We start from the raw sequence: 922746 nt of genomic DNA on the forward strand, positions 1-922746 counted from the left end.
GCACCGCCGTCCGCAAAGAGCGCTGGCCTGGCTGTTCATTACATTCTGCTGCCCGCCTGCAGGGCTGTTGTTCTATTATTTTTTGGGCCGTGATTATTGGCAGAACCGCAGGATCGGCAAACGCTGCTCGCCGCTGCTACGTGAAATTCGCACCCACGTCTCCGGCAAAATTAAGATTGTGAAAAATACGCCAGACACCGGGAACCCGGAGTTTGAAGGCCGCGATGAACTGCTGCATCTGCTCTCCAGGCTCTCGGAAAGTCCAGTTACCGGACGCAATAAGTGCCGGATACTTTCCAGCGGCCAAGAGGCCTATGAGGATATGCTGGAAGCGATGGAAACGGCGCGGGAGAATATCCATCTGGAGTTCTATATTTTTCGGGATGATGTCACCGGTGAGCGGTTTAAAGAAGTCATGATCCGCAAATGCCGCCAGGGGGTTAAAGTGCGTCTGCTATGCGACGGCCTCGGCAGCCATAAGCTGAGCCGCGGATTTATTCGCACCTTAAAAAATGCGGGCGTAGAAGTCCATTTCTTTCTGCCGCCGCTGACCTCACTTATGGACCGCCGCTTTAATTACCGCAATCACCGCAAAATCCTGGTTGTTGATGGTCTAATAGGATATACGGGCGGATTGAATGTCGGGGATGATTATTTGGGCAAGGACCCCAAGCTGGGCTATTGGCGGGATACCCACCTGCGGCTTGAAGGAGATGCAGTCTATAATCTGCAATACGTGTTCCTCAAGGATTGGAGATTGGCGGCAGGAGACGCACTTAGCCATCCGCGCTTTTTTCCAAAGCACAGCTGTGAAGAACAGGAGACTGTACTGATTGTGGCAAGCGGGCCTGATGGAGCAATAGATGCCTCTCTGGAGATGTATTTTGCTGCATTATGTGCAGCCAGGCAGCGAATCTGGATTGCTTCTCCGTATTTCATTCCCGATCCGACGATTTGCCGGGCCCTTAAGAATGCTGTGCTCAGCGGTGTGGATGTGAGAATTATTATCCCGGCCACACCAGACAACAGGCTGGTTTATAATGCTTCTCTATCCTATCTTGAGAATCTGCAGGATGCCGGGGTGAAATTCTACCGCTACAAGAAGGGATTTATGCATGCCAAAGTCATGATCATAGACGATCTGCTGGCTACTGTGGGCAGTGCCAATCTGGACATGCGCAGCTTTTACTCCAACTTCGAGCTTACCGCGGTGCTGCTCCAGCCGGAGATCATTACTTCACTTAAGTCAGCGTTCCAGAATGATCTCAAACATAGCGAATTTATTGACCCTGGGAAATTTAGCAGGAGGGGACGAAATGTCAAGTTGATTCAAGGGCTCTGTCAGCTGCTTTCACCGCTATTATGACGGAAAAATGGTCAAAATCCTAACTTTTCGAAGGCGCAAACATGTTCCGTTCCTTATTTTAGCTTCTTTTATGATATAATATAGGTATAAGAAGAAATTTAAGAAAGTATAGCTCAACAATTATGCTTTCGATTATTCTTGTTTATACTTTTTTTATAGGGGGAGTTCTATGACTGTAAGCCAAAAAGTCTTTACGAATGAGGAACAGAAGAAACCGCAGAAGTCGGGGGCTTTGAAGACCGCCAGACTGGCCCATCGGATCATTATGATGGTGCTCGGGGCGGGTATGATGTCTGTTGCACTGGAGATTTTTCTTGTTCCCAATCAGTTGATTGACGGCGGAATTACGGGTATTTCTATTATGCTGTCCGATATTTTTGACATCCCGCTCGGGATTTTGCTTACGCTGCTTAACTTGCCGTTTCTGGTTATAGGTTACAAGCAGATTGGCAAAACCTTTGCCTTATCCACATTATTTGCCGTAGTAGTAATGTCCATCGGTACTCAGCTGCTGCATCCTGTAAATCCCATAACGGTGGAACCACTGCTTGCCGCAGTGTTTGGGGGCGTCATTCTCGGCGTGGGTGTAGGGCTCGTTGTACGCTATGGGGGATCACTGGATGGTACAGAAATTGTCGCCATTCTTTTGTCTAAGAAGCTGCCGTTTTCCGTAGGTGAGGTAGTTATGTTTTTCAACCTGTTTATTCTTTCGAGCGCAGGTTTTGTGTTTGGCTGGAATAATGCGATGTTTTCTCTAATTGCTTACTATATTGCGTTTAAGCTGATTGATATTACGCTTGAGGGGCTTGATCAATCCAAGTCGGTATGGATTATCAGCGATAAATTCCGTGATATCGGCGAAGCGCTGACCGAGCGTCTGGGACGCGGCGTTACCTATCTCGATGGGGAAGGCGGTTTCTCCGGTGAGAACAAGAAAGTGATCTTTGTGGTAATTACCCGTTTGGAAGAAGCCAAAATGAAGTCGATTGTTGAGGATTGGGATTCCGATGCCTTTATCGCAATTGGCAATATCCATGATGTTAAAGGCGGCCGCTTTAAGAAAAAATCAATCCACTAGCGATTCTCACAACCTGAGCGCTATCCGAAGGAAGGTATATTTACGAAAGTCAGAGTAATCAATAGGGTGGCTTGCGTTTGGCAGCGCCGTATTCTCATATATAACCTTCCGTCCAAAAACTGGACGCCAGATAAGCCCGCAGCCTGAAAAGGCAGTTGCGGGCTTATTGCTGCTTCAGAATCAAGGGAGCCGGGAGATAATGTTCTCTACCGGCTGAGGCGGTACGCTAACAATTAAATCGCCCATGCGGCTGAGGCGTTCCTCAATATTCAGCAGATGAAAATCTGCAGGGGAGACATTGCGCTGCACCTCTTCCCATAAGAGGGGAGTAGAGACGGTGGCCAGCGGTCTGGCACGAGGTGTATAAGGAGCGGCAAGGGTTTTACCTCCGTAATGCTGAAGATAATCAAAGTAAATTTTGTCTCCGCGGTGTTTCTTCAGCCGCTCCAGAGTGAACAAATCAGGACGTTTCTCGGTGACATAACGTCCCACAAAATGCCCGATCTTGCGCAAGTCATCAAAAGTAACACCGGGCCGAATAGGAATGATGATCTGCACACCTGTGGCCCCCGAAGTCTTCGGAACGGAAGCCAGTCCCAGTGATTTCAATACTTCACCGACAGTGGCGGCCGCTTCCATGATCCGCGGCTCCACCTCAAGGGAGGGATCAAGATCAATCATCCATTCACAGGGAAGCCCGCTTCCCGCATAGTGCAGGGAAGGGTGAAACTCCAGTGCAGCCAGATTGCCCAGCCAGAGCAGCTCCGGCAAGCCCTGAAGTACGATATAGTTGATTTTGTCCTGTACCGCTGTTCGGACAAAGTCCGGCAGGGGGTCCGGGGCGTTTTTTTGATAAAAAGACGTGCCGGAAATACCGTGGGGGTAACGGATTACCGTCAGCAGCCGGTCCCGGCAATAGCGCAGCAAATACGGCGAGAGTGCGGCAAGCTTTTCCAGATAGATGCGTTTGGTAATCCCTGCTTCGGGCCATAATGGTTTATCGGGGTTCGTTATCGTAATTTCTTGTCCGGCTATAGTAATGGAGCCTTTGATTGTTGCCGGCATGCCGGATCTCCTCCCTTCCCGTCCTCGTACATAACTGCAGCACACACTTTTTGCGCTTAATCCCTTGTTTCTAATTACTCCTTCTGCTCAATCCGGCAAGACTGCGGCGGCAGATCTACTTGTGCTTGAATGACCGGCTGGCGAAAGGTACCTGAGCTGTTCCATTCCAGAAAATGAAGCTTGAAGACCAGCTCGGGCTTGATCCATACCGCATCCTTGCTGCGCTGGGGCAGGGCTGCAAAAGGCATCTTCGGTACGGTGAGGCGGTGGGCTTCCGCAGTCACGTTCCGCCAATCCGCTGCCGTCATTCTGCCCGCACCGGCATGACCGATGTAATGCAGCTTGCCTTCGTTGTCGTACAGGCCGAAAAGCAGCGCATTTACAATCCCGTCACGAAAGGTTACCCCGCCGGCGACGGCAGTTACATCGGAGATGATTTTCCGCTTCTGCCAGCGTTTGTCCTTCCCTCCCGGCGCGTAAGTACTATTCACGTCCTTGCATACGATGCCTTCCAGACTGCCGCTTTGGGCTGCGGAGAACAGCTCCGCCGGATTGGCATAACTCGGCACATTCTGGACATGGGGATGGGGCAGCAGCATTTCATTTAAGTACTGCTGCCTCCGGGATAAGGGCTGATCGAGCAGCCATAGTCCGTTGCAATACAGGATGTCAAACACCATATATAGAACAGGAACCTGCGGTCTAACCGCCCGGATGGCCGCTTCATTCTTCAGGCTGTCGCGGCGCATGACCTCATGGAAGGAAGGTTTGCCGCCACTGAGCGCAATGACTTCTCCGTCAAGGATAAAAGAGCCGGCCCGGCAATAGCTGCGGGGCTCGGCCAGCTCGGGATACTGTGGCGTGCGGCGGTTGCCCCGGCGGTTAATGAGCTCGGCATGGCTGCCATCGTAATAAGAAAGCATGCGTACACCGTCCCATTTGATTTGTGCGATCCACTCGCTGCCGGACGGAAGCTGTGCGGCCAGTACAGGCTCAAATGGAATGACAGGCTGCAGCTTCATAGCAACCCCTCCTAAAGGGAATATAAGCGGGAAAAGCGCTTAGGCTTCAACCCGTGCAAAGCTTAGGAAACCGTATCTTTGCTCTTGGCGGTACGGCGTTTCGGCTTGGGTGAAATAACCGGAATCGGGCCGGTTGCTTCGTTAAGCACAGCGGCTGCGGGAGCGGAGGCTGTGGCCTTGGCGGTTTTTTTCCTGGCAGCGGCTGTTTGCGGTTTGGCAGCAGAACCGGACGGGGAGGGCCCGGGGTCCGACGGGATATGCTGGACTGCTTCGATGCTGGCCTGCAGCGCGGCCATCAGGTCGATTACATTGCTCTCCTGCCGCGCCGGAGCAATATGGAACTCTTCACCGGCAATTTTATGTGAGATCAGATCCAGCATCCGCTGGCGGTAATCATCGGTATATTTTGCCGGCTCGAAGGGTGTGGACAGCTGGGAGATGAGCAGTTTGGCCATATCCAGCTCCTTGTCATTGACCATTCCGGCTTCCGGCAGGCCTGGAACCTGGGAGACGGGCCGCACCTCATCGGGATAATAGATGGTTTCAATCGCCAGGCAGTCCGACAAGACACGGATGGCGGCGAGACTGCTTTTGGAGCGGATGGAAATTTTGGCAATGCCTATCTTTCCGGTCTGGCGCATAGCTTCCATGAGCAGCCGGTAGGCATTCATCCCGGCCTGATCGGGAGAAAGATAATAGGTCTTTTGAAAATAAATCGGATCTATCTCCGTTAAATCCACAAAGTCTAGAATGGTGATGCTTTTGCTGCTCTCCTCGGTAAGCTGATCCAGGTCCTCTTTGTCGAAGAGGACAAACTTTCCCTTCTCATACTCATAGCCTTTGCCGATTTCTTCCCAGGCTACTTCCTTGTCACACACGGGACATTTGCGCACGTATGACAGCGGACTGCCGCATTCCTTGTGGATATAACGCAGGGAAATGTCCTTATCCTCCGTGGCGGAGAACATTTTGACCGGAACATGTACAAGGCCGAAGCTGATGGCTCCTTTCCAAACGGTATGCATGGATATCGCCTCCTGATAATAAGTGCTTTGGCTTAGTATGGGGCGGCGGGGCTTTTTCTAGCCGGATGCATTTTTTGCGAACCATGGGAAAAAATAAAATCAGGTCCCCATGGACGAGCAGCGTCATTTTGCATCAGCTTGCGGTAGAAGACTGGGAAATGGAAGCACAATGAAGTACACGGAGAACAGTGAATTAGGCAAACCTTGAAGGATGAAAAAAGAATCAGGAAGGCAGAGGAGGTACTATATGGGGCGTGGACCGAATGAATGGATCGACAGCTTATCGGAGCAGGATATTCCGGCAGAGGTCGTGGATTGGGAGAACATTATTGCGGTACGGGATGACAATGGGTTAAGTGATGAGTCAGAGCACCTCGATGCCGTGGCGACGATTGGTGAACCGCCTACTGCCGAGGAGGAGACAGAGGAACATTGACCTTAGTGTGATGTTGTGAAGGAATGGAGCCAAGCCAGTGTGCAAAAAAGCGTATATTTACAAAAATAAAGAGCAAGCTTCCCGAAGCTAGTTCTGTACGAAGGTAAATCAATGGGGCATCTGCTCACAAAACTTAAGTACAAGCTTCCGAAGCTAGTTTTGTCGAAGCTAAAACAATGGAGCATATGCTTACAAAACTTTAAGGAGCCAAAAAAATGGATGTACAGCGGGCGAAGGCTATTTATGCCTCCAAAGAAATGATCTCCGTACATTTGGATGGAGAGCCGGTATGGATTGAGCATGTTGATGCGGATAATGGCATGGCTACGGTGCAGGTCGGCTCTCGGCCGACCAATACGCATACCGTCGGTGTGGAACGGCTGGAGGAGCAGGGAAGTTAGAATTAATGGCAGGCAATGAACCTAACCGATTGAAGGGATACCCCCTGTTCAGTCGGTTTTTTGTATTTGCCAATTGTCGCTGCATTCGGATTATGAAACCGTTAGAATAAGTGGACTCGCATAACCTGCTCTCCCTGCGCCCGGGAAAGGATAACTGCACTTGCAGCATAAGAAAGACCGGCAACGGGGGCTTTGCTGCCGAGGGACAGGAGTAGATCGGGTTGTTGCGGTAGCAGTACCATACCGATATAATTAAGAGTATTGTTACCGGCAAGGTATATTCTAAAAGGTGGTAGTTGCAGCTTGGACAATAATGTTGAAACGGTGTTTACTTACCGTTCTTACAGCTTGCAGGATACGGAGCTGCTCGCTGCCGCTGTCGCTGCTGCTTCAACGGCGGGGATGGTTATCGGCCTGGACGGCGATTTGGGTGCGGGCAAAACGGCATTCTCGCAGAGGTATGCCCGCCATTTGGGCGTACAGGGGATTGTAAACAGTCCTACTTTTACAATTATTAAAGAATATGAAGGCAGATTGCCGCTGTATCATATGGATGTATACCGGATTTCGCTTCAGGAAGCGGACGAGCTGGGGCTGGATGAATATTTTTACGGGCGGGGCATTTGCCTGGTGGAATGGAGCAGTATTATACAAGAGTTGATGCCGCCGGGGCATCTGCATATATACATGGAAACAGCCGGGCCGGACGAACGACTGATCACGGTTACCGGAATCGGAGAGCCTTACGGCGAGGTCTGCCGGGCTCTGATCCAGAAGTGGGGTAAAGAAAGATGACGAATGAAAATAAAGAGCCGCGCAAGCGGTTTTTGTCGCTGGATACATCAACGGCTGTCCTGGGTGTGGCCATAACGGGAGACGGCAGGCTTTTGCATGAAATCAATGCATCCGGGGAGCGGAACCATTCGGTTCATCTGCTGCCGATTATTCAGGAGGCTTTGCAGGCCTCGGGGACTACCCCCGGTATGCTGGCTGGAGTCTCCGTCGGAGTCGGGCCCGGTTCGTATACGGGAACCCGCATTGCGGTTACAGCAGCGAAGACGCTGGCCTGGGCCTGGAAGGTTCCGGTAGCAGGTGTGTCGAGCCTGCATGCACTGGCCTGGGGCGGCTTTGGCGCCGCTCTTGCACAGCAGCACCCGGAAGCCGAAGGACAGGTGCCGGAGAAGGCCGGGAACGGCCCGGACTGGATTATTCCGCTGCTCGACGCGCGCCGGGGTCAAGCCTATACAGCGTTGTTTGCCGCAAGTGGCGATGAGGCCCCGCGGCGGCTTGAGCCCGATGCGATCCGCCTTATGGCAGATTGGGTGCTGCAGCTGGAAGAACGGCTTAAGCAGGCAGCAGCAGAGGGTGTAAAACCCCGTATCCTGTGGTTTGTCGGGGAGACCGAGCTGCACGGCAGCGAGGACAGCCTTCGTACATTGATGGAAGAAGGTTGTGTGCGGGCCGTGCCTTATGAGCTGGAGGGCCGCTGGACAGGCTTCCTTGGTGAGGAACGGCTGCTGGCGGGGAGTGACGATATTCACGGGTTAATCCCGAACTATACCCAGCTTTCCGAAGCGGAAGCGAATCTGCGCCGGAGCAGTGAAGGGAGCCTGAACAAAAGATGACGGAATCGGAGCCAATTAGAGACCCGGAGAGCGAGCTTATTTTCCGCCTGATGAAGCTGGAGGATATTCCCGAAATTCTTATAATTGAGCGGGAAGCCTTCACTATGCCATGGACCGAGGAAGCGTTCCGCAACGAGCTGACGCATAATCATTTCGCTAAATATATGGTTATGGAGCTGGAGAGCCATATTATTGGATACGCCGGAATGTGGGCAATTGTGGACGAGGCCCATGTGACGAACATCGCCCTGCTCGAGGCCTACCGGGGACGAAAATGGGGGGATAGGCTGCTGGATGAACTGATGAAGACAGCCGCTTATTTAGGCATGAAGTCGATTACGCTGGAGGTACGGGTCTCCAACGAGGTAGCCCAGAATTTATATCGGAAAAAAGGCTTCCGGCCCGCGGGTACCCGCAAGGGCTACTATTCAGACAACCGTGAGGATGCGCTTATTATGTGGGCGGATCTGCCGGAGTACGAGGAGCATGGAATGATGGAAGGAAGCGTGGATCTGAAATGAAGACAGAAACGGGCGGAGCTCAGCCTGTACTTATATTAGCTATTGAAACCAGCTGTGACGAGACATCGGTCGCGGTCATCAAGGACGGCAGCGAGGTGCTGTCGAATATCATTTCAAGCCAGATTGAGACGCACCGTGCGTTTGGTGGTGTAGTTCCTGAGGTGGCTTCACGCAAGCATGTCGAGGTTATCACGCTGGTGATCGAAGAAGCGCTGACAGCGGCGGGTGTTGAGCCGCAACAGCTGACCGCAGTTGCCGTAACGCAGGGTCCTGGGCTGGTCGGCGCGCTGCTGGTTGGCGTAGTTGCGGCCAAGAGTCTTGCGCTGGCCTGGGGCAAGCCGCTGATCGGCACGCATCATATTGCCGGGCATATTTATGCCAACCGGCTGGTCAAGGAATTGCAATATCCCTGCATGACTCTTGTAGTGTCCGGGGGACACACTGAACTCGTGAATATGGAACGGGAAGGGGAATTCCGGATCATTGGACGCACCCGTGACGATGCAGTAGGCGAGGCTTATGACAAAGTGGCGCGGGCCCTTGGTTTTCCTTATCCCGGCGGCCCCCATGTAGACCGGCTGGCCCGGGAGGCGGAGGAAGCTGTGCCGCTGCCGCGGGTCTGGCTGGAGCCGGATTCCTATGATTTCAGCTTCAGCGGTCTGAAGTCGGCTGTGCTGAATGTAGTCAACCAGAGCAAGATGAAGGGGCTCACACCGGATGTTGCCGGCATCGCCCGCGGTTTTCAGGAGTCGGTTGTCGAGGTGCTCGTAGAGAAAGCCGTCCGTGCCGTAAAAGCCTGCGAGGCCAAACAGCTCCTTCTGTGCGGCGGGGTTGCCGCGAACAAGGGCTTGCGTGAAGCGCTGATTGCCCGTTGTGACAGGGAAAAGATTGAACTGATCATCCCGCCGCCAGTGTACTGCACCGACAATGCAGCGATGATCGGCGCAGCGGCCTATATCAAGTGGATGCATGACGGAGACACACCGCTGGACATGGTGGCCGATCCCGGCTTGTCGCTGGAGAAGTGGTCGGTAGCCGCCTATTGACAGCCTCTGGAGGCGCGGGTATAATCAAGGGCAATTAAACGAAACAAACGCGATGAATGGAAGCAGTAAGGAAACTCCGGGATAAGAGAGCTGCGGGCAGGTGCGACGCAGTCGAAGGAGCCCTGAACTCGTCCGGGAGCGGAGCGGTGGAAGCAGGGGCCTCCTGTTCACAGGAGCGTTGAACGGCGTGGAGGATTGCCGTACCTTTCGTACACCGTTACGGGTTACCTCCGTGAGAGGGTGGTCGGGTAAGACAGGCGGAATTATTATGAGGCCGGATGATCTTACTTGGCTGTAAAGTGGATATCTTAGGATGGCAGAGGTTTGGCTGATCCGTGATATCAACAAGAGTGGTACCGCGAAGGTTAACAGCCTGTCGTCTCTTGAATGAGATGGCAGGCTTTTTTGTATGGATTTTCAGGGATGCAGAGGTCAAAATCAATATCAATACACGCAATGAACGGGAGCAGTAGATGACGAAGGTGAACAGAGAGCTGCGGGGTGGTGCAACGCAGTCACCGGAAAACATTGAATCTCGCCCGGGAGCGGAGCGGCGGAAAGGCTTGAGGTACGCCGCAACGGTTGTCCCCGTTAACGGACCTTCATGTATCGCGGTTGGTTCCTTATGGAACCGGTACGATACATGGGGAAGAGCTGGACGCAGCTGGGCTTGGCATTGCCAGGAGCCTATGCGTCAAAAAGAGTGGTACCGCGGAGGGGTGACCCGCCGTCTCTTTATTGAGACGGCGGGTTTTTGCGTTGTTCAGGAGGTGAACGGGGGTACCGGACACCTCCGGTAACGGCGTTTGAGAGTGACGGCTTTCCGCATGCTGCGGGAGGCACACTCTCTACTTGCTGCCGGCAGCAGTGGGCGGGAAATCAGCAGAGCCGCAAGTCGACGTGCGGTTCTGCACAAGAAGTGCCAGGGAAGAACACGTAAGACCTAACTGGAAGACAAAGTGTGAGACAGACAGGATGACAATATGTTAGACAGACTGTAATACAAACTGTAATACAATCGGTAAACCAAAAATGTAATCCAAAATGTAATACAAAAGCTCAGACCACCACGCTGACCAACTCAGCAAAATGCATACTCACACTAAGGGGATGCGGTCAATCAAATCAACCCACTTTCAGGAGGTTATTCCATGATTATTCCGGTGAAGAAACGTATACAGATTTTTGACACGACGCTGCGAGACGGTGAGCAGGCCCCCGGTGCGAGCCTGACTCCCGAGCAAAAGATAATATTGGCCTACAAGCTCGCTGAACTGGGTGTCGATGTGCTGGAGCCGGGTTTCCCGGTCTCGAGTCCGGGTGATTTTGCAGCGGTGGAGACGATTTCCCGCAAGGTGGAGGGCGTAGAGATTTGCGGCTTCGCCCGCGCGGTCAAAGGTGACATTGATGCCGCAGTCCGGGCAACCCGGGACGCGCAGCGCCGGCGGATTCACCTGTTCATCTCCTCTTCCGACATTCACCTGCGCCATCAGCTGCGTAAAAGCAGACCCGAGGTGGTTGCTGCCGCCCGCGAAATGACAGCCTATGCCCGCCAGTTCTGCGATGTCGTGGAATTTACCGCCATGGATGCCGCCCGGACGGGGATCGATGATCTGATCGAGATGGTGGAAGCGGTCATTGAAGAGGGGGCGACTATTATTAATCTTCCGGATACAGTCGGCTATGCGCTGCCGCAGGAATACGGAGAGATGTTCCGCCGGGTGCGGCTGGGTGCCAGAGGCGGCGGGAACGTGAGCTACAGTGCCCATTGCCACAACGATTTAGGCCTTGCTGTAGCGAACAGCCTGGCAGCGATTGCGGGCGGTGCGACCCAAATCGAGGTCACGGTCAACGGCGTCGGTGAACGTACAGGCAACTGTGCATTGGAGGAGTTGGTTATGGCTCTGGAAACCCGTGGGGACGTCCTTGGCGCAGAGACGGGAATCGTCCTCGAAAAGCTGTACGATACTTCGCGGATCATCAGCGGGGCGATGCATTTTCCGATTGCCTACAACAAGCCGGTTGTCGGCAGAAACGCCTTCCAGCATGAATCGGGGATTCATCAGGACGGCCTGCTGAAGGACCGCAGCACCTATGAGATCATGGACCCTGAACGGCTGGGCATTCCGCGCAGCATGATCATTCTGGGTAAGCATTCCGGCAGACATGCGCTGAAGGACCGGGCAGCGAAGTACGGTATTGCCCTGGATTCGGCAGAGCTTGATACGCTCTACGAATCGTTCAAGGAGACCGCTGACCGTCAAAAGGCTGTCAGCGACGACGAACTGCTGCGGATGGTCAGCAGCACAACAGGGCAGCAGGCGCAGGTCTACGGGCTGGGCGAGGTTCAGGTGCTGGCCGGCAGTGCGCCGCGCCGTGTAGCTGCCGTTACGGTGCATCACCTGAAAAGCGGCAAGGAGACCTCGCATACCAGCACCGGCAACGGTCCGCTGGAGGCAGTCATTGCAGCGATCGCCCAAGGCATCACTGAAGAGATCCGCTTTGACGGTCTGGAGCTGCATTCGCTCGGCAGCGGTGAGAATGCTCAGGCTGAGGCTGCTGTAATGGTGGAATGGGCAGGCTGCAAATTCCGGGGGACAGCGATCCATCAGGATATTGTAATGGCAGCGGGGATTGCCTACATTGCTGCATGCAATTCGGCGCTGCTGTCTGCCGGGGAAGAGGCTGATCCGGTGGCAGCGGAATTTCAGGCCGCGGAATCCTAAAGAAGCGCGAAGAATCCTCCTCAGGCCGTTGAGTTTTCTGGCTGAGGAGTACATGGAAAAGCCCTCATCCTGTGCACAGCAGGATGAGGGCTTTATTACTGCTGGAGCACCTCTACTTTTTTTGACGAAAAAGGTAGAAAATTAGCGAATGCATCTTTTGTCAAGATGTGGACAACGTTATCCACATATTCTGTCTGAGTTGTGTAAAAACCGTGTAAAATCAGCAATAACGCCCTTTTTTTGAAGCCTCGAAATGCTGATTTCTCCAGAGGACATTTCTTGTGGAAATTGTGGATAATGTGGATAATTCGGTGGATAAAAAGTCCTTGACAACGAAAATAGCGATTTTACGCCTAAAAAAAGGCCCCAAGGGCCTTTTTGAAGCGTGAGTTATACACGAAATCTGTGGATGAGCTTGTGGATAAGTATTTTTGAACAAATCAGAAACACTTAAAAAATATTTATTTAACGCATTTACATTATTCGTCAGCAAGGTTTTCCCATTCGCTAAATAATTCTGTAAGATTCGCTTTCTTGCTCTTCAGGTCGCTTTCATGTTCTTGAAGCGCCATATAGTCCTGATAAACTTCAGGTTTGGTCATTTCATTTTCGATACGGGCGATGTCTTCCTCAAGCCGGGCAATGTTCTCTTCCAGCTCGGAAATCCGCCGCTGGCGGTTGCGTTCCTCGCGTTTGGCCTGTTTGTCGGCTTCATAGGAAGAAGCGGTGCCTTTTTCCGCTGCTGAAGCTTCGATGTCAGCATTCCGGGACGCTTTGGCAGAGGCAAGTTCTGCTTCCTCCAGTGCGATGTCTTCAAGCTCCTTTTTCTTCTCGACATAGTCGTCATAATTTCCGAGATATTGGTCGATGCCGCCGGGGTGAAGCTCCAGAACGCGCTCGGCCATTTTATTAAGAAAATAACGGTCATGGGAGATAAAAAGCAGCGTTCCCTCGAAATCGATTAGCGCCGATTCCAGTACTTCACGGCTCACCAGATCCAAATGGTTGGTCGGCTCATCGAGAATGAGCATGTTCGCACCGCGCAGCATGAGCTTGGAGAGTGCTACCCGTGCTTTTTCGCCGCCGCTGAGGGCAGCGACTTTCTTCAGGACATCCTCGCCGCTGAACAGGAAGTTGCCGAGGATAGTGCGGATTCGCGCTTCTTCCAGCATCGGGTACTCGCTCCATAACTCTTCCAGCACCGTATTGCGCGGATTCAGCCGGGTCTGTTCCTGGTCGTAGTACGCGATTTTCACTTTTGTTCCCCAGTTGACCGTTCCGGCCGAAGGTTCGCGCGTGCCGGTCAAGCACTGCAGCAGCGTGGATTTGCCGATCCCGTTCGGGCCAATCAGCGCCGCAGTTTCGCCGCGCCGCAGCTCGAAGGAAGCGTGCTGAAACAGCGGTGCTGATTTTTCGCTGAAGGCCACAGCGACGTCACGGAGCTGCAGCACCTCTTTGCCCGACATGAAATCAGGCTCGAAGGAGAAGCTGGCCTTCTTGAGATCACCCAGCGGTTTGTCGAGGCGGTCCATTTTATCGAGTGCTTTGCGGCGGCTCTGCGCACGCTTGGTGGTGGAGGCGCGCACGATATTACGCTGCACGAAATCCTCCATCCGCGAAATTTCATCCTGCTGCTTCTCATATTGCTTCATGCGGATTTCATACTCCGCAGCTTTCAGCTCCATGTAGCGGCTGTAGTTTCCGGTGTATCTCCGGGACTGATGCCGTTCAATTTCAACGATGGTCGTGACCAGCCGGTCGAGGAAATACCGGTCATGGGAGACGACCAGGATGCCGCCGGCATAGCCGCGCAGGTAATCCTCCAGCCAGGTGAGCGTCTCGATATCCAGATGGTTGGTCGGCTCATCCAGCATGAGCAGATCGGGAGCCTGAAGCAGGATGCGGGCCAGTGCCAGCCGCGTCTTCTGCCCTCCGCTTAGCGTCGCGATAGGTGTCTCCGGTGCAAATTCACCGAAGCCCATACCATGAAGCACGCTGCGAATCCGCGTATTCATCTCATATCCGCCGTGGTCCTTGAACCAATCCGAGCGTTTGGCATACCGTTCCAGCAGGTCCTCATACCGCTTGGGATCCTCCGCGAGCCGGGGATCGGCGATACTGGCTTCCAGCTGCCGAAGTTCGGCTTCCGCTTCAATCAGCGGAGCAAAGACAGCCAGCATTTCCTCCTGAATGGTCTTGTCCGACTGTAGGCCGCTGTTCTGGGCCAGGTAGCCGATTGTAGTTTCCTTGGATTTATGAATTTGCCCGCTGTCAAAAGACATCTCGCCCGCGAGAATCTGCAGAAAGGTGGATTTGCCCGCGCCATTGACGCCGACGAGCCCCACTCTTTCCTTCTCGTTTACTTGCAGACTTATGCCGTCCAGCACGCTTTGTATCCCATATGATTTCGTAATTCCTGTCGCTTGAAGAAGCATACCGATGAAACCTCCGCCCTTGCTTATTTCGCCTCGGCTTTGAACGCTTCGGCCATATTACATACTTATTTCTATAGTTTACATGAAAAGCGTTTGCGGCGCGAGAGGTGCACCCCAGCGTCCAAGGGGTAAATCCGGGTACTGAGGCGAAAAATAGTTAGGCATTGATTCGTATAACAACGTGATTCAAGCTACCTTGGCGAACCGGGGAGAAGAGTGGTAAACTGAGTTTACAAACTATGATAAGCTAGGTATATGGACAAGAGGAGGGTGCTGCCTATGACGGGCCAAAAGCTCCCGCTAGCTGAGTGGAAGCGGGAGCTTCGCGCGGAGAAAGCCGCCCTCCGTGACAGTCTGTCCTTGGATCAGAGGACGTCCTGGTCTTCTCTGGCCTGCAGTCATGCATCAGAATGGCTCCGGCAGGAAGGAGCATCTTCATTCATGGCCTATGTTTCGTTCCGCTCGGAGCTGGATACACGTCCGCTTATCACCGCGGCTTGGGCGCAAGCGCGTAAGGTATTGCTGCCCCGGGTAATTCAGGCCAGCGGAAGGATGAGCCTGCATGCGGTAGCTTCCTGGGAGGATTTGGCGCCGGGAGCTTACGGGATTCAAGAGCCGATTACCGGCGCTATAGAGCTCCAGTGCCCTGAGGGAGTGCCGGATGTGGTATTCGTGCCGGGGCTGGCCTTCGACTCTCGGGGCGGACGGCTCGGTTACGGGCGCGGCTACTATGACCGCTTGCGGGCAGCCTGGGAAGCGGAGCTTCCGGAAACCGCCAGACCGCCGGTATGGGCCGGACTGGCGTACGGACTGCAGCTGGTGCAGGAAGTGCCGATGGATGACCATGATGCCTATATGGACATGCTGATTACGGAAGACGGCATTATTCATTGCCGGAAGGAGAGAGAGCTGTGGAGTTAACCCATTTCAATGAGCAGGGCAGAGCGCGCATGGTGGATGTCAGCGACAAGGAAATTAGCAAGCGGACAGCTGTCGCGCGGAGCAAGGTGCAGATGGACCCGAACACGCTTGCGGCCATTAAAGCGGGCAAGATCGGCAAAGGCGATGTTATGGCTGTTGCCCAGGTTGCCGGAATTATGGCCGCGAAGAACACCTCCAGCTGGATACCCATGTGCCACCCGCTGCCGCTTACCGGTGTTGATATCAGCTTCTCGGATAACAGCGAAGATGAACTCTATATAGAAGCAACCGTCAAGACGACCGGAAAGACCGGAGTGGAGATGGAGGCGCTGACTGCGGTTTCTGCGGCGGCGCTGACTGTATATGACATGTGCAAGGCGCTGCAAAAGGACATGATTATCGGTCCGACGATGCTGGTATCCAAGAGCGGCGGGAAAAACGGAGATTACGCGCTGGAAGCATAGCAGTGGCAATAGGCTTAGCTCAGTAGCAGATACCTGAGTGACATTCACAGTATCACCCGCAGGCGTAAGCATTTGCTAAAAAGGGCGGCGCAGCCGTTCTTCTTGGCGGAAAGCGCGAGAAGGCAGCACATTGCAGGCCTTCCATACATAATACATAGAGAGGGAGGGACAACCTATGGCGTGGAAAACAGCAATCCTGACGGCCAGCGATAAAGGGGCCAGGGGCGAACGGGAAGACACGAGCGCCCAGGTTATTCGGGAGCTGGTGGAAGAGGAGCTTGGCGGTGAGATTATAGAGTACCGTATCGTGCCGGATGAGCAGGATGAGATCATTGCTGCTTTGATTGAACTTACGGATTATTTTCAGGCAGATCTGGTGCTGACTACCGGAGGGACTGATCTGGCGATTCGTGATGTTACGCCGGAAGCTACACGGCGTGTGATTGAGCGGGAGGTGCCCGGCCTCTCTGAGGCCATGCGCAGTACCGTCATGCAGAAGAACCGCGCGGTTATGCTGTTCCGCGGCATTTGCGGCATTCGCGGGAGAACGCTGATCGTTAATTTGCCGGGTACACCGAAGGGTGTCCATGAGAATCTGGCAGCGATAATGGATCAGCTTCCTGAAGCACTGCTCATGGTAACCGGCCAGTACCGTCAATAAACTTGTCAATTCCAGTAATGTCACAGGAATCACTCCGGATAACAGATGGATGTGTGACATAAGTTATGGTATTATTAATTTATTGTTAACAATATCATGAACGGACAAAGTGACAAGGAGGAATGACTATGCTAAATACTATTGGTGCTCCAGGAATTATTTTACTGGTCATCTTAGCGCTATTGCTCTTTGGCCCCAACAAGCTTCCTGAGCTTGGCCGGGCAGTCGGGCGGACCTTCCGCGAATTTAAGGACGGGGCGCGTGAAATTATCAGCGAACCTGAGCCGGCCAAGAAGAGTGAGGCTCCTGTTCCGCCGGCCCCGCACATATTAGCAACAGAACTCCCGCAGGACAGACGCCTGCCGGAGTAATACCATCCATTACGCGGGGGCGTTTCTCTCAGTTCTGTTTCAGACTGGGAAGACGCCCTTTTTTTCTGCCATTAATCATGCTATACATATGTCAATTGGGTGGTGTCTGTCATGACTCTGGAACCGGAAGAAATGTCGGTTGTTGAACATCTCACCGAACTGCGTAGGCGGATTATCTACGTGCTGATTGTTTTTGTAGTGGGTCTCATAGGCGGACTGTTCGTCGCCAAACCGATCTATTTATACCTGATCCATGCGGATCATGCCCAGGGTTTTGTGCTGCATGCCTTCTCTTTCTGGGATGGCATTGGCATGTACATGAAGATTGCCATGGCAGTTTCGCTAACGGTATCCCTGCCTTTTATCGTCTATCAGCTGTGGGCTTTCATCAGTCCCGGGCTGCGGCAAGTGGAGCGGAGTGCGGCTTTGCGGTATGTGCCCTATGTGTTTATCCTTTTCCTGCTGGGCATTGCCTTTGCCTATTACATTGTATTTCCGATGGCGCTGTCGTTTACCATCTCGATCACCCGCAGCATGGGACTGGAAGAAACCTACGGAATCGCACAGTACTTCAGCTTTATGTTCAGCCTGGTGATTCCGCTGGCTCTGCTCTTTGAGCTGCCGCTGCTTGTTATGTTCCTGACGAAGCTGAGAATTCTCAACCCGCTGCGGCTGCGTAAGATGCGGAGATACGCCTATTTTGCGCTCGTCTTCATCGCAGTGGTCATCACACCACCCGATTTCATCTCGGACTTTTTGGTGACGATTCCCTTGCTGGTCCTGTATGAGTTCAGCGTGTTTCTGTCTGCATTCGTTTACCGCAAGCAGCTGGCTATGGACAACGAGCGGGAGGCGCGCTACGTCAGGAAAGAGTAGGCCCGGCAGGGAGAAGACTCCCGCAGGGCTGCTCTGGGGCTGTGGCCGGCTGCTGCAGTTGGGGCTGGGTTCTGCCAGCGGGACACTAGTGCATATCCAATTGAAACTGCATACTAACAGCAGATTGGCGAGGCCCGGCATCCAAATGGCGGAGAAACGTTCGTTGCCCTGGCAATCCGCAGCATATTTTATTTTCTGCTGGATAGAATGTAGAGAGTATGTGTCGGACAACCTCCGAAACCATATTTTTCCCAAAAACAGATCACAATTTACGTAAAAGGACTTGAAATCCGTCCTCAAGTTGAGTATCATAAAAATTGTTGTTAGCACTACAGAGGGTTGAGTGCTAATGCTGCTCGAAAATATGGGATTAGCGCTTAAAAGCTGCGCTTAAGACGATATTTTCATAACTGCCGCATGAATCCTTGGGATTCAACGGTACCCTATCTATGTTTTCAAGGTAAACAACATAATTTCAAAGGAGGCTATTTTTCATGATCAAACCACTAGGTGAACGCGTATTGGTAGAACCAAGCGAGCAAGAGGAAACCACTTCTTTCGGGATTGTGCTTCCGGACTCCTCTAAGGAGAAACCGCAAGAGGGTAAAATTATCGCTGTAGGCAGCGGTGTATTGAAAGACGGAGTGCGTGTACCACTCGAAGTTAAAGAAGGCGACCGCGTGATTTTCTCGAAATATGCCGGAACTGAAATCAAATACGAAGGTAAAGAATATTTGATTATGAAAGAAAGCGACATTCACGCGATTCTTGACTAAGAAGACCGTTCATAAGTTATAGCTAAATTACTTATACAAAACTAAGCGATGCTTTCAAACGCCAGTTTTGCACGATACCGATTCAAGAAGTAACGCTCACATAACTTTTAGGAGGTTAATTACACAATGGCAAAAGAAATTAAATTCAGTGAAGACGCCCGCCGCTCGATGTTGCGCGGTGTTGATGCTTTGGCAAATGCGGTAAAAGTTACACTCGGACCTAAAGGCCGCAACGTGGTGCTTGAGAAGAAATTCGGCAGCCCGCTGATCACCAATGACGGTGTTACCATCGCCAAAGAAATCGAGCTTGAAGATGCATTCGAGAACATGGGCGCGCAGCTCGTTAAAGAAGTTGCAACCAAAACCAACGATGTAGCTGGTGACGGTACTACAACTGCAACTGTTCTGGCACAAGCCATGATCCGTGAAGGCCTGAAGAACGTAACTGCAGGCGCTAACCCGATGGTTATCCGCAAAGGGATCGACAAAGCGGTTAAAGCAGCTGTTGCTGAACTGAAGAATATTGCTAAACCGATCGAAGATTCCCAGGCTATCGCTCAAGTAGCTGCTATCTCCGCTGCTGACGATGAAGTGGGCCAACTGATTGCTGAAGCTATGGAAAAAGTCGGCAAAGACGGCGTAATCACCGTTGAAGAATCCCGTGGATTCCTGACTGAGCTTGAAGTGGTTGAAGGCATGCAGTTCGACCGCGGCTATATTTCCCCTTATATGATCACTGATACGGACAAAATGGAAGCTGTTTTGGAGAACCCGTACATCCTGATCACCGACAAAAAAATCAGCAGCACGCAAGAAATTCTTCCGCTGCTTGAGAAGATCGTACAACAGGCGCGTCCACTTGTAATCATCGCTGAAGATATCGAAGGCGAAGCACAAGCGATGCTGATCGTGAACAAACTGCGCGGAACATTCAACGCTGTTGCTGTTAAAGCTCCTGGCTTTGGCGACCGCCGCGAAGCTATGCTGCAGGACATCGCTGCCCTGACTGGCGGCCAAGTGATCACCGAGAAGCTTGGACTGGATCTGAAAAGCACTTCTATCGAACAACTGGGTAACGCACGTCAAGTGCGCGTAACCAAAGAAAATACTACAATCGTAGACGGAAGCGGCGACAAAGCGGACATCAATGCACGCGTAAGCCAAATCCGTTCCCAGCTGGAAGAAACCACTTCCGAGTTCGACAAGGAAAAACTGCAGGAGCGTCTGGCTAAATTGGCCGGCGGCGTAGCCGTTGTTAAAGTAGGCGCTGCAACTGAAACAGAACTTAAAGAACGCAAGCTTCGCATCGAAGATGCCCTGAACGCAACCCGCGCTGCGGTTGAAGAAGGTATCGTATCCGGTGGGGGTACTGCTCTAGTGAACGTATATGCTGCTGTAGCTGCTGTAAATGCAGTAGGCGACGAAAAAACAGGCGTGAACATTGTACTGCGCGCTCTGGAAGAGCCTGTCCGCACAATCGCAGCAAACGCTGGTCAAGAAGGTTCCGTAATCGTGGACCGTCTGAAAAAAGAAGCTATCGGCATCGGCTACAACGCTGCTACCGATGAGTGGGTGAACATGTTCGAAGCAGGGATCGTTGACCCTGCCAAAGTAACTCGTTACGCGCTGCAAAATGCAGCATCCGTAGCTGCAATGTTCCTGACCACCGAAGCTGTCATCGCTGACAAACCGGAGCCTGAAAAAGGCGGCGGAATGCCAGATATGGGCGGCATGGGCGGTATGGGCGGCATGATGTAATACAGGCCAAAAAGCCTGTAGTATCAATGACTTTCGGGGTGAATTGGAGCGCTTGCCCATAATTTGCCCATAAAAATTTTTATGAGTCGAGGCTTTCCATGAGGCTACTAAACCTCTGGGAGGCCTCTTTCTTTTTTGGCTTGGTTACATGAGTGTACACATAGCGTGTGGTATCATCATCTCTGTGTCCAAGACGGCCCATGATCTCTTGCAGTTCAGCCCCAGCTTCCGTCAACAGGGATACATGGGTATGCCTCAAACTGTGTGGAGTCAGAGATTCGTTCAATCCAGCGAGTTTTAATAATCTGGTCATCCGATTTTCAATTGTTTTGATGTACTCTGGGTAGCCTGCATTTTTCTTTGTTTTGGCAAACACAAAACCCTCATTATTCTGGATTTTATGACTTTTATGACTTCTGAATATCCTGCAGCTCCTTATACTCCTGAAGTTCGGTAATCAGTTTCGGATCCAGCTTCTGGCCGGGCTTGCACGCCGTCGCCAGGAGGAACTGGAATTATTCACTAAGGCCGCAAAGGCCATCAAGGAGGACGACACTTTGGAATTAACAAGCTATCAATGGAATACACTGCGTGCTCAAGTTAAGGCACTACTGGATGCAGGTACGATTAAGGATACGGCTTGGTTGAACAAGATCGACAATAAGACGCTGACAACATCAGAGCTTGCTTGGCTGACGTTTACTGTTGCCAAAAAGTAAGGAGTAAATTCCCAAGAGTTATGAAAAGCCCTGCAGGCCGTGATGGTCTGTAGGGCTTTTTTTGTTTATTCTTTGTATTTTTCTTGAAGATCAGTGAATGCCGATTCAGCAGAACTTCTTTCATTATTTTCTATATAGTTTGCTAGTTTATTAAACATTTCTTGATTTTCTTCTTGGATAAATACTGTGTTTTTACGAATCAAATCTGAAATCTCTGTTAAAATGTCTTTTTTTTAGATCTACAGTAGCGTCGATGTAAAGTTCAGCAGCCTCGAGGGATAAAGAAGCAAACTTTTGGTCGGCTTTTGCTGATGAAACTTCATCTTCAGAAGGTGTAGCAGAGGGAACGATAAGTTCTCCGCCTAATTCTTTGAAAATCTTTTCCACTTGATCGTAATCTTCTTGTTCCAGTAAGTCAGCTATTTCAAGAAACGACTCCTTCTCATTTTCGTTTTCTAAAAACTCAGACATATCACGAATGAATTTAATTGAAGATTCGTCTTTCGGTTGATCAAGAGTTTTCATTTTCAATAAAAATTCGACTTCAGCCATTATAGTGGATTTATCATCGTCCACCTTAGACTGGTTATTACCACATGCAGTTAGGATAAACAGCACTAGCAATCCGCTCATTATTACTCTCAAGCCAATACGCTGGGCAAGCATTTTACATCCTCCATTCCAATAAGTATAGTCAGTTTATCAGAATTGGATGAATTTTACTATATATGTATTTAACAAAGAGTGATATAGAGTTCATATCCTCAACTAAAATCCACATATTTCCTCAATAACCCTCAATTGAATTGTGAATTTTTGTCGAAAAACAGACTGTTTGTTCGTAGTTCAGGGATGAGTAACTAATAAATCTAAAACACTAATAGTAATTAATATATTACAAACTCAAACACCAAACCAATCACAAACCTTGTAAATAAGCTAAAGATGGTATTTCATATATTGTATTTCAAAAAAATAAAGAAAACAGTATTATTTCTATATATGGAAATTTAGAGGAAAATATAAGGCTGAAGACTCATTGAAAAAATATCCATTTTGTACAAAAATTAATATTATAAAATATAAGGAGGAAGAAAATGAAAAAAATATTATTGCGAAGTATTCTTATTTTATCATTTATTTTTGTGATAGTAGGTTTCATGCCAGGTGGACTAACTGATGCCAGCGCGAATACGATTGATATTCAAGAAAGTCTTATCACTGATCAGGCTGATCAGGCTACTGTAACAACAAATACTTACAGTGACGAAGGGTTAATTCTGCCATTTGCAGAAATCGGTCCTACATATCCGGGTACTAACGTTCAGATGCGGATTGGAGATATTCTTTATTCCACAAAAACTCTAGGGTCAAGTTCTCAAATAGTAGGGCATACAGGAATTGTAAATTCAAACTTCAAGGTTGTTCATGTGACATTACCTGTTAATGGTGGAACAGTAGATAATATGACGGGTTACATGAATAGGCATGGTGCGGGAGAAACAATAAAAGTCTATCGGCCTACAAATGGAATGGGTGTAAGTGCTGCTAAATGGGCTACTTGGAATTTCCAATATGTTAAAGAATACTCTATAGATCCTTTTTCAAAACTAGGAACCATTTCCCCTAATTATTGCTCTAAATTTGTTTGGCAAGCATTTTATAATGGTGAAGGAATAGACTTGATGAACGTTAATAATACCCCCGATCTTAGGGGATTTGTTACTCCATCAATGGTTATAAACTCACCTTTCGTAATTTATATGACTTCATTTACTGCTGTTTAATAGGTTAGTAATTAAGGTGTTTTTAGACAGTCGAGGCACCCCCTGTTTTTTTTGCAGGGGGTGATAATTACTCTATTTGGGAATTTTTTAGTTAAGTTTCTTTGAAGAAAATGTTATATTAGGTTTATTGTTAAGATGTATATGGAAAGCTTTTTATTTGTTTTCTAGCTATTACTACAGGAGGTGGTTTTAAAATTAGAAAATTTGTGATTATCGCAGCATCAATTATCATTTTGCTCGTAATTGGGATTTATGCAGCACTCCAGTTTAAATATAATTCACTTGAAAAAAGCCTAAAAGCATATTTAATTACTGTAGAGGGATACTCTGAATCTGATATAGTGAGTGTTAAAGCTAAGTTAAGTTCTATGCCGAAATTCCCTGTATATGTAATATTTGCTGATGACCCTAATACAAAATACATTTTCACAGACAGAGATGCATCAGACTGGACACAACTAGATCCTAAAGAACCGCAGCGATTGAAAAAGGGTAACTAATGATTTTTTTAAAAAAGAGTTTTTATAATATATTGTCGTGACTATGAACGAATGTTATGCGAAAAATGGAAAATACCATCGTCCTATGATATCCAAGGCCGCTGTAATCAGTAGAAGATGATTCAATCACTTGAAAAATCTTTGTGATTGATTAATCTATCAAACTAATTACAGCGGGTTTTATACGGAGTTTTCATTTGATTTTATTATAGTGCGGACTATTCGAGGACTACATACAAAGTCCTAGAGAGCGATACAGACTTCCTGACTGCTGCCTTAGCCCAATCAAAGGTGTCTGTCAGGTTACCGGGAAGATCCGGACCCGATGGTGGCATAGTAGAGAGATACACGCCTGAATCAATTAAGATAGCTGGTGCGCGGTTCGTTCGGGAACGGTTTGAATTTCGTGTTCAGCTTTCAAAATAGAGGAGCTTCTGCCAATGCTGGGGCTTTTTTCTTGTGGATAAAAGAACGAGTGTTCTCATATACTAGAGCCAGGAGGCGATAGATATGAGCGTGAACACTGGCGAAAAGATGCTCACGAATGACGAGAGGGAAATGGTCAGGGACTTAATACTGCTCCCTTACATAGATACGATGGTCAGCAAGAGTATGCGGGAAATCCAGCACTCGAATAACGTACTCAGCAGATTCATACCTATTGGCTGGCCGTTATGTACAAAAACGGGTTGTACAGGATGTTTACCAGCTGCGGCAAGCGCTGAAGCAACGGAACATTAAAGTCGTGGAGGGTACTCAGGATGATTTCATCACATACAGTACAATCTACTTTCGTGGGTACCAGGAGCGTTTTGACATGACTCGTGACGTAATGCGTACTGAGATCAGCTTAAGGCTCACTCGATACACTGCTGATCTTGGCGAGGCTTTACGGGCAAATCTGTAATAAGCAAGCCCCTGCTGGCCGTAATGGCTAACAGGGGATTTTTTTTGCGTTTAGATATCTACTTCTTCCCATCCTTCAGTAGCAGATCCTCCGGTGCCGGCTCCAGGTCATCTGGCATCTCATTGACCAGCAGCGGCTCTCCAATGTCGATTAGGATAGTTTTAGCGCCGACTGCCAACACGATGCCGGTACGACCTTGCCAGTGAACTTCCGTGATTCGGACACGGACTCCCACGGTTACATCTTCTAATTTCATAATAATCAGCCTCCTTAATATTAGAGGCTCAAATCCACTTGCCCATAATTTGCCCATAAAAAGCCCATAAAGGTAGGTATAATGCTGCACATATTGCGAAAATGGCACACTCTTTAATACCGAAAATACCAGTTATATCGCTGTTTTCACGTAATGCACGTTTATTCTGTTGATGGGCGGCATGATGTAATACGTCCGCATAACCTTATTTATCCAAAGAAACGGAACCTTCACAGGTCCCGTTTTTTTGTTGTCCGGATGCAGCAGGAATGCTTAATAGTTCAGGTGGAAGGCGAGCGATTCTAACAAAATACTATTTTACCCAATCAAAATCATAGAAAAAGAATAGATTACAATATACGATCTTCCGGCTCGAAGCATGGTATGTCTTGTGCCGAAAGGTTGGACAGGTTGAGCAGATAATGCTTAGACCCGGAAACAACAGGAATCTCAGACTAACAACGAACGGGGGGATGATGATGGATTTGAACGCATTGACTGGCCTTTTCAACGACAACAGCGGTTCAGTCGTGCTCAATGTCCTTCTCTCTATTGCATTAATCTGGAGCGTTAGGCAGTTAGCCAGTAAGGAAAAGATCATTCAGAACTATCAGAAACGCGATGAGGAGAACGAGAAACAGCTGAACCAATACAATCGTACACTCGTCAAACTTCTAATAGAAAGAGGGAGCACCGATAAAACCAATGGTGAGGAGGTCGTCGACAAGTGAAGCTCCTCGATATATTCAGAAAGAGTGAACTCAAACCCAGTCGTGTAAAACGGGAGATTGAAAAACTAGGCAGAATCCAGGAAGCCTATGAATCGAATGATATCGAAAGCCTTATTGACCTGCACCGTTCCGGCTTAGGCAAGAGAGGAGATGACCTTCATGGAAATTATTGATTTAACTATAATCACACTGGAAGCCATTGCATTTTTCATATTCACCGCCTATGTGATCCGTTACAGTAAATATTTCATCGGACGCGGCCCGCAGCGGAGTTATAATTTGTACCTCCGCAGTGTATGGGTGACCTACATTACCGTCGCGCTGCTCTGCCTCAATCTGATGTGGGGCCGGTTGAATATTGTTTTTGGATACAACATAGAGAGTACTTCCAATAGTTTCAGAGAGCTTGTTATGATCCTCACACTGCTCCTTCTAGTGCATGCAGGTTGGACGCATAAGGACATTTGGGACAGCAATAAAGACAAATAAGCCACCCGGAGGTGGTTTTTTTAAGGATAAGAATTTATATGTTTCACGCTATAAATTATCCTTCTATTTCTCGCTGAAACGGATACCGTCCTTTTGAGGACGGTATCCGTTTCCTCTTGGTGCAGTATTTCCGGCTTTTATGGGGGTGAGTTGCTTATGCATCACTTTAGCAGTTCTTTGCATCATCTCTTTGCAGGTCATGCTGTCAGAGCCGCCTAAATCAATCGCAAGGCGGTCTAATGCGGGGTTGCCTATACTTCTCTTCAAAGCAAGCAGCACGTCTGACAGGGCAATGGGATGGGTCTGGGTGCGCGTTCCATTTCGGCAGCACCATAACCGGCAGACGCCGGACCAGCTTCACCAGGATGGGGAAGGAGGAGCTCTTCTCCGCCGGAGACATGGAGAACAGCTCACAGGAGCGCTACTCCACTTGCGGGCTGTTTTTCTTAGAGTCTCATGTCTTGGATAATGCAATTACATGATATTCGTCCGTTAACTGCTTCAGTAAATGCTGCCCGATATATCCGCTGGCTCCGGTTAAGGTAATGCTCTGCCGCGGCTTCAACCAGAAGAGGCAAGCTTTCTTGTGATATGGAACAGAACGACCTCCACTTGAAACAGGCCGCTGTCATAGGAAATATCCAGCAGGCCGCCCCATTCCTCCACAGTTTTCCGGATGTTTCGCAGTCCGATGCCATGCGACCGTGTATCGGTCTTGGTCGAAGAGATTTCACCATAACGGTTGGTGCTGATTTCATGGGCATACGGATTCTGAATTTTTATGAACAAGCTGTCATTCAGATAATGCATATGGATCAAGACATAACGCTCCTGATTAAGGGTCTCCCGGCAGGCTTCAATTGCATTGTCCAGCGTATTGCCGAGAATGACGCTGATCACCGTAGTGTCCAGCTCAAGCTGCGGCGGAATGTTCAGCTCTAAGCGAAAGGGGGTGTCATAGCTGCCTGCGGTCTGCTCCTTGTAGCTGATCATCGCATCAATGACCGGGTTTCCGGTATCGCAGCTCCCTGCAGGCTGTCCAATCGTGCCCAGCAGACGGTCCAGTTCATGGACGGAAGTTTCCTCATCTTTGGCAAGCCCTGCGCGCAGGCCAAGCAGGATATTTTTGAAGTCATGCTGAAATTTGAAGGCTTCCTCCTGCTTGTCCCGGGTCATCAGATATTGGTTAACATAGTAGGTGTTCTGCTGTTCCAGCAGCAGACGTTTGCTTCTCTCGGACTGCACGCACAGGATATGGTCGCTGAGCACAAAAATCAGGCAGTTGATTGCCAGCAGCAGGGTAGGTACCACGGGGAACAGGTTGGGATACGCCTGGAAGAAGAAGTTGTCCGACAGCGAGACCAAAGTAATAACGCTCAGAACAGGACAGACCAACAGCAGACTCCAGTACCATCCCGCCAAATTACCGCGTCCTTCCCCTTTGGTGATTCGCAGCAAAAGGTATACGAGAGACAATACCAGCAGCTTGGAAAGAAAGAGGTTTGCTATGTATCCGCTATCCGTATACGCAAACGGCATCACGGCTTCGCCAAGAAAGATGAGAGCCATAACAAAAAAGGCGCAATACCCCCTCCACAGGTTATCCCCCCGGTAGAGCAGTGATAACAAGAAGATCAAGACAATATTTGCGGTGAGCAGAACCATGTCCGGAAGCTGGATATGATGCAGCACGAGATGACACGCCATATATAGAGCGTAGATCAGGACAAGGTAAGGTTTGCTCTTGATCCGGCAGGTGAAGCTGCGGCTGAAGAAATAATGAAGGATTACGGGAATCAGCGGAAAAGTGATGAGATACAGCAGCTCTTCCCGCAGCATGGTATTCATACGAGCGTCCCCCTAAAGCTGAGGTAGGCTTTCCTCACGGATATGCTGTGCTTCTCGCTGACCGGCAGCTCCTTGCCGCTGACTAGCGTAACCCTCTTCGCACTGATTTCTTTAATAAAGAAAAAGTTCACAATATAAGATTGGTGAATCCGCACAAAATGACCGCCGGGCAGCTTGCGCTCCTCATCCTTAAGTATGCCGTAATATTGGATCTCCCTGTCCTTCGTGATAAGGGAAACCCGTCTGATGCTGCTCTCCAAATAGAGGATGTCCCGAAAAGGGATCAGCAGCTCCTTTCCTTTTTGCTGTACCGGCAGGAAGTTGGTTTTGCCCTGCTGGCGGGTACGTATGGCCTTTTGCAAGGCGGGAATAAGCTTATGTATGAATGCTTCCGGTTCAACCGGCTTCTTAATGAAACCCGACGGCCGCACATCGAACAGCTGCAGATGATACTGCTCATGGCTGGAAATATAAATCAATTGTACAAGATCATTTCCGTCATCTTCCCGCAGCACTTGCCCTGCTGTAATTCCATCCATTCCACCCATTTCTATATCCATGAAAATAAGGTCAAAGCGCTCTCCGGCCTGAAGAGCCTGGGCGAAACTTTCCCCGGAGTAATAGAGGGATACCTCAAGCTCTTCCGAACATTGGTGCCGGGCATCTAAAATCAGGTTCTCAATCTGTCCTGCAGCCTGCAGATCGTCGTCACAAACGGCGATATGAATCATGCCTTCACTCCGTTCCGTATTTATCGCTCTATTATACATTTCCAGGGAAAAGCGGGCCAGATGTTATGAAAATGCTCCTTAAAAACGACAATAACCTGCCTAAAAATAGCAGACTGTGCACCCGGACCGCTTACCCATGATAAGGTTGCCGGGTAGACATATCTGCGAGATGAAGGAGTGTTCTGATTGAAACCGCATGTGTTCGAAACCAGAGGGCTGACTAAAAAATATGGCTCCGCGTTTGCGCTTCAGCATTTGAATATGACCATTGAAGAGGGGGATATCTACGGATTTGTCGGGGAGAATGGTGCCGGAAAAAGTACGCTGATGAAAGTGATCGGCGGGCTTGTACACCCGACAAGCGGAGAAGTTTCACTGTTCGGGCAGCGGGAAAAGCAGGAGCTCATCCATGCCAGGCGGCAGGTTGGGTTTCTGATTGAAACGCCGTCTCTTTATCCGCATATGAACGCAGAGGAGAACCTGGGTTTTTATTGCCGGATCTTTGGCATTCAGGATAAAGCAAGAATCAGGGAGGTTTTGCAGACTGTAGCATTAACGGATACCGGAAGCAAAAAAACCTCGCAATATTCCCTCGGCATGCGCCAGCGTCTCGGACTTGCCATCGCGCTGCTTAACCATCCGAAGTTCCTTGTGCTGGACGAGCCCATCAACGGGCTGGACCCTGTAGGGATTGTGGAAATGCGGAGGATTCTGGAGCTGCTGGCGCATGAGCAGGGGGTAACGATATTGATCTCCAGCCACATTCTGGGTGAGCTTCAGCTGCTGGCAACTAAATACGGGTTCATACATCAGGGTAGGCTGATCAAAGAAGTCTCTGCCGGAGAATTACTGCAATCGGCACAGTCAATGATTACAATTTCAACACCTCATCCGGCTGCTGCTATGGCTTTTTTGAAGGAGAAGCTGCAGCTTGAGGACATCTCCATCAATACTGCCGGGGCCATTGAAATTCCTAAGGCAGTCGCAGATTTAGAGCAGCTGATGACGGTTCTCCTGCAGCAGGGAATTCCGGTTGAAGGGTTCAACCTGTCCGCGCCTAATCTGGAACACTATTATATGGATCTGATTGGAGGCAAAGGTCAATGAGGAATTTTTTGCAGGCTGAAATTTATTATTTGCGAAAAGATCTGGCGTTCAAAAGCATCAATGCTGTTTTTGTGCTGGGATCCATTCTGCTGGTTGTGATCATCGGGAACCATGGCGGATATGAATTAAGCAGTCCCATGCAGCCCTTAAAGCTCGCCGGTTCATTCTCCCTGTTTCTATATCTGGTTATCCCGATGCATGCCTGCTTTTTCTCTACAGAAGGTTTTGAATACGGTTCGGTGCAGAATATAATCGCTTCGGGGCAGAGCCGGCCGGGGTATTATATGGGTAAATATATGCTGGAGCTGCTGGCGATTTTTTGGTGGCTGCTGCAATTTTTCGGACTCTTCTCCATCTTATATCTGGCTGCGGCGCTCGTTACCGGATCTCCTATCGGAATGGAAAGCTTAAGAGAGGATTCCATTCAGGCGTTCAGGGCTTTCGGATTGAATGTCTTGTATTTGGCGGCTTATTGCGCCGTAATCATGATGCTGGGGGTGCTGATCCGTAAAGCGGCTTCCGCCGTGGTGGCAACCTTTTTCTTTATCTTCGGTAATTTTCTTCTTACAGGTTATCTCAAGGATTCGTCTTCGGCATTCTTGAAATGGGTATCGGATCATTCCCTGATGACGCAAATCATGAAATTTTCCGGGATGTATGTAGCCGACTCGGAGCAGATCCTGCTTTCGGGTGCGGGAGATTACATTCAAGCGGTGCTCATTCCGGTTATTGTTATCCTCGTTTGCTTGCCGGTGGCCCTGATTTCTTTGGAGAAGCAGGATATTCATATATAATGGAATTCCGGCATGGACGGATGATGAATTGCCTGGACTAAATTCGGAGGGAGTTGTTCTGGATGAATGGAGATAAAGCTGTACAACAACTCGCCACCTTCGCCGGCGGCTGTTTCTGGTGTATGGTCAAGCCGTTCGACGAGCTGCCGGGCATTGTTTCTGTGGTGTCAGGCTATACCGGCGGGCATACAGTTAATCCAACTTATGAGGAAGTGGGAACGGAGACGACAGGGCATATTGAGGCAGTGCAGATTACCTATGAGCCTGAGCTATTCCCGTATGAGCGTCTGCTGGAGATATATTGGCAGCTCATAGATCCTACCGATAAAGGCGGGCAATTTATGGATCGGGGCTATTCTTACCGGACGGCGATCTTCGTGCACAGCGAAGAGCAACGGGAGAAGGTGGAAGCTTCGAAGGAGGTGCTGAAGGCAAGCAAGCGGTTCAAAGCTCCGATTGTGACGGAGATTCTGCCTGCGGCTCCATTTTATCCGGCGGAGGCCTTGCATCAGGATTACTATAAGACCCACCCGATGGATTATAAAATGTACCTGAAAGGCTCGGGCCGAGGCGAATTCGCTGAGCAGTACTGGAACAACCGCGAAGACCGGGAGCGGCTGCATAAGCAGCTGACCGGGCTGCAATACGAAGTCACGCAGAACAAGGGTACGGAGCCGCCGTACCAGAATGAATATTGGGACCATTTTCGTGAAGGGCTATATGTTGACGTGCTGAGCAGCGATCCGCTGTTCAGCTCAGCCGATAAATTCGATTCCGGCACCGGCTGGCCAGCTTTTACCAGACCTATTGAGGAGGGGCTGATCCGCAGGGAAGCGGACTACAGCAGCGGTCAAGTACGGACGGCGCTGCGGAGCAGGTTGAGCGGAGCCTATCTGGGACATCTGTTCCACGACGGCCCGGAGCCAACGAAGCAGCACTACCGCATCAACTCCGCCGCACTGCGGTTTATTCCCAAGGAGGAGCTGGAGGCAAACGGTCTGGGGCGGTATTTGAGTCTGTTTGAGTAGCGGGTGCTTGAGGGACGAAGGAATTGAGTAGGAGCGAGGAAGCAGCGTCGGAGGATTAAAGCATCCGCAGGTGAGTTGGTTAGTAGGCCGATTAGACAATTAGTGCGGAGTAAAAGCGGCATAGTAAGTTAATAGCAGTAGTATCGGGGCCTAAGAGATATAAATTGGGGTGAGTGCAGAAACATTAACAGTTTAAGTCGGCTAAGTGTACTTCGTACAACTAAATTCAGGGGTTTTGAAGACAAATTACAGATAGTTGCACTCCGTACACTTATATTTGCCCGATCTAGCGTAGTTGGCTCGGATTGCGAATTTTAAGTGTACGAAATACATCTAACTCCCAGAGGGTGTGTGATTTGTGCATTTTAGCTGCACAGAGTACAACTATCCTTATGAGTATAGCCACAGTCTTCTTGAGCGCAGCCTTCAAATACAGCTCTCAAGTACAGTTCTCAAGTATAGCAATACGCAGAAGCTACAACAAAACGCAGAAGCTATAACAAAACGCAGAAGCTATAACAAACGCAGAAACTATAGCAATACGCAGTAGGGGTCTGTCAATAATTTTGTGTAAACTCTTTTAAGCATAGGTTCCCCCGAGGGGGAATTCTCAAACTAACGCAAGTGTTGACCGACCCGATCGGGGAAAAAGACCGACAGCTGGAGTAGCATTTGGCCCCAGTTTTGGACACGTCCTGTCCATTTCCGGGTGACGTCCACGGTAGCCAGATAGAGCATTTTCAGCAAGGCTTCATCCGTAGGAAAGATGCTCTTTCCCTTCGTCACTTTTCGAAGCTGACGGTGGTAACTCTCAATCATATTGGTGGTGTAGATGAGTTTGCGGATCTCGGGCGGGTACTTGAAAAAGGTAGCGAGCTCGTCCCAATTCGTTCGCCATGAACGGAGGATTAGGGGATATTTCGCTCCCCAAACTTCCTCGAAACGGTCAAGTTCAAGCAAGGCACCTTCCTCGGTAGCTGCCTTGTAAATGGGCTTTAAATCGGCAGTTACTTTCTTAATGTCCTTGTACGACACGTAACGGGTGGAGCTGCGGATTTGGTGTATAATACATTTCTGGATTTCGGTTTGGGGATAGCAGGCCGCAATCGCCTGGGAGAATCCGGACAGATTATCCACGCAGATAATGAGGATATCTTGGACCCCGCGATTCTTAAGCTCATTCAGCACGCTCAGCCAGAACTTGGAGGACTCATTCTCACCAATCCACATGCCCAGCACGTCTTTATTTCCGTCCAGATCGATGCCAATGACCATGTAGGCGGCCTTGTTGATAATGGCCCCGTCTTGCTTGACCTTGAAGTGGATCGCATCCAGATAGACAACCGCATAGACGCCCTGCAGCGGACGATTCTGCCATTCTTTAATGAGAGGCACAATCTTGTTCGTCACATTGGAAATGAGCGTAGGGGAGACTTCAATGCCATACATCTGCCCCAAATGATCCTGAATTTCTCTGGTGCTGATCCCTTTGGCATATAAGGCGATAATCTGCTCTTCGATGCCCGTTACATTCGATTGATGCTTCTTGACGACCAGAGGCTCAAACTCCCCCAGCCGGTCCCGAGGGACGGTGATCTCCTGTTCGCCGTACTCACTCACTACCGTTTTACGGCTCTTTCCGTTCCGACTGTTTGGCGTGAGCTTCGCCTTCACTTCATGCTTTCCATAGCCCAAGTGGGTATCCATTTCGGCTTCCAGCATCTCCTGAATTGTCTCTGCGAATAGATCTTTTAAGGCATTCTGTGCATCTTGTGCTGTAACCAGATTATTCTCCTTAATAAATTCTCGAAGTTGCTGTTTTGACCAAAGTCCCATGTGTTCTCCCCATCCTTTCTCTTACTTCCATTTTAATGGGTTTGAGAGTTTACACAATATATTTTACAGACTCCGCAGTAGCTATAACAAACCGCAGTAGCTATAGCTACACCAAACAGCCAGGCTCCGGGAAGCCTGGCTGTTTGGTGTTAAGTTGTAATTATACTTGAATCTGCTTAATGAACTATTCGTTTTCTCTTGCAATCTGATTAAAAATTTCATGAAGAGCTTTTATGGCTTCGAGCCAATCTGCCGCTGTTGCATCGGTGTTGTTTATAACGGCTTTGGCGGCAGTTACAGCTTCAGCAAGGCCGGGATGAGTTGAACCATCCAGCAGCATTTTATCGGCTAGTGCAACAGAATCAGGCAGCGCGGTGAATACACTAGGGACCGTAATAATAATTTCTTTGATAACTGCGGAAAAGTCGCGTTTTAATTCCAGCTTGATGCTATAGTCGACAGGATTTGCGGTGCCGTTGTAATTCATGTACCATACCATGTAGTCTCTTAGGATGTATACATCATCAGTCACTGTGGATGGGCCATCATAATTCAACACAGTTACACGGAGATCCCTTGGCAGCGGCTGCTGTGGATCAGGCAGATAAACCACATCTCCCACAGACAGTGTGCCAGGCAATACCTGATTCTTAAATGCACCGTCAATCGTTGTTTCCAGTTCGGCATATTGAGCTTCTGAGTAGACAGATATAGGTACAGCATGGCTCTCCGAATGGTTCGGTTTCTTTAAGGAAATATAGACAGTGGTGCTGTCTGCACCGAAATCAAGACCGGTCAGCTTAACGCTGGTTGAGCCTGCGGGCACTGTTGCAGTTTGCAATAACTGGCTGTGGTCAATCTCGTCTGCGTAGACAGAAACCACATCTCCGGGTGCAAGGCTTCTCACATTTACAACGTCATTGGCACCGGCATGATTTTCTACACTCAGGAAGTTTGTATTAACAGTAGGACTCTCAGTGTCCTGACCATTGTCTTGATCAAGATCAGACTTTGGAGCCGTGTCTGTCAGCATGTTCTTGTCCACAAAGGTCAATTCGCTGCCGGATACGTTCATATCAAAAACGTACCAGTATAGCATCTTGGTGTCTGTAACAGGAATGTGGTACGTTTTAACAGGCGTAGCATTGTGGCCGTTGTAAATCTCTACTTTGGCACCGGAAGCGGTTAAAGTGTTCGCTTGGGCTGTGCCGTTTCCGCTGAAGTTGTGAACGAAGAAGGTGTATTTTCCATCCACACGTTTACGAATTGTAGTCGTCTCCGGGCCGTAAGAATCTACATCATCATGGTCCAGATCGGCATAAGTTTCATTATTATAACTATATACTCTATCGCTGTACCAGGTATGGAATGACCTATTATTGGGTGCAGCGCCAATCAGATGTGAATCTTCATCCAGCGGAAGCAAGTCCCAGGTGAGAACAACTCGGATCTCGGCTTCGGCAGGGACTTTGATTGCTGTGGCATTCTGGTTAATGTTTTTATGAGTACTCAGGGAAACACCAACAACGTGAGTAGTAATAAATCCGGATTTTGATAATTCACCAGTGTAAACGCCAGGGGCCAGATTGGCAAAATATTTACCTGCCGCATCCGTAACCACAGTTGCTGCGATTTCGCCTGTAGTTGCTCCGAGGCCTCTACGGAAATGGATTGTCATATCTGCTACGGGCTGATCGTCTACATCCGTAATTACGCCTTCAAAGCCATACACTGTCTCTGTCACAGTGCCTGGATTGCTGCCGTTTGAACCGCCGTTTGAACCGCCGTTTGAACCGCCGGATGAGTCACCAGATGAACCACCGGATGAACCACCTCCCGAAACAACCGGAGTGCCGATGACAGCTGTTGCATTATTGCCGTAGTTTACATGCTCAGGATTCTGGGCAAGAGTTGAACCGTTGGCATTGATTGAGGCAGTGCCAATGGAGCCTGTTCCGGTTACTCTGGCAATGGCATTTAGAATTAGAGCATTGATGCGGGCTCCACCTGTAATGTCAATTCCCGTATTTCCGGCGCCGGGAGCCACTTGAAGCTGGCCGATCGAACCGGAATTCAGGTTTACTTGAATGGAGGTTGCCATAACATCCACCGTCTCGAAGGATCCGGCTAAGGATACCTGTGCATTTGCCGGAATTGCTGCGGAGAGATCGACATTGCCGAAGCCGCTGCCTGTGCCGCTGCCTTCTTCCAGTAGCGCACCGGATTGCAGCGTGATCTGTTCAACCGAGCTGGCACCTTCAGTAACGATTCGGATACTTCCGTCTTTTTTATTGACAATGACGGTTACCAGGACTGAATCCACTACGTGGATACTGTTTTTACCGCCTCCGGCAATGGTAGTGGTGCCTTTGACAGTGACATTCTTTAGCGTCACATCACCTTTGCCAACGCCTTCACCAATCACAAGATCACCTGTGATAAGCGTGTTGTTCAGTACAACTCCGGGCGCTTCGATATATACCGAACCCTTTACTGTAGTAAGACCTGTCTCCGGGCCATAGCTACCGGCTTTGTCATAAACGACCTTCTCAGAGGATTTGGAAGCTTCAAACTTCAATGCCCGGTCAAGCACACTGACTGCTTCTGCTCTGGTGGCTGTGTCGAGCGGTCTGAATTTTTGATCATTTCCACTCATAAGGCCAGCTTGGGCAATGGCATTAATCTGGAGCTTGCTCCACTGGTGGCCTACAGCTGTATCCGAAAATGCAGCAGGTGAATCGGTGGCGCTCAGCTTAAGAATAGAGCTCACAATGGCAGCCATTTCTTCACGGGTAAGCGGCTGGTTAGGTCTAAACGTCTGATCGGTGTATCCTTTTATGTATCCTGCGGCAGTTGCTTTTGCAATGTCCGCGTAGAACCAATTAGTTGCTTTAACATCTTTATAAGCGATTTCCGCTGTGTTTGTATAACCGAAAGATTTGTTAATCAATGCTGCAAATTCCGCGCGGGTAATCTTGTGGTCAGGCTGCAGGGTTCCATCTTGATAGCCTGAAAGTAACCCTTGCTGCTGCCATGCTTTTAAGACATTCTCTGACCAGTGGCCGGATATGTCCTTTGCTGCAACGGAAGTCCCGGAAGCACCGGATGCGGCAAAAGCTTGACCAAAGGACATTAGATTCAAACAAATACATAATAGTACAATAAGAGTATTTCTGCGTACCTTGTTCTTCCTTCTCAATACGACACCAGCTTTCGTTTAATAGTACTTTTGTAAAGGTGAATACTAAGGAGACTAACCCTCCTTTGAGAAAAATAGGTCTACCTAAGTGATATTAGCTTTTTATTGTAGATAAAAGTAGTTTTTTGTAAAAAAATAGGCTTAATGAACGATGAAATTGCGCAAAAGCGAAGGGTTGATGTAGGTTTTTGTATTTAAAATATTAAAATTATAATCTCCTAATTCAAAACAATGGCCTATAATCTGGAATAAATCTTCCATTTCAGGCGCAGGAGGGATAACCCCTATGTACATAAGAGTTCTTAATTCCGCTGATGCGGAAATATACCGCGAGATTCGGCTGCAGTCCTTGTTGAACCACCCTGAGGCTTTCCTCAGCTCCTATGAAGCGGAGTTGGGAATGCCGATAGAGATAACCCGGGCCAGGCTCCAGGCGGGGGACGGCAAATTCACACTCGGCGGCTTTAACGGGCGGGAGGAGCTGGTTGGCGTGGTCACTTTAGTCCGTGAGAGCAGATACAAGATCAGCCATAAAGGCAATGTATACGCCATGTATGTAAATCCCTCGGCACGGAAGCAGAAGCTGGGGCATTTGCTGATGACGGAGCTGATTGTGAGGGCCAAGCAGTCTCCAGGACTTGAAATCCTTAATTTGGCAGTATTCTCAGATAACCTTCCGGCCATCCGGCTGTATCAATCGCTGGGATTTACCTGCTACGGGACGGAGCGGAATGCGGTGAAGCTGAACGGCAGTTATCTGGACGAAGACCTGATGACCTTACCGCTGATCCCATCACCCTAGAGAAAAATCAACAAGCAGACATAATGAAAGCTGCCGCAAGCATAAGCTTGTCTAAAGGGTCCTGTCCATAAAAGGGGTTGAAGACTTGGCGACTGCGCTGCTTGGCAGCTTTTTATCGGCGATGGCCACTGTTCTTGGAGTGGTTCCCATCCTGTTTGTGAAAAAACTTTCCGAGCTGTGGAAGGATGTGCTGGTCGCCTTCACCGCCGGAATTATGGTTTCCGCGTCTACCTTTGGCCTAATGCCGCAAGCGATGAGAGAGTCGGGGATCATCGCTCTGACGCTGGGACTGATTACCGGTGTGCTGCTGCTCGATCTGATCGAGAACAACATCCCGCATATCGACGTGGAGAACAAGCCCGGATTCACCAACATGGATTCCAAGGCGCTGCTTGTTTTGATCGCATTGTTCATCCACAACATTCCCGAGGGTCTCAGCACAGGTTTCAGCTATGCCAGCGAGCAGGCCAGCCTGGGTCCTATGGTGGCAATTGCCATTGGTGCGCAAAATATGCCGGAGGGACTGATTCTGGCTATCTTCCTGATGAATTCGCAGGCAACCCGGCGAAAAGCGCTGTTCATGGCCGGTTTAACCGGTCTTATGGAGATGGTGTCGGCAGTCATCGGCTATTGCACGGCCAGCTATTTGCATAATAATGCTGTAGGTTACGGACTGGCTTTTGCTGCCGGAGCCATGCTCTTCATCGTCTATAAGGAGCTGATTCCCGAGAGTCATAGTCATGGCTATGAGCGGCCCTCCACCTATTCGTTTATCTTCGGATTGCTCGCAATGCTGTATATTACACAGTTTTTTGGCTGACGTAGAGGGCATTACAGGCGTTGGCTCAATGCAGCAGAGTTCGATGAAAAAGAGGCTATCCCGGCTGCGGCAACAGTCTAGGGATAACCTCTTCTTTGTGTATTGAATTAAAGGTGTACTGTGTAGCGGTTTGGTTTGCTTACGCGACGGACGGCCTCAAGCTCCTGCGGAGAGAGCGGGGAGGCCGTGGCGGCTGCAATATTCAGCTGCAGCTGCGCAAGACTGCTCGCGCCGGGGATGATCGCGGCCACAGCGGGATGCGCCAGCGGGTAGTGAAGTGCTGTTTGCGTCAGGGTACGGGAACCGGTGGATTGCTGCAAATGCTCCTGCAGCCCAGGCAGTTCTCCGGTTTCATAATCAAGGTACGCCTTGCCTGTCCGGCTGCGCCCTTGCTCGGTCAATATACCTCCGGCCAGCGGCCCCCGGGCGATCAGGCTGATTCCATGCTCCGCCAGTAAAGGCAGGATCTCTTCCTCGGGCCGTCTGTCCAGGATGCTGTATTGGCTCATCACACTAATAATAGCGGAGCGCTTCACGTATTCCCGGATCACATTGGGGCGGATCGAGGAGATCCCGTAATAACGGATGAGGCCTTCCTGCTTCAATTCTTCAAAAGCCCTCAATCGTCTCGTCGATGGGGTCCTGGATCGTTCCTCCGTGCAGCTGATAGAGATCGATATAATCTGTCTGCAGCCGGCGGAGGCTCTCTTTTACTGCTGATTTAATATAGGCCTTGGAAGGGTCCCAGCTCCAGCCTTCTTTGCCGGGGATTCTGCGGTTGCCGACCTTCGTAGCCAGGATGATGTCCGCACGCCGATGGCGCACCGCGTTGCCGATGATTTCTTCATTCCGTCCCTCATCATATAGATCCGCAGTATCGAGGAAATTAATGCCCAGCTCCAGCGCTTCGTGAATGATCGCCGCAGCATGAGTCTCATCGGTCCCCAGAGACATGCAGCCAAGGCCCATGGCACTTACATATAAATCGGATTGGCCCAAACGGTTTTTGTTCATTCTGCAACCCCTTCTGTGCTGTTTTTGTGTCCATTATACCATTCCTATGCCAAAAGACGGCAATCGCGCGCCGCCTTAGCCTGCCGGCTGTATGGACGCGATTGCCGTCTTTATTGTGATGTGCAGGGTTATCCCCGCAGGATCGTTTCGATCTGCTCTAATTCTTCCGCGCTGAGCTCAGGGGCGTTCAAGGATGCCACGGCATCTTCGATCTGGCTTACCTTGCTTGCGCCAATCAGTGCCGAGGTGACTTTGCCGCCGCGAAGCACCCACGACAAGGCGAGCTGCGACATCTTCTGGCCGCGTGCGGCTGCCAGCTCATTCAGCTTGCGTACCTTGCCGATGACCTCTTCGGTAATTTCCTTCTCCGAGAGGAATACACTGGGGCCGGCTGCGCGGGAATCCGGAGTAATTCCGTTTAGATAACGGTCGGTCAGGATGCCTTTTTGCAGCGGTGAGAAGGCGATGGTGCCGATGCCTTCTTCGGCAAGCACATCCTGCAGGCCGTCTTCGATCCAGCGGGACATCATGGAGTAGTTGGGCTGGTGAATCAGGCAAGGTGTGCCCAGACGGCGGAGGATTTGAGCGGCCTCGCGCGCCTGCTCGGCACTGTAGTTGGAAATGCCGACATACAACGCTTTGCCTTGGCGCACCAAGAGATCCAGCGCACTCATGGTTTCCTCCAGCGGCGTGTTCGGGTCCGGACGGTGATGATAGTAAATATCGACATAATCAAGGCCCATCCGCTTCAGACTCTGATCAAGACTTGCGACGAGATTTTTCTTCGAGCCCCATTCGCCATAAGGGCCGGGCCACATATAATATCCGGCTTTGCTGGAGATGATCAGCTCATCCCGGTAAGTAGTGAAGTCCTTCTTAAGAATTTGGCCGAAACTCTCCTCGGCAGAGCCAGCGGGCGGACCATAGTTATTGGCGAGGTCAAAATGGGTAATCCCCAGATCGAAGGCCCGCCGGACCATTGCGCGGCCGTTCTCAAAGACGTCATTGCCGCCAAAGTTATGCCACAGCCCGAGCGAAATGGCAGGCAGGAGCAGGCCGCTTCGGCCGGTGCGGTTATATTTCATCTGGTCGTAGCGTTCAGGATTCGCGTTGTACAATTTGTTTTCCTCCTAAAAGTTTTATGGAGCATTACTTCCATACATCCTTCGCAATAAAACTCGCTTCGGAAGCATGACTAAGGTTTGTGAGCATCAGCTTCTTTGTGTAACTTCGTACAAAACTTGCCTCGGAAGCGTTTACTATATTGCCGGGTATGTTCCTATTGTAGCGAATGCACGGCGACAAACGTATGTCAGCAAGGAAGATGTTTATAGAACAATGTCATTATCGGCATGCTGGAGGCGGTATCCTTTGGGGGAACATCCCTTGACCTTCTTAAACATGCGGGAGAAGAGCAGCGGGTCCTGATAACCGACGGAACGCGAGATCTCACCGATGGTACAATCGGTCTCCGTCAGCAGCTCACAGGCCTTGGCGATCCGGTAATTTAGCAGATACTGCTGCGGCGGAAGGCCGATGGTCCGTTTAAATAATGCGGATACGTATTTGCGGTCCAGCCTAAGGGAAGATGACATCATCTCCATTGTGACATTTTCACAGTAATGGGCATGCAGGAAGTGGAGGCATTGCTCGACGTAAATGCTTTTTTGGCGCGGAATCGGGAATACATCCTTGGCCGCCGGTACCTTGCTCAGCAGGAGGGAGAAGAACTCATACATCATCGCTTTGAGCGGCAGATTCAAGCAATCACTGCGGTCCGCTGCCTCTGTCAGCCGATCATACAATGAGGGCATAAGCAGTTCATCCATCGGAAAGACGGGATACTCCGGCGACAGCGAGGTTTTGGACAGCAAGTATTCAATTTCTTCTCCGGTAAAAGCAATCCATGAATAATTCCAAGGCGTATTCAGGTCAGCCCTGTAAGAAGTCACGATATGCGGATAGGTCAGAAAGGCCTGACCCGCCTGAAGTGTATGTGTCTCTTCACCGACGGCCACCTTGCCGGTACCTTCGTGGATGAAATGGATTTTGTACAAATCGCGTACACAGGGTCCAACGGTATGACCGGGGGCACACTGCTCCCGTCCCCAATAATGAAGATGCAGATCGGAATTCCCCCGGAACGGACGCTGTGAATTATATTTGAATATGGCCATGATTCAGCCTCTTTCCTGTATGAGGTGGTCCTGGACAACGCCCGGGATATGCCCCCATTATACAATAGATTCGAAACGGCGGATAAACCGCAAAAAGTCCCATCCCCCTTTTGGAGGGGAGGGACTCGCAGAGCAGGCTGGATTATGCCTCCATTTTCAGCATCACCAGCTCTTCCACAGGCTCGCCGTTTACCAGATGCTCTTCCACGATGCGCGGAACATCGTCTGTCGTCACATTGTAGTACCAGATGCCGTCAGGGTAGACGATAACAAACGGTCCGTTGCCGCATAGCCCGAGACAGCTGGTTTTGTTGATTTTAACCGTTTTATGGATGCCTTGCTCTACGAGCTGTTCCTTGAAAGCCTGCATAACATCCTCTACCTCCTGATTGTTGCAGTGCTCGCTGCAGCAGAAGAGCAGATGTTTTTTTAACACCTTTAAACGCATATTCATGGTTAAGCCTCCTCGATCTTGTGGGTAGTGGACGTATCTTTAGGAGGAGTATAGTCTCTTTTGCAAACTCTGTAATGAGGTTGAGAGCATTGTTCTAAAAGGCTACATATATAGGATAAATCCGGGAGATTAGTGTTAGATTAGTTAACTTTCCAAGCAGATGTTTGAACAAAAAGTGTCATTTCCCTTATTTCCCAGAGTATTTCCTGTTTGAGAAATATAATTGAGGACTCTCCTTTAAATTTAAAGTAAAGCAGTTTAGCGCAGGATCGATTGGTTAATTAAGAGCTATGAAAGAATGATTATGCAACATCATACTTTAACTATCAGGAGGGAATCGTTATGAATAAGAAAATAGTAGGTGTATTTTATACCGAGCATGAAGCTTCACGGGCCATTGAAGACTTGAAGAACCAAGGGTTTCTGACAGAGGATATCTCCGTGATTGCCAGAAACAAAGATGATGTTGACGCGATTAACAATGAGATGGGCACCAAGGCGCCAGAAGGTATGGCATCCGGTGCGGCTACCGGCGGTTTGCTGGGCGGTGTCACCGGGCTTCTTGCAGGAATCGGTGCGCTGGCCATACCGGGAATCGGACCGATACTCGCCGCAGGACCGATTGCCGCGACATTGGCAGGAGCTGCTGTTGGTGCAGGAACCGGCGGACTGGTTGGTGGACTGATTGGTCTCGGCATTCCTGAGGATGAAGCGGAAAGTTATGATAATTATGTAGATGAAGGTCGTATTCTGGTTATGGTGGATGCGGATAATACACGGGCCGAAGAAGCATATTCTGTGTTCCGCAGCCACAATTCAGCCAATGCCGACCGTTATATGGATGATAATATGGCAGCTGGAGATGTTACGGGGACAGCCCGCAATTCAGTAACAGACACGGTGGATGCTGCATTTAACGGATCAGGGCTGGAGGGACGTCAGGATACGGGGCTGGATACAATGAATTCTGCTCCTGTTCATGATCTTCCTGAAACACGGGCGCTGGATGATGTGAACCGGCCGGGAATGACAGGGGATGTATATTCCGGAACTCCGGACGGCATAGCGAATTTGGATCGAACCGGATCAGATCCATTCACGGATGAGGACGAAGCCCGCAAGCTGCGCCTGCGTGAGGAACAGCTGGATGTGTCCAAGAACAAGGTGCAGACTGGTGAAGTCCAGGTGCGCAAGGAAATTATTGAAGAGCAGAAAACGATCAATGTACCGGTTACCCATGAGGAGATTGTAATTGAGCGAAGATCTGTCAATAATGACTCTACGGATACCCCCATCGGAAAAGATGAGACGATCCGCATTCCTGTAAGTGAAGAGCAAGTGGAGGTTCGCAGGAACACAGTAGTCACCGGTGAAGTGGACATTCATAAACGTGAAGTCCAGGGCACTGAACAGGTTAAGGATACAGTGAAACGCGAGGAAGCACGGGTGGACAAAACAGGCAAGGTGAAGCTCGATTCCAGCGATGAACTGCTGAGAGACCACAGCCGGATGCATTAAGCGAAAGTTTCCTGTTTAACTCCGTCACTATAAGTGAAAACAAGGTTTCCCCAAGGTCCTTTTCGGGCCCCGGGGAAACCTTGTTTTGATGTTATGATGGAATATCCTCTGCGCTACAGGTTAGGCTCTTTACATAAAAGCCGCATTCGGTCTGGCCGAGTAGCCCTGCGGAATCTCCTTGCCGGGCAGGAAGTGGATGCTGCGGATATAACGGATCGTCCGGCTCTGTGACCGCATGATGACAGAATGCGTCTCAGCGCGTTCCTTGCCGATGAAGCGGACTCCGTTCAGGAATTCACCGGAGGTGACCCCGGTGGCGGCAAAGATAACATCGCCCGTCCCGACCATATCCTCCATGGACAGAATGCGTGTCGGATTGTCGATACCCATATGCAGGCAGCGCTGCATCTCAAAAGGGCCCTCCGGCAGCAGTCTTCCCTGGAGCTCTCCGCCAAGGCATTTCAGCGCGGCGGCAGCAAGCACGCCTTCGGGCGCTCCGCCGGAGCCCATGTACAGATCCACATCGCTGTCTGGCAGCGCGGCGGCGATAGCCCCGGCCACATCGCCGTGGCCGATCAGCTTGATCCGTACGCCCGCTTCGCGCAGGCTGCGGATCAGCTCTTCATGCCGCTTGCGGTCAAGCACCATCACCGTCAGCTCGGAGAGCGATTTGCCGGTGATCAGGCTGGCCTTGCGCAGCGTAACCCCGGCAGGATCTGCGAGGCTGAGCCTGCCGGCCAGCTCGGGGCCGCAGGCGAGCTTCTCCATATAAATGTCGGGAGCATGCAGCAGGCTGCCCCGGTCGGCAATGGCAATCACCGACTGGGCATTGTGCAGTCCGCAGGCTACCACCTCGGTGCCTTCCAGCGGATCAACAGCCACGTCAACGGAAGGGCCGCTTTTGTTCCCGACCCGTTCTCCGATGTAGAGCATAGGTGCTTCATCCATCTCGCCTTCGCCAATGACGACAGTCCCGTCAATGGAGACGGAATCGAACATGGAACGGATAGCGGTTGTAGCAGCATCATCTGCCGCATGTTTATCACCCCGGCCAATCCAGCGGGCCGAGGATAAAGCGCCCAATTCAGTTACCCGTACAATCTCCAGTGCTAATTCGCGTTCCATATGCTTTCCCTCCATTACATTTTTAGTGTGGATGTTTCCGGTGTTTCCGGAGAATCGGAGATATATCCCATAATAATTCCCGCTGTCTCCTCAATGGCTTTGTTCGTAATATCTATGACAGGGCAGCCCAGCTTGGCAAAAAGCCCTGCGGCATACTCCGTCTCTTCTGTAATACGTTCAAGACTGGCATATTGGGAGCCTGCCGGCAACCCCAGTACCTTAAGGCGTTCCGAACGGATCTTCAGCATAGTTTCCGGCTTCATCGTAAGGCCGATGATCCGGTTCGGCGGCAGACTCATCAGCTGCTGCGGCGGGCCGATCTCGGGGACCACAGGGTAATTGACGACCTTTTTGCCCCGGTGGGCCAGAAAAATGCTGAGCGGAGTCTTTGAGGTGCGGGACATGCCGAGCAGCACAATATCGGCCTTAAGCATCGCGCCAAGATCGCGCCCGTCATCACTGGCAACCGTGAATTCGATCGCTTCGATCCGCTGGAAATAATCCTCGTCGAGCTGATGCAGCAGCCCCGGCCGGGCTTGAGGCGCATCGTCGAAAGTGTCGATGAAGGCCTGCATCATCGGGCCCATAATATCGACAATCCTCAGGTCGAGCCGGACAGCCTCTTCACGGATCATCTCCCGGAGCTCCGGCTGGACCAGTGTATAGGCGACAAAACCTTGCAGCTGCGAAGTTTCCTCCATCAGCTTCCGCAGTTCGTCCTCATGTCTTACATTGCCGTATCTTCTGATGGTAACCCGCTGATTCTGAAATTGGTGAATGACAGCCTGCACAACCGCCTCCGCTGTATCTCCTATCGAATCTGAGCAGATTGTAATGAAGTGTGAAGATTGCTCCATGCGTTTCGATTCCTCCGTTATCCTTTGGCTTCTAGATCGAGGAGAAGCTTTACGATGGAGGTTTTGGTCAGGCGCCCTACCACGTCAAGCTTGGGGCCGGTTTCCTCCGTGCCGCTGGGCACAACCACCGGCAGACTGTCTACCTCGTGAACAATCATTTTATGCGCGGCCTCAAGCACCGGGTCATCGGGAGAAACGGTTACTACCTTGGGCTGGCGGGTCATTACCATACTCACCGGCATGGATACTGCGCCGGGATTGCCGAGCGTTACCTTCAGGAAATCTTTGCGTGAGGCGACACCGGCCAGTTTGCCGTCGCCATCGCAAATAATAAGCGTGCCGACATCCTGCAGGAACAGCGTAACCACGGCATCCTGAATGGTTGTCGTCTCGCGGATAATAATCGGGATGCTCTGGATATCCCTGACTCTGGTTTCCTGCAGCAGAGAGCTGCTGCCTTGACGCTGAGCCGCTTTCTTGCCGGGGAAATATCCGACCTTTGGCTTGGCATCAATGTATTCCAGCATGACCAGGATGGACAGGTCGTTGCGGATGGTAGGCCGGCTGAGATTCAGGGTTTCCGCAATTTGGTCGCCGGTAATCGGCGCTCTTTTTTTTACAATGTCAATGATTTGCATTTGACGGGATGTCAGTTCAATCACAGGTTTCCTCCACTTTCCGGATACAATCAGGTGCTCCTCTATAGAAAAGGAGTTCTGTTAAGCAAGATCCCCCTTTCAATTAGACGTCCTAATGGTAAAAAAATCCCCTAACTTGGTTATATAATACGCAATAATAATCAATTATGCAACATATAGTATGTCATATATAATATTTTTTTTGAATTTTCATTTCAGCCATGAGGAACAGTAATGAACTGAGCTGCGTAGAAAAATAGGGAAAGACAACAATAAAACAGCCTGGAGCCCATTTTTTCAGGGTCCAGGCTGCTCTGTTGTTTAGGAAATATACAATATTTATTCCTGTGGAAGAGCCTCAATGCTTCCTTTTTGAAGAATCGGGGCAGGGGGTTTTTGTTTAAAGATCAGCTGCTTCAGCGCTCCCGCATTCACAAGCACGGTTCCGGCAATGATGGTGAATACCCCGAGGACGGTTAACCAGCTTACAGCTTCCCCGTAGAATACAAGACCCACACCAACGGCGATCGGCGGCGAAATATACAGCCAAGTCGACGGAAAGACGGGATTCGTCTTGGCGACGAGCCAGTAGAACAAGGTGTGTCCAACCATGGAGCCGATAACGGTCAGGTAGAGCAGCGAGCCGGCGGTTTTGAATGAGAGCAGAAACCCGGGATGCACATTCTCGGTGAAGAGCGACAGGATGAACAGGAGCGCTCCGCCATATATCATTTGTGCTGCATTCAGCGCGACGGGTGAAACCCCGGAGAAGGTTGTGGTTACTTTTTTGGAGTAAATTGCCCCCGCCGCATAGCAGCATTCCCCAATCAGCACGGCAGCGCAGCCGATGAGCCACAAGGGGGAGACCTCAATCGCCAGACTGGGCAGAACCAGCAGCAGAACGCCGGTGAAGCCGATGATACAGCCGTAGATCGAATACGACGGAGCTTTTTGACGGAATAAAGCGGTCTGCAGCAGCAGAATCATCATCGGTCCGGTAGCTGACAGCACGGCGGCAAGCCCGGAGGATACATATTGCTCTGCCCAGTACAGCCCGGCGAAGGTTCCGAAGGTCAGCGTGGCGCCGGTGAACAGCATCTCTTTGCGCAGCAGCAGGGAGAAGCTTGCTTTGCCTTTCCAGACCATCCAGAGGAACAATATTGCTCCTGCCATAAAGAAACGGATTCCTGCTGAGAAAAAAGGCGGCGCTCCGGCATCCACACCAATTTTAATCGCTAAAAAGGTAGTGCCGAAGATCAGACAGACAAGAGAGTAAGCCAACAGAATCATATCCAGTTCCCCTTTGTAAAGTTAATATGGCAGTCCAGTAGAATCATTTTGTTAATCATATAGGGGTGGGGACAGAACAGATTGCAGACAGCAGAACAGATGAGAGTAATAATGAGGTACAATACGGGAAAGAGGTTTTGCAGAAGAGCTGCAATATGCGGTTATCACAGGGAGGGCGGATTACGTTGAAAAAAGCTACGGGAGCGGACCAAAGTCATCCCTTGTTCCGCCAGGTGTGCAATTTCATGCTAAACCGGATGGAACGTGGGGAATGGAAGGCACATGATAAGCTGCCCTCGATCCGTCTGCTGGCGGAAGAGCTGAAGGTGCACCGGCTGACGGTATTCAAGGCCTACCGGGTGCTGACTGAGGACGGCAAGGTCTATGTGAAAGACAAATCCGGTTATTATGTATCTCCGGGCGACAGGGCACTAGGCAATGGTTCAAGCGAAGGGGCAGCGGTATCCACTTATTCACTGACGAATCCCTTATCCGATATCCAGCGGATGCCGGTCCAATACCAATTTTCGCAGGCGCTTATTGATCCGAATCTGCTGCCGAACCTGTTCCTGTCCGATTATGTGAAAAAAGTGTTTGACCTTTATCCGAAGGTCATGGGAACCTATTCCTCTGTTCAGGGCGATGAGGAGCTGCGCGGAACGCTGAGCCGCCATTTCCACGATCAGCACCGGCTGCAGCTGTCGACGCAGGAGCTGCTGATCACCTCGGGTGCGCAGCAGGCGATCAATCTGATCGCCGGTATTGTGCTTGGGCCGATGGACAATGTGCTGGTGGAGCGCCCGACGTACAGCACAGCTATGGATATTTTTCGCCGGGCCGGTGCGCGGCTTATACCAGTGGAGATTACACCGCAGGGCTATGATCTGGAGGCGGTGGAGGAGCTGATGCGCCGGCACAAGCCGCGGATGTTCTACATGAATCCGACCCATCATAATCCGACCGGATATACTGTCCCGGCGCGGCAGCGTAAGCTGATGGTTGAACTGGCCGAGCGGTACCGCTGCCTGCTGGTGGAGGATGATCCCTTCCGCGATATGTATTTCGGGGAGAAGCCGCCGCCGCCGTTTTTTGCCTATGATACGGAGGGCTGGGTCATTTATATCAGCAGCTTCAGCAAGTATGTCGCTCCGGGGTTGCGTATCTGTGCGGTCGCCTGCCGTTATCCGTTTATGGAACGGCTGATTACCGCCAAATCACTGGCAGATAACGGGACGCCGCTGCTTAACCAGAAGATTTTCCTGCATTATTACACCTCGCCGCGGCTGCAGCGGCATCTCGGCAAGCTGCGCATTGCGCTCCAGGTGCATAAGGAAATTGTGGAGGAGGAGCTGGCTTCTGCCGGTTGGGAATGGACAGCGCCGGAGGGCGGGCTGAACCTGTGGGTGAAGCTGCCGGAATCCATCTCTGTGGCAGCATTATTTGACCGCAGCATGGAACAGTCGATCTCCTTCATACCGGGAGAAATTTGCGATCCGCTCGGTGAAATGAAATCCTGGCTGCGGCTCAGCTATTCTTTTGCCAGTGAAGGTGTGCTGCGGGAGGGCATCCGGCGTCTGGTGAGGCTTGCCGGGGAGATGGGAAGGTGAGTGTGAATTAAATACTCTCAATTCCCTTAAGATTTCTAATAGACTTTATTGAATGATCTGTTTATAATGGAAAAGTCAGGATTAAGTAAACGATTACGTAAACGATTACATCAAAGAGTTGATAAGACGTGTGTGCGTCTGGAAAGTGTATTCCTGGCTCTGAGCACGAACGGACCGGGTTGCACCTATTTGGGGTTTTTAGCCTGTTACAGTAGGAAACGGACTCTAGTGCAGTTATTTCTCCCTAATGGCCGTTTTTAGATAAAACGCAGAGCAGATAAGGTCGTCTGGGTCCGCAAATGAGAATAAACAGAGGTTTTGATCCCCAAAGCCCTTCCAGTTTAAAGACACGCTCTAGTAGAAAGGACAGATGATTAGATGTTACCTGCATTTCTGGTACAGATCGATCAGATCCCCTTGACCTTCAACGGCAAAACGGACTTCGCCGCGCTCCCGAATCCGGTACGGGCAGCAGCCATGGACGAGAAAGTGCGCCTTGAGGCAGAAAGTCAGCCAAGTGCTAACCGAATTTATCAAATTCTAAACGAAATACAGATTAAAGGCGATGGATATGCCGGGCAGCCGCTAAGAAGAGGAGCCTTGGCCGGGTTGGGGCTCGATGCACCCGATTTCATACGTCTGTTGGTCAGAGTCGAGACCGAGCTCGGCCTTGAACTAGAAAGCGCGGAGAGGGAAGAACTGAAGTTTTCGACGGTAGAACAGTTTTCCGGGTATAGGGCCGATTGTATTCTCCGAACGGTGAACCTATGAAAAAGGATACGGCGGGGATGGGCAAGTTACTACGGAATCGGTTTATGATTGGGATTTTGTTATCCATGACTTTTTTGCAGCTTGGAATTTGGGTCAGAAACTTTGCGGTTTTGTTGTTTGTTATGGAGAAGACGAACGGCAGTGCATTAGCCGTATCCCTGATATCGGTTGCAGAATTTGCGCCAATATTTATCTTCTCCTCTATAGGAGGCGTATGGGCAGACCGATGGAAGCCTAAAAAAACGATGGTCTGGTGCGATATAGGCAGTGCGGTTTCGGTTGCGTTCGTTCTGCTGGCATTGCTGCTTGGTACATGGAAGGCCGTCTTTTTGGCAACGCTGGTCTCTTCGATTTTGTCGCAATTCTCTCAGCCATCAAGCATGAAATTGTTTAAGAGGCATGTGCCGGAGGACCAGCTTCAGACTGGAATGTCCATGTTTCAGTCCGTGATAGCCGTCTTTACGTTGCTTGGACCGGTACTGGGGACGATGTGTTATTATCAGTTCGGCATTTCGGTCTCTATCGGTCTGGTTTCGGTTTGTTTCCTTCTATCGGCTGCGGTCTTATCTTTGATGCCAGCAGACACTAAGTCCGACAAGATGGAACATTCGAATAGTATGAGGATTGAAATGGTTCAAGGCCTGCATTATATCAGAGGGAAACGAATTTTACTTTTGTTGGGAACATGCTTTTGTTGTACCGGTCTTGGCATCGGATTTATCCAGCCCTTAGGCATCTTTCTTATTACGGAAAGACTTGGCTTGCCGAAGGAATATTTGCAGTGGATGCTCTCTTTGAACGGTATGGGGATGATTCTCGGCGGAGCCTTAACGGTAATGCTGGGAAAAGTCATGCAGGCCCGTTCTCTGCTTGCTGTCGGCTTGGCGGTCAATGCGCTGTGTATGGTGATTTCCGGTCTATCGACTTTTATGTGGCTTACGCTCTTGGCTCAATTTTTCATCGGCATGGTTACGCCAGGCTTTCAGGTAGCGGTTCAGACTTTGATTTTGAAAAATACAGAGCAAGCTTATGTCGGCCGAGTGAACGGCATCCTGTCCCCTCTCTTTATGGGCTCGATGCTGATAACGATGAGCATGTCAGGATGGCTGAAGGATCAGTTGTCCGTTATGGTGATGTATCTGTTAGCCGGTGTGTTTTTTGGAGTTGGACTTCTGATTGTTTCGCCTTTGTTCCGAATGGAACCGTTGGCAGAGGCCAAAGGGATGAACACCCTCTAGGTTACTCTATACGAATATACGAATTTACAGAGAAGGGGAAGATTTTTTCGAATGGAAAAGAAACAAGGATTGATTAGCCATTGGTCTTTTGACGAAGCAAGTGGAAAGGAAGCGTTAGATCACGTTACCGGAATCAACGATAAGATTGAGTATGTGTTAAACGAAGCGCGGTATAACGATTCGCATGACCCGCAAAGGAGAAAAGGAATCAGTGGAAATGCGCTGATGTTTGACGGATATTCCAATTGGATCGCTCGTCCGGCTGAGAAGACCGTTATGCCGCAAGACGCGCTTACGCTTGAAGCATGGGTAGCGCCCCGTACTTATGAAAGAGGCATAGAAGCAAGGCTTTCGCCCATCATAAATCAACATGACCGCGAGAAAAAGGAAGGTTATGTTTTTGGTATTTTACGTCACGGCCAGTGGTCCATGCAAGTAGGATTAAATAACGAATGGGTTGAGATTTGGGCGGATGGACATTCCCTCCCCCTGAATCAATGGTCCTATATTGTTGCAACATTTGACAGTAGGAATGCCGTGATGAAACTCTTTCTGAACGGTGAGGAGGTAGCAGCCAAATCAATCGTTGCTAACACAGCGATTACACCATGCAACAGAGATTTAATGATCGCCAAGAATAACAAGGGCTTCATATTGGGCGATACACCGTATGTGCTTAATATGTACAGCGGCATGATCGATGAATTGAAGATGTACAATAGAGCTCTTTCGCCGGAGGAAGTGAGACAATCTTACCAGGATTATGTGACTCCTTATGGAGGTTCCATTCCGGCGATTCCGTACGATGATATCAAATTGGACCGCAGCTTGCTTGCAAACGACAGGCACCGTCCGCAATACCACCTTAGTCCACCGCAGCATTGGATGAACGAGCCGCACGGGCCAATCTATTTTAACGGGCAATATCATTTGTTCTATCAGCATGATCCGCATGGGCCGTATTTGCATACGATCCATTGGGGCCATTGGGTTAGCGATGACTTGGCGCATTGGCGGGATCTGCCATGGGCGCTTGCTCCAGAGGAGAACGGTCTTGATCCGGATGGCGTATGGTCCGGCAGCTCCGCTTATGACGAGAACGGCGTTCCGGCATTGTTCTATACCGCCGGCGACGACAGCGCCACTCCGAACCAGCGGGTAGGGCTGGCACGAAGCACCTTTCTGAAAGACGGTGAGAACGATCTGGTCCGTTGGGAGAAACATCCCGTTCCTGTCATCGTTCAAGAGAAAGGGCAAGGCTTCTATGGCGATTTTCGCGATCCTTTTGTCTGGAAAGACGGGGACACTTGGTACCTGCTGATCGGTTCGGGCACCGACGGTCAGGGGGGAACGGCACTCTCTTATACATCAAAAAACATGATCGAATGGGTGTATAAGGGCCCCTTTTATATAAGCGATATTAAGAAATACCCTTATCTCGGAAATATGTGGGAATTGCCTGTATTCCTTCCGCTCGGTCAAGACAAAACCGGAACTGAAAAATATATTTTGCTCATTAGCCCTCTTGGCCCTGAAGCCGACGTTGAAGTCTTTTACTGGATTGGTACCTTTGACAAGGATGCCATGCGATTTACTCCAGATCAGGAAGAACCGCAGTTGATCGATCTGGGCGATTTCCATTTCACGGGTCCTAGCGGCATGGTTGATCCGAAGACGGGACGTAAGCTCATATTCACCATTTCCCAGGGAGTCAGAACGTCAGAAATTAATTATTATTCCGGATATGCCCATAACGCGGGAATTCCCCTTAGCATATTCCTTCGTGAGGACGGACGGCTTGGAATACGACCCATCGAAGAAATGGAACTGCTTCGCGGCGAAAAACTCACATCCATCGAAGGTAAATCGTTAAACGAAGCCAATGATCTGTTGAAAGAAGTCAAAGGCGATATGCTGGGAATACGGGTGGAGCTGGAGGCGGGAACGTGCACACAGTTGGGAATAAAATTTCGCTGCTCCCCCGGTGGTGAAGAAGAAACGTTGCTCTATTATGACAGAAAGGAATCGGCTTTGATCGTGGACCGAGACCATTCATCATTGGACGAACTGGCAGATTGGGACAGAGGTGTTCAAGGCGGAAAGCTGGAGTTAGGCGGCGAGAATTTGAAGTTGCAAATTTATTTGGACCGTTCTATGGTAGAGGCTTATGCCAACGAACTGAAAAGCTTGACGACTCGCGTTTATCCGAGCCGCACGGATGCTCTTGGTATGCAGATCTGGGGCGACGGTACCCTAACGGTAAAATCAATGGAGGTCTGGGAAATGAAACCTGCTTTTGAGAGCTAGACACGGACGAGAAAATAAAGTTTGATATGCTCCCCTTACGGCAGACAGGTGAAATAATAAAACCTGCCGCTGTAAGGGGAGCTTTTTCATGACTAGAGGACAATCGGCTCTGATTTTCATATATGGGACAATATGGAGATACAAGGCCTCATCCACGCAAGCGGTCGGCCCCAAGATGTCCTGTTCAGGGAAGCTCAAAGTTACATGGTGCTTATCCAAACGTCCGTCCCACGATGTGCTGTCCACGCAAGCAACCGGCCCAAGGCATGGCTAATACATGTAAGTATCCATAAGACACAAAACACCCTGTCCGGGCAAGCAGACAGGGTGTTTTGTGTCTATTTATTAAGCTCAGGCAGGGTCCCGCTTCGTGTTAGCCAGGACCATATCTCATTCACGCTTTCCTCCGGCGTCTGCTCGGCTGTGCGGAGCGTTAACTCTGGGCTGACAGGCGCCTGGTAAGGATCAGAAATGCCGGTGAAGGAGGGGATTTCGCCCCGGCGGGCCTTGGCATACAGCCCTTTGACATCCCGCGACTCGCAAATTTCTAAAGGGCAATCAACATAGACTTCTGCGAAACCGGGCAGCGACTGGCGGGCATAGTCGCGCATTTCCGCATAAGGGCTGATGACCGAGACCACTGAAATGACGCCATGCCGGTTCAGCATACCGGCCACGTAGACGGCCCGGCGGATATTCTCGAACCGGTCTTCCCGGCTGAAGCCGAGGCCTTGTCCGAGCGCGCGCCTCAGCTCATCTCCGTCGAGCCATTCGGCAGCCAGACCCTGTTCTCTCAGTCTGTCCGTCAGAAGCGAGGCAATCGTTGATTTGCCCGCCCCGGACAAGCCGGTGAGCCACAGAGTCATTCCGTGACCCGAACGAATCCCCGTACTTTTGTGCGCTGCTCCAAATTCGGAGCCTTCGTACTTTGCTTCAATTCCAGCACTTTCGCGACTAGCTCTCATCCTTGCACCTCCGCGATTCCGTAGGGTATTCGTTCCAGCAGGCCGGAGCCGTAAATCTGCTCCAGCCGGAGCCCGGGCATGTGGATGTACCCGATATAGCAGTCGCAGAAGTTCATGCGGCAGCTTCGCTCTGCAGCGAGGCCTTCCAGGCCGTCACGGTAGAGGTTGCCGATGACGCCCCTGTCCTTATAGCAGCGTTTTACTATACCGGGTCCCTGCACATAAAACACATTGCTGCCGGCGTTGCAGAGTTTGCCCAGGCTTTCATAGTCGACTGTGTTGATATGGAAATGCGGATCGATGCCGCCGAGAAAGGCGAGATCTTCCGGTGTGTAATAATCCGGTTTGTCTTTGTAGGCATTCACCCACAGATAGACATCATCCGGCAGGGCGGCCCGCAGCGAGGCAATTGCCGGAAAGGCGCTGCGCAGGCCCACACTGCCGACACTGAAGGGAATGCCCTGCTTATAGACAGCCATACATTGGGCCAGAAACCGTTCCTCCCGCACCTGTCCCGGGTGATAGGTCGTCCAGAAGGCAGCCGTGGCCGGGTTCAGCTCCGGGATAAAATCCAGACTGGCCGACAGGTTGGTCTGGATAGCCACCTTGTCCACATGGGGGAGATGGGAGAGGGTAATCAGCGCTTCTTTATACCAGCGGTGAATCAGTCCTTCACCGTAAGGATTGAAGAAGATCGACAGCCGGTGGCCTGCCGCACCTTGCTCCGCAGCCCAGCGGACAAAGGTCTCTAGTCCTTCGCGGTCCTTGGCAAGCGTTGCTGCGCTGTCTCTGGTCTTGCCGAACGGACAGTAGGGACAATCATAATTGCAGGAGGTGAGGGCCCCGCGGTAGTAGAGGACGGCATTCATGGCAAAATGAATCCTTCCATACGTTCCCTGATTTCACCCGAGATGAACCAGTCGCCGATGGAGTCCGAGTAGCCCAGACCCTCAGGAGTTAACCGCAGGATACCTTCCTCTACTTCGCCCAGACCACTTTGAAGCAGCAGATTAAGCTCAGGATAATCATTCCACAGCGAGGCCGAGAAACGTCCGCTGTAGTCCGCCAGCTTCAGCCCCTCACTGTGCAGTACAGCTTTCAGTATGAAGCGCCGCTTCTGTTCTTCCCGGCTCAGCACAATGCCGTAATCGGCCGTGTCATAAGACTCAGACGACACATAATCGGCAATGATGCTCTCCGTTGCCTTGCGGCTGACGCCGTAGCGGGAGGCGTAGTGCACCTCCCGCGTATAGGAACGGGCTCCGCAGCCGAGGCCGACCATCCCCTCCTCCTGACAGCTGTAGTCGAGGATGGCTTTGCTGGTGCCAGCCGCTTCCTTAGCGAAGCGGCGCATGGAATACTGGCGGTAGCCGTGCTCTGCGAGGAGCTGGCAAGCGGCAGTATAGCAATCATGGCGGAGATCCTGCTGGCGCAGCAGATCTCCCGGCTTCACAATCGTATGCTCGCGGGTGTAGAGCGGATAGAGAAAGATCTCCTCCGGCTCATACAGGAGCGCCTGATTCAGCGAATAGAGCCAGGACTCCACGCTCTGGCCGGGAAGCCCGTAGATCAGATCCAGATTCAGGATGGGGAATTGATATTTCCCCAGCAGCTCCAGTGCCTGGTATACCACCTCAGGATTCTGCGGACGGTAGATGGCCGCCGATTCGGCGGCGACGAAGCTCTGAATGCCCATGCTAACCCGGTCCACGGTATTGTCCTTCAGGATGGCGAGCTTCTCTTCCGTAATCGTCTCGGGTGAGGTTTCGACTGAGATTGAAGCAAGGGCGGTGTCCAGGCCCATGATCTCCCGGGCGATCCGGAACAGCCGGCTTAGCTGCGGTGCGGCCAGCAGGGTTGGGGTACCGCCGCCGATCGCGAACCGGGCATACGGCTTATGGCCGGTAAAGGCCGACCACTGTTTTGCCTGCCGTTCCAGCGCATCCACATAGGTGGCGTGGACATCTGCTCGTTTGTCCGGCAGGGTGAAGAGATTGCAGAAGCCGCAGCGTGCGCCGCAGAACGGAATATGCATATAGAGAAAAAAAGAATCCGCAGGCTCTTCCAGCCACAGCTGTTCCAGCGGAATAGGAGGCTGGAATTCACGATAGGCTGTCTTGTGCGGATAGGAATAGAGATAATTGCGGTAAGGGTTAGCGGTAATCTGCTCTTTCCAGCGCTTAAGCTCCTCCGAAGAGAGAGACGGTCTTACGTCGTTGTCATTAGGATGCTGCAGGAAGTTGCCGGTTGACGTCATACGTTTCTCCTTTCTTCCGGGTTGAACCGGGCTGTTGATCTAAAGGATGAATTCCCGGTAAGGGACATTCCACACGGTCTCATGTGCCAGTCGGTGTCCCTGGTAGCCGTCTTCCCCATAGGCTGTGCCGTGGTCCGAGAAGGCCAGGCAGAAGACCGGATTGCCGCGTTCGCGAAAGCGCTCAAACAGGCGCCCCAGCTCTCCGTCGGCATAACGCAGTGCGGCACGCTGGCTGTCTACCGAATCCTTCCGGGTGCCCGGAAGGAAGAAATGGTTCGGCCCGTGGATGGCTGACACATTGAGGAACAGGAACAGCCTTTGATTTAGCGGAGTATCGTTGAGTACCTTCAGGGCATGGTTCACCTGATGCTCCGTGGAGCGCGGGTTCGTGACACCGAAAGTCATCCGCCAGTAGCTCTGCTGGAAATAACCGGGCAGTACGCGGGCCAGCGGGACCTTTTTAGTGAAAAAAATAACCCCGCCAATACATACCGTACGGTAGCCCTCGGCAGCAAGCCCTGATACAAGATCAGGTGTGTCGAACAGCCAGGTGTGCGGATGGGTCTTCATCCCGGTATTTCTGGAATGGAACAGCCTTACATGCGAAGCTTTGTCCGTGTCAGCGGGAGTCGGCAGGAAACCGCCGAAGAAGGCGTGATGTGCGGCATAAGTGAAGCTGCCGGGGGTATGCCTTTTCTCCCAGGAACCGGTGCCGCACAGATTGGGACAGTTCTCTTCCTCCAGAACAGCAGCATCGTAGCGCAAGGTATCCAGTGTGATCATCAGGATGTCATGGGTGCCAACAATGGCATTCATATCTGTCATAACCGTTATAAGCGCCCTTTCTTAAGAGATATGGATTAAAGATAGCAATACGCTATAAGGTCTCTCATTCATGATTCGCAATTGCATTCAGCTTTTTCATTTCCCATTCATACGTGCCGCAGCCGTCATACTCCACATCGTAGAGCAAGTCGCCAAAAGGATTTACGTCCGCAGCATAAGTACGCCGGGAACTGCCGGAGGATACCAGGATATCAATCCCGGCAACGGCCGAGCGGGGGAAGGCGGCAAGGGCCTGCACAGCTGTACGCCGTACCTGCTCCTGCACCTCTTCCGTGAGCCCGGCTTCTGCCGGAGACATCCGCTGGCTGCGCAGATGCAGGTTCGTAATGGGCGTGGTGCTGACCCGGGCAACGGAATGGCAGGCTTCTCCAAGCACGACAAGCTGGCGGATGTCGAACGAAACTCCGGCTGCGCCCGGCTTGGGAATCCATTGCTCGGCATACGCGCCATGGCTGTAGAGCCAGTTGATGATTCCGGACAGAACAGCGGAGTCGGTATAACGCCGCAGTTTCCCTGAATTATAGTACACGGGAGGGCGAGTGATATACTGCTCAACCCCGATAGTAGTCACAGCGATTTCGGCTCCCGTAGCGGGATTGATCTGATAAGCGATGACACCGGAAGCGGCAGAGCCGCAGGCCAGCTTGATGAATACCCGGTGCATCCGCTCCGTGATCATCAGCTCCCTCAGGGACGCATAGTCTGACGGAGGATGTCCGCCGCCCAGAGGCCGGGGAACCGGAACACCGGACTCAGCCAGAATCTGCTGAGTCCGGCGTTTGTCGGTCATGGCAGCAATATCTCCGGGGTGATTCTGCCACCGGGCTTCTGGCAGCAGCTCTGCGGCCTCGCGCTGAAGCCTGGCCAGCAGCCGGCAGTAGCCGCGGAACCATTGAGATGGATGATGCAGCACGCCGGGCATGTCCTTCAGCCGCCCGGCGGCCTGGAGACTCAGCGGATGGGGATCAGGATGATGCCCGAAGGGGTGCAGCGAGTCATCCTGATCCCCGGCATCCGGTGCGCCCAAGGTAATGAGGGCCTGCTCCATCTCGAAGCTGCCGCCGGGTGAATCCAGCCGCAGGAGAGGCGGAGCTGCTGCCGGATGTGAACCGGAAGGCTCTGGCCACAGGCCCGCCTGTCCGCTGGTCTGCAAGTGCAGCGCCTGCTCCAGCAGCTCTGCGAGCGAACTTCCCCGCAGCAGCTCTGAGTAAGGGATGAGCAGGGCCGGGGGCATCCCGAGGCGGCTCCGCGCCTGCTGGATGCCGTCCGAGCGCCTGTCGCCGGGACAACATAGCAGGATCAGCGGCTGCGGTTCCTGCATCATTCGGTGATGGAGGGATAACGCCAATCTTCCTCGTCATCGCTTTTTTGCTGGTCGCTGACATCGGCCGGCAGGCCGCTTGCCTTCCAGCGGGCAATCATTTCATTCGACATATAATGATAGCTCAGGTTCAGTGCCTTCAGGTCTTTAATCCGCTCGCTGGCCAGCAGCGCCTCCGCACCCTTGTCACTAAGCGTTCCAAGCGAAAGGTCTAGCGTATGCAGCTGGTCCAGAATGGGCGCATCGGCCACGGCCGCAGCAATTTCATCCTGAATTTCACTGTTTTTCAGTCCCAGATAGGTAAGCTTAGGGAACTTATCCGGCTGGATCAGCGGGTAGAGATCTTCCAGTCCGCCATCAAAGCCATAGTTGTCCACGCCAAGGTACAGCTCCAGCTTGCGCAGATTCGGCAAATGTCCTGCGGCGATTTCTGCCAGAACGCTTTTGCCAAGTCCGCCGGTAATAATAATCAGTTCCTCCAGCTTGTCATGCTGCAGACTGCTGAGGCTCAGTTCATTTCCGCCTTGAATGGTGAGTGATTGAAGCTCCGGATAGGCGGGGAGAAGCGGGGAAAGATCGCTTTGTGTAATCCACGAAATTTCACATTCTTCATAACCCATCTCCCCGATAAACAGCTTGCGCAGAGCCGGAAAGCTTCCGCTGTATTTCACAAGGGCTGACACAACCTCCTTGGAGCTGTTCTCATAGGCCTGTCCCCAATCCCCAATGATGAGGCTGGTTAGTTGCGCTGCTTCAGGACTTGTGCTCAAGCGTTCAATCTCCGTGCCTATTCTTTGACCTTCTTCAAATTCGTCGTACCCGACAGTAAGCTTTACTTCCGTCATTAACATTCCCTCCCGGAAAAATATGGCTTCAATTTCACCCTAACATCTGAGAAGGGGGCGAGTCAAATTACGGGACAGAACGGGAATGGAGCATTGAACGGAGCCTGCCAGGCAGTTGCAGCAGCAGCGGGAATTCCGCGTTCTCCGGAAATGTGCGGATACACAAAAACGGCCCGGCCCCTCCCTGTATACGGGAGAAGCCGGGCGCGTAAGAACTCTGTCAGACCCAGCCGAACAAGCGCGCTGCCTGTGCAACCAGGAAGGTGACGGCAATGGCGATGCCCAGCGGTATGACAGCCGAGAGCACTGCCCATTTCATGCTTTTGGTCTCTTTGTAGATGTTGATCAGAGTAGTGCCGCATGGATAGTGGAGCAGGGAGAACAGCATCATGTTGAGCGCGGTCAACCACGTCCAGCCATGGCTCAGGAAGATATCCTTGATGCTGCCGATACCGTCGACATCGACCATAGCGCCGGAGGACATGTAGCCCATAAGCAGAATCGGCAGCACGATTTCATTGGCCGGAAGCCCCAGGATGAAGGCCATCATGATGAAGCCGTCCATGCCGAGCAGCTGGGCAAAAGGATCAAAAAAAGCGGCCATATGGTTCAGCACGCTGTCTCCGCCAACGAACACATTCGCTAGGATCCAGGTGATAATGCCTGCCGGAGCAGCCACGACGATGGCGCGGGTCAATACATTCAGCGACTTCTCCTTGGAGGAGCGGACAATCGTCTTCCAGATCTGCGGACGGCGGTACGGCGGGAGTTCGAGCGTGTAGTGGGTGGGAACGCCGCGCAGCGCGGTTTTGGACATGACCCAGGACACCGTTAAGGTTACCGTGATACCGACCATTACGATTCCCATCAGGACAAGGGCTGTCGAGAAGGTCCGCAGCGCACCAGTGGTAGCGGCCCCGACCATAAACATGGAGGACAGCAGAATCAGGGTCGGCCAGCGGCCGTTGCAGGGCACGAAATTATTGGTCAGAATAGCCAGCATCCGTTCACGCGGCGATTCGATAATGCGGGTGGAGAGAATGGCGGCAGCATTGCAGCCGAAGCCCATCGACATCGTTAACGCCTGCTTGCCGTGCCCGCCGGATTTCTTGAACAACCGGTCCATGTTAAAAGCCACGCGCGGCAGATAGCCGAAATTCTCCAGCAGCGCAAATACCGGGAAGAAAATCATCATCGGCGGCAGCATGACGCTGATAACCCAGGAGGTTCCGCGGTACAGGCCAAGCACAAGCACGCCGTGCAGCCAGGCTGGAGCGCTCACTGCTTCGAATCCGGCGGTTAAATAACCTTCGATGAAGCCGAACAGCGAGGCCAGCCAGCTCGAAGGATAGTTCGCGCCGGCAATCGTAATCCAGAAGACGAGTCCGAGCCCGGCGAGCATAATAGGGAATCCCCATATTTTGGAGGTGACAATATTATCAAGCTTATAAGTGCTGCCCAGCTTCTTTTTGTCCTGGTAGGTAACTGCATCTCTGCAGATCCCCGCAGATACACCATATATTCCGCTTACGATTTCATCACGGATTCCGCCCTTGTCTGCGAGATTCTTCGCTGCCGAGAGCAGGGAATCCATCGGATCGGCTCCCTTAATGACATGCGGTGACTCCATGGCCCACTACCCCCTTCGATCCGGAAATATTCCTCTGTCCCATATTGGCTTTGAGCGAAGCAAGCAGGCTTTCGTCACCGTCCAGCAGCCGCAGGGCAATCCAGCGTGCCGGATATCTTGAACCGACCGTCTGCTCTACCATAGGAAGGAGCGCGGCGATGCCCTGCTCAATCTCATCGCTATACGTAATCCGCAGCGGCTCCGCTGTATAAGTACCAGTAGCCACACGCTCAATTTGATCCAGCAGCGCCTCAATGCCGATTTCACTCCGGGCCGAAATTGCGGCTACCGGCACGCCGAGCCGTTTCGAAATGGCCTTCAGGTTAATATCGATACCCAGCTTCTTGGCTTCATCGATCAGGTTGATACAGACAACGGCCCGCCCGGTAATTTCCAGCACCTGCAGGGCAAGATTGAGATTACGCTCCAGCGAAGTGGCGTCCAGCACTACCAGCGTCACATCCGGCTGTTCAAAAATAATGTAGTCCCTTGCGGCCTCCTCGTCAGCTGAGTTGGAGTACAGGGAGTAGGTACCCGGAAGATCTACAGCCAAGTAGGTGTTATTCTTGTGGGTAAACTCGCCTTCGGCGGTGATGACGGTCTTGCCCGCCCAGTTGCCGGTGTGTTGGCGCAGGCCGGTCAATAGATTAAAGAGTGTGCTCTTGCCCGTGTTGGGATTGCCTGCAAAAGCTACAGTGTAACGGTTCATGCTTCATCACCTCCGATTAATTCTCCGTAAATCAGAGCGCTTTCTTCCCGGCGCAGGGCAATGGTTGTATTACTTACCCGGAAGGCGGTAGGGTCTCCAAGCGGACTGCGCCGCAGTACCTCGACAGCATTGCCGACGACAAACCCGAGGTCGAGCAATCTTCTCCTCAGCACACCCTGCACTTCTATGCTGCGGATATGCAGGGTACTGCCGTTCACAGCTTCAGATAATGGAATTACGGCTCCGGCCATAAGATTTTCCTCCGTTCCATCCAGATTGATTGAGCATGTATGATTTATTGATTTATGTTATGCACATGGGTTAGATTCTTGTACTCTGCCACAATATTAGTATACGTAAATAAATTTGTCCATGCAACAAAAAAGTTTCCCTAGGGAAAAATAAAAATAACCCACGCGTAAAGGCAGCAATTGCTGCTTTTACGCGTGGGTTGGGGGACTCAGAGAGCATCCATGCATTCGATTGGACTGAAAAAACATCCTCTCAAGTAGGGATGTACTGGCTATAATCTGATAAACACAGAATTCGTCCATCTTCAGGTGTCTGCTTCTACTCCCAGCTACCAAAATCCAGCGTACTGCCTGTTTCCACTAAGGTCTTGATGTTGCTGAGAATCTGCCACCAGGAGCTTTCGCTGGGGCCGTAGGATGGATCATCAGGATGCCATTGATCATGAATCAGTGTCAGCTTGGTACAGCCGCCAACCGGCTCCAGCAGCCAGGAGATGCATGATTCATACGGTTCGCCGCCCTTGAGATAGGAGGGGCCGACCTTGTGGGTAAAGCGGAACGCCTGCTCTGGAGAGAATTCCAGCACTGTGCCGTATACATGCAAGGTATCGGGGCCATCTGCCCCCGGCCCGATATATTTCAGCGGTTCCCCTGCTGTAAAGCTGGAGTGGATCGTGCTGCCGTAATAGATTTGCTGTACTTTATCCGGTGAGACGAGGCTGTCCCACACCTGTGCTGGTGTTCCGCCGATATAGAATTGATATTTCAGTTCTTGCATGCCTTATTCCTCCTGCCTTTTATGTTCTTATTTGCCTCGGCAAAGTCCTATGAATGTTTGCCTTAGCGATAAGTTCACTATACAAAAGAATCACTGACAGCTGCGGTCAGTGATCCGGATAAAGATATTATTCTTTATAATAATCTGCAAGGTCCGCAGTGATAGCTGCCAGCTTCTGCCTTAAAGCTGCGGGTTCGATGATCTTAAGCGCTTTGCCGTAAGGCAGCAGGAAATAGGGGGCGTAGCTGTATAGCGAGGCTTCATCCAGCAGGAAGCTGGCTTGTTCCGGGGTTCGTTCCGCAAGCGTATGGCCGAACAGCCAATGGCTGCACAGATCATTCAGGACGGCTTCCGCAGACTGGATGATGACAGCCACCAGTGCGGAAGCTTTATCCTGGCCGGGAAGCAGGCCGCGCAGCAGAAACTCGCGTGCGGAGAATCCGGCAGGTCGCACAAAGTCATCTCCGGTCCGCCGCAGTCCTCCAATCCGGTCTACCCGGAAGCTGCGGATTTCCTGGCGGTGATGGCAATAGCCGGCCATATACCACTGGCCTTTCCACAGCACCAGCCCGTAAGGATCTATAGACCGGGCAGAAACATCCGCTCCGTTTCCCTTGCGGTAGTCCATCTGCAGGGTGAGGCTGCCTGCGATGCAGGCTTCCAACTCCTCCAGCAGCGGCTGCAGCACAGCGCCAGGTGCATGGAGCATCTCCATGCCGGCTTCGTGGCGCTCCATTTGTGACAGCTGCGCCGCATTGCTGTAGCGTTTGAGCTTGGCAATCGCTCCGTCCAGGGCTGCGACATAAGGGTATCCGCTGCCCCGGGCAAAAGCGGAGGCCTGTACGAGCGCCCTCTGTTCCCTGGTGTCGAAGAACAGGGGCGCTGCACTGAAATGCTCAGGCAGGCTGTACCCGCCTCCCGGCCCGGCGCCGGCAATTACGGGAACACCGCTGGCACAGAGCGCGTCAATATAACGGTAGACGGAGCGGATGCTGAGCTCCAGCTCCTCCGCGAGCTCGGCAGCGGTTCTTCTCCTCTGTTGCAGCATCCACAGGATGGACAGCATATGATCGGCTTTGGACATCAGGCAGAACCTCCGGTACGCCTGTAATTCTGCTCTCTGGTTGCAATCAAGCAGCGGCGCTTTATTCTCACTCACTAGGACTCAGCATTCATTGTAGCCTACGCCTCCGGGTTACACCATCATCTTCTTCAGACTATGAATATAGCGGGATCTGACAATGATGAAATACACGGTTTGCACTAACAGGAAAGCTGCCGATGTGATCAGCACAGGAACGGTAACATTCGTGATATCCATCACTTTCAGTACGGGACGGACAACTACAAGAGTCTGCACGGCTGCAATAAGAATAGGGATATAGAACAGCAGTGCAATCTGTCTGGTGGCGGAAGCCGACATTTCTCTGGTGCTGAGTCCAATCTTGGAGAGTGCATGGTACATCCGCATATCTGCGTTCAGCTCTGTATGCAGCTTGAAATAGAGGAAGCTGGCTGAAGAGAGTGAGAAGATCAGGGCGATAAAGATGCCGATAAAACTGAGCATTGAGGTTCCCTGCTTGGTATTCATATAGCTATCAGCCCGTGCACTTATTAACGTATGCCAGTTGTCAGTCGCATGATTCCTGTCCCTGCTCCACTGCACCAGCTCACTGGAGATGACAGTCTCCGGCTCCCCGGTCTTAGGAAGCAGTGCATCCCACGCCGGGATTTTATAAAAGTAATTTATTTCGCGATCATTGGCTCTAGCCTTACCGGCAGCTTCTGCATACACACTGTCGCTGACAATCATCACCGACGGGTTGTATTGGCCAAAAGGCATAACCGGTGGATTGATAAGATGATTCAGGACGAGTTCCACATTTACTTGATCTGCCAGCAGAATCTTCTCTCCTGCGTTATATTCGATAATGGCGTTCTGGGGGTTAAGCAGCAGCACAGCTTCTCCGTCAGACAAAGGAGGGATTCCGGTGACATCCATTTGTCCTGCCAGTTGATTAAATACGGACACCGTCAGCAATTGAACGTTGTCAAACTGGTCCACATCATTAAGGCCTCGGATAGAAACGCGGATGAATTCCACTTTGTTCTCTGTGTACTGCAATCCGGCGTTTTCCAGGGCATCATGAATGGTGGTCAGTCCGGGTTCGGGACCGTGTCCATTGTCAACGGAATAGTCGATAGCGAATGGACTGTTCACATACGTCGTATTATTCGAAGAGCTGATGGATAGAAGAAGACTTGCGGCCATGCAGGCCAATGAAGTGACAACCGTTACCAGAAACAGCATCCGCGCATTGTCTTTAACCTTGTAGCTCATTTCGTTGATCCAGAGCAGATTGGTTCCGCGCCATAGCCGTTTGCGGCTCAGCTTCAGCAGGCGGATGCCCAGCACCGACAACTGGGAGTAGAAGAAATAAGTGCCGGCGATGCCTGTGACGGCAGCGATCAGCAGTGTGTTCGGAGACAGCTCCAACCCGATGGAAATGGCTCCTGTTGTCAGCAGTGCAAGTCCGAGAAGCGAAAGCAGCCAGGATACTTTGGGCTCCTTCTTCGGCTTCACGCTTCCCTTAAGCAGCTCTAGCACCTGGTTCCTGCGGATGAACAGCAGGGTGAAGATTGAATTTATCAGGAATAACGCCAGAAAGGAAACGGAAGTGATCACGAGTGCTTTTACCGGCCAATAAAATGGCATATCTGCAATACCAATAATATTAGTGCTGAGCAGCAGGAACAGCTTGGACAGCAGCATCCCTGCGGCCATGCCGCTCAGGATCGACAGCAGGCCTATAATCATATTTTCCAGCAGAATCAGTCTGTTGATCTGCCCGGGACGCGCGCCCAGGATCATCAGGATGCCGAATTCCAGATTCCGCAGCTTGAGGAAAGCACTGATCGAGTACAGGACAAAGAAAAAGGCGAAAATGAAGACAATATAGGAAGCAATTTTCATCCCGGTAGCCGAATTACGTCCAAGCTCAATAGAGGTTACTTCAGGATGATAGATGAACACCGAATAGGAAAAGAAGATCATGACCATAAAGGCGCTGCTGAGGAAAAAGGCCATATATGCCCGCGCGTTGCGTCGCACATTGTTAAACGCGAATTGAGGAAAGCTCATGACTATTCCCTCCCCAGAATGAAAGTGTATCAATGATCTTCTGGAAGAAGGCCTGGCGGTTGTCGCCGCGGTGGATTTCCGCAGCCAGCTTGCCGTCCTTAATGAAGACGATGCGGTTGCAATAGCTTGCTGCCATCGGATCATGCGTAACCAGCATCAGCGTCGTGCCTTCCTTGCGGTTGATGTCCTCCAGCGACTCCATTACGATCCGGGAGGAATTCGAATCGAGCGCTCCCGTCGGCTCATCGGCGAGCAGAATGGCAGGCGAAGTTATAATTGCCCGGGCAATCGCCGTCCGCTGGCGTTGTCCGCCGGAAATTTCATAGGTCCGCTTATTTAGGATGTCCGTGATATTCAGCCGCCCGGCCACCCGCTGCAGCAGCGCGTCCATCTCGGAAAGCTTGCGGTTATCCAGAGTCAGGGGAAGAACGATATTCTCCCCTACGGTCAATGTCTCCAGCAGGTTGAAATCCTGGAACACAAAGCCAAGCTTTCTGCGGCGGAACAGGGCCAGCTCTTTTTTGTTCATCTGATAGGGATTGCTGCCGCCGATCTTCACTTCACCCGAGGAGGGTTGGTCAATGGTTGAGACCATGTTGAGCAGGGTGGTTTTGCCGCTGCCCGAAGGGCCCATAATTCCCACAAATTCACCTTGCTCAATGCTGAGATGAATATCGGTAAGAGCCTGCGTAAGCACCTTTCCCGGGTATACTTTGTTCATTGCCGTGACTTCGAGTACATTCATGGAATTCATTCCTTTCTAACCGAAACATGAGTGTCACCCATTGTCGCCTATAGGTGCTTATCTTCTGATTCCGAGTGTACAGGATGAGCTTCCGGCATGCTATGGTTTTACCTTAACGTTTCCTTACAGCGCGGTTAAGGTTATGTTCGCCAGGTCAGGAGGATGTTCGTTTGAACCATCCCCGCAGCAGAATGGATATTGAGAGCAGCAGCGGGAAACCGATTTGGAACAGCGGGTCAATCTTGAGGCTTGGCCCCAGGCCGAAGGCAAGATGCTGGGTATAGTCCCTCGCCAGAAAGGAAGTGCCATAGATTGCCGCTCCTACGGGAAAAACCCACCATTTGGCCGGTTTGCCGCTCAGTTCACTAATGCCTTTAACCGCGCAAAAGTAGAAGAGCATCATCTTGATCAGCAGCCCGATAAAGAGTTGGATCGTTACCAGAATGTCGAGCCGTTCCACAAACTTGAGGTTCGATAAGGTGCGGACTGTCTTCAGAAAAGGCAGTTGGCTGATCCCTGCAATCGATGGGCCGAGGACAGCCACATTCAGCGCGTTCATGAAGATGAGAAAGATGCTGATGGCAATATAGGCGGTCACTGTATTTTTTACCGGCACACCGGGTTTATCCCAGAGGGACCACAACATCAGGAACACAATCATTTGGCCGAAGGGAAAGGAGACGATATCCGGCAGCGCAACTTCTACAATCGGCATAAATCCGCCCTCGAAGACAGGAGTCAGCCGGTAGAAGTCGATGGAGCCCATAATACCAAGCAGCAGCACAAGCAGGAAATAAAAGAAGAGAACCAGCGGGAGCAGCACCTCGGGCAGCCGGAAGACAACCTCCGCACCTTTCCAAATCGCATAAAGTGCAATCATTACAAAAATGAGCATCGTGAGCGGCATCGGGGATCTCGGCAGTAAAGTCAATGCCGTCAGCTCGCCGAGATCGCGGACATTGCGCATCGACTGGTAAGCGAAATAGAAGCAGTAGATCAAGCCGATCACGGAGCCGGCAACTCCTCCGAAATGGAATTTAAGCATGCTGATGAGGTCCAGCTTGGGCGAGCGGCGCTGGATCCACAGCAGAAGCAGAAGGAGGATGAAGCCGCCCAGCGAGCCAGTGCACATGGCCAGCCAGGAATCCTGCTTGGCCTTGCCGCCCAGCAGAAAGAGCGGCGTGCTGCCAATCTCGAACAGCATAATCATAAACGCAATTTGCAGGCCAGACACCTGTTCCTTTTTTTGCATGAGTCCGAAATCAGCCTCCTAACCACTTGATAATGAATCTGCCGGCGGGTTGAAAGTAAGTAATATATAAGGTAGCCATATTGAAATGCGGCGTTTCTGTAATCCCGCAAATGTTCTCATAAGCACACCAGACCAGAATGCAGCCAAACCACAGCCGGTGCAGCTTCCTTCCTTCTCCGCGCAGCCGGGTGCAGCCCCAGACGAAAGCTAAGGCATAAAGCAGAAGAGTGATCGCTATTTTCATAGAGCAGGCCCCTTTACTTCTGCTGGACGGATTTAAAGGATTTGTTGCTGAGTCCGCTCCGTTCAATTTGGATCGAAACATGCGGTTTGATCTCAATATTCTGGAATATGCGGTCCCAGCTTTTGTCCTTCTCAATCTGCTTCCAGCGCTTACGGTCACTGCGGTGAATCCTCACGGCAAAGCCCGTGACGTCCGCTCCCAGCCGCTTGACCTCACTCCATGAGTTGCCCACGAGTTCCAGGATATGCTGTTCAATGGCTCGCTCCATCCCCGTAATGGAAGCCCGGTCATTCAAATCCATTACGCTTCCAAGCTCCGTCAATACGCCGCTTCCTTTGATATTCACATCCATGATGTAGTGATCTTTATCCCAGATGGGATGAACGGAAGTGGTCGAATTCTGGAGGATGAACGAGGCGTCCGGTTTGTCGCTGATTTCGGGCCGGGAGGCGAAGGCGATGGTGGCAGTATCAATTTTGTTCGTCAGAAACGACAAGCCGAAGGCTTGCTTCTGCGTTAGCCATCCTACCAGTTTTTCGCCTTTTAAGACACCGAGCCTTCCCAGCTCGAGCCGTGAAGGCAGGTCGGTCCGACCGGTCTCGCTGGTTTCATCCATGATCTGGTCACCAGTGAGGCGGATTTCCGGCAGCACGGCACTTCCGGATTCGGAGGACAGGGCCATGGCCAGTTCAAACAGCCGGATGCCGGGATAAAAGGAGAGCAGCTTCGATTCCTGCTCAATCATGAGCTGGATACCGGCTCCCTGATTTTTGGTCAGCTGCATCAGCTGGTCCAGAATATCTCCGGCATCGTCTTTGGATAGAAATACATATACAGTTTCCCGGGCGTCCTGCTTGCGGAGGAACATGTCGATTAGTTGACTGATGCCGTGTTTGGCCAGAGATTCTCCAATTACGGTTATGCGAGAATGGGAAAAAAACATTTCGCGCGTACTGGTCAGATTGGTTTTTTCGATCGCTTCCATAATCGTTCGGCCTTTTACTGTGAAGGTGACGAACGGCGGTGAGCTGGTGCTCCCGCCCCCGCTGCCTCCCATGCTGCTGGCGCCGGAAGATGGGTTGATGATCTGATATGTGGCTTTCCACTCGTTATTCTTCCAGTCATATGCCGAACCGGAGGTAATGCCCAGCTCACTCAGTTCCCGGTTATCCCAGCACCCCGTCAGCAAAGTCGACAGGAGGGGGAGGCACAGTCCCAGGCGGAGCGTTTTTTTTGCGGCATAAACCAGAGGTCTCGCGGGATTTGCAGAATAGGGTTCGGTGTTTTGCTGCTGCATCATGTTTCCCACCCCTTTCGTTTGGATCTCGGTTTCCGGAGCCGGTGCAGCAGGATCGCAGCTAGCGGAACAAGTACATTGAACAGGAAGAAGACCGGGAAACGCCCTTCCTTGTTGTAGAGATTCAATTGGTCTGCACTCTGCCAGGTAAAGAGACATTCTAAAGCGATTATCAGACCCAGAGCCCCGATGAAAGGCCGGCTGCTGTTTACACGAAAGGTCTGTTTGAAGCATTCGACAGTCGCAAACAGAAAGATCGAGAATTTCAGATAGATGGACAGCACCCAATAGGAGATGAATAGAATATCCAGCTTTTCGATAAATCTGCCGATATGAACGACCCCGGCGGTGGAAAAACCCGGATATGTGCTGAGCTTGATGAATTCGGACCCGAACACCATCAGTGTCATTACGAGCGAAAACATCATCAGCACAGCAACGAAGAGAAGTCCTGCCCAGCCGGCGATGCGCGCTTTTTGAGGATTCTGCAAATAAGGAGCCAGAAACAGCAGCACCGCGACTTCGGACATCCAGGTAGCCGGTGTTATACCGGCCAGTGTCAAGGAGGCCAGAGAGTGATCAAATACCGGCAGCAGCTGGTGCACATCCATGTCCCGGTACAGCCCGAACAGATAGAGCGGCACGAAGAAAAAGTACAGAAGCAGCACGAGGCTGTTCACTCTGGCGATGGACTCAAGGCCCTGCCTGACCATATAAATCGTAATTAACAGAATCAGGATGGTCATTACGGTGACCGGGGTGTCGATGAGTACATTGTCTTTGATGAAATTGACGAATTCGCGCAAAATGGTAGCCGATGTGTCCAGATAGAACTGAAGCATCAATAGGCCCAGAATCGTAGCAGCAACAGGAGAACTCTTCTCGCCAATCCAGGTCAGAAAAGGTGCGCCCTTGCTGTAGCGGATGACTGTCCCGACAATCGTGGCGAACACGAGCCCGGCCAGAGTCGATAACAAAATAGCCAGCGGAGCGTCCTGCTCCGCGTAGTTGCCAATGATGACAGGAAGCACGACGGTGGCTGTCGGCAAGATAGTGTTGACGATCAGCATGGCTGTCTGGGTGGTGCCGATTTTACCGTTCAACTGGGATCCTCCCCCTGCGGCTGCCTGGTTTGCTGATTGTTCTGCGCCTCTTCTTGGGGCTGCGGCTTTTGATCCGGGCCTTGTCTGCGCGTTTCTTTGCCCAGATTGGTCTTTGGCCGCATGGTCATGCTCCAGAGCGGAACGCGGATAAAGATATCCTTCAAATATCGCGGAGTCATTGGAGCTACCGGGGACAGGTACGGTACACCAAAGGAACGCAGTCCGGCCAAATGAATCAGCAGCACCATCAAAAAGGACATGATGCCGAACAGGCCAAGGGTAGCGGCGATCAGCATCATGACAAACCGGATCAGGCGGATCGAATTGGCGATAGCCAGGGACGGGATGACAAAGTTAGAGATGGCGGTGAACGACACCACGATAACCATGGCTGCGGAGACGAGTCCGGCTTGAACGGCGGCCTGTCCCAGCACGAGTGCCCCAACGATAGAAATCGCCGGCCCGATGGTGCGCGGCATACGGACCCCGGCCTCGCGCAGCACATCGAAAGTCAGCTCCATCAGCAGCGCTTCTGCCAGTGCCGGTAACGGTACACCTTCACGCTGGGCGGCCAGGCTGATCAGCAGGGTTGTCGGCAGCATTTCCTGGTGAAAGGTAGTCACGGCGATATACAAGGCCGGCAGCAGCATGGATACAAAAAAAGCAGCATACCGGATCAGCCGCAGGAAAGAAGAAATATCATAACGCTGATAATAATCTTCGCTCGACTGAAAAAAATTGAAGAAAGTGGAGGGGGCAAGCAGTGCAAAGGGAGTCCCGTCAATAATAATTCCGACCTGGCCCTCCAGAATGCCTCCGGCAAGCGCATCCGGACGTTCCGTGTTCTGGATGGTCGGAAAGGGAGTCAGTCCGCCATCCTGAATAAATTCCTCGATGTAATTGCTCTCCAGAATGCTGTCGGTTTCAATGGCGTTTAAGCGCCGGCGGATTTCCGCCAGTACCTGTTCGCTGGCGATACCCTCCAGGTAGATGAGCGCCACACCGGTCTGAGTGCGCTGCCCGATCTTATACTCTTCTATTCTAAGATCGGAGGTTTTGAGTCTGCGCCGCAGCATAGAGGTGCCTGTCCGCAGGCTCTCTGTGAAGCCTTCCTTGGGTCCGCGGATGACACCTTGGGAGGTTGGTTCGTTGATGCTTCTTTTCTCCCAGCCGGAGGTATCGGCAGCCAGCGCCACCTGAAGTCCTTCAAACAGAATGAGGGTATAGCCTTCGAAGAGCATGGGGAGCAGACTTTCCAGCGTTTTGCCTTCCTTGACGCCCCCGACCGGCAGCATCTGATCTTTAATCAGGCTGAAGGCGTCCTTGGCGGTAATACCGCCGCTCTTGGGAGCAACCATCTCCATCAGCGGCTGCAGTACCGTCTGGTTGACGGCATCTGCGTTAACGAGTCCGTCGATATATATAAAAGCAAGAGAGAGGGAGCTTAAAGATTCATTAGTGAATCTGCGGAAAACAACATCGGAGCTTTGACCGATCCGCTTAGTAATTTCCTGCAAGGTAATATCTAATGAGGGGTGAAGAGGCAGCGTTGCAGGAACGGAAGCCTTGGCGGGATCTGTTCCTTTCTTGCGGCGTTGCTGCAGATGGGTTGGCATCGATACTCCTCCTCGTTGCTGGATTCTGGATGATTTTCTGTATTATCCCCTGGGAGCGGATTCCTTATTCTGACTGCATTATGAGATTAGCAGACATGAAGAAGAGAGCACTCTACCGGCCATTTGGTCATGGCGGGCGGAATGCTCCCGGTTGTGAAGCTTGTGGCAGCTCCAGCCAGTCTTAGGAAGCTGAGCGGATGCTGTAGTTCAGCCGCGAGGAGGATCAACTGCTCCTCCGAAAGTAATGCGAACTGTGGTCCCCTCGCCGGGCCGGGATTGCAGCTCTACCGTATGCCCGAGCCTTGCGCAGATCTCACGGACCAGATAGAGGCCCATCCCGGTGGATTCATGATACTGGCGGCCGCGTTCTCCGGTGAAATAAGGATTGAACACCCGTTTCAGGTCTTCGGGAGAGATGCCAATGCCCTGATCCTTAATCAGTAAGATGCTCCCGTTTCCTGTCTGCTCCGCGGAAATGGTTACTGTCTTGCCTGTCCCGGCAGTATAATTTACGGCGTTGACGAGAATCTGGGCCAGCATGAATCTCAGCCATTTGGCGTCGCTGTATACAGATAGTCCATCGTCAATGGTAATGTCTACCCGGACTCCACGCCGGATGAACAGCCTGCGGTTATCGGCGACGGTCTCGCTTACGGCTTTGCGAAGCAATAGAGGCTGAACATGGAAATCATCCTCAAAGCGCTCCAGCCTGGAGGTGTAAATAACCATCTCCAGTCCCTTGCGGAGCCGCTCTACCTCCTCTTGGATGCTGCTGGCAGCATCCTCCTCCAAATCCTGAAGGGTAAGCTGGATGACGGAAAGCGGCGTCTTCATCTGGTGGACCCAGCGGTTGATGAAATCGATATGCTGATCCATCCGCCGGGTATGGGAATGCAGCTGGTCCAGATAATAGCGGTGGTTGTGCTGCATCATTTCCGTCACCGCTTCGGGCAGCGGCGCATCGTCAAGGGGAATAAGCTGTTCCCCCGGGGCTCCGCCGGGTCCGCTCAGGCGGGTGTATAGCTTATAGTGCTGAACATACCGGAAGCCCAGATATAGAATGAGAACTGCAAAGCTGAGGGCCATCCCGTATAAAACAATCGAGAAGGGTCTGTATTCGCCTGTAACCCAGTAGAGCACGGGGATGAGGATCATCTGGAGCAGATAGAAGAGCAGCAGCGGCCGGTGATCCTTAAGAAACAGCCTCATGGTGTTTCTCCGGAGAGGCTGAGCCGGTAGCCGGCACCTCTTATGGTTTCTACGATGTCGTCAAGATCAAGATCCTTGAGCTTCTTACGTACGCGGGTGATATAGACATTAAGTGTATTATCATCGATGAAATGCTGGTCCTCCCACATCAGGTCCAGCAGCCGTTCACGGGAGACGACGCGCCCTTCCTTCAGCAGGAGCGCTTCCAGCAGGACAGCTTCCTTCTGTGTAAGCTCAGCGGACAGGCCGTTGTGCTGGATCACATAACGCTCCGGATACAGCGTCAGTCCTCCGGCTTGAAGCTTGCGTTCTTCCTGGCTGTGGGCGTAAGAGCCGTAAGCTCTACGCAGATGGCTGCGGATTTTGGCCAGCACGACCTCGTATTGGAATGGCTTGATAATGTAATCGTCGCCGCCGTTCTCCAGCGCCATGACCTGATCCATGCCGCTGTCGCGGGCAGATATGAAAAGGATGGGGCAGAGTGAGGATTTGCGAAGCTGGCGGCACCAATAGAACCCGTCATATCTCGGCAGATTGACGTCCAGCAGCACCAGGCTTGGGGCGCTGTCCTCAAAGGTTTCCAGCACTCTATTGAAATCATCTACGATGACGGTATGGAAATCATATTTTGACAAATAACTGCTAAGCAGGTCTGCCAGCTTGGCGTCGTCCTCGACAATCAGAATCGTTTCCATGAATTCACTCCTTTGTCCAGTATTACAGTAACATGCTAAGGGAAATTTATGCAAAACAGGATTCAGACGCAAACAACCTCCCGGGCTGCCGGAAAAAGATCCGGCTGCGGGAGGCTGCTTGTATGTTGCGGAAGGATGGATTAACGGGTTTTGATGACCAGCGCATTGCTGATCAGACGTCCCGGTGTTGTCAAATATTTGCCGTTGTAATACAATCCGCTGGAGGCGCCGCCATCCAGATTCATGGCCTGATAGGCACCGGCCTGCTTCATAATCTGCGCCAGCTGCGAAATGGTAGCCCCGCTGGTGGTCAGAAGAATCAGCTTGTGGTCGCGCGTCAAGCCCAGCGCGCTGCGGGCTCCGCCGCCGGTGCGGATTTTGGGATCCCGGAAGCCTTCGGCGGTCACATCCACCGCTACCTTCCCGTTAACCAGCAGCCGGGGGCCGGCCTGAAGCGCACCTTCGATGGTCCCGCTCTGGAAGCGCGATGCGAATTCAGTGCCAGGAATCAGCTCTGCTAATAGATTGCGGTCATAAGCGAATACGGCCCGCCGTTCTCCAGCGCCGTTCTTGAGCATCTTTCCGCGGCTGATGATATAACCGTAAGGGACTTTGTATGCCCCTTTAGTGTAGGCATCAAAGTAGGTCCCGTTGATCGCAACAAGAGCACCGCTGCGTTTGGCAATGCTGCCAAGTGACTCCGTCTTGCCGACCGTGTTGCCGGCAAGCACTACATCCAGCTTGACCGAGGGATGGAGCAGGGAAGCGGTGACTGTCTGCACTGTAAAGGAGCGGCTGCCGACCTTAAAGGTGCGTTTGCCGCTGACTACCGCCGGGGATTCCGCTTTAAGGAGTGCTCCGCTGTGCACGGGCAAGGTGGCGGAAGTTTCGTCCGCTGTCAGCGTGAGCGACGAAGCCTGCGGATTCCACTTCAGCTGAAGGCCCAGTGTTTGGCTGACCAGGGACAGCGGAACATACGTCGTGCCGCTGCCGCTGAAGACCGGCTCACTCAAGGTTACGGCCTTGCCGTTCACGGAGGCCTTCGCCGAGCCCGGAATCAGGCGGAGGGAAGCTTCGTCCTTTGTAATTTCTATCGTTCCGCCAGGAGTGAGGATCGACCGGATGCCGGCAAAATCATTCAGGAAACGCAGTGGAATGTAAGCATGATTCTCCTTGTCCACATAAACTGCGAGCTTGGACGCAGGCGCCGCAGAGGCGCTTGATGATGCGGGAGGAAGGACGTAAAGCGGGAGAAGCAGGGTAAGAATGAGGGTGACGATTTTTTTCATGATGAACAGTATCTCCTTTTAAGTGGCGGCAGCATAATCTGCCATGCAGGATGAATTTGGAACATGCTCCAGAATGAAGCACCGGGTCTTATTATCGTATAAGGGTAGTCTAACCGTCAATTACTTAGGCTTCAGTGCAGGTAGAATAATGATCAACTGATGATTCTTATATCCGGTGGCGCATGCATCTTCCGGACTGTTCGTTTATAATCTAAATAGATTGAATTTAAGATTTTTCCATTTTGGCGAGGACGTAGCTACAGGGAATATTTGGACTTCCGGCCGCTTTTGCCCTTTTGTGTAGTGATTAAGTTCATTCTATAAGTAAGCTTACTTATTCTTCATAAAGGCGGGTAGCAACAATGACAAGAATCGGCTTGATTCGGCATGGCAGCACAGCTTGGAATAAAGAAGGACGGATACAGGGGTATACGGATAACCCTTTGGACGAGGAGGGACTTCAGCAGGCGGCGGCTATAGCAGAGCGTCTCAGCGGAGAACAGTGGGACTATATCTACTCAAGCGACCTGCTGAGAGCAAGACAGACAGCAGAGGTGATCTCAGCGAAGCTGGGCCTGCAGGTAGCGGGAGTGATTCCGGGAATTAGGGAGATGAACGGCGGACTGCTTGAGGGCACCACGGAGCAAGAGCGGGTGGAACGCTGGGGAACAGGATGGAAGTCGCTGGACCTCGGGCTGGAGAGCAATGAGTCAGGCAAGCAACGGGGGAGCAAGGCGATTGAAGAGATTGCATTGAAGCATCCCGGCCACAACATCCTGATTGTCAGCCACGGCGCGATTCTGCGGAGCAGCCTGACCGGACTGGTTCCCGGACTGGATGTCAGCGTGCTGCTGAAGAATACCTCTGTCACCCGCATCGTTAAAGAGGACAGCGGCTGGGCCTGCGAGCTGTATAACTGTGTGAAGCATATGGAGAGCTAGACCTTATCCAGACGGCCCCTTCCAAAACATTCCATGCAGGATCAGTCCGTGCCTGCCGATAATAAGCTTATAGCCGACTAACCAGATTTATTTTCATGTAAAAGGGAGTGCGCATTATGATGGAAGAAGCCCGTAATTATATATTGGCTCTATTTTCGGTTCTCATCGCAGCGTTGACTGTGTACAGCCTTCTCCGGCTGACCCGGAATTTCACCTATAAAAATCAAAGAGCCCGTGCTGTGCGCACGAGCCTGATAATACTGATCACCAGCGGCGGATTATACGGAATGCACTGGCTGGGCAAGCAGTCACAGTCCGGGTTGAAACAGGCTGAGGGCAGCCTGTTTATCTCCTTGGCACTGTATACACTGACTCTCTTGGCTCTGACGTATCTGTTCTCTAAGCTTCGCCAGATCCTGACCGAAAGAGAGCAATTGAAGGAACTGGCCTACAGGGACACCTTGACAGGCCTCTTGAACAAAAACGGGATGGATCACTTTTGGGACCACTGCAAACCGAACGAGCAGCTTGCGGTGCTGTTCCTTGACCTGGACCGGTTCAAGTCAATCAATGACAAACTTGGCCATCATGTGGGCGATTTGCTGCTCCAGGCCGTCGGCGGCAGTCTGAAACAGTTCACCTCCAAAGGCAAACGGCATATCTTCCGGAACGGCGGGGATGAATTCGTAATTGTCGCCAAGCGCTGCGGCCGTAAGGAAGTGGAGCAGCTGGCTATGCAGATTCTGGAGCAAACGACCCGCATTTATAGTCTGGAGCGGCATGAACTGTTTGTTTCAGTCAGCATTGGCATTACGTTGAGCCATGGCAGGATCGACCCGATGCGGCTGCTGAAGGAAGCCGATTCGGCAATGTACAGCGCCAAGCAGCTCGGAAAGGGCCGATATACCATACACAAGCAGGGAAACACGCTTCAATCAGTCAATTGGGCAGGCAGCTCCAAAGCCAATTAATTCAATTTGCTGCGTCCTTTCATCAGGAACAGGCAGAGCAGGGCTATTGCCATGCTCACCGCTGCCGCATAGAACAGGATGGAGTAGTCGGTAAGATCAATCATCAGCCCAAGCAGCGGTGGGGAGGTGATGGCGGCCAGCGAGGAGACCAGATAATACATCCCGGTGCGTGTGCCGATGCTTTCCTCTGTGCCTGTCGCTACTACATAAGGATATGAATTGATATTAATGCAGGCCCAGAACATCCCGCCAAGGAGCAGCAGAATCCGCAGCACAAGTAAATTCTCCGCAAATCCCACGAGGGAAAAAACTGCCATCAGTCCGCATACTCCGGTGACAATCATCTTTTTCTTCCCGAACCGCCCGCCCAGCCAGCCGCTGGGAATCGCAAATACTACGAAGGCCAGGGAAAAGAACGTCAGCGAGAAGGAGGCTGCCTGTTCACTGAGACCAAGGTGATGTTTGCCGTACAATGTGAACAGTGTCTCTACACCTTGATAAGCAACGAACCAGAAGAAGATGGCTGCTAAGAGCCAGACTGTGGTCCGGTCGAGCTGTTTTTTTAAGGAGATGCGTGTAGGTTTGACCCGTGGAATGTTACCGCTGCGTTGCGAATCTCCGGATAAACCTGTGGCTTCTTCTGTACCCAGTCCGGCTTCTTTGTTCACCCCATCCCGTTCCTCCTTGATGAACTGTGACACGATGAACAGGCAGAGCAGCGTGATGAGACCGGCAACAATGAACGGCAATGCCGGGCTGGCCTTGTAGAGGAATGAGCCGACGCCAAACGCCAGAATCGACCCAATCCCTCCCATGAAGTTAATCAGTCCGTTCGCCTTGGTGCGCTGCTTATCCGGCGTAATATCCGGCATCAGCGCGACGGTCGGCGAACGGTACAGGCTCATGGCCAGGTTCATCAGCATCATAAAGAGCAGTAGCGTGAACAGCCCGGTGTGGAACGGGATCAGCATCGTCAGTACGGCAGCCAGCGGCATTCCGATCAGCAGATAAGGCATTCTGCGCCCATAACGGCTCACCGTACGGTCACTGCGGTTGCCTATCCATGGCTGCAGAAACAGGGCGAAATAGTTATCAATGGTCATCATGAAGCTGATCAAGGCTACACTGTGTACATATTTCTCCAGGAAAAAAGGTACAAACGCATTATACAAACTCCATGTAATGCTGATGCTGAAAAACCCGAAACCCAGCAGCCAGACTTTCTTCACCCCATCACACTCCCTTGGCAGTAAGCAGTCTGTCCAGCACGTCCGGATAATCGCTAATGATTCCTGACACTCCGGCAGCGATTAATTCTTTCATGCGCTCCGGATCATTCACGGTCCAAGGATGATAGGCGATGCCATGCTCCGCCGCCTCGGAGACAAACTCCGGCAGCACAGCGAAATGATAGGCATGCAGCGCATCCGCCTGCAGAGAGGCCGCGTAATCCCACGGGCGGTACAAGCCTTCTCCATATAAAATCCCGGTGCGAATCTCCGGTGCAAGCGATTTGCAGTGAGCCAGGGAGTAATGGTTGAAGCTCGACAATATGACGCGTTCACTCATGTTGAATTCCCGCACGGCGGCAATAACCTTTTCCTCCATCCCCGGGTACATAAAGACCCCGTTCTTAAGTTCAATATTTAGCACCGTATCGCTATCCTTGAGCAGATCCAGAAGATCTTCGAGGGTGGGAAGCAGCTCTCCCTTGAATTCTTCCCCGAACCAGGATCCCGCGTCCAGGGCAAGCAGTTCTTTAAGCGTGTGGTCTTTCACATTCCCGCTGCCGTTTGTCGTGCGGCCCAGCGTTTCGTCATGAATCAGAATCAGTGCGCCATCCTTAGTCATCTGTACATCGGTTTCAATCCCGGTCGCTCCAAGGGTAAGACCTTTGCGGAATGCTGACATCGTATTCTCCGGACACACAGCGGATGCGCCGCGATGCGCAAAGTTAATTAGCGGATTCATTGTTTGCAGTCCCTCCAAGTTGTTTTTTAATAGAGCCCGATGAATCAGGCTACTCTTCTTATTCCACACCGGATAACAAAAACCTGTCCCAAAATCCCCTCAGAACGTGAATTCCTAAAATTTTACCTAGCGATTACATATCCCTGGATCTGTATAATAGAATAGAATTCAGTGTACTTGGAGAGGAAGAGATGTTTCTTGAAGTATTGTATAGAATGCGGAACTGAGCTGATCTTGAAAGAATGCGGCGGGGAGGGGCTGGTCCCTTTTTGCGAGGCATGCGGAATGTTCCGGTTTCCTGTTTTTAGCACGGCTATCAGTACCGCAGTGTTGAACAAAGAAATGGACAAGATTCTGCTAATCAAGCAGTATAACCGGCCGGATTACATCCTGCTCGCAGGTTACGTCAACAAAGGGGAGAATGCGGAAGCCACCCTTATCCGCGAGGTAAAGGAAGAGGTAGGGCTGGATATCGTGGCTTATGAATATATGCGCAGCCTTTATTTTGAGCCGTCCAATACGCTGATGCTGAACTTTATAAGCATGGCTGATTCGGAAGACTTGAGCCGGATGAGTGCCGAAGTGGATCAAGCGATGTGGTTCACATTTGAAGAAGCAGCCCGGGAGATCAAAAAGAATAGTCTGGCAGAGACCTTTCTGCTGGCGATTATTGAGAAGCTGAATGCAGGCAAGGTAGATCTCCTTAAACTCACTGAAGCTTAAACGCGCGGCCTCGGTCCATTCCTTGGGCCAATTGATTCTGACCACAGCCGTATTCATTGATGTATTTCCACTCTCATCCTGACAAAGCAAAGGGTGTCCCGCCATTTACATGGCAGGGAACACCCTTGTTTTTTTATAGCGGGATGGTTTAATTCCCTTTTATCTTCTTAATATTGTCCTGCCATTTCCCGGTTTCAAACTTCAGGAGCTTATCATAACCGGCTTTTTGGGCATCCTGCTCGGCTTTGTCGAGCAGGGCAATCACTTCCTGTTCATCCTTGGCGAACAAGGCTTTAGCCCGCACCTTATCGGCGATATCGGCTACACGCTGCATGATCATGCCCTCTTCTGAATCTGGAAGGGGCTGGATATTGCCGAATTCCGTGGCATCAAAGGAGGTTTTCCAGGCGATTGTGGTTTGGGAGACCGTAGCCCAGTCGCGCTTATCTTCAGGCAGACTCATTTCATTTTCAGCCTTGGCTCCATCAATAAACGCTGTATTTCCTGCCCATTGAAACGTATCCCAGATGGCCATGAGCTTGGAACGCTCCTCGGCTTCATTTTTATATTTTTCTGTATAGACGGGTGCGCCTTTCTCATTGGTGCCCTGCCAGTACATGCCCTCAGGCCCCCAGAAAATAATACGCTCCCCTTCCTCGCCCGTCAGCCAGTCCAGATAGGCAAATATACCTTCTGGATTCTCAGCCTGGGTTGTGATGACACTGACATTCCAGCCAAGAGAATCAAATTCGTTGACCCATACCTTCTTCGGATCTACGCCGGCTTTATGCAAAGGCCAGATCATCGTGTATCCGCCTTCAGGATCTTTGGCGCGCAGCATGCTGTTCGCTTCCGTGCCGATAACGGTGGTATCGAAATCCCCGTAGATCGCTATGCGGCCATTATTCACCTTTTCCTTGACCTGGTCGCGGGTCTGCGTGATGGCATCCTGGGTAATCAGCTTTTCCCGGAACAATTTATTGGCGAACACCATAGTTTCGCGGTAGACCGGATCACTGAAGAGGGATTTCAGCTCATTCCCCTGGGGGACCACACGCAGAGAGACCTGCCCGACATTCCGGTCTTCCGCCATCCCGGCGTAGAGAAAGTCTATCCCTTGACCCAGCATCCCGACCTCGAATGGAATAATGTCAGGATATTTCTCTTTCACCAGCTTCAGATAGGCATACAGGTCATCAAAGGTTTCCAGCTTCGGCGATCCGAGTTCCTTGTAGATTTTATTATTTACAGCGTAGCCACCGTTGCCCATCGGATTTTTCGTGTACCAATTCGGAAATTGGTACAGTTTGCCGTCTTCGGAGCGGAGCATATTGATTGTTTTTTCTCCCGCCCATTTTTTCAGATTAGGATATTTATCAAGATAGGGGTCCAGCGCAACGAGCTTGCCTGCTTTTCTCAGCTTTTCTACTTCGGCTCCGCGGTCTCCCCAGATGACATCCGGGTACTCGCCGGAAGCGATCATTGTATTGAATTTCTGCAGAGCCGCACCGCCGGACTGGATCGACTGGACCGTTACTTTCTTGTTCTCCTGAATCCATTTAGTCGCCGGATCCTGGCCCCAAGGATTCATCGTATACCAGTCATAATTGCCGAAAAAGGAAAAGGTGAGCGGAGTTTCTCCGAAAACAAAAGGTTTAGATGAATCAGTCCCGGCAGTGTTGTTGCTTGGTTTTGCCCCGTCTTCACCGGTGTTTCCACCGCATGCGGCAAGCATGATACTTATACCCAGCATACATACCGGCAGCAGGAATGATTTTTTTGTAATGGACATCTTCATACCCCCATGGGATTGTTTTTTATCAAGAATAAGCCGTGAGCCATGATTGCTACACCGATCTTATCCAAGTTCATTCTTTAATGGAACCGATCATGACGCCCTTGGTAAAATATTTCTGCAAAAATGGATAAACGAGCAAAATCGGTACCGTTGCTACCAGCATGGTGGACATGGTGAGCGATTTGGTTGTGACGCTTTGGAGCCGGGCCATGTGGCCTTGAGCGGCTGCATTGGTCTGCATCATCTGTTCAGACATAATGTTGGAGCTAAGGATTTGCTGAAGCAGCGTTTGAATCGGGAGCAGATGCCCGGAAGTGATGTAAATGCTGGCCGTAAACCAGTCATTCCAGTGCCATACTGCAGCAAATAGAGAGAGTGTGGCGATCACCGGACCCGAAATCGGGATGACAATTTTGAAAAAGATACCGAAGTGGCCGCAGCCGTCGATTTTCGCCGATTCCTCCAATCCTTCCGGAAGTTCGAGAAAAAACGTGCGGAAAATGATCATGTTCCAGACGCTGATTATATTCGGAACAATCATGACCCAGAAATTATTCATCAGGCCCAGCTCGCGGTTAATCAGAAAGGAGGGAATCAATCCTCCGCTGAAGTACATCGTGATGATACACAGGATCATATACCCTTTCCGTCCCATGAGCTGTTTCTTGGACATGCCATAGGCAAAGATTGATGTACAGGCAATGGATAGGATTGTGCCAATCACTGTTCTCAGTACGGAAATAAGGAAGCCTGTCATTAGCCGCTTATCCTGAAACACTACAATGTAATTCTCCAGAGTGAATTGTCTGGGCCAAAAGGTGATCCCCCCTCGCGTCGTGTCCAAACCCACGTTGAATGAGATGACGATCGAATTCCAGAACGGATACAACATTACAAAAGCCATGAGAATGAGCATGGAGTAAATGAGACTGAGAAACAAATTGTCAGAAAAGCTGTTTTTCATGCCGTGATCACCTGCATTTCAATGTGTAGTTGCGATGCCGAAGACTACCACAGACTGTGTCCCAGTTTACGGGCTATCCGATTGGCAACTGTGAGCAAAAAGACGCTGATTATCGACTTGAATAAACCGACTGCGGCGGCGTAGGAGAAAAGCGAGTTGCGGATACCAACGCGGTAGACGTAAGTATCAATGACATCGGACACGTCCTGAAGTACAGGGTTTTTGGCCAGGAGCAGGATGTCCTCAAAGCCTGCGCTCAAGATATCGCCAACTGCGAGAATCATGAAGATCGTAACTACGCCGGAAATACCGGGCAGAGTAATGTACCAAATTTTCTTCAAGCGGCTTGCTCCGTCGATGGAGGCTGCTTCGTAAATTTCGGGATTGATGCCGGCAATGGCGGCCAGATATACGATGCCGGAGAAACCGATCTCCTTCCAGATTCCTGTTCCGATCAGGATAGCCCAGAAGTAGCCGGGAATGGACAGGAAATTGACAGGTTCGCTGATTAAATGCAGCTTTTGCAGCAGCATGTTCACGCTTCCGTTGTCGGTTGCCAGCATGGAGGTCACAAATCCGGACACGATGACCCAGGACAGGAAGTGGGGCAGGTAGCTGATGGTCTGGATCATCCGTTTGAAGCGTGAGTGAGTCACTTCGTTCAGGATAAGCGCCAGCAGTATAGGTGCCGGAAATCCGATGAGGAGTCTCAGGGCACTAATCACAATCGTATTGCGCATGACAGTCCAGAATTCGGGTGCCTCGAAGAACATCTGGAAATACTTGAAGCCTACCCATGGGCTGTGCAGAAATCCTTGGAAAATATCGTAATCCTGAAAAGCCATCAGCACCCCGTACATCGGCAGATAAGAAAAGATCACGATAAGAATCATTGCCGGGATGACCATCAGTTGAAGATCCAGCTGCCTGGAGAATCTGAACCAGAAGGATTTGCGGCGGGCTTCCGGTCGTACGCCCGGAGGGACTCCCGGTGGTGAAGACGTGACGATACTTTTTTTCATCTGAACACTTCCTTTGCAAATTTCTCTGCTGAAATTCATAGTATAGGAACCGTTCCGGCAAAAACACTGATAAGAACAACGATTTGTAGACTTCTGCAATGAGGATGAAGGTTTTGCAACACGGTAAAAATGAAATGTTATATGATGTGATCAATAGAAAGTGTTGGCTTTGATCACACGGCCGGATTGGAGGTCAAACATGTATAACGTATTGCTGTCAGATGATGAAGTGCTGGATTTAAGAGGGATGCAGCACTTTATACCCTGGAAGGATCTGCAGATGAATGTAGCAGCGGTGGTGAGCAGCGGCTTCGCTGCGCTGGATTATATACAGAATCATCATGTTGATATTCTGATCACCGATATCCGGATGCCGATTATGTCCGGTCTGGAGCTGTCCCGTGAAGCATTGCAGCTGCTCCCACAGCTGAAAATCATATTTGTAAGCGGTTACGAAGACTTCCACTATGCCAAGCAGGCGATGGAGCTGAATGTGCAGAGTTATGTCCTGAAGCCTGTAGAGGATGAAGAAATGATCGAGGTGCTGCAGAAGGTGAAGGCCCAGCTGGATCATGAGGCCCAGCAGTCGAGACTGGAATCGGATTACTATAAGACCTTGCCTGTACTTAAGAATAACAGGCTGCTTGGCCTGCTGGATGGCCAGCAGGACGGAGCAGAAACCATGGATGACCTAGTCCTTGCGCAGTGCGGGATTAGCCCATCTGCTCCGCAGCGGGTCGCCGTGATTGAGATTGATGATGTGGCCTGGAAGCTGAATGCATACAGCGAGCTGGAAGCGAGGCAGATCGTCAATCAGCTGTATCAAACGGTATTGGATTATTGCACAGAGTGCCGGATCTGGTCGCTGTGCAGGCTTTCCAGCCGTGAATGTGCGCTTGTACTGCAGATGGAGGAACTGGCGGAATGTGAAGCGCTGCTCAGCGGTTTAATTGAACTTATTGGGGTCCGGTTTCCGGTCACCATCACAATAGGCCTGAGCAGCACAGCAGCTTCCACCGCTTCAATTCACACCTCTTATCAGCAGGCGAAGCAGGCGCTTGATTATAAAATGCTTGCGGGCAAAAGCCGTCTGATCCAATTTTCCGAGCTGGAGTCAGGCAGCGTGGAGGATGTGCAGAGTCTCGAAATGACGCTGGATGCCCTGTTTGCCGCAATGTCGAATTACAGGCTTGTCCAGCTGCACGATGAACTTGAGAATGTATTCGCCTTGGTCCGCCGGATGAAGTCCAAATCTACCGTCTACAACTTTGCCATTCAGATTATCTCCCGGCTGGATGCCTATCTGGCAGGACTGAACGAGAATCTATTCCAGATGCTGGGCATGCGAATGGAGAACCTGGACATTTTGTTCAAATTTGAAACCATGGATGATATCCAATCCTGGCTGCGCCGGAGGGTATTTGAAATCTCTGAAACACTGCATGTAAAGAAGCAAAAGAAAAATAATAAGCTGCTTGAATCGGTCTGCGCCTATGTGGAGAAGCATCTGGACCAGAATATCGCACTCCGGGATGTGAGCAATCTGTTTAGCTTTTCCCCGAATCATCTCGGCGTGTTGTTCAAGCAGGGAACCGGCATTAATTTCAGCGATTACGTGGTGGAGAAGCGGCTGGAGAAAGCCTGCACTTTACTGCAGAATCCCCAATATAAAATTTTCGAGGTGGCCGGAAGGGTTGGCTATAAAAACCTGACTTATTTCAGCAGGCAGTTTAAAGACAAATATGGGATGACACCGGGGGATTACCGTAAGCAGTGCTGAACAAAGGAGAACAGCGGCCTATGAAGCAAAAGAAACGGTTTCTGTCATTCGGCTACAAGCTGATGATTTCTTATATTGTACTGCTGATTGTCCCGGTTGCTTTTGTCGGTGCCTTTGCTTATAACACAGCGGTTGAATCCATCCGAACACAGACAAAGGCCAATATCCGGGGCACGCTTCAGCAGATTCAGGATAATATCCGTTATAAGGTGGAGGATACCAAGCGGCTGACGGACTCACTGTATTATGACCGCAATCTGGCGGATTCCTTAAGACGCTATGATGACGGCTGGTACAGCTTTGAGACGCTGCAGAGCTATTTAATCCCGATGCTGCAAAATACGGTGCATTCCTCTAACCGCAACATTGCACTGTCCCTGTATATTCAGAATGAGACTATACCCGAGGTTTACTATTCTTACGAAGGGATGGACCCGCTGCGGAAGGGGAGGTTCTACCAGCTGTTTCACCAAAAGCGGATTCTGGGCAAGCCATGGTTCAGCGGTTTTCCCCGGGAGCAATACGGGGTGACGATGCAGTGGCGCCAGATCGAAGATGATGAGTCCTACGGGAATATTTCCTTACTCCGAAGATTGATGGATACGTATGAGCCCACTGCCCCGAGTCCATTTGGTTTTGTCCGGATTACCGTCAAGATTGCCGATCTTCTTGAAAGCGTGAAAGATGATAAGTTCCGCAAGGGCAGCACAGTGTATATAGAAAATGAAAATCATGACATTATCCACCTTTCTTCAGGGGATAAAAATGTGAAACCTCAGCAAATTGCACTGCTGGAGAGCAAGGATTATCTGCAAATCAAGGCGCCGGTTGAGGAGCTGAACTGGACGCTTGCGGTCAATATCCCCAATGAAGTTTTGGAGCAGGATATCCAGAAGGTCAAAAGCGTAACCATTCTCGTCTGCCTGATCATGATCGGTTTCTTTTCCGCAGCAGGTATGCTGCTGTCCGGCTATTTTTCCCGGCGTGTCGTCAAAATTGTGTCTGTTCTCCGTTCCTTTCAGGAAGGGGATTTACATAAAAGGCTTAGTTACCGGGGAAATGACGAATTTAATCAGATCTCCCTGGCACTAAATAATATGGGGGAGAATATGAACCGCCTGATTCAGGAAGTTTACCTCTCCAATCTGCACAAGAAGGAAGCAGAGCTGGAAATTCTTCAGGCACAGATCAATCCCCACTTTTTGTATAACTCGTTCTCTTCCATAAACCGTCTGGCACAGTTCGGTGAGATCAGTAAAATCCGTTCGATGGTCAGCGGCCTTGCGAAATTCTACAGGCTGACACTGAATGAGGGCAGGACGATGATTCCGGTCGAGAAGGAGCTGCAGCATGTACAGACCTATATTGACATCCAGAAAATCAAATATGAGGATCATCTCACCTTTAATTTCGATATCGACCAGAAGGCGCTGGGTTTTGATACTGTAAGGCTGATTTTGCAGCCCTTTGTGGAGAATATTCTTGAGCATGCTTTTTACGGGGAGACCATTCATATCCGCATTACGGCGGAGGCTGGCGAGCAAGGGATTGTGTTCAAGGTGATTGACGACGGCATCGGTATGACCAAGGAAACCATCCGGCAGATTTTCTCTCCAAGCGGGATCAAGATGGGGTATGGCATCCGCAATGTCGACCAGAGAATCAAGCTGCAATTTGGCGGTTCATACGGTGTCTTGCTCTACAGCCGGCTTGGAATCGGAACAACTGTTCAAATCACTATCCCTTACTTTCATCATACAGAGCTCACCGATAGCGGCGGGACACAGGGATAAGGCAGAAGCTTTCCGAGCTCTCAGTCTGTCTAGGAAAGGAGGAGGAATAAGGAATTCATAACATCTAATCTGCACCCCATCTAATTATAGAAAGGCGGAGAAAACAATGACTAAAGGTAAAAGAAAACGGACTTTGCTGACGGCCCTGCCCGCGCTGCTGCTGAGCTTTATGCTGAGTGTTCCGGCCCAGACAACCTCTGCCCAAACAGGGCCCTTTGTATCCGAGATCATCGTGCGGACAGGCGCCAATTTCAAAAACCATAATGAGGTTGTCAGCTTCGTGAGCAATGCGGCAAAGAACAATATTTCTGTCATCAATTTGAGTGTGAAGCAGGATGAGGATGAGGAGATTCCGTCCGGTTATGCATTTTATAAGAGCAAGATTGCACCGGTTGCTTCGGGATACGCCAATTTTGACGCAGTCAAGGATGTTATTGCTGAGGCACATAAAAAGAATATTCAGGTGAGGGCATGGATTCCGCAGTTCCACGACCGTGCGGCCTTTGACAAGAACAGCGAGTGGCAGATGCGCGCGCTTGTGGACGGCAAGGTGAAACCTTTTACAGGCTCCAATGGCACTGAATATTTCGTGAATCCGCTCGATCCTGGTGTGCAAGCCTATGAGCGCTCCATCATCAAAGAAGTTGCGGCAAATTATGATGTTGATGGCATTGTCCTGGACTGGCTCCGCTTTGACGATTACAACATGGATATGGGGGATTACACGAGAACACAGTATAAAAATCAATACGGCTATGATCCAATTACTATTAACTTTGCTTCAGATAATGCGAAACGGGAGGAGTGGAATGAGTGGAGAACGACCAAGCTTGGGGAATATGTGCGTGATGTGAAAAGCGATTTGGACGGGATTACGCCAGGGCTCTTTTTCGGGGCTTATATTCTGCCGCCGGAGTTTGTGGAAGTCGGACAGGATGCCGCCAAATTTATGCCATACATGGATTTTGTTTCTCCGATGGCCTATTTCGACGACTGGGAATTTCCGCAAAGCTGGGTTTATGACAGCGAAGGTATACTAAGCCAGACCCGGCAAAAAATCGGCAATGCCGAAATCATCGCCGCGTTGGATACCGATTGGACCGATGTCCAGTATAAAAACGTACAACAGGGAATCCGCTCCAACTTCCCCGACATTTCAAATCTGGCTTTTTTTATTTATGGCAAGTGGACGAATACGGATATGAAGAATATCAATAAGCGCGCAAGCTGGTAGTTATATAAGTTGAACTTTAGCTTTACCCCGCCGGGCATAGAACGCAACTGCGGTGAATGTTTGAACTTCCGGCCGCTGTTGTCGTAAGAATTTCTTGATTTAACCCGCTATTTGCGGTTGAAATCCGTAGAACGGCGAGGATATTGGCAGGTTGAGCAAGGGTGGGCTGGAAAGCAATACGATGACCGTACGGTACTATGCTGAGACAATATCCCGGATCATCTCATGCACATGCTGAACTTCCATAAGGGCCTGGGAGTATCCCGGGTCCGATTTATTGGCCGGTACCTGTCTTGGGAGAAAGGGAATAGACAGCACAGGCGTATCTGTACTGCTGAGGTAGATTTTAAGCGTAAGCTCAATGATTTCCTCGGGTTTTCCGTCTTCCTGTCTGTTTGTCGTTCCGTCGACTGCGGCAGCATCCAGCACTTTACCTGTGCCGGTCTTTGCGCCACTGCTGGTAATCCGGCTGGTTTTGCTGACTTTGGTCAGGGTGAGGGCATTCTCAACAATTTCAGAGCCTAAGATCACATCAAAGGTGTAAAGGGCAGCTGAGGACGTTTCGTGGTTGTCAGGGGAATACATGCCGATAGCGAGCTGTTTCCCTCCTTCATCCAGGGCAATGATATGAGATTTGTCTGGAGTGATGAACCGCTTGCTGAATTTAAGGTTGAAATCAGCCAGTGTATGGATCAGCTTGTTCAAGTCGGACGAAGGATCGGACAGTTTATGCCGCAGCACCGCTGCCGCCAGCAGCAAGCCAGCACCCAGTGCGGCGAACATGTACATCAGGACAATGAGCATTATACCGCCTCCTTAAAGTTTTGCGAGCTTAGCCTCATTGAATCCACTTCGGGCAAAACTCACTTCGAAAGCATGGACTTAAGTTTTGCGAGCTTAGACCTTATTGTAAGAATCTATGCCGGGGGTACGTGAACAAATACATAGACCTGCCGCGGGGAATCAACTATTCTTTTTCTATTCCGCAAAACGGGGATATATCAGAGATTATAGGAGGATTTCGGGCATGATTGTGGATACATTGGGGCATTTGCTGGAGTATGAGGCTGCTTACGGAGAGAAAATTCAGCGTGGACTGCAGTTCCTGCGGGATACGGACTTTGCAGGACTGGCTGCAGGCCGTCATGAGGTGGATGATGAAATGTTCTATTTCATCAATGAATACGAGACCAAGGACGCCGGAGACTGCTTCTGGGAAGCCCACCGGATCAATCTTGATCTGCATTATATTCTTGAAGGCACAGAGCGCATCGGTTATTCCGCTATTGAGCAGCTCAAGGTAAGAGATGAATACAGTGCCGAGAAAGATGCGGTGTTCTTTACGGGTGAGCTGGAGTCGGCGGTAACCGCAGGTCCGGGAGCGCTTGTCGTCTGCTATCCGCAGGACGGGCATATGACAGGGATTGAAGCGGGGAAGAAGGAAGCGGTGCGGAAGGTTGTTTTGAAGATTAAACTCTGATTTGTTTTCGATATAAATATGGTGTGAAAGAGAGCCCCGCGGGGCTCTTTTTTGCGCCTCTTGATGTGTCCTCTGCCGGGGGATAAGATAAAGTGGGGTTCAATGAAATTTTAATTACAGCTAATTACCCGGACAAGGAGCCGCGCTAATGAATATTTATCTCGAACTTCCGGATGTGGATAAGCATTTCCCCTTCCGCAGCTTAGTCTGCGGAGGTGATGATCTCACATATCCGCATTGGCATAAAGAAATCGAAATTATTTACGTCACCAAAGGAAGACTAAATCTGGGAATAAATGATACCCCGATCCGCATGGAACAGGGTGAAATACAGTTCATCAATGGCGGAGATGTGCACTATTTCCTCGCCTCGCCTGAAAGTGAACGGTTTGTGATCCAGTTTGATCTTGGACTGTTCCAGGAGGTTACTGCGCTCGGCGGCAATGAATATTCGCTCCGCGATCTGTTCACAGAGATGGAGCAATCCAGTTCTAGCTGGCCGGAAGCGGTAGCAACGAAGGTGATTGGCCTTCTGGAGAGCATTTACGAGGAGGATACGCAGCGGCGTGAAGGCTATGCCTATCTCATCAAGGCGAGGCTGTTCGAGCTGCTGACGGTTATTATGCGGGAAGTGCCGAAGAATAGCAGCAACAGAGGGCCCAAGTTCTCGGAGGATACTCAGATCCAGTCGCGGGAAACGCTGGAACGGCTGGAGCGGATTTTCATCTATGTCGAGCAGCATTACCAGGAACCGATTACGCTAAACGAGGTAGCCGGACATATGGGCTTCAGCCCGTATTATTTTACTAAGCTGTTCAAGAAAAATACGGGCATGACCTTTGTGGCCTTCCTGAATGAATACCGGCTGAATAAAGCCAAGTGGATTCTGCTCAATGAGAACCTGCCCATGTCTGCCGTGGCGGAGGCGGCGGGGTTTGGCAGCGTGAAGACTTTCCATCATTTTTTCAAGGAAGCGACGGGAATATCGCCCCTGAAATATCATAAGACAATATTCAGGAATAACAGGGCAAGATTGCAGGAAGAAAGCCCTTCCGCGGATTTGTAAGATAGAGATATTACATCAACAAGTGGAGGTTAAGAGAGAATGACTTTAAAAGTTGGAATTATCGGCTGCGGCGGCATCGCGAACGGCAAACATATGCCTGCGCTCAAAAAAGTGGAAGGTGCGGTGATGGTTGCTTTCTGCGATATCGTTCCTGAACGTGCCGAGCAGGCCAAAGCGGATTACGGAGATGCCAACGCTGCGGTATACAGTGATTATAGAGAGCTGCTTAAGGATGCAAGCATAGATGTGATTCACGTATGTACGCCGAACATTTCCCATGCGGAGATTTCGATTGCGTCCATGGAGGCCGGCAAGCATGTAATGTGCGAGAAGCCAATGGCCAAGACGACTGCGGAAGCACAGGCGATGATTGATGCTGCGAAGCGCACCGGCAAGAAGCTGACGATCGGATATCAGAACCGGTTCAGAGCCGATTCAGCGTATCTGCATGCCGTATGCGAGAACAACGAGCTTGGAGAGATTTATTATGCCAAAGCGAAGGCTATCCGCCGCCGTGCGGTTCCGACCTGGGGCGTGTTTCTCGATGAAGAAGCGCAAGGCGGAGGTCCGCTGATCGATATCGGCACCCATGCTCTTGATTTGACCTTGTGGATGATGGACAACTACAAGCCAAAGTATGCCGTGGGCAATGCCTACCACAAACTGTCCGGCCGCAAAAATGCCGCAAACGCCTGGGGACCGTGGGACCCGGAGAAATTCACCGTTGAAGACTCCGCCATCGGCTTCATTACGATGGAGAATGGCGCAACAATCGTGCTTGAAGCCAGCTGGGCGCTGAACACGCTGGATGTCGGCGAAGCCAAGACCGCGCTCTGCGGCACGGAAGGCGGAGCGGATATGGAGAAGGGGCTGCGCATTAATGGAGAGGCCTATGGCAAGACGTTCGAGAAGTATATCGGACTTGATGCCGCTGGCGTTGACTTCTATGACGGTGCCGGAGATGACCCCGCAGTGGTTGAAGCCGAGCAGTGGATCCTCAGCATTGTGAACGACACCGAGCCGGTGGTGAAACCGGAGCAGGCGCTGGTGGTTACCCGCATTCTGGAGGCGATCTACAAATCGTCAGAGACCGGAATGCCGGTGTTTTTTGACTAAAGAACGTTGAGTAATAATGAAGGATATCCTTCCTCATGCTTCAAGCATTACAGGAAAACGGCCCGCTAATTAAGAGTCTGGTAGATCCAGATGACAAGTAAGGGGATTTGAGCCTGCTAATTTTCAAGGATCATTCAAATTCACCGCACCCGGCAGAATTAAAGGGCCAATTTCCCTTTAAGTGCCGAGAAATGACCATTCCCATGTATTTAGCGGGCAATTTTCCCGCTTTAAGAAACGTAGGGCGTTAAAGTCCCGCATGTATTTTATGCTTATCTATTTTGCATTAACGGATAACTCAGCATATCCCTGAATTTAGCTCAAATTAGGAGTGTGTCCAAAGTGACCAGAGTAACCATATGGAATGAATACCGTCATGAATTGCAGGAGGAACGAATCCGCCGGGTATATCCGCAGGGAATTCACGGACAACTGGCCGGATTCCTGCAGGAAGCGGGCTTTGATACATCAACAGCAACCCTGGACGAGCCGGAGCATGGCTTGACGGAAGAGGTGCTGGAGAATACGGATGTGCTGGTCTGGTGGGGGCATGTTGCCCATCAGGAGGTCAGCGACGAGATTGTAAGCCGCGTGTACAACCGGGTCCTGAAGGGAATGGGGCTGATTGTGCTGCACTCCGGCCACATGTCCAAAATCTTCATGAAGCTGATGGGCACCAGCTGCGACCTGAAATGGCGCGAAGCAGAAGAGAAGGAACGTCTCTGGGTAATGGACCCGAGCCACCCGATTGCCGAAGGCATCGGCGAATACATCGACCTGGAGCAGGAAGAGATGTACGGGGCGCATTTTGATGTGCCGGCACCGGAGAGCCTCATCTTTGTAGGCTGGTTCGAGGGGGGCAATGTGTTCCCGAGCGGTTCGACTTACCGGCGCGGAAGCGGGAAGATTTTTTATTTCCAACCGGGCCATGAATCATATCCGACCTATTACAACCAGGAAATTCAAAAAGTGATTATCAATGGCGTCAATTGGTGTGCTCCGACCAAACGTGATTATCCGGTGTACGGCCATTCCGAAGCTTTGGAACCAATCAGAGAAAAGGTGGGAATATAAATGAAGTTAGGTGTATTTGATCCGGTATTCGGAAGCTTAACGCTCGAAGAGATGCTCGATAAAATTGCTGCCGCTGGCCTGAACGCCGTGGAAATCGGCTCGGGAGGCAATCCGGGCAATGCCCACTGTCCGACCGACGAGCTGCTGGCCAGCGAATCGGCCCGCGAGGCCTATCTTGAACAATTCACCAAACGCGGGATTATCATCAGCGCTTTCAGCTGCCACAATAACCCGATTTCACCGGATAAGGAAGAAGCCCGTCAAGGTGACGAAATTCTGCGCAAGTCGATCAAGCTGGCTTCGCTCATGGGCGTACCGGTTGTCAATACATTCTCAGGTACTGCCGGGGACAGTGACGACGCCAAAGCACCTAACTGGCCGGTAACGCCTTGGCCTACCGTATACAGCGATATTTTGACCTGGCAGTGGGGACAGAAGCTGATTCCGTACTGGAAGGAAATCGGCAAGCTGGCCGAAGAGCATGGAGTCAAGATCGGTATCGAGCTGCACGGCGGCTTCCTGTGCCATACGCCATATACGATCCTCAAGCTGAGAGAAGCTACCTGCGATGCCATTGGTGCGAATCTCGATCCGAGCCATCTGTGGTGGCAGGGCATTGATCCGGTAGGAGCGATCAAGATTCTCGGCAAGGCAGGCGCGATCCATCATTTTCACGCTAAGGACACCTATCTTGACCAGGACAACATCAACATGTACGGCCTGACCGATATGCAGCCTTATGGGGATGTACAGACCCGGGCCTGGACCTTCCGCTCCGTAGGCTGCGGGCACAGCATCTCCGAATGGTCGGATATTATGAGCGCGCTGCGCACTTACGGCTACGACTATGTGGTAAGCATTGAGCATGAAGATCCGCTGATGTCAGTAGATGAAGGATTCTACCGGGCTGTCACCAATTTGCAGTCCATTCTCATCCGCGACCAGCCACTGGATATGTGGTGGGCGTAAAGGGATTTTAGTTCTGTCTATAGCAAAAGCCGGAGTTTCTGCGAATCGCAGAAACTCTGGCTTTTATTTTTACCGCACGCGCGCTGCAGGGCGGAATGAAGAGCAGAAGTGCACTTGATTCCGCCATACGCGCGCTGCAGGCGAAATGAAAGGTGAGTAAGCTTATTTACTATATAGAGTGAACTTACGAATCCTACTTTCTGTTTTGGTGAAACCCTTGACGCAGATTTCACCAGTCAGCACGCCATCATTCTTAAGTTCAGCGTATATGGCTTCCATTTCGACTTGTGCCCTGGCAAAGAGGAGCGTGCTTTTTTTTGTTCAAATTAACTTATAATATAATACCGTAGCATCCAGCTGCCCGTTGGCTGACCGGCAATAATTCGGGATTCGGCCTGCCTCGATGTATCCCCGCGATTGATAGAGCAGGTTGGAGGGATCGCCTTCCCGCGTATCCAGAACAAGCAGTGTTCTGTCTGCTGCCGCTGCAGCTTGTTCGGCGGTATCGAGCAGCAGTCCGGCGATGCCCTTGCGGCGGTGCTCCGGATGTACCATTAGTTTGGCAATTTCCGCGCGGTGACGGGCATTGGCTTTGGCAGCTAAATGGAGCTGCACCGTACCCGCGATTTTGTCGCCCTCCATTGCTGTCCAGAGCAGCACATGCGGATCAGGGACGCTTTTCCAATAGGCTGAAGCCTCCTCAGCTGTGACCGGAGGGAGAAATCCGATCGAGGCGCCATCTTCCACTACTTCTGTCAACAGCCCGCTCAATGCAAGCTCTGTCTCCGGCGGTAATGTCTCCAATAGTACAACATTGATTTTAGGGGTCATCGGATTAGTTCCTTTCACCAATAAAGTGTAACAGCTAAATACAATAGGATGAATTCTATATCATTATCATAATCAAGGAGAGGAAGTGGAGCAATGCTGTTAGAGGTCATTGCAACGACCGTAAATGATGCCGTCCTTGCCGAACGGCATGGAGCAGACCGGATTGAGCTGATTTCAGGCATCCTGGAGGGGGGGCTGACTCCCAGCCTGGGGCTGATGGAAGGCGTTCGCGAAGCCGTGGGCATCCCGGTCAGAGTCATGGTGCGGCCGCATGCCCGGTCATTCCGTTATGATAAGGCGGATGCGCAGACGATGCTGCGCGATATCCGCCATATTGCCACCATAGGAGGGCTGTCGGTGGTCATGGGAATGCTCCGACACGACCGGACGGTGGATGAAGAGCTGCTCAAGCAGCTGCTTCAGGCTGCAGACGGCATGGAGGTGACCTTCCACCGGGCCTTTGACGAGGCAGCCGATCAGCTCGAAGCCCTGGAGGTTCTGTCACGCTACCCTCAGGTGACGGATATTCTGACCTCCGGAGGGCAGCGGACTGCGCCCGAAGGTGCGGAACGGATTGCGGTGCTTGAGCGTCTATCCTCCGCGAAATCCGTCTCCATTCTGGCCGGAAGCGGCCTCACAGCATCTGGCCTGAGGGAGTTTCTGGGTGAAACAGCTGTGGAACGGGTGCATTTTGGGTCCGCCGTAAGAGAAGACGGCGATCCGATGCGGCCGATTGATCCCGGGCGGCTGCAGGAAGTCCGTTCGATTCTGGATCTATGGGGAAAGTGAACTGAATGTCGGCTGCTCTTTCGGTCATACCGGCTGGCTGCCTAGCAGCTTGGGCAGCAGATTGAGCAGCTTCTCCCGGGTCAACGCGTCTGCAGAGTTCCATTTCGCGTTCTCTAGCAGATAGACTTGGCCCTTCCGCACGGCGGGAAGGCTGTTCCAGAGCGGGCTACGCATCAGCTGCTCCATGGCCTCCCGCGAGTCCTTGCGCTCCGGAATGAGCATGAAGATCCGGTCTCCCGCATAGGCATGCAGCTGCGCCGGATCGACCTCGGCGAATCCGAGCTCTTGATCCAGAATGCCCCGGATCACCTCAGTCGGCTGCAGGCCGCCAGGGGCATATAGGGCACTGGAAAGCCCGGTCCTTCCCATGGCGAACAGATGGTTTCCGTGGTCGTATATCAGCGCGGAGGCCGTCTCTCCGGGCTGGAGTGTTTCCTCGTAAAGACGCTGCCATATGGCGGCGTTTTTGGCATGGAAGGATGCCAGCCAAGCCTCGGCTTCATGCTGCTTGCCCAGCCAGCTTCCCAGTATCCGCATCCGCTGTTCGAGTGGTGCGAAAGAATCGAAGGTCAGTGCCGGAGCTATGCTTGAGATGACCCGGTAAGCCCGCTCATCCGCGTTGGCGAAAATAATCAGATCGGGATTTAATGAGGCAGTCAGCTGCGGGTCCAGCGGAAAACCGACATTGGCCAGCTTCTTGAGCCGGTGCTTATAGACACTGTTCCGCGCAAAAGCCTCATCTCCGCCGACAGGCTTCACGCCCAGCGCGAGCAGATCGCCCAGCGTTTCTCCGTGATAGACAATGCGTCGTGGCCGTTCGGGGATCTCCACCTGATGGCCCGTCCAATCCTTGACCGTCGGCTTCCGGCGCTGCGTATAGGCGTATTGTCCGGGGGTGACCCCGGTCTTCTGGCGGAAGCGGCGGCTGAAATAATATTCATCAGAGAAGCCAACCTGCCGGGCGACTTCCCGCAGGGGTTCAGCGGAATCCAGTAAAAATCGCTTCGAATGGTGAATGCGCAGCTCGGTCAGATAATTGAGCGGTTTTGTGCCGGTAAGCTTTTGGAAGAGCGGAGTATACTGCCAGAGCGGGATGCCCGCAAGTTCTGCCAGCTGCTTCACCGTGATGCTCTCCATATAGTGCTTCTGCATATACTCCGCAGTTCTTTCCACGGATTCTGCAGGACTTGGCAGCTGTCCGGAAGGATAATTGTGCTCGAAGAGCAGCAGCAGCAGTTCCTGAAATTTCAATTGCTGCTTGTAGTGCTGCACATCGTCGCCGCTGTTGTCCTTCATCATCAGTTCTTCCGCCAGACGAATGACTCTGGTGAACGGATGAACGATTAATTCCCGTCTGCCTGGCAGCAACTCCCCGGCATAACGCTCCGGAAGTTCGGCCGCATGAATGGCTGTAAAAGAGATAAGGTAATAATACAGGGTCATCTCCGGATTGTCCGCGCTATAGGAGGTTCCGGGAGACAGCAGGTAACACTTATCGGCACTCAGCGGCGCAATCTGGCCGTCAATATGCAGCACTCCGCTGCCGCCCGTAAAGACAAGAAGCGTATGACAGAGTGGTGTCTGCTGTACTGGGCAGGAGTCGGCAGGCTGAATAATCAGTTCGGCGTTGGACAGCTGAAACAATAGCGAGCGAAGAGGGAGAGGTGGCAATGAGGGATGCTGCAAGGTACGGTCTCCCTTCAATAGTGAGAATGATTATCAATAAATACATTGTATATAAAACAAAGAAGCTTATCAACTGGTGTTGACAAGCTTCTTTTGTGTCAGATATGTCCCCGTTTAAACACCGGAACCCTAAGAAAGAGATGAATTATTTATTATTCAGCAACTTAGGGATTTCTCCCAGCAGCCATTCACGGGTAGTTGCATCGCTTGATGTCTTCATAATGTCTTGTGTGTAGACATAGCCGTTTTTGACAGCGGGAAGACTCTTCCACACCTGACTCTTCAGCATTGCTTCTGTGGATTGCTTGGCTTCATCGGCAACAGGAGTCAGCAGGAAAATCCGGTCTCCGGAATATTGTTCAATCGCCTCCATAGATACTTCCTGGAATCCCAAACCTTCGTCAAGCACCTTCTGGATCGCGGGGGTTGGCTTGAAGCCATTCTCACCATACAGCACCTGCGAAAGTCCGGTGGTGGCCATTACGAACAGCCGGTCACCGGGATAATAGGTGAAGACAGCTGCGGTTTCTCCCTCTTTCATCAGACCGTCGCTTTTCAATTGCTCCCACATGGCGGTTTCCTTTGACTTGTACTGGGCCAGCCAGGCTTCCGCTTCAGCCGATTTATCAAGAAGTCCGCCGATTTCCGCCAGCCGTTCCTGCAGCGGGGCGAAAGTATCGAAGATTACAGTGGGTGCAATTTTGGACAATGCCTCGAAATCCGCTTCGTCCGTTCCTGCATAGATGATCAAGTCGGGTTGAAGCGACAAAGTCTTCTCCAGGTTAATCGGGAATCCTACATCCTCGACACCCTTCAATTGGCTTTCGAACACCTGGCCATCGCCCATCGAAAGCGGATAACCGACTGCCTGCACACCCAATGCCAGTAAGTCACCATAGGTTTCTCCGGAGTAAACTATACGTTTCGGTGTAACCGGAATCTCCACAGTATGGCCTTTGTAATCCGTATAGGAGCGGGTTTTCGCTGCAGCTTCACCAGTGCCAGCGTCGGATGCCTCTGGAGCAGGTGATGCGCTCGCGGCGGTATTGCTGCCAGCAGAGTTAGCCGCAGCATTGCCGGCAGATGGTTCCTCTGAATTTCCGCACGCGAGCAGAAGGATGCTCATCACGAAGATGACACATAACGCGGCGAAGGGTTGTCTTGCCTTTTTCATAGAATCTTGCCTCCCCAGAAATATATAACGATTAACAATAATGATAATCATTCTCGTTAGAAACCAATCTTAAAGGAAACCCGTTCTTTACTCAATGGACAAAATTCAAACCGTTCTTTCATTTTGTACAAATCTGTTGCTCCCGGATAGGAAGAAGTAGTTGCGTTGCTTCAAAAAGAAATAGTTTCATTATGTTAATAACAACTTGATAATATCAAACATTCATGCTAAACTGTTGTTAATAACAAAATGTTAATAACATAAATCAGGAGGTTTTGTTTATGTTCGGATTCCGATTCGTGAAATTCCAGCCCAGCGATTATGTGCTCAAAGTGAAGAACGGCAAAGTCGTCCGTGAAGGCATCGGTCTTTCTTTTCATTATTACGTGCCGACCACGTCGGTTGTTGTAGTGCCGGTATCCTCGATTGATGTCCCGTTTATGTTCGAAGAGATTACGAGCGATTACCAGACGGTGACCGTCCAGGGCCAGCTGACCTACCGGATCGTCGATTACCGCAAGACCACACAAATCCTCAATTATACCTACAATTTGAAAAAGAATACGTACCTGTCCGATGATCCCGGCAAGCTGGCCCAGCGGGTCATCAACATCGCCAAGGTGCTGACCAAGAAGCAGCTGGAGCAGCTGCCCCTGCGGGAAGCCATCCAGTCAAGCGAACGTCTGGCCAAGACCATTACCGGGGAGATCGAACGGAACGCGGAAATTGAGAAGCTCGGGATCGAGCTGATGGGGCTGTCGATTCTGGCGATTGTTCCGAACAAGGAGACCCTTCGTGCACTGGAGGCGCAGGCCAGAGAAGAAATTCTCCGCAGCGCAGACAATGCGCTGTATGAACGGCGCAATGCCTCCATTGAGCAGGAGCGGCGGGTGAAGGAAAACGAGCTGAATACGGAGATTGCTGTTGAGACGAAGAAGAAGCAGATCCGTGAGACCCAGCTGGATGCAGAGCGTTCAGTAAAGCAAAAGCAGAACGAAATGAAGGAAGAGCAGCTCAGCTTCGATACCGCACTGGAAGAGAAGAAGCAGGAACTGATCGAACTCACTGTGGCCAACCAAAGAGCGGAAGCGGATGCCAAAGCCTATGAGCTGTCGGCGGTGATGAATTCGCTGCAGGGGGTATCGTCAAATGTGCTGCAGGCACTGACCAATGTCGGCATGAATCCGGATAAGCTGATCGCCATCGCCTTCCAGGAACTGGCTGAGAATGCCGGGAAGATTGGCCAGCTGAACATTACGCCGGATCTTCTGCAGGGAATTATGGCCGGATCGGCCGGAAACGGGGCAGGTGCGGCGAGAGGAGCGGGAGGGCGATGAGCGGCCGGATGTCCGAGAATAAAATCATTCTGATCAAACGCAAAACACGGCTGGAAGAGCTGGTGGTCCGCTACAATACGATCCAGCAGGCCCAGTTCTATATTGAGCGGCTGGGTGCGGATTTCAGCGACTATATCAGCGAGGATCATCATTACCGTAAGGCGGTGGAGACGGCAGTGATTGAGCTGAGCGCCATAGGCAGAGTTCAGCTGCTGGAGCGGCAGCATGTCCCGAATTTCATCTTCGGTGATGAGGATACAGTGGTTGTACTTGGACAGGACGGACTTGTTGCCAATACGCTGAAATACTTGCGGGAGCAGCCGCTGATCGGTGTCAATCCCGATCCGCAGCGCTGGGATGGAGTGCTGCTGCCGTTCACCGTCAAGGATCTGCGGCTCCTTCTGCCTGAGGTGTTCCGGGGCCAGCGCCAGGTGCGCGAAGTGACCCTTGCCCGGGCGGAGCTTAATGACGGACAGAGCCTATACGGCGTCAATGATTTGTTCATCGGCCGCAAAACCCATGTGTCTGCACGTTACCAGCTTCAGCTAAATGGTGTAACCGAGCAGCAGTCCTCCAGCGGCATCATTGTCTCCACCGGTATGGGTTCCACCGGCTGGCTCAAGAGCGTCCTTGCCGGAGCGACGGGCATTGTCCGCAGCGCAGCCGGGCTGCAAGTGGATGCTGAAGCGGAGGCAGTAATTGGCTTGGCCGGTTCCGGTCAGCGGCTGGCCTGGGATCATCCGCAGCTTTATTTCACGGTGCGGGAACCTTTCCCCAGCCGTACGACCTCCGCCGGAGTTGTCTTCGGACAGATCGGCGCTCAGCAGCCGCTGCGGATTACCTCGCAGATGCCGGAGGACGGGGTCATTTTCAGCGATGGAGTTGAAAGCGACTTTCTGGAGTTCAATTCCGGTGTGGAGGCAACCATCAGTCTGGCTGAGAAAAGAGGGAGACTGGTAGTGTGAAGCTATGGTCAACAGCCGATTTACCGTATGGATAAGAGCACAAAAGGCTGTCTCAAGCAGAATAATCTGCGGAGACAGCCTTTTCGAAAGGTAAGCAAGTCCTATTGAAAGTTCCGTCCTTGATTCATCAATGAGCCATAGTTTTGGCCGATTGGAGAACCGGAATGCGATTGAACCGGATTAAACGACGGGTTTACCGGGGTATGCACCGCATGCATAGGCTGCTGTTGACCATAGGAAGGGTTAAAGGATGGGTTGAAGGACGGATTGAAGCTTTGAGCGCCTGTATTATTTCCGACATTTTGAGAGGACTGCTCAAGCTGTCTAAGCGTCTGTGACACCTGCTGCATCTGCTGAATAGCAGTGTTATGGCCCTGCAGCGCATTTTGAATAATTTGACTAGCCTTGTGCTCACGTTGGGCCAGTTCTTCCAGTCTTACCGCATTTTGCTGCTCCTGCTGGAGAAGCTGCTGATAATTCTGGCTGGCTTGCTGGGTCTGGCTCACAAGCTGTTGAATGATTTGCTCGCAATGGCTGATCTGGCTGGAAAGGTTTGAATTCAAAGTGATTTGCCTCCTTGGGCGTTGAGTTTGGACTTGCGGGTTTATTATCTCTGAGAAATCTGCGGAATATTCATGGCCATTCAGTTTTAGGAGCGTGGGACTAGCACGAACGAATAGGTACAGGCAGCGGTGCAACTAATGAACTTTGATTTCGTCTATCTAGATGACTTTCTGTAATCACCCATAACCTGGAGGTGGGGCAACATGAATCCGCATGATAAGGCCGGCTGGTGCAAGGCTTATTGGGCGCACAGTATCAAGCTGGTGCTAATGTTTGTGCTGCTGTTTACGGCTTGCTTTCCCGGAGCGGCGGCAGCAAAGGCAGCGTCGTCAGAGCTGATCATTGTCAACAAGAAGACAAACAAACTCGGTTATTTTAGCGGCGGCAAGCTAGAGAAGATTTTTCCGGTGGCAACGGGCAAAACGAAAAGCCTGACCCCTGAAGGTAGCTTTCCGATTGTGGTCAAGGTCAAGAACAGACCTTACTACAAGGAGAAGATTCCCGGCGGAGATCCGGCCAATCCGCTCGGTGACCGCTGGCTCGGACTAAAAGTGAACGGCACGATGGGCACAACTTACGCCATTCATGGCAACAATAATGAATCCTCCATCGGCAAATATGTCAGCGCCGGCTGCATCCGGATGCATAATGACGATATCCACTGGCTGTATCCGCGGGTGGCCAAGAATACAACCGTTATTATTACGTCCTCCTCATCGGATATGGAAACCATTGCTTCCAAAGCAGGTTATACACTCGGCCATAAAGTGTTCGCCGGGACGTACATCATTCATGGTGAAAGTGTAAAGCTAAAGGATCCTTTTGTAGTGGAGGACTCCAAAGTCTTTATTCCTCTAAGAGAATCCGTCGCCCTCTGGGGCGGCACATTGAAACTTCAGCCAGGGACCGGTGCACTTATTATTACCATCGGGGATCACACTGTGATTCACAAGCCGCAGACTGCTCAAGCGGTAGTTAATGGGAAAGTGGTTGCAATGACAGCTTCACGGCTGGAGAGCAGCAGGCTGCTCATTCCGCTGGACAACGTCACCGGGCTATTCGGATTGCAGTTCACCTGGAAGCCGAAGGAGCAGACAGTGACTTTCGCGGACTAAATTAACGTTCATCGTAATTATTGTAAGACCGCAGACGGGAAGGCATCCGGCTACGGTTTTTTTAACATAAACGCCTGCTGGACGACTGGCGGAATTTTTAAACGCTTTTCACTTCACCGGGGATAGGGCAGGATTTACAGGATAAATATTGAATTTATAGGTAGGTAAGTGCAAAGGAGGTTTTCGATGAAAGCTGACCCGATCTATATTGATCTTGCCTATGATGGAGAAACGGTAAAATTTAAATATGACAATACCCACGATGAGTACGCAAAAGGTAAAGTCAGAACCAGTGTCTGCAAAGGAATCAGTAAAGAGGTCACCGGTAAGAAGATTGAATATAAGCTGACTGGATGCTCCGGCAAAAATAGTGATCTGGCGGATTCTTTCAGTCTGAGGATACAAGGAAAACAACTGAGTGAGGAGTGAGCCGTATGACACTGAATTTGACCAGCCGGACTTTAGCACAGGAGGATCTGGACACCATCTGTACGTTTGTCCGGGACGCCGAAGAAGTTTATTTAGTAAGCCCGAAATTCCACTATCCGCTGACGGCGGAGCAAATCCTGAAGGTGCTTGAGAACAGATACAGCCCGACAGTCATCGTATCCGGTGATGCGCCGGAGCCGCTTGCCTATGCCAATCTTTATGATAAGGATGAGGAGAGCCATACCATTTGGCTGGGCAATGTGATTGTAAGTCCAAGCTACCGGGGGACGGGGGTTGCGGCTCACCTGCTCCAAACCATGATGGATACCGCCAAGCAGGAGCATGGAGTCCGGACGATGAAGCTATACTGCCACAATACGAATACAAGAGCACTGCTGTTCTATTGCAAGCAGGGATTCAGCCCCTGCGGATATAAGGTGCTGGTCAAACCGGATGGCGAGAAGCTAGTAGGGATCGCAATGCAAAAAGAGCTATGACCCTAACGAGACTGAGACTGCTATGATTTCCTATGAGGAGATCCCACCCGGAGTTAATGCTGATCACAGGTAGCTCTTAACTATAATTATTCTTGACCTTGCTTATCGCGGGCAGGCTTTATATACTGTAACCAATAATAAATTCGGACAATTACGGAGGTTCACCCGACTGATGAATAACTAACACGTTTCCCAGCAACAGACCAGTTAACTTGTGATGTGCTTATGCACAAGCCACGGGACGCCCTTGCAGGGTGTACGGTCGGGGATACGTGTGTCGTTCGGGGCCTATACGATGCTAATAGAGGATTGAAGCTGGTGTTGACGGCTTGCCCTGCAATTAAACAGGGGAGGCTACGTCCGCACCTCTGTTTCCTGGCATCGCTCCCCCTTCATACACGACTCTACCGCAGGCCGCTGGCTGCGGTTTTTTTAGTTTCGGTATTTGATGAAGCGGAGGAATGAATATGACCAAGACCTTAATAAAAGCCAAAAATATACGCAAAGAGTGGAATGGCATTGCCCTATTTGAAGGTGTGTCGTTTGAAATCACCGAAGGGGAGCGCGTGCTGTTATTCGGGCGCAACGGGATCGGCAAGACGACGCTGCTGCAAGGACTGCTCGGCCGTCTGGCCTTTGAGGAGGGCAGTGTCTCTTACGGGTTGCCCGCGGAGGCATGGGGTGTGCTGGACCAGCAGCTGGAGATCTCAATTGAAATATCCGTGCTGGAGTATGTTTTCTCCGGCTGGAAAGAGCTAGCTGCGCTTAAAGGCAGACTAGAGATACTGGGCAAGCAGCTTCAGGATACGGAAGGTGCTGATGCAGAGGCGGTGGCCGAATATGGAGAAGTCTATGAGAGCTATCTGCAGTTGGACGGCTATGGCTGGGAAGCCAAGGTGGAGAAATGCCTCAGACAGCTGAAGCTTGATCCTGTGTTATGGGGCCAGCCGTACCGCCTGCTCAGCGGCGGCCAGAAGACACGGGTTCAGCTCGCTGCGCTGCTCGCCCGGCAGCCGAAGCTGCTGGTGCTGGATGAGCCGACGAATCATCTGGACAATGAGACGATGGAGTGGCTGGAGGAATGGGTACGGAGCTATCCCGGTACGGTATTGTACGTTTCCCATGACCGTACTTTCATTGACCGGACAGCTACTGCTGTGCTGGAGCTGACTCCACAGGGCTGCCGCCGTTATCCCGGCGCCTATAGGGAATACCGCGAGCAGAAAGCGCTGGAGGCCCGCACGCTTGAAGGGCAATACAAAAAGCAGGAGCAGGAGAAAGAGCAATTGCTGGAGAGCATCCGCCGTTACGCGGAATGGTTCCAGCAGGCGCACCGCGCCGCCGGACAGAACGATTTCCTGCGCTCGAAATCAAAGAAGAATGTTTCCCGCCTCCATGCCAAGGAGGCCAGCCTGGCAAGGCTGGAGAAAAATCGCGTGGAGCTGCCGAAAGCAGCACCCAAGCTGAACATGAAGCTGGAGAGTGAAGCTTTCCAGGGAGATGCGCTGCTGAGCTTACACAATATCCGTTGTGCCTATGGAGACAACCTGGCGCTGCTGGAGGATTTCAATCTCTCCTTGCGGCGGGGCGACCGGCTTGCCGTTCTGGGACCGAACGGTGCCGGGAAGTCCACGCTGCTGAAGCTGATCGCAGGAGTTGCACAGCCCTCCGGCGGTGAAGTGACTCAACATCCGCGTACTCAAATCGGTTATTTTGCTCAAGAATTGGATCATCTCAATCCTGAATCGACCTTACTGGACAGTCTGCTGGAATTGCCGGGGATGACGCAGACGGAGGCACGGACGATTCTGGGCTGCTTTTTATTCCCCCGGGAAGATGTCTTTAAGCACATTGGCGACCTTAGTATGGGCGAGAAATGCCGGGTAGCGTTCCTCCGCCTCTACTTCGGCAGAGGCAATCTGCTGGTGCTGGATGAACCGACTAATTACCTGGATATCGACACCCGGGAACGGGTGGAAGAGGCGCTTGCCGCCTATCCGGGCGGGCTGGTTATCGTTTCCCATGACCGTTATCTGCACACTAAGGTCGCCAACCGGCTGCTGCTGCTGGAGCATGGGCGGAGACCGCAGTTTTTCCCGGGCACTTATGAGGAATATACTGCAAAGGAACGCGGCCGGGTGCTGACCTCTGAGGAGCAGACTCGTGAAGGAGAATTGCAGTTGCTGGAGATGAGCCTCGCCCGGCTTATGCGGAGCGATACCCTGGAGACAGAGGAAGAGAACCGGGAACTGATGGCAGAGATTGTGAATCTTCGGAAAACCATCGGGACGCTGCTGGAGGAAAACTGAATATTATGGAGAATTACTTCTTAGAATGAAGAAGCAGTAAAAACACTCCAGGGGGAGCGTGCAATATTCGATGGGGCAAACGTTGGAAACCAGGCTTGAAATGAGTGACTTTGTGGGATTCTGGAAAAGGGTGTTGATCAGCCTGCTGGATTTTATTATTCTGGCCATTCCCGCCTATTATCTGAATAGATGGTCGCTTTCAGCGGCGGAGAATTACAATTCTTTAATCCCGCTGTTGATTGAGTGGGGGGCGCTGGCAGCGTTCAATATTTTTATGGTTGTGAAGTATGGCGGGACACCGGGGAGGCTGCTGCTCAAAACAAGAATTGTAAACGGAAGCGGCGCTTATCCTACGGTGAAGCAGTCGGTGATCCGCTACAGTCTTTATCTGATCAACTCGCTGCTTGCGGTAGTTATAACTTCTGATGAAAAGATGATTTCTTCGTTGTCCGGCTATTTTTCCGATTGGGCGAATCTGAACAATGGTCTTAATGAGATTCTGGGCCTTATTATTATTGTAGATTGCCTGATTATTGTGGTTACCCGCTACAACCGGGCATTCCACGATATGATGGCCGGAACATATGTAGTAAATAAAGACGCACTGGATGAACTGAAGTAAGACAAAAGGGGATGGAAACGGGTTGATCAACTACCCGATTCTATCCCTTTACTTGTCTCCGAAAAAAAACCTTAGCTAACCTCAAGAACGGCCTTGAAGAAGCTTTTCAGTGCTGTAGGCTCACCCTCCCGGGTCCATTGTTGCAATGCCTCCGATTCACCTGCGACATAAGAAGCAAGCTTCTCTTGCAGCAGTTTGTCAAAAACCTCCGGCTGCTTTTCCCGCTCAGACTGAAGCTTCAAGATCATCAGGGGCCAGCGGTAACCGCTTGTTCGATAACCGTGCTCAGGATAACGCTTCGCCAGCTCCAGCACGGAAGAAAGCGGCTGGCCGGAGGCTAGTTCCGCCGCCAGATAGCTGCCGATAAAGCGGTGGCTGAGGTCTTCCTCCAGCGCAACGGCAAACTGCTTGCGGGCCTCTGCCAATTGCCCCTGAAACATCAGTGCGGCAGCATGGATGGCCATCACATAAGAGCTTGGCTTTTCCTGAACAAGCTCATTATATATGGAATAATATTTGTTATAGTTCATCCAGTTGGCGTGGTCAAAGTAGTGATCTACGAGTGAAAAGGTGAAATTGGCATCCGGACGCAGCTGAACGAGCTGGATTAACAAGGGAATTGTTGCATCCTCCGCTTGTTTATCTTTTGTATAGGAGGCTTTGGCTGTCAGGAGATGGGTTAGCATTTTCAGGGCATGGGCATCCTGCGGATTTGCGGCGTAGTCCCGGCGGTAGGCTTGCAGTGCCTGTTCGAGCTTCTTGTCCTTAACAAGCTTGTCTGCGGCAGTAAGTGTACGCGACTTGTAATAAAAGAAAGGCAGATTGCCCACGGTATCATCGTTCAGCCGGTAGCCGTTGCTGCGGGTAAGCAGCTTGCCTTGCTCATCAAAAGCATCGATGGTCCACGAGAACCGGCCTTCAGGATCTGCGAACCCAAGCAGGGAGGACGGATCAATAGTTTTCCAGTCATCTGCGCCACCGCTGATGGAGAAGCCGCCGGCATCGTATAACTCTTCTGCCGGGATGGTTACCTTATTATCCTTAATGTTCTGCCGGACTATGGTAGTGAATGAGCCTCCCTCTATGACGGTACCGCTCAGGTTGTAATATGCCGCGGTTTTTACTGGTTCCCATTCAAATTTAACAGAGGAATCTGTAACCACTTGTGAATTTACGGGAGATTTCAGTTCAAGCAGTGGCTGCAGAACGATATTTTTGGTGAAATCATCCCCTGGCTTGATTTCAATCCAGTCCTCAGACTGTACAGGCCAGGTCCAGCCGTCAATCTGGGCAAAGCTGACGCCGATCTGAAGCTGATAGAAGCCGGGAATGACCCCGCTGAATTCAAAATGCCCGTTCTCGTCGGTAACGATTTGATAGGGTTCGGAATCTTGCATCACACTATGATAGATCTCGCTTTCCGCACGGAGAAAGATGCCGGCGCGCGGCACCGGGGTTCCATTGCTTTTGGTGAGTGTACCTTGTAGGGTCGCCGGTGTATGGATACCCATATCTACAACAGCTTGCAACGCCGTCTGAAGGGCAATAAGCCTAATTTCGCTGTTAGTACTTCCCTGCTCAAATGCTCCAGTACTGCTGTCATCGCCGCTTTCTCTCGAATGGATCACCTGCGTTTCGCCCCCGCCATATTCATTTTCCAGTTCTCCCCACCCCATCCGGTAACGTTCCAGCGCGGCTGTAACCAGAGTTAATGCCTCACGGCTTTTCCCTTGGGCAAAAAGCAGACGTCCGCCAAGCCAGGCCGTATGGGCATCTATTTCCAGATCGTTGTACTGGACAGGGAAATCCGCTTGCTTCAGCAGGTCTTCCGCCGCTGTAAAATTACCGCTGTTCAGTGCCCGTTCTGCCCGGATCAGCGTCAGTTCCTTTGCCAAGGAGGAGTTGCTGCTAATCCGCTCCACCGCAGCTGCCAGTGCCTGGTCAGCCTCATCATCCATTGTGCCAATCACGTCGTACTCATAGAGCAGCTGCTTGACCGCATTCAGCATAGAATAGTCAGCAGGGCCTTGCATAATATACTCCTGCAGGAATTTGATCCTGTCTCCGGGAAGCAGAGGGGAATGAGGTTCTTCGTTTTCGCTTTGTGATGATTGAGTCATCGAAGCTCCGATATACACATTGAAGCTGTACGAGGTATCTAGATTGCCGGGTTCAATGACCTTTGTGCGGATCAGCTCTATCCGTTTGCTGCCGGTGCTGCCACTTAGAGTATTGAGAAGTTTTATTCGATCATCCTTGGCTGTGGAAGCCGATAAGGAGGGGCTTCCTGTTCGGGATTGTGAGAAAGGCTGTACAACAGCTACAATAGCCAACAGAGAGAGGGGCAGCAGCACAAACAGCACCAGATGTTTGACCTTTAATCTAATTTTCATACCGTTTCACCGCCCGCTCATAGATGTCTTTCCAGTACATATTGCCTCCGGCTTTGATTAATTCACGTTGTCCCGGCTGCTGAACAGCTTGCTGGGTTTCAGTACCGGTATGCGGTGAATATAACAGCAGTGCTCCTGTTACGAGGATTGCCGTGCATGCGCCAACAGCTTTGAGCGGAATATCCAGCTCCTTGTTCCAAAGTGCCAGCAGACGGGCCCGGCCCGTAGGAGGGTGGGTTTGCCGCAGTACCTGTTCATGACCTGTGAAAGTGACGGGACGGAGCTCCTCATCAAGCCGCTTTTTGATTTGTTCACGATCCGTATTCATAGGAAATGCCCTCCTTCTCCAAAGTCTGCTTAAGCAGCATCCGGCCTCTGGCCAGACGGGATTTAACCGTATTCTCCGCTGTGTTCAGCTCCGCGGATATTTCGCGGATGCTCATTTCATGGAAATAGTACAAGGTCAGACTTTCACGATAGATGTAATCCAGGCTTCGGACGGCTTCAACCAACCGCACATGATGCCATTCCACCATAAAGTGATCTTCCGCTCCAGCGGAGGCACCGGACTCTTCCATCCATTGTCCGCTCTCTGCCGCAGGGAAAATGCTCCGCCAGCTCCACGTCCGCTGCTTCATCCGGCAGCGGTTGACAACAATGGAAACCAGCCAGGCCTTTAACCGCTGCGGATCATGAAGCTGGGCCATTTTGGCGTAAGCCTGAATAAAGGTATCCTGCACGGCTTCTTCGGCAGATTGCTGGTCTTTAAGCAGCAGGCAGGCGGTTCTGAGCAGCATATCACCATAAAGCTCCATCAACAGGCGGAGAGCCGACTCATCCCTAGCAATAATTCTTTCTATAATATCCAGATGAAGCTCCCCTCCCTTTACTATTAAGATGCGTGCTGGAGGATTATGGTTGCGTAAGCAGGAGATTTTTTCCTGAGATGCTAAATCAGAGTTGAATAGCAGATCGAATTAACTCAAAAGCAACTATGCGGAGTTGTCCAAATAGCTGCTTTTTAATTTATTTTTTTAATTGATTAATTTTTAGAGGAGTTAGGCGTAAGATGTCGAATTATGGGATATTAAGTTTGTTCACAAAATTGTCAGTTTCATAGACGAGATCACATAATGGAGGCAGCTAACGATGAAAAGAGGTTTAAGTTATTTTTCTGTAGGAACGATGTTGCTTGGAGTTCTAACGCTGTTCTTGTTTCACCCGCAGGCTGTAAATGCTGCTAATCCTGCACCGGATTCTTTTACGCTGAAAAGCTACGACAATTTACCATCCAGTGCAATGACGGATCTTGCCTATGGCAATAATACGTATATCGCAGTTGGTTACTACGGGGCGATTATTAAATCAGCGGATGCAGAGACCTGGGTGAACGTAAAAACAAAAGCAGACATCACCTACACTGGAGTGGCAGATCCGAGCTCTTTCACTTTTAACGGGGTAGCTTATGGAAACGGATTATTTGTCGTAGCCGGGAGCGCGGGAGTCATTCTGACTTCACCCGACGGCACAACATGGACGCAGCGCACCTCCAATGTGAGCAAGGGGATAGGGAATGTTGAATTTCTTCAATTTAATGGGAACAGTGCATTCTACGCCACAACAGAGGGGAAATATTTAACGTCGGCAGACGGAATTACTTGGACTTCAGTCGTCCCTACTGGCCTTGCTTCTAGCGATTATGTAACGAGAATAACGGTAGGAAATAATGGATCCAGACTGGCTATTGGCGCCGGGAACGGGAAAATATATTCCACCACGAATGGCACAACCTGGACTGTGGCACAGCCGTCAGGCCCTTCAGGACCATCTATTGGTACAAATATGATCACCTGGATGAAGGACCGCTATTATATTTCAGATCCTTTGGCATATATTTGGACCTCTACAGACCTCTCAACTTTCACTTTACTGGGTGCCCCCTTTAAGCAGAATTCTTCTCAATATAATAATCAGATGTTTAATGGATTTTATGATGGTACGAAATACTACTTGTTCGGCTATGAATCTCCTAATTATGGTGCTGTGTATACCTCGACGAACGGAACCACATGGACGATGCAGCCGTTTAAGAATTATTTTGTGACTCAGAGCTCGATGTTCGTGAACGGAAAATATTTCCGTCTGGGAAATGAAGGAATGATGGTATCCCCTAACGGCTCGGATTGGAGCTATAAATGGGGAGGGGCTTTCTATGAAGTTATCCATGACGGATCCCAATATGTCGCTGCTGGAAAACAAGGGGGCGATGGGGCTATATGGACTTCGGGTGACTTGACTTCATGGAGTAAAGCCGCTTTATCCTCAAGAACAGGAACCTTTACGGCCGCAGCGTACGGCAATAACAAATACGTGGCGATCGGTGACGTGAGTCAAACGACAACAGCGCTGGCCACCTCAACCGATGGTTCAGCGTGGACTGTGCGGAGCAGTATAAACGATTCCACATCTTTGACAGATATCACTTTTGGCAGCGGGAAATTTGTTGCAGTTGGGACAGGCTTAGGCTCGGTGCCCAAAATAAAAACGTCGGTTGACGGGGTGGTCTGGAATGAGCCTGTGCTGCCTGTGCAATCCCTTGATGCTCTATATACCGTAACCTATGATAATAATCAATTTATAGCTTTAGGATATGGTTATGATAGCAGCGGCAATGTAGACCAGGCCGGTATCTGGACCTCAGCGGATGGGGACACCTGGGTAAATCACTCCGGTGCTTATCCGAATCAAACGGATGTTTTTAATAATATTGTATATGACGGAAGTAAATATGTCCTGACCGGGTATGATTCAATAACCTATGAAGTATTCTCCCGCACGAGTGATGATCTCTCGGCATGGAGCGCCCCAACTTTAACTGGTACTTATAGTTTCTACGGGGGTTCTACGATGATGGGACAAAAGGGAAACAATATTTATATAGTAGCATACGACAGCAACAATGTTCCGGGGATTTACTACACGGGAGACCAGGGCTCTACCTGGCAGGATGCTGGAGTTGATTTGTCGGACATTGATATCAATGCGATTTATGCACTGATGGAGCTGAATGGTGGAATTGTTATCTCCGGGAGTTCGCAATTAGTGATGGCGGCAACCGGATCCCTAGCGCAAGTGGACGCGCCAACAGCGAATCCAACCGGAGCCGGAGGCGCAGTGGCGTCGGGCACGGAGGTAACGCTGAGCAGCGCAACTAGCAGCGCAGTGATCTACTATACGACGGATGGCACAACGCCAACCAGCAGCAGCACGCTTTATAGCGGTCCAATCACCCTGACGAGCGCGACGACGATTAAGGCCATCGCGGTAAAACCGGGGATGACGGATAGCTCCGTGCTGAGCGAGAGCTACACCATTATGGCGCAGGTTGCAGCGCCGACAGCAAATCCAGCCGGAGGCGAGGTAGCGTCGGGCACGGAGGTAACGCTGAGCAGTGCCACCAGCGGCGCGGTGATCTACTATACGACGGATGGCACAACGCCAACCAGCAGCAGTACGCTCTACAATGGAGCGATCACGCTGACGAGCGCGAAGACGATTAAAGCCATCGCGGTGAAACCAGGGATGACAGATAGCTTGGTGCTGAGCGAGAGCTACACGATTATGGCGCAGGTTGCAGCGCCGACAGCAAATCCAGCCGGAGGCGAGGTAGCGTCGGGCACGGAGGTAACGCTGAGCAGCGCCACCAGCGGAGCGGTGATCTACTATACGACGGATGGCACAACGCCAACCAGCAGCAGCACGCTTTATAGCGGTCCAATCACCCTGACGAGCGCGACGACGATTAAGGCCATCGCGGTGAAACCGGGGATGACGGATAGCTCCGTGCTGAGCGAGAGCTACACCATTATGGCGCAGGTTGCAGCGCCGACAGCAAATCCAGCCGGAGGCGAGGTAGCGTCTGGAACAGAGGTGACGCTAAGCAGCGCCACCAGCGGAGCGTTGATCTACTATACGACGGATGGCACAACGCCAACCATCGGCAGTACGCTCTATAGCGGAGCGATCACCCTGACGAGCGCGAAGACGATTAAAGCCATCGCGGTGAAACCGGGGATGACGGACAGCGCGGTGCTGAGCGAGAGCTACACGATTATGGCGCAGCAGCTTGCAGCGCCGACAGCGAATCCAGCCGGAGGCGAGGTAGCGTCAGGCACGGAAGTAACGCTGAGCACCACCACCAGCGGCGCAGCGATCTACTATACGACGGATGGCACAACGCCGACCAGCAGTAGTACGCTCTACAGCGGTCCGATCACGCTGACGAGCGCGAAGACGATTAAGGCCATCGCGGTGAAACCGGGGATGACGGACAGCTCCGTGCTGAGCGAGAGCTACACGATTGCAGCGCAGCAGGTTGCAGCACCGACAGCAAATCCGGCCGGAGGCGAGGTAGCGTCCGGCACGGAGGTGACGCTTAGTAGCGCCACCAGCGGCGCAGTGATCTACTATACGACGGATGGCACAACGCCAATCATCGGCAGTACGCTCTACAGCGGAGCGATCACCCTGACGAGCGCGAAGACGATTAAGGCCATCGCGGTGAAACCGGGGATGACGGACAGCTCCGTGCTGAGCGAGAGCTACACCATTATGGCGCAGGTTGCAGCGCCGACAGCAAATCCAGCCGGAGGCGAGGTAGCGTCGGGCACGGAGGTAACGCTGAGCAGCGCCACCAGCGGAGCGGTGATCTACTATACGACGGATGGCACAACGCCAACCATCGGCAGTACGCTCTACAGCGGACCGATCACCCTGACGAGCGCGAAGACGATTAAAGCCATCGCGGTGAAACCGGGGATGACAGATAGCTCCGTGCTGAGCGAGAGCTACACGATTTCAACAGCCAATAACAGTTCAATCAGTCCGAAGACTGCAAGCTTCGACAAGAATACGGGCAAACAGGCGGATGTTGTAATAACGATGATGCTGAATGATAATAATCTCACCAGCATCTCAAACGGTGTGGCATATCTTGCCGCAGGAAGTGATTACACCGTGTCAGGCAACACAGTAACGCTCCAGAAGGATTACTTGGCTACGCTGGCAGAAGGCACGACGAGCTTAACGTTCAACTTTACAGCGGGCGCAGTGCAGACACTTGTTATTACAGTAACCGATACGTCGGTGCCTATCCCGGGAGTGCCTTTCCTGCAATCCGCTTTTGCCGGTAATGGCGAGATCAACCTGATCTGGAGTCCGGTTACGGGTTCAACAGGGTACAAGATATTCCAGAGACTTTCTTCCTCTGAATACGGCAATGAAATAGCTACAGTCAGCAGTTCGGTATACAGCTATAAGGCGACAGGATTGAATAATGGAACAGCTTATTATTTTGTGGTCAAAGCGGCCAATGAAGCAGGGGATAGCGCAGCTTCGAACGAATTGAACGCTACTCCAAAGACGGTTCCGGGCGCGCCGGCGGATATAACCGCAGTAGCCGGAGATGGACAGGCAGTGGTAAGCTTTACGGCTCCGGCAGAGACCGGAGGCAGTGCAATTACCGGTTATGAGGTTACGGCTTCGCCGGGCAACATCGTGGTGATTGGAACAAAAGGTCCAATTACCATTACAGGACTGACAAACGGCACGGCCTATACTTTTACGGTAAAAGCGATTAACGGCGCAGGCAGCAGTGCCTCATCCGCGCTATCGAACGAAGTTACGCCAGCCGCGCCATCGGTGCCATCCGGTGGAGGAGGGAATGAGAATGAGACCTCGCCTGTAATTACGACTCCGGCGACAAACGACGGTGTTGATATTTTTGTTAATGGCAAGGTGGAAAGAGCAGGAACAGCATCAACCTCCATAGTGAACGGGCAGAGTGTTACAACTGTCGTAATTGATCAGAAGAAGCTGGAAGAAAAGCTTGCAGCCGAAGGCCAAGGAGCTCTGATAACGATCCCGGTGATCAGCAGTTCTAATGTTGTCATAGGCGAGTTAAGCGGCCAAATAATCAAGAGTATGGAACAAAAGCAGGCAGTGCTTGAGTTTAAAAGCGGAAATGCCACTTACACGCTTCCTGCGGCGCAAATTAACATTGAGTCTATTTCAACACAGCTTGGAGCGTCAGTTGCCCTTGAAGATATCAAAATTCAAATTGAGATCGCTAAGCCGACAGCGGATACGCTGAGAATAGTGGAGAATTCGGCGGCTGCAGGGGAGTTTGCGCTTGCTGCTCCACCACTTAATTTTGTAATCCGGGCTCAATACGGGGATACCACGGTTGAAATAACGAAGTTTAACGCTTATGTAGAGCGGATGATTGCTCTTCCGGATGGTGTGGACCCGAACAGAATTACAACCGGGATTGTGGTTGAGCCGGACGGATCGGTGAGACATGTGCCGACAAAAGTGGCTAAGATTGATCAACAATATTTTGCCATCGTCAATAGCTTGACCAACAGCACCTACTCCATTATCTGGCATCCGCTGGAATTCAAGGATATGGACGGTCATTGGGCAAAAGATATCGTCAACAATATGCGTTCACGCATGATTATTGACGGCGTTGGGAACGGAACGTTTAATCCTGCTGCAGAGATTACGCGGGCCGAATTCGCCGCAATCGTTGTACGGGGGTTAGGTCTGAAACTGGAGAACGGTACGGGTGCTTTCTCGGATGTGAAGGCTTCGGATTGGTATAGCAGTTCAGTGCAGACAGCGTATGCGTACAAACTAATTAACGGGTTTGAAGACGGCAACTTCCGTCCGCTGGACAAGATTACCCGTGAACAAGCAATGACAATGATTGCAAAAGCAATGCAAATCACCGCATTGAAAGATAAGCTACAGAATAAAGAGGCCTCTGAGCTGCTGAGTTCCTTTACGGATGCAGGCAGCGTTTCGAAATGGGCAGTGAGCAGTGCTGCAGATAGTGTTGCCGCCGGAATTGTTTCCGGCAGAACTTCTACACGATTAGATCCGCAGGCATCTATCACAAGAGCCGAAGTTGCCGCAATGATTCAGCGGTTGCTGCAGCGGGCGGATTTAATCTAGACAAGCGGGTAAAAGATTCCGAATTGCGCCACTTGGCTGCTGAGGCAGCCAAGTGGCGTCTTTTCTTGTGCCAAAAGTTGTTTCAGTACTTATGGTAATCCCTGTGCTTTATACTGTTTCACGTTGCTTGGCAGTGTATCTGCTGCTGCAACCTTTCTTTATTTCCCTCCGTCAATACTAGCAGTTAGTTCTTACTGGAACCCATACTACAGGAACGTTAGGGTCGATCAAGGAGATGACAAGATGATAACAACATTTAGATCAATAGCCGGCATCATTATATTGGCAGGGGTGATCGGGCTCACGGCTTGTGATTCTTCTGATCAACAGGCGGCGGCATCTGCATTGCCGACAACGGCGGCTGGTACGGGTGCACCGGCAACCTCACAGCCGGCAGCGAGCGCTTCATCTGCTCCAACCGAGGAGCCGGCAGCGGCAGCTTCACCAAGCTCTGGAGCTGGAGGGTCTTCTGCTGTAGCTCTGCAGGATAGCAGCAAGCAGCTGGAAGAACTGCTCCAGCTTGCCAAGCAGGGCAAAGTGCCGGGTGTAGAATATGCTGCGCACAGCGGATTAATAGATGAGGTCGAAGCAGCATGGGGAGAGCCGGACACGAAGGATTCGGCGGGTAAAGGGATGTATTCAGTCTACAGCGACAAACATGTCGTATTTGGCTTCAATAAAGGCAGCCGGATCTTCGATGTCCGCTCAAGCGCTGCTGAGCTGCAGAAGTTGACTCTGAAGCAGATTGAGGAAGTACTCGGCAAGCCGGGCGGCACTGCGGTGAACGGCAGCGATAAGATCTACATATACCAAGCCGGCAAGGAATACCAGCTCAAATTCATTATTCCAGAGTCCTCCGGCACCGTGGATCATATCTCTGTATTTTCTGAACAGGATGCAGTTAACAATATGGCAGGATAATCTGCGGATAAGAGATACTGCTGCTGCAAACCGCAATAGGTAGAGTGGAAGGAAGAGCAAACCTGCAGGAAGTTGCGGGTTTGCTCTTTTTGCCTTTTTCCCGCTGGAGCTGGGTGAAGGCTGGCTGTTATAATAAAGTGATAGATTCATCCGTGGAAAAGAGGTTCAGCTATGCATCTGGAATTAAACGGGAGCGAATATAAAGTGTCGGCCGAAGGAATGACGATCGAGCTGCTGCCTAAGGAATTTGCACTCCTGCAGTTTTTATACCATAACAGGGGGCGGACCTTCAGCCGGGAGCAGCTTCTGGATAAAGTATGGCCGCTGGAGTATCCGGTGGAACGGACAGTGGATGATCATATCTACCGGCTGCGCAAAAAGCTCCGCGGACTTAAAGGTCTTGATATCAAGACGGTACGGGGCTTTGGTTATAGTCTGGCAGTGCCGGGTTTGGGCAGTGTGATGATTACACCGACCACGCATGATCCGGAGCTGCGCGATACGATGCGTGACGTGTTCGGCAAGTTTCATGTATACGGCCAGGGCAAATCGATGCTCACCCTCGCGCGTCAGCAGGACGTCCTCGGCTATGAGCTGGACCCGCATTATTCCATGGTTATTCACTTTGTGCAAGGGGATTTGGAGTGGCTGCTGTATACGAAAGAGGTGCCTTTAAAGGACCGGCTTTTTTACCTGCTGCTGTTCTACTTTTTCTCCGGCGATCCCAAGCCGAAGCTGGCGTACTGTGAGCAGGTGATCCGGAAAAAATTGCTGCCTCCACCTGATCAGGTGGAATTGGAGATCCTCACAATTCTGGATTTGTTCACCTTAGCGGGGCAGCCGGAGAGGGCGCTGGAACGTCTGGAAAGGTCCTATCAAGTCATTGCTGAACCCGGTTATGAAAATTTCATTCCGGTTATGATGATTGTGGAGCTGTTTGTGCATCTGGTGGCGGGAACCGAAGATGCTGAGCTGGAACGGCTGGACGAGGCTATAGAGGGAGTATTGTTGGACAAGCCTTTTTTGCGGGAGATTGGCAGCTATAAAATAGTAAAAGGACTATGGCGTTTGCGCAACAAGCAGTGGCGTGAAGCAGAGAAACTGCTGGATGAAGGGCTGCAGGTGCTGGGAATGACCGGATTCGTTCCTCTGCCTCTTCATGCGTTGTACCGCATATATCACTTCTGCCGGATGTTCCCTCCTCCTCAAGCGTTGCAGCACAAATATGATAATCAATTTGCAGCCAAGCTTGAGGAATTGGGGTTCGACCGGCTTGCCCAGTCTTTGGAGGATGTGCTGAAGCAAATATTGAAAGCTCTCTGATAATTCTCTGACAATTCTCCGATACAGTAGGATCATGAATTACACAATTCTAAGATTCTAAATGTGACCTGGAGGAATGACAGATGGAGGCTTCAACTAAGCAGGGAACCAGCCTGCTGCATAACAAAGTATTCATGCGTGTATACAGCGCCTTCGCCACGGCAACCTTTGGCGATTGGTTCGATACACTGGCCATTCAAGTGCTTGTCGGCTACCGCTGGCAGGCCAGCCCGCTGATGCTGGCGCTGATTCCGGTAGCCATAGCACTGCCGAGCCTATTGCTCGGCTCCGTGGCCGGGGTGGCCGCCGACCGGATGAACAAGCTGAAGCTGATGCGGTTATGCGATCTGCTCACCGCGGTTCTGACCGTGCTGGTATTATTCGCTCCCGATATGGTCTGGCTGCTGCCTTTGCTGTCGCTGCGCGCAGCAGTTTCTACACTGAATGTGCCTGCACAGCAGTCTATGACCCGCAGTATTGTCAGGGAGGACCAGCTGCTTCAGGCGACCTCGCTTAACGGCATTGTAAATCAAGGCTCCAAAATTGCCGGCCCGCTGCTGGGCGGATTAGCCTTGTCAGTACTCACGCCGCAGAGGTGCATTTTACTGAATGCCATTTTTCGTGTCTGCTCCTACCTGCTGCTGCTTTCGGTAAGAAACATTTCTGCGGGAGAGGCAAATCCTGTTCCCGAGTCACCAGAGGAACGGGTTCCGCTTCGCACCATGTGGAAGGAAGGCTGGAGCTTTATGCTGCACAGCCGGGTGCTGCTGAATACGATGCTGTTCGGACTTACGGGGGCATTGGCGATCCAGATGATTGATTTTCAATTTACCAGCTTGTTCCGGATGATTTCGCCGGCCAATGAATCCCTGCTGGGCTGGATGGTTGCCGCTTCCGGTGTGGGGGCTGTGCTCATCATCCTCGTCATGAACAAGCTGAAGCTGGGAACGGGGTATGGCTGGAGACTTGGCACCGGTTATGTGCTGATCGGCGGCTCAGTTCTCGGCCTGGGACTGCTCCAGCCTGGAGCTTCTGTAATCTGGGTGCTGCTGCTGGGATTTGTACTGGGCATCGGGAACGGAATGTTTATTGTAGCCTTTAATTATAGCCTGCAGAAAGAAACGCCTCCACATATGACAGGCCGGGTATTCGGTATTCAGAGCACGATCCTCGGTGCCGTGATGATTGTTGCCCCGCTGCTGGGAGGTCTGCTGGTCGAACTTGCCGGTCCTGGTCAAATCTTCGTCAACTTCGGCATCATCCAAGCTGTTCTGGGTCTGACCGGTATAGTGTTGGGACGTGTGCTTTGGCCAGTTGCAAAGCGGGAGAGAGTAAGTTCTGTAGAACAGGTCAGCTAGTGTGCTGGACAGAAGTGTGCTGGATAGAAGTGTGTTGGATATTAGTGTGCTGGATATTAGTGTGCTGGACAGAGGTGTGCTGGACAGAAGTGTGCTGGACAGGAGTATGCTGGATCTTAGTGTGCTGTATAGAAGTGTGCTCAATAGAAGTGGAAGTGGCTCTAAATGGCGTGACGGCGTAGTTAACTGGTTCAGCGGACGAATTGGGTGTAGGGCAGCAGGACCTGGAGTTATTTAGTTGTGTTTTGGTAAGCTGGACCTCTCACGTTGCCTCATTTGCCGGGTGGCAGATTTATAGTTGTATTTCGTACAGCTAAAGTGACTCCCCAGGGCCTGATTTTACTTTTAATTGTATTTCGTACAGCTAAAATTAGCTGATTGCCCGAAATTCGGTGGATAGCCGACTTTTAGCTGTACAGAATACAATTAACTCTCCCATATGTGCAAATATCCCTGATATAACTGTACAAAGTACACTTAGGGCTTCCCACTTAGGGCTTTCCATGTAGGACTTGCATAATCAACTTAAACATCCAACAAGCCTGCGTGGCTCTTTGGTAGTTTTAGGTCAGCCAGAAACCATTGGTTGGTCTATTTTTCTTGTTGCAGGAGGACATGGAATCCTCCCGGAGAAATTGTTAGGAGAAGCATATGCTTCAACCGCAGGCTTGTAGGCAGTTGCAGTTATTGAAGGAATTCAAAGCCGGCAATACAATTTCAGGAGGATTAATTGAAATGAGTACTTTCATTTACATGGTACGGCACGGAGAGTCTCCCAAAACCGGAGGAGATGAGAGAGAACGCGGGTTATCTCCCAAAGGTGAAGCAGATGCCCGTCGGGTGACGGCAAAATTACGGAGTGAAGGGATTCATGCATTTTACAGCAGTCCTTATGTCCGTGCGGTACAGACGATAGCACATTTAGCAGAAGAACTGGGCCAGGAGATTGTTCCCGATGAAGCGCTAAAAGAAAAAATCTGGATGGAAGGCAACCGCCCGTTGCCACAAGATGAATTGTATCCAGCCCTAAGGAAGATGTATGCAGACGCGGATTTTGCCTTACCGGGCGGAGAGTCTAATAATGAATGCCGAGATCGGGCGGTCCAAGTCCTTAAGGATATCCTGCGGAAGCACCCGGGTGAAAACATAGTCATCGGCACCCATGGTCTGGTGATGGCCTTAATGATGGGGTATTTCTCCGATGACTATGGACTGGAATTTCTGATGCAGACTACGAAGCCGGATATTTACCGGATGGAATTCACCGGTGAGAAATTGTCAGGTGTAGAGAGAATCCCGCTGTAGGGCTAGCTCTGACTTGCCGGCAATTACACATCCTTCTTCCCCGGCGGCAGCGCGTCTCTATCTAGAAATCATAGAACCTCGCCGTATTCGCAGTCAGCATGGCCGCCGCCTGGGAGGCGGAATAACCATGCAGTGCCCCCCAGGCGGCTGCAACTTCACGAATCATGGCCGGATGGGTGGGCTTCCCGGCAAAAGGACCTTCGAAGGGCCAAGGTCCATCTGTCTCCGCCATTACCAGCTTCGGCGGGTAGCGGAGGGCGAGGTCGCGGATCTCCGGTTCATAGAGAATATCCGGAGTGAAGGAAATATGATATCCGCGTTCGATCATGCGGACAATAGCTTCTTCCGGTCCTTTGAACCAATGAAAGTGCGCGCGGGTAATGCCGTGCTTCTCCAGAAGATCGCAAGCGGTCAGAGCATCCTCGTATACGGCATGCAGTACAACGGGCTTGTTCAGGCGGGCAGCAAGGCCAAGCAGGGTATCCAGCAGCCTGATATACGGCTCCATCTCAAAGGCTTCGCCCCGCTCCAGCGCTTCTGCCCGTGTATAGTAGGGTAATCCGATTTCGCCTAAGGCAGTCATTTCACCGGCATGGCGTTCAATCCAGTCCAGCAGTGCGTAAAGCTCGGGTTCCTGTGGCAGCGGCTGCTCGGGGTGGAAGCCATAGGCCGGTTTTACCTGGACTGGATATAATGCGGCGATTTTCTGCGTGCGGATGCAGGAATCCAGGTTCATCGAGACTGCGATCAGCGATTCGATGTCGAGTCCCGGCAGCTCAAGCAACATGGACTCCAGCTCAGTGTCATTATATTGCTCTAGATGGATATGGGCATCTATCATTGGTTTCTTGAACCTCCTTCTGTTGTCTCCGGCAGACTCCTGATTTTGTTCGATTACCCCTGCTTAGGCTCCATGTTCGGCTTGATGGCAGCATCGGGCTCAAATTTGATTGAACCCAGTTCCATTCCCTTCCCGCCTGCCTTGTACTCCAGCATGAGTGTTCCTATACTTTCCTGCATTCCGACCATTACACTGGTCTCTGCCTTTAGTTTGCCGCCCTCCACTTGGTAATAGGTAACAGCGCCGATTCCTGCCTCCTTGCCGAAATAATCCAAACCATTATCCGTTGCACGGCCGGGAAGCCGCAGTGTTAGCTTGGACGGTTCTGCTCCTTTGACCTCAAGGCGGATCAGTACATCCTTTTGATGGATGGCCAGACTGGAGGTAACGGCAGTGGCAGCTGCCTTATCTGCTGCTGGGAGAGATAGCTCTTTCCACAGTTCAGGCTTTACGACATGGACCTCCTGCGCAACAATTCCGGTTCCGGTACCCCGCGTCAGAATGACGATTGCTTCCGGCTTCCCGTCGTTATCGACATCGGCATAGTGAAGCTCGGGCGGAGAGTTGTAGATTCTTGGAGCTGACCAATTGAAGGTTTGTTTCCGGCCATTCACTTCAAGTATGAATCCTTTATAAGTGTCGCCGTTCTTAAGTGCGGTATATAGCTTGATCTTGGAGTTGTTCGCTGCAACGGCAAGAGGTTCCTTGGGAACCCGAACCGTCGTGCTGACACTTCCGGGCACAATGGATACTGTATTCCCTGTGGTCTCAAGCTTACTTTCAGCTCCGGTAAGATCATACAATGTATCAGCGGGGATATAATTATGTCCGTCCTTTACGATGACAGGTCCTTCTTGCATTTCTTCATTACTGCCGTCTGTTTGTGTATAGGTGATTTGTATGGCTGAGCTGCCGGGTGTAAGGACTGTATTGGAGCTGATATCGCTAAGGGTCAGTTGTTTACGGACATTGTCCCAGATCAATTGGCAGGGATAATATTCGAGCAAGACTCTTGCGGGTACATACAAGATTCCTCCGGAATGGAAGGGATGAAGAGGTGTGAGGGCAGGCTGTCCATCCACAGCAAGGAGTAAGGGAGAAGCGGCGTGAGCAGTATCTATAGGAGACGCAGCCGTACATCCTGCAATAAACAGGGCGATCGCGGCAGCGCCGAATAATTTTTTCATGGGTTAACCTCCAGAGTATAAAAGTTCCAGTCTATTTTATTATATATTAAAACGCCTGCTTTCAGATCACGATCTGTTAACAAAGCAACAACAAGGCTGTTACGAATGGGTCAGGTGCCAGCGGCCAACGTAGTGAAGGTACCCATAATCACAACCCGATCGACAGGAATTCACCGGCTGGAAGCGGAATATTGAAGAAATCTACGCCGGGAAGTGCGGCTTTACGGGGAAAGGCTTGACACATATTTTGCTTAAAATTAACATGGGATTATGAATGGAAATAATGTACTCGCGGTCATTGGCCGCATTCACCGGCGTGGCAATAAGTTCATCGAAAGGGAATTGAAAAAACACAATCTTCAAGGTATCGCCCCCTCGCATGGAGATATTCTATACCAGCTGTTTGTCCAGGAATACATAACGATGCATCAGTTATCTTGCTACATTGATAAGGACAAGTCTACAATTACAGCTTTGGTGGATAAACTGGTGCGCATGGAATACGTCCAGCGGGAACAGGATCAAAGAGATGGGAGGATCTTTCGATTGTCTCTTACGGCGAAAGGCCGGGAGCTTCAGCCGATATTTGAAGCCGTATCGGAGTCGCTGCTGGCAGCGGTCTATGAGGACTTCGCACCGGAAGAGAAGCAGCTGCTGCTCGGCTTATTAGAAAAAATTAAACTGTGAAGCATGGCTGGAACCGGACCGAGGCGGTACAAGAATAGTTACTCTTGTACCGCCTCGGTCTGTTTACGGTAATTCCGTTTCCGCCTCTGAAATTTATATTTGTCGACTTTTTACCGCCGCTTAACGGGAACTAAACCGCAAGCGGCGTTTTTTTATACGTTGATGCATTGTACAACTTCACCTATATTTTGACATAAACCCCTAGAATATTTACGGGAGGTAGTGCTAATGAACGAGTTAGAAGTCATCCAGAAACAGATTGAAGTGGAGCGGGCCAGACTAAATCAGATGGAACAGCAGTTTGGCCTGCTGCACCCGAGTGTAATTAAACAATCTATGTTATTGGATGAGTTGATCAATAAATATACTAAATTAGATAATAATGTATAATTAATAGTTGTTGGAAAAGAAACGGTCCGCTGGGAACTACACAGTGCCCGTTTCTTTTTTGTGAAAAATTCCTGTAAGCAGAACGATCAATCCGGCCAGGCAAAAAAGCGGAAGCAACAGCAGCAGCAGGGCAATCCCTGCAAATCCATCATGTGCAACAAAGTCCGCATAGAGCAAAGAAATCATCCATGATGCCAAGGGAGAGACAGGCACCATGAGGGTGATCCCCCAGATGATTAATTTTCTCTTTCTGGATTTCCCGCTGCTTACACGATACGCTGCTACTAGAACAGCTATTAACAGTAACGCTGCAAATACAATTACCATAATCTCAAATCCTCCATTTCAGAAAAACGATTATAAATTTGGTTAATTGTACCATGAAAGATTCGTTCGTAAAAATTTCCTAATCCTGTAATGAAACTGCGCGTACACACGTATTAGCTGGAGTAAATTACTTGGCCAAGTGAAATTTTGCAGGAAGGGAGAGCTTAAGGGATGCAAGAGCGCGCATTGTTACAGCCTTTTATTCTAGAAAGAATGCAGGAAAATACAGAGACAGACCAGCAGTTTACAACGATTTTTGAAACCTACTATAAGCGGATATATAACTATATAGCTTACAGGGTCAGCTGCCGTTATACGGCTGAGGATCTGACGAGCCTGGTATTTGAGAAAACGTTGTCTAAGCTGGACAGCTTTTCCGGTGAGAAAGCGCCCTTTGAGGTGTGGCTGTTTGCCATCGCCAGAAATGTTGTGAACGATTATTACAGAAGCCGGAAGAGAACCCGTCTGTTCTCACTGGATACAGTTATGGAACTGGTGTCCGGCAAAAAAGCCCCCGAGGATTTGCTGCTGGAGGAAGAACGAAATACGAGGCTGAATCATGCGCTGGACAAGCTGGCTGTCAAGGAGCGGAATGTCGTAGCGCTTAAATTCGGTGCCGGTTTGAAAAATAAAGAGATCGCTCTGCTCACAGGGATTTCCGAGAGTAATGTAGGCGTGATTCTCTACCGGAGTATGAGAAAACTCAAATCTGAAATAGGGAGTGTCGATGAACTGTGAAAAACAAGGATAGCGCGCAACGTTTTGCGAGGGATATGGATAACGGTGTTCACAAAGCAGGCTCTGGTGAATGGAAGGGATCCGAGGAATACCGTGAGCTGCTTGAGCTTGGACAAGTGTTGGCCGAACATGATTTCAGCCGCAATACGGATCAGCAGGCAGTTTGGTCCAAGGTTAGAAGCCGGGCCGGCAAAGTGCAGGCCGGTTCCAGAAGGAGCCCTTCCCGCAGCTTCAAACGGCTGATAATGATTGCGGCTTCGCTGCTTGTAGCATTTGCGGTAAGCGGAGCTGTGGTCAAGCCATCCTTTGCCCAGGAGGTTCTGAGCCGGGTGCTTAAGACCATTAATCTGGGACATATCATCGCGAATGAGATGGATCCGGACCAGATCCCTGAAATTCCTGAAGAGATGAAAGGCAAGATTTATGATAAGGACGGCCATCTGGTAGTCTCCTTTGCCCAGGAGATAGAGAGGGGGCAGGTCTTTACGGCGGACGGCGAGCCGATTGTGGATTTTGTAGACGGCAAACCTGTCACACAGCAGGAGCAGGATGTGCTGGATAAGGAAAAAGCCGCAGGTATTTTCAGCGTCAAGACACTTGCAGAGCTGAATAAATACGCTGCTTTTGAAGTGAAGCTGCCTGAATATTTACCTGAAGGGATTGCCTTTGACCACGGAGAGCTTTACACGGGAAAGGACGGGATCAGCAGCAAATATGCCGACTTGATCTTCACCAGTGAGAAGAAAGGCATAAAGTTCTGGATGCAGCAGTCTTATGCTGATCATGAAACGGCCTATGAGATGTCGACCGACGGCAAGATCGAGCAGGTGAAGGTGAACGGGATCGACGCAGTGTTAATGAATAACAAAAGCTTGGATTGGGAAGCAGACGGCGTATTATACAGCTTGAGCACCCAAGGTTTAGACCGCGAAGAAATCATGCAGATTGCTGAATCAATCCGCTGAGCAGCGGAACAGGGGATCTCCTTAACGGGGGATCTTTTTGTTTAAATATAGAATTTATATGCTTCTCGCTATAAATGGACTTAGCAATAAATGTCCGGTAGTCCGTTTGCAGGGTGATTATAATGAAGGTAATCGTTGCAACGAGGATGTGAACGGCTTGGGATATACGGAGTATATGCAGAAAGCAATTGATTACATTGAAGAGAATCTGCAAGGTCCGATTACGATTGAGGATTGTGCGCGTGTATCCGGATTCTCGAAATTTCATTTCCACAGGTTATTTAGTATTCATCTGGATGTCACCTTAATGGAGTATATCCGCAGGAGACGGCTTTGCCATGCGATGAATGAGCTGATTCGTGGAAGAAGGATTTTAGATATTGCCATGGATTACGGATATAGCTCCGAGCGTGCGTTCAGCAGGGCATTTCTGCAGGAGTTCGGCCAAGTTCCAAGCAGATGCCGGAGTGTTAACTACTCCCTCCCTCCCAAACCGTTGTTAGAGGAAAGCTTAAACCACAGTGCAGGAGGCATTCCAATGGATTATTTAAGTGAGGTCAGAATTGACAGTCTCCACACGATGAATACCGCCAGCGGCGTAAGAATCAGCAAGGATCCTGAGGCGGAGGTCATCACATTTATGAGTGAGTGGTCAGCGAAAACGGGAATCGGCGCCGGGACAAGAAGGTTTGGTTTTGATGTTCCTGTGTCTGAAGAGCAGCAGCAGGAAGGCCTGCGGGGGTATGAATATTGGGTTGTACTCAATCAGGTTGTTCCGGCACTGGCTGAAGGTATAACGTGTAAGCATGTGGAGGGCTGCAGGTACGCAATATTGCGGATTACGGAGCCCTTTGTTGATCCCTTTGAGCGTATACCCCTTGGCTGGAAGAAACTCGCGGTTTGGGTGAACAGCAGGGGATACCAAGCAGCCTGTGACAAAGAGCGTTACTGGCTGGAGGAAGTACTGGAGACCGGGGAATCTGTGGTGATGGATCTCTATTTTCCCATTGAGTAATCAGAAATGTTGAACGCAAAGTTTGGATACTTAGAGCCGCAAGCGTTCAACAGAAGTACCGGGAAAAACGTCCGCTAATATTTAGGTAATCAGCATTTTTTCGCAATGAACGGGAAAGCTGCCCGCTATTTCTGTGGATCCAGTCGTATGTGGAGTTTATGATGGAATTTATAGGGAGGAATTCCCTGTAAAATGCAATGAAGAGACTGTTCCCGCAATATTCCGGGCATATTCCCCTTTAATCCAAGAGTGTCGTCCAGTCAGCTGAGCCTCTGAAACTCAGAAGTTGAATACAGTAACCGAGGGAATGGAACACCGCCCCTTTTTTTGCAGCGGTACACAGTTACTCCTTTCACAACTAAACTAATAAGATGAATAATTCAAAGGAGCCAGAACATATATGATTACGATTCAACTAGCCGAACCACAGGATGCCAAGACCTTAGCCGAAATACAGAAGAAAACCTTCAATGAGGACGCGCGGCAGTTCCAAAATAAAGAAGAAGACGGGCCGCCGGGCTATGATTCCAGCGCCTGGCAGGCAGAGATGATGCAGAAGGGCCACTATTACAAGCTGCTTGCCGATGATGCCATCATTGGCGGAATGATCGTCTTTCCTGCTCCCGGCGGGGAGGAATGTCATCTTGGACGGATTTATATGGACCCGCATTATCAGAATAAAGGCTACGGCCAGGAAGCCTTCCGCTTCCTGTTTGACACTTATCCCTCAGCACAGAAATGGACGTTGGACACGCCCTCTTGGGCAGTCAGAAATCATTATCTCTATCAGAAGCTGGGGTTCATCCGGATCGGAGAGATTCAGGATGCCTCAAGCGGAGAAACCATAATTGAGTATGAAAGATGACCCCCAGGATTCAGGAGTTCACATACCGTAGGCAGCTTCGGAGGCATCGAGGAGGGCTGCATTGGGCCGGAAATCCATGCGGCTGCTCATGATACTGGCCCTCCAGATCCGTTCGTATGCACAGCTCTGCCCACTTTCGATTTCGGGTCAACGTGCAGACTTCCGCTGTAACGGATTTCCTGAATATCGCAACCGGGTCCAACCCGGATCTGCTCTCCGCACACTAGCTCGGCTGTGGTGTACTCCAGCTCAATGGCTCCCCCTTGAATCAAGCGGGCAGTCAATTTGCGGAACGGTCCCATCAGGCGCTTAAGCAGCAGAGAGGAGCGCCTGACTATCAGGGTTCCGTCCGTTCTGATCTGATCCGCAGTACAGGAAGAACCGAGCAGAACCGTAATGGATTCCTTCGCACTAAGGCTGTTCACCCGCACAGCGCCTTCCCCCAGAAAGGTCAGCGTATGGATTGCTTCCGATGCCGCGAAATATCCGGAGGAACGGATATGTTCGGCTTGCAGGCTTTGTAAACGCAGGCTTCCGAAATTCTCTACCTTTGCAGCAAGACAGGCACCTGTTATAGAGCATTCTCCAGACACTTTCAGCCGTCCCGTCGTAACCCTGCCCAGCGCTTTCAAGTGACCGAATACATCTACGCAGGCAGAGGTGATATCCTCCCGGCGGATGAGAGACCCTCTTACTTTAAGCGGAGGATGATTCAACGCATCTGTTACTGAAGTGTGTTTGTCCAGATGTATCATGAGTAGAGCCCCCTTTGTCGAATTTACTTTAATGATTAAAATATATACATATAATAATATATAGTCAATAAAATAATCATCCACTCAAAAAGCACCGCCTTTCAGTTGCCTGAGGCGGTGCTTGTGCAGATAAGAGAGCTATTCAATAATTTCGTCCATCAGTATTTGAATTTTGGAGAGCGTATCTGCAATCTTGTCCAGCTCTGCGGTAGCGAAACGGTCAAACAGATCAAGAATCCGCCGTTCCCCTTGCTCTGTAAGTATGATATTGACCACTCTGCGGTCTTCCTTGGTGCGTACCCGTTCAATTAGAGCTGCCTCCTCCAATCTATCGCACATGGAGGAAGCAGCTCCCGGCGTAATGACGAATCGTTCAGAGATATCGGTGATATTCAGCTTTCCCATAAGCCGCAGTTGGAATAACAGCATAATTTGGTTCTGGGTCAAGGATTCCTGCCTGTTAATTCTGTCAACGAAGGCTTGGGATTTATGCTGGACGGCTGCCATTCTATCCATCACCTGATGGATAGCTAATGTTTTCTTTTCTTCTGCGCTCATAGGCACGCTCCAATTTGTTATAGTTCTTAAAATATATAGAAGCTATAACTTTGTTGTCAAGCATACCTGCTTCTGCTCAGCGCAGTCCAATATCGTGAAAACGGTTGGCAATCGGTTCACGCAGCAAGTGACGGATCGACTGAATGGCGGCGGTTTCGGCTGCCTTGGCATCATCGAATAAGGTTATAAGTTCTTTTAACCCGGAGGGCGGGGGAGGTTGCGTATGGAGCTCAACCTGTGTGATCGCCTCGAATATTTCCGACAGCCGGGTATAATGTGCGGCGATCTCTTTTGCAGCTGGCCAGTACGCCAGAACTTCCTGTGCATACTTTGCCGCATCTTGTTTGGCCGCAGTGTAGACAAAGAATGTTTCGGCGGCTCCTTCAGCATCATAGCGGCCGGAACGAAGTGCTTCTACAATGGCATCATAAGCCGCAAGCCCGCATGCATAGCCGGACTCCGGCAGCATGATGTCATGGGTTTCCGCTTTGAAGACCGCTTGTATGAATGATTCTTTAATGGCCTGCAGCACATCTATCTCGATCTGCTTCTCGTAGACCTGATAGTAGGCATAAGCCGAGTGGTTCCGCCCCAATTCTAAGTAGGGGAGTTCCTGGCAGGATTCCGCTACCCCGTCCAAATAATAAAATACCTGCTTTTGTTCATGGTATCCGTTCACAATAACAAACCGGTCTTTCCATACCACTGCGCCCGTTCCGCAGTCAATGCATGCTTTGATATCAGAGATGGCCTGCTGCTGGTAGAGAGGAAAGGTAGGCGTGAAATTAAATCCGCCCATTTGAGAGGCGGTTACTCCAATCAGGTCACAAGCTACAAGATGCTCCGCCATCCAATTGTAGGCCGTGGCCGAATCGGAATGGAGCTGCCTGTGAACGGAGAAGCGGAAACAGGCCGCTGTCATTCCGGACAACATACATTTCGGCAAAGTGAACCAGCCTTTCTCTGCCAAAACACTGTAAAGGGCATCTGTAAACGAATGCGATTCCAGGCGGTATTGAAGGGAATGGAGAATGATCTTGCTCATGAATAAATTCCTTCTTTCCGCCGTTCTTGTTCATGGCCTGCGGCGCTAAAATATTACCTTGCCGAATGTGCGCCCCATCTGGGCACAATAGAACGTTTGCGGTCAGGGTAACGTTCTGACACAATCCGGACCCGTTCCATTGCGCGTTTTTCGAGGGCCTCAGCTTTGGCCAGCGCTGCACATAATGAGGCTTGACGGTGCTCAGCCAGTTGCCCTGTCCCATGAAAGGAAGGCAGAGACACTGCAAGTTCTTCCGTCATTAGGTCTGCCAATTCACTGTATATGTGATGAACTTCATCCAGTCCAGGGATCAGCTTGTGTACTTCCTGCAAATAATCCCTGATCTCCCTTCGTGCGTATCCATAGGAATCCAGAATATATGCGGCACCCGAAGAATCAAAGTCTCCCAGCTTCAAGGCTTGAATCAGGTATGGATAGGCGAGCCGGCCTGAGGCAATTTCCTTATCCGGCCATGTTTTGTAAGGTGTCTCCCAGTCATAGAGTGCCAGACGAAGAGATTCGAGCACCGCATCCTTCAAGGGGATCTCTACCTGATTACCGAACACCTGGCAGTACCAGAAGGAGGTGAAGTTGATGCCGAAATTGTCATACAACACCACTTGGCTCTCCCCGGACCAGCCGTCCTGCAGATAAAATACCCTGTCCGCATCATCATAGCCGTGAATTACCCCGAACTCCGGAATCCAGTACAATGCTCCAACACCGGCATCTATACTTTGTTTGATCCAAGTGATGGCATCCTGCTGATACACTTCGAATGAGCTGTGCCTTGTGCGTCCGCCGTCATAGGCCGTGTGAATCCCCAGATTATCAATGGCAGGTGCATGCTCATTTCCCCACTGGCCGTAGGCCGTGACCGACATAGGCAGAAGCCTGCGGTGCACTGAGAATTTGAAGGCCATGCCGCTAAGCCCGGAGAGCATATACTTTGGTCCTTCAAACCGCTGTGCGGCTGTCAGGATGGCATATAAGGCGTCTGTAAAAGACTTCGATTCACGTTTCATCTGAATATTATTTAGGTTCACTTGGATTCTCCTGTGGATTCAGCAAATCAAGCATCGCTTGGCATCTGCTGCTTATTTTGACCTGCAGCCATTGGGGGGCCAGTATTTGCAGCCATTCTGTAGTGAGCAGATGCTGGACGAACATCTCCGGATCGAAAAAATCCACTTCGTAAATGTCTTTATCTATAAGATGTACCGGAAATCCGAGCCATGATTCTCCTTTGGGCGGAGCAGCCAGGCGGATCTGTGCCGTAAAAGGCTTGAGCTTTCGGACCTGTTCCTGCCGCAGTCCGCCGTCGGCTTCTCCATTGAACCGCCGCTCAGTCAGCTTCAAAGAGCGGATGGAGGATAGCCGGAAGTGCTGGGGCGGACTATGTTCTGCCGTTCTGGCAATGACATGATCATCATCGTAGTGGTTAACAAGCTTCAACGGGCAGATTTCCTGTTCACCCTCCTGCCCATCATGAACAATTCTTACAACTATACATTCTTTGATGGCATGCTCCAGCAGCTCAATATACTGCAGTACATGTACATTTACCGTGAAAATCGGCAGCTGTGCCTCTGCACCCGGCTCCTGGTCATCGGTAAGCCGCTCCAGCAGGCTGCCAATCCGCCGTACTGCCGCTCCATTCTCGTAATTATAGCGGCTGTACCGGTAAGCCAAATATTTCAGAATCTGCTTTTCCCGATCGGTCATATAGAGATAGGGAAGCATGAAGCTGTCATCCTCATAGCAATACCCGCGCTGCTTCGCTACATATTGCAGCGGAGCCCGGAGAGAAGCGGCCATGTATTCGATATCCCGCTGAGCCTGGCGCTTGGAGATTTCGAACTGCCCGGCCAGATGATTGCTGTTCGGATAACGCCCCGCCTTAATCTGCTGGTCGAACCATTGAATACGGTGGATATGGCTCAAGTAAGAGGCTCCCTTTCATGATTATGAGAATCAGAGCTTGGCCCTGTGTTTGTTTATTTCGAGTATAAGGAACCCGGCGGAATGAAACAAGGATGCCTGCACCTGTCTTATGCATATACGCATAAAAGAGAGAGGCATCCCCGACTAAGGATACGCTTAGCCTGTTATAGCATCAACTTTGACTTGCGGCGCTTTACTGCACCGCTTGCATACCTTAATTCCGGTTCCATCGCTCTTCACTTTTGGATAGAGCAGTTTAATGCGCGTAGTTTCACAGATCGGGCATGTCCCCCGGCCCCGTGACGGCAAGTTCCAAAGTACGCGGCCCCGTTTTGTTTTCGGCATAATCTTGAACCTCATTTCACAGTTTGAATGGTACCTTTGTAGTATAAAACAAGAGGTACGACATAAAATGTCGTACCTCTTATAAATCCTGATCCAAATAAATGAAATAAAATACATTATTTATGCTCTTTTTTATATTAATGAATTGATTTTCCCTATATACTTAGCAGAAAAGTCTACTAAAAAGGAGGGTTTGCGATGAACAATATCATCACGATTCTGAGCGTTGCTGCAATAGCTGTCATTATGTTTTTGCTGAATAAATATGTGAAGAACAAAAGCCGGATGCGCCTCGTGCTGGCCATTATGTTTGTGCTCTATATTTCTACGTTTATCATCATAGGCATGTTAAAGGATTCATGAAGATGTCCCCAAAACTGGATACATATTAAGATGAGGAGTCCGTGCAGAGTGCGGGCTTTTTTTTGTTAAAAGAGAATTTATATGCTTCACGCTATAATTTATCCTTCTATTTCCCGCTGAAACGGATACCGTCCTTTTGAGGGCGCCGAAGCCGTTTCCACTTGTCTGTTCATAAAGCAGAATCACTTTCCGATAAAGAAAACAGTTGTTGAATGTACAAAATGCTACATTTTTTTTGTTTATTCGACATCACTAGATAGATAGGCGGTGGCTTTTATGAGGGGAAACAAAGTATGGGGGTTATTGAAGGTATGTGGGGCTCTCCTGGTCCTAACAGGAATTGTAGGTTGCAGCAACTCCGGTGACGGAAACAAGGAAGAGACAGCAGCTCAGGAGGTTACACTGAAGTTTGTGTGGTGGGGGAAAGAGCAACGCAAAGAGGACACGCAGAAGGTAGTTGATCTTTATATGAAGGAGCACCCGGGCGTCAAGATTGAGACGGAGGATTTCTCGGGTACAGATGCACTGTCTTCTCGTCTGGCTATGGATACGGCGGATCAGAAGGCTCCTGATATTATTCAGGGGGATTATGGATTTATATTCAATTATATTAATCGGGATCTCATTGAACCGCTTGGCCCTTATATTAAGAATAAGAGTCTTTCCATTTCGGATGTTCCCCCGGAGTACCTGGCTCCAGGCATGAAGAATGATGAATTATATGCGGTTAATATCGGCATTAATTCAGAAGCTCTGATCTATGATCCGGCATTCCTTCAGGAGGCAGGCATTAAGGTGCCTTCCCAGGACTATACAATAGATGAGCTGTATAAGACTCTTGTAGAACTAAAAGAAACTATAGATGATCCTGATTTCTATCCGATGGGGAATATGTTTGCTGCGGGCTATTTTCTGAGAACCCGAGGCGTATCCATGTACAATGCGGGGGGGACGGCTCTTGGATATGATGATGACAAAGATCTGGCGGAATATTTCACTCTCTATAAAAAATGGACAGATGAAGGGTTGGTAGGCTCATTTAAGGGAGTCAGCAATGATGAGAATCATCCGGTAATAACCGGGAAGACGGCCTTCTTCTCCGTTTCCAGCAATGCTTCGACAATCTTGAGCAGCAAGGCAGGAAGAACCATCAAGCTGCTGCCGCTGCCGAAGGCCGGGGACAAAGAAGGGCGCTTTATCAAACCCTCCATGTTCCTCGCAGTGTCGTCCTATTCTAAATATCCGGAAGAAGCGGCCAAATTCATTAATTTTTTCATTAATAATGAGGCAGCCAATGACATTCTGAAAGGAGAACGGGGAGTTCCTGTTTCCAGTGTGATTGCTGCACAGCTCTCCGGCAAGCTGGGAGAAGGGGGAAAACAACAGTACGAGCTGCTTGACTACCTCAAGACTCATTCATCACCAATCGATCCTCCTGCTCCAAGCAGTTCCATGGTTGTTGACAATGCCTATAAAATCCTCCTGGATCGTGTGCTGGACGGCAGCATAACCCCGGAACAAGCAGCTAAGAGTTATCGGGCAGAAGCCACCTCAATTCTGGACACAACAGATAAGGGGGCAGCGAAATGAGCAGACTCAGAAACATGACGATTAAAAATAAATTATACGGCGGGTTCGGTCTGATACTGATCCTCCTGCTGGTTGTAGCCTTCACCAGCTACTTTTACCTTTCCAAGGTCAATGATACCTACACACAACTGCTGACGAACAAATCCGAATCGGTTCAACTGATTAAGGATTTGCGAATTGCAGTGGAGCAGGAAAGGGCTAGCATCAGCAGTTTCCTGATTGATGGAGATGAGGCCAGAGTAGCTGACTTTGAGGGAGCGAAGAATCAGTTCCGCACTGCTCTTGGTCAGCTGAAATCACTCACTACCGATCGTGATGACAAACAAATCCTCGCCGGACTCGATCTCCTGCAGGAGCATTACAGCGGTACTGCGATGCAAGTTATCGACAGTAAAAAGCGGAATAACAGCGATTATCTGGAGATTCTGCAAATGCAGGGACCTGTTCTAAGTAAATTCAGCAGTACGGCAGAACGGTTTGTTAAGCTTCAGGAGGAGGAACTGGAGCTGGAAGCTAATACAACCTTCAGCGATGTATCGGCTACTAAGAAGCTGGTCATTGCATTGACAGGCGCAGCCTTGCTTCTGGGAACTCTGGCCGCGGCTCTGATCAGCAGGGCGATCTCGAACCCGATCCAGAAGCTCCAGAAGATGGCGGTTCAAATTGCCGGAGGGGATCTGCGGAATACTCTGGTGGAGATCAAGAATAAGGACGAGATTGGGCAACTGGCTGAGGCCTTCAATGACATGGGTAACCACTTGCGTGATCTGATCCGGGAAGTGGGCACAAATGCGGAGCATGTTGCCGCCTCATCGGAAGAGCTGACAGCCAGCGCAGAACAAACGGGACAAGCTACGGAGCATGTTGCGTCCATTACGGAGAAATTAGCGGAAGGAGCGCAGACGCAGGTGAACAGTATCGAAGCCAGTGTTGCGCTTGTTCAGAAGATGGACGGAGAGGCCGCGCAAATTGCGGAGCGTTCCATTCATGTCAAGGAATCGGTGGATGTAGCATCCGACCTGGCCACCAAAGGGATTCAGGCGGTTGAATCAGCAATTCACCAAATATCGGCAGTATCAAAAAATGTAAGTGAGGTTTCAGGAGTGGTCAGCGCCTTGGCCGAAAGCTCCAGAGAAATCGGCGAAATCATTGCAATTATTACGGATATAGCGAATCAGACGAACCTGCTGTCGCTAAATGCGGCGATTGAAGCAGCGAGAGCAGGAGAGCATGGCCGGGGTTTTGCTGTAGTAGCCAGTGAGGTGCGCAAGCTTGCGGAGAAGACTGCAGAATCCGGGAAACGCGTCTCTGATGTGATTCATTCGATTCAATCCGAGACAAGCCGGACTCTCACAATGGTCAGTCAAGGGGAGAAGGAAGTCGAGGCCGGCATTTATGCCGTCCAAACCGCCGGGCAATCCTTTGCCGAAATCGAAGCCTCCATACAAGAAATTAATGAACAGATTGGAGGCGTCTCCGATGCTTCGCAAGAAATGTCGCATGAAACTCATGAGCTTGTAGTTGCCTTTGAGCAGATCAACAGGATCACGTTGGCCTCCTCCGAGGGGACCTATGATGTATCCGCCTCGGCGCAAGAGCAGTTGGCCAGTGTGGAGGAAATTGCAGTGGCCTCAAGAATGCTGTCCGAGCTTGCTCAAGAGCTTCAGGAAAGTATTTCGAAGTTTTCAGTCTAATCAATGTATCGTTAAGAGTCCAATTTCCCGAAGAAACGTTACCCTCTCTATTAAGAGGGTAACGTTTCTTCCTGGATTCATAGTTTTATCTAATTATGGCAGGATAAAGACGCAACAGACCAACCAAAAAGCAAGGACTAAATGCCTTGTCGGGTGCGTTTTCCTTCGTGCTATAATGATCTAAAATCCTGTATTGGGAGCTGTTGTGTCGTGAAGAGTCAAAGTGAAACGGAGATTGAACAATTACTGGATGCTTTGAGAATATCGTTGCCGCTCGTGCAGCGCTTGTTTCCGCTGGATGTCATGTTCGCATTAGCCGATTCGGACAAGTTCATCTATTATCTGCCGGGTAGTGAGCTGGATATTCGCATTCAAGAGGGAATGCCGGTTCCGCAGAATGGCGGGATCCGAAAATCGCTGGACACCGGCGAGACGGTTAGTGCAAATATTCCGAAGGAAATCTACGGATTGCCCTTCAAATCTTCGTCCATGCCGATTCGGGGGCAAGACGGGAACGTTACCGGTGTTTTTACCATTGGGATCAGCCTGCACAATCAAGAAACGTTAAGCGATGCGGCCAATACTCTGGCAACAACCTCTGAAGAGATAAGCTCCACCTCCGGGGAGATAGCCGGAACTGCTTCTGATTTGGCGAATACCGTAAGCGATCTTAAGCTGCTCGGCCAGAAGGTTGTCGAAGAGCTGCATAGTACGGATGAGATTTTGGATTTCATCAAAAAGGTGGCGGACAACTCCAATCTGCTGGGCCTGAACGCCGCAATCGAAGCTGCACATGCCGCCGAGCATGGCCGGGGATTTGGGATAGTAGCGCAGGAGATTCGAAAGATGTCGGTCTCCAGCGCCTCCTCTGCCAAAGAAATCGCCAGCATCCTGCAGGCGATCAAGAAGAACATTACCCTGATGGATGCAACCCTGCTGGATTGTCTGGCACAGAGCGAGCGCCAGGCTGCGGCAACGGAGCAAATCACCGCGTCCATGCAGCAGTTAGCCGCTTCTGCAGTGGAGATCGAAAAGATTGCGCGGCTGATTTAACCCGGTCCTGCCTGTTCATACCCTTTGATATGAGGAGAACCGAATAAAATATTTGTGTGAAGAGTCCCCGGTGGACTCTTTTTTATGTGTGGTGTGAGAAGAAATGCGCACTATGAAACTCTGTATGCTATGCTGGCAAACATGTTACAGTGGAGGAAAGAATATTTATAGAAGCGATGGTGGCTATGCAGATTCAGTTACAGGGTGAAATGATTCAAATCCATGTACAGTACGCGAAGCGGAAGAAGATTTCCCTTCATATAGATGCAATTGGGTTGATCACGGTAAAAGCCCCCAAGGGGACAAGCGAAGAATTGATTGTGGGCGCGGTGGAGCGGCACGGCGAATGGATTCTGGACAAGCTGCGCCAGGGCCGGGAGGCACGGCAGGCACCCAAGGCGAAGGAATATCAGGAGGAAGGGAAGTTTCTTTACCTTGGGAAGGAATACCCGCTGCATGAATTGATTAATGTCGGTGAATGGGATGCGGAGAAGCTGAAGCTGGAACTCAAAAAGTTCTATTTTGCCAGCCTGAAGAAGATTGTTGCGGAACGGATTACTGTTTATCAGAATCAGCTCCGCGTAAAACCGAAGACGATCGAAGTCGTTGAATCCAGAACCAAGTGGGGGAGCTGCAGCGCGGACAAGAAACTGACGTTTAATTACCGCCTGGCGATGGCCCCCGCCCAGGTTATTGATTATGTGATTATCCATGAGCTATGCCATCTGCTGCATATGAATCATGACCGGTCATTTTGGCGCCGCCTCGGGAGTGTCATGCCGGATTACAAAGAGAAGGAAGAGTTCCTGGCCCGGTTTGGGCAATTCATGACTCTCTAAACATAGCAGATCCCGGGGTTGCGGCTGACTTGCCCTAACTTCCGGTTTCTAGGCGATAGACGTAGCTGGATGCTTCATGTGGGCCGGAAATGAAGAGTTGCCGCAGGTTCTCACAAATAAGCCGCCCGGGTAAGGCGTGCTTTCCGCTTCAATCCCTATGTAATCGGGAGTGAAATGAAAAACTATTTTTTCAGTTTCACTGCTGGCTAGCTTAGCCAAAACAGCTTGAATATCAATGGCTTTCGTAAACACAATGTCGAAAATGTTCAGCTCCTTGCCTTCCTGCTTGCAAATGGCTAATACGTCCTCGTTCTCCAGGTAATAGAGGTCGTCACTGAAGACGTTTAGGCAGTAGAACATTAGCAGCCCTAGCGTTCCGTCTGTTCCAAAACGACGGGATACCGGCAATCGCTGCGCTGCGAATGTGCGGATAAAGTTTAGATCATCCGGCTCAGTCCCGTCTAATTTCCGGATCCCCACGGAGTCGGTGCTGCCTGAAGTATAGTCAATAGAGAAGAGCTGTTCCTGCGCCGGAATAAATCCAAACCTCGGATAGAAATCGAGCACCGTATCATTGGCAAAAAGGTACATAAAATCAACCTGATTCGTATACTCCTCCAGCACCTTATTCATTAGACTGGCAGACAAGCCCTTATGCCGGTAATCCGGATGCGTCATTACAGTTCCGATCTGGATCGCCTTTTTCTGGTGGCCGTCCATGATCAAGTCCAGCACATTTACTGAAACATTCGCAATCACCTGCTCATCCTCGATATAAGAAAATGGAATATACCGCTCACTCCAGAACCCTTCCTGATACCACTGTTCGAAGCTTATTCCAAAGCTGCTGGCGGCAAGCCCGGACAGGCTCTTTCGGAGCACCTCATTTTCTCTGTAATCTTTCTTGAAAATAAATCCCTGCATAACTTGTACCCCTTTCAATAAGCGTTGCCTAAACAATTCTGCACGTCCGCTGCCAGTTCCTTTGTTGAATCGTCCATACAGATAATTCGAACCTCTTGTCATGCTTGTCATGCCCGTCTGCATATTGCGGAGTTGTCCCTCATAGACATGTACTAATCAATGCATTCAAAACAGGTTAAGGGGATGATGTCATGCGCCGGATAACATGGGTACTCGCGATCATAATGAGCGTGGCCCTGGTGCTCGCGGGGTGCGGGAAGAAGGATGCCGCTTCCGTAGTCAAGGATTTGAACAATGTGTCTGACAAGCTGGAGAGCAAGCAGGGGGCCTACCAGGGTGCCGGCACGATGACCCTGTACACCGGCGAACAGCCGCAGGAGTACAAGGTGGAGGTCTGGTACAAAAATCCTTCCTACTACCGGATTAGCCTCTCCAATGTGCAGAAGGATGTAACGCAGATTGTTCTGCGCAATGATGAAGGGGTGTTCGTGCTGACACCGAGTCTGGGCAAAAGCTTCCGCTTCCAGAGCGATTGGCCGGATAGCCAAGGTCAGGTATATTTGTACCAGACACTGCTCAACAGCATTGTCTCTGACAACAACCGGCAGTTTACGGTGGATGGAGACAACTATGTGTTTGAAGTCGCGGCAAATTACCAGAGCAGCGCACTGGTGCGCCAAAAAATATGGCTGACCAAAAAGACCTATGAACCAAAACAGGTGCAGGTCTCCGACTCCGAGGCCAAGGTTGTGGTCGATGTGAAGTTCGACAGCTTCAAGTTTAGTCCTGAGCTCAATAAGGATTCTTTTGATATGCAAAAAAATATGGCGAGCGGTACTCCTTCCGAAAGCACGGTGGCTGAGGTTGACGAGAACGGCAATCCGGTGGCTGCACCGGAGGACAAGGAACAGGCAGATCAGCCGGTTGCTGCGGAGCTTGGCGATTTCGGCATCATTGAACCGGCTTATATTCCTGCCGGTGTAGAATTTAAGGACAGCAACAAAATCGAGGACAGCAAAGATCATTCGGCTCTGCTCCGCTATGACGGAATTTACCAGTATACGATTATGGAAAGCCGTCCGCTGGATCATACTGTATCGCTGGTTCCTGGAAAGGTAATCGATCTTGGCTTTACCGCAGGGCTTCTGAGCGGCGATGAACAGCTGACTCTGACCTGGATGAACGACGGCGTGGAATTCCGCATTACCAGCGCGAACCTTCCGGCGACCGAAATGATGCAAATTGCCGCTTCTATGGCGGAACAATCGGGTAAGTAATATTCAGTAGGCGGATACTGCGCATTGTGGGAGCCATTTCCTCTACAAGCCGTATCCGCTTTTTACTTATTTCTGCCGTTAACCGCCCCTTTGGAGGACCAATCAGCAAGATAGCTGTACTTACATTGACAGCCGCCTTCCATTAGCATTACCATTGGCAGTAAGACTAGTGGTTCCATACAACAATCACAGAGCTGTTTTACTACAATGTAAGAAGGTGACCCTGAAGTGCAAGTATGCTATCGACCTACAGTAGCCGAGATTAATCTGGATGATCTGCGTGCCAATTACGAAGCCTTTCGTGCGGCCTTGCTGCCGGAGACTAAATTTATGGGATGCGTCAAAGGAAATGCGTACGGCCATGGAGCAGTGGAAGTGACGCGGGAGCTTGAACGACTCGGAGCGGATTATGTTAGTGTAGCTTTTTTGGATGAGGCATTGGAGCTGCGTCAGGCGGGAATACTAATTCCTATTCTGGTGCTCGGCTACACCTCACCGGAAGGAATAGCCGTTGCCTGGGAGTACAATATAACCGTAACACTGTTCACACCGGATGTACTGGAGGCAATAAGAAGGCTTCCTATAGATCCGGAGCACCGGCTGAAGGTGCATATCAAGATTGACAGCGGGATGGGAAGGCTGGGATTGCTGCCGGCTGACGCGCCCGATTTCATCGCTGAAGTGCATTCTGTAGCGCAGGCGGAGCTGGAGGGTATGTTTACCCATTTTGCCAAGGCAGACGAAGAAAACAAAAGCTATACACTGATGCAGTACCGGCGGTTCATGAGCGTGGCGGAAACGCTTCGGGACAGAGAGATTGAAATCCCGATCATACATACGGGCAATAGCGCTACGGCCATTGATACACCTCTTCTATCCAGTAACATGGTGCGTGTGGGCATAAGCTTGTACGGTTTTTATCCATCGACTGAGGTAAGCCGTACAAAGGTGGCTTTACACCCGGTAATGACGCTGAAGACGCAGGCAGTTTATGTCAAAACCCTGCCGCCCGATTGGGGCATCAGCTACGGCACCCGTTACTTCACAGACAGCGAAGAGATCATTGCTACGCTGCCTGTGGGGTACGCAGACGGATATTCCCGCATGCTGACAGGCAAAGCGGAGGTGCTAATACGTGGACGTCGCGTTCCTGTCGTCGGAACGATCTGCATGGACCAGTGTATGGTATCGCTCAAATCTTTCGCTGAAGAAGCGGAACAAATCAAAGCTGGCGAAGAGGTTGTACTCATCGGAAGCCAGGCTGGCGTGTCCATCACGGCAGACGAACTGGCACTCCATATGGGAACGATTCACTACGAGGTAATCTGTATGCTGGCCCACCGGGTGCCCCGCGTATATGTGCGTGAAGGTGCTGCTCCGAACCTGGTGAATCCCCTGCTGCAGGCTTGATGTTCTTACTGTGTAACTTTTACAGGAATCGATAAAGGAAGCTGAACCGTAAAGACCTATGTGACTTATGGTCTATACGAACCGCCATTTCTAGTTTATAATGGGATGCAGCATACTTGATATACTGGTTGCATATATTCCTTGTATAAAATTCCTTGTATATTGTAACACTGAAACACAAGGGCAGAAGGTTTGTGGGGGTGGAAGAGAAGGTGGCCAATTTGCAGAACACCAAAAGAATTATGATCAGCTTGCCCGATCATCTCTTACAGGAAGTGGATGGGATCGCTCAATTGGAGAACTCTAACCGGAGTGAATTGATTAGGCAGGCCATGAAGCTGTATTTAAGCGAACGGAGGAAACGCACCATTCGTGAGTCTATGCAGCGGGGCTATATGGAAATGGCCAAGATCAATTTGACGATGGCATGCGAGGCCTTTCTCGCTGAGGAAGATGCAGACAGTACTCTTGGCCGCTTAGTAAGCGGGGTGTAGATATTGATCGTTAAACGCGGCGACGTTTTTTTTGCCGACCTTTCGCCTGTTGTAGGTTCAGAACAAGGCGGAGTACGGCCGGTACTGATTATTCAGAACGATATTGGCAACCGTTTCAGCCCGACGGTGATTGTGGCGGCCATCACTGCCCAGATCCAGAAGGCCAAACTGCCGACGCACGTGGAAATTGATGCGGCAGCCCACGGCTTTGACCGGGATTCCGTCATTCTCCTTGAGCAGGTTCGGACAATTGACAAACAACGCTTGACCGATAAGATCACCCACCTTGACGATGATACAATGAAGAAAGTGGATGATTCGCTGCAAATCAGTCTGGGCCTGATCGATTTCTAAATCAGGCAGGGCTACATAGTATAGAATGTGTAATGGAGGCACGTCCGGTGTATAATCCGGCGTGCCTTTTTAATTGTATGGAAACTATATACGAACCTGTGGCTTAAATGTATTCACTTTAAACAATAGCTGTGCTACAATTGGACCGGACGGTCGGGTTAAGGAGGTGGTCGGAATTAAAGGACGTTCTGACGGAGAAGAAACGAAAAAGCGGATAGTGCTAAAGGCAACACAGTTATTTGTTCAGAAAGGTTTTGCAGCGGTGACCATGAACGAAGTCTGTACGGCGGCCAAGGTGAGCAAAGGGAGTTTATATCACCATTTTCCGAGTAAAGATGAACTGTTTCTATATGTAGTAGAAGACGATACCGAGCAGTGGCTCAGCGATTGGGAGCAGAAACGGAGCGGAATTAACGGCATCGAGGAACGTTTCTATGCATTAGGCGAGCATTATGCGAATGATTTTCAGAATCCGCTGATCCGCGCGCTTGAGGAATACGCCAGATCCCGGCCTCATTCAAAAGAGGTTCAACAGCGTCTCTCCCGGCTCTACGAATCGGCGTCACAAGCCTGCCGCAATCTGCTGCAGGAGGGTATGGACACGGGGTATCTGGTCAAGGGCAATCTGGACAATTACGTAATCATTGTAAGCGGCTTGCTGGAGGGAATCAGCAGAGTCAGCGAGATTACAGTTCTGGCCAACACGCCGGAGGATATCATGGAATATTACCGGGATGCCATACGGCTGCTGCTGCAGGGGATACGTACCGGATAGGCATAGAGACTAAGCATGCTGTGAAGACAGCACACTGCAGAGAAGCTATACGCAGTGTACGGTTAGTCGAGGGTACCAGAATAGAGGCTTCTCTGAAGCGCAGATAGAGCAAGCTGTAAGGCAATTATTTTATTGCAGGGTTGGGCCGGAAAATTAGTTTGAGAAGACGTTTTTTATTTACCCTTAATTAGACCGGATGGTCGGTCTTATGTGTCTTATTTAGATTTTTCATTTCTGGAATAAAAGGGATGGCAACTGACGGATAAGTGGATATTTAACTATAAGATAAATAGAATCACCCCTACTTGAGGATTTGGTTGCGGGAATACGGAGGTTATTGCAATGTCATTACTGCTAAGAAACCGGGGCGCTATGCTGCTCCTTATGCTGAATATTTTTCTGGCGTTTACAGGCATCGGACTGGTTGTTCCGATCATGCCTACTTATATGAATGAGCTGCAGATCGGAGGCAGTGTTGTCGGGTTGCTGGTGGCAGCCTTCTCTGTAACCCAGTTGATTGTGTCGCCGTTTGCGGGCAGACTGTCGGACCGGATGGGCCGGAAAAAAATTATCGTCGCCGGACTGATTGTTTTTTCACTCTCGGAGCTGCTGTTTGGGTTGGCAAATGCGCCCTGGCTGCTGTTTGTATCCCGAATGCTAGGGGGTGTCGGAGCAGCGTTGATTATGCCTGCGGTCATGGCTTACGTGGCGGATACGACCTCCACAGAGGAACGGGCCAAAGGAATGGGGCTGATCAATGCGGCCATCACCACCGGTTTTATTATTGGACCGGGAATTGGCGGTTATCTGGCAGAGTTTGGTATCCGTGTGCCGTTCTTTGCGGCAGCAGTAGCAGCGGCTTTGGTGGCTGTGATAAGTACATTTGTATTGCCGGAATCGCGCTCCGCAGCGCAGCGTGAAGCTGTGAAGACAGCACAGAACGATAAAGAGAGCCTTGTATCTCAACTGGTGCGTTCCTACCGTGAACCCTACTTCTTCGGATTGGTTATTGTATTTGTACTCTCCTTCGGATTGGCGAATTATGAAACGGTATTCGGGTTGTTTGTGGATCAAAAATTTGGATTCACCCCTAAGGATATTGCCTTTGTCCTAACCTTTGGCTCCATCTCGGGGGCTGTGATTCAGGTTACGGCGTTCAGCTGGATATTGAATCGTTTTGGTGAAAATAAGGTCATTTCGACCTCTTTGCTTATCGCGGGCCTGTTCATCCTCCTCACACTGTTTGTGCACGGCTACTGGGCTATTGTTACAGTGACGTTCATTGTGTTTCTTTCGATGGATATCCTGCGCCCCGCTGTCGGAACACAGCTCTCCAAGCTGGCGGTGGAATCGCAGCAGGGCTTCGTGATGGGTATGAATTCTGCCTACACCAGTCTTGGCAATATTGCCGGTCCGATTGTGGCCGGAGTCCTGTTTGACCTGGATATCAACTTCCCGTATGCCGTGGCTGCACTAGTGCTCGTTCTGTGCTTTGGGCTGTCACTCGCCTCCGCTAAGCGTATGAACCGGCGGGGCCTGCAAATGAAATGATCCGTGGTTCCTGCAGGATTGACAATCTACCTCCTAGCAAGCCAGCTTTTTCCGGGTCAATGAATCCCTAAACTTTGGTAGATAACCAATTTGTGATACTATTTCAGGTAGGGATTATAAGAACGCAGAACGTGTGCGGAAAGAGGGATTCAATTGGCTGCAGAAAATACGAATGCCGGTACTGTACCGGATGAAGCTGCTGCGCGGCAGGAGCAGGAATTAATTACCGCGGCGATTGCCAAGGAGCTGGGCATTAGCCTGAAGCAGGTGCGTACGACGGTAGGCCTTCTGGATGAGGGGAATACGATTCCGTTTATTGCGAGATACCGTAAGGAAATGACCGGTGAGCTGGACGAGAACGCTCTGCGTGATATTGAGGAAAGGCTGGCCTATCTGCGCAATCTGGGTGACCGCAAGAAGGATGTCATCCGCAGCATCGAGGAGCAGGGCAAGCTGACAGACGAGCTGCATGAGCAGATCCTGAAGGCAGTCAAGCTGCAGGAAGTGGAGGATCTGTATCGTCCCTTCCGGCAGAAGCGTAAGACGCGGGCAAGTGTGGCTAAGGAGAAGGGGCTGGAGCCGCTGGCGAACTGGGTCATGGAACAGCGCCGGCAGGGGCTTCCGCTGGAAGAGGCCGCTAAATATATTGATGCGGACAAAGGCGTGGAGAGTGCTGAGCTGGCGCTGCAGGGCGCGATGGATATTATAGCTGAGAACATTGCCGATGATCCGGTCATCCGTTCCTGGATACGCCAGTACACCGCAAGTCAAGGGGTGCTGGTCTCCGAAGCCAAGGATGCTGAGCAGGAGAGCGTATACGAGAACTATTACAGTTACCGTGAACCGGTACATAAAATGCCGCCGCACCGGATTCTCGCCATCAACCGCGGAGAACGGGAGAACGTGCTTAAGGTAGGCATTGAGGTAACTACTGACAAGATTCATGCCTTTATCTCGCGGAAGCTGATCAAGGGGCCGTCCCCGGTCAAGGAATTGCTGGAGACCGTGACGGAGGATTCCTACAAGCGGCTGATCGCTCCGTCTGTTGAGCGCGAGGTGCGCGGAGAGATGACGGAGAAAGGAGAGAATCAGGCGATCTCGATCTTCTCAGGGAATCTGCGCAGCCTGCTGCTGCAGCCGCCGGTCAAAGGCCGGAACGTGCTTGGCGTTGACCCGGCCTACCGTACCGGGTGCAAGCTGGCCGTTGTGGACGATACCGGCAAGCTGCTGGAGGTAGCGGTCACTTATCCGACGCCGCCGAACAACAAGAAGAAGGAGGCGGCGGCGAAGTTTAAGGAGCTGATTGCCAAATACGGCATTCAGCTGATCGTAATCGGCAACGGCACCGGCTCGCGGGAGACGGAGCAGTTCACCGCCGAGGTCATCGCAGAGATCGGCAATCCTGAGCTGGCGTACCTGATCGTTAATGAAGCGGGAGCCAGTGTCTATTCCGCCTCCAAGCTTGCGCAGGAGGAGTTCCCGGATCTGGATGTGGCCGAGCGCAGCGCCGCATCCATTGCCCGCCGCGTGCAGGACCCGCTGGCGGAGCTGGTGAAGATCGACCCGAAGGCGATCGGAGTCGGGCAGTACCAGCATGACGTCTCCCAGAAGCATCTGGAGGAGAGCCTGAAGGGCGTTGTGGAATCCGCGGTTAACCACGTCGGTGTCGATGTGAATACAGCATCCGCATCGCTGCTGTCCTATGTTGCGGGCGTGAATGCCACAATCGCCAAGAATATTGTGAAGTTCCGCGAGGAGAACGGCAAGTTCGTGACCCGCAAGGCGCTGCAGAAGGTGCCGCGCCTCGGTGCCAAATCCTACGAGCAGTGCATCGGCTTCCTGCGGATTCCCGGCGGGGACAATACGCTGGACCGCACGCCGATCCATCCGGAGTCCTATCCGGTGGTGGACCGCCTGTTCCGTGAGCTGGGGCTGGAGGTAGCCCGGCTCGGCAGCAAAGAGGTCGCAGAGGAGCTGCAGGCGCAGAACGCCGAAGAGCTGGCTGCGAAGCTGAATGTCGGCGTGCCTACACTGCGCGACATCCTTGAAAGTCTGCAGCGCCCGGGCCGCGATCCGCGCGAGGAGCTGCCGCTGCCGATCTTCCGCACCGATGTGCTGAAGATCGAGGATCTGGTTCCCGGCATGGAGATGCAGGGGACCGTCCGCAATGTAATCGATTTTGGCGCCTTCGTCGATATCGGAATCAAGAACGACGGGCTGGTGCATATCTCCCAGCTTAGCGGCAGCTTCGTGAAGCATCCGATGGACGTCGTCTCTGTAGGAGACAATGTCACTGTATGGGTCATGGGCGTTGACCTCAAGAAAGGCCGGGTCAGCCTGACCATGCGTCCGCCGCGCAGCGAAGCAGGCAGCGCCAAGTAAATCTAACAGCAAGCCCTCTGCAGGTTGCGGGACAGACCCTGTAACGCCGGCAGGGGGCTTTTTTTCATCACCAATGGCTGACTGTTGGCTTGCACCCCGAACTAGCCGCTTGCAAAGTAAGTATTGTGCTGCCGTATAACATTAATTATAGTAAGGATATATTACTAAGGGGGAATAGTGGGAGAATGAAAAAGGCGATGATATTGTTGTTGCTATTGGTGGTTGTATTACCATCACAGGCGTTTGCCGCTACATATTCTAATGCGTACGTAGACAAGTATTATTTTGAATCCTACAAAGACAGGGTCAAAGAGGTTAAGGATGCGCAGAAGAACTTAAGTAAAGTCTTGGGCACCGAGGTTACAGCCTTAGCGCAGAAATCTAAGGTATCTGCAGCTAACTATAGCAATGCGGTCAAAAACAAGCTGAGCAAGGAGGCTGTCGCCAAGGCTAGAAATGAAATGACTCAGGATAAAAAAACGCTCGCGGCAGCAAAAGCCAAGTTGTCAAAAACCGTAAAGAGCGCCAAAAAAGAAAGCGATGCATCCCTTAAAGAGATCGCAAATCATAAAGCATCTCTGGTCAAGATGATCAAGACTCATTTGGAAGGCAAAGACCAACAAAGTGATGCAGCTTTTAATAAGACGCTATCCTCGGAGCTTTCCCAAATAGACTCCAGTTTTAATGCGACTTTAGAATATTTGCAGAACATTGAGCTTGATTAATCCGCGAAGCGGGAAGCGTCAAGTAAGTTTAATCATTAACAGGAAGAGGTACGGTTTACTCCCGCTGTCAACTAACCGTTCTTATACCGTGAAAGCGGCTGTGCGCGCCCATATTTACTGGATGCGGCAGCCGCTTTTGCTTTCATATTCAATGAATCTGGGCGTTAACAACGTTACTGAACATGTATTTCCGATTTGATATTATTTTGACTTAAAAATTTCATTAAATCATTACTCAGCTGCACAATCTCATTGTTAGCATTATTCGCATAATCCGGCAACATCATATCCCTAACCATTTTGGTTCGTAGCCATGTCATAAAGAAAAGATCCAAAAATAAGTTTGGAAATTTAAGCACCATTTTAAGCATTGGAGGATCAATTGAAACGCCAGCTTTTTGTATTGCCCTTAGATACGTTTTTAAAGTGACTGTTATTTTGCGTGCCGTCTTTCTGGTTCTGGCTGTTTTTTTGTCAATTATCTTATTCTCAGAATGCAAAACGCTCAACATGGCAATGTCTGATACGGAATGTGTGATTAGATACGCTTGCATATCCTTTTTAATAACGTAGGGAAGCTTTGCTGTTTTAAATAATTTTGCGAGGTTTTCTATGCGTTCTGTCACTACACCATTAATTTCTCCAAATGCAGTTGCCACTAAAATCTTTGGTAGAAATCGAGCATGTAATACTCCATCTTTAATCTGTCCGCCGAAGCCGGGAAAAGCTGGTAAAAGTCTATCCCCTACGATATCCAGCCACGAAGAAAATCCAATTGAACTACTAGTCATCGTGACTATATTTTTGCTTTGATTATCTTTTAGCGCTAACAACGCTGATTCGGACCGATCATAACGAACGGTAACGAAAATAAAATCGTATACATCGTAATTTTCGAGCGTATCAATGACATTTACTTGTATCGATCTAACTGTACCTTTTTCTTTATATTGCAGGCCATTTTCTCTTAATGATTTAAATCTATTAGAATGTGCAAACAGGCTAACATCAAACCCTGCTTCAATAAGCTTAATTGCGTACATGCTCCCGATGACACCTGCACCAAAAATTAGAATTCTATCTTGTTTTGCTGACATTAAAACCACCCCTACTTATTAACATTTCCTTTTAATTATCAGACAACATGTTGTATGATGTGATTATAAATCTTCATTATTCCTTGATCAACCATCAGTTTTTTATTATTTGTCGGATGACATTCAGATTCGCTAGCAGGAGGGAAACATGAAAAAGCAACCCCAAATAACGGAGAAAACAAGACAAAAGTTTGTAGAAGTTTTTTGTGAGTTATATAGCCAAAAGCCGATTGAAAAAATTTCGGTTCAGGAAATTGCGAATAAGTCAGGATATAACCGCAGCACCTTTTATCAATACTTTACTGACATTTACGAATTGTTGGACTCTGTTGAAAATGACTTATTGAATGACATTAAAAAAGAAATGGCGAATAAAGAGCTATCGATGCATACGGTTCAAGATACGCTCTATTGTCTGGACAAAAGAGAACATCTCCTGGTTCTTAATGCCCTTTTGGGCGATTATGGAAGTGCCCGTTTTTTAAAACGTTTAAAAAAAGAAATCAGTTTGGATCAATTAGAATTAAACGTTCCGCAAAACCATTCCTCAACGCCATACTTCATTGAGTTTTACCTGACAACTTCCCTTTCTTTATTTCGTCTTTGGCTCCAGCGTCAAAAGGATTTATCGTCAGAAGAATTTTTCAGGTTAGTGGAGAACCTATATTTAAGAGGGATTACGCCCTATTTTAAAGAATGAGTCTGTCATTCAAACCAAATCCATATGTTGTACCTACTCTTAAGGGTTGGCATTCTGTAAATACAGACTTCTGCAGTTGGTTTATTTTAAGATTCCAAAGCATCTTTAAGAAATTGAAGTGAATTATGACGAAATGCACTTGTTTTTGATTCGTCTATATGATGAAAAGTAACATCATCAATATTTGGAATATTTGATGTATCATAAACATAGCAAGAAGATAAGCCAAACGTATCCAGCAGAGCTATCAGTCTTGAATCCATTGATTTGGGGTCTTGTGGATTATCAGATACCGGGAAAACCAAAAATGGAACCTTATATAAAATGGCAAAAGCAGCCCCATGAAAAGCACTAGTAATAAAATACTTAGCGTGTTTTATGTACCCTACAAATTCCTTCGGACCAACCGTAGCTGCTCCAGCAGTTGCAAGAGATATAATCTCGTATCCGTACTTTCTTGAAAGTGCTTCAGCGTATTCCTGAAGCCCTGTAATATCTCGTAAATCATAAGTGAGTATATAGGCTTTTTCTGGCGGAGTAGCAGATATATCATCCCATCCGGATTTATCAAGAAGCATTACCGGATCCAATACATGAGTAATATCTCCATTTTTCATCGTTTTCACAAAAGGGATTGCCCTTTTTTCACGAACAGAAACAAAGTCTAAGGAATTAACGTGTGGAGCAAGGATCTTTTTTCGATCGGGCTCTATTTCTGCTCCTCCCATGCTTGCTGCGTATGCAATTTTCGTTTTTGATGCTGGAACAAAAGAAAGTGCCATACAGGGTAAAATGTCATCGGAAATAACCCATGGTAAACCCCATATTTGGTCGCTACCGCAAACAAAAATATCGTAATCATCAACACATTCTGCAATATCAGTTACTGTATATAAGCGTTCGCTGTGGGGAATGCTTTCAGAAAAATTCCTAAAATGTTCTGCACCTTTAGCACTTTCATATGCTTGTAAGGTGTATTCGTTTTGCCACTTGAATGTAATTTGCTCACAATGAAATCCTAACTTAGCTATAGCTTTTTGCAGTGCATAAGCTCCTAGTTGGCCACCGTAATTATAGTTTTTGTAGTAAAGAGTAATAATTCCAACTCTTTTCATAATAATCTCCATTCCGAACTAAGTCGGCACAAACAGGAATGAAAGAAAAGTGCCGAAAAGTCTACATAAATTTGAATTTTTGCAACAGTATAGTAGTACCGTCAGAAACGCGTTCGCTGCCAGCATCGACACTCGTGACACTTTTCTTTCCTGCCTCGGGGAGCCCCTACCGTTTACAAGTCCTCTTTCTTCCGTGGGATGTGACGCAGATGTTCCATTCAAAATACGATAGCCCAATGTTGCTTTTCAGCGTTAACATAGCCCGAAACCTACACACATATATACAAATCCATGCACTACAAGGAATTCCGCAAAAAACTTGCCCCTATTTATGATACGGCTCACCGCGCTGACTGTAACGGCAAGTTTTAGGGCCATCCTTTGCGGGATGGCCCTCTGTTTCATCTCGTTAGTATTTTATCAATCTGCAGGACGATTTTGGGTAATCCTAAACGATCATACACTCGTTAATCTTTTCCCATATTCAGTACTTCTGCCTCATACGATTGAAACGCGTTTTCTATTCCCATCACAACATCTTTGATTTTCATATACCCTTTGGTGTACGGGAGCGAGTCTCTGATTTCTTCTCACATATAGTGGTATTGCTTTAGATCTACCGTTTCGCACAGGACAAAATCCGTATAATCTTTTCCAGGCAGCGCTTCTGCGTCAAAGAATCGCACTTTGACGTGCTGACCGTATTTTTGTATAATCCCCTGCAATGAATCGGCATGTTTTCTCCGTTCCTCCCGAGGCAGTGCAAGCCAGGAAGGATAAAACTCCAACAGCACAATCATCATGTACCGCATTTCTTTACCACCTTTATTTGCTTATTTTTGTTTTATTTTAGCGACAAAGCGCTGGCTTCGCATTAACATAGGTTAATCTTTTTCCGAATGAAGGAGCCGGCTCAGAGAAACAGGGGTAATTCCCAAGTAGGACGCAATGTGATACTGAGGAATCCGTTGTCCCAATCCAGGGTACTTGACCAAAAACACGTCATATCTTTCCTTCGCGGACAGGTAAAGCAATTCCCGCTCTCTTTCTTCCTTTCGTATATATAATCTTTCAACACTCTTACACACAAAACGTTCCCATGCACGGCTTTCATCCACTAACTCCTTCAGCATATCATAAGATATTTCGATAACTGCAGAGTCTTCCATAGCCTCGATTGTAAAGAAAGAAGGCGTCCCCATGACCATGGCACCATAAGAAGTAGCAAAATCATTTTCCACCGTAAATGCAACATTATATTCCCTGCCGTCTTGAAGCGTATAATACAGGCGAAATAAGCCCATTGTGCAAAAATAAACATGCTTCACCAATTGTCCCGCCTGAATTAGGGTGACTCCTTTAGGGATTCGTTTTGTTCGTGAACGTTCTACAAACAGGTTCCAGTCCTCATCGGACAGCTGCGCTGCTTGAGGAAGATCTCTTATCGCACTGTAGTCAATATCCATCAGAAATTACACCCCCTAGCTTTTTTGTCGCAAGTGACAACATACGCTGTAACGCTGAATTAACGGGTCACACCGAAAAACTTGCCCCCTACTTATGATACGGTTCACCGAGATTGATCTTTAACCTCCTACCCGTTAGCTTAATGAAGCATGGTCAGTTTAATACTTTATTTTCTCAGTCTACAGCTTTATTTGCTGAGTCTAGCATTTTATTTTCTCCTTGAATCTAATACACCCGTTGGTCAAGCACCGGTTTCTAGGTTGAGCCGGAAATCCTCCAGCTAATCTCTTGTAATTCGCAAGCCGATGTTTTATATTGACATAAGAGCAGGTCAATAATAAAAGAGGTGAACGGACGAAATGACTCCACGCACAAAAGAACAAAACGAAGAGATCCGGCTGCGGCGTCTGACGCAGATCCGTAAAGCCGCTGCCGATGTGTTTTTGAATAAAGGGCCTTTACTGGAGATCCGCGATGTGGCCGCGCAGGCGGGACTCGGCTATGGCACGGTATATCATTATTACAGCAATAAGGGCGATTTGCTCTACGATCTGTTATGGGACGCGGTGGAGCGGGCCGGGGGATGGCTGGAGGCTCCGCTGGAGTTCCCGTTGGAGGCTCCGCTAGAGGCACGGCTGAAGGTCCCGCTGGAGGCTCAACTGAAGGCCCCGCGCGCTTCGGCTTCGGGGGAGGCGCAGGCGGGCGGGCATTTCGCCTTGGCTGCGGCGGCGGACACTGGGAACTCGGCTGCTGCGGATTCCCGAAGCGGAAGCCGCGGAACGGCCGCTGCCGCAAAGCTTGGCCCCGTCGCTGCCGCCGGCGTCCGGCTGCTGCAGCTTTGGGCAGAGGACCACGCCCTGTACCTGCTGCATAAGCAGGCCAGTGAGGACTTTGCCTCGCTGCCTGAAGCGCGCTCGGCCCTGCTCTCGGCCGCCTTTCGCCGGGAGGTGCTCGCGCCGTTTGCCGCGCTGCTGGAAACCGGGCGTGCGGCGGACGGGGCTGACGCTTCCGGCGGAAACGCGGCGGAGCCGCCGTATCGGCTACAGCATGCCGAAATGCTGCTGGCTGCCTTGGTCGGCTGCGCCTCGCTTTCGCTTCGCCGCGGAAAGCTGCACGAGGAGGCTAGGGATATCGCCCTGTTTTTAAAATTATAGAATGGAGAAGGAGCGAATAAGCAAAAGATGATCATTATAAAATCACCCAGGGAAATCGATGAGATGAAGCCGGCGAGCCAAATTATTGCGGACTGCTACCGCGAGGTGGCCAAACTGATCGAGCCTGGGATCACCACCCGGGAAATCAATGACTTTGTTGCCAGACACATCACCAAGCTGGGCGGCAAGCAGTTTACGAAAGGGTACAACGGTTTCCCCGCCGAAACCTGCATTTCGGTCAACGATGTGGTGGCCCACGGTATTCCTTCGAACCAGATGCTTATGGACGGCGACTTGCTGAAGCTCGACATCGTCGTGGAATACGGCGGATGGTTCGGCGATTCGTGCTGGTGTTATGCGGTGGGCAATATCCGGCCGGAGGCGCAAAAGTTAATGAAGGTGACAAAGGAATGCTTGGATCTGGGGATCGCCCGGGCACTCCCCGGGGGCCGGCTCGGCGACATAACGTCGGCGATTCAACAGCATGCGGAAGCGAACGGGTTTTCGGTCGTACGCGATCTGCTGGCGCATGGGATCGGGCGGAGCCTGCACGAGGAGCCGAGCTACGAGCATATCGGCGTAGCCGGTAAAGGCATTCGGTTAAAGGAAGGCATGGTGTTTACGATTGAACCGATGATCAACGAAGGTACGTTCCGTATCACGATCGACGACGATGAGTGGACGGCGAGAACGGCCGACGGCAAGTTGTCGGCGCAATATGAGCATACGATCGCAGTCACGCCGGACGGACCGCTGATTTTAACGGCCCAGTAAGAATAGAGGCGAACGGACGGGAATACGTCATTTTAGGAAATAAGCCGCCAACCCGGCCTGCTTGGTCTATCCGAAACGACGAAAAAGCGCTGAGCTCAGCCTGGGCACAGGGATGCTTTTGTTAACATGGTTGTAACTATACCAATTTACGAAAACCGCATTATTTGCGGTTTTTTATTATGACGCCGGTATAAATATTATAACTTTTATGGAAAATAGTGTACAAATCGAGCGAGACTTCGTGCACAATTCGTGCGCGCTCAACCCGTCGGAATTCTTCTGTACGCGCTTTTGCTTATTCGCTGAAGCATTACAGCATGTAATACTCCACCTAGACATTGGGAAAATCGTTGTTCAACTGCACAATGCATTTCGTCCGATCATCAATATTTTTTGGCGAGGGTAAGCGTTACAATGAAAGCGTGTTCAACAAGAGCAATGGGAGGCATAACAATGGAAGGATTAATGATTGGCTGGTATGGCGCCTTGGCGGGGTTGGCAATTGCTATTATTCTGATATTAAGAAAACTGAATCCCGTATATGCGCTGTTTCTGGGGGCCATTGCAGGCGCACTGATCGGCGGCGCCAATCTGGAGCAGACGGTAACTGTTCTTGTAAGCGGTACGCAAAGTGTAATGGGCACGGTGCTGCGTGTGCTCGCCGCTGGTGTCCTGGCAGGGGTAATGATGGAATCGGGGGCGGCCGAGACCATTGCCCAGGCGATTGTCAAAAAATTCGGCGGCAGCAAAGCCATTCTGGCCTTGGCCTTGGCAACGATGATTATTACCGCAGTGGGCGTCTTCATTCCGGTAGCGGTGTTGATTGTGGCTCCTATTGCTTTGTCGGTAGGCAATAAGATGGGGATTTCCAAGATGGCGCTGCTGCTTGCTCTGTCGGGCGGAGGTAAAGCGGGGAACATTATCTCCCCCAATCCGAATACGATAGCCGCGGCCCGCGGGTTTGATCTGGATCTGAGCCACGTGATGCTGGCAGGCTTGATTCCGGCAGTGTGCGGTCTGATCGTAACCGTTATTGTCGCTTCACTTCTGAAGAAAAGGGGGATTATGGTCACAGACCAGGAGGCGGTGAACAACACCGCCGACACCTCCAAATATCCGCCGCTTCATCAGGCGATTGTTGCACCGCTCGTTGCGGTCATTCTGCTGATGATCAATCCGATTGGCTCGTTATCCGGAATTGAGGCATTGGCGAGCTTCAAGGTGGATGCATTATATATCCTGCCGATTGCAGGGATTGTCGGCATGCTGGCTATGGGCCAAGGCAAGAAGATCCTGCAGTACAGCTCGTCCGGCTTGAACAAAATGACGGCAACAGTTCTTATCCTGATCGGTGCAGGAGGCATAGCCGGTTTGATTGCGGCTTCTGATCTGTCGATCCAGGTGGTCCAGTTGATTCAGGCTTCGGGTATATCCGGGACCTTCCTGGCACCGATTTCCGGTATCCTGATGGCGGCGGCTACCGCCTCAACCTCAACGGGTGTTATTCTGGCTACAGGCTCCTTCGGACAAGCCATTCTCGATATGGGCACCGCTCCGCTGGCAGCAGCAGTAATGGTCCATACCGGAGCCACTGTCATCGACTCTCTTCCGCAGGGGAACTACTTCCATGTAACGGCGGATAGTATGAAAATGACGATCAAGCAGCGGTTAGGGCTGGTCCCTTATGAGGCGCTCGTCGGCGGAACGATGACGCTTGTGGCGACGATAATTTACGGATTTATATTCTAATATCTAACATGGGGTGAGGAAATGAGAGAGAAAACCTTTGTACTGGCACCGGACTCCTTTAAAGAGAGCATGAGCGCTAAGGAAGTCTGCATTGCGATGGAAAAGGGGCTGCGAAAGGTTTATCCCAAGGCTGAATATATACATGTTCCTATGGCGGATGGAGGGGAAGGAACGGTCCAATCGCTTGTCGATGCTTCCGGAGGGCAAATTTATACCAAAGAGGTTATGGGACCGCTGGGGCAACCAGTTACAGCGAAGTACGGCATCCTCGGCGACGGCCGTACGGCGGCCATTGAGATGGCTTCGGCAAGCGGTATTCATCTGGTGGACAAGGCGGACAGAAACCCGCTTATCACCACCACCTATGGCACCGGCGAACTGATTAGGGAATGTCTTGACCGGGACATCCGCAATATCATTATCGGCATCGGGGGCAGCGCGACCAATGACGGCGGCACAGGGATGGCCGAGGCGCTCGGGGCCAGATTCCTCGATGAAGCGGGGAATGAGCTTCCGCGCGGCGGCGGCAGCCTGGACCGGCTGGCAAGCATTGATATTGCTTCTCTTGACGGGCGGCTGAAGCAGGTTCAGCTGATCGTGGCCTGTGACGTAACCAACCCGCTGTGCGGGGAGCAAGGCGCATCCCGGGTGTTCGGCCCGCAAAAGGGGGCTACACCCGAGATGGTCCTCCAGCTCGATGCGAATCTTGCCCATTATGCGGAAATCGTAAACAAACAGCTGGACAAGGATATCCGTAACTTGCCGGGTGCGGGAGCTGCCGGAGGACTCGGCGCGGGACTGCTGATATTTACACAGGCAGTTCTGCAGAAAGGAATCGAAATCGTTATTGAATATACCGGCCTCAAGCATAAGCTGGCGGCTGCTGATATGGTGTTCACCGGCGAGGGCGGCATTGACTTCCAGACCAAATTCGGTAAAACACCGTACGGGGTGGCCCGCACCGCCAAAGCAGGCGGCAAGAAGGTCATTGCCTTAGCCGGCTACATCGGTGAAGGGATTGAGACGCTCTATGCGGAAGGCATAGATGCCATCTTCGGAATCGTTCCGGGAGCGGCTGAACTGGAAAAACTGCTAAACGACGGTCCGGCCAATGTCGAACGGACCTGTGAGAATATTGCGAGAGTGCTGAAGTTAAGCGAATAACGAAAGCAGAAGACCCCGAAGAAGAAATTCTTCGGGGCCTTCTGCAGTTAGGTGCCGGAAAATGAGCGGCCGATCTGGAGTTTAGGTTACTTGTACAAGGCCAGCAATCCGTAGGTGAGCTCGAACAGCTGCAGCAGATTCCGCGGATCTTTGCCGGTGAGGCTCTCAATCCGTTTCAGCCGGTACTGTAGTGTATTCCGGTGAATGTTCAGCGCCTCCGACGTATGCGAGACACTGCAATTGTGGTTGATGAAACTCCTTAGTGTCTCCAGTAAATCGGCGGTATCCTCCAGCTTGATGGTGGTATTCAGAGTGTCCGTCAGCTCCGCATGGCTCAGCTTCACCAGAAATTCGGCCTCCTCGAAATGGATGGTCTGCGCAGAGGGCTTCAGCGCCAGCAGAATTCCCATAGCCGACTTCGCCTGCCGGTAGCTTTCCGCGATGCTGGCCTCCTGCTTGCCGGAAGCAAGCAGCACCTGTGGCTGGTTATGAAGAATTTGCCGGATCAGCAGATTGCAGTCCTGCTGGTTCTGGACCAGCATAAGCCAGATGTCCTCTTGGATCCGAAACGAAGGCTGCAGCAGCAGAATCTTGGCATTCTGCTCTGCCGGTGTAAAATTTTTGATATACAGGACCGTTGTTTTGAGCAGCAGATCGATGTGATAAGCGGCTGCTTCTTTTCGTAATTTCTGCGAATACGCTCCCTCATGGGCCAGCAGCAGTTCCAGAAATGCCTTCTTGCGGCTCGCTTCATTGGCGAGATCCTCGAGCGTATTTCTTTGTTCAATCAGCAGAGAGACGGTCGTTCTTACGATATTGCAAAAGGGACGGACTTCATCCGGGTTGCCCGAAATTCCAATCACACCTACAGGCGCATCGCCTATAACAATCGGCTCATTGGTGCCCTTTTTTTCATAACGTCCATCCTCCCAGACCTCGACCATTTTTCCGGTGGACAGTGCTTTGACTGCCCCCTGGTGAATGGTGCCGACACGTTCCATTTTTCCGCTGCCGATAATGACCCCTTTCCCGTTCATAATGTTGATGTTATAGGGGATGTCCATCATCATTTTATCTACAATTTCCTGTGCCTGTTTCTCAGAAAGCTCAAACAATCGGGTTCCTCCTTTGCCAAGCCGGTTATGCTCAGTTATGGTCTTTGGATTATAGCTTGTGCATATGAACAAAATTATAGATGATCTTCCGTATTTATAAAAGCAGGAAGTGCTGTTCTGACGGCATGAGGCCTGAAGGAAATACAATGGCGGTTTCGCTGGTGACATTTCTGATAGCTCTTAGCTCAGGTGATGGAGTATTTTAACATTAAATACTAGGATGGGGTGAAAGAGATGAATGACAAATCTTCAATCAGCAACGCTTTTCAAATGTTCAGCAAGGAAGCTCCGGCACATCAGGAGGCGTGGATGCAGGCTGTAAAGGGACTGGGGGCTGCAAGCAAGCTGGATTCCAGAACGGAAGCGCTGGCTTACATTGCGGTACTTGCTGTGGCCAGACTTGAGAGCGGACTTCCTTTTCACGTGAAGCAGGCTAAGGCTCTGGGTGTCAGCAGAGAAGAAATCATCAGTGCTGTTCTGCTGGGGCTTCCGGCAGTAGGGAATACTGTGGTTCAATTGCTTCCTGCGGCACTTGCGGCATATGATGAAGAGTAGCCCATAATTCTGTATCAAAAGAACCGGCTGTATGCCTCACAAGGGGCGAGCCGGTTCTTTAATTTGCAACTTAAACAAGCTGCGAAGCGTCTAAATTAGAAAGACAGCAGAATAAGGAGGGAATTCATGTACACAGTAAGAAATTTTGGAAGGTTTGCACTGGTGGCCGCAATGCTGCTCCTTGCAGCCTGCAGCACGACACCAGCAGCAGAACCGGAGGCCACATTGGCGCCTGCGCAGACATCACAGGCTGAGCCGGCACAAAGCCCGGTAGCGAGTACTTCCCCGGAGACTCAGCCACAGGAATCTGCAGAGCCGTCGGCGACGACAGAACCGACAGCACCTGCAGAACCTGGAGAAGGTCAGCCGCCTACGGCATTGGAAGCTGCCGCAACGGTGATGAAGGCGCTGAAGAACAGTGATATGGAGTCGCTCGCGGCCTGGGTTCACCCGGATAAAGGCGTCCGCTTCTCGCCCTATGCATATGTCGACCCCAAAAAGGACCTGGTCTTTACCCGTGATAAGCTAGAGGGGGTAATGAAAGACAACACGAAATATGAGTGGCGGGAATTCGCTGGTTCAGGCGAACTGATTAAGCTGACTTTTGCAGAATACTTTAAGCAGTTTGTATATGATGCAGACTTTGCCGGTGATGCCGAAATCGCGCTGAATAAAGGACTGGGGCAAGGAACGACAGTCAACAATATCAACGAAGTTTATCCGAAGGAAACTCACGACTTCGTGGAGTACCATATCGACGGTATCGATCCTTCCGTCGAAGGCATGGACTGGCGCAGCCTGCGGCTGGTCTTCGAGAAGATGGGCGAAGATCGTGCGCTTGTAGGCATCGTTCACGATCAGTGGACGCCATAAATAAATAAAGAAGACGGACACTTTGCTGGAGTACAGCAGGGTGTCCGTCTTTTGTTTTTAGTTCTGGGAATTATACAATTTGAAAAATTTCGGAGAACTCAAAACTTGCATTATCCGCAGCCGCGGATTCCTGCGGAATGAGAGGTACAGCAAAAGCCGCGCCCCCATAGGAGGCGCGGCCTATTCCATTCAGCAGCAGCGGCAAATTATTGAACGCTGCTGAAGGATACTGAGGAACCGGCAGTGCCGGTTACAGGCTGGGCTGTCGCCGTATAGCCTTCCGGCAAGTAGGTGACTACGGAAGCTGCTGAGATCACCTGTGCGTAACTTTTGCCAGGGTCCGGCTGGGTTACGCTGTAATAGATGACGGCAGTCTTGTTCTTGCCAAATTCGATCCGGTCGATGCTTAGGCCATAGCCCGGATGCGGCAGGTTGCTGACGGTCACTGTAACTTTGTTTACTCCGTCAGCGGCTTTTTCCAGCTTCACTGCCGTTTCATAATTATAAGAAGGAGCTGCTGTTCTGCCATCCGGCTCAATGACTTCCTTGGCGAATTTAACTGCTTCGAAGAGCCATTCCGCTGCTTCCCCGCGGGTAACGGCTTCTGATGGGCGGAACGTGTTGTTCTTCTCCAGGGTAACGATATGTGTGTTAACCAGAATCTGCAGGCTGTTCATTTCCGCCGTGGACAGCTTGCTGCCGTCGGAAATATTGGCAAACATCATCGTTACCGGGAAGTTGCCCTTACTCTGCAACGCTTGAGTCAGCAAATGGGTGAACTGGGCGCGTGTCATCGTGCTGTTCGGATCAACGGTTTTGTCCAGGGACAGGCCGTTCTGCTTGGCGGCTACGAATGCGGAAGCATACCAGGCTTTGTCCTTAACTTTGTCAAAGTAATCACTAGCTTTACCAGCGGTTTGCGGGGACAGCTGCAGTCCGCTGACGATAAACTGAATGCCCTGGGCGAAGGTTACTTTTGATTTCGGTGCGAACTTGTCGCTGGTTACTCCGTTGATAATCCCGTCCTTATGCAAAGTGTTGATTTTGGATTCGGCGGAATGGCCGTTCAAATCGGAAAATGCAAATGCCGATGTTCCCAAAGACAAGCTTGCTGCCAGAATGCTGCACGCTATGGTTAGTTTTTTAGCGTTCATCTGGAATGAATGATTTTTCTTCATTGTGCCTCACCTCTTATTCTCTTAGATGGCAGAATGCCGCAAAATGTTGCAGAGTAGCTCAAATTAAATGTAATTTAAGACATGAAAGGACTCGTCCGAGGGAAGAAACAGCACGAGATTGGCTACCTGCTCCGGCTTGCCGGGAGCCTGCTCCAGCGGATGACTGCCGTCCGGAAACTCCACGGGGATTTTTACTTCCTCAATGGCATCGCTTTTGTACGTATTATCTCCAATACTGGTATCAATTGATCCGGGGCAGACGGCATTTACGCGGATGGCGTATTGCGCCAGCTCCGCGCAGCCATTTTCATAAAAGCGACCTGGCCTGCCTTAATAAATTCCTCCTAAAAGTTGCTCTGTCAGTAACTACATACCCTTCTCATTGGGGATGAACCAGTCTGGAAGCGGGGATGCCGGAAGGTGCAGCGAAGCTTCTGTTCCCTTCACCAGCGCTGTTAGCAACTCATACCGCCTTGTCTCTTGCAATTGAACAAAAGAGCCATTTCGCAGTACACTTAAGGATGATAGCGCTATATTTACTACTTTCAGACCATGACAGGAGAACATAGATGATTCAGCAGCAGGGAATGGAGCGGATTAACGTCGGGATCTTTGCCCATGTCGATGCGGGAAAGACGACCACGACGGAGCATATTTTATATGAAAGCGGGCGGATTCGTGCGCTCGGCAGTGTGGATAGCGGAACGGCTATGACAGATTCGATGGAGGTCGAGCGGCAACGGGGAATATCGGTGCGGGCGGCGCTGGCTTCATTTGTCTGGAAAGGGGTGCAGGTTAATCTGGTGGATACACCGGGCCATGTTGATTTTCTGTCCGAGGTGGAGCGGAGTCTGCGCGTGATGGACTGCGCGGTGCTGATCCTCTCGGCGGTGGAAGGAGTGCAGGCTCAGAGCGAGATGATCTGGAATGCGCTGCGCAAGCTGGGGATTCCGACCTTGATTTTTGTGAACAAAATGGACCGCGTCGGCGCTGATCCGGGGGCTGTGCTGGCCCAGGCGCGTACCTACCTGTCCGGCGATATTATTCCGGTCCAGCAGCCAGCCGGCAAAGAGCAGGAATACACGGGTGCCTCAGATTTATGGCAGGCAGGTGCAGATGCGGCGGCACGGACGGAGCTGCTGGAGGCGCTGGCCGAAAGAGATGAGCGGTTGCTGGAGCTCTACATGTCAGGTGGTTCCCCCGATCTTGCGGTATGGAAAAAACATCTGCAGGCGGAAGCGGCTTCGGGGCGGATGTTCCCGCTTGTCTACGGCGTCGCGGCCAAAGGTCTTGGCATTACGGAGCTGCTGGACGCGATGACCGAGTATTTTCCCCGGGCTGGAGGGGATGCGGAGCTGCCGGTATCCGGCATCGTATACAACATTCAGCGCGATAAAAGCATGGGCCGCATGGCCTTTGTCAGGCTGTACGATGGAACGATACGCAACCGTGATACGGTAAAGAACTACTCACAGAATGTAGAGTCCAAAGTGACGCAGATCCGCAAGGTGGAGGGTGGACGGACGGAGGATGTCGGGGCGCTCGAGGCCGGAGATATCGCCGTAGTATACGGGCTCTCCGGCGTGCGGATCGGCGATGTGCTGGGCCGGCCGGATGCCATTCCGCAGGAAGCGAAGCTGGCTGTGCCGCTGCTGACTGTTCGTGTCTTCTGGGGAGCGGAATTCGATGACCACAAGGTGATCGGCGCGCTCCAGGAGCTGGCGGACGAAGATCCGCTGCTGGATGCCCAGTGGCTGCAGGAGGAGCGGGAGCTGCATATCAAGGTCATGGGCCCGATCCAGCTGGAGGTACTGGACAGCGTAATGGAGAGCCGTTACGGCCTGAAGGTAACCTTCGGCCAGCCGTCAGTGATTTACAAAGAGACGCCAAGCCGCGCGGGTGAAGGCTTCATCGCCTATACGATGCCGAAGCCGTGCTGGGCGATTCTGCGCTTCCTCATTGAGCCGGGACCACCGGGCAGCGGTCTGGTGTATGAATCACTGGTGCGCAGCTCGGATCTGCTGCCGCAGTACCAGAACGAGACGGCCCGCCGGGTGCCGGAGGCGCTGCAGCAAGGCCTCTACGGCTGGGAGGTGACCGACCTGAAGGTGACGTTGGTGGAGGGGAACCATCATGTGTGGCATACCCATCCGCTGGATTTTGCCGTAGCTACGCCGATGGGCATTATGGACGGGCTGAACCGGATCGGCACCAGGCTGATGGAGCCGATTCTCCAGGTGCGCATTGTTGTGCCGGAGGAGAACGGCGGCCGTGTAATGAACGACCTCGTGCAGATGCGCGGCACCTTCGAGCCGCCGCTGCTGCAAGGCGGGCGGATGATCATCGAGGGCCGGCTGCCGCTGGCGACATCGCTCGATTACCCGGTGACCCTGAGCTCCTACACGAAGGGGCGCAGCACGTTCACGTCTTTTTTTGCCGGCTACGAGGAATGCCCGCCTGACGTCACCGCCGAGCGTACCCGCCGGGGTGTGAATCCGCTCGACCAAGCCAAGTATATCCTCAGCGTACGTAAGGCGCTGCAAGGGTGAAGCGGATGAGGCTGGTGGAGAGGCTTGGTTGGAGTGAAGCTGGATGAAGGAGAGCAGGGTGGAGGATTATGCCGGCCGTATGCGAGTGAGTACGTCTCCCGGCGGGCAAAGTGCTGGATGGGCTAAAGCTAGAGGTTTGAAAGGCTGGGGCCTCCTCTCCTTGATCCGGGACCTTGTTTACCGGTACAGCACCAGCTCAAACGCAGTCCGGCCCGGGCGGTTGTCCAGGTTCAACTCGCCGCCCTGCCGCACCATCATCTGCTTGGCAATCGACAGTCCCAGCCCGCTGCCCCCGTCCCGTTTTCTGGAGGCATCGCCCCGTACAAAAGGGTCGAAAATCACAGCCTTCAGTTCATCGGAAATGCCTACGCCATTGTCTATTACAGCTAGCCGCACGGCATCCTCCGACTGCTCAAGCCGGAGCGTAACCTCTGTGCCGGGGGGATTGTAGCGCAGCGCATTCGATAAAAGATTGGCGATGGCCCGCCGCATCAGATTGGTATCGTAAGAGACCAGCACTTCACGGGACGGGATTTCAACATGCAGCATAAACTGCTTGTCCTCGAACTGCTGATAATAATCCGCCGCGGCTTCCCTCAGCAGCTCGGCGATATCGCCGGGCTTGACGGATACAGGAAAGTCGGGGCTGTCCAGCTTCGATAAATGGAAAATATCGTCGATGAGCGAGGTGACAAGCTGGGATTTGTTATAGATAAGCTGCAAATACTGCTCTTTTTTCTCCTCATTGTCCGCCATTCCCAGCTGCAGTGCTTTGGCGTAACCCTGAATAGTAGTAATAGGGGTCTTAAGGTCATGCGACAGATCGACAAGCATCCGCTGCTTGCTCAGCTGCAGCCTGCGGTTTTCGGCTTCTGTCCGCTGCAGCGACTCGGCCAGGTCATTGAAGTACATCTGTACCTGGGCGAATTCATCGCTATCGCCAGTTTGAATATCCAGCCGCTTATGAAATTTACGCAGCCGCATCTCCCGGATGGCTCCGGCAATCTGCTCCAGAGGTCTGGTGATCCGCCGGGCTGTCCAAACACTGTAGATTAAGACGTTTAGGCCAAATAATACAAGCAGGAGCAGCAGCCACTGCACGGAGACCGTAATGGTTTCCTGCTCCACATCAATAGCCATAATCAGAAAGGTTATGCCGACTACAGCCAGTGTACATGCGAATAAGATATAGGATTTGACCAGCCTGGACAAAAGCGTGTTTTTCTTCACCGGAATTCATCCTTCCTGGCGAACTTGTAGCCCAGTCCGCGGATGGTCCGGATATACACCGGCTGTCTGGCGTTGTCCTCAATCTTCTCTCTCAGCCGGGAGATATGTACCATAATGGTGTTGGCATCTTCATAATAAGGATCGGACCAGGCCTGTTCGAACAGCTGTTTTTTGGTCCATACCCGGCCCGGAGAGTCCATGAAGGTGGTGAGCAGCTTGTATTCGATCGCCGTCAGCGGTATGTCTTGGCCCTCTTTGTACAGGACACAATCCAGGTGATCCAGCTCTAACTGTCCGATGATTGTGCGTGCCTGCGGAGCCGGTGGCTCAGGGTTCTGCTGGCCGGTGGGTTCGTTAAATTCATAGGTCCGTCTCAGCATCGCCTGAATGCGGGCCATAACCTCCAGCGGATTGAAGGGCTTCGCAATGAAATCATCTGCACCCAGCTGCAGCCCCAGAATTTTATCACTATCCTCATTTTTGGCGGAAATAATAATAACGGGGATTTTGTAATCCGTCCGGAGCAGCTTCAGCAGCTGAATACCGTCAAGCTCAGGCATCATAATATCAATTACAGCCAGATCAACCCGCTGCTCCCGTATAAAACTCCATGCCTCGATGCCATTCAGTGCCTCCAGCACCTTCAGGTTCTCCCGCTCCAGAAACAGCCTCAGTAATTCCAGAATATCCGGGTCATCATCCGCCAGCAAAACAGTTCTGCTCATCTGCTGCTCCGCTCCTCTCAAGTTGTCCTATTTTCATCAGTCTATCATTTTTTGATCCGTATTTTATGATCTTAAGATGAATTTAAGATTGAGGGAAGATTCAGGACAGAAACGGACGGTATGCTGAAAGCAGAACGAACCATTATAGTGCTGGAGGTTGCAAGAATGAAAAACAGATTACAGCGATTGCTCGCAGTGCCGCTTGTCTTCTTGGGGATGAACGTCTTCATGGGCCATGAAGCAGAAGCGGCTGCCACACCTGCCGTGCCTACCGCTTTATCGGCGAGCCAGCTTGAACAGAGTATAGACCCTATTATGCAAGAGGAGCTTGAGAAGCGGCATGTTCCCGGATCGGCCGTAGTCGTGACTCAGGGGGACCGGATTATTTTCAGCAAAGGTTATGGTTATGCCGATGTTGAACAGAGCATTCCTGTAGATCCTGCAAAAACGATCATGCGGTTAGGTTCGATTACCAAAACGGTAACTGCAGTCTCTGCTATGCAATTGGTAGAGCAAGGGAAGCTGACGCTGCATGATGACCTTAATTCTTTTTTGCACGCGTATCAATTGCCATCCTTCGGAAAACAGCCCATTACGCTGCATCACCTGCTGACCCATACTGCCGGGCTGGACGAGTCCATCTACAAAATTCAGGCCCACTCGGGGGAGAAGTCTCTTTCGGCAGAGCAATATCTGCGGCAATATTTCCGCCAGCAGCCTCCCGTGAGGGAGCCGGGACAGGAATACGAATACAGTAACGCGGGACTGGGATTGGTTGGCAACTTAATAGAGCAGACTGCTGGTACTGATCTAGGGTCCTATATGTTCCAGAAGGTGTTTACTCCGCTGAAGATGCCCAGCGCAAGCCTGACAGTTCCCGAGAGCAGCCCGGATATGGCAAAATCCTATGTGTATTCCAATAAAAAGTACAATGCTGTGTCTTCGACTTACCCCCACATCCCTGGGGCCGGAGCCCTGAGTGTGATTCCCGATGAATTTGCCCATTTTATGATTGCTTTACTTAACCAAGGGGTTTATCAAGGGACGGCATTGTTGAAGCCTGACAGCGTTGAAATGATGCAGCAGTCTCAATTTGCTGAGCACCCGAAGGTTGACGGTGTAGGATATGGCCTGTATCGGGGGCACCTTGCAGATGGTAGCACTGTGCTGACGCATACCGGAGAGATCGAAGGATTCGCCGCCAAAATGGAGCTTATCCCTTCGCAGAAGCTTGGCATTCTAATTGTCAGCAATGGTGAAGAGGGTGGGATAACTTACGACAAGGTCACGGATGCGGTTGCCGGGCTGTTAACCAAAAAGAGGGAAGCTGTGACGCCATTGCCGGTTTCCTTGGAGGATTTGCAGCAATACGAGCGGACCTATACCTTTGCCAAGGTTCCGCAGCATGGCTGGGGCAAATGGCTGTATTTCCTGGGCGGCAGAAATTACAAGGTTACAGCAGCCGAAGGAGAACTGGTTGTGAGCGGAGTATTCCCGGATGGGAGCGGAGAAACGGCGGAGAAGAGCTTCGTGCCGATTGCTGATGGATTGTTTCAGGAACAGGGGGGGAGGATGCAGCTGTTGATCGACAAGCAGCACAATTGGAAAATGACCATCATCCAGGAGACGACCTTCTCACCGGAGCCGGGCTTCTGGAAGCGTCCTTCCACCTTGCTCATCGTGTACATTGTCCCTGGATTACTGTTCCTTGCACTGCTGGCAGTCACGCTGATCCGTTATGTCGTGCGTTTATTTCGTAAGCCGCGCAGAACTGTATCGCTGCATATTGCTGCAATCTCGCTGCTCATGTCCGTCTTTCTGCTGCTTCAGCTGACTTACAGCAATGGGGCCATTACCTTCGGCTACCCGGCGTGGTATGCGTGGGGTGTCTCTTCACTGCCTCTGGTGGCTGTCCTGCTTGCACTTCATTTGCTCTGGCGGAATGCCAGTCAGGCTGTTAAAGGAAAAGTCGTTGCCCTGACGCGCTGCTTCGTTGCGATTGCCTGCATCGGTTATACAGGATTTATGTACTATTGGAATATGTTATCGATCCATTTCTCGTAGCCCGGGAAAGCTCACTTTTCCAATGGGGATTTATTTAGGCACTCTGTTCATGCCCGGAGCCCTAGTGTATGATTAAGCTATGATCTTAACGTTTGCTATAAGCGATGGGAGAGAGCTGACATGAAGAACATACAGGACGGAGTCTTTCCCGCGGTATGCCCGCTCGATTGTCCGGATACCTGCGGGCTGCTGCTGCACAAAAAGGACGGGAAGCTCGTCAAGATAGAGGGCAACCCGGAGCATCCGGTGACCAAAGGAGCGATTTGCAACAAGGTGCGGCATGCGGGCGAATGGACGCAGCATCCGGACCGGCTGACACAGCCGCTGAAGCGGGTTGGCCCTAAAGGGGAAGGTGCTTTTGTACCGATCAGCTGGGATGAGGCCATTGCCGAAATTGCCCGGAAGCTTCACTCAGTGAGTGAAGAGTTCGGCTCCGAGAGCATCCTTCCTTATAACTTTTACGGCAATATGGGCTTCCTCAGTGTGGAGGGGATGAACCGCCGCTTCTTTAATGCGCTTGGCGCGAGCCGGTTGGAGCTGACCATATGTGCATCTGCCGGAAATGAAGGCTGGAAACATACGATGGGCTTCAAGGGCGGATTAAATCCGGAGGATACGGTGAACGCCGACCTGATTATTATCTGGGGGGCTAACATCGTCAGTACGAATATGCACCAGGTGGTGCTGGCGGAACAAGCGCGCAAGCGCGGGGCGAAGGTCATTGTTATTGATGTTCACCGCAACCGTACGGCCCAGTGGGGCGACTGGTTTATCCAGCTCCATCCGGGAACGGACAGTGCGCTGGCGCTGGGGATGATGCACATCCTGTTCCGTGACAAGCTGGTGGATGAAGATTTTCTGGCCCGTTATACGTTTGGGCATGAGGAGCTGCGCCAGCAGGCGCAGCTGTATCCTCCGCAGACTGTCTCGGATATTACGGGCGTCCCTGTGGACGACCTGGAGCAGCTTGCACGGATGTACGGCGAAGCCAATGTGTCTTACATCCGGATCGGCAATGGCCTGCAGCATCATGACAACGGCGGGATGAACGTGCGCAGCATCAGCTGCCTGCCCGCCCTGACCGGCCAATGGCTGAAAAAAGGCGGCGGCGCGCTGAAGTTCAACGGCGCCTATAACGCGCTTAATGCCCGGGCACTGGAACGGCCGAAGCTACGGCCTAATCCGCGGGCGCGGAGCATCAACATGAACCGGCTGGCCCAGGCGCTGGAGATGACCGAGCAGCCGGTGAAGGCGTTGTTTGTGTTCTGCAGCAACCCAGTTGTGGTGGCGCCGGAAGCGGACCGGGTGCGCGCCGGCATGCAGCGGGAGGATCTGTTCACCGTGGTGCATGAGCTGTTCATGACCGACACCGCGAAGTATGCCGATATCGTGCTGCCGTCAACAGCTTCGTTCGAGAATACCGACCTGTATGCCTCCTACTGGCATCACTATATGCAGCTCCAGGAGCCAGTTCTTGAGGCACCGGGAGAGTGCAAAAGCAACTTTGAGCTGTTTTCACTGCTGGGCCGTGCGATGGGGTTTGACGAGGAGGCCTTCAGTCAGAGCGAGGACGAAATGATCCGCGAGGCGCTGGACAATCCGGCCAACCCGTACCTGAACGGTGTTACACTGGAGCGGCTGCAGGCCGAGCGCCATGTGAAGCTGGATCTGACGGCGCGGGAGAACTTCCTGGATAAGCTGCCCACGCCATCAGGCAAAATCGAGCTGTATTCTTCCACACTTAAGGCAGAGGGCCTCTCGCCCCTGCCTGTTTACGAACCGCTGAAGGAAGGATATGACGGTGTACGCCGTCCCCGTGCAGATGATCCGTATCCGCTGAACTTCATCTCGCCGCCGAACCACAATTTCCTGAACGGCACCTTTGCCAATGTGGAGAAACATCAGCGGATGGAGAAGGGGCCGATGCTACAGATCCACCCGCTGGATGCTGAAGCCCGCTCCATCCGTGACGGCGACAGAGTGAAGGTCTATAACGGCCGGGGAGAAATCGTGCTGAAAGCCGTTGTGACCGACAAAATGCTGCCCGGCACCGTGATCAGCCAAGGCCTCTGGTGGGAAGGGGAAGACGGCCCGCAGCGGGTCAATGTTCTGACACCGGCCCGGCTCAGCGACATGGGCCGCGGCGCCACCTTCTTCTCGACCACCATTCAGGTGGAGAAGCTGAAGCTAGAGGAGCAACCGGGGACGGTGGTTCAAGAGTCGTAATATTGTAAATAAATGAGCCGTCCTTCACTTGTGAAGGGCGGCTGTTTTGATTATTGACAATATAGCTGATGTTTTTTGAGAATAGGGAAATCTGTGTTGCTGAGGTTGAGAAACCAATGTTAAAATTCCCATAAATAAACAAAGTTCAGGGTGAATAAATATGATTGAACGGGAGGTTGAAGCGGAAAACAGGCAGAGCCGAAATGAACCTGAAGGGGATAGCTGAACATGATGATAGTTGGAACGATACTCGCGATTTTGGCTGCTGTGGTATTAACCATTTTTTTAGGTCCATACGGGATACTGGTATTGTTTGCAGTAGGGTTTGGATTATTGCTCAGCATACATGTCAGAACGAAAGAAATTCATGACGACATGCAGAAAATCAAGGAGAAGCTTGGCCTTATAGCCGACGATGATTATGTCAGCGATCAGGAGATTGAGGCGGAGCTGGAGCAGGACAGAGTGAAGGAAGAGCATTAGGACGAGGAAAACGGATAAGTATAAGGACAAAGATAAAGCTAAAGATTAGACAAAAAAACTGATGAAAACTGAGTGCTTTTTATGGGGGTAATAGATTTGGAAACGATTGTATATCTTATCCGCCATGCGGAATCTATATATGTGGAAGGGAAGGATAGAACGAGAGGTTTGTCCGAACAAGGTCATAAGGATGCGCTAAGAGTCAAATCCATTTAGGCGAGAAATCAAAGAAAACAAAAAGCACAAAAATTCCGCTTAAACAGCGAGATTCAGTGCTTTTTTTCACTTCTGATTATCCTTTACGTCGTACTTCGAACAAATCGTTAGGACTGACATCAAAGTAAAGACATAACTTCATTATCAGTTCTGCTGATATTTTCTTCTTTTCCATGTTATTGTTATGCATTAATTCCGTTATGGTTGTTCTTCGATGCCCAATTTCCTTGGATAATTTTAATACAGATATACCGCGCTCTTTTAATATGGTGTCTAACTTGCAGTAAAGTGTGTATTCGATAAATTCCATGGTCTTCCTCCAGAAATAGAAATAGTTGCACTTTGAAAGTGCATGTAGTATATTGTTGAAGTAGATGGTGAACTTTAAACGTGCAATTCAATATGAGTATTTTGTTGGTACGCTCTTACAAATATCCTTAGAGCAAACAGACGGAGGAAGCCATATGCCGAAACGCCGACCTCGCAAACTTAATACCCAAGCTATTCTTGATATCACTAAAAAAAATTTGGTCTGGCCGGAGTTAGAGGATCAACAGGATGCAATACATTACTATCATCTCACTGATGCGCTCGGACGTAAATGGCAAACCATTGGTTGTCATGTTACGGATGCGATTAAAGTTTTTAATATGGGGGAGTATCCTCCATGGACGTCAATAATCCAAACTGCGCCCTATAATCCAAATATCACTATTCGAGAACTGGTGCCAATGTTAAATTGTAAAGATAAAGCATTAATAAACGACATGCAAATTATATTAAATACATCTATCCGGTGTAACCAGTTTATAAATAAAATTGTTAACGTAAACTATTATAGTATCTTTCAGGTGTTGTATGACCTCAAAAATGATTATCTACTGAATGATCCAATACCAATCTCAGCATTTGAACATATGTACAGTATTAATCCAATCGAAGCCCTTTCTCGATTTTACTTGGAAAATGTAGATACGTTGGATTATTGGGAGTGGTTGCAAGCTGGTGGTTCGGCTGAACTGGCTATTAATTTTAGAAATATGAATCCAAATCTAACTTTAATTGAAGTTTTAGAAAAAGCAGAGAGAGTGCAAGGAATAACAAAGGTGCTTGAATGAGGCATCTATCATACAAGCACATCTTTCACTATAAAAAGAACCTCATAGCAAAACGGTTATTAGCCCTAATATAAATCCAAACTATTGATTGCAGCGAAAACCATAACTTTTAACCAAAGTAGCGACTTTACAGAGCCGTAAGAGAGAATGGATTTTATTGGGGAATATGAAGGCAAGACCCTTATCATCGGCACGTACGGTGATATTTGTGACTCTAGTGCTGAATTATTTTGATTGGCAATATGGATATGGACTCTGGAAATCCACTATGATGCCAGATAATTACCGGTTGGAGAGGATGGAAAGGTTAGCCAGCGTGGGAAAATGTGAAGTTGAAGCTTATATGGAATTGCGGGGAGATTTGTACTTTTGTTGTTGCAAGGATTTTAGCACTATTGAAGAATGTATTGGTGAAGTACTGCTCCTGTACGGGATCATGGATTGAAACATGAATTATAAAAAATACTTGGAGGTGGATAATATTCTGCTATCATGGAGAGAAAGTATGTATTTAGATTATCAAACAAATTCTAAATATCAAAGGTCGGTAATTCAAGTGCGGATGGGAAGCTTACATGATTTCCCCGAGTCCATCGCACCTCGAATTTTGTCGATAAGATTAAATATCGATTACTTCCTCTAAAAGTAAATACCTAATCTATGCTTTTTTGTTATCTTTTCGGTTGAAACGAGCTAAATCGATACGGATATTATATTGTTTTTGTTTATTTTCGCAGTCGCACTTCGTATGGGGAGCGTGGATAAAAATATGTGTGCTTCTTTCCTACCTTCCTGCAGTCGCTTGTCGCACTTCGTATGGGGAGCGTGGATAAAAATCACGATGTAAAGCCATCCTAAAATACCAATGCTATGTCGCACTTCGTATGGGGAGCGTGGATAAAAATCTCTTTTTGGCTTTGCGGTATCAATACGGAAATGATGTCGCACTTCGTATGGGGAGCGTGGATTGAAATTGACAAGGGCATGCTCGCACTATACCTGGAGGCCGTCGCACTTCGTATGGGGAGCGTGGATTGAAATTGAAATCAATCGCTGGGGGCGATAGTATTGCCAAGGTCGCTCCCTGTGTGGGAGCGTGGATTGAAATAGGCAACTTGGTTAGTAAATCTAAAAAAATCCGCGTCGCTCCCTACGGGAAGCGTAAATCGAAATCCAAATACTCCAACACCGTTTGCCCAAATAGCGCGTAGCCCCCTATACGCATGGTCATTTCAGCAAACTTTTTAGGTTAGATTTAACCTTGTTTATGTGTGCCTTTTCAGGCGGCTACTTTCTTTATTCTCTATCATAGGGATTATTGGCTTAAGTATGATTGAAGTGGATTCGATCTGGTGACCATCCTCCTATCATTTAACATGATCCCCGGCATCCCCGGCGTCTTCTGCTTTTTTTCGTGCCCGGAAGCGGCGCACCTTCATCAGATTGCCGCAGAGCTTGTCGTCGCAGTAGCGCTTGGAGCGGTTGCGGGTATCGTCGTAGTAGACCCAGAGGCAGTCAGGATTGTTGCAGATGCGGAAACGGGAGGTTTCCTTCTCCAGCAGGGCAGCAGCAAAAGAAGCGGCAATCTCGGCCATAACCTGTTCCCAGTCGTTGCGTTGCGGCAGAAGAGAGAGCTCGGCCCGGCCGTCCGGCTTCCAGACTACTTGTCTAATCGCTGGCCCTTTGCCCATATACATATTCAGTTGCTCCAGCAGCTTGGGATCTGCGCTATTGCCTTGCACGAGCTTCTGCACTTCGCCCCACAACAGGCCGCGCAGCTGCTTCAATTGCTCCAGTTCATCAGGCTCCGGCGGCGATGTTACCTGCAATGATTGCTGCTCCAGCCACTTCTCCAGCCATTCCTGATCCTCCAGCCTGTCCCGGTCCTTGCTGCGGTCGCCTGTCCGCCAATCCCGCCAATAGCTGTTAATGAAATCCTCCCACAGCACGGTTCATCCATCCTTCCGCAGCCTTCTCTTTCCCTTGATTGTAACAGTTAAAAGTCATATTTGCTAGTTACTTGAATCCTCCGCTTGAATATGCTACATTTCTTGTGTAACGGTTATCGGAGCTTTGAGTGGTTACATTGCTCACAATACTTTTAGGAGGTAAAACATGCAGAATAAGATTAGCGATGTTTTGCTGCAAAACTGGGATTATGCCATGGATGTCGAGGATTGGGCGCCGCCGCTAAGTGATGCGCTGCAGGGTGTGGATAGCATTCAGGCCAGCTGGAAGCCGGGGGAAGCGGGCAACTCCATCTGGGAGACGGTCAACCATTTGACCTATTACAAGGAACGTTTGCTGAATAAGCTCAAAGGTCTGCCGCAGCTGCCGGATGCAGAGAGCAACGACGCCACGTTTACCGTAACAGCAGACGGAGAAGAAGCATGGGAACAGGCGGTTGCCAAGCTGAAGACCATTCATGCTTCACTGCGGGAAGTGATTGAGGCGCTGGAGGAAGGCATCTACGATTGGGGCGGCTCGGGCCATGCTCCGGGTGAAGAAGTGATGAGCCTGATTCTGCATGATTCCTACCACACCGGACAGATTGTGCTGGTCCGCAAGCTGCAAGGCTCCTGGCCTTCCCACCGCAGTTTTAACTGATTATTTAACATACAATAATGAAGCCGCATCTCCGCTGACCGGGTATATCCTGGCTTTGTGGGGATGGGGGTATTTGTTTCAAGCAGGAAAAGCCGGGGTTAATGGGCGCTATACACAAGAAATCGGATTCCAGCGTTGTCGCATCCACCTTTATTAAATACGCGGCGTATATTATTATCATATTCGGAATCCTGTTCTTCCTGGTGAGATACGTTTTCCCGATGTTCTAAAATCATAGACGGATGAAGCAGTGTGCTTGCGGCAAATGTAAGCGCCTGAGGATCTTCACAAACCAAAAGCCACGGCTACCCTGACGGTAATCGTGGCTTTTGATCTTCACACACACCTGAATTGCAATATAACTCTATACTTCTCTAGGTACAGAATCACGGGATTCGGCGGAATTGCGGTAAAAAAACCAGCATTCGTTCAGCAGCTTGATCTGACGGCGGTCCTTTTTGAAATAAGCCTTCATGAGCTGATGGCAGAGCCACTGTGGCAAGTGTACCCCTCCTCTGGCATGCTTCCTATGTACAGCATATGGGAAGGAGTGCCCAAAGGTGCGGCGAAGGCTACAATTTAATGAATACCTTCTTCTTCCTCTTCGTACCACTGTTCCAACTGTGCCTGCAGCGCACGGATTTCCGTCAGCAGCGAGATCAGCGGATAATTATTCTCCTGAATGGAGGAAAAAGCGCTCTCCAGCCGGTTGATGTACGCAAGCCCCGACTCCAGCGTATACCCCTCGCGCAGCAGATCCAGCGAATCACATTCCGCGATGGCCAGCGGCAGGTTCGGCACATTGTCCGCCGTCAGCTTGTCGATCTCTTTATTGAGGCGGAGATTAAGCGCACTCAGCTGGTAAGCATATTCCTCCGGCATTTCCACAAACTGCAATTCCTGTTTCTGCTGCAAAATTACATACCGCATTTTCGGCATACGTCATTCTCCCTCCGGACTTGTCTTCCTTCTTGACAGTTTAGCCTATGGGCAAGTTACAATTCAAGTAGAGATCTTATTTCCTGTGGAGAGGACCTGTGAGAAACGCTATGACGACTATGAGTAACGAAGAGCTGCAGCTGTGGATCGAGCAGGTGTCGCTGGGCAGCTTTGGCGTGCCATTCCGGCACAAAGCAAGCTTTAACAACAGACTTACGACAACAGGCGGACGATATTTTACCAAAAGCCATAATATAGAGATTAACCCGCAACAGCTGGCGATGTATGGGCGCGAAGAGACGGAGAAGATCATCAAGCACGAGCTCTGCCACTACCATCTACATCTGGCGAAGCGGGGATATATGCACCGGGATGCCGATTTCAAAAGCCTGCTGGCCCAGGTCGGCGGAAGCCGTTACTGCGGAGCGCTGCCGGGGGCCAAGGCCCGTAAGCCGCAGCCTTACCGTTATAAGCTCGTGTGCACCGATTGTGCCATGGAATATCCGCGCAAGCGCAAGGCTGACCCGAAGCGCTACCGCTGCGGCAAATGTGCCGGTAAGTTGAAGCTGATAGCACTAGAAGCAGGTAATGGCCAGTCTACTTAATGACGAGGCCCAGCAGCCCGGCAAAAGAAGCCGCCTGATCTGCGGAAATAATACAGCCTGGCAGATCTTCAATATCCACATTCAGGCCGCTGAATTCGCAGTCGCTTAAGTCGATATCTCTTAATTTGGAGCCTGCCATTACCGCCTGATCGATTTTGCAGACTGAGAACGACATTTTATTGAAGCTGGATTGATAGAAGTCGGCGCTGTTCAGTGAACTGTTCTCGAAGGCCGTTTGTTTGAAGTTTCCTAACCGGAAGCTGGCGAAGTCGCCTATGCAGTCCGTCACACGGACATTCTGGAATCTTGCTCGGGTAAAGTCGGTTCCGATCATTTTACACAGCTTGAACTCAGTCCGGTGAATGAAGGCTTCGCTAAAATCGACGTTGGACAGATCGCAGTTTTCAAAGATCACATCCGTCAGCTCGACAGCACGGAGTGTGGACTCGGTAATCGTGACATTTTTGAACAGCACTTTATCGAAGGATACCTTGGACGCTTCCTGGTATTCAATGAAGGTATCGCTGATGGCGCAGAGGCTGAACTCCTCCTTGGACTCCAGGGAGAACACTTGCTGCACTGGCAGAGAGAGCGGGTCGGCGATTTTGGGCGGATCAATTTTATGATTCATGCTGGCCTCCAATAATGATAATGAGTGGTTCCGTCGCCGAAGCAGCGGGTGGATGAGTTAACTATCCTGCGCGGCAGGTGTTTTGTCAATGTTCCGGTAGTGTGCTGGAGGCTAGCTCAGAACAGGGATAACAGCCTCGTTATAACGGGAGCCCAGAGGCTTTCTACTGCAAAAAGTCAGGGGGACTGGGCAAATTCTATTGCACAGAATACAGCAGAACGCCGATTAGACGGCGAGAGGCAAATCTATTGTATAGAATACAGCAGATTGAGGTAGAGACCTTTCACAGAGTCACTCAATTGATGTTCAGCGGAGGGCGGCTGGTATTTCTCGAAAAATATGCAGCAAAAAACAGCTATTTGGCGTTATTGCCAATCAGCTGTTTTTGCTATTCACCTATTCTGCTGCTCATCTATTCTGCTGTCCACCTGGTGATATCTGCGGTTTATTTGAGCTGTTTCATGCCCAGATTAATCCGATAATTGCCATACTCCAGCAGTTCGTCGAGAAAACCATTCAGCTCCGCCTGATCCCCGGTACGAACGCGCATCCAGTAGCAGCCTTCCCCGCTGACCCGGTGCAGTTCCACTACGCTGCTGTGGTTTTGGGCGAACTTTTGAAAGGGTGGATGGGCGGCGTTGGAGCTTAAGAACACGGTGATAAAGGCGTGGATGCTTTGTCCGATTTTGAGCGGATTCCAGCGGACGGTATAACGTTCGATAATCTCCAGTTCCCGCATTCTGCGGATTCGTGCGCCTACCGCCTGCCCCGTCATATGAACATATTCTCCGATGTCCTTGTGGCTGAGCGTGGAGTCTTCTATAAGATATTGAAGGATGCGGTAATCCGTATCGTCGATGAGGTAGGGGGTCATAAGTTAAATTCCTTTCCAGATGAAAATAGAACAGGCCAATCTCTTTCACGGCACAATGTATTCCGCACGCAGGTCCATTTATAATTAATTGTAGCAGAAGACAGCTGGAAAGAAGAGGTGTTTAGAATGAAAATTCAATTGATCCGCAATGCGGCCTTATGGCTGGAATACGGCGGTGTTACCTTCCTGATCGACCCGATGCTCAGCGAACAGGGAGCCAATCCGCCGATTGTGAATACGGAGAATGACCGCAGAAATCCGCTCGTTTCTTTGCCGGGCCCGGTTCAGCAGTGGCTTTCACCGGATGCTGTGCTGGTTACACATCTGCATCAGGATCACTGGGATGCGGCGGCGGTGTCACTTTTGCCGCATGAGATCCCGCTGTTATGCCAGGATGGGGATCAGGAGACTATCGCTGCCCAAGGGTTCGGCAATATCACCGTGGTAGAAGACAACACTGCATTAACGTTCCGTGGGGTGACCCTGACACGAACCGCAGGCCGGCATGGAACAGGAGAGATCGGAGAGTGGATGGGCAAGGTATCCGGTTTTGTCTTTCAGGCTGAAGGTGAGCCTGTACTGTATCTGGCCGGAGACACCATCTGGTGTCCGGAGGTCAAACAAGCCTTGGACGAGTATAGTCCGGAAGCGGTCATTGTCAATGCCGGAGGCGCACGGTTTATAACGGGAGGGCATATTACAATGAATGATCAGGATGTCGTTGATTTATGCCATTATGCCCCTGAAACATCCGTCATCGCCGTCCATATGGATGCCATTAATCATTGCCTGGTTACACGTGACTTGCTTAAAGCACGCTTGCAGCAGGAGGGGCTGCTGGACCGTGTTGACCTTCCGCTGGATGGAGAATGGATTCAGGTTGATGCCTAAATCTAAGCTTCGTGTATAGTGTTGGGCCCGTCAGATACATGAGCTGATTGTAAACGATCTCAGAGTGGCTTTTGTCCGCTTGACTAGATCACGAAATCATGATAAATTAATCCTTGTTCATGTAATGTTCCCTGATAGCTCAGTTGGTAGAGCACTCGACTGTTAATCGAGTTGTCACAGGTTCGAGTCCTGTTCGGGGAGCCATTTACTTGGAGAGATACCCAAGTGGCTATAAGGGGACCCTCTGCTAAGGGGTTAGACTGCGTAAGCGGTGCGAGGGTTCGAATCCCTCTCTCTCCGTATTGATACTTTCAGACAGTAAGAGCTCCCGAGCGGGGCTCTTTTTTTGGTGCTGTATCTCATACTTTTTCAGCTGGACTACTGTTGCAACCCGTTACCTCTTTAATAAATTGAAGGATTGAAGCTGTAAAGAGACAAATGTTATATTTTTTACGGAAAAACAAAGAATTGTAACAGAAAAGGAAATATATATAAAAACAAACGACCTTTAAAATCCTCTGCTTTACTCCGTTTTTCATCGTTTTTTGCGAATAATGCATGAAACACTTCGTATAACTAACTCATTACGTCAATAAATCTAACGTTTAATTTCGAAAATTATATTAAAACCACTCATATATTAGTGACGGAGAAATAACTGTATGTTAATATAAATGACATCTTGAGGGATTGGACAGAATGTAAGGCGTAGAAAGGAGAATTTTGATTATTATGGAGAGAAGGGGATGGCGATGGAGTACTTCATCCAGCAGTTAATTAACGGGATTTCCGTAGGCAGTATTTACGCTCTAATCGCCCTTGGTTACACCATGGTGTACGGAATTATTAAGCTGATCAATTTTGCGCATGGGGATGTGTTTATGGTCGGTTCGTTTATCGGACTGTACAGCGCAAAATACTTGGCGAACGCAGGGCTCCCTCCTGTGCTTGTGTTGATCTTGTCACTTATGATTTCGATGACCATCAGCGCACTGCTGGGCATCACGATTGAACGCTTCGCCTACAAGCCGCTGCGTAAATCGACCCGGATAGCCGCACTTATTACGGCCATTGGCGTATCGTTCCTGCTGGAATACACCGGAGTGCTTATTCTTGGGCCTCAGGCCAAAGGCTTCCCGGACATAATGGATAAGAAACAGTACCAGTTGTTCGGCACATCCATTCAAGTGGAATCCAATCAAGTCATGATTCTTCTAACAACCATAATTCTTATGATTCTCTTGCAATATATCGTACGTTACACCAAAACCGGTAAAGCGATGCGGGCGGTATCGTTCGATGTGGAGGCGGCCCGTTTGATGGGGATCAACGTAGACCGCACCATCTCGGCAACCTTTGCTATCGGTTCTGCGCTGGCCGCTGCTGCCGGAGTGATTTTCGGCATGACTTACAACTCTGTCGATCCGCTAATGGGCGTTATGCCGGGGCTTAAAGCATTTGTAGCCGCAGTGCTTGGAGGCATAGGAAGTATTCCCGGGGCGCTTGTTGGCGGATTGCTGCTGGGAACGGTAGAGACGGAGATTTCTTCGCTCGGATTTTCCTCCTGGCGTGATGGAGTAGCTTTTGCAGTACTGATCCTGATCCTTATCTTTAAACCATCCGGGCTGTTCGGCAAGAATGTCCGGGAGAAAGTGTAGGAGGGAACCGGCGTGAAGATGACAAGTAAAAAATTCTGGATGGGCATTATTGTTGCCCTGGCGTTTTATGGAGTCGTTCAAGTTCTTCTAACAACGGGAATATTCAGTGATGTTACAAGGTCGATGCTTCTCTTGATCGGTGTCAACATCATGCTGGCGGTATCGCTTAACCTCATTACCGGGATTACCGGACAATTCTCCATCGGTCATGCAGGTTTTATGTCTGTAGGTGCGTACACTTCGGCGATTCTGACACTGGATTATAACGTTCCATTCGTTCCGGCGATTATTGCCGGCGGTTTGCTCGCTGCCGTGTTTGGGGTCCTGATCGGAATGCCTACCCTCCGGCTGAATGGTGACTATCTGGCCATCGCCACACTGGGGTTCGGCGAGATTATCCGGATCATCATGCTGAACACGGAATTCGTCGGCGGTGCCTCCGGGCTCAGCGGCATCCCTGCCAAAACGACCTGGACCCTGCTATTTCTCTTTACCTTAATTACAGTGGTTATGATCAATAACTTTATAAGATCCACACATGGCCGGGCCTGCCTTGCCATCCGCGAGAATGAAATCGCCGCAGAGGCGATGGGGATTAACACGACGCGTTATAAGATTATTGCCTTTACAATCGGTGCATTGTTCGCCGGTATAGCGGGCGGATTGTCTGCGCATACGTTCTACGTGATTACTCCGGGCAGCTTTAACTTTCTGAAATCGTTCGAGATTATCGTTATGGTTGTTCTCGGAGGACTCGGCAGTACAGCCGGCTCCATTGTGGGTGCTGTCTTCGTTACCTTGCTCTACACCTATCTGCGTGAATTCCCGGAATGGCGGATGATTATTTATTCGATCGTTCTGATCCTGATGATGATATTCCGTCCAAGCGGGCTGCTGGGTACAACGAAATTTTCATTCGGCAAGCTTGGCAAAAAGGAGGTGAAGGCAGATGACAGCATCACAGGCAGCAGTGCTTCTTGACGTTAAAGAGGCCAGCCGTTCCTTTGGAGGGCTTAAGGCGCTCAGTGAAGTTTCGCTTCACATTAACAAAGGTGAACTGATCGGTCTGATTGGGCCGAATGGTGCCGGCAAAACGACGCTTTTCAACCTGTTAACCGGCGTATACCCGCCCTCTACAGGCAGCATTCTTCTTAACCATGAATCCATTGGCGGGATGAAGCCCTACAAGATCAACCATAAGGGCGCTGCGCGCACCTTCCAGAATATCCGGCTGTTTACGGCCATGACAGTATTGGAGAATGTCAAAATCGCCTTTCACCAGCATGCCAGACATTCCTTGTTCACCTCCATGCTGCGGCTGCCGAAGCATTTCAAGGGAGAGGACGAAATTACACGGAAGGCGATGGATATTCTCAAAATATTCAATCTCGCGGACCAGAATGAAGAGGTTGCCAGCAATCTCAGCTATGGTAACCAGCGGCGTCTGGAAATTGCCCGGGCGCTGGCGGCCGGGCCGAAGCTGCTGCTGCTGGATGAACCGGCAGCGGGTATGAACCCGAATGAGACGCGGGACTTAATGAATCTGATTGCCTGGATCCGCGAGGAATTTGACCTCACCATTCTGCTGATCGAGCATGACATGTCGCTTGTTATGGGCGTCTGCAACCGGATTTATGTCTTGGATCGCGGGATACTGATTGCTGACGGAACTCCGGCGGAGATTCGGAATAATCCCAAGGTTATCGAAGCGTATTTGGGACAGGAGGCGTAATGGCAATGCTTAAAGTACAGGGGATCAATGTTTATTATGGAGCCATTCACGCTTTGAAGGATCTTAGCATCCATGTCGGGCAAGGGGAAATTGTAACACTGATCGGAGCCAATGGTGCAGGCAAGTCGACGCTCCTGAAGACTCTGTCAGGTCTGCTTAAACCCAAAACAGGCAGCATTGAATTTCTGGATAAATCAATAACCAGCCAGAGTGTTCAGGCGATCGTCAAACAGGGCCTGATCCATTGTCCTGAAGGACGCCGCGTGTTCGCCAATATGTCCGTTGAAGAGAACCTTGAGCTTGGCGCTTACCTGCAGGAACCCGGAGGTCTGGCGGCTGATTTCGAGAAGGTGTACGACATCTTTCCGAGGCTTCGGGAACGCAAGAAGCAGCAGGCAGGTACTTTGTCCGGTGGCGAACAGCAGATGCTTGCCATGGGGCGGGCCATTATGGGGCATCCCCAGCTGCTGCTGCTGGATGAGCCGTCCATGGGGCTTGCGCCGCTGCTGGTACAGGATATTTTCAAGATTATTAAAGATGTGAACGAAGCCGGAACTACTGTGCTGCTGGTGGAGCAAAATGCGCATCAGGCGCTCAAAATCGCCCACCGCGCCTACGTGCTGGAAACGGGCAGGGTTGTTCTTGAAGGGGATGCCAAGGAATTGGCAGATTCCGAAGAAATCAAAATGGCCTATCTCGGGCACTAAGAGGTTAGCCTCACTAAGGGCATCATAGAAACAACATATATACAATTCTATTATCCGGGAGGCTGGGAGAAACTATGAAGAAAATTGGGGCCATTATTTTGTCAACAGTACTGATTGCAGTATTGGCATCGGGCTGCGGCAACGACAACACAGAGAACAGCGGAAACTCTGCAAGCGGCGGCAACTCTGGCGGGGACACTATCAAAATCGGCGCGAACCTTGAGCTCACGGGCGGCCAGGCCTCTTTCGGCGATTCCGTATCCAAAGGCGCGAAGCTGGCGGTACAGCAGATCAATGACGCAGGCGGCATACTCGGCAAGAAACTGGAATTAATCGTAGCCGATAACGCCTCGAAATCCGAGGAAGCCACGCAAGCGGCGCAAAAACTGATTACCAATGATAAGGTTGTTACCATCATCGGTGCTTCGACCTCGACCAACACGCTGGGGATCGTCCCGGTGGCTACGGAGAAGAAAATACCTCTGGTATCTGTAGGTGCCACCAACCCTAAAGTGACGGTGGATGAGCGCAGTGGCAAAGTAAACGAATGGGTGTTTCGCACGGCCTTTATCGATCCTTTCCAAGGAGAAGTTATGGCTAACTTTGCCGTAGATTCGCTAAAAGCTAAAACAGCTGTAATTTACACAGACACGTCGAGTGACTATTCCAAAGGTCTGCAAAAGTTCTTTGAAGAAACCTTCAAGGAAAAGGGCGGAGAGGTACTGAGCCAGGAATCCTATCAGCAAAAAGACTCCGACTTCAAAGCCGTACTGACACGGATCAAAGAGCAAAACCCGGATGTAATCTATCTGCCGGGCTACTATGAAGAAGTCGGCAAAATCGTAAAGCAAGCCCGCGAGATGGGCATTACAGTTCCCTTCCTCGGCGGCGACGGCTGGGATTCTCCGCAACTCGCTGAAATCGCCGGCAAAGAGGCTCTGGACAACACTTATATGTCCAACCATTACTCAGCGGAAGATACCGCTACTGAAGTTACATCCTTCGTTGATGCCTACAAAGCTGCCAATGGGGGCGCAGTACCGGACGGGATGGCCGCTCTTGGTTATGATTCCCTGAAGCTGGTTGCTGACGCCATTACCCGTGCAGGTGAGGCCGATCCTGCCAAGATTAAAGATGCTTTGGCAGCGACCAAAGATCTGCAGCTGGCTACCGGTAAAATCACGCTCAACGAAACACATGACCCTGTTAAAGCAGCTGTCGTTCTGAAATTCGTTGCCGGCACACAAACTTTCGAAACAAAGGTAAATCCGTAAGAGGTTCAGGCGCAGGTACTGAATGTGCAAGGAGTGTGGCGATACAGAAAAGTTGGAGGGTCTTTGCGGGAAGGCGGAGATTTAGCGGGGATGAACGGCTGATTGCTGCAGCTGTGAATGTCCGTTATTTTTTTGAGAAAAGTTCTTGTCAAATTAGCCTGGGTTTGATATACTCATTTTTGTTGTGACAAAGACAACTTATCAAGCATGGCCCGTTGGTCAAGGGGTTAAGACACCTCCCTTTCACGGAGGTAACATGGGTTCGAATCCCATACGGGTCATATATGCGGTAGTGGTGGAATGGCAGACACGCTATCTTGAGGGGGTAGTGGGTGTATACCCGTGGAGGTTCGAGTCCTCTCTACCGCATACGATGTTTAGGAGAGAAAGTCCTTGATATTCAAGGGCTTTTTTCTTTGCATTCACAGGAAGAATCACCACTTCAGAGCTGCGGCGTATTTCGGGTACAGCTCACGGATGCAATCCGGACAAATATCATGGGTGAATTGCAAAGACAGCTGCTGCAGCAGGAAACGTTCAATGGTCACCCACTCCTCGCTGCTGTTGCGGATAGATTTGCAGGAGGCGCAGATAGGAACAAGAGGTTGGGCGTTCTTCTGGTGCAAACGCAACGGCTGGATCGTTCGGACAGGCTGAACAGGCTGACTTGTGACAACAGGGCCAACATCCTGCAGAGAGAGAATGATAGCCTGGTTTGCTGCCGGATTCTCATGGATCAGCGGAAAGGCATCTACACGGAATCTTCTGCTGCCTTTGGCCGCAGTCTGTAGAATAAACTCAGAACTGGATATTAAAGACTCGCCGCGAAGGATGTGATGCAGCGCCTCCTTAAGTGCAGTGATCTGGGAAGGGACCGACATCGATTGTTCGAACAACTCCAGACCATCAGCGCCGATCCAATCGGCATGCGGGGAGAGTCCATAGTGGTTGTTGTATTCCTTCCAGGAGTCGTTGGTGAACAGGATGATCCCCTGGCTGTCGATAACCAGTGCATTATGCGGCAGAGCATTAAGGGAACGGATGAGGGAAGTGGATATGCTGAATGGCAAAGGTTATCTCTCCTTGATAGTTTGCAGGATGGAAAGCTAGGATGGAGGCAGGTTAAGCAGCTCTGCGACTTGGCGCCTGTAGCGCTCGGCCCTGCGGGTGCCGTGAATCAGATTGGATAGGCGATAAGGCGGAATTCCGTACAGCTCGCAGAATTTCTTCTGATCCATGTGCATTTCCGTCAGCCGCTGTTTGATTGCCCAGCCAAAAGGAGTAACAGGACGTTTACTGTTCAAAACACTTCACCTCTTATCGACTATCCAGTCGTGTGATATAATGAATGGGAATAATAATAGTTAATTATATACTTTTTTACGTCATTTTACAATAAAAAATACGTAAATAAGTATATTTAAATAGTGCGGAAGGCGGATTGCTGATGGCGTCGATATACGAACGGATAGAATATTTGATCAAACAAAAAGGACTGACAAAAAAGTCCTTCTGCGAACAGCTGAATATCAGTACCGGCAACATGGGGGATTGGAAGCGGGGCAAGTCGACGCCCGGAACACATAAGCTGATCGAGATCGGTGCTTTTTTTCATGTGAGTCTGGATTGGCTGATTCTGGGCAAAACTACAACGGAGATTCTTCGCGAAGGCGGGGAGGATTATTTTTCTGGCCAAATACGGCAATTGAATTGCCAAAGTGAGGAATTGCCGCAGAATGAGCAAGAATTTATTAAGGAATATATCGAGTTTGCCCGATACCGCAGGCTTAAAGAAAACGAAGAAAATTCTTAAAGTGGTGTCTTTACATTTTGCTGAAATGGATTTATAATATTGAATGTTGGCCTCAAACATTGATTTAACGTTATACTCACCGCGCGGTAGTGGTGGAATGGCAGACACGCTATCTTGAGGGGGTAGTGGGTGTATACCCGTGGAGGTTCGAGTCCTCTCTACCGCATACATGAAGAAACCTGAAATTCCTTGTTACTCAAGGGATTTCAGGTTTTTTTGTTTTGTTTTATAGACTGACCCAATGGAGGGAAAAAGAGTGCCGAATAAAATTCACAACTCCAATGAGCGGTTCCTGATCGTTACCGCCGACGATTTCGGAATGTGCCATTCCATGAATGAGGCTATTATGAACCTGTACCAAGCCGATGCAATTAATTCCAGCATGATTATGATGCCGGGGCCCTGGGCGAAAGAGGCTGCTGAGTATGCCAAAAATCATCACAATGTTAATGTGGGAATTCATCTTACGCTTACTTCGAGTCTCCCGGCCTATAAGTGGGGCCCAGTTACCAGGAGTTCCAGGATACAGTCGTTAATTACTGCAAAAGGATATTTTTGGGAACATGCAGCTCATGTGGAAGAGCGGGCTACTGCTGAAGCCATCCGAACTGAAATCCGAAGTCAGATCGAGATGGCTCTAACGCTGGGGATTGAACCGACACACTTGGACAGTCATGAGGGCAGTTTATTGGGATTGTCGAGAGGCCGGGATTTTCTGGAGATTGTATTTGATCTGTGCCAGGAGTACCGGTTGCCTTTTAAGCTGCCTGTTAATATAGTAAATCAATCATTTCTGGATTTAGCGATGAGGGAATTAATGACGGAGAGGATTGAATCGGCACGGAAAAGAGGGATCTTGTTAATTGATGACTTGATTAATCTTCCCTATCACTTGGAGCAGGGGGAGGACTATGACATTGCTAAGGCTAAAATGATGGAAGCTATAAAAGGTGTGGGAGGAGGGATAACCGAAGTTGTCATCCATCCTGCGCTGAATACTTATGAAATGCGGGCAATTACTCCACACTGGAAGAAAAGGGAGATCGAGTACCTGTTATTTATGGATGAGGATATTCACAGATTACTGCAAACCGAAAAGATTCAGCTTATTTCATGGAAAGATATACGCGATAGACAACGTCAGGCCAGTGGAGGTGACACGACGGGAAACCCGGACTACATTGGTTGCCGTTCGTAGGATGCAAACGCGGATCGCCGCTATTTTTCCACCACAGGTACGCACAGATGGGCCTCGAATCTTTCGTCGTCAGGCCCTGACTTCTCTGTATAGTTGATGAAGAAAACACCGGCTTCGTTGAATTTGAATTCACCTGATGGCAGCCATTCCTGATGGATATAATCCCATGTGCTCTGAAACGCAGCAGCCGGCACACCCTTGGCGATAAAAATGGCATATTTGGATGCGGGGTAATCCTTATGCACAAGTCCTTCGGGAACTGTACCGGGATCTCCTACCTCAACGCCTAAAAAATAGCCGGTATCCCAGGCGGATTGCTCCCACAGCTTGGGAACCGAATCGCGGCCTTCGAAGATGCCCAGGTAACAGCCGCTGCTCTGGACTTTTGACAGAATGGAATCAAATTTGCTGTCGATATCGAATTCCCCGAAGACATGTCCCCAAATATCGGCATAAGGTTCGCCTGCTTGATTGAGGTTCTGCCAGCCAATGACTTGAAGCTCCGGTAAATCTAGCACATAAGGCTTTTCTCCGCCAATGGAGTCGGTGCGCTGAGGGGCTTCTTTTTCCAGCTGCTGGCGGATCAGTTCGATTACCCGCGGTTTGAATTTAGGGGCGTATCCCTCGGTTGTTCGATCATAGCTGCTCTGGCGTAACGGGTCTGTCATGCATAATTCCTCCTAGCTCATTTGTTCTTCCTCTTCATTATAAAGGGGATCTGAAGCGATGGATTGTCCGTTTATAACAGAATGTTGCCAATAGCAATACACACCTTCATGGAGACCTCTTCATAGGTTTCATTTACGGTATAGAGGGCAAAAGGGCTGCCGGCCCGCCTATAGCAGCAGTTTTCCTCCAGCCAGCGGGTCATAATATCCGCAAGTCCTGTGAAATCCCCGAAACTGTCTGCGGTTAATACCGCATAAAGCCCTGCTTCTAAGTTAACAACACTCAGACCGTCTTCGGCAGGTAATTCGCCCGTTTCTGTCTGCTCGACACCGCACAAATATCCATTGCTGGTAATCTCCACATAAAACGACGATGGAAGGAATCCACGTTGATTGATCTGCGATAAAAGCTTGGCCGAAGCTTCTTCTTCCGCATGACTGCCTTCGGCATGGGCGACGATATAGTGCTGCTGCTCAAATGGGGTTACTTCAATGATGTAGCTGCTTTGCTTGCGGATAATGGGCAGGGATAGACGAAGCTCTTTGATGGTCCCTGTCTTTTGAATGATGAATTCCTCACGGCAATGATCACCTGCCAGGGTGAACACGCTTTTGGCCAGCCAATGGCTGTAAAGGTAGTCCCAGGCCTGGTTGATGCTTCCGGTAAAAGGTACGGATAAGACGGCAAACTCACCGCCGCATAACGTAGCTGGCTCTATGGAGTGATAACCGGTCTCCCCCAGGGCGGAAATCCAGTACTCGTGATTCTGGGTATCTATGAATATGTTGTACGATTGTCTGGACCGCCCAACCTGCACAGGGGTTAATCCGAAGAGTCTAAAATTCATGCCCGTACGCTTGGCTGTGAAGACCGCTTGTTTCAGTGCGTTGATGGCTTGCTGTTCGATGTCTGTGTCTCCTGCGGCGAGGTAAACGGCGGTCAGGCCATGCAGCGGTTGCCCGGACTGGATCTTAATGGCTGTCTCCGCCAAGTGGAGGGGGAACTGCCCGGGGAGGAAGGTATAGAACATGCTGCTCCGTTTGTATTCCATTGGCGTAAGACCGACGATTTTTTTAAAGACCTTGGAGAAGGAAGGCAGGGAGTCAAAGCCGTTGCCCAGCGCAATTTCGGTAATGGATAACCCGGAGTTCTTGATCTGGGCGCATGCGTTGCTGATTCTTCTTTTGCGGATATAGTCTTTAATGGAATGGCCGGATACGCAGTAGAATTCCCGGTACAGCTGCATCAAAGAAACATATCCCCTCCGGGCGAGGTTGTCGAGGCTGATCTCTTCATTCAGATGATCCTCGATATAATCGAAAACCCGCTTCAAAACATCCTGCTTCATAGCCAACCTGCTTTCAGGGGAATAAAAGGTGATGCGTTTCAAACATCGAGTGCTATATTCTCTGTATACCATAATTAGGGATGATGGAAATGACAATTAGCATAATATTGTGGTATAGCGAACACAAAGATACTCTTCACTGGAGCCGCGGGCTTTTGCGAAGAGTATCTTTTCATATTATAGGGGAGGATTAGTCCAGCAGTTTGGCAATATCGGCTTCGATCTGGTCCGGAGTAGTTTGTGGTGCGAACCGCTTCAGGACACGGCCTTCCTGATCGACCAGGAATTTGGTGAAATTCCACTTGACGCTCTTTGAGCCCAGGACGCCCGGCGCTTCCTTGGACAGGTATTTGAATAACGGATGCGCTTCGTCGCCCTTCACGTCAACCTTCTCGTACATCGGGAAGGTTACTCCGTAATTGATTTCGCAGAATTCGGCGATGTCTTCGCTTTCACCCGGCTCCTGTCCGGCAAACTGGTTGCTCGGAAAACCAAGCACCTCAAAACCACGGTCCTTGAATTTATCGTACACTTCCTGGAGACCCTTATATTGCGGGGTGAATCCGCATTTGCTGGCTGTGTTCACGACAAGCAGCACCTTACCTTTGTACTTGGACAGGGATTCTTCTTCCCCGCGCAGCGTGTTGGCTTCAAAATTATAAATACTCATGAATAACGCCTCCCGAACTTCGATTTATCACAATTTAATTTTACACTATTTATCGTAAGAAGCAACCCGTCAGAATTGTGACAACATTGTATATTCGTTTCAAAATATCTCTGTTGTTTAAATGTAGGGTATGCAACGGCGGTTTCAGACTGGCTGTAAGAATGGATGTGAAGCTGCCCGGCATCGACTGTGCGCAGGCGGAGGATTTGGCAGAGAAGGCTCATGCGTTCTGTCCGTCTTCCAAAGCTACGCGGGGCAACATCGAAGTTGAACTGAATGTGTTGTAACGGGGAGCCGGTATTTAGAAGAATTTCTGGAAATAATGGCTAAATAGAGACGGTGAGGCAGGAAACAGCCGGGAATAGCGGTCTAAAGGGCGGCTTTGGTTGACATCACCCCTAAAATTCTTTAATATGTCTAAGTATCTGTTATGCACGTGTGCTACTAAGTACCAAAAATATAAATAATGGGTGATGAAGATGTCTTACAGACCGCATATTACGAATGTGACCAAAGCCAGCAGCAATGATAAGGAAGGATTGTACGAGTTCATTATCAAGCTTGCTGACGGAACGGAGTGCCGCGCGTTCTATCATCGGTTTCCGGAATGGAAAATGACGAACATCAGCCGCCTGCTTAAGACACCCTGTCCGGTTTGCCGCAAAGATTTCATCTGCAAATGTATGGAATCCTTCACTGCTGATTTCGAAGGGCAAATGCTCGGCGACGAGTGGATCGGCAAGGCTATTGCTGAATAATTAAATGGACGGATGATGAGGCGCGGGAGCTATCCCGCGTTTTTGTTTATTTCCGGGGAGATACTATGAAGAGGGGGTGCGGCAAGATGGAGGAAGAGCAAAACAAGGCAGGCGGTAAGTCTATTGTGCTGATCGACGGTGTATGCCATCTTTGTCAGGGGCTGGTGCGGTTTATTATTCCGCGCGATCCCAGGGCCAGATTTATGTTCGCCCCCTTGCAGAGTGAGACAGCAAGCGGAATGCTGAGTGCAGGCGGGCTTGGATCAGACCAGCTGAATACGGTCGTGCTGGTGGAGAACGGGACCTGCTATACAGAGTCGGCTGCAGTGCTGCGGATCGCCCGTGGCTTGCGTTTTCCGTGGCCTGCCGCATATATCTTCATACTTGTGCCGCGGCCTCTGAGAGATGCCCTGTACAGGCTTGTGGCGAGGAACCGGTACCGCTGGTTTGGGCGTGACGAGCAATGTCTGCTTCCCACACCGGAAATCCGCAAGAGATTTCTGTAAGGTGCACAGCCGATGTGCACAACCCAAAAAAAGCAGCAGGTGGCTATGTCACCTTACTGCTTTTTGGGCTGGCTTAAACCCCTATTCGGTTTGGGGGGGGGAGATGAGTTATTTATTAAGGGCTGTCGTCGTGAGGATATAGGTTTGCGTAAGCTTCCATTTGCCGTCTGCTGATTTTTTCAGTATATTGACCGATACGGCCCGGCTGTCCTGAAACTCCGGACCTTTTACTTTCTTGGACGTCTGCACAGTATATACCGCAGCAGTATCCCCGGTATAATCAATAATTTTAGAAGAGTCAAGCGTAATGGCTAAATCATAGGCTTTAAACATTTGCGTATAAAGTTCTTTGCTTTGCCCGTATGCAGGGGAAGTTTCGTCAATGGTGGATAATACCCCATCCAGATCCTCTTTGTTGGAGTAATCCACATTGGTCTGAACCACAGCTTTAATTTGATCTTCATCTGTTTTGGGTACGGTGATCTTAGCCTCCAGCACATCTGCCGGAAGAATGTACTGTAGCGCAGCGATTTGGATACCGCTGATTTGCCAAGCAGAACCGCCAGCTTTTCTGGTGAGGGAGTATACATACTCCGCTTGGCTATCCAGCATGAAGGGACCGCTTACCTTCTCGGAGTGTTCAATCGTGTGTACGGTTGCTTCATTCTCTTTGGAATCAATAATTTCCATCTGGAGGACGGTAGTCTTGGTATCAAAGATCTCGTACTGCTCTTTGATTCCTGGACCGATCGCTGCCAGTGGGGATTCCGGATCAATAAGGCTCATGAACCCGTCATAATTATCCGTATTGGAATACGTCACATATTTATCAAATAATGCGGAGATTCCCTTGATATCAGCGGTGTTCTCCTTGCTTGTAATTGCAACAGTTCTGGAAGCTGCTTTCCACTCCACACTGTTTCCGGTGGCTTCGCTTACAAAGCGCAGGGGAACATAAGTGACTTTGTCAATTGTTTTGGGTGCGGAGGCCAGCTGTTTAACGGTTCCGTTTATAGTTGCTTTTTTGCTTCCGGTCTGCAGCTTGATGCTGAGCCCTTCCTTGGTGGCTGTGATCGTGTTACTCTTGGCATCCCAGACCAGCTTCATGCCGAGCTTTTCAAAAATGGGCCGCATAGGGATGAGCACGGAATTGCCATCCTGAATCGGGGCGGCAGTGGTCAAATTAAGCTTCTGCTGGTCAACGAGTACAGTGATAGGTTTGGTTGCTGCGGCTGCTGACAAGCTGATCGATCCGGATAAGACGAGGGCTGTGAGTAAACTGGGCACTAATTTCATGTTGAATGATCTCCTTTAGTTGTAATCTGGCCGTGCTGAAAGCTGACTGGCTAATAGTATAGGGGAGAGGAATGATCCGGTAAATATCCAACTCAGGATATGGTGCGGGCTCAGGATTTAGAGTATAGAAGAGGTATTCGTAAAAAAAGATATTGCCGCTCTACTGCATATATGCTACTATAGCTGTAAATTAAAGGATAGTAACGGAAGCACCGTTCAATAACCGTATACCACGGTTATTGGCGGTGCTTTTTTTGCTGTCTTTTTTGTTGTCTTTTTTGAAAGGTAAGCATTACAGGAAGGAGAGTGATTTCATGGCGGCGAGGATCGTACTGGCAGTTCGTGAGAGTCAATACATTGAGCCGTTGCTGCATTACCTGCATCACAGTGAGTATGGGGAGATGCTGCGGATCACAGCTTTCAGCCGGCTGGATACCTTTATGGAATTCATGAAGGGAGAAGAACTGCCGGACGCCGTTGTAGGCGATCCCATTTTCGTTGAGGCCTGGCTGGTGGAAGGCAGAAATACAGTTCCTTGGGGTGTTCTAAGCGAGGCCGGGAAGTATTCCGGCAGCAATGCAGGGAGTCTGGCCGGGGGCATGGTGATTGAGAAATATCAGTCGCTGCCCTCGCTTCTGGAGTCCATCCTCCGGTTAGGCGATGTGAAACGCATGAGGACAGCTTCGGCTGCCAAGGAGGAGACGCTGCTGCTCGGGATAGTTTCAGCCAGCGGCAGCAGCGGCAAAACAACGATTGCGCTCAATATGGCCAAGCAGCTTGGACTGATCGGACTATCTGTTTTCTATCTAAACCTGGAAAGTGTGGACAGCAGCGGGTTGTTCCTGCGGATGCCCCAGGGGAACGCTTCCGGGCTGGAACTTCTGTTGTACGAGCTTAAGGCAAACGGCAGCGAGGGAAGCAAGGGAAATGCAGGCAAGCCTGAACTTGGGAGATACGCCGTAAGGCATGACAATCTCCGCTGTGACGCCTTCAGGCCGATCGGTAATTTCAAGGAAATGCTGCAGATGACCCGGCAGGATACGTTGGATTTATTGGAGCTGCTGGCCGGCGATGCTGGCTATGATGTTGTGATTGTAGATACAGGCAGCATTGAGGAAGAGCGGGCCCAGGCAGTGCTGCAACGGTGCGGCATTCTGCTATGGGCGCTGAAGAGCGATGAGGCAAGTATGTATAAGACGCTCAGGTGGCTGGAGCATTGCGGAGATCCGCATTCCGGTCTGCCGCCGGAGGTGCCGGGCAAGAGCAGGTTTGTGATGAATTTTGCCGGGGATTCAGCCGCGGGCTGGTCAGGGCGGGAAGAAATCAGAATAGATGGTGCGCTTCCTTTTATCCCTTCCTGGGCACTTCAGCATCATGTGGAGCTCTGCTTGAATTCTCCGCAGTTTACGGCTGGGGTGCAGCAGCTCTGCACCGGTATCATTGAGCCGGCGCTGCCGCGGGTATTCACCGGGAGCTTACATGAATGAAGCCATGTTCAGGAAGCTGCGCAGCGACATACGCGCAGGGCTTGATGTCACTTCGGCTGTCGGAAACCGTGAGCTTAACAGCTATATTGAACGAATCATTCTGGAGATGGACAGCCTGCGTTATTTAACTGCCCAGGAAAAGCATGAACTGGTCAAAAAGCTGTTCGATTCCTTCCGGGGGCTGGATGTGCTGCAGCCGCTGGTGGACAACCCGAATATCACCGAGATTATGATCAATAGTCATGAGGAGATATTTATTGAAGAGGAAGGGCAGATCCGCCGCCTGCCGCTGGCTTTTGAGTCCAGGAGCAGACTGGAGGATATTATCCAGACCGTGGTTTCCGGTGTGAACCGGGTGGTCAACGATTCCACCCCGATTGTGGATGCGCGGCTGAAGGATGGTTCCCGCGTCAATATCGTACTGCCGCCGGTGGCCCTGAAAGGGCCGGCAATGACGATCCGCAAATTTCCGGAAACGCCGATGTCGATGAGCGAGCTGGTGCACCGTGGGGCGCTGAGCGGAGAAGCGGCGGAGCTGCTGCAGATTCTGGTCGCTGCCGGATACAACATCTTTATAAGCGGGGGAACAGGCTCCGGCAAGACCACCTTTCTGAATGCTTTGTCTCAATTTATTCCGCCGCAGGAGCGGGTGATCACGATTGAGGACTCCGCCGAGCTGCAGATTATCACCGTGCCGAATCTGGTCTCGCTGGAGACCCGCAACGCCAATACAGAAGGCCGCGGGGAGATCACGATCCGCGACCTGATCCGTTCCTCCCTGCGGATGCGTCCGAACCGTATCGTGGTCGGCGAGGTGCGGGGGGCCGAGTGTCTGGATATGCTGCAGGCGATGAACACGGGCCACTCTGGGAGCTTATCGACAGGACATTCCAACAGCGCACAGGATATGGTCAGCCGTCTGGAGACGATGGTGCTCAGTGCAGCTGATTTGCCGGTATCAGTGGTCCGCCAGCAAATCGGCTCTGCGATTGATATCTTTGTCCATCTCTCCAGGCTGCGGGACCGCTCGCGGCGGGTGATGGAAATCTCTGAGGTCATCGGGCTGCGGGATGGGGAGGTGGCGCTGAATCCGTTATATGCGTTTCAAGAAACGGGAGAAAGTGAGGGGACAGTGGAGGGAGGCCTTGTTCCTTGCGGGAATCCTCTGCTGCATTCCAGCAAGCTGAAAATGGCCGGAGTACAGAGTTATCCGTTATCGCATTACAGTAGGGGAACTGAGAAGGAGGTGGTCTTCTGATTCATTTGGGGAAGAAGCCGGTCTCTTCGCCGGGCAAGCGGAGGGGGCTCTCCGCAGAGAAGGGCGGGACGTCTGCGGAAGCTGAGACCGGGGGCAATCCGCAACTGCCGGATTATACCGTCTATGTATTGACGCCTTTGTCGAAAATGCTGGCTATACTGGCAGGCGGGCTCCTGCTGTTCGGCATCGGGTACCTGTTCTACCATAACCTGCTGCTGTCTTTGCTGCTTGTGCCGGGGGGAACTTATGCACCGCGGCTGTTGCGTGACTACCTGCGGCAGCGCCGCCGGTCTGCGCTTAACCTGCAATTCAAGCAGACTTTATTTTCGCTCTCTTCTTCGCTGTCCGCAGGACGTTCCGTAGAGAATGCGTTTCGCGAGGCCGTAGAGGATCTGCGGATGCTTGACCCGGAAGGGGGCAGCGATATGATCTTTGAACTGAATATTATATGTGCCCGGATGGAGTATGGCCAGCCTGTGGAAGAAGCGCTGCAGGATTTCAGCAGACGGGCAGGCATGGAGGATGTGGAACGGTTTGCTGACGTATTCTCTGTCTGCAAGCGGACAGGGGGTGACCTTGTGGAGATTGTGCGCCGCACCTCCACAATCATCGGGGAGAAGCTGGATATCCAGCAGGACATTGCCGTCAGCATTGCCCAGAAGAAATTCGAGGCGAAGGCGCTGCTGGCTTCCCCGCTTGCCATGGTGCTGTTCATGAGCCTGACCGCCGGAGATTACATGCAGCCAATGTATACAGGTGCCGGAATTGCAATTTCCACACTGGCGCTGGGCGGGCTGTTTCTGTGTTATCTCTGGACCTCCAAGATTATGGATATCCCGCTGTGAAGGAGGTGAAAGCATGATTTGGCTGTGCGGTTCGGCCGTTCTGATGTTAGGGCTGGGATGGATATTCCTGCGCCTGAAATGCGGCAGCCGTTATGCCGGGCTTCGCGGTCTGCCTATGGATGGACTGCGGCTGCGCGGATTGGGCGAGCCCTTCCTGCTGCTGATTGAGCGGTGGGGAATTGGCAGTCATATTCCTTCGGTGATGTTCCGAATTCAGCGATCCTTGCAGCGCAGTTACGGCATGCGCTACAGCGCAGAACGGACGCTGCTCTTTATGGGTGAAATGTTCAGCTACAGCTGGCTGCTGCTTATCGGTGGAAGCGCGCTGACACTGTTCAGCGGCGAGAAGGCGGGAATTCTCCTGGGGGCTGGTCTGGCAGTTATTCTACCCGCTGCACTGGTCAGTGATCTGCACAAGAAGGTAAGGCTGCGGGAGCAGAATATTATGCTGGAGCTGCCCGAGCTGCTGAATAGTATTGTCCTGCTGGTCGGCGCCGGGGAGAATGTGCAGCGGGCGATTATCCGCTGCGTGGAGAGCCGGAAGGGAGATTACAGCCATCCGCTCTATAAAGAGCTGTCGATTATGACTGGGGAGTGGGAGAGCGGCTACTCCTTTCAGCAGGCGTTTGAGAATTTCAGCAAACGCTGCGCCGTACAGGAGGTATCGCTATTTACAACCACGGTCCTGCTGAATTACCGCAGAGGCGGAGCCGACTTTGTCTTGTCACTGCGCGATCTTTCGCGGATGCTCTGGGAGAAGCGGAAGGCGATCAGCCGGACACGGGGGGAACAGGCTTCCTCGAAGCTGGTGTTCCCGATGGTGGTTATCTTTTTAATTGTAATCATTCTGGTGGGTACACCGGCATTTATGATGATGAAAATGTAGGAGGATGAGACGAATGATGACATTCATAACAGAAGGCGCTAAGAACTTGTGGAAGGACGAGGAAGGGCTGGGCACGCTGGAGATGATCCTGATTATCGCTGTACTGATCGCTGTAGTTTTGGTGTTCCGCAAGGAGATTGTCAAAGTGGTAGAAGACTTGATCAGCACTGCAGGAAGCAAGAGCCAGGAAGTATTCGAATCATGAATCTGCAGGATGACGAAGGCAGCTTTACTATCGAAGCTTCACTTTTGCTGCCTATCATCATGTGTATTACGATGCTGCTGCTATTCTTCTGCCTCTACAGTTACCAGAAGTCGATGCTGCTGCAGGTCGCTTCCGCTGCTACTGAACGTGCGGCCTACAATTGGGACAACAGCCATAAAGAGACGGAAGGATCATTTGTTATTGGCGAGTATGACTCGCTGTATTGGCGGATCGGCGAGGATGGACTGCTAGCTTCTTTATTCGGGCTTAGCGCCGGGAACGGCGGGGCTTCTGTTACGCTGCCGAATGCTGCCGAGGGTACTGGTACCTTGCCTGTAATTAAGCTTCAGCAATCTTCCGGCATAGTTCCTGCAAATTTAAGTGGCCAGATGAATTATGCCTACAGTTTAACCGGCCGGAAGATCAGTGCGGAATTGAAGCAAATGCTGAATCTGCCCGTGCTGGATGAGATGCTGGCGGACGAGGCCAACCCTCAAGTGAAAGCCCAGTCTGTTGTTTCAGAGCCTGTTGAGTTTATCCGAACAGTAGATCTGATGCGTTATTATGGCGCGAAGTTCAAGGGAGGCACGGAGAGTGGCAATACCGGAACAAGGATGGAAAAGAAAGACGCGTCCCAGATGCTGAAGAAGCTGCGCTGATCCCGTTTGTGAACGGTGTGAGTGCTGTGAAGGAGAGTTCGGAACCCAAAAGAGGCCAAGGGAGGGGCGCGGATGAGGAGTAGAAAAGGTACTGCCTGCAGTCCAAGAAAAGCGTTCAATTCGTGGCGAAAGAAAGGAACGGAGGGATCGGTTTCTATTTTCCTGATTATGATACTGGCCTTCGTGTTCCTGTTCACCGCTGTGCTGATAGATTATGCACGGATTGCCGCCGTTAATGTGCAGCAGGAACGTTTGGCGAGAGCCGCAGTCCGTTCGGTAATGTCTTCTTATGATATTCAGCTGCGCGAGAGCTATGGCCTGTTCGCCTTTGGCGGGAGTGACGGCAATCAGCTGCTGTCCGGGGTGCTGAACGACAATCTATACGAGAGCGGGCGGGGGGATGCTTTTAATTTATTGCCCTTAGGACTGGATTCTTCGGTCTTGAATTGGAGTCGCCCTCTTGGAAGCTACGATGTTTTTCAAAGGCAGATTGCTGAGGAGATGAAGTATAAAGCACCGGTTGATTTTGCCCTGGAGCTGGCCGGCAAGTTTAAGCCGCTCTCGGCGGCTATGGGTGAGGCTTCACGCTCAACCCAATTATTCGGCAAGCTGCAGCCCTTGTACGATGAACGCGAGGCTGCACTGGATCTTATGATGGAGCGGCGAAAGCAGGCTGCGGAAAGCGTAAGATCCCTTCAAGAACTGATTATGAATCCGCCGGGAGACCATATTGAGTACCGTTTTCTGGGGGAGATCACTTCTGCGGCTGACATTGCAGCGATGTATGACGACTATGTCGGCAAATACTATGCGGATTTTTACCGTGAAGAGGATGAATATTCCAGATACAGCAGTCAGATCAGCGAGTATTTAAGAGAAACTACGGAGTTTCTTCCGAGGATTCCGTCAGCACTGACTCTTTTTCGTACGGAGCACACCCGTCTTATCGCTGATGCCGGGAATGCGCTGCAAAGAGTCAGGGAGCTGAATGAAGAGATGAGGTACATACTTGAACAGTCCAGAGCTAACGGGGCGGGTAGTGCCGAAGATAGTGCCCGGAATTGGGACATACCGGGAAGTGCCGGTGAACTGAGCACAGAGCCGCTAAAAAAAATGCGGGAGCAGGAGGATTCGCTTATTCTCGCACCGGCAGAGGTCAGCGCCATGGAGCATGACTTAAATGTTCAGGAAACTGCCTCTCAGACAGCGGAGCAGGCAGCTTCCGGGTTGCCGGGCGCATTGAGTGGAGCCACGGGGCTGGATGCAGATTTTGGCAGCATGAATACGGCAGTTTTGAACGCTTTACAGGCCGTCAGCAGTTACCACCAGAACTATGGTGAACATGGAGATATCATTGCTGCTGAAGCTAGGAGGATTGAAGCCCACCGAACTTCGGACAGAGAGCGCAAGCAAATCGAACGGCAGGCAAAAGCCAAGCTGAACGATGCGATGAAGCTGTTGGATCAGATTCGTCAGCTTGGCGACAGCGCCGGAGCAGCACGGGAACGTTATCAGATGCTGAGCCAATATTATCAGGACAACATTCAGCTGAACAGTGGATCGGACCAGGAAGCCTCGAATGCGCAGAACACATCGGATCCTTATGCAGCCGGAAGTTCTTCAATGGCAAAGACAGACGATATTTATGCCGCAATGGGCAGCATTATGGAGGGTGCCAGAGACCGGCTGTTCCGAACAGAATATTCTGCAATGTATTTTCCGCATTTCGATCTTTCAAAGTTGACTCCGGTAGCTTCCGGCTCCGCAGGTGCCGCCGCACTGCCGCTTGCGGACCAGCTTGATCCCCATGCCCAGGAGCTTGAATATATTCTCTACGGCTTCCATAACCCTGCGGGCAATGTGGCGGCAGCGTACGGTGAAATCTTTGCGCTGCGGCTGGCCATCCGTACTATGGAGGGCTTTATTGAAAGTTCGCGTCTCGGCAATCCGCTGGCGATTCTAGCTGCAGCGCTGCTGTACGGAATCGAGCAGGCTGTTCAGGATATGCTGCTGCTATGCAGGGCAGGGGAAATCCCGCTGTCCAAATACATGCCTGCAAAGCTGTCCTACCGTGATTATTTGCGGTTGTTCATGCTCCTGCATGGAGGGGGCGATGTGCAGCTCTCCCGCATGCTCGCTTTGATCCGGCTGAACACCGGAATAAATCCGGCCGAGAAATTCACCTATGCCTCGGCGGAGATTAAGATGGCGATGCCGCTTTGGTTTTTGCCGGGCGTAGTGAAGCTGGTGGACTACAGCGCCGGCCTTCCCGGGGATGTTCAGGGCAGATTGTATTACAGAGGGGTAAAGGCTGATTTTTCATATTAGCGGGAGGTTGCAGAATGAAGCAATGGCGGAGCCAAACCAGACAGCGGGATGAAGGCAGCATGGTTGTTGAGGCGGCTATGGTTCTCCCCATGTTTTTGCTGTTTGTCCTGTTCCTGATTTTTATCGTGCAGATGACCTTGTACTCTACAGCCTTGCAGAGCACAGCTTCTGATACGGTCAAGGTGATATCGGCCCACATGTATCCGGCGGCACTGGCTGCGCAGAAGTGGGGGGGAGAACAAGGAGCAGATAGCGGAACGGCAGGTCAGCCGGCTGCAGCAGGAAGCACTGGTGGAAGCATAGGAAGGGAAGCTGATGCAGCTGCGCAAATCAATGCTGGCGCAGCAGGAGGCACGTCCCCGTTATCATCCGGGACTTGGAGTATCCCGCGCCTGTCGCTTGAGCAATGGAGTGAAAGCTTCGCCGCAGACCTTCCTGAGCCCTTGAACGAGTGGGTTAACGCTGCGATACAGCGGGGTGAAGGCCCGCTTCAGGAGCTTCAGGCTGAGGCGTCGCAGGCGGTGCTGGATCTTGCGCTGAAGCCAATAATGAAGCCTTATCTCTCATCTGACTGGCTGGATTATGAACGGATTCATGTCTCCAATGCCATTATTCCGGAGCTGAAGGAAGGCACACGACCTTATTTTGGTCTCGTTGTCAGCTACGAGCTGCCGATGAAGGTCCCCTTTCTGAACCGGAGCATTGTATTGGAGGCAAGTGCGGTGGAGCGGCTGTGGATTGGCGATACCGGAGAAACAGGGGCAGATGGAGACGGCGGTGCCGGAGAAGAGCAGCATTCCATTGTAGTCCTGGCGAAGCCGAATCCGGGGGTGGCAAATCATCAGGGTAAGATCCGGGTGAAAGTTCCGCCAAATGCTTCGGCAAACTTGTCGATATTTTATAAAAGCGGCCAGAGCACGGCCAAATATCTGGGCTGGAAGCAAGCTGATGAAGGCGGTTATATCGAATGGGAATGGAAAATCGGCGTGAATACAACACCGGGTTCCTGGCCTTTTGTAGTCCGTCTGGATGACGGTACATTCCTGGAGGCGGCATTTACGGTTGTGAAATGAACATGGCGGAAGAAGGATGTTATGTATGACGGAATGGGCATTTTGGGGTTGTCTGCCGTTTCTAACGGCGGCATTAATAACCGATATCCGGTGGATGAGAATACCAAACTGGATTTCAGTCTCTGCTCTGACGACAGGCCTGCTTGTGCAAGGCATAATGAGCGGCTGGCACGGATTGCTGCTTGCTGCCTGCGGTGCGGGGGTTGGATTTACATTGCTGTTGATCCTGTATGTTATAGGCGCTGTCGGCGCTGGAGACGTTAAGCTTTTTGCAGGAATAGGTGCATGGACGGGTGTGCTGTTCACGCTGCAGGTCATGATGTATTCTATTTTATTCGGTGCTGTAATCGGCTGGATGATTGTCTTGAGCAGACGGGAGGCAGGAAGGCGGATTCGCGGTATTGTCAGCAGGACTGCCGGATTTCTGCTGCTGCGTAATCCGAAAATATTAAAGGCTGGGAACGGCAAGGAAATGCTCAGGTTTCCCTTTATGCTGGCTGTAGTTCCGGGGTTCATTTGTACATATCTCTACTTATAGATTGGAGGTGAGGCTTGATGTTCGGATTGATCCGCGATTTTGTGCAGCAGGACGGTATCTCTATGCTGCTCGGCAAGCCGGATGGATTGTCTGCGGGCGAGCTTAATATGGTTCAGGCCCGGATGCTGATGAACAGCGGCATTCCGTACCACCTGCGGCTGCTGCTCAGAGAAATTGATTTGCAGGTAACCTTGGAATATTCCCTGTCCCGCCGCAAAATGCTCAGCCATCTGCTGAAAAGCGACAGGCTCAGCATGAACGATTTTTTCGGGCTGCTGCTGCAAATTGCCCAGGGAATGGAGGAAGGCCGGCTGTACATGTTGCGGGCGGAGCAATATGCGCTGCATGAGGATTACATTTTTGTAGAAGGTCCGCTGAACGGAGGAAGAGTCTACTTGACCTGCATTCCTTTGCAGCAGCCTACAGTAACCACTAGGCCGGGAAAATGTCTGAGGTCTTTGATTATGGTGATGATGGCTTCGGTAACAGAGCTTGCCGGAAGCGGTGTGCAGAGACTGCTGCAATATTGTGGAGGAGAAGATTTTACTCCTGCAGGGTTAAGGGATTTGCTCTCGGAGCTGCTGACCGAGATTAGACCTGTGAATAATACAGAGCTGCCGCCAGAAATTCATATATCCCAGGCAGCAGTGCCGTCAGTTGCAGAGAGACATATTCAGGAGAAGGCAAGTGCACATGAAGCAGGTAAACCATCCGCTTTGCCAAGGCGTTCGGTATATGGGGTAACCGAGAATGCACAACCTGCAGACAATACCCGGCAGTATGAACCTCCATGGAACAATGACTTGCCAAAACTTAAGCGGAAGGACGAGGAGGAGGAGACAAAGCCGGATAAAGCGGGCAGTGAGCATCGTCCTTCTTCCCAGTCCTCTGCTAACAGAACCTATGTTGTACTCGGCGGTGTTTTGGCCGACGCATTGTTATGGAAGTTCCTCTATCTAAATAGTCCCAAGCCGTTATGGCTGGCAGTTTGCGCAATAGCAACGTTAGTATTGGGTGGATTCTGCTGGTTGGTCTGGAGTGAAAGGCTTGTGCTTGGAGGAAGCAAACCAGAAGAGGAAGAAGAGAGCGAAGTAGATGCTGCGGACAAAAGCTGGAGGTCCAAGCGGGAGCTGGAATGGGATTTTGGCAGAAATCCGGTAACTCCAGTCCGTACTGAAGCTCCTGTCAGAGCTAGTCCGCAGCTGTCTACAGCTGCAAATGCTGGTGTTCCTGCGGGCATACAAAGAACTGAAGTGGAGATGGAGGGGCGCAGCAGGATTAAGCCGCCGGTGGCTGTAGCTGCGACGGCACTGCTCTCCCGGGAAAATCTTTCAGAGATGAGGCCGGAGGTAAAGCCGCTATCTGCCTCTCCTTATCTGGAAAGATGCGGTGAGGATGAAAGCGGACCCGCAGAAATCATTGAGCTGAACCGCGCCAGCTTCATTATCGGCCGCTCGCCGGAGGTAGCCCAATATGTAGAGAAATCAGAAGGCGCATCGAGAGTGCATGCTGAAATCTCCAAGAGTGCTGAGGGGTACATCCTGAAGGATCTGGACTCCAGGAACGGCACCTTGTATCAGGGAGAAGCCATGATTCCTTATAAAGAGTACCCGCTGAACGAAGGATCTGTTTTTACCATTGTAAAAGGCTGCTATACGTTTCATTCGCTCTAACCTTGGCAGAAGCAAGCTGATAGCATATCTATAATCTATTCTGATTTCAGCTGTTCCAGAGCCGGCTGCAAGGTCGGATAAGTAAACGTGAAACCATGCTGAATGGCTTTGGCAGGGAGTACGCGCTGGCCTTCCAGCAGAATTTCCGACAGTTCACCTACAGCTGCTTTTAATAAAAACGCGGGAAGCGGGAACCAATGCGGACGATGATATACTTTGCCGATCATTTTGCCGAAAGCCTCATTTGTAACGGGATTCGGGGCAGTCGCGTTGACAGGGCCTTCTACTCCGGGAGTCTGGATGCAGAAATCGATCAGCCGGGACATATCGGCAAGGTGAATCCAGGACAGCCACTGCTTGCCGCTGCCCATTCTGCCGCCAAAGCAGAGAGCATAGGGCAGCTTCATCTTGGGAAATGCACCGCTCTCGTTGCCGAGCACAACTCCGGTCCGCAGTTTCACCAGCCTAACCCCTGTATACGCTTCATCCGCTGCTGCTTCCCAGGTTTTGACAACCTCAGACGGAAAGTCCATTACATGGACCGGTGAGGCTTCGTCAAAAGTGTCGGCCAGCGATGTTCCGTAAATGGCAACAGCGGAGGACTGGATCACCACCGGGGGCTTATGCTGCAGCGCATTCAGCAGCTTGGCGGCTGCGGCAACGGTTTCAAGACGGGACTCCATAATAACTTTCTTTCCGCTTGGACTCCAGCGCTGGCTGAGCGAAGCTCCGGCCAGATTGACCAGTGCATCTGCACCTTCAGCAGAACCCGGATTCTCTGAAAGGCTGTCCCAGGTAAGGTAACTGAGTCCCGGATGTATTATTTGGGTTTTGGGCAGCCTGCGGCCGACGATGATGATTTGATGTCTGGCCTGCAGCCAGTATTCTGTAAGCTCTCTTCCGATAAAGCCGCTGCCGCCGCAAATTACGTATTTCATAAGGCAATCTCCGTTTCAGGACGTCCTGAAGAGACGTTAGTGATATAGCTACAGCAGGAGATAAGCGGATTGTTACTTGATTAAATGCCGGTAAGGTGAGTAGTCTATGCCGTTCTTTTCAAGGAAGGTGATAAGAAACCGGTTATCACGCCGCGGGGTAGCGACAATGTAACCTTTGATACAGTGCTCGCGGGTGACTGCCGGAGCATTGCTCTCCACCGCGATTTTACCGATCTCTGCAGCAATGGAATGTTTGGCAATATCACGGAAAGGTCCGGGCACCGGCTGCACAAGCTGATCCAGGAAAGCCTTCGACTCGTCGCTCCATAGCGGACGGCTGCGCTCCACCCAATAATTCTGCCAGTCCAGCTTGGACTTGCCGTCGGCTTTGGGCAGCACCTTCAAAAATTTGCGGAACATGAAATAGCCGCCGATGCACATGCAGCCCAGCAGCAGAAAAGTCCAGAATGCGATAGAGTTCATAAACCAATTGCTTGGTATTGCGGATAATAAGCTTAAGTCTGATTTAAAAGACATGCATACACCGCCTTTGACAATGATGATTGTCATAATCCTTAATCTCTTCTAAAGTATAGCGTATTTCCACAGTTTTGCGAAGCGAAAGACGTCCGCGGGAGCTTGCCTAGATTTATTTTCCCGATCACGGTAGAATAAGGGTTAATTCGTGAAGGAAAGAGGGAAAAGGCATGCTGAAAATAGGTTCACATGTGTCCTGCGCGGACAAGGGTCTCCTGAGCGCGGCCAATGAAGCAAATGAGTATGGTTCAAGCTCGTTTATGATATATACGGGAGCTCCGCAGAATACACGCCGTAAGCCGATCGAAGCGATGTACCCTGCTGAAGGGAAGCTCGCTATGCAGACTAACGGAGTCGAGGAAATCGTCGTTCACGCTCCATATATTATCAATTTGGGCTCCTACAAGGAAAACACCTATCAATTGGCGGTTGATTTCCTGCAGGAAGAAATCCGCCGTACCCATGCACTTGAGGTCAAGCACATTGTATTGCATCCCGGAGCGTATACCGACAAGGATGCCGGGTACGGCATTCAGCGGATTGCCGATGGCCTGAACGAGGTGCTTGGCGGTACGAACGAGACAGAAGTACACATTGCTCTTGAGACGATGGCCGGCAAAGGAACAGAGATCGGCCGCAGCTTCGAGGAAATTGCCTCGATCATTGACAAGGTCGTACATAATGAGCGGCTGTCTATTTGTCTGGATACCTGTCACATTCATGATGCCGGATACGATATCGTTGGCGATCTTGATGGTGTGCTGCGGAAGTTCGATGAGGTGATTGGCCTGAAACGGCTTGGCGTGGTCCACATTAACGACAGTAAAAATCCGCGCGGAGCGGGAAAAGACCGTCATACCCCGATTGGGTCTGGCTGGATTGGCTTCGAAACGATCAACAATGTGGTTCACCATGAAGCTCTGGCAGGTTTGCCGTTCATTCTGGAGACCCCTTGGATCGGGAAGGACGCCAAGACACTTCGCCCGATGTACGAGGTGGAGATTGCTCTGCTGCGCGGCAATGTGGCTGAACGGTTCGGAGCAGAATTCCTGCAGGAGGTAGAAGAGCTGCATGCTTTCTTTGCCAAGCAGGAGCTCGATTCCCGCAAGTATGTGCTTGATGTGTGGGAGCTGCTGAAGAATGATGCCAAAGCCAAAAAGGCTGATCCGCGTGAACCGCTGGAACGTTTATATGATAATATCGCTTCTGCCGGATTGTTCCCGCAGCTTAGCGAGGAAGCCATCAATCAGCGTTTGATCGCCTGGCTGGCCGGCAGACAAGTTCTCGTGAACGCTTAAGCTAAACTACAGATTGTGCAAGTAGATGAGAGGATGGACAGGGGATTATGGAATTACATGTGAAAAGAGATCATTCATCAGGCGGACAATTTCCAAACCGGGCGCGCATGCTCATTTCTTGTCCCGACGGACCGGGGATTGTTGCGGCTGTATCGCATTTTCTATACCAGCACGGAGCTAATATCGTGCAATCCGATCAATATACAATGGACCCGGATGGCGGAATGTTCTTTATGAGAGTGGAGTTTGACTTGCCAAAGCTGGAAGAACGTCTGGAAGAGGTACGGTCCATCTTCGGAGGGGTCGCCGAGCGGTTCAAGATGGACTGGCAAATTTTCAATGTAAGCCATAAGAAGAAACTGGCGATTTTCGTCTCCAAAGAAGATCATTGTCTGGTAGAGCTGCTCTGGCAGTGGCAGGCAGGCGATCTGGATGCCGATATTGCGCTTGTTGTCAGCAACCATACCGATATGCAGTCGTACGTTGAGTCTTTCGGTATTCCGTTCCATCATATTCCGGTTACGGCGGATACCAAGAAGCAAGCAGAGAAACGCCAGCTGGAAGTCATCGGCGATGATATTGACGTCATCATTCTGGCCCGCTACATGCAGATTATCTCTCCTTCATTTATTGAGCATTACCGGCACCGGATCATCAATATCCACCATTCCTTCCTGCCGGCATTTGTGGGTGGCAAACCCTATGCCCAGGCCTATCAGCGCGGGGTGAAGATCATCGGCGCTACTGCCCACTATGTGACCGAAGAGCTTGACGGAGGTCCGATTATTGAGCAGGATGTGCAGCGGGTCACCCATAGCGATGATGTGAATGAACTGAAACGTATTGGACGCACCATCGAACGGGTTGTTTTGGCCCGTGCGGTCAAATGGCATATTGAGGATAGAATCCTTGTTCATCACAATAAGACCGTAGTATTTAATTAATTGAATTCATCCGGTGAAAGCCAGCTTGTAATATCCCTGCCAATCCTTCCCAATGGGAATTCAAACTGTATTGCTATTGTCATTGACGGCAGCGTTGGCCGGACTTTCACCGGAATTCTTTCTCCAGCCGGGATACTTTATCCCGCAGTTGCCTCAAGATTTGCTACCTCATATGTATAATCTAATAATCTTCTTATTCTCAATCAGGTAAAAAAGCATTTTACCAGCATTTTGGCTACGTATGCCAAAGTGCATTTTGTCATGCGCAAATAACCGTATTTCAAAGGAGGTAAATCGCTTGGGATCACAGCGGGGACATCTGTTAAAACGAAATTATTTCTTCGCCTTTCTTATATTGATCATTGGCTTCGGCGGTCTGCTTGGCTATGATCTCTATTTCAAGCCGTATGTGCTGTCACAGACAGTAGTTAAGGTGAAGGTGGCTGAGGGTGGTTTTTTACCCAAAAATTATGAGCTGAAAGTGGGAGATCTCTACCTGGATTCTGTCCAGACCAAGGATATTCCCTCTGGGGTTATTACGGAAGTCAGGCAGGTGGAACACAAGATAACTAATGTGAATTTGATGGACGGCAGTATCCTGACGGAATCGCTGGTCGATGTCAGTGATTTGGAGCCGCAGCAGGATGAGGGGATTTTCCCTATTCCGAAGGAAGCCATCTTTGCAATCAACGGATCGCTCCGCAGCAGAGACAAGGTGGATATCTATCTGGTGGAAGGGGATCCGCCGGATAAATCCGAAGCAGCCCCTCCTACTGCTGCCAATGCATCCGGAGGTCCGGCGTACTCTGCAGGAGTCATGTCTGATTCATCGGCAAGCAACTCAGGAAATGAGGCCGCCCAGCCGGCTGAGCCTGCCCGTCAGGTTTTCCTCAGCGGTGTCACTGTGAACTATGTCCGTACAGAGGATAACAATGATGTGCTGGATACAGAGAACGGCAACATTAACAACCGCTTTACTTCCACGGGCAAGGTTGCAGCGCCGGAACTGAAGCTGAAGAAAAGCGACGGTGAGCTGCTGGGACAATATTTGGAGCAAGGCAAGAAGCTATGGATTGTACGAGTTGAGTAGAAAGGAGGAAGGCAGTCTTGAAAATTTTCAGTCTCGGTATGGATCAGCTAACCATTAACGAAATCAAGCTTGCCGGGTTCACGGTCATCACACAAAGTGTATTGCCCGAAGTCCAACATGCCGAAGGGCACATGCTGATGGTAACAAGCGATCAGGTGCCTGTTGCAGCCTTAAGCGGACTTCGCCAAGGTTACCCGGGTTCAACTATTTTATATATGTATCTGCAAAAGGGAGTCCGCGGCTATCAGTCTATACATATGTTGTGTGAGAGCCTTGGCATATTCTTCATTCCGCCCCGCTCAACATCATCGGCGGTGGTAGAGAAGCTGCGGTACATTCTGGAGGAGGAACACGAGGAGCGTGGAAATCTGGTCGGCTTTTTTGGATCCGGTCCGGGCATTGGCTGTACAAGTGTGGCCAAGCTGTTCGCCAGGAGGATTGCGGCAGCAGGACTGCGTGTGATTTTGCTCGGTTTGGATTTGTATGATCCAGGCTATGATCCCAAAACGGCCGTAAGTCTGGACAGGCTGCGTCCGCGTATTACCGGCAAGATGCTCCACCCCGAGGATTTCGCAGGGTTGGTTAAGCAGGAGGGATATAGTTATTTGCCAGGCAACTTCGATTACTTAAGCGCACAGGATTATCAGGAGGAGGAGATTGAATATTTGCTCACGGAAGCTAGGGCGAACGCAGACCTGGTGGTTGCCGATTTTGGCTCCATTCCCGAAAGTGCCGCGTGGTACGTAGGAATGCAGAAATCAGTGCTCCGGATGATCGTAACCCATCCCAAACACGAATATCGCCTTCAGCCCCTGATGGAACTGGCCGGACACATGGACCTCTATCCGCAGGACTTCCAGTGGATTATAAACCGCAGCAATGTCGAAGAGCTGACCTCGCCTAAGAATCTGGCGCTGCGGTTCGGCAGTGAGATTTTGCTTGAGCTGCCGTATTATCAGCCTTTTCTGGAATCACTGCCGCTTGGCAAAAAGGAGCTTCAGCAGGTAGACGACAAGGTCCACTCCCTGTTGGTTAGTCTTGGACTGGCGCAGGAAGCCCGAAAGAGAGGGATTTTTCAATGATCGAATACCGGGAAGAGATGTGGCAAACAGAACAGAAGCGGGGCCAGAAGCAAGATCACAGGAAGCCGCAAGGTAACCTTTACCCTCGTCCGTATATGGGGGACAATAGTCCGTCCGGTCTTGAGCCGAATAACCGGCACAGTTATCTGGACTCCCATCGGCCCTTCTCGCTGAAGCAGAGTCTGCTTCGCACCAGCAAGCCGGGCAAGGAGGACTTTTATAGCTTCCTGCAAAAGATGAAAAACGATATGAACGCCGGACTGGAGCGGGAGGATGACAGCTATTTTGAGCTGAATGGAAAGGCGCTGATCGGTGATCCGCAGGCGGTTAGCTTTTTTATGAACGAGATCGAGAAATACTTGCGCAAAACACCGTTCACCGGCAAGCTGCCGGAGGCATACCGGACAGCGGCAGAAGCGCTTTTTCACGAATGGAAGGGCTTTGGGCCAGCCTACCGCTGGTTCACGGACCGGGCGTACAGCGAATCTACCGGGCTGCAGATGATCGGTAAGCAAATTTTTTATAACCACCGCGGGAAATTTGTGCCTTACCCGTATGAAATGCCTTCGCTTGACCGGGTCGAGCAGTTGAAGCGCTCCCTGCTGAAAAGTGATCCCAACAAAAAGCTGAACAAAGACAATCCTTCGGTAGAGTTCAAAATGGATGATCCGCTCTGGCCCGGACGGTTCATCCGGCTCGCGATATGGGTGTCGCCAAGGGTGTGGGACGGCTTTACGACCATCTCGCTGCGCCGCCAGGTTGTGGAGTTTCTAGATCTGGAGGATCAGGCCGGTACGGAATGTATTCCTGCCGAAGCAATTGAACTGATCCGGGCGTTAGCGGGCACGTTCCGCAACACGATTATTGCCGGGGCAGTGGGTTCGGGCAAAACCACTTTTGCCAACACGATTGTCGGGGAGCAGCTGCTCGGTTCCACCTCCTGCATGGGAGTGGTGATGATCGAGAAACATCCGGAGTCGATTTTGCCGTACCAGATTAAAGGTCACCGGATCATTCCGATCCAGGCTGCCAACGAAGAGCTGATGGAAGTTGGGGTGGAGTCGCTGCGGCATGATCCCAATATCCTATATATGACCGAGATGCGCTATAACGAATGGGAGTTTTACCTGTGGAGCGGGGAAAAGGGCTATGACGGCATCACGGGAACCTTTCATACGGTGGATTCGGAGGATATTCCTTATCAGGGCGCTTTTGCCGTGTCCACACGGATCGGAGGCAGTCTGAAGGGACATCTGATCTCCGCGCTGAAGTCCTGTGAGCTGGTGTTTATTCTGGAAAGCGTTCCGGACGGGAAAAAGCGGCTGGCGCGGATTTCTGAGGTTTTTTATGAAGAAGGCAGCAATTCGGTGTTTGCCAATGATCTGATGCGCTGGGAGGATAAGAAATCCGCCTGGAGCTATAATGACAAGCTGACAACAGCCCTGATGACCAAGATGAAAAAGAAAAATGCACAGGCAACACGTCTGCTTCTCCATGAGCTGGGGCATCTGGCCGCTATGAAACCGATGGAAGGACCGCTGAAGGAAAGCCTGAAATCGAGGATTGTGTTGAACGAATGAGGGGGCGGAGAGTGTGGAGCTAATCTTTTATATAATCCGCTTTGCTCTTCATGTGCTGGTTGTCTGGGGCATCTGGCTATTAGTGAAGCCGCTTGTGGATCGGCATTTGCGGGAGTTCGGACAAAAAATAGACTATCGGATGAACCTGAGGGTCAGTCTTTTCGGCAAAAAGGTCAGCGGGATCAAAAAAAGAATGTGGCTGTACCGGCATCTGGATGATCTGCTGTATTTCTCACACCGGAAATATGAGCCTGGCCTCAGTGTCATGCGTTTCTCCATGCGGACGGTCTTTCTGTTCACAGCGGTTTTCTTGTCCGGTCTGTTGACGTTAAAAGAGCTGCCGGGACAGATGAGCTTCAGCAATCCTTTTTTGGAGGGGATCAGCTTCAATGAACGGCTGCCGGTTAAAGGTGCTTGGCGCCTTCCGTTATTTGTGGCAGCAATCTCAGCGAGCGTTCCCTATTTGCGGATGAGATACACCCATGCCCAGAGAAAAGTGCGCGGAAGCTACGATTTGCTTGATGTCATCAAAATTGCTACCAAATTCACGCATTTATCGGTAGATGCTATTTTGTCCAGAACGTCTGATTTCCTGACCGAAGATAATGTGCTGAAGACTCCCCTACGGTTACTGGGTGCGGCATTCGCTAATTACAGTAATGAAAGTGAGCTGAATGAGGAAGCAGCCAGATTCTCCGGGGCGATCGGGACAACCTTCGCTGTAGAATTCGTGTCAGACCTGCTGTATTGCGAGAAGGAAGGCACCCGTTATTTAAAAAGCTCGCTCATGATGCTGAATCAGTCCATGGAGCAGCAGCGGGAGACGATTCTGACGGTAAAAGCCGGGAGCAGGGATGCAATCAGCCTGGGGCTGTACGGCAACCTGATAGTGCTCGTATCCTCTGTCGGAACTTTTATTTACATGCTGAAGCCTGATGTTTATTTTAAGCTGCAGTTTGAAACTTCAGTCGGCATTATTTTTCTGACGATCATTATCTCCGGGCTTTTTATTTCTTTCATCATTAGTACCATTCTCGCCAGACCCAAACTGGACTACCACTAAGGTGATGAACTATGGATAGATTATTGCTATTAATCTCAATACTTGGTGTTGTATATCTCTCGCTGTTGGTCTTTGTGAGCAGCAGCAGCAGGCAGGAACGATATGTTCACCGGTTAGGCGTGAAGTGGAAGGCGCTGGGGGAACGTGTGCAAAATGAGCGGCTGCAGCAATTACTGCATGGCAGCGGCCTCTCGATATCTGCAGGCAAAATCACACTGTTTCGTTATTCGGCGGCATTGATTTATTTAGCTGTTCAGGTGACGGGTGATTTCATCCGCTCAGTTCCCTTTTCCATCTATGATTTGCTGATTGCTTTACTGATTCTGCTCATCACCAGTCCGCTGCGTTATCTGCCGTTTGGCTGGCTGCTCACTTGGCTGCATCAGAAAGCGCTGATTCAAAAAGACGGTGAACTGATCTCCTTCATCCGCCTCTACGAGAACAACCGGCTGCGCAAGCGGGGGTACATGCAGTTTGGTGCCTTCTGTGCAGGAACAGCCAGCCATTTCCAATACATCCGCCAGGATTTATATGAGCTGTCCGAACGGGCAGTCGATGAGGGGAACGAGCGGGCAATCGAATGGTTCTGCGGTGAATTTCCAGACGGTCATGCTTTTATCAACGATATCCGCTCAATCCTGCTGGCCACGGAGGGGATGGATGATGACACGGAAGCGGCGAACTATTTGCGGGAACAAGGCAAGATCATTACCAAAATCTCCAGCGATCAATATCTCAAAAAATGGTCGTTTATCGGCGACGTTTCCACCATTATCAACGTGATCCCGTCGCTTGCCACTTTCCTGATGATCGTCTCGCTGGCCATGCAGTACATCATGCTGATTAAGGGCAATTTTAACGGTGTGGGGATGTTTCAGTGAGGTTTTTGTTATATTCAAGCATCACTATAAAATATACAATTAAAAGGGAGATATTAACAATGAAAAAAGACGCTATTTCTACTGGACTGTTCATCGCTATCGGATTTCTCTGTGTTGCCATTGTAATTGCCATTTTGGTTCCTTTGGTACGTGATGTGGTCTCTAAGGCGGATGATAACAGACCCGATATCCCTGGTGTAACTATGCTTCAACCTGCCCAGCCGGGGCAAATGGCTCTGGGTGATATTTTACCCCATCAAGTGGGCTAAGACGATATGAAAAAAGACTCCATTTCAGTTGCTATGTTTCTGGCTATCGGTTTTGTGATTGCGGGGATCTTTATTGCGGCAGCAACAGACATCATTGGCGGAAGCCAGGACGATATCATTACACATACCAAGCAAGTGGAGCAGTATTAAAAGGGGGCGATAAGTTTGAAGGCAACCGTCCTCCGCGCTTTGTTTATGTGGCTTGTCTTATTCATCATCCTGCAGCCGATCTTTACGTACATCGATTATTTGCTGGACTTGCAGGTCAAAGCCAACACCTCCTATATTACGCAAAAAGCGGCAACAGAGGGCATGGTTACGGCTTCCTTGCGAAGTGAGGTCACTGCGAATCTGAAGGCAGTTGGATTTCCTGAAGCTTCAATTGCAATCACAAGCAGCACGACGAGTGTGCAGGAGCGTAAACAGCGGCTTGATGTGTATGTGACCGCACCGCGGATGAACCTGTTTCCCTATAATTTCTCAGGTATGTCTCAACCAACACGTTATTATGGCCATGGATCGATCATGAGTGAGTATCTTGACTGATTAAGGGATGAATCTAATTTATGGATTATATTATTAAGCTGGCCTTTGTTCTGCTGATTTTTATTTATTCCTGGTTTTTTCAGATCCAGAATCAGGAGTGGGACATGCTGCGCAGTATGCTGAAGGATGCCAACAATATGGCTGTCCACGATGCATCACAGGAACTGAATGAAGCCGCACGGGCACAAGGCCGTCTGATCATCGACCCTGCTGAAGCTTACGCCACCTTCCGGCAGTCGCTTCAGATTAATCTGGGCCTCGATGGCGGCCTCTCCCCCCTGGCAGGCAGCAGGCTCCAGACGCAGGTGAAGATTGTAAAGTTCGACATTGTGGATGAATCGACTGGAGTGAATTTCCCGTTCCTTTACGAAGACAGCGCTCATGGCATCGCCAAATACATACAAGGCCCCTCGGTCATCGCTGTTATTGAGACCAAACATCCGGTGCTGGTCACCAGAGCTAAAGTTCAGGAGGCCATTATTGTACCGGCGGTGCAGGAGTATAAGCTGAATGAGTGATTTTGTCAGATGCAGGATATCTGCTATATCAGTTGAACTAAAGAACTGGCTAGAGACTAAAGCAGGAGGGGGATTTTGGAACTGTAGGAGCGATAGCGAGCGCCTTTGTCTCCGGATTTCAACCGTAAAGAGTGGTACAAATCAAGAAATCCGGAGACAACAGTGTAATCGGTAAGTACAAGATCAACGAACTGTTTTGAGATGATAGATTCGTTGGATAGGGAGGGCCATTTGACAGCTTAACTTGAATAAGACTATTGATGTCTTATCCAGGTCTCCCACAGGTATAGTTATCGATCCTGTAAATAGATGCCTTACTAAATATGAATATAAGGGGAAATTCAAAATGAAAAAGACAATGATTAAAGCAGCTTTAGCAGGATCGATGTTGTTTAGCGGAGTATTGGGGCAGGTTGTGGTTACAAACGCAGCAGCCGCAAAACCGGCAGCTACAGCTGCTCCAGTTGCTCCAGTTGTAAGGGACAACCTTTCAAATTATGGTCTGAAAAAGGATATCGAACTGCCGGTGACTGTGACGGCTGGGGGTTTTAGCTATACGCTGGAGAAGATCATGATCATGGAAACGAAGTCTGCAGCAGCTCAGGCTCTGATAAAGAAATACGGTTATTCAGTAGACAAGAAATATTTCATTTGGACAAAAATGACGATTGCAAATAACAGTAAGGTTGTTGTGCAACAATCTTCAAAGGATATGAGTGATAAATGGCGGTTGATCTTTGAAGACGATGCCTATAAATCCATGCCTTCCCTAAAGGCCGATTTAGTAAATAATAAAGAAGCTTTATGGTCTTGGAAGTTAGCGCCAAGTCAAAAACTCTCAACCTATCAGGCATATAGTTATGATGGTTCTTTTGATGTATTCCTTATTACTGTAGACAACAAAAAGAATAGTGAATTTAAGTATGTAGTTCCACAGGTGAAATAAAGTGAAAAAAGTATCTATTATTATCTTTTGTTTATTGTTGTTGTGTCCTTTTTTAACACATTCCGCAAAAGCCGCTGATACGAAATCCGTATCAGTGGCTATCCCAATAAAAATGGGACTGACAGGATCTAATAACAGCGCAAAGACCTTCACTCTGGATCTTCCCAGTGGAGTAACTAGCACCTCTATTAAAACAGGAACACTAAAATATAACGGTAATAACGCAGTAATCGGTGCAATCTCTGTGGAGAATGGGAAAATTAAAATAACGCTTAAGGGTAACGAAAAATTTGAAAATACAGATGTTATAGGTAAAGACGGTCCATTTAACAAGAAATTCTTCTCTAATGTAGGCAACTCCATCTGGAGATATTCTGACGGGAAAAGATGGCAGATCAATGATTATAAACCTTTACTTAAAGTTCAACAAACTTACAATCGTAATGCAGGTGATCCTCCTCCTTCTCAGGTTCCGCCTTTAACAGAGGTAACAACTTATTCTGAACCTAAAGATCCCAGTAGCGCCACTTGGTATACGACTGATGGGACAGAGACTGTTCCTTACAGCAGCGTCGAATCGTCTAGCATTAAAACAAATATGGGGACGATCCAGGGTAGCCCAGGAACAATTGATAAAATAAATGAAAGGTTTTATACCGTCCACTACTCTGTACCTTCTGGGAGTTTTTGGCCGGAAGATCCTCCTGCTTCTTTCGATGGTACCAATGTAATTGGCCGGTTGTATTACGTTACGATCCCTTATTACTTCGAGGGAAAAGTCAAACAAACCACATACAGCTATGTCGGCAATGTCTCCTTTGATTATGCTCTTCAAGAAGGACCATCCCTTACCGGATTAGTCGTCGTTAACAAACCCGATCCCAATCCATTCAAATATGCTAATGCGGATGTGCCGGTCAATTTGACCCTAAAAGGAATACTTTCAGGGTATGAAAATTCCTCTAACATCGCAGAATGGGTGTTTTATGCACAGGAAAAGGAAAGCCCCAGTACGTTAGACACCAAGAAAAGTTTTGAGAAAAGTAAAACAAGCAGTCAGGCATTTAGTAAATTTAAGATCCCAAAGATGAAAGTTGAAAACAGTACAGATAATTATCAGCAGGTTTATGAATTACGGGTTACGGTACGCTTCAGCAAGCCGATAGAGACGAAAGAGGGGAAGAAAGATTTTCTCTCCGAAAAGTTAGAGGCTACCGTGGAAGTTTATAAGGGCGAACCCACCGTTAGCTTCCCTCCTAATATCGAAGAACCGCCAACTCCAAAGGGTAGGCCTCCTGTAGCTTCCATTTTTGCTAACCCTATCGTTAAAGCCGGGGATGAACTTGTTGCTAACGGTTCGGGATCTTACGATCCGGATGGAGACATTAACGGCTATTATTTCGCATCAGAGGGAGCCAATTTCGTGTCCTATTCTCAAAAAGGAGACTTGGCCACCCTGTGGTACCCCTCTGAACGAGTGGGGCAAAATTCCATCGGGCTTACGGTAGTGGACAAGGACATGATGATCGACAGTGCGGGTACCTTCGTCCGTGTCATTGAGCCGATTCCAGAGGCGCTCCTGGAGATCGGCGGGACGAAGAAGCAGAATCGCAAGGTGACGCTGATCGACAAGAGTACCAGCCCGAAACATTATCCAATCAAAACCGATAAAACGAAAATCACCATTTCTGCAGTGGCCGGGGCTGGAGGCAGTAATGCAGCAATCAAGTATAGCGGCAGCTTAAATGGTATATATCAAAAAGATGTTCTGTTTAGGGAGCCGGGGCTATATAAGGCTACCATTTATGTAGAGAACACTTTAGGGTATAGCGCAACGAACGAAGTCACCTTTGAAATTGTGCCGGATGATCCGCCGATCATGTATTTCTCCACACCGGGGAGAGTTTACCGCGATCCGCAAAAGGGGAACAAAGCGATAGTCACTCTGGATGATCTGTCCTATTCGCCTGACGGCGATATCATCAGCCGTAGAGTGTGGGAGTACCGTTTTGATTCGGACAACGATAAGAGTTTTGCTGACGAATCCTGGGTGGTATTCAGCGATGCAAATGAGCACCGGCTAAATTTGGAACTTTCGCATGTGGGTAGATATGAGATCCGGCACACTGCATATGAAAGCTTCAATCAACCGACCATTGATGAATTTGTGACAGAAGCCGATCGGAGACATGCCGATTCATCGGATCAGCATATTGATGAGAAAATTGTGGAGGTAGTGAATCTTGGACCCGAAGGGGATTGGACATGGTAAAACGGATCGTAACTGTACTGCTCTGCTGGTTGATGGTCCTTTCAGTGTTCCCGGAAGCTTTTCCGGGAACAGCTAAAGTGAACGCCCTGGATACAAATATTATCCAATATGCAGATGTAATCATACCCGCATGGAGTGATACTTTATCTTATTCCGACGATGAATACGGAATTATAAGAAACGGTACTTTGATATTAGATGCATCTGAGACCACGATTACAAATATAACGTTTAATAAAATCACTAAAGAATTTAATTATAGAATTCTTCCCGCCCAGTATCGGGCAAGGAGAACAAATATTTCTAGAGATATGTATATAGGAAACAAGGTTCAGTTCGGTATGTATATGGGGATTAGAGATGATCTTCCGGATTACCCTTGGTACAATCCAGTGGATGAAATGCATTTTACTACCACTCAAGATTATCTTCCGGAAAAAAACCCACCAGAGCAAAATGAACGAGAAGTAGATACGATGGTGGATATTCTACATGATAGTCATGATCCTTTCAAAGAATATGAAGCCGAATATCCGGGGGTCCAAAAGCGAATCGTCAACCCACCAAAACAAATGGAAGTTGAGGTAAGCTTGCAGAATGATGTAGCTGATTACAATCATTCTAGAACTTTTAGAATAAGGAAAGTTATGAGTTTTGATCTGGTAGTCAACTCAACGCCTACTTTGTCACTCACAACACCAGGTGGCCAAACGCTGCAAAATGATGCGGGTAAAAGTCTTCTTAATGTGGAGGGCTATGTACAGGATGCGGATAATAATGATGTTACCGTTAGTGTAGAAGTCCCTAATGTGTTGTACAAGAAAATTATCGTGCCCAAAGCACATAATACCAAAGCGTTTTCGATCCCTATTGATGTTCTGGAGGATGCGATACCTCCAGGAGACTACACGGTAATTGTGAAGGCGGTCGATCCCTCAAATGCTTCAGCCTCTGCTTCGATGTCCTTTAAAGTGAGGCAACGGTTAAAACGTAGTGCATTCGTGCTTATTAATAGCCAAATCCAGAACAGCACATCATATAGCGATTATGAGGGAGATGCCAAATACGCGGAGCGTTTTAAATACCAGCATAATCCCGATTATTTTGACAACAGTATGGGCCTGCTTGCAGATTCCGGAGCCTGGAGGAATTCGCCGTATGATTCCTTTCCATTCACCGGTTACTATGTCGTTACCTATCAGCCCAAGGATACGCCAACGGCGGATAATCGATTCAGTGAATACCGTATGTGGGGCAGTGACAACTTTACGAAGCTTTCCTTCCAGGTACACCGCAAGCCGATTGCCTTATTCACTGCTAAATTAGTCGGAGGAGCTTTGCAGATCACCGACAGTTCCTTTGACTCCGATCATATCTCCAGAGTGGATAAGGGGTTAACACAGCGGCAGTGGCAATATAAAAAAGGTGACGAAGAGCTATGGAAAGATGGTACTCCTTCAGGGACGTTATCATCTACCGAAAACTATGTTATCCGCCTGCGGGTACGAGACATAGACGGAGAAAATGCTTTGGGTGTGTGGAGTGACTGGTGTGTACGCACGGTTGGCACAGCGGCGGGGAACCTGCCTCCGGTAGCACTGTTTACCGTAGAGCCGAGCACCGTTTCCTACCGGAAGGCAACCACGGTCACCGACAAATCCTTTGATCCCGACAATGACCCACTGGATACCTATCAATGGTCCGTCGTGAAAAATGGTTCACAGACGGTATGGTCCTATACCGGTGGAGCCAACACACCGCCGAATATCGCCAGCAATGGAGTAGGAAGTTATCAACTGACCTTAAAAGTACGCGATAACCGCGGATTATGGTCTGAGCCTTACAGCCAGAGCGTGACGGTAATGAATCATCCCCCGATTGCTGACTTCAATATGCCTTCGGAGGTATACCGGGATACCGTTATTGCCCTAGAAAACTTGACTCCAGATCCGGACAAGGACGGTGACAGCTTGTCCTATGTTTGGAAAACAGCGAACCGTGAAGGTCCGTATTATGCTGTAGGGACCAATCGAAATCAGACTGTGGTCATGCAAAATCTAATTAACGCGAACAGTCTTTCGCCCAAACAATCCATCTCGGATCGATGGGAGATGAAGCTAACCGCATCTGACGGATCGCTGAGTTCAACAGTTTCCCGGGCGTTCACCGTGCTGAATCATATTCCAACAGCGAAGATTATCGGGAAGACACAAGTTTATCAGGATGACACACTTACATTCAATTCAGGGGACGTAGACGAAGATACAGCGGATCAGCACACACTTCGGTATTACTGGAATGTTACGGACAGCAGCGGCCAAATGAAGAGCTATGCGACCCCGAATGTAGAGGTGAGTTTTCCAGAGACAGGTACCTACCGTTTTGAGCACTGGGCGATTGACCAGATTGGGGCGAAGTCCAATATCGCCACCTTGGAGGTCAGTGTTATTCCAAATCTGCCGCCAGCGCTGACACTCACCACTCCGGTAGGGACGGCAGCAAGTCCTTCCATCATTGATGCGCAGCTGCTGGGAGATCCGCTAGTGAAGTGGACATACTCCGATCCGGAGAACGACGCGCAAGAGAAGTATTTATTAGAGTTTTATGACAAGGACGGATCATTAGTTAAAACCATTCAGAACAATGATCCCACCGGCACGCTACGGCAGTATCAGATTCCGAACCCGACTTTTGAGCGGTTCGTATACTTTTATCTGTACGGCCGAGCATACTCCAAAGGTTCCTGGTCGGAAATTTCAAATGAGAAAGCCTTCATCCTCGACAATCCGCCGCAACCGGGCTTCACCTTACTGACGGACACAGGACGTAATGCAGCCCTGGTGCCGATCTACCGGACGGATGTCTTGAATATACAGGATAAGGCGACAGATCCGGATATCGTGAAGGGCGATAGCATCAGCCATAAGTATTATTTGAAGCCGGCAGGCGGAACCGAGAGCTTAGCCAGCGGGCAGAGCAATTTCAGTAAGCAGTTCACCACTAACGGGACTTTTACGCTGCGACAGGTAGTCACAGACTCCCTGGGGCTGTACCGGGAATTGTCGCAGTCCATCACTGTGGCCAATCGGCTGCCAACGGTGAACATTACGTACCCGACCAGCAGCAGTCAGGCAAGTCCAACGGTAGTCAACACGCTAACCCCGATTATCAAGTGGGAGTACCAGGACGAAGATGGAGATCTGCAGCAGCGGTATAAAGTGCGAATCATAAATCTTACGACCGGGGCTGTGACTGTACAGTCGGGGGAACAGACTTCAAGTGCGAAGCAGTGGGAGATCCCGGCAGGAAGCCTGGCAGAAAATCAGAAGTATGCAGTGGAGGTAGAGGTGTTTGATGGCTTCGGCTGGAGTAACGTTTCCCCACGTAAATATTTTATGGTCAATCTGCTGACGGTCAAGGGCGGAGTGCAGCACACAGGGGAGTGGAACAAGAATAGGCAAGCTTATAATTTAAAAAAGAGCGGGAATGCGGAGAGTCCGCGGGGCTACAACATCTTTTGGGCGGGAGAGAGTTTTGTACTTGAGGCAAAAACCACGGGTATGCCAGATACAGTTGATGTGACCATGACGGGTGGCTACACGGTTCAATTGAATCCGGTGAACAGCGACAGAACGCTGTGGACTGGCGAACTGTATGATCCCGCTTTTGAAAAGCTGCCGGATGGTCCGGTTGCGTTCACTTTTACCGCTAAAAATGAGTTTAATACCAAAACGGATACTGTGACAGTAACTATCATGGGGGAATGGACCGAATATTTTCAGAATCACCGGATAAAATAAAACAAAACCGGACGGGCGGAGGGATAATCGTTAGACGATTCCCTCGGCTCGTTCTTCTGCTGCTCTTAACATTCTTGAACCTAGCGAGGCAGTTGAAGCAGCAGATCCGTTTTTCGTTCCCTGGGTTATGTAAGATCTTTGTGTTCTGCGCATATAGTAGGACAGTTTGCCGCTGTAAATTTTATGAGCGCACAGCGATGAGGCGAAATCTTCAGGCGTCACGAAGCAAGAGGGCTTATCTACAGGCTGAAACGTAATTTCTTCAAACAAGGAGGCGACAAAATGGGAACAAAAATAAGCGTCCTCCCTGTCTATTTTTATGTTCAGCAGGACTCCAATCAGGCCCAGGAGATGGTATTTATAGCGCTCTTGATGCTGCATCATGCCCTGCACATGGTTGTACATCGTCTCGTATTCCGTATTGCTGACTCTGAGCTGATAGATTGCACAATTCGCACTGCTGTAAAAGGGGTCAATAAAGTTCTCGTGAATGAGCCCCGCAACAAACGGGTTGTACATTTTTTTTCTTCCAAAGCTGTATACCTCGCGCAATTCACTGTCAAAGGCGATCGAAGCATGATTCAGCTCAGCTTTCGTGAACCATTTGATTAATCCGCTGAAGGCGGTACCCGTCCCGGTAAGCACAATATAGATATCTCTATTTGCGGTCATGTTCGAAATTCCTTTCTTCTGGAAGTATTGTATCATCCGGTTAAACCGTTAATTGAAGTATCTTCATCTTACTGTATAATCCAGCTTTGTAAAACAAACTTTAGTCTTAACTCAAAACTGGACCAAAGGCTAAGTTGACATAAGTTAAAACTTCACCTTAAACGCTTATCAGAATGCTACCGCCAGTTAGCATAGCATTTTTTTTACATAAGAGCCGCTAGGATTCATGCTTCAAGATCCAAGTATTATTTGTTTTGGGGGAAATCAGGTATAGGATGTTTGGGAGATACAAAATATAAGCTGTTGAAACCTAGAGTTTACAAAAACAATTGGAATTGCTTCCACATTAGTGATACAATAATAGTCAAAATGACATTCTTGATTTAGAGGAGGATTATTGTAATGACAGAACAGGCAAAAGAACAAGCGATCCACAAAGAAGAAAATTCAACGGTGGATAACCTGGCCATCACAACCATCCGTACTTTGGCAATCGATGCAATTGAAAAAGCCAATTCCGGACATCCAGGAATGCCGATGGGTTCAGCCCCAATGGGCTACCAGCTGTTCGCGAAAACAATGAACCACAACCCGGATCACCCGACTTGGGTAAACCGTGACCGTTTTGTACTGTCTGCAGGACATGGCTCCATGCTGCTATACAGCTTGCTGCACCTCAGCGGATATGATCTGCCAATGGAAGAATTGAAGCAGTTCCGTCAATGGGGCAGCTTGACACCAGGCCATCCGGAATTCGGACACACTGCCGGTGTTGACGCTACTACGGGTCCGCTTGGACAAGGTATCGGTATGGCGGTAGGTATGGCTATGGCTGAAGCTCAGCTTGGTGCTACTTATAATAAAGATGAACATAATGTAATTGACCACTATACGTATGCAATCTGTGGCGACGGCGATTTGATGGAAGGAATTTCTTCCGAATCCGCATCGCTTGCAGGACATCTCAAGCTGGGCAAATTGATTGTAATGTACGATTCAAATGATATCTCCCTTGACGGCAAGCTGAATCTTGCGTTCTCCGAAAATGTAGCTAAACGTTTTGAAGCGTATGGCTGGCAGGTTCTTCGTGTAGAAGACGGCAACGATCTTCCGGCGCTGGGTAAAGCACTTGCCGAAGCGCAAGCGGACAGCAGCAAACCGACACTAATCGAAGTTAAGACGGTTATCGGCTACGGAAGCCCGAACAAACAGGGTAAAGGCGGCCATGGCGGTACTCACGGTTCCCCGCTCGGTGCAGACGAAGCGAAACTTACGAAAGACTTCTACAAATGGGTATATGAAGAAGATTTCTATGTACCTGACGAAGTGCGCGCCCGTTTTGCTGAAGTGAAGGAAAAGGGTATCGCGGCTAACAAAGCTTGGGATGAAAAATTCGCTGCCTACAAAAAGGCTTACCCTGAGCTTGCAGCACAGCTCGAAACTGCAATCAGCGGCGAGCTGCCTGAAGGCTGGGATGCCAAGCTTCCATTCTTCAAAGCAGAAGACAAAGCGGTATCCACCCGCGTAGCTTCAGGTAATGCACTGAACGCCCTTGCTGCCGGTGTTCCTCAATTGGTGGGCGGTTCCGCTGACCTTGAGAGCTCGACAATGACACATTTGAATGGCCTGACACAGTTTACTTCCGACTCCTATGACGGCCGCAACATCTACTTCGGCGTACGCGAGTTCGGTATGGCTGCAGCGATGAACGGGATTGCACTGCATAGCGGTCTCAAAGTATTCGGCGGTACCTTCTTCGTATTCACCGATTACCTGCGTCCTGCGGTTCGTCTGGCTTCGATCATGAAGCTGCCGGTAACCTACGTGCTGACACATGACAGTATTGCTGTCGGCGAAGACGGTCCTACCCATGAGCCGATTGAACAACTGGCTTCCCTGCGCATTATTCCTGGTCTTACTGTGATTCGTCCGGCGGATGCCAACGAAACTTCCGCGGCTTGGGCCTACGCAGTGGAGAACACCTCGAATCCGGTAGCGCTGGTGCTTACCCGCCAGAACCTGCCAATCCTGCCTGGCACAGTTGAAGGAGTGCGCGATAATATCAAACGCGGCGGATATGTTGTCTCCGACTCCAAGAATGGCACACCGCAAGCACAAATCATTGCTACCGGTTCTGAAGTGCAGCTGGCTGTAAAAGCACAAGCAGCCCTTGCTGAAGAAGGTATTGATGTGCGTGTTATCAGCTTGCCGAGCTGGGATCTGTTCGAGAAACAGGATAAAGCCTACCGTGATTCCGTCATTCTGCCTGAAGTAAAAGCTCGTCTGGCGATCGAAATGGCGCAAACCTTCGGCTGGGAACGTTACACAGGTGACCAAGGCGACATTCTGGGCATCACAACCTTCGGAGCTTCTGCACCTGGCGATACTGTAATTAAAGAATATGGCTTCACTGTGGAAAATGTAGTCAGCCGCGTAAAAGGCCTGCTATAATATACGCATTAAGGACAAGGGGGAGAATGAGCACATGAGTCAGTTCACCAACGCGACAATTCAAAAAGCAGCCAATATTTATTACGATGGAAAAGTTACCAGCCGTACAGTCATTTTGGAGGACGGAACTAAGGTGACACTCGGCATTATGCTCCCTGGTGTGTATGAATTCGGCACGGATGGTCCCGAGACCATGGAAATTTTGTCCGGTGATCTGAAGGTGCTGCTTCCCGGCACAGAGGTGTGGAAGGAAATTAAAGGAGCGGAGACGTTCCACGTTCCCGGAAATTCCAAGTTTGCACTGGAAGTATTCGGATTAACTGATTATTGCTGTTCTTACCCGATTCTGTAACAATAAGTGCTTTAACCTGGAAGTCCCGCGTTTATGGCGGGGCTTCTTTTTTTGTCTTCACTGGAAAAATGATAGGGAACCTCACGCCACTTTTGCCGTATTGGATCGTTTAAGGGATGATTTATGCTGTTACATTGGAGCTGATCCGCTCGTACTCAAAAAATGCGTCTTGACTGTCAGGATACCCGATTACTCCGGTCTGGACGAATCCCATTTTCTTATAGAAGTGATGATTTCTTATGGCCCAGGAAGGGGTGTCGAGTGACCATCTCTTTGCGCTTGGGTAGCTGGCAAAGAGGAAATGAAATGCTTCCTGTCCGAATCCGCGATTCTGCTGGAGGGGGTCAATAAAGATCCGGAGGAGAAGGAATTCGTCTTCCCCGGAAGCAGGGAATACGATCATTCCGCCGATAATAACGCCGTCAGCAAGAAGCTTAAAATAATGGCCTTTCTTCATCATTTCTGCCTGCCAAGCAATGGAATCGTAACCTGGCGGTCCGTCTTCCGCTTTATTCCGATACTTAAGTGCATCTTCGTCGAATGTTCTTTTCTGTATTTCAGCCAATACCGGAGCATCTGAAGGGTCAGCCGGAAGAATATTCAGCATGGGGTTCCTCCTTGAAATGGTATGTACTTAATTTCACAATCAATATTCGTCAATGGACAGGCAGATTCCTGCATGGATATTCCTTACAATAGGTTAATAACGGCCTCACAGAGAGCGGTGCGACAACCCCGGCCATACAGCAAAAACAGACGCAGCCTGTACTTCCGGCTGCGTCTGAAAATTCAGCTATATTAAATTTCTACTCCTGGCTAGCGCCAGCGCCAATCTTCTGGCCGATCCACTCTTCATAACATTTGACGACAGCAGAGAGATCTTCATCACCGTACCCTTGGGTATATCCGGCTTGGAACATACTTTTGGCAAGGCCAAGCATCGGTGAAGGCACACCTGTGAGATCGCTGAGCGAGGAGGCGAGCTTCAAGTCCTTCAGCATTAATGCGAGTGAGAATTGGTTGCTGAAGTCATTTTCGATGATTTTGCGGCCTTTGAGCTCTGCCTGCTTGCTGCCGGCTGAACCGTTCTGGACGAGCTCAAGGAATTTGTCCGCAGGAACGCCTGATTTCACGGCGATAGAGAAGCCTTCAGCGAGGGCGACATTATGAATCCCGACCATGGCATTATGGGCGAGCTTGGCAACGGCACCGCTGCCGTTGTCACCCATGTGCAGCAGCTTGCGGCCAAGCGTGTCGAAGATATCGCGGTGTTCTTCAATCACCTCTGCGCTGCCGCCAACCATGAATACCAGCGTGCCTTCGACAGCCGCTGGTTTGCTGCCGGTGACAGGCGCATCGAGGAATTTTCCGCCGCGTTCTTCCACCGCTGCTGCGATTTCCCGCACCAGTCCGGGTGAGATCGTACTGGAATCGATGATAACGGCTCCCGGTTTAAGGGCCTCCAGAATGCCGCCCTGGCCGTAGAATACTTCCCGGATCGAATCATCATTGCTGATCATGGTCATAATAACATCCTTACCCTCTGCGGCGTCCTGCGGAGTAGATGCACTCAACGCGCCTTCTGTAACGAGAGGCTCGCATTTAGAGGCTGTACGATTATATACCGTAACCTGAAAACCGCCGCGCAGAAGGTTGGAAGCCATGGGGGCTCCCATTGTACCGAGTCCAATAAAGCCGATCTGTTTCATTCCATTTCCACCTTCGCTCTTTGAGATAACTATAGAAATTGAACCTGTAGTTCCCGGCTCAGATTCTTTAGCCATGTTTTTCTACATTCTATCACGGCACCCGGGCTTGTTCCACAGGAGAGGCTCCCATGATTACACGGCAAACGCTTCCATGAAACTTCCAAAAACATGGTTCTAAAGCCGGGGATGTGCCTTAAGACCTTGCCAGTCAAGGCGATTTAAAGTATCCTAATTATAAAGTTGTAACAAACGGTGTCAAATCTAAAGAGATAAACAGGAGGTTACCATTACCGATGTCCAAGAAGATTAATTTTGACTACACCAAAGCTCTTTCCTTCTTCAGCCAGCAAGAGATCGATTATTTTGCCGCTCCCGTGAAATTGGCTCATGAACAGCTTCACAACAAGAGTGGCGCAGGTTCCGACTACCTTGGCTGGATTGATCTGCCTACAGCTTATGACAAGGAAGAGTTCGCACGTATTCAACAAGCTGCCAAGAAAATTCAAAGTGATTCCGATGTACTCATCGTTATCGGTATCGGCGGTTCGTATCTGGGCGCACGTGCTGCCATTGAAGCACTTTCGCATTCCTTCTACAATAACCTTTCGAAGGACCAACGCAAAACGCCGGAAGTTTATTTTTCCGGTAACAATATCAGCTCTACATACATCACGCACCTGCTTGATCTTGTAGAAGGCAAAGACTTCTCCGTGAACGTCATTTCCAAATCCGGAACAACCACTGAACCGGCTATTGCCTTCCGCATTTTCCGCGCAGCGCTGGAGAAGAAATACGGCAAGGAAGAAGCACGCAAACGTATCTACGCTACTACTGATAAGGAGAAAGGCGCGCTCAAGAAGCTGGCGAATGAAGAAGGCTATGAGTCGTTTATTATTCCTGATGATGTAGGCGGCCGTTATTCCGTGCTGACGCCGGTAGGCTTGCTGCCAATCGCCGTAGCAGGAATCAATATCGAAGAAATGATGCAAGGGGCTGCAGCCGCAGCGGATGAGTTCAACAACCCTGACGTGGCTACTAACCAGAGCTATCAATATGCTGCAGTACGTAACGCTCTATACCGCAAAGGCAAAACAACGGAAATTCTCGTGAACTACGAGCCGTCGCTGCATTTTGTATCTGAGTGGTGGAAACAGCTTTACGGCGAAAGCGAAGGCAAGGATTTCAAAGGAATCTATCCTTCTTCTGTAGACTTCTCCACAGATTTGCACTCGATGGGCCAATTCATTCAGGAGGGTAACCGCAACATCTTTGAAACAGTTATCCAAGTGGAGAAGGTGGAGCATCATGTAACGATCGAGAACGACCCGGATGATCTGGACGGTCTGAACTTCCTGACCGGCAAGACAATGGATTTCGTTAACAAGAAGGCTTTCCAGGGAACCATGCTGGCGCACACGGACGGACAAGTGCCGAACCTGATCGTTACCATCCCTGATCAAACGCCATATACTTTCGGTTATCTGGTGTATTTCTTTGAAAAAGCCTGCGGTATCAGCGGATATCTGCTGGGTGTTAACCCGTTCGATCAACCGGGCGTAGAAGCATACAAGAAAAATATGTTCGCGCTGCTGGGCAAACCGGGTTACGAGAAAGAAAAGGCTGAGCTCGAAGCCAGACTTACTGAGTAGTACCATTGCCTAACACAGAACATTCATACTAAGTAATCATCAGGGAGCAGTCCATAGGTAATCTATACCGGGGCTGCTCCTAAACTATATCAAGTTATCATACGTAGGTAAGGACTGGAATAAGGATGCTGGAACAATATCGGACGGTGCGTTCTCCCGGTTTCCGGGAAGTCGTAATCCGTAAATCACGCTTCATCGGTCATGTAATGCCGGTGGAGAATGAAGAAGAAGCGGTGCAATTTATCGAGAACATCAAGAAGCAGCATTGGAATGCTACACATAACTGCTCTGCTTATACGATTGGTGAGAGGGACGAGATTCAGAGGCAATCGGATGACGGGGAACCGAGTGGAACGGCCGGTAAACCGATTTTGGAGGTAATCCGCAACCAAGGTGTTAAAAATGTCGCAATTGTTGTTACCCGTTATTTTGGAGGCATCATGCTGGGAGCAGGAGGACTTATCCGGGCGTATACGGATGGGGCAGTGCTGGCACTCGAAGCTGGAGAAGTAATCACCCGTGTGCTGAGGCGGGAAGTATTCGTGGAAATCGAGTACACCTGGCTGGGCAAGGTCGAAAATGAGCTGAGAAATAAAGGCATTAAGACCGGAGAAACTTCGTTCACAGATAAGGTCAAACTGCTGTGTCTCCCGCGAAATGATGAAGGCGACGCATTTAAGGCATGGATAACAGATCTTACTGAGGGGCAATCCCTGGTAACTGAAGGGCGGCGGCTTTACTACAGCGAAGGGGAATAAGATATGGCAAGAAGAGCAGTGGAGAGAGAGTTGTCGAGGGAAAGAATATTGGAGGCGGCAAGGCATCTGTTTATCACCAAAGGATACCGGGCAATTTCCATGCGCAGCATCGGTCAGCATTTGGGGTATAGCCACGGCTCTCTTTATTATCATTTCAAGGAAAAGGCGGAGTTGTTCTACGCCATTGTAGTAGAGGATTTCAATCATGTGGCAACACTGCTTAATGAAGCAATGAACAAACCGCCTGAACCGGGAATGACCCGGGTGGAGCAGCTTATTATGGAGTTTATCCGCTTCGGACTGGATCATCCTTACCAATATGAGATTATGTTCATGATCCGGGATGAAGAGCTGCTTGCTTATTGTCGAGCGGAACAGGGACGATGTTTTGAGTTATTCTCAAGTATTGTACGCAGCCATATGAAGGAAGAGGGTTATGTTTCGGAGGATTGGCAGAGCGTGCCATTAACCTTGTTTTTATCCGCTCACGGATTCATTTCTTATTACATTCAGGATAAAGTTTCTTTCGATGATGTCAAAGTGGCCGCATTGACACATGTCAAAGTACTAAGCCGCAGTTTGTAAAAACACTGTTTTTCTAGCCCTTCACACTTTAGAACGTTGCATTGGTATAACTTTGCATGGCGAAAGTGTTATAGAGGCTATGCATTGTATAGAAGGCGGATCCCCGAAACTGGCGGAGCCGCTTTTTCTATACAATAATAGCTATAACTTTCGGGTCTGCCTACCCCTCGACAATTTTCAAATAACACTGCCGCCGTCTCGGCCCGTCGAACTCGCAGAAGTAGATGCCCTGCCAGCGTCCAAGCAGTAGTGCGCCTTCGTGGATAATAATGCTCTGTGAGGGACCGGCCGTAATCGATTTCAGATGAGCGGCGGTATTTCCTTCCGCATGACGGTAGTTGGGATGCTCCCAGGGAAAAACTTCGTCAAGTCTCATCAGCACATCGTGCTTCACGTCGGGATCGGCATTTTCGTTGATCGCAATTCCTCCGGTGGTATGCGGGCAATACACGACGATAATCCCGTTCTGTACACCGCTCTTTTTAACATAGGAAATAACTTCGCGGGTAATATCCCGCAATTCGTCCCGCTTGCTGGTCGTGATCTCCATGGTATGAAGCATTAGTTTGTATCTCCTTTCGGTGCTGCAGAAGTTGGAATGATAATATATTTTACCCCAAAAGTCTGTGAAAGTAATTGACGATACCAGAGGCATTTGGTAAAGTAGTGATAATATTAAACCAAGTATATTAATAGGAATAATTATGGGTATAAAGGCAAGTAAACCGACCGGTAAGCCGGAGGTGGGGGGACTTATAACTTGAATTCGCTGCTTAGACACAAGGGTTGGACTTGGGGATTTCGCTCAACTATACTGTTGTATTTCGTAATTCTTATCGTTTTGCCTATACTGGGCGTCTATTACAATTCATTTTCGCTAGGGTTCGGCAGTTTTGCTGAAGCGATAAGCGACCCAATTGCCTGGAAGTCGGTCTTCTTGACCTTAAAACTGGCCGTTATTGCCACAGTTATTAATGTTGTACTCGGCACGATGATTGCCTGGGTCCTTATACGTTATCAATTCCCCGGCAAGGCACTGTTGAACAGTCTTGTTGATCTGCCTTTTGCCCTGCCAACAGCAGTAGGTGGACTGATGATTCTCCTGCTGCTGGGTCCAGGCAGCCTGATTGGCGGGCTCGCGGAGGCGCTGGGCTTTGAAATTGTGTTTCATCAACCGGCGATTGTAATCGCTATGGTTTTTGTAACTTTCCCCTTCGTAATCCGTGCGGTTCAGCCGCTGCTGGAGGAGCTTGACCCTTCCGAGGAAGAAGCGGCTTATACGATGGGAGCCAAAAGCAGCCGCGTATTCAGGCAGGTCATTCTGCCCTCCATGGCACCGGGGATGATCAGCGGCGGGATGCTGGCCTTCTCACGTGCGCTTGCGGAGTTCGGAGCGGTTGTATTGGTAGCAGGCAATATTCCGGGCCGTACACTCGTCTCTTCCGTTTTTATTTTCGGGGAAGTGGAGAGTGATAATCCGGTGGGGGCTGCTGCGGTTTCCATCATTCTGCTGACGTTGTCCTTTCTTATTCTCTGGATGATCAATCTGCTGCAGATGCGGGGGAGACGGTCATGAGAAAATTATGGATTGGACTAACTTACCTAGTATTTTTCCTGCTGATTGCTGCGCCGCTGGGCAAGATGGCCATGGGGGCCTTCAGTGAAGGCGTCGGCGGCTTCTGGGCCGCCCTGAGCAGACCGGAGGCGCTGCATGCACTGATGATGACCGGGTTTGTCGTAGTTGTCGTTACGCTGCTGAACACGCTGTTTGGCATTATGATGGCTCTTTATCTGGTGCGGGCAAACTGGCTGGGGAAACGGGTGAAAGGGCTGCTAAACAGCATTGTAGATTTGCCCTATGCGGTATCTCCGGTTATCGGCGGGCTGATGATTGTGCTGCTGCTGGGCCCGGACAGCGCTTTGGGGTCAATCTTCGAACAAATCGGACTGAAGATTGTGTACGCTTTTCCCGGGATGGTCATTGCTACGCTCTTTGTAACCTTCCCTTTAATGGTGCGTGAAGTGATGCCGGTGCTCCAGGAGATCGGTTCACAGCAGGAAGAGGCGGCTTCAACGCTTGGAGCCTATGGCTGGACAACATTTTGGAAGGTGACCTGGCCGTCGATCCGCTGGGCGGTAATCTATGGTGTAATTCTAACGGTTGCGCGCTCGCTTGGTGAATTTGGTGCGGTGCTTGTCGTTTCCGGCAACATCATGAACAAGACCCAGACCGCGACCACCCTGGTCTACCAGGATGTCGAGAATTTCAATGTAACGGCTGCGGGCGGGATAGCGCTGGTGCTGGCCGCATTTTCCGCGGGTCTGCTGCTGCTGATGGAATGGAGCAAGAGAAGAAAGGGAGTGCATTAGGTATGCATGTCGAGGTTCGGGGTCTGAATAAACATTTTGGAGATTTTCATGCCGTCAAGGACGTTGATTTCGGGATTACCAAAGGTCATCTGATCGGGCTGCTCGGGCCCAGCGGAGGCGGAAAAACCTCGATTCTGCGCATGCTGGCAGGACTGGAGACGCCGGACAGCGGTGAAATCATTTTTCACGGCCGGGCGGTGAACAATCTTCCGCCGCAGGAGCGGGAAATCGGCTTTGTTTTCCAGAACTATGCACTGTTCAAGCACATGACCGTTTATGAGAATATCGCTTTTGGTCTTAAGGTGAAAAAAGTTAACAAAAATACGATCCAGAACCGTGTTATGGAATTGGTGGAGCTCACAGGACTGAAGGGGTTTGAGAAACGGTATCCCCATCAGCTCTCCGGCGGCCAGCGCCAGCGGGTGGCTTTTGCCCGGGCGCTTGCGCCTGAGCCGCAGCTGCTGCTGCTGGATGAGCCGTTCGCGGCGATTGACGCGAAGATCCGCCAGGAGCTGCGTTCCTGGCTGCGCGAGCTGATCGAGCGTGTCGGGATCACCTCCATCTTCGTTACACATGACCAGGACGAAGCGATAGAAGTGGCCGATGAGATCATGATCATCAACCAAGGCCGGCTGGAGCAGAAAGGCACGCCTTGGGATATTTACAAGGAGCCGAAGACGCCGTTTGTCGCGACCTTTATCGGCGAGTCTACACTGATCGAAAGCGCCTCCGAGCTGAAGGGCTTTAAGAATGCGGGCGGCGGCAAGCCGACCAAAGCCTTGATCCGCCCCGAGTATATCGAAGTGGGCCATCTAAATGAATTTAAAATGGCTTCGGCCACGGAGCAAGGTGTCGTGAAGCATCTGCATTTCCGCGGCAGCGAATGGCTGGTAGAGGTGGAAGTGAACGGACATAAGCTGGTGACCTACCGTTCACTGGAGAAGGAAACCTTGCAGCCGGGCCAGGAGATCGCCGTGCTTGTCCACCGCGCCTATCTGTTTAATGATGAGCGGAGCTGGATTCAGGAGAACGGGCTGAAGGAAGACCCAATGCCTGTATTCATTTAATCACTCACTAGATTTCATATCATTAACCGTCCGCAGCAGGACGGTGCAGTTTTTATTAAATATAAAACAGGGTTTAACAATCTGTTGTCAAAGCGGCAAGAGGCGAGTTGAAGCTGGAGCAAGCGATAGCGCCCGCGATGAAGTAAGATGAACTTTAGCCAACAATAACGGGTGAAAGCAACGGAGGGGAATTTTGGAACTGTAGGAGCGACAGCGTTCGCCTTTATGTTTGGATTTCTACCGCTAGCAGCGGTTCAAATCAGGAAATCCAAACATAACAGCGACCGGAAGTCCAAATATTCACCGCAGTTGTGAGCAAGCCTTTGAACAGTGCTTGAAGTACATCTTATATCTGCTGATAGCTGCACCATAGGCAAATGCTCCCCCAGCCAAGCGTCACACACAGATTGTTAAACCCTACACCCCGAAGGATGTGGAGCCGGTATGAGGCTTTTCAAAAGGAGCAGACAACTGCACGGATGGCTAGCTGCCTTAATGCTGGTAATGCTCGCGCTGGCCCTTGCCGGCTGCGCGAAGGAACAGGACACCGCAGCGGAGGAAACTCCCCAGCAAGGAGACCTGACGCTTGTAGTCGGTGCCTATAGTGTGGCTAAAGACGCGATGGGCGATATTCTGCCGTTGTTCGCAGCGAAGTGGAAGGCGGAGACCGGCCAGACTATCGCCTTTCAGGAATCCTATGAGGCTTCGGGGACCCAAGCCCGGGCAATTGCCGGCGGGTTCGAAGCCGATGTGACGCTGCTGGCCATGGAAGGCGATGTCGACAAGCTGGTAAAGGCAGGGCTGGTAGAGAAAACTTGGAAGGAGCGGGGAGAAGCCGGGATGGTGACCCGCTCGGTTGTCGCTCTAGGGACACGCGAAGGCAACCCGAAGGGAATTCACGACTTTGCTGATTTGGCGAAGCCCGGCGTTAAGGTGCTTTATCCCAATCCGAAGACCTCTGGCGGAGCACAGTGGGACATCAACGCCATCTATGGGGCGGGTCTCAAGCTGTCTGAGGCGCAAGGAGGGGTGAAAGACCCTGCTGCCGCTAAAGCTTTTTTGGAGAGCATACACGCGAACGTAGAATCTCTGGACAAAAGCGGGCGGGCTTCGATGGCTGCCTTTGAATACGGCGTGGGTGATGTTATCGTCACCTATGAGAATGAGCTGCTGGCGCGGATTGCCCAGGGTGTAAATTATGAGGTTGTTATTCCACAGAATACGATCCTGATCGAGAATCCTGCGGCGGTCGTGGACAAATACGCGGATGAGCATGGAACCCGCGAGGCAGCGGAGGCGCTGGTGGACTTCCTGACAACCCGGGAGGCCCAAGAGGTCTTCGCCGAATACGGCTTCCGTCCGGTGAATGAGCAGGTGTATGCGGAGAATGCAGACCATTATCCTGTCCCGGCTGGGCTTTTTGATATTCAGTATCTTGGCGGCTGGGATGAAGTGCGCAGCACACTCTACGCCAAACGTGGAGTCTGGTATCAGGTACTGGCCGGAATATAACTTATACGGATAGGATTGTGCAGACCAAAGCTGCAGCAAATAAGACCGTACCTCACCGCAGAGGGCGGTCTTTGCTCTGTTTTTATATGTAATCTTTAAGCCTATACTTTGTCAGCCTACAACTTCTCCAACGCTCCCCGCAGTTTATGCTTCAATTCTTCCAGTGCCTCATGGCTCGGTCTGACACTTTCTGAATACATCGTCTCTCTAGGCGTCCACCAAACAGGATGAGTAGGATTCGGTTCTGTTAACCTTCTAGGGAAGATATGCCAGTGTATATGTGAATCACCGTTGCCAAGCAGTTCATAGTTTAGTTTATCCGGTTCAAAAGCTATGTTGACCGCCTCGGCGACTTTACTCATTTCCATAAGAAACTTCTGCTTGAAGCCGCTGTCCAGTTCGTGAAGCTCCCGTTTATGTTCCTTGCAGAGAAAAAGAGTGTAGCCTTCAAAATACTGATGGTCGCCAATGACCACATAGCCGGTTTCGAGTTCAGCTACGAAGTAGGGATTGGTGTCTTCTTTAATCATGTCAATCCGTCTGCAGATCAAACAGTCTTCCATGAAAATAACCTCCTGTATGCGTTCTTGAAATCCACATTTTACATTAACGGCTCCCCCCTTTCACCGCTGTGCTAAATATGCTTGTTGCATGGAGAGCTTTAATAATAATGAGATGAAGAGGGAGATGTACTATAATGGGGGTTACTTAAACTTCCGCACCGGGAACTGAAGGAGAGATTAGAGATGGATAACTTGGTGTTTTTGGGGACAGGCGACGCAATGGGCGTTCCCCGGGTATATTGCAGCTGTGAGACCTGTATGGAGGCTAGAGCGGGCGGGCTGAATGTGCGGCTTCGCTCTTCCGTGCTTATAGATAACGGCAGTGATTTTGTGGCAATTGACTGTGGTCCGGACTGGCGGCGGCAGATGGAATTGCTTGGGCAGCGTACTATGCGCAGGCTGCTGGTGACTCATGCCCATTTCGACCATATTGGCGGATTGCCCGAATGGGCAGATGCCTGCCGCTGGATGGGATATAAAGGGGAGCTGTACGCGCCTGCGGAGGTGATTCCGGTGATTCTGCGGCAATATCCATGGCTGGACCGCAATATACAGATGATACCGTGCGATGACGGGATCAAGCTGGATGGCTGGCAGATCGACACGTGGAAAGTGAATCACGGCAAAAACGGATACTCCTACGCCTTCCGCCTGGAGAAAGAGGGGTATAAGTGGGTATATTGTCCGGACTCCATCTCCCTTACACCGCAGGAAACGGAGCGCATGCATGGCCTGGATCTGCTGGTACTGGGTACAAGCTTTTATTATGAGGCGGCGGAGCTGTCGACACGTTCTGTGTATGATATGACGGAAGCAGCAGATCTGCTGCGGACAGTTCAGCCGGCACGCGCCGTATACACACATATGTCGCATGATGTGGATCTGAGAAATGCTTATATTTTGCCGGAAAATGTGACGCTGGCGGTTACGGGCCTAAGACTCCCGCTCACACGTTCAGAGTAAATGAAAGGCGCGGAGCATAGTAGAGCTGGCAGGTCAGGGGTAAGCATGATAGGCGCGGAGCCAATAGATTTCCCGTCATGCTGCTAGCTGTGCCCCGCTAGACAACAAAAGGGTGCTTAGTCAAGGTCTATAGACCCGGGACTAAGCACCCTTTTGCATAATGGCCAGGGCGGAGAATTAATATGAGATATACAGTAGCGTCAATGCTACGGCCCCTGAGCGACAGAACGCGTACTATTAGTTAGTTGAGTAATCAGCAGTCAGGTAATGAGCGGTTCAGCATATATTCAGAACGATCTGCTTATTCGCAATTGCGGTTAGCTGTATTTCATACAACTATAACTTTACTTTTTGGTCCCAATTTGGGAATAGTTGTACTTTGTACATTTACATAGGCGGATTCCGGCTGAAAAGCAGGTTTTCGTCTTTTTTAATTGCACGGAATACAACTATTTCTCAAAATCAATAGTTTTTGCCCCAAATAGTTGCAGCAAATACATTTAAGCAGGGGGTTACTTATGCGATCTTCAATCGCACACTTCAACCTCCCGGTTCCCGCAGAAGCATCCGCATTCCCCATCATTACAGCACACTGCCTAAGGTTTACCTCAGCTTAAGCTTCTACGTTATTCAGAATAAATTTATCGATAGCGAATTTTACACCGTCTTCGTTATTGCTGAGTGTAATGAAATCAGCGATTTCCTTCAGCGCGGGAATGGAATTGGCCATAGCAACGCCGAGTCCGGCAGCTTCCAGCATTTCGTGGTCGTTCCAGGAATCTCCCACAGCAATGGTTTCGGACAGCTCGCAGCCGAAGTGGGCCGCAAGGAACTCAAGCGCCAGGCCTTTGGTGCCTTCATGATGCATGATTTCCAGGAAATGCGGCTTCGACTTCGTGATGTGGACGGAAACACCCAGCAGCTCACGCAGAATTGGCGACAGTTCGTCCAGGAATGCGGGATCGTCGATGATGAGCATTTTTGGCGTTTTTTGCGGAACGAGCTTTTCCCAATCCGGCTCAATATAGTATTGGGTTCCGTTCAGCGCGGAGTAATCAATCAGCTTCTGGTTCTCTTCACGGGCATACAGCTTGTCGTCAATATAAGTCTGCAGATGCAGGTCATGCTCTACACAGTAGGTGAACAGCTTGCGTACGGCATCCTGCGGGACATAACGTTCGTACAGTACTTTTTCATCCATCAGGTTCTTCACCAATGCGCCTTGATAGGTGATGATTGGCACGTTCAGTCCCGTTTGACGGGCGATGGCTTGTGCTGAAGCATAAGCGCGACCGGTAGCCAGAGTTACGACAACGCCTGCGGCAACGGCCTGTTCCAGTGCGGTCTGTGTTGCGGGAGTTACTTCTTTCTCATCATTGATCAGGGTGTCGTCAATATCGATAGCAATCAATTTGTACATGTGTGGTTCTCTCCTTAGTTGGCTTCTATTTGTATTTGTATTTCCGGCTTGTAGCGGTGGTTTGTACTGCTGTTCAGTCCTGCTTCAGGCTCAGTTTCTATCCTGCTGCAGAACTCCGTTCCTGGCCGGTTCAGGGCTGAGCTCCGCCATTAGCATGGCCGCAAGGATGCAAAGGCAGCCGAAACCAGCGGAGATGCCTAATGTCTCACCGCCGAAGGCAAGGCCGGTCAAGACGGCGAATACTGGCTCCGTAGCGTAAATGATGGCTACCCGTGACGGGGTGGTGTACTTTTGGCAGGCGGTCTGAATCCAGAAGGCAAACGCGCTCGTTGGACCAATGGATATCAGCAGCGCCCACAGCACATCCGGTTTCAGGATCAGCTCTCCGCTGTGAGCCAGCGGTGCGGTTCCGTCTACAAGGAGCGAAGCCACAATGCTGAACAGTCCGACAAAAGCGAGCTGCAGCGTCGCCAGCGGCAGCGCCGGATAACGCGGAGCATACACGCCAGTATAGGCAACCTGCAGCGCAAAGGCGACAGCGCAGAGCAGAATCAGGCCGTTGCCTTTATTCAGGGAGAATGCCGAGCCGGTAAAGGTCAGCAGATAAAGTCCCGCCACCGCCAGGATTGCACTAAACCAGGTATAGCGGGATATAGCGTGTTTCAGCAGCGCCAAGGACAGGAAAGGGACAAGCACCACCGACAGACCGGTAATGAACCCGGTGTTGGAAGTGGTCGTGTACAGCAGGCCCATCGTCTGGAAGCCATAGCCCATAAACAAAAAAAGGCCGAGCAGCAGGGAGTGGCCCACCATGCGCCAGCTTAGCTTTTTCCATTCATGGCGGTAAAAAACAGCGGTAATCAGCGCCAGCAGCAGAGCGGCACCCGTAAACCGGATACTGTTAAAAGCGAGAGGCGGCAGCACTCTGACGGCATGCTGTACAATCAGAAACGTTGAGCCCCACATTATCGCTACCAGCAGCAGACTGAGATCGGCGATTCTGGAGCGGGTCACAGTGGTCATCCTTTCCTGGAATATAAGAAGGGTTAGATAGAGTTCAGCTACTGTATCAAGTTGTCCAAATTGTATCCTAAAACAGGGGGAAGGACAAGCCGAAACTGCGCAAAAGGGCAGCTGGTACAAGGAGTGAAACTTAATCATTCAGCCCAGGCTGGACAAAAAATCCAGACCTTGGTATACTTCGATAACCGTACACTTGTTCTTATTTCGACAACTTAGAAAGGAGCGGTTCTCTATGATGGGCAAATCCCATTTAGTAATCAGCACCGGGGTTACCCTCTCTGTTATGAATCTGCTCGGCTATGAAATCACGATTCCGGCGATCGCCGTGGCAGCAGTCAGCGCGCTGCTCCCCGATATCGATGAGCCGAATTCATTGCTGGTGCGCAAGGCGATTCCCGAATTCCTGCTGCGCATCCTGCAGGTGGCTCTGATCGGAGCAGCGGTGTATCTCTATTTTGCCGAAGTTGCAGCTCCGCCCTGGAATATCGCCCTGGCGCTGCTGGTGGGCAGCGTGTCCTTCCTGCCGGGCAGGAGGCTGCGGCATCTCGTCATGCTGCTGATTGCGCTGGCGCTGTTCGCGTTCGCAGACGATTACGACCCGTGGAACTACATTGCCGCCTGCGTGCTGGTCGTGTCCTCCGTGGTCCCGCACCGCGGGCTAACACATACGCTCTACGCGGTGGCCGGGTGGGGAGCGCTGCTCTATTTTGCCTCCCTGGAAATGAATGACGGCGGCAGCCTGTGGATTGCCGGCGGCCTGTCCTATGCGCTGCATCTGCTGGCGGATTCGTTGACCCAGCGCGGGATCACCCCGCTGCCTCCGATCCCCTTCAAGCTTCGGCTTAAGCTGATGAGCACCGGCACGAAGAAGGGTAGTGCAGTAGAGAATCTCTGTATTGTGTTTACGCTTGTACTGGTCATTTATGCATTTGTACTCACCCCTTGAGACGGCCGAAGCTCCTCCTGGGGCACTGAAGGCTTTCCGCTGCTTGCAGCGGGGAGCCTTTTTTCTCGTCCTTTTTGAGCAAGGTGTTATTTAATTCACAGATATCACCAACAGACCTTGTTATATTGAACATACCGACGGTCGGAATGGAGAGCCGAATATGACAAAAAAACAGTTAAAGCAACATAGAGTGGAGTCTCTGCTCCTGGCAGCCGTAGAAGAGTTTCTCGAAAAGGGCTATGATGGCGCATCTGTAGATGCTATAGCCAAGCGGGCCGGTGTCAGCAAGGGCGGCTTTTATCATCATTTTCCCAATAAGGAAGTCCTCCTGATGGAGGCGAATCAGAAGCTTTCAGAGCCAGTCATGGAAATGGCAGAAAAGGCTTACTCGAATAGCAGTGCTATGGATGGATTAAGACAATATATTAAAGAATATCTGAACTATTGGGCAAGCAGGCCAAGAGAATTGAGCTTTTTTTTCTTATCGATGTCAAAGGCTTTGCAAGCTCCGGCCCTTATGGAGTATTACAGAGAATATGTAAATCAAAGCACTGCGTTCTTTGTAGGGATGTTTCAAAAAGCAGTGGAATCCGGAGAGGCTGATCTGAGGGACCCCGAAGCCTATGGAATCTCCTTGATGGGGGCACTCGATGGGGTTGTTTCTTATGTGATGATTCATCCTGAGGAGGATATTGAGCTTCTGGTTGAGCGGTTTGAACAGGTCTGGCTGAAATAAACGAAAGGAGTAATCCAATGTATGGAGCATGAGAACTTTCTTTCTGTAGAAGGATTAAGCAAAACATATGGTGAACTGCCCGCAGTAGACAATGTAAGCTTTTCGGTTCGCAAGGGAGAGGTATTCGGGTTGCTCGGACCCAATGGTGCCGGTAAGACGACTACCATAAGAATGCTGTGCGGTCTTCTCAAAGTGGATTCAGGCCGTATTACTGTAAATGGAATCTCCATGTCTTCCGGCTATGAACGTGTAAAAGGGATGATAGGGCTGTGTCCGCAGGAAATCGTCATCTGGGAGCTGCTTACCTGCCTTGAACAATTGAAATTTGCCGGTATGGCCTACGGGCTAAGTTCCAGAGCAGCCGGTAATAAGGCAGAAAGCCTGCTGCAATCGCTTGGACTTTGGGAGAAAAGAAATAAGCTTGCCAAGACGTTGTCAGGCGGTATGCAAAGGAGACTCAATATCGCGCTGGCACTTGTCCATGACCCGAAGCTGATTATTTTGGATGAACCTCAGGCAGGGCTTGATCCCCAGAGCAGAATACTCGTACGTGACTTCATCAGGCAGCTGGCACAAGAAAGAACGGTGATTCTCACCACACATGACATGGATGAAGCCGACAGACTTTCAGACAGGGTGGCTATCATGGACCATGGGAAGGTGCTTTTGATAGACACTCCCGAGAAGCTCAAGGCAAAGTCCGGGGAGGGAGAACTTCTGCAGATACGGGTTAATGGGGTAAGCGCAGATTTGGCCCATCAAGTCCTGAAGTCGATGCCGGATGAATGTACAGAGCGAACCTATTTGGATGGATTATTTCTGCTGGGGGCGGGTGGAGTTCTTGAGCTTATTCCGAAGGTGAACCAGAGATTGCAGGCTTTTAACATACATATAGAGGATATGACGATCCGGAAGCGGACGCTTGAGGATGCATTTATTGCTGTGACTGGAAGGGGGCTGCGGGAATGAGACTGGCGGCTTCGGTTACCAAATCCTTTAAGGAAAACATAAGGGATTGGAAAGTTCTCGCGATGGTCTTGATGTTCTCTCCGTTCTTTTTAGTACTGATGAACCTTTTTTACGGGGGAGGGCCTATCACTTATCATTTAGGCGTTCTGAATTTGGATTCAGGCCATGCATCCATCGAATTAATCAGCAATCTGAAGAATATGAAGGGGCAGGACAACTCGCATCTATTTAATGTAACCGGTTTTGGTGGCGAGGAGCCATTAAGAGCAAAGGTAAAGGAAAAGGTCGTAGATATAGGAATCCTCATCCCAGAAGATTATTCTGACAAATTAGCCGGCAAGGCTGCCGGGAACAATGCAGACTCTGCTCATGTAAACTTTTATGGAAGCATGGGGAATATGCGATATCCGGTTGCGGCGGTATGGGTGGGAGATGCTATAAGCAAACAGGGGTTGGATGCAGCGGAAATAACATTGCCCGCAAGTATAAATGAAACTTTTCTGGAGAAAAAACAGCCGTTGAACGAATTTGAAGGTTATGTTCCGGGTTTAATCTCTTTGGCTGTTTTAATGATCCTGTTTACAGCCACAGCTTCCATTGTGAAGGAAAATGATAAGAAGACACTTATAAGGTTGAAGCTCAGCCGTCTTGGAGCCTTCAATTTCCTTGCCGGTATATGTATTACGCAAGCCATCGTAGCAGCAGGGGCCATTGTTCTGTCCTACTGGACGGCGCTTGGATTAGGCTACAGACCGGCAGGAGGATTTGGTGCCATCCTTGTCGTTGGGATCCTGTCGAGCTTCTCCATGGTTGCTATAAGCTTAGTGGTAGCAAGCTTCCTGAATACTGTTTTTGATGTTTTAACTGTCGGCTGTTTTCCTTTCTTTATTCTAATGTTTTTTTCAGGGAGTATGTTCCCCCTGCCGAAGATGAGTATATTGACAATCCACGGGCATTCCTTTGGGATCACAGATTTATTGCCGCTTACGCATACCGCCAATGCTTTTAATCACATCTTGAACGATGGAGCAGGCTTGCATGAGGTATGGTTTGATTTCACAATGATTGCTCTGCTCACCATAATATATTTTGTAACAGGACTTTTGCTGTACCAGAAGCGCAAGCTTTCCAAAGCATAACTGAATGTGAACAGAGGAAGGAACGGCGCTGGAAACCGCTGTTTCATTAAAAAAACCAGCCAGACTCCCGTTATTGGAGCTTGGCTGGTTTTTGTTCAAATATAAGAATTTATATGTTTCACACGATAACTTATCCTTCTATTTCTCGCTGAAACGGTACCGTCCTTAAAAAGGACGGCAAAGCCGTTTCCACTTGCGAAAAGCTATTCCTCCAGGAAAATAAGCCCGATAAAGTCCTCCGGCTCAATGCGGCCGAAATAATGCTTCAGATCGAGCCCGGACAGAGCGTCTCTGACCTCAGCTTGCTCATAACGTTTGCCGCGCAGCGCGTTCTCTACGTCTGCCACATCGCCGACGCCGAAGAAATCACCATAGATTTTGATCTCTTGAATAATGGAATCTTCAATATCCATGCGGATATCGACAAGTCCTGCCGGGAATTTGCGGGTATGCTTCACATTGCTTTTCGGCGACAGGCCGTAGTTCCAATCCCAGTTCTGGTAATGCTCCCTGGAAATTTCATTGATCCGAACCCAGTCGTCCATGGTCAGCTTGTACTGTGGAACCTCGGAAGGCTCCATGCCAAAGATGGAACGCAGCAGGCCTTCGCGGAATTCCTCAATCGTCATTTCAGTGCCGAGCAGCTCCTTAATGTTGGCCACCCGGCTGCGCACGGATTTGGTGCTCTTGGATTTGAATTTCTCCGGATTGACATTGAGCGATGCCTGCACATCATCCAAATTGAGGTTGAACATCAAGGTTCCATGGCTGAACATACGTCCGCGTGTGGAGAATTGGGCATTTCCGGAGATCTTTTGCTCGCCGACCTGAAGGTCATTGCGCCCGCTAAGCTCGGCATTTACACCCATGGACTGCAAGTAGTCGATCACCGGCTGAGTGAATTTGAGAAAGTTATGGAACGACTGTCCGTCGTCTTTGGTAATAAAGCTGAAGTTGAGATTGCCGAGGTCATGATAGACAGCCCCGCCGCCGGACAACCGCCGCACGACCTGGATGTTGTTGTCTTTTACATACTCCTGGTTGATCTCTTCAATCGTATTCTGGTGTTTGCCGATGATGATGGACGGACTGTTGATATAAAAGAGCAGATAGCTTTCGTCCATCGGCAGGTTTTTAAGTGCAAACTCTTCAATCGCCAGATTAATCGATGCGTCTGTGATTCCTGTGTTATCGATAAAAAGCATAGTGTATTCCTCCGCTTAGGCATGATTAACTACTGCATTTATTCTAAACTAAAAGCTTGCATTTCACAAAATAGAAAACATTTTTCATATAAGCAGCTATGTGTGCTGAAGAACCTAACTGTGCATTCACTGATGCCGGGGCATTGACGTACTCTTGGCAAAGGGGCAATAATTGGGTCAATGAAGAAGATACCCGCGAGAACGATCAGAGGGAGTGCAGAACTATGCTTGAAAAATATGGCCACGGCGGTGATTTGCTGACAGCAGCGGAACTCTATGGGGTAGGGGACGGCCTGTTTCTTGATTTCAGCGCCAATATTAACCCGCTGGGCCCGCCGCCCGGCGTACTTGAGCTGCTGCGTGATTCCGGGCAAGCCGTCACGGCTTATCCCGATCCCGGACACCGCAGATTAAAGTCGCTGCTGTCGGAGAGTCTTGAAGTAGACAGCAGCTGGATTACGGTGGGCAACGGGGCAGCAGAGTCAATGGCGCTGTTACTGCTGGCTGCAGCACCGCGCAAGGTGGGGATCATTGAGCCTTGCTTCTCCGAGTACCGCCAGCTTGCGGAGCAGTTCGGTGCGGAGGTCTTGTCCGTTCAGGGAACGAAGGAGCAGGATTACCGGGCAGGTGTGCAGAGCATCGCCAGACTGCTGGAGCAGGTCGATCTGCTGTTCCTCGGCCAGCCGAACAATCCAAACGGCGTCCAGTATTCGCTGGACGACCTCCGTCTGCTGGCACGCAAGGCGGAGCGCTGCGGGGCCATTTTTGCAGTCGATGAAGCGTTCATCGACTTCATTCCCGGGGAGCGGCGGCAATCTTTGCTGCCGGAGCTGGCGGGGTACCGTCAGACGGTGCTGATCCGCTCGATGACGAAGTTCTATGCCATCCCGGGGCTGCGCCTGGGATTCACGGTCGCGCATCCCGAGCTTGCAGCGGCAATGACCGCCAAGCAGGTGACATGGAGCGTGAACGGCCTGGCGCTGCTGGCCGGGGAGGCTTGCCTGCGCAGCGGGCAAGCCTATGAGGTGCACACCCGCGAGTTAATCGCGGGGGAGCGGGAGGTGCTGCGGCAGGGGCTGCTGCACCTTGGCTGCGCTGTGCCGCCGGGCGAGGCCAACTTCCTGCTCGCCGGCCTGCCTGCGCCATGGACGGCGCAGGAAATGCAGGCTAGGCTGGGCCGCAGCGGCATCCTGGTGCGCAGCTGCGCCATGTATGCCGGCCTGGGGCCCGGCCATATCCGCGTCGCGGTCCGGGGGCAGGGCGACAATGCCCGGCTGCTCCGGCAGATGGCGGAGATTATGCAGGGGGAATTTTTATGATCGGCTGGGCTGCTTGCTCAGACAGATATATGCAGGAGGCATAAGCTGGCGAAGATTATTAATCTGCGGAGAATAGCAGTGGCGGCCAGTCATAGCGATCAGAGTTGTAACTATTTGCAATGTGCTTGCTTGCGGATCTGCTGACTGTAGCAGCGAATATGAGTGTGATGAGATTATGGAATAGATGTATTTTCTGCAACTATCAGGTGCGGCTGCAGGGTAGTTTGAGAGTTACTTGTATTTTGTGCAATTAAAAGTAGCTGAAATGGGCATTTCTGCTGAAACAGGCTTTTTAGATGTACGGAGTGCAACTAAATCAAATTTCCTCCTGAAATGAGAGCTTTTAGTTGTACAGTATGCAGTTATCTCTATAGTTGAGGATGTGAAGAGGTATGTTAGAGGGGAAGAAGTATGTTAGCTAAGAAGAGGTAGGTTAGAGGGGAAGTAATAAGTTAGCTGAGAAGAGGTAGATTTGCTGAGAAGAGGTAGGTTAGAGGGGAAGAAGTATGTTAGCTAAGAAGAGGTAGGTTAAAGGAGAAGTAGTATGTTAGCTAAGAAGAGGTAGGTTAAAGGAGAAGTAGTATGTTAGTTGAGAAAAAGTTTGTTAGAGAGCTAAGGTTATTACTATAAAAAGTCATAGTGATCTGGCTGCCCTTCAATACTTAGCAAGAATCAACGTTGATGAGAGTTTTATGTTATTCATTCCTTGTGCGGCAATGTTTAGTGAGATCGGCTGGATGGCATGCTTCTTCTTGCCCGCTTTTTGAGTACAATTACAGTAGGAGTTACGAGCCGTAGTAAGCTGCGAACATGGAGCTGAAGTACGAACCAGGTTGAAACTGCGAACAAGGCTGATGCTGTGCATAGATTGTGGAAAAAAACTGTGAGGGGAGATGGTAGAAGATGGACGAAGTGAAAATCCCTTTTAATCTTACCGGCGGGGAAACTGTGTATCTGAGCAGGGTATGGCCGGGGCTTGTACTGGAATGGAAGGAAGGACATCTGCTGCTGGAGTTCCCGGCTGAGGCGGATGGGATTTCGAGTGCGGTGTACGGCGGGGGAATGGGGCGACTACAGCGGGCCGTCAACCAATTTGTCAGTCGTGATTACGAGTGCAGCGATCCTGTGCGGGATATGGAGCTTAAATTGCGCGAATGGGGCTACCCGCAAGAAGGCTGTGCGGGCCTTATGACCGCTGTGCCGCTGGAGCACGCAGCTGTGATAGAAGAAGATACCGGCTCGGCAGGTATCTTTTGCTGTGTGACGGCCGCTTCAGGCAATGCCGCGCGCGCCGGGGTGGAGCGCCCCGTGCTGGCGGCTTACCGCCCCGGCACGATCAATATTATGCTCGGCATTGATGGACGGCTGACTCCGGCGGCGATGGTCAATGCCGTAATGACGGCAGCCGAAGCCAAAGCTGCCGCCCTGGCCGATCTCGGCGTCACCGATCCCGAGAACGGCCTGATTGCAACCGGCACAACCACGGATGCGGTTGTGCTTGCCGTGAGCCAAAGCGGGCGCTACGGCGCGGAGCATGTCTACGCTGGAACAGCTACTGATCTTGGCGGCGCGATTGGCAGGCTGGTGTATGCCGCTGTTACCGGCAGCCTGCAGTCGGTGAAATCCGTTCAGCCGGCGCAATCTGTGCAGCCAGCTAAGGTGGAACAATTGGCTGAACCAGTAATATCGGTTCAAACAGATCAAGTTGTGCGATATGATTCCAAGGCGAAAGCCATCCAAAGCGCCTCCATGGCTCAAGCTGTGCCACCTGCTCCACTGGCTCAAACTGTGTCATCCGCTCGACTGACCCAAGCTGTGCCATCTGCTCCACAGGAGCAGGCTAGGACGGGCGGGCAATGAGCAGCCTATTCCTGATAACCCGGCGGGGTGAGTGCCTGTGAGTCTTGCGTTAATATTGCTGGCAGCCTATATGCTGGACCTTATCGTAGGCGATCCAAGGAGTCTTCCCCATCCCGTAGTGTATATGGGGAAGGCGATTTCTGCGATCGAGCGGCTGATCCGCCGCTTTGTCTTGCAGCCGCGGAGTCTGAAGCGGGCCGGGGTCCTGCTGCCGCTGCTGGTGGCGGGCGGAGCCTGGGGGCTGACAGCACTCCTCGTCGGACTGCTGTCCTGGGTATCTCCCTGGCTCGGCTGGGCAGCCGGGGCTTGGCTGATCTCCACAACGATTGCCGCCAAAGGATTGAAGGAGGCAGGGCTTGCCGTATATGTCGAGCTGCGCAAGGGTGATCTTCCCGCAGCGCGCAAGGCGCTGGGGATGATCGTCGGCCGCGATACGGCTGGGCTGGAAAGCCCGGAGATTGTCCGCGGCACTGTGGAAACCGTAGCGGAGAATATCGTCGATGCGATTATTTCCCCGCTGTTCTTTGCCCTGCTGGGCGGTGCACCGCTGGCCATGGCTTACCGTGCAGTGAACACGCTGGATTCCATGGTCGGCTACAAGAACGACAAATACCGCGACCTCGGCTGGGCATCCGCCCGGCTCGATGATGTGGCCAATTACATACCGGCGCGAATCACTGCGCTGCTGTTAACCTTATGCGCCTGGCTGCTGCGGCTGGATTGGCAGGGCTGCTGGCGCACCGTACTTCGCGATGCCCGCCTTCATCCCAGTCCGAACAGCGGCTACCCGGAGTCAGCAGTTGCCGGAGCACTGGGCATTCGGCTGGGGGGCGAAAATGTCTATCACGGCATCACTTCGTTCCGGGCTTACATGGGAGAACCGCTGCGTCCTATGGAACCGGAGGATATCATTGTGACCTCCCGACTAATGCTGCTCTCTTCGGCAATATTCGTCTGCTTCTGTGCGGCATTGGCATGGATTTGGATCGGAGGCTGAGCGGCGGGCATGACAGACCTAACACATGGACAAGAACATGGACAAGAACTTAAGCATGGGCATGTGCGCGAACATGAGCATGAGCATGAGCATGAGCAAGAGCAAGAGCAACAACAAAGACAAGAGCGAGAACAAAGGCAAGGGCAAGAACAAAGGCAAGGGCAAGGGCAAGGGCAAGAACAAAGGCAAGGGCAAGAACAACGGCAAGAGCAAGAACAACGGCAAGAGCAAGAACAAAGGCAAGGGCAAGATCAAAGGCAAGGGCAAGATCAAAGGCAAGAGCAAGAACAACAGCAAGGGCAAAAGCACGGAAAAGAGTCAAAACTAAAACAAGTGCTAGAGCAGGAGATAAGAAAAGAGCCAAGGCCGAGGGATGAGAAAGCACAGGTGCTGGCTCCAAAACTGGATCAGGTTCGGCCCAAAGTGCTGCCCAAAGTACTCCAGCTCCAGTTAGTTCTTCTCCGCCATGGCCATACGCAGTGGAATAAGGAACGCCGTTATCTGGGGAGTACGGATATTCCTCTACTGCCCGGAGCACGGGAGGAGATGACTGCGCTCAGGGAGCAGCCTGAACTGCGCGGTGTTTTCTGGCGGGTATATTGCAGCGATTTGCGCAGATGCCGGGAGACATTGGCTTGCATCGCACCAGGTCTTGAGGCGTCGGCCATTTATGATTCCCGTTTGCGTGAGATGAGCTTTGGCGCGTGGGAGGGCTGTACTTATGAGCAGCTGCAGAATAATCCCGATTATCGAAGCTGGATTGATGATCCTGCCGAGGTCACGCCGCCTGACGGGGAATCCTGGCAGGCGTTCGAAGCGCGGCTGGACTCTTTTTTACAGGAACTAAGGCAGTCAGCCGCAGCAAGCGGGGATGAGGCTGAATTAAGCCTGCCCCCTGAAGACGGTACCGGCCAAACTGCCGTCCCGGGCCACCATCCTAGTGAAGAACCGCTGCATTTGCGTGTGCTGCTGGTGACCCACGGCGGTGTAATCCGCCAGCTGCTGGCACGGGCTTTGGAGGACGTGACTTTCCGTACTGCCGCCGCTCCGCCGCCTGGAACAGCGGTAGTACTTACACTGGTACGGAGCGCAGGCAAGTGGCAGTGGTAATCCTTATTCAAAAAAAATGTTCTGCCAAACGCATCTGCAAGCACTAGAAGAAATCCCATGATGCAGGCGTTGATTAGTCCATGAGCCGTGTATACAGCTGGGAAGCTGTGGGTCCGCAGAAACTGGATGCACAGAAAAGTACCCACATTATGTAATTAAAAAGCTATATCACTGCGGGACGCTTGGGTTATCCCGTCATAGAACCACACCGGAAGAAAATCCCGGGGTTGTGGTTCTTTTTTTACGCTGGCGACTGTGCCATGATAGCTATGGGGGCGATTGAAGCATGTTTAAGGATTTCAAGCTCATTGCCGGACGTCCGGTATATATTCAGGTGAAGGATTATTTGAAGCATCTCATTCTAAAAGGCGCCCTCCAAGGCGGCCAGAAGCTTCCGTCGACACGCGAGCTCAGCACACTGCTGAAAGTCAGCCGCAATTCAATTATTTCCGCCTATGCGGGGCTTACGGATGACGGCTTTGCGTATACGGTGCAGGGTCAAGGAAGTTATGTTTCGCTTGCTGCCTCTACTGAGAGTGCGGCGGCCCCCTCCTGGACTGTGGACTGGAAAGAGCGGATGAACAGCCGCGCGCTGCTGGCGGAGGAACTGGATATAATGAAGCGCGGAATCCGCGCGGAGAAGGGCACGATTTCTTTTACCAGTATTGCGCCCGATGAGAGCCTGTTTGATCTGGATAATGTAAAGCGGGCCTTTCTGGACCGCATGTCCGTAGAGGGCAACGTTCTGCTGAACTATGGCTATGCCAAGGGGTATAAGCCTTTAATAGACTATTTGCGGCAATATATGGAGCATAAGGGCGTGGATATGCGCGGCAAGGATATGCTGATTACGAATGGTTTTACGGAAGGCTTCGATTTGGTGCTATCCGCACTTGGCCAGAAGCATGGGCGTGTGCTCTGCGAGAATCCGACCCATCATACGGCGATCAAAAATATGCGGCTGAATGGATTTGCGATCACTGGAGTAACCATGGAGCGGGATGGTATCCACCTCGGTGAACTGAAACGGGCGCTGGAGGAGCGGGAGTATGACTGCGCGTATTTTGTGCCTTCCTATCACAATCCTACCGGCATCGTCATGTCCCCCGAAAAAAGACAAGGGCTGATGAAGCTGATGGCAGAGTACAGGGTGCCGGTCATCGAGGACGGCTTCAACGAAGAGCTGCGCTATTCGGGCTCACATGTGGCTCCGTTAATCGCGGCGGCGGGCGGCGGGAACAGCGTCGTCTATCTTGGCAGCTTCTCCAAGGTGTTGTTTCCCGGACTGCGGGTAGGCTGGGTGCTGGCTGATCAGGAGCTGATCTACTATCTGGAAAGTGTCAAAAGAGCCCGTAGTATTCATACTTCAACGCTGGATCAATCCATTCTGTATCAATATCTGCTCGGCGGACATCTGGAAAAATACCTCAAACGAGCGCGAACGGAATATAAACGGAAATACGAGCTGACGCTGGAATGCTGCAAGGAGTACTTGCCATATTTTGGGATAAGTGGAGATGGCGGACTGCATCTTTTTGTAACCTTTCCCGAAGGCTTTAGTACAAGAGAACTGCTGGATGCCTGCCGTGAGCGGGGGGTTATTTTTACAGCGGGGGATATCTTCTTCACGAATGGAACAGGACAAAACACGCTGCGCCTGGGCTTCTCCAGGGTGGCTGACGGGGATATCCGCAGGGGAATTGAGATTATCGGCAGGGCAGCACGGCAACTACTGGGATGAAAAGGGGTTATGGGGATGATAAAAGTAGGCGTAATAATGGGCGGGGTTTCCTCTGAATATGAAGTGTCGCTGAATACCGGCAGAGAAATGCTGAAGCACCTGGACCGGAGCAAATATGAGGTTGTCCCGGTGGTTATTACAGAGCGTGAACAGCTGATCGGACAGGTAAAAGGTCTGGATTTTGCGCTGCTGGCCCTTCATGGAACCTATGGCGAGGATGGAACAGTTCAGGGTACGCTGGAGACGCTTGGCATCCCATATTCCGGGAGTGGCGTGCTGTCCAGCAGCCTATGCATGGATAAACATCTGTCCAAAACAATTCTTCGCAGCAAAGGTGTTCCTACGCCTGACTGGCTGTGCTGGGACCGGGCGGAGGATGTTGCGCCGGAAGCCGTGGAACAGCTCGGTTACCCGGTGATGGTGAAGCCGAACTCAGGCGGTTCCAGCATCGGGATGACCAAGGTGAATAGCGTGCAGGAGCTGCGGAGTGCGGTGGAGAAAGCTTTTGGGGCGGACCAGTCTGTGCTTGTCGAAGCATATACCGAAGGCCAGGAGATTACCTGCCCGATCCTCGGCGGAACCCTGCTGCCCGTTATCGGCATCAATGCGCTTGGCGCGGACTGGTTCGATTACAGCTCCAAATATGAGCAGGGCGGAGCCGACGAACAGGTTATTCAGCTGCCTGCCGAGATCCTGGAGCGGGTGCAAGCGGCGGCGCTGACCTGTTATCATACGCTGAAATGCTCGGTATATGCACGGGTGGATATACTGCTGAAGGATGGGAATCCCTACGTACTGGAGGTCAACACGCTGCCGGGTATGACCGAAACCAGCCTGCTGCCCAAAAGCGCACTTGCGGCCGGATTCACCTTCAGCAATCTGCTGGATGAGATTATCGCGGGTTCTCTGAAGGAACGGCGTGCGAATCAGGCAGTCCAAGTAACACAAGAGGTAACGGAGATGCAGAGGGAAGAAGAAAGGCAAGAGGTAGCAGGTCATGCTTAAGGAGAACCGCAAGCTGGCAGAGGATTGGATAGCTCCCCGTGTGCGGGAGATTGCACCTTCGGGTATCCGGGCTTTTTTTGATCTTACTGCCGGTAACAACGATATTATATCACTGGGCGTAGGTGAACCGGATTTCGCTACACCTGAGCATGTAAGAGCTGCCTGCGTCCGCGCTTTGAACCGCGGGGAGACGATGTACACCTCGAATGCCGGACTCATGGAGCTTAGAGAAGAGATCGCCCAATATCTGGGGAGCAGCTTTGGACTGCAGTATCATCCGGCGGACGAGATCATGGTTACGGTGGGCAGCAGCGAAGCCCTTGATCTGGCACTGCGCGCTTTCACGGCTCCGGGTGATGAGATCATCATCCCTTCTCCCAGCTATATTGCCTATTCGCCAATTGCCCACTTAAACGGAGGGACGCTGGTTGAGGTGGAGGCTACGGCAGAGCAGGGCTTCAAGCTTACAGCGGAAATGCTGCGTAAGGCCATTACCCCACGCTCGAAGCTGCTGGTAGTGAATTTCCCGAATAATCCTACGGGAGCGGTCATGTCCTACGAGGACTGGCTGCCGATTGCAGAAGTTGTAAAAGAGCATAATCTGCTCGTGCTTTCAGATGAAATCTATGCGGAGCTTACCTATGACAGCACTCATGTTAGTATCGCTTCGCTCCCCGGCATGCAGGAGCGGACGATAGTGATCAGCGGCTTCTCGAAGGCATTCGCCATGACCGGCTGGCGTGTCGGTTATGTCTGCGGGAACCATGAGCTGCTGGCAGCGATGCTGAAGATACATCAGTATACCGCGATGTGCGCGCCGGTGCTGGGCCAGATTGCCGCGATCGAATCCCTGCGCAGCGGACTGCCCGATAAAGACCGGATGAAGGCATGTTTCCGGCAGCGCAGAACTCTGTTTGTCGAAGGGCTCAGAACAATTGGACTTCACTGCCATCAGCCGCAAGGTGCGTTCTACGCCTTCCCTTCGATCGCTCATACCGGACTGAAATCGGAGGAATTTGCTTTACGCCTCCTGCGGGAGGCTGGAGTCGCCGCAGTTCCGGGACATGTGTTCGGAAGCGGCGGCGAGGGGCATATCCGCTGCTCCTATTCGACATCCACAGAGAGGCTGACCGAAGCGCTGGAGCGGATGGAAGGGTTTATGAAAGTAAGAATATGAATGCAAGTGTAAATGCAAGCGTGAATGCAAATGATCATACGTGTGAAGAAATTCTCCGCAAGACAGCATTGAAGCTCTGCACCCGGAAGCAGCGGTATAGACAGCTTTCCAAGTGCATGAAGGTAAAAATGTAATTGTATGATCCCGCTATATCACCTATAATCCTTAAGGAAGAAATAGGGGTATGCACTAAAATAGTTCGCGGCAGCAGCAGTGGCAGCACAAAGCCCCCTTCTTTGGAGAAGGGGGCTTTGTGCAAATATAAGAATTTATATGCTTCACGCTATAAATTATCCTTCTATTTCTCGCTGAAACGGATACCGTCCTTTTTAAGGACGGCGAAGCCGTTTCCACTTGCGTGGAGCTACGTTTATTCAAATAGAGTTGTAATAGAAGAAACAGGAGGAGTAACTATGATTTCAGCATTGGAAGAAGTGATCGGGCGGATTGTCCCCGCCGATGAACAAGCGATACTGCGCGCCGGGGACCGGCTGAACAGCCTGACCAAGCCGCCGGGAAGCCTTGGCCGGCTGGAGGCATTGGCCGTCCGGCTGGCGGGAATCTCCGGTGTGGAACAGCCAAGCTACGGTAAACGCACCGTAGTGGTCATGGCTGCAGACCACGGTGTCTGCAGTGAGGGAGTCAGCGCATTTCCGCAGGAGGTTACGGTGCAGATGGCCCATAATTTCCTCAGCGGCGGCGCAGCAGTGAATGTGCTGGCCCGCCAAGGCGGGGCAGAGGTGAAGCTGGTGGATATCGGGATAGGCGGTGACCTGAGCCATCCGGAGCTGATTGACCGCAAGGTGCGGCGTGGAACCAGCAATATGGCGCAGGGACCGGCGATGAGCCGGGAGGAAGCGCTGAGAGCCATTTTGGCCGGGGTGAACGTGGCGGAGGAAGCGGTGAGTAGCGGAACGGAGATACTTATCACCGGCGAAATGGGCATCGGCAATACGACAGCCAGCGCTGCGGTGCTGTGTGCACTGGAAGGCATCCCTGCAGAGACCGCTGTAGGCCGGGGTACCGGCATTGACGATGAGCGGCTGCGCCATAAAATCGCAGTGGTGGAGCGGGCGCTGCAGATCAATGCACCGGATCCGGACGATGCTATCGACGTGTTGGCTAAGGTAGGTGGCCTTGAAATCGCCGGTCTGGCCGGGCTTATTCTGGGTGCAGCCGCTGCACGGGTTCCCGTTGTGCTTGACGGCTTCATCTCCGGCGCCGCAGCGCTTGCAGCCAAAGCACTTGCACCGGAGTCCATCCATTATATGATTGCCTCCCATGTCTCAGGGGAGCAGGGGCATAAGCTGATGCTGGAGCGGCTGGGGCTGGAAGCGCTGCTCGACCTTGGGCTGCGTCTTGGCGAAGGAACAGGGGGCGCCCTCTGCCTTCATCTGATTGAAGCGGTGTGCCGGATTATGCGCGAAATGGCCACCTTCGAAAGCGCAGGGGTATCCGGGGCGGAGAGCCGATGAGCATCCTTGTAACAGGCGGAGCGCGCAGCGGTAAAAGCAGCTTTGCCGAACGCCTGACACTGTCGCTGGCCGGTCAGGCTTTCTATGTGGCGACCGGGCAAGCGTTCGATGAAGAGATGAAGGCGCGGATTGCCCTGCACCGGCAGCAGCGCGAAGAAAGCGGCGGCCAGTGGGAGACGCTGGAGGAGCCGCTGGATTTGCCGGCTCTGCTGGAGCGTCTCTCCGGGGGAAAGGCGGTGCTTGTAGACTGCCTGACCCTGTGGCTCTCCAATGTGCTGCTGGCCGTGGAAGGGCAGGCGGACAGACAAGAGCGGGTGGAGCAGGAAATCGGCAGGCTGGAGCACAGTGTGGCATCTTTTCAGGGGACGCTCGTTCTGGTTACGAACGAGGTTGGCGACGGCATCGTGCCGGAATATGCACTGGGACGGCTGTACCGTGATCTCGCCGGACGGATGAATGCGCTGCTGGCCCGGCAGTGCCAGCAGGTCTTTCTCGTCACCGCCGGAATACCGGTTGAGCTGAAGAGCAGGGAGTACCTGCTATGAGTGCGCGGGAGGATGCCGCCGCCGCTTTTCAGTTCCTGTCGCGTTTTCCGGTAAAGGGAGGCGGCGACTTTTCCCGTGATTTGCTGCGGCGCAGCGTGGTCTATTATCCGCTCGTCGGTGCGGCGATCGGGGGGAGTACTGCGCTGTGCGCTGCTGCAGCGGCTTGGCTGCTTCCGGCTTGGCCTGCCGCTGTAATCACTCTCATCCTGTGGGTAGGGTTGACCGGCGGGCTGCACCTGGACGGTTGGATGGACAGTGCCGACGCACTGCTCAGCTACCGCTCGCGGGAGCGGATGCTGGAGATCATGAAGGACAGCCGCGTAGGGGCGATGGGCGTCCTGGCCTGCGTGCTGCTATTGCTGCTGAAGGCCGCCTTGCTGGCGGCATTTATCGAAGGCGGCACCTTTTACGAGCTGCCGCTGCTGCTATTGCCGCCGGTCTGGAGCCGCTGGTATATGGTGCGGGCGATGGCCCGCTATCCTGTTGCCCGCGGCAATGAGGGGTTGGCAGCCAGCTTCGCGGAGCTGCCGCCCCGGCAGGAGCGGCGCGCGCTGCTCACCGCCGCGCTGCTCTCACTGGCCGCTGCCGCTGCGCCACTTGCGCTCGGCGCGGCAAGCGGTACCTGGCCGCAGCATCTGGCGGCGGCCTGCCTTGCCCCGGTGTCCGCAGTGCTCTGCGGACACTTCGCGGCGCGGCGGATCAGCAGCCGGCTCGGCGGGCTCACCGGCGATGTGTACGGCGCGCTGAACGAGTTGCTGGAGGTCCTGCTGCTGCTCTTGCTGGTGCTGCTACAGAAGGGCCTGATGTAGCCGGTAGGCTCTGCGGAGAGCTACATTTCCGGGTATGCTAGAGCAAGAACAACTGCTTCGCCAGTACTTCGGCAGCAGGAAGAAAGCGGGGAGAAGAGCATGAAGAACCAAGCGGACACACAAGAGAAGAAACAGCGGGCGGCCGTGCTAATGATGCAGGGAACGGCTTCGGATGTCGGCAAGAGCCTCGTCACTGCAGCCATCGGGCGGATTATGACACAGGACGGCTACCGGACGGCGCCTTTCAAGTCGCAGAATATGGCGCTGAATTCCTATGTCACCGTGGACGGCAAAGAAATCGGGCGTGCCCAGGGCATGCAGGCCGAAGCGTTCGGCATTACGGCTACCAGCGACATGAATCCGATTCTGCTGAAGCCTTCGGGCGAGATGAGTGCGCAAATCGTCGTCCATGGTGTACCGCACACGGCGCTGAGCGCGCGGGAATACCGCGAGAAGTTTCTGCCGGAAGCCAAAGGGACGGTGCTGGACGCGCTGGATCGTCTGCGGGCAGCTTATGATATCGTGCTGATGGAAGGGGCGGGAAGCCCGGCCGAGATCAACCTGAAGGCGCGGGATATCGTCAATATGAATCTCGCAGGCTGGGCAGATGCGCCGGTGCTGCTGATCGCAGACATTGACAGAGGCGGCGTATTCGCCTTTCTGGTCGGTACACTCGAACTCTTGGAGCCGCATGAGCGGGCGCGTGTCAAAGGTTTCATTATCAATAAATTCCGCGGAGATCTGTCCTTGCTGCAGCCCGGTCTGGATTGGCTGGAGCAGCGCACCGGGATCCCGGTGCTTGGTGTGCTGCCGTTTCTGCCGCAGCTGCGGATAGAGGCGGAGGATTCCGTAGTACTGGAAGGGACTTCGGGCCGTATGCAGCCCGGCAGCGCGAAGGAGCTGGATATTGCGGTCATCCGCTATCCGAGAATATCGAACTTCACCGATTTCGATCCGCTGGAGGACGAGCCGGATACCGCTGTACGTTATGTGACCTCTGTAGAGGAGCTGGGCACACCGGATGCCATCATTCTGCCGGGCACGAAGAATACGGCGGCAGACCTGAATTATTTGCGGGAGCAGGGCTTCCCTGAAGCAATAATGTATGCGCTTGAGCACGGAACTCTGCAGCTTACCGGGATTTGCGGAGGATACCAGATGCTGGGGCGGAAGCTGCTCGATCCGCATGCTGTTGAAAATGCGGAGCCGGGGGATAGTGACGGGCTGGGCTATCTGCCCCTGTCCACGGAATTTCTGCCGCATAAGACGACGGTGCGTGTAAGCGGCACGCTGGCTGATGGTCATCCGCTGCAATTATGCGGCCTTGACCCCGGAGCAGCTGAGGAAATTCCCGTTGCCGGATATGAGATCCATATGGGTACCACGACGAATCATGAAGGTGCAGGCGTCAGAAGCCTGTTCCGCCTGACGGGACTGGAAGGGGAGACGTTGCCTGAAGGTTGGGGTACGCCGGACGGCAAGATATGGGGAACTTATCTGCATGGTTTGTTTCATAATGATAGCCTGCGCAGAGCCTGGCTTGACGGGATACGGCAGGGCAAAGGTCTTGCCCCGCTGGCCAGGACCTTCTCGTCGGCAGCGCTCCGCGAGCAGGAATTCGACCGCCTGGCGGATGCCGTAAGAGCCAGCCTTGATATGGGGGCGGTTTACAGAATAATGGGTCTTCCCGGAGAAGAGGGGTAAGAATGGTGCTGGCGGTTCTGCTGTTTATTGTTGCCGGTCTGGCTGAAATCGGCGGCGGTTATTTAATCTGGCTGTGGCTGCGGGAGTCGCGGCCGCACTGGTATGGCCTCGTTGGTGCACTAATTCTGATTGCATACGGCATCGTCCCCACCTTGCAGAAGTTCCCTTCTTTCGGCAGGGTGTACGCCGCCTATGGCGGTGTGTTCATCGTGCTTGCCGTTCTTTGGGGCTGGCTGGTAGACAAGAAGACACCTGATTTGTATGACTGGATCGGTGCAGGTATTTGTGTGATTGGGGTATCGGTAATCCTGTGGGCACCGAGACACTGATCTGAAGGGGAATAGCTTTTTTAAATTGCAGCGCAACCTGACAAAAAGGCAGTCCAAGCTCTGATAAGCTGTGGACTGCCTTTTGATAGGGTATGAAAGAAGCGGGTTCTCTTTAAATCTTGAACTGTTTCACAGCTTCCTGAAGCTTGACCGCTTGTTCATGCAGATGCTCCACGGTCAGGGAGTTGCCATCCAGCTCCTCATGCTGCCGTGAGGAGTTCTCGGCAAGCAATTCTGCGCTTGCTTGCGAATTGGCGGTAATTTGTGCAGTTTCCTCCACTGAGGCGCTTACTTCTTCGGTGCCGGCCGAAATCTGCTGGGTGGCGGCAGATACGGACTGAATGCTGTGATTGATGCTCTGAATAAGAATAAGCAGCTGATTAAAGGCATTGCTGGCTTCCACTACTTTGCCTACGCCCGAGGCTACTTCCAAGTTCACATGATTCATCTCTTCCACTGAACGGTTCATATCCTCCTGCAGGCTAAGCAGGAAGTCACGGATCTGCTCATTGGATTCCTTGGACTGCTCGGACAACTTGCGGACTTCTCCGGCTACAACAGCAAAACCGCGGCCATGCTCGCCTGCGCGTGCCGCTTCAATGGAAGCATTCAGCGACAGCATCTGAATCTGCTTGGTTATTTCGGTGATGCCCTGGACAACCCCGCCAATCATCAGGGAACGTTCATTCATGATGCGGAACTGCTCCAGCGACTTCTGAGAGGCATGCTCCACCTGACGCATTTGCTGTACGGCACTCTGGGCAATCTCATTGCCGCCCATGGCTTCCGCTGAAGCTTCACTGATCTGCTCAGTGACTTCACCGGCTGCGGATGCGATATGCTGAATGCCGAAATTGATTTCTTCCATGGCTCTGGAGTTCTCCAGTGCGCTGCTGGCAATAGTTGTACTGCCTTTGCCGATCTCCGTAACGGATAGTGCCGAACGCTCGGCCATTTCACCCAGCACTTCAACACGCGCTTTCAGATCATTGGCATCGGCGACGACACTGCCTGAAGTATCGAGAACCTGCCCGATCATTTCCTTAAGCCGTTGTCCCATACTTTGGAAGCTCACTGACAACTGGCCGACCTCATCGTTGCCCTTAATAACGAGATTCTGCGTGAAATCACCGGCAGCGAGCTTATTGCTGTAAGCGGTAAGCTGAGAGAGCGGCCGCGTGATTCTCCGGCTCATGAAGGTCGCGGCGGCGGTTCCAATGATCAGCGACAGCAGTGTAATTCCTATACTTGCCCAAACGATGCTGTTTATCTTGTCTTCAACAAAACCAACGTCTGAACTTACTCCGATGACCATCCTGCTGCCGGGAACACTGACATAGGCGGTCTTATGTATACCGTGACTGTCACTATAGATTTCACTGAGCCCCGTTTTTCCTTTAGCGGCTTGTTCCATAGCGGGCAATACCTTAAGGCTTTCTTCAGCCTTCAGCTTTGAGCCGTGATCTGCGGCCAGTACGGTGGCCTTTCCATCTTTCATTTCGATGAGGAAAATGGTCTCCACATCATGCAGCTTTCTTTTTTCCTGGAAATAGTATTCGACATTCGTGGTGGCCTGTGCACTCTTACTCAGGGTCTGCTGGGCGTGGGTTGCGTTCAAATTCTTGTAGACATCCTGAGCGGCCCCGGTCAGAAGCTTGTTAATTTGCGGCATTACGTAGCCGTCGATGGTACTCATTGATATAAAGTAGAAGCTGATACTTAACACAAGAGATGTGAGCAATAGGACGACAAACAACAAAAGTGTAAATTTGCGGCTGATTGAATTCTTTAAGCGTGACATATCCATTCTCTCCTTTTCTATTTGAATGCATCGATCCCATGCCAACGCTTATAAGCGGGCACACAGCTATATACTCCATTGATGTTGGTCATATATCAGGCTATCGTTCCGGGGATATGATTGATAACTATTCTATAGAATTAACCTTCGGTTGAATAGTGAAAATTTTGAATTATAACGCATATTTTTCAGAAAAATATGAATAATTATCGAATGAATCATTAGTTTACCGAAAATAAGTGACATCATTCTTCTTTTCTGAAAATTTAAAATTATCATAGAATGTTAGCTTTTTATATGGTAGAGTATTAATGTTTTGTTCCTATAAACAAAATATCCGCGGTTCGTAACCATCCCGCGTAACCAAAACTAGGAGGAAGTATAGAAAAATGTTTAATTTGTTTTGGGGAATTTTGTTCGTTATTGTCAACTTCGGCCTATTTCTGCTCTGTTACCGTCTCTTTGGTAAAAAGGGGCTGTATGCCTGGGTTGGAGTTGCTACGGTCATCGCCAATATTCAAGTGGCCAAGACGATTGCTATGCCGCTGGACATCGTGATGACGCTGGGCAATACGATGTATGTGACGCTGTATATGACCAGCGATTTGCTTAATGAAAGGTACGGGAGGAAGGAAGCGCGCAATGCCGTATGGTTCGGTTTTTTCACCCTGCTGATGACTACGGTGATTATGCAGATGGCGCTGGTGTTCAAACCGCAGGGAGATCCCATTTTCCAGACCTCGCTGGAAACGATCTTTGGACTGATGCCGCGTCTGGCGCTGGGAAGCCTTGCTGCCTATTTCATCAGCCAGTTCCTCGACGTGCGCCTGTATTCGTGGATCCGCAAATACTACAGCACCTCGCGCCAGCTTTGGATCCGCTCCAACGGCAGTACGATGATCAGCTCATTTGTAGATACGCTGATTTTTTGCACCATTGCGTTTGCCGGCAGATTCGATATGCAGGTGTGGATCGAAATTTTGCTGACTACCTACGTAGTGAAATTCCTGCTGACCGGTGCAGGCACGCCAATCCTTTACATTGCCCGCTCCTTTAAGTTTGCCGAAGAGGAAGAGCCGGCCCTGAAGGCTGCGGATAGCCGCAGCATTTCATAGGTTGTGACCATAAAAAAGCAGTGAGTCTCCCGTTATGGGGCCGGCTCACTGCTTTTTTTGATGGACATATCTTATATTGGACTGCTGTTACAAATGGAGGATAGTCAGCTCTTTCGGGAAGCTGGTCAGCGTTACGGGACCTTCTGCCGTAATAAAGACATCATCTTCAATACGTACACCGCCTACGCCCGGCACATAGATGCCCGGTTCCACGGTGAATACGTTGCCGTTCTCGATAATATCCGTATTTAAACCGTGAAGGGAAGGATACTCATGGGTATCCATGCCAAGTCCATGGCCGACACGGTGCATGAAATATTCCCCGTACCCCGCATTTTCGATCACTTCACGCGCTGCCCGGTCCACTGAGCCGAAGGTAGCTCCTGCCCGGGAAGCGGCAATGCCTGCCAGGTTAGCGGCCAGCACCGTGTTGTAGATTTCGGTCAGCTTGCTGTCCGCTTCCTCCACGGCAAAGGTCCGTGTGATGTCGGAAGCATACCCGGCGGCATATACGCCAAGGTCGAACATCAGGAAATCACCCGGCTGGATGATGCGGTCTCCCGGCACACCATGCGGAAGGGCAGTGTTAGAACCACTTAGGACCATAGTGTCGAAGGAAGGACCGGAGGCGCCGACCTTTTTCATCAGATATTCCAGCTCAGCCACCAGCTCAATTTCGCTGACTCCGCTTTTCACATGGTTTAGACCGCGGCGCAGAACCTCCTCCACCAGCTCGGCGGCATGTTTCATCCGGCTGACTTCCTCCGGTGTCTTCTTGGCGCGCATCGCCCGGAGCAGGGGACCGATATCGCTAAATTGCGCTGCAGGCACAGAATCGGCGAGCAGCTCATACCGGCTTACGGAGAAATGCTCTTTCTCTATGCCGAGTGTGCCAGGTGTTTTGCCGCCAAATTGCGACTTTAGCAGCTCATACGGATTATCAGTATCGCTGTGTGTCAGGATCGTCGTGACGGAGGAAGCCGCATGAGCTGCTTCGGCATCCAGTGCCGGAACAATCAGGACGGGCTCCTCTCCGCGAATCAGCAGCAGGCCAAGAAAACGTTCATGGGGATTGCTGGCAAACCCGGTCAAGTAGTAGACATGTTTGGGATCGGTGACGAGCAGAGCGTCCAGCCCTTCTCCCGCCATTCCCCCAGCCAAGCTTTGTAGAGCCTCATTCATTTCAGGTGTTCCCCTTTCGTGATCACGATAAAAAAAAGCAATGTTTTCATTATAGATCATTAGCCGGCAGGGTGCACGTCTCTGTAGATTTCTTGACCAAAGGGTTTAGCAAACCGCAAGGCCGGGTAATAGTTGCCCAAATTGATTGCAGACTGAACATAACAAGCTTTGAAGCCAGTGTTCATATATTCTTTCAGGAGGTGACAGCCATTTCCGGCAAAAGAAAAGTCCACCGCAGCCTTCTAGGGTGCTGTATGTTGATCCTGCTGACAGGAGGGTTGTCAGCCTGCACAGCTTCTTCCGAAACCAGTAATGCGGGGGAAACGCTGAAGAGTGCAGGGCCGCGCCTCTCGGGAAACCCTGCAGAGAGCGCAGATCCATCCTTGGTTTCTCCGTCAAATAATACAGCGGATGGAAAATCGGGTCAGCAGGTAGAGGTGCAGGTCTCACCGGGTCCCGCTCCCTCTGCGGAACCAACCCCATTAACAGTATCCGAGGATCCTGCAACAACAGCTTCTGTAAAGTCCAAAGCATCCTTCCCCTATACCGCTCAAACAGTAGCAACGGGGCTGAATGTCCCTTGGGAAATGGCATTTGCTCCGGATGGGCGGATTTTTTTAACTGAACGGCCCGGCAGCCTGCGGGTGATAGAGAACGGTAAACTGAGAAAGGCTCCGCTGCTGGAGCTTCTTGCGCCGTTTGTCAGCAAGGGGGAGGGTGGTCTCTTGGGACTTGCACTGGATCCGGCGTTTGGAAGCAACGGGTATGCCTACGTCTACCATTCCTATCTCCATGCAGACGGCGGAGTGCAGAACCGTGTACTGCGGCTCAAGATCAGCAGCGGCAAAGCGGAGATTAACAAGGTGATGCTGGATGGCATCCCTGGAGACACCAATCATAACGGCGGAAGGATTAAAGTAGGACCGGACGGATATCTGTACGTCACTGCCGGTGAACGTTATAAGCCGGAGCTGGCACAGGATAAGCACAGTCTGGGCGGAAAAATCCTGCGAATCTCCCTTGACGGGTCCATCCCGCAGGATAACCCTTGGCCGGATTCTCCCGTCTACAGCTGGGGCCACCGCAACCCGCAAGGATTGGCCTGGCAGCCGGACACTGGAGTGCTTTACAGCTCGGAGCATGGCCAGTCCAGTCATGACGAAATCAATATCATTGAGGCAGGCGCCAATTACGGCTGGCCGCTTATTGAAGGCGATGAAACCGCAGGCAAAGATGCAGTGAGTCTGAGGCTTCCGCTGCTGCATAGCGGCAGCCAAACCTGGGCTCCGTCGGGAATGGCTTTTATTACACAGGGACCATGGAGCGGCGAACTGCTGGTTGCCGGGCTGGCCGGAGAACAGCTGCTGTGGATTTCCCCGTCGTCCGGAGGCGGGAAGGCTAAGGCAACAGCATTGTTCCAGGAGAAATGGGGCCGGCTCCGCAATGTGGCAGAGGGGCCGGATAGTACCTTATATGTAATGACGAATAACCGGGATGGCAGGGGCGAGCCCGGAAACAATGACGACAAGCTGATTGCCCTGAAGCCAAACTGGAAATGAGCCTAGTGCCGCTCCTCGTTTAAAATCCTGTCATGAGCATAAATCAGGCCCGCTCGTAGATTACTCTACTTGCGGGCCTGATTTATGTCTGGACTATAAGCCGGAGATGCTCTGTTAGAGCGCATCCGTCAATTGGTTGATAAGCTCCTGCGGACTGCCGTCGTAGAGTCCGCCGTGGTAACACAGGACGGACTGGATTAACCGCCCTTCCAGCTTGTGCAGGCTGCGCAGTGCCTGCGGCATGTCCGGTGTGGCTGACTCTACCGGTCCGGTCAGCTGTCCGTCTACGACGAGCAGTTCATCGACTGCCAGCAGCAGCGCTTGTTCCTGCACATAAAGGCAGATATGCCCCGGTGTATGGCCGGGGGTATGAATAATTTCGATGCCGCCGCCCCACGGCAGCCGCTGGCCGTCATGCAGCTCCGTGAAGCTGCCGAGCTGTGCCAGCTGCTCCAGAAACGCATGGAACTGCTCCTGAAATACCTGCGGCATCTGCGCGACCCGCTGCGGATTCATCTTCAGCATCGGCTGGCTGTTCGTGATTGCCGGAATATCGCCCGGATGGGCGAATAGCTCAACGCCTGGGAGCTTCTGCACGAGCAAAGGGAGATTGCCGATATGATCAATATCCTGATGGGTGAGGATGATGCGTTTAATGCTTGAAAGCTGTTCGCCCGCTTGCTCTATAGCTTGCAGCAGAGCATCATATTGGCCGAACATGCCGGTGTCTATGAGGGTCAAGTCCTCCCCATCCTTCAGCAGCACCGGATAAATCTTGGTAGGGCCCATTACGGGTGAGATCATGGGGACAGTTAGTACGATAACATTTGGGCCAATATTCATAGTTCAGCTCCGGGAATAGGATTCCCGGAATTCACCTCCATATAAGTTTTCTCAGTTAGCAATCGGCGTTCCGTTCGGGACCTTGCGGTCCGGAGCCAGCAGGATGACCTAGCCTTCCTCCGCATGCGATGCGTACCCCGCCAATCGTGTATCTTTGAGCATGCGATGTGTACCCCGCCAATCGTGAAACTTTGAGCATGTGATGGGTACCCCGCAAATCGTGTATCTTTGAGCATGCGATGTGTACCCCGCCAATCGTGAAACTTTGAGCATGCGTTGCGTACCCCACCAATCGTGTATCTTTGAGCATGCGATGTGTACCCCGCCAATCGTGAAACTTTGAGCATGTGATGGGTCCCCCGCAAATCGTGTATCTTTGAGCATGCGATGTGTACCCCGCCAATCGTATATCCCTGAGCATGGTTTTGGTGCTGTTTCTGCTCGGCGGACTGTATGTTCTTTATTTGGCTCAAATCCCGTGATTAGCACTCCACGCGGACTGCATAGCCCTTATTTGCCTGGAAAACGGGTTAGACTCCCCATTTTCAATGAGATAGCGGCGCTGGTGTCCGTTCGAAGAGTCAGGAGTCCTTATTGTACAGAATAATGTCTCCTGAGTCCGCGAGACAGTCCGAGCCGCTAGATGCTGATTGCCGGCTGATGTATCCTGTACTCCTTCGATTGACACCGTATCTTATTCAAATAATGATACAATTACAGGACTGCAGCAATCTGGACGAGCGATTCACACAGCTGAATAGCCATATGTACTGAAAGGCTTTTCTTGTGGACCTGATTTGATGTAACATAATCTTAAAACATATGCTGTGGAAAGGCCAGGCTGGCAGTTGTAATTGGCAGGTTGCTAGAGAGGGGATTGGCCATGAATGGAAAGACGGTGCTTGTAACCGGAGGCAACTCCGGGATGGGATTGGCAACGACGATTGAAATGGCCCGCCAGGGAGCAACGGTGGTGATGGCCTGCCGCAGCCGCAAGCGCGGGGAAGAGGCGCTTGGGGAAGCCAAGCGGGAGAGCGGATCTGACCATATCACGCTGATGTTATGCGATTTGGCTTCGTTTCAGAGCATACGCGGGTTTGCAGCGGAATTCAAGGCGAGCCACCCCATACTCGACGTATTGATTAACAATGCCGGTGTAGTGGCCGTTAGACGTGAGCTTACGGCGGACGGCTTCGAGCAGGACTTTGGCGTGAACCATTTGGGACACTTCTTGCTGACCCGTCTGCTGCTGGATCAGCTAAAGGCGGCAGAGCAAGGCAGGATCGTGGTCGTTGCTTCCGGGGCCTACAAGATCGGAAAGCTGTATTTGAACGATCATACTCTGTCGAGCGGTTTCAATCCGGCCAAGGCTTACGCGCGTTCCAAGCTGGCTAATATCCTTTTTACGAGAGAGCTGGCCAAGCGCCTGCAGGGCACGGAGGTTACGGTTAATGCCGTACATCCGGGTGCTGTGGGGACCAACATCGGGGTTAACCGGGAGACAGGCTTTGGCCGCTCGCTGCTCAAGCTGTTGTCCTATTTCTTCCTGACACCTGAGCAGGGGGCGGACACGGCAATCTATCTGGCGACGGCGCCGGAACTGCTGGGAGTGACCGGACAATATTATTACCGCCGAAAGATCAAAGAACTGTCACCGCGGGCACTGAGTCAGGAAGATGCCGAGCGTTTGTGGCAGTGGAGCCTGCAACAGACCGGAGCAGATAAGGGCTTACACAACTTTTAGGAGGATACGAAGAATGGCTTGGCACAATTACAGCATTGAAGATGCAACACTAGAGGATTTAGGGGCAATTGTGGAGATTTATAATTCGACGGTAGCCGGACGGATGGTTACTGCCGACCTGGAGCCGGTTCGGGTGGAGGACCGCTTGCACTGGTTCCATGAGCATAACAGCCATCACCGCCCGCTGTGGGTACTGAAGCAGGGTGGCGAGGTTGCCGCCTGGTTCAGCTTCCAGTCGTTCTATGGCCGTCCCGCCTATAATGGAACCGCAGAAGTCAGTGTATATGTAAGCGGGAAGTTCCGCGGCAGCGGTGCCGGGAGTATCCTGCTGACCAAGGCACTGGAAGAATGCCCGCGCCTTGGTCTTCAGAATTTAGTTGGTTTTGTATTCGGCCACAACGAGCCCAGCCTGGCTCTGCTGCGGAAATTTGGTTTTGAACAATGGGGACTGATGCCTGGAGTTGCTGAAATGGAGGGCATTCCACGCGATCTGGTCATTATCGGCCGCAAGCTGTAAGATACAGCTCACCGTTGTTTGTGCAGTATGAGGGGCCAACGCTTACTCTGGAGGCATTCCTTCAGGCCCGCAGCCTTCCGGTTCAATCCAGAATTCTGACCATTCCTGCAGGTCACGGATGACCGATTCCAGCGCCCGCCCTTTATCCGTCAAGGAGTATTGAATTCTTACGGGTGTCTCGGGAAATACTTCGCGGAGGACAATGCCTTCCAGCTCCAGTTCCTTAAGCCGTTCGGATAAAAGTCTGCCGCTAACGGGTAGAGAAGACTCGATAACACTGAAGCGCTGTGGTCCCTGAAGGAGCTGATAGATGATTAAGCCTGTCCAACGTCTGCCGATAATATCCATGCTTTTCTGTAACTTTGGACACAAATCTAGGGATTTCATAAGGCTCACCTCTTACTGAACATTATAAACGAAAAGACCTATAACTAAAACAAATTCGAACTACATGCAATGCCCGAAAGGATGAGCTACATGGCCAAAAAAAAGAAAATAACCCCTGCTCCACGTCCCGCTGCATCGGATGCTCCGGCAACACTCCGGGATCTCCTCAGCAGTGATGTGCTCGACAAGCTGAAGGCGCAGTCCGATGCGCTCAAAGCCGAGGAGAATGACAAGAAAGAGGTAGCCCGCAAAGCGGTAGAGGATCAGCGGAAAGCCGAGCAGAAGCGGCTGGAGAATGATTTTGCCCATTTGCTGGAGAACAGCAAACAGGATTGGCATAAATTCAAATAAAGAAATAACCTATGAAGAGGGCGCCTGAGAGGGTGTCTTCTTTTTTTGCGTGCAGGGGAAATAGTCCTTTTGATGTATTTTTTGCGCAGGGAACCGTAGAATTCAGTAGATTTTGCAGCTTTTTTTGCAGCCTGGAGGACAAGACTTCCAATATAAGGGTTGACAATCTGCAGCAGAGCCATATATTATTGGGTTTATCATTTAGAGAAGGGAGGCCGATGGGCCATGATTGGAACTATTGTACTGGAATTGTTGCCTTGCCACATTACAATCGCATATGAACCATCTGATCTCATCGCCTTCGTCCGGGAGACATGATGCGCCCTTGGCTCATCCTGTCGCATTCTTGCACATGGGTAAGCTTTAAATTATGTTAGGTAATTTTGAAGCAATGATTAGCTCTTCGGGAGCCGTGGATCAGAACTGATCTGCGGCTTTTTTTGCGTACCTGAAACACAGAAGATTTCACGAACGGACAAATAATTTAATTTAACTTATTAACGAACTTGAGAGGAATTGAAAATAACTTATGAATAGTAATTCACAACAAGCGGGCTTCGATGAGCCGCAATATAAACACCGGGTAGCTCTTCCGGGAGGCGACCTGAAGGTCTATGCCAGCGGGCAATTATTTGCCACATTGGACTATAAGGTCATGGAAATGGCGAACAACAACCTGCAAATCCCGAATATTGAATATATGAGCTATACACCGGATGTGCATGTAGGCGTCGGCACCTGCATCGGCACAACTGCGGTATGGGATGCGGCAGGAGGATATGTGTCGCCCTCTATCGTGGGCAGCGACATCGGCTGCGGAATGCGCGTACATCTCACCAATCTGCACAAGGATGATCTGCGTGAGGTTAAGCTACGGAGAAAGCTGGTCCGCGCCATCGAGAAATATTTGCCGATGGAGGCGCAGCAGCGGGGCCATTACAGCGATATCCGGCTGGAGAATGTGGTTCGCAAGGGGCTGCACGGGCTGCCGAACAAATATGTACCCGACAGCTACACTCCGAAGAAATCAAGCGCGCTTTCCCATGTGGAGATCAGCAAGCTGGCGTTTGATGAGGAGATCCTGAATGAGCTGCCCGATATGGCCTGGCACCGCGGACACCGTCAGTTGGGTACCCTTGGAGGAGGCAATCATTTCGTCGAGATTCAGGCGATAGAGATTGCGGAGGAACAGCGGGAGGTGGCGGAAGCCTGGGGGCTGCAGGACGGGCAGGTTGCTGTGATGATCCATTCCGGCTCACGGGCCTGGGGCGGCATGGTCAACCAGTTCTGCACCCCGGCCTTCGCCAAGGTGATGGGGCAGCTAGGACTTGGCAGCGCCGATCCGCGCCTGATCTTTGCCCCGCTGGAACATCCGCAAGGCCAGCGTTATGTTAATCTGATGTACTCCGCCTTGAACTACGCTGTCGTGAACCGGCATCTGATCGCCTACGGTGTCCGCGAAGCGTTCCGTGAGGTGTTCGGCACAAAATGTGAGCTGCGCACCCTGTATGACCTGATGCACAATTATGCCTGGAAGGAAGAGACCTCTTCGGGGACCAAATTTGTGCACCGTAAGGGGGCAACCCGTGCCTTGCCGGCTCAGCATCCGGACAATCCGCGGCCCTATGCCGCGACCGGTCACCCGGCGCTGATTCCCGGCTCAATGGGCACCGCCTCTTATATCATGGTCGGCCAGCCCGGAGGGGAAGAGAACTTTTATTCCATCTGCCACGGCGCAGGGCGGATCCGTTCACGCACGGCAACGAAACGGCTGGTGTCTGTTCATGAATTTTCCCAGTCACTAAAGGTAGGCAAAGAAGATGAGATTGTAGTAAACCAGCATTCCCTGGAATCTATCATTGACGAATCTCCCCAAGCCTATAAGAATGTAGATGAGATCATAGAAAGCGTTACGGGCGCCGGCCTGGCTGCCGTTGTGGCCAAGTGCAAGCCGCTCGCAGCGATAAAGGGGACCAAATAGGATGGAGCAGGAGTGCAAGAAACAGGCTGTGATTTACGAATATGATGGAGGCACGAGTGGCATGATCAAGGGGTACGACGTCTACGCCCGCCTAGTAGACGGTATCCTTGAAGCTCTTTATGCCCGCTATGGTGTCCGCTATGAGCTGTACGCCAGCGACGACCCCAACAGTGAGTATTGGAAGCTGCTGGAGAATGATGTGCAGTCCGGCAATCCCGGAGTAGAGCATGTGGCGCGGATATTTGACCGGCTGGAGGACCGTACCTTTGTCTACGACGATGACAAGGAGCAGCCGGAGTATAATATTCACCTGTCGATCCGTAACAATGTGCTGGCTTATCCTGCCATGGGCGTGGCGCTGGCACGGGTGCCCGTATTTCAGGAGAACGGTATCAACTTTCAGGATTTTGTATTTGCTGCCTCCGACGCGCAGCTGCAGGCTTTCCTAAGCAACGTGCGCACGCGGCAGCGGGAGCAAAATATCAATAAGGTGACGGTATTCACCGACCGGCGCAACGGTATTTTCCGGGAAGATGAGCCAATCACCCGTTCTGTCGGACGGGAGGAAGTGGTGCTGGATGTCGCGATCAAAAAGGAAATCTACCGCTCGCTCGACCAGTTTTTCGATTCGGACCGAAGCTTCTATGTGACCTATGACATCCCTTATAAACGGGGGATTCTGCTCTACGGGCATCCGGGCAACGGCAAGACGACGCTCGTCAAATCCATCGCCGGAAGTGTGCCCGGACCGGTGATCTATTGGCAGATCACTGAATATACAAGCAGCGAGTCGGTAGGCGAGGTGTTTGAAGCCGCAGCCCGGCTGGCACCGATGGTGCTGGTGATTGAGGACATCGACTCTATGCCGCAGGAGGTCAGATCCTTTTTCCTGAATACTTTGGACGGGGCGACCTCCAAGGAAGGCATCTTTCTGATCGGTACGACCAACTATCCGGAGAAGATAGATCCCGGGCTGATGAACCGCGCCGGACGTTTTGACCGGGCCTATGAGATCAAAATGCCGAATGAGGAGCTAAGGCTGGAGTACTTGCGGCTGCGCGGCTTCTCCACCTTTGCCGGTGATGAGGGAGTTGATCTGGCCGCACGCTTGACCGGAGATTTCTCCCTGACCCAGCTTGGCGAGCTGTATGTCAGTGCGGCACTGGAATGGCATGAGAACGGCAGAGCCGATGTGGAGGCACTTGTCCGCGGAATGCGCGGGGAGCTGGACAAAGGACGCAAGCGCGAATGGATGAAGGACGGCTCGTCCACGATTGGATTTTACTGATTTTATTTGGCAAAGAAGCCCGGGTCCTGGAGACACCGGGCTATCTTTTTGTATTTGAGTTTTATTATCTTGATTAGGGCGCCCGTCTGCCTGCCGAAAGATTGTACGCGGTATTTTTTGCATCGATGGGCCGGGTTTATCGTGATTGATTCATCTTGGATGAATATCTGATTGGCCTTTTGCTCCTCACCTGTTTAATCAGCAAAAAATATTATCCTGACCATGTAACTTTTTCCAATCTTATACGTGGTTAGAGTAAGGGGGGAGGGAATGAAGCCAAATTCGCTGGATGATCTTTATCAGAGTTATGTTCAGGATATTTACCGCTATTTGCGCTCCCTCTGTCATGATCACCATGTGGCCGAAGATTTAATGCAGGAGACTTTTTACCGGGCTTATCTGTACCTGGAGAATTGCCGTGAAGACACCATCAAGCCGTGGCTGTTCCGCGTTGCCTATAATGCTTTTGTGGATTACAAGCGGAAAGAGAGCCGGAGTGTCACCAAAGAAGCGGGTTATTTCAATGAGCTGGCCCATCCGGATACGACCGAAGGCACCCTGCTGCGGCAGGAACGTCTGGAAGAGATGGCCTTGTCTGTAGACAGCCTGCCGGAGGGGCAGCGCCACGCGCTGCTGTTGTACGATTTTCACGGAATGTCTTACAAGGAAGCGGCGGAGATCATGGATGTGGGGCTGTCTCAATATAAAATATTGTTATTCCGCGCCAGACAGCGGCTGCGGGAGGCAGAGCGGAGGAGGAGCAGGCATGAGTGAGGAGTTCAAGGAGAAGCTGCGGAAGTACAGCGAGGGGACGCTGCCGGAAGAGGAACGGACTGAACTGGAGCAAGAGCTGGAGAAGCTGGAGGCCTATCAGGTCTATGTAGATGAGCTGATGGAACGGGAAGACCACATGTCTGAACATCAGGAGGTAGTTCTCTCCAACGGCAAGAGCAAGGGTAAGGGAAAAAGCAAGAGGAAATCTGCGTCCGGCAGGGAAAAGGGCATTATCCGCCGCGGCAAATGGAGGGCGCGTATTGCCAATACATTTACTGTCCTAGCGGCATTCTTGGTATTTTCGACCATCAGCAGCATTATCACCGCAGTGTTCTATAGTACCGGCGACCGTGGAGACATTTACAGGGACGTTGTATCTTCTGCGATTGCCGTTTCCCGCCCGAATACGATTGTCCATTTGAGCAGCAACGCGAAGTTCTTTTTCAGAATGGAAATGTCAGGTAAGCTGCTGAAGCAAATTGGCGGGGAAACGGTGGATGTGGGAAGCTACTCCACTCCGTTTCTGCTGGGGCTGGGCGGTGTAGGCAAGTTCTCCTGGACGGATGAACGGAGTGGCGGGAATTATTACTTTCAATACCCGGAAACAGGGAAGAACTCAGGCAGTCTCCGCAGCGACGGGGAGGAGTGGCGGATGCTGGAGAAGCTTCACGAGGGCACCGTGGCTGAGGCTTATCTGTCTTTAGACCGGTTATACACAACGGATGAGCTGCTGAAGAAGCTGGAGCCATTGAATCTGCAGCCTGTGTGGTTCGCTGCAGACGCCGGTCAATTCTCGCGTGAACGTTTTGCCGGCACGCCCCTTGGATTTCCTTATACACCGCTGTGGCATGCCGATGACATGAAGGTAACAAAGATCTCGGAGGAGAAAACCGGCTGGTTCAGCAAGGTGACTTCAAGCAGTTCGGCCTCTCCAGCTGTTGAATCCTACGGGGACGGCGCTTTGCGTGAGGAGAACTTCATGGATACCTTGCGGCTAATGCAGCAGCATAAAAAAATATCAAACAACGTAGCCCCATTCATTAATCTGGATGAATCCATAAGTTATCTCGCGGAGCACGGCGTTAAGCTGTATGGAGTTGTTGTTACGGGTCCGGTAAAGGAGCTGCTGAAGCTCGAGGAGAATACATGGATCAGCAATATCCGGGTAGGAGAAGTTCGGCTGTGGAACTGGCGGGAATAAGGAACTGAACTATTGAGGCAATCCTGCATTTTGGACTCGATCGCTTAAGTGAAACTACCGGTTTACTTGCTTCTCCCACGCGCAAATCGTACAATTAGCAGAATATTAATGATTATGGCTGCTTGCGATACTTGCGCGGGCAATATGGGGATTAGGGAGCTGAAGCTGATGAAAATAGGAGTTGTATCGGATACGCATATGTCGCGGAACGCGAAGTCGCTGCCGCAGGCGCTTGTGGCGGAATTCCGCCATGTTGACCAGATTCTGCATCTCGGGGATTGGGTGGCGCTGGAGATCTATGAAATGCTGTCGCAGCTCGCGCCGGTCGAGGGAATTGCCGGCAATAATGATGGAGCCGAGATTATTCAGCGGTTCGGAGAGCGCAAGATCATTACGCTGGAAGGTGTGCGTATCGGGATGATCCACGGACATGCCCCGTATTCGCGCAAAGGTACGGACGGGAATGCACTGCTCGCTTTTGAAGGCGATGAAGTGGACTGCATTCTATTCGGTCATTCTCATCAGTCGTTGATGCGCAGGGAAAACGGCATTCTGCTGTTTAATCCCGGATCACCGACCGACAAACGGCGGGAGAAGCAGTATTCATTCGGGCTGCTGGACATCGAAGACGGCATAATCAGTGCCCGGCATGTCTTCTATGACTCCAGGGACTAAGTAAGGAAATAAGAAAGGTTGGAATGATGATGCCGGAGTATCGTTTGGAACGTGCTGGCCTTGAAGACCTTGAACAGATAGCTCTGTTGTTTGATGAATATCGCGTGTATTATGGTCAGGTTTCCGATCTTCAAGGCGTCCAGTTTTTCCTGAAGGCCAGACTGGAGGCGGATGAGTCCGCAATTTGGATGGCTGTAACGGGGAACGGCGCTAATAAGCAGGCCGGAGGGTTTGCCCAGCTCTATCCATCCTTCTCCTCGGTGAGCATGCAGCGGCTCTGGATACTGAATGATCTGTATGTGGCCGCGGAGCTGCGCGGACAGGGTTTGGGCTCCTTACTGCTGGACGGTGCCCAGGAGTTCGCTTTGAGCACTGGAAGCAAAGGGCTGACCTTGACTACGATGACAGATAATACTACTGCGCAGCGTCTATACGTTGCGAAAGGCTATGTCCGGGATGATGAGTTCTACACTTATAATCTATTTTTGAATACCAAGCAGGAATAGTAAGGGGCGTTATTATGGATAACAGCAATAAACTGGCGGTTTTTTTTGATTTGGATGATACTTTGTACGATCATTTGGTGCCTTTCCGGGAAGCGGTACGCGAGGTTTTGGCCCCGGATGAGGACAGTCTGGACTATGCGGAGCTATTTTATAAAGTGAGGCATCACAGTGACCAGCTCTGGCCAAAGTATTTGCGGGGCGAGCTTGAGCTGGAGGAGACGCGGGTGCAGCGTCTGGAGCTGGCTTTTGCCGAATACGGGATGGACCTTAGCCGGGAGCAGGCAGCCCAAGTTCAGGCGTCCTACATTGGCCGGCAGTATTCCATTCAGTTCATAGACGGTGTAGAAGAGCAGCTGCGGCGGTTCATCGCTCTTGGGCACAAGGTTGGGATTATTACCAATGGCCCGAAGGCTCACCAGATGAGCAAGCTGCGCGGACTTGGCATCGACAAGCTGATTCCGGAAGAGATGATCTTCATCTCGGATGCCGTTGGGCTGGCCAAGCCGGACCCGGAGATCTTTGCCCATGTTAACCGCGTGAGCGGAACAACAGCGGAGAACTCGCTGTATGTCGGAGATACCTGGGACAATGATGTAGTTGGCGCGCTTGCAGCAGGCTGGAAAGTATGCTGGTACAATCCGCGCGGCAGACAGCCGGGAACCGGTCATAGCCCAAGCTTCACCTTTGCCAGTTACCAAGAATTCAGCGAGCTTCCGCTGATCTGAGGAGTAAGCGATACGGAATACGAATAAGCGGCGGAGCCTCAGCTCCGCCGCTTATTCGTTCTATGGTTCCGAAAGACAAGGGGATATAGGCTTCGGATTATGAAAGCCCCTTATCTTCTTCTTAGTTACTCCGCAAAGCTATACGTTGGATCCGTGAGCTGTAGTCTCTCTCTAATGCCTGAAGTGGCATAGATTTTGTTGTCATCGGTAATGAAGAAGGCTTCCACGTCCTCCGGCAGAGCTTCAAGGTAGGCCATGCCTTCCTCAAGCCCCATCAGGAATACGCCGGTGGACAAGGCATCTGCATCCGTTGCGTTCGGGCTCATAATTGTAATACTCTTTAAGCCGTTCTGGGAAGGAAACCCTGTACGCGGGTCAAGTATATGGTGATAGCGGACATTATCCTGCATGAAGTAACGCTCATAAACGCCGGAAGCATCGATGACCTCATTGGAAATCTTGATAGTGCCCAGCTGTGTGCCGCGGGTCTTATCGGGGTCCTGCAGGCCGATGTTCCACTGCGATCCATTCGGCTTGTTGCCGAGGGCAATGATACTGCTGCCGCCAAGGTTGATCATCGCGCTGTCCAGACCCTGCTCCTTCAAATAATCGGCGATCCGGTCAGCAGCATAACCTTTGCCGATTCCGCCCATATCGAGCACCATGCCTTCTTTAGCCAGCATCACGGTCTTCGCTGCTTCATCTACAATAATATCCTTGTAATTGGTCAGGCTCTTGGCATGTTCGATATTTGCTTGCGGTGGAACCTGCTTACCGTCGTTGCCGATATCCCACAGATCCACCAGCGGCCCAATCGTCGGATCGAACAGCCCGTCCATCTCTTCGGCATATTTAATCGAAAGCTTGACGATGTCCAGAGTTTCGTCTGAGACAGTAACAGCTTCCTTACCTGCTGCCTGGTTGACCGCGTAGATTTCTCCATTTTCCTTAGTGCGGCTGAACTCTATATCCATCCGTTCCAGCATGGCCTGAATGTCGTCCATATTTTTCTGCTCGGCATGATCGCCGAAGACCTTAATGTTAACGACCGTATCATAAATGTAAAAAGTCTGCTCAAGGGATTTCGTTCCGCCTTGTTCCGAAACTTTTGCACCGCCTGAGGTATCGGAGGTACTGGCAGCGTCTTTATCCTTGTTACCTGTAAGCATCCAGATGCCGGCAACAGCAACGATAATGATGACGAGAGCGACCAGAATTAGCGTCGTTTTTTTGTTTTTAAACATATTCCACCATCCATAAAAGTAGTTTCTTGAACTCATCTTTACTATCATACCCCAGAAAGAATGGCAGTGGATACTACTTTCATGACATTTTGCGGATTAAGAAGACCGGAAGAAGCAGTCCGCAGAAACAGCAGAAACACCCGCTTCCCGAAAGGGCAGGCAGGTGTTTCTGCTGTTGTCCATTATGAAGTTTGTGTGGGGAGCGTTAGTCCAGCATATATTCGCTGTATTTATTCTTGCGGGGATTCAGTACAAAGAGGATGCCGCTGATATAGCCTGAAACCGCATTGAAGTTGCGCTTCAGAGTTGATTTGCCGGTCAAATAAGTCAGCGTCCACAGCAGGGCAGCGTAGTTCTTGACCGGGGCTTTGCGCAGATTGAGCAGGTAATAATGGTTTACCGCGGTTGCACGGGCGACGCGTCCCGCTTTATCACGGGAGCTTGGGGATTCATGATGGGTAATCTTCATATCCGGGTTGATTACAAGCTTGCCGTATTTGCTGGCCAGATGGCACATATAAATATCATCAGCCACGGCATAGCTGGTCATCCAGGGGTAAGGTTTCATATCCCTGAGCGCCTCACGTTTGAAAGACATATTGCAGCCGTGGAAGAAATCCGTTTCAAAGGTATCCTCCGTTTCTCCCCAGAGCAGCAGTGAGCCTGCCAGCGTGCTGGCCGACAGTCTGCCGGGCGAAGCCGACATTTGGCAGGTAAGCACGCCGAGCAGCTTGCCGGATTTGCTGCTGGAGAGGCCTTTGGCGATGCCGCCTACTCCGACAATCGCCGGATCGGCCGCATAGGTGTCCAGCATCCGGCGGATATACAGCGGATCATCCAGCTCGGCGTCATCATCGAAGCTGAGCACAATGTCTCCGTCGATCAGGTTCAGCGCTTCGTAACGGGAGAGCCAGACGCCAGGTTTGGTTTTGCGGTAATAACGCAGCTCAGCACTTGGCATCTGCGCCAGCACCTTGCGCAAATAGTCCAGGACATTCTCCTCAATATCGCCATCATCAACAATCAATAGCTCGATCGAGACGTCTTCCAGCTCTGTCTGCCTGCCGATGGATTCAATACACAGCGTAAGATCGCTGATCCGGTTGCGCGTGGGAATTACTATAGACACATCATGCATGCCGCTGGCTCCTTCTGGGACGCCTATCGTCCGCTAGTAATAGTAGTAATGAGGTAAAGCACCGAAAGTACGTGTTGATCTAATTTTACTCCCCGATAAGTAGGGCGTATATACCACTTTCGTTTACTTTTATTTAGCATTTGTGTTTTTTGGTTTTTAACTATATAATTGTAAGTGACGTATTATTTGTTAATGGTAATACCAATGGATTCACAATCCCATTAGGAGGAATTTAATGTGAGAATAGATATATGGTCCGATTACGCCTGCCCGTTCTGTTATATCGGCAAAAGACGGCTTGAACACGCGCTGAGCCAATTTCCTGACCGCGACAAGGTGGAAGTGGTGTACCGCAGCTTTCAGCTGGATCCGAATGCCCGTGCAGATGCAAGCAGGGATATTCATGATCAGCTGGCCGCCAAATACGGCATGACCCGCGAGAAGGCCAAAGCGATGAACGAACAGCTGGCGGAGCAAGCCAGAGGTGTCGGCCTGGAGTTCAACTTCGATACGGTGGTGCATACCAATACCTTCGACAGCCACCGGTTGAGCCATTATGCCGCTGCTCAAGGAAAGGCAGCGGCAATGACCGAGCGGCTGCTGCGCGCTTATTTTACCGATACGGTTAATATTGGAGAGCGCAGTGTTCTGGTTTCGCTGGCCGGCGAGGTTGGACTGGACGCTGCCGAAACCGCAGCGATGCTGGAAAGCGATGCCTACGCGGCTGAAGTGAATGAAGATATTGAAGAAGGGCAACGCCTGAACATTACCGGTGTACCCTTCTTCGTCTTCAACAATAAATATGCGGTATCCGGTGCACAGCCCGGCCCGGTATTTTCCGAGGTGCTGGAGACAGTATGGGCGGAGGAGAAGACCGCTCCGGTACTGCAGGTTGTAGGCAAACCACAGTCACAGGCACCGGATGCCGAAGGCTGCGATGACGGTTCTTGCAGCATCTGATTGAGCGCGTTAGGGTCCATACCCCCATAGTTACCCGAATGCACAAAGAAACCTCTCCCTTGCGTGATCAAGGGAGAGGTTTCTTGATTATCTATGATTTTATTATCTTAATGAAGTCACAAGGCTCGAAAGTAACGTCCGAACATCATACTGGTACTGATTGATTGGCTCAACCGGACGGTTGATGCCGAGCAGGGTGTAGACGGCGATTCTGGCCGCTCTGACGGAATATTCCTCGGTGAACACCACATCGTCCGGAATTTCGCAATATTGACCGACAAATGCGAGGTTGGTAGAGCCCTCTGGCACGACCAGCGGTCTGTCGCTGCCGAGTCTCGGCATGAACTGGGAAGTAATATACGGCATCATGCACGGGATACAGTTGGCGGTTGCCATAATCTCGGCTTTATGCTCTTCAAAGTGCAGATGTCCGATCAGCTCTTCCATGATTTCTGCCCCGGTACAGTCGCTCATTTTCTTCTTGACGAAATCGCCCACCTTGTCAGGATACAGCCCATAGCCCCAGAATACCGTAACATGCTCAGGCTGATCGCGGAAATGCGGCTGGAACGCCAGCACTACAGACATGAACCAGCTCGAATCCTTGAAGGTGACGAGCGCGCCGGTGCCGGCCCGGTTACGTGTGAATTTCTCCATCAGATCAAAGAATTTGGAGTCTTCGAATGTAACGGTGAACGATTCCCACTTGGAGCCGTCGACATGATCGTCGAAGGAGGATGGATTGCCGAGGCCAGGTTTTTTGGCGGCAATGTTCTCCCAGAGCTTCCACGAGCTGCCTTTGCCGTTGAGACGCGGTGCGGTGCTCATCGAACCGAGGCTGGAGCCTTCGGTCATGGAGCCGTTTGTGACGATAACCAGATCGCCGTCTTTCACTTCAATGACATCTTCCACGCCTTGACGCAGCACGTTCATCTTCGTGACGGTAATGCCGTCGCCGTCTTTGAACTGCAGGTCAGTTACTGTACATTTCAGCGTAAAGTCTACACCGAAAGGCTCCAGATATTTGTGCAGCGGAAGGATGATCGAATCGTATTGATTATAAGGTGTGCGGGTGACACCTTCGAGCGTTTGAATTCTTGGGAATTCGTGAATAAAGCGCAGCATGTATCTTTTGAACTCAATGGCGCTGTGCCAAGGCTGGAAGGCGAAGGTGGTCGCCCACATATACCAGAAATTCGTCTCGAAAAAGTGTGGAGCGAACCAGTCGTTAATCCGGGCCTTGCCCATCTTTTCCTCTGGTGTAATAATCAGCTTGCCCATTGCCAGCCGGTCGGCCATATCGAAGCCCATCGACAATACGTCCTCAACTTCACCCTTGCTGTTCACAAGTCTGGCGTTGGAATGGGTAGGGTTGGCGTCGTCGAATTCGGTAATTTCTTCCCGGACGGACTTTCCCGGATGGTCGATCGAAGGGATGGTGTTGAGAAGCTCCCATAAATTCTCATAGGCTTCATCGTTCAGCATCCGTCCGCCGCGAATGACATATCCATGCTCTACACTGCCTGCGCCGTCATTGCTGCCGCCGAGGATCTTCATCTCTTCAATAATGTGGATGTTCTTTCCCGGAAAATCGCAGTCTCTGACGAGGTATGCCGCACCCGCAAGGGATGCAATCCCGCCGCCGACAAAATAAACCTGTTGGTTACCGTACTCTCTTTTCACTGAATACTCGCCTCCATAGGGTTGCTGATTGCTGTTGCTAACCCTAATGTAACCCTAGCCCGGTCCAGAAGGTATAATCAAAACCGCCAGAGTGTATGGATTTTGGTCACTTTAGGCAAAGTGTATAGTTTTTTTACAGTGATTTACAGGGTTTGCGAGAAAGGTGAGTTATCTCAGCCGGTCGCCAAAGGCGATATGCCAATGCAGGTGCTTGGAATCCTGATAATTACCTAAGTTTGTGAGAACTCTGCAAGCTCCGTGCTCTTGGGTTACCATGGCGGCAACCTGCTTAATGACTTCCAACAGCTCAAGGAGTAATTCATTGTCACCTTCTTCTAGAGTAAGCAATGAGGAAATATGTTTCTTAGGGATGGCCACGATATGAACGGGATAAAAAGGTCTTGTGTGATGATAAGCGAGCACATTTTCCGTCTCCAGCACCTTATGGACTTGGGTTTTTCCGTTCAATACCTCATCGCAATAAAAGTCCTCTGTCATCATATCCTCCTGGTTTTTGCATATTTTTCACACCAAAGTCTTGAATTCCGCATCGTTTGTGCAATTCCTGCCCAATAGAATCGCCAACTGGTTCCAATTAGCTAAAAAAAGCTGCGCACCCTAAGGTAACGACAGCTTCTTCTCGTATTTATGCAGCGCCTTCAGAAAATTCCCTTCAATCAGCACACTGAGCTGCTCAATCATATGCTTCGGCTGATCCTTCATCCCGTCGCGCATCCACTGAATGATAAGCCCGGTAAAGGCGAGAGTGTAGAAGTTGGCGATGAACCGCTTGTCTTCGGCACTAACCTCCATTCCGCTTGACAGCTCCTGAATGACGCCCATAACCAGGCCGTTGGTTACGTCGTACAGATAAGCATCAAGGTGGGATCTGCCGAGAGAATCCAGCGTATTGCAGCAGAAGGTTGTATTGCTTTCAATATAACAAAAGATTCTGTAGAACCCGTCTGTCCATGTGTTGTAGCTCCGGTATTCAGCAATGCTCTCTACCGCCTCCGTCTTGTAAATCCAGCCCAGCAGCTCAAAAATATCCTGAAAATGATAGTAGAACGTCTGCCTGTTCAGCCCGCAATCGTCGACAAGATGTTTTACCGAGATTTTATTGAGCGGGGTGTGCTCCATTAAGTGCTTTAACGACTGGGCCAGCGCTTTTTTGGTCAAATAGGAAGTGGACATGGCAATATCACCTCATCATTTGTTCAGATTATTCAATCTGTTTCGCTTGTGGACCCCGTGGACTAAGGTTTCCGCAGTTTCCTGATCAGCAGATAACTGCCTTCGGTGATAAGACCCAGAACGAAGCCGCCCGCTGTAAACACGATCAAAGACAGGAATCCCGCAAGATCCTCCCAGCCGGACATGTCCTGGTAAGTGTATTGATACATGGTGCCCAGTCCGAAAACAATGCCAATGGTACTGATCAACCATACCCGCTTGGCGCCGAACCACCCGAAGCTGTGCAGAATTCCGGAGACTACAAGGGCGAGCGCCGCAAAACGGGCAAAGACCGGAAGGTCGAAATTTTCCCCGAGCAGCCAAAACCGGTGCAGGGCCAGCAGCAGCCAGAGAATCAAGGTATAAATCAGGTACCAGACGAACCAGCGATTGCTTTTGGCGGGAGGCAGGAACTTCAACATGGCTTCACCTCACTGTGATATTAGACCTTCTCCAGTTCCTCAGCGCTTCTAAGCAGAAACTCGAGCAGGTCCGGCAGATCGTCCATTTGCTCTTCATTAATTTGTCTCTTGAATGCGAGAGAGACGCAGCAGGTGTATAGGCCGCTATTGCTGCCGAAGGGGAAGCTTAGTGATTGTACGGGAGTAAGCTCCGGGCCCCAAATCCCGGTGAGAATCTGTTCGATGGCAGAGCATTGGGTGGAGATATCCCCGATTTCCAAATGAAAACGCAGCAGCAGATTACAGCCAGGAACGGAATCCGGGACTTCCAGTATTTCATCACTGAGATCCTTCACCGACGAGCGGAGAACCAGTTCACTTGTTACCTTGCTGCTGCCGGCCAGCTTGAAGGAAAGGGTGAATTCCCTTGACATCAATGCCAGGTCCAGCAGATCGGAACGGTTCGTGACTACCAGAATTCCATCCAGATTATCATAGTCATAGATCTGATTCTCTAAGGAAACCTTAATATTCTCAAAAACAGTAGGATGGAACACCGAAAGCACCTTCTTGATTTTCTCTACATTGTACCATGTGGGGAATGAGAGTGAAAATTCACAAAATACGGATGCTACACCGATGATTTGGTCGTTGAAGGCGGAAAGATCGAGTAGCACAAAGAAAGACACCCGGGAGGGTGTCTTTTTGCAAATCCACTTAGGAACAGGAATCAGTTGGTTGGCGCAGGGGCTGTGTATTTCAGGAACGTCTTGGGAATGGCGCTCTCAAAGGTCAGCAGTTCTCCCGAAGTCGGATGAACGAAGGAAAGCACGCGGGCATGAAGGCCAAGGCGGCCTACGGCCTTAGTCTCTGCGCCGTATTTCTTGTCACCGGCGATAGGGTGGCCGATGTCAGCCATATGCACACGGATTTGATTTTTGCGTCCGGTTTCCAGGTGTACCTCCAGCAGTGAGAAATGGCGGTTGGCTTGAATGAGCTTGTAATGAGTTATGGCATGAAGCCCGTCACCTTCATGGGGACTGGAATACATTTTGAGGGTCGAAGTTTCCTTTAGCCAGGAGCTGATGGTCCCTTCGGCCTTTTTGACGGCCCCTTCCACAAGTGCCACGTAGGAACGTTCCTTTACGGTTTCCTTCCACGTATTTTGCAGCTTCTGCTGAATGGCTTCACTTTTGGCAAACATCATTACGCCTGAAGTATCACGGTCCAGCCGGTGAACGACATAAATACGGTTGCGCGGATTGGTGAGGCGGACATGCTCCATCAGCTGGCGGTATGCCGTTAATTCGTTGTCTTCACCGGTGGCGATGGAGAGCAGTCCTGCATCCTTCTGTATAATAATCAGATCATCGTCCTCATGAACGATGGTCAGCAGGGTCATCTCTTTGGCCTGTACTTGCTTCTCTTGGTCAATGGTTACAGTCTGACCCGGATGCAGCTGGAAATTGTGCCGGGTTATTGGTTTGCCATTTACGGAGACCTGTCCGCGGGCGAGCAGTGACTTGACGGAGTTCCGTCCCTTGTTAGTGATTACGCTAAGCAAAAAAGGCAGCAGCTCTGCGGGCTCAGTTATGGAATAGCTTTTGACGGCAGCCTGTCCCTTCGCTTTGGCAGTGAATCCAGGCTTAGCGCCTGATTTATGGTTTCTTACCCCTGATTTTGGCTGCGATTGGGAGGGGCCTCCGGGCTTGCCGCCCCGTTTGCTTGCCTCTTTGGGATTTCGTCTGGTGTTCATGCCTGCATTCTCCGTCCTCTAATATTGTATTCCTCAATATACCATGGGCCGTGAAGAAATACTATGGAGGGGTCCCTACATAACAAGAATTAGCCTGTCAATAATGAGGATAGAGAGAGTCCCATAGATCCAGCCCAGCACAACGGCCAATTTTCTAGAATGGAAATTTGCGGATACCTATCAAGTGTTGCTTCGAACGGTGTTTTTTATGTAATCATTTGAAAATGAACCTCCGGTTTTACCTCTCCGGTTGTTGCTCAATAGTCTTTTGCCCGGTAAACTAAAGAGAGAAAGTTCTAAGGAGTTTTGAGAGATATGAAGATGCAAGTACCTACTATGGAACAGGCGCAGGCTGAACTGCAAAAATATTACGGCTATCCCGACTTCCGGGAGGGCCAGAAAAAGATTGTCGAGAGCTTGCTTGAAGGCCATGATACGCTGGGCATCATGCCAACCGGAGGCGGGAAATCGATCTGCTATCAGGTTCCGGCGCTGCTGCAGCCGGGGCTGACGCTGGTCATCTCGCCTCTGATCTCGCTGATGAAGGATCAGGTGGATGCGCTGACCACAGCGGGGATACCGGCAGCCTATATCAACAGCACCTTAAGCGGCAAGGAAGTGAATGAGCGCATCCGGGCTGCGCGCCGTGGTGAGCTGAAGCTGCTATATGTTGCACCCGAGCGGCTGGAGCTGGACTGGTTCCGGTTAGAGATGGCGGGGCTATCCATCTCATGTGTGGCTGTGGATGAAGCGCACTGTGTATCCCAGTGGGGCCATGATTTCCGCACCAGCTACCTCGCGGTATCCCCTTTTGTAGAGGAACTGCCGCAGCGGCCGATTCTTGCCGCATTTACCGCGACCGCTACCCCGGAGGTCATGGAGGATATGGTCCGGCTGCTGCGTCTGCGCCAGCCGGGCGTCTTCATGACCGGGCTAGGCCGGGATAATCTGGCGATGTCTGTGCTGCGCGGGGAGAACAAACGCGAATTCGTTCTGGATTATACCGCTACTCATTCTCATCAGCCGGGTATTGTATATGCGGCTACCCGCAAAGAGGTTGATGATCTCTATCAAAGACTGCAGGCGTCGGGAATCGCTGCCGGACGCTATCATGCCGGAATGAATGACCAGGAACGGGCAGAGAGCCAGGAAGGTTTCCTGTATGACGACATCCGTGTGATGGTCGCCACCAATGCCTTCGGGATGGGGATCGACAAGTCCAACGTACGTTATGTCATCCATTACAATATGCCGAAGAATATGGAAGCTTATGTTCAGGAAGCCGGACGTGCCGGGCGGGATGGTGAGCCGAGCGAGTGTATCCTGCTCTTCAGCGCACAGGACATTATGACACAGAAATTTCTGATTGAACAGAATCCGCAGGACCCGGAGCGCAAGGCCAATGAATACCGCAAGCTGCAGCAGATGATCGATTACTGCTACACCACCCGCTGCCTGCGCAGCGCACAGCTGAATTATTTCGGTGAAGATCACGGGGACAAGCCCTGCGGCATCTGCAGCTCCTGTACGGATGAACGTGAACTGGTAGACATGACAGTGGATGCGCAGAAGATTTTCTCCTGCATCCACCGCATGCGTGAACGTTACGGTGTGGCGCTGGTTGCTTCAGTGCTCAAGGGCTCACGTAACCAGAAGGTGCTGCAATACGGCTTCGAGCAGCTGCCGACTCATGGCGCAATGTCGAGCCGTACGGAGAAAGAGATTACCGAGAGCATCAATGTGCTGATCTCGGAGGGATATCTGGCCCTGACAGAAGGCCAATATCCCGTGGTACGGCTGCAGCCGCTGGCTGCCGAGGTACTGCGCGGCCAGCGTGAGGTGCAGCAGCGCGTGGCCCGTCCTTCACGCACCGGCGGAGCCTCCGGCGGGCGGGACCGCAGCCGGTCGCGGGATCTTTCGCCGTCGGCCGTCAATGAGACGGTCTTCGAGCAGCTGCGCCTGATCCGCCGCGAGCTGGCGGGACGCGAGCATGTCCCGTCCTATATCATTTTTAATGATGCGACCCTGCGTGAGATGAGTGTGGTTTGCCCGCAGACCGAAGCGGAGATGCTGAGGGTAAAGGGTGTCGGGGAAGTGAAGTACCGGAAATACGGCAAGCCGTTTCTGGAGTTTTTTCAAAATGAAATGTAAAGAAGGTTATCAGGCATGAGAATCGTCCTGGCCACATTAAACGCCAAGTATATCCATACCTCGCTCGCCATCCGTCTTCTGAAGGCGTACAGCGAGCATGAATTCGAAGATATCCTTCTGGCGGAATACACTATCAAAGATCCCGTGATGAATATCGTGTCAGACCTATTCCAGAAGAAGCCCGATGTCATCGGCTTTTCCTGTTATATATGGAACATCGAGGAGACTGTCAAGCTGATTGGCATACTCAAACAGGTGATGCCGGAGGTCACCATCGTCCTAGGCGGGCCGGAGGTGTCTTACGAGCCATTGTACTGGATGAAGCGGGAAGCAGGGATTGATTTTGTCGTAAACGGCGATGGGGAAGAGACCTTCCACCATCTGCTGCAGGAATTGCGGGATGAGCGCAAGTTCCATTTTGTATACGGTGCGGCTTACCGAAAGGGCGAGGAGTTGATTGTCAATCCGCCGCGTCCGAAGACGGATCTGAATACACTGCCGACACCGCACCGGTTTCCGGATGATCTGCCGGATCTCAGCAAGCGGATCGTTTATTTTGAGACCAGCAGGGGCTGTCCCTTCAACTGTCAATTCTGCTTGTCCAGCATTGAGGTAGGCGTACGCTATTATGATATCGAACGGGTCAAATCCGATTTGCTGTATCTGATCGAGAACGGAGCCAAGGTGATCAAGTTTCTGGACCGTACCTTCAATATCAACCGCAGCTATGCCATGGAGATGTTCCAGTTTCTGATTGATAACCACCAGGGCTGCGTGTTCCAATTCGAGATTACGGCGGACATCATGCGGCCCGAGGTCCTGGATTTTCTGGCCCAGAACGCTCCTCCCGGTGTTTTTAGATTCGAGATTGGCGTGCAGTCCACCAATGACGAGACCAACGAGCTGGTCAAACGACGCCAGAATTTCACGAAGCTATCGCGTACGGTGATGAAGATTAAAGCCAGCGGCAACATCGATCAGCATCTCGATTTAATTGCCGGACTGCCCATGGAGGATTATTCCACTTTCCGTAAAACCTTCAACGATGTATTTGCCATGGAGCCGGAGGAGCTGCAGCTTGGGTTCCTTAAAATGCTGCGCGGCACCGGACTGCGTGCCCAGGCAGCCAAATATGACTATACCTATATGGAACATGCCCCGTATGAGATTCTCAGCAGCCATGTGATGCCGTTCTCCGATATTATCCGGCTCAAACGGCTGGAGGATGTGCTGGAGAAATACTGGAACAGCCATCGGCTCGACCATACGGTGAAATACCTGATCCGCCATGTGTTCCAGTCGCCGTTCGATTTCTTTCAGGAATTCGGGGATTACTGGGAAGATCGGGGCTGGCAGAAGATCGGCCACCAGCTGGAGGATTTGTTCACCCGTCTGCATGCCTTCCTTACAGGTCGCGGGACAGATGCTATGGACATCATTACCGGGCTGATGAAGCTTGATTATTTCCTGGGGCACAAATATAAGCCGCGCAAAATCTGGTGGGATGTCTTGCTGGATAAAGCGGATTGGTCCAAACATATGAAGGGTATTGCTGCTCATCCGGAATTGATATCCCCGCAGCTGGCGGAAGCCGGATACAGTGAACGTGAACTGCAGAAGTTCATGATGCTGGAAGTGCTGCCTTTCCGCTTGGAGACGGTACTGGATTCGATCAGCGGCCTGCGGGCCGATGAAGGCTTGGCTGATGCAGAAGCGAATGTGGAGATGAGTGGTGTGTCTGGCAGTATCGGTGAAGCGAACGCAGCAGCGGCAGCCGTAGCGGTAAATGACAAGGCCACGGCTGTGGCCGAAGCTGAGGCAGGAGGAAACACGCTGCTGATTGTGCTGTACCAGCAGGATGACAGCCAGCGGGCACAGTATTATACACTGCCTTTATAGAAGGAGGGTTCTTCCAGCCATGAGTAAGCAACCTCCGGTCAGATTGACTTTGTATGAAGAGAAGCTGCGGGAAGGGCTGCTGGCGTTTCAGCTTCCTGCGGAGCAGGCTGAATTCACCGGCTTGCCTGAGGAGACTATAGATGGTGCCTTGCAGGACGAGGGGAAGGTTCCGGTTGTTATTGTGGCTGGAGAAAAGCCGGTGGGTTTTTTTATCCTGCATACCGGAAAGGGTATCGCCGACTTCTACAACCATTGGTCCGAAGCGTTGCTGCTGCGTGCGTTCCTTGTTGACTATGCCAGCCAGGGACAAGGGTTTGCCAAGGCTGCAATGGCTTTGCTGCCGGGTTTTGTCCGTATTCATTTTCCGGCAGTCCGTGAGGTGGTGCTGGCTGTGAATGAGCGCAATCTCCCGGCAGGAAATCTCTATCTGCGTGCCGGTTTTCGGGATTACGGTCTGCGCAGGAGTGGTGCAAAAGGATCGCAGATGATTCTGCAGTATTCACTTGAGGAATTCAGCGCAGGTTCTGACGGGGGCATGGACAACGGGGACGGCTGCGGGAGCGGCTGATCAGAGCCTGACCGGCAGTCCGCTGCTTTTGCAACAACGTTCTTAACGGAGTGTCTGCTACATTAATCTGTTTGTTCATATGCTGGACTTTCGACGGCTTGACTAAAAGTTTGTTCAAAAAAACAGGCATTCCATATTTCTGGAATGCCTGTTTTTGATCGCTTTTATATTGCATTCGATTGAAGCAGAGACTCGGCAGGGAGGTGCCGGACCAGCCAATCTAACACGTCGGCTGTAACCTCGTTATGATTCACTTCGTTCAGCATTTCATGTCTGCCTTCAGGATACAGCCTGTACTCCACGTCGCTTAACCCTCGCTCCTTGTAGATGCTGGCCAACCGCAGAACACCTTGCCCCTGCATGCCTACAGGGTCCTTGGCCCCGGAGAACAGATACACTGGCTTATTTTTGCATAATGTCAGCAGTGTTTCGCGGGACTGGATTTCGCGCAGCAGCCGGAAGAAATCCCGGAAGAAGCGGGTGGTGCAGATCGCGCCGCAGAAAGGATCGGCGATGTAACGGTCCACCTCCTGCGTGTCACTGCTCAGCCAGTCAAAAGCCGTTCTTACCGGAGAGAAGGAACGGTTGTAAGGGCCGAATACGAGGCCGTTCAGCATTACGCTGCGATGAAGGGCCCCCTGCAGTCTGAACTGCATCCCGGCCAGCGTTTCCCCGGCTCTCAGCATATTGCGCGGACCATTGGTGCCGCTGAGAATAAAGCCGGCGTATATCTCATTGCCATGCTCACACATCAGCTTCTGTGCCAGGAAGGAGCTCATGCTGTGGGCGAGCAGGAAGATCGGCAGACCTTCATGCCGGGAAGAGGCAATCCCGGCAAGCTGCAGCATATCGCGCCGCATCCAGTAGAATCCGTTCTCTCCGGTATCGCCAAGCAGGTTCACCTTCCCGGCAGTTTTGCCGTGCCCACGGTGATCATTGGCATAAACTGCATATCCGGCCCTGGTGAGCGCTAATGCGAAGCGGGTATAACGTGCAGCCGTCTCACACATGCCATGCGCAATTTGCACGATGCCCCTGACCGGAGCTTCTGGCTCCGGCAGCCATTCGTACACATGAATATTCACGCCAAGGGGATCGGTCATTGTAAAGCTGTTTTCCTGCATTATCCTGCCCTCCTAAAAGTTTGTAAAATATCTGCTTCCTTGATCATACGCCGTACCCACTCCGCTCTGAAGCATTAGCTTGTTATGTGAGTGATACATCTGAGTATTGTAGGAATCGCTGATACAGCTCTTTATCGGAAAGAGTAACGAGAGAAAAGCCCGCTTTACATTGATTCCCTGCTGTGGAATTGCCTTATAAGTATGAATTTTAAGGCAAATAAGAACGCAGCACGGTGGAGTGGCCTTCGATTCCGTAAGAGCCAAGGGTTGCCGGAAGAAGATAACATTCCCCTGCTGCATAAGGCTGGGAACCGCCTTCCCACGTCAGGTGTCCGCTGCCTTCGCAGATGACGAGAATGGTGAAGCTGTCCGGAGTCGTGGCAAGCTCCCATTCTCCGTTTACGAGGCCTTTTTCAACGATGAAATAAGGAGAGGAGGCGATTTGCAGCCATTCTCCGGGAACAGCGCCGTCTGTCTTCATGGAGGTGGCTCCCGCACCTTCATAGGCGGTTACATTTAATGAATCCTCAATATGAAGCTCGCGCGGCTTGCCGTCGAGTCCCGGACGGTTATAGTCATAAATCCGGTATGTAGTATCAGAGTTTTGCTGGATTTCGGCAACAACGACTCCTGCGCAGAGAGCATGAACGGTGCCTGCAGGAATATAGAAGGAATCCCCGGCAGAGACGGTGATCTCCTGAAGACTGTCCATAACGGTTCCATTCTCCAGTGCATCACGCAGTGTTTCCCTGGTGACATTTTCTTTCAGGCCGTAAATGATCTTGGCACCCGGCTTGGCGTCCAGCACGTACCACATTTCTGTCTTGCCCAGTTCACCCTTCGGCAATCCTTCATAGTCATCTGTAGGATGCACTTGCACGGAAAGGTTGTCATTACAGTCCAGCAGCTTGATCAGCAGGGGGAATCTTCCGCCTTCTTCGCTGATGCCTTTGGTGCCGAACCATTCCTGTCCGAATTGCTCACGGATTTGATCGAGACCCTGTCCGGCGAGTTCGCCGTTTACAACGGACGAGGTGCCGTTCGGGTGATCGGCGATCATCCAGCCTTCGCCAATATGGCCCTCCGGCAGTTCGAGCCCAAATTTCTCCAGTGCGCGGCCGCCCCAGACGCGTTCTTTAAACTCCGGCTGAAATTTTAAAGGATATGGTTTTGTCATCACTACATCTTCCTTCCAATTTGTAATATTTACTTGCTTCTGTTACTTGAGCGAGTGAATTTCGTGACCTGAATGCCAAAATACCGATATTGCTCATTGCTATTTAGGCTTCAGTTCCCTTTTTCTTCTCTACGGCTACTACGTAGGGAGCGGAAGACCGCTGCAGCTGGCGGTACACAATGCTCTGCGCCTCCTGCTGGGCAAGCCCTGCCGCCCATGACTCTACGGCGGAGGCTTCGCGGTCTCCGCCGTCATGGCCCGGGTAGAGCACCGCCGTGACGATGCCGCCCGGGCGCAGCAGCGAGAGCGCGGCCTCCAAGGCGGCCAGCGTGCTCTCCGGCTCGGTGATGATGGTCTTGTCGGCATCGCCGGAAGGCAGGTAGCCGAGGTTGAACATCACCGCCGACACCGTTCCGCGCCACTCCGGCGGAACGGCATCTGCCATCGCTGCATGGCTGCGCTCCAGCAGCGTCACGGGAGAAAGCGCTGACGGCGCTTCCTCCCGGGCCAGCCGCAGGCGCTCTTCCGCAAGCTTCAGCGCCGCAGGCTGAATGTCGAAGCCGTACACCCCGCCTCGCGGCCCGGCCGCTTTGGCGAGGAACAGCGTATCGGCACCGGTGCCCACGGTGGCGTCAATGGCTCTGCCGCCGGACATTAGGCGCTCGGCGGTTAATTTATGAGCAAAGCTAAGGACAGACATAAAGCCCATTAGCTCTTCCTCCAGTACTTACCCTGCCAGGTGTCGCGTGCAACCAGCTCATCATCAATGGCGTTCAGCACTTCCCATTTCTTAAGGCTCCACATAGGCCCGATCAGCAGATCGCGCGGGGCATCCCCAGTCAGACGATGAACAATCATCTCCGGCGGCAGGATTTCCAGCGAGTCGGCGATCAGCTTGACATATTCGTCCTGCTCCAAAAAGCGCAGCAGACCAGCCTCATATTGCTTGACCATCGGCGTTTTGCGCATGAGATGCAGCAGATGGATTTTGATGCCCTGAACACCCATGCGTGCAACAGCCGAAACAGTTTCCAGCATCATTTCATGAGTTTCCAGCGGAAGCCCGTGAATAATATGGGTACAGACGCGGATGCCGTGACGGCGCAGCTTCTCGACAGCCTCGATATAACACTTGGTATCATGGGCGCGGTTGATCAGTTCGGAAGTGGAATCATGAATGGTCTGCAGACCCATCTCCACCCACAGGTACGTACGCTGGTTCAGCTCGGCGAGATATTCGACGACATCATCCGGCAGGCAATCCGGACGTGTGGCGATGGCAAGGCCGACCACACCCGGCTGCTGCAGAATCACTTCATAATATTCCCTCAGCTCCTCGACCGGAGCGTACGTATTGGTGTAGGCCTGGAAATAACCGATATACTTTGCATTCGGCCACTTCAGATGCTGTCTGTCGCGCACATTGTTGAACTGGGTAACCAGATCGTCGCGGCGGCTTCCGGCGAAATCGCCTGATCCTCTGGCGCTGCAGAAGGTACAGCCTCCTTTGGCGATAGAGCCGTCACGGTTAGGGCAGGTAAAACCGGCGTCGAGCATTACTTTGAATACTTTGGTATCCATCTGTTCGCGCATTTCGTAGTTCCAGGTATGAAATCGTTTATCTCCCCACAGCAGTGAAGAAGAGGTCTCTAGAAGACTCAACAGGTGCAGCTCCTCTCTTAAATATAAGAACGTTTATTTTTAGGGCTGAATGACTGCTTTCCCCCTGAAGTTATCCTTATATTGTCGCTAAAATGACGGTGTTCCGGAAAGGCCACGTAGAGCCATTTTATTTTAACCTATTCATTGTAACAAAAAACAGCGCCCAGCGTAACATTGTCGCTTGCGGAATCTGTGAAAAAAAGGCTAAAAATAAAGGGTTTTCACTTGTTAATGCTTACACATTATGTTATATTTAAATTGTAAAAAACCTGATACAGCAAGCATAATCTTCATTTATTGAATTCATAATTTCGTGTCGTCCGATCCATAATAAAACCCAAGAGGTGATCACGATGAATTCTCAAACATCATATGCCGAAGGCAAAGGCTCCATTGATGTGCAATTGACTCCTGATGAAGCGCTTGCGCTTACAGGTGTGGAGTTTAATGGCAACCATAAGATTAAGACAGAAGCGCAGCGCAAGATCAGAAATGCGTTCGAGAAGAAATTTGATTTTAATACACCGGCAAGGTAGACTATGAACTGTTGAACTAGTGGACCCCAATTCCAAATACAACATAAAGGGAATTCTCCGGCGGATTTTTTTTCCCCCGTCGGAGAATTCCCTTTTCCTTTTGGCAAATATATGTAGAAAAAGACGGAATCAGCATCTCTTCACTGAAATCCCTTTACTTTTGCAGATAAGTTCGGCACAATATTGCAAGTGATAGTTATAGTAATAAGTGAATAAGCGGAGGAATACCTATGCGTTTACGCGGAAGAAAAGGAATACGTGAAAGCCTGGAGGAACAGACCGATCTGGTAATCCTCGATCCACGCAGCCTCAAGGGGCGGTGGTCTGAATTGTTCGGCAACGATCATCCGATTCATGTGGAATTCGGAATGGGTAAAGGACAGTTCATTAGTCAAATGAGCTTCAAATATCCCGATATTAATTTTATCGGCGTTGATATGTACGATGAATTGATCCGGCGCGCGGCTGAGAAAGCCCGTTTGGTGTGGGAGCCGGCAGGACATGAGACGCCTCCTAACCTTAGAGTGGCACTCGCCAATATTAACTACGCTGAGGAAGTGTTTGCTCCAGGAGAGCTGGAGCGTATCTATCTGAACTTCAGCGATCCCTGGCCGAAGAGCAAGCATGCCCGCCGCCGCCTGACGCATCCGCGTTTTCTTGACAAATACCGCGGGTTACTCAGTCCGTTGGGGGAAATTCATCTGAAGACGGATTCCCGGAGCCTGTTTGAGTTCTCCCTTAATGCGTTTGCCGATTATGGCCTGCAAATGAAGAATATCTCTCTGGACCTGCATGCGGACGGCGTCATTAATGAGGAGCATGTCATGACGGAATATGAGACCAAATTTTACGGCCGTGGCGTCAATATCCAGCGCTGCGAAGCGATTGTCGGGGCAGAGGCGCTGGAGCGGTATCAGGCCACCCGTCTGGACAAATACCGGCTGTAGATCAGTTATTGCCGATTTATTTCTCTACCAGAACAGAAGCATACAAAAATGGCAGTCCAAGGTGAAACTCCCGGACTGCCATTTATATATGTCCCCTTGTTCTTGCGGGCGTTATTCGAGCATATCAATAATGCTTTGGGCGCTTTGCAGCGGATGAAACCTGGCGATCTCCTCCAGATGGCTTTTTCGTTTGGCCTGCACGTCCTCATAATTGTAGAGCAGCCGCTCCATCCATTTGTCGACTACATCCAGCGATGAAATCGGTTCTCCAAGACCTGCAGCCGTGAAGTAGCGGCAGTTCTCCTCTTCCTGACCTGGCAGGGGGTGATGAAAGAGCATGGGGATACCCTTGGCCAGACCTTCGCTGCAGGTCATTCCACCTGGCTTGGTAACGAGCAGATCGGATACCTCCATCAGCTTGTCAATCTCGCGGGTAAACCCGATCAGGGAGATATTGGGATGAATGTACCGGTGGTCCTCATTCATCTCACTCAGCAGTTTATCATTTGTGCCGAGACAATAGACGATCTGGACTTTCTCCCGCCAGCTCGCCAGCGCTTCGTTCACGACCTCATCGTTCATCATACCCCAGCCCCCGCCCATAACCATAACCGTCGGCAAGTCCTGCAGGCCGAACTGTTCCAGAATTTCCGCTCTTCCGGGATGTTCCCAGAAGCTGGGATGAACCGGCATGCCGGTAACCTGGATTTTGGCAGCGGATACGTTTCGCCGGCGCAGCTTGGCTTTAACCTCCGGGGTGGATACCAGATACCGGTCTACCTCAGGGCTGATCCAGGTGGCGTGGGCATCATAATCCGTGATCACTGTAACGAGCGGTGCTTTGAATGCCGGATCCAGCCGTTTCAGACGGGACACTACAGCGCTGGGTATAAAGTGGGTGCAGACTATAATATCAGGCCTCAGCTGCTTTACAATATTTTGCGTATGTGTATAAAATAAGCGGTGCAAGGCAAGCGTGGTAAGACGATTAAATGATTTCTGGTGACGGTACACGTACCCCATCAAGCGGGGCTGGGTCGTCACTGTTTTGCGGTATGCCGATACAACAAGAGGCGCCAGCTTTGGATTCAGGAAATTCCCTAGCTCCAGCACCTTTGTTTGCACTTGGGGCGATAACTTGCGCAGGCTGCTCGACAGCGCGTAAGCTGCCTGCGTATGTCCTGCGCCAAAACCTTCCGACAGCAATAAAACTCTTTTTTTGCGCAATGTTGGATTCACCTGTTCCCGGATGGATTTCGCCGATAAGGCTTATGATGCAGGCTTCAGATCCATAAAACAACGGTGCCTGCCGCAACGCCAGTGCCGATAACCGCTCCTGCAAGAACGTCAGAAGGGTAATGCAGTCCCAAATAAATTCGGGAGAAACCGACAATAGCGGCCAGTGGCAGCAGGAAAACGGTCAAGGCAGGGTAAGCCGCCATATAAGGTACCGTTGAGGCGAAGATAGCTGTAGTATGACCTGATGGAAAAGAATGATCTTTAAGCGGATTATGAAACGTATTCGTTCCCGGCAGCGCCAGATAAGGGCGCATGCGCGGGTATAACTTTTTAGCAACAGCGACGGGCAGATGGCTGACAGCCAGAGCCGTGAGAGCCTGGAGTCCCGTTGTTCTCAAAGGCTGGGGTGAGAGCGCCCAGATTAGCACATTGATACCGATGGCGCTTGTTGCTCCGCCCAGATGGGTAAGATAGAAAAGCCAAAAGTTCAAAAAGGGGTTGTGCAATCGTCCGTTGATCCACTTGAAAATTTGCCGTTCCCAGAGATGTAGTTTCATGAATAAATGTTTCATACTTTGTCCCTCCGATAGTCCGGCTGAGGATAATAAACGCAGCAGCAGCCACTCGATCCAAGACCTGAAAGCTGTCTATATCATACGTTTTTAAAGCAGTCCATTTCAAGAAAAAGCTCGGTTAAGGTCGGAAAATGCCAGTTTTGACTTAACAACCCCTTACACCTTACAATGATTCAAGTAGGCTAAACATGTTTATAAGGTTACAGAGAATCGGGGAGTCCGCCATTTGGGATCTCTATAACATCTTTATAAACGGGATATATATAAATTGAAGCCTACTCCACAAAAAGGGGAAACTCTTGGTCTACTGTAAGGAATGCAACAAAAGGGTCAGAAAGAACGTTTAATAAGACAGAGAGAGAAAAAGAAAAAGCATACCAAGAGTGAAAAAGGGGGCATCAAAAGATCATGACAGACGCATTGTTTGTTACGCTCCAAGTGATCTTGGCGGCAATCGCAGTCTATCAGTTCACATTATCGTTGTTTGGACTGCGCAAGAAAAAGAATAAGGTACAGTTCGGGCCGGAAAAATCATTTGCTGTATTGGTTGCAGCGCACAACGAGGAAGAAGTCGTCGGCGCATTGATGGAGAATTTGAAACAGCTTAATTATCCCCAAGAGTTGTACGATGTATTTGTCATCTGCGACAATTGTACAGACGGCACCGCAAGAATTGTGCGTGAGCACGGAATGAATGCCTGTGTCCGCACCAATACCAACCTTCGGGGCAAGGGCTACGCAATCGAGTGGATGCTCAAGGAACTATGGGCGATGCCGAGACAGTATGATGCAGTTGTCATGTTCGACGCCGACAACCTTGCACATACCGAATTCCTCACAGAGATGAATAATGATCTCTGCGCAGGCGGGCGTGTAATTCAAGGTTATATTGATACGAAGAATCCGGAGGATTCATGGATTACTGCTGCATACGGCGTATCTTACTGGTACATCAACCGCTTGTGGCAGCTGTCGCGCCATAATTTGAACATGGCCAACTTCCTGGGCGGAACCGGTATGTGCTTCGAAACCAATCTGCTTAAAGAGATGGGCTGGGGAGCAACAAGCCTTGTTGAGGATTTGGAGTTTACGATGCGGAGCGCATCCAAAGGCGTATTTCCAAAGTTCAACTATGATGCCAAGGTATTTGATGAGAAGCCGCTTACGTTCAAAGCATCCTCCAGACAGCGGCTGCGCTGGATGCAGGGACACTTTACAGTGGCCCGCCGCTACTTCTTCCCTTTGTTGTGGCAAGCCATTAAAGAACGCAGCCTGACGAAGCTGGATCTCGCGCTGTATGGGGTGAATGTCTACATCGTGCTGCTGACGTTCCTGATGACTGCTGTAATGTGGGTAGACACTTCGCTGCTTAATGGTCCGCATATTGCCAATATTTACGGTTATTTGCCGCTCTGGCTCAGCTTCTTTGCAGTCGGCGCCAATGTTGTCACCTTCCTGCTGGCCATGGCGCTGGAGAAGGTCAAGTTCAAAAAAGTGTATCTTTACCTGCTGGTCTTTCCAGTGTATCTGCTTTCCTGGTATCCAATTACGTTCTATGCCTTCTTCACGCAGAACAACAAACAATGGAGCCATACCAAGCACACGCGTGTCGTGCGGCTTGAGGAAGTTCAGAGCAAGCAAGGATAAGCCCGGATTTTCACAAAAGAACATGTTGACACTCCTTGCGGAGTATTGTATAGTATTCAAGTGTGCAAAACATAGGGATTGCAAGCAGAAGCACCGGCTTCTCACCTGACTGGCAAATACGCCAGCTGGTTTTGATCTCAATGCTTTATGAATGGTTATAATTCATGAACGTTGATCAAACGGGGTGTCGGGGAGTTACCGGCATCCCTTTTTTATGGAGAACCGTAAATAAAATAATTGTAAAGTAGATCCGGAGGTGGAGTATTATCAGTAAGGAACATATGATCAATGATGAAATTCGGGCCAAAGAGGTTCGGTTGGTTGGAGCGGAAGGCGAGCAAATCGGAATTAAGCCGATCCGCGAAGCGTTGCAAATGGCGATTGATCTTAATCTTGATTTAGTCAACGTAGCACCGCAGGCGAAACCGCCGGTATGCCGCATCATGGATTACGGCAAGTTCCGTTATGAAACACAGAAGAAAGAGAAGGAAGCACGCAAGAACCAGAAGATCGTGGATCTTAAAGAAGTCTGGTTCCGTGCCAACATTGAGGAACATGATTACCAAACCAAGTTCCGCAATGTGATTAAGTTCCTGGGCGAAGGCGATAAAGTGAAATGCTCCGTTCGTTTCCGCGGACGTGAGATTACCCACGCTAGCATCGGCCAGAAGATCCTGGAACGTGTTAAGACCGAAGTGGAAGATATCTCTGTTGTTGAGCGCCAGCCTAAGCTGGAAGGCCGCAGCATGATTATGATTCTGGCTCCTAAAGCCCAATAATTTGGAGTCACTTGCACAGCAATTTGGCGCCGCATAATATTCAAGGAGGAAACACCATGCCTAAAATGAAAACACATAGCAGCCTGAAAGGCCGCTTCAAAATTACCGGAACTGGTAAAGTACTGCGTTACAAAGCTCACAAGAATCACTTGCTGTCCCACAAATCGAAACGCGCTAAACGCGTATTGAACGGCAATCCAGTAATGGCCCCTGGGGATGTAAGACGTTTGAAACAAGGACTCGCTAACTTGAAATAGTTTTATCACACATTTTTGGGAGGTTTATTAATATGGCAAGAGTTAAAGGCGGATTTGTAGTTCGTCGTAGACATAAAAAAGTGTTGAAATTGGCAAAGGGTTATTTCGGTTCCAAGCACCGCATTTTCAAAACAGCTAACGAGCAAGTAATGAAATCGATGGTTTACGCATACCGTGACCGTCGTCAAACTAAACGTAACTTCCGCAGACTGTGGATCGTTCGTATCAACGCAGCAGCTCGTTTGAACGGCCTGTCCTACAGCAAGCTTGTATTCGGCCTTAAATTGGCTGGCGTAGAAGTGAACCGTAAAATGCTGGCTGACCTGGCAGTAAACGATCTTAACGCATTCAACTCCCTGGCTGTTGTAGCCAAAGAGAAGATCAACGCGTAAGAGGAATAAATAAACCGAAAAGCACCACCTGCGGGTGGTGCTTTTTTTGCGCGGCGACATTCAGAGAAGCCCCCTGCCGGCCAGATTCTGTAAGGGAGGGGGCTTGCAGTTGGGATTTTATTCCCAGTACTTGGTGGTGCTCAATTGTGAAGCCAGCTTTTTGCTATTGGTTCGTCTTAGTTTGCGCAGCTCTGAACGTTCATTGGCAGATTCGCTGATCAGCTTCTCTTCATCGGTCTCGGGGATAATAGCCGGAACTGGAGCAGGTGTGCCATCCTCATGCACCGCTACAAAGGTTAGGAATGACGTAGCGGCGACAACACGCTCGCCTGTGTATAAGTTCTCCGAGATAATCTTCACAAAGACCTCGATACTTGTGCGTCCTGTCCAGGAGACGAAGGATTCGAAGCACACGGAGTCCGTAGGTCTGATTGGCAGAAGGAAGTCAACGGAGTCAGCAGAGGCGGTTACCACATTCGTACGGCAATGGCGCATAGCCGAGATGGAGGCAACCTCATCAATGGTGCTCATCAGCTTGCCGCCAAACAGGGTTTTGTGGTTGTTGACATCATTCGGGAAGACACGGCCGGTTTTGAACACGCGGGATTCACGGCTGTATTTAAAGGCGGGCGCGTCTTGTGGGGTGTTTTGATCATCCATATTTTTCAGTACTCCCTTTTCATGCAAGATATAAACAATCATGATAATAGAAAATGCATTTGTGTGCAATAATATTTATAAGGTTATAGGAATATGTTTAACTATTTTGAGCTTTTCTAACATCGAATAGACATAAATATAACATTTTGTGTTAGGGTAAGCGTTTTCTTGGTGAAAAATGCAAATTATTATTGACCTGAGGTCATTTATAGACTGGATTTTAGGTTTTTTTACAGTTATAATTTGAGCTAATGGTATGTCCAAGCAGAACACAGAAGACATCCAATTTCTTAAGGGGGATCACATTCGATGAAAAAGGTTTTCAAATTGTCGCTCGTTATGTTGATGGCAACCAGTGTCATTTTGGCAGGTTGCGGTAACAAAAAGGACGGCGCATCCGACGTTAAGATAGGGCTGGTTACAGACGTAGGCGGGGTAAACGATAAATCGTTTAACCAATCTGCCTGGGAAGCCCTGGAAGCTCTTAATAAAGAATCCGGTGTGGAAATTAAATATCTGCAAAGTAAAGCCAACGCAGACTATGTGCCAAACCTTAACCAATTCGTAAAGGGCGGCTACGATCTGACTTGGGGGATCGGCTTTGACCTTGGGGACGCTTTGCTGGAAGTGGCTAAAGCCAATCCGGATGCCAAACTGGCAATCATCGATAGCGTTGTAGAAGCTCCAAATGTGGAGTCCGTTACTTTCTCTGAGAATGAAGGATCCTTCCTGGTGGGGGTTGTTGCCGGTTTGACAACTAAAACTAACAAAGTAGCCTTTATAGGCGGTGCGAAAAGCCCGGTTATCACACGTTTTGAAGTTGGCTTTAAGGCCGGCGTAGAAGCAGTTAACCCTGAAGCAACAGTAACCAATACTTATGCAGGCGCTTATGACAAGCCTGATATTGGTAAATCCCTGGCTGCTACCCTGTACGATGCCGGTAACGACATCATCTTCCCTGCTGCCGGCGCAACTGGCAACGGCGTGTTCAATGAAGCTAAATCCCGCAATGATGCAGGCGGCGATAAAGTATGGGTAATCGGCGTAGACAAAGACCAATCCATTGAATTTGGTGACGATGTAACTTTGACTTCCATGATCAAACGTGTTGACGAAGCGGTTAAGAAGGTTTCCCAACAAGTGGTTGACGGAACATTCAAAGGCGGCACTACAACCGTACTGGGTCTGAAAGACAACGGCGTGGGCCTTCCTGAAACATCGAAAGCCAATGTATCCGAAGAAATTCTGGCTAAAGTTGAGGATTTCAAAAAACAAATCATCGATGGCAAAATCACTGTTCCATCTGAGTAATCGTTGAGATCGTGCTTGCAGCTTTACCATAAAGTATAAGGAACAAGGCCGGTTCTAAAGCTGGCCTTGTTCCCTGTTAAAAGTTATACGTGAACACAGCAGTGCCGCCTCGCAAGGGGCGGTACAGCCGTGTCTGTATGTCTATTATATATTCTGTGATGAGGGTGATTCCATGAGTGCTGCGGCTCCTGTCGTAGAGTTGAAGCAAATCACAAAACGCTTTCCCGGTATTGTAGCGAACGACTCTATAAGTCTGACGCTGGAAAAAGGGGAGATCCATGCGCTGCTCGGTGAGAACGGTGCAGGTAAGTCCACCTTGATGAATATCGTATTCGGACTATACCAGCCCGATGAAGGCAGCATCGAAATCGACGGGAAACCGGTTATTATCGATAGCCCTAATAAAGCTATTGAGCTTGGCATTGGTATGGTCCACCAACATTTCAAGCTTGTAGAGCCTTTTACGGTCACCGAGAACATTGTTCTGGGCATGGAACCGAAAAAAGGACTTAAAATCGACTATAAATCCGCTTCGGAGCAGGTTCGCAAACTATCGGATCAATATGGCCTGCAGGTCAATCCAAATGCCAAAATTCATGACATTTCGGTCGGCATGCAGCAACGGGTAGAGATTATGAAAACCCTGTATCGCGGAGCGGATATACTTATATTCGACGAGCCTACCGCTGTATTGACGCCGCAGGAGATTACTGAGCTTATGGCGATCATGAAGCGGCTCGTTGCAGAAGGCAAATCCATTATTCTAATTACACATAAGCTTAAAGAAATCATGCAGATTTCCGATCGGGTTACGATCATCCGTCGTGGTAAGGTAATTGATACCGTTAAGACTGCCGGGACGAATCCGAATGAGCTGGCTGAAAAAATGGTCGGACGCGGCGTGACATTCAAAGTGGACAAGCAGGCTCCGCATGTGGGATCCAGCGTCCTTAAGCTGTCCAATGTCAGCAGCAAGAGCAAGGAAGGCGTATCTGTGCTGAATGGCCTCAGCTTTGAAGTGAAGGCTGGTGAAATCCTTGGGATTGCAGGCGTTGACGGCAACGGACAAAGTGAGCTGATCCAGGCGATCACGGGACTCCGCAAAATTGATTCCGGTTCTATTACCGTATCCGGTAAAGAAATTTCCAACCTGTCTCCACGCAAAATCTCGGAAATGAATGTATCCCATATTCCGGAAGACCGTCATAAACACGGGCTTGTGCTCGATTTCAGTGTTAGTGAAAATATGGTATTGGAAACGTACTACAAGAGTCCGTATAACCAGTCTGGCTTCCTGAAGAAAGACGTAATCAATCAGCATGCCGAGGATTTGGTCAAGCAGTTTGATGTGCGTACGCCTTCGATTGAGAACAAAGCCCGCTCTTTGTCAGGCGGTAATCAGCAAAAAGCGATTATTGCGCGGGAAATAGACAAAAATCCGACACTCCTGATTGCGGCTCAGCCGACACGTGGTCTTGATGTCGGAGCGATTGAGTTCGTGCAGAAGCAGCTGATTGCCCAGCGTGATCAGGGCAAAGCCGTGCTGCTGATTTCTTTCGAACTGGATGAGATTATGAATGTTTCCGACAGAATTGCCGTTATCTATGAAGGGCAAATCGTCGGCGAAGTATTGCCGCAGGATACGAATGACCAGGAACTGGGTCTGATGATGGCCGGTAGCTTGAAGCGGGGAGGAAAAGCGGGTGCATAGACTGAAAAAAATATTTGCGACAGACAGCTATATTGTGCCGGTTGTTGCAATAATAATGGGTTTCCTGGTAGGTGCTGTCGTAATGCTGGTCGGCGGATATGACCCTATCCTCGCCTATTCATCCCTGTTCCAGCGTGTATTTGGCAGTGCTTATGATTTCGGTGAGGCAATACGTGAAATGACGCCGCTGATGTTTACCGGGCTTGCCGTAGCCTTTGCCTTCCGCTCAGGAATGTTTAACATTGGTGCGGATGGCCAAGTGCTTATCGGTATGACCGCCGCTTCAGTGGTCGGTATTAAGCTGGCCGGACTGCCGCCATTCCTGCTGGTCCCGCTTGCTGTCATTGCTGCAGGGCTCTGCGGCGGCTTGTGGGCTGGAATTGCCGGCTTCCTTAAGGCGAAACGCGGCATTAATGAAGTTATCACTACCATTATGCTGAACTGGATCGCGCTCTATCTGGCAAATTACATTGTAAATACATTTTTGCTTCTTCCAAAGCAAAGCCGTTCGGAGGATATTCCCGCTTCGCTTTCCATGAACTTCTTGAATTCTCTGTTTGATAACGCCCGTCTGCACTGGGGTACAGTAATTGCGCTTGCTGCAGCGCTATTCTTCTACGTGTACTTATGGAAGACCAAACAAGGATATGAAATGCGTGCGGTCGGACTCAATCCGCATGCCGCAGAATATGCAGGGATGAATGTTGCACGCAATGTAGTGAAGGCGATGTTCATCAGTGGCGCTTTCGCCGGGCTGGCGGGAGCAGGTGAGGTGCTGGGCGTATTCCACTATCAATCCGTCTTCGCTGCCTCGCCGGGTTATGGATTTGACGGCATCGCCGTCGCGCTTCTTGGACTGACTCATCCGCTTGGAGTCGTACTGGCCGCTATCCTGTATGGAATACTGACGTATGGTTCGGCAGGCATGAGCTTTGGAGCAGATGTTCCACCGGAACTGATCCGTATCGTAATCGGTTCAATTATATTCTTTATTGCGGCACAAGGAATTATCCGCTGGGTGCTTAAACCGTTTTACTTCAAGCGTAAGAAAGAGAAGGTGTTATAGATGGATCTGCAGACGTTAGGACAACTGCTCAATACAACGCTTGTATTCTCCACAGCGCTCATTTTTGCCGCGCTGGGCGGCATCTTCTCTGAACGCTCCGGGGTAGTCAATATCGGTCTTGAAGGTTTGATGATGTTTGGTGCCTTTGCGGCAGCCGTGGGTGGATATTATGCCCAGGATGCCGGAATGGGGGCATGGGCTCCGTGGGTTGGTGTGATTTGCGCTATGGCTGTGGGTGTGATTGGCTCATTGATTCATGCGGTGGCCGCAATTACCTTTAAAGCCGATCAGACGATCAGCGGTACAGTAATCAACTTCCTTGCTGCCGGCAGTACGCTTTATATAGTTAAGCTGCTTTTTGAGGGTGCTGGTGAAACACCGCTGCTGGATGGCTTCAAAAAAATACCGGTGCCAGGTCTTTCGAAGATTCCGGTTATTGGCGAAGGGATTTTTAATTCCTATCCGACAACCTATTTGGCGATTGTGCTGGTTATTGTCATTTACTTTGTGTTGTTTAAGACTCCTTTTGGCCTTCGCTTACGCGCAGTTGGCGAACATCCGAGTGCTGCAGATACGCTGGGTGTCAATGTAAAGCGGATGAGATATATCGGAGTTATGCTGAGTGGCCTGCTGGCCGGTATCGGCGGAGCGACAATTACGCTGACGACTACAGGTACCTTTGGGCATAATACGATCTCCGGTCAAGGTTTTATTGCCATTGCAGCAATGATCTTCGGTAAATGGAACCCGCTTGGTGCCTTTGGAGCCGCAGTATTCTTCGGATTCTCCCAGGCTATCCGCAACTATGTGCAGTTGTTTGAATGGTCCAATAGTATCCCTCAGGAATTTATCTTTATGATTCCTTATGTATTGACGATTATAGTGCTGGTAAGTGCTGTCGGCCGCTCTTCGGCGCCAAAAGCGCTCGGTGAGCCATACGATCCCGGCAAACGTTAGACCCGCAGTTGATTTGAATAGCAGTATTAATCAAAAACGCATTTCCGGCTGTTGCCGAAAATGCGTTTTTTTGTGCAATATAAGAATTTATAGGCTTCATGCTATAAATTATCCTTCTATTTCTCGCTGAAACGGATGCCGTCCTTTTGAGGACGGCAAAGCCGTTTCCACTTTGTTTTGAGTCATATCTGCAGAGGTTGCAGTGTGGCTAAACCACAAGTTATTGCCACTCTTTCGCTGGACAGGGCATGTGTACAGGCGAACGGCAGACGCGCCGAATAAACTGTGTTGAAACTTATGCGGATGCATATGAGACAGATGAGTAAGCAGAGCTAACTAAACTTTTTTAGGAGGGATATTATGGCACAGCCGGTTACAAAGAAACAGGTAATGAAGCTGGTGGGCAGAAATATCGTTGCAGTGAAAAAAGATGGTTCTAAAGTGACGGGCAAGCTGCTCCGCATTTCTGGAAACCGTCTAATCCTACAGCGTGTCAGCGGTAAGAAAGTACAAACCAAAGCATTGATCCCGCTGGTACTGTTTGATTTGCTTGCCGTAGGCACAGCCCCTTATGCCGGCGGATATGGCCCTGGTTATGGGGGGTACCCGTATGGAGGCAATCCATATGGTGGATATGGTTATAACAAGTATGGAGGATATGCTCCTGGACCTTATGGCGGAGCTCCGGTACCACCAATTGGCTTTTTTTAAGAAGATTATAAGCAGCAGAGTCAATTGAACTGCTTTTCAAACTCATAACAATAGTTTTGCGCCTGATAACGGGCTACTCTGTAGCCCATTTTTTGATAAAAGGAAATACCGGCAGTATTTCCAGTATCAACAGCAACCTTGGCCCGCTGACAACCGCGAGATAATGCAAACCGCTCTGCGCGGTCCATGAGCATATTCCCCCAATGTTTGCGCCTTGCTGCAGGGGCTACGGCCAGCATATCAATATACAGCAGATCACCGTGCAGCATAAAGTGGACAAACCCCAGCGGATCGCTCTCATAGTCTGGGCAGGCTACCAGTGTAACTCCTTGCCCCAAGCGGCGGGGCAGATCTTTTCTGACCTGATTAATTACGGTTTGGGGGAGATGGGATAATGGGACGAGCTGCTTTTCAATCAGATCCAGAATGACGGTGTCGTCCTGCTTTGGTCTACGGTAACGAATCATAGAGCGCCTCCTTTCCACGCATTGTCGTACATCATATGCCCAGGGTGGTGTGGGCGTTACGGCAAACCAGAACAACAATTTGTGTCAGTTACGGAAATAAGGGTATTGACTTAACCGTGTGAGGAATCATATAATGTGTCTAAACATTTTATCGAACATACATGCATCGGCAATGATGAGGACGAAGTTTTAAGGGCTCTTTTGCTCAGAGAGTGAGAGGAATTGCTGCAACCTCCACCAGAATCCCTTATATACGAGCTCACCTCGGAGCTGTTTTCCTGAAAGGTCCATCGGCAACAGTGGTGGAATTATTAGGGGGAATCGTTTAGTCCGCGTTAGGGACTTCAGGTACAAAGATTTGGGCCCTGCCTACATCGATGGATTTTTGTTACCTGATAAGGCGTTACATCGCGAGATGTAATGCAAACATGGGTGGTACCACGGAAGATCAACCTTTCGTCCCTCACGCGCTTCTATTTTGCGCGTGGGTGGCGGAAGGTTTTTTTGTTGCCCATAAGAGGATGGTTAGCTGCACTGGGTTGGTGAACACTAACTTTCAAGGAGTATAGCCAATTCTTACAGCTGTATAAAAGACGGTCTGTCATTTTCATAATGAATGTTAAATATCGAAGGGAGGAATACTGATGAGCGCGAATATACCGGAAGTGCGGTCTACAGAGCAGTTACGTGAGAAATGGAAGAATCCCGAGGTGATTACGGGATCCGAAGTCCTGCTGCGCAGTCTAGTACTGGAAGGCGTTGATACTGTATTCGGATACCCGGGCGGGGCTGTGCTGTACATCTACGATGCGCTTCATGGCTTCGATGATTTCAAACATATTCTGACCCGGCATGAGCAGGGCGCAATTCACGCGGCTGACGGATATGCCAGAGCGAGCGGCAAAGCGGGAGTATGCATCGCTACCTCCGGACCCGGGGCTACCAACCTTGTAACCGGCATTGCCACCGCCTTTATGGATTCTGTTCCGCTGGTGGTCATCACCGGGAACGTCTTCTCCAGCCTGATTGGAACCGACGCATTCCAGGAAGCGGATATTACAGGCATCACAATGCCGATTACGAAGCATAGCTATCTGGTACGTGATGTTGAGGATCTGCCGCGAATCATTCATGAGGCGTTCCATATTGCCAATACAGGACGTAAAGGTCCGGTGCTGATTGATATTCCCAAAGATGTCTCGGCAGCCAAAATGTTATTCAATCCGGTGGAGCTGCAAGGCGTTAACCTTCGTGGTTATAACCCGCGGACCGTTCCGAACAAACTTCAACTCGATAAGCTGATCCGGGCCATTGATGCTGCAGAACGTCCGATTATTATTGCAGGCGGCGGTGTCATCTACTCCGGAGCGCATGAAGAGATGTATGAATTCGTAAAACGGACGGAAATTCCGATTACAACAACTCTGCTGGGACTGGGCTGTTTCCCGAGTGCGGATGAGCTATGGATGGGAATGCCGGGCATGCATGGCACATATACCGCCAACAATGCTATTCAACAGTGTGATCTGCTAATTAATATCGGTGCCCGGTTTGACGACCGTGTTACCGGCAAGCTGGACGGCTTCGCGCCAAAAGCCAAGATTGTTCATATTGATATCGATCCCGCAGAAATCGGCAAAAATGTATCGCCTGACATTCCGATCGTTGGCGACGTGAAGACAGTGCTGGAGATGCTGATTCCCGATGCACGCCGGGCAGCAGGTGCTGATGCCTGGAGAACACAAATTGCCCAGTGGAAGCTGGATCAGCCGCTTCGCTACAAGGATTCGGAGACTGAGCTTAAACCGCAATGGGTTATTGAAATGATAAACGACACCACCAAAGGTGAAGCTATCGTTACTACAGATGTAGGACAACATCAGATGTGGGCTGCACAATATTATAAATTTAATCATCCCCGTTCATGGATCACCTCCGGGGGACTTGGAACAATGGGCTTCGGATTTCCGTCAGCCATCGGAGCGCAAATGGCGCACCCGGACCGCCTGGTTGTCTCGATCAATGGGGACGGCGGCATGCAGATGTGTTCCCAGGAGCTTGCCATCTGTGCTATTAATAACATTCCGGTCAAGATTGTAGTTATTAACAATCAGGTGCTTGGGATGGTCCGGCAGTGGCAGAATCTGATCTATGAGAAGCGTTACAGCTATACCGACCTCGCCGGCAGCCCGGATTTCGTAAAGCTGGCTGAAGCCTATGGTGTTAAGGGACTGCGGGCCACGAACAAAGAAGAGGCTGGCGCAGCATGGAAGGAAGCTTTGGAAACGCCGGGACCTGTTCTGGTAGAATTCGTTGTTCCCAAAGACGAAAATGTCTACCCGATGGTAACTCAAGGGTCAACCATTGATCAAATGCTGATGGGGGATGAATGACAGTGATGAGACATACGATTGCTGTGCTTGTGAATGACCAGCCAGGTGTGCTGCAGCGGGTTTCAGGGTTGTTCGGCCGCCGGGGGTTCAATATTGAGAGCATTACCGTGGGTCAATCCGAGGAGGTTGGATTATCCCGGATGGTTATTGTTACACTTGGTGACCAGCATACTCTGGAGCAGATTGAGAAGCAGCTCTATAAACTGATTGATGTTATTAAAGTAGTGGATCTTGGTGCCAAACCGATGGTTGCCCGTGAATTGGCGCTGATTAAGGTCAAAGCTGATCCGGCTGAACGTCCGGAAATTATGGGCGTAGTCGAAACCTTCCGTGCCTCTGTAGTCGATATCGGTACAACAAGCGTGTTGGTGCAGGTTGTGGGAGACACTCAGAAGATTGATGCAATGATTGAACTTCTCAAGCCATACGGCATCAAGGAGCTTTCCCGTACAGGAGTTACAGCGATGATTCGCGGCAATGCCTAATTGTCATAATTTACGGCTTTAACGGATTACTGCTGGTTTGCATTAATTTGATGAGATCATTTGAATGTTCCCGCTAAAGAGCGGGGACTTGAGGAGCAGCCTGAATCTCAGTCCGGATCACCACCGCGAGTTGGCGCTCTTGAAGTACCCGCTCTTTACGATGGGTCCCAAATTAAAGGAGGATATTGACAATGGCAGTGACAACGTACTATGAACAGGATGCAGAACTTAGTGTGTTAAAAGGGAAGACAATTGCAGTAATCGGGTACGGTAGCCAAGGGCATGCCCAGGCGCAAAACCTGCGCGACAGCGGGCTTCAGGTTGTCATCGGCCTGCGCGAAGGTAAATCCTTCGAAACCGCCAAAAATGACGGGTTTGAAGTATTGCCGGTAGCTGAAGCAGTATCCCGTGCAGATGTAGTGCAAATTCTCATGCCGGACGAAACACAGGCATCCGTATATAAGAATGAAATTGAACCGAATCTCAAAAGCGGCGCAGCGTTGATGTTCTCCCATGGCTTCAATGTGCATTTCGGTCAAATCGTTGCTCCTAAGGATGCAGATGTGCTGCTGGTAGCACCAAAATCCCCGGGTCACATGGTTCGCCGTACTTATGTTGAAGGCTTCGGCGTTCCTGGTCTGATCGCCATCGAGCAGGATGCAACCGGAAATGCTAAAGCAATCGGCCTTGCTTATGCCAAAGGCATTGGCTGTACCCGCGCAGGGGTTATCGAAACCTCATTCCGTGAAGAAACCGAAACCGATCTGTTCGGCGAGCAGGCTGTACTTTGCGGTGGTGTATCCGCTCTGATCAAAGCCGGCTTCGAAACTCTTACAGAAGCAGGATATGCTCCTGAAATGGCATACTTTGAATGTCTGCATGAACTTAAACTGATCGTTGACCTCGTTTATGAAGGCGGACTTGCCACTATGCGCGATTCCATCAGCAACACTGCTGAATACGGCGACTATGTAACCGGTCCACGCATTGTTACGGATGAAACCAAAAAAGCAATGAAGGCTGTGCTTACCGATATTCAACAAGGTAAATTTGCCCGTGACTTTATCCTTGAGAACCAGTCCGGCCGTGCTTTCCTTACAGCTACCCGCCGCAACGAAGCTGCTCATCCGGTAGAAGTAGTAGGCAGCCAGCTGCGTGAAATGATGCACTGGATTAAGAAATAAGCTCATATACTTAAGATTATTGAAACTATAGTGCAATCCTCAGATGCGGCCGTAACTTTTGCGGGCCGCATTTGAGGGTTTAAGCACAATTTTCAGGAGGTGCTCAGCATGCGGAAAATTTATGTGTTCGACACGACGCTGCGTGACGGAGAGCAGTCGCCGGGTGTGAACCTCAACACACGAGAGAAAGTCGAAATCGCTTACCAGCTGGAAAAGCTGGGCATTGACCGGATGGAGGCGGGATTCCCTGCGGCTTCACCGGGTGATCTGGCAGCGGTAAACGCAGTAGCAAAAGCCGTGAAGAATGTTACCCTGATCGGTCTTTCCCGCTCCAGAGAGAGTGACATTGATGCGGTGAAAGAAGCGCTGAAGGGAGCGCAGGACCCCTGCATTCATATTTTTCTTGCCACCTCACCCATCCACCGCCAGCACAAGTTGCGCATGGATAAAGCACAGGTGCTGGAGACAGCGCAGTCCGCTATCCGCTATGCCAAGAAATATTTTTCCAAGCTGGAGTTTTCACTGGAAGATGCGGGGCGTACAGAGCGTGACTTCATGGCCGAGATGGTGGCTATGGCCATCCGTGAGGGTGCCAATGTAGTGAATATTCCCGATACAGTAGGTTATTTGAACCCTTCGGAATACGGGGCTATTTTCAAATTCCTGAAGGACAATGTACCGGACATCGAGCGGGTTCAGCTTAGCGCCCACTGTCATAATGATCTGGGTATGGCCACCGCCAATACGCTTGCTGCGATCCAGAATGGTGCGGATCAAATCGAAGGCACAATCAACGGTATCGGTGAGCGGGCCGGAAATACGGCGATTGAAGAGGTCGCGCTGGCGCTGGAGACGCGCAGTGAGTTTTTTAATGCAAAAACTTCGCTGGTGCTTTCGGAAATTTCACGCACAAGCCGTCTGGTCAGCAAGCTGACCGGGATGGTGGTACCGGGCAACAAGGCGATTGTTGGTGCCAACGCCTTTGCCCATGAATCGGGTATTCATCAGGATGGCATGCTGAAGGAGAAGACTACCTACGAAATCATGACACCTGAGACCATCGGCCTCAAAGAGAGCAAGCTAGTGCTTGGCAAACACTCCGGACGTCATGCCTTCCGCGATAAGCTTAGCGATCTGGGATACGATGTTTCTGAAGAAGAGGTGAACGCTGCCTTCGCAAGGTTCAAGGAACTGGCGGATAAGAAGAAGGAAGTGTCCGATGAGGACATTATGGCGCTGCTGGAAGAGAGGCTGATTGATACGCCGGAAATTTTCAGCCTGCAGACGATTTACGTTACCTATGGCAATGAAGCTACGCCAACCGCCAAGGTTGTTATTAAAAGCCAGGAGGCTCAGCCGATTGTGGCGGTGGCCGAAGGTAACGGCTCGGTGGATGCGATTTATAATGCCATTGATCAGGCTACGGGTGAGGAAGTGACACTCGGAGATTATTCGATTAAAGCGGTCAGCCGGGGCAAAGACGCGCAGGGAGAGGTGCATGTCGTACTGTCGCAGGGTGAAGTGGCCGCACAGGGCCGCGGACTGAGCACGGATATTCTTGAAGCCAGTGCCAGAGCCTATTTGGATGCGCTCAACAAGCTGCTGGAGAAACGCAAAACCTACACGCAGCGTGATCATGCTCAGCTGTAAAGAAGTGCAGTGTCTCTAAACAAGTTCTTATCGAGCTGTCAGTACAGTGGAATAATGTCTGCTGTACCGGCAGCTTTTTTGATTGCAAAAAAGGAGGGGGACATTCTAGAGGATTCAGAGAAGGTGATGCTTCCAATTATGATACCAGCGTTCAATATTGACGGGCAGCTCAATGCTGAGCTCCCTGTTTAGCAAATCCGTTAAGATGTTGTATTGCTCCTCTACCGCCGAACGTTCTCCTATGCGGTCATAGACCTTCATGAGGCCTAAATGGCCTTGCTCAAAATAAGGCTGCAGCTGTACAATCCGCTGATACACGGTTACCGCCTCCGGGATTTTTCCGCAGCCGATATAGAACTCGGCCATCTCCATCGCATGATGCAGCCAGATGCTTCGCAGGCGCTGGCGCTCACTTTCTGCCCACAAATAATCATAGTCGGCCAAATAATCGCCCGAGTAGAAGCCAAACCAATACTGGTACTGCCCATAGTTACCAGCATTTATCGGCTCAAGGGATAAGATTCCTTTTTCCCATTCTGTACTGTCTACCAGCATGCTTCCTGTTTCCAGCTTATAACCTTCCCCGCCGCTTAGATTTCTGATCTGCAGATCTGTTTTCCCTTGCTTCAGGCATTGACGCACTTGATAAATAGTTGTATACAGATGGTTGGAAGCCTTCTTTAAATTGAAATCAGGCCACAGCAGATCAATTAGCGTGTCTTTGCTGATGAAGCGATTTCGGTGATGAAATAAAAAGGCGAATAATTCTTGCCCCTTTGCGGTACGCCAGCGGATATCGTGCAGCTGCAGTCCGTTCCGTTCGAACCGGAGACATTGGAAACAACGGATCATCATTTCACTCCCGTTGTTCACTTGCGGCGCATGGTGCATTTTCTTCTCCACGCGAGCGAGAGTTTTTATCAGCCGTTCCTTTCGCACAGGCTTCAGAACATAGTCAAGGGCATGAAGCTCGAAGGCATCCACTGCATAGCTGTTATAAGCGGTAACAAAGACAATGCTTGTCCGGGGGCAGTGAATTTGTATGATTTCTGCTGCCTGCAGTCCGTTTAATTCGGGCATATCGATGTCGAGAAAGATAACGTCAGGGTTCAGGTAAGCGGCTTCGCTGACGGCTTTCCTTGAATCTGTGAAGGTAGCCACAATCGCAACATTCCCCAGTGCCTCTAGCATCATCTTCAAATTCATGAGAGCAAGCCGCTCATCATCCACAAGCACTGCGCGAATCATTGAATCACCACCAATTTATTATGAGTTTGTAGTTCCGAGTGTTAAGGCAATCACTAGGATAAGTTTGCTTTTTGCCATAATAATGAGGTGATTTCGACAAGAAAAGGCATTAATCCTTCAAAAAGGGATTTATCTTGTTGTAGGATATACATAATAGGCTTGAATGTTCATGAGAAAAATTATTTAAAAACGTTGCAGGGAACTCCGGTTGCCCGGCGTCTAACTTTATGAAGCTGAAGGAGGGGAGAATACTGGAAGAGACGGAGTGGATTTCTGCTGTGCTAAGCGGCGAGCACCAGGCCTTCGGGCATCTGGTCAATCGTTATCAAGGCATGGTGTATAGAGTATGCATCAAAATTACAGGAGAAGCCGAGTCGGCCAAGGATATGGCCCAGGAAGTCTTCATAAAAGCCTACAAGGCACTTCCCTCCTTCAGGGGGCAGTCTTCATTCTCCACCTGGCTGTACCGGATTGCTTACCGGACCTGTCTCGACTGGAAACGGGCGAATGACAGGGAGTGGCGGCACCGCAGTATGGCAGATTACACGGAGAATGACTGGGTAACGACGCAGACGCCTGAATCTGCTGCACTGCGCAAGGAAGCCTCGCAGGAGCTGGACGAGAATTTGAACAACCTCACAGAACCGTACCGGTCGGTCGTGCAGTTGTATTATTTTCAGCGTCACTCCTATCAGGAAATTGCTGATCAAAAAGGGATTTCAGTCAAAACAGTGGAATCGCAGCTCTACAGGGCCAGACAGATGATGCGTAAAAGCGGGGAGGAATGGCGATGAATTGTGCAACAGTAAAAGAATGGATGCCACATTATATTGAAGGCTGGCTGTCTCCTGAAATGGAGTTGAATGTTCGTCTGCACATTGAATCTTGTCCCGACTGCGCGCAGTGGCTGGAAGAAGCCAGAGGGCTGGCGGCGCTGTGGAGCGAGATGGAAACGGGCGGGAAACTGGTGGATCTTCCGGAGTATCCCGACTTTACCACCGATGTGATGTCACGCATTGAACAGCTTGAAACCGGGCGCAGAGAGCGTACCGTTAAATCGACTATGTCCAGACGCCGGACTGCACCAGGAACCTCATGGATGCATTATGGACTTGCTGTTTGCTTAACCTTCCTGCTGCTTCAATTGGGGGTATTTGAGAATCTGGCCTATGGCATCAATGAAATTAATGGGCATATGTCAACTTCAGTCTCATCCTGGTTTAATGCTCAAGGAAGCGCTGAATAGAAAATTAACACTAAAGGAGCATATTAGATGATTAAAAAAAGACGCTGGCTGACGTTTCTGCTCGCGATGGTTCCAGGGATTGGCCATTTATATCTGGGATTCAAAAAGTTGGGCCTTCAGTATATGATTGGAGCATCGCTCTGCATCATACTTATTCCTTCCATGCCGACGGTATTTCCATTCGCCCTCGCGGCCTTATGGTTCTACCAGCTGTTTGATGCGCTGCAGAAGGCGGCCTGGATGAAAGTATCCGCCGCTGAGCATGAGCGGATGATGTTTCATCCAGACAGTTTCGGAGCGCCGTGGACGATGGGGATGCCTGCGGCTCCAGATTATCCGCATGACGATCTGAATCCGGTCTGGGTGGGTATTGGCTGTGTAGTAGTGGGTTTCTTGCTGCTGTTGATTACTGCTTTCCCATGGCTCTGGCACATTCTCACAGATATGAACATCGGGGCAATTCTGCTGTCGCTTGGCTTAATCGGGTACGGGCTTAGTATGCTTAGAAAAAATCCTAAAGTATAGAGAAATGGGGAAATGAACCATGGGGAGATGGAAAATCGGCAGTTTTACGGCCGCAATTGGCTGCATCGTGCTGGGTGTCATAATTGTACTTGCCCAATTTGATGTGGTAACGTATGACGCACTGGGTTTTATCTGGCCTGCGTTGCTCATTCTGTTCGGCCTGGAAATGCTGCTCAGGCTTTTCATCAGATCAGAGGTTAAGAGCCGTGTCAGTGGTTGGGCAGTTGTCCTAATCATTGTGCTGGTCGCAGCTAGTGGAGCACAAACTGTGCTGACCGGCGGCTCAATAAGCCGCATTCTCGGCAAGACACAGCTGGCTCCGCTCAGCGGAACCGTGGAGGTAAAGCCGGAAATCAAAAAAATTAAGATTGAATTGCCGAACGGGAAGGTTAAGGTTCAAGGTGTGGAAGGCAGTACGCTTGATTATGAAGGCAGCCTGGAGCTTCCGGGTAAATCGGCAAGTGAAGCAGCAAGTGCGCTGGAAAAGAAGTGGAAGGTGACGACGGAAGGAGACACCCTAACTCTGGAGCTGGACGAAGAAACGACTTGGCTCGATATTCAAATCGGATTTAATTTCAAGGATCCGTACCTGAACGTCAATCTTCCTATGAATCTGGCTGTGGAAGTTGACACCGGCGATGGTTCAGTTGAGGCCTCAGACCTGAAGGCTGGTATTGAAATTGACACCAGCAACGGCACCCTGGATATTCATGATGTTGCCGGAGGTGTAGATGCCCACACGAGTAACGGCACAATGGTGGTGAAAGATGTTAAGGGGGAAGCGAAGCTTGTCAGCTCCAACGGAGCGATTACCCTGGGGAATATAGACGGCACCTTAACGGCCAAGAGCAGCAACGGCAGGATTACCATTGACTCGGCGGCTACAGGTGACTGGGATCTCAAATCCAGCAACGGTAAAATTACCGCCAGCCTGCCGGCAGCAAGCGATGCAAAGATTACTGCCGACACCAGCAACGGTGCGCTGAAGGGGAATATCAATTGGCAGCGCGACGGTGATAACCATGGAACTGCCGTACTTGGCAGCGGAACCCATAAGGTATCTTTATCAACCAGCAACGGTGCAGTGACCGTGGATACGACTGAATAATTAAATTAAGGAGCTGTTCCCCCTTGTGCTCTACGGGAGAACAGCTCCTTATTGCTTTATAAGATCAATAAAAGGACAGGGTTCTTCCGGTCTGCTTCTGCCCATTGGCTGAAGTTAACGGCCGTGGCGTTCTACCAGGCATAGGCTTTCGGGGCTTCCCCGCCGGGTCCCGGGAAGATTTCATCCAGCCGCTTCAGCACGGATTCCTCCAGCACAATCTCCAGGCAGCGCAAGGCGCTTTCGAACTGCTCAAGCGTCCGCGGCCCGATAATCGGCGCCGTTACGGCAGGGTTGGACAGCAGCCAGGCCAGAGCGATATTATCCTGTGGCTCCCCGAGCTCACGGCTTAAATCGGCAAAGGCCGTAAGCTGGCTCTTGTATTGCTCTACACGTTCAGAGTTGCCGCCGCTGCGGCTGCCCTCAATCTTCTTGAGTGCATTCCGGCCAAGAAGACCGCCGTCGAGCGGGCTCCACGGAATAATGCCGAGGCCGAGATTCTTCGAGGCAGGCAGCACCTCAAGCTCAGGGAGACGGCAGGTCAGACTGTATTTATGCTGCTCCGATACTAGACCTAGGAAACCGCGGGCTTTCGCTTCCATCTGTGCCACGGCAATATCCCATCCGGCAAAGTTACTGGAGCCGACATAGCCGATTTTGCCTTGGCTTACAGCGAGCTCAAATGCACCCCACAGCTCGCCCCAGGAAACCTTACGGTCGATATGGTGCATCTGGTACAACTCGATGTGATCAGTCTGCAGGCGCTGTAGTGAGCCTTCCAGATGGCGGCGGATAATATAGGAGGACAGGCCTGCTTCATCGTTGGGTCCGTCCAGTTTGTCGCTCATTGCCCCGTAGACCTTGGTGGCCAGCACGACCTTTTCACGCCGGCCGCCGCCCTGCTTGAACCAGCGGCCGATGATCGTCTCCGTCATTCCGGAGTTCTCACCCCATCCATAAATGTTAGCGGTATCAAAAAAGTTGACCCCGGCATCCAGCGCAGCATCCATAATGCGGAAGGCTTCCTTCTCATCCGTAATCGGACCAAAGTTCATCGTTCCCAGACACAGGCGGCTGACCTTTAGACCGGACTTGCCAAGCTTCGTGTATTGCACTCTGCAACCCCTCCCTCAATCCATTTTGACGAACAACTGCATACTAATTGTAAACAACTCAAGAAACAAGAGCAAACACAGCAGCACTTGCAGAAATCAGTAATAAATGTATATACAAATTTAACCATAATGGTAGAATGGAGACAAGCATATAAATACGCTTACATTTTCTAAAGGAGGAATATTATGAGAAAAAAAGGTATCTTATCTGCTGGAGTCGCATTAGTAATGATGTTCAGTATGGTGTCTTCCGTTTTTGCTGTCTCTTCCACCGTTCTTATTCCCAACCTGGATTATTTTATCCAGCACAGCCTGAAAAATGATGATACAGTCACCTTCAAGTACAAAAATACTTCGAGTACAACGCAAACCGCAATTTTCAGAATTACCAACGTAGGTGCTCTGGATACGGGAACCGACCAGGTAACGGGTAAATTTCAAGGCAGCTATTCTCTTGTTTACGCCAACGGACAAACAATAAACCTGGGAACGATTGGGGGTTCCAGCCTGTCCGGCGGACTCAACAATTACCTGGCTCCGAATGCATCTCTGGTAGTCACCGTAAAGAACGCCAATGCCAATTCGCAGAATGCTTTTAAGATCAGATTCGATAATCATTAATCCACAATGACAAGCTTGTGGTAAAAGGGCTCTCCGGTCATGATATGCTCCCCATATAGTAGACAGGTGAAATAATAAAAACCTGTTACTGTATGGGGAGTATTTTTATGGAACAAAAGAAGTTTACAGCATTTGAAAAATTAACGATTCTCCAAGAGGTTGAATGCGGCCAGATCGGGCTCAAGGCTGCAGCTCGAAAGTACGGATTATCTAAAACATCTCTAGTGAAGTGGCGACGACGTTATCAATTGTACGGTTTTGAGGGGCTGGAAGTCCGGTCCTGCAACCGAAAATATACTGTGGAAATTAAGCGCCAGGCCGTTAAAGATTATATGGAGGGGGCATTGTCGCAATATCAAATCATCGACAAGTATAAGATCGCAAGTCGAACCCAACTCGCCAACTGGATTAAGAAGTATAATGGTCATAGCAGCAGCTTAACAGCTAATTCAGGAGGAACTAGAGCTATGACCAAAGGACGCGTAACCACTTGGCAGGAACGGATGGATATCGTGCTGTACTGCCTGTCGAATGGACAAGACTACACAAAGGCAGCAAACCATTTCCAGGTTTCTTACCAACAAATATATAGCTGGGTGAAGAAGTACGAAATAGGCGGCGAAGAGGCATTACGAGACGGCAGAGGACGTACCAAAGCACCTGAAGAGCTCACAGAAGCAGATCGCCACAAACTCGCGATGCAAAAGCTGGAATATGAGAATGCGCGGCTGCGTGCAGAGAATGCTTTTCTAAAAAAGTTAGAGGAACTCGAAAGGAGGAGACGCTAAGTCACGTTCGTCAGGAGAACATCTACCTGGCTATTCAGGCCGTTCAGCAAGAGGAGTCTTGCTCTATTCAGCTTTTGTGTAACATCGCAGGGATCTCACGGTCAAGCTACTACAAATGGTTGAATCGTGAACCCAGTTCCCGGGAGACCGACAACGTGAAACTTACACAGGCCATGCTTCTCCTGTATGAGAAGGTGGAACGAATCTTTGGGTATCGTCAATTGACCCTGCATTTGCGCAGACAAATGGGTAGAGTCATTAACGCGAAGCGAGTGTACCGTCTCATGAGGCTCCAAGGCATCCAGTCCGTCATCCGCAGAAAGAGGAAGAAGTACGTAGGCTCTGCGCCTCAGCAGGTTGCAGAGAACGTACTGAACCGTAAATTCGAGGCGGAAATGCCAAACCAAAAGTGGGTAACCGATGTAACGGAATTTAAATATGGTAACGGGCGGAAGGCGTATTTAAGTGCAATAAAAGATCTACATGACAAGTCCATTGTTGCTTACGTTCTGGGTCATTCTAATAATAATTCGCTGGTTTTTAAGACGCTGGAGTTGGCTTTGCAGGCAGCACCAGAGACCCACCCCTTACTTCATAGCGACCGTGGTTTCCAGTATACCTCTCTGCACTTTAAGCAGATGCTGGACGAGGCAGAACTAACGCAGAGCATGTCCCGGGTGGGCTGCTGTATTGATAACGGACCCATGGAATCCTTCTGGGGGACACTCAAATGTGAGAAGTACTACTTGCATACCTACCAAACCTTTGAAGAGCTCCAACAAGACATTGATAATTACATACATTTTTACAATTACGAACGGTTACAGGCAAAACTAAACGGCCTCAGTCCCAATGAATTCAGGACTAAGGCCGCTTAAGGATCTTTTATTATTTACGCTGTCTACTTGACGGGGTGCAGTTCATCAGACTGGAAGAAGATGACTGGGGAGCCTTTTGTGCGAACTTGTGGATACAGCGCTTACTTCAAGTCTGGTTGACTTATAGGAGATACCTATCACTTCCATAGAATCTATATCTTTGTCCTTTTCCCGGCGGTATGATACAACAATATAAAGAAGAACTATGTCTGCGTGAAGCAGGCAATCTAAGGAGTGACTGGAATGAGCGACGTTAAAAAAATTGCCGTAATTGCCGGGGACGGTATCGGACCTGAAGTTGTAGCTGAAGCTGAAAAAGTACTCAAGAAAGCGGAAGAGGTATTCGGGTACGCCTTTGAAACTGAGCATGCGCTGTTCGGCGGCATTGCAATTGACGAACGGGGAACCCCGCTGCCGGAAGATACACTGGAAATTTGCCGCAGTGCAGATGCAGTACTGCTCGGAGCCGTCGGCGGACCGAAATGGGACAACAATCCGAAGGAGCTGCGCCCGGAAACAGGATTGCTCGGTATCCGCAAAGCACTGGGGCTGTTCTCCAACCTGCGTCCGGCTGTTGTGTTCGATTGCCTGAAGGATGCGTCAACGCTGAAACCGGAAGTGCTGGAAGGCACTGACCTCATGGTTGTGCGGGAACTGACGGGGGGCATCTATTTCGGAGAGAAGCTGCGCCGCCAAGGTGAGCATGGGGAAGAAGCTGTTGATACCTGCGTATATAACGTAACGGAAGTGGAACGTATTGTCCGCCAGGCCTTTGAAATTGCCGGTAAACGCCGAAATAAGCTGGCGAGTGTCGATAAAGCGAATGTCCTGGAGACGTCCCGCTTATGGCGTGAGGTTGTGAACAGAATTGCTCCGGAGTATCCGCAGGTGGAATTGGAGCATGTGCTCGTGGACAACTGCGCAATGCAGCTGCTGCGCCGTCCATCCAGCTTCGATGTCATTGTTACCGAGAACATGTTCGGGGATATCCTGAGTGATGAAGCGGCTATGCTGACTGGCTCCATCGGTATGCTGGCATCAGCTTCACTGGGTGAGGGCAGCTACGGCCTGTATGAGCCGGTCCACGGCTCCGCGCCTGACATTGCCGGCCAAGGTCTGGCCAACCCCATCGCGACCATCCTGTCGCTTGCGCTGATGTTCCGCATGACCTTTGGCTACGAGGAGGCGGCAGCTGCAATTGAGACCGCTGTGGCTGAAGTGCTGGATGCAGGCCACCGTACGAGCGATATTGCAGTAGACAAGAGCAAAGCGATCAGCACAACGGAAATGGGCGATCTGATTGTTGCGGCGATCCGCAAAGTGTAAGGTACCACAGCTTACCTCCTTTGACTCAAAAAAACAAAAAACTTCACAGAAAGTTGCTTATTTATAATAATTATAAAAAAGTAATAAATGTAATATTGACTTTGATTTTGTACGATGATACCATTTGGTCTATAGCAATAAGAAATTGACCAACCATCATAATTCAAGAAAAGCATATTGCGCCGGTTTCCTCGCGGAGCTGTCACAAGTGGTTGTTTTTCTTACATAATCAAAGGAGGATTTAAGCAATGGCAGAACGTTTGGTAGGTAAACCAGCCCCTGACTTCACTATGGAAACAGTAACGGGCGACGGTAAAGATTTTGGTAAGGTAAGCTTGTCCGACTATCGCGGCAAATGGCTTGTATTCTTCTTTTATCCGCTTGACTTCACTTTTGTGTGCCCGACAGAAATTACAGCATTGAGCGATGCTGCTGCTGATTTTGCAGCACTCGATACAGAAATTCTGGGTGTGAGCATCGACTCGATTCACAGCCACAAAGCATGGCTTACCACACCAAAAGATATGAATGGTCTTGGACAAGTCAACTTCCCGCTTGCTTCGGACATCACGAAGAAGGTTGCCAGTGACTATGGCGTCCTGATCGAAGAAGAAGGCGTGGCGCTTCGTGGACTGTTCATCATCGATCCTGAAGGCGAATTGAAATATCAAGTGGTTAACCACAATGATGTAGGCCGCAGCGTAGAAGAAACACTTCGTGTTCTGCAAGCCTTGCAATCCGGCGGACTGTGCGCTATGAACTGGAAACCAGGCGACAAGAACCTGTAAGCCTATGTCTTTAAGCGTTCTTTGATATACTAATGAGAACCTCCTTGCGGGAGCAATTCCCGGAAAGGGGGTTTTTTGCAACAAAGAGCCCTTATTTAACGGTATTTCGTTTTAAAACGGGCGCAGAGGTTAATATATAGCCTGAAGGAGAGGAATCTCTCCCCGCATCTTGTAATACAATAATACCAAATCAATGGAACTTACCAAGGAGGGTGAACAAGTATGAGCTTTTGCTGTGGAGCGAGTATGGTTGGAACTAAGGGAACCCTAAAACATTATCGCACGCAAGTCCATAATGTTCCCCTGCTTTTTTGTCCGGTATGCCACCGGGTAGAGGTACATTACAAAGTCGAAAATGAGTATGAGATTCTGGCAGAGTATGCTCATGGCGACGGGGTAACCGATGTTGATTTTCAAGACTATGTGATGGAAGACGAGGAAGCGATCTTCGAAAACGTCATTAATGTGGAGAGTGAAGATCCTCTCGCCATTGTGCAGAATCAGATCGATATGGCGCTTGACCTGCTGGCTGTTGCCAAGCAGATCGAAGATACCAAATGGGAACGTGAGCTTAAGAAGCGCCTGGCCGTAATGAGTCAGCGGCGCCATCGCTTGCAGCAGAAAGCTTAAGGTCATCAAGAATTCGATGGGATAGCCCTGGAATATTTCATTATGGAAGCCTTCGCGGCAGCGAGGGCTTTTTTTTGTACGGAAAAAGAGCGGAATTTTGTTTTGGAACGATATTTAATGTGTCTTAAGAATCATTTTAGAAATATTTTTAGGATTCGACAGTTTCTCCGATTGCGTTGTCTTCTTCTCTTGGATATGATTGGAATATAGTTGAAACGGTTGGATAATATAATACGATTTCCGAATGTTCTGGCGGCTTCGTCATATACTCAAATACATAGTAATTTGATGTCGCTTAAGCGTCTTCGTCAAATGCAGTAAAAGGGGGAACTTCGTATCGTGATAAGCCAATATCAAGAAAGCTTGCTTTTACCGGCAAGAACGTTTCAATCCGGATCAATGGACACTACATATGAGGATGTACTGGAGCACATTGACAGTGGGATTTTACTTTTTGATGAAGAGGGAGTTCTAACTTTTGTTAATAAACAAATGTATGGCATGCTTGAACTGAACCGCCATTCTCTATTGGGTTGCACGATGGCTCATCTGCTATCTCACATCCAGCTCAGCCGCTTTAAGAAGAAGCAGGTACTGCGGAGTTATCGGGAGATGGTGCAAAAGGGGAAGCAGAGCTATGAGTTCGTAGATGAATACGGCCGTTACTGGCGGGTTTCCTTATGCTGCGGAGAGCAAATGAAGGGCAGTTATTTGTTTACGTTCAAAGAAATCTCCGATTACAAGCTGATCGAGCAAACCGCTTACCAGAATGACAGCCTGGCTATGCTGGGCAAGCTGTCCGCTTCTATCGCCCATGAGATTCGTAATCCGCTCACTGCGATCCGCGGATTTATTCAATTGCTTCATCCTCATCTGCATCAATTAGGCAAAGAAGAATACGGCAGAATTATACTGGCTGAGATTGACCGAGCCAATGACATTATTCATGAATTTCTGACTTCTTCCAAACCTTCGGTCCCGCAGGTCAGCATGATTCCTGTATCGGCATTGCTTAAAGAGGTTGTCCTGCTAACAGAGAGTGAAGCCTTGATGAAAGGCTGCCAGATTAATCTCCACACGCTGCATGGCGATATGATCATCTCCGGTGATGTCAAGCAAATGAAGCAGGTGGTGCTGAATATGATTAGAAATGCAATGGAAGCGATTACAGAGCGAGACGATGACCAAATTGGAAAGATTGAGGTAGGGGCACGCCGGGAAGGGGCGGAGGTCCGTATCTTTATTTCCGACAACGGCAAAGGGATGGATATCTTAACACTGGACAGGTTGTTCAACCCTTTCTTTACGACGAAGGAAAACGGGACGGGGCTTGGGCTGTCCGTAAGTGACAGGATCATCAAGAATCATGGCGGCTGCATCTCTGTAAGCAGCAGAGTCAACGAGGGCACCCGGTTTGTCATTTCTTTGCCGCTTATTCAGTAAAAGGGTTCTGGGCGGATTTTTGGACAAAACTGAGTTATACTTAATAAGCGAAAGAGGCTGATTCCTGCATTGCACAGCTAAGTGCAGGAATCAGCCTTATCTGCGTTATTAGCGGATTATTAAAATGGAAGATGATTGGAGGAGTTCTATTGAATATTGAATGGAGCTGCGGCAGTTCAATAGCTGCCATAAAGGGCGATGTTCTTTGTTATATAGTCTCACAAACTGAAATTGAGGCGGGCAGTCTTGCAACGGAGTGGAAGGAGCGAATGGATCCGCTGGTCAAAGCCGGGCTTTTTACGGGCAAGCTGAACCAGACCTATACACTGCCTGCTGGGGAGGCATTTGAAATTCCTGTCATTCTGCTGGCGGGGAGCGGCAGCGGAGATTTCGACGCAGAGGAGATCAGGGTGCTGGCGGCCCAAGTATCCCGGGCTGCATTACGGCTGAAGGCGGCAACACTCGTGATCCAGTTACCTGCCGGCTTAAAGGTGAAAGAGCCGGAAATGACTGCTCAGGCGCTTACAGAGGGCTTTGTACTGGGGGCGTACCGGCGCAAACATTATAAGCAGGAGCAGCCTGCGTTTGCAGGGTTGACCTCCATTACATTCCATAGTGAGCTTAAGGTGGAAGAAGCTGAGGGGAATAGCTGGAGTCAGGGGATCGAGCGGGGGCTGGCCTTTGGCGAAGCAACCAATTTGGCCCGGGACCTAACTAACCTTCCCGGCAATCAGCTGACACCGTCTGCGCTTGCGGCCGCGGCGATTGATGTGGCTGAACGTTATGGATTTCCCGCTGAAGTGCTGGATGAACGGGAGATTGAACAGAAGGGCATGGGAGGCTTGCTTGCTGTCGGCAAAGGCAGCATTCATCCGCCGCGGATGATCGTCATTCGTTATCAGGGAACAAACGAGTGGAAGGACGTCGTGGGAATTGTCGGCAAGGGCATCACTTTCGATACCGGCGGCATTTCACTGAAGAGAGCACCAGGCATGGAAGAGATGATCAGCGACATGGGCGGTGCTGCAGCCGTGCTTGGGGTGACAGAGGCGCTGGGCAGGCTGCGCCCGAAGCTCAATGCCGTAATAGTTATTCCTTCTGCCGAAAATATGCCTTCAGCCAGTGCTTTTAAGCCAGGTGATGTTGTGACCTCTCTCAGTGGAAGAACCATTGAAGTGCTAAATACCGATGCCGAAGGCCGGATAGTACTGGGAGACGGACTCACCTATGCCCGGGAGTGGGGAGCGGAGCGGTTCATAGACGTAGCTACCCTCACAGGGGCTGTGCTGTCCATACTGGGGGATGTTGCTACAGGAGCCGTTACCAATGACCAGACCTTTATGCAGGAGCTCATGGAGGCTTCCAGGTTGTCCGGGGAGAAGATATGGCAGCTGCCGGTGTATCCCGAATTCCGTGAGATGCTGAAAAGCGAGGTCGCGGATGTCCGCAATGCTGCCGGGAGATTCGGGGGGGCTACAACAGCCGGATTATTTATCGGCGAGTTCGCTGAAGGACTGCCCTGGATTCACTTGGACATTGCCGGAACGGCATTCCTCTCCAGGGAGCGGGGGGTTAATCCGAAAGGTGCCACGGGTGTAATGGTCCGGACGTTGCTGGAATATCTGCTGGGAATAAGTCAGCAGCCCCATTCCTAGAGGATGATCACATCAAACAAAAGCCGTAAAGCTCCATCATCCGGAGCTTTACGGCTTTTCCAATGCTGATCCTTCATCCGGCAGAGTGGCCTATACGGTTCCGCTGGATTTTTTGGCTTTTACTTGAGAAGTAAAAGACTGTATGCCGTTCATGATCTTGTCGCGGGTATTTTTATTTTTCAGTAAATAGGCTGCTCCCAATGCTACCGTGGTAAATAACGTTTTTTTGGTGTTCATGGTTATTCCTCCTTGGGTATTGGTCTTCGTTGCAGTTGCTTATAACAAACATACCCGTATGGCGGGGAATTCAAACCCGTTTATTTCTTCCTATCCGTCCGTGCTGACGATTAAAGCTTGTTATTGGGTACTCCTCCACCGCAGGAGAACGGAGAGTCCAGGGATGCCGCCGAGCAGGTTTTCCCCTTGTCACAGCCAGCACAAGCCCCCTGTTTGCCCTTTTGAACATGCCGGTAAATCATCCAGCCGGAGTAACCAAACACAGCCGCTATAATTAAAATATTTATTATCATTGCCAAGCCCCGCTTTCATCAAGAAATCTGTTTGTTGCAGATTCTACGACCATCCCAATAAACGTCCGCCCTGGAAAATAACCAGAGATACAATATATGCCAGTACGAGGGAGTAGCTCATGGAGAAGAAGGTCCACTTCCAAGACGCCGTTTCCTTCTTAATAACCCCTACAGTTGCCAGACAAGGAATATACAACAGGATAAAGGCCATGAAGCTTATTGAGCTTAGCGGAGTAAAGACTTGGGAAATTTGTCCTTCCAGTCCAGCAGCGTCCGGAGCATGATAAATGATGTTCATGGTAGATACTACGACCTCTTTGGCCAGGAATCCGGGTACAAGCGTTGAGCCTGCCTGCCAGGTCCCAAAGCCAAGCGGGGATAGCAGTGGTGCAATCATTCCCCCGAATTTCGCCAGGAAGCTATGATCCATTTCAACGTTGAATCCGCCGGGACCTGCGTAAGACATCAGCCAAATAATTACCGAGCCGGCGAGGATAATAGTTCCCGCCTTGCGCAGAAAGCCCTTGCCCTTCTCCCAGGTACTGCGGCCAAGCGCTTTGAGCTGCGGCATCCGGTAAGGAGGAAGTTCGATAATAAAGATAGACGATTCATTCTTAAACAGGTGTTTGGAGAACAGCTTACATAGGATTAGGGCAAACACGACACCCATGACATACATTGCCAGTACGGCAGTGGCCTGCTGGGCCGGAAAGAAGACCGCTGCAAACAGCAGGTATACCGGCAGTCTTGCTGAGCAGGACATTAGCGGCATCAGCAGTGTGGTCAGCATACGGTCTTTGGGCTGTTCAATACTGCGCGCAGCCATAATGGCCGGCACATTGCAGCCAAAGCCGATAATGAACGGGATGAAGGCTTTGCCGTTAAGACCCATCCGCTCCATCGTGCTGTCCATTAACAGGCAGACACGCGCCATATAACCGGAGTCCTCAAGGAAGGAAATCATCAGGAACAGGATGAAGATCTGTGGAACGAAAACAACTACACCACCAACACCGCCGATAATACCGTCTACAATAAGCGCATGCGTGAAGCCGGAAGCTCCAATGGTTTGAAGCAGGAAAGTGGCGCCTTCACTGATCGGACCGGAAATCCATCCGTCTACAATATCCGATAAAGGTCCGCCTACCCAGTCAAAGGTTGTTTTGAACATCGCGTACATAAAGGCGATGAACAGAGGCAATCCCAAGAAACGGTGTGTCAAAATGGAGTCGAGTCTTTCCGTCAGATTATGCGGTTTCTGTGCTGTAGTATCCATCGCCGCCAGACATACGGCACGAATATAATCCATACGGATGGAACGAATCCATTGCGGAAGGGTCAACGCCAGCTTCTTGTTCTGTAGTTCGCTTTGACAGTTGTCACAAATCATCAACAGGCGGTCCGTATTTACACGTTTCTTGAGCAGTTCAAGGACGACAGGATTTTGTTCCATCAGCTGGAGCGCGACCCAGCGGCGGTTTGGTAAGCCCGGGGTATGCTGTAATTCCTGCTCAATCGAAGAAATGGTTGCTTCAGCCAATTCACCATAATCAAGTTTGAAGTTGACCGGGGGGATTGTCGTTCTTTTCTCCAGAACGCTGAGCACTTGTCCGCTTCCTTTGCCGGTTCTGGCAATCAGGGGCAGCACGGTAATGCCGAGACGCTCTTGCAATATTTCGTGATCTACAACAATGCCCCGTGCTTTGGCAACGTCGATCATATTCAGACCCAGCACAGTAGGTTTGCCGTATTCCAGTAATTGCAGGGTAAGCAGCAGGTTCCGTTCCAACTGGGAGGCATCCACAATATTGATCAGGGCCTCCGGCGATTCATCGATCAGGTATTGGGCAGCTACACCCTCATCCCGGGAGAGCGGATGCAGCGAATAGATTCCGGGCAGGTCGATCAGCTTTCCTGCGCCGTTTTTCAGGCTGCCGACCTTTTTCTCCACGGTTACACCGGCCCAGTTCCCTACATATTCATAGGAAGAAGTAAGTGTATTAAAAAGTGAGGTTTTCCCTGTATTGGGATTTCCCAAAAGTGCTATTGAACTCATGATACATTCACCTCAATGCGGGAGGCTTCCTTCCGCCGAATGGCAAACAGCTGGCCGTTGCACTCCAGAGTAACAGGCCCCCAGAAAGGCCCTTTTCCCTTGAGCCGGATATTAACGCCTTCGGATACCCCTAGATCAGCCAGACGGCGCCGTAATATGGGGTTCATTCCTTCTATTTTATGGATGGAGCCTGTAGAGCCCGGTTGTAAGCGCAGTAAGGAGCAGGATGTAGAAGCCATTTTCTATCCCTCCGAGAGAGACTGATAATCAATCTCATTCATTTTCTTGTACTGTAGCATTTCGTATAGAGATTTACTGTGATATATGTCATTGTTACGTTGTTGTGAAAAAGGATATGAAAGAAACCTGGAATTTTCTTTACAACTTCTTCTTCACTAAAGTATGATTGTACGATAATGATTGCATAGTAAGTCTATGCTGGCGGCAATAATGAAGGATATGTGGAAGGGAGAACAAATAGTGAAGAGTAATCAGAGTAAAATTGTAGATTGCACCATTCGTGACGGAGGACTGGTGAACAATTGGGATTTTAGTGTTGAATTTGTGCAGAATCTGTACGCCGGATTGAACGAGGCCGGTGTTGAGTATATGGAAATCGGATATAAAAATTCACCGAAGCTGCTTAAAGGAGCAGAGGGAGCAGGTCCGTGGCGTTTTCTGAACGATGATTTCCTGCGCAAGGTCATCCCGCAAAAGGGGAACACCAAACTTTCCGCGCTTGTAGATATCGGCCGCGTGGATGTTAATGATATTCTGCCGCGCAGTGAAAGCATGCTGGATCTCATCCGTGTAGCCTGCTATAGCAAGGATGTGGACAAGGCTTTGCAGCTGGTGCAGACCTTCCATGATCTTGGGTATGAGACAACGATCAATATTATGGCTTTGTCTAACGTGATGGAGAATGAGCTGCTGGAGGCATTTGAACAAATCCGCGAGAGCGTGGTTGACGTTGTATATATTGTGGATTCTTACGGCAGCCTGGATCATAATGATATTCATTATCTGGTGGAAAAGTTCAGAACGCATTTGCCGAATAAACGTTTGGGCGTACATACCCACAACAATCTTCAATTGGCCTTCTCCAATACGCTTATTGCATCCGAGAAGGGTGTAGAGCTGCTTGATGCCTCCTGTTACGGCATGGGCCGCGCCGCAGGCAACTGCCCGACCGAGCTGCTGGTTACCCATCTGAAAAATACAAAATATACGCTGCGGCCGGTTCTGGATGTCGTTGAGCGGTTGATGATTCCTCTGCGGGAGAAGGAAGAATGGGGATATATTATTCCTTACATGATCACCGGCACACTGGATGAGCATCCGCGCTCTGCAATGGCGCTGCGTTCTTCGGAAGACAAAGATAAGGCTGTAGAATTTTATGATAAGCTTACAACTCCTGAGGTGAACTTCGGAGATAAATAATCGGTATCCTGCAGAAGCACTGACCTCTATATCAGAGGAAGGTGCTTTTTTTGCTGTTTTTTCTTTTATAATAAAGAAACAAGAATGTAACTTTATGGGGTAGCCAAGCCGATATTTATACATAGGACCTAATATTTCCGTTTATTTTAAAATAGATATCATTTCAGACGCGAGGGACTTATGAGACAAGAAGAGAGAAAGACCATTCAAGCGGCTATAGTAGGAGCTGTGCTGTTCCTTCTAATTCAGATTTTTCGTACACCGCTCAGTAATATTGAGAATCAGAATTGGCTTTCGGCCCTCTATCTTATGATCGGCTGTTGCAATATTGCTTTTGGTTTCGCAATTTTCGCTCAGGGCTGGCTGTTTTTCTCCGATAAATTATCCAAGGCAAGACTTTACACCTCTGCTTTATTTTTTGGAGTATGTATTTTTGATTTCTTACACACGTTAAGCTTTGCAGGTATTCCCGGGATTTCTTCGTACATTACTTCAGAACAATCCCTTTGGCTGCTCACCTTCTCCCGTTTGGCAAGTGCACTTGGAATCCTAGTTATTTTTAGCAGAGAGGATCAGCCGGTATCTGTTAGAGGCAAGAAGAAGGTCTTCAGTGTTGCTATTTTGCTGATTGTGCTTTCTTTGGGGGGAGTAATCTTCAGCCACTCTATTGCTGCGGAGCAGTGGGGTTATTCATGGATAAACACTTTAAAGCATATCGTGGATATGGCTGTGCTTTTTGTTTATCTGCTTGGAGTAGCTATTATCGTGTACCCGGGCAAAATTGAAAAATCGGCGTCATTGCTCATAATTATCCGTGCGCTGATCTTCTTCGCCATGGGCCAGGTCTTTTTTATGAATCTGTTCAGTATCGGCGAAATGGACTATCTCTTTGGAATGCTAAGCAGCGGAGTAGCCTATTACCTTTTGCTTACCGGTGTCTACCGGCTGACGATTGAAGAGCCTTTTCATGAGAACCAACAGGCGGAAGCGCGGATTAATTATTTGGCGTATCATGATGAATTAACAGGACTGCCGAATAGAAGGTGTCTGATGCAGCACGCCGAAGAAATCGTTCATCGCGGCGAAAAAGACAAGACTCAAGGATTCTCAGCGTTCTTGATTATGAATATCAACCACTTTAAGAACATCAATGATTCACTTGGTCATTACGCTGGAGACCTGCTGCTGCAGCTGGTTGCAGAGCGCATAAGAAATGAAGTCAAGTCAAACGAAGAAATGTACAGCATGGGTGGCGATGAGTTCGCTTTTCTGATGACAGACCGCACCGGTGTGGAGAACTGTCTGGTCCGGGCGACTGAGCTTTTGCGGTTATTCGAAACACCGGTAAAGCTTGAGTCTGGAGAATATCACATTTCACTAAGTCTCGGAATGAGCATTTACCCTGGGGACGGGGACACTGCAGAAGAACTGATTCAGAATGCCGATACCGCTGTTCATAATGCCAAAGAACAGGGTGTAGAAATCCGCCGCTACACCCCGGCCATGCAAATGAAGGCCAAGGAACGCTTCAAGCTGGAGAATGATCTGCGCAGGGCACTGGAACGCAATGAGTTCTATCTCGTCTATCAGCCGCAGGTGCAGCTGGATACCGAAGAAATTGTCGGCATGGAAGCACTGCTGCGCTGGGAGCATCCCAAGCGTGGACTTGTGTCGCCAATCGATTTCATTCCGATTGCCGAAGAGAGCGGGCTGATTGTTCCAATCGGTGAATGGGTCCTTAGAACGGCCTGCCTCCAGAACAAACAGTGGCAGACAGCAGGGTACCGGCCGATATGTGTCTCGATCAACTTGTCCATGCGCCAGTTTCTTCAGCCGAACCTGGACGGCAAAATTGCTGCCATTTTGCAGGAGATCGGGCTTGATCCTTGTTATGTCGATCTGGAAATTACCGAAAGTATGACTCTGGACAAAGAAACCGCCTTTGATCAGCTTAACCGTCTGAAACGGCTGGGTGTGTTCATCAGCATAGATGATTTCGGGACAGGCTATAGTTCATTGCACTATCTGAAGAATATGCCAATCGACCGGCTTAAGATCGACCGTTCCTTTGTTTCAGAGGTTATGGAAGACAGCAACAACGCGGCGATTGTATCGACGATCACATCCATGGCGCATCATCTGAAGCTGAAGGTAACCGCTGAGGGTGTCGAGAACAAGGAGCAGCTGCAATTTTTACGCCAGCAGCATTGTCATGAAGCGCAAGGCTTCCTTTTCAGCAAGCCAATCAAGGCGGCCGAATTTGAACAGGCTTTCCTCACACCCTTAATCCCATCACCGTCTTCGTAGAAATTCTGTGAGCCGATAGGGTTGCATTTTATTCATAGGAATGATACAATACTTTTTGTCTTCACTTTGCATTGCGGGTGTAGTTCAATGGTAGAACTTCAGCCTTCCAAGCTGATAGCGTGGGTTCGATTCCCATCACCCGCTCCATACACTTAACTTCGAAATCCTTGTTATGCAAGGGTTTTTTATTTTGCACAGCGGGTTGGGATTGTTCTACTTAATGGCTATAAATGAATCAGAGAAAAAGGCCGGGCTTCCCTCAATAACGGGAAATCCGGCCTTTTTAGATATTCAACTCTCGGCGGAGAATGGCTTCTTGTTTAAACTGTCTTCAGGAACTCAACAATCGTAAGCAGTCCCTTATCGAAATTCTCCAGATTGAAATGTTCATCCGGAGCGTGCAGGTTTTCATCATCCAGTCCAAAGCCCATCAGAACAACCGGTGCTTGGAGGATACGCGAGAAACTTTCCATGATTGGAATGGATCCGCCGTCTTTGGTGAAGAGTGCACGAGTGCTGTATACCTTGCCAAAAGCGTCTGCCGCAGTCTGCAGAATCGGATTCGACGGGTCGATGTTGAAGGCGCGCGCTTTTTCCATTTGTTTCACATGCAGTTTCGCTCCGGCTTGGATATTCGCTTTCAGATGAGCTTCAACAACATCCAGAATATGCTGCGGATCCTGGTCGCCGACAAGGCGGCAGGTGATCTTGGCATGGGCTTCCTTAGGGATGACCGTCTTGCTGCCTTCACCCTGAAAACCGCCGTAAACCCCATTAAGTTCAAGGGTTGGACGGGCGCCGACACGCTCTACAAAACTGTATCCCTCTTCGCCGTACAGCTGTTCAAGGCCGAGGGCTTCTCTGATCTTCTCTTCATTCACACCCTGTTTGGCGAACTCCTCACGCAGCAAAGGAGAAAGCTCAGGGACGCCATCGTAAAAACCATCGACGGCAACACGGCCGTTGCCATCATGCAGCGAGCTCAGCAGGGAAACGAGTGCATGCAGCGCATTTGGCACACCGCCGCCGTAGGAGCCGGAATGCAGGTCTGTCAATGCGGTGTTTACGCTGACTTCGAGTGAGCACAATCCGCGCAGCCCGGTGCAGATGGCAGGGCGTCCGCGTTCCAGCAGGGCTGTATCCGAGACAAGCACGGCATCTGCAGCCAGTTTGTCCTTGCTTGCTTCCAGGAATGGCGGCAGATTCACGCTGCCGATTTCTTCCTCGCCTTCAATACACAGCTTGATATTGACCGGCAAGGTGCCTTCCTGCTTAAGAATGGCTTCGATTGCTTTGATATGCATAAAGACCTGACCCTTATCATCTGTTGCTCCGCGTGCGTACAGCTTGCCGTCACGGATTTCCGGTTCAAACGGAGGGGTAGTCCACAAATGAAGCGGATCAACCGGCTGGACATCATAGTGGCCGTATACCAGAATGGTCGGCTTGCCCGGCGCGTGAAGATAATCGGCATAGATTACTGGATGGCCCGCTGTGGGATGGATTTCGATATTCTCCAGCCCGGCGCGCTTCAGTGTATCCATCAGCCAATGTGCGGCTGAATTGACGTCTTCCTTGTGTACGGACAGGGCGGAAATGCTGGGGATGGCCAGCCATTCCTTCAATTCGGCAAGCTGAGCTTCACGCTCAGTTTGAAAATAAGTTTCATAAGACATAGTGATATGTACCTCCTTGGAGTTCGCTGCGCAAAACAGGCAGTACAAGCCCTGAGCCTAGAGCTCAGGGCAACGCACCGCCGTCATGGTTTGGCAGTGTAATGCTTCCATTATACTGGAGAACTCACTATGGATCAAAATGGATTGGTGAAATGGCTTACCAGATAATTGTGGCCGGAGTGACACCTTGCGGGAAGGTATCCTCGGCTTGTGACTTGCTTGTGTATAAATCATACCATGCATCAGCGATAAGACCCGGGTCTGTAGCTGTACCTGGCTTAATGAATACACCCAGCGCTAAGTGAGCGACATAAATCCCTTGAGGAGCAAGGTCGGTGTGCAGGTTGTTGGCATAGTTGCGCAGCCCGCTTAGCGCAATACCGATATTGCCCATCATCGGTATGGGATAGAGGGAAGAGAGGCCGGTTGTGAACAGGATAGCCCCGTCTTTTTTGGCCAGCATTTCCGGCAAGACCTGCTCCACACTGCGGATAGCGCCTACTACCAGTGCCTGGAACGCATCAAGTGCATTTTCTTCCGTAACCTGTGATGCCGGAGTCGGCGGATAATTGCCGCTGGTTGGACTGAATTCCAGCACGTCGATGAAGCCATACTTTTTTTTGATCCCCTGGAAAGCGGCAGTTAATTGTTCTTTATTGTAAAGATCAGCAGGGAAGGCGGCCGCTTCGATGCCCAGCCCCTTTAATTCGTCCACCAGATGATTTAACTTGTCCGCATTGCGGGAAATTAAAGCGACTTGAAAGCCGTTTGTACCAAATTTCTTGGCAATGGAGAGTCCGAGTCCCGGACCGGCCCCTACGATAGCGATTGTTTTCACTTAATATCAGTTCCCTTCCGGTTGTTGATTACTAACAGTAACCATGATAAACTTAGTTGGCTTGTGCAGCAAGAAGGCACTATTATATGCTCAAGTTACATGGAGGTAACCATAATGGATCGATTATTGACTCAGCAAGACGGTCAGCTGCCGATGCTTGAGGACTGCAGCTTAGCCCGGCAGATTCTGGACCGGGTTGGAGATAAATGGAGTGTGCTGATTATCGTGAATTTAGGTGTGGAATCTTTGCGGTTCAAGGAGCTGCAGCGGCGCTCAGGCGGAATTTCGCAGCGTATGCTTACCCAAACGCTCCGCCATCTGGAGCGGGACGGAATCGTCTGGCGCAAAGCGACGCCTACCGTGCCTCTGACCGTTGAATATGGTCTTACAGCATTGGGCGAGTCCTTGCTGGAACCGCTGACCGCCCTTGTTGAATGGGTTAACGGAAAGCGTGAAGAAATCGCCGGGGCAAGGATCAGCTATGACAACGGGCATTCCGGTGCCGATACAGCAGAAAATCTAAATGAAACAGAAGCCCCGCCAGCAGCGGGAGCGATAGGAGCGGAATAACGTGTCATTGAATTCATATACAGATCTGAAAGAAGAAGCAAACATGCCTAATAAGGGCGTGAATCCCGCGTATATCTATACTTATGCATGCTCGGAGGACGAGATTTCTTTATGCGGAATGGAGCTGCGCTGCTTGTTTGGCCGGGAGATCCCGCCTGCCATTTTTGCGAGTGAGATTGAAGCGGATGTCAGCCGCAGCCCTTTTATTAAGGAACGGATTGACGTGATGTACGGGGGGGGCAGCCTGCGGGAAATTTATAAGCAGACCGAGCAGGTGGAGTTGAACGGCAAAACCTTCAAGGTGATTTTTGTGAAGACCAATGATTTGTCCCCTGCGGATAAAATAGAGTATGATGAACGCAGAATTATTGAGCGGGAAATCGGCTTGCGGATAGAAGGAGAAGCGGATGTGAACCATCCGCAGCTTGTATTTGGTATAGTAACGCTGGGCGGCCGCTGGTACTTCGGGGCTTATCACAAGAACAAGGCAACCTGGTTCCGGCAAATGAAAAAACCGCGCAGCTATTCCATTGCGCTCAGCACAAGAGTGGCCCGTGCGGCTGTCAATATGGCGGTCCCAAATCCGGCAGGAGTCAAAGTCATTGATCCTTGCTGCGGCATCGGTACAGTAATGGTAGAGGCGCTGTCGATGGGTATCAATATCGTTGGCCGTGATATCAATCCCTTTATTGCGGCGGGAGCGCGGACGAATATTGCTCATTTTGGCTTCGAGGCTGAAGTGGTGCTGGGAGATATTGCAGACATTGAGGAACATTATGACACAGCCATCGTGGATATGCCTTACAATCTATATTCCAGCATTACCCCTGAGGAACAGTATGCCATACTCGTGAACGCCCGCCGGATTGCAGACAGGGTTGTCATCGTGGCTATCGAAGCGATGGATGAGATGATAGAGACAGCAGGATTTGAAATTATCGACCGCTGTGTTGCTAAAAAGGGGATGTTCTCCCGTCATTTAATGCTATGCCAATAATCCTTTTTGATATGTTAATGGAGGCGATAAAATTATGGAACCGAAATGGTTAGCTTGGGCGAAGGAGATTCAAGGAATTGCCCAGACAGGTCTTACCTACGCCAAAGACGTGTACGACATCGAACGTTATGAAGCACTGCGTGAGCTGAGCGTGGACATTCTGGCGAATTATACGTTTGAGAGCAAGGAGCGGATCCGGCTCTCTTTTGCAGGTGAAGGCGGGTACAGCACACCGAAGGTAGATGTGCGCGGCGTTATTTTCCGTGAGAGGAAAATTCTGCTGGTCCGCGAGAAGCTGGACGGCAACTGGGCGCTTCCCGGCGGCTGGGCCGATATTGGATTGTCTCCGAGCGAGGTAGTCGTCAAGGAAATTTCCGAGGAATCGGGTTTTCAGGCGGAAGCAGTCCGTCTGCTGGCCGTGCTGGATAAGAAATTCCATAATCATCCCCCGGAGCCTTATCATGTCTACAAAATGTTTATCCTGTGCACGATTGTCGGCGGGGAGGCAGCGGAAGGCGTGGAGACCAGCGAGGTGGATTTTTTCGCTGAGGATGAGCTGCCTGAGCTGTCTGTGGAGCGGAATACGGCGGAGCAGCTGCGAACCATGTTTCAATTCTTGCACGATCCGCAGAAGCCGGTAATTTTGGACTAGTTAATTGCATATAATGTACGAAATAGATAAAATATAAGTTTTAATTGAGACAAAAATTGGTTAATATTAATTATGTAAGCCTTTCCATAGAATGACCGCTGAGCCTTTGTATCTAAAAAATATTTGGAAACACAACTTTTTGGGTCAGGCGGTCTACATTTTTTCCTCTACTGTGTCGATAAGAAATTTAGGAGGGGATCGCATGGAACAAGAAGAGTTAAGACTTCCGCTAACGCAGGAGAATGCAACACGTCCTGCAGAAGGTAATATTGCTACCGGACTGGTCTGGGGCATTCTGATTAGCATTCCTTTATGGATCTCGGTGGTTGGCTGGATCATGGGGATCTGGCACTAAACCTTAATCCTAAGGATTCTACTTACACTAATTGTAACTATACAATGAAGGCTGTCTCTTCGTTATGAGGAAGCGGCCTTTTTTAATGGATCATAACTTATTTCAACTTCGGGACGATACAAGGGTGTATACATAAGCAATGAACAAAAAACGGCTGTGCCTCCTTAACATAAGGAAGCCCAGCCATTTTTGGAAATATAAGAATTACTGGGGCTGTCTGATATCGACAATCTGAAAATTCTCGCAGACCACCTTCATCTGAAGATCGAAGGGTTTGCCATAGGCTTTGCGTTCCCTCGTAAAATACAGCTCATGATTGTAGCGCCATGATTCCAGGCTGCGGTCATCCTCGCCTTCGGAATAGGCAAACTCCGCAGTTACCTCGTCAAAAGGAATGACTTCTACCTTTATAGTTTCGATGATTGCCCGCGGTTCGCCGCTGGCATCCAGAAGGATGGAGTGGCCATGGGCAAAGGGCTGAGTGAGTCCCCGGATTTCGTTCAAATCATAATCGGAGGCGGTTCCCGTCTTAATTCCTTTCAGCACCAGCTCAAGCAACTCGTTGGCAAGCCGGGGATTGTCGCCAAAGGACCACGCGCTGTCATACAGTTCTGCAGCTTCGGGATGGGCTTTAATATAAGTATTCCAATAGGCCTCCACGGCCGGAGTGTCTGTCATGGTTATCACCTTTGCTTTCTCTATGTTTAAAATGTTATTGGTGTGTCTCTGCTTCGCTCAACCAGGACGCATAGAGGTCATCCAGCTTCTCCTGTGCGGCATCTCTAGTATGCTGAAGCTCAGCCAGTTTTCCCGCATCACTGGCGATAACGGGATTCAGCATCTCAGCATCAATAAGGCCTAATTGCGCCTCTGCTGCGGCTATTTCCTGCTCCCAGGAGATACCGGAGCGCTGCTTGCGGGAATCGGTGGACCGTTCAGGTTTGGACCCGGTTTTTGCCGGGAGGCCAAATTGTGAACCCGCAGCCTCAGCTATTTCAGCAGGGACTTTGGATTTGGGCAATGTATCCGGCTTCGCCACTTGTTTGCAGCCTTGGCCGCTCATTTCGGTTTGCAGCCTTGCAGCGGCAGCCTTCTCAGCCTGCTTTTCCTTATAATATTCGTAATTTCCGGAGAAGGAGGTGAAGCGGCCTTGATCAATCGCCCAGAGCTTGCCGAAGCAGCGGTTGATGAAATAACGGTCATGGGAAACCGCCAGCACCGTGCCGGGAAATTCCTCCAGCGCTTCTTCCAGTGCTTCTCGGGAATCAATATCCAGATGGTTGGTCGGCTCATCCAGAATGAGCAGATTTGGACGGCGGTGCATCAGTATCGCGAAACGCAGCCGTGTCCATTCGCCTCCTGAGAGATTGGTGATGTCCTTGAACACATCGCTGCCGTAGAAGAGGAACCGGGCAAGCTGCCCGCGGGCTTCGCCTTCCTCAAGTCCGGCCTCCTCCCGGAAATAGCGCAGCACCGATTGTCCGCCGCCCTCCGGCACTGCCTCCTGGGCAAGATAACCAATGACAGCTCTTGATCCAAGGGTGCAGCTTCCGCTATCCGGGGACTCCTGGCCGAGTATCATCCGCAGCAGCGTACTCTTGCCCGCGCCATTGCCGCCGATCAGTGCGGTAGTCTCGCCATATCGCAGGATATCACTGGCCTCTGAGAACAGCCTGCGGTTACCGTAACCTTTGGTGATCCGGTCGAGGATGACGACCTGGTTGCCGGTCCGGTCATCCTGCTGCAGCTGCAAATCCATCGATTTGCGCTCCAAAATTGGGCGTTTGACCTTGACCATCCGGTCCAGCGCCTTCTGCATGGAGGCCGCCCGGCGGTGGAAGGAAGGGTTCGGCGGATTGGAACGGTTGCCCCATTCAATCAGCCGTTTGATGCTCTCCTGCATCTGCTTGATTTTCTTCTGCTGTTCCTGGTAATCGGCGAACTGCTGAAGCAGACGGGCTTCTTTCTCCACTTGGTATCCGCTGTAATTCGTGTGATACGTGATGGCTTCGCCATCTTCAATCTCGATGACCTTCTTCACTACGGCATCCAGGAAATAGCGGTCATGAGAGATTGCAAGGACTGTGCCGTCATAAGTCTGGAGGAACTGCTCCAGCCATTCTATGGCCTCCATATCCAGATGGTTGGTCGGCTCATCCAGCAGCAGGATATCGGGACGGCGCAGCAGCAGCTCGGCGAGGCCGACCTTTGTCTTCTCCCCGCCGGAGAGGGAAGCGAACCGGCGGTCGTATTGCCCGGTTCCGATTCCAAGGCCTGCCGCTACACGCTGGATTGAGGCTTCAATCTCATAACCTCCGGCTGCTTCGAACTTCTCCTGCAGACTGCCGTATTCCTTGAGCAGCCTGTTCCAGTCCTGTTCGTCCGTTCCGGCGTTCAGTCCGGACATTTCCTGCTCCAGTTCCCGCAGGCGCTGCTGCCACTCCAGGGGTTTCGCGAAGCTGCGCTGGAGCACGGCATACACCGTCTCGTCGCCGTCCGCTTCCTGGATCTGTGAGAGCAGGCCAATGATGCTGTTTCTGCGGATGGAGATTTGCCCTTGATCGGGGCGTTCTTCACTGCTCAGCAGACGGAAGAGGGTGGTTTTGCCGCAGCCGTTGCGGCCGATCAGGCCAATTTTCTCACCTTGGCGGATATCGAAGGTGATATCGCTCAGCACAAGCTGGGCACCGTGGTATTTTTGGACGTTTTGACATGAAATGATCATAGGTATTCTCCTTTTAAGAATGCCCTGTCTCCGCTGTCTTTCAAAGGGGATGCCTCCAGGAGGACATCATGGAACAAAAAAAGACCGCAGGGAAATTTCCCCGCGGCCTGGTTGTTCTCCGGTTTATGAGACCCGTTGAAGTGTAGGCAGGAAAGGCATTTCACAATTGTGTAGTGTTATTAAATTCTTGTAAATGGACAGACTTCTCCCGTTGTCGGCATTTACATGAACGATGCCAGCCATAGCGATAGGCAGCCGGCTAATAACACTGTTGGTCCAATTGCGATCCATTCCTCTACACCTCCTTCGATACAAATTTAACAGTAGTTTACCTAATATCCGCAATAATAGCAATAGAAAAAAAGCGGAATGAACCACAGCATATAATTGGAATTGCACAATAGGATGTTATATGGCTGAGGCAGCTCACCAAATCAGCAACAGGAAAGAGGAACAGTGATGGCGCTTTTTAATGGACTGCTGGGCAATGCAACGCAGGTTGATCTGGCGGCAGTGCAGCGTGAATACGCGCGGATTTTGACCCCCCATGAAAAAATTGAGCGGGCCTACAGGCTGATCAGGGATATGTTCATTTTTACCGACAGGCGGCTGATTCTCGTTGACAAGCAGGGGATCACCGGCAAAAAAACGCAATATCACTCCATTCCCTACCAAAATATCTCCCATTATTCGGTGGAGACGGCGGGGCACTTTGATCTGGATGCAGAGCTGTGTCTTTATGTATCCGGCAGCTCACTGCCGCTGAAGAAGACATTCAATAAATCTGTCAATATCTATGAGGTTCAGTCGGTGCTTTCGCAGTACATTTTGAAATAGGAGGTCCTTGCGGCAGACGCCGCTAGACCTTATACCGGAGTACCAGCCCTCCATAAGCAAAAGCGGCAAGAATCACGAGTGCGGGATGCAGCTTCAGCCGCTTCATAGCCCAAAAGGCAATTGCGGCAATGATCAGCGTCTGCCAGATGCCGATAAGGTCCGCCGGACCTCTGGCCATTTTGAAAGTCAGGACGGCCATCATTATGGCAATCACCGGCTGTACAAGCAAGGTCATTCCTTTAACGACGGGTGAATGCTTGTATTTCTGCATCACGCCGAGCAGGATGATCAGTGCGGCAGCGGAGGGCAGAACCGTAGCAGCGAGAGCAGCGCTCAGTCCCAACCAGCCATAGACGTCATAGCCGACGTAAGCGGCGATTTTGGTCGCAATCGGTCCGGGCAGGGCGTTGCCGAGCGCCAGCATATTGGAGAATTCTTCATCGTTCAGCCAGCCGTAATGCGGCACGATCTCTTCGTACATCAGCGGAATGGAGGAGGGGCCGCCGCCGTAGCCCAGCAGATTGGCCATAAAAAAGCCGTAAATCAGTTTGAGCCATTCCATCAGGCGGTTCCTCCTTTATTTTTCTTTGCCAGTATCCGGTAATGAACCGTTCCATAGCCAAGAAAAAGTACGATCACGATGGCAGGATGCAGGTGAAGCCCCTCAAGCAGTACCAGTGCCAGCAGCAGGAAAGCAGCCCCGATCCATTTCCCCAATCCTTTGAACGTTTTTTGCGCGAACTCGTAAGCCATCATTCCCAGCATCACTGCAATCACGGGAGAGACAGCAGCAATCATGCCTGCCACTACCTTGGAGCCGCTTAAATAATTCACCGCGGATAACAGGGCAATCATCGCAATACAGCTAGGCAGAATATGCACCAGTACGGAAAGTAGCGCACCTTTTACCCCTTTAAGCTTGTAGCCGAGATATGCCGCCATCTTGGTGGCGATGGGCCCGGGCAAGGCATTTGCGATGGCCAGCGTCTCCCCGAATTCATCATCACTCAGCCAGGAATAGCGGGTTACGGCATCATGCCGGATCAGTGGAATTACGGAGGGGCCCCCGCCATAGCCGAGAATTCCCGTCCTGAACATCGCGGCGGCTATCTGTACATATTCGTTACTGATGGATTTCACGGGATTCCTCCTCCGGGATAAACAGACTTTAGCTTTTTTGTGCCCATTCTATATCAATTTGTATGACTGCAACTACAGGATAGGGTGTATTTCGATAAATCTTTGTGCACCGTTCACAAAATAATGCCGGGGAATTTGAGTTTGTGCGTAACCGATTGACAGGGGTTTTTGATCTGCTGTTAAATGGCACTAACTTGATTGACATGGGAATGGAGCTGGGAGTCATGACAATAGGGCCGGTAATCGGTACGAAAACGATGGTGGTCAGTCCCCATTATCTGGCCTCTGCCGCCGGAGCGCGTATTCTGGAGCGCGGCGGCAATGCCTTTGACGCTGCGGTAGCGGTCAGCGCCACGCTGGCGGTGGTCTATCCGCATATGACGGGCCTTGGCGGCGATGCTTTTTGGTTGACCTACAGCGCCGGTGAAGGGCGCGTCCGGGCCTACAACGGCAGCGGACGATCCGGCTACGGCGTCCGCAGAGACTGCTATGCCGGGGAAAGTGCCATTCCCCGGCGGGGTGTGCGCAGCGCCATTACGGTGCCCGGAATGGCGGACAGCTGGGAGGCGGTCCAGCGCCAGTATGGCCGCCTGACCCTGGCGGAGGTGCTGGAGCCGGGAATCGGCTACGCCACCGGTGGGTTTCCGCTGTCGCCGGATCAACACGGCAACAGCATACTGGCGGGAGCCGCGCTGTCCCCCTGCGCGGCGGCGGTGTATCTGCCCGGCGGCAAGGTTCCGAGGGCCGGCGGGAAGTTTGTACAGAAGCAGCTGGCCCGGACGCTGCGGACGCTGGCGGCGGGAGGGCGTGATGCTTTTTACAAGGGCGGGATTGCAGAGGAGATAAGCAAGGATATGCTGGCTTCCGGAGGATATCTCACCCGTGATGATTTTGCCGACCATCAGGGCAATTGGGTGGAGCCGATCTCCACGGATTACCATGGGCATCAGGTATATCAGGTGCCCCCGAATTCGCAGGGCTTCACTGCGCTGATGGCGCTGAACATATTGGAGCGGTTTAATCTCGCAGAGATTGAGCATGGGTCTTTCGAGTACTATCATCTGCTGGTTGAAGCGCTGAAGCTGAGCTTTAGGGACCGGGATCAGGTGCTGACTGATCCTGAATTCCGCTCTATTCCGCTGGAGCGGCTATTGGATAAGCAGTATGCCGTGGAGCTGGCCGATTCCATTTCGCTCCGCCGGGCGGCTGCGCTTGGCGGCGAGCCGGTTGGCCGGGATACGGCTTATGCCGCTGTAGTTGACGGGGAGGGGAACGCCGTCTCGTTTATCCAAAGCCTGTATTTTGAATTCGGCTCGGGAACGGTCGCCGGGGATACAGGGATTCTGCTGCAGAATAGAGGCTCCTTCTTCTCGCTGGACCCTTCGCATGTCAATACGCTTGAACCGCATAAGCGCACTTTCCACACGCTGATGCCAGCCATGGCCTGCCAAGCCGGCAAGCCGGCCATTCTCTACGGCACGCAAGGCGGGGAGGGGCAACCGCAGACGCAGAGTCTGCTGCTGACACGGATGCTGCAGTATGGCATGAATCCGCAGGAGGCGGTGAATGCGCCGCGGTTCGTCTGGGGCAGGACCTGGGGGGAACCGACCCAGGAACTGAAGGTGGAGAAGCGGGTAGCTCCGCAAGTGCTCGAAGAGCTGGCCGGGGCCGGTCATCTGGTCCGCCAAGCCGCAGACTATGATGGAATCATGGGGCATGCCCATGCGATTGCCATCGATGGCAACGGTTACCGCAGCGGCGGCACTGATCCGCGCTGCGACGGAGCAGCCATCGGCTGGTAGAGCTGGCAACAAGTAAGAGTAAACAATGAAGCTCCCCGGACTGTCCGGGAGGAGGAGGGAAGAGATGGTCCTTAATAACCGTTTCGGCGCATTTATTGACCCGGAGCTGGAGGTGCCGGGCCTTGCGCGTGGCAAGCTGAATGGGCTGAGCTTTGCCGTTAAGGATGTGTTCGCTGTCTCCGGACACCGCTCTTCCGCAGGCAATCCGCATTGGCTGCGCAGTCATGCGCCATCATCGGCGCATGCCGCAGCCGTATGGACATTGCTGCAGTCAGGTGCCTCCTTGCGCGGTGCCGCCCATACCGATGAACTGATGTACAGCCTGGGCGGGGAGAATTATCATTACGGCACACCGGTCAACCCGCGTGCGGAGGGACGTATTCCCGGAGGCTCCTCCAGCGGCTCGGCGGTGGCCGTAGCCTCCGGAAGCGTGGATTTTGCCTTGGGGACCGATACAGGCGGGTCTATCCGTGTTCCTTCGGCGTACTGCGGCGTTTATGGCTTCCGCCCGACCCACGGGGCGGTGGAGATAGGCGGGGTAATCCCGCTGGCGCCGGGTTTTGATACTGTGGGCTGGATCGCAGACAGCGCCGGAATACTGCTGCGGGTAGGCGAGGTTTTGCTCGGGAGAGTGGAGGGCGGAGCGGGAGAAACGCAGGATTCCTCCGGGAAGAGTAATAGCCTGCAGCAAAGTGTGGAGCGGGATGGCGCGGGTGTAGGACAGTACCCGGAATGTGGCCGGGTGATTTATGGAGGGGACGGCCCGGAGCGTAACGGTGGGTCTGCCGGAGGACATGTACAGGGGTATACTGGGGGACATGTACAAGGGCATGCCAGGGGACGTGAACCAGGGCATCCCGGAGAGCCAGTCATGCAACATCCCCTCCTGAAGGCAGCTGCCGTCCCTGCTTCATACGCTTGCGATGTGCCGGAGGGAAGCAGAATGGCCAAGCTGTACATTGGCATGGATGGCTGGGCCTTGGCTGGGACGGACAGTTCGGCCAGCCTGAAGCAAGGTTTGGACCTTCTCCAGGCAGGAGTGGGGCAAGTGCTGGAGGCTAAAGTTTCGCCGGAAGGATTAACAAGCTGGATGGATGTGTTCCGCGAGCTGCAGGCTGCTGAAATCTGGGCGACCCACGGAGCCTGGATCGAGCGGGAGCAGCCGGTTTTTGGGCCTGACATTGCTGCCCGCTTTGCTTGGGCGGCAAGTGTGGCCGGGCAGGATCACAGTTGGGCGCAGTCCCAACGTGACGACATAACGTCCCGGCTGCGTCATTTGCTCGGGGAGGACGGCTGTCTCGTCATCCCTACCGTGCCTGGTCCCGCCCCGCTGCGCGGCGGGGACCTGCGGCAGCTGGAACTGAACCGCAGCGGGGCGATGATGCTCAACTGCATTGCCGGGCTGGCAGGATTGCCGCAGGTAACGCTGCCTGTGGCGGGTCCCGGCGGGCTGCCGCTGGGATTGTCCGTGATTGGCGGACGTGGACAGGATCTCCGCCTGCTCTCATGGGTCCGGCGGTTATGGCAATAAGCGCAGAGGCATGGCATCACAGAACTTCCGGCTCCGCTGTTGGCGGAGAGCGGGAGTTTTTTGCAAATATAAGTATTTATAGGCTTCACGCTATAAATTATCCTTCTATTTCTTGCTGGAATGGATACCGCCCTTTTGAGGACGGCGAAGCCGTTTCCACTTGTATGCGTTTTGGACAATGAATGATTTAGATGTATTCTCTGCAACTATCTGAGCTAATTCAATCGGAAACCAGAGAATAGATGTAGTCTGTACAATTAAAAACAGTGAATTTGAGACTTTCGGCTAAAATCAGCTCAAATAGATGTACGGAATACAATTAAAGGCTGCGTGGCGGGAGAAATTCACTATTTAACTGTACAGAGTGCAATTATCGAACGTTGAGGAGCCGAAGGGCAGTCAGCTGCTGCAAATCTCATGGTTGCCATGCCCATGCGATGCGATAAACAATAATTAACAGGCTGCTTTCCCATGAATTTGCAGACGGTCCATAAGCAATAGTTAAACTTTGCGATATATGTCATCTTTACTTACATTGACAACTGATATTTTCAATTTTTTCTTTCCATAACGGTTCATTTTATTTATAATGTTACATAAAGTAACATAAATACGGAATTCATTATCTATGAACTTGTATGAGGAGGGGTGGCATGCATCTTACGGTTGAAGAAGCGTTGTCCATTTATCCTTTATCCGAAGCCAGACTGATTGCCGGAGCCAAGGGGAAACACCGGATCATCAAGTCGATTAATGTGATGGATGCCCCTGATATCTCAGATTGGATCAAAGAAGGAGAGATGCTGCTTACAACAGCTTATCTGATCAAGGATAGTCCCCAGGATGCCTCCGCACTGCTGCAGACGCTGAACCGACGCGGCTCCGCCGGCCTTGGCATCAAGCTGGGCCGTTTCTGGGACGCTGTTCCGGAGAGGCTCGTAGCCGAAGCGGAATCGCTGAACTTTCCGCTGATCGAGCTGCCGTTCCAATTTACGTTCTCCGACCAGATGAACGGCCTGTTTCGCGCCGAGCTGTCGCGCAGCACAAGCGTGCTGCAGAGCATGATGGAGAAGCAGCGGAAGCTGATGCGGTTTGCGCTCCGTTCGGGACGTTGCGGTCCGTTATTTGACTCCGTTTCCGGGGTGATTGGTTACCCGCTGGCGGTCATCAGTGCCCGGGGCGACGCCATTTACAACAATTCGGAGTATTCAGCGGCGCTGCTGCTGGAGGGCTGGCCTTGGCAGAACCGCAATGGGCGCTTCCGCATAGGTGACAAGGTTGGTTTCCGTATCCCGCTGCTGCAAGGGGAGAAATGCACGGGTTATCTTTTGTATTGTTCTATTGATCCTCTGCTGCTGCCTGTGGAAGAAAGCCTGTTTGTTCAAGGGGCTGAACTGATTTCTTATCATATTCATGCGGGTTATGAGGACTATTTCGAGCATGCCGAGCACCGGGAGTTCAGTGGACTGCTGCGCCGTTGCCTGAGCGGCGGATTGTCGTGTAACGATCTGTCCCAGGCTGCCGCCAGGCTGGAGGTGACGCTGCTGCAAGCCTCTTTCCAGCTGCTGCTAACCGATACGGCCGCCACCGGGGAATCCAGACAAGGCGAATTGCTCCGCCTTAAGGAAGAGTTCATCGAGCATCCGGTACTGAGGGGATTGAAAGCTATTCATGTCGTTGTGGATGAAGGTCTGCTCTCGCTGTATCCTGCGGGTCAACACAGTCCCGACCAGTTCCGTGAGCTGATCAATGATTGTTTTCATAATCTCAAGTTCGGCAAGGGTTATTATCCGCGGGCAGCTGTGAGCAGCACCAAGGTTAAGCCGGAAGGTCTGAAGGAAGCTTTTGCAGAGGTCAAGGAATGTATGGGTATGGTGCAGCACTGGGGTGCGCACGGAAATGTGGTGCATTACAGACAGCTTGAGCTGAATCTTCTGCTGAACCAGATACCGGCAGAAACGATGGAAAAATATTGCAACGGCAGCCTGCACGGGCTGTTGAGCCGGGAGCCGGAATATATCAAGGAAATGCTGCACACGCTGGAGGTCTATCTGGACAATGACGGCCATGTAAACGAGACAGCCAAAAAGCTGTTCATTCACCGCAATACCGCAACCTATCGGATCGAGAAGCTCAGCGAGCTGCTGGATGTCGATTTCAAGAAGATCAATGATTTGATGAGGCTGAAGCTGGTATTCCTGTTCCGCAAAATGCTGGAGCGCGAAACCTGAGCGGCTGTTGCGAAATGTATGACACAAGAGCCGCCACCCTGAACGGGCGGAATTACGGAGGAGGGAGCAAGCTATATGAGTACACATGATATTGTACTGCACATCCACGACAATGCTGCCCCTGCGGTGCTTGCAACCCTGATTGGGGTGGAAGGTCATTCTTACCGGAAACCGGGAGCGGCTATGCTGTTTTTTGCAGGAGGAACACTGGGCAGTCTTAGTCCCGGATGTCTGGAGAGCGACCTGGCGCTTCGTACGCAGGAGGTTTGGGAACACGGCCTTCCGGAGCTGGTGGAGTATGACATGCTGTCTCCCGATGATTTTTCCTGGGGGGAGGCTGTCGGCTGCGGCGGCAAAATCAAAGTGATACTTGAACCGGTCCGTGGAGAGCTGCGCCGGCTATTGGAAAAAATCTACGTGCGGATGGCCGCAGGTGAGAACCTGATGCTTCTTCGTGAAGCTGCCGCTGCAGGATACCGGTATACTGTAGAAACTTTCGGCGTTGAACGACAATCATCTTCTAATCAGAGCAGTGCAGGAGTGAGTTGTCTGGTGAAAAAAGGGCGGGGTCCGCTTCCCGGAACATCGGCAGCGGCCGGTCCGTCCCTCGAACTCTTCAACACTCTATTCGTGCCGAAGCCACGGCTTGTTATCTTTGGCGGTGGACAGGATTCCTGTCCCGTGGCGGATCTTGCGGCAAAATCCGGATTTCGGATTGCCGTCGCCGACTGGCGGGAAGGCAGCCTGCAGCATGAATTTCCCGGGGCCGAACGGGTGATTTGTTCCCCGTCCGAGGCAGGAGCACGTCTTAGAATAACCAGGGAGGATTATGTGCTGATCTGCAGCCATCAATCCCAGCGCGACCGGCAGTTTCTGGAAAGTCTTCTGCCGCTGTCTCCGCGTTATATCGGAATCATCGGCTCCAAGGCCCGGGTTGCGCTGCTGCTGGAGGGACTGGAGCCGCCTGCATCGCTGCACGCTCCTGTAGGGCTGTCTATCGGCGCGGAAGGGCCGGAGGAAATTGCAGTCAGCATTGTGGCCGAGATTATTCAAATCAGAAGGGCAGGCTCGCGTGAGCTGCTGAAAGGAGTGGAGAGCGTTGAAAGTAGCCGGTATCTATCTGGCAGCAGGGCAGAGCAGACGAATGGGAGTATCCAAGGTGTCACTTCAATTGTCGCAAGAGGTGTCACTCGGGAGCGTCGCGCTCAGTGAACTGGACCGCTGCACCCTTTCGCCATTAATTGTTGTCGTGCGGGCCGATGATGACCTCAAATGGCTGCCTCCAGCCGGTGAGCGGAGCACTAGGCGTACGGAAACCTGCCTGACCGCCCACTTGGGCTTATCCTTTTCCCTGCGCTGCGGGTTGAATGCGATCCTGCCTATGCAGCCTGACGCTGCCATCGTGGCTTTGGCTGACCAGCCGTTTATTACGGCGTCTTTGGTGAACCGGCTGATAGACACTTATGAGCGGAATCCGGGGCTGGACTATGTAGCCAGCACCCATGAAGGTCTGGCCATGCCGCCGGCGCTCTTTTCCAAAGAGATGTTCACGGTGCTCCAGGGACTGGACGGCGACAAAGGCGCGGCTGGGATTTTGCGTTCGCCCGATTATAAGGGGATGGTGCTGGAGACGGATTCCGCCCATTGCTTTATGGATGCTGACACAGAAATGGATTTTGGGGAGATCCGCAAGGAATGGAGCATTAGGAGTGGAAGCTGACATGGTTTGAGTGGTTTACAGATATATGTTAGAAATAATCACATATTTTAAGTTTAATAAGCCCCTTTATAGTGCGTAAAGCACAAAAAAAGCTAAGCTTCTTATAAAATGGCACAAACGTATGTTATATAAATTTACGTAACCTTCAGGTCTCAGTATAGTAGAGATACATTAATGGCTGCGGTCATTAGGAGAGATATCCTGGAGGAGGAGAGTTATGAAAAGAAGGGGTCAGGGATTTACTTTCAGCTTCGTGTTAATGTTCCTCATGGCGTTAGTTCTGGCAGGCTGCGGCAGCAACAACAATGCGGCTTCAAATGCAACAGAAGCACCGGCGGCAACCCATGCAGGTACAACATCAGAGGCGGCAACAACAGAGCCGGCAGCAGAGAAGCCGAGGGTTGCTTTTGTCTATATCGGGCCTCCGGGTGACGGCGGTTATACGTATCAGCATGATCAAGGCCGTTTGTATATGGAGAAAGAGCTCGGCATTAAAGCGGACTTCGTAGAGAATGTTCCGGAAAGTGCCGATGCAGAACGGATCATCACGGAGCTTGCACAGTCCCATGACATCGTATTTACTACAAGTTTTGGATATATGGATTTCACACTGAGTGTAGCGGGCAAGTTCCCCAACGTGAAATTCCTCCATGCCTCCGGCTACAAAACAGCGGAGAACATGGGCACTTACTTCGGAAAAAATTATCAAGCGAGTTATCTGAGCGGTATCGCGGCAGGCGAAATGACCAAGAACAATCATCTTGGCTACGTAGGAGCTTTTCCGATCAGTGAAGTTATCTATAATCTTAATGCATTCACGCTGGGAGCACAGAGTGTCAACCCGGACATTAAAGTGGATGTAGTGTGGACGAATACCTGGTATGACCCGGCAACCGAACGCCAGGCGGCAATCAGTCTTCTGGATAAAGGCGCGGATGTGCTGCTGGCGTATCAGGATTCCCCGGCCACATTGCAGGCGGCCAAAGAACGTGGTGCGTTTGCCGGAGGCAATGACTCCGACATGAGCAAGTATGCACCGGACAATTATTTGACCAACCCTGTATGGAACTGGGGCCCTTATTACGTGAAGGCTGTCCAGTCCGTAATGGATGGAACGTGGAAAAGCGAGCAATACTCCGGGGATATGGCGGACGGCATGGTAGAGCTTGCGCCATTTGGCAACAAGGTTCCTGATGCTGTGAAGCAGCTGGTGGAAGCTGCCAAAGCCAAGATCATCAGCGGCGAACTGGATGTGTTCACAGGACCGATCTCCGATAACAAAGGCAATGTTGTGGTTCATGAAGGCCAAAAGCTGACGCTTGAAGAAGTCCTCTCCATGGAATGGCTGGCCAAAGGCGTAATAGGTACAATCTCGAAATAATTCGTATTCTACAATTGCATACAGTATGGCCTATGGGTGGGGCGGGTTCCGGGAAGGGGAACCTTCCCCACCCGTCCTACAAGTATAAGGAAAGGAGCGTCCCGTAATGCAGAATCATTCAGTTGAAATGCGCGGAATTGTGAAGAGGTTCGGAGCCGTAACGGCAAGCGATCAAGTCGATTTTTCGGCAAATGCGGGTGAAATTCATGCGTTGCTTGGTGAGAACGGAGCAGGGAAAAGCACGGTCATGAGCATGCTTTCAGGGGTATACCGGGCGGATGAAGGCGAACTTTTCATTCACGGTAAACTGGCCAAAATCCGTTCCCCCAAGGATGCAGCATCCCTCGGCGTAGGCATGGTATTTCAAAATTTCAGACTGGTGCAAAGTCTCACGGCAGCGGAGAACATCGTGCTTGGCGAAAAGTCGTCTTTCTGGCGTGGAAGCAAATGGATGAAAAATAAGCATTTGGAGATTGAGGCGCTGGCTGAGCGTTACGGGCTGAAGTTTCCGGTAGACTGCCCGATCTGGCAGCTGTCTGTCGGTGAACAGCAACGTGTGGAAATCGTCAAAACGCTGTACCGCGGCGCGGATATCATCATTCTGGATGAGCCAACCTCTATGTTAACTCCGGGCGAGGCGGAGCAGCTGTTCGAAACGCTGAAGGTAATGAAACAGGCGGGCAAGACGGTGATCATGACCACACATAAAATGAAGGAAGTTATGGCTTCTTCCGACCGTATTTCCGTTATGCGCAAAGGGAAAATGATCGCTACGCTGAACACGGCGCAGACAGATGAACTGGAGCTGGCCCGGCTGATGGTGGGCCGGGAGGTTACGATCAGCCGCCAGGAGCGGGAAGCTACCCAAGGTGAGGCTCTGCTGGTTGTACGGAATTTGGACGTCGCTGCCGATCACGGCCGTAAAGCGCTGGACGGCTTGTCCCTGACTGTAAACGAAGGGGAGATTGTAGGGGTTGCAGGTGTTGCTGGCAATGGACAAAAGGAGCTGGCGGAAGTGCTTACGGGGCTTAGGACTTGGCGGAGCGGCGAGATTATATTTGACGGCAGTCCGGTAAAAGCGGCTTCGGTGCGGGGCGCAATTGATTCGGGAATATCTCATGTGCCGGAGAACCGGATGAAGAGCGGCCTTGCCGGACGGCTGGGCTCAGTGGACAATCTGCTGTTCAAGTCCTACCGCAGTGAAGAACACTCCAAACTTGGATTTTTGAAGGCAGCAAAGAACCGTTCCTGGTCACTGGAGCTGGTTGAGCGCTTCAATGTGAAAACTCCCGAGCTGGATACGCCAGTCCAGCAAATGTCGGGCGGCAATCAGCAGAAGCTGCTGTTTGCCCGGGAGGTCAGCCACAACCCTAAGCTGATGGTGGCGGTTCACCCGACGCAAGGTCTGGATGTGGGGGCGACAGCCGGTGTCCATGAACTGCTGATGGAGCTGCGCGGCTCAGGCAGCGGAGTGCTGCTCATCTCGGAGGATCTGGATGAACTGCTGCAATTATCCGACCGGATATTGGTGATTTATAACGGTTCGATCATTGGGGAGAGTGACCATGAGACTGCAGATAGAGAGGGTATTGGCTTGCTGATGGCCGGGATTCAGAACAGGGAGGAGAGCGCCGTATGAGTCCGAAGAATATAAGCAATGCTGCAGTGCTTGATCCTGTTCCGGCCAAACCGGGCAACCGGTCGAAGCTGCGGCTGGAGTATGATTCAAGCCGAACCCGCTCTCCGTGGTGGACTCCCGTTCTGTCTGTCATTCTGGCCCTGCTGCTCTGCGCGGTGTTTATTGCCGCCAATGGCATGAGTCCCGTGGTTGTATACGAGAAGATGTTCCGCGGTGCTTTTGGCACCTCTTACGGTCTTACCGAAACGATGGTCAAAGCCATTCCGCTGCTGCTCTGCGGACTCGGCATTGCTGTAGCCTACCGGATTTCCGTCTGGAACATCGGCGCGGAAGGACAATTGACGGTCGGAGCGATGGCAGCTACGGCAGTGACGATTTATTTTCCCGATTTGCCTTCGTTCTGGTCCATTTCCCTGATGTTAGTGTTCGGCACTGCCGCAGGTGCGCTCTGGGGACTGATGACGGCAATTCCGCGGACGCATTTCGGGGTCAATGAGCTGATTACATCCCTGATGCTGAACTACGTGGCCCTGCTTGCCCTTGATTATGTGGTATTCGGACCCTGGAAAGATCCGAAGGGCTTTAACTTCCCGGGCTCTCCGATGTTTACCGCCGCCCAGTCCCTGCCGGTTCTCGGTACCACAAGGCTGCACATCGGGCTGATCTTCGGCCTTGTCGCCGTGGCTATCTATTATCTGATGATTAAGTTTACCCGCTGGGGTTATGAGCTGCGGCTGATTGGTGCCAATCCGACGGCTGCCCGTTATGCAGGTATCCATATCAAACGCCATATTATTGTCGTAATGCTGATTAGCGGCGGTCTTGCCGGAATTGCCGGAATGGCGGAGGTTTCCGGAGTTACACATAAGCTGATGCAGGGGATTTCTCCGGGTTACGGATATACTGCGATCATTGTCGCCTGGCTTGCCAAGCTGAATCCGCTCGGTCTGATTGTCACTTCGATTCTGTTCGGCGGCCTGATTGTCGGCGGGTATAGTGTGCAGACCATCGGACTGCCTTCGTCCATTTCGGAAATGCTGCAGGGCTCGATCCTGTTCTTCCTGATTGCAGGGGATATGATTCACCGTTTCCGCTTTCGCCGGAGCGTATAGCTGTTTCTGCTGAGAGAAGGGAGTTAAACCATGGATTTCACTACACAGTTATTAATAGCCGCCATCTCCGCCGGAACGCCGCTGCTGCTGGCTACACTGGGAGGCATCCTGAATGAGCGTGCTGGGATTATCCAGCTTGGGGCTGAAGGGCTGATGCTGATGGGGGCGGTAACCACCTGCATCATCTACATCCGCAGCGGCAGCCTGCTGCTGGCTCTGCTCGCAGCGGTGGCCGTCACCGCCTTGTTAGGCCTGATGCATTCGTTTCTCACCGTCACACTCCGGGCGAACCAGACGATGTCCGGCCTGGCCATGACCTTGTTCGGCAGCGGGCTCAGTGCTTATCTGGGCAAGTCTATCAGCGGATTGCCGCTGCCGGGAACTTCGCCGAAGCTGGATCTCGGCTGGGTCAAGTCAGTCCCCGTTATAGGAGATCTCTTCGGCAGGATGGATTATCTGACCTGGTTCAGCCTGCTGCTCGTTCTGGTGCTGCATCTGCTGATTCACCATACCTCTTGGGGACTGCATTTACGTGCGGTCGGGGACAGTCCGGCCACAGCGGATGTTATGGGGATCCGCGTGCAGCTGATCCGCTACAGCTACGTGACAGCCGGTGCGGCATTGATCGGCCTTGCGGGTGCGGATATGGTGCTGGCATACGCGCCAACCTGGAATGAAGGCCTCACGGCAGGACGCGGCTGGATTGCCGTCGGGCTGGTGATTTTCGCCAGATGGAATCCGCTGCGTGCCCTCTTTTGCGCTTATTTCTTCGGTGCACTGGATTCGCTCGGTTTCCGCCTCCAGCTGCTCGGCAGCGCAATTCCGCCTTATTTCCTTAAGATGATTCCGTACGTCGTAACGATTCTCGTGCTGATGTACCTCGGTTACCGCAACCGCAACAAACCATCCGGCACGCCGGAGTCACTGGGTACACCTTATATCCGCGAGCAGCGTTTTTGACGCAGCGGCGGTGATTGAATCAGCGAGATGAATATAATGCATGGAAGAAATGCCAACTGGTGAGGAGGCGGAAGTGATGGGAGCTATATGGAGTGAAAAGCCGGCTCCTCCGGGAGTGTATCAGCCCCGCAGCCTGCAGGAGGCATGGGAGCTGAAGACGATATTAGGCGAAGGAGCCGTATATGTATCCGGCGGAACGCTGCTGCGGACGCAATGGGAAGCGGGGACGGCTCCTCTGCCGCGGCAGATGATTGATTTGCGGAATATCGCCGGGATGGGTGAAATTGGACTCGCCGAAGATTATTTAACTATAGGTTCTCTGGTTTCGTTGTCGCAATGCCGAGGGAACAGGGATTTGCGGGAGATTGCTCCGGCGGTGCAGGAGGCGGCGCGCAACATCGCCGCACCCGCAGTGCGCAATCTGGCTACACTTGGCGGCAATATATCTTCCGGTTATGGAGATATTCTCCCGGCGCTGCTGGTTTACGATGCTGAAGTGGCCTCCTTCGACGGCAAATTCCTTTCGGTGCAGCCTGTCGAGGCCTGGCTGAAACGCCGCTGGAGCGGAGAGAAGCCGGCAGCAGAACTTCTTGCCGGGATCCGCTTTCCTTCGCCAGGCCATGAACACGGGGGGCAGAGTGAGCTGGAGATCTTTCGTAAGGTGGGGCGGCGGGATGCCTTTACAGCCTCGCTCGTTACCATAGCTGTTACGGCATCTTTCGATGCCTCAAGCCGCAGCCTAAGCGGTGTCCGCATTGCAGCAGGCGGAGGTACCGGCAGACCACAGCGGCTTCCGGCGGCTGAAGCGCTTCTGGAGGGTGCTGTCTACAGCGACAGTCTGATGGCCGCAGTGTACGAGGCGGTGGAGAACAGTTTTGACACATATAGCGATCCTTTTGCCACCGAAGCCTATAAGCGGAAAACCGCGGGCAATCTCATCGTTTCTGAATTGTGGAAGGGCTTGAAAGCAGGCGGAGGAAAGTAATTGTTATACAAAATTAGGTGGATTGGGGTGAGGGGAAATGCTGCTGAACAAGGAATCCAGCGGAAGCCGCTGGCGTACACGGCCCGACGGGCAGGGGAAAGTATCCGGCAAGCTGCAGTATTTAACCGACATGAGTGCCGAAGGGATGCTGACCGGACGGGTGCTGCGCAGCCATCAGGCTCATGCCCGTATTCTGTCTATCCGCACGGCAAAGGCGCTTGAGGTTCCTGGAGTACATGCGGTCATTACCCATGAGGATGTGCCCGGGCTGAACGGCTTTGGCATTGCCCTGCCGCATCAGCCGGTCTTCTGCAGCGACCGGGTGCGTTATACTGGCGACGCCATTGCCGCTGTAGCTGCGGACAGCGACGAAATTGCCGAATATGCGCTTTCGCTGATTGAAGTGGACTATGAGCTGCTGCCGCTGCTGGAGGATGCTGAGGAAGCCATGAAGCCCGAGGCAATCCTGCTGCATGAAGAAGGCAATGTGCTTCATCATACGGAATACCGCAAGGGCGAACCGGCAGCGGCGTTCGCAGGCTGTGCCCATGTTGTGGAAGAGACCTACTGGACGCCGCGCCAGATGCATACGTACATGGAGACCGAAGGCGGATTGTTTATCCCGGAGTCAAACGGCAGGCTTACGGTCTACTCAGCGACACAGCATGGTCTGATGGACCGCAGGCAGCTGTCGCGGATACTGAATCTCCCGGAGGAGGATATCCGGGTCATTTCCAGTCCGATCGGCGGTTCGTTCGGCGGCAAAGACGAGTTGAATGTCCAGCCGTATGGAGCGCTGCTCGCATTGCGTACCCGGCGTCCGGTCCGGCTGCATAATTCCCGCGCGGAATCGGTGCGCGCCGGGCTGAAGCGCCATCCCATGAAGATTACAATGAAGACCGGATGCGACAGCGGGGGGACGATCATTGCCCATCAGGTGCGGATTATTTCCGATACCGGGGCCTATGCGACACTGGGGGCGGAAGTGCTGAATTTTGCCACAGAGCATGTGGTAGGTCCCTATCAGATCCGCCATGTGGAGGTGGAGGGCTTTGCGGTATATACGAACAATGGCGTATCCGGTGAATTCCGCGGCTTTGGCGGCAATCAGGCGATCTTTGCCCTGGAAGGGCAGGTAGACCGCCTCGCTGAACGGTTGAATCTGGATCCGTGGGAGCTGCGCCGCCGGAACTTGCGGCGCTATGGCGATCCAGGGCCGCTTGGGCAGGAGATCGCCCAGACGCACGGGGCGATGCAGGTGTGGGAGGCGCTGGCGGCATCTCCGCTGATGCAGGAAGCGGAGTTGCCTCATACTGGAGCTGATGATTCAGAGGCTCCAGGTATTCCGGCTGCGATGCCGAAGGAGCCGTGGATTGTGACCGGCACCGGCGCGGCGATCGCCATGCACGGCGCTGGCCTCGGTTACGGTATTCCCGATCCGGGAGGCGGACGGCTGTCGCTGGCACTGGACGGCAAGATCGAGGCGGTCTTCGGTTACGAGGAGTTCGGCCAAGGGCTGATAGCGACAATGGAGCAGATGCTGATCGAGCAGTACGGATTTGCCGCAGATGACCTTAGGATCGTCATTGGCGATACGGATGTAGTGCCGGACAGTGGCTCCAGCACTGCTTCCCGCTCCACAAGCATGATGTGGATGGCGCTGAAGCGGCTGCATCCGGATTTTACAGCCCGGCTGCTGGAAGCCGCAGCGGCCAGGACGGGAGCAGCGGTTGAAGGCTTGAAGCCCGGCCCCGGAGGAATCCGGCATAAGGATGGCGGGCTGCTGCTGTCCTATACCGAGCTTGCGCGCAGCATCACAGAGCCGATTGTCTGTGAGACAGTGTTCAAATATCCGACCACCAAGCTGGAACGGGTGGGTGCCCATTTTCTGTACACGTATTCCGCCATCGCGGTTAAGGTGGAGATCAATCTGCTGACCGGACGGGTCCGCGTGACCGATCAGTATCATGCGGTAGCGGCAGGTCCCGTTGCCAATCCGCAAGGCTATCTGGGACAGATTGAAGGCGGCAGCAGTATGGCCATCGGCTTTACATTAACGGAAGATGCGGTAATGGCTGGCGGTAGCTATGTAACGAAGAACATGGATACGTATCTGGTTCCTACGATTGTCGATATGAACGGCAGCATCCAGGTGCAGCCGATTGAAGATTTACCGGAGCATGATACTTACGGCCCCCGCGGCATTGGGGAAGTCGGTTCGGTCAATCTGGCCCCCGCAGTCGCTTCTGCTGTATTCCAGGCGGTCCGCAAACGGGTCAACCGGCTGCCGATCGAGCCTGAATGGCTGCAGGCTACGCCGTTTATTCCGCAGAAGGCGGTGAAGACGCATGTCGGATAACTACGAATTGGACATCAAGGATAGTCAACGCGGGCTTGCACCACAGCAGGCAGCGAGTGATACCGGGGCGGGGTTCACACTGAACTGCAACATCAACGGCCAAGAGTTGTCTACAGAGGTTCCGCCGGCCCGCCGGCTGCTGAGCATTCTGCGCGAGGATTTGGAGCTTACCGGAACCAAAAGATCCTGCGAAATTGGCCGCTGCGGAGCCTGCATGGTTCTGATCGACGGCCGGCCGGTCAACTCTTGCCTGACGGTGGCTTATCAATGCGAGGGAGCGAAGATTACAACTATTGAAGGGCTCAGCGAAGCGGGGCTGCATCCCGTGCAGCGTGCTTTTCTGGAAGAGGGAGGATTTCAGTGCGGCTACTGCACACCGGGGATGGTGATCTCGGTAGTCGCCCTGCTGGAGGAGAATCCGTCGCCTTCGCAGGAGGAAGTGGAAGAAGCGCTGTCGGGGAATATTTGCCGCTGCACGGGTTATGGCGGGATCTTGCGTGCAGTAAACAAAGCGATAGAAAGCGGGGTGGACCGATGACTGTGCCGGATGATTTTTTAACGCTGGATAAGATTAATGGGCTTGGCAAAGAGGAATTTGTGAAAACCCTTGGAGGGATATTTGAGCATTCACCCTGGGTGGCAGAGGGGGCTTACGGGTACATTCCTTTTCAGTCCGTGGAACAGCTGCACGGTGTCATGCTGGAAACGGCGCGAAGTGCGGAGCGAAGCCGGATTGAGGAGCTGCTGAGGTCCCATCCTGATCTGGCCACACGGCTGCAGGTTACGCCGCTGTCGGCGGCAGAACAGCAGGGGGCAGGTCTGGATCAGCTGACGCCTGATGAGTTCGAGCGGTTGACCAGGTTGAATGCGGCGTATACGGAGAAGTTTCATTTTCCTTTTATTCTCGCTGTACGCGGTAAAAACAAGGATGACATCATAGAAGCGATCGGGGAACGGGTCAACCGTTCAGTGGCGGAGGAATGGGAGCAGGCGCTCTACGAAATCGGCAAAATCACCAGCTTCCGGCTCCGCGACCTGATAACGGAAGAAAAATGATGCATTTAAAACGATGCAGCTAAAACTGCATCTTTGAGAATTAATGCTGCATTCACTACACAACCCGCAGGAGGGATCAGCCATGCCGGAACGGATGAAGATACACGCCAAAAGACGGCAGAATGAGCAATTGAATGAGCAACTGAACAGACAACTGAACAGACAACTGAACAGACCACTGGACGGACATTGGATTAAACATCGGATTGAACTAATAAAGCATGGAACGAAGGGTTCCAATAACTTCAACTTTGAAAATCCAACGGAAAAAGCTTGGCAATGGGCTGGCATCCGTATGATGGATATATCTCGCTTGCTGAAGTCAGGTTGGAAGGACGGGGGCCGGTGCATGCTCCGCAGGATATATCTGCGGGATGGACTGCCATGCCGGATTATAGTTAGTACCGTGGTTCCCGGAGAAATTCCGGCATGAGCGGGCGGCTGACTACCCACGTTCTCAACCTGTCCGGGGGCATCCCCGCTGCCGGGATAGCACTTCAGCTATGGAGGCTGGAAGACGGGGCAGCTTCACTGCTGCGTGAAGCCGTAACGAATGCCGATGGCAGATTGGACGCTCCGCTGCTGGAAGGTGCAGAACTGGCAGCCGGCACCTATGAGCTGCTGTTTATGGCCGGAGATTATTTTCGCAGCAGCGGTTTGCCGTTTGAAGCCTCCGGAGAAGGGAACAGTGCTGATGGCGCCGCTCCTTTCTTTCTCGAACAAATCCCGATCCGCTTCAATATAACTGATTCTTCCGCCCATTATCATGTTCCGCTGCTGGTGGCTCCCGGAGGGTATAGCACGTACCGGGGAAGCTAATGAAATCATAAAGATCAAGATCAGATGACCGGGGGTGACCGATTCATGGAAGAAACCTATGAGCTTATCATCAAAAATGGAGATGTAGTGCTCCCCGGGGAAGTGCTTAAGCTGGATATCGGGGTGAAGGACGGCAAGATCGCTGCCCTCGGCAAGCAGCTTGCGGCAGGTGCGGATACCCGCATCCTTGATGCGGAAGGGCTATATGTGCTGCCGGGCATGATTGACATGCATGTCCACTTCAATGAACCGGCACTGGGCCATTGGGAAGGCTTCCGTACCGGTTCGGCGGCGCTGGCGGCAGGAGGCATCACCTGTTATGCGGATATGCCGCTGAACGGCAGCCCGCCAACGGTCAATCAAGCTGCACTGCAGCTCAAGGCAGAAGCCGCATCCGGGAACTCTGCAGTGGATTATGTGCTGTGGGGCGGACTCGTTCCCGGTAATCTGGAAGATTTGGAGCAGCTGGCAGCGGCAGGGGTTACTGGTTTTAAGGCTTTTATCTCCAACCCCGGCGGTGAAGGGGAGGGGAGATTCCGCGAGGTGGACGATGATACGCTGTACCAAGGGATGAAGAAAATTGCTGCGCTTGGCGGCATTCTTGCACTGCATGCAGAGAGTGAGGAGTTGACGGCGGCGTTGTCGGCCGACGCCCTGCGCAGCGGGCGGACTGGAGCGCGTGATTTTGCCGCTTCCCGCCCGGCGGAAGCTGAGCTGGAGGCGGTAGCCAGAGCGCTGCTATACAGTGAGCGAACCGGCTGCAGGCTGCACTTTGTGCATATCAGCACTTCTGCCGCGATTGATATGATTCATGCTGCCAAGCTGCGCGGCCTAGATGTTACTGTGGAAACCTGCCCCCACTATCTCATCCTGAATGAGGATAGTATGGAGGAACTGGGACCGCTGGCCAAATGTGCACCCCCGCTGCGCAGCCTGGAGGAACAAGAAAGCTTGTGGAAGGTACTCGCAGACGGTAAAATCGATCTCATCGCCTCGGACCATTCGCCTTGTCCGACAGAGCTTAAGCTTGCTCCCGGATTGTCTTTTTTTGAAGCGTGGGGCGGTATTTCCGGCGCACAGAGCAGCCTGGAACTGATGTTCCACGAAGGGGTAAATGTGCGTGGACTGCCAGTTACTCAGATTTCTGCGCTGCTGTCAGGACTTCCGGCGCGGCGTTTCGGACTGGATCACCGTAAAGGCTCAATCGCACCCGGGCTGGATGCCGATCTGGTACTGCTGAATCCGGATCACTCCTATACCTTGGCGGCAGAAGATCTGTTATACCGTCATAAACATAGTCCTTATACCGGAATGACCTTGTCCTGCAAGGTAATGGCAACGCTCAGCCGGGGTACGGTTGTCTACAACGCGGAACAAGGTGTGGTGGCCGAAGGCGGCGGGGAATGGCTGCGGATATATGAAGGGGAGCCCTCTATATGAATACGCCGCTGATTCAGGCACCGGCCCGGGAGATGCTGCTGCTGCTGGAGGAGCTTGCCGCTTTCAGCGCCCCCGGACCCGGGGTTACCAGACTGTTGTACACACCGGAATGGCTTCAGGCCCAGCAGCTCCTGCAGGAGCGGATGGCCGGGATGGGCCTGGCGGTCAGGACAGACAGGGTGGGGAATGTTTATGGACGGCTCGGCGGATCACAACCGGACAGTAAAGTGATATTAACCGGATCTCATATTGATACGGTTCTGAACGGCGGCAAATATGACGGCGCTTATGGAGTAGCCGCCGCCATGACGGCTCTGAATTATTTGCAGCAGACCTTCGGGCAGCCGCTGCAGACCCTGGAGGTTGTATCCTTCAGCGAAGAAGAAGGCAGCAGGTTTCCCTTGACCTTCTGGGGCTCGGGCCATGTTACGGGCCTGTATGATGGGAGCGAAGCTGAGACTGCCGCCGATTCAGAGGGTGTAACGATAAAATCAGCAATGGAGGCCTGCGGTTTAAGCTCGGAGCACCCGCCAGGAGATCTCCGGGATCTCGGAGATCATAAAGCTGTTGCGGCAGGACAAACGGCAGCCAGAACAGATATCGGCGCTTTTGTCGAATTGCATATTGAACAGGGAATTGTGCTGGAACAATCCGCGCTGCAGATTGGGGTCGTGCAGGCCATCGCCGGACAGAGGCGCTTTACCGTTAAGGTCGGCGGGACTGCCAATCATGCCGGCACAACGCCGATGCTGCACCGGCGGGATGCGCTTGCCGGTGCAGCGGAAATGCTGCTGGAGCTGGAACGCTCTGCGGTGGAAGCCGGAGATCCGCTGGTAGCCACTTCAGGCAGGCTTGAGGTTTACCCGGGCACACCCAATGTTATTCCGGGGGACGTGCAGTTTACGCTGGACATCCGCCACAGTGAGGCGAAAAGGCTGGAGAGCTTCTGTTCTGGAGTGTTGGCCGGATTTGAGGACATTGCAGCCAGACGGGGACTGGCGCTGGAAGTGGTCACGACGTTGTCCACAGCGCCTGTGCCTATGGATCAAGACCTGAGCAGAACGCTGGAGCAGATTTGCCTGAGTCAGGGAAGAACCTTCCGTACCATGATCAGCGGAGCAGGGCATGATGCCCAGCTGTTTGCATCCGGATGCCGGACAGCCATGATTTTTGTGCCCAGCCGGGCGGGAATCAGCCATTCCCCGGATGAATACTCGTCGCCGGAGGAGCTGGCAACCGGGCTGGATGTCTTAACAGCTATGTTATATGAATTAGCCTATAAAGAGAGCTGAGTTAGCCTAGGGAGAGATGATTATGAAGCGGTACGAAGATTTGTCGCCGTCTCTGCGGTGCATTATGACCCCGGGCCCGGTGGAAGTCGATCCGCGCGTGCTGCGGGCCATGTCTTTTCCGGTATTGGGACAGTTCGATCCCGAATTTACGGGTATTATGAATGAAACGATGGAGATGCTGCGGGAACTGTTCGTTACGGACAATCAATGGGCTTTCCCTGTGGACGGCACTTCACGCTCCGGAATTGAAGCGGCAATGGTCAGTTTGATTGCTTCGGGGGACCGGGTGCTGATCCCGATTTTTGGCCGCTTTGGCCATTTGCTGCATGAAATAGCCGAACGCTGCGGGGCAGAGGTGCTGACGCTTGAGAAGGAATGGGGTTGCGTGTTTGACCCCGAGGAAGTGATTGCAGCCATGAAGAGCTTCAAGCCTGATATCGTGGCAATCGTACATGGAGAGACTTCCACGGGACGTGTGCAGCCGCTGGTTGACATCGGGCGGGCCTGCCGTGAGCAGGATGCCCTGCTGATTGTGGATGCAGTGGCAACGATCGGAGGTGTGCCCGTGGAGACAGATGCCTGGATGCTGGATGCCGTGATCGGCGGCACGCAGAAATGCCTGTCCATTCCTTCGGGCATGGCTCCGGTTACGTACAATGCACGGGCGGAGGCCAAGCTCCTGAAGCGCAAGCGGGTGGAGCGTGGCCTGAGGACCGGTGAGGTCCGGGCTGAAGCGCTGGATTTTGTGCGCAGCAATTATTTTGACCTGGGAATGCTTCAGGATTATTGGAGCCCTCAGCGGCTGAATCATCATACAGAGATGACCTCCATGCTTTATGCGCTGCGCGAAGGCCTGCGGCTGGTGCTTGAGGAAGGGCTGGAGGCACGGCATGCGCGGCATGCGCTGCATGAAGAGGCGCTAGTAGCCGGACTTACGGCAATGGGGCTGAAGCTGTACGGAGATCCGCAGAGCAAACTTACGGTGGTGACCTGTGTGCTGATTCCGGAGGGCGTTGACGGGGAAGGCGTGCGGACGATGCTGCTGGAACGCTTCGGCATTGAGATTGCCAGTTCCTTCGGGCCGTTAAAAGGGCGGATCTGGCGCATCGGCACGATGGGCTTCAGCTGCCGGGAGAATAATGTGCTGCGCCTGCTCGGTGCGCTGGAGGGGGCGCTGCTGCGGCATGGGCATGCTGTTCCCGCCGGGCTTGGCGTTCAGGCGGCACTTGACGTATATGATGCAAAAGTAAGATAATCGGTTGAATACTGCAGCCGGTCGAATGTAGGGAACAGGTGTTGTCCGGATTAAACGGACGGCCCGCGCTTTAACCAAGAAACGGCTTGCGTCCTGCAAAGGACAGTAAGGCCGTTTTTCTTAAAATTTATATGCTTCAGGCTATAAATTATCCTTCTATTTCCCGCTGAAACGGATACCGTCCTTTTAAGGACGGCGAAGCCGTTTCCGCTTGAAATAAAAGGTCATAGTTGTTTAACGCTGTAACTCAGTTTGTAGCTATATGCAAGATATCGGAGGGGAGTGGAAGTCGTGACTTATATTAGAAAACCTTTGGCGGATTGTGTGCCTGAGCTTGTGGCTACAGCCCGCGGCGATCAGCCGGCATCTTTGGTAATAACCGGCGGGAAGCTGGTCAATGTAATCTCCGGTGAAATTCTGGAGGGAATGTCTGTTGCGGTACAGGGGGGACGCATCGCCTATGTCGGCAAGGATGTTTCGCACACGATAGGAGCAGGCACGCAGGTCATTGATGCAGCCGGCAGATATATCGCTCCGGGACTGCTTGACGGACATTGTCATATTGAGAGCACACAGCTGACAGCAACGGAATTTGCCCGTGCGGTCCTGCCGCTCGGGACAACTGGCGGGTTCTTCGACGCACATGAGATTGCCAATGTGTTCGGACTAAAGGGCATTAAGCTGATGCTGGATGAGATGCGCGGCACACCGCTTGCCGCTTATATGCAGGTAGCGTCCTGTGTGCCTTCGGCGGGAGCTGAATTCGAGACAACCGGCGCTTCTATCGGACCGGAGGAAGTGGCGGAGGCTTATACCTGGGGCCCGGATGTCATTGCCCTCGGTGAGGTGATGAACTTTCCGGGTGTAGTCTACGGCGATGAGAAAATGCTCGGCGAGATCCAGGCTACGCTGCGGGCCGGCAGATATGTGGATGGGCATTTTACCTGGCCGTCCAGTGACTGGAGACTACCGGTCTATGCGGCAGCGGGTGTAACCGGTGACCATGAGTGTGTTACCGCAGAAGATGTGATCGAGCGTGTCCGTCTGGGGATGTATGCCAAAATGCGCCGCGGTTCCGCCTGGCATGATGTAGCGAAGACGATCACAGCGCATACCGAACACGGGCTGGACACGCGCCGGATGATGCTCGTTACCGATGACCGCAGCTCGGAATCACTGCGGGATGAAGGCCATATGGATTTTGTGGTGCGCCATGCCATTTCCCAGGGTGTGAAGCCTGTCACTGCCTTCCAGATGGCAACGATCAATACCGCCGAGCGCTTCGGGGTAGCCCGCGATATCGGCTCAATTACTCCGGGCTCCTGTGCAGATATTATTTTGCTGGACGGAAATTTGGCCGATGTCAACGTCGTTATGACTATTGCCGCAGGTGTGGTCGTGGCCGAGAATGGCATCATGACGGCCTCGCTGCCGGCATTCACCTACCCGCAGGAAGTGCGGGCGTCCGTTCATTTGCCGCAGCTTCCGGTTCCGGATGATTTTATTATCCATGCTCCCGTGGAGTCGGGCAATGTTGCTGTCCGGGTCATTAAGGTCATTGAGAACCATGTGGAGACCGGTGAACTCATTGTGCAGCGTCCTGTGAAGGACGGCAAGCTGCAGGTGGGAGACGGCCTATGCAAAATCGCTGTATTCGAACGGCATAAAGGAACCGGCAACAAATCGGTCGGGCTTGTGGAGGGGATTGGCTTCCATGAACCGGCGGCAATCGCCATGACCGTTGCCCACGACAGCCACAATGTGCTGATCATCGGCAACGATGATGAACTGATGGCCAAGGCAGCCAGAGCTGTAGCTGAAGCGCAGGGTGGAGTGGCTGTAATTACCGGCGGCGGCACGACCTTATTCCCGCTTGCGATTGCCGGACTTATGTCCGCAGAACCGTTTGAGACCGCAGCCGCCCAGTCCGCTGCTATCAGCAAAGCTCTGTACGATGCGGGCTGCACACTGAATTATGCTTTTATGACGTTGTCACTGCTTGCGCTTGCTGTAATTCCCACCTTACGGATTTCGGATAAAGGACTGGTACGCATCTCTCCGGAAGAGGGAATCCAGCTGGTAACATTATTTTGCTAAGGCGGTCTTAATCTTACAGTGACTAGTTTCAATTAAATAGAATGCGCTCTACTAAATGGGGTGTCTCTTAGTCTGAATGCAGACAGAGACACCCCATTTCGCTATGAAATTGGTCCTTATATGGCGGTGTGCGGCAACATGAGGGGGAAGCCCTTTTTTGAGTCGGAAGTCGCAGGGGAAAGGTATTCTCTTAGATTTGAGGGCATATATTTAACCATTTCATCACATATTGAAACTAATTATTATAAAATTTTAATGAAAAACATTAACAAAATAATGAAAATAGACGATAATACCTATAAATTAATTAAAATTATTGCCAAATCGTGATTATCAGACAAAATGATTGAAAGTTCAAATATATGGAACGGGGTGGATGAGATGATCAAATTAGAAACGCAGGACATCGTGAATATTACTATAAAGCAAATTGCCGGTATTTTTAAAATGGAGCCGCTTGAGTTGAGATTTGTGAATGATTTTCAAGGAGAACAATATCTCTTAACGAATGACAAGCTGCATCTCAACAACCAGCATTACTGGGCAAAAGTTATGGAATGTGTTTTCGACAATCATGTCAGACCGGTTCTGATGTGTGAAGTGCTCTACTTCCTGCGCAATGAATTTCTGGAGAGTGACATCAAGCTCAGCTTCTCCTATGATTTTACCGAAGGCGCAGATGGAGCGGCAACGGTATCTGCGGAAGTCAGCTTTAATGATTCACCGGAACTGCAGCCGGGAGAAATTGCCGAACTGATTGATTTTGCACTGTCCCTCCAGGACAAACAATGGTTTGAGGAACTGACCTCCAAATACAAACAACTGACTGCATGAGATTGGTGCACAGTTCTATCATAACCGCATTTAATAAGCCGCCCTGTCCGCAGTGTTCATCTGCGCAAGGGGCGGCTTATTTCTTTGATAGATAGATTGAACTTATAATTCTTCTATTTTGGGATTGGCCGTGACTCCAGAGAATATTTGGACTTCCGGCCGCTGTTAGGTTTGGATTTCCTGATTTTAACCGCGAATCGCGGTAGAAATCCAAACCTTGCCCATGCTTCCGAAGTGAGCTTTCCTGCGGAAAGCTTTCAGGCGGACGCTATCGCTCCTCCAGTTCCAAAATTCCCCTCCGCTACTTTTCCCTAAATGTATATTTTCAAGTTCATTCTATATAGATCCTTTATTTACTATGGGTTCAAATACACTATAATACAGCTTCCTTCAGCCAGCCTTGAGCATTCTCACTGACCTTTAGTGCCAGAAAGTCCAGCCATTCTTCACTGTCGTTCAAACAGGGGGCGGCATGGAAGGAGTCTGCTTGTCCACCTCCGGCAGCAAATTGCTCTCTTCCTTCCACAGCAAGCTCATGCAATGTCTCCAGGCAATCGGTCACAAGTCCGGGTGAAAAAATCATCGGCCGCTGAATCCCGCGTCCGGCCAGCCCCTTCAGGACTTCCTCTGTAGATGGCCCGATCCATTCCTCGCGGCCAAAACGGGATTGAAATGAGATTTGCCAATCCCCGGATGCCCAATTCATCGCTTCTGCAAGCAGGCGGGCCGTTTCCAGACACTGCTCCGGGTAGGGGTCTCCGGTCTCTGCATACCTGCTGGGAATCCCGTGAAAGGTCAGCACGAAGTAATCTGGCTTGGTGTTTATTTTACGTAGTTCTCGCAGTAAAAGCTCTTTCATGGCAAGGATATACCCTGGTGCATTATAGTAGGCTTCCAAAAACCGGAGTGCGGGTACAAAACGTTTGGATACCGGTCCGGCAGCGCTGCGGCGCCCGAGGGCGGCAAAGCAGGCGGCGTCGTAGACGGATGCTGTGGTAGTAGAAGAATATTGCGGAAACAAGGGGACCACGATGATCCGGTTTACTCCAGAGGACTCCAGTTTGGCAAAAGCCTGTTCCATGCCCGGCTCACTGTAGGCAAGACCCAGCTCCACCTGGTAACGGCTGCCGAGCAGCTTTTGCAGTCCGGCCACCTGGGCCTGTGAATGAAGCAGCAGCGGGGAACCTTCCTTGAGCCAGATTTCGCTGTAGAGCTTGGCAGACCGGCGTGGCCTTACCCGTAAAATAACTCCGCGCAGCAGCGGTTGCCACAGCAGAGGGGGATAATCAATGATCCGGCGGTCGGACAGGAACCTCCGCAGATAAGGGCGTACCGACTTGGCAGTGGGGGCGTCAGGTGTTCCGATTTGGGCGAGAATGACGCCGATAGAGGGCTGATTCAACGTAGTGAACGCTCCTTTTCATTAACATGACATCGTTATAAAGTATCATAATCCTCTTAGTAAGTTCAATACAGGACATCACATTATTATCATATGACGGAGTAAATGGGAGTATTTGAGAGATAAAAAAATTATTGAATTAAAATAAAATGAAAATAGTGATGTTTCTAATAGGGTGTGTGATTTTATGTACAGAGAAGCCAAGCTTTGATTTGATACCATCAAGCCAGAAATTGCCTCTAGCAGACATGAACTAATAAATGTGAATTAATTCACCTATCTATGTGAATTGTTTCACCTTTTGAATAGGATATTCGTAAGAGCTCTTCTATGGTGCATGGGATAGCTAACGGGGGGACGGGAAAGGGGGGATGACCTCTTAGGAGGAAGCAGGATCTTCTTCTTAAGAAGGGATGAGAGACGGCCAAACGGAAGATCAGCTGTAAAGTGCTACATACTACTGGGGATATGGTAAAGGAGAATACTCATTGAAAAAACTGATTTCTTTGACTGTAAGCGCAGCCTTGTTGCTTGCGCCAATCGCTTACACAATTAATGCACCTGCACTGAATTTGAAGGTGGATGCGGTTTCTGCCGCTTCGGAAGAAGCAACGGCTAAACCGGAAGCAACACCAAAGGCAACAGCCAAACCGGCTGCAACGCCCAAAGCGACTGAAAAACCAGCAGCAACAAAGAAACCGGCTGCAACGCCTAAAGCGGCTGCGAAGCCAGCAGCAACAAAGAAACCGGCTGCAACGCCCAAAGCGACTGCTAAGCCAGCTGCAACAGCCAAGCCAGCTGCAACAGCCAAGCCAGCTGCAACAGCCAAACCAGCTGTAACAGCTAAACCAGCAGCCACAGCTAAACCGGCTGCAACAGCTAAACCAGCAGCCACAGCTAAACCGGCCGCTACTGCTAAGCCTGTAACGGTTCAACAAGAAGTGTATCAAGACGGGGTATATGTAGCTTACGGCGATGCTTACTCCAAAGGTACCGAAGGCGCGAAAGTAACGATTAAAGACGGCAAAATCGCTTCCATTGATCTGCTGAGAACATCTCCGAAGCTGATCGACAGAAATGTCCGTGAGAATTACAGCGGCCTCTGGGCGGCATATGGTCTGATGAAAGACAGACTGCTCGGCAAGACAAGAGTCGGAGCTGCTGCAGTGGATGCTGTTTCCGGCGCAACCCGCTCCAGCAACGGCTGGAAATTGTCGGTAGACAGAGCGTTTGAAAGAGCGCTGAAAGTAAAACCGGCTGACGCCACTTATTTCAAAGGCGACATCATGGGTATCGACCCTCAAGGTAAATATGCGGTATTCGCAACCTACGATGCTGCCAAGCTGACTGCGGTTAAACTGTATCCGCTGACAACAAGCGGAGATTTCGTGGATGAAAAAACCTACACTGCAGAGCAAACTGCAACGATTGCGGCAATCACGCCTGTCCTGCTCGCAAACGGTTCGTCCGCACAACCTGTAGCCGGATTTGAAGCTGAATCCAAAGCTGCAATCCAGGCATTCTGGGATGCAGAGCAGAACGCCCTCATCAACAACACTTCCGCTTATGTTGACGGATTCTACTCTTCCTACGGTACTGCAAGAAGCGTAGGCGTGGAAAGAGCCGATATCGTTATCCGCAACGGCAAGCTGGTAGATGTGAAGCTGTACAGACTGGGTTCCAATCTGGTAGACAGAGGCGCAACTGCTTATGCAGAAGTTGTGAAAGCAAATGCACCAATGACAGCCAAATTGCTTGCCAACGGTTCTTATTTGGCCAATTATGATGAGAAGGTAGACGGTATTTCCGGCGCTACCGAAAGCAGCCATGGCTGGAACCAAGCTGTAGAAAGAGCTTTCGAGAAGGCGCTGAAAGTTCCTGCAGAAGGCCAATATTTTGAAGGCAAATTCGCCGGCGTAGACAACCAGAACAAAGTTCTGCTGCTGGTCGACATTGCTGCCGACAAAGTAAGCGGCATTAAAGTAAGTCTCTTTGCAGCTGACGGCAAAATTATTGCTGATGACAAGCTGACACCTGAACAAAAAACTGTAGTTGGACTGCTGACTGCAGGTTTGCTTGAACAAGGCGTGGATTTGACGGATGTTCCGGGCCAAGAGGCTTTGTCCAAAGCGGCAAAAGCAGCTCTCACAGACGCTTTGACCAATGCTTCCAAAGTACAAGGCACTTATAAAGACGGCACTTTCACCGCTTTCGGTGATGCTTATGATAAAGGAACCAACAGAGCAGACGTTACTCTGCGCAACGGCAAGATTGTGAATGTTGCTCTTTCCCGTGTAGGTATGAATATGGTGGATTTAGGTAAAGCGGCTTATGCTGAAGTTCAAAAAGCAATTCCGCAGCTGACGACCAGCTTCCTTGCTGCAGGAACAAGAGAAGGTGTACAATCGGTAGATGCCATCTCCGGCGCTACAAGCAGCAGCAATGCACTGAAAGCTGCCGTAGACAGAGCTTATGGTAAAGCAGAAGTTGTAGAAACCGACAAAGCAGCTTACTTCGATGGAATTTTCATTGGAGCAAGTACCGACAAATCCGTCAATGTTATGGTTACTGTCAAAAATAATATCCCTGTGTTGATGCTGGTCTATTATCTCGACGGTGCCGGAAAAGTGAAGACCCCATATCTATTAACACCGGCTGAGCTTGCGGTGAAGACAGAAATTGAGTCCACTTCCAGCACGAATGGCCTGCATAAATACGGATACCGTCCGGCAGCCTTCGGAGCCAATGATGCTGAGAAGGATGTTTCCGCCAAAGCAGTAGAAGCAATCAAAGCTGCGCTGGAAGCAGCAGGCAAATAATACAGTAACGTCTATAGAGGAGGTTATTCAGGGCCCTGAAAATGGCTTTGGATAGCCTCTTTTTCTGCTGTAAGCAAAGGCTATTGAGCGGCTTGGTACAGGCCCCGGCATAATTATGAATCGTTATCGTATAGTAATTTAAAGGGATTTCGAAGGTGAATGTCAAAAGTTTAATATACACAGCAGGATATAATACCTGCTAGTAATGGGAGGCTCCAACATGACACTAATTAAACAGCTATCTCCGCAGGACGAATTTGTCGGGTTCTATCTGTTACGGGAGCTGACGCTCAAACAGACAAACGGTACTCCTCCAAAGGATTATTTTGATATTGTACTCGGTGATTCAAGCGGTCAGATAACAGCTAAATTTTGGGATGTCAGCACAACTGATAAAGAAACCTTTTTCCCCATGGCTCTGGTGAAGGTGCGGGGCATAGCGCATACCTACCGTGAGAAGCTGCAGGTCAAGATTAGCAAGATCAGACTGGCCAATGAGACGGACGGTGTATCGCTCACTGATTTTATCCGGTCTGCGCCAATCCGTCCCGTTGATCTTATCCATACGATTAAAGGGGTGATGAGCAGCATTGCCGATCAGGAGATTTCCGCAATCGTCTCCTTCTGTGTCGGCAAGGTGGAAGAGAAGCTGATGCATTATCCCGCAGCCAAGACCTATCACCATGCTTATTTTGCCGGACTTGCCTATCATATGGTGCGGATGCTGGAGATTGGTGATTTTCTCTGCAAACAGCGTCCGTTCCTGAACCCTGATCTGATGAAGGCGGGGATCATTCTGCATGATATCGCCAAGCCGGAGGAGATGATTTCCCAGTTTGGCATTGTGTCGGATTACAGTGTGCAGGGAAAGCTGATCGGCCATATCTCGATGGCGTCGAACTGGATTACCGAGGCCGCGATTCGTTTAGGTTTTACTCTGGATTCGGAAAAGGTTATCGCGCTGCAGCATTTGGTCTTATCCCATCATAATCTGGGCGAATGGGGAAGCCCCGTTCAGCCGCAAACGGCGGAAGCGGTGGCGCTGCATCATATCGATGCGATGGATGCCAAGCTGCAGATGGTGGAGGATGCGCTGGATACGACCCCGGAAACCGAAGAATGGACACCGTTTATCCGCGGACTGGAGAACAAGGCGGTTTACCGGTCGAAAATCTAGAGTCGTCAAAAAAAAGCAAGGAGCAGGTCTTCTCGAGTAACGGAGAAGACCTGCTCTTTATTTTGATCCACAGCGGGTTGCCGGGCTGTCTCAGAAGCGCTGCTCAAAAGGTGCTGCCGGGAGCAGCGGAACCCGTTTTTTGCCGGGTTTCTTTGCTGCTTTTTTGGGTGGTGATTTAAAAGGAGTATATCCGCCCGAATACATCGTTCCGGCTTTATAGCCTTGACTGTCCGCGAGCAGCAGCGGTTCGAATTGCTGCTGCTGTTCCATCAGCTTCAATAAGATGATAGCCGCAGCCCGGGCATCATCAAGTGCGTCATGATGCTTCAGACGGATGCCGAAATGCTGTGAGATTACATTCAATTTATGGGAAGGCAACTCCTGGAGCATTTTTTTTCCCAGCAGATAGGTGCACATATATTGAAAATTCGGGTAGCTGGTCCCTGAGGCATCCAGACAATAACGCAGCACGCTCATATCGAAGGCGGCATTATGCGCCACAACGATTTCGCCTTGCAGCAGCGGTTCGAGCAATGGCCACAGCTCAGCAAAAGTAGGCTGCCCCTGGACCATTGACGGCGTGATCCCGTGAATAGCAATATTCATCCCGTCAAACCGCTGGCGCGGGTCAATCAGCCAGACATGCTCGGCTGTAATAACGCCTTCTCTAACCTGGACAAGACCCAGGGAGCAGGCGCTGGAGCGGCTGGAATTCGCCGTCTCAAAGTCAATTGCTGTAAAGTTCATTTGGTAAAGCCCCTTATCTATCAGGTATATCACTAATACTAAAGTAGTGAGGGGGTAAATACAATCTAGCAATTTTACAAAATCTTGTGAGTATGATACTCCTTATATATGAAAAATTGGAAGAGTACATCGAGGAATGAGGAGATGAGGTTATGCTGCAGCTGCTAAAGGGTCAAAAGGTAGATGTAACTAAAGGGAAAAACGTATATGAGCTTACGTTATCCTTCGGATGGTCAACCGCTAATCAAGAGATGGGGATAGATGCCGCTGCTTTTCTGTTGTCGGAGCGGGGACGCTGCGAACGTGATGAGGACTTTATTTTCTATGGAAATCCGGTATCACAGGATGGAGCCGTAACACACACAGTCTTGAAGCAGGGAGATAAAGAAAGTCTCTCGGTTTCATTGTCCCGTCTGCCGCAGCAGGTTGCCCGGATCGCCTTGACATTGACTATCTATGAAGGCGAACAGCTGAATCACCGTATGAAAGATGTATCCGGCCTTTATCTGAAGCTCCAGGATCGTCAGAGCGGCGAGGAACTGCTCCGTTTTGAGTATGGCTCTGATTTATCCGATGAGACAGCGATCGTAGCAGGAGAATTATACCGCCATAACGGGGAGTGGAAATTTAACGCCATCGGCAGCGGTTTTAATGGAGGCTTGGCTGCTCTATGCGTCAATTTCGGACTTGAAGTGGAAGAGGCAGGTTCTGCGGAGGTTGCTGCTGCAGCTGAAGTGCTGGCACCGCTTGAACCGCCTTCACCCACACTGCCGCCAGCACCAGCCGAGCTGTCCGCTCCACCGGAACCTGTAAAGAATTCTGTCCTGTCTACCATTGATCTGCGCAAAAAAATAGTTCAGTTCACACTCGAAAAGAAGCAGTTGACCGGAGTAACGGCCCGGGTTGGGGTTGTGCTGGATATCAGCGGCTCGATGAGAGATCTGTATACCCGCGGCATCGTGCAGGAGGTCGTAGAACGGATACTGGCCGTTGCCTGCAAATTTGACGACAATGGCTCGCTGGATGTCTGGGTGTACGATAACGAATTCAGCCGGCTGCCCCCGGTTACGGAACGGGACTTTGAACAATATGTACAAAGACATATTCTAAAAAATCCTTCGATTCATAAATTCGGGCGGAACAATGAACCTCCGGTGATGGAGGATGTGATCCGCAAGTATACCAAAGAAGATAAGGATTCTACTCCGGTATTCATCATATTTATCAATGACGGAGGCGTCTTGAAATTAACCAAAAAGGTGATTATGAAGGCAGCTGTCCAGCCGATATTCTGGCAGTTTGTCGGGATCGGCAATTCGGATTTCGAAGTGCTGGAAGGATTGGACAACATGACCGGCAGAGTCGTGGACAATGCGGACTTTGTTCACTTGGACCGGATTGAAGGAGTATCGGATGACGAGCTGTACGACAGGCTGCTCAATGAATTTCCGCACTGGCTGAAGGCGGCCAAGGACAAACGGATTCTCACGACGTAAGGGGAAGTTCAACATTTTTGCAAGAATAGGCTGGCCCATGGGCTAGCCTATTCTTGTGGTTAGGGGTTGTTCCCTCTGAGCACCGGGGAAGGATTGCAGATCCAGCCGGAAACCTTTAACCAGAGTATTCCCGTTTATAATATCGGTCTCGAAATGCCGTTTGAAGCCCAGCCGTTCGTAGAGCCTGATCGCCGAGACCATCATATCCGAGGTGTGCAGGTTCAGGGTGGAGGCGCCCAACTCACGGGACCTCCGGGCGGCTTCCCGAATCAGGAGTGCAGCAACGCCGCGGCCGCGTACGTCAGGGGAGACGGCAAGCAGGCGCAGTACAGGGGAGTGGATGCCAAGCTCCGGCTTGCCGTAAGCCGTTTCCGAGGAGGTGAACAACAGTGCGCTGCCGACAATCTGCTGGCTGGTTTCAGCGATGATGCGCGCGAACGGGGCATCACCGTGTACGGAATCAAGGATTGAATTCCGGTACGCTTCCCACTGCGGCTCAGGCATGCCGGCAGAATATTGGCTGTATGCGGACAGCAGCACTTCGGCAATTGCTTCGCGCTCACTTTCTGCAGCGTCACGAATAATGATCTCTTTTGACATGTTCACGAAATACCTCCCTTACTTAAGTCAGGTGGAAAGATCAGTCGAGTGACGTTTATTATAACTGACAAATCGCATAAACATAAGAGGAATTTAACATTTCTGATAAATGAATAGAAAAGTTCTATCTATCTTTGTGATTTATTTAACTAGGTCTGCCCAATTAACAAACAAACACGGTTTTCGAGACACTGTAAATAACGGTTAGGGTCTCGGCGGAAGCGAAGGCGTTTGTTACCTTCGAGTAGTCGGGATTCCCATCCCTTACGTTCGCGAAGGTAACACTCACATTCCACACAGCTCAGCCGATTCAAGAGATTCTCTTGTTTCAAGGCATCCTCGACCCAAACAACAAATTCTCCATTTCGCCAGATGTAGCGATTCCAACTGCGCAGCCCCGTCATTCGGCGGTGACGTATCTTGGTCAGGCGCTCTTGCCGCCTTAGAGCCGGTAGCATCAGCCCCACCGTTCTTAGACCTCTGCTTTCTTTCCATTCCGGATCAATATACTTTAGTCAAACAAAAAAACGTCCAAGCGGGATACACCACCTGAACGCTTTTGAATTACTGACCTAAGACATACCTGATAGCAATAAGGACAATTTGAATTAACGTCTGACGTCCCTCTTTGGATTTCATATACTCCCAAACATGACGACCAGCAGACTTCACGCCTGTCCACATTTTGAAAACAATCGATTTGGTTCTCTTCATTTCAACCCCTCCTTTCCTCTGCAATCAATATAAGAAAGCCAGCCATGAATTTATCAGATGGAGCGTAATAAGCCTGCCTAACGATTCAGATACAACATGATAAGCAATCCGGCTCATATTATTAACAAGAGCATGTCGTATACTTGTCAGGCTTTCTCAACTCCGGCTGCTCATTCTCGTATGAAATGGCAGAAGATGATTTCAGGGTTTTTAACTTCAAGCTGAAGGAACCAAAATCGGGCCTTTTCTATGTACTTCATCATAAGCTGTTCATTCCGGAGTATAACCATTTAGCAGACCGATCCCTTTAATAGTGGCTACATCCAATCCGCCTGGTTTAAACCAGGCGGAACGAAAAAAGGGCGCTCCCCGGCAATCCATGTGGTATTATCCCCTCAAGGTAGAAAGTGAAAAAAGAGATCATGTTAGATCATGTTAGAATGATCTCAACATCTAAAAACCGGAGGGGATCTTTACTATGCGAGCAAAGAAAGGTCAAACATTTAATCGATACAGTGAGGACACGAAGAAAGAAGCTGTTCGTCTGCGAGTGGGAGAAGGTTGGGCGTACAGCCGGATCATGGAGAAGTTTGGCATTAAAAGCGAAATCCAGATTATCTTTAGCAGTGCCGAAGAGGAAAATGCCTATTTGAAAGCACAGGTAGAATATCTAAAAAAGCTCAATCCAAACTTGCACGGGGAGGGAAGCTGGATTTCGAAGCCCGGTACAAACTCGGCGACCTTTCCCTGATTGAATTCCAATCTTTATAAGATTTCCATTACGCTTAACATGTTGCTCAACATCATTTACTAGCACTCTGACATAACGCTTACCATTCTAAATTAAGTGGAATAATATTGAATTTTATTGCAATATATGCTAGTGTTTAATTGTAATATAACTCATGTTTCCCAAAGGAGCGTGTGCCATGAAAAATAAAGTTTAGTAGCATCTAACTTACTTTAATTTTTTTTGGTATTTAAGTTTTTTCTCGGAATTAGTTTAAATGAAAGTTTGATTTCAGTTAAACGATAATATTTTTTTATATTACTCGTGAAAAAAAACACATACTAATGATGGCTAAATTATTTAATTCAATATATATATCTAAAGGAGATGTTTACGTTGAATCATATAAAAAAAATAACAGTATCTAGTTTTGCTACTCTAATGATGGTTCTAGCACCTACAAGTGCAATTTTCGCTGAAGAAGCTGTTACAAACAACACGTTGCTGTCACAAGAAACGCAACCCTTAGGCAATGTTACTTTACAAGGAACAGAATGGGCACAGGTTGGACAGCAAACCGTACCTATTTACATGAATGGGCAAATAAAAGTCGTGTTAAATGGTCAATTTGGAGATATTTGCACTGTACATGCTATTGATCAATATAATAACCGAACTTACTTAGGACAATTGAACAATAAGGAATCCTTAATAACTAAACTATATGGTTACTACAAGATTGAATTAAATTTAATTAGTTCTAATAATTCAACTGGATCAACCTTCTACGTCATCTATTAGTAACTTTGTATACCTCCTGCATTTGTCTATATAAAAAAACAACAGGCGATAAAATTGCCCTGTTGTTTTTTTTCTAGGTCTGCCCAATTAACAAACAAACACGGTTTTCGAGACACTGTTGTTCATGGTCATTATTTGTCCTTGGTAGGTACGGCGTATCGTAACACGCAAACAATCCTTGCCAAAATCCGGTGCTATATCGCTCAAAATTCTCGACCATTTCGGTATCTTCTTTTCGGGTATAGGACCGTCTCATTTCGGTGCGGAGCCACTGCATTTGCACACGAACGCATTCTGCGGTTTGCGGTGCGGGCGCACTCAAAATATGGGCAGCATCTTGATGAGGCTTCAGCCAATGCTTTACTTTGTGGTATGAGGAGCAGAAGCTATCCAATGTTTCAAACAACTTCAGGAGTTTCTCACTGTAGGCGAACCCCCTTTTTTAGCGCTTCGTTGAAGCGAACCTTGAATCGCTAAGGCTTCTTAGTATACCCGAATCCCCGGAAGATCGAGCGGTGGATGCCCATCTTCGAGCAAAACGGCGCGCCACCCCCGCCAAGACTTCGCGGAGATGGTCCGTGACCGATGCGCGAAGTAGCGTCAGATATCACTCGTACAGTCGTTCACAATTCCGCTTGGAAGTAACGACTCCCCGTCGATTGAGCTCCTCGTGCAGTTCGGAAAGTGTGTAATGCTGCTTGAACCGAAGCTCTCCGACGAGGGCAAGAACATCGAATCCGTAAGAAGTATGTTTCATCACGAGCGCATCGGCCTCGGCGGATCGAAAATAGGATCCCGTATACGGGCACTCCAAATTCGGGCAGGCGTATGCCATATTCCAGATATCGAAGATTCCGTTCAGGGTATTGACGTATTTATGACAAGCAGTATGGTGCCGCTTCAATTTCGTGCCGCAGTGCGGACATTGCCGCAGTTCGCTATGGAAATACATTCTTTTTTTCGGGGTAATCCGGTTTTTAGTTGAAGGCATGAATACCTCCTCCTTCCTTACCCCTTAGGAGAATATTTCCACACCGTTAGTCAAACGGGCAGACCTAGTATTTAATGGAAATCCGACTGAAATACACGGAATATGTGTTGACAAAAAAATACGCCGTGAATAAGATATATACAAAATCTATAAGAACGTATCGCCATAATTCATTGTTAATTCATCGGAATAGTAAAATTAAACCCGACTAAGGGGGGGCTAGGTGTGAACATTGAAAATATTGAGGCCTTTGTGTACATCAACCATTATGGAAGCTTCAATAAAGCGGCTGAAGTCCTGTATATCTCGCAGCCGACTGTTACCGCCCGCATACAATCGCTCGAACGGGAGCTGGATTGCCGGGTATTTGACCGGCTGGGCAAGCAGATTAATCTCACCGATAAAGGCAAGCAGTTCCTCCCCTATGCCCAGCAGATTCTCCAGGTCTATCAAACCGGCAAGCATCAAATACAATCGAAAGGACATATTCCGAATGAGCTGAGAATCGGCAGCACTGTCTCGGTGTCCAATTATTTGATGCCCCATCTGCTGCTTCATCTGAAGCGCAGGTATCCGCATATCACGATCAAGCTGACGACAGCGTCTACGGAAGTGCTGATCAGCAAGCTGAAGTCGAAGGAGCTCGATCTGGCTTTTATCCGTAAAGTCGTAAATCCGGCGATTCAAGCTTTTCCATTCTGCGAGGACCCCATTTCGCTGTATGTGCACAAGGAGCATCGCCTGGCCAAGGGAGGCCGTGCCTCAATACAGGATATCCGTCAGGAGACGCTGGTTTTCTTTGAATGCGGCTCTTTGGACTGGATGCGGCTGCACCGTGTATTTGAGAGTATGGAGCAGCCGCCGAATATTGAATATCAGGTGGATAACCTGGAGACGGCCAAGAAGCTGGTGCTGAAACAAGCGGGGATTTGCTTTCTACCGGCACTCAGTGTGCAGGAGGAAGTGGCGGCAGGGACGCTGATCCGGGTAGATGTCGCGGAGACGGAAGGGATTTCGCTGCGGACCAGCCTGATTTCCCTGAATGGGGAAAATGCGGAGTTTATCGAAACCCTGCTGGAACTTAGCATAGGTAAAGCCGGAGATCGACTTCTTGTATAGATGTATTAAAAAACTCTATTAGCGCATGGATACCTGCGGTGATAAAGTTAATTGCATAATCATAATCACTACTAATTCGATAGGGATTATAAAATTAAAATCCGAAAGGTTGGAGGGCATACGATGGGTGAAGTATACCGGTTGGCAGAACAGAAGGATGCGGAGCAATTACTGGATATTACATATCGTGCCTATCAGCTGATTCGTGATCTGGGGCTGCATTGGCCGGCGGCAAACGCCGATCTGGCGCTGATTGAAGACAATATTTCAACTAATGAATGTTATGTGCTTGAAGTCAGCGGAACGATTATTGCGACAATCACTTTGTCGAAAGAAGAAGAGATGAAGAAGCTCAGCCCGCTACCTTTTATCAAATGGTTCGCCGTGAGTCCGGAATACAGTAACAAGGGCTACGGCGGAAAGCTGCTGGATTGGGTAGAGGAGCATATTATTCTCGGACAATTGGGCTCGCCTGAAGTCACTCTGGCAACGGCGAAAAAACATCCCTGGCTGGCTCTGATGTATGAGCGGCGGGGTTATGAACGGTTCCTGGAGCTTGATCCGCAAAATGGCGACGGCATCATGTATCTGCTGAAAAAGACACTTATAAACAAACCACATTTCATTCAAAGGGGATAGAAACATGAAGAAGTCAATCTCACTGGTATTTGCATCAATACTCACGCTGGCGATTGCCGGCTGCGGAAATAACAGCAACAGTGCTGGCGGCAACAACACGGACAGCAGCAAGAGCGGGAATGTGGCAGAAGCTGCAGCGCCTGCTAATGCGAAAGAGGGTAATGCTTCGGCAGAGCCGGCTAAGGTAACGAAGATCATCGTGGGCACAGGCACAGGTTTTCCAAAAGTCTGCTACATCGACGAGAACGGCAAGCTGACCGGGTTTGATGTGGAGCTGATTAAAGAAATTGACAATCGCCTGCCGGAATATGAATTCGAACTGCAGACGATGGATTTCAGCAACCTGCTGCTGAGTCTGGAAACCAAAAAAATCGACCTGGTCGCCCATGTTATGGAAAAAAATCCGGAGCGCGAGCTGAAGTATTCTTTTAACAAAGAAGCTTACGCCCACTGGAGAAACCGCATTGTGGTGGCTAAGGACAATGAGTCGATCCATTCGCTGGATGATCTGAAAGGTAAAAAGGTGCTGACGGGTGCAACCAGTGCACAGGCGCAAATTCTTGAGAACTACAATAAAGAGCATGACAATGCGATTAATATCGTGTACCAAAACGGTACGGCTAACGATACAGCTGCCCAGATCAGCTCCGGCCGTGTAGACGCCACGCTGGCTGCCGATTTTGTCCTTCCGATTATTGATCCGCAGAGCCAGCTGAAGGCAACGGGCGACGAGCTTTCGTCGGCAGACATTCTTTATGTGCTGCGCAAGGATGATGCTGATTCGCAGAAGCTGTCGGATGCGATTGACGGTGCGATCAAGGAGCTTAAGACAGACGGTACACTTGGCAAGCTGAGCACGGAATGGCTGGGTGCGGATGTTACAGCGAATTCGGTTCAATGATTAAGCCTGTGAGTGTGGGAAGGGAGGGAGTTTATGGGCGAACCATTTGATATCAGCTATGTATTTTCATTTTTGCCTAAGCTGCTGGGGACGTTAAACACCACACTGCTGATTGTCGCCTGCTCGCTGCTGGCAGGAATTATAGTCGGTTTTCTCGTGGCTCTGCCCCGCCTGTACAAAGTGCCGGTGCTGAAAACCTGCTCCGAAATCTATATTTCTTTTTTCCGGGGAACGCCGATTCTGATCCAGCTCTTCCTGTTCTATTACGGGCTGCCTGAAATTCTAAAACTGGTTCATGTGGATATGACCCGGACGCCGGTGCTTGTCTTTGTGATTCTAACCTACGGCCTGCATACGGGGGCATACATGTCCGAAATGATCCGGGCTTCTGTGATGGCGGTGGATAAGGGGCAGGTGGAGGCTGCCTATGCTACGGGAATGACAGGGTTCCAGGCTTTTACGCGGATCGTATTGCCACAGGCGCTTGGCATCGCGATTCCGGTATTCTCCAATCTGGTGATTGCGCTGCTGAAAGATACATCGCTGGCCTTCACGCTCGGTGTGATGGAAATGACGGGCAAAGCACAGACGCTTGGCAGTTTGACACAGCATTTTATCGAAACCTACATTGCCCTTGCCCTGATCTATCTGGTCATCAGCTATTCGATTGAGAAGCTGCTGCTTGTAGCGGAGCACCGGCTGCTGCGGCATGAGAAGCGGAGCACCCCTGAGAAAAAATCGTTTAGAGTCCACAAAAATTGGTCCTACCGGCGCATTATTGCGGAAATGGGATCGGGTAAAGGAGGCGCAGGATAATGAAACTGGACCCATCATTTATCTGGACGGCGTTCCTGCAAATCTTGAGCGCCATTCCTACCACCTTATATATTACAGTTGTCTCCGTGTCAGTGGGCTTTCTTATCGGCATTTGTGTCGCATTGATCCGGATTTACAGAGTGCCTGTCCTGTATCCGCTGGCGGTTGGATATGTGACTTTTATCCGGGGCACTCCGATGCTGACGCATCTGCTGCTGATTTATTTTGGACTTCCTGTCCTTATTGACGGACTGGCCGCCCACTTTGGCTGGGGGTTCAGGTCGGTGTCGGTTCCGATGATCGGTTTTGCCTATATTTCGTTCTCAATTACAGCGGGTGCTTATATGTCCGAGGTCGTCCGTTCCGGTCTGCTTGCCGTGGACCGGGGCCAGCTTGAAGCTGCACATTCCATAGGTATGACCACCCCTCAGGCCTTGCGGCGGATTGTCTTTCCCCAGGCGCTGGCGGCAAGTCTGCCCAATCTGTCCAATTCCGTTATTGGTATGCTGCATGGGTCAACGCTTGCTTTTACCGTTTCCGTTGTGGATATCAACGCCAAGGCGCAGATTGTGGCTTCGACGAACTGGAAGTTCTTTGAGGCGTACCTGGCGGCGGCGCTGATCTTCTGGGGGCTTACGTTCCTGATCGAGCGGCTGACGTCCCTGATCGAGAAACGGATCAATCTTTACAATCGAGGTGGAGTGGCATGATCAAGCTGGAGCGTATTTCGAAGTCGTTTGGCCGGAATCAGGTGCTGAATAATATTGATTTAACCGTCACCAAAGGCGAGGTTGTTGTCATTCTCGGCCCCAGCGGCTCAGGCAAAACTACCCTACTGCGCTGCGTGAACTACCTGGAGAAGCCCAGTGACGGGGAGATTGCCATCGGCGATTTCAAAGTGAACTGCAGGCATGCACGCAAAAAAGAGATTCATCAGCTGCGGCAAAAAACGGCGATGGTCTTCCAGCAGTATAATCTTTTCCGGCATAAAACTGCGCTGGAAAATGTGATGGAAGGGCTGCTTATCGTCAAAAAGCTTCCGAAGGAGGAAGCGAAAAAACGGAGTATCGCTTTGCTGGAGAAGGTGGGGCTTGGAGCCAAGCTGGACGCGTATCCAAGCCAGCTGTCAGGCGGGCAGCAGCAGCGGGTAGGCATTGCCCGCGCCCTGGCGCTGGAGCCGGAAGTGATTCTGTTCGACGAGCCTACGTCGGCGCTGGACCCGGAGCTGGTGGGCGAGGTGCTGGCCGTCATCCGCAAAATTGCCAAGGAAGGCATCACAATGATTGTCGTGACGCATGAAATGGGTTTTGCCCGCGATGTCGCTAATCACGTCGTGTTCATGGACGGCGGTGTGATTGTTGAGGAAGGGACACCGACAGAGTTATTTAATCATCCGCGCGAAGAAAGAACGAAGCAGTTCCTGAAGCGGATTACACCGGAACTGAACTATTCCATTTAGGAGGCCAAAATATGGCGATTACAATAAGCGTCCTCGACCAAAGTCCAATTTATCCGGGGGAAACGCCGGAAGAAGCCTTCTTGCATACGATTAAGCTGGCACAATTATCCGAGCAGCTGGGATTCCGCCGTTTCTGGGTGTCGGAGCATCATGACTCCGGGCAGGTAGCGGGTTCATCCCCGGAGGTGTTGATTTCTCATCTGCTCGCCAAGACAGAACGCATCCGCATAGGCTCCGGCGGCATTATGCTTCAGCATTACAGCCCTTATAAGGTAGCGGAGAACTTTAACGTGCTGGCTTCGCTTGCACCGGGCCGGGTGGATCTGGGGGTTGGCCGTGCTCCCGGGGGGCTGCCAAGGAGCACACAGGCATTGCAGCAGGGTAGCTTTGAACCCTCCAGCCTGACGGACAAGATTATCGAACTCGAAAAATATGTACATAACCGGCTGGAGGAAGACCATCCGCTGGCGGGGCTGAAAGCAGGCCCGATTCCAGGGACACCTCCCGAAATTTATGTGCTTGGCGCGAGTGTAGCCAGTGCGGAAATCGCTGCCGGACTGGGGTTGCCGTACGTATTCTCTTTATTCATCAATGGGGATCAGGCGATAGCGTTGGAAGCGATCGAGACTTACCGCAACAACTTCGAGACTTCGCCGGGAAAAGAACCCCGGGCAATTATTGCGCTGTCTATCCTGGCTGCCGAAACCGAGGAGGAGGCCAAAGAACTGGCCGGAGCGCATAAGCTGATCCGGATTAATCTGGCCAGCGGCAAGACACTGACGGTTGCTACCCGGGAGCAGGCGGAGGAATTTACCCGGCAGAGTACGGAAGATTACACCATAGAAGAGCGGGAGCCGGAAATTACAAAGGGGACAAAAGCCAGCGTGCGGCAACAATTGCTGGCGTTGTCCTCAGCATCAGGCATCGACGAGTTTATCGTCACGACCAATGTGCAGCCCTTCGATAAGCGGGTCCGTTCCTTTGAACTGCTGCATGAAGCACTGGCCGAAGTGCCTGCGGAGGCCTGACAAGAAGGAGCTAAGTCCGATAAACATTATCGAAGGGAAGGAGGGCTTTCATGACAAGCAAAACCGTCGAGCCCAGCGCGGAGGCGTTCTATGAAATCATTACCGGGATCCGGCGTCATTTGCACCGTTACCCGGAGCTGTCCAACGAAGAGTATGAAACCACGAAATATATTACAGTCCTGCTGGAGCAGGCCGGAGTAACTACCCTGGATTATGGGCTGAAGACCGGCGTTGTCGCGGAGATTGGCGGACTGCAGGAGGGTCCGGTAATCGCCCTGCGTGCCGATATTGATGCCTTGCCGATTCAGGAAGAAACCGGATTATCCTATGCCTCACAATATCCCGGTAAAATGCACGCCTGCGGTCATGATTTTCATACTGCGGCACTGATCGGCGCTGCTTATCAGCTTAAACAACGGGAGAAGGAATTGAAGGGAACCGTACGCCTGCTGTTCCAGCCTGCGGAGGAGAAGGCGAAGGGTGCGCAGCAGCTGATAGCCAGCGGGGTGCTGAAAGATGTCCGTGCAGTGATTGGAATGCACAATAAGCCGGATCTGGCGGTCGGAACCATCGGCATTACAAGCGGCCCGTTGATGGCTGCTGCGGATGGTTTTGTGGTTGAGATTAAAGGAGCAGGATCACATGCTGCTGTGCCGGAAGCCGGAGTCGACCCTATCGTGACAGCTTCACATGTGGTGACTGCACTCCAGTCTATCGTCAGCCGCAATGTCAGCGCATTGCACAGCGCAGTAATCAGTGTGACGCAACTTCACAGCGGGAACTCATGGAATATTATCCCGGAGTCAGCAGTGCTGGAAGGTACGATTCGCACCTTCAATGAACAGGTGCGCGGTGAGGTGCTTGAGCGATTCAGCCAGGTGGCGACCGGTGTAGCCGCTGCTTTAGGAGCAGAAGCGGCTGTTCGCTGGATCGAAGGCCCGCCGCCGGTAGTCAATGATGCCGCGCTTGCACGGCTTGGAGAGCAGACAGCAGAGGAGCTCGGCTACACCTCCGTGAAGCCGGTGCCTTCACCGGCTGGCGAAGATTTCGCCTTTTATCAGCGGGTGGTTCCCGGATTGTTCGTCTTTATGGGCACTGCCGGAAGCCGGGAATGGCATCATCCTTCCTTCAATCTCGATGAACGTGCACTTCCGGTAGGCGCCGCATTTTTCAGCAATCTGGCTGTACGTTATTTGGAACAGTTCTCTTCGGAGGGAGGTGCAGTGACATAACGAACCACTCTGTTTATGACGTGATTATCGTCGGGGCGGGTTCTATGGGCATGAGTGCCGGTTATCATCTCGCCCGGCGGGGGATCAAGACATTGCTGATCGATGCCTTCGATCCGCCGCATACGGAAGGAAGCCATCACGGAGAGCCGCGGTTGATCAGGCATGCCTACAGCGGTGACCCCACCTATACTGACTTGGCCCTGCGTGCCCATGTGCTGTGGAAAGAAGCGGAGCAGCAAAGCGGAACCGAGCTGCTTGTGCCTTCGGGAGTCCTGAATCTGGCAGACAGCGCAGTATATTCTTTCCGCGGCCAGCTGGCGGAAGCCGGGAAGCAGAAGGTACGAGTAGAGCAGCTGGATGCGCAGGAAATCCGCCGGAGGTGGCCTGCCTTGAACCTCCCGGATTTGTTCGAAGCCATGTATGAGCCGGATGCCGGATATCTCTACAGTGAGAGATGCATCGCCGCTTACCGGCAACTGGCATTGGCTCATGGTGCAGAGCTGCTGACGAATACGGCAGTACTTCATGTGACTGCGCGCGAAGGAAGTGTCACGGTCCACACGAAGAACGGAGATGTTCATGGAGGGGCGGCCATTCTGAGTGCCGGAGCCTGGTTTGGCGCGCTGTCGCCATTCATCACACTGCCGATTAAGGCGATCCGCAAGGTTGTCGGCTGGTTTCAGAGTGCGCCGGCTTTTGACAGCGGAAACTTCCCCGGATTTACACTGGGCACCGAGGAAGGCGGATATTACGGCTTTCCCAGTATTGGCGGAGCCGGCCTGAAGATCGGGCGGCATGACACGGGCTTGGAATGGAAGCCGGGTCAGAAGCTGGCCCCTTTCGGCACTGAAGAGAGTGACGAAGGGGATCTCCGCCGTGTCCTGGAGGCGTATATGCCCGGCGCAGCCGGACGGCTGCTGAAGGGGGCAGTCTGCAAATATGAGCATACACCGGATGAGGACTTTATTATCGACCGTCATCCTCGTCATACGAATGTGCTTCTGGCCGGCGGGTTCTCGGGGCATGGCTTCAAATTTTCCAGCGTTGTCGGGGAAATCCTGGCTGACTTAGCGGCAGACGGACAGACCCGCCACAATATCCGTCCGTTTTCGTTAGCACGCTTTGAGACACCGGGTCAATCGCAAGCCGGACAACTTTTGGAGGGGATCTAATGGGCAATGTGCAAATCAGGGATTATTTGAATACGCATGAGCAGCTGGTTCAGGCACTGGAGGATTTGACGGAGGAGCAATTAAAATGGAAGGCCGGGCCGGCCAGCTGGAGTGTAACCGAGGTGCTGGCTCATCTGGCCGATCACAGCATAGTGGTTTCATTCCGCATCCGCGATATTCTGGCGGGTACCGAAGTGCAGCTGCCGGTCTTTAATCAGGATGCCTGGGTCAGCGGCCAGTATGCCAACAGCGGGAATGCCGCCGACAGCCTGGAGTTGTTCCGCAGCCTGCTTCACTACAACAGCCTACTCCTCGGACGGCTCAACCCGGAAGACTGGGAGAAAAGCGGCTTTAACTTCAAAGGGGAAACGGTCAGGATTACGGACATCGTACGTTTGTTTACCGCACATGTACAGACCCACCTAGGCCAGATCGAACGTATCAAGCAGAGTGCTGGCGCAGCTTCTTATATTCAATAATTAAGAGGAGGAATGGATATGACCAAGCCAAGACAACTGAAACTGGGGGCGCTGCTGCACGGGGTAGGAGGAAGCACCTCGATGTGGCGTCATCGAGAAGCCCAGCCGGATGCGAGTGTGAACTTTGAGCTCTACAGGAAGTGGGTGCAAAAGGCCGAGGAAGGCAAGCTGGACCTGATCTTTATAGCGGACGGTTTATATATTAATGAGAAATCCATTCCCCATTTCCTGAACCGGTTCGAGCCATTGACCATTCTCAGCGCCTTGGCTGCCGTCAGCAGCAAAATAGGCCTGGTAGGCACCTTGTCCACCTCCTACAGTGAGCCCTTTACCGTGGCCCGCCAGTTCGGATCTCTGGATGTGATCAGCGGCGGACGGGCAGGCTGGAATGTTGTAACTTCTCCGCTGGAAGGCTCCGCTCTGAATTACAGCAAGAAAGAGCATCCTGACCATGGCAAACGCTACCGCATCGCCGCGGAATATTTGGAGGTGGCGCGCGGATTATGGGATTCCTGGGAGGATGACGCGTTTTTACGCGATAAGGAGAGCGGCGTCTTTTTTGATCCGGACAAGATGCACACGCTGGATCATCAAGGAGAATTCTTCTCTGTAAAAGGACCGCTGAATATTGCCCGCTCGAAGCAGGGACAGCCGGTTGTGTTCCAGGCAGGTTCTTCAGAGGTCGGCAAGAATTACGCCTCGAAAGAGGCCGATGCCATCTTTACCGGACATGACACGCTGGAGGAAGCGCAGGCATTCTACCGGGATGTGAAGGCCCGGATTGCTTCGTTCGGCCGGAATCCTGATGAGGTGCTGATCTTCCCGGGCATTGCGCCTATCATTGGCGATACCCCGGAGGAAGCCGAGCGCAAATACCAGGAGGTTGCCGGCCTCGTGACGATTGAGAACGCGCTGAATTATCTGGGCAGATTCTTTGAGCATCATGATTTCTCGCAGTATCCGCTGGATGAGCCGTTTCCGGAGCTTGGCGATTTGGGGCGAAACAGCTTCCAGAGCGGAACGGACAAAATCAAGAAGAATGCCAAAGAGCAAGGCTTGACACTGCGCCAGGTCGCTCTGCAATCCGCTACCCCGCGCAGCAGCTTTATTGGCACACCGGAGCAGGTGGCGGATCAAATCCAGCACTGGTTTGAGTCCGGTGGGGCAGACGGCTTTATGATAGCTGCCGCTGTACCGAGCGGCCTGGAGGAATTCGTGGACCGGGTGGTGCCGATTTTGCAGGAACGGGGACTGTTCCGTAATGAATACGAAAGCGATACACTGCGCGGAAATCTCGGTATACCGGTACCAGAGAATCGTTATTCCAAGTCTACGGAGCCCGCAGGGCGAATTTGAGGAAAAGATCAGCTGCAGTTTAAAAAAAGGATACTCTCCCTTGAAAGGGAAGTATCCTTTTTGTGTATTTTAGTTACTTGCTGCTGTCCGTTTTTTTGCTGCGGAGCCGTTCCAGCTCGGCTTCTACTGCACTGTTAACCGGGGAATCAGCTGCCTCAGCAGAATGGAATGCGGAGGTTTCCGCATGTGCTTCCCACTCGCTGATTTTGTCTTCCATCCGTTCGAAACCGCGTGATGCCGTACCGGCGTTGATAACGTGGCCCCGGGTTCCGGGATAAGCGGGGTGACCGCTGTTCTGAGCCTGCTGTCTCGCCAGTTCCTCCGCTTTGCGCGCACGGGCAGCCAGCTCGGTTCTTTTGGCTTTTAGGCGCTCATGCTCTGCTTTGGCACTTTGGATGCTGACTTCCAGGGCAGCCAGAGTCTGCCGTGTTTCTTCCAGACCTGACGTGCATTCTGCTTCGCTTTCCAGGTAGCGCAGCTTAGCCATTACTGCGGCTCTGGCTGCAGGCTCATTCCCTTCGCTCATCGCTTTGACCGCATCCGCTTCACTGCGTTCCGCAAGGATTTGATATTCGGAGATGCGACGCTCCAGCACATTGGCAGCTGCCGTGAATTCGCGTTGTTTATTTTCAGTGCCTGCAATTTTATCATCGAGTTCCCGCAAATATTGTCCAGTCAGCAGGATTGGATCCTCCAGTTTATTCAGACCTTCGTGGATTGCTGCCTTCGTCAGGGTGGTGATTCTTTGGAATATACTCATGTTCATTTCTCCTTTAGGTTTGGATGAATTTAATAGTTTGTATGCTTTTATTTAAATTGATTAAAAAGAATGGTAGTCATCCGTGAAGCTGGTAATAGGCTCTTTAGGGACAATGAGGCTGGCCACTATATAAATGAGAGCAACGGTGCCGAAGCTGAAGACGGCAGTGACCGCAACAAGCAGTCTAATAAGTGTGGCGTCAATGTTCAGTGTACGGGCCAATCCTCCGCATAAGCCGGTAAGCTTCTTGTCTCTTTCGGAACGGAATAAATTTGTCATGGTTGAATCGCGTCCTCTCCATTGGGATTTACCAGAATGAATCTTTATTAATATCCGGTGTCTATGTACTTATTGTAAGGCTATATGAAGTTCGGCAAAACGGCCTGAAGACTGTTTTTGAGTCCAGACCTGAGGCGGGGAAAGGTTCCGCAGTAAGGCGGGGATGAACGAGTACAACGGGGAACGGAAGGCCTTCTACCATTTGTAATATGTTGTGCCGGGAGAACGCCTTTCTCTCTTTTAACATAAGACGTCAACTGCTTTATCCGCATTTAACAATGGGGACCTATACTGTTATTATCTCTATTCCTGAAGATAAGGGAGGACTGGCCCCATGGGTATTCATAAATATTTCCGCTCTCTGAACGAACTGGAACGGATCATCCGCTGTCCGGGGAAATTCAAATTCGAGGAGCATAGTGTAGCAGCCCATTCCTGGAAGGTCGTGCAGTACGCCAAAACCTTGGCAGATATCGAAGAAAAGCATGGTGCGGTTATTGACTGGAAGAAGCTATACGAGATTACGAGCAGCCACGATTACGGTGAAATTTTTATCGGCGATATCAAAACACCGGTCAAACATTCCTCGCTGCAGCTGCGTTCTTTAATCCAGCAGGTGGAGGAAGGTATGGTTCACAATTTCATTGAAGAGCATATTCCCGAGGATTTCAAAAGCATCTTCTTTCATCAATTGCGTGAAGGCAAGGATGAATCGCTGGAGGGGCTGATTCTGGAGGTAGCCGACAAGATGGATCAGGTCTACGAGGCATTCGCCGAACTGCAAAGAGGTAATACGGAAAAGGAGTTTGTGGTTATGTACCGCAATGCCCTGATCAAGATCAAGAACATAGACCTGAAATGCGTGGAATATTTCCTGGCTGAGATTTTGCCGGATATGGTCAATGAGGAAACACTGTCCTCCATCGATATCAAACGGATCACGGAAGAGGCACTGGCTCTGTAGTTTAGGGTCGGGGGCTTTTTTTTTTGTATACATAGGAATAGATGAAGAGCGAAACTGGGCATCAGGGATCAGCTATACATAGAGTTGGATTGTTTCTTGGCGATCAAATACGCATAAAAGGCCGCCGAACCGTTAAAAGCGATGTGCAGTGGAATAGTGAGCATTATAGACTCAGTCATCTGGGTGATTAGCCCAAAGAACAGCCCGCCGGCAAATGCGAATATCATAAATCTGATGCTCTGGCTGTTCAGCTTATAATATTGCAAATGGGAGACTGCAAACAGCGCAGCTGTGATGACGACAGCGAAGCTGAGTTCGATTACAGGCGTATGATGAATTTGGCCGAGGCTATGATGACGGGTGAGAACAGGCTGAGCCAGCCCCCGGAAGGCAATCTCTTCGAGCACGGGATAGATAATCACGAAGTTGAACCGGTCAAACCTGCCTGCGGGAGAATAGCCGGAGGATCTCGAGATGAGGCAATTGACAATCAGAATGATAAAGAACAAAGGCAGCACCGTAGAAAGATTCTTCGGGAAGCTGTAGACATAAGTGTTTTTTATTAATAAGCTTGCAATGATAACCATAATTCCCCAATAATAGACAGAGAACCGTAGATGCTGCTTATAGATAAGCCCAACTACTCTTTGAACAATCCTGAACGAAAACGATAATAGAATCGCGATGAACAAAGACCACAGCATTTGCACTTCAGTCCTCCCGGCGGAATACAGCATAGATATGACAAATATAACATGAAGAAAGCGTGCGGGTATATGAATAAACGGAGTGGTAGTAGTAGAAAAAGGAAACTTAAAGCAGTTTGGGCTCTTACTGTTATTTCCATTGTTGTTTCGATAAGAAGATTGTCTGGTCCATTGTAGAGCGGTATTAGAGTGAACAGATAGGAGATAGAGGCGAAAATGGAACGGGATAAGATTAAGTTCAGCTGGGTGGGCAGTCACGCAATGTACCTTGACGATCCAGCGATCATGAATTTTGGTAATATGGCTATCGGCTGTTATGGCGGAAATACTGCAGCAGGTGCGGACAAAAACGAAGACGGCCTCTTTGTATTGCTTGACCCGGACGGAAGCTGGGAGTTCGTTATGCTGCTGGATGCCCATAAAACGGCAGAAAGTGCAGAGCTGCTGGTTAGCACCATGGACAGTGCAGCCAGTGAAATTAACGGACATCTATCACAGCCCATATCACACGCTTTTGATGCTTTACAGGAGTATCTATTATCCCTCTTTACCTCGGAAGCCTTCATTAACAGATGCAGGGAAGTGACCGGTGAAACGGCATGCCTGATCTGCGCCCGTAAAGAGAATTACATATGGTGGCTGTCTATCGGTGACAACTCACTCTACCTGCTTCATCCGGACCTCGCTGCCCGGGGACAATTCTTATTGAACCAGCGGAATTATTATGAATGGATCGGGTATGCCAACACCTTTGCCCAGCCTGTTCCCTGCTATTCAACCGGAGTCAGAGAGCTGAGAGAAGGACATCAAGTGCTCGTCATGACGACTGACGGTCTTCTGGAATATGGCGCACAGTCCTATGCAAATCCGCAAAAGCTGTTTGATGCTTTCTATTCGGCAAGGGATATGAAGGAGTGTGTCGGTGCTGCGCTAATGGAGGTGCATCAGCAAAAAGGCCGTGACAGTGCTACTGTCATTGCCTGGAGCTTCGATAATAATAGGACAGCAACGATGCCAAGTGACCAGTGAATACTGTTGGAGACTTGATCCACAACACCTGATGTTAAGTAACATAATCTAAGTTGAAAAGAGGGATAAATGATGAGTAAGGCGGGTGCTTTTGCAGCGGCATTGGATTCCTATTGGCATTATACGCAAATGCCTTGGGGCCGATTATTTTATCAGACGGCTTGGGATCAAATAGACCGGTTCTTAGGTGGGCAAGCACAGGCTATATTGGACATCGGCTGCGGCTTCGGTATTTCCAGTAATGAGTACAGCAGGAAAGGGCATCGGGTAACTGCGGTAGAGCCTGCCCATGAGATGATCGAGCTCGCCAAAAAGGCTGGACCGGAAGTGTCTTATTTGGAGCATTCTTTTGAAGAGGCATCCGGGAGTTTGGGGAAATACGATTGGATCTTTTGCCATAACATTCTTGAATATACGGAGGACCCACAGCCTTTTATCCAGCAGATCAGCAACTGCCAAGCCACAAATGGCTACTTGTCACTGATTGCTCATAATCCGGTGGCGAAGGTAATGAAAAAGGCTATTCTTCATAAAGATTCTGAAGATGCGCTTACAAGTATAGGCAGCAGCCGGGAGTATAGCGGAATTATTCAAACGGATATCACAGTATATCCTTACTCTCAGTTAGTGGAATGGCTCAACGAAGCGGGTTATGAGATTGAAGGTCATTTTGGAATACATAATCTGTACGGATATATCGCTGACAATGAGCTTAAGCAGACTGAAGAATGGCATAACCAGACTATGCGGCTGGAGCTTGAACTCGGCAATCACAGTCCATACAGGGATATAGCCATATTTACACATATTATCGCTAAGAAAAGCAATTAATTGCCGGAGGAATTAAGCATGATTTTCAACGGACGATTGCGATCTTCGCGGATACCGGGGTTAATCTTATCGTGGATCATGTGATCCATGACGCCTTTACAAGAGAGGACTGGCAAAAAAGCCTATCCGGATATCCGGTGATGTCTGTGGGCGTCTTTTGCCCGCTATATGAGCTTGAGCGCAGGGAAAAGGAAAGAGGAGACCGGAGAATCGGGCAAGCCAAAGGAATATTAGACGATAGGAGGTGAATGTATGAGCGACGGAGAGCAATTAAACATACAGTATGAGCATGAAATACCCGTTAATGCTTTTGCTTGGTCACCGAACACATTCATGCAGCCCCTGCATTACCATTCCAGTCTAGAGATCGGCTGTTGTATTTCGGGAAAGGGATGGTTTCATTTCGGAGAAAACACGTACCCTGTTCAGGTTGGGGATGTATTCATAGTTAACCATTCGGAGCTGCATATTGCCTGGTCTGATGAAGAGGACCCAAGTACATATATCTTTCTGAATTTCGATCCAGGGTTGTTACTTACAGAGGACGAGAGGCTGCTGATTCCTTTTTGTTATTCTAACGGACTCTATCAGAACCGAATTCCACATAGCGAACCCCTTGCCATTGAATTGAGACAACTCATCGAACGGGTCCGATCCGAGCTTGTCGATAAACAGGAGGGGTACTCCAGCATGGTAAAAGCAACCCTCCTGCATATATGTACCCTCCTGCTTCGGAATCGCTCGATCCCACTGCAACAGAAGGATTGGCAGAAGCTGACACGTACGATCAGGGAGTACCGGAAACTGATGGATTACATTAAGGAACATTACACGGAAGCTCTAACCCTTCAGGAGGTTGCTAAATATCTGGGAGTCAGCCCCTCACGTGCAAGCCATGTATTTCTAGAAGCAACCGGGCGCCATTTCAAGGATTGCCTCCTGCAGGTCCGACTCAACGAGGCGAAGCGTTTACTCGTGAATACAAGCCTGGATGTCACCAAAGTATGCTTCTCAAGTGGGTTTCAAAGCGTATCGACGTTCTACCGTTTATTTGGGTCAATTATTGGGCTTTCTCCAAGTGAATACCGGCAGCAATATCAAACATTTCGCAATATTTGAGAATTTCCCTATAGTTATTGAGAAGCCTCTCCTCCAAACGGGTTCTATAATGAATATAAAATACAAAGTTTGGGGTGCGGATCATGGCAGGATGGGATAGCTTACAGCGATTGGTGAAAGAAGAGGTTATTCAGCGCAGAGATGAGGGCTGCAATACAGAGGGCTTTATTGAAAAGATTGAGGCGGCAGGCAATGATCGGGAGCAATTGATGGCAATATATGAGCAATTGATGAGGCTTCCGATTAGACCTGATTTCCCGTTTGCCGAGCCATCTGAATTGGATGAAATCCGTAAAAAGCGTCCAGAAGGGCCGAGAGTGCTTCAGCCGCAACATTCCGAGCCAGTCTGGCGGGACAAATTTTATGGAGCGTGGCTTGGACGGAGTGTTGGCTGTGCACTTGGCAAACCCCTTGAGCAGTGGGAATATATGGGCGGAAGCTTCGGCAATCCAGGCTGGAAGAATGTTCAACTTTGGTTCCAAGGTGCAGACGCATGGCCTATAACGACTTACGTACCTGCACAATCCCGTGCACAAAAGGAAGTTGGCCTGAACATTGCTAATGTCTCCCCTAAGAGCCTGCGTGAGAACATCTGCTACATGGAGAGCGACGATGATATCCGGTATACAGTTCTTGGCCTCATTATGCTGGAAGAAAAAGGGCTGGAATGGGATTCTTGGGATGTGGGTCTCTTATGGCATAGGGTTTTGTCTTATTCTCAGGTATGTACAGCTGAAACGCAGGCGTATTTAAACTTTGCACAGGTAACATCACATCTTAACAATTTATTGAAAAATGAAGGGAATGCCCGGAATTCAGACTGGGAAGAGCAGAAGGCTTGGGTCCGTACCTATCTGAATCCTTATCGCGAATGGATCGGCGCCCAGATCCGGGCAGACGGATTAGCCTATGGTGCAGCCGGGAAACCGGAGCTAGCGGCTGAACTGGCATGGCGTGATGCTTCTTTCTCTCATGTAAAGAACGGCATATATGGAGAAATGTTCGTAGCCGCCATGATTGCTGCTGCATTCTCGGAACGTGATCCCGAGCGGATCGTCGAAATTGGCTTAAGCGAGATTCCTGCTACCAGCAGATTGGCGAAGGATGTTAGGGAAGCTGTTGCGATTGCACGTAGCACGAAGAATCAAGTGGAGTTGGTTGACCGGATATGGGAAGCCTTCAAGCACTATAATCCGGTTCATACCAACAATAATGCGGCTTTGGTGGCGGCTTCGCTGATCTTCGGCCAAGGGAACTTCGAAAAAGCCATAACCACAGCGGTTCTGGGTGGCTGGGATACAGATTGCAACGGGGCCACAGTCGGCTCTATTATGGGGGCTATGCTGGGAGCAGAGGCAGTCCCTAGCTCCTGGACTGCACCATTAAATGATATCCTGTATGCAGAAATCAATGGATTCCATCCCATCCCGATTTCTGAATGTGCGGCCCGGAGCTTTGAGGTGTTTAAGAAGCTAAACCCGGACTCCTGTTGCTAATAAAGAATAATATGGAACCTAAATGGTCTAGCAACCTTTTAGGTTTTTTTAGTTTGTACAAAGGTATGGCTGCTTGCTGTATTTATGATTACGCATAATATTGGACTAACAAAAGCAGAGTATGATTTAAAATATAATATTGATTGCTCTGAGAAACGGGAGACGTCCATAAAAGAACTCTTCCGTTTCTATTTTCATGTCCGTTTTTGATGACCGTAAGCCGCAATTTTATTAACGGATGATGAATTTTGTTAGCCCACTGTTAATTATAAGCGAATGGCTTGAAACGCTCTTACTTCAGGTTGTATGATCAAAATAACAACAGAAAACAAAATGAAAACACATGAAAACAACGTAAATTATTAGGAGGGCAAGTAATGATTAATAGAGTTTATTTAGACCGGGAAAAGACTAAATATAAAGGCAACCTGCATCTTCATACCACTTGGTCGGATGGCAGTTTACCTGCAGTACAAGTAGTAGAAGCTTTTAAAGCCAAGGGCTATCATTTCATTTCGATTACCGACCACGATATTTATGCCAGAACGGAAGAATTCAATACGGTTGACTTTGTCACTCTCCCAGGGATGGAACGAGGGGGATTAAACCAGGTTGCAGATAAAAATCCAGGCTACCATTTCGGTGTGTTAAATGATCCTACCGCAGATTCAGAGCTGGAAAGATTCGAACATTTAGAGCAGTTCCCGGTGCCGATTCCATGGGTAGGGGACCACTCGCCCCAACTGCTCATTGACGAAATGCGGGCGCACGGGAATTTGGTCATCTTCAACCATCCGGAATGGCACTTGACCCGATTTGAGGACATGGTTAAATATGATGGATTTTTCGCAATAGAGATTTACAACCATGCTACGGAGTGGTCGACTACAAGCTCTTATGGCGCAGCTTATTGGGATCATGCGCTGCAGAATGGTAAACGAGTATTCGGTATTGCCGCGGATGATTCTCACGAACATGATCCGAAATGGAGAATTCCTGAATACGGAGGAGGCTGGGTACAGGTGCAATCGACAGCGCTGAACCCAGAGGATCTTGTGAAAAGCTTGAAACACGGTGAATTTTATTCCAGCAGCGGTCCGGAAATTTACGATCTGCGAGTGGTGGACGGTGAACTTATGATCGAGTGCTCTCCCTGTAAATTTATTATGTTTAAATCTTTTCCCCAAAGAGGAGCTTTTTTAGGGGATTTTGAGTGCGGGGAGCCTTTGACCCAAGCGTCCATGGAGGTCGATAAGGATATGCAATATATTCGTGTGGAATGTATTGACTTCTCAGGGAAGGTGGCATGGTCCAACCCTGTATTTGTATCCGATTTGCTGCAGGGAGGAGAATAGCCATGAAGTCAAAAATCTATTTAGACGAGAGTAAGCGCAAATTTAAAGGGAATATCCATACCCATTCAACTCGCAGCGATGGGCAATATGCTCCTGAGGTTGTAATCGAAGCTTATAAGAATAAGGGTTATGACTTCATGTGTTTAAGCGATCATGAAATTTATTTCAAATCCGATAGCTATGACGACGAGAAATTTATCATGCTGGATGGTTATGAAATGGCATGTGAAATGAGCCGGAAAGAAACGGGCCAGCAATACCATATACACGGGCTTTTCGATAAATCGTTAGGCTCAGAATACGGATTCGAGCACGACGAAGAACATGCGAAGCCTGAATATAAAAGCTTGGATACGATTCAGACCCTGATTGAAGAGATGAGGCATAAAGGGAATTTAATTATTATGAATCATCCGGAATGGTCCAGAAACCGCGCTGAGGATTTGCTGAAGCTAGAGAACTATTTTGCGGTAGAAATCTATAATCACCAGTCCGAAATCGACGAAGCTGTGGGGTACGGCGTTCGCCATTGGGATTATTTACTGAAGAACGGGCGTAAAGTGTTCGGCGTGGCTGCCGATGATGCTCATGGAGGGCGAATAGATGAGGTCATCTCGGAATTTTTCGGTGGATGGATTTCGGTCGATGCGGACAAGCTGGAGCAGCAAACGTTGATCACGGCGCTAAAGAGCGGACAGTTCTATTCTTCACAGGGACCGGAAATTCTGGATCTGCGGGTAGAGAATGGCTTCTTGCAAATCAAATGCTCACCGGTAAAATTCATTAAGTTTATTACACATCCCAATAATGGGCGTGCGTTATATAACAAAGATGCTTCACCCATTACCAGCGGCGGGTTCAAGATAGAGGGTACAGAGCAATATATTCGCGTGGAATGCATTGATTTCGAAGGGAATATTGCCTGGTCAAATCCAATTTTTCCGGATGAGCTGCAATAGGGGCAGAGATGAGCGGTTCTGAATTTCGTAAAGATATGAAGAGGTTAGTCATCCCCTCCGTACTTCAAATGCTACTCGGGAATTCATTTTCTTTGATCAACACATTAATGGTCGGAGGATTAGGGGATACGGCGATTGCCATAACGGCTGCAGTGGGTCAAATCAGCTTTATTCTTGGGATGCTTCTTGCAGCGATTTATGGTATTTCAGCTTACATTACACAATTTTATGGAGTAAAAGACTTTGTAAATGTTAAAAAAGCATTTGCTCTTATGCTGATCTCAAGCATCCTCCTTTCATTGATTGTATTTATGCTTGTCTCTGTGTTTAAAGCGCCGTTAATCACACTTTTTATCCAGGATGAACCGGCAATCGCCTATGGCATTCAATATTTATCTGTGATCGTATTCGTTTTCTTAATTAATTCTATAAAGATGCTTTTAGCAACGCATTGGGTTCGATAGGTAAGGTGAAGCTGACTCTGATTGTTGGGGTTATGGGTATGTTCGTCAATATTTTACTGGACTATGCACTTATTTATGGAAAGCTTGGTTTTCCTGTGTACGGTATTGTTGGAGCGGCCTGGTCAACCTTAATATCCTCTATGCTCAGCGCGGTTATTCTACTAGGTTACGTCTATTGGAACAAATATTATTTCAATGTCACGCTGAAAGAAATTCTTTCAATCCGCTGGGATTTCGCCCGGAAAATATACATAACCACACTGCCGCTCTTGTTCCATGAAGGGATGTGGTCGGTTGGCAATATGTTATATGCGGTAGCCTTTGGTCATTTAGGAGTGGCTGCTCTAGCAACTTACCAATTAGCGCTCACGTTTAACCGATATTTCATGATGGGAATTTTCGGGTTTGCGTACGCAGCCAGAGTCATGATTGGCGAGAAGTTAAGTCAAGTCGAATCGGGTGAATACCTTATCTATGCCCGTAAATTCACACGGATTGCCCTCTATTCGGGTGTAGTCGTTGGAGCTCTTATATTGCTGCTAAATCCGTACTTTGTACATCTATTCCCCAATATTAGCATTGAGGTGCGAACCTCCTTCCGGCATGTGATGGTCATTCAAGCTGTAGTGATGATCATGTTCTTCTTAAATAACCTGTGGATTGTCGGCATGTTCAGAGCGGGCGGCGATAACCTGTACACAATGAAGCTGGTATTAGTCACAACCTGGCTGATTGCACTGCCGTTAGTGTTTGTTGGAGTATATGTCTTTCACCTGCCCGTCGAGATCGTGTATATGCTGTTCGTATTCGAGGAAGTTGCGAAGGCTGGTTTTGGCTATTTCAGATACAGATCAAATAAGTGGGCAAGAAATCTTGTTCGAAATATGTAGGAGGTACTACGATGGGAGACCACTATTTATTATTAACACCGGGACCGTTATCCACAACACCTTCCGTCAAAGCAGTGATGCTGAAGGACTGGTGTACCTGGGATGACAGTTATAAACATATCGTTCAGTTGATTCGGAGCAAGCTGCTTCATATAGGCAGAGCATCGGAAGCCCGTTATACGTCAGTGTTAATGCAAGGAAGTGGAACCTTCGGAATTGAAGCAACGATTGGAACGGTTATCCCCCAGGATGGCAAACTCCTTATTCTGGCTAATGGAGCGTATGGCAAACGGATCGAGCAAATTGCGCGGATACTCGGAATTGGTTACCGAACTTTAGAATTCGCCCCGAGCCAAATTATTGATGTAGAGCAAGTGGATACCTTGATGAAGCAAGATCCAGCGATAACCCATGTTGCGTTCGTACATTGTGAGACAACGACAGGTATTCTTAATCCGCTCGAACAGCTGGTACAGACGATTAAGGGGCACGGGAAAATAGCTATTGTCGATGCCATGAGCAGCTTTGGAGGGATACCGGTAGAAGTTGAGAAGTGGGGCATTGATTACTTAGTCAGCAGCTCGAATAAATGTATTCAAGGCGTACCTGGCTTCAGCTTTGTTCTCTGTAACAAGGATGAATTGGCAAAGTGTAAGCACAATGCAAGGTCATTATCATTAGATCTGTATGATCAATGGCAAGTGATGGAGCAGGAGGAGGGGAAGTGGCGGTTCACCTCTCCGACGCATGTGGTACGGGCTTTCTCTCAGGCCTTAGTTGAATTAGAGGCAGAAGGCGGAGTCGAGCGGCGTTATGTCAGATATCTTGAGAATCAACAAACATTAGTTCATTTAATGGAAAGTGCGGGATTTAAAGCATACCTTCCCGAACCGCTGCAGTCACCGATTATCACTACGTTCAGGTATCCGGACTTTGAGCATTTCAGCTTTGAGTCTATGTATCTCTTTCTGAAGGAGCGAGGGTATGTAATCTATCCAGGTAAATTAAGCGACGTACAAGTATTCCGGATCGGTTCAATTGGCGATGTGCATCTAGAAGATATGGTGGGTTTGTGTGCGGCAATATTGTCCTATGCGACAAACAATGGGGAATGAATGGAGAGCGATTCGTTTATGAAAGTACAAGGACTAATATTGGACTGGGCCGGAACGACGGTCGATTATGGATGTATGGCTCCCGTGCATGTGTTCTTCGATATCTTCCGGATGATTGGGATCGAACCGGCGATGGAAGAAGTCAGAGCTCCAATGGGGTGCTTAAAATGGGATCATATCAAGATGATGCTGGAAATGCCGCGGATTCGCAGCCAATTTGAAGAAAAGATGGGGCGTCCATTCACTGACAGCGATGTGGATCAGCTGCACGATGCTTTTGAACCGAAGCTACTTGAAATCTTACATCGATTTGCTGAACCTATTGAGTATGTTGTCGATACCGTGAAGCAGCTTAGAAAGTCAGGGTTACGAATTGGCGGGACGACAGGATATAACGACACCATGATGCAAATTGTCGCAAGCAGGGCAGAGATGAATGGTTACGCACCAGATTACTGGCTGACTCCTGATTCTGTCCATGGCAGAGGGCGCCCGTATCCTTATATGATCTACGCGAATATGATTCATCTGGATATGGGCATGCCTTCTCAAATCGTAAAAGTAGGGGATACGAAGTCGGACATGCAAGAGGCAAGAAATGCCGGAGTATGGGCAGTTGGCATCGTTAAAGGCAGCTCCATATTAGGTTTGACGCAGGAAGAAGTGAATGAGCTGGAGCCGGCTGCTTTGAAGCTTCTAGTTGAAGCGGCCAAGCAGCAGTTTATCGAGTATGGAGCGCATGAGGTTATTGAGGATATGTCTCAGCTGCCTGGCCTCATTGAAACGATTAACAGCCGTTTGCTGGGAGGGGACAGCCCTCATGGATATTAAGGCTTATCAGAGAAGTGAAGGAGACATTAATCTATCGGCAGAACGCGAGCAATGGCAAGAAACGAATTTAAGCCGCCACACTAGAGATGTTCTAGAAGAAGACAGCCGCTACTTTCTGCATCAATCGATGTCAACGCCTTGTTTGAACGTAATTACAAATGCTGAAGGCATCTATTTAGAAGATCTGGACGGCCGGAAATATATGGATTTTCACGGTAACAGCGTGCATCAGGTTGGGCATAAGAATAGTTATGTTATTGATGCGGTCAAGAAGCAATTGGACGAGCTGTCTTTTCTGCCGCGGCGTTATACGAGTCCGGTTGCAGTTCAATTAGCACGCAAGCTCGTGGAGCTGGCACCTGGTGATCTGAATAAGGTGTTATTCACACCTGGGGGTACAAGTGCCATCGGAATCGCGATGAAGCTTGTTCGTAAAGCGACGGGAAACTTCAAGACCATTTCTACTTGGGACTCTTTCCACGGGGCAAGCCTAGATGCGATTTCTGTTGGAGGAGAAGGTGTATTCCGAAACCATATGGGACCCTTGCTGCCGGGAACAGAGCATATGATGCCTTATAATTCCTATCGCAGCTTCTATGGGAATTCCGATCCTGACGGCTCGAAAACCCTTGATTATCTGGAATACATGTTGAAGCGGGAGGCAGATGTCGGGGCAGTCATTATGGAGCCGGTACGCAGCACAGATGTACAGGTTCCGCCGAAGGCGTATTTCCAAAGATTACGTCAAATATGCGATGAATCCGGTGTTCTGCTTGTGCTGGATGAAATTCCAACAGCCCTCGGGAGAACCGGCAAAATGTTCGTTCATGAGCATTACGATATTGTTCCGGATATTGTGGTTATTGGCAAAGGGCTTGGGGGCGGATTATTTCCAATGGCGGGCATCATTGCACGTGAAGGCTTGGATGTGGCTCATGATATATCCCTCGGGCATTATACCCATGAGAAAAGCTCAGTAGGTTGTGCCGCTGCTTTGGCAACAATCGAATATATTGAGCAGCATGGATTGCTCGAGCATGCGGAGCGAATGGGAGTTTATCTGGAGCGGGAGCTGATGGCAATGATGAATAGACATGAAGTCATTGGGGATGTCCGGGTGATTGGAATGCTCGCTGCGATTGAGCTGGTTACCGATCGCCAAACGAAGAAAGAGGCGGTAGAAGGGGCAGAAAAGGTTATGTACCGCTGTATGGAGATGGGACTGAGCTTTAAGGTTTCTAATGGCAATGTGTTAACCTTGGTGCCGCCCTTAATTACAACTCAAGGGCAGCTGCAGCATGCCCTCCAGTGTATTGAAACGGCTATCTCGCAAGTGTTTCCACGATAAACAACATAAAAACATAATAAAACAACATAAAAACATATATTTAACGTGGAATTAATCCTCTTATTACACTCTATTCTTATACTAATATTGTACTGGATTATAAAAAATGGGATGAGGGGAAATGGAGATGCGGACCAAATTATCCATGCTATTTGTAGTATTACTAGGATTGACTGTGGTATTGGGAGCATGTAGTGCGAAGAATAATACGGGGAAAGAAACAGCTTCTGCAGCAGATGTTCAGAATAAAGCTAATGCACCGAAGGATGCCAAGACGAAAGAAATTATTAAAATCAGTGTAGGTGAGGACGATTACGGTGCCCGGATGTCAAACTATACAGCTGCTTTTAAAGCCTTAAATGAAGAGTTGACGGCACAAGGCAAAAATGTAGAAGTAGTTGCCGACATTTTGCCGGCTGTTGGTGATGATGAACTTGTTCTGCAAGCCCAAGCCGGCCAATACCGCGATATTTCAATGAATTCAAGCCTGGATATTGGCTGGGAACTGGATGCAGGACTTATTCAACCTATGGATTGGCTGAAGGAGTCAGAGGTATTCAAAACTCTTCCACAAAATCTATGGGATATCATGGAATACCAAGGGCATGTATATGGTGCAATTCAGGATATGGATGCTTCCCCTCTGTATATAAACAAAACTGCTTTAAAAAAGCTGGGTTGGTCGGATGCGGATATTGAAGGACTTCCGGATCGGGTGCTTAAAGGTGATTGGACGATGGCGGATATGCTGAACATCGCTGCTGAAGCTGTTGAGAAAAAGGTGACGAAGTACGGCTTGGTAAGTGATGGGCTGGACAACATCACTGTTCAGGATATCAACAACCAAATGATGGGCTTTGAGCCATACGATCAGGAACAAAGTAAAGTGATTTTCGATAAAAAGGGCATTACAGATACTTATAGTTTTTGGGAGAAAGGAATTAAGAGTGGCGCCATTACGAAAGACTTTGCCGCATTGGAAGATGTGGGCTTCGGATATTATGTCAACGGGGATGTCATGTTTTTCATTGGAGGGACCGGTTCATACAATAGTATGAAAGAAGCTTATGGGAAAACGGATAAGGAATTCGAGGATTGGTTTTATGCAAACAGTACCTTTACTCTAATTCCGGCTGGAAGTAAGGGCGGGGAACCGGGTTCACTGGCCAATCCGCGTCTGTATTACGTCAGCTCCAAGGTAGATGAGAATAAAATGCCTTATGTTCAACGAATCATTGAATTGGCAATGGCTCCAAATTTACAAATGGACCACACCATAGCCTCAGGCAAACTGCCGGTAACAAAATCGGGACAAGAAGATCCGCGGTTTAAGGATTCCAGATTTCTACATGATGTAGCGTACATGCTGGATTATACCAAGGTACGTCCGCCGCATCTTGCTTACCCTGATTATTTGAAGCAGCAAATTAAAGGTCTTGAAGCAATCATGGTTAATGGTGCGTCGGCAGAAGAAGCCTATAAGTTATTCGAAGAAAACTATAAGCAAAATGTGGATCAGGACCAAGTCATTTTCAGATAGCCGGCAGCAACATTTTCGATAATAGATGAAACAACGGCTTGCATAGTGCAGGATTGTAGTCCTCCCTTTGCAAGCCGTACATATGAGAGAGGAAGGGGCCAATGAATTTAGCCAGATTGAAGAAAAAATCTTACCCCTATCTGTTTTTGGCGCCGTTTGCGATCTTAACTTTATTATTCTTTATCATTCCTGCATTTGCGACTATATGGATGTCTACAACAAATCTAGACCGTAAGATGAAGGCGGATTTCATCGGGCTGGGGAATTTCCGGCAGATCCTTGCAGACATTAATTTATTGCCGATCATTAAGATAACCCTGATTTACGTGTTTTTCTCCTTAATCCTTACCGTAGCCTTCAGCTTGCTCTTGGCAATTTGCACGCAGTATCTGGTGAAAAATAAAAGAATAGGTGCCCTTTATCGTGTCATATGGCTGATTCCGAGCACCATGCCTGGCTTAGTCTATGTTGTATTCTGGAAGTATATATTCAACCCGACACCAGGAGGATTTGCGAATAAAGTCATTATGTACTTTGGCCTGGAACAACCGGTATCCTGGTTCAATGAAGCAGGACTACTAATTATTATTGCTGCCGGAGTCATCTCAGGTGCCTCAGGTGGCATGATTCTGTTCTCGGCTTCGATCAATTCCATTCCCGAAGATGTATATAAAGCAGCAAGGGTGGATGGAGCCAAAGACCGTTCTATTATTAAGGACATCATACTTCCTGCATTAAAATGGCCGATTATGTACGTTACGGTGACTTCGACGATCGGATTGTTTGCAAGCTACAATTTTATTCTGCTTGCTACGGGAGGCGGCCCCGTGTTTGATACCACAACGTTAGCTCTCTATGGCTACCAGCAGGCCTTTAATCGGTTGGAGTATGGATATGGTGCTGCTATATCGGTTATAGTGGTCATTATTTCACTTCTGCTAACACTGTTGTTATTTAGGATATTTGATTTCAATAAACTGATTCGTCCTCCCCGGATAGAAGACTGACCATACTAGATAAGAGTGGTGAAACCCTGTGAGCTTATGGAAATTCAGCAAACGGAATATGATTCATTTCTTCATGGTCCTGTTAATGCTGCCTATCATTTTTATGATCATTTGGTTATTTGTATCGTCGGTATACAACTATAATTCAGGGAGATTGTCTTGGGAGAATTGGCAGTTTTTAAGGAGATCTTTTGTTCTTGAAGGAATTAGTTTTCCGATGATTTGGCCGATTGTGATGAATACGGTTGTATTTGGGCTGCTCATCACGGTGATTGACCTTCTGGTCGCGGTTCCAGCAGCGTATGCCTTTTCCAGGTTGAATTTTGTTGGCAAAGGATTTGCTTTGAAATTCCTGTTTATTATGGGGTCCTTTCCCGGAATTACATTATTGATTACAAGCTTCTTTATAATGATGTACTTAGGGCTGCTCAACACCGTATTTGCAGTTGTTGTGCTGTCGGCAGCAGGAATGATTCCTTGGCATGTGTATATTCTGAAGGGATTTTTTGATGAAGTCTCCTGGGACTTGGAATTCTCCGGCATGATCGACGGGTGCAGCCGGTTCAAATGTCTTTATCAGATTATTCTGCCGAATATGCTGTCGGGTATTTCAGCGATCGCCATTTATGCTTTTATGGGGGCTTACGGGGAATGGCTGCTAATCAAGCTGTTTATTTTCGATAACACCAAATTGACGCTTGCCGGTTACCTGGCCAAACTGATTTTTACAGATGATGATAAGGTTACAAATATTGGGCTAATTACAGCTATTGGACTCTTCTATACCATTCCAATCGGCATATTTTATCTATTCACCCAACGGACGATGATGAAGGTGACCATAGGAGGTTCCAAAGGCGTATGATAAAACTAGAGGGTATATCGAAGAAATTTGGCGATTCAACAGCGCTGGAGAATGTCAGCTTGGATATTAAGCGGGGGGAGTTTGTCGCGCTTCTAGGGCCATCCGGCTGCGGCAAGTCAACCACGTTAATGATTCTGGCCGGACTTCTGCAGCCTACGAGCGGAAAGGTGTATTTTGACGGGAAGATTGTAAATCATGTGGAGCCTAAGGACAGGGATATCGGGATGGTATTTCAAAGTTACGCGCTCTATCCGCATATGACTGTCCTTGATAATATTGCATTTCCATTAAAGCAGCGGAAAGTGAAGAAAAAAGAACGTTATCAAAAAGCCCAAGAGATTGCTGCAATGCTGCAGATTGATCAATTGACAGACCGGATGCCAAGCCAGCTCTCAGGCGGACAGCAACAGCGGGTAGCGATGGCCCGGGCACTTGCTAAAGACCCCTTGTTCCTGCTGCTGGATGAACCTATGTCAAATCTGGATGCCCGCTTAAAGGTTGATGTCCGCGACGAAATCCGGCGCCTGCAGCTAAAACTTGGGATTACAACGATTATTGTGACCCATGATCAGGAAGAAGCGATGGCGGTGGCTGATAAAATCGCGATCCTGCAAAATGGTAAAATTCAGCAGTATGGTACACCGGATGAGTTATTTATGAAGCCTGTTAATTTGTTTGTCGCACACTTTATGGGGAATCCGCCAATGAACATCCTGAAATGTGATCTGCTCCGCAACGGAACTGAACGTGTTTTGCGTGGAGACGGCTTTGACTATAAGCTTTTATCGACTAAAAAATTGAATGCTGAATTTAAAGGAACAAAGGTAGCCTTAGGGGCAAGGCCTCATCATCTTCAGATTTCCAAAGTACAGCTGGAGAATAGTATTCCGGCGAAGGTCGTGCTGGTCGAACAGCTTGGGCGGGAGAAATTGATCAAGGTCATGTTGGGCGATAATGAAAACACGACGAATTTTATTCGTATATTAAGCCCTTCGGATCTGAATGTGTCGTATAATGAACGTATTTATCTTACACTAGACTCTGAGGCTATTCATATTTTCGATGAAGAAACCGGCAAGGTTATCACCTAAATGGAAAAAGAGTGTAGTTATACAATGCTAAAAAAAGGGAGGGAGCAAGTTGTCGCTTGCTGGGGAGGATAGAAAGATCAGTATTATGAATCTGCTTAATGAGAAGGGCAAAGTGATTGCCAGAGAGCTTTCTTTGCTCTTTGAAGTTTCAACGGAAACGATTCGAAGAGATCTCGATGAGCTGGAAAAAGAAAATAAATTAAAAAAAATATATGGCGGTGCAGTTAAGTTCAAGGTAGGAATGGAGCCTCCGCTTTATGAAAGAGAATTATTAAACGCTGAAGCTAAGAGCAAGATCGGGCTTCTCGCTGCGGAGTTAATTGATCACAACGATGTGATTATAATAGATGAAGGAAGTACGGCTCTGCAAATTATTCATTTCTTAGAGGGCAAGCATAATGTAACGATATTGACCAACTCTATACCAGCGATGATGTTACTGATTGAAAACAAAAAACGCGGGGCCTTCGACGGTAAGATTATTTTGATAGGCGGAGAAGTCAACGTAAAACACTTGCGGGTATCCGGTCCGATTGCTGAGAAAATTATGGAGGATTTCTATGTCAATAAATCCTTTATTTCTGTGGATGGTGTTTCCTTGGAGTATGGGATAACAAGCTATGACTACGAGCAGGCGGTACTGACCAGGGAATTAATTCGTTGTTCAGAGACAGTGATTGTAGTTGCAGATGAGTCGAAAATCGCTAAACGAACATTAGCCAAAATTGTTGATTTTCATGAGGTGCATGTGATCGTTTCCGACCAAGCGCCTCCAAACGGTTGGATTCCGAAGCTCAAGGATAGCGACGTCAGATGGATCCATCCTTAGGGGTTATCTTTGCTGGATTGAATTGAAAATCATAAGTTTTTAATGAATGAAACCTTAAATTACGATCTGTAACAGATTGTGGTTTGAGGTCATTTTTTTTTTTGGCCTTTCTAATCTATATAAGTTGAATTAAAAAATTAGCTAGAGGCTAAAGCAACGGAGGGGAATTTTGGAACTGTAGGAGCGATAGCGACCGCCTTTGTCTCCGGATTTCAACCGCAATAGCGGTACAAATCAAGAAATCGGGAGACAACAGCGGCCGGAAGTCCAAACATTCACCGCAGTTGCGTTCTAACCGACTCAGTAAATCTAAAGTTCAACTTATCTATCCTGAGAAATCCACCTTTAATTCCTTCTTCATCTTACCTATAATTACATAAAAAGGGTTATGGTGTGAGTTTCAACGAAAGGAGTTTAATATGAAAAAGGATTGGAAAGCGGTTCAAATCATCATAGTAATCTTAATAGTAACAGATGGATTCAAAAATTTTTATAATTTAACAAGTGAAACCCAATCAATCGGGTTCAACACTTCATTAACAACCTCTTTCTACTACTTCCTATCTATTCTGCTATCAGTGTGTTTAATCTTTTTTATTGCTTTATTTTTTATTACAAAAAGAAATAGGTTTTACAAATTGTTAAGTGGGTCTATTCTTTTATACGGCTTATATACAATTATTTTCACTCTGGTGACATTATCACCTTCAATCAGTGATTACTGGTACATTATAATCATGGGATTATTGTTGGGATTCATCGAATTTACTGTCGGCAAAAAAATGCTCAAAAACTGAATGCAAACCATGGCAAGTGGAGGTAGACCTAGCGCTGACGCTAATGATTTCATTTGCGATGCGGATTGTGTGGATCCTTTCACTCCACAAAAAGAAATAGACCACCACCATTAAAGAGTATACCTAAAATCCCTGTTATAATAGCCCGTACCTATTTCCCCCGTACAGGCACTTCTAGGCATCTACCCACATACAATAAAAGGACCATGAACCCGTAGTTCTCATTGCTGATCGGTTTCATTGTACATGTGCGGGAGGTGTCGCCAAGTTGCCAGGAATCATAAGCACGATAGCGCTACTGATCAAAGAACTGACGCTGCTGGTATCGTACGTAAGAAACAATGCTTTTCCCCAGCCGCTCTCGGAGCAGGATGAAAGCAAATACTTAGGGATGATGGCTGAGGGCGACGCTAAGGCTCGTAACTTGCTAATCGAACACAATTTGCGCTTAGTTGCCCACATAGTAAAAAAGTTCGACAACACAGGCGAGGATATGGAGGATCTGATTTCCATCGGGACAATCGGATTAATCAAAGCCATCGAAAGCTATCGGCCCAACAAGGGCACGAAGCTCGCGACCTTTGCTGCTCGTTGTATAGAAAATGAAATATTGATGCACCTTCGCTCGCTCAAAAAAACGCGCAAGGACGTGTCCCTCCACGATCCGATCGGGACGGACAAGGAAGGTAATGAAATTACTCTGATTGATATACTCGGCTCGGAAGCCGACGATGTTATTAAAGAGGTGGATCTCAAGATTGAGAAAAGTAAAATTTACCGCAATCTCGACATTCTGGATGAACGCGAGAAGGAAGTCGTCGTCGGCCGCTTCGGCCTGGATACCGGCGGGGAGGAGCGGACGCAGCGGGAGATTGCGAAGGATCTGGGGATCTCGCGGAGTTACGTATCACGGATAGAGAAAAGGGCGCTGATGAAGTTATATCATGAGTTTTATAAGACGAAAAGATAACTTTTGAAAGCAACTTGTCTTCGGATGAGTTGCTTTTATTATGTAATACGCAGTGTACATGCTTGAGTAAATCTCAGAATATACAATAAAGGGAGTTTCACTACAATGAGCTACAAGGAAATATATAATCTCCATGTTCAATTGTTGCATTCCTATGAAAGGCACAAAAAACATCAAAGCCAACACCAGAGAGAAATTAATTATTTTAAAAGGCAGCTTTTTATGAACGGAGGATATAGTTCAAAAGATTTTTGTGTTAAATCAACTCGTGAAGATTCATGAGGAGGATAGAGCACAGGGGTGGTGAAATGGTGTTTAGAAAAGTAAAGTATTTTGATTGAGTTTAGAAGCAGTACTGACCTAAGATTCTTATTGTATTGCCAGTATATTATCAAATGCAACTGAATAAAGTTGAATATACTTTAGTAGGTAAAGTTGCTGCTAAAATAAAGACTGCACACTCCTGATGAGTTGCAGTCTTTATTTTCTTTAGTAATTTTACTGATTAGTTTTTTACTCACATAAAATCGGTCGATGATCTATAAATAGTTGCACGTGGGTGCGAATTTCAGCGACGGTGTGCTAAATAGGGTATAGCTTGTATGGTGTAGCTTTGCTGGCGATGCATCATTTGGGGATCCCACGAAGCGAGTGTTTGACTCAAAATCGATGTTCAATCAAGGCTGCAATAATCTCTAGTGTCCAGTTATGCGGCGCTGTAAAACCTAGATATTGCGGGACTACGCTTACAATTGTTATTTTTAACCTTTCTTGGTATTATTTGGTTTTTGGTTAAACGAATACGCGTTCTCTAGGGGCTTTTATTTGTAGGCCTGAATGTTCTCCAGTTTCAAGCAAGTTATCCATTAGACCAAGTCTATCGCTGTACCCTCATCTAAATTCCTTTTCCAGTCCCAATATAATTGCTTACATTCGTCCCAACTCAGAGATGAATTCAAGTTTTTAGAATCAAAATTACTAAGAAGAACGCGAATTATGTATTCAAGCCAATTCGCGTATAGGATAAGATCATTATGAGTTGTCCCTGCCTCATGGACAATATTGTTTCGTATTCTATAAATCCTATTCGTTAAATTACGATATTTATTATTCAGAAGAGTCAATTGTCTTTTCTGATCTATAACATTTATGCTCGCATTGCAAAAACAATCAATCCTATGATTTATATATTCATCGGACGAATACTTTTTGAATTTTAAAATGTGTTCTGCAAATATTTTTGAGTTAATTAAAGGGAAATTATGAAGCCCCTCTATATCTTTGAGTTCACTAGGAGATTGACCTTGAGAGAAAAAAATATTATCAAAATATTTATATATAGATTTCAACTCATTCACAAAACTAAGGCTGACAAGCATAATGGGAATAAGATCAAGCATCTGGCTTTTGACGGTTTTGTTTTTATCATTCTTAATTAAATACTCCAGTGCAACCCAATAACTTATAAACTTCTCATGATCGGTTTCTGCCTCACGTCCTTTTTCGTACCAAAATAAGACGTTAGATAACTTAGCTAAAGTTTCTGGTTTAGTTTTTTTAATCAAAGAATTTAATGTGCTATTCGAATCTTTAATATCTTTTATAACTTGCCTATTTAATAAGGGAGGCGAATAACTTATATCATATTTGTGAGAAATATATTCTTCATCTTCCATAGTTATTATTGGGTGATGAATAGCATTAGTAACAGAATTAATTCCAAAATAGTGTTTGCTAATATGTACATTCCTTAAATGGTAGGTAAATTTAAATATGTTTATTACATTTTCAAGAATTCTCAGTGCTCTACTGGATCCCTCCTTTATATTTTTTGCAGGGATGGTCAGCCTTGCGTGGCAATCATAGTCAAGGTATTCAATTTCTATAGAGGAGGATGGATCTCTAGAAGATTGTAATATTTTTTGATCAGAAAAACTAAGTAAATACTCCTCACCCTCAATTAATTTCTCTCCAGCGTCCATTTCGAGCATGTCTTCCCTGAATGGATTATAGAATAATATATTTTCGATATGATACGGCCTCATTATTTTTAATCCGAGTATTTTAAAAACATATGTTATGTTGACATCTTCTGCATAAGGGGTGTCGAGTAATTTCATTAATGCATTTTCTATACTTAGATCTTATATACCACATGTATTAATTTCAAAGGTTTCGTTAAGTGACTTTACTATGAAATTTATATTGTGGCCTTTTTGCAATAGTTCTGATAAAAAATCAGAGGTTACTGATTTAAGCGTATTTAATGAATTCTGGAAAGGTACATTATCATAAATTTTTTCTTTAAGATCTTTAATAATTCCAGGTAAGGTATTGTCAATATCTTTCATTAATTTCAGAATTTCAGATTCAAATTGAATATAAATTTCTCTCGTACAGCTTTCCCCCATTGATATGATAGTACGAGCCGATTGTTTTAAACGTGAAATTTTCACGGCATACTCTTTCTTGAAATAATAATTATCATCAAGATAATTATTCAGTTCTCGAATCTGATGCTTAAGTCCAAAGTCATATCTAGTAGCGATTATATTTGTAACAACGGTCAGAATCTCACTAATTATCGTTTTTAGATTAACTAATGAATATGATGAGTTAATATCAACACCGCCCATAAGCAGATGATTTGAATATGAGCGTATGAAGTTTACTTTTCGACTAATTAGTGTATTATGTGCATCATTCAATTGTAATCACATCCATCCATTCAATTGTAATCACATCCATCCATTCAATAGGTTGCAATGTTGTTTTCAAATTTGATTTTACAATATGAGGAATGATTTATATATGTTATTCTCTCATTAATCCTAGAAAGTTCATACTCTTGAACTATTTGTAATGGTAAAATAAACCTAGATATATGACGGAAGAAAATTATTTTTTAAGTTAAATAAAATATTCGAGACTCCTGTAGCGCTTTTCTCAGGAAAGAATGTGAAAGATAATTGAAAGGAGTTTAAACAGATGGCATTTGGATTTAGAAAGAGCTTTTCAATTGTTCCAGGCGTCAGATTAAATGGAGGAAAGAAAAGTGCAGGATTAAGTTTTGGTACAAAGGGGCTGCGCTACAGTATTAACTCCCGCACAGGTGGCAGAATGACAGCTTCTATTCCAGGGACTGGATTATCATACTCAACTTCGACTTCAAGATCGAGAAATTATAGAAGTAATGCTTATCAGCGGAAAGAAGAATTAAGAAGGCAAAAAGAGACTAGAAAATTAGATATACTTGAGCAAGCTCGGTATGAAGTTGAATTATATGAAAATAAAATTGAGTTGATAAAATCTGTCCATAAAGAATGTGATGAAGTTATTGACTGGATGGCAATCGAACGCTTAAGACCACCCTTTGTTAAAGGAACAAGCGGACCTAAGCAAATAGAAGCTGAATTTAAACTAGCAACATACAAACCAAGCTTTATGGAGAAAGTATTAAAAAATGATTCCAAAAAACAAGTGTTGTTAAGCGGAATAGATAACGCCAAAAATGAAGATAAAGAGAATTACATAAACTGGGAAAATCTAAATCAACTTGCTAGGGATATAAATAGGGGGGATGTAGATGCCTATTTTAAAGTAATTGACGAGATGGATCCATTAGAAGATCTCAGTGAATATGGAAGCGGGTTTAACTTCTTTGCATATAATTCAGATTTTCTTGAAGTGGAATTTCAGATCAACTCAGAGAATGTCATTCCTAAAGAAACAAAGACTTTAACAAGCACGGGTAAGCTATCCTCTAAGCCAATGAACAAGACAACCTTTTATGATTTGGAACAAGATTATGTTTGTAGTTGTGCTTTAAGAATTGCTAGAAATATGTTTTCGTTGTTACCCATAGATAATATTTATATCCACGCAATGGATTCTATGCTAAACCCAACGACCGGGCACAATGAAGATTGCACAATATTATCAGTGAAAATTGATAAGAATACATTAAATAGATTGAACTTTGAGAGTATTGATTGTTCTGATTCAATGCAGAACTTTAAGCATAATATGAAATTTTTAAAAACTGCAGGGTTTAAACCAGTTGCAAAGCTTCAAATATCTTAGCTTCTGTAGACAATGTTTTGTTTGTTTTACCATCTGAAAAATGTAGATTACTACTTATTTATTGGGCCGCTGTTCACGACGGCTCTTTTCTTTTACTATCATTTGATTTTGAATGGAGGAGAAAATGTGATATCTACTGATTGGAAACATCTTACTGAGGAAATCGCTGCGAATAATGCAGTTTTATTCGTTGGAGCGGGATTATCACTAAATGCCTTGCCGATAAGCGATCAAGTGACCACTAGTTTTAAAGATTGGACTGGCTTCATGCTTCAACTTGCAAGCAAATTGTGGGAACAGGAGAGTCACGATAGAGAGAAGTTGATGGAGCGAATAGCTGGAGACTATCTATATGTAACTGAACTGTTTAAAGAGCGTTTCGGTGATACACAATTCTATAAGGAATTTCTTGAAGCTGTTCCGACACAGGACTATCAACCTTCGGAGCTCCATCGACAGCTGCTTGATTTGCCGTGGACAGAGTATGTTACTACAAATCAAGATGATTTACTTGAAAAGACATTGCGACAATTAAATACTCCGTTCCACAGCGTCATTCAAGAGCTTGACCTATCCACCTCGCTCCACAAAAGATTAATCAAAATGCACGGAACATGGGAACGGCCAGAAAGCCTAATTTTTTCAGAGGAGGATTACCGTAATTATGAAAGAAAGCATCCGCTCATCGCATTGAAAGTAAAGCAGTTGTTTGCCGAACGAACCGTGTTTTTCGTGGGATTCGGTTTGAAGGACAGTAATTTTAAAGCAATTCATAGCTGGATTCAAAACATCCTCGGTCATCATCAAAAGAAAGCATATGCATATATGCCAAATGCTGACGAGTACACTAAAACCTATTGGCGGAAAAGAAATCTTGTCATCTTGTCTGATGAAATACATGGGAATGATCCCGACGAAAGAAAGTACAATTACCAAAGTCATCTGATGGAAAGAACTCGCTATTTAAGTGATGAAATCAGTAATATCAGAGCACGTAAAAACCTTGGAGTCGATGTTCAGAAAAACTACGAACGAATCAAACATTTAATTTTTGATCAGACATTAAGAAATGAAATTGTGACATGGCTTGAATCTGCTGAGGAGACGTTACGCCGGCATACGATGATTGCGGAATCAATGATTAAACAATGGGAACTAGCAGAACGTGAGGGGCTCTCACGGCATTTTGCCGCTCCGCTCCTTCGAGATATTTTTTTCATGCAGCAAAGCTATCGACCAGAGTGGTACTCTCAGTTACCGTTGCAGTGGTTCGAGCATATTCTAGGGTCTGAAGATAATTTAGAAATACGTGGTGGATTTTTGCGTTTATTGAAAAGGTATGTAGAGACGTTTCAAACCACGAAAATTTATACAGTTGTAAACGATAATGGAAAAGAAAAAGCCATTTGCTTATATCAATTATTACGTAAAAGAAGTGAAGTGCCGGCATCGTTCAAAGAATTGCTTACGACAACTTATATCGGACGTATGTATTACGAACATCGTAACTATCGTATGGTTGAACGACTACTGACATTAACTTTGCCAGTTGTAAAAAATGATTTGTATTTGGACGAGTTACAGCATCTTCGATTGCTTTGTTTGAAAAACCAATTCAAATATGATGAATTAGAACAAGAGCTTAAACGTCAATTGTATGGACAAATCAAACCGAAGTGTTTAATAAGGAAAGGATATTTTTATTTAGTACTTGGTCGCTTTAATGAAGCAGTTGATGCTTATTTTCGTGCTGTTCTGCAGACAGAAAATCAGGAAGTTGTATTCCATGCGCTGTTTACACTGCAGCAGTTACGTAGAATGTCTGTAAGTGATTCTGAGTTATTCCAGACACTAGATAGCATGCATCTTGATAACGTTGAGGAGCAAATTAAGAGTAGATTTGGAGAAACAACTCGAATAGCTGATCTCAAAAATATGTTAAGTGAAAATGAGCGGTTGGCTATACGCAATATTGGCGAATGTGAACGTTCGAAAGATCGGAGAGAGCGAAAGAAAAGTTGGGGAGTTGACAACTATATGTTAGAGGCGTACGAGGCGTTGGAGGATAATGCTGAGTTCATCGAGCACAATGGACTTCCTGATTATATAATTGCAAACAGTCAAGCTATGCGCCTAGTAGTTGAGGGTTTGATCATAGAAGGTAAGCTCTCTATAGCTCATCGCTATCTTGGTTTTGGATTAAGCTTTAAGGACTTGTTACTTACAGATAAAGAACTCTTTTTATATAAGGATCAACGTAACCAATTGTTTCAATGGATGAACGTTAATTTACTTAAAATTGTATCTATGCTTGAGGAAGGAACAGGACAGACCGATACTGGTCATTTCTTGTTAGTGAAGTCGGCAGAGGCACTGCTATCTCAGACAAATCTGCTGTACAGTATTATTAATACAGTGTGGATTGAGCCATTAGTCGAGCCATTGATGCGTATTCTGCGATTGCATGTTGTTTCAATAAACAATAGTCTAGAATCGTTAGCAAATAGACTTTTAGTGCGAGTAATCAACGATCTACCAGCCGCACGAAGTGTTGAAGTATTTGAAAATTATTTACGTCACTTGTTAGATAACGTTGATTTACGTTGTTATAGCGATCTTCAACATGTTCGCTTTGTCGGTTGGTCGTCTAGAGACTTGCAATCCTTCCAATATGGACTTCTAGTGGATATCTTCCGTAGAATGCTTTACCAACATACTTTTCGATCACAGCAATATTATTTTCTAATCCTCAATTTGCATATTATAGCACCATTACCAGATTCTCTGTTGGCCGAATTAAATCCAATTTTGCGGCAATTAGACGAGAAGTCTAAGAATGAAAGTGAACATGAAAAAGGAGCTTTACTTAGGGTTATGATCGAATTGAAAGTATTGAGTGGAGAGGAAATACGAAGCCGGGTTCTGGAGGCTTTGGATCGCTATGAGCAAGATAATAGAATAAGTTCTAACCTCGGAGATCCCTTATATGTTTTTGCAGAAACAGTGAGCTTCTTAAGTAAAGAAGAAGTGGACCGTATTATTATTAAAGCAAATATTGACAATAAAAGATTAATACACTCGCCTCAACTACCTGGGCTGGATTTGGAAGGAATGTTTAACGAGAGTTATCAATACTTCTTATTAATGTTGACGCAGCACTATGGATCACCTGATCTGCTAATCCGTGAATTTGGAAAAGAGTATGCGAGTCGCATCTCTCCATATTTCCTGGGTAAATTACGCCAAAGCTTCGAGGCAAATGAACAATATGTCGACAACATCAATGAATGGCTTGGAAATCATATTATTAGAGGCAATGAAAAAGAAAGGATTAGCTTTTTAAGTGTAGCACAAGGGTGGATTGAGAGAAATTTGACACGTTATCAATCCGACAAAACGTTGGCCGGGAAGATTGAGTGGTTCATTTGGGATTCTTCTTATCAGATAAAAGCTTGGACAATATCCTTCATGACATTTTATTTTTCCTGTGAACCTGTAACAGAGAGAGGGGATATTTCCAAATTTTTTGAGGAGATTAACGAGGTTCCTATGGAAGAAAATCATGAAGGCTTTATTTTTGCAATGGCTTTATTTTTAAAGAAGTTCAAAGAGCAGTTGGTGGTCAATAATAATTTAAGCGAGGAATCGGAAAAATGGGTGGAAGTAATCAAGAGATCGCCCTACCGTTCAGTGCAACTTGAATGGGAAAAATAAGCTGAAATTAGTTTTCTCGGAAATCTGCGATGTAATTAATCTGCGGCACATAACTCCGCGATCTCCCGCTGTGTCCGCTCCTTCTCGCCGGTGTCCAGGGCGAAGCGGCCGACGACGACTTCCTTCTCTCCATTACGGTAGATCTTGCTTTTCTCAGTCTTCAGATCGACCTCAGAGAAAAGGGTACTGAATAAGCTGTATCATGAGTTTTATAAGGCGAAGCGGTGAGGTCTGAATGATAATTTCAGTAATAAGTAGCGATTAAAAATAGAACATTTTAAAGCGACTTGCCAATAGGGAAGTTGCTTTTTTGTTAGTACGCCCAGCATGGGCGTCATCTCTAGGGTGAAAGTCCCGAACGGAGGCTGGCGAGCGCCTAACATTAGCCAAGGACAAGGTTGTCCATCGTGAGGTGGAATCTGAAGGAAGTCGGAAGAGGGACACGAATTCAATTTGAGACGGCTATAGCCCTTAAACTTGGGCAGGCATGGGCGGAAAGGTGGCGTTCTTATCTGGGGAAAACAGCGTGATAAGAATAGGAGAATACTTATAATGGAAATCTAGGTTTCAGTTCTCTGACAGAACACCATTTTAAGAAAGTGGAACTGGATATTTTCTGGATATTCTTATTTATGGCATATTGAGGACCCAAAACTTGATATCTACTTCTTTCAAATTACTAGTTTTCATAATAGAAACAACGCATAAGAAAGATTACGCGCTGTTTGTTACATGTTTAATTTGCGAAGTAGTTTCCTTGCTCTCGGTTAAACATTTCGTTTGACTTTTTATGTATCTAAAATGACATCGTATCGTGTTCATAACCTTCATTCTTGCGTCTACGGGAATAGCCGGAATAGTCGGAACATTTGCCTGGTGGAGATCCGCTGCGTGGTCATCGGTTAGTTTAATATAGCCGTCTATTGTCTCCTGAACTTCATATACCTCCAGCGAAAGATTGTTCAATGCGATATAGTCGCCAAATTTTTGTGCACTCCCTCAATTTGTATGGCGGGCGTTCTGCCATTTTTTCAACTCCTCCATAAAGAGAGAGCTTATTCAGGATTCTGAGTACGACACTCCTGAACAAGCTCAATCAGAAATCTTTCAATAAATCTACTTTATGATGTCCTGGCCATCGCTTAAGCGAGGCGAGGCTGGCCCAAGCCCAATTGAGCAGAGCCAATTCAGCACTACCTCATGCAGCACGTTGATGTTGTCTACCTGACAGTGTTCTAATCCGCCAAGTCGTCTATCTTCTATCGGGTAGAACGTCTTGTTTTTTGAACCCGCTTGCTCGTAATTCTTCAAGGCTTGTGTCAGGGGATTTGGCTGAACCAATATCTCTTCCGCTCCGTGCATTACAAGAAGCGGACATTCTATCTGGTGGAGCACGCCCTCAAGATCATAGGCAAAACGCGGATTCCCCGCAAAATCCTCCAAGCTTTTTGCCCCTAGAATTCTCATTCCGTGTGCGGCCAGACTCGGCGGCATCCAATTAAGCATGGCACCCCAGTCAAAGGCGTGCGTACCGCCGTCGGAGATGACGGCAGCAATCCTGTGATCGAACGAAGCGAATCGCAGCGAGTCGTAAGCCGCAAAACTCTCCCCGTGCACGATAATCTTATCGGGATCGACTTCCGGCCGTGTTAGAAGAAAGTCGATTGCCCGGGAATGGAAAGCCTCACTATCCGCCCGTCTCCCCTTTCCTTTTTCGTACAGCGAGAGGCCGGTGCCAGGCTGGTCATAGACCAGAAAGTTATATCCACACGAAATGAAGGCGGGACCTAGCCAGAAATAATTTTCAATTGACCACTCATCGCCACCGTTAAGAGCAAAAAGAGTCGGCTTTGGACCTTTTATCCAGGAAGGGGAAAAGAAGTACCCCTCCAGCTTGACATCCTCGTAATCAACCTCAATCTTCTCCGGGCGGACATCGAAGTACTTTCCGGCAGCTTCGAAGAGTTCATTTACCTTCTTAAAGATACGGATTTTCTCGATGTCATCATCCATCACCGCATACTCTGCGATTCTGTAGTAATTGCAGGCGCGAATGTAGCAGTTTCGTGCTGTATACCAGTTTCCAGCTGTTTCGGCCTCCTTGCCGTGTCTTTCCAGTGCCTGGGCGGTTATGAGCCATTCCCTGTGCCACGTATCCTTATCATCGGGGTCGATTTTTTTGCAGGCCTCGTAGATCTCGGTGACGTCCGTAGCACCTAGGCTTGCCATACCCAAAGCTTTGGTGACTTGGTATGACATCATGTAGTTATTGGGCCAACGGCTGAACTCAATTGACATTGTAGCATTCTCCTTTTCCAGTTCTAGTGATTGTAGTTTTTTTACTACAAGTAATTTTTACAACACAAAGATAAAGCTTCTTTAAAAGAAAAATAAATGTTTATAAAGAGAATATAAAAAACTATAAACCGCTGAAAAAACAAAAAAGGCAGCTTCCCGGGTGTGTGTGGCAGCAGCCTTTAACTTTGTTGTAAAAGAATATGTGTGCAAAAATAAGGTCAGCGCTGTGCCGCCCGGGGAAGGCTAAATCTTATCCCCAAACCGCCATATTCGGAAGGGTAGGCAACAATTTCGCCACCGTGATGTTCAATAATGGATTTACAGCTTGCTAGACCCAGCCCCAGCCCGCCCTTTTGGATTTGCCGCGATTTATCCACAGTGAAAAATTTGAGGAACAGAGAAGAAATATCCTTATCCGGCACTCCAATCCCATTATCCTCGATTTGGAAATAGGCATAATGTCCTAGCGGGTATCCGGTCATATACACTTTCAGCTTATTCTTCCCTCCATATCTTACAGCATTGCTAAAGAGGTTGCCGAAAACCCGACGGATCATCGGTTCATTGACCATTAGTAATATATTGTCCGTGAATGAGTGGCGGCAAGTAAGCTCGTTGTCAAGTCCCGCCAGCTCGTACTCATATTCAAGGGCAATTTTTTCGAATAATTTTGATGCATTTACAGGTTTAGCTACCATGGATTCCAACTCCAGTTTTTCTTTGGTGAAGCTGGAGAAATCATTGATGAGTTCGACCATATATTCTGACTTCCTTTGAATCAATTCATAATATTCCTGCTTTTCAGTTTCTGGTAAGTCCTTGTGTGCAGCCAGCAGTTCAGTAAAACCGTTAATAGAGGTCAGGGGTGTTTTCAAGTCGTGGGCGATAGCGGCAATCATATCGGTTTGCTCTCTGTGGGCGAGTTGAAGCCTATGCTCCATCTTATTGAAGTGCTTATAAAGTTCTCCGATCTCGTCATTATTCCTCAAAGCTAGCGGAGGCATTGGATGTACAATATTTACTTCTTCCAGCCTGGTATTCAGAAGCTGAATGGGTTTCTCTATGCAAAAATGAATATAGATAATCAGAATAATAAATATGAAAAAGGCAATGCCAAATATGGGCAGGAGCAATGCAATATATCGTGAGTCCAGCAATGAACTGCGTATAGGGGAATATACTGCAAAGACAAGCTTCAGGTACATTCCAATTGAAAACATAAAAATTATAAGCATCAGCAGGAATAAGAGAGGAATTTTTATTTTCAGTTTCATACTATTGCTCTCTTTCCGTGTATTTATATCCTATGCCCCATATGGTTTTAATAAAGTCATATTCAGGACCAAGTTTCTTACGGATATTTTTTATATGGACCGTTACGGTATTTATTTCTCCGTATTCGTCTCCCCAGACGTTTTGATATATCTGCTCACGAGTCAATACATGATTGGGGTGACGCATAAGAATAGACAAAATTTGAAATTCCTTCGTTGATAAGTCGAGCTTCCTGCTATGCAGGAATGCTTCAAACGTCTTATCGTTCAAAATGAGCGGAGCATCCGCCTTTTCGTTACTGGTACTAAGTTCATCCCACTCTTTAAACAGCCTGTCCACTTTTCTGAAGTGGGCCTTTATCCTGGAGGCAAGCTCCCGAATACTGAAAGGTTTGGTCATGTAATCGTCTGCTCCTATTTCAAGCCCGACGATTTTGTCAATGTCCTTATCACGCGCACTTAAAAACAAAATTGGAACATTATAAGATTTTCGGATACTTCTGCAGACATCAAGTCCATCCATATCAGGCATCACTATATCAAGAACGATGAAATCAATGTGGTTTTCTTCCAATGCAGATAAGGCTTTTTCCCGGAACATGCCGAAATTATTGCAAATTGCTCGTACCTTAAACTCTTTGTGATGAGTTTTACGATTTCTTCATCGTCGTCTACAACTAATATCGTTTTTGGCATCTTTATACCTCCCAACCTCTTTAAATGGACTGGATTTAACAAGCTGGTATGCCCTTCAATAGCGGTCGAGTTATGGGCATCAGTGTCAATTTAGAACAGATAAATAAACGAACACTTATTCCTTTCGGATTAATGAGCGGATGAACTTTTTATTTTATTGTTTTTATGAACATCTTCCGTACCGCTATCCAAGGCGGTCTTGTAATATAAACATTTATGTTCTATGACTTCCATCGTTTTTTTTAATTCTTCCATCTGTGCTTCTACGGAAGCTTTCCGCTCAAGGAACATGTCATATCTTTGCTGCAAGGTGGAATCCCCCTCAGAGCACCACTCAATAAAATGTTTAATTTCCTTAATCGGCATCCCGGATGACTTCAAGCATTCAATGACTTTTAAAGCGTCCATATCCGATTCCTTGAAAACGCGTTTCCCGCTGGAGGTCCTTTCTATAAAGGGCATAAGACCTTCCTTGTCATAGTAACGCAGGGTATGTGGTGTCATGTTAAAGTGTTCTGCAACTTCACTTATGGAGTATGTCTTCATTATGTATCTCCAGTCTCAATTGTATTTTTTGCTTGACTTAGAGTTAACTTTAAGTAATAACATATGTTTTGTAAAGTCGGTGTTACAGATTTTAATATTAACTAGAAGAGAGGTTACACTATGATAAAAGTTAATGCACGCGCTACATTCAGCCAGGAAGGTCCGTTCAAGCTAACCACCATTGAGCGCCGGAATCTTCAGCCGCACGATGTTCTTATTGAGATTAAGTACGCTGGGATCTGCCACTCGGACATTCATACAGCCCGCGGGGAGTGGGGGCCGGTCACCTATCCACTCGTTCCAGGGCATGAGATCGCCGGAATTGTTAGCCAGGTCGGTTCCGAAGTCACAAAGTATTCAGTAGGTGACCGGGTAGGGGTAGGGTGCTTGGTTGACTCCTGCGGAGAGTGCAGCAATTGCCATAAAGGTGAGGAGCAATATTGCCTTAATGGAAGTACAGGCACTTATGGAGCTATCGACCGGTACGGGCACTATACCCAGGGCGGGTATTCCACTCACATTGTTGTAACAGAAGACTTCGTGGTCCGGATTCCTGACGCTATTCCGCTTGATGCTGCCGCACCACTTTTGTGTGCCGGAATCACAACCTATTCACCGCTGCGCCATTGGGGGGCCGCTCCAGGCAAAAAAGTAGCTGTGGTGGGTCTTGGCGGACTTGGACACATGGCTGTGAAGATCGCTCATGCCATGGGGGCTGAGGTTACTGTTTTATCACAGTCACTGAAAAAGAAGGAAGACGGTCTGCAATTAGGGGCGGACCATTATTATGCGACTAGCGATCCGGAGACATTTAAGCAGCTTGCCGGTTCGTTCGACCTGATCGTAAATACAGTAAGTGCGCAGATTAATATTGATGCCTATCTTTCGCTTCTGGCGCTGGATGGTACATTAGTCAATGTCGGTGCACCCGCTGATCCATTGGCAGTTAACGTATTCTCGCTGATCGGCCACCGCCGCTCGTTTGCCGGATCAATGATTGGCGGAATCCGTGAAACGCAGGAAATGCTTAATTTCTGTGCTGAACACAATATTGCATCTGAGATCGAGGTTATTTCTGCCGACCGGATTGATGAAGCCTGGGAGCGTGTACTCGCTTCAGACGTCCGTTACCGGTTTGTAATCGATATCAGTACGATGGGGAATGAATAAGGATCGTCCTCTTTTTGACATCGTATCGTGTCCATAATTCCAAAAAAATTCACACTTATAGATATCCTTGGCTCCGAGACGGATGATGTCATTAAAGAGGTCGATCTGAAGATCGAGAAGAACAAAATCAACCGCAACCTCGACATTTTGGACGAGAGGGAGAAGGAAGTCGTCGTCGGCCGCTTCGGCCTGGACACTGGCGGTGAAGAACGGACGCAGCGGGAGATAGCCAAAGAACTTGGCATCAGCCGGAGTTATGTGTCGCGGATTGAGAAACGGGCGCTGATGAAGCCATATCATGAGTTTTATAAGGCGAAAAGATAACTTGGAATTTAGAATAATAACCTGTAGGGATGAGATATTAATTTCTCAATCCTACAGGTTATTTGCGTTTCTGTATCATGAACAAGCGTAGGAAATCATCAAAGAGACTTTTGCTTTCTAATATACTTGTACAAATAGCTTGAAAAATACAAATGTATTTTGTATTGTGCATCATGATCCTACTGTACCGCAGAGTAAAGTGACGGGCATACAGACTTAAGCTAATATAAAATGTACTGTACTGTGGTATACTCGAACTATAAGTGGGAAATGAGGTGTATGTATAATGATGAATCTTACACAGGACCTTGCTAAATTGATTCGATTAACAGGTGATCGTGCGAAATTGGATGCTAAAGCAAATGGGACATATATAGTATATAAGACAACTGAGGGGCAAATCGTTAAAGAATATAGCACGGGTAAGATCGAGAAAATGAATGAACAGGACTTTACCCATGAATGAGACAGTTGCAACGATGTTTGTGTTTGCCGGTAATAATGGAAGTGGCAAGAGCACAATCCGCAACTTGATCGTTGACAGGCTTGGGGTAAGTGTAAATATTGACCCGGATGCACTGGCCCGTAAAATTAATAATGGGCATCCTGAAAAGAGTAAAGTATCTGCTGGAAAAGAAGCCATAAGAATAGCCAGGGAATGTATCCGGAATAAGTGGGACTTCACCGTGGAAACTACTTTAGCCGGTGGTAACGTTGTAAGGCAAATGAGAGATGCAAAGGAACAAGGCTTTGAAATTATTATGTTTTATGTGGGGCTAGGGGATGTTCGGCTAAATATTGAACGTGTTGCTTTGCGCGTGAAAAACGGTGGTCATCATATTGAAACCGAGGATATTGTTAGACGCAATGTAACAAGTATGAATAATCTGTTATCTCACTTAGACCTGATTGATCAATTAATTGTTATTGATAATAGTAGAGCTGATGGGGAATTTATTCTTGAAGCGGATAAAAGCGGGATAAAATATTATTTAAATGAACTGCCTGAATGGACACAAGAAATCAATCGGAAGCTACAAATTAAATATAAAACGCGAAAATAAACCAATTCGAATCGGGAACGATCGTAATTGGTTTATTTTTTGACATCGTTTCGTGTCCACAACCTCAAAAAATTCGACAATACAGGGGAAGATATGGAGGATCTCATCTCCATCGGCACGATCGGACTGATCAAGGCCATTGAAAGTTACCGTCCGAACAAGGGCACGAAGCTCGCGACCTTTGCAGCCCGCTGTATTGAAAACGAAATCCTGATGCATCTCCGTTCACTTAAAAAGACCCGGAAGGATGTATCCCTTCACGATCCGATTGGGACTGACAAAGAAGGTAATGAAATTACCCTGATTGATATCCTCGGTTCCGAGGCAGATGATGTTATTAAGGAAGTCGACCTTAAAATCGAGAAGAGCAAGATCTATCGCAACCTTGATATATTGGATGAACGTGAGAAGGAAGTCGTCGTCGGCCGCTTCGGGCTGGATACCGGCGGGGAGGAGCGGACGCAGCGGGAGATTGCGAAGGATCTGGGGATCTCGCGGAGTTATGTGTCGCGGATTGAGAAGAGAGCGCTGATGAAGCTTTATCATGAGTTTTATAAGGCGAAGCGGTGAGATCACAAGCTACAAGGTAGTACTGATAACAATAGAGTGTATAGGAAGCGACTTGTCTGCGGATGAGTTGCTTTTTTGTTTTAGTCGCTGCTCATATTCGTCCATACTTGTGTGCGATACACCGTATGTGCTTAATATGTTCAGGGGCATGGTTGATGAATTATAAATATACAATAGAGTCTTTCGCAGAGGAAGTGAGACATTCATACCGGGAATATGTGACTCCTTACGGGGGGCTGATTCCGGCGATTCCGTACGATGATATCAAACTGGACCACCGCTTGCTTGTAAACGACAAGCACCGTCCGCAATACCATATCAGTCCTCCGCAACATTGGATGAACGAACCGCACGCGCCAATCTACTTTAATAGGCATGATCCGCATGGCCCGTATTTGCATACGCTTCATTGGGGCCATTGGGTTAGCAATGACCTAGCACAGTCATCAAATCACCCGAATGACAATAATATTTGACAAAAGCTTCTAGTGAAAATATATTATATAGTAAGTAATCGTTTACTTCAATGAACACAGTGGGAATAACAATTGAGGTATCGGATATGCTTAATGCGAAACGAGACAGGTGTAATGTAGATGACTGAAAAAAAGAATGTCAGTATCAAAGATGTGGCTTTAAGGGCTAATGTATCTACAGCTACTGTTTCCCATGTCATTAACGGAACGCGGTTTGTATCCAATGAGACGAAACAGAAAGTGAATCTTGCAATGAATGAGTTGAACTTTCGAATCAATTCGGTAGCCCGCTCATTGCGCAGCCGCAAGTCGTATATTATTGCGTTTCTTGCACCGATCCTTGCTTCAGAAACTTCCAACTTTTACTTTATGTCGGTAGCAGCCGGAGTTCAAAGCGTATTGAAACAAAGGGGCTATCACCTGATCTTGAATGACTCCAGTGACAATGTGGAAGTGGAAAATAAAGAAATCGGGATGTTTGATTCACAAATGATTGACGGACTGATCGTGGCTCCGGCCAGCAGGGATTGCGATTACGAGCGTTTGTTTGGAGATTATCCAGTGGTCTATATTGATAGAGTCCCTAATCAGTGTGAACGAGATTCCGTACTCATTGACAACAAAAGTGCGACTAAGGAAGCAATGCAAAAGATTCTGGACAAAGGCCACCAAAAAATTGCTTTTCTATCCGGCCCCCTTTCGGTTACGACAACGATTGAACGGTATGAGGGGTATTCTGAAACGTTGGTGAGCGCAGGTCTTAAATTGGATGATTCATTGATTCGCTTTGGAGATGTGAGCTTTGAGAACGGATACAGAAACATGGGGGATCTGCTGGAGATGAATCCAACAGCTATTTTTGTAACGGATAATGTGATGGCAATGGGCGCGATGACGTATCTGCAAGACCATTCGATTCGTATACCGGACCAGTTAGCCGTTGTTGGCTTTGATGATTTTCAGTGGACCCGGGTCACTCATCCCCCGTTAACCGTTATCCAACAGCCATCGTTCCAGCTTGGTGTAAAAACTGCCGAAGTGATATTACAGAGAATTGAGGACGGCACTTCTGGAAAAGAGGAACATCGCTTAAAAGCCAATTTCCTGGTCAGACAATCGCTCTGACTTTTTTTTGAAAATAAAGTAAACGATTACGCAAACAATTAACTCTTTCGCTATCAGGAGATTTCTTAACAGGTGTTTTCTCCTCAGTGTAAAGAGTTTTTTTATAAAGGTAATGTAAGCGTTACCATTGCATTATTTTCTTTGCTGTAATTCAATCTGAGAGGGGGTGATGTATACCGCATAGTACATTTATTATGGTAAATTCAATTTTTAATGCTTGAAGGGAAACGATTAAAAGTTCATTGCCAAGTATTGGTGGAAAATATTAAAGGGATACGGATAATGGTTAGTGTGCTTGCTGCTTTGTTAATGATGCCTTATGGGATCTATCACCTAAAGTTGAAGCTGCGGCCAAAGGTTTTATAAATAAACCGAACAGGGAGCTATTCCCTGACCGTTTTTCATTGAATGAACCAAATATTGAGCAATCGGAAGAAGAACTTCAAGGGGAAGAAAATTTATTGACAACGCTATCAAAAACAAATAAAATCAATTGTATAAAAACGATTACGTAAACGATTACTCGTCTTTGTAATCAGGGTTTTGGCAAGTGTGGCTATACTAAAAACAAGTTCGTTTATTTTAAATAATCGGAGCACATGTCAACTTTACCATTTGGAGCGGGGGAGCTTACAAAATTATAGTAAAAGCTCTTTTCTATTACGTAATCGTTTACCTTGGAGATGGAGGAAAATACATGCTTGGGAAAATGAAAAAGAATTATGAATTGTATTTATTGATTTTAATCCCAATAGCCTATTTTACAGTTTTTAAGTATTGGCCTATGTATGGGGTACAAATCGCTTTTAAAGACTTTGTAGCTTCCAAAGGGGTTTGGGGCAGTGAGTGGGTAGGGTTAGAACATTTTCAACGCTTTTTTGAATCGTACAATTTTAAGCAAATCGTAGGAAATACTATTTTGCTAAGCTTGCTCAATTTGGCTATAGTTTTTCCCTTCCCCATTATTGTAGCCATTATGCTGAATCAATTGAGACAGCAGAAGATGAAAAAGTTCATTCAAACTGCGATTTACGCCCCGTATTTCATTTCAACTGTCGTATTGGTCGGAATGCTGTTCATCTTCCTGTCCCCTACCAGCGGGTTGGTTAATCATATTGTAACCGCCTTCGGCGGCGAACCGATTATGTTTATGGGCGAGGAGAAATGGTTCAGGCCTCTGTACATATTCTCATCCGTTTGGCAGGAAACCGGATTTGCGTCAGTTATATATTTGGCTGCCCTAGCAGGGATCGACCCCCATTTGCATGAAGCGGCTGTTATGGATGGTGCTTCCAAGTGGCATCGAATTCGTCATATTGATTTACCGGGTATTGCTCCTACCATTATTGTTTTGTTCATCATGGCTGTAGGAAATCTAATGAACGTCGGGTTTGAAAAGGCATTTCTTATGCAGACTGATTTGAATGTCGCTACCTCCGAAATTATTCCGACTTATGTATACAAGGTGGGGATTCAGCGAGCGGAATACAGCTTTTCGGCTGCAATCGGACTGTTTAACTCCGTGATAAACCTAATACTACTGGTCATTGTGAATAAAACAACTAAAAAAATAAGCGGCAAGGGCTTGTTTTAGGCGTGAAGAACGCTTGCTAAGAGGAGGAGAGAAACCATGTTAAAGAGAAAAACGAAATCGGATCTGGCATTTGATATAATCAATTATTTGTTTTTAGGCTGCTTCACTTTAATGATTCTGTATCCCTTATATTTTATAGTGATCGCTTCCATCAGTGACCCGAACAAGATTTATTCCGGTGATGTATGGTTATTACCGCAAAATATAACCTTTGACGGATATAAAAGAATTTTCAGCGACAGTTCAATATGGAACGGCTATAAGAATTCCATTCTTTACGCGGTGCTGAATGGATTTGTCAGCACAGCTCTCGTCATTATGGCGGCTTATCCGCTTTCGAGGAAAGATTTTTACGGCAGAAACGCAATTATGACCTTTTTCATCATTACAATGTTCTTTAATGGCGGCATTATTCCTACTTATCTGGTTGTAAAGGATCTGCATTTGATGAACTCGATGTGGGCAGTCATTCTCCCTGGTGCAATGGATGCATTCCTGATTATCATTGCAAAAACCTTCTTCGAGGAATTGCCTGAAGAGCTGAGAGAGGCAGCCGCCATTGATGGAGCGAGGAATCTTAGATATTTATGGAGCATTGTCCTTCCCTTATCTAAACCGATTATTGCAGTTCTTGTCCTCTTCGCTGTCGTACGCCAATGGAACGGATTCTTCGATGCTCTAATCTACTTGAGTGATGGTGATAAGTTTCCGTTGCAACTGGTTCTTCGGAACATTCTAATCCAAAGCCAACCATCCGGGAATATGCTTATGGATATTGATAACATGCTGGCCAAACAGCGTGTGACGGAATTGATCAAGTTCGGAGTTATTATCGTTTCCGCAGTTCCGCTGCTAGCCTTATACCCGTTCTTGCAAAGATATTTTGTCAAAGGAGTAATGGTGGGTTCGGTGAAAGGATGAGACCTAGCTTGTCAGATATTCGTTAAGGAGGTGTTGTGAAGCTGGATTAGAATGGGACTGGCTAATCCCAAATCAAGAAGTATGAAATGAGCAGATTTAACAGGGAGGTTAAGAAGAATGAACAGAAAAGCTGTGGGTCTATTGGCAGCAATGATGGCCGTTTCCGTGTTTGCTACGGCATGTAACAGTAACAATGAAAGCAACAATGGTAAGACAGGTACGAATACAGAGAATAGCGGAAATCAAGCGGATGACAATGCATCCATTCAGTTTCCGCTGAAAGAAAAAACCACCTTAAAGGTGGTTGCACGCAGAGCTCCGCTGGCGCCAAGCGATTATAACGAAATGACCATGGCTAAAAAACTTGAGGAAATGTCAAATGTTCATATCGATTGGAATACCATTGTCGAGACAGATTACAACGAGAAGAAGAATCTGCTCATAGCAAGTGGCGACTTGCCTGAAATGTTCTTCGGAGCCGGGTTCACAGATACAGAGCTGATGAAATACGGTGAGGACGGCACCATTATACCTCTAAATGATCTGATTGACAAACACATGCCTAACTTGAAAGCATTGTTCGACAAGAGACCCGATATCAAAGCCATTGCTACTGCCCCAGACGGCAATATTTATTCCCTTCCTGCGGGTGAGGAGTTAGGCACCGGACAAGAAGAGATTGGTGCTAATCCGGATTTCCTCTATATAAATGAGGATTGGCTGAAAAAGCTGGGGCTGAAAATGCCAACCACTCTGCAGGAATATCATGATGTATTGCTTGCCTTTAAAACCAAAGATCCGAATGGCAACGGAAAAGCAGATGAAATTCCATTATCCTTCGTCAATGCATTCTGGACGGGAGATATCGGTTATCTGTTCGGAGCCTTCGGTGTACCAGACAAAACCTATCAACCTGCTAACAACGCCTACGCTGAACATTTAAATGTGGACAATGGCAAGGTTTCCTACGCAGCTATTCAAGATGGATACAAAGATGCTGTAAACGAGATCGCGAAATGGGTGAAAGAGGGGCTTGTTGATCCGGAATCCTTCACCCAAGAATATACACAATATTATGCAAAAGGGAAGTCGGAGAAGGAAACCCTAGGCTCTTTTCTCTGGTGGGATCATACGGACGTAGTGGGTCCTGAACGTGACAAACATTATCCGATCGTCCCTCCGTTTAAAGATATGGTTGTCAAATGGAACAGTGGTTCCGCACTTTCTAGAGGAGGTTCTGTTATCACGAAAGAAGCAAAAAATCCGGCATTGATTGCTGCATGGCTGGATTTGTTGTACAAACCGGAAACCACAGCCGAAGTCCGTTGGGGCCCTATTGGCGAATGGTTTGAGAAATCTGCCGATGGCAAGCTGATACAGAAGTCTGATATCAGCAATCCGGGTGAGTTCCGTCAAAAAGTATCACTTGGTGGAGGCGGTGTATTCACTGGTGAAGACTTCGAAAACATTGCACCTCCGGAAGCACGGGCACAGCAAAGACTGGATGATATCAAAAATATTTTTGTACCGCAAATGCAGAAGGAGAAATACCCGAATATCTTCTTTACAGAAGACGAGTTGAAGACTATTGAAAAGCTGAAACCAGAGATACAAACTTATACGAACTCCATGCGCGCTAAATTCATGTTGAAAGGGGTTTCTGATTCCGAGTGGAGCGATTACCTGGCCTCGCTTAAAGATATGCGGTTGGACGATTTGATGAAGATATATCAAGAGGGGTATGACCGTTATCTCGCAGCCCTGAAATAAAATTTGATAGGTAAGGCATGTAGCAAGCCTGAATGAGATGCCTTCAATCGGCTTGCTACATATGTTTTTCGGATTAGAATCCTATATATAAATGATGGACTAGGGGTGGAGAAACCATATGGTTGATATAACAGCAATAGGTGAAGTACTGATTGATTTTACTCCTGCAGGCTTGTCCGAAAAGGGGGAGCAGCTATTTGAATGCAATCCTGGCGGCGCCCCTGCGAATGTGGTTGTGGTGTTGTCCAAGCTTGGAAGATCCACGGCAATTATCGGTAAAATCGGTGAAGACCAATTTGGGGAATATCTTACCCGGGTTTTGCGGGAAAATGGTGTGGATACAAAGGGTTTGGTGAAGGAAAAACAAGCCAATACAACGCTGGCTTTTGTCCATCTGAAAGAAGACGGCGACCGTACATTCAGCTTCTACCGCAACCCTGGTGCTGATATGCTTCTGGGAATTGATGATATTGACCTGGAACAGATCAAAGATACGAAAATCTTTCATTTCGGCTCCGTATCTATGACTCATGAGCCTTCTGCGAGTGCAACCCTAAAAGCGTGTACCCAGGCGAAAGAGAATGGAGCTCTCATTTCATTTGATCCCAATCTGAGACCTGCGCTTTGGAAGGATTTGGAGCAGGCGAAAATCAAGATCAAAGAAGGGCTTGCTCTTGCGGATATTGTTAAAATCTCGGAAGAGGAACTTGAGTTTATTACCGGTCTCACGGATTTGGAAGAGGGTACCCATCAAATTCAGACACAATTCAAGGTGAAAGTGATCCTGGTGACCAAGGCTGAAAAAGGGTGCTTCGTTCGGTACGGCTCCGGCTCTAAATGGGCTGATGTGCCAGGGTTCAAAGTTCAAACCGTTGACACCACCGGAGCGGGAGATGCATTCCTGGGCGGGTTCCTCTATCAGCTGCTTGAGAGAGGGGGCAGTATCGACCAGATCAGGGATCAGGACTGGATCCCTATTGTCCGCTTCGCCAACGCGGTGGGTGCTTTGGTAACGACACAAAAGGGAGCCATTCCGGCCATTCCAACCTATAAGGAGATTAATAAACAAATTCAATCAACGGGCACAGATTTGTTCATAGAATCCTACAGACCGCAATTCCATTACTCACCACCGGCAATGTGGATGAATGATCCGAACGGTATGGTTTACTTTGAAGGGGAGTACCATTTGTTGTACCAGCACCATCCAGAAAGCACCGTATGGGGTCCTATGCACTGGGGACATGCGATGAGCAAGGATTTGGTGAACTGGGAAACACTTCCTGTTGCCATGTCACCGGATCATAACGGTGCCATTTTCTCCGGGAGCGCAGTTGTGGATTGGAAAGATACCAGCGGATTCTTTGAAGGCGGGTCCGGCTTGGTGGCCATATTCACCCATGCGGATATATACCCGGATTCAGACAGACCGAGGCAGCGCCAAAGCTTGGCGTACAGTAAGGATAAAGGCAGAAGCTGGACGTTTTACACGGGAAATCCGATCCTGTCCGATGTCGAAATCACCGACTTTCGTGATCCCAAAGTCTTCTGGATGGAGGAAGCCGGCGTCTGGGTAATGGTACTTGCGTGTGGCGATCATATCCGTTTTTATCGATCTGCTAACTTGAAGGATTGGGATTTTGCCAGCGAATTCGGGAAGTCGGATGGTTCACATTACGGTGTGTGGGAATGTCCGGATTTATTTGAATTATCAATAGATGGATCCAATCAGAAAAGGTGGGTATTGATCGTCAGTATCGGAGACAATCCGGATTATCCAGAAGGCTCCAAAACCCAATATTACATCGGAAGCTTTGATGGCTGGGAATTTGTAAATGATAATGCTCCCGATACGGTGCTGTGGCTGGATGAGGGACGGGATAATTACGCGGCAGTGTCTTGGTCGGACATTCCGGAAGAGGACGGACGGCGCGTGATCATCGGATGGATGAACAACTGGAGGTATGCCAACCAGGCGCCTACTGCTTCCTGGCGGGGTGCAGCGACTCTTCCCCGCGTGTTGTCGCTGACCAGCCGGAATGGCAGTGTAGTTCTTACTCAAATGCCTGTCCAGGAAGTAGAGCAGCTGCGGAAAGAATCACACTCCTGGAGTGATGTAGCGGTTACACCTGAGGTCTCTTTTATTCACAAGACTAATGAGGATCTGCTGGAGATTGAAGCGAACATCGATATCCGCTCCGGAGACGAGGTTCATATCCAATTGAAGTCCTCCGGGCAGACTGCGACCATTATCGGATATGACCCTGTGCGCGAATGGCTTTTCATCGACCGGTCCAAATCGGGTCTGACTGATTTCAACCCGTCATTTGCATGCAAGCATGGCGCTAGAGTTGTTCCGGAGAATGGGGGCATTAAGTTGCGTATCTGGCTGGACCGCAGCGCGGTTGAAGTGTTTGCGAATGACGGGCTGGTTGCGCTGACAGATCAAATTTTCCCGGATGACCCGATCGACAATGTTTGGATAAGCACGGAGTCAGGGAGAGCTGAACTGAACTCGCTTCATATCCATACGCTTAGTTCCATTCATAAGCCCGAAGGCTGCACAGAGCAGATATCAAGGAGGGTTAATGTATGAGCAAAATCATCGATAATCACGGGCTAATGATGTACTGGGCCTTTGATGAAGGGGCTGGAGCAAGCGCTCTCGAGAGCGTATCCCAGGTCGAGGATGACATTCAGTATGTATTTAACCAAGCGGAGTTTACCGAACCCTGTCCTCCGCAGTGGAGACAAGGAGCAATGGGAAACGGGCTCCTGTTCGACGGGTACTCGACTTATATTGCCCATCCGGTCAACGAGGGAGATACTAATGGCGGGCCGCAATATCTTTCTTCCCTAAGCATCGGAGTATGGGTAGCACCCCGTTCCTATGAATGGGGGGAAGGGGGCAAACTGGCCGCCCTTGTGAACCGCTACAACGTGGATCGCAAGCAGGGGTATCTGCTCGGCATGTTTCGTCACGGCTCCTGGTCCTTCCAAGTCGGACTGGAAGGAGGGGACTGGAAAGAGCTGTGGTCTCCTGAAGGCTATGAACTTCCCAAAAATGAATGGTCTTATGTAAATGCCGTGTTCGATGGGGAGCAAGGCGAAATCAAACTGTATTTGAACGGCAGTGAAATCGCTTCGGCTGACCTGCCACGCGGTTCCCGCCTGGCTGAAGCTGCGGACACGGATGTGCTCATCGGCAAGAATAATCACAGCACCCTTCTGGCGGAAGTGTTCAGTCTTCACATGTTCAGTGGTATGCTCGATGAACTCAAGATTTATAATGGTGCCCTAAGCGCGGAAGAGGTGGCCGCTTCATATCGGCAAGTGCTGGATTCCCACGGAGGAGTGCAGCCGCAATTAAAGTACGATGATATCAAGCTCGACCGAACGCCTCTGCTGGCGGACCGGCACAGACCGCAATATCATGTCAGCCCGCCGGCCCATTGGATGAACGAGCCCCATGCGCCGATCTATTTTGACGGGCAATATCACTTGTTCTATCAGCATAACCCGCTTGGGCCGTTCTTTCATCAGATTCATTGGGGACATTGGGTAAGTAAAGACTTGGTGCATTGGCGTGATCTGCCCGTGGCCTTGGCACCCGAGAAGGATCAACTATCACCCGACGGGGCTTGGTCAGGAAGCGCCACCTATGATGCAGACGGCCTGCCTGTTTTGTTCTTTACAGCTGCCAATGACAGTGCATCGCCGAATCAGAGTGTGGCGCTCGCCCGCAGCACCTATTCCCGGGATAAGGACCCGGATCTGGTTCAATGGGTCAAACATCCGGAGCTGCTCATTGTACAGAAGAAGGGGATCGGTGCATTCGGAGATTTCCGTGATCCTTTTGTGTGGAAGGATGATGACGGCTGGTATGCTCTGGTTGGGTCCGGGATCGAAGGCGGAGGCGGAGCAGCATTGGCGTTTGCCTCGCAGGATATGCTGAATTGGACGTACAAAGGGCCATTTTTTGAAGCAGATATTCAGAAGTTCCCTTATCTTGGGCCTATCTGGGAGCTCCCTGTATTTCTTCCTCTGGGCAGTGACAAGCAAGGTGTGAGCAAGTATCTCCTGCTGGTCAGCCCTGTGGGAAAGGGAGCTGATGTCGAGGTGTTCTATTGGATGGGGCAGCTTGACAAGCAAAATCTATCGTTCCTTCCAGATCAAGAGGAGCCGCAATTGATTGACGTCGGCGATTTCCATTTTACCGGCCCAAGCGGTATGGTAGATCCGAAAACTGGCAGAAATATTGTATTCACAATTGCCCAAGGTGACCGTACGTCCGAGCTGGAATATAAATCGGGCTGGGCTCATAACGGAGGTTTGCCGTTAAGCGTGTATTTAAGAGATGACGGGCGATTGGGAATAGAACCGATTCAGGAGCTTCAATCTCTGCGGGGCACCAAGCGGCTATCCTTCCAAGACAAGTCATTGGCTGAAGCTAATGTGCTGCTGGGGGATGTACAAGGCGACATGCTTGAGATTCAACTGGAGATTAAACCAGGCAGTGCTACCCAATTCGGAATCAAGGTTCGCAAATCACCGGATGGGGAAGAAGAAACCCTGTTGTATTATGATCTCAATCAGACCATGCTCTTGGCCGACCGGACAAAAACGACACAACATCCGGGAGAAAAATGCAGCGGGGTTCAGGGTGGTAAGCTGGAGCTGCTGGGAGAAAATCTGAAGCTGCACATCTATTTGGACCGCTCCATGGTCGAAGCGTATGCCAACGGATTGAAAAGTCTGACGACCCGGGTGTATCCGAGCCGCAAGGATGCTCTGGGACTTGAGATCTGGGGCGATGGGGAACCGCTGGTTAAGTCCATGGAAATATGGGATATGCAATCCATATGGTAACGTGAGCGCCTAGGCGCTCCTTACTATACCATACGGGTAATGTAACTAACACTTAAGCCACTTAGCACCCCTCGGGATGGAAACGCTTCATTCACGCCTCTCTTACTTCATGACTATGCATCCTTGTATACGGAGAGCCATTTCAAAATTACGTATGAATGTTTGCATGAATAAGAAATGACGAAGGAGGCTCGTTGATGAGAGAAGGCAAAAGAAGCAAAGTATGGATCTCCAGAATGGTTATAGGGGTGATGGTTCTTCAGCTTGCAGCTCCCGGAATCTCGGCCGCAGCCGAATCCAAGGCTGATGTTGAGGAAGCATTCAGTCCACAGGTGAACATGGGATTACCGGTTACGGATGCGGTCTATCATATTCCCAAGGCTGACGAGGGGTTGTCAGTTACGGATACAGTCTATCAAATCCAGAATCCAAGCTTCGAAACCGGGGATATGTCAGGCTGGACAGTTGTCAGAGGTCAAGCGTTCGGTCAGGACAGTGTATCGGACGAAACTACTTGGTGGGCGGAACAAATCCCGTACAATCAGGAAGGTGCTTATCATCTAAACGGCTGGAAGCATGACGAGGCTGCGACCGGCGTGCTTCGTTCCAGCACCTTCGAGCTGGGCGGCAGCGGCTGGATCAGCTTCAAGCTTGGGGGCGCGAAAAATCCAAACAAAGCATATGTAAATATCGTGGAAGCCAAGACGGGTCAAGTGATTGTCCGGTATGGCAATAGCGCCTTCGCTGACGTTGGTTTCCCGAATCCCGCACAGGGCCTGCGGCTTGCCAATATGGAGCAATATAAGGCAGATCTTTCCGAATATCTGGGCAAGAAGCTGTACGTGGAGATCGTCGACAACGCAACCACGGATTGGGGCGTGATCTTTGCAGACGCCTTCTTCATGTACCATGAATCCGAGCCGGCTGAAGGAATTGCCGCCACGGATATCAAGCCGGATTTCAAACGCTATCAAATTGAGAATCCAAGCTTTGAAACCGGGGATATGACAGGCTGGACGGTTGTGGAAGGCGAAGCGTTTGGTCCGAACAGTGTGTCGGACGAAACAACCTATTGGGTTGAACAAATCCCGTACAATCAGGAAGGCACTTATCATTTAAACGGTTTGAAGTATAACGAGACAGCGACAGGTAAGCTTCACTCCAGCACCTTCGAGCTGGGCGGAACAGGCTGGATTACTTTCAGACTGGGCGGTGGCAAGCATACAGATCAAGTGTATGTAAGCGTCATAGATGCGGATACGGGAGACTTGATTGCCAGGTACGGCAACACCGAATTTAACGAGTCCGGATTCCCTGATCCGGCACAGGGCCTGAGACTCGCGAATATGGAGCAATATAAAGCCGATCTCTCCAAGTATATCGGCAAGAAGCTGTATGTGGAGATCGTCGATAATGGGCACGCGGATTGGGGAGTAATCTTTGCGGACGCCTTCAACACCTTCAATGAACTCGTACCGGAAGAAGGAGTTATGGCGGATAACATTATGCCGACCGAAATCCAGAATCGCAGTTTTGAAACCGGAAATTTAGAGAGCTGGACCGTTGAAGGCAATGCTTTTCAAGTGACTGATGAAGCTATGGCCGGTAAAGAAGGGAACTTCTATGCCAAGTCCTCCTTGGAAGGACAGGGTTCGATTACCTCCAATACCTTCAAGCTTCAGGGAACCGGGACTATTAACTTCACTGTCGTAGGCATCGATAATCCGCAGGACGCCTACGTCGCACTATATGATGCCAGCACTAACACGTTGCTTGAGAAGACCGGGGATGTCAGTGCGAATGAGAAGATTTCCTGGAAAATGCAGAAGCACTACAATAAGAGGCTTTATATCAAGGTTATCGATCAATCCAATCAAGCCAGTATTGCGGTTGACGCTTTTCAAGCTCATAATACGGGCACCATTTTCTACATGAGTCTTGATGAAGGTGCAGGAAAAAAGGCGTTTGAGGAAGTAAGCAATCTTCAACACGATGTGAGCTATGTATTTAACAACGCCAGATACATGGCCTCCAAGGATCCAAGATGGACTCCGCGCGGAGTAAAAGGCGGTGCCTTGCTGTTTGACGGATACTCAAATGATATCGAGGTCAATGCAAAGGATACCATTCCTGTAAGTGACGCGTTAACGATCGAAGCCTGGGTTGCTCCGCGCAGCTATGAATGGGGCGATGGCAACAAGCTGTCTGCTATCGTGAACCAGTCCGATCAGGATAATGCGGAAGGCTTCTCACTTGGCATGTATCGGCATGGCACATGGTCGATGCAGGTCGGGATCGGCGGCCAGTGGATTCAGGTATGGGTCAAAGACCATCCGCTCGAAAAATACAAGTGGAATTACGTTGCAGCTACGTTCGACAAAAAGGACGGAATCATTAAATTATACCTAAATGGTCAGGAAGTAGCTTCTCAGGCAACTCCTGTCAACGTTCCGGTTACACCTTCTACGGAAAAGCTGATTATCGGAAAAAACAATAGATCTGCAGAGTTTGCAGGATTGTTCTCCTACAATATGTTCAGCGGACTTATCGATGAAGTGAAACTGCAGAACAAAGCGCTCACGGGTCAAGAGATTCTTGCTGAGTATGAGAATGTGAAGGCGCTTCACGGCGGGATGGTTCCAGAAATTCCGAATGGTGACATTGACGAGGATCCTAGTGTGTTTGACGGTGATCAGCACCGTCCCCAGTACCATGCGATGCCTCCGCAAAACTGGATGAATGAAGCGCATGCGCCGATTTATTTTAACGGCAAATACCATTTATTTTATCAGCATAACCCGCAAGGTCCATTCTGGCATCAAATCCACTGGGGACATTGGGTTAGTGACGATATGGTTCACTGGGAAAATGTGAGGCCTGCTCTTGCCCCCGAAGCGGGCACCCTTGATCCGGACGGCGCATGGTCAGGCAGTGCAGCGTATGATCGCGACAGAAATCCCGTGCTCTTTTATACCGCCGGCAATGACTCCCTGTCCCCGAACCAAAGAACTGGGCTGGCGACTCCGGCGGATTTGTCCGATCCCAATTTAGAGCAATGGGTGAAATATCCTGAACCGGTAACGGAGCAGAACGGGGATGGCATTCATAACGAGTTTCGGGACCCATTTGTATGGTACGACGAAGAGGTAGATAAGTGGTATCAGCTAGTGACGTCCGGCCAACAGGACTTCAGCAGCGGCACAGCTTTAGTGTATGTGTCCGACGATATGTACAACTGGGAGTATAAGGGGCCGTTATACGTTAGTGACAGAAGCCAGTATCCAGAGCTCGGTACGGTATGGGAACTGCCCGTATTATTGCCGTTAGGCAAGGACAGTACGGGCAAGCAAAAGTATATTTTCATGATTAATCCCCATGAAAAGCCGGAGCAAGTTCCTCCAGCGAACGATGTGCAAAGAGATGTTGAGGTCTTTTATTGGATTGGCACCTGGGACCGGGATAACTTCAAATTTATACCTGACCAGGAGTCGCCATCCAAAATGGATGTGGGTGATGGCTATTTAACCGCAGAGAGCGGAATGGTCACACCTGACGGAAGAACGGTCGTTTACTCCATGGTGCAAAATGTAAGAACACCACAGGCTGAATATCAAGCCGGATGGGCTCATAATCTGGCACTGCCAGTTTCCCTAAGCCTGGACGACCACGATAAATTGCGCATTGAACCCATTGAGGAATTGCAGAGTCTCCGAGGTACTAAATTGGTTGATTTTGCAGACAAAAACTTGGAGGCCGCCAATCAATTGATCCAAAATGTCAAAGGTGACATGCTGGAGATTGTGATGGAAATTGATCCGGGCGAGGCTCAGAAATTTGGTCTCAAGGTGCGACGCTCCGATAACGGCCAGGAGGAAACCCTGATTTACTACGACAAGACAAACGGGACTTTCAATGTAGATCGCACTAAGAGCAGCGTTGATCCGGATGTGCGTGTGGACGGCATTCAAGGCGGATACGTGGATCTTGACGGAGAGAACTTGAAGCTCCATATTTTCCTCGACCGTTCGGTTGTTGAAGCCTTTGCCAATTACAAGAAAAAGCTGACAACCCGCGTCTACGTTGGCAGATACGACTCATTGGGCTTACAGGTCTGGGCTGACAACGATATTACTCTCAAGTCGATGGAAGTATGGAATATGAATGCCTTGACGGGTGAACCGGCTGCTCCGGTCGATGTTCCTGATAACTGGGATAACTCCGTGTACACCGATATTACAGATCTGCCTAATCATGATTTTGCCACAGGAGACTTAACAGGCTGGATTACAGAAGGGGACGCTTTCCAGGATGTCCATGTGAGCGACGAACAGTTTTTCTGGGACACGATCTACTTCAATCCGTCGCATAAAATTCCTGGCGGCTATCATTTGTGGGGCTTCAACGAGGAAGCCGGCGGTGACAGCTTAACGGGAACGCTGAAATCGCAGAATTTCGTCCTCGGCGGGAACGGTAAGATCAACTTCCTGGTCAGCGGGGGGCGTGATATCGACAAGCTGTATGTTGCGCTGGTCCGGGCATCGGATGGCAAAGAACTATTTAAAGAGACCGCCACTAATTATGAGGAGTATCAGCGGAAGATCTGGGATGCTTCGCAGTATATCGGCGAGGAGCTCTACATTAAGGTAGTTGACCAATCCACAGGCGGTTTCGGACATATTAATGTCGATGATTTCAATGTACCGGTTAAGGTGCAAAATCCGAATAATCCGACCGATCCAACTGAACCAAACGGTCCAAGCGATCCAACCGATACAACTGTCCCAACTAAGTCCTCCGAGTAACCCTGTGATCCCTGCAAATAAACCGAACAGCCAGAACAGCTTGTCATTCGAAATGGCAAAGGGAGAGCGGCAAGTGATATTTCCGGTGTCCAACGCAGATGACGGCACTCTGGAGTATAGGAGCGGAAGGTATTCAGACGGTAAATGGACTGTAGAAGAGAACAGTGAATTGGGAGTCCTTACCTATGACAAATCATTTGAAGATGTTAATGCATCGTATTGGGCTCATGACGTGATTCAAAGCATATCTGCTCCACAAAGGACAGAACACGGCCGCTAATCGCTTGAGTAATTTTAAGGATGCTGGTACGATTAGCGGCTGGGCTGCAAATGCGGTCGCTGCCGTACAGGAGCTTGGCTTAATCAGCGGCCGTGGGAACCAAATGTTCATGCCGCATGAACATGTAAACCGTGCAGAAAGTGCACAAGTTATCTCGCTATTGCTTGACAAAGTCAATAAATAACTGCTAAAGGAAAGCCGGGGAAGCAAGGTGATGTTGCCTTCGCCATGACTCCGGCTTTCTCTGTTTTATACCGAGTAAGCAAGTGAGTAATATATATCTTGCTAAGAAAGGAGTTCCCAGCATGAATGAATCTGAGCGGGAGCAGAGGGTTTATACGTATAAAGACCTTGTGAGAAGACTATATGATCTGGAAGTTCTGGCGGTCCCACCGCAGGCCGGTGAGAAATCCGGCTGTTTCTCCAGCTTTGACCGGAGATCTGTTTATAATGCTCAGACGGGCCTATACGAGGATTGGGGGGCTAATGATGACGGAGGAGGTTTCATCCGTAAGGAAGGTGAGAGTATTGTCGCCATGGAATTGGATGGTCCTGGCGTGATCTGGAGATTCTGGTCAGCCCTTCCTGAGAAGGGGCATATCCGGATCTACATAGATCATTCCGATACCCCTGTGATCGATCAGCCCTTCCGGGATTATTTTGACAGATTTAATCAGGAGGATGCCCCAATTAACTTTCCTAATCTGGCGCCTACGCTATCACGCGGAAGAAACTGCTTTATCCCCATATCCTTTCAAAAGCACTGCAAGGTGCTTCTGGACAAAGGCTGGGGCGCTTATTATCACATTACCTATACCACGTTCCCTTCCAATGTCCATCTGCCATCTTTTGACGGCAGCATAGACAAAGTGTCGGCTATTGCACTGGCAGAAGCGGACCGGATTTTACAGCAAAGGGGAACCCATTATTTTAAGAAAGCAGAAGGAGCCTCTGACGAGAGTGCTACTGTAACGGTAAATGTACCGGCAGGCGGCAAAGCCGTGCTATTTGACAAACAAGGGGCAGGCGCTCTTTCTATGATTCGCATCAGAACAGCTATTGGACGAAAGAGTGAGGAACAGCAACGGATTTTGGCCAGACAATTGACCATCTCTATGAAATGGGATAATGAAAAAATCCCTTCTGTATGGGCTCCTTTGGGTGATTTTTTTGGTAGCGCGCCGGGGATTAAGCCCTATCGCTCTCTGCCTCTAGGAATGAATGAACATGAAATGTACAGCTATTGGTATATGCCGTTCTCAGAAGCCGCAATAATTGAAATTCAAAATGACGGAACGGAACCATGCGAGTTAACGGCTGAATTCCAATATACATCTTTAATAAAATCCTCAGCGGATAATCTCTTGCGTTTTCATGCCAAATGGCACCGGGATGAATATCTGGATTTGGATGCCGAACGCTTCATGGAAGGCGGAGACCGCTGGCCGGATTGGCCTCTCCTGCTGACAAAAGGCCGGGGAAGATTCTGCGGTGTTCATCTTCACGTATACAACACCTGGGAGAAGCCGGAGGAGGAAGCCGGGACATGGTGGTATGGGATAGGAGACCAGAAAACCATTGACTGGTGGTGGGGCGAAGGGGACGAGAAGTTTTTTGTGGATGGCGAAACCTTTCCGTCCACTTTCGGAACAGGCAGCGAGGACTATATTGGCTATGCCTGGGCGGCAGAGCCGCCCTTTCCCATGTTCGATAGCGCCTTTGCCAGTCAGCCCTTTGTTGAACTAGATGCCAATGGACACACCTCAGTTAACCGGTTTCAAATTTGCGACAATGTTCCCTTCATGAACTCCTTTCAAGGCTATATTGAGAAATATAAAGGAAATCAGTGGGGTCTTAATAACCAGTGTTTGTATGCCGCCACCGTGTATTGGTATCAGGATCGGGGCACAAGAGATCCTTATATGCCGGTTTTACTAAATGAACGTTTAGCCACTTAGAACTATGGGAGGAATAGTTAATGAAAGAATTTTTTTATCGTCCGGATAATGCTTGGGTAGGGGACGTTATTCCCTATTACGAAGATGGAGAGTTTAAGTTGTTCTATCTTCACGGGTGGAGAGACAACTACCGGGAAGGTCTTGATCATGGCTGGCATTTGCTAGGCACGAAAGATTTCGTGAATTACAGGGAAGATGGAGCTTGCAAGATCGAAGGCGGAACCGGCCATATCCTCAAGGTTGATGATATCTATCATATGTTCTACTGTATTTTTCCTGAAGGAAAACAGTTTGCCTGTCATGCCGTCAGCAAGGATCTGCAAACATGGGAGCCTATTCCTGAAGACACTTTTGGTCCGGACGGCGAAATTTATGAGCTGGCGGACTGGCGCGATCCCTTTGTATTCTGGAATGAAGAAGAGGGCCAATACTGGATGCTGATCGCAGCCCTGGCGAAAGGACCGACCAACCGGAAAGGCTGCACCGGTCTGCTGTCGTCCAAGGATCTCAAGCATTGGGAGTACCGTGAGCCGCTGTACGCACCGAACCTGCATGTAGGCGCGCATGAGTGCCCGGACTTGTTCCGGATAGGAGAATGGTGGTATCTGATCTATTCTTCTTATACGGGGCGTTTCGGCACTTTTTACCGGATGAGCCGGTCTTTAAACGGACCGTGGATTACTCCGCAGGAAGAGGCTTTTGATGGACGTGCTTATTATGCGGCCAAGTCGGTATCCGATGGGCAAAAACGTTATTTGTTTGGCTGGAATCCGACGAAAGATGACGATCTGTTCGGCTGGAATCCGCCTAAAGCTACAGGCAAAGACTATGACACCTGGGATTGGGGCGGCAACATGGTTGTGCATGAAATCCTTCAGCGTCCGGATGGGACATTAGGCGTGAAAATTCCGGAAACCATAGACTCGGCTTTTGCCCGGCAGGTGCCCGCTCATTTTCATGGAGTTGCTGGAGAGTGGTCGATTACGGACGATGCGATCTCATGCGATTCCCCTTATGCCTTTGCCGGCTGCATCACAGAGGAGGAACTGCCTGATTTGTGCAAGATTTCTGCAGCCGTTCGATTCTCCGGGTCGACCCAAGGTCTGGGAATGATGCTTCGGGCGGGCCAAGGTTTGGATTTTGCCTACTACATCACACTGGAACCCCATCGCAGCCGAATTACCTTCCGTGGGCCGATTATGCAATCTGAAGAGGGGGGTAAAACCTTCCCTTATGATGTGGAACTGGAACGTCCGCTCAAGCTGCTGCCGGAACAGGAGTATGAGCTGAAGGTATTTGTGGACGGCACGATTTGTGAAATTTATGTCGGAGGGGAAGTGGCTTTGAGTGCCAGAATATATGATATTCAGCACGGGAAGCTTGCCCTATTCGTCAGTCAAGGTACAGCGGAGTTTAAACGGGTCAAGATAGAAACTTTAGGAGATATAAGCATTCCAGAATAAGAGAGGAAAACCATTGTATATCCTTTTTTCATTAGCATAATCAGGAATAATCAGACTAAGAGCGTCCCAAAGGGGCGCTCTTTCTTGTATATCTGGCTGTCTCGCTTGGGAACACACTTCCCCATGGACTCCCGGGTGAAAAGGCCGGATCGCTCAAGCTATATATTCGACAAAACCGGCGAAGATATGAAAGGATTTTCTCCGACCAAACAATTTCCAAGGACCTCGGCATCAGCCGCAGTTATATCCATAAGTGCCTTAATGTCCGGAAGGGTTGTAATTGTCATGGAAGGCACTCCTTTTGTTCTGGTCGCCCCTATGACCTTCTGGATGCTTGCCCAATCCCCGTAGGATTATTACGAGCGGTTTCCATTAGGGTCATTTTTTCGTTGAATTCGTTTAATAGCACTCTTCATTGTAACATTCCTGCCTTCACTGAATTTTCATGACCGCCGCAAATTATTATTTCTATCTTGTAGCCGGGATCAGCCAGATCACCAAAAAGTGGAACAAGTACATCTGTTATCTGCCGTTGTTATTCATATTTTCCGTGAGTATGTATCCACGGCCCGGATCTATTTCTGATTGGATTTCCTGTAGACTGCCGGAGTAACACCATATCTTTTTTTGAAAGCAATATAGAAGGTATTTAATGAAGAAAAGCCATATTTCAGTACGATGGGTTCAATCGGCGCTTCGCTGGATATCAGCTCCTCGCAGATGATGCTTAGACGCTTCTCGGATATCGTTTCCGTAATGGAGCGGTTCGTCTCGTTCTTGTACAAATTTCTAATATAATTTACCGACAGGCCAAGCTCATCGGAGAGCATCTTAACGGACAAATTAGCATCGGTCAGATGTGCTTCGATGAGCCGTTCAACCTGCCCGACCAGACCGGCATTTCTTGAGACACTGCGGACGGCTGCGATCTCATCCAGAAATTTGGCGGATACTGCTGCCATCCACTCCACAACGGCTTCAAGCGTTTCGAGCTTAATAATCTGATTCTCTACCGAGGTCAGACTCCAGGAGCTGGGCAACACGGGTTGGTGGGTGATCTCCTGCATCGAGCGGCGGATTTCCATGAATAAAGTGATTAATGACATTTTGCATTCGAAGTATGGCCGTTCTCTAAGCGAAGAAATAGCCATATACAGGCTATCAAGGAAGGCAGAAGCATCCGCTCTATGGATGGCCTGTACCATTTGCCGTTCCAGCTCCAGCGGCATATGATACAGCTCGGCAGGACTTGCATCTGCATACTCCTCTATAACAAATGCTCCTTGCCCTAAACGGAAACGTTCTTGGGTCAACTCATAGGTCTCCATATAACCCTCATGAAGTTCGTTCAACCCTTCCAAATACTTGCCACAGGCTACTGTGGTTCCGATGGATAGAAATTGGGCTACCAGCCGCTGCGCCTGCTGAAGCTTCCCGGCATACATAGCCGCAGATTGCCCCCTGCCAACCGGGAGAATCACTGCAACATGATCTTTGCCCATATCAACGGTAAGAATCCCTTTCATAGCATCTGTCTGCAGGGATTCCTGGATAATATTAGCCATGGCGAAGCGCAACAGCCGCTGGTCTTTCTCCGAATACCGCACTGTAAAGGAAGCAAACTGGTCTATCCGGAAGATAGCTACAGATACTCCCTCCTTAGACAGTTCAATGCCGAGCTCGCTGCAATTGTTGCGGATTTCCGCAATGGATAAGGTAAGCCCCCCCAATAATTCACGTATAAACCGCTCCCGGGCCAGAAACTTGTTCTTCCGCCCATGCTCGGTCAGCTCATGGATCCGCTCATTCTGGGAGACAAATACCTGGGATAAATACACCAGCTCATTGGCTTCGTTCTGCCCGTCCAGCTGCTCCGCATGATGCTGCTCCATAACATTGTGAACAAGCTCCTGGATTGGCGAATACACCCGTTTCGACAATAGAATGATCACCCACAGGGAAGCGGCAAACAGTCCTGCAAACAGTAGCAGTGTCAAATTCCGCAGCCATGTGATTTTGCTTAAGATTATCGATTTGGGAATCGTCTCGATAAATCTCCAGTTTTGGATGCCATTGATGGAGGTATTGGCGTAGACCAGCATTTGCTCCGGGGATTTCTGCGGCTTAACGATCTTCCAGCCGTTCGCTTCCTTTTCCACGGCCTGGCTGAACTCTTGTATCTGTTCTGCGTCCAGCTTCACGGTGCTGAAGACAAGCTCTTTTTTGTCATTGAGCACAAAGACGCTGGTCTCTAGAACATTGCTGTTATTCTGCAGCAGCGTCATGATATTGTCAGCATCGACGTTCAGTACGAAAGCGGAAATAGATTTGCCGGTCTCATAGGGGACGATAGCCGTAATCACTTTCTTCTCCTTGCCGGATTCCAGCGGCAGCATAAGGGTCCGGGGAATAAGAAAGGCTCCGTCAGTCAGTTTCCGGGTCCGCAGCCGCTGTAATACCTCCTGGTCATAGAAGCTGTCAAATTCATTCACGCCCAGCCGGGAATCGATAATTTGATGCGTATAATCATTAATCAGATAGACCGAATCGATGGATGGATTTCCCTTCTTGATGTTCATCAGCCGGCTCCACACCGCATAGGTGTCCAGGTCACTGTGCTGCTCTGAGAGCGCATAAGACTCGATCTGGACATCGGAGCTCGAGGAATAAGCATAATTGATAGACCATTCCATGAGCTGCGCTGTATTCTTGGCTCCATTGACTAACAGAGACTCGGAGTGGTCGCCGATTTCCTTGAGCAGGGTCTTTGAGGATAGAGAATAGAGGGCAATAAATGAAACCGCCAGTACGATAATATTGGCGCTGACAAAATAAATGATGATTTTGATAAAAGTGGAGCGTTGCTTCAAAAAATTCAACCGGGATAGTTTGAATCTAGGCATGTTGTACCCCCGTCTGTATCTCTGTGGATTTATAAGGCAGATTCATTGTATCATATCGCTGCTTCTGATAAAGACAATCGATGGTTCCTGAAACTGTGATGCTTTTGGGAAGTGCGCTGATTCATGCATACAGTAGACATCGTTAATTCCCGCAATGGTCTGGAATATCAAAGCCTGGTATGTTTTTCCCAGACAAAGCTTGTAACGAATTATTCACGAGGGGGTACACAGGATGCCAAATGTCCGGAAACGCGGGGCAGGCTACAAACTGCAGCAAATTGCACGTAATCCTTTTTTATACGGGATGGCGGTGCCGGGATTGCTCTTCTTTCTTATCTTCAGTTATTTTCCGATTTACGGAATCCTTATTGCGTTTAAGAATTATGACTTTTCCAAAGGGATTACCGGAAGTGAGTGGGTAGGCTTCCGCAACTTCAATTATTTCTTTACATCGGATGATTTCTGGATCATCCTGCGCAATACACTGCTGCTGAATGTGCTGTTCATTATTTTTACAACGCTTGCAGCGGTTCTTATCGCTCTGATGTTTAATGAGATCCGCAATAAGTATTTCAAACGAATTTCGCAGTCACTGATCTTTCTTCCTTATTTCATGTCATGGATTGTGATCGGCATGCTGGTTCAATCGTTTCTGGGAGGCGAATCTCCACCTGTTAATGCATGGATTCAGAATTTGGGCTTTGAGCCGGTCAATTGGATGTTTGAATCTGCCTTATGGCCATGGATCCTTACGATTATCCGCGTATGGCAGGGAGCCGGCTACTTGTCTATTATCTTTTTGGCGGCTATTACGGGCATCTCCGAGGATTTATATGAAGCAGCGCGGATAGACGGCGCCTCCAAGCTGCAGATTATGCTGCGGATTACCTTACCTCTGCTTGTTCCGACCATTTCCATTATGACCCTTCTGTCGGTAGGCAGAATCTTCAACGGCGACTTTGCCATGATCTATGCGATTATCGGAGATAACTCTCTGCTGTATCCAACGACGGATGTGATTGATACCTTCGTATTCCGTTCCATGCGGCAGCTCCATGATTTTGGAATGTCCTCTGCGGTGGGGCTGTTCCAATCGGTTATGGGCCTCATCTTCGTGATTATCGCCAATGCGGTTACGCGCAGAATGTCCAAAGAATCTGCTTTGTTCTAGGAGGGGAAATACTTGAAACAGACGTTGTCTGACCGTTTATTTAGCGTTTTTGCCTATGCTGTCCTCATCTTGTTCACCCTATTCTGCATTCTTCCGTTTCTGCTGATGGTCATCGGCTCGTTTACAGAGGAGAGTGAGCTGATTGTGAACGGCTACACGCTCTTTCCCAAATCATTCTCGATTGCCGCATACAAGGCGCTCCTGCATTCAGACGCCTTGTACAATGGATATGGCATAACCATAATCATTACAGTTGCGGGTACGATCACTGCACTCTGCATTTCGGCCATGCTGGCCTATTCACTGGCTAATAAGCGCAATGTGCTGCAAACTCCATTTTTACTTTTCTGCTATCTGCCCATGCTGTTCTCGGGAGGAATCATTCCCTTCTATATCGTGGTCAGCCAATGGCTGCATCTGCAAAATACAATCTGGGCGCTGATTCTTCCGCTGCTCTGCCAGCCTTTCCTTGTATTCCTTCTTGTAAGCTTCTTCAGAACGGTTCCGGAGGAGCTGGAGGAAGCGGCACGTATAGACGGCGCCAATGAAATGAGAGTATTCTTTCAGATTATACTTCCGATCTCGAAGCCGATTCTGGCCTCAGTGGGACTGTTCTACGCGCTTTATTATTGGAATGACTGGTATATGGGACTGATGTTTATCGATAACGAGAAGCTGTTCCCGCTGCAGCTGATACTGCGCCGGATGGTCTCTAATATGGAAGCGGCCAAAAATCTGATTCCGGCTTCCGCTGCAATCTCTACCGTGGCGCCGACTTACGGGGTCCGCATGGCAACGACTGTGCTGACTATCGGTCCGATTATCCTGCTCTATCCCATGCTGCAGAAATATTTTGTCAAAGGGCTGACGGTAGGGGCAGTCAAAGGGTAAGCCAGTTTCTGGCATCAACCGGATTTCCGGTTATTGCATATAAGCATTATTATGAATTGGGGAGGGTTATTAAAATGAGATCAAAGAAAATGCTCAGCATCACTATAGCTGCGGTACTGTCACTATCCATGCTTGTATCCGGCTGCGGGGGGAACGGAAACAATAATACCGGAGCAAACACTCCGAATAACGGAGAGGGCAAGGGTCAGAGCAATTCAGCGGACAGCCCGAAGGAGACAGTGGAATTAAAAGCCTATTTCCCGGGTGATAAGCCTTCTGGCTTCGAGGATGTGCTCAAGGCAGTCAATGAAAAGCTGAAAGCGGACAACGTAGGCGCTTCGTTAAATATCAATTTTCTCCCTTGGTCCGATTATGGTAATTCGGTCTCGGTTAAAATGTCGGCAGGCGAGGAATTTGACATGTATCTGGATGCGCCGTGGTTATCGATGTCACAGATGATTGCCAGCGGTTCGATTATTCCGCTGGATGATATGGTAGCTTCGCGCAAGGAATTGAAGGAGTCCATTCCCGATCAAATGTGGGATGCCAACAAATTTGGCGGGAAGATCATGGGTATTCCACTCGGGACTGTGCAGGGAACCTTGTACGGCTTCGTTATCCGCAAGGATCTGCGTGAGAAATACGGGATGCCCGAGCTGAAGACAGTAGCGGATGTGGAGAAATTCATGTATACCGTCAAAGAAAAGGAAACTACAATTAAGCCGTTTGTAATCGACGGCCGCAAAGCAGATAAGCTTCCGGTATTATTTAATGATACCTTAAATACTGGAAAAGTAAGCTATATTGAGACCTTAGTGCCTATGTTCTATTATTCACTTGAAAATAAGAAGGTTGTAGGCGCGTGGGATGCCAAGACGCTGGACCAATCCTTTGAACGGGCGACAAAGTATTATGAGGACGGCATCCTGTCCAAGAATATTGCCCAGGAGCAGAATGCCCAGACTTTATTCAACCAGGGTAAATATGCGGCAACCTATTATGCGGCTGATGGCGTAGAAGGTCTGAAATACCTGGACGCGCTCAAAATTGATGGAGCCGAGCTTGAAGTGGTGGTTCCCCACGACGAGACCTCCAAGCCGTATTCCAATTATCAGCAGTGGAACTTCCTCACGATTCCCAAAGCTTCTAAGCATGCCGAGCTGGTCATGGATGTAGCCAATTGGCTGTCGGTTAAAGAAAATCACGATCTGCTGGAGTATGGTGTTGAAGGAAAAGACTGGGAAGCGGTAGGCGATTCGAGTTACAAGCAGCTTTCTGCGTATGTGTTCCCCGGGTTTGTGCTCACCTGGCGTCCAACACTGGAGCGTACTCCGGACAACATGCTGGCTGGAGACAAAGAATGGGTTGAAAAGGCCGGAGCGGCTGATTTCTTCAACATAAGCCCCATCACCGGATTCAGCTTTGACGCCGAACAGGTGAAGACCGAATATGCCAAGACCACGCCATTCTTCGATTCTGTATTCCTGCCGCTGTCCCAAGGCGTGTTGCCGGCAGATAAAGGCAAAGAAATGCTGAAGGACAAGATTCTCGGTGTCGGCGGTCAAAAGGTAATTGACGAGATTCAGAAGCAGATCGATGCGGCAGTAGCCAAATAGAGCAGAAAAGGGGAGAGATAAATGGCAGTAATACGCTCAGAACATAATCCTATTGTCAGGACGAGCGATGTGAAACCTTCACGGCCGGACTTTAAAGTGCTGGGAGCCTTCAATGCCGGAGTTGCTGTTCATGGAGAAGAAACCATTCTGCTGCTCCGTGTGGCTGAAGCGCCGGTCAGCAGCGCCGAAGGAGAGGTGCCGGTCCCGAAGCTGAATGAGGATACAGGAGAGATTACGGTAGAGCGTTTGTCCTCAGGCGATGAACGGTATAATTTCAGCGATACCCGGTTTGTAGCGGAGAAGGGCCAAATGGTGATGCTGACCTCCATGTCCCATCTTCGCGTGGCACGCAGCAAGGATGGCATCCATTTCACCGTGGAGGATCAGCCGGCAATCTTCCCGCAGACGGCGCTTGAAGCCTGGGGAGTGGAAGACCCGCGCATCACGCAGATCGGACATAAGTATTACATCACATACAGTGCGGCTTCTTCCCGCGGGGTAGGCGTAGGCTTGGCTGAGACATACGACTTTGTAACGTACAAGCGCCACGGAATAATCCTGGCTCCGGAGAACAAGGACGTGATGCTGTTCCCTGAGAAAATTGGCGGAAAATACTATGCTTTAACCCGTCCGGTGCCGCATTCCTTCGGTGCGCCGGAAATGTGGATCGCAGAATCGCCGGACCTGCTGCATTGGGGCAATCACCGTTTCCTGATGGGACTCCGCAAGGCGTCCTGGGACGGTGGCAGAATGGGCGGCGGAGCCGTACCGCTCCGGACTGAGCGGGGCTGGCTGACATTGTACCATGGTGCCGATACCAAACATCGGTATTGTATGGGAGCCGTACTGCTGGATCTCGAAGATCCGGGCAAAGTCCTGGCACGTTCGACCCGGCCGTTCATGGAGCCGGAGGCAGATTATGAAGTGAACGGTTTCTTCGGCGGCGTGGTCTTCTCATGCGGTGCCCTGTTAATCGGGGATACCGTCCGCATGTATTATGGAGCTGCTGACGAAGTCATGGCAGTTGCCGATATTCAGCTGAATGATATTTTCGATACTCTGTTAAATGAAGAGAATTAATTAGAATTGCAGCTTACTTTGAGAAATCTAAAGGGATAACATCCCTTTGGATTTTTTTGTTTAGATTGCAAGCGTAGTACCGTCATTCTTTGATTCTAGTCCAGCGTAGCTTAAATAAGCATATTTACCGTATTATCAAATGATTATGAACTGGCATGATGAGCTCACAAGAAAAATTACAGGAAAGAAGGCTAATGAATATGAGAATGACAAAGACATTTAAAATGCAGATTGCTGCTAAAAATGTGAATTTGTACAAATGGGTAACTGAGATGACTCCAGCTGAATATGAATCCTTTTCAAAAGGTCACAAGGCAATGGGCAGTTATTTTGAAGATGGAAAATTCTATATGATTAATGTGGAAAATATGGGGAATAAGGAATTTTGAGTGTAACTTGAGTCCCTTCCCCGACAGTACTATGGATCGTCAGTCCATACTGCTCGCCGTACATTAGAACCGCCCGATCATTTACATTTTTAAGTCCATAACCTTTAGATTGAGATTTAAGCAAAAGAACAAGCTGCTCTTCCTCCACTCCAACCCCATTGTCAGTGATCTGTAGAACAATACTTTGCTCTTCTTTCTTGGCTGAAAGAAGTATTATTCCATCACCGTCTTCGCGGTTTTCAATTCCATGAATGATCGCATTTTCGACTAAAGGTTGGAGCATCAAATTAGGCATACGGCAAGAAAGAATGGAGTCATCAATCTGATAGTCCACTTTGAAACTGTTGCTGTGCATAATCAATTGGATATTAATATAGGACTGTACATTAAGAATTTCATCCGAAATCAATATAAGATTGTCTCCCTTATTGAGAGTAGTACGATAAAATGTGGATAAAAGCTGGGCCATTTCGCTGATATCCGTCGCATGGATTCGCAGTGCTCTCCAATTAATTATAGAGAGGGAATTGTATAGGAAATGAGGGTTGATTTGCGCCTGCAAAGCTTTCATCTCATATTCCTTGCGTGCGATTTCTGCCACATATACAGTATCAATAAGCGTCTTGGTTTTCCCCACCATATTTCCAAATCCTCTGATCAGATCACCAATTTCATCTTTAGACTCGCTAGAGACTTTAATTTCTAAATTCCCTTCTCCAACAAGCTTCATGCTTTTATGCAGCCGGTGAATAGGCAACATAATTCTACGGGAAAAGAGAGTGCCCGCCACGACAACTGCCGCGATGCAGGCGGCAATCATCAGCAGGACGATCAAGGCAATCGACCATGCGGATTTTGTAAATAGACTTGTCGGCTTACATAGGTATACCTTCCATCCCGCAAGCGGGATAACAGATGTCAAGACGGTGTAGCTCTCTCCTTGCCAAAGCAGCCTATCTGCTGCCTTAGCGGTATCCGGAATATCCTGTATTTCATAGTTGTCTCTTGAGGAATAGACAGTATTTCCGCTTGAGTCCAATATAAAAATCTCCGAACCGTGAGATTGGAGGGGCTCAAAAGTTGTGAATAGCTTATCATAGTTAACCCGTGCAAATAGAATATTATCTTTGGGGTTTCTGTGTTTCGTACTAAGGATTCTGCGGACACTGTAAATGTTTTTTTCACTGGCAGACCAAAGAACATCAACCGATTTCATTACATTCGGGTACCAGGAGGTACTCCTTATTTCATCCATAGGGATTACGGTGTTTCCGTGTTGAGGTAAATTAGTCCCGGTATAAAGCGTGATTTGTTCTACTCCAGGATTCAAGTAACGTGCAGTATAGAAGTTCTGATCAATTACGTTCGTTAACTGATTATACATTTCATATTCACTGGTATAAGTATTGTTGGAGGCATTTATAATTTCCTGATTGAAGCTCAGAAAGTTCATTAATTTATTATAAACATCCAGTTGATTGTTTACGGCTAAGACACTTTGAGTTAATGTGGCATGTAGATCGGCTTTTGCTTGCTGCACTAAGAGGGACCTGGTTTTCGAGAAGCAAAAACTTCCGAGAACAATCACAGGAATCATACTTACCAGTAAAAAGGAAAGCTTTATTTTGGTTTGAAACCGAAAGTCACCAATTCTCTGTTTAAAAACCCGCCATAGCTGCATGCTGTTCTCTCCCAAGCTGTTATTTCTGATGCAACTGCCGGAATTTCTCAGGAGTTTGCCCGAAAAAGTCTCTGAAATTTTGGCAAAAATAAGAAACGTTTTGGAATCCCACTTTATAGCAAATATCCGATACTTTTAGAGGGGTCTGCATCAGCAAGTTTTTTGCTATTTTCATCCGAACGTTCTTAATATACTTATTTAATCCATATCCCGTATGTTTTTTGAAAATTGAACTTAAATAATGGGGAGACAAATGTACCTTTGCAGCAAGAAGATCCAAACTCAAATCCTCGCCATAATGATCCCCGATGTACTGCTTTACAGAGGTAATATCCCGATTTAAAAACTCCGAACTGCTGTACTCTTGTTCAAGACTAGCAATTCCTTCGAATATGATTTCTTTTATTTCCTTTAATTCCTCGGATTTGTATAGTTTTTCAATACCTCGACTGAGCTCTATTTCAGTGACAGGTGCTGAATAAGTCATAATTTCCTGATACAAAGAGGAGAACATGTACTTGACATATAATTGTGAAAATTGAAGCTGCTTCGCATATTTTTGATACAATAAATCTGTATTGGCTCTAAGACTAAAAAAATCCCTATTCATCAAATCACTTCTGATTTTGTCTAATAGATCATTATCTGAGAGTTCAGGGAGCCTATCATCAGCAAAATAAAAATCTTTTTTGACATCAAATACAAAATAATCCGGCGAGAAGAACCGGTATTCCATCAGTTGATCTAATTGAATCAGAGCCGTTGAAAGATCTGGCAACATGGTGATTTCATCATGAATAGCAAGGTAGCAATTCACTTTATATTTCTTTAGTATGCTGTCTCGTATATGCATGCCTAATTCATGGGAGGAATTGAAAGACCAGGATTGAGGCTGGCAAAACAGCAGCAGACTTTGACAATCATTTAGATTTAAGTAATCCATCTGCCCCTCTAACAAAGACAAGATAAATTCCTCGAAATCCGGTTCGGCATTCTCAAAAAAATTCTTTTCAAATTCCATCAAAACTATTCCATGATATTGATTGGGCAGACCGAATGAAACATCCTTCATTAAGGACGGCATTCCCAAGCCGTTAACCAGATTAAAAAGCACATATTTCTTTACACAATTTTGTTTGATTTGCGAAGCGGCATGTTCCTGTTGTTGGTCCATTAACTGATCCATTACTTTTTTCATGGTATTTTGAAAGGCTTCAACATTGATCGGTTTGAGGAGATATTCCGAAACACCGAGGGAGATGGCGGTTTTTGCATATTCAAATTCGGCGAAGCCGCTGAACAGAATAACCTTCAAGCTGGATTGAAGGCCTAAAGCCTTTTTTGAAAGCTGCAGTCCATCCATAAATGGCATCCTAACATCAGTAAAGAGAATATCTACGGACTTTTGCTCTAAATAATCGAGAGCCTTTCGTCCGTTTTCCGCCGTCACGACATGGAGGGGAAACCCCAGTTCATGAATGAGAAATTCAATACCCTCCCGTTCTTCCCTTTGGTCATCTACTACTAATATGCTTAACATAGCGGTCGTCCTCTCCAAGCGCAGTATGCCAAACCCAGTAATTCATTTTGATTGTACCATGGTTTAAATGAATTCAATCAGCGGGCAAAACAAGTTGCTTAAAGTGAGTTATATATTTGTGTAAAACGCAATTTATTTGCGTATACGGTCAAATAGCCATAGTTCTACAATTAAGATGCAAGATAATATGGGTTCTGTTCTTATCATTAAGGGGGATTATGTAATGAAATCGAAAGTCAAAAAGTCTGCTTCTATCTTGTTGACAGCGCTTTTATCCGCTTCGCTTGCAGGCTGTCTAAATTCCAATTCCAACAATACCACCAAAGAATCTGCGGTCAATTTGAATGATCCGGCATGGAAGAAAGCCATGACGACACCCTATGAAGCCTATCCTGAAACCGTTAACTATACGGTTGGAGCGACAGCAACTAGCTATACGCCGCTTGAGGGGACAACTTACGAGGGGGATAATTCCACCAACAATGTGTGGACGAGATATTTTAAAAATAAGCTCAATGTGCAAAACGAAGTTGCATTTGAAGCGAATGACGGCACGGATTATGTTCAAAAGGTTTCGATGGCCATTGCAGGGGGCACAATCCCTGACATCATGGTAGTCTCCGACCAGACCACTCTACAACAGCTCTATGAGAACGATCTGATTGCGGATTTAACGGATGCCTATAAAAACTGTGCCAGCGACCGAATTAAAGAGATTTACGATTCCTATGATGGCCGTGTTCTGGAGACCGCCAGATTTGACGATAAAATAATGGCGCTGCCCACTACTGAAATTTCACACGGCCCGGGTGTACTTTGGTTGCGTAAAGACTGGATGGACAAACTGGGCCTCTCCGAGCCCAAAACGATGGATGATGTAGAAAATATTATTACTCAATTTCTAGAGAAAGATCCCGGCGGCAATGGAGCCGGAAAAACGGTTGGTCTTGTGGTCGATAATGAAAATGTTGCCGGAATATCCGGGGGGCAGTACGAATTGAACAACATTTTTGCGCTGTATGGCGCTTTCCCAAAACAATGGATTAAGGATGGAAGCGGCAAGGCGGCTTATGGTTCCGTGCAGCCTGAAATGAAACCTGCCCTTGCAAAGCTGGCGGAGCTATACAACAAGGGATTGATTGACCAACAATTTGCCGTGCGGACACCGGACGACCGAAAGGCGCTGCTTACCAGCGGAAAGAGCGGTTCGTTCATGGACAACTGGTGGGGAAGCTGGACGGTGGCGGATACGCTTAAATTGAACCCGGATGCCAAGTGGGTTTCCTATGTGGCTCCACAATCGGAGGATGGCTCGGTTACGATGTTCACCGGAAATCCTGCGAGTAGTTACCTTGTGGTCCGGAAGGGGTTCGAGCATCCGGAGGTTGCTGTGAAAATGGCCAGCCTTCAGTTTGATTACCAGCGTTATCTGGAAAAAGACGCAACCATTTTGAAGCAGTTTGAGGACTACAGCAGCAATAATATCGGTGGCTCTCCGCTGGCCATGAATATCGATTACTATGATGCATTTTACCGTAATGTCGGGATTTATGAGGATGCGCTAAAGACTGGTGACAGCAGCAAATTGCTCAGCAACATTGATAAGAACTCCTACCGCTCCTACAAAAAATATCTGGACAGCGTGAAAAACGGAGAGAAGCCGGACCCGACCGCGTGGGCTGGGTATACTTCGAGCATCACAACTGCCAACCTGGTCAAGAATTCAAAGGTTAAGGAGATTAACCCTATCTTTTTTGGAACAACGCCTTCCATGGCGCTGAAGTGGCCGACATTGACGAAAATGGAGCTTGAAATGTATTTGAAAATCATTACCGGAGAGCAAACCCCTGATGCATTTGATAGTTTTGTGAGCAGCTGGAAAAAAACCGGCGGCGATACGATTACAAAGGAAGTCAACGAAGCACTCACCTCCAAATGATGCTGAAAGAGATGATTCTTGATGAAAAATAAAAAAGACCAAACGGCGTTCCACCTTATGCTCGCACCGAGTATGGTATTCTTGATTATTTTCTCCTTCATACCGATGTTCGGCATCGTAATGGCTTTTCAAAATTACATTCCGGCCAAAGGTATCAGCGGATCAGCATGGGTGGGACTTGATAATTTCAAGTTTATGTTTCAAATTCCCGACAGCCGGCAGATTTTAATCAACACAATGGTAATCGCGATATGGAAAATTATTGTGGGAACCTTTGTTTCGATTGTATTCGCCTTATTGTTAAATGAAATCCGCGTGCGGTTTGCCAAAAAGTTTATGCAGACCGTTGTGTATTTGCCCAATTTTCTTTCCTGGGCCGTATTGGCTACAGTCGTGATGAATATTTTTTCGTACGAAGGTCCGGTCAACGCATTATTGGGATGGCTTGGCATTGATCCGGTTTTGTTTATGGCCAGCAATCATTGGTTTAGACCTATGCTGGTGCTGACGGATGTGTGGAAAGGGTTTGGGTATGGCTCCATCATATACTTAGCCTCATTGACGGCTATTGATCCGGGACTTTATGAGGCGTCTTCCATCGACGGAGCCAATCGTTTTAAACAGCTGTGGTATGTGACTTTGCCCGGCTTGATGCCTACCATATTACTTGTTACGACTTTAAATTTGCCCAATGTACTCAATGCCGGTTTTGACCAAATTTTCAATCTTTATAATCCCTTGGTTTACGCAACCTCCGATATTATTGACACTTATGTATACCGGGTAGGCTTAGTGGAGAGACAATACAGCTTAGGTACAGCTATCGGGCTCTTACGGTCTGTTGTCGGAATCGTCCTCATTCTTTCTGCCAATAAGCTAGCTCAAAAGTTAACAGATTATCGAATTTTCTAATGAGGGAGGTGTTTTACATTTACGCGCATTCCATAAAAAGCCGAATTGCGGACATCATGATCTGGATATTGCTGATAGCTCTCACTTTGTCCTGCCTGATTCCTTTAATTAATCTGGTTGCTATTTCGTTCAGTGACAACGCGGCGGTTTCTGCCAACATGGTAAGTATTTTTCCGGTTCATCCTACGTTCAGTTCCTATGAGAAGCTATTCTCGGACAGCCAGTTTTGGCGCTCATTTATGATTTCGGTAGAGCGGGTTGTCCTTGGTTTGATTGTCAACATGAGTCTGATGATTCTGGCCGCTTATCCGTTATCCAAAAGCTCAAAACAATTCCGGGCGCAGAAGGTGTACATGAATATTGTGATTATCGCCATGCTGTTCTCCGGGGGGCTAATTCCAACCTTTATGGTAGTCAAAGGGCTTCATCTCCTCGATTCCATATGGGCGCTGATTCTGCCGGGAGCCGTGGCGGTCGGGAATGTCATTCTATTGATGAACGCGTTCCGGGCAGTGCCCAAATCCTTGGAGGAAGCTGCAACCATTGATGGGGCTTCGCAGTGGAGAATTCTCTCAACCATATACGTGCCTGTGGTGTTGCCTACAATTGCTACAGTAACGCTGTTCACGATTGTTGGGCATTGGAATGATTATTTCGGTGCTCTGGTGTATATAAATAAGACGTCAAATTATCCGTTGCAGACTTATATCCAGCAGCTCAGCGTAGACGCGCAAAATATAACCGATCCGCAAAAGCTGATAGAATACGCCAAGATTTCAAACCGGACACTAAATGCCGCCAAAATCGTTGTCTCAACATTGCCGCTGCTCTTAATTTATCCTTTTATGCAAAAATATTTTGTTACAGGAATTGTAGTAGGTTCGCTTAAAGAGTGAGGTGTAGAGTTATTATTCTAGAAAATACAGCGTTCAAAAAGCGACTTGTCTGCGGATAAGTTGCTTTTTGACTTTTTTCCAGGCAATGGAATCCCTCCAAAAAGAAGCATGCTGCTGCAAAGTTGTATCCATCCGATTTTTATTTCTTTTCGTTCTATTTTTCCGTTACCTTTATCCAGCATAACATAAGAAAGGTCTCCCTCATGAATGACAGCAATGTTGGAAAGCACTGTAGTTCTTCAGTAGATATTGATATCGGAAGCGGCTGTTGGAGTTATACGGCGCTCAATGCTATTTCATACATAAGTATGATACACTGCTCGATATAGAAGATTAGTAATGCTACTTATATACAAGGAGCTGTTAACAGTGGATCAGAAAGCAGCGGATATTGCAGCCAATGAAACACCAGAAGGAACACAGATTCTATATGGGGAATTTGCGGAGGGAGGTACCTATTATTCCTGTACTTACCGCCCTGATGTAGTTTACGCAACATACGGCGATTTGGACAGAAAACTGCAAATTATTATGCCAAGCCGCAGTGAATACAAATTTCCTCTAGTCGTCTTTATCCAAGGTTCTGCATGGAGACAACAGGATGTTTATTCCGGCATTCCTAATCTCTCTCATATTGCGGCAAAGGGTTACGTGGTGGCCAGTGTGGAAATCAGAGACACCGGTATTGCACGTTTCCCGGCTGCCGTCGAGGATGTGAAGTGTGCGATCCGGTTCATGCGCAGGAATGCTGAGGAATATGGTGTTAATCCGGACCGCGTAGCGGTATGGGGTGATTCATCCGGCGGACACCTATCCTTAATGACGGGACTTACTATGGGCGACTATGATAATGGCCTTTATAGTGAACAGTCAGACGAAGTCAGTGCAGTGATTGATTATTATGGGGTCTCGGATCTGCTGACCTTAGGGAAGTACAATCATATTCTTGACCACGATGCAGCCGATTCCCCTGAAGGCTTGTTTATTGGCGGAAAGGTACAGGAACATATGGAATTGGCGAAGAAGGCGAGTCCCCTTCATCAGGATTTGAATAAACCGCTTCCGCCGTTTCTGATCGTGCATGGAGACAGTGACCAAGTTGTACATATCAATCAGAGTATAGAGATGTACAAAGCTTTGAAAGCGCATGGACAGAGCGTTTTATTTTATAAAGTAGCAGGCGCAGATCATGGACCAGGCTTCTGGAATCCTCAGGTGCTTGACATCACGGGGAAGTTTTTATCTGCTCACTTAAATCGGCCGTGATGAGGAGAGCGGTATATCCTTCAAGGAAGAGACTATAACAGGCGGCAGACTAATGTGGATATGCGAGAATGTTGAGACTTAAGAATAAAACCGTTGGCTTCTAAAATTAGCGGCCGCCGGTTTTATTTATATTCAAATTGATTATTTCCATACAAATAGGTAACATAAATATCAATGTCAAACTAGGCATGAGTACTACAAGGAAGGGGATTCTAATGAATAATGCAAAAATTCTTATCATTGAGGATGACGCACCAATTGCGGATTTGCTTTCATACGGGCTCTCCATGGAGGGTTTTAACACTCGTATTGCAGCAAGCGGCGCCTCAGGAATGAGTGAAATACAGTTATTTCAGCCGGATCTGCTGCTTCTGGACTGGATGCTTCCTGATCAAAGCGGGCTGGAGATATGTAAGAAGGTAACCTCCGAATATAACATTCCCATCCTTATGATTACCGCTAAATCAGATATTACCGATAAAGTGCTGGGTCTTGAATTTGGAGCAGACGATTACATTACCAAACCTTTCGACCTGCGCGAAGTGATCGCACGCGTGCGGACAATTCTTCGCAGAATTGAGCAAGCAAACACCGGACATAAAGGCGAGGCAAATACAGAAGGTTATAGTTTCCATGATATCGAAATTCTTGCTGAAGAACGGGTAGTAAAGAAAAACAGCCGTGATATTGAACTGACTCCGAAGGAGTATGACCTGCTGCTGATGCTGGTCAGAAATCCGGGAAGAACCTTCACCCGATCCGAATTGCTTGACAGCGTATGGGGATATCATTTTGCAGGGGATACCCGCACCGTGGATACGCATATCCAGCGGCTTCGCAAAAAACTGGATGCGCCGGAATATATTACGACGGTATTCGGAATCGGATATAAGTTTAAAAAACAGGTGCTTCAGCATGATACGTAAAATCAGCCATAAGTTCCTGCTCGGGTTATTGTTTATTTTCCTCATTTCTTTTATGGTGCTGAGCCAAACGGTACAAGCATTCATTCGGACAAGCAATCAGGACCTGATTACTTCGGAGCTGGTGGGACTCAAAACAAACAGTAATGTGTATGTCCGCCAAGCGTTTCTGATCAATCATTATTCAAACAATGAATTGTTTTTCGGTGAAATGGCTGAGGAGTTGGGGAATAGCCTAAATCATGCGACAGGAAACAGCGTAGGCGTATACACGGTTAAAGGTGAACTGCTGTATGCTTCGGACAAGTCCGTCTTCCAGCAGACGGAAAGCAAAGATCTGCAGGAAGCAGTATCAGGCAAAACCGCATACAGTATCCGGAACAATGAGAATCAAACCTCTGTTATGTTTTCTTATCCCGTGGTTATTGACGGGGCTAAAGTCGGCATTTTGCGATATTATAAGGATTTCACCCAGCTTTATCAGCAGAGTAATCGAATTCTGGATATAACACTCTATATCACCTTGGCAATATTCTCAGCCGCCTTTCTATTTTCATACATTTTATCCCGGCATATTACACTTCCGCTTGGCAAGCTTGCCCATGCCTCTTCCCAAGTGAAGAACGGGAATCTGGACGTCCGCATCCGGTTTAAACGAAAGGATGAAATCGGCCGGCTGGCGGAAAACTTTAATGATATGATCGAGCAAATCAGCCGGCAGATCAATATTATCAGCAAAGACCGCGACCATCTCAAAGAGCTTCATCAACAGGAAAAACGTTTCTTTGATAATATTACCCATGAGCTTAAAACGCCTTTAACCTCAATACTTGGATATGCCGAGTTAATTAAGATTAACGGAGAGCGTGACCGGAGCTTTTTTGAAAAAGGCATGAATCACATCATAGAAGAAAGTAAACGGCTGCATGCGATGGTGCTGAAGCTGCTTGAAGTCTCACGTCAGGTGAAGAGCGATGGTTTAGAGGCAGTGGATGCCGGCGCTATCCTTCGGGATGTCTGTGACTCTATGGCTATGCGGGCGCAGCGATATAAAAAAAGGATCCGGGCTGACATCGAAAGTGACTTATGGATCATGGGTCAGACTAACCGGATACGCCAGCTTTTCATTAATCTGATCGATAACGCCATTAAATACAGCTGGGCATTCTCGGAAATAGAAGTGAAAGGTCTTTACGCTGACGGCAAAGTCCGGTTTGTCTTTGATAATCCAAGTGATGCAATCAGCGAGGATCAACTATCCAAACTTTTCGAACCCTTCTATTTGGCCCATTCCGAGGACTCAGAAAAGGGAAGTGTCGGGCTAGGACTAAGCATTGTTAAGTCTATTGTTGATGAACAAGAGGGAGTGATTTCCGTCATCAGCCAAAACAACCATACGGTTGTTACTGTAGAATTCGGCAGTCTGAAAGCGGCAGAGGAGGGGAACAGTCTATGACCAGGAGATATTCGGGATGGATGTTCGGAACTTTTCTTCTAATAATTTTGTTATCCGGCTGCAGGGCAGGAGTTCAAAGCGAAACCGTAATTATTCCGGATAACGAGGAAACCGATCATGCGCCTCAGAGTTCAAGCTCTTTCCAGGTTAAAGCCATTTACCGGTTGCCGGATGAATATATGAATGAGGGGTACTGGCTGGGCTGGGACTCGGCCGATTCGATTGTCGGTTTATTCAAGACTTCAGGCATACCTGAACAATTTAACTTAAAACGGTTAACCTATCCTTATGAACACAGCGGGAATATTAAAGAGATCAGAAGCAATTCTCAAATGGAGCTTTCTCCGGACGGGAAATATGCCGCTCAGACAACCGCCTCCAATACTGGCTTGAAAATGGTCTCGTTGAAGGACGAAAAAGAAACGGAGATCAAAACACTCAGCATCGGCGATCAAGAGTATGTGCAGGATATATCCTGGTCTGGCAACAGTCAATATCTAAGTTATTTAGTACTGAATGCCTCTGAAGGTGAAAAAAGCAGCGTACACATCTATGATATGCAGACCCATGCTTCCAAAAAGTATGAATTTAAGGATTTTGAGAAAGGGGATACTCTTCTCAGCATAAATGTTTCAGATGATGGCCGCAGCGCATTGTTTACCTTGTTTGAATCCAACCGGCCGGGGAAAACCGTTATTAAGTTCGGAAGGGTGACGGGTTCTAACATTGAGATCATCTATAAACATGAAATTGGGCGGGAACAAAATACATGGATTAGCAACGATCAATTTGCATTTCTCGGACCGGATGGAACTCTGTATGAATATGATCAGAGAAACAGTGAGCTTTCCGTGATTCTGGAAAACGTATCTGCATTTAAATTTTCAGATAACAGAAAAATCATTGCTTACTCCTTGAAGGGTGAAGATGCTGTATACGTCGGCAAAATGCAAGGTAGAAATGTTTTGTACAGAGAACCTGTATACCATGGGATCGTGCCGTTGGATACGTATTGGAACATGGATAATACAAAGCTGTTGATTCAGGGGTCCAATGCTTTCGTAAATTCTCATGCCGTGCAAACCGATTTCACGAGAGGACCGTCGTTTATTATTGAACTTGAGTAATTATTGTAAAGCCATAAAAAGTTAGCAAAGCAGCGATCCTCCGGTTAGTGGAGGATCGCTGCTTTGCGTTTTTGGTCATTGGCGGCTGCATTGTACAAAGAAACCGCCCCCTTTTTTTGTTCAATAAAGCAGGCATGCTTGTGACAACTTGTTTACATCCTGATCAAACTTTGGCGACATCTCGGCTCTATAGTGAATAAAGAGGATAAAAGCCCAATAACAAACAAGGACTGAACAGAATGAATGGGAAACAGGATCATCTTACGAAGCGTTATATGCCGGGAATAGATGGCCTCAGAGCTATTTCTGTCCTGGCAGTCATTGCTTATCATTTTAATTTGAAGTGGGCACAGGGTGGTTTGTTGGGGGTTGGAGTATTTTTCGTGCTATCGGGATACCTGATTACGGATCAAATACTTCAGGAATGGAAAACGAATCATAGCCTTTCTATCTGGAATTTCTGGATGAGAAGATTTCGCAGGCTGTTGCCTGCCATGGTATTCATGCTGATTACGGTTGGGCTCTGGCTTATGTTTACGGATCCTTCAAGGCTGCTTTCACTAAAAGGGGATATGCTCTCTTCAATCTTCTACATGAATAACTGGTACCTCATATTTCATGAGGTTTCCTACTTTGAGAGTTTTGGTCCAGCTTCACCGATTGGGCATCTATGGTCGCTTTCCGTTGAGGAACAGTTTTATATTGTTTGGCCCCTTGCGTTGCGCGTTGGCTTAAGGCTTTCACCGCGCCGGGGGAAGTTAATGCTGTATATCCTGGTTTTAATCTTTTTATCTACAATAGCCATGGCTATATTGTATGTACCGGGAACCGATCCAAGCAGGGTCTATTACGGAACAGATACCCGGGCATTCGCTATCCTGATTGGAGCGGTCTTAGCAGTCGGCTGGCCAAGCTGGAAGCTGAGCGGGAGGATCTCATCTTTCGGACGGTCAATGCTTGATATTACAGGCGGATTAGGCTTGCTTATTATCCTTGTACTGATTTATCTAACCAAAAAATACGATGACTCGTTGTACCCATTCGGTTTTCTTTTCTTGTCTGTGATTTCTGCGGCTGTTATCGCAGTGCTGGTGCACCCCGCCAGCCGCCTAGGCGGAATATTGGGTTGCCGGCCGCTAGCCTGGATTGGTAAACGCTCCTATAGTCTCTACATTTGGCATTATCCGGTGATTATTTTGATGAATACGAATGCAGCTAACGAAGAGCTGGGGTTTACAAGAATTTTGCTGCAGCTCTCGGTCATCCTGATGTTGTCCGTCTTCTCCTACAAGTACATTGAAGAGCCGGTTCGGAGGGGCAGATTTCGCGCTCAACTGCAATCCGTGAAGAGCAAGTTTTCGTTCAAACCAATGGTCGGATTAGTTTTGACGATTCTAGTCTTCTTTCGGTTTGTTTCTTGGATAACGGCCTCAGCCGAGAAGCAGCCTGGAATTTCTAGTCCTGTAATTGCCGAGAAGATCACTTTGAATGAACATCAAGACTCTAGTAGCAAGGATGCAGGGGGAGAACCTCCTGAACAAGGAGAGGGAGTTACCGCTATCGGAGACTCATTAATTTTGAATGTCGCTTCATCTTTGGAAGAAATACTTCCTGGCATCGTCATCGACGGCGAGGTGGGAAGGCAGATGTCCAGTGCCCAGGATGTTGTAAATGAACTGCGGGCAAGAGGAAAACTGGGGAACCGTATCATATTGGAACTGGGGACCAACGGCTCTTTTAACAAAACTAAGCTCCGGCTGCTGCTGGAATCTTTACAAGACGCCAAACAGGTTTACCTTGTAACCACCCGGGTACCGGAGAATTGGCAGAATTCCGTAAATGAGGCTTTGAAAGAGGTTGCCGGTGAGTTTCAAAATGTGAACATCATCGATTGGTATTCTGCTAGTGATCAAAGTTAACAACACATGATGAGGCGAGAGACGCCCGAAAGGATGAAATGCAGATGAAATTTAAAAAAACAGGGATGGTATGGTGTCTTGTAATTCTGATTTTCGCTTTGGGATACCTGGGGATACATCGGGAAGCTTCCTCGGATTCAGTTGAAAAAGAAGTGGCCAATCAACCGATTGTACAAAGTCAGCAGATTTCAAAAAACACTCCGCAACAGCAGCAAACTAATGCCGGGGAAGAGGATGATATTCAAAAAGGAGAAGAGGTTACCGTCATTGGGGATTCGGTTATTGTGGGAGTCGAACCCTACCTGAAAGAACTGCTTCCTAAAATCACGGTTGACGGGAAGGTGGGCAGACAGATGTCGCAAGCGAAGAAAGTAACTGACGAATTAAAAGCAAAAGGGGCGTTGGGCGATTACGTCATTTTAGAGCTTGGAACGAATGGTCCATTCAATAAGGAACAACTCCGCAAGGTGTTAACTTCACTGTCCGACGCCAAACAGGTGCTTGTGGTAACTACCAGGGTTCCAAAAGGATGGCAGGATACCGTGAATTCAACTATTAAAGATGTGGTTCCTGAATTCGATAACGCCAAAGTTGTGGATTGGTATGCAGCAAGCGAGGGGGAAAAGAATTACTTCTATAAAGACGGAGTGCATCTTAAGCCGGATGGCAGCAGATATTACGCTTCTCTTCTCCTGCAAGCTTTGCAAGAACAGTAAGGATGATGAAGGGAGGAATACAAAGAAAAGAGGATTCGACATGAAGTTGAAAAAGAAAAGAATTGTAATAGTGGCATCCATTTTTCTCGTTGGGGTTATCGCGTTTGTGTTCTATTATGTCTCTTCTATTTATAAAGGGCTGGATGGATTAAGTAAAACTGCGGATAACTCTCCTTTTTATGAGGTGAAAGCAAACGATGAGAAGATCGTAGAACCTCCGAAATGGACTGGCAAGGAACCCGTCAATATATTATTGATGGGAGTGGATGCCCGCGGAACCTCCAAAGGGGAGATTCCCAGATCCGACAGCATGATGGTGGTAACGCTCGACCCGGTCCGTGATCGTATTCATGTGTTTTCCATTCTCCGCGACACCTATACCGAAATTCCGGAGCATGGCAAGAACCGTATCAATACGGCGATCACATATGGACCCAATACGGCGATGAGTGCAATAAGTGATCTACTGGGAATTCCGATTCAATTTTACGTATACACAGACTTTCAGGGCTTTATTAAGCTTGTGGATGCTGTAGGTGGAGTCGATTTCTATGTCGAGAAGAATATGAACTATGAGAGTAAAGCCGATAAGCATGAATATGACATTGACCTGAAAGAGGGTCAGCAGCATCTGGACGGGACAACAGCACTGCAGTATGTTCGTTTTCGTCATGATGCTATGTCCGATTACTCCCGGACGAAACGCCAGCGGGAATTCACCAATGCCATCGTCGAAAAAATGAAAAGCACTACCTCTATCATGAAGCTGCCTTCCATACTTGAGGAGGTCAGTCCTTATATTGATACCAACCTATCGGTAAACGATATGTGGAAACTGGCGTCAGTGGGATACCGAAGCAAAATGGAGGCAAGTGAGCAAATTCCTCCAATGAACCTGGTTAAAGAAACCTATGTTGGAAGAGCGGCGGTTCTGGGCGTCTCAAGCAGCAATGAATTGAAAGAATATGTCCGGAATATCATTGAAAACGATGCATCGGAACAGTCAGAAGAGGGGAAACAGAATGTTGAAGAAGCTATTAAATAAAGGCACACTGGCGATATTAATTTCACTGTCGCTGCTGACCGGCACGACGGCTCACGGTGAAAAGTTTTTGAGTGAAGTTAAACCTGTCCAAATCTTAAAAATGAATACCAATGTGGCATCCATGACGGAAAAGAAAACAATCCAAGTCCGTTTTAATCTGCCGAAAGGTGTAGATTCAAAAAGGATCAGCTGGACCTATGGAGGCAAACCGTTATCCGAATGGAAGAAATTTGCGTTTGAAAAACGTAATTACACCGGTCCGTCTTTTATCACAGTTAACAATGTAAAGACGAAAGGAGTGGTACTCACGGCCAGCATTACCTTTGACCTGCCTTACAGTACGGACAATCTGGCTGAACCCCGCCTGCAGCAGCCGTTATTCGCTTCACTGATGGGAACCTATGATCTGGCGGCAAAAGCTAACGGACATGTTATTGCCCAGGCTCCGGTGAAATTAACGCCATATGACAGCTTCCTGACTTACGAGGAGTTGAAGCCGCAGATTGATGCTGTTACAAAGCAAGCCGCAATCAAAAACAAACGGTACATTCATACCGAATCCATTGGAAAGTCGGTCGAAGGAAGGGATATTTACTTCACGATCGTCGCTAAGGACAAAGCAGCGGTCGACAAATATCAGAATGTAACTCATGCTGCCATGTTGAATAATCCCAAGCAGCTGCAAGCCGATATTAAATCAGGTGTATTCAGCGACTATGCCGTGCCCATCTGGCTGAATAATATTCATCCGAATGAATCGCCGGGTGTCGATGCCATTTTTAATTATTTTAAGTCTATGGCATTGGACGATCGGATTACGTATAACACCACGCTGTCCGATGGCAAAGCAAGCAAGGTCAACTTCAATGTAGATGATGCGTTAAAGCATGTGTTCTTCCTGCTGGTTTATACGGATAATCCGGATGGCCGCGTTCATACGGAACGGGGCAATGCCAATTATTTTGATTTGAACCGGGACAACTCTTATCAGACGCAACCGGAGACGCGCAGCGTAACAGAACAAATTGCGAAATGGTCCCCGCTTTCTTTTCTTGATTTGCATGGGTTTGATAGAGGCTTCCTGATTGAACCGGCTACGCCGCCGCATGATCCTAACATCGAATACGACCTGCTCATTGACAGTATGGTGGAGCAAGCAAAAGCCATGGGCGAAGCCGGCATCGCCAACACCAAGTATGATTATTATCATATTCCCTACGAGGAACACCGGAAATCTGTGAAAGATTCGAAGTATGTTTCAAAAGGTACGGCTTTGGGATGGGATGACGCTTCTCCGGCGTATACCGCCGTATTTGCCATGCATCATGGGGCGCTCGGACACACGCTGGAAATTCCGGAGAATAACGAAGAGTCTACGAAAGCACTATACTATAGCGTGGCAGCAGCAACATCCTATGTCATGAATAATCAGAAAAAATTGTTCCTGAATCAACTCAAAGTCTATGAACGCGGTGTGGATAATATTGATAATCGTGCAGTAGATAAGTATTTGGTCAATGCCAAAAATAAAGAAATCGGCCGCCCGCGTCAAGGGAATGCAAATTTCTTTCCGGAGTATTACGTACTGCCAGTTGATAAAAGCGTACAGAAAAATGCGCTTGAAGTTTATCGTATGGTTGAATATTTCCTGCGAAACGGGGTTCAGGTTGAGCATTCAACAGAAACAGTAACCGTTGACGGTACGACATACCCTGCAGGATCATTTGTTGTGAATATGCATCAGTCGATGCGAGGCATGGCAAATCTCGTCTTGTATGATGGAATTGATGTATCGGACTATAAATCGGTTGCCGGAGAGATTGTTCAGAATTTCCCTGATCTGCGCGGGTTCGATCGTTATGTGATCCGGGAGCCACGCGTATTTGCAAGCAAAACGATGCCGGTAACATCCGTCCCGGTACCGGGGACGACAATGCCAAACAACATTGCGTACGTCCTCATTCGCAACACGAATAATGATGCGATCAGAGCGGTCAACGATCTGCTCTCATCAGGCAAAGCAGTGACGATGCTTACAGCAAGTGAAGAGGGGCACGAAGCAGGAGATTTTGTCGTTTCCTATCAGGACCTAGAACCATTAGCTTCCAAATATGTTCTTGACGTGGATACATTTGGGGAAAGTAAGCCAGTTGGACAACACCTTAAACGCCTGACTGTAGCCGCTCTGGGTGAACCTGAGTTTGTATTGGAAGATTTGGGCTTTGATGTGACAGCAGACCAGAAGAAGGCTGACATCCTCGTAAATACGTTTGATTCTGCTGAGCTGGTAAGGAACGGAAAACCTTATATCGCATATGGAAATATGGGGATGAAGAATATCCAGGACTGGATTCCCGGGTTCGCCTTTGCCGGACCTGACTGGGAGCGTTATGAAGGGGTATTCCTGGCAGACGTTAGTCAAGACAACGTTATTACTGCACCTTACAAAGAACAGGAGGATTTTTATACTGTCAGTGGTTCATATATTACAGCTGTGCCGAAAACGGCAGAAGTACTTGCTAAAATAAGCGACAAAGAGAATTTTTACAAAGCAGGCTGGTGGCCGAAACACGCTGCCGCCAAGGGTCAGATCATGGCTTTTACGTACAAAGAAAATAATAAAAATCTGACGGTATTCGCTAACGACTTGACAAATAACGGCCATTCACAGCATCAATACCGTTTGCTGGCGAATTCAATATTCAGTGCAGAAACCGGGCAATCTGCAGCTGCTGGTTCCTAGTTCTAATGAATCGCTGGCCATATTCACCGATCGTATGCCAGAGAAGCTGTCGATAAGTTGACCGGGGCACGAACATATTTTTGAGGGGGAATTTAGTTGTCAAGCCGTATAAATTCGCAGGGTACACGGCGTCTAATTGCACTGGACGCAGCACGAGGGCTAGCGGTAATAGGAATGTTTTTGCAGCACTTTACTTCAAACGATGTTATTGCTTCTATTGTCTCAGGGAACACAATGATATTATTCATACTTTGTTCCGGCATCTCCTACTCGATCATGACACAGCGCATGATTGAAAAAGGAGTGGAGATGGCTGCATTCAGGGCACAGATGCTGGCACGGGCAATATTCATTGATCTTATTGGTTATCTTCTTATTATGTTAAATGGTCCTTTTGGGGTTATTTTACCTGCCTATGCTACATTATTCGTATTGGCTTTAGTGTTGGTTCGTTGCTCTAGGCGTACACTTTTTACAATATCATTAGTACTGCTTGTGGCTGGACCTCCACTGATGATTCTAGGTGGCAGTGTGTTGTCAGAAGCCTACTTCCTAGGAGACATAGCTGGCGGTCCATTATCTGCGCTTGGGGTCGCTCCGGTTTTCGTTGCTGGCATGGTGATCGGGCGACTTAACCTTCATAGTCTACGTAATGCAACGTGGCTTATCATCAGCGGCATAATTCTACTTGTCATCTCTAAGCTGTTTTCCAACCGGGTGCTTCCTGGGCTGGCCCATTCTTTTGAGAAATGGCTTCTAGATTATACGAATATCGCCACTACTCAGCCAGATCCATATGCAATCTGGCCACACAATGTAGCACCGCCCCTGTGGCAAATGCTTCTGACCTCAGGTCCGCAGAGCGGGTCAACATTTCAACTCCTGATTGGGCTGGGTACTTCTCTTCTAGTGCTGGGACTGACATGTCTTATAGCGAAGAAGGGGGCTGCTATACTTACACCTTTTGCCGCAGTTGGACAAGTAGCGTTAACTCTATATGCTGCTCAGTTTGTTCTTGCCTGGGTGCTCATAATTAGTGGTATGGACTATACATTTGGTGTCGTAAGTGTCGTACTGATAACACTCATTGCAGGTGGGCTGCTTGTGCGCTTCTCAATTAGTCCGCTTGAGACAATGATGCGGCGCTTCGACCGGTTATTTAGCGGATTTCAATCATCTGCTGCCCCAGCGGCAAGCCGGTCTAGCAATATTTCATAACTGAAAGGAGAGGGAAACTCTGATTCGTCTATAGTTCAGTTGTTTCCTTCTGACCGCTTCCTTCGAGAACTATTGAAATTAAAACCCCAAAGCGAGTGCCTTGCTGTCTGTATTTACAGTAGGCTACCATTCCCCGTTCACGCTCTGGTTAACGATATGTAACAGGCACTTCTCACCCTAATAATCAGTTCCCTTTAATGTGTAAGCTGCCCGGATTTTGACTAATTGATTGTCCACATGATCCTGAACATCATCTGGTATGCAGAGTGCCGGGTAAAGGAGAATTAACGCTTCGACTTCATTTGCGCGTTGCGCTACTGTGAGCGCCGAAATAAATCCGCCTTGGCTAAAGCCCATAAGCGATACTTTACTTGCATCTACATAGGATAAACTTTTGACATAATCCATGACGGCTTTAAGGTCCTCGCATTCAGTCTGCACCGTCATATCGGTTGTTTCTCCGTCACTTCTACCTTCCCCATGCGTACAGCCACCGCAGAAATCAAAACAATACGCTGCATAGTTGTTCCCCCGTCTCTTGTGCAGCAAAACTCACGTTCTATAATGTTTGTATTCATTTCTTAACCTTCCTTTCAGATAAATTAATGCGCTTTTATTAATGAGGAAAGGTACAACATCTCCAACACAGTTAGTGTTGAGAATGCATTTAAGCCTTCGTCCATCCGATAGTATCAGACGCCCCGTTCCCCGCATATTACCTTGTCCATTCTTCACATGGCCGGAATCATTTTGTGACCGAGATATGGTTGACAATAGGATATTCCTCCTCTTAGGAGCAAAGTATACTTGCCCTTTGATTGTTATTGTTTTCCACTATATCGGGCACATGTGGCTAAAGTTTGGTCAATATGTAAACAAAAGATAACAAAAGTACATTTCCCTTGTCGCGGGTGATTCCGGATCCGATCTTTCTTCTGGTGACTTTTTTTGAGGCGAAGGGTTAAAAATCGCTAACATTCGACAAACTTTTTATATTTTATGTACTACTATATTAAATGAGTATTTGTTCATCAATAGAATTTATAAGAAAAGAAGCGAGGATGCGATGGCAATTCGAAAACTAATGATCAATGTCTTGTTTATCTTTATGGCTGTTAACTCTATTTTTACCTATAGTTTGTATGCGGCGTCTCCTGCTTCCAGTTCACTGAGTTCGTCTTACGGAGGTGAATGGGTTGACAAAGCATTGGTTGAGGTCGAAGATCTCGACGGTACGATAAATCTTACATTTGATAAGAATACGGGCAAAGCATCTTTAGAGTATTCAGTCTGGGACGAAGAGAACTATACCTTTCAATCAACGGCACCTATTGCTGTTAATGAACAGAAACCCGTAAAATTCACCTACGAATACCAGGACTATACCCAGCATGAAAATCCAAGGACTGCGCAAGGAGAGGGCATCATTGATTTCAAACCTGGCACTATTGTGCTTAAAATGGGAGCACTTCCTTCGGATATAGACAAAATTTTTGCTCAGCCGCAGACCTTCATTCGTGATCCTTATGCGAACCGGGTTCCAAAGCCAGGGGATGCCTTAGCTGTTGTATCCCAATACTGCAAATGCAAAGAATCCAATCTGGTGAAATTCATTTACCCTGCTGCAGACAATGAAAGCAATAAAAATTGGATTGCTTATGTCGAAGTGTATGTAAGAGGGATTCTCTTAACCGAATATAAAGTGAATTTGCACACCTATAAGGCAACAGAAATCAAGGATTTATGGTCGCAATCCTCTCATTTTGCTAACAAAGTTAAGGTTTCCAAAATCACAGCATCATCCACATTACCTAAATCGAAGGCCGGCTCTTATAATGCAAATCAAGTAATCGATGGGGATACAGCCACATGCTGGTGCGAAGGGGTTAAAGGGAGTGGAATAGGACAAAGCTTTACGATTAGCTTCCCCCAAAAAACTGAGGTTAGCAGCTTGAAGGTTTTTCCGGGGTATGGTAAATCCGTCTCCGCTTATCTGGAGAACAACAGTGTGCGTAAAGCAAAAATAACCTTCTCCGATGGAACCTCTGTCATTGTTGATTTCACGAAGGAATCCGTATGGGATCTGCCAAAAGTTAAAGCAACAACCAGCATTACGTTCACCATATTAGAAGTCAACCTAGGCTCTAAGTATAACGACACTTGTATCTCGGAATTTACCATCTCATAAGAGTATCACTGGGCAGTGATATTTAATCAATTCTTTTATCTTTACTTTGTAACTGGACAGTGAATAGTTCTCATAGAACAACTTTTCACTGTCCAGTTACTGACCTAATGACTCTTGATCCAGCTCTCCAGATCATCAATCACATATGTTGGCACATTGCCAGGAACAAGGAATTCATACATCGGATCACCCTTGCCACTTTCGATATAGGCATGATTCAATTCAGGGTAGAGCTTATAGCTTGTATCTGAAAGACCTGACAACGTCTCCTTCCATAGTTCCAGTTCAGTTGAGGTAACCTGTGCATCTCTGCCCCCCTGCAGGATAAGAAGCGGAATAGGATGCTTGATCAGCACCTGTCCTGGCACATAGCTCTTCAAACTGTTCCACCAGTATGCATTTGGTGTCAACTGAAACGCCGCAGCATGATGCGGATCAAAGTCTGGTTGAAGCACTAGGCCTAACTGTTCTCGATAGATCGCCAGTGTATCCGCTTCTACCTGGTCTTCGGCACTCGCTTCAAAGTAAGTATCAATTTCCGTCAACTGAGGGTTCGGTGATGACAGAATGAAAGCACCGGCAATAGAGTTTGGCTCTGCCTGTGCAACAATCTGTGGTACCATCAACCCACCACGGCTGTGGCCTGCTAAATAGATTCGACTCGAATCGATACCTTCAGTTTTCTGCAAGATGTTGATCGCTGATAACGCAGGATCTACAAACTCTTCTTGCACGGTATAAGTGGAATAGGATTGTGCGTAATGCTCACGAGTAATCTTCTCAGCTCTTATTACTGCTATACCACGACTTGCAAGACCAGCAGCCATATCTTTGAAAGGTTTAACCGCCATAAATGTGTTATCCTGATCCGACTCTCCATCGCCTTGAATCAATACAACCGCCGGATAAGGTCCCTTGCCTTGCGGCATCGTCAAAGTGCCTGGTACAGTATATTTTCCTTCGTTAATAACGACTGCCTTCTCTGTGTAAGAAGAGGGATCTGCATAGTCTGGTAGCTTATAACTGTTTGGAACATGCATATTGACATAAATATCATCTATCAATCCCTGGTTATTATAGCGTATCTCCACATCAAACTTGCTGCCCTGCAGCTCTAAAATTGCTGTTACCACCTGATGCACAGCATTATTCGTCCTATTTATTTCTATGATGGATGCCCCAACAAGCTGGTTAAGCATCATGGTAACAGGAGTCGGGATGGAAGTCTGAACGAGCTTCTGATCAGCATACGCTAGGGCCTCTATCAGTTGTCCCCGTTGCATATTAGTCAGAAAAGCTGCAGTTCTCATTGTTAAATCACTTTGGCTCAAATGGAAATTTTTCATCTCTGGTACCCAATCCAGCTTCGACTTCATAATGGTATTGAAAAGCTGCTCCGACATATACGTCTTCCCCTGCTTCATTTCAATCTTGCCAGCGTTCTGAACAGGCTCACCATTCAGCTTGGCAACCAATTTGTTAGCCTGTTGTTGAATCTGCAGCCCACCAGCCCAGTTAATAACCTTGACCGTACGCGTTGCCTTATCCCACTGCATCTTCATGCCCAGCTTCTCTACTACTTGCCTGAGCGGGAGCAAGTCATCTGTCTGGCTCGATATGAAATGGGATTGGCTCGCTGCCGAGGCAGAAACCGCATTATGCATTAAGGAAATGCTAATCCCAACTACCATTAAACACTTTAACGTTCTAGCTTTCGTAATCATATGTATTCCTCCTCGAATCAATAAAATCGTCTTGTTTGTTGATCTGCTGTCAGAATACCAAGCGATTATAAGGAAACGATAAGGAATGAATGTTTCGATCAAATAATAATTTATGCTATACTGTGGTTCGTATTAAGTTTGAACATAAATTCACAATCTAAAAGATAGTGGTGATTCAATGAGCCATATTCTAATCATAGACTTCGCTTGTACGGATACCGCTTTAACGGTCATGGCTTATTTACGCAAATCTATTTATCGCATGTTTGCTTGTAACCCGCACTTATCCATAACGAAAATAATCCAAGCCAAATAAGGAAACAGTGAATTTGATGCCGGTTCGCTTGCTTCTTAAAGATTAGAACTTTTCACTTTCCAGTTTTATAAGAAGTAAAAATAAAAAATAAAAGGAGAGTTAAGATAATTAAAGAAAACCATTCTATAGATTGTTTAAATATTAAACTATAAAACACATCAATAATTTCTAAGATGATTACTATACATATAAATATTCCCCAACGATCCTTTTTCATTAATATACACCGTCCTAATTTACAATTAATCACATTATATAACTTTACAGAATAGTTTACTGGCTTCGGCATATCTATTTCTTCTATTTCTCATGGTGTGAATCCGCTATAAAAAAGATGTTCCTCTTCAATTTGCTGAATTTGCTTTGGGGAATCGTCCTGGGATAGGGCAAGAACTTCCGCCCGGTAATGTTTAGGAGAGGAGCCCTTTAGCTTTTTGAACATTTTTGAGAATAGCAAAGCATCGCTATAGCCTACGGACCGGGAAATGTCAGCGATTGAAAGTTCCGCGTTTCCCATGATCTCACATGCTCTATTGATTCTATAGCGAATCAAATAATCCTGGATGCTTATATGCATCCGCTGATTGAATAGCGAGCATAAATAGCTTCTATTGAGTCCGATAAATTGGGCAATGTCCGAAATGGTTATTTTTTCAGGATAATTCATCTCGATAAAATCCTTTACCTTTTCAACGTAAATCTCGGCACGGGTTTCTTTTAATTCAGGGGATGTAGCCGGACTGAACTCCACGAGCAGCGATAACAATAAATAAAGCAGCCCCGTCAGTCTGGTTTCCCGGGCTTTACGGAATCCCCGCGACTCGTTCATCAACTGCAAGTACTGGTAAATCATATCATCTCTGTCGTAGCGGAAGATAGGGGAATCCTTTGTCAGCCCTGCTTGCTTGAGGAGCAGTTCCGCCGATGTCCCGTTAAACCCAACCCAGCAATAGGACCAAGGATTTGCTGTATCAGCTTGATAATAAGTGAATACATCGGGAAAAATTAAAAACCCCTGTCCCTTCCGCAACCGGTATTTAATTCCACCCACTTCAAAGAATCCTTCCCCGCTCAAAACATAATGGAGTAAATAGTGACTCCTCACAGCTGGCCCAAAAAAATGACCCGGTATACAATCCTCAATGCCGAATTGGTTGAGTTGTAATTCTGTATGCTGTTTACTACGTGGCAGATACTCAATCATAATAAATCTCCTTAATATAAAATATCTAGTATCATAACATATTTAGTGAGTACCATGCCATGTACTCTATATCTGAGTTTAATATATTATTTCTATAGAACTGCCTGTTCTAATGCATGGACTTATCAAGTATTAAACCATGTAGACAGTATTTACTGGAAGGAAGGGATATTTTGTTATGGGCATAATCGTACAAGAGCAAGCAGGGCTATTTCATCTGCAGTCGTCCGGCATGAGCTACATTTTACAGATAGTAGATGGTCACCCTGTACATGTATATTGGGGGAGCAGACTGAAACACCGGGAACCCATGTCCGATCTGCTAATTGCTACCCCGAAGAAGGCTGGAATAGACCGGTTGCCGCAAGAATACCCGCAATATGGGAGCGGGGACTTCCGGAATCCGGCGTACCAGGTTGAACTTGAGGATGGAACACGCATCACTGAGCTGAAATATGAAGGTTACCGGATGACTAAGGGAAAGCCTGCCCTAGCCGGGCTACCGGCCGTTTATACCGAGGAAGAAACGGAAGCAGATACGCTGGAACTGGACTTAACTGATACTTATTCAGGGCTTAAAGTTGTGCTTAGTTATAGCATCTTCGCAGATCGTGACGTCATCATTCGCTCGGCCCGGCTGAGTAATGAGGGGGACACAAAGTTGCGGCTTCGGCGTGCCCTGAGTGCCAGTGTCGATTTTCCGGGCAAACGCGATTTTGAGATAACGTATCTTTCAGGTGCCTGGGCCCGGGAAGGTAATATTACCCGCAAAGCGCTTCATCAAGGGGAGACCCGCATCGACAGTAAAAGAGGCATGAGCGGCCATCAATTCAACCCCTTTGCCGCGTTGGTCACTCCGGAAACGACGGAGCATCACGGTGAGGCTTTCGGTTTTAGCCTTGTCTATAGCGGTGGCTTTGAAGCAGATGCGGAAGTGGACTCGTTTGGCTCTACGCGGTTTAGCATCGGGATAAATTCCTTTGATTTTGCGTGGTTGCTCAGTCCAGGGGAGTGCTTCCAGACCCCGGAAACAGTTATGGTTTACTCTGGGCAAGGACTGGGAGACATGTCCCGCACGTATCACCGTTTGTATCGGACCAGGCTTTGCCGGGGGGAATATCGCGACGAAGAACGTCCTGTTCTAGTCAACAACTGGGAAGCTACCTACTTTGACTTTAATAGCGATAAGCTGGTATCGATAGCGGAAGAGGGAGCCAAGCTGGGGATCGAGCTGTTTGTTTTGGATGACGGCTGGTTCGGGAAAAGGGATTCTGACAATTCGTCGCTTGGTGATTGGTACGAGGATCGCCGGAAGCTCCCAGGTGGTCTTCAGGAGGTTGCGGAACGCATCAATAAGCTTGGCCTAAAATTCGGGCTCTGGGTTGAGCCTGAGATGATCTCGCCGGACAGTGTGCTGTACCGGGAGCATCCAGACTGGTGCCTTCATGTTCCGGGGCGGAGACGCAGTGAAGCAAGATGGCAGCTAGTGCTGGATTATACCCGCAAAGAAGTGCGCGATTATATCTATGACTCGCTGTCCGCTATTTTTTCCAGTGTGCCGGTCTCTTATGTGAAGTGGGATATGAACCGCTGCTTAACAGAAATAGGTTCGGCTGATCTGCCGCCGGAACGTCAATCCGAGACTGCCCATCGTTATGTTCTGGGATTGTACGAGCTGTTAGAGCGCATTACTACCGCATTCCCGCATATTCTTTTCGAGAGTTGCTCCAGCGGAGGCGGCCGGTTTGATCCAGGCATGCTTTATTACATGCCGCAAACCTGGACCAGTGATAATACTGACGCCGTGGAACGGCTGAAGATTCAATACGGCACCAGCCTGGTTTACCCCGTAAGCGCAATCGGAGCACATGTGTCGGCCGTGCCGAACCATCAAGTTGGCAGGGTGACACCCCTTGATTTCCGGGGCGATGTCGCGATGTCTGGAAACTTTGGTTATGAGCTTGATCTTACGAAATTCTCTGAAGAGGACAAAGAGACGGTCAAACGCCAAATCGTAACCTACAAGGAGATTCGCGGATTAGTACAGAGGGGTGATTTGTACCGTTTGAAGAGCCCTTTCGAAGGAAATGAGTCTGCTTGGATGTTTGTTTCCGAGAATAAAGAGGAGGCGCTGGTCTACTATTTTCAAGTGATGGCCGTGCCAAACGCGCCCCAGAGATTTTTGCGTCTAGCCGGACTTCATCCTGAACTTGCATACGAGATTCAGCCGGGATACAGCGGAGAACAGTCTATCCTTGGGGGAGATAGGTTAATGCAGTTGGGACTGTCCCTTCCCTATGAACAAAAGGATCATGAAAGCGGATGGTTCCGTGTCCGAGCTGTAAGTCCTGACAAAGCTTGATGTAAAGGCGCTTTCACTATCCGAAAGAGTAACAATACATCAAATAAATCTCTGCCCCTTTTTGTGTGAAAAGGGGCATTTTGCGTGCAGTGGCCGTATTGGCCCGGGAGGATGATTCTATGAATTTTATCCGAATGATGAATGACATGAAAATGAAGAAGAAACTGGCGCTTACATTCATTTCAGCAGCTGTTCTTCCGTTAGTGTTATCCAGCTTGTTTTTGACCGGGAAGCTTCGGGAGATTGTCATTAATGACGCCTCTTCGCAGGTATCTGACAATGTGGAGCGCGTCAGAAAACGTACGGAAGAGCTGATTAAGGTACCGCTGGACATTTCCTACCGGTTAACCATTGATAACCGGATGAAGAGGGTGGCCGCCAAAAAATATGAAAGTTACACAGAGGTTATTCAGGCATACCGGGAATATACGGATATTCGCGACTACATCCAATTGTACAAGGAGATATCGGGCATTCGCGTATATGTCGTTAATCCGGAAGCACTCAACAACTGGGAATTTATCCAGCCGGACACTACCATTACAGCTGAAGCTTGGTACAAGGAGGCCATAGACCAGAAAGGACTTGCCGGTTGGAACCTAATCAAGGATGAACGTAACGATACCGAGCAGCTTAGTCTCATACGTTCATTCCCTGTGGATTCAATAGAGCAAAAAGGTGTTCTGGTCATTAATGTAGATAAACAGCAATTAAGTTCGATTCTGGACCAGGAGTCGTTCACTACGCTTATCGTGGATAACCGGAATCGGGTCGTCGGATCCAACGAAGCGGAGTTTTTCGGGAAGAACCTGTCAGAAATTGATGGGGAAGAAAAGATTCTTTCGCGTCAGGAAGGAAGTTATAACACGGTTGTGGGCGGCAAAGCTTCCAAAGTGGTTATCGCAAATCTCAATCCGGAGAATAGCTGGAATGGACTTCGGATCATTTCTGTTTTTTCCGTTTCCGAGATTACCCGTGATGCCAATCAAGTGATCCGGCTCGGCGTAGTTGTGATAACGGTCAGCCTGGTGTTTGCAGTATTACTAATCTATGCTTCGGCTTCGCTATTATCCGGAAGGCTGCTTCGCCTAAGCAAACATATGTCCAAAGTGGGACTGGGATCTTGGGAAACGTATCTCCATATTGACGGTAAAGATGAAGTTGGCTTGTTGTCCAAGCAATTTAATGCGCTCGTTAGAAGCGTGCATGATCTGGTCCAAGAAGTCCAAGAAACGAATCATCAGAAAAATCTTGTAGAGCAAAGACAAAACGAAATTAAGTTCAAAATGCTGGCAAGCCAGATTAATCCGCATTTTCTCTTCAACTCTTTAGAATCCATACGAATGGAGGCTCACATTCGCAAGCAGGATGATATTGCAGAGGCCGTGTGGCTTCTGAGCACGCTATTGCGCAGCAGTCTGGAGGCTGGTAACGGCAACATTCCGCTTCGGGAAGAACTTGAGCGTGTGCGCTGTTATCTGGGTATGCAAAAGTTCCGCTATGAAGACCGGTTGAAATATAGCTTGACGGTTGATCCTGATTTGGAGGAGATGCCCATCCCTCCGTTGATTATTCAGCCTTTAGTGGAAAATTCCATCGTTCATGGTCTTGATAACCGCGAAGAAGGAGCTGTCATTAAAGTTGAAGTGAAGAGAATCCCGAAGGGAGTTCGAGTTAAGGTATGGGACAACGGCGCAGGCTTCCCGGCAGAACGTCTCGCTAGTATTCGGGCGGAACTTGCCGTATCCGTACATGAACAGGAGAGCAAGCGGATCGGTATTAGAAATGTAAACGATCGGCTCGTCATGCTGTACGGGGCATCCAGTGCCTTGTGTATCGAAAGCGAGCCCGGGAAAGGTACTTACATCACGTTTTTCATTCCTGGAGGTGCATCCAATGATTAAGGTAGTGATCGTGGACGATGAACCGAAGCTTCGGCAAGGACTTCGAACGCTAATTCCGTGGGAGAGTCTCGGTTTTACAGTTATAGCTACAGCAGGCAATGGTAAAGAAGCATTGAAAATCATCGAGGAAGAAAGCCCTGAGGTCGTACTTGCAGATATCCGTATGCCCGTTATGGACGGCTTACAATTGATTCAGCACTTGAGAACGGCCGGTAAACATTTGCATGTTATTATTCTCAGCGGATATGCCGATTTCGAGTACGCCAAACAAGCGATCAAGTATGGGGTCGCTGGTTATCTCCTTAAACCAGTAAACATCAGCGAAATGTCGGCTAGCTTGAAACTGGTTCGCGAGCAGATCGAAAAGGAATCCCTTTCGAACGAAGGGCGTCAGACAGAGGTTGTGAACCGGGATTTGTATCTGCAGAGTCTACTCGTTCCTCAGGAGAAGACGGGAGATCCGGCAAAGCTGAGAAGTAAGACAAAACAAGCGGATTTGTTGTGGGGCAGTTACGAAGTAGCGGTCATCTATCCGCGGGTTTCCGATGCGGAGCGTTCTGAAGAATTAAACCGGCTTTCGGTTGGACTGAAACAAGGGATAGAGGGACGGAGTAGGGGGATTGTGACCTTTATCTCCCCCTATGTCATTCTACTGCTCAACGTGCCGCTGCACGGAAGACAACGGCGCGATAATCTGTACGGTGAGATTCGGAGCATCGCAGGCGATACCCGATTCGCCGCTGCAACCGGGGGGGCTGTTACCGAACCGGAACATATTAGCAGCTCTTATTTAAAAGCCCAGGAAGCGGTAAAACAAGCTTTTTTCAGCACTAAGGATAGTCTTCTGGAGCCGGATATTTCTTATTTGTCTTCGCCGGTATTGTCTCGGCTGCCCGATGACAACTATGAAGAGAGGATAGAGGATTTAATATTCCGCTTGTATTATTGCCTGGATGCAGGAAACAAGACAATGGTACTGCAGCTGTTAAACGAGGCTGCAGCATTTTTTCTCAAGCAGGGACAAGATGAGAAGTCTGTTAAACAATCCTTCTTTTTTCTTTCCAACGCGATCATTCATAAACTGGCCGCTGCCTCCCGGATCGAACTAAAGGAAACAGAGACAGTCTCACGATTTTTAAACGGGATATACCAGCATGATCATCTGCAGGATCTCTTGGAAGAGATCCACTGTTTCTTGTCAGAGTTTGCAGAGGACTTCGAGCCTAAAGGCAAGGATCAGGAAATTAAGAAAATGCTCGACTTCATTCAGAGACATTATGGAGAAGACATAAGGCTGTCATCGCTTGCCGGACTGCTAAACTATAGCACCCCTTATTTAGGACAGCTGTTCAGGAACGTAACCGGGGAGTACTTTAACACTTATCTGGACAAGGTCCGCATCCAAAAAGCAAAAGAGCTGCTGGGCCAAGGAATGAAGGTATACGAAGTGGCCGAACATGTCGGTTACACGAATGTTAATTACTTTCACAGCAAATTCAAAAAATACGAGGGCCGTTCTCCGTCGGATTATAAAAATCCATAATTAGTGGATGATTTTCCCCGAAATTCTTAGTATGGGCCATGCCTCCCTTCTGATTTATTATGGATTCAAGAGAGGGGAGGAACTATGAAAACGATAACAGTAAATGCGGAAAACGCATACAAAAAGAGAAAAAAGAGTGCCTGGAAGGAGTTTAAAAATCAGAAGTATCTGTACTACATGTCTATACCCTTCGTTCTTTGGGTCTTTGTGTTCCAGTATTTACCCTTATGGGGCTGGACCATGGCCTTCCAGAAATATAAACCTGGATTAAGTTTTTTTGAACAGAAATGGGTGGGCTTGGAGCATTTCCGCACCTTGTTCAGGGATGACCACTTCTACCAAGTGCTGCGTAACACGCTGGCTATGAGTTTTATGGGATTGATCGCCGGTTTCATCGTACCGGTCGTCTTTGCTCTGCTCCTAAATGAGGTCCGTGTTCAGGCTTTGAAACGGTTTGTCCAGACCGTATCTTATCTTCCACACTTTGTTTCCTGGGTGGTTGCTGCAGGGATCGTCGCAAAAATGCTCTCGACGGACGGCGGAGTAGTGAATGATATCCTCCTTGGCCTGAACCTCATTGACCAGCCGATTCAGTTTATGGCAAAAGGTCACTTATTTTGGGGGATTGTAACCGGTGCGGATATTTGGAAGGAAACAGGCTGGAACGCCATTATTTACTTGGCTGCTATATCCGGTATTGGGCCTGAATTGTATGAAGCTGCACGGGTGGACGGCGCGAGCCGATTGAGACAAATATGGCATATTACGTTGCCGGGTATCCGGCCGACAATGATCGTCCTTTTGATTATGTCCATTGGTCATCTGCTAGGCACAGGCTTTGAGAAACAATTTCTGCTAGGGAATCACCTGGTCATTGATTACTCTGAAGTGCTTGATTTGTATGCGCTTAATTATGGTCTGGCTATGGGACGATACTCCTTCGGAACGGCTATCAATATCTTCAATTCGTTGATAAGCCTAATCCTATTGTTTGCGGCTAACGGAATTTTTAAGCGCTTTACAAATGAAAGTATTATGTAAGGAGGAAGGGTGACATGGGGGTTGTTAATAGCAATGCGCCGGTCGGCCGGGTAAAACAGAGCCTTCAGGCGAAAGCGCCACAAGATCGGATTCTTGAAGTAATCGTTTATCTTTCAATGATTGTCGTAACCATTCTGACGATCTATCCATTCTTAAACGTACTGGCCATATCCTTTAACGATTCAGTAGATACCGTTAGAGGAGGAATCACCATCTGGCCAAGGCAATTCACGTTGGATAACTATAGCCTGATTTTCACTTATGGAAGCCTGATTACCGGGTTCAAAATTTCCTTACTGCGGACCGTCATTGGTACCATAGCAGGCTTGATCAGCGGTTCTATGCTGGCTTACACGCTTGCGAGGAGTGATTTTCAGGCGAGAAGATTTATTTCGATTTTTCTTGCTGTCACTATGTATGTCACCGGGGGCTTGATTCCGGGTTTTATCCTGATGAGGGATCTGCACTTGATTGATACGTTTGCTGTCTACATTCTGCCAGGTCTTGTAAGTGCATTTAATGTCTTCGTTATCCGTTCCTTTATAGACGGTCTGCCTTATGCGCTGCAAGAATCAGCTAAGCTGGACGGCGCCAATGATTTCACTATATACTGGCGCGTTATTCTTCCTCTTTGCAAACCCGCATTAGCTACTGTGGCTCTGTTCTTGGCGGTGGGGCAATGGAATTCATGGTTCGATACTTATCTTTTTAACGGGTCTAACGAAGCTTTGACAACTCTGCAATATGAGCTAATGAAAATTTTGCAAAGTACTACAACAAGTGCAAACAATTCTCAAGATGCCGCTAATATGGCTGAGCGCATGTCACAAATTTCGCCGGAATCCGTTAAAATGGCAATCACTATTATTGTTACGGTGCCGATTCTTATCGTTTATCCTTTTTTGCAAAAATACTTTGTCAAAGGGATGACGCTCGGCGCAGTAAAGAGTTAAAACGATCCAAATTATTAACTAATTCATTATTTTGGGGGGAGCTTCATGAAGATGGAAAAAAAACGGATGGTCATGTCTTCCATACTGGCGCTGACTTTAGCGTCGACACTTGGAGGTTGTAGTGGAAATAACAATTCGGCTGCCGGAGAGGGAAACAATGCAGAAGGAGGGTCTACGTCCGGGACAAATTCGAAGCCGATTACGCTTACTTATTTTTCGGAGGACTCCAGCACGAACTGGAATAACATGAAGGATGAAGTCGGTAAGATTATTGCTGAAAAAACCGGTGTAACCCTGGATGCCGAGTTTGCCGTCGGTGACCCGGTACAAAAGATTTCACTGATTGCCGCGACAGGCAACTATCCTGATTTGATAGCGGCAAAGGCGGATGTCGGCAAACTTGTCGACGCTGGTGCTATTCTCGATCTTACAGATTTGATTGAGGAGCATGCTCCTAACATCAAAAAAATGCTGGGAGACAAGATTGTCCGCACAAAGTACAATTTGGACGATCAAGCGATTTATGCTATTCCAACCTGGTCCTCCGTTGATGAGAAGAAAATTAAAGCCGACGGGGGCTTTGAACTCCAACACCGTGTCGTCAAGGAGGCTGGATATCCTGAAATACGTACGGTAAAGGATTTCGAAAAAGTTATCCAGGATTATATCACCAAGCATCCGAAGGACGAAAACGGCAACAAAAATATCGGGCTTTCGCTGAATGGGGACGACTGGCATATGTACCAGGTCACCAACTCGGGATTCCAGACAACCGGAGGACCGGATGACGGCGAATATTACATTGATCAAGAAACGCATCAGGCAACTTATCATTTCCGCCGTCCGGAAGAGAAAGAATATTTTCGCTGGTTGAACCACATGAACGACATCGGGCTGCTTGATCCGGAAAGCTTCGTGCAAAAGACCGACCAGTTTAAGGCTAAAGTGGCTTCGGGCCGTGTTCTCGGCTTGGCTGATCCGGAATGGGATTATGGTGACGCACAGAATGCGCTAAAGTCTGCAGGGAAATTCGATCAGACTTACGGTCATTATCCGGTTACGATGAGTAATGAGTACAAGGATACCAGTTTCTGGTCTGCCGGTTTTGACGGAGGTTACGGAATCTCGATTTCCAGCAAGTGTAAGGACCCGGTACGTGCGATTCAGTTCCTAGACTTTCTGGCATCAGAAGAGGGACAAATCCTGAATAACTGGGGTATTGAAGGAAAGCATTACACGGTTGAAGCTGGCAAACGGGTGGTTATTCCGGCTGTACAGAAACGGATGGACACAGACAATGCGAGTTTCCAAAAAGAATCCGGTGTTGGACTTTACTGGAACATGATGGTTCATTACGGGGATGGAGTTAAGGATTCAACCGGTAACTATTTCACACGTAATTATCCGGAAATGTTGACCACAACTTATAGCGAACCTGAAAAGGAAACTCTAAAGGCTTACAAGGCGGAGCATTGGAAAGATCTTTTCCCAAAGGAAGAGGAATTCCAGCCAAGAGCTTACGGTGCAGCTTACACCATGCCGCTGGCTAACGATGATCCTGCTGTTATACTAGGAGCTAAAATGAAGGATATTACTTGGAAACGCATTCCGGAAGCGGTTATGTCCAAGCCGGGGGAATTCGATAAGATTTGGGACGCCTATATGGCAGACCTGGATAAGGCTGGAGTTAAAGAAATGGAAGAAGCCTATACCAAGCATATCCAAGACCGGATTAAGCTGTGGTCCACTAACTAATTCATTTTAATAAATCGGGACGTTTTCACAGATAGGAGTATCAATCAATGAACAAACGTATTAATCCGGCACCCTGCAATGATAAAGCGAGTAATGAGGTAAAGGCCGTTCTTCGTTATTTAAGCGAACTGTCCGGCAAGGGGATGATTACCGGGCAGCATACACAAACCACCGTACAGAAGGAACTGCGATATATCGAAGAGGTGACCGGCAAACTCCCTGCCTTATGCGGCTTCGAGCTTCTCGCGTATTCCCCTAACATCAACTACGGCGATGCCAGTGAAGCTTGTTTAATAGAGGTAGAGGAAAATAAAAATACGTTAGACAATGCATGGGACTGGGCGCTATACATGCGGGGGCTAATTACATTTACCTGGCACTGGTTCTCACCGTTCGGCAGCCGGGACAAAGGATTCTATAGTGAGCACACCACTTTTGATGCCTCCCGGGCAATTATAGGAGGAACGGAAGAGCACAAGAGGCTAATTGCCGACATGGATCATATGGCAGAATTGCTTAAACCTTTTTGCGAGAAATCTATCCCGATTTTGTGGCGTCCATTCCACGAATCTGAAGGTGACTGGTTCTGGTGGGGAGCCAAAGGGCCGGAAGTTGCCAAACAGCTGTATCGTATGATGTATGAGCGGTATACGGTTTATCATGGCTTGAACAACTTAATATGGGTCTGGAATTCCCCTAATCCGGAAGGCTATGTCGGCGACGACGTCTGCGATGTGATCTCACTGGATGTGTATCCTCCAAAGCATACCCATACTGACTTAGATAAAGAATACATGGAGCTGACGGCAATTACACCGGCCAATAAGCTCACAGCACTGGGGGAGATCGGTGTGGTCCCGAGCCTCCCTATGCTGTCTGAGACACGTATTCCGTGGGTTTGGTATATGACATGGTCCAATGATTTCGGCGCTTCCGAGGAATGGACAACGAAAGAGGAGCTTCGGCGTGCTTATGACCATCCCTATGCAGTTACTTTAGACAAGCTGCCCCGACTTTATTAAGGGAAATGAAAAATTGTCCAACCCATTCTACTAGGGACAAGCTTGCGATAGAGGAATCTGTGAAGTACACTTTCTGTATCCAGTAAAAAAGGAAGTGTTAAACAATGAATGCAGAGATGGTCATGCAGGAGCTTGAGGCGCTCGGCAAGGAACGAACCAAGAAAATATACAGCTCGAATGGCGCGCAGGAACCGCTTTTTGGCGTGGCCACCGGAGCTATGAAGCCTATCTTTAAGAAAACCAAAATAAATCAGCCGCTGGCTGAGCAGCTATACGCGACAGGGAATTACGACGCCATGTATTTTGCCGGCATTATTGCCGACCCCAATGCAATGACAGAAGCCGATTATGACCGGTGGATGGATGCGGCTTATTTTTATATGTTGTCTGATTTTGTAGTTGCAGTAACTTTGGCAGAAGCGGATATTGCGCAAGAGGTTGCCGATAAATGGATCGCGAGCGGTGAGGAGCTGAGAATGTCAGGGGGCTGGAACTGTTACTGCTGGCTGCTCGGCAACCGGCCGGACGATGAATTTTCCGAAAGCAAAATTGCCGGTATGCTTGAGCTTGTGAAAAAAACGATTCATGAATCGCCGGAACGCACCAAATACGCGATGAACAACTTTTTATACACCGTGGCGGTATCCTATCTGCCGCTTCATGATCAGGTGTGTGAGACCGCAAGGGCCGTAGGCCCGGTAGAAGTCAATAAGGATAAGGCCAAAAGCAAATTTATTTACGCTTATGAAAATATTCAACAGGCAGTCGGCAAAGGCCGGGTTGGATTTAAACGTAAGCATGTAAGATGCTGACCGTTGACAAAACTTAAACCGTTCCGGGACAAAGCAGTATCCTTAAAACAATAGAACGTTAAAAAGCGACTTGTCTGCGGATGAGTTGCTTTTTTTGTTCAGCATTGTTCACAAAAAAGCGGCCAAAGCGGCCGCCTCAATATGCTCACGATATTATTGTTTAGGAATGGCCGTTCAATCGACGTGTCCGCGGCACATGCTGCCTGAACCATCTTGTTCTCCGGCTATTTCAGTGAGACGGGTAGCTTAATCCCATGCAGCTTACCGCCGGATTGAATAAGCAGCATGCCGCCGGTCTTCAGCAGGGAGCCGAATTCACGTGATCCGGTATGGACGGTGAATACGGGTTTTGAGCTTATATGGTCATAGGCATGCAGAAGTCCGTGGACTGTCCGACATAAACCCCCTTGCTTGAAAAAAAGCTTATTTTTCAAATATTAAAATATTCATATATATGTACAGAAACTTTAAATACATATATACTTGAGTCAGCTAAAATGAAGCTCTTGAGATCATTTTTGAAAAAAGAAATATAATCTTGTCTTCATATTAATTATTAAGATAGGAGGCAAGTTTGTTTGAGCACTGTGAGCATCCTTGTACAGACATATTTGGGGATTGAAAAACGTTATGCAGAACTTATTAACAAATATTCGGGATTAACTTTTCTTGAAGGTTCAACTGCAGTTGTTGAAGGAGGAGCTTATTCTTGGAGTCCCTTAAGTGCAGATGCAGTATCCATCCGAGAGCGCCTATATGCTGATTACATAGACTTAATTGAAATGGCACGAGAGACCCTGCAAAGTAAGGATAGTCCTTATTTTATAACGTATGAAGAGAGTATAGCAGTAACACTAGCTTATTTCGCTCAAGAAGATTTAGTGTTTGCCTCATCGCTGGAAGAAGTTTATAAGATTGTAAAAAGAGAATTAGATCTTCAACGTTCTATCATCTGCTCCATGATGTATGATAGCTGATTTTATTTTATCGGATACAAAAAATGAACCAGCGCGCACGGGTTGCATCCGTGCGCGCTGGTTATTTATATTCTACCCTACACAAATACCTCAGTCCACTCTGCTGCCTGTTCTCTAGCCAGAATGGTAAATTGCTTGGTCAGAAGATTCGCTGCAAGCTTTGCCTCACTAGCTTGATGTTTCCACGTGATTTCCAGCTCATGACTGCTTTTCTCTTGAATGGCAATATCGCCACTGAAGGCAGGGCAGCTGTTTCTGAATTTCAGCAACTGGAACAACTTTTGAACAACGGGGCGTTTGGTCTCAACTTCAATTTCCTCTTTGGTATAATAGTGCCGGTTAATATTGCGTCCTTCCTTCGTGCTCTCCAGCAGTTCAATATCATTCTCTCCGGCCAGCAAGCCTACATAATAGATTTGCGGGATACCCGGTGCAAAACACTGAAGAGCCCTCGCCAGCAGATAGGCCTGATCGTCGTTTCCGAGTGCAGAATAATAAGTGCAATTAATCTGATAAATATCGAGATTGTTGTATGCTTCCGTACTGTAAATTTTCTTAACATTGGCGCCTTGGCTGTAGAGATGTTCACGGGTCATTTCCGCTTCCTCATCCGATAATAAGTCCTTCACATCAACGACTCCGATACCGTCATGAGTATCCAGGGTGGTGAATTGTTTGCGCGGACAAATCTGCAGCCAGTGGGCCAGACGATGGACATTCCCGCTGAACAGCGCATGCAGCACAAGCATCGGGAGCGCAAAATCGTAGACATAATAACCCTGCTCGGCAATCTTCAGCTGAATGCTGTAATGCTCGTGAATTTCCGGCAGCACGGTGATACCGGTTGGATTTACAATATCTTCGGAATACTTGAGCATTTCCCAGATCTCCGGCTCTACAAAAAAGCAGTTCGTTCCAATCTTTTTGTTAGCATAAGCAAAAGCATCTAAGCGGATAATTGAGGCTCCCTTTCCGGCGAGAAAAGTCAGATTGTCCCGGACAAACTTCTTCGTGGTTTCTGTTGTCACATCCAGATCAATTTGCTGCTCATCAAAGGTACACCAGACTTTCTCCGTAGTGCCGTCTTTAAATGTGACTTCAACGTACGGAGCACGGGGCTTGCGTTTATAGATCAGATCGACATCCGCATCTGTGGGTTCGCCGCCGGGCCAGAAGTCCTTATAGCGGATGAACAGATCAGCATATTCCGAATCCTCCTTTTTATCCAGAAAATCCCGGAAATAAGGCGACTGTCTGGAAATGTGATTGATCATAAAGTCGTACATCATATAGAATTTCCCGCTCATCTCTTCAACCTCAGACCATGATCCAAAGGCTTCATCCACTTGGGTATAATCCATGGGTGCAAATCCGCGGTCGCCGGACGAAGGATAGAAGGGCAGTAAATGGACCCCGCCGACCACTCCTTTCAAATGCTCGTCTAATATTTCATTCAATTCTTGTAAATTGCGTCCCAAGCTATCGGCATAGGTGATCAGCATAGCTTCATTTTTGATTTGCATAATAAAATGTTCCTCTCTGCCCTGTAAGTTTTGTTAGCGGGTGATGTTCGTTTCTCGTGTTAATTTCCACATGATGCTTTCATAATCGTCATTCCATAATGCGGGAATAGCAAGCCCGCTGTTCATCAGTTCATCCGCGCCATAGACGCCGCCTTTGTTGCAGGAGTAATCGCTGCTCTCATCCAGACCTTGCAATCGAACCGAGCTCACCCGGCTGTTTGCCTCCGCTCCGGTTCTGAAATAAAAGACTAGCGCTTCGCTTTGGTCGGCGGAAACAAACATCCATGACGTTTCATTCCCTTCAAACGGGCTGAGCAGCCGGTAAAAACCGCCAAATTGGATTAACATCCGGTTTGTTTTATACAGCTCAATTTGCCTCCGAATCTCAGCTTTTTCTTCTTCGCTTAACACGGTTACGTCAAGCTCGTATCCGAAGTTCCCGCTCATGGCGACATGCCCGCGGATGTCCAGTGAAGTGCTGCGGTGGACTTGATGATTCGGAACCGCGGAGACATGGGCACCCATGGAGATGATGGGATAGACAAGGCTTGTTCCATATTGAATCTTCAAGCGGGACACGGCATCTGTGTTATCGCTTGTCCAGGTCTGAGGCATATAATACAGCATGCCTGGATCAAAACGCCCGCCTCCGCCTGAACAGCTTTCGAATAGGACATGCGGGAATGTTGCCGTCAGTTCCTCCATTACTCTATACAAGCCAAGGATATAGCGGTGAGCGGTTTCGCGTTGTCTTACCGGCGGAAGGGTCGCCGAGCCGATCTCTGTCATATGTCTATTCATGTCCCATTTGACATAGGTAATTGGGGCGGACGACAGGATGCCCGAAACCATGGAGATGATTTCGTCGCATACTTCCGTCCGCGAGAAGTCAAGAACCAGCTGGTTGCGTCCCTCTGAACGGTTGCGGCCGGGAACATGCAGACACCAATCAGGATGCATGCGGTACAGCTCACTTTCCTGTGAGACCATTTCCGGCTCGAACCATAAGCCGAATTGCATATCCTTGTCCACGATTCGCCCGGCCAGCCTGTTCAATCCGCCCTCCAGCTTGTTCTCATTGACAAACCAGTCTCCGAGGGAAGACTTATCATCATCGCGTTTGCCAAACCAGCCGTCATCCAAGACAAACAGCTCCATGCCAAGTGAGCTGCCGGCTTCTGCGATCCGTTCAATACTGTCTGCAGTAAAGTCAAAGTAGGTTCCTTCCCAGTTGTTAATCAGAATGGGGCGGACCTGGTCGCGGTATTCCCCGCGGCATAAACGTTCTCTGAACAAACCATGAAACGTCCGGGACATTTCTCCCAACCCATTCGCCGAGTAGACAAGGATCGCTTCAGGACATTGAAATGTCCCGCCAGGCTCAAGTCTCCAGCTGAAGTCAAAATCATTGATCCCCATAGAGACCCTCGTGGTCGAGAACTGATCCACTTCCGCTGAGGCTGTAAAGCTTCCGCTGTACACCAGACTGAATGCAAAGATCTCACCGCATGCTTCTGTAGCTCCTTTTCGTGCCAAGGCAAGAAAGGGATTATGCTGGTGGCTGCTGGCGCCCCGGCGGCTCTCAATAGACTGGATTCCCTTATGCAGCGGTTGTCGTTCAATATGCCGTTCTCTGGCCCAGGCGCCGGGAAGATGTACCATGTCAAAATGGTCATCGCGGAAATCGACATTGGCGCTGAAAGCCCGCAGGACCTGCAAGGGTTCTGCTCCTTTATTCAGCAGCCGGACGGAGCGGGCAATTACATTTCGTCTTTCGTAAACGGTATAAGACAACGTAACGGAGAGATCAAGGATAGGATCCAGCAGATGGATTTGCAGGGTCTGCGCTTCATCTTCGTCTTCCACATAAGTAGCGGGAAGACCGTCTAAGGACGGTTTTCCCTGTATAATCTGATAGGAGATCACCCGCAGATCGGAGACGGTTGTACCATCCATGCCCTGAATTTGATAGGCCGGATTGCGGAAATCAGTGCCTCCGTAAGCCGGATATTCCTGCGGAAGTGTGTCAAGGGAGAACGTGCGGTCATCCGGGTTGGGGTTAGGGGAGAATCCCCGGTCCAAATATTGCAGCGCATTGCTGCCATCATATCGGCGCAGACGTTTGCCCCAATAGAGATGGGCCAGATAGCCCCCATCAATAATTCGCAGTATATAGCTGGTCTCAGCCGCTGTTAAATGGAACGTACGGGATTCGGCATCGAATTGTATACTCATCTGGGCTCACTCCTTTAACGGTTAATTAACGAGGTTCAGCTTTTTACAGCCCCGGCGGATAAGCCGGCAATGAAAAAACGCTGGAGGAAAAGATACAACAGCGTAAGCGGCAGCATGGACATCAGAGATCCGGCGGCTACCCAGCTCAGATTGCTGGTAAACTGGGAGAAAAATGCGGATAAGGCCACTGTCAGTGTATGCATGCTGGACGATTGCAGGAAGAAAAGAGAGAATTGATAGTCATTCCAGATCGAAACCCCTGATAAAATAATCGCCGTCACCGTTACGGGCTGCAGCAGCGGCAAAATGATTTTGAAAAATAGTCCTACTCTGGAGGTTCCGTCAATCATCCCGGCTTCATCCAATTCTTTGGGGATGGTGCTGATAAAACCGGTGTACAAGAAAATGGTCATCGGAAGATTGAAGGTTACATTGAGCAGGATCACACCCCAATACGTATTTAGACCATTCAAGTCCACGATGAACTGGTATAGCGGCACTAACACGGTCAAGGGGGGGACGATCAGCGCGGAAATGAACAGAATATAAACGAATTTATTCAAGCGTGTCTGAAAACGGGACAACGGGTAGGAGGCAAGCGAACCGACAACCAGAATAATGAGAACTGCAAAAAACGTGATGATTATATTATTAATAAAGGCACGGTCCAGATTGGCATATTGCCAAGCATTCTTGAAATTGTCCAGATTGAAATAACCCGGAAGAACCCACTTCGAACTTAAATCACTTTCCTTTTTGAATGCGGTGCTGACTAATAGGTACAGCGGAACAATATGAACTACGCCAATCAGCGCCATCAACGCGATTTGCCACTTATTTATTTTGGGGGTTGCCATTATTATGCATTCTCCTTTCTCCGCAGCAGAATCAATGCAGCTATGCCGATAATGCTAGTAATAAAGAACATTAAGTTACCCATAGATGCCGCGTATCCAGCGTCCTGTCTGGCAAAATACATTTGGTACATCATCGTCGACAGAGACTGTGAGGCGTAGCCGGGACCTCCGTTGGTTAGAGCGATGATTACGTCAAACAGCTTCAGTCCGCCAATGATATTAATGACCACATTGATAGTAATTGACGGGGCTAGCAGGGGGAAGGTGACATTCTTGAAACGCTGCCAAGCGGATGCGCCGTCCAATGAAGCTGCTTCATAATAATCGGGAGAAATGGACTGCAGGCCTGCCAAATAAATAATCATGGCCGTACCGACAAATTGAAAAGTGTTGACCAGTGTAATCAGCCAGACATTCAGCTGCGGATTGGCCAGGAAATTAACCGGATCTTCGCCAAATAGCTTAACCAGATCGTTCAAGGCGCCGCCGTTCATCTGGAAGATAAAATACCAAATGTAACCCATGATCAAAGGGCTGATAATGACCGGCAAATAGATGATTGTTCTAACGATCCCTCTGCCTTTAATGCTCTGGTTCAGCAAAAGCGCGTACAGCAAGCCAAACAAGTTTTGCAGAATTGTGCTGCCCAAACCGTAGGTTAATGTATTTTTGACAACCGTTCCTATATTCGGATCTGTAAATAAGCGTTTATAGTTGGCTAAGCCAACCCAGGCGGAATTTTGCGAATAGCCGTCCCAGTTTGTAAAAGAGATCCGTATGCCGTTCATAAACGGGTAAAAAATAAATGCAGCAAACAAAATCAATGCCGGCACGTACATCATATTGATTCCGAGTAATGATTTCTTCACACAATTCCCTCCTCTATGAGGAATAGAGAGCCCTCTCTTCAGTGAGGACTCTCTGTTCCTGCTCTATATCTATTTCTGCTGAGCTTTTAGCCGTTCTACTTCTGACTTCATATTCTCGCTGTATTTCTTAGCGGTGATATTTCCGGCCAACAATTCCTGGGCGTTCGTAATCATTACATCCCACATGCCGTTAGGAAGGTAGATCCGGTCAAAATAAGGCAGTACTTTAGTGTCTTTATATTGATCATAGTAATCACTGAAAGCGCCACCGCCGGATACATCCTTGAGGGCGGCTGGAGAAAGGGTGGCATCAGATACTTTCTTGACATTGTCCGGCTGTGCCATATAATTCAGGAAATCTTTCGTTTGCTCTGGATAATTGGTGTCCTTCCATGCCCCCAGTGCAAGGCGCTCGCCTCCGGCAAAGGTAGGCTCGTCGCCTGCAGCAATAGCCGGCAGCGGAGCGATTCCCATTTTCACATCAGGATTGATCTTTTGGATATCTGCATAGGACGAAGGAGTGTGGAACGCAAATGCCAGCTTGTCTTCAGCGAAAAGGCGGGCTTCATCCGCATATTTTGCCGTCAGCAAGTCGTTGTTCGTATAGCCCTTGTCATATATTTCCTTGAATTTCTCAGGCAGATAGGTCCATTTATTCCAGTCGAAGGTGCCGTCAAGAAGTGCCTGGGCTTCATTCTGCGGCGGAGTAATCAGAAGCGGATTTGCCATCATATCAAAGAACTGGCCGATGGTCCAAGGATCAAGCCCGGAGAAGAACATCGGAATGACTTCGCCTTTGCTTTCTGTTTTGATTTTTTCAGCGGAAGCCAGCAGCTCATCCAGGGTAGCCGGCGGCGTCACACCGTATTTCTCAAGTACATTAACATTATAGAAAAGGCCGTCTTTCGCTTCGTTGAGCGGCAGCGCGTAGACTTTACCGCTTTCATCCGTAAGCGTGGGTTTGATCGTATCTGTCATTTTTGCTGCCCAAGGTTCGTTTTTAAGATCCATGGTGTAATCCCCGTAACGGAGCTTGGCCCAGCCATGGGTATCGAAAATATCCGGCAATTCGTTGGAGGCCATTTTCATTTTCATAATACTTTCATAGTTGGAGCCTGGAAATTGAACCTCAATTTGTGTCTCCGGATGTTCCGTTTGATAGTTCGCTACAATTTCCTGGATGACATCCCGCACACCCTGTTCACCTACGGTCAGCATCATGGTCAGCTTGACGTTTTCTGCTGCACCTTCCACATTCTTGTTTTCGTTATTGCTGCAGGCAGCTAGTCCGAGACAGAGACCGGCGGCCAGTACAGAACTTAGATATTTCTTCTTCATTTTTTTCATCCCCCAATTATTAATTAACGCGCTTACATACAAAAGAATAGCATTTATAAAAGCGCTAACAAATGACACCATTCTACGATTTATGCGCTCATTTCTCGAATTGACTTCTTGTTGTACTTTCCTTATTCTTGTTGTAGTAAAGGAGGGGCTTTCCATGAAACTGCATACGCTGCGATCCAAATTAACCCTTTCTTACGCGTTGATCATTGCCATCCCCGTGGCGATTATCATGGTTTGCATGCCGGCTTATTATCAGTACCTATTGGAACGGGAGACCGAAGCGCTGACGCGGAACACGCTTACCTCCATGACTGAACATATTGTGACCTATCTGGAACAGTTAGAGCAAATCACTTATCTTCCCTATTTTAGCCCGGAATTAATGCAAGCATTGATTACTAAGAATACTTCTGATTATTCTTCCAATACCGATTCCGTCAAATACCCGGTGGAGCTATCCTTAAATACCTTCCTGCCGGCATTTCTGCTGACCTACGGCAACAATTTATCAGCCGCCTTGCTGCTGACTCAGAATGGTGACGTCTACAGCCAGACCAACGGTCTGTCGGATGTTGTTGAAGATTATCCGTTTTTTGATCAGCCGTGGTATCTTCAAACGGTACAGGCGGATGGCAAAGCAACCTTTATTAGCACCCACCATCAGGATTATTTTACAGCCCCGCTGACCAAACGTGTATTTTCCGTAGCCCGCGTTATTAAAGATCCTGAATCCCTTCGTCCGCTGGCTGTCATTATGGCTGATGCGGAGACAAGCTTGCTGGACGAGATTGTGATCAAGGATTTTGGCGTGCGGTCCATTAGTGCCATTCTTAATGAAAAGGGAGAGGTCTTTTATTCCACGGCCCCTTTGTCAGAGCACATTCTCCAGGAGATCTCCAGTGCAGGGGTATCTCAGGTTAAAGATTCCGGAGAATCTTATGTCGTCATCTCCAAACCGATTCGCCAGGCCAATTGGAAAATGGTTGCCCTGCTTTCGAAATCAGAGCTGAGGGAAAAGGTGGAATGGATGTATATTGTAGGGCTGCTATTCGCCTTTATCGGCCTGCTGCTCACATTGCTGCTGCTTCGTTATGTTTCGCGCTGGATTGTGGGTCCCTTTCTTCAAATGAAACAGGCGATGAAGCAGGTGGAAAGAGGGGATTTCCAGGTCCGGCTGGAGCCCGTCGGCAAAGACGAAATCGCCAGTCTGGGATACTCCTTTAACCATATGATTGACACCATTAACGAGCTGATCCAAAAAGAATACGTCGCCGTCTTGAATGAAAAGGAGATGAGATTCCGGGCGTTGCAAGCCCAGATTGAGCCGCATTTTCTGTTCAATACGTTAAATGGATTTTTCGCGCTGAACAGGATCGGCGAGAAGAAAAAACTGGAGGAGGCCATCCTTTCTCTCAGCTCGCTGCTGCGATATACGCTTGTTCAGGAAAATTGGACTACCATAGGGGAAACCTTTACTTTTCTGCACAAATATTGCGGCTTGCAGAAATTGCGCTTTGATGAACGTCTGGAGTTCAGCCTGCAGTTCGATCCGCGGATTTCAGAATTCAAGATTCCGAAACTGCTGCTTCAGCCACTGGTCGAGAATGCGATTATTCACGGGATTGAACCTTCAGCCATGCCCTGCCGCCTTGTTGTCAATGCGGGTCTGGAGCAGGAGGGCGAAGATTGCCTAATCATAAAAATAGAAGATAGCGGAGTGGGGTTCCTGGAACCAGCCGCTGAATTAGAGGATAGCATTGGACTGCGTAATGTGCAGGAGCGTTTGAAATTTGCTTATCCGTCCGCTGCCTTTGATATTCACAGCTCGCCCGGAATGGGGACCACCGTGACCATTCGAATACCGCTTAAGGATGTGGAGAAATGAGAGTGCTTGTTGCAGATGATGAGAAGCTATCCAGAGTCTCATTGATCAGCATGCTGGAGGAATCGGAGCGCGACATTTCAATTGCCGGTGAGGCAACCAACGGGGAGGACCTGCTGAATGCTTTGTCAAAAATGCAGCCCGATGTAGCTTTTGTCGATATCCGAATGCCCAAAATGAACGGACTGGAAGCGATTGAACACGGCCGCAAGCTTTCACCCCATACCCAATGGGTCATTTTGTCGGGTTTCTCCGAGTTTGATTATGCCCGCAAGGCGCTTAGCCTGGGAGCCTTTATGTATTTATTAAAGCCTCTGGGGATGGAGGAGCTGGGATCGGTCCTGGATTCACTTTTTACTAAGCTTGATCAGACCTACCAAAGGCTTGACGACGAATTTGAGCATTACCTGCTGGCAGCTTTGACTAACGGGCAGTCCCCCGGCTTGGCAGAATTCATCTCCGAAGCCCGTTATACGAAATATAAAGTGTTACTGATTGCGACAGATACCCATGCGTTCCCGGGACAAATGGAACAAGCCAAGCGCCGTTTATACAGTGCAATTCAGGAGACAGTCAGTGGATGGTCCACTTTAACTTGCCGTGTGGCAATATTTACGCTGACTAGCGGGGAAACGGCGGTGGCGATGTGTTGGCAGGAGGGGAATCCTAAAGACGGCGTGAAGATGGAAGCGATTACTGACAGCATATATCACCGAATAAACCGTCTGACAGACCAAAGAATTGCCTATACTCAGGTTGATAGCAGCATATATGCAAATATTGGCGGCATGCTGGCAGGTCTGCAGGACATTCGCCGGCTGCTGCCGCTGCGTGCCGTCATAGGAATTAACCACAGATTTTCGCTTGAAGAACTTCAGAAGCAGCCTCCTGCAGCAGCTCATATGGGACTTGTATTAACCAAGCTGGTCGATGATTATCATCACCATCTCTATATGGATTACTGTTGGGAGCTGGAAGAAATTACGACCCTGTTAAGGACGGAACAACACTCCAAGCAACAAATAAAGCATATGCGGAGTTTTATTCAATATGGAATGAATGATAGTGCTGAGCTTGAAACTGTTGAGCTGACGGCCCTGCTTACCCGCCATGCGGATAAGCTGTTAACGGACAAGAAAAAACTGGAGGGCGAGCCTCCGGATATGATCTCAGAAGTGATCTATTCTATTGAACAACATTATGCCAGCGATATCTCCATTGCCCAGTTGGCGGAGAGGCTAAGAATCACACCTAATTATCTGAGCTCTACCTTCCACAAGAAGACAGGGACCACATTTACGAAATATTTGACTCGTCTGCGGATTCACCGGGCCAAGGAGCTTTTAAGTACGACCAACCTTCCGGTAAAAGATATCGCCCTGCAAGTGGGATATTACAGCACCAGGCATTTCGTCAAATTATTTATAGAATCCGAAGGCTGCTACCCGACAGAATACAAGAAGCAGGCTCGGTTATAGGTTAGCATGTACACACCCATCACGCCGCAGAGCTGAAATGAACAGGTAATGTTTTGCGCTTTCTGGGTAATAATTGATATGCATTTGGATAACCTATCCATAACCCGGAAGAAATGAGGCGATAAGCATGTCTAATTTGAACAACAGTCATCAGGAAGCTGTCGAGACGGTTAGAGATTTGATCAAAGGCATTGATACGGCCATGTTAACAACGATATCGGCCGAAGGACTGGTATCCCGTCCCATGAAGACACAGGAAGTCGAGTTCGATGGAGATTTATGGTTTCTTACCAAGAAGGATACCAGCAAATTCGAGGAAATTCTTCATGACCCGAGGGTTAATGTCATATACGCTGATAAATCCTATGTCTCCATCCGTGGAACAGCCAAGCTCGTTCAGGATGTGGAGAAGAAAAAAGAATTTTGGAATCCAGGCTACGATGCTTTTCTCCAAACCAGCTATGATGACCCCGACGTGATTCTGATCCGGGTCCAAGCTGAAGCGGCTGAATATTGGAAGAGCGGCAACCTGGCTGAGAAAGTGACTTACCTGTTTAAACGGCTAACGAAGCAGGATACGGAGCAATCGAATCTCAATGAGACGATTGATTTGAAGTAGGAGTCCGTGGCGATAATCACACAATGCATAAATAGCCTGATCCGCAAATAAAGCCGCCGGGAATTTTCCCGGCGGCTTTTTGCCGGATTATTCCGCCTTTTCCTTCCCTTGAGCGAGAAGCTTGTCGGCCGCCTGCTGCTGCCGGTATTGTCCGGGAGTCAGCCCCGTCCGGCTCTTAAACATCTTATTGAAATAGCTTACGTTCGCATATCCGATTTCCCGGCAGATCTCCTCAATGGAAAGGTCGAGCTGCTTCAATAGCTCCATAGCCCGCTTCATGCGAAGCTGGATCAAATAATCGTTGACGGTCATCCCTGTGGACTCCTTGAAGATACGGCTTAAGTAGGATGAGCTGCGCTGAACATATTCGGCTACCGTGTCCACAGAAATATTATTATTAAAGTTCGCATCCATATAGTCTGTTGCCAGCTGCAGGGTCACATCCGTCATCTTGGAACGTTTCTCCTTGTGGTAGGTGATGATCCTGCCGCACATGTCCAGCAGGCACTCTTCCATATCGGACAGGGTCTCGGCACGCGCCAGTACATCTGCGTAAGCCGGTCTGTCCCCGAACACTGCGGACATATCGCCCCGGGTCTGGACAAGTGTCTTCATAATTTCCCCGCTCAGCTGGAAGAACAGCTGCTGGATATTGGCCTTCCCCAGCTTCTTGTCAATCACGGTCCGGGTGATCTGCCGAACGGCATTGAAGCATTCCTCTTTATCCGTCTGCAGCAGCGCCTGCAGCAGTTTTGTTTCCAGCTCGTAGGGATAATAATAAGCCTCTTCTTCTGATTTCCAGTCGGCGAGAATGTCATAGGACAGTATTTCGCCTTTGCCGATGTACATTTTCAGATTCAGAGCTTCCAAAGTATTCTCGTATGCCAAACGGACCTTTTCTTCTCCCTTGTAAATTGGACTGACGGCGAAGGTCGCGTTCATGCTGTACCGGCTCAGCAGAAGCTGCTTCAGCTTCTTGGCTTGCTCCAGCGGGAATTCGTCGTCGCCCGGAGGAACAGTCAGGAGAATCACCGTCCGCTTCTCATCCTTGGCGAAGATTTCACCATTGATATCGCCTCCCAGCTCTTCCATCAGCCCGTAGCGGAACAGGTGGAATTGGAGGTTACCATCCGGTCCGTTCAACGGATAAGGCTCCTCCAGCTCAAGGGTCAGCACGGCAAACCGGGTGAAGTCCAGCCGGAGCCCCAGCAGCTCTGCCGCCTGATCTGTACTGCCGCCCTGGATGAGGTCGTTCAAATACTTCTCCTTGATCGCTGTCCGGTTATCGGTAAGAAGGGAATCGACCTTCCCCTTCTCCGTCATCAGCGTCTCCCAGTTGCGGGCCAGCTGATCAAAGATATGACGGATGAAGCCGGCTTCGTCACCGGCAGGCAGTTGGGGGGATTCTCCGTCCTTCTGACTGGCTTGGGAGCCGCCGATATAGGAAATTACACTTTGGAGCGGCCGATACAATCTTCTGGACAGGAAAAAGGATAAGGTGAACGCGGCTATCAGGTATGCCGCTGCAACCGTGATGACAATGACCTTGATCCGGTCCATCCCCTGCAGAAGAGCGGAACGTTTGGTAATGTCCACGAATCTCCAGCCGGTCAGCTCCGAGGTTGTGTAGGAGACGATCCGGTCGGAATCATCAATGTAGAAGCCGCTTGCCCCGGTCAGCCTGTCGGGGTCCAGCTGTTGAAGCAGGGATTCCCCGGCAGCAGCATCGGAATAGAGCAGCTCGGAGTCCGGCCCTAAGACAAGGGTGTTGCCTTTTTTATTATGATAATGGCTTAAATAATCGTCGAATAGCAGTTGAAGCTTCAAATTCATGACGATGGCACCGTTCACTTGACCGATTAAAGGCATTTTTTGAAGCAGGCTGGCGGCAGGGTGATCCGGGGAGAAGCCGTCTTGCCGGCCGGTAACCCAGATTGTGCGGCTGTCAGAAGGCTTATTCCAGACCTCAATCCAAGAGGTGTCCACGAAGGTGGAGATGGGTGATGCCTTGATCTCGGGACGCGAGGTCAGGATAAGCTCCAAGGGGGCGTAATATAAATAGATGGAATCGATGTAGGGGCTGACCTTCTTCTGTTCTTCCACGAAGCCGGTGAGATCAATGAGGGAGCTGACGCTTAACTTGCTGCCGTTCGTATGATACAGATAGGATTGGGTCGTAATCATGCCGGTGGCGGCATATTTGATGGCGGTCAGTTCCTTGTGGATGAGCTCCTGCTGCTGTGTCAATATGGATTCGTTGTACGCAATGGCGTTCTGAATGTTATTGTCCGCTGAAATGGAGTAAGTAATGGTGGAAATGAGAATGACGGTGATCACGGCAATAGCAGTGAAGGATAGAAGCAGCTTGACGAACATCGTATTATGTTTGATCGAGCGGTTTCTCAGCAAGGCACTCACTCCACTTCTCTAAGATGATTACGCTTACATATTTAACCAGCAACTCAGCGAGGTACAGGGGGATTATATCACAGATGGGTTTTCCGGCAAGGGGAAGACCGAAAAACATATAAAAAAAAGAAAAACATAATCCGCTTTCTGGGACAGAAATGGCCAAAAACATAAAAAGAAGCGAAAGAGAGGATTGTGTACTTGGTCAGAGCAGGCTATCGTAAATGTTGTAACCGCTACCATAACCCCGGCCGGGAGCTATCGTCAGGATGCGGTCCAATACAGTTTCGATTAGGGGGACATTCATGTGCAGACAAAACTTAAGAAACTAGGCAATGTCATGATGCCGGTGATCGTTGTGGCAGGCTTGCTTGCCGGGTGCGGCAATGGCGGAGATAACGGGAACAGCGCAAACAACGGAAAGAACGCGGCTTCGCCAGAAGCAAGCAAGAGCACAAACACCGCAAATACCGAAAAAGCGGCGGCAAAGCCGGTGGAGATTACATGGGGTATCCACTTCCAGGCTCAGGGAGTTGTAGAGGACTCCGCTGTTCAGAAGTGGCTTGAAGAGAAATTTAATGTAAAGATCAAACCGGTGAAAGTGACCGATGCCAGCATCGCATCCGGAGAGATTCCTGACATCTTCATGCTTGGCGATCCCTCCAACGTGACGGCGTATATGAATCAGGGTGTTCTAATGGACATTGATCCGAACATGCTGAAGGAAAAAATGCCGGAGTATTCCAAAGATATTGAAAAAAATAACGCGCTGTTTCAAACCGTTACTGTAGACGACAAGTTATGGGCCATCCCAATGTTTATTGATCTGAAGCCATATGATCTGGCGATGCTCTGGCGCAAGGATTGGCTGGATAAGGTAGGCATCACAAAGGCTCCGGAGACACTGGAGGAGTTCGAGAAGGCAGTCTATGCATTTGCTGAGAAGGATCCGGACGGAAATGGCAAAAAAGATACCTACGGCTTGACGGGTACGGCGACTTCCACCTGGTCATCCGGCTTCTATTCTATCTTCGGTGCGTTCGGCGTGGAACCGACCATGTGGCACGAGAAGAACGGAGAACTGATGAACGGCTCCGTGATGCCGGAAACGAAGGAAGCGCTGGCCAAACTTCGGCAGTGGTATGCCGACGGGGTCATTGACCCTGAGTTTATCACGGATACACAGGATTCCTACCGCAAGAAGCTTTACAATAACCGGATTGGTGTCATTGAGGAGCAGATTGCCAAAGGTGCGCTCCCGACTTCGGGAACTGTGACGGAAATGAAGTCTTTGAATCCTAATTCGGAGCTGGTCTTCGCTAAGAATCCTAAGGGACCCGGCGGTGACGGTTCTTGGGACTGGGGAGTGAAGAGCAACTTTGTCGTCATCAGCAACAAAGTGAAGGATCAACCGGAAAAGCTTGAGAAGCTGTTCGAAATACTGAGAGCAGAAAGCAGTGACGAAGAAACCATCAACATGACCAGCCTCGGGGTGAAGGGTACTCATTGGGACTTCGTTGAGAGCGGAGCCACCTCTGGAGCCACTACGTTCCTGACTGGCTTCGAGAAGCAGGAAGCACGCGATCAGATCGGCGTTAGGCTCTTCTCTTTCGGTAACATCACGACGCAGGCTTACCGTGAGAAATACTCTAATCCGGATTTGAATGAAGCTATCAAAACCTACTCCTCCGCTCCAAATATGACGGATGCGCTGCTCTTCTCGGCGCTGCCTTCCGATGGCAAATACAAGAACGACCTGACTTCGCTGATGCAAAAATATTTCGCCCAAATCATCAGCGGTGAAATTCCACTCGATGACTTCGATAAGTTCGTTACAGAGTGGAAATCTAGAGGCGGCGATGAGTTGACTAAAGAAGCTAATGCGATGTACCAGGCTCAATTTAAAAAATAAATAAATCCGGTTACGGTGATTCCGCAAGTGCAAAAAAAGGTTCTTGCGGAATGGCCGGTCGGGGTTTCAGGGGAGTGCAGTATGAAAACCATAAGAAAGCATGGAGAACTAATGGCTTTGTTTCTGTTTGCCTTTATCTTCTTCGTCATCTTTAAATATGGTCCGCTCTACGGCGTGATCATTGCCTTCAAGGATTTCCGGGTTGTGGATGGAATATGGGGAAGTCCCTGGGTGGGCTTCCAACACTTTCAGGAATTGTTTCATAGCAGCGACTTTTACCGTCTCCTTAAAAATACGCTCCTTCTGAACATGTACCAGCTGATCTTTGCTTTTCCTGCACCGATCATTCTGGCAATACTCCTGAACGAAGTCCGCTCCCGCGGCTTCCAGAGATTTATTCAGACAACTATGTATTTGCCCCATTTCGTATCTTGGGTAATCATGTCTGGGCTTCTTATCTATTTTCTATCGCCAACTACCGGAGTTGTAGCTCAAATCGTAGGCTGGTTCGGAATGGAACCCGTTTTCTTCATGGGCAAGAAAGAATATTTCCGGAGCATCATCGTAGGTTCCTCCATCCTGAAGGATCTGGGCTGGGGTTCAATCATTTATTTTGCAGCTTTGTCGGGAATCAACCCCGAAATTCAGGAATCAGCCATTATTGACGGAGCGAACCGCTGGCAGCGGATCATCCGGATCAATATTCCTTCGATCATGCCTACCATTTCGATCATGTTCATCTTGAGTCTCGGCGGGTTCTTAAGTGCAAATTTCGAACAAATCATTAACCTGCTGAATCCGGTCACTTTCGAAACCGGCGATGTCATTGACACTTATGTCTATCGGGTGGGGCTGCAGCAGTTCCAATACAGCTACACGGCGGCTATCGGTCTGTTCAAATCATTTGTGGGGCTGCTGCTCATTCTGGGCGCCAATCTGACCGTGAGGAAAATGAGCCAAGGGGAGAACGGATTATGGTAGAAGCAGGAGGAAGTCAGTCATGAAGGTGAAAAAATGGCAGGATCTTATTGCCCCGGCAATTATCTATTTTGTATTATCACTACTTGCGCTTATCGTCGTTTACCCGTTCATCCATGTTATCGCAGTATCCTTCAGCGGCCGCGGTGAGGCACTCCGCAGCGGTTTCCATTTCATCCCAAGGGACTTCGAATGGAGAGCTTACAAGGAATTGCTGGAGTATCCATTCATCTGGTCGGGCTATGCGAATACTATATTCCGCATGATCGTAGGCACCCTCTTGACGCTGCTCGTCACCGTCTGCGCTGCTTATCCGCTGTCGCGACCGGATTTTCCGATGAAGCGTGTTCTGGTCATGCTCCTGCTGTTCACCATGATCTTCGACGGGGGCATTGTGCCGAATTATCTGCTCATTAAAGAGCTGCATCTGCTGAACTCACGCTGGGTGTATGTGCTGCCTTCGGCAGCTAATGCCTTCCAGGTTCTGGTCATGCTCTCATTCTTCCGCTCCATTCCGGATGCGCTGATTGAAGCAGCCCGTATCGACGGAGCCAGAGACATTAGGATCTTGTTCCGTATTGTGCTGCCACTCTCCATTCCGTCCCTCGTGACGATCGGGCTGTGGTCGCTAGTTCATCATATCAACGCATTCATGGACAATCTGCTGTATGTTACCGACCAATCGAAATTTGTCCTGCAGCAAGTCATAAGGCAAATTCTCATTGAGAACAAGCTCGATCCGTTCACTACAGCAACCAATCTGATGCCTCCTGCGCCAGAGAGCCTGAAGATGGCGTCAGTAATCGTATGTTCTTTGCCTGTGCTCATCATTTATCCTTTCTTGCTTAAGTACTTTGAGAAAGGAACAATGATCGGGTCGGTGAAAGGGTAAGCTCCGGGGAACCTCACGGTTCCCTTTCGAATTAAAACCGATAACAAGGAGGCCTGTATTGACATGAAGAGAAAAGCGGTCATTGTCTTCTGGATTATTGCCTTGATAGTAGGTTTAACCCCGGGGGTTGTCCCGGGTACGGAGATTCAAGCGGAGGAAGCCCCAAGTCCCGGAGCAGTCTATTTCGTAGCGGGAAATGGAAGCGATTCCAACTCTGGCGTGGAGGCGGCCCCATTCCGTACCCTGGAGAAGGCCAGGGATACCATCCGCCAGCTGAAGCAGGGCACGGGTCTGCCTGACGGCGGCGTTACGGTTTATTTGAGAGGCGGCACATACAGCCGTACCGCAAGCTTCCTGCTGGAGGAGCAGGATTCGGGGACGGCAGACAAACCGGTCACCTACAAGGCATATCCGGGTGAATCCGTGCGGCTGAGCGGCGGCCGGCAATTGGAGAAGTCATGGTTCACCCCGGTAACAGATCCGGCGGTTCTGAACCGGATCATCAGTCCCGATGCAAGATCCAAGGTTCTGCAGGTCGAGCTGCCGGGGCATGGCATTACCGATTACGGAGTCATGAGCCGTCATGGCTACTACAAAGCCAATGACGTAAGCCAGACTCCCCCCATGGAGCTGTACATTGAAGGCGAAGGGATGACTCTGGCGAGATGGCCCAATAAGAGCACGGTCCAAATGGGCAATATTCTTGATCCGGGACCCACCCGCAAGGATGCCGATCTGCAGACCCGGGGAGGCACTTTCACCTACACTTATGATCGGCCTGAGCTCTGGACTCAGGCGGACGATATATGGCTTGACGGGATTTTTGGCTACAGCTGGGAATGGTCGTACAATAAAATTGCTTCTATTGATACCGGGAACAAGTCGATCACATTAGCTTACGGGGAAATGAGCGGTCTCTTCAAAAACTGGTATCCGGACTTCCATTTCGCCCAGAACCTGCTGGAGGAAATCGACATGCCAGGGGAGTACTACATTGACCGGAGCCAAGGCATCCTGTATTTCATGCCGACAGCCGCCTTCCAGGCGGACAATCCGGAGATCACTGTATCCATGCTGAAGACACCCATGATCAATACGGCCAATACGTCGTATGTGACCTTCGAGGACCTGATTCTGGAGAACGGCAGGGATTCCGGGGCGGTCATCATGGGCGGCAGTCATGTCCGGCTGGTGCACTGTGAGATCCGCAATTTCACTGAAGGGGGCGTACGGGTCAATACCCAGAGCCGCTGGTTGTACAATGACTTCGTCAAGGGCACAGGGGTAAACCATGCCATCGTGAATACGCATATCCATCATGTGGGGGGGACGGGAGTCATACTGAACGGCGGCGACAGGCTGACGCTTGAGCCGGGCAACAATGTGGTGGAGAACAGCCACATCCATGACTTTGCTTATTATCATAAAGCGTATAACCCTGCCGTAATTCTGACAGGAGCAGGGAACCGCATATCACACAGTGAAATTCATGATGCCCCGCATCCGGGGATTCTGATCTTTGGCAACGACCATGCCGTGGAATACAACAACATCTATGATGTGTGCAAGACGTTCTCCGATCTCGGAGCTATCTACATGAACCTGGGGGCTGCACCGCAGGAGCGGGGCACGGTCATCCGGAGGAATTACTTCCATAACATTGGAGAAGGCAAAGCCGGGGTTCAGGGGATCTATCCGGATAACTTCACCATGGGAATCACAATTGAAGAAAATCTCTTCTACAAGATGGGCAATTCAGCCATTCTGAACAACGGGGGCGCTCATGTCCGCACCAAGAACAACATCTTTGTCGACGCCAAGGTTCCGTATGATTATGCGGATCTGTACCTGGGCGATGGACCGGAGCAGCAAATCTCCAAAAACTATATGCAGCCATGGCATGCTTTGTTCGAGAAATACAATAACTTCGCCGGTATGCCGCATCTGGTCAAATACCCGGAGCTGGCGGACTTCTTCACAGAGAACCGGTATTATCCGGACACGAACACGTTCCAGAACAATGTGATCTACAATCCGACTAGAACGATAAGCAGCACGACGAATGCAAATGGTGCTTATGATAAGTTCAATCTGGTCCAATACGCCAACAACTGGGTAACGAAACAGGATCCCGGCTTCGTGAATCTGGCGGGCGGCGATCTGAATCTGAAGGCGGATGCAGCGGTGTTTGAGCAGATACCGGGCTTCCAGGCGATCCCCTTCAGCGAGATGGGAATCTCAGGTAAGGCAGGCCCTTATCTCGCACCGGATAATATTCCCGTCCAAGGTGTCGTGCTGTATGACGATAGCCTTACCCTCGGCATCGGGAAAACATCTACCCTGTACTCGGCGGTTCTTCCCTGGAACGCCACCAACAATAAACTGCAGTATACCTCCAGTGATCCTTCCGTGGTGACCGTAGATGCAACCGGCAAGCTGAGAGGGGTTAACCTGGGGACCGCAGTAGTTACAGCAGTATCCGCCGACAACCCGCTCTTAAAGGATGAGGTTCAGGTGACGGTCGAAGTCGGTGACGGGATTATAGATGAAACGAATTTCGAGAACGGCCGGAATGGCTGGCCGGCCGATGCCAACCGGAGTATCGTGGAGGCCGACGGCGGCAATCACATGTATAAGCTGCTCAAAGGCGCTACGACGCTGAATGAGAACGACTTCAATAATTACGAGCTGAGCTTCAAGCTGAAGACACCTCCAGTGATCCCGGAATCGGCCACATTCTATATATTCGACCGGCTGAATCCGGGCGGCAACGGAGGAAGAATCGGATACCGGAAATATGCTGACGGAACTTCTACCTGGATTCTCTACAATGCAGCCTGGGGAACCGTTAAGCAGAACGCACTGTCTGCCCCGGACCTGCTGCCCGATACCGTCTACAACATGAAGATCATCGTCAAGGGTTCAGAAATTAGCGTCTATGCTGACGGCAAGCTTAAGCTGAAGGCCACTGATCCGACCTTTAATCCTTCCGGAAAAGTCGGGTTCTACGCCGGCGGCTTTGACTATCTCTTGTTCGATGACATCAAATTTATGGTCCCTACAAAAAATGTAGCCGGGCTTATGCTCGACAAGAGCAGCGTCAATATGGTAATGGATGAACAGACGCTACTACAGGTCCGGTTCGATCCGTCGGATGCCGAGAATCGTTCCGTCGTCTGGCAGTCTCTTAACCCGGAAATTGCCTCTGTCGATGAGAACGGAACAGTCACCACACACGCCAAAGGGGAGACTGTTGTCAAGGTAGCCTCCGTTGCCAACCCGGAGGCCACCGCTTCTGCTCGGATCATCGTGTCGGATATTCTTCATTACACAGATTACGATTCGGGAGCCAACGGGTGGCCGGTGGATCCGAACCGCAGCCTTGTGACGGTGAACGGAAACAAGATGTACAAAATTCTGAAGGGCGCCTCTGCGCTTCATCCGAAGCTGTTCACCGACTATGATCTGACCTTCAAGCTGAGAACGCCTGCTGTGATGCCGGATCTTGGGACCCTCTATGTGTACGACCGTTCTGTCGCCAGCAATTCAGGCAAGATCGCATACAAGAAATTGGCAGACGGCACTTCACAGTGGATTCTCTACGGTCCAACCTGGACGGTGCTTCAGACGAAGAATCTTCCAACCCAAGACTTGCAGCCGGATACCGACTATACTCTTCGTATTCTGGTGGATGGCGCCAGCATCCGCGTCTATGTGAATGGAGAGCTGAGACTGGATGGTTCCGATCCCAAACATAATGCTTCGGGAACGGTAGGTTTCTATGTGGGCGGTTTCAGTGAAATGTGGTTCGACGACGTGAAATTTATGAGGATTGACAAGACCGCACCTGTTAGCACAGCTGTCTTGACTCCGGCGCTGCCTGATGGTGCGGACGGCTGGTATACTCAGCCCGTTACGGTCCAATTGAATACTGCAGATACGGGTACTAGTGTAACGGACACCGTATACAGCATAAATGGCGGAGACACATGGCTGCCTTACCAGGGACCGCTGACCTTTAGCCAAGACGGCCAGTATTCGCTGCTTTACCGCTCGGTTGACTACGCCGGAAACAGCGGGGAATCGAAAACCTTGAGCTTTAAGCTGGATAGTAGTGCCCCTGAGTTAACTGTGGCAGAGCCGGCCCCGAAAGCCTATGCGGGGACAGAATCGCTGACCTTGTCTTGGGCGGCCACCGATGGGATGTCCGGGGTGGATTCCGCCAAGACCGTTGCACGGCTGGATGAGCAAGCCGTAGAGCCGGGAACGCAGGTTCCACTGTACACGCTGGATATCGGCTCTCATACGTTCGCGGTATCCGTCAGCGACAGCGCGGGGAACAGGCAGGAAAGCACAGTGACTTTCTCAACGTATGCCGACGTAAGCTCGCTGAAAGCACTCGTTGGCCTGTTCAAAGAGAAGTCTTGGATAGACAATCACGGGATTGCTAACAGTCTGCTGGTGAAGCTGGAGCATGGTAAAGTGGAAGCCTTCGTTCATCAGGTTCAAGCCCAAAGCGGCAAGCATATCGGGGCTGAAGCGGCTTCCTATCTGCTGCGGGATGCCAACCATATCCTGCAAGGGATGGGAGAGCAAGATAAACTACAGGATGGGATCCCCGGGTAAAAAGAATTAAACAAAACAAAGCCTTGGACGAAGTTGTCCAAGGCTTTTGTTCGAATATAGAGTTTATATGCTTCACGCTATAAATTATCCTTTTATTTCTCGCTATCTATTTCCCGGGAGCCGAGCGCTTGTACGGGGCGATTATCATGCGGGAAAATGCCTTCGAATTTGCCGATTTGCTCATCAGACCATTGAACCGGATTTTCCAGGACGATCCACTGCACCCCTTCGGTACATGGAGGTGTGGTGAGTGATCCTTGGTAGCGGAACGAGTGAAGGTCTTTTGGAAGCAGCTGGTTCATATCGAAGACACCCTCAACTTGGACTTCCTGTTCGCTCTCCTCGGAGGGGAGCACGGACCAAAGCTTTTTCAGCTCAACATTTTCGGAGCCTTTAGTGATTAGGACACTCAGCACAGCAAGCGTCTCGTCTTCACTTTTATGGACAAAATGAAGCTCCATATCGGCATGTTTGCCATCTACCTCATGCTCGCTGGGCAGGTGGAAATGAAACTGCTGCAAGATATAAGTCTTTCCTTCAAGGGTGATACGGTTGTCCTGGTTCTTAAGGTTAACCTGGATCGTATGGCCGTTATTAATGATAGACACCGGGGATGGCGCATACTCAACCTTGATCGGGGACAGGCTCTCATCATCCTGCACTTTCTCAGGAAGAATGTTAATCGGTGACTGTGCCTTCCCTGTACTGCAGGTTGTGAACAGTTTATCCAGTTCAGCCCAGTGTTCCGGGGACGTTTCACCTTCATAGGACCAATGCGCAGGGTGGGCGCTTACTGTGGTAGCAGGTTCCTTATTCGCTTCTGCCTCGTCTTTCTGATCGTTGCTCCCGCATCCCGCCATCACAGACATGACCATGATGGGAAGCAGCATTCGGGACATCTTTTTGTTGATACGCATACGTCATCCTTCTTCCTTTTGAGTAGTGGTGCATTTTAATTTATATTGTAAATATTGGCATGCTCAGCATCAAGTGAAAAAAGGCTCAAAGTTCTCAAAATGGTTCTAACTATCCAGGCCGCCAGCGAATCCAAGAACTTGCTATCCGAATCGAATATACATATAACCAGAAATTCTAATCCAGTTCGAAGAGGTGGTTTCCAAATGAAAAGGCAGGCAGGGCCAGTTAAGAAACGGAAGCTTTCACCCAGACCCCGGCCCCAAAACAGCTTGAAGCTTAAGGTGAAGCCGCAGATTATTAACTTTGCCGTGATCGGCGATAGTCATGTGGGCTATGGGAACAGCTCGGCTATTTTTAGAAAGCTTTTACCAAAAGCTGTGGGCAGCGGGAACAAGAAGTTTGTGATTTTTGGCGGGGATAATGCCCAGGCCGGAGCCAATCATGGAAATAATGCCGATGCCTTCTACAAGGACTTCAAGGATGCGGTTACCAGCACGCTCGGGAGCATTCCTTATAAAGCATCAATAGGAAATTGGGAGGCAAGCACTCAGTCCTTGTTCAAACAATATTTAGGTGCGGTTGCCGGGCAAATGAATTTCCCCGGGACGCAGGCAAAGGTGAAGTATGTATGGCTGGATTGTGCGCTAGGGGCATTCACACCGGAAAGCCTAAATATTCTTAAAAATCTAGACGACCGCCATTATTATATTATTGATTTTCATTGGCCATTGAAAGTGAGCGGGATTACGGTTGCTCCCAGTCATGTGTTAAGCGGGGCGGAGACGAACAAGTTTTTTACGGCGATTCCAGCAAAAGTGAGAGATAAAGTGCTGGCCATATTTACACACCACGGGCATTTGTTTTATCGGAAGCTGGCCAATATTTATCCGGGGTTCCCTACAACTAAATTCTTCGTGTGCGGATGTTCAGGGGATTATAAATGCAAGCCAAACGGTGATCGGGGGTATTACAACGCCACATTGACCATTAATGGGTCTGCTGTTTCTGTGAATGCTTATAAGGTGCCGGTTATGTAGCTCGAGACTAAAAACCAATAAATCTATTGCACGAAATACAGCAGAATGCGATTTACCGGAGAATAATGAGCATTCTACTGTATCGAGTGCAATTATATGAATAAAAGTCCTCATGCAATTACTGCACACTCAGATTATCCCAATTGATCTGGAACTCCTTCAGCATGCCTTCTTTAGTCAGCTTGCCGCCGAGATAACCTTGAATGCTGCTGGATAACTCCTGCGGCATTCCGTTCGGCAGACGCGACCAGTTCCAAGTCAGCGCCTGATCCTTGTCTGTATAGTCCAGCACCTCAGCGCCAAGTGCACCGAGTTCCTCTTCGGTTCCCTTAATGCTGTCGAGCGCAGGGATGAACTGGAATTCCTTGGTGATATATTGCTTGCCGGTCTCCGAGGTAACGAGCCAATCCAGGAAGACCTTAGCTTCCTCTTTAACCGGGGAGAACTTGTTGACTACCCAGTTGCTTGGCACCCCTACATAGAGCTTATCGTTATCTTCCGGGGTATCGTCAATCGGCATCGGCAGGATGCCCAGGTTCAGATCCGGGTCAATCCCGTCAATCTGGCCTTGGGTCCAGTTGCCCTGCTGCATCATCGCGGCTTCCCCGCTGGCCACCATGGTGACCTGGGTATTATAGTCGGTCGAGAGTGGATTCTTGTTCCCGTATTCCACCGTCAGGTCAAGCAGGTCGATCCACTTGGAGAAAACCGGGTCTCCGGCGAAGGACTTGGAGCCGTCCGTCAGACCGGTGATGAATGCTTCGGGATCGGGCTGCTGGGCGAAGGCTACGTTCACATTGTGGTTACCGAGCACGAACCATTCCTGATAGCCGTTGGCAAAAGGTGTGATCCCTGCAGCCTTCAGCTTTTCGGCAGCCTCGCGCAGAGCGGCCAGAGTCAGCGGCTTCCCGGTAATTCCGGCTTGCTTGAACAAATCCTTATTATAAATGAAGCCGTATCCTTCCAGATTCATGGGCATGCCGTAGAGCTTGCCATCTACAGTCATTTGTTGGGCAGCCAGCGGCTTCACATCCTTAGCCCAGGCTTCTCCGCTCAGATCCTCCAGATATTCCAGCCACATGTTGCGCTCATTGTTGCCGCCGATAGTGAAGATGTCCGGCTCATCCCCGGACGAGAACTTCGCCCTTAGGGAAGCGCCATAGTCGCTGCCGCCGCCGACGCTCTGAATCTCCAGCCGGATGTCCGGGTGTTCCTTCTCGAATTCAGTCTTGAGCGAAGCCAGTGCTTCGGAGATCTCGACCTTGAACTGGTAGATATGCACCGTTTTGATTCCACCCGCATTGTCGCTGCCGCGTCCACAACCGGCCGTTAGCAGGGCCAGCAGCAGGGAGCCTGCGAGGAGAATTCCACGTTTTTTATTCATATTGATTCATCCTCTCTGCCTGAAAAGTCACATGTATCGTCAGCCCTTGACGGAGCCTTGGGCGATCCCTTCAATAATATACTTCTGCATCAGCAGGAAAAAGATGACTACAGGTGTAATCCCGAGCACGAGACCCGGAAGCGCCAAATCCCACTGCTTCGTATATTGCCCGAAAAAGCTGTAAGTGGCGATGGGAATGGTGCGGAGGGATGGGGCCTGCAGAATGAGAGAAGGCATCAGGTAATCGTTCCAGATCCACAGGGTGTTCAGAATAATGACGGTGACGATGATCGGCTGCATCAGCGGCAATACGATCCGGAAAAAAGTACCGTAGGGGCTGCTGCCATCCACCCGCGAAGCCTCTTCAATGTCGATGGGTACCGATTTGACGAAGCCGTGGAAAAGAAAAACGGTCATTGGCGCACCAAACCCCAAATACGCCAAAATCAGACCGGCCGTCGAATCCATTACGCCCAGGCTGCTGACGATCTGCACCAGCGGAATCATGATCGCCTGGAAAGGAATAACCATGGCCGCTACGAGCGCGATATAGAGGAAGCGGTTGTATCTGCTGTTGTTGCGGACCATTTTATAGGCACACATGGAGCAGAGGAAAGCCAGCAGGATATTGCTGATTACCGTGACGACAAAAGAGTTCAGGAAAGCACGCGGGAAATTGGTAGCTTTCCACGCTTCGGCATAGTTGCTCCACTGGAACACGGAGGGCAGCGCAGCGGAATCCGAAAGAATCTCGCTGTAGCTTTTGACCGAATTGGCTAGCAGGAAGTAAAACGGAACCAGAAAAACAAGCGCCAGCACAATCATCAGTAACTCGGCAAACAGCAGGGGGACACTGGATTTTTTGGCGGTAGTCTCCATTACAGCTCCACCTCTCTTTTCTTGGTTGCACTAACCTGCAGCAGGGAGATGACGGCCACAATGACGAAGAAGACCATTGCTTTGGCCGACCCCATGCCGAACCGGCTGATCGTGTAGGCCTCATTGTAAATATTAAGCGCGACCGATTCGGTAGCCTTGAAAGGGCCGCCTTTGGTCAGCGACAGGTTCAGGTCGAATAGCTTGAAGGACCAGGAGATGGACAAGAATAAGCAAACGGTTACAGCCGGCATCACCAGCGGAATGGTGACATGGCGCAAGGCTTGCATACGTCCGGCCTCGTCCACTTTGGACGCTTCGATCAGGCTCTGCGGCACGTTGTTGATGGCCGAGATGTAGATCACCATCAGATAACCTGCATTTTGCCACACGAAGACGATTACAATAGCCCAGAATGCAGTGGCTTCCGTGCCGAGCCAAGGCAGATTAAAGAAGGACCAGCCGGTGGCCTGTCCCATGGAGGCAAACCCTCTAACAAAAATAAACTGCCAGATGAATCCGAGCAGCAAACCGCCAATGACATGGGGGACAAAAAACACCGTTCTCAGCACATTGCGCGTAAATAGCTTGCGGGTCAGCACATAAGCGAGTGTGAATCCGAGCAGATTCGTCAGCACCAGTCCAAACAAAGTAAACTTCGCGGTGAACCAGAACGAATTCAGAAATGAAGGGTCTTTGGTGAAAATATGTAAATAGTTCCGCAGCCCGGTCCACTCGACATGCCGTGAGATTCCGTTCCAACTGGTAAACGAATAATAAAGGCCCAAAAAGAATGGAATCAGCACAATAACAAGGAAAAACAGGGAAGTTGGCCCGACAAAAATAAACTGCTGCATCAGGCGTGATCTTTTTTTATGGTCCATCGTTCCTCACCCCTCTGTATAAAGTAAATATTTCATTAAATAACCGGATCACCGATTAACCAAACAAGGAAAGCTATAATTTACCAGATTTTACTCGCTGGAGTGTCTGACAATGGCATTCATTATGGTCGGGCTCAAGTAGATGAACAGGGGGAAGACCCGGTGTTTGGCGGGGCGAATTATACTCACAATATCACCGTGCGGTGATGTCATTGACGCGAGAAAACTATAAGCTCTATAATCTAAAAAAACGGACGAAGAACGTCCCGTACTCCATGGCAAATTGGGGTGCGGGATTTTTTTGTGCAGAGGAGGAAGCTGGGAATGGGTTTTGCTGAAGAACACCAAAAGTGGCTGGATTCTCATAAGAACCGTAGAACAGGAGAACGACTTGACCGGTTGGTGCGAGGGCATGGGCATGGTGAAAAAATGTTTGTGGAGCGGGTCTGGTGGCCGATTTTTGGACATATGGATGATCTTCATCCGGAGTACGAGGTCTCGGATTGGCGGGGACGGCCTTATTTTGTTGATCTGGTCTGGAAACCGGGACAGGTTAAGTTTGCCATTGAGATCAAAGGGTACGGGCCACATGTGCAGCAGGCCGATCGGACCAGGTACCGGCAGGAATTAAACAGAGAAACTTATCTGCAAATTGCAGGGTATCGTGTAGTCGCGGTTCCCTATGATGATTTGGAATCTGTACCGGAGCTGACAATTCCTCTATTTAAAACTTTATTGGCTCCAAGCTTGTTGAAGATTGCGGATGGGGAGAGTCGTCCGTACAGCAGGCTGGAGAGGGACATTCTACGGATGGCGACACGTTGGAATGGGTTCATCCGGCCTGTTGATCTAGTGAACAAGCTTGGAGTGAATCCACGTACAGTCAAGAAATCTATGAACTCTTTGTGTGAAAAAGGGAAGTTTAGACCTGTGCTGGCCCAGGGTAGCAATCGAATTTGCCGATATGAATTTATACACTCGTTCATGGATAACGAGCTATGGTAATCCTCTAATATCTCCGGAATTGGGCAAAGTGGCGGAATGAGATGTAAAAATGCTTCTCATATCGCCGAAAGTAGGCAAAGTGGTGGGATGAGAGGTAAAAATGCTTCTCATATCGCCGAAAGTAGGCAAAGTGGTGGGATGAGAGGTAAAGATGCCTCTCATTTCACTCCTCTCGTGAGCTGGTACGGTATTTTGTTCGCCGATTCCTCACTAGGAACGGTTTCAGCACAGGCTTGATAGCCCTTTCATAGTGTGGGTATGGTGGATTGGTCACACTAGAAGGAGGTTGAGGCACATGTCAGGAGTTCTTGGCAATCATTTCGTTACGCAGATTGGGATTTTGGTGAATGATATTGAGAAGGTAAGCCGGGAGTATGCGGACTTTTTTGGACTGGCGGTTCCGGAAATTATCATTACCGACACGGCAGATATTGCCCAGACCCGGTATAACGGCGGGGTGACGGAGGCGCGGGCCAAGCTCGCTTCCTTGCAGCTGGAACTGATTGAGCCGGATCATCAGCCGAGCACTTGGCGCGATTACTTGAATGAGCATGGGGAAGGGCCTCATCATATCGCTTTTGTAATCGAAGGAATAAACAGCACTCAATATGTTCTCACAGCAGCTGCATGTGTATTTGCAAGAACGCGGCGTACAGGTGCTGAGCGTACACCCCGGCTGGATGCATACGGATATGGGCGGGAAAGAGGCGTCGACGAACCCGCGCAGCAGTGCCGAGGGCATTATCAGCCTGATCGAGCAACGCCGCGCTCCGGAAGGGCATTTCATGTTCGTAGATTATACAGGCAAAGATATGAAGATATAATCAGCCGCAGCCAGGTGCTGCGGTCCCAGAAACGTGTGCGGATGAGGCTGTATTTGTGAGTTTTATAAGGCGGGAATACAATCGGGGAAGGTAAAGCAGATTTTCCGGAAAATCCGGGATGTACTCCAGAAAACAGAGATGTTAATATATTCACATAGTACTTAACACATCTATTAACGAGTGCTTAATGGAGGAATATCTATGAAAAAACTATCGTTGAGTTCATTAGAACAGGCGGGTGTTTCAGCTTGCGGTGTTCAGCGCATTCAGACAGCTGCAGCGCAAATGGTTGAGGACAACATTACGCCCGCACAAGTGATTGTGGCCGCGAGAAGGGGAATTGTAATCGTCCATCAAGCGAATGGAACCCTCGGATCTGAGCCAGACGCAGCCGAATTAGCTGTTGACACGTTATTTCCACTCTGCTCCATAACGAAGCTGTTTACCGCAACAGCTGTTATGATCTTGGTTGAACAAGGGAAGATAGGACTGAATAGACCTGTTTCGGATTATATCCCCGAGTTTACAGGAGAAGGGAAATCAAAGGTTTGCGTGCATCATTTGTTGACACACACCTCTGGTCTGGATGTTGGGGTCATCCGGTTGAATGGAACTGAGAAACTGGCAAAGGGAGAGTTCCCTGCAAGCGAACCCAATCAGGATCCGGAAATTCATCAATACTTGTACGGCGGATATGATGCACCGCTTAGCTTCGAGCCAGGGACTGTCATGTCTTATTGCGGGTATGGTTATGAGCTGTTGGGTGAAATTATCCGGCGCACCAGCGGTCAAGCTTATGATGAGTTCGTAAAGGAAAGCATTTTTAAACCGCTTGGAATGGAAAATACATATTATCGGGTTCCGCAGGAAGCACGCAGCAGAGTCGTTAGACGCATACCGGAGGCAGCTTGTGCAGAGTGGATAGAAACCGAAGAGCAATTAAATTCTGTATCGGCCGGGGGCGGTGCTTACTCTACTGCCCTGGATCTGGCTGTATTTGGGCAAATGTTTCTGAACGGCGGAAGTTATAACGGGACACGGCTGCTCAGTCCGGTAACTGTAAAAGAAATGACACGCAATCAAATTCCCGGTGTATCCTCGCAATATCGGGATGAGGTATTTCCTGAAGCGTATTGGGGATACGGCTGGGCGGTTAACGGGACAAAACGTGATGGCGGAGACCTATTCTCACCGCAAGCCTATTCGCATTGGGGTGCAGCGGGGCCTTTTCTCTGCGTCGATCCGGTCTATCAGACAGTAACCGTTCATTTTTCTGTGGAGCTTGACCACCGGAAGCCATTTAAAAATATGTACGTTGATTACTTCAACAATACCGTTCTTGCGGCAATAACAGACCTATAAGGGTAGTCGTTTCGGCAACTCGTCAAATTGAAGCTTGTATGCAGCTTGTCTAAGGACAGGCTGCTTTTTTTGCGTGAACGGTAAAAACTTCAATTTCAAAATATTGACAATGATCCTGATGCTGCGTAAGATGAGAATAACAAAAACGACAATATGTCGTTATTTTGAGTGAGGGGGAACAATGTATTCCAAAGGTTAGTGAGGCATATACAGAGAATAGAATCAATGAAATTTTGGATGCAGCGCTGGAGGTTAGTGCGCGTAAACCGCTGCATAAAGTAACAATGAAGGATATCGTGAGACAGACCGGACTGAGCCAAGGGGGCGTCTATAAGTATTTTGCCAATATTGAAGAGGTGTGGTTTGCGTTGTCCAACCGTTTTGATCTGGAGATAGATTTCAAAGGTTTTTTAACGCAGCTTTTTGCGGCCAGCCGTTCGCCTGAGCAGACCCTTCGCGCAATCTTTACCTTCATCGGGCAAGAGATTACGGCCTCTATGGAGAGTGGCTACAGCAAATTGGCTTTTGAGCTAAATGCAATCTATGCCAGTCAGCCGGAGCTGGTTAAGAAGCAGCTTGCTGAGCAGGCTGCGGAAGCAGAAGCCGAGTCCGGGCACGGCTACAATTATTTCTTTCAGCAATTGATGAATTATTGTGCAGAAGGTGAAGCTAAAGGCCAGTTCCGGCCCCTTGTTCCCTTAACCGACATCCTGATGCTCATTCAGGTAACCGTGGATGGAATCATCCGCGATGCCACGCTGGAGCTGTGTTTTGCCGGTGATGAGCTCCCTGCTGAATTAAGTGTGCGGCAGAGTGTGGAGCGGCTGATGGACAGCTTGTACATTTCTACAATGACCTTATTAGGAGGCTTTTAATTATGCGTAAACCAAGCGCACTAAAGTCCTGGCTCCTGCTCATCCTGTCCCTTCCAAAGGGGATCGCGGCGTTTGTAATTGCCGTTACAGGCATATGTGCCGGCTTGCCGCTGCTTATTCTAGGGATTGGACTGCCTTTACTGGCTGCAACATTTACCCTATGCCGCTGGATGATGGCCAAGGAGGTGCAGGCGGTAAGAGGGTGGATGCAGGGAGAAGAGCAACCGCTCCAAGCTGAGGACTCCCGATCCATTGTGGATTGGAAGGATTGGCGTTCCATGCTGTCTATTCTTTTAAATAGTAAGAGCTACCGGGGGATCCTCTATAGTATAGCCCAGCTTCCCGTAGGCATTGCCGGGTTTACCCTTGCTGTCACGCTTCCCGCCGTTGTTATTGCGATTATATTGTCACCGGCAGCTTACAAGTTAAGCAAGGTCTTATCCCTTTCTTTTGATCTGTATTCCTTTGACGGGACGATGAATCTTTTCTTGCCGTGGCTCAATGTATATCAGCGTTCCTGGGTAGCGGCTGCAATCGGCATAGTGCTGGTCCTGTTGCTGCCTATGACTATAAGGGGGTTGGGGAGATTATATTCCGCCTGGATTGGGGGGATAGCCGGTGACCTCACCTATGGAATGAAACCTGTGTCTATTAACAAGGGTGCAGGGTCGAGAGTATAGCAGGGCAGGTTTAACTTTTATAAAAAGAGACACGATACCCTAGGGATATCGTGTCTCTTTAAAATGCAACGGCTCCCCTCAAAGGGGAGCAGCCATTTCTTTTTGCACACTCTGCTATTAGCGGCGTGACTTGGTAATCAGGAACGGAATGACGCTTCTTGCAACGCCTGTCGGGTTTTCAAGGATGATAACCCACTCCGAGTCGCTGTTCGGGAAGCTGTCTGTCGGCCAGGCGGAAGTCAAATCGGAAATGGTCCATCCCGCACTAACGACAGCTCTGCCTGTTCCAGCAGATAAAAAGAGGAAAAGAAAGTCGTTGGCTTCGATGGTTACAGCGGGAAACTGAATACGGCGGAAACCATTTCCAAGGTTTTGCGTGGAGCGTGCTCTGTTTGGCCGCAGGGTGACTCTTTTACCTTTACCTTTGGCTTTTTTTCTAAGTGCTAGTTTTTTTACTGCCATTTTCTGCTCGCCTCTTTCTTCGTAGGATAGATTATCTTACGAAGAAAGAGGGTTGTGAGCTTGTATGAATGTACATGGAGATTAATCCAAATTATTCTAGAGTTGCTTATTTAGATTTTGGCCGGATTACCTTAAGCATGGAAAGCTCTTTCGGAGTGAGCCGGGGGGTATAAGCAGCATTGCCGTTATGGGTATCTACAACCTTTACCCGGCCTGCTCCCTGTCCCCCAGGACGTGCTACACGCACCCGGAGTGCCCGGAGTGCCCAATCGACGGGAAAGGCAACCGAAGTCTTTCCGTCCTCTGTACCGGCGTAATTCACAGCCGCCGCGAAATTATCCGCGCTTCTTAGCCAGACAGAACCGGAGTCTCCAGGAAGCGATACCGGTGTATCACTCAGAATGATCGATTGATTGCGGAAGGTTAGCACGCCTACATCCCTACCATAATCTACCTGTACATCCGTATTCACCGAATCGACTCTTCCCCTAGTCAGACCTGTTGTCCGCCCTACTTTTTTGAAACGCTCCCCTACACGGTAGGAAGTGACATGACCCGGAATGGTGCCTACCGTTGCATATTTCGGACTGAGAATGCTGTTTCTTACAGGGCGGGACAAGGCCGCATCTATGCGGTTAGTTCCATTTGTCTTCAAAGTTACAAAACGCGATAAATACCCGACCCGATCCCGTACGGTCCGCCCTTCATCCGCGCCGCCCGGCTGCAGCGTTTCCGCCCGGTTGTTGGAGTTGGTCGGATTGGTAAGCACGTGGTTATTGCTGAGCACATACAGCTGATTGCCGCTGCTGACAATTAAGCCTGCGGTTCCTGAACCGCCGGTCGTACCAATACTGTAGCCTGCTACGACTGGACGAATCCGGTCCTGGTAACTTGCATTGCTGCGTATTTTTTTGGTCTTTACTACCCGGATGGGGACATTTATAGGTTTGCCTTTGAGCAGCGAGGAGAATTTTGAGCCCCAACCCAGGGCGGTACTGCTCACGGCGTTAGCGTAGAGGATCACGGCTGCGCCTTTTTTGGGATGTTTGGGGTCGTAATACCCTATCCCGACTCCATGAATTTTCCGGTTCTTGAGCACGGTACTTGCTATGTTTTCCTTTATCACAAGAGCTTCAGCAAATGTTGCCACTGTTTCATCACCTAACCTCATTAGAATAAGATAGTATATTATCCTGAGGTGTAAAAGGCATGGGCGATTATCCGCTCTTTTATGAAGTCCAGAGGCGATTTATTTATTTTGTCTTACATGCCGCACAATGACTGGAATGTCAATATGCCCTATTTGTCTAACAATAAACTATTGTCCAGCCCCTTTATTCACTATTTTCATATGATGCAGGGTAAGGAAAAAAGTGATGAAGGGAATGAAGACAATGGGGCTTAATTTTCGCAACAGTACAAGTGAGACGATATTTGTTGCCTATGCTTACCCGGATTTCAGCTGTTCTCCTGTCAACTACGCCACAATCGGCTGGTACCGGATCGAACCGGGCCAGTCGAGACAAGTGTGGAGCGGGTATGCCGGGGGCAACACATTCTTTTACTATGCAGAGAGTGACAGCTATACCTGGTCAGGGGGATACTATACAGAGATCCCTAATGACGCCTTCAATCAGTGCTGGGACAGCGACTGCAACGACTGCAGAGAACTTGGCTTTCGTAGAATTCCTGTCAGATCCAGCGTCCGCAACTACACAGTTGTGTTAATCTCCAGCAGCAGCCGAAGCAAAAAAGGGTTAATCCATCTTCGGACAGCATTGCCTACAAAGCCTGGAAAACGGCTAACGCGCAGAGTTCCGCTGAAGGCCAGAAAGCTAGCCCCGGGAAGACCTGTTTTGGCCAAACGCAGAGCCGTGCCTAAAAGACGGAGAAGATAGTGAACGCAAAAAACTTCCTTTTTATCTTTGAATAGACTGGATGAATGCAAAAAGAGTGCACCTATCATGGATAGGGCACTTTTTTTTTCTAAATCAAAGGATGTAGTATCCCGGATTATCCGGTGACGGCAAAGGCTCTCATTAACGCGCCTTCCAGCTCACGAGTATCAATAGGTTTCAGCAGGGAAACAATGCCCCCTTTGCTGAAAGCTTCGAGGACAAACGGATGGCTGCTGGTGACAATAATTGTACTCTGCGGATATTGGGTATTGGCAAGGCGTTCAGATAAAGGCGCTTCTCCGAGCAGCAGCAGCTTGGCATCGGTCACAATAATATCCGGTTCATGTTCGGTAATCAGCCGAAGGGCTTCCTGATCGCAATTGGCTTCAAGAATAACCTCCTCTTTAAAATGAAGCTGTTTCAGCATCAGCTTCAGGTGATTGCGTACATGAGGTTTGTCGTCAACAAGCATGATTTTCATAATATGGCCTCCTGTCTGGTTGCATTTAGGATTCATACACCTTTTGTGCGGAGTAGCGCTGGGGGAGCAACATAAGTGCAAGGGAGAATACAACAAGCAGCAGGCAGCCCCAGTAAGCATTGCGGTATCCGACCCACTCGGCAGCGGCCCCTCCGGCCAGACTTCCGGCCAGCCGTCCGATGGTAGTGGCATTGGTATATAACGTTGAAGCATATCCGGGCAGATCAGGGAGCAAATCCTGAATGTAGCTGATTCCGATGGCCGAAATCACGGCAACAAAGAAAGCCAGCAGCACCTGTCCGGCCAAGAGATGCCATAATTGTGTCGAGGCAAGCACCAAAATATAATAAGCCGCCCCCAGTAGTATCCCCCAGAACATCAGCACACGATTGGAGGTTTTGGCAGACAATACCCCTAATACGAGCATGAATGGAATCTCCAGCAGCGCACAAATACTCGAGACCGTAGCTACATTCTGCGTACTGCCGCCCAAGGTGTTAATGATGAACAATGAGATATTCAGATTGTTAAGCCAGTGCCCGGCATATAACAGGGTCAGCACCAGAAACGGGATAAGCACTCTGGCGTTCTGATGCAGCTTCAGCTGCGTTGCGGTTTGAATACCAGCTGGCTTCTTTGATACGGGACGTTTCACGAAAAAGCAGACCAGCAAGGCATTAAGCAAGAAGATCAATGAGGTGCTCATAAAAATACCCTGGAACCCCAAGTGATTAAGGATAATAGAGCCGATCAGCGGGCCGGTGATAAACCCCAGGGAGAACATCGAGCGCAGACTGGAATTGGCAAAGGCATGGTCGGCGGACGGGCTGGTGTTTACCGCTTCCCGCGCACTGGCGAATAACTGCGGCATGGCCGGAGCACCAAATGCAGTGAAGACCGTCATGTACAGCAGCAACGCATAAAATTCGTGGATGAATAAATAACCGGCAAAAGCCAGTGCGTTGAACAGCATGGCTGTGAACATGAGTGTTTTACGGTTCAGTCCGGAATCGGAGCGTTTGGCAATGATCGAGCTGAGCCAGACCCCGCTGATTAAGGTCACTGCGGTAAAGATTCCGAAGGTTCCTGCGGAAACTCCCAGCTTTGTTGTGAAATAAACGGCCAAAAAGGGAGAGCTGATGGAAATGGCCATCCCCTGCAGCATCATGCAGATCATAAACAGGGAGTAGCTTGGAATCAGGAAAAGCTGGCGGGTTCGCGTCAACATGTACGTAAAGTTTCTCCTTCACTTTCTAGCCTTGCGGTTATCTCTTTGATTTGGTTATAGTATAGATAATGGCTTGCGATTATTAAATGTTTTATCTGATTGAAAAGCTCTACTATTTGGCTGAGGCGGTGAACGATATGGACCTGAGGCTGCATGCCTGCGCCTATTCTTTTCATACACTTCCGTTTAAATCTTCCTTTACGCCGCCACCGTTTTTCCTGTTCCGGCTGCAGGTGGTGGGCAGCTGCAGGGCGCTTGTAGACGGCAAAATGAGTCTTGTCCAGCCAGGCGACTTATTAATCTATCGTCCTGGAGAGCCATATCATTTAGAGGTAGATGCAATTAACGGAAAAATCGAAAGCGGCGACTATTATTTACTGTGTGAAGGTTCTTGGATCGAAGAATGGTGGGAATCCCAGCTCCGGCTGACTCAGCAGAGAATTCATCTGGATGAAGGTATGCTCTCGTTATGGCAGCAGCTCAGCATCGAGCAGCACCGTATCGCACAAGGTAACCCTGAGCTGATCCGGCATTTATTGTGTGCGCTATGCCTATCTTTTGACCGTTTGTCGGGTGAAGCTGTCTCAGGGCCTAACCCGCAGGGACGCTCGAATGAACTGGTCTTGCGGATGAGACGTTATATTAACAAAAATGCGCTGAATCCGCTAAGAGTGGAGGAAGTTGCCAGATTTGCCGGACTCAGTGTATCCAGAGCCGTACATCTTTTTAAAGAGCTGACGGGTTATACCATTATCCAGTATACACAGGAGATTCGCCTGTCCAATGCCCTGGAGCGTATCCGGTTTACCGACTTAAGCCTGGAGAATATTGCCGGGAGCTGCGGCTTCGGGACGTATTCCTATTTTCACAAGGTATTCAAAGCCAGGTACGGCCTTTCTCCCAAGGAAATCCGCAGCCGGCCGGCTTCGGCAGAGCTGAACTACCAGGACAGCAGATTTGTTATCCATCACGCGGACGGTAATCTGTCAGGCATCTCCCCGGATGCCCGGCGTTTTCTCAGTTCATGATTAGAATCTCTAATTATGAACTGATTTTTATTACAATTGTTAAGGTGTTGCTGCTTACGGTAATCTTTTATGATGGTGAAGGAGAGTCCTGTGGAAGCGCCTTAATCGGCTATCCATGCGCTATGATGAAACCGTTATCACAAAGATTGAAGGAGTGAACCACGAATGGAAACAGCTACATACCCATATCAGCAGACGGATTTACCTGTAAATGAACGCGTGCTAGATCTGATCTCCAGATTGACTTTGGATGAAAAGGTAACCCTGATGCCGCAATATCAAGCCGCTGTAGAGCGCTTGGGCGTGGGAGCCTATAAACATGGTACGGAAGGGGCTCACGGAATTTCGTGGCTGGGCAAGGCAACTGCTTTTCCTCAGGTCAGCGGATTGGCCTGCACCTGGAATCTGGAACTCTTGAAAAAGATCGGCTCAGCCATCGGCGACGAGGCCAGAGCGTTCTACAAGAAGAATCCGGCTGTTAACGGCTTGACGTTATGGGCACCTACGGTAGATATGGAACGTGATCCGCGCTGGGGCCGTACGGAAGAGGCATATGGCGAAGACCCGGAATTAACCGGACGCCTCAGCACCTCACTGGTGCAGGGAATCCAAGGTGATCATCCCAAGTATTTGAAAGCGGTAGCAACACTGAAGCATTTCCTCGGCAACAATAATGAGATCAACCGCGGCGTGGATTCGTCCAGCATTGATCCGAGAAATATGCGTGAATATTATCTGGAGGCCTTTAAGCCTGCCTTCAAGGAAGGCGGCGCCAAGTCCATGATGACCGCCTACAACTCGCTTAATGGGGTACCGGTCATCCTGCATCCTGCGGTGATGGATATTGTCAAAGGTGAATGGGAAATGGACGGCTTTATTGTAAGCGATGCCGGGGATTTGTTCGGTATTGTGAAGGATCATAAATATTATGAGTCATTCGCCCAGTCGATGGCTGAATCGATCAAAAACGGGATCGACAGCGTGACAGAAGAAACGGCAGAGACGATCAAGGTTATTCATGAAGCACTGGCTGAAGGGCTGCTTGCCGAGGAAGATCTGGACCGTGCGCTGTTCAACACATTCCGTGTCCGTTTCCTTCTGGGTGAGTTCGATCCTGAAGAAGGCAATCCGTATACGGCAATCGACGATTCCGTCATCCTCAGCAAAGAGCATGGCGAGTTGTCGCTGGAAGCTGCGAAGCAGTCTATTGTACTCCTGAAGAATGAGAACAGCACGCTTCCGCTGAACCCGAAAGAGTTGTCCAAAGTTGCGGTCATTGGTCCGCTCGGCGACGAAGCTTTCAGAGACTGGTATTCCGGCACCCTGCCTTATGCTGTCACACCTCTGCAGGGAGTGATCAAGAAGCTTGCAGGCAAACAGGTATCCTTCGAAAGCGGCGATGACCGGATCATCCTAACTTCGGCCGCAACAGGCCAAGCCGTAGGAATCACCGGCGAGGACGGCAGACTGGCAGTGCTACATGAGACTAAGGAGCGCGGAGAATTGTTCCGTCATACGGCCTGGGGCTGGACGAGCAACACTCTTGAAGCTACAAGCCGGGGACAATATGTTACCCTTAGCGACGCCGATACACTGACGGCTTCCGCTGATGAAATCTATGGCTGGTATGTGAAGGAAGCACTGAATATTGTACCGGAAGCCGAAGGTACAGTCAGCCTGCGGACCTGGAATGACAAGCCGATCTCAATCCATGCCGAAGACGGCACACTGCTGGCGAAGGAGCAGGAGACTGATGCCAAGGCGCACACATTCCGCAAGAACATTGTCGTGAACGGTGTAGAAGCTGCGGTCGAAGCCGCGAAAGCCGCAGAAGTTGCCGTTGTATTCGTCGGCAACCATCCGCTCCTGAACGGCAAAGAAGAGATTGACAGACCGGATATTGTCCTGCCGGAAGAGCAGGAGAATCTGGTTAAGGCTGTGTATGAAGCCAACCCTAATACAGTGGTGGTTATTGTCGGAAGTTACCCGATCACTTCTACATGGATTGATGAGCATATCCCTGCGGTCCTCTATACTTCCCACAGCGGGCAAGAGCTGGGCAACGCGATAGCCGACGTTCTGTTCGGCGACTACAGCCCGTCGGGCAAGCTGAATATGACTTGGTACCGGTCGGTGGATCAGCTTCCTCCGCTGATGGATTACGACATTATTAAAGGTAAAAGAACGTACATGTACTTTGACGGTGAGCCGCTGTATCCGTTCGGCCACGGCCTGAGCTACGCGCAGGTATCTTATAACAGCCTGTCGCTGGCCGCCGGGGAACTGGAGCAGGACGGAACGATTAACCTGTCCGTTCAGCTTGAGAATACCGGTAACGTGGATGGCGACGAAGTCGTTCAATTATACGTGCAGTCCTTGTCTTCCCGAGTCACACGTCCACTGAAGCAGCTGAAGGGGTTCCAAAAGATCCGGCTTGCCGCAGGACAATCGCAAACGGTGGAATTCACGTTGCCGGTTGCCGAGCTGGCTTTCTGGGATGTAACGCGTGAACAATATTGTGTTGAAAACGGCGATTATACTGTGATGATCGGCCGCTCTTCAAGTGATATTCAATTGACCGCCCAGATCAAAGTGCATGGCGAAACGATTCCGGCCCGCAATCTCTATTTGACGGTCAAAGCCGAGAACTATGACGACTATGAAGAAGTATATCTGGATGAATGCAAGGCGGGCGGCGCTTCTGTCCATCCGGCAGGTGAAGGAGCATGGATCGCCTTCAAAGATGTGGAGTTCGGTCAAGGCACCGCAACGTTCCACGCGCTCGTATCCTCCGTGACCGGCGGCAGCATCGAGGTCAGAACAGAAGGCCCGGCAGGACAATTGGCGGCGACCCTTGAGGTTCCTCCGGGCGAAGGCCTGCAACAGTGGAAAACATTGTCTGTTCAAGCTGAAATTGAAGCTGGCGGAAACGATGTGTATCTGGTCTTTAAAGGCGAGGCGCTGCTCAGCCGCTTCCATTTTTCCGTGTAGCTCCAGCTAACTAAACGTAATAGGGTATAATCCTATTGAAAGTCGCATATTATGCGGCTTTTTTTTTATGGGATTAAAGTGTCGACAAAGAAATTATAAAAATTTTTTGCTACTCAAGACTCAAGACCTATTCAACAAATAATTCTAAAATTGAATAGGTTTGTTTCACAATCAACATTGATATGCGACGAAGAGGCAATTTAATTGACCAGAAGAGATCACTTGCTCTCTTTCCTATGCAGATATCTTACAAAAGAAAGCGTTAAATTACTCAGTCGGAGGAATCACTATTTTGAGAAAGCTATCATTCGTTATTGCCATTATTATGTTAGGTGCAATGTTGTCCGCTTGTTCTGCCATTACATCCACCGTGGAGCAAGCGCCTGCAGGCGTTACTTCCGGCGAGAGCAAAGAAATCGATAAATACAATGCGTATGTGAGGCTGAATAACTTGATGACTGGCAGAATCAACGAGGTTCTGGTTCATTATTTCGAGAAGTTCGGAGTTGATGCGCAGCCTGTAATCGAGAAAAACTTTAGCTTCATCATGCTCGGCGTTGCTGAAACTGAGCGGGAAGTTGTTGATAAAGCGAACAGCTATACCGCAAGCAAACCTGTTTTTGCGAATGCAGACCCCTTAGTGGTCAAACTGACCCCAGTCATCAATGATCTGTTGTCCGTCCAGGACGATTTGAAAGCCTACTATGATACAAGAGGCTACGTGGATGATGATTTCGCAAAAGGAAAACTGCTGCATACCAAGCTGGTAAGTGCAAATCTCGCTTACGAGACTGTCGCCAAACAATACTTCACGGCTTTGCAAAAATTGGGTAACGAGCAGCGTCTGGCTGAACTGCAAAAACTCAAGGATTCAGACCAGCAGATCAGATATAATGCCTTGAAGTTCATGATAGATGCAGAGGCTACGGCCATTGAAATGGATGAGCAGGGAATCACCGCCGACAATGTGCTGCAGCTTGATATGACGAAGTTTAAAGCTAAATACGACATCATGACCGCAGATCTGAGTGCGCTCATGACAATCTCAAAAGACAAGAAACGAATTCAAAAAGAAGGGATTAACAGCTTCAGTATCGAGAACTATGTTGATTCAGCCACTGAGGCAAAAGCGGCCGCTTCGAAAATCATTGAACGCATCAATAAGAAGGAACCTGTATCTGATTCTGATCTGAACGGCCAGTTCCTGAACACTACGGATGGTACACCTGAGAATTTCAATTATAAGCTAAGCAAGGCAGTCGAAAGATATAATGAAATGAATTAAGCGTGTCTAGCGGTTGGGCTGCGAAATCAAATACAGAGTTCCGGTAACGAATAAGCCTTATCCGCGAATGGAACGCGGATAAGGCTGTAGCACGGGGATACGTTAGTTAAATAAAACAGCGACAGTAAAGGACTTTATTTCTCGTCCTTTTACTGTCGCTGTTTCGATTTCTGGAGTCACTCTAATACTAATTTCTAGCCAGTTAACGGGTTCCCGTTTCTCAAAGCCCGTAATATCAAGTATTCCAGTCCGCAGAAATCCGGAGGATACCGTTAGAAGCATTCCCGCGATAACCAGTACCCCAATTTTGTACTTCGGAACAAACGCTGCAGCATAGTATCCTCTCCTTTTGCAAGTGTTAGCTTCGATCTGCTGATCCACCGGCCTGTGCTCCACGACTCGCATTGCTTTAGAATCCATTTCCTCTCTTGACCTTAGGTCTGACCTAAGGTGTATCTTTAGGGTAATCCGGTTGCAGTGAGGGAGTGGTGGTAATGAACAGTGAGCTCACAATTAGTAAATTAGCCAAGCTTACTAATGTGGCTGTGCACACTCAAGTAACAAAGTCTGCTAAGCCTTTCTCTTTTTAGCAAGCATTATATTATGGGGGAAACAAGATGAGAAAGAAAATTGGCATGATTATAATTGGTGTTTTTTTGATAACTATGGGTGCAGTGCTCTATGTATTTCGGCAAAACAGCTTTGACATGGTGGAGCAATCCATTGAGATTTCCTCCCCTCAGGGCAAACTGACAGGTACACTTGTCCTGCCCAAGAAAGAGTACGGAAAGCTGGGACTAGTGTTGTTCGTTCATGGTGACGGACCCATCAATGCTTCTCATGATGATGGATATAAGCCGCTATGGGAGCGCCTTGCTTCGCAAGGCTACGCTTCATTGTCCCTTAATAAGAGAGGAATCAACGGTTCTGAAGGGGACTGGCTGGAGCAGAGCATTGATGACCGTGCAGAAGAAGCGCGCCAGGCGCTGGCCTGGGCCAGAACGCAGCCGATGATTGACGATAAGCGGATCGGCGTGTGGGGAGCTAGTCAGGCGGGATGGGTTATTCCGAAGCTTGCAGGAAAGGAGCCGCTCGCGTTCAGTATTCTGGTGTCCCCGGCCATCAACTGGTTAACCCAGGGAGAATATAATACGCGCGAGCAAATGGCAAAAGCCGGATCCACTGAGGTGGAAATTTCTGAACAGGTAGCGTATGAACAGGAATTGAAGGAGCTTTTGAAAGAGAACGGATCGTATGATGAATATGTAAACAAAGCTCATACAAATGAGATTATGTCAAAAGAACGGTGGACATTTGTCAGCAAGAACTTCAGATCCGATGCAACCGCCGATCTGCATAACTTCAAATCTCCTGTGCTCCTGCTACTGGGGGAAGAGGATATTAACGTGGATGCGACGGAGACGGAGCAAGTATATCGTAAAAAGGTCAGCCCTCCATCATTGCTTACAGTCAAGGTCTTTGCGGATACAGAGCATTCCATGCTGGCGACGAAAACCGCTGATTCGAAATTGCGGGCATTGCTCATCAGTCTGTTCGCGCCAAGAAAAATCACGGTCAACGGTTATATGGAGCAAATTGAACAATTCTTGAAGAGGCTTCCCTGATTTGGAGCCTGTTATCATTGAAACCCTTTCTACCAGTTAGGAAATATTCTTGTTACCTATTTTGAGGAGTGGAAAGAACATGCCAAGACGAAGCTTAATAATGATATTAGCCATTATGCTCGGTGTTGCAACCGCCGCTTGCTCCAATACAAAAACAGAGGAGAGCGCAGGTGCAGAGGTCAAGCAGGATAGAATGGTCGAGGTGGCCACTGTAAGCGAGGAACTGCTGGAAACAGATTATACTCTGTCCGGCACCTTGCAGCCTGTGAAAGAGGCAGCGGTGACTTTTGAACTGGCGGGGCGGGTGATCCGTACAAATGCAGAAATCGGAGATTCGGTCAAGAAGGGAGGTCCGCTGGCCAATCTCGCTATGTCCGAATTTCAGCTTAAGGTTGAGCAGGCCGAGCAAGGCATTCTTCAGGCCAAGGCAGGATTGAATCAGGCCGAGCAGAACGCTTTGCAAGCCAAAGCGGCGCTGAGGAGCGCCGATGCGTCAATTAAAGCATCTGAAGCGCGGGTTGCAAATGCAACAGCAAATCAGGTGCAGGTGAAGAAAGGAGCACGCAAACAGGATAAGCTGCTGGCCGAGAACGGGCTGGCCTTAAGCCAAGCTGCTTACGAGAAAGCCAAGATAGATACTGAGCGCTCGCAGAAGCTGTACGAGCAGGGACTTGTATCTCAAACCGATAACGAAAACGCACAGTTGAATTTGAAAAATGCCGAGAAAATGGTAAAGGATGCCGAAGCCTCCATATCACGGGTTCAGGAAGGGGCCACGCAGGAGGAGAGACAAGCGGCAGCGGCGTTGCTGGAGGAAGCGATATCAGGAATTATGGCAAGTAAGGCCGGCAAGGAGCAGGCTGCGGCCGCTCATAACGGAGCGTTGGCCGCCAAGGAACAGGCACTTGCTGTATATAACAACGCAATTACTATAAAAAAAGAAGCGAACTTGGCCCTTTCCAAAACCTCTCTTGCCGCATCCTTCACTGGAGTGGTGCTGACCAAAGAAGCCAGTTCGGGTGATGTCGTTAACCCTGGACAGACCATTTATAAGCTGGGAGATGTCCGCCGGCTGAAGGTACTTCTGCCTTTGCCCGACAGTGAAGTGGGGCGATGGAAGAAAGGGGTGAAGGTGGATGTCGGTCTGTACGGCGAAGTACGCAAGGGGACGGTGAGCAAAATTTACCCGCAGACCAATGCCGGTACCGGGACGATTAGCGTGGAAGTGATTATCCCGAATGAAAAGCAGGACTGGATAGCGGGCCAGGTTGTCAAAGCAGGACTGAAGCAATCTGGAAGCAAGGTGATTCTGGTTCCCGTGATGGCAGTCATCAGCAACGGCGGCAAGCCTCATGCATTCAGAGCCGTGAATGGAAAAGCTGTGAAAACGGCTGTCGAAGTGGGGAGCCGGCTGGTGGATAACAAGCTCGAAATTGTCAGTGGACTGAAAGAAGGAGAGCAAATCATCGTCAAGGGGGCGGAGACTCTGTTTGATGGCGATCAGATTGAAGCGGCCGACGGTGCTGTCAAATGATCGAATATTTCGTTAAGAAGAAAAAAATTACCCTGCTGTTTTTCATCATGCTCATTGGTGCCGGAGTGTTCAGCTTCACCGGATTGCCGAAGCAGGAGTACCCTGACATCGTTATAAAATATGCTTTGATTACTACGATTTATCCCGGAGCCTCCCCGGAGAAGGTGGAGCAGAGCGTAACCAGGGTGATTGAGCAGAAAATCAAGCAGGTTAAGGGTATCAAACGGATTTTGTCCACCTCGGCCAGCGGTTATTCGAGCATTACCGTAGAGGGTGAGGACGGTGCCGATGCCAAGACACTGTTCGACGGGGTGCGCAAAAATGTGCAGGATGCACAGGCCGACCTGCCTTCCGGCGTCCAGACTCCGGTTGTTGATGACGATCTGGCCAGCTCCTATATCGGATCGTATGCGATCTCGGCTGCTTCCCGGGAAGAGCTGGATGCGCTCAGTGAGCTGATGAAAACCTGGAAAGACCAGCTCAGGTCGGTTTCGGGTGTGGCCAATGTGACTATCCAAGGGGTTCCTGATCAGCAGATTCATATCAGTATCAATAGCAGCAAGCTGCAGGAATACAACCTGGGCTGGGAACAGGTACAAGTGGCTATTCAAGGCGAAAAAACGCGGGTTCCCACCGGTGAAATCACCCTCAATGACCGAAGCTACCAGATTATGGTCCGTGAAGATGAGAGCCTGGATAATTTGAGGAAGGTGTTGATCACCCGAACACAAACCGGTTCGCCTGTTTATCTGAAGGATATCAGCACGGTCAAGCTTGGCCATGCCGATCCGAAGTCTTTTGCCTACTACGGGGATAAGCCGGTTATCACGATCAATGTTGGCGCGAAAACGGGCAGTGATGTGCCGGCCATGCACAAGCTCGTGAGCGAAAAGCTGAAGGAACTGAAGGCAACTCTCCCTGCAGGCACTCAGTTGGAAAACTTGTTTGCACAACAGGATAGGGTTCATGAAATCTTTAATGATCTGACACGGGAAATGATCATTGCGGTAATTGCCGTAATCATCGTTTGTATGCTCGGACTGAATCTGCTTACCTCGGCTTTTGTTGCCCTGGCGATTCCGGTCTCACTGGCGGTTGGCTTGATCCTGCTGCCGTTTCTGGGGATCAGCATGAACGAGATCTCCGTTATTGGCCTGATCATTGTCCTGGGAATCCTGGTGGATGATGCCGTCGTGGTCAACGATAATATCGAGAGGCGGCTCAGCGAACTAGGGGAAAATCCGCAGGTTTCGGCAATAAAGGGCACCAAAGAGGTAGCTGTTTCCATCCTTACGGCGACACTGGCTACGATTTCCGCCTTTGCTCCATTGCTATTCCTGCCGGGACCTTTGGGCGCATTTATCAAGCCGATTCCGGTGGTCATTTCATTGACCATGCTGGCTTCCATGATGATGTCTCTGACGATCATTCCAATCTTTCGCGAGTGGTACGAGAAGAAGAGAGAACGCAGAGCGAAGGCTGCCGCAGCAAAATCGGGTTTTCTCGGCAACCAGATTGCCGCCATGAACCGGTTTTATTCCGGTAAAGTCATGAAAGGAGTGCTGAAGCGGCCGCTGGCAGTAGCCCTCACCGGCTTGCTTCTCGGAACGGCTGCCTATCTGCTGGCACTCTTTGTGCCTGTTGAGCTGTTTCCGGCCTCCGAGCGTCCGGAGGTGGTTGTGACCATGACAATGCCGCCCGGAACTTCCCTACAGGAGACGGACCGCGTAACCAAGGATATTGCCCGCTGGATGAAACAGCAGCCGGAGTTAAAAACGCTTTCCTACAGCGCCGGCAGCAGCGCCCCCCAATTGCACAGCGATCAACCCGGCATTTCATCGCCAACCAAAGGCCAACTGGCTGTAGTTGGGGAAAAGGGAGTGTTCAACCTAGACAAAACGGTGAAGGCATGGAACAAACATTTGGAGACTAAATATCCCGAAGCCTCTTTTCAGTTCTATACGAGTAAGGTGGGCGTCGATGTAGGTAAGGCAGTATCGATCAGCGTTGCCGGAGAAGAGCTTGGTCAACTGCAGACAGTGAGCCAGCGGGTGAAGGAGACCATTGCATCCATTGGCGGGGTTTCAAATGTGACGGATAATTTGGGCATAGACCAATATACGCTGGAATTTGAGGTTAACAAGCAAGCTATGGATCAGTACATGGTGTCATATACCGATCTGACCCGTGCCATCCTGCTGTCAAGCAATGGTATTACCTCCAGCCAGTTCGATACCGGTAAAAATATGATTGACGTTAAGCTATATTTGCAAAAGGATAACAACGACCCGAATGTAATGTTCCAAAGATTAAATGTCACCAATACGACGGGCCGGCAAATTCCGTTGTCCCAGCTTGCCTCTATTAAGCCTTCATTTGCCATTCAGCAAATCCAGCATGTGAATCTGAAGCGCACGATTACGATTGAGGCGGATGTGAAGGGGCGAACGGCGACAGAGGTCGGTGCGGAAATTAGCGGGAATCTGAAAGGTATCATCTTCCCGGCGGGCTACAGCTGGAGTGCCGGAGGAGAAACGTCGGAGCAAAACAAGGTGTTCAAAAATCTGACCACGCTGTTTGTTATCGTTATATTCCTGATTCTGCTGCTGATGACTCTTCAATTTTATTCCATTTCCATTCCACTGATTATAATGACTACTGTCTATCTGGCTGCGGCAGGAGGAATTATCGGAATATACCTCTCCGGAATGCCGATCGGATTTATGAGCCTAATGGGTATCATCTCCCTTGCCGGGATCGTTGTGCGTAACGGCATCGTGCTGATCGAGTTCATCGAAGATGCCCGGCACGAGGGTACGGAATTGAAAGAGGCCGTTATACAAGCTGCTTCGGCGCGGTTCCGTGCCATCCTGCTGACCTCATTAACGGCCATTATGGGGATGATCCCGATCGCGTTGAGCGGCAACATTTTGTTCCGCCCCATGGCGTACACCATTATTTTCGGACTCATGTTCTCGACACTGCTGACTCTGCTTGTAGTTACTTCATTGTATATGGTCGTGGCTCAGTTCAAAATGAGACGACAGGAACGGAAAATCAACCGGAATGCTGAGAGGGAGCAGACGCTTTCTGTATAAACCGGTCACTAAGTCTTTCCGCCAAAATACTGAAAGGAGTTAAGGATATGAACAAAGTGTTTCTTTCAGCATTATTTGCTTTATTGTTGTTCACCTCTGTGCTGCCGTCGGCACTGGCCGCTGACAATGAGGCGCAGGCTGTCACGGAGGACGGGAAAGAAGCGACTACCGATAAGCGGCTTCCGTCCACTTTTGTCAATCCGCGGGCATTGGCCGAGCTTGACCGCCTCAATTTGCAGACAGCGTTGTCACAGGCAATCGACAGTTCATTTAATCTGTCACTTTTGCAATTGAAGAATACGGCTCTGATTACTCAACAGAAAGATTACAAGGCACAAATTCAAGGTCTCGAATATGCCAAAAAGGATGCCTATACCCTTCCGGTCACTCCCGAGGGCATACTTGAGAATAAAAAATACCTGATCCCTGCGGATGCTGAACCCCAGCTGCTATTCTGGATGGGGCCGGTTATGGAGATAAACACTGTTTTTAACGGCCTGATGTCTGCACAAGTGGAAAGCATGAATGAGATGGTGATTTCCCAGCGGGTTCAGTTGGAGAGCGCAGTGAAAAAGCTAGTGCATGAGAAGCTGCAATCAGCACTTGACCTGGAAGAGGCTGTACAGGGAACCAAACTACAGGTCACCGGCCAATATATTCAGTTGCTGTCGCTCAAACAGCAAGCAGCGTTACTGAAAGAGGGACTTCAGGTTCTGGATTTAGAGCTGAATCGGCAGGAAATACTGGTCGGGCAGGGCATGATGACGGCGGAGAATTACCGCAATCTGGAGGCGGAGCGCAATAATCAGGGTGTCGAACTGGATAAAATGCTGGCAAATTACAGGTTGGGGTTGCTCCAGTTGTCGTTCGATCTCGGTATTCGCTATAACCCGAGTATGATGATGGAGGAAATTCCACTACCCGAAGTCAAGCCGGTGATCCGCAAAAGCAGCGAGGACATTCTGGTTCATTCCTTTGAGTTGAAACGTCTCTGGAATACGCTTAATCAAGCCAGACGGGATCAAAAGTTCACTCCTACACCGAACGCATACGCCAGGGAAAGCCTGGGCCAGATCGTGCAAATGACCGAGGAAGAGATCAAGCAAACCAAAATACAACTGAACCAAAATATCAACGCCGTCTACGCCGGGGCGGACGATGTTTACCGGCAGTCTCTCTCCGCGCAGAGGGAAGTGGATAAAGCGGCTTTCGATTTCGCCAATGTCAACAGGAGGTTTGAAGCAGGGAGTGTACCGCAGCGCGATTTGAACAACGCCCGGTTCATGGTCCAACAGGCGGAAACGAAAGCGGGGTTGCTGGAGCTGCAATATTTTGGCATACTGGGCAAGATTGAAGCGATGGAGAAAGGACTTATTCTGCCTGCTGCACAATAGAGATCGGGAAACACTTCGGATTTATGCCAGAGCATAAGGTTGTGGCCGGGCGGTTCAGGCTGGGCACGGCGAAAGTACCAATTGTGAAGGGGGAACACTGGACGTGAATCCATCGACACAGCGAATTACTGCACTGGATTATGCAAGAGCCTGGGCGATCTTTGGGATGATCATCGTTAACTATAAGCTTGCAATGCAGGCAGAAAATGACGGCCCGTCGTGGTTAAGGGAGCTGGCGGGTCTTTTTGAAGGCAGAGCCTCCTCATTGTTTATTATACTGGCAGGTATTGGAGTGTCTTTGATGACCGCGAAAGCAAGAAGATCGATGGATAAGGAGATTATTCGTCAAAATCGCCTCAGCTTGTACAAACGTTCCGGATTTCTGCTTGGTTGCGGCTTGCTATTGCTGCTGATAGGCTGGAGCGCCGACATCTTACATTATTATGCGGTATTCATGCTTGTGGGCGCAGCTATGATTACTGTATCTGATAATAAAATACTCGGTTTGTTCTCAGTGATTCTGCTGGTATCCGAGCTGTCATTGATTCTGTTTGATTACAGTAAAGGCTGGGACACCGGCTTTCACCAATATACGGATTTTTGGACGCTGAACGGATTTCTCCGGAATTTAATTTATAATGGCTTCCATCCGTTTTTTCCTTGGAGTTGTTTTTTTCTGATTGGCCTGTGGATCGGCAGAAAGCATTGGCTGGCCGAGGAGAACCGACGGAAGCTGCTGCTCTATTCAGTGTCGGGAACCATAGTTATTGAAGCTATTTCTTATTCTTTGATTCAAGGGACATCGTCTGTATTAGACTATGACTCCGCAGCTTATCTTTTTGGGACCAAACCCATGCCTCCAACATTGCTGTATGTTCTCTCTGGAACATGTTCTGCTCTGGCTATCATTGCGATTAGCCTGTATATCGTGCATGCATTCAGAAATTCCTTGTTCACCCAAGCAATTATCCATACCGGGCAGCTATCGTTGTCCCATTATATAGGGCACGTGGTTATCGGGTTGGGTTTTCTTGAAGTGGCAGGGTACTTGGAGAACGGAACACTTCCATTTGCAGTCGCTTATGGCTGTGCTTACTTCGTGCTGGCGATACTCTTTTCATCTACCTGGAGGAAATGGAAGGAACGGGGGCCCATTGAATTAATTATGAGGAAGTTTTTCTAAAATTTTATACCTGGTATCTAAAAAAGCGAATTTGAAGAATTTGAAGATCGACTCCTACTCTAGTGACATTATTGCAGTTTCAGGAACGTATGATGTAATACTTCATGATGGAACCAGCAAATCATTTGATGTGACGTTAAAAGCTAAGAAGGAGTCCCTCAGTTATTTCTCACCAATGTTTAACATTGAAGAGGGAAGGGGAATCTCAACGGATTCAAAGGAAGAGGAACTGGATCTGCAATATAAATTTCAGCTTCTCAATAGCATAGACACTATTCGAAAGTTATCCAAAGAGCAGCTTTACTTCCTTTTTGGGTTGAAGAAGGCTCAATAGGAGCGGAATGAAGAAGTCACATTCTATCGTAGAGTGACAGAGTATGAAAGTAAGTTGTTTTAATATAATAGGAACCAAGACTGTATTTAAAAAGAACCCACAGGGCTAAGCCTGTGAGTTCTTTTTGCACACTATATAAGTTGGAGGCAAGCTTAATCGCCACCACCACCACCACCGCCCCCGGAATCTCCGCCCCCCCCGCCGGAATCCCCCCCGCCGCTATGTCCGCCGCCATCCCAGCCGCCATGCCCGCCATGATGACTGTCCCAGCTGCTCCCGCCATGACTGTGACCGTGATGACCGCCATTCCCGCTGTTTCCGTCATGGTGATTGCGGGTGTGATTGTTGTTGTCGTTGTCGCCCGTAAAGAGATTTGGATCCGCGCCGGGGAAGAAATAATTGTCAGACGTGTTGTTTCGGTTCCGCAGCCGGTTGCCGCCGCCATGTTTCCTGCCGTTATCACGGATAACCGCCTGAACGACGGCATACACTAACACCCCAATAAAAACAATACCGATGCCCAAAGTAATCGCTCCTTCAAGGTTTCTTACCAAGATTGTACCATATTATTGCAGCTCTGCACCTTAATTGCACAGGAGAATGACGCATCTAGTAGATAATTCAGCGGTCATGCCGGAACTGCCTGGGTGTTACTCCGGTATATTTCTTAAAGACTTTCGTGAAATAGCTCTGGTCGTTGAAATGAAGCCGGGTGGCGATATCCGACAACGTGACCCCGGGCAGCTCGATCAGCCGCTTGGCCTCCTCAATCCGCTCCCGCTGGATATAATCGCTGACAGAAATTCCATTCTCCTTCTTGAACAGCTGAGAGAGATAGTTGGCATTCAGACCGGCCACCTCAGCCAATTTGTTCAGAGTAAGCTCCTCGTACATGTGGTTGAAAATATAGTTCTGGCATAGTGCAGAAGTGCGGGACAACTTGGATCGGCGGTTGTCGCGTACATGATCGGCGAAATCGCACAGAGCCGCGAGCTGGGCTTTGTCAACGGCGGGAATATCCTTCAGTTCTTCGATATGCTGAATGTGGAAGTCGCTCAGTGTATAGGCGATTTCCCAGAACAGGCCCCCGTCGATCGCGGCCCGGGTTGCCAGTGTGATGGAGGAGATGGCCAGATTTTTTTTGCTGCGCAGCTGGCTTTTCTTGGAGAGCCGCCCGAAGCTTTCCTCAGAGAAGGAGGCTTGGGACCGAAGGAGTCCTGCTTTGTCTCCGATTACGATATGGCGGAACATCTCCCGTTCGAGCATCGGCTCATGATGCAGCCAGGTGTTCTCACGCCGGTAGGAGTGATCGAGATCCGAACGGCTTTCCGTATGCTGCACAGGCTCATGATGGGTTGAGGCAAGCAGCAGCTCTGTGACCGAAAGGGCTTGTCCGTTGACCAGTGAGTACAGTAGCAGGGCGGCATGGTACCATCTCGTCCGGCTCAGCACCGGCAGGCCGCGGTAATACTGAAGCCACTCTTCCACATGGCCAAGCGGGAGGTTGTGGTCATTCATCAGGCTGGCTACAGTAGTCTCGGTCATTGAAGCAGCCAGTGAAGGGCCGAGTATTATCGTTCCGCCAGTCCCAAGCTCTGCAGGCAGCTTAAGCATAATAAAATTTTCCAGAAAACCGGTAGTGTGCAGATACGGCAAAAAGGAAGTCCCCCCGGTGTTTCGGGGATGGTTGTGCTCAATTCCAGAGACGAACTCCGTAAGTTCAGCCAGCATCCCGGAGTGGGTAGGCGCAGCCGGCCGTTCTTCCATAGAAGGAGGGAGCGCCAGTTGAAGGTTGCCTGCAGTGTCCAGCCAGCAGACCGGAATCCGGTAAGCTTCGTAGATTAATTTGCAGATGTATTGCAATCCCTCTGTTTCCTCCAGGTAGTCTAACATCTTCATCCATCCCCCTCCTGATCCAATGAAAATACCAATAATACAATAGTAATACCATAAATGCAGGTTGAAGTATATTAGAATGGGAGTAGAAAAACCTATTTCGAGGAGGCATATGATGACAACTCACATTTTAAACCTCATTTCGCAAATGACACTGGAAGAAAAGGCCGGACTTTGCTCCGGGCTGGATTTTTGGCACACGAAAGGCATCGGGCGGCTGGGCATTCCCTCTTTGATGCTAACCGACGGTCCCCATGGACTGCGGAAGCAACAAGGGAGCGCCGACCATCTCGGACTTCACAATAGTGTACCGGCAACCTGCTTTCCATCCGCAGCCGGGCTTGCATCTTCCTGGGACCGTGAGCTGATTCATGAGGTCGGCAAGGCGCTCGGGGAGGAATGCCAGGCGGAGGATGTAGCGGTCCTGCTTGGACCGGGAACCAATATTAAACGTTCCCCGCTGAACGGGCGGAACTTCGAATACTTCTCGGAAGACCCTTATCTATCATCGGAAATGGGCGCCAGCCACATCCAGGGAGTGCAAAGCCAGGGCGTGGGCACCTCGCTGAAGCATTTTGCCGCCAACAACCAGGAGCACCGCAGAATGTCTACGAATGCAATCATTGATGAGCGGACGCTGCGGGAAATTTACCTGGCCAGCTTCGAAGGCGCAGTGACACAAAGCCAGCCCTGGAGTGTAATGTGCTCTTATAATCAGCTAAATGGTGAATACGCTTCCGAAAGTGAAACACTGCTGACGAAGGTGCTTAGAGAGGAATGGGGCTTTGAGGGCTTCGTCGTGTCCGACTGGGGAGCGGTCAATGAACGGGTGAAGGCGCTGCAGGCCGGGCTTGAGCTGGAGATGCCGTCAAGCGGAGGCATTGGTGATGCCAAAATCGTGGCTGCAGTGAACAGCGGGGGGCTGTCCATGGAGACGCTGGATAAAGCTGTGGAGCGGCTGCTGTCCTTTATTTTCAAAAGAGTGGAGAACCGCAAGGAGAATGCAGCGTTCGATCTGGAGCAGCATCATGCGCTGGCGCGAAAGGTGGCCCGGGAAAGTATGGTGCTGCTGAGAAACGAAGATAATATTCTGCCGCTTGCCAAGAGCGGAACGCTTGCCATTATCGGCGAATTCGCCAAAAAGCCGCGTTACCAGGGCGGAGGCAGCTCGCATGTCAATCCGACGAAGCTGGATGATGCTTTTGCCGAAATGCAGGCGGTGGCCGGCGGTTCCGCAAGCTTCCTGTATGCACAGGGCTATGACTTGAACAGCGATGAAATCAACAGTGCGCTGCTCAAGGAAGCACAGGAAACAGCACAAGGCGCAGATGCTGCGGTGTTGTTCCTTGGACTGCCTGACAGCTATGAATCGGAGGGGTATGACCGCAGCCATCTGTCGCTGCCTGAGAGCCATAAGGCGCTGATCAAGGCGGTGGCTGAAGTTCAAGACCAAATGATCGTGGTGCTGAGTAACGGCTCCCCGGTTGAGATGCCTTGGCTGAATCATACGAAGGCCGTTCTGGAAGGTTATCTGGGCGGGCAGGCTTTTGGCGGCGCGATTGCCGATCTGCTCTTCGGTGAAGTAAGCCCTAGTGGCAAACTGGCCGAGACCTTCCCGCAGAAGCTGAGCGACAATCCCTCCTTTCTCAATTTTCCCGGTGAAGGCGATACGGTGGAATATAAGGAAGGTCTGTTCGTCGGCTACCGCTATTATGATAAAAAAGAAATCGAGCCGCTGTTCCCGTTCGGCTTTGGACTCAGCTATACGCAATTCGAGTACAGCGGTCTGAAACTGGACAAGAGTAGCATCAGGGATACAGATGTTGTCCAGGTGACGTTGAATGTCAAAAATACCGGCAGCCGGACAGGCAAAGAGGTGGTCCAGCTCTATGTCAGTGACGAGGAGAGCAGTGTTATCCGCCCGCTGCAGGAGCTTAAAGGCTTCCAGAAGCTGGAGCTGCAGCCGGGGGAGCAGCGAGAAGTCTCCTTTACCCTGAATAAGCGTGCTTTTGCCTATTACAACGTGAAGCTGGCGGACTGGCATGTGGAAAGCGGAACGTTCAACATTGCCGTAGGCTCTTCATCGCGGGATATCCGGCTCTCCGCTCCACTTACGGTAACTTCGACAACGAAGAAGATTGCGGTAAGTTTCCACCGCAACACCACGGTAGGCGATTTGCTGGCAAATCCGTTGACTGCGGAAAAAGCAAAGAATTACAGCAGTATCTTTGGCCTGGAAGATGCAATGGATGATAATCCGGAAATGTTCCTTGCCATGATGAAATATATGCCGCTGCGTGCGATGATCGGCTTTGGCCAAGGGAAATATACCGAGGCCAACTTGGCCGAAGATTTACGGGAATTGAACGCGCTGGTTGCAGAGCAATAATCGCCGTCTGCTGAATCACTGGCAGGAAGGATTAACCTGTTGGCAATAGTAAAGGCAGCGCCCCGCTATAGGGAAGCTGCCTTTTAGCAGGTTAAAATAATCCAATCCGTGATTGCCGGATTATCCAATTCCATTATGAATGACCCGGGATATAATGAAAGCGTAATCATACAAATCAAAAACAGCTCCAAACTACACCTATGGAGGAACCTATAATATGGCTGATACAATTCAGAACTGGTTTGCCAGCACGGAAAAAGCACCTTGGATAGCCCAAAACATCCCTGGTCCAGAACAAGCCGGGACAGCCGCTAATCTGACCGTTACCGCAGAGACGTTCCAGACGCTGGAAGGCTTCGGCGGCTGCTTTAACGAATTGGGCTTTGTGGCGCTGGGCCATCTGCCGGAGGAAGAACGGGCGGGGCTGATGCATGAGCTGTTCCATCCCGAAGGGGAGCAGCGGTTCAGCATCTGCCGCCTGCCGATTGGAGCCAGCGACTATGCGCTGGAATGGTACAGCCTGAACGAGACTGACGGGGATTACGCCATGGAGCATTTCTCCATTGAGCGTGACCGGCAGATGCTGATTCCCTACATCAAGGAAGCCCTGCAGCTGAACCCGGACCTCAAGCTGTTCGCGTCCCCCTGGAGCCCGCCGACATGGATGAAGTTCCCCAAAGCGTATAACTATGGAACACTACGCTGGGAGCCGCAAGTGCTTGAGGCATACGCCCTTTACTTCGTGAAGTTCGTGGAAGCCTACCGTGCAGAAGGAATAACGATTCATCAGGTGCATGTGCAGAATGAGGTGGTTGCCGACCAGAAGTTTCCTTCCTGCGTCTGGACCGGGGAGCAGCTGAGGATCTTCATCCGCGACTACCTTGGCCCGGCATTCGAGAAGCATGGGCTGGAGACGGAAATTTGGCTGGGGACGATCAATGCCCCGGAGCCATGGGATGAATGGCTTAAAGCTAAATCAAGCGATCATGATGCCTTCGCCGGGGTGGTGCTCGGCGATCCCGAAGCCTATAAATATATCAAAGGCGTAGGTTATCAATGGGCCGGCAAACATGCCATCCAACGTACCGTGCAGAGCTACCCGGAGCTGCGGTATATGCAGACCGAAAATGAATGCGGCGATGGCAAAAATACGTGGTTTTATGCGAGATACGTATTTAACCTGTATCAGCATTATTTCATGAACGGTGTGAACGCTTATATCTATTGGAACATGGTGCTTGAACCCAAGGGCAGGAGCACTTGGGGCTGGGAACAGAATTCCCTGCTGACCATTGATCCCGGCCAAAGACAAGCGACCGTGAATCCGGAGTATTACGTGATGAAGCATTTCTCACGTTTTACCGTCCCTGGTTCCGTAAGAGTAGGGCTTAAAGGTCCGTGGAGCGGCCATGCCGTTGCTTTCCGGACACCGCTGGGCGGGATCACGCTCGTCCTGGCCAATCCATTCAAGGAACGGCGGATGCTGCACTTGCATAGTGGTTCCTCCTCGTACTCCCTGGAGCTTGAACCGGAATCCTTCCATACGTTTGTCCTTAGTTAACAAGGCATTCTCCTTAAACTAACGTCCATTCTTCGCGGGGCGTTAGTTTTTTGTTAAGATAAAATAATTTAGAGCATTCAACACTTAACATGAATTGTTGAACCCAAGAAAATTCCATTCTGACTTGGGCAAACTATGGCAAGTGAAACTTGGAGGTTGGTGCAGCAATGAGGGTTGCCGGTTGGATCATGAAACTTACTGAGCCTTTCCGCCGCAGTATCCGCAATAAGCTTATTCTGACTATGATTATCCTCGCTGTTGTGCCAATTGTGACAATTACAGCACTGGCAGCCGAGAACAGCCGCCGGTCAATGGAGGCCGAGGTCATCAGCACGAATCTTTCCAATATGAAATGGACCGGTGTCTATCTGGGGGACCAGTTCGCCCAGCTTAATAATCTGATCTATACCGTGCTGATCAGCCCCCACCTGAGCGAATACCTCGCGAATGTAGAGGAGTCCAGCCTGTCCAGCCAATTTGCCGCACAGCGGAACATTATTGATACGCTGACGAATCTGTTCTACTCTGCGGGCAATCATGTGGTGGGGGTGGAGCTGTATCTGAAAGAATATAACAAGCTGTTTACTATCAACGCCTCGCAGAGTGACATTGCCTCAACAGCCGGAATTCCTGCTCCGTATAAGCTGCTTTTTGAGCAAAATAAGGATTTCACAATAGCCGTTGGCGGCAACGATAACGGGAAATTCCAGCTGGTCCGCAGCATTAACCGGTTTGAGAACCAGGAGAAGCTTGGAGGCATCTCCCTGGAAATCCGCTGGGGTGTACTGGATCAGACGCTGAATCTATTAGGCCGGGGCAACGATCATACGGTATTTATCGCTAGTAGCGACGGCAAGGTGCTGTACCAGCCCTGGGGAGTGACTCCTTCGAAAGCCATTCTGGACCGGGTTGCCGGCACCGGTGAGCCGCAGGGCTATTTCCGCGGTGACCAGGCCTATGTGTTCTACAATACGATTGATCCAGTGGGTCTCAAGCTGGTCACCGTTATTCCTAACAGCTTCATTAACCAGAGCGCGCTGGCGACCATGAACTTTGGATTGATAGTAGGCGCCATTACCGTGGTCGTGGCGATATTGCTCGCCGTAACTCTGGCCTGGAGGCTGGCGACGCCAATCGTTAGCCTGGCCCGGTCCATCCAGGGCTTCGGCTTAATGAAGGAGCGTGAAGTGCGGCTCAGCAACCGGGTTGATGAAATTGGCCTTCTGGAGACGAAGCTGTATCAGATGTCGTACCGCATCCGCGAGCATATCCGGACGGAATATGTTATCGGCCTGGAGAAAAAGAGTGCCGAGCTTAAAGCACTGCAGGCGCAGATTAATCCGCATTTCCTGCAGAACACCTTGCAGATGATCGGCAGCATGCTGTTCAAGAACAGCCCGGCCGAAAGCTACGGGGTACTGAGATCGCTTAGCGACATGTTCCGCTACATCATCCGCGAGCCGGAGGACTTGGCCCCGTTGCGGGCGGAGCTGAACCATCTGAACAATTATATGCAGATCCAGCAGCAGCGTTTCGCGGCCCGGCTCAGCTATGCGATTGAAGTGGATGAGCAGGCGACGGACAGTCTGATTCCGAAGCTGAGCCTGCAGCCGATTGTCGAGAATGCCTTTTTTCATGGGCTGGAACAGCAGTCGGGCCCCTGGGTGCTGGAGGTCAAGGTAACTTGTGAAGGGGAGGACACGGTCATTACCATCTGCGACAACGGGATCGGGCTGCAGCCGGATAAGCTGGCGGAGCTGCGGGGAAGACTGGAGCGGCGCAACGGTGATTTATGGACGCATGGGGAGCGGATTGGCTTAAGCAATGTTGCTTCACGGATTCAGATGCATTTTGGCGGGAAATACGGGATTGGTCTAGATAGCATTCAGGGGCAAGGCACAAAGGTGACTGTAACAATACCACTGGAAAGGGACGGTGCGAACCATGCTTAAAGTACTGCTGGTGGATGATGAGAGCTGGAACCGTGACATTGTGCGGACGTTTGGCTTATGGGATGAACTGGGCATGGAGATTGCCGGAGAAGCAGAGGACGGGAGCGAGGCGCTGCGCCTGGCCGGGGAGTTGTCCCCGCAGATTGTCATCACCGATATGCGGATGCCTGGCGCGGACGGTGTCAAGCTGATGAATAAGCTTCATGAGTGTTATCCAGAGATTAAAGTGATTGTTGTGAGCGGCTACGACGATTTCAAATATGCCCAGAATGCCATCCGCTACGGTGCGGTGGATTATTTGCTGAAGCCGATTGATCCGGGGGAACTGAATGCTGTGCTGCGCAAATGCCGGAAGGAGCTGGAGGAGAGCTCCCGTGCCCGGGAGCCGTATGCCCTCGATATTGAGGTATCCTTCTCGCTGTCCTCCTACAAGCAGCTGATGAGGGTGCATTTCAATGAGCTGAATCCCGTAGGGGTCAATGCTGTTCTTGAAGGCATAGAGAAGGAACTGGTGCAGGGAGGCTCTGGCAGACCGGGAATGCTGCGGCAGGCGGCAAGTGAAATGCTGCTGCTGTTGAAGGAGCTCATGCGGAGCAACGCACTGGAGGAGGATGTCCTGAAGGCGGAGATCCCCCGTGAGGTATTGTTGTCCGGGAGCAGCACCGCCGCGTATCTGAAACAGCTCTACGGGACAAGTCTGGAACAGCTGATCGGACAGCGCAAGTTCAAGAATAAGCTGAACTTGGATGAGGTCCGGCAGTATATTAATACCCACTTTGCCGAAGCGGTAACGCTGGAAGCGCTGGCCAGAGCTTTTTTCGTCAGCAAGGAATATCTAAGCAAGGTGTTCAAGCTGGAGTATGGCTGCAATGTTACGGATTATATCCTGCAGCTGCGGATGGAGAAGGCGAAGGAATGGCTGGCTGAGGAGAGCATTCCGATCAAGACGGTGGCAGAGCTGGCCGGATATGAGGATGTCGGCTATTTCTACAGAGTATTCAAGAAGCATTACGGCGTTGCCCCCGGTGAGATGCGCAAGCAAGCAGCCGGTTTAAAAATGTCCAATCCGAAAGGGTAATTCCGTCCAATTAACCGCTTTCATAATAAAGATACAATGAAAGCGTAAACAAAACATAGACATTGGGAGGTCTTACAACATGAACAAGATGACCAAAGGTGTACTCTGTACATTCCTCACCGCGACGCTGCTGGCCGGCTGCGGCAGCAATAACGGTACAAACAACAGCAATGCTGCAGAAGAAGGAAATACAGGCAGCGGTACAGCCAAAAGCGTTACCCTGAAGATGTTCATCGCGCAGCCGCGCTTTAAGGAACAATATGATAATTATATTGCTGAGTTCGTGAAGAAAGAGAAAGCGGACAAAAATATTGATGTTTCCGTACAGCTCGAAATGCCGACGGCGGACAATGCCTCGCAAATTCTGAAGACGCGCCTGGCCTCCAATGATGCACCTGATATATTCGCTATCCATGCTGTGAACGAAATTCCATCCTATTACAAGGCCGGATACCTTGAAGACCTGACAGATCAGCCCTTCGTCGGCAAGCTGCTGGACAGCGTGAAGCCCTCTGTAACCACTACGGACGGCAAGGTTGTGGCGCTGCCGCTGGAAACCCTGTCCTGGGGCTACCTCTATAACAAGACCATATTTGCCGAGAATGGCCTGACCCCGCCGACAACGCTGACAGAGATGAAGGCTGTAACTGAGAAGCTGAAGGCGAAGAACGTGACGCCGTTCGTGCTCTCTTATAAGGAATCATGGATTCCGCAGCTGGTGCTTCCGCTGGCTGTAGGGGGGATGATGAAAACTGCGGACCCTGAATTCGTGAACAAGATGAACAAAGATGAGGGCTCCTTTACCGAGATGAAATCCGCGATCTTTGATGTGTTCGATCTCATCAACGACAACGGCACGGCGAAGGCCACTGAAGTCGGCGGCGATGACGGTGCGGCGGCATTTGCCGCTGGCAAAGGAGCCATGTGGCTGATGGGACCGTGGTATGCAGAAACCATTCTGAAGTCGAACCCGGATCTGGATTTCGGTGTTGCTCCGCTGCCGATCAGCGACAATGCGGATGCGACCCTGATCAATCTCAGCGCCTCGACTTCACTCGCGGTATCCCCGACCAGCAAAAACAAGGAGGTTGCGCTTGATTTCCTGAATTATGTGCTGGATGATCAAGCCTCCAACGGCTTATTCCAGGCAATGAAATTCAATCCGGTGTCCACGGTGCACACCTATGAGAGTTATCCTTGGATCGCCGAAGCGACTACCTATGTCAAAGCTGGCAAGTCGGTGCAGGACCCGGCGATTCCGCAATCCGTCAAGGATGAGGTGGGCAAAGGACTGCAGGCATATTATGCCGGACAAATGAGTCAGGATGATGTGCTCAAGGCGCTCGACAAAGCCTGGAAATCCTACAACAAGGTAAACAAATAAGCTACAGCTTTACAGTCCGGGATGGAAGAAACGGGGGCGCTGGCCCTCCTTCCTCCATCCCGTTTGCTTTGCACACCACAGAGGGAGAGGGGCGGATACTATGCCGGTCAAGCGCTATAAAAGTGTTGTTTCGCTGCTTGCTTTCGTTGCACCCGCATTTATCATTTATTCATTGTTTCTGCTGATTCCGACCATCGGCGGCATGTACTACAGCTTCACGGACTGGAACGGGCTGAACCGCAATTATTCTTTTATCGGCCTTGGCAATTTCATTGAAGCGCTGCGCGAGGACCCGGATTTCGTGCACGCCTTGCTCTTTACACTGAAATACGTGCTGTTCATGATCGTATTGCAAAATGTATTCGCACTTGTGCTTGCCGTGTTCATTGAGACAAAAACAAGAACCAAAGGTTTTTTCCGGACGATCTTCTTCATGCCGAATATGATCAGCACCATCATCAGCGCTTTTATGTGGACCTTCGTGTTCTCCCAAGTGCTGCCGCAGCTTGCCGAGAAGACGGCAGCCTCGTTCCTGGACCAGCTGTGGATCGGAGATCCCAGTGTTTCTTTCTATTCGATCATTATCGTATCGCTGTGGAATGGCGTCGGCTATATGATGATTATATATTTGGCCGCCCTGCAGGGGGTGCCGCAAAGCCTGAAGGAGGCTGCCGTCATTGACGGGGCCAGCCCGTTCCAGACGTTCCGCAAGGTGACGATGCCGATGATTACGCATGCGGTTACGATCTGTTTTTTCCTTACTCTGAACGGGGCGTTCAAGGTATTTGAGGTGGTATACGGGCTTACCGGCGGCGGTCCGGGACGCAGTACACAGGTCATTACGATGAATATCTACGAAGAGGCGTTCTCCAATAACTTCCGCTACGGGTATGCCAGCGCCAAATCGGTGATCCTGTTCGTGATTATCCTGCTCTTCACTTTTATCCAGATCGGTGTCATGAAGAGAAAAGAGGTGGAAGCATGAGACTGAGAAAGGGAGCCAACCTATTTATCACACTGTTTCTCTGTATCGGCGCTGTCATGTCCTTTTTCCCGATTTATCTGGCAATTATCAATTCCGTGAAAACCCAAGGCGAGATGTTCGCTTCCTTCACGGCGCTGCCGACCAAGCTGCACTTTGAGAACTACAGCCAGGCTTTTAGCAAAATCAACCTGCTAAGCAGCACCCTGAACTCGGTTGTTGTCTCAGTCATTGGTATTGGAGGCATCATTTTCTGCGCTGCCCTGGCCGGCTACAAGCTATCCCGGACCTCCGGCAGACTTAGCGCGGCGCTCTTCTCGCTATTCATTGCTTCCATGCTGGTACCGTTTCATTCGATTATGATTCCGCTTACACGGATGGCCAAAGCACTGCATGTCAGCGGCAGCACCTACGGCCTTGCTGTGATCTACATTGGTCTTGGAGTGAACATGGCGATCTTCCTGTACCACGGCTTTGTGAAGTCGATCCCCCGCGAGCTGGAGGAAGCGGCACGGATTGATGGCTGCGGCGAGTTCCAGACCTTCTTCCGTATCATCTTTCCGCTCTTGCTGCCGATTACGGTAACCATTGCGATTCTGGACTTCCTGTGGATCTGGAATGACTTCCTGCTGCCGCTGCTGATGCTCACCGACTCTACCAAATATACGCTGATTCTATCGACCAACACGCTGTTCGGAGAGTACAATAAGGAGTGGTCGCTGATTCTGGCGGCGCTGGTGCTGACTGCGCTTCCTGTGATCGTTATCTATGGATTCTTCCAAAAGTTTATTATGCAGGGCATTGCCGAAGGGGCAATAAAAGGCTAAAGCGAGAGGAGCATCAGAGTAATGAGTCAACTACGTTACGGCGTCGCCTACTACGATGAATATATGCCTTATGAGAGGCTGAATGAGGATATTGCCATGATGCTGGAGGCCGGGATCAATACCGTCCGCATCGCCGAATCGACCTGGAGCACGCATGAGCCGCAGAACGGGATATTCGACTTCTCTTCCGTCGACCGGGTGCTGGATGCGATGCATGCCGCAGGAATCTCCGTAATTGTCGGGACACCAACCTATGCCGTTCCCACATGGCTGGTCAAAGAGCATCCCGGAGTGCTGGCTGTAACGGCGGACGGTCCCGGCCGGTATGGCGCACGGCAGATCATGGATATAACGAACCCGGTCTACCTGTTCCATGCGGAGCGGATCATCCGCAAGCTGATCGGCAGGGTCAGCAAGCATCCGGCGGTCATCGGCTACCAGACAGACAACGAGACGAAGCACTATGGGACAGCCGGAGAGAATGTGCAGCTGCTGTTTGTTAAGCATATGCGGCAGAAGTATGGAACACTGGATGAGATCAATGACCGGTTCGGGCTGGATTACTGGAGCAACCGGATTAACAGCTGGGAGGACTTTCCGTCCGCTGTCGGCACAATCAACGGCAGCCTGGGTGCGGAATTCGCCCGTTTCCAGCGTGGTCTGGTGAAAGCGTTTCTTGCCTGGCAGGTGTCGCTGGTGAACGAGTACAAGCAGCCGGGACAATTCGTCACACAGAATTTTGATTTTGAATGGCGCGGCTATTCGTATGGCGTACAGCCGTCCGTGGATCATTTTGCCGCGGCTGAAGCCTTCGACATCGCCGGAGTGGATATTTACCATCCCTCGCAGCATGAGCTGACCGGAACGGAAATCTCCTTCGGAGGGGATATCGCCCGTTCCCTGAAGCGCAGCAATTATCTTGTACTGGAGACGCAGGCCCAGGCATTTCCCCACTGGACACCCTATCCGGGCCAGCTGCGGCTCCAGGCCTTCAGCCATCTCGCCTCCGGGGCAAATATGGTGGCTTACTGGCATTGGCATTCCATTCATAATTCGTTTGAGACCTACTGGAAAGGGCTGCTCAGCCACGACTTCAAGCCGAATCCGGTATACAACGAGGCCAAGACTATCGGCCGGGATTTTGCCCGCTTAAGTCAGGCGCTGGTGGACCTGCGCAAGGATAACAAGGCTGCGGTAATGGTCAGCAATGAAGCCCTGACTGCGATGGAATGGTTCAAGCTGCCGGATGGCAGGAACTACAATGATGTGGTTCGCTGGCTTTACGATGAGCTGTACCGGATGAATATTGAATGCGACTTCATTCAGCCCGGCTGTACCGAGCTTTCGAGGTATAGCCTCATCATTGTTCCGGCACTTTATGCGGTTCCGGATGAAGCGCTGCTGCGCTTAAATGAATATGTGCGTGAGGGAGGCCATGCCGTCTATTCCTTCAAATCCGGCTTCGCGGATGAAGCTCTCAAAGTGCGCACGGCGGTGCAGCCGGGCATCATCAGCGAGGCCTGCGGAATCAGCTACAGCATGTTTGTGACTCCGCATGAGGTGACACTGCGCAGCGAAGCTTTGGATACCGGTGCGGCAGATCCAGCGGTGAATACATGGATGGAGCTGATTACACCAGATACGGCGGAGGTGCTGCTCCGTTATGAGCATCCTCATTGGAGCGAATATGCGGCCGTCACCCGCAACAGGTTCGGAAACGGTACGGCAACCTATATCGGCTGCATGACAAGCAGCGGGCTGGCGGGCAGCATCCTGAAATCCGCTGCCCAGGAGGCCGGACTATGGGGGCCCGATCAGGAGCTTGCTTTTCCGCTGATTGTCAAGACAGGAGTGAACCGGCAGCAGCAGAGGGTGCGCTATTATTTCAATTACAGCGATGAGCCGGTGTCTATGGTGTACCGGCATGGCCCGGCAGCAGAGCTGTTGTCCGGAAAAGAGCTTCACCCTGAGGAAAGGGTTGAGCTTGAGCCTTGGGGTGTGCGCATCCTGCTGGAGCATTCAAGCGGACAATGAGACCGGACGCGGCCCCGGGAATAATAGAGGGTTGCTTTTATCGGCGGTATTTGCTAGTATTCAATGTAACTTAATCAGATGTTTTGTTTTCTAGGGTTCCGCAGTTGCTACAGGCTGGTCTGGTCCGAGGGAAAACGCATGTACAACGATGTACATGTCTACACGGAGGGATAAAAGCCCGGGAGGTATCGTCAATTAGACGATGGCCTTCCGGGCTTATTTTGTTTCCGCGGTTAAGAGTTTTGTATCATAACTATTTAGGGGAAGAGGAGAGAATGGCAGTGAATAACAGTATGGCATGGATTAAGATTGCAGGCGCTGCCTGCTTCGAGGTCGTGTGGGTCATCGGGCTCAAGCACGCTTCGGCTCCGTGGGAGTGGCTCGTTACGGCAGTGGCCATTATCATCAGTTTCTATACGATCATCTCGGCGAGCAGCAAGCTGCCCGTAGGTACGGTCTATTCTGTATTTGTCGGACTCGGCACAGCCGGGACCGTCCTGGCGGATATCCTCTGGTTTGGTGAGCCGTTCAAGCCGCTGAAGCTGGTACTGGTGCTGATTCTGCTGGCGGGGGTTATCGGGCTGAAGCTTGTGACCGGTGATTCTAAAGAGAAGGAGGTGTCCTAAAATGGCTTGGTTAATGCTGATTGCTGCCGGGTGCTGTGAAATGTTCGGTGTGGCAATGATAGGGAGGCTACACCGGGACCGCAATTGGCAGGCGGTTGCCCTGCTGGTTCTCGGATTCGGAGGCAGCTTTCTGCTGCTGTCGCTGGCCATGGAAAGTCTCCCGATGGGTACGGCCTATGCGGTATGGACAGGGATCGGTGCTTCCGGTGGAGCGATTCTGGGCATGCTGCTTTATGGTGAAGCCCGGGATTTGCGGCGGATTATGTGTATTATTCTGATTCTCGGAGCTGCAGTCGGCCTGAAACTGGTAGGCTGACGACGCTGATATGTTAAAGAAATAGACACCTGTACGATGTTTCGAATGATGTAACATGGTAAGTATAGTAAGTAGTACTTAATCCATCGTATAAGGAGACTTCCACTATGAATGAAAATATCCCCGGGCGGATTAAACTTCCGGACGGAACAGACTTGCCGAGAATCGGGCAGGGAACCTGGTGTATGGGTGATGATGCTTCCAGACGTTCCGAGGAGATAGCTGCACTGAGGCATGGGGTAGAGTTAGGCCTTAGTGTGATAGATACGGCAGAAATGTACGGGGACGGCCGATCGGAAGAGCTTGTCGGCGAAGCGATCCGGGGGATCCGTGACAGCGTATTTCTGGTCTCCAAGGTGTATCCGCAAAACGCAGGCAAGAATCAGCTGGCCCGCAGCTGTGAGGATAGTCTGAAGCGGCTCGGTACGGATCATCTGGATCTGTATCTGCTGCACTGGCGGGGGAAGATTCCGCTGGAGGAGACCGTGGAAGGTATGGAGGAACTGGTGGCTGCCGGAAAAATAGCCCGCTGGGGCGTGTCCAATCTGGACACGGACGATATGCGGGAATTGCTGCGCATCCCCGGAGGCAACCGCTGCGCTGTCAATCAGGTTCTCTACCACCTGGGTTCCAGAGGTATTGAGCATGAACTGCTGTCCTGGCAGCGGAGCCACAAAATACCCGTAATGGCCTACTCTCCGCTGGCACAGGCAGGCACGTTGAGAAAAGGGCTGACGGAGAATGCTGCGGTGCAGGAGGTTGCCCTTAGACACGGAGCGACACCGCTGCAAATTTTGCTGGCCTGGAGCATCCGGGAAGGCGACGTAATCGCTATTCCTAAAGCATCGACCCCTCAGCATGTGGCCGAGAATGCGGCAGCAGGGGAAATCAAGCTCAGCACCGATGAGCTGTGGCAGCTGGACGAGGCTTTTCCGCAGCCGGCTTGGAGAGTTCCACTGGATATGATCTGAAACCATCTAAAGGGGCTGCCCCGAAAGCGGATATCCTACGAGCGGAGACAGCTCACATTCTTTCTCAAAACCGTAATAGTCAACAGAGCAGCGATCCTCCTGTTATTGGAGGATCGCTGCTTTGCGGTGCGCCTCATCGTTTGTTGAATAAGTTGTTAATTTAACATTTTAAAGTAAAGCATTTCTTAGTAATGAGAAATTACCTTCACAATCGGTACCTTGTACCTGATAGGTATGCCACTCTACTATCTCATGGGAAGGAGAGTTGATCCGCCAAAGACTTTTACAAGAAGCTATTAATATTAAATCAGAAAATGATTTAACGGTCTGAAGTGGGCATAGGGTTCAACTGAACACAAAAAGAGATGACCCTGATAATTTCAAGGATCATCTCTTTTTTAGAGAAAACAATTGAACACAAAAAAACACTATGATATAATCGATAGCGTTATTGACAAATTACAAAAAACAAAATAATTAATTATTAACCTTGCTTTTATAGTACATCTAGAACTTTGATTTGTCAATGATTTTTTTCTGAACTAATGGTTAGGAGAGATGTTGAATGAATTCACTGGTTCTCGATTTTCAAGAAATGGATAACACTCAGCTTTTGCTTGTTGGCGGAAAAGGGCTGCAATTAGGGGTATTATCCAAAATGGAAGGAATACAAGTGCCAGAAGGGTTTTGTGTTACAACAGTGGGATATCAAAAAGCCATCGAACAAAACGAAAGGGTTCATGCTTTGTTAGATCGGCTAACTACGCTTAAAGTAGAAGATCGGGAACAGATTGATGAAATCAGCAAGAAGATTCGACAGGCCATTATGGAAGTAGCCATTCCTTCCGATGTTGTGAATGCAGTTGTTTACTATCTCTCCAAGTTTGGCGATGAATATGCTTATGCCGTGCGTTCTAGTGCGACTGCTGAGGATTTGCCGTATGCTTCTTTTGCTGGTCAACAAGACACCTATTTAAATATTATCGGCAAAGAATCCATCTTGGAGCATATCCGCAAATGTTGGGCTTCTTTATTTACGCAACGCGCGTTAATTTACCGAATGCAGAATGGATTTGATCACAGCCAAGTTTATTTATCTGTTATCGTTCAAAGGATGGTGTTCCCTCAGGCTTCTGGGATTTTATTTACCGCTGATCCCATTACCTGCAACCGGAAGCTGCTCTCTATCGATGCCAGTTTCGGACTTGGAGAAGCGCTGGTCTCCGGCTTGGTATCTGCCGATTGTTATCAAGTACAGGATGGGGTAGTCGTCAGCAAGAGAATAGAAACCAAAAAAATGGCTATTTATGGACGAAAAGAAGGCGGTACAGAGACCAAGCAGCTCGATCCTGATCAGCAAAAGACGCAAACCCTTACGGATCAACAAACTTTGCAGCTGGCACGCATTGGAAGACAGATCGAAGAACATTTCGGCTGCCCCCAAGACATCGAATGGTGTTTGGCTGATGATACATTTTATATTGTCCAGAGCCGGCCGATCACCACTTTATATCCCATTCCTGAAGCAAATGACCAGGAGAATCATGTGTATGTATCTGTCGGCCATCAGCAAATGATGACTGATCCTATTAAACCGCTGGGGATATCTGTTTGGAAGTTAACAGGTAACGCACCCATGTTTAGAACTGGTGGTGGAAGGCTGTTTGTGGATATCACGAAGGGCCTGGCTTCACCGGCTGGCAGGCAAAATTTATTGGATGTTCTAGGGCACTCCGATCCGCTCATAAAAGACGCGCTTATTACCATCATAGAGCGGGGAGATTTTATTAAATCAGACCCATATGACAAAAGCGAACCGGGGCCCGTTAAAAGCCATAAGGGGATGTCATCTGCGGATATTCTAGAAGAAGCAGGAAATAACCCGGGAATTGTTGCTGTTTTGATTAAGAGCAGTGAGACATCGATATCAGCGTTAAAACATAATATCCAAACGAAATCAGGATTGGATGTATTTGATTGTATCCTGGAAGATATGCAGCAACGGAGGCAGCGAGCGTCCGATCTGAAGAATTTGAATGTGATTATGGCCGGCATGCATGCTTCAGCATGGATCAATGAAAAAATGAATGAATGGTTAGGTGAAAAAAACGTAGCAGACACACTTTCCCTGTCTGTGCCTAACAACGTCACTTCTGAAATGGGTATGGAGTTACTGGATGTTGCAGATGTGATTCGTCCCTATCCGAAAATAATTGAGTATTTACAGCAGGTAAAGGATGATAACTTTTTGGATAAACTGGTTCAATTCGAAGGTGGGCAGCAGGTGCGTGATGTTATTGCAGCTTTTCTCGACAAATATGGAATGCGATGTGCCGGGGAGATCGATATTACAAGAACACGCTGGAGTGAAAAACCAAATATACTGGTACCTATGATCCTCAGTAATATCAAAAACCTTGAACCTGGCGCCAGTAAACGGAAATTTGAGCAAGGGCGACAGGAAGCGTTGAAAAAAGAACAGGACTTATTAGCCCGATTGAAACAATTACCGGGTGGTGAACAAAAAGCCGAAGAGACAAAACAAATTATCGGCCAGATCCGGAATTTTATCGGTTATCGTGAATATCCGAAATACGACATTGTTAGTCGCTACTTCATTTATAAACAGGCTTTACTAAAGGAAGCGGAACGACTCGTGCAAGCCAACCTTCTTCATGAAAAAGAAGATATTTATTATCTCTCTTTTGAAGAATTGCAGGAAACCATACGCACAAATAAACTGGATTACCAAATCATTGACAAACGAAAAGAGGAGTACAGATTATATGAAAAACTAACTCCGCCACGTGTTATCACCTCTGATGGTGAAATCATTACGGGTCAGTACAAACGAGAAAATATCCCCGCCGAAGCTGTTGTGGGCCTCGCTGTTTCTTCAGGCGTTGTAGAGGGGCGGGCACGTGTAATTCTGAGTATAGAAGAGGCTGATCTGGAGGATGGCGATATACTAGTCACCGCTTTTACCGACCCCAGCTGGACTCCATTGTTTTTATCCATCAAAGGCTTGGTTACGGAGGTGGGCGGGCTGATGACCCATGGAGCCGTTATCGCACGTGAATATGGCCTGCCAGCCGTTGTGGGAGTGGAGAATGCGACCAAATTGATAAAAGATGGGCAACAAATTCGCGTGCATGGAACAGAGGGGTATATAGAACTTTTGTAACACATACAGAGCTGAAATATAACCATATAGTTAGGGCTCAGTATGCATGCTAAAGCTTTTATTGGTATCAGAATATGATCGGAAACAACGGATTGGAAATCTAAATAAAGCACACCCTAAACGGGAGTCTTGCAGCTGATGCAGACTTCCGTTTTTTTTGTAAATATAAGGATGTTTAGGCTTCACGCCATAAATTATTTTTGAATTTGCTAAAGAAATGGACCCCATCCCCTGAGGATGGCAGGGCCGTTTTTTTCTTGTGTCCATAAGCCGGATGCATGTCCAAAAGCCTGTAGCAGCAGCTCTTAAATGTTGTCAACAACGTTCATGACGAAACCGTGTTTTCAATTTGATGACAAAGAAAGCGCTTTGATTTACGCTGTGTGCATAGGGGATTACCTTTAAAGAAATCTTAAATAAAGGCATCCCATTTAATTTATATTAAGGGGGCATTTTAAATGGCCACAACGGCAACGACACAAACTTCATCCGGCGGTACAAGGGTGAGAGTTCAACAATTCGGCCGCATGCTCAGCGGTATGGTTATGCCGAATATCGGCGCTTTTATCGCATGGGGTTTAATCACGGCTTTATTCATTCCAACAGGCTGGTTTCCAAATGAAAGTCTTGCAGCTCTAGTAGATCCAATGATTAAATTTCTGCTTCCGCTGCTCATCGGGTATACGGGCGGACAGATGGTACACGGCAAACGCGGCGGTGTTATCGGGGCAGTAGTCACGATGGGGGTTATCGTCGGTTCTTCTATTCCGATGTTCCTCGGCGCTATGATCGTCGGCCCGCTGGCCGGCTGGGTCCTGAAGCAATTCGACCGTGCGGTTGACGGCAAGATCAAAGCCGGGTTCGAAATGCTTGTCAACAACTTCTCGCTCGGCATCATCGGCGGCGGCTTGTCCATTGCTGCGCTGAAGGGAATCGGACCACTGGTCGAAGGCTTGACCAATATCCTCTCGAATGGTGTGGAGTTTCTGGTTAACCATAACCTGCTGCCGCTCGTCAACATCATCATTGAGCCGGCAAAGGTATTGTTCCTGAACAATGCCATCAACCACGGCGTACTCGGACCGATTGCGCTGGAAGAATCACAGAGACTGGGACAGTCGGTACTGTTCATGCTGGAATCGAATCCAGGACCGGGGCTGGGTATCCTGCTTGCTTACTGGCTGGTAGGACGCGGTTCGGCGAAGGCTTCAGCACCAGGTGCAGTTATCATTCACTTCCTGGGGGGGATTCATGAAATTTACTTCCCGTACATTCTGATGAATCCACGACTGATCCTGGCTGTTATCGGCGGCGGCGTGTCTGGAACGTTCACATTGCAATTGCTGGGAGCAGGTCTGGTAGCTTCTCCATCGCCAGGCAGTATCTTTGCTTACTTCGCCATGACACCTAAGGGCGGATATGTGCCAATGCTTGCCGGTGTCATTGTTGCCACAGCTGTATCCTTTGTGCTGGCTACACTGCTCCTTAAGACTGTGAAGAAGAACAACGAAGAAGAGATGAATCTGGAAGAAGCTGCGGCAAAATTGAAAGACATGAAGTCGGCAGGGACTGCAGCGCAAACCGCTGCTGCTGCCGCAACTGTAACTACAGCGGCAAATGTCCGCGGCAAGGCTGATGTGAACAAAATCGTCTTCGCTTGTGATGCAGGTATGGGGTCCAGCGCGATGGGCGCATCCGTGCTAAGAAAAAAACTGCAGGCTGCCGGAGTCAATATTACGGTTGTCAATTCCGCAGTCAGCGAAATTCCTGCGGATGCTGATATCGTGGTTACCCAGAAAACACTGACGGACCGGGCGGTTGCCAGCAATCCGAAAGCAGAGCATATCTCCATCGACAATTTCCTGAAGAGCCCTAAATATGATGAGCTTGTGGAACGTTTAAAGTAAATGGAACAAGCATAGAAATGATGTATAACGCTAACTCAGGAGACGCTGGCCCGCAAAGCCGGCGTTTGTCTCCATTTAGGGCGGGGGTACACGGTTATGAGAAAAGTTACCGCGAGGCAGCGTCAAATCATCTGGCTTCTCTTAGGGGTCAGTGAAGAGATTACTGCCGCCGAAATCGCCGAGAGCACCGGTGTGAGTGTAAGAACGGTTCACCGGGAGATGGAGGACATCGAGCTTACGCTGGCGGATTTCGGTCTGGATTTGATCCGTAAATCAGGAAAAGGAATTCAGTTGAGCGGCCCGGCGGCCGGTCTTACCGAGCTGCGCCTGTTTTTACGGGAAGAGAAGCCAGCGGAACATTCCAGCGAGGACCGCAAGGTGTATGAGCTCTGCTCCTTGCTGGAGGCAGAAGAGCCAGTGAAGCTGTTCACACTGGCCCACTGGCTCAAAGTTACGGTGGCTACAGTGAGCTATGACTTGGATGAACTTGAGCTTTGGGTCCGCAAGTTCGGCCTGCAGCTGGTCCGCAGGCGGGGCTATGGTGTTGAGATTACCGGCAGCGAGATTGATAAGCGCAGGGCGATTGGCCGGCTGGCCGCTGAGCATCTGGATCTTTCAGATCTGGTGGGGCATAATCCGCAGCCCGCGAGCAGTCCGGTTTTCCGGATTCTTCTGGATGCGGTAGGCAAAACCAATCTGATGGATGTGGAGAACACGCTGTGGGATATGGAATGGAAATGGACGGCGGAACTGCCGGAAATCGTTTATATGGAAATGCTGCTTGGCCTCGCGGTAACCACCAGACGGATTGAGATTGGCCGGAGTATCGACAACGGCGGGGAAGCAGGATATCCCCGAATGTCCGATCACCGCCATATTGCCGCCGCCGAGCAATTTGGGCAGCGGCTGGGCCAGGCACTGGGAGCTGAGATACCGCGGGCAGAGGTTCTATATATAGCCGGTCTGTTCGACAGGGTCCAGGAATCATTCTCCTCAGCCGGATTCGCCTACGGTGATATTGAGCTGATGGAGATTGTATATAAGCTGACGGAGAACGTGGTCAAACGGACGGGAGTTCCGTTTCAAAGCGACCGCTCCCTGCGGGAAGGGTTGCTGGAGCATATGGATCCGGCTTTCAAGCGGCTCCGGGAGGGAACCCGTATCCGCAATCCGCTGCTGGGTCCCATCCGTAAGGATTATGAATATTTGTTCCAGATTGTGAGGGCCGCGGTGGAGGAGCTGGAGCTGGAGCTGGACATCCCCGATGAGGAAATTGGATTTCTGGTCATGCATTTCGGCGCTTCTGTCGAACGTCTGAATCAGCTCAGGCGGGGCGTCCGGGCAATTCTGGTCTGCGCCAGCGGTCTCAGTTCTTCCCGGCTGCTGGCTACCCGGCTGGCCAAAGAAATGCCGCAGATTGAAATTCTCGGCAATATTTCCTGGTACGAAGCGGCGCGGCTGCCTGAGGTTGACTACGATCTGATTATTTCAACGATTGATTTGCCGCTCGACAAAGACCGCTATATCAAAATTAGTCCTCTGTTGACAGGGGAAGAAATAGAAAAACTGCTGAGTTATATCCAGAACACCACGCTGAGAGAACGGGATAGTGTTCCGCAAGGCGAGTACGACAGAACAGCGAGTGAAGAGCATTCCCTGGAGCGGTTGAAAAGCTACCAGGGCATGCTGGATGAAACGGTCAGCCTGCTGGAGCGGTTCCGCTTCTATCCGCTTGATAATAGCGGGATAACGCTTCCCGCAACGATTTCGGCGATGCTCGATTTTCTGGATGGCAGCGGGGTGGTCGGTGATGCAGATATCCTGCTGGAGCGGCTGCTGGAACGGGAAAGGATGGCCAGCCAGGTCATTCCGGACACTGGGCTTGCGCTGTTTCATGCAAGAAGCAGCCACATCCTGATGTCTTCCCTGACGCTGTACCGTCTGCGGCAGCCGGTTGTTCTGGATGGGGGTACCGAGGTCAGGGTCATCCTGCTGATGCTTGCACCGCGCAAGCTGTCCAAGGAAAGCCTGGAAGTGCTGAGTGAAATCAGTGCAATGCTGCTTAATTCCGAGCTGGTGAAGCTGCTTGAGGAGCGCACGGAGTCCGAGATCAGGCGATATCTGTCGTCAGAGCTGCTGCGTTTTTTCGAAAATAAAATGTGAAAGCGAGAGAAACCATATGAGTATACTGTCAGAGAATAAAGTGATTATGAACGGTGCTGCCAAAGATAAATACGAGGCGATCACCATGGCCGGAAGACTGCTTGTGGATGCCGGACATGTAACGGAAGAATATGTGCCGAAGATGCTTGAGCGCGAAGAGGTCGTTTCCACTTATATGGGCGAAGGACTGGCCATTCCCCACGGAACCAAAGAAGCCAGACCCTTCATTAAATCTACCGGATTATCCATTATCCGCTTTCCGGATGGTGTTGATTTTGGCGGAGATGAGCCGGCCTTTGTTGTGATCGGCATTGCAGCGGCAGGTGACGGGCACATGGAGATATTGACGAATGTGGCGATGATCTTCTCGGAAGAGGATGCTATTGAGCGGGTCATGAATGCGCCAACCCCGGCCGATGTGATCGCCATCTTTGAAGGAGGCCTGGAATGATGAAGGCTGTTCATTTCGGTGCCGGCAATATCGGCAGAGGTTTTATCGGTCTGCTTCTGTCGCAGGCAGGCTATGAGGTCACCTTCGTCGATGTGAATGAAGCCTTCGTCACACAGCTTCAAGAACGCGGGGAATATCCGGTGATGCTGGCCAGCGAGGGTCGGGAAACGGTGATCGTGACGAACGTGACTGCACTAAGCAGTGTAACCCATGCCGAAGAAGTTGCCGCGGCCATTGCCGGAGCGGATCTTGTTACGACAGCGGTTGGAGTATCCATCCTGAAGCATATTGCAGGGGTGCTGGCTGAGGGGATCGGCAGACGGCTTGCAGGTTCCACCGCTCCGCTGCATGTCATCGCCTGCGAGAACGCCATCGGCGGCAGTGCGCAATTGAAAGAGCTCGTATACGCCAAGCTTGATTCAGAAGTCCAGGCCAAAGCGGATATATCCGTAGCTTTTCCGAATGCGGCTGTAGACCGGATTGTTCCTTTGCAGCAGCATGAGGATATCCTCAAGGTAGTGGTAGAGCCATTCTATGAGTGGGTGGTAGAGTCTTCTCAGATGCTTCCGGGTTACCGTCCGGTAGAAGGTGTTCACTATGTAGATAATCTTGAGCCTTATATTGAACGCAAATTGTTTACGGTGAATACCGGGCACTGCTCGGCAGCGTATCTCGGGTACCTGCGCGGATACGGGACGATCCAGCAGGCCATGGCGGATGAGGGTTTGACCGGGCTTGTGCGCGAAGTGTTGGAGGAGACAGGGGCGGTGCTGGTTCAGAAGCATGGGTTCGACGCGGAGCAGCATAGCAAGTATATCGACAAAATACTGGAGCGCTTCCGCAATCCGGCTCTGACGGATGAAGTTAGCCGTGTAGGACGTTCACCGATCCGCAAGCTGTCGCCGAATGACCGGCTGGTATCGCCGGCGCTCCAGGCTTTTGACAGAGGGCTTGAATACACGGCCCTGACCCGCTCCATGGCGGCAGCACTGCTGTTCAACGTGAGCGATGATCCGGAAGCGGTTGAGCTTCAGGCGGCTGTCGCGGAGCTTGGTGCGGCAGCGGCAGTTACGAAATATACCGGTCTGGCCGCAGATCATGCGGTGCACCGGTCGGTGATGGCAGAGTATGACAAACTGAAATAACGATGAGGGCATCATAAAAAGCCGCAGGGGAGGTCATATCCCCTGCGGCTCTTCGTCTAACTTAGCTTAGCTGTTCTCAATAATGGTCTGCAGCGTTGTGCGGTCCAGTCCTTCCACAAGCTTGATCAGCAGCTCTTTGGCGGCATCATAATCATCGCTGTGAATGATGGAAGAGGACGTGTGGATGTAGCGTGAGCAGATTCCAATCACTGTGGACGGCACGCCAATTCCGCTGACATGCACCTGTCCGGCATCGGTTCCGCCTTGGGAGACAAAATACTGGTATTTGATCCGGTGGGTATCTGCCGTATCCTGAACGTATTCGAGCAGGCCGCGGTGGGTTATCATCGTCGGATCGTAAATGCGCAGCAGCGCGCCTTGGCCCAACTGGCCGAAGGCCTGGCGGTCGCCGGTCATGTCGGCGGCGGCACTGGCATCCAGGCCGAAGAAGATGTCCGGCGACAGCAGGTTAGCTGCTGTGCGGGCACCGCGCAGGCCTACCTCTTCCTGGACCGTAGCGCCGGCGAAGACGGTGTTCGGCAGTTTTCTGCCGTGCAGCGCTTTGACCAGCTCAATGGCAAGGCCTAAGCCATAGCGGTTGTCCCACGCTTTGGCTATGATTTTCTTCGGATTGGCCAGCGGGGTGAACGGGCAGATCGGCAGAATCTGCTGCCCCAGAGCTACGCCATAGCTCTGGGCTTCTTCCCGGCTGTCTGCACCGATATCTATGTACATTCTGCGGATGTCACCGGTTTTGTTCCGTTCGTCCTCACTCAGCAGATGGATTGGCGTACTGCCGACAACGCCGGTCAAAGTCCCTTTCGGTGTAATGATCTGCAGCCGCTGTGCAGCTACGGCTGAAGCCAGCCAGCCGCCAAGCGGCTGAAAGCGGATCATTCCGTTGTCCGTGATGCCGGTGACCATAAAGCCCACCTCATCAAAGTGTCCGGCTACCATAATCTTGGGGCCGTTCTCTTCACCGCGCAGGACTCCGAACAGGCTGCCGAGGCGGTCCTGGACGAACTCTTCGGTATACGGTGTCATAGCATCCTTGACAAAGGCACGCAACTCGCGCTCAAAGCCCGGAGCTGCGGGGAATTCAGTCAATGTTTTGAACAGATTGGTCGTTTCTTGATTCATATACATATCGCTCCTTTACTATTGTCTAGTATGAACATTGTCGCGCTACTTGTCCATGTCTTCAAAGGGGTAAATGAACACTGGGCGCCACCTTTGCGAATAATATGCAGTAATGGCTCTGCAGGCAGGAGCCGGGAAAGGGAGCGAGGAAGATGAGGGTGGCAGAAAGCAGGTCAGCGGACAACCCGCAGGGCTTCTACGGTAAAGTGAATGCCCGCGGGGTGCCGAGAAGATACCTCCGCCGGTATGGGCCGGAGCGCGAAGCTGTGCTGATTTTGATTCTGTTTATATTGCTGATTGTAATACTGTTGTATTTTACCTGAACTGGGGAGACATAACGAAGCCGCTTACGGCGAACAATAAGGAAAAACTTCTAAGCGAAGAAAAGTCCGAGGGGAAATGTCCGCACTCACTGGTTCAGCCCTCCCCTCGCATACATTCCAGGAGGTGTCCTCATTTGCCGGCCAAAACTCGAAAGTCCGGTGTCAAGCTCCGGCTTGACACCATGACCCCACAGGATTATGAGAAATTGTCCAAGCCGTATGTGCCCAGTCGTCCTGTGTTCAAAAACTGCATCCGGGCTTTTCTGTCGGGCGGTTTGATCTGCGTAATCGGACAAGGCATCACGGAGGCTTTTATGGCGATATTCGATATGACCTCCAGGGAAGCCTCAAGCCCTACCGTTGCGGTTTTGATCCTTATCTCCGTAATCCTGACCAGCTTCGGTGTATACGACAAAATAGCTCAATGGGCAGGAGCGGGTTCTGCAGTTCCGGTCACCGGCTTTGCCAACAGCATGTGTTCTGCCGCGCTTGAACACCGTGCGGAAGGACTTGTGCTCGGGGTCGGCGGCAACATGTTCAAGCTGGCTGGTTCTGTTATTGTATTCGGTGTCGTCGCGGCCTTTGTGGTCGGGGTAGTTTATGCCATTATGGGCTGGGGAGGTTCTCACTAAACTATGAAGCAGCTTGGCAGCCAGACCTGGCAATTTACTACCCGTCCTGTCATTCTCGGTTCTTCCGCAGTAGTAGGGCCGGAAGAAGGGGAAGGCCCTTTAGTTTCCGATTTTGATTTTATCTATGACTCGCTCAAAATGGGTGAACAGACATGGGAGAAGGCAGAACGAGCCCTCTTCGAGAAATCGTCCAAGCTGGCGCTGATGCATGCGGGACTCGAGCAGGAGAAGCTGGAGTTCTTCGTCGGCGGGGATTTAATGAATCAGATTATCAGCAGCTCGTTCGCAGCCCGAAAGCTCGGTGTACCCTATCTTGGCGTCTTTGGCGCATGCTCCACTTCCATGGAGAGTCTCGCCATCGCTTCGATGATCGTGGATTCCGGCGGGGGCAAATACGCGCTCGCGGGAACTTCCAGCCATAACTGTACCGTGGAGAAGCAATTCCGCTATCCAGTCGAATACGGCTCCCAAAAGCCGCCGACGGCCCAGTATACCGTAACCGGTTCGGGCTGTGCCATTGTCGGCCGCAATGACGGCTCCGCTGCGGGCCCTTATGTTGTTTCGGCAACCCTTGGACGCATTATGGATATGGGGCTGACGGACCCTTTTAATATGGGCACAGCCATGGCTCCGGCCGCCGCGGATACGATAACTGCACATTTTCGCGATACGGGCTTGTCCCCGGGCCATTACGATTTAATTGTAACCGGCGATCTGGCTTCCGTCGGTTTGCCTATTGCCAAAGATTTGCTGGCCAAAGAAGGCATTCCCATGGAGCAGACGACATTTGATGACTGCGGGCTGCTCATTTATGATCGCGACAAGCAGAAATATGTCATCGCCGGAGGGAGCGGCTGCGGCTGTTCGGCGGTGGTCACCTATGGACATATTCTCAAACGGATGAAAAAAGGCGAGCTGAAGCGGGTGCTGATCGTGGCAACCGGAGCGCTGCTTTCGCCGCTGTCCTATCAGCAGGGAGAAAGCATACCGTGCGTGGCACATGCTGTAGCGCTGGAGAGCGGAGGTGAAGGAGCATGATGATTTATGTATGGGCATTTTTGATTGGAGGCGCCATCTGTGTCATCGGGCAGCTTATGTTCGATGTGCTGAAGCTGACACCGGCTCACACGATGAGTACGCTTGTCGTGTCTGGAGCGATCGCTGACGCGTTTGGACTGTATGACCCGCTGGTGAAATTTGCCGGAGCGGGGGCTAGCGTCCCTATTACCAGCTTTGGTAACTCGCTGGTGCACGGAGCACTAACGGAACTTGAGCGGGACGGCTGGGTCGGCGTGGTGACGGGGATTTTCGATGTGACCAGTGCGGGGATTTCATCAGCTATTGTATTCTCATTTCTGGCAGCCGTGCTTGTACGGCCTAAGGGGACGCATTGATCAGCTGAAAACTATAGGTTTTCTTTTCCGGCCGCCACATTGGCGGTCTTTTTTTGGTCTGTCTGAATAGAAAAACGGATTCGGTTTATAATCATTTCTATAGGAACAATATTTTTCCTTCTATATAATAGAGAGATTTCCTTGTCCATGGTTTGGTGTATCTTTAATTTCCGGGCTGCAATAATGTACTTTGGGACCCATAATCATGTAAAATATATGTATTGCGCTTATTCTGACATAGGAGGTTTACTATATATGCCCGTACGTCAAGAATCAATTCACATCATGAAGGCTGTCCGCCATAATTTGGAATCCTGTATACTCGGCAAAACATTTGAAATAGAGCTACTGCTTACGGCGCTGCTGGCCGGTGGGCATGTCCTGATCGAGGATGTTCCGGGAACGGGTAAAACCCAGCTCATTCGGGCGCTCTCCAGATCAATGTCCGGGGAGTACCGCCGGATTCAGTGCAATCCCGATATTCTCCCTAGTGATATAACGGGGGTATCGGTCTATCATCCGCGAGATGAGATGTTTCATTTCCGTCCCGGTCCCGTGATGACGAATATTCTGCTCGCTGACGAGATCAACCGTGCCACAACCAAGACGCAATCTGCGCTGCTTGAAGTAATGGAAGAACGGAATGTAACCGTCGACGGAGAGACGTATCCGCTGCCGCATCCGTTTATGCTCTGTGCGACTCAGAACCCGATTGATTTCGAAGGCACCTACACGCTGCCCGAAGCACAGCTTGACCGTTTCATGCTGCGTATCAGCCTTGGCTATCCCGATGCGGTTACCGAGAAGAATCTTCTGATGAGCCATCAGGAGGGACAGCCGGTGGACAGGCTTACCCCGGTAACAGGCATGGAACAAATTGCGGCTATCCAGGAAGAAATCCGCGAAATTTATATCAGCGATCCTGTGCTGAACTATTTGCTGGATATTGTCCGCCAGACCAGAGAGCATCCGCTAGTCCTGCTTGGTGCCAGCCCCCGTGCTTCGCTTTCATTCATGATGGCCTGCAAAGCCTATGCTTTCCTGCAGGAGCGCGATTATGTCCTTCCTGATGATGTGAAGATTCTTGCTCCGTATGCGCTGGGACACCGCATTCTGCTGCGTCCGGAGTCGCGGCTGGATAATATCAGCGTAGATTCCTTGCTTCAGAAGCTGCTGCAGAGCATACATGTGCCTGTGACGATGAGGCAATAATGATGAAAAGGTATTTGTCCGGAGCGGCAGCTGTCATTCAGCCGGGGAAATTCGCCGGCATCCTTGCGATCTGGGGCATCACGCTGCTCTACGTACTGTTTCAGGGCGGCAAAACATCATTCATGCTGTTTATAATGGTATCTGTACTAATGATATATCTGATGATAGGAGGCTTAGGCGGAGTACGGCGGGCCAAAGGCACGCGCAGCCTGTATTCCGAATTGGACAAGCCTGATCTGCTCTATGCGGGGGGCTTTCTGCGGGTAAAGCTGGACGTTACAATTCCAGGCTTTTTGCCTCTGCCGTATGTGGTGGTGAGAGAGATTCTGAAGCGCCATAACGGCGAATCCTGGGTATTTGAGGAGAGCATGGTTCCCAGCCTGAGAGGGCAGGGGGAGCTGCTGTTTCAGACGCCGGCACTGGAGCGCGGCCGCTATACGTTCGAAGGAACGGATATCCTGAGTGAGGATATCTTTGGCCTGGTGGAGCATAAGGGCACCTTTATGGCCGAAGGGCAATTCCGCGTACTGCCCCGTGCGGTATTCGTGCCGCGCTGGCAGCTTTATGAGCGGAAGTCACGGCTGGCGGGGCAGCAAGCCTCGCTGCTCCATTCCCGGAGAGAGACAACGCAGATCAACGGGGTCCGCGATTACGTCTATGGCGACCGGTTGACGCGAATCCACTGGAATGCAACCGCCAAGACGGGTAACTGGAAATCCAAGGAATTCGAGCATGAATCCGTACCCAAGACGATGATTGTGCTGGACGGCAGCGCCATGGTATATGCCGGCTCGAACCAGTTTGAGCTGGCGGTGTCCATTGCCGCCTCCCTGCTCGGCTTTGGGATCCGCGACCGGATCGGCATCGGTTTATGCTGTCTGGACAAGAACACCAAGATTTTCATGCCTGCCGAGGGCGCTGCGGAGCGGCAGAAGATGATCCAATATTTGATTGACATTAATGCGGAAGGCCGGGGGCCGCTGGTTCCCAGGCTGGACAAAGGACACCGTATGTTTCCCAAAGGTTCCTATCTGGTATTGATCAGTCCGCAGAGCGGACAGCCTGTACTGGATGTGATGCGCTGGGCGGAGAGCCGGGGAATGACGCCTTCCCATATTCATGTGCGCAATCCTGCAGCGGTCAACCGCGGCGTAGAATGGATGGATGTGCTGAAATCCCGCGGGGCAACCGGCTATAGCGTAAGTTCGCTTCAGGAGCTGCCCTCAGTGCTCGGAGGTGATAAAGTATGATGAGACGCTGGTGGAGCGGGATGAAGTCCTCATGGCATTACTCCTTCAGTCTGCTATGGCTGATGGTTATCGCCCTGCAGTGGCTCACTTATACAGAGCCCATCTGGCTGAAGGCGACCACTGCCGCCGTACTGCTGACCTTGGCTGCGGCGGGGGTTATTGAAATTCTTTTACCTGTTAAACGGGGATACCGGCTGATTCTTGAAGTTTGCGCCATGCTATATTTCGTGTACAGGGTAATTCTGCGCTACGAACTCTATGTTCCTGATCCCTGGCTGCCTTCGCTGCGCGACCGTCTGTCTGACATCGCCATAAATATGGTTCCATATCTATGGTTTGCTGCGGGTGCGCTGGCCTTGCTGCTCCTGTCATCGTGGTGGGTCTCCTCCAAGGCGCGGATTCTGCTGTTTATCACCACGAATATTGTAGCCTTTGCGGCACTGGATTCCTTCACTTCGGCCGTACTCTGGCAGGAGGTCGCCTGGACGGTGTTCGCGGGGATGGGCTGGCTTGTTACCCAGCATTTGAGAAGCTTTCAATTGCATTATCCCCGCGGCTGGACTTATCTGCTGAAATATCCTTTCAAGATCTTCATTAATATCGCCATCATTTTCTCCTTTGTCATTATTACAGGTGTGAACATGCCAGAGGTGCGGCCGACACTGACAGATCCTTATACCGCCTGGCATAAATGGAACGGCACCGGATTATCGGCAAGCTCCGGCACATCGGGAACAACAAATGCCGGAACCAGTGATGCTTCTGCAGGAAGGACTACTTCGGGTTATAGTATGAACGACGATAATCTGGGCGGGGGCTTTAACTATGATTATTCGCCAGTCATGACAGTGACCTCGGATATACGTTCCTACATGCGGGGGGAAACCCGCAGCGTATATTCCGGAAAAGGATGGAGTGATGACGACCGGCTTACACGCGGTCCGCTGTCCGGGGCAGCCGTAGGCAAAGAGCTGGACAGGGAACCCGGCTCCAAGGTGGAGACGCAGACCCTGCAGCAGACGGTAAAGCTGCTTGGGAACATTGATTATCCGGTATTGTTCGGAGCCTATTCCATTGCGAAGGTCGATTCCATAGACGGCAAGGAACAGAGCAGCCGCTTATTATGGAGAAGCACAGACAGTGAAATGCTGTGGGATACGGATGGGAACAGCGGAAACTATCCCCAGACTTATGTGCTTACTTCGGAGGTCCCAGTCGTATCCGTGCAGGAGCTGAGCAAACAGACCTTCGATCAGCTGTACACCGGCCAGAATAATACGCAATACCTGCAACTGCCCGACAATTTTCCAGAGCGGGTCACAGAGCTGGCAGAGACAATAACCGCAAGCGCGAAGACCCCTTATGACAAAATTGTGCTGCTCCAGCAATATCTGCAGCAAACCTATCCCTACTCGAATCAGCCGGATCTGTCACGCGGCAAAAGCAAGGATTTCGTGGAGAGTTTCCTGTTCGAGATTATGGAAGGCTACTGCGACTACTATTCCACCGCACTCGTGACCATGGCGCGTTCGCTGGATATTCCGGCACGCTGGGTCAAGGGATATGCACCCGGTGAACAGGCACAGCTGCCGGACAGTCTGGCCCAGCAGGGATTATCCAATAATAATTATACGATTACGAATGCCGATGCCCATTCCTGGGCGGAAATCTATTTCGGTGAATACGGCTGGATTCCGGTCGAAGCGACCCCGGGCTTTAATGTCCCTCTTCTGACACAGAGCGAAGAGCCTGAGAGTAAGGAAGATATACAGCCGGAAGAGGATAAACCTGAGCCTGAACAAGAGGTGGCAGATCCCGGCAAAGCCGGTGGAAGCCTTCATGTGGGCGTATGGGCCGTATCGGCCGCTGCGGCAGTGCTGCTGCTGTGGGGAGGTTATCTGCTCTGGCATTACCGCTTCAGTCTCCGGTTCCTGCTTGGGCGGCTGCGCAACGGCAAACCGTTGTCTCCGGTGCAGAAAGTTGTGGCTGAAACCGAGCGGTGGGTAAAGTATGCCCGCAGAAAGGGCATGCTTAAAGAAGAGCACGAAACGCTTCGTGAATCGGTGGCCCGCTGGAGCCGTGAACGTCCGGCAGCTGCAGAAAGTCTGGCGTCGCTGCTGCAAATGTTCGAGAAGGCGAAGTACAGCCCGGATGTTATAGAAGACAAAGATTGGCGCAGCGTGTATACTGAAGCTTTGCGGCTGCACAGTCTCTTGAAATCAGATAAATAAACGTGGCAGTCCTAACATCGTCGCAGATTCATTTGCGAAGCGCAAAGAGTATGATATAGTTTTTCGTATGAAATCGAGGTGAACGTATTGTTTGAAAGGTTGGTTCCAAAACTCCGGGTGAATACGGTATTTGATATTGGGCTGGAAGAGCTGTACAGCCGGGGATACCGTGGTATCATTACGGATCTGGATAACACGCTAGTCGGCGCCAAAGCGCCTCTGGCCACTCCGGAGCTGCTGTTATGGTTCGAGAAGGTGAAAGAGCTGGGCTTCAAGCTGATCATTGTGTCGAACAATAACATGGACCGGGTGTCACGCTTTGCAACGCCGCTTAATATTGAATTTGTACATCAGGCCCGCAAGCCGATCAATACGCCTTTCGTGAAGGCGATGAAGCTGATGGATCTGAAGCCGGAACAGACGATCGTAGTTGGCGATCAGATGCTTACGGATGTATTCGGCGGCAACCGGCTCGGCCTGTATACGGTACTGGTGCTGCCCATCTCCGTGAAGGATGAAGGTATTGGAACTAGAATTAACCGCCGGATCGAGCAGATTGCCCTGACACGGCTTCGCAAGCAAGGATTGTGGCATGAGGAGGATAAACCCCAATGAATCAACAGAATGAAACACAGCGCCCTGTAAAATGCAGCGGCTGCGGCATTAAGCTGCAGACCGAAAAGAAGGATCTCCCGGGTTATATTCCGGAGGTTGCATTTGAACGGGAACCGGTTATCTGCCAGCGCTGTTTCCGCATCAAAAACTATAATGAAGCTTCTTCGGTATCCGTCGACCAGGATGAATTTCTTCACCTGCTCAGCGGAGTGGGCGAGAAGAACGCGCTTGTTGTGCATATTGTCGATCTCTTCGATTTCGAAGGCAGCCTGATTTCCGGCCTGCAGCGTTTTGTTGGCAATAATCCGGTTATTCTTGTAGTGAACAAATGTGATTTGCTTCCCAAGGTAACGAACTGGAACAAGCTGCGTAACTGGATGCAGCAGCGCTGCAAGGAGCATGGACTGCGGACTGCGGAGATTATACTCTGCAGCGCGAAGCGCAATCAAGGGTTCGAACGTTTGCTGGAAGCAGTGAATGAGCTTCGCGGACAGCGTGATGTCTATGTCGTTGGGGCAACCAACGTAGGCAAATCCACGCTAATTAACCGGCTTATTTCCGATTACAGCGATCTCGAGCAGGAACTGACGACCTCGCGTTATCCGGGAACGACTCTCGATACGGTCAAAATCCCGCTGGATGACGGCCACTATATCATTGATACTCCGGGAATTGTATATCCTTGGCGGTACAGTGAACTGGTGGAGCGCAAGGACCTCGGTGCCGTTATGCCGGAAAATCCGCTCAAACCTGCGGTATATCAGCTGAATGAAGGCCAGACGCTGTTCTTCGGCGGTCTGGGGCGTTTTGATTTCATTCAGGGTGCCCGGCAATCCTTCACCTGCTTCATCAGCACTACGCTCAAGATTCACCGTACGAAGCTGGAACGTGCGGATTCCCTGTATCAGGATCACCGTGGTGTGATGCTGGCTCCACCGGTAACTGCCGACATGGACAAGCTGCCGCAGTGGCAGCGTCATGAATTCCGGATCAGCCGGGGCAGCCAGACCGATCTGTTCATCTCCGGCTTGGGCTGGATCAAGGTGAACGGAACCGAAGGTGCCGTTGTGGCCGTTCACGTTCCGCGCGGCGTGAAGGTGGTTACCCGCCCTTCGCTGATCTGACGAAGGGTGGGGGATTGCCTGTGACAAGTGCAAACGGAAATGACAGAAATACGGATCTGCTGCTGGGGGTTATGGGTGATCCGATTGCCCAGTCTAAATCCCCGATCATGCACGGGGCCGCGCTGAAAGCGCTGGGCATACAAGGGGCTTATGTCCCCTTGCATATTACCGGAGATCAGCTTGGCGATGCGGTGCAGGCCATCAAGATCCTCGGCTTTCGCGGAGTCAACGTAACCATACCGCATAAGGTTGCGGTGATGGAGTATCTGGACAAGCTGGATGAAAGTGCGGTTGCTGTAGGTGCAGTGAATACAATTGTCAATGACAACGGGGTACTTACCGGATTCAATACGGACGGCATCGGTTATGTCCGTTCGCTGAAGGCGGAAGCGGTTCCCGATCTGTCCGGAACCCGTATTCTGGTAATCGGTGCCGGGGGCGCGGCGAGAGGGATTGTCAGCGCTCTGCTGGCCGAAAAGCCGTATTCGGTTAAGATCGCTAACCGTACTGCCGGGAAGGCCGGGGAACTGGCGGCATTATTCCAGGGCCGGGGCAAGGTTGCCGGAGTGGGCATGGATGAAATCACGGAAGCGGCTAAGGATGCGGATATTGTAATCAATACCACATCTGTTGGAATGTTTCCCCATCCGGATGACCTACCGATGGATCCCGGACTGCTGCGTGAAGGGATGGTCGTAAGCGATCTTATCTACAATCCGCTGCGTACCCGGCTGCTGCTCGAGGGCTTGAAGCGGGGCTGCACAATTCATGGGGGTCTGGGAATGTTCGTATATCAGGGCGCCTATGCGCTGGAGTATTGGACAGGGCAGGCTGCACCTGTGGATATTATGCGGCAGACGATTATCGACTGCCTCGGCGGCAGTGCCAGTGAAATGGATCCGCAAGTTTAGGGTAATAATATATGTTAATTAAGGGGTTTGTTCATTTATGTTAACTGGAAAACAAAAACGCTATCTCCGCTCTTTGGCTCATCATCTTGACGCTGTCTTTCAGGTCGGCAAAGGCGGTGTGAACGACCACCTGGTCCGTCACATTGAAGAAGCTATTGAAAAACGCGAGCTGATGAAGATCAGCGTGCTTAACAATAATGCGGATGACCCGAAGGAAATCGGTGCTGCTCTGGCTGAGCAGTCCGGCTCCGAGCTGGTGCAGGTTATCGGCAAGACCATCGTTCTTTACAAAGAGTCACGCGACAACAAAACGATTGAGCTTCCACGCTAGGCAAGCTGCGCCTTGCGGCTGTCTTACCAGTCACATGGAGTCATTTCGCAGGAAGATAAGAGGAGGTAGGCCTCTCTTGAAAATTGGAATAATGGGAGGAACCTTTGATCCTCTTCACATAGGACATATGATGGCGGCGGAAGCTGCGAGGGACACCTATTTGCTGGAAGAGGTCTGGTTTATGCCTTCGCATATCCCGCCCCATAAGCATGAAGCCGGAGCTTCGGGTACAGACCGGCTGGCGATGGTGCAGTGTGCGGTCGAGGACAATGAGTCTTTCCGCACGCTGGATTGGGAAGTCCTCAGAGGCGGCGTTTCCTATACACTCGAGACCGTGCGCAGCTTGCAGCAGGAATACCCGGACCATGAGTTTTATTTCATCATTGGTGCGGATATGGTGCAATATTTGCCCAAATGGCAGGGGATTGAAGAACTTGTGCAGCGTCTGGCCTTTATCGGTGTGGGCCGTCCGGGCACTCCGCTGGATCTGGCAGCGCTGCCCGGCTATATCGCTGACAAGGTGCTGCTGGCGGACATGCCGCTGGTGGATATTTCGTCCACGATGCTCCGGGCGCGCTCCGCTGAAGGAAAATCAATCCGTTATATGGTACCGGACAAGGTTTTCGATTATGTGCAAAGGAGTGGATTGTATGGCCTACAGCCGGGAAGCGCTGATTGAAGCGGTCTCTTCGCAGATGCCAGATAAGCGCTGGCAGCATACCCTTGGCGTAATGGAATCCTCAGTGAAGCTGGCTGAGCGCTATGGAGCTGATCCTGCCCGTGCGGAGACAGCAGCGATTCTGCATGATGTAGCCAAATATTGGCCTGTGGAGAGAATGAAGGAAATTATAGAGCAGAATGGTCTGCCCTCCGAGCTGTTATCCTACGATAAGCAGCTGTGGCATGCGGAAGTGGGGGCATTTGTAGCGGAACGGGATTATGAAATTACCGATGCCGAAGTGCTGGGAGCCATACGCTATCATACTTCGGGCCGTGAAGGCATGAGCCTGCTCGAGAAGATTGTCTGTCTGGCCGATTATATCGAGCCCGGACGGGATTTTCCCGGTGTGGACGAAATACGCAGGCTTTCCAAAGTAAGTCTGGAGGAAGGGCTGATAGCCGGATTTGATTCGACGATCAGCCTGCTGCTGCAGAAACGCCGGATTGTGTTTCCGTTAACGGTGCTGGCGCGTAATGATCTAGTAAGAATACTGGAGGATAAATAATGAGTGTACAATCAAGCAAGCTGCTGGAACTGACTTTAAAAGCTGTGGAAGATAAAAAAGCGATGAATGTTGTTGCGTTGGATCTGCGCAATGTTTCCCCAATCAGTGATTATTTTGTGATCTGTCATGGTAATTCCGATACCCAGGTGCAAGCGATTGCCACCGAAGTACGCAAGGTTGTTCATGAAGCAGGCGGTATGATCCGCGGAATCGAAGGTATGGACGCGGCACGCTGGGTGCTGATGGATCTTGGTGATGTTGTTGTGCATGTGTTCCACCGCGATGAACGCGAATATTACAACATTGAGCGCCTGTGGTCTGACGCCAAGATTGTGGAGAACGTATGAGTCTGATTGCCGGAACTGTAGTTAAACTGGATGTACTCCGGGAAGTATCGCCTTACGGCTACTTCCTGGGTGCCGGTGATCAGGATGTTATGCTGCATTATACGGAGCTGGTTGGCAGCAAGCCCAAGCCGGGCGATAAAGTGGAAGTATTCATCTTCTTCGATACGGAAGACCGGCTTGCGGCAACAATGAAGAAGCCTTTTTTGACACTTGGTGAAATGGCACTGCTGGAAGTCGCGGATATTCATCCCCGTCTTGGCTGCTTTCTGGAAATGGGACTTGGACGCCAGCTTCTGCTGCCGATCCGCGAGCTTCCTGAACTGATCGAGCTGCGCCCTCAGGTTGGTGACAAAGTATTTGTTATGATGGAGCACGACAAACAGGGGCGTCTCCGCGCCAAGCTGGCCGGTGAACAGGAGCTTGCTCCGCTGGCGCTTCCTGCGCCAACCTCATGGATGGGGCAAATGGTAACCGCAAGAGTGTACAAGCCGCTGCAAATGGGCACCTTCGTGCTTGTGGACGGCGGAGTGTTGGGCTTCGGCATTATCGGAATGGTTCATTCCTCGGAACGCAGCCGTCTGCTGCGTCTGGGCGAGCAGTTTGAAGCCCGGGTCTCACATATCCGCGAGGATGGCCGGGTCAACCTTTCCATGACCCACCGCAAGGAAGTGGGACGTGATGTGGATTCCGCTGCCTTGCTGGACTTTCTGAATTCCCGCCCGGGCGGTGCCATGCCGTATTCGGATTCTACGCCTCCGGATATTATCAAGCAGCGCTTCGGCATCAGCAAGTCGGCCTTCAAACGGGCGATGGGCAAGCTGATGAAGGAAGGCCTTATTACCCAGAAGGAGAATTGGACCTACCTTGCAGGCAAGGAAGACACAGCTCCGGATGAGAATCAGGGCGATGAAGGAACAACGGAGAAATAAGCGGTTATGACAGTATTTGATTACAGGTAATTATAGAAAGCGGTGTGCGCAGTGTCTTCCTATGGGAAATTTGCATATGTATACGACGAGCTTATGGCCGATATGCCATATCCGGATTGGCTGGAGTTTGCGGAAACCGCCTGGAAGCTGCACGGAAAGCCGCTCACCGTGGCCGAACTCGGCTGCGGAACCGGCAGCATTACCATTCCGCTTGCCGCATCAGGGTATCATATGACGGGCATTGATCTCTCTTCTGACATGCTGTCTGTGGCGCAAAAGAAGCTGGAGGAGCATCCGCAGGGCCGCAGGTTCCTGCGGGAGGGCAGTGTGCGCTGGGTAAGGCAAAATATGAAGGAATGGGAGCTGCCGGAACCGGTGGAATCCGTTATTTCTTTCTGTGATTGCCTCAACTATGTGCTGGAAGAGCAGGACGTTCAAGCGGTTTTCGCCAGTACCTTTGCCGGTCTTAAGCCGGGAGGAACCTTTCTGTTTGACGTGCATCATCCCAATACATTGATCCGTTACGAGGAAGAGCAGCCCTTTTTCATGAATGAGCCCTCCATATCGTATATTTGGACCAGTGAGCTGGATGTGCCGCGGCGGGAAATTGAGCATCATCTGTCTATCTTTGTTCGTGAAGAGGGACGGGGTAATCTGTACCGCCGCTTTGAGGAGACTCATGTGCAGCGGGCTTATGATCCGGAGTGGATGACAGCGGAACTGCTGAAAGCCGGGTTCAGTGATGTGAAGACCTATGCCGACTTCGAATGGGTAGAGGCGGATGACAGTGCCCAGCGGCTGTTTTATGTAGCAGTGAAATAAACCATATGCTTATGTGGGTCCTTGCCCGGAGGGTGAGGGCCTTTTTGCGTTAAATCCGGTTGTTCCTATAAGGAACCGGCCCGTACATAAGCAAGGGCCGGCATCTTCCAACCTTTTACCGGTGCTCAAACAAATCGATCGCGCCTAAGACAATATGCGCCAGACCAAAGCCAAGCACGCCGGTTGCGGCCAGCTTGTATTTGCTTCCCAGAAAAGCTGCGCCGGAAGCGGAAACTACGGTACCAAGAACGGCAGGGATCAGACCTTCACGCATATGAAACACTCCTTCTCGGTGGTATGGGAGACATCGGTTAGTGTGGGTTAAGCCGATAACAATTATACAGGCAAAAAATGCTTCACATAGACATAAAAAAAGACCATCTTCTGGCTAGCCGCCGGGGATGGTCCTTATGTGCTTACTCGCTTGTTGTCATGGAAACACAGCTGCCAACTTCTTCAACCTCATGTACATTATAAAGCACGCGGGCCATCAGATCCTGGCTGTAATTGCCGAAATGCTTGCCGTAAATGGTCAGTCCGCGTTTGTTGACCGGCTTGTCGGTAACGGCAATGCGGAAGGTCAGCTCGCTTTTGTAGTCCAGCTTAATATCATCAAGGGTAATATCCGAAATGCGGCAGCCGTCGATAAAGCTTCCTTCATTGTTAATCCGGATCAGCTTGAGCATCCCGTATTGATTCAGGTGAGGAGGCCACCAGTCTGGATTAAAGGTACCGCGCTGATCCCCGAAGTCTCCGGGACTGGTCCAGTAACCGATTTCGATGCCGTTTACATAAAAGTAGAGGTCTGAAGGATAGTTATCGCTGAAACCGGGGGCCTCTGAGCCAATTTCCATGGAGAACTGAATTTCACGGAAGGTCTGATTGGCCTTAAGATAGTTCGGAATGCGGTATTCCAGGAATCCTTCAGCCATCCAGATAATCTCCGAATCAATCCGTTGGGGATCTGCGAAATAGCGCGGCTCGTCGAAGTCACCGATAATGCTGTCCTTGGTGGCCAGCCCGCAGGTAGGAACAGCCTGATAGTTGCTGTAATGGCCAACCTGAATCTCAACTTCATACAGGTTGTCGACATCCTTGCTGCGGAGATCAACCATCAGCTTATCTTTATTAAGGTAACAGACTTTCTGAATGCCATGTTTGCCTACAGAAGTATTAATTTCGATCAGGCCGCTTTCTTCCAGCTTCTTGATATGCATCGTGATGGCGCCATTGCTGAGATTCAGCTTCTTGGCGATTTCATTCAGGTTAAGTGCTTGATTGGTGGCAAGCAGCTCAAGGATCTGGATGCGAATCTCGGAGCTCAGTGCCTTGAAAATATCAATGCCACTCATTAAATCTTTAATATAAATCATTGTACAATACCTTCCTCCGCGGACGTCATGAAAGACTATTTTATAAAATTATAAACTAATTGAGGTAAAAAGGAAAGACTTCTTCCTTTATTTGTGTAATACAATTAAATTTAAGTCATTTTTTAAGCTAATTAGTCCTTTGATTCACATATTCATAAAGGTACTTTAGTGATATAAGATGAAAAAGACCTATTATTTTCTGAAAGTAGCCTTTAATTGATTTTATTTTGGATACATATAAAAAGGTTTATACTTTTATGTTTACATGAGGGCTTATATATGTTATTTTATATCTGTAAGCGAATACATTCAAATGTTTTTTAATTAATTAATAAAAATGTGAAATGGAAGTGATGAGATTGTCGGCAGACACACTAAGAGCGACGCTTATCGCCGATAAGTCCTTTGTTATCGCTGAAGTGGATAAACGGATTTACGGCTCCTTTATTGAACATTTAGGCCGTGCAGTATATGGCGGAATTTATGAGCCTGGTCATCCCAGCTCCAATTCTCTTGGCTTCAGAGGTGATGTGAAATCACTGGTCAAGGAACTGGGTGTACCGATTATCCGTTATCCCGGAGGGAATTTTGTATCCGGCTACAATTGGGAAGATGGCGTAGGTTCTGTAGAACAGCGTCCGAAGCGGCTGGAACTGGCCTGGAGAACTATTGAACCTAATGAGGTAGGTACGAATGAATTCATGAGCTGGGCCAAGGAAGTAGGCTCAGAGGTGATGATGGCTGTCAATTTGGGTACGAGAGGTATTGATGCCGCACGTAACTTGCTGGAGTACTGCAATCATCCCGGCGGAACCTACTGGAGTGATTTGCGCCGCAATCATGGTGTGGAGCAGCCGCATAAGATCAGAACCTGGTGCCTCGGCAATGAAATGGATGGACCCTGGCAGATCGGCCAGAAGACAGCTGTAGAATATGGCAGGCTGGCTTATGAAACCGGCAAGGCGATGCGCTTGATAGATCCGGATATTGAGCTGGTTTCCTGTGGAAGCTCAAGCTCAGCGATGCCGACCTTCCCGGAATGGGAAGCGGTAACTTTAGAACATACTTATGAAGTAGCCGATTATGTTTCCCTTCATCAATATTATGGGAACCGGGACAACGATTCTGCCAATTTCCTGGCACGCAGCATGGACCTGGAGCATTTCATCCGCACCGTAACGGCCACCTGTGATTACATCAAAGCCAAGAAGCGCAGCAAGAAAACGATGTATCTCAGTTTTGACGAATGGAATGTCTGGTACCACTCCAATGAGTCCGATACGAAGATTGAGCCTTGGACAGTAGGTCCGCCGCAGCTTGAGGATCATTATAATTTTGAAGATGCCCTGCTGATCGGCAGTATGCTTATTACCTTCCTCAGACATGCGGACCGTGTGAAGATGGCTTGTCTGGCACAGCTTGTAAATGTAATTGCACCCATTATGACAGAAGCGGGTGGAGCAGCCTGGAAGCAGACAATCTTCTATCCATACTTGCATACCTCCAAATACGGGCGCGGCGTTTCGCTTCAGCCGATTGTCAATTCGCCGAAATATGACGCTCAGGACTATACCGATGTTCCATATCTCGACAGTGCCCTTGTGTATAATGAGGAAGCCGATGAGCTAACGATCTTCGCCATTAACCGGCATTTGGAAGAAGCCCTGCATTTAAAATGCGATGTGCGCGGATTTGAGGGCTACCGGTTAATCGAGCATATTGAGCTCCATCATGAGGATCTGAAAGCGGTTAATACAGCCAAGGAAGAGCATGTGAAACCAAGACAAGCAACCGGAACCGAATGCAAGGATGGTTTTGTAGAGACTCTGCTGTCCAAGGCCTCATGGAATGTGATTCGTTTAGGCAAGGTGAACTGATTTTGGATTTTGGAGTTCCCTGACAGGCAACAAACTGAGTTCATTGTTTGCAAAAACATTTTTGTAGATGATTTACTAATTTAATTATTAGGAGGAGAAAGTGTTGAAGAAAAAGTGGGGTTTTTCGGCATTAGCACTTGTTCTATCATTATCGACGGTATTGGCAGGCTGCGGGAAGGATGATTCAAAGACAATAACCTTCTGGACGCCGCTGACCGGTGATGACGGTGCCTATATGGACCAGCTTGTTAAAGATTACAATGCTACCAATCCAGAGATAAAGGTGAAGCATGTAATTACCGCGGATATGTATACCAAAATTTCGACGGTTCTGAACTCCGGAAAAGGCGTGCCTGACTTGGCCATTATCCACGCTGACCGTGTACCGGGTTATGTGAAGCAAGGAACACTGGAGCCAATGACTGCAGTAACAGCAGCTCAGCCTGAAATTAAACAAGACAATTACCTGCCGCAAGCGTGGTCAACAGGTACAATAGATGGAACTCAATATACAGTGCCTCTCGATATTCACAGTAATGTTATGTACTACAATAAAGATTTGCTTAAGAAATATGGTGCGGAATCCTTCCTCGACGACAATGTGGTGACGATAGATGAAATGCTGTCGCTGAAAGGCAAATTGGCTGAAGGCGACTTTGTGGTCAACGATGCCCTGCTGGGCTGGGTTATCCTCGGGCAAGTTCAGAACCTTGGCGGAGATATCCAGGAGAACGGAAAACCTGCTGTAAACACACCGGTGATGAAGCAAGCTTTTGAAAATGTTAAAAAGATCAACGATGCCGGTCTGATGACACCGTTTGGTGAAGACGGATACCTGATGTTCCAATCGGGCAATGTATTGTTCTCCACAGACGGCACATGGAGCTCCACAGCGCATGCCGGAGTTGAAGGCCTTAATTTCGGAGTAACCAACGTATATTCCAACACGGCTGACAAGTTCACGAACAGATCCTCTTCGCACTTGTTCTCCATGTTCAAGAATAAAGACAGATCTGAAGAAAAGGTAGCCGGAATCGGTAATTTCCTGGAGTTCATCCGTCAGAATTCCATTGAATGGGCCAAAGCCGGACAGACCGTAGCAAGTAAAAAAGTTATTGAGAGCCCTGAGTATAAGGATTACATGCAGTCCTTCTTTACTTCGAATGAGAAAGAGATTGAATCCCTCTACATCTACACTTATGAATACTACCCATATATCGCAGAAGCAGTGGATACGTATTGCGGAGATATCGTCCGCGGCAATGTAGATATTGATGAAACTCTTCAGACCATGCAGAAATTTGTAGAAGATAAAATCGCTGAAGGCACAAGCGGAGCAGCGAAGTAACAAAAGGAAGCGGAAATGAATGCATAAAGCAATGTGCCGGAATACGGCACATTGCTTTATGCCAAAGGAGAAAAGAATGCCTATGAAAAAGAAACTTAATTTGGCGCCTGTTTTCTTTGTAGGTCCACATGTCATCTTATTTGCTGTATTTATTTTACTGCCCACGATCTACGGGATTTACGCTTCCTTTACCAAATGGAATCTAATGAATGATCCGGTCTGGGTAGGTTTAGACAACTACAAGACCATTTTGTTTGACAACAGTTCCACCTTTCATACCCAATTCAACAACGGGCTTAAGAACACATTGATTTTTGTGCTGCTCAGTGTTCCGCTGTTGATTGTGATTCCGCTGCTTGTTGCCGTTGCACTGGAACATAAGAAAGTCAAAGGGAAAAGCCTGATCCAGTCCATCATCTACATTCCGGGCCTTATTTCCATATCTGCAGGCGCGCTGATCTGGCTGCTGCTCTTTAACAAGCAGCTCGGAATGGCGGGGAATGTGTTCGGCTCAGACGTATCCTGGCCGGCCAATCAGCCATATGCGTGGATTATCATTATTATCATTACAGTCTGGGGCGGCGTCGGGGGCAATATGATTATTTACCGTGCCTCCATAAGCGGTGTGGCACAGGATCTGTATGAATCGGCGGAAATAGACGGGGCAGGACCTGTCCGCAGATTCACGAGTATTACATTGCCTTCCATTCGTTTTCCGCTCATCTATACCTTTGTCATGACTACTGCCGGAGCCTTTAACGTATTCGGGCAGCCGCTCATGATGACCGACGGCGGACCACGGCAGAGCACGCATGTACTCATGATGTATATTCGTCAACTGGCGTTCGGCAACGGGGAATCCATTGCGGGAATGGCATCGGCGATGGCGGTGTTGCTGGGACTTATAATCCTGGTCATCTCGGCTCTGCAATATTATGTGATGAACCGGAATGCAGCTTAACACTCGATAAGACAATGGACCAGCAATGGAAATTGAAAAGGCAGGTGTACCCGTATGTCAAACCAAGCGGCACAACAAATGGATAATAGTCCGCTTCTTAATGGACAAAACGCTGGGAAAAGAAAAGGCTCCGGCATCAGTATCTCTAAATATCTCTCCTATCTCTTCTTAATTATTCTCTGCATTATTTGGATCGTTCCTGTGATCTTCGGAATCACTACCTCCTTCCGGTCGCAAACCGAGGTGGTCAGCTCCGGGTTCAGAATGTTCCCGAAAGAGTGGATTTTTGACAACTATATTGCGATTTTGGAAAACACCTCTACCGCACCAATCTTGCGCTGGCTGATGAACTCACTGCTTATTGCCACAATGCATACTCTTTTGGTGGTTGTGGTAATCTCCATTACCGGTTACGGCTATTCGCGGATGAAATTTAAAGGCAGAGACACGCTCTTTTTCACCCTGCTCGGTATTTCGTTCTTCCCGGGTGTCGTGAATCTGATTCCTTCCTACAAAATTATAGATGCTCTGGGCTGGGTTAATACCTCCTGGGCAATGGTAATCCCCGGACTCGCGGGTATGGGGAATATCTTTTTGGTCAGACAGTTTATGAACGGCATTCCGAAGGAACTCGACGAATCGGCCCATGTCGATGGTGCGAGCCATTACAGAATTTACATGTCGATTATCGTGCCGCTGATCAAGCCTGTATTGATCGTGTGTGCCCTGTTCTCGTTCACCGGATCCTGGAATGACTTCCTGTGGCCGGTAATCGTATTCACGGATGTTGACAAAATGCCGGTTACTGCCGGACTGTTGTTGCTGCAGGATATTTATGGGAATTACCGGATGATCGGACAGCTTATGGGTTCGGCGATTCTCGCTATTATTCCTACGCTGCTGCTGTTCGTGTTCGCCCAGAAATACTTTGTACAATCGATTAATTTGAATTCAGGGATAAAGGGCTAAATAAAAAAACATTAGCCAAGGAGAGAGAAACTATGACTGCAAAGCTTGTGATTCACGCTGACCTGCCCAAAAGCAAAATCAACAAAAATATATATGGGCATTTCGCAGAACATTTGGGCAGATGCATTTACGAAGGTCTGTGGGTAGGCGAGGATTCGCCGATTCCCAATACGGACGGCATCCGCAATGACGTCATCGAAGCGCTGAAGAAACTGGACATTCCGGTGCTGCGCTGGCCGGGTGGCTGTTTTGCCGATGAATATCACTGGAAAGACGGAATTGGACCGAGGGAAGGCCGCAAGCGGATGGTTAATACGCACTGGGGCGGTGTAGTGGAGAATAATCATTTCGGCACCCATGAATTTTTCCGCCTGTGTGAGCTGCTGGATTGCGAACCGTACATTTGCGGCAACGTAGGCAGCGGTACGGTTCAGGAAATGTCGGAATGGGTCGAGTATATGACCTTTGACGGCGAATCGCCAATGGCGGACTGGCGCAGGGAGAACGGAAGAGAACAGCCCTGGAAGCTTAAATACTTCGGTGTCGGCAATGAGAATTGGGGCTGCGGCGGCAATATGCGTCCCGAATATTATGCGGACCTGTACCGGCGCTATCAGACCTATTCCAGAAATTACGGGGATAACCGGCTGTACAAAATTGCCGGTGGAGCGAATGTGGACGACTACAACTGGACGGAAGTATTAATGCGGGAAGCCGGCCGTTTCATGGATGGCCTCAGCCTGCATTCCTATACCATTCCCGGCAGTTGGGAAGAGAAACGCCAGGCGCTCGGGTTCGACGAAGCTGAATGGTTCGAAACGATGCAGAAGTCACTTCATATGGATGAGCTCATTACCCGACATTCGGCCATTATGGATCAGTATGACCCGGAGAAGCGGGTAGGATTAATTATAGATGAGTGGGGGACCTGGTTCCTGAGCGAGCCCGGAACGAACCCGGGGTTCCTGTACCAGCAGAACACTTTGAGAGATGCGCTGGTAGCAGGCATCCATCTCAATATTTTTCAGAATCACAGCAGCCGGGTGCAGATGGCCAATATTGCGCAGATGGTAAATGTCCTGCAGGCGCTGGTCCTGACCGAAGGCGATAAATTACTGCTAACCCCTACGTATCATGTGTTTGAGATGTATAAGGTGCATCAGGATAATGAATTGCTCGAGGTTGCCTTTGAGAGTCCGCAATACACCAGCGGCGGGGTTGCTATTTCGCAGCTTAGCGTATCTGCTTCACGTGACGGGGAAGGCAAGATCTATGTGTCAATCTGCAACTTGAGCCATGAGGACGGTGCAACTCTCAGCTTTGGTATCGGTGGCGCAGCACCAACCAGGGTAACCGGGCAAATTCTGACGCATCCGGAGCTTGGTGCACATAACACGTTCCAGACGCCAGACAAGGTAGCGCCGTCTGTCTATGAAGCTGCAGCTTTGGAGGATGGACTGCTGAACTGTGTCCTTCCGCCTGCGTCTGTAGTTGTGCTTACTTTGGAGTAGAGAAGCAGCGAATTCATTCTTTATATTTACTGATCAGATCAAAGGAGAAACCATTATGAACACAAATAGAGAATACAGCAATCCGCTTGTGGAACAGCGCGCTGATCCATGGGTGTATAAACATGCTGATGGCTATTATTACTTCACCGCCTCCGTGCCGGAATATGACCGGATCGAGGTGCGCCGGTCAGAGACCATTGAAGGACTTACTGAAGCCGTACCGGTTGTAGCCTGGCGGAAATATGAGACGGGACCGCTAAGCGCGAATATATGGGCACCTGAAATTCATTATATTGACGGGAAATGGTACATTTATTTCGCCGCTGCCCGCACAACCGAAACGAACGAGGGTTTGTTCGATCACCGTATGTTTGCCCTGGAGAACGAATCGGCCAATCCGCTCGAAGGCACATGGGTAGAGAAAGGCCAGGTGAAAACAGCCTGGGAGTCCTTCGCCCTGGACGCGACTACGTTCCAGCACAAGGGAGTGCTGTATTATGTATGGGCGCAGAAGGACCCTGAAATTCCAGGGAACTCCAACCTGTACATTTCCGAAATGAGCAACCCCTGGACCTTGACCGGCCCCCAGACCATGATTGCGACACCTGAGTATTCCTGGGAGAAAATTGGCTTCAGTGTAAATGAAGGCGCAGCGGTACTGAAACGTAACGGCCGCATATTCATGAGCTTCTCGGCCAGTGCTACCGATTACAATTACTGCATGGGCCTGCTGTATGCCGATGAAGACAGCGATCTGCTGGATGCTGCATCTTGGACTAAACATCCCGAGCCTGTGTTCAAGACCAGTGAAGAGAACGGACAATACGGTCCGGGACACAACAGCTTCACGGTGAATGAGCAAGGTGAAGATGTGCTGATCTACCATGCCCGCAATTATAAAGAAATTACCGGCGATCCGCTTTATGACCCGAACCGTCATACCCGTGCACAGGTGCTGTATTGGAACGAAGACGGCACACCAAACTTCGGCCTGCCCGTGAAGGACAGCAGCAAGTAAGGTTGTGAACTGAGCAACTGCAAACCAACAAAGAGTCCAGGAATCCCGTATAACAAGGGGGACCTGGACTCTTTGCTGTTGGTGTATTTACTCATAAAATCCGGAAATCGTGTAGTTATCTAGTGGATTTTGAATTTATGCGCATAACCGAAGCATTAACGTGGAATGGCCACAAATGAGGAAGCTTTCCGCGTGTGATCGTTCCACAAACGGGGAAGTGTTAGCTTAAAATGAACCATGATTTGGCTAAAGGAGACTCTTTGTTCAATAAACTGATGAAAGCAGCCGGTAAAAACGGGTTGCTTTCGTTTCGTTAAGGGGCAGGATTGCGTAGTACAGGGAGCGAATAGATTAATACAAAAAACGGATGTATGGAGGATTTTTAATGACGCAATTTTATCTCATTCGCCATGGTGAACCTCTATGGGACATAAATGAACATTACAAATTAAAGGGACATGGCCGGGACATGGTTCCTCTTACGAATAAAGGGGTTAACCAAGTATATTTGACAGCAAAGGATGAACGTTTAAAAGAAGCTGAAATTGTTGTCTCTTCCCCTTACCCAAGAGCACTTCAAACGGCCGCTATTTTATCAAAGGAACTTGGTTTAGAAATAATGGTTGAATTCGATTTAAGGGAATGGCAACCTGACTTAACATTTGAATATGATTCATTGGAGAGGCTTAAAGAACTGGGGGATGATTATGATGCTAATCATGGAGTCTATCCTCCTGGGGTAACCAAGCCTTGGGAGTCCAAAGAACTACTGAAGAACCGCATGGAGAAGGTGATTAACAAATATCTTGAATTTGAAAAGGTGATAATTACTGGACACGGCATGGCTTTTCGTACCTTGGTAGGAGAGGTAGGCGAAATTCCACATGCTTCAATTATTGAGTATTATAAACAAAGCCACGTCGCTTTACCCCTAACGGGAGACATTAGTTGAACAAACACAACTCGGCAGCCGTCCAAAAGGATCGGCTGCTTTTTATTCAAGATAACTAATGAGTATTCCGCCGATAGCTCCTGCAATGACAACCATCCAAGGCGGTGTCTTCCAAAAAACTAGCATAATAAAAAGTATTGAGGCAAGAGCGAAATCAACAGGTGCCAATATTGAACTTGTCCAGATTGGATTATAGAAAGCAGCTAATAAAATGCCTACCACGGCAGCATTTACACCGACCAATACGCCTTGAATCTTCGGTACTCTTCTGAGCGAATCCCAGAAGGGCAAGGCTCCAACGACTAACAAAAAAGCCGGCAAAAATATAGCGAAGGTAGCCACAATAGCCCCTAACCAACCATTGATAATGGCTCCCAGGTAGGCAGCGAATGTAAATAATGGTCCTGGCACAGCTTGGGCAACACCATATCCGGCAAGAAAGTCCTCCTTTGATAACCAGCCGGTTGGTACTACTTCTCTTTCGAGAAGAGGAAGGACAACGTGTCCTCCACCAAAAACTAGAGATCCAGCCCTATAAAAGCTGTCAAAAAAAGCAAACCAATGAATCGAAGTTATTTCTCTTATTAGCGGTAATATAAATAATAAGCCGAAAAATAATACAAGGCAGATTACAGCGAGCGAACGTTTAATAGGAACTTGGACTTTTGGAAGATCAGGAATATTGATATTTTTGTAGAGAATCAAACCCGCTATGCCTGACACAATCATAATGGCAACCTGGCTAAACGCCGTTTGCCATAATAAAGCAATTGCAGCAGCCAATATAGCGATTGTTACTCTATTTCGGTCAGGAGTAAGTTTTTGTCCCATACCTAATATCGCTTGAGCCACAATTGCCACCGCGACTAATTTCAATCCATGGATCCATCCGGCGCTTCCGATATCAAAGCCTTGCAGCAAAAAAGCAAACAGCACTAAGGCGATAACGGAAGGAAGGGTAAATCCAACCCATGCAGCTAATCCTCCCAATAGTCCGGCACGCATGACCCCAATGCCGATTCCGACTTGGCTGCTCGCAGGTCCAGGAAGAAATTGACAAAGTGCAACCAAGTCGGCGTAGCTCCGTTCATCCATCCATTTTCTTCGCTTAATATACTCGTTGTGAAAATAACCAAGATGAGCAATGGGACCGCCGAAGGATGTCAAACCTAGCTTTGTGGAAACCAATAATACTTCCATTAACGATCTAGGCTTACTTTTATTTTGTGATAATTCATTGTCCATTGCTGATCATTGCCTCCATACTTATTTTATTTCTTATAAAGCTCATACATAATCTATAATCCGTCCTCATTATTTGTTTTTGTTATCGATTTTCGATATCAGCGTATCAACTTTGCGTAATATACGCAATATCATTTCACCAGAGGTAAACGTGAGAGAGGTGAAGTGTGGTCAAACTACAAGTTTCTTAGAAGGTCCTTCGGTAATTAATTTTGATTATTTGTTTCCATTGACGGTTATCTAAAATGTCTTATCAGAAAATGCATTGTTGGCTATTATAGGGATTTATTTAAAGGTAACTTTGTTGCGGAGGTAAAGATTATTTAATTAATATGGAGAATAACAGTAAAAGCTTTGGAATATATAAATCAGCAAACTTTATGGTCAATACCACAAGATAAACTTAATGCAGCAATCTCAAAAGCAAACGAATACGTACTGCAACTCTCAACTTAAAACTATGGGTCGCGCGCTAAAAAGGCGTACCAAAAAGACGGTGTCTGCCCGGATGGCGACACCGTCTTAATTTGTACGATTATAACAACGGTTATGGAATATATTGCTGCACGATTGAAGTTACTTGACCGTCTTCGATCGTGAGATGGTATGGAAATTGGCTTAAGTCGATAATATCGGTCTTGGTGAATTCCTTCTGGAACTGAGGTAGAGAAATTCCCTCGTTCCAGTTGATATCCAGATCCTCGATCGTTCCGGTATGATCATAGATTTGCATGGTTACGCCGGCATTATCGGCTACCGGATAAGAGGTTAGCAAATCACTGTCGTTAACGATATAATATCCGTCCGGTGCGCCTCCCAGCTCGGCCGCACCATCCGGCTCCCGGTCGGCGAACACCCGGTTGGCGTCCGCGCCTTCAAACCATTCGATATCGTCCGCATTAAGCATCAGCTTGCCGTCTACGATTTGCAGATCGTGAATATACGCTGTGAGATGCTGAATCTGCCCGCCGCTTTGTGCTTCCGCACGTGTTCCTGCTGTGCTTGCCGTTGTTGCAAGGGAAAGAAACAGCAGGACCAGCAAAGGCAGTACATACTTGGAGTTTTTCAATAACATCTTTTCATTTCCCCCTTGGCTTAAATATGGCTTGTGAATAGCCTATATACCTCTTTACCCTTCGCTATAGTTCTCAAACGGGTATGTACCTCTATTAACGTAAATTAGCAAGAAATGTTGCAAAAATTTTGCTAAGGTCTATCAGAACTGCCGAAGATGTGATAAACGGCAGCGGATTGTAAAAAGCTTCATGCCGGGACATATTAAAATATCCAAATAACGGCTTGGGGGTGACTGGCGGATGGCAGAAATATGGCGGATCTATTTAAATGATTGGCGCAACTTGTTCAGGATTCCGGTGGCGGTGCTGCTGATTGCAGCGCTTATTGTGCTGCCCTCTGTGAATGATTGGGTAAATGTAGCTGCAGTATGGGACCCCTACAGCAACACCTCCGGCATCAAAATCGCCGTGGCCAGTCTGGACAAAGGGGCGGAGCTGCAGGGGAAAAGCTTCAGGGCATTTCTTTCAAATCCTGAATCCTTTTATGCCGTTTACCTATGCGATCAGTCTGCTGCGGGAAGCGGTTGGGGGGGGCTTCCTGAGGTGGTCCTCCGGGATGCGTTGGCTCTGCTGCTTTTCGGCGTGCTGGCATTACTGCTGGGGCTTACGCTGCAGAAACCGCTTGAACGCTTTATCAGCAAAGCCGCAGAACAGGCTGAGAAGTCCAAGCTGATCTCTTGATGTAAGGAATTAGAAGATAAGAGCTTTTATTTCCATCTGTCAACCACTTTTGAACGTGCCAATGGATGTTGACCTATGTAATATTTACACCTATTATGTAGGAATATCTGGATTATTGTTCAAATAATTGGATTTGAGAGGTGGAGTTTGTTTGGAGCCTAAGATTACGATCCAAGGGGAACTGGACGCTTTTCTCAAAAGGGAAGGCAAAACCATTAATCAATTTGCTGGAATATCCGCTGTCAACTCCGGAACGCTCAGCAGCATTATCAATGGCAACCGCCCGATTGCAATGCAGCAGCTGGACCGGATAACTGCCGGAATGGGTCTGCCTGAAGGTGCGTTTTATGAAATGTATATAGATGAATGCATTATTCATTCCACGCCGGACTGGCGGCGGCTGGGCCCGTTTCTGCACCGCTGCGCCGAGCTGGACAAGCTGGAATGCATCCGGCAAGTGGTACATAATCTGATGGATAATATCTCCTATGCTCAAGCGCTGTTTGACACGGCAGAGGAATTTTACAGGAATGACAAAAAAGAAGCTGCGGCGCTGCTGTATGAAGGCGTAGCGGAGAGCGAGAAGTATCAGCATTCCGAACGGCTGGCGCTCTGCCAGTACCGCTTGTTCACGATCGCTTTGGGTGACAATCAGGATATCAACCTGCAGGCTGCCATGCAATTTGAATATTTTGTCGAACGGCTGGATGAGGCCGATCAGCTTGATGCGCTGCACGCGCTGGCGAATATTTATATTTCCCTGCACCGCTGGAGCAAAGTGAATGTTCTGGCTGAAGAAATGGAGCGCAAAGCCTCCATTCAATACCAGAATCAATACCTGGTGACCAAACAGCGTGAGACGCGTAAGGAACCGGCAAGACCAATCTGCTTCTACATCCTTTACGCTTATCTGCTCCGTTCGGCGGTATGCCATGAACGTGGCGAATACGAACGGGCTTTGCATTATGCTTCACTCTACGCGGACTCCGCCTGGGTGCGTGAGGACACGGATAAAGTCCGGGAGGTGAAGGCGCAGTTTCAGGAATGGGCGATTGCTAATTCGTATCTCCATCGGTTAATGGCTGGTCAAATGGATGTGCTTACAGAGTATGTCGAGTTCATTGCGGCCCGGGAAAATGAAATTCTTCCGGCTTTAATGAAAATTATGCAGGCCGCCAACCGCTATCAGTTCAATGTGGATGGAATTATCGAACGTTTTAAGGATCAGCTGGATTTCAAAGAGCTGCGGAGCCGAATCGGCATTATTAATTCAAGGGTTACCTGGGATGAATATACAGACCTTCTCTGTGAGGTGGCCGCCTATTACTTTAATGCACAACGATATGAGTCGGCTATTCATTATACGTTAAAGGCATTGGAGTATTCCGCTAAAATAAATGGTGATGCATGTGTTCTCCGGTGCGTGAGATTATTTGAAGAATGCAGGCATCTGGCCACTATAGAGGACGAAAAGAAGTATAAAACACTAATCAGCGGGGCAGGACGGATGAATGAAAAGAAAGGCAGCTTGATGCCTGTTCACTATTAGTATGGAAAGGACTGTCTCTTCCGTAGAAAACTCTGCGGGTAAGACAGTCCTTTTTTGGAAAAATAATTTATATGCTTCACGCTGTAATTTATCCTTCTATTTCTCGCTCAGCTTCCCTATCTCGCCGGTGCGAAACCGGCCACCTGGCGGAGCAGGCCGTCGATGGTCTCCAGCGTTTCCTGCTGGAGAAGAATGCCGGAGGCCTGCGCATTCTCTTCAACCTGGCCTGGCTTGCTGGCTCCGATCAGTGCAGAGCTGACACCTGGCTGGCGGAGTACCCAGGCCAGCGCCAGCTGTGAGAGCTTCAGGCCGAGGCTGGCCGCCAGGTCATCCAACTGGGCAACGACGCCAAGGACATCGTCGCGCAGATAGCTGCGGATGACGCCGTTCACTGAATCGTCTGCGCCGCGTGTCCCGGCCGGAGGCTGTTGTCCCGGCTTGTATTTGCCGGTCAGAATACCCTGGGCGAGCGGCGAGAAGACGACTTGTCCCAGTCCTTCCTGTCCCGATATCTCAAGCACCTCTTCTTCGATATAACGCTCGAACATATTGTAGATCGGCTGATTGGAGGCCAGCGGGCGGAGATTCAGCCTGCGGCTGATGCCTCCGGCACGGGCGATCTGCGCCGCGCTCCATTCGCTGACTGCGGAATAGAGGATTTTACCTTGGGCTGTAAGATCATCCAGCGCGCGCAAGGTTTCTTCCACCGGCGTATCCTTGTCAAAGCGGTGGCAGAAATACACATCAATGTAATCGGTTCCGAGACGCTTCAGGCTGGCCTCGCATTGCTCCATAATATGCTTGCGGGAAAGCCCCCGGTCGTTCACCCCATCTCCCATCGGGAAAAACACCTTGGTGCTGAGCACATAATCCGACCGCTGGTAGGAGCGGAGAGCTGCGCCAATCGCCTTCTCGCCTTCCCCGCGGTTGTAGGCATTGGCGGTATCGAAGAAATTGATACCACATTCAAATGCTTTAGCCACGCAGGCATCCGCTGCTTTCTGCTCTGCGGCTGTTCCGTAAGTAAGCCAGCTGCCCAGGCCGATCTCACTGACCTTAAGGCCTGTATTGCCTAATCTTCTATACTTCATTTGGATTCCATCTCCCTTCATGTCATTTGTTAAATTCTACCACATAGCTGGACGGCATCACAAATCATTGAAGAATTAGCTTCAATTACGGTAGAATCATAGATAGTGCCAAATCTATCTAATTATAATAGTTGAAGGGTGAACTGGATGTCTATTTCATTTGCTAAGCCAAACACAGTTATTCTGTTTCAGGGAGATTCCATCACCGACGGCAACCGTGGCCGCGATAACGATCCCAATCATATTCTGGGGCATGGCTATGCCTACATCATTGGCGGCAAGCTGGGCAATGAGCTGGCTGAGCAGCAGCCTATGTTCTACAACCGCGGAGTGAGCGGTGACCGGATCTCCGATCTGTATGCCCGTTGGAATGAGGATGCGTTCTATCTGCAGCCGGATATTCTCAGCATCCTGATCGGGGTCAACGATATTTGGAGAATGATGAAGGGCGAGCCGGGCGGCTGCACCGACCGCTACGAACGTGCTTACCGCCATGTGCTGGAAGAGACGCGCGAAGTGCTGCCGGATACGAAGCTGGTGCTGGTCGAGCCGTTTATCCTGAATACCGGAGCACCCGCGGAAGACTGGAGTGGATGGTCCAAATGGATCAGCCATTATCAGGGGGTTGTCCGCGAGCTTTCACAGGAGTTCGGCACCGTGCATGTTCCGCTGCAGGAAGCTTTCAACGCAGCAGCGCAAAGAACGGATGCTGCCTATTGGTTGTGGGATGGCGTTCACCCGACGACTGCCGGGCATGATCTGATTGCTAGGGAGTGGCTGAAGGTTGTGGAGAAGAGCGGGATATGCTAGGCCTGCTCAGAAGAAGTTTTGCCCGTGAAATAGAGCTGTTGTCCGCATAGGACGGTATGCTCTATTTTTTTGGGAAGCTGGACATTTATTTTTCTCAACGTTCAATAGGTGCAGTGATTTCCAATTGTATGAAATAAAGAGGAAACAACAATGGTATTCTTTTTATGTTGACCTCAAAAGAATGTGGAGTAAGATGGGTAATGCGAGAAATCACTGATTTTCCAGGTTGTTATTACTGAAGGAGAAGAAGGAACTGAAACGGCAATGGCCGGAGAACCGGACTTTAAATATTGTATGCCACGGACACAGTGTGCCGTCTGGATATTTTGCCACCCCCATTGTTGATACCTTTCATGCTTATCCCCATTTGCTGATTATGGATTGAATGACCGAGGCATTGGACTGGACGCTGCTGCCGATTCGTGGAAAGCGATGATCGAAGCCTCTCTTGAACAAGGAACCAAAGTCATCCTGTTGACACCCACCTGGGATCGGTCGTATGGTACAGGAAACGAAGCTGGCATTCCTTGCTGGAGCACGCCGGGCAGATCCGGCAGCTCGCTGAAGAATACAAGGTCGGATTAAGTGACAGCTTCGCCGCCTTCCAGACCTACATCGACGGCGGAGGCGAACTCGAAGATCTGCTGTCCTATGTGAATCATCCCAATGAACAGGGGGCACCGGCTGCTAGCCGGCGAACTGGCGAAATTTCTGCTGTAGGAAGGGGCGGGTGCCTCCATGAAATCCCTGAGAAGGTGGGGCGGGCTGATCCGGGAGAAGCTTAGCGACAGATTTTATCAGATATCGATCAAACAGAGAGTGCTGTTCTCTTTCATTCTGTTGATAACGCTGTCAATCAGTGCGATGGGATTGTTAACCTACCGGATTGCCGGGAAGGAAATTCAGAACAACGCCTTTGAGACCAGCAGGGAAACGGTGGACAAGACCATGCAGCTGCTCGATTACAGACTGAATGATGTGGCCATGTCGGTACAATCGCTGATGCTGAGTGATGCCTACAGGCAGATGATGATCGATGTTCAAGCTCATGATGTGAAAAATTACTATGTCCATTTGTCGGAAATGCAGTATGTACTCTCCCAGGCCACCTTCAATGAACCGATTATTGAGAACGTTCTTATTGCAACGCCAATCGGCGATTTCTATTCGACAACGCAGGTGCGGGCGCAAGATCATTCATTTTACGGCTCGGAGCTGTACGACAACAGTGAAAAAAATCCCGGCGGTTATTGGGCCAAAGCCCATTACGACCGGCTGTTTACAGGCAATCAGCGTGTCGTTTCTTTTGTGGTGCGGGGAATATATGAGCATACGCCGATTACGAATGTGTTCATCGTCGTCAACCTCCGGGAGAACCGGATTACCTCGCTGCTGAATCAGAACAGCTCCGGCAATGACCGGGAATACCTGCTGCTGAACAAGGAAGGCGAAGCGGTGGTGCAGAGCGGCGGGTTCACCCTCGAGGAGCCGCCGAAGGACCCGGCATTTCTGCGTGACAGCACCACTGGTAGCGAGGGGAATTTCTTTTACCCTTTTGACGGAGAAGATTATCTGGTCAATTATAAGCAATCGATAATTGCGCCGAACTGGATCCTGGCCGGGATACAGTCCAAGGATCAGCTTCTCGGACAGCTGAAGGGTGTGCAGCGGACAATTCTATATGTCATTCTGGTGTTTCTGCTGACCACATGGTTTTTCTCGAACAAACTGACAGCCGCCCTCCTTAAGCCGCTCTTCAAGCTGAGCAGACTGATGCGCAGGGTGGAGGAGAATCAGCTAAGTGTGTCTTTTGAGAGCAAATATAATGACGAGATTGCCCAGGTTGGCTTCCAGTTTAACCGGATGATGACCGAAATCAAAAGCCTGATCGAGGATGTGCGACAGAACGAAGAGGGCAAACGCCATGCCGAAATCCGGGCGCTGACAGCCCAGATGGAACCGCATTTTCTCTACAATACGCTGAATACGATTTACTGCAAATCGGTGATGGGTGAAAATGACGATGTAAACGAGATGATTCTGGCCTTGTCGCAAATGTTCCAGCTTGGCCTCAGCGGCGGCAAGGATCTGATTCCGCTGGAGGACGAGCTTTCCCATGTGCAGCAGTATTGCGCCATCCAGCAAAAATGCTATGAAGATCTGTTCCAGTACAAGGTTGATATCGGAGAAGAAGAGCTGTTGTCCTTCCCGGTCCCCAAGATCCTGCTGCAGCCGATTGTGGAGAACAGCATCCAGCACGGCTTTGCGGACCGCCGAAGGGGCGGTGTCATTCAAGTGCGGATTTCCACGGAGCATTCCATGCTGCATATTGTGGTGGAGGACAACGGCAAGGGAATGGATGTTGTGAAGGTGGAGCAAGGAATGCACAAACGTGAAGTTTCCAAAAAAGGCTATGCACTGGTCAATATCAGGCATAGGCTGATGTTATATTACGGCGGTGAGGCGCGGATGGAGCTGTCCGGTGAATCGGGCACTGGCTCCCGCACTGATTTATGGATACCGCTCAGCCCGCTGAGGGGGGAGGGAGGAAGCTATGGCATATAGAGTGCCTAGGCTACTCAAAATTTGTGTTATCGATGATATCCGAAGTGTGGTGGATATGATTGCCCGCAAGCCGGACTGGCAAAAGCACGGCATTGAAGTGGCGGGGACAGCGCTTGATGGCGAAGAAGGACTGCAGATGATCCGCGGGTGCATGCCCGATATCGTGCTTACGGACATCCGGATGCCGCGCATGGACGGGCTTGAGATGACCCGGGCAATCCTGGAATTTGCGCCCCAGTGCAAAATCATCATCCTCAGCGCATATTCAGAGTTTTCTTATGCGCAGCAGGCGATCCGCCTCGGGGCGATGGATTTTGTCAAAAAGCCGTTTTCACTCGAAGAGATTGTGAATGTGGTGCTGAAGGCCAAGGCGATATGCCTGCAGGAGCGTGAGGAGCAGGAGAAAATCAGGGAAATGGAAGCCAAAATCAAAGAAAGCCTGCCGATTCTCCGCCAGGAGTATCTGACCTTTCTGATGCAGCATCAGACCACGGAACATAGCGCGAAATCGCGCTGGGAGTATTTGGGGATTCCGCTGAATCAGGAGAATTTCATCGTATTTATCGCGGAGATTGATCATTTTGCCGAGAAGTTTGGCAGCCAGCCGGTGCAGGAGATTGAGCTTGTCCGCTTCATCCTGCAAAATATACTGGAGGAGACGATACGCTCCCGGACGCGGGGGATTATCTTCCGGGAGGCAACGAACCGTTACGTTTGCGTGATGAACGGGGAGGATCCCGGTACTGCCGAGCAGATTGCGGAGGCTTGCTGTACCAATATCAGCCGGTATTCCCGGTGTACGATCTCGATAGGAACGGGTCTTTGCGTATCAACGGTACATGAGCTTGCGGATTCCTACGCACAGGCGCTCAGCGCGCTGGCTTATCATTTCTATACAGACGGAAATGCTGTGTACAGTTATTCCAGTATCGTCCATAAACCCCGGTCCGTGAACAATTATTCCGTTGCCGCTGAACAGGAATTTCTGTTCGCGCTTCGTTCGGGCAACCGCGACAAAAGCCAGCAGGTGCTGCAGCATATTTTTGACGAGCTGCTGCAGTTGGACCCGCTGCCCGAGCCGCAGTACGTAGAGAATATCGGTTATGAGCTGGCGTTCAAAATCTCCCGGGTTATGCTGGAATTGTTCCCCTACGAGAAGGTTCAGCCACTAGAGCAGCAGGTGAACTGGCTGAGGAACCGGCATTCCCCTTCTCTGCAGGAGATACGCACGCTGCTGGAAGGGTTGTGTGCGGAAGGCTGCCGCTGGATTGAAGAGGAGCGTTCCATGGAGTCCACTCTGATTATTCATCGGGCAAAAGCGTATATCTGTGCCAATCTCCATACCAGCCTGACACTGGAGCAGGTGGCGAAGCAGATCAATTTGAGCCAGGGATATTTCTCTAACCTGTTCAAGAAGGTAGCGGGCATTTCCTTTCAGCAGTTTGTCACGCATGAAAAGATGGAGAAGGCTAAAAGTATGCTGATTGAAGGCATGCAGGTGCAGGAAATCGCCATAGAGCTGGGCTACGAGCACCGCCGCTATTTCAGTGAGGTGTTCAAGAAGTCCACCGATATGACACCTTCGGAGTTTAAAATATCTTATCTGGGCAAAGGTTGATGCCGGGTGAATCGCGTCTGCTAGCGTGACCTGGCCTCAACATATCTGTCAACACCACGGGGATGAACGATCTGCTTAAACAGCAGAGACTCATCCCCGTTTGGCATTATTTCAGCAGAAAGCTGCCCTTAATGTGGGCTTACCCGCATTATGCAGATTATGGAGCTGCCCTATAATCAAGGTGTAGGGAATCAGTATTGAAATATAAGGGGGCTAACAGCAATGAGGAAACAACTGCTTCTGACTGCATCAAGCGTAGTATTGGCATTCGGCCTGACCGCATGCGGCAATTCCGATACCACGGATAAATCCGGAGAGACAGGCGGATCAGCACCGGGAGAAAAGACCAAAATCAGCTATTGGACGGGAGACCGCCATGACGCCGAATTTGTGAAAGAAAAGGTGGCCGAGTTTAATGAAACGAACACCGACGGCATCGAGGTGGAACTGGTCGTCAAGGGTGATGATTTCGATACCGCACTAGATCTTTCATTCCAGACCTCCGACGCCCCGGACATCATCCGGGTGAAGGAGAATACGATTGGCACCTTTTATAAAAAGGAGTATCTGGCTCCGATTGACGAGTACCTGAGTGAGGAGTTGAAAGCGAAATTTCCGGAAATGGTCGATCTGAACACATTTGACGGCAAGCGCTACAGCCTTCCCAACTATGGAACGACGATGCGTCTCATCTATAACAAAGACCTGTTCGCCAAAGCAGGCATCCAGAACCCGCCAACGACCCTGCAGGAATTGGTGGACACCGCCAAAAAGCTGACCGAAGCGGGGAAAGCGGATGGTGCGTATGGCTTCGCCCAGAACTTTAAGAATCCACCCAGTGCGCTTGGACGCTCTTCACGGGTCATTGCTGAAATGAGCGGTTATGGCGGGTTCGGGTATGACTTCAAGACGGCCAGGTTTGACTTCAGCGGCTTCAAGCCGATCATTGAAGCTTTCAAGCAAATCAAGGATAACGGGAGCATGCTGCCGGGTGTTGAGTCGCTGGATATTGACCCGCTGCGGGCACAGTTTGCCGAAGGCAAGATCGGAATGTATCTGAGCTTCTCCTCGGAGCCTGGCGTATATAGCAAACAGTTTCCGGCCAAAATCGACTGGGCTGCGGCTCCCGCTCCAACGATTGACGGCAATGTGAAGGGGGCTTCCGGTTTCCTCGGTGGACAATGGCTTGCGCTGAGCTCCAAATCGGAGCATAAGGATGCCGCATGGAAGTTCATGGAATTCATGTACAGCGATCAGATGCTTACAGCGTATCAGGAAAACGGCTACGGTATCTCGATGGTGCCTTCCATCAGCGCCGCAGCAAAGACGCCGGAGGTCAACGGAATCGAAGGCTTCCTGCCAAATAAATATGACGGTGTATGGCCGGTCTATCCTACTGTTGCGCCGGAGGGCATGAAATCGGATGACGCGTTCTTCAAGTACATGCTGAACGGCGGCGATCTGGATGCTATCATCACAGATCTGAACAAACGGTACAATGCGGCGCTTGACGATGCGATGAAGAACGACGGTCTGAAAGCCGAACCGGACGCTGGTTTTGACCCGGCTCAGCTTGGCGGGAAATTCGCCAAGTAAGTCCAACGCCATGAAGATGTAGAGATCGGATAAGGAGGGGGAGGCTCTCCCCATCCTTATCTATATACAGCAAGACAGGAAAGGAGTCTGAAGAGATCCTATGCGCAAAACCAAAAACGCTGTTTTTGCTTACAGCTATCTGCTGCCCAGCGCACTGCTCACACTGGTGCTGGGCATCTATCCGATTGCCTGGGCATTCCGCTATATGTTCTACAATTACAAAGGTTATGGAACGGCCCGCTTTATCGGTTTAGATAATTTTACCCGGATTCTGCAGGATACCCAGTTTTGGGACTCGGTTGTCAACACTTTTGTATATGCGGGAGGCAAGCTGCTGCTCTCCATCCCGCTTTCATTGCTGCTGGCTGCGATTCTGAACCGCAAACTCAGAGGCAGACAGGTACTTCGGGCTATCTTTTTCATGCCTACGGTGATCAGTACGGCTGTCATGGCCGTGGTCTTTTTTACCATATTCAATTCTTACAACGGAATTCTTAACCAGTTCCTGATCAAATTTAACATTACATCCTCCGGCATTGACTGGCTCGGTCCGAAACATGCCATGCTTACGGTCATTCTTGTCGCTGTGTGGGGCGCGGTGGGCAATTACATGCTGCTGTTTCTGGCCGGACTGCAGAATATACCCGAGGATGTTTATGAGAGCTCCTCTTTGGATGGAGCCAATAAAATACAGCAGTTCCGGTTCATTACTCTGCCGATGCTCGGTCCGGTCCTGCAGATGGTCATTATGCTGGCGATCATCAATGCACTGAAGGGCTATGAGAGCATTATGGTGCTGACGGAAGGCGGACCTGCGGGCAAGACGGAAGTGATGTTCCTGTACTTGTATAAGCTGTTCTTTCCTGTCGGCGGCGGCGCAGCCTCAACCCAGGTGCAGGAGTTTGGATACGGCAGTGCAGTCGCGTTCGTTTCTGCGCTTATCGTAGGGATGATTTCCATCATTTATTTCTATGCGTCCCGGCGAATGAATCGGATCGATTGAGGAGAGATGTGACATGAGAACCAAAACGGTATTGGGAAAGACGTCATTATGGTGCTTTTTGCTGGTGTTCGCCTTTATTACTTTAATTCCTGTCGTAATCACTATTCTCGGCTCGTTCAAAACGAACAGTGAGCTGACTACGGGTGCGACCTTCCTGCCAAGCAAATGGCAGTTTTCTAACTACCTGGAGGCCTGGAAGCAAGCTAATTTCTCCACGTATACGATGAACAGTCTAATTGTGTCCCTCTCGGTGGTAGTGGGCACTCTGGTGGTCTCCTCCATGGCAGCTTATGTGGTGGACCGTCTGGAGTTTTTCGGCAAGAGGATCTATATCGGTATGCAGTCGTTCACGATGTTTGTTGCCGTCGGCGCGGTAGTGCTGCGCCCGCAGTTCGATCTGATGGTGAAGCTGCATCTGCACAGCTCCTTATGGGGAGTCATACTGATCCTAATTTCCGCGCATGCTTCAATCTTCTTTATCCTGCTCAGCTTTATGAAGGGCATTCCCCGGGAGCTGGATGAGGCCGCGCGGATCGACGGCAGCTCGCTTGGCCGCACCTTCTGGACCATCATCCTGCCGCTGCTTGGCCCCGGCCTCGGCGTCGGCGCGTTGTTCACCTTCCGCGGCGCCTGGAATGAATATCTGCTGCCGCTTGTATTCACGATGACGAAGCCGGAACTGCAAACGTTGACTGTCGGCCTGGCCAACCTTAAATACGGCATTTCCGCCGCTTCGCAGACCCACTATATGATGGCGGGGGCCTGCTTGTCCATTCTACCGATTCTGGTGGCCTATGTGTTCGCCAACAAGTCCTTTATGCAGATGACGGCGGGGTCCCTGAAAGGATAGGAGCATTCCTTCCGGACAAATGGTACTATCTCGAAACTACGTCTAACAATGTGTTTAATACTACTTTTGATACATCAAGCAACAACCAGGAGGTTTACATTATGACAGTTCAGGTACCAACAATCCTTACATCCAGTCCGCTGATTCAGCGCTACCCCGGCAATCCGGTGCTCGATGCTGCGCGTGTACCCTATCCTACCGCACTTGTATTCAACGCTGGAGTGACCAAATTCAAAGGCAAGTATGTGATGGTCTTCCGAAATGACTATGGTTCCCTGAGCAATCAGACCATTGAGCCGCATCATACGACAGACCTCGGGATTGCCTTCAGCGAGGACGGCATCCACTGGGAGGCCAGTCCGAAGAAATGCTTCAGGCTGCATGATGAGGAAATCATCCGGGCCTATGATCCCCGGCTAACCGTCATTGACGGACGCTGCTATATGTGTTTTGCGGTGGATACGAAGCATGGCATCCGTGGCGGCATTGCGGTGACGGATGACTTTGAGGAATTTGAGATCCTCAGCCTGTCGTCGCCGGATTTGCGCAATATGGTGCTGTTCCCCGAGAAGATCGGCGGAAACTATGTCCGCCTGGAACGCCCCTTCACCGTGTACAGCCGGGGTGGCAAGGACCGTTTTGACACCTGGATTGCTGAATCCCCCGATTTGAAATACTGGGGGAATGCCGATCTGCTCTTTGGGGTAGAGCATGTGCCATTCGCCAATGACAAGGTGGGACCGGCTGCGCCTCCGGTGAAGACGGACAAAGGCTGGCTGACGACCTTCCATGCGGTGGATGTGGATCCTTCCCGCGGAAAGCATGGCTGGGAGCCTACCTGGAAGAAACGGTATACGGCAGGCATCATGCTGCTTGATCTGGAGAACCCGAAGCGGATTATCGGCATGAGCAAGGAACCTTTGCTGGCGCCGGAGGCCAGTTATGAAACCGACGGAGGTTTCCGCAATAATGTTATTTTTCCGGGCGGGATGATTCTGGAAGAGAGCGGCGAGGTCAAAATCTACTACGGCTCAGCGGACACGATTGAATGTCTGGCAACCGCGCATGTGGATGATCTGATTGCGCTCTGCTTGAAAGGCTGATTGGCCGATGACGAAGATATGGAATCATCTGGAGAATCCACCGGCGGAGTACCGCCCGCTTCCCCTCTGGTCCTGGAATGACAGGCTGGAGAAGAAGGAGTTGGAGCGGCAGATTGAAGAGATGCATAAAGTCGGCATTGGCGGTTTTTTCATGCATGCCCGCGGCGGGCTGCAGACGCCTTACATGAGTGAGGAATGGATGGACGCCATCCGTATCTCCATTGAGAAGAGCCGTGAGCTGGGGATGCACGCCTGGTTCTATGATGAGAACGGCTGGCCCAGCGGCTTCGCGGGGGGAGAGGTTCCAGCCAAGGGACTGACTTACCAGCAGAAGAAGCTGGTTTATGAGCAGGCTCCCTTCCAGAGTGCGGCGGAGCGGATGATTGCCTGTTATGCCCGTGGAGCAGAAGGGCAGGGGTACATTCTTCTGGCTGCGGATGAGGAGGCGAATGCCGATCTGCGCATCTGCTATGAGGTGAATCCGTATTATACAGATACGCTTAGTGAAATGGCTGTACAGGAATTTATCACGACGACCTACGAACGGTATTGGGAGCAATTTGGCGCAGATTACGGGGCGGAGCTACACGGTGTGTTCACCGACGAACCGCAGTTTGGCCGCGGCGGACTTCCCTGGTCCTTCGAGCTGGAGGAGCGCTTCGCCTCCCGCTGGGGTTATGATGTGAAGGAGATTCTTCCCGCCTTGTTCCTGGAAACGGAAGGCTGCCGCAAAGCCCGCTATGACTATTGGGAAACTGTGACCTTTATGTTCACCCAGGCGTATGCTAAACAAATCGGCGATTGGTGTGCGGATAAAGGCTGGTCAGCGACGGGACATGTTGTCGATGAGCAGGAACTGATGCATCAGGTGACCTCTGTCGGCGATCCCATGGCCTTCTATGAGCATTTGCAAATTCCCGGATGCGACTGGCTGGGCCGGTTCGTCGGCAGTGATGCCCTGGTGCCGAAGCAGGTGAGCTCGGTGGCCCGTCAGCTGGGCAAAAAACGCGCGATCACTGAGAGCTACGGGTGCTCGGGCTGGAACATCAGCTTCGCCGATCTGCGGAGGATCGGGGAATGGCAGTTCGTGCACGGCATTAATCTGATGTGCCAGCATTTGCAGGGCTATACGCTGCGGGGCCTGCGGAAGCGGGACTACCCGCCTTCCTTGTACTACCAGCAGCCCTGGTGGGAGGGCTACAAGGGCTTTAATGACTACTTCGCCCGGCTGTCCCTGCTGCTGGCGGAGGGCAAAGGCCGGGCGGAGGTGCTGCTGCTGCATCCGGTGCGCACAGCCTGGACCCTGCAGCGCGGTGCTGACTCTTCGGCGGTGATTCCCTTTCATGAGGCATTCGCGCAGCTGTCCCGGTGGCTGTGCCAGAGCCTGATCGAGCATGATTACGGCAGCGAAAGCATCCTTGCCGGCCATGGCCGGGTCAGCGGCGGCTGTTTGTGGGTTGGTGAGGCAGCATACCGCGTGGTCATTGTTCCGCCAAGCCTCACGCTGGATACGGCAACTGCTCAGCTGCTGGAGCAGTTCGTCTCCCAAGGCGGCCACTTGATAGCCTTCGACCCCTATCCTGTGCTGGTGAACGGGGAGCCTGATGGCGGGCTTGCAGACCTCATGCAGGCTGCGGTCCATCCCGGATGGAGCCGTGATGAGATTAGCCACGCCGTATCCTCTGCTTCCCGGCCGTTCCTGCACATTACGGAGGAAGACGGAACGGCAATTGCGGTGGATACGCTTAATGTGCGGACACTGGAACTGGAGGGCGCGGTGCTCTGTTATATCGTGAATTCCGGTGAGAAGTCCTATCCGATGTTGCATATGGAAGTGTCCAGGCCCGGCACCGTTTCACTGATTGATCTGGAGACGGGGAGCCTTCACGCGCTCAGACAGGAGGTCCGGGAGGATAGTGTCCGGCTGCGGCTACCGCTGTATGCCGGAGGTTCCTACATGCTGAAGCTCGATCCGTTGCCGGAAGCAACTGTTGCGGCTGGGAAATTAGGTTCAACGGTGGAAGAGGAAATAACAGAAGAAACAGAGCTGCCGTATCCGCCTAGCAGAGTGGAAGCATGCACACGGCTGGAACTCGCCCCGGAGTGGGATATTGCCTATGCGGATCTTAACAGCTTAACGCTGGACTCCGCCCGGCTGCGGGTGGAAGGCGGAGCATGGTCGAAAACGCAGCCGGTGATTTTCATACAGGAGCAGTTGTTGGCTTATGACCGGTCTGTTGCGTTTGAATTGGAATTTGTTTTTCAGGTGGCCTTTGATCCTAAGCGTCCGCGGGAGCTGTATCTGGTGCTTGAACAGCCTGAGGAAATGGAAATCCTGTTGAACGGAAGTGCAGTCTCCAGTGTAAGCTGCGGCTGGTGGAGGGATTCTTCCCTGCAGAAGATTGATATAGTAGGGTTGGCCATCCGGGGCAGCAATGTCATTACCCTGAAGGGGATGTTCAGGCATTCTGCCGAGCTCAACGACAAGCTGGAGCGGGCCAAGCAATTTGAAGCCGAAGGGAACAATCTGACGCTGGACCAGGAAATAGAAAGCATCTATCTGCTGGGCTCCTTCGGTGTGGAAGCTGCGGAGCTTTTTGAAGAGACCGAACGCAGGGCGCTATGGACCGGAGGACCCTTTACACTGACTGAAGCTCCAGAGCGGGCATGCACCGGCGATCTCGCACAGCAGGGATTTCCGTTCTTCGCGGGAAGCATTCATTTATTTCAGACGTTTGAACTGGGGGGAGAAGAAGCAACCGGAGCTCAATGGACCTTTCAGTTTCACTCTGCACCGGATGCGGTTGTAACCAAGCTGTTCATTAACAGGGCCGAGGTACGAACCTTCCTGTGGGAACCGTATGAAGCTGATATTACCGCTTATTTGCAGCCCGGAGTAAATGAAATTGTACTGGTGCTGACCGGCAGCTGCCGCAATCTGCTGGGACCCCACCATCATATTAAAGGCGAAGTATACAAGGTAGGACCGGACAGCTACAGGGATAAGCCGGGCTGGACAGACAAGGATTTGAAACCGGACATCCATGTGTATCAGGACAGATATTGTTTTGTGCGTTTTGGATTGGCGGCGGCTCCCGCTATTCTTGGGGATACAAATGACATCAGCGGTTTTGCTTGCGGTATTGCAAAGGCGAGCGTTTAACAATTTGTTTAAACACACGCCCGAAGTGGGCGATGCTGTCAAAACCGGTCTCCTCGGCAATCTTTGTGACTCTGTCATTCGTATCCCGCAAACGGCGCTGCGCCTCCTGGACACGGACCGTATTGAGGTACTCGACAATGGTGAAGCCGGTGGTTTGCTTAAATAGGCGGCAGAGATAGGTGCTGCTGATAAAAAAGGTATCCGCCAGCTCCGTTATCGTCAGCTTCTCGGCGTAATGGGTCTGTAAATATTCGATAATCTCATAGGTTTTGCGCTGTTTGTCATTGTTCACCGGAACGATGCTGTCCGGAGCCCGCTCCCGGATCCGGTTCATCCCGATGAGCAGCTGCAACAGCAGGGTCTGCATAAAGGGGATGTGCTGCGCCCGCTCCGCCTTCTGTTCCTCCAGCATGGCGAAAAGAAGGTTTTCGATCATCCCCTGTTCATGCGCATCAGGGCGCAGCAGCAGGCATTGTCCACTGAAAAAGGGCAGCTCCAGCTGGAGTTGCTCCATCAGCCTGTTAACAAAGTCATGCCGGAAATTGATCAGGATCCGCTCATGGCGGCTTGTTCCTTTGGCTACAGTCCTGTGAAGCTCGTTGCGGTTAATAAAGATCAGATCGCCGCTGCGCAGCGCATATACCAGATTGTTGATGTAATAATTGCGCTCTCCCGCAAGCAGATAATAAATTTCATAGCTGTCGTGATAATGGTCGGAATCCATACTGAAGGCTCCGGCCCTTTTAATTTGTTCAATCATGAAAAGGGGTTCCATTTTTCACGCGCCTCCTCTATAAGAAGCTAAAATATGCATAGTATCCCTAAAAAATGCTAAATAATGCTTAGAAATAGATGTATTTTATACTATACACTATATTCAGAAAGCGCAACCAAATCAATGGCGATGGAGTGATAATAATGATCAGCAAAAAGTATGCATTTGTCGGTACCGGCGGCCGGGCGGAGTTTTTTTACGGGGAGATCACGAGAAACTACCGGGAGACGGCTGAAATCGTCGGCTTCTGTGATGTAAACGCGGCAAGAATGGCTTATGCCAACACCCTGCTGGTGGAGAAATACGGATACCATGAGGTTCCTGTCTACAAGGCGCATGAATTTGACCGGATGATTGCGGAAACGCAGCCCGATGCCGTGATTGTAACCAGCATTGACCGCACACATCACCGCTATATCATCCGCGCCATGGAGCTTGGCTGTGATGTGATCTCGGAGAAGCCGATGACGACGGACGTAGAGAAATGCCAGGAGATTCTTGAGGCGATCGAACGCACCGGGCAGAAGCTGCGGGTGACCTTCAACTACCGCTATGCACCGCATAATACCAAAATCCGCGAGCTCTTGATGGAAGGGACTATTGGTGAAGTGCTGTCTGTCAACTTCGAGTGGCTGCTGAATACACAGCATGGTGCGGACTATTTCCGCAGATGGCACCGCGATAAGCGCAACAGCGGCGGCCTGCTGGTTCACAAGTCTACCCACCATTTCGATCTCATGAACTTTTGGCTGGACTCTAAGCCGGATACAGTATTTGCAATGGGCGATTTGCGCTTTTATGGCCGGGAAAATGCCGAGAACCGGGGAGTAACCGAATTTTATCAGCGGGTGCACGGCAGCGCAGCAGCGCAGAATGATCCGTTTGCCCTCCATCTCAAAGATAACGAGCAGCTGAAACGGATGTATTTGGATACTGAGCAGGAAGACGGGTATTTGCGTGACCAGAGCGTGTTCGGAGATAACATCAGCATTGAGGATACGATGGGTGTAATGGTCAAATACAAGAATAAGACGATTATGAACTATTCGCTTAATGCTTATCTGCCGTGGGAGGGCTTCAATGTAGTGTTCAACGGCACCAAGGGGCGGCTGGAGGTCAAGGTCGTAGAACAATCCTATGTCAATGCCGGAGGCGGCAAGGAACTGGAGGGGGCGGTAAAAGATAAGCAGATTACTGTCTATCCGCAATTTGCTGCACCGTATGAAGTGGAGATTGAGGAAGGCATCGGCGGTCACGGGGGAGGCGACCCGGTGATGCTGCGGGATATTTTTGAACGGCACGCCGAGGACCGGTTTCGGCGTGCAGCCTCCCATATGGATGGAGCCTGGTCGATCATGACAGGAATCGCCGCCAACCGCTCCATGGCCACCGGGCTGCCGGTGAAGGTAGACCAACTGATTCAGCTGTAGCTTCACCTTAATCCTCTAATGATTTCTACTGCGACTACTTTAGTAATCTGATGAGGCCTGCGGGATCGCACCGAATTGGCTTTTGGCTCCTGACTTCTGGCCTCTGACGCCTGGTTCCCGGCGGTATAATAGGTAGTAAGAGCTAACGGGAAATACGCCCGCTGATTTTACGCCGATCACACAACGGGAGTAATTATAGGGAAATGCACCCGCTAAATCTGGCATTAGAAGAATAAAAGCTAATTCGCCAAAAATTAGAGGGATAATTTCCTCTTAATGGTATATTAGCACTGGATTAGAGTGATTTACCGGGTGTAATTCCCGCTGCTGAAATGTTGCTTACCAGACTTTCGCAGATGCAACACAGATGCAACACAGATGATCGCCTATAACCGCCTATAACAACAACACAGCCAGCAGGAAACCGCGTTTCACGCGTTCCTGCTGGCTTTTTGTGCACCTTTTTGCGAGGGCGGTCAACCTATTGTGGACAGGCGGTAAAGTCACTATTCTAACGGCCGGTCATTGTCGGATTAGGGCCCCGGGTGACATAATCAAAGCATACAGAAACAACTCTGGCAACGAATCTACAGGAAGGCGTGAGGACATTTGGAAGTTTTCCGCAAGCAATCATTCCGCAGCAAGCTCAAAACTGCATTTCTGGCTGTAATCCTGCTGTCGGTGCTGATGACCGGAGGGCTGTCCTACTCCATATCGGCGGCGATTCTGGAGAAAAATGCGCTTAAGCTTACCCAGGATACCGTGGTCAAGTCGGCGCAGATTGTCGACGAGAAGCTGAACAAGCTGATGCTCATTATGATGACGTTTATGATCAGCCAGCCTTTTCATGACATGATGAAGGATGTTGTGGCCGGGGACAGCAGCAGGTACTACACGCATTTGAATGATCTTGATAACGTTTTCTCGCAGGCGAGGATTGCTGAACCGCTGATCCAGTCGATCTTTGTCTCTACGCCGGTCGGCGATTTCTACCCGCTCTCGATGAACCGTAACCGGCTTACCGCTTTTCAGGACACCTTCCTCTATGAAAGCATCGAACAGGAGAAAAAGAACCTGTGGGTGGAGGGCCATGAGGACATGCTGTTCTCCGGCAAGGACCGTGTGCTGTCTCTGATTCTGGAGCCGATCTTTGATACACCGGTCAGCGGCGTCTATATTGTGGTCAATATCCGTGAGGACGGGTTCCGCAAGCTGGTCCGGGGGGATAGCGGGGGCGGTGCGGAGAGCTTCCTGCTGAACGCTGAGGGTCTGCCCGTATACTCCGTGAAGGACCCGCTGATCAAGAAGGCGGTGGAGAGCGGCCATCTGACGGAAATGCTGGAGCGCAGCACGGCTGATCATGATTCTTTTGAGATCGGAGGTGAATCCTATCTGCTCAATTATGCCCATTTGGGAATCACGGATTGGACGATGACTACGATCCAGTCCAAAGCCGCTGTGCTGAAGGATATGATCTATGTCAAATGGATGCTGGTCTTCGTTGCGCTGGCGGTGTTCACAGTAACGCTGTTTATCTCCGGCGCGTTTACACGGTATCTGCTGGGGCCGCTCCAGGGACTTATGAAGGTAATGAAAAAAGTGGAGAGCAACGACCTGTCTGCACGGTTTGAGAGCGGAAGCGGGGATGAGCTGGCCCAGGTCGGCTTCCGCTTCAACCGGATGCTGGAGCAGATCGTAGTGCTGATTCAGGAGGTAACCGAAGCCGAGGAGAACAAGCGGGCTGCGGAAATCAAAGCGTTGTCGGCGCAGATGGACCCGCATTTTCTGTACAATACGCTGAACACGATCTATTGGAAGCTGAATCTGAAGCAGGTGGAGCCCTCGCAGAAGATGGTGCTGGCCTTGTCCCGGCTGTTTCAGCTGGGGCTGAACAAGGGGCAGGAAATCACAACACTGTCCAAGGAGCTGGAGCATGTGCGGCAATATCTGGAGCTTCAATCCAGCTGCTACGAGGGCCAATTTTCATACGAGATTGATATCGGTGAACCAGCATTGACAGCGCTTCCGATACCGCGGATCATTTTGCAGCCGCTGGTGGAGAACAGCATCCTTCACGGTTTTCAGGATATGGAGAGCGGCGGAAGGATCGGAATTGCGGTCAGAGATGAGGGAGAGCGCTGGAGTCTTGAGGTGCGTGATAACGGAAGCGGGATGGAAGAGGCTGCGCTTCGTGCGCTCTTTTGGCGGGAATCGGAGAAGGGGTATGCCGTGTACAACCTGATCCGCCGGCTGCAGCTTTACTACGGCGGCAGCGCGCAGTTCAATGTGGAGAGCGCACCGGGGCGCGGGACGGCAGTGATCCTTTCATTGCCCAAGAAAGGGGAGCAAATAGATGTATAATCACGACAGTGTCAGCCTGTGTATTATTGACGATATCAAAAGCGTAGTGGATGGGCTTAAGGGGATGAACTGGGCGGAGCATGGCATTCGTATGGCCGGTGTAGCCTCCAATGGAGAGGATGGACTTCGGCTGATCTCCGGGGAGACGCCGGATCTTGTGATCACGGATATCCGCATGCCGCGGATGGACGGTCTGGCGATGCTGCGGGCAGTGCTTGAACAGAACCGGGACTGCAAAATGATTCTGATCAGCGGCTATGCCGATTTCGAATATGCGCAGCAGGCGGTGCAGCTTGGGGCTTTCGATTTTGTCGTCAAGCCATTTTCGGAGCAGGAGATCATGGCGGCCGTACTGCGGGCCAAGGCGGAAATATTGGAGCAGCGGTCCAAACTGCTGAACCTGCGGGAGATGGAGAACAAGCTGCGCGAGAGCCTGCCGATTCTGCGCCAGGAGTACTTCGCGCTGCTGGTCAGCCACCGTACCCCTTGGGAGCAGGCAGCAGAGCGCTGGGAATTCCTGGACATCAATCTGAATCCGCAGGGGTTCATTGTTATGCTGATTGAAATCGACCGGTTTCAGGAACAGGCTGCCGAAATGTCGATCCGCGAGGTGGAGCTGGTCAGGTTCTCCCTGCTTAATATTACGCAGGAGACGATTTCGGAGCATACCCCTTGTGTCGTATTCAGAGCCCGCCATAACCGGTACCTGGCCGTAATGGGGGACGCGGCGGCCGCCAGTCCGGTCGAAATTGCCGAGCAGTGCTGCCGCAATATTGAACGGTATACCAAGTTCACCGTCTCGGTCGGCGTTGGCGGCCGGGTGGAGCAGACCAGCGAGCTGCCGGAATCCTACCGTCAGGCGAACCGCGCGCTGGCCTATCATCTGTTCACGGAGGGCAATGCGGCGATTATGTATGACGATCTTCTTCAGGCAGGGAGCCAGGAGCCGCTGACGCTGGAGTATAAGGATGAGCTGCTGCTGGCGCTCCGTTCCGGGAATGCCGGGCGGACCTCGGTAATCCTCTCGGCGATCTCTGCCACGCTTGAGCGTCAGGGCTCCCGCCATAACCCTGATTATTTGCTTAGCCTCTACGACGAACTCGCAGCTTCTGCGATACGGACCTTTTATGAGCTTGTGCCGTTTGCCGACATTCAGCCGCTGGTGCTGAGATTCAAGGCTGTCCAGGGAACTGCGGGGCTGCCGCTGGCCTCCCTGCAGCGGCAGCTGCTGGCGCTCTGCATGGAGGGAGCGGAGCTAGTGCGCCTAAACAGCCTGTCCGAAGGGCAGAAGGTTATCTATGAATCGCTGGATTATATCAAAAGCCGGCTGTCCGAGGATCTTACCGTCGGGGAATGTGCTGCCCATGTCCATCTCAGCGCCAGCTATTTCTCAAGTCTGTTCAAGAAGGTGACCGGAATGACCGTAACCCAGTTCATCACCGCTGAAAGAATCCAGAAGGCTAAGGCTTTATTGGTTGAAGGCATGCCTGTGCAGGAAGTGGCCTCAGCTGTCGGCTACGAGGAACGCCGGTATTTCAGCGATATGTTCAAGAAGATCACCGGCCAGACCCCGTCGGAGTTCCGGGCGAGCTATCATCCGGAGCTGTAAGCAGCTTGTTCCGGACGCTGCAGAGACAATTGTTCAGGACGTTGCAGAGACAATAGAATTCTATCCCTGGAGAGTAAGGCTGCCCCACTCCCATACAGCAGGGCCGGATTTATAATCAATATGAGCTCACAATACATTATCAATTAAAGGGGTAGAAGGTATGCGTAAACAATGGATGGGTCTTGGCCTCAGCCTGGTGCTGGCGCTGGGTATCGCCGGCTGCGGAAATAACAGCGGCAACAACGGCAGCACGAACGGGGCGGCTGAACCCGATGCTCCGGCCGGAACAGCTGAAGCTGGCAGCAATACAGCAGCTAAAGGCGAAGCGGTACAGCTGAAGTACTGGACCGATGACCGGCATGATCAGGAATATATTAAAGAACTGATCAATACATTCAACGAGACCAACAAAGACAATATTCAGGTAGAGCTGACTGTTCTGTCCGAGAATTATGCGCAGAGCGTCGACATCGCGTTCTCCAGTAACCAGGCTCCGGATGTGCTCCGACTCAAGAGCGCCAACACCTCCGAGTTTGTAAAAAAAGGTTACCTGGCCCCGATTGATTCCTATCTGGATGAGGGCATGAACCAAAAGTTCGGCAGTCTGATGATCGACAACGTCAACCGGTTCGACGGCAAGGTCTATTCGCTGCCCAATACGGGGCTGACCATGCGCCTTGTCTATAATAAAGATATTTTCACCAAAGCAGGCATCCAGAATCCGCCGGTCTCGCTGCAGGAAATGGTGGACGATGCCAAAAAAATCACCGAAGCCGGCAAATCTGAAGGCATTTACGGCTTCGCGCTGAACTTCAAAAATCCGAAGCAGGCGTTTGACCGTTCCATCCGGGAAATTCTCTCTCTGAGCGGCTATCAAGGTCTTGGCTATGATCTTAAGACCGGCCAGTTCGATTTCGCTCCATATGCCCAGGTAATTGAATATTTCAAGCAAATGTATAAAGACGGCAGTATTCTTCCGGGTGCCGAGTCGCTGGATATCGACCCGCTGCGTGCCCAGTTTGCCGCAGGCAAGATCGGGATGTATCTTTCCTTCTCGACAGAGCCGGGAGTGTACAAGGATCAGTTCCCGACAGAGATCAACTGGGCGGGTGCCCTGGCACCAACACTTGATGGCCAGATTAAAGGAACCTCGGAAATCGTATCCGCCGGCACATGGCTCGGGATCAACGCCAAATCCGCCCATCAGGAAGCGGCCTGGAAGTTCATGCAATACATGTACGGCGACGACATTCTGAAGACCTATCACGAGAAAGGCTTCGGCATCGCTGTAGTTCCAAGCATTGTCGAGAAGGCGCAAAATCCGGACATTAAAGGAATGGAAGGGTTCCTTGTCGGTGAGCATGACTCACTCTGGCCGGCTGCGCCGGGTGTCACTCCGGAAGGGGCAACCTATGCCGACGCCTTCTTCAAATACATGCTGTCCGGCGGGGATGCCAAGGCGATTGCTGAGGATCTGAACAGCAGATATAACGCTGCTCTGACCAAGGCGGTTGAGAAGGGCGAGGTTAAGGTTACACCGGACCCGGCGTTCAATCCAAGCAAGCCGCAAGGAGAATAACAGGCAAGGATGGGGCGTTTGCGGACTTCCAGCGAAACGCCCCTTTTCTTTCCCCGAAGGAGGAATGAATCATGAACTTTAAATGGAGACGGCTCGGGGAAAATTCCCTGTTTCTGCTGCCAAGCATCATCCTTACACTGACACTCGGCATCTATCCTTTGATTTGGATGCTGCGCTATATGTTCTACGATTACGCCGGATATGGAGAAGCAGTGTTCACCGGGCTTGAGAACTTCCGCAGGCTGGCGCGTGACAGCCTGTTCTGGGAATCGGTAGGCAATACGTTCATTTTTGCCGGGGGTAAACTGCTGCTGACGCTCCCGCTGTCTCTGCTGCTGGCGGTAATCCTGAACGGCAAGCTGCGGGGGAGTAACCTGCTGCGCGGGATTTATTTTATGCCGACGGTAATCAGTACCGCAGTCATTTCTGTCGTTTTCTATAACATCTTTAATTCCTATAACGGGATGGTTAACACAGTTCTGATGAAGCTGCATCTCGTTTCCCAGCCTATCGACTGGCTAGGTCCCAAGCATGCCATGCTGACCGTTATTCTGGTGGCGGTGTGGGGAGCGGTCGGCAACTACATGCTGCTGTTCCTGGCCGGACTGCAGAGCATTCCGCAGGACCTGTACGAGAGCGCGGCCATTGACGGCGCGAACGCCGGAAAACGGTTCTGGCATATTACGCTTCCGATGCTGGCCCCGGTTGCCCAGATGGTCATAATGCTGGCGATTATCGCCTCTCTGAAGGGGTATGAGAGCATCATGGTTATTACGGAGGGCGGGCCAATCGGCAAAACCGAAGTTATGTACCTCTATCTGTACAAACTGCTCTTCCCGGTATCTACCGGTTCTCCGGTGGCGCAGCAGCTCGGCTATGGCAGTGCCGTGGGTTTTGCGACCGCTGTGATTGTCGGGACGATTACGGGACTCTATTTCTTTCTCAGCCGAAAAATGAACAAGGTTTATTAGGAGGTCTATCAAGATGAACGAACATGCGGTATCCAAACAGCCTGCCGGCAACGCTGGCAGAATAGTGGCCCGGACGGTCATGTGGCTGTTTTTGCTGGCAACGGCGATCCTGACCTTGTTTCCACTGGCAATGACACTCTCCGGTTCGCTGAAGACCGGCGCCGAGATGATGACCGGCGGCAGCCTGCTGCCGGCCAAACTGCAGTTTGCCAACTATGCGGAAGCGTGGAAGCAAGCCAACTTTGCCCGCTATACGTGGAACAGTGCGTTTGTCTCCATCATGGTTACGGTAGGTACGCTGCTGGTGGCCTCGATGGCGGCCTATGTGGTCGACCGGCGTGATTTTCCCGGCAAATCGCTGTATGTGACGGTTCAGGCATCGATGATGTTTATCTCCGTCGGAGCGATTGTGCTGCGCCCTCAGTTCGATCTGATGGTCGCCCTGCACCTGAATACCACGCTGTGGGGAGTCATTCTGATCCTGATCAGCGCCCATTCCAGCACTTTTTTCATGCTTCAGGGTTTCTTCAAGGCGATTCCCCGGGAGCTGGATGAAGCGGCAATGGTCGACGGCTCCGGATTTATCCGTACCTTCTTCCGGATTATACTGCCGCTGCTGACCCCGGGATTGGGTGTGGCCGGACTGTTCGCCTTCCGCCATTCGTGGAACGAATACATTCTGCCGCTCGTCTTCACAATGACCAATCCGAAGCTGCAGACACTGACCGTCGGGCTGGCGAACCTCCGCTACGGCTCTTCTGCGGCGATGCAGATCCATCTGATGATGGCGGGCGCCTGCCTGTCGATACTGCCGATGCTGCTCGCTTATATTGTGGCGAACAAGACCTTTATCCAGGTTACGGCCGGTTCGGTGAAAGGTTAGCTGCCCGCGGCTGGAGCAGGCTGAGGCAAGGAATGAGTCTGCATCCGCCGTTTTTCCAGACTACAGCTTGTAAAGGAAGCAATATACACCCGTAAAGGAGATTACACATATGAGTGAATTTATAATAGGGCTGCTGAGCTCAAGCCCGTTGATTTCGCGCCATCCCTTGAACCCCATCCTGTCGCCCGGCGATGTGCCTTACGGCCCGGCCATGGTATTCAATGCGGGCGTTACCAAGTTTAAAGGCAAATACGTGATGGTGTTCCGCAATGACTACGGCGATGAAGCGAAGCAGCTTGTCGCTCCCCATCACACAACGAACCTGGGCCTGGCCTTCAGCGACGACGGGATCAAGTGGGGAGTGCAGCCGGAACCTTGCTGGTCGTGGCAGGATGAAGAAGTGACCCGGGTGTATGATCCCCGGTTAACGGTCATCGGGGAGCGCTGCTATATGTGCTTTGCCGTGGATACGAAGCACGGTCTGCGCGGCGGCATCGCCGTCACCGACGATTTCCGCTCCTTCGAGGTGCTCAGCCTGTCACTGCCGGATAACCGCAACATGGTGCTGTTCCCGGAGCAGATCGGCGGCAAATACATCCGGCTGGAGCGTCCGCTGCCAGTGTACAGCCGTGGCGGAATAGACCGCTTCGACATGTGGATGAGCGATTCACCGGATCTGAAGTACTGGGGGAACTCGCGGCTGCTGCTGGCGGTTGAAGATGTGGCTTATGCCAATGACAAGGTCGGCCCGGGGGCGCCGCCTATCAAGACGGACAAAGGCTGGCTTACCACGTTCCATGCGGTGGATCTTGACCGCAGCCGGGGTAAAAACGGCTGGGAAGACAGCTGGAAGAAGCGTTACACCGCGGGCATTATGCTGCTGGACCTGCAGGACCCCGGGAAGATTATCGGCCGCGCTGCCGCCCCGCTGCTGTCACCGGAGGCCTCTTACGAAATCAGCGGGGGATTCCGCAACAACGTCATTTTCCCCGGCGGCATGATCCTGGAGGATAATGGCGAGGTCAAAATTTATTATGGTGCCGCCGATACGGTAGAATGCCTGGCAACCGCTCATGTGGATGATCTGCTCCGTCTTTGTCTCGAAGGGACGAAGACCCCATAAACTAGTGTACTTTCAAGGAGGATTCATGATGAACTACGACCATATTACACTGCCGTCTGCCGACATTCCGGTGTCACGTGAGGTGGATGTGCTGGTGATCGGCGGGGGCGCCTCCGGCATTGCCGCCGCGATTGCCGCCGCACAGGGTGGCGCGAGCACGCTGATCGTGGAGCAGCGGGGATTTCTCGGCGGAATGGGCACACTTGCGCTTGTCCCGGCCTTCTGTCCGTTTACCGACAAGGAGAAGCCAATTATCCGCGGCCTCGGGCTGAAGCTGATGGACCGGATGAAGGAAGCCTGCGATCCCGGCTACCGCGAGGAATACCGGGAGCTGCTGGACTGGGTGCCGATAGATCCCGAGGTGCTGAAGCGCGTCTATGACGATGCCATACTGGAAAGCGGGGTCATACCGCTTTTCCATACCTTTGTCTACGATGTTGTGCTGTCGCAGGACCGCAGGAAGGTCGAGGGCGTCATCATCGTCAACAAAACCGGCCGTTCCTTCATCCGCTGCCGTTATATCATTGACTGCACGGGTGACGGGGACATTGCTGCCTTGTCCGGCGTGCCGTTCCAGAAGGGCGGCGAAGCGGGCGAGCTGCAGCCAGGCAGCATGTGCTACTTGCTGGCCAATGTCGACCGTCCGAAGTTCAATGCTTTCCTTGCGGAGACGGGAGATACCGGGCAATTGCACCGGACGGTAGAGAAGGCGATGGCTGAAGGCGCGCTGCCGGAAGGCCGCAAGTCGATCTCTGGCCTAGCCTGGATCAGTGACTATCTGGTCGGTGTCAACTTTGGCCATGTGTTCGGCGTGGACGGGACGAAAGCCGAGGAATTGACGCGGGGCGCGATCGAAGGCCGCCGGACGGCGGAGCGCCAGCTGCAGTTCTTCCGTAGTTATGTGCCGGGCTTCGAGCATGCGCATCTGGTGGCCAGCGGCGAGCAGCTTGGCATCCGGGAGACGCGGCGGATTCAGGGGGACTACATGCTGACTGTGGATGATTTCATTGCTGCACGCAGCTTCCCGGATGACATTGCCCGCAATGCTTATTATATTGACATCCACCTTGCCACCAGCAAAAGCGACATGACCTTCAACCATCTGCCGCCAGGCGTATCCCACGGTGTGCCGTATCGGATCATGCTGCCTGTGGGCATCAATAATCTCTGGGTGGCCGGACGCTCCGTGTCCTCGGACCGGGCAGTTCAGGGCTCGCTGCGGGTGATGCCAAACTGCTTCTCGATGGGCCAGGCCTGCGGAACGGCAGCGGCGCTGGCACTGCGCGACGGGGGAGATTCGCGCAGCATCTCCATTCCCGAGCTGCAGCACCGGCTTCTGGCACAGGATGTGTGGCTGGGGGAGAATTTCACACCAGCGGATGATGCAAGTGTGATGGAGGGGGAGTGGCTGTGAAGCAGCTTCCCTTAATGGACGCTTGGTTTCACGGCGCGGTGTCGCTGGAGCACCGGCAGGAGGGGATTAAGCCCTGGCGGATTCCTTACGCCGACTACGCGCTGTACCCGCCGGACGGCATTGAGGGCAAGGCGGAAATTTGCGCCGGGGTCCGGCTGCGGCTGCACACCGACTCCTCCGCGCTGACCTTGTCGTTCACCCCGCTGCCCGAGCCAGCGGCAATGGATTGCCTCATAGACGGGCAGCTGTTCCTGTCGCTACGTCTCCCTGCAGGAGAGATATCCGCCGTCTTCGGCAATCTTCCCGCAGGGTGCGAGATACTGGAGATCTACCTGTCGCAGAACATAGGCCTGACAGTGACCGGCCTATGGATTGATGATGCCGCAGCCGCGCGTCCGCTGCCGGATACCCGGCCGAGGTGGGTCACCTACGGCAGCTCCATCACCCAGTGCGTGGCGGCCTCCAGCCCTTCGCGCACCTGGCCGGCCATCGCCGCAGCGCGCAGCGGCTACAACCTGACCTGCCTTGGTTTCTCCGGCAACTGCCAGCTGGAGCCGATGGCGGGACGGCTGATCGCCAGCCTTCCCGCCGACCTGATCACGCTCTGTGTCGGCGTGAACGTCTACGGCGCCGCCACGCTGAGCCCGCGTGTCTTCGCCCCGGCGCTCATCGGCATGCTGCTGTCGATTCGCGAACGGCATCCGCTCACTCCGCTGTTCGTGATCTCGCCGATCTACGGCTCGGAGCGCGAGACCGAGCCGAACAAGCTGGGCTTCACGCTCCCGAGGATGCGTGAAGAAATAGCCCGGACCGTCGAAGTGTTCCGGGCCCGGGGGGACAGCCGTATGCACTACCGCGACGGCCTGTCCTGGTTCGGCGCGTCCGACAGCGAACGCCTGCCGGACGGCCTGCATCCCGACGCCGAGGGCTATGAGCTGCTCGGCGCCCGGTTTGCGGAGCGGATTCTGCGGTAATCCGCATAGCAGCAAAGGGCATCCTTGCCGGCAGGATAATCTGCGGGGATGCCCTTTTTGCCGTCCTTTGCTAAGGACGGTAACTTCTTATTTGTATAGAGCTGATGCAATGTAAAAAATTGCAGCGCTCTCGCAAACTTGATGACACGAAGGTACGGACTCTCACTGAGCGTGTACAAGTATCAGGAATCCGCACGCAAAAGTGCAGTTGATTTCACCATCCACGGTCTATTCGGTGGAATGAAGTGTAATAGTACCTTTGAATTCCCCCATCCACGGTCTATTTGGTGGAATGAAGTGTAATAGTACCTTTGAATTCACCATCCACGGTCTATTCGGTAGAATGAAGTGCAAAAGTACCTTTGAATTCCCCCATCCACGGTCTATTCAGTAGAATGAAGTGCAAAAGTACCTTTGATCCCCCTGGCTTACAACGGCAGGTCGCGCTGCCGGAAAATCTGGATGCCTGCGGCGAAGGCCAGCAGACCGGTCAGCAGCAGCCAGAAGGAAATCCAGGCGACATCCGTCGTGCCTTGCACGATATCGCCGGGGCGGTAGAAGCTGAACAACGTGAAGTAGCGCAGCACATCCAGCTTATCTGTGATTTTCGCGAGAATGTCGATTGTGAAGAAACCGAAGGTAATGCCTCCGGAAATCCCGAACGCTTTCTTCTCGTCATTACATATACAGGAGACCAGAAAGACAAGGCCGCCAATGGCAAAAAACAGCAGGAACGCAACGGTGTTAAGCTGGGTAAACCGGCCCATGCCGAATTCATATTCCGTACGAAGAAACCAGAGCTTGCCGGCGAATCCGGCCAGTGTGGTTACAGCCATAATAATGAACAGTGAAGAGATCAGCACGAGTGCCTGCGTAAAAGCGACCTTGCGGCGTGTGGTCGGCGTGGACAGCAGATAGGCCATCGAGCCGCGGTCCACTAACCTTGCTACCAGCTGGGTAGACATCTGCACACAAACGATGGACAGGATCAGCACTAGGATGAGCCCGTAATATTCTCCCGCAATGAAGGCTTCGGCATTGGCGAAGCCGTTGCTTAGTCCAAAGGCGTTGCTGACCCCCTCGGGCATGGCTTTTACAAGATCATCAATGGCTTTCGTATTGTCCGCAAGTCCCGGATAGAGCCAGATCATAAACACGATATAGAAGGCGGAACCAAAGGCGTAATTCATAATGCCCTTCAAATTGACCCGCATCATTTCTTTATAGAGTGGAAGATTCATTGGACATCCGCCTCACGATCATAATAATTCATGAAAATATCTTCCAGGTTCTGCGTCGATACATCCAGACTCCGGATCCGGAAATTGGCGACCTCCCGGGTGAATTCATTGTAATTGCCCTGTACGGCAATCCGCACCAGGTTTCCTTCACGGGTAAGCACCTGCAGGCCGGAGGGGGCGAAACGCTCCGCTTCTTCGGCCGTTTCAAAAATGATGTCGAACAGCTTGCGCTGCATCGACTGCAGCTCATGAATATTTTTGACGGCGATGATCTTCCCGTCCTTGATAATTGCTGCTCGGTCACAGGTGCGTTCGATCTCCTGGAAGCTGTGGGAAGACATCAGGAAGGTGGCTCCCGCTGCTTTTTCCTCCAGCACGAGTTCAATAAATACCTTCTGCATCAGCGGGTCCAGGCCTGAGGTTGGTTCATCGAGAATAATAACGTCGGGGCTGTGCATGAAGGCGGCAACAATTCCAACCTTCTGCTTCATACCCTTTGACATCTTGCGGATTGGGGTAGCGGCATCAAATTGCAGCCGGTCGATCAGCTGTTCACGTTTGGCGGAGTTTTTCACACCCTGCATCGAAGCCATGAAATCAAGAAAACCTTTGCCGGTCATGCCGTCAATAAAGTTGATCTCACCGGGCAAATACCCGGTGTGCCTCTGCACGGTTCCCTGTCCCTTCCAGACATCCAGCCCGTTAATCGTGACAGAACCCCGGTCGGGCTTCATGAATCCCATAATATGCCGGATCGTTGTCGATTTCCCTGCTCCGTTAGGCCCCAGGAAACCGAACACCTCGCCTCTCGCTACCGTGAACGATACTTCTTCAATCCCTCTGCCGTTTGAAAACCGTTTGGTTAAGCCCTCTACCTTCAGCATGCTGCACCCCCGCCGTAATAATGAAATATTAGTGACTGTATATTTCATATGTTATAATAGTCCCAGGAATTACCTAAGTCAATATAAATATGAACTCATATGAAAATTATATTTCATTATTTTTCTGACTGTACACTAAATCGTCAAGTTAGGGTGAAGGACATGAACGGCTTCGAGAAGAGAAAGGCAATGATCAAGGGGAATATTATGAAGACAACCATGGTCATGCTGAGGACCTGGGAGCCGAAGCGGCTGCGGATTGCCGATATTGCCAAGGAGGCGGAAGTCTCGCAGGTCACGATTTATAATTATTTTGGCAGCAAGGAGGAGCTGCTTAAGGAGTCTTTCAAGGATTTTATTCAGCGGGCCATCCGTGAATTCGAGGAAGAAATGCTGAAGCAACAGTCGCTGAGGGAACTGATCAGCTACACGATTTTCAAGGAGAAAGAAACGTATTACAACCTGTCCCCGGCGCTGATCAAGGAGGTCCTGTTTGATGATCCCGAGATGTATGCGTTCATTCAGGAGCAGTATGATACCAACATACTTCCACTGATGGTCAAAATGTTGGAGGACGGAAAAGCGAGCGGTGAAATTTCGGATAAGGTCTCTGTAGAGGCGTTCCTGATGATAATTCAAGTCTACATGAAGAGTTCCGAGGAAATGCTTGGGGCGATGGAAAAACACAAGGATAAGACTGCTTTTCTGGATGAGCTGCTGCATCTTATATTTTATGGGCTTTGCGGGCAGGAGCTTCCCGAGGTATAAGCGGCTGTCCTGTCACCTGTTCGCAACTGGGGAGGACAGCCGGAAGATGTCTATCTTTTCGAAGCGATGCGCGGCTAGAGCAGGGATTTGAAGGAATGGCGGATGACGTCGCCGCGGCTGATAATGCCTACGAGCACACGTCCGCGTTCAACCGGAACCTTTTTGATCTGTTTTTTACCCAGAATGGCGGCGATCCGTTCGATGTCTTCGTCCCAGGAAACCGTGATGACTTTCTTTTTGGCGATTGCCATCACATTAAGATTCAGCAGCTTCCGGGTCCGTTCTTCGTACTCATCCTCATCGCCTTTAATCACATTCAATTGGAAAAAGGAATCAACGATGATATCATCATGTTTGCCGATATAGCGCATAATGTCTCCATCGCTTAAATAAGCGACGATTTCGTTTCTGTCGTTGATGACCGGCATGCCGCTGATCCGGTGCTGAATACATTTCTCAATAAAGGTCCGAACGGTATCATATTCTTTGACCTTGTAGACCTGAGTGATCATAAATTCATGAGCTTTCATAAAGTTCCCCCAGTAACAATTCACTAGCTTTTATAAGAATAACTTGTATAATGAAAGTATATACTTGTATTATACAAGTTGCCATGGTGATGTCAATAATCATCCGTGTATTCCTATGAAAATTACTTGTATCACTATCATATGCTTGAGCTGAAAGAGAGGTCACAACCTGCCATGGAGAAACGTCCGATAGAAACCATAGAACTGGAAATGTCAATTCTCAGCCGCCGTTTGACATCAATGAGCACGTATAAAAAACTCGGCATGCTGGACTTCTCAGCTTATCTGCTGCTGCGTCAAATCGCCACGCACGGCTCGGCCGGTGTAAAGGCGCTGTCTGAGGAATTCCGGCTGGATATCTCTACGATCAGCAGACAGGCATCAACGCTGGAGCAGAAGGGTTATCTGTTCCGTGAACCAGACCCGCAGGACGGAAGGGCTTATACGCTGCAGATTTCTGAACTTGGACTTAACATGTTGAAACAGAATATGGATATCCGCCAGGACAAGGTCGGCAAAATGCTGGAGGACTGGAGCGAAGAGGAACGGGAGAATTTCGGGCAGCTGCTGCAGAAGCTGAACGACGCTATTTTTCGAGAAATGTAAGGGTGTGACCTACTATAACCGGAGGTGTCTTATGAATCCCCAGGATAGTCAAGAAGAAAAGCTGCTAATGGTTTTTGAGAACCTCAAACGCTTGACCACCCGCACCAAATGGAATGATTCGATTCCCCACGGGGAATTTCTTATGATGTCCGCCATCAATGTCATGATGAAGAAAGAGAGTAGAGAACCGGAGGCGCCGGAATGTCCGGGAGTCATGATCTCCAAATTAAGCGAGCTGCTGCAAATCAGCAGACCGACCGCCTCGCAGGTTGTCAGCTCTCTGGAAGAGAAGGGGTATATTGAACGCGCCATGTCTGTAACAGACCGCAGAGTGATCTACATCAGCCTTACGGAACAGGGACAGACAGAATTCAACAAGAAGATGGAGCGGTATTCCTGCGTCATGAACGAGATTATTGAGAAGGTGGGCCGGGAAGAAGTCAACCAGCTGATTGAAACTTGTGAACGCCTGCGGAATGTGGTGGATGAGGTGAGAGAGCAGCTGGTGTCCAGTCAGGGTATGTTTGAGGAAATAATAGTTTAGAAAATAGAAATAAAGGGCCTTGGATCATCTTCCAAGGCTTATTCTACGTTCATGGATAATCGGGAGCTCCCCAATTGTAATTTTAGTGAAAATGGAATATCCTACATATAGAAATATTTCGAAATGATTTTTATCTAATTGTTAACGGGAGGTGCGCATGGGAATTAAGGATACTTTCAAAGCTCTGTCGGATGAATACCGCAGAGAGATGCTCGAAATGCTGAAGGGCGGAAGGATGACTGCAGGAAGCATCGGCGAACGCTTTGAGATGACGCAGGCGACCGTGTCGCATCATCTGTCCATACTCCGGGAGGCCGATCTGGTCCGCACCGAGCGGGACGGGAAGTATATTTATTATGAACTGAACACCAGTGTATTTGATGATGTAATGAAGTGGATTCTAGCGTTCAAAGAGGAGGAATGAAGATGCTCAAATTCAAGATGACCAGCATCATTGCCCTGCTTGTTGCCTTAATTCCAATGGGTTTATATCTCTATCTGTACCCGCAAATGCCGGACATGGTGCCGATGCACTTCGACATTAAAGGGAATGCCGACCGCTTTGTGCCCAAATCCAGCCCGGAGGTACCCTTTCTGGCCGCTTTAGGCCTGATGGGGTTCATATTCTTTAAGCTGATCTTCTTTTTCATTATTCGAAGCGCCGCACAAAAAGGCGAAGACAACGCAAGATCCATCGCCAAAATATTGGATATTACCACCCTATGCAGCACCATGCTGTTTGCGGGAATATCGGTTCAGGCATTATTTGTGCAAGCAGACAGTATCGCCTTCTCGGGAATGGATCTTGTGCGGATTGCTGCAGGGATGCTCGGACTGATTATGCTGCTTACCGGCAACCGGATGCCTAAGCTGAGACGGAATTCCCTGGCAGGCCTGCGGACCAAAGAGACGATGAGAGATGAACAGGCATGGTTCAGGGCTCAGCGCTTCGCTGGAAAATGGTATGTCGCCGGGGGTGCGGCAATGGTATTGGGCTGCTTGCTGCCGGGCTGGTGGGCGCTATATGCGGCAATTGCGATTTTCGCAGTGGTGAATATAGTGCCAATCGTTTATGTGAAAGCAAAAATGAAACTAAAGTGAAAGTAAAGTAAAGCTTTATGGGGTTATATAATATTAGTGAAAGGATAGAACATAGGAGGGTTTGCAATGACTAAGATAATTCTGCCAGCCGATCAGATTGAGGTAAGCCGTGAAGTGGATGTACTTGTGGTGGGGGGCGGGCCAGCAGGGATCGCGGCGGCTTTGGCGGCGGCCAGAAACGGAGCTTCCACGCTGCTCGTAGAGCAAAGAGGCTATTTGGGCGGAATGGGAACAGCTGCGCTGGTTCCCGCTTTCTGCCCTTATACGGACCACGAAAAACCGGTCGTCCGGGGCATTGGGCTGGAGCTGCTGGAGAGCATGAAGCGCAGCTGCAGGCCAGGATTTATCGCTGAGTACGGCGACCGCCTGGACTGGGTGCCGATCGATGCGGAGGTATTGAAACGGGTTTATGAGCAAGCGGTAATTGAAAGCGGTACCGAAGTGTTATATCATACCTTTGTTCCTCAGGCTATTCTGGGCGATGACTCCGCAACTGTGGATGGAGTGGTCATTGTCAACAAAACGGGTCGCTCCTATATCAAATGCCGCTATATCATAGACGCTACAGGCGATGCGGATATTGCCGCTCTGGCGGGTGCAGAGTTTCAAAAGGGCGGAGAACAGGGTGAGCTTCAGCCAGGCACTATGTGCTATCTGCTCAGTGATGTGAACCGCTCCCGGTTCAAAGCATATTTACGCGAAAGCGGCGATACGGGGCAGATTTCCGCACTCGTCCAGAAGGCGCAGGCTGCCGGTGACCTTCCTCTTGGAAGAAAGGAAGTGTCGGGCTTTTCCTGGGTTTCCGATACCCGGGTCGGGGTGAATTTCGGGCATATTTTCGGCATTGACGGGACCAAGGCTGAGGATCTGACACGAGGCGCCATTGAGGGCCGTAAGGGCATCCAGGTGCAGGTCGAGTTTCTCCGCAATTATGTTCCGGGTTTCGAGAACGCGCATTTGGCCGCTTCCGGGGAGCAGATCGGCATTCGTGAAACACGCCGGATTGTTGGAGATTATGTTCTGGTCCAGGAGGACTTCTTGAATATGGCTTCTTTCCACGACGACATCGCCCGCAATTCGTACTTTATTGACATCCATCTGACCACCTCCAAGGATGCAATGGAGATCAAGCATTTGCCGAACGGCAGATCCCACGGTGTTCCGTATCGGGCGCTGCTGCCCAAAGGCATCAATAACCTGTGGGTGGCCGGACGCGCCGTATCCTCTGACCGTATCGTGCAGGGCTCGCTGCGCGTTATGCCAAACTGCTTCGCCATGGGCCAGGCGGCGGGCACAGCGGCGTATCTCGCAAGCTCAATGTCCGGCAGTTCGCGGGATGTTCCGGTAGACCGGCTGCAGGAGCTGCTGATCGGGCAGGGAGCCTGGCTTGGGGATGAAGCGGAGCGGAAGGAAGCAGTAAAGAGTTTGGCACAATAGGCTAATTATTATCAATCTCAATAGAGCAGCCGGTTTCAAATAGGTGCTGTAAATAAGGTATTAGACGCAGATCAGGTTTACACACAGCCGCTGCATTGACAACAAATTTGGAATTGGCTATACTTTCTGTAATCTTATAGTTGGTATACGTTGAACGAGACAGTAGCAGCCCTTGTCCCTGTCACAGAAAGCCGGGGGGGGATGGAACCCGGCACACACATGGACTGCGAATTACACTCCGGAGTATCTTGGGTAACGCCAAGCGGAAGGAAGCGAACGATAACTCGCTGAAAGTGGTACGGACACAGCTGTTAAGTGTTCGTGCAATTTGGGTGGTAACACGGTTAATTATAGTCGTCCCTGAGTCTTCATAGACAAGGGGGCGATTTTTTTGTTGGCCAAATCCTCCGAAACCCAGCCGCTGTGCTTGCTTCAACGTAAATCCAAAGAATACGAATAATTACACAAAAGGGGCTGTATCATGTTGAACATTATTGATGAACTGGAATGGCGCGATGCGATTAATCAGCAGACGGATGCGGAAGGGTTGCGGGAACTAACGAATACGAAGGCGATTTCGCTCTATTGCGGCGTGGACCCTACAGGCGACAGCATGCATATCGGCCATTTGATTCCCTTTATGATGCTGAAGCGTTTCCAGCTCGCCGGACACCGTCCGGTAATTCTCATCGGCGGGGCAACCGGCACAATCGGCGATCCAAGCGGCCGCCAGAGTGAGCGTTCGCTGCAGACGATGGAGCAGGTGCAGGAGAATGTTGCAGCGCTGACTGCTCAAATGAAGCGATTGTTTGTTACTGACGGTGATAACCAGGTGCGTATGGTCAACAACTATGACTGGACAAAGAACATTAACGTGATCGAGTTCCTGCGGGACTACGGCAAAAACTTCAGCATCAACACGATGCTGGCCAAAGATGTCGTTTCCAGCCGGCTCGACAGCGGGATTTCGTTCACCGAATTCTCCTACCAGATTCTGCAGTCGATTGATTACCTGCATCTGTACCAGCATGAGGATGTGCAGCTGCAGATCGGCGGCTCTGACCAATGGGGCAATATCACGAGCGGACTGGATCTTATCCGTAAAAAAGAAGGCAGCGAAGCCAAGGTGTTTGGTCTTACCATCCCGCTGATGCTCAAATCGGATGGCACCAAATTCGGCAAAACCGCCGGGGGTGCCGTGTGGCTTGATCCTAAGAAAACGACGCCGTATGAGTTCTACCAGTTCTGGGCCAACACCGATGACCGCGATGTGGTGAAATACCTCAAATACTTCACGTTCCTGAGTAAGACGGAAATCGAAGCACTTGCCGAAAAAGTACAAACCGAACCGCATAAACGGGAAGCTCAGAAAGCACTGGCCGAAGAGATGACCCGGTTTGTTCATGGCGAAGAGCTGCTGGAGCAGGCAAAACGCATCACCGCTGCCCTGTTCAGCGGGGATATCCGCTCCCTGACCGCAGACGAAATCGAGGAAGGCTTCAAGGAAATGCCGACCTATACCACAGCCGCTGAATCGAAAAATATCGTGGAATGGCTGGTGGACTTAGGGGTTGAGCCGTCCAAACGCCAGGCGCGTGAGGATATCACCAAAGGAGCAATCTCCATTAACGGTGAGCGTGTGAGTGAGCTTGAAGTGGAGATTACAGCTGATCACGCTATCGGCGGAAGATTCATCATCATCCGCAAGGGCAAGAAAAATTACAGTCTGGTGAAACTGACCTAATAGCGTACTACGCGATGACCCGCATGCGGCAAAGCCGCCGAACCCTGAGAGGTTCGGCGGCTTTTTGTAAATAAAAGTATTTATATGCTTCCCGCTATAAATTATCCGTTTCCACTTGGCTGATCAGATGTTCATTCATCCTCAAGCTTCGCAAGCTCATCCTCAAGTCCGGCGAGACTTGTGCGGATAGCTTCGGCTAAGGCTTGTTGTCTGGCTGCCTGCTCCAGCAGCTTCTCCTCCTCGGAGGCATCAGCCGCCGGGTCATACGCAGGAGAGGTTCTTAACCGGTTCAAATCTGCCTCACAAGCTTTTCCGGCATGTTCAGCTTGCTTCAATTCTTCCCCGGCAATGCCAATCTGGTACTCCAGATACGTGAAGTCAGATGAGGCTGCGCTGTGGGTTGAACGCTGTGAATAAGTCATCATGCACCTTCTTTCCTGTCCTTTCGGGTAACTGTACGTTCATCATACAGGCTTTCGGGCATGCGCTCAACTGACCTATAGGCGTATGCCTTTTCAGCCTTGGAATTGTGATTCTTCAAGCTGCCTGCGACATTGCTCACAGACAACAATCCCCATTCTTGTTTTACCATTAGAGAATTGAAAATAAAAGCTAAATTTTTCAATAACAGTTTACAAGGGAAGCTTCCCGCGAAAGAAGGTTGTTATACATAATGAAAGCTTTATCTTTTGACACATTGGACGAAGTCAAACGTTATCTGGGGGAAAAGCCAAGCAGCCGTGGTCTCGTGCTGTTCGCCTCCGCTGGTGCAGTCAGGGAACTGTCCCCGCACGCACCTGCAAATGCCGTGTTATGTTCGACCAAAGGTGAATATACCCCGAAGGGTTACCGGAACGGCGTGGTTTCGGGGTTTGAATACGATGCGGATATCGCCGATATTGTGGAGATTCTGCACCCGCCCGTGCTCAGCGGCGATAACCTCAAGGCCTCGTACCATAAAGTAAAAGACAATGTGGATGCGTTTCTGCTGCTGCTGTGCGACGGAAGGGCTGCAATGGAGGAGACGATTCTCTCCTCGCTTTATTTTATCGATCAAGAGTTCAAGGTGCTTGGCGGAAGCGCAGCGGATGATGAGAGCGGAGAGACCTATCTTTTTATCGGAAGCCGCCGGGTGCGCAACCTGGGAATCTTTTTCAACTTGACCGCCCGTACCGCATTGATCAAAGAAAACATATACGTTCCGACCGGAATGAAACTGCTGGTAACAGAAGCGGATGTGTTTCGACGAACGGTATATTCGTTTAACGGCCGCCCGGCGGCGGAAGAATATGCGCGTGTGCTGGATGTGAAGGAAGACCTGTTAGCCGGACATTTCCTGAGCAACCCGCTGGGCAAAAGATACGAAGACGATCTGATTATTGCATCTCCGATGGTCATCAATCCGGACAAGTCTATTACCTTCTACAGCCAATTGATGCCGAGCACTTATCTGGAGGTGCTTAGCGCGGCTGACCCGCTTGTGGTGCTGGAGCAGACGCTGCGTGAGATTCCGTTTAAGCCTGCTTTTGTACTCAACATCAATTGTACGCTGCGCGACAGGCTGTTCCTCCGGGATGGCTTGTGGGCAGGATTTGACGACAAGATGATCGGGTTCTGCGGGAACACCGCCGGCTTCATCAGCTACGGGGAGCAATATTACACAAAGCATGCCAACCAGACAATGGTATTACTGCTGGTCGGCTAAGGGGGACTCACTATGCAATGGATCAACAAGCTGCGTGCTTCATGGGGGAAAAGCAGCCGTGACGCGGATATAGAAACTCATGGCAGCGTCATCCAGACAGAAAAGGACAGTATGCCCGGCCAATCAAGCACCTGTAATGATTTGAATCCCGTCTCCAAGCCATTATCCTATGGCATTCATGCCTATTCCTTGGCGGAGCAGATCAGCCGCGAAACCGGGTTCATCCTCCAGGAAGAGGGACGGATGGTAGAGGATTTTGCAGCTCTGCGCGCGGGAAGCGGAGAGATGATCAGCCAGATCGGCGGAACTCAGCGGCTGCTGGAGCATTTGAAAGCCAACAGCGAGCAAACTGAAAGGCTTATCAATGAAATGTATGGCAGTCTCGCGTTTTCCTCAAACAAAATTGAATATGCGAAGGAAGCCAACGTACAGATATCTGCTGAAATGCAAAAAGCCTCGGCGATATTCACCCAGTTTGTGTCTTTAAATCAAGAGCTAAACCAGCATTTTCAGAGTATTGGGCAGCTGGCAGGCATTATTACGGAAATCGCTGAGCAGACCAATCTGCTGTCCCTGAACGCAGCCATCGAGGCGGCAAGGGCTGGTGAGCATGGACGGGGGTTCGCGGTCGTTTCTTCAGAAATCCGCAATCTTGCCGACCGGACCCGCAGCCATGTGGAAGAAATTATGGGTTCGCTGTCGGGGATGACAGGCGTGATAGAACAGCTGCACAACAAGTCCAGTGATGGAACACGGGCCATGGCAGAGACGAACGAGCGGATCGGCCAATCGACCGTTTATATGAACGAGATCGTCGAAGCGGAGGAAGAGGTATTCCAGCATCTGGAGAAAATACAGGTTTCCCAGGACAGCAGCCTTGAAAATGTGGAACGCATCAATGCCGATCTGCTGCATGTCATAGAGAAATCAGGACAGGATTCCGAACAGTTTGAGATGCTTGTCCTTACGATTCAGAAAAAAGCTGATCATTTTCAGCAGATGCTGAATCACTTGCATCAGATAGCGGAGCTAAGGCAGCTTGATGAAGAGGGAGATACAGCCGCCCGGCGTGAATAAGGCCCGTTTGTAAAGAGCGGTTTTAATGGTAAGTAAAAAGGTCCGCCGCGTGAAATAAGTCAATAAAACAACCCGCAGTAAGGATTATTCCCTTGCTGCGGGTTGCTTGCGTTCTTGTCTAAGTCAGTGTGTATGTAATATAGATAGACAGACGTTTAGTTTTTATCAATAAGTTCAAGTTTTTCAAGGATCTTTATTGTTGTTAAGGCGGATAACTGAACGGCCAATTCAACGCTTTCTTTCTGAATTCCATCCTTCTCAATAGCATCCTTGTTCTCTGAGAAGACTTCTTCAGTTACTTGGCTGATCAGACTTTTGACGATTTCAATATGCATAATAAACTCCCCCTCTCCGGAAAAATAGCCACATTCTTATATTTCGGCAGATCATCAGGTTTTTCTTTGAAATAAAACTTCCTCATTTAGCAGAAATCGGGTGGAGAAAAGTATAAACCATCTCATTATTATGATATAGTTAATATTGATTTTTAATCCATACCCTTTCGTTAGTACAGAAGAGGTTGTTTGAATACATATCAATTGTTACAGAAGACCTGAGAGGGAGTACTCCATGACACAATTTGTCTACAAGCAAATAATTGATGACCTTAAAATGAAAATCTTTGCTGGACAGTTTGCGGATATGCGATTACCCGATGAACGCAGTCTTAGCGAAACGTATCAGGTTAGCCGCAGCTCCATCAAGCGCGCATTAACCAAAATGGAAAGCGTCGGAATCATTTTCAAAAAACGAGGTTCAGGCACGTTTATTAACCCCTTATACATAAAAAACGAATCCATCTTCAATTACGAAGGTTCCAATCTGGGTGTCACCGACAATTTCCAGATGCATGGCAAGAAACCTAAAGTCAAAGTATTGAATTTCGAAGTCATTCCGCCAACCAAAGAATTGCAGCGGGATTTGTTCCTGGGGCCCCATGATTTTGTATACAAAATCGTCCGCTTGCGCCTGTTCGATGATGATCCCTTTATGATAGAGACGGGGTATATCCCGATAAAAATCGTCCAGGATTTAAACCAGACGATTATCGAGGGCTCCATTTTTAATTATCTGGAAGACTCGCGGAACCTGGCCGTAACCAAATCATTTTTATCTATTTTTGCCGAGCCGTCCTTGTCCACGGATCAGGAGCTGCTGCACTTGAAAGAAAATGAACCTGTTGGCATTATGGAGGGGATTTTCTTTTTGGACAATGGTACTCCCTTTGAATTTTCCCATATGCGGTTTCATTATCAATATTTGAAATTTAATACGTTTGTTTCTGTTCATTAAGGAGCAAAATAAGACCGGGAATTTTCCCGGTCTTATTTTTTTGTATCCTTTACTTTTTTGTGGATGTAACGTATTTACATAAATTTCAATATAACCGTGTTCTGACAGCCTTTTTCCTGAGTTTTTCATACTATGTTCAAATTTTCACAAAATTGGACCGTATCACTTGTCAAAAAGGTTGTATTTATTTTGAGCAGAGGTATGATGTATTTGTAGAGAAAAAGAATGGCAATAAGCAACAATATATATATATAGGAGTGGATGAAATGGGATTATCAACCATGAAAGTCGATTATTCGTCTAAAACGTATCTGGAAAAGCTTGACGCATATTGGCGTGCAACCAACTACATTTCGGTAGGTCAGCTGTATTTGAAAGACAATCCGTTGTTAAGAGAACCTTTAAAAGATGCTGACATTAAGATTAAACCTATCGGACACTGGGGTACTATTCCGGGCCAGAACTTTATTTATGCCCATTTGAATCGTGTTATTACTAAATATGATTTGAACATGTTCTATGTTGAAGGTCCGGGTCATGGCGGTCAGGTCATGGTTTCGAATTCCTATCTGGACGGAAGCTATACTGAGATTTATCCGGAAATTACGCAGGATATCCCGGGTCTCAAAAAACTGTTCAAACAATTCTCGTTCCCTGGCGGCGTTGCTTCCCATGCTGCACCAGAAACTCCTGGATCTATCCATGAAGGCGGCGAGCTGGGTTATTCTTTATCCCACGGCGCTGGCGCTATTCTGGATAACCCGGATTTGATTTCTGCTGTTGTTGTGGGAGATGGTGAGGCTGAAACCGGACCACTGGCCGCATCATGGTTCTCCAACCGCTTCATCAACCCTGTCACAGATGGCGCTGTTTTGCCGATTCTGCACTTGAACGGATTTAAAATCAGCAACCCGACGATTCTGTCCCGTCAATCGAAGGAAGAAATCACCGCTTACTTTACAGGCATGGGCTGGGAGCCGTTTTTTGTTGAAGGCGAAGACCCTGAACATATGCATCCGGAAATGGCGAAGGTACTCGATACCATCGTCGAAAGAATTGCAGCCATTCAAAAAAATGCGCGTGAAAATAACGACCTTACCCGCCCGGTATGGCCGATGCTCGTCTTCCGTTCCCCTAAAGGCTGGACTGGACCGGCAGCATGGGACGGTGTGCCGAATACCGGTTCGTTCCGTGCCCATCAGGTGCCAATTCCGGTTGACCAGAAAAATATGAAGCATGCTCCAGCTTTGCTTGAATGGATGAACAGCTACAGACCGGAAGAATTATTTGATGAGAACGGCCGCTTGAACGCAGAGCTTGCCGAAATCCTGCCGACAGGCGACAGACGTATGGGGATGAATCCTGTTACCAACGCTGGCAACCTTATCAAAGATTTGCGCCTGCCGGATTTCCGCGATTATGTGCTTGATAACTCCGTTCCAGGTAAAGTAGTAGCCCAGGATATGGCCGTTCTCGGAAAATACCTGAAAGAGGTTGTCCTGCTCAATGAAGATAACCGCAACTTCCGGATTTTTGGACCGGATGAAACGATGTCCAACCGTCTGGGACCTGTGTTTGAAGTGACCAAACGCCAATGGCTGGATCAAATTAATGAACCTAATGACGAATTCCTCGCCTCGTATGGCCGTGTGATTGATTCCCAATTATCGGAGCATCAGGCGGAAGGACTGCTGGAAGGTTATGTACTAACCGGACGACATGGCTTCTTTGCAAGTTATGAAGCTTTCCTGCGTGTTGTGGACTCGATGATTACCCAGCACTTCAAATGGCTGCGTAAAGCAACCGATCAAGGCTGGCGCGCTGATATCCCTTCACTCAATGTTGTCGCAACTTCAACTGTGTTCCAGCAGGACCATAATGGTTATACGCACCAGGATCCGGGTTTGCTGGGTCATCTGGCTGACAAAAAACCGGAATTCATCCGGGAATATTTGCCGGCTGATGCCAACTCCCTGCTGGCTGTATTTGACACCATCCTGAACGACCGTCAAAAGATCAACCTGATTGTGTCGTCCAAACATCCGCGTCCACAGTGGTTCTCGGCTCAAGAGGCGCAGGAATTGGTTGATAAAGGACTCAAGATCATTGACTGGGCCAGCACGGACGAAGGCGGAGAGCCTGATGTTGTATTCGCTTCTGCAGGTACCGAACCTACGATTGAAGCTTTGGCTGCCATCTCTATCCTGCATGAGAAATTGCCTGAGCTGAAAATCCGTTATATCAACGTGGTCGATCTGCTTAAGCTGAGAAGCCAGAAACTTGATCCGCGTGGTTTATCCGACGATGAGTTTGATCAATTTTTCACAAAGGATAAACCGGTCATCTTCGCTTTCCACGGTTATGAAGGCCTGATTAAAGACTTGTTCTTCGACCGCCACAATCATAACCTGCATGTGCATGGCTACCGTGAGAACGGCGACATCACGACTCCGTTCGATATGCGTGTACTGAATCAGATGGACCGTTTCGATCTGACGAAGGAAGCTGTTCTGAGCTTGCCTGCAGCTGACAAACACACTGCCATCGCGGATGAGATGGATGCTATGGTTAAGAAGCATTATGAGTATATCCGTGAAGAGGGCATTGACCTGCCGGAAGTGGAGAATTGGGTCTGGAAGAGTTTGAAATAAGTTTAAGAAATCTGCTTGTAAATGTATGATGAAGTTGAAGGTGCCTGTCCCGGTATGCATTAGGGGCAGGCACTTTTTTTGAATGGGGCTTAGGCTGGGATTTGTTCTATTAAGCTGACTGGTATCCATGTGGTAAAATAGAGGGATATGAAAGAAAAATTCAGCTAGGAGCCCTGAGAATGAAAACTATCATTGATATCGCCCGGGCGGCGGGTGTGGCTAAAAGTACGGTCTCAAGATATTTGAACGGTGGTTCTGTCAGCGATGCGACGAGAGAGAAAATCGAACGCATCATCAAACAGAACCAGTATGTGCCCAACACATTCGCCCAAAGCCTGAAGGCAAAGCGGACCAGCATTATCGGCACAATTGTTCCGCGCCTCGACTCCTATGCAGTCTCACAGACCTTAATGGGCATAGACGATGAGTTGCGGGGACGCCAGTATCAGCTGCTCATTGCCAACACCAATCAGGACTTGGAGCGGGAAATTGAATTCATTTATGAGATGGCGAGGCAAAAAGTTTCCGGTCTGCTGCTGCTGGCGGCGCAAGTAACGGAGCGGCACCTGAAGGCCGTCCGGGACTGCAAAATTCCGGTTATACTGATCGGGCAGCAGCATGCAGACCTGCATAGCGTGATTCATGATGATGTAATGGCCGGTTATCTGATGGGCAAGCATATTCTTGAAAAAGGACATCGCCACATCGCTTATCTTGGGGTTACGGAGCAGGACATCGCGGTAGGTGTAAGGCGGAAGCAAGGCTTCCAAAGGGCTCTTCGCGAATACGGAAATTGCGATGCAAGGTTTTATACCTCCGGATTCAGAATGAACGAGGCTGTGACGGCGGCCGATTTGCTGTTTGAGGACAGGGTGCCTACAGTCATCGTGTGCGCGACCGACAATATTGCACTCGGTGTGATGAAAGCAGCCTCGCTCAGACATATACTGATTCCTTCCGGAGTGTCGGTGACGGGATTCGGCGATTACGAGGTCACTGAGATTGTTCATCCGGCGTTGACGACTATAAGATTTTATTACAGAGAAGCGGGGCAATTGGCTGCGGAGAACATCATAGCCTTGGTGAATGGAGAAGAGGTCGCCAAAGTCTCCGTCTCCGGCTGCGAAATTATTCAGCGAGAAAGCGTTGACAATTTGACTGAACTCAGCATACAATAACATTGGAACCGGTTCCGGACCTTTTTTCACAGCGATGCTGGAAAGAGGTTTTCTTTTTCAGCTTGTTGGAACCGGTTCCGTTGAAGAGAACTAGACCAAATAGATAGTGGAGAGTCCTATGATGAAAATGGATAGAAAACAGCTGTACCGTCTTATCGAAGAAGCGGAGCCGGGTGAACGGGAAGCGCTTGAGCGGCTGGTCGCACGCAGCCCATGGAGACAACAATTTCATATCCAGCCGGAAGTGGGGTTATTGAATGATCCTAACGGCTTCTCCTACTACGGAGGCGAATACCACTTGTTTTACCAGTGGTTTCCTTTGGGGACACAGCATGGCATGAAATATTGGTATCATACTTCTTCTTCCGATCTGGTGCACTGGAAGAACCTTGGCATCGGCATTGCTCCGGGCGGGCAATACGATTCACACGGGGTGTTCTCGGGCAGTGCAATTGAGAAGGATGGCAAGCTGTTCCTGATGTATACGGGGAATACCCGTACCGAGGACTGGATCAGACTGCCCTATCAGTGCCTGGCTGTAATGGAACGGGACGGAACGGTTATAAAGCTCGAGCGTCCGGTTATATTCGATGTGCCGCCTGGCTATACAGATCATTACCGCGATCCGAAAGTGTGGAAGGCAGCGGAGGGCTACTACTGTATCATTGGTGCACAGCGTACAGATCATACAGGCTGCGTGGTGCTGTACAGCTCGCCGGATTTGCACAATTGGCATTTTGAAGGGGAGCTTGGCACCCGGCTGATGAAGTTTGGATATATGTGGGAATGCCCCGATTACTTTGAACTGGATGGAGCAGGGGTGCTGCTGTTTTCCCCGCAAGGTCTTGCGCCGGAGGGCGACAAATTCCCGAATATCTATCAGTCAGGATATCTCACTGGCGATCCGTTGCGCTTGCCGGACAGGGATTTCCGCCATGGTGAATTTAGAGAGCTTGACTATGGCTTTGATTTTTATGCGCCACAGACAACCCAGGCACCCGACGGCAGACGTTTGCTGGTCGGATGGATGGGGCTGCCAGAGATTGATTATCCTACGGATCAGCATGGCTGGGCGCATTGTCTGACTTTGCCCCGCGAGCTGACCTTGGAGAACGGCCGTCTGATCCAGCGTCCGGCCAGAGAACTGGTCAAACGCCGGGGGCGGATGACAGAGGCCCACGCGGTAATACACAGCGGGGCAGCTGAGATGAAGGAGCTTGGGGGCACTGTCTATGAGCTGCTGGCCCAGATCCGGGAGGATGGAGCAGAACACTTCGGCATTGAGTTCCGTGTCGGCCCCAATGAGAGAACAGTCATCTATTACGATACCGCAGCGGGGAAAGTGGTACTGGACCGTTCCGAGTCAGGTCAAGCTCTGGCCCTGGAGTTCGGGACGGAGCGGAGCTGCATGGCCGGTCTTCGGAATCGCATGCTAACCCTGCAAATGTTTGTGGATACATCATCGGTTGAAGTGTTTATGAATGACGGAGAAACGGTATTTTCGGCGAGAATTTTTCCTGAACAGGTAAGCACAGGCATCCGCCTTTATGCCGAAGGCGGCAGCGCGGAGTTCCGGGTTGTCCAATGGGAGATTGAATACAACGGGGAGGAATAGCGTTATGAATGAAAATCAAATGATCGCCAAGCAGGTTGTGCAGGCTATAGGAGGAGAAGACAACATCATCTCCTTCGCGCACTGCGCTACCCGACTGCGTATTATGGTGCGGGACAAGGATAGCATTAACCAAGAGCAGGTCGAGGGCATCGACAAAGTCAAAGGGGCATTTTTTAACTCCGGACAGTATCAGATTATTTTCGGCACCGGCACCGTCAACCGTATTTTTGAGGAAGTAGAGAAGCTGGGCCTTCAGAGCACCTCCAAGGAAGATCTGAAAGACCAGGGCAAAAAGGCGGGGAATGTGTTCCAGCGGTCCATTCGCACTTTCGGGGACGTATTCGTTCCCATCATTCCGGTTCTGGTAGCCACTGGGTTGTTCATGGGGCTGCGCGGTTTGCTGACCCAGCCGCAGATTCTTTCTTTGTTCGGGCTCGTGCCCGAGGATATCTCAGCCAATTTTCTGCTGTTCACCCAAGTGCTCACGGATACCGCTTTTGCTTTCCTGCCTGCACTGGTAGCCTGGTCGGCCTTCCGGGTATTCGGCGGCAGTCCCATTCTAGGGATTGTGCTTGGGCTGATGCTTGTCAATCCGGCTTTGCCCAATGCCTATGCAGTTGCCGGAGGGACGGCGGAGCCGCTGATTATGTTCGGATTTATCCCGATTGTAGGTTATCAGGGGTCGGTACTGCCGGCATTTATTATGGGACTGATCGGGGCGAAGCTGGAAAAGGCATTACGTAAGCGTATTCCAGAAGCGCTTGATTTGATTTTGACGCCGTTCCTGACTCTGCTGCTCATGATCACGCTGGGCTTGTTCGCCATCGGCCCTCTGTTCCATTCCTTGGAGACGGGCGTACTGAATGCAACCACTTATGTGCTTGATTTGCCCTTGGGCATTGCAGGGCTATTGATCGGGGCGCTGCACCAGATTGTGGTCGTGACCGGCGTGCATCACATCTTTAATTTTCTGGAGATTCAGCTGGTGGAGCGCACGGGTGTCAACCCGTTTAATGCGATTATTACCTGCGCAATGGCTGCTCAGGGTGCCGCTTGTCTCGCTGTGGGACTGAAGACGAAGAACACCAAGCTGAAGGCGCTGGCATTGCCGTCCTCACTGTCCGCTCTGCTCGGTATTACCGAACCGGCGATCTTCGGGGTTAACCTCCGGTATATGAAACCTTTTGTAATGGGTCTCATCGGCGGCGCGGCGGGCGGTTTCCTGGCTTCGCTGTTCCAACTGGCCGGCAACGGCATGGCCATTACGGTGATTCCCGGAACCCTGCTGTATCTGAACGGCCAGCTTCCGATGTACATTTTGGTCAATCTGGTTGCGATGGCTGTAGCCTTCGTGCTTACCTGGCTGTTTGGCTATCGTGATGAGATGTCCGCAGGTCCGGCAGAGCAGACGGCAGGCTCCGGCGGAACAGTGTCAGCACCTCCTCGGTCTGAAGAGATGCGGCCTGAGAATACCACGGACGTGAATGTACGCACGGCCTCCCCGGTCTTTGCTCCGAATCTGGTTGAGGCGGCAGATGAGCCGGGAACCCTTACATTCCTGGTACCCCTTACAGGAACACTGGTGGCTCTGGATCAGGTGCCGGACCCCGGGTTTGCCGGCAAACAATTGGGAGATGGCATCGCCATTGAACCCAGCGAAGGCAAGGTCTACGCGCCGTTCGACGGTACCGTGGCCCATGTGATCAAGAAAAGCAAACATGCCGTCATTCTGGAGCATGCCAGTGGAGCGCAAGTGCTTATTCATGTAGGTATTGACACAGTCTCCCTGAAGGGAGAAGGCTTTGTGCTTCATGTGGAGACCGGTGAGCAGGTGAAGGCCGGGCAATTGCTGATTGAATTCGATCTTGACGTGATCCGCGCTGCCGGGCTGTCTACGGTCACTCCGGTTATCGTTCCGGGGGGGATTGACAACGTGCTTGAGGTGAACCCCGCTTCGCCAGGAACAGTAACCGCCGGCATCGACAAGGCCATGCAAGTGAAAGTTGCGCTCCAGGAAATTATATGATTCCGGAATGTTTGACTTAGGCACGTTATCGCAATATAGTAAACGGGACGAAGCAGCGGATTTCCGGCTTCGTCCCGTTTTGTTTTAATCGAGGCTAGCTTTCCGTAACCATGATATTTTGTTTGACAGAGAAGGGGGTTTACGCCATAATACAATCCATACTAAACATATATGATTTATAAGAGGGGAGAGTCAGACATGTCACAGCTTAAAGCATTTAGAAAGTCATTTTGGATAGGAACCGTAGCACTTCTATTATTAGTGGTGGTTGCAGGATGCTCTGATTCCAAGAATAATTCTGGGTCAAATAAGAACGCCCAGCAGAACACGAATCAAGGGGCAAACCAGAGCGCAACTCCGGAGGAGCCTGCGGCGGGAGGAACCTTCGTCTATGGACGGCCTGCTTCCGTAACCTCACTTGATTTGCATAATCAGATTACATCGAATAACGCCTTTGCCATTGATAAAGTATTCGAATCTTTGGTTGCTTTTGACAGCAAGGGTGAAATTGTGGACTGGCTCGCCAAGTCCCATAGCATCAGTGAAGACGGCTTGACGTATACGTTTGTATTGCGTGACGGCTTGAAGTTTTCGAACGGTACTGAAGTTACTGCAGAGGATGCAGCATTCTCCTTACAGCGGCATTTGAAGGTTGGCGGACCGCTGGCGATAGCGGCAAAGGTTGATACCACTGTAGCGAAGGATAATCAAACGTTTGTTATTACGCTTAAAGAGCCTTACACACCGTTCATCTCTGAGCTGTCCAACTTCTCCAACGGAATAATTCCGAACAATTTCGGCGGGGTATCCGAAGAAGAGTTTTTCAAGAAACCGGTAGGTACAGGACCTTTCGTTGTTGAACAGTGGGATGCTGCTGGCGATCTGACGTTCACGAAGAACCCGAACTATTGGCAAGAAGGAAAACCTTATATTGATAAGCTTGTTTACAAGCTGATTGAAGATGACAGCCAGGCCATTAACCAGCTGAAGGCCGGTGAAGTGAATGCTATTGAATCTTTGGCGTTGCAAAATGCCGATGAAATAAAAAAAGGCCCTGACACTACAGTAGTAACTAATGGCAGCTGGGTGACAGAGCAATTGTTCTTCAATACGCTGGACAAGAATTTCTCTGATGTGCATGTCCGTCGTGCGCTGGCTCTGGCACTGGATCGTGAAGGCTTGACTAAGGCACTTACCTTTGGATATGCACAGACTGCAAATTCATTGCTGCCGACAACCATTCCATATAATGCGAATGAGACAATCAAGGCACTGAACTTCGATCTCGATGCGGCTAAGGCGGAGCTTGCTAAATCTGCCTTCCCTAATGGATTCAATACAAAATTGCTTGTAGCCTCCGGCAACAGCACAAGAGCACAAGAGGCGCAAATTATCCAGGCAGCAGGTAAATCGATCGGGATTAACATTGAGATTGAATCCATTGAACTGGCCACTTTCCGTGAGCGTTTCTTCGCCTATGATTTTGCGGCAATGCTCAACAGCGGTCAAGCCGATTCTCCCGAAGCGAACTCAATTATCGCCTTCCAGACCGACCCGGAAGGCTTCAGTAAATCGTACTGGACCCATTACACAAATGATGAAGTGACCAAGCTGCTATATGAAGGGCAAAAAACGCCGGATGGCAAGGAACGTGAGGCAACCTACACCAAGCTGCTGCAAACTCTTGCTGATGAAGTTCCGTACATTCCTCTATATTATCCGGATATCCTGAAAGGCGTAGGATCTTCAGTGGATGGTCTCATAGTTTTACCTAACGGCAGCGTTCGATTTGAAGAAGTCCGTATCGGTAAATGATGAAGAGTAGCACGCCGTTAAGCCAATCGTCAGGAAGGAATACATCTTACAGCTGGCTTGTGACCGCTCTATTAAGAGCTTTGGCAGTGATCCTCTTTGTAGTGACCGCAGTCTTTTTCATCATCAGAATTGTGCCGGGAGATCCCGCAAAAATGATTCTGGGAGAATACAGCACACCTGAGGCCCTCGAGAGTATGCATCATACTCTCGGGCTGGATCTCCCTTTATGGGAACAATTCATCCGGTTTGTGAAGACGCTGTTCACACATGGTGATACCGGAAATTCTATAATTACCGGAACCTCTACAAGAGTGCTGATTGCCGAGCGGGCTCCCATTACTTTGCTGCTCATTGTGATGGCCTGTATCTTGGCAGTCATCATTGCCCTTCTGCTTGCTACGGTTGCAGCCACACACAAGGATAAGCTGCCGGATCATTTGATCCGTATTTTTCCTACAATAACTCTGGGTATGCCAATCTTTTGGGTTGGCATGCTTTTGATTCTGCTGTTTAGTGTCCGGCTTCATTGGTTTCCCGTTGGGGGTGTAGGCGAAGGGTGGTTAGGAACCTTGTACAGTCTTACACTTCCGGCGATTACCGTCGCCTTTTCGCAGATTCCTACGCTGGTACGTTCGTTAAGGGCACAGATGCTTGAAATATTGGAATCCGATTTTGTAGTCACCCTGAAGGCGGCGGGATTGCCAAGCAGGGTGATCCTGTTTAAGCATGTGCTGCGCAACTCGGCGCTTCCGACGCTAATGCTGCTTGGCGTTAATATTTCTTATCTGATCGGCGGTACGCTGGTCGTTGAACAGGTGTTTGGCATCAAGGGAATTGGCAGCCTGCTGTTCACTTCAATTTCGAATCGGGATTTCCCGGTCATTCAAGGAATAGCGCTTTACTGTGCGATATCTGTTGTGATCATCAGCCTCCTGATTGAAGTCATTTCGTGGTGGCTCGATCCCAGAACGAAAGGAAAACAATGAAACGTATAATAACAGAACCTATGTTGCTTGAGGACGCCAGGAAGACAAACGTTCTCCATCGAATAAGGCATACGCCTTCCCTTCTGGTGGGGAGCATTATGTTTGCAGTGCTTATTATCTTAGCTGTATTCATACCGTTTCTAAGTCCTTATGACCCTTCAGCGCAAGATTTGAGCGCTTTTTTGCAGCCTCCGTCTGCCGGACATTGGCTGGGGACGGATCAATTGGGACGCGATTTGTTTACGAGGCTGATCTATGCGGCGCGAACCGATTTGAGCATCATGGTTCTGGCGGAAATTGTTCCATTCTGCACCGGTGTATTTTTGGGAATGGTTGCAGGGTATTACGGCAAATGGGCCGATAAGGTCATTACGCTGCTCACAGATACGTTTATCGCTTTTCCTTTTTATCTGATCGTGATTATCGTGGCTTTTGCCAGCGGAGCAGGTGAGCGGGGCATTTATATCACCTTTATGCTTGTAGGCTGGATTGTGTTTGCCCGTGTAGTCAGAGGTATTAGCGCATCGTTTCGCGAGCAGGAATGGGTGGCGTCCGCTCAGACGTTAGGGCTGCCTGGAGTAAAAATTATCCTTCGTCATCTCCTGCCCAATGTACTGCCTCAAGCGGTTGTAGTCCTTATGACGGATATGGTCGGACTTCTGGTGGCCATTGTTACACTCGGTTATCTTGGCATCGGCATTGCACCGCCAACCCCGGATTGGGGAACCATGATTTCGGATGGACAATCCTTTATAACTACAGCCTGGTGGCTCTCGGCGGTTCCGGGATTCGCAGTGGTGTATACGGGAATTGCGTTGTCTCTTGTGGGAGATGGGTTGGCAGACTTATGGAGGAAAAAATGATTTCAACAAGTCCGGTTTTGGAAATAGAAGCCTTATCGCTGGGAACCAAGTCCAATGCTAAATTAGTAAGCAATGTAAGCTTCTCACTGGGCAAAGGGGAGAGTCTGGGATTAGTAGGCGAATCGGGTTCCGGAAAATCGCTGACACTGCGTTCGATTCTGGGATTGCTTCCACGGGGTGTTGAACAGACAGGCGGAGTCATTAAGAGTGACGTAAGCAGCGCTATGGTATTTCAAGACCCGAGAGGGGCGCTGGACCCGCTCTGTCCGGTCGTTAAGCAGCTTGCGGAAGTCGTATATTATAGGCAAAAATTAAGCCGGAAGGCTTCACGCAGCGTGGCTGTGGAACTGCTCGAAATGCTTGGCCTGCCCGATTCTTTAAAGAGGGCGGACCGTTATCCGAGCCAGCTTTCGGGGGGGCAGTGCCAACGGGTAGTCATCGCCATTGCACTGGCATGCAAGCCGGGTATTCTTCTCTGCGATGAGCCGACAACGGCGCTGGATGTTACCGTTCAGCGGCAAATCATTGAAACGATCACCCGCCTGCAGAATGAGCTGGGCTTTGCTATGGTATTTGTTACGCATAATCTTGCGATTGCAGCCGCCCTGTGCTCCAAGCTGTGTGTGATGAAAGAGGGGCGGATTGTTGAGCAGGGAGATACCCTCAGTGTTTTGCAGAACCCGCAAAATCCTTATACCCAAATGCTGATTAACTCGGTGCTTCCTCTGCCGGAGCTTGAAGGGAGCGGACAACCATGGAGCTAGCCCTGCAAGTGAAAAATCTGGCGGTTCATTACGGCGGATTTACTGCGCTCGATCATATCCATCTGAATCTGCAGCAGCATACTACCCTTGGCCTTGTAGGAGAGTCCGGCTCGGGCAAATCCACGCTGGCGCGGGTCATTGCCGGGTTGATCACCCCGGATGAGGGACAGATTCTGCTGGGGGCACAAGAATTAACCAGTAAGAGAAGCCGGGAGCAGCGCAAGCGAATCCAGATGATCTTCCAAAATCCGGACGCTTCGCTGAATCCCAAGCATTCCATCAGGCAGATTCTATCTGAAGCACTTCTGTTTCATAAAATTGTCGGCCGCACGGAGGTCGAGCAGCGGTGTAAAGAGCTGTTGAGCCGTGTTCAGCTGGAAGCCAAGGCATTGGACCGGTATCCTCACGAATTCTCCGGCGGTCAGCGCCAGCGGATCGCGATTGCCCGCGCATTAAGCGTTGAGCCGAGTCTTCTGATTGCGGATGAACCGACCAGCGCCTTGGATGTATCTGTACAGCGGAGTGTGCTCGAACTGTTTAACACGCTCAAAGATGAGCTTAATCTTACCATGCTGTTCATCTCCCATGACTTGGGAGTTATCCATGCAATCAGCGATACGGTAGCGGTCATGCGGCAGGGAAAGCTGGTTGAGATCAGTCCCAAGGATCAATTCTTTGCCCGCCCTGAAACGGAATACAGCCGTGAGCTCTTGTCCGCCGTTCCGAAAATGCCGAAGTCGATCACATCAGGAGGTTTATATGAGCCGAGAACATAAAGGATTTATACCGCTGTCATTATCTGAGTTTGACACACTTACAAGTTTGCTCTCCCGGCTTTTGTCTACCGGTCATCCCCCGGTCATCATTCCCGGAGAGGCAATTCTGGGAATCGAGGCGGTAGCGGCGGGGATATCTGCGCCTGACCGTACGATTCTAAATATAGTGACAGGTCCCTATGGGAGTTTGTTTGGACAATGGCTTGAACGCGGCGGGGCAACGGTTGTTGAAGTAAAGGTCCCCTTTGATGAAGTAGTTACTGTTCAGGAAGTCGCTGCGGCGATTGAACGGTTTAAACCGTGTGCACTTTCCTTTGTTCAGGCAGAAGTGGTGACAGGCGGATCGAATCCGGCCAAAGAAATAATTAAGCTTGCACGCGCCGCTAACCTTGTTACGGTGACAGACTCCGTTTCAGCGGTCGGGGGAGAAGCCCTCCCGGTGGATGAATGGGGCGTTGATTTTGCAGCTATAGGCGCGCAGAAAGCTTTGGCCGGGCCTAACGGCGTCAGCGCCGTAAGCATCTCACCGCGCGGCTGGGAATTCCTCGAATCTAATAGCAATGCTCCGCGCAATTCCATTCTGTCCTTACTGGATCTTAAACCCTCACAGAAGGGGACAACACCGTTACGTGTTCCTCCCAACATTCCAACGCTGGAGGCAAGAGCTTTGATCTCGGCATTGACAGCCATTGAGGAAGAAGGCTTGGAACAGGTCATCAAGCGCCATGAATCGGCTGCGGCCTCGGCCATTGCCGGTATCAAGGCCTTGGGTCTGGAGCCTTGGCAGAAGGATAGCCAACACTATTCTACACTGACTACGACGGTGCGGATTTCCGGGGAACCGGGCTTGCGTATTAATCAGCCTATCGGTATCGTAGCTCCCGGTGACGGAGAGCTATCCGGCCAGCTTCTGCGGATTAATCATTTCGGAACGAATGCTTCCCGTCAAAGCGTGGAAGAAGCCATTACGACGCTCGCCGGGCTGCTGAATCAGGGCACTGATCCAGCGCTCAAGGCAATCCGCCTAACTTGGGGGAATGAACATGATCAATAAACATCCTGAGGCGTTAGTCTTCAATCATATTTTTATAGCAGGCATCGAAGGAAAACGTTTTGATATTAACATTAAGGATGGCCGGTTCTCCTCTATAGCTGAAACGGAGCCGCCGAAGGATCGGCCCGCTCATTCAGGCCAAGATTTATGGATCGGTCCGGGGGTTATTGATCTTCATACGCATCTGGCTTGGACGGACTTTGACCATGAGGATCAATTGAAACGCGGCAGCCATGAGCTCGAAGTCATGCAGGCTGCGGCCTTCGAAGCCACTTTGCGGACCGGTGTAACAACGGCGCGTGATGCGGGCGGGATTCTGCCGAGCACCGTACGGCACCTCGTTCAGCACTATCAGCAGCCGCTAAGGGTGCAAACCAGCAGCGCTATGCTTGGAGCGGCGGATACCCGCGGACTTAAGTTTTTGGAGGGGCGGCTGGCCGGGATTTTTGATACAGGAGCAGGCTGGATTAAGATTATGGCAACAGGCGGCCTTGGTGCACCTACTGAAAAAGTGCTGGAGCCGATTTTTTCAGAGGAAGAATTCTCTTTCATTGTCCGCCATGCGCATACTCATCATAAAAAAGTCCTGGTTCATACCTGGGGCGGGGTAACGGTAGACTGGTCTATCGCTGCAGGTGTGGAATCCATAGAGCACGGGATGTTTCTGACCGGAGATCAGGCCGGAAGACTTGCTGAGTCCGGAACAGCTTTTGTGCCAACGACCTCAATTTATAGCATTGCTGCAGATCCGAAAGGCGTTCTGGCGCTGAACCCGGTCATTTGTGACCGGGCCGCCCGCGCTGCCGAAGCCCACTCCAAAGCCATTGGTTATGCCAAGAGGGAGGGGGTCCGCATAGGGTTCGGTACGGATTATGCTACGCCTGCACTTCACGGGTACAACCTTCAAGAACTGGATACGCTGATGGATTACGGCATGACCCGGGCGGAAGTGTGGCAGGCTGCCACACTAACTGCTGCTGAGATTCTGGGAAGCGGTAATGAGCTGGGGCGGATTTCCAGCGGATATCTTGCAGATGCTATTATTTTCAATGCTGATCCGTACCAGGCATCTAATGCAGAAGAACTGCGGAAGAGCATCGTTTCCGTCATTACCGGTGCAGAGGAATCTGAGCTGATTCAGGCTCAGTAACATTTGTGCAAGATCATAAATAATTAACCCGTTGGCATAAGCCTGCGGGTTATTTTTGTGCGTGCTGGGGAAAACATTAAAGACTTAAGATGGCATTTATAGTAAACTGAATGTAAAGTGCCCATAATTCAATGGGTATATTTTGTCGAAAAGCTCTTCGAATGAAGAGTTTTTTCAATTATATAGAAAATGATGTGATATGTTTATGCAGCTTCGCGCTAGTCTTCCGAAGAAAAAATTGCTGGAGAAATATCTTTCCGGCGAAGGTATGGATTATCGGCAAATTATAGCTTTATTTATTCCTATCCTGATTGACCAGGCCTTCATCATTGGGCTTAATCTGGTAAATACCGCAATGATCAGCTCGTCCGGGATGGCGGCGGTCAGTGCGGTGAATATGGTGGATTCGCTCAATATTTTTCTGATCAATGTGTTTGTTGCGGTTGCAACCGGGGGGACGGTAGTAGTCGCGCAGTATAAAGGCAGCGGAAATGACAAGATGGTGTCTCAGGCTACGGCCGGTTCGGTCACCTCGGTGTCGCTGATCGCCTTGGGAATCGGGCTTCTGATGATGGGCTTACATACTCCCATTTTGAACCTTCTGTTCGGAACCGCCTCGCCCGACGTGCTGGACAATGCCCGGATCTATCTCATCGGCAGCAGTATCTCTTATCTGGGCATCGCGGTGGTGCAGGCGGTATGCGGAGCTCTGCGGGGAGTGGGCAGGACACGGGCTTCTCTGATGCTGTCGCTCATCATGAACCTGCTGTATGTTATTCTGAACGTAGTCTTCATTAATCTGTTGCACATGGGCGTGCTGGGGATGACGCTTGCGGTAAATATCGCACGGTACACGGGGATGGTCTGTGCCTTGGTGTATCTGTTCAAGGTGGATACAGCCCTGCGTGTGCGTATTCGCGACCTGTTCCATATTCCGTTGACCATGCTGCGGAAAATCATGTTCATCGGCGTGCCGTTCGCAGCGGAGCAGATGTTCTTCAACGGGGGCAAACTGCTGACCCAGGTATTTATTGTCAGCCTTGGCACTTATGCCATTGCGACCAATGCGATCGCCGGCTCGCTGGCCATGGTGTTTCAAATCCCGGCCAGTGCGCTCTCACTGACCATTGTAACGGTAGTCGGCCAATGTATCGGGCGGGGGAATGTCGCCGATGCCAGAAAGTTCATCAAGTCCTTCCTTTGGATCGGGTCCGCTTCATTGGCATTGATCGCCTTGATCCTGATGCCGCTGTTCCACCCGCTGGTGTCGATCTTTTCTCCGCCTCCCGAGATCATTGACGATCTGTTTGTAGTGCTGCTGGTGAATTCCATTGCCCAGGTTCCGCTGTGGGCCGTTAGCTTTATTTTGCCGTCTGCGCTGCGGGCAGCGGGAGATTCCCGCTTCACCTCAATTACTTCGATGTTGACGATGTGGCTGTTTCGGGTGGTATTTGGCTATATCCTCGGGATCGTGCTGGGCTATGGCGTCATGGGAGTCTGGCTGGCGATGAACTGTGAGTGGGCCGTTCGCGGGAGTGTTTTTCTATGGCGCTTCCGGGGCAAGAAGTGGTTTGCGCATAAGCTGATTTAGATAAAGCCGAAAAGGCTGCCGGGAAATTTCCGACAGCCTTTTTAAATTTATACCCAGAATTTATATGCTTCACACTATAAATTATCCTTCTATTTCTCGCTGAAACGGATACCGTCCTCTTGAGGACAGCGAAGCCGTTTCCACTTGTACCCGTAAACCTTCTTGAAGCCTTACCGTGTGTGGGAATCCGTTCATTTATCGGATCATACTCCAGCAATATCATTCCCCTACGCCGACTTCAAATTAACCAATACAACCCCAGCAATGATCAGCAGTATGCCAAAAGCAGTCATAGCATTCGTCGCTTCTTTCCATATAACAATCCCTATGACGACGGTTAATGCAGTTCCAACACCTGACCATATGGCATAAGCGACCCCCAAGGGGATCTGTTGCAACGACAAAGATAAGGAGTAGAAGGCTACACCGAAACACAGGACCATCCCGATGCTTGGATAAACTCTCGTGAGTCCCTCTGAAGCTTTGAGCAGAGATGTCCCGAACAGCTCACTGACAACTGCAACAGCCAAAAACAAATATGCCTTCACACTCACTTCCCCCCGTGATCCATGTTGCCCTTACAAATACCCACCAGCAGCAGATCTACCATTTGCCCCAGCGCCCTCTCAAGCGACAACCCGTCCTGAACTTCATATTGGTGCTCCATCAAACGATAGAACGCCCCGATATACACTTGAATAAACAATTCAAAATCAAACTCACGGAGTTCCCCATTCCTGACTCCTTTTTCAACTAGTAACCTAATGTTATCCCAGCCATTATGGATGTAATGATCGACTTCCGCCCATTGAACAGGATAACGCTGCTTGAGTTCTTCAAGAAAATGTACGTTATGTAAAACAAGTCTGCTCGGCAATAACGCCAATGTCTTATGCAACTTGTCCATATTGGACAGAGAACTTTCGTTTATGATTAATTGCTCGGCATGTCTCATTTCTGACACAGATTGCTCGACAATATAACCTATGATCTGCTCCTTGGATTCTATATTTTGATATAAAGTCTTTGTGCTAATGCCGGCACGCTTTGCCACATCTCTTATGGAGAATTTCAACCCTCGTATCTTAATTTCAGCTACCGAGGCTTGTATAATTCTGTCCTTCATCTCTCTCACATCCAAACTTATTTATTGGGTTGTACCGCCGTCATTGACGCCGTATATCGCCCTTTCTTCATAATCGAAGGCAAAAAGAACAATGGGTATACTATGAGAAACAAATTCGGGACCCACCAGGACCAATCCAGATCTAACCGGATCGTCCAGAAAGCTATCGCCTGCAGCCCGGAGCAAAAGGTCAGACTGAGTGATAGGAGACATAGCGGCAGCCACTGTCCCTTATTCTTTTTAAAAAAGTACATACTCAAAAGACCGGTTAATGAGATCAAAAGATCCAGAGGCACAAACGATATATTCCAGGCCATCATGATTTCATTATTGTAGTCTTTATACAGATATTCATCCGGCACCAGATGAAGCCATGTCACTAACCAGTAGATCAAGAACCCTACGTCTGTAATCAGCATGAGCAACTTTAGTGGTTTTGTCATCTTGTGAGGGATCACCTCCTTATATAATGGAAAACACATAAAACAATTTGTTTTATGTGTTTTATTGTAAATCAAGTTATAACCTGAGGCAAGTGTGATTTGCCGCTTTACCTAAATATTATCACGTAATCCAGTGAGGAAATTGAAGCTATGATAACAAGGCCTTTACTTGGAGCGGTTCCACCTTAACCCCGGCTGAGACCAACTCAGTGTTGATTTTGCAAAAGTTGAGTTAAGAAATATAAGTTCAGAATTTGAAAAAATGCAAAACGGTGAAACCCTTGTAAGATCAAAGGTTTCACCGTTTGGGTACCGAAGGATAACGCTAACATGTTCCCGCTGACCCAGCCTCTCGGCCGGTAATTCTACTCACGCCAGCTCTAGCACTACCATCTGGTGATTCTCCAGATAAGGAAGCATGTAGCCGATTTCGCCGTCTTGGCCCACCGTAAATGGCAGCTCTGTCATTGATGGGGCCAGGTAGACCCGCTGGACGGGAGCGGGTGACGGGAGGCGCAGGCTGACGGAAACGTCCCGCAGCGGCACGATATCCTCAATGACTTCTGTGCGTCCCTTCAGCACGGGGGCGGCATAGAGCAGATGGTTGACATAGCGCCGTTCCGCCGGCTGGTATTGCAGGGTCGTTACCCCGCGGGCCGGCAACCGGGTGCGCAGAGCAGGCTCTGGCAGCAGCCGGGATAGAGCATGGAGTACCATCTCCTTCAGGATGAGATGCCCGCCATCCGCGTAATCGCTGAACACATCCCAGGCGATATAGATGCCATTTTCGCTCTCAACCATGCCCGGTCCATTATCTTCCTTGGCGCTGGGCGTATGCTGATGCGAACAAAAAGTGAAGACATCACGGTTGAAATACGGATTCTCCAGACAGCCCAGCGATTGCCCGCTGTTTAATTCCACAAGCTGGCCTTCGCCGTACATCACATAGGAGGCGGGCAGCAAGGCGCCGGGAATGAAGTCCGGGCGGAAATAAGCCGGCTTGTACGGATTAGTTCCTTTCCAGTTCAGACCCAAATTCAGGACAAAAGCATCACCAGCTGCGTTCAGGCCCGAACGCCCGGTGGCGAGCACTTTGCCGCCTCCTGCTGTAAATTCCGCTATTGCGCTGGCTAGTTCCGGCCATACCGGAACTTCGTCCGGCAGAATCAGCACTTTGTAAGCGCCAAAATCGCTTAACGTATCCACGATGTCGAACAGATAATGGCCTTCGGTCAGCATGCGCACCACACCGGCATCGGCCAGATTGCGCTGCCCCTTCAGCTCCTGCCCGTCCGGACAGGCCTCACGCGCGGCTTCAAGGGACAGAATAGCAATGTCCGCGACGGACTCTGTCCCGGCGCACCATAGCTCCTTTGACTCCACCTCGGCATAGGCGGCGCCGATCAGGGCATAGGTCGCCTCATCCATTAGGCCCGTGGGATGAAGCTGATCACCGATTGAGCATTTGGCACCATGGGCAAGACTGAGCGCTGCCTCAAACCGCAGGGCGTTCGGATGCTTGTATCCGCCAAATTCGCCCCAGGAGGTATGGAATTTGCCGGTCATGCCGAGAAATTCCATGCCCAGCGTCTGGGCGTAGCGTGCCGACAGCGGGAAGTGATCATAGCCCCAGCCTCCGGTCGGGAGCGACTCCAGCTCGAGATGGCTGTTGACATGGGCGAGGTCACGGCGGCCCCGCCGCTGATGGCCGCTGTTGTGAAAGACCGGAAGACCGGGCTTCACGGCGTCGATGGTCTCCCGTACGCGGCGTGCATAGTTCAGGTAAGTCCGTTCGCCCAGGGCGGCGACGGCAGATTCGCTGCGCGGGTCTTGGCCGTCCGCGCGCAGCGCAGCTACACAGTACTGGCAGCGGCATTTGCGGATGCCCACGATATCGAGGAAGATGCCGTCCGCGTCATAACGGGAGACCACTTCATGGATTTGCGCCAGCAAGATGTCCAGAAAAGGCGTGTTGAAGCAAAACTCGTGATACCCCGGTGTCATGAAGTCCTTCACCCAGCGCGTCCGGTCCTCCGCGTCACGGATCAGCCATTCGGGATGGCGCCGTGCCAGCCTTTCGTCGAGACCGGCTGATAGATAAACCGGTGTGAGGACCCCAATTTCATGGGCCGCTGCGATCATTTCGCCGAGCAGGTCGAAGCTGAGGTGCGGATGCATTTCATTGGCTTCACTGGGATGATAGGCCCAGCCATGATGGCATTTGGAGAAAACGGTGATGGAATCGACATGCCCGGCACGCAGCATGGACTGAAACTGGGATTTGGAGAACTCGCTTCCGATGCCGGCAATGGCTTCAGAAGTATGAAAGTCGAGGTGTACCTGACGAAAACGCATGGATAAACAGCCCCTTATATGGTTGGATGAAAAGCGGATTCCCAGTCAATGTACCTCTTTTCGGCCGGAGTAACCAGTGATAATATAGACTTTGAATAGCACAAAATCGACTTATGACAGGAGAGGAATACTGTGCTGTGTCTGGAATTCGCCATCCCGCCGCTGCCGCAATTTGTGACAGTAGGACATGCCGTCTGGTCGCCGGGTGACCGGCATTTCGCCCGTACCTTCGGTGTGTACGATCTGCTGCTGGTGAAGCGGGGAACGCTGTATATGACAGAACAAGATAAGGAATATGCCGTGGGTCCGGGAAAGCTGCTGGTGCTGGAGGCGGGGCTGCCGCATGCCGGGCATCGGCCCTGCGGGGAGGATACGGAAATTTATTGGGTGCATTTCATTCATGGGTGTCCGACAGCGCATATCCGGCGGGAGGATATTCCCTGGTCGTCGCTGCTCGCCAAAGGGACGGTAGAGGATGTTGAGCCTTCTGCGCAGCAGCGTTTGTATATGCCCAAATTTGCTGCAGTCGATGTAGAAGCACTGGAGCCGATTTTGCGTGGGATGAACGAGATCCACAACCGGCTAAACGCAGAGAACGCAGTCCGGCTCCATTTGCTGCTGGCAGAGCTGTTGGCCGCGCTGCAGGCGGAATGCGCCCGGACTTCCGCGCCGGAGCCTTCGGTCCGGCTGGCCCGGGCAGCCGCAGCCTATCTGGACGGTCATTGGAGACAGCCGTTTGATCTTGCCGGACTCGAGGAGGAACTGCATTTCCAGGCGGATTATATTACAAGGTGCATGAAACAGCATATCGGCACAACACCGCTGCAGTACGTGCTGCGTCTGCGCCTGGAAGAAGCCAAAAAATTGCTGGGTGGTACAGTGCTCGGCATACCTGAAGTTGCCGAACGGGTGGGCATCCGCGATCCCAACTACATGACGCGGCTGTTTAGTACGAGATTTGGTCTGACGCCCGGGGCGTACCGGCGGCGGCTGCGGCAGAGGGATGAGGGAATGGCCGCCGGCAGGGATGAGGATAAGGAGTGACTGCAGATGCCGTTAGGAATCCCGCATTTTCTCGCGGTATTCACTTGGCGTGCAGTTGAATGCTTTGCGGAACTGGCGGGAGTAATAGTTCTGGTCATGGAATCCGCTGTCCATAGCCACCTGTGAAATGGTGAGGCCGGGGCTGCGCAGCAGCGTGCAGGAATAGTCCAGCCGCTTGCGGATGACGTAATCCATGGGGGTGGTCTGGTAATTGCGGGTAAAGACTCTCAGAAACTGGCGGGTGGACAAATAGGCCATATCCGCCATGGATTGCAGAGAAATGGGCTGCAGAAAATGCTCCTCGATATAGGTCACGGTCTCGCCGATCCGCAGCGCCTTGTTGTCCTCGCTTCCGAGGCTGTTCTGATAATAGCGCGAAAGCATGCCCACCAGAGCGGTAAAATAAGTGCGGATCATCAGCCGGTATCCTTCCGGCTGCCGGTCATGCTCTTCGAGGATCACATCAAGCAGCCGCGTCGCTTCCCGCAGCTGCCCGGCGTCAAGGGTGAGCATGCCCTTGAAATACATTTCCTTGCGGTAGAAAGGCTCAATATAGAACAGCGCCTGAAAGCCCGGCAGCAGCCTGAGCTCGGGCAGCTGCAGCAGTTGTTCGGGCTGGAACATGACGTTCACATATTCGATGCCATCGACATTCTTATAACCATGGGAAACGTTGCTGTGGATTAGAAAAACCTGGCCGGCAGTAACCGGATACTCTCTCCCTTCGATAATATGCACAGCGCTTCCCGATAGAATAACGACCAGCTCGGAGAAATCATGGCTATGGACGTAGTAATCATGGGTCAGCGGGCATTTCTGGATCCTGAAGGTAAAGCCGGGCTCAAGTCCGATGTCCCGCGCAAAAAGTTTAGTTGTCATGGCCATATTATGCTAAAGAAGGTCGGAATCGTCAAGGCGAAAATGGGGAGGCAGCGTTATCATTAGGTTGCGGGCCAATCGCCGGACTTCGGCTAAGCCATGACCTGTGTTATTGTCAGGAGGGAAAACAATGTTGCATTTATTTGCTGATCCAATCACAAATGATCCGGTGAAGCCGGTGATTCTGTTTCTCGGGGACAGCATTACGGCGGATGGCCGATACATCCGTTATGCAGAGGAATGGCTGCGGAAGCACCGCCCGGATCAGGAAGTTGAACTGGTGGCACGCGGTATCCCCAGCGAGACGGCATCAGGCCTAAGTGAAGCAAGGCATCCATTTCCAAGGCCCTGTATCCACGACCGGCTGGCGGAAGAACTCGCCGCTGCCGCTCCCGGTGTGGTCGTCGCCTGCTACGGCATGAACGACGGGATTTACCATCCCTACTCGGACGAACGGTTCGCGGTCTATCAGGCGGGAATGCGTCAGCTGAGCGCACAGATCCGTGAAGCCGGGGCCAAAGTAGTGCTCATGACCCCGCCGCCGTTCGACGCCGCTTCAATGAACGGCCAGCTCTTGCCTGAAGAGGCGCCCGATTTCAGTTATTTGGCGCCCTACAGGAATTATGACCGCGTGCTGGAGCGTTATGCGGACTGGCTGCTCTCCGGCGGTTGTCCCGCCGATGGCGTGATCGACCTGCGCACTCCGCTGCTGGAGCATATCCGGTATGAGCGGAGGCTTGACGCCGGTTATAGCTATGGTGATGGTATCCATCCGGACGCATCAGGTCACCGCGTGATAGCGCGGGCGCTGCTGTCGGAGCTGTTCGGAGTTGTTTCTACCCCCATTCATTTCAATTTATGATTTAATTCGGGCCTGCAAAAGGAAGTGTTCCTTTTTTGCGGGCCTTTGCCATGCCGGGCTGGATTTCGAAGAACCTTCTTACGCCTATTCCCTCAGCGCAGTTGCGGTTTAAGGAGGTCTTGAGATCTGATGTCGCTATCATGCTAAATAAGGTCCCGATCGTCAAGGCGAAGAAGATTTGTATGCGGTAACATGATAGGGAAAACAAGTGAAAGGGAGGTTCGGCATGAAGCGCTGTTTATACAGGGCCGAGGGGCTCAGGGGCAAGGAACTTACTTCTTTTTTTCGGAGCCAAGAGGTCTCATCTTCGCTCGCCGAAGCGATGGAACATCTCAACGTGGTCAATCTGAGCCTGTTTGCCTGCAGCAGCCAGCTGTTTCTTTATTATGAATGCCTGGAAGAGGCGGTTCCGCCGGAAAGTTTGCTGCCCGAAGCCTCAGAACGGCTGGCAGTTTGGCCGGGAGGGGAACAGGGTCGCCGCTGGGCGCCGCTGGCGGATATTTTTCATTATCAGCAACCTGTTTCAGCGCAGCATTGGGAGCGCTCAAACGCTGCTGGCCAGCCTTACGGACGGCTTGCGCTGCTGAAGCCGGAAGAGGCCGCCAGCTATGTGTATTACCACTATCAATATCAGGAAGAACAGCCGGGTGACGGAGATAAATACGGAATTATCGGGCTCCATGAGAATCTGCTGTTTTTTTATGCGGAGCAGCCGGCCACGCGTGAGCCTGCCCCTTATGAAGGAAGGCTGAAAACAACACTTACTCCGGACAACTGGGCCGAAATTATGGAGCCGCATTTTATCAAATGGGAAGGGGCCCCTGCCGGCCAGGATATTTGGCGGAAGCTCGATCTAGTGCTTGAGGTGCGCTCCTTCACCGGAAAGTTGGGAATAAGAGATGCGTAATTTGCTATGTCTAAACGGGGAATGGGATTTCATGCCCCTGTACGATCAGCCGCAATGCCGCAGGCTGCCGGAAAAAATTGTTTATGAAGCGCGAAAGATCCAGGTTCCTTCCAGCTGGAGGCGGACTTATCCGCTCCCGGAAGGCAAACGATTCGGCAAATTCCAGGAGTATGACTACGCCCCGTTCGAGCTGTACGGTTATCCGGAGGAATGGGATTCTGCTGAAGCGGGAGTGCTGCATCGAAGCTTTCGGGTTCCAGGGAGCATGGCCGGTCAACGGATCGTGCTGCGGCTGGACGGCATTATGCAGAAGGCCGTCATTTATTTGGACCGGCAGGAGATTGGTGTCTGGGAAGACGGCTACTTGCCGCTGAGGCTCGACATTACTTCCCTGGTGGTGCAGGGGCGGGAGCATCATCTGCATGTCGTGTGCGGCGGATTCGACAGAGTGGTGCTTCCAAACGGCATGCAAAAAATAACCGGACTTTTGGGTTCCTGGTATGGAAGGATTTGCCGTGGACTTTGGCAGGATGTATATCTGGAAGGTTATCCGGCACTGTCGCTGGAGGATGTAACTATTCGTACTTCCGTTCGGGAAGGGCGGATAGAGGTGAATGCTGTTGCCTCCGCAGCGGGAAGTGCTGCGGCCCGCAGCCCGCTGCGCGTAAAGCTGAGCATTCGGGAGAAAGGAGTGCTGCGGCAGTCTGAGGAGGGCCGCAAAGCGCTGGAATCTTCAGATAGGACTAGCGCAGGATCTGAAGGGGCAGGAGCGGAGCAAGCTGGTACCGGCTTGCGGCCAGACAGACAGGAATGTTGCGGAGTTGATCTGGAATCTGCACCGGTCCTGTCTGCTGAATGCATAGCTCATCCAGTCGATGGCGCCGCTGTGGAGACGCTCAGGCTATGTGAAAACGAAGTGGCCGGGGCAGTATACTGTGCCTCATTCAATATGGACTGGAGCGGTGCCAGACTGTGGAGCCCGGATGAGCCGTTTCTATACAGTGCGGTGCTGGAACTGCTGCATGGAGAGGAGATCATCGACCGGCGTTTGGAAGATTTCGGCTTCCGCGAAATCTGGTGCGAAGGCCCGCAGTTTATACTGAACGGCATTCCGGTCAATTTGCGCGGCGATTCCTGGCATTTTCAAGGCGGGGCGCAGCAGACGGAAGCGTACATCCGCAACTGGTACCGTATATGCCGCTCCGTAGGTGTCAACAGTATCCGGCTGCACGCCGAGCCATATCCGGCTGATTATGTGCGGATCGCCGATGAAGAAGGCATGCTGATCGTTGATGAGACAGCGATTTATGGTTCGAGCAAATCCATGCTGGCCGACCATCCGGCTTTTGTAGAGAACTGCCGGCAGCATGTACGGCGGCTAGTGCAGCGCGACAAAAACCATCCGTCTGTTATTCTCTGGAGTCTGCAGAACGAAATGCGCTGGGTGGACGGACGGGACGGCTTCAAGCTGCATATGCCCGGCTTGATGGCTGCGATCCGCCAGCTTGATCCTACCCGTCCGATCATCGCCGAAGGAGACAACAGGCTGCTGCCCAAAGTGCATACGGAGGTGGAAAGCCGCCATTACAACATCGACGGCACGATCAGCCAGTGGGACCGCACAGTTCCGCTGACCTTCGGGGAACATGGCGGCTGGTGGTATATATGTCCGCAAAACAGCAGCATGTATGTTGGACTGCAGGCCTACCGCGGTACGGACGAAAGCACAGCGGGGCTGGCGCAGAAGGAGCGGCTGTTTGTGGAGTATGCAAGACGGCAGGGCGTGTCCGGTATTTCCACCTTCAATTTCGCCCATTATTTCATGCGGGCGATGCCGGAGCAGAACATTGTCCTGCCATCCTCCGAGCCGGGGATGTCCGGCGTGAAGCCAAAGTTTATTCCGGCCTATTCGCTTTCAATCAACAATGGCCTGCTGCCGGAGGATTATCCGCTGTACACGCCTAATCCAGCCTTTGGCATTATGGCTGAGGCCTTTAAGCCGGCTACGATTATCGCCGCCGAGTACAACCGCTGCTTCTATGACGATGCGCCGGTCAGCCGCAGCTTCGACGTATACAACGACACGCTCTCTACACAGGACGTCCGTGTGGAATTCGTTATCATGCAGGGGAAAAGCATCGTCCATGAGCAAAGTATCGGCTTTCGCCATAGTCCCGCCGAGCATAAGGTCATCGGGGTGAAATGGATGCCGCTCCGCGCCGCAGCCGGAGAGCAGGCGGTGTTGACGGCGGTGCTGTTTCACGGCGAGCGGCGGGTGCATGAGCTGCGCTTAAAATACAGGATCATGTCCGCAAGCCTGCTGAACCAACCCGTGAATGTACAGCGTCAGACCGTGTATTGGGGAGGGGATGAGGATTACGAACACATCCGCCGGCTTGTTCCGGGCTGCGAAAAGGTAGAATGTTCTGGACTGGCCAGGCTTGCTGCCGATCATTTACTCGTTATCGGCAGTAAGGCCGAGGATCTGGATGGCGGACTGGAGGCGCTGCTGAAGGCGTATGTCGCGCGGGGCGGCAAGCTGCTGCTGCTGGAGCAGACCCAGCTTTCGCTGGGCAGGCTGCCGCTCTCGCGCCGGCCCTTCCTCCGCGCCCATGCGGGCAATTACCAGCATCCGGTGCTGGAGGGACTTGGCGACGAGGATCTGATGTTCTGGCATGAGGAGCTGCGCGAGGAGGGTCCGCTGCCGATCGTCCATGCCGCCTTCGAGAAGCCGGCCGCAGGTGATTTCACCCTGCTGCTGGAATGCAGCGAGGGCGATTTTGGCGACGGCGGTGATCTGTGGTCGCCGCTGCTGGAATACCGCAGCGGGGAGGGCCTATTCCTGGCCAATCAGCTGGAGCTGATGGCGAACATTGGCCGCGTGCCGCAGGCCTGCCTGCTGCTGCGCAACCTGCTGGCCTACGCCGGGCGCGCCGGGGACAACGCCGGGGCTGAAGCCCGGCCGGTGGCCGCGCTGCTGCGCCCCGGCGGGAAAGCTGCAGCGTTCCTCGATAAGCTGCGGCTGCGGTATACGGCGCTGGATATGACAGCGCCGGCAATGGGCAACGCGCCGGGTGAAGCGGCGCCAGGAGACGGGCAGGACTTCGGCCTGATCGTGGCCGAAGCCTGCATGCTTGAGGCGCCGGGGGCACCCGAGGCGCTCCGGCGTCATGCCGAAGCCGGCGGACAGGTGCTTCTCCTGCCGGCGGAGGACCGCCAGCAGGCTGAGCTTACCCGCCTGCTGGGCCGCCCCGTGCGCGTGGTGCCGCACGAGACATATCACTTGGCGGCGGACTATGCCCGCGCCGCCGTGCGCGGCTTCAGCCCGGTCGACCTGTTCGGCTTCGACAAGGTGTTTCTGTCGCCGCGCGAGGTCATGAACCGCGCGCTGGCCCTCAACAGCCTGGAGCTGCCGGACGCTTGTGCTCTTTGTACCAGTGTTGAAGGCACGCCATGGAAGGACTATTTCGTGCATGGCTACACGGCAGAATACAGCCGCCTGGCACTGGTGGAGCTAAACCGCAGAAACACACGTCCTGCTGGAACATTCCTTGCCGAAGTGAAGACAGGGGCAGGTTCCGTATTCTGCTCACAGCTGCTGACAGACCCCGGGAGTGACAAGGCGCTGCGCCTGTATACCCGCCTGCTCGCCAATCTGGGCGCGTCCTTTGACGACGGTTTACTGGATAGCGTGAAGGGTGACGGCGAGTGGGCTATGGAAGTGGCGATGGCGCTGCCTTGTCCGCCCCATGTCGATTACGGGGAGATGAAGGCTTACTACACCGATCCGGAGTTTTCTTTGAATAATCTGGGCGAAGGCCTTTATGGCTGGATGCAGAAGAAAGAGCGGCGTTCCGGCGACGGAACACTGCGGATTGCAGATGCGGGGCTTGATCCGTGGTTTCTGAGCTGCTTTGTGCGGGTGCCGGGACAACTTCGCCGCGGACACCTGCGCGTCAATACAGCCGTGCCTTATGAGATTTATTTGAACGGCGTGCTGGTGGCGGAGCCTGAACAGGAGCTTACCCTGCGGGGCGGCCTCAACGTGCTGATCGCGATACTGCATGGAACCGGTGGTGATCTGACCTTCGGTTTGAACTTTCTTAACACGGGCGGTACCTATATGAAGGACCTGGAATACCGCCTGACCCTGGACGAGGTCGAACCGAAATAAATAATCTATATCATAATCATCATAAAGGAGCTGGAGCCCAGTGAAAGCGGAACACTTCAAGCATGCTGAACCATCCGGGCAGCAGGAACATAAGGAGGACACAGGCGGCTTGCCGTCAAGCGGATTACGCACAAACCGCGCTGAGCCGAAGGATTACTATACCTTCTGTGACGAGGAGAAGGAAGTTGAATTTAAACGGCATGATATGCCTACGCCGTGGATGAACTACCTGTCGAACGGCACTTTCCACACAATGCTGTCGCATGCGGGGGGTGGTGTGGCCTTTTATAAGTCGCCCCAGATCTGGCGGATCACCCGTTACCGTTTCTTTCACCTGCCGATGGACCGTTCGGGTCCCTATATCTATGTGCAGGATGCAAAAACGGGCGGGTACTGGTGCCCGACCAGCGAGCCCGCCTCGGACAAACCTGAGGAGTGGAAAAGCGCCCACGGCATGGGTTATACCCGCTTCGAGGCAAAGCGGGCCGGTATCGCCGCCAGGACGGTGTATTTTGTCGGGCCATACGAGAACTCGCTGATCTGGAATCTGACCTTGTCCAACCAGGGCAGTGTAGCGAAAGAACTGAAGGTTTACGCCTACGCCGAGTTCGGCATGATGGAATTTATGCGCGAGCTGCAGTGGCAATGCTACAACAAACATCAGGTTTCGGTGCAATATCATCCAGCGGAAACGCTGGTGTACCGGTACGGGGTCGAAAATCAGCCCAAACCGGAAGAGACGCCGCTGGTCTATCTGGCTTCGGATACACCGCTAGCTGGCTATGACGGCGACCGCGAGGAATTTATCGGCTGTTACCGCAGCGAATCAAACCCGGCAGCGATTGAGAGCGGCGGCTGCACCGGATCGACGCTGATGGGCGGGGACCCCTGTGGTGCGCTGCAGTTCAATCTTACGCTGCAGCCGGGCGAGAGCCGCACCATCAATGTGTTTCTCGGCACCGCAGCGGATGAGCAGGAAGTTGAACGGGCCGTAGCCCACTCCCGGGAAGCCGGATTTGTTGAATCCTCCTTCCGGGCGCTGAAAGAGAATTGGGCTGGCTATCTGGGAGCGTGGGAGAGCCGGCTGCCGGACAAGGACGCCGAGCGGATGATCAACATCTGGAATCCGTACCAGGCGCACCGTAACTTTCTGTTTTCACGCAACATTTCCTTTTACGCCACCGGCACGTTCCGCGGAGTGGGCTACCGGGACACCTCACAGGATATTTTGGCAGTTGTGCCCTTCGACACGGAGCTTGCCTTTGACAAGCTGCGGCTTTTGCTCGGCCAACAGTACAAGGACGGTCATGTTAACCATTATTTCTTTCCGAACGAAGGCTGGGAGCCGGTAACGAGTATCCATTCCGACGACCATTTATGGACCGCACTTGCCGCATGGGATCTGCTTGCAGAAACCGGAGATGCCGCTTTTCTGGAGGCCAAACTGCCCTATTATGACGGCGGCGAAGGCACGGTATATGAGCATTTGAAGGCAGCGATTGACTTTACGGCGTCGAAGCTGGGGCCTAACGGCTTCCCGCTGATGCTGCACTCGGACTGGAACGACCAGCTGTTCCGCGTATGCCGTGAGGGGCGGGGCGAGAGTATCTGGACGGCGATGCAGCTTGGAACGGTGCTGCTGCGCATGGTTGATCTTGCGGCCGCCGCAGGCCATCCGGAGCATGCCGCACAATATGAAGCCATGTATGAGGCGCAGCGTAAACTCGTCAACAGCATCGGCTGGGACGGGCAATGGTTCCGGCGGGCTATTATGGACGACGGCCGGTTCCTCGGCAGCGATGAACACGACGAGGCCAAAATCTGGCTCAATGCCCAGACTTGGGCCACGATGTCCGGCATGGCGGATGGGGATAAGGGGCTGCGGGCGATGGACAGTGTCCGCGAAATGCTGGACACGGAGCTTGGCATCAAAAAAATCCATCCTTCCATCAGCAGCTTTCCTGATCCCGCCGACCCTTTGACCAATTACAACAAGGGGACGGGGGAGAACGGAGCGGTATTCTGCCACGCCAACACTTGGGCTATTATAGCTGAATGTATGCTGGGCCGGGGAGATTTGGCCTACAAATATTACCGCCAGCTGCTGCCGAATGTGGCCATGGACAAGGCAGGGTTATGGCGTTACAAAGCAGAGCCCTACGTCTATGCCTCCAACCTGTTCGGGCCGGAGTCTGACAAGTTCGGCCTCGCCAACGTGTCCTGGCTAACCGGAACGGCTGCATGGATGTATGTCGCCGCCACCCAGTATATTCTGGGGGTGAAGCCGGTGCTGGGCGGCCTGTCCATCGACCCTTGCATTCCAGCAGATTGGGAAGGGTTTACGGTGAAGCGGCGCTTCAGAGGCTGTGACTATGACATCACCGTTACGAACGCAAGCAAGGTCTGCAAAGGCGTCAAACAAATCACCGTTGACGGAGAACGGGTGGAGGGCAACATCCTCGCGCCGTACCCTGGACGCTCGTCCGTCAAGGTTGAAGTTTTCCTGTAGGATCCCGCTGATCTTCGCTGGCAGGCGAGGGATGGGATGCTACTGTGGTTGATCTTTTTGCTTTCAATCTAGGCGTTGTATTAGGGCGTGGACTGAGGAGACGTTATTTGTGGAAAAAAGACTGTGCGTACAGCGTCGCGGACTGGAAAGACGTTATTTGGCCGCACAAGCAGGAAGTAACGTGTGAAATGAGGTCATAACGTCACTGGTCCGTAAGCACCTGAAATGTGCCGAATATCTGCAAATAGCGGCTCTTGTATCCGAATCAGCTAGGGCAGCAGCGAAGGAAGAGAACGAGTACGTGCTGCCTCGCAATCCATCTGGAATGGTTAACTGACCCTGTTTGTCACTGCATGCACGAAAATCGCCCCTTTTTGAAATGGTTGCTCATCACTTCCATTTTACCAAGGGGCGATTTTTTGTGATTATTATGAGATTGGTGATCCAGCCTATGATAGGGATTCAGCGGATGCTTTTTCTATATTGGTCCGGTGAAATTCCTTTGATCTTTTTGAACATCTGGCTGAAGTATGACGGGGAAAGATCGCCCACCTCCACAGCAATCTCCTGAATGGAATTACCGGTATTGGCCAACAGTATGCAAGCCTCTCTGACACGCCGCTGAATCAAGTATTCGGACAGGGTGATGCCGGCATATTGCTTGAACAAATGTGAAATGTGGTAAGGCGACAGATGCAAACTGGCAGCCAGCGTTTCGAGGCTGAAGGGCTGCTTGTAATGCTCGTCCAGCCAGTCGGTAATCCGTTCGACATGTGAGCCTCCACGCGACTGGATGGGATTGTCTTCGGTTTGGACATCGGACACTTGTTTTTGAAGCAAACGCATCAGCTGAAGCATCAGGAATCCGGTATCTTCTTCTTTGTTTGCGGCAGAATCATTTACGGAATGATGTAACTCCTCCAGCAAATCCAGAATCGGGGTATTATTCATGGCATAGAAAACCGGTCTCTGCAGAGTGCCCTTCCACATGTTCCGGAAAAACTTCTCCAGGAAAGGAAAAGCGGTAAGATAATGCTCCAGAAAACTGGGGTCAAAGGTCAGATTGGTCCGAATATAAGAACGGTTGGGGGCCGGAGGAACCATCACTTGGTGCAACTGATAGGGCTGGAACCAAACCAGCGTGTGATCCTGAATGGGGTAGGTCTGATTCTCCACCATGATTTCTCCATGACCGTTATATATGTACAGTATCTCAATTCCCCTATGCGCGTGAAACCAATGGGATTCCTCATCTTCATATTTATACTTGTACATCAGTAGACCGGGTTCAAGCCCTTTGGGCGTATGATCGTTCCTGTTCATGAAACGCTCCCTTGCAACCATTTTTAATTACAGTATAAATAGCAGGCGATGAAAAATAAAATAGTTTAATAGAAACGCCATCAATCCATACAGCACATCAAACCGGCAGAGCTCCGATGGGGAGCCTGCCGGTTTGCAATTTCATATACAGGTGTAAGGTTGATTCATCCTATACCCTTGCCCATATTCACTTTAACGTTCGTACCAATATCCCGGTATTCCTTGCTCCAGCCGCATCAGCGCTTCCAGGAAAAAATAGTCGCCCCAAATCATGAAATCATCGGGAGACGATTTTCCCCTGACGGAATAGGAACCATGCCTCAGAAAACCCTCCTCAGTCTGACTGCCGGCAGTGAAATAGCGGTTCACCAGGGAAGCTATAGATTTGTGGACCGCTTCGTCAAGGAATGCCCGCTCCGGATCATCTTCCGGCAAGTGTTCAAGCAGCTCAAGGATACCGCACACAAAGATAGCGGAAGCCGAGCTGTCGCGGGGTGTGTCCTGCTCTTGCGGAGCATCGAAATCCCAGTACGCAACATGATCCTCCGGGAGCTGCTCCAGAAAATAACGGGCAAGCCGTTTTGAGGTATCCAGGAAATAAGGTTCTTTGAGATGGCGGTAAGCTAAGGCAAAGCCATACACCCCCCACGCCTGTCCCCGCGTCCAAGTGGAACCGTCTTGGAAACCCTGTTCTGTTCCTCCGCGGATAGCATTTCCCGTTACCTGATCAAAATAAAAAGTATGGTAGGAAGAGTCATCTCCCCTCACCAGGAACCGGCGGCTTTTCTCAGCCTGCATGCTGGCACAGTCGGCATAGCTGCGGTCCCCGGTCTGTTGAGTAGCCCAATAGAGCAGGGGGAGATTCATCAGGCAGTCAATGATAATCCGGCCCCCATTGGCATCATCGCCTTCCGGTCCCCAGGCTTGAAACAGCTGCGGGGCAGACCGCCAGCGCTTCATCAGAATATCAGCAGCCTGCAGCGCCAGCAGACGGGAGTCTTCATCCTTATCGACAATCCAGCGGGCCTTCGCGGACAACGAATATAAAAAGCCGATGTCATGATGATCGAGTCCCTGTTTAGCCTCCAAGCGTTTTTTGAGAGAGTCCACACTTTTGATGGCTGCAGCATGAATCTCCGGGTCCTTGCTGTATTCGTAGCTCAGCCATAATATCCCGGACCAGAATCCTTCCGTCCAGCTGGTATGGTCAGTTAAATGATATTTGCCGTCCCCAAGACTTACGATGGGAAATTGGTCTCCGAAGCGCTTGATGTTAAGGCGGGTGGTGGCCAACGTTTGTTCAATCGCCGATTTCCAGTTCATAATAACCTCCATAGTATCGCTCAATTGTTCTTATGTTTATTATAAGCCAATCATTTTGTTGATTTGTTGTGCAAGTTCTTAGGTAAGTTGCGGATTAAGCGCAATTCAAATGATATATAAAAAGCACGGTACAATCTTTAATTTAGAGTAAGACGCACTTTTTGCATTATGCTACGATTTGGGGTGAGAAAGGGGGCGGCTTTCCATATTTGTAAGCGCTTAACTTGTCTAACCCAAATTCATACAGAGGAGTGTAACGCATGAGTAAAATGATTAAACAGGTCTTCTCGTTAGTACTGGCGGCGAGTCTGCTTATTCCGTTAGGCTGTCTTGCTCCGGTTGCGCAAGCTGCAACACCGAAACTGGAAGTCACGAAAACGGTTTATCATGAAACCTTTGCGGCTGGTGCAGGCAAAGCTGTTCAATCGGGAGGTGCCAGCCTGACGGCTGTCACCGGCAAGTCTTTTGCAGGCAATGCAGACGGAGCGGCATTATACGTAAGCAACAGAGTAAACAACTGGGACGCGGCTGATTTCAAATTCAGCGACCTCGGACTGGAAAACGGAAAAACCTACACGGTGACTTCAATTGTTTATGTGGATGCAAATGTGAATCTGCCCACCGGCGCTAATGCTGCACTTCAAACTGTGAACAGCTATGGAAATTATGCGGAAGTGAATTTTGAAGCGGGCAAAGCCGTTACTCTGACTAAGGAATTTACCGTCGATACAAGCACAGATCAGGCCTTGCGTATGAACTCCAACAAAGCAGGAGCCGAGGTTTCTTTCTATATCGGAGACCTTCTCATCACCGAGAAAGTCACTTCGGACGGTGGAGAAGGACCGCCCAGAGAACCGGCCTTACCATTCACTGCCATCACCTTTGAGGATCAGACTACCGGCGGTTTTGGAGGCAGAGCCGGGACTGAGAAGCTGACTCTTACAGATACAGAGAATCATACCGGGGGTGGTTCCTTTGCCTTGAAAGTAGAGGGCAGAACAGCTACGTGGCATGGGCCGTCCTTGCGAGTGGAGAAGTATGTGGACCAGGGCAGCGAATATAACATTTCGGCCTGGGTCAAGCTGATCGAACCCGCAAGCTCGCAGCTGCAGCTGTCCACGCAGACCGGGAATGGAAGCAGCGCGAATTATGTAGCTCTTTCCCCCAAAACAATCAGTGCCAGCGACGGTTGGGTTAAATTTGAGGGAAGCTACCGCTATAACAGTGTGGGCGGCGAATATTTAACCATCTATGTCGAGAGCGCCAATAACGCAGCAGCATCTTTCTATATCGACGACATCCATTTTGAGAAAACAAGCACAGGTCCAATCGCCATACAAAAGGACCTGATTCCTGTAAAGACTGCCTATCAAAATGATTTTTTGATCGGCAACGCGATAACAGCCGAGGATCTGGAAGGTGTACGGCTGGAGTTGCTTAAAATGCATCACAATGCCGCTACCGCAGGAAACGCGATGAAACCGGATGCGCTGCAGCCGGCAAAGGGTAATTTTACCTTTGACGCTGCGGATTCCATGGTTGCTAAGGTACGGGCTGAAGGGATGTTGATGCATGGGCATGTGCTGGTATGGCATCAGCAATCTCCCGTGTGGATGAATACGACAAAGGATGCTGAAGGTAATAGCCTTCCCTTGGGGCGGGACGAAGCGCTCGCAAATCTGCAGACCCATATTAAAACGGTCGTGGAACATTTCGGTGATAAGGTGATCTCTTGGGATGTCGTGAACGAAGCGATGAGCGATAATCCGGGTAATCCGGCAGATTGGGAAACCTCGCTGCGTCACTCCCCTTGGAAGAGTGCCATTGGCGCAGATTATGTGGAGCAGGCCTTCCTGGCGGCAAGAGAAGTGCTGGACCAACATCCAGATTGGAATATCAAGCTGTACTACAACGATTACAACGAAGATAACCAGAATAAAGCGGCAGCCATTTATAACATGGTCAAAGCCATCAATGATAGGTATGCGCTTACACATCCGGGAAAACATCTCATCGACGGCGTCGGCATGCAGGGGCACTACAGTGTCAACACCAATCCTGAAAACGTAAAGCTGTCACTGGAGAAGTTTATTTCCTTAGGCGTAGAAGTAAGCATCACCGAGCTTGATATTCAGGCTGGGAGCAACAATCAGCTTTCCGGGAAGCTTGCGAATGCCCAGGGCTATTTATACGCGCAATTGATGGAGCTCTTCAAAACTCACGCCGCAAATATAAAGCGTGTTACCTTCTGGGGCTTGGACGACCATACGAGCTGGCGAGCTTCTGCTAATCCGTTATTATTCGATAAGAACCTGCAGGCCAAGCCGGCTTACTACGGGGTTATCAACCCCGGTAAATTTATGGAGGAGCATAAACCTGATTCTACCGGCGCAAACCAATCGACCGCTGTTTATGCTTCACCTGTAGTTGACGGGACGGTTGATGCTGTCTGGAGCAAGGCGGCGGAGTTGCCGGTGAATCGGTACCAGATCGCATGGCAGGGCGCGGCCGGAGTGGCCAAAACCCTCTGGGATGATCAAAATCTGTATGTTTTGATTCAGGTCAGCGACGCGCAGCTGGACAAGAGCAGTAAGAACGTATGGGAACAGGATTCCGTCGAAATCTTCCTGGATGAAAACAATGGGAAGACGACGTTCTATCAAGACGATGACGGACAGTTCAGAGTCAATTTTGATAACGGGACTTCCTTCAATCCGGCTGGGATCGCTGGCGGATTCGAATCATCGACCAAGGTTACCGGAACCAACTACACAGTTGAAGTAAAGATTCCGTTTAAAAAAATCTCAGCAAGCAACGACAAAAAGATCGGTTTCGACGTACAGATTAATGACGCCAAAGACGGGGCCCGGCAAAGTGTTGCCGCATGGAATGATACAACCGGCAATGGTTATCAGGACACCTCCGTTTACGGTGTGCTTACGCTTACGGGTAAACCCGGCCAATCGAACGAGGGCGGCAACAGCAACAATAACAACAGTAATAACAGTAACAGTAGCAACGGATCAATTCCGCAGGCAGGAAACGTTGAGAGCAAAGATGGCGTGGTGACGATCAAACCGGAAGTGAAGACCGAAAGCGGAGGGGCGAAGGCAGCGATTTCGGGCGATCACCTGAAAAAAGCCCTTGAGCAAGCTACTCCGGCAGCATATGGACGGAAACAGATCATAGTCGAAGTGCCGAAGCAAGCAAACGTCTCCTCATATGAAGTGCAGTTGCCTACTCAAAGCTTGAAGAGTCAGGAAAACTATGTACTTTTGATAAAAACAGACTTAGCAGCTATCGAGGTTCCGAGCAATATGCTGTCCAGTGCTACAGTAAATACTGACACCGTGTCCATCCGTGTAAATCAGGCCTCAATAAACAATTTGAATACGGTAGCCCGTGATAGGATTGGCAATCGTCCGGTAATGGAGCTGAACGTTATAGCTGGCGGCCAGGCAGTGGCATGGAACAACCCGAATGCGCCTGTAAAGGTAACCGTTCCTTACAAGCCGACAGTGGAAGAGCTGGGCCACACGGATTTGCTCGTCGTTTGGTACCGTGCAGCCAATGGCAGCATGATATCTATCCCGAACGGCCGTTATGACGCCGCAAGCGGAGCACTTGTGTTCCAAACGACTTATTTTGGCACCTACGCGGCTGCGTATAACCCTATGAGCTTCGAGGATATGGAGAACCTGTCTTGGGCAAAGCAGGCTGTTGCTGCCATGGCTGCCCGGGATATCGTCAAAGGAACCTCAAAGACCAGCTTCTCCCCGGAGACAGCGATGAATAGAGCAGACTTCACCGCGCTTCTTGTGCGAGCCCTTGAATTGAAGGGTACAGATCAGGATAGTACTGCCTTCAGCGATGTCCAGAAAGATGCTGATTATAGAAATGAACTTGCCATTGCGAAGCAATTAGGCATCGTTACTGGCTATGAAGGCAACATGTTCAAGCCATACAGTGAGCTTTCCCGCCAGGATATGATGGTGGTCGCTTACCGCGCACTGGCGGCAGCCGGCAAAAAGGCCAGTGGCAGCGCATCTTTGGAAACCTATCAGGATGCAGACCGGATTGCTGATTATGCCAGAGACAGCCTGGCAGCTCTGGTGAAATTGGGAATTGTCAGCGGCAAAGACGGCAAGCTTGCACCGGACGATACACTCACCCGCGCTGAAGCGGCAGTTATTGTGTATCGCATTTGGAATTTGTAATCTGTATTTACAGCTTTTAACCTAAACAGCCAGCCGCCGGGGAATTTCCGGTGACTGGCTGTTTTTTTGCTGTGATTTACCAGTATTTCATCAATGAATAAAGATTCTATCTTTGATACAATTCTAAAATTGAAGTCATAGGAGGAATCTCGTGAAGGCCATATTAGGTAGATTCATCATAGCCGCCGCCGCCGTCATTTGCTCGATAAGCATGTTTTGTCAGCATATATTGGCCGATGGACGGCTGCCTTTTGATGATATAAACACAAGCTATGCCCAAAAAGAGATCATAGATTTATATAATAAAAAGCTTATTACAGGAACCTCGTTGACGAGTTTCTCACCAGCAAAGTCTATGACCAGAGCAGAATTTATTACTGTGCTGGAACGTTTGCTAAAGCTTGATCCAGTGGCTAGTCCAGTAACCGCTTTTACAGATGTTGTAATGAATGAATGGTATTACGGTCCAATTCAGGCGGCTGTTCAGCTGAACCTGGCAAGTGGAACCTCGGAGACTACCTTTGCACCAAAGAGAGCAGTTACAAGACAAGAGGCAGCTGTTTGGATGGCTGGTGCATTGCAACAAACGAACGGCAAAACCGCTAATCTGACAGCATATAAGGATAGTGATCATATTGCTGCTTGGGCTGGTAATTCTGTTGCCGCCGTTAGTAAGCTAGGATTAATGAAGGGCGATGAAACAGGATATTTTCGTCCAGCGGATGCAATTACCAGGCAGGAAGCAACTGTACTTATTTATCGGGTGCTGCAAAATAAAAGCTGGGCCGCAGAGCTTGAGAACGAGCCGCAAAAACAGATTGTTATCGGCTGGCAGTATGGACAAACAACCGCAGAGTATAAGAGCACTATTCTGAAATCGAATGTGAACATCTTGTCTCCACGGTGGTATTTTGTAGGGGGAACTGGGATTGTAACGGATTCAACGGAAATCCCGCTTGTTTCGTGGGCAAAGACGAAGGACAAAGAAATTTGGGCGATGGTCGGTAACCGGTCCGATCAAGAAGCTACTCATCTAATGTTATCTAGCATAACAGCAAGGAATACTGTAATAACCCAATTAGCAGCGATAGTAAGTAAATATGGCCTTGATGGGCTAAATATAGATTTTGAGAATGTAAAGGCAACGGACCGGAAATATTTGACAGCTTTTATTACCTTATTAGCAGAAAGATTGCATGGCGTTAATGCTACGCTGTCTATAGATGTATCGCCTGATCTTGGTACGGATTGGACGGAGGCATTTGACTACGCTGCGCTTGGCAAACAAGTGGATTATGTAGTAATGATGGGCTACGATGAGCATTACGGTGGAAGTGTCAATCCAGGCTCTAATGCTTCGCTTCCCTATATCACAAACGCACTCGAAACCTTGCTAAAGGTTGTATCAAATGACAAGGTCATATTGGCACTGCCATTTTATAACCGGGACTGGATGTTAAAGCAAAATGGAACAGTTTTATCCTCCGGATTCATTACGTTCACTGAGCAAAATCAGAGGATCAATACCTATTCGATGAAACCGCTATGGAATGAATCATTGGCTCAATATGTTGCCGGCTATACGAACAATGCTATGCAACACATGATTTGGATTGAGGACGGGCGCTCTTTAATTGCCAAATATCATTTTGCTGTTACTAAAAATTTAGCGGGAGTGGCCTACTGGTACATAGGCGGGGAAAGTCCAGATATTTGGACAAGCCTGAGTAATGCGGAGCAATATTACAGTTATTCCTTCTTAACCAATAAAACCCCTTGATTCATTAAGGGGTTTAGCTTGACGGAAAACTCTTGCCTACTGATAGTTTCTTATGGTATATTTTAGGTGTCACTTAACAATCTAAACGTTTAACAAGACGTTAGCGGCATAGAATAGGAGAATTACAATGAGTAAAACCAGTATTAAGCATATCGCTGCTAAAGCCAATGTTTCGATTGCTACAGTCTCCTATGTGCTTAATGGTACCCGCAATGTCCGTCCAGAAACGCGTCAGCGAGTCGTTGAAGCGATTGAGGAGCTGAATTACAAACCCAACGATATTGCCAAGAGTCTCAAGCTCAACCGTACGAATACGATCGGTGTTATCGCGGAGGATGTGACGGTGTTTAATGCACCCGAGATTATCGATGGTATCAATGATTTTGGCGATCGGCATGATCTGCATATTTTACTGGTTAACCTTCGTCTAAATAAACGTATCGGCCGTAATTTTGCTGATATAGAGGCATACCGGAAGTACGCTGCCAATGCTGTGTCCGAGCTGCTCAGCAAGCAGGTGGACGGGATTATCTATATCGGTGTACATACCCGTGACCTAACCGGACTAATCGATGCAGATGACAAACCTATTGTATATACCTACGGTTATACACGGGACGACATTTCCATACATTATAACGACGAACAGGCTTCTTATGAGGCCATGTCCCATCTGGTCGCGAAGGGTCACAGCAGAATCGCGGTCATTAGCGGGCTGATGGATTCCATTCCGTCCAGACAACGGCTGAACGGTTATTATCGGGCGATTACCGACTTTGAACTGCCCTTTGATCCTTTATTGATCAAGATGGGGGACTGGGAGCGGGAATCCGGATATGTCCTGACCGGCGAGCTGTTATCTCTGCCGGAGCCGCCGACGGCTATCCTCTCTATGAATGATGTTATGGTGGTAGGGGTATTACAGGCAGCCGATGAAAGAGGCGTTAAGGTTCCGGAGGACTTGTCGGTGATTGGCTTCGATAACCGGGAATTCAGTGATTATCTGCGCCCGCGGATTACGACGATGGAACTTCCGCTGCACGAGATGGGCTATCAGGCCATAGAGAGCTTGTACAATGTGATCAATGGGAACGAGTCGGCGCCACTGATTATGCCGGAATGCCGGTTAATCGAGCGTGACTCTGTAGCTGCTGTAAACGATGTGAGATAAAGCCGATGTCTCACATCATATTTTTTTCATTTATCTAAACGTTTAGATTATGAGGCAGGACGCGAAAGAGGTGATGGCGATGACGTTTCTCAGCAATGCAAAATACAGAATGGAGCTTAGCGCCCGGGGAGCCATGCAGTCCCTGGTTATGCAGGAAGATCCCGCCGTAATGAACTGGGTGGTTGATCCCGTTTATCTGCAACAGGCAGGATATGAAGACGAGGATAAGCTGTTCGGGGAATGGACGCTCGAACTGAATGGGAAGATCATACGCAGTGTGGATCTTAAGCCGATTGTGATCCAGGAGGGAGAGCATCGTGCTGCTGTTGAGTTTGATGTTTTTCCGGTAACGATCCGCTTCGTGTATACACTGGAGGAGGAACGCTTCAGGTGGAGTATCGAATTGTCCAACCGCTCCGCACAAGCTGTACGGATTAACGGGCTGCATGTATGGTTCTCGCTGGCCTATATCATGTTCAGGGATGAGAACGTGCTGCGCAATATGGGTGAATCGTGTGCAGTGTTCACTCATCTGGGCGGAGACTTCACCAAGTTCGCCGCTATCAGGCGCAGCAATGAGGCGCCACACTTGGGTATTTATCAGACTGGAGGCAGAACAGTCACGGCAGGCTCCTATTGCCGTTATAGTAACCGCTTTCTTGAGCAGGTATCACCTTCGTTGGACGGCTTGCTGTATCATCGGCTGTCGCTGGTGGAGGATGGAGCTTCAATGCCCGCCTCAGCAGCTGCGGATTGGATCTATGGTAACGCTTACCATGCACTGGATCTGGAGCCCGGGCAGACTTCCAGCTGGGAGTATGTATTCCTCCCTTGCCAGGATCAGGATGATTTCTACCGCCAGGGAGCTGCGTTTGGCCACCCGCACTGGAGCTATACGCCTGTGCTGACGCAGGGCGGAATCTTCCAGGCTGAGGTTGGGATAACGCAGGAACAGTCTATACGTGAAATCCGCCTATTCAGCGCTCCACCTGGAACGGAGGAGATCCGCCGCGAAGACATTACAGATCAGGCGATTCCGGTAAAAGGAGAGAATGGCAGGTACACACTTACGCTGCTTCGTCCGGCGCCTGGTGAGCACAAGCTTGAGCTGGTGTTTGAAGACGGACGCAGCGACATCCTGGTGTGGAACGTGCTGGAGCCGATCGACATTATGCTGGAGAAACGGGCAGAATGGCTGGTAGCCCATAGCTATGGAAGCGCAGATGGAGTCGGACGCCCCTACGCTTTCCGTCCCTTGTCCAATCAGGGAGAATCACTTGGCAAGCTGACCTTCCTTCTGATGAAGAACAGCATGTCGGCGGCAGTGCCGGAGCAGGTTGAGAAGGCCGAGGCTGCTGCAGTGCTGGATATGAAGCTCCATTGGTTCGAGGATGGCGATTTCACTCGGCCGCGCCCCTTGTATGGAGGGTTCTACCGGATTTATGATCTGGATTATATTGCGCATGTTTTCTACCTGCTGTCGAGAATGGATGCTGCGCTGCTGAGGCTGCATCCGCCACGGCTTTATCTGGAGTGGGCTGCCGAAGTGATATGCCTGCGTCTGAACCCGGACTGCCATTCCAGGCAGCGAGAGAAGGATGAGGCGGGGCTGAACGGCATTTTCACCCTATATATTCAAGACTTGCTGCAGGCACTTGAGGAAGAGGGACTTGTGGAATGGCAGGAGCAATTACAGCAGTTATGGGAGCAGTTCGGCCGGAATCTGCAGACAGAAGTACAGCAATACGGCGGGGCAATTACGGAACACTTCTATGATAACGCAGGGTTTGGCCCTACCTGTGAAACGCTGTGCCATCTTGGGAATCTGGACGAAGCGGAACGCTACGGACAGCTGATTCTGGCGAACATCGGGTTCAGTAATGACTACAGGGTCCAGAACCCGGACCGCTGGTGGGAAGCCCTGTCTTCCATGATCCATTCCTTATGGGGGGGATTAGTATCCGGCTCGGCGCGGGTTGCCTACGAGCATTTGGGCAATCCCGAATATTTGGAGGCAGCTTACCGTTCTACAATGGCCGTGTTCAATTGTTATGACTGGAATGTGCGCTCCACTCCGCGCCGCTTGCAGCCGGGAGAGGCGGCCTCAACTTACAGTGTGGCTGCACCTAATCTGAATATGCCGGAGCTATCGAGGAACAGGTTCGGACAGTCGGTATTTGTAGCAAGCAGTGATCCGTTATTCGCCTCGCTGTTCTCCACTGTATCCGGAGATGATTGGGACATGGGTGAAGAGCTGGTTGCCTACTTATTGGGCTTTGGGACAACCGCCTACCTCTATAGAGACAGCAGCGGCAAGCTGCGTTGTGTTAACGGTTATGTTACCGAAGAGGCGGACGGCTGGACAATTACGAGCTATGCGGCGTACCCTTCCAGATACCTGCTGCTTGAAGACAAGGTGGGTTTCCGCTCCGGGCAAGGCCAGCTGCAGCGCCAAGTAAGACTTCAAGGCGGCGTCTTCAGCGCTTGTCCATAATCGCCGGCAGAAGCGGCAGAATGGGACAGGCTACCTAACGGACAAACCCGTGAAGCTTTTAGATTAAACGTTTAACTTTGTATAATCGAAATAAATATAAGTGAACTTGGAAAATCGACATTAGGTCTCACAAGTTCATTCTATATAGATTTAAAAGAAAAGGGAGGCAACAAACATGAAGTTTGGTAAACGCACTCTGGTTCTATCACTGGCATTAACAATGGTCTTCGCTTCGCTGGCCGGCTGTTCGGGGAAAGGAGAGAAAAACACGGGCAACAATGCCGCCAAAGCCACAGAAAAAGCCGCGAATGATAAGGGAGGCACGTCCGGCAAGGATATTACGCTTGAACTATTGTATTGGGGCGATGACGCGCAGAAGAAGCTGGTGGAAGAGGCTGCAGAGAAATATACAGCAGACACCGGAGTTAAGATCAATGCGCAAGTGCTGCCGGCTGACGGAACCTTTGATACTTTCATTCAGACCCGCCTAGCCTCCGATCAACTGCCGGATATCAGCTACATGGGCGAGGGGGATATTCAGAAGTACAATGAAATGGGCATTCTCGAGGACATTAGTGACCTGCTTGCCGATGGTTCAATACCTGAGAAATTGGCAGCGATTACAATCCATTCTCCGCAGCAAAAAGTTATCGGTGTCGGCCTCTCCAACCAACTGGAGCTGCTGTACTACAGTAAAGCAAAGTTCGATGCTGCGGGCATCGCCTATCCGCCATCCAAGGTTGAGGATGCCTGGGATTGGGACACCTTCGTGAGCAATGCCAAGAAGCTGACCACTGATACCAAAGGCAAAACGGCCGCAGATGAGGGGTTCAACGCTTCATTGACAGAGAATTACGGCATCGGGTTTACCGCAGGACGTGAGTTCCATCACTTCTGGGCAGCCAATGCGAACGGAGGCGGTATTGTATCCCCGGACGGCAAGGAGTTTCTGTGGGATTCGCCCAAATCGGTTGAGGGTATCCAGAAGCTGGCCGATCTTATCAACAAGGACAAGGTAGCCTCGCCCTTCAATTATTCATGGACTACCGGCGCCGGTTCGGTCATTGATGCGCTGAGCGGCGGCTATGCGATGGCGGTCAGCGGCTCGTGGGATTTGGCTAACATCAAAGGCAACGATGATATCGGTGTCGGTGTGTTGCCAAAGATGGAGCAAGCCGTAACGATGAACGCAGGTGCTCCACTGGTAGTTTACAATACCTCCAAGCATATTGAGGAAGCCAAGAAATTCTACGCTTACATGGTGAACCCGGAGAATGCCCTGGATCTGCTCAAGAGCGGAGCATGGCTGCCTAACCAAGCCGACTGGTATACCGACCCTGCCCTCATTGAGAAATGGACTGCCGATCTTCCGGCAAGTGCCAAAGAAACGATTCTCAGTTATTCCACAACCAAGGATTCCATTGCACAGTGGCCTGCTTATTATGTTCCGGCTTATCTTAAGATGAATACGGAATACGAGAAATCCATCGACAAGGCGCTGACCGGTCAGAAGAGCGTCAAGGACATCTACGATGAGATTATGCCAACGATTAAGAAACTGTGGGAAAGCGGAAAGGTTTCGTAATTAAAGCTTATTTTCAAAGAGAGGGCTATGGCTTATGAATCCAGAGAGCAAGACCGGCACGGCACCCAACTATGTTAAAAAGCCTGCCAAAGGCGCCACCAAGGAAGCGGTCGCCGGATATTTATTTGCAGCACCCGCGATTATCGGCTTTTTGGTGCTGACCCTGTATCCGATGTTGGCCAGCTTGTTCTACAGCTTTCACAAAATCACGGTGATGAGCGGCGGGCAGGTGATGGAATGGATCGGGCTGGACAACTTCAGATATATTTTCAGCAATCCAAGCTCCGAGTTCAAAAAATCAATCACGGTCACCCTGATTTACGCCTTTATCAACGTAGCGCTTGTTATTGCCTTCTGTCTGCTGGTCGCGCTATTGCTGAACCGCAAGTTTCTCGGCAGAAATATGCTGCGGGCGGTCTTCTTCCTGCCCTCGGTCATTCCGATGCTGGCGACCACGATTGTCTGGCAGATGCTGCTGCAGAATCAGGCCAAGGGCGGTTTGGTCAACTGGCTGCTGCTGCAGCTGGGCATAGCGCCTTTAGACTTCCTGACAGACCCGGTGCGGATCTTCGAGACGTTGTTTATTATGAGCTTGTGGACATGCGGGGGCACGATTGTTGTCTTCATTGCTACCTTGCAGGACGTTCCCGGTGAACTGCTGGAGGCGATCGAGATGGACGGGGGCAATGCCTGGCACAAGTTCCAGAAGGTCACCTACCCGACGATCAAGCCAGTACTCTTTTTCCAATTGATTATGTGCATGATGACCTCTATCCAGATTTATACCCAGAGTGTGGTGTTATCCAGAAACGGTGCACCGGACCGGATGACTTATTTCATCAATGTTATGATTTATGATCATTCCTTTGTGCAGGTGGGGATGCGCGGGCTGGCGTCTGCTGAGGCTTGGGTCGTCTTCCTGATCACATTGGTCATTACGGTTATTCTGTTCTATTTCCAGGGCGCGCTCAAGAAGGATGATTCGATGGGCAAAAGAAAGCGGGTGAGATAATGGCTGTATCTGCGACTGTAAAATATTCAAGTCTTAAGAGAGCAAAGAACAAAACAAAAGCGGTGAACGTCATACTCATCCTACTCTCCTGCCTGCTCGCTTTGGTATTCGCCTTTCCGCTTTATTGGCTGCTGCGCGGCGCATTCGTTAACCATTCAGAGATTCTGGCGCGCCCGCCAGTATTTATCCCCAGTGAGCCGGGCTTTGATAATTTCCGGCTGGGGCTTGAGCGCATCCAGTTTCTGCGGCAGCTCTGGAACTCAGTCTCGATTGTGGTGCCTTATGTAATCGGAACAGTGCTGACCACAAGTTTTGCCGGTTATGCTTTTGCCAAGCTGCGGTTCCCGCTGCGCGGGATGTGGTTCGTGCTCGTAATCAGCACCATGATGCTGCCAAGCGCTGTAACCCTGCTGCCGCAATATTCCCTGTATACCTCCTTGGGGCTGGCCGGCAAGCCAGCACTTATTATTCCCGCATTTTTCTGCGCAGGCGGCAATGCATACTTTGTCTTTTTGCTCCGGCAATTTTTCACGACCATTCCGCTTGAACTCAGTGAAGCGGCTAAGATTGACGGTGCGGGTTATTTCCGTATTTACTCCCGCATCATGCTGCCGCTCATTCGTCCGGCCATGATTGTTGTGGCCCTGTTCAGCTTCATCAACTGCTGGAATGAATTTTTCTATACGATGATTTATTTGAAGACGGAAGCGGATTATACGCTGCCAATGGGTCTGTATATTGTGAACGGAATGCGCATTCCGAATTATGAACAGGTTATGGCGCTCGCTCTGGTCGTTACGGCTCCCTGCCTGGTGTTCTTCCTGATTGGCAACAAATATTTTGTGGAAGGTATTGCGTTGACAGGAATCAAGGGATAAAAAGGAGGAGACAACAAGTTATGAGAAAGACTAAGCGGTCAGGGAAGGCTTGTGTGGCAGTGCTTTGCGCTGCCGTAGTCCTAAATGGCGCGATCGTCCCGGCATCGGCGAATTATACGACAGATTTCGATCATAAGGGTGTAGGAACCGATTACGGGAAACCGGAGTGGAAGGCGGGGAACATCACTACCCCGGAAGGAATTGATTTCAGCAAAGCTACCGTCGGGGAAATGATGCAGACGATTGAGGATTTTGACTTTGATGCCTTTAAGAAAGATAATGCCGATTTGCCCTGGCTGGATTCATTGCTCGTGAACGAAGGCGTGATTCCTGATGATAATGGGAATGATGATGCCAGCGCTAATACATTGTTCAGCCGGGGCAGCGCCCTGTACATGAAGACACAGGACAACTCGAAGCTGGGTTTTGCCGGGAGCGTGTATTATGCGGATACGTTGAACCAGGATGTTATGTATACGCTCTCTCTTTCGACGGGAGAGGTTACGGAGGATCAGTCTGCCCGGAAAAATTATCCCAGCCACGAGAACCAAACCTACCGTAGCGGGGAACTGGAGATTAACCAGCGCAAATTTATTTCGAATGATAACAGTGCAGTAACACTGCTGGAATTCAAGAATCCCACGGCAAGCGACATCCAGTTGACACTGAAGGTCAAATCTCCGTTTGTTTCCAGGGCAGAGGGGGATGAGTTGATCGGTGACCGGGTAGCGGCTCCGCTGATGATCGGGAAGTCCGGCCAGAAAGTTGTGAAAGCGATGTCATATGTGGATGTTCATCTTAGCGGAACCGGACTTACTCCTGCCGGGAATGAGCTGGTCAGAGAGATTACCGTTCCTGCGGGTGGGACGCTTGACCAGAAGGTGGTTATGGGCTGGCTCGCGGATGAAATTCCCGGCTCCAAAACGCAGTATGAGGAGTTCAAGTCTGCGGCCGGCAACAATGAGGCCTTTTCCACCCAGGTGAAGGAGTACAATGAATGGTGGGCGGATAATATCCCGTATATTGATGTCCCTGATGAAAATGTGAAAAAAGTGCTCTATTACCGTTGGTGGTGTAACCGCTTTAATATCCTGGATGCCAACATTCCCGGCAATGACTGGCAGTTCCCGATGAATATGGAGGGTGTGCTTGGCTACAACAACGGCATCACCGTCAGTGTGCCGTGGGCGCTGCAGGATCTGAAGTGGCTCCGCGATCCGTCCTATGCCTATGGGACCTGGCTGGCGCAGGGCGAATATTCCGAGAACAAGAATTACAAGAACAACCCCGGACGGCCCAATATCTGGACCTGGGATATGATGCAGAACAGCTCGCAGGTAGGCTGGGAAGCGTACAAAATCTATGGTGGCGGTTCGGAAATCCTGAAGAAATTCGCTGATTTCTCAGCCAATGACGTGACCGGCACACTGGCTCATTTCAAGGGCAATGATCCGAATCTCGTCTATTATAACCACGGCCCGATGACTGGAAATGACGGTGACACCGTCTCCATGCACTGGAACGGCAACGGCAACAATGCCCGTCTGGACGGCTCTGCGACTACTTATGGCAATGCAGTGGCCACAGCCCAAATGTATAAGCAGCTGGGGGATACGGCGAATGAGACCCGGATGAATGAAACTGCCGGGAAGATTCAGAGTACGATTTTGAACGATATGTGGTTTGACGGTAAGGACTTTGACGGAGACGGCAAAGCAGATACGAACGGCGAAGGCAGCTTTTTGCATAAAAAGGTTGTCGGTAAAGAGGATGTGTTCAACCCGTGGCGCGATAACAACATGTTCGTCTTCAACTTCGGCGTTGTGCCTACAGAAGGACAGGAGGGCTTTCAGGCTAAATATTTGACCCAGCTGACCGATTACGCTGATCCTGATTATTATCCGATCTTTCCGTTCTTCACAGCGGATCAGAACAGCATTATGAAACGGGTGGAGGATTTCAAGAATGGCAAGACGGATGCCTTCGGCACCGACCAGTTCGCCTGGTGCAACTTCGGCAACTACATTAATACTGTCCGTGCTTCCTTACGCCATTACCCTGTGGACAATATTAACAGTGATACTTACAAAACGTTGTTCGACTGGGGTGCATGGCTGCATACGGTGGAGACGGGCAATACGGATCACCTCGATTCCAATGAATTCTTCTGGCTGGAGGACTATTTCTTCGGAACGCCGTGGACAAAGGAGAATCCTCCGAACCCGAGCGGCAAAATGGTGCGGGCTTGGATTCACCACGATACGCTGGGCATGATGAATTACACCGTACTGGAGGATATGGCAGGTCTTCAGCCGAGAACGGACGACAAGATCGAGCTGTGGCCGATCAATGTCGAATATGACCATTTTGCGGTAGACAATGTGCGGTATCATGATGCGGATCTGTCGATCGTCTGGCAGGACCCTAAGGTATATACCGGGGACAAAAAATTGCCTTATCAAGACATTCCGTCCGGCTTCTCGCTGTTCATTAACGGTGAGCTTGTGATGACCACGAATGAAATGTCACATCTTATTTATGATACGGCGACTGGCAAGGTGGAAATGCCTAAGGGTGATGTTGCCGGAGCGGTTGGTGACAATTCTAAGACGCAAGTGTTGTTTGAAAAAAGCAGCGCTACCCCTCTAGCCAAGGCTGATGATACTTCACTGGCAACGAATGCAAAAACGGTGGATATGTTCAACAAGGCAGGCGTTGATATTGTCAATAGCGGCGAGAATCTGGCCGCTGCTGCCGGAACGACGATCGAATCGACGTATATCGAGAGCGGTTCAAGCATTAAAAGCTTGGCGGACGGCTCGACGATAGCTTCCATTGACCACACGTCCAACACGGCTCTGTTCGGTGGTTCGCCGAATCCTGCCGATACGGTCACGTTTAATTTTGACGCCGCCAAGCCCGTAGATAATGTGAAGGTCTATTTCTACAATAACCGTCTCCTGGATGGCTACGGTACACCGCAGACGTTTGGTGTCGAGTATCTGGAGGCGGACGGCATAACCTGGAGCCCGGTGAAAGGGCAATTCCGATACCCGGATGTTGTGGCTTCCAACTATAACAATGTGGAGTTCGAGAAAGTTAATACGACAGCGATTCGTGTCAGTGTGACCCATGCACTCGAACTTGCAACAGGGATCAAAGAAATTCAAATCTACAATAACGGACTGACGGTTACGCCAGCAGTAAATCAGGCACCGAAGGTAACGGTAGATACCCCGGTACGGGTGCAGCAGGATGAACTTCTGGCTGTGGTTCCCCAAATTTACGATGACGGTCTGCCCGGCGGCAAGCTGACCTATCAATGGGAGAAAATATCCGGTGATGGCGAGGTCGAAGAGGGTGCGCTCGATCAGGCTGTTTTGAAAGCCACCTTCAAGACTGTAGGTGAATATAAGTATCAGTTGACCGTCAGCGATGGAGACAAGCAAACGGTCGTAGAAGTTCCTGTGTCCGTGTTCATAGCAACGGCTGAACTGGCCGATATGGTTGCGAAATTCGCAGACCGGGATTCGGCGCAAGGGAAAATTGTCCGGAATTCCGGCGACTTCACACCGGAATCCTGGCAGCAACTGCAGACCGCATTAACTGCGGCTAAAACATTACTGAGCAAAGGAAACTACACTCTGGATGAAGTGAAGGCTACTACCGACCAATTGCGTATAGCCTTTAGTACTCTCGGCTACAGAAATGCGGCGCTGCTGGCTGTGCCGAGCGCTTCATACACCTCGGCCTGGGAGTCGGTATATGCGGTTAACGATGGATATATTCCGCTTTTCTCTACTGGTTTAGGTGATAATACAATAGAAACACAGTACGGCAACTGGGGCGGATCAGGGGACAATCAATGGCTGCAATATACCTGGAAGCAGAAGGTAAGCCTCTCCGGCAGCTCGATATATTTCTTCGATGACGGCGGCGGCGTGCAGGTGCCAGCTGATTACAGCCTTGACTATTGGGATGAGGCAGCCGGTAAATTTGTCCCTGTCACCAACCTGAGTGAGAAGGGCAAGGAGAAGGATAAGTTTAACGATGTAACCTTTGATAAGGTGGAAACGGATAAGCTGCGGCTGACGCTGGTTAAACAATCTGCGAGTGTTTTCACGGGAGTCAAGGAATGGCGCGCGATCTCGGCCAAGCCGGAGGGAGAAACGCCCGATCCGGGCACATTCGGCAAAATTGTAAGCATAGAGCAGGTTGCCGTAAATACGACGATAGGGGTAGTTCCTGCACTGCCGTCCAAAGTATTGGTAACTTATGCGAATGGGAATAAGGGCATGGCAGATGTGCAGTGGGAGGACATTCCGCTTAACAAGCTTACGATTGCTACAGACTTCATGATTTCCGGCAAGGTAGCCGGAACAGAGCTATCAGCAAGCTGCCGTATATTTGTGAAGTATGACAAGACAAGATTGAAGACTGCTATTGATACGGCCGCAGATCCGGCGGTGAATGAAGAGAACTATACCGCTGCGCCGGGGCAGTGGGAGACGCTGCATGCTGCACTTGCAACGGCTCAAGCTGTGTACGAGAACGGGGCTTCGACCGAAGGTGACATTAATGCTGCTTATACAGCTTTAAAAGCGGCCTTTGAAGCGCTGCAGCCGGTGGAAGGCCGCAATGCGCTGATCAGCGGAATCACGATTCCCGGCGGCGTTGTCGATCAGGTAGCGAAAGAAATCATCGTGCCGGAGACGACTACGCTGACGGAATTGAAGGAAGGGCTGCAAGTTCCGGCAGGCGTAACCTTTGCCGTATATGGAAGTGACGGCATAACCGTTGCAACGGAGCTCCAGACCGGATACAAGGTCACCGTAACGGCTGCGGACAAAACGACGAACCGGACGTATACACTGACGTTGGCTTTCGTAACTCCGCCGGTGATCACGACCGGTCTGGAGGCGAAGCTGAAGGAAGTGCTGGAGCTGGAACAGGGGCTGTATACACCGGACAGCTGGACGGCGCTCCAGAAGGCTGTAGCCGCTGCGGCTGCGCTGCTGGAGAGCGGAACGGCTGACCAGGCGGGAATCGACGCCGCGTTAAGCAGGCTTGCGGCAGCGGTTGCCGGTCTGCAGCGGCTTCCGGCGGCAACGCCATCAGCATCGCCGCTGCCTTCGGCGACACCGGCACCTACGCCGGGAACTCCGGCGTCCGGGTCCGAGACTTATGTCCCGACGCCGAAGCCTTCGCCAAGCGCGGCGCCGACAGCAGCACCTGCTGCCGTAAGCATAGGCAGCATTGTGCTGCAACCGGTGGCCGGAGCTGACGGAACGGTCAAGGCAGTGCTGACAGCCGGGAATATTGAAGCTGCAGCCAAGGGAATAACAGATGGCAGGTTGACAGTATCCATTAAAGCGGCGGCAGGCATGAAGCAGCTGTCAGTTGAGCTTCCATTGCAAGCGCTCATGGCGGCACAAGGTGTGCACACAGTCAAGATTGAGACTGGAGTGGCGGACATTCTATTGAACGAGAGTTTCCTGAAAGTCTATGCCGACGGGAAGAGTAATAAGCTGGAGATTTCTGTCAGCGCTATAGATCCGGCAGGCTTACCGCTGCAGGCAAGCGCGCTGCTGGGAGTGAACATGCTCAGCAATTTCGGTCTGAGTGTTGACGGGACTGCTGTTCGGGCCTCCGTACTAAAGGCGAAGGGCGTCAAGCTCGCACTGCCGTACACGTTGAAGCCGGGTGAGAACCCTAACAGGGTAGTGGCCTATTATCTCAATGATAAGCGCGAGCTGGAAATTGTGAAGAGCGGTAAATACAACGCCGCTGCCGGGACACTGGAATTCAATCTCAACCGGAGCGGAAGTTACGCAACACACTACTCGAATGTTTCATTTAAGGATATTGCAACTGCAGCCTGGGCAGTGGACAGCATCGAAGCACTCGCGGCCAGAGGAGCGATCCAAGGAACAAATGCGGATAACTTTAATCCCTCAAGCAACGTCACCCGTGCAGAGTTCATCAAGATCCTGATGAATGCGTTCGACCTGGTTGATGAGTCAGTCGTAAGCACATTTACAGATGTGAAGCAGGGGGCCTGGTATGCCGGAGCGGTTGCCAGCGCCCAGAAGCTGGGCATTGTTAAGGGGAAGCCGGACGGCACCTTCGGTCTGAATGAGGAGATTACCCGTGAGGAAATGGCCGTCATGCTGCATCGTCTGACACAGCTTGCAAACGTTTCGTTGAGCGGTGCGGCGAATGCCGGTGTCAATGCTAATACCAGTAACAATGCTGCCCCTGTGTCATTTTCTGATCTTGATCAAGTATCATCCTACGCGGCTGATGCCGTGGAAGACATGAGCAAGAGCGGAGTGATTGGCGGAATGCCGGACGGCAAGTTTGCGCCGGACAGCCAGGCCACAAGAGCTGAAGCAGCAACGGTTATCTTCAGGCTGCTTGGGCAAGCTCAATAACGGGCATGGGGTTTAATCCATAACGTAGTTGCTAGAATACGAGGACTCAAGCATCCAATGAACTATGAACTAAAACTCGAAGTCGGGTAGTTTCCCCCTACCCATAATTTGGTAAAGCAAAGCAGCCAATGACAAAAAGACAGGCCAGCGATTCTCCAGTAACGGGAGAATCGCTGGTCTGTTATCTTTTTATGGTCTCTTTTTAATAACAGGACTGTCCCGTTTCTCGAAAAACACTTATGCGACAGCCCGCTTTAGCCTATATGTATGGTCGAGACGACAGGATTTGAACCTGCGACCTCTTGCTCCCGAAGTATGGAGCGGGGGTCTTTTGGTGTGTTATGGGGTCTTGTATAGTGTTAACCAGAGTAAAAATAAAGCATATATTGCTGCTGAGAACTAAGATGTGTTATTCAGTATTATCGGCGTTACTACATATTTACTACATGTACTACATTGGGATTATCAGTCTTTTGCTATATCATGACGTTGTATCCGTGTATCCGAATTCAGGGTATAATATTGAACAAAGGAGTTGATGAGCATGTATCTGGAATTAAAGGATAAGAGCGGTAAAGTGTATCGTTCTTTTATGAATGACCGTCAGAAGCCTGTAATTGTAATCAATGACACAGAATATGAAGTGTTCGAATTAATCCAGTCTCAGGACAACTCAGATGCTCTTTCGGCTGCGCAAATTGCTGAGCTTGATGCTGATCCTGAAATTGCAGAAATGATCCAAGAGTCCAAACGGGATATTATGCATGGTTCAATAATTTCTTCTAAGCAAATGATCGATATGATAAGAAACAGAGAACTATGATGCAGGTAGTCTGGACTAAAAGTGCGGCACAGAGCTTTTCCAAGATCGAAAGCATCCACTTCTCACCACAGGAAACAGCAGAGTATAAATTAAAGCTGTTCATGCGGATTGAAGAAAAGGTGATTCGGTCAGGAAAGTTGTTTCCGTCAAGAACTTATAAAGACACTTACTAGAGAGAATAGGAACCATTGACACCAACAGCAATACTTCAAGTGTAGTGCTATTTTACTATGGGCGCGAAAGGTTGCTTTCTTTGAGAATATTTTAGCGGGTACAATCAAGAAATTCTTACGACAACAGCGGCCGGAAGTCCAAATATTCACCGTAGTTACGTCCTCGACCAAATGAGTGAATCTTACATTCGATCTATATATTAGAGATGGAGTGGATTAATTTGGGCATTTGTATAACATAGAAGTGTTAAATTAATATAGAGGTGATTTTTACATTGGCTAGGACTAATCAGTTAACCATACATACGCTCACTCAAGGCGATAGACGACTTGTATCTCAGCTTTTTAAATCTACAATTTCAGATGCCTTCGAAAAGGAGGGACTGGGGCATTTGCAGGAGGACATTCAACATGAAGTTGACAATAAAAAACAAATGGTTGATGCCTTTCTGAACCCGGCGAATACGGATATATACTTCCTTGTTGCCAAAATAGACGGGAAGGTTGTCGGCACGATTTCATTTGCACCCTGCGACGAGGATATTCGCTCATGCACCGGAAATCAACTTGATGATGTGGGAGAGCTAGGAAGCTTATACGTTTTGCCAAGCTATCAGGGTCTCGGTGTAGGCTCGAGGCTGATTAAGGAATTGATGGCATATGTAGGAAAACAAGGGATTGAGCAGTTTTGCCTGGACAGTGGCTACCAACGTGCGCAGGCAAAATGGCTGCAGAAATTTGGCAAGCCATATAAGGTGGTTAAGGATTATTGGGGACCGGATTCGGTTCACATGGTTTGGTTATGCAAAGTCAGCGATTATACAACATAGAATTACCTTAAGCCGACGAGTGGGATTAATGATAATCATCGTCCAGAATCAGGACATTCATAATAGTGGCCATCAGTCGTTTGCCCTCCGAGATTGACAGATTTAGGGGCACTGGCTATACTTGAAATGTTAAAATGCAAATCGGATAAAACGTTGATGAAATGAAGTACGCCGGAGCATGGCTCCCTCAGAGAACGGATTCCGTTACGGATACAATCGTAATGGCTGCGAGAATCCGGAAGACAGACCGGCAGAAAGCTGATTTCGGAGTGCGGGGACAATCCCGCCGGGGGCGCCCGTTAACAGCCGCGACAAGGCGATCGCCAGCAGTTGTCCCATGCATATGGGCAGGGCGATAACCAGGGTGGTACCGCGATAATAATCGTCCCTGAATTCATTCAGGGGCGTTTTTGTGCATTCCGGCAGAAGTGCCGAATTAATGAGAAGACGGGAGCTGTATATGATGAAAGCAAGTGAAATCCGTTCCAAATGGCTGCAGTTTTTTGAGAGTAAAGGCCACAAAATCGAGCCCAGCGCATCGCTGGTGCCCCATAATGACCCTTCACTGTTGTGGATTAATGCCGGTATGGCGCCGCTAAAGGCTTACTTCGACGGCCGGGAGATTCCTGAGAATCCCCGCCTGGCCAACTCGCAGAAATGTATCCGCACCAATGATATCGAGAATGTGGGCAAGACACGCCGCCACCACACGTTCTTTGAAATGCTGGGGAACTTCTCCATCGGCGACTACTTTAAAGAAGAAGCGATCACCTGGGCTTGGGAGTTTCTGACCGGCAAGGAATGGATCGGCTTTGATCCGGAGCGCATTTCCGTGACGGTGTACGCCGAGGATGAAGAAGCCTTCAAGCTGTGGAATGAAAAGGTAGGACTGCCAGCAGAACGCATCATTAAGCTGGGAGATGAGAACTTCTGGGATATCGGCGAAGGTCCTTGCGGACCTTGCTCAGAAATTTTCTATGACCGCGGTGAAGCTTACGGCAACGACATGAGTGATCCGGAAATGTATCCGGGCGGGGAAAATGAGCGTTGGCTCGAAGTGTGGAACCTGGTGTTCTCACAGTTCAACCATAACAAGGACGGCAGCTATACACCGCTTCCGAATAAGAATATTGATACCGGAGCGGGTCTGGAGCGTCTGGCTTCCATCCTGCAGGATGTCGATTCCAACTTCGACACGGACCTGTTCCAACCGGTGATCCAGAAGACGGCGAAGCTGGCCAAAGTTACCTATAAAGACAACTTGGAGCAGGATATTGCGCTTAAGGTAATTGCCGACCATATCCGTACGGTTACTTTTGCAGTAGGCGACGGAGTGCTTCCTTCCAATGAAGGACGCGGCTATATTATCCGCCGTTTGCTCCGCCGTGCGGTCCGTTACGGCAAGACGCTGGGTCTGGATCGTCCGTTCCTGTATGAGCTGACGGATACCGTTGGCGAGGTTATGGGTGTGTACTATCCATCCATTGTAGACAACCGGGAGTATATTGCCAAAATCATCCGTACGGAAGAGGAGCGTTTCCACGAAACCTTGTCCGACGGTCTGGCCATTCTTGGCGAGCTTACCGCCAAAGCAAAAACGGAAGGTCTCGCTGCCATCGAAGGAGCAGATGCCTTCAAGCTTTATGATACGTATGGCTTCCCGTTTGACCTAACGGAAGATTTTGCTTCCGAGCAAGGACTTACTGTTGACCGTGAAGGCTTTGATGCAGCGATGCAGGAACAGCGTGACCGGGCTAGAGCTGCCCGCCAGGATGGGGCCAGCATGAAGATTCAGGGCGGTGCACTTGCCGATCTGACGGTTAAAAGTGAATTTGTTGGTTATAATGACTCCGTAACAGAGTCAAAAATACTCGCTATTATTGTCGGCGGTGAACTTGTCAATACAGCGGGTGAAGGTACCGACTGCCAGGTGATCTTGGAATCAACACCGTTCTACGCTGAAAGCGGCGGACAGGTCAGTGACACCGGCCTGCTTACCGGTGGCTCTGTCACTGCCAAGGTAACCGGATTGTTCAAAGCACCGCATGGCCAGCATGTCCACCTGGTTACTGTTGAAGCCGGGGAGTTGAAGGTAGGCGAGAGTATCCGCGCGGAAGTAAACCGCGAGCAGCGTGAGGATGTCGTGAAGAACCATACGGCAACCCACTTGCTGCATAAAGCGCTCAAGGAAGTATTGGGCGGTCATGTGAACCAAGCCGGGTCTTTAGTAGAAGGCGCACGTTTGCGTTTTGACTTCTCGCATTTCGGCGCAATTACGCCGGAGGAGCTGAGTGATATTGAGCATCGCGTAAATGCTCAAATCTGGCGCGGCTTGGATGTCGTGATCGAGAGCAAGCCGATTGAAGAAGCCAAAGCGATGGGGGCAATGGCCCTTTTCGGAGAGAAGTACGGCAATGTGGTACGTGTCGTTCAGGTGGGTGACTACAGTCTTGAACTGTGCGGCGGCTGCCATGTGTCCAACACCTCGCAGATTGGAATCTTCAAGCTGGTCAGCGAGAGCGGCATCGGCTCCGGCGTACGCCGGATTGAAGCTGTTACCGGCCGTTATGCTTATGAGTTCACGGAGAGCCAGCTTGATCTGCTGAAGCAGTCAGCAGGCTTGCTGAAATCCTCCCTGAATGATGTGCCGAAGCGAATTGACGCGCTGCATGCCCAGGTTCGTGAGCTTTCCCGTGAGAATGAGTCACTGCAATCCAAGCTAAGCGCTACCTTTGCGGCAGAGCTGACAAGCAGCGTGAAGACAGTGGGCGGCGGTACACAACTGCTGGCTGTTGCTGTTCAAGCCGGCAATATGGATGCCCTGCGCTCCACGGCCGATGAACTGAAATCCAAGCTGCCTGATGCTGTACTTGTGCTGGGTGCAGCGATGGACGATAAGGTCAACTTTGTAGTCGCAGTACCTCAGGAGCTGGTGAAGAAAGGTTTCCATGCCGGCAAGCTGGTCAAAGAGGTTGCTGCGGTATGCGGCGGCGGCGGCGGCGGACGGCCGGATATGGCCCAAGCCGGCGGTAAAGATGCCTCCAAGCTTGGCGAAGCGCTCGTTAAGGCTGAAGAGCTGGTAGCTGCACTGGCGTAAACATTAGGCTGCCGGGATTCCCAGGGTAGCTGTCAACTAACACTAAGGCAGATTTAACCCTAAGCTAATCTGCTGCCTGCGAACAAGGTAAAAGCATGTGAGACAGAGAAGCAGCGGTACTGAGTGCTCCATATCAGTACCGCTGCTTTATTCAAAAAAATAAAAAGTTTTGAATTTTTGCGAATATTAGCCTTTCATGGTATTCTGCAATAGCTTAAAAGCCAAAAAAATCTATATTAATGTAGATAAAATGCCAAAAAAAGCGTTATTATTGTGGCAGGATTTCCTCGTTGGGGCATGAATATGTTATGATGAAGGCAGCAAGTAAGCTGTACAGCAGCAACTTTGCGAAGCTGCCCTTTTAGGGTGATTTTGCAGAAGGAAGGTGTCACAAATGGACTCCATGGACAAAACGGTTAAATTCAATGTGAAGGGCGATGAAAAGGAAGCTTCTCCCCAGGAAATCTTGCTCGCCGTATACGACGCGCTCGTGGAGAAAGAATATCATCCGATCAATCAGATCGTTGGATATCTTCTTTCCGGAGATCCGGCTTACATTCCGCGCCATAACAATGCGAGAAGTTTGGTCCGGAGGAAAGAACGTGATGAGCTGATTGAGGAACTGGTCCGTTTCTACCTTGCCAATCATCGGGTGGATCAGCCGAAATGAAGAAGCTGGGTCTGGATTACGGCGACCGTAGAATCGGAGTCGCCACAAGCGATATTTTCGGATGGACAGCCCAGGCTCTAGAGACGATTGAGCGCCGCGGAAACGGGAATGAGTTCGAACGGATCCGCGAACTGGTGAAAGAGCACGAAATTGGAGAAATTGTGGTTGGGCTTCCGAAAAATATGAATGGCTCAGTTGGACCGCGTGGTGAAATCTGTATAGAATTCGCCGGCCAGCTGCGGGAACAACTCGAATTACCCGTACACCTTTGGGATGAGCGTCTGACGACAGTATCCGCTGAGCGGGTGCTGATTGAAGGGGACGTCAGCCGGAAGAAACGCAAAGGGATTGTGGACAAAATGGCCGCAGCCTTGATTTTGCAAAATTTTTTGGATGCTAACAGTAAAAGGTGAGGGGTGCGCGGATATGACAAACGAGCAGATCGGCCAAGAAGAAGAACCGGAAATTATCTATATTCCCGATGAGGAAGGTAATGAAGAGGAATTTGAGGTCATCATGAAGTTTGAAGTCGACGGTTCGGATGCAAAGTATATGATGGTGGTTCCACTCGATTCCGAGGATGAAGAGAGCGATGAGGTGTATGCGTTCCGTTACGAGGAAGATGGTGACGACCTGCAGCTCTTCATGATCGAGAATGACGAAGAATGGGCCATTGTTGAAGAGACTTTCAATACTTTGGTAGACGAATTGGACGGAGGAGCCGAGAATGACTGATTTTTCCGCCCAACAAGCGGTATGGACATCTAAGCTCAAAGAAGTATACGGAGAAACAGTGGAACTGGAAGACGAGCAGGGTAAATCTTCCGTTTACGATATTATTGCCGAGTTTGAAGTCGGTGACCGCGCATATGCGGTGCTGACCGGTTCCGGAAAAGACGCGGAGCAGGAGATTCTGCGGATTGTAGTTTCGCCTGACGGTCTTCCGGAGCTGGAGAGCATCGTTGACGATGAAGAGTGGGAAGATATTTCCGAGCTGTACGATGAGCTGACTTTTCCCGCAGAGGACACGGAATAAGCATCTTTATCTGTATGCAACATTATGTTGAGCATGAAGAGGGCGGAATTTTCCGCGCTCTTTTTGCTTGATATACGACCATAAAAGGTTGATGCAGCGTTCTCATGAAATTTATATTGAATTTAAAACAATACAATTTTATACTTTATAGTCGGAAAGTGAGGAGTCACATTTGAAAGCAGCAATCCGCGCTGTGCTCATTATTATCCTTTTGCTGGCATTGGCAGGAGGGGGAGGAGCATGGTATATCTGGAATGGCATGCAGCCGGTAGAGCCTGCAGGGCCAGCCGTCACGTTTACGATAGAGAAGGGCATGGGGAGTGCGGAAATCGCCAGCCTGCTCGACGAAAACGGCATTATACGTAACGGAATGTTCTTTAGGGGATATCTGAAATGGGTCAAGGAAGGGTCAAGCTTCAAGGCAGGCACCTATACGGCAAGTCCAGGGGACACCTATGATGAGCTGATTGCCCGGCTGAATGCCGGGGATGTAGTGAAGGAAGATACGGTGGTGTTCACCATTCCCGAAGGATTCACGGCAAAGCAGATAGCTGAGAAGCTTGCAGAGGCTTGGAACCAGCCGGCCGATGTGTTTCTGAAAATGATGAACTCGGGGGCGGGGCTGACTGCGGTAAATACGCTGAAGATTCCCGGGGACGCCAGTTTACGGCACCGGCTTGAGGGCTATTTGTTCCCGGAAACGTATGAGCTGGCCAAGGACAGTACACCGCAAGAGGTTGTTGAAGCCATGCTGGAGCAGTTGACGAAGAAGCTGGACAGTATTCCGGACTGGCAGGCGCAGCTTGCGGAGCGCGGATTGTCGCTGCATGAACTGCTGACCGTAGCTTCTCTCGTGGAGCGGGAGGTAGTTGTGGACGAAGAACGTCCGCTTGTAGCCGGTGTTATTTATAACAGGTTGAAGAAAGGCCAGAACCTGGAGATCGACGCAACTGTCCAGTACCTGCTGGACAAGCAGAAGGAAAGACTGCTGAATAAGGACCTGAAGGTCGAAAGCCCGTATAATACGTACCGGAATCCGGGTCTACCACCTGGACCTATCGGAAGTCCGGGCCTTGCATCGATACAGGCTGCGCTTGCGCCGAAAGCCTCAGAGTACTATTTCTATGTGACCAAAAAAGACGGTACGCAGGGGCATCTGTTCGGCAAGACCTACAAGGAACATTTAGCCAATATCAAAAAAAGTGAACAAAATCAGTAGGAAACCTGTAAAATGAGAACTGTTGCCGTTAATAAATGATGATGAGCTGGACGGATGAATTTAGGAGGAATCAACATGAATAACAAACCGGAGCTGCTGGCAACGGCGGCTTCCTTGGAAGAAGCACGTGTATTGCTGGATGCCGGGGCAGATGCGCTCCTCATCGGGGATGACCGTTTCGGCATGCGACTTGCCGGACACTTCTCGCTGGAGGACACAGCGGCTGTCGTTAGTCTGGCTCACAGCAAAGGCCGCAAGGTGTATGCCGGTCTTGGCGGGCTGATGACGAACCGTCTGCTGGATGAGCTTCCTGCTTATGTGAAGGCGATCGGTGAGCTTGGCGTTGACGGCATTGAATTCGGAGACCCTGCTGTGCTGGCGGCTGTGAAGCATGAAGCGCCGGGCATGAAGCTGCACTGGAATGCGGAAATGACCTCGACCAATTATGCCACTGCGAACTATTGGGGCCGCAAGGGAGCTTCGCGTGTCGTTCTGGCCCGTGAATTGAATATGGATGAGATGACGGATATGGTACCGCTGCTGGAGATCGAAGCCCAGGTACAGGTCCACGGCATGACGAATATATACCATTCCAAACGCAAGCTGGTAGAGAGCTATATGTCGCATCAAGGCCGTCCGAGTGAAGGCGGAAGCCTTGGCAAGGAGCGCGGCTTATTCCTGATTGAAGCAGAACGCCAGGATGAGAAGTTTCCGATTTATGAAGATGTCAACGGGACACATATTATGAGTTCCGATGATATTTGCATTCTGGAGGACCTTCATCTGCTGCTGGGTGCCGGAGTACACAGCCTGAAGATTGAAGGGCTGCTTAAGCCAGCTGCCTACAATGCTGCTGTAGTTAAGGCTTACCGCCATGCGATAGACCTCTACACCGCTGATCCGGCAGGTTATGCGTTCCAGGAGGAATGGATGGACGGAATCCGGGCGCTGCAGGACCCTGAGCGTGAACTGACATTCGGCTTTTTCTACAAGGAACAGGTGTATTAAAATATAAATAATGCAATGATTTGCTGATTTTAAAATGAACTTAATGCCTAACCTTAAAGATAGAGTAACGGAGGGAAGGTTTGGAACTGTAGGAGCGATAGCGTACGCCTTTAGGTTTGGATTTCTACCGTGGCTAACGGTTCAAATCAGGAAATCCAAACCTAACAGCGGCCGGAAGTCCAAACACTTACCGCAGTTGCGTTCATATCTAAAAGGAAGATTTTCAGGTTTATTTATACAGCAAAGATATGGAGGGGAGAACAGGAATGGGAACCATGACAAAGCCTCAGTTTAAGGGCAAACGTTACCGTCTGGACAAACCGGAGCTCCTTGCTCCGGCGGGTAATCTGGAGAAATTGAAATTCGCCGTGCATTATGGTGCGGATGCAGTATATATTGGAGGCCAGAAATACGGCCTGCGCTCCGGAGCGGATAACTTCAGCTTTGAAGAAATGCGCGAAGGCGTGGAATTCGCCAAGAAATACGGGGCCAAGGTATTTGTTGCTACCAATATCTATGCCCATAATGAAGATATCGCCGGGATTGAAGAATACCTGCGCAATCTATATGAAGCCGGGATTGCCGCCATTATTGTAGCAGATCCGGCCATCGTCGATACCGCGCGCCGCCTGGTGCCGGGCCTTGAGGTACATCTCAGTACCCAGCAGTCCACACTGAACTGGCAGGCTGTCTCTTTCTGGAAAGAGGAAGGTCTGCCGCGTGTTGTATTGGGCCGTGAGACCAGCCTTGAAGAGATTGCCGAGATCAAAGCACATGTGGATATCGAGATCGAGAGCTTTATCCACGGAGCCATGTGCTCCTCGTATTCCGGACGCTGCGTGCTGTCGAATCATTTCACGGACCGCGACTCCAACCGCGGCGGCTGCTGCCAGTCGTGCCGCTGGAAATATGACCTGTTCGAAGATGCCCGTCCGGAAGGTGCATGGGTATCTGAGGAAGAGCAGGCTGAAGTCCTTTCGTCCCCGCAGCGTCTTGAGCCCGGTGTAACCCAGCTTCCGCTGCATCAGCCGGAGGATAACCAGTTCTCGATGGGATCTAAGGATTTGTGCATGCTGGAGAGCATTCCCGAACTGATTGAGGCGGGCATTGACAGCTTCAAAATTGAAGGCCGGATGAAGTCGATTCACTATGTGGCGACTGTAGTCAACGCCTACCGCAAGGCCATTGATGCTTACATGGCTGATCCGGAAGGTTATGAGCTGAAGCCGGAGTGGCTGGAAGAGCTGCAAAAAGCGGCAAACCGTCCGCTGAACACCGGATTTTTCTACGACACCCCGGATCATGAGGATCATATCTATGAGCCGGAGGAAAAAGCGGCTCCTTATGATTTTGCCGGATTGGTGCTGGAGTATGATGCTGAAAGCGGAATGGCTCTAATTCAGCAGCGCAACAACTTCAAACCGGGGCAGGAAGTGGAGTTCTTCGGCCCGGACAACACCTTTTTCAAGCAGACCGTCGGAGAGCTGTGGGATGAAGAGGGCAACCGGCTTGACGTTGCCCGCCACCCGCTTCAGCGTGTCCGCATGAAGGTAGACCAGCCGGTAGCTTATTTCGATATGATGCGGAAGAGAAAATAATTTTATTATTTATTTACAAGGGATGCTCTTATTTTTTGAAGAGCATCTCTTTTTTTGCAATCCCGGCAAAATTCGGGATATTCTTAGGAAATATAAAAAATTCTCTGGGAATTTGTAAAGAAAACTAAGAAAAAAGACCCAATATGCCGATATATATTCCGTGAACGCTTACATACATCTTCTAATCTAATTGGTAGGTGATGGTAATGGGGGCTCCCGAGCGTGAAAAAAGAGGAGAACAGCAGAAAGGGAGAAGGATGAGAGTGGGGAAGAACAAGAAGAAACCGGTGACAGTACAAAAAGCAGAGACAAACCGCACAAGTGAAACACAGACAGCAAGCAAAAGTAAGGTCAAGAAAGTGCGCGACAAGGTAACCCTTAAGGGGGTACTACATACTTCGGTGCGTCAGGTGAAAAGGGTCAACCCGCTGAAATCAGTTGGTGTCAAGCTGTTTTTGATTTTCTTGTCTTCAATTGTTATTGTGGTACTGCTCTTGGGACTGTTGTCCTATAACAAGGCCAAGAATACGATTAAAGATAATGTATCAGAAGCTAACCGGCAGACCATTATCCAGACCTCTGATAAGCTTGATATTCTTATCAAACAGTATGAGAATCTGGCACTGCAACTGTATTTTGATACGAAAATGCAAAGTGATTTGACAGATTTGGCTTCCGCGAGTTCCAATTATGATAAATTTGTAGCTACCGATTCAATAAGCAAAAAGCTATCCAGCCAGACGACAACAGATTCGAACATTGTGGCTATTTCACTGATTCCGCAGTCAGCGGACTATAGTGTAATTACAAGCGGCAACTCCGGACTAAAGATGGATGGAATAAGAGATCAGGATTGGTATAACACGGTTGTAGGCCGTACTCAGGAATATGAATATTATTACTCCAAGGAAACCAAAGCATCCCAGAACTACTGGTTCTCGACGGCCATTGAAGGTGATAAAGGGAAAAATATCGCGATGGTAAGATCCCTCAAAAACATGGGTTCCAATTCAGGATATGTAATCATGCTTGAACTGAAAAATACACTGCTGGAGGAAGCCTTCAAAACTGTTTCCCTCGGAGACGGCTCACGGATTCAGCTTGTGGACCCGGATGGTATAGTAGTCGCTTCTAATGTACCTGCTGATGACGGGGTGGCTTCCGAGCTAGCCTTCATCAAGGAGAGCAAGAGCAACAACGCAAGTCAGGAAGCCAGCGATGCCGACGGCAAGGATGTGCTGGCAGTGTATAATCCCTTGACCAAGGCTGACTGGAAGCTGACCGGAGTGGTGCCAACCGGCGAGCTGGTGAAGGCAGCACGTCCGATTCTGTTCACGACTTATCTGGCGGCGCTTGCTGCAGCCGCGCTTGCGGTAGTGCTAGGGTTCTGGATGGTCCAGATGATCGCCAAACCGCTGGCACGCCTGAAGGATCTTATGGTTGAAGGTTCAAAGGGTGACCTGAGCGTGCGTACCGAATACGTATCTAAGGATGAGATCGGCGAGCTGTCGGCCTCCTTCAATACGATGATGGAACGGATTACAGAGCTGGTTGCACAGACAACGGACACAGCCCGCGAAGTGCTGGATACTGCTGGCGAGCTTGGTGAAGCTTCCCGCAAGACTGCCATTTCTGCGAAGGAAATTGCCGCTGCTACGGAAGAGATCGCCGGTGGTGCAGGAAGTTTGGCTTTGGAAGCTGAACGCGGCAATGAGCTGACGGATCTGATCGCTACACAAATGCAGAGCGTTATCGCTGCCAATGCCGAGATGGATGAGGCGGCCCGTGGTGTCGGTGAAGCCAGCGGACACGGAGCGAAGCAACTCGAAGAGCTGCTGAAGCAGACAGGCCGTACCGGAGAGATGACAACCGCGCTGGTGGATCGTGTCAACGATTTGAAAGAAACGGTATTCTCTGTAATCAAAGTGCTTGATGTTATGAAGAACATTACACAGCAGACAAACATTCTCTCATTGAATGCAACCATTGAAGCAGCAAGAGCGGGCGAAGCAGGCCGCGGATTTATGGTCGTGGCTGGGGAAGTCCGGCAGCTGGCGGATCAATCCAAGCAGTCCATTGCCCTTGTAGCCGGGATTACCGATAAAATCATGGCTGAAATGAACGAGACAGTAACTGTGCTGTCCGAAGTTGCACCGCTCTTCAAGCAGCAGATGAGTTCGGTGAAGAGCACAAGCGATATCTTCGTATCGGTTAAGGGACAGATGGAGGATTTCATTACAAGCCTCGAATCAGTGACCGGCGCCATTGGAAGCCTCAATCATTCCCAAGGTGTCCTGTCGGATGCCATGGGCAATGTAAGTGCGGTAGCGCAGCAATCCTCGGCCACTTCGGAAGAGGTAGCCTCACTCAGCAGCGAGCAGCAGAACGTGAGCGATCACCTCGTTTCGCTGTCAGGCAAGCTGGAGAGCGTTTCAACTCAGCTGAAGGATAAGCTGGCGCTGTTTACCATCAAATAAATCATTAGAGTTACGCAGGTTTTTGAGCCAATAAGGCCGTTTCTTCCACAGGAAGAAGCGGCCTTATTCCGCTTTTAACAGGTTTCAATACTTCGGCAAAGGGTTATGGAAACAATCTTCGAAGTTACCTTGGAACTTTGCGTGCTATCTTCTTGTACAACCACACACTAACACGTATAATGATTTTGTTAGGGAAATTGTTATGAATATAAGAAAAGTTAGGTAAACGTCATTGAAGGAGAAGGGCCGTATGAAGGGTAAACGCAAATACAACTGGTGGTCCTTTATCGGGGATATGAGCATGGAACGCAAGCTGCTCCTCGTCTTTCTGATTATCATTACACTCCCGCTTTCTTTTATCAGTGTAATCAGCTTCAAGAGCTACTCCAAGTCCATCGAGTATAATACCATCGCTTATTCAGAAAAGCTGATCGATCAAATGATGGACGGGATTGATGACTACATAGAGGATATGAAACGAATCTCATCCATGCCCGCTTATGTAAACGATATCAAGCAGAACCTGCTGCGCTCGAACCGGTATTATGAGCAGAAGCAGGGCATGGCGGGCGAAATGGACAGTTCGTCGATTGCACCCGGTGATTTTGATCTTTTGCTGTCTATACAGCGGGGGATCGAAGGAAACATTTCCTTCATCAACAATATCAAACGGGGCACGAATTCCGTGTATATTTTTGACGGCTATGGCAACGGTTATTATTCGGCCAAAGACGGAGGCGTCCGGTTGGATCTGAAGCAAAGCTACAAGTTCTGGAGCGAGCAGGCCAAGTATTCCAGCGGGGAAGCACTGCTTTTCGGCACTCAGGCATACACAAGCAATCTGCAAAGCACCCGGTATGCGTTCACGGTTGTCCGTAAAATTGTCGACGGCCTGTGGAATCCAATCGGACTGATTGCGGTGGATGCCAATATCAGCAACATGGAAAATCAAGTCGCCGAACTGGATAAGGTTACGCACGGCAAGTCATTAATTGTGGATGAGAACGGAAAAGTTGTGTATGACAGCGATCAGAAGCTGCTGACGACGGATATTTCACACACATTGCTGTACCGCAAGGCGCAGGGCAGCGCCGGGAGCTTCTACGACACGGTGTCCGGCCGGGATAGGCTGAATATATATTCAAGCTCCTCCAAGACCAATTGGAAGGTGATTATCTCCATTCCGGTCGATGAGTTGACCCGCGATGTGAAGCTGACCCGCAATGTGACCTTTGCCGCAACGCTGATTATCATTGTGCTGGCGCTGATTATTTCGATTATTTTATCCTTTGCGTTGACCAAACCGTTGACTCAATTAATTCAGCTAATGAAAAAGGTGCAGAACGGCGATCTTGATGTCACCTTCCGAGTCAAACGCCGGGATGAAATTGGCCTGCTGGGTCACCAGTTCAACCGGATGCTTGCCCGGATCAGGCAGCTGATCGAGGATATCTACCGGATTGAAGAGCAGAAGAAGGAGGCGGAGCTGCAGGCGCTGCAGAGCCAGATCAATCCTCACTTCATCTATAATACACTGGAGTCTATCCGCATGACTGCAGAGCTTAATGACGATGTCGAAGCCGCCGACATGATCTCCATACTGGGTAAGCTGCTGCGTTACAGTACGAGTGAATTAACCGGCAAAACGACGATGAAGCAGGAACTGCTGTATGTGCGCAACTACGTAGAGCTGCTGGGCAGCCGTTATCCCGGACGTTTCCTGCTGGAGATCGATGTCCCGGAGGAGCTTAACGAATACTCCATCATTAAGCTGGTCTTCCAGCCGATCATAGAGAACGCTGCTTATCACGGATTGGATGACAGCAAGCCCCAGATGCATCTCAGCATTAAATGTGAGATTACAGAGCATAAGCTGCTGTTTCATATCAGCGATGACGGCTGCGGTATGGATCAGGACACGCTGGACAAGCTCAATGACAGTCTGAAACGTGAGACACCCCGCAAGAAAAGCATCAATGGAGGAATCGGTATGAAAAATGTGCACCAGCGTGTACAGCTGCATTATGGTGCGGGTTACGGCATTGAAGTGTTCAGTGAGGCAGGGAAAGGGACGGATGTAATCTTATCCCTGCCACTGCTGGAGCCAAACGAACGAACGGATAGCGAGAGCTAGAGAGAGGGGGAACACCTTGAAGAGGACTAAAATACATTGGCCTGTGCGGACCGTGCTGCTGGTTCTGCTGCTGCTGTCAGCGGGTTGCGAGAATCGCGGCAACAGCCAGGAGCCTGCTGCATCAGCTGCCGTAGACGGGGGTTCGTCCAGTCTGTCAGGCACGATTGTCATGCTGACGAATCGAATTGATCTGATTGAGAATGGAACCTTCAAAGGGTATGCCGACCAGTTTAAAAAGAAGTATCCGGAAGCTAGTGTGGAATTCGAAGGTTTGCCCAATTATGCGAGCGACATTCTCGTCCGATTGTCGACCAAGGACGCCGGGGATGTTCTGCTGCTGCCCGTCAATTTGCCGGCAAAAGAGCTCGGGCTTTTTTTTGAGCCGCTGGATAATGAAATGTCCGCTCAGGAAAGATTCACCACATTCGCTACTTACGGTGGTAAGAGGTACGGATTATCTACAGGTACGACAACCAGCGGAATCGTCTATAACAAGCGGGCTTTCGAGCAGGCGGGCATTACGCAAATTCCGCAGACCCTTGAACAATTCTACGCTGCCTGCGCCAAGCTGAAGGCGGCGGGAATTACGCCCGTTTATTTAAATTACGGAGCCGTCTGGCCGCTGCGGGAATGGGGAAATAATATGGTCAATTTTATGACCGGTGATCCCGAATACTTGAACAACATGGTTCATGAGGACAGCCCGTGGCAGATTGATAATGCATGGGGGCAATCTCTGTCCATCGCCAAAACGATAATTGACAAGGGTTATGTGGAAGATGAGCTGTTCTCGAACAATTGGGAGATTTCCAAAACCAAGCTGGCGAAGGGGGAGGTCGGCATGTATTTGCTCGGAAACTGGACGATCCGCCAGGTGCTGGATGCCGGTGCCTCCGAGGAGGATATCGGATTCTTCCCGTTTCCATATGACAATGGCAGTGAACATTATGCTCCGCTCAATCCGGACTGGTTCATTGGTGTCAGCAAATTCAGCAAGCATAAGGAGCTTTCCATGGCCTGGGTGGAGTATTTCGTAAAAGAGACCTCCTATACAGCTGACTGGGGCTTCCTGCCTCCTGAGGGAGCAGCAGAGCCTTCTATGGAGCAGTTCCGCGAGTTTCTCTCCTACAATCCCCGGTTGGTTGAGGCAACAGTGCAAAGTGACGCCTTCATTGAAATGGCTAACAGGGCGAAGATGTCGTTCTGGTCAGGAGATTATATTCAGGAGTTGCTTGCCACGCCGGATTTACAGCAGTCTTTTGACATATTGAATGAGAAATGGAAGGAAGCGCGTCAGGGGCAGCAGGCTTCTCCGCAGCCATAAACGGGGAATTGTTTTTTAAATCAAGATTATTCTGGAGGGCTTTCATATGGCTAAAAAGGTTACCATGCAGAAAATTGCCGATCATCTCGGCGTATCCAAGTTTGTCGTCTCCAAATCGCTTTCAGGCAAGGGCGGCGTCAACGAAACAACCAGAGAGCGGGTAATCCAGGCTGCTTCACAGCTTGGCTATTTCACACAGAAGAATGCATACGTGCAAAATATAAAACGTTCCTCCCAGGGCTCAGGGAGCGACCGGAATAAGCAGTCGGTGTTGGTGCTGATGCCCAATATCCGTTCACAGACACAAGATTCCCTCTATTGGGGCAAAATTGTTGACGGCATTGCACTTGCGCTGGATCAGGAAGGCCTCGGGATGGTGATTGTTTCAGAGCACCGTGCAGATAATTTCGTCAACATTCTGAACCCGAACGGTATTCTCGGCCTGGTTGGAGTAGGACAGATTTCTACCTCGCTGCTGCTGGAGGTGCACCGCATCGGACTGCCGATGGTGCTGATTGATCATGAAGATCCGCTAATTCCGAGCGATACAGTATTCGCTAACAATACTGATTCCATGAACCGGCTGAGCAACCACCTGATGGCAACTGGCCATAAGCTGCTGCATTTTATCGGCAATATTCGCTACTCGCGCAGCTTCCGCGACCGCTGGATCGGCTTCCGCAGCGCGTTGGAAGAGAGTGAATTGAAGCCCCCTGCCGGTGATGACGAGATGCTTCAGCTGGAAGGCATGGATGACGCAATCATTCAAGAGCAGTTTAACCAATGGATGGCGAAGCGGAAAAAAGCCAAAACCATGCCGACAGCGCTAGTCTGCGCCAATGATTTCATCGCGCTCACAGTCAGCGAGGCGCTGAAGGAAGACGGCTTCTCCATACCGGGCGACATCTCAGTAACGGGATTTGACAACATCGAGGATGCAACAAGAGGTGTTCCGCCGCTTACAACCGTGCATGTACCCAAAGAGGCAATGGGCCGGGCGGCAGTGGAGAAGCTGCTGAACCGGATTCATAATCCGTCAGCACCGCTGGAGAAGATTCTGATCGCTGCCGATATCGTCCACCGGGATTCAGCGTCCGGACCGCAGAGCTAGGGAATGTGATGAAGACAGGAGGAGATGGAATGAACCAGACGTTAGCAGATCCGACAGAACACCCGGATTGGAGACTGCCGCATTCATTTGAATGGTATGCCGGACTGGGAGGGGAGACGGGGAAATATACGTACCCCTGGAATTCCACGATCACGGGGCCCGATGCGGAGGCGATGTTCGCCGAGGAGGTTGCAGGACTGGTGCCAGGGAAAAGAGTACTCGATATCGGCTGCGGTCATGGGGATTTTACGATTCGCTGGAGTCCTGTGGTGAAGCAAATTGTCGGGCTGGACGTCACTGCTGATTTTATCGAAACGGCCAGCAGCACAGCCCTTTCCAATGTTTCTTTTGTTACAGCCAATACCAAGCACAAGCTTCCCTTCGAAGACGGACAATTTGATTGTGCTTACAACCGTAAAGGCCCGACCTCCGCATACTCTGATCTTACGAGAATCCTCAATAAAGGCGGGAGGCTGCTTGCTCTCCATCCCGGCGACCGTTTGTCGCCAGAGCTGTCCCGGCTCTTTCCCGGGCTGTTTGCACCTCAGCCGGAAGGAACTCCGGTACTGGACAAGATCAATCAACGGCTCGAGGCAAGCGGATTTACAAGCGCTGAAATCGAGATTGTTACGAGTGTGCAGTATTTTCATGAGCCGCTGGATATTGTGCGGTTGCGCTGTTTTGGCCAGACACCTGCGGTTCACGAAATGGTGTTGCAATGTATGCCTGAGATCAGCCGGATTTTCACTCAGCACCAGTCATCCCAAGGGTTGCAGGCAACCTTGGATAATTACATCGTTCGCGCAGCGGTGTAAGTTGACGTTAAGTCCGCTCAATCCGTAATAATAGGAAAAAGTGCAAGGGTAGTTTCTCTTTTTGCGCTGTTCCCCCGCCTGTATAATTTGGCCTGAGACCAAGAGAGGGTATTGGGGCAATTTAGAAGGCATCATCAGCACCTGTAGCTTTAATTGCATTACCTGCAATTATTCAAGGTATAAGCAGACTTTTTCTAGAAATAACTGCATTTTATGCAGTTAAAAATAATAAATTCGCCCATTTGAGCTGAAATCCTCTAATATAAATGTACAGAATGCAACTATACACACGGTGGCAGTGGAAATTGCGTTTTTAAGTGTGCGAAGTACAATTAAGTCGCATTGGGAGTGGAGATCCGGCCAAAAAGCCATACGGTCAATCAGTTATTCGGCTGCTGGTCCTTACTTCAGCCCATGTAAATAAAAAAGAGTCTGCCAGGAACTCAACCCGGCTGACTCTTTTTACGTATGAAGTGTAGGCAATTATAGCTGTAAGTTACGGTCGATCAGTGCGATGCGCTGTTGTACGCAGGCATAGGAACGGAGCGGATCTTCCGGTGTATTCAGCACATAGTCGAGCATTTGGTCAACTGAAGTGGTAGCTACATGAATGCGGGTGTCGGAGGATGCGTAGTAAATATAGATTTCTCCGTTATCGCGGGCAATTACACCGTTGCAGAACACTACGTTGGATACGTCGCCGACACGTTCTTCACCGTCTGGAGCGATGAAATGGCCGCCTGGAGCATGGGTAACTTTGTTCGGCTCATTCAGGTCCGACAGGAAAGCATAAAGCACATACCGCAGTCCTGCTGCTGTATTGCGCACGCCATGGGCGATGTGCAGCCAGCCGCGCCGAGTTTTGATTGGAGCCGGGCCTTGGCCGTTCTTCACTTCTTTGATGGTGTGATAATAGCGCTGATCCATAATGGACTCGCTGGTAATTACGGCATTTTCGATTGTATCGGACAATCCCCAGCCGATGCCGCCGCCGGAACCGGCGTCGATGAAGCCATCCTGCGGACGGGTGTAGAAGGCATATTTGCCATCCACAAATTCAGGATGCAGCACGACATTGCGCTGCTGGGCGGAACCGGTCTTCAGGTCAGCCAGACGTTCCCAGGTCTTCAGATCCTTGGTGCGGGTGATGCCGCACTGGGCTACAGCACTGGAGAGGTCGCCGTGCGGAGCATCCGGATCTTTACGCTCGGTGCAGAACAAGCCATAGATCCAGCCATCGGCATGTTTAACCAGACGCATGTCGTAGACATTGATATCCGGGTCTTCTGTTTCAGGTAACACTACCGGATGGTCCCAGAAGCGGAAGCCGTCTACACCGCTGTCGCTTTCGGCTACAGCGAAGAAGGATTTGCGGTCATTGCCCTCAACACGGGCTACGATATAGAACTTGCCATCCAACTCAATGGCGCCCGGGTTGAAGATGCCGTTAACGCCGATTCTTTCAGCAAAATATGGATTGGTTGCCGGATTATAATCATAACGCCAGATCAGCGGGGCATGCTCTGCGGTGAGCAGCGGATACTGATAACGGTCATAAGTCCCGTTGCCGTAAGCCACCTTCTTATTTTTACGTCCGATCAGGGCCTCATAACGTGCTGTCAATTGTTCCTTGCGTTCTTCGAATAAAGTGGTCATTAGACATTCTCCTTTAAAGTTGTTTTAAGACGTTCGATCATCTCGAAGCAGGCTCTGCTGTTATGATAAGGGCATTTCCAGGCGCTGACCTTCGGCTCATGCGCGAGCGGCTGCAGCTTCTCGTCAACACCCCAGTACCATTCGCCATACTTGCGGTCCACTAAATAGCTGTCAATAAAGTTCCAGGCGCCTTCAGCGGCATTCAGGAACCGCTGATTCCCCGTCAGCTGATAGGCATTGTAAAAGCCGACAACTGCTTCAGCCTGCGGCCACCAGTCCTTATCCTTACTCAGCAGCCCGCTGCCGTCGGCCTCATTCCAGATGCCCCCGTCGCTGGCGATGCCTTCTTCAAGCGCAGCTTCTGCCATGCTCAGGGCAACTGTGCGCACGCGCTGGAGCAGCTTCTCATCGCCAAGCACCTCAGCGGCTTCTACCAGCAGCCAGCTGCCTTCGATATCATGGCCGTAGGAGACGAGCTCAGATTTCACATGCCACTCTTCATCCAGGAACAGGTGGAAATGCTTGCCTTCCGCGTCAATGATATGATCAAGCATCGTTTCGATCAGCCCGGCCAGCTTAAGCTTCAGCTCTTCGGATTTCCATACACGGTACAGGCCAGTATAACCCTCCAGCACATGCAGATGCGTATTCATCGACTTCTTCTCATTCATATCCTTGGCGCTTAGCGACAGATCATCCGTTACATGCCATTCACGCGACAGTGCTTCGATATATCCTTTATAAAGCGGATCGTAGCCGTGCTTTTCCAGGAGACGGAACAGCTCAACCGCTTGTTCCAAGGCTTGTGAATTTTCAGTAGCATGATGGAATTCGGCTAACGCGTAGATGGCAAAAGCCTGGCCGTATACTTGCTTTTTCGGCTGGGAAGGTGCACCTAAAGCATCTACCATCCAGTAAAATCCACCGTATTCCTTATCTGTGAAATGCTCCAGCAGGTAGCTGTAGGCACGTTCAGCCATGGACAGGTATTCAGCTTTGCGGTACATGCGGTAAGCACTCGCAAAGGTCCAGAGAATCCGAGCATTAAGCACAAGGCTTTTCTCTGCGCCTTCGACAACATTCAACTGGTTATCAATTTCGCCAACAAAGCCGCCGTATTGCTCATCCAGCGTGTGTTCCATCCAGAAGCCGAGAATATTGTCCTGCAATTCAGCCTCCAGCTTCTTCAGCCAATCTTCGGGTGAGTTCTTCATTTTTCCGGTCCACTCCCATCGTTAGTTATTGATTTTGGAGCCATAATACGCTTTGATGACACCTGCTGCCGACTTCCCGTACATGCAGTAATCATCATTGTCTGCCGCCTCTTCAAGCGGATAGAGCTGTGCAGGCCAATCCCATAACATGAAGCCCCGTACCCATTCACGGCTTTCGCAGCTGCCGAACATCGCCTGGTAGAACCGGTGTTGCTCTTCTTCGCTGGGTTCACCCTGTAACGTCCAGTCATTGGGGATAGCAGCGCTTCCGGTACGGCTGGGACAACCGGCTTCCATAAAGAAGAACGGTTTGTTGTGTAACTTCACCACGGCTTCAATCCGGTCAAGCTGGGCTTCCCAGTCCTGTTCCGGGTAATATCCGCTGGAAGAGATCACATCGAGGTCATCCCACCAGGTCACATTATCCTCCTGGTATTTGTCGCAATTGTAAGTAATGATCCCGTGGTAGACCTTGCGTACCTCAGCGATCAGGGCCCGCCATTCCGCTTCGCGCCGTTCGGTCTGGACCAGCTCACAGCCGATGCAGAACATTTCGCAACCGCTTTCTTCAGCGATCGCAGCATAATGCAGGATAAAGTCAGTATAAGAGCGGAACCACTCCGACCATTTGGGCTCGCAGGGAACATCCTTGTCGAAAAAGTTAATATGTGCGCGCCAAGTGCCGTCTGCACAATTGACAATCGGCTTCAGGCAGACCTTTAAAGTGAGCTCTTTGGCCTTGCGGATCGCCCAGACTACTTCTTCGTCGGTGACTGTCGGCTTCTCCCAGTACGGAATTTCCGTGGATTGCGGAGTGGCCTGAATGGCGCTGAAGGCAATTGCGGTCCAGTTCGCACCCGTAACCGATTTCATAAGCCCCATCGAAGCTTCGGCTGCTTCAGTAGTCCAGGTTCCGCGTCTGCCCATAAAGCCCCAGGTGACACCTCCGACATATTCATTAAGCAGTGACATTTGGAAACCTCGCTTTACTAGGAAGAATAGATAAAATAATGCTAACAAATAATAACTTTTCGTTGTTATGTTATTATAATATTGTTATTTATTGATAACAACAATACAATTTAGTTATATACCTTTTTGTGTTTGATTTCAAGGGGGAATTAATTAAAGTAAATTGAAGACTATAAAAGAGCAATACAACACATTTTCTAACCGGCTAATCAGGCATATAATTAGAATGGTAGCGCAATCATTCGCAGCGGATTACAATTGGAGGCGGTTTCGAATTGATCAAGGTCATGATTGCGGACGATGAGGAAGTAATACGACGCGGGCTGGAGAAGATTACTTCCCGCATGGACTTGGAAGTAGAAGTTATCGGTTCATACGGCAATGGACAGGAGGCTTGGGGGCATCTTTCCACGCTGGCTCCTGAGGATATTGATCTCCTGATTACGGACATCAAGATGCCGAGGATGGACGGCTTCAAGCTGATAGAAGAGGCCAGGGGCCATATGAAAAATTTATCGATTGCTGTGCTGAGCGGATTTAGCGAGTTTGATTATGCCCGGAGGGCTATGCGTCACGGCGTACTGGATTATCTGCTTAAGCCGATAGAGAAGGCTCAATTGTACGAGCTGCTGAAGCGGGTGGAGGAGAACAAGGAACTGAAGATTGCCGTACCTGAACAGGAGAATCCTCCAGCTCAGGCTGCCGAGGGTGGAGAGCATTATGTGGTTGAACAGACCAAAAGCATTCTGGAGAAGGAATATGGCCAAAACTTTGAGCTGGAGCGTCTGGCAGAGACCGTTGGTATGAACGCAAGTTACATCAGCCGCCTGTTTAAGTTCAAGACCGGCCAGACGATAACGGATTATCTTATCGGTATTCGTATCGCGAAAGCCAAGGAGCTGCTGATTGGACAGCCTGATCTCAAAAACTATGAGATTGCCGAAAGGGTCGGTTACAGCGATCCTGTATATTTTAACAAGCTGTTCAAGAAAATGTGCGGAATGACACCAAAGGATTACAAAAGCGGATGCAGGACTCCGAAAAGCTAGCATCCGGCACAAAGTAATCTGCTCTTTAATAGGAAATGATTCGTGAAAAGGGGGGCGAAAGCCCTCCTTTTCAGGTTGTTTAATATATGGTAGATAACAAATTTAAATTTAGAAAAACAAAAATAACAAATTGAAGACCAGAAAAAACAATTGAAACCATCGTTTTGGCTCTGGAAACGATTTATAATATATTTGTAAGCGATACCATCATTCTTTTCATAATGATTGTAGACAAAACACGAATTAACGGTGATTTATCTCAATCGAGACTGATATAGAGTGTTAGTATTTTGTTATTTAGAAACGTGAATAAAAGAGAGGGGTCAAAAGCAATGAAGAAAAGCAAAGTAATGGCTGGATTAATGGGACTTACGCTAATGGCTGGCTTGTTCACAGGCTGTTCATCGAACAACAACGCGGAGAATGAAACAGCGAACAATAAAGGGAATGCCGGAACCAGCACGGAGGCTACTGCTGCTCCTGAAGGTGATGCCGCTAAGGATATCAAAGGCGAAATCACCGTGATTACACAAAGAACGGATATTGTTGATACCGTATTCAAAGATTACGCAGCAAAATTCAATGAGAAATATCCGGACGTAAAAGTGAACTTTGAGGCACTTTCCAGCTATGAGGATCAAATCAAAATCCGCATGAGCACCGACGATTACGGCGACGTGCTGCTGCTGCCTACAAGTGTAGCGATTAAGGATCTGCCGGACTTTTTCGAGCCGCTGGGCCAAATGTCCGACCTTGAACAGAAATATACAGGGCTTGAGGAACGTTCGGTCGACGGAGTTTCCTATGGTGTTCCAATCACCGTTAACTTCTCCGGCGTGATTTACAACAAACAAGTATTTAAAGATGCGGGCATTACGGAAACACCGAGAACGATGGACCAGTTCATGACGGCTCTGCAGAGCATCAAAGATAAAACCGAAGCTGTTCCGCTGTACACGAACTATGCAGCCGGTTGGACATTGACTCAATGGGAATCGGATTTGGCTACCGTTGCCGGCAACCGCGACTATGTCAATATCGCTCAAGTGGCTTCCGATGACAACTTTGTTAAAGGACAACCTCACTATGACCTGTACAAAGTACTGTACGATGCAGCTAAGAACGGCTTGATTGAAGAAGATCCTACAACAACAGACTGGGAATCTTCTAAAGCTGATCTGGCTAACGGGAAAATCGGTACCATGATGCTCGGATCCTGGGCGATCGGCCAAATTAAAGGAGTGGCTACAAATCCTGACGATGTAGGCTTCATGCCATTCCCTACCAATGCTGAGAAGGTTCTGGTTCCGCTGTCCGATGACTACAACCTGGGTGTCAGCGTTCACAGTAAAAATAAAGAAGCAGCAAGAGCATGGTTGGACTGGTTCATTAATGAATCCGGCTATCCGACTACTGAAGGCGGCGGTATGAGCCCGGTTAAGGGTGCTGAGCTTCCTGAAATCCTCAAACAATTTGAAGGCACCGAAGTAACCTTTGATACACTGGCTCCTGCAAAAGCTGGAGAAGAAGGCTGGGTTGATGCCATCGACAAGGAAGCTCAAATCGGTCTCTGGCAGCCTGACTTCAAGAAAGTGATCATTGAAGCGGCTATCGGCAACCGCAAAGATTCCTATGACGATATCATGAAAGATCTGAACGATAAATGGAAAGAAGCAAGAGCAAAAGTTACCGCTGCAAAGTAATGCCGGTAATTGCCATATCATTTTAACTAGATAAAACGCAGAGTGAAGAAAGAATCAAGAGAACGGGAAGATGCTCAAAGAGGCATTTTCCCCTTCACTTTTGCGGCCTGGAGCTGGATTTGGAGTAAAAAGCATTTGTTCTTAGGAGGTGTGGAGAGTGCCCAAATTGTCTAACTTGAGTTATAAAAATCAGCGGATTTTGATTATTTTTCTATTTTCTTTGGTTCCGATTCTTTTGCTGTTAACCTTCTCGTATTTACCGGTGTTAAAGATGTTCCAGTACAGCTTCACGAGCTGGGATGGACTGAGCAAGAAGATGGAATATGTAGGGCTCGAAAACTACAAGACGATTTTCACCAAACCGGAGTATTTTGCCGTATTTAAAGTCAGTTTGTATTACTTCTTCGCTACCTTTGTCCAAATGGGGCTGGCACTGTATTTTGCAACAATTCTAAGCTTTAACGTCCGGATGAAGAATTGGTTCAAGGGAATTCTGTTCTTCCCGACACTGCTTAACGGTGTAGCTATCGGTTTTATCTTCCTGTTCTTCTTCAAGCCGGAGGGAACCCTCAATACGCTGCTTGATATGTTGGGACTTGGAGCCTGGCAGCAGAAATGGCTGCTCAACCCCCATTTGATCAACATTTCCCTCGCTTTTGCCTCTGTCTGGAGGTACATGGGAATGAACTTTATCATCTTCCTTGGAGCGATTTCCTCTATCGGAAGTGATATTTATGAAGCATCGGAAATTGACGGCGCCAACCGCTGGCACCAGTTCAGACATATGATCATTCCGAGCATCAAACGTATATTGCAGCTCAATCTGATCCTCGCCGTAAGCGGAGCGATCGGTGTCTTCGAAATTCCGTATGTCATGACCGGCGGGTCCAATGGCAGTAGCACGTTTGTCATCCAGACCGTCGATGTGGCCTTCAAATACAGCAAGCTTGGCCTTGCTTCCGCAATGGCCGTATTGCTTCTGGGTATAGTTATACTTGTTACCATTCTGCAGCGTGTTCTGATCAAGGAGGAGAAGTAAGAGCTATGCATACTTTTAAATATACCGCTGCTTCTTTCTTCAAATACCTCACCTTGTTGTTAGGAGCGCTCGTGGCACTTATTCCAATCGTTGTCGTCCTTTTCGCTTCACTAAAAACAAACGCTGAATATGCTTCGACCGGACCGCTGACACTGCCGGAGAATTGGCTGAATTTCTCGAACTACACCAAGGCTTTTGTCGACGGCAAAATGCTGCTCGGCTTCAAGAACACGATCATTATCGTGGTGATTTCCATCGCCGGTGCAACGCTGACCGGTTCGATGATGGCTTATATCCTGTCCCGCTTCAAATTCAGAGGCAGCAAGCTGATGATGGGCGCCTTCCTGCTGGCTACACTGATTCCGGGTGTGACGACTCAGGTGGCTACATTCCAGATCATCAACTCCCTGGAGCTGTTCAATACCCGCTGGGCGCCGATTTTGATGTACCTGGGTACAGATATTATTGCCGTTTACATCTTCATGCAGTTTCTGGATTCGATTTCAGAGTCGCTGGATGAGTCTGCGATGCTGGACGGGGCTTCGTATTGGACGATTTACTGGCGGATTATATTGCCGCTGCTGAGTCCGGCCATTGTAACAGTCGTAATCGTAAAGGGCGTAAATATCTACAATGACTTCTATACCCCATTCCTGTACATGCCAAAAAGTGACCTGCAGGTCGTCTCGACTGCGCTGTTTAAATTTAAAGGCCCGTACGGCTCGCAGTGGGAGGTTATCTGTGCCGCGATCATGATTGCGATTATCCCGACCCTAGTCGCCTTCGTTTCCTTGCAAAAATATATTTATAACGGGTTTGCGCAAGGTTCTGTAAAATAGTTACAGATTCTGATTCAACACATTACATTTAAGAACTGCAGCGGAGCTGCAGTACCTTTGGAGGGAGACTTAACAATGAAAGAAGTAAAGTTGATTGGAAATGATTTGCCGAATATCCCATGGCAGGACAGACCTGCAGGAAACGAAAACCCGGTCTGGAGACATAATGACAACCCGGTAATTAAACGCAATCCGGCTAAAGGGGTTGCACGGATTTTCAACAGTGCGGTTGTTGCTTATGATGGCAACTTTCTCGGTGTATTCCGCGTAGAGGACAACACGACCCGTCCACATCTGCGGATGGGCTACAGTGTTGACGGTCTGGACTGGAAAATCGACGATCAGCCGATTCAATTCATTGATGAAGAAGGCAATCCGTACATGCCGCGTTATGCCTACGATCCTCGTCTGGTGAAAGTCGAAGATACCTATTACATCATCTGGTGTACAGATTTCTACGGCGCGGCTATCGGTGTAGCGAAAACCCAGGACTTCAAAACCTTCATCAGCCTGGAAAATCCGTTCCTGCCGTTCAACCGTAACGGCGTGCTGTTCCCTAAAAAAATCAACGGCAATTTCGTGATGCTCTCCCGTCCGAGCGATAGCGGACATACCCCGTTCGGGAATGTGTTCCTGAGCGAAAGCCCTGACTTCGTCTACTGGGGCAAACACCGCCATGTGATGACCAAAGGCGGTCAAGGCTGGTGGCAAAGCACCAAAATTGGCGGCGGCCCCGCTCCGATCGAAACTTCCGAAGGCTGGCTGATGTTCTACCATGGCGTAACCGGAACCTGCAACGGTCTGGTATACAGCATGGGCGCAGTTATTCTGGATAAAGATGAGCCGTCGAGAGTGAAATACCGCTCCAAGAACTTCGTCCTGACACCGGAAGAATGGTACGAAGAAAGAGGGTTCGTGAACAACGTGCTCTTCCCTTGCGCTACGCTGAATGATGCCGAAACCGGCCGCATTGCGATCTACTACGGCGCTGCAGATACTTATGTAGGCGTTGCTTATACGACTGTTCAGGAAATCGTTAATTATGTAATTGATACCCATGAGGAAGTCGGCGACGACGCGGGCTTGGGCAAGATCTAATACAGGGTGCAAAAAGAGAAGCAGGAGCCTCAGAGGCTCCTGCTTGATTGTTGATTAACGGGGTGAAGGCGCTCGCCGCCCCATTTCCCAAGATTTCACACCACCTTAAGGAGAAGATGATAAGTGACCAATGAACGATCCCTGTCCCAATTAAAAGCCTACGGGGGCAGCAGCCCGAAGCCGGAGGATTTCGATCTATTCTGGGAACGGGCGCTAAACGATCTTAACGCCCAGCCGCTTGATTATGAACTTGTACCAGCGGAATTTACCAGCGAGCTGGCGGAATGTTTCCATCTCTATTTTACCGGCGTAGGCGGGGCAAGAGTGCACTGCAAATATGTAAGACCGAAGAAGGCGGCGCAAGAGAAGGGGCCGGGTGTAGTCATGTTCCACGGCTACTCCTGCGACAGCGGGGACTGGATGGAGAAGGTCACTTATGCCGCTCACGGAATCAGCGTGCTGGCGATGGACTGCCGGGGACAGGGCGGACTGTCCGAAGATAATCTTACAGTACAGGGAACCACGATCCGCGGCCATATTATCCGCGGTATTGATGATCCCCATCCCGACAGCCTTTATTACCGCAACGTATTTCTGGATACGGCCCAGACGGCGCGTATTCTGATGGCGATGCCTGAAGTTGACCCGGCGCGGGTTGGCGCTTTCGGCCTGTCGCAAGGCGGCGGACTTACTGTAGCCTGTGCATCGCTTGAACCGCGCATTGCCATAGCTGTGCCGGTCTATCCGTTCCTGTCCGATTACAAACGGGCCTGGGAAACGAATATCACAACCTCGGCGTATGAGGAGATCAACTACTATTTCCGCTTTTTTGATCCGCATCATTTACGCGAGGACGAGATTTTCAACCGTCTGGGTTATATTGATATTCAGAATTTGGCGGACCGCATCCAGGCTAAAGTGCTGTGGGTGACCGGACTTGCGGATACGATCTGTCCTCCTTCAACACAATTTGCTGCATACAATAAAATCACAGCATCAAAAGACCTCATGGTTTATTATGAATACGGTCATGAGTATCTTCCATATCTTGCTGATCGGACGCTTCAGACGTTCATGACCTTGTAACGGGTGTAATCCCTGCAAGAAAACAGTAGATTTGGCGGTGAATTTTTTTGAGCAAGCAAGCAAAAGGCAGTAAAGGGTTCCTAACCCGGCTGCATCCCTCCAAGTCGCTGGGGATGCGGCTATTTCTCGTGTTCTTCATCGCCACGATGGGAATTGTCCTGTCCCTCGGATACACCTCGTATTCCGTAGCCAGACAAACGATCGAGAACAACGCGCTGTCCTCCAATGAGCAGACGGTCCTACAAACGGCAGAGAAGCTGGACGTAATATTGCTGCGGTTTGAAGACAGCCTGGGACAGCTTTTTTACAACAAGGATATTCAAAATGCTGTAACGCAAGGAAATCAGTCTCCTGCAAACCTCGGGCAACCTCAGGAGCAGTCTAAAGTGATCACCGGGGAACTGGAACTTTGGCTCTCTGCAGTAAGCGGGATTCAAGCCGTGTACCTTGTGCCGTTAAATCCCAGTCTCCCTATCTCTGCTACGGGAACGACTGACAACGCCTTTGTGGAGGAGATCCGCGCATCCTCCTGGTTTAAGCAGCTGCAGGAGAAACCTCAGAGCTTATGGATCACGCAGGCATTGAAGCAAGGAGACGACTCGGGAGTGCTGCATTTCGCCAAATCCATCGCGGGGGATGCCGGCAGCACCGGCTACATCGCTGTCTGCGATATCAAAACTACAGAACTGGAGAGCCATCTCAGCAAAGTCAATCTGGGAATGAACTCCTACATTCAATTGATTACGGACAAAGACGAGCTGATTGCCTCTTCACAGCACCAGGAGGCAGATACGTATCTGCGGCTGGGCGGAACGCTGCTGAAAGGCGTTAATCAAACCTCAGGCTCGCTGCCGACCAAGGACGAGGAAGGCGAATCCATTCTTGCGGTTTACGGCACACTGGAGAGCTCAGGCTGGAAAGTACTCGGGGTGGTGCCTGCTGAGAATCTGATCAAGGATGCCGGCCGTATTCTTAACACTACGTACATAGCGGTTGGTGCTGCCGCGGTCATCGCCATTCTGATCGGCTTGTGGATGGTAAGGATGGTGTCGAGGCCGCTCTCAAGGCTGAGACACTTAATGTTTCAGGGAGCCGAAGGCGATCTGCGTGTGCGGACTAAGATCACTTCCCGCGATGAGATCGGCCAGTTGTCCAGCTCCTTCAATGCAATGATGGAGCGGATTACAGAGCTGGTTGTCCATACCAACGAGACCGCCCGCGAGGTGCTGGAGACCGCCGATGCTCTAGGCAGCGCTTCACGCAAGACGGCTGCTGCGGCAATGGATATTGCTGCGGCGACCGAAGAGATTGCCGGTGGTGCAGGCAATCTGGCTCTGGAAGCAGACCGCGGAAACGAAATGACTGGTGTAATCTCCGGGCAGATGGATATGGTTTTTGCTGCTGCCCGTGAGATGGAAAGCACGGCGCATAGTGTAGGACAAGCTAGTGAAGAAGGCGTTGTGAAGTTAAAGGAATTGCTGGGCAGAACACAAACGACAGGCGAAATGACCCATCATCTCGTGGTGAAAGTCAATGAATTGAAGGAAACTGCTTCTTCGGTGATTAAAGTGCTTGAGGTTATGCAGAATATTACGCAGCAGACTAATATCCTGTCACTGAATGCTACGATTGAAGCGGCAAGAGCGGGGGAAGCCGGCCAGGGCTTTATGGTCGTGGCCGATGAAATCCGCCAATTGGCTGACCAATCCAAGCGTTCCATTACGGTTGTAGCTGAGATTACCGGCAAGATCATGAACGATATGAATGAGACTGTGGTTGCGTTATCGGATGTAGCTCCGCTGTTCAATGAACAGGTGGCCTCTGTCCGCAATGCCAGCGACATCTTCGTATCCGTACAGGAACAGATGCATCATTTCATCGGCCGGCTGGAAACTGTCTCTTCATCGGTCGGCGGACTTAACCAGTCACAACGAGTGCTGTCAGAGACGATTGGCAATGTCAGCTCCTTCGCCGAGGAATCTTCAGCTGCCTCCGAGGAGGTTGCTTCCTTAAGCGGTGAGCAGCAGAATGTGAGCGATTATCTGGTTGAACTTTCCGGCAAGCTGGAACATGCTTCAAGCATGCTTAAGGAAAGATTGTCCAAATTTAGTGTCTAACCATTTGCATGTAAAAAAGTAGTATCCCATTATACCGCTCCACCCTTTTACGGGTAGAGCGGTTTTTTGCCATACCTTGAACTGTTTCATGTAATAAATCAGCAAGGTGGGCATAATAGATCCAAGGAACAACACAATCGGCTATCCGCACATACATTCAGGAGGAATGGCATTGCATAAGGTAATCCATAAACGTATATTCTGGGGCCTGCTTATTTTATCGGCACTGCTTGCAGTCCTCATTCTAAGGCTGGCATGGGTTCAACTGCTGCTTAAGAATCAGCCGGTCCCCGGTGCGGAATATTCTCTTGCCCAGATGGCCGAGATTCAGAGCGAGCGGGAGACTGTGCTGGACAGCGGGCGTGGCCGGCTCTATGACCGGAGCGGAAAGCCGCTTGCCGGTGAAACCGTTTGGGCGGCAGCCTTTTTTCCGCAGGAAGAACAACCTGCTGCTGTCATTAACCCGGGAGCGGAAGCGGGAACGGAACCTCAACGTCGTCTTGCCGCGATCCTCGGAGTCCCGTATGAGCAGCTTCAGAGCAGAATCTCCGGAGTGAAGGAGCCGTTTCTATGGCCCTCTGCCACAACCAAGACCCCACAGGCGCTGACACCACAACAGGCACAAGAAGTGGAGCATTTGGGTCTGGGCGGGGTCAGAGTCCTGCCGTTCTCCCGCAGATATGAGAATGAAGAGTCAGGACGGCAATGGCTGGGGTATATGTCGGAGGCTTCCAGGACGAAGGCAAAGGACTCGCCCACAGGACTTAGAACTCCACTGACCGGAACGGATGGGCTGGAGAAAACCCTGGAACCGCTGCTTCAAGGTGTTGGTCACACAGAGGCATATGCCCAGGTGGATGCGCGTGGCAACCGGCTTCCGGGCAGCCTTATAAAAGTGAAGGCGCCAGGGAATCCCTATTACCCCTTGTCGATCTATACGACGATTGATAAGCAGCTTCAAGCAGGAATTGAGCAGCTGGTTACGGAGGCGGGATTGAAAGAGGGAGCGGTGGTAGTGCTGGATACCAAAAATGGTGATATACAGGCAATGGTCTCTCTGCCCTTTTATAATCCAGGGCATATTTCGCCTGAAGGCGGGGAGTGGAATAACCGGGCACTGCAGGCAGACGCACCCGGCTCAATCTTTAAGATTGTAACAGCCGCAGCTGCGCTGGAGGCCGGGATCACCTCGCCCGACGAGAAGTTCTATTGCTCGGGGCATTATGACAAATACGGTTTGTCCTGCCAGAACGGCAAAGGACACGGTTCCCTCACGCTGGCGCAAGGGTTCGCCGTGTCCTGCAATACAGTATTTGCTTCCCTCGCCGAGCGGTTGAGCGGCGTGCAGCTTCAGGCCACCGCACTGGCGCTTGGCCTGGGAAGAAATGTAGGCTGGCAAGCGGAGAATACGCTTGGCCTGCCGCTGCTCCGGCCGCTTGCCGGGGAGCAGCCCGGAACGATCTTTACGACCCTGCTGCCTGATGACGGCGGAGCAAGGGTGCAGACAGCCATTGGCCAGCGGGATGTAAGAGTGACGCCGCTGCAGGCGGCCAATCTCGTTGTCACGCTGCTGCATGGCGGCAAGGTCAGGGCGCCGCGCATTCTGCAGCGGGTCGCGTTCAGAAACGGCCAGACGCTTAAGGAGCTGCCGGGACACCTGGCTCCGGCTTCCGCCGGACAAATCTCGGAGTCGACGTCCAGGCTGCTGTTGTCCTGGATGCGGCTGGTCGTCACAGAGGGAACCGGCAGACGCCTGCAAGGCGCACATTGGCCGCTGGCCGGCAAATCGGGCACGGCCCAGACCCTAGTGAAGGGAGCACCACGCAACAATCAGTGGTTCATCGGCTACGGTCCGGTTGACCATCCCCGGTATGCCGTATCCATCGCTGTGGAGAATGTGTCCCCCGGCAGTGCCCATACAGCAACTAAGCTGTTTGGTCAGGTATTCGACTTGTTGGCCGCGTCTTCGGGAGCTTGAGAGGGTTCTGTTTCACCAGTGACGGGTCCTCCGGCAGTCGAAGGTTCGGCTGCCGCAAACGGCGAAACAATAAATTCCTCCTGTGGCAGGTAGATCCAGCGCTGGAGATAACCCTGTTGAATCAGCTCCTTGATCAGAATAAGCAGGATCGGGGACAGGATCAGTCCGGCCACGCCAAAGGCGGACATAGAGAAGATTACGAAGGACAACATCAGAAACGCGGAGGATACGCCGATCGAATTGCCGGTAATCTTTGGCTCCAGCAGCTGGCGCACAATCAGCACAACCGCCAGCAGGACGAGCAGTCCGATCGCAAGCGAAGTATTGCCCACAATAAACAAATAAATGATCCAGGGAATTAGAATCGTGGATACCCCTAGCAGCGGCAGCACATCAAATACAGCGCATACCAGCGCCATGGTGATCTCATTTCCCGTTCTCAGTATGAACAAACCGGCCAGCACAATAACGAAGGTGATGCTGATCAAGATCAGCTGGGCTTTGAGATAGGAACCGATGGCTTTAAAAACGTTCCCTTGGACGAAAGCGAAAGCCGTCTTAAAGGTCTTGGGCATTTTATCATGAGCGATCTTACGCCAGTCCTTGATCTCCATACTGAGGAAAAAAGCGAGAATAATGGCGACGCCGAAATTCCCCATAAAGGAGGAGAAAGAGCCAAGCACACCGACCATATACTTAAAGAAGCTGACCATCCATTTGGAAAGAATGTTGGTGGCATTGGTGAAATAGCCATTTATTTTCGTTGTAAGATCAGACGGCAGCGCATCAATCTGATGCTGCAGATAAGTGGTGGTTTCTTTAAAATGCATTTGAAGCATCTTTGTGTATTGAGGTAAGCTATCCGAGAATTGAAGGGCCTTTGTCGCAATGAGCAGTCCTGCACCGAACAAGACGCCCAGCAGAATAATCAGAAACAGCAGTACGGAAATTGCGGAGGCGAACGGTTTGCCCAGCCCCTTGCGGTTCAGGAAGCGGGCCAACGGCTCGATCAGCAGGAATACAAAAAAAGACAGGAATACCGGTGCGGCCAGTTGATACAGCTTGCTGAAACCCAGCATTACGAGATACACCGTCAGCACCACCAAACCAATATCAAAGAAGGTGCGCCAATATTTTTTGTACAGCGGCAGCATAAGTAGAAACGACTCCTTTTTCAGATTACTTTTTTAGAAAATTTGACAATTGAGGCTCCAATTCATTGTACACGATTTTAATAAAAAAGCGTCTTTTTCTTTGGTACCTGTGTTAAAATAGGGGGTAACGTTTTTTCGTGGGATTCTGCTCACCTAAAAACCGCGAGGCATATTATACTCTACTTGGCCGTACCCGAATATCTGCTTGCAGACGTAAGACGAGCCAAAGTCAACTCTGGAAAAGCGGTGAATATACATGCAGACTTTGCTGCTCTGGTTATTTTACATCTCGACCTTTTATGCGTTCATTCCTGGAATGATCAGCCGGATCTTCGGTTACCGCGTATTCCGCAAGGGGATTGGGCGCTCTGAATTTGCCCTCACCTTTGATGATGGTCCCGATCCGCGTTATACACCATCTTTACTGGATTTGCTTAAACGTTATGATGCCAAGGCGACCTTCTTTGTAGTCGGGGCACATGCCGAACAGAATCCGGAACTTATTAAGCGTATGCATGATGAGGGACATCTTATCGGCATTCATAATTATGTACACAAGAGCAACTGGGTGATGCGTCCCGCTACTGTCAGGCGGCAGATTCAACGCACGGATGATATTATTTACAGTATTACCGGTGAGCGTAGCACCTATTACCGTCCGCCGTGGGGGATTGTCAATCTGTTCGACTTCTCCAAACGCCGCCAGGTTCAAATTGTACTTTGGTCGGCTATGTTCGGCGACTGGAAAGAAAAGCTCGGCGCAGAGCGGCTGACCGAGAAGCTGCTCGAGAAGCTGAATCCGGGCGAAGTGATGCTGCTCCATGATTGCGGGACAACACTCGGTGCAGATCCGAAAGCGCCGGAGCATATGCTGGTTGCCCTGGAACGGATGCTGGAGGAAGCGCGGCTCCGGGGCTTGCGCAGCATCCGGATCGACCAGATGATCAAGACTGTGCAGAACTCGCCGATTCAGCGGATCTCCTACGGCAAGCGGCTGATTGTCGGCCTGTGGCTGGCCTGGGAACGAGTCTTCCAGTTCCTCTTCGGCTTAAAGACGATCACACCGGCTGACCCGTTCCTCCATTACCGGCTGCGCAAATATCAAGGCGGCTCCGTGCGAATGGAAGGCGGCGAGGTCTTGAACAAAGGCGATAAGGTCATTGAGCTGCATATCGACAACCGGCAGCTGTTCGAGATTGGCCTGAATTCCCGCTCTTCGGCTCAGCTTGCGATCCGCATGATCCGCAGGATGGAAAAGGATCTGCCGGTGCTTGCGGAGCAAATAGCCGGCGATGTAGATCTGGCTGAGGCTAAGGCGCTGTATGGTGTCAGCATGCTCAACCGCGGGCCGGAAAAATTCGGCTTCATGGTCCTGGATCTGCCGAACGGCTGGTTTGCCCGTTCCTCCAAGTTTTATTTAAGTCTTCTGCTTAGTGTTATTCATCCCTCAGGCGGAGAGAGGCTGAAGGTCCGCAGCGAGGCTCTGATCCCTAAGATGATTCTGATGCCCATCTCACAGCTCTTGGATCAGATGAATCAGCAGCGTCCGCAGAAACAGGCGAACCCGCGTGAGCACAAACGCGAAGAAGAGCTGACCCTGGAAGCTGAACTGCCGGGAGCGACGGTTATGCATTGATTTGAGGGTTCCCGAACTTTTATATAATTCGATATAGCTGGCTTAAAATGCTCCGGCAGCCGTAATTGGCTGGGGGGCATTTTTTTGTTTTTGTATATGGATATATGCAATGTGATACAGGAAGGAATCACTTAAGGACTGTCGAATATTTTGTTTTATCACGGAGGTGACATATGAAGGCGCGTAATTCTACGTACAATATTGACAATGTTGCTCTAGGTTTTGAAGAAGAGGTTGAGCGGCTGAAAGTACAAACAATGATGGGGTGGGATAAAGAGTTTCGTAACTTACAATGGTATGGATTGCAGGATGGAATGAGCGTGTTAGAACTTGGAAGTGGTCCCAGCTTCGTTACCGAACAATTAGTCCATAGTTTGCCGGAAAGTGAGATTACAGCTTTGGAAATTGATCAAAAGCTGCTGGCTGAAGCTAAAAACCGGTTACATCATATCCCTTCGTCCAAACTGCGGTTTGTACATTCTTCTGTGTATGACACCGGACTCCCTGATCATTCCTATGATTTTGCTATTGCAAGGTTACTGTTTCTTCATTTACATAATCCGGTGGAGGCTGCAAGAGAAATTTATCGTGTACTAAGGCCTTGTGGGAAGCTTGTCATTATCGATATTGATGACGGGATTTTTGGAGCGGTTAGCCCGAATATGGATTTACTGCCTTCTGTGATAAAGAAGCTGGCGGAGCATCAAGCTGCAAAAGGGGGCAATCGGTATATCGGCAGGAGGCTGCCACGACTCTTAGCACAGGCAGGTTATGTTGATTTAGATATGGATACTGTTATCCAGCATAGTGATCTTCATGGAATGGAAGGTTTTAAACGGCAGTTTGATATTAACCGGTTTAGGGTTTTTTACAATAAGGGAATTATCAATGAAGAAGAGTATGAACAATTACAACAAGCCTCTGAGAATTTTAATAATTCCCCTGAAGCCTATGCGATGATGACCTTTGTGATGGCATGTGGTAAAAAACCAGAGCACTGCTGAACGAACGGGTAACCTTATCCTAACAAACACACCAACACGGCAGCCGTTGTACCGGCTGCCGTGTTGGTGTAACATCTGTGCAGAAGATCACACTATTTAGCGTTTATTCATAGCATCCTCGGATACAGCCTATTCGCCAATAGGAGTGAATTTATTCTCCACAGTAATATTGGAGAACTTTGCATAGTTCAGTTGCTCAATTACATTTGCAACATCATTGCTGTCAACGGCAAATCCGACATATACCGAACCTTGCATAACGATTGTCCGCTTGCCGATCAGCGTCCATTTTTTTCCGTCTATAGATCCATAAGCATAGAAAGTATCTCCTTGACGGCCAAGTTTAAGCCAATAACCTTGTTCCACACCATTAATCTTGAACGGAATATCCGGAAGTAGTTGAATCCCGGCTTTTTCGGCAGCAGAAGGGCTGTCTAAAGTTTCGGTCAATACATCAAAATCTCCGCCCTTAAGGTTTCTTCCCGTCAGATAAGATGACCAGGCGGTAGCTTTAAATAACTTCACCCAGGAGAGGCCGAGGGCCGTAGCAGCACTGTCTTCTTTCAAGTCATCACGGATCATCAATCCTGTGAAGGCGTGGTTGTCAACGTCTCCAATCTTCTCCAGCTTCGCGGTAACCGCCATATCTCCATTCATCTCTTTATACACAAAGTGAAAGTCGTCTTTGGCCGCATTGTTCGCTTCTGATCGTTCAAGGCTGCCTTCGCTACTTCCAAGCTTTCCGTTTCCTTTAACAGTAATTACATCGCCTGTCATGCTTCCGGAACCTTTAATGTCCGGATTGCCGATATCTTTGGAGGTCCAACCCTTGCCAGCCAAAGCAGAGGAGGAGGTATTGACATGGATATTAGCGGCAGTGGTTTGTGTCTCATTTCCTTTGGTATCCGTGACTCTTGCAGAGATATAGTAGGAAGCATCCTCTAGTCCCTTGATCGCATAGGTGTAAGTGTTGCCTTTCTTCACTGCATCTCCAAGATATTTAGATCCATTGTATACAGCAACCTTCTTTATTTTGTGTCCGAATTTGGAAGAAGCTTTGATTTTAACCCCGATCTCTTTCCCTAAGGCAAACTGGGCATTGTTCCCTGGTGCCAAGAGGCTAGCTTCAGGGTTTTCGGCAACATGGTCCATACCGGCAAGACCGTTTGTATAAAGTTCAAGCCATGTATAACCGCTTTCTGTAATTGTTTTATAGGCATCCTTGATGCCCCAGATATTATTCTTCTTTTCCCACTTGTCGTCTATACCGTTTTGATTGGTGTCAAATTGATCCTCTCTCTGTTCTTCTACGACACCAAAGGCCGAGATGTATCCACCAACCTCATGTTCCGTGTTGATATATCTTCCCGAGCCTTGCTCTACTTCCGCAACAATTCTTGCATCGACAGCGCCGCGACGCGGATAGGTAGCTCCCGCTTGTTGCAGAATGCTTTTCAGTAACGGTTGGTTAGCAGGTTTTACACCGGAATTAACGTAATCATCAAATGCTTTATTGGTAGTACCGTGATTTACTCCCGTACTGTCCGCCGAAAGATACGGCTTGCTTACTAAGTTCGTCATTTGGTCACCGCTGTTGTCACCGGAAAATTTCACAGTATCAGAGGATTCATTCAGTAATCCAGTAAGCTCCCCGTTGATTCGGTTCCCGGCGATGTAGAAGCCGCCAAGCTTCTTGGATTCCCCGGCATCAATAACCCTTTGAGTCACGTTATCTCTTGTACCTGGACCGGCAATTTCGATATTATTCATAAAATTAGTAAAGGTAAAACCCCCGCCATAAGTTCCATTAAAGCCCCAATTATAAATTATATTGTTGGAGAACTGAACAACTGCGACATGCTCTGCATCCGCAGCACCTGCATAACCGCCGCCCAGCCTTGGATTTCGCGAGGTGTGGTTCGCGTACAGATTGTGATGGAACGTTGTTTTATCTCCGCCTGAAATACCGCCGTAGCCATGTCTTCCTTTGGTATGCCCGGACAGAGTCAGACTTTCCGAAATCATTGACCACTGGATTGTACCGTTTTCGCCTCTGTATAACGATAAGGTTTCATCCGTGTTCCAGCTGAAGGAGCAATGGTCAATAAGGAAGTAGTTGTTGTCCCTTCCCCAAAGCGCATCCATCGAATCGCTGCCGCTAAATACATTGGTGGCACCCGGACGGAAAGAGATATAGCGAAGAATGATGTTTTCCGAATTGCTGATATCGGTATCCCAGCCCGCAATTGTAATTCCGTTGCCTGGGGCGGTTTGCCCGGCGATGGACAGGTTTTTGATATTGTTGAGCTGCAGGGTGCTCTTCAGTTCAATCGTTCCGGAAACATGAAAAACAATCGTACGCCCCTCTTTAGGCGTAGATACAATCCCATACCGAAGCGATCCTTCAATCGGTTTGTCATTGACAGCGTAATCTTTGAGGGTGGTTACGATATATACATCGCCCCCCCGGCCGCCGCTGGTATAGGCGCCGCCACCTTCTGCGCCCGGAAAGGCAATAATTGAGGCACCTGTAAAAATCTTGTCTCCGTCTGCCTGTCCTGAGGCATCAAGAGGCTGGATTCCTAAAAATAAAAACGCTACCGAAATACTCGTGAAAACGGCTAAAACCTTGTTGGATCTTTTACTCTTTCTATTCATCTTTTGACGTATAACATGGATGCAGCCTTATCTTGAGGCAGTGCTCCTGTTATACTTCCTCCTTTCAGTCAAATGTTGTGGGTACTTACGTGATTTTTTGTTTCTTTTTACTGCAACAAGCAGACTACTGCTAATACTTTAAAACTTTTAGGCCACATTTACCTGCCAAAAAGAAATTATTTTGTGCCAACTATTGCTCTTAGTTCTTGCGCAGAAGAGCAGATCCATATTATGTTCTTAGTATTGCAGAAATTTCACTGCTTGGTATTCCGTGACGATAGGGAGGAAGACATGAATATTAAATATCAGCATCGTGACCAGGCGTTTCATTCCTTTATTTCAACCAATAACACCTATCCTCTTCATCTGCATAAAAATGTAGAGATCACGATGGTTTTGTCCGGCAAAATCAATATCAGCATCAATGGCCAAGATTATGTTTTGTCTGAGGGGGACATGGCGATCATTTTTTCCAATCAACCTCACAGCTACAAAACGATAGAGAAGAACCAGATCCTGCTGATCTTTTTCGATGCCACATTTCCGGGGGATTTCACGGGGGAGTTGTTTAATCATGTCCCGGATAACCCTGTAATCCCCAAGCATCAGATGCTTCCGGGCCTGCTGACAACCTTGTATACACTATATAAAGAACAATGTGACAATCGTTTGCTCAAGGCTTACACCTCTGTAGTACTTGGGCACGCTTTGCCATTATTGGTAATGAAAAAAGTAGACTACAAGAAAGAAATGGACCTCATTCCCAAAATTCTCGCTTATATCGACATTCACTTTTTAGAGCATATAGATCTGGATACGCTTTCAAAAGAGCTTGGTATCAGCAAGTTTATTATTTCCCGCATCTTTTCTGAACAGTTCCACATCTCTTTTCGGGATTATATCAATGGGCAGCGGGCAGCCTTTGCCCACATGTTGCTGTTATCGACTACCCATCCGGTCACTGATATCGCGTTTGATTCCGGATTCAACAGTTTGCGCTCATTCTATCGTGTTTTTAAAAAGGAATATGGAATAACCCCTAATGAATTCCGCCGAAAAGTATCCGGGGAGTGAAAATAAGATTGTAGTCTGGGTGTGGCCGAGGATAAGGTAAGGTAGAGGTTAACGTGGTGCTGGTGTAGAAGATAAGTTATGAAACCAATCTAGGAGTTGGAGGTATGGACAGAGAAGAATACGTGTTTCATAAATGATACTTTAGTAAAGGATAAAGCAAATGACAATAAACAAAAAAAGTTCGAGAAAAATTGTGGTTAAAGCAGAAAGCTATATTTGGACGATTTCACCAGACAGCGGATATGTCATTATGATACCGGAACATGAAGCTTTTAGAGGGAGACGATTTGAAGTTTATATTGCTTCAGATATTGATAGCTTTTGGGTAAACTTCCCTAATACAGAACATTTGAACATGAAAGTTGTTAGACCTAAAGATGTTGAGTTCTTTATCGGTCAGGCACTTGAACAAGGATGGATTCCAAATGAAAAACGTGCACCAATTGTCTTTGATTTCGATGGTAAACTTCTGAAGAGAAGGATGAACTATGCCGCATTTACGCTGCCTCGCATTCACGATACATCGTGGAATGAGAGGCAGTAGTGCACCTGAATCCGCCGCTTTTATGCTACACGGTGAAATGAGAGGTAGAAGTGCATTTGAATCCGCCACATTCACGCTATATGGCGGAATGAGAGGCAGAAGTGCACCTGAATCCGCCGGATGCGGATTACATACAGAAATGATCGAATGAGGTAAACAAAAGAGCAGTCCCACATACGTAGTGGGGACTGCTCCTTTTGTCGGAACTATAATTAGGCTGATGCCTTAAAGCTTGATTAGATCTTCAACACGCCGCCCTTGCTGGCGTTGGTAACAAGCTTGGAGTAGCGGGCCAGATAGCCTGTTTTGACTTTCGGCTCGAACTCTTTCCAGCCGCTGCGGCGGACTGCAAGGACTTCTTCCTCAACCAGCAGTTCGATCTTGCGGTTGTTGAGGTCCAGCTCGATGATGTCGCCATCTTCGACAAAAGCGATCGGACCGCCTTCAGCCGCCTCCGGAGAGATATGGCCGATGCTGATGCCGCGGGACGCGCCCGAGAAGCGGCCATCGGTGATCAGGCCGACCTTGGCGCCAAGACCCATGCCGACGATCTGCGAAGTCGGTGCAAGCATTTCCGGCATGCCGGGACCGCCCTTCGGTCCTTCATAACGGATAACCACGACATGGCCTTCCTTCACTTTGCCGTTCGCGATGCCTTCCAGCGCTTCTTCCTGAGAATCGAAGCAGATTGCCGGGCCTTTATGGTAGCCGCCTACAGAGGCGTCAACAGCACCGACCTTGATGATGGAACCTTCCGGTGCAAGGTTGCCGTAAAGCACGGACAGACCGCCAACTTCGGAGTAGGGGTTGTCCAGCGTATGAATAACCGTGGTATCTTGAATCTCATGTCCACGGACATTTTCAGCCAGCGTTTTGCCGGTAACGGTCATACAGTCACCGAAGATGGCGCCCGGTTTCTTCAGCAGCTCGTTCAGCACGGCGCTTACGCCGCCTGCCCGGTCTACATCCTCGATGAAGATATCGGAGGCCGGAGCCAGTTTGGCCAGATAAGGCACGCGGTTCGCTACTTCATTGATGCGTTCCAATGGATAGTCGATGCCTGCTTCCTGAGCCAGTGCCAGCGTATGCAGTACGGTGTTGGTGGAGCCGCCCATCGCCATGTCCAAAGCAAAAGCGTTGTCCAGAGATTCCTGGGTTACGATGTCGCGCGGTTTGAGATCCAGCTTGATCAGCTCCATGAGCTGGGTCGCCGATTTGCGGACAAAATCTCTGCGTTCTTCCGCTACAGCCAGGATTGTACCGTTGCCCGGCAGCGCCAGTCCCATCGCTTCCGCAAGGCAGTTCATCGAGTTGGCGGTGAACATGCCTGAACAGGAGCCGCAGGTCGGACAGCCGTATTGTTCAAGCTCCAGCAGCTCAGCATCATTGATCTTGCCGACCTGATGGGCGCCTACGCCTTCAAATACAGAGGTAAGGGATAACTTCTTGCCTTTGCTGTCTACGCCGGCCTTCATCGGGCCGCCGCTGACGAAGATAGTCGGGATGTTAACGCGCAGTGCGCCCATCATCATGCCCGGGGTGATTTTATCACAGTTAGGAATGCAGACCATGCCGTCGAACCAGTGGGCGGACACAACGGTTTCCAGCGAGTCGGCGATAATCTCGCGGCTTGGCAGCGAATAGCGCATACCGATATGGCCCATCGCAATTCCGTCATCTACACCGATCGTATTGAATTCGAAGGGAACGCCGCCAGCTTCACGAATGGCTTCCTTAACAATTTTGCCGAACTCCTGAAGATGCACATGACCCGGAACGATATCAATATAGGAATTGCAGACCGCGATAAACGGCTTGCCGAAATCCTCCTCTTTTACTCCGGCTGCCCGCAGGAGACTGCGGTGTGGAGCCCGGTCAAAGCCTTTTTTAATCATGTCTGAACGCATTTTCTTGGCTGCCATAATGAAATTTTCCCCCCTGAAAAGTTTGTTAGCTTCAGCTTCCGTGAATGTATCCAATCTCACTACGGAAGTTTTCGCCTGATGTCGTATAGTGTCGCATTAACGCATCACAATCCCAAAAGCTGCGTGTCTGCGGTTTATAGATAGAACGGGGTCCAGCTTCTTAAAAGAGAAGGAGGGCGAAGCCGTTTCTATAAAAAAATAAAACCGATTAAGCTTAAACGGTAAGCTGCCATGAATAGCAGCCAGCCATTGTTATTAGTGAGTCTATCACAAAAGGCCTCTTTTTTCTACCGGACAATGTGAAGTTTGTCAGATGACGCAATGGGCCGGGGGGCGCAGAAAAAGCCTATCCCCGGAGGGGGAGGTATTATTTGGAAGTGCATCCAGAGGGGATTGTAATCCGGAAGAAGCTGACGGACAAGCGGGATTGTATTTTCCTCCCACTCTAGACAACTTAAGGAGACCTCAGTAAGATGGTACTTAGCTTTTTATGGGAGGTGCTGGAAGATCCGGGATTATCCATCATATCACTGAGGAGGAAAGAAAATGTCACAGCGTACAACCTTTTTTAATCCGATTGCAGCAAGTTCAGCTGACCCGTGGGTATTCAAACATACCGATGGCTGCTACTATTTCATGTCTACCCGCTCCAAAGGTCTGGAACTCGCCAAATCCAGTACTTTGACCGGTCTTACGGAAGGCCGTAAGAAATTAATCTGGTCTCCCGAACCGGGAGGCAGCTACAGCTACAACCTGTGGGCGCCGGAGATTCATCACTTGGATAACAAATGGTATATCTACTACACTGCCAATGACGGCGGAGGCGATGAGTCGCGCCGGATCTGTGTGCTGGAGAACGAACAGCCTGATCCGCTGGAAGGGGAGTGGGTGTGGAAAGGCGCGCTGCAGACACCTGTTCCTGGCTTGGATGGTACGGTGATGAGACTGCGGAATGAGCTGTATTTCCTGTATGCGGGATATGGTCATTTCCCTGAGTACGGATCAGCTGTTTACATTATGCGGATGAGCGATCCCTGGACGGTCGCAGGAGAACATCGTCTGCTCACCGCTCCAACCTTGTCTTGGGAGAAACAAGGCGGTATGGCCATTAACGAAGGCCCGGTGATCCTGCAGCGCAACGGCCGCATTTTTCTGGTATATTCGGCGAGCACAACGTGGTCTGAGGATTATGCACTGGGTATGCTCACAATGAGCGAAGCTTCTAATCCTATGGAACCGCTATCATGGGAGAAATCCATGCTGCCTGTATTTTGCAAAAGTGTGGAGAACGGGATTTATGCTACCGGACATAACAGCTTTACCCGATCACCCGATGGCCGGGAGGATTGGATCGTCTATCATGCGCTTCCTGCCGCTGGAGCGGATGTATCTTTACGAGCCACCCGAATTCAGAAATTCGGGTGGAAGCCGGATGGAACACCGGATTTCGGGGTTCCCTATAGCGATTCTCATGCCTTGACCGTCCCGTCGGGTGAGTAAAGCCTAGGATTAAACAAATATAAAATCAAGATAGAAAAGGCCATTTGTTACAATAATACTGTAACAAATGGCCTTTTCATGCGAATTGAAGTGCAGAAAACATTTTGCTGTGAATAACCGACTAAACAGCCACTTATCGAGCTTTATCAGGTGTTCCATAGGCTGTTTAAACCTTTTTTCATTGAATAACAGTCTGGTAGGCCTGATTATTTGTTTAATTGAGATTTATAATATTACAAAAATATTGTTTGAAAGCGTTGACATAGAAGATTAACATCCTTATAATTCGACTTAAGATACAGAAAAGCTGTATCAATCATATGATTTTTATGTCTGATCATTTTACAGGTAAAGGGGAGCAATTGGCATGATGCAAAGGAGCGTGGTTTCAAACGTTGGGTTCGCCTAAGATATTGCGGAACTTATTTTATAGTGGGAGGTTAAGTATGAAGAACAATACAAAGCGTCTGTTAAGTCTTTTATTTGTATTAGTACTGATCATTTCGACTGTAACAGCATGCAGTGGCAATAAGGCAGAAGATGGGGCCGGAAGTAGCAGTAACTCCAACAAAGAGAACACATCCAATGCACAAGACCCGGTTGCTTTTAAAGATATCAGCGGAGACATACGCGGCAATAAAGCACCCACACAGGAGCAAACCGACGAAGTGAATCATTCCTTGAATGATACATACCTCGGCGACATTTATGATGAAGTGATTCCAAGCGATTATTCAGCTTATCCTGTTAAAGGAGACGTTGTTCTGGATGTCTGGATGCCTGCAAATTCCAATATCCCGGATATGAACAATCATGTGGTCCAAAAACAGGTGGAGCAATTAACAGGAATCAAGGTGAATTTCATCACGCCGCCAATCGGCCAGGAAGCCGACGCCTTTACTTTGATGATTTCTTCAGGTGATCTTCCAGACATTATCATTGAGCCGGGACGTTATCCCGGAGGCCTGGAAGCAGGTGTAAATGATGGCGCTTATATCGATCTGACAGATCTGATGGAAAAAAATGCACCAAACTATACGAAGTGGCGCAATTCCGATGAATCGAGAAGAAAAACTACAGTCACTGACGACGGCAAGCTGCTGGGCTTTTACGGGATCGCCCCGTATTCCGAATGGACCTGGTTTGGAACGCTGATTAAGCAGGAGGCGCTGGACAAAACAGGGCTTGAAATTCCGAATACGATTGATGAATGGCATACCTTTTTGACCAAAGCAAAGGAAGCCGGCTACAAAGCACCGCTTAATTACGGGTCCTCTTACGGTCAAATCTTTACCGGCATCATTAATGGTGCATATGGAGTATGGGATTGGACCTTCCTCGATAAGAACGGCAAAGTGGCCTGGGGACCGGCACAGCCGAAAGCCAAAGAGTACCTGTCGACCATGCAGCAATGGAACAAAGAAGGACTGCTTAACCCGGATTGGGCAACGGCTGACTTTAACCAAAGAATGGCAAGCGCTATTTCGGGGGACACCGCTGTGATGATGGATTCTCCGGATACGATGTGGAGCTACTGGAAAGAACAGAGCAATATCGACTTTGTGGGAGCACTGAATCCGGTTCTGAGCAAGGGGGATAAATCCGCCACCACATACAAGAATTTTAAAAGGGCAGGGACCGAAGCTGCGATCACTACCCAAAGCGAGAATGTGGAAGCAGCAATGGCCTGGCTCGATTTCAATTACAGCAAAAAGGGCTGGGAACTGATTAACTTTGGCGAATACGGAAAGGTACATCTGATAGATGAGACGGGAATGCCTTATTATCCCGAGGACAGTTATATCTTTAAGGACCCTGAAGGTCAGCCGGTATCGACTACTTTATATAAATACCGCATGCATAGCTGGCCGAATATCCGTGATGAGCATCATGCCAACCCGCTGATCGCCACCAAAGGAAGCTACTCCGGCGATATCCGGAAATTCTGGACTGAAAATATGGATACCAGCATGGCAATGCCGCCGATTTCCTTTACCAAAGAGGAAGCCTCAAGGGAAGCCGAACTTGGCAACCAGCTGTCGACACTGCGCGGAGAGTATTTTGCAAAAATCATAATGGGTGAAATGCCGGTTGATGCCTATGATAAATTTTTGAAGGAAGCTCAGAGTATGGGACTGGACGAATTTTTAAGTATCCATCAGGCAGCCTTGGATCGATATAACAAACGATAGGTGGTTGTTTCATGATCCAGAAGGATTTGAAGAAGAACTGGTTTGTCTATCTGTTGGCTGTTCCTGTAGTTGCGTGGTTTCTGATCTTCTGCTACGGGCCCATGTGGGGAGTTCTGATCGCCTTCAAGGACTTCAAGCCCTTGCTGGGGTTTAGCGAGAGCGACTGGGTAGGGTTTAAGCATTTTATTGATTTTTTCCAAGGGCCGTATTTTTGGAGAGTCGTTAAGAATACCCTGCTTTTGAATGTTTGGGGGATCGCATTCGGATTTACCGCGCCGATTATTCTAGCTTTAATGCTGAATGAAATCCGCGGGGCCAAGTTTAAGAAAACCGTTCAAACCATTACCTATATGCCTCACTTTATTTCGCTGGTGGTTGTGTGCGGGATCATTCATATTTTTGCCGCAGATGAGGGGATCATTACACAAATCCTTCAATTTGTAACAGGAAAAGAGTACTCCTCACTGCTTGGCTATTCTTCTTTCTTCCGGCCGATTTATACGTTTTCCGGCATTTGGCAGAGCATCGGCTGGGACAGCATCATTTATCTCGCCGCGATGAGCTCCATTGATACTTCGTTATATGAGGCAGCTGAAATTGATGGCGTAGGACGGATAAAGAAAATGTGGCATATTACGCTGCCTCAGATCAGTCCGGTCATTATCATTCTTTTTATTTTTGCAATCGGCGGGTTAATGTCATCCGGTTACGAAAAAATTATCCTGCTGTACAATCCTCTGATCTACGATACTGCTGATGTCATTGCATCCTATGTTTACCGCCGCGGCTTAAGAGAAGCCAGTCTCAGTTATTCTACGGCCGTGGGATTAATCAGTTCGATCGTTAACTTCGGGCTGCTGTGGATGACCAATAGAATAGCCAAACGCAGATCCGAGGTCAGCTTATGGTAAGAAAGAGGGACAGCCATGAAAGATAACCTGCAGCCTAAAAAGAAAAAAATCAGGAAGCATAGATCCACAGGGGACAGAATATTCGATTTCGTCCTGTATGCCTTATTAACCGCATTAACGCTGGTGTGCTTTTATCCTATCCTGCATATCTTGTTTGCTTCCGTCAGCGACCCGGGCTCCTTAGTGGCTCATAAAGGAATTTTGCTGAGACCGCTGGGATTCACTTTGGACGGCTATAAGCTGGTGTTTAAAGACAACAGTCTGATCAACGGGTACAAAAACACGATTATCTATGTAGGGTTAGGCACGTTAGTCAATATGATCATGACCATACTGGGTGCCTATGTGTTATCCAGGAGAGATTTATACTTCAAAAACTTTATCATGATCCTGATTACGATCACCATGTTTTTTGGCGGAGGGCTGATTCCCTGGTTCTTATTAATGAAGGATATCGGCTTATACAATAATTTGTGGGCCATGATTTTGCCAAGCGCTTTAAGCACATGGAACATCATTATCTTACGGACCAGCTTTCAGGCCATTCCGCAGGAATTGGAAGAAGCGGCTACGATTGACGGGGCAAGCCAGGCCCATATTCTAACGAAAGTCATTCTGCCCTTGTCCAAAGCCACGCTGGCCGTAATCTTTTTATACTACCTTGTCGGGAATTGGAACTCCTGGTTTAATGCGATGGTGCTGCTGAAAGACAGAGAGCTGTTCCCGCTGCAGTTATTAATGAAGGAAATATTAGTAGCCAATGACGCAACCGCAACCTCGATCGGCAGCGCAGGTGGAGTAGTCATCGACAGTGCGCAGAGCCAAACGGCTTTCCGCGAACTCGTTAAATATTGTGCGATTGTCGTTTCTACGCTTCCTATATTAATGGTATATCCTTTCCTGCAAAAATACTTTGTTAAAGGGGTTTACGTAGGTTCGATCAAAGGATGAGGCAATAGACTATATAAAATGAAATGGAAATTAATAAACAGGAGTGAAGTACACCATGTTGACAGAGGCAAGCAATACACAAGTTCCGCGTCCGGAGTATCCAAGGCCCGAGTTTCTCCGCAAAGAGTGGCTGAGCTTGAACGGAGAATGGGATTTTGGTTTTGATGATGAACGGGTTGGTGAGGATGAACGATGGTACCTGGCCGATGCTCCCGCTTTATTTACAGAAACCATCCAAGTGCCCTTTGCGTTTCAGAGCAAGCTGAGCGGCATTGAAGATCCCTCTTTTCATGATGTGGTGTGGTATAGAAGAAGCTTTGAGGTCCCGGAGGCTTGGGAAGGCAAGCGGCTTGTCCTTCATTTCGGTGCAGTGGATTATTTGGCAAAGGTCTGGGTAAACGGGCAACTGGTGGCGTCACATGCAGGCGGTCATACGACGTTTCAGGCAGATATCACACCGTCGCTGATTAAAGGAAGCAACACCATTGTGCTGCGGGCGGAAGACTTCAGCCGGGATGTAACCTTGCCGCGGGGCAAGCAATACTGGCTGGAACAGTCCGCTGCCATCTTCTATACCCGCACGACCGGAATCTGGCAGAGTGTCTGGATCGAGCCGTTGGCAGCGGTACATCTGAGCAAAACTAGGCTGACGCCTGACATTGACCGCAATGAAATCCGCATCCGGACGTTCCTCCAGGGGTTTAAGGCTGCAGATGAGCTTAAACTTCGCATAACGGTATCGTATAGCGGTGAAGTGGTTGCGGAAGATCAATACGCGATCAGGAATGCCGAGCAGCAACGGACCCTCGGACTGGGTGATTTTACGGATCATGGTCTTGGACGCCTATGGAGCCCCGAGCATCCGAATTTGTATGACATTCAATTCGAGCTGCTTCGGAATGGCGAGGTAGTCGATGAGGCTGTGAGTTATTTCGGCATGCGCAAGGTATCTATTGAGGACGGCAGGCTGTGCCTGAATAACCGCCCGTATTTCCAGAGACTGGTGCTGGACCAGGGATACTTCCCGGAGGGAATTCTAACCGCGCCTACGGACGAAGCCTTGAAGCGTGATGTAGAACTGGCGAAGGAAATGGGATTTAACGGAGTAAGAAAACACCAGAAGACAGAAGATCCCCGTTTCCTGTACTGGTGCGACAAGCTTGGCCTGCTCGTCTGGAGTGAAGCAGCCAATGCCTATGAATATTCTGAAGAGTATGTCCGGCGGTACACCAGCGAATGGCAGGAGATCATTGAGCGGGACTATAATCATCCAAGCATCGTGGCCTGGGTTCCGCTGAATGAGAGCTGGGGAGTTCCCAATGTCCAGATTGATACACGCCAGCAGCAGCATGGACTGGCAATGTATCATTTAACAAAATCTTTGGATGAGATGAGACCCGTTATCTATAACGATGGCTGGGAGCATATGACTACGGATCTGGTAACCATTCACGACTATGAGAGTCGCCAGGAAGTGCTGGAAGAAAGATATGCCACGGCAGAATCCGCCGTGAATGCGATGCCGGCGAACCGCAAGATATTTGTCGGTGGAGCTTCCTATCAAGGCCAGCCGATTCTCGTATCGGAGTTTGGCGGGATTGCCTTCAAGAAAAGCGACTGGGAGGGCTGGGGTTATTCGGGAGCAGAGAATGAGGAGGACTTCCTGATTAAGCTTAAGGCAGTGGTGGACCCGATGTTCACTTCACCGGTGATTCAAGGCTACTGCTATACCCAGCTGACAGATGTCGAACAGGAAATCAATGGGTTGCTCACTTATGACAGAACACCCAAAGCGCCGCTTGAAGCCATTCGCAATATTATGATGTTTATCCATAATAAATAATATTTCACAAAAGGAGCTACACAATGGCACATCTACCAACGATTCCTCGTCCTGAATATCCCCGTCCCGGCTTTGTCCGGCCCGAGTGGATCAATCTCAACGGTCAATGGCAATTTGAAATTGATCATGGCAAAAGCGGAAAAGAACGCGGTTACCATGACAAAGAACATGATCTCTCGGGAATGATAACGGTTCCCTTCTGTCCGGAAAGCAAGCTGTCCGGCGTAGAATATACAGATTTTATGGCAGCCGTATGGTATAAACGGGAGTTTGCCTTGCCGGTGAACTGGACCAATGGCAGAACACTGCTGCATTTTGGTGCAGTTGATTACATGGCGGAGGTATGGGTTAACGGAGTCTCCGTAGGCACGCACCGCGGCGGGTACACTCCGTTCAGCTTTGATATTACCTCCAATCTGTTGCCAGGCGGAAATGTCATTTCCGTCTATGCTGAAGACGATGTCCGTTCCGGGCACCAGCCGCGGGGCAAACAAAGTGAAAGGTTCCACTCGCATGGCTGCGACTACACACGTACCACGGGGATCTGGCAGACAGTTTGGCTTGAGCAGGTTCCCGACGCTTATTTGTCGGACATGAAGGTTGTCCCCGATCCCGATAATGCTAGCGTGCATCTCGAAGTCAAGGTGCACGGAGATGTATCGGGAGGCACACTTACCGCTTCTGCTCTGTATGACGGCAGATCCGTCGGGGAGACCATTGTCCTTGTCTCCGGACACTCCGTAAAACTCACCCTTCCGCTCTCGGAGGTTCACTTGTGGGAGGTTGGCAATGCCAGACTGTATGACTTGAAGCTGTCCCTGCATACACAGGGCCGGGAGAGTGATACGGTCGATTCTTATTTTGGCCTCAGAACCGTATTGCTGGATGGAATGAAATTCCTGATCAACGGAAAATCGGTGTTTCAGCGTCTTGTGCTGGATCAGGGGTTTTATCCGGAGGGGATCTATACCGCTCCAAGCGATGAGGCTCTGCGCAAAGACATCGAAATCTCCATGGGACTGGGTTTCAATGGTGCGAGACTTCATGAGAAGATTTTCGAGCCGCGTTTTCTGTATTGGGCTGACCAATTAGGGTATCTGGTATGGGGAGAGCATGCGAATTGGGGGCTGAATATCACTGGAGCGGAGAGCTTGGCCCAATTTCTTCCGGAATGGCTTGAGGGCATGCAGCGGGATTACAATCATCCTGCGCTGATCGGCTGGTGTCCTTTTAACGAGACCTGGGACAGAGACGGCACCAAGCAAAATAACGATGTGCTGCGGATTGTATACGAGGTTACGAAACGAATGGACCCGACGCGCCCTGTAATTGATACAAGCGGCAATTTCCATGTGGTGACCGATATTTTTGATCTGCATGATTATGATCAGAACCCGCAGACCTTCCGGGAAAGATATGAACCGATGAAGGATGGCGGAGAAGTGTTCAATACCTTCCCGGACCGGCAAACGTATGAAGGCCAGCCTTATTTCATCAGCGAGTACGGCGGAATTTGGTGGAATCCGCAGCAGAAAGACGAGAAGTCCTGGGGTTATGGGGACCGGCCGGTAACTGAAGAAGCGTTTATTGAACGCTACGAGGGACTGACCCAGGTTCTGCTGGATCATCCGATGATGTTCGGCTTCTGCTATACCCAGCTGTATGACGTGGAGCAGGAAGTGAATGGCCTGTATACCTATGACCGGCAGCCGAAATTTGATCCCGAAGTGATTCGCCGCATCAATTCGCGCAAGGCAGCCATCGAAGAGTAGAGCCTTCTAACATCATCCGAAAGGAACGTGAAGGGTTATGAAGGGAAATGTCCGCAATAAGTGGCTGCTGGCTATAGGCGTACTCCTTATTCTTCCAATGGGTCAGGAGACATACGCCGTCCCCGGCCATAACAACTTCTACAACGTAGTCATGCAGGATGGAGCGGACCCGTGGGTTTATAAGCATACAGACGGGTTCTACTATTTCACCAAAACAACCGGCGGCAATGTTACCCTCTGGAAGTCCGCCCAGCTGACTACGATAGATGCTGCTCCCACTAAGGTTGTGAATACAGGCGGCAGCGGCATATGGGCACCTGAGCTGCATTATATTAATGGGGCTTGGTATATCTACTACGCGATGGACGACGGAGACAATGTGAACCACCGGATGTATGTCATGGAGAATACCTCCGCCGATCCGACAACGGGAACCTGGCAGTTTAAAGGCCAGATCACAGATGCGGCTGACAAATGGGCTATAGACGGCACTGTGCTGCAAGTGAATGGCGGGCTGTATTTTATCTGGTCGGGCTGGGAGGGCGAGGTCAATGTGCGGCAAAATCTCTACATTGCCCATATGAGCAATCCGTGGACGATTGATTCCGGCCGCGTAGAGATTTCAAGACCCACCCATAGCTGGGAAACCAACCATTCCCCGCATGTAAATGAAGGACCGCAGGTAATCGAGCGCGGGGGTGTCATCAGCCTGGTCTTTTCGGCAAGCGGAAGCTGGACCAATGATTACTGTCTGGGGCTGATCACAGCAGACACATCCAGTGATCTAATGAATCCCGCATCATGGGTTAAACGCAGCCAGCCTATATTCAGTTCAGGGAACGGGCTTTACGGGCCGGGGCATCATTCGTTTACTACGTCTGCTGACGGCACGGAGGACTGGATCATCTACCATGTCGCCAAATACAGGGGAGCCGGATGGACCCGCGAGGTTCGCACGCAGCCCTTCAGCTGGAATGCCGACCAGACGCCTAATCTCGGCGTTCCCGCAGATCCTGATCTCCCGATTGCTTTGCCATCCGGCGAAGCCCCTCATTTCCGTTACGAAGGGGAAGAGGGGGCGTTTGGTGGAGAGGCTTATGCCTCAGCCAGTCCCAAAGGCTCAGGAGGACTTAAGGCGGGTCATCTGGATACTGCGGAGAGCTACGTGGAATTTTCAGTTCAGGCGGCAGCTGCAGGTGAATATATTCTTTTAGCCAGGACAGCGAATGGAACGGCTGGCGGGAATTGGTCCAATCTTCAGCTTAGTGTCAATTCAGGACCCTCCAGCCCGTTTTACATCACCAATAAAGGCTGGGAGAACTGGGGGCTGTCGACAGCCCGGGTTCAATTGAAGGCAGGACAGAACAAGATCCGGTTTGCGAAAGGCGAAGGATACGGAGAGATTGATTTCATTGATATCAAACCTGTGAATTAGGGGATAGGTCATTTCAATTGTTTTTCAGTTCATTAAGAAGTAAGATAAATATAATGATTAGGAAATAAGGAGAGCTGAATTGTGCTGGAACTTAGCTTAAACGACCCGGACAAACTGGTCACGGTGACCCATGCCTTATCCACCCGTTCCAGGGTTGATATACTTCGGCTCTTAAACTCTAAAAACTTAAATATTATCGAAATAGCCGAGAAGCTGAAGCTTCCGGTTTCGACGGTAGCGAGCAATATCAAAGTATTGGAAGCGGCAGAGCTAATTCATACCGAACTAGTTCCCGCCTCCCGCGGGGCGATGAAAGTCTGCAGCAGGAATTACGATGATCTCCACATTGCCTTAAATCTGAAAGAGCCGATGTCCACGGGAGTAACCCATGTTTATGAAGTAGAGATGCCGATCGGCCATTACAGCGATTGTGAGGTTTCTCCTACATGCGGGATGGCGAATAGTGAGGGCCTTATTATTAAGGATGATGAACCGTCGAGCTTTTATCACCCCAAACATGTCAACGCACAGCTGATCTGGCTCCGCAAAGGATTCCTGGAATATTTGCTGCCTATGGATATCCCCTCTGGAGCGCGGATTGAATCGCTTGAGCTGTCTATGGAGATGTGTTCCGAAGCTCCAAATTATGATCAGAACTGGCCTTCAAACATATCCGTATGGGTGAATGGTTCGGAGATCGGCATGTGGACCAGTCCCGGTGATTTCGGTGACCGGCGCGGCAAACTGAATCCGAATTGGTGGTGGGATGGATCCACACAATACGGGTTTCTCAAGACCTGGCGTGTTGACCATGAAAAGACGACGCTCGATATGGAGAAGGTGTCAGGTGTTACCTTAAATGATCTTCTGATTCACCGGAGTCCCAAATTGCGGCTGCGTATTGGAATCAACCCCGATGCTGTTCATCAGGGCGGGCTGAACCTGTTTGGCCGTCAATTCGGAGATTACGAGCAGCATATTATAATGCGGGTGAAATATACAATGGAGCAGGATGTAGCAAACCTGTAGCCTAACTACTCTCCACCATAAAGGAGGTGTCTCAAAAGCCGTGAATGAATTGGCTTTTAAGACACCTCCTTTTATTGAAATATGAAATTTATATGCTTCACGCTACAAACTATCCTTCTATTTTTCGCTGAAACGGGTACCGTCCTTTTGAGGACGGCGAAGCCGTTTCCACTTGTTGCGAAAGATCTAGGAAAGAGCTTGAGTGTAAGCTCCGCGAATGTTTACTATTCAACAAGGGAAATAACAGCTGTGCGTATCTTTAGAAGGCGGAGCTTGCTGCCTTTATAGCGCTAGAGTCAGGGTGTACGGCGCAGGGCGGTCCGCTGCAGGGTGATCATCCAGTCGACAGAAGGCTCAACAATCGGGTGAAGCAGACGTTTTACCCCGGGCTGGGCCAGCAGCACAGTAGAGAGGATTGCGCAGAGCAGCAGAACAACTGTCCCGGCGGCGTTGCCAATATAGGCATACACTCCGGAAATGGCGGCCAAACGCACGATAAAGCCATGCAGCAGGAAGACATAGAGTGTGCGGCGGCCCCAGTCGGTCATACGGCTAACCTGGTAAGGCACCCAGCCTAGGAAAGCTAGGGAAGCGGTGATTTGCAGAGCGTAGACGGCCAGCCGGTACAGGCCTGCATACCATTCGCCTGCCTCAAGCTGCATATAAGTCATGCTCCCGTACAGCCAGCCCATTGGAAACCCGGAGCCCAGTACTGCCAGGAGGGCAATAATCAGGACGGAGAATGCGGCTGCGGCAATTTTGACATACTTCTGAAACCATTTGGCAAAGGTACTGAATGAAAAATGATAGCCGATTACGAAGAAGGGTAAATATACGAAGGTGCGGCTGATGCTGAACCAGACCCCGTCAAGCTGCAAATATCCGACGGCCACACCCGCCGCTACGGCGAAGGCGATTTGTGCCGCTCGGGACCATTTGCTCATCCCCAGCATCAGGAGACGCCAGCAGGCGTGACTGGCCAGGAACCATAGAAGCAGATAAGGGGCAAAGAAGGAATGATGGATATTGGATACATGGAAGAGGGAAACGTCCAGTGCTGAGTATAGGCTTTGGAAAATAAGATATTGCAATGCGATCTGCAGCAGCACCTTGCGGCCTGCGGACCCGGTGAGGCTCTTTCTGGCGAAATAGCCGGTTACCAGCACGAAGAGCGGCATATGAAAGCTGAAGATCCACATATAAAGACTATGCATTCCATCCATGCGGCTAATTAAAGGTTCAATGGCGTTGCCTACAAATACGGTAACAATAAGCATGAAACGCAGGTTAAGGAAAAAAGTTTCTCCGCGCGTTTCCAGCGTGTTTTCCCTGGTCATGGCCTTACCTCCAAATTATGCACTGTGGAAATTACTTTAATTTTAAAATACAAGATTTTCGAAGAATAAATTGTGAAATACATCACAAAGGCGAGCGGTCACAAGACTCAATTGTGGCGATGTGTTGAAGGTTGTTTGATTTACCTGATTCCTCTATAATTTTTGTATGCAGTACCCGGGAGTGAACACTATTGAAAAAAAGAATCACCAGACGCAGCATCCTCATAGCACTGCTTTTGTTTTTAATTGTGGCGGGGTTGCTCTTGTGGAAATACTTAACCCCCTATGTTCCGGCAGAAAAGGCCGAGTCTGCGCTAGTGTCCGCCGGAGGTGTGGCTGTGGAGCAGAACGACAACTGGATCTCTTTCGAGCCCACGGTCATTCTGGGGACGGCAGTAATTTTTTACCCCGGTGCACTGGTGGAAGCGGAGGCTTATGCTCCGCTGGCCAAACGGATTGCCGCTGCCGGGCATCCATTCTATATAGCCCGGATGCCGCTGAATCTCGCGGTCATCAAGGGCGATGCCGCAGATGAAATCATCCGTGTGCATCCCAAGCAGTCTTTTGTGCTCGGTGGTCATTCGCTGGGTGGTGTGATGGCGTCCCGTTATGCGTCAGAGCATCCGGATCAGCTGAAGGGTGTCTTTTTTCTAGCTTCCTATCCAGATGAGAAAGGCAGTCTGAAGGACACTACATTGTCCGTATTATCTCTGCTCGGTACGGAGGATGAGGTTGTTGACAGGGACAAATACAACGAGGGACGTTCCTATCTGCCGGGCAATACGGTATATTTCTCGATTCTGGGCGGAAATCATGCCCAGTTTGGAAGTTACGGGCCACAAAAAGGTGACGGTATAGCAACGATTACCGAGGATGATCAGCAGGCCCGCACAGCAAGAACGATGCTGGACTGGATGGGAAATCTGCGGTAGCGGGCTAGACATCATGGCTATAGATAGATGAGAGGAGACGTATGATGCCACTGCTGCATGTAAAGGATCTCTCCGTGCCTTGCCAAGGCATTTTGTTTGACAAGGATGGAACCCTGCTCGACCTGCTCGCCACTTGGGGTAGCTGGGCGGAGGAAGTGCTGCTAGGTCTCGGTAATGAGCTTGCCCTTACCGGTACCGGATCGCATGTTGATCTGTCCAAGGTGCTTGGCACATCTCATAATGCTGAAGGTAAGGTAATAGGCTATGATCCCGCCGGACCTCTCTCTATGGCAACTACGGAAGAGAGTTATGGCATTCTCGCATGGCAGCTGTACACTGCCGGAGTTCCCTGGAATGAGGCGCTGGTCCGTGTGAAGGCCATTGCCAAGGATGCCATGAATGGAATGCACGGACGCCGCATAATCGAGCCGTTGCCGGACCTGCTGCCGTTCTTGCAGCAATGTGCCGATGCTTCCTTGCAGCTGGGTGTGGTTACATCCGATGGTGACAAGACCACAGGTGAGCAACTGGACTTACTTGGAATAACAGGTTACTTCCATACTATTATCACGAGGGACCGGGTATCCAGCGGCAAGCCGGATCCAGAGATGGCCGAAACCGCTTGCCGGGAACTTGGCCTGCTGCCGGAGCAGACTGTTATTATCGGTGACAGCAATGCGGATATGCAGCTTGGCAAAGGTGCGGGCTTGCGTCTATCGGTCGGCATCTCTCCTGCCGGAGCGGCTGGACATCTGCAGGATGCCGACATCGTCGTTTCCGGCTTTCATGAGCTCCGCATTACCTGTTAACAAATAACTCGTAGAAAGGGTGCGTGTGCAGACTATGGATCCATTGCAAACTTTGGCTTCCTGGATCAAGGACAGCGGAAACATCGTTTTTTTCGGAGGAGCCGGAACATCCACAGAGAGCGGTATTCCGGACTTCCGCTCAGCGGCGGGTTTATACCAGACTGAGCATAACTCGCCTTATCCGCCCGAGGTGATGCTGAGCCGCAGTTTTTTTATGTCCTCGCCGGACATTTTTTTTGATTTCTACCGCAGCAAGATGATTCACCCGGAGGCAGAGCCAAACGGTGCCCATTTATTGCTGGCAGAGCTGGAGCGGCAAGGCAAACTGAAAGCGGTCATTACGCAAAATATTGACGGGCTGCACCAGCTGGCCGGCAGCCGTGTGGTGCTGGAGCTGCATGGTTCTATCCACCGCAATCATTGCATGGGCTGCAACCGTTATTACGGTCTGGAGCAGGTGATTCAGTCCGCTGAACGGGCGCCCCTCTGCCCGGAATGCGGCGGCATCATTAAGCCGGATGTTGTACTCTATGAGGAGCAGCTGGACCATGATGTGCTCGTGGGTGCGGTCGCAGCGATTGCGGCTGCGGATTTGCTTATTATCGGCGGCACTTCGCTGACCGTTCAGCCTGCAGCCAGCCTCGTCACCTACTTCCGGGGGCGGCATACGGTGCTGCTGAACCGTGATCCGACACCGTATGACCATAGGGCGGATCTGATTATTACCGACCGGATCGGGAAAGTGATGGGAGCCGTTCAGGAACAGCTCTGAAATCTTATAAAACTCGCATTCTGTGCGTATCACTGCAGGTGATTTCAGATTACAAGATTACAACGGCCGCCAGTGGTTTAAAATAGGGTAATGTGACAACTGAGGATATGAGAGGCAGGGATAAGCAATGGTATATGTGGCTAGCGATGAACGGTATGAAGTTATGCAATACAACCGCTCTGGCAGATCGGGACTGAAGCTTCCGGCGATATCACTGGGACTCTGGCATAACTTTGGCGGGATCGACACTTATGAGAATGGCCGGGAGATGATTACCCGTTCGTTTGATCTCGGCATTACCCATTTTGATCTGGCCAATAATTATGGTCCGCCCGCAGGCTCGGCAGAAGAGCTGTTCGGCAAGGTGCTCGCCCGTGACCTTTCCCCCTACCGTGATGAGATGGTGATTTCAACAAAAGCGGGATATTATATGTGGCCAGGACCCTATGGGGAATGGGGTTCGCGCAAATATATGCTGTCCAGTCTGGATCAGAGCCTGAAACGGCTGGGTCTGGACTATGTCGATATTTTCTATTCTCACCGTCCGGACCCGGATACACCGCTGGAAGAAACGATGGGCGCGCTGGATTATGCCGTGCGGTCAGGCAAAGCGCTATATATCGGACTATCCAACTACACGGCTGAGCAGACCGTGGAGGCGATTAGCATTCTGAAAGGTCTCGGCACTCCGCTCCTGATTCATCAGCCGAGGTATTCGATGCTGGACCGCTGGATCGAAGGTGGACTGCAGGATGTGCTGGAAGAGAACGGCATCGGCAGTATTGCGTTTACTCCGCTGGCCCAGGGCCTGCTGACGAATAAATATTTGAATGGCATCCCTGAGGATTCAAGAGCGGCCGGTCCATCAACCGCGCTGAACGAAAGCCGGATTACACCGGAGGTGCAGCGCAAGATCCGGGCCCTTAACCAGATGGCTGTCGCGCGCGGCCAAAGTCTGGCCCAGTTTGCGCTTCTCTGGACACTTCGCGGCGGCAGAGTGACCTCCGCACTGATTGGCGCAAGCCGGGTGAGTCAGATCGAAGAGAACATCGCCGCGTTGTCCCATGCGGACTTTACCCAGGAGGAGCTGGATCGGATCGAGACCATCCTCAAAACAGAGAGTGATGTGTAAGCTTCGCATCCACTACATGTATGGCCTCCATATGCATCCCGTTTAGGGGCCTATTGCTGCACAGCCCGCTTCCTGACCGGAAGACGGGCTGTTGCTGTAGTTGGACAATTAGGAATAGGGCATAACCTGGGAAAGGGATAGGACATAACCTAGGGAATAGAGGGGGATGAAGTGGGGGGTGAATCGGACTGTGGGGACGTTATTTCAGGGAGAAACATCCAAAATTTACACAAACGGACCGTATAGCCGTTATTTTATCTGAAAAGTGGCAGAACACGCGCAATATTGGAAAATAACGCCTCTGAGGTCCAAATTTGTGTAAAAGACAGGTGGATCAGCGTAATAGTGGCTATGGAGTCGGTTTGCAGCATGTTATCTCCGGAGGGATAAGGGGTTAACTAATCAGCTTGATACCGTGTGGCAGCGCATCGCACAATACGGTGAGAGGGTTCAGCGCGTGCCACGGCAAGGTGCACAGAATTCAGCAGGTGCCGGTGGACTGAGATCAACGCGGCTAGCGCGAGCCGCAGTGTCTTATTGGGTTCAGGATGGTGTACAGAATTCTGGCCCCAATACAACAGATCTCAAGGCTGCTGCTTCTCCCCGGGTCTGGACGTTGAGATGCGGTAAGCGGTTGGGGACTGGGCACAGAAGCGTTTGAACTGGCGGGAGAAATACAAGGCATCCGTCAGTCCAACGGATGCTGCAACCTGCTCTACGGATAATTCTGGACGTTCCCGCAGCAGCTGGCGCGATTTCTCGATGCGCAGCTTAAGCAGATAGGTCACCGGCGAGAGACCGGTCTCCTGCTTGAAGATCCGCGACAGGTAAGCGCGGTTATAGCCGAGGCTGCCGCACATTTGCTCAATCGAGACCGGGTGAGCATATTGGGAAGCCATATAGTGGATCATCTGCTTCACGGTGCGCTTGACCTGTGATTCCGCCCCCGACAGCCTGGAGGAGGAGATATGCCGCTCAGCGGCTTCTCCGACGATCAGATACAGATAGCCGAGTGAAGTCAGGTGGGCGCTCTCCTTATTGGCGTAAAACGCCTGCATCATCCCGGCCATCGCGGCGGGGATGACACTGCCTTCGGCGGTGGAGAGCACCGGCTTCTGCGGCGTGAAGCCGGTCTGGAGCACAAGCGCGTCGGCTTCCGCGCCGGTGAAAGCGGCCCAGCGGTAGCGCCAGGGCTGCTTCTCGTCCGAGAGATAGCTGACCAGCTGGCCGGGATGGATCAGGAAGCAGTCGCCTTGTCCCAGCTCATATTTGCGCTGCTCGGTGCGGAAGGTCCCGGAGCCGGATTCAATGAAGTGAAGCAGGTAATAGTCATAGATTTTGGGACCGGCCTGGTGCAGCGGCAAGGTCTGGCTTTCGCCGGCAAACAGTACATGCAGATTTTGCTTATCATAATAGACGGGATTTGACCCTACGGAATAAGTATGTTCCACGAAGAAGCTTCCTTTCTGGAGTTAACGCTGTCACCGCTTTGGGAACGGGTAATCGCTGGAAATGCCCGTCCTCCGATTATAACACGGAAGTCACATTTATCCATGCATTGCACACATGATTGCATTATCAGGGCAAGTCTGATTTTATTATAATATAACCATGAAGACAGCAAGACTGATTCCAAGTTGAAGCAAGAGCAGCGAAAGGATGGAGTGGCACTAATGAGCATACAGGAACTTAACAGCAAATTTATTGAGAAGTATGGGGAGAGCACCGAAGAGGCACGCGTCTTCTACGCACCGGGCCGTGTCAATCTTATTGGAGAGCATCTGGATTACAATGGAGGTTATGTACTGCCGGCAGCGCTGGAGTTCGGAACTACACTGATTGTACGCCCGCGCAGCGACGGCAAGGTTCAATTCGCATCGACGAATCTTCCTTACGAAGCGTCCATGGACTACAGCGAAATCGGCAAGGCCAAAACAGGGGAATGGATCGATTATCCGGTTGGCGTCATGGTGGAATTGGCAAAGAAAGATCTTCCGGTTTCCGGCGGCTATGATCTCTTGTTTCACGGTGATATTCCGAACGGTTCGGGCCTTTCTTCCTCCGCTTCCATTGAGGTGGTTACCGGCTTCGCGTTCCTGACACTGCTGGGCGGGGATACGGATACAGTAGAAATTGCGCTGCTGTCCCAGCGTGCGGAGAACCAGTATGTCGGCGTAAACTCCGGAATTATGGACCAGTTTGCCGTAGCCAACGGCAAGCGTGATCACGCGATTCTGCTGATGTGCGATACGCTGGAGTATAACCTGATTCCATTTGTGACCGGAGCCTACAAGCTGGTGATCAGCAACACGAACAAGAAGAGAGGTCTCGTGGATTCCAAATACAATGAACGCCGCAGCCAGTGTGACGAAGCATTGTCCATTTTGAAGCAGGAGGTTCCTTCCCTGTCTTACCTTGCAGAGCTGAAACCTCAGCAATTCGAAATCCATCAGCACAAAATTACAGATGAAACCGTCAGACGCCGCGCCCGCCATGTAGTGGAAGAGAACCAGCGTGTGCTTGACTCGGTTGAAGTACTGAAGAACAATGACCTGAAGCAGTTTGGTCAATATATGAATGACTCCCATGTCTCGCTTCGCGATCTGTATGAAGTAAGCTGCGAGGAGCTGGACATTATGGTTGAAGAAGCGCAGCGGATTCCCGGAACCCTTGGCTCTCGGATGACCGGTGCGGGATTCGGCGGCTGTACGGTATCACTGGTGCATGAGGATGATGTCGAACGCTTTATCCGTGAAGTTGGTGAAGCCTATACGACCAGATCCGGTCTAGTCGGCGAGTTCTACGTATGCGGTATCGGTAATGGTGTGGAAGAATTGAAAGGAGTGAAGTAAGATGGCGATTTTGGTAACAGGTGGAGCGGGGTATATCGGTTCTCATACAGTAGCTGAGCTGCTGGAGCGGAGCGAGGAAGTTGTGGTGATCGACAATCTGCTGACAGGCCACCGTGAGGCGCTGCTGGGCGGCAAGCTGTATGAAGGTGACCTGCGGGACAAGGCGCTGCTGGCCAAGCTGTTTTCGGAGAACAAGATTGAAGCGGTGATCCATTTTGCCGCAAGCTCGCTGGTGGGCGAGAGCATGAAGGACCCGGTCAAATACTATGACAACAACGTATATGGTACACAATGTCTGCTGGAAGCGATGCAGCATGCAGGTGTGGACAAAATCGTCTTCTCCTCCACGGCCGCAACCTACGGCGAACCGGAAAAGGTGCCGATCGAGGAAACCGACCGCACAGAGCCGGCGAATGTGTACGGTGAAACCAAACTGACCATGGAACGCATGATGGCCTGGTTTGACAAGGTGCTCGGCATCAAATACGTGGCATTGCGCTACTTCAATGCTGCAGGGGCGCATGCCAGCGGCAAGATTGGCGAAGACCACCGTCCGGAGAGCCATCTGCTTCCGCTGGTGCTGCAAACCGCGCTGAAGCAGCGGGAGAGCATTGCTGTCTTCGGCGAAGACTATCCGACCGAAGACGGAACCTGCGTCCGCGACTATATCCATGTCAGCGATTTGGCTGACGCCCACGTCCGGGCGGTCAACTATCTGCGCAGCGGCAGTGCAAGCAATATCTTCAACCTTGGCAACGGCCTCGGCTTCTCGGTCAAACAAGTGATCGAAACTGCCAAGAAGGTGACCGGGCTGGACATTCCGGTTGTCATTCAAGAGCGCCGTGCCGGCGATCCCGCTGTGCTGGTAGCTTCTTCTGACAAAGCCCGCTCCATTCTCGGCTGGACTCCGCAGCATGCGGACCTTGAGGATATTATTCAGAGCGCCTGGAACTGGCATTCAGCGAATCCGCAAGGATACGGAGAAGAATAACTCCTGGCTGTCCGGGGTAGTCAGGCATTCTATTGAACCAGCTGCCCCCCAAAAAAAGGACGCAGACAACTCGCTACACCACATTAAGGAGAATTTAAATGCCTAACGATATTAATACCGCTCCGGCCGGAGAGAAGGCGCTGCATGCCATCGAACAGCTTGTGCTGTTTGCGCTGAACCAGGAACTGATCCAGCCTGCCGATGTTGACTATAGCCGCAATGAGCTGCTGGACCAGTTCGGCTTCAGTGAGCCGTATGCCCTTGAATTCAGTGAAACACCGCTTGAGAGCCCGCAGGAACCGCTGGACATTCTGATTGATTATGGCTTCGAAACCGGATTGATCCCGGAGAATACCGATACGTACCGTGATCTGCTGGATGCGAAGATTATGGGCTTGCTGATGGCACGGCCATCTGAAGTCAATGCCCAATTCTTTAGCCTCTCGGCAGAGAAGGGCATTGAGGCGGCAACCGACCGCTTTTACAAATTAAGCATTGATTCCAACTATATCCGCATGGACCGGATTTCGAAGAATGTGCTCTGGCTGCAGGAATCACCATACGGGGATATCGAAATGACGATTAACCTGTCCAAACCCGAGAAGAACCCGAAGGAAATCGCCATGGCCCGGCTGCTCCCTCCGCCGGTCTATCCGAAATGCCTGCTCTGCCGCGAAAATGTGGGTTATGCCGGACGTTTGAATCACCCGCCGCGCCAGAACCTGCGTGTAATTCCGCTGAAGCTGAACAATGAGAATTGGTTCTTACAATACTCGCCGTATGTGTACTATAACGAGCATTGCATCGTATTCCACCACGATCATGTGCCGATGAAGCTGACCAAGGAGTCGCTGAAGCGTCTGCTCAGCTTTGTGGAAGCTTTCCCGCATTATTTTATTGGCTCGAACGCCGATCTGCCGATTGTCGGCGGGTCGATTCTGACCCATGATCATTTCCAGGGCGGACGCCATACCTTCCCGATCCAGAAAGCACCGAAAGAGCAGACGTTCACCCATGCCTCCTACCCGGGCGTCAGCCTCAGCATCGTGAAGTGGCCGATGTCGGTCCTGCGTTTGCATGGAGCGGACCCAGCAGTGCTGCTGGAATGCGGCAACGATCTCTATGAAGCCTGGAAATCCTACAGCGATCCTGAGGCTGAGGTATTGGCTTTCAGTGAAGTTGACGGTGTGGAAACCCCTCATAATACCGTTACTCCAATCGTGCGGCGGGCTGAAGACGGCGGCTTCGAGCTGGATCTGGTGCTGCGCAACAACCGGACCAGCGGGGAATTCCCCGAAGGGATATTCCACCCGCACCGGGAGATGCACCATATCAAGAAGGAGAACATCGGCCTGATTGAGGTTATGGGTCTGGCTATTCTGCCGGGACGACTAAAGGAAGAACTGGATGCTGTCGCAGGCGTGCTTGCCGGAGATCTCCCGCTACTGGCTGCCGTGAAGAGTGAAGCTGATCACGCGCTTGCACAGCATGCCTCGTGGGTACAAGAGCTGGCCGAACGCTTCGGCACAGGTCACAACCACGAAGAGGCTGTCAAAATCGTGCAGAATGAGGTCGGTATCAAGTTCACCCATATCCTGGAGCATGCCGGGGTCTACAAACGGACACCGGAAGGACAAGCCGCTTTCCGCCGGTTTGTGCAGAGCTTCGGAGCCCTATAAATAACTGAATGTTAGTATTATGTCCCCGGCCATGCAGGTTTGGGGGCTTTTCTTATACAGTTCGTTCAGTTTGGCGTGATACGGGGAGCCGCTGTGATTTGAATGACGCACGCCGGAGGTCTATAATATGAAATTGCATCACATTCATCAACTAATGGAGGTTTACCCATATGCGCAAGTTTGAATTTTATAATCCTACCAAGCTGATTTTTGGACAAGGAACATTGCAGGCTTTGAAGACCGAAGTCCCGAAATTCGGTAAGAACGTATTGCTGATGTACGGCGGCGGCAGCATCAAACGCAGCGGTTTGTACGATAATGTGCTGGCTGAGCTGAATTCCATCGGGGCTGTCGTGACCGAACTGGCCGGAGTCGAGCCGAACCCGCGTCTGTCCACTGTACATAAAGGTGTGGCATTGTGCCGGGAGCACAACATTGAGCTGATCCTTGCCGTAGGCGGGGGCAGCGTACTGGACTGTGCAAAGGCAGTTGCGGTAGGCGCGAAATATGAAGGGGATATGTGGGACTTTGTGGAACGCAAGGCTGCTCCGCAAGCCGCGTTGCCGCTGGGCACAGTGCTGACGATGGCGGCTACGGGTTCCGAGATGAACAACGGCTCTGTCATCAGCAACGAAGTCACCCAGGAAAAAATGGGTTGGGGCAGTGTGCATGCCTTCCCGGCATTTTCCATCCTTGATCCCGAGAACACCTTCACTTTGCCGCGTGACCAGACCGTTTACGGCATGGTAGATATTATGTCGCATGTTCTGGAGCATTATTTCCATACCGACGGTAACACGCCTGTACAGGACGGTTTCTGTGAGACGCTGCTGCGCACCGTTATTGAAACGGCACCGAAGCTGATCGGGGACCTGAACAATTACGAGCTGCGCGAAACGATTATGTACTGCGGCACAATGGCTCTGAACGGCATGGTCAGCATGGGCTTCGCCGGAGACTGGGCAACACACAACATCGAGCATGCCGTATCAGCAGTCTACGATATCCCGCATGGCGGCGGTTTGGCTATTCTCTTCCCGCAATGGATGAAGTACAACCTCAGTACGAACCCAGCCCGCTTCCGCCAGCTGGCCGTGAACGTATTCGGCATTGATCCGGCCGGCAAAAGCGATGAAGAAGCCGGTCTTGAAGGCATTGAAGCACTGCGCCGCTTCTGGGATTCCATCGGTGCGCCGAAGACCCTTGGCGACTATGATATCAATGACAGCGAAATCGGAAATATGGCTGACAAAGCGGTGCGTTTCGGACCGTTCGGTAATTTCTGCAAGCTGGAGCGTGAGGATGTTGTAGAAATTTATACAATGGCGCTGTAAGAACGCCATCATAAAGGAGCTGCAGAGCTGCAGCTCCGGGCAGGAAATCAAGCCGTTCCCGGTAATGGGGACGGCTTTTTTGCATAAACTGTTGGCATAGGCCGGCTTGGGTTCAAGGCTGCTTCCACGATACAATATTGAGATAATCATCCAAGTTTGTGAAACCAAGGACATGGTTTGAACGTTTATACTAGTATGACAGTCCGGAACTATAGACGGGAGGAGAAAATAATGCAAACGCTGTATTTGGGCTGTTTGGCGCTCGGCGTCATTTTTGCCGTAGTCAGCGTAATTGTGGGAGATCTGATCGGCAATGTTTTGGACGGGATATTTGATGTAGCTTCCTTTGATTTCCTGAACCCTGCTGTGCTGGCCGGGGGAGTCACCGTATTTGGCGGAGCAGGTATTCTGCTCACGCGTTACAGCAGGCTGGAAGATGGCGCTGTTCTTGCCTTGTCCTTGCTGATCGCAGCCTTTATGGGGGTGGTTCTTTACTTGGGAGTCGTCAAACCGATGGACAAAAGCGAGATGTCAAATGGATTCTCCATGAGCGAGCTGCCTGGCAAGATCGGAGAAATTACCGTTCCTATTCCGGCACAGGGCTATGGCGAAATCATGGTGAAGTTCGGCGCAGGCAACAGCCTGCATACGGCAGCCAGCTTTGAGCAGCTTTCCCTCCCGGCCGGGATTAAGGTTGTAGTGGTAGAGGTCCGGGAAGGTGTTGCGCTGGTAACTGAATTTGAAGAGAGAAAAGGAGTGGATTCTTAATGTTAGGGTTAGACATTCCAGATTATTTGTTTATTCCTATTGTGGTTGTAGCGGTTCTACTGGTGCTTGGGATTGCGTTCTGGGCGCGTTACAAGACGGTCGGACCCGATGAAGGAATGATTGTCACCGGTTCCTTTCTCGGCAGCAATCATATCTCAGATGATGGCTCGGGCCGTAAAATCAAGATAGTCCGCGGGGGCGGGGCGTTCATTCTGCCTGTCTTCCAGAAGGCCGAGTTCATGTCTCTGCTCTCGCATAAGCTCGATGTGACGACACCGGAGGTATACACTGAGCAAGGGGTGCCGGTTATCGCCGACGGTGTGGCTATTATCAAGGTAGGCAGTTCTACAGAAGATGTGGCAACGGCAGCCGAACAGTTCATGGGCAAGCCGATAGAAGGGCTGAAGAGCGAGGCGCAGGAAGTGCTTGAAGGGCATCTGCGGGCGATTCTCGGGTCAATGACCGTGGAAGAGGTTTACCGCAACCGTGACCGGTTTGCCCAGGAGGTTCAGGGCGTAGCAGCGCGCGATCTTAAGAAGATGGGACTGCAGATTGTCTCCTTCACCATCAAAGATGTGCGCGACAAGCATGGATACTTGGAAGCTCTAGGTAAACCGCGGATTGCTGCAGTGAAGCGGGATGCGGAAATCGCTGAAGCGGAAGCGCTGCGGGATGCGCGGATCCAGAAGGCAAACGCCGAGGAGCAAGGGCAGAAGGCTGAACTGCTGCGGGATACGAACATCGCCGAAGCCTCCAAGGACAATCAGCTGAAGGTTGCAGCCTTTAAACGGGATCAGGATACAGCCAAGGCGGAAGCCGATCAGGCTTATCACATCCAGGAGGCACGCGCCAAGCAGACGGTGGTGGAAGAGCAGATGAAGGTCGAACTGGTTCGCAAGGAACGCGAGATCGACCTGCAATCCAAAGAAATCCAGGTGCGCGAGAAGCAGTATGATGCGGAAGTGAAGAAGAAGGCGGAAGCCGACCGCTACGCAGTGGAACAGGCGGCGGAAGCCGATAAGGCCAAGCGGATGCGCGAAGCCGATGCCTTGCAGTACAGCATTGAGACCCAGGCGAAGGCAACATCCGAGCAGAAACGCCTGGAAGGCCAGGCAACAGCCGACGCAGAGCTGGCTAAAGGTAAAGCGGAGTCCGAAGTTATCCGCCTGCGCGGCCTCGCAGAAGCAGAAGCCAAAGAGAAGCTGGCCGAAGCGTTCCAGAAATTCGGCGAAGCTGCCGTGCTCGACATCATCGTGAAGATGCTGCCTGAACTGGCTGGTAAAATTGCCGAGCCGCTGGCATCCATCGACAAGCTCACTGTGGTGGATACGGGAAACGGTGAAGGAGCGGCCCGGGTCAGCAATTATGTGACCCAGCTGATGTCGACGGCACCGGAAATGCTGAAGAGTGTCTCGGGAATTGATGTAGAGGCGTTGATAAAAGGTTTGACTAAAGGGAAAACGGGAACTCCGGACCACAGACCGGCAGTATCGGTTGCACCTGCGGTACCGGTAGTACCTGCAGTGCCAGTGGTTCCAACTGATAAACTTGAAGGATAATGCGGGATAACTCAAGGTATGACAGGCGCAATTGCCTGTCATACCTTGAATTTTATGGAGAGAGGGGAACTTCGCATGGAGCTGCTCTTGGATAACATCCGTAAGAGCTTCGGAGATAAACAAGTACTCAAAGGCATTGACTACACTTTTGAAAAAGGCAAGATTTACGGTCTGCTGGGCCGCAACGGTGCCGGTAAAACCTCGCTGTTCAACTGCTTGAGCGGGGAGATCGGAATGGACAGCGGCGGGGCTTTTTTACGGGAAAACGACGTGAGCAGTCCGCTCCGCGAGGCGGATATCGGGTATGTATTTTCTTTGCCCATCCTGCCGGAATTTCTTACAGGCTATGAGTTTGTGAAATTCTATATGGATATCAACCGCGACAAGATTGAACCTGGCAAAAACATCGAAGACTACTTCGACATTATCCGGATTGAGCAGGAGGACCGCCACCGGCTGATCAAAGGGTATTCTCATGGCATGAAGAACAAGATCCAAATGCTCTGCTTTATCATTACACGTCCGCCCTTGATATTGCTGGACGAACCATTGACTTCTTTTGACGTTGTGGTGGCACTGGAGATCAAGAAGCTGCTGCGGGAGATGAAGCAGGATCATATCATTATTTTCTCCACCCATATTTTGCAGCTTGCAGCCGACTTGTGCGACGAGCTCGTTATCCTGAATAACGGGACACTCCAGGAGATTCCTGCCGACACCCTGCACAGTCCGGAATTCGAGGAGAGAATCATAACCTTGCTAAAGGATGAGGGCAGCAATGATTAAGACGCTGAACACCATACTGGATATCCGGGGCGCATCCGGGGCGAACCGGCTGATCTATTATCTCCAGCGGTTGCCGGTAATTGGGAAGATGGCTAAGAATGACTTGTATTCCCGGACAGGACTCAAAAAGACGCTGACTGTAATCGTGCTTATTCTGAAGATAATATGGGGCTTTCTGACCAAATTCGCTTACTTGGGAATTGTAGTCTATTGGCCGGTGATCACAATCGGCAAGGAACTGACGACTGCTGAACAGTATCAGCTCTATCTGCAAGTGCTGGTCATAATCAGTTGCGTCGTAGCGGCAGTTTCAAATGCGGTCATCCTGGAACCGAAGCGGGACAAATATATTTGTGTGAAGCTGATGCGGCTGCCTGCTGATCAGTACATGCACGCTACTCTGTCGCTTCGGACCTTCAGTTTCTTTGTTTACTATATACCGGCCATGTGCCTCTTCGCTTCATTGCTGCAGGCTCCGGTCTGGCAGGGAGTGCTGCTTGCCCTGCTGTTAACTGCCTGGCGCTTGGGCAGTGAGGCGCTGCATTTATGGCTTTTCGACCGTACAGACATTGTGCTTGTCAAAAAAACAGGGTGGGTGTGGACCGTCATAGGCATAGGATTTCCGCTTGCCTATGCTCTGCTGTATGCAAAAGTGTCCTTCGTGGACAGCGCTGCGTTGTTCAACCTGCCGGCGGGTTTAGCCATTGCGGCTATAGGAGTGGTTGCCGCCGTTTATATTGCACGTTATCCCCGTTACCGCAGCGCGGTTGATGCCGTGAGCAAAATAGACGATCCGCTGCTGGATATGGGGCGTATGATGAAGGAGTCGAGAGTGAAGGATGTCGAGACGAAAGAAAAGGACTTTTCAGCGGAACAGCTGAGTCCCGGCCAATTTCAGGGGAAAAGCGGCTATGCTTACCTGAATGCGATCTTTTTCTCCCGGCATAAACGTTTTTTAATACAGCCGATTCAGCGGCGTATGCTCATCATTGGCGTATTGTTCGCAGCCGGATTGCTGTCGATGATGGTCTCACCGGCAATGTTTACCAAGATGTCACATTTTTTAATCGGCAGCCTTTCTTATTTTGTATTTATTATGAATTTTACCTCGATCGGTGAGAAGGTCTGCAAAGCGATGTTTTACAACTGCGACCTTAGTCTGCTGCGGTATGGATTCTATCGGGAACGGACGGCGGTGCTGAGCAATTTCCGGATTCGGCTGCTGAGAATAACCGCTCTGAATTTGATTCCGGCCGGAGCTATTTGTATAGCTGTGAATCTGCTCATTCTACTTTCGGATGAAAACTGGGGGATTGCGGATGCAGCTGGTTTCTGCGGGGCTATCCTCGGCCTATCCCTGTTCTTCTCCGTGCATCACTTGTTCATGTATTATATTTTCCAGCCTTACAGCACAGAGCTGAATTTGAAGAACCCGTTCTTCACCATTGTCAACAGCATTGTCTTGGCTGCAACCATTGTGTGCCTCCGCTTGGAGAGCACTCCGGCTTATTTTGCAGGAATGGTACTGTTGACCACGGTAGCCTACATGACCATTGCCCTATTCCTGGTCTATAAATACTCGGGCAGAACCTTCCGGGTAAAATGATCCAGCCTCTTCCACATTCGAAATCTTGATGTTATGGCGGTAGCCAAGTATAATCTACACATGCTGTCAAGTTATGCAGCTGCCGCAGCGGCAAAGGTATTCAGAATTCAAAGAGGTGTAAGCAGTGAGCAGCATAACAGTGGCTAAGGTACTCAATAACAATGTGATTATTGCCGAGCATCCCCAATACGCCGAGGTTGTGGTGATCGGCAAGGGCATAGGCTTTAACCGGAAAATACGTGACCGGATCAGTCTGTCTTCTGTGGAGAAGATGTTTATTCTCCGCAGCCAGGAGGAACAGGAGCAATACAAGCAGCTCGTTCCGCAGGTGGACGAGAAGCTGATCGAGGTAGTTCAGGAGATTGTATTGCATATCATGCAGAGCAGCCGCCAACCGCTGAATGAACATATTCATATTGCACTCACTGACCATATTTCATTTGCCATCCGCCGTCATGAACAAGATATCGCCATACATAATCCGTTTCTGTACGAAACCAGGGAAATTTACCCTGAGGAATACAGTCTGGCCGAATATGCAGTCGGGCGGATCAATCAGGCGATGGGGGTAACGTTGCCTTTTGATGAGATCGGTTTTGTCGCTTTGCATATTGTAAGCGCATTGAGCAACCGTCATATCTCCGAGGTGAAGCAGCATTCCGTGCTGATCGGTGACCTCGTGGGGCTGGTGGAGGATAATCTGAGTTATCATGTTCCGCGGGATTCCCTGGATTATTCCCGGCTGGTCACTCACCTGCGTTTTGTTCTGGAAAGACTGCGCCGTGGTGAGAGTGTGCGGGAGACTTCTTCTCTGGACGGGTTAATGAAGCGCGAATATCCTGAAATGTACATGCTGGCCTGGAAGCTGACTAAGGTCATTGAGCAGCGGGTGCGTATTCCGGTATATCCGGCTGAAGTGAGCTATCTGACTATTCATCTGCAGCGTCTGGCCCAGAAGAAAGAGGATGAAGAGGATATGGAGCAGCATGAGGGTTGAAATGAACCCCTTACAAAAACATGCTTGCAACTTCAAAAAATCGGTGCTACAATGTTCCCTGTTCCAATAAAACAGAATACCTACGTGTAACTGATACGATCAGGCATGAGTGATTTACAGTATTTTGGTTGTCAGGCCCCAAGCTGGGGCAATCTAACCTTAGTGTTAGAAGACAAACCTAAATGCTGTGTTGCTCATGTCTTTTTTGGTTTCCTGTTTGTGAAATTTACTATTAAGGAAGTGGCCTAAATGTTCAAAAAGTTGTTTGGCGTTTTGCAAAGAGTCGGTAAAGCGCTTATGCTTCCTGTAGCCATCCTGCCTGCGGCGGGCTTGCTGCTCGGGATCGGCAACATGCTGGTTAACCCTGATTTCCTTCAATACGTACCGGCACTGGAAAACAGCGGGGTTCAGGCCGTTGCCAACGTTTTGATGAACTCGGGACAGATTGTTTTTGATAACCTGTCGCTCTTGTTTGCGGTCGGGGTAGCCATCGGTCTTGCCGGTGGTGAAGGGGTTGCCGGTCTTGCGGCAATCATCGGATTCCTTGTCATGAATGTAACCATGGGAACGGTACTGGGCATTAACGCTTATGTATTGACCTGGAAGGATTTCTCCTATTCCAGTGTCCTGGGGATACCGACGCTGCAGACAGGGGTTTTCGGCGGTATTCTGGTCGGGATACTGGCCGCGTCGATGTACAAGCGGTTCTTCCGCATAGAATTGCCGTCGTATCTCGGTTTCTTTGCGGGTAAACGGTTTGTGCCGATTATGACGGCAGTAACCTCCCTGATTCTTGGACTTGTATTGACGGCTGTATGGCCGCCGATCCAGCACGGCCTGAACTATGTGTCGCAAAGCATGATCAACACGAACTTGACGCTGTCGGCCTTTATCTTCGGTGTCATTGAGCGTTCACTGATTCCTTTCGGCTTGCATCACATTTTCTATTCACCGTTCTGGTATGAATTCGGAAGTTATGTCGATAAAGCCGGTGAACTGGTACGCGGGGATCAGCGGATCTTCATGCAGCAGCTGCGCGACGGGGTGGATTTCACAGCGGGTACATTTACAACAGGTAAATATCCGTTCATGATGTTCGGTCTGCCGGCAGCGGCGCTGGCGATCTACCATGAAGCCAAACCTGAGAACAAGAAGATTGTCGGCAGCTTGATGGTTTCTGCAGCCCTTACTTCTTTCCTGACAGGGATTACAGAGCCGCTGGAATTCTCATTCCTGTTCGTAGCTCCGCTTCTGTTCGCAGTGCATGCTGTCTTTGCAGGTCTTTCCTTTATGACTATGCAAATCCTTCATGTTAAGATCGGAATGACCTTCTCCGGCGGCTTTATCGACTATGTGCTGTTCGGTATTATCCCGAACCGTACTGCGTGGTGGCTGGTTATCCCGGTAGGTCTGGTTATTGCCGTGATTTACTACTTTGGATTCCGCTATGTCATCCGGAAGTTCAATCTGAAAACTCCGGGCCGTGAAGATGCATCCGATGATTCGGAAGACGTCAGCACGGGGAATGTATCTACAAGCGGTGATGATCTGCCGCGCAACATTTTGTCCGCACTGGGCGGCAAAGAAAACATCACCCATCTGGACGCCTGCATCACCCGCCTCCGCGTCGAGGTTAAGGATAAGGCAGGCGTAGATAAGAACCGGCTGAAGAAGCTGGGTGCTTCCGGTGTGCTTGAGGTTGGTAATAACGTTCAGGCGATCTTTGGTACACGTTCAGATACAATCAAGTCACAGATACAGGATGTCATGAACGGCAGAATTCCAGCTGCTTCAGCTGCTGCCGCACCGCAGCCTGAGCTTGAGAAGCAGGCCGGTGAAGAAGGCGCAGCAATTATTCCTGAGGACATCGTGTCCCCGGTAAATGGCGAGCTGCTTGATATTACGCAGGTTCCAGATGCTGTCTTCTCCCAGAAGATGACGGGTGACGGATTCGCCTTCCTGTCAGATGACGGCAAGATTGCTTCACCGGTATACGGTAAAGTGTTCAATGTATTCCCGAGCAAGCATGCCATCGGGATTATGTCCGACGGCGGCAAGGAAGTGCTCGTGCATATTGGTGTTAATACTGTAAAGCTTAAAGGCCAAGGCTTCACGATTCTTGTAGAAGAAGGCGACCTGGTAGCTGCAGGACAGCCGATTATGGAAGTGGATCTGGAATACGTGAAAGCCCATGCGCCTTCCGTTATTTCACCGGTCATCTTCTCTAATCTGCCTGAAGGGTCTACGGTTACCTTGAAGAAGCCGGGTAAGGTGGCTGTAGGCGATAAAGACATCATCAGCATTAAGTAACATGTGCATTGGCATAGCGCTTCCCTTATAATGAAGGGAGCGCGGCCTTCACATAAGACAAACATTCAAATTAACAGAAAGCGAGTTGGATATTATCATGCAAAAAACATTCAGAATTATTGACGAAGACGGAATTCACGCACGCCCAGCAACAGCGCTGGTAAATACAGCAACAAAGTTTAAAGGCACAGAAGCATTCGCGGAAGCCAAAGGTAAAAAAGTAACACTTAAATCCATTCTCGGCGTATTGTCATTGGGTCTTGAAGCCGGCGATACTTTGAGTCTGATTACTGAAGGCAGTGAAGAAGCGGAAGCACTGAGCGCACTGCAAGATGTGATGATTAAAGAAGGGCTGGGAGAGCTCCATGAATAAAATTTCAGGAATCGCGGCTTCAGCAGGTATTGCCGTAGCCCGTGCATTTATCCTGGAACATCCGGATTATACAATCACGAAGACTGCTGTAAGCGATGTGGAAGCCGAGATTGCCAAACTGGAGAGCGCCCTGGAGAAATCCAAGGGCGAGCTGCAGGGCATTAAGGAGCGCACGCTCGCTGAATTGGGCGAGAAGAAGGCGGAGATTTTCGAATCCCATCTGCTGATTCTTGAAGACCCCGAACTCATCAGTCCCGTAATGGATAAAATCCGCGAGGAATCAGTTAATGCGGACTATGCCCTAAATGAAGTCGCCACTCAGTTTATCGAAATGTTCGAAAATATGAAAAGTGCTTACCTGCAGGAACGTGCTGCTGATATGCGCGATGTAACCAAACGCATCCTGAACCACCTGCTGGGTATTCACTATGTAAGTCCTGCGGAAATCAATGAAGAGGTTATCGTCATTGCCCTGGATTTGACTCCATCCGACACGGCGCAGCTTAATCGTAAATACGTGAAGGGCTTCACGACGAATATCGGCGGACGCACCTCGCACTCGGCCATCATGGCCCGGTCCCTGGAAATTCCGGCGGTGGTCGGCACCAAGAATGTACTGTCTGAAGTCAAGGCGGGAGATCTGGTGATAGTCGACGGTTTGAGCGGAGATGTTCTAATCAACCCGAGCGATGCTGAAGTCGCCGAATATAAAGCTAAGCAGGAAGCCTATGATCTGCAAATCGCCGAGTGGAAAAAACTCCGCGATGAGCCGACCGTATCGGCTGACGGCAAACATGTAGAACTGGCTGCCAACATCGGCACACCTAATGATGTGAACGGTGTGATCGAGAACGGCGGCGAAGGTGTAGGTCTGTACCGCACCGAGTTCCTATACATGGGCCGCGACAAGCTGCCTTCCGAAGAAATTCAGTACAATGCGTACCGCGCCGTGCTTGAGAATATGAACGGCAAGCCGGTTGTTGTGCGCACACTGGATATCGGCGGCGACAAGGAGCTGCCTTACCTGGAGCTGCCGAAGGAAATGAACCCGTTCCTTGGGTTCCGTGCGATCCGCCTGTGTCTGGACCGTCAAGATATTTTCCGCACCCAGCTGCGCGCGTTGCTTAGAGCAAGTGCCCACGGTGACCTGCGCATAATGTTCCCGATGATCGCTACGCTCGGCGAATTCCGTGCAGCCCGCGATCTGCTGCTGGAAGAAAAGGCTAAGCTGCGCGAAGAAGGCAAGGAAGTGTCGGACAACATTCAGTTGGGCATCATGGTAGAAATTCCATCAACGGCGGTTCTGGCGGACCAGTTCGCCAAAGAAGTCGATTTCTTCAGTATTGGTACCAACGATCTTATTCAATATACGATGGCTGCCGACCGTATGAATGAACGGGTATCCTACCTGTACCAGCCTTACAATCCGGCGATCCTGCGTCTGGTCAAAATCGTTATCGATGCAGCCCATGCTGAAGGCAAATGGACCGGCATGTGCGGCGAAATGGCTGGCGACAGCACAGCGATTCCGTTGCTGCTCGGTCTGGGCCTTGATGAGTTCAGCATGAGCGCAACCTCCATCCTGCCTGCACGCAGCCAGATTTCCAAGCTGTCCGCTGCAGACATGAAGGAAATGGCTGCCAAAGCACTTCAGCTTGGCACCGCCGAGGAAGTTGCTGCACTTGTGCAGAGCAGCGTGAAGTAATTCGCAAAGCTATCTTGCATTATCCGTTTAGGCAATTCACTCTTCCAACTACTGCTGGCCTCCTCTATAGGAGGCCGTTTTTTTGTTGTCGGCAGCAGTACATCACCTGTTGTTCGTGCTTTCTTTTATAAGGACAAGCTCAAATGCATGGGCGCAGCAGCCGATAATAGAATGTGGGCACATAAAACAGGTGGAACCCAAACCTGTGAACATAGTGTTACATATTATATTATGATTCAAAAGAAAGACAGTACTCTATAGACTTTGCTTGCAGATCTGTGCAAGTATTAATTTCTTCCGTAGTGGAAATAGTTGGATTTAAGTGAAGTAAACCGTTATCCGGCAATATGGCGGAGAACAGGGGGATGGTGGAATACATGAACAGCAATTATATAAATACAGAGACAATAATAGAGACTTATGAAGGCAAAGACCTTGGACTAACCTACACTGTAGGCAGCAGCCAGTTTAAAGTATGGGCTCCAACGGCCTTTACGGTATCGGTTGTATTGTATGAGACCGGCGGGATCGGCGCATCTGTATCAGCCGTTTATTCCAAAGACAGTGGAGTGATTATCCCCATGCAGCGCCAGGACGGCGGTGTTTGGCAGGCGCAGCTTACCGGAGATCTGAAAGGCAAATATTATATGTACCGCACCGTATTTGCCGATGGCAGTATAAGGGAGGCCGCCGATCCCTATGCAACCGCTGTTTCGGCGAACGGGCTGAGGTCGGCGATTGTGGATCTGCGTGAGACCGATCCGCCCTCCTGGGCAGAGGACCGTTCCCCACAGTTGCCACATCCCGCAGATGCGGTAATTTATGAGCTGCATGTTCGTGATTTCTCCGCCCATGAGAGCTCTGGCATGTTGCACAAGGGCAAGTTCAAAGCATTTACGGAAACCGGATTACGTGATTCCGCAGGAAATGCACTGGGGATTGATCATTTGGCTGAACTGGGGATTACTCACGTGCATCTAATGCCGGTATTCGATTTCCAGACGGTAAACGAACTGAATGCAAGTGGTCCGGATACCGAAGCGGGATATTACTCCGAATATAACTGGGGGTATGATCCACAGCATTATAATGTACCCGAAGGGTCCTACAGTACGAACCCAGGTGAACCCGGGACCAGGATCCGTGAATTCAAAGAAATGGTGAAGGCACTGCACAGCCGAGGCATTTCGGTCATTATGGATGTGGTGTACAACCATACGTATTCTGTTGAGAAGGGGCCATTCGAGCCGCTGGTGCCGGAATATTACTACCGTCATGATTATTTGGGTAGACTGACTAACGGTTCGGGCGTCGGCAACGAAATTGCCACGGAACGGCCTATGGTGCGCAAATATATTAAGGACTCCTTGTTATACTGGGCTTCGGAGTATCATATCGACGGGTTCCGGTTTGATCTGATGGGCCTAATGGACAGCGTAACCATGCGTGAAATTACAGAGGAGCTGCGCCTTGCCATTAATCCGAATCTGCTGATCTACGGGGAGCCGTGGACAGGAGGGGACTCTCCACTGGCAGACAAAACCCTGAAGGGTGTACAGCGCGGCAAAGGTTATGCCGTGTTCAATGACAACTTCCGCGCGGCAATAAAAGGCGACAGCGATGGTTGGGGCAAAGGCTTCGCAACCGGAGAATACGGCAAAGAAGGCGCAGTGGCATCGGGAATAAAAGGAGCGATTCATGAATTTACCGACTCGCCTGTCGAAACGGTGAATTATGTAACCGCTCATGATAACTTGAATCTGTGGGATAAGGTGCTTGCTTCCCAAGGCCAGCGCCAGGCGGCGAACCTGCCTGAACTGGAGAACGGAAGATTGAGGGGCGGCGGAGAGGTCAAACGGGCGGTTGCTAAAGCAAATCCGTACTTCGCAATCGACCCGCAGGATGTTCTTGGAAATGAAACTGTGCGCCGATCTTTGCTGGCGAACGGGATCATTTTAACCTCCCAGGGCATTCCTTTTCTGCATGCCGGAGATGAAATGCTGCGCAGCAAATATGGGGATCACAACAGCTATCGTTCCCCTGATGTGATCAATGCGATCCGCTGGGATAATAAAGAGACATTTATGCCTGTCTTTCAATATTATAAAGGTCTTATTGAGCTGCGGCGCAAGCATCCGGCCTTCCGTCTGCATGGACGGCAGGAGATCGAGCGCTCACTGGAGTTCCTGCGCTGTGAAGACGGCGTCGTCGCTTATCAGCTGAAGGATAATGCAGGCGGTGATGTCTGGAACAACATCGTTGTTATTTTCAACGCCAACTGGGGGCCTGTTACTCAGCAGCTGCCTGAGACAGGAGGTTGCTGGAACATTGTGGTAGATCATTCCCGTGCCGGAACAGAAGCCTTCCGTATTGCCACAGATCACGCAGTAGAGCTTGAAGGACTGTCGATGATGGTATTGTATGATGTCTACGGCGAGCCTGCACCGCGGGCAAAGATCATTGAGGTACATTATGACCGCCCCGACGGCGATTACCGTGGCTGGAATCTTTGGGTTTGGGGTACAGGTATCCAGGATGGACAGTGCGATTTCCGGCAGCTGGAGGATGGACGTGCGGTAGCGCGGATCGAAGTGGTGCCGGGAACAGAGTCGGTTGGATATATTTTGCGGCTGAATGACTGGGAAGAGAAGGGTAGCGGAGACCGCTTTATTGACTGCTCCGGCAGTGAGGCGCTGCTTAAGGTAGTGGTGCAAGACCGCAGCAGTGCATGCAGCGGCGATGCAGATAATCCGCTACAGATAAGCAGCTGAAGTTAAGATATCGAAGAAACGGATAGCCACTCAGCTGATAAAGGCTGTTCCAGCATCGCCGCCGTTTGGGCAGTGATTCGGGAACAGCCTGTTTTGCTGCCTGTTTCTTTATTTATGCTTGTCTGAATATTCTTCGTCCACAAGCTCATTGTATAGATTGGCTTCGTTGCCGCCGCTGTTTTTGGAGCGGTACATCGCAAGGTCGGCGGCGTGGAGCAGTTCGTTGATACTGCCGCCATGCTGCGGATAAAGGGCTACGCCGATGCTGGCGGAAGTATGAAAGCTGGAGCCTTGGTTGACGGACCAGGATTTGTTGAACAGCTGAAGCAAACGGTCCAGCATTTCGTTCAGCATCTCTGGATTGGTAAAGCGGTGAAGTACCACGGCGAACTCATCGCCGCCGATGCGGAACGCCTGACCGAATCCTTTGACCGTCTGCTGCAGCTCACGGGAGAGCAACTGCAGGAATTCATCTCCGGCCAAGTGGCCAAGGGTATCGTTAAGCTGCTTGAACCTGTCACAATCGAGCAGTGCAACTGCTATTTCCTGTCTGCGGTCCTCCGGCTGATTAATCAGGTTCTCCATGTACATTTTAAAATGGGCTCTATTGGGGATGGCTGTTAAATGGTCATAGAAGGCCAGCTTGTGGAGCCGTTCCTCATGTTGCTTACGCTGGGTAATCTCACGAGAGATAAGCATATACTGCGCGGGAAAAGCACGGCTGCCGGTGATCAGTGAGATTTTCGTTTCCAGCCACACCCAGTGGCCTTCTGCCGAACGCATGCGCAGCTCCGAAATCCGCGGAGTCCCCTGAACCACACTCTTCAGCTTAACCCAAGAGATTTCAGCTTCGCGGATATAGTTGGAGAGAGGAACACCTTTGTCCGGCACGTAGCCAAGCACGCTGCAATGGGAAGGTGAGGCGTACAGGATGATGCCGTTTGAATCGGTCAAAATAATGAAATCAGACATGGTCTCCCCGATCAGCTGGTATAGGGATTGATCTTCCTGCATTTCACTTTGCAGCGAAACTACTCTGCGGCAGAGATAGATAATAACGAGCATAAGCAGGAACAAGATCAGCGAGTAGACTGCGAACAGGGTGCTTTTTCTCTCACGGAACTCTTGGGTAATCTGCTGTCCATAGTTGTCGATCAGGTGCTCGGATTGATCCAGACTGCTGCGGACCTCACTCAGCCGGGTGTTGATCAGAGTTGCTGAGTACGTATCCGGATTCCAATTGCTTTCCATGCGCTGAGAGATCAGTTCCTGCCCGGTATTCTTCCAGTTTTCAAAAGCGTCTTCGAAGCTCAGCAGCTCGTTTCTCAGCCGGGAGAGCAGCCGATCGCTCTGTGCCATCCTCTTTTCCGGATGGTTCATAGCGTTGATGTTGTAGCTGGCCATGACCAGCCGCTGCTTCATCTGGGCATTATTGTCATGAAACTCCTGAGACATCAGCCTGCGCTGTTCACTGGTAATATTCCGGTTCATCACCGTGTGCAATGCAAGGGCAGACTGGTGGAGATCCCGGTCGGCATTCAGAATCAGCTCTGAATTTCGGTAGACATCGCTGTACAGTGAATCTGAAAGCCGGTTAATTGTGTGGTCCAGATACAGCAGAGAAGCGGTGCTGATGCCCGCCAGAATAACGGAGATAGCGGCAAATAAAAGGATTAATCTGCGTGTATTTTTGATTTTGTATAAAGCCACTGTCATCCTCTCCCCGCATAAAACTTTGAGAAATCTCTTTGATAGTAGATGATACCTATGCGGAACTAATCCCACTGCGGGTAATTGGCCGCAGGGACAACGAAGAGAGTGTTCTTTTCAAATAGTCATAGAAACATAGTGTTTCCAGTACGATTAGGGATTCTTCTCATCAGTATGTAGGACGTCCTGCTTAGGGCATCCGGGCCGGAACATGGAATTTATGGGGTTGATCCGAGCCTGAAAATGCCCAAAATCCCCTGCCAGCCGACCTTTCGGGTCATCAAGCGATCCGGTAAGCCGGGGAGGAGATGGGGATATTGATCTTGAGTCCTATTACCCAAGTTTTCTACAAACGATACTCCCTTTCTGTGCTAAGCGCTAAAATATCATAGCTGCCGCTCCAGTCCCCTATATTAAAGGTTAACGTATTCGTTCCCGGCGAGTTTAAGGATTAATTCCTCTGAATTTGTCGGCTTGTCAAAACGACATTTTGTGCATATAATAGATAGACATATCTTCTGAGTAAGAAGATGCAGTTTCTTAGCAACATCATTATAAATGCAGTGATGGAGAAGAGTACGCAGTGCCTGGCTTACAGGGAGGAGACGCCGCAGATTGAGAGCGTTTCTAGGAGAGCAGAGCTGCCGAAGTTCACTCCGGAGCAGATCCCTGAATTTACTTCAAGATCTTTTTGAAGAAAGACAGTAGGGGAAACCGGCCGCAGACCGTTATTTCTGTTAAAGTGAGGCATGTCTTTACCGCACCGAAAGAGGGAATACAGCTCTTAAGGGAAGGGGTACGGCAGTCTAACAAGGGTGGTACCACGGTCTTTTCGTCCCTTACCGGGAGGAAAGGCCTTTTTTTGTTGACAATATGATGATTAAGGGGGCAGTACACGCCATGAAAGAAAAGCTGGAAGCATTGAAGGTTGAGGCATTGGCTAAGCTGCAGGAAGTAACCGATCCGCAGGTTCTAAATGACTTACGCGTGAAGTATCTGGGCAAAAAAGGCGAGTTAACCGAGGTTCTGCGGGGAATGGGAGGGCTTAGCGCGGAAGAGCGACCGGTAATCGGCCAGGTGGCGAATCTGGTGCGCAGCGCGATTGAGGATATTATCGGCTCCAAGCAGGAGGCATTCCAGCAGCAGGAAACACTGACCCGCCTGCAGGCAGAGAAAGTGGATGTTACGCTGCCGGGCCGCGGGTTGCCGCAAGGCGGAATTCATCCGCTTACCCGGGTGGTCCAGGAGATTGAAGATATCTTCATCGGCATGGGCTACCGGGTAGAAGAAGGCCCTGAAGTAGAGACGGATTACTATAATTTCGAGGCGCTTAATCTGCCGAAGAACCATCCGGCACGCGATATGCAGGATTCCTTCTATTTGACGGATGATCTCCTGATGCGTACGCAGACCTCTCCGGTGCAGATCCGCACCATGCAGGCAATGCAGGGCGAAACACCGGTCAAAATCATCTGTCCGGGCAAAGTGTTCCGCCGCGATGATGATGACGCCACCCACTCCTTCCAGTTCCAGCAGATCGAAGGTCTGGTCATTGGACGGGGAATCCGCATGAGTGACTTGAAGGGTACATTGCAGCAGTTCATGAAAGAAATGTTCGGCCCGAGTGCGGGGATCCGTCTTCGGCCGAGCTTCTTCCCATTCACCGAGCCTAGCGTTGAAGTTGACGTCAACTGCTTCAAATGCGGCGGAGACGGCTGCCGGCTGTGCAAACAGAGCGGCTGGCTGGAAATCCTCGGCGCTGGCATGGTGCATCCGAATGTACTCAGAATGGGCGGATACGACCCTGAGGAATATAGCGGCTTCGCCTTCGGCGTAGGTGCAGAGCGGATTGCCATGTTGAAATACGGCATCGACGACATCCGTTATTTCTATACCAATGATATGGGCTTCGTGAAGCAGTTCAAGGGCATTTAGATTTTTGACGGGTGAGCGGCTGTTAGATAAATACATCTGAAATAAAGGAAGTGAGCGGACATGAAAGTATCAACCGGATGGCTGGCTGATTATATATCGTTAGAGGGAGTAACCGCTGAAGAGCTGGCGGACAAAATCACCACTGCAGGCATCGAGATTGACGGTGTCGAGCGCCGCAACAAGGGGCTTTCCGGGATTGTAACCGGATATGTGAAATCGAAAGAAAAACATCCCGACGCTGATAAGCTGAACGTATGTATCGTGGATGCAGGACAGGGCGAGGATCTGCAGATCGTATGCGGAGCAAAGAATGTCGAAGCGGGGCAAAAGGTGCCTGTAGCCTTGGTGGGCGCGAAGCTTCCAGGTCTTGATATCAAAAAAGCCAAGCTGCGCGGCGTATTGTCGCAAGGCATGATTTGCTCAGCTAAGGAGCTTGGGCTCAATGACAAGCTGCTGCCGAAAGAACTGCAGGAAGGCATTCTTGTTCTGCCTGAGAATACTGAGATCGGCCAGGATATCCTGAAGGTGCTGAGCCTGAATGATGAAATTCTTGAATTCGATCTGACACCGAACCGGTCCGATTGCCTAAGCATGATTGGCGCGGCCTATGAGGTAAGCGCGATTCTTGGCCGGGACCTGAAGCTCCCTGATCCGGCAGCGGATCTGATAGAGACCGGGGGCAAGGCGCCCGACTCTATTTCCGTAAAAATCGAGAATGACGAATACTGTTCCCACTATGCAGTTCGCTATATTACCGGAGTGAAGCCTGCTGCGTCTCCGCTCTGGATTCAGAACCGGCTGATGGCTGCAGGAGTCCGTCCGATCAATAACATCGTGGATATCACCAACTACGTCATGCTGGAATACGGACAGCCGCTGCATGCCTTTGACAGTGACAAGGTGGAAGGCGGCGTGCTTGGCGTCCGCTTTGCGCAGGAGGGAGAGATTCTGACTACGCTCGACGGGCAAGAACGCAAGCTGGAGCCGCAAATGCTTGTGATCGCCGATGGGGCAAAAGCCGTAGCGCTTGCCGGAGTGATGGGCGGACTGGCAACGGAAGTAACTGGAGAAACAGTTAATCTGGTGCTGGAATCGGCCAAATTCGACGGTGGAACGGTCCGCAAGGCTTCACGCCAGTTCGGCCTCCGCTCCGAAGCATCATTGCGCTTCGAGAAGGAAGTGGATCCGAATGCTGTAATTCCGGCATTGAACCGGGCGGCAGCACTGATTGCGCGTTATGCCGGGGGTTCAGTGCATGAAGGCATTGTTCAGGCAGGAGGAGACTCTGCACAGGAGAAGGTTCTGAGCTTGTCTCTGGAGAAGCTGAACAACTATCTCGGCACGGAGCTGTCTCTGCTGGAAGTGAAGACATTATTTAGCCGTCTGCATTTCAAATGCGGATATGCCTCCCAGGGAGTCGTTGAAGTTCAGGTGCCAACCAGACGCGGCGACATCAGCTATGATGTGGATCTCATTGAAGAGATTGCCCGTTTGTATGGCTATGACAATATCCCGACAACCCTGATGGAGGGCACTACCACTGCAGGAGCACTCACTAGACAGCAGTTCCTGCGCCGCGAGCTGCGCCGCCTGCTGTCCCTTGGCGGATATCAGGAGGTCATGGGTTATTCCTTCATCCAGCCGGAGCAGAGCAAATGGTTCCCTGCGTTTGCAGAAGGCCAACTTTCTGTGAAGCTGGCCATGCCGATGAGCGAGGAACGCAGCGTGCTGCGTACCAGCCTCATTCCGCAGCTGCTTGATATTGCCCTCTACAATATCAACCGCCGGCAAAGCGATCTGGCGCTGTTCGAAATCGGCAATGTCTTCTTCACCGATGAAGAGCAGCTCACCCGCCAGCCGCGTGAGCTGCCGGTGCTGGGACTGCTGCTGAGCGGAAGCCGCGCAGCCAAACAGTGGAATGTGACGGCAGAGCCTGTCGATTTCTTCGATCTTAAGGGCGCGCTGGAAACCGTGTTTGCGCATCTGGGACTTACCGGACGTGTAGTCTATGAGGCTGATGCCCCGCAAGACTATCATCCGGGCCGTTCCGCTTCGGTGTATCTGCTGGGAGATGAAGGGCGCGTGATGATCGGAACAATCGGCCAGCTTCATCCTGAACTGCAGCGCAAGCTTGACCTGGAGGATACCTATGTAGCTGAGATCCTGCTGCAGCCGCTCTATGAGTCCGCACGCGCTAACCTGCAGTACAGTGAACTGCAGCGCTACCCGGGAATGGAACGGGATATTGCAGTCGTTGTGGATTCGGAAGTTCCGGCAGGCCATCTGCTGGCTTCCATCCGTGAGAACGGAGGAACACTCCTACAGAATGTGCAGGTGTTCGACGTGTACACCGGCGGCAAAATGGAAAGCGGGAAGAAGAGCGTAGCGATCTCGCTGCTCTACCGCCATACGGAACATACACTGACCGATGAGGAAGTCGGGGAAGTGCATGATAAGGTTGTTTCCGCACTTCAGCAAACTTTTGGTGCGGAATTAAGAAAGTAGCAGGAATTGTGCAAAGCCGCAGCGAATCCATTAAGAATCAGAGATTCGCTGCGGCTTTTTTCTAATAAGTCTAAGGTGCGGCGGATATAGACTAAATCAATATAATAAAGACGTTTTTTTGCCAAATGTTTAAGAAAAACGCTACAATAGAAGCAGGGATAGCAACTTAGAATCCGCACACATACAAAGGAGGGCACAACTGTGGCTATGGACCGGACTCGTGTCGCCGTGGAGATATATGGAACTTCCTATAAACTTGTCGGAAGCAGCACTGAATATATGAAGCAGGTTGCCCGTTATGTGGACGAGCACATGCGCGCAATTTCCAAATCACATTCCAGACTGGATACACCGCGGATTGCGGTGCTTGCAGCCGTACATATGGCAGAGCAGGCCATCCAGGTTCAGGACTTTAAGAACGAGCTGAATATGCTGACCGGCGAGCGCACGGAGCTGCGTGTGGAGGTGTCGCGTCTCCTCGAAGTACAGCGGGAGCGGCAGGAGGAATTCGAACGGCTGGATGCTGCGGCCAAAGAAGAGGCAGCACGGCTGATTGCCGCCGCTGAAGAGGAACGCAAACGGCATTTGGAGATACAGGAACAGGAGCGCAAGGTTCATGCCGAGCAGCTGCTTGAAGCAGGGAAGACGGCTGCTGCGGACCGGGATAAGCTGGCTGAAGAGCTGCAGGCCCGTGAGCTGGAACTGAAGGCGCTGCGGGATACGAATGAGAATGAGCAGGCTGCTGCCCGCGAGAGTCACCGGCAGGAGCTGGAAAGGCTTGAAGCTGCACGTCTGGAGCAGCTGGAAGAACTGAAAGCGGCGCATGCGCAGGAGCTGGAGCTTCTCCGGGAGACTTTGTCTAAGGAGAAAGCGGAAACGCTGTCGGCTCTCCAGCAGGAACTGGCTGAGACCCGGGAGACGCTGGGAAGCGAGGTTGTGGAGATCCGCACTTCGCTGAGCAAGGAACTGGCGGATACCAAATCCGCGCTGGATAAAGAACTCAGCACCGAAAGAGAAGCGCTGCAGAAGGAGCTCGCCAAGAATAAGGAGCTGCGGCAGTCGCAGGGTACCCAAGAGCACCGGCATAAGCAGCAGCTCGGAGAGCTGGAGAAGCAGCTTAGCGAGCTGCGCGGCGGAACCGGACAGCTTCAGTCCAGGCTGAGAGCGGCGGAAGCGGGGCTGAAGGGTGAACGTGATGCCCGTACGACGCTTCTGGCGCAATATGAAGCGGTTCTAAGCCGGGAGGAGCAGCTTTCTGAAGAGCTGCGCTCCGCTACGGAACTGGGAACACTCCTGAATGGGGAGCTGGAAGAGCTGCGCCAGCGTTATGAGCAGGTACAGCGCGAAGCCGTAGAACTTAGAGAATCGCTGCAGGCAACAACTGATACTTTAAACCACACCAAGGAGGAGCTGCGGTCTGCCGCCGAATTGGGAGAGCAGCTTAGCGATGAGCTGGAAGGACTGCGCCAGCGGTATGAGCTGGCACAGCAAGAATCCTCAGAGCTGCGCAAATCGCTGCAGGGAACCAAGGACAGTCTGCTGAACGTACAGGCGGAGCTTACCCGTACTGCAGAAGAAGCCGGGAATTGGCAGGAGCTGGCGGACAAGCATATGGAGGATATCAGCGAGCTGGAGATGAACCTTCTGGAAGCTGAAGAGAAGTCAGCAGGACTGCAGCGTGAGATTGATACGCTCCGCGGCCAGGCAGACGGAATGGTGCAGCAGCTCGACCACGAGGCTCAACTGCGTGCAGAAGCGGAAATGGAGAGCGCAGCACAGCGCGAAGCTGCAGCGGAAGCCCGCAAGGAGCTTTCGGTGCTGCGCGGGCGTTATGAGGAACTCATTGCGCAGTATGATGATGTTCTGCAGGACGGAGAGCAGCTTCGCGAAAGATACGAGCTGCTGGAAGCCGAAAGCGAAGAGTCCACACGGCGTCTCGAAGAGCTTTACGAAGCCAGCCGTGAAGCTGCCGTAACCGCAGCAGAGCAGCAGGAAGTGCTGAAGGAAGCGCGGGAGTACGAGGCATCCTGGAAGCATAAGTATGAAGAACTTCAGCAGCGTCAGCAGCAGTGGAGCGAAGCGGAAGCCACTCTGCGCGAGGAAATCGAGATCTGGCAGCAGCAGGCCGGAGAAGCCGAAGCCGAGGCTGAATCCATGAACCGGGAGCGTAGCGAAGTGCAGTTGCAGCTCGCGGAAATCGGTGAGAGCTACGAGCTCGTGCAGGGACAGCTTCGTTTGGTACAGGCGCAGTTCGAACTGCGGCAAGGTGAGCTGGATAAGCTCTCTCAGGAGCATCGCAATCTCCAAGGGGAATATGCCAAGCTGCAAAGTGAATATAATGAATGGATTCAACTGATCGAACAGGATAGTTGAATGGCGGACGCAAGATAAAGACGGGGCCCGGGCAGTGAATTCTGCCTGGGCCCCGTCTTTATTTTTAGATATCAACCTGCGGATAACTGTATGTTATTATTCCACAATAATCTTAGCGCTCATCGAGCTGTGCCCGGAGCCGCACATGATTGCACAGGTCATTTCGAAGGTTCCAGCTTCCTCTGGAACAATGACGCGGGAAGAATCCTTGGCGGTTAATTGAAGCTCCAGCTCAGGAACAAGAATTCCGTGATTGCCGCTTTCGTTCTTAAAGGTGATCTCCACCGGCACGCCCTTTTTTAAATGATATTCCTCCTGGTCAAAGCTGTAATTCGTAGCAGAAATAACGAGTTCATCCTCTGGCTTGATGCCGGAAGCAGCAGTACCATTACTGCTGGTAGAGCCGGCTTGATTGCCGTTGCCGCCACTACAGGCCGATAGTATAAGAACAAATGCGATGGACACCAGCATGGCTGATCTTCGGATCATCTTTATCCTCCCATAACTATATTTTGATACCGTTCAGTGACAATAGCATAGCTTAGTTTTATTCGGAAGTCTTGGATAAACTTTTCAAAACCGTTGGAAAACAATCAGGCTCGGAATTTCGTCTAAAATATGTCCGAAGTTTGTCGAAAAATGCAAATAAATGATGCAAAAATAAATTAAATTTATTATAATGAAAGCTATTATATTAACGGTTAGAAGTAGGGGATGTACATCAATTTAGCTAATGATACGTTGAATGCAGAGATATGGCACCGGAGAATATTAAGCGGGTATTGGGTGCTGGTAATTTTCATGCTGGCTGCCCAGCTCATCTTTATGTTGTCAGCCCATATGCCTGAAGTCAAGACAGTGCTGATTCCGAGCAAGGGGCACCTATTTATAGGATGTAATTTAATGATTGTGATCTCGATGATAATCGCCGAAATGTGGTTGCGCACTACCCTGCAATATCACAAGCAGGCTGTTGTTGTTTGCGGGTTTATTGTGTCCTATTTGATGTATTTCGTCTTAGAGCCGTTTGTTGACGGTGCACAAATGACCCTGATGATGCCAATTATGATTGCGCTTGTTTATTTTGATCAAAGACTGCTGCACGGATTGGGACTGATCAGCTTACTGTTTTATGCCGGTGTTTATTTGGGGCTGGAACGGCCGTTTCTGAATAAGCCGCTGCTGGAGTTTTTGATGGTAGAGTGTGTGTTTATTGTGTTCGTTGTGATGGCCCAGGCCGTAATTGTCCGGGGACGTGAAGTCCGTGAGCATCTGGAGCAGCTGACCAAATCCGAACAGGAACTTATGGTCGAGCGGGCAATTTCCGATAAGATGCTGAAGATTGATGCACTTACCGGCCTTTACAATCACAAGTCATTTCATGAATATCTGGACTCGCTGCTGGAGCAGTGTGAAAGCAACGGGCTGCGGCTGCAGCTGGCCCTATTTGATATTGATAACTTCAAGCAGGTGAATGATACTTATGGTCACTGGGTCGGAGACCTTGTTCTGAAGGAGGTTGCGGCCAAGATGGGCAGCCTGATCAGCTTAAATGATTTTGCGGCGAGGTATGGCGGTGAGGAATTCGCGGTGATCTTCACGGATAAAAGCGTTATAGATGCTTATGCCGCTGCAGAGAAGATGCGGATAAATATCGCCCAGATGGAGCATCCCTATGCTGGTGACAAGCCGATTACGGTCAGCATCGGGTTGTGTGATTACCAGCTCGGAGACGGCAAAGAGCGGCTGTTCCGCAAGACGGACCATGCCCTGTACGAAGCCAAGCGGAGCGGAAAGAATACTGTGGTTACCGCAACAGTAGCCCATGACGATGATCCGGTCATGTCCTATGCTTAGTTACTATAATAAACCCCCTATTCCGTTATAGTCCGGAAATAGGGGGTTTCGTTGTCTGCAGAGCCACTGCTGGGCGATATGTTATTTTCCCGCTTCAAACGGAGTGGATACCGGCAGAAACAGGTCGATAATCCCTATGACGAGGGCTGCCAGAAGCGCGCCAAGGATGGAGACGCTGACACCGCTCACGACAAACTGGGCGATCCAGATGACTAATGCGCTGACGATAAAACCGACGATTCCGCGGCCGAAGGGCGTTGTTTTTTTGCCGAAGATGCCCTCAATAACCCAGCCAAGCAGAGCGATCACCAAGGCAAGGACAAGTGCACTCCAGAAACCGCCGATTGTAAACTGCGGGACAATCCAGCCGACAACCAGCAGCACGATGGCTGCAACGATGAAACGGACGACATGACCCAAAAATCTCAATGAACTAACCTCCTTTGCCTTCGTTTCAAGGATATGTGCAGTTGTTATTGTGGCCCGAATCGCTGATTCTATGCCTAAATAGCGCAAATGGGCCGAATTAGGTATAATGTAAACATCTATGAAGGGAGCTGTGACAGTAATTGGACGACAAGATTTTGCATACGCTTGAATATCGCAAGATTTTAAATAAATTGATGCAATATACGCAAACCCCGATGGGGCGGCTGGCGGCTGAAGACCTGAGGCCCTCCGGTGATTTTGAAGGGGTGAAGAAACTGCTGCAGGCTACAGATGAGGCGGCTAACGTTGACCGGTTGAAGGGAATACCTTCTTTCCGCGGGGTCAGCGATATTCGGCCTGCGTTGAAACGCGCCTCCATCGGCGGCATGCTGGGAACGACGGAGCTGCTGTCGGTTGGCAATACCATTGGCGGAGCCCGCCGGGTCAAGCGGTTTCTGGCGGCCATGCATGAGGATGAGAAGATCCATTCTTTGTTTGCCTTAAGCGATCTGCTCTCGGAGCAGAAGCATGTAGAGGATGACATCCGGGCCTGCATTGATGAGAATGCGGATGTGCTCGATTCGGCAAGCCATGAGCTTGCCACGATCCGCAGGGAGCTGCGCGGAGGGGAGACGAGAATCCGTGAAAAGCTGGATTCTATGATCCGTTCCTCCTCAGTGGCCAAGATGCTGCAGGATCAGCTGGTGACGATCCGCGGTGACCGGTTTGTCATTCCGGTCAAGGCCGAATACCGCGCCCATTTTGGCGGAATCGTGCATGACCAGTCCGGTTCGGGGGCAACGCTGTTCATTGAGCCTGAGTCTATTGTGGCGATGAACAATAAGCTGCGGGAGACCCGCCTGCGCGAGGAACGCGAGATTGAGATCATTCTCCACCGGCTGACCGCGCTGGTAGGCGACATTGCCGAAGAAATGACCTATGATGTCGATATCCTTGGCGAGCTTGATTTCATCTTTGCCAAGGCGCGTCTGGCGCGCGATATGAAAGCTACACAGCCACGGATGAATGATCGTGGCTACCTCAAGCTGCGCAAGGGGCGCCACCCGCTTATTCCGGCGGAACAAGTCGTTCCCTTGGATGTGGAGCTTGGCAATCAATACAGCTCAATCATCGTTACCGGGCCGAATACGGGCGGTAAGACGGTTACGCTGAAGACCATCGGCCTGCTGAGCCTGATGTCGATGTCCGGATTGTTCATTCCGGCAGAGGAAGGCAGCCAGATGTGTGTATTTGATGCGATTTATGCCGATATTGGGGATGAACAGAGCATTGAGCAGAGCCTCAGTACCTTTTCCAGCCATATGACCAATATTATTTCCATACTGAAGCGTATGACTCCGAAAAGCCTGATCCTGCTGGATGAGGTGGGAGCGGGAACAGATCCGGCCGAAGGCTCGGCGCTCGCCATTGCGATTCTGGAGCATATTCACCGGATAGAATGCCGGATGGTGGCCACCACGCATTACAGCGAACTGAAGGCTTATGCCTATGAACGCAAAGGAGTCATCAATGCCAGCATGGAATTTGATGTGCAAAGTCTCAGCCCAACCTATAGACTGCTGATTGGTGTGCCGGGCCGGAGCAATGCATTTGCCATTGCCGAACGCCTCGGACTGCAGAGTGACATTCTTGAGCATGCCCGCGGCGAGGTCAAGGAAGAGGATCTGCGCGTGGAGCATATGATTGCTTCACTTGAAGAGAACCGGCTGGGTGCAGAGAATGAACGCGAGCGTGCTGAAGTGGTCCGCCGTGAAGCGGAAGAATTCCGCAACCGGCAGCAGCTGGAGCTGGAGAAGCTGGAGAGCCAGCGCGACAAGCGGCTGGAAAAGGCGGAGAAAGATGCCAGCGCCATTCTGGACAAGGCGCGTAAGGAAGCGGAGGAAATCATCAGCGATCTGCGCAGGCTGGCGATGGAGGAAGGTGCCTCCGTCAAGGAGCATAAGCTGATTGAAGCACGCCGCCGCCTCGATGAAGCCGAGCCGGCACCGCGCAAGAAGGTGGTATCCCGCAGCAACAGCAGCAAAGCACCGCGGCAGATTCAGCCCGGAGATGAAGTCAAACTGCCGAGCGTGAATCAGAAAGGCTTCGTCGTGGAGCTGAGCGGAACGAAGGAAGCGCTGGTGCAATTCGGCATTATGAAGATGAAGGTTAATCTGAACGATCTGGAGTTCCTGGCTTCCGCCCCGGATGTCCCCGTTCCTGCTCTTCGCCGGGCTACTACAGTGAAACGTACCCGTGACGAGAACATCCGCAGTGAGCTGGACTTGCGCGGAACGAACCTCGAAGAGGCAATCATGGAGACCGACCGCTTTATTGATGAAGCCTTTCTCGGCAACCTGGGCCAGATTTCGATCATACACGGCAAAGGAACCGGCGTGCTGCGAACGGGTATTCAGGAGTACTTGCGCAAGCATAAGCATGTCAAAAGCTACCGGCTCGGGAATTATAATGAGGGCGGCGCGGGCGTAACCGTGGCTGAACTGCAATAGCGGCGGAGCCTGGCGGAAAGAGGGGGAAAGATGCAAGAAACTATTGATCTTATGCTGGGCCATCCGCTGGGCGCACTGATCGGTTACTTCACCGTGGCGATTTTGGGGCTGGTGGTGTTTCTGTCCTTTTTTGAAATGGTGACCAAATATAACTGCTGGGAAGAAATCCGCAAAGGGAATTTGGCGGTAGCCATGGCGACAGGCGGCAAAATCTTCGGCATTTGCAATATCCTGCGCTTCAGCATACAGGCAGGGGCTTCGATTTACGAGACGATGAAATGGTCGGTTGTAGGATTTCTGCTGCTCTTGCTGGCTTATTTTTTGTTCGAGTTTTTAACCCCTGTTTTTTCAATTGATGATGAAATTGCCGCAGATAACCGTGCTGTCGGATTGACGGCCATGCTGATCTCGGTTTCACTGTCTTATGTAATTGGCGCCGCTATATTCTAAACTCGGGGAGTAGGAAAATCATGAAGATGCTGATCCGGATTCTGTTTTTTTCTGCCCTGGCTTTTATAGCGGCCGGTATTATTTATTTAATGGTGAATTGAATTAAATGTGAGGTAAGAAGGAGATTTTAGTGATGGAAACAACCGTATGCCCTTGGTGTCATACCGAAATCGTGTGGGACGAGGAATTTGGACCCGAAGAGACTTGCCCCCACTGCAACAATGAGCTTAGCGGCTACCGTACAGTCACTCTGGGCAGTGACGATCTGGAAGAAGACGGGCCGGAGACTGAGGACGAACCGGAGTCAGAGGAAATCAGCGATGAGGACTTGTGGGACGACAGCGACAAGGAGAGCGTAGTGCCAATCTTCAATACCGCCAGCCAATTCAGCGACGATTATGATATGAAGCGTTATGAGCATAGCGTTTCTGCCATTCTTGCTGCACAGCTTGAAGCACCCGAGTGCCCGCAATGTCATGAACTGATGGTGCTTGCCGGTACACAGAAGGTAGACAGCTTTGAGCCGTCAGCTCCCGAAGCACTGGGCGGAGCTGTAATGAAAGCACCGTTTGCGCTTAATCTCTATGTATGCCCTTCATGTTTTCATGTTCAGCACAATCTGGCGCAGAAAGACCGTATTCAGTTTGTGCGTAACCTGAGCACCTCTGCGGAATAAATGCCGATTCATGTCAGCCCTGCTTTCTGGACATATTAAAGCTAGGAATGTCCAAAAGGCAGGAGGTTAATTATGAAAAGCTTATTGCGTAATCAGGCGGTTCTGCTGCTTGCCGTGGCCGGGCTGTATATGTTGGCGAGTGTGCTGGCAGGCACTTTTCTGAACGTCTATCTGTGGAAAAGCCGCCAAAATTTTGCCATGATCGGCTGGTTTACGGTTGCTCAGCAGGTGGCTGTTGGCCTCAGCTTCTGGGTGGGCGGCAAATGGGTGAAGGAGCATAATAAGATGAATGCCCTGCGGCTGGGAATCGCCGTTTCGGGCTTTTTTTATTTGCTGGTGCTGTGGCTGGGCGGACAAGCAGTGCATTATATCTGGCCGCTCGGCCTGATCCTGGGGCTCTCGATAGGCTTCTTTTGGCTGGCATTCAACATCGTGTTTTTCGAAATTACCGAAGCGGTGAACCGCGATTTCTTCAATGGGTGGATGGGGTTGCTCGGTTCATTTACCGGCATCGTCGGACCGTGGATTTCCGGTTGGCTGATCTCGTTGTGGCCAGGGGATCGCGGGTACCGCGTCGTATTTATCATCTCGCTCTGCACTTATGGCATTTCAGCCGTACTCAGCTTTCTGCTGCAGAAGCGTAAGAGCGAAGGGACCTACCTGTGGCTGGAGCCATGGAAAGAGCTCCAGCGTGCCGGCAGCCCATGGAGACCGGCAGCGGCTGCGCTGCTGTTTCAAGGTATGCGTGATGGCGTTTTTTCATTTCTGATCGGCTTATTGGTGTACATAGCGGCTAGAGAAGAGAGCAAGCTGGGGCAGTTTGCACTAATTACTTCAGCTGTATCTCTAATCAGTTATTTTGTTGCCGGTAAGTGGTTCAAGCCCAAATTCCGCTCCGCAGGCATGTTGGCCGGTGGCCTGCTGCTGGTGGCTGTGATTACGCCGCTGCTCTGGAAAGTCAGCTACGGGACGCTGCTGATCATGGGCATAGGGACCTCGCTCAGTATTCCGCTGTATATGCTGCCTATGGTTTCGACCAGCTTTGACTTGATGGGCCTGTCTGCGGAGGCTGCCGGCAAACGGGTAGAGCTTGTTGTGCTGAGGGAGCTGAGCCTCATGAGCGGACGGCTGCTAGGGGTGTTCGTATTCATTGCGGTGCTGTCTGTGAACGACTCACCACAGGTTATCACGCTGCTGATGCTGCTGCTGGGTGCATCTCCGCTGGGCAGCTGGCTGGTTTTGCGCCGTCTGCTGAGAAGCGGCAAATATCATCCGTCCTGAAGAGGGCGAGATGACCGGATAGGGGGAAGGTTAAGTTTTGGCCAAGAAAAAAGGTTATGGCCTAAGGACGAAGGTTGCAGTTATGGTATCCGCTGTGGTGATGTTGGTCATGCTGATGCTCTACATTATTTTCCGGAATCAGATTATCCCGCAGACCCGCCATGCCCTGGAGGATAAAGCCATTACGATTGCCCGCACCCTTGCCTTGATGCCGCTGGTGTCGGAAGGGCTAGTGGAGGGCCGCAGCAAGGAGATTCAGGCCTATACCTCCAAAATCACCCGCCGCAATGATATTATGTTTGTAGTCGTAATTGATATGAACAGTATCCGCTATTCCCATCCTGATGCCTCAATGATTGGAAAGCACTTTGTGGGTGGAGGACAGAAGATGGCGCTGCGCGGGGAAGAGAGCATCTCCGAAGGCGAGGGGCTGCTGGGCAAGTCACTGCGCGCCTTTGTGCCAGTGTATAACAACAGAGGTTCGCAGGTAGGAGTAGTCGTAGTCGGACTTTCGCTGGAACGTGTGCACCGTCTGGTACGGCAGAATGAATGGACCATCATCGCAATTCTGCTGTCCGGTGCCGTGCTTGGAGCCGGAGGGGCGATCGTGCTGGCCCGGAAAATTAAACAGATGATGTTCGGCATGGAGCCTTCAGATATTTCCAAGCTGCTGGAAGAGCGCAGCGCCATGCTGCAGTCTGCACGCGAAGGTATTATTGCGGTAGATGATAAAGCCCGGATCACAATGATCAATGTAGAAGCAGAGCGGCTTCTGGGAACGGTGGGCATTACTGGCAATGCGATGACCCGGCATATCGCAGATTATTGGCCTGAGCTGCGTCTTGAGTCCGTGCTGGCCACGGGGGAAGCGAAGGTGGATCAGGATCTTGAGCTGAACGGCATCACTTTGCTCGTCAACAGTGTTCCGATCCGGGTGAATGGCCAGATTGCCGGAGCCATCGCGACATTCCGGGATAAGACCGAGCTTGCCGTGCTGGTCGAACGGCTGTCCGGCATTTCCGTATATGCGGACGCCTTGCGGGCCGGGACGCATGAGTTCATGAACAAGCTGCATGTCATTATGGGAATGACACATATGGGCCTGTACGATGAGCTGCAGCAGTACATCTCGGGCATGGTGGGCAACTACCAGAAGGAAATCGGCTCTATTACGAGACAGATTAAGGACCCTGTGATGGCAGGCTTCCTGCTGGGGAAATTGAGCCGGGCCCGCGAAGCAGGAATTGATCTGCAGCTGACCGGGGACAGCTATTTGCCGGAATCGGCAGACCCGCAGTGCATTCATGAACTGATCACGATTGCCGGCAATCTGCTTGACAACGCTATGGAGGTACTGAAGGAGCATAACGTCAAGGAGATAGAGCTTGCTTTTTGTTATGACCGGGGACGCCTGATTTGCACCGTGCGGGACAGCGGACCGGGCGTTCCAGAGGTGCTGCGGGAGCAGGTATTTGTTCAAGGCTTCTCCACCAAGGGAGAGCAACGGGGAATCGGTCTGTACCTGGTCCGGAAAAGCGTGGAGAAGCTGCAGGGTAAGCTTCAGATTGTAGATGACGGGAAGCCGGGAACAACGTTTATGGCCGATGTGCCATATGCTGTTAAGGGTGATGAAGCAGTATGACCATTAAGGCGCTGTCCAGCCTGGAAGATAAAGGGGAATATTGATTATGGACAACGATCATCACCTGCAGCTTTGGGATCAGGTGCTTCTAAGAGTGCTGGATATACGGCTGCGGCGGGTAGAAGCAGGTGAGTTTCATCTGCCTTATGTCCTGCCTGCAAGCTCTTTTATATTTTGTACGAACGGCAGCGGCGAGCTTTGGCTGGATGAAGAGATCTGGCTGGCTGATGGATTTTACCTGCTGCACGCAGGCAAAGGCAGGAGGCTTAAAGTAAATACGGAGAAGGGTTTGGAGCTGTATTTCATTTTCTATAAAGCTGTTTTGCCGCAGAACTCCTTGCGTGAATTTCATATCCTGATGCAAACGGACAGCCCCTTCGATCATATGTGGGGAATTTCTCCAGCAGAGCCGCTGGAACTGCTCAGTCTTGCCCAGCAGATGCTGGAGGTCTGGCATTCTGACAAAAGCCCTATAGGTAAGCTGCTGATAAAGGGAATGTTTATGCAATTCCTCCATCACGCTTTAAAGGATAAGCAGGACTGGAAAGCAGCCAAGCCATCAGTAGCGGAGCAGGTTGTGCGGTATTTGTCACAGCATTATCGTGGTCAGGTATCCATTGAACGCCTAGCACAGCAGCTTAATTACAGTCCTCAATATATTTCACGAAAATTCAAAGAGCAGACCTGCTACAGCCCGCTTGACTATGTCATCAAACTTCGCATGTATAAAGCACAGGAAATGCTGCTTGCTACCAATGCTTCTTTGCAGGAAATCGCTGCGTATATTGGCTATACTGACGTTGTATATTTCAACCGTATATTTAAAAAAAACATGGGTGTTGCTCCCGGATTGTTTAGAGCACAATTAGAAGCCGGGCAAAGGGGTGTTTCGGATCATGCTATAAAGAAGTTAAATCCGTCTCTTGTTATGAAACTTATCCAACGATATCATATTGATGATAATGAAAATCATTATCAATATACGGAGGATGGAGAGTTTGATATGCTTAACCATTACAAGAAAATGACTACAATGTTCAGCTTATGTGTCATGCTGCTGCTTGTTGCATGCGGAACATCTAAGGGCGGATCACAAGCTGCGGGGAGCAGCCAGGCGCCAAATGAACAACAGAATAAAGCGGTATCGACTCCGTCCATTCAGCCGGACGAATTGCCGCAGGAAACCAAAAGTGTCTCTACGAAATTTGGTGAAGTGGAGATTCCCGTCCATCCTCAACGGGTGGCTGCTATTTCCTATTTGGGTACTGTGCTTGCACTTGATGTTAAGCCCGTTGCGGCAGAGGAGTTTTTAATGTCAAGTCCTTACCTTGAAGGAATGCTTGACGGTGTGGTGGATGTGGGCACCTCGCTGGAAAAGCTGCTTGAGGTGGAACCTGATCTGATTATTAGTCATGTAACGGATCAAGAAACCTATGATAAGTATAAACAGATTGCTCCTACTGTTGTGATGCCGTACAATGCATTTGAATCCGTTGAAGCTGAAATGGACTATTTCGGCAAGGTGCTAGGCAAGGAGGAAGAAAGCCTGAAATGGAAGGAACAATTCCAGGAGCAGATAGCCAGTGCGAAGCAACAGGTACAGGAAGCTGTCTCAGAGAATGAAACGGTATCTGTTATGCAAGAGTTTGATGGTCTTGTATATTTGTTTGGCAGCAAGTCCGGCAGAGGCGGACGTATTATGTACGAGCAGTTGGAGATGAACCCTCCCGCAGCAGTACCCGAAAAAATGCTCCAGGAATCCTATGCTGAATTTTCATTGGAGCTATTGCCGGAGTATATGGGAGATTATCTTGTGCTAACCTCTGAATCCTCATTGGAGCAGCTACAGGCTGATCCCATCTGGGGAATTCTTCCTCCAGTCAAGGAAGGACGCGTATATTTGTGGAATGAATCGAGTTCCTGGTACCGCGATCCCATTGCAATGCTTAATCAAATCAATGATTTAGCCGATTGGCTGGCTGCTGCAGCGAAAGCTAACCTATAAACCGTAAATGCTGTGGAGACTCGTCTGAGGATAGAGTCTCCTTTTGGTGCTCTATGTTATTTTCCGAGATCAGATTATCCGGCAGCAGGGAGATTCAGGCCTTTACCTCCAAAATTATCTGCCGTAATGATATTATGTTTGTAGTCGCATTCAACTGTGCGGCAGAATGAATGGAGAAGTTACTGATCCAGCTTCAGATTGTAAAGGATAGGAAGCCGGGAACAACGTTTATGGCCGATGTGCTATATGCTGTAAAGGGTGATGAAACTGTATGAACATTAAAGTGCTGATTGTTGAGGATGATCCGATGGTGGCGAAATTCAACCGCCATTATCTGGAGCAGGTGCAGGGTTTTGAGTTCGCAGGCTGGGCCTCTTCAGGCGATGAGGCTGCAAAGATGCTTGCGGATCGTGAAGTAGACCTGATACTGCTCGATATTTATATGCCGCATACCAACGGGCTGCAATTGCTGTCCTCCCTGCGGGAGCAGGGAAGCATGGTTGACGTTATCGTGATTTCCGCAGCCAGCGACAATGGGAGCATCCGTAAAGCGCTGCAGCACGGGGCTGTTGACTATTTAATCAAGCCCTTTGAGTTCGCCCGTTTTCAGGCGGCGCTGTCTGCATACCGTGAGGATCATCTGCTGATGAAGCATAGGGAGCATCTCAGCCAGGAGCAGCTTGATAAGCTGCTGCGGCATTCCCTGGGAAACGAGGAAGACAAAGCGGGGACTCTGCCCAAGGGACTTGCGGAAGGGACGCTGGAGAGCATTTGGAACACCATACAGCGGCTGGAAAGACCGGTATTCTCCACCGAAGATATTACGGCAAGTGCCCCGCTTTCGCGGATCTCTGTCCGCAAATATTTGGCTTTTCTTACGGAGGCCGGTGTGCTGGAGATGGAGATCAGCTATGGAGCGGTGGGCAGGCCGGTATATATGTACACAGTATCTGCTACGGGCCATGAAATTATAGCTAAATATATATAAGCGGCAGCTGCCACTCAAGAGGGACCTTCGGGTCCCTTTTTACTGTACAGGACAATCGTTGAACCAGACGTGGTTACTCGCTTATTCGCTATGGATTTGGGGTTTCATCACTCCTCTATGAATTTAAGAAGCAAATACTAGGCATATTGGTCCTTTCTCTAAATAATATGTCGAATCTACTTGACAATGCTAGGCCTTTTTGACTAGTGTTAACTCAAATATTGGTAGAGAGGATCATGCTCAGGATGGTAGGGTTGTCGATGAAATCATTGTTTTACAAGTTTTGTATGGTACTATGTTTGTTAATTCTGGGTCTTACAATTTTTCCGCGTCCGTCGCTAGGTTCGGCTAATATTGTGAACCCTGGCCAGGTCTACTCCTATTCCACTATGGAAAGAGATATCAAGAGTCTGGCCGCCAAATATCCTGGATTGATCACTTACAAATCGCTGGGCCGGACGATATACGGACGCGAGTTGTGGGCGGTTCAGCTAGGGCGCGGGGAAGCGGTGCTGTCTCTGAATGGCTCACACCATGCCCGGGAATGGATGACGACTTCACTGCTCATGAAAATGGCAGACTCGTATGCTGAGGCCTATGTCCAGGATCAGAAGCTGGGAAACTACAACGTGAGAGATTTGTTGAACAATGTCAGTATCTGGATCGTGCCAATGGTGAATCCGGATGGTGTTACGCTGGCTCAGCAGGGCACAGCGGGTCTGTCTAAGAGTCTAGCTTCCACACTGGTAGGCTACAACGGAGGAAGCAGTAATTTCAAACGCTGGAAAGCGAATATGCAAGGGCTCGACCTGAACCGCCAGTATCCTGCAAGCTGGAACACGATCAGGAATGCTTCACCTTATCCGTCGTACCAGAACTACAAGGGTGTGAAACCGGCGCAAGCGCCGGAGATCCGGCTTATGATGGATTTCACTTATACGCTGGATCCGGAAATGACCATTTCCTATCACAGCTCCGGCGAGATTGTTTTCTGGAACTTCAACACGCTGGCAGCCAATCTGGGACGGGACAAAAAAATCGCCGCCGATGTCGGACTCTTTACCGGCTATTCTCTTGTGAAGCCGGAGAAGAATCCATCCGGTGGAGGCTATAAGGATTGGTTCATCCAGGAGTTTAAACGGCCTGGCCTTACGATTGAAATCGGCTCGTACGCCGGTGAAGGGCCACTGCCGCTCAGCGCTTTTAATAACATCTGGGCGAAGAATAAGAAAGTCGGAGTGTATGCAGCTGCGGTCTCCTATGATCTTTGGCTCAAGAAGCAGACGCTGGAGCAGGTTGGGCTACCCATGAATCTGTTCACCCAATCGGCAGTATTCTCCGGTACCGGCAATTCGCCAGCCATAGGCACGCAGCAGCCGCAGGAAGTATATGTAATCGCACGTAAGGGAAACTGGTTCCAGATCAAGTACGGCAGCGGTGTGGGTTGGATTTGTCCTGCACCTGGGACATTGGTTGTCGTAGAGGCAGTAGAAGCCACTGCTCAATTGAATGCACAAACAAAGCTGTATAAGTATCCTGATCTTCTGGCTCCTAAGGCGGGCATCCTTCCGCCACAGGAGGTACAGGTCAAAGGTAAATACACCAATTGGCTGCTGGTCTCGAGCTTGAACGGGACGTGGTGGATTGACGGAACTTCGCTTACTCTGGTAGAGGCTGCGCACCCTACGGCAGTGCCGCAGGGTGCAGAGGAAGTAAATAATAGCGCCGAAACTGAAAGCAATAGCATTAATGAAGGAGGAGCACCCACCGGAGAGAACAGTAACGCAGCGGAAAGCAGCGGCGTCTCTGAAGAAAGCAGCTCTGCAGAAGGCAGTGGAAATGTTGGACGGTGAGTGTTGCGGAAGTGACCGTTAAATCATAGCATCATGCGAAAACGGCAGACCCGAAATTTCAGGTCTGCCGTTTTCATTTTCAGCCATGTATAAGCATCTGCACCAGGCTATTTAAGATTAACTTAAGATTCTCGAAATATAGCCGAAAGGTTGAAAGGATATTCTTGATCCATACGTCCAACAAGAGAAGGGACAGAATCAGGAGAAGAGGTAAAGAGAGATGATAACAATACAGCGGACTATAATGCAAACATTAATGATCGTATTGGTTATGGTCACAGGCAGCGTGCTGCCCTTACTGCAACAGGGGGTGGCCCATGCGGAAGCGGCTCCACTTGCTGTAGATACGGCCCAAATTGACAAGTTTGTGGAAACGATGCGCGAGAAGCTGGATATTCCGGGTGTGGCTGTCGGCATTGTGCAGGGAGACCAGACCGTCTACACCAAGGGATATGGAATTTCCGGCCCCGATGGCCAGCCCGTTACAGCACAAACCCCTTTTATTCTAGGCTCCGTCTCCAAATCGTTTACGGCGCTGGGCATCATGCAATTGGTTGAGCAAGGGAAAATTGACCTGGATGCGCCGGTGCAGCACTACTTACCGGACTTCGAGCTTGCGGACAAGGAAGCATCCAAAACCATTCTGGTCCGGCATTTACTGAATCAGAACAGCGGACTGTCCACTTTACATGGGCGGTCAGCTTTTACCAACACAATGCCAACTATAGATGCACTTATACATAATCTGAAAGACACACCTTTAACCGAGGCCGTCGGCAACAAGTTTCAATATTCCAATTTCAATTACGATATACTGGGGGGAATTATTCAGGCCGTTTCCGGCAAGTCTTATGCTGAATATATTCAGGATCATGTGTATGCTCCTCTGGATATGCAGAACAGTTTTACTTCTACACCCGAAGCGAAACTACAGGGATTGGCCACAGGCTACAAATCCGTCTTTGGTTTCATGGTTCCTTTTGAGCAGCCGGACAACCAATCTATGCTTGCGTCCGCCTATCTGATCTCAAGCGCAGAAGATATGAACCATTATTTAATTGCGCAAAACAATGGCGGAAGGTTCCATAATCATAGCGTGGCAACTGCGGAAAGTGTTGCGGAAATGCATCAGCCGGCCATAAAAGACCCTACCACCGACGGCAGTGAATACGGTATGGGCTGGGAGATCATTAATGGTATTGTTCAGCATGCGGGTGATGTTGAGAGCTTTCACGCCGATATGAAGCTGGACGGGGACGTAGGTGTTGTGGTATTGATCAATGCCCATGATTATTTGGTCCGCGGCTACAAATTAAGCATGGTGGCTGATGGAATTCTTGACATTATACATGGCCGCGAGCCAGTCGAGGATGTGGGCAGCAATGCCGGTACCCATTTTTTCATTGATCTGGCTTGTTTAGCAGTGGCAATTATGCTGGGAGTGTCGGTTGTCAACCTGTTTAAACGCAAGAAAAGCTTTCGATTTACCCCGTTGCGGACCAGCGTATTCGTATTTTGCCTGCTTTTGTTTAATGTAGTGCTGCCGATTACGGTTTTATACGGTCCTAGTCATATTTTTGCCCCATGGAGAGTGGTGGTCTCCTTTCTGCCTGGGGTTGGACATCTCGTCTTTGTCCTGAGTATCCTATCTCTCGGGATCGGTGCTGCCAAGCTGATTGTATGGGTTCATAATCTGCGTCTGCACAGAATGAAGGGAAGCGGGAAAACGATCGCCAGCTAGAATTGAATAGAGGAACCGGGGCCGACCGCCCCAGCAGGAAGATTCAGTTACTATAATTGCATTTTGCTTCTGTAGAGGCGGGGCCGCTTACAGAGGTTGGTATTCTACATCGTGGAGTGCCCTGCCTTTATTTGCGAGTCGTTCCTGAAGACCGGCTATGATGACCCGGATGTAATTCTGATTTAAGGTCCATACCGAAGCAGCCGAATACTTGAAAAGCGGCAACCTGGCCGAGAAGGTGATGTACATGTTCAAGCGGTCACCAACCAGGATACCGAGAGCTTAACCTCAACCAGACCGTCGAGTTAGAGTAGAGCAGTCGGTTTCGGAAGCAGGCTCTACACCAGGGAGATTAACAGGATTTATCTGTTGGTCTCTTTTGCTGTGGAGACCGGCATAATTAAATGTCACGCTTAAGGCTGCTCAAGTGTTATATCTATAGTAACAGCACAAATAGAAGAAAGGAGACCAACGTGGATTCTATAGAAGAGAAGATTAAGAGGATACAGGCCGGTGAGGCCCGCCTGTTCTCAGATGTGATCAGGCTGTACCAGCAGCGGATATACCTCTACTGCTTCCGGCTGCTGAACAGCAAGGAAGAGGCGGAGGATGCGGTGCAGGATGTCCTGATTAAGGCCTATCAGAATATCGGGCAATACAAGCCGCAGGCGGATTTCGTATCATGGCTCTACAAGATCGCTTACCACCATTGTCTGAATCAGTTGCGGCGGCAGAAATTTCAGCTTCAACTGCGCAAGCTGCTCCGGCAGGAGGTTGCGGTGAACAGCGCCGAACAAATGGTCGAGAACCGCCTGTTCAGCGAGCCGGTCTCGGCCGCCCTGGGGAAGCTTGATGTGGAAGACCGGAACTTGTTGATTCTGCGAATATATGAAGATAAATCGTTTGCGGAAATCGGCGAAATTCTGGGCGTCAGTACGGCTACCGCACGCAAAAGATATGAACGGACCAGAGGCAAACTTAAAAAAGCGATTGAGAGAAAGGAGAAACAATTATGGGCAAGAGTGAATTGACTTCGGAGGAGCAGTTTCTGAAGGATGGAGACCGTTCGGCCAATTTGATCCCCGTTGATGTTCATGGACCGGTAATGAAAGCGCTCGGGCTTGGCGGGACCTTACCTGCTGCAGAAGAGCAGACAGCGCTGCAGACACTTCCGCCAAACGAAGGGGCTTCTAACGTGATGCGCAGGCTGGAGACAGAAGCTGCGGCTGGGCGGGGCCGGAGGAGATTCCTGCGGATTCCGGTGCAGGGCTGGGTGGCGGCACTCCTTGTATTGGTCTTGCTGGGCGGCGGCTATACCCAGTATTCCGGTGAAGTCCGGCAGGGGGCTGGAGCTCAGTATAAGGTGCTGCCGTATAAGCCGCTTCCGGCGACGACATCAGGTGGTATGATAGAGAAGGCGATAGAACCCTTGATTCCCTTACCTCCCGAGGTACAGCCGAGTACAGAGGATGAAATCTACAAAGAGAATAAACTCTACAACATGAAATATTCAAAGGGCTACAATGACATTGAGACGCTGCTGCTTCCTGGAGAGTATGCCACCTATGTTATCACACGTGAAGACCGGAAAGAAGAATCTCATCTTGGCTTGTACTGCCCGCCGATCATAGTCAAGGACTATTCCACTTATAAGACCAGTGTCGAGAAGCACAACGCTCCGATAGTGAAGCAGCCGGGGTATATGCCGGAAGGGTATGCCTTGGACGAGGCGGCCATCAGGCCTTCTTTCATAAAAGTTCCAGATGAGGAGCAGCTTGAAGGCGGAAGCGTGAGAGACCTGGGAGACAACTTCCGGCTGACCTGGAGAGTGGAGAAGGCGGAGAACATTGCCTATCGTTCTTCTTCACTGGTGTACAAGAAGGGGAAGGTTCAGGTGAGAATCGGTGCCTCGCGTGTTGATGACAAAGACAAACCGGCATATCCGCTGTCGTGGACCAAAACGACAAAGGTGGAGAATATTGAGATTGGCGGCAAGCAGCTGATTTATCTCGAAAACTCCAGCAACAAGGAGATCGATATGGGGTATACGTATAACCTGGTCTGGTCTGACCCCGAAGCGCAGATCGTCTATAATGTGTCGGTTCGCCAGGAGAAATCTGAGTTGACCAAGGATGAGGTCATCCGCATTGCTGCCAGTATGATGCATTAAACGAACGCAGATATTACGCTCAGGGCTGTTTCGCTATCTATGATAGCGGGACAGCCCTCGAGCGTTTTTTGCATGTGCGAAGGACTGCATATTCCATCTTCCGTAAGCGTTCCGCTGCCCCAGCAGCAAAATCCGGTTACTTTAGTTACTAAATGTTTTTTTTAATTACGTAAGCTTCCAAGAACAGCATCTTTGCCGCTATGATTATTGTGAAAATATGCACAAGGGGGCAAAGATTACACATGAAAAAGAAAACAGCAGCTGCTCTTCTTCTCATTCTCTCCGTCATGCTTGTTATCGCTGGATGCGGTAACGGAAACAGCAACAACAATACCAGCAGCAAAGCAAATGAGAACAAGAGCAAGAACAGCGCGACAAACGCGCCAAAAGAAACTGAAGCCGTTTCGGGGGCATCCGAAGCAAGCTATACACCGTTCGATCAATTAAAAGATAAATATGATATTATCATTGTCGGTGCAGGCGGGGCTGGAATGTCTGCTGCACTTGAGGCAAAAGAAAAGGGCATGAATCCGGTTATTTTGGAAAAAATGCCGGTTGCCGGCGGGAATACAACAAAGTCATCTTCCGGAATGAACGCTTCGCAAACGAAATTCCAAAAAGAGCAGGGCATTGAAGACAGCAATGATTTATTTTATGAAGAGACATTAAAAGGCGGTCATGATACCAACGATAAAGAAATGCTCCGTTTCTTCGTTGACAATTCAGCAAGCGCTATTGATTGGTTGGATTCCATCGGAATTCGCTTGAACAACATCACGATTACTGGCGGGATGAAGGAAAAACGTACACACCGTCCTGAAGATGGTTCAGCGGTTGGACAATACCTTGTCAAAGGTTTGGTGAAAAACGTACAAGAAAAAGGCATCCCGCTTTTTGTGAACGCGGATGTCAAGGAGATAACTGAAAAAGACGGCAAGGCAAACGGCGTTAAAGTCCTCTTTAACCAAAAGGATGAAAAAACAATTACAGCAGCTGCTGTAATTGTGACGACCGGCGGTTTCGGCGCAAATATGGATATGATTTCTAAAGTGAGACCTGACTTGGAAGGATATGTGACTACAAACCAGATCGGCAGCACCGGTGACGGCATCCAGATGATTGAGAAGCTCGGCGGCACGACAGTCGATATGGATCAAATTCAGGTTCACCCGACGGTGCAGCAGGAGAAATCCTATCTCATTGGGGAAGCTGTCCGCGGTGAAGGCGCTTTGCTTGTCTCAAGTGAAGGCAAACGGTTCACCAATGAACTGGACACCCGGGACAAAGTCACGGCTGCAATCAATACACTTCCTGAGAAATCAGCTTTCCTTGTATTTGATTCCGGCGTAAAGACCCGTGTTAAAGCGATTGAACAGTACGAAAAGATGGGCTTTGTGATCCAAGGAGATTCTATCGAGGCATTGGCCAAAGAAATGAATGTCCCGGCAGATCAGCTGCAAAAGACACTGGATACCTGGAACAGCTCGGTGAAGAATAAAAAGGATGCTGAATTTGGCAGAACTACAGGAATGGACAATGACTTGTCCGGTTCGCCATACTATGCAATTAAAATCGGCCCCGGGATTCATTACACGATGGGCGGCGTAAAAATTAACACGAACACAGAAGTGCTGAATAAAGACGGCAAACCTATTACAGGACTATTTGCGGCTGGGGAAGTTGTGGGCGGACTGCACGGACAAAACCGGATTGGCGGCAACTCTGTAGCGGAAATCATTATTTTCGGCCGTCAAGCAGGTATTAAATCTGCTGAATTTGTAAAAGCACAATAAGTAATCAATACCTCTTCTACTAGGCAAAACAAAAGCTTGGGCTCAACAGAGTCCAAGCTTTTTGCTGCTTTTATGCCTGTACGGCGGGAGAAGGAGACGGCTTCGTTGTCCGGGTCAGCGAGAACAGCTCAAGTTCCTGCCGGTAATTGCCGGCAAGGGTGTCGGCCATAAGCTCGGCAGCGATCATGCTGTAGACCGTGCCGTTTCCGCCATAGCCTTCAATGAAATAGCAATGCGGAAATTCTGGATGAGGGCCTATATAGGGCAGTCCGTCCCGGGTAGAGCCGAAGACGCCTCCCCATGAATATTCTGTTTCAATCCCCCGGATTTCCGGGAAAAGGGCTTCCAGCTCTTCAAGCAGCCGCTGGCCCTGGGAGAGCACGCGGATATCCCGGCGCTCCGGATCGGTCAACGGCTCATCTTTGCCTCCCGCAATAATGCGGTTATCCGGCGTAGTACGGAAATAGAGGTACGGGCGGGCAGTTTCCCAGATCAGGCTCCGCTCATACCACTTAGGCAAATGTTTAAGCGGTTTTGTCATAATGGCGTAGGTATTAATGAGCTTAGCGCCACGGTCTTTTTTCATCTCCTGGGTTTCGTAGCCCAAGGCAAAAATCACCTTCTTGGCGAAGATCCGTCCGTTCCCGGTAATGCAGGTTACACCCTCGGTGCTGTATTCATAATGCCTTGCCCGGGTATGCTCATAGACGCGGACTCCGTTGTCACGGGCCTTGTCAATCAGGCTGTGAACAGTACGGAAAGGATTAGTCTCCGCATCGCCCTTGGAATACAGCGCGGCTGGTTTGGAGAAGGCGTAATGTGAGCTGACCTTGTCCTGCTCCCAGAATTCCGAATCAAAGCCGTGCGATACCAGATTCTCATGCTCCAGCTCCAGAGCTGGTACATCCTCCGGTGTGCTTGCATACAGCAGGCTGCTGCGGGGAATAATGTGCGGATCAATGTTCAACTTGTCAGACAGCTCCAGAATTCTCTGTGTAGCCTGCTGGCATAGCTTATAGAACAGCACACCGTTTGCTTCCCCAAACGTATTCATGCACGCAGTCAGCGATTTGTCATTGGCTATCTGCAGCAGGCCGGTATTGGCATGGGAGCTTCCGCCTCCAATTGCTCTTTTATCAATGAGAACTATATCTGCTCCGCTTAAAGATAAGCGGTAGGAGGACATGGCTCCGCCCATGCCTCCGCCAACAATCAGGCAATCGCATGTAATATCCCCTTCAAGCGCAGGATATGATGGAGGATTTGGAAAAGAGCTGCCCCAAGGCAGCTGCCCGCTGTTTAGTTTCATTTGTTGATCTCTCCTTTATGAGATACCGATAGGGTAGTTTCGCCGGCTTTACCCGCTCTTATGCACGGGTTTAACCGGCATTCATCCGGGAGCACGCATAACATCCATGCACACATAATGTGCCTGGGTACGCGGCATAATAACGACTGCTTGAACCATTTAGAAGGAGGGAAATACACACTATGCAATCGAACCAAATGCAGGCGCTTAGCGGTAAAGAAGTGGAATACATCGCTGACTCCATCTCTAATGAGGATCTGTTGATCAAGCAGCTGGCTGCAACCGCCGGAACGACTCAGAACGCCACGGTGCACCAAATCTGCGTTCAACAAATCCAAAGCCATACTGGTCATATGAATACACTTGTACAGCTGTTGGAGCAGCATCAGCAATACGCACCGACACAGCCGCAATAAAGCGGCCGGGTGTTGGTATGGAAAGCAATTTCAACACTAAACTATTGAGGGGGTAATATTGTGTACGCACAAAACGGATCGGCATTTATGTCAGATGAGGATTTACTCAACACAGTGCTTGCAGATTTGAAACGGACGGTACGCGAATATACGACCGCTGCTACGGAGTCGAATTGTCCGACGGTACGCCGGGCGTTCAACGACCTGACCTTGGATACTTTACGCCTGCAGGGGGAACTGTACACTAAGATGTCCCAAATGAACATGTACACTACGCCAGGCAAGGCACTGCGCCAAGATATTGACAAGCAGATTCAGACCGCTCACCAGACCCAGCAGAAATGCCAGCAGTTCGTGCAGCAAAAAACAGGTGCAGCCGGAACAAACGTACATTATGGAAATGTTCCCCAGCACCAGCCGAACGTACAGAGCTCCTACTATATGTAACCTTCCTGCCGGGGGGTGAAGCAACGAAGGGCCAGACCTGTTCGTGCGTAAAAACCTCTGCAGCTAAAGCCGTCCGCTATCCGCCGGATTTCCTCCGGAGGGGTGGACGGTTTTTTCTGTTGGCGGCCTTTATTTCGAGTACTGCCCCGTCTTTCCCGCGGGTTATTTTGTTTGCAGAACTGTCATTTTCGTGTCATATTAGTATTAAACTCTTTTCGCAGGACGAAGCGTGATCTTTACGCAGTTGCCGGTGCGAACTATCCGGAGGGAAGGCATGAAGGAAATGAATGAATTGAAGCGGAAAGTGCTGGAACTGCTCAAGGAGGACGCCCGAAGCTCTACGGCGCTGATGGCGACGTTGCTCGGAGCGGAAGAAGATGATGTTAAGACGGTTATTGAGCAAATGGAGAAAGATCATGTCATTGTAAAATATGCTACTGTCGTGAATTGGGATAAAGTGGATGACGAACGGGTGACCGCACTGATCGAGGTGCAGATCACGCCTGAACGGGGCCGCGGATTTGAAGGCATTGCCGAACGGATCTATCTGTACCCGCAGGTCAAATCGGTCTATTTGATGTCCGGCGCCTACGATCTATTAGTGGAAGTGGAAGGACGCAACCTGCGCGAAGTCGCCAATTTTGTCTCCGAGAAGCTGTCTCCGATTGATTCGGTGCTCTCTACTAAAACCAACTTTACACTCAAAAAATACAAACAGGACGGTATCATCTTTGAAGAGCATGAAGAGGACAAGCGTCTGATGATATCTCCGTAAAGGAAGTAATGATATGATCACCAATGAATCCAAACCAACCGGAGATACAGGTAAATCAATGAATTCATATTTGGCACCGCTGGTTCAGCAAATCCAGCCCTCAGGCATCCGCAAGTTTTTTGACATGGCGGCAGGCAGCAAGGATATCATTTCCCTCGGGGTCGGGGAGCCGGACTTCAAGACCCCATGGCATGTCCGCGAAGCCTGTGTCTATTCGCTTGAGAGAGGTTTTACCGGATATACCTCCAATGCAGGGATGCCGGAGCTGCGCGAAGGCATTGCCAATTATCTTCAATCTCGTTTCGCTGTTGAGTATAATCCCGCTAATCAGATTATCGCCACGGTAGGCGGAAGTGAAGCCATTGATTTGGCACTCCGCGCATTGATCGCACCGGGAGATGAAATTCTTATTCCTGAACCCTGCTATATTTCGTATTCGCCGATCACTGCAATTGGAGGCGGCATTCCGGTCGGGATCGAAACCTTTGGAGAAAATAACTTCAAACTTACGGCAGAGGCGCTTGAAGCCAAAATTACACCGCGCTCGAAAATATTGATCCTCTGTTACCCGAGCAATCCGACGGGGGCGATCATGAGCCGGGAAGACTGGGAACCGATTGCCAAAGTCGTCGAGAAACATGATCTCATTGTGATTTCAGATGAAATTTATGCCGAATTGACCTATGGAAGCAATCATGTGAGCTTCCCATCACTGCCGGGGATGATCGACCGGACCATTCTGGTCAGCGGCTTCTCCAAAGCGTTTGCGATGACCGGATGGCGGATGGGTTATGCCTGCGGCCACCCCGATTTGATCTCGGCCATGCTGAAGATTCATCAGTATACCGTAATGTGCGCCCCTTCCATGGGGCAGGTAGCTGCGCTGGAGGCTTTGACCAACGGTATGGAAGAGAAAGACCGGATGACGGATTCCTACAACCAGCGGCGGCGCCTGATCGTCAAAGGCTTGCGCGATGCGGGATTGGACTGCCATGAGCCGCAAGGCGCGTTCTACGCTTTTCCAAGCATACGCCGCACCGGACTGACCTCGGATCAATTTGCCCAACGTCTCTTGCTGGAGTACAAGGTAGCTGCTGTTCCTGGCAGTGTATTCGGCTTAGGCGGTGAAGGTTATCTGCGTTGTTCCTATGCCACATCGGTATCCCAGCTGAACGAGGCGATAGAGCGGATAGGTGAATTCGTCTTACAGCTGGAACGTGAACGGACTGAATAAGGCAGTGAGATGAAGTTTAGGAGGGATGATTGTGCTCTGTGCCGATTGTTACTTGCCTTCCTATAGCGGGGAATGTTATCCGGGAAACGGAAAACGGTCCTGCAAGGCGGATGCTTCAACTCGCAAACTCTCTCTGGAAGATGAAATTCAGGCACTTCGCAGCAGAATGGAGCAGCTATTTATGCAGGAAAAATCGTTCACCTCGGATATTGTGATTGAAATCAGCAGTTTGCTGGACCTGAAGATTAATGAATATATGAGAGGACGTATGCGCAGGGATTGACTGCACATACATCCATTTGGAGATGGGGGGCCTTAGGGCCCTCTTTTTGTGTGCCGAAAATAGATGTATCCTATTACTAGTAAATTCCTTATAATGGGTTATGAATGAACGATCATTCATTTCATGGAGGTGTCTATGAGCATTCAAAGCAAAATGCTGGAGCAGAGATTTATCGACGGCTTTGAGCAACTCGCTCCAGATCAGGCAACGCGCCAAATTATAACTCACGCGCTCGAGGTTTTTTCGAGGAAAGGATTTGCCGGGACCAAAATCAAGGATATTGCGGCCAGTGCAGGATTCAGCCAGGGGTATGTATATATGTATTTCAAATCGAAGGAGGAGATCTTCACCAAGATTGTCGAACTGGCGTCGGAAGGGGCAGGACGATCCGTGCTATATGCAGCGGAGCTGGAAGGGACGGCAATGGAGAGAATCAGTTGGCTAACCGAGGCGTTTCTGTCCCCGGGCAGTCTTGCGATGCAGCATTGGCGGCTGATTCTTTTGCAGACAGCAACCTCCGAAGCTATCCCGGAAGAAGCGAAGAGGATCTCGAGGGACAAGATAAGAGAGCCTTTTGAGCATCTGATTCCGCTTATTATGGAAGGCCAGCAGGACCTGGAGATTGTGGAAGGCGATCCGCTGGAGCTGGCGATTGCTTATTTTTCATTCATCCAGGGGCTGGGAATCGCAAGAGCTCAGGCCACGGAGCAGACGTCTTTTCCTACTACAGAGCTGGTGCTGCGCTTTTTGAAGAGAAGCTAACAGAAGCGGACATTGAACCTAAGGGAGAGAACAGGCATGGTCAAGGTATTTAAACGTGAAGCAGGCAAGGAGAGGGTGCTGCATTCCTATAATGAGCTGCTGGGCCGCTGGGCGACGGAATTCCGCGAGCTGGATATTGAAACGGAATACGGATCAACGCATTGTATAACGGCAGGAAATGAAGGCAATCCGCCCTTACTGCTGCTTCACGGGGTGGGTGATAATTCTGCAGTGATGTGGATGCTCAATATGCAGGAATTATCCCGGCATTTCTATTGCATCGCGGTAGATACGATAGGCGGACCCGGCAAAAGTATTCCTAACGCCAATTTCAGCAAGCGGATGTTCTCACAGGTGGATTGGATTACTGCCGTAGCGGATGGGCTGGGGATCGGGGAATTCCATCTGGCGGGTGTATCGAATGGTGCCTACATGGCTTTTAATTATGCGACCTGCCTGCCTGAAAGAGTATTCGGGGTGGTGTGCATGGAAGGCGGGATGATTACTGCTCCGATGAAGGCGATGATCCAGACGCTGATGATGATGTTCCCGGAAATTCTTGTTCCGACCCGCAATAACCTGCTTAAGGTCACCCGAAAGCTAAGCTCGCCAAACTCCGGACTTTTTGACAAGCATCCTGAAGTGGCCGAGCATCTGGTGCTGTTAATGAAGAACCATAATCAGCAGGCCATGTTTGTTCATCAGCTTCAGCCTTATGATAAAGAGAAGGCGGTTGCGATCAGAGACAAGCTTTACTTTCTGGTGGGGGATTACAAGCTGGGCCACAAGAAGGATTTCCTGGAGATTTTGAAGGATGGGGATTTCCGCTATAAAGTGATCGAGGATGCAGGGCATGGGGTTAATCATGAGCAGCCGGAGATCATCAACAGGGAGGTTATCAGCTTCCTGCAGGAACAGAAGGCGCAGGTGTGATTGAAGAGGTTATACAAAAACGCGAAAACCGTAATTTGACTGAACTTGCCATGGATTGCCCGGACTCAGGCAGTTATTAACATGGCAGAAATACTGATCTTCATTTGCCAACCTTACATCCTACCGATTAAACTATGAATATGTGATGTTGAGAGTGAAGGGGGCAGAAAAGAGATGGCGATTTATACGCGTACGGGGGATAAGGGAGAAACATCGGTCATCGGCGGACGGGTAGGCAAGGATGATGTCCGCGTCGAGGCTTACGGAACGATTGATGAGCTGAACTGCTTTGTGGGTCAGGCCCGCAGTCTGATGGAGGACGAGAGGTTCGCCGATGTCCGGGAACAACTGCTGGAGATCCAGCATGAGCTGTTCGATTGCGGTTCGGATCTGGCTTTTGTGAAAATCAGCGAGAGCAAATATAAGGTCAAGAGCGAGATGGCGGTTCGCCTGGAGGGCTGGATCGACGAATTGCAGGCGGAGAATCCGGTGCTGGAGCGCTTCATTCTGCCAGGCGGCAGCCAGCTGTCCTCAGTGCTGCATGTCTGCCGCACCGTCTGCCGCCGTGCAGAGCGGCGGGCGGTTACGCTGGGCCGCAGCGCAGATATTAATCCGGAAGCTGTGATTTATTTGAACCGTCTTTCGGACTATTTCTTTGCGTTGGCCCGCACAGCGAATACACGGCTGGAGATTGCTGATGTAGAGTATGTGCGCAGCAAAAAGGTGTTCCGCAAATAATATGACAAGCTATTATTCACCGATCTCCTATATTGTGCCGCCGTCCGAGGACGGCTGGCTGCTGAAGACCATCCTGCAGAAGCGGATGGATGTGTCCCGCAAGCTGCTCTCCCGCCTGAAGATGACAGAGCAGGGGATTATGCTGAATGGCGAGCGAGTCTATATCAGCGTCCGGGTCAGCGCCGGAGACACCGTGGACATCCGGATGGAGCAGGAAACGTCGGAGGATATTTTGCCGCAGGATATTCCGTTTGATATCCTGTATGAGGACGGGCATCTGCTGGTCGTGAACAAGGCAGCCGGAATCATTGTCCATCCGACCCATGGCCATTATACGGACACACTGGCAAATGGAGTCGTCCATTATTGGGCGCAAAAGGGAGAACAGTACCGTTTCCGCCCGGTTCACCGGCTGGACCAGGAGACGTCGGGCGTACTGGTAATCGCGAAAAATCCTTATAGTCACCAGCATATTTCCGAGCAGATGATTGCCGGAACCGTGGACAAACGATATGCGGCCTTTGTTCACGGAATTCCTGCGGTGCTGCGCGGTGATATCGACGGTCCCATTGACCGTGACCCGGCAGAACCGCACCGGCGCATCGTGACGCCGGACGGCTATCCTTCCCTGACCCGGTATGAGGTCAAGGCAGCCTACCCGGGCCGTGCGGCGAGGGTGGAGCTGAAGCTGGAAAGCGGCCGCACCCATCAGATCCGGGTGCATATGAGCTCCATCGGCTGCCCGCTGATCGGTGACGGCATGTACCGCCACCTGCTGTATGGCAAGGAGGAGCTGACTTCGGAGGAAGCGGCATGGCTTGCGGGCATTGCGGAGCTGGATGCCTCAATTCCGCGGCAGGCGCTGCATGCGGTGCGGTTGTCGTTCAAGCACCCGGTCGGGCTTGCGGAGCTGGTCTTCGAAGCGCCGCTGCCGCCGGATATGGCGCTGCTTGAGCAGAAGCTGGAAAAGGAGACGGCTGGGGAGTAGCGGTACTGCACCTGCACTGCACCTGCACAAGCATATGCCGCCGCAACACCTGGACCTCGTGATTAATGGGAAAAGGTCCCTGTAATTATCGCTTTTGGAAGTAGCGGAGTGAATAGCGGGATTTACTACCTGTAATTTTATCGATAGTGTGTTATAGCGTGATTTCTACAATTATAGAGGGAGTAATTCCCGCTATCCTTTTATAATTGATGGTTCGGCTGGAACTAGCGGGCATATTTCCCTCTAGTAACGCCCGTATTACTGATCTAATGCACTGTAAAACGAAAAGATAGGCCGGAATTACAATTCTATCTGTGAATGATACATGACAGCCCCACGGGTCATCTCCTTAGCTGCAGTTGGGCTGCAATTGAATTCACTATAAATTTTAAAAGGGAACTGCCAAAGGAGCTGCTATGAGTCAACTGAAAGTATATCAATATCCAAAATGCGGAACCTGCCGCAGCGCTGTCAAATGGCTGAAGGAGCAGGGGCATGAGCTGGAGCTTCAGCATATCGCCGAGCAGCCGCCCACTGTGGCAGAGCTGCGTTTGCTGGTCGCGAACAGCGGGCTTCCGTTGAAGAAGTTTTTTAATACGAGCGGTGAGGTGTACAAAGCACTGGGCTTGAAGGACAAGCTGTCCAGCCTTAGTGAAGAAGAGCAGCTTGAACTGCTGTCCAGCAACGGGATGCTGATCAAACGCCCGGTAGTCACTGACGGCAAGAAAGTCACTGTAGGCTATAAAGAAGAGCAATACGGCGAAGCCTGGAGCAACGCCTAATAAGATGGAATATAAGGAGAGGTTACACATGAGTTCAGTAACAACAGGCCGGGTAATGATCGTCGATGGAATGGCTCTGCTGTTCCGGGCCTTTTATGCGACCTCTTATGGAGGATATATCCGCAAGACGAAGGCCGGACTGCCGACCAATGCGGTGTACGGATTTTTGCAGTATTTTTTCGATGCGGTCAGCACATTTGAGCCTTCCCATGTGGTCTGCTGCTGGGATATGGGCAAAGGGACTTTCCGCACAGAGAAGTATGACGGTTACAAATCGAACCGGATAGATGCGCCGCTGGAGCTGATTCCACAGTTTGATCTGGTCAAGGAAGTCGTGGCTGAACTAGGCGTACCGAATATTGGACTGGTGGGCTATGAAGCGGATGACTGTATCGGCACGCTTGCTTCATGCTACAGCGGGGAATCCGAGGTGTACATTCTCACCGGCGATCACGATATGCTGCAACTGGTCAACGATACCGTCAAAGTCGTCATTATGAAAAAAGGCCGCTCGAACTATAAAGTTTACGATCCGGCGGAATTGCTGGAGGAAAAGGGCCTCACCCCTGCCCAAGTGATCGATCTGAAGGGCTTCATGGGCGATACCAGCGATAACTACCCCGGTGTAAAAGGCATTGGCGAGAAAACGGCGCTGAAGCTGCTGACCGAATACGGTACGGTGGAAGGGGTAATCGAAAATCTTCACTTGCTTCCCAAAGGCGTGCGTGCCAAAATTGAGGCCGATCTTGATATGCTTCACCTGTCCCGTGAGCTGGCAGAAATCCGCTGTGATGTTCCGGTAGTCTGCACGCTGGCTGAATGCCTGTGGGGGCTGCAGCGCGAGACGGCAGCCCGCAAGTTCCAAGAGCTGGAATTCGGCAGCCTGATGCATCTGATCGGCAGTGTGCAGGATGAGCGGGGTATTGTGCAGATCGAGCTTGGCGATCTGGGCTGACCTTCGCCAGCCGCTGATACAGGTTGAATATTTTTTTGCAAAAGCACTCTTGAATCTATATAGGTTCCAGAGTGCTTTTTTTGCGAAGGGGTGGAGCATGCCATATATAAAGATTGACGAAGGGGTTTAGCAGTGTTTATAATATTAATATAATCATTAAGTAGTTAATATATATATTAATTATTGAGAGGTGGATTATTAAAATGGCTCAGCGTGCAGTATTAAATGCGGATATCCGCAAGGGAACAATCAACCGGAATATTTATGGACATTTCTCCGAGCATTTGGGACGTTGTATTTATGAAGGTATCTGGGTAGGCGAGGATTCGCCGATCCCGAACACGAACGGCATCCGTAACGATGTTGTGGAAGCGCTTAAAGAAATCAAGATTCCGGTACTCCGCTGGCCGGGCGGCTGCTTCGCCGATGAATATCACTGGAAAGACGGCATCGGTCCGCGCGAAGGCCGCAAACGGATGATCAACACGCATTGGGGCGGCACGGTGGAGAACAACCATTTTGGCACCCATGAATTTATGGAGTTATGCGCCATGCTGGATTGTGAGCCTTATATCAACGGCAACGTCGGCAGTGGCACGGTCCAGGAAATGTCGGAGTGGGTGGAGTATTTGACGTTCAACGGGGTTTCGCCAATGGCGGAGCTGCGTCAGGAGAACGGCCGGCAGGAGCCGTGGGCAGTAAAATATTTTGGCGTGGGCAATGAGAACTGGGGCTGCGGCGGAAATATGCGTCCTGAATATTATGCCGATCTGTACCGCCGGTATCAGACCTATGTGCGCAATTATGGAGACAATAAGATCCATCGCATTGCCTGCGGTCCGAACGTCGATGATTATCACTGGATGGAGGTACTGATGCGTGAAGCCACCCGCTATATGGATTCCATCACACTTCATTATTACACCATTCCGGGTCCTGCCTGGGAACAGAAGGGGGCAGCTACCGGATTTGAAACCGGCGAATGGTTCTCTACGCTGGAGAAGGCACTACGCATGGATGAGCTGGTAACCCGTCATAGCGTGATTATGGACAAATATGATCCGGAGAAACGTGTGGGCCTCATTGTCGATGAATGGGGAACCTGGTATGATGTTGAGCCTGGAACCAATCCCGGCTTCCTCTATCAGCAGAACACCATCCGTGATGCGCTGGTTGCCGGTGTGACCCTCGACATTTTCCATAAGCACAGCGGCCGCGTTCGTATGGCGAATATTGCCCAGACGATCAACGTGCTGCAGGCTGTAATTCTTACGGAAGGCGAGAAAATGCTGCTGACTCCTACGTACCACGTATTCAACATGTACAAGGTGCATCAGGATGCGGAGCTGCTTGATCTTTCGCTGGAGAGTGGCACCTATAGCTTTGAAGGCCGCGAGATTCCGGAAGTCTCGGCCTCAGCTTCCATTACGGCGGAGGGTGTAATTCATGTCAGCCTGTGCAACCTGAATCATGCTGCAGCAGCATCGCTTCCGCTGGAGCTGCGCGGGCTTGCCGGGGAAGAGGTTGAAATTACAGGAACGACGCTGGCCGGAACAGCAATTGATGCCCACAATACATTTAGCCAGCCGGAGGCAGTGACGCCACAGCCGTTTACCGGCTTTAAGCTGGAAGGCGACAAGCTAAACGTTGAGCTGCCTCCGATGTCGGTGACCGTGCTGGAAATTACCCCGAAGGCTTAAGGAGCATACGATATGAGTACTTTATCGACCTGCAAGGGCTGCCGGGAAGAGTACAAGGTGACGGATGCCCAGATTGCCCGGATTCTGGCTTCATCAATGTTCACCCCGGACAACACTGCTCCAGATGAAGTATACAGGCAGCGGGTTGCCCTTTGCTCAGCCTGCCCGAAGCTCCAGGATGGCGTAACATGCACGGCCTGCGGTTGTATCATTCCGGTCGTGGCCAAGTTGAAGGAGCGTGGCTGTCCGTTGCCGGGCGGCGGTTTGTGGAGTCCGGTCACGGAGTAGCGTTCCGCCAAGCCGTTAGAGAACCTTTGTCACAGAGGAAGCGTCCATTGGCTGTGATACCGGAAAGAAGCCCATGGATTCCCAGGCATACTGAAATTTTAAACGCCCTCATCACTCGTGGATGCAATACCGCGAGGGATGGGGGCGTTTATGTGAGAAGAGAAGAATATATGTGCGGACTTTACAGTGAAGGCTTCGCTTGATTAGGAAACTGTTCCATTCCCATTGTCAGTCCTTGCTGCTGTATCCGTTTTATCCGCGTCAGCACTATTGAATCCATCGGTATAGAACAGCTCTACGACCAAATCCTCGTTGTAATTGCCGAAGCCTTTGCCGAATAAGGTGAGCCCGCCGATATGTTCGGCATCCTCTTCCACCGAGAGCCTGAAGGTCCACTGCTTGTTGCGGATTGCTACCTGTTCCAGCGTAATGTCGGAGAGTTTTAAGCCGTCCATATAGGTTCCTTTTGGAGTAATGCGCAGCTGCTTGAGCAGGCCGTATTGATTGGTGTACGCGGGCCACCAGGCAGGGGTATATTTCCCCGGGCTGTCTCCGTAATCGCCTGGGCTAGTCCAATACCCTAGCTTCTGGCCATTCAGCGTGAATGCAATATCCGAAGGCCAGTTATTATTGGTTGACGGTGCTTCGGAGGCTATCTCCATCGTAATGATGAGCTCCTCCGGCTGTTGGCTGGATAACAGGAAGTTGGGTATTTTGTATTCGACATACCCTTTGCCAAACCAGAGAATTCCGGCATTCATCCGCTCCATATCCCAGAAATAACGCGGATCGTCGAAGCTGCCGATGATATGCTCGGTAGTGGCCAGCCCGCAGGTGGGCTCTATCTCAAAGTCGGAATAATGTCCGACCGGTATTTCTTTCCTGTGACCCTTGCGCTCTGCTTTGGCCTGGAGTGGGAAGATAATCTCCACCCCTTCAGCGGCAAGAGAACAAATCTTCTGCAGTCCGCTTCGTCCGGGGGCCATATGGGTGCGGATCAGTCCGGCCGTTTCCAGCTTGCGCACATGCATTGTCATAATGGCACTGCTCAGCTTGACCGCTCCCGCCAATTCCTTTACGTTCATGGGCTGAACAGCGAGCAGCTGCAGCATTCGCAGACGTACAGCGCTTGAGAGCGCCTCGTACACCGGCAGGGAATCTTCGGTAAGATCAAGTTTCATTTTCTGGGTACGCCTCCGGATTCAAGTTATATAGTTAATGATTATATTACTTAAATGAATTTCTTACAACCCGTAGGGTCCACCGGATGGTGTGCTGGAGAACTTTGCCGCTCCACTTTTATCACAGACACCCCCCGGCGAAGTCCACTATAATGTACAGGATAAATTAGCGATAAGACAAGGTGCCCTTGTAACTACAAGGGGTAACAGGGAATCGGGTGCAAATCCCGAGCGGTCCCGCCACTGTAAGGAAGAGCTGAACTTCAGCATGTCACTCGGCAAACAGCCGGGGAAGACGAAGGAAGGCGTTATGATCCCGAGCCAGGAGACCTACCTTGTTTGCGCGCACCACGACTCTACGCGGATAGGAGCGGTGTACGAATTGGTTAAAGAGATGAAGGCATGCATTTTTGGAGACGGTGGATGTTGAAGATTTGGTGCAGAGCAAGTGCCAGCTTCAGCTACCCCAAATTACAATTCTGCGAATTCTTCGCTGTTGCAGCGGGACCACCATCTCTTACATATCTGATGACGTACATAGCACTCCCACCCCCCGGGGCGGGAGTTTTTGATTTGATGCGGCACAAAATGACGAATCCATGGAGGGAAAAGCATGAACAAACGCAAGTTTTGGAGTTTTGCTGCACTCATTGCCGGATTTACCGTTTATTTTTTGCTGAATGAGCCGGGCACGGCCAACGCGATGCATATTATGGAGGGTTTTCTGCCGGTAGGCTGGGCCGTATTCTGGTGGGGGGCATTTCTGCCGTTTTTTGCCCTTGGAGTCCTTAAGCTGAAGAAAATGACCAAGGACAACCCGGAGCTGAAGCTGCTGCTTGGGCTGGCGGGTGCATTTACCTTTGTATTGTCAGCACTCAAAATGCCTTCCGTAACCGGAAGCAGCTCCCATCCTACAGGAACGGGACTTGGTACTGTAATGCTGGGGCCGCTGCCGATGAGCGTAATCGGGTCTGTTGTGCTGCTGTTTCAGGCGCTGCTGCTGGCACACGGGGGGATAACGACACTTGGAGCGAATGCATTTTCGATGGCGGTGGCCGGTCCTTTTGCCGGGTATGCGGTCTATAAGCTGCTGATGAAGGTGAATGGACGTGAAAAGCTGGCTGTCTTTATGGCGGCGGCAGTGGCCGATCTCATGACGTATGTGGTGACCTCGGTTCAGCTTGCAGTGGCTTTTCCGGCAGCAGACGGAGGTGTGCTGGCTTCTCTGATTAAGTTCGGCGGTATTTTTGCCGTGACGCAGATTCCGCTCGCCATCAGCGAGGGGCTGCTGACCGTGCTGCTCTGGAACTGGCTGAAATCCTACAGTCCGAATGAGCTGTCGCTGCTGAAACGGCAAACCAAGGGAGGAAGTCTGTGATGAGCAATAAGTGGAAAAATGGGTTGATGCTACTGGCGGTGATTTTGCTGGTGGTGCTGCCTCTGCTGCTGGTGAACGGGGAATTCGGCGGGGCTGACGATGCCGCAGAGGGTGTAATTACAGAGATTGATCCCGGTTATGAGCCCTGGTTCAAACCGCTGACGGAGCTGCCCGGCGAAATGGAAAGCATGCTGTTCGCGCTGCAGGCGGCGATCGGGGCCGGAGTGATTGGCTATTCCATCGGCCTGCTGAAAGGCAGACAGGACCGGCGCAAGCTTAATGATCAGAAGAATTGATGCGTTATCCTATAGCAATGCGCTGAGGCAGCTGCCCGCGATGTGGAAAAGCCTGTTCGCAGCGTTCATGTTCATCCTTTCCTATGCGCTTCATCCGGCCTTGCAGCTTGTGGTTGCCGGCTGGATGAGTGTGTGGTGCGTCCTGTACGCCAAAATCCCGCTGCGTGCCTACGGCCTGCTGTTTGGTACGGCACTTTTGTTCTTTTGTCTGAGCCTGCCGGCCCTGTTGCTTGAAATTGGCCTTCCAACTGCCGGTGAGACGGTAATGTCCTTGCAGCTCCCGGCTTCGACTCTTTCGCTATACATTACGGCGGAGGGGCTGCACCGGGCAGGGTTGCTGCTGGCGCGTGTGTTGGCCTGCCTGACCTGCTGCTTTTTTATCATATTTACAACACCGTTCGGAGAATTGCTGCAGGTACTCCGCAGGCTGCGCATGCCGCAGATCGTACTGGAGCTCATGCTGATTATGTACCGTTTTCTGTTCCTGCTGAGCGATACAGCACATGGAATGATGCTGGCGCGGCGGCTGCGCGGCGGCAGAAGAGGACGGGTGGCCAAACTGCGGGAAGTTGCGGGAATGGCGGGCTCGCTGTTTGCCAATACGATGCACCGCTACTATGGGCTGTCGCAGGGGCTAATAACCCGGGGGTACATGGGTGAGATTATTTTGCCGCCTTACGTGTCACGCCCGGTGCCGCGCAGATTCGCGGTTCAGGCCTGCGTTGGTATTTCCCTGTTGCTGCTCGCTCAGTTATGGATCTTGCGGAGCAGGTGATTACCTGATGCAGGAATCAGCCAACGGCAGGAGTAGAAGTGGAGACTGAACAAGAGTAAGGAGATTGCAATGAATAACGAATATAGCCTGGTCTTTGAGGGGGTCGCCTACAGTTATCCGGACACGGCGGAACCTGCGCTGCGGGAGCTGACTGTCTCCATCCCCAAAGGACGAAAAACAGCAGTGCTCGGCCACAACGGCTCCGGCAAATCAACCTTGTTTCTGCATGCGGTTGGCGTACTGCGTCCGCAGAAAGGCAGGGTGCTGCAGGGCGGCACCCCATTGGCCTATTCCAAAAAAGAGCTGGCCGCCCTGCGCCGCCGCGTGGGCCTCGTCTTTCAGGACCCCGAGCAACAGCTGATTCTTAGTACGCCTATCGAGGATATCTCTTTCGGGCTGCGGGGGACAGGCATGGATGAGGCCGCTATTCAGAAGCGCTGCCTGGAAGTGCTGGAGCAGCTGAATCTGCTGGCTCTGCAAGATAAGCCGGTTCATCAGCTCAGTCTGGGCCAAAAAAAGCGCACGGCGCTCGCAGGGGTTATGGCGATGGAGCCGGAGCTGATTTTGCTGGATGAGCCGACCTCCTATCTGGACCCGCTCTCCGAGAGACAGCTGCTTGCGGGACTTGAAAGCATTTCTGCCAAGGGCACCACGGTGGTCATGGCGACGCATGATATGAATCTAGCCTACCGCTGGGCGGACTGGATCATTGTGCTGGATAAAGGAATCTGCCGGGCAGCCGGATCGCCGGAGGATATTCTTGCAGACGGGGAAGACCTGCGGGCGCTCGGTCTTGACCTGCCGCTGCTCGCTGATTTATGGCATAGCCTGCCCGGCCGTTTGACTGCCGGGCAGGCTGCTCCCCGGAATGCAGAAGAGTTCAAAGCCATTTTGAAGCGGGAAATTAAATAGAATGATTACGACTATGACAGATGTGAATGTACCTGATTTGGCAGAAGCATCTGCTAGATATAGAGTCTTGTAGCAAGCAGCAGGGGAAGCATGAAATCAGGTTATTTTGTGGACGGGGGAAAAAGGATGGAAAAACAAGGAAAGCTGCTGATTATCGGCATTGGCCCCGGTGCCCTGGAGCATATTACAGGCCGCGCACTGGCTGCGCTTGAGGAAAGTGAAGCTGTTATCGGCTATAACACCTATGTAGAGCTGATCAAGCCGCTGCTGAAGCATCAGGAAATTGTCGGCACCGGTATGACGGAAGAGGTTAGCCGCGCCCAGGAAGCGGTGCGCAGGGCGGAAGCGGGACAGAGCATTGCGGTCATTTCCAGTGGGGATGCAGGTGTGTACGGGATGGCAGGACTGGTGTACGAGGTGCTGATCGAACGGGGCTGGAAGCGTGCGGGCGGTGTGGAAGTGGAGGTGATTCCCGGAATATCAGCGATCCAGTCCTGCTCCTCACTGCTGGGAGCGCCGATTATGCATGATGCCTGCACGATCAGCCTGAGCGATCATCTAACGCCGTGGGAGAGCATCGCGGCGCGTGTCGATGCGGCGGGTGCGGCGGATTTTGTAATTGCCTTCTATAATCCGCGTAGCGGCAAACGGAAGCGGCAGATTGAGGAAGCCCGCAGCATTTTGCTTCGCTACCGCGATCCGTCCACGCCGGTTGGCATTGTCAAAAGTGCCTACCGTGACCGCCAGCAGACGGTTGTAACTACGCTGCAGGATATGCTGGAGCATGAGATCGGCATGCTCTCCACAGTTGTGGTCGGCAACTCCGCGACTACCGTCTATGAAGGTCTGATGGTGACGCCGCGCGGCTATGAGCGCAAGTACAGTCTTGGCGCCGAGACGCAGGCGCTGAAGCCGCATGAGCGGCTGCGGACAGCTGCAGAGCCGTGGTCGCTGGCTGCGGCAGCGGTTGCCGCAGAGGCCGCAGCAGAGGCCGCAGCAGAGGTGAATAACGCTGCTGGCCCTATGGGCAGCGCAGCTGCTGCGGAGAGCGGAGCTGCTTCTGCAGCGGCCCGGACGGAGCTGCCTAAGGCTTTTGCTTCCGCCGTTTCGCCGGCGGCGCAATTCGAAGCCTCCGAACTGGAGGTTTCGCCGGCACTTGGCAGCCGCAGATATAGCGGCGCACAGATGGCGCTGCTTGCGGAGCTTGCAGGTGATGAAGGTCAGCTGGTGTGTACGCGGGACGGACATTTTCTGCTGCGCAGCAGTGGGGCTGAGCAGGAGGATAAGGCTTACCGGCTGGCAAAGGCCGGGCTGAATGTGAGCCTGCCGGGGGATTTTGTGCGAGTGAAAACGTGCGGCTTCTGTGAATTGAGAAAGGAAGACGGACTTAATGCAGCTATCCGCCTTCATAAGCTGCTCCACGGACGGCCGGTGCCGCGGGAGCTTCAGATCGGTGTAGCCGGTTGCGGCATGGCCTGCAGCTCAGCTGTGCTGGAGGATATCGGTATAGTGTACTCCAAGGGCAGCTTCGAGCTGTACCTTGGCGGGAAGAGGTCGGACGAGGCGCACATGCAGGCAGCCTGGTCCGTGAAGGAATGAATGAAGATGAGCTCATAGCCGCAGTTACAGCGATTGCCCTGCGATACGGTTCGCAGGGCAAAATCAATGAACGGTTTTATACATTTTTTCAGCAGGGGGGGCACAACGAATGAAAACAGTATTGCTCGTAGGACACGGCAGCCGGGTAACGGAGGGCAACGATGAGCTGCGGAAATTCACAAGTGAGCTTGCCGCCCGCAAGCCGGAGCTGACCTTTGTAACCTGCTTTATAGAACTGGCTTCGCCTTCGATTGCTGAGGGCATAGCGCTTTGTGTAAAGGGAGGCGCTTCGACAGTTTACGTGGTGCCGATTATTTTGTTCGCGGCTGGCCATTCCAAGCTGGACATTCCGCTGGCCATGGACCAGGCGAAGCTAAAGTATCCGGGCGTGGAATTTGTGTACGGACGTCCGGTCGGCGTGCAGGAGCGGGCGGTGGATATTTTGCTGGACCGGATCGCAGAAGCAACTGCGTGGAGACAGCCGGACCAGCCGGAAGACAAGATGCTGACATCGGGGGGGAATGCGAATGACGCGGGTCCGTGGGTAGCATCTTCTGTCTCCGTAGCTGGCAATACAGGCATTGCTGCAGTTGAGATGAACACCTCGAAAGTGGAGGACAAAGACACCATTATTCTTGTTATGGGCCGTGGAGGCAGCGATCCTGATGCCAACAGTGATTTCTATAAGCTGACCCGCCTGCTGTGGGAAAGGACTGCTTATAAAAGCGTAGAGGGCTGCTTTATCGCCATTGCCAAACCCTCGCTGCCCGAGGGGCTGGAACGTTGTCTGGCATTGGGTGCGCGTAAAATTGTGGTGCTGCCGTACCTGCTTTTCACCGGAGTGCTGATGAAGCAGTTTTCTGATATCATCTCGCAGTTCGCTGCCGGGCATCCGGAGGTCGAGGTGGAGCAAGGCAGTTATCTTGGGTCTCACCCGCTGCTGTCCGACATGCTTGCGGAGCGAATTGAAGAGACATTGGAAGGCCAATCCTTCGCCAACTGCGATAACTGTAAATACCGTGTTGAGGCGGCCGCACACCACCATCACCACCACCACCATGGTGAGGAAGGTGATGAAGAGGAACACGGGCATCACCATCATCATGCGGAAGATCACGGCCATGACCACAGATATGATCATCATCATGGGGAAGACCACGGACATGATCACAGACATGATCATCTTCATGGAGAAGATCATAATCACGAGCATGAGTATCACCATCATGGTGAGGAAGATCATAATCACGAGCACGGGCAATGTGGGCATAATTATACGGCTCATGGGCATCAGTGCTGCAGCGGGCAGCATGCACAGGAGCATCACTCCGAGATGGGTACGGAAGGCAAGATACAGCCGCGTCAGCGGGACCTTTCAGTACAGACAGTATCTTCGGCCAAAGGACCGAAGGAATTCTGAACGCTATGATATTTATGTTGTGCGGAACGAGTGATGCCCGGGAATTAGCACTGACTTTTTCATCTCACGGATTACCGCTGGTGGCTTCTGTTGTAACGCCAAGTGCAGCGGAGCGGCTTGAAGCAGCCGCAATACGGACTGCGGTTGGCAGGTTGGACAGCCCGGGAATGATCTCCTTTTTGCAGGAGGGGAATTACAGTGTTGTAGTAGACGCAAGCCATCCCTTTGCACTTGAGGCGCATGCCAATGCAATGGCTGCTGCGGAAGCGCTGGGGCTGCCCTATTTTCGCTACGAGCGGCGAAGCCTTCATTATGACAGTCATCCCCGGTTGATCTGTGTAGATTCTTATGAAGCTGCGGCCCGCAAAGCAAAACAATTAAAAGGCTCGGTCATGCTGACCACCGGTGGGAAGACACTGGAGATTTTTGCGGAGCAGCTGCTCGGCGATCCGGAGGTACGCCTGACGGTCAGGCTGCTTCCCTGCCTGGAGAACATCGATAAATGCCTTGCGCTTGGGATAGAACAGCGGAATATTATTGGGATGCAGGGACCTTTTTCAAGGGGAATGAACGAAGCGATGTACCGGCAATACGGCACGCAGGTCATGATCACTAAGGAGAGCGGCGCAGAGGGATCTCTTGATGAGAAGCTGCATGCTGCACTGGATATGGGGCTATATGTCATTTTGATAACGCGTCCAGACACGCCTTATTGCGATTTTGGCAGTGTCTATCATGCAATGGATGAGATAGCAGGTGCGGTAAAAGCAGTACTGGCGGTGCATGAATGAAACGATGTAGAAACATCTATTGAATTATGAAAAGGGGAATGGGCGTGGACTTTGGGACGGATTTCAAACCGCTGACGGTGCAGCCGCAGGAAATTGAAAGCTTGAGCTTTCAAATGATCACGAAGGAACTGGGAGTACATTATTTTAACGCTATGCAGTATCCGGTGGTGCAGCGGATCATCCACGCATCTGCCGATTTCGAGCTGGGGCGGAGTCTGATGTTTCATCCCCGGGCGATTGAAGCGGGTATAGCTGCCATCCTGCAGGGCAAGCCGATCATTGCCGATGTGCGGATGGTAGAGGCCGGTATCGCCAAGGAAAGGATACATAAATACGGCGGAGATGTCAGGGTGCATATTTCCGACCCGGATGTCATCGAAGAAGCCAAAATGCTGGGGACGACCCGGGCAATTGTCGCGACGCGCAAAGCTTGCAACGAAGCCCCCGGCGGGATATATGTTATCGGCAATGCGCCCACGGCGCTGCTGGAGTTGATTCGTCTGGTAAAAGAAGGAGCGGCCCAGCCCGGACTCGTTATCGGCATGCCCGTAGGCTTCGTATCCGCCGCGGAATCCAAAGATGAGCTGCGCAAGCTGGACATTCCCTACATTACGAATATAGGCCGCAAAGGCGGCAGTACGGTCGTTGTTGCAGCGGTGAATGCCTTAAGCCTGCTGGCTGTCCGGCAGGATACTGAACAACAGGAATCTGGCCGGTAGCAGTAAAGGGTAGGTTTTTATACGAATAAAGAATAAATAAACATAGAAGTCGTTAACTAAGAAGAAAGAAGCCAAGCCAAGTCAAGCCAAGTCAAGACAAGAAGAAGCGAATTAATGAGAGCCAAACAGAGAGTAGAACATGCACAGACCACAAGTGAAAAGTAACGCCAAGTAAGCACTAAGAAGCACTAAGAAGTACTAAGAAATACTAAGAAGTACTAAGAAGTACTAAGAAGCACTAAGAAGCACTAAGAAGCGCTAAGAAGCGCTAAGAAGCACTAAGAAGCACTAAGAAGCACTAAGAAGCACTAAGAAGCACTAAGAGCACTAAGAGCACTAAGAGTGCTAAGAGTGCTAAGAAGCTAAGAAGCAGCAATAAGCACAGAAGCACAGAAGGACTAAGTTAAAATCTAGTGAACCAAGCAAGCCCATAACATACAGCAAAGAAGGGATCGGCATGACTGAGGAGACCTCTTCGAAACCTATGCGCCGGGGTTATACCACCGGCGCCTGTGCTGCCGCCGCAGCCAAAGGCGCGGCACTCCTCCTGATCACCGGTGATGCGCCGGAGAGAGTGGAGCTTTACTTGCCGGCGGGATTCCGGCATACCTTCGAACTGACCGGATGGCAGCGTCAGGATGATTCCATGGCAACCTGTGCCACGGTGAAGGATGCCGGGGATGACCCGGATGCCACTCACCGGGCCTGGATCGAGGCCACTGTTAGTTGGCTCGAACATCCCGGTGTGGAGATTGACGGCGGGCGGGGCGTCGGCAGAGTAACGAAGCCGGGGCTGCCGGTAGCGGTAGGAGAAGCCGCGATCAATCCGGTGCCCCGTCGTATGATTCTGGAAGCTGTATCCGAGGTGCTGGAAGAGCATAGCGCCGCCCGGGGACTGCGGGTGGTAATCAATGTGCCCGAAGGCGAAGCCATTGCGCTCAAGACACTCAATCCGCGCCTGGGCATCGTAGGCGGTATTTCGATACTCGGCACAAGGGGAGTGGTTACACCGTTCTCCACTGAAGCCTATAAGGCGAGTGTGGTTCAGGCGATATCGGTTGCAGCTGCTACAGGGAACAGGGGGCTGATCCTCACTACCGGCGGCAGCAGTGAAAAATATGCCATGGCAATGTTCCCTGAGCTTCCGGAGGAAGCTTTTATTCAGATGGGCGAATACGTGGGGTTCTCTCTCAGCCATGCCAAAGCTTATGGATTCAGCAAGGTGACGCTTGTCGGCATGGCAGGCAAATATTCCAAAGTAGCACAGGGAGCCATGCTGATTCACTCGAAAAATGCGCCGGTTGATTTCGGTTTCCTGTCCCAAGTAGCGTCCGAAGCCGGGGCTGACGAAGAACTGGTGCAGGAGATTGCTGCCGCCAATACGGCTTCGCAGGTTGTGGACATGATGACGGCAGCCGGGAATTACGCTTTTTTTGAACAATTATGCCTTCATGCCTGCAGACATTGCCTGATTCACATGAATGGGGAGATGACGGTAGAAATGGTGCTGATCACGATGAAAGGCCGAGTGCTGGGAAGGGCGGAAATCTGTGGCTAATGTAATTTATATCATCGGTATCGGCGAGGATGGCGCAGGCGGGCTGACGCCGGGTAGCTTGAGAAAAGTCCAGGAGAGTGAGGTACTGCTCGGCGGGGAGAGGCAACTGTCGTTTTTCAGCCGGTACGATGGGGAAAAGATCACGCTGCAGGGCGGGCTAAAGCCTTTTGCCGACAAGCTGGAGGGATTGTGGAAAGCGGGAAAACGTATTGCTGTGCTGGCTTCGGGGGATCCGCTGTTTTTTGGGATTGGCGGCTACCTTGCCAAGAGGTTCGGGCCGGAGCAGGTCGAAGTGATTCCGCATTACAGCAGTGTGCAGCTTGCTTTTTCCCGGCTGGGTGACAGCTGGCAGGATGCAGAGCTTATCAGTCTGCACGGCAGGACGATTAACGGGCTGGCCCAGCGGATTGACGGCAGGCAGAAGATTGCTCTTTTGACGGATGAAGTCAATACTCCTGCGCGGATTGCAGCTTACCTGCGGGAGTTTGGCATGATGGAGTATGAGGCTTATGTCTGCGAGCGGTTGGGCGGCCCGGAAGAGGTCTGCCGGTTCTGGGAACTGGAGGCGCTGGAGCTGGCGGAATTTGCGGCACTAAATGTGGTAATTCTGCGGCGGAAGCCGGGAAGTACGGTGGAGGTGCGGCGCGGATTCGCATATCCCGATGAGGTGTTCCAGCAGCGGAAGCCGGAAAAGGGCCTGATTACCAAACGGGAGGTCCGCGCTTTTGTCCTGTCGGAGCTGAATCTGTCCGAGGATGCGATTGTCTGGGATATCGGCTCCGGCTCCGGTGCAGTAGCGGTGGAATGTGCGCGGATTGCCCGTCTTGGCAGGGTCTATGCCCTGGAAAAAGGGGCAGACAATCTGCCCAACATTGAAGCCAACCGGCGGAAGTTTCGTGCAGATTTTGCAATTATCCATGACAAAGCCCCGCAGGGGCTGGATAAGCTTCCAGACCCGGACGCCGTGTTCATCGGCGGCAGCGGCGGTGAGCTGGCAGCTATAATTGCACATAGTGCAGCCCGGCTGCGGCCCGGAGGGCGGATCGTTGTGGGAGCCATCACGATTGAGACGCTGCATAACAGCATGGAGGCGCTGGCACTCGCCGGATTTGCTCCGGAAGTAACGATGCTGCAGGCCTCACGGGGCAAACCGATTCTTGGCATGACCCGGTTTGAAGGGATGAACCCCGTCTATGTGGTCAGCGGCCATAAGACGGTTTAACTGTTGAACGCTGCAGGGCAGCGGGAGATAGGTATGAGGGGTACAGCGGCTTCGGTGCGAAAAAGATAAAGTTGTGAATGCGGCTACGATGCGAAGAAGATAGCGATACGAAGACGATTAGACGGCTACGATGCGAAGAAGACATCAATACGAGGACGACTAGATAGCCACGGTGCGAAGAAGGTAACATCACGAAGACAGCTACGTGCAGAGGCGGACCCCAGCGACGTTATTTTATCAATGAGCCATAGTTTTCCAAGTAAACGGACCCCAGCGCCGCTATTTCCTCGCTTGGGCTGTATCATGGAGATAAATGATGCGAATAACGTCTCTGGAGTCCGAGAAGAGCGAAAAACAACAAGAAATCTGCAAATAGCGCCTCTCCAGTCCGCGTAGCTACCAGTTGCTCGGATCATAAGCGATGGACCAAGCATTCTGTGCCAGTCCTCCCCTTGAGAAACTGAGTGCTGCATCCAGCAGCTGCAAGGGAATCAACTGACTATCGTCCGGATATGCAATCGGCAATCTAAAGCGAAGCACATGGAATATTATTCCATATCTGATTTGTCACTACCAGATTTAGTCACTACCAGATTTAGTCACTAATAGCTTCAGTCCATACGTGCACCCGTGCGTGCCAAACTGAACTCTTGTATGCATTCCTGAGCCGCAAAATGCCATGCCGTACATACACGAAACTGTCGCAGCATAAATCCCCTCCTGCCATAGGTAGTGATGACCAAAGGATATATCCAAGTAAACATACAGCTCAATAAAAGGAGAAACTGGAGATGACAAACAATCAAGCGGAACCGCAGCTAGTACCCTCAAGCGGGCAGAATATTGCCGGTGAAGAGACAGCCCAAGCGATGGCCCAAACGGCTATGGAAGAGTATGAGTTTATTGACGGCCAGCTGGAGGCCGAGAATGTAATTGAGTCTAACGCTGCCTTGCTGGCTGTAGGTACCATGTATGGAGTGGGTGTCGGTCCCGGGGACCCGGAGCTGATTACGGTCAAAGCCTGCCGTCTGCTGAAAGAATGTCCGGTGATCGCCTATCCGGCTGCCAAAAAAGGCGGCAAATCCTATGCCCAGGAGATCGTCGACACCTATGTAAATGAGGACGAAAAGGTCATGCTGGGACTTGTGTTTCCAATGACCAAGGACCCTGTGCAGCTGGAGAACGGGTGGCGCTGGACTGTAGAGCTGTGCTGGAATGAGCTGCGCCTTGGCAATGATGTTGCTTTTGTGACGGAGGGTGACCCCAATCTGTACAGCACCTTTATTCATCTGGCCCGTTTAATGCAAGAGCAGCATCCCGTTGTGCCGATTATATCGGTTCCCGGAATTTCTTCGGTGCTGGGTGCTGCTGCGGCACTCGAACAGCCGCTTGCCGACGGTGACCAGCGGGTGGGTATCATTCCGGCTACCGAAGACCGTGAGGCGCTGAAGGAAGCGCTGCTGCATCATGATACTGTAGTGTTCCTTAAGGTGGCGAAGGTGCTTGATCTGGTGCTGGAGGTGCTGGATGAACTGGGTCTTGGAGGAAAAGCGTCCGTTGTCACCAAGGTGACTTCTCCCTATGAGACCGTCTGGCGGGATGCCCGCGAGCTGCGCGGCTCGGATCTGGAGTATTTGAGTCTGATGGTGGTGAGCAAATGACGGAAGCACAGCTGGAACCTAAGGTCTACATCGTCGGGGCAGGACCCGGCGATCCAGAGCTGATTACCGTTAAGGGCAGCCGTATTCTGCGCTCGGCCGATCTCGTATTGTACGCCGATTCGCTGGTCAGTGAAGAGCTGATCTCCAGCGCGAAGCCCGGTGCTGAGGTGCTGCAAAGCTCAGGGATGGATCTGGAGCGACAGGTGGAGCTGATGGCAGAAGCAGTGCAGGCCGGCAAAAGCGTAGCCCGTGTGCACACAGGCGACCCCTCGATGTATGGAGCGATCCTGGAGCAGATGTCGCTGCTGAAGCTGTGCGGCGTCGGCTATGAGATCGTGCCGGGTGTCAGCTCTGTTTTTGCCTCAGCGGCGGCGCTTGGCGCGGAGCTGACGGTGCCGGAGCTGACGCAGACGGTCATTCTGACCCGTGCCGAAGGACGTACGCCCGTGCCCGAGCGCGAGCAGCTGCGCCGTCTGGCCAGCCATCACTGCACGGTGGCACTGTTCCTCAGCGCTTCACTGGCCGGACATGCGGCGGAGGAATTCCTCGCCGCCGGGTGGAGTCCGGACACGCCTGTAGCTGTGGTCAAACGGGCCACCTGGCCGGATCAGCAGATTCTGCGGACAACGGTAGAGAAACTGGAGGCTGACCTGCGTGAAGCGGGCATTACGATGCATGCGATGATTCTGGCCGGCTGGGCACTGGATCCCGGGCTGGTCGACTGTGATGCTCACCGCTCAAAGCTGTACGACAAGACGTTTACCCACGGCTGCCGGGAAGGGACCGGCAATCATGGATAAGAAATATGCGGCTATCGCCATTACACGTAACGGCATTAAGCTTGCACTGACGCTGGGGGAGCAACTGAGCGGTACCGAAGTGTTCTGCTACGCCAAGTACAGCGGGGAGCTTGAAGAGATACCGGGGGAACGCCGGATATTTGCTGAGCCCCTAAAAGAGCTGCTGCCGGTTCTATTCCGACGTTATGAGGCTTTGATTCTTTTCTTCTCGCTTGGCGCAGCGGTAAGATTAGCTGCGCCTTTACTGCAGGATAAAAAAACCGACCCCGCCATCATCGTGATTGACGAACGCGGAGAACATGTAATCAGCATGCTCTCCGGTCATTTGGGCGGGGCCAACAGGCTGACGCTGCAGATTGCCGGGCTGCTGGGCAGCCATCCCGTGATCACAACCGCCTCGGATGTTCAGGGGACGTTCGCGGCGGATTTGCTCGGCCGTGAATTCGGCTGGCGGCCGGAGAGCTTCACACACATGAAGGCGGTGAGTGCCGCCTTGGTGAACGGCGAGCGGGTAGCCTTCCTGCAGGAGCATGGGGAGTGCGGCTGGCTGCACCCTGGAGCGGCATTGCCCGAGCATGTGCAGCTCTGCGGGGATATGGCTGAAATGCGCGCGGCTTCCTTCAGCGCAGCAATTGTTGTAACCGACCGGCTGCTGAAAGCGCCGGAAGCGGCGGCTTTGCCGGAACGGACCGTAGTGTACCGTCCGCGCAGCCTGGTGCTCGGCCTGGGCTGCAACCGCGGCACTTCGGCGGCGGAGCTGGAAGCGGTGGTGGCGGAAACCCTTGCACAGCTGGGGCTGTCTCTCCTAAGCGTGCGAAACGCGGCCACTGCCGGGATCAAAGGCGATGAAGCCGGCCTGCTCGCTTTGTGCGCCAAGCACGGCTGGGAGCTGGCTTTATATCCGCCGGAGCAGCTGAATACGGTTCCGCTGGACCAGCCGTCGGAGATCGTATTCAAGGCGACCGGAGCCTATGGTGTTTGCGAGCCTGCAGCCCTTTTGTCTTCAGGTGCGAAGGATTTGCTTTTGCCCAAGAAAAAAAGCGGCAATGTGACGATTGCTGTGGCCAGGGTTATTTTTGACAGAGGGGAGGCAAATGCAGATGTATGAGCGGGAAGGAGACGGGCTTCCGTTGCAGCGGCGTGCCCGCATCCTTGTAGCCGGTACAGGCAGCGGTTCGGGAAAAACGACGGTAACACTTGGGCTGATGCGGGCGTTTGCCCGGCAGGGACTGAATGTACAGGGCTTCAAATGCGGCCCGGATTACATTGATCCGGCCTATCATGCCGCTGTCACCGGACGTTCACCCCGGAATCTTGATTCATGGATGACCTCAGGCGAGTATTTGCTGGAGTACTTTCTGCGCTCCTCAGCGGAAGCGGATCTTTCGGTGATCGAAGGGGTCATGGGGCTGTATGACGGCAAAGAAGCGACAGGGCTAACCGGCTCAACCGCCGAGATCGCCATCCTGACAGACAGTCCGGTATTGCTGGTGCTTGATGTCCGCAGCATGGGCCGCAGTGCGGCGGCAATAGTGCTGGGCTTCCAGCAGCTGGAGCCGCGCGTACGTATTGCCGCGGTTATTGTAAACCGCTGTGGGAGTGCCAGCCATTACCAGACGGTGAAGGCGGCGATTGAAGCCGCCTGCGGAATTCCCGTGCTGGGCTGGCTGCTGCGGGATAGCGGGCTCGACATTCCGGAGCGGCATTTGGGCCTGCTGCCTGCCGTTGAGCGGGGGGAGCTGGAGCCCTTGTTCGACCGTGCCGCCGATCTGCTGGCGGAGGGCACCAACCTCCCGGCGCTGCTGCAGCTTGCCGGAGCAGCGCCCCCGCTGCGGCATCCGCTCCTCTTACCGGAGATCTCGCTGGCAGAAATCCCCCCGTTTGGCAACCCGTCACAGGGCGGGACGTCCGCTGAAGACTACCCGGCGGCGGCGTCCGGTTGCCTGCGTGAAGATCAACCGGCAGGCATCGCGGAAACGGGATTGCCAACTAATCCTGCTCCCGATTTGCACCTTTCCGGGGGTGTGGTAGGTGAACGGGGAGCGGCTTCCGAGCGGCCAGACCAGCCGACAACCGGCAGCGAATCTAAGGCGGGATCCCATGCCGTATCTCCAAACAGCCATCTTCCCATCCCTCCGTCACTTGCGTCAGCCAGCCACGAGCCGCCAGTTCACCCCATCCCTCCGTCCCTTGAACCAGCCGGCTACCGCCCGTTTCTTGCCGTTGCCCGTGATGCGGCATTTAATTTCTATTACACCGACAATCTGGAGCTTTTGATTCGCGCCGGTGCAAGACTGACTGAATTCAGCCCGCTGCGCGGCGAGGGCATTCCGCCGGATGCGGACGGAATCTATATCGGCGGCGGGTTTCCCGAAGAGTTCGCTTCCGTGATTGCGGGGAACAAGGCTTTCCTGAACGGCATCCGGTCAGCTGCGGCGGACGGAATGCCGCTCTATGCCGAATGTGGCGGCTATATGGTACTGGCACGCAGTCTGACCGACCGCAGCGGGAACTTGCATGAGATGGCCGGGATTATTCCGGCTCATACGGTTATGCAGGAGCGTCGTGCGGCGCTTGGTTACCGGGAAGTTACCGCGATCCGGGACTGCCTGCTGCTGCTGCAGGGAGAGACGCTGCGCGGACATGAATTTCATTACTCCGTCATGAGTTATGACCATGGAGAGCCGAGGAACTTTGCGTATGAGAGCAAAGGGAGGGGCGGCAGCCAGCCGGAAGGTTATGTAAGCGGCAATGTGATGGCAGCTTATGCCCATATTCATCTGGCTTCTTATCTGCCGGCCGCCGCACGGTTTGTCGCAGCATGCCGGGCCTATCATGAACGTAAGTAAGCCAGATATTTACCAGCTGTGACAAAGGACAAAACAGCAGCTCCGTTAAACAGGGGATAGCGTGTGATGTCCTTTTTTTTCGGAAAACAGAACTATGTCAACCGCTTGTCATAACCCTGCAACCCACGTATAATAAAGGCAAGAGAGCGCTTTAATATTATATAACTACCGGTAGAGCCGGTTAACGGCCAGCCGTTCATGGAGAAGGGGGAACACTGCAGTGAAATTGTTGGGAGCGATTGAAGCAGGGGGAACGAAGTTTGTATGCGGAGTGGGGAATGAGGACGGGACGATAATCGACCGGGTCAGCTTTCCAACGACAACGCCCGAAGAGACGATGGGACTCGTGATCGACTATTTTGGCAATAAACAAGTCGGCGCCATCGGCATCGGCTCATTTGGACCCATTGATCCGGTGCCGGGAAGCCCTACGTATGGATATATTACGACGACTCCGAAACCTCACTGGGGACAATATAATCTGGTAGGAGCCGTAGGCGGACAATTCAATGTGCCGATCGGTTTTGATACGGATGTGAATGGAGCAGCGTTGGGTGAATACAAATGGGGAGCAGCTCAGGGGCTGGACAGCTGTCTTTATATTACCGTTGGCACAGGCATCGGGGCCGGGGCAGTGGTCGGCGGTGAGCTGATTCACGGCTTATCTCATCCTGAAATGGGGCATATTCTGGTGCCGCGCCATCCGGAGGACAACTTTGCCGGCTTTTGCCCTTATCATGGGGATTGCCTGGAAGGCCTGGCCGCAGGTCCGGCGATCGGCAGCCGTTGGGGCCAGCCGGCAGGCGAGCTGCCTGCGGATCACCCGGCCTGGGCCATGGAGGCCCATTATCTGGCGCATGCACTAATGAATTATGTGCTTATTCTGTCTCCGCAGAAGATCGTTATGGGCGGCGGTGTCATGAAGCAAAGTCAGCTGTTCCCGTTAATCCATGCCAAGCTGCAAGAGCTGCTGGGAGGTTATGTGCAGCATCCTGCGCTAAATGAAGGCATCGGCAACTATGTTGTTTCACCACAGCTCGGAGACAATGCCGGACTGTCCGGAGCGCTTGGATTAGCCAAAATGGCATTGGACAGAGCCTAACACAAAAAGAGATTGACTGTTCGGCAATCTATGGTATCCTAGGATTTAACAGTATAGCATTTAAGAGGGAGCACCTCTTTCACGTTCAGCGTGAGAGAGGTGCTTTTTGTGCGTTCAAGGGTCTATATAGCAGCCGTGCTCTATAGATCGGAAGCTCCGGCGTTGACGCGATCATGCTTGCTGTAAGACGAGGAAGGTAGGGATCGGGATGCAGATCGTATTTATGAACCGGTTGTCGAGAATGTCAGGGGCAGACCAGGAGGCGTTTGCCCAGCTATGGATTGGCGAGGAAGAAGGCATTTGGAGTCTGGGCTGGCGCGATTTTTCCGGTGCCGAGGAGCTGAGCGACAACATTTGGTATGAGGGCGGCTCATGGAATGAGATGTTATGTGTATACAGGCATGAGCTGGCGGTAAAGATGGGGGACGGCTACCGTCCGTTAATCGACGGTGCATTCCATGAAGAAGAGGGTCTGAACAGCCGTAATCAGGAGCAGCTCAAGCTGCAGCATTACAGCGAACAGCACGCCAACGAAGCCATTTATGAGGAGCTCTGCGCCTGGCGCAGGGGCAGAGCATCCAGTGAACGCAAAGCGCCTTATATTCTGGCCAGTAACCGTCTGCTGCGGATGCTTAGCGCATTTCTTCCCCGCACGCGGGAGGAACTGCTGCAAATCCCGGGGGTCGGCGAGGGTAAGGCTTTGCAATACGGGGCCGAATGGCTGAACATTACTTCGGGAGCTTCGCGTGATCACAGTTATCCGCTGAGCTGGGTCAACGAGGCTGTTGAAGAGGAGGCCTTCAGCTCATGGCTTTATAAGCAGAAAGAGCTTAAGTACAAGAAACAGCTGGAACGGCTGCGGCTGCGGCGCATAGTGCTACAGGGAATTGAAAACGGCCTGGGAATGGAACAGCTCAAAACGACGAGCGGCGTTAGCCGCCGTGAAGTGATAGAAGCGGTAGAAGAACTGGAGAAGGACGGATATTCCGTGGAGAAGCTGATTGAGCTGGAACTACAGGGAATCTCACCAAACGAGCAGGACAGTATATGGACCGCCTATGAACTGTTGGGCGATTCATTCCTGAAGCCTGTGCTGTATAAAGCGTACGGAGAGGAATTTTCACCTGCCGAAGGGCTCGATATGTATTATGAACGGCTGCGGCTGATCCGGATCCGTTTCCGGCGCGGTACGGAGAACGGAGTGGAAATGGCTACGGGGTTTTAGAATAAGGCTTTCGATGCCAAGGCGAAATGGAGTTGCCTAAGCGAAAGAATTGTAGCTAAGCGGGATTCCTCCCTTGCAGGAGAGAGTTCCGCTTAGGTTTTTTTCGATTTGTATTACAAAATATGCAAACAGGGTAATGAACATTAACCTTTAGGCAGATGATCAAAGGGAATTTGCGGATTGCCGCTGAACATATTCTGGATTGGAGCTGTATATATGAATGTTTTACAATGGCTTGAAGAGTGGTATTCACGGCAATGTGACGGAGATTGGGAACACAGCCAGGTTGTCAGTATTACGACACTTGATAATCCCGGGTGGTCTGTTGACATTTTTTTGGGAGGAACCGAACTGGAGGATAAAGGTTTTGAACTGCTGAATATTGACAGGTCGGATGTCGACTGGGTATACGGCAAGGTAAGCGATAATATTTTCCAGGGAAGAGGAGGAGTGAACAATTTAGAAGAGATCCTACAAATATTTCAGCAATGGGCAATGCTTAACGAAGATTAGAATAGATGCTATTCAGCTTCTTCTGAACAAAAAGACGAAGGCTTCCATTCCCTTGCGGTAACGGTGCCTTCGCCTAGCGTATTCGTCCGTTGTTGTTCATAGCCAATCCTTTTTGCGGAAAACAAACAGCATCCCGCAGCCGAGCGTCACCATAACGGCAATAACGCCATAGTAGCCGTACTCTGAATGGGTCTCGGGAATATTGTCAAAGTTCATCCCGTAGATCCCGGTAATTACGGTCAGCGGCATGAATATCGTTGTAATGGCTGTAAATACTCTCATAATTTCGTTGGCACGGTTGGCAATACTCGATTGGTACGCCTCGCGTAAGTTGCCCATAAGATCGCGGTAGGTCTCGAAGGTTTCAGAGATTTTGACCGCATTTTCATAAATGTCGCTAAAATACTTCTGCAGCTGGTCATCAATCAGGCGGAGGTCTTTTTTATTTAGGGTGTTGATAACCTCTTTCTGCGGTCCAAGCATCTTCTTCAACCAGAGTATTTCGCTGCGCAGACCGATAATCTCGCTAAGATGCGATTTCTTGGTATGCATAAGGATATCCTCCTCCAGCTTCTCAATCCGCACTTCAATCCGGTCGCCGACGGAAAAATAGTTATCCACGACAGTGTCGATCAGATGGTACAGGAAGCGGTCCGGCTCGCTGACCTCCTGCTCCCACAGGATGGGTTTCAGCACACGCAGTTCATGGATCTTTTGTTTGGTGACGGTAATAATGTAATGTCTGCCGAGAAACACGTTCAGTGCACGAAGGAAAATCTCCTCGTCATCGAAACGGATGCTGTTGACAACTATAAAATAATGGCTTTCATAAATTTCAATCTTCGGGCGCTGCTCCTCTTCGCTGAGGCAATCCTCAACGGCCAGGTCATGCAGATTGTATAAGGGCTGAAGCAGCTCCAAATCCTCAATATCCGCATCAATCCAGTAGAAGCCCTCTGTAGGGGCTGTCAGTGTTTCTTCAATATCCTCAATAGTTGTAAAAACTCCTGCGTTCACCTGCCGAATTTTCATCTGATTCACTCCTTCTGTCCCCAGTCTTCTCCAGGGATATGCTAATTAAAGCACAGAGAAAAAAATCAGCTTGGCCGGTGGTACAATCAACGAATAAGGCCAAATGACGTTTCGAGAGCATGAAGAAGAACTGCTCCCGCCGCCGGCAAGCTGATGTTAATCCTGTGTGGTAGCTCACTTTGCACGCTTAACTGCGCACCCGGGTCGCCTTCCATTCTTCTCTCACCTCTTCTTTTCGTCATTTATAGTATGAAACACTTGTCTAGTATAACGCCGGGGTATGCCTCTTTCAAGCAAAATTCTTTTCACTTTCAGGGGCTCTTTAGCATTGTATGGGCTTGACGAAAAGGAGGTTCATGATTTAAAGTGAATTTTAAGAAAAACAACGTTTGACATTTTAGATTTTTCTAACTGAATACAGCTAAATCTTATCAAGAGCAGGTGGAGGGACTAGCCCGATGAAACCCGGCAACCGGCGTGTGAACGCACGGTGCTAATTCTTGCGGAAGCTTTGCAGGGGATATTTGAATCCCGGCAGAAGTTCTCTGGCAGATGAGAGAGGCGCATATGACTGCAAATCTATGACCTTTCTCGCCCGAGAAAGGTCTTTTTTGGTTGTATTTTAAACACAAGCCGTATTAGCGGCACTCAAATTCAGTTAAGGAGTGGACACAACAATGCCAATTAAAATTCCCGACAGCTTGCCGGCCAAAGAGGTATTATCCGGGGAGAATATCTTTGTAATGGATGAAAGCCAGGCCTTCCACCAGGACATCCGCCCCTTGAGAATCGCTATTCTGAATTTAATGCCGACTAAGGAAACAACCGAAACGCAGCTGCTGCGCCTAATCGGAAACTCGCCGCTTCAGGTTGATGTGATTCTGCTGCATCCCAGCTCCCATACCTCCAAGAACACTTCGGCAGAGCACTTGAAGAGCTTTTATAAAACCTTTGACGAAATCAGCCACCGCCGTCTGGATGGATTAATTGTTACCGGCGCCCCGGTAGAACAGATGGAGTTCGAGGATGTGAACTACTGGGAAGAGCTGAAAGAAATCTTCGAATGGAGCAAACACAACGTTACTTCGACCATGCATATCTGTTGGGCTGCCCAGGCAGGACTGTATCACCACTTTGGAGTGCGCAAGGTTAGCTTGGACGAGAAATGCTTCGGAGTTTTCCCGCACACCCTGAGCCATAATAACGTCAAGCTGCTGCGCGGATTTGACGAAGTGTTCCATGTTCCACATTCCCGCCATACCGACATTTCCCGTGAGGATATCCTCGCTAATCCGGATCTGCAGATTCTGGCCGAATCGGAGGAAGCCGGAATTTATCTGGTAGCGACACATGACGGCAGACAGATTTTCGTTACCGGTCATTCTGAATATGATCCTTTTTCCCTCAAATGGGAGTATGACCGGGATGCAGCCAAGGGGATGGATGTCGCACTGCCGAAGCATTACTATCCAAAGGATGATCCGCAGCGCACACCGCCGGCCGTCTGGCGGGCCCATGCCAACTTATTGTTTGCCAATTGGCTCAATTACTATGTATACCAGGAGACCCCTTACGATATTGGTCCGATTATTTAAAAGAGAAGACGTTAGCTGCTTCACACCATATAGAAATGATTACACCACATTTAGGAGGCTTACAGATGGACGAGAAACTTAGGATTGAAAGCAGACTGGCGCAAATTGGCTCACAGGAAGATCCCGCTACAGGGGCAGTAAATTATCCGATTTATAATGCAACGGCATTCCGCCACCCTAGACTCGGACAAAGCACAGGTTTTGACTACAGCCGCACCAAAAGCCCAACCCGCTCCGTGCTGGAAGAGGCGGCTGCGGAGCTGGAATCAGGAGACGCCGGCTTTGCCTGCAGCTCCGGGATGGCTGCGCTGACCACAGTGTTTGCACTGTTCGGGCATGGTGACCATCTGGTGGTCTCGCTGGATCTGTACGGGGGCACATACCGGCTGCTGGAGCGGATTCTGTCCAAGTACGGGATCACAGCCTCCTATGTGGATACAAACGATCTTGATGCGCTGGAAGCGGCGCGCCTTCCGAATACGAAGGCTGTATTTATTGAAACCCCGACCAATCCGCTGATGATGATTACGGATGTGTCAGCCGTGTGTACGTGGGCCCGCCGGCAAGGACTACTCACAATCGTAGACAATACGCTGCTTACCCCGTTCTTCCAGCGTCCGCTGGAGCTCGGCGCGGATATTATTGTCCATAGTGCCACCAAATATCTGGGCGGCCATAACGATGTCCTTGCGGGTCTTATCGTTACCAAGGGCACCGAGCTGTCGGCAGAAATGGCCATTCTGCATAACTCTCTGGGTGCCGTACTTGCACCAAATGACAGCTACCAGCTGATGAAAGGCATGAAGACGCTGGCCCTGCGTATGGAGCGGCATGAGAGCAATGCGCTGGAATTGGCTCATTATCTGCTGGAGCACCCGGCTATTGCAGAGGTATTCCATCCGGGGTTGCCTGATCACCCGGGCTACGAAATTCAGAACCGCCAGTCCTCGGGCAACACCGGGATCTTCTCCTTTAAGGTAAAAGACGCCAGATATGTGGAGCCGCTGCTCCGCCATATCCGCCTGATCGCCTTCGCCGAAAGCCTGGGCGGTGTCGAGTCGCTGATGACCTATCCGGCGGTGCAGACCCATGCCGACATTCCGGTCGAAATTCGCGATGCCGTAGGCGTGGATGACCGCCTGCTGCGCTTCTCTGTCGGAATAGAGCATGTGAATGATCTGAAGAGCGATCTCAGCCAGGCGCTGGAAGCAGCGCGGATCGAGCTTGAGGAAGCTGCGAATTAAAGAAAAGCAGACGGATGATAAAGGTACCGGCAGCAGCGCCGCTTGATGGCTCTGCTGTTTTTTGCTCTTATTAGGAATGTAAAAACATGCCTGCCTCGGCTGAGGAATCACGTGTACGCAAAAAGTTTCTCAAGCCGCCCGGATTGTGATACGATGAAGAAACGAGCTTATTCAAATGTTATACAAATTTAATTCATCCATCATACTAAATGGGCTTAAGAGGAGGCTGCGAACGATGAGTGCGATAGATCTTATTCTGGATAAGACGCTGAAGGGCGAACGTCTTCAATTGGAGGACACTATCCGGTTGTTCGAGAGCAACGAAATTGAGAAAATGGGCGCTGCCGCAGATATTATTATGAAACGCTGGCACCCGGACCCGCTGGCCACATTCGTGATCGGCCGCAATATTAACTACACCAATGTGTGTGATGTGTACTGCCGCTTCTGCGCATTTTACCGCAGACCCGGATCCGAGGAGGGCTATGTGCTTCCCGATGAGACCATCTATCAAAAAATTGCCGAAACCATAGCCGTAAACGGCACGGAAATCCTCATGCAGGGCGGCACGAATCCGAATCTGCCGTTCAGCTACTATACGGATCTGCTGCGTGGCATTAAGCAGCGTTTCCCGGAAATTACGATGCATTCCTTCTCTCCGGCGGAGATTATGAAGATGAAGGAAGTGTCCGGCCTTTCTCTGGAAGAGGTAGTGCGGGAGATTCATGCCGCAGGACTAGATTCGCTGCCAGGCGGTGGAGCGGAAATTCTTGATGACCGTACCCGCCGCAAGATCAGCCGGCTGAAAGGCTCCTGGCGCGAATGGATGGACGTCATGCAGACCGCACATAAAATCGGCATGAACACGACCGCAACGATGGTTATTGGCCTGGGAGAGAGTATGGAAGAGCGCGCGCTTCATTTACTGCGTGTGCGTGAAGCTCAAGATGAGTGTATCGCCAATAAATATGACTCCGAAGGGTTCCTGGCCTTTATCTCCTGGACATTCCAGCCGGACAACACCAACCTGAAGCTGGACAGACAGACGCCGGAGGAATACCTGAAGACGGTAGCCATCAGCCGCCTTGTGCTGGATAATATCAAGAACTTCCAATCCTCCTGGGTAACGATGGGGCCTGAGGTTGGCAAGTTGTCCCTGCAATACGGCTGCAATGATTTCGGCAGTACAATGATCGAAGAGAACGTGGTTTCCTCAGCGGGTGCGACCTACAAGGTCAACATCGAGTCGATCACCCAACTCATCCGTGAGGCGGGCAAGATCCCTGCGCAGCGTAACACACGCTATGATATTCTGCGGACGTTCGAGGATGCCAATGCGAAGATCGACAATGATTTTGTCATGCAGAACTAGGAAGCTCCGCTGATATTCTAAGTTTAATAAACCTTCATAACAATGCGTTAGAGCACCTGTCCGTGTACTTGGAATTCACGGGCGGGTGCTTTTTGCTGTGTGCCTGCGTGGTGATAACTGACCAGTACTATGTCGAATCTACTAATAGTTTAAATTTTTACAAAACTATTTAATAGATTTGATAAACTTCGACAGATTCCTTAACTTTGTCATGATACACTTTTTGCGGTCGGTATAAAGTGACAAAGTGGGAGGATTATTAACTTATGAAAGTAACAAGATGGAACAAGCCTATCGCTTCAATACTGGCGGCCACGGTTCTTGGTGCGCAAGTGTTGGGGGGGGTGTTTGCAGGTTCAGTTTTGGGAGCGGAAAAGGCTGAAGCCGCAGGTGCTGCTGCAGACTCCTCGCCCACAGTTAAACTGCGGCTTATGAGCACAACGGACGTGCATACAAATGTCTATGGCTGGGACTACTTCAAGAATGTTAAATCCTTGACGGTAGGTCTGGACCGCACGGCAACATTGGTCAAAACGGCCAGACAAGAGAATCCGAACAATCTTTTGCTCGACAACGGTGATTTGATTCAAGGCACTCCGCTTGGCACTTATATGGCAACCAAATCGGACATTATGACAAAGGCGGGCAAAATTCATCCGCTGATCGCAGCAATGAACGTGATGAGCTATGACGCAGCAACCTTCGGCAACCATGAATTCAACTACGGATTGGAGTATTTGGATCGGGTAGTTAATGGAAGCAAGGAAGACAGCGAAGCTACGAATGCTGATTTTAAATATGTGAATGCAAACATTTATATTGACGACCATAATGCGGATCCTGCAGATGACGTCAATGCCTATAAGCCTTATATCATCATTCCTAAGACGGTTACTGACAGCAGCGGGCAGACGCAGACAATCAAGGTGGGACTCCTTGGACTGGTAACACCGCAAATTATGGAATGGGACAAAGTGAATCTGGAAGGCAAATATATCACCAAGGATATTGCCGAAACCGCAGAGAAGTTCGTTCCCCAAATGGAGCAAGCGGGCGCAGATGTAATCGTGGCGATGGCACATACCGGATTTGATGCATCTGCCGTGAAGGGTGATCTTTCCGAAAATGACGTCAATGCGTTGAGCAAAGTGCCGGGTATCGACGCCATCACCTTCTCCCACAGCCACAAGGTATTCCCGACCAACGGGAATGACACCCTGCTGGATGCTTCTTTTAAAGATCCCGTGACCAAGCTGCCGTACAACAACGATAAAGCGGTCATTGACAATGCAAAGGGACACATCAATAATGTTCCTGCTGTACAAGCCGGCTACGGTGGTGCATACCTGGGCATCATCGATCTCTCGGTTGTCAAAGACGGAGACAGCGGCTGGAAGGTGGATAAGGCCAACTCGGAATCCTCCACACGTTCGATCTACCGCACAGAAAACAAAGTGAACATCGCAAATGTTGCTCCGGATGCCGAAGTGGATGCGGCGGTTGCTGCCGACCATGAAGCTACAATCGCGTACACTGGCCAGAAGCTGGGCGAAACTACGGCTCCGATGAACAGCTACTTCGCTATGGTACAGGATGATCCGACAGTACAGATCGTAACCTATGCGCAAAAATGGTACGTGGAGAATTACATCGCCACCAGCGCACCGGAATACAAGGATCTGCCAATTCTCAGCGTCGGGGCGCCTTTCAAAGCGGGACGAAATGGCCCTGACGAATACACCAAAATTGATAAAGGCGATTTGACGATCCGCAGCGCCAGCGACCTCTATCTCTATGACAATACGCTGAAAGCAATTTTGGTCAAAGGCAGCACAGTCAAAGAATGGCTTGAAATGAGCGCCGGTGCCTTCAACCGTATCAAAACAGGCATTTCGACGCCGCAGTCTTTGCTTAATCCTTCTTTTGCCGTGTATAATTTCGATGTAATTGACGGAATTAAATACCAAATTGATGTGACCAAGAACGCAAAGTACAAGCCGGACGGGTCTATCAATGACGCAACTTCCAGCCGGGTGACGGAAGTCACCTATAACGATCAGCCGCTGGATATGAATCAGGAATTCGTCGTTGTAACGAACAACTACCGTGCCAGCGGCGGCGGCAACTTCCCAGGTGTGAAGGACTCGGTCATGATCCTGAATTCCCAGGAAGAGAACCGTCAGGTGCTGATGGATTACATTACCACTGCCGGTACAATTGATCCAACCGCTGACAACAACTGGTCGATTGCTCCGATCAAGGGGAATGTCAACGTTACCTTTACCTCTTCACCAGCTGCAGCAGCAGTGATGACCGGGAATATTACGGATACCGGTGAGCGTGACGGACGTGATTTTGAAATTTACAATTTGAAATTGAAGGAAACCACTCCTCCGCCTACCGGGGATGTCGAGGTTCACCTTCTCGGAATCAATGACTTCCACGGCCAATTGGATACAACTTCTATGGTGGGTGATAAAAAGGCAGGTACTGCAGCTGTGCTCGCCACCTATTTGAAAGAGGCGCGCGCGAAATATCCGAATTCCCTGCTGTTCCATAACGGTGACTCCGTGGGTGCATCTGCACCGGTATCCTCGCTTGAACGCGACGAGCCGACCCACGAATGGATGAACCTGATGAAATTTGATGTGGGAACCTTGGGCAACCATGAGTTCGATCAAGGTGTTGCGGCAATGAAAACACAAATTTTCGGCGGTGTGGACCCGGTAAACAGCAAAGTTAATCATGCGGGTTCGGATTTTGATTACATCAATGCTAATGCAGTTGACAGCAAAACCGGAGAACCGATCATCACGCCTTACGTTATTAAGGAAGTTGGCGGTATCCAAATCGGCTTTATTGGCGTGGTTACCAAAGCGACGCCAAGCAAAGTATCCCCTGCCGGTACGGCTGGCGTGAAATTCCTGTCAGCTGAGGAAGAAGTTGCGGCGATTGAGAAATACGCCAAGGAATTGCAGCAAAAAGGTGTGGAAACGATCATTGTACTTGCCCATGATCCCGCTACAACTAAAAATGATGTGACCACTGGCGAAGCTGCCGATCTGGCCAACGCGCTTCCGGCCAACTCGCCGGTAGACGTTATCGTAGCCGGAGATAACCATGCGCTGGCTAATGGGGTTGTGAACGGCAAGCTGGTTGTACAGGCTTACTCTTACGGCAGCGCTTTTGAAGACATCAAGCTTGTCATTGATCCTACTACCCGTGATGTGAAGAGCAAAACGGCTGTAGTTACGACCACATTCCAGGAAAATATCACACCTGATGCCGAGACTCAGGCACTGGTGAATAAGTATCTGGCGCTTCATCCGGAGCTGACTCAGCCTGTAGGCACTACAGACGGAACGATTAACCGTAACGATGCCTACACCAAGGAATCCAATCTCGGCAACCTGATTGCCGATGCGATGCGCCAAGCCGATTTCGGTGACGGCAAAGGGACTGCTGATTTCGCCTTTATGAATCCGGGCGGCATCCGCGCCGACCTTCCAAAGGGAAATGTAGCATTTGGCGATTTGGCCAAAATCCAGCCGTTCGGCAACACGCTGGTGAAGCTTACCCTTACCGGCGAACAAATCAAAACGCTGCTTCAGCAGCAGTGGAACGTTAAAGCTGATGGAACGGTAGATACAAAAACACTGCAGATTTCTGGTCTGAAATATACGGCCAATATGTACCTGCCGGTTGCTGACCGTGTGGCCAATCTTACCAAGGCTGACGGAACCGCGATCAGCATGACTCAGAGCTATACGGCAGTAGTCAACAATTTCATGGCTGCAGGTGGTGACAATTACAGCGTATTGACGAAGGCAAGCGCAACTTTGCCGGGACCTATTGACCTTGATGTGTTCTATGATTACGTTGTGAAGACATTCAAGGGCGGTGCCATTACTGCGGCGCTTGAAGGGCGTATCGTCAATAATCTTACGGCTCCTAGCACAGGGGGAGGCGGTACATTACCGACAGCAACACCAAAACCTTCTCCAACAACATCACCAAGCCCGTCGCCTAGCGCAACACCTGCGCCGGCGGGAACTTCAGCGCCTAGTGCAACGCCGGTGCCGAGTGCAACAGCGGTTCCTGTATTTAAGGATCTGGGCAAGGTAGCCTGGGCACAGGAAGCGATCAGTGCTTTGGCTGCCAAAGGCATAGTCAAAGGCCTGGACGGCAATACTTTTGCTCCGGCGAAAACTGTGACCAGAGCAGAGTTTGTAACCATGCTTGTTCGTTCACTGAACCTTAGCACGCCAGGAAGTGCAACGTTCAAGGATGTTAAGCAAGGAACCTGGTATTCTGAGCCGATCTCCATTGCGGTGAATGCCGGTCTTGTAAAAGGCTCAGGAGATAACCGCTTTGAGCCGGGACGTGTAATTACTCGCCAGGAAATGGCGATTATGATTGCGGGTGCGCTTAAAGAGCAGCTGCCTTCCGTAGACAAGACTGCGGTTTTGGCAAAGTTCACCGACAAATCCTCCATTGCCTCCTATGCGCAGGAAGCTGTTGCACAGCTGACAGAGCTTGGAATTCTGAATGGGATGGATGACGCCAAGTTTGCACCGAAATCTAATGCGAACCGTGCTCAGGCAGCGGTGATCATCTACCGCATGCTGGAGAATAAAGCATCTTAATTTCAGCTTGTACCCGGATGTTCCGCCGGCTCTCTTAGAGAGCAGCGGAACATCTTTTTGTTTATTTCCTTTATAAAAAAGGCCCATGCGGTTATGCGCATGGGCCTTCCATTGTTTACTACGAGGATTATCCGGCAGAAAATTGATCTCTGCAAACTGCTGCGGCTGCTCAGGGATTACTTCACTGCAGCTTCCCACTTGCAGCGGATGGGGGAAACAATCGCATTTTCTTTCTTCAGCTCGGTGAAGGCTTTGTCAATGGCTTTGCGTTCCAGTCCCGACAGCTTTTCCACTTCACCTGCGCTAAGCGGGTTCGGCGAAGCTTTGATAATATCCAATACCTGTTCTTTAACACTCATGTTTTCCACTTCCTCGTTTGATTTTTTGTGTATCACATTAGCTTTGCTAGATTAGTAGTATAGGAAAACATGAGGAATAATGCAGTGATATTTTTGGGGGAATAGAAAAAGTAGGCGAGAAAATGGATTTACATATACAACCAAAAGTGATATCATAATTATATCAAATACATATCTAATGGAGGTATCTTTATGAAAGAGAAAACACTGCGCCCGGTCAGCGGTTTCTGGGTTGTCGCTTTAATTGTCATTTGTCTAGGCGGAGGCATTTACGGTGCGTCTCAGGAGTATGTGGCAGTACCGCTCATCCTGTTTGCTCTAGCTGCTGTGCTGTGTACGAGTATTACAGTAGTTCAGCCTAACAAGTCAGTGGTAGTGACCTTCTTCGGACAATATGTCGGAACCATTTCAAGCAGCGGATTATGGGCAGTTATTCCGTTCAGCATTCGCAAGACGGTATCGCTTCGTGTACGCAACTTCAACAGCGTCAAGCTGAAGGTCAATGATGTGGAAGGCAATCCGATCGAGATTGCCGCTGTCATTGTGTTTAAAGTGATCAATTCGGCCAAGGCGTTGTTTGATGTAGATAAATATATGGCTTTTGTGGAAATCCAGAGTGAGACGGCTCTGCGGCATGTAGCAAGCAAGTATCCCTATGACAATTTCAACGAATCAGGAATGTCACTGCGTGCCAATGCGGATGAAATTGCCAAGGAGCTGGCAACCGAATTGCAGGAGAGATTGTCTTTATCCGGTGTAGAGGTCATTGAAGCCCGGCTGACTCATCTGGCCTATTCTACGGAGATTGCCAGCACGATGCTCCAGCGCCAACAGGCATCCGCTATTCTGTCTGCCCGCCAGATTATAGTGGAAGGCGCAGTTGGAATGGTCGATTTGGCCATCCGCCAGCTTAAAGAGAGCGGAGTCGTTGAGCTTGATGAAGAGCGCAAAGCAGCAATGATCAACAATCTGATGGTAGCGATTGTGTCGGAGCGCGGAGCGAGTCCGGTCATTAACGCCGGCTCGTTGTACTAGAGGCGGTTCATCATGGCGGCCAAAAAAAGCTTTCCGCTGCGGATCGATCCTGAGCTCCATGAGGCGCTGGAACGTTGGGCGGCAGAGGAATTCCGCAGCGTAAACGGACATATAGAGTACCTGCTGCGTGAGTCTTTGAAGCGTTCGGGCCGCTTGCCGGGAAGTAAACGCCGGGAAGAATAATACAGCTTGCAGAATTTCGGGCAGGCTGCAGGCTTGACGGAAGGTGAGGACAGATTTATAATTACTCCATAATTCACGTTATCAGCTCCGACAAAGATATGGACCGTTAGCTCAGGACCGCTTCAGAGAGAGGAAACAAGGCTGCAAGTTCCTCCGGTATCCGGCTTCCGATTTACCCCTTTGTAGCTGCGGTTATGAACTCCCGAAATGCTTCTTGTTGAAGACAGCCGCTGCGGGACAGTAAGAACCGCCGGTTCATGGCCGTTATTCCCATGCTGACGAAGGATGTAATCCCGTAAATGGCTGCTTTTTAATTTAAGGTAGTTAGCCGGGAGGAATCGAATTTGGGTGGAACCACGGGTGCAATCACTCGTCCCTTTGCGGGACGGGTGTTTTTTGTGTGCGTGGATCATTCCGTTCCGAAGTAAATGCTAACAAAACTTAAGCGTATGCTTCCGAAGTAGTTTTGTACGAAGAAAACTCAAGAAGTAAATGCTAACAAAACTTTTAGGAGGAACAACAATGTCAGTAAGTATCAAGCTACCGGACGGCTCGGTCCGGGAATACGCCGATGGCAGCAGCATCGATGATGTGGCCGCCTCCATTAGCAGCGGACTCCGCAAGAATGCCGCAGCGGGCAAAATGAACGGGATTGTCGTAGATTTGTCGACTCCACTGCAGGAAGACGCGCTGGTCGAAATTGTAACGCTGGATTCGCCTGAAGGCCTTGAAGTCATGCGCCACAGTACAGCCCACTTGATGGCCCAGGCGGTCAGACGTCTATTCGGCACAAAGGAAGTCAAGCTGGGAGTAGGTCCGGTAATTGAGGATGGCTTCTATTATGATATGGATCTGGAGCATCCGCTGAATCCAGAGGATCTGCTGAAGATCGAGAAGGAAATGGATCGCATCGTTTCCGAGAATCTGCCGATTGTGCGCAAAGAGGTTAGCCGCAAGGAAGCGCTGGATCGATTTGGCGAGCTGGGCGATCCTTATAAGCAGGAGCTGATCGAAGCGCTGCCTGAGGATAGCGTGATTACTATTTATGAGCAGGGCGAATTCTTTGACCTGTGCCGCGGCCCGCATCTGCCGTCAACTGCCAAGATCAAAGTGTTCAAGCTGATGAATGTGGCCGGTGCTTATTGGCGCGGCGACAGCAAGAACAAAATGCTTCAGCGCGTATACGGCACAGCCTGGCTTAAGAAAGCACAGCTGGACGAGCATCTGCATCTTCTCGAGGAAGCTAAGAAACGTGACCACCGCAAGCTGGGCAAGGAGCTGGAGATCTTTACATTCAACCAGCTGGTTGGACAAGGTCTGCCGATCTGGCTGCCAAAGGGCGCTAAGCTGCGCAGCATTCTGGAGCGTTATATTGTGGATCTGGAAGCAAGCCTTGGCTATCAGCATGTGTACACTCCGGTGCTGGGCAACGTAGAACTCTACAAAACTTCCGGCCACTGGGAGCATTATCAGGAAGATATGTTCCCTAAGATGACAATTGACAACGAAGAATTTGTGCTTCGTCCGATGAACTGCCCGCATCACATGATGATCTATAAGAGTTCGATGCACAGCTACCGTGATCTGCCGATCCGTATTGCCGAGCTTGGCATTCAGCATCGTTACGAAATGTCCGGCGCATTGACCGGTCTGCACCGTGTACGCTCCATGACCTTGAATGACTCCCATATTTTCTGCCGCCTGGACCAGATCAAGAGCGAGTTCACACGCGTGCTTGAGCTGATCAAACAGGTGTACAGCGATTTCGGGATTTCCGATTACCGGTTCCGGTTGTCCTACCGTGATCCTAAGGATACCGAGAAATATTTCCCTAACGATGAAATGTGGGAGACTGCTCAGCGGATGCTGCGCGAGGTTGTTGAAGAAGCGGGCCTGCCGTTCTTCGAAGCAGAGGGCGAAGCCGCCTTCTACGGTCCGAAGCTGGACGTTCAGATCAAAACAGTTCTGGGTAAGGAAGAAACATTGTCCACTGTGCAAATCGACTTCCTGCTGCCGGAGCGCTTTGAGCTTGAATATGTAGGCGATGATGGTCAGAAACATCGTCCGGTTGTGCTTCACCGTGGAATTCTCGGCACCATGGAGCGTTTCGTAGCGTTCCTTCTGGAGAATTTTGCCGGTTCGCTGCCGCTGTGGCTTTCCCCGCAGCAGGTGAAGATTATTCCGGTATCCTCTGCTTTTGACGAATATGCCAAAGAAGTGGAAGCGAAGCTGTTGAAGAGTGGCATCCGGGCTGAAGTGGATCTGCGCAACGAGAAGATGGGCTATAAGATCCGTGAAGCCCAACTGGAAAAACTTCCTTATATGTTCGTCGTCGGCGAGAACGAGATGAACGCGGGAACCGTCTCCATCCGCAAGCGCGGGGAAGGCGATATCGGTGCCCAGCCGCTGCAGGAAGTTATTGATTCCCTTGCCAAAGAGATCGCCGAGCGTGTAATTTAGTCACCTGATATGAACCTCTGTCATAAGCCCCGTGAAGCCGGAAGCTGGTGCTTCATGTATAAAATTTTGTGAAACGGGAAACCTTCGCTAATAGGGGGAGGTTTAACAAATGAACAAAATGGGCTTATGTCAGAGGTTTTGGTGTCTATTCGTTACCATCGTGCTTATGCTGGCTGCTGCGGATATCTATCCGGATTATGGACGCAAGTCGGTTGAGGCGAGCGGGACGGGAGACACTGCCAATCCGCTAAACGTCCGTACAACGGAGTCAGAGGCTTCTCAAAATACAAAGGTTTCAGATGATATTACAATGATCTCCAGCGGAGCATCCTCACTAGGCGGCGCCTCAAGATCAACACGTCCTGCCGCAATACAGGCGCCTCAGCCTGCGGAAGGAACGGAGGGGCGCAAGAGGAACAATGCTGCTTCCAAGCAGCCGGCCACCGTGCCTGTAGCTGCCCCAGCGCCCGAGCAGATCATCACTTCGCTGAAGGTTATGGCAACCGGCTATACGGCCGGATTTGAGTCTACAGGCAAAACCTCGAAGCATCCGCAATACGGGATCACGTATTCAGGTGTCAAGGTACGCAGGGACAAAAATGCCGTCTCCACCATCGCAGCCGACCCGAAGGTTCTGCCGCTGGGCAGCATCCTTTATATTCCGGGTTATGGCTACGCTGTTGTTGCAGATACCGGATCGGCGATTAAAGGACGGAAGATTGACTTATATTTTTCCACTACCAAGCAGGTGTATAAGGAGTGGGGCAAAAAATCAGTTGTGGTTCAGCTCATCAAACGCGGTAATGGAAAATGCACGGAAAGCATGCTGAAGAGTCTCAGCCGGGCGATCCAGACTTACAAGACCGTTCCTCAAGACCTGCTGGAGGAAATCGTTTAAAAGCAATTACAGACGTTTGGCAGCTTGATGTTTTTTTCACTTGGGTATGCATAATACAGCACTTCACTTCCCATAATACGGACTGGGGCAAAACACTTGCCTCTTCCGAAAAGGGAGGTGAATTCCGTGGCTAAAAAACCAAAGGTACAAGAAAACTACAAAACACCGAATGAAAAATACAATGCTGAGTTTGCTGTTGAGAATGAAGGCACAACAACGCAAAGCAACACGATCTCCAAACCGGTCCAAAAACCGCAGCAGTAATGCGGTGATGGACTCTGGGTTACATCTAAAAGCAATGAAACAGGCTGTCCCAATCACGCTCATAATGAGCTGAGGGGCAGCTTTTTTTTGCGGCTTTAAAGAGTAGCCATTGAAATAATCCATGAAATTTCTTACTATTAATACCAATGGACTCCGTCCAGAGACTGAGGCTTATTTACTTCTCGCGCCGCTGTTCCCCGCACCAGTATTTCTGTAGACTAAGGCTATAAGAAACGGATGACATGATTGCTATAACAACTAAAGGGGAAATGGATTATGAAAAGAAGGTTCACCAGCCAGGTACTTGGCGGTCTGATCCTGATTGGACTCGGCGCGGTGTTCCTGCTGAGACAGATGGGGTATACCGATTTCAGCATAGGATCACTAATTTCTGACTACTGGCCGGTTATTCTCATTTTTATGGGTGTACAGCGTTTACTATCCACCGACGACCATCAATCTAAATTTTCATCAGCGCTTGGCGGATTTTTCTTTCTGGCGCTCGGGGTCTTTTTTCTGGGGCGCAACTTGGACTGGTTTGATGTTTCAGCAGGCGACTTCTTTAAATTGCTGATACCCGTCATGCTGATCGGCGGAGGACTGTTTGTGATCTTCAAGCCGCGCAATGCTACACCACCGGTACCTCCCGTTCCGCCAGCACCGCCAGTGCCGCCAAGCTTCTACCCGCCGGGCCAGGGTTCGCCGGATGCCCCGCCTCCAAAGCCGCTGGAGTCGACGCTGGATGAGCAGTTTGAGCAGAAGTTCGGCAAACCTGCCGGAGAGCGTGACTGGAATGAATATTTAAATAAAGACACTAATGAAGACGAGATTGACCCTAAGGATGGCCGTTTTCAATCGGCTGCGGAATCGCGCTGGCAGGAGAACCGGGAACGTCATGAACGCAGACGGCAGGAGCGCCAGGACCGGCATGCCCGTAGACACGGCGAGTGGCATGAGGAGTTTCACCAGACAGAGGATCATAAGGAAACGACTAACCGGTCTGCTTTTATCGGAGATGTCCATATGGGACGTGAGCATTTTCAATTGAAGCATACCAACATTTCGCAGTTTATCGGTGACACGGTGCTGGACCTGACCAATGCGCAAATTCCTTACGGGGAGACGAAGATTAATATTTCCGCGTTTGTCGGCGACATCAAAGTGTATATTCCGGATGATATGAATCTTGGGGTATCTGTGACCAGCAGTTCCTTTATCGGTGACATGCAGGTACTGGAGCAGTCCCGTAGCGGGTTTATGAGCAATGTGCAGTGCAAGACACCTTATTACAAGGAAGCAGGCAAAAAGGTTCGTATTAACGTGAGTGCTTTCATCGGCGACATTAAAGTCAAAACGGTAGGTTAAGGATGGGGACGATCTTTAGCAATACCAAATGGATGCTGCTTGTTTACTTCCTGCTCAGCGGAGGTTTGGCTGCCGGACTTGTGTATGCCGGAACATGCCTGGGTTATATCGAAGTTGTGGATTACCGCATGTGGGTGTACCTGTGTGTTGGGATTGTACTGTTCACCGTGGTTATCGGCTATGTGGCTGGACAGCGGATTCAGCGCCGGATCGATCATCTGGATCTGAACATGCTGCAGGTGGCCAAAGGCAATTTGTCTGTACGGATGCCTGAAAGTGATGATCAGTCCTTTGCGCGGGTCTACCATGAATTTAACATTATGATGGACACCGTGGAGAACAAGATGCAATTGCTGCAACGGCTAGGGGAACAGGAAGTGATTGAAAAAGAAAAGGCAGCGGAGAGCGCGGTACTGGAAGAGCGGAGGCGAATGGCCCGGGATTTGCATGATACGGTGAGCCAGCAGCTTTTTGCGATTCATATGTCCGCTTCTTCGCTGCCTAAAGTTCTGGAACGCAATGAAGAGCAGGGCCAGATCGTGATGAACCAGTTAATTACGATGTCCCAAATGGCGCAAAAGCAGATGAGAGCGCTGATTGCACAGCTGCGCCCGGTGGAACTGGAAGGCCGTAATCTGTTTGAAGCGCTGGAGAAATGGTTTCCAGACTATTGCCGCCAGAATGGGCTAAAAGGCGTGAAGGAGCTTGAACTGCAGGGCGAATTGTCGGAAGCGATCGAGCATCAGTTGTTCCTGATTATTCAGGAGTCGATGGCCAATATCGTCAAACATGCAGGAGCAAGGGTGGTCAGCCTGTCGTTACGCGAAGTGCCGAGGCAGGTCGTACTGAGCATCAGCGATGACGGTCAGGGCTTTGAGCATGTGCAGCACAAGCAGGGGTCCTACGGGCTCACCACGATGCGCGAGCGTGCGGAAAAGCTTGGCGGCCAAGTGGAAATTATCAGCCGCAAGGGAGCGGGAACGACGATCCGCGTACATATTCCAAAGTTTGTGCAGGGCTATCAGGAACAGGGGGAATAGAACATGAGTCTTATAAAAGTGCTGCTTGTGGATGATCATGATATGGTGCGGATGGGGCTCAAAACGTATCTGATGCTGGAGCCCAGTTTCGAGGTTATCGGCGAAGCGGCGAATGGCCAGGAAGCGCTGGAAATGCTGAAGGCCGGCGGACAGGAAGGTCTGCCTGATCTTGTGCTGATGGATCTGATGATGCCGGTGATGAACGGTGCCGAAACGACGAGGGCCGTCCTAGCCGAATTCCCCGGGCTTAAAATTGTCATCCTCACCAGCTTCCTGGAAGATGATCTGGTTGTTGACGCTATTGAAGCCGGAGCGGTCAGCTATGTGCTCAAAACAGTCTCGGCCGAGGAACTGATCTACGCGCTGCAAGGAGCGTACCGCGGCATGCCGGTCATGACCGGCGATGTCTCACAGGCGCTGACCCGCGGCATCCGCCAGCGGACCGTACAGGGGGATTCCTCCGGCCTAACCGAGCGTGAGAAGGAAGTGCTGCTGCTTATTGCCGAAGGCAAGACCAACAAGGACATCGGTGAGGAGCTGCATATCAGCATCAAGACGGTGAAGACACATGTCAGCAACCTGCTGATGAAATGCGAACTGGACGACCGCACACAGCTGGCGATTTACGCCCACCGCAAGGGCTGGGCGCAGGGATAAAGGAAATGGATTCATTACAGATGAAGCTTGATTATTATAAGATGTTGTTAAGGGCCGGCGCGGCAATGTGCGCGCGGGCCTTTTTGTTTTGTCTGAACCCTATTATCTTTTATCTCCGCTTAAATTGTTTTTAATGTGACCTTAAGGTTTAAAGTACAAAATAAGAACAAGAGAACAACACAATACTCCTTGTCGAACAGGCAAGGCACGGGAGGAACGTAAACATGGACGATAACAAAAACAACTTCAATCGTGATAATGAACCTTCACCGGATCGGGAATGGGATAATACTAAGAACATTGACAGCAGCAATGATAACCAATCAACCGATTCAGGATCCTCATACTACTATTCCTATGGACCTTTTAAATCTTTGAACAAAGACGAGATGAATCCGGATGATGTACAGCATTACAACCGGATGGAGTCGGAGCGGGTAGAGGTCACTCCTCCGCAGCCGATCAAACCGGCCCCTTACAGCACTTCACTTCGCACTACCGGGAATGACGGCGGTGGACGGGGCGGCAATGGCGGCAACGGTTCGGATGGCGGCAACGGCTGGCAGTATAACCGCAAGCCCCAGAGACCGATAAAAACCGCCTTGATTTCTTTCCTCGCCGGGATGGTCGTGCTGTCAGGCTCGATGTTCATGGCAGACCGCGGTAACTGGTTCACAGGTGGTGAACAGGCGGTAACAGCTACAGTGGCCAGCCCGGCAGCCAAGACGGCAGTCGGCAATGCCCATATTACTCCTTCGACGTCCACCACCGCACTTGTTACCGGGTCAGGTGATGTGTCGAGTGTAGTAGATGGAGTTGGACCGGCAGTCGTCAAAATCGAGACATTGGTCAAAACGGGCTCCGGCAGAAGCTCAACCAATCCAAACACGAGCGATCCGTTCTCACAATTTTTCTTCGGTGATCAATTCGGAGGCAGTGGATCTTCCGGGACGGACAGGAATTCCCAGTCGGAACCAGAGTCGGATTCATCCCAGCTAACTCCTTACGGTATTGGAACAGGCTTCATTTATGATTCGACCGGATATATACTGACTAACCAGCATGTTGTTGATAATGCAGATGTTATTCAAGTAACTGTTGATGGAACCACCAAACCTTATGAGGCGAAGCTGCTCGGCGCCAGCAAAGATCTGGATTTGGCAGTACTGAAGATCGAAGGGGCAGACTTCCCTACAGTGGCTCTTGGAGATTCCGACAGCATCAAGGTAGGCTCTGAAGTTGTCGCGATCGGCAACCCGCAAGGTTTCGATCATACAGTCACTGCTGGTGTGCTGAGTGCGAAGGACCGCAGCATTGATATTAACGAAGAAGACGGCAGCGGGACACGCAATTACAAAAACCTGCTTCAAACCGATGCATCAATCAACCCTGGTAACTCCGGCGGACCGCTGCTTAACATGAACGGCCAGGTTATCGGAATGAATGTTGCCGTTAGCACGCAGTCTCAAGGTATCGGGTTTGCCATTGCGGTCAACACCATCAAAGAGGTAGTAGACAAACTTGAAGCCAACCAGGAAATTCCGAAAGAACCTGTTCCATTTATCGGTGCCTCGCTCATGACCATTACAGATGAAGTGGCGAAGCAAATGGGTACTGACATCAAAGAAGGATCTGTGGTTGCTGAGATTGTCTTTAAATCACCGGCTTATTCCGCCGACCTGCGTCCTTATGACATCATTACAGGTGTGAACGGAACGAAATATGCAACCAGCCAGGATCTGATTACTTTTATCCAATCCTTGAAGGTTGGAGACAAGGTCACAATGAATGTGGTCCGTGACGGCAAAACGCTGGAGCTTCCGGTTACCATCGGCAACAAAAATGATTTTGACACCACCCAAACTCAGAAGCAGTAAAATACACCGGACGGTAAAGTGAACAGCGGAAGGGGGGAACCCTTCCGTTTTTGCTGCACAGGGCGCTGGGCCGCGCATTCATGCTACAATAGAGATAAACGATTTAGACAATGGGGGCTGCTTGATGCGACCGAATATTCTAATTATTGATGACGATGAAAAAATTATATCCATGCTGCGCCGTGGTCTTGCCTTTGAGGGGTATGATGTAAAAACTGCGGCCAACGGGGCCGATGGACTGCGTGCTGTACTGAACAGCGATCCCGATGTAGTTATACTCGATGTGATGATGCCGCAGGTAGACGGGTTTGAGGTTTGCCGTCGTTTACGGGAAGGCGGAAGCAGTGTGCCTGTACTGATGCTGACAGCCAAGGATGAAATCGAACACCGGGTCAAAGGGCTGGATCTTGGAGCAGATGATTATCTGGTAAAGCCCTTTGCGCTGGAGGAGCTGCTGGCCCGGGTGCGCGCACTGCTTCGCCGCAAGAGCGAGCAGGGGGGCGGCGCAGATCAGGCAGTGTCGTATGAGGATATTACGCTGGATGTGGACTCGCGTGAAGTCACTCGCGCCGGCAAACGTCTGGAGCTGACGGCCAAGGAGTTTGAACTGCTGCATTTGTTCATGCAGAATCCGAAGCGTGTATTGTCCCGCGACCTGATTATGGATAAAATTTGGGGCTATGATTATAGCGGGGAGTCCAATGTGCTTGAGGTCTATATTGCCATGCTGCGCCAGAAGACGGAGGAGCACGGCGGCAAACGTTTGATCCAGACGATCCGGGGAGCCGGTTATATTCTAAGAGGTGACAATTAAACATGTCTATTAAATTGCGGCTGACAGCCTGGTATTCAGGGGTTTTGGCCGTTATGCTGCTGGCTTTATCAGCCGCAATTTACGGTTTCGTCTATTTCAATACTTATGGTGATTTGAAGGACCGGCTTAAACTGCAGGCACAGCAGGTTCAACCCGACATGGGCCTGAACAATGACGGTACTTTGGGGCCGGTGCTTAGAGGACCTGCAGGGCAGAGCTTATTTGCCCAAGTGTATATTTATGACCTGGAAAAGCTGATTCTCAGCACGAACATGACACAGATCAATTTGGAATTCAAATATCCTGCGAAAGATAACGTCCAGAAACAGCAAGGATTCTCTCAGTCCTATTATGGCGGGAATCCCTTTCTGATCTACCAGCAGGCAGTTGATGTTGCTACTAGCAGTGGCAATCACGCAGGTGTACTTCAGGTTGCTGTATATATTGGGGAACAAGTGACAATGCTGACCCGGCTCAAGAACATCCTGCTCGTCGGCTCCTTTGCCACGCTGATCGCAGCCTTCACCTTCGGCCTGTTCCTGGCCCGTAAATCCATGAGCCCGATCGGCATGGTCATTGAAGCTGCGAACGGAATTCAGACGGGAACCGATCTGAGCTCCCGCATTGAATATGACGGTCCGCCGGATGAAATCGGGCGGCTGATTGAAACGGTCAACAGCATGCTCGGGCGGATGGAGGGCTTCTATAAGGATCTTGAGGATTCGTATGCAACCCAGCGCCGGTTTGTATCCGATGCCTCGCATGAGCTGCGGACTCCGCTTACCACGATTCGCGGGAACATCGACCTGCTGCAAAAAATATGGGAGATGGAGCCGGGAGAGAGCAGAATGACCGAGGCGGAAATCCGCCAGCTCTCTATGGAGTCGGTGAAGGATATTGCCGATGAATCGCAGCGCATGAGCCGGCTGGTCGCGGATATGCTCTCATTGGCACGCTCCGATACCGGGCGGACCTTTGATAAGGAGCCGGTAGCGCTCGAGCCGATGATGACTGAGGTCGCCCGCCGGGCGTCCTTCCTGCCGCGGCAGGCGGAATGGTCTGTAGGGGCTATGGGGCATCTGAACGGTAAATATATTGTCGGCAACAAGGATTATCTGCAGCAGATGTTATTCATTTTTATCGATAATGCCTTCAAATACACACCTTCCGGAGTAGTGACGCTGGACGCTGTCTTTTATCAGAGCCAGGTGGGGATCCGCATCACGGATACCGGAATCGGGATGGACAAGGATGAGGTGCCGCATATCTTTGACCGGTTCTACCGGGCCGATGAGTCGCGGGGCATTACGGAAGGAATTGGTCTCGGGCTATCCATCGCCAAGTGGATTATTGATGAGCATGGCGGTTCAGTGGAGGTCGTTACCCGCCAGGGCGAGGGGACTACTTTTGTCATCTGGCTGCCCCTTCTCTTTGCTCCGCCGCTGGAATAGGGTATAATTAGGCAGGTCCTATTACAGCCGTCATTGACAGCAGAAAGCCGGTGAATTCATGGAAGTTATCAAAATATCTCCCCGGGGCTATTGCTACGGTGTCGTCGACGCCATGGTAATGGCACGGCAGGCCGCACAAAATCTTGATCTGCCCCGGCCAATTTATATACTGGGCATGATTGTTCATAATAGTCATGTTACCAATTCTTTTGAGGATGACGGAATTATAACTCTAGACGGGCATAACCGTCTGGATATTCTCGATAAAGTCGACAGTGGTACCGTTATCTTCACCGCACACGGCGTTTCGCCGGAGGTACGCAAGATGGCCCGCGCCAAGGGGCTGACAACCGTAGATGCCACCTGCCCCGATGTAACCAAGACGCATGACCTCATCAAGGAGAAGGCAGAGGAAGGCTATGAGATTATTTATATTGGCAAGAAGGGCCATCCGGAGCCGGAAGGCGCTGTCGGCATTGCCCCGGAGCATGTCCACCTGATTGAGAAGGAAGAGGAGATTGCAGGGTTATCTGTGCCTTCTTCCCGTATCGTTATTACGAACCAGACCACGATGAGCCAGTGGGATATTAAAAATATCATGAAAAAGCTGCTGGAGAAGTTCCCCGGCGCTGAGGTGCACAACGAGATCTGTATGGCTACCCAGGTACGGCAGGAAGCTGTAGCGGAGCAGGCTGGTCAATGTGATCTGGTTATCGTTGTTGGCGACCCTAGAAGCAATAACTCCAACCGTCTGGCACAGGTGTCAGAAGAGATCGCAGGCGTGCCTGCCCACCGTATTTCCGACGTGTCGGAACTGAATACAGAGTGGCTTAAGGGAGTGTCCAAGGTAGGGGTAACGTCCGGCGCTTCGACGCCTACACCGATTACGAAGGAAGTTATCAGTTACCTGGAGCAGTATGATCCGGCGCTTCCGGAGACATGGGAAATCAAACGTACGGTGAATATGGCGAAGCTGCTGCCTCCGGTGAAGAACAAGACTGCGAGCGCTACCTAAGGTTTACCCCGGTATTTGAACTTATAAATTGGGTGAAAATGAAGCACACAGATTCCGGCAGCGGAGCCTGTGTGCTCTTTGTTATTGGATGGATATCCCTTTAATTATTCCATACTGTACCAGCTGATTTTCCAATGTACACCAGAGAGATAGCTTCGTTAATGCAAATAAATGGTAACTAGTGCAGCTGGGACCGTAATTGAAGGTTGACGAAAAGAACAAAATGCGGTAAAATCACTTTAGTGCTTAAAAGCGTACACGCGTCGTAGCGTGATAGTATTGTGCGATTTATAAGGTAACATTTGCTAAATAATTGCTTAAAAGGGGAGCTATAATATGATCGTTATTACATCCAATCAAACACCGCAAGAGCAGGTAAATGATATTATTGCCGTTATCGAAAAGGAAGGGCTGCAGGTTCATCTCTCCCGGGGGGCGGATCATACGGTTATCGGCCTGATCGGTGGTGTCACACCGAAGCTTGCCGAGCATTTGCGCCAGATGAAAGGTGTAGAGAACGTAGTGAAAATCTCCAAATCCTATAAGTTGGCGAGCCGTGATTTCCATCCGGAGGATACGGTTATCGATATCCGTGGCGTGAAGATCGGCGGGGAGAATCTTGTCATTATGGGTGGGCCTTGTGCCGTTGAATCCCCGGAGCAGATTGACGAAATCGCCCGGCTGGTGAAAGCTTCCGGTGGTCAAGTATTGCGTGGAGGCGCGTTCAAGCCGCGTACCGGACCTTACAGCTTCCAGGGTGTCGGTGTAGAAGGACTGACAATGATGGCAGAAGCCGGCAAGCGGCATGGTCTGCTGACCATTACCGAGGTAATGACACCGGAGTATGTGGATATTTGTGCAGAGCATGCTGATATACTGCAGGTGGGCACACGCAATATGCAGAATTTCGACCTCTTGCGCAAGCTGGGCACCTGCGGACGTCCTGTCTTGCTTAAGCGCGGCTTCAGTGCTACTTACGATGAGCTCCTCAATGCGGCTGAATACATTCTGGCCGGCGGCAACCGCGATGTCATGCTTTGTGAGCGCGGAATTCGCACCTTTGAAACCTACACCCGCAACACGCTGGATTTGTCAGCAATTCCGGTGCTTCAGAACCTCAGCCATCTTCCGGTGATTTCTGACCCGAGCCATGGTACAGGACGGCGTGAACTGGTTGCGCCGATGGCCAAAGCTTCTGTTGCTGCGGGAGCCAACGGGCTTATTATCGAAATGCATACCGATCCCGACAATTCCATGACAGGCGATGGGGTCCAGTCGCTGTTCCCTGAGCAGTTTGACACCCTGCTGAGAGATCTGGAGAAGCTTGCTCCGCTGGTGGGACGCAAGTTCTCGGAGTCTCTTGAGGCTGCCCCGATTCTTTAGTACAAGAAGCAGAAATCAGCCTTTAGGCCGTCCTCTTCTCCGCTTACGGGCGTAGGGAGAGGACGGTTTTTATGTATCGTATTGAATGAATGTGACATAGGAATTGAGAAAGTTGCTTTTTTCACTAAAGCGTTAGAATATCTTACATTGTCTTCAAAAATACCTGACATAAGCATTGACGATGTTAGGTTTGAGATTTATAATGACGACAGCAAAAAAATTATAAACAAGAACATTTGATACTGTGAGCGGCCTAATGTTCGGAAATTGGGGAGGAATATATTCATGTCGGTTGAAAAAGTGTTGCAGACGATCAAGGAAAACAATATCGAGTGGGTGGATTTTCGTTTTGTAGATTTGGGTGGACGTGCTCACCATATCTCATTGCCAGCATCCGCAGTGGAAGCAGAAACATTTGAAAATGGTGTTGCGTTTGACGGTTCTTCCATCAAAGGATTCCGCGGTATTGAAGAATCTGACATGGTAATGATGCCTGATCCAAGCACTACATATATCGATCCTTTTACAGCTCATCCGACGCTGAACATCATGTGCGATATTTTCACCCCTGATGGTGAACGTTACGAGCGCGACCCTCGTGGTATTGCAGTAAAAGCAGAAGAATTCCTGCAGGCAAGCGGTGTGGGTACAGCAGCATTCTTCGCACCAGAATCCGAGTTTTTTATCTTCGACGATGTGCGTTATGAGAGCGGAATGAACAGCTCTTCCTTCTTCGTAGATTCTGAAGAAGCGGCATGGAATACCAACCGTAAGGAAGAAGGCGGCAACCTTGCATTTAAAGTTGGCGTTAAAGGCGGATATGTTCCAGTAGCGCCGGTGGATTCCCAACAGGATATCCGCAGCGAAATGTGCCGTTTGCTGGCTGAAGCCGGACTTGAAATTGAACGTCATCACCATGAAGTAGCAACTGCAGGCCAAGCGGAAATCAACTTCCGTTTTGATACCTTGAAGAAAACAGCTGATAATCTGCTGACTTACAAATATATTGTGCAAAACACTGCACGCCAATACGGAAAAGTGGCAACGTTCATGCCTAAACCGCTGTTCGGCGATAATGGTAGCGGCATGCACGTTCACCAATCTATCTTTAACGGCGACGCTCCTTTGTTCTACGAAAAAGGCGCTTATGCCAACCTGAGTGAGATGGCCTTGCACTATATCGGCGGTATCCTGTATCATGCTCCGGCACTGATCGCGCTGACTAACCCAAGCACTAACTCTTTCAAACGTCTGGTTCCTGGTTATGAAGCACCGGTTAACCTGGTTTACTCCAAAGGAAACCGCTCCGCTGCTGTTCGTATCCCGGTAGCTGCTGTGACGCCTAAAGGCTGTCGCATCGAATTCCGTACACCGGATTCCACAGCTAACCCTTACCTGGCATTCTCAGCTATGCTGATGGCCGGTCTGGACGGAATCAAGAAGAAGATTAACCCGGAAGAAATGGGTTACGGTCCTCTGGACAAGAACATCTACGAACTGTCCGATGCAGACAAAGAAAAAATCCGCAGCGTTCCGGGCAGCCTGAGCGAAGCGCTAGATTCTCTGGAAGCTGATTACGAATTCCTTACTGAAGGCGGCGTATTCACTAAAGACTTCATCGATAACTATATCGCTCTGAAACGTTCTGAAGCTCAAGAAGTTGCGATTCGTGTACATCCGCATGAATACTCTCTGTACTTCGACCTATAAGACGAAGCTCTTGGTCAGGTAGCCCGCAGGTTAGATCGGGAGCCACCAAAAGAGTCTGTAACGATAAGGGGTGTCTCAAAAGCCATGAAATGGCTGCTTGAGACGCCCCTTATTTTGTGTTTCAGCCCAAAGTCTAAATTTATCAATAGGTAGTTTTTGCATTGGGAGATAGTCTTTGAAGATATTTTTGGCTGGGGCGAATCAGAATGAACAAGGCCTCTTTCGAAGAGATCGCCTGAAGAAGACTAATGATAAGAATAACCATGGTTGTTTTATACATTTTGCAGCTAATAAAAGTGACGTGCTAATAACGCAGAGATTAGCGCTATGTGGATTGCGCGTATAGATGCCGTTAAAAAGAAAATACATAAAAGTTGGACTACATCATGATGAAAGATGAAGGGAAGCATGGCGAACATGTTCTTCAGTCTCAGATTGCCGCTGATGATCAGGGTGCTCGTATGTATCGTATTAGTAGTAACGGCCGTCCATTGTTCTTTTTGTAGAATCTGCTCTTAAAACACAAAAGGGGCTGTCCCAAAATGAACTGCACCCCGTCAAGTAGACAGCGTAAATAATAAAAGATCCTTAAGCGGCCTTAGTCCTGAATTCATTGGGACTGAGGCCGTTTAGTTTTGCCTGTAACCGTTCGTAATTGTAAAAATGTATGTAATTATCAATGTCTTGTTGGAGCTCTTCAAAGGTTTGGTAGGTATGCAAGTAGTACTTCTCACATTTGAGTGTCCCCCAGAAGGATTCCATGGGTCCGTTATCAATACAGCAACCCACCCGGGACATGCTCTGCGTTAGTTCTGCCTCGTCCAGCATCTGCTTAAAGTGCAGAGAGGTATACTGGAAACCACGGTCGCTATGAAGTAAGGGGTGGGTCTCTGGTGCTGCCTGCAAAGCCAACTCCAGCGTCTTAAAAACCAGCGAATTATTATTAGAATGACCCAGAACGTAAGCAACAATGGACTTGTCATGTAGATCTTTTATTGCACTTAAATACGCCTTCCGCCCGTTACCATATTTAAATTCCGTTACATCGGTTACCCACTTTTGGTTTGGCATTTCCGCCTCGAATTTACGGTTCAGTACGTTCTCTGCAACCTGCTGAGGCGCAGAGCCTACGTACTTCTTCCTCTTTCTGCGGATGACGGACTGGATGCCTTGGAGCCTCATGAGACGGTACACTCGCTTCGCGTTAATGACTCTACCCATTTGTCTGCGCAAATGCAGGGTCAATTGACGATACCCAAAGATTCGTTCCACCTTCTCATACAGGAGAAGCATGGCCTGTGTAAGTTTCACGTTGTCGGTCTCCCGGGAACTGGGTTCACGATTCAACCATTTGTAGTAGCTTGACCGTGAGATCCCTGCGATGTTACACAAAAGCTGAATAGAGCAAGACTCCTCTTGCTGAACGGCCTGAATAGCCAGGTAGATGTTCTCCTGACGAACGTGACTTAGCGTCTCCTCCTTTCGAGTTCCTCTAACTTTTTTAGAAAAGCATTCTCTGCACGCAGCCGCGCATTCTCATATTCCAGCTTTTGCATCGCGAGTTTGTGGCGATCTGCTTCTGTGAGCTCTTCAGGTGCTTTGGTACGTCCTCTGCCGTCTCGTAATGCCTCTTCGCCGCCTATTTCGTACTTCTTCACCCAGCTATATATTTGTTGGTAAGAAACCTGGAAATGGTTTGCTGCCTTTGTGTAGTCTTGTCCATTCGACAGGCAGTACAGCACGATATCCATCCGTTCCTGCCAAGTGGTTACGCGTCCTTTGGTCATAGCTCTAGTTCCTCCTGAATTAGCTGTTAAGCTGCTGCTATGACCATTATACTTCTTAATCCAGTTGGCGAGTTGGGTTCGACTTGCGATCTTATACTTGTCGATGATTTGATATTGCGACAATGCCCCCTCCATATAATCTTTAACGGCCTGGCGCTTAATTTCCACAGTATATTTTCGGTTGCAGGACCGGACTTCCAGCCCCTCAAAACCGTACAATTGATAACGTCGTCGCCACTTCACTAGAGATGTTTTAGATAATCCGTACTTTCGAGCTGCAGCCTTGAGCCCGATCTGGCCGCATTCAACCTCTTGGAGAATCGTTAATTTTTCAAATGCTGTAAACTTCTTTTGTTCCATAAAAATACTCCCCATACAGTAACAGGTTTTTATTATTTCACCTGTCTACTATATGGGGAGCATATCATATCATGCTGGGATAGCCTCTTTGTTTTTAAAGCAGGATCAACGTTAGCACTTGGGTGGACGCTGCTGCGAACGGAGCGTTGTACCAATCGCTGATATGCCGCGTGTTATTGAGCCGTATTCAGGCTTCGCTCAGCTGCGCCGCAGGACTCCCGTACAACGAGCTCAGGCTCTACTACGATGAAGGAAGTTGTGCCCGACTGGCTGTTTATAAGGTCATAAAACATCAGAGCGGCCAGGCGCCCTATCTTGCTTTTATTTTGTCTAATTGTACTTAACTTCGGCGTTGTATAATTGCAGGCTTCGATGTCATCACAGCCAATAAGCGCAATCGTATCGGGAATAGATAGGGATGCTTCTTTAAGGGCCCGGATTGCACCAATAGCAAGCTGGTCTGAGGCAGCAAATACAGCCCTTGGCAGATTTCCGCCAGCAATCATTCGGCGCATGGCTTCATAACCGCTGGCTTCGTAAAAATTACTTCCATTGATGAACCATCGTTCGTTGATTGGCAATCCTAAATCCTCAATCGCTTTACGATAACCACTTTCGCGCATATTTGAGATGTCTGATTCCAGTGTGCTGCCGATATACCCAAGCGCTCGATAACCAAGTAAATAAAAGTGTTCTACTACTTTGGAGGACATTTTAAAGTTATCTGACATGATATAACCGGAGTTACCTCCGGATAGCTTTAAGTCAACGCCAATACAAGGGATAGGGCTATTATCCAATTGGGCGATGGAAGGTTCCAGCTCTTGTCCAGAGATGAGCACGCACCCGTCCACATTATAATGCTGACAACGGGCTAAATAGTCGTTGGTGTCACCGCTTTGGAACTTTTCGTTCGAGAAGAATAAAAGGTCGTAACCAAGCAGGCCCATTTGTTTTTTGAAGGCATTAAGCACTTCGACAAAAAAAGGATGAGTAAAATCAACGTTCAGCTTCCCGGCAAATATAACACCTATGAGATTTGAGGATTTAGTTGCCAATGTCTTAGCTGAATTGGAAGGGGTATACCCGGTCTCTTTTATAATCTGTAGAACTTTCGTTTTGGTATCTTCCGAAATTTCACTGTAGTTATTGATAATTTTAGAAACTGTCGAAACAGAAACTCCGGCTATTTTCGCTATATCTTTGATGTTATAGGCCATTTAAAGCCCCCCTTATTGTAAAAATGGCTCTTCAGAGGATAATAATGAGAGTGATTTATACAGTTAAAATGATGCGAATGTAAACTTAACGAAATAGTTTCGTTTATTATATTATAGCTGATAAAGGGTGGAGTCAATGGAATGTTGCATAAATCCTTAGATATATCCAGGTTACAAAAGGATTTTCAGAAAAAAATCTAACTTTTTGAATATAAAAAAAACTCTTTACAAAGATTATTAACGATGCAATAATAAATTCAACGAAACCGCTTTCTGTAAATAATGGATCAGTGTTTCGTGGATTCAAGAATTGAAGGTTGTTTCGTAGAAAATGACACCAATTATCTAGGGGGTAACAAAAATGGTAAAGAAGCTTTCTGCAATTTTGTTGAGCTCAGCTATAATGCTCTCATTAGCGGCATGTGGAGGCGGCAATAACAACACGAACGGCGAAGCGAAAAATGCTTCGGGAACCGATAAGGCTTCTGGCGGCAAGAAGGTTATTAAGATCCTGCACTGGAAGCAAGAGAACATTAACAAAGCCATTACAGAAATTAACAAGAAGTTCGAGGAAAAGTATCCCGAGTACAAGGTTGAGTACACAACAACTGGTCCGGATGATGAATTCAAACAAGCGCAGAGAGCGAGAATTACAGCTGGTGACGTTGACGTTCTCGCCGATCTGTCCGGCATGAGACTATCTCCGAAAGACTGGACTCCAGGTGCTAAAGTGCCGGACTGGCAACAATGGATTGATTCAGGATTGATTGCTGATTTGAGCAGTGAAGCTTTCGTTAAGAATTACAATGCTAATGATATTGCTAAAGCCGGCACTTACAAGGATAAAGTGTATGCGATTCCAACCGGTAAAGTTGCAATGTCAGGTTTCTTCTATAATAAAGCAATATTCGAAGAAAATGGTTTGAGTATTCCAACAACATGGACTGAGTTCATTGGTCTGCTTGATACTCTGAAATCTAAGAGCATTGTGCCAATCGTTGTAGCAGGTAAAGACGTATGGCCTCTGAAATTGCCGGCGTTCGGTCTGCAGGCTAAGATTTTGGGCGGCGGCAACCAGCAGCAATGGATAGAAGGCGTTTGGAAGGGGACTTCGGCGTTCAATGATGCTGAGGCTGTAGAAGTACTTGAGAAAATGAAGACGCTTCAGGATAAATACTTTATTGATGGTTTCCTGGGTATCGACTATGCAACGGCGCCATCGTTTTTCGCAACAGGAAAAGCGGCTATGATCGCTGATGGAACATGGGATGCGCCTACAATCGCTGCAGCAAACCCGGATTTGAAATTCGGATACTTCCCAATTCCGGCTACAGAAGATGCAGCCAAGAACAATTCTCTTGTCGGCAAATACGATGTAACCTGGTATGCAGCAGAGAAAGGCCCGAACAAAGAAGGCGCATTGAAATGGCTTGAGTTCTTCTCTGAAAAGGAAAATTACACGCAATATGTAAAAGCGGCAGGATTCTTGCCTACGCAAGACAACATTGCGACGGATAGCGAATTCATTGATAAAGAACTTGCTCCTTACATGACTGGCGACTTTGAACTTGCTTATGAAATCATGATGATTAACCGTGACAACGTTGGTGAGCACATTGCTGCTGAAGGCGTGCATACGGAGTATCTGGCTCCAGGCGGCGAATTCAAAACCGCTAAAGAGCTTGCAGATGTACAACAAAAAGAATGGGAAGCTGCTGCACCTAAATAAGCTGCTAGCCTGATAAACTGACATCTACAACATACTGTGCACCAACATGTTCTACGGATTCGGGGTCTGTTCAGTGCAGACCCCGATCATTTATTGAAATAGGATTGGGTAGGTGAGAGAAATGTATCCGTTTGGGAAAGGTTTAAAACGATATATCCCGCTTTTGCTATTAATGATTCCGCTATCATTGTACGTTATTTTCTATTTTGCCCCATCTATGATGACGGTCATCTATTCATTTACGGATATTACCAATGTTCCAGGCAGCAAGATGAATTTCGTAGGCCTTGACAATTATTATGATGTATTTTACTCCGGAAATTCAGGCGAGCGTGTGGATTCTATTATACGTACTATTTATTTCATGATCATTGTTACGATTATACAGAACGGTGTTGGACTTCTGATGGCTGTAGTCATCAACCAGAAGCTGAAGGGCGATTATTTCTATCGTGCGGTTTTCTTTTTGCCGGTTGTGCTTGGTGTAGCGGTAGTTGCGCTGGTATGGGGCATGATGTTCGATCCTCTGAGCGGTCCAGTAAATCAAATGTATGATTCTTTGTTCGGTTATAAAGATATGTTCTTTGGAAGCTTTAGCCATGCGTTCGGTTATATCATATTCACGCAAATTTGGATGTACATGGGTTATTCGATGCTGATCTTCCTAGCGGGACTACAATCCGTTCCGAAAGATTTATATGAAGCCGGGTATATTGACGGAACTACGAAGTGGCAATCTTTCAAAAACATTACGTTTCCGCTTATCGCTCCCTCCTTCACGATTAATATAATCCTGTCGATTATCGGCGCAATGTCAACCTTTGATATTATTCTAGCCACTACAGACGGCCGCTTTAACACAAGAACGATGGCGTATGATGTGTATAAAGAGACATTCCGCGGTTCCCTGGAGATGGGGCTGCCTTCAGCGCTTTCCGTAGTACAGTTCCTAATGATTTTGGTGTTTGTTGTAATTGCTGTTAAACAAATGCGTAAGAGAGAGGTGGAGTATTAATGAAAGAATCCAAAACCGCCAAAACTCTCTCTTATATGCTGATTGCAGTATTGTTAGTTTTGTATATCCTGCCGTTGCTATTTGTAATTAACATATCCTTTAAGCCCTTTACTGAATATTTGCTGGACCCTATCGGTCTAGTGAAAAATATCCAATGGGATAATTACAAGGAAGCTTGGGTTCAGGGCAGTTTCTCTAATTATTTCTTAAACAGCTTGTTATATACAAGCGTTGCAACAGTGCTGACACTGATCGTATCGTTATTTGGAGCTTTCCCGGTAGCGAGGAATTATGTGAAGTGGAGCGGGTTTATTTATCTGTTCTTTTTGCTGTCCCAGTTCCTTCCGAATCCTATGGTCGCACAGTTTAAGTTAATGCTTACTATGAAGCAGGAGCTCGGTTTTGTGGGTTACGATACGAAGCTGGGTTATATTCTGCTGAAAACCGGCGGTACAGGCATCGTATTCATGATGTTCGTAGGCTATATAAAAGGAATTAGCCGCGAAATGGATGAAGCAGCCGGTATGGACGGTGCTGGTTACATTCGCTACTTGTTTCAAATTATCCTGCCGCTGATGAAGCCGGTAATTGCAACAGGCGTTATTCTAACGGCAATCAGCATCTGGAATGACTTCGTAGGTCCAGTCATGTATTTGCCTAGTCCGGAACATTACCCCATTACCTTCGGGCTTAAAGAATTCCGTGGCCAGTACGGAAATAACTGGCCTATGTTAGCGTGCGGTATTATGATCGTTTCTGCACCGCTTATCGTGCTGTACACCTTCATTCAAAAGTATATTGTTGACGGAGCATTGGCAGGTGCGGTTAAAGCTTAGGCAGATGTGTAAATGAGAGGATGAATACTATGGACCGTAACAAAATATACGGCTTCGAATTCACTGGTAACGATGGGGAATTCAGGCTTCAGAACCCGGATCGCAGCAGCTTCTTATACTTCCCTCTGGTAAATGAGGGAGGAATGATGTCTACTGTAACTCCAAAGCTTCACGGTCAGGCGACCACCGGACATAATACATTTCTTACTCCGCCGTTATCGGTTGAGGACTTGCATACTTCACGGGCTTCACGCAACTTCTGGGTATATGCGGATGGAAAGGGAGCATGGTCTGCAACCGGTAACTCTGCTAAGCAAAATGCGGAATTCTATTCTTCTTCAGCTGACGAAGCCTTGCTGGAGGCGGGATTCTTATGGCATCGCATAACCCGCAGCAACGCTGTGATGGGCGTTAAGGCAGTGACGACCAGCTTTGTGCCAAGCGGTAATGATAAGATAGAACTAATGAAAGTAACGCTGGAAAATACAGGTTCAAAGACGCTTACACTGACGCCGACTGCTGTAGTCCCACTCTATGCCCGTTCTGCAGATGACCTGCGGGATCACAGACATGTGACTTCTCTGCTGAACCGGATATACACTTCGCCTTATGGTGTGGAGGTTCAACCGGCCCTTTCCTTTGATGAGCGCGGCCACCGCATAAACCATACCTCGTATGGGGTTTTTGGAGCGGAGGGTGACGGCAGTCAACCGGCAGGATTCTTTCCTGTTCAGGAGGAATTCATCGGAGAAGGCGGAAGCCTGGATTGGCCTGAAGCTGTTGTCCTTAATACTGCTCCGGACATTGGTAAAGGCGGGGGTGTGCAAAGAGAGGGCTACGAGGCGCTTGGCGGTCTGAGGTTTGATCCGGTATCCCTGTCTCCTGGTCAAAGCCATTCTTATGTAGTAATTATGGCCATTGAAAGTGAAAGAATAAATACTAATGCGTTGATTGGCAAGTACGGGACAACTGAAGCCTTTGATCGCCTGCTGGAGGAAACGAAAGCCTTCTGGGCAGAGAAGGTGAATAGGGTACAATTTCAAACCGGTGAACCCGATGTTGACCAGTGGATGAAATGGGTGACAATCCAACCGGTGCTTAGAAGACTCTATGGCAACTCTTTCTTGCCGTATCATGATTACGGAAGAGGCGGACGCGGCTGGCGGGATCTTTGGCAGGACTGTCTGGCACTGCTTATTATGGAACCGGCAGAAGTGCGCAGCCTGCTGCTGAATAATTACGCCGGAGTAAGAATAGACGGCAGTAATGCGACTATTATTGGTCAACAGCCAGGTGAATTTATTGCAGACCGCAACAATATCCCCCGTGTATGGATGGATCATGGAGCGTGGCCGTTCCTGACGACGATGCTGTATCTGGATCAAAGCGGGGATTTGGACTTCCTGCTCCAGAAGCAGACCTACTTCCGTGACAGCTTTATGAGCCGCTGCAAGGAACGGGATGCATCCTGGAACACAACAGTTGGCAGTTCCCTTAGAACTGATTCCGGAGAGGTCTACGAAGGTACGATTCTGGAGCATATTCTGCTGCAAAATTTGGTTCCGTTCTATAACGTTGGCGAGCATAACAATATTTTGTTGGAGGGTGCTGACTGGAATGACGGGCTGGATATGGCGGCAGACCAGGGTGAAAGTGTAGCTTTTACAGCCTTCTATGCAAGTAATCTGAAAGATATTTCACAGCTGCTGCGCATCCTCAAACAATCCAAAGGTCAAGAAACCATTGAACTGGCGGAAGAGATGAAGCTGCTGTTTGATTCACTGGAGGAAAGTGTGAATTATGAGTCTGTATCAGCAAAGCTGGGAAGACTCGATCTTTACTATGCCTCAGCACCTAATAAGGTTAGCGGGAAGCGTATTGCTCTTGATACGGATAAAATAGCAGATGATCTGGAGAAGAAAGCCGCATGGATATTCAATCACTTGCGCAATAACGAGTGGTTGCAAAGTGAAAAGGGTGACGGCTGGTTTAATGGTTACTATAATAACGACGGTGAACAGGTGGAAGGCGAGTTCTCTGAAGGTGTCCGCATGACGCTTACGGGCCAGGTATTCCCAATTATGGGCCATGCAGCAGCGCCGGATCAGATTCCGCACATCATCTCTGCAGTTGAGCGTAACCTGCTGGATGCCAAAATCGGATACAGGCTCAATTCCAGTTTTGGAGGTATCCAGCAGAATCTGGGCCGCGCCTTCGGTTTTGCTTTTGGTCATAAAGAAAATGGAGCGATGTTCAGCCACATGACTGTAATGTACGGGAACGCGCTCTACAAACGCGGTTATGTGAACGAGGGTCATAAAGTTATGAAATCCCTTTACAGCCTAAGCTCGGACTTCGAAACGAGCCGGATTTATCCGGGTATCCCTGAATATATCAATGAACAAGGCAGAGGGATGTACACGTATCTGACTGGCTCGGCTAGCTGGCTGCTATTGACCATGGTCACTGAAGTATTTGGTGTTAAAGGCAAGCTTGGAGATCTGTTACTGGAGCCAAAGCTGGTAAAAGAGCAATTCGATACGGAAGGAAGAGCTTCGATTAATACAATTTTCGCGGATCGCGAATTTAAGGTGGTCTACAAGGCCGCAGGAAGCTTTAATTATGGAGAGTACCAAATACACTCTGTTTCCCTTAATGGCAGCGAGGTGACGCTTCAGCGCGTCTCAGGAGGTGCGGTGATTCCGCGTGCGGAGTTGCTCTCTCTGCAGACCGGGGAATGTCATCTAATCGAAGTGACATTAGCGTAATCTAGACAGGGAACAATCAAACGTCTGTACCGTTGCTTATTACGGTTGCAGGCGTTTTTTGGAAACATATGAGAGGTATGACTCCATTTCATTCTTGGTAAACAGAAAGGACGCGTTAATATATGGGTATCACGTTGTCAAATGATATTTTAACTGTTGAAATCGCTGATCTGGGAGCATATAAAGGAACCAGGTTCGACTGGACGGGCTTTATAACGCAGGTAACCCTGGAACAGGGGAAACATATGTTTTGCGTTCCGGAAAGCCTTGTGCCCGGACAGGGTACTGGCGGTATTGGGCTATGTAATGAATTCAGCATTTCCCGGGCAATTGGCTATGACGATGCAGAAGTAGGAGAATGGTTTCCGAAGCCGGGAGTAGGGCTGCTGCAAAAGCAGGAAGATGCCCCCTATTTTTTTGCCGGAAGTTATCCGCTCATTCCCTTTGAGGTGATTGAAGAACACACTACAGATTCGGTTACTTATTCGGTGCAGCCGATGGAGTGCCGGGGATACAGCATGCTTTTAACCAAGAGGATCTCACTGGATGAAGACAGGCTGAACATCTCTTATACTCTGGAGAATAGGGGGTCTAAGGAGCTTCGGATAGAGGAATACAATCATAATTTTATTGGAATCAACGGTGGAAATGTCGGCTCAGGGTATGAACTGAGATTGCCGGGGATTGCCAGGGTAGAGCAGGCGGAGTCCAGCTATACGGAGGAATTGCTTAGCCTGACCGGGGATAAACTAAGCTGGAATAATGAACCTAATCGCTCCTTTTATTGTAAGCTGGGCGGTTGGGAAGCTGTTAGGGACTCCTTTTATTGGGAAATTACTCATCGGCCAAGCAGAGCTGGGATCAGGGAATACGGAAATTTTCAGCCGGACCGGATGGCGCTATGGGGCGAGAAGCATGTTATTTCGCCGGAAGTTTTTGCGGACATCAGCATTTTACCGCGTCACAGCAAGGATTGGAGCCGCAGCTATCAGTTTTTCACCATTTAAGCCTGGAGATTATACTTTCCATGTGAATAATTATACTTGATGGTGTGTTAGATTACTGCTATCATAATCTCTATCCATATTCGCAGGAGAGAAAGGGTGGGGGCAATTTTGAGCAAGAGAGCATACAATTTTAATGCAGGTCCGGCGGCGCTGCCGCTTGCAGTATTGGAACGCGCACAAGCGGAGTTTGTCGAATTCCGGGAAAGCGGAATGTCCATTATGGAGATGTCGCACCGTGGGGCGGTATACGAGTCCGTTCATAACGAAGCTCAGGAACGTCTGCTGTCACTCCTTGGCAATCCGCAGGGCTATAAGGTATTGTTCATCCAAGGCGGAGCAAGCACCCAGTTCGCCATGCTTCCGATGAACCTTGTCTCCGAGGGCCAAGTGGGCAGCTATGTCATGACAGGAAGCTGGGCAGATAAAGCCCTCAAGGAAGCCAAATTGGTTGGTGGCGCCCATGTCGCCGCATCCTCGGAGGACAAGAAGTTTCTGGCGATTCCAGAGCTTAGCAGCATCAAGGCAGCGGATAACGCAGCGTATCTGCATGTTACGTCGAATGAAACGATTGAAGGAACACAATATGCGGAGTTTCCGGATTCCGGCTCCATCCCGCTGATTGCAGACATGTCCAGCGACATTCTGAGCCGTTCCTTTGACGTGAATAAATTCGGACTGATTTATGCCGGCGCACAAAAAAATCTCGGACCATCAGGCGTAACTGTAGTTATCGCCAAGGAAGAGCTGATCGAGAAGTCGCCTTCCAATATCCCGACGATTCTGCGTTACGATACGCATTATAAGAACAACTCTCTCTACAATACGCCGCCATCCTTTTCTATATACATGGTTAATGAAGTGTTAAAATGGATAGGGGAGCAGGGCGGGCTTGCAGGTATCGAAGTTAAGAACCGCGACAAAGCCGGGCTACTCTATAATCATATTGACGGCAGTGATGGTTTCTACCGCGGAGTTGCGGAACAAGGCAGCCGCTCCATCATGAACGTTACATTCCGGATGCAGTCGGAAGAGCTTGAGAAGCAATTCGTCAAGGCTGCCGAACAAGAAGGTTTTGTCGGTCTTAAGGGCCACCGCAGTGTTGGAGGCTTGCGCGCTTCCATTTATAACGCGGTTCCTTATGAGAGTGTTAAGGCGCTTACCGATTTCATGCAGCATTTCCGGCAAACTCAGGGCTAATGTATAAAAGCTTTTGAACCTTCCGCCTGCAGGCGGAAGGTTTTCTGCGTGACACACCACGCGCCGTGTATGATCTATAAGCGCCGCCCTCACCTTAGAGGATCTCCTTACTAACACATTATAGGGCTGTTAGAGCCTACAGAGAGGAAGCATTCACACTATGGCACTTCATATTGTGCTGGTAGAACCGGAAATTCCGGCGAATACCGGCAATATTGCCCGCACTTGTGCGGCAACAGGCACGCATCTTCATCTGGTTCGCCCCTTGGGCTTCCGTACCGACGACGCTACGCTGAAACGGGCAGGACTGGATTACTGGCACGCCGTAAATATCGAATATCATGATTCGTTTGGGGAAGTGCTGGAGAAGTATAAGGAAGGCCGGTTTTTCTATGCTACAACCAAGGCCGAGAAGCGCTATACCGATTTTGCCTTTCAGGATGGGGATTTCTTCGTTTTCGGCAAGGAAACCAAGGGTCTGCCAGCCGATATTCTGGAAGCCGGGAAAGAAACGAGAATGCGCATGCCAATGAGCGATGCTGTCAGATCGCTTAATTTGTCAAACTCGGCGGCCATTATTGTCTATGAGGCGCTTCGCCAGCTAGACTTTCCACAACTTTTCTAAAAACGGACATGAATTTTTATTTATTTCAGCAGGATTCGACAATTGATTAACGAAATAGTTGAATAGTGCCGAAAAAAGTAGTAGTTACTAATTATTAGTTGAACAGGAGAGGTGTAAGTTAGATATGAAACCTGCTGGCGTTGTTCGGAAAGTAGATCAGCTGGGTAGAATCGTTCTGCCTAAGTCCCTGCGTAAAAGGTATCAAATGAATGAAGGCGATCCGGTAGAAATTCTGGTACAGGGCGACCATATCATTCTGGAGCGTTACCGCCCCAAATGTGTATTTTGCGGATCAGTTGAAGGTGTAAGTGAATATAAAGATCGTTATATTTGTGCTGAATGTCTTGGGGAAATGACTCAACTTTCAAGACACGCCTAGAAATTACGCTTTCTCCTGCTGAAAGCAAGCAAATTTAATTGTACATAGTATGGCCGCAGCAGGGTGTCTGCCGTCTCCATTACTAAAAAAAGCACCGCACAGATGTGCGGTGCTTTTTTTTGAAGCAGCGAATGCTTGGGTCCATCCAGGCTTTTATAAGCCCTTGGTCTTATCGTCGTTGTAGGAGGAGGTTAGAATTCCGGTCAGGAACAGCAGAAATACCAGGGTTATGATCCAAAAGGTCAAGGAAAACGACATGCTGGACACCTCCATAAGGATCTGTATTCGTTATCCTGATTATAACCTGGTCTATATCAAAAACAAAAGAAAAATGTGAGATGCCGCACAGACAACTGGAAAAGGTTATCTGAAAAACAGGAAACTGGTTGGCACCTGGCGGAGATTCCCGTCCGATGGATTGTTAATAACCTTTCCTCTAAAGATCAGGGACGAAGATCCCCCGCCATCCAGATTGTAGGCATCGATCACACCCATGTTGTACAGCTTGTTCTGGATTTCCTCCAGCGTAGCACCGGAGTTGCCGTTTTCGTTGTAGCCGTCCGCCACGAGCACGAGAAGCTGATCATCCTTGTACTTGCCGATTACGGTGCGCGGGGCACGTTTGGGGCTCGTCTTCCACTTATCCGGGATCACCATCTTGGTGTTGTTCTTCAACAGGACCGGGACAAAGGTGGCGCCGAACAGCGGCTCCAGCTGGTCGAGTTGTGTCCGGCTGAAGAATTTGCCGCCGATCAGCTGTCCTGATTTATTCAGGCCAACGAAGCTGAGATCCTTGTAACTCGGCTCGAATCCGTACAAATATTGGCCGCCTACAACGGTCGTGGACAAGGGATAACGTTTACCGCCCTTATCGGCAAACCCTCCGGCATTGATGCCGGCTGTTGCACCGTAACGGTTGACGGCGCGCATGGTGGTTTCAGCTCCGCCGGAGCCATCCTCGGCCAGGCTCATTTTCATGGCAGAAGCATCCTTCAGCTTGATTTTTAGGGCATAGGCTTTATAGTTACCGGGATTTAAGCGGTAAAGTTCGATGGTAATGCGTTCGCTGTTCACAATATCGGCAGGAATTCCCAGCCTGGCTGAAATTCTCCGGTTATAGATTAGCTCCGGGCGGGATGCCTGGGTTTTGGCGGTATTAACAATGGCATTCATCGCGTTTGTTGTTTGTTTGTAAAGCTGTGCACTGGCACCTATTGAATCTATGGTATAGGAAGCGGAGGCCTCGGCCAGCTTCAAATCATTCTTCAAAGAGGTTGTTAATTCAAGCGGCCCCGGGGCTGCAGCGAACTGTTCTGTGTTCAGCTTCAGGTCAAGCGGCGGCTGATACCACCACAGACAGAGCAATAACCCGAAGAAGGGAGCAGTCAGCAGCATAAAGAACCGGTTGACTCGTTGGACAGGGGTTCTCATTTCAGCAGATCCATCTCTTTCTTCAGGGCATCGAGTTGCTTGCGGACCTCGTTTAACTGGGTATACAGCTTGTTGCTGTTGTCTGTCTTGCTGCTTGCATTGTCTTTGGTAAAGGTGAGCAGTTCATTAAAGCTCTGAACGGTGCTCTGCAATTCCTTCACCTCTTCAGAGAGAACGGCGATTCGCGCTTCATAATCGGTCTTCAAAACGGTAAGCTGCTGCTGGCTTTGAGTGCCAAGTTCGCTCAGCACCTGCTGCTTTAGATGGTTGGTATAGCTGTACACGGCATAGAAGCCGAGCCCGATCATCAAAATCCAGAACAGTAAAAACCATTTTACGGAAGGGCCGCTTCTCGCTGCAGTACGGCGCGAGTGTACCGGGGTCGATTCCGCTAGCGGTTGCATTACATCACCTCAGGTTGTTTTTTTCAAGTCCCCATTCTATCAGACTTTTTGAGATTTCGCAAAAGTGAAAGAGAGTCGGAAAAAGGGAAAAAGTAATTGCATCCTGTTAAACTACTGCGATACAATTTCTATAGATTGGAATATCTGATGGGCGTATACAAGGTAAAAGAAGGAAGAAAGGATAAAAATGCAACCATCCTTGCATACGTAATAACTGGAAAACCCCGAGGCGTTGTTCACTCTGGGTAAATTATATAGATAGCAGGAGGTCAGGGAGTTAATGATGAAGGTGTGGCGGGGGATCATCGTGGGATGTCATCCCACAAGTATGCTTGGAACAAAATTGATTTTGGAGGAAGGGGGAGAGCTGGAAATTCTGGGGATGTATTCGACTTGGAACGAAGGCGTTTACAATGTGCGTGAAAGTCAGCCGGATCTGGTGCTGGCGGATTATCAGATGCCGGAAGGAAATGTGGAGAGCATTTTGCCGGAGATGAAGAGCAGTTCGCCAAATTCTCATTTCATCATCATGACGGAAGAAGAGGACAAGACTTTATTTCAGCCGCTGCTTGAGCTTGGGGCAAGCGGAATACTCTCCAAGGGAGCTTCTCCCCGCCAGTTGCTGCTGATGATTGACGGATTGCGGGAAGGTTTCCTCTCTATACCGTTTGACTGGATTGAAAAAGGATTTCGGCTGGCACCATCGTCACAGGGGCTGGATGGTGTCATGCAGCTGACCCAGACCGAGATGTTCATTATGGAGCGTATTGTGCAGGGAATCACTTATGATAAAATTGCACTTGAAATAGAGGTAAGCCGGCGTTCCATAGACAATTATTTGCGCAAAATTTATGTGAAGCTTGAAGTGTCGACGAGAGCGCAGGCTATCGAGAAGTTTGCTCTTTTCTCAAGGCAGAACAAGCAAATCTACGCATAGGACCACGCTAACGACATATTGCCGGCTGGGCTGGAATATTCTTGGTACCAGGGGAGGGGGGAACATATGAGATATGAGTTTTCTGCCCGCGCACATACCTTGCTGTCTTCACCGCTGTTGAGTATACGCACCAAGACGCGCCGGGGCACGTTGATTTCACTGGCGGAAGAGCTTCCGGCGGAAGAATTGTTCCCGTTGTCCTTGCTTGCCGAAACCGCGTCTACAGTCATCTCCGCAGATGCCGGGGCACTGCAGTACGGTGATCCGGAAGGGTACGGTCCGCTGCGGGAGTGGCTTACCGGGGATTGGCTGAAAGCCAAAGGTGTGGCTGTTGCCGAGGGCGGAGTTCTTCTGACAACGGGAAGTCAACAAGCCATCGATTTGCTGTCCAGGGTATACATAGATCCCGGAGACCGGGTTCTTGTAGAGAATCCCACCTCACCAGGCATTCTGCAGGCGCTCCGTATGCAGGGTGCGGTGATTATTCCTGTGCAGGGAGACAGGGACGGACTGCTGCCGGAGCATCTGCGTACCCAAATCCGGCAGCACCGGCCTAAGATGCTGTTTGCAACACCGAGCTTTACGAATCCAAGCGGTATTCTCTGGAGTCTGGCAAGACGCAAGGAGGTGCTGGAGCTGTGCACCGCCCATAACGTGCTGATTGTCGAAGACGATTCCTATGGTGATCTGCATTTTCAGCGTAATGGCCAGCATCCGTCCGTAAAATATCCGTCGCTTTATGCGCTGGAGAATGTAAGCGAGGGTGGACATGTGCTCTACATCGGTTCTTTCAGCAAAACGGTCGCGCCCGCTCTGCGGACGGGCTGGGCGGCAGGCAGCCGGGAGCTTATCGGCATGATGGCTGCCGCAAAGCAGATGGCCGACTGGCAGTCCAGCTCCCTAAATCAGCGGCTGCTGCATCATCTGCTGGATGTCACCTCTTTTGATCTGCGTGAGCATATTGCCCTCTTGAACCGGGAATACAATACCCGCCTCAAGCTAATGGCTGAACTGCTGAAGCGTCCGGCCTGGAAGAGCAGCACCTATAGTCTGCCGGAAGGCGGCATGTTTCTGTGGGTATCGCTGCCGGCTGGGCTGGATGCTATGGCACTGCTTAAGGCCTCGCTGGCTAAAGGCGTAGCTTTCCTGCCCGGCCCCCTGTGTTGTGTCAGCGGCGGCGGTAACCGCATCCGCCTCAACTTCAGCCATCCCGGCCGGGATGAGCTGCTGCTGGGCATGAACCTGATGAGTGAGGCCGTGACGGAGTTTACGGCCCGGAGCTGAGGGGAATGGGGTATTGATGACAACTGGGTTGATTGGTTAGAGTTTAAAGTTAGGGGTTGTAGTTTGTGACATATGCGGCTATGAGTAGCGTCTGCTGTATTTAGTACAATAGATTTCCCGTTTTTGGCAGTCTGATAGGATTCTGTTGCATTCTGTGCAGTAGAATTGGGCGAGAATGGGCTTTTTGGGTGAACGCGGGGGCGTGATCTCTACCCTATGAGCGAAATACGCGATAATTGCACTTTATACAGCTAAAACTCCATATGGATGGGCGAATGAGGAGATAGCTGCACTTCGTACAACTAAATAGATGTCATTCGGGCAAAACGGAAGGATTCGCCATTTTTAATTGTAGAGCATACAACTATATCTTTGAAACAACTATATTGCTCCCGAATAGCTGCACCAAATACACTTATCGAAACTCGAAGCAAGCAACCTAAACCAGCGTTCATACGTAGCAAACAACAATCAAGGGGTTGGCGGAGGTTGGCCGGAGTCAGCAGCAGATAACTCAATAATAAACGCGCTTAAGTGTGGAAGGGCAGGAAGATGGAAATTAAAGCGGTGCTCTTCGATCTGGATGGAACGTTATTGGACCGCGAGTCCTCTCTGGTCTCTTTTGTCCGCGATCAGTATGAACGATATCCACAATTTCAGTCTGTTCCTAAAGAAAAATTTCTGCAGCGGTTTGTCGAGCTGGATCAGAACGGTTATGTCTGGAAGGATAAAGTGTATCAGCAGCTTCTTGAGGAGTTTTCTATCCGGGAGCTAAGCTGGGCAGAACTTCTGAATGATTATCTGCATGGTTTCCAAGGACATTGCATCGGATTTCCTAATATGATGAGTATGCTTACAACATTAAAGGCAAACGGAATCAAACTCGCGCTGGTATCCAACGGCTATGGTCAATTCCAATATGATAATTTTCAAGCACTGGGAATCAGCCCTTTGTTCGATGAGGTGTTGATTTCAGAGTGGGAAGGTCTGCGCAAGCCGGACCCGGCGATTTTCCTTCGGGCATTGACGAAGCTAGGGGTTAAGGCGGAGGAAACGCTGTTTGTCGGCGACCACCCGGACAATGATATCCGGGCGAGCCGCGCCGCTGGCCTCAGAGCAGCATGGAAACAAAGCACACTATTTTCTACAGATATAGAGGCGGATGTAATATTTGAAGATCTTGAGGAATTAGTTCAGTATGTAATAATCGATTAAGATAATGGCAGTGTGCAGGCTAGTATTGGTGAAAAGGCAAGTCTTCCGGTATGGGGGGCTTGCTTTTTGTTTATGCAAATACATGGCATTTCAGCGCAGCTTGCAGGGATGTTTCGAGTACAGGAGTCTAATGGATTGGAATGTATATATATGGATATAAGAAAGACCGAATGAAGAGGAGGGGCAATGTGGGAAATGTACTGGAATGTGCGAATCTGACGAAAATGTATGGAAAAAAGGCTGCTTTAAACGGACTGAATCTGACAGTTCCCAAGGGAAGTATAGTAGGGCTGCTCGGGCCGAACGGGGCGGGAAAAACGACGCTTATGAAGCTGATCGTGGCTTTGCTGCGGAATTATAAAGGGACGATTACAGTCGGTGGACAACGTCCCGGTGTGGAAACGAAAAAGATTGTATCCTATCTGCCGGACAGAGAATTTCTGTATTCATGGATGAGTATTGAGGAGTGTGTTGATTTTTATTATCACGCTTTTGCCGATTTTCAGCGGGACAAGGCCTGCGGAATGATAGAGATGCTCGGATTGAATCTTAAAGATAAGGTGAAGTCCCTGTCCAAAGGAATGCAGGAGCGTGTGAGCTTATCGCTTACGTTTGCACGCCGGGCCCAATTATTCGTACTTGATGAACCCTTAGCGGCTGTCGATCCATCAACACGTGATAAAATCATGCAGATTATCCTGGATAATTTTGACCCTGACAGCTCCATTCTGATCAGCACCCACCTGATTCGCGATGTCGAAAGCCTGTTTACGCATATAGCGATTGTGGACGAAGGAAAAGTGCAGCTGCAGGGGAGCGTGGAGGAATTGAAACGGGAGTATGGCATGCCCATTGAAGATTTGTTTAAAAACATCGTTTAACCATTTGAGAAGGGGAGTAGTTACGTGATTCTAGTCCATCAATTTAAACTGGAGTGCAAAAGACATTTTGCAATGTTCGCCTCATTAACTGGATTAAGCTGCTTAATCAACCTGTATTTCCTGTTCAGCCCAGGCCAAGATCTGGAATTTCTGATTCTCACCGTAAACATGGTCATCGGCATTCTAATCCCGGTGTACATCTATGTGGATTATTACAAGGAATTCTTCACGGGTACGATGCCGGTTAATCATATGCTGCCTGTCAAGACTTCATCGCTGTTTCTGGTGAAATCGGCTGTTTTTATGCTCGGCACCATGGCGGTATGGTCGACGACATTGCTGGAGGTGTTTTTAAATCCTGATGGCTTATATCAGGCGAGGATTGCTGATTCGGCCAGTCCGGCGTTAGGAATCCTGTATCTGTTGTTGTCCAAGCTGTGCAGTATCCCTGCCGGACTGGCCTTAATAGGACTGGCGCTGGCTGCAGGCAAAAGACAACGCAAACCGTTATTAAGCCATCTCTGCATTGCTGTCCTGATTGTTGCGGTTGTTGCTGTCCAGTTCGCTCTGGTTATCCAGGACAGCTCGCACTGGAGCATAGGAACGTCGGCTAATGAGTCCTTCAAGCAATACGCCAATCTGCTGACGGTCAGTCCCATCTATCAGGAGCAGGCGGCCAATATTAACGATACGATCAGTTGGCAGTCTATTGGCATGAATCTGCTGGTCGCCTGTATTGCAGGCAGCGGGGCAGCCCTTCTGCTGAACGGACGGAAATATGAGCTGTACGGAAAATAAAGCTTAGGCTCGGCTTCCGGTGATGTTCGCATATTCGATCAGCGCCGCTGTTCCGGCGGCCGTGAGCGTGTAGCGGCCGCGCCCCACCCGGAAGAACCACCCATAGTAGTTCTTCTGCAGGAATGCGGCGGCGCCCGGCACGCCGCTTCTCTTGCGCAGCTCGGCGGGTGTGACGCCGAGCGGAGCTTTCGCCCGGCTGTCCGCAGCCGCCGGGCCTAAGGCAGACACAGCAGCGGCGTCCGCTGCTGTGTCTGCCCCTGGCGCGCCGCCGCGTCCGGCGCGCTTCCCGGCGAGGCCGGCCGCCGCAAGGGCGGCTTCGGCCTCTGCGGCCTGCAGCGCGAGCGCCACGCGCAGCGCCTTCTCGCGGTAGGCCGTCACGAGCTTGACGCGTGTGCTGCCGCCGGTGTTGTAGTCGCCGCTGCGCTCGCGGAACTCATAGAGCAGCCGCTCGCGCCGCCGTGTGCGGCTGCGGGGCTGGGGCGGCGCGTCGCCTGGCTCCGCGAGCACCTCGACCAGCGGTGCCTTGGTCTTGTAAAAGACCACAGTGATCAGCCCAAGGCCAAGGCGGCGGCATAGCCCGCTGAGTTCGCCCCAGCGCTGGTTCACCGCGCCTTTTTTGTCACGTACGCGCTCCACGGCGAGATAAACGTTGGGACTTAACCGCAATCGTTCAATCCCCTGCAGCAGCAGGGCGAGGTTGAACGATTTTTTCATCTCCACGATCAGCGGCTGCTCCTCACCCTCACGCAGGCCAACCAAATCACAGGTCCGCACCTCGCCTTTGATGTCATAGCCTTGTCTCTCAAAAAAGCTCTTCAAAGGAGCATAAAGCTCCGTTTCATGCCTTACGGCCATATTTGTCACTCCTGTGTCCTAATGTTGCGCCCCCGCTGAATCAATGGCAAAGTGTCTGAATAAGCTTGGAGGACAAGCCCGCACTTTGTACCGGTATTTTATAAGGGAAATCATGATTCTCTATTATAGCACAGCAAAAAAGAGGTAAACTATTCCCGGCTCGCCGCATAGGTATGTAATACACTTTTAAAGCTGTGGAGCAAGTAGGAGCGCAAGAGGAGGTAGCGAGCAATGGATATTTTTGAGCGTATAGCTTCGTATCGGGCTGAGAACGACCGTTTGGCGTGGAGCGGCACCTTCAAGGACTATATAGAACTGCTGAGAAAAGACCCCTCTCCCGCTAAAACAGCTCATTCCCGTGTATACGACATGATCAAGTCACACGGCGTAGAGGACATTAATGGACGCAAGCGGTATAAATTTTTTGAGCAGGAGATATTTGGACTCGACCGGGCGGTGGAGAAGCTGGTGGAGGAATATTTTCATTCTGCAGCCCGGCGTCTCGACGTACGCAAACGGATATTGCTGCTTATGGGACCAGTTAGCGGAGGGAAATCGACATTGGTTACGCTGCTGAAACGTGGCCTTGAGCAGTATTCGCGTACGGATGCAGGAGCGGTGTATGCCATTGAAGGCTGCCCGATGCATGAGGACCCGCTACATTTAATTCCGCTGGAGCTTCGCCCGGAGATCGAGAGAGAACTGGGTGTGCGGATCGAGGGCAATCTCTGCCCTTCCTGCCAAATGCGGCTGAAGAATGAATACCACGGCGACATCGAGCAGGTGAAGGTTGTACGGGTGCTGCTGTCGGAGGAGGAGCGGGTGGGCATCGGGACCTTCAGTCCGTCCGATCCGAAGTCGCAGGATATCGCTGACCTCACAGGCAGCATCGACTTTTCCACGATTACCGAATTCGGTTCGGAATCCGATCCGCGCGCCTACCGCTTCGACGGGGAACTGAACAAAGCGAACCGCGGAGTGATGGAGTTCCAGGAAATGCTCAAATGCGATGAGAAGTTTCTGTGGAACCTGCTGTCGCTGACCCAGGAAGGCAACTTTAAGGCCGGGCGCTTCGCATTGATATCGGCGGACGAGATGATCATCGCCCACACGAATGAAACGGAGTACAAATCCTTTATCTCCAACAAAAAAAATGAAGCACTTCAGTCCCGCATGATCGTCATGCCTGTACCGTACAACCTGAGAGTGTCGGAAGAGGAAAAAATCTACGCCAAGCTGATTGCCCAAAGCGACATGAAGCATGTGCATATTGCGCCCCACGCGCTGCGCGCCGCTGCGATTTTCTCAATCCTGACCCGCCTGAAGGAGAGCAAAAAGCAGGGGATGGACCTGATCAAGAAGCTGCGCATGTATGACGGCGAAGAGGTTGAAGGCTACAAGGAAGCCGACCTTAAGGAGATGCAAACCGAATATTTGGATGAAGGCATGTCAGGCATCGACCCGCGTTATGTCATCAACCGGATTTCCAGCGCCCTGATCAAAGGCGACCTGCAGTGCATGAACGCACTGGATGTGCTGCGGGCGATCAAGGATGGCTTGGATCAGCACCCTTCGATTACCAAGGAGGAGCGGGAACGGTATCTGAATTTCATTTCCATCGCCCGCAAGGAATACGATATTCTGGCCAAAAGCGAAGTGCAGAAGGCATTCGTATACTCTTTTGAAGAGTCCGCCAAAACGCTGTTTGAGAATTATCTCGATAACATCGAAGCCTTCTGCAACTGGGCCAAGATTCGTGATCCGCTGACAGATGAGGAGATGGAGCCGGATGAGCGGCTGATGCGCTCCATTGAAGAGCAGATCGGCATTTCCGAAAATGCGAAAAAAGCTTTCCGTGAAGAAATCCTGATCCGTATTTCCGCCTATTCCCGCAAAGGCAAAAAGTTCGAGTACAACAACCACGACCGGCTGCGGGAAGCGATCGAGAAGAAGCTGTTTACCGATCTCAAGGATATCGTCAAAATTACCACCTCCTCCAAAACGCCGGATGAAAGCCAGCTCAAACGGATCAACGAGGTATCCAGACGCCTGATCGACGAGCATAACTACTGCCCGATTTGCGCCAACGAGCTGCTGAAATATGTCGGAAGTTTGCTGAATCGGTGACCGCATTCATTAGGCACATTCTCCGAACAAGAAATCTGCAAGCTGCATACTTTTGTATGTAACTGCAACACTGCGGACTGCCATAAGGCGGTCCTTTTTGTGGTGTTTTTTTAAGTGAAATGTACTGCTGAACGTCCATTCAAAACGCTGAAGCAGACAACTGGCGCACGATACATGCTGAACTTGCCAAGGGGGCAACGGACCGTACAGCACAATATTTATGTACTTTGGGCTCATATACCCAGATTCGCGGACCATATAGTTCTTGTGATGCTGCAAATCTATCCGAAAGACACCAAAAATACATACAAAAGCCGACATTTTCATAGGAATATCAATTTTTTCTTATAGTCGAAATTTAGGAGATGATGTAATTTAATAGCGGATTGATCTTTTATTATCATTGGGGGGAAGAATGTTGTCGAAGAGGAAGATTTTGAAGAGAGGTTTTGCCTTATTACTCGTGATTTGTTTCACGATATCTCCGTACGCCTCCGTATTCGCCGGGACGGCTTCGGATATTTCCGGAAATTGGGCCGAACCGCTAATTAGCAAGTGGATGGAAAAAGGGTTCATCTCCGGCTATCCGGATGGCCGCTTTAAACCGGCCAATCCCATCACCAGAGCCGAACTGGTTTCATTAGTTAACAAATCCTTTGGATTTGTGGAGACCAAGTCCGTGGATTTCAAGGATGTGGCAGCTTCAAACTGGGTGTATCCGGAGGTGTTAAAAGCAAATGCTGCTGGATACATTAGCGGATATGGCAACGGCTCTTTTGGACCGGGCAACAAGGTTACCCGACAGGAATTAGCGGTCATTGTCAGCAAACTGCTCGGATTGGCTGCATCAGCAGATGCCAACTTCAGCGATACAGCAGATAGTCCGGCATGGTGCAAAGACGCCATCCGTGCAGTGCAGGAGAAGGGGATTATGCAAGGCTTTGCAGACAACAGCTTTCATCCGGGTGATGCGGCGACCCGCGCCGAGGCTGTAGTTATTTTGGATAGAGCTCTGGACATACATAATTCAGTAGTTAGCGTAACATACAGTACACCAGGGACCTATGGCCCTGAAGCAGGGAATGCCGCCACCCTTCAGAATGTTATCATCAACTCGCCGGATATTAAACTCCGGAATACGACGATCAATGGTAATTTACTCTTGGGAGAAGGTATAGCAGAAGGCGAAGCGGTCCTTGAGAATGTGATCGTCAAGGGGACGACTACTGTCTCCGGCGGTGGTGCTCACAGCATTCATTTTAACAAGAGCACTCTTGGCACGGTCATCATCGACAAAAAGAATGGCAGTGTAAGAATTGTGGCAGAAGGAACGACGACGGTTGCCAATCTGCAGGTTCAATCGGAAGCGGCGATTGAATCGATCACGGGGGCAGCTGTAGGTGCAGTAACCTTATCGAAAGAGCTGCCGGGAAATGCCAAGATAAGCTTGAAAGGCAGCTTTAAGGAAGTCAACATTCAAGCACATAATATTGCTGTAGATATTCCTGAAGGAACGATTCAGAGTCTAAACGTGGCTAAAGAAGCCACAGGCAATAAACTGAAGAATGAAGCCAGCATCACAACGATGAATATCAATACTGGCCTGGATGTTACAGGCAAAGGCAAAATTGACACTGCGGTCATCAATGCCGTAGGCATTACGATGGAAACTTCGCCAGTCAAGCTGGAAGCTGGTAAAGACAGCGGCTCCGATGTTAAGGTCAAGATTGGCGGTGTTGACAAGTCGGCTGTGACGCCATCACCGACAGCGGCAGGAAACGCTAATCCGGCACCGTCGACAACGGCAACCCCGACACCAGCCGCGACAGCCACACCAGCCGCGACAGCCACACCAGCCGCAACAGCAACGCCAGCCGCGACAGCCACACCAGCCGCAACAGCAACGCCAGCCGCGACAGCAACACCAGCCGCAACAGCAACGCCAGTGGCGACAGCAACGCCAGTGGCGACAGCAGCGCCAGTAGCGACAGCAACGCCAGTGGCGACAGCAACGCCAGCGGCGACAGCAACACCAGTGGCGACAGCAACGCCAGCGGCGACAGCAACACCAGTGGCGACAGCAACGCCGGAGCCAACTGGAACACCGCCAGTATCGGGCGGCAATGTTAAGGGAAGTTTTACGTATGCAGACGGATCAATGGTTGGGGATGGAAAGCTGTATTTTTACAGGATGGAGAATAGAGTCGGAACTTCTTATAAGGTGGAGCTGGAGGACGGACGGTTTAGTATAGAGCTGCCGGACGGTCAGTACTATTTAAACAAGCTTTATATCCAGGAGAATCAAGAAACTATCGCTTTGTTCTATCCATTTAAGGTTGCAGATGGGAAGCTGGATTCAGGGATGCTGGAACTCAAGTTGTCTCCTAAATCGACAGGAACCATTCAATTTTCAGATGGCAGCACCATCAGCAATGGAAGCCTGAGTATCAGCAGTTCCAATACCAATCCTTCTTTAAATTACAGTGTTGATCTCCGGAACGGAGCCTTCAGTCTGTATTTGCCTGACGGCAATTATCAGGTCCATAGTTTATATAGTTCTGATATCCAAGAAAATATTGCATTGAACTATACGTTCACCATTACAGGAGGACACTCCACACCGAGTCCCCTAAGCTTTATAATACCTGCAGCTGTTACGGGAAAGTTCAAAAATTTCGACGGAACACCTGTTGCTTCCGGAACGATGAATGTGAGCCGGACGGATTCCGGCAACAATTCAAGCTATTTTGCCGGAATAAAGGAAGGACAATTCACTCTCTACTTACCGGATGGGGATTATCGTATCAATAATCTGTTTTCTTCGGATAATACGATGATGATGGGCGTCAACCAGACGTTCAGTGTGACCGGCGGCCAGACTAATCCGAGTCCGCTTGAAATTACGCTGCCGAAGCTGTTCAAGGGAACGTTAAGTTATTCAGATGGAAGTCCTCTAGGCGATGGTTCCGTGTTCGTGCTGAACACTGCAACAGGTGACAGGAATCCTAGCTACTCTTCCCAGGTGATTGATGGGCAATTTAAGGTCTACCTGCCTGACGGCACGTACCAGTTGAGTGAATTCCATAATGCAGATAATTCTGAGAGAATATCACTGGACTACAGCTTGACCATTGCGGGCGGTCAATCTACTCCTAATCCAATCAAGATTGTCGTTCCCAAGAAGCTTACGGGAACCATTGTAGATGGAGACAACCATCCGATTGATTCAGGGAAACTGTATGTGTACAGTACGACCAGTCCCAAAGTCCAGTATAATGCGGATATCAAAGACAGCAGGTTCGCGCTCTTTCTGCCGGACGGTACTTATCAGGCAGAAATGTTCTACGACGCACAAAACAAGAGGACCCCACTCAGCTATTCATTCACAGTAACGGAAGGACGTACTGTTCCAAGCACTCTATACATTGTCGTTCCTTCGGAAAATGTCGCAGGGACTGTAAAGTATTCGGATGGCAGAGATATTGAGGATGGTACGCTGCACATTACTAAGCGAAATATTTCAAATCCTATTTCTATCGATGCCCAAGTGGAAAAAGGATCTTTCAGGCTCTATCTTGAGGATGGAGATTATGAGATCATCAGTCATTATAGTAAAGACAACAAGGAATCGTTACTGATCTCCTATAAGTTCAAAGTAGTGAATAAGAAAAGCGTGCCTGCACCATTGTCTGTAGTTGTGCAGCTCAAGAACGTAACGGGGACGTTGCAATTTGAGGATAGTTCAACAATAAAGGATGGATTTCTGTCCATTACGGAAGAGACCACCCAAGCCTATGTAACGATTCAAGTGAAGGACGGGAAGTTTAGCTCTTATCTGCCTGACGGCAAGTATAAAGTGCACAGATACAACGTCATAGGCTCAGAGGGGAACATGTATCTCACCTACAACTTTACGGTAGCCGGAGGGAAACCGGTCCCAGCTCTGCTGGATATTAAACTCCCCAATTATAATGTAACAGGTACACTTAAATATCCGGACGGGTCTGCGGTTCCCGATGGCATATTGTTAGTCAGAGGTCAGACGGCAGGAGCCAGAGCTACTGTGGCTAAAGGACAATTTACGCTTACCTTGGCGCCGGGTAAATATGATGTGTACAGTTACAACGATTCAGCTATTCCGGCCTACTCGTTCGAAATTGTTGATAAGCAAATGAAAATCCTGGATATTACCATCCCTTTCAAGAGCGAGATTAAGGTAACCTATGCTGATGGTGCAGCACTTGGTATGAGCTACTTAAATATTAGCACTGATGGAGGGACATATACGAGCTACGGTACTTCTTCACAAAATGGCGTATTCAGTCTTTATCTTCCCGATGGAAAGTATAAGATATATAGCGTAACCGTTAATGATACCAGCAAGAATATTCCATTATATACTGGCATCACTGTAACAGATGGACATCTTAACCCGCAGCCGTATATTCTGAAGCTTCCTCCAAAAGTTTCGGGCTCAATCATTAATGCAGATGGAACACCAATTGCTAATGGAACAATCTTTCTCCACAGTGGGGGGAGCAGCGATTCTAAGCCATACTCTGCTATAATCAAAGACGGACAGTTCTCCTTGTATCTCCCGGAGGCTGACTACACAGTGGATAAATTTACTGACGAAGCCAATCAGAAGGACATTAAAATCTACTATTCCTTTAGTGTTGCAGCTGGACAGTCAGTGCCCAATCCACTTGTGATTACCGTGCCTGTGGAGTATTCCGGTACAGTTACCAAAGGCGGTAAACCTATGACTGGCGTTGTTCTATACTTGCATGACACTGACAACAACAACTCGTATTCAGGACAAATAAAAGACGGGAAATTCACCGTACTCTTGCCTGACGGAAACTACCAGCTCGATAGGGTCAATGACATGAATAACTTCAAGGATTATACGCTCAATCTGAAGTTCAAAGCATCAGCCGGAGTCGTAGATCCAGTGGACACTCTGAACATTACGATTCTTTAAGCAGATCTCCTGCACGGCAACACAATATGCTTACAAGCATCAAGCATCATATATACAACAGGCGAGCCTCCGGTATACGGGGCTTGCCTGTTGTTTTTTTAACGTGTGCTGCCGAGCAGTATTCTTTAGCAAACGAGGAACAGCCCGCTTGCAAACTGCTTGTTATAATGAAATCACCGTACGGGGAAAGGCTGGGTGACTCATTGAATTACAGCAAGGATATTGAGAGATGTATCGATTATATTGAGGGAAATATTAAAGACAACCTGACTGCTGAGAAGATTGCCGCCGAGGCCGGATATTCGCTATACCATTTTAGCCGGGTATTCAGCCTGTGCAAGGAGATGTCTGTAATGGAATATGTACGGAGCCGGAAGCTGTCACTGGCAGCGGTCGAATTGTTCAGCGGGCGGAGAATTATTGATATTGCGCTGGAGTATGGCTTTGAGACGCCAAGCGGTTTTACCAAGGCGTTTCGTAAGGCCTATGGCTATAGCCCATCACAGTATGCGTCGCGTATGGACGGTTATCTTCAGGGCGGTTCTGTTGTCAAAATCGGAGGTTATTTAATGAATCCTGTTATTATGCATAAACCTGCCTTTAAGGTCGCTGGTTACGGTATTGAAACCAATGTGGCCGAAGGCAATTATACCAAGGACATCGCTTCTTTCTGGAGCCATTATGAAGGAGAGAATCTGGAATCCAAAATGTATGAAATTCTCGCACCCCCAAGGCACGGAGAAGTCGGATTATGTGTTCCAGCTGCTGAGAGCGGAAACGCCACTTACCTGCTTGGCGTGATCGTTGACGATTTTAGCAAGGTGACCGATGAGATGCTGACAGTTGAAGTGCCTGAGGCAGCCTATGCGGTATTCACCACACCGCCCGTGGATACATCGGGGGATAAGGAGCAGAAGGATTTTGCTCAGGTGATCAAGAGTACCTGGAAATATATCTTTGAGGAATGGTTCAAGGACAGCGGGTATGTCTATGACGAAGGCAAGCTAGATTACGAGTTCTACGACGAACGCTGCCATTCCAGGGTGGATACGGTGATGGAGATTTATGTTCCGGTGAGGGCGCGACTATAAAAAAGTAATACGTTGGCAGGCAAAGGCTGCTTGGTGAATGGGCTTCACTGCGCGAATGTTTGGACTTCCGGCCGCTGTTAAGGTTGGATTTCTTGATTTGAGCCGCTGTGCAGCGGTGAAAATCCAACCTTAAAGGCGGACGCTATTGCTCCTGCAGTTCCAAAATTCTCTCCGTTACGCTCACCTCCACAGCCTTTGCCTGGTTATTATTCCTATTCTTAAGGTCGCTGTGGGTAGCGACCTTAAGAAAGCCCGCTCGCACTAAGTATGTGCTCGCGGGCCATTCCTTTTTTAGATCGCCTGCAGCTATGTGCAGGCGACCATACAAGCAGGGTAACACCAATCTACTATACAAACTTCCGTTGCACCTTTTTACCATCATAGGTAAAAAGGGCTTTTTTGTCTTCCACCACGGTTTGGAGGTGCACGGTCCGGCCCCAGAGGGCATAGATGTGCGGGAGCGTGCGTTCCAGGTATTTCAGGTCCAGCTCAATACTCTCGTAGCGGTGGGCGATCAGCAGTTCGCCATTGCGCTCGTAATCTGCGTCCTGAACAACAAGGTAGGGAGAGCCGCCGTTGACCCGGGCAAGCACAAGCTGGTCGCGTACATTTTCCCAGGCCTTGTCGGTAATTTTCCATTCCGGTCCTTTTTTCTCAAAGACATAGAGGTCGAGGTCATTGACCAGCTCTTTGGAGAGGTAACTGCGGATAAATGAAATGTCCGAATCCAGTTCACGTACCTCAAACATTTTGTCGCGGTCCCAGCGGCGTTCGATGTCTTCAAAGATTTTCAGCCCCAGATAGTAAGGGTTCAGGCTCTGGCGCGAAGGCTGCACGACCGAGGAATTGAGCTTCGAGTATTCAATGGTCTCCTCCGGAGTCAGGTCCAGCTCGCGCATGATCCGCTGATGCCAATAGGAGGCCCAGCCTTCGTTCATGATCTTGGTCTCCATCTGCGGCCAGAAATAGAGCATTTCGTCACGCAGCATCGTCATAATGTCGCGCTGCCAGTCCTCCAGCACGGTCGAATACTGCTGGATGAACCAGACGATATCCTTCTCCGGCTCAGGCGGGAAGGCCCGTTTTCCTGCGGTTTCCGCTGCCTGTGGCTCTGCTGAAGCCGGATCCAGATTCCATAGCTCGCTATAAGGACTTGGTGTAGCGGTACCGCCGGCTGGGGCATCCTTACGTTCCTTCATCTTGGCTTCCAGCAGATGGGTTTTGCCCAGCTTGCGCGGCTGGATCAGGCTGGGGTCAATATGCTCCTGTATGGCCAGTACGGAGTCAATGAAGCTCTCTACAGTATCCGTTCCGTAGGTCACCGAATAGCCGGCAATCCGGTCGGCAGTGGCTGACATGCTCTCGACCATATCCCGGTTGGACATAGAGAAGCGCATGTTGTTCTTGAAAAAATCGCAATGCGCCAGCACATGCGCGACGATCAGCTTGTTCTGGATCAGCGAGTTTCCGTCCAGCAGGAAGGCATAACAGGGGTTGGAGTTAATGACGAGCTCATAGATTTTGCTAAGTCCAAAATCGTATTGCGATTTCATTTTGTGAAACGTTTTTCCGAAGCTCCAGTGTCCAAATCGGGTAGGCATTCCATAGGCCCCGAACGTGTAAATAATATCGGCAGGACATATTTCATAACGCATCGGGTAAAAATCCAGCCCAAATCCGGTCGCAATCTCCGTGATCTCGGCAATCGCCCGCTCCAGCGCTTTAATCTCATCCCCGGGCATGAATCCATCGCTCCTTTCACTTGCTGTGTTTGCTGCAACCTATTCACGCTAGACCGCGAAGGTTCCGTTAGTCGGTTCTGTTCTTCTTAATGTATATGGGAGGAGGGGAGGGAGTATGATGCCGTGAATTGGGAGTTGGATAAATAGACTTCATGTAAATTGGAGTATGTAATCGAAGGGTAAAAAAATAGCTTAACAATAAACAGTCAGTTTATTGTTAAGCTATTCTTCATCTGGATCGGTTCCCCAAAACACATAATGAGACATTCCAGTATTAGCAAAGTAACAAGCATCAACATACACTTCACGAAGATCTTCATCAATCCTATATATAATGATCACATTACCGATTAACACCCAGTAGTATCCGTTAAACTCAAAACCAGGGAAGTCAGAAACTCCATCAGCTTTGTATTTGGGCTCATCGGCCGATACAGACTTAGAACGCCTGAAGACGTTCATGGGGTCTACTTTATATTCCTTCATGCGGGTAAGAGATAATTCCCGTCCAGCAGGAAGACGTAACAAGGATTATGGGCAAGTATGTTAATTGCTAATTTGTCTCACTCACAATGTAATATTCATTATTCTGCTTCGGTGTAGAATATTTTAAGTAGAATATTCTGTGAATAATTTCCAAAGTGCTCCCCGAAAATAGTAAGTCCACCTTTGTTTTTAGAATTATCATCAATACTTATCTTCAACTTGATGAAGGGGGAATCTTCGATCTTTAAATTGGCAAGTGTAACCGATGATATTTTTTGACCGTCTATTCCAGTATCTTTCTTGGTGACTCTTAAATGTTTTAAAAGGCCGTACTGGCTTAGTTTGTTATCCCACCAGGTTGGTGTTAATTTTCCGCGCACATCTGAAAAATTTCCTGGAGCAGTCCAGGTGCCTAAAAAAACATCGTTTATATAAAAAGCGATATCACTTGGCCAATTATTGTTGGATTCAGGAAACTCTGAAGAAAGTTCTAAGGATAACTCTAATAATTCTGCAGTGAAATTTTTGTTAAAATCATTCGGAATAATATATTCAACGAAGCCCTCCGCAAACCAAAGTAATGAAGCATCGATCCGGTCATTGGATACGAATGCCCGTTGATCATCTAACTTTCCGATTACTTTAGTTTGGCTAGCTAATCCACATGTAGGGGTGACTGAAAAATTAGAATAGTATCCAAGCTTTATTTCATTAGTAATTACATTAAAAGGAAGATGAAGTTTTTTTGGTAAGTTGATGGCAATATGATCAACAGCAAGAATAAAATTCTTCTTTCTGCTATCGGTAACCTCTAAGTTTTCCTGGAGCTTGATTATCTTGGCGTCCTCTAGTAACCGGATATGGCGTGAAACGATAGCTTTGCTTAATTTTAGTTTTTTGGCGAGCTCACTGACATTAAGAGGCGTATGTAACAATAATTTGAGAATTGAAGCTCTTGTGTCAGATGCCAGTGCTTTCAAAACAGAAATACCATTCTCATCGAGTTCTAAGAACATATGTACCTCCTCACTCGGATTTACTACCTCATAAATCTAGCTTCTAGCGGCTGTTGAACATTATAACCCACATCTCGTACCCCGCCAATACTTTCCGTATCAGCTTACCGGTTACTTGAGGATTTAAGCTGCGAAAGTTGATAGAGCTAGGTGTGAAGTTCTAGAAAAATCAAGTGTATAACATATTGTTAACTTTTTTGTTTACAATAAAAGATCTAGTTAAGCGGTGATTTTTTTTTGTATACCACAAAGTTGAAAATCAGGAATAACGTTGATACAAGCTTGAAAGAGCGTTTTCATCATGATAGTATTTGCTTGCTTGGACAAGTGAACAAAGAAAAATAAGTTAATTTGAGGAGGGTTTACTATGAAACACACGAAAAAGTTAACTATTATTGTTGCGGGACTATTAGTGGTTTCACTTCTTTCAGGGTGTGGGAAAACCAGTGATTCAGCTAGTAATGGTGGAAAAGAAAATGGCGGAAAAGAAGAACTTCGCATCAGTTGGTGGGGAGGGGATTCGCGCAATAAAGCCGTGCAAGAAGCTATAAGTAAATTTGAAGAAGAAAATCCTAATATTAAAGTTAAGGCAGAATTCGCCGGATATGCTGGTTATCAAGAAAAAATGACTACCCAATTGTCTGGAGGGACTGCTCCTGATGTTATTCGTTTAGATTCCATGTGGGTTGATCAATATGAAAATCAATTATCAGATTTGAAAGAGTTGGGTGAAGAACTGGGTCTTTCTAATTTTTCACAAAATGTGCTTGCGCCCTTAGAAAAGGACGGTAAACTGTTAGGTCTTCCCCTTTCAACTGTCTATAGACCATTACTATATAACAAAACGGTGACTGATAAATATGGAATTGAAGCACCCCAATCTTGGGATGATCTTTTTGCAATGAGAGATAAGTTGCCAGAGGATCATTATCCGATGGCGAATTTGGTAGGGTCAAAATATGCGTCCCCGATCGTATTTTTCTCAATTTTCGCACAGCAAACTGGACTTCCGCTTTCTGATGATAATGGAAATTTAAATTATAAAGAATCTGATTTTGAGAACATGCTCTCTTTCTATCGCGAATTGGTAGAGAAAAGAATTATGCCATCCAAAAAAGAAGTGGATAACTCAGGGTCAATAGAAGGTGCGACAGCAACAGAAATCATGGAAGGGAAGTGGGTTAGCTTATTTGAGTTTACATCGAATACGAATACCATTCAAAATCAACTAAAAGAACAAGGCTTTGATTTAGAGGTAGCTGGCTTTCTTTCAATGAAGGATGAAAAATCTACTGGTGTCTGGACGAAGCCTGCCATGGTATATTCCATTCCTGAAAAAACAAAACACAAAGAAAGTGCTGCGAAGCTAATTAACTTTTTAATGAATAGTGAAGAAGCAAATAAAATTCAAATGCTTGAAAATGGTGTTCCCGACAGCAAAGCGGGAAAAGAGGTGCTTGAAAAAAACAATCTGATTACTCCGCTAACAGCTGAAATCACAAAATTAGGCGATGAAAAAAATGATAGCAAGCTTTCTACTATGTTCAAATGGGATACAGCAAAGTTGAATGATGTGTCACTGGATGTAATCACTAAGCTGGATTATGGTGAGGTCGATACGAAAGAAGCTGCAAAGGAACTGTATGCGGCTTACAAGGAACAAGAACAAAGCTTTAAAAAGTAAACATAAATGAACAACAATCATTTACCGCCCAAAATTATATGCATAAGTTTATTCCAGTTTTGGGCGTTAAATGTCACGAGAGGAATGCGAATAGCCATGAATAAAAATAGGTATACAGGCTTATTCTATTTAACACCATGGTTAATAGGGATTTGTTTCTTTGTAATCTACCCATTTATCATGTCATTGTATTACAGCTTTACAGACTACTCCCTTCTGGATGAGCCTGCTTTTATTGGACTGGATAATTATTCACGGATGTTTACAAGTGACTCCACCTTCTGGATATCGGTGAAAGCCACGATCAAATTTGTATTCTTTACCGTGCCTCTTAAATTAACATTTGCACTGCTTATTGCCTATATTATGAATGCTAAATTAAAGGGAATCGGATTTTTTAGAACCGCCTATTATATTCCATCTATTTTAGGTGCCAATGTAGCTATTGCAGTATTATGGCAGTTCTTATTTAAAAGTGATGGGTTAATCAATATGGCGTTAAATATGATCGGTCTGGAAAGCATCGGGTGGTTCTCTAGCGCAAGTGGAGCAATGTTTACTATTGTTTTATTACGTATTTGGCAGTTTGGTTCTGCAATGGTAATTTTTTTGAATGCGTTGTCGGAAATCCCGCAAGAATTATATGAAGCAGCATCCATTGATGGAGCTTCAAAGTTTAGACAGTTTCTTTCAGTGACAATACCCCAACTAACCCCAATTATATTCTTTAATTTAATCTTGCAGCTTGTGCAAGCCTTCCAAGAATTTGAGGGGCCATTCTTAGTTACGGGTGGAGGTCCAATGAAGAGCACCTACCTATTACCAATGTATATATACGATAGTGCATTTAAAAACTTTGAAATGGGATATTCTGGTGCTTTGTCCTGGGTGTTATTTATTATGATTATGATATTCACGGCCATCCTGTTCAAAACGTCAAGTAAATGGGTGTTTTATGCTGACGGAGGGAAATAACATGGAGCAAGCAATGAGAAACAAAAATAACAGAAGTGAGTACCATAAAAGAAAAATCGCTTTATATTTCCAATATTTCTTTTTGATAATAGGGACTTTAATTATGCTTTATCCGATTCTCTGGTTATTTGGGGCATCTTTTAAGAGTAATACAGAGATTTTTAAATCAATATGGTTTATGCCTAAGTCTTTTGATTTCACACCTTATATCGAAGGATGGAAGACTTCTAGCCAGTATACATTTGGAACCTACTTTTTAAACTCTTTTTTGATTGTAATTCCAAAAGTGTTATTAACTTTGATTTCTTGTATTCTGACTGCATATGGATTTGCAAGATTTAACTTTCCTATGAAAAAAGTGCTATTCCCGGTTATGATCGCTACTCTTTTTCTTCCAGGAATCGTTACTAGAGTACCGATGTATATTTTTTGGAAGAATGTAGATCTTTTGGACACTTATATCCCTCTAATTGCCAATTCTGCATTTGCTTGTGATACATTTTTTGTATATATGTTGGTTCAATTTTTAAGAACGATTCCCGGGGAGCTGGACGAGGCAGCAACAATAGATGGGTGTAACTCTTTTAATATTTTAATTAAAGTATTGCTCCCTATTCTTAAACCTACCCTTATTACAGTAGCTTTATTCCAGTTCATGTGGACATTTACTGAGTTTCAGGGTCCTTTAATTTATATTTCTTCAGTCGAGAAGTATCCTGTTTCAATTGCGCTTCGAATGGCGATGGATACGACATCTGTTGATTTTAGCTGGAATAAAAATATTGCTATGTCAATTATAGGTTTAATACCTTCGATTATTGTATATTTCTCTGCTCAAAAGCACTTTATTGGCGGTTCTACAGCAGGCGGAATTAAAGGATGATAACAGATAAAGAACTGACCAATGCAGCAAGATATGAATGAATAGGATAGGAGATGAAGATAGATGTCACATAGGATGGAATATCCGCGTCCACAGTTAGTTAGAGACGCATGGCTTAACTTAAATGGAGCATGGCAATTTGAATTTGATGACAGGAATGTTGGAGCTGCACAGCGATGGTTTGATCCAAGTGAAAATTTTAGTCAGACCATTCAAGTTCCATTTGCTTTTCAAACCCCTGCAAGTGGAATACACGATACCTCTTTTCATGACTATGTCTGGTATAAGCGTAATTTTACACTTGATCCAGGTTGGTATAAGAAGCGTGTTGTATTACATTTTGGTGCGGTAGATTATAGAGCTTGGGTTTATGTGAATGGTCATTATATCGGCATGCACGAGGGAGGACACACTCCATTTTCTTTTGATATTACGCATGCATTAACCGGACAGGAGGAACAGGTGACTGTTCAGGTTGAGGATCTTTCAAAGGATGAAACTATACCTCGGGGAAAACAGTTCTGGTTAGAGAAGCCAGATAGCATCTGGTATACCCGCACGACAGGGATTTGGCAGACAGTGTGGCTAGAGGCGGTAAACCCTGTTTATATTCATCAGGTGAAGTTTGAGCCCGATTTAGATCAAGGGAGCATTGGAATAGAAGTTAAATCTGAGGGATATGGATCAGAAGAATTAGATTTGGATATTCGTATTTCTTTTCGAGGAGTACCTGTTATTCAGGATCAAGTACGATTGTTGCAACCAATAACAAGTAGAATGGTAGATCTATTTGGTTTGAATATATTTCGAACAAACTTTCATCATGCCGGCTGGACATGGACTCCGGAAACTCCTAATTTGTTTGATGTTGAAATGAAGCTTTACGATCATGGGGTTGAGGTGGATTGTATACAATCGTATTTCGGCATGCGGAAAGTTCATACAGAGAATGGTATGGTCTATCTGAATAACAAACCTTATTATCAAAAGCTTGTATTGGACCAAGGGTATTGGCAGGAAGGATTACTTACTGCGCCAACGGATGAACACCTGAGGAAAGATATTGAATTAGCTAAAGAATTAGGGTTTAACGGTTGCCGTAAGCATCAAAAGGTAGAGGACCCGCGATTTTTATACTGGGCAGATCGAATAGGGTTCCTTGTATGGGGAGAATGTGCTGCCAACGCCTCTTTTAATAGTGATGCTGTAGCCCGGTTAACCAAAGAATGGATTGAAATTATTGACCGTGATTTCAATCATCCATCTATTGTTGCATGGGTTCCGCTAAACGAAAGCTGGGGAATTCCGATGGTGAAATCGAATAAGAAGCAGCAGTATCACAGCTTAGCCATGTATAGTCTTATTCATTCATTGGATGATACCCGATTAGTGATATCGAATGATGGATGGGAAATGACACTAACTGACATTTGTGCGCTACACAATTATCAGCATGGCAGAGCAGATGAGCCCGAAAAGTATGAAGAATTTAAGCGAATTCTTTCCACGAAGGAAACGATGCTTGCTTCAAAGCCATCAGCTCGCAATGTATATGCAGATGGTTACCAACATCGGGGAGAGCCAATCTTGTTAACTGAATTTGGTGGTATAAGCTATAAGGCTGGCGCTGACGATGGTTGGGGATATACCAGTGCACAATCTTCAGAGGATCTTGTTCTAGAATATGAAAGAATTATGAAGGCTGTATACGCTTCTAAGATTATTTATGGTTATTGTTATACGCAGTTAACAGATGTTGAGCAGGAAATTAACGGTCTATTGGCATATGATCGAACACCCAAATGCGATATGTCGTTAATTAAAGAAATTAATAGTCAATGGCATCTACGGACAGTTTAGTATATACAGTCATAGGGAAGAATGCACAAGCTTGCTTTCGGAACATATTTAATGATAAGGAGTTTATGAATCCATGACAAATGAAATACTGCTTCAGAAAATTGAACTGGTAGTAGACAAGCTTATGAATCTGGGCGGTAGCGACTATGAAAAGGATAAAACTGTGGTTCAGGCCGATACAAAATTAGGGATTGTGCAACGGGATTTCGGAATTGAAGAATGGGACTGGCCTCAGGGCGTCGGTCTTTATGGTCTTTACAAGCTGCAGAAGTATTACAGCGATCACCGCTATATGGAATTTTTTCAAAATTGGTATTCCCGTAATCTAGAGGTTGGACTGCCTTCAAAAAACATTAATACGACAGCTCCTTATTTGGCTTTGGTTCTGCTCCTGGATCAACTTGAGCCTTCCAGCCAACTGAAACAGCTATGCCGGGAACATGCGGATTGGCTCGTTCATGAGTTACCCAAAACCAAAGAAGAAGGCTTTCAGCATACGGTCACTGCCATTGGCAATCGGGATGGAGTTCACTTGCACAATGGACAGTTATGGATTGATACGCTCTTTATGGCGGTTCTGTTTCTGAACCAGGCCGGGCGCAAGTTTAACCGGCCGGAGTGGGAGCATGAAGCTGAACACCAGATTCTGCTCCATATCAAGTATTTGTTTGACAAACATACCGGCCTGTTCTTCCACGGCTGGAGTTTCGAACGCAATGATAATTTCGGCAGTATCTTCTGGTGCCGCGGCAATTCCTGGTTCACCTATGGTATCGTCGATTACCTGGAAACTTGCCAGGATACGATTAGCCCGGGTATCCGGAAATTTCTGGTTGATACGTATAAAGCTCAGGTCAATGCCTTGGTTTCACTCCAGGCAGCTTCCGGTCTTTGGCATACAGTCCTGCAGGACCGGGCCAGCTATGAAGAGGTATCCGGATCGGCCGCAATTGCCGCAGGTATTATAAAAGGCATTAAAGCCGGTATTCTGGATTCCTCATATCAGGCTGCGGCAGACAAGGCCATTCAGTCGGTATGTCAAAATATTAGCGGAGATGGAACCGTACTGAATGTGTCGGCCGGAACCGGTATGGGATTGGATAAAGATCATTACAAGAACATTACCCTCATGCCAATGGCATACGGACAGTCCTTGGCTCTTATTGCCTTGTATGAAGCTTTAAAATAAACCCTGCGTAAGCGCATTTATTCATCTCTTCTTGGATACAAATAGCCTAATCCTTGAGCATTTACGCCAAAGGATTAGGCTATTTTATCTTCTTTACCCAGTTACTCGTAAACCCGCACCTCAATAATCTCCGCATACTGGTCTTCCGTTAGTCGCCCCGATCATAAACGCGCAGGCGATCAGTTGTTACAACTTCGGCAAGTGTGTGCACATGCTTGCGCTTGTGATTGTCACTTCCTGCGGCGACTGCCGTCCAGTTGCCGTCCATGTAAGCTTCAATACGATAATCCTTGACGAGCGTTGGCAGGATTTCGTAAGGCGTGATGTGATGATGCAGGTTGATCAGGTCCTCATTCACATCATCATTGAAGGTGACATGCACCTGGCGGAGGGTAACCGGGGCGGTCCAGGCCAGCTCCAGCCATTCCTCGCGGCTGGACGATGCTTTTCGTTCGTTGAGAGCTTATTTGAACACCCGACGATATGACTCGCAGACTTTGGGCTTGAAATTGAACTTGAGCTCTCAACTTTGAGCTTGAACTTGAATTTTGATTTTGATTTAGATATGAAACCCAACCAAAAGGGAAAGTGACGGAGGGGAAGTTTGGAACTGGAGGAGCGAACGCGTCCGCCTTTATGGACCAATTTCTACCGCGATCAGCGGTTTGAAATCAGGAAATTGGTCCATAACAGCGGCCGGAAGTCCAAACATTCCACGCAGTCACGGCCGAACCCTAATGGATTTTTTTCAAGCTCTTTTGCTATAAGACTAGTACACAAACCTCCGCTGCGCCCAGTAGCTGAACAGGAAGATCGAAACCTCGGTCAGCAGCTTGGCGGCCACAAGCGGGATGATCAGCTTTTCATTGTAGAAATAGAGCAGCCCGTAATTGAACAGCAGCACGAGAGTGACCAGTGCGAAGTATTTGGGCAGCGACTCCTGGAGCCTGGACGCCTTGCCGCCGGTGAATACATATTTCCGGTTCATGGAATAGTTGAAGATGGAACTGCACAATCTCGCGGCAGCGACTGACAGGAACAGGTTGTGGCTGAGACTCTGGAACAGGAACAACAGCGTGAAGTCGAGCAGGGCCGAAAGCAGCGATGAAGTGCTGAACATTAGGATCGGCAGATAAATCCGGAAGGAGTCTACCAGAGGCCGGAAATGGGACGATTTATTATCTTCCAGATACACGGTATCAATATATTCCTCGGTAAGGGTATACCCCTCCCTATGGGCAGTCAGCAGCATGTTCATTTCATACTCAAACCGTTCCCCGGGAATCTGGCACAGCCAGTCAAGCATCGGGAAGGAAAAGCCACGCAGGCCGGTTTGTGTATCATAGATCTTGGTGCCTGTAGTGAGGGAAAAGACTGCCCGTGTCACCGAGTTTCCGAAGCGGCTGCGCAGGGGGATAGTCCCGCTGAACCGGCGGCTGCCCAGCACAATTCCGGGAGTGGCCTGGTGCTGGAGCACCTCGACAATCCGCTTAATGTCATGAGGCAGATGCTGGCCGTCACTATCCGCGCAAACTACATAGCCGGACAGTCCGGTCTCCTGGATATACCGGAAGCCTGTCTTCAGCGCGCGTCCTTTTCCCAGGTTGGCCTCATGCGTCAGGACAGTGCAGCCGAAGGCTTCGGCCATGTCGAAGGTTCCTTGGTAAGCCGGACCGCTCCCGTCATCTACAAGGACGATCGGTCCAAGCTGATACTCTTGCAGCTGCACAATTAATTCCAGCAGTCGTTTATCTGGCTCATAGGCCGGAATAAGGATCGTCATGAGGTTACGCCCTCCTTGATATAAAGAATGTCGCTAACGCCGCGCTCCTGATTTTTGCCCAGCGGATTATTCACGACCCGTCCCATGAAATACATCGTGGATGAACCGCCGCCGTCCAGATTGTAGGCTTCGGTGGCTCCGAGATCCGACATCACATCAGCAAGCTCGGCAAGGGTCATGCCCCGGCTGTATCCTTCACTGCGCCCGTCCACGACAACGAACACATAATGGTTCGGTGCAATCATGCCAATCGCGGTCCGGGGATTCGCATTCTGGATGGAGCGGTTGCCGAAATTGCTGTCGATTTTGACACTGCTGAAATCACTGACAATGTTGCCGTCCTGAATGAGAATCGGCCCGAAGGAGAGGGTATTGGCGGCTCCCTGTGCCAGCAGGTCGGACGAAGAAATCTCTTCCTCGTTATAGGTTTGCATGGTCCCGTCATCGAACAGCGCCATCGCATCCCGCACCGGATCATCCCGGTACACCGTTCCATTGCGGATAATGACCCCGTCCTCGCGGAAGCCATAGTAATCGCCGTTGATTGCAAAGACCGCATTGTTGCTGGAGGCAATCTCTGAGGTGTCCTCTATGATGTTCGTGCCGAAGCTGCTGTCGGCAAAAGCAGAGCGCAGGCTGCTTGCCTCCTTAAGCACGACATCAGCGACAAAATAAGTGATCTGGTCTGAACCGGACCCGGTCTGTACCTGGTCGATCTGGATCTGGATACCATCGCTGGAATAACTCCAGTCGTCGGAAGTCGCGTTAACCTCGGCTGCAACTGTGGTTGCTGCTGTGCTTACGCCGGCTGTGGCTGTGTCATCCGCTACGACGACTTCGACATGTTCGATCAAGTAACGGTCGGCCAGGCTATAAATCACCGTGCCGAGACTCAGGAGGACCACGATCATCACGATCAGAAGTTTGCGTTTGAAACTCCAGGGTTGTTTTTTTCTAATGTTCATCATTGAACCATCACCTCATCATGTAAGTTGTTAAGGTCATCATACCGGGGCTACCTTTAGTGAAACTGAAATAGTAACCGCACCGGACAATAGGTATACTTTGACCTGCAATTTAAAAAGGGCAAGCTGTGGATTACATATGACACTTGATTTTAGCTTTTGTATCAAGGAATCTATTGCTATACTTTAACAACAAGACGGTTATTAGAGCTGCTGGGAGGTTTAGTCATGACGCATCGTATACTGTTGGTTGAGGACGATGAAGATATTAGTAGAATGGTATTTTCTTATTTGGTAAAAGAGGGCTATGAGGTGGAGACTGCATTTGATGGTGAGGCAGCGGAAAAGCTTTTTCACCGCGGCGCCGCCTATGATCTGGTTCTGCTGGATCTGATGCTTCCGAAAAGAAGCGGCAATGATGTGCTGCAGACGATTCGCCGGGACAGTCTGGTGCCTGTGCTGATCATGTCGGCCAAGGACAGTGATGTGGACAAGGCGCTGGGCCTTGGCTTCGGCGCGGATGATTATATTACGAAGCCGTTCTCGATGATCGAGCTGGCGGCACGGGTGAAGGCGGCGATCCGGCGGGCGGGATATGCCGCTGCTGGAAGTCCTGTTCAGGAAACAGCTGCCGTTCAGGAGCGCGCCAACACGATAGCACTGCGTGGACTCACTGTCGATCTCGATAATTTCTCAGCGCTGAAGAACGGGGAAGAGGTCAAGCTGACGGCCAAGGAGTTCCAGATTCTTAAGCTGTTCGTGAGCAGCCCCGGCCGGGTGTACACCAAAGCGCAGATTTACAGCGTCGTCTGGGAAGATGATTATTACGGGGACGAGAATGTTATTAATGTACATATGCGCAGACTGCGTGAAAAAATTGAAGATGACCCGTCAAAGCCGGAATACATCAAAACGTTATGGGGCATTGGCTACAAGCTGGGGGATGTGCTGGAATGACCGCTTTTTTGAGTGTGGTTATCCTGCTGCTGCTGATCGTAATCCTCTGGCAGTACCTGCGTCTGCGGGGGCATTCCCGCCAGCTCGATTATATCCACACCAAACTTACGAGCATTGTTGACCGGGGCTCGCATGAAAGGCTGCTTCTGTTCAATAGCAACCCTCATCTGCAAACGCTGCTGACTGATCTCAACCGGCTGCTGGACGTCAATCACAAGGGAGCGGTCGAGCTGGCCAAGCTGGAGAAGTCTATGCGCAGCATGCTGGCGAACATCTCTCACGATCTGAAGACTCCGCTGACGGTGGTGCTCGGCTATATTGAAACGATTCTCCATGATGGGAATATAACGGAAGAGGAGCAGGGACATATTCTGCGGATGATTCATGCCAAGGCAGAGGAGGTGATCCGGCTGATGAACAGCTTTTTTGATCTGGCCAAGCTGGAGTCCGGGGATAAGCAGATCGCGCTGTCGCGGGTGGACCTGGGCGAGGTCTGCCGGCGGAACATTCTTTCCTTTTACGATATCTTGAATGCCAAGGGCAGTGAGGTGGAGATCGGGATTCCGGATGAGGCGATGTACATGATGGGCAACGAGGAGGCGCTGGACCGGGTGCTGTCCAATCTGCTGTCCAATGCGATCAATTACGGGGATGCCGGAGGTGTGCTTGGACTCACCCTCTACAGCGCTGGAGACCAGGTGTGCATAGACGTATGGGACCGGGGCAAAGGTATCACCGAAGGGCATCAGGATAAAGTCTTCGAACGGCTCTACACGCTGGAGGATTCCCGCAACCGCGACTATCAGGGGAGCGGTCTTGGGCTGACCATCACCAAACGGTTGACGGAACAGATGAACGGCAGCATTACCTTACGCAGCAAACCTTACGTCAAAACGGTATTTACGCTTTCTTTTCGCAGGCTGACCTTCTAAAAACTATACTGGTCCGGCGGCTTAACCTGCGCTTACAGCTGCAGCTTAAGATTTTCGTAAGAATCAGGTAATAAAAAAGAAAATTCCGCTGTGTACAATAAGAACCAGGAAGACAAACGAAGAAGCCAAAGGGGATAACGGAAATGACCACCATACTGCGTACTTGGGATTTAACCAAAGAGTATCAAGGCAAAGAGGCTGTCAAAGGCGTGAATATGAATATCAAGCAAGGCGAAATCTACGGGTTCCTGGGACCAAACGGTGCGGGCAAAACCACGGTGATGAAAATGATCACCAATCTGGTGAAGCCGACGGCGGGAGAGATTGAATTTTTTGGCGAGTTCATGACAAACCGTTCCTATGAAATGCTGAAACGTATGGGCTGCATTATTGAATATCCGGTATTCTACGACAAGCTGACCGCGAGAGAAAATCTCCAGCTGCACGGGGAGTATATGGGTTACTACGATGCCAAGGCCATGGAAGAAGCGCTGGAGCTGGTGAAGCTGAAGGGTGTGGACAAAAAGCCGGTCAAGCAGTTTTCCCTGGGGATGAAACAGCGGCTGGGCATTGCCCGGGCAGTCATGACGAAACCGGAGCTGCTCATTCTGGATGAGCCGATCAACGGGCTGGACCCCATGGGCATCAAGGAACTGCGTGAGGTGTTCCGCATGCTGAGCCGCGAATACGGAATGACGCTGCTGATCTCCAGCCATATTCTGGGTGAAGTTGAACAGGTCGCCGACACCATCGGCATGATCCGTGACGGAATTCTGCTGGAGGAAGTGGCGATGGATACGATACGCAGCCAGAACACGCAATACATCGAACTGATTACCGGAGAGAGCAGCAAAGTGGTGTATGTTCTGGAGCACAAGCTGGGACTCACCAACTTCAAGGTACTCGACCCGCGGACGATCCGCATTTATGATGCTGTACAGCAGCTTGAACTGAATAAAGCAATGGTAGAAGCGGGTGTGGAGCTGGAAAGCCTGAGTAAAAAGAATCATTCGCTGGAAGATCATTTTGTGGAACTGATGGGGGGTGAGGGCATTGCTTAAGCTGATACAACTGGAAATCCGTAAAAACAAACTGGCAGGCATGCTCAAAGGCGTTGCAATCGCCAACCTCGCAATTTTTGCTTTTATGCTGCTGCTTACTTACGTTGATGCTGAAGGCGGAGGTGGTGGCGGGGAATTTAATTCATATGCAGAGATGTTTTCCGGCCTGTATGTTTTGGTCAAGGCGACCTTTGTGGTGTTTGCTTCAGTTGTGCTGAGCAAGCTGGTTATTGAAGAGTATAAGAACAATACCATCACTTTGCTCTTTATGTATCCTATCTCCCGTAAAAAGCTCTTAGGTGCCAAAATTATCATTGTGTTCCTCTTTACACTACTCAGTATTTTTGTATCGGATGTTCTGATTAGCGCTCTTCTGATCGGACTTAACTCTTTCACCCATGCGATTCCGGGACAGCTGGATTTAGCTGTGATTCCTGGAGAGATGATCCAGATAGGGGCAGATGCGGTATATGCGGCAGGGATTGGACTAATTCCTCTATATATCGGAATGCGCAAAAAATCCGTACCAGCTACCATAGTTACTGCAGTATTGCTTGTCAGCATGATTGCCTCCAATCTTAGTGAGTTCCAGCCGGGCTATCTGGTAGGGCTCTCCATCTTCCTCAGTCTGCTTGGCGTAGTCATTGCTTATCTGTCGATCCGGAATATTGAACAGAAGGATATTGCGTAAAGGTAATCGGAAGTACAGCTTTGAGTGTTTTCATTTCCTAAGTTCCTCTGCGGTGAGGTTAAGGATGGTCCAACCATTCTTACTCATCTGCCGGAGGGACTTTTTTGCTGTAAAACCGCTTGGCATCAATGTTTTGATGGCGACCAACTGCGGTTTTTTTGCTATAATAGTTTATAATTCAGCAATTTTCGAGCGGAGTACAAATTAAAGTTACATATACAGTTTATCCGCAGTTTATGAATAGAAGGGGATACATGATTGAAGCAGCAGAGGAGGTGGGCTATGACTAAACAATGGTCTTTTATTCTGGATCGGGTACTTTCGGAAGAAGGTGCTTATAAGGCGTTATACGATCATCACCCCGACCTGATCATTGTGCTGGACAGGCAGGGAAACTATGTGGACAGCAACCGTGCCTTTGAAGTTGCTGCTGGCACAGATCCGGAACTTCACGAGCCACTGTCTGGTTTCCGGCCACAGCCTCCCGGAGAAGAGCATTTTGCTGCAGCGCTTGGAGGCATCGGCTCCGGCTTTGAACTGGAGGCGGATGAGAGCCGCGGAAGCAGCCCGGCTGCGGTTACGTATGTGCCGGTAAAAGCTGAAGAAGGTATCGCAGGTGTATTCGCTATTATCCGATATGACCAGAGCCGTGTTCTGCCTCTTCTGCTTCAGGAATGGTTCGGCAGGCTCCTGACCGGGGATTTTTCTCCTATGGAATACACGGATGGGTGGATACCTGGGTGTGAAGAGGAGCTTATAGAACTGGCTATGGTGGAGGAGCAGCAGAAGGCAGAGCTGGTGCTGGAGATGTCGGAGGACAGGCATCTTAGCCTGATATTCAACTCGATTGCAGCCGGAATCTTCGGGCTCGACACGTTGGGCCGGACCTTCTTTATCAACCGCGAGGGAGCAGATATGCTGGGGTATAAGCCCTACGAGCTGAAGGGGCTTCCTTTGATGGATGTGATTCATCACATCCGTGGAGACGGGTCAAGGTACCAGCAGCATGAATGTCCGATCTGGCAGACCCTGCAGGATGGTGTCACCCGCAGTAGAGGGGATGAAATCTTCTGGCGGAAGGACGGCACCAGCTTTTTTGTCAGCTACCGGATTGCGCCGCTTCTGCATAAAGGAATCATCTGCGGTGTAGTGGGCTCTTTCAGTGATATAACTAATGAACGGGAGATTCTCCGGGCCAAGGAATCGGCAGAGCAGGCGGCTCAGGCTAAGTCCGATTTCCTGGCGATGATGAGCCATGAGATCCGTACCCCGATGAACGGAATGATCGGCATGGCCGACCTGCTGCTGGAAACAGAGCTGGAAGAGGAGCAGCGCGGCTACGCCGAGATTCTGCGCAGCAGCAGCTACAGTCTGCTGCAAATTCTAAATGACATTCTCGATTTCAGTAAAATGGAAGCCGGCAAAATGCCGCTGCTGTCGGAGAAATTTGATCTGCGCGAAATGCTGGAGAGCATTATAGATTTATTCACCCCCAAAGCTGAAGAGAAAAATCTGGCGCTGCGCTGGTGGGCGGATACAAGCGTTCCGGCCATTGTGAAGACCGATCCCAGCCGCCTGCGCCAAATCATCGTCAACTTGGTCGGTAATGCGCTTAAATTCACGGAACGTGGAAGCGTAACCTTGTCGGTGAAGAACATTCCGCTGCCGGGTTCACCGGAATATCTGCTGGAATTTTCTGTCCGTGATACAGGAGTGGGAATTGCCGACAGCAAGCTGAATCTGCTCTTTCAATCCTTCTCGCAGCTGCATCCGTTCATTAACCGCAAATATGGCGGAACGGGACTGGGACTGGCCATCTGCAAGCAGCTCGTAGAGCTGATGGGCGGAACGATTTTTGTGGAGAGTGAAGAAGAACGGGGCTCGACCTTCCGCTTTATGCTGCCATTCGTCCATGAAGAAGCTGAATCAGAAGCAGAAGCGGGAATCACACCTTACCTGTGAACAAACCTTCTTTGTATTGAATGTTCGAACTGAATTAAACATAGGCATATCAAAAACCAGCAAGCTCCGGTTATCGGGGCATTGCTGGTTTTTTTGAAAATATAAGAATTTATATGCTTCGCGCTATAAATTATCCTTCTATTTCCCGCTGAAACGGATACCGTCCTTTTGAGGACGGCGAAGCCGTTTCCACATGGCTGTTCAATAGTTAGTGCATATACATGAGGCCAACAGTAGCGGGTCCGCAGTGGCTGCCAATGACACAGCCGGCATGAATAACGGCAATCTCTTCAACATCGGTCTGTTCACGCAGCGCCGCCACCAAAAAGTTGGCATCCTCTTCACCCAGTGTGTGGGCCACGATGAGCAGCTCCTTATCCATTTCCCCGGCATTGGCAAGGGCATGCTGGAGCATCTGTTCCACAGCTTTTTCTTTCTTGCCGCGAACTTTGCTCACTGGTACAATCGCACCGTCAATCAGGCGCAGTACAGGCCGGATCTTCAACAGGCTGCCGATAAAATTCTGCATACCTGAGCAACGTCCCCCCATATATAAGTAATCCAGTGTATCCACAACAAACTCTGCCTCCACCCGGTCACGGCATTGCTTCAGCATAGCGGCAATTTCCCTGCTGCTGTGGCCTTTGGCTGCGGCACGTGCCGCTTTCATCACTAGGAGCGCAATCCCTCCGCATAACGTCTGGGAGTCGACCACTTGAACGCGTCCTTCAGGAAATTCCCCTGCAGCCAGCAGGGCATTCTGATATGTAGAGGATAAAGAAGAGGAAAGACTGATATAGACGACGTCTCCTCCGCTGCTGATGACCGGCCCAAAGGCGGCCATGAAGTCGGCGGGCGAAGGTGCAGCGGTCTTCGGCAGTGCTCCATTTGCGGCGACACGACGATACACTTCCTCAGGTGTAATGTCTACACCATCCTTGTAGGTACCGTCTTGAAATACTACATACAGCGGGACGATGCCAATATCATACGTTTCCTTCCAGCCTTGCGGCAAATCGGAAGTACTGTCTGAAAAGATTTTTACGATAGACATGAAATTCTCCTTCACCGAATCTCGGATGACAATATGACATAATAGAATAAGCCATATAATCTGTTTATTATACCAAGCTATTGCCAATTCTCAAAATGAAAATTAATAGAGAAGGAGCTGGGAAATATACCAATCTCTTTACAAGGTTGCTTCCGGCAAGGTTTAAACAAAAAGGACTACCCTAATCGGGTAGCCCAGTTGCTTATTTCTTCATCACCGGAATCCATACTTCACAGACATAATCCTCTGCATCCGGGTCGCCTGGTGGATAAAGCTCGAATTCCGGACCACCTGCATGCTCATAGCCGGTACCCGGGAACCACTCCTGGAAAATCCGCTGCCACACATTTTGAATCGCATGCGGCATGGGGCCGACTGAGGTGAATACGGCCCAGCTTGCAGCTGGAACCACCGCGGTTTCATAGCCTTGGGAATCCGTCTCCGGAGTACCTTCCACTCCGATCCAGTAGGACAGCAGCTCTTTCTCCATGTCCATACTCATACAGATGCCGAGCCAATCTTTGCCTGTGCCGATGTCAATCAGCTTATCCGAAGTGCCGTCCGCATTGCATTCATTCCAAAACTCAGGGATTCTGCGGAAATTCTCTCCCTCCCTGGTCGTAACCTCCATTGATTTGCCGATGACGGTAAATGCGTCTTTCTCCACGATTCTGTATTCCATTTCCTGATCTCCCTTCAATGATAGATGGAAGGAGAGGCGGGGGAATGCTTTGAGCTGTACACCCGGTTCACGCGCGGCAGAGGGGGTGAGTCCATGCGCTTTGCGGAACGCTTTGGCGAAGGCTTCCGGGGAGTCATATCCATATTTCAGCGCTACATCCAGCACCCTGACTTTGGAAATGGCCAGCTCCTGGGCGGCCAAAGTCAATCTGCGTTTACGGATATAGTCTGCCACCGTTACCCCTGTCAGCATGCCGAACATGCGCTGGAAATGAAAAGGGGAGACATGAGCCACCTTAGCCACTTCTTCTATGCGCAGGGGTTCGGTCATCTTGCTCTCCATATAATCCAAGGCATTTTTCATTCGGATCAGCCATTCCACGTTTGCCATCTCCCTTTTGCATTTATACTATCATGAGCCAGTCAACCAAGCCTGTTATTCTCTGCTCATTAATGACAGGTTAACACAAATCGGGTGTATGCTATAGACGAATTTGATAGACCCGGGCTTCATAAGGCCGCAAGGTTGCAAGGCTGGCAGCATCCGGCTCTCCCGGATAATTGCCGATAATGAGGCTGGTTACAGCCGCCAGCTCAGCAGGGAGATCAACCGGCTGCGGGTCAGCGCTGAAATTCAGCAGAATAAGCCACTGTTCATCGTCTAATGTCCGGGTATAGGCATAAATGTATTCATGCTCCGTCAGCAGCAGCTTATATTCGCCGTAAGCCATAATCTGATGTTCTTTACGCAAGCTAATCAGCTTCTGGTAATAATAAAACACGGAATCCGGATCAGCCAGTGCCTGCTCTACATTGATATCCTGGTAGTTCGGGTTAAGCTTCAGCCATGGCGCGCCTTGGGTGAAACCTGCATTTGCGGAGGCATCCCACTGCATTGGAGTACGGGCATTGTCCCGGCCTTTCGTGTGAATGGCCTGTAGAATCGTCTCATGCTCCGCGCCGCCTTCCGTGACCTTTTCCCGGTACATATTCAGGATCTCGATATCCTTATAGTCTTCCAGCACAGGGAATTTCACATTCGTCATGCCGATTTCTTCGCCTTGATAGATGTAGGGCGTGCCTTTCAGCGTATGCAGCAGTGTAGCCAGCATTTTGGCCGACAGAACACGGTATTCACCATCATTACCGAACCGGGAGACCATCCGCGGCTGGTCATGGTTATTCAGGTACAGGCTGTTCCAGCCGCGTTCGGCTAAGCCAACCTGCCATTTATGCAGAATGTCGCGCAAGCCTTTGAGGCTCCAAGGGGTGACATCCCATTTGCCGCCGGGACCGGAGTCCACATCCATATGTTCAAATTGGAACACCATCTGCAGCTCCTGCCGGTCTTCGGCTGTATACAGAATCGCATCCTCAACACTGGCCCCCGGAGTTTCACCAACTGTCATCACCTCATATTTGGAGAGGACCTCACGGTTCATTTCCTGCAAATATTCATGGACCCGCGGGCCGTTCATAAAATATTCGCCGCCACCGGCCAGCTCTCCCGGAGCCAGTCCCTCTCTGTGAGCGGAAGGCAGGCCTTCCACCTTGGAGATCATATTAATGACGTCCATCCGTAAGCCATCGACGCCTTTGTCGAGCCAGAACGCGATCATTTTGTAGAGGGCTTCGCGAAGCTGCGGATTCTCCCAGTTGAGATCCGGCTGCTTGCGCGAGAACAGGTGAAGATAATATTCTCCGGTAGCTTCATCCAGCTCCCAGGCCGGACCGCTGAAGACGGAGCTCCAATTGTTGGGCCGTTCGCCATTCGGTCCGCCTGGCCGCCAAATATAATAATCGCGGTAAGGATTGTCCAGGGAGGAACGGGATTCGGCAAACCATGCGTGTTCATCCGAGGAATGGTTGATCACAAGGTCCATCATCAGCTTGATGCCGCGTTCATGCAGTCCGGCCAGAAGCTCCTCCCAGTCCTTCAAAGTGCCGAACTCATCCATAATATCCTCGTAATCGCTAATGTCATAACCATTGTCGTCGTTGGGGGATTTATAGACCGGGGACAGCCAGACGACATCGACGCCAAGCTTCTGCAAATAATCGAGGCGGGAGATAATCCCTTGCAGATCCCCGATTCCGTCTCCGTTGCTGTCCTGGAAGCTGCGAGGGTAGATTTGATAGACTACGGCTTCTTTCCAAAAGGCTCTTTTCATTCTAAACGACTCCTTTGAGTGATTTTATAATGAAACCATAATGAATAATAAAAGATATAGGATGAACTTAAAAAAATCTTAGTGGGCAGCAGTAACGGAGGGGAAGTTTGGAACTGTAGGAGCGATAGCGTCCGCCTTTATGTTTGGATTTCATCCGCAAATTTTGCGGCAACATTCAAGAAATCCAAACATAACAGCGGCCGGAATTCCAAACATTCACCGGAGATACGGCGTAAGCCCATTCTGCAGATTTTTGAGTTTAACCTATAAAAACAACCCCGAAGGAGATTGAAGCCTCCGGGGCCAATTAGCCGGAATTATGCCGTGACGGTGGAGCCTTCAGCAGTGACGCTGCTGAGTCCGTTCACAGTATACTCCTTGCCGTGAATCGTGATGGACGCCGGAATATCGGTTTCATTGACAACCGTAACCTGTACATCGGTAACAATGACTTTAAGCCGTGAGCCGCGGAACATGATCTTGAAGGAATACGAAGTCCAGTGTCCCGGGTTGGAAGGCTTAAGGATCAAGCGGTCTTCCTGAACGCGCAGTCCGCCGAAGCCATGTACAATCGACATCCAGGTTCCCGCCATGCTTGTAGTATGGCAGCCGTCTTCCGTGTCATTGTTGTAATTGTCGAGATCCAGTCTCGAAGTCCGCAGGTACATTTCATAAGCCTTATCCTTATACCCCAGCTCACAGGCAAGAATTGCATGGATACATGGGGAGAGGGAGGATTCATGCACGGTAATCGGCTCGTAGAAGTCGAAATTCCGTTTCTTGGTGTCCAGATCGTAACGGTCGCCAAGGAAATATAAACCTTGCAGCACGTCGGCCTGTTTAATGAAACAAGAACGCAGAATGCGGTCCCAGGACCATTTTTGATTCAGCGGCAGATTCTCTGGCAGAACATCCTTCACCTGAATGATCTCTTTATCGAGGAAGCCGTCCTGCTGCAGGAAGATGCCGCGTTCTTCATCGGCCGGATAGTACATTTTGGCGATGATTTCATTCCATTGTGTGGTTTCGCTGTCCAGCAGCTCCAGCTTATCGGCAAGCTCAGCGTACCGGGAAGCCTCGTTCTCCTGCAGATATGCCAATGCTTCCAGCGTGTATTCCATCGTCCAGGCAGCAATCCGGTTTGTATACCAGTTGTTGTTGACGTTATTCTCATATTCATTGGGGCCGGTTACGCCGAGCATCACATATTTGTCCTTGTGTGCCACGTAGTGAACGCGTTCTTCCCAGAAGCGGGAGATTTCCACAAGCACTTCAAGACCATATTGGCCGAGATAAGCTTTGTCCCCGGTGTAATTAACGTAGTTGTAAATCGCATAGGCAATCGCGCCGTTACGGTGAATTTCTTCGAATGTGATTTCCCACTCATTGTGGCATTCTTCACCGTTCATCGTAACCATCGGATATAGCGCACCTTTTTTATAACCGAGCTTAAGCGCATTTTCTTTGGCTTTTTCCAGATGCTTGTAACGGTAAATCAGCAGGTTGCGGGCGATTGAGGAATCCGCTGTACTTAAGTAGAACGGCACACAGTAAGCTTCTGTATCCCAATAGGTGCTGCCGCCGTATTTTTCCCCGGTAAAACCTTTTGGTCCGATGTTCAGACGGTCATCTTCACCGGTGTAGGTCTGGTTAAGCTGGAAAATGTTAAAGCGGATCGCCTGCTGTGCCGACACATCACCCTCAATGATAATGTCGCTTTCCTTCCATTTATCACCCCACGCAGTAGCCTGTTCGGTCAAAAGTGCGACGAATCCGGCTTCCTGGGCGCTTTGCAGGGCCGTCTGCGCAGCATCAACCAGTTGTCCCAGGCCGTAATTACGGGAAGTGACATTGGCAGCATATTTATAGATGACAACCTGATCGCCGGTTTGCACGGGGAGAGTTACCGTACTGCCCACATATTTCTCCTCTTCGGTGACTTCAGCTTCTGCAGTAAGCTTTTCGCCATTGACCAGAATATCAAAGGTAAATGCCGAGGTGACGTGAAAATCAAGTTTTTTCGTCTTCAGGGTGAGGTATCCGCCGTCCGGCTCGCCTTTCTTCTCCACTTCGTTCCAGAATTTCTCGTCATAGTTGGCATCCTTGTTCTTGATGTCGCCGTCAAGGTAAGGGGTAACGGTAAGCTTTCCGGCAAAATTCACCGGAATGATCGAGTAGCGGATCGCACCGATCTCATGGCGGGCCATACTGACGATACGGATACTTTCCACCTTAACTTCCTTGCCGTCCTCAAGAGTGGCGGTGAAGCTGCGGGAAAGTGTGCCTTCCTTCATGTTGAGCACCCGGCGGAACTCAGTAACGGTGCAGGTAGCCAAATCCAGCGGTGTGCCGTCGATGTCGATGTTAATGCCAATCCAGTTGGTGCTGTTCAGCACTTTGGCAAAATACTCCGGATAGCCGTTTTTCCACCAGCCGACCCGGGTTTTGTCCGGATAATACACACCGGCCATGTAGCTGCCTTGCAGGCTGTGTCCGCTGTATTGCTCTTCAAAGTTGGCTCTTCCGCCCATATATCCGTTTCCGATGCTAAATACGCTCTCAGAAATTTCTTGGGTCTGGGGATCGAAGGATTCTTCAATGATTGACCATTCATCAATTTTTAAATATTGCTTCATTATTACCGGCTCCTTTTTAGGTGGGGATGTTATAAATGGAACTATGAGTTCGACTATACAGGTTACGTGCTGGCTGCCCCTCAGGCGAATGGATGTTACGATCGCTGTTGTCCCCGGATGCTCGGAAATGGGGTTATTGGGCAAACATCCGGGGACAAAGACGAACGCAGGTCTTCTTTGAAGATCCGTCCGCCTTCACTGCTGCTCAGCGTAACTTTGTTCTCACATATAGTTCAGGTAAATAGAGTAGGGTAAAAGAAAATTCACAGGGTTTCTGATAGGTATTAATGTTCGTCAAACCGTTGCAAAAGATTCCCGCAATTCCGCTAGCGCGATCTGCTGGAGAGAAGGCACAACGATGTTCGCTGCCCCCAGTGTTGCAGGAGAACCGATGCCTACGCTGCGCATACCGGCGCGGGTGGCAGCTAGGATTCCGGCCTCGGCGTCCTCAAAAACCACGCAGTGCTCAGGGGATACGGCGAGTGCCTGAGCCCCCAGCAGGAACACTTCAGGATCAGGTTTGGCCGCGCTGGTATGGGTGCCGTCGATGATCGCATCGAAATACGGTGTCAGACCGGTGTTATTCAAGATGGTCATCGCGTTTTTGCTGGCGGAGCCAAGGGCGACTTTGATGCCGGCTTCCCGGCATTCCTTCAGAAAGCCCAAGGCACCGGGCAGAATCTCCGAGCTGTCCATCTTGGCGATGTATTCGACATAACGGTTGTTTTTTTGCTCGGCCAGCCGGGCTTTTTCTGCCTCGTCCAGTGAAAGTCCGCCGATTTCCAGCAGGATGTCCAGGGATGCGGAGCGGCTTACGCCTTTAAGGCGTTCGTTATCCTGTTCAGTGAATTCAAATCCAAGGTTTTCCGCGAGTTCTCTCCAGGCGATAAAATGATATTTGGCAGTGTCGACAATTACACCGTCCAAATCGAACAGGCAGGCTTTAATTTCTGACATGTTAATCCTCCTAAAAGTTTTGTAAGCACAGCTTCCTTAAATCGACTTCGTACAAAACTCACTTCGAAAGCATAAACTTAAGTTTTGTAAGCTATTTTGACGGATATATTGTGTTTTATAAGTAGCGCAAACGTTTGAACAAAGTTCGAAAAAATAAATGAAGCATTTTTGCTTCATTTATTCTTGTACTAGGTCATTTCTTCCCTGGAGCATACATAGACGACTCTCTGACGATCAAGCGGTGGGGAATGACGAAACGGTTCGTATATCCGGCCTGATTACCCGGCTTCTGGATGCTTTGAATCAGCACTTGGGAGGCCGTATAGCCAAGATGATAAATTCCGATGTCAATGCTGCTGATCGGCGGGCTGGACAGTTCCGATAGCGGAATGTTGTTAAAGCTGACAATCGCCAAATCTTCCGGAACCTTGTATTTCAGTTCATTCAGTCCTCGCAATACTCCGAAAGAGACCATATCATCCACTGCAACAAGTGCCGTTGGACGGTTCGGAAGATTCATGAAGAATGACATCGCCCTATATCCGCTATCCTGCAGAAACTCGCCCTCTACAATCCACTCTTCACGCATCTCCAGGCCACTGCCCAGCATGGCTTTGCGGTATCCTTCGAGGCGGTCGCGTGAAACGATGAGGTTCGGCGGTCCGCTGACAAAACCAATACGTTCATGGCCCATGGAGATTAGGTGGTTTGTAGCGTCGTAAGCGGCCATGACATTATCATTATCCACGGATAAAATATCCTCATAGCGGTCGCTTCGCCCAACAAGCACGAAGGGGTAGCCGCCTGATTCCAGAAAATCAATAACCGCATCATCTTTGCGTGAATACAACAGAATAACGCCATCTACACGGCGGCCCTTCAGCAGGCGGGAAACAGCTTCAAGCTCTTCCTTTTCGTTTGCTCCGGAGCTAATCAGCACATCATAACCGGATCGGCTCGATTGAGTCACAATCCCGCGGATTAATTCCATAAAAAACAGATTGGAGAACAGTTCTTCAGCTGGTTTCGGTAAGATGATGCAAATGCTGTTAGTGGTCTTCGAAACGAGGCTTTTAGCCATCATATTCGGAGTGTAGCCCATTTCCTCCATAATCACTTTGACCTTGCGGGAAGTTTCTAGGCTGATTCTGGGATGACCTGACAACACCCGGGATACAGTGGAGGGAGAAACTCCCGCTTTCTTAGCCACGTCCTTGATGGTAACTGTCATAGAAACCTCCTCATGGAACCGTTTGCTTTACAAAGTAATATTAATCGAAGTGCTGTAAATTGTAAATAGACAAAGTCTTTCTAGAGGTCCTTCAGAGCTGATTTGGGAATAAGGACTAGAACCTTCGCTTATAATTTGCACATTTCCACAAATGAAATGGGAAAATATAAGAAATATTTGTATTTTGATGTAAAATGCTGCGGGTAAGCTGAAATCTAAAGTCATACAATGCGCAAACGGTTTTCCTTTAAAACTCTTACGTTACATATGTTTATTTTATTGATGATGCAAATCTGTGCAAAAAATGGCATTACTGCAGGCCCATTAGTATGAACTCTCAGTCCCGGCTGACGGGTGGTTTAGTAATTTATTTTTTGGGTTGACAACAAGTTGAGACTAAGATTAGTATGTTAAACAAGGTATAAAAGCGCTTACAAGCGCTTATTTTGTGCAACATATCTGCTGCACAAAATAAAGTTTGCAGGGAATGTGTAGGTTTGATATTTTTGCAAACGTTTGCGCAATGACTTCGAATTAAAATCTATAAGGGGGTGTCATTCCATCAGGCTTTAGAAGCATGAAATGTTGGATCAAGGAATAAGAAATCAGTGTTTTCTCTGTTCAGGAATCAAATGCAAATATGGGGGGATTGAAGGAATGAGATTGGCTTTATGGGGTAAAAAGGCTTTTGCCATTAGTATGATCCTTATTCTTGTGTGCTCTTACTTTACAGGGTACACGGCAAAAGTGGATGCTGCCACATCCAAAGTCGTGCTTGTAGGCGACCTCCAGTCAGAATTGTCTGCTGGTTCAGGGCAAGCGGATGACTGGTCACCAGATGCAACAGTCACTCAGATGACCTATACAAACAATGGTACTTATGTCTTTACAGGCACGCTGCCGGCAGGGACCTATAAGTACAAGGTAGCCCTTAACGGCACCTGGGACGAAAGCTATGGATACAGCAGTTATACCCATACTGAAGGAACTGATGACGGCGGCAACATCGTGATTACGTTGGCTGCTGAAACAACGGTTACCTTCTATTTCAACGAGATTACCAAAAAAATTGCCGACTCGACGTATTACTCGCCAATCGCAGACAACAGACTGCCGCGGCTGGTGGGTACTCTGCAAAGTGAGCTTGGCGATGCGGGCGATTCCTCGCCAGCCGACGCGAAGACGACATTGTCCGATCCGAACTTTGACAATGTGTATGAGCGGACGGCTGATCTTCCTAAAGGCGACTATTCGTACAGCGTCTTTGTGCCGGGAGCAACCCCGCAGGAGGATAAGTTTTATCCTGAGCATGAACAGGCCTTGAATCTGCCGGCGGATCTGCCGGTCACCTTCAAATACAACGCGGCGGATCATGTCGTCAGTGCCAAATTTACGGCTCCGGTTGTTCCGGGTAACAATGCCCCTGTACCGGATGGGCATCTGCGGGTTCACTACCAACGTACAGCCGGTGATTATGCGGAGCAGGGTTTATGGCTCTGGGATGATGTAGCTGCACCTTCCTCCGGGTGGCCTGCGGGTGCCACGCCATTCCCTGAAGGTCAAACTGATTCTTATGGGGCGTATACCGACGTGCCGCTTAAGGCAGGAGCCCAAAAAGTCTCCTTCTTAGTTGTCAACCGCAACAATCAGGCCAAAGACGGCGGCGACAAGCTGTTCACAATCAATACTCCGCAAGCGAATGAAATCTGGATCAAGGAAGGTTCGGATCAGGTGACGCCGTATGAGCCGGCAGTAATTCCTGCAAATACCGTCCGGATTCATTACATGAGAAGCGATAATCAGCAAAGCCAGTATGGTTTATGGCTGTGGGATGATGTCGCAACAGCACCGGTTAACTGGCCGTCGGATGCTGCTACGTTTCTCCCTGAGAATGTGGACCGCTTCGGTGCGTATATCGATATTCCACTGAAAGAAAATGCCAAGAAAATTGGCTTCCTCATCGTTAACCCGACAAATGAGGACAAGGACGGCGGCGATAAAGCTTTCAGCCTGCTGGACCGTTACAATCAGCTGTGGGTAAAAGAAGGGGATAACAATGTCTATGTTTCTCCGTTCGGGGAACAACCGGTAGGACTCGTGTCGGCTGAAGTACTATCGACCAGCAAAATCCTTCTGGGCTTCACCTTAACCGACGGTTTAGATGCTGCTGCATTAAAAGCTGGAATTACCGTCAAGGACAAAGAAGGTACAGCTATCCCGGTAAATGCAGTAACCATTAAGAGCCCGACTTCCATTGAGGTGGATACAGCAGCTTTTGATCTGGGTAAAACACCGTTGAGTGTATCTTTTTCCGGCAAAACGGTGTCCGCTTCCGGCGGCTGGAGAATGATCGATGAAATATACAATTATACTGGGGACGACCTTGGGGCTGAGTATAGTGCGGCTGAGAAGTCGGCCACGCTCAAGTTATGGGCTCCTTTGGCCAGTTCTGTTGTAGCAAATGTGTACGATAAGAGTGATGCTGCCAAACTTGTCGGCCATATCAGTCTGATTAAGGGCGAACAAGGCGTTTGGTCTGCGAAGCTGAAGGCGTCTGATTTAACTGGCGCTCCCGGGGAGTCAGATGTAAGCGGATACTATTATCAATATGAAGTTACCAATGACGGGGTTATGAAGCAGGTGCTTGATCCGTACGCCAAGTCCATGGCCGTGTTCACTGTGGATACCACAGGTGCTGCGGGCGCTGGCGGAGATACAGTGGGTAAAGCAGCCATCGTTGACCTAAGCCGGACCAATCCGGCTAACTTCCATAAGGCAGATATCGCCGGTTATGAACAACGCGAGGATGCCGTCATTTATGAAGTCCATGTCCGTGATTTCACGTCGGATATTTCAATCGAAAGCAGTCTGGGCGGCGAACGCTGGGGCTCCTATGCCGCTTTTGAGAAGAAGCTGGATTATATTAAATCTTTGGGCGTAACCCATATTCAGCTGATGCCTGTAATGGCATGGTATAACGGCGACGAGACGAAGATGGGGCAAAGAGAAAGTGAATATTCAGCGCAAAATAATCAGTACAACTGGGGATATGATCCGCATAGCTACTTCTCCCCGGATGGCGCATATTCACAGAATCCTGCCGATCCAGAACTGAGGATCAAGGAGCTTAAAGGGCTTATCGACGCAGTGCATGAGGCCGGGATGGGCGTCGTTCTGGATGTTGTATATACCCATATGGCGAAGAAGGAATTCTTGAACGATATCGTGCCTAATTATTATGCGTTCCAGGATGCAAACGGCAACTTTATCGGCGGTTTCGGCAACAACCTGGCGACAAACCATAAAATGGCGGAGAAGCTGATGGTGGATTCCGTCAAGTACTGGTTCAGTGAATACAAAATCGACGGCATGCGCTGGGACATGATGGGCGATGCCACGGCAGATGCTGTGCAGGCTGCCTATGATGCCGCAGCAGCCATTAACCCGCAGGCGCTGTTCATCGGCGAGGGCTGGAAAACGTTCGGCGGAGCCGCTTCCGATCCTTCTCTTGCAGGTAAAGGCGCGGATCAGGATTGGATGAATAAGACGGATAGTGTCGGCGTATTCTCCGATGAATTCCGCAATGAATTGAAATCAGGTTATGGTTCGGAAGGTGAACCGAGGTTTATTACGGGCGGGGCACGTTCCATTGAGGCGATACTGGACAATATTAAAGGCCAGCCGTCCAATATCCCGGCGGATGATCCGGGGGATATCGTGCCGTACATTGAAGCCCATGACAATCTGACACTGCATGATGTAATTGCGCAGTCCATCAAGAAAGATCCGGCAATTCCCGGGAACGAGCTGGAAATACAGAAGCGGATCAGGCTCGGCAACATGCTGGTATTCACTTCCCAGGGTACCTCCTTCCTGCAGGCAGGCCAGGAGTATGGACGCACCAAGCAGTGGAAGGCAGATACTATTCCTGAGCAAAAAGCTACAGAGCTAAAGGACGCAAACAATAATTCATTCGGGTATTTCATTCATGATTCCTATGATTCATCGGATGCGGTCAACATGTTCGATTGGTCCAAGGTAACCGATGAAGTGAACTTCCCGGTGCAGAACATGACCAAAGATTATACCTCAGGCCTCATTAAGCTGAGAAAGTCTACAGATGCATTCCGTCTGGGCGACATGAGTCTGGTGGATTCTAATGTCAGCCTGATTCCGGCGCCGGAAATGCAGGAGACCGGTCTTGTGATCGGGTACAAGAACAAGGCCACTGATGGTACCGGCATCTATTATGTGTTCATGAATGGCGACAATGTATCCCGAACGCTAACACTTTCCGAGGATTTAACAGGCGGCAGCGTACTGGCCGACGATGACGAAGCGGGTACTGAAGTTATCCCTGCTGCAGCCCAGTCCGGTTTTGCATTAACGGCTACGTCCATTGAACTGCAGCCGTTGACTGCTGTAATTATCAAGATGGATGCCGCAGCAGCTGTGCTGAGTTCTCTGGAAACGGACAGCAGCAGCTACTCCCTGCAAATTGGCAGCACACATCAATCGGCTGTATATGCCAAATATGATGACGGCAGCAAACGTTCGGTTACGAATACTGCCACTTATATTTCCGATAAACCGGAAGTGGCTGCCGTTACAAGCAAAGGTCTCGTAAGGGGGCTCAAGGCTGGAACAGCCAACCTTACCATTACCTATGGCGGAAAAACAACGAAGGTAACCGTGAAGGTAACGAAAGAGCCGGTGGATAGCAAACGTTATGTCCAATTGACCTATGTCCGTGACGACAAGGAATATACGGATTGGAATCTCTGGATATGGAACACTGGAGTTAAAAATGATCAAATTGATTTCACAACGTTTAAGGATGGTAAAGCCAGTGTTCTGATTGAGGTGGCGCCAAATGCCACAAGCGTGGGCTTCGTACTGCGTAAAGGAACGGACTGGAATACAGGCAAACAAGACTACCCGGATGATCGTGTTATTCCGCTTACCCCGGGTGAAAATTTCACCAAGGTCATTGTGACCAGTATGGTGAAGGAGCTTGACATCAAACCGGTTATTAGCGGTCCAGTCATGAAAGACGGGACGATTACCTTCAAGTACCGTGATGACGAGCTTTTCCGCGGCGGCAACCTGGAATCTATCAGCGAGGCCAAAGTGAAAGTAAACGGCAAAGAATACCCGATGGTGTATGATCCGTCGAGTGAGTGGTTCAGTTATGAACTGACTGGCGTGGAGGAAGGAACGTATAAGTATACCTTCCTGATCACTAAGGATGGAGTTACTGAAGAACTCACCGATCCGAAAAATACGGTGAACGGTGAATCGGTTGCCGTATATCATCGTCCAGTCGTTACAGTCAGTGCAAAAGTACAACCGGAAGCTGTTACATCGAGTGAAAATGCAATTGTGACGGTCAGTGCAGCCTCCGAAGAAGCTGTAACCTATAAGCATGGATTCATGGATCTGACTGTCATTGGGGGTCCAAGCGAAGTGAAGCTCGATACCGGGCTCATGAAACAGACCATTGCGGTGAAGGATACCGTAGCTGCGGGCATCAAAACCATTCCGGTCACGCTTATTGACCAATACGGAAATACGCATAAAGGCAGCGCCTCCATTGAAGTGAAAGCCAGAACCTATACGGGAGCCAAGCTGGATTTCGATTGGGATGAGGCACGGATCTATTTTGCCCTGACCGACCGCTTCAAGGATGGTGACCTCACCAACAATGAGAACGTCGATAAAACACATCTTGAAGCCTACCACGGCGGAGACTTCCGCGGGATGATCAACAGTCTGGACTACCTTCAGGAGCTAGGGATCAACACGCTCTGGATCTCGCCGATTGTCGACAACATTGATTTCAATAAGGGGGTTGATTTCGGCGGTACGCAGCAGGCTTACCATGGTTATTGGGCCAAGGATTTCACCCAGCTGGATGAACATCTTGGCGATATGGCGACCTTCCGCGAACTGATTGAGAAGGCACATGACAAGGGTATCAAAATCATGGTTGACGTTGTGCTGAATCATGCAGGCTACGGTTTGGAAGCAGAGGATAACTATCCGGCCGTTACCGCAGAGGATAAAGCGCGCTTTGACGGCATGCTCCGTACGGACAATGTATCGGCCGATACTGACCCGATCAAGGGCGAGCTTGCCGGCTTGCCGGACTTCAAAACGGAAGATCCTGCAGTTCGCGCAAAAATTATTGAGTGGCAAACGGGCTGGCTGGATAAGGCACGGACAGCTCGCGGCGATACGATTGACTATTTCCGTGTGGATACCATTAAGCATGTGGAAGATACGACATGGAAAGCATTCAAAAATGCGCTGACAGCAATTGACCCCGGCTTCAAGCTGGTCGGTGAATATTACGGCGGCACCATTGATAGCGACGGTGGCATGCTGCAAACCGGGCAAATGGACGGCTTGCTGGATTTCGGCTTTAAGAATGCGGCGAGAGATTTCACGAACGGCAAAATCAGTGATGTGGATGCTTACCTTCAGGACCGTGAATCGAAGATTGACAATACCCGGATGATGGCTCAGTTCTTGAGCAGCCATGACGAGAACGGCTTCCTGTCCGACTATGTGGACGGGGACAAAGGCAAGCTGAAAATCGCTGCCGCTCTGCAGATTACAGCTAAAGGACAGCCAGTTATTTACTATGGTGAAGAACTCGGACGTTCAGGCAGAAATGCCGGAGACATGTCGAAGGGAGAATTCAGCGAAAATCGTTCGGATATGCCGTGGGATCAGCTTACTGCTGAGCAGGGTCTTCACGACCACTATCAGAAGCTGCTGAATATCCGTGCCAAATACTCTGCGGTATATGCCAAGGGTACACGTACGAAGCTGGCAGGTTCGGATGAACTGGGATATTTGGCTTTTGACAAGCAGTACGGTTCCCAAAATGTTGTGACGCTCATCAACACCAGCACGAAGGCTGTAACTGCAAGTATTCCAGTGCCGTACACAGCATTTGCTTCTGTAATAGATGAGTACAGCGGCAGAACATATGCCGTATCGTCCGACCGGAAAGTAACGCTTGAGATCCCGGGCAGAGATGAGGGAGGAACCGTTATTCTAGCGGTGGTATCTGATGGAACGCCGGGACCCGTACCCACTCCGGCACCGGCACCAGCACCAACGCCAACAACCACAACTGCAGATCCGCAAATTATTGGGGTAGACAGCTTGAAAAATGGCAAGGACGGCAAGGTAGAGGTGCAGGTTGCTGCCGGTAAGCAATCGGTGCTCTTACCGATTCAGGCAGCGGAAGTCCTCGGAACAAATGGCTTGGTACTCCATATGGGCGGGCTTTCTGTAACTCTGCCGAGTGCAGTGCTGAGCGGGATTCAAGGAAGCTTGACCGGGACTGAGGGGGAGGGGGCGCACATTCTGTTCGCAACCAGTCCGCTTCAAGGCATGGCGGCAGACACCTTCCTGGCCGGGCTGAAGCTGCAGGATACCAGAGTGACCGCTGCATCGGATGTATATGAGTTTACACTGCATATTGTCAAAAAAGACGGCACCCGTATTCCGGTTACGACCTTTAAAGCGCCGGTTACGCTTGCTTTCAAGATTACCGGCAATCCGGATAAAGAGCTGCTCGGTATCTATGTTCTGGGCGATAGCGGAAGTGTGGCATATGCGGGTGGAGCCTTGAACGGGAATGTCATTACGGCACAAGTTACGCATTTCAGCAAATATGCGGCACTTGAGCTCGACAAGACCTTTAAGGATGTTCCGGCAGCCAATTGGGCGGCAGCGGCAATTAAATCGCTTAGCGCCAAACAAATCATTACGGGTGTTACCTCTTCCGAATTCAAACCAAAGAGCAATGTCAGCCGCGCGGAATTTACCGCACTGCTGGTTCGTGCGCTTGGTGTGACTGCGGAAGGTCAGGCTGCATTCGCTGATGTGAAGCCTGCTGCCTGGTACTCTTCGTACGTGGCAACAGCGGTCAGTCAGGGAATTGTGACGGGACGAAGCCAAGAGAGCTTTGCGCCAAATGCTGCCATCAGCCGCGAGGAAATGGCCGTTATGGTTATTCGTGCGCTGGAAGTCAAACAAGGTCAGAAGGTTGAGGTGGCCTCCGGGTCAACCCGGTTTGCAGATGCTGCCGGCATCAGTGCCTGGGCGGGCTCTTATGTAAATACCGCTGCAGAGCTGGGGTTGGTGCAAGGAAAAGCCGGTCATAAGTTTGCTCCCAAAGAGCTAATGACCCGCGCTGAAAGCGCACAAGTGATTTACAATCTGCTTGACGAATAAATAGCCATATAACGAAAACGGCACTCTTCATCGCGAAGAGTGCCGTTTTTTATTTGTGAATGATATCTCGTCTGGATTGAAGTGATGGATTGTTATACTATCGCCTTAATGACGGTATAGCCGTATGCTGGCAGCTTAACGGAGAGCTTGCCTCGCTCAGCGCGCAAGGATTCGCCGGTGAACAGGTTCTCCCATTGACGTTCTTCTACGCTAATGTGGAAGGTCTGGCCTGTCCCTTCTGTGTTCATCAGTACGATGATAATATCATCGCCAAGACTGCGTTCATAAGCCAGCTTGCTGCCCTGCGGGGCCGCCTCCAGGAAGGTGAGGGCGCCGGTGCGGAGTGCAGGATGGCTGCCGCGGATCTCGATCAGCTTGCGGAAAAAGCTGAACAGCTCGCGGTCCTGCTTCTCGGGATCCCACTCCATGCATTTACGGCAGCCCGGATCGCCTTCGCCATCCATGCCAATTTCAGCGCCGTAGTAGATGCACGGCGTGCCCATAAACGTGAACTGGAACAATGTGGCCAGTTTCAGCTTCTTCTTGTCTCCTCCGGCCACAGTCAAGAGGCGCGGCGTATCGTGGCTGTCCAGCAGATTGAAGGCCACTTCGCTGGCCTGCAGCGGATAACGCGACAGCTGCTTGCCGATGGCATTGGCAAAACCTTCGGCATCAAGCGCACCGGAGATGAAGAAGTCAATTACGGCATCGGTGAACGGATAGTTCATTACTGCGTCGAATTTATCGCCTTCCAGCCAAGGGGCGGATTCATGCCAGATTTCACCCAAAATATAAGCTTCGGGATTCGCGCGTTTTACCACTTTGCGGAAGTCGCGCCAGAATTCATGATCCACCTCATTGGCAACGTCCAGACGCCAGCCGTCAAGGCCGACCTCACGAATCCAGTATTCAGCCACATTCAGCAGATATTCCTTTACTTCGGGATTCTCTGTATTCAGCTTTGGCATCAGGGGTTCGAAGGCAAAGGAATCATAATTCGGGATGTTGTCCACCACCTGCAGTGGAAACTCGCGGATATGGAACCAGTCTTTGTAACGGGAGTTTTCCCCGTTCTCCAGTACATCAACGAAAGGGGCAAAGGTTCTGCCCGCATGATTGAACACGGCGTCCAGGAGCACACGTATGCCGCGTTCATGGCAGGCATCGACGAGTTTTTTGAGTGTCTTCACATCACCGAAATGCGGATCAACCTTCATATAGTCCTCTGTATCATACTTATGGTTGGTAGTCGCCGCGAAGATCGGAGTGAAATAGATGCCGGTAATGCCAAGCTCGGTCAAATGATCCAGATGGTCAATGACTCCTTGAAGATCTCCGCCGAAGAAATTTTCCGGTGTAGGCGTACCGCCCCATGGCTGCACATTCTCGGGATTCAGACTGGGATCACCGTTTGCAAAGCGCTCCGGAAAGATCTGATAGAAGACAGCGTCCTTCACCCATGCCGGTGGTGCGAACACATCTACAGGGTTTATGTACGGAAATTCAAACAGCCGGTTCGGATTCGCCGGACGTTCTGTCTGAAAGTCGCTTTCCGTCATCCAGATCCGCTCATGACCTTGTTGCAGCAGGAAACCGTATTTCAGCCTGCGGTACAGGGGAACCGACTCACATTCCCAATAATCAAACATCGCATCCGAAGTGAAAAGCTTCATCGGAATCAATTCTTTGGTAGTATCCCAGGCATATTTATCGCCGGCCCAGGCGAATACCTCTGTCAAATCTCCTTTTTTGGCACGTAGACGAAGATGAATGGTTTGGCGGTCATAGGCATAAGACCAATTCAAGCGCGGACGGTGGTATACAGCTTCTAATAACATGATAATTCCTCCTAAAAAGTTGGTTTGTCTTGTGGAATCCCAATGCAGAACTAAGACGGTGCATTATGCGCAATTTGCATGAAGTGGATATATAAGGAACTTAAGGGGTGATATACGGACATGTGCCCGCGGTGCGCAAACATTGTGCCACGATTGCACAATATCGCCCTTACATTCGCCCATAGCAAAGAGGCACAACCGCCGCCGAAGAGTTAGTTCCGAGGTTGTACCTGTGTCAAGTAACATTGCCTTTTAGTTATAAAAGAACAAAGGGCGGATGCTTCTGCTGCTTCCAGCAGATCAAGCTGCTCATAATGGTTTGGATTATAGCACGGAATAAATAGCCGTTCAATACTATTGTTCAAACCATTGCACAATTATTCACTTGCGATCAGGCACTTTTACGGTGATCTAATTTTCAAAAGATTCATTACAGAAGATAAGTGCGGCTATAAATTGTTAATGAAAACAAATAATTAAGTAGAGACTGAAGAAAACAAAAGGAAATAAGAGTAATCTTGCGAATAAGGGATATATTGTATTGTGACCATGGATAATTAGCCGAAAATGGACGAATATACCATGTGCAAACGTTTTAACAATTAAGATTCCTGTTGTATTATAAATTAAGTAATGAAGCGCTTTCTAGAACTTGACTAAAGCGGATACAGAAGGTTGGAAGAATAAAACAGACATTTTTTTTGGATCTTCTGAAATCGTTTGCGCAAGTTCTGCAGGATCATTGTTGGCAAGCGTACACAAATTAGGAGGGGTTAAAGCAATGAAGTTGAAAAAGCTTATGGTTCTCACCGCCGCAGCGTCAATGGCACTTTCTGTTACTGCCTGTGGATCTAGCAACAACGGAAATAACGGGGGCAGCAACTCAGCCGCAACGAACGCACCATCAGAAAGCACGGCTCCGGCCGGAAACGCAGGCACAGACAACACTGGCGCCGAAACCGCACAAATCACCCCAGAAGATGGCGCAACCCTGACCGTATGGGAAAGTAAGGAAGAAAGAGCCTTTACAGACGCAATTGCGAAGGAGTTCACTGAAAAATACAAGGTTCCGGTAAAAATTGAAGAGTTGTCACCGGTGCAGCAAGTTACCAAGCTGTCCCAAGACGGTCCTTCCGGTTTGGCTGCCGACGTTGTTCTGATTCCGCATGACAACTTGGGCAGAGCAGCAAGCGCACAGCTTTTGCTTCCAAACGATGTGTTCGAGAAAGAAACAGTAAAGAACAATACAGAATCCTCGATTACCGGTGCCAGCTATGACGGTCTCCTGTACGGCTACCCGCGTGCAGCTGAAACTTATGCTTTGTACTACAATAAGTCTCTTGTTACTGAAGCTCCTAAGACCTTTGATGATGTACTTGCCTTCGGCAAAACCTTCACCGACAAATCCAAAAACCGGTATGGAATCATGTGGGAAGTCGGCAACATGTATTTCGACTACCCGTTCATCGCTTCCAACGGCGGTTATCTCTTCGGGGATAACGGCACGAACAAAGACGATATCGGGATCAATACCGACGGCGCAATCCAAGGCTTGAGTGAATTTAAGAAACTGAAAGAAATTCTGCCAATCAACAGTGGCGATATTAACCCGGATATTAAGCGCAGTCTCTTCAACTCCGGCGATGTCGCAATGGATATCAACGGACCTTGGGAACTGGCCGGATACAAAAAGGCTCTGGGCGACAATCTGGGACTGGCACCGCTGCCGACTGTCGGCGGAAAGACTGCCATCTCCTTGGCCGGCTTCAAGATCTTCGCGGTTAACGCGTATACGCAATATCCAAATGCCGCCAAGCTCTATGCTGAGTTCGCTTCCAGCAAGGATGCCCAGCTTAAGCTGAACAAACTGGTCGGATCGATTCCAACCAACTTAGAGGCTCTGGAAGACCCGCAAATCAAGGATGACCTTTATGTATCCGTTTTTGCTGAGCAGGCTAATAACTCCCAGCCAATGCCATCTATTCCTGAAATGGGGAATGTGTGGAGTCCTGTAAATGCAGCCCTGCCGGAAATCTGGGACAAAGGCGTAGACCCTAAGACTGCAATGGACAAAGCAGCCCAACAGATCAAAGATCTGAACAACGGCGCTTCGAAGTAAACATCCGCAGGTCTATTCCAACAGTATATTTATGAAATCAAATCACCCGCCGCCTGGTAGCGGCGGGCGATTCTCTGATTTCCCAGGAGAGGAGAACGGAAGGGAAATGCAGCGACACCATACTAGAACAGCAACGATACTGTCTACATTATTTATGGGATTGGGACAAATATATAACCGCCAATTTATCAAAGGTTTTATTTTTTTGATTGTAGAGGCATTAAGCTTAACTTACTTTATTGAGAAGCTGGGACGGGCGTTCTGGGGTATCGTTACCTTGGGGACAACCTCCCAACATTTTGAGAAGGTCAAAGGGATTGCCAAGTTGGTCAAAGGTGATCATTCTATATTTATTCTAATTCAGAGTTTGATTACAATTATATTCTTTGTTCTGTTTCTGCTTGCGTGGTATATGAACATTAAAGATGCCCGAAAGACTGGAGCTGTACGGGACGCAGGCCGTACTCCGGCTACATTTAAACAGAGCATCCGTTATATCCTCGACTACAAGTTTGCGCAGACATTTCTTATCCTGCCGTCTGTAGGTATTCTGTTATTTACAGTAATGCCGATCATCTTCATGATCATGCTGGCGTTTACGAACTATGCTGCGCCTAACCATATGCCTCCGGCCAAGCTGGTAGATTGGGTTGGCTTTGAAACATTCCGTAATCTGGTGGTACTTAAATCATGGAGCCAGACCTTTTACGGGGTACTTACTTGGACTATTACATGGGCGATCTTGTCCACGGTTACTACCTATTTCGGCGGCATGCTGGTCGCGATGCTGGTCAGCCAGCAAGGCATCCGTTTCAAGGGCTTCTGGAGAGCCATTCTGATTGTTCCATACGCTATTCCGCAGATGATCTCCCTTCTGCTCATGCGTAACCTGTTCAACGGCCAGTTTGGTCCGATTAACCAATATCTAAAATTTTTCGGGCTCGGTGGCCTTCCTTGGCTAACGGATCCTTTCTGGGCCAAAGTAACGGTTATCGTGGTTAACTTGTGGGTCGGTATTCCGGTATCCATGCTGCTGATTATGGGGGTTCTGACAACGATTCCGCGCGATATGTATGAAGCGGCCGAAGTGGATGGGGCGACCAACTACCAGAAATTCCGCATCATAACATTGCCTATGGTGCTGTTCTCGACGGCGCCTACACTGATTGCCCAGTTTGCAGGTAACATCAATAACTTTAATGCGATCTTCCTGTTAACAGCCGGTAATCCCCCAAACGGGGATTATCAGTACGCCGGTTCCACCGACTTGCTCGTGACGTGGCTTTACAAGCTCACGCTTGACCAGAACAAATATAACATGGCATCTGCGGTCGGAATCATTATCTTCTTGATCGTAGCCAGCTTCTCGCTTTACAATTACCGGCGGTCGAAATCATTCCAGGAGGAGGACATGATCCAATGAGCGGAGTAAATATTAAAAGAAAAATACGTCTCGGATTAAGTTATTTAGCGTTGCTGATTCTGTCTGTTGCAGCACTCTATCCTGCCATTTGGATTCTGTTATCGTCGCTGCGGCCGGGCAAATCCCTTTACAGTAAAACGCTGATTCCTGAAACGTTTACGCTTGAACATTACCGGGCGCTATTCTATGATAACACCCTGCTGTTCCCTACCTGGTGGCTTAATACGTTTAAGATTGCCTTGTTCTCAATGATCCTGGGCGTTTTCTTGACATTGCTTACAAGCTATGCAGTTTCCCGGTTCAGATTCAAGACGCGCAAGACCACCATGTCCGGACTGCTGGTGCTTGGAATGTTTCCAGGCTTCATGAGTATGATTGCCATCTATTTGCTGCTGAAAGAGTTTGATCTGCTGGATAAACATTTGGCTCTGATTATCGTATATGCAGCCGGTGCTCCGCTAGGCGGGACACTGATCGCGAAAGGGTTCCTCGATACGATACCGCGTTCGCTGGACGAAGCTGCCCGCATTGACGGAACAAGTAACTTTGGAATCTTCTGGAGAATTATTCTGCCTCTGTCGAGACCGATGATTACCTACATGGCGCTTACGCAATTTGTCGGACCGTGGGTTGACTTTATCTTTGCAAGACTCATTCTGCGGACCAAGGATAAATGGACCGTTGCCGTCGGTATGTGGGACATGGTGGATTCGAATCAGAACTCCAATTTCACGACTTTTGCGGCAGGCGCTGTACTGATCTCTATTCCGATCATGATTCTCTTTGGCTTCCTGCAAAAATTGCTCGTCGAAGGGTTGACTGCCGGGGCGAGCAAGGGGTAATCTGGCCCTTTGCCAGTTTGCACGATTTAACGAAAACAAGGTACAGCCTTCATTTGACTGCGAAGGGTGTACCTTGTCTTATGTATTTTTATTTAATTTATGGGGTTATTCAAGGACTACAGCTGGGTACCTGATTAGGCTTTAAGGATAAAACCCACTAATGTGGCGTTATTTTATTCTATGGGGAGAGTAGACTTATGAAAGGGCAACGAAGCCTGCATCTGCAATCGGTTGGCGTCAAATTATTCATAATCCTGTTCAGCACCATTCTGTTGTTGTCCTCCGTGCTTGGTTTGACTTCTTATTACGCCGCCAAAGGTATTATTACCGATGAAGTAGCTGCTGCTTCATCGCAAGCGATTGTCCAGGCAGCTGACAAACTGGATTTCCTCTTTGTCGAGTATGAAGCGCTCTCGCGGCAATTTGCCGTGGATCAGGCGCTCAAGGCAGATCTGGAGGCGGTAAATGATCCGGGTATCGGGATCGTGGCTAAGGTTGCCGCCGAAGGGCGTATCCGCAGCAAGCTGGATGCAGTCAAAGGCTCCGATGAGCGTCTATTGGGCATCCGGCTTGTTTCCCGCAGCCTCGCCGAAGTTGAATCTTATACAACCTCGGGCGTTACGGGGATCCGCACCGATGAGGGGATCCTGGCGAGATTCAAGCAGATTGACGAGGCCAAGGGTAATCCAGTGTGGTTCCCGGTCCGGCCGACGGGCTTCTTCGATACATACTCTGAAGCTTCTCTCACGATGGGACGGCTTCTGCGCAATATGCAAAATCCGCAAGCGGAATATTATATGCTGATTGAGATCAAGCGAAGCTCTCTCAACGACATATTAGCGAATCTGCGCATTGGAGAAGACGGTGAACTGCGCATCCTTGATGCTGACCGAAAGGTTGTGTATGCGAAGGATGATGCTCAACTGGAGCAGACCTCATTCATCAAGCCGTCGAGGGCAGAGGTCGAGCCTCAGGCGGCCCAAGAATTGGATCGTTCCTTTATGGCAGACGATGAAGCCGGAACGGAGCAACTGGCGGTGTACCAGCCGCTGACCACAGGTGGTTGGACACTGCTTGGCTATGCGCCGGTCAGTGATTTCACCAAGTCGGCCGACCGCCTGTTGTACATTACACTGCTCGTAGTATTCGCGGCGGCACTGATTGCTCTCTTGATCGGCTATGTGCTGGTCCGTCTGATTGGCCGGCCGCTCGGTAAGCTGGCCCGGCTGATGGAGGAAGGGGAGCGAGGCAACCTTAATGTTCGTACCAACTTCAAGGGCCGCGATGAAATCGGCCGGCTTGGGCATAGCTTCAACCGGATGATGGAGCAGATTTCCATGCTGGCCGGCCAGAGCGGCGCTTCGGCGACAGAGGTTCTGGCGACATCCGAACAGCTGGTTCATGCTTCGGCAACGATCTCGGACCATGCCCGTGAGCTGGCGGTAGCCACGGATGAAATTGCCCAAGGTGCTGCCAGTCTGGCGGCGGAAGCCGAGAGCAGCAACCATGATGTGGAGCTGATGGGCGGCAAGATGCATGAGGTGGACCAGATTAACCGGGTAATGGATGCGGCAGCCGAGAAAGTGATCGCGGTCAGCGAGCAGGGAGCGGCGCTAATGAAGACACTGGTTGCACAAAGTGAGTCGACGGTGGAGATGATGCGGCTGATTGAAGAGAATTCGGCCAAGCTGCAGGAAAGCACTCATTTGATCCGCAATATTCTGGCGCCAATGATTGCCATGAACAAGCAGACCAATATTCTGGCGCTTAATGCTTCCATTGAAGCAGTCCGTGCCGGAGCGGCCGGCAGAGGCTTTATTGTTATCGCCGACGAAATCCGCGCCCTGGCCGGCCAGTCCAGCCAATCGATTGCCTCAGTCTCGCAAATTACGGAGGAGATCGGGCGGAGTATCGAGGACACCGTCAAGGTGGTGGGCGAAGCTGTGCCGCTGTTCAGCGAGCAGATCGGCTCGGTGCGGGAATCGTCCCAGATTTTCGCGGCTGTACGCAAGGAAATGGAAGACTTCATTGAATATCTGGGTCAATCGTCGGCTGCGGTTTCTGAGTTGATCATTTTCCAGGCACGTCTTGGCGAGTCGATGGGTAGTGTCCGTTCTGTGGTGCAGCAGACCAGTGCATCTACAGAGGAAGTGGCGGCAATGTCTTCGCGGCAATTGACAGTAAGCGGCGAACTGGTGGCGCTGTCCAAGCAGCTGGAGGAACTGGCAGAGAGCTTGAAGCAATCGCTGATTTCTTTTCACGGACAAGCTGAAAATCCGCAAGCGGACAGCCCGGAACAAATGCAGTAGAGTTGTTCCGAAGAACCTCAAAATTAGTTGTGTATCTTTCCAGGCAGGCAGCGGATAGCAGAATTTCAGCACAAGTTGCCACATATCAAGAAACCTCCAACCCCGCTGATGCGGGCTGGAGGTTTCTAGTCTGGATATCCTCAGTTAATTGGGGTTTTCTTTTCAATTATTAATAAAACATGAAAGAGATGGACTATGAAATTATTCTGTATACCTTATGCAGGTGGTTCGGCCTTCTTCTACAGTCAATGGTCAAGCTACTTAAACGGAATCGCTGAGATTATTCCTGTGGAGTTGGCTGGCAGAGGCAGGAGAGTGCACGAGCCGTTTTATCGATCCTTTGAAGAAGCAGTTGAAGATATTACGTCGCTTATTCTGCCGCAATTAAGTGGAGATCCCTATGGGATTTTCGGGCATAGCTTGGGGGCAATTCTTGCCTATGAAACGATTCATCAACTGAAAAGTAGGGGGTATAAGGAGCCTGATGCCGTTTTTTTCTCAGGAAGATCTGCCCCGCATGTACCAGACAAGGATGAAACCATCGTTCACACGCTCCCGGATGAAGAGTTTAAGCGGCACTTAATGGAATTAGGCGGAACGCCGCCGCAGTTTTTTGATAATACGGAATTGATGGATCTTTTTTTGCCTATTATCAGGTCGGATTTCCGGTTGTCAGAGACTTTTATGTTCAAAGAGAGAAACAGTAAACTCGGGTGTGACGTCTACATATTCTTCGGTTGCAAGGATGACACCCTGTCAGGAGATATAGAAGAGTGGGACCAAGTTTCTGATAACGCTTGCAAGTATGTTGGTTTTGATGGAGATCATTTTTTTATTCATAGTCATTCGCAATTTGTTATAGAGGCTCTTATGAAGGCTCTCAATTTCCGCTAATCGCAGCAAGATGTGTTTTTACAACAAGAACCTATAATCCAGGCCAATCATCATACTGCCTAATTCGACCTCACTTTCTCAGATTGGTTTGCGGTTGCCTTCAGAAGCATGCAGTTCATTCAGAGTCAGCATAATTAATGAGGGGGACTTACTTGTATGAGACCGTTAAGCGGGTGCAAATCTGCATTTCCATTAACGCACGCACAGAAGAGAATTTGGATGATGGAGCAGCATTATCCCGACACTTCGCTCAATAATATAACGCTGTATTTTATTTTTAAAGGAGAAGCGAATTTAGATTGGATTGAAGCAGCCATCCACTATAATCTTAGCAACCACGCAGGCTTTGGATTGCGAATCTCCCGCAACCAGAACGGTGAGCCCTATCAATATTATGTGCCCCATCATAAAACCCCGTTCCCACTAATCGATTTCAGTACTTCAAATAACCCTAATGAGGCGCTTGAGCTTTGGACGCAGCAGCAGGCGGCAATCCCCTTCCAATTCGAGAATAACCCTTTATATTACGTAGCCCTCTTCAAAATCAGTGACGATGAGTGCGGATATTTAATCAAGGCACACCACATCATTGCTGATGGATGGTCAGGGCAAGCATGGCTTCAGGATACACTGGCAATTTATGAAAAGCTGGCGAAAGGCGAAAACAATCCGGTTGGCAGATCAAGCAATTTTCTTGAATTTGCAGATCATGAAGATAATTATTTAAGGACTAACCGGTACATTAAAGACAAGAAGTTTTGGTTACACCGTTATCAGGACTATGAGTCCCCTACGGTTATGGGAACT

788 protein-coding genes, 6 tRNA genes, 11 pseudogenes, 1 CRISPR repeat array, 3 riboswitches and 2 other annotated features (2 of these 811 cut by a window edge) are annotated in these 922746 nt (G+C 50.0%); of the genes and pseudogenes, 582 read left to right on the top strand and 223 right to left on the bottom strand.

Annotated elements, in window-relative coordinates; translation table 11 throughout:
- Together cls and NST07_RS05470 are read left to right on the top strand one after the other, a co-directional pair.
- Positions 1 to 1366: the 3' portion of a cardiolipin synthase gene (cls, locus tag NST07_RS05465; protein WP_341090135.1), read on the top strand. It extends 65 nt beyond the left edge of the window; 1366 of the gene's 1431 nt are visible here — the last part of the coding sequence; the start codon falls outside the window, past its left edge; it ends in the stop codon at positions 1364 to 1366.
- A gap of 169 nt (positions 1367 to 1535) precedes the next feature.
- A complete protein-coding gene (locus NST07_RS05470) occupies positions 1536 to 2444 on the top strand; it encodes a YitT family protein (protein WP_341090137.1) in 909 nt (302 codons plus the stop codon).
- A 180-nt stretch (positions 2445 to 2624) separates the two neighbouring features.
- Here NST07_RS05470 and ligD read toward each other — a convergent pair whose 3' ends face one another.
- The 3 genes from ligD to NST07_RS05485 all read right to left on the bottom strand — a co-directional run bounded on the left by ligD (position 2625) and on the right by NST07_RS05485 (position 5556).
- On the bottom strand, positions 2625 to 3509 hold the full coding sequence (gene ligD, locus NST07_RS05475; RefSeq protein ID WP_341090138.1) for a non-homologous end-joining DNA ligase: 885 nt from the start codon (positions 3507 to 3509) through the stop codon (positions 2625 to 2627).
- A gap of 74 nt (positions 3510 to 3583) precedes the next feature.
- Complete coding sequence (locus NST07_RS05480) at positions 3584 to 4531, bottom strand: DNA ligase (RefSeq protein WP_341090139.1); 948 nt, start codon at positions 4529 to 4531, stop codon at positions 3584 to 3586.
- A gap of 62 nt (positions 4532 to 4593) precedes the next feature.
- Entirely contained in the window at positions 4594 to 5556 is a 963-nt protein-coding gene (locus NST07_RS05485) for a Ku protein (protein WP_341090140.1), read from the bottom strand.
- Between the two features lie 247 nt (positions 5557 to 5803).
- On the opposite strand from NST07_RS05485, the gene NST07_RS05490 reads away from it, so the two are divergent.
- From NST07_RS05490 to NST07_RS05520, 7 genes are all read left to right on the top strand, one after another.
- Complete coding sequence (locus tag NST07_RS05490) at positions 5804 to 5992, top strand: hypothetical protein (RefSeq protein ID WP_341090143.1); 189 nt, start codon at positions 5804 to 5806, stop codon at positions 5990 to 5992.
- A gap of 215 nt (positions 5993 to 6207) precedes the next feature.
- Entirely contained in the window at positions 6208 to 6393 is a 186-nt protein-coding gene (locus NST07_RS05495; protein WP_076113499.1) for an H-type small acid-soluble spore protein, read from the top strand.
- A gap of 324 nt (positions 6394 to 6717) precedes the next feature.
- Positions 6718 to 7188 carry a tRNA (adenosine(37)-N6)-threonylcarbamoyltransferase complex ATPase subunit type 1 TsaE gene (tsaE, locus tag NST07_RS05500; RefSeq protein WP_341097564.1) on the top strand — a complete coding sequence of 157 codons (471 nt, stop codon included), beginning with the start codon at positions 6718 to 6720 and terminating at the stop codon, positions 7186 to 7188.
- Positions 7185 to 8018, top strand: coding sequence for a tRNA (adenosine(37)-N6)-threonylcarbamoyltransferase complex dimerization subunit type 1 TsaB (gene tsaB, locus NST07_RS05505; RefSeq protein ID WP_341090145.1), 834 nt, complete (start codon positions 7185 to 7187; stop codon positions 8016 to 8018). Before tsaE ends, tsaB begins: the two co-directional genes overlap by 4 nt.
- Positions 8015 to 8539, top strand: a complete 525-nt coding sequence (gene rimI, locus NST07_RS05510; protein WP_341090146.1) for a ribosomal protein S18-alanine N-acetyltransferase — start codon at positions 8015 to 8017, stop codon at positions 8537 to 8539. Before tsaB ends, rimI begins: the two co-directional genes overlap by 4 nt.
- Complete coding sequence (gene tsaD, locus NST07_RS05515; RefSeq protein ID WP_341090148.1) at positions 8536 to 9585, top strand: tRNA (adenosine(37)-N6)-threonylcarbamoyltransferase complex transferase subunit TsaD; 1050 nt, start codon at positions 8536 to 8538, stop codon at positions 9583 to 9585. The genes rimI and tsaD overlap by 4 nt, the downstream gene beginning before the upstream one ends.
- Positions 9586 to 10032: 447 nt before the next feature.
- Positions 10033 to 10323: a binding site (T-box leader), on the top strand.
- A gap of 413 nt (positions 10324 to 10736) precedes the next feature.
- Positions 10737 to 12311, top strand: coding sequence for a 2-isopropylmalate synthase (locus NST07_RS05520; protein ID WP_341090150.1), 1575 nt, complete (start codon positions 10737 to 10739; stop codon positions 12309 to 12311).
- A 479-nt stretch (positions 12312 to 12790) separates the two neighbouring features.
- Here NST07_RS05520 and NST07_RS05525 read toward each other — a convergent pair whose 3' ends face one another.
- Positions 12791 to 14746 (bottom strand): ABC-F family ATP-binding cassette domain-containing protein, encoded by a 1956-nt coding sequence (locus NST07_RS05525; protein ID WP_342481186.1) that lies wholly within the window; start codon positions 14744 to 14746, stop codon positions 12791 to 12793.
- A 279-nt stretch (positions 14747 to 15025) separates the two neighbouring features.
- On the opposite strand from NST07_RS05525, the gene NST07_RS05530 reads away from it, so the two are divergent.
- The 7 genes from NST07_RS05530 to groL all read left to right on the top strand — a co-directional run bounded on the left by NST07_RS05530 (position 15026) and on the right by groL (position 20573).
- Positions 15026 to 15667 (top strand): 5-formyltetrahydrofolate cyclo-ligase, encoded by a 642-nt coding sequence (locus tag NST07_RS05530; RefSeq protein WP_341377460.1) that lies wholly within the window; start codon positions 15026 to 15028, stop codon positions 15665 to 15667.
- A complete protein-coding gene (gene moaC / locus NST07_RS05535; RefSeq protein WP_076113504.1) occupies positions 15658 to 16131 on the top strand; it encodes a cyclic pyranopterin monophosphate synthase MoaC in 474 nt (157 codons plus the stop codon). The genes NST07_RS05530 and moaC overlap by 10 nt, the downstream gene beginning before the upstream one ends.
- Before the next feature lie 175 nt (positions 16132 to 16306).
- On the top strand, positions 16307 to 16792 hold the full coding sequence (locus tag NST07_RS05540) for a MogA/MoaB family molybdenum cofactor biosynthesis protein (protein WP_038586695.1): 486 nt from the start codon (positions 16307 to 16309) through the stop codon (positions 16790 to 16792).
- 128 nt (positions 16793 to 16920) lie between these two features.
- The gene (tatA, locus tag NST07_RS05545) at positions 16921 to 17163 is read left to right on the top strand and encodes a twin-arginine translocase TatA/TatE family subunit (protein ID WP_341090153.1); all 243 of its coding nucleotides are present in this window, start codon (positions 16921 to 16923) and stop codon (positions 17161 to 17163) included.
- A gap of 111 nt (positions 17164 to 17274) precedes the next feature.
- A complete protein-coding gene (gene tatC, locus NST07_RS05550; RefSeq protein ID WP_341090155.1) occupies positions 17275 to 18039 on the top strand; it encodes a twin-arginine translocase subunit TatC in 765 nt (254 codons plus the stop codon).
- 494 nt (positions 18040 to 18533) lie between these two features.
- A complete protein-coding gene (gene groES, locus NST07_RS05555) occupies positions 18534 to 18815 on the top strand; it encodes a co-chaperone GroES (protein WP_038586703.1) in 282 nt (93 codons plus the stop codon).
- A 126-nt stretch (positions 18816 to 18941) separates the two neighbouring features.
- Positions 18942 to 20573: a chaperonin GroEL gene (gene groL, locus NST07_RS05560; protein WP_341090158.1), complete on the top strand. Its 1632-nt coding sequence runs from the start codon at positions 18942 to 18944 to the stop codon at positions 20571 to 20573.
- A 79-nt stretch (positions 20574 to 20652) separates the two neighbouring features.
- Here groL and NST07_RS05565 read toward each other — a convergent pair whose 3' ends face one another.
- The gene (locus tag NST07_RS05565) at positions 20653 to 20949 is read right to left on the bottom strand and encodes a tyrosine-type recombinase/integrase (protein WP_341377461.1); all 297 of its coding nucleotides are present in this window, start codon (positions 20947 to 20949) and stop codon (positions 20653 to 20655) included.
- A gap of 181 nt (positions 20950 to 21130) precedes the next feature.
- Here NST07_RS05565 and NST07_RS05570 point away from each other — a divergent pair, with 181 nt between their 5' ends.
- Entirely contained in the window at positions 21131 to 21292 is a 162-nt protein-coding gene (locus tag NST07_RS05570) for a hypothetical protein (RefSeq protein ID WP_341377462.1), read from the top strand.
- Between the two features lie 65 nt (positions 21293 to 21357).
- Here NST07_RS05570 and NST07_RS05575 read toward each other — a convergent pair whose 3' ends face one another.
- A complete protein-coding gene (locus NST07_RS05575) occupies positions 21358 to 21495 on the bottom strand; it encodes a hypothetical protein (RefSeq protein WP_341377463.1) in 138 nt (45 codons plus the stop codon).
- A complete protein-coding gene (locus NST07_RS05580) occupies positions 21485 to 21958 on the bottom strand; it encodes a hypothetical protein (RefSeq protein ID WP_341377464.1) in 474 nt (157 codons plus the stop codon). Before NST07_RS05580 ends, NST07_RS05575 begins: the two co-directional genes overlap by 11 nt.
- A 431-nt stretch (positions 21959 to 22389) precedes the next feature.
- On the opposite strand from NST07_RS05580, the gene NST07_RS05585 reads away from it, so the two are divergent.
- The 3 genes from NST07_RS05585 (at position 22390) to NST07_RS05595 (ending at position 24320) form a co-directional block, all read left to right on the top strand.
- A complete protein-coding gene (locus tag NST07_RS05585; RefSeq protein WP_341377465.1) occupies positions 22390 to 23079 on the top strand; it encodes a hypothetical protein in 690 nt (229 codons plus the stop codon).
- Positions 23080 to 23285: 206 nt separating this feature from the next.
- Positions 23286 to 23579 (top strand): DUF3139 domain-containing protein, encoded by a 294-nt coding sequence (locus tag NST07_RS05590; protein ID WP_341377466.1) that lies wholly within the window; start codon positions 23286 to 23288, stop codon positions 23577 to 23579.
- A 510-nt stretch (positions 23580 to 24089) separates the two neighbouring features.
- A complete protein-coding gene (locus NST07_RS05595) occupies positions 24090 to 24320 on the top strand; it encodes a hypothetical protein (protein ID WP_341377468.1) in 231 nt (76 codons plus the stop codon).
- 224 nt (positions 24321 to 24544) lie between these two features.
- Here NST07_RS05595 and NST07_RS05600 read toward each other — a convergent pair whose 3' ends face one another.
- Complete coding sequence (locus NST07_RS05600; protein WP_341090164.1) at positions 24545 to 24742, bottom strand: hypothetical protein; 198 nt, start codon at positions 24740 to 24742, stop codon at positions 24545 to 24547.
- 422 nt (positions 24743 to 25164) lie between these two features.
- Here NST07_RS05600 and NST07_RS05605 point away from each other — a divergent pair, with 422 nt between their 5' ends.
- Genes NST07_RS05605 through NST07_RS05615 form a run of 3 tightly spaced genes read left to right on the top strand, consistent with a single transcriptional unit; the run spans position 25165 to position 25962 of the window.
- Positions 25165 to 25473 (top strand): hypothetical protein, encoded by a 309-nt coding sequence (locus NST07_RS05605; protein ID WP_341377469.1) that lies wholly within the window; start codon positions 25165 to 25167, stop codon positions 25471 to 25473.
- The gene (locus NST07_RS05610; RefSeq protein ID WP_341090166.1) at positions 25470 to 25646 is read left to right on the top strand and encodes a hypothetical protein; all 177 of its coding nucleotides are present in this window, start codon (positions 25470 to 25472) and stop codon (positions 25644 to 25646) included. Before NST07_RS05605 ends, NST07_RS05610 begins: the two co-directional genes overlap by 4 nt.
- A complete protein-coding gene (locus NST07_RS05615; protein ID WP_341090168.1) occupies positions 25633 to 25962 on the top strand; it encodes a hypothetical protein in 330 nt (109 codons plus the stop codon). Before NST07_RS05610 ends, NST07_RS05615 begins: the two co-directional genes overlap by 14 nt.
- A 63-nt stretch (positions 25963 to 26025) precedes the next feature.
- Here the strand turns inward: NST07_RS05615 and NST07_RS05620 are convergent, their stop codons facing one another.
- The 4 genes from NST07_RS05620 to NST07_RS05635 form a co-directional block, all read right to left on the bottom strand.
- Positions 26026 to 26229, bottom strand: coding sequence for a hypothetical protein (locus NST07_RS05620; protein ID WP_342481187.1), 204 nt, complete (start codon positions 26227 to 26229; stop codon positions 26026 to 26028).
- A gap of 187 nt (positions 26230 to 26416) precedes the next feature.
- Complete coding sequence (locus NST07_RS05625) at positions 26417 to 26527, bottom strand: NAD-dependent epimerase/dehydratase family protein (RefSeq protein ID WP_341090169.1); 111 nt, start codon at positions 26525 to 26527, stop codon at positions 26417 to 26419.
- Positions 26524 to 27810, bottom strand: a complete 1287-nt coding sequence (locus NST07_RS05630) for a GHKL domain-containing protein (RefSeq protein WP_342481188.1) — start codon at positions 27808 to 27810, stop codon at positions 26524 to 26526. The genes NST07_RS05625 and NST07_RS05630 overlap by 4 nt, the downstream gene beginning before the upstream one ends.
- The gene (locus NST07_RS05635) at positions 27807 to 28580 is read right to left on the bottom strand and encodes a LytTR family DNA-binding domain-containing protein (RefSeq protein ID WP_341090172.1); all 774 of its coding nucleotides are present in this window, start codon (positions 28578 to 28580) and stop codon (positions 27807 to 27809) included. The genes NST07_RS05630 and NST07_RS05635 overlap by 4 nt, the downstream gene beginning before the upstream one ends.
- 147 nt (positions 28581 to 28727) lie before the next feature.
- On the opposite strand from NST07_RS05635, the gene NST07_RS05640 reads away from it, so the two are divergent.
- From NST07_RS05640 to msrA, 3 genes are all read left to right on the top strand, one after another.
- Entirely contained in the window at positions 28728 to 29648 is a 921-nt protein-coding gene (locus NST07_RS05640) for an ABC transporter ATP-binding protein (protein ID WP_341090173.1), read from the top strand.
- Positions 29645 to 30442 carry a hypothetical protein gene (locus tag NST07_RS05645; RefSeq protein ID WP_341090174.1) on the top strand — a complete coding sequence of 266 codons (798 nt, stop codon included), beginning with the start codon at positions 29645 to 29647 and terminating at the stop codon, positions 30440 to 30442. The genes NST07_RS05640 and NST07_RS05645 overlap by 4 nt, the downstream gene beginning before the upstream one ends.
- Before the next feature lie 62 nt (positions 30443 to 30504).
- Positions 30505 to 31470 (top strand): peptide-methionine (S)-S-oxide reductase MsrA, encoded by a 966-nt coding sequence (gene msrA / locus NST07_RS05650; RefSeq protein ID WP_342481189.1) that lies wholly within the window; start codon positions 30505 to 30507, stop codon positions 31468 to 31470.
- A gap of 615 nt (positions 31471 to 32085) precedes the next feature.
- Here msrA and NST07_RS05655 read toward each other — a convergent pair.
- Both NST07_RS05655 and NST07_RS05660 read right to left on the bottom strand, forming a co-directional pair.
- A complete protein-coding gene (locus tag NST07_RS05655) occupies positions 32086 to 33306 on the bottom strand; it encodes an IS256 family transposase (protein WP_342479894.1) in 1221 nt (406 codons plus the stop codon).
- Positions 33307 to 33490: 184 nt separating this feature from the next.
- Positions 33491 to 36439 (bottom strand): S-layer homology domain-containing protein, encoded by a 2949-nt coding sequence (locus tag NST07_RS05660; RefSeq protein WP_342481190.1) that lies wholly within the window; start codon positions 36437 to 36439, stop codon positions 33491 to 33493.
- Between the two features lie 352 nt (positions 36440 to 36791).
- On the opposite strand from NST07_RS05660, the gene NST07_RS05665 reads away from it, so the two are divergent.
- A complete protein-coding gene (locus NST07_RS05665; protein WP_341090178.1) occupies positions 36792 to 37307 on the top strand; it encodes a GNAT family N-acetyltransferase in 516 nt (171 codons plus the stop codon).
- 85 nt (positions 37308 to 37392) lie between these two features.
- Complete coding sequence (locus NST07_RS05670) at positions 37393 to 38127, top strand: ZIP family metal transporter (RefSeq protein WP_341090179.1); 735 nt, start codon at positions 37393 to 37395, stop codon at positions 38125 to 38127.
- A gap of 107 nt (positions 38128 to 38234) precedes the next feature.
- Here NST07_RS05670 and NST07_RS05675 read toward each other — a convergent pair.
- The 4 genes and pseudogenes from NST07_RS05675 to NST07_RS05690 all read right to left on the bottom strand — a co-directional run bounded on the left by NST07_RS05675 (position 38235) and on the right by NST07_RS05690 (position 41772).
- A pseudogene (locus NST07_RS05675) lies at positions 38235 to 39141 on the bottom strand (aldo/keto reductase).
- 128 nt (positions 39142 to 39269) lie between these two features.
- Entirely contained in the window at positions 39270 to 40226 is a 957-nt protein-coding gene (locus NST07_RS05680) for an aldo/keto reductase (protein ID WP_341380326.1), read from the bottom strand.
- A 243-nt stretch (positions 40227 to 40469) separates the two neighbouring features.
- Positions 40470 to 41318, bottom strand: coding sequence for an AraC family transcriptional regulator (locus tag NST07_RS05685; protein ID WP_341090182.1), 849 nt, complete (start codon positions 41316 to 41318; stop codon positions 40470 to 40472).
- Positions 41319 to 41460: 142 nt separating this feature from the next.
- The gene (locus tag NST07_RS05690; RefSeq protein ID WP_076114424.1) at positions 41461 to 41772 is read right to left on the bottom strand and encodes a (2Fe-2S) ferredoxin domain-containing protein; all 312 of its coding nucleotides are present in this window, start codon (positions 41770 to 41772) and stop codon (positions 41461 to 41463) included.
- A gap of 342 nt (positions 41773 to 42114) precedes the next feature.
- On the opposite strand from NST07_RS05690, the gene NST07_RS05695 reads away from it, so the two are divergent.
- A complete protein-coding gene (locus NST07_RS05695) occupies positions 42115 to 43290 on the top strand; it encodes a YsnF/AvaK domain-containing protein (protein ID WP_342481191.1) in 1176 nt (391 codons plus the stop codon).
- A 129-nt stretch (positions 43291 to 43419) separates the two neighbouring features.
- On the opposite strand, the gene glpX is transcribed toward NST07_RS05695, so the two are convergent.
- From glpX to NST07_RS05715, 4 genes are all read right to left on the bottom strand, one after another.
- Positions 43420 to 44415 (bottom strand): class II fructose-bisphosphatase, encoded by a 996-nt coding sequence (gene glpX / locus NST07_RS05700; RefSeq protein WP_342481192.1) that lies wholly within the window; start codon positions 44413 to 44415, stop codon positions 43420 to 43422.
- A gap of 14 nt (positions 44416 to 44429) precedes the next feature.
- Complete coding sequence (locus NST07_RS05705) at positions 44430 to 45272, bottom strand: pyruvate, water dikinase regulatory protein (RefSeq protein WP_342481193.1); 843 nt, start codon at positions 45270 to 45272, stop codon at positions 44430 to 44432.
- A 17-nt stretch (positions 45273 to 45289) separates the two neighbouring features.
- Positions 45290 to 45910, bottom strand: a complete 621-nt coding sequence (locus tag NST07_RS05710) for a helix-turn-helix transcriptional regulator (RefSeq protein WP_052092453.1) — start codon at positions 45908 to 45910, stop codon at positions 45290 to 45292.
- A 339-nt stretch (positions 45911 to 46249) separates the two neighbouring features.
- Positions 46250 to 47200: an EamA family transporter gene (locus NST07_RS05715; RefSeq protein WP_341090189.1), complete on the bottom strand. Its 951-nt coding sequence runs from the start codon at positions 47198 to 47200 to the stop codon at positions 46250 to 46252.
- A 185-nt stretch (positions 47201 to 47385) separates the two neighbouring features.
- Between NST07_RS05715 and NST07_RS05720 the strand changes: the two genes are divergently transcribed.
- The 4 genes from NST07_RS05720 (at position 47386) to NST07_RS05735 (ending at position 53123) form a co-directional block, all read left to right on the top strand.
- Positions 47386 to 48807, top strand: a complete 1422-nt coding sequence (locus NST07_RS05720) for a PLP-dependent aminotransferase family protein (RefSeq protein WP_342481194.1) — start codon at positions 47386 to 47388, stop codon at positions 48805 to 48807.
- Positions 48808 to 49185: 378 nt separating this feature from the next.
- The gene (locus tag NST07_RS05725) at positions 49186 to 49578 is read left to right on the top strand and encodes a hypothetical protein (RefSeq protein WP_341090192.1); all 393 of its coding nucleotides are present in this window, start codon (positions 49186 to 49188) and stop codon (positions 49576 to 49578) included.
- Positions 49579 to 49595: 17 nt separating this feature from the next.
- Positions 49596 to 50816 (top strand): MFS transporter, encoded by a 1221-nt coding sequence (locus tag NST07_RS05730; RefSeq protein ID WP_342481195.1) that lies wholly within the window; start codon positions 49596 to 49598, stop codon positions 50814 to 50816.
- A 51-nt stretch (positions 50817 to 50867) separates the two neighbouring features.
- The gene (locus tag NST07_RS05735; protein ID WP_342481196.1) at positions 50868 to 53123 is read left to right on the top strand and encodes a GH32 C-terminal domain-containing protein; all 2256 of its coding nucleotides are present in this window, start codon (positions 50868 to 50870) and stop codon (positions 53121 to 53123) included.
- Positions 53124 to 53461: 338 nt separating this feature from the next.
- On the opposite strand, the gene cysC is transcribed toward NST07_RS05735, so the two are convergent.
- The 21 genes from cysC to NST07_RS05840 form a co-directional block, all read right to left on the bottom strand.
- Positions 53462 to 54088, bottom strand: a complete 627-nt coding sequence (gene cysC / locus NST07_RS05740) for an adenylyl-sulfate kinase (protein WP_342481197.1) — start codon at positions 54086 to 54088, stop codon at positions 53462 to 53464.
- Positions 54085 to 54957 carry an STM4011 family radical SAM protein gene (locus NST07_RS05745; protein ID WP_341377486.1) on the bottom strand — a complete coding sequence of 291 codons (873 nt, stop codon included), beginning with the start codon at positions 54955 to 54957 and terminating at the stop codon, positions 54085 to 54087. The genes cysC and NST07_RS05745 overlap by 4 nt, the downstream gene beginning before the upstream one ends.
- Entirely contained in the window at positions 54954 to 56345 is a 1392-nt protein-coding gene (locus NST07_RS05750) for an STM4012 family radical SAM protein (RefSeq protein ID WP_342481198.1), read from the bottom strand. The genes NST07_RS05745 and NST07_RS05750 overlap by 4 nt, the downstream gene beginning before the upstream one ends.
- Positions 56346 to 56384: 39 nt before the next feature.
- Complete coding sequence (locus NST07_RS05755) at positions 56385 to 57170, bottom strand: STM4013/SEN3800 family hydrolase (RefSeq protein WP_341090199.1); 786 nt, start codon at positions 57168 to 57170, stop codon at positions 56385 to 56387.
- 64 nt (positions 57171 to 57234) lie between these two features.
- Complete coding sequence (locus NST07_RS05760; RefSeq protein ID WP_341090200.1) at positions 57235 to 58515, bottom strand: STM4014 family protein; 1281 nt, start codon at positions 58513 to 58515, stop codon at positions 57235 to 57237.
- Complete coding sequence (locus NST07_RS05765) at positions 58512 to 59357, bottom strand: STM4015 family protein (RefSeq protein WP_341090202.1); 846 nt, start codon at positions 59355 to 59357, stop codon at positions 58512 to 58514. Before NST07_RS05765 ends, NST07_RS05760 begins: the two co-directional genes overlap by 4 nt.
- Before the next feature lie 220 nt (positions 59358 to 59577).
- Entirely contained in the window at positions 59578 to 60987 is a 1410-nt protein-coding gene (locus NST07_RS05770; RefSeq protein ID WP_341090203.1) for a nucleoside recognition domain-containing protein, read from the bottom strand.
- Positions 60965 to 61696, bottom strand: coding sequence for a FeoB small GTPase domain-containing protein (locus tag NST07_RS05775; RefSeq protein ID WP_341090204.1), 732 nt, complete (start codon positions 61694 to 61696; stop codon positions 60965 to 60967). The genes NST07_RS05770 and NST07_RS05775 overlap by 23 nt, the downstream gene beginning before the upstream one ends.
- The gene (locus NST07_RS05780) at positions 61693 to 61947 is read right to left on the bottom strand and encodes a FeoA family protein (protein WP_341090205.1); all 255 of its coding nucleotides are present in this window, start codon (positions 61945 to 61947) and stop codon (positions 61693 to 61695) included. The genes NST07_RS05775 and NST07_RS05780 overlap by 4 nt, the downstream gene beginning before the upstream one ends.
- Positions 61948 to 62266: 319 nt before the next feature.
- Positions 62267 to 62725 (bottom strand): SRPBCC domain-containing protein, encoded by a 459-nt coding sequence (locus NST07_RS05785; protein ID WP_341090207.1) that lies wholly within the window; start codon positions 62723 to 62725, stop codon positions 62267 to 62269.
- 127 nt (positions 62726 to 62852) lie between these two features.
- Entirely contained in the window at positions 62853 to 63809 is a 957-nt protein-coding gene (locus tag NST07_RS05790) for a WYL domain-containing protein (RefSeq protein ID WP_342481926.1), read from the bottom strand.
- A 111-nt stretch (positions 63810 to 63920) separates the two neighbouring features.
- Entirely contained in the window at positions 63921 to 65867 is a 1947-nt protein-coding gene (locus NST07_RS05795; protein WP_341090209.1) for an ABC transporter permease, read from the bottom strand.
- Entirely contained in the window at positions 65842 to 66612 is a 771-nt protein-coding gene (locus tag NST07_RS05800; RefSeq protein ID WP_341097569.1) for an ABC transporter ATP-binding protein, read from the bottom strand. Before NST07_RS05800 ends, NST07_RS05795 begins: the two co-directional genes overlap by 26 nt.
- Positions 66613 to 66766: 154 nt before the next feature.
- Complete coding sequence (locus NST07_RS05805; protein ID WP_341090211.1) at positions 66767 to 67864, bottom strand: endospore germination permease; 1098 nt, start codon at positions 67862 to 67864, stop codon at positions 66767 to 66769.
- Positions 67865 to 67874: 10 nt separating this feature from the next.
- Positions 67875 to 68108 carry a hypothetical protein gene (locus tag NST07_RS05810; RefSeq protein WP_342481199.1) on the bottom strand — a complete coding sequence of 78 codons (234 nt, stop codon included), beginning with the start codon at positions 68106 to 68108 and terminating at the stop codon, positions 67875 to 67877.
- A gap of 13 nt (positions 68109 to 68121) precedes the next feature.
- On the bottom strand, positions 68122 to 69408 hold the full coding sequence (locus NST07_RS05815) for a Ger(x)C family spore germination protein (protein ID WP_342481200.1): 1287 nt from the start codon (positions 69406 to 69408) through the stop codon (positions 68122 to 68124).
- Positions 69405 to 70508: an endospore germination permease gene (locus tag NST07_RS05820; protein ID WP_342481201.1), complete on the bottom strand. Its 1104-nt coding sequence runs from the start codon at positions 70506 to 70508 to the stop codon at positions 69405 to 69407. Before NST07_RS05820 ends, NST07_RS05815 begins: the two co-directional genes overlap by 4 nt.
- The gene (locus NST07_RS05825) at positions 70505 to 72124 is read right to left on the bottom strand and encodes a spore germination protein (protein ID WP_342481202.1); all 1620 of its coding nucleotides are present in this window, start codon (positions 72122 to 72124) and stop codon (positions 70505 to 70507) included. The genes NST07_RS05820 and NST07_RS05825 overlap by 4 nt, the downstream gene beginning before the upstream one ends.
- A gap of 207 nt (positions 72125 to 72331) precedes the next feature.
- Positions 72332 to 73333, bottom strand: a complete 1002-nt coding sequence (locus tag NST07_RS05830; protein ID WP_341090220.1) for a sensor histidine kinase — start codon at positions 73331 to 73333, stop codon at positions 72332 to 72334.
- A complete protein-coding gene (locus NST07_RS05835) occupies positions 73330 to 74028 on the bottom strand; it encodes a response regulator transcription factor (RefSeq protein WP_038586809.1) in 699 nt (232 codons plus the stop codon). The genes NST07_RS05830 and NST07_RS05835 overlap by 4 nt, the downstream gene beginning before the upstream one ends.
- A 140-nt stretch (positions 74029 to 74168) precedes the next feature.
- Positions 74169 to 75317: a phosphodiester glycosidase family protein gene (locus NST07_RS05840; protein ID WP_341377492.1), complete on the bottom strand. Its 1149-nt coding sequence runs from the start codon at positions 75315 to 75317 to the stop codon at positions 74169 to 74171.
- 362 nt (positions 75318 to 75679) lie between these two features.
- Between NST07_RS05840 and NST07_RS05845 the strand changes: the two genes are divergently transcribed.
- Positions 75680 to 76258 (top strand): histidine phosphatase family protein, encoded by a 579-nt coding sequence (locus NST07_RS05845; RefSeq protein ID WP_341090226.1) that lies wholly within the window; start codon positions 75680 to 75682, stop codon positions 76256 to 76258.
- Positions 76259 to 76374: 116 nt separating this feature from the next.
- Positions 76375 to 77229, top strand: a complete 855-nt coding sequence (locus tag NST07_RS05850; protein ID WP_341090227.1) for a GGDEF domain-containing protein — start codon at positions 76375 to 76377, stop codon at positions 77227 to 77229.
- Here NST07_RS05850 and NST07_RS05855 read toward each other — a convergent pair.
- Together NST07_RS05855 and NST07_RS05860 are read right to left on the bottom strand one after the other, a co-directional pair.
- Positions 77226 to 78458, bottom strand: coding sequence for an SLC45 family MFS transporter (locus NST07_RS05855; protein WP_341090230.1), 1233 nt, complete (start codon positions 78456 to 78458; stop codon positions 77226 to 77228). The two genes, NST07_RS05850 and NST07_RS05855, sit on opposite strands and share 4 nt — an antisense overlap.
- 4 nt (positions 78459 to 78462) lie before the next feature.
- Positions 78463 to 79200 (bottom strand): glycerophosphodiester phosphodiesterase, encoded by a 738-nt coding sequence (locus tag NST07_RS05860; RefSeq protein WP_341090232.1) that lies wholly within the window; start codon positions 79198 to 79200, stop codon positions 78463 to 78465.
- A gap of 198 nt (positions 79201 to 79398) precedes the next feature.
- On the opposite strand from NST07_RS05860, the gene NST07_RS05865 reads away from it, so the two are divergent.
- On the top strand, positions 79399 to 79923 hold the full coding sequence (locus NST07_RS05865) for an NUDIX domain-containing protein (protein ID WP_341377494.1): 525 nt from the start codon (positions 79399 to 79401) through the stop codon (positions 79921 to 79923).
- Positions 79924 to 80071: 148 nt separating this feature from the next.
- Here NST07_RS05865 and NST07_RS05870 read toward each other — a convergent pair whose 3' ends face one another.
- The 3 genes from NST07_RS05870 to NST07_RS05880 form a co-directional block, all read right to left on the bottom strand.
- On the bottom strand, positions 80072 to 81715 hold the full coding sequence (locus NST07_RS05870; RefSeq protein WP_341090238.1) for an extracellular solute-binding protein: 1644 nt from the start codon (positions 81713 to 81715) through the stop codon (positions 80072 to 80074).
- 76 nt (positions 81716 to 81791) lie between these two features.
- On the bottom strand, positions 81792 to 82685 hold the full coding sequence (locus tag NST07_RS05875) for a carbohydrate ABC transporter permease (RefSeq protein ID WP_341090240.1): 894 nt from the start codon (positions 82683 to 82685) through the stop codon (positions 81792 to 81794).
- Between the two features lie 44 nt (positions 82686 to 82729).
- The gene (locus NST07_RS05880; protein ID WP_341380327.1) at positions 82730 to 83593 is read right to left on the bottom strand and encodes an ABC transporter permease subunit; all 864 of its coding nucleotides are present in this window, start codon (positions 83591 to 83593) and stop codon (positions 82730 to 82732) included.
- Between the two features lie 313 nt (positions 83594 to 83906).
- On the opposite strand from NST07_RS05880, the gene NST07_RS05885 reads away from it, so the two are divergent.
- The 3 genes from NST07_RS05885 to NST07_RS05895 all read left to right on the top strand — a co-directional run bounded on the left by NST07_RS05885 (position 83907) and on the right by NST07_RS05895 (position 88514).
- On the top strand, positions 83907 to 85487 hold the full coding sequence (locus NST07_RS05885) for a response regulator (RefSeq protein ID WP_341377496.1): 1581 nt from the start codon (positions 83907 to 83909) through the stop codon (positions 85485 to 85487).
- A 20-nt stretch (positions 85488 to 85507) separates the two neighbouring features.
- Positions 85508 to 87280: a histidine kinase gene (locus NST07_RS05890; RefSeq protein WP_342481203.1), complete on the top strand. Its 1773-nt coding sequence runs from the start codon at positions 85508 to 85510 to the stop codon at positions 87278 to 87280.
- Between the two features lie 106 nt (positions 87281 to 87386).
- A complete protein-coding gene (locus tag NST07_RS05895) occupies positions 87387 to 88514 on the top strand; it encodes a family 10 glycosylhydrolase (RefSeq protein WP_341090247.1) in 1128 nt (375 codons plus the stop codon).
- A gap of 195 nt (positions 88515 to 88709) precedes the next feature.
- On the opposite strand, the gene NST07_RS05900 is transcribed toward NST07_RS05895, so the two are convergent.
- A complete protein-coding gene (locus NST07_RS05900; RefSeq protein WP_342481204.1) occupies positions 88710 to 89318 on the bottom strand; it encodes a hypothetical protein in 609 nt (202 codons plus the stop codon).
- A gap of 223 nt (positions 89319 to 89541) precedes the next feature.
- On the opposite strand from NST07_RS05900, the gene NST07_RS05905 reads away from it, so the two are divergent.
- From NST07_RS05905 to NST07_RS05925, 5 genes are all read left to right on the top strand, one after another.
- Positions 89542 to 89994: a YhcH/YjgK/YiaL family protein gene (locus NST07_RS05905; RefSeq protein WP_342481205.1), complete on the top strand. Its 453-nt coding sequence runs from the start codon at positions 89542 to 89544 to the stop codon at positions 89992 to 89994.
- A gap of 148 nt (positions 89995 to 90142) precedes the next feature.
- Positions 90143 to 91060 (top strand): AraC family transcriptional regulator, encoded by a 918-nt coding sequence (locus tag NST07_RS05910; RefSeq protein ID WP_341090254.1) that lies wholly within the window; start codon positions 90143 to 90145, stop codon positions 91058 to 91060.
- A 39-nt stretch (positions 91061 to 91099) separates the two neighbouring features.
- Entirely contained in the window at positions 91100 to 92176 is a 1077-nt protein-coding gene (locus NST07_RS05915) for a Gfo/Idh/MocA family oxidoreductase (RefSeq protein ID WP_342481206.1), read from the top strand.
- Between the two features lie 342 nt (positions 92177 to 92518).
- Positions 92519 to 93250 carry a ThuA domain-containing protein gene (locus NST07_RS05920; RefSeq protein WP_341090256.1) on the top strand — a complete coding sequence of 244 codons (732 nt, stop codon included), beginning with the start codon at positions 92519 to 92521 and terminating at the stop codon, positions 93248 to 93250.
- The gene (locus NST07_RS05925) at positions 93251 to 94219 is read left to right on the top strand and encodes a sugar phosphate isomerase/epimerase (RefSeq protein ID WP_342481207.1); all 969 of its coding nucleotides are present in this window, start codon (positions 93251 to 93253) and stop codon (positions 94217 to 94219) included. It abuts the gene before it with no gap.
- Between the two features lie 321 nt (positions 94220 to 94540).
- Here the strand turns inward: NST07_RS05925 and NST07_RS05930 are convergent, their stop codons facing one another.
- Positions 94541 to 95050 (bottom strand): GNAT family N-acetyltransferase, encoded by a 510-nt coding sequence (locus NST07_RS05930; protein ID WP_341090260.1) that lies wholly within the window; start codon positions 95048 to 95050, stop codon positions 94541 to 94543.
- Positions 95051 to 95143: 93 nt separating this feature from the next.
- Between NST07_RS05930 and NST07_RS05935 the strand changes: the two genes are divergently transcribed.
- Positions 95144 to 95839, top strand: a complete 696-nt coding sequence (locus tag NST07_RS05935; RefSeq protein ID WP_342481208.1) for a copper homeostasis protein CutC — start codon at positions 95144 to 95146, stop codon at positions 95837 to 95839.
- Between the two features lie 24 nt (positions 95840 to 95863).
- Here NST07_RS05935 and NST07_RS05940 read toward each other — a convergent pair whose 3' ends face one another.
- Positions 95864 to 97525, bottom strand: coding sequence for a helix-turn-helix domain-containing protein (locus tag NST07_RS05940; RefSeq protein ID WP_342481209.1), 1662 nt, complete (start codon positions 97523 to 97525; stop codon positions 95864 to 95866).
- Between the two features lie 145 nt (positions 97526 to 97670).
- The gene (locus tag NST07_RS05945; protein ID WP_342481210.1) at positions 97671 to 98699 is read right to left on the bottom strand and encodes an ABC transporter substrate-binding protein; all 1029 of its coding nucleotides are present in this window, start codon (positions 98697 to 98699) and stop codon (positions 97671 to 97673) included.
- Between the two features lie 281 nt (positions 98700 to 98980).
- On the opposite strand from NST07_RS05945, the gene NST07_RS05950 reads away from it, so the two are divergent.
- A complete protein-coding gene (locus tag NST07_RS05950; protein ID WP_341090270.1) occupies positions 98981 to 100036 on the top strand; it encodes an SPFH domain-containing protein in 1056 nt (351 codons plus the stop codon).
- Positions 100033 to 101001 (top strand): sugar kinase, encoded by a 969-nt coding sequence (locus tag NST07_RS05955; RefSeq protein ID WP_341090273.1) that lies wholly within the window; start codon positions 100033 to 100035, stop codon positions 100999 to 101001. Before NST07_RS05950 ends, NST07_RS05955 begins: the two co-directional genes overlap by 4 nt.
- Before the next feature lie 101 nt (positions 101002 to 101102).
- On the opposite strand, the gene NST07_RS05960 is transcribed toward NST07_RS05955, so the two are convergent.
- Positions 101103 to 101564: a hypothetical protein gene (locus tag NST07_RS05960; protein WP_341090275.1), complete on the bottom strand. Its 462-nt coding sequence runs from the start codon at positions 101562 to 101564 to the stop codon at positions 101103 to 101105.
- A 204-nt stretch (positions 101565 to 101768) separates the two neighbouring features.
- Here NST07_RS05960 and NST07_RS05965 point away from each other — a divergent pair, with 204 nt between their 5' ends.
- The 5 genes from NST07_RS05965 (at position 101769) to NST07_RS05985 (ending at position 106537) form a co-directional block, all read left to right on the top strand.
- The gene (locus NST07_RS05965; protein WP_341090278.1) at positions 101769 to 102680 is read left to right on the top strand and encodes a L,D-transpeptidase family protein; all 912 of its coding nucleotides are present in this window, start codon (positions 101769 to 101771) and stop codon (positions 102678 to 102680) included.
- Between the two features lie 186 nt (positions 102681 to 102866).
- A complete protein-coding gene (locus NST07_RS05970; protein WP_341090279.1) occupies positions 102867 to 103109 on the top strand; it encodes a DUF4362 domain-containing protein in 243 nt (80 codons plus the stop codon).
- Positions 103110 to 103114: 5 nt separating this feature from the next.
- Positions 103115 to 103606 (top strand): GNAT family N-acetyltransferase, encoded by a 492-nt coding sequence (locus tag NST07_RS05975; protein WP_341090282.1) that lies wholly within the window; start codon positions 103115 to 103117, stop codon positions 103604 to 103606.
- 467 nt (positions 103607 to 104073) lie between these two features.
- Complete coding sequence (abc-f, locus tag NST07_RS05980) at positions 104074 to 105915, top strand: ABC-F type ribosomal protection protein (RefSeq protein WP_342481211.1); 1842 nt, start codon at positions 104074 to 104076, stop codon at positions 105913 to 105915.
- 100 nt (positions 105916 to 106015) lie between these two features.
- Positions 106016 to 106537: an RDD family protein gene (locus tag NST07_RS05985; RefSeq protein WP_342481212.1), complete on the top strand. Its 522-nt coding sequence runs from the start codon at positions 106016 to 106018 to the stop codon at positions 106535 to 106537.
- 71 nt (positions 106538 to 106608) lie between these two features.
- Here the strand turns inward: NST07_RS05985 and NST07_RS05990 are convergent, their stop codons facing one another.
- The 3 genes from NST07_RS05990 to NST07_RS06000 are packed head-to-tail and all read right to left on the bottom strand — an operon-like array spanning position 106609 to position 109865.
- Positions 106609 to 108930 (bottom strand): carboxypeptidase-like regulatory domain-containing protein, encoded by a 2322-nt coding sequence (locus NST07_RS05990; protein ID WP_342481213.1) that lies wholly within the window; start codon positions 108928 to 108930, stop codon positions 106609 to 106611.
- Positions 108920 to 109258, bottom strand: a complete 339-nt coding sequence (locus NST07_RS05995; protein WP_341377510.1) for a hypothetical protein — start codon at positions 109256 to 109258, stop codon at positions 108920 to 108922. The genes NST07_RS05990 and NST07_RS05995 overlap by 11 nt, the downstream gene beginning before the upstream one ends.
- Positions 109242 to 109865: a sigma-70 family RNA polymerase sigma factor gene (locus NST07_RS06000; protein WP_341380329.1), complete on the bottom strand. Its 624-nt coding sequence runs from the start codon at positions 109863 to 109865 to the stop codon at positions 109242 to 109244. Before NST07_RS06000 ends, NST07_RS05995 begins: the two co-directional genes overlap by 17 nt.
- Before the next feature lie 214 nt (positions 109866 to 110079).
- On the opposite strand from NST07_RS06000, the gene NST07_RS06005 reads away from it, so the two are divergent.
- The 6 genes from NST07_RS06005 to NST07_RS06030 all read left to right on the top strand — a co-directional run bounded on the left by NST07_RS06005 (position 110080) and on the right by NST07_RS06030 (position 120854).
- On the top strand, positions 110080 to 115947 hold the full coding sequence (locus NST07_RS06005) for a chitobiase/beta-hexosaminidase C-terminal domain-containing protein (protein ID WP_342481214.1): 5868 nt from the start codon (positions 110080 to 110082) through the stop codon (positions 115945 to 115947).
- Between the two features lie 243 nt (positions 115948 to 116190).
- Entirely contained in the window at positions 116191 to 116868 is a 678-nt protein-coding gene (locus NST07_RS06010; protein ID WP_341377512.1) for a YjgB family protein, read from the top strand.
- A gap of 171 nt (positions 116869 to 117039) precedes the next feature.
- Positions 117040 to 118191 carry a winged helix-turn-helix domain-containing protein gene (locus tag NST07_RS06015; protein WP_342481215.1) on the top strand — a complete coding sequence of 384 codons (1152 nt, stop codon included), beginning with the start codon at positions 117040 to 117042 and terminating at the stop codon, positions 118189 to 118191.
- Positions 118192 to 118274: 83 nt separating this feature from the next.
- Entirely contained in the window at positions 118275 to 119549 is a 1275-nt protein-coding gene (locus tag NST07_RS06020) for an MFS transporter (protein ID WP_342481216.1), read from the top strand.
- Between the two features lies 1 nt (position 119550).
- On the top strand, positions 119551 to 119787 hold the full coding sequence (locus NST07_RS06025) for a hypothetical protein (protein WP_342481217.1): 237 nt from the start codon (positions 119551 to 119553) through the stop codon (positions 119785 to 119787).
- A 497-nt stretch (positions 119788 to 120284) separates the two neighbouring features.
- Positions 120285 to 120854, top strand: a complete 570-nt coding sequence (locus tag NST07_RS06030) for a histidine phosphatase family protein (RefSeq protein WP_341090299.1) — start codon at positions 120285 to 120287, stop codon at positions 120852 to 120854.
- A 61-nt stretch (positions 120855 to 120915) separates the two neighbouring features.
- Here NST07_RS06030 and NST07_RS06035 read toward each other — a convergent pair whose 3' ends face one another.
- Entirely contained in the window at positions 120916 to 121695 is a 780-nt protein-coding gene (locus tag NST07_RS06035; RefSeq protein ID WP_341090300.1) for a TatD family hydrolase, read from the bottom strand.
- Between the two features lie 53 nt (positions 121696 to 121748).
- Positions 121749 to 122882 carry a stalk domain-containing protein gene (locus NST07_RS06040; protein ID WP_341090303.1) on the bottom strand — a complete coding sequence of 378 codons (1134 nt, stop codon included), beginning with the start codon at positions 122880 to 122882 and terminating at the stop codon, positions 121749 to 121751.
- 270 nt (positions 122883 to 123152) lie between these two features.
- On the opposite strand from NST07_RS06040, the gene NST07_RS06045 reads away from it, so the two are divergent.
- Positions 123153 to 123569, top strand: a complete 417-nt coding sequence (locus NST07_RS06045) for a MarR family transcriptional regulator (RefSeq protein WP_341090305.1) — start codon at positions 123153 to 123155, stop codon at positions 123567 to 123569.
- A 228-nt stretch (positions 123570 to 123797) separates the two neighbouring features.
- Positions 123798 to 123959, top strand: a complete 162-nt coding sequence (locus NST07_RS06050; RefSeq protein WP_341377519.1) for an aspartyl-phosphate phosphatase Spo0E family protein — start codon at positions 123798 to 123800, stop codon at positions 123957 to 123959.
- Positions 123960 to 123995: 36 nt separating this feature from the next.
- Here NST07_RS06050 and NST07_RS06055 read toward each other — a convergent pair whose 3' ends face one another.
- Positions 123996 to 124286, bottom strand: coding sequence for a hypothetical protein (locus NST07_RS06055; protein WP_341377520.1), 291 nt, complete (start codon positions 124284 to 124286; stop codon positions 123996 to 123998).
- A gap of 213 nt (positions 124287 to 124499) precedes the next feature.
- Here NST07_RS06055 and NST07_RS06060 point away from each other — a divergent pair, with 213 nt between their 5' ends.
- From NST07_RS06060 to NST07_RS06075, 4 genes are all read left to right on the top strand, one after another.
- Positions 124500 to 125024, top strand: coding sequence for a sigma-70 family RNA polymerase sigma factor (locus NST07_RS06060; protein WP_341377522.1), 525 nt, complete (start codon positions 124500 to 124502; stop codon positions 125022 to 125024).
- The gene (locus NST07_RS06065) at positions 125021 to 125989 is read left to right on the top strand and encodes a DUF4367 domain-containing protein (RefSeq protein ID WP_342481218.1); all 969 of its coding nucleotides are present in this window, start codon (positions 125021 to 125023) and stop codon (positions 125987 to 125989) included. Before NST07_RS06060 ends, NST07_RS06065 begins: the two co-directional genes overlap by 4 nt.
- A 37-nt stretch (positions 125990 to 126026) precedes the next feature.
- Positions 126027 to 127004 (top strand): AraC family transcriptional regulator, encoded by a 978-nt coding sequence (locus tag NST07_RS06070; RefSeq protein ID WP_341377524.1) that lies wholly within the window; start codon positions 126027 to 126029, stop codon positions 127002 to 127004.
- A gap of 400 nt (positions 127005 to 127404) precedes the next feature.
- Positions 127405 to 127869: a GNAT family N-acetyltransferase gene (locus NST07_RS06075; RefSeq protein WP_342481219.1), complete on the top strand. Its 465-nt coding sequence runs from the start codon at positions 127405 to 127407 to the stop codon at positions 127867 to 127869.
- Between the two features lie 86 nt (positions 127870 to 127955).
- Here NST07_RS06075 and NST07_RS06080 read toward each other — a convergent pair whose 3' ends face one another.
- The 6 genes from NST07_RS06080 to NST07_RS06105 form a co-directional block, all read right to left on the bottom strand.
- Positions 127956 to 128624: a hypothetical protein gene (locus NST07_RS06080; RefSeq protein ID WP_342481220.1), complete on the bottom strand. Its 669-nt coding sequence runs from the start codon at positions 128622 to 128624 to the stop codon at positions 127956 to 127958.
- 138 nt (positions 128625 to 128762) lie between these two features.
- Entirely contained in the window at positions 128763 to 129182 is a 420-nt protein-coding gene (locus NST07_RS06085; RefSeq protein WP_341090317.1) for a MarR family transcriptional regulator, read from the bottom strand.
- Between the two features lie 76 nt (positions 129183 to 129258).
- Positions 129259 to 130227: a hypothetical protein gene (locus NST07_RS06090; RefSeq protein WP_342481221.1), complete on the bottom strand. Its 969-nt coding sequence runs from the start codon at positions 130225 to 130227 to the stop codon at positions 129259 to 129261.
- 53 nt (positions 130228 to 130280) lie between these two features.
- Complete coding sequence (locus NST07_RS06095) at positions 130281 to 131273, bottom strand: hypothetical protein (RefSeq protein WP_341090320.1); 993 nt, start codon at positions 131271 to 131273, stop codon at positions 130281 to 130283.
- Positions 131260 to 132171, bottom strand: a complete 912-nt coding sequence (locus NST07_RS06100) for a WYL domain-containing protein (protein WP_341090321.1) — start codon at positions 132169 to 132171, stop codon at positions 131260 to 131262. The genes NST07_RS06095 and NST07_RS06100 overlap by 14 nt, the downstream gene beginning before the upstream one ends.
- Positions 132172 to 132327: 156 nt before the next feature.
- Positions 132328 to 132516: a hypothetical protein gene (locus NST07_RS06105; RefSeq protein WP_076111252.1), complete on the bottom strand. Its 189-nt coding sequence runs from the start codon at positions 132514 to 132516 to the stop codon at positions 132328 to 132330.
- Between the two features lie 198 nt (positions 132517 to 132714).
- On the opposite strand from NST07_RS06105, the gene NST07_RS06110 reads away from it, so the two are divergent.
- The 5 genes from NST07_RS06110 to NST07_RS06130 all read left to right on the top strand — a co-directional run bounded on the left by NST07_RS06110 (position 132715) and on the right by NST07_RS06130 (position 138055).
- Positions 132715 to 132879, top strand: a complete 165-nt coding sequence (locus NST07_RS06110; RefSeq protein ID WP_341090324.1) for a hypothetical protein — start codon at positions 132715 to 132717, stop codon at positions 132877 to 132879.
- Between the two features lie 276 nt (positions 132880 to 133155).
- Complete coding sequence (locus tag NST07_RS06115) at positions 133156 to 134469, top strand: ABC transporter substrate-binding protein (RefSeq protein WP_341090327.1); 1314 nt, start codon at positions 133156 to 133158, stop codon at positions 134467 to 134469.
- Complete coding sequence (locus NST07_RS06120; RefSeq protein ID WP_341377526.1) at positions 134466 to 136163, top strand: methyl-accepting chemotaxis protein; 1698 nt, start codon at positions 134466 to 134468, stop codon at positions 136161 to 136163. Before NST07_RS06115 ends, NST07_RS06120 begins: the two co-directional genes overlap by 4 nt.
- 210 nt (positions 136164 to 136373) lie before the next feature.
- Positions 136374 to 137216 (top strand): methyl-accepting chemotaxis protein, encoded by an 843-nt coding sequence (locus NST07_RS06125; RefSeq protein WP_341090332.1) that lies wholly within the window; start codon positions 136374 to 136376, stop codon positions 137214 to 137216.
- 185 nt (positions 137217 to 137401) lie between these two features.
- Positions 137402 to 138055, top strand: coding sequence for a SprT family zinc-dependent metalloprotease (locus tag NST07_RS06130; RefSeq protein ID WP_342481222.1), 654 nt, complete (start codon positions 137402 to 137404; stop codon positions 138053 to 138055).
- A gap of 48 nt (positions 138056 to 138103) precedes the next feature.
- On the opposite strand, the gene NST07_RS06135 is transcribed toward NST07_RS06130, so the two are convergent.
- Positions 138104 to 138979: a GNAT family N-acetyltransferase gene (locus NST07_RS06135; protein WP_341090335.1), complete on the bottom strand. Its 876-nt coding sequence runs from the start codon at positions 138977 to 138979 to the stop codon at positions 138104 to 138106.
- 191 nt (positions 138980 to 139170) lie between these two features.
- On the opposite strand from NST07_RS06135, the gene NST07_RS06140 reads away from it, so the two are divergent.
- From NST07_RS06140 to NST07_RS06175, 8 genes are all read left to right on the top strand, one after another.
- Positions 139171 to 140256, top strand: a complete 1086-nt coding sequence (locus NST07_RS06140) for a DUF4367 domain-containing protein (RefSeq protein ID WP_341090338.1) — start codon at positions 139171 to 139173, stop codon at positions 140254 to 140256.
- A 228-nt stretch (positions 140257 to 140484) separates the two neighbouring features.
- Positions 140485 to 141666, top strand: coding sequence for an alanine racemase (gene alr, locus NST07_RS06145; RefSeq protein ID WP_341090340.1), 1182 nt, complete (start codon positions 140485 to 140487; stop codon positions 141664 to 141666).
- A gap of 212 nt (positions 141667 to 141878) precedes the next feature.
- Positions 141879 to 142160 (top strand): CopG family ribbon-helix-helix protein, encoded by a 282-nt coding sequence (locus NST07_RS06150; RefSeq protein ID WP_076111276.1) that lies wholly within the window; start codon positions 141879 to 141881, stop codon positions 142158 to 142160.
- Positions 142161 to 142163: 3 nt separating this feature from the next.
- Entirely contained in the window at positions 142164 to 142514 is a 351-nt protein-coding gene (locus tag NST07_RS06155) for a type II toxin-antitoxin system PemK/MazF family toxin (RefSeq protein ID WP_038586937.1), read from the top strand.
- 166 nt (positions 142515 to 142680) lie between these two features.
- Positions 142681 to 143289 (top strand): TetR/AcrR family transcriptional regulator, encoded by a 609-nt coding sequence (locus NST07_RS06160; protein ID WP_342481223.1) that lies wholly within the window; start codon positions 142681 to 142683, stop codon positions 143287 to 143289.
- A gap of 342 nt (positions 143290 to 143631) precedes the next feature.
- Positions 143632 to 144840, top strand: a complete 1209-nt coding sequence (locus tag NST07_RS06165) for an MFS transporter (RefSeq protein ID WP_342481224.1) — start codon at positions 143632 to 143634, stop codon at positions 144838 to 144840.
- Between the two features lie 222 nt (positions 144841 to 145062).
- Positions 145063 to 147222, top strand: a complete 2160-nt coding sequence (locus NST07_RS06170) for a Tex family protein (RefSeq protein WP_342481927.1) — start codon at positions 145063 to 145065, stop codon at positions 147220 to 147222.
- A gap of 185 nt (positions 147223 to 147407) precedes the next feature.
- Positions 147408 to 147947 (top strand): hypothetical protein, encoded by a 540-nt coding sequence (locus tag NST07_RS06175; RefSeq protein WP_341090345.1) that lies wholly within the window; start codon positions 147408 to 147410, stop codon positions 147945 to 147947.
- 173 nt (positions 147948 to 148120) lie between these two features.
- Here the strand turns inward: NST07_RS06175 and NST07_RS06180 are convergent, their stop codons facing one another.
- Entirely contained in the window at positions 148121 to 149044 is a 924-nt protein-coding gene (locus tag NST07_RS06180; protein ID WP_341090347.1) for a 2-dehydropantoate 2-reductase N-terminal domain-containing protein, read from the bottom strand.
- Between the two features lie 148 nt (positions 149045 to 149192).
- Between NST07_RS06180 and NST07_RS06185 the strand changes: the two genes are divergently transcribed.
- Positions 149193 to 149744 (top strand): TetR/AcrR family transcriptional regulator, encoded by a 552-nt coding sequence (locus tag NST07_RS06185; RefSeq protein WP_342481225.1) that lies wholly within the window; start codon positions 149193 to 149195, stop codon positions 149742 to 149744.
- A gap of 86 nt (positions 149745 to 149830) precedes the next feature.
- Here NST07_RS06185 and NST07_RS06190 read toward each other — a convergent pair whose 3' ends face one another.
- The 3 genes and pseudogenes from NST07_RS06190 to NST07_RS06200 all read right to left on the bottom strand — a co-directional run bounded on the left by NST07_RS06190 (position 149831) and on the right by NST07_RS06200 (position 152325).
- The gene (locus NST07_RS06190) at positions 149831 to 150859 is read right to left on the bottom strand and encodes a polysaccharide pyruvyl transferase family protein (RefSeq protein WP_342481226.1); all 1029 of its coding nucleotides are present in this window, start codon (positions 150857 to 150859) and stop codon (positions 149831 to 149833) included.
- A 467-nt stretch (positions 150860 to 151326) separates the two neighbouring features.
- Positions 151327 to 151671 (bottom strand): annotated as a pseudogene (locus NST07_RS06195) (darcynin family protein).
- 72 nt (positions 151672 to 151743) lie between these two features.
- Entirely contained in the window at positions 151744 to 152325 is a 582-nt protein-coding gene (locus tag NST07_RS06200; protein WP_341090358.1) for a Crp/Fnr family transcriptional regulator, read from the bottom strand.
- Between the two features lie 360 nt (positions 152326 to 152685).
- Between NST07_RS06200 and NST07_RS06205 the strand changes: the two genes are divergently transcribed.
- The 4 genes from NST07_RS06205 (at position 152686) to NST07_RS06220 (ending at position 157167) form a co-directional block, all read left to right on the top strand.
- A complete protein-coding gene (locus NST07_RS06205; RefSeq protein ID WP_342481227.1) occupies positions 152686 to 153480 on the top strand; it encodes a TetR family transcriptional regulator in 795 nt (264 codons plus the stop codon).
- A 27-nt stretch (positions 153481 to 153507) separates the two neighbouring features.
- Complete coding sequence (gene map / locus NST07_RS06210) at positions 153508 to 154254, top strand: type I methionyl aminopeptidase (RefSeq protein ID WP_342481228.1); 747 nt, start codon at positions 153508 to 153510, stop codon at positions 154252 to 154254.
- Positions 154255 to 154707: 453 nt separating this feature from the next.
- The gene (locus tag NST07_RS06215; RefSeq protein WP_341377534.1) at positions 154708 to 156003 is read left to right on the top strand and encodes an SLC13 family permease; all 1296 of its coding nucleotides are present in this window, start codon (positions 154708 to 154710) and stop codon (positions 156001 to 156003) included.
- 21 nt (positions 156004 to 156024) lie between these two features.
- Positions 156025 to 157167, top strand: coding sequence for a glycerate kinase (locus NST07_RS06220; RefSeq protein ID WP_341090367.1), 1143 nt, complete (start codon positions 156025 to 156027; stop codon positions 157165 to 157167).
- A gap of 86 nt (positions 157168 to 157253) precedes the next feature.
- Here the strand turns inward: NST07_RS06220 and NST07_RS06225 are convergent, their stop codons facing one another.
- A complete protein-coding gene (locus tag NST07_RS06225) occupies positions 157254 to 158282 on the bottom strand; it encodes a sugar diacid recognition domain-containing protein (RefSeq protein WP_341377535.1) in 1029 nt (342 codons plus the stop codon).
- Between the two features lie 234 nt (positions 158283 to 158516).
- Between NST07_RS06225 and NST07_RS06230 the strand changes: the two genes are divergently transcribed.
- Both NST07_RS06230 and NST07_RS06235 read left to right on the top strand, forming a co-directional pair.
- Entirely contained in the window at positions 158517 to 158837 is a 321-nt protein-coding gene (locus NST07_RS06230) for a carboxymuconolactone decarboxylase family protein (protein ID WP_341377536.1), read from the top strand.
- A gap of 126 nt (positions 158838 to 158963) precedes the next feature.
- Positions 158964 to 159710, top strand: coding sequence for a hypothetical protein (locus tag NST07_RS06235; RefSeq protein WP_342481229.1), 747 nt, complete (start codon positions 158964 to 158966; stop codon positions 159708 to 159710).
- Between the two features lie 206 nt (positions 159711 to 159916).
- Here the strand turns inward: NST07_RS06235 and NST07_RS06240 are convergent, their stop codons facing one another.
- Positions 159917 to 160888 (bottom strand): S-layer homology domain-containing protein, encoded by a 972-nt coding sequence (locus tag NST07_RS06240; RefSeq protein ID WP_342481230.1) that lies wholly within the window; start codon positions 160886 to 160888, stop codon positions 159917 to 159919.
- A gap of 63 nt (positions 160889 to 160951) precedes the next feature.
- Positions 160952 to 161220 (bottom strand): annotated as a pseudogene (locus NST07_RS06245) (SDR family oxidoreductase); the annotation flags it as partial.
- 237 nt (positions 161221 to 161457) lie between these two features.
- On the opposite strand from NST07_RS06245, the gene NST07_RS06250 reads away from it, so the two are divergent.
- Entirely contained in the window at positions 161458 to 163437 is a 1980-nt protein-coding gene (locus NST07_RS06250) for a translation factor GTPase family protein (protein WP_341090381.1), read from the top strand.
- 177 nt (positions 163438 to 163614) lie between these two features.
- Here NST07_RS06250 and NST07_RS06255 read toward each other — a convergent pair whose 3' ends face one another.
- Positions 163615 to 164667: a HAMP domain-containing sensor histidine kinase gene (locus NST07_RS06255; RefSeq protein WP_341377540.1), complete on the bottom strand. Its 1053-nt coding sequence runs from the start codon at positions 164665 to 164667 to the stop codon at positions 163615 to 163617.
- Positions 164664 to 165392, bottom strand: coding sequence for a response regulator transcription factor (locus tag NST07_RS06260; RefSeq protein WP_342481231.1), 729 nt, complete (start codon positions 165390 to 165392; stop codon positions 164664 to 164666). The genes NST07_RS06255 and NST07_RS06260 overlap by 4 nt, the downstream gene beginning before the upstream one ends.
- Positions 165393 to 165557: 165 nt before the next feature.
- Here NST07_RS06260 and NST07_RS06265 point away from each other — a divergent pair, with 165 nt between their 5' ends.
- The 4 genes from NST07_RS06265 to NST07_RS06280 all read left to right on the top strand — a co-directional run bounded on the left by NST07_RS06265 (position 165558) and on the right by NST07_RS06280 (position 170381).
- On the top strand, positions 165558 to 167456 hold the full coding sequence (locus tag NST07_RS06265) for a serine hydrolase domain-containing protein (RefSeq protein WP_342481232.1): 1899 nt from the start codon (positions 165558 to 165560) through the stop codon (positions 167454 to 167456).
- A gap of 120 nt (positions 167457 to 167576) precedes the next feature.
- Positions 167577 to 169682: a molybdopterin oxidoreductase family protein gene (locus NST07_RS06270; protein WP_342481233.1), complete on the top strand. Its 2106-nt coding sequence runs from the start codon at positions 167577 to 167579 to the stop codon at positions 169680 to 169682.
- A gap of 228 nt (positions 169683 to 169910) precedes the next feature.
- Complete coding sequence (locus tag NST07_RS06275; RefSeq protein ID WP_342481234.1) at positions 169911 to 170165, top strand: hypothetical protein; 255 nt, start codon at positions 169911 to 169913, stop codon at positions 170163 to 170165.
- A gap of 81 nt (positions 170166 to 170246) precedes the next feature.
- Positions 170247 to 170381 (top strand): hypothetical protein, encoded by a 135-nt coding sequence (locus NST07_RS06280; RefSeq protein ID WP_342481235.1) that lies wholly within the window; start codon positions 170247 to 170249, stop codon positions 170379 to 170381.
- A gap of 76 nt (positions 170382 to 170457) precedes the next feature.
- On the opposite strand, the gene NST07_RS06285 is transcribed toward NST07_RS06280, so the two are convergent.
- Positions 170458 to 170691: a helix-turn-helix transcriptional regulator gene (locus NST07_RS06285; RefSeq protein WP_342481236.1), complete on the bottom strand. Its 234-nt coding sequence runs from the start codon at positions 170689 to 170691 to the stop codon at positions 170458 to 170460.
- A gap of 64 nt (positions 170692 to 170755) precedes the next feature.
- On the opposite strand from NST07_RS06285, the gene NST07_RS06290 reads away from it, so the two are divergent.
- Entirely contained in the window at positions 170756 to 171499 is a 744-nt protein-coding gene (locus tag NST07_RS06290) for a hypothetical protein (RefSeq protein ID WP_342481237.1), read from the top strand.
- A gap of 736 nt (positions 171500 to 172235) precedes the next feature.
- A CRISPR array of direct repeats spans positions 172236 to 172666; the repeat unit is 27 nt; unit sequence GTCGCACTTCGTATGGGGAGCGTGGAT.
- 200 nt (positions 172667 to 172866) lie between these two features.
- Here the strand turns inward: NST07_RS06290 and NST07_RS06295 are convergent.
- On the bottom strand, positions 172867 to 173448 hold the full coding sequence (locus tag NST07_RS06295; RefSeq protein WP_341090396.1) for a CGNR zinc finger domain-containing protein: 582 nt from the start codon (positions 173446 to 173448) through the stop codon (positions 172867 to 172869).
- Between the two features lie 166 nt (positions 173449 to 173614).
- On the opposite strand from NST07_RS06295, the gene NST07_RS06300 reads away from it, so the two are divergent.
- The gene (locus NST07_RS06300; RefSeq protein ID WP_342481238.1) at positions 173615 to 174106 is read left to right on the top strand and encodes a DinB family protein; all 492 of its coding nucleotides are present in this window, start codon (positions 173615 to 173617) and stop codon (positions 174104 to 174106) included.
- 364 nt (positions 174107 to 174470) lie between these two features.
- On the opposite strand, the gene cmpA is transcribed toward NST07_RS06300, so the two are convergent.
- The gene (gene cmpA / locus NST07_RS06305) at positions 174471 to 174608 is read right to left on the bottom strand and encodes a cortex morphogenetic protein CmpA (RefSeq protein WP_144024341.1); all 138 of its coding nucleotides are present in this window, start codon (positions 174606 to 174608) and stop codon (positions 174471 to 174473) included.
- Between the two features lie 77 nt (positions 174609 to 174685).
- Positions 174686 to 175045 (bottom strand): hypothetical protein, encoded by a 360-nt coding sequence (locus NST07_RS06310; RefSeq protein WP_038586996.1) that lies wholly within the window; start codon positions 175043 to 175045, stop codon positions 174686 to 174688.
- Positions 175046 to 175164: 119 nt separating this feature from the next.
- On the opposite strand from NST07_RS06310, the gene NST07_RS06315 reads away from it, so the two are divergent.
- On the top strand, positions 175165 to 175650 hold the full coding sequence (locus NST07_RS06315; protein WP_341380330.1) for a SprT family protein: 486 nt from the start codon (positions 175165 to 175167) through the stop codon (positions 175648 to 175650).
- On the opposite strand, the gene NST07_RS06320 is transcribed toward NST07_RS06315, so the two are convergent.
- Together NST07_RS06320 and NST07_RS06325 are read right to left on the bottom strand one after the other, a co-directional pair.
- Entirely contained in the window at positions 175643 to 176281 is a 639-nt protein-coding gene (locus NST07_RS06320) for a pentapeptide repeat-containing protein (protein WP_341377552.1), read from the bottom strand. The two genes, NST07_RS06315 and NST07_RS06320, sit on opposite strands and share 8 nt — an antisense overlap.
- A 445-nt stretch (positions 176282 to 176726) precedes the next feature.
- Entirely contained in the window at positions 176727 to 177155 is a 429-nt protein-coding gene (locus NST07_RS06325) for an Lrp/AsnC family transcriptional regulator (RefSeq protein WP_342481239.1), read from the bottom strand.
- A 126-nt stretch (positions 177156 to 177281) separates the two neighbouring features.
- On the opposite strand from NST07_RS06325, the gene NST07_RS06330 reads away from it, so the two are divergent.
- From NST07_RS06330 to NST07_RS06375, 10 genes are all read left to right on the top strand, one after another.
- Positions 177282 to 178046: an MBL fold metallo-hydrolase gene (locus NST07_RS06330; RefSeq protein WP_342481240.1), complete on the top strand. Its 765-nt coding sequence runs from the start codon at positions 177282 to 177284 to the stop codon at positions 178044 to 178046.
- 128 nt (positions 178047 to 178174) lie between these two features.
- Positions 178175 to 178250: transfer RNA gene (locus NST07_RS06335), tRNA-Asn, on the top strand.
- Between the two features lie 7 nt (positions 178251 to 178257).
- A tRNA-Ser gene (locus NST07_RS06340) sits at positions 178258 to 178346 on the top strand.
- A gap of 452 nt (positions 178347 to 178798) precedes the next feature.
- Positions 178799 to 179704, top strand: coding sequence for a branched-chain amino acid ABC transporter permease (locus NST07_RS06345; RefSeq protein ID WP_341097576.1), 906 nt, complete (start codon positions 178799 to 178801; stop codon positions 179702 to 179704).
- An 18-nt stretch (positions 179705 to 179722) separates the two neighbouring features.
- A complete protein-coding gene (locus tag NST07_RS06350; RefSeq protein WP_341090406.1) occupies positions 179723 to 180685 on the top strand; it encodes a branched-chain amino acid ABC transporter permease in 963 nt (320 codons plus the stop codon).
- Positions 180654 to 181436, top strand: coding sequence for an ABC transporter ATP-binding protein (locus tag NST07_RS06355; protein WP_341090409.1), 783 nt, complete (start codon positions 180654 to 180656; stop codon positions 181434 to 181436). The genes NST07_RS06350 and NST07_RS06355 overlap by 32 nt, the downstream gene beginning before the upstream one ends.
- Positions 181437 to 181441: 5 nt before the next feature.
- On the top strand, positions 181442 to 182143 hold the full coding sequence (locus NST07_RS06360; protein WP_342481241.1) for an ABC transporter ATP-binding protein: 702 nt from the start codon (positions 181442 to 181444) through the stop codon (positions 182141 to 182143).
- Between the two features lie 74 nt (positions 182144 to 182217).
- Positions 182218 to 183417, top strand: a complete 1200-nt coding sequence (locus NST07_RS06365) for an ABC transporter substrate-binding protein (protein WP_341377556.1) — start codon at positions 182218 to 182220, stop codon at positions 183415 to 183417.
- Between the two features lie 209 nt (positions 183418 to 183626).
- Positions 183627 to 183698, top strand: a tRNA-Glu gene (locus NST07_RS06370).
- 5 nt (positions 183699 to 183703) lie between these two features.
- Positions 183704 to 183786, top strand: a tRNA-Leu gene (locus NST07_RS06375).
- A 65-nt stretch (positions 183787 to 183851) separates the two neighbouring features.
- Here NST07_RS06375 and NST07_RS06380 read toward each other — a convergent pair.
- On the bottom strand, positions 183852 to 184487 hold the full coding sequence (locus tag NST07_RS06380; protein WP_342481242.1) for a PAS domain-containing protein: 636 nt from the start codon (positions 184485 to 184487) through the stop codon (positions 183852 to 183854).
- 36 nt (positions 184488 to 184523) lie between these two features.
- On the bottom strand, positions 184524 to 184721 hold the full coding sequence (locus NST07_RS06385; protein ID WP_038587016.1) for a transcriptional regulator: 198 nt from the start codon (positions 184719 to 184721) through the stop codon (positions 184524 to 184526).
- A 143-nt stretch (positions 184722 to 184864) separates the two neighbouring features.
- On the opposite strand from NST07_RS06385, the gene NST07_RS06390 reads away from it, so the two are divergent.
- The 3 genes from NST07_RS06390 to NST07_RS06400 all read left to right on the top strand — a co-directional run bounded on the left by NST07_RS06390 (position 184865) and on the right by NST07_RS06400 (position 186428).
- Positions 184865 to 185230 (top strand): helix-turn-helix transcriptional regulator, encoded by a 366-nt coding sequence (locus NST07_RS06390; RefSeq protein ID WP_341377557.1) that lies wholly within the window; start codon positions 184865 to 184867, stop codon positions 185228 to 185230.
- Between the two features lie 83 nt (positions 185231 to 185313).
- Positions 185314 to 185396: transfer RNA gene (locus NST07_RS06395), tRNA-Leu, on the top strand.
- A 90-nt stretch (positions 185397 to 185486) separates the two neighbouring features.
- Complete coding sequence (locus NST07_RS06400; protein ID WP_341377558.1) at positions 185487 to 186428, top strand: polysaccharide deacetylase family protein; 942 nt, start codon at positions 185487 to 185489, stop codon at positions 186426 to 186428.
- Between the two features lie 20 nt (positions 186429 to 186448).
- Here the strand turns inward: NST07_RS06400 and NST07_RS06405 are convergent, their stop codons facing one another.
- From NST07_RS06405 to NST07_RS06415, 3 genes are all read right to left on the bottom strand, one after another.
- Positions 186449 to 187096, bottom strand: a complete 648-nt coding sequence (locus tag NST07_RS06405) for a GyrI-like domain-containing protein (RefSeq protein ID WP_341377559.1) — start codon at positions 187094 to 187096, stop codon at positions 186449 to 186451.
- Positions 187097 to 187167: 71 nt separating this feature from the next.
- Positions 187168 to 188445 carry a helix-turn-helix domain-containing protein gene (locus NST07_RS06410; RefSeq protein ID WP_341090420.1) on the bottom strand — a complete coding sequence of 426 codons (1278 nt, stop codon included), beginning with the start codon at positions 188443 to 188445 and terminating at the stop codon, positions 187168 to 187170.
- 190 nt (positions 188446 to 188635) lie between these two features.
- The gene (locus NST07_RS06415; protein ID WP_341377561.1) at positions 188636 to 189115 is read right to left on the bottom strand and encodes a glutathione peroxidase; all 480 of its coding nucleotides are present in this window, start codon (positions 189113 to 189115) and stop codon (positions 188636 to 188638) included.
- Positions 189116 to 189249: 134 nt separating this feature from the next.
- Between NST07_RS06415 and NST07_RS06420 the strand changes: the two are divergent.
- From NST07_RS06420 to NST07_RS06430, 3 genes and pseudogenes are all read left to right on the top strand, one after another.
- Positions 189250 to 189402: pseudogene (locus NST07_RS06420) on the top strand (Ohr subfamily peroxiredoxin); the annotation flags it as partial.
- A gap of 192 nt (positions 189403 to 189594) precedes the next feature.
- Positions 189595 to 189873, top strand: a complete 279-nt coding sequence (locus NST07_RS06425) for a hypothetical protein (protein ID WP_341090421.1) — start codon at positions 189595 to 189597, stop codon at positions 189871 to 189873.
- 86 nt (positions 189874 to 189959) lie between these two features.
- Entirely contained in the window at positions 189960 to 190379 is a 420-nt protein-coding gene (locus NST07_RS06430; protein ID WP_341090424.1) for a thiol-disulfide oxidoreductase DCC family protein, read from the top strand.
- Positions 190380 to 190487: 108 nt separating this feature from the next.
- On the opposite strand, the gene NST07_RS06435 is transcribed toward NST07_RS06430, so the two are convergent.
- On the bottom strand, positions 190488 to 191675 hold the full coding sequence (locus NST07_RS06435) for a copper amine oxidase N-terminal domain-containing protein (RefSeq protein WP_342481243.1): 1188 nt from the start codon (positions 191673 to 191675) through the stop codon (positions 190488 to 190490).
- A gap of 314 nt (positions 191676 to 191989) precedes the next feature.
- Here NST07_RS06435 and NST07_RS06440 point away from each other — a divergent pair, with 314 nt between their 5' ends.
- From NST07_RS06440 to NST07_RS06485, 10 genes are all read left to right on the top strand, one after another.
- Entirely contained in the window at positions 191990 to 193162 is a 1173-nt protein-coding gene (locus NST07_RS06440; protein ID WP_342481244.1) for a hypothetical protein, read from the top strand.
- Positions 193155 to 194420 carry a CpaF family protein gene (locus NST07_RS06445; RefSeq protein ID WP_342481245.1) on the top strand — a complete coding sequence of 422 codons (1266 nt, stop codon included), beginning with the start codon at positions 193155 to 193157 and terminating at the stop codon, positions 194418 to 194420. The genes NST07_RS06440 and NST07_RS06445 overlap by 8 nt, the downstream gene beginning before the upstream one ends.
- Before the next feature lie 104 nt (positions 194421 to 194524).
- Positions 194525 to 195265 (top strand): type II secretion system F family protein, encoded by a 741-nt coding sequence (locus NST07_RS06450; protein ID WP_341097577.1) that lies wholly within the window; start codon positions 194525 to 194527, stop codon positions 195263 to 195265.
- A gap of 13 nt (positions 195266 to 195278) precedes the next feature.
- Positions 195279 to 196151: a type II secretion system F family protein gene (locus NST07_RS06455; protein ID WP_341377565.1), complete on the top strand. Its 873-nt coding sequence runs from the start codon at positions 195279 to 195281 to the stop codon at positions 196149 to 196151.
- A gap of 13 nt (positions 196152 to 196164) precedes the next feature.
- A complete protein-coding gene (locus NST07_RS06460; RefSeq protein ID WP_038587051.1) occupies positions 196165 to 196356 on the top strand; it encodes a Flp1 family type IVb pilin in 192 nt (63 codons plus the stop codon).
- Positions 196353 to 197015 (top strand): TadE family protein, encoded by a 663-nt coding sequence (locus NST07_RS06465; protein ID WP_341090435.1) that lies wholly within the window; start codon positions 196353 to 196355, stop codon positions 197013 to 197015. Before NST07_RS06460 ends, NST07_RS06465 begins: the two co-directional genes overlap by 4 nt.
- Before the next feature lie 72 nt (positions 197016 to 197087).
- The gene (locus tag NST07_RS06470; protein ID WP_342481246.1) at positions 197088 to 199343 is read left to right on the top strand and encodes a hypothetical protein; all 2256 of its coding nucleotides are present in this window, start codon (positions 197088 to 197090) and stop codon (positions 199341 to 199343) included.
- A gap of 14 nt (positions 199344 to 199357) precedes the next feature.
- On the top strand, positions 199358 to 200416 hold the full coding sequence (locus NST07_RS06475) for a TadE/TadG family type IV pilus assembly protein (protein ID WP_341090438.1): 1059 nt from the start codon (positions 199358 to 199360) through the stop codon (positions 200414 to 200416).
- 25 nt (positions 200417 to 200441) lie between these two features.
- On the top strand, positions 200442 to 200954 hold the full coding sequence (locus NST07_RS06480; RefSeq protein WP_341090439.1) for an A24 family peptidase: 513 nt from the start codon (positions 200442 to 200444) through the stop codon (positions 200952 to 200954).
- 17 nt (positions 200955 to 200971) lie between these two features.
- On the top strand, positions 200972 to 202627 hold the full coding sequence (locus tag NST07_RS06485) for a DUF6382 domain-containing protein (protein ID WP_341090441.1): 1656 nt from the start codon (positions 200972 to 200974) through the stop codon (positions 202625 to 202627).
- Positions 202628 to 202662: 35 nt separating this feature from the next.
- On the opposite strand, the gene NST07_RS06490 is transcribed toward NST07_RS06485, so the two are convergent.
- A complete protein-coding gene (locus NST07_RS06490; RefSeq protein ID WP_341090444.1) occupies positions 202663 to 203565 on the bottom strand; it encodes a TIGR01777 family oxidoreductase in 903 nt (300 codons plus the stop codon).
- 72 nt (positions 203566 to 203637) lie between these two features.
- The gene (locus NST07_RS06495) at positions 203638 to 204102 is read right to left on the bottom strand and encodes a DUF2621 domain-containing protein (protein WP_341097578.1); all 465 of its coding nucleotides are present in this window, start codon (positions 204100 to 204102) and stop codon (positions 203638 to 203640) included.
- A gap of 170 nt (positions 204103 to 204272) precedes the next feature.
- On the opposite strand from NST07_RS06495, the gene NST07_RS06500 reads away from it, so the two are divergent.
- From NST07_RS06500 to NST07_RS06565, 14 genes are all read left to right on the top strand, one after another.
- Positions 204273 to 205400 carry a deoxyribonuclease IV gene (locus NST07_RS06500; RefSeq protein WP_341090446.1) on the top strand — a complete coding sequence of 376 codons (1128 nt, stop codon included), beginning with the start codon at positions 204273 to 204275 and terminating at the stop codon, positions 205398 to 205400.
- Between the two features lie 47 nt (positions 205401 to 205447).
- A complete protein-coding gene (gene purU, locus NST07_RS06505) occupies positions 205448 to 206344 on the top strand; it encodes a formyltetrahydrofolate deformylase (RefSeq protein ID WP_341090448.1) in 897 nt (298 codons plus the stop codon).
- 298 nt (positions 206345 to 206642) lie between these two features.
- Positions 206643 to 207434: a hypothetical protein gene (locus NST07_RS06510; RefSeq protein ID WP_342481247.1), complete on the top strand. Its 792-nt coding sequence runs from the start codon at positions 206643 to 206645 to the stop codon at positions 207432 to 207434.
- A gap of 17 nt (positions 207435 to 207451) precedes the next feature.
- On the top strand, positions 207452 to 208516 hold the full coding sequence (locus tag NST07_RS06515) for a hypothetical protein (RefSeq protein WP_341377573.1): 1065 nt from the start codon (positions 207452 to 207454) through the stop codon (positions 208514 to 208516).
- The gene (locus NST07_RS06520; protein WP_342481248.1) at positions 208513 to 210096 is read left to right on the top strand and encodes an ATPase, T2SS/T4P/T4SS family; all 1584 of its coding nucleotides are present in this window, start codon (positions 208513 to 208515) and stop codon (positions 210094 to 210096) included. Before NST07_RS06515 ends, NST07_RS06520 begins: the two co-directional genes overlap by 4 nt.
- A 13-nt stretch (positions 210097 to 210109) precedes the next feature.
- Positions 210110 to 211159: a hypothetical protein gene (locus NST07_RS06525; RefSeq protein ID WP_341377575.1), complete on the top strand. Its 1050-nt coding sequence runs from the start codon at positions 210110 to 210112 to the stop codon at positions 211157 to 211159.
- An 11-nt stretch (positions 211160 to 211170) separates the two neighbouring features.
- A complete protein-coding gene (locus NST07_RS06530; RefSeq protein WP_341377576.1) occupies positions 211171 to 212040 on the top strand; it encodes a hypothetical protein in 870 nt (289 codons plus the stop codon).
- Positions 212041 to 212099: 59 nt separating this feature from the next.
- Positions 212100 to 212309 carry a hypothetical protein gene (locus tag NST07_RS06535; RefSeq protein WP_341377577.1) on the top strand — a complete coding sequence of 70 codons (210 nt, stop codon included), beginning with the start codon at positions 212100 to 212102 and terminating at the stop codon, positions 212307 to 212309.
- 6 nt (positions 212310 to 212315) lie between these two features.
- Entirely contained in the window at positions 212316 to 212459 is a 144-nt protein-coding gene (locus NST07_RS06540) for a hypothetical protein (RefSeq protein WP_156130821.1), read from the top strand.
- Between the two features lie 15 nt (positions 212460 to 212474).
- The gene (locus NST07_RS06545) at positions 212475 to 212855 is read left to right on the top strand and encodes a hypothetical protein (protein ID WP_342481249.1); all 381 of its coding nucleotides are present in this window, start codon (positions 212475 to 212477) and stop codon (positions 212853 to 212855) included.
- Positions 212856 to 212875: 20 nt separating this feature from the next.
- The gene (locus NST07_RS06550) at positions 212876 to 213373 is read left to right on the top strand and encodes a hypothetical protein (protein ID WP_341090462.1); all 498 of its coding nucleotides are present in this window, start codon (positions 212876 to 212878) and stop codon (positions 213371 to 213373) included.
- A 346-nt stretch (positions 213374 to 213719) separates the two neighbouring features.
- The gene (locus tag NST07_RS06555) at positions 213720 to 214319 is read left to right on the top strand and encodes a hypothetical protein (RefSeq protein WP_342481250.1); all 600 of its coding nucleotides are present in this window, start codon (positions 213720 to 213722) and stop codon (positions 214317 to 214319) included.
- A gap of 1 nt (position 214320) precedes the next feature.
- Complete coding sequence (locus NST07_RS06560; RefSeq protein ID WP_342481251.1) at positions 214321 to 216591, top strand: hypothetical protein; 2271 nt, start codon at positions 214321 to 214323, stop codon at positions 216589 to 216591.
- Positions 216585 to 220391 carry a hypothetical protein gene (locus NST07_RS06565; RefSeq protein WP_342481252.1) on the top strand — a complete coding sequence of 1269 codons (3807 nt, stop codon included), beginning with the start codon at positions 216585 to 216587 and terminating at the stop codon, positions 220389 to 220391. The genes NST07_RS06560 and NST07_RS06565 overlap by 7 nt, the downstream gene beginning before the upstream one ends.
- A gap of 30 nt (positions 220392 to 220421) precedes the next feature.
- Here the strand turns inward: NST07_RS06565 and NST07_RS06570 are convergent, their stop codons facing one another.
- Positions 220422 to 221063 (bottom strand): hypothetical protein, encoded by a 642-nt coding sequence (locus NST07_RS06570; RefSeq protein ID WP_341090469.1) that lies wholly within the window; start codon positions 221061 to 221063, stop codon positions 220422 to 220424.
- A 402-nt stretch (positions 221064 to 221465) separates the two neighbouring features.
- On the opposite strand from NST07_RS06570, the gene tkt reads away from it, so the two are divergent.
- Positions 221466 to 223514 (top strand): transketolase, encoded by a 2049-nt coding sequence (gene tkt, locus NST07_RS06575; RefSeq protein ID WP_342481253.1) that lies wholly within the window; start codon positions 221466 to 221468, stop codon positions 223512 to 223514.
- A 34-nt stretch (positions 223515 to 223548) separates the two neighbouring features.
- Entirely contained in the window at positions 223549 to 223866 is a 318-nt protein-coding gene (locus tag NST07_RS06580; protein ID WP_038587105.1) for a pyrimidine/purine nucleoside phosphorylase, read from the top strand.
- Between the two features lie 121 nt (positions 223867 to 223987).
- On the opposite strand, the gene NST07_RS06585 is transcribed toward NST07_RS06580, so the two are convergent.
- Positions 223988 to 224473 carry a GNAT family N-acetyltransferase gene (locus tag NST07_RS06585; RefSeq protein ID WP_342481254.1) on the bottom strand — a complete coding sequence of 162 codons (486 nt, stop codon included), beginning with the start codon at positions 224471 to 224473 and terminating at the stop codon, positions 223988 to 223990.
- 199 nt (positions 224474 to 224672) lie between these two features.
- On the bottom strand, positions 224673 to 225575 hold the full coding sequence (locus NST07_RS06590) for an NAD(P)-dependent oxidoreductase (RefSeq protein WP_341090474.1): 903 nt from the start codon (positions 225573 to 225575) through the stop codon (positions 224673 to 224675).
- A 293-nt stretch (positions 225576 to 225868) separates the two neighbouring features.
- Here NST07_RS06590 and NST07_RS06595 point away from each other — a divergent pair, with 293 nt between their 5' ends.
- From NST07_RS06595 to NST07_RS06605, 3 genes are all read left to right on the top strand, one after another.
- The gene (locus NST07_RS06595; RefSeq protein WP_342481255.1) at positions 225869 to 227224 is read left to right on the top strand and encodes a glucose-6-phosphate isomerase; all 1356 of its coding nucleotides are present in this window, start codon (positions 225869 to 225871) and stop codon (positions 227222 to 227224) included.
- Between the two features lie 125 nt (positions 227225 to 227349).
- Entirely contained in the window at positions 227350 to 227982 is a 633-nt protein-coding gene (locus tag NST07_RS06600; protein ID WP_038587115.1) for a YigZ family protein, read from the top strand.
- A gap of 3 nt (positions 227983 to 227985) precedes the next feature.
- Entirely contained in the window at positions 227986 to 228567 is a 582-nt protein-coding gene (locus tag NST07_RS06605; protein ID WP_341090476.1) for a TetR/AcrR family transcriptional regulator, read from the top strand.
- Between the two features lie 160 nt (positions 228568 to 228727).
- Here the strand turns inward: NST07_RS06605 and NST07_RS06610 are convergent, their stop codons facing one another.
- A complete protein-coding gene (locus NST07_RS06610; RefSeq protein ID WP_342481256.1) occupies positions 228728 to 229129 on the bottom strand; it encodes a secondary thiamine-phosphate synthase enzyme YjbQ in 402 nt (133 codons plus the stop codon).
- A gap of 198 nt (positions 229130 to 229327) precedes the next feature.
- Between NST07_RS06610 and cysT the strand changes: the two genes are divergently transcribed.
- From cysT to NST07_RS06630, 4 genes are all read left to right on the top strand, one after another.
- Positions 229328 to 230143 carry a sulfate ABC transporter permease subunit CysT gene (gene cysT, locus NST07_RS06615; RefSeq protein WP_341119642.1) on the top strand — a complete coding sequence of 272 codons (816 nt, stop codon included), beginning with the start codon at positions 229328 to 229330 and terminating at the stop codon, positions 230141 to 230143.
- Entirely contained in the window at positions 230140 to 230937 is a 798-nt protein-coding gene (locus NST07_RS06620) for a sulfate ABC transporter permease subunit (RefSeq protein WP_341377584.1), read from the top strand. The genes cysT and NST07_RS06620 overlap by 4 nt, the downstream gene beginning before the upstream one ends.
- Positions 230938 to 230939: 2 nt before the next feature.
- Positions 230940 to 232004, top strand: a complete 1065-nt coding sequence (gene cysA, locus NST07_RS06625) for a sulfate ABC transporter ATP-binding protein (protein ID WP_038587129.1) — start codon at positions 230940 to 230942, stop codon at positions 232002 to 232004.
- 495 nt (positions 232005 to 232499) lie between these two features.
- Entirely contained in the window at positions 232500 to 233516 is a 1017-nt protein-coding gene (locus NST07_RS06630) for a sulfate ABC transporter substrate-binding protein (protein ID WP_342481257.1), read from the top strand.
- A 116-nt stretch (positions 233517 to 233632) separates the two neighbouring features.
- Here NST07_RS06630 and NST07_RS06635 read toward each other — a convergent pair whose 3' ends face one another.
- Positions 233633 to 234079, bottom strand: a complete 447-nt coding sequence (locus tag NST07_RS06635) for an HIT family protein (protein ID WP_038587134.1) — start codon at positions 234077 to 234079, stop codon at positions 233633 to 233635.
- 183 nt (positions 234080 to 234262) lie between these two features.
- Between NST07_RS06635 and NST07_RS06640 the strand changes: the two genes are divergently transcribed.
- A complete protein-coding gene (locus tag NST07_RS06640) occupies positions 234263 to 235042 on the top strand; it encodes an MBL fold metallo-hydrolase (protein ID WP_342481258.1) in 780 nt (259 codons plus the stop codon).
- A 613-nt stretch (positions 235043 to 235655) separates the two neighbouring features.
- Here NST07_RS06640 and NST07_RS06645 read toward each other — a convergent pair.
- Together NST07_RS06645 and NST07_RS06650 are read right to left on the bottom strand one after the other, a co-directional pair.
- Positions 235656 to 236462 carry a Cof-type HAD-IIB family hydrolase gene (locus NST07_RS06645; protein ID WP_341377587.1) on the bottom strand — a complete coding sequence of 269 codons (807 nt, stop codon included), beginning with the start codon at positions 236460 to 236462 and terminating at the stop codon, positions 235656 to 235658.
- 90 nt (positions 236463 to 236552) lie between these two features.
- Positions 236553 to 237476: a DMT family transporter gene (locus NST07_RS06650; RefSeq protein ID WP_341090483.1), complete on the bottom strand. Its 924-nt coding sequence runs from the start codon at positions 237474 to 237476 to the stop codon at positions 236553 to 236555.
- 241 nt (positions 237477 to 237717) lie between these two features.
- Between NST07_RS06650 and NST07_RS06655 the strand changes: the two genes are divergently transcribed.
- The 4 genes from NST07_RS06655 to NST07_RS06670 all read left to right on the top strand — a co-directional run bounded on the left by NST07_RS06655 (position 237718) and on the right by NST07_RS06670 (position 241275).
- Positions 237718 to 238431: a metal-dependent hydrolase gene (locus tag NST07_RS06655; RefSeq protein ID WP_341090484.1), complete on the top strand. Its 714-nt coding sequence runs from the start codon at positions 237718 to 237720 to the stop codon at positions 238429 to 238431.
- Between the two features lie 160 nt (positions 238432 to 238591).
- Complete coding sequence (locus NST07_RS06660) at positions 238592 to 239167, top strand: TetR/AcrR family transcriptional regulator (protein ID WP_341090485.1); 576 nt, start codon at positions 238592 to 238594, stop codon at positions 239165 to 239167.
- A 21-nt stretch (positions 239168 to 239188) separates the two neighbouring features.
- A complete protein-coding gene (locus NST07_RS06665) occupies positions 239189 to 240136 on the top strand; it encodes an ABC transporter ATP-binding protein (RefSeq protein WP_341090487.1) in 948 nt (315 codons plus the stop codon).
- Entirely contained in the window at positions 240133 to 241275 is a 1143-nt protein-coding gene (locus NST07_RS06670; protein WP_341090489.1) for an ABC transporter permease, read from the top strand. The genes NST07_RS06665 and NST07_RS06670 overlap by 4 nt, the downstream gene beginning before the upstream one ends.
- A 203-nt stretch (positions 241276 to 241478) precedes the next feature.
- Here the strand turns inward: NST07_RS06670 and NST07_RS06675 are convergent, their stop codons facing one another.
- Positions 241479 to 242480 (bottom strand): lipoate--protein ligase, encoded by a 1002-nt coding sequence (locus NST07_RS06675; RefSeq protein WP_341090492.1) that lies wholly within the window; start codon positions 242478 to 242480, stop codon positions 241479 to 241481.
- A gap of 224 nt (positions 242481 to 242704) precedes the next feature.
- On the opposite strand from NST07_RS06675, the gene NST07_RS06680 reads away from it, so the two are divergent.
- The 13 genes from NST07_RS06680 to NST07_RS06740 all read left to right on the top strand — a co-directional run bounded on the left by NST07_RS06680 (position 242705) and on the right by NST07_RS06740 (position 256551).
- On the top strand, positions 242705 to 243799 hold the full coding sequence (locus tag NST07_RS06680; RefSeq protein WP_342481259.1) for a threonine-phosphate decarboxylase: 1095 nt from the start codon (positions 242705 to 242707) through the stop codon (positions 243797 to 243799).
- Between the two features lie 903 nt (positions 243800 to 244702).
- Complete coding sequence (locus tag NST07_RS06685; RefSeq protein WP_341090495.1) at positions 244703 to 245659, top strand: adenosylcobinamide amidohydrolase; 957 nt, start codon at positions 244703 to 244705, stop codon at positions 245657 to 245659.
- Positions 245660 to 245696: 37 nt separating this feature from the next.
- Positions 245697 to 246656: an adenosylcobinamide-phosphate synthase CbiB gene (gene cbiB, locus NST07_RS06690; protein ID WP_342481260.1), complete on the top strand. Its 960-nt coding sequence runs from the start codon at positions 245697 to 245699 to the stop codon at positions 246654 to 246656.
- Between the two features lie 25 nt (positions 246657 to 246681).
- Positions 246682 to 246984, top strand: coding sequence for a hypothetical protein (locus NST07_RS06695; RefSeq protein WP_342481261.1), 303 nt, complete (start codon positions 246682 to 246684; stop codon positions 246982 to 246984).
- A gap of 59 nt (positions 246985 to 247043) precedes the next feature.
- Positions 247044 to 247766: a histidine phosphatase family protein gene (locus tag NST07_RS06700; protein ID WP_342481262.1), complete on the top strand. Its 723-nt coding sequence runs from the start codon at positions 247044 to 247046 to the stop codon at positions 247764 to 247766.
- A gap of 286 nt (positions 247767 to 248052) precedes the next feature.
- Positions 248053 to 249507 carry a PLP-dependent aminotransferase family protein gene (locus tag NST07_RS06705; RefSeq protein WP_341090501.1) on the top strand — a complete coding sequence of 485 codons (1455 nt, stop codon included), beginning with the start codon at positions 248053 to 248055 and terminating at the stop codon, positions 249505 to 249507.
- 15 nt (positions 249508 to 249522) lie between these two features.
- Positions 249523 to 250512, top strand: a complete 990-nt coding sequence (locus NST07_RS06710) for a D-alanine--D-alanine ligase (RefSeq protein ID WP_342481263.1) — start codon at positions 249523 to 249525, stop codon at positions 250510 to 250512.
- Positions 250505 to 251689 (top strand): aminotransferase class I/II-fold pyridoxal phosphate-dependent enzyme, encoded by a 1185-nt coding sequence (locus NST07_RS06715; RefSeq protein ID WP_341090504.1) that lies wholly within the window; start codon positions 250505 to 250507, stop codon positions 251687 to 251689. Before NST07_RS06710 ends, NST07_RS06715 begins: the two co-directional genes overlap by 8 nt.
- A gap of 413 nt (positions 251690 to 252102) precedes the next feature.
- Positions 252103 to 253164 (top strand): nicotinate-nucleotide--dimethylbenzimidazole phosphoribosyltransferase, encoded by a 1062-nt coding sequence (gene cobT, locus NST07_RS06720; RefSeq protein ID WP_342481264.1) that lies wholly within the window; start codon positions 252103 to 252105, stop codon positions 253162 to 253164.
- Positions 253161 to 253709, top strand: a complete 549-nt coding sequence (gene cobU / locus NST07_RS06725; protein WP_342481265.1) for a bifunctional adenosylcobinamide kinase/adenosylcobinamide-phosphate guanylyltransferase — start codon at positions 253161 to 253163, stop codon at positions 253707 to 253709. Before cobT ends, cobU begins: the two co-directional genes overlap by 4 nt.
- Positions 253706 to 254518 (top strand): adenosylcobinamide-GDP ribazoletransferase, encoded by an 813-nt coding sequence (cobS, locus tag NST07_RS06730; RefSeq protein WP_342481266.1) that lies wholly within the window; start codon positions 253706 to 253708, stop codon positions 254516 to 254518. The genes cobU and cobS overlap by 4 nt, the downstream gene beginning before the upstream one ends.
- 99 nt (positions 254519 to 254617) lie before the next feature.
- Entirely contained in the window at positions 254618 to 256222 is a 1605-nt protein-coding gene (locus tag NST07_RS06735) for a cobyric acid synthase (protein ID WP_342481267.1), read from the top strand.
- A 2-nt stretch (positions 256223 to 256224) separates the two neighbouring features.
- Positions 256225 to 256551 (top strand): YnfA family protein, encoded by a 327-nt coding sequence (locus tag NST07_RS06740; protein ID WP_342481268.1) that lies wholly within the window; start codon positions 256225 to 256227, stop codon positions 256549 to 256551.
- A gap of 112 nt (positions 256552 to 256663) precedes the next feature.
- Here the strand turns inward: NST07_RS06740 and NST07_RS06745 are convergent, their stop codons facing one another.
- Entirely contained in the window at positions 256664 to 258352 is a 1689-nt protein-coding gene (locus tag NST07_RS06745) for a methyl-accepting chemotaxis protein (protein ID WP_341377598.1), read from the bottom strand.
- 389 nt (positions 258353 to 258741) lie between these two features.
- Between NST07_RS06745 and NST07_RS06750 the strand changes: the two genes are divergently transcribed.
- On the top strand, positions 258742 to 259467 hold the full coding sequence (locus NST07_RS06750; RefSeq protein ID WP_341090517.1) for a queuosine precursor transporter: 726 nt from the start codon (positions 258742 to 258744) through the stop codon (positions 259465 to 259467).
- 87 nt (positions 259468 to 259554) lie between these two features.
- On the opposite strand, the gene NST07_RS06755 is transcribed toward NST07_RS06750, so the two are convergent.
- Positions 259555 to 260649, bottom strand: coding sequence for a Xaa-Pro peptidase family protein (locus tag NST07_RS06755; RefSeq protein ID WP_340894282.1), 1095 nt, complete (start codon positions 260647 to 260649; stop codon positions 259555 to 259557).
- A gap of 92 nt (positions 260650 to 260741) precedes the next feature.
- On the opposite strand from NST07_RS06755, the gene NST07_RS06760 reads away from it, so the two are divergent.
- Positions 260742 to 262208 carry a PQQ-dependent sugar dehydrogenase gene (locus NST07_RS06760; RefSeq protein WP_342481269.1) on the top strand — a complete coding sequence of 489 codons (1467 nt, stop codon included), beginning with the start codon at positions 260742 to 260744 and terminating at the stop codon, positions 262206 to 262208.
- 114 nt (positions 262209 to 262322) lie between these two features.
- On the opposite strand, the gene NST07_RS06765 is transcribed toward NST07_RS06760, so the two are convergent.
- A complete protein-coding gene (locus NST07_RS06765; RefSeq protein WP_341377602.1) occupies positions 262323 to 263051 on the bottom strand; it encodes an MBL fold metallo-hydrolase in 729 nt (242 codons plus the stop codon).
- Positions 263052 to 263934: 883 nt separating this feature from the next.
- Here NST07_RS06765 and NST07_RS06770 point away from each other — a divergent pair.
- Positions 263935 to 264795, top strand: coding sequence for an SDR family oxidoreductase (locus NST07_RS06770; RefSeq protein WP_342481270.1), 861 nt, complete (start codon positions 263935 to 263937; stop codon positions 264793 to 264795).
- A gap of 13 nt (positions 264796 to 264808) precedes the next feature.
- Complete coding sequence (locus tag NST07_RS06775; protein ID WP_341090522.1) at positions 264809 to 265312, top strand: N-acetyltransferase family protein; 504 nt, start codon at positions 264809 to 264811, stop codon at positions 265310 to 265312.
- Between the two features lie 42 nt (positions 265313 to 265354).
- On the opposite strand, the gene NST07_RS06780 is transcribed toward NST07_RS06775, so the two are convergent.
- Positions 265355 to 265699 carry a helix-turn-helix domain-containing protein gene (locus tag NST07_RS06780; RefSeq protein WP_341090523.1) on the bottom strand — a complete coding sequence of 115 codons (345 nt, stop codon included), beginning with the start codon at positions 265697 to 265699 and terminating at the stop codon, positions 265355 to 265357.
- A gap of 90 nt (positions 265700 to 265789) precedes the next feature.
- Here NST07_RS06780 and NST07_RS06785 point away from each other — a divergent pair, with 90 nt between their 5' ends.
- From NST07_RS06785 to NST07_RS06820, 8 genes are all read left to right on the top strand, one after another.
- Positions 265790 to 266050 (top strand): YqkE family protein, encoded by a 261-nt coding sequence (locus tag NST07_RS06785; protein ID WP_341090526.1) that lies wholly within the window; start codon positions 265790 to 265792, stop codon positions 266048 to 266050.
- A gap of 529 nt (positions 266051 to 266579) precedes the next feature.
- Positions 266580 to 268031, top strand: coding sequence for an RtcB family protein (locus tag NST07_RS06790; protein WP_038587190.1), 1452 nt, complete (start codon positions 266580 to 266582; stop codon positions 268029 to 268031).
- Between the two features lies 1 nt (position 268032).
- Entirely contained in the window at positions 268033 to 269319 is a 1287-nt protein-coding gene (locus NST07_RS06795; RefSeq protein ID WP_038587192.1) for an AAA family ATPase, read from the top strand.
- Positions 269320 to 269589: 270 nt separating this feature from the next.
- Positions 269590 to 270093 carry a sigma-70 family RNA polymerase sigma factor gene (locus tag NST07_RS06800; RefSeq protein ID WP_076112666.1) on the top strand — a complete coding sequence of 168 codons (504 nt, stop codon included), beginning with the start codon at positions 269590 to 269592 and terminating at the stop codon, positions 270091 to 270093.
- Complete coding sequence (locus NST07_RS06805) at positions 270086 to 271294, top strand: anti-sigma factor (protein WP_342481271.1); 1209 nt, start codon at positions 270086 to 270088, stop codon at positions 271292 to 271294. Before NST07_RS06800 ends, NST07_RS06805 begins: the two co-directional genes overlap by 8 nt.
- Positions 271295 to 271462: 168 nt before the next feature.
- Positions 271463 to 271969 (top strand): metallophosphoesterase family protein, encoded by a 507-nt coding sequence (locus tag NST07_RS06810; protein WP_341090532.1) that lies wholly within the window; start codon positions 271463 to 271465, stop codon positions 271967 to 271969.
- A gap of 23 nt (positions 271970 to 271992) precedes the next feature.
- The gene (locus tag NST07_RS06815; RefSeq protein WP_342481272.1) at positions 271993 to 272475 is read left to right on the top strand and encodes a GNAT family N-acetyltransferase; all 483 of its coding nucleotides are present in this window, start codon (positions 271993 to 271995) and stop codon (positions 272473 to 272475) included.
- 14 nt (positions 272476 to 272489) lie between these two features.
- On the top strand, positions 272490 to 273200 hold the full coding sequence (locus tag NST07_RS06820) for an HAD family hydrolase (RefSeq protein ID WP_341090536.1): 711 nt from the start codon (positions 272490 to 272492) through the stop codon (positions 273198 to 273200).
- A gap of 125 nt (positions 273201 to 273325) precedes the next feature.
- Here NST07_RS06820 and NST07_RS06825 read toward each other — a convergent pair whose 3' ends face one another.
- Positions 273326 to 274444, bottom strand: a complete 1119-nt coding sequence (locus NST07_RS06825) for an FAD:protein FMN transferase (RefSeq protein WP_341377609.1) — start codon at positions 274442 to 274444, stop codon at positions 273326 to 273328.
- A 205-nt stretch (positions 274445 to 274649) separates the two neighbouring features.
- On the bottom strand, positions 274650 to 275582 hold the full coding sequence (locus NST07_RS06830; protein WP_340894262.1) for a glycosyltransferase: 933 nt from the start codon (positions 275580 to 275582) through the stop codon (positions 274650 to 274652).
- A 237-nt stretch (positions 275583 to 275819) separates the two neighbouring features.
- On the opposite strand from NST07_RS06830, the gene NST07_RS06835 reads away from it, so the two are divergent.
- The gene (locus tag NST07_RS06835) at positions 275820 to 276542 is read left to right on the top strand and encodes a DsbA family oxidoreductase (protein ID WP_341090540.1); all 723 of its coding nucleotides are present in this window, start codon (positions 275820 to 275822) and stop codon (positions 276540 to 276542) included.
- A 102-nt stretch (positions 276543 to 276644) separates the two neighbouring features.
- Here the strand turns inward: NST07_RS06835 and NST07_RS06840 are convergent, their stop codons facing one another.
- From NST07_RS06840 to NST07_RS06865, 6 genes are all read right to left on the bottom strand, one after another.
- A complete protein-coding gene (locus NST07_RS06840) occupies positions 276645 to 278225 on the bottom strand; it encodes an oleate hydratase (protein ID WP_038587216.1) in 1581 nt (526 codons plus the stop codon).
- Positions 278226 to 278393: 168 nt separating this feature from the next.
- Positions 278394 to 278726, bottom strand: coding sequence for an HIT domain-containing protein (locus NST07_RS06845; RefSeq protein ID WP_341090544.1), 333 nt, complete (start codon positions 278724 to 278726; stop codon positions 278394 to 278396).
- 117 nt (positions 278727 to 278843) lie between these two features.
- Complete coding sequence (gene dhaS / locus NST07_RS06850) at positions 278844 to 279419, bottom strand: dihydroxyacetone kinase transcriptional activator DhaS (protein ID WP_341090545.1); 576 nt, start codon at positions 279417 to 279419, stop codon at positions 278844 to 278846.
- A 62-nt stretch (positions 279420 to 279481) separates the two neighbouring features.
- Positions 279482 to 279880, bottom strand: a complete 399-nt coding sequence (locus NST07_RS06855; RefSeq protein ID WP_341090547.1) for a hypothetical protein — start codon at positions 279878 to 279880, stop codon at positions 279482 to 279484.
- A 20-nt stretch (positions 279881 to 279900) separates the two neighbouring features.
- Positions 279901 to 280536 carry a hypothetical protein gene (locus tag NST07_RS06860; protein WP_341090548.1) on the bottom strand — a complete coding sequence of 212 codons (636 nt, stop codon included), beginning with the start codon at positions 280534 to 280536 and terminating at the stop codon, positions 279901 to 279903.
- Between the two features lie 53 nt (positions 280537 to 280589).
- The gene (locus tag NST07_RS06865) at positions 280590 to 281615 is read right to left on the bottom strand and encodes an RluA family pseudouridine synthase (protein ID WP_341090550.1); all 1026 of its coding nucleotides are present in this window, start codon (positions 281613 to 281615) and stop codon (positions 280590 to 280592) included.
- Positions 281616 to 281930: 315 nt separating this feature from the next.
- Between NST07_RS06865 and recQ the strand changes: the two genes are divergently transcribed.
- From recQ to NST07_RS06880, 3 genes are read left to right on the top strand one after another with little or no spacing between them, the layout of a single operon-like run.
- The gene (recQ, locus tag NST07_RS06870) at positions 281931 to 283766 is read left to right on the top strand and encodes a DNA helicase RecQ (RefSeq protein WP_341090551.1); all 1836 of its coding nucleotides are present in this window, start codon (positions 281931 to 281933) and stop codon (positions 283764 to 283766) included.
- A 15-nt stretch (positions 283767 to 283781) separates the two neighbouring features.
- Positions 283782 to 285665 (top strand): radical SAM protein, encoded by a 1884-nt coding sequence (locus NST07_RS06875; protein WP_342481273.1) that lies wholly within the window; start codon positions 283782 to 283784, stop codon positions 285663 to 285665.
- Between the two features lie 19 nt (positions 285666 to 285684).
- Positions 285685 to 286233, top strand: coding sequence for a GNAT family protein (locus NST07_RS06880; protein WP_341090554.1), 549 nt, complete (start codon positions 285685 to 285687; stop codon positions 286231 to 286233).
- 164 nt (positions 286234 to 286397) lie between these two features.
- Here NST07_RS06880 and NST07_RS06885 read toward each other — a convergent pair whose 3' ends face one another.
- The 4 genes from NST07_RS06885 to NST07_RS06900 all read right to left on the bottom strand — a co-directional run bounded on the left by NST07_RS06885 (position 286398) and on the right by NST07_RS06900 (position 290196).
- Positions 286398 to 287357: an alpha/beta hydrolase gene (locus NST07_RS06885; protein ID WP_341090555.1), complete on the bottom strand. Its 960-nt coding sequence runs from the start codon at positions 287355 to 287357 to the stop codon at positions 286398 to 286400.
- A 208-nt stretch (positions 287358 to 287565) separates the two neighbouring features.
- Positions 287566 to 288534 carry a type I phosphomannose isomerase catalytic subunit gene (locus NST07_RS06890; protein WP_342481274.1) on the bottom strand — a complete coding sequence of 323 codons (969 nt, stop codon included), beginning with the start codon at positions 288532 to 288534 and terminating at the stop codon, positions 287566 to 287568.
- 103 nt (positions 288535 to 288637) lie between these two features.
- Positions 288638 to 289243 carry a class I SAM-dependent methyltransferase gene (locus NST07_RS06895; protein WP_341090557.1) on the bottom strand — a complete coding sequence of 202 codons (606 nt, stop codon included), beginning with the start codon at positions 289241 to 289243 and terminating at the stop codon, positions 288638 to 288640.
- Positions 289243 to 290196, bottom strand: coding sequence for a TIGR01212 family radical SAM protein (locus NST07_RS06900; RefSeq protein WP_341377622.1), 954 nt, complete (start codon positions 290194 to 290196; stop codon positions 289243 to 289245). Before NST07_RS06900 ends, NST07_RS06895 begins: the two co-directional genes overlap by 1 nt.
- A 353-nt stretch (positions 290197 to 290549) precedes the next feature.
- Between NST07_RS06900 and NST07_RS06905 the strand changes: the two genes are divergently transcribed.
- Together NST07_RS06905 and trmB are read left to right on the top strand one after the other, a co-directional pair.
- Positions 290550 to 290732, top strand: a complete 183-nt coding sequence (locus tag NST07_RS06905; RefSeq protein ID WP_038587245.1) for a hypothetical protein — start codon at positions 290550 to 290552, stop codon at positions 290730 to 290732.
- 230 nt (positions 290733 to 290962) lie between these two features.
- Complete coding sequence (gene trmB, locus NST07_RS06910) at positions 290963 to 291679, top strand: tRNA (guanosine(46)-N7)-methyltransferase TrmB (protein ID WP_341377624.1); 717 nt, start codon at positions 290963 to 290965, stop codon at positions 291677 to 291679.
- Positions 291680 to 291790: 111 nt separating this feature from the next.
- Here the strand turns inward: trmB and NST07_RS06915 are convergent, their stop codons facing one another.
- Positions 291791 to 292906: a glycosyltransferase gene (locus tag NST07_RS06915; RefSeq protein WP_341090563.1), complete on the bottom strand. Its 1116-nt coding sequence runs from the start codon at positions 292904 to 292906 to the stop codon at positions 291791 to 291793.
- 56 nt (positions 292907 to 292962) lie between these two features.
- Positions 292963 to 293490 carry a phosphatase PAP2 family protein gene (locus tag NST07_RS06920; RefSeq protein WP_341119680.1) on the bottom strand — a complete coding sequence of 176 codons (528 nt, stop codon included), beginning with the start codon at positions 293488 to 293490 and terminating at the stop codon, positions 292963 to 292965.
- 411 nt (positions 293491 to 293901) lie between these two features.
- On the opposite strand from NST07_RS06920, the gene NST07_RS06925 reads away from it, so the two are divergent.
- The 4 genes from NST07_RS06925 to rplT all read left to right on the top strand — a co-directional run bounded on the left by NST07_RS06925 (position 293902) and on the right by rplT (position 296568).
- The gene (locus tag NST07_RS06925; protein WP_341090569.1) at positions 293902 to 295140 is read left to right on the top strand and encodes a glycosyltransferase family 2 protein; all 1239 of its coding nucleotides are present in this window, start codon (positions 293902 to 293904) and stop codon (positions 295138 to 295140) included.
- A 76-nt stretch (positions 295141 to 295216) separates the two neighbouring features.
- Positions 295217 to 295361: a sequence feature (ribosomal protein L20 leader region), on the top strand.
- A 60-nt stretch (positions 295362 to 295421) separates the two neighbouring features.
- Positions 295422 to 295919 (top strand): translation initiation factor IF-3, encoded by a 498-nt coding sequence (gene infC / locus NST07_RS06930; RefSeq protein WP_038587254.1) that lies wholly within the window; start codon positions 295422 to 295424, stop codon positions 295917 to 295919.
- 56 nt (positions 295920 to 295975) lie between these two features.
- A complete protein-coding gene (gene rpmI / locus NST07_RS06935; protein WP_036696104.1) occupies positions 295976 to 296176 on the top strand; it encodes a 50S ribosomal protein L35 in 201 nt (66 codons plus the stop codon).
- Between the two features lie 32 nt (positions 296177 to 296208).
- The gene (gene rplT / locus NST07_RS06940; protein WP_038587257.1) at positions 296209 to 296568 is read left to right on the top strand and encodes a 50S ribosomal protein L20; all 360 of its coding nucleotides are present in this window, start codon (positions 296209 to 296211) and stop codon (positions 296566 to 296568) included.
- A gap of 117 nt (positions 296569 to 296685) precedes the next feature.
- On the opposite strand, the gene NST07_RS06945 is transcribed toward rplT, so the two are convergent.
- Complete coding sequence (locus tag NST07_RS06945) at positions 296686 to 297228, bottom strand: acyl-CoA thioesterase (protein ID WP_341090574.1); 543 nt, start codon at positions 297226 to 297228, stop codon at positions 296686 to 296688.
- 309 nt (positions 297229 to 297537) lie between these two features.
- Between NST07_RS06945 and NST07_RS06950 the strand changes: the two genes are divergently transcribed.
- The 5 genes from NST07_RS06950 (at position 297538) to NST07_RS06970 (ending at position 302984) form a co-directional block, all read left to right on the top strand.
- Positions 297538 to 298539 (top strand): BMP family ABC transporter substrate-binding protein, encoded by a 1002-nt coding sequence (locus NST07_RS06950; RefSeq protein WP_342481275.1) that lies wholly within the window; start codon positions 297538 to 297540, stop codon positions 298537 to 298539.
- Between the two features lie 172 nt (positions 298540 to 298711).
- A complete protein-coding gene (locus NST07_RS06955; RefSeq protein ID WP_341090579.1) occupies positions 298712 to 300250 on the top strand; it encodes an ABC transporter ATP-binding protein in 1539 nt (512 codons plus the stop codon).
- Positions 300243 to 301316 (top strand): ABC transporter permease, encoded by a 1074-nt coding sequence (locus NST07_RS06960; RefSeq protein WP_342481276.1) that lies wholly within the window; start codon positions 300243 to 300245, stop codon positions 301314 to 301316. The genes NST07_RS06955 and NST07_RS06960 overlap by 8 nt, the downstream gene beginning before the upstream one ends.
- The gene (locus NST07_RS06965; protein WP_341090583.1) at positions 301317 to 302273 is read left to right on the top strand and encodes an ABC transporter permease; all 957 of its coding nucleotides are present in this window, start codon (positions 301317 to 301319) and stop codon (positions 302271 to 302273) included.
- 360 nt (positions 302274 to 302633) lie between these two features.
- Positions 302634 to 302984: a hypothetical protein gene (locus NST07_RS06970; RefSeq protein WP_341090585.1), complete on the top strand. Its 351-nt coding sequence runs from the start codon at positions 302634 to 302636 to the stop codon at positions 302982 to 302984.
- Positions 302985 to 303004: 20 nt separating this feature from the next.
- Here NST07_RS06970 and NST07_RS06975 read toward each other — a convergent pair whose 3' ends face one another.
- Entirely contained in the window at positions 303005 to 303451 is a 447-nt protein-coding gene (locus NST07_RS06975; protein WP_038587271.1) for a GNAT family N-acetyltransferase, read from the bottom strand.
- Between the two features lie 644 nt (positions 303452 to 304095).
- On the opposite strand from NST07_RS06975, the gene ilvB reads away from it, so the two are divergent.
- The 4 genes from ilvB (at position 304096) to NST07_RS06995 (ending at position 309163) form a co-directional block, all read left to right on the top strand.
- The gene (gene ilvB / locus NST07_RS06980; RefSeq protein WP_341090588.1) at positions 304096 to 305844 is read left to right on the top strand and encodes a biosynthetic-type acetolactate synthase large subunit; all 1749 of its coding nucleotides are present in this window, start codon (positions 304096 to 304098) and stop codon (positions 305842 to 305844) included.
- A complete protein-coding gene (gene ilvN / locus NST07_RS06985; RefSeq protein ID WP_038587274.1) occupies positions 305841 to 306329 on the top strand; it encodes an acetolactate synthase small subunit in 489 nt (162 codons plus the stop codon). Before ilvB ends, ilvN begins: the two co-directional genes overlap by 4 nt.
- A gap of 191 nt (positions 306330 to 306520) precedes the next feature.
- On the top strand, positions 306521 to 307513 hold the full coding sequence (gene ilvC / locus NST07_RS06990) for a ketol-acid reductoisomerase (protein WP_038587276.1): 993 nt from the start codon (positions 306521 to 306523) through the stop codon (positions 307511 to 307513).
- 108 nt (positions 307514 to 307621) lie between these two features.
- Complete coding sequence (locus tag NST07_RS06995; RefSeq protein ID WP_341090589.1) at positions 307622 to 309163, top strand: 2-isopropylmalate synthase; 1542 nt, start codon at positions 307622 to 307624, stop codon at positions 309161 to 309163.
- Positions 309164 to 309277: 114 nt separating this feature from the next.
- On the opposite strand, the gene NST07_RS07000 is transcribed toward NST07_RS06995, so the two are convergent.
- Positions 309278 to 310411, bottom strand: coding sequence for a response regulator (locus NST07_RS07000; protein ID WP_341090590.1), 1134 nt, complete (start codon positions 310409 to 310411; stop codon positions 309278 to 309280).
- 227 nt (positions 310412 to 310638) lie between these two features.
- On the opposite strand from NST07_RS07000, the gene NST07_RS07005 reads away from it, so the two are divergent.
- Genes NST07_RS07005 through NST07_RS07020 form a run of 4 tightly spaced genes read left to right on the top strand, consistent with a single transcriptional unit; the run spans position 310639 to position 313290 of the window.
- Complete coding sequence (locus NST07_RS07005; RefSeq protein WP_341090591.1) at positions 310639 to 311205, top strand: RNA polymerase sigma factor; 567 nt, start codon at positions 310639 to 310641, stop codon at positions 311203 to 311205.
- On the top strand, positions 311202 to 311657 hold the full coding sequence (locus NST07_RS07010; protein WP_341090593.1) for a zf-HC2 domain-containing protein: 456 nt from the start codon (positions 311202 to 311204) through the stop codon (positions 311655 to 311657). Before NST07_RS07005 ends, NST07_RS07010 begins: the two co-directional genes overlap by 4 nt.
- Before the next feature lie 27 nt (positions 311658 to 311684).
- Complete coding sequence (locus NST07_RS07015) at positions 311685 to 312182, top strand: hypothetical protein (RefSeq protein WP_038587282.1); 498 nt, start codon at positions 311685 to 311687, stop codon at positions 312180 to 312182.
- Positions 312183 to 312201: 19 nt separating this feature from the next.
- The gene (locus tag NST07_RS07020) at positions 312202 to 313290 is read left to right on the top strand and encodes a DUF4097 family beta strand repeat-containing protein (protein ID WP_341377632.1); all 1089 of its coding nucleotides are present in this window, start codon (positions 312202 to 312204) and stop codon (positions 313288 to 313290) included.
- Between the two features lie 131 nt (positions 313291 to 313421).
- Here the strand turns inward: NST07_RS07020 and NST07_RS07025 are convergent, their stop codons facing one another.
- Positions 313422 to 314402 carry an aldo/keto reductase gene (locus NST07_RS07025; protein WP_341377634.1) on the bottom strand — a complete coding sequence of 327 codons (981 nt, stop codon included), beginning with the start codon at positions 314400 to 314402 and terminating at the stop codon, positions 313422 to 313424.
- A gap of 186 nt (positions 314403 to 314588) precedes the next feature.
- On the opposite strand from NST07_RS07025, the gene NST07_RS07030 reads away from it, so the two are divergent.
- The 7 genes from NST07_RS07030 to NST07_RS07060 all read left to right on the top strand — a co-directional run bounded on the left by NST07_RS07030 (position 314589) and on the right by NST07_RS07060 (position 322531).
- Complete coding sequence (locus tag NST07_RS07030) at positions 314589 to 315023, top strand: hypothetical protein (RefSeq protein ID WP_341377635.1); 435 nt, start codon at positions 314589 to 314591, stop codon at positions 315021 to 315023.
- A 107-nt stretch (positions 315024 to 315130) separates the two neighbouring features.
- Positions 315131 to 316689, top strand: a protein-coding gene (locus tag NST07_RS07035; protein WP_342481277.1) for an IS3 family transposase whose coding sequence is annotated in 2 segments (ribosomal slippage) — positions 315131 to 315764 and positions 315764 to 316689 — 1560 coding nt in all. Because the reading frame shifts where the segments join, the coding sequence is not laid out codon by codon here.
- 243 nt (positions 316690 to 316932) lie between these two features.
- On the top strand, positions 316933 to 318015 hold the full coding sequence (gene leuB, locus NST07_RS07040; protein ID WP_341377636.1) for a 3-isopropylmalate dehydrogenase: 1083 nt from the start codon (positions 316933 to 316935) through the stop codon (positions 318013 to 318015).
- Positions 318016 to 318263: 248 nt separating this feature from the next.
- Positions 318264 to 318803, top strand: coding sequence for a peroxiredoxin (locus NST07_RS07045; RefSeq protein ID WP_038587292.1), 540 nt, complete (start codon positions 318264 to 318266; stop codon positions 318801 to 318803).
- A gap of 222 nt (positions 318804 to 319025) precedes the next feature.
- On the top strand, positions 319026 to 319433 hold the full coding sequence (locus NST07_RS07050) for a hypothetical protein (protein ID WP_341090600.1): 408 nt from the start codon (positions 319026 to 319028) through the stop codon (positions 319431 to 319433).
- A gap of 339 nt (positions 319434 to 319772) precedes the next feature.
- Positions 319773 to 320876, top strand: coding sequence for an ATP-binding protein (locus NST07_RS07055; protein ID WP_341090601.1), 1104 nt, complete (start codon positions 319773 to 319775; stop codon positions 320874 to 320876).
- Positions 320877 to 321025: 149 nt separating this feature from the next.
- A complete protein-coding gene (locus tag NST07_RS07060) occupies positions 321026 to 322531 on the top strand; it encodes a leucyl aminopeptidase (RefSeq protein WP_341090602.1) in 1506 nt (501 codons plus the stop codon).
- Between the two features lie 90 nt (positions 322532 to 322621).
- Here NST07_RS07060 and NST07_RS07065 read toward each other — a convergent pair whose 3' ends face one another.
- The 4 genes from NST07_RS07065 to NST07_RS07080 form a co-directional block, all read right to left on the bottom strand.
- Entirely contained in the window at positions 322622 to 322768 is a 147-nt protein-coding gene (locus tag NST07_RS07065; RefSeq protein ID WP_341090604.1) for a hypothetical protein, read from the bottom strand.
- 110 nt (positions 322769 to 322878) lie between these two features.
- Complete coding sequence (locus NST07_RS07070) at positions 322879 to 323061, bottom strand: FeoB-associated Cys-rich membrane protein (protein WP_341090607.1); 183 nt, start codon at positions 323059 to 323061, stop codon at positions 322879 to 322881.
- A 43-nt stretch (positions 323062 to 323104) separates the two neighbouring features.
- The gene (gene feoB / locus NST07_RS07075; protein WP_342481278.1) at positions 323105 to 325117 is read right to left on the bottom strand and encodes a ferrous iron transport protein B; all 2013 of its coding nucleotides are present in this window, start codon (positions 325115 to 325117) and stop codon (positions 323105 to 323107) included.
- Positions 325114 to 325356, bottom strand: a complete 243-nt coding sequence (locus NST07_RS07080; RefSeq protein ID WP_038587302.1) for a FeoA family protein — start codon at positions 325354 to 325356, stop codon at positions 325114 to 325116. Before NST07_RS07080 ends, feoB begins: the two co-directional genes overlap by 4 nt.
- Before the next feature lie 241 nt (positions 325357 to 325597).
- Here NST07_RS07080 and NST07_RS07085 point away from each other — a divergent pair, with 241 nt between their 5' ends.
- The 3 genes from NST07_RS07085 to NST07_RS07095 all read left to right on the top strand — a co-directional run bounded on the left by NST07_RS07085 (position 325598) and on the right by NST07_RS07095 (position 329011).
- Entirely contained in the window at positions 325598 to 326557 is a 960-nt protein-coding gene (locus tag NST07_RS07085; RefSeq protein WP_341090609.1) for an aldolase catalytic domain-containing protein, read from the top strand.
- 180 nt (positions 326558 to 326737) lie between these two features.
- Positions 326738 to 328864 carry an EAL domain-containing protein gene (locus NST07_RS07090; RefSeq protein WP_342481279.1) on the top strand — a complete coding sequence of 709 codons (2127 nt, stop codon included), beginning with the start codon at positions 326738 to 326740 and terminating at the stop codon, positions 328862 to 328864.
- 73 nt (positions 328865 to 328937) lie between these two features.
- Positions 328938 to 329011, top strand: a tRNA-Gly gene (locus NST07_RS07095).
- 173 nt (positions 329012 to 329184) lie between these two features.
- Here the strand turns inward: NST07_RS07095 and NST07_RS07100 are convergent.
- Positions 329185 to 330540 carry a dipeptidase gene (locus NST07_RS07100; RefSeq protein WP_341090739.1) on the bottom strand — a complete coding sequence of 452 codons (1356 nt, stop codon included), beginning with the start codon at positions 330538 to 330540 and terminating at the stop codon, positions 329185 to 329187.
- A 157-nt stretch (positions 330541 to 330697) separates the two neighbouring features.
- Positions 330698 to 331378, bottom strand: coding sequence for an SDR family NAD(P)-dependent oxidoreductase (locus tag NST07_RS07105; RefSeq protein ID WP_341377642.1), 681 nt, complete (start codon positions 331376 to 331378; stop codon positions 330698 to 330700).
- Between the two features lie 114 nt (positions 331379 to 331492).
- Between NST07_RS07105 and NST07_RS07110 the strand changes: the two genes are divergently transcribed.
- From NST07_RS07110 to NST07_RS07125, 4 genes are all read left to right on the top strand, one after another.
- Positions 331493 to 331948, top strand: a complete 456-nt coding sequence (locus tag NST07_RS07110) for a helix-turn-helix domain-containing protein (RefSeq protein ID WP_341090743.1) — start codon at positions 331493 to 331495, stop codon at positions 331946 to 331948.
- A 43-nt stretch (positions 331949 to 331991) separates the two neighbouring features.
- Entirely contained in the window at positions 331992 to 332945 is a 954-nt protein-coding gene (locus tag NST07_RS07115) for an RNA methyltransferase (protein ID WP_342481928.1), read from the top strand.
- Positions 332946 to 332979: 34 nt separating this feature from the next.
- On the top strand, positions 332980 to 333597 hold the full coding sequence (locus tag NST07_RS07120) for an NUDIX hydrolase (protein WP_341090745.1): 618 nt from the start codon (positions 332980 to 332982) through the stop codon (positions 333595 to 333597).
- A gap of 202 nt (positions 333598 to 333799) precedes the next feature.
- Entirely contained in the window at positions 333800 to 333952 is a 153-nt protein-coding gene (locus tag NST07_RS07125) for a hypothetical protein (RefSeq protein ID WP_179091807.1), read from the top strand.
- Between the two features lie 204 nt (positions 333953 to 334156).
- Here the strand turns inward: NST07_RS07125 and NST07_RS07130 are convergent, their stop codons facing one another.
- The 3 genes from NST07_RS07130 to NST07_RS07140 all read right to left on the bottom strand — a co-directional run bounded on the left by NST07_RS07130 (position 334157) and on the right by NST07_RS07140 (position 336968).
- Positions 334157 to 334630 (bottom strand): ASCH domain-containing protein, encoded by a 474-nt coding sequence (locus NST07_RS07130; protein ID WP_341090747.1) that lies wholly within the window; start codon positions 334628 to 334630, stop codon positions 334157 to 334159.
- Positions 334631 to 334664: 34 nt separating this feature from the next.
- Entirely contained in the window at positions 334665 to 336677 is a 2013-nt protein-coding gene (abc-f, locus tag NST07_RS07135) for an ABC-F type ribosomal protection protein (protein WP_341090750.1), read from the bottom strand.
- A 123-nt stretch (positions 336678 to 336800) separates the two neighbouring features.
- Entirely contained in the window at positions 336801 to 336968 is a 168-nt protein-coding gene (locus NST07_RS07140; protein ID WP_341090752.1) for a hypothetical protein, read from the bottom strand.
- A 168-nt stretch (positions 336969 to 337136) separates the two neighbouring features.
- Here NST07_RS07140 and NST07_RS07145 point away from each other — a divergent pair, with 168 nt between their 5' ends.
- Positions 337137 to 337514 (top strand): PH domain-containing protein, encoded by a 378-nt coding sequence (locus tag NST07_RS07145; RefSeq protein ID WP_341090754.1) that lies wholly within the window; start codon positions 337137 to 337139, stop codon positions 337512 to 337514.
- 22 nt (positions 337515 to 337536) lie between these two features.
- On the opposite strand, the gene NST07_RS07150 is transcribed toward NST07_RS07145, so the two are convergent.
- Both NST07_RS07150 and NST07_RS07155 read right to left on the bottom strand, forming a co-directional pair.
- Positions 337537 to 338076 (bottom strand): chromate transporter, encoded by a 540-nt coding sequence (locus NST07_RS07150; RefSeq protein WP_341090756.1) that lies wholly within the window; start codon positions 338074 to 338076, stop codon positions 337537 to 337539.
- Positions 338076 to 338654 (bottom strand): chromate transporter, encoded by a 579-nt coding sequence (locus tag NST07_RS07155; RefSeq protein ID WP_341090758.1) that lies wholly within the window; start codon positions 338652 to 338654, stop codon positions 338076 to 338078. Before NST07_RS07155 ends, NST07_RS07150 begins: the two co-directional genes overlap by 1 nt.
- A gap of 224 nt (positions 338655 to 338878) precedes the next feature.
- On the opposite strand from NST07_RS07155, the gene ggt reads away from it, so the two are divergent.
- The 20 genes from ggt to NST07_RS07255 all read left to right on the top strand — a co-directional run bounded on the left by ggt (position 338879) and on the right by NST07_RS07255 (position 363167).
- Entirely contained in the window at positions 338879 to 340456 is a 1578-nt protein-coding gene (gene ggt, locus NST07_RS07160; protein ID WP_341097582.1) for a gamma-glutamyltransferase, read from the top strand.
- Between the two features lie 64 nt (positions 340457 to 340520).
- Positions 340521 to 341987: an amidase family protein gene (locus NST07_RS07165; protein ID WP_342481280.1), complete on the top strand. Its 1467-nt coding sequence runs from the start codon at positions 340521 to 340523 to the stop codon at positions 341985 to 341987.
- 653 nt (positions 341988 to 342640) lie between these two features.
- The gene (locus tag NST07_RS07170; RefSeq protein WP_342481281.1) at positions 342641 to 344218 is read left to right on the top strand and encodes a PucR family transcriptional regulator ligand-binding domain-containing protein; all 1578 of its coding nucleotides are present in this window, start codon (positions 342641 to 342643) and stop codon (positions 344216 to 344218) included.
- A 75-nt stretch (positions 344219 to 344293) separates the two neighbouring features.
- On the top strand, positions 344294 to 345430 hold the full coding sequence (locus NST07_RS07175; RefSeq protein ID WP_342481282.1) for an XdhC family protein: 1137 nt from the start codon (positions 344294 to 344296) through the stop codon (positions 345428 to 345430).
- Positions 345378 to 345938, top strand: a complete 561-nt coding sequence (locus tag NST07_RS07180; RefSeq protein WP_341090767.1) for an NTP transferase domain-containing protein — start codon at positions 345378 to 345380, stop codon at positions 345936 to 345938. The genes NST07_RS07175 and NST07_RS07180 overlap by 53 nt, the downstream gene beginning before the upstream one ends.
- Positions 345939 to 346155: 217 nt before the next feature.
- Complete coding sequence (locus tag NST07_RS07185) at positions 346156 to 347319, top strand: BMP family ABC transporter substrate-binding protein (protein ID WP_342481283.1); 1164 nt, start codon at positions 346156 to 346158, stop codon at positions 347317 to 347319.
- A gap of 106 nt (positions 347320 to 347425) precedes the next feature.
- On the top strand, positions 347426 to 348958 hold the full coding sequence (locus NST07_RS07190) for an ABC transporter ATP-binding protein (protein WP_342481284.1): 1533 nt from the start codon (positions 347426 to 347428) through the stop codon (positions 348956 to 348958).
- Positions 348955 to 350070 (top strand): ABC transporter permease, encoded by a 1116-nt coding sequence (locus NST07_RS07195; RefSeq protein WP_341090773.1) that lies wholly within the window; start codon positions 348955 to 348957, stop codon positions 350068 to 350070. The genes NST07_RS07190 and NST07_RS07195 overlap by 4 nt, the downstream gene beginning before the upstream one ends.
- Positions 350071 to 350100: 30 nt before the next feature.
- Entirely contained in the window at positions 350101 to 351030 is a 930-nt protein-coding gene (locus NST07_RS07200) for an ABC transporter permease (protein ID WP_341090776.1), read from the top strand.
- A 76-nt stretch (positions 351031 to 351106) separates the two neighbouring features.
- Positions 351107 to 352015 carry an FAD binding domain-containing protein gene (locus tag NST07_RS07205; RefSeq protein WP_342481285.1) on the top strand — a complete coding sequence of 303 codons (909 nt, stop codon included), beginning with the start codon at positions 351107 to 351109 and terminating at the stop codon, positions 352013 to 352015.
- A gap of 37 nt (positions 352016 to 352052) precedes the next feature.
- Positions 352053 to 354374 (top strand): xanthine dehydrogenase subunit D, encoded by a 2322-nt coding sequence (pucD, locus tag NST07_RS07210; protein WP_341377650.1) that lies wholly within the window; start codon positions 352053 to 352055, stop codon positions 354372 to 354374.
- Positions 354364 to 354912, top strand: a complete 549-nt coding sequence (locus tag NST07_RS07215) for a (2Fe-2S)-binding protein (protein ID WP_342481286.1) — start codon at positions 354364 to 354366, stop codon at positions 354910 to 354912. Before pucD ends, NST07_RS07215 begins: the two co-directional genes overlap by 11 nt.
- Positions 354909 to 355430: a 2-oxo-4-hydroxy-4-carboxy-5-ureidoimidazoline decarboxylase gene (gene uraD, locus NST07_RS07220; protein ID WP_341090787.1), complete on the top strand. Its 522-nt coding sequence runs from the start codon at positions 354909 to 354911 to the stop codon at positions 355428 to 355430. The genes NST07_RS07215 and uraD overlap by 4 nt, the downstream gene beginning before the upstream one ends.
- 82 nt (positions 355431 to 355512) lie before the next feature.
- Positions 355513 to 355863 carry a hypothetical protein gene (locus NST07_RS07225; RefSeq protein ID WP_342481287.1) on the top strand — a complete coding sequence of 117 codons (351 nt, stop codon included), beginning with the start codon at positions 355513 to 355515 and terminating at the stop codon, positions 355861 to 355863.
- Positions 355860 to 356249: a hydroxyisourate hydrolase gene (uraH, locus tag NST07_RS07230; protein WP_341090791.1), complete on the top strand. Its 390-nt coding sequence runs from the start codon at positions 355860 to 355862 to the stop codon at positions 356247 to 356249. The genes NST07_RS07225 and uraH overlap by 4 nt, the downstream gene beginning before the upstream one ends.
- A gap of 45 nt (positions 356250 to 356294) precedes the next feature.
- Entirely contained in the window at positions 356295 to 357689 is a 1395-nt protein-coding gene (locus NST07_RS07235; RefSeq protein ID WP_342481288.1) for an allantoinase, read from the top strand.
- Positions 357686 to 358981 carry a Zn-dependent hydrolase gene (locus NST07_RS07240; protein WP_341090793.1) on the top strand — a complete coding sequence of 432 codons (1296 nt, stop codon included), beginning with the start codon at positions 357686 to 357688 and terminating at the stop codon, positions 358979 to 358981. Before NST07_RS07235 ends, NST07_RS07240 begins: the two co-directional genes overlap by 4 nt.
- A gap of 22 nt (positions 358982 to 359003) precedes the next feature.
- Positions 359004 to 360236: an alanine--glyoxylate aminotransferase family protein gene (locus tag NST07_RS07245; RefSeq protein WP_342481289.1), complete on the top strand. Its 1233-nt coding sequence runs from the start codon at positions 359004 to 359006 to the stop codon at positions 360234 to 360236.
- Between the two features lie 282 nt (positions 360237 to 360518).
- Positions 360519 to 362333, top strand: coding sequence for an adenine deaminase C-terminal domain-containing protein (locus NST07_RS07250; protein WP_341090797.1), 1815 nt, complete (start codon positions 360519 to 360521; stop codon positions 362331 to 362333).
- A gap of 381 nt (positions 362334 to 362714) precedes the next feature.
- A complete protein-coding gene (locus NST07_RS07255) occupies positions 362715 to 363167 on the top strand; it encodes a hypothetical protein (protein WP_341090798.1) in 453 nt (150 codons plus the stop codon).
- A 373-nt stretch (positions 363168 to 363540) separates the two neighbouring features.
- Here the strand turns inward: NST07_RS07255 and hemH are convergent, their stop codons facing one another.
- A complete protein-coding gene (gene hemH / locus NST07_RS07260) occupies positions 363541 to 364569 on the bottom strand; it encodes a ferrochelatase (protein ID WP_342481290.1) in 1029 nt (342 codons plus the stop codon).
- Positions 364570 to 365057: 488 nt separating this feature from the next.
- Here hemH and NST07_RS07265 point away from each other — a divergent pair, with 488 nt between their 5' ends.
- Together NST07_RS07265 and NST07_RS07270 are read left to right on the top strand one after the other, a co-directional pair.
- Positions 365058 to 367388 carry an FMN-binding protein gene (locus NST07_RS07265; RefSeq protein ID WP_342481291.1) on the top strand — a complete coding sequence of 777 codons (2331 nt, stop codon included), beginning with the start codon at positions 365058 to 365060 and terminating at the stop codon, positions 367386 to 367388.
- A 220-nt stretch (positions 367389 to 367608) separates the two neighbouring features.
- Positions 367609 to 368565: an HD domain-containing protein gene (locus NST07_RS07270; RefSeq protein ID WP_341090801.1), complete on the top strand. Its 957-nt coding sequence runs from the start codon at positions 367609 to 367611 to the stop codon at positions 368563 to 368565.
- Positions 368566 to 368655: 90 nt separating this feature from the next.
- Here NST07_RS07270 and NST07_RS07275 read toward each other — a convergent pair whose 3' ends face one another.
- The gene (locus NST07_RS07275) at positions 368656 to 369312 is read right to left on the bottom strand and encodes a 3'-5' exonuclease (RefSeq protein ID WP_341090802.1); all 657 of its coding nucleotides are present in this window, start codon (positions 369310 to 369312) and stop codon (positions 368656 to 368658) included.
- A gap of 152 nt (positions 369313 to 369464) precedes the next feature.
- On the opposite strand from NST07_RS07275, the pseudogene NST07_RS07280 reads away from it, so the two are divergent.
- Positions 369465 to 369983 (top strand): annotated as a pseudogene (locus tag NST07_RS07280) (TerD family protein); the annotation flags it as partial.
- A gap of 153 nt (positions 369984 to 370136) precedes the next feature.
- Entirely contained in the window at positions 370137 to 370808 is a 672-nt protein-coding gene (locus NST07_RS07285; RefSeq protein WP_341097583.1) for a VWA domain-containing protein, read from the top strand.
- A 42-nt stretch (positions 370809 to 370850) separates the two neighbouring features.
- Here the strand turns inward: NST07_RS07285 and NST07_RS07290 are convergent, their stop codons facing one another.
- Together NST07_RS07290 and NST07_RS07295 are read right to left on the bottom strand one after the other, a co-directional pair.
- Positions 370851 to 371414 (bottom strand): GNAT family N-acetyltransferase, encoded by a 564-nt coding sequence (locus NST07_RS07290; protein WP_342481292.1) that lies wholly within the window; start codon positions 371412 to 371414, stop codon positions 370851 to 370853.
- A gap of 558 nt (positions 371415 to 371972) precedes the next feature.
- A complete protein-coding gene (locus NST07_RS07295) occupies positions 371973 to 372122 on the bottom strand; it encodes a hypothetical protein (RefSeq protein WP_341090804.1) in 150 nt (49 codons plus the stop codon).
- Positions 372123 to 372600: 478 nt separating this feature from the next.
- Between NST07_RS07295 and NST07_RS07300 the strand changes: the two are divergent.
- Both NST07_RS07300 and NST07_RS07305 read left to right on the top strand, forming a co-directional pair.
- A pseudogene (locus NST07_RS07300) lies at positions 372601 to 372801 on the top strand (IS3 family transposase); the annotation flags it as partial.
- Between the two features lie 447 nt (positions 372802 to 373248).
- Positions 373249 to 373653 carry a hypothetical protein gene (locus NST07_RS07305; RefSeq protein WP_341090805.1) on the top strand — a complete coding sequence of 135 codons (405 nt, stop codon included), beginning with the start codon at positions 373249 to 373251 and terminating at the stop codon, positions 373651 to 373653.
- A 607-nt stretch (positions 373654 to 374260) separates the two neighbouring features.
- On the opposite strand, the gene NST07_RS07310 is transcribed toward NST07_RS07305, so the two are convergent.
- Positions 374261 to 374644, bottom strand: coding sequence for a hypothetical protein (locus NST07_RS07310; RefSeq protein ID WP_342481293.1), 384 nt, complete (start codon positions 374642 to 374644; stop codon positions 374261 to 374263).
- A 225-nt stretch (positions 374645 to 374869) separates the two neighbouring features.
- Here NST07_RS07310 and NST07_RS07315 point away from each other — a divergent pair, with 225 nt between their 5' ends.
- The 11 genes from NST07_RS07315 (at position 374870) to NST07_RS07365 (ending at position 384845) form a co-directional block, all read left to right on the top strand.
- Entirely contained in the window at positions 374870 to 375763 is an 894-nt protein-coding gene (locus NST07_RS07315; RefSeq protein WP_341090807.1) for a LysR family transcriptional regulator, read from the top strand.
- Positions 375764 to 375886: 123 nt separating this feature from the next.
- Complete coding sequence (locus NST07_RS07320) at positions 375887 to 376402, top strand: GNAT family N-acetyltransferase (RefSeq protein ID WP_342481294.1); 516 nt, start codon at positions 375887 to 375889, stop codon at positions 376400 to 376402.
- A gap of 4 nt (positions 376403 to 376406) precedes the next feature.
- Positions 376407 to 377303 (top strand): transporter substrate-binding domain-containing protein, encoded by an 897-nt coding sequence (locus NST07_RS07325; protein ID WP_341090810.1) that lies wholly within the window; start codon positions 376407 to 376409, stop codon positions 377301 to 377303.
- A gap of 33 nt (positions 377304 to 377336) precedes the next feature.
- On the top strand, positions 377337 to 378119 hold the full coding sequence (locus NST07_RS07330) for an amino acid ABC transporter permease (protein WP_341090811.1): 783 nt from the start codon (positions 377337 to 377339) through the stop codon (positions 378117 to 378119).
- Entirely contained in the window at positions 378119 to 378829 is a 711-nt protein-coding gene (locus NST07_RS07335; protein ID WP_038587370.1) for an amino acid ABC transporter permease, read from the top strand. The genes NST07_RS07330 and NST07_RS07335 overlap by 1 nt, the downstream gene beginning before the upstream one ends.
- Complete coding sequence (locus NST07_RS07340) at positions 378826 to 379578, top strand: amino acid ABC transporter ATP-binding protein (RefSeq protein WP_076114529.1); 753 nt, start codon at positions 378826 to 378828, stop codon at positions 379576 to 379578. Before NST07_RS07335 ends, NST07_RS07340 begins: the two co-directional genes overlap by 4 nt.
- Positions 379579 to 379589: 11 nt before the next feature.
- Positions 379590 to 380606, top strand: coding sequence for an LLM class flavin-dependent oxidoreductase (locus NST07_RS07345; RefSeq protein WP_341090813.1), 1017 nt, complete (start codon positions 379590 to 379592; stop codon positions 380604 to 380606).
- A 50-nt stretch (positions 380607 to 380656) separates the two neighbouring features.
- A complete protein-coding gene (locus NST07_RS07350; RefSeq protein ID WP_341090814.1) occupies positions 380657 to 381838 on the top strand; it encodes an amidohydrolase in 1182 nt (393 codons plus the stop codon).
- 20 nt (positions 381839 to 381858) lie between these two features.
- A complete protein-coding gene (gene solA / locus NST07_RS07355) occupies positions 381859 to 383010 on the top strand; it encodes an N-methyl-L-tryptophan oxidase (protein ID WP_341090815.1) in 1152 nt (383 codons plus the stop codon).
- Positions 383010 to 383489, top strand: coding sequence for a DinB family protein (locus NST07_RS07360; protein WP_341090816.1), 480 nt, complete (start codon positions 383010 to 383012; stop codon positions 383487 to 383489). The genes solA and NST07_RS07360 overlap by 1 nt, the downstream gene beginning before the upstream one ends.
- Before the next feature lie 18 nt (positions 383490 to 383507).
- A complete protein-coding gene (locus NST07_RS07365; protein WP_342481295.1) occupies positions 383508 to 384845 on the top strand; it encodes an LLM class flavin-dependent oxidoreductase in 1338 nt (445 codons plus the stop codon).
- A 73-nt stretch (positions 384846 to 384918) separates the two neighbouring features.
- Here the strand turns inward: NST07_RS07365 and NST07_RS07370 are convergent, their stop codons facing one another.
- Both NST07_RS07370 and NST07_RS07375 read right to left on the bottom strand, forming a co-directional pair.
- Positions 384919 to 385605, bottom strand: a complete 687-nt coding sequence (locus NST07_RS07370) for a PspA/IM30 family protein (protein WP_342481296.1) — start codon at positions 385603 to 385605, stop codon at positions 384919 to 384921.
- A 60-nt stretch (positions 385606 to 385665) separates the two neighbouring features.
- Entirely contained in the window at positions 385666 to 385884 is a 219-nt protein-coding gene (locus tag NST07_RS07375; protein WP_341090819.1) for a PspC domain-containing protein, read from the bottom strand.
- Positions 385885 to 386218: 334 nt separating this feature from the next.
- Here NST07_RS07375 and NST07_RS07380 point away from each other — a divergent pair, with 334 nt between their 5' ends.
- Positions 386219 to 386848 (top strand): YfbR-like 5'-deoxynucleotidase, encoded by a 630-nt coding sequence (locus NST07_RS07380; protein ID WP_038587382.1) that lies wholly within the window; start codon positions 386219 to 386221, stop codon positions 386846 to 386848.
- 68 nt (positions 386849 to 386916) lie between these two features.
- Here the strand turns inward: NST07_RS07380 and NST07_RS07385 are convergent, their stop codons facing one another.
- On the bottom strand, positions 386917 to 387552 hold the full coding sequence (locus NST07_RS07385; protein ID WP_342481929.1) for a CPBP family intramembrane glutamic endopeptidase: 636 nt from the start codon (positions 387550 to 387552) through the stop codon (positions 386917 to 386919).
- Positions 387553 to 387771: 219 nt separating this feature from the next.
- On the opposite strand from NST07_RS07385, the gene NST07_RS07390 reads away from it, so the two are divergent.
- The 17 genes from NST07_RS07390 (at position 387772) to sigK (NST07_RS07470) (ending at position 406091) form a co-directional block, all read left to right on the top strand.
- The gene (locus NST07_RS07390) at positions 387772 to 388584 is read left to right on the top strand and encodes a protein phosphatase 2C domain-containing protein (protein ID WP_342481297.1); all 813 of its coding nucleotides are present in this window, start codon (positions 387772 to 387774) and stop codon (positions 388582 to 388584) included.
- Positions 388585 to 388656: 72 nt separating this feature from the next.
- Positions 388657 to 389415: a methyltransferase domain-containing protein gene (locus NST07_RS07395; protein ID WP_342481298.1), complete on the top strand. Its 759-nt coding sequence runs from the start codon at positions 388657 to 388659 to the stop codon at positions 389413 to 389415.
- A 252-nt stretch (positions 389416 to 389667) separates the two neighbouring features.
- Positions 389668 to 390534: an AraC family transcriptional regulator gene (locus NST07_RS07400; RefSeq protein ID WP_342481299.1), complete on the top strand. Its 867-nt coding sequence runs from the start codon at positions 389668 to 389670 to the stop codon at positions 390532 to 390534.
- A gap of 83 nt (positions 390535 to 390617) precedes the next feature.
- Positions 390618 to 392030, top strand: coding sequence for an ADP-ribosylglycohydrolase family protein (locus NST07_RS07405; RefSeq protein WP_341377666.1), 1413 nt, complete (start codon positions 390618 to 390620; stop codon positions 392028 to 392030).
- A gap of 377 nt (positions 392031 to 392407) precedes the next feature.
- Positions 392408 to 393385: a hypothetical protein gene (locus NST07_RS07410; protein WP_341377668.1), complete on the top strand. Its 978-nt coding sequence runs from the start codon at positions 392408 to 392410 to the stop codon at positions 393383 to 393385.
- Positions 393386 to 393387: 2 nt separating this feature from the next.
- Positions 393388 to 394344: a hypothetical protein gene (locus NST07_RS07415; protein WP_341377670.1), complete on the top strand. Its 957-nt coding sequence runs from the start codon at positions 393388 to 393390 to the stop codon at positions 394342 to 394344.
- Positions 394345 to 394352: 8 nt separating this feature from the next.
- Positions 394353 to 394808: an MATE family efflux transporter gene (locus tag NST07_RS07420; RefSeq protein ID WP_342481300.1), complete on the top strand. Its 456-nt coding sequence runs from the start codon at positions 394353 to 394355 to the stop codon at positions 394806 to 394808.
- Positions 394796 to 395698, top strand: a complete 903-nt coding sequence (locus tag NST07_RS07425) for an MATE family efflux transporter (RefSeq protein WP_342481301.1) — start codon at positions 394796 to 394798, stop codon at positions 395696 to 395698. Before NST07_RS07420 ends, NST07_RS07425 begins: the two co-directional genes overlap by 13 nt.
- A gap of 11 nt (positions 395699 to 395709) precedes the next feature.
- On the top strand, positions 395710 to 396813 hold the full coding sequence (gene phnW / locus NST07_RS07430) for a 2-aminoethylphosphonate--pyruvate transaminase (protein WP_341377673.1): 1104 nt from the start codon (positions 395710 to 395712) through the stop codon (positions 396811 to 396813).
- Between the two features lie 18 nt (positions 396814 to 396831).
- Complete coding sequence (gene phnX / locus NST07_RS07435) at positions 396832 to 397644, top strand: phosphonoacetaldehyde hydrolase (RefSeq protein ID WP_341090835.1); 813 nt, start codon at positions 396832 to 396834, stop codon at positions 397642 to 397644.
- On the top strand, positions 397634 to 398992 hold the full coding sequence (locus NST07_RS07440) for an aspartate aminotransferase family protein (RefSeq protein WP_341090837.1): 1359 nt from the start codon (positions 397634 to 397636) through the stop codon (positions 398990 to 398992). The genes phnX and NST07_RS07440 overlap by 11 nt, the downstream gene beginning before the upstream one ends.
- 127 nt (positions 398993 to 399119) lie before the next feature.
- A complete protein-coding gene (locus NST07_RS07445; protein WP_342481302.1) occupies positions 399120 to 400532 on the top strand; it encodes a hypothetical protein in 1413 nt (470 codons plus the stop codon).
- 101 nt (positions 400533 to 400633) lie between these two features.
- Positions 400634 to 401539 carry a sugar ABC transporter permease gene (locus NST07_RS07450; RefSeq protein ID WP_341090841.1) on the top strand — a complete coding sequence of 302 codons (906 nt, stop codon included), beginning with the start codon at positions 400634 to 400636 and terminating at the stop codon, positions 401537 to 401539.
- A 28-nt stretch (positions 401540 to 401567) separates the two neighbouring features.
- The gene (locus NST07_RS07455) at positions 401568 to 402404 is read left to right on the top strand and encodes a hypothetical protein (RefSeq protein ID WP_038587412.1); all 837 of its coding nucleotides are present in this window, start codon (positions 401568 to 401570) and stop codon (positions 402402 to 402404) included.
- Entirely contained in the window at positions 402401 to 403495 is a 1095-nt protein-coding gene (locus NST07_RS07460) for an ABC transporter ATP-binding protein (RefSeq protein ID WP_341090842.1), read from the top strand. Before NST07_RS07455 ends, NST07_RS07460 begins: the two co-directional genes overlap by 4 nt.
- 49 nt (positions 403496 to 403544) lie before the next feature.
- On the top strand, positions 403545 to 404324 hold the full coding sequence (locus NST07_RS07465) for a DeoR/GlpR family DNA-binding transcription regulator (protein ID WP_038587416.1): 780 nt from the start codon (positions 403545 to 403547) through the stop codon (positions 404322 to 404324).
- A 1065-nt stretch (positions 404325 to 405389) separates the two neighbouring features.
- Positions 405390 to 406091: an RNA polymerase sporulation sigma factor SigK gene (gene sigK / locus NST07_RS07470; protein WP_342481303.1), complete on the top strand. Its 702-nt coding sequence runs from the start codon at positions 405390 to 405392 to the stop codon at positions 406089 to 406091.
- A gap of 866 nt (positions 406092 to 406957) precedes the next feature.
- Here sigK (NST07_RS07470) and NST07_RS07475 read toward each other — a convergent pair.
- Positions 406958 to 408073: a hypothetical protein gene (locus tag NST07_RS07475; protein ID WP_342481304.1), complete on the bottom strand. Its 1116-nt coding sequence runs from the start codon at positions 408071 to 408073 to the stop codon at positions 406958 to 406960.
- A 162-nt stretch (positions 408074 to 408235) separates the two neighbouring features.
- Positions 408236 to 408799: a hypothetical protein gene (locus tag NST07_RS07480; RefSeq protein ID WP_342481305.1), complete on the bottom strand. Its 564-nt coding sequence runs from the start codon at positions 408797 to 408799 to the stop codon at positions 408236 to 408238.
- A gap of 280 nt (positions 408800 to 409079) precedes the next feature.
- On the opposite strand from NST07_RS07480, the gene NST07_RS07485 reads away from it, so the two are divergent.
- The gene (locus tag NST07_RS07485) at positions 409080 to 410174 is read left to right on the top strand and encodes a DUF4236 domain-containing protein (RefSeq protein WP_342481306.1); all 1095 of its coding nucleotides are present in this window, start codon (positions 409080 to 409082) and stop codon (positions 410172 to 410174) included.
- Positions 410175 to 410300: 126 nt separating this feature from the next.
- Positions 410301 to 413888 (top strand): SIR2 family protein, encoded by a 3588-nt coding sequence (locus NST07_RS07490; protein WP_342481307.1) that lies wholly within the window; start codon positions 410301 to 410303, stop codon positions 413886 to 413888.
- Between the two features lie 56 nt (positions 413889 to 413944).
- On the opposite strand, the pseudogene NST07_RS07495 reads toward NST07_RS07490, so the two are convergent.
- The 5 genes and pseudogenes from NST07_RS07495 to NST07_RS07515 form a co-directional block, all read right to left on the bottom strand.
- A pseudogene (locus NST07_RS07495) lies at positions 413945 to 414052 on the bottom strand (RNA polymerase subunit sigma-70); the annotation flags it as partial.
- A gap of 952 nt (positions 414053 to 415004) precedes the next feature.
- Positions 415005 to 416186 carry an alpha/beta hydrolase gene (locus tag NST07_RS07500; protein ID WP_342481308.1) on the bottom strand — a complete coding sequence of 394 codons (1182 nt, stop codon included), beginning with the start codon at positions 416184 to 416186 and terminating at the stop codon, positions 415005 to 415007.
- Between the two features lie 218 nt (positions 416187 to 416404).
- The gene (locus NST07_RS07505) at positions 416405 to 417460 is read right to left on the bottom strand and encodes a HAMP domain-containing sensor histidine kinase (protein WP_342481309.1); all 1056 of its coding nucleotides are present in this window, start codon (positions 417458 to 417460) and stop codon (positions 416405 to 416407) included.
- Between the two features lies 1 nt (position 417461).
- Positions 417462 to 418156, bottom strand: a pseudogene (locus NST07_RS07510) (response regulator transcription factor).
- 129 nt (positions 418157 to 418285) lie between these two features.
- The gene (locus tag NST07_RS07515) at positions 418286 to 418702 is read right to left on the bottom strand and encodes a MerR family transcriptional regulator (RefSeq protein ID WP_038587526.1); all 417 of its coding nucleotides are present in this window, start codon (positions 418700 to 418702) and stop codon (positions 418286 to 418288) included.
- A 120-nt stretch (positions 418703 to 418822) separates the two neighbouring features.
- On the opposite strand from NST07_RS07515, the gene NST07_RS07520 reads away from it, so the two are divergent.
- The 18 genes and pseudogenes from NST07_RS07520 to NST07_RS07605 all read left to right on the top strand — a co-directional run bounded on the left by NST07_RS07520 (position 418823) and on the right by NST07_RS07605 (position 441439).
- Positions 418823 to 419872 carry an NAD(P)-dependent alcohol dehydrogenase gene (locus tag NST07_RS07520; RefSeq protein ID WP_038587529.1) on the top strand — a complete coding sequence of 350 codons (1050 nt, stop codon included), beginning with the start codon at positions 418823 to 418825 and terminating at the stop codon, positions 419870 to 419872.
- 51 nt (positions 419873 to 419923) lie between these two features.
- Positions 419924 to 420196: pseudogene (locus NST07_RS07525) on the top strand (sigma-70 family RNA polymerase sigma factor); the annotation flags it as partial.
- Between the two features lie 286 nt (positions 420197 to 420482).
- Complete coding sequence (locus NST07_RS07530) at positions 420483 to 420662, top strand: hypothetical protein (RefSeq protein WP_342482008.1); 180 nt, start codon at positions 420483 to 420485, stop codon at positions 420660 to 420662.
- Positions 420655 to 421260 (top strand): zeta toxin family protein, encoded by a 606-nt coding sequence (locus NST07_RS07535; RefSeq protein WP_342481310.1) that lies wholly within the window; start codon positions 420655 to 420657, stop codon positions 421258 to 421260. The genes NST07_RS07530 and NST07_RS07535 overlap by 8 nt, the downstream gene beginning before the upstream one ends.
- A 27-nt stretch (positions 421261 to 421287) precedes the next feature.
- The gene (gene sigK / locus NST07_RS07540) at positions 421288 to 421830 is read left to right on the top strand and encodes an RNA polymerase sporulation sigma factor SigK (RefSeq protein ID WP_342481311.1); all 543 of its coding nucleotides are present in this window, start codon (positions 421288 to 421290) and stop codon (positions 421828 to 421830) included.
- 155 nt (positions 421831 to 421985) lie between these two features.
- Complete coding sequence (locus NST07_RS07545; protein WP_341090845.1) at positions 421986 to 422306, top strand: hypothetical protein; 321 nt, start codon at positions 421986 to 421988, stop codon at positions 422304 to 422306.
- A gap of 120 nt (positions 422307 to 422426) precedes the next feature.
- A complete protein-coding gene (locus NST07_RS07550; RefSeq protein ID WP_341090846.1) occupies positions 422427 to 423431 on the top strand; it encodes a LacI family DNA-binding transcriptional regulator in 1005 nt (334 codons plus the stop codon).
- Between the two features lie 697 nt (positions 423432 to 424128).
- Positions 424129 to 425025 carry an ABC transporter permease subunit gene (locus NST07_RS07555; RefSeq protein WP_341090847.1) on the top strand — a complete coding sequence of 299 codons (897 nt, stop codon included), beginning with the start codon at positions 424129 to 424131 and terminating at the stop codon, positions 425023 to 425025.
- A 36-nt stretch (positions 425026 to 425061) separates the two neighbouring features.
- The gene (locus NST07_RS07560; protein ID WP_341090848.1) at positions 425062 to 425946 is read left to right on the top strand and encodes a carbohydrate ABC transporter permease; all 885 of its coding nucleotides are present in this window, start codon (positions 425062 to 425064) and stop codon (positions 425944 to 425946) included.
- Between the two features lie 117 nt (positions 425947 to 426063).
- The gene (locus NST07_RS07565) at positions 426064 to 427716 is read left to right on the top strand and encodes an ABC transporter substrate-binding protein (protein ID WP_341377677.1); all 1653 of its coding nucleotides are present in this window, start codon (positions 426064 to 426066) and stop codon (positions 427714 to 427716) included.
- Positions 427717 to 427834: 118 nt separating this feature from the next.
- Positions 427835 to 430312: a PfkB family carbohydrate kinase gene (locus NST07_RS07570; RefSeq protein ID WP_342481312.1), complete on the top strand. Its 2478-nt coding sequence runs from the start codon at positions 427835 to 427837 to the stop codon at positions 430310 to 430312.
- The gene (locus NST07_RS07575; protein ID WP_342481313.1) at positions 430309 to 432585 is read left to right on the top strand and encodes a GH32 C-terminal domain-containing protein; all 2277 of its coding nucleotides are present in this window, start codon (positions 430309 to 430311) and stop codon (positions 432583 to 432585) included. Before NST07_RS07570 ends, NST07_RS07575 begins: the two co-directional genes overlap by 4 nt.
- Before the next feature lie 197 nt (positions 432586 to 432782).
- A complete protein-coding gene (locus NST07_RS07580; protein WP_342481314.1) occupies positions 432783 to 437387 on the top strand; it encodes a GH32 C-terminal domain-containing protein in 4605 nt (1534 codons plus the stop codon).
- Positions 437388 to 437439: 52 nt separating this feature from the next.
- Complete coding sequence (locus tag NST07_RS07585; RefSeq protein ID WP_342481315.1) at positions 437440 to 437667, top strand: hypothetical protein; 228 nt, start codon at positions 437440 to 437442, stop codon at positions 437665 to 437667.
- 4 nt (positions 437668 to 437671) lie between these two features.
- Positions 437672 to 437851 (top strand): S-layer homology domain-containing protein, encoded by a 180-nt coding sequence (locus NST07_RS07590; RefSeq protein ID WP_341377681.1) that lies wholly within the window; start codon positions 437672 to 437674, stop codon positions 437849 to 437851.
- A 121-nt stretch (positions 437852 to 437972) separates the two neighbouring features.
- On the top strand, positions 437973 to 439625 hold the full coding sequence (locus NST07_RS07595) for a glycoside hydrolase family 172 protein (protein ID WP_342481316.1): 1653 nt from the start codon (positions 437973 to 437975) through the stop codon (positions 439623 to 439625).
- Positions 439626 to 439645: 20 nt separating this feature from the next.
- On the top strand, positions 439646 to 441088 hold the full coding sequence (locus NST07_RS07600) for a glycoside hydrolase family 32 protein (protein WP_341377683.1): 1443 nt from the start codon (positions 439646 to 439648) through the stop codon (positions 441086 to 441088).
- 186 nt (positions 441089 to 441274) lie between these two features.
- Positions 441275 to 441439 carry a spore germination protein gene (locus NST07_RS07605; protein ID WP_342481930.1) on the top strand — a complete coding sequence of 55 codons (165 nt, stop codon included), beginning with the start codon at positions 441275 to 441277 and terminating at the stop codon, positions 441437 to 441439.
- 224 nt (positions 441440 to 441663) lie between these two features.
- On the opposite strand, the gene NST07_RS07610 is transcribed toward NST07_RS07605, so the two are convergent.
- Complete coding sequence (locus NST07_RS07610) at positions 441664 to 443991, bottom strand: AraC family transcriptional regulator (protein ID WP_342481317.1); 2328 nt, start codon at positions 443989 to 443991, stop codon at positions 441664 to 441666.
- Positions 443992 to 444223: 232 nt separating this feature from the next.
- On the opposite strand from NST07_RS07610, the gene NST07_RS07615 reads away from it, so the two are divergent.
- The 5 genes from NST07_RS07615 (at position 444224) to NST07_RS07635 (ending at position 449138) form a co-directional block, all read left to right on the top strand.
- Positions 444224 to 445162, top strand: a complete 939-nt coding sequence (locus tag NST07_RS07615; RefSeq protein WP_342481318.1) for an ABC transporter permease subunit — start codon at positions 444224 to 444226, stop codon at positions 445160 to 445162.
- A gap of 12 nt (positions 445163 to 445174) precedes the next feature.
- Positions 445175 to 446053, top strand: coding sequence for a carbohydrate ABC transporter permease (locus tag NST07_RS07620; protein ID WP_342481319.1), 879 nt, complete (start codon positions 445175 to 445177; stop codon positions 446051 to 446053).
- 74 nt (positions 446054 to 446127) lie between these two features.
- Entirely contained in the window at positions 446128 to 447669 is a 1542-nt protein-coding gene (locus tag NST07_RS07625) for an extracellular solute-binding protein (protein WP_342481320.1), read from the top strand.
- Positions 447670 to 447690: 21 nt separating this feature from the next.
- Positions 447691 to 448749: a glycoside hydrolase family 130 protein gene (locus NST07_RS07630; RefSeq protein ID WP_341090863.1), complete on the top strand. Its 1059-nt coding sequence runs from the start codon at positions 447691 to 447693 to the stop codon at positions 448747 to 448749.
- Positions 448750 to 448955: 206 nt separating this feature from the next.
- Positions 448956 to 449138 carry a hypothetical protein gene (locus NST07_RS07635; RefSeq protein ID WP_342481321.1) on the top strand — a complete coding sequence of 61 codons (183 nt, stop codon included), beginning with the start codon at positions 448956 to 448958 and terminating at the stop codon, positions 449136 to 449138.
- Here the strand turns inward: NST07_RS07635 and NST07_RS07640 are convergent.
- Both NST07_RS07640 and NST07_RS07645 read right to left on the bottom strand, forming a co-directional pair.
- A complete protein-coding gene (locus tag NST07_RS07640; protein ID WP_342481322.1) occupies positions 449104 to 450819 on the bottom strand; it encodes a sensor histidine kinase in 1716 nt (571 codons plus the stop codon). The two genes, NST07_RS07635 and NST07_RS07640, sit on opposite strands and share 35 nt — an antisense overlap.
- A 19-nt stretch (positions 450820 to 450838) precedes the next feature.
- Positions 450839 to 452359 carry a response regulator gene (locus tag NST07_RS07645; protein WP_342481323.1) on the bottom strand — a complete coding sequence of 507 codons (1521 nt, stop codon included), beginning with the start codon at positions 452357 to 452359 and terminating at the stop codon, positions 450839 to 450841.
- Positions 452360 to 452582: 223 nt separating this feature from the next.
- Between NST07_RS07645 and NST07_RS07650 the strand changes: the two genes are divergently transcribed.
- Genes NST07_RS07650 through NST07_RS07660 form a run of 3 tightly spaced genes read left to right on the top strand, consistent with a single transcriptional unit; the run spans position 452583 to position 456106 of the window.
- A complete protein-coding gene (locus tag NST07_RS07650) occupies positions 452583 to 454298 on the top strand; it encodes an extracellular solute-binding protein (RefSeq protein ID WP_342481324.1) in 1716 nt (571 codons plus the stop codon).
- A gap of 21 nt (positions 454299 to 454319) precedes the next feature.
- Positions 454320 to 455210 (top strand): ABC transporter permease subunit, encoded by an 891-nt coding sequence (locus tag NST07_RS07655; RefSeq protein ID WP_038587658.1) that lies wholly within the window; start codon positions 454320 to 454322, stop codon positions 455208 to 455210.
- Between the two features lie 56 nt (positions 455211 to 455266).
- Complete coding sequence (locus NST07_RS07660; RefSeq protein WP_341377693.1) at positions 455267 to 456106, top strand: carbohydrate ABC transporter permease; 840 nt, start codon at positions 455267 to 455269, stop codon at positions 456104 to 456106.
- A 17-nt stretch (positions 456107 to 456123) separates the two neighbouring features.
- Here the strand turns inward: NST07_RS07660 and NST07_RS07665 are convergent, their stop codons facing one another.
- Positions 456124 to 456288 carry a hypothetical protein gene (locus NST07_RS07665; protein WP_342481325.1) on the bottom strand — a complete coding sequence of 55 codons (165 nt, stop codon included), beginning with the start codon at positions 456286 to 456288 and terminating at the stop codon, positions 456124 to 456126.
- A gap of 187 nt (positions 456289 to 456475) precedes the next feature.
- On the opposite strand from NST07_RS07665, the gene NST07_RS07670 reads away from it, so the two are divergent.
- The 9 genes from NST07_RS07670 (at position 456476) to NST07_RS07710 (ending at position 468519) form a co-directional block, all read left to right on the top strand.
- Positions 456476 to 457372 carry an alpha/beta hydrolase gene (locus tag NST07_RS07670; protein WP_341090873.1) on the top strand — a complete coding sequence of 299 codons (897 nt, stop codon included), beginning with the start codon at positions 456476 to 456478 and terminating at the stop codon, positions 457370 to 457372.
- Between the two features lie 215 nt (positions 457373 to 457587).
- The gene (locus NST07_RS07675; RefSeq protein WP_341090874.1) at positions 457588 to 458298 is read left to right on the top strand and encodes a response regulator transcription factor; all 711 of its coding nucleotides are present in this window, start codon (positions 457588 to 457590) and stop codon (positions 458296 to 458298) included.
- Positions 458288 to 459751 carry a HAMP domain-containing sensor histidine kinase gene (locus NST07_RS07680; RefSeq protein ID WP_342481326.1) on the top strand — a complete coding sequence of 488 codons (1464 nt, stop codon included), beginning with the start codon at positions 458288 to 458290 and terminating at the stop codon, positions 459749 to 459751. Before NST07_RS07675 ends, NST07_RS07680 begins: the two co-directional genes overlap by 11 nt.
- A complete protein-coding gene (locus NST07_RS07685) occupies positions 459748 to 460878 on the top strand; it encodes a hypothetical protein (RefSeq protein WP_342481327.1) in 1131 nt (376 codons plus the stop codon). Before NST07_RS07680 ends, NST07_RS07685 begins: the two co-directional genes overlap by 4 nt.
- Positions 460879 to 461117: 239 nt before the next feature.
- Positions 461118 to 462797: an acyltransferase family protein gene (locus NST07_RS07690; RefSeq protein ID WP_341377696.1), complete on the top strand. Its 1680-nt coding sequence runs from the start codon at positions 461118 to 461120 to the stop codon at positions 462795 to 462797.
- A 44-nt stretch (positions 462798 to 462841) separates the two neighbouring features.
- On the top strand, positions 462842 to 463513 hold the full coding sequence (locus NST07_RS07695) for a hypothetical protein (RefSeq protein ID WP_341377697.1): 672 nt from the start codon (positions 462842 to 462844) through the stop codon (positions 463511 to 463513).
- A gap of 40 nt (positions 463514 to 463553) precedes the next feature.
- Complete coding sequence (locus tag NST07_RS07700) at positions 463554 to 464558, top strand: LCP family protein (RefSeq protein ID WP_341377698.1); 1005 nt, start codon at positions 463554 to 463556, stop codon at positions 464556 to 464558.
- Positions 464536 to 467301, top strand: coding sequence for a M14 family zinc carboxypeptidase (locus NST07_RS07705; protein WP_341377699.1), 2766 nt, complete (start codon positions 464536 to 464538; stop codon positions 467299 to 467301). The genes NST07_RS07700 and NST07_RS07705 overlap by 23 nt, the downstream gene beginning before the upstream one ends.
- 96 nt (positions 467302 to 467397) lie before the next feature.
- The gene (locus NST07_RS07710; RefSeq protein ID WP_341090883.1) at positions 467398 to 468519 is read left to right on the top strand and encodes a hypothetical protein; all 1122 of its coding nucleotides are present in this window, start codon (positions 467398 to 467400) and stop codon (positions 468517 to 468519) included.
- Between the two features lie 177 nt (positions 468520 to 468696).
- On the opposite strand, the gene NST07_RS07715 is transcribed toward NST07_RS07710, so the two are convergent.
- Positions 468697 to 469068, bottom strand: a complete 372-nt coding sequence (locus NST07_RS07715) for an alpha/beta hydrolase (RefSeq protein WP_341090884.1) — start codon at positions 469066 to 469068, stop codon at positions 468697 to 468699.
- Between the two features lie 535 nt (positions 469069 to 469603).
- Between NST07_RS07715 and NST07_RS07720 the strand changes: the two genes are divergently transcribed.
- Positions 469604 to 470707 (top strand): hypothetical protein, encoded by a 1104-nt coding sequence (locus NST07_RS07720; RefSeq protein WP_341377701.1) that lies wholly within the window; start codon positions 469604 to 469606, stop codon positions 470705 to 470707.
- A gap of 104 nt (positions 470708 to 470811) precedes the next feature.
- On the opposite strand, the gene NST07_RS07725 is transcribed toward NST07_RS07720, so the two are convergent.
- Together NST07_RS07725 and NST07_RS07730 are read right to left on the bottom strand one after the other, a co-directional pair.
- On the bottom strand, positions 470812 to 472431 hold the full coding sequence (locus NST07_RS07725; RefSeq protein WP_341377702.1) for a stalk domain-containing protein: 1620 nt from the start codon (positions 472429 to 472431) through the stop codon (positions 470812 to 470814).
- 623 nt (positions 472432 to 473054) lie between these two features.
- Positions 473055 to 473951, bottom strand: coding sequence for an AraC family transcriptional regulator (locus NST07_RS07730; RefSeq protein WP_341377703.1), 897 nt, complete (start codon positions 473949 to 473951; stop codon positions 473055 to 473057).
- Positions 473952 to 474129: 178 nt separating this feature from the next.
- Between NST07_RS07730 and NST07_RS07735 the strand changes: the two genes are divergently transcribed.
- From NST07_RS07735 to NST07_RS07775, 9 genes are all read left to right on the top strand, one after another.
- On the top strand, positions 474130 to 476313 hold the full coding sequence (locus tag NST07_RS07735) for an alpha-galactosidase (protein ID WP_341377704.1): 2184 nt from the start codon (positions 474130 to 474132) through the stop codon (positions 476311 to 476313).
- Between the two features lie 119 nt (positions 476314 to 476432).
- The gene (locus NST07_RS07740) at positions 476433 to 478217 is read left to right on the top strand and encodes a sensor histidine kinase (RefSeq protein WP_341090893.1); all 1785 of its coding nucleotides are present in this window, start codon (positions 476433 to 476435) and stop codon (positions 478215 to 478217) included.
- Entirely contained in the window at positions 478210 to 479760 is a 1551-nt protein-coding gene (locus tag NST07_RS07745) for a response regulator transcription factor (protein ID WP_342481328.1), read from the top strand. The genes NST07_RS07740 and NST07_RS07745 overlap by 8 nt, the downstream gene beginning before the upstream one ends.
- An 84-nt stretch (positions 479761 to 479844) precedes the next feature.
- A complete protein-coding gene (locus tag NST07_RS07750; protein ID WP_341090896.1) occupies positions 479845 to 480801 on the top strand; it encodes a sugar ABC transporter permease in 957 nt (318 codons plus the stop codon).
- Between the two features lie 14 nt (positions 480802 to 480815).
- Positions 480816 to 481754 (top strand): carbohydrate ABC transporter permease, encoded by a 939-nt coding sequence (locus NST07_RS07755; protein WP_341090897.1) that lies wholly within the window; start codon positions 480816 to 480818, stop codon positions 481752 to 481754.
- A gap of 45 nt (positions 481755 to 481799) precedes the next feature.
- The gene (locus tag NST07_RS07760; RefSeq protein ID WP_342481329.1) at positions 481800 to 483509 is read left to right on the top strand and encodes an extracellular solute-binding protein; all 1710 of its coding nucleotides are present in this window, start codon (positions 481800 to 481802) and stop codon (positions 483507 to 483509) included.
- A gap of 47 nt (positions 483510 to 483556) precedes the next feature.
- Entirely contained in the window at positions 483557 to 484531 is a 975-nt protein-coding gene (locus NST07_RS07765; protein WP_341377708.1) for a glycosyl hydrolase, read from the top strand.
- A gap of 104 nt (positions 484532 to 484635) precedes the next feature.
- Positions 484636 to 485343 carry a DNA alkylation repair protein gene (locus NST07_RS07770; RefSeq protein ID WP_341090900.1) on the top strand — a complete coding sequence of 236 codons (708 nt, stop codon included), beginning with the start codon at positions 484636 to 484638 and terminating at the stop codon, positions 485341 to 485343.
- Positions 485344 to 485921: 578 nt separating this feature from the next.
- The gene (locus NST07_RS07775) at positions 485922 to 486320 is read left to right on the top strand and encodes a hypothetical protein (RefSeq protein ID WP_341090906.1); all 399 of its coding nucleotides are present in this window, start codon (positions 485922 to 485924) and stop codon (positions 486318 to 486320) included.
- Between the two features lie 77 nt (positions 486321 to 486397).
- On the opposite strand, the gene gtfA is transcribed toward NST07_RS07775, so the two are convergent.
- The 5 genes from gtfA to NST07_RS07800 form a co-directional block, all read right to left on the bottom strand.
- Positions 486398 to 487843 carry a sucrose phosphorylase gene (gtfA, locus tag NST07_RS07780; protein WP_341090908.1) on the bottom strand — a complete coding sequence of 482 codons (1446 nt, stop codon included), beginning with the start codon at positions 487841 to 487843 and terminating at the stop codon, positions 486398 to 486400.
- Positions 487844 to 487876: 33 nt separating this feature from the next.
- Positions 487877 to 490078: an alpha-galactosidase gene (locus tag NST07_RS07785; RefSeq protein WP_341090909.1), complete on the bottom strand. Its 2202-nt coding sequence runs from the start codon at positions 490076 to 490078 to the stop codon at positions 487877 to 487879.
- A 35-nt stretch (positions 490079 to 490113) separates the two neighbouring features.
- A complete protein-coding gene (locus NST07_RS07790) occupies positions 490114 to 490935 on the bottom strand; it encodes a carbohydrate ABC transporter permease (RefSeq protein ID WP_341090910.1) in 822 nt (273 codons plus the stop codon).
- A 2-nt stretch (positions 490936 to 490937) separates the two neighbouring features.
- On the bottom strand, positions 490938 to 491777 hold the full coding sequence (locus NST07_RS07795) for a sugar ABC transporter permease (RefSeq protein ID WP_341097588.1): 840 nt from the start codon (positions 491775 to 491777) through the stop codon (positions 490938 to 490940).
- A gap of 96 nt (positions 491778 to 491873) precedes the next feature.
- The gene (locus NST07_RS07800; RefSeq protein ID WP_341090912.1) at positions 491874 to 493142 is read right to left on the bottom strand and encodes an ABC transporter substrate-binding protein; all 1269 of its coding nucleotides are present in this window, start codon (positions 493140 to 493142) and stop codon (positions 491874 to 491876) included.
- Between the two features lie 163 nt (positions 493143 to 493305).
- Between NST07_RS07800 and NST07_RS07805 the strand changes: the two genes are divergently transcribed.
- From NST07_RS07805 to NST07_RS07815, 3 genes are all read left to right on the top strand, one after another.
- Positions 493306 to 495036, top strand: a complete 1731-nt coding sequence (locus NST07_RS07805; RefSeq protein WP_341090913.1) for a sensor histidine kinase — start codon at positions 493306 to 493308, stop codon at positions 495034 to 495036.
- Complete coding sequence (locus tag NST07_RS07810) at positions 495033 to 496511, top strand: response regulator (protein ID WP_341090915.1); 1479 nt, start codon at positions 495033 to 495035, stop codon at positions 496509 to 496511. The genes NST07_RS07805 and NST07_RS07810 overlap by 4 nt, the downstream gene beginning before the upstream one ends.
- Positions 496512 to 496638: 127 nt before the next feature.
- Positions 496639 to 497130 (top strand): pyridoxamine 5'-phosphate oxidase family protein, encoded by a 492-nt coding sequence (locus NST07_RS07815; protein ID WP_076110475.1) that lies wholly within the window; start codon positions 496639 to 496641, stop codon positions 497128 to 497130.
- A gap of 87 nt (positions 497131 to 497217) precedes the next feature.
- Here NST07_RS07815 and NST07_RS07820 read toward each other — a convergent pair whose 3' ends face one another.
- Entirely contained in the window at positions 497218 to 499539 is a 2322-nt protein-coding gene (locus NST07_RS07820) for a helix-turn-helix domain-containing protein (protein ID WP_341090917.1), read from the bottom strand.
- Between the two features lie 307 nt (positions 499540 to 499846).
- Between NST07_RS07820 and NST07_RS07825 the strand changes: the two genes are divergently transcribed.
- From NST07_RS07825 to NST07_RS07840, 4 genes are all read left to right on the top strand, one after another.
- Entirely contained in the window at positions 499847 to 501451 is a 1605-nt protein-coding gene (locus tag NST07_RS07825; protein WP_341090919.1) for an extracellular solute-binding protein, read from the top strand.
- Between the two features lie 81 nt (positions 501452 to 501532).
- A complete protein-coding gene (locus NST07_RS07830; protein ID WP_341090920.1) occupies positions 501533 to 502432 on the top strand; it encodes an ABC transporter permease subunit in 900 nt (299 codons plus the stop codon).
- A gap of 19 nt (positions 502433 to 502451) precedes the next feature.
- A complete protein-coding gene (locus NST07_RS07835; RefSeq protein WP_341090921.1) occupies positions 502452 to 503321 on the top strand; it encodes a carbohydrate ABC transporter permease in 870 nt (289 codons plus the stop codon).
- A 63-nt stretch (positions 503322 to 503384) separates the two neighbouring features.
- Positions 503385 to 507947 carry an Ig-like domain-containing protein gene (locus NST07_RS07840; protein WP_341090922.1) on the top strand — a complete coding sequence of 1521 codons (4563 nt, stop codon included), beginning with the start codon at positions 503385 to 503387 and terminating at the stop codon, positions 507945 to 507947.
- Positions 507948 to 508039: 92 nt separating this feature from the next.
- Here the strand turns inward: NST07_RS07840 and NST07_RS07845 are convergent, their stop codons facing one another.
- Positions 508040 to 508864: a carbonic anhydrase gene (locus NST07_RS07845; RefSeq protein WP_341090924.1), complete on the bottom strand. Its 825-nt coding sequence runs from the start codon at positions 508862 to 508864 to the stop codon at positions 508040 to 508042.
- Positions 508865 to 509134: 270 nt separating this feature from the next.
- Here NST07_RS07845 and NST07_RS07850 point away from each other — a divergent pair, with 270 nt between their 5' ends.
- Complete coding sequence (locus NST07_RS07850) at positions 509135 to 509902, top strand: metallophosphoesterase (RefSeq protein WP_342481330.1); 768 nt, start codon at positions 509135 to 509137, stop codon at positions 509900 to 509902.
- A 118-nt stretch (positions 509903 to 510020) separates the two neighbouring features.
- Here the strand turns inward: NST07_RS07850 and NST07_RS07855 are convergent, their stop codons facing one another.
- The 3 genes from NST07_RS07855 to NST07_RS07865 are packed head-to-tail and all read right to left on the bottom strand — an operon-like array spanning position 510021 to position 513046.
- Positions 510021 to 511286 carry an ABC transporter substrate-binding protein gene (locus tag NST07_RS07855; RefSeq protein ID WP_341090927.1) on the bottom strand — a complete coding sequence of 422 codons (1266 nt, stop codon included), beginning with the start codon at positions 511284 to 511286 and terminating at the stop codon, positions 510021 to 510023.
- 39 nt (positions 511287 to 511325) lie between these two features.
- Positions 511326 to 512165 carry a carbohydrate ABC transporter permease gene (locus tag NST07_RS07860; protein WP_342481331.1) on the bottom strand — a complete coding sequence of 280 codons (840 nt, stop codon included), beginning with the start codon at positions 512163 to 512165 and terminating at the stop codon, positions 511326 to 511328.
- Positions 512165 to 513046, bottom strand: coding sequence for a sugar ABC transporter permease (locus NST07_RS07865; protein WP_342481332.1), 882 nt, complete (start codon positions 513044 to 513046; stop codon positions 512165 to 512167). The genes NST07_RS07860 and NST07_RS07865 overlap by 1 nt, the downstream gene beginning before the upstream one ends.
- Positions 513047 to 513370: 324 nt before the next feature.
- Here NST07_RS07865 and NST07_RS07870 point away from each other — a divergent pair, with 324 nt between their 5' ends.
- The 5 genes and pseudogenes from NST07_RS07870 (at position 513371) to NST07_RS07890 (ending at position 517792) form a co-directional block, all read left to right on the top strand.
- Positions 513371 to 514051, top strand: coding sequence for a hypothetical protein (locus NST07_RS07870; protein ID WP_341090930.1), 681 nt, complete (start codon positions 513371 to 513373; stop codon positions 514049 to 514051).
- Between the two features lie 295 nt (positions 514052 to 514346).
- Positions 514347 to 514646, top strand: a pseudogene (locus tag NST07_RS07875) (VOC family protein); the annotation flags it as partial.
- A gap of 430 nt (positions 514647 to 515076) precedes the next feature.
- Positions 515077 to 516237, top strand: coding sequence for a serine hydrolase domain-containing protein (locus tag NST07_RS07880; protein ID WP_341090932.1), 1161 nt, complete (start codon positions 515077 to 515079; stop codon positions 516235 to 516237).
- Between the two features lie 164 nt (positions 516238 to 516401).
- Positions 516402 to 517112, top strand: a complete 711-nt coding sequence (locus tag NST07_RS07885) for a helix-turn-helix domain-containing protein (RefSeq protein WP_341090933.1) — start codon at positions 516402 to 516404, stop codon at positions 517110 to 517112.
- A 2-nt stretch (positions 517113 to 517114) separates the two neighbouring features.
- On the top strand, positions 517115 to 517792 hold the full coding sequence (locus NST07_RS07890) for a sensor domain-containing protein (RefSeq protein ID WP_342481333.1): 678 nt from the start codon (positions 517115 to 517117) through the stop codon (positions 517790 to 517792).
- Positions 517793 to 517909: 117 nt separating this feature from the next.
- Here the strand turns inward: NST07_RS07890 and NST07_RS07895 are convergent, their stop codons facing one another.
- On the bottom strand, positions 517910 to 518254 hold the full coding sequence (locus NST07_RS07895; RefSeq protein WP_341090935.1) for a hypothetical protein: 345 nt from the start codon (positions 518252 to 518254) through the stop codon (positions 517910 to 517912).
- A gap of 106 nt (positions 518255 to 518360) precedes the next feature.
- Entirely contained in the window at positions 518361 to 519404 is a 1044-nt protein-coding gene (locus NST07_RS07900) for a hypothetical protein (protein ID WP_342481334.1), read from the bottom strand.
- An 81-nt stretch (positions 519405 to 519485) separates the two neighbouring features.
- Here NST07_RS07900 and NST07_RS07905 point away from each other — a divergent pair, with 81 nt between their 5' ends.
- Positions 519486 to 519659, top strand: a complete 174-nt coding sequence (locus NST07_RS07905) for a hypothetical protein (protein ID WP_342481335.1) — start codon at positions 519486 to 519488, stop codon at positions 519657 to 519659.
- Positions 519649 to 520152, top strand: coding sequence for a DUF1036 domain-containing protein (locus NST07_RS07910; RefSeq protein ID WP_342481336.1), 504 nt, complete (start codon positions 519649 to 519651; stop codon positions 520150 to 520152). The genes NST07_RS07905 and NST07_RS07910 overlap by 11 nt, the downstream gene beginning before the upstream one ends.
- A 115-nt stretch (positions 520153 to 520267) precedes the next feature.
- Here the strand turns inward: NST07_RS07910 and NST07_RS07915 are convergent, their stop codons facing one another.
- Positions 520268 to 520633: a response regulator gene (locus NST07_RS07915; RefSeq protein WP_341377717.1), complete on the bottom strand. Its 366-nt coding sequence runs from the start codon at positions 520631 to 520633 to the stop codon at positions 520268 to 520270.
- Positions 520634 to 520658: 25 nt separating this feature from the next.
- On the bottom strand, positions 520659 to 521861 hold the full coding sequence (locus NST07_RS07920) for a sugar efflux transporter (RefSeq protein WP_341090941.1): 1203 nt from the start codon (positions 521859 to 521861) through the stop codon (positions 520659 to 520661).
- An 86-nt stretch (positions 521862 to 521947) separates the two neighbouring features.
- On the opposite strand from NST07_RS07920, the gene NST07_RS07925 reads away from it, so the two are divergent.
- The 3 genes from NST07_RS07925 to NST07_RS07935 all read left to right on the top strand — a co-directional run bounded on the left by NST07_RS07925 (position 521948) and on the right by NST07_RS07935 (position 527165).
- On the top strand, positions 521948 to 522889 hold the full coding sequence (locus NST07_RS07925) for an AraC family transcriptional regulator (RefSeq protein ID WP_342481337.1): 942 nt from the start codon (positions 521948 to 521950) through the stop codon (positions 522887 to 522889).
- A 165-nt stretch (positions 522890 to 523054) separates the two neighbouring features.
- Positions 523055 to 525880, top strand: a complete 2826-nt coding sequence (locus NST07_RS07930; protein WP_342481338.1) for a glycoside hydrolase family 3 C-terminal domain-containing protein — start codon at positions 523055 to 523057, stop codon at positions 525878 to 525880.
- Positions 525881 to 526172: 292 nt separating this feature from the next.
- Complete coding sequence (locus NST07_RS07935) at positions 526173 to 527165, top strand: YiiG family protein (protein WP_341090945.1); 993 nt, start codon at positions 526173 to 526175, stop codon at positions 527163 to 527165.
- 102 nt (positions 527166 to 527267) lie between these two features.
- Here the strand turns inward: NST07_RS07935 and NST07_RS07940 are convergent, their stop codons facing one another.
- Entirely contained in the window at positions 527268 to 527546 is a 279-nt protein-coding gene (locus NST07_RS07940) for a hypothetical protein (protein ID WP_341090946.1), read from the bottom strand.
- A gap of 236 nt (positions 527547 to 527782) precedes the next feature.
- Here NST07_RS07940 and NST07_RS07945 point away from each other — a divergent pair, with 236 nt between their 5' ends.
- The 6 genes from NST07_RS07945 (at position 527783) to NST07_RS07970 (ending at position 536333) form a co-directional block, all read left to right on the top strand.
- A complete protein-coding gene (locus NST07_RS07945; protein WP_341090947.1) occupies positions 527783 to 528790 on the top strand; it encodes a CocE/NonD family hydrolase in 1008 nt (335 codons plus the stop codon).
- Positions 528791 to 528869: 79 nt separating this feature from the next.
- Entirely contained in the window at positions 528870 to 530324 is a 1455-nt protein-coding gene (locus tag NST07_RS07950) for an efflux RND transporter periplasmic adaptor subunit (RefSeq protein WP_341090949.1), read from the top strand.
- Positions 530321 to 533422 (top strand): efflux RND transporter permease subunit, encoded by a 3102-nt coding sequence (locus NST07_RS07955; RefSeq protein WP_342481339.1) that lies wholly within the window; start codon positions 530321 to 530323, stop codon positions 533420 to 533422. The genes NST07_RS07950 and NST07_RS07955 overlap by 4 nt, the downstream gene beginning before the upstream one ends.
- A 47-nt stretch (positions 533423 to 533469) precedes the next feature.
- The gene (locus tag NST07_RS07960; RefSeq protein ID WP_341090952.1) at positions 533470 to 534816 is read left to right on the top strand and encodes a TolC family protein; all 1347 of its coding nucleotides are present in this window, start codon (positions 533470 to 533472) and stop codon (positions 534814 to 534816) included.
- Between the two features lie 103 nt (positions 534817 to 534919).
- Positions 534920 to 535999 (top strand): heparan-alpha-glucosaminide N-acetyltransferase domain-containing protein, encoded by a 1080-nt coding sequence (locus NST07_RS07965; RefSeq protein WP_341090953.1) that lies wholly within the window; start codon positions 534920 to 534922, stop codon positions 535997 to 535999.
- 31 nt (positions 536000 to 536030) lie between these two features.
- Positions 536031 to 536333 carry a hypothetical protein gene (locus NST07_RS07970; protein WP_341090955.1) on the top strand — a complete coding sequence of 101 codons (303 nt, stop codon included), beginning with the start codon at positions 536031 to 536033 and terminating at the stop codon, positions 536331 to 536333.
- Positions 536334 to 536485: 152 nt separating this feature from the next.
- Here NST07_RS07970 and NST07_RS07975 read toward each other — a convergent pair whose 3' ends face one another.
- Both NST07_RS07975 and NST07_RS07980 read right to left on the bottom strand, forming a co-directional pair.
- The gene (locus NST07_RS07975; RefSeq protein WP_342481340.1) at positions 536486 to 536887 is read right to left on the bottom strand and encodes a hypothetical protein; all 402 of its coding nucleotides are present in this window, start codon (positions 536885 to 536887) and stop codon (positions 536486 to 536488) included.
- A gap of 67 nt (positions 536888 to 536954) precedes the next feature.
- Positions 536955 to 538232 (bottom strand): helix-turn-helix domain-containing protein, encoded by a 1278-nt coding sequence (locus NST07_RS07980; protein ID WP_342481341.1) that lies wholly within the window; start codon positions 538230 to 538232, stop codon positions 536955 to 536957.
- Positions 538233 to 538344: 112 nt separating this feature from the next.
- On the opposite strand from NST07_RS07980, the gene NST07_RS07985 reads away from it, so the two are divergent.
- The 17 genes and pseudogenes from NST07_RS07985 to NST07_RS08065 all read left to right on the top strand — a co-directional run bounded on the left by NST07_RS07985 (position 538345) and on the right by NST07_RS08065 (position 561199).
- Positions 538345 to 540618, top strand: a complete 2274-nt coding sequence (locus NST07_RS07985; protein WP_342481342.1) for a glycoside hydrolase family 3 C-terminal domain-containing protein — start codon at positions 538345 to 538347, stop codon at positions 540616 to 540618.
- Positions 540619 to 540835: 217 nt separating this feature from the next.
- A complete protein-coding gene (locus NST07_RS07990) occupies positions 540836 to 542179 on the top strand; it encodes a glycoside hydrolase family 30 protein (protein ID WP_342481343.1) in 1344 nt (447 codons plus the stop codon).
- A gap of 188 nt (positions 542180 to 542367) precedes the next feature.
- Complete coding sequence (locus tag NST07_RS07995) at positions 542368 to 544131, top strand: histidine kinase (protein ID WP_342481344.1); 1764 nt, start codon at positions 542368 to 542370, stop codon at positions 544129 to 544131.
- A complete protein-coding gene (locus tag NST07_RS08000) occupies positions 544124 to 545209 on the top strand; it encodes a response regulator (RefSeq protein WP_341090964.1) in 1086 nt (361 codons plus the stop codon). The genes NST07_RS07995 and NST07_RS08000 overlap by 8 nt, the downstream gene beginning before the upstream one ends.
- A 79-nt stretch (positions 545210 to 545288) precedes the next feature.
- Complete coding sequence (locus NST07_RS08005; protein ID WP_341090966.1) at positions 545289 to 546593, top strand: extracellular solute-binding protein; 1305 nt, start codon at positions 545289 to 545291, stop codon at positions 546591 to 546593.
- Between the two features lie 100 nt (positions 546594 to 546693).
- A complete protein-coding gene (locus tag NST07_RS08010; protein WP_038587842.1) occupies positions 546694 to 547578 on the top strand; it encodes a sugar ABC transporter permease in 885 nt (294 codons plus the stop codon).
- Positions 547575 to 548402, top strand: coding sequence for a carbohydrate ABC transporter permease (locus NST07_RS08015; RefSeq protein WP_341090967.1), 828 nt, complete (start codon positions 547575 to 547577; stop codon positions 548400 to 548402). Before NST07_RS08010 ends, NST07_RS08015 begins: the two co-directional genes overlap by 4 nt.
- 21 nt (positions 548403 to 548423) lie before the next feature.
- A complete protein-coding gene (locus tag NST07_RS08020; RefSeq protein WP_341090969.1) occupies positions 548424 to 550436 on the top strand; it encodes a beta-galactosidase in 2013 nt (670 codons plus the stop codon).
- 79 nt (positions 550437 to 550515) lie between these two features.
- Positions 550516 to 550623, top strand: a riboswitch (guanidine-I (ykkC/yxkD leader).
- Positions 550624 to 550711: 88 nt separating this feature from the next.
- The gene (locus NST07_RS08025) at positions 550712 to 551062 is read left to right on the top strand and encodes a multidrug efflux SMR transporter (RefSeq protein ID WP_341090970.1); all 351 of its coding nucleotides are present in this window, start codon (positions 550712 to 550714) and stop codon (positions 551060 to 551062) included.
- Position 551063: 1 nt separating this feature from the next.
- Positions 551064 to 551378 (top strand): multidrug efflux SMR transporter, encoded by a 315-nt coding sequence (locus NST07_RS08030; protein WP_341090972.1) that lies wholly within the window; start codon positions 551064 to 551066, stop codon positions 551376 to 551378.
- Positions 551379 to 551485: 107 nt separating this feature from the next.
- Positions 551486 to 552349: an aldo/keto reductase gene (locus NST07_RS08035; protein ID WP_341090973.1), complete on the top strand. Its 864-nt coding sequence runs from the start codon at positions 551486 to 551488 to the stop codon at positions 552347 to 552349.
- Positions 552350 to 552556: 207 nt separating this feature from the next.
- Positions 552557 to 552680: pseudogene (locus NST07_RS08040) on the top strand (DUF2975 domain-containing protein); the annotation flags it as partial.
- Between the two features lie 234 nt (positions 552681 to 552914).
- The gene (gene ppsA, locus NST07_RS08045; RefSeq protein ID WP_342481345.1) at positions 552915 to 555533 is read left to right on the top strand and encodes a phosphoenolpyruvate synthase; all 2619 of its coding nucleotides are present in this window, start codon (positions 552915 to 552917) and stop codon (positions 555531 to 555533) included.
- 458 nt (positions 555534 to 555991) lie between these two features.
- Positions 555992 to 557440: a PTS mannitol transporter subunit IICBA gene (locus NST07_RS08050; RefSeq protein WP_341090975.1), complete on the top strand. Its 1449-nt coding sequence runs from the start codon at positions 555992 to 555994 to the stop codon at positions 557438 to 557440.
- 96 nt (positions 557441 to 557536) lie between these two features.
- Positions 557537 to 559603: a BglG family transcription antiterminator gene (locus NST07_RS08055; RefSeq protein ID WP_342481346.1), complete on the top strand. Its 2067-nt coding sequence runs from the start codon at positions 557537 to 557539 to the stop codon at positions 559601 to 559603.
- A gap of 16 nt (positions 559604 to 559619) precedes the next feature.
- Positions 559620 to 560054 (top strand): PTS sugar transporter subunit IIA, encoded by a 435-nt coding sequence (locus NST07_RS08060; protein WP_341090980.1) that lies wholly within the window; start codon positions 559620 to 559622, stop codon positions 560052 to 560054.
- A complete protein-coding gene (locus tag NST07_RS08065) occupies positions 560054 to 561199 on the top strand; it encodes a mannitol-1-phosphate 5-dehydrogenase (RefSeq protein ID WP_341097589.1) in 1146 nt (381 codons plus the stop codon). Before NST07_RS08060 ends, NST07_RS08065 begins: the two co-directional genes overlap by 1 nt.
- Before the next feature lie 66 nt (positions 561200 to 561265).
- Here the strand turns inward: NST07_RS08065 and NST07_RS08070 are convergent, their stop codons facing one another.
- Complete coding sequence (locus NST07_RS08070) at positions 561266 to 562339, bottom strand: M42 family metallopeptidase (RefSeq protein WP_342481347.1); 1074 nt, start codon at positions 562337 to 562339, stop codon at positions 561266 to 561268.
- Positions 562340 to 562491: 152 nt separating this feature from the next.
- On the opposite strand from NST07_RS08070, the gene NST07_RS08075 reads away from it, so the two are divergent.
- From NST07_RS08075 to NST07_RS08150, 16 genes are all read left to right on the top strand, one after another.
- Complete coding sequence (locus NST07_RS08075) at positions 562492 to 562662, top strand: hypothetical protein (RefSeq protein ID WP_341090984.1); 171 nt, start codon at positions 562492 to 562494, stop codon at positions 562660 to 562662.
- Between the two features lie 182 nt (positions 562663 to 562844).
- The gene (gene spoVAC, locus NST07_RS08080) at positions 562845 to 563294 is read left to right on the top strand and encodes a stage V sporulation protein AC (RefSeq protein ID WP_341097590.1); all 450 of its coding nucleotides are present in this window, start codon (positions 562845 to 562847) and stop codon (positions 563292 to 563294) included.
- 3 nt (positions 563295 to 563297) lie between these two features.
- Entirely contained in the window at positions 563298 to 564332 is a 1035-nt protein-coding gene (gene spoVAD / locus NST07_RS08085; protein WP_341090985.1) for a stage V sporulation protein AD, read from the top strand.
- Positions 564332 to 564688, top strand: coding sequence for a stage V sporulation protein AE (gene spoVAE / locus NST07_RS08090; RefSeq protein ID WP_341097591.1), 357 nt, complete (start codon positions 564332 to 564334; stop codon positions 564686 to 564688). Before spoVAD ends, spoVAE begins: the two co-directional genes overlap by 1 nt.
- 255 nt (positions 564689 to 564943) lie before the next feature.
- Positions 564944 to 565900 carry a MoxR family ATPase gene (locus NST07_RS08095; protein ID WP_038587881.1) on the top strand — a complete coding sequence of 319 codons (957 nt, stop codon included), beginning with the start codon at positions 564944 to 564946 and terminating at the stop codon, positions 565898 to 565900.
- Positions 565901 to 565902: 2 nt separating this feature from the next.
- A complete protein-coding gene (locus NST07_RS08100) occupies positions 565903 to 567150 on the top strand; it encodes a DUF58 domain-containing protein (RefSeq protein ID WP_341090987.1) in 1248 nt (415 codons plus the stop codon).
- Complete coding sequence (locus NST07_RS08105) at positions 567147 to 569381, top strand: transglutaminase domain-containing protein (protein ID WP_341090988.1); 2235 nt, start codon at positions 567147 to 567149, stop codon at positions 569379 to 569381. The genes NST07_RS08100 and NST07_RS08105 overlap by 4 nt, the downstream gene beginning before the upstream one ends.
- A gap of 87 nt (positions 569382 to 569468) precedes the next feature.
- Positions 569469 to 569996, top strand: a complete 528-nt coding sequence (locus NST07_RS08110) for a YqeG family HAD IIIA-type phosphatase (protein ID WP_038587886.1) — start codon at positions 569469 to 569471, stop codon at positions 569994 to 569996.
- Complete coding sequence (gene yqeH, locus NST07_RS08115; protein WP_342481348.1) at positions 569993 to 571120, top strand: ribosome biogenesis GTPase YqeH; 1128 nt, start codon at positions 569993 to 569995, stop codon at positions 571118 to 571120. Before NST07_RS08110 ends, yqeH begins: the two co-directional genes overlap by 4 nt.
- 20 nt (positions 571121 to 571140) lie before the next feature.
- A complete protein-coding gene (gene aroE, locus NST07_RS08120; protein WP_342481349.1) occupies positions 571141 to 572031 on the top strand; it encodes a shikimate dehydrogenase in 891 nt (296 codons plus the stop codon).
- Between the two features lie 37 nt (positions 572032 to 572068).
- Positions 572069 to 572362, top strand: a complete 294-nt coding sequence (gene yhbY, locus NST07_RS08125; RefSeq protein WP_038587894.1) for a ribosome assembly RNA-binding protein YhbY — start codon at positions 572069 to 572071, stop codon at positions 572360 to 572362.
- A gap of 76 nt (positions 572363 to 572438) precedes the next feature.
- Positions 572439 to 573041: a nicotinate-nucleotide adenylyltransferase gene (locus NST07_RS08130; RefSeq protein WP_341090993.1), complete on the top strand. Its 603-nt coding sequence runs from the start codon at positions 572439 to 572441 to the stop codon at positions 573039 to 573041.
- Positions 573013 to 573588: a bis(5'-nucleosyl)-tetraphosphatase (symmetrical) YqeK gene (gene yqeK, locus NST07_RS08135; RefSeq protein ID WP_076110520.1), complete on the top strand. Its 576-nt coding sequence runs from the start codon at positions 573013 to 573015 to the stop codon at positions 573586 to 573588. Before NST07_RS08130 ends, yqeK begins: the two co-directional genes overlap by 29 nt.
- Positions 573588 to 573935 carry a ribosome silencing factor gene (rsfS, locus tag NST07_RS08140; RefSeq protein WP_038587902.1) on the top strand — a complete coding sequence of 116 codons (348 nt, stop codon included), beginning with the start codon at positions 573588 to 573590 and terminating at the stop codon, positions 573933 to 573935. Before yqeK ends, rsfS begins: the two co-directional genes overlap by 1 nt.
- Entirely contained in the window at positions 573932 to 574864 is a 933-nt protein-coding gene (locus tag NST07_RS08145; RefSeq protein WP_341090994.1) for a S1-like domain-containing RNA-binding protein, read from the top strand. The genes rsfS and NST07_RS08145 overlap by 4 nt, the downstream gene beginning before the upstream one ends.
- A 51-nt stretch (positions 574865 to 574915) precedes the next feature.
- Positions 574916 to 575686, top strand: coding sequence for a class I SAM-dependent methyltransferase (locus tag NST07_RS08150; protein ID WP_341090995.1), 771 nt, complete (start codon positions 574916 to 574918; stop codon positions 575684 to 575686).
- Between the two features lie 115 nt (positions 575687 to 575801).
- Here the strand turns inward: NST07_RS08150 and NST07_RS08155 are convergent, their stop codons facing one another.
- Positions 575802 to 575960 carry a hypothetical protein gene (locus NST07_RS08155; RefSeq protein ID WP_038587909.1) on the bottom strand — a complete coding sequence of 53 codons (159 nt, stop codon included), beginning with the start codon at positions 575958 to 575960 and terminating at the stop codon, positions 575802 to 575804.
- A gap of 142 nt (positions 575961 to 576102) precedes the next feature.
- The gene (locus NST07_RS08160; protein WP_341090997.1) at positions 576103 to 577059 is read right to left on the bottom strand and encodes a winged helix-turn-helix transcriptional regulator; all 957 of its coding nucleotides are present in this window, start codon (positions 577057 to 577059) and stop codon (positions 576103 to 576105) included.
- A 344-nt stretch (positions 577060 to 577403) separates the two neighbouring features.
- Between NST07_RS08160 and NST07_RS08165 the strand changes: the two genes are divergently transcribed.
- The 7 genes from NST07_RS08165 (at position 577404) to NST07_RS08195 (ending at position 585695) form a co-directional block, all read left to right on the top strand.
- Complete coding sequence (locus tag NST07_RS08165; RefSeq protein ID WP_341090998.1) at positions 577404 to 578936, top strand: alpha-N-arabinofuranosidase; 1533 nt, start codon at positions 577404 to 577406, stop codon at positions 578934 to 578936.
- A gap of 103 nt (positions 578937 to 579039) precedes the next feature.
- A complete protein-coding gene (locus NST07_RS08170; RefSeq protein WP_341091000.1) occupies positions 579040 to 580284 on the top strand; it encodes an extracellular solute-binding protein in 1245 nt (414 codons plus the stop codon).
- 82 nt (positions 580285 to 580366) lie between these two features.
- Positions 580367 to 581245 carry a sugar ABC transporter permease gene (locus NST07_RS08175; RefSeq protein ID WP_038587920.1) on the top strand — a complete coding sequence of 293 codons (879 nt, stop codon included), beginning with the start codon at positions 580367 to 580369 and terminating at the stop codon, positions 581243 to 581245.
- Between the two features lie 78 nt (positions 581246 to 581323).
- Positions 581324 to 582214 (top strand): carbohydrate ABC transporter permease, encoded by an 891-nt coding sequence (locus NST07_RS08180; RefSeq protein WP_144024305.1) that lies wholly within the window; start codon positions 581324 to 581326, stop codon positions 582212 to 582214.
- Between the two features lie 32 nt (positions 582215 to 582246).
- The gene (locus NST07_RS08185) at positions 582247 to 583725 is read left to right on the top strand and encodes an alpha-N-arabinofuranosidase (RefSeq protein WP_342481350.1); all 1479 of its coding nucleotides are present in this window, start codon (positions 582247 to 582249) and stop codon (positions 583723 to 583725) included.
- A 55-nt stretch (positions 583726 to 583780) separates the two neighbouring features.
- Positions 583781 to 584743 (top strand): family 43 glycosylhydrolase, encoded by a 963-nt coding sequence (locus NST07_RS08190; RefSeq protein ID WP_342481351.1) that lies wholly within the window; start codon positions 583781 to 583783, stop codon positions 584741 to 584743.
- 385 nt (positions 584744 to 585128) lie between these two features.
- Positions 585129 to 585695: a histidine phosphatase family protein gene (locus tag NST07_RS08195; protein WP_341091004.1), complete on the top strand. Its 567-nt coding sequence runs from the start codon at positions 585129 to 585131 to the stop codon at positions 585693 to 585695.
- A gap of 42 nt (positions 585696 to 585737) precedes the next feature.
- Here the strand turns inward: NST07_RS08195 and NST07_RS08200 are convergent, their stop codons facing one another.
- Both NST07_RS08200 and NST07_RS08205 read right to left on the bottom strand, forming a co-directional pair.
- On the bottom strand, positions 585738 to 586940 hold the full coding sequence (locus NST07_RS08200) for a chromate transporter (protein ID WP_341091005.1): 1203 nt from the start codon (positions 586938 to 586940) through the stop codon (positions 585738 to 585740).
- A gap of 547 nt (positions 586941 to 587487) precedes the next feature.
- Positions 587488 to 588015, bottom strand: a complete 528-nt coding sequence (locus tag NST07_RS08205) for a hypothetical protein (protein WP_341377739.1) — start codon at positions 588013 to 588015, stop codon at positions 587488 to 587490.
- 241 nt (positions 588016 to 588256) lie between these two features.
- Between NST07_RS08205 and NST07_RS08210 the strand changes: the two genes are divergently transcribed.
- Both NST07_RS08210 and NST07_RS08215 read left to right on the top strand, forming a co-directional pair.
- On the top strand, positions 588257 to 588697 hold the full coding sequence (locus tag NST07_RS08210) for a hypothetical protein (protein ID WP_341091007.1): 441 nt from the start codon (positions 588257 to 588259) through the stop codon (positions 588695 to 588697).
- A 151-nt stretch (positions 588698 to 588848) separates the two neighbouring features.
- The gene (locus NST07_RS08215) at positions 588849 to 590246 is read left to right on the top strand and encodes a transcriptional regulator (RefSeq protein ID WP_342481352.1); all 1398 of its coding nucleotides are present in this window, start codon (positions 588849 to 588851) and stop codon (positions 590244 to 590246) included.
- Between the two features lie 116 nt (positions 590247 to 590362).
- Here NST07_RS08215 and NST07_RS08220 read toward each other — a convergent pair whose 3' ends face one another.
- Entirely contained in the window at positions 590363 to 591337 is a 975-nt protein-coding gene (locus NST07_RS08220; RefSeq protein WP_341091010.1) for an aldo/keto reductase family protein, read from the bottom strand.
- A gap of 147 nt (positions 591338 to 591484) precedes the next feature.
- On the opposite strand from NST07_RS08220, the gene NST07_RS08225 reads away from it, so the two are divergent.
- The 10 genes from NST07_RS08225 to NST07_RS08270 all read left to right on the top strand — a co-directional run bounded on the left by NST07_RS08225 (position 591485) and on the right by NST07_RS08270 (position 604045).
- Positions 591485 to 592147: an SGNH/GDSL hydrolase family protein gene (locus NST07_RS08225; protein ID WP_341091012.1), complete on the top strand. Its 663-nt coding sequence runs from the start codon at positions 591485 to 591487 to the stop codon at positions 592145 to 592147.
- Between the two features lie 226 nt (positions 592148 to 592373).
- Positions 592374 to 592532 carry a hypothetical protein gene (locus NST07_RS08230; protein WP_342481353.1) on the top strand — a complete coding sequence of 53 codons (159 nt, stop codon included), beginning with the start codon at positions 592374 to 592376 and terminating at the stop codon, positions 592530 to 592532.
- Between the two features lie 142 nt (positions 592533 to 592674).
- Positions 592675 to 592932: a hypothetical protein gene (locus NST07_RS08235; protein WP_341091015.1), complete on the top strand. Its 258-nt coding sequence runs from the start codon at positions 592675 to 592677 to the stop codon at positions 592930 to 592932.
- On the top strand, positions 592886 to 594712 hold the full coding sequence (locus NST07_RS08240; RefSeq protein ID WP_341091016.1) for a sensor histidine kinase: 1827 nt from the start codon (positions 592886 to 592888) through the stop codon (positions 594710 to 594712). Before NST07_RS08235 ends, NST07_RS08240 begins: the two co-directional genes overlap by 47 nt.
- Positions 594702 to 596330: a response regulator gene (locus NST07_RS08245; protein WP_342481354.1), complete on the top strand. Its 1629-nt coding sequence runs from the start codon at positions 594702 to 594704 to the stop codon at positions 596328 to 596330. The genes NST07_RS08240 and NST07_RS08245 overlap by 11 nt, the downstream gene beginning before the upstream one ends.
- A gap of 222 nt (positions 596331 to 596552) precedes the next feature.
- Positions 596553 to 597926, top strand: a complete 1374-nt coding sequence (locus tag NST07_RS08250) for a sugar ABC transporter substrate-binding protein (RefSeq protein WP_341091020.1) — start codon at positions 596553 to 596555, stop codon at positions 597924 to 597926.
- Between the two features lie 100 nt (positions 597927 to 598026).
- A complete protein-coding gene (locus tag NST07_RS08255; protein WP_341091021.1) occupies positions 598027 to 598929 on the top strand; it encodes a sugar ABC transporter permease in 903 nt (300 codons plus the stop codon).
- A 13-nt stretch (positions 598930 to 598942) separates the two neighbouring features.
- A complete protein-coding gene (locus NST07_RS08260; RefSeq protein WP_038587977.1) occupies positions 598943 to 599779 on the top strand; it encodes a carbohydrate ABC transporter permease in 837 nt (278 codons plus the stop codon).
- A gap of 101 nt (positions 599780 to 599880) precedes the next feature.
- The gene (locus NST07_RS08265) at positions 599881 to 600882 is read left to right on the top strand and encodes a glycoside hydrolase family 130 protein (RefSeq protein ID WP_038587980.1); all 1002 of its coding nucleotides are present in this window, start codon (positions 599881 to 599883) and stop codon (positions 600880 to 600882) included.
- A gap of 7 nt (positions 600883 to 600889) precedes the next feature.
- A complete protein-coding gene (locus NST07_RS08270) occupies positions 600890 to 604045 on the top strand; it encodes a glycosyl hydrolase (protein ID WP_342481355.1) in 3156 nt (1051 codons plus the stop codon).
- Here the strand turns inward: NST07_RS08270 and NST07_RS08275 are convergent.
- Positions 604005 to 604820: an AraC family transcriptional regulator gene (locus tag NST07_RS08275; protein WP_341091025.1), complete on the bottom strand. Its 816-nt coding sequence runs from the start codon at positions 604818 to 604820 to the stop codon at positions 604005 to 604007. The genes NST07_RS08270 and NST07_RS08275 overlap by 41 nt on opposite strands.
- A 143-nt stretch (positions 604821 to 604963) precedes the next feature.
- Between NST07_RS08275 and NST07_RS08280 the strand changes: the two genes are divergently transcribed.
- The 9 genes from NST07_RS08280 (at position 604964) to NST07_RS08320 (ending at position 617164) form a co-directional block, all read left to right on the top strand.
- Complete coding sequence (locus tag NST07_RS08280) at positions 604964 to 606250, top strand: Gfo/Idh/MocA family oxidoreductase (RefSeq protein WP_342481356.1); 1287 nt, start codon at positions 604964 to 604966, stop codon at positions 606248 to 606250.
- 609 nt (positions 606251 to 606859) lie between these two features.
- On the top strand, positions 606860 to 608611 hold the full coding sequence (locus NST07_RS08285) for a sensor histidine kinase (RefSeq protein WP_341091031.1): 1752 nt from the start codon (positions 606860 to 606862) through the stop codon (positions 608609 to 608611).
- Positions 608604 to 610220: a response regulator gene (locus NST07_RS08290; RefSeq protein WP_341377747.1), complete on the top strand. Its 1617-nt coding sequence runs from the start codon at positions 608604 to 608606 to the stop codon at positions 610218 to 610220. Before NST07_RS08285 ends, NST07_RS08290 begins: the two co-directional genes overlap by 8 nt.
- Before the next feature lie 160 nt (positions 610221 to 610380).
- The gene (locus tag NST07_RS08295) at positions 610381 to 611799 is read left to right on the top strand and encodes an extracellular solute-binding protein (RefSeq protein ID WP_341091034.1); all 1419 of its coding nucleotides are present in this window, start codon (positions 610381 to 610383) and stop codon (positions 611797 to 611799) included.
- A 71-nt stretch (positions 611800 to 611870) separates the two neighbouring features.
- The gene (locus tag NST07_RS08300; RefSeq protein WP_342481357.1) at positions 611871 to 612770 is read left to right on the top strand and encodes a sugar ABC transporter permease; all 900 of its coding nucleotides are present in this window, start codon (positions 611871 to 611873) and stop codon (positions 612768 to 612770) included.
- Positions 612771 to 612783: 13 nt separating this feature from the next.
- On the top strand, positions 612784 to 613653 hold the full coding sequence (locus tag NST07_RS08305; protein WP_341091038.1) for a carbohydrate ABC transporter permease: 870 nt from the start codon (positions 612784 to 612786) through the stop codon (positions 613651 to 613653).
- A 109-nt stretch (positions 613654 to 613762) separates the two neighbouring features.
- Complete coding sequence (locus tag NST07_RS08310) at positions 613763 to 614776, top strand: glycoside hydrolase family 130 protein (protein WP_341091040.1); 1014 nt, start codon at positions 613763 to 613765, stop codon at positions 614774 to 614776.
- A 25-nt stretch (positions 614777 to 614801) separates the two neighbouring features.
- A complete protein-coding gene (locus NST07_RS08315) occupies positions 614802 to 616190 on the top strand; it encodes an FAD-dependent oxidoreductase (protein WP_342481358.1) in 1389 nt (462 codons plus the stop codon).
- On the top strand, positions 616187 to 617164 hold the full coding sequence (locus NST07_RS08320; protein WP_342481359.1) for an SGNH/GDSL hydrolase family protein: 978 nt from the start codon (positions 616187 to 616189) through the stop codon (positions 617162 to 617164). The genes NST07_RS08315 and NST07_RS08320 overlap by 4 nt, the downstream gene beginning before the upstream one ends.
- A gap of 428 nt (positions 617165 to 617592) precedes the next feature.
- Here NST07_RS08320 and NST07_RS08325 read toward each other — a convergent pair whose 3' ends face one another.
- Positions 617593 to 618405: an ABC transporter permease subunit gene (locus NST07_RS08325; protein WP_342481360.1), complete on the bottom strand. Its 813-nt coding sequence runs from the start codon at positions 618403 to 618405 to the stop codon at positions 617593 to 617595.
- Entirely contained in the window at positions 618402 to 619289 is an 888-nt protein-coding gene (locus tag NST07_RS08330; RefSeq protein WP_342481361.1) for an ABC transporter ATP-binding protein, read from the bottom strand. The genes NST07_RS08325 and NST07_RS08330 overlap by 4 nt, the downstream gene beginning before the upstream one ends.
- Positions 619290 to 619451: 162 nt before the next feature.
- Between NST07_RS08330 and NST07_RS08335 the strand changes: the two genes are divergently transcribed.
- Complete coding sequence (locus NST07_RS08335) at positions 619452 to 620057, top strand: TetR/AcrR family transcriptional regulator (protein ID WP_341091048.1); 606 nt, start codon at positions 619452 to 619454, stop codon at positions 620055 to 620057.
- A 74-nt stretch (positions 620058 to 620131) separates the two neighbouring features.
- Here NST07_RS08335 and NST07_RS08340 read toward each other — a convergent pair whose 3' ends face one another.
- Entirely contained in the window at positions 620132 to 620587 is a 456-nt protein-coding gene (locus NST07_RS08340; protein ID WP_341091050.1) for a CBS domain-containing protein, read from the bottom strand.
- A 141-nt stretch (positions 620588 to 620728) separates the two neighbouring features.
- Between NST07_RS08340 and NST07_RS08345 the strand changes: the two genes are divergently transcribed.
- From NST07_RS08345 to tyrS, 6 genes are all read left to right on the top strand, one after another.
- Positions 620729 to 621193 (top strand): MarR family transcriptional regulator, encoded by a 465-nt coding sequence (locus tag NST07_RS08345; protein WP_341091052.1) that lies wholly within the window; start codon positions 620729 to 620731, stop codon positions 621191 to 621193.
- Between the two features lie 31 nt (positions 621194 to 621224).
- Complete coding sequence (locus NST07_RS08350; protein WP_341377751.1) at positions 621225 to 621737, top strand: MarR family winged helix-turn-helix transcriptional regulator; 513 nt, start codon at positions 621225 to 621227, stop codon at positions 621735 to 621737.
- 157 nt (positions 621738 to 621894) lie between these two features.
- Positions 621895 to 622161, top strand: coding sequence for an autorepressor SdpR family transcription factor (locus NST07_RS08355; protein ID WP_341091055.1), 267 nt, complete (start codon positions 621895 to 621897; stop codon positions 622159 to 622161).
- A 2-nt stretch (positions 622162 to 622163) separates the two neighbouring features.
- A complete protein-coding gene (locus NST07_RS08360) occupies positions 622164 to 622838 on the top strand; it encodes an SdpI family protein (protein WP_341091056.1) in 675 nt (224 codons plus the stop codon).
- A 66-nt stretch (positions 622839 to 622904) separates the two neighbouring features.
- Complete coding sequence (locus tag NST07_RS08365; RefSeq protein ID WP_341091057.1) at positions 622905 to 624275, top strand: FAD-dependent oxidoreductase; 1371 nt, start codon at positions 622905 to 622907, stop codon at positions 624273 to 624275.
- 484 nt (positions 624276 to 624759) lie between these two features.
- Entirely contained in the window at positions 624760 to 626019 is a 1260-nt protein-coding gene (tyrS, locus tag NST07_RS08370; RefSeq protein WP_341097592.1) for a tyrosine--tRNA ligase, read from the top strand.
- Between the two features lie 131 nt (positions 626020 to 626150).
- Here tyrS and NST07_RS08375 read toward each other — a convergent pair whose 3' ends face one another.
- Together NST07_RS08375 and NST07_RS08380 are read right to left on the bottom strand one after the other, a co-directional pair.
- Positions 626151 to 626444 (bottom strand): hypothetical protein, encoded by a 294-nt coding sequence (locus tag NST07_RS08375; RefSeq protein ID WP_341091059.1) that lies wholly within the window; start codon positions 626442 to 626444, stop codon positions 626151 to 626153.
- Complete coding sequence (locus tag NST07_RS08380) at positions 626441 to 626611, bottom strand: hypothetical protein (RefSeq protein WP_341091060.1); 171 nt, start codon at positions 626609 to 626611, stop codon at positions 626441 to 626443. Before NST07_RS08380 ends, NST07_RS08375 begins: the two co-directional genes overlap by 4 nt.
- A gap of 81 nt (positions 626612 to 626692) precedes the next feature.
- Here NST07_RS08380 and NST07_RS08385 point away from each other — a divergent pair, with 81 nt between their 5' ends.
- Together NST07_RS08385 and NST07_RS08390 are read left to right on the top strand one after the other, a co-directional pair.
- Entirely contained in the window at positions 626693 to 627724 is a 1032-nt protein-coding gene (locus NST07_RS08385; protein ID WP_341377753.1) for an FIST N-terminal domain-containing protein, read from the top strand.
- A 12-nt stretch (positions 627725 to 627736) separates the two neighbouring features.
- A complete protein-coding gene (locus NST07_RS08390; RefSeq protein ID WP_341091064.1) occupies positions 627737 to 628801 on the top strand; it encodes a methyl-accepting chemotaxis protein in 1065 nt (354 codons plus the stop codon).
- 155 nt (positions 628802 to 628956) lie between these two features.
- Here the strand turns inward: NST07_RS08390 and NST07_RS08395 are convergent, their stop codons facing one another.
- Complete coding sequence (locus tag NST07_RS08395) at positions 628957 to 629136, bottom strand: hypothetical protein (RefSeq protein WP_038588023.1); 180 nt, start codon at positions 629134 to 629136, stop codon at positions 628957 to 628959.
- Between the two features lie 235 nt (positions 629137 to 629371).
- On the opposite strand from NST07_RS08395, the gene NST07_RS08400 reads away from it, so the two are divergent.
- From NST07_RS08400 to NST07_RS08460, 13 genes are all read left to right on the top strand, one after another.
- Positions 629372 to 630094, top strand: coding sequence for a GntR family transcriptional regulator (locus tag NST07_RS08400; RefSeq protein WP_038588026.1), 723 nt, complete (start codon positions 629372 to 629374; stop codon positions 630092 to 630094).
- A gap of 266 nt (positions 630095 to 630360) precedes the next feature.
- Positions 630361 to 632745, top strand: a complete 2385-nt coding sequence (locus NST07_RS08405; protein WP_341091067.1) for a phosphoketolase family protein — start codon at positions 630361 to 630363, stop codon at positions 632743 to 632745.
- 179 nt (positions 632746 to 632924) lie between these two features.
- Positions 632925 to 633923 (top strand): LacI family DNA-binding transcriptional regulator, encoded by a 999-nt coding sequence (locus tag NST07_RS08410; RefSeq protein WP_341091068.1) that lies wholly within the window; start codon positions 632925 to 632927, stop codon positions 633921 to 633923.
- 121 nt (positions 633924 to 634044) lie between these two features.
- Positions 634045 to 635538 (top strand): sucrose-6-phosphate hydrolase, encoded by a 1494-nt coding sequence (locus NST07_RS08415; RefSeq protein WP_342481362.1) that lies wholly within the window; start codon positions 634045 to 634047, stop codon positions 635536 to 635538.
- Between the two features lie 4 nt (positions 635539 to 635542).
- Positions 635543 to 637564: a sucrose-specific PTS transporter subunit IIBC gene (locus NST07_RS08420; protein WP_341091072.1), complete on the top strand. Its 2022-nt coding sequence runs from the start codon at positions 635543 to 635545 to the stop codon at positions 637562 to 637564.
- 198 nt (positions 637565 to 637762) lie between these two features.
- The gene (locus NST07_RS08425) at positions 637763 to 639379 is read left to right on the top strand and encodes an ABC transporter substrate-binding protein (protein WP_341091073.1); all 1617 of its coding nucleotides are present in this window, start codon (positions 637763 to 637765) and stop codon (positions 639377 to 639379) included.
- On the top strand, positions 639376 to 640365 hold the full coding sequence (locus NST07_RS08430; protein WP_341091075.1) for an ABC transporter permease: 990 nt from the start codon (positions 639376 to 639378) through the stop codon (positions 640363 to 640365). Before NST07_RS08425 ends, NST07_RS08430 begins: the two co-directional genes overlap by 4 nt.
- Before the next feature lie 20 nt (positions 640366 to 640385).
- Positions 640386 to 641228 carry an ABC transporter permease gene (locus NST07_RS08435; protein ID WP_341097593.1) on the top strand — a complete coding sequence of 281 codons (843 nt, stop codon included), beginning with the start codon at positions 640386 to 640388 and terminating at the stop codon, positions 641226 to 641228.
- The gene (locus NST07_RS08440) at positions 641225 to 641992 is read left to right on the top strand and encodes an ABC transporter ATP-binding protein (RefSeq protein WP_341091076.1); all 768 of its coding nucleotides are present in this window, start codon (positions 641225 to 641227) and stop codon (positions 641990 to 641992) included. The genes NST07_RS08435 and NST07_RS08440 overlap by 4 nt, the downstream gene beginning before the upstream one ends.
- On the top strand, positions 641983 to 642768 hold the full coding sequence (locus tag NST07_RS08445; protein WP_341091078.1) for an ATP-binding cassette domain-containing protein: 786 nt from the start codon (positions 641983 to 641985) through the stop codon (positions 642766 to 642768). The genes NST07_RS08440 and NST07_RS08445 overlap by 10 nt, the downstream gene beginning before the upstream one ends.
- Complete coding sequence (locus tag NST07_RS08450; RefSeq protein ID WP_342481363.1) at positions 642752 to 643822, top strand: aminotransferase class V-fold PLP-dependent enzyme; 1071 nt, start codon at positions 642752 to 642754, stop codon at positions 643820 to 643822. The genes NST07_RS08445 and NST07_RS08450 overlap by 17 nt, the downstream gene beginning before the upstream one ends.
- Positions 643812 to 644972, top strand: coding sequence for an amidohydrolase family protein (locus NST07_RS08455; protein ID WP_341091080.1), 1161 nt, complete (start codon positions 643812 to 643814; stop codon positions 644970 to 644972). The genes NST07_RS08450 and NST07_RS08455 overlap by 11 nt, the downstream gene beginning before the upstream one ends.
- Positions 644973 to 645177: 205 nt before the next feature.
- On the top strand, positions 645178 to 646563 hold the full coding sequence (locus tag NST07_RS08460) for an MATE family efflux transporter (protein WP_341097594.1): 1386 nt from the start codon (positions 645178 to 645180) through the stop codon (positions 646561 to 646563).
- 227 nt (positions 646564 to 646790) lie between these two features.
- Here NST07_RS08460 and NST07_RS08465 read toward each other — a convergent pair whose 3' ends face one another.
- From NST07_RS08465 to NST07_RS08480, 4 genes are all read right to left on the bottom strand, one after another.
- Positions 646791 to 647111 carry a multidrug efflux SMR transporter gene (locus NST07_RS08465; RefSeq protein WP_341377760.1) on the bottom strand — a complete coding sequence of 107 codons (321 nt, stop codon included), beginning with the start codon at positions 647109 to 647111 and terminating at the stop codon, positions 646791 to 646793.
- A 2-nt stretch (positions 647112 to 647113) separates the two neighbouring features.
- Entirely contained in the window at positions 647114 to 647689 is a 576-nt protein-coding gene (locus NST07_RS08470; RefSeq protein WP_341091082.1) for a TetR/AcrR family transcriptional regulator, read from the bottom strand.
- Positions 647690 to 647706: 17 nt separating this feature from the next.
- Positions 647707 to 648132 carry a DUF5360 family protein gene (locus NST07_RS08475; protein WP_342481364.1) on the bottom strand — a complete coding sequence of 142 codons (426 nt, stop codon included), beginning with the start codon at positions 648130 to 648132 and terminating at the stop codon, positions 647707 to 647709.
- 369 nt (positions 648133 to 648501) lie between these two features.
- On the bottom strand, positions 648502 to 650487 hold the full coding sequence (locus NST07_RS08480) for an alpha-amylase family protein (protein WP_342481365.1): 1986 nt from the start codon (positions 650485 to 650487) through the stop codon (positions 648502 to 648504).
- Positions 650488 to 650619: 132 nt separating this feature from the next.
- Here NST07_RS08480 and NST07_RS08485 point away from each other — a divergent pair, with 132 nt between their 5' ends.
- Positions 650620 to 651531 (top strand): AraC family transcriptional regulator, encoded by a 912-nt coding sequence (locus tag NST07_RS08485; RefSeq protein ID WP_341377762.1) that lies wholly within the window; start codon positions 650620 to 650622, stop codon positions 651529 to 651531.
- A gap of 12 nt (positions 651532 to 651543) precedes the next feature.
- Here NST07_RS08485 and NST07_RS08490 read toward each other — a convergent pair whose 3' ends face one another.
- A complete protein-coding gene (locus NST07_RS08490) occupies positions 651544 to 652410 on the bottom strand; it encodes an AraC family transcriptional regulator (protein WP_052091922.1) in 867 nt (288 codons plus the stop codon).
- A gap of 130 nt (positions 652411 to 652540) precedes the next feature.
- Between NST07_RS08490 and NST07_RS08495 the strand changes: the two genes are divergently transcribed.
- From NST07_RS08495 to NST07_RS08510, 4 genes are all read left to right on the top strand, one after another.
- A complete protein-coding gene (locus tag NST07_RS08495; protein ID WP_341377763.1) occupies positions 652541 to 653272 on the top strand; it encodes a GDSL-type esterase/lipase family protein in 732 nt (243 codons plus the stop codon).
- Positions 653273 to 653498: 226 nt separating this feature from the next.
- On the top strand, positions 653499 to 654179 hold the full coding sequence (locus tag NST07_RS08500; protein ID WP_341091090.1) for a hypothetical protein: 681 nt from the start codon (positions 653499 to 653501) through the stop codon (positions 654177 to 654179).
- Positions 654172 to 658353, top strand: a complete 4182-nt coding sequence (locus NST07_RS08505; RefSeq protein WP_342481366.1) for a glycoside hydrolase family 2 TIM barrel-domain containing protein — start codon at positions 654172 to 654174, stop codon at positions 658351 to 658353. The genes NST07_RS08500 and NST07_RS08505 overlap by 8 nt, the downstream gene beginning before the upstream one ends.
- Before the next feature lie 40 nt (positions 658354 to 658393).
- Positions 658394 to 660862: a glycosyl hydrolase family 65 protein gene (locus NST07_RS08510; protein WP_341377765.1), complete on the top strand. Its 2469-nt coding sequence runs from the start codon at positions 658394 to 658396 to the stop codon at positions 660860 to 660862.
- 462 nt (positions 660863 to 661324) lie between these two features.
- Here NST07_RS08510 and NST07_RS08515 read toward each other — a convergent pair whose 3' ends face one another.
- Entirely contained in the window at positions 661325 to 662185 is an 861-nt protein-coding gene (locus NST07_RS08515; protein WP_342481367.1) for an AraC family transcriptional regulator, read from the bottom strand.
- Positions 662186 to 662377: 192 nt separating this feature from the next.
- On the bottom strand, positions 662378 to 663508 hold the full coding sequence (locus NST07_RS08520; RefSeq protein ID WP_342481368.1) for a glycoside hydrolase family 88 protein: 1131 nt from the start codon (positions 663506 to 663508) through the stop codon (positions 662378 to 662380).
- Between the two features lie 260 nt (positions 663509 to 663768).
- On the opposite strand from NST07_RS08520, the gene NST07_RS08525 reads away from it, so the two are divergent.
- From NST07_RS08525 to NST07_RS08570, 10 genes are all read left to right on the top strand, one after another.
- Positions 663769 to 667725: an endo-1,4-beta-xylanase gene (locus NST07_RS08525; RefSeq protein ID WP_342481369.1), complete on the top strand. Its 3957-nt coding sequence runs from the start codon at positions 663769 to 663771 to the stop codon at positions 667723 to 667725.
- A 151-nt stretch (positions 667726 to 667876) separates the two neighbouring features.
- Entirely contained in the window at positions 667877 to 669505 is a 1629-nt protein-coding gene (locus NST07_RS08530) for an S-layer homology domain-containing protein (protein WP_342481370.1), read from the top strand.
- A gap of 127 nt (positions 669506 to 669632) precedes the next feature.
- Entirely contained in the window at positions 669633 to 670676 is a 1044-nt protein-coding gene (locus NST07_RS08535) for a LacI family DNA-binding transcriptional regulator (protein ID WP_341091102.1), read from the top strand.
- Positions 670677 to 670725: 49 nt separating this feature from the next.
- Positions 670726 to 673170, top strand: a complete 2445-nt coding sequence (locus NST07_RS08540) for a hypothetical protein (protein ID WP_342481371.1) — start codon at positions 670726 to 670728, stop codon at positions 673168 to 673170.
- 175 nt (positions 673171 to 673345) lie between these two features.
- Positions 673346 to 674755 (top strand): extracellular solute-binding protein, encoded by a 1410-nt coding sequence (locus NST07_RS08545; RefSeq protein ID WP_342481372.1) that lies wholly within the window; start codon positions 673346 to 673348, stop codon positions 674753 to 674755.
- Between the two features lie 34 nt (positions 674756 to 674789).
- Positions 674790 to 675767, top strand: a complete 978-nt coding sequence (locus tag NST07_RS08550; protein WP_052091926.1) for a sugar ABC transporter permease — start codon at positions 674790 to 674792, stop codon at positions 675765 to 675767.
- The gene (locus NST07_RS08555; RefSeq protein WP_076113582.1) at positions 675767 to 676645 is read left to right on the top strand and encodes a carbohydrate ABC transporter permease; all 879 of its coding nucleotides are present in this window, start codon (positions 675767 to 675769) and stop codon (positions 676643 to 676645) included. Before NST07_RS08550 ends, NST07_RS08555 begins: the two co-directional genes overlap by 1 nt.
- A gap of 20 nt (positions 676646 to 676665) precedes the next feature.
- Positions 676666 to 683079 (top strand): S-layer homology domain-containing protein, encoded by a 6414-nt coding sequence (locus tag NST07_RS08560; protein ID WP_342481373.1) that lies wholly within the window; start codon positions 676666 to 676668, stop codon positions 683077 to 683079.
- A 544-nt stretch (positions 683080 to 683623) separates the two neighbouring features.
- Positions 683624 to 683902 carry a hypothetical protein gene (locus tag NST07_RS08565; protein WP_341091108.1) on the top strand — a complete coding sequence of 93 codons (279 nt, stop codon included), beginning with the start codon at positions 683624 to 683626 and terminating at the stop codon, positions 683900 to 683902.
- A 436-nt stretch (positions 683903 to 684338) separates the two neighbouring features.
- Entirely contained in the window at positions 684339 to 684905 is a 567-nt protein-coding gene (locus NST07_RS08570) for a GNAT family N-acetyltransferase (protein WP_342481374.1), read from the top strand.
- A gap of 204 nt (positions 684906 to 685109) precedes the next feature.
- Here the strand turns inward: NST07_RS08570 and NST07_RS08575 are convergent, their stop codons facing one another.
- Complete coding sequence (locus NST07_RS08575; RefSeq protein WP_341091112.1) at positions 685110 to 685394, bottom strand: hypothetical protein; 285 nt, start codon at positions 685392 to 685394, stop codon at positions 685110 to 685112.
- Here NST07_RS08575 and alaS point away from each other — a divergent pair.
- From alaS to NST07_RS08640, 13 genes are all read left to right on the top strand, one after another.
- Positions 685369 to 688002: an alanine--tRNA ligase gene (alaS, locus tag NST07_RS08580; RefSeq protein ID WP_342481931.1), complete on the top strand. Its 2634-nt coding sequence runs from the start codon at positions 685369 to 685371 to the stop codon at positions 688000 to 688002. The two genes, NST07_RS08575 and alaS, sit on opposite strands and share 26 nt — an antisense overlap.
- Before the next feature lie 394 nt (positions 688003 to 688396).
- Positions 688397 to 688672: an IreB family regulatory phosphoprotein gene (locus NST07_RS08585; protein WP_036696603.1), complete on the top strand. Its 276-nt coding sequence runs from the start codon at positions 688397 to 688399 to the stop codon at positions 688670 to 688672.
- Positions 688669 to 689085, top strand: coding sequence for a Holliday junction resolvase RuvX (gene ruvX, locus NST07_RS08590; protein ID WP_038588101.1), 417 nt, complete (start codon positions 688669 to 688671; stop codon positions 689083 to 689085). The genes NST07_RS08585 and ruvX overlap by 4 nt, the downstream gene beginning before the upstream one ends.
- Before the next feature lie 13 nt (positions 689086 to 689098).
- The gene (locus NST07_RS08595) at positions 689099 to 689407 is read left to right on the top strand and encodes a DUF1292 domain-containing protein (protein WP_038588104.1); all 309 of its coding nucleotides are present in this window, start codon (positions 689099 to 689101) and stop codon (positions 689405 to 689407) included.
- Positions 689400 to 689708: a DUF1292 domain-containing protein gene (locus tag NST07_RS08600; RefSeq protein WP_341091115.1), complete on the top strand. Its 309-nt coding sequence runs from the start codon at positions 689400 to 689402 to the stop codon at positions 689706 to 689708. Before NST07_RS08595 ends, NST07_RS08600 begins: the two co-directional genes overlap by 8 nt.
- A gap of 172 nt (positions 689709 to 689880) precedes the next feature.
- Positions 689881 to 690927 (top strand): endolytic transglycosylase MltG, encoded by a 1047-nt coding sequence (gene mltG / locus NST07_RS08605; protein ID WP_342481375.1) that lies wholly within the window; start codon positions 689881 to 689883, stop codon positions 690925 to 690927.
- Between the two features lie 75 nt (positions 690928 to 691002).
- A complete protein-coding gene (locus NST07_RS08610) occupies positions 691003 to 691935 on the top strand; it encodes a peptidase U32 family protein (RefSeq protein WP_342481376.1) in 933 nt (310 codons plus the stop codon).
- Positions 691936 to 692201: 266 nt separating this feature from the next.
- Entirely contained in the window at positions 692202 to 693533 is a 1332-nt protein-coding gene (locus tag NST07_RS08615; protein ID WP_341091119.1) for a U32 family peptidase, read from the top strand.
- 257 nt (positions 693534 to 693790) lie between these two features.
- On the top strand, positions 693791 to 696010 hold the full coding sequence (locus tag NST07_RS08620) for a methyl-accepting chemotaxis protein (RefSeq protein WP_341091120.1): 2220 nt from the start codon (positions 693791 to 693793) through the stop codon (positions 696008 to 696010).
- Positions 696011 to 696260: 250 nt separating this feature from the next.
- Positions 696261 to 698144: a sensor histidine kinase gene (locus NST07_RS08625; RefSeq protein ID WP_341091121.1), complete on the top strand. Its 1884-nt coding sequence runs from the start codon at positions 696261 to 696263 to the stop codon at positions 698142 to 698144.
- A 16-nt stretch (positions 698145 to 698160) separates the two neighbouring features.
- Positions 698161 to 699468 (top strand): ABC transporter substrate-binding protein, encoded by a 1308-nt coding sequence (locus tag NST07_RS08630; protein ID WP_342481377.1) that lies wholly within the window; start codon positions 698161 to 698163, stop codon positions 699466 to 699468.
- A gap of 46 nt (positions 699469 to 699514) precedes the next feature.
- Positions 699515 to 700579, top strand: a complete 1065-nt coding sequence (locus NST07_RS08635) for a LacI family DNA-binding transcriptional regulator (protein WP_342481378.1) — start codon at positions 699515 to 699517, stop codon at positions 700577 to 700579.
- Between the two features lie 29 nt (positions 700580 to 700608).
- Positions 700609 to 701394 (top strand): methyltransferase domain-containing protein, encoded by a 786-nt coding sequence (locus tag NST07_RS08640; RefSeq protein ID WP_342481379.1) that lies wholly within the window; start codon positions 700609 to 700611, stop codon positions 701392 to 701394.
- A 483-nt stretch (positions 701395 to 701877) separates the two neighbouring features.
- On the opposite strand, the gene NST07_RS08645 is transcribed toward NST07_RS08640, so the two are convergent.
- The 3 genes from NST07_RS08645 to NST07_RS08655 are packed head-to-tail and all read right to left on the bottom strand — an operon-like array spanning position 701878 to position 705236.
- The gene (locus tag NST07_RS08645) at positions 701878 to 703050 is read right to left on the bottom strand and encodes a glycosidase (RefSeq protein WP_341091125.1); all 1173 of its coding nucleotides are present in this window, start codon (positions 703048 to 703050) and stop codon (positions 701878 to 701880) included.
- Entirely contained in the window at positions 703050 to 704264 is a 1215-nt protein-coding gene (locus tag NST07_RS08650; protein ID WP_342481380.1) for an AGE family epimerase/isomerase, read from the bottom strand. Before NST07_RS08650 ends, NST07_RS08645 begins: the two co-directional genes overlap by 1 nt.
- 21 nt (positions 704265 to 704285) lie before the next feature.
- Entirely contained in the window at positions 704286 to 705236 is a 951-nt protein-coding gene (locus NST07_RS08655; protein WP_342481381.1) for a 1,4-beta-xylanase, read from the bottom strand.
- 275 nt (positions 705237 to 705511) lie between these two features.
- Here NST07_RS08655 and NST07_RS08660 point away from each other — a divergent pair, with 275 nt between their 5' ends.
- The 8 genes from NST07_RS08660 to NST07_RS08695 all read left to right on the top strand — a co-directional run bounded on the left by NST07_RS08660 (position 705512) and on the right by NST07_RS08695 (position 716145).
- On the top strand, positions 705512 to 706285 hold the full coding sequence (locus NST07_RS08660; protein ID WP_341091129.1) for a response regulator: 774 nt from the start codon (positions 705512 to 705514) through the stop codon (positions 706283 to 706285).
- A 332-nt stretch (positions 706286 to 706617) separates the two neighbouring features.
- Entirely contained in the window at positions 706618 to 707988 is a 1371-nt protein-coding gene (locus NST07_RS08665) for an ABC transporter substrate-binding protein (RefSeq protein ID WP_341091130.1), read from the top strand.
- A 157-nt stretch (positions 707989 to 708145) separates the two neighbouring features.
- Entirely contained in the window at positions 708146 to 709027 is an 882-nt protein-coding gene (locus tag NST07_RS08670) for a sugar ABC transporter permease (RefSeq protein WP_341091131.1), read from the top strand.
- 5 nt (positions 709028 to 709032) lie between these two features.
- Positions 709033 to 709866, top strand: coding sequence for a carbohydrate ABC transporter permease (locus NST07_RS08675; RefSeq protein WP_341091132.1), 834 nt, complete (start codon positions 709033 to 709035; stop codon positions 709864 to 709866).
- 75 nt (positions 709867 to 709941) lie between these two features.
- A complete protein-coding gene (locus tag NST07_RS08680) occupies positions 709942 to 710964 on the top strand; it encodes a glycoside hydrolase family 130 protein (RefSeq protein WP_342481382.1) in 1023 nt (340 codons plus the stop codon).
- Between the two features lie 123 nt (positions 710965 to 711087).
- A complete protein-coding gene (locus NST07_RS08685; protein ID WP_342481383.1) occupies positions 711088 to 712050 on the top strand; it encodes an alpha/beta fold hydrolase in 963 nt (320 codons plus the stop codon).
- A 47-nt stretch (positions 712051 to 712097) separates the two neighbouring features.
- The gene (locus NST07_RS08690) at positions 712098 to 714167 is read left to right on the top strand and encodes a methyl-accepting chemotaxis protein (RefSeq protein WP_342481384.1); all 2070 of its coding nucleotides are present in this window, start codon (positions 712098 to 712100) and stop codon (positions 714165 to 714167) included.
- Between the two features lie 172 nt (positions 714168 to 714339).
- Positions 714340 to 716145 (top strand): penicillin-binding protein 2, encoded by a 1806-nt coding sequence (locus NST07_RS08695; protein ID WP_342481385.1) that lies wholly within the window; start codon positions 714340 to 714342, stop codon positions 716143 to 716145.
- Here the strand turns inward: NST07_RS08695 and NST07_RS08700 are convergent.
- Positions 716106 to 717299 carry an AI-2E family transporter gene (locus NST07_RS08700; RefSeq protein ID WP_341091138.1) on the bottom strand — a complete coding sequence of 398 codons (1194 nt, stop codon included), beginning with the start codon at positions 717297 to 717299 and terminating at the stop codon, positions 716106 to 716108. The genes NST07_RS08695 and NST07_RS08700 overlap by 40 nt on opposite strands.
- A 256-nt stretch (positions 717300 to 717555) precedes the next feature.
- On the opposite strand from NST07_RS08700, the gene NST07_RS08705 reads away from it, so the two are divergent.
- Positions 717556 to 718935: a polysaccharide deacetylase family protein gene (locus tag NST07_RS08705; protein ID WP_342481386.1), complete on the top strand. Its 1380-nt coding sequence runs from the start codon at positions 717556 to 717558 to the stop codon at positions 718933 to 718935.
- 173 nt (positions 718936 to 719108) lie between these two features.
- A complete protein-coding gene (locus tag NST07_RS08710) occupies positions 719109 to 719939 on the top strand; it encodes a methyltransferase domain-containing protein (protein ID WP_342481387.1) in 831 nt (276 codons plus the stop codon).
- Positions 719940 to 720068: 129 nt separating this feature from the next.
- Here the strand turns inward: NST07_RS08710 and NST07_RS08715 are convergent, their stop codons facing one another.
- On the bottom strand, positions 720069 to 722597 hold the full coding sequence (locus NST07_RS08715; RefSeq protein ID WP_342481388.1) for an Ig-like domain-containing protein: 2529 nt from the start codon (positions 722595 to 722597) through the stop codon (positions 720069 to 720071).
- A 183-nt stretch (positions 722598 to 722780) separates the two neighbouring features.
- Between NST07_RS08715 and NST07_RS08720 the strand changes: the two genes are divergently transcribed.
- Both NST07_RS08720 and NST07_RS08725 read left to right on the top strand, forming a co-directional pair.
- The gene (locus tag NST07_RS08720; protein ID WP_341091143.1) at positions 722781 to 723671 is read left to right on the top strand and encodes an AraC family transcriptional regulator; all 891 of its coding nucleotides are present in this window, start codon (positions 722781 to 722783) and stop codon (positions 723669 to 723671) included.
- 160 nt (positions 723672 to 723831) lie between these two features.
- Positions 723832 to 724215, top strand: a complete 384-nt coding sequence (locus NST07_RS08725; protein ID WP_341091144.1) for a hypothetical protein — start codon at positions 723832 to 723834, stop codon at positions 724213 to 724215.
- A gap of 236 nt (positions 724216 to 724451) precedes the next feature.
- On the opposite strand, the gene ilvD is transcribed toward NST07_RS08725, so the two are convergent.
- Positions 724452 to 726137, bottom strand: a complete 1686-nt coding sequence (gene ilvD, locus NST07_RS08730; protein ID WP_341091145.1) for a dihydroxy-acid dehydratase — start codon at positions 726135 to 726137, stop codon at positions 724452 to 724454.
- Between the two features lie 549 nt (positions 726138 to 726686).
- Between ilvD and NST07_RS08735 the strand changes: the two genes are divergently transcribed.
- The 8 genes from NST07_RS08735 to NST07_RS08770 all read left to right on the top strand — a co-directional run bounded on the left by NST07_RS08735 (position 726687) and on the right by NST07_RS08770 (position 737773).
- Entirely contained in the window at positions 726687 to 727640 is a 954-nt protein-coding gene (locus NST07_RS08735) for a glycoside hydrolase family 43 protein (RefSeq protein WP_342481389.1), read from the top strand.
- Positions 727641 to 728086: 446 nt separating this feature from the next.
- Positions 728087 to 729832 (top strand): extracellular solute-binding protein, encoded by a 1746-nt coding sequence (locus tag NST07_RS08740; RefSeq protein ID WP_342481390.1) that lies wholly within the window; start codon positions 728087 to 728089, stop codon positions 729830 to 729832.
- Between the two features lie 11 nt (positions 729833 to 729843).
- A complete protein-coding gene (locus NST07_RS08745) occupies positions 729844 to 730743 on the top strand; it encodes an ABC transporter permease subunit (RefSeq protein WP_038588178.1) in 900 nt (299 codons plus the stop codon).
- A 15-nt stretch (positions 730744 to 730758) separates the two neighbouring features.
- Complete coding sequence (locus NST07_RS08750) at positions 730759 to 731694, top strand: carbohydrate ABC transporter permease (protein WP_341377783.1); 936 nt, start codon at positions 730759 to 730761, stop codon at positions 731692 to 731694.
- A 55-nt stretch (positions 731695 to 731749) separates the two neighbouring features.
- Positions 731750 to 733537: a sugar-binding domain-containing protein gene (locus NST07_RS08755; protein WP_342481391.1), complete on the top strand. Its 1788-nt coding sequence runs from the start codon at positions 731750 to 731752 to the stop codon at positions 733535 to 733537.
- Between the two features lie 23 nt (positions 733538 to 733560).
- Positions 733561 to 735309 (top strand): sugar-binding domain-containing protein, encoded by a 1749-nt coding sequence (locus tag NST07_RS08760; protein ID WP_341091150.1) that lies wholly within the window; start codon positions 733561 to 733563, stop codon positions 735307 to 735309.
- Positions 735310 to 735346: 37 nt separating this feature from the next.
- Positions 735347 to 736744 (top strand): family 43 glycosylhydrolase, encoded by a 1398-nt coding sequence (locus NST07_RS08765; protein WP_342481392.1) that lies wholly within the window; start codon positions 735347 to 735349, stop codon positions 736742 to 736744.
- Between the two features lie 81 nt (positions 736745 to 736825).
- Positions 736826 to 737773 carry an ArsR family transcriptional regulator gene (locus tag NST07_RS08770; protein ID WP_342481393.1) on the top strand — a complete coding sequence of 316 codons (948 nt, stop codon included), beginning with the start codon at positions 736826 to 736828 and terminating at the stop codon, positions 737771 to 737773.
- 296 nt (positions 737774 to 738069) lie between these two features.
- On the opposite strand, the gene NST07_RS08775 is transcribed toward NST07_RS08770, so the two are convergent.
- Positions 738070 to 739110, bottom strand: coding sequence for a fucose 4-O-acetylase (locus NST07_RS08775; protein WP_342481394.1), 1041 nt, complete (start codon positions 739108 to 739110; stop codon positions 738070 to 738072).
- 191 nt (positions 739111 to 739301) lie between these two features.
- Here NST07_RS08775 and NST07_RS08780 point away from each other — a divergent pair, with 191 nt between their 5' ends.
- From NST07_RS08780 to mgrA, 4 genes are all read left to right on the top strand, one after another.
- On the top strand, positions 739302 to 740042 hold the full coding sequence (locus NST07_RS08780; RefSeq protein ID WP_342481395.1) for an alpha/beta fold hydrolase: 741 nt from the start codon (positions 739302 to 739304) through the stop codon (positions 740040 to 740042).
- Positions 740043 to 740086: 44 nt separating this feature from the next.
- On the top strand, positions 740087 to 740851 hold the full coding sequence (locus NST07_RS08785) for an HAD-IA family hydrolase (RefSeq protein ID WP_342481396.1): 765 nt from the start codon (positions 740087 to 740089) through the stop codon (positions 740849 to 740851).
- A 34-nt stretch (positions 740852 to 740885) separates the two neighbouring features.
- On the top strand, positions 740886 to 741623 hold the full coding sequence (locus tag NST07_RS08790; protein WP_342481397.1) for an NAD-dependent protein deacylase: 738 nt from the start codon (positions 740886 to 740888) through the stop codon (positions 741621 to 741623).
- Positions 741624 to 741750: 127 nt separating this feature from the next.
- Complete coding sequence (gene mgrA / locus NST07_RS08795; protein WP_342481398.1) at positions 741751 to 742755, top strand: L-glyceraldehyde 3-phosphate reductase; 1005 nt, start codon at positions 741751 to 741753, stop codon at positions 742753 to 742755.
- Between the two features lie 584 nt (positions 742756 to 743339).
- On the opposite strand, the gene NST07_RS08800 is transcribed toward mgrA, so the two are convergent.
- The gene (locus tag NST07_RS08800; RefSeq protein ID WP_342481399.1) at positions 743340 to 744206 is read right to left on the bottom strand and encodes an AraC family transcriptional regulator; all 867 of its coding nucleotides are present in this window, start codon (positions 744204 to 744206) and stop codon (positions 743340 to 743342) included.
- Positions 744207 to 744428: 222 nt separating this feature from the next.
- Here NST07_RS08800 and NST07_RS08805 point away from each other — a divergent pair, with 222 nt between their 5' ends.
- From NST07_RS08805 to pulA, 14 genes are all read left to right on the top strand, one after another.
- The gene (locus NST07_RS08805; RefSeq protein ID WP_341091161.1) at positions 744429 to 745607 is read left to right on the top strand and encodes a galactokinase; all 1179 of its coding nucleotides are present in this window, start codon (positions 744429 to 744431) and stop codon (positions 745605 to 745607) included.
- A gap of 1 nt (position 745608) precedes the next feature.
- Positions 745609 to 746598, top strand: a complete 990-nt coding sequence (gene galE / locus NST07_RS08810; protein WP_342481400.1) for a UDP-glucose 4-epimerase GalE — start codon at positions 745609 to 745611, stop codon at positions 746596 to 746598.
- Positions 746599 to 746696: 98 nt separating this feature from the next.
- Positions 746697 to 748277: a UDP-glucose--hexose-1-phosphate uridylyltransferase gene (locus tag NST07_RS08815; RefSeq protein WP_342481401.1), complete on the top strand. Its 1581-nt coding sequence runs from the start codon at positions 746697 to 746699 to the stop codon at positions 748275 to 748277.
- Positions 748278 to 748447: 170 nt separating this feature from the next.
- Positions 748448 to 749611: an iron-containing alcohol dehydrogenase gene (locus tag NST07_RS08820; RefSeq protein WP_341377794.1), complete on the top strand. Its 1164-nt coding sequence runs from the start codon at positions 748448 to 748450 to the stop codon at positions 749609 to 749611.
- A 231-nt stretch (positions 749612 to 749842) separates the two neighbouring features.
- Positions 749843 to 750379 carry a protease gene (locus NST07_RS08825; RefSeq protein ID WP_341091164.1) on the top strand — a complete coding sequence of 179 codons (537 nt, stop codon included), beginning with the start codon at positions 749843 to 749845 and terminating at the stop codon, positions 750377 to 750379.
- Positions 750379 to 751938: a flotillin family protein gene (locus NST07_RS08830; protein ID WP_341091165.1), complete on the top strand. Its 1560-nt coding sequence runs from the start codon at positions 750379 to 750381 to the stop codon at positions 751936 to 751938. Before NST07_RS08825 ends, NST07_RS08830 begins: the two co-directional genes overlap by 1 nt.
- Before the next feature lie 75 nt (positions 751939 to 752013).
- Positions 752014 to 752724: an ABC transporter ATP-binding protein gene (locus tag NST07_RS08835; protein ID WP_341091167.1), complete on the top strand. Its 711-nt coding sequence runs from the start codon at positions 752014 to 752016 to the stop codon at positions 752722 to 752724.
- Positions 752717 to 754330: a hypothetical protein gene (locus NST07_RS08840; RefSeq protein ID WP_341377796.1), complete on the top strand. Its 1614-nt coding sequence runs from the start codon at positions 752717 to 752719 to the stop codon at positions 754328 to 754330. The genes NST07_RS08835 and NST07_RS08840 overlap by 8 nt, the downstream gene beginning before the upstream one ends.
- 124 nt (positions 754331 to 754454) lie before the next feature.
- Entirely contained in the window at positions 754455 to 755327 is an 873-nt protein-coding gene (locus tag NST07_RS08845) for a PRD domain-containing protein (protein ID WP_340893829.1), read from the top strand.
- A gap of 105 nt (positions 755328 to 755432) precedes the next feature.
- Positions 755433 to 755576: a hypothetical protein gene (locus tag NST07_RS08850; protein ID WP_342481402.1), complete on the top strand. Its 144-nt coding sequence runs from the start codon at positions 755433 to 755435 to the stop codon at positions 755574 to 755576.
- The gene (ptsG, locus tag NST07_RS08855; RefSeq protein WP_341091169.1) at positions 755577 to 757637 is read left to right on the top strand and encodes a glucose-specific PTS transporter subunit IIBC; all 2061 of its coding nucleotides are present in this window, start codon (positions 755577 to 755579) and stop codon (positions 757635 to 757637) included.
- Between the two features lie 97 nt (positions 757638 to 757734).
- Complete coding sequence (locus tag NST07_RS08860; RefSeq protein ID WP_038599075.1) at positions 757735 to 758010, top strand: HPr family phosphocarrier protein; 276 nt, start codon at positions 757735 to 757737, stop codon at positions 758008 to 758010.
- Positions 758003 to 759715: a phosphoenolpyruvate--protein phosphotransferase gene (ptsP, locus tag NST07_RS08865; RefSeq protein WP_341377798.1), complete on the top strand. Its 1713-nt coding sequence runs from the start codon at positions 758003 to 758005 to the stop codon at positions 759713 to 759715. Before NST07_RS08860 ends, ptsP begins: the two co-directional genes overlap by 8 nt.
- Positions 759716 to 760092: 377 nt before the next feature.
- Positions 760093 to 762486 carry a type I pullulanase gene (gene pulA, locus NST07_RS08870; RefSeq protein ID WP_342481403.1) on the top strand — a complete coding sequence of 798 codons (2394 nt, stop codon included), beginning with the start codon at positions 760093 to 760095 and terminating at the stop codon, positions 762484 to 762486.
- A 108-nt stretch (positions 762487 to 762594) separates the two neighbouring features.
- Here pulA and NST07_RS08875 read toward each other — a convergent pair whose 3' ends face one another.
- Positions 762595 to 764196: a sensor domain-containing diguanylate cyclase gene (locus NST07_RS08875; RefSeq protein WP_341091172.1), complete on the bottom strand. Its 1602-nt coding sequence runs from the start codon at positions 764194 to 764196 to the stop codon at positions 762595 to 762597.
- A gap of 566 nt (positions 764197 to 764762) precedes the next feature.
- Here NST07_RS08875 and NST07_RS08880 point away from each other — a divergent pair.
- From NST07_RS08880 to NST07_RS08895, 4 genes are all read left to right on the top strand, one after another.
- Positions 764763 to 764891 carry a hypothetical protein gene (locus NST07_RS08880; RefSeq protein WP_341091173.1) on the top strand — a complete coding sequence of 43 codons (129 nt, stop codon included), beginning with the start codon at positions 764763 to 764765 and terminating at the stop codon, positions 764889 to 764891.
- Between the two features lie 205 nt (positions 764892 to 765096).
- Positions 765097 to 766131, top strand: a complete 1035-nt coding sequence (pheS, locus tag NST07_RS08885) for a phenylalanine--tRNA ligase subunit alpha (RefSeq protein WP_341091174.1) — start codon at positions 765097 to 765099, stop codon at positions 766129 to 766131.
- A 60-nt stretch (positions 766132 to 766191) separates the two neighbouring features.
- Positions 766192 to 768636 carry a phenylalanine--tRNA ligase subunit beta gene (gene pheT, locus NST07_RS08890; RefSeq protein ID WP_342481404.1) on the top strand — a complete coding sequence of 815 codons (2445 nt, stop codon included), beginning with the start codon at positions 766192 to 766194 and terminating at the stop codon, positions 768634 to 768636.
- Positions 768637 to 768837: 201 nt separating this feature from the next.
- Positions 768838 to 771009 carry a hypothetical protein gene (locus tag NST07_RS08895; RefSeq protein ID WP_342481405.1) on the top strand — a complete coding sequence of 724 codons (2172 nt, stop codon included), beginning with the start codon at positions 768838 to 768840 and terminating at the stop codon, positions 771007 to 771009.
- Positions 771010 to 771105: 96 nt separating this feature from the next.
- Here NST07_RS08895 and NST07_RS08900 read toward each other — a convergent pair whose 3' ends face one another.
- Complete coding sequence (locus NST07_RS08900; RefSeq protein ID WP_342481406.1) at positions 771106 to 771498, bottom strand: cupredoxin domain-containing protein; 393 nt, start codon at positions 771496 to 771498, stop codon at positions 771106 to 771108.
- A gap of 225 nt (positions 771499 to 771723) precedes the next feature.
- Between NST07_RS08900 and NST07_RS08905 the strand changes: the two genes are divergently transcribed.
- Complete coding sequence (locus NST07_RS08905) at positions 771724 to 772866, top strand: GGDEF domain-containing protein (protein ID WP_342481407.1); 1143 nt, start codon at positions 771724 to 771726, stop codon at positions 772864 to 772866.
- 81 nt (positions 772867 to 772947) lie between these two features.
- On the opposite strand, the gene NST07_RS08910 is transcribed toward NST07_RS08905, so the two are convergent.
- Entirely contained in the window at positions 772948 to 773295 is a 348-nt protein-coding gene (locus tag NST07_RS08910; protein WP_341091181.1) for a phage holin family protein, read from the bottom strand.
- A 140-nt stretch (positions 773296 to 773435) separates the two neighbouring features.
- Between NST07_RS08910 and NST07_RS08915 the strand changes: the two genes are divergently transcribed.
- From NST07_RS08915 to NST07_RS08970, 12 genes are all read left to right on the top strand, one after another.
- Positions 773436 to 775805, top strand: coding sequence for an endonuclease MutS2 (locus tag NST07_RS08915; RefSeq protein ID WP_341091182.1), 2370 nt, complete (start codon positions 773436 to 773438; stop codon positions 775803 to 775805).
- A gap of 30 nt (positions 775806 to 775835) precedes the next feature.
- A complete protein-coding gene (locus NST07_RS08920; protein WP_038588259.1) occupies positions 775836 to 776255 on the top strand; it encodes a DUF350 domain-containing protein in 420 nt (139 codons plus the stop codon).
- 133 nt (positions 776256 to 776388) lie between these two features.
- Complete coding sequence (locus tag NST07_RS08925; protein WP_341091183.1) at positions 776389 to 776931, top strand: hypothetical protein; 543 nt, start codon at positions 776389 to 776391, stop codon at positions 776929 to 776931.
- Positions 776932 to 777003: 72 nt separating this feature from the next.
- The gene (locus NST07_RS08930) at positions 777004 to 778212 is read left to right on the top strand and encodes an MFS transporter (protein WP_341091184.1); all 1209 of its coding nucleotides are present in this window, start codon (positions 777004 to 777006) and stop codon (positions 778210 to 778212) included.
- Positions 778213 to 778249: 37 nt separating this feature from the next.
- Positions 778250 to 779854, top strand: coding sequence for a DcuS/MalK family sensor histidine kinase (gene dcuS / locus NST07_RS08935; RefSeq protein ID WP_341377805.1), 1605 nt, complete (start codon positions 778250 to 778252; stop codon positions 779852 to 779854).
- A gap of 46 nt (positions 779855 to 779900) precedes the next feature.
- Positions 779901 to 781859, top strand: a complete 1959-nt coding sequence (locus NST07_RS08940; RefSeq protein WP_341377806.1) for an AraC family transcriptional regulator — start codon at positions 779901 to 779903, stop codon at positions 781857 to 781859.
- 271 nt (positions 781860 to 782130) lie between these two features.
- Entirely contained in the window at positions 782131 to 782847 is a 717-nt protein-coding gene (locus tag NST07_RS08945) for a response regulator (protein WP_341091187.1), read from the top strand.
- Between the two features lie 287 nt (positions 782848 to 783134).
- Complete coding sequence (locus NST07_RS08950; RefSeq protein ID WP_342481408.1) at positions 783135 to 784700, top strand: M14 family metallocarboxypeptidase; 1566 nt, start codon at positions 783135 to 783137, stop codon at positions 784698 to 784700.
- 244 nt (positions 784701 to 784944) lie between these two features.
- Positions 784945 to 786441, top strand: a complete 1497-nt coding sequence (locus NST07_RS08955; protein ID WP_342481409.1) for a serine hydrolase domain-containing protein — start codon at positions 784945 to 784947, stop codon at positions 786439 to 786441.
- Between the two features lie 473 nt (positions 786442 to 786914).
- The gene (locus NST07_RS08960) at positions 786915 to 787472 is read left to right on the top strand and encodes an RNA polymerase sigma factor (protein ID WP_341377810.1); all 558 of its coding nucleotides are present in this window, start codon (positions 786915 to 786917) and stop codon (positions 787470 to 787472) included.
- Positions 787454 to 788611, top strand: a complete 1158-nt coding sequence (locus NST07_RS08965; RefSeq protein ID WP_342481410.1) for a DUF4367 domain-containing protein — start codon at positions 787454 to 787456, stop codon at positions 788609 to 788611. Before NST07_RS08960 ends, NST07_RS08965 begins: the two co-directional genes overlap by 19 nt.
- A 242-nt stretch (positions 788612 to 788853) precedes the next feature.
- Positions 788854 to 790404 (top strand): flavocytochrome c, encoded by a 1551-nt coding sequence (locus NST07_RS08970; RefSeq protein WP_342481411.1) that lies wholly within the window; start codon positions 788854 to 788856, stop codon positions 790402 to 790404.
- Between the two features lie 70 nt (positions 790405 to 790474).
- Here the strand turns inward: NST07_RS08970 and NST07_RS08975 are convergent, their stop codons facing one another.
- Positions 790475 to 791713, bottom strand: a complete 1239-nt coding sequence (locus tag NST07_RS08975; protein ID WP_342481412.1) for an FAD-dependent oxidoreductase — start codon at positions 791711 to 791713, stop codon at positions 790475 to 790477.
- 182 nt (positions 791714 to 791895) lie between these two features.
- Here NST07_RS08975 and NST07_RS08980 point away from each other — a divergent pair, with 182 nt between their 5' ends.
- The 13 genes from NST07_RS08980 to NST07_RS09040 all read left to right on the top strand — a co-directional run bounded on the left by NST07_RS08980 (position 791896) and on the right by NST07_RS09040 (position 802014).
- The gene (locus NST07_RS08980; RefSeq protein ID WP_076111483.1) at positions 791896 to 792129 is read left to right on the top strand and encodes a hypothetical protein; all 234 of its coding nucleotides are present in this window, start codon (positions 791896 to 791898) and stop codon (positions 792127 to 792129) included.
- Positions 792130 to 792189: 60 nt separating this feature from the next.
- Positions 792190 to 792576, top strand: a complete 387-nt coding sequence (locus NST07_RS08985; RefSeq protein WP_341091197.1) for a spore coat protein — start codon at positions 792190 to 792192, stop codon at positions 792574 to 792576.
- A 274-nt stretch (positions 792577 to 792850) separates the two neighbouring features.
- Entirely contained in the window at positions 792851 to 793351 is a 501-nt protein-coding gene (locus NST07_RS08990; RefSeq protein ID WP_038588292.1) for an Lrp/AsnC family transcriptional regulator, read from the top strand.
- A gap of 13 nt (positions 793352 to 793364) precedes the next feature.
- The gene (locus NST07_RS08995; protein ID WP_341091198.1) at positions 793365 to 794585 is read left to right on the top strand and encodes an aminotransferase class I/II-fold pyridoxal phosphate-dependent enzyme; all 1221 of its coding nucleotides are present in this window, start codon (positions 793365 to 793367) and stop codon (positions 794583 to 794585) included.
- Positions 794586 to 794610: 25 nt separating this feature from the next.
- Positions 794611 to 794868, top strand: coding sequence for an aspartyl-phosphate phosphatase Spo0E family protein (locus NST07_RS09000; protein WP_341377813.1), 258 nt, complete (start codon positions 794611 to 794613; stop codon positions 794866 to 794868).
- Positions 794869 to 795003: 135 nt separating this feature from the next.
- Positions 795004 to 795630 carry a TetR/AcrR family transcriptional regulator gene (locus NST07_RS09005; protein WP_341091201.1) on the top strand — a complete coding sequence of 209 codons (627 nt, stop codon included), beginning with the start codon at positions 795004 to 795006 and terminating at the stop codon, positions 795628 to 795630.
- 36 nt (positions 795631 to 795666) lie between these two features.
- Positions 795667 to 796563, top strand: coding sequence for an alpha/beta hydrolase (locus NST07_RS09010; RefSeq protein ID WP_341091203.1), 897 nt, complete (start codon positions 795667 to 795669; stop codon positions 796561 to 796563).
- Positions 796564 to 796737: 174 nt separating this feature from the next.
- Positions 796738 to 797301: a cob(I)yrinic acid a,c-diamide adenosyltransferase gene (locus tag NST07_RS09015; RefSeq protein WP_038588302.1), complete on the top strand. Its 564-nt coding sequence runs from the start codon at positions 796738 to 796740 to the stop codon at positions 797299 to 797301.
- 1 nt (position 797302) lies between these two features.
- A complete protein-coding gene (locus NST07_RS09020; protein WP_341091205.1) occupies positions 797303 to 798289 on the top strand; it encodes an RluA family pseudouridine synthase in 987 nt (328 codons plus the stop codon).
- Positions 798290 to 798705: 416 nt separating this feature from the next.
- Entirely contained in the window at positions 798706 to 799071 is a 366-nt protein-coding gene (locus NST07_RS09025; protein WP_341091207.1) for a Spx/MgsR family RNA polymerase-binding regulatory protein, read from the top strand.
- Between the two features lie 28 nt (positions 799072 to 799099).
- Positions 799100 to 800026 (top strand): 5'-3' exonuclease H3TH domain-containing protein, encoded by a 927-nt coding sequence (locus NST07_RS09030; RefSeq protein ID WP_341377815.1) that lies wholly within the window; start codon positions 799100 to 799102, stop codon positions 800024 to 800026.
- Positions 800027 to 800229: 203 nt separating this feature from the next.
- Positions 800230 to 801726, top strand: a complete 1497-nt coding sequence (locus NST07_RS09035) for an alpha-N-arabinofuranosidase (protein WP_341091211.1) — start codon at positions 800230 to 800232, stop codon at positions 801724 to 801726.
- Positions 801727 to 801738: 12 nt separating this feature from the next.
- Positions 801739 to 802014 (top strand): DUF6171 family protein, encoded by a 276-nt coding sequence (locus tag NST07_RS09040; protein WP_341091212.1) that lies wholly within the window; start codon positions 801739 to 801741, stop codon positions 802012 to 802014.
- Between the two features lie 203 nt (positions 802015 to 802217).
- Here NST07_RS09040 and NST07_RS09045 read toward each other — a convergent pair whose 3' ends face one another.
- Positions 802218 to 803195 carry an ArsR family transcriptional regulator gene (locus tag NST07_RS09045; protein ID WP_341091214.1) on the bottom strand — a complete coding sequence of 326 codons (978 nt, stop codon included), beginning with the start codon at positions 803193 to 803195 and terminating at the stop codon, positions 802218 to 802220.
- 163 nt (positions 803196 to 803358) lie between these two features.
- Positions 803359 to 803548, top strand: a riboswitch (cobalamin riboswitch).
- A gap of 260 nt (positions 803549 to 803808) precedes the next feature.
- Here NST07_RS09045 and NST07_RS09050 point away from each other — a divergent pair.
- From NST07_RS09050 to NST07_RS09130, 17 genes are all read left to right on the top strand, one after another.
- Positions 803809 to 804573 (top strand): energy-coupling factor ABC transporter permease, encoded by a 765-nt coding sequence (locus NST07_RS09050; protein ID WP_341091216.1) that lies wholly within the window; start codon positions 803809 to 803811, stop codon positions 804571 to 804573.
- A complete protein-coding gene (locus NST07_RS09055; RefSeq protein ID WP_342481413.1) occupies positions 804573 to 804869 on the top strand; it encodes an energy-coupling factor ABC transporter substrate-binding protein in 297 nt (98 codons plus the stop codon). The genes NST07_RS09050 and NST07_RS09055 overlap by 1 nt, the downstream gene beginning before the upstream one ends.
- The gene (cbiQ, locus tag NST07_RS09060; RefSeq protein ID WP_341091217.1) at positions 804853 to 805644 is read left to right on the top strand and encodes a cobalt ECF transporter T component CbiQ; all 792 of its coding nucleotides are present in this window, start codon (positions 804853 to 804855) and stop codon (positions 805642 to 805644) included. The genes NST07_RS09055 and cbiQ overlap by 17 nt, the downstream gene beginning before the upstream one ends.
- Before the next feature lie 69 nt (positions 805645 to 805713).
- On the top strand, positions 805714 to 806556 hold the full coding sequence (locus NST07_RS09065) for an ABC transporter ATP-binding protein (protein ID WP_341091218.1): 843 nt from the start codon (positions 805714 to 805716) through the stop codon (positions 806554 to 806556).
- 126 nt (positions 806557 to 806682) lie between these two features.
- Positions 806683 to 808155 carry a precorrin-3B C(17)-methyltransferase gene (gene cobJ / locus NST07_RS09070; protein ID WP_342481414.1) on the top strand — a complete coding sequence of 491 codons (1473 nt, stop codon included), beginning with the start codon at positions 806683 to 806685 and terminating at the stop codon, positions 808153 to 808155.
- A 109-nt stretch (positions 808156 to 808264) separates the two neighbouring features.
- On the top strand, positions 808265 to 809575 hold the full coding sequence (locus NST07_RS09075; protein ID WP_341091221.1) for a sirohydrochlorin chelatase: 1311 nt from the start codon (positions 808265 to 808267) through the stop codon (positions 809573 to 809575).
- Between the two features lie 5 nt (positions 809576 to 809580).
- The gene (gene cobK, locus NST07_RS09080; RefSeq protein ID WP_342481415.1) at positions 809581 to 810366 is read left to right on the top strand and encodes a precorrin-6A reductase; all 786 of its coding nucleotides are present in this window, start codon (positions 809581 to 809583) and stop codon (positions 810364 to 810366) included.
- 44 nt (positions 810367 to 810410) lie between these two features.
- Positions 810411 to 811085: a precorrin-8X methylmutase gene (locus tag NST07_RS09085; protein ID WP_341091223.1), complete on the top strand. Its 675-nt coding sequence runs from the start codon at positions 810411 to 810413 to the stop codon at positions 811083 to 811085.
- Between the two features lie 457 nt (positions 811086 to 811542).
- Positions 811543 to 812643: a cobalt-precorrin-5B (C(1))-methyltransferase gene (locus tag NST07_RS09090; protein ID WP_342481416.1), complete on the top strand. Its 1101-nt coding sequence runs from the start codon at positions 811543 to 811545 to the stop codon at positions 812641 to 812643.
- Positions 812636 to 813865 carry a precorrin-6y C5,15-methyltransferase (decarboxylating) subunit CbiE gene (gene cbiE / locus NST07_RS09095; RefSeq protein ID WP_341091226.1) on the top strand — a complete coding sequence of 410 codons (1230 nt, stop codon included), beginning with the start codon at positions 812636 to 812638 and terminating at the stop codon, positions 813863 to 813865. Before NST07_RS09090 ends, cbiE begins: the two co-directional genes overlap by 8 nt.
- A gap of 968 nt (positions 813866 to 814833) precedes the next feature.
- Positions 814834 to 815526 carry a precorrin-2 C(20)-methyltransferase gene (cobI, locus tag NST07_RS09100; RefSeq protein WP_341097596.1) on the top strand — a complete coding sequence of 231 codons (693 nt, stop codon included), beginning with the start codon at positions 814834 to 814836 and terminating at the stop codon, positions 815524 to 815526.
- Positions 815523 to 816326: a precorrin-4 C(11)-methyltransferase gene (gene cobM, locus NST07_RS09105; RefSeq protein ID WP_341091228.1), complete on the top strand. Its 804-nt coding sequence runs from the start codon at positions 815523 to 815525 to the stop codon at positions 816324 to 816326. Before cobI ends, cobM begins: the two co-directional genes overlap by 4 nt.
- Positions 816319 to 817434, top strand: a complete 1116-nt coding sequence (locus tag NST07_RS09110; RefSeq protein WP_341091229.1) for a cobalamin biosynthesis protein — start codon at positions 816319 to 816321, stop codon at positions 817432 to 817434. Before cobM ends, NST07_RS09110 begins: the two co-directional genes overlap by 8 nt.
- Positions 817427 to 819175 (top strand): cobyrinate a,c-diamide synthase, encoded by a 1749-nt coding sequence (locus NST07_RS09115; protein WP_342481417.1) that lies wholly within the window; start codon positions 817427 to 817429, stop codon positions 819173 to 819175. Before NST07_RS09110 ends, NST07_RS09115 begins: the two co-directional genes overlap by 8 nt.
- Positions 819176 to 819395: 220 nt before the next feature.
- Entirely contained in the window at positions 819396 to 820277 is an 882-nt protein-coding gene (locus NST07_RS09120) for an ROK family protein (RefSeq protein ID WP_341091233.1), read from the top strand.
- A gap of 208 nt (positions 820278 to 820485) precedes the next feature.
- Positions 820486 to 821502, top strand: a complete 1017-nt coding sequence (locus NST07_RS09125) for an HRDC domain-containing protein (protein ID WP_342481418.1) — start codon at positions 820486 to 820488, stop codon at positions 821500 to 821502.
- 216 nt (positions 821503 to 821718) lie between these two features.
- Positions 821719 to 822015, top strand: coding sequence for an immunity 53 family protein (locus NST07_RS09130; protein WP_341091235.1), 297 nt, complete (start codon positions 821719 to 821721; stop codon positions 822013 to 822015).
- Between the two features lie 96 nt (positions 822016 to 822111).
- On the opposite strand, the gene corA is transcribed toward NST07_RS09130, so the two are convergent.
- A complete protein-coding gene (corA, locus tag NST07_RS09135) occupies positions 822112 to 823047 on the bottom strand; it encodes a magnesium/cobalt transporter CorA (protein WP_341091237.1) in 936 nt (311 codons plus the stop codon).
- Positions 823048 to 823472: 425 nt separating this feature from the next.
- Positions 823473 to 823606, top strand: a riboswitch (SAM riboswitch).
- Positions 823607 to 823724: 118 nt separating this feature from the next.
- Here corA and metA point away from each other — a divergent pair.
- The 4 genes from metA (at position 823725) to NST07_RS09155 (ending at position 831904) form a co-directional block, all read left to right on the top strand.
- Positions 823725 to 824642 carry a homoserine O-succinyltransferase gene (gene metA / locus NST07_RS09140; RefSeq protein WP_038588346.1) on the top strand — a complete coding sequence of 306 codons (918 nt, stop codon included), beginning with the start codon at positions 823725 to 823727 and terminating at the stop codon, positions 824640 to 824642.
- 65 nt (positions 824643 to 824707) lie between these two features.
- Positions 824708 to 825886, top strand: a complete 1179-nt coding sequence (locus NST07_RS09145) for a PLP-dependent transferase (protein WP_341091240.1) — start codon at positions 824708 to 824710, stop codon at positions 825884 to 825886.
- A gap of 235 nt (positions 825887 to 826121) precedes the next feature.
- Positions 826122 to 827258, top strand: coding sequence for a cyclic dehypoxanthinyl futalosine synthase (mqnC, locus tag NST07_RS09150; protein ID WP_038588354.1), 1137 nt, complete (start codon positions 826122 to 826124; stop codon positions 827256 to 827258).
- A 266-nt stretch (positions 827259 to 827524) separates the two neighbouring features.
- Complete coding sequence (locus NST07_RS09155; RefSeq protein WP_342481419.1) at positions 827525 to 831904, top strand: bifunctional 2',3'-cyclic-nucleotide 2'-phosphodiesterase/3'-nucleotidase; 4380 nt, start codon at positions 827525 to 827527, stop codon at positions 831902 to 831904.
- A gap of 176 nt (positions 831905 to 832080) precedes the next feature.
- Here the strand turns inward: NST07_RS09155 and NST07_RS09160 are convergent, their stop codons facing one another.
- The gene (locus NST07_RS09160) at positions 832081 to 832263 is read right to left on the bottom strand and encodes a transcriptional regulator (RefSeq protein ID WP_341091242.1); all 183 of its coding nucleotides are present in this window, start codon (positions 832261 to 832263) and stop codon (positions 832081 to 832083) included.
- 192 nt (positions 832264 to 832455) lie between these two features.
- Between NST07_RS09160 and NST07_RS09165 the strand changes: the two genes are divergently transcribed.
- From NST07_RS09165 to glnA, 14 genes are all read left to right on the top strand, one after another.
- Positions 832456 to 833298, top strand: coding sequence for an SPFH domain-containing protein (locus NST07_RS09165; protein ID WP_341091243.1), 843 nt, complete (start codon positions 832456 to 832458; stop codon positions 833296 to 833298).
- Between the two features lie 12 nt (positions 833299 to 833310).
- Positions 833311 to 833481, top strand: coding sequence for a toxin-antitoxin system HicB family antitoxin (locus tag NST07_RS09170; protein WP_038588362.1), 171 nt, complete (start codon positions 833311 to 833313; stop codon positions 833479 to 833481).
- Between the two features lie 522 nt (positions 833482 to 834003).
- Positions 834004 to 835941 carry a threonine--tRNA ligase gene (gene thrS / locus NST07_RS09175; protein ID WP_342481420.1) on the top strand — a complete coding sequence of 646 codons (1938 nt, stop codon included), beginning with the start codon at positions 834004 to 834006 and terminating at the stop codon, positions 835939 to 835941.
- 370 nt (positions 835942 to 836311) lie between these two features.
- Positions 836312 to 836839: a 3D domain-containing protein gene (locus tag NST07_RS09180; protein WP_341097597.1), complete on the top strand. Its 528-nt coding sequence runs from the start codon at positions 836312 to 836314 to the stop codon at positions 836837 to 836839.
- Between the two features lie 126 nt (positions 836840 to 836965).
- Complete coding sequence (locus tag NST07_RS09185) at positions 836966 to 837103, top strand: hypothetical protein (RefSeq protein ID WP_341091245.1); 138 nt, start codon at positions 836966 to 836968, stop codon at positions 837101 to 837103.
- Between the two features lie 276 nt (positions 837104 to 837379).
- Positions 837380 to 838468, top strand: coding sequence for a cell wall-active antibiotics response protein LiaF (gene liaF, locus NST07_RS09190; protein ID WP_341091246.1), 1089 nt, complete (start codon positions 837380 to 837382; stop codon positions 838466 to 838468).
- A 2-nt stretch (positions 838469 to 838470) separates the two neighbouring features.
- Positions 838471 to 839508: a sensor histidine kinase gene (locus tag NST07_RS09195; protein WP_038588372.1), complete on the top strand. Its 1038-nt coding sequence runs from the start codon at positions 838471 to 838473 to the stop codon at positions 839506 to 839508.
- Positions 839509 to 839511: 3 nt separating this feature from the next.
- The gene (locus NST07_RS09200) at positions 839512 to 840165 is read left to right on the top strand and encodes a response regulator transcription factor (protein WP_341091247.1); all 654 of its coding nucleotides are present in this window, start codon (positions 839512 to 839514) and stop codon (positions 840163 to 840165) included.
- Between the two features lie 224 nt (positions 840166 to 840389).
- Positions 840390 to 842042: a trypsin-like peptidase domain-containing protein gene (locus NST07_RS09205; RefSeq protein ID WP_341091249.1), complete on the top strand. Its 1653-nt coding sequence runs from the start codon at positions 840390 to 840392 to the stop codon at positions 842040 to 842042.
- 124 nt (positions 842043 to 842166) lie between these two features.
- A complete protein-coding gene (locus tag NST07_RS09210; RefSeq protein ID WP_341091251.1) occupies positions 842167 to 842856 on the top strand; it encodes a response regulator transcription factor in 690 nt (229 codons plus the stop codon).
- A 2-nt stretch (positions 842857 to 842858) separates the two neighbouring features.
- Positions 842859 to 844307 (top strand): HAMP domain-containing sensor histidine kinase, encoded by a 1449-nt coding sequence (locus NST07_RS09215; RefSeq protein ID WP_341091252.1) that lies wholly within the window; start codon positions 842859 to 842861, stop codon positions 844305 to 844307.
- A 58-nt stretch (positions 844308 to 844365) separates the two neighbouring features.
- A complete protein-coding gene (locus NST07_RS09220; RefSeq protein ID WP_038588386.1) occupies positions 844366 to 845322 on the top strand; it encodes a 4-hydroxy-3-methylbut-2-enyl diphosphate reductase in 957 nt (318 codons plus the stop codon).
- 336 nt (positions 845323 to 845658) lie between these two features.
- Positions 845659 to 846705: a 3-deoxy-7-phosphoheptulonate synthase gene (gene aroF, locus NST07_RS09225; protein WP_341091253.1), complete on the top strand. Its 1047-nt coding sequence runs from the start codon at positions 845659 to 845661 to the stop codon at positions 846703 to 846705.
- A 285-nt stretch (positions 846706 to 846990) separates the two neighbouring features.
- Positions 846991 to 848415, top strand: a complete 1425-nt coding sequence (gene glnA / locus NST07_RS09230) for a type I glutamate--ammonia ligase (RefSeq protein ID WP_341091254.1) — start codon at positions 846991 to 846993, stop codon at positions 848413 to 848415.
- Between the two features lie 588 nt (positions 848416 to 849003).
- On the opposite strand, the gene NST07_RS09235 is transcribed toward glnA, so the two are convergent.
- Positions 849004 to 850562, bottom strand: a protein-coding gene (locus NST07_RS09235) for an IS3 family transposase (protein ID WP_342481277.1) whose coding sequence is annotated in 2 segments (ribosomal slippage) — positions 849004 to 849929 and positions 849929 to 850562 — 1560 coding nt in all. Because the reading frame shifts where the segments join, the coding sequence is not laid out codon by codon here.
- Positions 850563 to 850735: 173 nt separating this feature from the next.
- Positions 850736 to 851782 (bottom strand): LacI family DNA-binding transcriptional regulator, encoded by a 1047-nt coding sequence (locus tag NST07_RS09240; protein ID WP_342481421.1) that lies wholly within the window; start codon positions 851780 to 851782, stop codon positions 850736 to 850738.
- A 361-nt stretch (positions 851783 to 852143) separates the two neighbouring features.
- On the opposite strand from NST07_RS09240, the gene NST07_RS09245 reads away from it, so the two are divergent.
- The 8 genes from NST07_RS09245 (at position 852144) to NST07_RS09280 (ending at position 861338) form a co-directional block, all read left to right on the top strand.
- Positions 852144 to 853511, top strand: a complete 1368-nt coding sequence (locus tag NST07_RS09245) for an extracellular solute-binding protein (protein WP_341377831.1) — start codon at positions 852144 to 852146, stop codon at positions 853509 to 853511.
- Positions 853512 to 853632: 121 nt separating this feature from the next.
- Positions 853633 to 854526, top strand: a complete 894-nt coding sequence (locus NST07_RS09250; RefSeq protein ID WP_341097598.1) for a sugar ABC transporter permease — start codon at positions 853633 to 853635, stop codon at positions 854524 to 854526.
- Complete coding sequence (locus NST07_RS09255; RefSeq protein WP_341091259.1) at positions 854526 to 855362, top strand: carbohydrate ABC transporter permease; 837 nt, start codon at positions 854526 to 854528, stop codon at positions 855360 to 855362. Before NST07_RS09250 ends, NST07_RS09255 begins: the two co-directional genes overlap by 1 nt.
- 29 nt (positions 855363 to 855391) lie before the next feature.
- Positions 855392 to 858130: a cellobiose phosphorylase gene (locus NST07_RS09260; protein ID WP_342481422.1), complete on the top strand. Its 2739-nt coding sequence runs from the start codon at positions 855392 to 855394 to the stop codon at positions 858128 to 858130.
- 122 nt (positions 858131 to 858252) lie between these two features.
- Positions 858253 to 859137 carry a hypothetical protein gene (locus tag NST07_RS09265; RefSeq protein ID WP_341091262.1) on the top strand — a complete coding sequence of 295 codons (885 nt, stop codon included), beginning with the start codon at positions 858253 to 858255 and terminating at the stop codon, positions 859135 to 859137.
- Positions 859138 to 859242: 105 nt separating this feature from the next.
- Entirely contained in the window at positions 859243 to 860334 is a 1092-nt protein-coding gene (gene serC / locus NST07_RS09270; protein WP_342481932.1) for a 3-phosphoserine/phosphohydroxythreonine transaminase, read from the top strand.
- A 160-nt stretch (positions 860335 to 860494) separates the two neighbouring features.
- Positions 860495 to 860959 (top strand): tRNA (uridine(34)/cytosine(34)/5-carboxymethylaminomethyluridine(34)-2'-O)-methyltransferase TrmL, encoded by a 465-nt coding sequence (gene trmL / locus NST07_RS09275; protein ID WP_076113061.1) that lies wholly within the window; start codon positions 860495 to 860497, stop codon positions 860957 to 860959.
- A gap of 124 nt (positions 860960 to 861083) precedes the next feature.
- Positions 861084 to 861338 (top strand): AbrB/MazE/SpoVT family DNA-binding domain-containing protein, encoded by a 255-nt coding sequence (locus NST07_RS09280; RefSeq protein ID WP_341091264.1) that lies wholly within the window; start codon positions 861084 to 861086, stop codon positions 861336 to 861338.
- A 363-nt stretch (positions 861339 to 861701) separates the two neighbouring features.
- On the opposite strand, the gene NST07_RS09285 is transcribed toward NST07_RS09280, so the two are convergent.
- Complete coding sequence (locus NST07_RS09285) at positions 861702 to 862769, bottom strand: phosphodiester glycosidase family protein (protein ID WP_341377834.1); 1068 nt, start codon at positions 862767 to 862769, stop codon at positions 861702 to 861704.
- Positions 862766 to 863173, bottom strand: a complete 408-nt coding sequence (locus tag NST07_RS09290) for a hypothetical protein (protein ID WP_341091266.1) — start codon at positions 863171 to 863173, stop codon at positions 862766 to 862768. The genes NST07_RS09285 and NST07_RS09290 overlap by 4 nt, the downstream gene beginning before the upstream one ends.
- A gap of 280 nt (positions 863174 to 863453) precedes the next feature.
- On the opposite strand from NST07_RS09290, the gene NST07_RS09295 reads away from it, so the two are divergent.
- From NST07_RS09295 to NST07_RS09315, 5 genes are all read left to right on the top strand, one after another.
- Positions 863454 to 864110, top strand: a complete 657-nt coding sequence (locus NST07_RS09295) for a response regulator transcription factor (protein WP_038588414.1) — start codon at positions 863454 to 863456, stop codon at positions 864108 to 864110.
- A 66-nt stretch (positions 864111 to 864176) separates the two neighbouring features.
- Complete coding sequence (locus tag NST07_RS09300; RefSeq protein ID WP_341377836.1) at positions 864177 to 865394, top strand: PLP-dependent aminotransferase family protein; 1218 nt, start codon at positions 864177 to 864179, stop codon at positions 865392 to 865394.
- Positions 865395 to 865946: 552 nt separating this feature from the next.
- The gene (locus NST07_RS09305; RefSeq protein ID WP_341377837.1) at positions 865947 to 866609 is read left to right on the top strand and encodes an HAD family hydrolase; all 663 of its coding nucleotides are present in this window, start codon (positions 865947 to 865949) and stop codon (positions 866607 to 866609) included.
- 188 nt (positions 866610 to 866797) lie between these two features.
- Positions 866798 to 867490, top strand: coding sequence for an ABC transporter ATP-binding protein (locus NST07_RS09310; protein ID WP_341091270.1), 693 nt, complete (start codon positions 866798 to 866800; stop codon positions 867488 to 867490).
- Positions 867491 to 867514: 24 nt separating this feature from the next.
- Entirely contained in the window at positions 867515 to 868288 is a 774-nt protein-coding gene (locus NST07_RS09315) for a hypothetical protein (RefSeq protein ID WP_342481423.1), read from the top strand.
- 3 nt (positions 868289 to 868291) lie between these two features.
- Here NST07_RS09315 and NST07_RS09320 read toward each other — a convergent pair whose 3' ends face one another.
- Positions 868292 to 869143: a DUF2161 family putative PD-(D/E)XK-type phosphodiesterase gene (locus NST07_RS09320; RefSeq protein ID WP_341091272.1), complete on the bottom strand. Its 852-nt coding sequence runs from the start codon at positions 869141 to 869143 to the stop codon at positions 868292 to 868294.
- Between the two features lie 231 nt (positions 869144 to 869374).
- Between NST07_RS09320 and NST07_RS09325 the strand changes: the two genes are divergently transcribed.
- From NST07_RS09325 to NST07_RS09335, 3 genes are all read left to right on the top strand, one after another.
- A complete protein-coding gene (locus NST07_RS09325) occupies positions 869375 to 871270 on the top strand; it encodes a PrkA family serine protein kinase (protein ID WP_038588431.1) in 1896 nt (631 codons plus the stop codon).
- Between the two features lie 436 nt (positions 871271 to 871706).
- Positions 871707 to 876254 (top strand): S-layer homology domain-containing protein, encoded by a 4548-nt coding sequence (locus NST07_RS09330; RefSeq protein WP_342481424.1) that lies wholly within the window; start codon positions 871707 to 871709, stop codon positions 876252 to 876254.
- A gap of 167 nt (positions 876255 to 876421) precedes the next feature.
- The gene (locus NST07_RS09335; protein WP_342481425.1) at positions 876422 to 877345 is read left to right on the top strand and encodes an AraC family transcriptional regulator; all 924 of its coding nucleotides are present in this window, start codon (positions 876422 to 876424) and stop codon (positions 877343 to 877345) included.
- Between the two features lie 347 nt (positions 877346 to 877692).
- Here the strand turns inward: NST07_RS09335 and NST07_RS09340 are convergent, their stop codons facing one another.
- The 3 genes from NST07_RS09340 to NST07_RS09350 form a co-directional block, all read right to left on the bottom strand.
- Positions 877693 to 879087, bottom strand: a complete 1395-nt coding sequence (locus NST07_RS09340; protein WP_341091277.1) for a SpoVR family protein — start codon at positions 879085 to 879087, stop codon at positions 877693 to 877695.
- A gap of 222 nt (positions 879088 to 879309) precedes the next feature.
- On the bottom strand, positions 879310 to 879573 hold the full coding sequence (locus NST07_RS09345) for a hypothetical protein (RefSeq protein WP_341091279.1): 264 nt from the start codon (positions 879571 to 879573) through the stop codon (positions 879310 to 879312).
- Between the two features lie 98 nt (positions 879574 to 879671).
- The gene (locus tag NST07_RS09350; protein WP_076113071.1) at positions 879672 to 880589 is read right to left on the bottom strand and encodes an ArsR family transcriptional regulator; all 918 of its coding nucleotides are present in this window, start codon (positions 880587 to 880589) and stop codon (positions 879672 to 879674) included.
- A gap of 367 nt (positions 880590 to 880956) precedes the next feature.
- Here NST07_RS09350 and NST07_RS09355 point away from each other — a divergent pair, with 367 nt between their 5' ends.
- The 5 genes from NST07_RS09355 (at position 880957) to NST07_RS09375 (ending at position 887180) form a co-directional block, all read left to right on the top strand.
- Positions 880957 to 882273, top strand: coding sequence for an ABC transporter substrate-binding protein (locus tag NST07_RS09355; protein WP_341091280.1), 1317 nt, complete (start codon positions 880957 to 880959; stop codon positions 882271 to 882273).
- A gap of 96 nt (positions 882274 to 882369) precedes the next feature.
- The gene (locus tag NST07_RS09360; RefSeq protein WP_342481426.1) at positions 882370 to 883248 is read left to right on the top strand and encodes a sugar ABC transporter permease; all 879 of its coding nucleotides are present in this window, start codon (positions 882370 to 882372) and stop codon (positions 883246 to 883248) included.
- A gap of 1 nt (position 883249) precedes the next feature.
- Positions 883250 to 884131: a carbohydrate ABC transporter permease gene (locus tag NST07_RS09365; RefSeq protein WP_341091283.1), complete on the top strand. Its 882-nt coding sequence runs from the start codon at positions 883250 to 883252 to the stop codon at positions 884129 to 884131.
- A 63-nt stretch (positions 884132 to 884194) separates the two neighbouring features.
- A complete protein-coding gene (locus NST07_RS09370) occupies positions 884195 to 885991 on the top strand; it encodes a sugar-binding domain-containing protein (protein WP_341377843.1) in 1797 nt (598 codons plus the stop codon).
- A 73-nt stretch (positions 885992 to 886064) separates the two neighbouring features.
- Positions 886065 to 887180: a glycoside hydrolase family 88 protein gene (locus NST07_RS09375; protein WP_341091285.1), complete on the top strand. Its 1116-nt coding sequence runs from the start codon at positions 886065 to 886067 to the stop codon at positions 887178 to 887180.
- A gap of 148 nt (positions 887181 to 887328) precedes the next feature.
- On the opposite strand, the gene NST07_RS09380 is transcribed toward NST07_RS09375, so the two are convergent.
- From NST07_RS09380 to NST07_RS09390, 3 genes are all read right to left on the bottom strand, one after another.
- The gene (locus tag NST07_RS09380) at positions 887329 to 887562 is read right to left on the bottom strand and encodes a hypothetical protein (protein ID WP_341091286.1); all 234 of its coding nucleotides are present in this window, start codon (positions 887560 to 887562) and stop codon (positions 887329 to 887331) included.
- Positions 887563 to 887949: 387 nt separating this feature from the next.
- Positions 887950 to 888963: a bifunctional glycosyltransferase family 2/GtrA family protein gene (locus NST07_RS09385; RefSeq protein WP_342481427.1), complete on the bottom strand. Its 1014-nt coding sequence runs from the start codon at positions 888961 to 888963 to the stop codon at positions 887950 to 887952.
- Positions 888960 to 889931, bottom strand: a complete 972-nt coding sequence (locus NST07_RS09390) for a phosphodiester glycosidase family protein (RefSeq protein WP_341091290.1) — start codon at positions 889929 to 889931, stop codon at positions 888960 to 888962. Before NST07_RS09390 ends, NST07_RS09385 begins: the two co-directional genes overlap by 4 nt.
- Positions 889932 to 890156: 225 nt before the next feature.
- Between NST07_RS09390 and NST07_RS09395 the strand changes: the two genes are divergently transcribed.
- The 5 genes from NST07_RS09395 (at position 890157) to NST07_RS09415 (ending at position 895531) form a co-directional block, all read left to right on the top strand.
- A complete protein-coding gene (locus NST07_RS09395) occupies positions 890157 to 890885 on the top strand; it encodes a response regulator transcription factor (RefSeq protein ID WP_341091291.1) in 729 nt (242 codons plus the stop codon).
- A complete protein-coding gene (locus tag NST07_RS09400) occupies positions 890882 to 891817 on the top strand; it encodes a sensor histidine kinase (RefSeq protein WP_341091293.1) in 936 nt (311 codons plus the stop codon). Before NST07_RS09395 ends, NST07_RS09400 begins: the two co-directional genes overlap by 4 nt.
- A gap of 143 nt (positions 891818 to 891960) precedes the next feature.
- Complete coding sequence (locus NST07_RS09405) at positions 891961 to 892878, top strand: ABC transporter ATP-binding protein (protein WP_341091294.1); 918 nt, start codon at positions 891961 to 891963, stop codon at positions 892876 to 892878.
- Complete coding sequence (locus tag NST07_RS09410) at positions 892862 to 893569, top strand: ABC transporter permease (RefSeq protein WP_341091295.1); 708 nt, start codon at positions 892862 to 892864, stop codon at positions 893567 to 893569. Before NST07_RS09405 ends, NST07_RS09410 begins: the two co-directional genes overlap by 17 nt.
- Positions 893570 to 893851: 282 nt before the next feature.
- The gene (locus tag NST07_RS09415; protein ID WP_341091296.1) at positions 893852 to 895531 is read left to right on the top strand and encodes an ATP-binding protein; all 1680 of its coding nucleotides are present in this window, start codon (positions 893852 to 893854) and stop codon (positions 895529 to 895531) included.
- A gap of 208 nt (positions 895532 to 895739) precedes the next feature.
- On the opposite strand, the gene NST07_RS09420 is transcribed toward NST07_RS09415, so the two are convergent.
- From NST07_RS09420 to NST07_RS09445, 6 genes are all read right to left on the bottom strand, one after another.
- Entirely contained in the window at positions 895740 to 896585 is an 846-nt protein-coding gene (locus NST07_RS09420; protein ID WP_341091297.1) for a DegV family protein, read from the bottom strand.
- Positions 896586 to 896787: 202 nt separating this feature from the next.
- Positions 896788 to 897648, bottom strand: a complete 861-nt coding sequence (locus NST07_RS09425) for an AraC family transcriptional regulator (protein WP_341091298.1) — start codon at positions 897646 to 897648, stop codon at positions 896788 to 896790.
- Between the two features lie 100 nt (positions 897649 to 897748).
- On the bottom strand, positions 897749 to 899437 hold the full coding sequence (locus tag NST07_RS09430; protein WP_341091299.1) for an alpha-glucosidase: 1689 nt from the start codon (positions 899435 to 899437) through the stop codon (positions 897749 to 897751).
- Between the two features lie 317 nt (positions 899438 to 899754).
- Positions 899755 to 902073, bottom strand: coding sequence for a glycoside hydrolase family 65 protein (locus NST07_RS09435; protein ID WP_341091300.1), 2319 nt, complete (start codon positions 902071 to 902073; stop codon positions 899755 to 899757).
- Between the two features lie 294 nt (positions 902074 to 902367).
- Positions 902368 to 903030, bottom strand: coding sequence for a beta-phosphoglucomutase (gene pgmB / locus NST07_RS09440; protein WP_341091301.1), 663 nt, complete (start codon positions 903028 to 903030; stop codon positions 902368 to 902370).
- A 193-nt stretch (positions 903031 to 903223) separates the two neighbouring features.
- The gene (locus tag NST07_RS09445; protein ID WP_341091303.1) at positions 903224 to 904261 is read right to left on the bottom strand and encodes a LacI family DNA-binding transcriptional regulator; all 1038 of its coding nucleotides are present in this window, start codon (positions 904259 to 904261) and stop codon (positions 903224 to 903226) included.
- Between the two features lie 657 nt (positions 904262 to 904918).
- Here NST07_RS09445 and NST07_RS09450 point away from each other — a divergent pair.
- Positions 904919 to 912514 (top strand): pullulanase, encoded by a 7596-nt coding sequence (locus tag NST07_RS09450; protein ID WP_342481428.1) that lies wholly within the window; start codon positions 904919 to 904921, stop codon positions 912512 to 912514.
- A 92-nt stretch (positions 912515 to 912606) separates the two neighbouring features.
- Here NST07_RS09450 and NST07_RS09455 read toward each other — a convergent pair whose 3' ends face one another.
- Positions 912607 to 914352, bottom strand: coding sequence for an alpha-glycosidase (locus tag NST07_RS09455; RefSeq protein ID WP_341091306.1), 1746 nt, complete (start codon positions 914350 to 914352; stop codon positions 912607 to 912609).
- Positions 914353 to 915133: 781 nt separating this feature from the next.
- Between NST07_RS09455 and NST07_RS09460 the strand changes: the two genes are divergently transcribed.
- The 6 genes from NST07_RS09460 to NST07_RS09485 form a co-directional block, all read left to right on the top strand.
- Complete coding sequence (locus NST07_RS09460; RefSeq protein ID WP_341377851.1) at positions 915134 to 916471, top strand: maltose ABC transporter substrate-binding protein; 1338 nt, start codon at positions 915134 to 915136, stop codon at positions 916469 to 916471.
- A gap of 106 nt (positions 916472 to 916577) precedes the next feature.
- Entirely contained in the window at positions 916578 to 917894 is a 1317-nt protein-coding gene (locus NST07_RS09465) for a sugar ABC transporter permease (RefSeq protein WP_341377852.1), read from the top strand.
- Complete coding sequence (locus NST07_RS09470; protein WP_341091310.1) at positions 917891 to 918736, top strand: sugar ABC transporter permease; 846 nt, start codon at positions 917891 to 917893, stop codon at positions 918734 to 918736. Before NST07_RS09465 ends, NST07_RS09470 begins: the two co-directional genes overlap by 4 nt.
- A 197-nt stretch (positions 918737 to 918933) precedes the next feature.
- Positions 918934 to 921045, top strand: coding sequence for a methyl-accepting chemotaxis protein (locus NST07_RS09475; protein ID WP_342481429.1), 2112 nt, complete (start codon positions 918934 to 918936; stop codon positions 921043 to 921045).
- Positions 921046 to 921240: 195 nt separating this feature from the next.
- Positions 921241 to 921939 (top strand): alpha/beta fold hydrolase, encoded by a 699-nt coding sequence (locus tag NST07_RS09480; protein ID WP_342481430.1) that lies wholly within the window; start codon positions 921241 to 921243, stop codon positions 921937 to 921939.
- A gap of 156 nt (positions 921940 to 922095) precedes the next feature.
- Positions 922096 to 922746, top strand: the beginning of a protein-coding gene (locus NST07_RS09485) for an amino acid adenylation domain-containing protein (RefSeq protein ID WP_342481431.1). It continues 11553 nt past the right edge of the window; the window shows 651 of its 12204 coding nt (coding positions 1-651); it begins with the start codon at positions 922096 to 922098; its stop codon lies beyond the right edge, outside the window.

The organism is Paenibacillus sp. FSL L8-0340, from assembly GCF_038593145.1.
Classification (GTDB): Bacteria; Bacillota; Bacilli; order Paenibacillales; family Paenibacillaceae; genus Paenibacillus_AQ.

Bases quoted from the DNA above. Each gene is read 5' to 3' on its own strand.
- spoVAC (WP_341097590.1), top strand. From the start codon at position 562,845: ATGACCCCACAGGATTATGAGAAATTGTCCAAGCCGTATGTGCCCAGT.
- NST07_RS09335 (WP_342481425.1), top strand. From the start codon at position 876,422: ATGAAATCACCGTACGGGGAAAGGCTGGGTGACTCATTGAATTACAGC.
- NST07_RS07560 (WP_341090848.1), top strand. From the start codon at position 425,062: ATGTTAAAGAGAAAAACGAAATCGGATCTGGCATTTGATATAATCAAT.
- NST07_RS08450 (WP_342481363.1), top strand. From the start codon at position 642,752: ATGAGCCGAGAACATAAAGGATTTATACCGCTGTCATTATCTGAGTTT.
- NST07_RS09125 (WP_342481418.1), top strand. From the start codon at position 820,486: ATGCAGATCGTATTTATGAACCGGTTGTCGAGAATGTCAGGGGCAGAC.
- NST07_RS05485 (WP_341090140.1), bottom strand. From the start codon at position 5,556: ATGCATACCGTTTGGAAAGGAGCCATCAGCTTCGGCCTTGTACATGTT.
- NST07_RS06220 (WP_341090367.1), top strand. From the start codon at position 156,025: ATGAGAGAGAAAACCTTTGTACTGGCACCGGACTCCTTTAAAGAGAGC.
- NST07_RS08665 (WP_341091130.1), top strand. From the start codon at position 706,618: ATGAAGAAAAGCAAAGTAATGGCTGGATTAATGGGACTTACGCTAATG.
- NST07_RS07705 (WP_341377699.1), top strand. From the start codon at position 464,536: ATGTTGAAGAAGCTATTAAATAAAGGCACACTGGCGATATTAATTTCA.
- NST07_RS06550 (WP_341090462.1), top strand. From the start codon at position 212,876: ATGGATTATATTATTAAGCTGGCCTTTGTTCTGCTGATTTTTATTTAT.
- NST07_RS07600 (WP_341377683.1), top strand. From the start codon at position 439,646: ATGAAAGAATTTTTTTATCGTCCGGATAATGCTTGGGTAGGGGACGTT.
- NST07_RS06285 (WP_342481236.1), bottom strand. From the start codon at position 170,691: ATGGAATTTATCGAATACACACTTTACTGCAAGTTAGACACCATATTA.
- gtfA (WP_341090908.1), bottom strand. From the start codon at position 487,843: ATGCAAATCAAAAATGAAGCTATGCTGATCACCTATGCCGATAGCTTG.
- NST07_RS05985 (WP_342481212.1), top strand. From the start codon at position 106,016: ATGAGTGACTTTGTGGGATTCTGGAAAAGGGTGTTGATCAGCCTGCTG.
- NST07_RS08275 (WP_341091025.1), bottom strand. From the start codon at position 604,820: ATGGAACCCCTTTTCATGATTGAACAAATTAAAAGGGCCGGAGCCTTC.
- NST07_RS05790 (WP_342481926.1), bottom strand. From the start codon at position 63,809: ATGTCCAAAGCCGATCATATGCTGTCCATCCTGTGGATGCTGCAACAG.
- NST07_RS08525 (WP_342481369.1), top strand. From the start codon at position 663,769: ATGAGTAAAATGATTAAACAGGTCTTCTCGTTAGTACTGGCGGCGAGT.
- NST07_RS09075 (WP_341091221.1), top strand. From the start codon at position 808,265: ATGAAAACAGTATTGCTCGTAGGACACGGCAGCCGGGTAACGGAGGGC.
- NST07_RS07985 (WP_342481342.1), top strand. From the start codon at position 538,345: ATGACAACTCACATTTTAAACCTCATTTCGCAAATGACACTGGAAGAA.
- mgrA (WP_342481398.1), top strand. From the start codon at position 741,751: ATGGTATATGTGGCTAGCGATGAACGGTATGAAGTTATGCAATACAAC.
- NST07_RS07995 (WP_342481344.1), top strand. From the start codon at position 542,368: ATGAAACTTACTGAGCCTTTCCGCCGCAGTATCCGCAATAAGCTTATT.
- NST07_RS09065 (WP_341091218.1), top strand. From the start codon at position 805,714: ATGAATAACGAATATAGCCTGGTCTTTGAGGGGGTCGCCTACAGTTAT.
- NST07_RS07365 (WP_342481295.1), top strand. From the start codon at position 383,508: ATGACCAAGCCAAGACAACTGAAACTGGGGGCGCTGCTGCACGGGGTA.
- NST07_RS08295 (WP_341091034.1), top strand. From the start codon at position 610,381: ATGCGTAAACAATGGATGGGTCTTGGCCTCAGCCTGGTGCTGGCGCTG.
- NST07_RS07175 (WP_342481282.1), top strand. From the start codon at position 344,294: ATGAGTACACATGATATTGTACTGCACATCCACGACAATGCTGCCCCT.
- NST07_RS08305 (WP_341091038.1), top strand. From the start codon at position 612,784: ATGAACGAACATGCGGTATCCAAACAGCCTGCCGGCAACGCTGGCAGA.
- NST07_RS09170 (WP_038588362.1), top strand. From the start codon at position 833,311: ATGGCGGCCAAAAAAAGCTTTCCGCTGCGGATCGATCCTGAGCTCCAT.
- NST07_RS09360 (WP_342481426.1), top strand. From the start codon at position 882,370: ATGAATAAAAATAGGTATACAGGCTTATTCTATTTAACACCATGGTTA.
- NST07_RS07720 (WP_341377701.1), top strand. From the start codon at position 469,604: ATGATCAATGTCTTGTTTATCTTTATGGCTGTTAACTCTATTTTTACC.
- thrS (WP_342481420.1), top strand. From the start codon at position 834,004: ATGTCAGTAAGTATCAAGCTACCGGACGGCTCGGTCCGGGAATACGCC.
- NST07_RS05690 (WP_076114424.1), bottom strand. From the start codon at position 41,772: ATGAATATGCGTTTAAAGGTGTTAAAAAAACATCTGCTCTTCTGCTGC.
- NST07_RS08820 (WP_341377794.1), top strand. From the start codon at position 748,448: ATGCGCAAGTTTGAATTTTATAATCCTACCAAGCTGATTTTTGGACAA.
- NST07_RS09045 (WP_341091214.1), bottom strand. From the start codon at position 803,195: ATGAAACTTGATCTTACCGAAGATTCCCTGCCGGTGTACGAGGCGCTC.
- NST07_RS07835 (WP_341090921.1), top strand. From the start codon at position 502,452: ATGAAGGTGAAAAAATGGCAGGATCTTATTGCCCCGGCAATTATCTAT.
- NST07_RS08335 (WP_341091048.1), top strand. From the start codon at position 619,452: ATGAACGGCTTCGAGAAGAGAAAGGCAATGATCAAGGGGAATATTATG.
- NST07_RS07325 (WP_341090810.1), top strand. From the start codon at position 376,407: ATGAAGAAGTCAATCTCACTGGTATTTGCATCAATACTCACGCTGGCG.
- NST07_RS05785 (WP_341090207.1), bottom strand. From the start codon at position 62,725: ATGCAAGAACTGAAATATCAATTCTATATCGGCGGAACACCAGCACAG.
- NST07_RS08725 (WP_341091144.1), top strand. From the start codon at position 723,832: ATGACAATAAACAAAAAAAGTTCGAGAAAAATTGTGGTTAAAGCAGAA.
- NST07_RS06425 (WP_341090421.1), top strand. From the start codon at position 189,595: ATGTCTTACAGACCGCATATTACGAATGTGACCAAAGCCAGCAGCAAT.
- NST07_RS06635 (WP_038587134.1), bottom strand. From the start codon at position 234,079: ATGGAAGACTGTTTGATCTGCAGACGGATTGACATGATTAAAGAAGAC.
- NST07_RS08155 (WP_038587909.1), bottom strand. From the start codon at position 575,960: ATGCGTGAAGGTCTGATCCCTGCCGTTCTTGGTACCGTAGTTTCCGCT.
- NST07_RS08290 (WP_341377747.1), top strand. From the start codon at position 608,604: ATGTATAATCACGACAGTGTCAGCCTGTGTATTATTGACGATATCAAA.
- NST07_RS05480 (WP_341090139.1), bottom strand. From the start codon at position 4,531: ATGAAGCTGCAGCCTGTCATTCCATTTGAGCCTGTACTGGCCGCACAG.
- NST07_RS08735 (WP_342481389.1), top strand. From the start codon at position 726,687: ATGTCACAGCGTACAACCTTTTTTAATCCGATTGCAGCAAGTTCAGCT.
- NST07_RS08995 (WP_341091198.1), top strand. From the start codon at position 793,365: ATGATCACCAATGAATCCAAACCAACCGGAGATACAGGTAAATCAATG.
- NST07_RS07580 (WP_342481314.1), top strand. From the start codon at position 432,783: ATGAGAGAAGGCAAAAGAAGCAAAGTATGGATCTCCAGAATGGTTATA.
- NST07_RS09345 (WP_341091279.1), bottom strand. From the start codon at position 879,573: ATGAAGGAATATAAAGTAGACCCCATGAACGTCTTCAGGCGTTCTAAG.
- NST07_RS07610 (WP_342481317.1), bottom strand. From the start codon at position 443,991: ATGCCTAGATTCAAACTATCCCGGTTGAATTTTTTGAAGCAACGCTCC.
- NST07_RS05725 (WP_341090192.1), top strand. From the start codon at position 49,186: ATGTTACCTGCATTTCTGGTACAGATCGATCAGATCCCCTTGACCTTC.
- rimI (WP_341090146.1), top strand. From the start codon at position 8,015: ATGACGGAATCGGAGCCAATTAGAGACCCGGAGAGCGAGCTTATTTTC.
- NST07_RS08495 (WP_341377763.1), top strand. From the start codon at position 652,541: ATGTTGCATTTATTTGCTGATCCAATCACAAATGATCCGGTGAAGCCG.
- NST07_RS07905 (WP_342481335.1), top strand. From the start codon at position 519,486: ATGAAGTCCAGAGGCGATTTATTTATTTTGTCTTACATGCCGCACAAT.
- NST07_RS07595 (WP_342481316.1), top strand. From the start codon at position 437,973: ATGAATGAATCTGAGCGGGAGCAGAGGGTTTATACGTATAAAGACCTT.
- NST07_RS07255 (WP_341090798.1), top strand. From the start codon at position 362,715: ATGATCAAATTAGAAACGCAGGACATCGTGAATATTACTATAAAGCAA.
- NST07_RS08025 (WP_341090970.1), top strand. From the start codon at position 550,712: ATGGCAGTGAATAACAGTATGGCATGGATTAAGATTGCAGGCGCTGCC.
- NST07_RS09025 (WP_341091207.1), top strand. From the start codon at position 798,706: ATGAGTCAACTGAAAGTATATCAATATCCAAAATGCGGAACCTGCCGC.
- NST07_RS08250 (WP_341091020.1), top strand. From the start codon at position 596,553: ATGAGGAAACAACTGCTTCTGACTGCATCAAGCGTAGTATTGGCATTC.
- NST07_RS07505 (WP_342481309.1), bottom strand. From the start codon at position 417,460: ATGAAACTGAAAATAAAAATTCCTCTCTTATTCCTGCTGATGCTTATA.
- NST07_RS08435 (WP_341097593.1), top strand. From the start codon at position 640,386: ATGTTGCTTGAGGACGCCAGGAAGACAAACGTTCTCCATCGAATAAGG.
- NST07_RS07420 (WP_342481300.1), top strand. From the start codon at position 394,353: ATGAGCGGTTCTGAATTTCGTAAAGATATGAAGAGGTTAGTCATCCCC.
- pheS (WP_341091174.1), top strand. From the start codon at position 765,097: ATGAAAGAAAAGCTGGAAGCATTGAAGGTTGAGGCATTGGCTAAGCTG.
- NST07_RS07530 (WP_342482008.1), top strand. From the start codon at position 420,483: ATGATGAATCTTACACAGGACCTTGCTAAATTGATTCGATTAACAGGT.
- NST07_RS08200 (WP_341091005.1), bottom strand. From the start codon at position 586,940: ATGGACAATGAATTATCACAAAATAAAAGTAAGCCTAGATCGTTAATG.
- cobK (WP_342481415.1), top strand. From the start codon at position 809,581: ATGATATTTATGTTGTGCGGAACGAGTGATGCCCGGGAATTAGCACTG.
- NST07_RS09090 (WP_342481416.1), top strand. From the start codon at position 811,543: ATGACTGAGGAGACCTCTTCGAAACCTATGCGCCGGGGTTATACCACC.
- ppsA (WP_342481345.1), top strand. From the start codon at position 552,915: ATGAATTCACTGGTTCTCGATTTTCAAGAAATGGATAACACTCAGCTT.
- NST07_RS08440 (WP_341091076.1), top strand. From the start codon at position 641,225: ATGATTTCAACAAGTCCGGTTTTGGAAATAGAAGCCTTATCGCTGGGA.
- NST07_RS07790 (WP_341090910.1), bottom strand. From the start codon at position 490,935: ATGGCAACCCCCAAAATAAATAAGTGGCAAATCGCGTTGATGGCGCTG.
- NST07_RS08185 (WP_342481350.1), top strand. From the start codon at position 582,247: ATGACTGCAAAGCTTGTGATTCACGCTGACCTGCCCAAAAGCAAAATC.
- NST07_RS06600 (WP_038587115.1), top strand. From the start codon at position 227,350: ATGCTGGAACAATATCGGACGGTGCGTTCTCCCGGTTTCCGGGAAGTC.
- NST07_RS06895 (WP_341090557.1), bottom strand. From the start codon at position 289,243: ATGGGCTTTATGTCTGTCCTTAGCTTTGCTCATAAATTAACCGCCGAG.
- pgmB (WP_341091301.1), bottom strand. From the start codon at position 903,030: ATGTCAGAAATTAAAGCCTGCCTGTTCGATTTGGACGGTGTAATTGTC.
- NST07_RS08760 (WP_341091150.1), top strand. From the start codon at position 733,561: ATGGCACATCTACCAACGATTCCTCGTCCTGAATATCCCCGTCCCGGC.
- NST07_RS06060 (WP_341377522.1), top strand. From the start codon at position 124,500: ATGCAGGAAAATACAGAGACAGACCAGCAGTTTACAACGATTTTTGAA.
- glnA (WP_341091254.1), top strand. From the start codon at position 846,991: ATGTCGGTTGAAAAAGTGTTGCAGACGATCAAGGAAAACAATATCGAG.
- NST07_RS08545 (WP_342481372.1), top strand. From the start codon at position 673,346: ATGAAGTTTGGTAAACGCACTCTGGTTCTATCACTGGCATTAACAATG.
- NST07_RS09350 (WP_076113071.1), bottom strand. From the start codon at position 880,589: ATGTTCTTAGAACTCGATGAGAATGGTATTTCTGTTTTGAAAGCACTG.
- NST07_RS06315 (WP_341380330.1), top strand. From the start codon at position 175,165: ATGAGTAACGAAGAGCTGCAGCTGTGGATCGAGCAGGTGTCGCTGGGC.
- NST07_RS06865 (WP_341090550.1), bottom strand. From the start codon at position 281,615: ATGAACACCAGACGAAATCCCAAAGAGGCAAGCAAACGGGGCGGCAAG.
- NST07_RS06695 (WP_342481261.1), top strand. From the start codon at position 246,682: ATGGACAAGAACATGGACAAGAACTTAAGCATGGGCATGTGCGCGAAC.
- NST07_RS05710 (WP_052092453.1), bottom strand. From the start codon at position 45,910: ATGCAAATCATTGACATTGTAAAAAAAAGAGCGCCGATTACCGGCGAC.
- NST07_RS06495 (WP_341097578.1), bottom strand. From the start codon at position 204,102: ATGTCTTTTAAATCAGACTTAAGCTTATTATCCGCAATACCAAGCAAT.
- NST07_RS05970 (WP_341090279.1), top strand. From the start codon at position 102,867: ATGAAAGCTGACCCGATCTATATTGATCTTGCCTATGATGGAGAAACG.
- NST07_RS08095 (WP_038587881.1), top strand. From the start codon at position 564,944: ATGCCCGTACGTCAAGAATCAATTCACATCATGAAGGCTGTCCGCCAT.
- NST07_RS07565 (WP_341377677.1), top strand. From the start codon at position 426,064: ATGAACAGAAAAGCTGTGGGTCTATTGGCAGCAATGATGGCCGTTTCC.
- NST07_RS07190 (WP_342481284.1), top strand. From the start codon at position 347,426: ATGCAGAATCATTCAGTTGAAATGCGCGGAATTGTGAAGAGGTTCGGA.
- NST07_RS09005 (WP_341091201.1), top strand. From the start codon at position 795,004: ATGAGCATTCAAAGCAAAATGCTGGAGCAGAGATTTATCGACGGCTTT.
- NST07_RS06920 (WP_341119680.1), bottom strand. From the start codon at position 293,490: ATGAAACATTTATTCATGAAACTACATCTCTGGGAACGGCAAATTTTC.
- NST07_RS05680 (WP_341380326.1), bottom strand. From the start codon at position 40,226: ATGAAATATAACCGCACCGGCCGAAGCGGCCTGCTCCTGCCTGCCATT.
- ilvN (WP_038587274.1), top strand. From the start codon at position 305,841: ATGACAGTGATGAGACATACGATTGCTGTGCTTGTGAATGACCAGCCA.
- NST07_RS06415 (WP_341377561.1), bottom strand. From the start codon at position 189,115: ATGAGTATTTATAATTTTGAAGCCAACACGCTGCGCGGGGAAGAAGAA.
- NST07_RS07235 (WP_342481288.1), top strand. From the start codon at position 356,295: ATGGAAGAAACCTATGAGCTTATCATCAAAAATGGAGATGTAGTGCTC.
- NST07_RS07960 (WP_341090952.1), top strand. From the start codon at position 533,470: ATGAACAAAGTGTTTCTTTCAGCATTATTTGCTTTATTGTTGTTCACC.
- yqeK (WP_076110520.1), top strand. From the start codon at position 573,013: ATGGCCTACAGCCGGGAAGCGCTGATTGAAGCGGTCTCTTCGCAGATG.
- NST07_RS08790 (WP_342481397.1), top strand. From the start codon at position 740,886: ATGGATCCATTGCAAACTTTGGCTTCCTGGATCAAGGACAGCGGAAAC.
- NST07_RS06780 (WP_341090523.1), bottom strand. From the start codon at position 265,699: ATGAAATCCCTAGATTTGTGTCCAAAGTTACAGAAAAGCATGGATATT.
- NST07_RS05755 (WP_341090199.1), bottom strand. From the start codon at position 57,170: ATGACAGATATGAATGCCATTGTTGGCACCCATGACATCCTGATGATC.
- liaF (WP_341091246.1), top strand. From the start codon at position 837,380: ATGAAAAGAAGGTTCACCAGCCAGGTACTTGGCGGTCTGATCCTGATT.
- NST07_RS07375 (WP_341090819.1), bottom strand. From the start codon at position 385,884: ATGACAAATTTATTCCGTTCCGAAAGAGACAAGAAGCTTACCGGCTTA.
- NST07_RS09220 (WP_038588386.1), top strand. From the start codon at position 844,366: ATGGAAGTTATCAAAATATCTCCCCGGGGCTATTGCTACGGTGTCGTC.
- NST07_RS07745 (WP_342481328.1), top strand. From the start codon at position 478,210: ATGATTAAGGTAGTGATCGTGGACGATGAACCGAAGCTTCGGCAAGGA.
- NST07_RS06040 (WP_341090303.1), bottom strand. From the start codon at position 122,882: ATGAAAAAATTATTCGGCGCTGCCGCGATCGCCCTGTTTATTGCAGGA.
- NST07_RS08070 (WP_342481347.1), bottom strand. From the start codon at position 562,339: ATGAATCAAGAAACGACCAATCTGTTCAAAACATTGACTGAATTCCCC.
- cobI (WP_341097596.1), top strand. From the start codon at position 814,834: ATGTATGGAGTGGGTGTCGGTCCCGGGGACCCGGAGCTGATTACGGTC.
- NST07_RS08380 (WP_341091060.1), bottom strand. From the start codon at position 626,611: ATGGTAAAACAAGAATGGGGATTGTTGTCTGTGAGCAATGTCGCAGGC.
- NST07_RS07100 (WP_341090739.1), bottom strand. From the start codon at position 330,540: ATGTCTTATGAAACTTATTTTCAAACTGAGCGTGAAGCTCAGCTTGCC.
- tkt (WP_342481253.1), top strand. From the start codon at position 221,466: ATGACAGAACAGGCAAAAGAACAAGCGATCCACAAAGAAGAAAATTCA.
- NST07_RS06570 (WP_341090469.1), bottom strand. From the start codon at position 221,063: ATGACCGCAAATAGAGATATCTATATTGTGCTTACCGGGACGGGTACC.
- NST07_RS05630 (WP_342481188.1), bottom strand. From the start codon at position 27,810: ATGAATACCATGCTGCGGGAAGAGCTGCTGTATCTCATCACTTTTCCG.
- NST07_RS07785 (WP_341090909.1), bottom strand. From the start codon at position 490,078: ATGAGTATACAATTCGATGCCGAATCCCGTACGTTCCATTTAACAGCG.
- NST07_RS05665 (WP_341090178.1), top strand. From the start codon at position 36,792: ATGTACATAAGAGTTCTTAATTCCGCTGATGCGGAAATATACCGCGAG.
- NST07_RS08625 (WP_341091121.1), top strand. From the start codon at position 696,261: ATGAAGGGTAAACGCAAATACAACTGGTGGTCCTTTATCGGGGATATG.
- NST07_RS08775 (WP_342481394.1), bottom strand. From the start codon at position 739,110: ATGACCAGGGAAAACACGCTGGAAACGCGCGGAGAAACTTTTTTCCTT.
- tsaD (WP_341090148.1), top strand. From the start codon at position 8,536: ATGAAGACAGAAACGGGCGGAGCTCAGCCTGTACTTATATTAGCTATT.
- NST07_RS06470 (WP_342481246.1), top strand. From the start codon at position 197,088: ATGAGGAGTAGAAAAGGTACTGCCTGCAGTCCAAGAAAAGCGTTCAAT.
- NST07_RS07920 (WP_341090941.1), bottom strand. From the start codon at position 521,861: ATGTTGACGCGAACCCGCCAGCTTTTCCTGATTCCAAGCTACTCCCTG.
- NST07_RS09475 (WP_342481429.1), top strand. From the start codon at position 918,934: ATGAAAGGGCAACGAAGCCTGCATCTGCAATCGGTTGGCGTCAAATTA.
- NST07_RS06035 (WP_341090300.1), bottom strand. From the start codon at position 121,695: ATGATAGATGCCCATATCCATCTAGAGCAATATAATGACACTGAGCTG.
- NST07_RS08550 (WP_052091926.1), top strand. From the start codon at position 674,790: ATGAATCCAGAGAGCAAGACCGGCACGGCACCCAACTATGTTAAAAAG.
- NST07_RS07925 (WP_342481337.1), top strand. From the start codon at position 521,948: ATGTTTTATCTGATTGAAAAGCTCTACTATTTGGCTGAGGCGGTGAAC.
- NST07_RS05595 (WP_341377468.1), top strand. From the start codon at position 24,090: ATGAGCGTGAACACTGGCGAAAAGATGCTCACGAATGACGAGAGGGAA.
- NST07_RS08265 (WP_038587980.1), top strand. From the start codon at position 599,881: ATGACAGTTCAGGTACCAACAATCCTTACATCCAGTCCGCTGATTCAG.
- feoB (WP_342481278.1), bottom strand. From the start codon at position 325,117: ATGAGTTCAATAGCACTTTTGGGAAATCCCAATACAGGGAAAACCTCA.
- NST07_RS08940 (WP_341377806.1), top strand. From the start codon at position 779,901: ATGGACAACGATCATCACCTGCAGCTTTGGGATCAGGTGCTTCTAAGA.
- NST07_RS09250 (WP_341097598.1), top strand. From the start codon at position 853,633: ATGTATCCGTTTGGGAAAGGTTTAAAACGATATATCCCGCTTTTGCTA.
- NST07_RS09050 (WP_341091216.1), top strand. From the start codon at position 803,809: ATGAACAAACGCAAGTTTTGGAGTTTTGCTGCACTCATTGCCGGATTT.
- NST07_RS09415 (WP_341091296.1), top strand. From the start codon at position 893,852: ATGACTAAACAATGGTCTTTTATTCTGGATCGGGTACTTTCGGAAGAA.
- NST07_RS07815 (WP_076110475.1), top strand. From the start codon at position 496,639: ATGTCTAATTTGAACAACAGTCATCAGGAAGCTGTCGAGACGGTTAGA.
- NST07_RS07725 (WP_341377702.1), bottom strand. From the start codon at position 472,431: ATGATTACGAAAGCTAGAACGTTAAAGTGTTTAATGGTAGTTGGGATT.
- NST07_RS06440 (WP_342481244.1), top strand. From the start codon at position 191,990: ATGGCGGCGAGGATCGTACTGGCAGTTCGTGAGAGTCAATACATTGAG.
- NST07_RS05885 (WP_341377496.1), top strand. From the start codon at position 83,907: ATGTATAACGTATTGCTGTCAGATGATGAAGTGCTGGATTTAAGAGGG.
- NST07_RS06010 (WP_341377512.1), top strand. From the start codon at position 116,191: ATGATAACAACATTTAGATCAATAGCCGGCATCATTATATTGGCAGGG.
- NST07_RS07350 (WP_341090814.1), top strand. From the start codon at position 380,657: ATGACAAGCAAAACCGTCGAGCCCAGCGCGGAGGCGTTCTATGAAATC.
- NST07_RS07760 (WP_342481329.1), top strand. From the start codon at position 481,800: ATGAAGATGGAAAAAAAACGGATGGTCATGTCTTCCATACTGGCGCTG.
- NST07_RS05530 (WP_341377460.1), top strand. From the start codon at position 15,026: ATGACGGGCCAAAAGCTCCCGCTAGCTGAGTGGAAGCGGGAGCTTCGC.
- spoVAD (WP_341090985.1), top strand. From the start codon at position 563,298: ATGAAGCAGCTTGGCAGCCAGACCTGGCAATTTACTACCCGTCCTGTC.
- NST07_RS09115 (WP_342481417.1), top strand. From the start codon at position 817,427: ATGTATGAGCGGGAAGGAGACGGGCTTCCGTTGCAGCGGCGTGCCCGC.
- NST07_RS07395 (WP_342481298.1), top strand. From the start codon at position 388,657: ATGAGTAAGGCGGGTGCTTTTGCAGCGGCATTGGATTCCTATTGGCAT.
- NST07_RS09465 (WP_341377852.1), top strand. From the start codon at position 916,578: ATGCAGCGACACCATACTAGAACAGCAACGATACTGTCTACATTATTT.
- NST07_RS08750 (WP_341377783.1), top strand. From the start codon at position 730,759: ATGAAAGATAACCTGCAGCCTAAAAAGAAAAAAATCAGGAAGCATAGA.
- NST07_RS07415 (WP_341377670.1), top strand. From the start codon at position 393,388: ATGAAGTCAAAAATCTATTTAGACGAGAGTAAGCGCAAATTTAAAGGG.
- cobU (WP_342481265.1), top strand. From the start codon at position 253,161: ATGAGCATCCTTGTAACAGGCGGAGCGCGCAGCGGTAAAAGCAGCTTT.
- rsfS (WP_038587902.1), top strand. From the start codon at position 573,588: ATGAGTGTACAATCAAGCAAGCTGCTGGAACTGACTTTAAAAGCTGTG.
- NST07_RS06500 (WP_341090446.1), top strand. From the start codon at position 204,273: ATGCTGAAAATAGGTTCACATGTGTCCTGCGCGGACAAGGGTCTCCTG.
- leuB (WP_341377636.1), top strand. From the start codon at position 316,933: ATGAGCGACGTTAAAAAAATTGCCGTAATTGCCGGGGACGGTATCGGA.
- NST07_RS06540 (WP_156130821.1), top strand. From the start codon at position 212,316: ATGAAAAAAGACTCCATTTCAGTTGCTATGTTTCTGGCTATCGGTTTT.
- NST07_RS09255 (WP_341091259.1), top strand. From the start codon at position 854,526: ATGAAAGAATCCAAAACCGCCAAAACTCTCTCTTATATGCTGATTGCA.
- NST07_RS08955 (WP_342481409.1), top strand. From the start codon at position 784,945: ATGCAAACATTAATGATCGTATTGGTTATGGTCACAGGCAGCGTGCTG.
- NST07_RS08145 (WP_341090994.1), top strand. From the start codon at position 573,932: ATGAGTCTGATTGCCGGAACTGTAGTTAAACTGGATGTACTCCGGGAA.
- NST07_RS07335 (WP_038587370.1), top strand. From the start codon at position 378,119: ATGAAACTGGACCCATCATTTATCTGGACGGCGTTCCTGCAAATCTTG.
- NST07_RS09000 (WP_341377813.1), top strand. From the start codon at position 794,611: ATGATTGTGCTCTGTGCCGATTGTTACTTGCCTTCCTATAGCGGGGAA.
- NST07_RS09290 (WP_341091266.1), bottom strand. From the start codon at position 863,173: ATGCAACCGCTAGCGGAATCGACCCCGGTACACTCGCGCCGTACTGCA.
- NST07_RS06005 (WP_342481214.1), top strand. From the start codon at position 110,080: ATGAAAAGAGGTTTAAGTTATTTTTCTGTAGGAACGATGTTGCTTGGA.
- infC (WP_038587254.1), top strand. From the start codon at position 295,422: ATGATCAATGATGAAATTCGGGCCAAAGAGGTTCGGTTGGTTGGAGCG.
- NST07_RS08825 (WP_341091164.1), top strand. From the start codon at position 749,843: ATGCAAACGCTGTATTTGGGCTGTTTGGCGCTCGGCGTCATTTTTGCC.
- NST07_RS07675 (WP_341090874.1), top strand. From the start codon at position 457,588: ATGAATAATGCAAAAATTCTTATCATTGAGGATGACGCACCAATTGCG.
- NST07_RS08355 (WP_341091055.1), top strand. From the start codon at position 621,895: ATGGGAATTAAGGATACTTTCAAAGCTCTGTCGGATGAATACCGCAGA.
- NST07_RS08310 (WP_341091040.1), top strand. From the start codon at position 613,763: ATGAGTGAATTTATAATAGGGCTGCTGAGCTCAAGCCCGTTGATTTCG.
- NST07_RS05830 (WP_341090220.1), bottom strand. From the start codon at position 73,333: ATGAGGCTGTTTCTTAAGGATCACCGGCCGCTGCTGCTCTTCTATCTG.
- NST07_RS06405 (WP_341377559.1), bottom strand. From the start codon at position 187,096: ATGACAGACCCGTTACGCCAGAGCAGCTATGATCGAACAACCGAGGGA.
- NST07_RS08350 (WP_341377751.1), top strand. From the start codon at position 621,225: ATGAATCCCCAGGATAGTCAAGAAGAAAAGCTGCTAATGGTTTTTGAG.
- NST07_RS08415 (WP_342481362.1), top strand. From the start codon at position 634,045: ATGAAAATGGATAGAAAACAGCTGTACCGTCTTATCGAAGAAGCGGAG.
- NST07_RS09010 (WP_341091203.1), top strand. From the start codon at position 795,667: ATGGTCAAGGTATTTAAACGTGAAGCAGGCAAGGAGAGGGTGCTGCAT.
- NST07_RS08260 (WP_038587977.1), top strand. From the start codon at position 598,943: ATGAGAACCAAAACGGTATTGGGAAAGACGTCATTATGGTGCTTTTTG.
- NST07_RS07545 (WP_341090845.1), top strand. From the start codon at position 421,986: ATGAATTATAAATATACAATAGAGTCTTTCGCAGAGGAAGTGAGACAT.
- NST07_RS06200 (WP_341090358.1), bottom strand. From the start codon at position 152,325: ATGGATATTGACTACAGTGCGATAAGAGATCTTCCTCAAGCAGCGCAG.
- NST07_RS08240 (WP_341091016.1), top strand. From the start codon at position 592,886: ATGAAATCCCTGAGAAGGTGGGGCGGGCTGATCCGGGAGAAGCTTAGC.
- NST07_RS09035 (WP_341091211.1), top strand. From the start codon at position 800,230: ATGGCTCAGCGTGCAGTATTAAATGCGGATATCCGCAAGGGAACAATC.
- NST07_RS06230 (WP_341377536.1), top strand. From the start codon at position 158,517: ATGAATGACAAATCTTCAATCAGCAACGCTTTTCAAATGTTCAGCAAG.
- NST07_RS09215 (WP_341091252.1), top strand. From the start codon at position 842,859: ATGTCTATTAAATTGCGGCTGACAGCCTGGTATTCAGGGGTTTTGGCC.
- NST07_RS08000 (WP_341090964.1), top strand. From the start codon at position 544,124: ATGCTTAAAGTACTGCTGGTGGATGATGAGAGCTGGAACCGTGACATT.
- NST07_RS09320 (WP_341091272.1), bottom strand. From the start codon at position 869,143: ATGGCCGTAAGGCATGAAACGGAGCTTTATGCTCCTTTGAAGAGCTTT.
- NST07_RS07005 (WP_341090591.1), top strand. From the start codon at position 310,639: ATGAAGCTGAAGGAGGGGAGAATACTGGAAGAGACGGAGTGGATTTCT.
- NST07_RS06325 (WP_342481239.1), bottom strand. From the start codon at position 177,155: ATGACCCCCTACCTCATCGACGATACGGATTACCGCATCCTTCAATAT.
- NST07_RS05975 (WP_341090282.1), top strand. From the start codon at position 103,115: ATGACACTGAATTTGACCAGCCGGACTTTAGCACAGGAGGATCTGGAC.
- NST07_RS09420 (WP_341091297.1), bottom strand. From the start codon at position 896,585: ATGTCTATCGTAAAAATCTTTTCAGACAGTACTTCCGATTTGCCGCAA.
- NST07_RS06775 (WP_341090522.1), top strand. From the start codon at position 264,809: ATGGCTTGGCACAATTACAGCATTGAAGATGCAACACTAGAGGATTTA.
- NST07_RS06670 (WP_341090489.1), top strand. From the start codon at position 240,133: ATGAGACTGGCGGCTTCGGTTACCAAATCCTTTAAGGAAAACATAAGG.
- NST07_RS05775 (WP_341090204.1), bottom strand. From the start codon at position 61,696: ATGAACCGTTACACTGTAGCTTTTGCAGGCAATCCCAACACGGGCAAG.
- NST07_RS08210 (WP_341091007.1), top strand. From the start codon at position 588,257: ATGGCAGAAATATGGCGGATCTATTTAAATGATTGGCGCAACTTGTTC.
- NST07_RS08030 (WP_341090972.1), top strand. From the start codon at position 551,064: ATGGCTTGGTTAATGCTGATTGCTGCCGGGTGCTGTGAAATGTTCGGT.
- NST07_RS08565 (WP_341091108.1), top strand. From the start codon at position 683,624: ATGTATCTGGAATTAAAGGATAAGAGCGGTAAAGTGTATCGTTCTTTT.
- NST07_RS06685 (WP_341090495.1), top strand. From the start codon at position 244,703: ATGGACGAAGTGAAAATCCCTTTTAATCTTACCGGCGGGGAAACTGTG.
- NST07_RS07895 (WP_341090935.1), bottom strand. From the start codon at position 518,254: ATGGCAGTAAAAAAACTAGCACTTAGAAAAAAAGCCAAAGGTAAAGGT.
- NST07_RS05605 (WP_341377469.1), top strand. From the start codon at position 25,165: ATGCTTAGACCCGGAAACAACAGGAATCTCAGACTAACAACGAACGGG.
- NST07_RS06595 (WP_342481255.1), top strand. From the start codon at position 225,869: ATGTCCAAGAAGATTAATTTTGACTACACCAAAGCTCTTTCCTTCTTC.
- NST07_RS09340 (WP_341091277.1), bottom strand. From the start codon at position 879,087: ATGCCCGGGGATGAGATTAAAGCGCTGGAGCGGGCGATTGCCGAGATC.
- NST07_RS06360 (WP_342481241.1), top strand. From the start codon at position 181,442: ATGCTTAAAGTACAGGGGATCAATGTTTATTATGGAGCCATTCACGCT.
- NST07_RS06110 (WP_341090324.1), top strand. From the start codon at position 132,715: ATGAACAATATCATCACGATTCTGAGCGTTGCTGCAATAGCTGTCATT.
- NST07_RS08805 (WP_341091161.1), top strand. From the start codon at position 744,429: ATGAGCATACAGGAACTTAACAGCAAATTTATTGAGAAGTATGGGGAG.
- NST07_RS07310 (WP_342481293.1), bottom strand. From the start codon at position 374,644: ATGCCTTCAACTAAAAACCGGATTACCCCGAAAAAAAGAATGTATTTC.
- NST07_RS05490 (WP_341090143.1), top strand. From the start codon at position 5,804: ATGGGGCGTGGACCGAATGAATGGATCGACAGCTTATCGGAGCAGGAT.
- NST07_RS07755 (WP_341090897.1), top strand. From the start codon at position 480,816: ATGGGGGTTGTTAATAGCAATGCGCCGGTCGGCCGGGTAAAACAGAGC.
- ilvD (WP_341091145.1), bottom strand. From the start codon at position 726,137: ATGGCAGCCAAGAAAATGCGTTCAGACATGATTAAAAAAGGCTTTGAC.
- cobJ (WP_342481414.1), top strand. From the start codon at position 806,683: ATGGAAAAACAAGGAAAGCTGCTGATTATCGGCATTGGCCCCGGTGCC.
- NST07_RS06885 (WP_341090555.1), bottom strand. From the start codon at position 287,357: ATGCAGGAAAACAGCTTTACAATGACCGATCCCCTTGGCGTGAATATT.
- NST07_RS05660 (WP_342481190.1), bottom strand. From the start codon at position 36,439: ATGTCCTTTGGTCAAGCTTTTGCCGCATCCGGTGCTTCCGGGACTTCC.
- NST07_RS05955 (WP_341090273.1), top strand. From the start codon at position 100,033: ATGAGCGGCCGGATGTCCGAGAATAAAATCATTCTGATCAAACGCAAA.
- NST07_RS05895 (WP_341090247.1), top strand. From the start codon at position 87,387: ATGACTAAAGGTAAAAGAAAACGGACTTTGCTGACGGCCCTGCCCGCG.
- ilvB (WP_341090588.1), top strand. From the start codon at position 304,096: ATGAGCGCGAATATACCGGAAGTGCGGTCTACAGAGCAGTTACGTGAG.
- NST07_RS08385 (WP_341377753.1), top strand. From the start codon at position 626,693: ATGAAAGCTTTATCTTTTGACACATTGGACGAAGTCAAACGTTATCTG.
- NST07_RS06755 (WP_340894282.1), bottom strand. From the start codon at position 260,649: ATGAATGAGGCTCTACAAAGCTTGGCTGGGGGAATGGCGGGAGAAGGG.
- NST07_RS07165 (WP_342481280.1), top strand. From the start codon at position 340,521: ATGGTCCTTAATAACCGTTTCGGCGCATTTATTGACCCGGAGCTGGAG.
- NST07_RS06140 (WP_341090338.1), top strand. From the start codon at position 139,171: ATGCGCCGGATAACATGGGTACTCGCGATCATAATGAGCGTGGCCCTG.
- NST07_RS07485 (WP_342481306.1), top strand. From the start codon at position 409,080: ATGGCATTTGGATTTAGAAAGAGCTTTTCAATTGTTCCAGGCGTCAGA.
- NST07_RS09365 (WP_341091283.1), top strand. From the start codon at position 883,250: ATGGAGCAAGCAATGAGAAACAAAAATAACAGAAGTGAGTACCATAAA.
- NST07_RS06280 (WP_342481235.1), top strand. From the start codon at position 170,247: ATGGGGGTAATAGATTTGGAAACGATTGTATATCTTATCCGCCATGCG.
- NST07_RS09385 (WP_342481427.1), bottom strand. From the start codon at position 888,963: ATGACGATCCTTATTCCGGCCTATGAGCCAGATAAACGACTGCTGGAA.
- NST07_RS08965 (WP_342481410.1), top strand. From the start codon at position 787,454: ATGGGCAAGAGTGAATTGACTTCGGAGGAGCAGTTTCTGAAGGATGGA.
- NST07_RS07125 (WP_179091807.1), top strand. From the start codon at position 333,800: ATGGAACAAGAAGAGTTAAGACTTCCGCTAACGCAGGAGAATGCAACA.
- NST07_RS06580 (WP_038587105.1), top strand. From the start codon at position 223,549: ATGAGTCAGTTCACCAACGCGACAATTCAAAAAGCAGCCAATATTTAT.
- uraD (WP_341090787.1), top strand. From the start codon at position 354,909: ATGACTGTGCCGGATGATTTTTTAACGCTGGATAAGATTAATGGGCTT.
- NST07_RS06350 (WP_341090406.1), top strand. From the start codon at position 179,723: ATGACAAGTAAAAAATTCTGGATGGGCATTATTGTTGCCCTGGCGTTT.
- NST07_RS06890 (WP_342481274.1), bottom strand. From the start codon at position 288,534: ATGACAAAACCATATCCTTTAAAATTTCAGCCGGAGTTTAAAGAACGC.
- tsaB (WP_341090145.1), top strand. From the start codon at position 7,185: ATGACGAATGAAAATAAAGAGCCGCGCAAGCGGTTTTTGTCGCTGGAT.
- NST07_RS06180 (WP_341090347.1), bottom strand. From the start codon at position 149,044: ATGTCAGCAAAACAAGATAGAATTCTAATTTTTGGTGCAGGTGTCATC.
- NST07_RS05795 (WP_341090209.1), bottom strand. From the start codon at position 65,867: ATGAGCTTTCCTCAATTCGCGTTTAACAATGTGCGACGCAACGCGCGG.
- NST07_RS06300 (WP_342481238.1), top strand. From the start codon at position 173,615: ATGCAGAATAAGATTAGCGATGTTTTGCTGCAAAACTGGGATTATGCC.
- NST07_RS06735 (WP_342481267.1), top strand. From the start codon at position 254,618: ATGAAGAACCAAGCGGACACACAAGAGAAGAAACAGCGGGCGGCCGTG.
- NST07_RS06120 (WP_341377526.1), top strand. From the start codon at position 134,466: ATGAGCAGACTCAGAAACATGACGATTAAAAATAAATTATACGGCGGG.
- NST07_RS07390 (WP_342481297.1), top strand. From the start codon at position 387,772: ATGGAACGGGATAAGATTAAGTTCAGCTGGGTGGGCAGTCACGCAATG.
- NST07_RS08315 (WP_342481358.1), top strand. From the start codon at position 614,802: ATGATGAACTACGACCATATTACACTGCCGTCTGCCGACATTCCGGTG.
- uraH (WP_341090791.1), top strand. From the start codon at position 355,860: ATGAGCGGGCGGCTGACTACCCACGTTCTCAACCTGTCCGGGGGCATC.
- NST07_RS07000 (WP_341090590.1), bottom strand. From the start codon at position 310,411: ATGATTCGCGCAGTGCTTGTGGATGATGAGCGGCTTGCTCTCATGAAT.
- mqnC (WP_038588354.1), top strand. From the start codon at position 826,122: ATGAGTGCGATAGATCTTATTCTGGATAAGACGCTGAAGGGCGAACGT.
- NST07_RS08160 (WP_341090997.1), bottom strand. From the start codon at position 577,059: ATGATTTATATTAAAGATTTAATGAGTGGCATTGATATTTTCAAGGCA.
- NST07_RS07585 (WP_342481315.1), top strand. From the start codon at position 437,440: ATGGCAAAGGGAGAGCGGCAAGTGATATTTCCGGTGTCCAACGCAGAT.
- NST07_RS06480 (WP_341090439.1), top strand. From the start codon at position 200,442: ATGACGGAATGGGCATTTTGGGGTTGTCTGCCGTTTCTAACGGCGGCA.
- NST07_RS07865 (WP_342481332.1), bottom strand. From the start codon at position 513,046: ATGGACCATAAAAAAAGATCACGCCTGATGCAGCAGTTTATTTTTGTC.
- NST07_RS08705 (WP_342481386.1), top strand. From the start codon at position 717,556: ATGCAGACTTTGCTGCTCTGGTTATTTTACATCTCGACCTTTTATGCG.
- NST07_RS07740 (WP_341090893.1), top strand. From the start codon at position 476,433: ATGAATTTTATCCGAATGATGAATGACATGAAAATGAAGAAGAAACTG.
- NST07_RS07225 (WP_342481287.1), top strand. From the start codon at position 355,513: ATGCCGGAACGGATGAAGATACACGCCAAAAGACGGCAGAATGAGCAA.
- cobM (WP_341091228.1), top strand. From the start codon at position 815,523: ATGACGGAAGCACAGCTGGAACCTAAGGTCTACATCGTCGGGGCAGGA.
- NST07_RS08445 (WP_341091078.1), top strand. From the start codon at position 641,983: ATGGAGCTAGCCCTGCAAGTGAAAAATCTGGCGGTTCATTACGGCGGA.
- NST07_RS08075 (WP_341090984.1), top strand. From the start codon at position 562,492: ATGAGGGTGGCAGAAAGCAGGTCAGCGGACAACCCGCAGGGCTTCTAC.
- NST07_RS07750 (WP_341090896.1), top strand. From the start codon at position 479,845: ATGAAAACGATAACAGTAAATGCGGAAAACGCATACAAAAAGAGAAAA.
- NST07_RS09395 (WP_341091291.1), top strand. From the start codon at position 890,157: ATGACGCATCGTATACTGTTGGTTGAGGACGATGAAGATATTAGTAGA.
- NST07_RS08010 (WP_038587842.1), top strand. From the start codon at position 546,694: ATGCCGGTCAAGCGCTATAAAAGTGTTGTTTCGCTGCTTGCTTTCGTT.
- NST07_RS07240 (WP_341090793.1), top strand. From the start codon at position 357,686: ATGAATACGCCGCTGATTCAGGCACCGGCCCGGGAGATGCTGCTGCTG.
- NST07_RS06815 (WP_342481272.1), top strand. From the start codon at position 271,993: ATGATGATGCCGGAGTATCGTTTGGAACGTGCTGGCCTTGAAGACCTT.
- NST07_RS06445 (WP_342481245.1), top strand. From the start codon at position 193,155: ATGAATGAAGCCATGTTCAGGAAGCTGCGCAGCGACATACGCGCAGGG.
- NST07_RS08035 (WP_341090973.1), top strand. From the start codon at position 551,486: ATGAATGAAAATATCCCCGGGCGGATTAAACTTCCGGACGGAACAGAC.
- NST07_RS08765 (WP_342481392.1), top strand. From the start codon at position 735,347: ATGAAGGGAAATGTCCGCAATAAGTGGCTGCTGGCTATAGGCGTACTC.
- NST07_RS08555 (WP_076113582.1), top strand. From the start codon at position 675,767: ATGGCTGTATCTGCGACTGTAAAATATTCAAGTCTTAAGAGAGCAAAG.
- trmL (WP_076113061.1), top strand. From the start codon at position 860,495: ATGGCACTTCATATTGTGCTGGTAGAACCGGAAATTCCGGCGAATACC.
- NST07_RS08455 (WP_341091080.1), top strand. From the start codon at position 643,812: ATGATCAATAAACATCCTGAGGCGTTAGTCTTCAATCATATTTTTATA.
- NST07_RS09130 (WP_341091235.1), top strand. From the start codon at position 821,719: ATGAATGTTTTACAATGGCTTGAAGAGTGGTATTCACGGCAATGTGAC.
- NST07_RS07130 (WP_341090747.1), bottom strand. From the start codon at position 334,630: ATGACAGACACTCCGGCCGTGGAGGCCTATTGGAATACTTATATTAAA.
- NST07_RS05870 (WP_341090238.1), bottom strand. From the start codon at position 81,715: ATGTCCATTACAAAAAAATCATTCCTGCTGCCGGTATGTATGCTGGGT.
- pulA (WP_342481403.1), top strand. From the start codon at position 760,093: ATGAACAGCAATTATATAAATACAGAGACAATAATAGAGACTTATGAA.
- NST07_RS07340 (WP_076114529.1), top strand. From the start codon at position 378,826: ATGATCAAGCTGGAGCGTATTTCGAAGTCGTTTGGCCGGAATCAGGTG.
- NST07_RS08100 (WP_341090987.1), top strand. From the start codon at position 565,903: ATGAAAAGGTATTTGTCCGGAGCGGCAGCTGTCATTCAGCCGGGGAAA.
- NST07_RS06945 (WP_341090574.1), bottom strand. From the start codon at position 297,228: ATGGATGATCAAAACACCCCACAAGACGCGCCCGCCTTTAAATACAGC.
- NST07_RS08675 (WP_341091132.1), top strand. From the start codon at position 709,033: ATGCATACTTTTAAATATACCGCTGCTTCTTTCTTCAAATACCTCACC.
- NST07_RS05860 (WP_341090232.1), bottom strand. From the start codon at position 79,200: ATGAATCCGCTAATTAACTTTGCGCATCGCGGCGCATCCGCTGTGTGT.
- NST07_RS06090 (WP_342481221.1), bottom strand. From the start codon at position 130,227: ATGAGCAAGATCATTCTCCATTCCCTTCAATACCGCCTGGAATCGCAT.
- NST07_RS09015 (WP_038588302.1), top strand. From the start codon at position 796,738: ATGGCGATTTATACGCGTACGGGGGATAAGGGAGAAACATCGGTCATC.
- dhaS (WP_341090545.1), bottom strand. From the start codon at position 279,419: ATGTCCACTTCCTATTTGACCAAAAAAGCGCTGGCCCAGTCGTTAAAG.
- NST07_RS07050 (WP_341090600.1), top strand. From the start codon at position 319,026: ATGAGCTTTTGCTGTGGAGCGAGTATGGTTGGAACTAAGGGAACCCTA.
- NST07_RS09400 (WP_341091293.1), top strand. From the start codon at position 890,882: ATGACCGCTTTTTTGAGTGTGGTTATCCTGCTGCTGCTGATCGTAATC.
- NST07_RS07635 (WP_342481321.1), top strand. From the start codon at position 448,956: ATGACAAAGACATTTAAAATGCAGATTGCTGCTAAAAATGTGAATTTG.
- NST07_RS07680 (WP_342481326.1), top strand. From the start codon at position 458,288: ATGATACGTAAAATCAGCCATAAGTTCCTGCTCGGGTTATTGTTTATT.
- NST07_RS08680 (WP_342481382.1), top strand. From the start codon at position 709,942: ATGAAAGAAGTAAAGTTGATTGGAAATGATTTGCCGAATATCCCATGG.
- NST07_RS07360 (WP_341090816.1), top strand. From the start codon at position 383,010: ATGGGCAATGTGCAAATCAGGGATTATTTGAATACGCATGAGCAGCTG.
- NST07_RS07685 (WP_342481327.1), top strand. From the start codon at position 459,748: ATGACCAGGAGATATTCGGGATGGATGTTCGGAACTTTTCTTCTAATA.
- NST07_RS08065 (WP_341097589.1), top strand. From the start codon at position 560,054: ATGAAGGCTGTTCATTTCGGTGCCGGCAATATCGGCAGAGGTTTTATC.
- NST07_RS07555 (WP_341090847.1), top strand. From the start codon at position 424,129: ATGCTTGGGAAAATGAAAAAGAATTATGAATTGTATTTATTGATTTTA.
- NST07_RS08840 (WP_341377796.1), top strand. From the start codon at position 752,717: ATGATTAAGACGCTGAACACCATACTGGATATCCGGGGCGCATCCGGG.
- NST07_RS09205 (WP_341091249.1), top strand. From the start codon at position 840,390: ATGGACGATAACAAAAACAACTTCAATCGTGATAATGAACCTTCACCG.
- NST07_RS09160 (WP_341091242.1), bottom strand. From the start codon at position 832,263: ATGAGTGTTAAAGAACAGGTATTGGATATTATCAAAGCTTCGCCGAAC.
- NST07_RS06830 (WP_340894262.1), bottom strand. From the start codon at position 275,582: ATGCATGATGTGTCTATAGTAATTCCCACGCGCAACCGGATCAGCGAT.
- NST07_RS07650 (WP_342481324.1), top strand. From the start codon at position 452,583: ATGAAATCGAAAGTCAAAAAGTCTGCTTCTATCTTGTTGACAGCGCTT.
- NST07_RS06800 (WP_076112666.1), top strand. From the start codon at position 269,590: ATGAAGCCAAATTCGCTGGATGATCTTTATCAGAGTTATGTTCAGGAT.
- NST07_RS06955 (WP_341090579.1), top strand. From the start codon at position 298,712: ATGAGTGCTGCGGCTCCTGTCGTAGAGTTGAAGCAAATCACAAAACGC.
- NST07_RS06750 (WP_341090517.1), top strand. From the start codon at position 258,742: ATGTTTAATTTGTTTTGGGGAATTTTGTTCGTTATTGTCAACTTCGGC.
- NST07_RS07185 (WP_342481283.1), top strand. From the start codon at position 346,156: ATGAAAAGAAGGGGTCAGGGATTTACTTTCAGCTTCGTGTTAATGTTC.
- NST07_RS09305 (WP_341377837.1), top strand. From the start codon at position 865,947: ATGGAAATTAAAGCGGTGCTCTTCGATCTGGATGGAACGTTATTGGAC.
- NST07_RS06640 (WP_342481258.1), top strand. From the start codon at position 234,263: ATGGATAACTTGGTGTTTTTGGGGACAGGCGACGCAATGGGCGTTCCC.
- NST07_RS05525 (WP_342481186.1), bottom strand. From the start codon at position 14,746: ATGCTTCTTCAAGCGACAGGAATTACGAAATCATATGGGATACAAAGC.
- NST07_RS08375 (WP_341091059.1), bottom strand. From the start codon at position 626,444: ATGATGACTTATTCACAGCGTTCAACCCACAGCGCAGCCTCATCTGAC.
- NST07_RS07845 (WP_341090924.1), bottom strand. From the start codon at position 508,864: ATGCGTATCAACAAAAAGATGTCCCGAATGCTGCTTCCCATCATGGTC.
- NST07_RS08340 (WP_341091050.1), bottom strand. From the start codon at position 620,587: ATGAAAGCTCATGAATTTATGATCACTCAGGTCTACAAGGTCAAAGAA.
- NST07_RS07550 (WP_341090846.1), top strand. From the start codon at position 422,427: ATGACTGAAAAAAAGAATGTCAGTATCAAAGATGTGGCTTTAAGGGCT.
- NST07_RS08020 (WP_341090969.1), top strand. From the start codon at position 548,424: ATGAGTCAACTACGTTACGGCGTCGCCTACTACGATGAATATATGCCT.
- NST07_RS09240 (WP_342481421.1), bottom strand. From the start codon at position 851,782: ATGGCCTATAACATCAAAGATATAGCGAAAATAGCCGGAGTTTCTGTT.
- NST07_RS07200 (WP_341090776.1), top strand. From the start codon at position 350,101: ATGGATTTCACTACACAGTTATTAATAGCCGCCATCTCCGCCGGAACG.
- map (WP_342481228.1), top strand. From the start codon at position 153,508: ATGATCATTATAAAATCACCCAGGGAAATCGATGAGATGAAGCCGGCG.
- NST07_RS05930 (WP_341090260.1), bottom strand. From the start codon at position 95,050: ATGACCCCTAAAATCAATGTTGTACTATTGGAGACATTACCGCCGGAG.
- NST07_RS07950 (WP_341090949.1), top strand. From the start codon at position 528,870: ATGCCAAGACGAAGCTTAATAATGATATTAGCCATTATGCTCGGTGTT.
- NST07_RS08330 (WP_342481361.1), bottom strand. From the start codon at position 619,289: ATGCTGAAGGTAGAGGGCTTAACCAAACGGTTTTCAAACGGCAGAGGG.
- NST07_RS09195 (WP_038588372.1), top strand. From the start codon at position 838,471: ATGGGGACGATCTTTAGCAATACCAAATGGATGCTGCTTGTTTACTTC.
- NST07_RS08900 (WP_342481406.1), bottom strand. From the start codon at position 771,498: ATGATCCGAAGATCAGCCATGCTGGTGTCCATCGCATTTGTTCTTATA.
- NST07_RS05845 (WP_341090226.1), top strand. From the start codon at position 75,680: ATGACAAGAATCGGCTTGATTCGGCATGGCAGCACAGCTTGGAATAAA.
- NST07_RS08990 (WP_038588292.1), top strand. From the start codon at position 792,851: ATGAAGGAAATGAATGAATTGAAGCGGAAAGTGCTGGAACTGCTCAAG.
- NST07_RS06675 (WP_341090492.1), bottom strand. From the start codon at position 242,480: ATGCTTTTTATCGATAACACAGGAATCACAGACGCATCGATTAATCTG.
- NST07_RS08430 (WP_341091075.1), top strand. From the start codon at position 639,376: ATGATGAAGAGTAGCACGCCGTTAAGCCAATCGTCAGGAAGGAATACA.
- NST07_RS06475 (WP_341090438.1), top strand. From the start codon at position 199,358: ATGAAGCAATGGCGGAGCCAAACCAGACAGCGGGATGAAGGCAGCATG.
- yhbY (WP_038587894.1), top strand. From the start codon at position 572,069: ATGTTAACTGGAAAACAAAAACGCTATCTCCGCTCTTTGGCTCATCAT.
- NST07_RS07045 (WP_038587292.1), top strand. From the start codon at position 318,264: ATGGCAGAACGTTTGGTAGGTAAACCAGCCCCTGACTTCACTATGGAA.
- NST07_RS05850 (WP_341090227.1), top strand. From the start codon at position 76,375: ATGATGGAAGAAGCCCGTAATTATATATTGGCTCTATTTTCGGTTCTC.
- trmB (WP_341377624.1), top strand. From the start codon at position 290,963: ATGCGTTTACGCGGAAGAAAAGGAATACGTGAAAGCCTGGAGGAACAG.
- NST07_RS07020 (WP_341377632.1), top strand. From the start codon at position 312,202: ATGGGGAGATGGAAAATCGGCAGTTTTACGGCCGCAATTGGCTGCATC.
- NST07_RS05935 (WP_342481208.1), top strand. From the start codon at position 95,144: ATGCTGTTAGAGGTCATTGCAACGACCGTAAATGATGCCGTCCTTGCC.
- NST07_RS06880 (WP_341090554.1), top strand. From the start codon at position 285,685: ATGAGTAAGCAACCTCCGGTCAGATTGACTTTGTATGAAGAGAAGCTG.
- NST07_RS07245 (WP_342481289.1), top strand. From the start codon at position 359,004: ATGAAGCGGTACGAAGATTTGTCGCCGTCTCTGCGGTGCATTATGACC.
- NST07_RS06320 (WP_341377552.1), bottom strand. From the start codon at position 176,281: ATGAATCATAAAATTGATCCGCCCAAAATCGCCGACCCGCTCTCTCTG.
- NST07_RS06165 (WP_342481224.1), top strand. From the start codon at position 143,632: ATGTCATTACTGCTAAGAAACCGGGGCGCTATGCTGCTCCTTATGCTG.
- NST07_RS07575 (WP_342481313.1), top strand. From the start codon at position 430,309: ATGAGCAAAATCATCGATAATCACGGGCTAATGATGTACTGGGCCTTT.
- NST07_RS08815 (WP_342481401.1), top strand. From the start codon at position 746,697: ATGCCTAACGATATTAATACCGCTCCGGCCGGAGAGAAGGCGCTGCAT.
- NST07_RS06705 (WP_341090501.1), top strand. From the start codon at position 248,053: ATGTTTAAGGATTTCAAGCTCATTGCCGGACGTCCGGTATATATTCAG.
- NST07_RS08520 (WP_342481368.1), bottom strand. From the start codon at position 663,508: ATGAACTGGAAATCGGCGATTGAACAAACGTTGGCCACCACCCGCCTT.
- NST07_RS06770 (WP_342481270.1), top strand. From the start codon at position 263,935: ATGAATGGAAAGACGGTGCTTGTAACCGGAGGCAACTCCGGGATGGGA.
- NST07_RS07570 (WP_342481312.1), top strand. From the start codon at position 427,835: ATGGTTGATATAACAGCAATAGGTGAAGTACTGATTGATTTTACTCCT.
- NST07_RS06965 (WP_341090583.1), top strand. From the start codon at position 301,317: ATGGATCTGCAGACGTTAGGACAACTGCTCAATACAACGCTTGTATTC.
- NST07_RS06015 (WP_342481215.1), top strand. From the start codon at position 117,040: ATGCATCTGGAATTAAACGGGAGCGAATATAAAGTGTCGGCCGAAGGA.
- NST07_RS08650 (WP_342481380.1), bottom strand. From the start codon at position 704,264: ATGAAGAACTCACCCGAAGATTGGCTGAAGAAGCTGGAGGCTGAATTG.
- NST07_RS08930 (WP_341091184.1), top strand. From the start codon at position 777,004: ATGAAAAGCTTATTGCGTAATCAGGCGGTTCTGCTGCTTGCCGTGGCC.
- metA (WP_038588346.1), top strand. From the start codon at position 823,725: ATGCCAATTAAAATTCCCGACAGCTTGCCGGCCAAAGAGGTATTATCC.
- NST07_RS05495 (WP_076113499.1), top strand. From the start codon at position 6,208: ATGGATGTACAGCGGGCGAAGGCTATTTATGCCTCCAAAGAAATGATC.
- NST07_RS06485 (WP_341090441.1), top strand. From the start codon at position 200,972: ATGTTCGGATTGATCCGCGATTTTGTGCAGCAGGACGGTATCTCTATG.
- NST07_RS07195 (WP_341090773.1), top strand. From the start codon at position 348,955: ATGAGTCCGAAGAATATAAGCAATGCTGCAGTGCTTGATCCTGTTCCG.
- NST07_RS07445 (WP_342481302.1), top strand. From the start codon at position 399,120: ATGCGGACCAAATTATCCATGCTATTTGTAGTATTACTAGGATTGACT.
- NST07_RS08270 (WP_342481355.1), top strand. From the start codon at position 600,890: ATGACGAAGATATGGAATCATCTGGAGAATCCACCGGCGGAGTACCGC.
- NST07_RS06710 (WP_342481263.1), top strand. From the start codon at position 249,523: ATGATAAAAGTAGGCGTAATAATGGGCGGGGTTTCCTCTGAATATGAA.
- NST07_RS07655 (WP_038587658.1), top strand. From the start codon at position 454,320: ATGAAAAATAAAAAAGACCAAACGGCGTTCCACCTTATGCTCGCACCG.
- NST07_RS08585 (WP_036696603.1), top strand. From the start codon at position 688,397: ATGGACTCCATGGACAAAACGGTTAAATTCAATGTGAAGGGCGATGAA.
- NST07_RS08715 (WP_342481388.1), bottom strand. From the start codon at position 722,597: ATGAATAGAAAGAGTAAAAGATCCAACAAGGTTTTAGCCGTTTTCACG.
- NST07_RS08015 (WP_341090967.1), top strand. From the start codon at position 547,575: ATGAGACTGAGAAAGGGAGCCAACCTATTTATCACACTGTTTCTCTGT.
- cobT (WP_342481264.1), top strand. From the start codon at position 252,103: ATGATTTCAGCATTGGAAGAAGTGATCGGGCGGATTGTCCCCGCCGAT.
- phnX (WP_341090835.1), top strand. From the start codon at position 396,832: ATGAAAGTACAAGGACTAATATTGGACTGGGCCGGAACGACGGTCGAT.
- NST07_RS07345 (WP_341090813.1), top strand. From the start codon at position 379,590: ATGGCGATTACAATAAGCGTCCTCGACCAAAGTCCAATTTATCCGGGG.
- NST07_RS07330 (WP_341090811.1), top strand. From the start codon at position 377,337: ATGGGCGAACCATTTGATATCAGCTATGTATTTTCATTTTTGCCTAAG.
- NST07_RS06135 (WP_341090335.1), bottom strand. From the start codon at position 138,979: ATGCAGGGATTTATTTTCAAGAAAGATTACAGAGAAAATGAGGTGCTC.
- purU (WP_341090448.1), top strand. From the start codon at position 205,448: ATGGAATTACATGTGAAAAGAGATCATTCATCAGGCGGACAATTTCCA.
- NST07_RS07215 (WP_342481286.1), top strand. From the start codon at position 354,364: ATGTCGGATAACTACGAATTGGACATCAAGGATAGTCAACGCGGGCTT.
- NST07_RS08480 (WP_342481365.1), bottom strand. From the start codon at position 650,487: ATGCGTTTTCGTCAGGTACACCTCGACTTTCATACTTCTGAAGCCATT.
- NST07_RS07765 (WP_341377708.1), top strand. From the start codon at position 483,557: ATGAACAAACGTATTAATCCGGCACCCTGCAATGATAAAGCGAGTAAT.
- NST07_RS08980 (WP_076111483.1), top strand. From the start codon at position 791,896: ATGCAATCGAACCAAATGCAGGCGCTTAGCGGTAAAGAAGTGGAATAC.
- NST07_RS08600 (WP_341091115.1), top strand. From the start codon at position 689,400: ATGACTGATTTTTCCGCCCAACAAGCGGTATGGACATCTAAGCTCAAA.
- NST07_RS06995 (WP_341090589.1), top strand. From the start codon at position 307,622: ATGCGGAAAATTTATGTGTTCGACACGACGCTGCGTGACGGAGAGCAG.
- NST07_RS08880 (WP_341091173.1), top strand. From the start codon at position 764,763: ATGGAGAAGAGTACGCAGTGCCTGGCTTACAGGGAGGAGACGCCGCAG.
- NST07_RS07730 (WP_341377703.1), bottom strand. From the start codon at position 473,951: ATGATTGAGTATCTGCCACGTAGTAAACAGCATACAGAATTACAACTC.
- NST07_RS08540 (WP_342481371.1), top strand. From the start codon at position 670,726: ATGAGGCAGGACGCGAAAGAGGTGATGGCGATGACGTTTCTCAGCAAT.
- ptsG (WP_341091169.1), top strand. From the start codon at position 755,577: ATGTTCAAAAAGTTGTTTGGCGTTTTGCAAAGAGTCGGTAAAGCGCTT.
- NST07_RS08060 (WP_341090980.1), top strand. From the start codon at position 559,620: ATGAGTATACTGTCAGAGAATAAAGTGATTATGAACGGTGCTGCCAAA.
- NST07_RS09155 (WP_342481419.1), top strand. From the start codon at position 827,525: ATGAAAGTAACAAGATGGAACAAGCCTATCGCTTCAATACTGGCGGCC.
- NST07_RS05915 (WP_342481206.1), top strand. From the start codon at position 91,100: ATGACTTTAAAAGTTGGAATTATCGGCTGCGGCGGCATCGCGAACGGC.
- NST07_RS09370 (WP_341377843.1), top strand. From the start codon at position 884,195: ATGTCACATAGGATGGAATATCCGCGTCCACAGTTAGTTAGAGACGCA.
- NST07_RS06365 (WP_341377556.1), top strand. From the start codon at position 182,218: ATGAAGAAAATTGGGGCCATTATTTTGTCAACAGTACTGATTGCAGTA.
- NST07_RS07830 (WP_341090920.1), top strand. From the start codon at position 501,533: ATGAAAACCATAAGAAAGCATGGAGAACTAATGGCTTTGTTTCTGTTT.
- NST07_RS05600 (WP_341090164.1), bottom strand. From the start codon at position 24,742: ATGAAATTAGAAGATGTAACCGTGGGAGTCCGTGTCCGAATCACGGAA.
- NST07_RS07695 (WP_341377697.1), top strand. From the start codon at position 462,842: ATGAAATTTAAAAAAACAGGGATGGTATGGTGTCTTGTAATTCTGATT.
- NST07_RS08500 (WP_341091090.1), top strand. From the start codon at position 653,499: ATGAAGCGCTGTTTATACAGGGCCGAGGGGCTCAGGGGCAAGGAACTT.
- NST07_RS07945 (WP_341090947.1), top strand. From the start codon at position 527,783: ATGAGAAAGAAAATTGGCATGATTATAATTGGTGTTTTTTTGATAACT.
- NST07_RS07770 (WP_341090900.1), top strand. From the start codon at position 484,636: ATGAATGCAGAGATGGTCATGCAGGAGCTTGAGGCGCTCGGCAAGGAA.
- NST07_RS06085 (WP_341090317.1), bottom strand. From the start codon at position 129,182: ATGAGCGCAGAAGAAAAGAAAACATTAGCTATCCATCAGGTGATGGAT.
- NST07_RS07690 (WP_341377696.1), top strand. From the start codon at position 461,118: ATGAATGGGAAACAGGATCATCTTACGAAGCGTTATATGCCGGGAATA.
- NST07_RS06745 (WP_341377598.1), bottom strand. From the start codon at position 258,352: ATGTCACGCTTAAAGAATTCAATCAGCCGCAAATTTACACTTTTGTTG.
- NST07_RS08785 (WP_342481396.1), top strand. From the start codon at position 740,087: ATGCCACTGCTGCATGTAAAGGATCTCTCCGTGCCTTGCCAAGGCATT.
- recQ (WP_341090551.1), top strand. From the start codon at position 281,931: ATGAAGATGCAAGTACCTACTATGGAACAGGCGCAGGCTGAACTGCAA.
- ilvC (WP_038587276.1), top strand. From the start codon at position 306,521: ATGGCAGTGACAACGTACTATGAACAGGATGCAGAACTTAGTGTGTTA.
- NST07_RS07930 (WP_342481338.1), top strand. From the start codon at position 523,055: ATGGAAACAGCTACATACCCATATCAGCAGACGGATTTACCTGTAAAT.
- NST07_RS08055 (WP_342481346.1), top strand. From the start codon at position 557,537: ATGAGAAAAGTTACCGCGAGGCAGCGTCAAATCATCTGGCTTCTCTTA.
- NST07_RS06605 (WP_341090476.1), top strand. From the start codon at position 227,986: ATGGCAAGAAGAGCAGTGGAGAGAGAGTTGTCGAGGGAAAGAATATTG.
- NST07_RS07630 (WP_341090863.1), top strand. From the start codon at position 447,691: ATGGCAGTAATACGCTCAGAACATAATCCTATTGTCAGGACGAGCGAT.
- NST07_RS07170 (WP_342481281.1), top strand. From the start codon at position 342,641: ATGCATCTTACGGTTGAAGAAGCGTTGTCCATTTATCCTTTATCCGAA.
- NST07_RS06030 (WP_341090299.1), top strand. From the start codon at position 120,285: ATGAGTACTTTCATTTACATGGTACGGCACGGAGAGTCTCCCAAAACC.
- NST07_RS08195 (WP_341091004.1), top strand. From the start codon at position 585,129: ATGACGCAATTTTATCTCATTCGCCATGGTGAACCTCTATGGGACATA.
- NST07_RS09430 (WP_341091299.1), bottom strand. From the start codon at position 899,437: ATGAAAAGAGCCTTTTGGAAAGAAGCCGTAGTCTATCAAATCTACCCT.
- NST07_RS05585 (WP_341377465.1), top strand. From the start codon at position 22,390: ATGAAAAAAATATTATTGCGAAGTATTCTTATTTTATCATTTATTTTT.
- NST07_RS07795 (WP_341097588.1), bottom strand. From the start codon at position 491,777: ATGATGTACGTGCCGGCATTGATTTTGTTTGCTGCATTTATTTTTTAC.
- NST07_RS06250 (WP_341090381.1), top strand. From the start codon at position 161,458: ATGATTCAGCAGCAGGGAATGGAGCGGATTAACGTCGGGATCTTTGCC.
- NST07_RS07660 (WP_341377693.1), top strand. From the start codon at position 455,267: ATGATCTGGATATTGCTGATAGCTCTCACTTTGTCCTGCCTGATTCCT.
- NST07_RS07440 (WP_341090837.1), top strand. From the start codon at position 397,634: ATGGATATTAAGGCTTATCAGAGAAGTGAAGGAGACATTAATCTATCG.
- NST07_RS09480 (WP_342481430.1), top strand. From the start codon at position 921,241: ATGAAATTATTCTGTATACCTTATGCAGGTGGTTCGGCCTTCTTCTAC.
- NST07_RS06055 (WP_341377520.1), bottom strand. From the start codon at position 124,286: ATGGTAATTGTATTTGCAGCGTTACTGTTAATAGCTGTTCTAGTAGCA.
- NST07_RS06585 (WP_342481254.1), bottom strand. From the start codon at position 224,473: ATGCTGAATATTCTTCCGGCTGACCCTTCAGATGCTCCGGTATTGGCT.
- NST07_RS06175 (WP_341090345.1), top strand. From the start codon at position 147,408: ATGAAAAAGGCGATGATATTGTTGTTGCTATTGGTGGTTGTATTACCA.
- NST07_RS08945 (WP_341091187.1), top strand. From the start codon at position 782,131: ATGAACATTAAAGTGCTGATTGTTGAGGATGATCCGATGGTGGCGAAA.
- NST07_RS08505 (WP_342481366.1), top strand. From the start codon at position 654,172: ATGCGTAATTTGCTATGTCTAAACGGGGAATGGGATTTCATGCCCCTG.
- NST07_RS07150 (WP_341090756.1), bottom strand. From the start codon at position 338,076: ATGGAATGGCTCAAACTGATTTACGGCTTTTTTATGGCCAATCTGCTG.
- tatC (WP_341090155.1), top strand. From the start codon at position 17,275: ATGACTCTGGAACCGGAAGAAATGTCGGTTGTTGAACATCTCACCGAA.
- NST07_RS07385 (WP_342481929.1), bottom strand. From the start codon at position 387,552: ATGCTGTGGTCTTTGTTCATCGCGATTCTATTATCGTTTTCGTTCAGG.
- NST07_RS05750 (WP_342481198.1), bottom strand. From the start codon at position 56,345: ATGACGTCAACCGGCAACTTCCTGCAGCATCCTAATGACAACGACGTA.
- NST07_RS08005 (WP_341090966.1), top strand. From the start codon at position 545,289: ATGAACAAGATGACCAAAGGTGTACTCTGTACATTCCTCACCGCGACG.
- NST07_RS08970 (WP_342481411.1), top strand. From the start codon at position 788,854: ATGAAAAAGAAAACAGCAGCTGCTCTTCTTCTCATTCTCTCCGTCATG.
- NST07_RS09200 (WP_341091247.1), top strand. From the start codon at position 839,512: ATGAGTCTTATAAAAGTGCTGCTTGTGGATGATCATGATATGGTGCGG.
- rpmI (WP_036696104.1), top strand. From the start codon at position 295,976: ATGCCTAAAATGAAAACACATAGCAGCCTGAAAGGCCGCTTCAAAATT.
- NST07_RS08535 (WP_341091102.1), top strand. From the start codon at position 669,633: ATGAGTAAAACCAGTATTAAGCATATCGCTGCTAAAGCCAATGTTTCG.
- NST07_RS07205 (WP_342481285.1), top strand. From the start codon at position 351,107: ATGGGAGCTATATGGAGTGAAAAGCCGGCTCCTCCGGGAGTGTATCAG.
- NST07_RS07500 (WP_342481308.1), bottom strand. From the start codon at position 416,186: ATGTCAATTGAGTTCAGCCGTTGGCCCAATAACTACATGATGTCATAC.
- NST07_RS07030 (WP_341377635.1), top strand. From the start codon at position 314,589: ATGAGAAAAAAAGGTATCTTATCTGCTGGAGTCGCATTAGTAATGATG.
- NST07_RS05705 (WP_342481193.1), bottom strand. From the start codon at position 45,272: ATGGAGCAATCTTCACACTTCATTACAATCTGCTCAGATTCGATAGGA.
- NST07_RS06565 (WP_342481252.1), top strand. From the start codon at position 216,585: ATGGTAAAACGGATCGTAACTGTACTGCTCTGCTGGTTGATGGTCCTT.
- NST07_RS08205 (WP_341377739.1), bottom strand. From the start codon at position 588,015: ATGTTATTGAAAAACTCCAAGTATGTACTGCCTTTGCTGGTCCTGCTG.
- NST07_RS07625 (WP_342481320.1), top strand. From the start codon at position 446,128: ATGAGATCAAAGAAAATGCTCAGCATCACTATAGCTGCGGTACTGTCA.
- NST07_RS06925 (WP_341090569.1), top strand. From the start codon at position 293,902: ATGACAGACGCATTGTTTGTTACGCTCCAAGTGATCTTGGCGGCAATC.
- NST07_RS08975 (WP_342481412.1), bottom strand. From the start codon at position 791,713: ATGAAACTAAACAGCGGGCAGCTGCCTTGGGGCAGCTCTTTTCCAAAT.
- NST07_RS07090 (WP_342481279.1), top strand. From the start codon at position 326,738: ATGAGACAAGAAGAGAGAAAGACCATTCAAGCGGCTATAGTAGGAGCT.
- NST07_RS08165 (WP_341090998.1), top strand. From the start codon at position 577,404: ATGGAAGTGATGAGATTGTCGGCAGACACACTAAGAGCGACGCTTATC.
- NST07_RS06310 (WP_038586996.1), bottom strand. From the start codon at position 175,045: ATGCCGAAAATGCGGTATGTAATTTTGCAGCAGAAACAGGAATTGCAG.
- NST07_RS06190 (WP_342481226.1), bottom strand. From the start codon at position 150,859: ATGAAAAGAGTTGGAATTATTACTCTTTACTACAAAAACTATAATTAC.
- NST07_RS06075 (WP_342481219.1), top strand. From the start codon at position 127,405: ATGATTACGATTCAACTAGCCGAACCACAGGATGCCAAGACCTTAGCC.
- NST07_RS07735 (WP_341377704.1), top strand. From the start codon at position 474,130: ATGGGCATAATCGTACAAGAGCAAGCAGGGCTATTTCATCTGCAGTCG.
- NST07_RS06765 (WP_341377602.1), bottom strand. From the start codon at position 263,051: ATGAATATTGGCCCAAATGTTATCGTACTAACTGTCCCCATGATCTCA.
- NST07_RS07860 (WP_342481331.1), bottom strand. From the start codon at position 512,165: ATGGAGACTACCGCCAAAAAATCCAGTGTCCCCCTGCTGTTTGCCGAG.
- NST07_RS06105 (WP_076111252.1), bottom strand. From the start codon at position 132,516: ATGCCGAAAACAAAACGGGGCCGCGTACTTTGGAACTTGCCGTCACGG.
- NST07_RS07665 (WP_342481325.1), bottom strand. From the start codon at position 456,288: ATGCTGGATAAAGGTAACGGAAAAATAGAACGAAAAGAAATAAAAATC.
- NST07_RS06240 (WP_342481230.1), bottom strand. From the start codon at position 160,888: ATGAAGAAAAATCATTCATTCCAGATGAACGCTAAAAAACTAACCATA.
- NST07_RS05965 (WP_341090278.1), top strand. From the start codon at position 101,769: ATGAATCCGCATGATAAGGCCGGCTGGTGCAAGGCTTATTGGGCGCAC.
- NST07_RS08920 (WP_038588259.1), top strand. From the start codon at position 775,836: ATGCAAGAAACTATTGATCTTATGCTGGGCCATCCGCTGGGCGCACTG.
- NST07_RS06265 (WP_342481232.1), top strand. From the start codon at position 165,558: ATGAAAAACAGATTACAGCGATTGCTCGCAGTGCCGCTTGTCTTCTTG.
- NST07_RS06345 (WP_341097576.1), top strand. From the start codon at position 178,799: ATGGAGTACTTCATCCAGCAGTTAATTAACGGGATTTCCGTAGGCAGT.
- NST07_RS08645 (WP_341091125.1), bottom strand. From the start codon at position 703,050: ATGACCACTTTATTCGAAGAACGCAAGGAACAATTGACAGCACGTTAT.
- phnW (WP_341377673.1), top strand. From the start codon at position 395,710: ATGGGAGACCACTATTTATTATTAACACCGGGACCGTTATCCACAACA.
- NST07_RS08950 (WP_342481408.1), top strand. From the start codon at position 783,135: ATGGTACTATGTTTGTTAATTCTGGGTCTTACAATTTTTCCGCGTCCG.
- cysA (WP_038587129.1), top strand. From the start codon at position 230,940: ATGCATGTCGAGGTTCGGGGTCTGAATAAACATTTTGGAGATTTTCAT.
- NST07_RS07645 (WP_342481323.1), bottom strand. From the start codon at position 452,359: ATGTTAAGCATATTAGTAGTAGATGACCAAAGGGAAGAACGGGAGGGT.
- NST07_RS08745 (WP_038588178.1), top strand. From the start codon at position 729,844: ATGATCCAGAAGGATTTGAAGAAGAACTGGTTTGTCTATCTGTTGGCT.
- NST07_RS06435 (WP_342481243.1), bottom strand. From the start codon at position 191,675: ATGAAATTAGTGCCCAGTTTACTCACAGCCCTCGTCTTATCCGGATCG.
- NST07_RS08180 (WP_144024305.1), top strand. From the start codon at position 581,324: ATGGATAATAGTCCGCTTCTTAATGGACAAAACGCTGGGAAAAGAAAA.
- NST07_RS08835 (WP_341091167.1), top strand. From the start codon at position 752,014: ATGGAGCTGCTCTTGGATAACATCCGTAAGAGCTTCGGAGATAAACAA.
- NST07_RS05735 (WP_342481196.1), top strand. From the start codon at position 50,868: ATGGAAAAGAAACAAGGATTGATTAGCCATTGGTCTTTTGACGAAGCA.
- NST07_RS06620 (WP_341377584.1), top strand. From the start codon at position 230,140: ATGAGAAAATTATGGATTGGACTAACTTACCTAGTATTTTTCCTGCTG.
- NST07_RS05875 (WP_341090240.1), bottom strand. From the start codon at position 82,685: ATGAAAAACAGCTTTTCTGACAATTTGTTTCTCAGTCTCATTTACTCC.
- NST07_RS06680 (WP_342481259.1), top strand. From the start codon at position 242,705: ATGCTTGAAAAATATGGCCACGGCGGTGATTTGCTGACAGCAGCGGAA.
- NST07_RS07910 (WP_342481336.1), top strand. From the start codon at position 519,649: ATGGGGCTTAATTTTCGCAACAGTACAAGTGAGACGATATTTGTTGCC.
- NST07_RS07890 (WP_342481333.1), top strand. From the start codon at position 517,115: ATGCGTAAACCAAGCGCACTAAAGTCCTGGCTCCTGCTCATCCTGTCC.
- NST07_RS06185 (WP_342481225.1), top strand. From the start codon at position 149,193: ATGAAAAAGCAACCCCAAATAACGGAGAAAACAAGACAAAAGTTTGTA.
- NST07_RS06045 (WP_341090305.1), top strand. From the start codon at position 123,153: ATGAATGGAAATAATGTACTCGCGGTCATTGGCCGCATTCACCGGCGT.
- NST07_RS09260 (WP_342481422.1), top strand. From the start codon at position 855,392: ATGGACCGTAACAAAATATACGGCTTCGAATTCACTGGTAACGATGGG.
- NST07_RS05950 (WP_341090270.1), top strand. From the start codon at position 98,981: ATGTTCGGATTCCGATTCGTGAAATTCCAGCCCAGCGATTATGTGCTC.
- NST07_RS08420 (WP_341091072.1), top strand. From the start codon at position 635,543: ATGAATGAAAATCAAATGATCGCCAAGCAGGTTGTGCAGGCTATAGGA.
- tatA (WP_341090153.1), top strand. From the start codon at position 16,921: ATGCTAAATACTATTGGTGCTCCAGGAATTATTTTACTGGTCATCTTA.
- NST07_RS08560 (WP_342481373.1), top strand. From the start codon at position 676,666: ATGAGAAAGACTAAGCGGTCAGGGAAGGCTTGTGTGGCAGTGCTTTGC.
- NST07_RS05615 (WP_341090168.1), top strand. From the start codon at position 25,633: ATGGAAATTATTGATTTAACTATAATCACACTGGAAGCCATTGCATTT.
- NST07_RS05580 (WP_341377464.1), bottom strand. From the start codon at position 21,958: ATGCTTGCCCAGCGTATTGGCTTGAGAGTAATAATGAGCGGATTGCTA.
- NST07_RS05745 (WP_341377486.1), bottom strand. From the start codon at position 54,957: ATGAATGCCGTCCTCTACTACCGCGGGGCCCTCACCTCCTGCAATTAT.
- NST07_RS06520 (WP_342481248.1), top strand. From the start codon at position 208,513: ATGATCGAATACCGGGAAGAGATGTGGCAAACAGAACAGAAGCGGGGC.
- NST07_RS06790 (WP_038587190.1), top strand. From the start codon at position 266,580: ATGAATAGTAATTCACAACAAGCGGGCTTCGATGAGCCGCAATATAAA.
- NST07_RS06810 (WP_341090532.1), top strand. From the start codon at position 271,463: ATGAAAATAGGAGTTGTATCGGATACGCATATGTCGCGGAACGCGAAG.
- NST07_RS06805 (WP_342481271.1), top strand. From the start codon at position 270,086: ATGAGTGAGGAGTTCAAGGAGAAGCTGCGGAAGTACAGCGAGGGGACG.
- NST07_RS05800 (WP_341097569.1), bottom strand. From the start codon at position 66,612: ATGAATGTACTCGAAGTCACGGCAATGAACAAAGTATACCCGGGAAAG.
- NST07_RS06275 (WP_342481234.1), top strand. From the start codon at position 169,911: ATGATGATAGTTGGAACGATACTCGCGATTTTGGCTGCTGTGGTATTA.
- NST07_RS08390 (WP_341091064.1), top strand. From the start codon at position 627,737: ATGCAATGGATCAACAAGCTGCGTGCTTCATGGGGGAAAAGCAGCCGT.
- NST07_RS08400 (WP_038588026.1), top strand. From the start codon at position 629,372: ATGACACAATTTGTCTACAAGCAAATAATTGATGACCTTAAAATGAAA.
- abc-f (WP_342481211.1), top strand. From the start codon at position 104,074: ATGACCAAGACCTTAATAAAAGCCAAAAATATACGCAAAGAGTGGAAT.
- NST07_RS06330 (WP_342481240.1), top strand. From the start codon at position 177,282: ATGAAAATTCAATTGATCCGCAATGCGGCCTTATGGCTGGAATACGGC.
- cbiQ (WP_341091217.1), top strand. From the start codon at position 804,853: ATGATCAGAAGAATTGATGCGTTATCCTATAGCAATGCGCTGAGGCAG.
- NST07_RS08325 (WP_342481360.1), bottom strand. From the start codon at position 618,405: ATGAATCTTCCACTCTATAAAGAAATGATGCGGGTCAATTTGAAGGGC.
- ligD (WP_341090138.1), bottom strand. From the start codon at position 3,509: ATGCCGGCAACAATCAAAGGCTCCATTACTATAGCCGGACAAGAAATT.
- corA (WP_341091237.1), bottom strand. From the start codon at position 823,047: ATGAAAATTCGGCAGGTGAACGCAGGAGTTTTTACAACTATTGAGGAT.
- NST07_RS08610 (WP_342481376.1), top strand. From the start codon at position 691,003: ATGAATAACAAACCGGAGCTGCTGGCAACGGCGGCTTCCTTGGAAGAA.
- NST07_RS08710 (WP_342481387.1), top strand. From the start codon at position 719,109: ATGAAGGCGCGTAATTCTACGTACAATATTGACAATGTTGCTCTAGGT.
- NST07_RS09435 (WP_341091300.1), bottom strand. From the start codon at position 902,073: ATGAAGCAATATTTAAAAATTGATGAATGGTCAATCATTGAAGAATCC.
- NST07_RS06665 (WP_341090487.1), top strand. From the start codon at position 239,189: ATGGAGCATGAGAACTTTCTTTCTGTAGAAGGATTAAGCAAAACATAT.
- NST07_RS08755 (WP_342481391.1), top strand. From the start codon at position 731,750: ATGTTGACAGAGGCAAGCAATACACAAGTTCCGCGTCCGGAGTATCCA.
- NST07_RS07870 (WP_341090930.1), top strand. From the start codon at position 513,371: ATGGGTTTTGCTGAAGAACACCAAAAGTGGCTGGATTCTCATAAGAAC.
- NST07_RS09375 (WP_341091285.1), top strand. From the start codon at position 886,065: ATGACAAATGAAATACTGCTTCAGAAAATTGAACTGGTAGTAGACAAG.
- pucD (WP_341377650.1), top strand. From the start codon at position 352,053: ATGCTGCTGAACAAGGAATCCAGCGGAAGCCGCTGGCGTACACGGCCC.
- NST07_RS06820 (WP_341090536.1), top strand. From the start codon at position 272,490: ATGGATAACAGCAATAAACTGGCGGTTTTTTTTGATTTGGATGATACT.
- alaS (WP_342481931.1), top strand. From the start codon at position 685,369: ATGAAAGCAAGTGAAATCCGTTCCAAATGGCTGCAGTTTTTTGAGAGT.
- NST07_RS07320 (WP_342481294.1), top strand. From the start codon at position 375,887: ATGGGTGAAGTATACCGGTTGGCAGAACAGAAGGATGCGGAGCAATTA.
- NST07_RS06610 (WP_342481256.1), bottom strand. From the start codon at position 229,129: ATGCTTCATACCATGGAGATCACGACCAGCAAGCGGGACGAATTGCGG.
- NST07_RS07405 (WP_341377666.1), top strand. From the start codon at position 390,618: ATGGCAGGATGGGATAGCTTACAGCGATTGGTGAAAGAAGAGGTTATT.
- NST07_RS06215 (WP_341377534.1), top strand. From the start codon at position 154,708: ATGGAAGGATTAATGATTGGCTGGTATGGCGCCTTGGCGGGGTTGGCA.
- NST07_RS06655 (WP_341090484.1), top strand. From the start codon at position 237,718: ATGATGGGCAAATCCCATTTAGTAATCAGCACCGGGGTTACCCTCTCT.
- NST07_RS07460 (WP_341090842.1), top strand. From the start codon at position 402,401: ATGATAAAACTAGAGGGTATATCGAAGAAATTTGGCGATTCAACAGCG.
- yqeH (WP_342481348.1), top strand. From the start codon at position 569,993: ATGAATCAACAGAATGAAACACAGCGCCCTGTAAAATGCAGCGGCTGC.
- NST07_RS09470 (WP_341091310.1), top strand. From the start codon at position 917,891: ATGAGCGGAGTAAATATTAAAAGAAAAATACGTCTCGGATTAAGTTAT.
- NST07_RS06050 (WP_341377519.1), top strand. From the start codon at position 123,798: ATGAACGAGTTAGAAGTCATCCAGAAACAGATTGAAGTGGAGCGGGCC.
- NST07_RS08830 (WP_341091165.1), top strand. From the start codon at position 750,379: ATGTTAGGGTTAGACATTCCAGATTATTTGTTTATTCCTATTGTGGTT.
- NST07_RS08470 (WP_341091082.1), bottom strand. From the start codon at position 647,689: ATGAAGGACAGAATTATACAAGCCTCGGTAGCTGAAATTAAGATACGA.
- NST07_RS05520 (WP_341090150.1), top strand. From the start codon at position 10,737: ATGATTATTCCGGTGAAGAAACGTATACAGATTTTTGACACGACGCTG.
- NST07_RS08640 (WP_342481379.1), top strand. From the start codon at position 700,609: ATGAACCAGACGTTAGCAGATCCGACAGAACACCCGGATTGGAGACTG.
- NST07_RS07615 (WP_342481318.1), top strand. From the start codon at position 444,224: ATGCCAAATGTCCGGAAACGCGGGGCAGGCTACAAACTGCAGCAAATT.
- rplT (WP_038587257.1), top strand. From the start codon at position 296,209: ATGGCAAGAGTTAAAGGCGGATTTGTAGTTCGTCGTAGACATAAAAAA.
- NST07_RS08405 (WP_341091067.1), top strand. From the start codon at position 630,361: ATGGGATTATCAACCATGAAAGTCGATTATTCGTCTAAAACGTATCTG.
- NST07_RS07270 (WP_341090801.1), top strand. From the start codon at position 367,609: ATGACACTAATTAAACAGCTATCTCCGCAGGACGAATTTGTCGGGTTC.
- groES (WP_038586703.1), top strand. From the start codon at position 18,534: ATGATCAAACCACTAGGTGAACGCGTATTGGTAGAACCAAGCGAGCAA.
- NST07_RS06235 (WP_342481229.1), top strand. From the start codon at position 158,964: ATGTACACAGTAAGAAATTTTGGAAGGTTTGCACTGGTGGCCGCAATG.
- NST07_RS05925 (WP_342481207.1), top strand. From the start codon at position 93,251: ATGAAGTTAGGTGTATTTGATCCGGTATTCGGAAGCTTAACGCTCGAA.
- NST07_RS08515 (WP_342481367.1), bottom strand. From the start codon at position 662,185: ATGAACAGGAACGATCATACGCCCAAAGGGCTTGAACCCGGTCTACTG.
- NST07_RS05945 (WP_342481210.1), bottom strand. From the start codon at position 98,699: ATGAAAAAGGCAAGACAACCCTTCGCCGCGTTATGTGTCATCTTCGTG.
- NST07_RS07515 (WP_038587526.1), bottom strand. From the start codon at position 418,702: ATGAAGACATACTCCATAAGTGAAGTTGCAGAACACTTTAACATGACA.
- NST07_RS08395 (WP_038588023.1), bottom strand. From the start codon at position 629,136: ATGCATATTGAAATCGTCAAAAGTCTGATCAGCCAAGTAACTGAAGAA.
- NST07_RS09390 (WP_341091290.1), bottom strand. From the start codon at position 889,931: ATGATGAACATTAGAAAAAAACAACCCTGGAGTTTCAAACGCAAACTT.
- NST07_RS05905 (WP_342481205.1), top strand. From the start codon at position 89,542: ATGATTGTGGATACATTGGGGCATTTGCTGGAGTATGAGGCTGCTTAC.
- NST07_RS06530 (WP_341377576.1), top strand. From the start codon at position 211,171: ATGGATAGATTATTGCTATTAATCTCAATACTTGGTGTTGTATATCTC.
- NST07_RS05880 (WP_341380327.1), bottom strand. From the start codon at position 83,593: ATGGTCATCCCGGCAATGATTCTTATCGTGATCTTTTCTTATCTGCCG.
- NST07_RS07605 (WP_342481930.1), top strand. From the start codon at position 441,275: ATGAAAGGATTTTCTCCGACCAAACAATTTCCAAGGACCTCGGCATCA.
- NST07_RS07915 (WP_341377717.1), bottom strand. From the start codon at position 520,633: ATGAAAATCATGCTTGTTGACGACAAACCTCATGTACGCAATCACCTG.
- NST07_RS08050 (WP_341090975.1), top strand. From the start codon at position 555,992: ATGGCCACAACGGCAACGACACAAACTTCATCCGGCGGTACAAGGGTG.
- NST07_RS05995 (WP_341377510.1), bottom strand. From the start codon at position 109,258: ATGAATACGGATCGTGAACAAATCAAAAAGCGGCTTGATGAGGAGCTC.
- ggt (WP_341097582.1), top strand. From the start codon at position 338,879: ATGACAATAGGGCCGGTAATCGGTACGAAAACGATGGTGGTCAGTCCC.
- NST07_RS05910 (WP_341090254.1), top strand. From the start codon at position 90,143: ATGAATATTTATCTCGAACTTCCGGATGTGGATAAGCATTTCCCCTTC.
- NST07_RS07080 (WP_038587302.1), bottom strand. From the start codon at position 325,356: ATGGCTTCTACATCCTGCTCCTTACTGCGCTTACAACCGGGCTCTACA.
- NST07_RS05900 (WP_342481204.1), bottom strand. From the start codon at position 89,318: ATGCTCATTGTCCTGATGTACATGTTCGCCGCACTGGGTGCTGGCTTG.
- NST07_RS07700 (WP_341377698.1), top strand. From the start codon at position 463,554: ATGAAGTTGAAAAAGAAAAGAATTGTAATAGTGGCATCCATTTTTCTC.
- cobS (WP_342481266.1), top strand. From the start codon at position 253,706: ATGAGTGCGCGGGAGGATGCCGCCGCCGCTTTTCAGTTCCTGTCGCGT.
- NST07_RS09280 (WP_341091264.1), top strand. From the start codon at position 861,084: ATGAAACCTGCTGGCGTTGTTCGGAAAGTAGATCAGCTGGGTAGAATC.
- NST07_RS07990 (WP_342481343.1), top strand. From the start codon at position 540,836: ATGGCTGATACAATTCAGAACTGGTTTGCCAGCACGGAAAAAGCACCT.
- NST07_RS08925 (WP_341091183.1), top strand. From the start codon at position 776,389: ATGGAAACAACCGTATGCCCTTGGTGTCATACCGAAATCGTGTGGGAC.
- NST07_RS06590 (WP_341090474.1), bottom strand. From the start codon at position 225,575: ATGAAACAGATCGGCTTTATTGGACTCGGTACAATGGGAGCCCCCATG.
- NST07_RS08255 (WP_341091021.1), top strand. From the start codon at position 598,027: ATGCGCAAAACCAAAAACGCTGTTTTTGCTTACAGCTATCTGCTGCCC.
- NST07_RS06020 (WP_342481216.1), top strand. From the start codon at position 118,275: ATGGAGGCTTCAACTAAGCAGGGAACCAGCCTGCTGCATAACAAAGTA.
- NST07_RS05835 (WP_038586809.1), bottom strand. From the start codon at position 74,028: ATGGAAACGATTCTGATTGTCGAGGACGACGCCAAGCTGGCAGACCTG.
- NST07_RS08300 (WP_342481357.1), top strand. From the start codon at position 611,871: ATGAACTTTAAATGGAGACGGCTCGGGGAAAATTCCCTGTTTCTGCTG.
- NST07_RS09445 (WP_341091303.1), bottom strand. From the start codon at position 904,261: ATGACAGTTACCATCAAGGACGTGGCTAAGAAAGCGGGAGTTTCTCCC.
- NST07_RS07640 (WP_342481322.1), bottom strand. From the start codon at position 450,819: ATGCAGCTATGGCGGGTTTTTAAACAGAGAATTGGTGACTTTCGGTTT.
- NST07_RS09210 (WP_341091251.1), top strand. From the start codon at position 842,167: ATGCGACCGAATATTCTAATTATTGATGACGATGAAAAAATTATATCC.
- NST07_RS08245 (WP_342481354.1), top strand. From the start codon at position 594,702: ATGGCATATAGAGTGCCTAGGCTACTCAAAATTTGTGTTATCGATGAT.
- aroF (WP_341091253.1), top strand. From the start codon at position 845,659: ATGATCGTTATTACATCCAATCAAACACCGCAAGAGCAGGTAAATGAT.
- NST07_RS08620 (WP_341091120.1), top strand. From the start codon at position 693,791: ATGAGAGTGGGGAAGAACAAGAAGAAACCGGTGACAGTACAAAAAGCA.
- NST07_RS06465 (WP_341090435.1), top strand. From the start codon at position 196,353: ATGAATCTGCAGGATGACGAAGGCAGCTTTACTATCGAAGCTTCACTT.
- NST07_RS09145 (WP_341091240.1), top strand. From the start codon at position 824,708: ATGGACGAGAAACTTAGGATTGAAAGCAGACTGGCGCAAATTGGCTCA.
- NST07_RS08740 (WP_342481390.1), top strand. From the start codon at position 728,087: ATGAAGAACAATACAAAGCGTCTGTTAAGTCTTTTATTTGTATTAGTA.
- NST07_RS06490 (WP_341090444.1), bottom strand. From the start codon at position 203,565: ATGAAATACGTAATTTGCGGCGGCAGCGGCTTTATCGGAAGAGAGCTT.
- ptsP (WP_341377798.1), top strand. From the start codon at position 758,003: ATGAATAAAATTTCAGGAATCGCGGCTTCAGCAGGTATTGCCGTAGCC.
- NST07_RS09245 (WP_341377831.1), top strand. From the start codon at position 852,144: ATGGTAAAGAAGCTTTCTGCAATTTTGTTGAGCTCAGCTATAATGCTC.
- NST07_RS06390 (WP_341377557.1), top strand. From the start codon at position 184,865: ATGGCGTCGATATACGAACGGATAGAATATTTGATCAAACAAAAAGGA.
- NST07_RS07450 (WP_341090841.1), top strand. From the start codon at position 400,634: ATGAATTTAGCCAGATTGAAGAAAAAATCTTACCCCTATCTGTTTTTG.
- NST07_RS05780 (WP_341090205.1), bottom strand. From the start codon at position 61,947: ATGGCCGGAGCCGTAATTCCATTATCTGAAGCTGTGAACGGCAGTACC.
- NST07_RS08175 (WP_038587920.1), top strand. From the start codon at position 580,367: ATGAAAAAGAAACTTAATTTGGCGCCTGTTTTCTTTGTAGGTCCACAT.
- NST07_RS06130 (WP_342481222.1), top strand. From the start codon at position 137,402: ATGCAGATTCAGTTACAGGGTGAAATGATTCAAATCCATGTACAGTAC.
- NST07_RS08410 (WP_341091068.1), top strand. From the start codon at position 632,925: ATGAAAACTATCATTGATATCGCCCGGGCGGCGGGTGTGGCTAAAAGT.
- NST07_RS06205 (WP_342481227.1), top strand. From the start codon at position 152,686: ATGACTCCACGCACAAAAGAACAAAACGAAGAGATCCGGCTGCGGCGT.
- NST07_RS06460 (WP_038587051.1), top strand. From the start codon at position 196,165: ATGATGACATTCATAACAGAAGGCGCTAAGAACTTGTGGAAGGACGAG.
- abc-f (WP_341090750.1), bottom strand. From the start codon at position 336,677: ATGATCATTTCATGTCAAAACGTCCAAAAATACCACGGTGCCCAGCTT.
- NST07_RS05815 (WP_342481200.1), bottom strand. From the start codon at position 69,408: ATGATGCAGCAGCAAAACACCGAACCCTATTCTGCAAATCCCGCGAGA.
- NST07_RS06260 (WP_342481231.1), bottom strand. From the start codon at position 165,392: ATGAGCAGAACTGTTTTGCTGGCGGATGATGACCCGGATATTCTGGAA.
- NST07_RS07070 (WP_341090607.1), bottom strand. From the start codon at position 323,061: ATGATAATAAATATTTTAATTATAGCGGCTGTGTTTGGTTACTCCGGC.
- glpX (WP_342481192.1), bottom strand. From the start codon at position 44,415: ATGGAACGCGAATTAGCACTGGAGATTGTACGGGTAACTGAATTGGGC.
- NST07_RS07370 (WP_342481296.1), bottom strand. From the start codon at position 385,605: ATGAGTATATTCCAAAGAATCACCACCCTGACGAAGGCAGCAATCCAC.
- NST07_RS06785 (WP_341090526.1), top strand. From the start codon at position 265,790: ATGGCCAAAAAAAAGAAAATAACCCCTGCTCCACGTCCCGCTGCATCG.
- NST07_RS05695 (WP_342481191.1), top strand. From the start codon at position 42,115: ATGAATAAGAAAATAGTAGGTGTATTTTATACCGAGCATGAAGCTTCA.
- NST07_RS09405 (WP_341091294.1), top strand. From the start codon at position 891,961: ATGACCACCATACTGCGTACTTGGGATTTAACCAAAGAGTATCAAGGC.
- NST07_RS08655 (WP_342481381.1), bottom strand. From the start codon at position 705,236: ATGTCACTGCTTAATGAATATGTCGGAGGTGTCACCTGGGGCTTTATG.
- NST07_RS06825 (WP_341377609.1), bottom strand. From the start codon at position 274,444: ATGTTTAAAAACAAAAAAACGACGCTAATTCTGGTCGCTCTCGTCATC.
- NST07_RS07380 (WP_038587382.1), top strand. From the start codon at position 386,219: ATGGGTATTCATAAATATTTCCGCTCTCTGAACGAACTGGAACGGATC.
- NST07_RS09355 (WP_341091280.1), top strand. From the start codon at position 880,957: ATGAAACACACGAAAAAGTTAACTATTATTGTTGCGGGACTATTAGTG.
- NST07_RS07810 (WP_341090915.1), top strand. From the start codon at position 495,033: ATGAGAGTGCTTGTTGCAGATGATGAGAAGCTATCCAGAGTCTCATTG.
- NST07_RS05990 (WP_342481213.1), bottom strand. From the start codon at position 108,930: ATGAAAATTAGATTAAAGGTCAAACATCTGGTGCTGTTTGTGCTGCTG.
- NST07_RS09325 (WP_038588431.1), top strand. From the start codon at position 869,375: ATGGATATTTTTGAGCGTATAGCTTCGTATCGGGCTGAGAACGACCGT.
- NST07_RS05685 (WP_341090182.1), bottom strand. From the start codon at position 41,318: ATGGCCATATTCAAATATAATTCACAGCGTCCGTTCCGGGGGAATTCC.
- NST07_RS07880 (WP_341090932.1), top strand. From the start codon at position 515,077: ATGAAAAAACTATCGTTGAGTTCATTAGAACAGGCGGGTGTTTCAGCT.
- NST07_RS06715 (WP_341090504.1), top strand. From the start codon at position 250,505: ATGCTTAAGGAGAACCGCAAGCTGGCAGAGGATTGGATAGCTCCCCGT.
- groL (WP_341090158.1), top strand. From the start codon at position 18,942: ATGGCAAAAGAAATTAAATTCAGTGAAGACGCCCGCCGCTCGATGTTG.
- NST07_RS07840 (WP_341090922.1), top strand. From the start codon at position 503,385: ATGAAGAGAAAAGCGGTCATTGTCTTCTGGATTATTGCCTTGATAGTA.
- NST07_RS07475 (WP_342481304.1), bottom strand. From the start codon at position 408,073: ATGGACGCTGGAGAGAAATTAATTGAGGGTGAGGAGTATTTACTTAGT.
- NST07_RS08460 (WP_341097594.1), top strand. From the start codon at position 645,178: ATGCAGCTTCGCGCTAGTCTTCCGAAGAAAAAATTGCTGGAGAAATAT.
- NST07_RS06630 (WP_342481257.1), top strand. From the start codon at position 232,500: ATGCTGGTAATGCTCGCGCTGGCCCTTGCCGGCTGCGCGAAGGAACAG.
- NST07_RS08220 (WP_341091010.1), bottom strand. From the start codon at position 591,337: ATGAAGTATAGAAGATTAGGCAATACAGGCCTTAAGGTCAGTGAGATC.
- NST07_RS06430 (WP_341090424.1), top strand. From the start codon at position 189,960: ATGGAGGAAGAGCAAAACAAGGCAGGCGGTAAGTCTATTGTGCTGATC.
- NST07_RS05655 (WP_342479894.1), bottom strand. From the start codon at position 33,306: ATGGGACTTTGGTCAAAACAGCAACTTCGAGAATTTATTAAGGAGAAT.
- NST07_RS05825 (WP_342481202.1), bottom strand. From the start codon at position 72,124: ATGCCAACCCATCTGCAGCAACGCCGCAAGAAAGGAACAGATCCCGCC.
- NST07_RS09020 (WP_341091205.1), top strand. From the start codon at position 797,303: ATGACAAGCTATTATTCACCGATCTCCTATATTGTGCCGCCGTCCGAG.
- NST07_RS06645 (WP_341377587.1), bottom strand. From the start codon at position 236,462: ATGTACAAATTGATTGCTATCGATATTGACGACACCCTGATCAATGAT.
- NST07_RS09295 (WP_038588414.1), top strand. From the start codon at position 863,454: ATGATGAAGGTGTGGCGGGGGATCATCGTGGGATGTCATCCCACAAGT.
- NST07_RS09165 (WP_341091243.1), top strand. From the start codon at position 832,456: ATGAAAGAGAAAACACTGCGCCCGGTCAGCGGTTTCTGGGTTGTCGCT.
- NST07_RS06660 (WP_341090485.1), top strand. From the start codon at position 238,592: ATGACAAAAAAACAGTTAAAGCAACATAGAGTGGAGTCTCTGCTCCTG.
- NST07_RS06410 (WP_341090420.1), bottom strand. From the start codon at position 188,445: ATGAAGCAGGATGTTTTGAAGCGGGTTTTCGATTATATCGAGGATCAT.
- NST07_RS07520 (WP_038587529.1), top strand. From the start codon at position 418,823: ATGATAAAAGTTAATGCACGCGCTACATTCAGCCAGGAAGGTCCGTTC.
- NST07_RS06970 (WP_341090585.1), top strand. From the start codon at position 302,634: ATGGCACAGCCGGTTACAAAGAAACAGGTAATGAAGCTGGTGGGCAGA.
- NST07_RS07275 (WP_341090802.1), bottom strand. From the start codon at position 369,312: ATGAACTTTACAGCAATTGACTTTGAGACGGCGAATTCCAGCCGCTCC.
- NST07_RS08635 (WP_342481378.1), top strand. From the start codon at position 699,515: ATGGCTAAAAAGGTTACCATGCAGAAAATTGCCGATCATCTCGGCGTA.
- NST07_RS07115 (WP_342481928.1), top strand. From the start codon at position 331,992: ATGCCTAATAAGGGCGTGAATCCCGCGTATATCTATACTTATGCATGC.
- NST07_RS06535 (WP_341377577.1), top strand. From the start codon at position 212,100: ATGAAAAAAGACGCTATTTCTACTGGACTGTTCATCGCTATCGGATTT.
- NST07_RS06905 (WP_038587245.1), top strand. From the start codon at position 290,550: ATGAATTCTCAAACATCATATGCCGAAGGCAAAGGCTCCATTGATGTG.
- NST07_RS07955 (WP_342481339.1), top strand. From the start codon at position 530,321: ATGATCGAATATTTCGTTAAGAAGAAAAAAATTACCCTGCTGTTTTTC.
- NST07_RS08490 (WP_052091922.1), bottom strand. From the start codon at position 652,410: ATGACAACTAAACTTTTTGCGCGGGACATCGGACTTGAGCCCGGCTTT.
- NST07_RS09285 (WP_341377834.1), bottom strand. From the start codon at position 862,769: ATGAGAACCCCTGTCCAACGAGTCAACCGGTTCTTTATGCTGCTGACT.
- NST07_RS08365 (WP_341091057.1), top strand. From the start codon at position 622,905: ATGACTAAGATAATTCTGCCAGCCGATCAGATTGAGGTAAGCCGTGAA.
- NST07_RS05470 (WP_341090137.1), top strand. From the start codon at position 1,536: ATGACTGTAAGCCAAAAAGTCTTTACGAATGAGGAACAGAAGAAACCG.
- NST07_RS06795 (WP_038587192.1), top strand. From the start codon at position 268,033: ATGGAGCAGGAGTGCAAGAAACAGGCTGTGATTTACGAATATGATGGA.
- NST07_RS07400 (WP_342481299.1), top strand. From the start codon at position 389,668: ATGAGCGACGGAGAGCAATTAAACATACAGTATGAGCATGAAATACCC.
- NST07_RS06845 (WP_341090544.1), bottom strand. From the start codon at position 278,726: ATGATGACAGAGGACTTTTATTGCGATGAGGTATTGAACGGAAAAACC.
- NST07_RS06555 (WP_342481250.1), top strand. From the start codon at position 213,720: ATGAAAAAGACAATGATTAAAGCAGCTTTAGCAGGATCGATGTTGTTT.
- NST07_RS09040 (WP_341091212.1), top strand. From the start codon at position 801,739: ATGAGTACTTTATCGACCTGCAAGGGCTGCCGGGAAGAGTACAAGGTG.
- NST07_RS05635 (WP_341090172.1), bottom strand. From the start codon at position 28,580: ATGTATAATAGAGCGATAAATACGGAACGGAGTGAAGGCATGATTCAT.
- NST07_RS07110 (WP_341090743.1), top strand. From the start codon at position 331,493: ATGGATCGATTATTGACTCAGCAAGACGGTCAGCTGCCGATGCTTGAG.
- NST07_RS08850 (WP_342481402.1), top strand. From the start codon at position 755,433: ATGAGTGATTTACAGTATTTTGGTTGTCAGGCCCCAAGCTGGGGCAAT.
- NST07_RS06455 (WP_341377565.1), top strand. From the start codon at position 195,279: ATGATTTGGCTGTGCGGTTCGGCCGTTCTGATGTTAGGGCTGGGATGG.
- NST07_RS07010 (WP_341090593.1), top strand. From the start codon at position 311,202: ATGAATTGTGCAACAGTAAAAGAATGGATGCCACATTATATTGAAGGC.
- spoVAE (WP_341097591.1), top strand. From the start codon at position 564,332: ATGATTTATGTATGGGCATTTTTGATTGGAGGCGCCATCTGTGTCATC.
- NST07_RS07140 (WP_341090752.1), bottom strand. From the start codon at position 336,968: ATGGATCGCAATTGGACCAACAGTGTTATTAGCCGGCTGCCTATCGCT.
- NST07_RS05805 (WP_341090211.1), bottom strand. From the start codon at position 67,864: ATGCAAAAAAAGGAACAGGTGTCTGGCCTGCAAATTGCGTTTATGATT.
- msrA (WP_342481189.1), top strand. From the start codon at position 30,505: ATGAATGGAGATAAAGCTGTACAACAACTCGCCACCTTCGCCGGCGGC.
- NST07_RS07535 (WP_342481310.1), top strand. From the start codon at position 420,655: ATGAATGAGACAGTTGCAACGATGTTTGTGTTTGCCGGTAATAATGGA.
- NST07_RS05810 (WP_342481199.1), bottom strand. From the start codon at position 68,108: ATGAAAATAGCGATCACTCTTCTGCTTTATGCCTTAGCTTTCGTCTGG.
- NST07_RS09110 (WP_341091229.1), top strand. From the start codon at position 816,319: ATGGATAAGAAATATGCGGCTATCGCCATTACACGTAACGGCATTAAG.
- NST07_RS05765 (WP_341090202.1), bottom strand. From the start codon at position 59,357: ATGACGGAAGTAAAGCTTACTGTCGGGTACGACGAATTTGAAGAAGGT.
- NST07_RS09455 (WP_341091306.1), bottom strand. From the start codon at position 914,352: ATGTTATTAGAAGCTGTATACCACCGTCCGCGCTTGAATTGGTCTTAT.
- NST07_RS06080 (WP_342481220.1), bottom strand. From the start codon at position 128,624: ATGATACATCTGGACAAACACACTTCAGTAACAGATGCGTTGAATCAT.
- NST07_RS08615 (WP_341091119.1), top strand. From the start codon at position 692,202: ATGGGAACCATGACAAAGCCTCAGTTTAAGGGCAAACGTTACCGTCTG.
- NST07_RS08190 (WP_342481351.1), top strand. From the start codon at position 583,781: ATGAACACAAATAGAGAATACAGCAATCCGCTTGTGGAACAGCGCGCT.
- NST07_RS05645 (WP_341090174.1), top strand. From the start codon at position 29,645: ATGAGGAATTTTTTGCAGGCTGAAATTTATTATTTGCGAAAAGATCTG.
- NST07_RS06950 (WP_342481275.1), top strand. From the start codon at position 297,538: ATGAAAAAGGTTTTCAAATTGTCGCTCGTTATGTTGATGGCAACCAGT.
- NST07_RS07295 (WP_341090804.1), bottom strand. From the start codon at position 372,122: ATGAAGAGAACCAAATCGATTGTTTTCAAAATGTGGACAGGCGTGAAG.
- NST07_RS09055 (WP_342481413.1), top strand. From the start codon at position 804,573: ATGAGCAATAAGTGGAAAAATGGGTTGATGCTACTGGCGGTGATTTTG.
- NST07_RS08905 (WP_342481407.1), top strand. From the start codon at position 771,724: ATGTACATCAATTTAGCTAATGATACGTTGAATGCAGAGATATGGCAC.
- NST07_RS05540 (WP_038586695.1), top strand. From the start codon at position 16,307: ATGGCGTGGAAAACAGCAATCCTGACGGCCAGCGATAAAGGGGCCAGG.
- NST07_RS07805 (WP_341090913.1), top strand. From the start codon at position 493,306: ATGAAACTGCATACGCTGCGATCCAAATTAACCCTTTCTTACGCGTTG.
- NST07_RS06355 (WP_341090409.1), top strand. From the start codon at position 180,654: ATGACAGCATCACAGGCAGCAGTGCTTCTTGACGTTAAAGAGGCCAGC.
- NST07_RS07980 (WP_342481341.1), bottom strand. From the start codon at position 538,232: ATGAAGATGTTAGACTACCTGGAGGAAACAGAGGGATTGCAATACATC.
- NST07_RS06270 (WP_342481233.1), top strand. From the start codon at position 167,577: ATGAAGAACATACAGGACGGAGTCTTTCCCGCGGTATGCCCGCTCGAT.
- NST07_RS06290 (WP_342481237.1), top strand. From the start codon at position 170,756: ATGGTGAACTTTAAACGTGCAATTCAATATGAGTATTTTGTTGGTACG.
- NST07_RS08225 (WP_341091012.1), top strand. From the start codon at position 591,485: ATGTCTATTTCATTTGCTAAGCCAAACACAGTTATTCTGTTTCAGGGA.
- NST07_RS08105 (WP_341090988.1), top strand. From the start codon at position 567,147: ATGATGAGACGCTGGTGGAGCGGGATGAAGTCCTCATGGCATTACTCC.
- NST07_RS06740 (WP_342481268.1), top strand. From the start codon at position 256,225: ATGGTGCTGGCGGTTCTGCTGTTTATTGTTGCCGGTCTGGCTGAAATC.
- NST07_RS05840 (WP_341377492.1), bottom strand. From the start codon at position 75,317: ATGAAAAAAATCGTCACCCTCATTCTTACCCTGCTTCTCCCGCTTTAC.
- NST07_RS08345 (WP_341091052.1), top strand. From the start codon at position 620,729: ATGCTTGAGCTGAAAGAGAGGTCACAACCTGCCATGGAGAAACGTCCG.
- NST07_RS06975 (WP_038587271.1), bottom strand. From the start codon at position 303,451: ATGATTCGTTACCGTAGACCAAAGCAGGACGACACCGTCATTCTGGAT.
- NST07_RS06855 (WP_341090547.1), bottom strand. From the start codon at position 279,880: ATGTTGAAGTTCCTGCCTCCCGCCAAAAGCAATCGCTGGTTCGTCTGG.
- NST07_RS09460 (WP_341377851.1), top strand. From the start codon at position 915,134: ATGAAGTTGAAAAAGCTTATGGTTCTCACCGCCGCAGCGTCAATGGCA.
- NST07_RS08860 (WP_038599075.1), top strand. From the start codon at position 757,735: ATGCAAAAAACATTCAGAATTATTGACGAAGACGGAATTCACGCACGC.
- NST07_RS05890 (WP_342481203.1), top strand. From the start codon at position 85,508: ATGAAGCAAAAGAAACGGTTTCTGTCATTCGGCTACAAGCTGATGATT.
- NST07_RS08360 (WP_341091056.1), top strand. From the start codon at position 622,164: ATGCTCAAATTCAAGATGACCAGCATCATTGCCCTGCTTGTTGCCTTA.
- NST07_RS06875 (WP_342481273.1), top strand. From the start codon at position 283,782: ATGAGAATCGTCCTGGCCACATTAAACGCCAAGTATATCCATACCTCG.
- NST07_RS07120 (WP_341090745.1), top strand. From the start codon at position 332,980: ATGGAACCGAAATGGTTAGCTTGGGCGAAGGAGATTCAAGGAATTGCC.
- NST07_RS07855 (WP_341090927.1), bottom strand. From the start codon at position 511,286: ATGAATAAAAAACGTGGAATTCTCCTCGCAGGCTCCCTGCTGCTGGCC.
- NST07_RS08425 (WP_341091073.1), top strand. From the start codon at position 637,763: ATGTCACAGCTTAAAGCATTTAGAAAGTCATTTTGGATAGGAACCGTA.
- NST07_RS07015 (WP_038587282.1), top strand. From the start codon at position 311,685: ATGATTAAAAAAAGACGCTGGCTGACGTTTCTGCTCGCGATGGTTCCA.
- NST07_RS07065 (WP_341090604.1), bottom strand. From the start codon at position 322,768: ATGAACACCAAAAAAACGTTATTTACCACGGTAGCATTGGGAGCAGCC.
- NST07_RS08280 (WP_342481356.1), top strand. From the start codon at position 604,964: ATGATCAGCAAAAAGTATGCATTTGTCGGTACCGGCGGCCGGGCGGAG.
- NST07_RS05730 (WP_342481195.1), top strand. From the start codon at position 49,596: ATGGGCAAGTTACTACGGAATCGGTTTATGATTGGGATTTTGTTATCC.
- NST07_RS09450 (WP_342481428.1), top strand. From the start codon at position 904,919: ATGAGATTGGCTTTATGGGGTAAAAAGGCTTTTGCCATTAGTATGATC.
- NST07_RS05760 (WP_341090200.1), bottom strand. From the start codon at position 58,515: ATGATGCAGGAACCGCAGCCGCTGATCCTGCTATGTTGTCCCGGCGAC.
- NST07_RS05715 (WP_341090189.1), bottom strand. From the start codon at position 47,200: ATGATTCTGTTGGCTTACTCTCTTGTCTGTCTGATCTTCGGCACTACC.
- NST07_RS06115 (WP_341090327.1), top strand. From the start codon at position 133,156: ATGAGGGGAAACAAAGTATGGGGGTTATTGAAGGTATGTGGGGCTCTC.
- NST07_RS07145 (WP_341090754.1), top strand. From the start codon at position 337,137: ATGGCGCTTTTTAATGGACTGCTGGGCAATGCAACGCAGGTTGATCTG.
- galE (WP_342481400.1), top strand. From the start codon at position 745,609: ATGGCGATTTTGGTAACAGGTGGAGCGGGGTATATCGGTTCTCATACA.
- NST07_RS05770 (WP_341090203.1), bottom strand. From the start codon at position 60,987: ATGGAGTCACCGCATGTCATTAAGGGAGCCGATCCGATGGATTCCCTG.
- ruvX (WP_038588101.1), top strand. From the start codon at position 688,669: ATGAAGAAGCTGGGTCTGGATTACGGCGACCGTAGAATCGGAGTCGCC.
- NST07_RS09265 (WP_341091262.1), top strand. From the start codon at position 858,253: ATGGGTATCACGTTGTCAAATGATATTTTAACTGTTGAAATCGCTGAT.
- cysC (WP_342481197.1), bottom strand. From the start codon at position 54,088: ATGAGAGCTAGTCGCGAAAGTGCTGGAATTGAAGCAAAGTACGAAGGC.
- NST07_RS08595 (WP_038588104.1), top strand. From the start codon at position 689,099: ATGACAAACGAGCAGATCGGCCAAGAAGAAGAACCGGAAATTATCTAT.
- NST07_RS08475 (WP_342481364.1), bottom strand. From the start codon at position 648,132: ATGACAAAACCACTAAAGTTGCTCATGCTGATTACAGACGTAGGGTTC.
- NST07_RS07410 (WP_341377668.1), top strand. From the start codon at position 392,408: ATGATTAATAGAGTTTATTTAGACCGGGAAAAGACTAAATATAAAGGC.
- NST07_RS09300 (WP_341377836.1), top strand. From the start codon at position 864,177: ATGAGATATGAGTTTTCTGCCCGCGCACATACCTTGCTGTCTTCACCG.
- NST07_RS08700 (WP_341091138.1), bottom strand. From the start codon at position 717,299: ATGCTGCCGCTGTACAAAAAATATTGGCGCACCTTCTTTGATATTGGT.
- NST07_RS09030 (WP_341377815.1), top strand. From the start codon at position 799,100: ATGAGTTCAGTAACAACAGGCCGGGTAATGATCGTCGATGGAATGGCT.
- pheT (WP_342481404.1), top strand. From the start codon at position 766,192: ATGAAAGTATCAACCGGATGGCTGGCTGATTATATATCGTTAGAGGGA.
- NST07_RS07800 (WP_341090912.1), bottom strand. From the start codon at position 493,142: ATGAAGAAGAAATATCTAAGTTCTGTACTGGCCGCCGGTCTCTGTCTC.